Source organism: Rhodococcus sp. H36-A4 (genome assembly GCF_027158005.1).
Taxonomy (GTDB): Bacteria; Actinomycetota; Actinomycetes; order Mycobacteriales; family Mycobacteriaceae; genus Rhodococcoides.
The window spans coordinates 171430-1079343 of record NZ_JAPVLQ010000001.1 but is presented as its reverse complement, the minus strand read 5'-3'; the positions used below and the strand labels follow the sequence as shown (position 1 = coordinate 1079343).

The following is a 907914-nucleotide window of genomic DNA, read 5'->3' as shown; positions in this document are numbered from 1 at the left end:
ACGCGGCCTGCTTCGTTGGGGATGGTGCCGGCTTGGTCGTCGAAGGGGAGTTGGGCGATGTTTTTGGAGAGGTATCCGACGGCGCGGTAGACCGCTTGGACGTCCCAGTCGTTGTATTTGCCGGTGCCTTTGACGTTGCCGGTGCCGTCGAGTTCGGTGCGTTCGGTGCGTAGGCCGGTGACTTTGCCGTCTTCGCCGAGGATTTCGGTGGGGGATTCGAAGAAGTGGAGGAACAGTTTGTGGGGGCGGTTGCCGACGTCGCGGATGGCCCAGTCTTGGAGGGTGTTGGCGACCATGTCGACCTGTTTGGAGCCGCGGCGTGCTGCTTCGGAGCCTTCGTCGTAGTCGATGTCCTCGGGGGCGACGATGACTTCGATGTTGGCGGAGTGGTCGAGTTCGCGGAGTTCGAGGGGGGTGAATTTGGCTTGTGCGGGTCCGCGGCGTCCGAAGACGTGGACTTCGGTGGCTTTGTTGGTTTTGAGGCCTTCGTAGACGTTGGCGGGGATTTCGGTGGGGAGGAGTTCGTCTCCGGTTTTGGCGAGGACGCGGGCGACGTCGAGGGCGACGTTGCCGACGCCGAGGACGGCGACTTTTTCGGCGTTCAGGGGCCAGGTGCGGGGGACGTCGGGGTGGCCGTCGTACCAGGAGACGAAGTCGGCGGCGCCGTAGCTGCCGTCGAGGTCGATGCCGGGGATGTTGAGGTCGCGGTCGGCGTTGGCGCCGGTGGAGAAGATGACGGCGTCGTAGAAGCGGCGCATGTCGCCCAAGGTGATGTCGGTGCCGTAGTCGATGTTGCCGAGGAGGCGGACCTGTGGTTTGTCGAGGACTTTGTGTAGGGCGGTGATGATGCCTTTGATGCGGGGGTGATCTGGTGCGACGCCGTAGCGGATGAGTCCGAAGGGGGCGGGCATGCGTTCGAACAGATCGACGCTGACGCCGCGGCCGGCGAGGTTGTAGTCGGACTTCATGAGTGCGTCGGCGGCGTAGATGCCTGCCGGTCCGGCGCCGACGATAGCGACGCGAAGTGGACGCAGGTCATGCTTCTCGGACGGTTCAGCTGTTGTTGCATTTACGTTTTCACTGTTCATGACGATGCTTGGTACTTTCTATCGGTGGCTCCGATCGTGCGGACTCTCAGCTGTGACGCGCCCGCTCCTCGTAGGCCTGCCGAGCAGTGATGTCGACGTCGTCGAGAAATACCTTGTCCGTGTGGAGCGCGCGGTTGAGGGCTTCGCCGATCCGACGTGGAAAGAACTTTTGACTTGCAGCGAGGGCACCGACGAGCTTGGTCACCCGCACCTTCGGTTTGGGGTTTTCGATCAGTGAGACGATGGCGCGTGCAATGTCCTCCGGCTCGGCGTTCTTGAGTCCGGGAATCCCCTTGGTGCCGGCAGTGAGCTCGGTGTTGACGAAAGACGGTAGCACTGCGGAAAACTCGATTCCGGTGCCGCGGTGCTCCACCCGAGCCGCGTCAGTGAAGCCGACGACGGCATATTTGCTGGCGCAGTAGGTGGCCAGACCCGGTGTGTAAATCTCGCCTGCAAGTGAGGCGATGTTGATTACGTGGCCACGGCCGCGCGGCAACATTCGCCGAGCCGCCAGTTTGGAACCGGTGATGACTCCGAGGACATTGATATCGAGGATCCGGCGAGTGACCGCATCGGGCTCGTCCACGATTCGGCCCGCAGGCATGATGCCGGCGTTGTTGACGAGCACGTCGATAGGTCCGAGCTTTGCTTCCACGTCGTCGAGGAAGGCCTCGAACGATTCGGTGTCCGTTACGTCGAGCTTGCTGTAGCTGAGCAGGTCGAGTTCGGTCGCGGACTCTTTCAGTTTGACGTCGTCGATGTCCCCGATCGCTACTTTTGCGCCGAGTTGGGTCAGGGCCGTGGCAGTAGCGAATCCGATTCCTCGGGCACCGCCGGTGATCGCGATGACGCGACCACGCAGAGAATTGGTCATGTTCCGTCCTTCTATGGTCGTTACAGGGTCTTCGAGCGGCTTGTCACGGACAAGCGACGGCGTGGGTCACGCGCGACGAGGGCTCTCAGGACGCGGCCGACGAGTCGACCGCGGATCGGCGAGTACGGGTACCACAGCAACTCGCGCTTCAATTTGGGTCCGCGCGGTACTGTGATCGCTTGCTGCCGAGTGTATTTCCGAATTCCGTACTCGCCACCGAATCGTGCGCCGAGGCCGGATTGCTTCCAGCCTCCATGTGGTAGTCCCAGCGCGAACAGGTTGGAGAAGGCGTCGTTGATGTTCACCGCGCCGGCTTCGAGTCGGCGGGCGATCTCCTCGCCGCGGGCTCGGTCCCCGCACCACACGGTTGCGGACAGTCCGTACTCGGAATCGTTGGCCAAGCGCACGGCTTCATCGGCATCGGCAACCTTCACGACCGGGATTGTCGGCCCGAAGGTCTCCTCTCGGATGCAGGCCATCGATTGATCGACGTCGACGAGGACTGTCGGCTCGAAGAACGTGCCGGTGCTGCCGGCTTTGCCGCCGGTCAGCGCAGTGGCGCCGCCCTCCACAGCGTCGGCTACGTGCCGCGCGACAAGGTCGCGCTGGGCCGGGGTCGCCAGGGCGCCGATGTCGATTCCGTATCCATCGTCGTCGGCTCCTTGACGCAGCGAGCCTACGAGCTTCGCGAGTCGCGCGACGAAGTCGTCGTACACCGGCGCTTCGACGTAGACGCGTTCGATCGACACACACACCTGTCCGGCGTTGAACAATCCACCCCAGGCGATTCCGGCGACTGCACGGTCCAGATCCGCATCCGCCAGCACGATGGCAGGATCTTTGCCACCGAGTTCGAGGCTGCAAGGCACCAGTCGCTCGGCAGCCCGTATCGCTATCGCTCGACCGGTTGCAGTGGAACCGGTGAACTGCACGAAGTCCACTGAATCCACGACCGATGCACCGGTGTCACCGCGGCCGGTGAGTACCGAAAAGACAGGGGGAGCGCCGATTTCCGACCATCCCCGCGCCAGTTCTACGGCTGCCAGTGGCGTGACCTCGGATGGCTTGAGCAGCACAGCTGCACCAGCAAGCAAAGCTGGAATGATGTCCATCGCCGGCATCGCGAGCGGGAAATTCCATGGTGTGACCACACCCACCACTTGATACGGGCGGAAGGTTTTGATCAGTCGTTTGCTCATCGACAGAGGGCCGTGCGGCTTTACCCGCTCATCGGCGAGAAACTTACCGGCGTTGTCTGCGAAATAGTTGATCAAATCGCACGCGAGTGCAGGTTCGATGGCTGCTTCAGCGCGTGGCTTGCCGGTCTCGGACTGGAGCACGTCGATGATGCGGTGCTCATTGTCGAGGAGCCAGTCCCGCAGCTTCCGGAGCCACATGGCTCGTCCTTCTGGCCCCAGCGCCTCCCACTCGGATTGGTGGGTGCGCAAGCCTCTGACCGTCTCGGTTACCGTCGCGGCACCCTCGTCCGGGACGGATGCGACGAACCGGCCGTCAGCGGGGCAGTGCACGTCGATGTTCTTGTGGTTCGTGTGCACCGTGCTCTCCGATGTCATGCGAGACCCGCCTTCTGTGATGTAAGACATTGACTATTACGATTGCACAATTGTCACACCGATTCTTGGCCAATTTGGCTAAAAGATCCGTTGAAATCTGTGTTCGAAGTCCAAGATGAAAGGGGCGTCGGCGTGTCCTCCGATGACATGGTCTTTGTTTGGCTCCGGGACTTCGCAGCGGAGGCGCTGGTGCCGGAAACGCTGGACGGCCTCGTCGTGCGCTTCGCCGCCGCGATCGCGGCCGAGGTCCCCGAGGTTGCCGCGGACCGAGAGCTTCGAAGAGATTTAGGCGTCAGCACTCGCGAGCAGGGACGCGCATTGCTTGTTTGGCTCACCGGTGATTCCTCGGAGGTGGAACCCCCGCCGGCGGCGCATGATCTTGCACGAACAATCGCTCGCCGGGGTATGCATCTGAGGGTGCTGATGCAGATCTACCGCGTCGGACAGAAGGCGCTGCTCAAATTCGCGGCGGAGACTGCGAGTGAGCGCATCACGGACCCGGTGCTGGAACCGAAAGTTCTGATTCGATTGCTGGAGCGGGCAAGTCATTGGCTCAACGTCTCACTGGAGGTGCTCGCCGACACCTACGGGCAAGAGAGGGAACGGGGATTGAGCGGCGCGTTCGCCCGGCGGGCGGAAACCGTGGAGGCGATTATACGAGGTGAGATCTCGGATGTCGGGACGGCGTCGAATCGGTTGGACTACCCGTTGCTCCGGTATAACACTGCCCTTGTGCTGTGGTTCGAAGACTCGCAGCCGGAGCCTTCCGAGGACGGTATCGGCCTCTTGGATTCCGTCGCCCGTTCGCTCGCCGCAACAATCGGGGCTCGGCAACTGCTGACGGTGCCTTCAGGATCGCGGGGTCTATGGGCATGGATGACCGCGGATTGCGAACCAGATCTCACGGCGCTGGCTATCGGCGAGGACGTTCCGATCGGCATTCGGGTGGCAATCGGTAGTCCAGGCGTGGGAATGCATGGATTTCGTCAGAGTCATACGGAAGCTATTGCTGCTCAGCATGTTTCGGAGTCTCATCCTGGTCGATCCCATCTGATCCACTATGCGGACATCGAGATTCTTCACTTGCTCGAAGGTAATACTGGCGCGGCCAGGGCAATGGTGTCCCGTGAACTCCGCGGCCTCGACGGTAGCGATGCATCCTCGGAGATGCTCCGTCGTACGTTGCGCAGCTATTTGGCGGCGAATCGCAGTCCGGACGCGGCCGCGCGGTCCCTCGGCGTCCACAAGAACACCGTGCGCTACCGCATTCAGCGCGCCGAGGAGTTGCTCGGCCGTCCAATCGGACCGAACAGGCTGAAGCTGGAACTCGCGCTCGAGTATGCCGACACCTACGGGCCGGTAGTCCTGAACGAGTGACGAAGCACCTCCGCCCGCGAGCGCACCCCCTCATCGCCGGCCCGGCGCTTTCGTAGATGCCGACGTTGAGTTCGTACAACGCGCCGACCGAGCGCACACGGTGAAGACTGTGCGCATCGAACCCGGTCTATTCAGGAGGTCATCAGGATGAGCAAGTCCACTGTGGTAATCGTTGGGGCAGGCTCCGGCGTAAGTGCAAGCATTGCCCGGAAGTTCGGCAATAAAGGATTCACGGTTATCCTCCTTGCCAGAAATGCAGAATCACTGCAGTTGCAGGTGTCAAAACTCCAGAAGGAAAATATCGAAGCCCATGGGATCGCTGCCGACGCCTCGGTATCGGATACCTTGATCTCCGCGTTCGGCCGCATCACATCAGAATTCGGGACACCGGACGTCTTGGTCTACAACGCGGGATCCAACACGATCAGCGAACCGTCGACCTTGGAGCAAAAGGCGCTACTGAGCGACTTCACAGTCAATGTCATGGGCGGTCTGACGTCCGCGCAACAGGTCATCCCCGGGATGATCGAACGAAAGTCCGGAACCATCCTGTTCACCGGCGGCATGCTTGCGTTGAACCCCGTCCCTTCGCGAGCGTCTGCCTCGATAGGTAAAGCCGGATTGCGAAATCTGTCGTTCACCCTGGCCGAGGAACTGGCACCGCATGGCATCACTGTGGGTATCGTGACCATCGGCGGTGTAGTCCAGCCAGGCACCTTCTTCGATCCGGATTTGATTGCCGAGTCGTACTGGGAACTGTTCACCAACGGCCATCCGAAGGAAATTCTCTACACGCAAACGTAGTCGAGGCTACTGCGCTGCTCGAGCGTCCCGCAGTTTGTCCGAAACTCGGCCAGTCCGGCCACCAGCAATCTCGTGCACCGCAGTTCTGCGCGCTGTTCGCCGCTCACTCCGGGTACGAGGGGTCATGGAACGGCATATTGACAGATGCGATCACTGTGACGCAGACTACGATCATCTGACAGGACGCGCTGTCAGATAGGAACGAAGTCGAGGTTTCGTGATGTCCAAAGTCCTGGCCGCCCCACCCGCTGGCTCGAACCTGCGCCCGATCTCGGGGCGATCCGGGATCCCCGGCGTCGGGCACTCGTTCGAATACATCCGTGATCCGCTGGCGTTGATGCAAAAACAATGGGACAGCTACGGCGAGGTGTCGTGGTTCTCGATGGTCGGGAGGCGTTGGGTTGCAGTTCTGGGGCCGGATGCGTGCCAGGAAGTGCTGCAGAACAAGGATCGGGCATTCGCCAATGGCGACGGTTGGTCGGTGTTGATCGGCCCCTTCTTTCACGGTGGCCTGATGCTGCTCGATTCCAAGGAACATCTGCGGCATCGACGCATCATGCAGCAGGCGTTCACCCGATCACGGCTCGAGAAAACTGTCGACGTGCTCAACCCGGCGCTGGACTCGGCGCTCGACGGGTGGGCTCCGACATCCGGATTCCGCGCCTACAGTGCCCTCAAAACCCTCACCCTCGATCTCGCCACCGAAATCTTCATGGGCGGCGCGGAAGACTCCACCGCCAGCGAAATCGCCTTGGTGAAAGAAGCTTTCGTCGATTGTGTGCAGGCGGCTACCTCGGTGGTCCGCTACCCGGTTCCGGGTACGAGGTGGAAGCGGGGGCTCGATGGCCGTCAGGTGCTCGAGGACTTCTTCCGGCACTACCTACCGGCACGTCGAGCCAGCGAAACGGACGATCTGTTCTCCGTGCTCTGTCACATCGAATCGGAGGACGGTCAACGCTTCAGCGACGACGAGGTCATCGATCACATGATCTTCCTTCTGATGGCCGCCCACGACACCTCCACGATCACCATTTCCACGATGATGCAGTACCTGGGTCAGCACCCACAGTGGCAGGAAAGATGCCGGACGGAGTCGTTGGCGTTGGGAACGTCGGCGCCCAGCTATGGCGATCTCGATGAACTGAGCAGCCTCGATCTGGTCATGAAGGAATGCCTCAGGCTTGTCTCGCCGGTACCGGTGATGGCGCGCCGAGCAGTGCACGACACCGAAATACAGGGGCATTTCGTCCCCGCGGGAAGCTACGCAGCGGTGGTCCCACACTTCACCCATCACATGTCGCAGTACTGGCCCGAACCCGAACGGTTCGATCCCGAGCGCTTCGCGGACGATAGACGTGAAGACAAGGTGCACCGATACGCCTGGGAGCCGTTCGGCGGCGGTGTACACAAGTGCCTCGGCATGTCGTTCGCCGGTGCCGAGATCAAAACGATCATGCATCACCTGCTGCTCCGATACGACTGGCACGTCGACGCGGATTACGTTGCACCACTGGACTTCACCTCGTTACCGTTCCCCTCGGACGGCCAACCGATCGATCTCCGTCGACGCGAGGTATGACCTCCTGTCTTGCGAAGCAGGATAGTTCGAAAGGGTATTGCGATGGCCGACGCTGACGGATGCGGTCATCGATCCTGATCGTCCGGGTCATCGACCCCGGCTCTGAAGAATTCTATCGTTGGTACGACAATTCAATGGGTGCAACGGAGTTCAGCTGACACGCGGTGCATCCACCTAGTGGGAGATGGCATGGAACGTACTATTTTCGAACCCGAGCACGAACTCTTTCGGGAATCCTTCAAGAAGTTCTTGGCGCAGCACGTCGCGCCCTTTCATGAAAAGTGGGAAGAGCAGAACATCGTCGACCGCGATGTCTGGGTGGAAGCCGGCAAGCAAGGATTCCTCGGGATGGATGTTCCCGAAGAATTCGGTGGCGGAGGAGTCAAGGACTTCCGATACAACGTCGTCATCACGGAGGAAGCCACCAAGGGCGGTTACAGTGGTATCGGTTTCATGCTGCACAACGATGTCGTTGCGCCCTATCTGATCGACCTGTGCGACGACGAACAGAAGCAGAGATGGCTCCCGGGATTCACCTCGGGAGAACTGATCTCTGCGATCGCCATGACGGAACCCGGAACTGGTAGCGATCTGCAGGGGATCAAGACCAAAGCAGTTCGCGACGGTGATGATTGGATTCTCAACGGCTCCAAGACTTTCATTACCAACGGCATCAACGCAGACATCGTGATCGTCGTGGCATGCACTGATCCTGACAAGGGAGCACAGGGTTTCAGCCTCTTCGTCGTGGAACGAGGAATGCCAGGTTTCGAACGTGGCCGCAACCTCGACAAGATCGGGTTGAAGGCACAGGACACCGCAGAACTGAGCTTCACCGACGTCCGAATTCCCGCAGCCAATATGCTGGGCGACGAAGGACAGGGCTTCCTCTACCTGATGAAAAACCTTCCGCAGGAGCGGTTGTCCATCGCCGTCGTAGCTGCTGCGGTCATGGAATCCGTCCTGGAGAGCACCATCCAGTACTGCCGCGACCGTAAGGCTTTCGGTAAGTCGATCGGCAAGTTTCAGAACACACGATTCGTGTTGGCGGAGGAGGCCACGATGGCCACAGCCGTCCGCATCCTCGTGGACAAGTTCATCGAACAACTCAACAACGAGAAGCTGACCGTACAAGAGGCAGCCATGGCCAAATGGTGGACAACCGAGGCGCAGGTCAAGCTGATCGACCGCTGTCTGCAACTTCACGGTGGCTACGGTTACATGAAAGAATACCCAGTAGCCAAGGCATTCATGGATTCTCGCGTTCAGACCATCTACGGCGGCACAACCGAGATAATGAAAGAAATCATCGGACGGTCCTTGAACCTTTGATCGCATTTACGAAAAGGATGACGACTCGGCATGGAGTTCGACGAACTTGAAGTTGTCATGGACGTTGGTGCCGACTTCCGCGCGGGTTACACGGCCGAAGAATCTCTACGGAACCCGCCGGGGCCGTACGAGGTTGTCACGGTCGGCACCACTGACGGCGCGAAGATCCACGTCCGCGCATACGGACCGAAGAACGCACCTGCCGTGGTGTTCGTTCACGGATTCGCATGCAGGCTCGAGTATTGGAACCCACAGATCAACAGCCTGAGCAGGCGCTACCGAGTCATTGCCTACGACCAGCGCGGGCTCGGGCGTAGCACGATGGGAAGTGCTGGTGTACGGCCGGACGTGCTCGGTGACGATCTCGCGGCCGTGCTCGATGCGATGGTCTCGCCAGGTAGACCGGCGGTGATCACCGGCCACAGTTTCGGTGGCATCACCGTCATGGCGTGGGCACAAAGCCATCCGGAGCAGGTGCGCAGCCACGCTTCAGCTGTGCTGCTTGCAAATACGATCGCAGATCGATTCAGAGCAAACACGGCCATCATGCCGTTTGCTGGTCGCTACGGCTTCGTTCGGGGTCCACTGCTGAGTGCGATCATGCGCAGCCGGGCGTGGTTGCCCGAACGTGCACCGATCACTCGCGCAGTTCGCAGCATCGCAATGTCACCGCAAGCCACATTGAAACAAGCGGACTTTTTGCGCGTCATGGTGGCGGGAGTGGCGGTCAGAACTCGGGTCCTGTGGGGTTCGGGATTGTTCGATCTCGATGTTCGCGGTGGCCTCGAGCATCTCACGGTTCCCTGCACTGTGCTTGTGGGCTCTGTGGATCGCCTCACCCCGCCGATGGCCGCCCGACAGATCGTCGCGATCCTGCGCTCGCACGGCGGAATACCCAAATTCGTCGAAATGGTCGGGATCGGCCATTGCTCGAACATCCAGGCTTCTGCGGAATTCGACGCAGAAGTTATCGAATTGCTCGAAATGACCCGACCCCGCACCACTGCGAACGACTGATCAGTGACTCAGAGTCCGAGCATCTTGCAGATGATCTCGTTCATGATTTCGGTAGTTCCACCACCGATGCCCAGGACCCGGGCATCGCGGTAGTGCCGTTCGACCTCTGACTCGCGCATGCAACCGAGTCCGCCGAATAATTGGACGGCTTCGTAGACAGCGTGGTCGCAGACTTTGACCGCGTTGTTCTTGGCCATGGCTGTTTCGGCGAGCATGCCTCCGTTGTCGACCCAACGCACTGCTACCGATCGGCAGAACTCCTCGGCGGCAGTAATTTCGGTCGCCAACTCGGCGATGCGATGTCGCACGACCTGGCGGGTGGACAGTGGTCGTCCGAAGGTTTCGCGTGAGCGCACCCATTCCGTGGCCAGGTTCAGGCATCGACGGGCGGTTGCGACGGCCTGAAATGCCAATGACAGTCGCTCACCCTGGAACTGTTGGGCGATCTGTCCGAAACCCGATCCCTCTTCGCCGATGAGGTTCTGGGCCGGGACGCGCACGTTGTCGTAGAACAGTTCGGCGGTGTCCGAACACAGCCACCCCATCTTCTCCAGGCGCCGGGACACGGTGAATCCCGTTGTGGTGGTGGGGACTACAATGAGGGAGATGCCGGCGTGTCCACGATCTCCGGTCCGCACAGCGGTGGTGACGAAGTCTGCACGCGTACCGGAGGTGATGTAGAGCTTGGAGCCGTTGATGACGTAGGAGTCGCCATCGCGGGTGGCAGTGGTGGAGATGTTCGCGACGTCGGATCCGCCGCCCGGTTCGGTGATCGCGAGCGCCCCGATCATCCGTCCTTCCAGGGCGGGCCGCGCGAATCGGTCGATGAGATCGTCGTTGCCCGAGGACACGATATGCGGGGTCGCGATTCCGTGACTGAACAGCGCCGATATCAGGCCCGAGGAGCCCCCGGACAGTATGATCTCCTCGAGGATTGCCAGCATGTCGAGGGCATTACCGCCCGACCCGCCGACACTTTCGGGTGTCGATGCCCCGAGAAGGCCCAGCGTGGCCGCAGTGTGATGCAGCTCGCGGGGAACCTCGCCATTGCGCTCCCAAGTGGCGAGGTCGGGAAGGACGTGCTTGGTGGTGAACTGTCGGGTGAGATCGCGCAATGCCCTACGGTCGTCGGTGTCCCACGAATTCCCGAGTGCAGCAGTCATTTTCCACTCCAGATCGGGTCACGCTTCTCCAGGAATGCCATGATGCCTTCCATCGTGTCGGCCGAAGAACTCAACTGTGCCAAGGCCTGCTCGGTGAGGGCCCAGCCTTCTGCCTCACTGGGGACTGCCCCATCGACGATTCCGCGGGCAACGGTCTTGCTGGCTTGCACCGCCAATGGCGCACCGCCGGCAATGGTCTCGGCGAGTGCAAGAGCGGTGGCAAGCACCTCGGCCTGCGGGACCACCCGATTGACCAAGCCCCAACGCAGCGCATCTTCGGCGCTCAGTGCGTTACCGGTGAGCAACAGTTCCAGCGCGACCGCGCGTGGGATCGCGGTGACGAGTCGAAACACTCCGCCGGCACCGGCGATCAAACCGCGCTTGACTTCCGGAAGCCCGAAGGTCGACGTGTCCGCTGCCACAACGAGATCGCTTGCGAGCGCGAGTTCTGTTCCGCCGCCGAGTGCATTGCCGTTGACTGCCGCGATGATCGGTTTCGTGATGTGGTGTTTGACAACTCCAGCGAAACCCCAGTGTGCTGTGTCGGGCGGCGTCACCCCATCCGGTCCGGAGGTGCCGAGGGCCTTGAGATCTGCGCCGGCGCAGAACGTTGCCTCGCCGGCCCCGGTCAGCACCACCACTCGGATCTCATCGGTGGCTTGTGCCAGTTCCCACGCTTCACCGAGACCACGGTGCACATCGGCATTGATACTGTTGGCGGCTGCCGGTCGGTTGATGGTCACGAGCAGTGTGTGCCCACGTGTTTCGGTGAGTACGACTTCGGTCATAGCTGTACCTCTTCTTTCAATGAGACCGCAACCCGGCCGTCGTGGTCGGTGATGGATATTCGCGCGCCGACGAGCGAGCGAGCGCCGCCTTGCGTGTAGCGAAGCAGTGCTGCCGCGTCGTTCGAGTCGGTGTGGCCTGCGACCCGTGATCCATCGTCGGTCACCGTGATGATCAATGCAGATTTGGGGCTTTCGTCCCGCTCGAAATCTATTGTTGCGGTGACGATATCGGCATCACCAACGTAGCCGTGCAGCATGGGTGGACCGGTTGCAGGTATCTCGTGAGGATTCGGATCGCCGACGTACCCGTTGCGATGAGGATTGCGTGACAACAGCACGGTGTGCTGATGGGTGAGATAGCCACCGTTCGCATGGACGAGCGCCGGTACGTCGACGTCGGTGCTGCGCAACAGTCGGGTGACCTCGGCGATCGCGTGGAGTGTGTAGCTGTTGAGCGGTCCACCGAAAAAGGAGTGACCGCCCAGGACGCTGGGCACGGTCGAGTGCGGAAGACCCAGAGCCTGGATCAGCAGCTTCGGCACCACGGGGAAGCAACTGTAGGCGTCGACGATTCCTAGGTCGCCACCTGTCACCTCGGCCTGCTTCAAGGTGCGGTCGACGGCGGATTTCAGTGCTGCCGATCGACCGAAGTCTTTGCGCGCAAGCACGTCCGCAAATTCGGTTGCACCAGCGCCGCCCCACAGATAGACGATGCGGTCCTTCGCGACACCGAATTCGATGGCAGCGGCGAGTGAACATACGACGATTGCGGCAGCTTGATCGACGAACGGCATCGCATTCATCGTCAGTGGGTACGCGTCGCTGACCAACCGGTTCTTGGGTCCGCTGGTGGCGATGTCCTCCGGTGTTCGCGCGGTGGGCATCCACGCGCACGGGTGTGCGGCAGCAAGTTCGGAGAACTGTGCATACATCCGAGCCGAATACTCACGAGACTGCTGGGGGCTGTCACCGATGTCGTAGCTGAACCGGTTCTCGAACAGTGGGTATACGCGGGTCGGCGCGAGTATCCCGGCGCGCTGCATCTCGGGGCTGCCGAGGTCGTCCGAGGTAAAGGTGGGTGGCCCCCCTGGTGCAGCAAGCCAGCCCCGAGTGGTCGGATCGACGCCGAGCTTCGTCAACGCGTTCAGTGATGCTTGGGCTTCACCGCCCACCAGGAGCGTCACCGAGGAGGATCGGTCGGCGATCTCGGAGCCGATGCGGTCGAGTAGAGCTGTCGGCCAGTGCCCGCCGATCGAACTGGTCCAGGTGCGTGGGCTGTCGGCGCCGATACGTTTCGCGAGCAGATCCGGTAGGTCGTCGTAGGACCAGCTCGCGGTTTTCACCGCGTAGATCGTGTCCACGCGGGAGCCGATGGTCTCGATTCCGGTGTCGGCAAGGGCCGCGATCGTTGCTTCGGAGATGAGATCGAGGGGATCCCGCGGCGAAGCGGGTGCTCCGGCCTGTCCCGAGCGAATATCGGCAACGCCGATGATCACCGGCACTGTCGTGGGGTCTGTCATAGACGCCACCGTAATGCAGACAGTAATTGTCCGTAATGCGGGGGTGGGTTGAGCGGGGGGCTTCGGTCAGGTCAGCGAGCGCAGCACGGTATCGACGATCAGTGTCGAATGTCGAAGCGAATCCGGCATTCCCGCATCCGCACGTGCCTGTGCGAACAGTGCGCGTGTAAGCACTGCGCCGGTCACGAGTTCGAGCAGTAGCGTCGTCGAAGTCGTGTTGGGCAACTCCCCTCGCATCACTGCGCGCTGAACGATCTGCCTCGTCGTGACGAAGCGGCTCTGGTTGAGCGTGTCGGTGAGATGCGACAGGAGGTCGGGGTTGACCATCGCATCGAGAGTCACCCGTAGCGATACCAGTCCGGACAGTTCGGCGTAACCGTGCGTGAGTTGCTCGGACAGTTCGATGAGGTCATCGCGAACAGTGCCGATATCGATCGGCGTCGACAATGGAGATCGGGCCTCGAGTGCCTGTACCAACAGGTCTTCCTTGCTGTCCCAGCGCCGATACAACGCGGCCCGACCAACCTTCGCCTTGCGTGCAACCGCGTCGAAAGTGAATCCGCGCCAACTGGTTTCCCAATACACTTCGAGCACCGCGTCGTAGACACGAACTTCCATGTCCGCGTCCCGAGGTCTACCGGGCCCGCGCTGACGCTCCTGATGCATTCGCCAATTGTCGCACCTGCGGACGATCGTTTCGCTCGCATCGAACGTTCAGTACTTGCCTGCCGGCAGTTGCCGGTAGACCGCGCTCCAGATCATTTCGTGCTCGGCAGCGGTGATGTGCTGTGTTGCCAACCGGTTGTCGGCGTCGGTGAGGAGTTTCGCGTGTCCGCCGATGTTCTCGCGGCGGGCCTGGGCGTCGAGGTCGGTCGGACCGTTCATCGTGATTGCTACCTCTATCCGAATCTGTGTTCGCGGGGTGCCTGCCACCACGAATGCGCAGTACCCGCTGAGCAGGTAGACAGTCGTCGACGCGGCGACGGCCGGGATCGCAGCGAATTGATTGCTCAGCACCACCTCGCTGACGATCCACAACATCGCGCCCCACAGTGGCCACCCTCGCCATAGGCGCAGACGTCTACGCTCGGCAAGGTTGGTGCCCGGAGGAAAAACGACGAGCCGGTGGCGAGTCATGCCGTGGCGGGCGTGCCAGGTGTCGACCGAACCCCAGGCTCTTTCGCCGTCGATAAGATGGCGCCAGAGGCGACCGGTGGCGCTGGGTGTTGCCGACTGTGCCGCATCGGGGTGGCGGTGAGGGTTACCCGCTGCCGAACCTCGCGTGACGGGTTCTTCATCCATTGGGTCAGGTCTACGACACCGCCGGGGCCGTCGGGCGGAAAGATACGAGACTTGTATGCCGATGCTGAAGATCTTGATGATCCTTTGACACGCAGTGCAGGTGGCAGGTCCGCATGTGATCGGCATCAAGCCAGAGATGACTGCTCTATCAGCCCCGGGAGGTAACCGGACGGTCGTATGCTGCAGAGACAGTTGGCCTTCGGAAATCAGTCGAAAGCAGGCAGCGTTATGGGAAGACTCCAGGGCAAGGCAGCCATAATTACCGGCGGGGCAAGTGGCATCGGTATGGCGGCCGCGCAAATGTTCGCAGCCGAGGGCGCGTCCGTCGCAATCGCTGATCTGGACCAGCAGCAGGCCAGCGATGCTGCTGCTCGGATACAGGAAGCCGGCGGGCGCGCGATCGGCATCGCCGTCGACGTGATGGACGCGGATTCCCTCGCTGCCCTGGTAGATGCCTCGGTACAAGAGTTCGGTCGCCTGGACGTCATGTGCAATCACGTGGGCGGCAGCAATCCGCGCAAGGATCTGGATGTGCTCCGTCTGGACTTGGAGGAGTTCGACCGCACTATGCAGTTGAACGTGCGTAGTGCGCTCCTCGGCTGCCGACTGGCTCTGCCTCACCTGATCGATGCCGGCGGCGGTTCGATCATCAACACCGCCTCCGTCGGGGGCTTGGCTGGGGACTACGTGCAAGTGGCCTATGGCACTGCCAAAGCTGCGGTCATTCGCATGACCCAGTACGTCGCCACCCAGTACGGAGCACAAAAAGTGCGCTGCAATGCGGTCGCCCCCGGGGCGGTGATGACCCCAGCGCTGCAGAACAATCTTTCCGCTGAGGCCATCGACAAGATCCGCTCACACAACGCGCTGCCGTTCATCGGCGAACCCGAGGACATTGCTGCCGCCATGTTGTTCCTGGCCTCGGACGAGTCCCGTTACATCACCGGACAGACTCTTGTAGTCGACGGCGGCATGACCAGCCACCACGCAATCGCCGAGGACCGCCGCATCCAACCTGACTGATTTCGAACTGCGGATACTGTTCAGTCACAGTGGGACTCGTGTGTTCTCAGGTCGATCGGGTGCCAGAGAGTCTTATGCCTCTGTCTTCTGCTGAAGGTATGACCGTTGGCGTGGCCGTCGAGAGCAACCAGAATCGGACCGGGGCCTACCCCCAAATCTCGAAGCCCGGGGTGGCGAAATGGTCCACACGCATGAGATGAGTGGCCTGGAGTCGATCGAGTAATCTGGATTCGATGACGAGGGGCCTGGAAAGCAAACGCGCCGTGCCTCGGGTTTTCACGATCGGCCACTCCACTCGCACTGCTGACGAAGTGTTCGAGATGTTGCGTGTGAACGAGGTGACCGAGCTGGTCGATGTGCGTTCGTTTCCAGGGTCGCGAAAGTATCCGCAGTGGAACCAGGACGCGATCAAGGATGCGCTGCCGGCCGATATCGGGTACCGGTGGATCCGGGATATCGGCGGTCGTAGATATACACCGGTTGACGTGTCGAGCCCGAACGGAGGGTGGCGGGTCAAGGCATTCCGCGACTACGCGGACTACATGGAGACCACGGAATTCCGTTCCGGGCTCGCTGAGCTGCTACGGGTCGCACACGAGTCGGTCCCGGCGATCATGTGCAGCGAGGCCGTGCCATGGCGTTGTCATCGACGGCTGATAACGGACGCGCTCATCGTCGCAGGGGCGGAGGTTTTCGACATTATGTCGATTTCATCGACCCGCCTCGCGACAATTACAGAGTTCGCGCACGTACAAGGCGAAACAATCACTTATCCAGTGTCAGCAGAGGCATGACCATCGACGTGGTGTCGGAAGTTCGAGCCATGGTGGTGAGGATTCCGGCGGGTCACGTCGCCGCCTACGGTGAGATCGGTCGCGCACTGGGCATAGGTCCCCGGCAGGTGGGCCGGGCCGTCGGAATGCTCGACGGCGGTGTGCCGTGGTGGCGGGTGGTTCACGCCGACGGTGCACCTGCGACGTGCCATGGCGGAGCAGCGCGCGCATTGCTCGAAGCGGAAGGTGTTCCCTTCCGTGGCAACCGCGTCGACATGGCCAAGGTCGGAGCGAAGTAAGCAGATCTTCTACCCCTTTTCGGGGGTGGGTACTTATGACGCGGGTCACATAACCTCTTCCTTCAGATTCACATCACACTTCCTGACGATGCCTCTGGAGAATGAATGCCCTCAATTACACCGGATGATGCGGTCGACCGCAGGCCGACGACCCGCTCCGCCGCACCCACCACAAGTGTTCGGAAGGTGGCGATCGCCAGTGGCATAGGAACCACAATCGAGTTCTATGACTTCTTCATTTATGGAACTGCTGCCGCACTCGTATTTCCGACAGTGTTCTTCCCGGCACTGGGTGCCACTGCGGGGACCGTCGCATCCTTCGCCACCTTTGCAGTCGCCTTCATTGCGAGGCCTGTCGGAGCTGTGGTCTTCGGGCACTTCGGCGACCGAATCGGCCGAAAGAAGACGCTGATCTCGACGCTGCTTCTGATGGGCATATCAACTTTTGTAATCGGGTTGCTGCCCAGCGCTGACACCATCGGAATAGCGGCTCCGATTATTCTCGTTCTGTTGCGATTCGGGCAGGGATTCGCTGTCGGTGGAGAATGGGCGGGCGCAACTCTTCTCACTGCCGAATATGCACCACCGAAAAAGCGCGGCTTCTACGCCATGTTCCCGCAGTTGGGCCCGTCAGCGGCATTCATTCTTTCGAGCGCGACCTTCCTCGTAACGGGTGCTGTATTCGGTGACACCAACGCAGTCTTCCTCGACTTCGGTTGGCGTATACCGTTCCTTCTGAGTGCAGTTCTCGTGCTGATCGGGTTGTACATGCGACTGGCCATCGAAGAAACACCGGTTTTCCGTGCGAACCAAGAAGCAGAAGTTCGAACTCCTGATCGTGCTACCACCCTTCCGATCCTCGAAGCCTGGCACGTACAGAAGAAGGAGATTCTGCTTGCCGCCGGAGCGCTGGCTTCACTGTTCTCGCTCTTCTACATGGGCACTGCATATCTGACCAGTTACGGCACAAAGACCCTCGGCTTCGATCGCCCCTTCGTATTGTGGACAGGTCTTGTAGGTGCTGTGGTCTTCGGAATCGCGATCGCGCTATCTGCGACGTATTCCGACCGAGTCGGACGCCGCAGAGTGATCATGACCTCTTGTGCAGCGGCAATTCCTTGGTCGCTCGTTCTATTTCCCTTGCTCGACACGGGAAGCCCGGTTGCGTATGTCGTGGCCATGTGTGTGACGCTGACGATCTTCGGTATCGCCTATGGACCAACCGGTGCCCTTCTCCCAGAACTGTTCCAGACTCGATTCCGCTACACAGGTGCCGGACTGGGATACAACCTCGCCGGTGTTCTCGGCGGCGCAATCCCGCCGTTGCTCGCCGCCCCTCTCGCGGCACAATTCGGAAGTATTGCTATCGGAGTCATGCTGGCGCTCCTGTCGGTACTCAGCCTCGCCTGCACCAAAGCGCTCTCCGAGACCAAGGAAGTGAGCATGACCTGACCTGCGATAGGGCTAGGCAACGCTGACCGTTGACGCACCGGCCATCGGCCGTCCAGTCTTCGGCTTCGAAGAAACCAGAACAGCCCCTGAACTGCGAATGCGCAGTTCAGGGGCTGCTTTCTTGGATTTGCTCACTGCAGCACTGGCGAATCGAGAAGATCACCGCTGTCATTTGAACCGATCGGCGTTGCCCGCGCTAGTGGTGATCCTTCGAATGAACGACGAGCACCGGGCATCGAGCATGTTCGGCGCACTGTGCACTGACCGATCCCAACAGCAGACCGACGAATCCACCACGGCCGCGGCTTCCTACTACGAGCATGTCGGCCACTCGACTGGCGTCGAGCAGCACCTGCGCTGGAACACCCTGTACCGCAATCTGTTCGATGTCGGCCGGTGCATCGTCACCGAATGCGGCAACGATCGACTCGGCCATTATCTGCCTAGCGTCGTCATCGGGGTGAATGTCCTCTGCGAAGCCCGCACCCATGTACGTCGGATACTGCCACGCAGCCATGACATCTATGCCGATGCCCAATGCCTCCGATAGCCGTCGCGCTTGCTGCAGTGCCAGGATCGAGGAGGGTGAACCGTCGACGCCCACCGCGATGCGGCCGGTGGATTCATCAAGGTCCGTTTGGGTCTCGCTGGTCGGTGTTGTACTCATCCTTCGATCCTGCGCGCTTGGCCTTGAATCTGTCAGGGTCTTCAGTCCCGACATCGGCTCCGATTGCCTCGCCGACCGAGCTGAACATGTGTTCCTGGCCAATTTGCGCGAGCAGTCCACTGCGCGCCAGGCCCCTGCGCGCCGTCTTGCTGGTTCTTGCCATCGCGAAGGTGACTCCCCTCGAGCGGAGTTGATCGATCAACTGCCGCAAGGAGTGTGCTCCCGTGTAGTCGATATCGGTCATCCCCATCGTGTCGAGCACGACGAGGTGCAGGGGATGATCCGCGGCGTCGATCGTGGCCGTTATCTCGGTTCGAAATTCGGTTGCGTTGGCGTACCACAGAGGCGTCGCGAACTGTACGACGAGTACACCGGGAACCGTCCTCGCTTGTTCGGCGTAGCTCAGGGGCACCCAACTGGTAGTCGATGGGATGTGTCCCAGTACGTGCAGATGGGGACGGGCGCTGAGGCGGGTGCGGTCCAGAATTGCCAACGCGACCGCCACACCGATGCCGTACTCGACACCGACGAGAGCAACCGTCAGAAGAGTGACCACGGCGAGAGCGAACTCGAAACGGTCGTAGCGGGCGATGTCTATCAGCTCGCGGACATGCACGATGCGGGTGGCGATGAAGATCAGAATCGCAGCCAGGGTTGCCACCGGCAGGTTTTCGAGGAGCGCCAGAGCGGGGATCAGCAACAAGAGCGCGGCGACGGCGGCGATGCCCGCCACCTGGGTCCGTCCCGACGCCGACACCACTGCGGCGGTTCGTGGCGGGCTCGCGTTCACCGGAAACGCACCTACCAGGCCAGCGACGACATTGCCTGCTCCGATGCCGAAGAAGTCACGATCTACATCCACCCCGTAACCACCGTCGGCGGCGAAAGCGCGCGTCGTCGCCGCACTCTGGCTGACGATCACCAGTGCGACGACACCGGCGGTGGGTGCAAGTGCGCTCAGCGCCGACCACGACACCCCGTGCAGTCCGAGATGGGGAGCCCCGTGTGCCAGCGAACCCAGCACTGCTACCCCGTGGGAAGTCAGATCGAACACACTGACGAGGATCGTTGATCCGACCAGTGCGATCAACGCCCCGGGTAGTCGCCGATCCCACTTGTCGGTGAGAAACACGACGACGAAAACCCCGACCCCGATGCCCAACGTCCAACCGTTGGCCTCGGTCGACTCGCTGACGATCGTGCCGATTCGGTTCAACGTCCCACCGCTGCCGGCCGGCAGGCCGAGGAGATCGGGTAGTTGATGCACAACGATGATGACCGCGACCCCACCGAGGAACCCAGCGATGATCGGCGTCGACAGGAACTCCGCGATCCATCCGAGCCGCAGGAGGCCCACGAGGGCCACGATCACGCCCACCATCACCGCGAGGATCCCTACCAACGCAACGTAGTCACCAGGGACGGTCGATACCGCAGTCGCGACGCCGACAGCGAACAGTGGTGCGATCGTCGAATCGGCCCCGATCGACATCTGCCGGTTCGAGCCGAGCAACGCGAACAGGAGTGTGCCTGCAAAGAACGCGTAGAAGCCTGTGATCGGCGGCATACCTGCCAGCCGTGCAGTGGCCAGTTGCTCGGGCACCGCGATCGACAACAGCGTGAGTCCCGCAGCGAGATCGCCCGCCAACCAAGCCGATCGGTAGCCCTGCAGCGAAGAGAACAGCATCGATCTTGCACCGCGCAGTCGAACTCCGAGTGCCGACTTGGGATGCATCGGGACCTCCTTGCATCGTGAGAAGTCGGCAGGGTGGATCTATTCGATGACGGCGGCGCCGGCGAACCGGCCGTGGCGGAGATCTCGCAGTGCCGACAGTGCGCGAACGAAAGGGTAGACCGTAGTTTCGATCCTCAGGTGCGTTCTCTGACAGCGTTCGAGGAATTGTCGAGCATCGGCCCGCGTATTCGCTTCGACGCTCAGCAGTCGCTTCTCGTGGAACAGATGCCGGTCGTAGTTCAGTTGCGGAATGTCGGTCATGTGAATGCCGGCCAGCACGACGGTTCCCCCGGAGTCGACGGCTTCCAATGCCGTCGGAACGGTCTCGCCGATAGGCGCGAAAATAATAGCGGCGTCGAGCTTTTCCGGTGGTGAATCGAAAGTATCCTGCGCCGACGCCAACCCCATCCTCAGTGCGAGCTGTCGGGCACCGGAGTCTCGAGTCATGACGTGCACGGTAGCGCCGTCGGCCTGTGCCAGCTGAGCGACTATGTGCGCGCTTGCGCCGAAACCGTAGAGGCCGAGTTTCCCCGACGGCGGAAGTTCGGCTCGGCGCAGGGCGCTGTATCCGATGATCCCTGCGCACAGCAACGGTGCCAGTTCTTCGGTGCTGTACCCGGTCGGTAGTGCCAAGGCGTAGTCGGCCGGAACCACCGCGTACTCCGCGAACCCGCCGTTGTGATCCCATCCGGTGTACAACGATGCCTTGCAAAGGTTTTCGCGACCACTCACGCAAAATCGGCAGTTGCCGCAGGTGTGACGCAGCCATGGAATTCCGACAATGTCACCCACGTTGAAGTCGGTCTCGGTGTTGTCTCCGACTTCTGTTATCGCGCCGACGATTTCGTGGCCGGGCACTACGTGCGGCCGATGAACTGGAAGATCGCCTTCGACGACGTGGAGGTCGGTTCGGCACACGCCGCAAGCTTGGACAGCGATCAGCAATTCGCCGGACGTCGGTCGAGGCATGTGCTCATCGACCAACTGCAGGGGACTGCCGTCGACACTGCCCTGTTCGGCGACTCTCCAGGCTTTCACTCAGCGCACCACCAGAATCGGACAGTGCGAGCTGTGTACGAGCGATTGTCCGACCGAGCCGCGGATCGGGCCCACCAATGGACCGAGCCCTCGGCTCCCGACGACGACCAGGCGCGCTGTTTCGGACGCCCTGCGTAGCTCGTGGTCTGCCGATGCCTCGAGACAATGCAGGTGAACCTCGACCGAGGGATGACGCTCGGAGGTCGCGGTCACACGAGTCCCCAGCCACGCGACAGATCCCACTTCTGCTGCGTCCACATCGGCGTCCACCGCAGGCGTGTGTCGACGAGTGGGCGACACCACATGCAGGGCCATGATCGGGGCCCGAAGTGTATCCGCGAACCAGAATGCGCCGACTATCGCGCTGTGCGAAGAATCGGAATCGTCGACACCGACGACGACCGGCTGAGAAGTCACAGCGGGGGCGATGGCATGCGGCCGCCACACGAGAACGGGGCATCGAGCGTCGGCAACGATGCGAGTTGCGTGACGGCCGAGGACGACATCTCGAACAGGACTGGACGCATTGCCTCCGATCACGACCAGATCCGCGGTGTGCGACATCGCGCCGAGGAACGAAGCGATGGGATCGTCGGTCAGGACCGTATCGACTGCGATATCGGGATCGATACGGTCGACTTCGTTGCGGGACAGTCGGAGAAGGCGTCTGCCGAGAAGTCGTGGTTTGGATGCACGCAGCTCTCGCGTTACTCTGTTCGCCGATTCCCGCTGCGGCAGTGCGTGAACGATCCGAATTCTTGCTTTGGCGATCTGTGCCACCCGCGCAGCCCAGAGCAATGCGCCGCGAGAAGCGTCGGTGCCGTCGACGCCGACGACGATGTCGGTCAGCTCGCTGTTGGTCCACACTGTGATCGGCAGAGGCTCTTGCGATACGTTCACCGGGTTCTCGTCTCCTCGGACCTGACTTCTCGGACCTGGCTTCGATGCTGCATCCAGCCTGGTCGTTTGTCTCCTGGCCAACACTGTGGACTCGAGTCCGATGTTGCAGGTAGGGACTTCGGTCACCGAACGGTGGGCAATTCGTCGCGGGACTGCCCTGGCTCGGGAAGTTCTGCGCATCGGTGACCACGTGCCCGGCGGAGGAGGGACCTTGTCCTCTGACCCGAGCGAGTAGAACCGTCCATACTCTTGGACAAGACTGTATTCGACGTATGGAGAGCCTTGAACACCGAAGAAGTACCGTCTGCCCACGATGGCAGCATCGTTGTATGCGTGGATGGGTCGGACGACGATCGTAGTGCCGTCGAATGGGCAGTGAGACTTGCTCAGCACGTACATACTTCGATCCGACTCGTTCATGCACTTCCCGACGTGGCCAAGTGGTTCGACGCGGCGGTGCTCATCGCAGGTGATCGGCTCGAATCGGAACTGCGTCGGGTAGGAAAGAAAATTCTCGACGATGCGGCACTGATCGTCCGCGACCTCGACGCGGAAATCGAGGTCGAGTGTTCCATCACCGGTGGTGCTGCGACCGACCTGATCGAGACCGTGTCGGCCAACTCCCGATTGCTGATCCTCGGCGGCAGTCGCACAGGCCCACTCCGTGACCTGATTTTCGGACATTCCATCATCGAACTGGTCAACGCGGCAGTGTGCCCAGTGTTGGTGTGGCGTAAAAGTCGCGACGAGAGCGCGGACCCGACTCGACCGATCGTGGTAGGTATCGATGGGTCGCAGCCGTCCCGACGTGCATTGGCAGCAGCTTTCGATCTGGCACGCACTTTCGGCACCGACCTCGTCGCAGTGCACGTGGGGGCTGTCGAGGATGCAGACGAGCTCGACTACGGGACTTCGGTGGATCGGCCGCACCAACGAGACGCCGAACGGAAGTGGTTGCACGACATCGTAGATCCGTACACGAGCGAGTATCCGAGTGTGCCGGTGGAGGTTCGAGCAGTAGGCGCTTCGGTGGCACGCGAACTCGGCACGATGTCCGCAGCTGCCCAGGTCATCGCGGTCGGTAGTCGCGGACGAGGGCGCTTGTCATCGGCAATTCTCGGTTCCGTCAGCCAGAGTCTGATCCACCGAGCGCAGTGTCCGGTACTCGTAGTTCCGTAGTTCGATCGTTGACAGAGGAGTAAATATGGATAAGAATGGCCCCATCATTGTCGGTGTCGATGGTTCGACTGCTTCGTTCGATGCAGTCCGCTGGGCAACGCGCGCAGCGGAACTGCGTGGCGCGCCGTTGACCCTGGTCTCGGTCTACCAGATCACCGACGTCTATACGACTTTCGCCGCGATGCCACCTCAGCTCGGTTCACCGCTGAGGCTGGAAGTGAACAAAAGCCTGGAAGCAGCGTCGGCGATCGCCAAGGCTGCCGCCAAGGACGCGGACTCATTGTCGATTGTCACCGAAGCGATTGTGGGCGCAGCAATTCCGACCCTGGTCGAGCGATCGGCTTCTGCGCGAATGATCGTGGTGGGTACACGCGGAAACGGTGAGTATTTCGCCGAACTGCTCGGTTCGGTCAGCGCTGCGGTATCCGAGCGCGCGGAATGCCCGGTAGCGATCATCAGCGGAATTCCGCAGACCGGAGAGCGCGAGGGGCCCGTTGTCCTCGGTGTCGATGGATCGAGCGCCAGTAGTCGGGCTGTGGGCGTTGCCTTCGAAGAGGCATCACTGCGTGGCAGCGAACTGGTCGCTGTGCACACCTGGGCCCACGACGCTGAACTGTGGAAGAACCACTCCGAGAGCGACAAAGAGGCACTGGCGTCGGCTCAGAATGCAGCGGCATCGGTTGTCTTGACGGAAAGTCTCGCGGGATGGCAGGAGCAGTACCCGGACGTGCACGTAAATCGAGTGGTCGAGCACGGCGGTGCGGTAAGCAAAATTCGCGAACTCTCCACAAGTGCGCGCACCGTCGTCGTCGGATCGAGAGGAAGGGGTGGCTTCAGTGGTCTGCTGTTGGGGTCGACCAGTCGTTCACTCTCTCATCTCCTCGAATGCCCGTTGATCATTGCGCGGGGACCGAAGAACGAATGATCACGGCGGGTCGATATAGCTTTGCGGCACGGTCACCAGGGAGCAGAAGCCCGGTGGCCGCGCCGGGGCGTAGTTCGCGGGTACGCCGTTGTCGGCGATGATCCGACGGTAGGTTTCCGCCGCGTCGGTGGGCCGCCGTGTCAGTGACGGGTCGCTCTTCACGTCCACCGTGTAAAGACCGAAACGTGGACGGTAGGTGCCCCATTCGTAATTGTCGGTAATGGACCAGTAGTTGTAGCCGATCACCTCGGCGCCTTCGCTGCGGGCACGCTCGAGCCAGTAGATGTGGTCACTCAGATGATCGGAACGGGTGTATCCGTCCGGCCGGGCCTGACCGTTGTCGGAAGGCATACCGTTTTCGACGATGTAGATCGGCAGCCCGGGGAACTTGTCCTTGTAGTAGATCAGTGCGTGGTAGAGGCCGTCCGGCTGCGGAACGACGTTGTAGAACTCGTCGAAGATGGCGTAGGCGGCGGTGAGGTTGTCGAGAGAAAGCCCGTAGTAGTAGTCGAACCCGAGATAGTCCATTTTGTCGCGCACGCGGTCGACGAATGTGGCATCGAAGAGTCCGGCGACAGTGGGGATGAAAGACAGGTTGCTGCTGACCGGCGCTCCCGGGTCCCTGGCATGGATCATGTCGAACGCCGCTCGATGAACCTGGACGAGGCGGTCCATCATCTGTGGAGCTTGTGCGAGAGTGATGCCGCCGAAGGTGAGCTCTTTGATGATGTAGGCGGTCGGTTCGTTGATCGTGATCCACAGTGCATCGTGTGCGGAATACCGGTCGATCACCCGTGCTGCGTTGTTCAACCAGTCCTCTACTGTTTTCTGGTTGGTCCAACCGCCCTGGTCTGCGACCCAACCTGGGTACACCCAGTGATCGAGGGTGATCATCGGACGCATTCCGTGCGCGCGGATCTGGGCGACGACGTCGTCGTAGTACTGAAACTCTTTCTCATCCCAGACGCCGGGAGCCGGCTGCACGCGCGCCCATTCGATACTGAAACGAAAAACCGAGACACCGAGTTTCGCTGCATTGTCGATATCTTCGGCATAGCGGTGTCGGAAATCGACGGCACTGCCGACCGCGTCTTCGGTTCGGTCCGAAGCGGAGTATCGAGACCAATTGCTGTCCGGAGAGGAGCCCTCGGACTGAAAACCGGCGGTGGACACGCCCCACAGAAAGCTGTCCCCGACCGACAGTGGGGCGGCGACGGCGGACGATGACAGTGACGCGGGCAAACAGAATGCGAACGTCAGCACCCACGCTGCGGTCAATGCCGCTGCGGGGCGAAGCCGTATCGAAACGCGCATGGGCGCAGAGTAATACGCAGTCAGCAGCTTGGGGACGCTTTGGCCAGTATTCGAACTCGCTCGGTCGACGGGCCGATACCGCAGCACTCGGATTACATCCGGTGATCGGATTCAGCTCAGCTCGACAGCTGCTGGTCGGCAAAACTCCGGGTTTGCTTGCCATTCTGAGGAAACTTTACGTCCCCGTGACATTACTGGCCGGTACCGCACGTGTGGTCTGCTCTCGGACTGTATATCTCTGCGAGGGGGTTACCTGAAAGGTAGGAATCACTTGAACATTCGCGCCGCATCCAAAGATCGCTCTACGGGGGCCACTTCGGGGTTCTCGCGCAGAAACTTTCTTGCCGCAACGGGGCTGGCTATGAGCGCCGCGGCTCTCTCGTCTTCGTGGACAACCGCCGCGGCGGCACCGCACAGGGCCTTGGGTGACGGTGATCGAATTGCCGCGCTCGTCATCGGGAGTGGTTACGGTGGTGCCGTAGCCGCACTCCGATTGACGCAAGCCGGGATCGACACACACATAGTCGAGATGGGTAGGGCTTGGACTACGCCAGGATCGGACGGGAAGATATTCTGTCCGATGCTGTCGCCGGATGGCCGGTCGACCTGGCTGCGAACTCGTACGGTGCAACCGGTTTCGCACTTTTCCGGTGGTTCGGTGGACAAGAACATCAGCAAATATGTCGGCGTTCTCGATACCGAAGACTTCGGTGGAATTAAGGTCTACCAAGGCCGCGGAGTCGGTGGCGGGTCACTAGTCAACGGCGGAATGGCTGTGACGCCCAAGCGCAACTACTTCGAGGAAATCCTGCCGAACGTCGACTCCAATGCGATGTACTCGACCTACTTCCCCAAGGCAAACGCTGCGTTGGGGGTGAACAATGTCGATCCGGCGTGGTTCGAATCGACCGAGTACTACAAATTTGCGAGAACAGGCCGGAAGACCGCACAGCGATCCGGATATACAACAACATTCGTGCCCAACGTTTACGACTTCGAATACATGAAACAGGAAGCCGCCGGGCAGGTGAGCAAATCGGCATTGGCGTCGGAAGTCATCTACGGAAACAACGCAGGCAAGAAGTCCCTCGACAAGACTTACCTCGCCCAGGCATCAGCGACCGGCAAACTCACCATCACCACACTGCACGTCGTGACGGAGGTGAAACCGGCAACCACCGGTGGCGGATATCAAGTGGTGATGAATCAGATCGACGAGCAGGGCAATATCATCGGCACCAAAACCGTGACAGCAGACAAGGTCTTCTTCGCAGCCGGCAGTGTCGGAACGAGCAAACTGCTGGTAGCGATGAAAGCGCAAGGGCAACTGGCGAACTTAGCTGGCGCGGTCGGTCAAGAATGGGGCCACAACGGCAACGTGATGGTGGGCCGTGCCAACCATGCATGGGACGGGACAGGGGCCAAACAATCGTCGATACCGGTTCTCGGTATCGACAACTGGGCGGATCCCGCCGCGCCGGTGTTCGCCGAAATCGCGCCATTCCCAGCAGGCACCGAACTGTGGGTGAGTCTGTACCTGGCGATTGCAAAGAACCCCGAACGTGCACAGTTTCGGTACAACTCGTCAACCGGCAAGGTCGGACTCGATTGGCAACGCTCCCAAAATCAGCCGTCGATCGATATGACGAAGAAGTTGTTCGACAAGATCAACCGAAAGGAAGGCACCATCTACCGGACCGACCTCTTCGGACCCGTGCAGACGTGGGGTGATCAGCTGACTTACCACCCGCTCGGCGGTTGTGTTCTGGGTAAGGCAACGGACAACTACGGCAGGCTCCCCGAGTATCCGGGGCTCTATGTCATGGACGGGTCCCTGGTCCCCGGCAATGTCGGTGTCAATCCATTCGTCACCATTACTGCACTGGCGGAACGGAATATCGAGAATATTATCGCCAACGACATGACCTAGCCGGTGGACGCGACGAACGCATCGGGGTGCCCGGTGCGTTCGTTCGCAAGAGGCTGCACGCGTCGTCGTTTTCTTCATCGGTGCGAGTGATCGGAGGCAACGTACGAGTCCACTGGTGCGGAGAACCGGCCCGCCGACGGCACGATCACCACGGGACAGCTGGCGCGTCCCAGTACAGATCGACTGGCCGAACCGAGCATCATCCCGCTGAATCCGCCGCGTCCATGGCTTCCGACCACCAACAGTTGCGCACCTTGTGCGTGGTCGAGGAGAGCATGCACCGGGCGGTCCTTGACCACTGCGCGTCGAACGGTCACCGACGGGTGGCGCTGCGAGTACTCGTCCAGAATCCGCGTCAGCACATCTTCGGTGGAGGGTTTGTTCATAGGCCATTCGAGTCCTCGGACCGGAATGCCTATCGACAGGTCGGCATCGGACCACGCATGGACTGCGGTGAGCGGTGCCTTCCGCTCGGCGGCCTCTTCGAATGCCAGGGCGACGGCGGCCTCACTCGCCTTCGTTCCGTCCACACCGACGACGATGGTGTTCGCGGCCTGCAGCCGATGGTCGGTCGGCCAGGCGCGGACAACGGTGACGGGGGAGTGCGCGTGGGTGCTGAGCGCGAAGCTGATCGAGCCGAGCGAGCGACGATCGGTGCCGCCGAGCCCGTTGCTGCCGATGACGACCATTCTGGAGGTCGTCGAGTACTCGAGTAGCGTGCTCACGGCAGGTCGATCGGACAGGTGGGTTTCGATGCTGATCGGTCGGGCCGCTCGCCCGGCCACCGTGAGCGCCTCGTCCAGAATCCGTTTCGTATCGCGCCTGAATTGCTCCGTCGCGGGTTCGGGGAGCGTACGGAAGCCTGTCAGTGCCCTGGGCACGGGGACCGAGGAGACGATGACGAGTCCGGAATTGTGCAGCTCGGCATCGAGTGCTGCCCACCGAACTGCATCCAGTGACGCGGATGACCCGTCGACGCCGACGACTGTCGGGAGTGAAACCATCGCGAGATCTCCTTAGTGGTGGTGCGGTATCTCTATGAGACCCGACCTTTCCGCGCGGCACGGCAGGACAACTGCACCCATTCGAGGGACTTTGGTCGCCGATTTCGGGGACAGATGACGGATTTCGGCAACACTGTGGGTAGGTAGGGTTGGCCATGAGGCGCCCATTGGGGACGCATGTAAGGGAGCGTTGGCGTGGTCACAGTGTTTCTGGTCGATGATCACGAGATTGTGCGACGCGGGTTGATCGACCTCATCGATTCCGATCCCGATCTCGAAGTCGTCGGTGAGGCCGGCAGTTGCGCCCAGGCTCTTGCTCGCATCCCGGCATTGAAGCCGGACGTCGCGGTCCTCGATGTGCGACTTCCCGACGGCAACGGCATCGAGTTGTGTCGCGAACTTCTCGATCGATTGCCGGACCTGAAAACCATGATGCTGACCTCGTTCACCGAGGATCAGGCGATGCTCGACGCCATCCTCGCCGGCGCGAGCGGATACGTCGTCAAGGACATCACCGGAATGGAGTTGACCCGAGCGATCAAGGAAGTGGGCTCGGGGAAATCGTTGCTCGACAATCGAGCGGCGGCCGTGCTGATGGACAAGCTGCGAGCGGGTACGGCAGCGCCGGGACCGATCGACCACCTCACCGGCCAGGAGCGCACTTTGCTCGATCTCCTCGGTGAAGGTCTGACCAACAGGCAGATTGCCGCCCGAATGTTTCTGGCGGAGAAGACCGTGAAGAATTACGTTTCGAGACTGCTGGCGAAGTTGGGGATGGAGCGACGCACCCAAGCAGCCGTGTATGCCTCGAAACTCGCTGATACGCATGCAGAGTCGAGGGGAAACCCGGGAGCCCGCGATGGATGATCGCCACGGTGACAGCGGATCGTGGTTGCCGCAACTGCGTCTCGGTGAGCTTCTCCTCGAAGTTCAGAACCGCATCGGTCGCATCGCCGACGCCAGAGCCCAAGCCGACGGACTGCTCGACGCCATGCTGGTCATCACGTCCGATCTCGACTTGGAGGTGACCCTGCGGACCATAGTGAAGTCGGCCGTCGACCTCGTCGACGCTCGATATGGTGCTCTCGGTGTGCGTGGTGACGGTCACGAGCTGAGTGCCTTCATCAATTTCGGAATGGACGAGGACACGCGCGCGCGGATCGGCCCGCTTCCCACCGGCCGTGGGGTATTGGGACTGTTGATCGATCAGCCGGAAGTGCTGCGACTACGGGACTTGACGTCACATCCGGATTCGGTGGGATTCCCGCCGCATCATCCACCGATGAAAACCTTTCTCGGAGTGCCGATTCGGATCCGTAACGAGATCTACGGGAACCTGTATCTGACCGAGAAGAAGGACGGCAAGTCTTTCACCGACGACGACGAGGTCGTTATCCAGGCGTTGGCGTCGGCGGCAGGTATCGCTATCGAGAATTCGCGCTTGTACGAGGAATCGCGCACCCGTCAAGCGTGGATGGAAGCTACCCGGGACATCGGCACCGAATTGCTCGCCGGCGCCGAAATCGGCGAGGTACTGCAGATGGTGTCGCGCAAGGCATTGCATCTTCTCACCGCCGACCTCGCTTTCATCGCGGTCCCCGAGGACGTCGATGGTGACTCCGAACTCTCGACCCAGCTCGTCGTCTCGGTCAGTGAGGGACAGTGTGCCGAAGGTCTATTGGGCTCCACCATTCCCATCGAGGGGTCGAGCTCGGGTGCCGCGTTCCGGCGTCGAGCAGCATTCCGGAAGGAAAAGTTCGACGACGAGTCCATCGCACTGGAGAAGGGATTCGGTCCTGCCCTGATCTCTCCATTGCGTGTCACCGGCGGCGTCAGCGGCGTACTCGTGGTCTTGCGAAAGCAAGATGGTCTGTCGTTCAGCGATGCAGAACTCGAACTGGTGGCAAGTTTTGCAGATCAGGCTGCGCTGGCGATGCAGATGGCGGACAACGCTCGTCGGGTCCACGAACTCGATGTTCTGTCCGATCGGGATCGTATCGCGCGGGATCTGCACGACCACGTGATCCAGCGAATATTCGCCGTCGGTTTGTCGTTGCAGAGCACACTGCAACGAACCGAGTCCGAGGACGTTCGCCAACGCTTGACGAGAACCATCGATGATCTGCAAGACACCGTGCAGGACATACGATCTACTATTTTCGATCTGCAGAGTTCGTCCCATTCCGTCACACGCCTGCGCCAACGCATCGACGACGCGGTCCTCGAACTCACCGAACACGTACCCATCCGTGCGGTCGTTCGAATGTCCGGGCCGTTGTCGGTTATCGAGAACTCGCTCGCCGACCATGCTGTGGCCGTCATCAGGGAGGCGGTCAGCAACGTGGTTCAGCATGCGCATGCCGACACGGTCAGCGTCACCCTCTCGGTCGGCGACGATCTCCGAATCGAGGTGTCGGACAATGGGATCGGTCTGCCCGCTGATGCTACGACGAGTGGGTTGGCGAACTTGAGTGCGCGCGCAACCGAATGCGGGGGTGCGATGACCGCGACTGCACCATTGGCCGGAACCGGCACGAACGTGGTCTGGTCCGCGGCGTTGTCGTGATACTCGTAGCGTTCTCGGACGAAGCGCTGCGCATCTGCGATCGGCTCGACACGCCGATGGTGAACCGAGAGGAATCTGGTGAACAGTTCGTATCCGGTGGGACCGATCGTTGTCGGAGTCGACGGATCCAAGGCGGCACTCGATGCCGTCCGGTTCGCCGTGCAGGAGGCGCAGGGACGTCGCGCTCCGCTTCGGTTGGTGCACGTGATCAGCCCTCACTCTCAACCCGAGTCCGTTTACGGTGCAACCGATGTGGACGGTGACTATGGTCTGGGAGTACTCGCCGAGGCGGTGAAGGCTGTAGCCGAGATCGACAGTAGCGTGGTGGTGAAAACGGCTGTGCTGCATGGTCAGCCGGAGGCGGCGATCCTCGGGGAGGCGAAGTCGGCGTGTCTGCTCGTGCTGGGCGTGAGTCAAGGGCACGCTTTGGGTACGCGAGTCATGCGGTCGACGGTTTTCTCCTTGGTCGAGTCGGTGGCGTGTCCGGTCGCGATCGTGCGAGAGTCCAGTACCGGCTCCGATGGTGCGGTGATTATCGCGCTGGGGGAGGGAAAAACCCGCGAATCCGATGTCGTTGTGGCCGAGGCATTTCGCGAGGCAGCGAGTAGAGACACCGATATCCTGGCCCTCCATGCGCGTTCGATCTCCGAGGGTGTCGCGCATATTGTCGGGGGAGTCGACGGTGAGACATCCGAATCGCCGATGGACATCAGACTGGAGTCGTTCTCGGACGACTATCCCACGACGGTCTTCTCGTCCGTCTACGCCGAGTCCGGCGCGGGATCGGAACTGCTCACCGCGTCCGGTACCGCGCGGTTGTTGGTCCTCGGTCACCAGCGCGGACGTATGTGCGGGAGCACGTTGACCAGAGCCATTCGCCAGGCGAAATGTCCGGTGCTCGTAGTGCCTCACCCTTGACGACGAACCACGGGATTCTCGATCTGTGTATCGTCCCCTTCGGTGTGGCCGGTTTTCGTGAGCACCAGTGTGCGGGCGTGCTCGATTGCGTGAGGAGTGTCTTCGAAGAAGTGCCTACGTTCGCTGTCCGAGGTGGTGAAGACCCCCAGCGCTTGGAGCGGTCGTGAGTGTTCCGGTTTCAAGCCCGAGATCAATACGGTGATGTGACGGCGTTCGAGCTTGTCGATGGCGTCTTTGAGCACGATGGCACCGGTGGCGTCGATAGCGGTGACGCGGGACATCCGCAAGATGACCACGTGGACGTCGGAGACTTCGGCGAGCTCGAGCAGGAACCGGTGTGCTGCAGCGAAAAACAATGCACCGTCGATGCGGTAGGCGACGATGTGCTGACGCAGTAGTTCGTGTTCTTCGCTTTGGTGTCCCTCGTCGTCGAGGGGGACTTGTTCGATCTTGGCCGACTTGGCGATTGTGCGCAGTGCCAGGATTGCGGCGAATGCGACACCGACTGCCACTGCGGTAACCAGGTCTAGTGCAACCGTCACCAGAAACGTTGCCCCCATGACTGCGGTGTCAGCGCGGGTAGCGCGGGCGATCGCAATGATCGAGGCCGTCTCGACCATGCGTACCGTCGTGGCGAGAAGGACTCCGGCGAGTGCAGCCAGGGGTATTTCGGCGACCAGCGTCGACGCGAGGTAGACGATTGCGGCGAGAATGACCGCGTGGGTCAACGCGGCGAGTCGGCTGCGAGCACCGGACCGAACGTTGACTGCGGTGCGGGCGATCGCGCCGGTGGCCGGCACCCCTCCGAACAGCGGTGCGACGATGTTCGCCAGGCCCTGTCCGAACAACTCCCTGTCGGGATTGTGTCGGGTGCCCACTCCCATCGAGTCTGCCGCAGTTGCCGACAGTAGCGATTCGAGCGCGGCCAACGCAGCGACGGCCAGTGCAGGCGCCAACAAGGAGGTGAGGTCTTCGAGGTGCAGGAAATTCAGCGTCGGAGCTGCGATTCCAGATGGAATCTCACCGATGCGTGCCATATCGAGATGAAGCAGTTTTGCGGCAAGAGTCACGATGGCGACCGCGACGAGTGAGATGGGAACCTTGGGCAAGGAGCGTCCGCCGACGAGTATCGCGAAGGCCACTACCAGTGCCGTGACCGGCGTGAGAATCGACGGGTGTTCCACGAACTTGACCACGGCGTCGGCGGCACTACGCCACACCTTGTCGCCCTGCGCGTCGGCGATGCCGAGAGCTGCGGGGACCTGTTGGAGTGCGATCACCACAGCGATTCCGGCGGTGAATCCTTCGATGACGGGAGCGGGCATGAATCGCACAGCCCGTCCGACTCCGGCGAATGCGAGGATCAACAGCACGATTCCGGCGATCAGGCCGACCGCAAGTACTCCGGATCCACCGAACTCGTGGACGATCGGGACCAGGACGACGGTCATGGCGCCGGTTGGGCCCGACACCTGAAAGCGTGAACCGCCGAATACCGCGGCAACCGCACCTGCGATGACTGCTGTGGTCAGGCCCGCAGCGGCTCCGAGCCCGGTCGAGATTCCGAATCCCAAAGCCAGCGGAAGCGCCACCAGGGCCACGATCAGGCCGGCCAGCAGGTCCGCGCCGGGTGCACGCAGCGAAGTGCTCCATTCGCTCCAACGGGGCAGTAGTTCTCGGATCGACTGTCCGGCTCCATGGAGGGTGGTTGGGGGAGCGGGAGCGTGCTTCGGTGTGGGCGACTCGGTCATAGGGTCCTCGGTACCGCGAGAGGGAGATGAACTCTTACTTCATTACTTGCTAAGATTAGCAAGTAATGAAGGCGGTGGACCCGTGAAGTTCGACACTGCCCTCGACGTCGTGCGAGTTCTACTGCTCGGCCACCTTGGCTGTCGCGGCGATCGATTCCGCGGCAGCTGCGTCGTCGACCAGCATCTCGGCCTGCCCGGCGACCATGCCCGTCAAGATGGTCCGCGCAGTGGTCAGCAAGTCGGCGATGCGCGGTGACGTCAGGGCGTAGGAGACGGACAGTCCTTCTCGACGCGCGGCAACCAAGCCTGCTCTCCGCAGAATGGAGAGTTGCTGAGATAGATTCGCCGGCTCGATACCGACCTCGGGGAGCATTTCGGAGACGGCATGCTCGCGCTCGCTCAGAAGCTCCAAGATGCGAATGCGTGCAGGGTGCCCGAGGGTTTTGAAGAAGTCGGCCTTCATTCGATACAAGGGCTCGCGTGAATGTGCCACTACGCCTCCAGTTTTTCGAGCAGGACTGTCGGGAGCCCACGGTCGTGGTACTTGCGAATCTTAGCAACTAGCCTGGGTGGCGACGGGATTGCACCCCGTCGACCAGTCTGTCTTTTCATCTCGACCGACCGCTGACGATAGGCACGGCTGACTTTCGAGCGAGTTCACCGATGAACGAGCGCGCCGCCGAATTGGTGGGTTCCTCGGTGCGGCATGCCAATGTCAATTCTCTTGTGGGAGCAGGATGTACATCGATGGCAACCGTGGACAGGCCGGCATGTCGCCGCGCAAGAGGCTCTGGAATTATCGCGACACCGAGGCTGTGACGCACCAACCCCAACAATCGATCCATGTCGCTGATACGGAATGTGATGTCACGGTCGACGTCTGCATTGTCGAACAGCGCGTCGACGACGGTCTGTAAGCCGCGGCCGGCCTCGAAGTCGATGAACGGGTAGTCGGCGAGCTCGGCGAGCGAAACTGACTTTCGTTGTGCCAGAGGATGTCCGTCGGCTACGACGAGAGTCAACGACTCGGTGTAGGTCGCCAGCGCGAAAATCCCGACCTCCAGGGGTTGTGCATCCAGTGCGACGAAGGCCAGATCCAGCTTTCCCCCGACGAGTGCATCGAGCAACTCGGCGGTGGTTCCTTCGCGCAGGGTCACTGCTACACCCGGGTGGGCGGAGTGAAATCGGCCCAGAGTAGCGGGCAAGTCGATGGCAGTGAACGTTTGGACGGTTCCGATTGCGACAGTGCCGGTTTCACCGTCGGAGATCTGACGCAGGGCATCGCGTGCATCGGCGACGTCACCGGTGATTCTGCGCGCGTATGGAAGCAGTACCGACCCGGAGGCGGTGAGAAGCACTCTGCGCGTAGTGCGTTCGAAGAGTGCGGTGCCGATCTCCTTCTCGAGTGCCCGGATCGACGAACTGAGCGCGGATTGCGAAATATGTAGCTGGGACGCCGCCCGGGTGAAATGGCCTTCGGCTGCTACGGCGGTGAAATGTTCGAGCTGTCGCAACTCCATTGAGTGATTCTATCAATGAATGATTACGGAATAACATGTTGGACAGAAGGTCGGGAGTTGTCGACCATGGGCACATGCACTCTGAATTGCCCTCGACGACACGGATGAACGGGCGACTCGTCGGGATCATGGCAGTGATCTCCGGACTGGTGGTTGCCAATAGCTACTATGCCCAGCCGCTGGTGGGGGCTATCGCCGACAGCCTCGATGCTTCGATGATGCGAGTGGGCCTGGTGGTGACCGCCAGTCAAGTGGGGTACGCCATCGGGCTGGCATTTCTCGTACCGCTCGGCGACATGATCCAGCGCAGGAAGCTGATGACCTGGATGCTCGCGGTGACCTGCGCGTCCCTCGTGGTGATGGCTGTAGCACCCTCGTGGCAGGTGTTGGCATGTGCCGCGATGGTCGCGGGGGTCGGATCTGTGGTCGGTCAGGTTCTGGTGCCGTTCGCTGCCTCGCTGGCGGCCGAAGAAGAACGAGGCCGAGTCATCGGCAACGTGATGACCGGTCTATTGCTAGGGATTCTGCTCTCACGCGTGGTCGCTGGATTGATTGCGTACGTCGCGGGCTGGAGAGCGGTCTTCGTCGTCGCGGCGATGTTGATGGTTGTCGCCGCGCTGCTGGTTCGAACGCTGCCCGTCGTGCCGCCGAGTGCGGTCTCGTCCTATCGAGCGCTGTTGGCTTCTGTCGTCGAGCTCATCCGCGAAGAACCGGTGCTCCGGTGGCGTATCGGATACGGAACCCTCACGTACGCATCGTTCGGGGTGTTCTGGACGTCCATTGGATTTCTACTGTCCGGACCGGGGTACGGATGGTCCGATGCTCAGATCGGACTTTTCACCCTCGTCGGGGTGGCCGGTGCACTAGCTGCACGACTCGCAGGAACGCTGGCCGATCGCGGATATGCGCAACGCCAGACGGGTTGGTTCGTGGCGCTCACGGCGCTCAGCTTCGTGCTGTTGGCAATCGGAGAACACAACGTGTTCCTGCTGGCAGCGGGCGTGGCCTTGCTCGATCTCGGCATTCAGGGCACGCACATCAGTAACCAGAGTCTCTTCTATCCTCTTCGGCCCGATGCACGCAGCAGACTCAACACCGCATATATGACCACCTACTTCATGGCGGGCTCTATCGGAAGCGCGCTGTCGGTTCTTGCCTATACGCAGTTCGGCTGGCCGGGCGTGTGCGTGCTCGGCGCGAGCTTCCCGGCCATCGGCTTCACGCTGTGGCTCGTCGAGCAGCGTAAGCATCGAAACACATGCTCGTGATGGTCTACATATGCGTCGTGCCCGGATCATCGAAGGTGATCCGGGCACGACGGCCGATATATGAAGTTGGTTCGCGGTCAGTCGGTCGACTGCGACTTCTGTGCATGGCCTTCGGCGGAGTCCGCGAACTCCTGAGTATCAAATGTTTCTCCACCGAGCGGATCCTGCCGGGCCTCGCCGGGTGAGTACTCGACGGCACCGGTGTCCGGGTGGATTCCGATTTGGTCGGACGAAAGCTGGTGGACAGCCACGACCACGTGATCCGAGTTGGGTGTCGCGACGTTATCCCGAGACGGCGCGAGACCGGAGAAGGTCGAGGAGATTCCGGCACCACGCTTGCGGCGTCCTGGACCGGCGGACTCGCTGCCCGCTGCCACCAACGCGCCATTGGACGCCTCGCCCGTCGCGGTGATTCGGACGTAGCTGGGGGTTGTGGCGACGTCGTAGTGGAAGGCCTTGAGCATCGAGATGCACGCAAGAACCAGGACTATCGAGAACGGCACCGCAGTCGCGATCGACGCTGTTTGCAGCGCGGTCAGTGAACCGGAGCCGCCGACCAGGAGCAGGACTGCCGCGGCGACGCCCTCGAGAACTGCCCAGTACACCCGGGTGATCTTCGGGGTGTCGAGATCACCACCCGTGGACAGGATGTCGATCACCAACGACCCGGAGTCGGAGGAGGTGACGAAGAAGAACACCACCACCAAGATCGCGAGAACACTCGTGACGGTGGCGAGTGGAAAACCGTCGAGCAAGGCGAACAAGGTGGTGTTGGTGTCGACCTCCCCGGCTGCGGTGAGCATGTCGCCGTCGTTGCGTTGCCGCAGGATACCTGCATCACCGAAGATGGTGAACCACAACGAACCGATGATGGTCGGTGCGAGCAGCACTCCGAAGACGAACTGACGGATGGTGCGTCCACGCGAGATGCGGGCGATGAACATACCCACGAACGGGGCCCAGCTCATCCACCAGCCCCAGTAGAAGATCGTCCACGCCCCAGCCCAACCATCGTCGGCGAATGGCGAGGTGCGCAGCATCAGCTCGGGCAGGGCTTGGACGTAGCCACCGAGGTTCTGCACCCAGGACTGCATCAAGAACAAAGTAGGTCCGAGGATCAGTACGAATACTGCCAAGCTGGCGGCGAGCACCATGTTGATGTTGGAGAGCCATTTGAGACCCTTCGACACGCCGGAGACTACCGAGAATGTTGCCAGTCCGGTGACACCTGCGATGAGGATGATCGTCAACCAGTTACTGCTCTCGATCCAGCCCAGGTACTCGAGTCCCGCTGAAATTTGCTGGACGCCGAAGCCGAGCGAGGTCGCGACACCGAACATGGTCCCGACGATTGCAATGATGTCGATGACGTGACCGATGGTGCCTTCGATGCGCTTACGACCGAGCAAGGGCTCCAGGAGCCATCGAACGGAGAGTGGGCGACCCTTGCGGTAGGTCATATAGGCGAGGCCCAGTCCGACGACCACGTAGATCGCCCACGCATGCAAACCCCAGTGGTACAGCGTGAGTTCCATGGCCTGGTTCGCGGCACCGTCGGTGGAACCTTCGATTCGTCCGGCTTCCGGCGGATTGACGTAGTGCGAGAGAGGCTCCGCGACGCCGTAGAACACCAGGCCGATGCCCATCCCGGCGCTGAAGAGCATCGCGAACCAGGAGAGGACACCGAACTCGGGCTTCTCGTCGTCGCGTCCGAGGCGGATGTTGCCGATTCGGCTGATGCCGCAATACAGAGCGAACAAGACGAATCCGGTGGCACTGAGGATGTACCACCAGCCGACACCGTCGGTAATTGCAGTGTTGAGGGATTCGAACGCATCGGACGCGGTACTGGCGAAGACCACCGAGAAGATGATCATTGCGAAAATTATCAGTGAGGCCGGTATGAACACCGGTTTGCGTAGGCCACGCCACGCTGAGATCACAGAATTCATATCGAGGAAGATCCCTTGCATTGCTTGATGGAAATGTAGAAAAAGTGATATTGATTCCAACTTACGGTAATGCGACCGGTGAACCCCCACCAAATCGACGGGTCTCGTTTGCGGTCGAGCAATAAATCTGCAGCAGTCGCGATGAACCGACGGGACGGTATCCGACGCCGCGCCAACCTGCCGTGAGTGGCGATTGCATCTGTTCGATTGTCGTTCGGTCGATGTAACCGATAAACTGACCACCGGTGCGCCGGGAAGTCTGGTCGGCATGGTTCGACCATGCTCAAATGCTTGCCGATTCAGCCGGACGTCCCGTCAGTAGAGCGTCGTTACGGTGGCTGGGGACGCTCAACGAAAGGCTCGCCACATATGTCGTCCAACTCGCAACGGCTGCCACTGTTCTCTCGTGGATCCTGGTCCGAAGCGGACCGGGTCGCCGCGATTCTCCGCAAGGAAACCGTCGGCGGCATCTTGCTGCTCATTGCCGCAGTCGCGGCGTTGACGTGGGCGAATTCGCCGTGGACCGACGGTTACGAGTCCTTGATGAACGTCAAGTTCGGGCCGTCGGCGTTACATCTGGATCTCACGCTGTCGACGTGGGCGGCCGACGGTCTCTTGGCGATCTTCTTTTTCGTCGTCGGTCTGGAACTCAAGCGCGAATTCGTTGCCGGTGATCTGCGCGACCCTCGGCGTGCGGCACTGCCCATTGCAGCCGCGGTGGGCGGCATGGTCGTTCCGGCGCTGATATTCGTCGCGCTCAACAGGACTACCGGTGATGGCGCCCTACAGGGTTGGGCAATTCCCACGGCGACCGATATCGCGTTTGCGGTCGCGATCCTTGCCGTAATCGGTACGCATTTGCCCACTGCGCTACGGACATTTCTGCTCACGCTCGCTGTGGTCGATGATCTTCTCGCGATCACCGTGATCGCGATTTTCTATACCGACGAGGTGAACTTCGTTGCTCTCGGATTGGCGTTGATTCCGCTGGCATTGTTCACTCTCGCGGTGCAGAAACGGGTCCGTTCCTGGTGGATACTCATCCCGCTCGCGGTGATCACTTGGGTGTTGATCCACGACTCTGGCATTCACGCCACTGTCGCCGGTGTCTTGCTCGGATTCGCCGTCCCGGTGGTGCGTAGTCGCGCAGGTGGTGGGCCGGATGCCGGCCCAGGTCTGGCGGAACATTTCGAGCATCGAATCCGTCCGTTGTCGGCTGGAGTGGCTATCCCGGTCTTCGCGTTCTGCGCCGCGGGAGTCACCGTTGGCGGGTTCAGTGGTTTGACCAGTGCACTCAGTGATCCGATTGCTCTCGGCATCATCGCCGGCCTTGTGCTGGGCAAAACAATCGGCATTTTCGGAACGACGTTCGTGTTGTCGAAATTTACGCGCGCATCACTCGACAAGTCTGTGCAGTGGATCGATGTTGTCGGAATTTCGATGCTCGCAGGCATCGGCTTTACGGTCTCGTTGTTGATCGGTGACCTTGCCTTCGGGCCCGGCACCGAACGCGATGATCACGTCAAGATCGGCGTCCTGGCGGGATCGATCCTGGCCGCACTGCTCGCTTCTGCCTTATTGCGCATTCGCAACAAGGTGTACAAGCGGATTTACGAAGAAGAGACCTGCGACGACGACAACGACGGTATCCCCGACATCTATCAATCGGACACAGTTGGTCGAGACAACTAGTCGGGACAATGACTGCCTGTCGATCCAGATAAACCTGGTGTGGCCAAGGTAGACATCGTTGCAGCGTGAACGGTATTATTCCACTGATCCGACCCGGGGCGTGGGACGCTCGTGTCGTTTCAGGTAAATGGACCAGGCTTGGCGCCTTGAACGGTGTTGCTCGTGTGTCGGTCTCCAGGTGCCGGCCAGTTGCGGGCTCATCCGGAAGGTGTTGTGAACCAAAGTAATAGCGATGTGAACGAAACGTCGGCAAGTGACAAGTTCGACGATCAGCATTACCCGGCGTACAACATCGGCACTGCCGCACAGATGTTGAATGCGACTCCCGGATTTCTACGTAGCCTCGACGAGGCGAACCTGTTGATTCCTCATAGATCCGAGGGCGGGCACCGGCGGTATTCTCGCTTCCAACTCAGAATTGCGTCGAGGGTCCGTGATCTGCTGGACCAGGGGACTGCGCTCGACGCCGCGTGCCGCATCGTCGTTCTCGAGGATCAGCTTTCTGCCGCTCGCCGCGCCAATGCGCATCTTCAAGAAGTCATCGACGGTGCAGGCGGGGCACCCGAAGCCTGAGCCATCGATCCGCTGCACACGCGGTGGGATGACTGTTGTGGTGTAAGCGAAGACGAAGGGCCCCGGTGCATGATCGCACCGGGGCCCTGGTGGGGAATTACTACCATCTATTTCCACTTGCCTGATGACACTGCGGTGTTCGCCCTAAAAAGACAACATGGGCGAACTGACGATGCAACTCCTCCCTTCTTCCAATTACCAACTAGACCTGCTCGTACTGCACCTGCACCGGCGGTGACGCGAGAACTGAAACCGACGTTCTCGGTATGTATCGCCTTCCTGCCGTTCTTCCCGCGGGTAGTTCGTCCTCTCCCGCGCCTTTCGATCTCTTCTTTCGTGTACGAGAACTACTGTAAACGACGGAAACCACAATGTCTACCCCAGTCACCATAGATTTTCTGGAGTGTTCGGCCGACCCTTGGGCTCCGGTCTATCTGTATGCCGCACGCGCACTACGTCGCAGCGAACGTGGATGTCACGGTGCTGGAGCGCGGAACGAGTCATGTCTTTCAACCGCTGCTCTACCAATGTGCGACGGGATCGGCGTCCGAAGGATCCATGTCCCGTCCACTCCGGCATCCGCTGCGCAAGGGCTGCAGCTCTGGCGACCGGTTCTCGCCGCGAGCGAGCGATCACCTTTGGACCCTGAAACGGCACGCAGACCCTACCGCTAGCGGGGCGAGAGTGAGGAGTAGTACTCCGCCTGGGCCGGGTAGTAGTCGTCGAAAGTCGGCAGTGGCTCCTCGTTTCGAGAGTTGACGAGCATGTCGAGGTAGTACTCCCATCCGGGGCCAATTTCGCCGATCCCTTCGGTGTCGCTCAGATGTTGGATCAGCGTCACGATTGTGGCGCCCTGGGACTCGGACAGGAGCACTTCCATGTTCCAGCTTCCGGCATCGTCGATCATCGAAACCGCCAGCCGGGTCGGCGCCTCGCAGGCGTCGATGCGCATCTCGGACCAGGGTGCGCCTTCCTCGAACGCCATCTGAACGCGAATCATGTTCCCCGGCAGTTGTTCCCACGGACCGAACCAGAGCGCGGTGCGTTCGGATTCGGTGAGCGACGCCCACACGTCCTCCCTGTTGGCTGCAATCGTTCTGGTCAGCTCGAGATCGACACCGTCGGCCGTCCGGCGGAGGAGTCCAGTGGGATTCATCGGCCAATTATGCACCGTTGCCCGTTGATCGAGTGACTTCATCGCTTGACCCTGACACTGTGACAAGGAGTGGAGTAGTCGAGTGAAGGAGGTGGTTGTCGTGAATACGACCGACCAGGGCGAGCCGCATACTCGCCTGCTCGACGCTCTTGCCGCTACTGATTCTTCGACGCGCCTTCGGGCGGCACTCTCCGCCGGAACGCTGTGTGATCCGGACCTGGCTCAGGCTTTACTGGCGCGGTGTGCCGTCGAACCAGACTTCTTCGTTCGGGACATGCTGACGTGGGCATTGTGCCGACTTCCGTCGGAGATCACGGTTCCGAGGTTGCTCGAGGAGCTGTCCTCGGCCACGGCGCAGGCTCGTAGCCAGGCACTGCACACTCTGTCCAAGATCGGTGATCGGACGGCATGGCCTGCAGTATCGGCACTGCTGCACGACATGCACGACGAGGTTGCGCTCAGCGCATGGCGAGCCGCCGTGGTCCTCGTCCCGTCGGGCGCCGAGGGTGAGCTCGCGGCCGACTTGGTCAAGGCGCTCGGACGGGGCGACCATGACATGCAGCTCAGCGCGAGCCGGGCGTTGGCAGCGCTGGGGTCGGACGCGGCGCCGGTTCTGCATGCCGCTGGAGCGAGCCGTGATCCACGCGTCCGCGCTCATGCGGCGGCGACGGAAAGGCTGGTGAATGACCCCGAGAGTAGTTTCACCCTATCCATCGAGGTGGCAAAGCGCGTGGCGGCGACCGGTACGTAGATGTAGGAGAGAGGCGGAAAATTGTTGATCGGTGAAGTCTCGCGGCGCTCGGGAGTCAGCACCCGCATGCTGCGTCACTACGACGCCATCGGGCTGGTGCAACCGACGGCTCGCACTTCCGGTGGATATCGTGAATACGCCACCGCCGACATTCGTCGCCTCTTCCAGGTCGAGTGCCTCAGAACGCTGGGGCTGTCTCTCGGCGATGCCAAGCGTGCACTGGATGAGCCGGACTTCGCGCCCGCCGAATTGGTGGGGGCGCTCATCGAGCACACGAAGACGCGGATCGCTGCAGAAGAGGAACTACTCAGAAAGCTCGAACGGGTCGACACGGCTTCGCAGTGGGGTGACGTCATGGGGACCATCGCGTTGCTACGTGAGCTCGAATCGGAATCGGGCGCCCGCCGTCAGCAAGCGGTGTTGGCCCAGCACGAGCGCACGCCACTCCCCGTCGATGCGCTCGTCGAGGCTGCACTGTCGGAAGATGACCCGAATGTAGCTGGAGCACTGCGGTGGTCGCTTGCGAGGGGAGCTGGTGAGGGGTTGGCGGCTTTGGCCGGCGGTCTGGCTTCGGAGTCGGTCGAGGTTCGGCGCCGTGCAGCCGCCGCAATCGCGGAGATACCCACCACCGAAGCCACGACGCTGCTGAAGACTGCACTCACCGATTGTGATGTCGCGGTGCGAGACCGGGCCGCGTTGACTATCGGCATGCGGCGCGTCGCCGAGGCTGTTCCTGCCCTTCTCCGGATAGTGATCGAGGGACGCTCCGACGTCGAGGCTGCCGAGGTGCTGGGACTGTTGGCCGACGACCCGACCGTCTCCGAAGGCATCATGCGGGCGATGCAGGACAAGCTCGACGCTACGGTCGATGCTTCGATGCGTTTGCGAATTACTCAGGCGCTCGCCGAGATTCCTGGCGCCCGGGCGCGGGACTTGCTCGCCGAGTTGGCCCGCGACGGTGACCGGACTGTTGCCGGGACCGCGGCGGCGATCTTGAGGCTGTGAGACTTGCACCTACGCAGCGCTTACCGACATGCGCAGCCGAGCGGGTAGCGAAGCGGATGCGGGAGAACAGAATCAACATCTGTCCGGTGATCGAACTGCGGTGCGCCCTCCCCTGCGAGGTTTTCCGGTGTCGGGTTCGCGTCGGCCCAGTGGTGTGCGAGATCTGTGAACGCGCAGGCAGCGGCGCTTTGATAGGCGCTTTCGCGGCGCAGCAGGGTGACGGTGCGCGAGGGAAGCGGCGGGTCGAGGTGGATGACCTGAAGGTCGCGATGATCGACGGTGACGGCGGCCGGCAGCACGGTAGCGAGGAAAGTCCGTTCGACTATCTCGGTCAGTGCGGTGATCGAGTTGGCCTCCACCGATATCAACGGCCGCACAGCGTGTTCGGTGAGATAGGTGTCGATGTGGCCACGGGTGGCGAAGTCGCCGCGCAACAACGCGAGTGGGCATTCGGCGAGGTCGCTCACCGGGAGCGACTGAGCGCGGTCCGCCAGCGGATGGCCCGTGCTGACAACAAGGCTGAGGTCCTCGGCGAACAGTGACGTAGCGCCGATTCCGGGCAGATGAGGTCCACTGAAAGCGATTCCGAGGTCGAGATCGCCAGCCAGCAACTCCGCTTCGATGCGGTCCTGCGTCATCTCCCGCACGTCCAGCACGATTGCGGGATGGTGGGTGTGGAATCGAGCGACGAGGGGCCCGATGAGGTAGGCGGTGAAAGTCGGCGTCATCGCCAGACGCAGGCCACCTCGGGTCAGGTCCTGCACGTCGAGGACCGCCCGTTCGGCGGCGGCGAGGTCCTGCAGGGCACGGCGAGCGTAGTGGACGTAGGCCTCGCCGGCGTCGGTGAGGCGCACTGTGCGGCCCGTGCGGTCGAGCAGCTGGACACGCATGGTGCGCTCGAGCTGTTTGATCTGCTGCGACAGGGTCGGCTGTGAGACGTGCAGGTCTTCGGCGGCGCGCGTGAAGTTGCCGTGCTCGGCGACCGCGAGTAGATACCGAACGTGACGAAGTTCCAGGGCCATCAATCAACTATAGATGTCATCAATCACGATGATAAATACTGCGTCTTGGACACTATAGATGCTGTTCATGCATGCTGGATCTCGTCCGCCCGACAGGGCCGAAGTCCAGAAGGGAGTGAACCCCATGCACAACCTCACCGAAGGCGTCGGGCGCTTTCAGCACGATGTGTTTCCCGCCAAGGCGGCGCTGTTCGCGCACTTGGCTACCACCCACCAGCCCACTGCGCTGTTCATCAGCTGCTCCGACGCCCGCGTCGTGCCCGAACTGATCACTCAGCGCGAGCCGGGCGAGCTGTTCGTCATCCGCACCGCCGGCAACCTCGTCCCCGCTTACACACCAGGCTCCGACGGGGTGGCGGCGAGCATCGAGTACGCCGTCGCGGTCCTGGGCGTATCCGACATCATCATCTGTGGACATTCCGGTTGCGGCGCGATGACCGCCTTGGCCGACGGGCACGACCTCACCGGCCTGCCCGAGGTCGCCGACTGGTTGCGTCACGCCGACGCTGCCCAGGCCCGAACAGTCTCCGCCGGGACCGACGTGGACAAGGTCAGCGCCCTGGTCCACAACAACGTCCTCGCCCAGCTTGCCAACCTGGCCACCCACCCATCGGTGGCCCGGTCCCTTGCCGATAACACCCTCACTTTGCAGGGCTGGGTCTACGACATCGGCACCGGAACGGTCGAGGAGACCGATCCCGCCACCGGCCGATTCGCCGCCACCGCAGCCTGACCTCCCGCAGTCCGGATCTCCACGCAACCGCGCGGGATCCGCAAATCCGCTGCTTCACACCGCTTCATGGAGTAGCCCGTATGAAAGGAACACCCCTGATGATTCACGCACACTTCGATCCGACCGTCCGCCAGAACCTGGCAGTCGCCGCCGTCGACGCCAAGATCCGAAAGGACCTGAGCTGGCAGCAGATCGCTGATGTCACCGGACTCTCGGTCGCCTTCGTGACCGCCGCCGTGCTCGGTCAGCACCCGCTGCCCGCCGATGCCGCCGATGCCGTCGCCGAACTCCTCGGCCTCGGCGCCGACGACGCGATGGCACTGCAGGCTATCCCGTCCCGAGGGTCCATTCCTGGCGGCATCCCCACCGATCCCACCATCTATCGCTTCTATGAGATGCTCCAGGTCTACGGCACTACCCTCAAGGCCTTGATCCACGAGCAGTTCGGCGACGGCATCATCAGCGCAATCAACTTCAAGCTGGACGTCAAGAAGGTCGCCGACCCCGACGGCGGCGAGCGGGCAGTCATCACCCTCGACGGAAAGTACCTGCCCACCAAGCCTTTCTGATTCCACCGGGCAGCGGAGGCGCGCCGGAACACTCCCACCCCGAATACCGCGAGCCTTGCCGCTCGGGGTATTCGGGGTGGTCTGCGCTGTGCACCGACGCCCGTTCGAGTGCCGCGCCGAACGAGTCGGCCATGGCAATGCTACTGGGCCGACGCGGGCGTACGAGGCCGATGACACCGAACCGCGCGAGCTCGTCACTTTCGCGTCATGACTGTCGGTGGAGGCATAAAGGAACCGTAAGGATCTTCGGCGGGGTGGTTTCGTCGGCGTAGACATATCCATGAACGTCGGGCGATGTGCCCGTCGACCAGCGCGTATAAGCGTTGACCCCACTATGTCGAAGAGGCATGAACATCCATGGCTGATCTGGGCTATCTCGCCGTCACCGCCGTGGGATTCGGTGTATGTGCACTGATCCTGCGGTTGTTGGCGAACACTGCAACCTCGAAGGTGAAGTCGAAGTGACCACCGACGGAATCATCAGCGTCGTCCTGGTGGTCATCGCTGCTCTGACGGCGATCTACCTATTCGTCGCACTGCTCGATCCAGAGAGGTTCTGATCATATGAATGCCGCTCTGGCTGCAGGACTTCAGATTGCCTTCGTCGTGGCTGTTCTGGCGATTGCCTATGTTCCACTCGGCGACTACATGGCGAAGGTTTTCGCCACCGAACACGATACCGACGAGGAGGATGCCGGCTCCGGTCATGCCGCGGGAGGTCGCACAGCGACACTTCAGCGGACCCGGGGTGGCACGACCACGGCCTGGGCCGACCTGCGGGTCGAATCGTGGATCTACCGGATCTGCCGAATCGATCCCCGCTCACAGCAGACCTGGGTGGGCTACTCGCTGTCGTTGCTCGGCTTCTCTGCTGCGAGTGTCATCTTTCTCTATGCGCTGCAACGTATTCAGGGCGTGCTGCCGCTGAACGGCGGTTTGTCGGGAGTGAGCCCGTCGGTCGCATTCAACACCGCTGTCTCGTTCACCACGAACACCAACTGGCAGTCGTATACCCCCGAAACGACGCTGTCGAACCTGACCCAGCCGATGGGCTTGGCTGTACAGAACTTCGTTTCTGCCGCGGTCGGTATTTCCGTCGCCATCGCCGTCATTCGCGGGTTCGTGCGAGTCCGCACCGGTGGGGAGATCGGCAACTTCTGGGTCGATCTCGTTCGCGCTTCGCTTCGCATCCTGTTGCCACTGTCGTTTATTATCGCTCTGATTCTGTTGACGCAAGGCGCTATTCAGTCCTTCAGCTCGGGATTCGCCTCGACCGGTCTCGACGGTGTGACAGTGAGCAATGCGTTGGCACCGGTTGCTTCACAGGAAGCGATCAAGGAACTCGGAACCAACGGTGGCGGAATCATGGCGGCCAACGCCGCGCACCCGTTCGAGAACCCGACTCCCTTCTCCAACGTTGTCGAAATCCTTGCGATCCTTCTCATTCCTGTCGCATTGACACGCACCTTCGGAACGATGGTCGGCGATCGCAAGCAGGGGCTGACGCTGCTCGCGGTCATGGCTGCACTGTTCGCAACAATGCTCACTGTCATTGCTCTCGCTGAATCCGGTGCTCGCGGTGTTGCCGCTCAGGCGGCCGGTTCGATGATGGAGGGCAAGGAAGTTCGCTTCGGAATTCCCGGATCGACCCTGTTCGCGGTAGCGACTACCGGAACATCCACGGGTGCAGTCAACTCCGCGCACGACAGTATGTCTCCGCTCGGTGGTGGCGCCGCCATCCTGAACATGTTGTTCGGTGAGATCGCGCCCGGTGGCGTGGGTACCGGCCTGTACGGCCTGCTCGTGTTGGCGATCATCGCTGTATTCGTCGGTGGTCTCCTCGTCGGCCGCACTCCCGAGTTCCTCGGCAAGAAGATCGGTCAGCGCCAGATCACACTCGCTGCCTTGTCCGTTCTGGTCATGCCGGCCCTGGTGTTGGTGGGAACCTCCATCTCGGTGATTCTCTCGTCCACCATTGGCTACCAAGGTAATTCAGGCGACCCAGGAACCCCGAGTTCGATCCACGGGTTCAGCGAAGTGCTCTACGCCTACACCTCTGCCTCCAACAACAACGGCAGCGCATTCGGTGGCCTGACGGTGACCAGTGACTGGTTCCAGACCTCACTCGGCCTTGCCATGTTGCTCGGGCGATTCCTGCCGATCATCTTCGTTCTGGCGCTCGCCGGATCACTGGCTACATCGAAGCGAACCGCACCCAATACCGGCACGCTGCCGACCAACGGCCCGCTCTTCGGTGGACTGTTGCTCGGAACTGCCGTACTCGTTGCGGCACTTACCTTCTTCCCGGCCCTCGCTCTGGGCCCGATCGCAGAGGCATTGCAATGACCGTCACATCATCTCGATTGATAGAGAACGAAACCGACGTCGTCGACTCGTCGACACCTGTGAAGGCCGGTTACTTCAGCCCACGGCAGATGTGGACCTCGCTCCCCGCAGCCTTCGGCAAGCTCGACCCACGACACCTTGCCCGCAACCCGGTCATGTTCGTGGTGCTCATCGGGTCGGTCATCACTACCGTTCTCGCAGTGAGTAACCCGTCGGTGTTCTCCTGGCTCGTCACAGCCTGGCTCTGGTTCACTCTGCTGTTCGCGAACCTGGCCGAATCCGTTGCGGAGGGTAGAGGTAAAGCACAGGCCGCGAGCCTGCGTGCCGTCAAACGCGACACCATCGCGCGGCGACGGACGTCCTGGGGAGCTATCGAAGAAGTACCGGGCACCGAATTGCGGATCGGCGACGAGGTAGTCGTCTCCGCCGGCGAGATAATCCCCGGCGACGGTGACGTCATCGAAGGCATTGCCACCGTCGACGAATCAGCGATCACCGGCGAATCCGCGCCGGTTGTGCGCGAATCGGGCGGCGACCGGTGCGCAGTGACCGGCGGAACCGGTGTGCTGTCCGACGAGATCGTCGTAAAAATCACCTCTGCTCAAGGCGAGTCGTTCGTCGACCGCATGATCGCACTCGTCGAGGGCGCATCACGCCAGAAGACGCCGAACGAGATTGCGCTCAACATTCTGCTCGCCTCGCTCACGATCATTTTTCTTCTTGCTGTAGTCGCAATCGGTCCGATGGGCGCCTACGGCGGCGAAGCACAGGATCCGATCAAGCTGATCGCCCTGCTGGTGTGCCTCATCCCCACGACCATCGGCGCATTGCTGTCCGCTATCGGCATCGCCGGTATGGACCGCCTCGTGCAGCGCAACGTGCTGGCGATGTCCGGGCGCGCTGTCGAAGCCGCAGGCGATATCGACACACTGCTGATGGACAAGACCGGAACGATCACCTACGGCAACCGTCGCGCCACCGGGTTGCACCCAGCTCCCGGCGTCACAGCCGGAGAACTTGCAGCTGCTGCTCGGCTGTCGTCACTGGCCGACGGCACACCGGAAGGACGCAGCATCGTCGATCTCTGCACCCGCGACTACTCGTTGCCTGCGCAGGCCACCGACAGCGAGAAGACCGGCGAGTTCGTGGCGTTCACTGCACAGACGCGGATGAGCGGTATCGATCTCGACTGCGTCCAGGTCCGGAAAGGCGCAACCGACTCGGTACTCGAGTGGGTTCGCGCCAACGGCGGACCGCTGATCAACCCGGAGGTCGACGAGACCACACACACCATCGCCCAGATGGGTGCAACTCCGCTCGTCGTCGCATCCGGCCCGATCGGCGGGCCGGTACGTGCTCTGGGCGTCATCGAACTCTCCGACGTCGTGAAGCCGCATATCGCCGAACGGTTTGCACAGCTGCGTGCGATGGGCATCAGGACGGTCATGGTCACCGGTGACAATCCGTTGACAGCCAAAGCAATTGCCGACGAAGCAGGTGTGGACGATTTCCTCGCCGAAGCGACACCCGAGGACAAACTCGCCCTCATCCGCAAGGAGCAAGAAGGCGGACGGCTCGTCGCCATGACCGGTGACGGCACCAATGACGCACCCGCACTTGCCCAGGCGGACGTCGGCGTAGCGATGAACACCGGTACGTCGGCGGCCAAAGAGGCCGGCAACATGGTCGATCTCGATTCCGACCCGACCAAGTTGATCGAGGTCGTCGAGATCGGCAAGCAGTTGCTGATCACCCGCGGTGCCTTGACCACGTTCTCCCTGGCCAATGATCTGGCGAAGTACTTCGCCATTCTGCCGGCCATGTTCAGCGTCGTGTATCCGCAGCTGGGTGCACTCAACATCATGGGTCTTGCGACTCCGGAGTCCGCGATCCTGTCGGCGGTCATCTTCAATGCACTGGTGATCATCGGGCTGATACCTCTGGCACTCAAGGGTGTTCGCTACGTTCCATCGAGTGCGTCGACGTTGCTCAGGCGCAACCTCCTGCTCTATGGAGTGGGTGGTGTCATTACGCCGTTCGTCGGTATTTGGCTCATCGACCTCGTTGTTCGATTCATCCCAGGGATAGGCTGACATGCGGTTCGTACAGAGGTTTTTCGGGCAGATCGCGGCAGGATTGTCGGTTCTGTTGGTATTGACGGTCATCTTGGGTATCGGTTACCCGGCGGCAGTCTGGGCAGTGAGCCGTATCGGCTCGAACTCTGCCGAGGGTTCGCCGTTGACCGACGCCAACGGCTGCGTCGTAGGTAGCAGCCTGATCGGTGTCGACTCACAGGTCGACCCCGGGCAACCGGATCCCTTCTTCCATGCTCGCGTCACCGGGTCGGTATCGGATGAGGATGCTTTCGCGACGGGTGACCCGGCAGCGGGATTGCCGACCAATCAGGGGCCGAGCAGTGAGGTTCTGGCGGCATTCGTGGAGGAGCGTCGCGAGGTGATCGCCGAACGCGAGAACGTCGACCCCGCTGCTGTTCCGGTCGACGCGTTGACCGGCTCGGGATCGGGCATCGACCCCGACATCAGTCCGGCGTACGCGCAGATTCAGATCGAACGAGTCGCGACGGTCAACGGAATGAGTAAGGACACTGTCGCCTCGTTGGTAGCCGAACACACCGACAGACGTCAGTTCGGGTTCCTCGGCAGTGAGACAGTGAACGTGGCCGAACTCAACCTTGCGCTCGGTTTGACCGCGCCGGGCTGCGGCACACGCTAAGCACCGAGCGGACAAATGCGGTAGGACGAGGAGTATGAGCAACACAGCAGGTAGGCGCGGTTCTGTTGGACCGGACCGCGGTGATCTGCGGATCTACCTCGGTGCGGCACCGGGCGTCGGGAAGACCTTCGCGATGCTCGGTGAAGCGCACCGCAGGCAGGAACGCGGTTGCGATGTGGTCGCGGGCGTGGTGGAAACCCACGGCCGCGCCCGCACTGCCGGATTGCTCGAGGGGATCGAGCAGATCCCTCTCCGTTCGATCCAGTATCGGGGATCGACGGCCCACGAACTCGACGTGGCCGCGATCATCGAACGAAACCCGAGCCTGGTACTCGTCGACGAGCTCGCCCACACGAACACGCCGGGGAGCACGCACGAGAAGCGTTGGCAGGACGTCGAGGAGCTCCTCGACGCCGGCATCGACGTCGTGTCGACGCTGAACGTACAGCACTTGGAAAGCCTCAACGATGTGGTCGAGCAGATCACCGGGGTACCGCAGCGCGAAACCGTCCCGGACTCGGTGGTCCGCGGTGCGGAGCAGATAGAACTGGTCGACGTCGCACCGGAGGCGTTGCGGCGTCGACTGTCTCACGGAAATATCTATGCTGCAGAGAAAGTCGATGCAGCGTTGAGTAATTACTTCCGTCAAGGGAATTTGACCGCGCTGCGTGAGCTGTCCCTGTTGTGGATAGCCGATCAGGTCGATGCGGCGTTGGCGAAATACCGAAGTTCACACGATATAACCGACACATGGGAGACGCGGGAACGTGTCGTCGTCTCGGTCACCGGCGGGCCGGAATCGGAAACCCTGCTCCGTAGGGCCAGCCGTATCGCCTCGAAGTCGAGCGCGGAACTGATGGTGCTGCACGTCATCCGTGGTGACGGTATGGCAGGTGTTTCCGCGCCACAGATGGGTAAGGTGCGCAAGCTCGCGGCCAGCCTCGGCGCCAGCATGCACAGCGTCGTCGGCGACGATGTGCCCTCCACGCTGCTCGAGTTCGCGCGCGGCGCGAACGCCACCCAGTTGGTCATCGGAACCTCGAGGCGGTCCCGCTGGGCCCGCATCATGGATGCGGGCATCGGCGCGACAGTAATTCAGCACTCGGGAAAGATCGACGTGCACATGGTCACGCACGCCGAAATCAGCCGTGGTTGGCGAATCAAGCGACTGGTACCGACGCAGCGTCGCATCCTGTCCTGGGCTGCTGCGGTCATCGTCCCCTTCCTCTCCGCGCTGGCGATGCTGCTCGTGGATCCGTACCTCGACCTCGGCGGCGAGAGCGCTCTGTTCTTCATGGTCGTACTCGGAGTGGCGCTCCTCGGTGGTGTTGCGCCCGCAGCATTGTCGGCACTGATTGCCGGCTTGCTGCTCAACTACTTCTTCGCGGACCCGCGACACAGCTTCACCATCGCCGAACCCGACAACTTCGTCACCACGATAGTGCTGCTCATCATGGCAGTCGCCGTGGCATTTCTCGTCGACTCCGCAGCCCGTCGAACAGTCCAGGCGCGCAGAGCATCTCAGGAGGCAGAACTGCTGACCCTGTTCGCCGGAACCGTGCTGCGCGGCGGCGACATCAGGACGCTGCTCGAACGGGTCCGTGAAACGTACTCACAACGAGCGGTCTCGATCATCAGAGCAGAGGGCAGCGTCGTGGAATCCGTCGGAGAGGACCCGCCGGCCGAGCCCGACGACGCCGACACGGCAATCGAGACCGCAGACGGTACCTTCACTCTCCTTCTGTCCGGATCGAAGACCGGCGCACATGACCGCCGTGTGCTCAGTGCCGTCGCCAATCAAGCGATGGGGTTGATCAGGCAATCCGAACTGGCTCTCGAAGCGAGCAAATCCGCCGGTCTAGCCGAAGCGGATCGCCTTCGGCGCGCCCTGCTTTCGGCCGTCAGTCATGACCTTCGCACGCCCCTTGCCGCAGTCAAGGCGTCGGTGTCCAGCCTGCGCAGTACCGACGTCGAATTCTCACCGGAAGACACCGCCGAACTGCTCACTACCATCGAAGAATCGACCGACCAGCTGACCGGACTGGTCGGGAACCTACTCGATTCGTCGAGACTGGCTGCCGGGGTGATCACACCGAGCTCGACGGTGGTCTATGTCGAGGACTCGGTGTCCGCTGCCCTCGCCAGTTCGTCCGCCGCCGCCGGTAGCCGCGAGCGGGTGATCGTGGACGTCGGTGACGTGGCGGTTGCTGCAGATGCGGGGTTGCTCGAGCGGGTATTGGCCAATCTGATCGACAATGCATTGCGTCACGCCCCCGGAACGCCGGTGCGGGTCGGCTCAACCTATGCGGGGGGTCGAGCTCTGATCACTGTGTCCGACAGTGGACCTGGAATCGCGAGAGGTACCGAAGAGGCAGTCTTCGAAGCGTTTCAGCGGCTGGGGGACAGTGACAACACCACAGGCGTAGGGCTGGGCCTGTCGGTTGTACGTGGATTCGTCGAGGCAATGAAAGGCGCGGTCACCATCTCCGAGACCGCCGGTGGGGGAGTAACGATGACCGTAGAGTTGGCGTCAGCGGCATCGCTGACCAATAAAGCTGTGGCCCATGATGTTACCGATGCAGCGTCCCGTGGATGAGGTTGTCGGTAGGACAAGGGTTCTCGTCGTCGACGACGAACCGCAGATCGTGCGGGCGCTGCGTATCAATCTCTCGGCGCGGGGGTACGACGTCGTGACCGCTGACACCGGGACGGGAGCTTTGCGCGCGATTGCCTCCGAGCGCCCGGACGTGGTGGTGCTCGACCTCGGGCTACCAGGACTTGGCGGACTCGAAGTCCTCGCCGGATTGAGAGGGTGGAGTGATGTCCCGGTGATCGTGTTGTCCGCACGGACCGACAGCAGCGACAAGATCGAGGCGCTCGACGCAGGGGCGGACGACTACGTCACCAAACCGTTCGGGATGGACGAGTTCCTGGCCCGGTTACGGGTTGCGGTGCGTAGGCGGGTTGCCGCCGGTGGACGAGTGGACCCGATCGTCACGACCTCGACGTTCACCGTGAACCTGGCGTCGAAAACCGTCACCCGGGAAGGGCTGCGAGTACACCTCACCCGGACCGAGTGGGGTGTACTCGAAATGCTCGCCCGCAACAACGGCAAGCTCGTCGGGCAAAAAGAGCTACTCAGAACGGTATGGGGCCCTGGTCACGATCACGGATCCAACTATCTTCGGATCTACATGTCTCAACTGCGGCGCAAGCTGGAGGTCGATCCCGCGCGGCCGCGCCATCTGATCACCGAAACGGGAATGGGGTACCGGCTCGTCGAATGAGGTCCGTTGCGAACCGCCGAGATCGACTATCCTTCCCCCGATTGGTGTTACTGAAAGACTCGGATAACAAGGGGTGGGCGATGAGCGTCGACAGGGACAGTGGCGGAACGCCGTTCTCGGCGGAAGAATCGCCACGGCCTCGACGGGCACTTCGGCCCGCTGAAGACGCGTTCTACATCCCGCGAGTGGGTTTCGAGGTGACGGAACCGGGGACGATCCTTCGGACACGTGAAGTGGACTTGGCCCTCTTCGGCCGCATTACCCAGCAGGTCGACGCCTGGCAATTGCTCTATCGCACCAACGACCTCGACGGTAGAGCGCAAGCGAGCGTGACCACTGTATTGCTGCCGCGTGGAAGGAGCGTCGGCGATTCGCCGTTGCTGTCCTATCAGTGCGCGATCGATGCAGTGTCGGATTCGTGTTTTCCGTCGTACGCGCTGCAGAAGGGTGCGAAAGCGTGGGGCGCGGTGCCGCAGTTCGAGTTCGTACTGATCCTGCATGCGCTTCGTCGAGGGTGGGTCGTCTCGATTCCGGATCATGAAGGCCCGCATGGACATTGGGGATCACCCCGCGAGCCGGGGTTCTGTACGCTCGATGCGGTGCGTGCGGCACTGAGCTTCTTTCCACTTGCACTGACAAGCAACAGTCCGGTCGGGTTGTGGGGTTACTCCGGTGGCGGCCTGGCGTCGTCGTGGGCGGCGGAGATGGCGCCCGGATATGCGCCGGAGATCAATCTGGTTGGAGCAGCTCTCGGATCACCGGTCGGCGACCCAGCCTCCGCCTTCATCCGGCTCAATGCGACAGTGCACGCCGGCCTACCCACGCTGGTGGTCGCGGGTCTGCGCCGTACCTACCCGGACCTCGACCGCTTCATAAGGCGACATGTCAGTTCGGCCGGTCTCGAGCTGCTCGACTCGGTGAACGAGCTCACCACCGTCTCAGCCGTGAGGAGGCTTGCGCGGCACGACTTGGACGAGCACATCGACATGCCCCTTGCCGACCTACTTGCCAGCCCCGAACTGCTCGACATCTTTCAAGCCATCCAACCTGGGCAAACAGCACCGACCGTGCCGATGCTCGTCGTCCAGGCGGTGCACGATCAGATCATCGCGGTCGACGACGTCGACGGCCAAGTCGATCGCTACCTCGACCACGGAGCGCACGTCACCTACCTTCGCGACCAGCTCAGCGAGCACTTGTCGTTGCATCCGCTCTCGGCTCCGCTGACGCTCGACTGGTTGGAAGATCGATTCGCCGGACGGCCGGTGCCGCCGTCTGGAGTCACCACCGTTTGGTCGACGGCGTTCTCGCTTCGCGCAGCGTTCGGTCTCCTCGCGCTGGCGTGGTCGGCGGTGTTGGTTCTGTTCGGCCGCCGACTGTGAGCCTGAAGCCCGGGTGCCGAGCCGAGGTCTTCCGGTTCAGTCAGATTTTTGCAGGCCGAGCTCTACTGCGCTGTCGTAGTCGTCGTCGATGAGGACGACGCTGCGGTCTGCTCGGTCGAGCAGCGAGGCTGCGATCGACGCACGGTAACCGGATGCACAGTGCACCCAAATCTCGCCGGCCGGAACCTCTTCGAGGCGATGCGCCAGTTCATGGAGGGGGATGTTGACCGCACCGGGGATGTGGCCGTCCGCGTACTCGGAGTGTTGACGCGTGTCGAGCACGAGCACCTCACGCTTACCGGCAGCGCCACCGAGTCCGGCGAAGTCGGATACTTCGTACGACCGCAATTCTCCATCACCGACGAGCGAATGAATCTCTCCGACTGCAGAACCGGAGGGGCGATCGATTCCGATGCGCGCAAGCTCTCGGGTAGCTTCTGCAATCTGATCGGATGTTTCTCCGATCAGCGTCAGCGGCGCACCCCATTGGTAGAGCCATCCGAGGTAGGTGACGAAGCTCGTGGACAGCTCGAACCCGAGGGATCCGTCGAGGTGTCCAGCAGCGAACGCGGTGCGAGCGCGTAGGTCGACGACCCACTGGCCCGCGTCGATCCGGCGGCGTAGTTCGTGGGGATCGACAGGCTCTGGCACGGACAGGTCGATCGGGGCCGGCCCTTGGGTATTGATGACGCCCATGTGCGCGTAGTACGCGGGATACGCGGACAAACCAGCAATCAACTCGTCGACATAGCTCTGTTCGTCCTGAGTCAAGGCAGGATTGGACTGCTGCTGTTGGGCGATGGTGGAGGAATCGCCGGTAGTGGGGGTCGCGGAACAGAAGCTACCGAAACCGTGGGTGGGGTAGACCTCGACATCAGCGGGGAGTTCGGCAGCGATACGACGAACCGAGTGGAACTGCGCGTGGGTGAGTTCCTCGGTGTGCGCGGAGCCGAGTAGGTCGGTGCGGCCGGTGGATCCATAGAGCATCGAGCCACCGGTGAAGATCGCAATCGGCTCACCGTCATGGCGCAGAACATAACTGACGTGGTGATGAGTGTGGCCCGGGGTGTGCATGACCTGCACTGTCATCGCGCCCGCATCGATGATGTCGCCGTCGAGCACGGCGCGACGCTCGTACTCGACGGGATCGCCGTCCGGGACGACGTACTGGGCACCGGCAGCGCGGGCGAGTTCGAGTCCGCCGGTCACGTAGTCGTTGTGTATGTGGGTTTCGAGCACATGCGTGATCCTGGCGTTCTTGTCTGCGGCCAATGCCTGGACGCGGTCGATGTCACGTTGGGGATCGATGACGACAGCAGTGCCGTCGTAGCTGATGAAGTAGCTGCGGTCGCCGAGGCTCGTGGTTTCGATGATGGCGATGTCCGGTTCGGTCACGTTCATGTGTGAGTGCTCCTTCGGGGTCGTTTTCGGAGTGCGGAGAGGGACTCGATGCCACCGACCGTCATGAGAGGAAGAGGGTGTCGACGAGCACGTAGCCTGCGACGGCGAACACTAGGTAGGCGAACCATTGCCGGAGCTTGTCGGCATCGACACGGTTGCTGAAGCGTCCGGCTACAAGGGAGCCGACAATCGCGGCGGCGGCGAATATGACGGTAAGGGTCCAGTTCCCACCGAGGCCTCCGGCTTGGGCGAGAAGACCCGCGGCGGAGTTGGCCACGATGACCACCAGTGAGGTCCCGACGGCAACACTCATCTCGATTCCCAACAGCAGCACCAAGGCCGGAATGATGAGAAATCCGCCGCCGACGCCGAACAGTCCGGTGAGAACACCGACACCGAATCCTGTCGGTATGGACCGCGGTGCGCATCGCCTCCAATCGATCCCGGAATTGTCGGTCCTGCAGGCAGTTCCGAGGTCGTCGTTGGTGCGCAGCATGCGTGTCCCCGCGACGATCATGACGATTGCGAAACCGATCATCACGGCGGTATCGGGCAGATGCCTGCCTACGGCCGTACCTACCAGGGTGCCGATCATGCCGGTGGCCGCAAAGATTGCAGCCAGTCGCCATTCGATGAGCCGTGCCCGCACCTTGGGGATGGCGCCGGTTGCGGAGGCGACGCCGATCACCAACAGCGAGGTCGGTATCGCCTCCGACAGCGGTAGTCCGAGGGCGTAGACGAGTACCGGAACAGCCAGGATCGACCCACCGCCTCCGAGGAGACCGAGCAGGATGCCGACTGCGACGCCGAGAATCAGAGCCAGGACCAGTGTCATCAGCGCTGCATTGCTGCCTGGTCGCCGAGTGTGTCGATGGTTGCGTGGAGAGTGATGCTCATGGTGGGAATCCTTCCGGCCGTCGAACTGCGGCAATGAAGTCCGGCGCTGGTAGAGCTAACGGCGAAACAGTGAGCGGAAGATTTTGTTTCCCATCGGCACCGCCGGTTCGGCTGCACACGTGCACTGGCGAGATGCTGGAACGTCTCTCATGACGTCGTCGACGTGGCGACCGCAGCCGGCCCATGTGGTCTTGCCACACTTCGGGCATTTGACGGGGTGACACATGTTCAGTCCTGTCTGTCGGGTTTCCTCAAGGCTGCCACATACCAAGGGGGGTATGCAAGTACCCCCTGGGGTATGCGGCGGATTCATGAAGCGGTTGTATCTGCCATGCTGCCCAGGTGCCCAAAAAGAGTGCAGGTCTACTGCCGTTTCGACGACGGGGCGATGTCCTCGAGGTGTTGATCGCGCATTCCGGGGGACCGTTCTGGAGCCGAAAGGACCTCGGCGCATGGTCGGTCGTCAAGGGTGAGTACACCGACGAGGATCCCCGCGACGCCGCACGACGCGAGTTCACCGAAGAGACCGGCTACGAGCCACCGGTAGAGCTGTCGATCGAGTTACCCGTCATCACTCAGCGCGGCGGCAAGATCGTGACTGTCTTCGCCGTCGAAGCAGACTTCGACCCGGCCGGCGCCGTCAGCAACACCTTCGAGATGGAGTGGCCGCCCAAGTCCGGCACGATGACTTCCTTTCCAGAGATCGATCGGGTCGAGTGGTTTTCGGTCGCCGAGGCCCGTTCGAAGCTCAACGCGGCACAAGTGGTCTTACTCGACCATCTCCAGGAAAACGTGGTCGATTGACACTTGCGCCCCCGCCAGGCAATGGCGTCGGGCAAGTTGGTCACGAACATCGTTTGTGTCTACGCTGCGCACGCACCAAGAGGTGCTCTGTGAAAAAGGGGGAGCGACGATGCACAATCCTGGTTCACCCACATGTTCTCGATACGCCGCCGCTGCCGCAGTGATGGCACTGTTGCTGACTGCCGGCTGTACTGCCGGGGCCACCGAACCGGCTCCGAGGACGTCGGACGCCTCCGCAGACAGTCCCGATACACCCGCGGCCGCGGTGCCTGAACCAGCAGCGGCGCCTGAACCAGCGGAACTACCTGGTGGTGGAAGGCAGCTGTTTCCGGGTCGTCGTCTGGTTGCGCTCTACGGTCATCCTGGTTCCCCCGGGCTCGGTGCCCTCGGTGAGCAGGGCCCGGATGCAGCGATCGACCGGGTTCGGCACTTGGCAGCCCAATACCAAGCATTCAGCGATGTACCGGTCGTGCCGACGTTCGAGCTCATCGCCACCGTCGCTCACCAAGAGCCTGGACCGGATGGGGACTATTCCGGTGAGGCCAGTGTGGAGATGCTGCGGCCATGGGTCGAGAAAGCGCAGCAGGCGGGCGTTTATGTGCTGTTGGATCTGCAGCCCGGACGGGCCCGTTTCGTCGATCAGGCACGAATCTATGCAGAGTTGCTCGAGTTTCCCAATGTGGGACTCGCGCTCGACCCGGAATGGAAGCTCGAGCCCGGTCAGTACCCACTGGAGCGGGTGGGTAGCGTCGACGCGGTCGAAATAGAAGAGGTGAAAGCCCTGCTCGACGGCATCGTGACTGCAGGTGATCTACCACAGAAGCTGTTGCTACTGCACCAATTTCAACTTCAGATGGTGCGGGGCCTCGAGCGCGTCGAGCTTTCCCAACCCGGAGTTCAGGTTCTGGTGCATATGGACGGGCAAGGTGGCCCGGCAGCGAAAGAGGAAACCTGGGCCGCCGTCCGAGACGCTCTGCCCCTGGGAACACCATTGGGCTGGAAAAATTTCTACGACGAGGACACACCGATGTTCACGCCCGCCGAAACGATGCTGCGACAGCCGCAACCACTGATGATCTCGTACCAGTGATGAAGTAGAGACTGGAATGGATATGCCCTGGCAACGGGTTCCTGTGGGCATACACCAACGATAGGAGTCCGTATGAGTTCATCGACGTTCGTCGACGGAATCGAGGTCATGTGGAGACCCGGGTGCCCGTTCTGCATGAGACTCCGCAGCTCGTTGCGCAGGCGCGGTATCGCCACCACGGACATCGATATCTGGTCGGTGCCAGGTAGTGCCGCCAGGGTGCGTGCGGCGACAGGCGGTGACGAGACGGTGCCGACGGTATTCGTCGGAAATCGCGCTCTCGTCAATCCCACTGTCGGACAGATTGTCTCGGCAGTCGAGAGTGAGCTTCCCGATCGGTCGGGAGAACTGATACCCCAGTCGACCACTGGATTGTGGACCAAAATTTCGTCACTGTGGAAGCGGGGACGGTCGTGAATGCAGTCCCCGATGATCCCGGCTCCATCGATCAGGTGCCCGTTCCCAACTCTCGTCGCCCGCGAGTGATCGTGTTCGACGTCAACGAAACTCTGTCCGATATGTCCACGATGCCGAAGCGGTTCGTCGATGTAGGAGCGCCTTCGCCCTTGACAGGGTTGTGGTTCGGTGGCCTATTGCGCGACGGGTTCGCTTTGAGCACTGCAGGGAATGCGGGGAAGTTCGCGGACGTGGGGTCGGGGCTGTTGAAAGCGATGCTTCATGGTGTGGAGCTCAATCGGCCGCTCGACGCAGCAGTCGAACACATCATGGACGGCTTTGCCATGCTCGACGTCCACCCGGACGTGGCGGACGGGGTCGTCGCCTTGGCCGAACTCGGAATTCGGATGGTCACCCTCAGTAACGGTTCGGTCGGCGTCGCCGAGAAACTGCTCGATTCAGCTGGACTGCTGAGTAGTTTCGACATGCTGCTCTCCGTCGATGAAGTCGGAGAATGGAAGCCTGCCGTCCACGCCTACGAGTACGCACTCGCGCAATGCGACGTCGACGATCCACGCGAGGCCTTGCTCGTGGCCGTCCATCCCTGGGACATCGACGGGGCAAGCCGGGCCGGGTTGGCAACAGCATGGCTGAACCGTAACGGCGACGGGTACCCCGACTACTTTCACGCCCCGAATGTAGAAGTGACCTCCCTCGTGCGGCTGGCCCAGCATTTCGGAAGCCACGTCGCATCTTGACGGACCTGGCCGACCCATGGGAGCGTGCTACTTACCGAGCGATCGCTCGGTAAGTAGATTTCGAGGAGCATATCTGTGGCTGTCGATCTGACCTACTCACCCCACGTCCAGGCGCTGATCGGCAAAACGCGGACCTTCATACGGGAAGAGGTCCTCCCGATCGAAGACGAATTCCTCGGAAATTTTACCGACGCAGGTGGCGATGAGCTGCGGATTTCGCTGCAACAGGCGGCGAAGAAAGCGGGCGTGTTCGCACCCCACGCACCCGTCGAGTACGGCGGCGCAGGCCTGAACATGAGCGACCGCGCACCCCTGTTCGAAGAGGGTGGATACTCGCTCTTCGGGCCCGCCGCGCTCAACATCGGTGCGCCCGACGAGGGCAACGTGCACATGCTGGCGCACATTGCCTCCGGACCACAAAAAGAACAGTTCCTGGCGCCGCTCGCAGCAGGTGATGTCCGATCGGCGTTCGCGATGACCGAACCGGCACCGGGTGCAGGCTCGGATCCCTCGGCGTTGAGGTCCACCGGAATCAAGGTCGACGGCGGCTGGCGCGTCGACGGGCACAAATGGTTCATCACCGGCGCCGACGGCGCAGGGTTCTTCATCATCATGGCCCGCACCGCAGGCAAGCCCGGTGACCGAGCAGGAGCGACGATGTTCCTCGCGCCCGCCGACACCGAAGGTATCAAGGTCGGCCGCCACATCGGCACACTCGACCAAGCGACGATCGGTGGCCACTGCGAGGTCTTCTTCGACAATGTCTTCGTCCCCGACGAGAACGTGCTCGGTGCCGTCGACGAAGGATTCAACTATGCGCAGGTGCGTCTCGGACCCGCCCGCATGACACACGTCATGCGCTGGCTCGGTGCAGCCAGACGTGGACACGAGATCGCTGTCGCACAGGTCGCGCAGCGTGAAGGGTTCGGCTCGGTCCTCGGCGATTTGGGCATGATTCAGAAGATGGTCGCCGACAACGAAATCGACATCGCCGCAACGCGAGCCTTGCTTGTCCAGGCGTGCTTTGCACTCGACCAGGGCTCGACTGCCAGCAACGAGACATCGATCGCGAAGACTTTCGCCGCCGAAGCCGTCTTCCGGATCGTGGACCGCAGTATCCAAATGTGCGGCGGCCTCGGGGTTTCCGACGACCTTCCCCTCGCGCGGCTATCGCGGGAAATCCGTCCTTTCCGGGTGTACGACGGCCCGTCCGAGGTCCATCGCTGGGCCATCGCGAAGCGGGTTGTCGGCGCCGCGAAAAGAGCAGCACGAGAGGCGAACACATGAGCGAACTGCCAGGCATGGATCCGCCCGCGCTGAAAAAGTTCCTGTCAGAGTGCGGCGTCGAAGTTTCCGGTGAGCTCAGGGTCGAACTGATCAGTGGTGGCCGCTCCAACCTGACCTTCAAAGCCTACGACGACACCTCGGCGTGGGTGGTTCGACGCCCACCCACCAGCGGGTTGACGCCATCGGCGCACGATATGGCCCGCGAGTGGGCTGTCACGAACGCGCTGCAGAGCACCGAGGTTCCAGTTGCGAAGACCGTTGCCTTCGACGCCGAAGGCGTAGTTCTCGGCGCGCCCACGACCATCGTCGAATTCGATCCAGGCCGGGTAATTCGAACGCGCGCCGATCTCGACGATCTGTCCGACGCCGACATCGCCGCCAACACAGCGGAATTGATCCGGGTGCTCGCACTGCTTCATTCGGTGGACTTCGAGGCCGTGGGGCTCGGGTCGTTCGGAAAACCGGATGGTTTCGTCGGCAGGCAGGTCAAGACGTGGGCACGGCAGTGGGAGTCGGTCAAGACGCGCGATCTCGCTGACGTCGATCGGTTGCGAGACAAGCTGCAGGCCGCGATTCCATCCAGGTCGGCGTCGAGCATCGTGCACGGCGACTACCGGGTGGACAACGTCATTCTCACCGAAGGTGACACCAGTTCCATTGCCGCAGTAGTCGACTGGGAAATGTCCACTCTCGGTGATCCGCTCACCGACGTCGCCTTGATGTGCGTCTACCGTCAGCCGATTTTCGACGACGTACTCGGCGTCAACGCGGCATGGACCAGTGACCGCTACCCGTCTGCGGACGAACTGGCACAACTGTATTCGCAAGCGAGCGGAGTCGAGCTGACCGACTGGAACTTCTATGTCGCGCTGGCGAACTTCAAGCTCGGGGTCATCGGCGAGGGTATTACCCATCGCGCGCTGGCGGGCTCCGATACCGGTTCGGGGGCGGCAGTTGCAGCGGAAGCGACACACGAGTTCATGGCAGCAGGCTTGCGAGCGATCGAAGGGAAGAACTGATGGCCGGAAAATCTGCTCTCGTCACCGGCGGATCGAGGGGAATCGGTCTCGGAATAGCTACCCGCTTAGCCGAATTGGGGTACTGCCTTACTATCACTGCGCGAACCAAGGAGGCACTCGACGCCGTCGAACCGATGTTGCGCGCGGCAGGTGCACCACACGTCGTGACAGTCTCCGCCGACCTTGCCGATCGGGAGTCCGCAGACAAGATCGTCGCTGTACACCGTGAGCACTTCGAGTCCATGGATGCCCTGATCCTCAATGCCGGTGTGGGAACTGCTGGTTCGATTGCCGATTACCCGATGCGTCGATTCGACAAGACGCTCGACGTCAATCTGCGTGCCCCGTTCGCACTGCTGCAGAGTTCGATGTCGTTGCTGCGTGCCGCGGCCGGTAAGAACCCGGACAAAGGCGCAAAAGTGATCGCACTCGCGTCGCTGGCCGGCGTCTACTCCGAAGCCGGACTGGGCATCTACGGTGCCACCAAGGCCGCGATGCTCTCCCTGATCGACACACTCAACTCGGAAGAAAGCGGTAACGGCATCACCGGTACCTCGATCGCACCCGGATACGTGAACACGGACATGAGCGACTGGACCAAGGACAAGATTCCGGCCGACAAGATGATCCAGGTCGCCGACATCGTCGAACTTGCCACGAGCATTCTGAAGCTCTCCTCCCGCGCTGTGGTTCCCCGCATCGTCGTCACGCGAGCCGGAGCGGGCCTCGGCGCCTGAGGCATCAGGCATACCCACCTCCGCTTGCGCCCAATTCCTTTGCTTCAATGGCCCTTTCATACGAAACAATCGTATGAAAGGGCCATTGAAGCGATCAAGGGGCGCGGAAAAGCACAGATCAGGTCCCGCAGTACGTCCGGAAGCTCTCCGCGAACAGTTGCGGTGCAGGTTGCGCGTAGTCCGACCAGCCTTCGCGGAGGTCGAACGGATGGGTCACGACGTCGAGTAGCTTCTCGAACGGCTCGAGGTCGCCGCCCGTTGCCGCGCGCAAAGCAGCGTCGACGAGATGGTTGCGTGGGATGTACAGCGGATTGATGCGGTCCATCGCCTCGGCTGTGTGGTCATGGTCGGTCAGGACGGACCGCCAACGGTCGAGCCACGGCCGGCTGTGTTCGCGCGGGATCAGAGCGTCGAGGGGCTCGGGGTTGCCGCGCAGTTCGTCCGCGAGTGCACGGAAGGTGCCGGTCCAGTCGGCGCCGTGGGTTTCCATGAGTTGGAGCAGGTCGTCGACCGATACTCCGTCGAGTTGCTCCTCGGTCAGGCCGAGCTTGGCCGCCATGCCCGTCGCGAAGTGGCGTTCGTACCGATCGAAGAAGGTATCGAGAATGTCTGTCACAACCGGGATCGCTTGTTCGGGAGTAAGTCCGATCAGTGAGAGTAGCGTTTCGCCGAATCTCGCCAAGTTCCACTGCAGCACGGCGGGTTGGTTCCCGAAGGCGTAACGACCACCGTGGTCGATCGAACTGAACACCGCAGACCGATCGTAGGCATCGAGGAATGCGCAGGGGCCGTAGTCGATGGTCTGGCCGGAGATCGTGGTGTTGTCGGTGTTCATCACGCCGTGGACGAATCCGGTGAGCATCCATCGCGCGACCAGCGACGCTTGTGCTTCGACGACGGCCTCGAAGAATGCAGAGTAGTCCCCGGCAAGATCCGGATAGTGACGGGCAATGGTGTAGTCGGCGAGTAGTTGCACCTGGCCTTCCTGTCGTACCGCGAACTCGAAAGTTCCGACGCGAATGTGGCTGGCGGCGACTCGGGCCAGCACCGCGCCGGGCTCGGGGCCCTCGCGCATCACCTCGCGGCCGGTGGCGGTGACCGATAGCGCTCGCGTGGTGGGGACGCCGAGGGAATTCATCGCCTCGCTGATCATGTATTCGCGCAGCATCGGTCCCATCGCGGCCAGGCCGTCGCCGCCGCGTGAGAAAGGTGTACGACCAGATCCTTTGAGGTGCAGATCGACCTGGCCCTGGGCGCTGCTGAGTTCACCGAGCAGCAGTGCGCGCCCGTCGCCGAGCATGGGTACGTATCCACCGAATTGGTGCCCGGCGTAGGCCATCGCCACTGGGGTCGACCCTTCGGGAGCTGCTGATCCGGACAGGATTGCCACTCCGTCCTCACTGCGCAGCACATCGACGTCGAGCGTCAAGGACGTCGCCAACTCCTCGTTGAGGACGAGCAGTCGCGGCTCGGGCGCGGATGCGCCTTCCCAGGAGACCGCAAGGCCCTCCAACTGATCGGCAAAGGTGCTGGTGAGGCCTGGAATTGCGCGGAGCTTCGGATGTACGGCCATAATCGAGGGTAGCTGGGTGCCGACTTCTTTTCAGGCCGGGTATGTCACAGCCTGGCCGACGACACGGACGCACACGCGGTCTCCAGGGATGAGGGTGGTGGCACCGAAGCGCCGGACCGTCACCCGTTCGGTGTCCGTTCCAGTTGCGGTATCCAGGCGGATGCCGAGCAGCATCTCCGATCCGAGGTACTCGACGTCGATCACTCTTCCGGATACGCCAGTGCCGTCCGAAGTGAGTTCGATCTGCTCCGGACGCACCATGATGCGCGCGTCACCATGTACGTCGTTAGTTGCCACCGCGATGTCGCCGAGGGCGCAGCGGGCCGTGCCTTCGTTGACGAAGGCTGCCAACACGACGGCGTCGCCGATGAATCGCGCGGTGGGGACGTCGATGGGCGTGGAGTAGATTTCGCTGGGGGTTCCGATCTGCGCGAGGCGGCCTGCGCTCATCACTGCCACGCGGTCGGCGAACGAAAGAGCCTCGGGCTGATCGTGAGTGACGAGAATCGTAGTTATTCCGGCCTTCTCCAGGACGCCGGCGACGATCCGACGCGTATGCGCCCGCAACCCGGCGTCGAGCGCAGAGAACGGTTCGTCGAGCAGCATCAGTTCCGGTTCGCGCGCCAGTGCCCGCGCAAGTGCTACGCGTTGCTGTTGCCCGCCCGAGAGTTGGTCGGGTCGACGGGTAGCGAAAGATGCGTCCAGCGAGACCATTTCGAGCAGTTCGGTGATTCTGGCTGCGGTCCGGCCTCGTCGGGGCAACCCGAATCCGACGTTGGCACCGACAGTGGTGTGCGGGAACAATGCCCCGTCCTGGGCGACGTAGCCTATCGACCGTCGGTGCGCGGGCGTCCAACTTCCGCCGGCAACGACACGGCCTGCAAGTGCGATGGTTCCAGCGTCCGGTCTTTCGAATCCAGCAATCAGACGGAGCAACGTGGTTTTGCCACACCCGGATGGACCGACGATCGCGGTGGTGGACCCACCTTCGACGGTGAGCCCGATCTGGTGAAGGACGGTCGTAGCTCCGAACCTCTTGTCGAGGCCGTGCACTTCGAGTGCGTAGGTCATAATCCGGCTACCTTCTTCGACTGAGTGAAGAGTACGTAGGTCATGGGCAGTGACAGCACGATCATCATGAACGCGTACGGCGCCGCCCCGGCGTAGTCGATCTCGCTGCTCAGCGACCAGAACTGCGTGGCAAGCGTACGAGTACCAGTCGGCGCCAGCAGCAGAGTCGCGGTCAATTCGTTGACGATTCCGAGGAACACCAACGCTCCACCGGCCGCCGTCGCTGGGGCGGCGAGCGGCAACGTCACTCGGATGAAGGCTGACAGCGGTGAGATACCGAGCGACTGTGCGGACTCCTCCAGACCGATGGGCGCCTGCGCGAGTCCGGCTCTCAGGTTCACCAGCGCGCGAGGCAGAAAGAGCAGCGCATAAGCCGCGATCACGACGGTGACGGTTTGATAGAGAGGCTGCAGGTAACGGATGGACACGGTGATGAATGCCAGTGCCACCACGATCCCTGGTAGCGAGCTCGAGATGTACGTGCAGGCTTCGAGGACGCGACTGAATCGCCCGCGGCGGCGGATCGAAATCCAGGCGATCGGGAAGGCGAGCACACACGTCACAACCGCGCCGGCAACACCGAAGCCGACGGTCTGGACCACCGCGGACCCAAGAAAATCGAGCTCCCAGACCGCGGTCCCGCCGATGACGAGCCAGCGCAGGACGCTGACCACGGGAACACCGACGGACAGGACGATCAGCGCCGCGAGGAACAACAACGCGGCCATCGAGTTCTTCCAACCCAGTTCGGCGGGGACTGCCCGACGCGCGGCGCCGGCGCCGATGCGGGCATACCGCGCGTTTCCCCTGACGACCGATTCGATCACCAGCAGCGTGAGACAGAGCAACACCAGAACACTGGCGAGCATCGTTGCTGCCGACCCGTTGAACGTCGACTGGTACTGATCGAAGATCGCGGTGGTGAACGTGTCGAATCGGATGAAAACGAACGCGCCGTACTCGGCGAGCAGGTGCAGGGAGACCAACAGTGCCCCGCCGGCGATGGCCAGCCGTAGCTGAGGCACCACGACCTGGAAGAACACTGCCCACGGTCCGGCGCCGAGCGCGCGCGCCGATTCCTCTACCGCCGGGTCGAGTCGACGTAGCGTCGCGGATACGGGAATGTAGACCAGCGGAAAATACGACAGCGTCGCAATGAGAACGCCGCCGTGCAATCCACCGAGGGAGGGGACCGTGCTCACCCACGAATAACTGTTCACGAACGCCGGTACGGCAAGTGGTGCCGCCAGCAGCACGGCCCAGACCTTGGCTCCGAACACTCGGGTGCGTTCGACGAGCCAGGCAGCCATGACGCCGACGACGATGCAGATCGGCACTGTGATGACGACCAGCAATACCGTGTTGGTGAGTAGTTCCCCAACCCTGGGTCGGAACAATAAAGACGACGCAGTATCGAAGCCCGTGTCGATACTTTCTACGATCACGTACCCGAGCGGGATGATCGATGCGGCCGCCACGACGAGCGCGGCGACGGCCAAGGGCAACGAGATACGACGTCGGGATCTCCCGCGACGCAACGTATTCGACTCCCTCGGCCGTCGCCGGCCGATCAGTTCGAGATTCAGAGCAGGCCGGCTTCGGTCATCAGTTCGGAAACCTGCGGGCTGTTGAGCTTCGCCGGGTCGACCTGCGGCGCCTGGAGATCAGCCAGCGGAACGAGCTCCGGGTTCGCTGCGACGTCGCTGCCCACCGTGTACTCGAACGACGTTCCGGTCTGCAGGACGTCCTGACCCTGCTTGCCGGTGATGAACTTCAGGAATTGTTGTGCCGCATCCTGTTTCGAACTGGACTCCAGGACGCCCCCACCGGAGACGCTGACAAATGCGCCTGGATCCTCGTTCTTGAAGTAGTGGAGTGCGACATTCTTGCTGTTTTCGCCGGTCTTGGCCTGATCCCCGAACCAGTAGTAGTGGTAGATGACCCCGCCCGGGATTTCCCCGGCATTGACGGCCTTCATCACCGTGCTGTTGCCCTTGTAGGTGCGGACGTTGTCCTTCATCCCCGCCAGCCATTGCTGAGTGGCGTCTTCGCCCTTCAGTTCCAGCAGAGCGCTGACGATAGCCTGGAAATCGGCGCCCGAGGGTGAGGCGGCCCAGCGGTCTTTCCATGCGGGGTCCTGCAGGTCGAGCAGTGACTTCGGCAGCTGATCCTGCTTCAGCATGTCCTTGTTGTACGCGAAGACGGTGGAACGGGCTGCGATGCCGGTCCACTTGTTGCTCGACGGACGGTATTCGCTCGGCACCTGATCGAGGGCGTCCTGGTTCACGTCGGCGAACAGCCCGGCGTTCTCGACCAGCGTCATCGCGGGGGAGTTCTCGGTGAGAAACACATCTGCGGGTGACCGATCGCCCTCGGCTACGAGTTGGTTGCCGAGTTCGGAATCGCTGCCGTTACGCAGTTCCACCTCGATGCCCGACTCCGCAGTGAAGGCATCGGCCCATTCCTGCGTCAGCGACTCGTGCTGCGCGTTGTACACGGTGATCTTCTCGGCCGCGCCAGAGTCCGCCTCGTCGTCCGATCCGGAATTCGAGCACCCCGCCATGGTCAGCACAGCGGCAGCGGCGAGCGCAACCGCAGACGTCAGTCCGTTTCGTCTTTTCATCGAATGTCCTTTGTCGGCGCAGCGGGACTCTCCAGCCGTCTACAGGAAAATGATGCCATACACAGGATTGGCAATCCTAACGACCAGGGGCGATGGACGCTGGATTCGCGATGTGGTGGTGGTCATCCGAGCGAGGTGACGCGGAGGGGCCCACGCGCCCTGGTCAGAGCCGGCTGATGAGACATCGAGCGCAACATCAGCACTCATGGGGAGGCCATAATCGTGCATCCTGCTCAATCGAGAAACCAACTATTGCGCTAGCTGATGATTGCGAGTTGTGTCGTAGGTAACAGTGTAGATGGATTGGCGGCGAGGTCATGAACGCGAGCAGCAGTGAAGACACGCTCATCCAGATCGTCACACCGGAGGGCAAGCGGACACCCCAGTCGGAGTACAGCGAGGCAATTGCTGACGTCACGATCGCCACCGTGCGTGGTCTGTACGAGGATCTCGTCGTAGTTCGGCGCATCGACGCCGAGGCGACAGCGTTGCAGCGTCAGGGCGAGCTCGGACTGTGGGCGCCGCTGCTCGGTCAGGAAGCCGCGCAGGTGGGTTCGGCTCGCGCTCTGCACTCCGAGGACTTCGTGTTCGCCAGCTACCGTGAGCACGGCGTCGCATATTGCCGGGGCGTCGACCCGACGGAGATGCTCCGATTCTGGCGCGGTTCGACACAGTCGGGCTGGAATCCCTACGACTACAACATGACGACGCCGGCCATCATCGTCGGATCGCAGGGTCTGCACGCCACTGGCTACGGGCTGGGGATGAAGTTCGACGGCGCGGAGGGCGCTGTCATCACCTATTTCGGTGATGGCGCGACCAGTCAGGGCGATATCTCCGAGGCGCTCGGATTCGCTGCCAGTTTCAGTGCACCGGTGGTGTTCTTCTGCCAGAACAACCAGTGGGCGATCTCGGCGCCGGTATCAGTCCAAACCCACATCACCATTGCCGAACGAGGTCGCGGATTCGGGGTTCCGGCCCTGCGTGTGGATGGTAACGACGTCCTGGCAGTGCTGGCGGCGACGCGTATTGCGTTGGCCAGGGCACGTGAAGGAAGTGGCCCGACGCTGATCGAGGCTCTCACGTATCGCATGGGTCCGCACACCACATCCGATGACCCGACGCGGTATCGGTCCGCTGCACTCGACGACGAGTGGAAGCGTAAAGATCCGATCGAACGGATCCGGTTGCTGCTCGAGCGCGCAGGCGGACTGGACGAGGAATTTCAGTCCCGAGTACGGGACCGCGCAGATACGACGGCGGATCAGCTGCGAGCGGGATGTCTCGGCACGATCGAGCCGTCGCCGATGTCGCTGTTCGACCACGTCTATTCCGAGCCGCACTCGCTGATAACCGAAGAGCGGGAACACTATTCCGCTTACCTTGCCGGATTCGAAGGAGCACGGTCATGACCGCAACACTCGCCGCGCCCAGGACGTTCCCGATCGCGCCGAAGACGCTTCCGCTCGGAAAGGCGCTGAACGCCGGATTGCGCCGAGCCATGGACGAAGATCCGAAGGTGATACTTCTCGGTGAGGACATCGGCAAACTAGGTGGTGTCTTCAGGATCACCGAGGGGCTGCAGAAGGATTTCGGGCCGAACCGGGTAATCGACACTCCGCTCGCCGAGTCCGGAATCATCGGCATGGCAGTAGGTTTGGCCATTCGCGGTTACCGCCCGGTCTGCGAGATTCAGTTCGATGGCTTCATCTACCCTGCTTTCGACCAGATCGTCTCGCAGGTGGCCAAGCTGCACTATCGAACCAGCGGCAACGTCAAGATGCCTATCACCATCCGCGTCCCCTACGGAGGTGGTATCGGCGCCGTCGAGCATCACTCGGAGTCCCCCGAGGGCTACTTCGCCCAAACCGCAGGCCTTCGCGTGGTCAGCTGCAGCAACGCGGCCGACGCCAACACGATGATTCGGCAGGCCATCGCGTCGGACGATCCGGTGTTGTTCTTCGAACCAAAGCGTCGCTATTGGCAGAAGGGCGAGGTCGACGTCACGGCTTCACTCGACGATGCCTATCCGCTGCACAAGGCTCGCGTCGTGCGCGCAGGCACCGACGCGACGATCGTCGCGTACGGACCTCTGGTGACCACCGCGCTTCAGGCAGCGAATATTGGTGCAGAGGAGGGACATTCGATCGAAATCATCGACTTGCGCTCCCTCTCCCCACTCGACATGGACACGATCAGCGCCTCGGTACGCAAAACCGGCCGACTCGTCGTGACGCACGAGGCCGCTACCTTCCTCGGTATCGGTGCGGAAGTTGCTGCGCGCGTGCAGGAGCAGTGTTTCTACAGCCTCGAAGCGCCGGTACTGCGAGTCTGTGGATTCAGCACTCCGTACCCGCCGGCGAAGCTGGAGGCGCACTTCCTTCCGGATGCCGACCGGATTCTCGACGCCGTCGACCGCGCACTCGCTTTCGGACAGACCTGACATGGCGACCGTCAAGAGCTTTCTGCTTCCAGACCTCGGGGAGGGCCTCACCGAAGCCGAACTGATCACCTGGTTGGTGAAGGTCGGTGACACCATCGAACTCAATCAGGTCATCGCCGAGGTGGAGACCGTCAAGGCGTGTGTCGAACTGCCTTCCCCCTACGCGGGCATCGTCACCGCTCTTCGTGCAGAAGTGGGAACCACCGTCGAGGTCGGCACCGCACTGATCGATATTTCCCAAGCAACCGAGGTCGATCCTGCACCGGAAGAACCGCCCCAACAGGATGACCATGTTCCCGTCCTGGTCGGATACGGGGTTGCCGGGGTGGCGCCGAGCAAACGAGCGAACCGCAGACAGCCCGCGCCTCCGGTAGCCCTTTCGGCCATCGCCAAGCCGTTGGCGTCACCGCCGGTTCGGCACGTCGCGCAGCAGGAAGGCGTCGATCTGGCCGAGGTGCCCGCCACCGGAGTGCATGGCGACGTCACTCGTGCAGATATTGCGGCCTACCTCGACCGGGCTCCCGAGAAGGCGCCCGCGAAGGTCGATGCTGGCAGGGATGAGACTCGTACTCCGATCGCAGGCGTCCGAAAGCACACGGCCGCAGCGATGGTCGCCAGTGCCTTCACGGCTCCACATGTCACCGAGTTCATCACCGTCGATGTCACGGCGACCATCGAACTACTGGACTCGCTGCGAACCACCGATCATTTCCGCGAGGTGCGGCTGACGCCATTGGCGATGGTTGCCAAAGCCATGTTGGTTGCGCTGCGGGGCAATCCGAGCTTGAACTCCGAGTGGGACCAGGACCGGCAGGAAGTTGTCACCAAGCACTACGTCAATCTGGGCATCGCCGCTGCCACGCCGCGGGGCCTGATGGTGCCCAACATCAAGAACGCGCACATGCTCGGCCTGAAGGATCTTGCGTATGCCCTGGCCGCGTTGACCGGGACGGCAAAAGAAGGCAAGACCGGGCCCGGCGATCTCGCCGAAGGAACGATCACTATCACCAATGTCGGTGTCTTCGGGGTGGATTCGGGGACACCGATTCTGAATCCAGGTGAGGCAGCGATCTTGTGCTTCGGCGCAATCCGGCGTCAACCGTGGGAGTTCGAGGGTGAGATCGCGTTACGATCGGTGACCACGTTGAGCTTGTCGTTCGATCACCGTCTCGTCGACGGCGAACAGGGATCGAGATTTCTCGCCGACATCGCATCGATGCTGTCCGACCCCAGAAATCTGATCGCGTTGAGTTGAGAGCACGCGCTAGGTTCTGGGCCAATGCGGTGGACGCTCGAGCGCGTCGGGAATCCTGGTTCCGGCATCGCCTATGGCGGCGTTGATCTGAAACTGCGTGAGGTACAAGCTTTTTCGAAGATCCGCGCCGGAGAGGTCGGTGTCGCGTAGGTCCGCACCGATCATATCGGCGAATCGCAGATCGGACCCTCGCATGTCTGCTGCAACAAGGTAGGCGCCGCGGAAGCTGGCACCGGCCAGGTCGATGCCCGTCAGTCTCTTCCCGACGAGGTCCGCCCCTCGATAGTTCCTTTTCTTGCCCTTTGCCTGTGCCCGAACCAGATCGCTGGCCGCCAGCAGTACCTCGTTCACTTGTCCTCGATGTCGATCGACGTCGAGCTGTGCGAGCTCCTCGGCGGACCCGTCGGCCAGTTCCTCGGTGGCGCGGAGCATGTTCTGCAGTCGGGCACGAACGGGTTCTGCCGCTGGAAGACCGACTGCCTCGGTCAAATACCAGAGCAGTTCGTGCAGAGCACGCACTACAGGGAAGACCTCGAACATCCGACCTGCCAGAGCGGTGTCCTCGCGCCAACTTCGGCCGCCGAACGTGTGCTGTGAGACTTGTTGCCCGGCGCCGAAGCAGTCGTACACCGTGCACCCACGGAATCCTGAGCTGCGGAGCTTCGTGTGTATTCCGCAGCGAAAGTCCTCCTGCAGATTGCGGCAGGGCTCGCCTGCATCCTTGTCCACGGCGAAGTCGGAGGATCGGGCGAACGGCAGCGCGACGCAGCAGAGACCGAAGCAGCTCGAACAGTCGGCGAGTAGATTGGGTCGTGGGGCGGGCAGAGTCACCCGTCAACTGTCGTCCGACTCTGATGTGCCGGTCAAGTCACCTCGGCTGACCTGGCGTAACAATCGGAAATTGTGGCCGCACAAGTGCAAGACCTCTACCGGCCGCGCACTCGAGCAGTCAACGTGGAGGCATGACGCCACCAGCCATCCTGACATCATCGCGGACACGGCTGTTCGAGAACCTCGACCGCCCTGGGCAGATGCTCGAACACCTCGGCCCCAACTGGTTCGCATCGATCATGGGCACCGGCATCGTCGCCAACGCAGCGGCGACGCTTCCGCTACATGTCACCGGCCTCCACACCTTCGCGCTGATCGTGTGGGCAATCGCGTCGACCGCGTTGATCGCCTTGGTCGTCGCGTTCGCTGCGCACTGGATCCTGCACGGCGGCAATGCCCGTCGATATGCACGGCACCCGGTTGCGTCACTGTTCTACGGTGCCCCGCCGATGGCGTTTCTGACGGTCGGCGCCGGAACACTGCTCGTCGGCAAGGACGTACTGGGGCAGAGCGCGGCATTGTCGATCGACGTGGTCCTGTGGACGGCAGGCACGCTGATGGGCCTGGCGACAACCGTGTGGATTCCATGGCGGATGATCGCTGCGCGCGCCCACTCTGCGCCGCTGCCTGCTTGGCTGATGCCCGTCGTCCCACCCATGGTTTCTGCCTCGACAGGAGTATTTCTGTTGCAGCACATGGACGGCCGACCGCGATTGGTCCTTCTTGTCGCCTGTTATGCGATGTTCGCGCTGAGCTTGACCGTTGGCATGTTCACCATGGCGCTGATCGGGCGACACCTGCTTCGCGGTGGCACTCCGCCGCTTGCAGCCATGCCCACAGTGTGGATCTGCCTCGGGTTGATCGGCCAGTCCATCACCGCAGCGAACCTGCTCGGCGGCGTCTCGGCAAAAGTGTTCTCCGGCGAGGATACAGCCATCGCGTCGGGTCTGCATCTCTTCGGGATCGTCTACGGAATTGTGATGGCGATATTCGGCGCGATCGTGTTCGCGACGGCCACTGTATTGACCGTCAGGGCTGCGTCGCAGGGACTGAGATTCTCGCTGACCTGGTGGAGCTTCACCTTTCCCGTCGGCACCTGTGTCACGGGTGCCGCAGCTCTCGGAACAGCAACTAACAGTGCCGGGCTACATCTGCTTGCCGTCGCATTGTTCGTGCTCCTCGTCACCGCATGGGCGGTCGTCGCGACCAACACGGTGCGTGGATCGTTGTCAGGACGAATTTTTCTCCCTGCGTGAGAGCGAGAGCTGCGTTAAAGTCGGATCGGAAGTCACACAGTCGGTAGGGCGCTGGCCACGGCCGTCCCGGAAGGCTCCTCGATGATTCGACAGGATTCGATCCATCCGTTGTTACTACTCGACGTCGTCCACATTCTCCGTTCCGCCGGATGTGTCTACGCCGAGGACGAAGCACAGTTGATGACCGCCGCATTCGAAGGCGCCGAACTCGAAGACATGGTGTCCCGACGCGCGTCGGGGATCCCGCTGGAGCAGTTGCTCGGGTGGGCCGAGTTCTGTGGCATACGCGTCACCGTCGGCCCCGGTGTTTTCGTGCCTCGCCGACGCACCGAGTTGTTGGTGGAGCAGGCCGCATCCCTACAGATCGAGACCGTGGTCGACATCTGTTGCGGTTCGGGCGCAGTCGGAGCTGCTCTTGCATCCGCGCATCCCGGCATCGAATTGCATTGCACCGACGTGGATCCGGTTGCTCTGGAGTTCGCCCGAGTCAATGTCGAGCCTCTCGGTGGGCAGGTGCACGAGGGTGACTTGTATGCGGCACTACCGCTGAACCTGCGCGGCAACGTCGATGTCGTGGTGGCGAATGCGCCCTACGTTCCGACGGACGAGATCGGCTCGATGCCGTCGGAAGCCCGCAATCACGAACCGAGGGTGGCCCTCGACGGCGGTGTCGACGGTCTTGCGGTGCAGCGGCGGGTGGCGGCGGACGCATCGCGCTGGCTTGTCCCCGGCGGTCATCTGCTGATCGAAACCAGCGCGCTGCAGGCACCCGAGACCGCGAGCCTCGTTCGAGACGCAGGCTTCGACACACGCGTGGTGCGCTCGAATGAGATCGATGCAACGGTCGTGCTCGGGACGTGTGGCGTTGGTCGCTGAGCCTTGACAGCGCACTGCATCCTTTGCGGAGGAGTGACAGTTCGATCGCAGTGTTCCTCGATCGTTTCGTGGCGTCAGGTCGCCGCATAGTGTGGCTCGAGGACGATAAGCAGACCACGGAGTGACCGGATGAGCATTGATGAGTACCGCCAGATATTGGCCGAGTCGACCAGATACGGGTGGGGTTTTCTGGCGGCGTACGGTTTCACCTGGCTCATCTGTGCCGTTGTCTGGCGACTGTGGTCAGCCAGGGTCGGCGCATACTGCACATTGTTTCAGGGCATGGTCGCTTTGCCACTGGCGTTCTTGCTCACGGCTCTCACACCTGGGCCGACTACTCCCACGATGCCAGGGATGGACAACGTGTCGGTGGTACTGGCGCTCGGCCAGCTCTTGGGCTTGCCCATCGTCATTGCCCTCGTTACGCGACACCAATTCACGCAAGTCCCTTCAGCAATGGCCCTCATGGTCGTGGTGCACTTCGCGCCCTACTCCTGGCTCTACGCGACGCCGTTGTATTTCATAGTCGGTGCTGCGATTTCCATAGCTGCAGCAACAATTCATACGACAGCACCTCGTGCCCCAGCGGCCACACCAGATCGCGCGGCAGCAGGTGCAGGCCGGGTGTGTCTGTCGACTGGCGTCATCATGCTCATCAGCGCCAGCATCGCCTGGTCGATCTAGACCTATCGGTGATCGCGCTAACGGTCGACACGGACCCCACCCACCACCCTTCAAAGTGATTGTCGGCGCTACAACTCGTTTCGGTCGCTGATGCTCATCTGACATGTCGAGGTACGCCGACAAGCGGCAACAGATCACCCCCGATCGTCGCTGAAAATCACACGCTCAACGACGCGCACCGAGGCATTCGAGTTCCTTCCTTCCCGACGGCTCAAGGGACAGCGATTGGCTATCGACGAACTCTCCGGTGCCCCGGCCAGCATCTTCGTCATCGGCGACTGACGCTGCATAGCGGTCGAAGAACGCCGAGAGGAGGACCGTGCGAGGATCATGCCTCGCTTATCCTAGTGCTAGAATACACCTGTGGAATTGACCCCGACCGAACTGGCCATCCTCGGTCTCATCGCGGAGCAGCCAAGGCATGGCTACGACCTCGACCAGGTGATCGAACAACGTGGGATCCGCCGCTGGGCCGAGATCGGCTTCTCGTCTATTTATTACGTGCTCACGAAGCTCGAAGGTCGCGGACTCATCGAGTCCGATGACGCTCAGACCGGTGCCAAGTCCAGACGGGTGTTCCATGCGACCACAGCGGGGCGGCACGCCGCGAAAGAAAGCACCGTCACGTTCATCGCTGACCAGCGAACCGTCGTGCACCCCGTGCTCGTCGGGCTCGCCAACCTGTCGTTGATCTCCGAGGAGGACTACGTCGACTCACTCCAGCGACGCCTGATCTGGATCGACAAACGAATCAGCGCCGTCACCGCTGCTGAGCGCTCTCAGTCCCCCCTCCCTCGTCCCGCCCGCGAAGTCTTCTCGTATTCACTGAGCCTCCTCGAGGCAGAGAGGTCGTGGCTCGCGACTCGAGTCCCGGTGTCCAATGAGTGAATCGATGCCTCGAGGAGGCAGCGACGGGCCGGTCAACGCAACGATCATCGACGCAGTCCCCACCGCCGGCGGACTACATTGCGAGACGACGGCGCTCGGCGTTCTCCTGACGCACGCCGGGCTTTCGCTGTCCGAGCCGATGCTGTTCGGTTTGGGCGCGGCGTTGTCGTTCGTTTACTGGGATTCCAAACAGCAGGACCTGCCGTTCCTCGGCGGCCGGGTCAAGCCGTTCGCGCTCACACAGGCCCTGACCTCACGACTGGGAGTGGCTCTGCGTGTGGAGGAGACGACCTCGGCGCGGAAGGCGTGGGATCGACTGCGCACAACCATCGACCGCGGCACACCTGTCGGCCTGCAGCTCGACAGCTACGAGCTGGAGTACTTCGGATCCAGGGTGCATTTCGCCGGTCACGTCGTTGCCATGTATGGCTACGACCAGGACACGGCATACCTGATCGATACGGCTCAGCAGGGCGGGAAGGTCTCGACCACCCTGGAAAGTTTGACGCGGGCACGAGCAGCACGAGGACCGATGTCTGCACACCACCGAGCCTTCACTGTGAACGTGCCCACCGCAGCGGCGAGGCCCGAGCGGATCCACGAGGCGATCGTTCCTGCGATCACTGCCTGCGCAACGGAATTCCTTGCGCCCCCGATCGCCAACCTCGGCAATCGCGGCATCCTCACTGCGGCCAAGCGGATCCCATCATGGTTCGACCGAGTGGCCGACCCTGCTCGCGATCTCGCGGTCATCGCGATGCTGATGGAGCGGGCGGGCACTGGAGGGGCGCTGTTCCGAAATCTGTATCGGGACTTCCTGACCGAAAGCGAGGAGCTCGTCGCACGCAGATCACACGCGGACATCATCGTTGAGAACGCGGCCCGGTTCGCGGAATCCGCACTGCTCTGGACCCGAGCCTCAGAATTGATCGCCCACGCCGGTAGCACGGGACAGGCGGACTTCCTGACCGAGGCGGCCGAGGTGCTCAGAAAGATCGAATGGATCGAAACAGCAGCGATGACATCGCTCGCTTCGCTGGAGAAGGCCGAACAACGGGGAGGACGTCAATGAAGGTGAACAACCCGCATGCCGCAGTGAGCCCGTCCGCGCCACTAGAACTGCTGGACAGCCGACCGTCGCTACGGTGACCGCTCGAACTCGAAATTCGTCGAGGTTCTACGGTCAAGTCATGAGCATGGAAGTCACGGCGCGGAACCAGATGTATCGGACGATGAATGCCTCCTCGCAACAGACGAAATTCTCGGCTGAGACCGCACGCAGGATATTGACGTTCGCGCAGCCACACCGGCGCAAGCTGATCGGATTCGTCCTGCTCAGCGTTGTGCTCGCGGCGCTGGCGGTCGCGACGCCCGTCCTCGCCGGTCGAGTCGTCAATGCAATCGTCGACGGTGAGGCGTTCGAGGTGGTCCTGCGCCTGGCATTGCTGATCGGGCTCATCGCCATCTTCGACGCGGCAATCGGTCTATTCAGTCGGTGGTTGTCCTCGAACATCGGCGAGGCGCTCATCCTCGACCTACGTACCGCAGTGTTCGATCACGTGCAGCGGATGCCGATCGCGTTCTTCACTCGCACCAGAACCGGTGCCCTCGTAAGTCGGCTCAACAACGACGTCATCGGTGCGCAGAGGGCATTCAGCGACACCCTGTCCGGGGTGGTGAGCAACCTGGTCACACTGGTGCTGACGTTGGTCGTCATGATCGGCATTTCTTGGCAGATCACCCTGATGGCGTTGATTCTATTGCCGGTCTTCGTCATACCCGCGCGGCGGATGGGTCGCAGGCTGGCGCGGCTGCAACGTGAGGCGGCAGAACACAACTCGGCGATGAGTACGCAGATGACCGAGCGGTTTTCTGCCCCGGGAGCGACGTTGGTGAAGTTGTTCGGCCAACCCGACGTCGAATCCACCGAGTTCGCGGTGCGTGCTTCCCGTGTCCGGGACATCGGCGTGCGCAGCGCGATGGTGCAGACGGTCTTCATCACGGCGTTGACGCTCGTGTCGGCACTTGCGCTTGCCGTCGTCTATGGTCTCGGCGGTTTCTACGCGCTACGTGGACAGCTCGACCCTGGGTCTGTTGTGGCGCTGTCGCTGCTACTCGCTCGGCTGTATTCGCCGCTGACACAGCTGGCCAGCGCCCGCGTCGAGATCATGAGTGCGCTCGTCAGCTTCGAGCGAGTCTTCGAAGTACTCGATCTGGTTCCGTTGATCCAGGACAAGCCTGACGCGACACACGTTCCCGACGGGCCGGTGTCGGTAGAACTCGACGACGTCCGATTCGCCTACCCGTCGGCTGACAAGGTGTCTCTGGCCTCGCTCGAAGAAGTGTCCACGCTCGATTCGCGTGGCGGCGAACAAGTTCTGCACGGCGTGTCGTTCCGCGCGGAGCCCGGCCAGATGGTGGCACTGGTCGGCACCTCGGGCGCAGGTAAGTCTACGATCGCCCAGCTGATTGCACGGCTGTACGACGTCGACAGTGGCGCAGTACGTCTCGCCGGCGTAGACGTGCGCGACCTGACCGCCGAGTCGATCCGAGGTGTAGTCGGAATGGTGACCCAGGACGGGCATCTGTTCCACGAGACCATCCGAGCGAACATCGTGTTGCCGCGGCCGGACGCTTCGGACGAGGAAGTCTGGGATGCACTGAACCGGGCCAGGCTCAGCGATCTCGTTGCTTCGCTGCCTGACGGGCTGGACACTGTCGTCGGCGAGCGTGGGTACCGGTTGTCCGGCGGTGAGAGGCAGCGGCTGACTATCGCACGTCTGCTGGTCGCGCGGCCGCGTGTGGTGATTCTGGACGAGGCAACTGCGTCGTTGGACTCGACGTCGGAGGTCGCCGTCCAGGCTGCGCTGAGTGAAGCGTTGGAGGGCAAGACATCGGTGGTGATCGCTCACCGACTGTCGACTATCCGTGCCGCCGACGTCATTTTGGTCGTCGAAGCAGGTCGGATCGTCCAGCGCGGTACCCATAGCGAGCTTCTCGCAGCGGGGGGACGCTACGAGGAGCTACATCGGACCCAGTTTTCGGTGGGAGCGCAGCCTGCGGAGTGACCGGGGTTCAGCAGTTGCTGGGTGCTGGGGCTCCGTCGAAGCGGGCGTTGATCCAGTCCAGTGCCTGCGGCAATCCGAGGACCGCTGCGGTGAGGTGGTCGTTGCTTTGCACCTGTACCTCTTGGACCTTGACGCCGGCTGCGCAGTAGCGGCCGAGCGTGTTGGTGATCGAGGAGACTGGGATCAGGGCGTCGGTCGGGCTGTGCCACTCGAAGTACGGTGCTTTCGGCACTCCTGGGTACATTTCGACGCTGTTCTCGTTGACGGCGGCGACCATTTCCGGGCTGTTGATCAGGTCGGTGGTGTTGGCGACCTGGGTGGCACTCTTACCGGCGCCCACGCGAAGGATGTCGTTGGTGCATCCGTTCTGCATTTCACGAGCCATTTGCTGCCCGAGCGGGTTGAGCTGCGCTGTGATCGGAATCCGGTTGGGGTATTCGCGTTCGAGACCGAGGGCTGCTGCGAAAGCGAGGCCGAAGACGGGATGGGGATTGAATCCGAGTTCGCGGGCCATCCGTTCGAGGTTCATCGGAGCTCCGCCTGCTGCGCTTCCGACGATGTTCAGTTCCGGCGCGTAGGCCGCCTGCAAAGCCGCAGCCCACGCCGTCGCCATGCCGCCCCCGGAGTATCCCGCGAGTGCTACTGGGCTCTGTGCTACCTGGAGTGGATCGAAGTGCTGGGCGGCCCGAATGCTGTCGAGGACGATCTGTCCGCCCATCTTCGCGGCGCCGTACGCACTGTTCGGTCCGAGATGATCGGCGATGTTGACGGTCCAGCCGCGCTGCAGCGCAGCGTTCAGCGCCGGGGCTTCGCGAATGACGAGGTTGGGATCGTTCGACCACAGCGCCTGTGATGGAGCGCATTCCAAGCCGAGTGCATTGATGATGTGTTGGTAGGAAAGCAAGGGGCCGTTGGACGGCTTGTTCTTCGGAGCGATGACGGTGGTGACCGCCGCGATCGGCGCTCCGGTTGAATTCGTCGAACGGAATCGAAGCTGCCAGACGTCTACGTCCAAAAATCCGGCCGGCGGAGCCATCGGTCGACTCGAGATGATGTCGCCCGGGTTCTTCGCCTCCAGATCCGGCGTCGGACCGTAGAACGCGTCCGAGATCGGCGTCGGTTGCAGTGGACCGGCAGCAGCCGGCACAGCTGCCACCAGGGCGGAACACGCGACCAGGGCCGCGGTCACTCCGGCAGCCCCCATCAATGCAATAGCGCGCATAGCGTCATACCCTTTCGAAAAATATTGGACTCGAACTGAGACTGGCTCATTTCGCAGCCACACGAGGGGTATATGTAAAAAAATCAACCCCTCGTTACTCTCCGCCCCCCTGGGCGCAGTGAAGAAAGTAAGCAATCCGAAATATTAGAGCAACGAAAATAAGTGTTCTGTACGGGGCTATGAGTTGTTCTCGATGACGACCTCCGATGGCCGTTTGTCTTCACGAATTCCACGCCAGCTCGGATGACGGAGATGCATGGATTCGGTCCATTCATAGAACCGCACCTCGGCGACGAGAGTCGGCGTGGTCCAGACGGCATCTTTCCGGTCTGCGGTGGGAAGTTGCTCGGAGAATGGCGACTCGTCGGTCTCGATTGGAGCCAACAGCTCACTCAGCTGCTCGAGTGCGCGGTCGCTGAAACCGGTTCCGACGCGACCCAGATACTGGAGTCCGCCAGGCCCGGGAGCACCGACCAACAGCGACCCGAGACCGCCTGCGCGACGGCCGCGGCCGCGTCGCCAACCTCCGATGACCACCTCCTGGGTCCGCCAGTTCTTGGTTTTGATCCAGGTCTTGGCGCGCTTGCCCGGCTGATAGATCGAGTCGGTTCGTTTGGCGACGACCCCCTCCCAGCCGCGTCGGACGCTCTCGGCGAGTGCTTCTTCGGCCGTGCCGGTCAGTTGCTCCGGCACGAGCACCGACTCGAGTCCGGTCGTCAGCAATTCGAGTAGGCGTCGCCTATCGGAGTACTTCTTTTTCACCAGCGACGTGCCGTCGAGATTCAGCAGATCGAAGGCGATAAAGCGCACTTCTCGGCCCGAACTGTTCTGTAACAATTCGAAGCTGGTTATGCCGTCGGTATCGAATACCACCGCTTCACCGTCGAGAATGACATCGTGGTCTGCCAGTTCGTCGGCCACAGTGGAAAGCGAGGGAAAGCGTGCGGTGAGGTCGTTGCCGGCGCGCGATACGAGCTTCATTTCTCCGTGGGCACACCGTGCGATCACACGGAATCCGTCCCACTTTCCCTCGAACGCCCACTCTCCGTCGGCGAGGTCGGTGATATCACCCGCCGTAGCGAGCATCGGCGCGATGTCTGCCGTGATCGGAGCCGCGTCCTTCATCAGATGCATGAGCCATTGATCGCCCTTGGTGCGGATCAGCGCATAGCGCCCCTTCGCCTTGTTTCCATGCAGGACAACGATCACCTCGTTCTCGCGCCACTTCTCCAGTTCGTAGGTACCGCTGTCCCAAATCGACACCTCCCCGCCCCCGTACTCACCTTTGGGGATGCTGCCCTCGAACGATGCGTATTCGAGCGGGTGGTCTTCGGTGCGTACGGCGAGGCGGTTCTTCCCCGGGTCCTCGGGAATGTTCTTCGGCACTGCCCACGAGACCAGGACGCCGTCGTGTTCGAGCCGGAAGTCGTAGTGCAGCCGTCGAGCATGATGTTCTTGGATGACGAACGTATCGCCGTTCCCGGTCTGCTCGGTGCTCTCCGGTATCGGTTCCGGGGTCTTGGCGGCACTGCGCTTGTTCCGATACGTGGTCAGCTTGTCCGGCTCGGAGTACTCGATCGGTGGATCCAGGTCGGCGAGCAGGTCACCGTCGCGGCGGTAACGAGCGAGGACTTCCTCGAAACCCAACTGCCTCAGTCCTGGAGACTCGAGTTCGTCCCACGATCGTGGGGCCGCGACGGTCGGTTCAGCCCGTCCTCGGAGCGAGTACGGCGCAACGGTCGTCTTCTTCCCGTTGTTCTGCGACCAATCCACGAACACCCGGCCGGTGCGTTTGGCCTTCGCCATCGTCGCCGTCACTCGATCGGGCGATCGATCCTCCAACAACGTCGCGACGCGCTTGGCCACCGTCGAGGCACCAGAGGACGTCAGGGGCTTCTCCAGCGGCACATAGAGATGAATCCCCTTGCTCCCGCTGGTTACCGGAAACGCCCGGAATCCGATCTCGGAGATCATGTCTCGAATCTCGCATGCGACCTCGGCGCAGCGGTCCAGGTCGACGTCGTCGCCGGGGTCGAGATCGAACACCATCCTCGTGGCGGGGCCCGGTGCGTTCCCGTCGAATCGCCATTGCGGAACATGCGCCTCGATCGCGCCTTGCTGGCCGAGCCACGCGAGATCGGCAGCGCTGGAGAAGAGAGGGTATGTCACGACGCGATCGGAGTGCGTGATGTCGCGCCTGTCGACCCAGTCCGGGGCGGAAGACGCAAGATTTTTCTCGAAGAACGAAGGCTGCTCGACGCCGTTCGGCCAGCGCTTCCTGGTGACCGCTCGGCCGATGATGTGCGGGAGCATTGCCGGGGCAATGCTCGTGTAGTACTCGATGACCTCGCTTTTTGTAGTGCCAGTACTCGGAAACAGCACCTTGTCGAGATTGGTCACCGAGACTTTCCGACCTGCGATGTCGAGCGTCGCCATGTGCTCAGGCTAACGGTCGCCAGCGGGGCCGCGAGACACTTGTGCAAAGCTCGAAGCATGGCAACGATCAGCGTCTCGGTAGAGATGCCCGAGGATCCGCAGGGCGCATGGGACAAAGCGTCGGCGCTCGACAGGTTCGACGAGTGGATGACAATCCATGGTGGCTGGTGCTCCCCGCCCCCCAAGGTGCTGAGCAAAGGCACCGAAGTGGAGTCCCTCGTCAAGGTCAAAGGCTTCAAGAACACGATCCAATGGACGTTCACCGAGTTCGATGAACCCAAGCTGATCGAAATGTCGGGAACAGGTAAAGGTGGCATCAAGATCTCGTTGACCATTCACGTCAGCGAGCATCGGAGCGGATCGAAACTGACGCTCGACGCCTACTTCGGTGGGGGAGTCCTCTTCGGCCCGGTCGGCAGCGTCGTCGCGCGGGCTCTTGGTTCCGATGTCACCAAGTCGGTGGCGAACCTCGCCGCTCTACCCGCCTAGACCCCAGCGTTGCGGGTGCGACGCAGCCACCACAGCCCGGCTATCGGGAGAATCACCGGGATGAACACATATCCCTGTCCGAAGTGTGACCACACGGTCGCGTCGGGGAAATCGTCTGGCTGAAGGTAGCTGAGAGCGCCCACGGCCAGCACTCCGACCAGTTCGATGATGCAGGAGACCATCACCACGCGCCGCGAGGCCTCGGTTGCTCGTGCGAGGCCGACGGTGGCGATGATGTAGACCACCGCTGCCACCGCCGACAAGATGTACGCGAACGGAGCTTCGTCGAAGCGCGTCGTCAGCTGGACCAGAGATCTCGATGTCGCCGCGACCGCGAAGACTGCGTAGACCGCGATCAGGAAGCGGCCGAAACCGGTACGGGTCGCTTTCTTCAGGCTGTCGTCTTGGGAGCTATCAGGCATATCCGGCCCATATCTGGCTCAGGCGCAGCACCATGGCTGCGAGGGTGAGGACGGCGACCAGCAGAACCGCTGTGCCGCCGCGAGAGCGATCACCGAGCGACCACCACGTGCCGACCGGAAGCAACAACAGCAAGCCGATCAGGTAGGCGCCGAAGGTGAGCCGATGAATCTCGCGATCACTGGTGAACATCGCGACAAATCCGATGATGGCCTGCGCGAGAACCACTACCTCGGTTGCTGAGATGGTCCAGAAGAGGGCACGATCCGCGCGGTTCTTCAACAGCACCGGGCTGTTCGAGAAAAGTTTGACGAGAACCCATACGCCGACGACCAGTGACATCGCATACAACAGGCCGCTGACGGCGCCGATCATCTTTGTTCCTCTTGCTTACTGGCGAGTGGTGCGGACAGACCCCAGGGTATCGGTCCGCGGACGGCTACCGTTCCTTCGGTCGATCGTCCGCGCTTCTGCGCAGTGCATGCGGCTTGAGTTTGTGGAAACCACGCACCCGCAGGGATCTGATGGCTTTGAGGCGGAACTCCGAGTCGCCGTCGAGCATCTCGGTCATCGCGGTGTCCACCAGAATGGTTCCCGGATGTGCCGAACTGGTAAGTCTGGCAGCTATGTTGACGACCGAGCCGTACAGGTCGCCGTACCGGGCGAGCACGGATCCCCATGCCAAACCGATACGGAGTTCGGGTATGTCCCCGTGTGCCTCGAACGCATACTGGAGATCGAGAGCGATGTGAGCCGCATCTTCGGCGGTCTGCGCACTGAACATGACCTCGTCGCCGACATTCTTGATGACGGACCCGCGGCCACGGGCAATGATGTTCGTGGCGATCGACTCGAACTCCTCGAGCAGAGTCGTCAGTTCCTCGATACCGAGGCGTCGGGTCAGGCTGGTGTAGCCGACCATGTCCGCGAATCCGACGGCGAGGGTGCGGCTGGTGGTTTCTTCGGTCGGGCCGGCGATGGACCGGCCTGCGGTGGCAGCCAGATGTCGACGCCAGGTGTAGGACTGCAGGGCTTCGAGAGTGGGAACTGTTTGCGCTGCAATGGATCTCGCGTCACGTCGAATCGCGTCGAGATCGGCCGGGTCCTCACTGGCGGTATGAGAGGTGATTCGATCCAGAATGTGGGAATTGACCACGGCCACCTGCCATTCGGCGAGCCGGGACATCGACTGCCCGAGAGTACGCGCGATGGCGACCTCCATCTCCGGCTTGATCACTTTCTGTTCGGTGAGGCTCGTGATCAGTCGCAGCGCATCGAGATCGGCATCGGTGTACACGACCGCGGAGGGGTCGGTGTGGACCGGAAAACCCATCGCGATCCACAGCTGCACCACCCGTTCGAGCGGAAGGCCGGACTTTTCGGCGATATCGGCCCGCGTGTACCTGCGTTCGCCACCGAGAAGTGTGTTCTCGATCTCGGTCTGCACAACCGAACTGATCTGATTGTCAGTCATATCCCAGCGTTCTGTCGAAATACGATCGGACGTCCTCGATGTAGGAGTCGAGCTTGTCCGGTTCCCAATCTGTGGTCGGAATCGGTTCGCCGACGGTCACCTTGACGGTACCGGAATGCGCCGTGAAGTCCTTCTTCCACATCACGTCGCCGGCATTGTGGATGACGATGGGAACGATGGGGACCTTGGCCTGCATCGCCAGATGAAAGCCGCCCTTCTTGAAGCGTCCCAATCTGGAGGTGGGCATTCGAGTGCCTTCGGGTGCGATCGCGACCGAGATACCCGAATGCAATTTCTCGATGGCGGGGAGCAGCGCTTCACGCGCCTTGGCCGGATCGCCTCGATCGATGTAGGCGACGTCGAAAATCATTCCGAGCAGGGCAAACCTAGGATCGCGCTCGAGTTCACGCTTGGCGACAGCGGTGATGTCCCGGCGAAGAATCGAGGTGACGATCAGTGAATCGGCCGCGCTTTGATGATTGAACATGAACACTGCTGGCCGCGCGGACCAGGCATTCTCGGTGCCGGTGACGTCGAGCTTGATGCCGGCGAGCGTCAAGGCGATGTCCGGTGCGACGGTGGAGGTGATGTTGGCGCCGGTCCGCCGACTGCGCGTGAGGATGCCGAGCCCGATGCCGATGCCGGCGCTGGCGATCACTGCCCCCATCGCAGCGGTGCTGCGAACTGCCGAAGTGAGATCGGTTCCACGTCTAGGGCTTTCGAGGCGCAATATCGGCCACCCTGCCTTCTTTGCATAACGGTCGAGCTCGGCGTCAGGATTCAACGCGACCGGCCGTCCGGCTTCGAGCAGCATCGGGACGTCCTCGCCGCCGTTCGAGTAGACGAAGCATTCTGCGAGATCGAGTTTCTCGCGCTCGGCGTAGTCGGTGACAGCCTGGGCTTTTCTCGGTCCCCACAACGAATTTCCGACCAGTTCACCAGTCAGAAACCCGTCGGTCACGCACAACAACTCGTCGAACATCATGTCTTCGCGTACCGGAATCGCCTGGTACGGAGTTGCCGACGTGGCAATGATCAAGCGATGGCCCGCATGCCGGTGCGCTTCGACGAGAATGCGAGCCTGCGGGTAGATCATCGGTGCAATCTCGTTGCGGAACAACGTGTATGCCTGCGTCATCAGGTCTTCTTCGCGGCGACCTTCCAGGCCCTTGACAGCCTTGCCCATCAAATTGTCGACGGGGGAGTTCCGCATTCGCATCTCGACGACTGCACTCGAGATTTCCCACAGTTCGCGCACCGTCACATCGAGCGTCTTCAGTCGTTCCAGGAACACTGCTTTCGCAGAGAAGCCGTTGATCAAGGTGCCGTCGAGATCGAAGAATGCTGCAGTGCCCGGTCCCGCGGGCGCCTCGGCGATAGCAGTCAACTGATCGGCCAGCTGAGTCATCAGCCCTCCTCTCCCGGCTCGTCGCTGTTCGTTGTGTCACTGCAAGGCGAGCCGTCCGGTGAGTTGATCGGATCGACCTCGTTCAGCTGACGACGAGCCATGTCGCGAATCAATCTGGCTTTACGTGCCCATTCGTTGATCTCCCGGGCGAAGTCGCGTCGGCACTGGGCAACATTTTCGCCGGCGGGATCGATGAGGTTGCGGTTCTCGGCCAATTGCAGAGCGGTGTCGAACAATTCGCCTGAAATGGACTCGCTGTGGTCGAGCTGCTGTCGCAGGCGACGGGTCTGAGCGGCACCCAAGCATTGGGCGATGAAGACAGGCTTGTCGAACTCCGCATCCACCGGCAGCAGCATCAACTGATCGGCAACGACCTGATATGCCTCCATGATCGGCTGCAGAACGCGGTGTGCGAGGTGCAAGTCCTGTGATTGAAGTTGTTGCACTGCGTAATCGGGGTCGGACAGGTTGGCTCGCCAGTTCGGATCGATGAGTTCGACTTCGGTCTCGAGTCGTTCACCGAACTCCTTTTTGTCACCGAAGAAGAATTCGAATTTCAGCAGGTCACGCAGTGCGAGTGCGGACGCCCACATCGACTCCGGCGTCGATGCCGTTGTCTGACCCTGATCCGGCAAGGTGACCAGTTCGCCGATCGCACGCATGACGAAGTAGTGAATTGCGTTGTTGCGGAAGAATGCTGCGACCAGATGTTTGTCCTGAGCAAGGTAGAACACCGGCTCGGGGCCGTCGTCGAATCTCTTGACAACACCCGCCGCCACCTGCGCGACGACGGCCGCGCGCACCACGTCGACCTCGCTGATATCGACACCACCTGCCGTGGGCAACCCGCGCCGGCGGATGTACGAAGCGAGTGGGGCGATGATGGCCCACATCTCGTGGACGTTCAATGCCCGGTCTTCGATGCCGAGCAATGCCATCGTCACCAGTGCCGCCGGGGTGACCGGTGTCGAATTGTTGATGGCGTGCGCGACGTTGATGGCGATCCGCTGGACCGCAACGCGCTTGTCCTCGCTTGCATCGACGATGGATCGGACAGAGATCGGCTCGCCGAACGTCAGGTATACGTTTCCGCGTAGTTTGCCCTGCGCGCGAACGTATCCGAGCGCCATTCGAATGCCTTCTGCCTGCTTCTTCGCGCCATGCGACTCCGCGGCCATGGCACCGACCTCGTGCAAGCGGTCGTAGGTGATAGAGGTCGGGACCAGATATACATCCTCGGCGTCGCTGTTCTCGAGTGCATCGACGAGGTAGGTGAGCAAGCCGAACCGCGGTGGCCGTAGTTTGCCCGTTCGGCTGCGTCCACCCTCGATGTACCACTCGAGGTTGAAGCGTTTGCTCAGCAGAAAACTCATGTACTGACGCAGCGTCCACTTGTAGATCTCGTCGGAGAACTTGCGTTGGATGAGTACAACGCCACTGCGTTTGGCTATCGGGCCCAGCGGCCAGAATCCGACGTTGATTCCGCCCATCACATGGTTGAGTGGGAGCCCTTCCGCGAGCAGCGCTGGTCGAAGGACCAGGGGGTCGAGATAGGAACGGTGGTTCGGGAGGAAGACCAGCGGATAGCTTTTGTTGAGTTCGCGAACCTTCTGCAACCCAGTCCGGTCGACGTCGACGCGGTATGCACGCGAGAAATACGCGCCGAGCGTTCCCCACATTTCCACCGCCCGTCGAGTCTCGGTGGCGACCATCTCGTCCAAAATCTTGTGCACGCGACGTTCGACGTCGGCGATGTTCTCACCGACCTTGGTGGCGAGTTCTTGCATCCCGTCATGGAACTTCTTCTGCTCCGTCATGTCCTCGACGACGAAACGCGGGATCTTGTACTCGGAACCGATGACGCCACGCTCGGCGCGATCGAGCGCGAGGCTGGCCTGTCTATGAATGAAGGATGAGAGCGAAGTTCCACCCACCCGATCGAACCTCGACTGCAGATCGCTGAGCGTCGCCGGCTCGCCGACCAGGACTGCCGAATGATCCGGGTCTTCGCCCGCAACCCAGCGATCCCATGCCTTGGTGGGCATCGAATTGCCGCGCGGTTTAAATATCCGGTAGAGGATGCTGCCGCGCTTCTTCTCTGTCAGCGTCACTCTCAGTGGCACGAGAAGCGGGTCTTCGGCGATGCCGCGAACCGTGTCGGCGACTTGGTGCGATGCTTCACCGGACAGAACGACCGACGGGGGACGTTGGGTGCCTTCTGCAGTCGTCGCGTCGATCCACTGGTTCAAAGCCTGAACCTCGAGTGTCGAGGCAGCGTCCAGAAGATAAACCTGCTGGCCATCGTTGGTCTTCTGTAAACGCGAATCGACGTGGTACACCGACATGCTCCTGTTCCGTGCCTAACGCAGGCACGCATGTCAGGCTACGCGGAAGCTCTGGTAGATCAGTGGGTTTCCGATACCGATCCCGTACCGCGTGTGCTGCCCGGACGTCACGTATGGTCGATCGAGTAGTGGTGGTTCTTCGGCCATCCGTTTAAGTGTTAACCAAAGTAACTTGTACTTTAAGTTACACTAAAATCCTTTCGGCTTTTCTGCTCGGTGCCCACGCTGCCGTCAAGACTGCGGCGAAGATCAGTACGACGCCGAGCGCTATCGACGCCTCGTGCATTCCGGATACGAACGCTTCCCGAGCAAGTGTCTCCAGCCTTGTACCTTGGGGTCCGGCCATCTCTGCTACGGCCAGGGACGAGGCCAACGAGTCTCCGATAGCTTGCTGCGCCTCGGGTGGAGCCATGGCCGCTGTCGGTTCGATCGATCTCGAATAACCAACGGCCAGAACACTTCCGGCTAGAGCGACGCCGATTGCTGCTCCGATCTCTCGGGCCGCGTCGTTGACCGCGGATGCGACTCCCTGTTTGTCCTCGGGAGTATTGGACACGATTGCCGAGGTAGCAGGTGCCGTGCAGAGGCCGATCCCGATCGCGGAGATGACCAACGGCACCGCGACGTCGATGTAGTCGGAGTCGATACCGAGGCGCGTGAGCAAGAACAGAGACGCCGAAAGTACGGTCAGGCCGGCTGCGGTGAGGACGCGCAAGCCGACGAGGCGCAGCAACCACGGCGACAGCACCGACAGTACGAGCACGGGTGCTGCGATGGGCGCCAATGCGACCGCGGACTGTAAAGGCGAATAGTCGAGGACCAGCTGCAGGTATTGAACGATGAGGAAGAACAGCCCGAAGGTCGCGAGGAACTGTAGTAGCAACGACACCGATCCCACGGCGAAGGCTCGGCCCCGGAACAGTCGGACATCGAGAAGTGGGTGGAACCGGCGCGACTCGACGACAGCGAACGCCCCGGCTGCGGCAAGGCCGGCAACCAGTCCGATGAGAACGAGCGGGTGCAACCACCCCCGAGCAGGCCCCTCGATGACACCGAACACGAAGAGTGCCACCGCAGCCGCGATCAGAACGGCGCCTGGGACATCGAACGGATCGGCCATGGGAGCGCTCGAGGGGCGCAGCGTGCATGCCAGTACGGTGACCACCACGGATACGAGGGCGAGAGCAAAAAAGATCGAGTGCCAAGACCATAGTTCGAGGAGGAGGCCCGAGGTGAGGAGGCCGGCTACGGCGCCCGAGCCTGCGACGCCTGCCCAGATCCCGACAGCGCGGGAGCGCGTGTGTGGGTCGAACTCGGCGGTGATCAACGCTAGCGTCGCCGGCATGACCAAGGCCGCGCCGACTCCGGCAGCCCCGCGGGTAGCGATCAGCCATTCGGGGCTGTCGACGAGGATCGGCATTGTGGATGCCGCTCCGAAGAGTAGAAGCCCGAGGACCAGCATGCGACGTCGGCCGTAGCGATCGCCGAGGGCTCCGGCCGGGAGGAGTAGGCACGCCAACGTGAGGGTGTACCCGTCGACGATCCAGGTGAGCTGGGCCTGAGTCGCGCCGGTGTCGCGCGCGATGTCCCCCAGCGCGGTGTTGAGAGCCGCCATGGCCGAGACCACCAGCGCCACGGCCATGCACGAGACGGTGAGCATCCATATTTGAGTACGAGTCACGAAGTTCCTCCCCGGCTGAACGAGACTGGCGGTATCGTAGCGAAACCAACGGTTTGCTCGGGCCGGTTCCCGCAGTGCCGACGGAGGGCTCGTTGCGCGTGCATCGGGACGTCGTCGATCATCGTCGCCTGCGCGACGAGCAATGCCACCAGACGCTCCCGGCGTGCGCGCTCGTATCGTGGAGCAGTATCGGATGCCCTTCGATCAGGTGCTTCATACCGAGGAAGCCAGAGAGCGGCTCGGTCAGGTCGACTCCGACCTCGTGGTCGCGCAGCTTCTCGGTCCGATCCTGTTCACCGAACTGGCGACACCGACTCCGCTGGGGCCCGTGCAGTGCGCAAGAATCGTCGACGACTTCCTAGCTGGGTACAGTCCCGCCTGAGTCTGTGGGACAGTGTTCGCAAACACTTTCGAGAGAGGCCGCTTGGATGCCACCGCGTAGACGATCGCCGAAGACCGACGCACTCACGCCCGAAAACCTGGAAAGCCTCGCCGCCGCGGTCGCCGGAGGGCGGCGCGCCACCGTTTACCTGATCGAGGCAACGCCGAGCCTCGGACTCCCCGAAGGCACTTCTGCGAAGGTCGTGTCCGTGGACGGCAACACCGTCACCATCTCGCCCAAGGGCGTCAACGACGAGCTTCCGTTCGAGGCCGAGGAACTGCGAATGACGCGCAACCCGGCGTCGGAGGTCACCAAGGCCACACCCCAGGCCACCAAGCCGGCACCGGCAAAGGTCGAGATAGCCGAGTGGACCGAACCTGTGGCGCCCCCAAAGCCGGTCAAAGCTGCTGCTGTCAAGCCGGTACCTGCGCCGTCGCGACCGGCTGTGGCTCCGAAGCCGCTTGCAGCGCGCAAGGGTAAGAAAGGCCCCGACAGCGTCAGCGTCACCATCCATGCCGGCCCGGACAACGATTGGTCGGTGACAGTCACGCACGGTGCGCGTCGCCCGGGCAAGGCGCAGCCGGTTTCGCCGGAGTCGGTCTCGCGTGCCGTACGAGAACTCGGCGACGACTCGGCACGGGACGCCGTCGAGGCTGTCATCTCACACGCACGCGAGGAAGCAGCACAACGCGTAGCAGAACTGAGCCGGCAACTCGAGGTAGCACGATCCACGCTCGCTGCACTGGAGCAGAAGGAAACGGAGTGAAAACAAATTTCCCCGCGCACTCGTCCATCGGTGCTACTTATTGCTAGTGTCTGCGGACACCGCTGGAGAGGGAATACATTGTTGAAGAAGTTCATGCTGGTTGTCGTCGCGGCCGCCGCCGTTGCAGCCAGTGTCGGGGTAGGGACCGCATCTGCTGCAGCGCCGGCGGTTCTGGGAGGGGGCTCCGGAATCATCGTGGGCAACAGTGCCGAGTGCACGCTCACCACGATCGGTAACGACGCAGCAGGTCGCCTGGTCGGAATCACCGCTGGTCACTGCGGTGGCGCGGGTGCAACAATCGCGGCCGAGGCCAACACCGACGCCGGAGTCGTAGGACGCATCGCATTCTCCAACCCTGAATACGACTACGCGGTCATCGAGTTCGATCGCGCGAAGGTCGTCCCGGTCAACCGGATCGGCAACGTCACCATCACCAACGTCGGCCCGCCGACGTCATTCCCCAACATCGTGTGCAAAGAGGGCCGCACCACCGGCAACACGTGCGGTATTGCGTACGGCGACATTCTGCAGTCCCAAGAGACCTGGTCTCAGCTGTGCGTCGTCGAAGGTGATTCGGGAAGCCCTGTCGTCGTGGGTACAACGCTGGTCGGCATGGTCAACGCCTACCTCGGCATCGCCTGCTTCGGACCCGAGGTCGGAACCAACATCGATGCGATTCTTCGTCACATCAACGCAGGGAACGCAGTAGGAACCGGGTTCAGCCCGATTCCTTAACGCATACTTCTTGCCCGAGTGGGCCGTCACGACAGTTTCGACTGTTGCGACGGCCCACTCGTGTTTCTCGGCTCTCACGCTCGCAGTGGGGCATTGTTCGAGCGACCGCCGACCGCCGACCGCTGGCCGCCGGCCGACCGCAGCCGGCCCCATCGCTTCAATGTCACATTCATACGATTGGTTAGCTTGAGGTGGCCATTCAAGCGACCGCCGGCCGACGTAACCGCCATTCAAGCAACCGCCGGCCGACGCAACCGCCGGCCGGCGCGAGGAACTAGATGAGCACGGCACCCTGGGATGCCGAGCCGACAAGTTTGGCGTACTTCGCCAGCACACCACGCGTGTACCGGGGAGGTAGTGGCTCCCAACCCTGCTTACGCTGTTCGAGTTCTTCTTCGTCGACGAGTAGGTCCAGTGTGCCTTTGCCGACGTCGAGGCGGATCTGGTCGCCGTCGCGTACGAGGGCCACTGGGCCACCGTCGACGGCTTCGGGTGCGACGTGACCGACGCAGAGGCCTGTGGTGCCTCCGGAGAAGCGGCCGTCGGTGAGTAGCAGGACGTCTTTACCGAGGCCTGCGCCCTTGATGGCGCCGGTGATGGCGAGCATTTCGCGCATGCCTGGGCCGCCCTTGGGTCCTTCGTAGCGGATGACGACGACGTCACCTGCGGCGATGGTGCCGTCTTCGAGTGCGTCCATTGCGGCGCGTTCACGTTCGAAAACCCTTGCAGTGCCGGTGAATACGTCGGAATCGAATCCGGCGGATTTGACGACGGCACCCCCGGGAGCGAGGGAGCCCTTGAGGATGGTGATGCCGCCGGTCGGATGGATGGGCTTGTCGAGTGCGCGCAACACCTTGCCGTCGGGGTCCGGGGGTGCGATGTGAGCGAGGTTCTCGGCCACGGTCTTTCCGGTGACGGTGAGGCAGTCGCCGTGCATGAGCCCCGCGTCGAGCAGTGCTTTCATGACCACTGGGACGCCACCGATGGCGTCGACGTCGGTCATGACGTGCTTGCCGAACGGCTTGACGTCGGCGAGGTGTGGAACTTTGGCACCGACTCGGACGAAGTCGTCGAGGGTGAGTTCGACTTCTGCTTCGTGGGCGATGGCCAGTAGGTGCAGCACGGCATTGGTCGATCCGCCGAAGGCCATGACGACAGCGATCGCGTTCTCGAATGCTTCTTTTGTCATGATGTCGCGTGAGGTGATTCCGCGGCGAAGGAGTTCGACGACGGCTTCACCGCTTGCGTGGGCGAATCCGTCGCGTCGACGGTCCGGCGCGGGCGGGGATGCGCTGCCCGGCAGTGACATGCCCATGGCTTCTGCGGCACTGGCCATCGTGTTGGCGGTGTACATGCCGCCGCAGGCACCTTCACCGGGGCAGATTGCGCGCTCGATGGTGTCGACGTCGGCGCGCGACATCAGTCCGCGTGAGCAGGCACCGACGGCTTCGAACGCGTCGATGATGGTGACTTGGTGCTCGCTGCCGTCGGACAGCGTTGCGAAACCAGGCAGCGTAGAACCGGCGTAGAGGAAGACGCTGGCAAGGTCGAGTCTTGCGGCAGCCATCAGCATGCCGGGCAGCGATTTGTCGCAACCGGCGAGTAGTACCGATCCGTCGAGCCGCTCGGCGCTGACGACGGTCTCGACGCTGTCGGCGATCACCTCGCGAGATACCAGCGAGAAGTGCATGCCTTCATGACCCATGGAGATGCCGTCGGACACCGAGATGGTGCCGAATTCGAGCGGATAACCGCCGGCGGCGTGCACGCCGACCTTCACGGCTTTGGCGAGGCGCTCGAGCGAGAGGTTGCACGGGGTGATCTCGTTCCACGACGACGCGACGCCGATCTGAGATTTACCCCAGTCCTTGTCACCCATCCCGACGGCTCGAAGCATGCCGCGCGCAGCGGTCTTCTCCAAACCGTCCGTGACGTCTCGGCTACGTGGCTTGACGTCCGGTGACTGTTTGTCCGAATAATCCTGCGGGGTCGACATGACACTCCTGACCTGTTTGCGTGGATAGGGGGCTGTTATCCAAGGGCAAGCCTAAACCTGCTGTCGCGGAGTCACCGCCGGGGACGACACGTCGCAATGTGGGAGGCAGTCGACGGATTCGGGATCGGCGCGACGCTCGCCCCTGATCATCGCCGCCGCGACGATCGCCCCGAGGACGAGTAGTCCAGCGCAGATGCCCATTGCCGTGTGAAAACCTGCGGAGAATACGGCGGGGTTGTCGTAGTCCACGCCCGAGATACCGGCGAGCCCGGGCAGTGCGGCGACGGCCAACAGTTGGCTGGTTCGCGCGAGGGCATTGTTGACGCCGGAGGCGGTACCGGCCCGATCGGAGGAGACGGCGCCGAGTACAGCGCCGGTCAGTGGTGCGACGAGCAACGACAGTCCGAGGCCGAACACCAGGACGGCGGGGAAGACGTGGAGGAGATAGGTCGAGCCCGGTTCGATGCGCAGCATCAGCAGCAGGCCGACCGCTGCGACGAGCGGCCCGATCGTCATCGGCATCCGCGGCCCGATGCGCTGGGCCAGGCGGCCGGTGCGAGAAGAGAGGGTCAGCATGAGAATGGTGATCGGCAGTGTGGCGACACCGGCTGCGATAGGCGAGTAGTTCAACGCCAGTTGTAATTGCAGTATCAGCAGGAAGAACACTCCACCCAGCGCCGCGTAGACAGCCAACGTGACGAGGTTGGCCGCGAGAAAGAGTCTGGAAGCGAAGAGCGACGGCGGAACCAGTGGGTTTTTCGTTCGCAGCTCGATGACGACGAAGATTGCGAGTGCCACGACGCCGAGGCCGACGAAGACCCACAACGATTCGATGAACCCGAAGGTGAGTAGGCCGAGCGCCAGCGCGACGACTGCGGCGCCGGGGAGGTCGAGCCGACCGTGTGCATTCGGGTCGCTGCTCTCCGGCACGTGCTTGCGCGCGACCCATACGACGACGATGGCCAGCGGAATGTTGAGCATGAACACCGAGCGCCACCCGGCAATTTCGACGAGCCATCCGCCGAGCAGCGGGCCGACGGCCGATGCGACGCCGCCGAGCCCGGACCACAGGCCGATTGCGGCGCCGCGGTCGTCGGGGTGAATCGAGGCCGAGATGAGAGCAAGACTGCCCGGAGTCAGTAGCGCGGCGCCGACTCCCTGGACCAGCCGGGCAGCGATCAGCACCTCGATGTTCGGGGCGAGTCCGCACAGAATCGACGCGAGCGCGAACCAGACGGTGCCCCAGATGAACACCTTGCGACGTCCGAGCCGATCGCCCAGTGCGCCGCCCAACAGAATGAGCGACGCGAGAGTCAGCGTGTATCCACTGATCGTCCATTGCAGCCCGGAGACACCGGAATCGAGATCCCGAGCGATGTCCGGCAGGGCGACGTTGACGACGGTGCCGTCGAGCATCGCCAGTGAGGAACCGAGGACGGTGGCGGCGACGATCCAACGTCCCCGCGAGGACGCCAGTGGGACCGACGCTTCAGCGTTCACGTGCGCAGTCTGGCACCGATCGCTGCTCGAGACACGTCGAATTCGAGCTACAGATCCTCGACGCAGACGATGAAGTTGCGCTCGTCGTAGGCGTAGCCACTGGTGGCAGGATCCGAGCAGTCGTTCACCTCGGTAGTGCCGGGCAAGATTTCTACGACTCGAACCGTCTCTGTGCCGGGCGTAGTGCAGTCGGCTCGCACCGGGTCGTCACCGGAGACCTCCATGCATCCACCGACCACCCAGTCGACGTCCAGGCACAGTGCTCCCTGCTCGACGCCTCGTAAGGTTTCGTAGTAGTACTGGTCGGCGTCGCTGATGCACTCGTCACCGGAAGGGGCTTTCGCGATCACCTTGTAGTTGGAGGCGGGGCTGCCGCACGTCGCGTTGTCGATGTCGGCATCGTCGAATGTGCCACCGAGCTCGACGCACTCGCCGATCTCTACGTCGATGTCGATGTCGATGTCTTCCTGAGCGGGAGGAGGCCTCGATGTCGTTGCTGTAGTGGGATTCGGACCGGCGTCGGCGGCCGGAATCGCCCGAGGAGTGATGTCGGAGCTACAGCTCGCAACGATCGACGTTGCACACGCCAAGGCGGCCGACACCGCGAAGAAACGGCGGACGGCGCCACGAAGTGGACGGCATGAGGTGGTCATCTTCCAAGATCCTGAATTCTTTCGAGTGAACATCGAACGCGGTCCGGTAAAAGTATCTGACGACCCGGCAAAGTGACACTCTGCCGATCTTTTTCCACGTGGTTGTCGGTGGTATGAGGCAAGATCGACCAGGTGGACCTACCTCTCGCGTGGCCTCTCCAGCCGATGCTCGCCAAGGCGGCCAAGGCAGTACCCAAGCAGCCTGCCGATGGGGACGCCGAATGGTCGTACGAGCCCAAGTGGGACGGCTTCCGCTCCATCGTCTTCCGCGACGGAGACGAGGTCGTACTCGGCTCTCGCGGGGGCAAGAATCTAGCGAGATATTTCCCCGAGTTGATCGACGCAGTTCGTCGTGAACTGCCCGATCGGATCGTCGTCGACGGCGAGATCGTGGTGCCACGTGAGATCGACGGTCGGACGCGACTCGACTGGGATGCGCTGTCGGAGAGGATTCACCCGGCCGACAGTCGAGTGAAGATGCTGGCAGAGAAGACGCCGTCGATGTTCGTGGGCTTCGACCTTTTGGCGCTCGGCTCGACGGATATGACGGGCGAGCCGTTTCGCAGCCGTCGAGCCCAGCTTCTCGAGTCCGTCGTGGGTGGCACGCAATGCCAGGTCACCAGTGCCACCGACGATGCGGCCACTGCCGAGGATTGGTTCGAAAGATTCGAGGGTGCAGGCCTCGATGGCGTTGTCGCCAAGAAGCTCGACGGCCTGTATCTGCCGAACAAGCGAGAGATGATCAAGGTCAAGCACGCGCGGACGGCAGACTGCGCTCTCATCGGATATCGAGTTCACAAGTCGGGTAAGGGAATTGGGTCTCTGCTGCTGGGCCTGTACGACGGCGACCAGCTCCGGATGATCGGCGGTGCGTCGGCGTTCACCGACAAGCGACGGGTGGAATTGCTCGACGAGCTTGCGCCTCTGCGCGTAGGGGAGGATGTGGTCTCCGACGCCCAGGCGAACAGATGGACTTCGAACAAGGATCGCAGCTGGGTGCCGCTTCGAATAGAACGCGTCGTCGAAGTTGCCTATGACCAGATGGAGGGTGAGCGGCTTCGGCATGCGGCGAGATTCCTTCGGTGGCGACCGGACCGAGACCCCATGTCGTGCACGTACGAGCAGTTGGAGGTCCCGGTGCGTTACGACGTGGCCGATGTCATCGCGGGCGGTAACTGAGATGGCTGCGAAGACGCCGCCGGCGTTCGTCGATGCTGGTGGGCGTGAAGTGCGCGTGTCGAGCCCTGACCGCGTCATCTACGAGGCAACCGACCGGACTCCGGCGATCACCAAATTGGCTGTCTGCGAGTACTTCGCAGCGGTCGGTGAGCCACTTCTACGGGCTGTAGGCGCACGACCGATTGCCATGGAACGGTGGCCCGACGGCTTTCGTGATGGCATGAGGCTTGCGCTCGGGCCGCAGGACAAGGAGGGTGACGGTTTCTATCAGAAGCGGCTGCCCAAAGGCGCGCCCGAATGGATCGAGACAGTGAAGGTCACGTTCCCGAGTGGCCGTATGGCAGACGAATTGTGTCCGAGTGAATCTGCTGCGCTGGTGTGGGCCGCGCAGATGGGCACGCTGACATTCCATCCTTGGCCGGTGCGAAAGTCGGACCTGGACCACCCCGACGAGCTTCGGCTCGACTTGGATCTGCAGCCTGGTACGACCTTCGCCGATGCGCAGCGGGTGGCGGAGGTGACCCGCGAGTTGTTGGCCGAGCTCGGCCTTCGTGGGTACCCCAAGACGAGTGGTAGCCGGGGGATCCATATCTACGTCCGCATTCGACCGGAGTACACGTTCGAGCAGGTACGGCATGCAGCTATCGGTCTCGGCCGCGAACTGGAACGGCGTGACGAGGGTGTGACGACCAAGTGGTGGAAAGAGGAACGCGGCGAACGAATCTTTCTCGACTACAACCAGAACAATCGAGACCGAACCATCGCGAGCGCGTGGAGTCCTCGGGCTCGGCCGGGAGCGCCGGTGAGTACGCCTTTGACGTGGTCGCAGCTGGCTGCCGTCACCGATCCTCGTGATTACAACATCACGACCGTCCTCGGACACCTGGAGGACGGTGACCCGTGGGAGGACATGGATTCCGAGGCGTACTCGCTCGAGCCTCTTCTGGAGCTGTGGGAGACCCTGCCGGGTGGTGAGCTCAATTTTCCGCCCGACTACCCCAAGATGCCCGGTGAACCACCACGGGTGCAGCCGTCGAAGAAAGTTGCCGAACATTGGGACGAGCAAGGCAACCGCATCGAATGAGTGCGGGTTATGGGACCGCTCGGGCTGCCTTTACGGTTCGCCGATCAGTTCATCGCTGGTAACACGTGCTGTGCTGGGCGCTAAGCTTCCATTTTTGGCCGGTCGAAAGTCGATCGGTGTTCGCGGAGGTGATTCCCATCAGTGATCAGGTTCTCGGTACAGAGTTGCCGACGCGGATGCCATTCGACTTGGATCTGAGTCGACGACTGGCCGCAGTCGCGCGGGATTTGCGTCTTCAGCACCATGATCCGGACAAGGTTCTCGCTGCGATCACCGAGTCCGCGGTCGTGAACGTGCCCGCTGCCGAATATGCCAGCATCACCACGGTGCTGCAGGGCAAGTTCGTTTACAGCGCTGCGTTGTCCGGCGAAGTCGCGGCCGCGTGTGATTCCCTTCAGGAACAGTTGGGCGAAGGTCCCTGCCTGGAGTCGGCCATCGAACAGCGCACGATTCGGATCGACGATATGGATGCCGACGGCCGATGGCCGCGTTTCGCCGACGCGGCTTCCGCGCTCGGTGTCAAATCCATGATCTGTTTTCAGCTTTATGTGGAGGGGTACAACTTCGGCGCACTGAACCTCCACTCCTCGCGGGTGCATGCGTTCGGTGTGGACGCGGAGTCGATCGGCTCTCTGTTCGCCGCGCACGCCGCAATAGCATTTTCCAGTGCACGTGAGGAACAGCAGATTCGGGCGGCCTTGACCAGCCGTGACATCATCGGGCAGGCCAAAGGCATGCTCATGGAGCGGTACAAGCTCAGCGCGCAAGAGGCGTTCGCGTTGTTGTCGAAACTGTCGCAGGAGACGAACACGAAGCTCGCCGATATCGCCGACCGTGTGGTGGCCGATGCCGAGACGAACGCCAAGGCCTAGTTGCTAGAGCCCGGTTCGTTCCACGGGTAGGCGTGAAAGCAGGCTGCGCGCACAGTCGACGGTCAGTTGCGGGTCGTGACTGAGTACGTAGGAAAACCTGCGTTCCATGTCCGCGCCGGTGTCGCCGAAATCTTTTGCGGCTAGAACCGCCGAGAAATGCGGTGACAGAACCACTACGACCCACTCGTCGCACACCGGATCGCCTAGCTCCAGATCGGCTCCGCGTACCTTCGGTGCCGGTTCAGGGCCGATGCCGAGGGCGAGTGCGCCGACCAGTGCTGCCTGAGTTGCCATGACCTCCCACCGACGTGCGGTGAGCGCGGTGAAGTGTTCACGCTTCTCGAACGAACCGAGGATTACCGCGGTCTGCAGGGATTGGCTAGCAATGGATTCGAGCCCCTTGCTCATCTCGACGAGCAGTCGTTTGGTCGATGGCTTGCTGTCTCGACCCGCTGCGGCAAGTTGGTACGGCGAGGATCGTGGCATCGATCCACGTTCCGGTGAGGTGCGAAAGTTCAACGGAGACAGCTTTTCCGACGGCTCTACCGGCGACCGGTTCTGTTCGGTGAAGTAACGGCCCTGCCCGACGCGTGCACCCAGTGCGAGCGCGATGTGCACAGCTTCCTCGGTGTCGATGCCCTCGGCCATGACGATGGCACCGGTTCGTTCGGTGTATGCGGCGACGGCATTGACGACGCGGGCGGTGAACAGACTTGGTTTCCGGGTGATCAGGGAGCGGTCCAACTTGACTACGTCGGGTTCGAGCAGGGGCAGCAGGGCCAGGGACTCCGGCCGGACGCCGACGTGATCGACGGCGATTGCCCAGCCGAGGCGTCGAACGTCAGCGACGGCGCGTAGGAGCTGTGCAGGCCGGCGGATGAGTGAGGTTTCGTCCAATTGCAGGACTGCGGTGCCTGAACCTGTCTGGGCACGGTCGGGGAGATGTGGAAGCGAGTCGGGGTCGATGGCGATGAACAACGGAACGGCTTTCAACGCATCGGAGTCTGCGATACGACCGACGGCGCCTTCCCATCGAACCAGGTCGAGATCGACCGTCATGTTCATCGCGCGGGCGGCCGAGGCGAGTGCGGCCGGATCACCGAATGCCGAGCCTTCGGGGCCACCGACGATGGCTTCGTGTCCGATGACCTCGGAAGTCAGCAGGTCGACGAGTGGGACGAAATCGATGTGAAGGCTGCCCGGTCCGAGAATTGATTCGAGGCCCCCGCCGTCGAAACTCCTGGTCGAGGTGTCTCCGTTCATACCAAGCCCTCACGTCGCGCGACTGACTGCTGAGCGTCGCCGCGTGAGTGGGTGAAGACGTCCAACACGAAGTCCTCGTCCATGTATCCCCCTAGCCGTTCGAGTTCGGCGTTCTCGCCGATCACCGCGTGAACGCGATCTCCAGTCAGAGGGTAGTCCGTCACGTGATGACGCCAGTGCACTGCGAGAAGTGTGCCGCCCGGTTCGAGATGCGTCGTGGCAGCATCGACGGCCAGACGAAGGTCGGGCTCGTCGAGGTAGTACCCCACCTCGCTGAGCACGATCAAGTCGAACGGCTCCTCACCGGCCACAGCACTCCAGTCGTCGGTCAATGACCACTTCACGAAGTTCACTGTCTCATCATCGACGGCGGCGCGGGCGGTATCCAGCACGGAATCGACGATGTCGGTCGAGATCAGCGCCTCGCACCGCGCGCTCAACTTCTCGGTCAGAACTCCGACCGAGCAACCAGGTTCGAGGGCGCGACGGTAGCGCTGCCGGGGAAGGGAGGCGACAGTGATCGAGTACTTTCGCTCCTCGTACCAGTTGGCGCGCAACCTGAATGGGTCCGTGCCCTCGGCGTAGACGGCATCGAAGTAGTCCCCGTTCAGTGTCATCCGAAGATCACCTCACAGGGTCGAAGCAGGCGTTCCAGTGCAAAGGGAGGTAGCACCGCCCGGTCGGCCGGGTGCTCCGACAGTGGTGCAATTTGCGTCTGAAACTCCTGTACCGCAGCCTCTTTGGCTTTTCGCGCGTTGGCATCGAGATCGACCTCGAAGGCCCGACTCCACGGAATGTCGGGATGATCAGGGTAGGCCCAGTGCCACATCCAGATCGGGTACTCGAGGATCGCGATACCGGTGCGCGACGCGGCAGTGATGCAGGCGCGGGCGGTGGCCTCGTGGTCGGGATGTCCGTCTCCGCGCCATGCCGTCAGGCACCACGTTCCTGGGCCGCCGTGCATCGAATCGGTCAATACGTGCGCGAGTTCGTCCTCGTGCTCGGCAACAGCGCCGTCCTCGAACCCCAGACGCGTCGGAGCGGTGCGCACCCCCAGTCGTGCCACGGCTCGCTCCGACTCGCGGGGACGCTCGCACACGAGGTCGGCGGGCGAGAGCGTCGGCGAACCGGGATGTGAGGCGCCACCATCGGTGACCGCAACTACGGACACTTCGATTCCGGCGGCGGCAGCGATGAACATCAGCCCGCCGACACCGAGCACCTCGTCATCGGGGTGCGGTGCGACGACGATCAACTTTTTGCACCGAGTGAGATCGAGTGAGGGAAAGCTGCGATCCCATGCCCGCCACTCCGACTCCGGAGTTCCCGAATCCGAGTCTGTGTCGAACGAGTGGGTGATGTCGTCTCGGCCGCTCACCACGGATAGTCCTCCTTAGCAATGTCTTCACCCAATGCTGCCAGATCGCGCTCGGCGTGGCTCTGCCGCAGATACACGCTCAGATCCGCGACCCGCTGGGCGTGTGCCGCGTCGGCGCACAGGGGGCCTGCGCCCAGTGCTCGGCCGACGCGATCGATGGCTTCGGTGGCAGCGCTCTCGACGATGGCCCGTACTACCCGGGCACGAATTCGGCCCTGCCCATCGGAATCCATTGGATCGGAATCTATTTCGGCAGCAGCGGTCGTCAACGCGCTCGAAGCGGCACCCAGTGCGGCCGCGACCGCGCCCAGATGCGCGTTCTTGTGAGCATCACCGCCGGAGCGAGCCGCCGCATGCAGGGTGTCGGCCACCGCACATGCACTACCGAACCAGCACGACGCGACGCCGATGGCACCGTGCCAGAAACCTGGACGTTCGATGTAGGCGCCGGGTTCACCCACAGGTTTCGCCGAAGCACCATCGAACCGCACGGAACCCGAGTCGCTTCCTGCCATTCCGACTGCATGCCACGTATGTGGGATCGGTGAGCACCAACTCTGCGTCAGATCGACTGCGAACATCTGTGACCGGTCACCGACCTTCGCCGTCACGAGGGCATCGGTACAGATGTGGGCACCCGAGCACCACGGTTTCACCCCGGTGAGCTTCCAACCACCCTGGCCATGAACGGCCTGGAGTACCGGGGTGGGCGGCTCGGCTGCCCAGACGCCCCAGATCTGCCCGCGCCGGGGCTTCGGGCCGTCGAGTTCGGCGAGGATGGCGACGGCATCTGCGTGCCCCTCGGCGAGGCGTCCGAGCACGGTGTTCTCCCTGCTCAGCATTGCCAGGGCTTGCCACCGTGCATCAGTGTTACCTGCGCCGGGCAGCGGCAGGTCAGTGGACTCCTCGACTACCCATTTCCGCAGGCGTGAAGCCATGTCGGTTGTCACTGCGTCATCGCCGCTTCGAGGTTGCGCAGGTGCCCGGCAAACCCGTCGGGTGCGCGGCCGTCACGCCGATTCGACGTCGACACCGGGGAATCGCATGCGTACAACACCGGGATCGAGTTGCTCTCCACGCGGTGAATCAGATCCACGTCCTCTCCGGTCGGCAACGAACGGAACCCGCCGACGGCTCGATAGACGTCCGCACGGAGAGCAAGGTTGGCGCCATGCACGTGGCGGTGCCCGAGTTGGTTGCGGTAACCCGCTCGGTAGGCACGGTCGAGGCCGGCCGGCGCGGAGTCGAGATCGACGCGCACGGTGCCGGCGACGGCCTGGGCACCGCGCTGCGCATGCCGTAGGTGCGAGGCCAACCAGTCTGGACGGACCGTGCTGTCGGCATCGGTCGTCGCGTACCAGGTTTCGTGCAGATTCGTAGGTTGCAGCCCGGACGAGAGGCCCAGGGCAGCTCGAAACCCCGCCGCGCGACTGGATCCGACATTGCGGAAGTCGACCGATATCACCGAGCTCTCGTCCGTGTGCGCTGCCCACTCCGCGGCGATCGTCGCGGAATTGTCGGAGCAGGTGTCGAGTACCACGATGGTGCGTACGTCCACCTCTTCGACGGACGCGCGGGAGCGAGTCAATGACGTCAATGCTTTCTGCAGCAGGTCCTCCTCGTTGTGAACCGGCACAACGACGACGATCTGTCGAATACGAACCGAACAGTTTTTCACGTGTCCATCCTTCGCGGTAGCCGATCGCAAGGCTGGCACGGCGAAGCGTCCGGACCTGGACCGTCCGGCGAATTCGACGTCCGCGCATCCGACTCGACATCTTCTGCCGCCGGTGGCTCGACGGAATGCTGATAGGTCCGATAGACCCGCAAGGTAGTGCCCGTTAGTGGCACAATCCAAACACGGGTCGGCGGCTCACGAGGAAGGGTGTGGCGGTGTTCTTTCAACGTGGAATAGCGCGGAAGGTGGCGCTGGTGGCGGGCCCCGTGCTGATCGGTATTCCGTTGGCGTTGCTGACTACCGGAACGGCGCACGGAGCCGAGCTGTCCTGCGGTGGACAGCCGCCGGTGGAAAATGTGCTCGTCGACGGGACGAGTGCATGCGGAGTTCGCACCGACGCAACGAGTAACGCATTCGCCCATGCGCTCGATGCAGTCGCGTTCGCGCGCGCCCAGGTCGGTGGCAACGCCGTCGGTCTGGCAGAGGGCGGTGCCGTCGCCGCTGCCGAAACAGCGTCAGGCCAGGTCGGCGCACTTGCGTTCGGCCACAATGCGGTGTCGATCGTCTCGCCCGATCCCGGAGCCGTCGCGGTGGCTATCTCGCTGGCCCCTGGCCAGACGTTTGTCGGGACTGCTTCGGAAGGCGTGCGGTGTGACGCGGGAGCAGGTCTCGCACTGAATTTCACTACCGGACAGAGTTGCCTGTCCGACGGCACCACCGCCTGGAGATCTGGCGTCGTCTTACCTCAGTGAGTGGCTTTTGCAATCACAAATCTTCGCTTCGACAACATATGAGGGGGATGGCAATGTCGACACAGTTCAGCACCAACGAAGAGGCATTTCTGCGGATCGGCAAGGACCTCTGGTGGGCGGTTCTCATACGCGGAATAGTGGCGATCGTCTTCGGCATCGTTGCCCTGGCCTGGCCGGATGTCACAGTGTGGGCTCTGGTCGTCGTTTTCGGTGCCTACGCGATCGTCGACGGGGTGTCGGCCATCGTTCGGGCCGCTCGGTCGAGGAAGGTCGAATCGGGCTGGGTGTGGTGGATGCTCGGCGGATTCGTCTCGCTCGCCGCCGGAATCGTCGCGTTGGTGTGGCCGAACATAACTGCAATCGCTGTTGTCTTCGTCATAGGAATCTGGGCGATTTTGGGGGGAATTCTGGAGATCGCAGGATCTCTGCGACTACGGCGGCTCGACGGTGCAACGCATTGGGTAGGGCTCATGATCGCGGGTGTTCTCGAACTCCTCTTCGGCCTGATTCTGGTGTTCTTTCCTGGTAGCGGCATCCTGGGCATCGTCTGGCTGGTCGGTGTGTTCGCGTTGCTCTTCGGTATCGCATTCGTCGTTTCGGCATTTCAGTTGCGATCGATGGCAAAGAAGGCCGGAATGATCTGAATCGTCCGATTTCGATTCGCACAATGTCGGCCGGGTGTGTGTTAATGGATTTTGATCCACACGCTCGGGGAAGACTAAGGATGGACCGAACAGTTATGGCATTCGCATCTAGGACATCGCGCCGATTCGCCGTCCGCCTGTCTCTGGCGACCGTGACGGCTGCAGTGGGTATGAGTGCGCTGATCGCGCCGGCTCAGGCCGCTCCACTCTGGCCAGGCGGTCCCGAGGCGCCCACTCTACCCGCATTCCCGGGCTCGTCGGACCCAGCCGCGCCGGTGCCTCAGCCGCAGATCCCGCGCCTGGCACCTGCGAACTTCTCCGATCCGTCCATCAGCCCGTCCGGCGGTGACGTAGTCGGCGTCGCACAGCCGATTGCAATCCGTTTCAACGAGGTGATCGGCGATCGAGGTGCGGCTGAACGTGCAATTCGCATCACGACCTCGCCTGCTGTCGACGGCCACTTCTACTGGATCAACGACAGCCAGGTCAGGTGGCTGCCCAACGAGTTCTATCCGGCACATACTCAGGTCACCGTCGAAGCAGCGGGTTCGCGCACCGACTTCTCTACCGGCGATTCCGTCATCACCACCGCGGACGACGCGACCCACACCATGACGATCACGCGCAACGGTGAGGTCGTCAGGACGATGCCGACATCGATGGGCAAGGCCGGGCACGAGACGCCCAACGGCACCTACCTCGTCGGCGAGAAGTTCCGCGACATGTACATGGATTCGTCCACCTACGGCGTACCGGTCGATTCGCCCGAGGGATACCGCACCTACGTCGAGTACGCGACGCGCATCTCCTACAGTGGCATCTTCGTCCACGCCGCTCCGTGGTCGGTCGACTCGCAGGGCTACGAGGATGTCAGCCACGGCTGCCTGAACGTCAGCACCGAGGATGGGAAATGGTTCTTCGAGAACTCGCAGAAGGGTGATCCCGTCGTCGTCGTCAACAGTGGCGGTGGCACTTTGAGCGGCTCCGACGGCTTGGGTGACTGGAACCGCTAGTTCTTTCGCTTCGACGTTCTCGGTAGTTCGGGAGTAGTTCACCTTTCGTTCGCTGCGGGTGAGCACAGTCCCCCCGGTGAGTACAACGACCGAACGAGTGCTGCCCGCGGCAGGCCGGAGATCATTCTTCGGTCGGCCGTGGAGCGACTACGCACTGTTCCTTATCCTGCTGGGGCCCAATCTCGTTCTGCTGGTCGTGTTCACCTATCGACCGTTGATCGAGAACTTCCAATTCTCTTTCTACGACTGGAACCTTTCTTCGCCGACGTCGAAGTTCATCGGCTTGGAGAATTATCGCGAATGGTTTTCCCGTGACGACACCTGGACCATCGTCGGTAACACCGTGGTGTTCACGATTGCAGCAGTGGTCGGCAGCCTGGTGCTCGGTCTGGCACTGGCGATGCTGCTCGATCGAGCGCTCCGCGGTCGCAACTTCGTTAGGTCCGCGATCTTCGCACCGTTCGTCATTTCGGGTGCTGCGATCGGAATTGCCTTCCAGTTCGTGTTCGATCCGAACTTCGGTCTCGTGCAGGATCTTTTGCACCGAGTGGGCCTGACCTCCCCGGACTTCTATCAGGACCCGCACTGGGCGTTGTTCATGGTGACGGTGACATATCTGTGGAAGAACCTCGGTTACGCCTTCGTCATCTACCTCGCTGCGCTGCAGGGCGTCCGCAAGGAACTCATGGAAGCGGCAGAGATCGACCGCGCCGGTAGGTGGACCACTTTCCGTAAAGTTCTTCTCCCACAACTGCGTCCGACGACCTTCTTTCTTTCGATAACAGTCTTGCTCAATTCGTTGCAGGTCTTCGACATCATCAACGTGATGACGCGCGGCGGGCCGCTCGGAAACGGTACGACGACGATGGTGTTCCAGGTCTACGAAGAGACGTTCCGCAACTTCCGTGCCGGATACGGCGCAACGGTGGCAACGATCATGTTCGTCGTCCTGTTGATCATGACCCTCCTGCAGGTCCGAATCATGGATCGAGACGATCAGCGATGACACTTACCGCGCCGCGCATCGGCACCGAGAAGAGGTCGCCCGTCCGGGCCCCCGACGCGCAACGGAACCGACACCTGTCCACTGTCTTCGGATACCTCGCAATGGTGTTGGTGCTCATCATGATCGGGTTACCCCTGTTCTGGATTCTCATCACCTCGTTCAAGGAGCGGGGCGAGATCTATGTCCAACCGGTGACGTGGTGGCCGGGCGTATTTCGTCCGCAGAACTACGCCGAGGCGGTGACCGAAGTGCCGTTCTTCACCTATCTGAAGAACTCACTGATCATCACGGTCGCGACGTCGTCGATCAAGTTCGTTCTCGGTGTCCTGAGCGCGTACGGACTGGTGTTCCTCAGATTTCCGGGCAAGAACTTCGTGTTTCTGGTCATCATCGCTGCACTGATGGTGCCGAATCAGATCACGGTCATCTCGAACTATTCGCTGATCTCCGATCTGGGATGGCGCAACTCTTTTCAAGGCATCATTCTGCCGCTGGCAGGCGTGGCTTTCGGAACGTTCCTGATGCGCAATCACTTTCTGTCGCTTCCAGTCGAGATCATCGAAGCGGCACGAATGGACGGAGCAGGACCGATCAGGCTGCTGCTGCGTGTGGTTCTGCCATTGTCCGGGCCGACGATGGTCGCCTTCGCCATCATCACGATCGTCACCGAGTGGAACGAATACCTCTGGCCCTTCCTGATGTCCGACGACTCCTCCGTTGCGCCGCTGCCGGTCGGATTGACCCTGCTGCAGAACAGTGAGGGTTACACCAACTGGGGCGCGGTCATGGCTGCCACGATCCTCACCATTGCACCCATTCTCATCGTCTTCCTAGCCCTCCAGCGCCACATGATCAAAGGCCTCACCTCCGGTGCGGTCAAAGGCTGATTCATCCTCATCGACAGGAGCACAACAACATGGCGAACCTCGATCGACGCGGTTTCCTCACTCTCGCTGGAACACTGGCAGCAGGTGCGGCGCTCGCAGCATGCAGCAGCCCGGGTACGAGCTCGTCGGGTGACGCAGCAACCGGGGACGCGAACACGATCGACTTCTGGTCGAATCATCCTGGAAAGTCGCAGGACTTCGAGAAGGAACTCATCTCGCGTTTCCAGGCCGAGAACCCGGGCCTGACCGTCAACCTGATCGACGGCGGCAAGAACTACGAGGAGGTGTCGCAGAAGTTCAACGCGGCACTGTCCGGCAACGATGTACCCGACGTCGTCGTACTGTCCGATGTCTGGTGGTTCAACTACGCGCTCACCGGTGCGATCGAACCGCTCGACCAACATTTCTCTGCAGCAGGGGTCGACTCCACTGATTACGTGGATTCGCTTCTCGGCGATTACAACTGGAACGGCAACCACTGGGCGCTACCGTACGCGCGGTCGACCCCACTGTTCTACTACAACAAGGCAGTCTGGTCACAGGCAGGATTGCCGGATCGCGGACCCACGACGTGGGCCGAATTCGACGAATGGGGCCCACGTATCGCGGCCGTCGTCGGCAACGGCAAGCTGGCACACGGCTGGGGCAACGCGGTGGACTACCTCGGTTGGACGTACGAGGGGCCGATCTGGACGTTCGGCGGCAGCTACTCCGAGGGCTTCGATCTGAGGTTCGGTGACGAGAAGACCATTGCCGCAGGACAATTCCTCAAGGATTCGATTCACACCAAGAAGTACGCCGGGGTGTCCAACGACATCGCCAACGACTTCGGTGCAGGCATCATCGCCTCTACCATCGCCTCGACCGGTGACCTGTCGAGTATCGACCAGAACGCAACCTTCGAGTTCGGCACGGCCTTCCTGCCGTCGTCGGACGGGAAACCGGGATGCCCGACGGGTGGAGCCGGACTGGCCATCCCGTCGAAAATCTCCGAAGAACGTAAGGTCAATGCTCTCAAGTTCATCGACTTCGTGACCAACGGCGCCAACACGGCGTACTTCTCACAGAACACCGGTTACATGCCGGTTCGAAAGTCTGCCCAGCAGGATCCGAGTGAGATCGCGTTCCTCGAAGCCAATCCGAATGCTAAGACAGCCGTCGACCAGCTCGCGTTCACTCGCAGCCAGGACTATGCCCGCGTCTTCGTCCCCGGTGGTGACAAGATCATCGGTACGGGTCTCGAGCAGATCGCGCTGCAGAACGCTGATGTGGCAACCACATTCGCGAGTGTCGCCGATCAGCTTCAACAGATCATCGACCGCCAGATCACCCCGAATCTTCCCGCGTAATGGCAGCGGTCCAGTACGCCGGCGTCTCGCATCGGTACCCGGGTGCTGAGTCGCTAGCAGTCGACAGTCTCGATCTCGATATCGCCGACGGCGAATTCATCGTGCTGGTCGGGCCGTCGGGATGCGGTAAGTCGACGTCGCTGCGGATGCTCGCCGGGCTCGAATCGGTGGAGAGCGGCCGAATCGACATCGGTGGGATCGACGTCACCGGGCTCGCACCACGGGCCAGGGACGTCGCCATGGTGTTTCAGAACTATGCGCTGTACCCCAACATGACCGTCGCCGACAATATGGGTTTTGCGCTACGGAACGCGGGAATGAGCAAGGCGGATACCGCAGTGCGCGTCCAGGAGGCTGCGAAGATGCTCGAGCTCGAAGCGTTGCTCGACCGTAAGCCGGGCAAGTTGTCCGGTGGTCAACGCCAGCGAGTTGCCATGGGGCGGGCAATCGTGCGTAAGCCCACGGTGTTCTGTATGGATGAACCGCTGTCCAACCTCGACGCGAAGCTTCGCGTCAGTACCAGGGCGCAAATCGCTGGGCTGCAGAAGCGGTTGGGTACGACGACGGTCTACGTCACTCACGATCAGGTCGAGGCCATGACGATGGGTGATCGAGTTGCGGTCCTGCTCGACGGAAAGCTCCAACAGATCGCTCCACCGAGGGAGTTGTACGACAATCCGGTGAATACCTTCGTCGCAGGGTTCATCGGTTCTCCTGGAATGAATCTTGTCGATGCTCCTGTTCTCGAGGGTGCTGCGATGATCGGCGATCTGCGCATTCCGGCTCCCCGTGGTGCCGGGGATCGAGTGGTGCTGGGAGTTCGGCCGGAATCGTGGCGGCTCGTCGGGGAGCACGTAGATGCAGTGACGTCGACCGTAGAACTGATCGAGGAACTGGGCGCCGAATCGTACCTTTACGCGGCGCCCGAACCCGGCGCGACCTGGAGCACCCAGTCCGGCCGGTTCGCTGTTCGGGTCGATCGGAAGCTGGACGTACGTCTCGGCCAGACGGTGCGGCTCGTCCCGAGCCTCGACGAGGTGTTCTTCTTCTCCGCTACTACCGGCTCGCGCTTGTAGCCGCAGGTTGCCCGAGGTCTACGGGCAGGGATGCCCAGCCGTGCAGGACTCGGGTTTCTCGCCGGACTCCCTCACCTGCCGAACGCAGGTGGGGGAATCTGTCGAAGAGCGTCTTCAGGCCGACTTCGGACTCGGCCTTCGCCAACGATGCACCCAGACAATAGTGACGCCCACCCGAGAACGAAAGATGCTTGTTCGCGTTGGCGCGGGTGACGTCGAACCGATACGGGTCGTCGAAGACGTCCGGATCGCGATTGGCCCCTGCCAGTACGAGGACCACCAGCCCGCCCTTGGGTACTTCGATGCCCTCGACGACGACGTCGTGACGGGCCAGACGACCCGTGAGCTGGACCGGTGATTCCAGGCGCAACATCTCGTCGACGGCGTTGGGCCAGTGCGAGGGGTCGCGGGTCAGTACCTCGAGCTGGTCGGGGTGGTCGAGCAGAAGTCGGATTCCGCTGCCGAGCAGATTGACCGTCGTCTCGAATCCTGCTGCCAGTACCAGCCCGGCGGTCGAGCGGAGCTCTTCGTCGTTCAGACCGACGCCGTCCTCGGTGGCCGCAATGAGCTGGCTCATCAAATCGGTGCCTGGATTTTCCCGAAGTTCGGCGAGATGATCGCCCAGCCAGGCATCGAAACCTTCGAGCCCTTTCTCGACCTGGTTGAACTGTTTCCACGACAAGCCGATGTCCAGACTCGGTGCAGCCATCTCACCGAACTCGAGGACACGCGCCCGCTCGCTGTCCGGCACGCCGAGAATGTTGCTGATCACGGCGACCGGAAGCTGAGCGCAGTACTTGTCGACGATGTCTACTTCGACGCCGCCTGCCGTGAGGTCGTCGAGTAGACGGTCCGCGGTCTCCTGCACCATCTCTCGCATCTTGGCCACCGCGCGCGGAGTGAAGACCGAAGAGACCAGCTTGCGATAGCGCGTGTGCTCCGGAGGCTCGACGGAGAGAAGTGAAGGCGGCTTGAGCGGGTGCAGTGCACTCGAGCGCGTGTGCTTCTCGATGAAACGCAGCGTTTTGGGGAGGTTGGCCCCGAGTTCGCTGACGCGGAAGTCGTCGGAGCGTAGGAGGTCGAACACGACGCGATGGCTGACCGAGATAGTCGAAATCCGGGTCTTCACAAGCGGCCCCGACGCGCGAATGCGCTCGAACACCTCTCGTGGATTCTCCCGTGTCGCGGGATCCGCCACGAGCATGGCCTGAGGGTCGCCGGCCTGCGCTGCTTTCTTGGCGCCGTAGCGCACGACCCCATGTGCGGCGAGCCACCTGATTCGAGCTTTCATTTTACTTGCTCCCCTCCTACGCGACGCGTCCTACCAGATCTTGACGCGCTCTTCCGGGTCCAAGTACAGCGCATCTCCAGGCTGTACATCGAAGGCTTCGTGAAAACTGTCGAGATTGCGCACGACGCCGTTGCAGCGAAATTCCGGCGGTGAGTGCGGGTCCACCGCGAGTCGGCGAAGGGCTTCCTCGTCGCGTGCCTTGGTCCGCCACACCTGCGACCAGCCGAAGAAGACACGCTGTAGGCCGGTCAGGCCGTCTAGTTCGGGCGCTTGGTCGCCACCGAGCGCGATCTTGTAGGCGGCTATGGCGATGGACAACCCGCCGAGATCGCCGATGTTCTCACCGATGGTGAACTCACCGTTGACGTGATGACCGGGCAGCGCCTTGGGCTCGAACTGGTTGTACTGCTCGATCAATGCGGCAGTGCGCTTGCCGAATTCGGTGCGATCGTTGTCGGTCCACCAGTCGACCATGTTGCCGTCGCCGTCGTACTTCGCGCCTTGGTCGTCGAACCCGTGGCCGATTTCATGGCCGATTACGGCACCGATACCGCCGTAGTTGGCCGCGTCGTCTGCCGCTGCATCGAAGAACGGTGGCTGCAGAATCGCTGCAGGAAAGACGATTTCGTTCATTCCGGGGTTGTAGTAAGCGTTGACCGTCTGCGGGGTCATGAACCATTCGTCGCGGTCCACCTGCCCACCGAGTTTGTCGAGCTCGCGCTGATACTCCGCGACATGTCCGCGGCGGTAATTTCCGACGAGGTCAGCTGCATCGATGGAAACGGCCGAGTAGTCCCGCCAGCGATCGGGGTACCCGATTTTCGGGGTGAACTTCTCGAGCTTCTCGAGTGCTTTCGCCCGAGTCTGCGGACTCATCCATTCGAGATCTGAGATGTTGCGTCGGTACGCTTCCTGCAGATTCTTCACGAGAACCTGCATGCGTTCTTTGGCGTCGGCCGGAAAATGCCGGTCGACGTACAGCTTCCCGACGGATTCACCGAGCAGATCCTGCACGAGTGACACTCCACGCTTCCACCGCTCGCGGTTCTCCTCGGTACCGCTGAGAGTCTTTCCGTAGAAGGCGAAGTTCTCCTCGACCAGAGCTGCGGAAAGGAGGTTCGCTCGACCGTGGATGATGCGCCACGTCAGCCATGCCTTCCAGTCTTCGATGTCTGCGGTGACCCACAACGCGGCGAAGGTGGACACGAACGGCGGTTGGCGAACGACGATCTCAGCGAACTGCTCGGTGGTGCCGCCGAGTCCGGAAATCCATGCGGTCCAATCAAATCCGGGATGCTTCTGAACGAGGGTATCGAAGTCGACGAGGTTGTAGCTCTTCTCGGCATCACGACGCGCGACGACGTCCCAGTGTCCTGCAGCGAGTTTCTTCTCGAGGTCGAAGACGCGCTGGGCGTCGTAGTCGACCCCGGCGAGAGCGAACATCTTCGAGATGTGCGCCACGTAGGCGCTGCGGATCTCGGCGTAGTTGTCCTCGCGGTAGTACGACTCGTCCGGCAGGCCGATTCCCGACTGCGAGAAGTGCACGAGGTAGCGCGAGGAATCTTTGGCGTCGGTGTCGACGTAGTGGCCGACGGCCCCGCTGATGCCGGTGCGTTGCAGACCGCCGAGCACGCCGGCCAGCGTCACGAGGTCGGTCGCGTCGGCGACGGCGGCGAGTTCGTCGGAGATCGGGGTGAGTCCGGCTTCTTCGACGGCATCGGCATCGAGGAAGCTCGAGTAGAGGTCACCGATCTTCTGTGCGTCGGTGCCCACGGGTGAATTCGAGGCCGCGGACTCCTGGATGATCGACCGCACGTCTTCTTCGGCCTTGTCGTAAAGAGTCCTGAATGCGCCGTCGACCGCACGATCGGCCGGGATTACGTAGTTTTCGAGCCACTTGCCGTTGACGTGCACGAACAGGTCGTCTTGCGCGCGCGTGTCAGGGTCTGCGTAGCTGAGGTCGATTCCGGAATTAACAACAGCAGTCATGTAAACCATCTTTACACTCTTGCGAGGAATCGGCCGATACCCGCGAGCCGAAGCCGAACCGGGATCAGTAAAGCCTGTCGAGACCAGCGGAAATGGGTACGATATCGAAACTACCGCGAAGTCTTGTCGCGGACGAACCTGGTTCCATCAAGGTCTCGGGGGAAACGGGGTGGGTAGCGGCGTGGAAGGTACTGCACCGTGACATTTCTGCGCAGATGGTGGGCTCAGCCCTGCAACTACACGCGGATGAGGAAGTATTTCGAGGCGCGAGGTGTCTTGAGTGCATACCGCATCGGAATCGGTTTCAATTGCATCTTCTTCGGGATCGCTGGACTCACCGCGTTTCTGACGGCAGTGCCGCCGAGTTCGATGATCAGCAAGGCTGTCCTGGTGTCCGCTGTCATCTCGTCGTTCGTGGTCGGTGCCCTGTGGGTACGCGGTCCGTGGCCCAGTGAGCGGATCAGCACACTCTTCGTCGTCTACGCCGATATCGGCACCACCATGGCACTGTTGTCCTTCGGGTCGCTACAGATGTCGTTTCCGATATGTGTGCTTCTCGCCGCAACCGGGTTGTACGTCCAGGTCTTTCACAGTCCGAAGCTGCTCATGGCGCACCTGCTCTGGTCTGCGGTAACCGTGGCAGGAATGTTCTTACTGATTCTGGCGTCACCGAATCTCGATCACGGTCTCGCATGGTCGCACCTGATCATGCTGCTGCCCGTCATGTTCACCACGCCCGTATTTCTCCAGTCGATCCTGCTCAACCTGCGGGTCGACGCAGATGATGCAATGCTCGACCCGCTGACCGGCTTGCACAACAGGCGAGGGCTGGACGAGGCGATACCGCGCTTCCTCCGAGGTGGAAGGGAGGTGTCGGTCTTGGTCATCGACGTCGACCGATTCAAGTCGATCAACGATCGCTTCGGACATGAAGGCGGAGACCTGGCGCTCACCTTGATCGCGCGCAGGCTCCGCGTCGACGAAGTGCTCGTCGCGAGGACCGGTGGTGAGGAGTTCGCGGTAGTGACAACGGTGTCCGCCGAACAAGCGATCTCGGTCGCCGAATGGATGCGCACTCGCTTGCACTCGCTGCAGGACATCTGCCCACTGACAGTCAGCGTCGGCGTCGCACATTCTGCTTCCGTCGACGGCGACGGAGTGTGCACCGTGACGGATCTGCTTCGACAAGCAGATGGGGCAATGTACGAGGCCAAGCGCCGCGGCGGCAACCAGGTCGTCGTCGCTGATCCGGTCGCTGCGTATCCACCGCTGCGCGTCGGCCGCACGGGTGACTGAACGCCCAGGTTGACCGCGCCGATGTATCCATCGCTGCTCTTCGCCGTGGTGAGAACGGTGGATTTTGTCGACGTGCACCTTGACGTGGATGTGTGTCGTGCGACCTACGTACCATCCTGGGAAGATCGTGGTGAATTTGGCGATTCCGTCGGCGTCGGTGGTCTGAGCGCCGCGTAGATAGGTGCCGTCGTCGGTGGTAGCGGACTCGGAGTCGCCGACGCTGTACGAGCCATCCGACGTCGCACCCGCACCTCCCATCCAGCCTCCTGGTGGAGTTCCGCCCACGCCGCCACCCTCCGGGGGTCGCTCCGTACCGCCTCCCGGGGGTGCGCCGCTGCCACCGATGTCAGCTGCCGTCGACCCGGATTCGAAGCCGGAATAGACACCACCGGCATCGCAGTGCCAGATTTCCACGACGGCGTTCGCGACGACGTTCGCAGTGCCGGCTGCCGAGCAATTGTCGAGGTCCTGCACCCGGAGCGCCAGTTCGACAGTTGTGCCTGGACGGTCCTCACGAATGTCGCTGCGGATGGAATCGACGTCGAACCAGTACGGTCCTTGGGTTACCTCGGTGGTCATGGGGCATGACGGTGACTGATTCAGCAACGCAAGAATTGCATCGGTGGTGCTGGTGGATTGCGCTCCGGCGCTCGCCGTGGCTGCGTTCGATGTCCTTGTTCATGGACACGATCCTGGGGTGTGGATCTCCAGGAACCCTGAGTTCTCGCTGGGAATCGGCTGCCAGTGATCAGTTGGGTTCGTTGGGGATGGTGACGTCGAACCTGTCCTCGATGTTCTGTTGCCACTTGTCTGCGCATTGCTGCTGCTCACGCTGGTTGTTGCCGGCATCACTGATGCAGTCGGCGAAGTCTGTGCCTCCGCTGCTGTTGAACAGTCCGATACCGATGACGAGCAGGACGATCGACAGCGCAACCGCGACCAGACCCAGAATTATCGCTACGAGGGAGATGGCCCCGTTGGTTGCGGTGCCCTTTTTGGATTTCGAACGACCGATGAAACCGAGAACCACAGCCAGCAATCCGAAGATGATGCCGCCCAAGATCGTCCAGCAGAGCACGATGCCGAGGATCGCGAGCACTACCGCCACGATGCCGGCGGTATTCTGCGGCGGCGACGGCTGTGGGTAGCCGCCTTGCTGTGGGTAGCCACCCTGTGGTGGGTAATTGCCTGGTGGGTAGCCACCCTGTGGTGGGTAATTGCCGGGCGGGTAGCCACCCTGCGGTGGGTAGTTGCCCTGCGGTGGGTAATTACCTGGTGGGGGGTAGCCACCCGGGGGCGGATCGTGGGGTGGGGGTGGGTTCTCGGGTGGCGGCTGGTCTGACACGGCGGAGACCTCCGATGCGTACGGGCGTGAGTGCTGGAGAGTCTAAGCGTCTTGCCTGGCCAGGAATTCGACTATTCGGATGCCGTGACCAACCTGTCATCGACGGTGCTGCTCACCCACCCAGGCGTTTGTGCATCTCCCACACCAGTATCTCGGCAGGTGCACTTGCCTCGATCCGTTGTCCACCAGAGGAACTCAGACGTACGGTGTCACCCTCGTACAACTCGCCGACGCCTTCCATCTGGACTGTCCCGGCGACGACGAAAACATGAAGAAACGGCGCCTCGGGAATAGTGATCGGCCGTCCGGGCTGCAACCGTGCTGCGTGCATGGCAGCCGACTTCTGGGATATGCCGATCGCGGACTGTCCGTGATGCTTCTTCATGCCGGATGCCACGGGAATCAGTCCGCCGCGCAGTAATTCGTCGTCGATCTCGAGTTGCTCGTATCCGGGTGTGATGCCAGGGGTGTCCGGCATCACCCACATCTGAACGAATCGCACGGGCTCGTGGTGCTGTTCGCCGGTCAGGCGCCAGGAATCGTTCTTTTCCGAATGCATGATCCCTTTGCCTGCGCTCATGCGTTGCGCGAGGCCGGGATAGATGACTCCGGAGTGCCCGATCGAATCCTGATGCACGAGCGACCCCTTCACCACCCACGTCACGATTTCCATGTCACGATGTGGGTGGGTTTCGAATCCTTGTCCGGCAGAGACGGTGTCGTCGTTGTTGACGAGCAGCAATCCGTGATGAGTGTTGTCCGGGTCGTAATGCTGTCCGAAAGAGAAGGAATGCTTCGAATTAAGCCATGCCACACGGGTTTTCGCACGATCGCCAGCGCGATGGACGTCGATGTGGGGAATAGGAGCGAAGCTTGCAGGATGTGGAGCGGACATGGGCCCACTCTACGAGTCGAACGATCGATAGTCGCCAGGCTCGGATAACTTTCGCGCGACGAAAGAAAAACGATCCAGTGCAACAGGTGTGTGAGATCAAGGGGATCGGGTAGCCGTATTCGGAGATTCGACCGCTCTGCACTCGGCTCAGCTCGCGCATATCGGCGGATCCATCGTTAGAGTGAGAAAGTAGACCGAGCGAATGCGGAGGCCAGTGAACTCATCTATGACCGATTCGACGCACATCAGCACGGAAGAGTTGGAAACCGCACTTCGGGCGTGGCTTCCGCAGCAACGCTGGTTCGCAGCGAAGGGCTCTCCGATCGTCTCCCTCATCGTCAGCTCGCGGGTCCCGCTGGGTTCGCGGCCAGGGGTAGAGGCAGAACACGTCCTGGTCGACGTCGGATTGGATGCACCCGTGGCCGAAGGGGGTCGCGTCCAGCGCTACCAGGTACCGCTGGGCTTTCGACACACTGTGGTCGAGGATTTGGCCCCATGGCAGTTGCCGGTACGCGAGGGCGACTTCGTGTACGACGGTCTGCGTGATCCGGAGATCATTGCGCTGTATTCCGACGCCTTGTCGGCCGCCCAGCCGATCGGCTCCCTCCAGTTCCGAAACGTGCCGGGTGAATCGGTCGAGACCGGGATGCTCGGTCGGGTGTTGGGCGCGGAACAGTCGAATACTTCGGTAGTGCTAGGTGAAGTGCTGCTGCTCAAGCTGTTTCGGCAGGTCTCCCCGGGTGTCAACCCGGACATCGAACTTCATCGCGCGTTGGCGGCCACCGGATGCCGATTCGTCGCTCCGCTGCGAGCCTGGGTCGAGACCGAGGCGGATGGTGAACTCTCGATGCTCGGAATGGCGCAGGACTTCGTGGCCGACGCTGCAGAGGGGTGGACCACCGCCTTGGCAAGTGTCCGCGACCTGCTGGCGAGCGATCGACAGGCAGCAGAGTTGGATTCCGATTTCTCCGAAGAGGCATACGACCTGGGTGCGGCAGTTGCCCACGTGCATGCGGATCTGGCGAGGGAATTGGGTACGGCCGAGCGTGTGGGATCCTCGACGGCCGTCGAGGAGATCCTCGCTCGAGTCGAAGCTGCGGCGGACGTGATACCGGAGCTGGCCGATCATCTTCCAGCTGCTCGCGAGCTCATCGCAGGCGCCGAGGCGGCGGGCACGGTGACCGTGCAGCGTATCCACGGCGACCTGCATCTCGGCCAAGTTCTGCGCACCTCGACCGGTTGGTTGCTCATCGACTTCGAGGGTGAGCCGGCAAAGCCACTGGAGGAACGTAGACAGCGAGACAGTGCGCTTCGCGATGTCGCCGGAATGTTGAGGTCGTTCGACTATGCGGCTCATCATCTGCTGCTGGACGATCCGAACGTGACCGAGGCGACCTATGCCAGGGCCTCGGAGTGGGCGAGAAGAAACTCGGCATCGTTCTGCGACGGGTATGCGTCGGTCACCGGGTCCGACCCGCGCGAAGAATCAGCGTTGCTCAGCGCATACGAGCTGGACAAGGCTGTCTACGAGGCAGTGTACGAGGCACGTAATCGGCCCGCCTGGCTGGAACTGCCGATGCGTGCGATCAGGCGCTACGCCCCGGCCCGGGCTGGTTCCTAGCCTCTTTCTTCGCGATAGCTATCGAATCGAGGCCGACAAGTCGGCCTCGATCGTGTGTTCTGCAACTCGGGCGACCTCGACTTCGACCACTCGGTCCGTCGTCTCGATTCGCTTGTCGTGTGAGTCTTCGCCCGCTCCGCACACTATGCACCGGGCGTCCCTTGGGCGCTCCCGTTCGTACTGGTGGCTGTATCTGCCGAAGCTCTGCGCCATCGTCTCGACCCGATTCTGTCCTTGTTCGCGTCGACCACACGACGACTGTGGTCGACAGTGCCGGATTCGGGCATTCGGGTCAAACAGGAGCACGGTTCCTTTCTCCCCCCGCACTAACGCGGGGGGAGAAAGGTCCCTTCCATCACATACCTGGGAATGGATTTCGAGGTCGGTCAGCCCGACTCAGCGCGTGAGCACTCCGAGATCCAACGGCAACTGAATGCCGGTGACGTGTCGCGCTTCGTCCGAGGCGAGCCACGCGACGGCGGCCGCGATGTCCTCCGGTTCGCTGATCGGGTCGGGCAACGAACCCATGAAAATCGGTCCGAGTGAGGGGTACTTCTCGATGAGGGCCATCATGTCGCCGGGTTGCATGCCGGTCGCGACGCCGTGCGGATGAATCGTGTTGACACGGATACCGAACTGTCCGAGCTCGTTGGCCATCGTCCGACACAGCCCGACGATGCCGTGCTTGCTCGCTGTGTAGTGCGCGAGAAACGGCAGGCCCTTCAGCCCTGCGACCGAACTGGTCATGACGATCGATCCGCCCGTCCCCTGATCGAGCAAAATCGGAATCGCAGCCTTCGCCGCGAAGAAGGTGCCGGTGAGGTTGACGTCGATCGTTTCTTTCCATTGTTCCGGGGTGATTTCCCACGACATTCCTGCCGCACAGATGCCGGCATTGGCGATGACGACGTCGAGCCTGCCGAGCTGGGCGACCCCGTCGTTCAATGCGGCCGACAAGGCGGCGAAGTCTCGGGTGTCGGCCTGGGTGGCAACGATCCGGCGATCGAGCGCTTCGACCGCAGCGACCGTCTCCTGCAGGTTCTCGGCGGTGGACCCGTCGTAGAACGTCGACTCGAACTCGCCGCAGATGTCGACCGCAATGATGTCGGCGCCCTCCGATGCCAGCCTTATCGCTTCTGCCCTTCCCTGACCGCGGGCAGCGCCGGTAATGAACGCAACCTTTCCCTCGAAGCGTCGTGGTTGATGTTCGGTCGATGTGATCATGGCTTCGGACAGTACAACTTCCGGTACTCGGTGCGGGGTGGATTCGACCGACGCCGAGTGAGCCCAGTACGGTAAGGGGCAACACGGGAGGTAGGGCAGTTATGGAAAGTATCGGTGCGTTCATAGGAATCGTCGTTGTCGTTCTGACGATCGTTCTCGTGGTCTTCGGTTGTGTCATGTTGTTCGTGGCATCGATCAAGCCGGACCTGATGAATTTCGATCTCGAACGTCGCTCGCGCAACAAGAAGAAGAGCGATACCGCGTCCTAGCCGGACAGTGCGAGTGACTTGGCTCATAGTTGGGCCTTGAATCTCGCGCGCCCGCTGTTGGACCGGGAAGGACTGTATTCGGTCCAGGACGCCGAAAACTGGAGACGATGACGTGAGCAGCACGCTGGACACGCAGCCGAGAACTTGTGCCACAGAGATGAAGGCACGTTTCATGGGTGAGTCGGCGCCTGCGCAATTCGTCAGATTCGTCTTCGTGGGTGCGTCGAGCAACGTCGTTTACATCGGACTGTTCCTCGCGTTGACCTCTCTCGGCGCTTTTGTCGCAAATATCGCCGGAATCGCGGCGAGCACAGTTCTGGCAAATGAACTCCATCGGCGGCATACCTTTCATGCGACGCAGCGAGTCGGTTGGTTGCAGACTCAGTGGGAGGCGGGCGGACTCGCCCTTGCCGGTCTAGCTCTCGGCACCGCAGCCCTCGCCGTAGTGCATATCGTTTTCCCCGGCTCATCGTGGATCGTGCAGGTCGTCGCCGTCATCGCGGTGAGCGCCGCTACCGGGGCGCTCCGGTTCATCGCACTTCGCGGATGGGTTTTCTGACCGCCTGGTGAGTCCGCCCAGCGTCGATACAACATACAGAGTGCCCATGCAGGGATAGGCTGGCCTCGCTCGATCGAGCGAGGAGGTCGCGATGGGAACATGGTTCACCGAGACGGTCGTGGACAACGGACGTCTTCCCTTGTTCTTTCTCCTGGTGTCGTTCCTGCTGGCATTCCTCTTCATTCGATTCAGCGTCCGGATGATCAGGGCCGAGGTGTCTTGGTGGCCCGGCAATGTCACACCAGGTGGCATGCATATTCACCATGTGATGTTCGGCCTGGTCATGGTCCTTGTCTCAGGGTTCGCACTGGTGGCCATCGCGAACTACCAGACCCCAGTTGCCAACTGCATTCTCGCGAGCGTCTTCGGCATCGGAAGTGCGTTGATGCTCGACGAGTTCGCACTGATCCTGCATCTTCGTGACGTTTACTGGGCGGAAGAAGGTCGGTCCTCGATCGACGCGGTCTTCGTGGCCGTCGCGATCTCCGGCCTCTATCTTCTCGGCGTTCACCCCATCGGATTCACCGGAGACTTCGACGTCTATCAGCAGGATCGATCGCTGATCACGCTTGCCCTGATCCTCTTCGGGTTGGCACTTCAGCTTGGGCTCGCGGCAATCACCCTGCTCAAGGGCAAGCTGTGGACGGGATTGGTCGGCCTGTTTTTCACCCCGCTCCTCATCGTCGGTGCCATCCGGCTCGGTCGACCGTTGTCACCGTGGGATCGATGGCGATACGCCGACAAGCCAGGAAAACGAGCGAAGGCGTTCAGTCGCGAGAAGCGGTTCCGTGAACCGGTCATTCGGGCGAAGATCGTTGTTCAGGAGGCGCTGTCGGGACGCTTCGGTATACCGCTCGAGACGGCCACGCCGACTACTGCGGCGACGGTGACGGATCAGCCAGTGCGGGTGACCAAGGTTCCCAATCGACTCCTGACAGCAATACGGTGGAATCACACTCGGCGCCGCTTGCGGAGGACACCGACTTGGCGGCTACCGATGACGTTGGTGTCGTTGTCGATCGTGTTGGCGGCCCTTCTCGTGGACCTGGACGGCGAAGTCGGTGACACCGATTCTGCGGCCGGCATCGAATCGACATTCGATATCGGAGCCACAGCCACGTTGCTCGCCGTCATCGCCGGCGGCATGATCACGCTTACCGGCCTGGTGTTCACTGCAATCACCCTGGCCATGCAGTTCGGTGCCTCGCAGATTTCGGTACGTGTGGTGCCGATGCTGCAACAGGAAGCCATCATGCGATGGTCGATCGGGATGTTCCTGTCCACGTTCGTCGTCGCAGTCGTCATCGCCTCGGATCTGGCGTTGTCCGGGGAGTCGACGGCACCCGTTCTGTCGACGTCCATTGCCATACTGTTGGCATTCGTGAGTGCGTTTCTTTTCATCGCGCTGGTGGCGCGCGTGGGGATGGTGCTCAATTCCTCGCGGTTGCTGCGCTGGATCGCGGCTCAGAGCCGCTCGTCCATTGTGCGAACCTATCCGGGATTCACGGAAGAGATGGAGCAAGGGCGGAGGGAAGTCGTCTCCGCTGCTCCGGTTTTGACGATACCGCCCCTCACAGCGTGGAGAGATCCGCACAAGTTCGAGTCGCTGGGTAGCTCGACCACGGTTCGACTCCGGCAACTCTCTCCTGACGGCCGAATTCTGTTGGCAGTCAATCTCGCCGGTATCGAGCGACTTGCTGCGGTATGGGGAGTCACTATCGAGGTGCTGCCCTATGTCGGCGAGTTCGTCGCACAGGACGCTGCGCTGTTCGAGGTGAACGGTCCGCAGTTGCGGGTTCGCCCACACCAGTTGATGGCGTGCCTGATATTCGGTGACACGCATAGTCCAACGGTCAGTCCGGCTGCCGGGCTGCAGGCAATCGTCGACATCGCACTCAAAGCGCTCTCACCCGCGATCAACGACCCAGGCAGGGCCGTGCAGGCAATCGACCATCTCGAAGACCTGCTCTTGACGTTGGCGCCGAGAGTTCGCCTGGAAGCGTCGGACTCGGTGTCGACACGGATACGTGGAACAACCCGAACCTGGGCCGATTACGTGGCTATCTCGACCGACGAGATCCGGCACTTCAGCACCAACTCCACTCAAGTGCAGCGTCGACTCCGCTCGTTGTTGAACACCCTGCTCGGTTACTGCCCGGTCGAGCAACATGCCCCCCTGGTGGCACGTGTGCACGCCCTGGATACGCAGATCGCGCGCGAATGGACCGGTGAACTCGATATCGCGCTGGCATCCGTCGCCGATCCTCAGGGGCTCGGTTCCGAAAATGGATCGGCAGGACGAACACATCCGCTGGTTCTGGGTGTGCCGACCGCTGAAACGGACAAATCCTCAGCGGGAGAAAAGCCCGGAAACTAGGTTATGCAAAACTTGCATCGTGATGACGGCGCTGTTTCGTGCAAGACCGAGGGTCTCGACCGAGGAAATCGCGCCGAATCGGCAGTCCGAAAGTGCATCCAGCAAAAGGAGAGTCCCTCGAATGAGTAGCCGCTTCCGTCAACGCCCCCCGGAACCGTCGACGTTCCCACTGGAAGCCGGACTTGCGCGATGACGAATATCGATGCACCACAGTGGTTCTCGGATGCGGTGGCGGTCAAACCGGTCGAAAGTGACATCGAGGTGCTCGGCGCCTCGATCCATGTCCGCTCGTGGGGTGAGGAAGATCTTCCCGGCGTCGTTCTCGTCCACGGCGGTGCTGCGCACTCGGGATGGTGGGATCACGTCGCACCATTCCTTTCGCGCGGCCATCGCGTCGTTGCGCTCGATCTTTCCGGCCACGGCGACTCGGCATGGCGTGAAGATTACAAAGTCGAGTACTGGTCTGCCGAAGTTCTCGCGGTGGCGGAAGCGTCGAACTTCATCCACCCCCCGGTGTTGATCGGGCACAGTATGGGCGGTTGGGTCTGCATGGACGCCGCGAAGGGCGACGCCAGAATTGCGGGCGTCGCAGTCATCGACACCCCGCTCAGATCTCCCTCGCCCGAGCAGACCGCAGCGCGCGACAAACGAGCGTTCGGACCACTGAAGGTCTATGCCGCTTTGGACGAAGCCTTGGCGCGCTTCCGCACCGTTCCCGACCAAGCCGACTCGTTACCGTACGTGATGGACCACGTTGCCCGCGGGTCGGTGCGAGAGGTCGACGGAGGATGGTCGTGGAAGTTCGACCCGAGCATGTTCGGCAGCGCCCGCCCGTCACCGGAGCTGCTTCGATCGGTTCGTTGCCGGGCTGCGTTGTTCCGCGCCGAACGCGGCATGGTCACCCAGGACATAGCGTCGGACATGTACGAAATGTTCGGCAGATCGGCGCCGGTGATCGAGATTCCGCTGGCCGGACATCACGTCATGCTGGATCAGCCGTTGCCGTTGGTGTCGGGCCTGCTCACCTTGCTTGCAGATTGGGACCACTCCAGGGCTCAGGTGGCCGGCGCCCAACACATGTGAGGGCGCCCAAGTGTGATGAGCGGGGGTTGCCACATCTAACAGAGTCTCGCGTGAACGTCCTCGCCGGTGGGAAACCGACCTACCCTCACATAGGTAGTTTTCACTAGAGGAGGCAATGTAATGGCGAGGGATCTGACACAGCTGGAGCTGCTACACGAGCTGGTTCCTGTTGCGGAAGACAACGTGAACCGCCACATGTCGATGGCGAAGGAGTGGCACCCGCACGATTACGTGCCGTGGGACGAAGGCCGCAACTTCGCCGCACTCGGTGGGGTGGATTACGACCCGGAGCAAAGCAACCTCTCCGAGGTAGCGCGAGCAGCGATGATCACCAACCTGCTCACCGAGGACAATCTGCCCTCGTACCACCGCGAGATCGCCGAAAACTTTTCGCAGGACGGCGCCTGGGGCACCTGGGTGGGACGGTGGACCGCCGAAGAGAACCGGCACGGCATCGTCATGCGCGACTACCTGGTGGTCACCCGCGGTGTCGATCCGGTCGCGCTCGAGCAGGCCCGGATGATTCACATGACCAACGGTTTCGCCTCACCGGCGGGCGCACAGACCGGGCTGTTGCATTCGGTCTCGTACGTCACCTTCCAGGAACTCGCCACGCGCGTCTCGCATCGCAACACCGGCAAGGTGTGCGACGACCCGATCGCCGACCGGATGCTCCAGCGCATCGCGGCGGATGAGAACCTGCACATGATGTTCTACCGCAACGTCACCGCTGCAGCCCTCGACATCGCGCCGGATCAGACGTTGGAAGCGATCTCGCATATCGTGATGAACTTCCGGATGCCCGGTGCCGGGATGCCGAACTTCCGCCGCAACGGTGTGTTGATGGCCAAGCACGGTATCTACGATCTGCGTCAGCACCTCGAGGACGTGGTGTGGCCGGTCCTGCGGAAGTGGCAGATCTTCGAACGTGAGGACTTCACCGGCGTCGGGGAGGCCAAGCGTGAAGAATTGGCCGTGTTCCTCGAAGACCTCGAGCGTCAGGCCACCAAGTTCGAAGAAATGCGTGATCGTTCCCTCGCACGCGAAGCCGCCAAAGCGGAGCGGAAGGCGTCCTAGATCTCCCCGTCGAGACCTAGGGGCGGATGGCGCCGACGGCAGCCGCCATAATGAACAGTGACCGAATTCTGGGACCGCATCAGCGCGGTCAGTCCAACTCCGCCGGCCTGGATCGTGCAGATCGCAGCGCTCGTAGCCGTGCTCATCGTCCTTGTTCCGCAGACATGGCGCATTGCCCGCAACGTGGTGACGATCTTCCACGAATTCGCTCATCTACTCGTGGCTTTTCTGACCGGCCGCAGGTTGATGGGTGTTCGATTGCATTCCGATACCTCGGGCGTAGCCATTTCTTCAGGCAAACCGACCGGCCTCGGGGTGATCGCGATGACGTTCGCTGGTTATGTCGGGCCGTCGCTGATCGGGCTCGGTGCTGCCTGGATTCTCGGCACGCAGCACGCGATTGCCGTGTTGTGGATCGGTGTCATCGCAATTGCACTGATGCTCATCCTGGTTCGCAACGTGTTCGGGTTCATCTCGCTCGTAGTGTTCGGGGCACTGCTGTTCACGGTGTCGTGGTGGGGGACCGGTGAACAGCAAGTAGCCGCGGCGTACTTCATCACACTGTTCCTGCTCGTCGCAGGCCCTCGGCCGGTACTCGAACTTCAACGCTCACGTAGCCGAGGACGAGCGCGGGACTCCGACGCCGATCAACTGGCCCGACTGACTTTTCTGCCCGGAATAGTCTGGGTCGGACTGTTTTTCGTCGTGACGGTCGGATGCCTCGTACTCGGTGGGTGGTGGATCCTCCGCCCTGTGTAGGTCGCAGACGTGTCGCTCAATCGTGATGCGGTGAGCGATTCCCTGTTTCGCGGTCGATGTCCAGGACGACATCCGGGGAGTCGGGGTGATACAGGATGGGACCAGTTTCTCCCTTTCGCAGAGCGCCCGCACGCAGGGAAAGAAAGCCTCCACCGATCAGCACGATCGTCGCCGCCCCGGCGATCCAGGCCCACCCGCTGAAGCCGCCGCCCAACGCGGTGAGGAGCAAACCTGCAGCCACGACACCGGCCATCATCATGATGACTCCGATTCGGTTCTCAGCAGTCTTGATCCAGCGCGGTCCGTGGTCCTTCTTGTCTTCGGCCATGACTTCCGTCCTTTCAGCAGTCCGTGACGGCTCCTGAAAGCGTCGGACTTGTGTTGCGGTATACCCGCTCGGTAGAGGTTCACACGCGGGACGTATCCCGAGTTTCGCGGCGGGATTTTCAGAGCTTCCGCTATTTGGCTAGGTAAGCTGAATCAATGGATCGACCCGCAGTAATTCTCGCTAACGACGACGCTGTCTACGACTTCTACCTCGAGCATCAGCAGAACCGGCAGGTGGCCAGGATCGCGTACGCCACGCTGGCCCGACGGTTCAAGCCGCGGGTCAGCTACCCTGCTGGCGCGCGTGAAGAAATTCGTAGGCTCGTCTACGACGACACGCGGTTCATCATTGCCGTCAACCATCTGACCGAGAGCGACCCGTACACCCTCGCCGCCGCCGCGTGGGCCAGTCCGCTGCGACCCGGGATCGGGCGCACTCGTGTTCTCGCGAAGGACGAGCTCTTTCAGGAATCGAAGCAGCGCAAGCGAATCGACATGATGGGGGGCATCCCGGTGTTCCGTGGAAAGAACCACGGGCTTCGCGCAGTCAGCGCAGCAGGCAGTCGGATGATGGACGTCAGTGCCGAGCGAATGCGACGCGGCGACGACCTTGCCGTGTTCCCTGAAGGCACCTGCAACCTCGAAGACGCCACCCAGGTTCAACACGTCGGCAGCGGAATCGGCCACATCGCGGCACGGGCCCGCAAGCTCGGCGTCGCGCCGGTCCTGATCTGCATCGGCCTCAGCTACGGACCCGGCTCGTCGAAGCTCAAATCTGCGAGCATCTACATCGACGAGCCGATTACCGAACTGCCGGACAAGCCGATCGAGATCGCGCGCGTCGTCGCTGCCGGATTGCAGAAAGCCGTCGACGGAGCGGTCGCAGCGTACTGAGCAGTAGCTCGATGGCAGCAGAACAGTACAAAGATCCCCGACCATAGGAGATGCACGTGAGCGATCAGATCAAGACAGCCGTCGTAACGGGAAGTGCCCGCGGAATCGGCGCCGCAGTAGCCAAGCGCCTGGCCAAGGACGGATTCGGAGTCGCAGTCGTCGACCTCGACGAGGCCGCCTGTGCCGACACCGTCGGTGCCATCCAAGCCGCCGGCGGCCAGGCCGTCGCAATCGGCGCCAACGTGGCAGACGAAGAGTCTGTGAAGACGGCCGTCGACCGGATCGCCAACGAATTCGGTGCGCCGACCGTGCTCATCAACAATGCCGGTATCACCCGGGACAATCTTCTGTTCAAGATGACCGTCGAAGATTGGGACTCCGTACTCGGGGTGCACCTACGCGGATCCTTCCTGATGACCCGCGCGATCCAGAAGCACATGATCGACGCCAAGTGGGGTCGCATCGTCAACCTGTCGAGCACCTCCGCACTCGGCAACCGTGGCCAGGCCAACTACTCGGCGGCCAAGGCAGGCATGCAGGGCTTCACCAAGACACTGGCCATCGAGCTCGGCAAATTCGGCGTCACCGCCAACGCCATCGCCCCCGGGTTCATCGAAACCGAAATGACCGCCGCGACAGCCGCACGCGTCGGCGTCCCATTCGAGGACTTCAAAGCCGCTGCAGCATCACAGATTCCGGTCAATCGCGTCGGAAATCCGGACGATATCGCGCACCTCGCGTCCTTCTTCGTCAGTGAAGGGGCGGGCTTCATCTCCGGCCAGATCGTCTATGCCGCAGGTGGTCCGAAAGACTGAAAGTCGTTCGGGGATCTGCCCCCGGACATGCGAATGGGCCACCGCAGCCTGCTGCGATGGCCCATTTCTGTCGATATGGCTTAGTAAGAGTAGAAGCCCTTACCGCTTTTGCGTCCGAGCATTCCGGCGTCCACCATGCGCTGCAACAGTGGCGGCGGCGCATAGTGCGGCTCACGGAACTCCGCGTACAGAGACTCCGCGACGGCGAGTGTCACATCGAGGCCGACAGTGTCTGCCAGACGCAACGGACCCATGGGGTGCGCGCATCCGTTGACCATGCCTTCGTCGATATCCTCGGCGGTGGCGAAACCGGACTCGAGCATCCGAATCGCGGACACCAGGTACGGGATCAAGAGCGCGTTGACGATGAACCCGGCGCGGTCACCGGCGCGAATCGTCTTCTTACCCAGCGTGTTCGAGGCGAAGTCGGTGACGGTTGCGACCGTCTCCTCACTGGTGACGAGGCTGACGACGATCTCTACCAGTGGCAGTACCGGCACCGGGTTGAAGAAGTGAACTCCGACGACTTTGTCCGGTCGCCGAGTCGCATTGGCCATCTTGATGACGGGAATCGACGAAGTGTTCGTCGCCAAGATCCCGCTCGGCTTCACGATGGAATCCAGTTTTCCGAACAGGTCGAGCTTCAGCGACTCGATCTCCGGCGCTGCCTCGACCACGAGATCGCGATCGGCGAAGTCGTTGATGTCGAGCGTCAATATGATTGCAGCGCGGGCTTTCTCCGCTGCATCGGCTTCGATACGTCCGGACTTCACGGCACGGGCGAACGACTTGTCGAGACGAGCTTCCGCTGCGTCGGCCGCGGCCTGGCTCGTTTCCAGCACGACGACGGAGCTGCCTGCGCGAGCGCATACTTCGGCGATGCCTGCGCCCATCGTGCCGCCGCCGATGACGCCTACCAATTCGATGTTGCTCATTTGAGCAGCGCCCGGGACATCACGACGCGCTGAATCTGGTTGGTGCCCTCGTAGATCTGCGTGATCTTGGCGTCACGCATCATCCGCTCGACCGGGAAGTCGGTGGTGTATCCGGCGCCGCCGAAAAGCTGCACAGCGTCGGTGGTCACCTCCATGGCAACATCGGATGCGAAGCACTTCGCTGCAGCGGAGATGAAGCCGAGATTCTTTTCACCGCGCTCGGCGCGAGCCGCGGACGAGTAGACCATCAGACGAGCCGCTTCGACCTTCATCGCCATGTCGGCGAGCATGAACTGCACGGCCTGGAAGCTGCTGATCGACTGACCGAACTGCTTGCGATCCTTGGTGTATGCGATGGCGGCGTCGAGTGCGCCCTGCGCCAGACCGACAGCCTGCGCGCCGATGGTGGGACGGGTGTGGTCGAGGGTTTCGAGCGCTGTCTTGAAGCCGGTACCCGGATCACCGATGATGCGATCGCCGGGGATCTTGCAGTTCTCGAAGTAGAGTTCGGCCGTCGGCGAGCCCTTGATTCCGAGCTTCTTTTCCTTCGGTCCGACGACGAATCCCTCGTCGTCCTTGTGCACGATGAACGAGGAGATACCGTTGGCGCCCTTGTCGGGGTCCGTGACGGCCATGACGGTGTACCAATCGGACCTGCCACCGTTGGTGATCCAACACTTGGAGCCGTTGAGGACCCAGCCGTCACCGTCGGCCTTTGCTCGGGTCTTCATGCCGGCTGCATCCGAACCGGCCTCACGCTCGGACAGTGCATACGACGCCATTGCGCCACCTGCGAGCGAGGGGAGGACCTGCTTCTTGAGCTCCTCGGAGCCCTTGAGAATCAGGCCCATGGTGCCGAGCTTGTTGACCGCGGGGATCAGCGAGGAAGAACCGCAGACGCGGGCAACCTCTTCGATGACGATGCAGGTCGCGATGGAGTCCGCACCCTGGCCGTCGTACGCCTCGGGTACGTGGATTGCATTGAAGCCGGAGTTGTTGAGCGCGGTCAGCGCCTCGTCCGGGAAGCGTGCGTCCTCGTCCACCGCTTTGGCGTACGGAGCGATCTCCTTCTCCGAAAGGGCGCGAATTGCCGCGCGCAGTTCGTCGTGCTCGGCGGGAAGTTGAAACAGATCGAAATCAGGATTACCGGCCATGGGTGCCACACTCCTAGGGCTTGACTTCAGGGCACTCAGTGCCACGGATTTGTCCAGTCTACGCCACCTGTGGGCGACCATCAACCCCTTGATGGCACTCGGTGCCAAACGCGCGCGCCCGTGACCGCTTCAATGGTCCATTCATACGATCAGATGTCTTGAACAGCACATTCAAGCGCGAGGGGGAGTCACTTCGTATGCTCCGCCAGCGCCTCGATGACAGCCGCACGCGAGGTGCCCCGGGGAAAGACTGCAACGACGATCTGTTCCGCGCTCGTATCGAATCCGGCTCTGACCTTATGGAGTGCTTCCTGCAGGTCTCTGCTGGTGGTCGGAATACCGTCGCGGATCATCCGTCTCAAGATGTAGTTGTGAGTGGCAGTGATCGATGCCGAAAACTGGAGAATCTCCAGGTGTGAATGCTCGGGTAACGCCGCGCGCAGGTAGTCGACGAACAGCCTGTCGTAGCGAAAGACAGTCACGATCTCGCGATCCCGTAGCGCAGGGTTCTCGTGGACCACCTGGTAGCGAAGTCGTGACTGCTCTTTCCACCCGGAGAACCGTTCGAATACCAGCTGGGCCGCATCGCACACGGCATTCCAGGGGTCCGGGTGCAGCCGGCCAAGAAACGCTGCGGTCTGTTCGAGCAGTATTTCGTGGTCGGCGAAGATGACGTCGTCCTTGCCGCGAAACTGACGAAAGAACGTCCGACGCGAAATGCCCGATGCCTCGGCGATGTCGTCGACGGAGGTGGCCTCGTATCCCTGCACTGCGAACAGATCGAGTGCAGCCTTCGCCACCGAAAGGCGGAAGGCATCGGAATCCTCGGAGTCTCGCATAGTCCAAGAACGTAGTCGAGATTCTTCCGCTGCTGCTACCGATCGCGTTGCACCCGGGGTGACGATCGGCGCCACGGTAGTGTCGTTCGTACGCTCTCGGTGTACAGGAAAGGCGGCCATCTTGGCTCTCGTCGCAGGAATAGACTCCTCCACCCAGTCGTGCAAAGTGTTTGTCCGCGATGCTGATTCGGGCGATCTCGTCCGCAGCGGGCGGGCAAGTCACCCCGACGGCACCGAGATCGACCCGGCGCTGTGGAAATCTGCACTCGACACTGCCATTGCCGACGCCGGAGGTCTCGACGACGTGGATGCGGTCGCCGTCGGCGCGCAGCAACACGGCATGATCTGTCTCGACGACGCCGGGAGTGTCGTCCGCCCGGCGTTGTTGTGGAACGACACCCGCTCGGCATCCTCCGGTCAGGATCTGGTGAACGAACGCGGTGGTGGCAAGGCATGGGTCGACGCGGTCGGCGTCGTGCCGCTGGCGGCGATCACCGTCGCCAAGTTGCGGTGGCTTGCTGACAACGAACCCGGCAATGCCGATCGAACCGCAGCGGTGTGTCTTCCACACGATTGGTTGAGTTGGCATCTCGGTGGTGCGGCCGGATTCGATTCACTGGCGACCGATCGCGGTGATGCGAGCGGCACCGGCTACTACTCCGCCGCCACCGACGACTATCGCGAGGATTTACTGGAACAGGCCATGCGCGGACGGAAGCCTCGGCTTCCTCGCGTTGCGGGACCCTCGGAGCGAATCGGTGTCACGTCGTCGGGAGCCGTGATCGCGCCGGGGACCGGCGACAATGCCGCTGCCGCACTGGGTCTCGGCGTCGGTGTCGGTGATGTCGTCGTCTCGGTCGGTACCTCGGGTGTCGTGTCGGCCGTCACGGACGTTGCTGCTGCAGATGCCTCGGGCATCATCGCCGGATTCGCGGACGCTACCGGCCGGCAATTACCGCTCGTCTGCACCCTCAACGCAGCCCGTGTACTCGACGCTACAGCGTCGTTGTTGGGCGTCGACCACGCCGAACTGTCCAGGTTGGCTTTGTCGACTCGGAGCGAGGGTCTGGTGTTGATTCCCTATTTCGAAGGTGAGCGGACACCGAATCGGCCGGATGCATCGGGCGCCATTCATGGTTTGAGACTGAGTAATTCGACGCCGGGGCACCTTGCCCGCGCAGCAGTAGAGGGACTGCTCTGCGGACTGGCGGACGGGATCGACGCGCTGCGTGCAGCAGGAATCGAGACCCGTCGCGTTCTGCTGATCGGCGGCGGGGCCAAATCTGCGGCGTTACGCGAGTTGGCCCCGGTGATCTTCGGCGTACCCGTCGTCGTCCCCGAGCCCGGAGAATACGTTGCCGACGGCGCGGCACGCCAAGCTGCGTGGGCGCTGGCGGGCACGTCCGAGCCACCGCGCTGGGCATCGGCGCCCGTGCGTACCTACGAGGCCGACCCGGATCTGGCAGTCCGTGAGCGGTACGCCGAAATGCGAGGCTAGCGACGGCCTCTTAGTTGCGTTCTCTCAGTTACGGAGTCCCTCCAACGTCGCTCGGGCGCCGTGCTCGTGGAGCGAGGCGAGCGCCTTGGTGTACTCCGCCACGAATCGCTCGTTGTCGATGAGGTCGCCGAACACCGCTCGGTTTGCGATGAAGGCGGTCGGGTCGTCCTTCTGCTGGAGCGCGAGTGGTACGAGCGAATCCTTCAGTTGGTCGATGATGTAGATCGGCTGACCCTGTTCGTCGATGCCCTCGGCGTACCGCGCCCAGCTCGCGACCACTGCGGTAGCCAACGTGATCGGTCCGCCGGTGTCGAGGTTCGTGCGGATGACGGGCAACAGCCACTTGGGGATGCGGTCCGAGGATTCGGCGCACAGGCGTGCGACGGTGTCGCGGATCTCCGGGTTGGAGAAGCGTTCGATCAAGGTCTTCTTGTACTCGTCGAGGTCGATACCGGGAACCGCCTGGAGTGTGGGGGTGGCCTCGTCGTCCATGTACGCCAATAAGAACTCGGCGAACAACGAGTCCTGTGCAACCTCGTGCACCAGTCGGTATCCGCTGAGGTACCCGAAATAGCACAGTGCCTGATGGCTCGCGTTGAGTAGGCGGAGCTTCATCAACTCGTACGGAGTGACGTCGTCCACGACCTGAACTCCGACGTGTTCGAACGCCGGCCGCCCGAGCGTGAACTTGTCTTCGAGCACCCACTGGGTGAACGGCTCACCTGCGACGGGCCACTGGTCGTCGAGTGCGTACCGGTCCGAAAGCTCCTGTATCACTTCGGGAGTGGTGACCGGGGTGATTCGATCGACCATCGAGTTGGGGAAGGCCCCCTCGGTGGTGATCCACTTCGCCAGAGCGGGGTCCTTCAGGCGAGCAAACGTGGTGAACGTCGACTCCGCGATGTGGCCGTTGCCCTCGATGTTGTCACAGGACATGATGGTGAACGGCTTCATTCCCCGGTCTTTGCGGCGCGCAAGGGCTTCCACGACGAGACCGAACGTGGTCGACGGCGTCGCATCCGGCTCGAGATCCGCCGTGATCGCTGGATTCTCGGTATCGAATTCACCCGTCGTGGCTGAGAAGTTGTATCCCCCTTCGGTGATGGTGAGCGAGACGATTTTGGTGCTCTCGGCTGCCATCTTCTCGATGACGGCATCTGCGTCTTCGGGTGCGAAGAGGTATTCGACTATCGAGCCGATCACCCGGGTGTCCCACGCTCCGTCGGAATGCTTGAGCGCAAGCGTGTAGAGGCAATTCTGCGCCTCCATGACCTCTCTCATCTTTCGGTCCCCGGGCAGCACTCCGACGCCGCAGATTCCCCACTTGGACGCTTCCCCCCGCTGGAGGAGCCGGTCCACATACATTGCTTGGTGTGCACGGTGAAAACCACCGACACCGAAGTGCACTATCCCAGCTGTGACTTCGGATCTGTCGTAAGTGGGTACCTCGACGTCTTCGATGAAGTCGGCGAGGGTGTGCGAATTGAGCTTCATACGTCGATCTCCTTGTGCGAGGACGGTATTACCACTGCCTTGATGCTTCCCGGCAGTGCGTCGGCGTTGAGCGCATCCTCGACGTGTGCGAGGTCGAAGCGGCCGGTGACCATCGAGTCGAGATCGACGCGGCCGGAGAGTACGAGCTCGCGAGCGATCGGCCAGGTGTTCGCGTAGCGGAAGACTCCGGTGAGGACCAGTTCACGATTCTGAATCAGTGAGATCGGCAACGCGTAGTCGGACGCACCCATCCCCACCAAAACGACCGTACCGGCGGGACGGACGGCGTGGATGCCGTCGACGACTGCCCGTGGCGCACCCGACGCATCGATGAACGCGTCGACGTCGAGAGTCCGGACGTCTTCGGTCATCGGGTCGATCAACCGAGTTGCGCCGAATTTCTTCGCATTCTCGCGGCGGTCGGGTGCAATGTCGCTGACGATGATCGTGGTGGCGCCGAACGCGCGAGCCACCTGGGCAGTGACGAGACCTACCGGACCGGCGCCTGCGATCAGCACGCTCGATCCGGCTGTGATACGGGCCTTCTGCGCCGACGCAATCCCCACCGACAACGGTTCGAACAACGCCGCAGCCTCGTCGGAAATCTCGTCGGGAACCGAGTGCGCGAACGCCGATTGGATGAGAACGTACTCTGCCAGCGCGCCGTCGATGGGCGGTGTGGCGAAGAACTCCATCGACGGACACAAGTTGTACCGGCCCGCCCTGGACTGTGAGCTGGTCGGGTCCGGGCGCTGCGGTTCGATCGACACCCGCTGCCCGATGCGCGTATCGGCGACGGAGCAACCGACGCCGACGATGACCCCGGCAGCTTCGTGACCGAGCACCAAAGGCCCGTTGACGACGTGATCGCCGATGCGGCCTTCACGGTAATAGTGAGCATCGGAACCGCAGACGCCGACCGCGGTGACCTGCACGAGAACCTCGTCCGCCGCGGGGGAGGGCACCGGACGGCTTTCCAGACGGATCTCCTGCGGACCGCTGAGAACGCTGACCTGCATGGACTGAGTCACAAGGATCTCCCTGCTTCCGCTCCTCTGATCACGCCGACTCCGCTCTTGGTAGGTGTTGTGTAGATCACACCTTAATGTTAGCTTAATGAGCAGAAGAACACATCGTGAGCATCTGCTCGCTGGTTTGAGGGAGTGATCGTGATCGCATCGGTCCCCGAGGTGTCGGGAGTGGAGCGCTCGTCGAAGTCGAGCGACGACCTCCGACTCGCTCTCCGCGCCGCGTCGATGTACCACCTGGAGGGCGCGACTCAGGCCGAGATCGCGAAGAAGCTCGGTATCTCGCGTCCCACCGCCGGCCGACTCGTCGCCAAGGCCCGAGCGCTGGGTTTGGTGACCATCGAGATCAATGTGCCCGAGGAACTCCAGGGCACCGTGCACGCTGACATCGAAGCCGACTTGGAGCGCGAGTTCGGCCTCACCGAAGCACTTGTCGTTCCCGATGTCATCGACGGCACCGACACCGGGTACGGATCGTTGGGGCGATCCGCCGCGGCGATGCTCTCTCGACGCCTGGAGAGCGCCGACGTCCTCGGGTTCACCTGGGGGCCGGAAACCGTCGCCGTCGCCCGGTCACTCAAGACGCGTGGAGCGCGATGCGACCGTGTGGTCCAACTCGACGGTTCGATGAGTTCGGCCGACTATCAAACAGGCGTCGAATACACCCTGGGGCGATGTGCGCAGTACCTGCAGGCGAAGCCAGTGCGCCTGAACGCGCCGTTGTACGCCGATCCGGCCACAGTGACCGCCCTGCAGCAGGATTCGGTGATATCTCGCGCCCTCCAAGCCGGGACCGAGGCTGATGTGATGATGTACGGCCTCGGTCCAGTTTCCACGTCCACGACCCTGTTCGAGGGCAGCTTCATCGACCTGAACATTCTCGACGAACTGCGCCACCTCGGCGCGGTCGGCGAGATCGGCGGCAGGTTCTTCGACCTCGATGGCACTCCCACCGGGGGATCTTTGCCGGGGCGAACCGTGTCGGTCGGACTCGACGCCATCCGTGACTGTGATCGGGCGATCCTGATCTCCGGTGGCATCAAGAAGCATCAGGCCATTCTCGGTGCACTTCGCGGAGGATTCGCAACTGTGCTGGTGACCGATATCGAAAGTGCACGTTGGTTGATGGCGCACACGAAGGCTGACAGTGGAGCCTGCATGAACGACCAAGAGGGAAAGGTATCCAAGTGAGAGTTCTACCGAAAGTGGCCGTCGCGGCATCGCTCGCGATGACCCTGGTGCTGTCCGGCTGTGCCGGTGCGGGATCGTTCGGCGGTGACGGTGACGGCACGACGATCACCGTGGCCATCGTCTCGAACTCGCAAATGTCCGACGCTATTTCGCTGGCGCCGGAGTTCGAGGAGGAGAACCCAGGAATCAACCTGAAGTTCGTCTCACTGTCGGAGAACGAAGCGCGCGCGAAGATCACTGCCTCCGTGGCGACCGGTGGCGGTGAGTTCGACGTCGTGATGATCAGTAATTTCGAGACGCCGCAGTGGGCCGAGAACGGTTGGCTCACCAACCTTTCGGAGTACGCGAACGACACTCCCGGTTACGACGAGGACGACTTCATTCCGACACTGAAGGAATCCCTCTCCTACGAGGGCAGCATGTACTCGGTGCCGTTCTACGGTGAGTCCTCGTTCCTGATGTACCGCAAGGACCTCATGCAGGAGGCAGGCATCACGATGCCCGCGGAGCCCACCTGGCAAGAGGTCGCCGATGCCGCCGCGAAGCTCGACAATGACGATGTTTCCGGAATCTGTCTACGCGGAAAACCGGGCTGGGGTGAAGTTCTCGCGCCTTTGAACACCGTCATCAATGCGTTCGGTGGACGTTGGTACGACGAGAACTGGAACGCACAGCTCGACAGTCCGCAGGTGGAAGAGGCCGTCCAGTTCTACGTCGACCTCGTTCGCACACACGGTCAAGCAGGTGCAGCGACCAGTGGGTTCAGTGAGTGCGGTACTCAGCTCTCGCAGGGAAACACTGCGATGTGGTACGACGCAACCTCGGCAGTGTCTGTGCTCGAGGATCCCACGTCGAGCAATGTCGTCGGCAAGATCGGGTATGCGAAGGCGCCGAGCGCGGTCAAGGGCGACAACGGCTGGCTGTACTCGTGGGCTCTCGGCATCCCGAAGACGTCGAAGAATCCGGACGAAGCGTGGAAGTTCGTGTCGTGGATGACCAGTAAGGAATACCTGAACAAGGTAGGCAACGAATTAGGTTGGGAGCGTGTGCCTCCGGGGAGCCGCTTGTCGACCTACGAAATTCCCGAGTACAAACAAGCATCGGCTGCGTACGGCCAGGTGACCCTCGACTCCATCAATGGTGCGGACCCGAACAAGCCGACCGTGGATCCGGTTCCCTACACCGGAGTGCAGTTCCTGACCATCCCGGAATTCCAGGATCTCGGAACCCGCGTCAGTCAACAGATCAGCGCTGCAGTGGCAGGACAGATCAGCGTCCAGGACGCGCTCGCGCAAGCGCAGCAATACGCCGAAGTGGTCGGTAAGACGTATCAGGAGGGCCAGGGATGACCACAACCGAAGTGCAATCGCCACAGGCGGATTCGGAAAAGTTCGTACCTAGACCGTGGGTGATCTCGAAAGCGGAGGGTTGGCGTCGTCGCGGGCCGTTGCTACCGGCCATGATCTTTGCGATCATCGTCACCCAGGTGCCGTTCCTGTTCACGCTGTACTACTCGACGCAATCATGGAACCTCGTGCGGCCAGGGTCACAGGAGTTCAACGGGCTCAACAACTACGTCGACGTGTTCCGTGACAGTCAGTTCCGTCAGGTCGCCCTCAACACCGTGATCATGATCGTCGGAACTGTCCTCATCTCCGTCATTCTGGGGCTCTTCCTCGCGTTGCTGCTCGATCGGAAGTTCATCGGCCGCAGCTTGATTCGCACACTGCTGATCACACCGTTCCTGATCACCCCGGTTGCGGGCGCGCTGATCTGGAAGACCACGATGTTCGACCCGGTCTTCGGTTTGATCAACTTCGCTCTCAGTCCGTTCGGGGTCGGCCAGATCGACTGGGTCTCACGCTTTCCGTTGGCCGCGGTGATGACGAACCTGGTGTGGCAGTGGACGCCCTTCATGATGCTGTTGATCCTCGCCGGTCTGCAGTCGATGCCGAAGGACATCGCCGAGGCTGCCCGCGTCGACGGTGCAGGGCCGTTCAAGCTCTTCCGCGAACTCACGTTCCCGCATCTACGACGCTTCATCGAACTCGGCGCCGTTCTCGGCGCGATCTACCTGGTCAACACCTTCGACGCCGTCTACATGATGACCTCCGGCGGACCCGGCGTCGCCAGTGCCAACTTGCCCTTCTACATCTACCAGCGTGCGTTCCTCGGATTCGACATCGGCCAGGCAGCGGCCATGGGCGTGGTCACCGTGGTCGCAACCATCATCGTCAGCACCCTGGCGCTGAGACTGATCTTCAAGAGCTTCAGTGGAAACGAGGAGGCTGCGTGATGAGTACGGCAACCACGAACAAGAAGCGTAAGAAAGCAGTGCCGCAGACCTCGGACGGCGTGGCGATCAAGCGTAAGAGCAACTGGGGGCCGGGCACCGTCTGGTCTGTCGTTGCGTGGGTCGCCGGGATCGTCTTCTTCTTCCCGGTGCTCTGGATGGTCCTCACCGGCTTCAAGCAGGAGGCCGACGCGTATTCGGATCCACCGAAACTGTTCTTCACCCCGACGCTCGATCAGTACCGCGGGGTACTCGACAGTGGTATCGGCACTGCGCTGCTCAACTCTGCTTTCGCGACGATCGTATCGACGCTTCTCGTTCTGCTGCTCGGTGTTCCGGCTGCCTTTGCATTGTCGCTTCGGCCGGTCAAGAAGACGAAGGACGTGCTGTTCTTCTTCATCTCCACCAAGATGCTCCCGGTCGTCGCGGCCATCGTGCCGCTGTACGTCATCGTGGGTGACATCGGCATGTTGGACAACATCTGGACGCTGGTGATCCTCTACACCGCGATGAACCTTCCGATCGCGGTGTGGATGATGCGTTCGTTCTTCCTCGAGGTGCCGAGCGAACTGCTCGAGGCCGCGAGCATGGACGGTGCGTCGCTGTGGACCTCGGTCCGTGAGGTGATTCTGCCTCTCGTCTCTCCAGGAATCGCCGCGACGTCGCTGATCTGTGTGATCTTCTCGTGGAACGAGTTCTTCTTCGCAGTCAACCTCACAGCTGTTCAGGCACAGACCATTCCGGTCTATCTCGTCGGATTCATCACCGGTCAAGGACTGTACTGGGCCCAGCTGTCCGCCGCTGCGACGTTCGCAGCACTCCCCGTCGTCCTCGCTGGGTGGTTTGCGCAGAACAAGCTCGTGCGCGGTCTGTCCTTCGGCGCCATCAAGTAACTCGGCCCTTTCACGAACCAGGAGAACAAGTCATGGCTGCAATCAAGTACAAAAAGGCATCCTGCGTCTACGAAGGTGCCGACTCGCTCGCTGTCGATTCACTCGATCTGGACATCCAGGACGGCGAATTCGTGGTCCTCGTCGGACCTTCCGGTTCCGGTAAGTCCACGGCACTCCGGATGCTCGCGGGCCTCGAGGAGATCGACGGTGGAGCCATCGAAATCGGTGGGCAGAACATGGTCGGGGTCCCCTCGAAGGATCGCGATATCGCGATGGTGTTCCAGAACTACGCCCTCTACCCCAACAAGACCGTCGGGGAGAACATGGGGTTCGCGCTCAAGATGCGCGGCGTTCCGCTCGAGGAGCGTAAGAAGAAGGTGGCCGACGCGGCCAAGATTCTCGACCTGACGGACTTCCTGGATCGCAAGCCGGGGAAGCTCTCCGGCGGTCAGCGTCAGCGAGTTGCCATGGGACGCGCCATAGTTCGTGAACCGCAGGTGTTCTGCATGGATGAGCCGTTGAGTAACCTCGACGCGAAACTGCGCGTTCAGACTCGTACCCAGATCGCTGCGTTGCAGCGCAGGCTCGGCACGACGACTGTCTACGTCACCCATGACCAGGTGGAGGCGATGACGATGGGCGATCGCGTTGCAGTGCTGCGCGGGGGCAAGCTGCAGCAGTTCGCAAGTCCGACGGATCTCTACGACCACCCTGTCAACGCTTTCGTGGCCGGTTTCATCGGCTCTCCTGCCATGAACTTGATGACGGTTCCCATCGGATCGGGGGGTGTCCAGATCGGAAACTTCCTCTTGCCGCTCGAGCGCGAGGAGCTCACCAAGCTCGCGAGCCTCGATCTCGACAACGTGACGATCGGCCTGCGGCCCGAGCAGCTCGGGATCGTGCACGGCACCGGGGAGGGCTTCGAGGGCAAGGTCGATCTGATCGAAGAGCTCGGCAGCGAGTCCTACGTGTACGCGCATCTGGATGATCCGAAGGTCAAGGGCCTCGACGGCGGACCGGTATCGCTCGTCGCGCGCTCGGCGGTGCGTGCGCCGGCGAAGATCGGTGAGAGCATCGGTTTGAGCAGGCTCGACGGCGCTGTTCACCTGTTCCATCCGGAAACCGGCGAGCGGATCTAGGCGCTTTCTCCTACGTGTGCGGTAGCTCGGTGCCCTCCGAGCTACCGCACACGCGCAGGGCCGGCGTTATCGATCCGTGATTCAACGTCGACTGTTCTGTTATCTTTGCCGCTGCTCGCTCGACATCGGCGCCGTGCAAAATTGGTCCCTCAACGAACCTTGAGGTGGCCCCTATGTCAGGTCTTTCGGACGCGCATTCGATGCTCTCACGTGGTGCGCCACGCCTGCTCATCCAGGATCCATCCCCACCTCTTGTCGTTCACAACCTCCATGTTTCCGAAAGCAAGCACGGAGAGTGTCTTCGCGTCGTCGTCAGCGGTGAAGTCGACCTCGGGACGGTCTCGCAGTTCCGGGCTGCACTCTTCAGTGCATCGAACAGGACGATCGGTGCGCTCATCGTCGACATTCGCGAAGTGACATTCCTTGGTGTGCCGGGGCTGTCCTGCCTCGTCGACCTGGTACGGGGCAACATGCTGACTGCGCTGGCGATCGTCGCCACCACCCATGCGGCGCGTAGGTCCATCGAGATCATCGGCCAGGATCCCGACCTCGTGGTGTTCTCTCGACTCGCTGATGCGCTGCATTACGTGGACGCTGGACCCTGCCCGGGTTACCCCTGTTCGGGGGTAGCGCATCGGTAGCTGTGAGTCATAGCGTGAGTCGAGCTAGCGAGAGACGTGCGCCACAGCAGGGAGAAACATGACGAACGTGACGGAATACGACGCCTTCAAGTCGGCCAGAGATCTGCTTCTCGATGCTTACGGCGACTACGACGCTGCCGTATCGAACTTTCGCTGGCCCGATCTGGGTGAGCGGTTCAACTGGGCAATCGACTGGTTCGACGGTATCGCTCGCGGCAACGAGAAGACTGCGCTCTGGATCGTCGAAGAAGACGGGTCCGAAGCGAAGTACAGCTTCGATGCGATGTCGCACCGCTCGGATCAGGTTGCTCGGTGGCTCTCCGGGCTCGGTATCGGCCGCGGGGATTCCGTGATTCTCATGCTCGGAAACCAGGTCGAGCTGTGGGATTCGATGCTCGCGGTGATGAAGCTCGGCGCCGTACTGATGCCGACGACCACGGCGATCGGCTCGGCCGATCTCACCGACAGAGTCGAACGCGGCCAGGCTCGAGCCGTCATCGCGAACCCAACGGATACCTCCAAGTTCGAGGAAGTGCCCGGGGACTACCTGAAAATCGTGGTCGGAGATGCGGACGGGTGGACCAACCTTCACGCAGCCTACGACGTCGAGAGTCCTGAGCCGTTCGAGACCGTGACTGCCCCGTCCGACCGTTTGCTCCTGTATTTCACCTCGGGAACGACGAGTAAGCCCAAGCTCGTCGAGCACACGCAGGTGTCCTATCCGGTAGGGCATTTGAGCACGATGTACTTCCTCGGCCTGAAGCCGGGAGATGTGCACCTGAACATCAGCTCACCCGGCTGGGCGAAGCATGCGTGGAGTTGCTTCTTCGCGCCGTGGATCGCCGAAGCCACCATCTTCATCTACAACTACACGCGCTTCGACGCGAGTGCTCTCCTCGATCAGATTCGTCGCGCCGAGGTGACGACGTTCTGTGCTCCACCGACCGTGTGGCGCATGCTCATTCAGGCCGACATCTCCGGCGGAGGTGGCGCTCTACGTGAAGCGATCGGCGCAGGGGAGCCGCTGAACCCCGAGGTCATCTCGAGGGTGCAGAACGAGTGGGGCCTCAACATTCGCGACGGGTTCGGTCAGACGGAAACCACTGCCCTGGTAGCGAACACGCCAGGAGCGAAACTGAAGTTCGGTGCCATGGGCCGTCCGTTGCCTGGTATCCCGGTCGTCATCATCGATCCGGTGACGGGCGAGGAAGCCGACGAAGGTGAAATCTGTCTCGATCTGGCAAAGAAGCCGTTCAACCTGATGACGGGATACCTCGGCAACCCGGCTCGCAACGAGGAAGTCATGTCCGGTGGCTACTACCACACAGGCGATGTGGCCTCCCGCGACGAAGACGGTTACATCACCTACGTCGGTCGCACCGATGACGTCTTCAAGGCCTCGGACTACAAGGTGTCACCGTTCGAACTCGAAAGCGTGCTGATCGAGCACCCCGCCGTCGCCGAAGCTGCCGTCGTACCGGCACCCGACGAAACACGACTTGCAGTCCCGAAGGCGTACGTGGCCCTGGCGGCAGGCTGGGAGCCGAACGAGGAGACCGCCTTTCAGATCCTGAAATACGCACGCGAGCATCTGGCCCCGTACCTGCGAATCCGAAGGATCGAGTTCTTCGAACTGCCGAAGACGATCTCGGGCAAGATCCGACGCGTCGAACTTCGGGCTCGCGAAGACTCCGGCGAGGTGCTCTCGGCAGAGTGGCGGGACGATCAGTTCACCGGGCTGAAGTAGTCCGGGCGCGGGGCGTGCTCACAGTGACTGCAATGCGCGGTTTGCGACGCTGATCGAGGCGGTGGTGCACCGACGCAGGTGCGCCACCTCAGTGATGTCGAGCCGGTCGCACACCCAATCCCAATGCAGCGACACCACATCGCCCACCTTGGGCTCAGCAAGCAGTGAGCGGCCCGCGGAACTCCACCGGGCTTTCTCGGATATCGGTTCGGCGAGGGAAAGTGTGCCGCCCCGAAACCGTAGTGGCTCCGAGAGTAGATGCACGTGTTCGCCTTCTACCGAGATGACGGTGCCCCAACGGATGCGGCATTGTTGAAGCACTGTGAGCGGTACGTCGGCCACGCGCGGCAGTAGCCGAAGCCACGGGTAGACGGCGAAGACGTGAAAGCTGTGATGAGCCATGCAGTCGGCGCCGGCGTCGAGCTCGTGCACCACACCGCCGTTTTGCCCGGCGAAGTCGATACGCAGCCGCGCCATCAGAGCATTCGGGTCGACCGCAGAGGTGAGAGCACTACCCACCCAATACGCGTGCACCACCTCGACATCAAGGGGATCGCCGTCGCCCAGCGCGGAGGCCAACGTTTCCAGATACGGCCAGGCGCCGTCGAAACTGCGGGCACGCTCGCGCAGATTCATGTCACCGACGCCGGAACTGAGATGCCCGAGAAGGTCCTCCGAACCATCCGGCCCGCAGTATCCGAGTTCGTTCGGTGGATAGGCGTACCGATTGAACAGGACAGGACCGCTCTGCCTGCTGTCGAGATTCCTTGTCTTCACGTGGGTCTTGCCTTCAGCAGATTCGCGGAAGCTGTTCGCCTAGAGGTAGATCCACCACCCGGCTCGCTCCCAGCGTCGTACGAGCCACCACCATGCCCGGGTGATCGGATACGCATTCGCCGATAGCGGTCGCATTGGCCCCGAGTGGGTGCGTGCGCATTGCTTCGAGCACCCGATCGGCGTCCGCGCGCGAGACGAAGGCGAGAAGTTTGCCTTCGTTCGCCACGAAGAGAGGATCGAGACCGAGCACCCCACACGCGTCGCGTACAGCGCCGGGAATCGGCAACTCGCGCTCGACTACTGCAATCCCTACCGCGGCAGCCTTAGCGATTTCGTTGAGAGTTGCTGCAACGCCGCCTCTCGTGGGATCGCGCAAAGTGTGTATGTCGGCACCGGTTGCCAACATCGTGGCTACCAGCCCGTTGAGTGGCGCCGAGTCCGAGAGCACTTCGGTGCCGAATTCGAGACCCTCCCGGCAACTCATGACGGCGATGCCATGGACGCCGATGTCGCCACTGACAATGACGACATCTCCCACTGCGGCGCGTCCGGGGTTGATGTCGACTCCGTCGTCGATGACGCCGATTCCGGCCGTGTTGATGAACACGCCGTCGCCGTGGCCGGAGTCGACAACCTTGGTGTCTCCGGTCACGAGGCTCACGCCGGCCGCAAGAGCTGCCGTACCCATCGCAGTGGCGATACGAGCGATGTCGGATAGTGCTGTTCCCTCCTCGAGGATGAATGCGGTGGACAACACCATTGGGCGCGCTCCGGACATGGCAAGGTCGTTGACCGTCCCGTTGACGGCGAGATCACCGATCGTTCCGCCCGGGAATACCATCGGCTTCACGACGTACGAGTCCGTCGAAAACGCCAATCTCGCGCCGCCGAGGGTCAGCACGGCCGAATCTCCGAGGCCCGCATCGGCTGCGGAGCCGAACGCAGGAAGAAAGAGATGCTCGATCAGCTCTGCGGAGAGTGCTCCGCCGCCGCCGTGACCCATGACGATGTTCGGTGAATCGCGAAGGGGCGCTGGACACACCCACGATTCCATGTCGATCGTTGCCGCGACATCGGACCCGTTCTCACGCATGACTTACCGCCGCAGGCTGTTCGAGCCGCCGGTACAGGTAGTAGGCAGCGCACGCTCCCTCGGAAGACACCATTGTCGCGCCGAGTGGATTTCGGGGCGTGCATTCCTTTCCGAAGGCTGCACACTCGTTCGGCTTGATGAGGCCTTGTAGTACTTCGCCCGACCTGCAGATCGAAGACTCCGCGGTATGGATACCGGACACCGAGAAGCGTGGTTCGGCATCGAAATCGCGATAGGCCTGCGACAACTTCCAGCCGCTCTGCGGAATCATCCCGATCCCGCGCCACGTTCGATCCGTCACTTCGAAGACCTCGGCCAGCATGGCTTGTGCCGGCGAATTGCCAGCCGCCGTCACCGCACGAGGATACGCATTCTCCAGCTCGTGACGCCCTGATTCCAATTGCAGCACAGTGCGTCTGATGCCCTCCAGGATATCCAGGGGCTCGAAACCGGTCACCACCATGGGTACCATGTACTTTTCGGCGAGGGCGGGGTAGTCACCGGTACCCATCACGCTGCACACGTGGCCCGCTGCGAGGAATGCTTGCACCCGGCATGACGGTGACTCCATGATCGCAGCGATCGCAGGCGGCACGAGAACGTGTGAGACGAGCAGTGAAAAATTTCGAATCCCTTGCTTCTTGGCCTGGTAGACAGTCATTGCATTGGCCGGTGCCGTCGTCTCGAATCCGATGCCGAAGAACACGACTTCGTGATCAGGATTGTCTTTTGCGATGGTCAACGCGTCGAGAGGCGAGTACACGACGCGGATGTCGCCCCCCGCGCTCTTGATGTGAAAGAGATCCTGTGAGCTTCCGGGGACGCGGAGCATGTCGCCGAAGGAACAGAAGATCACACCGGGCTCGGCAGCAATCGCCAGAGCCTTGTCGATGATTTCGAGCGGTGTGACACATACCGGGCATCCGGGACCATGAATCATCTCTATGCTGTCGGGCAGAAGCTGGTCGATCCCATGCCGAATAATCGAATGTGTCTGCCCGCCGCAGACTTCCATGATCGCCCAGGGTTGGGTGGTAGCAGCGTGGATCTGTTCGAGCAGGCGCCCCGCCAGCTCAGGATTACTGAACTCGTCCAGATACTTCATGATCGAACTCCCTTGCTGGTATCGGTGCTATCGGCTATCGGCTCGTTGCCTGCCTGCCGGGCCGCGCGTGCGAATCCGTCGCCGAACTCCTCGTCGAGGATGTTCATCCGTTCGAACTCCGCGAGCGTCTGCAATGCGGACACCTCGTCGAGCCGTTGAATCGCGAAACCGACGTGTACCACTACGTACTCACCGGCGATCGCGTCCGGAATGTACTGCAAGCACACCTCCTTGCGAAGTCCACCGAAGTCGACTTCCGCCATCAGCGTGCCGTCGCGATCCTCCAAGCTCATGATCTTTCCGGGTACAGCCAGGCACATGGTCTTGCTCCTTTCACGAGGCACACCCGATCAGAATCTGACCCAGCGCGAGCCCTCCGTCGTTCGGAGGCAGTCGGTGTGGATGCAGCGCAACGAATCTCGCAACGCGCAGTGCCTGCATGGTGGAAGAGAGGAGAAGCGTGTTCTGAAAGACACCGCCTGTCAGAACGACGGTATCGAGCCCGGTCGACGATCGGCCGTACTCGGCTACGTGTACGACGGCACTGGTCACCGCGTCGTGGAAACGAGCAGCGACGACGGCCGGCGGAACCCCTGCCCGGATATCCCTCACCACCGCACTGATCACGGGAGCGCAATCCACCGTGCCTCCGTGTATGGAGAAGTCGTACCGCATTCCGTCGCAGTCGACGCCGCGGGCGAGACTCTCCATTTCGATGGCTGCCTGAGCTTCGTAGTCGACGACATGTCGGATGCCGGCCAGAGATGCGACGGCATCGAACAGTCGGCCCATACTCGAAGTGGGCACGCATCCGAAGCCGGTCTCGAGCTGGTGGGAGAGTGCTTTGCGTTCGCCGGGAGGGCATGCCTTCACACTGGAAAGATCGTCCGACCAGTCGATGCCCGCTGCACGCAAGTGCGACAGTGCCATTCGATAGGGGCGTTCAACGCTTGCGTCGCCACCGGCAAGGGGGACGTAGTTCAGATGCGCCAGACGCTGGTATTCCTTGTAGTCGGCGATGAGGACCTCGCCGCCCCATACGGCGCCGTCGGGGCCGTATCCGGTTCCATCGAAAGCGAACCCGAGGACTTTCGACGTTCCGGCGAGTCGGTGTTCGGCCATGACGGCGGCAATGTGGGCGTGATGATGTTGCACCGAACGAATCGGACGATCACCCGCATGTCGCCGCGCCCACATCGACGAGCGGTAGCCGGGATGCGCATCTGCGATCAGCTGAACAGGTGCCACACCGGTCAGTGCCTGCAGATGAGTGGCCGTGGTCGCAAAATTGTGCAGCGTCGCCAGGTCGTCCATGTCGCCGACATGTTGGCTGACCCACGCGTAACGTCCCTCGGCAACACAGAGGGTGTTCTTCAGATCGGCTCCCACCGCCAGGGTCGCGGGAACGTCGAAGGGAAGCGATAACGGTAGTGGTGAATACCCACGTGATCGGCGTACTGGTAGTTCCGCGCCATCGACCACGCGAACGACCGAATCGTCGCACGCGAGGACGATGCCACGATCGTGATCGAGCCAGGCGTCCGCGAGTGACGCCAGTCGATGCAGCGCATCGTCATTGTCGTGGACGATCGGTTCGCCGCCGAGGTTCCCGGAGGTCATGACCAACGCGGTGGGCCCATCCTCGTCACCGGTGAGGCCGAGGAGGAGATGATGAAGTGGCGAGTACGCGAGCATGAGTCCGATGTCGCGATTGCGGGGCGCGACCGAGCGAGCTACTTTCTCGTCGATATCGTCCCGCTTGGTCACCAGCACGATGGGCTTTCGTACGCCGTCGAGTAGTGCCTCCTCCTCGGCGCTCAGCATGGCCAACGTGCGCGCGGACGCGATGTCGCGAACCATGACCGCGAACGGTTTGGCGCCACGCTGCTTTCGACGACGAAGAGTCCGTACTGCGTGCTCGTTCGCCGCGTCGCATGCCAAGTGGTAGCCGCCGATCCCTTTGACAGCGAGTATCCCGCCACTTTGCAGCAGCGCGCGGGCCTGGCTCAGAGCTTCCTCGCGGGTTCGGCTGATACCTGAACCGTCGATGAATCTCACTGTGGGACCGCAGTGGTGACATGCGATGGTCTGGGCGTGGAAGCGGCGATCAACGGGGTCCCCATATTCGGCGGCACAGTGCCCGCACATCGGGAATGCCTTCATGGTCGTGGTCGCCCGGTCGTAAGGCAGGGCCGTGATAATCGTGAAACGTGGGCCGCAGTTCGTGCAGGTGATGAACGGGTGCCGGTACCGAGCATTCACCGGGTCTGCCAGCTCGACCAGACAATCACTACAGATCGCAACGTCAGGCGACGCCAAAGTGCGGCCACCGTCTGCCCTTCGCGTCTCGGCAATGTGAAAACCGTTCCCTCCCTGTTTCGGTATCGACTCCACGACAACCGATTCCACCAGCGCCAAGGGCGGCGGTCTATCATGCAAACGGAGCTCGAATTTGTCGAGATCGGCGGTCTCGCCTTCCACTTCGATCACGACGCCGGCACTGTTGTTGCCTACGCTGCCCGAGAGTGCAAGCTCGGACGCGGTCGTGTAAACGAAGGGCCGAAATCCAACGCCTTGTACGACGCCACTGACTGCGAACCGTCTGCGAGCTCTCATAGCGATGGATCCTCCCGCGCTCGGCCCATCAATTCGAGTCCAGTCATTGCTTTCTCGGCGCCTGCTGCGTCGGTGCGTTCCACCGCGAAGCCCATATGGATGATTACCCAGTCGCCCGCAGTGAAAGTGTCCTCGGGCATCATCCCGATGTTGACCTTGCGGAGTTCGCCTACGACATCGACGAGCGCAAGCTGGTTGCCGTAACCCTCCAGCATTCGCACCACCCGACCGGGGATCCCCAAGCACACCGCGATCAACCCCTCGCTTCGGCCGAAGATTCGGCAGTTGTGACGAGCAAGTCGACGGTGTCGAGTACCAGCTCTACTGCGTCGTCGACGACAGCAAGGAGCGGGGGAGACAATCCGATCCCATCTTCGACCGAGAAGACTTGGCAGCCGACTACGATTGTCCGAGGTAGTTCGCCGCCGAGCGCTCCGAGTGAGATCAGAACCGAACCTGGATCCATGCTGTGCGGGTCCACCGCGCCGCCGTCGAGATCCTCGGCGGTGACTTCGAAGGCGCGAAGTGTGCCCGGACTGCCTCGATCGGGCACTGCGTCGACGATGATCAACTCCTGCGGGGCTGCAATATCGGCACTACCGAGCAGGTCGTAGGACAAGTGCATACCTCGGATGCCGTAGTCGACCGCGCGCACCCCGGGAGGTAGCGTGCGACCGCCCATCCTCCGCAGCACTTCGGGACCGAAGCCGTCGTCGCCGAGAAAGATGTTGCCGATGCCTGCGACGAGGATCTGTGGGGCGCTCACATCTGACGCATCCGTAGATACCGTTTGATGTCCGGGATCGACCGAACACCGACTAGTGCTGCGGCCAGCACCAGGACACCCACCAGAGCGGTCGCTATCGTTCCCACCACGTTCATGACTGACTCTCCCTTCGATTGCCCTGCGCTTCGAGCGGCTCGATTTCGTCCGGCGCGAAATAGAGGTACCGGCCGTACCAGTCGTGCAGATCTGCCGCCGGATCATCGAGCAACGTGACGCCCACATGAATGTCGCCGTCGACATCCGCGTGCACCGTTGCGACCCGAGCGGTGCGACCTGCCGAGAAGAGATCCTGCGCGTCGGCTCTGCGTGAGGGCCGCAACCGGACGAGGCAGCCCTTCGACACCCGGACGCCGTTCACGAGTACCGCGTCGACATCCGGTCGTACAGCGGTATCGGCTTCGGGATCCCACCACGGAACACCCTCTGGCAGTTCGGGAACCAGCCCATCCTGATCACGGAGCACGCCGTGTAATTGCTGCAATGACTCCGGTGACATCGACTCGCACCGGTCGATGATCTGTGCGGCAAGCGGATCGGTGGCACGGGCCTGAGCCTTTTCCTCGTCGGTCAGCGTCAGAATTCGCAATGTCAGAATCTCGTCGATCTCGGTGGAATCGAACAATGCCCCGTCGCTTTGCGTTGCGATCTCGGGATAGTCGTACAGGATGATCGGGGACGCGAGTATCACGTCGGTGGCGCCCAGGGCACCGGACAGCACCGGAAAACATCGACTCTGCGTGCACGACGCGGCGATGTCTACCGCGTTGTCGGGCGGCTCGAGGAGCGAGACGAACTCCGCATTCTCGCACGTGAGAAGCAGGTGCGCGCCGATGAAGGAGCACCGAACGGCACCGGCGCTGTCCAGCTCCTCCTCCCGATGGTCGTTCTCGACAGTAATCTGCACCTTCGCGAACTCCGAAGCGGAACCTGCATCGCTACGGTTGCACTGCAATGAGATTCGGCCTTTCAGTGGGTATCGGGTGCGCGCGATCCGCCCCACCACCGAACCCTCATCGTCCTCGATGAATTCGATGTCACGCCCACCGGGCACGTCGATCGGAACATACCGCGGCTCTACCAGATCGCTGAGAGAGTATCGATCGAGTGTTATCTCTTGTGAGATGGCTTCGTCCCAACTGAGCCACCTAATCGATCCGACCGTCATCTCGGGCACCTCGACGAACGTCGCGTCCGAGGAACGCATCTCGATGCTGCGTACCTGCAAGTGCAAAAATCGTAGAGTGACCACGAGTGATCCGTCGCCTCGTACGACGCACTGGGTGGACATCGTCGATTCCTCACCCATTCCCGCTGCCGCCGCACCGATCGGGCCGAGTACACCGAACTGCCAACGGGACTGGTTCTTCTGCGAGCTCGCCCGGTAGGGATAGAGCAGGTACCCCTCGTAGAGAACAGCATCCGCGACGGCTCGAGCGATCTCGAGATCGCTTCGCGCGGTCATTCGGTGACCTCATCGATCCCGATGTGCGCAGACCTCACCAGTTCGACGACAGCGTCGTCGAGGCCAGTCATTCCGCGCTCCGATCGATAGGCCGACAGGGCGTAGAGCGTATCTCTGTCCAGCCGAATCCAACCGGTGTTGGGAAAATGCATGTCTACCAACCGTCGCCATGCCCGCACCGGAAGGTCGAACCTACATTCCCTGTCCCATGGGATCTGTTGCACACCGAACCCGTTCGAGCCTTTCGTGAAAACAGTTCCGCTGAAGAGCATTTCGAGCGGAATGCTCGCATCGTGACCATCCCGCTCCTCCTCGAGTGCATGCAGATACTTCGACGACGCCACATCGAAGTCGTAGGTGCACAGCATCGGGAGGTCCACGTCACACGAACCGGAAAAGCCCTGTACCACCGTGCTGCACTGCATCCACAAGAACGAACGCAACGTGGACGCCCAGCGCTCGCGCCCACCGAACAGGTCGACCATTCCGGCAGCCTCGGCATCGGTATACCGTCGCCGATGCGGCTCGATACGTACTTGGCATCGCAGTGCCAGTGCGTGAATCTCGACGCCCGTGCTTTCCTCGATCCTCAGCTGCACAGTCAGATTGGGCGCCACCGCATATTCTTCGGGGACGATGTCGATCACGGAGAACGACAGCTGCGTCATGATGGTGCGTCCGAGACGACCGCCTGAGCCGGGCGACTGCGAGCGTTCACGGCCGCGAAAAAGTTCTCGATCTCGCGGTGCGCGTCCTGGCCGCCGTCGAATCCGCGCCACAGTCTGCGCAACGTACCGACCAACTGATAACAGGCGTCGATCGGAACGATATGGCAGGTGATACCACCATTCGTGCGAATCAGAAGCGCCTCGACATCGTCAGTGAGCAACGCCAACTGCGGGTTCGCTGCGAGCACGTTGTCCCAGGCCTCGAGTGGCAATTCCGATTCGGTGGCACCAGCGGGACCAGGGTAGAACGCGACTGTTCGGTCGAGCGTCGAATTGCGAAAGAAGAAGGCAAGGCCGACCGGTATCTCGAGCTCCTCCCATTGGCCAGGACCCAGTTCGAACTCCGGAAAGGACACGTATCGATCCGGAACAGCGCGATATCGCAACTCGGCACTAGCGTCGGTGAACAGTAGATAGCATCCCCGGCACACGCACATCAGTTGACGCGCTTGTGTGTTGACCACGTGCTGGTGTTCGTCGCCGATCGGTTCGGCGCACATCTCGCAGCGTTCGCCGACCGGGGCCGTCGGCTTCGTGCGCGTAATGCGATTGAGTGCGCCCAGCGGTCCGGTCATGGTCGTGCCCCCACGCGCGCGCTGGGCATCGCCACCGACAACACGCCATCTTTGACGAGCACGGGCAACGGATCGAGGTGTAGTCCGGGAACGTCGAGCCCGGCTCCGGCCCCTCGCACATCGTAATGCGCACGGCACGTGGGGCATCGCAGTACAGCATCCCCGACGGGCCTACCGGCTCGGCGCGCCATCGCAGCGCCCGCGAAGCTGCCCTCGCAACGAGGGCACCTGTCGAGATAGGCGTACCAGGTGTCGCCGATTCGCGCGGCGACGAGCGCGCTGCCTGCGACGGTGAATCCACCGAGCTCACCGTCTACGAGGTCGGCCAGTTCGGGTACCGCCGACCAGGCGCCTTCCACCGCGGTATGTGCATGAACCTTCGACATCAGCGACTCGCTCGAGAACAACGACCCGGACGACGATGGCCCGGACGAACCGCTGCCCAAGGAAGCTGGGTCCGTGGTGCGGACCTCGATGGACGTCGTTTCCGGAGCAGCCGCCTGCACGGCATCGGTGACCGCCAGTTCCAGTGTCACCGAAGATGAAGGGCACGTCTTGCAGCTACCGAGCAGTCGCAGGGTCACGACGCCGTCCTGCACGCCGATCAACTCGACGTCGCCGCCGTGGGAACCGAGGTAGGGGCGCACGCCGACAAGTGCAGTCCGAACACGAGTCTCGACGTCGTCCGGATGCAACCCGTGCACCAGCAGGAGGCTGGCGATCAGGTCGTCCTCCACCATGCGCGTGCTCTGCTGCGGCCCCGCCGCGGCCAGGATGCGGGCGAGTGCCTCGCCGTAGAGGTCGGCTACTTCTCGGACGAGTTGTTCGGCGCGTTCGCGCGCGAGAACTCCACCGGTGGACAGGCCGTCGACGAGAGCGTCGATACGCTCGCCAGCGCTACGCCATGCGTCCGGTGCACCACCCCTCACCGCATCGGTGTCCATGCGCGCCTCCGTCATTCACCGGTGACGGATTGGGTAGGTGAGTGCAGCTTCTCCAGGGTCTTGCCGTCGCCGAGGTACATGTGCACGCCACATGGCAGGCAAGGATCGAAACTGCGCACGGTGCGCATGATGTCGATGCCCTTGAAGTTGTCGCGATCGTTCTCCTCGAAGATCGGCTGACCCTGTACGGCGTCTTCGTATGGACCCGGGGTGCCGTACGTATCGCGGGGATTGGCGTTCCACGGAGTGGGTGGGTAGGGGTGGTAGTTCGCGATCTTGCCGTCGCGAATAACCATGTGGTGCGAGAGAACTCCGCGCACCGCTTCGGTGAATCCGCATCCGATACCCTCTTCGGGAACCTCGAACTTCTCCCACGTCTTGGTGCGGCCCGCGCGGATTTCCACGAGAGCCTTCTCTGCGAAGTGCAGCGCCGCTGCCGCAGCGTAGGCCTGGAAGTAGGTACGCGCACGATTGCGCTCGATGGTGTTGCTACCGTGCTCCGGGATTCTCCATTCGAAGCTGACCGGGCCCTTCAGCGCTGTCTTGGGGAGATTGATCTGCACGCTCTGGCCGGTCGACTTGACGTATCCGATGTCCACCAACCCGGCAAGTGCGGTGTTCCACAACCGCGCAAGCGGCCCGCCGCCGGTGTCGAGTGCCAGATGCTCTTTGCCGTCGAACCAACGAGGTGACATCACCCAGCTGTATTTGTCGTCCATGTCGCGCTTCTGGGGCTTGGGATTGGTGTGCTGATTCCACGGGTGCCTTCGGTCGACAGGATTGCCCAACGGATCGTTCGTTACGAACATCTCCTGGTCGGTCCAGTCTTCGTAATAGGACGACCCGAGCAGAATGCGGATACCGAGATTGATGTCGACCAGGTCGGTGGTGATCTGCTTGCCGTCCACGACGATGCCAGGGGTAACGAACATAGCGCGTCCCCAACTGGTCATGTCCTTGTAATCGAAGTTGCATACTTCGGGATCCTGGAACGAACCCCAGCAACCGAGCAACGTGCGTCGAAGTCCGACCTTCTCGTACCCCGGGAGCGCTTCATAGAAGAAGTCGAAAAGGTCGTCGTGCATGGGTACGACCTTCTTCATGAATTCGATGTAGCGCATCAGTCTGGTGATGTAGTCGGTCATCAGCTGAATTGTCGCTACTGTTCCGACGCCCCCGGGATAGAGCGTCGAGGGATGAACATGTCGACCCTCCATGAGACAGAACATTTCCCGGGTGGAGCGGCTGACAACGAGCGCCTCGCGATAGAACTCACCGGTGAACGGATTGAGCGAGCGCATGATGTCCGCGATGGTGCGATAACCGTGTTCGCCCTCGTGCGGAGCCCGGGTGTTCTCGGCCTTGGCCAGCACACTCGGATTGGTCTCCGACACCATCCTTTCGCAGTAGTCGACGCCTACCAAGTTTTCTTGAAAGATGTTGTGGTCGAACATGTATTCTGCAGCTTCGCCGAGGTTGACGATCCATTCACCCAGGTGCGGGGGTTTCACTCCGTACGCCATGTTCTGCGCGTAGCACGAGCACGTCGCGTGATTGTCTCCGCAAATTCCACAGATGCGGCTGGTGATGAAGTGGGCGTCGCGCGGATCTTTCCCCTTCATGAAGATGGAGTAACCCCGGAAGATGGACGACGTACTGTGGCACTCGACCACCTGTTTGTTCTTGAAGTCGATCTTCGTGTAGATACCGAGGCTTCCGACTATTCGAGTGATGGGGTCCCATGCCATCTCCACCAAACCGTCTTTGTCGGTTGCCTTGTGGGACGGGTTGGGGATGGTGGCAGTCATCGAGGGCCTCTTCTTCGGACTCGCTTCGGTGTGTGATCGGGTCGGTTACGCGTCACCACGTACGGGTGGCACCGGTCTGGAGTGTGCGGCCGGGCTGCCGCCATTTCGGCTCCTCGTCGACCGTCTTGCCGGTGATGTGTCGCAGACTGCGAATCACCGACCCATACATTCCCGACGCAGTGGTGGAGAGCTTGCCGCCCGGGGGTTCGTCCATGAACGGCATGAATTTGTCGGGGAAACCGGGCATCGTGCATCCGATGCAGATTCCGCCGACATTGGGACATCCGCCGATGCCGTTCATCCACCCGCGCTTGGGTACATTGCATTTCACGACCGGGCCCCAGCAGCCGAGTTTGACGATGCATTTCGGGGAGCCGTATTCGGTGGCGAAGTCGCCTTGCTCGTAGTAGCCGGCGCGGTCGCACCCCTCGTGCACCGTTTGGCCGAACAACCATTGCGGACGAAGTGCGTCGTCGAGCGGGATCATCGGTGCTTGACCGGTCGCCATGTAGAGCAGGTATGTCAGAGTCTCCGACAGGTTATCCGGTTGAACGGGGCAGCCGGGGACACACACGATGGGTATGTCCGCCTTCGACTTCCACTCCCAGCCGAGGTAGTCGGGGACACCCATGGCGCCCGTCGGATTGCCCGCCATGGCATGGATCCCGCCGTACGTAGCGCAGGTTCCGGCGGCCACGATCGCAGTAGCTTTCGGCGCCAGTCGATCCAGCCATTCGCTTGTGGTGATCGGTTGGCCGGTATCCGGGTCGTTGCCGAAGCCGCACCAATAGCCCTCGTCGTGCAGCGCTTCGTTCGGAATCGAGCCCTCGACGACGAGAACGAATGGCTCCAGCTCGCCGCGATCCGCCTTCCTGAACCATTCGAGGAAATCGTCGGCTCCACCTTCCGGCCCGCACTCGAAGTCGATGAGTGGCCAGTGCACGGCAACCTGGGGGAGTCCGGGGAGGGCGCCGAGCGCAATTTCCTCGATGCTCGGCTGGGTGGCTGCCGTCAAGGCCACCGAATCTCCATCACAGCTGAGTCCGGCATTGATCCACAGCACGTGGATGAGCGCCTTTTCGGCATCGACTGCTGCCTGGGTGGGCATGGCGTCCACTCTCCGGGGCCACGGGGATACCCCTACATCACCGGAGTCGACCGTCGGCTTGCTTGTGTGATGTATATCACTTTGTACTCTTGCTCACCGAATGTGTCAATGAGAAGGGTGACCCGATCAATGCTCGGCGATCCATTGGTACCAATCGTCCATTCCGTCACCGTTGGTCGCTGAAGTGGTGATGATCTCGAGCTTGCGATTGATCGACTGTGCATGCTGCGCACAGGTTTTCAGATCGAAGTCGACATACGGAAGCAGGTCGGTCTTGTTGATGATCAATAAATCGGCAGCCGCGAAAATATGCGGATATTTGAGTGGTTTGTCGTCACCCTCGGTGACGGAAATGAGGACCACCTTTCCGTTCTCCCCGAGGTCGAACATTGCCGGGCACACCAGGTTTCCCACATTCTCGATGAACAGCAGTGAACCTGAAGCGGGAGCGAGTGTATCGAGTGCGCCACGCACCATATCGGCGTCCAAATGGCACCCGGAACCCGTGTTCACCTGCACCACAGCGCATCCAGCTGCCTTGATGCGATCGGCGTCGAGCAATGTCTCCTGATCGCCTTCGATCACCGCAATCTGTCGGGACTCGCCGAGGTGTCGAATCGTGTGCTCGAGAAGCGTCGTCTTACCGGCTCCGGGTGAGCTCATCATGTTGAATGCGGTGATTCCGCGACTCGCCAACCAGCCCCGATTACGCTCGGCCAACTGATCGTTCTTCGCCAGTACTTTCTGCTCGAGAGTGATGGTTTCGGTGGGCGGGTGTCGATGGGGATGTTCATGGCCGTGTTCGTGTGGATGTTCGTGGGGCAGGGTGATGACGGGCCCACCGTCACCGTCGCATCCGCAGGTTGCGCACATCAGTTCAGCTCACTTCCATCGATAGAATTCTCAGTTCTCGACCCGAGGTCACCTCGACGTCCGCGCTACCGCATGGGCACAGCAGGATCGAGTCGGCCAGCGCGAAATTGGTGTTGCACCCATGGCAATGGGCGCTGGCGGCCGTCTCGTCGATGTCCAGTCGAGCGCCCTGCATCACAGTTCCCTCGGTGATCAGTTCGAAGCAGAACTGCATCGAATCGGGGACGACGGCGCAGAGCCGACCGACCTGCACCCGCACGCTCGCAACGGTCCGCCCCGCGGCGCGCTCGCACGCCGCATCGACGATGCACTGTGTGATCGACAGTTCGTGCATCACTCCATAGTGCGCTCAGCACAGGTCGAGCGGTACTCGTTTGGCATCGTAGTTTTCACCTCGACGCAAGTTCTGCCTCGCTATCAGTGATTGCGATCCGGGCGGGGAGTCGACGGCGAAACCGCTGTCCAGGAGCGCTCGCCATGGTCAGGGGGAATGCTGAATCCCCACGGTAGTTCGAGCCGATGCCGAGCCAGCATTGCGTGGTCCGAGAATATGTCGGCAGCACGACCGTCGGCGACGATTATCCCGCGGTCCAGAACGACCACGCGTTCGCACAGCTGCGCGGCGTAGGGAATGTCGTGCGTGACCAGCAGCATCGTGGTGTCGAGCGTCATCAGTGTCTCGGCGAGCTCACGCCGCGCGACGGGGTCGAGGTTGGCCGATGGCTCGTCCAAGATCAGTACGTCGGGTTCACACGCCAGTACCGATGCCAAGGCAACTCGCCGACGCTGGCCACCGGAGAGGTGAGCCGCACTGCGGTCGGCGTTGTCGAGCATTCCGACGGATTCGAGTGCGGCCTTCACTCGCTGCGACAGTGCCTCGCCGGTGACGCCGAAGTTGGCAGGCCCGAATGCGACGTCCTGAGCGACGGTCGGCATGAACAGTTGATCGTCCGGATCTTGAAACACGATACCGACACGTCTTCGAATATCCTGCAGTGCAGCACGTTTCAACTCCACTCCACTGATTTTCACGCTGCCCGACGTGGCAGTGAGAACGCCGTTGAGCTGAAGCATCAGTGTGGTCTTGCCGGCTCCGTTCGGGCCGAGAATTGCCACCCGCTCGCCGACGCGGATGTCGAGGTCGATCCCGGCGATCGCTACTCGTCCGTCGGGATAGGAGAAGGTGAGTCCGCGTACCTCGATGGCGGGCTTCACGCGAAGACCCAGGCGCAGAGTGAGATGGAGACAGCGAGATATGCGGGCACCAATCCCACCGACCAGGATCTGATATCGGCGGGGGCAGCGACCCCAGCGATCCCCGGCATGTCCGGGATTCGGCCGGTGAAGCCACGTGATGCCATCGACAGGTGTACCCGCTCGCCGCGTTCGTACGAGCGGAGGAACAGGCCGCCGACGCCACGTGCGGTGGCGCCGACCTGGTGAATCGCTCGCGGAGAATCGCCACGTGAGAGCCGAGCGTTCCGCATCCGGGTAGCTTCTCCGGCAAGGAGATCGATGTAGCGCAACATCAGCACGAGGATGGTGGTGACGAGTGCCGGCACGCGCAGCCGAGTGAGCCCGAGCGGAAGATCGCGTGCATGCGTGGTGGCGGCAAACGTGAGTGAGGTGGCGACGCCGAGCGTTCCTTTGACCACGATGCCCCATGCCGCCCACAGTCCCGGTTCCGACATCGAGACACCGAGGACGGACACCCGTGCGCCACCCTCGGCGAACGGAAGTAGTACCGCGAGCACGACGAACGGCAACTCGATGATCATGCGAGGCAGTATCCACCGCAGCGGGATACTCGCCCAACGCCAGACACACATCAGTAGAAGTGCGTACATGGCAAAGGGCCAGAACATCTCTCGCGGCGTGGCCACTATCGCCAGGACGGTGATGAGAGCGCACACTATCTTGACCTCGACGGGCGCGCGGTGCACAGCGGAGGAGCCCTCGCGGTAGAGGGGGTGCGCATGACCGGCACCCACGGTCAGTCTTCTCGACTGGCAGCAGGCTTACGTGCGCGGGCAATCAGCCAGAAGGCTCCGCCTGCGAGAGCAAAAGTGGCGGAAACCCCGATAACGCCCGCGACGCCCGTCAGCCCGTCTCGGCCGCCGACCGTGTAGTCGGCCAGGGGTGAGCCGGTCATCGTGTGATCGGTCTCGCTCTGCGCGATGCACGATCCGGTGAGTATTTCCGCACCATCGTCGGTCTGGACGACCTCGCACCCACGCAACGTAGCGGAGTCCAGGCCGTCGGGATGTGAACTGGCGAAGTACGACACGAAGCCGGCCACTATCAGTGCTGCGAGCGCAAACCAGAGATAGAAGCGCTTCGCCGAGGACGTCGTCATCGCACGCGCTCCTGAGGTGACGGTGCGGTACGTAGTAGGTAGACGAGGTCCGGCCGAGCGCGCGCCACAGCGACCACAGTCAGCGCCGTGAGCAGTCCCTCTCCGATTCCGATGAGGACATGGGTTCCCAGTATGTAAGCGGCGACGGTATCGAGTGAGATTGCTGCGCTCCCGCCGATCCCGTATTCGACAACGAACCCCAAGGATGCGGCGACAGTTCCGCACAGTGCGGCGAGAAAGGCGACGGTCCCGAGGCCGCCCAGTGATTGTCCGGTCGGTGTACGTCTGCGCAGAAGTATCGGACGTAACAGCAGTGCAACTCCGTAGCCGACGCACACTCCGATCAAGGCCATGTTGGTGATGTTGGTGCCGAGTGCGCTCAAACCGCCGTCGGCGAACAGGAGCGCCTGCACTACCAGGACGATGGCCACGCAGAGCGCGCCGGTGAAGGGCCCGACCAGGATTGCGGCGAGCGCGCCTCCCAGGAGGTGCCCGCTGACGCCGGCAAGGATCGGAAAGTTGATCATCTGGACTGCGAAGATGAATGCAGCCACGAGACCGGCCATCGGCACGGTCCGCTCGTCGAGTTCGGCGCGGGCCTTCCACGCGCAGAAGCCAATGCCCACAATGGCGATCACGCCGAACAGGGCCGACGTCGGAAGATTCACGATCCCGTCGCTCATGTGCATCGCGACAACGTTTTCATCGACCATCGGAGGAGCATACCGCCAACTATCGACACTTGTTCAGTTGTTCAGATGACTTTCCGAAGCACTGCCCGAGACCGCGTCTTCGTTCGCGCCGATCACGGCTGGCCCGCATGCCGGTGGAAGTCCTCCACGGCTGCTTCGACGGTGGGGTAGAAACGCGTTCTGTCGAATCTGCCGCCGACTCCGAAACGGATGAGTCGATCCTTGATCGGACCCTTCATCTCGGCAAATATCAGCCGAATCCCGCGACTCTCCAAATTTCGATCGAGGTCGACGAGTTCGTCGACGGCGGTGGTGTCGAGTCCGGTGATGGGCTCGGCGGCGATGACTACCCATTCGACCGGGGACGGCGCGTCCGCCACCACCGAGCGCACGTATTGATCGAAGATCTCACCGTTCGCGAAAAAGAGAGGCGCGTCGAATCGAACCATGGCCAGCCCTGGGATGCGCTGCCCGTCCGGATGCCGCTCGATGTCGTGGAAGCCAGGACGGTCGGTCGTGCGGACCAGTTCGGTGCGGTACGGCTGCCATGCCCGTACGACCACTGCGAGGAAGGAAAGACCTATCGCGACAAGGATGCCCTGCAGCACGCCTACGAGGGCGACCCCGAGGAAAGTGGCTGCGGCGAGAGCGAATTCGACTCGGCTCATATCCCACATGCGAACCATGCCGCGCACGTCGATCAGCGCCCCGGCCGCGACGATCACCACTGCTCCGAGCGTCGCATCGGGCAGATACGCGGTGACGCCGGGTGCAACGAGGACGAAGAGCAGGACGGCAAGCGCTCCCACCACGCCCGCCAATTGGGTACGGGCACCGCTCTGTTCGGCCACCGGGGTCCGCGACCCGCTGGCCGAGATGGGGAAGCCACCGAACAACCCGCCGGCAATGTTGGCGACACCGATCGCTTTCATTTCGGTACTACCGTTCACGTCCTCACCATGCCTCGCCGCGAACGTGCGAGAGAGCACACCGGTGTCGGCGAACGCAATCAGTGCGATAGCTGCCGCCGGTCCGATCAGATGTCCTACATCTTGCCAGTCGACGCCGCCGAACGACGGCAGCGGAAGCCCGGACGGTAATGCGCCGACCATCTCGATGTCCTCGGTGAGTCCGAGTATCGCGGACAGGACGATCGACCCGATCACGGCGACCAGAACCCCGGGGATGCGGTGGACCCATCGCTTGAAGATCGGGATGACGGCCAGCGAGGTGATGCCCACGGCGGCTGCAATGGGGTCGATCTCGCCCGCCGCGATCAATTGTGCGGTCTCCTTGGCCTGGCCGAGGACGCCGGACGCATCGACGGAAAATCCGAGCAGCTTGGGTACCTGCCCGATGACAACGATGAGCGCGATCGCGTTGAGGTAGCCGAGCCTGATGGGTTTGGAGAGCAGTTCGGTCACGAAGCCGAGCCGAAGGAATCCGCCGAGTACGAGGATGAGTCCGACGAGAACTCCTAGAATCCCGGCCAGCGCGAGTGCGCTCTCCGGGTCGTCGGTCACTGCCAGCGGGATTACCGCCACTGCGATGAGCGGCGCAAGCGAAGAGTCGGGGCCGAGGACGAGAATTTTCGACGGCCCCACGACGGCATAGGCGAGCAGCGGAACGATCGTGGCGTACAACCCGGCGTAGGCGGGCAACCCGGCCGCCTGCGCGTAGCCCATTCCGGCTGGGATCAACAGGGCGGTGAGGACCAGCCCAGCTGTGATATCGCTGCGGAGCCATGCGCGCTGGTAGGTCCTGGCGGTGGCGATTCCGGGCAGCCGGCCGAGACTTGCCGTCCACGCCTTGGTCCCTACCGTCCGCGACATGGCATGAGTATCGACCCTGGAGCGGATCACCGTGGTGATTGGGTCTAGAGCTCGATCCATCGCGTCGGTGCAAGGCTGCGCAGAAACGGAAGATCGTGGCTGGCCACGACGAGTGCGCCCTCGTAGGTCGCCAGCGCCTCGGTGAGGTGCGCTCGGCCGGCGATATCGAGGTTGTTGGTCGGCTCGTCGAGCATGAGCAATTTCGGTGGTGGCTCGGCCAGCAGGATGCGTGCCAGCGCTGCACGTAGTCGCTCGCCGCCGGATAGCGTGGAGGTCACGGCGTCTGCGTCGTGACCACGAAAGAGGAACCGGGCCAGTTGGGCGCGAATCTGTTCGTTCGACGCGTGCAGAGCCACGTCGGCAACGTTCTCGACCACCGTTCTCGATTCGTCGAAAACGTCGAGCCGTTGCGGCAGGTAGCGCCACGGTACCGAGGGGCCTGCGGATTCGAGCTTTCGCAGCAGTGTCGTCTTGCCGCTGCCGTTGGGTCCGATCAGGGCGATCCGTTCGGGACCGACGATCTCGATCTCTTCGGTGACGACTACCTTCTGCCCCGTGTGCACGTTCGTGAATGGAAGATGGATTCTTATCTCGCGGTCATCACGCAGGCGGTCCTCGGCCGCGCTGAGCACAGCCTGCGCGTCGGAGACCTTGCCCTCGTGGGCTCCGCGTAGTTTTCCGGCGGAGACCTGTGCCGCGCGCTTTCGGGCGCCCATGACGATCTTCGGTTCGCGTTTCTGCTCGAACATCCTCTTGCCGTAGCGAACCCGCTTGTCGATCTTCGTCCTGGTCTCGATCAATTCGCGTTTCTGTTTGCGCACGTCATTCTTGGCATCGCTGAATGCGGCTGCCGCTGATCGCTGTTCGGCGTCGATCACCGACCGATAGTGCGAGTAGTTGCCGCCGAACGTCCGGATGGTGCCCACACCGTCGCGCTCGGCGCGCACTTCAGCGGTGCTGTCCATGATGTCGAGAAGTTCCAGATCGTGGCTCGAGACCACGAGAACCCCCGGAAACTCCAGTACGACAGAGTGCAACCGCGCACGGGCGTCGACGTCGAGGTTGTTGGTCGGCTCGTCCAACAGGAGCACCTCGGGTTCGGCGAGGAGTTCGGCGGTCAATGCCAGCAGCATCGACTCCCCGCCGGACAACGTTCCCAGCGTGCGGTCGAGATCGTCTCGCGTGGAGACGATGTGGTCGAGTCCGACCTTGTCGAGCAATGCGACGGCACGATCCTCGGCATCCCACCGGGACCCCACTGTCGAAAAGTCGGATGCGGTACCGTCACCGGACTCGATGTGCTGCAGTGCTTCTCGAATCCCACGAAGACGGAGGACCTCGTCGACTCGCCGGCCGGGCGTCGAAGTGACGTCCTGCGGCAGGTAGCCGAGTTCCCCTTCGGTGCTGATCGACCCGCGATGCGCCTTCAGTTCACCGGAGATGAGTCGGAGGAGTGTGGATTTTCCCGATCCGTTCGATCCAATGAGACCTGTTCTGCCGGAGAGGAATACGGCGTCGAGGCCGTCGTAGACCTTCTCGCCGTCCGGCCAGGTGAACTCGAGATCGGAAACGCGAAGGGGGGATGAAGTAGGCATAGGTGCTCCAGAGGTGTGCGTGCGAGAGTGCAGGCGTAAGAAACCTCTAGAAAAGCAAGTGCCTCTCCGAATCTGTTGGCGACGAAGGCGAAATTCAGGCTAGACCGAGACTGCGGGCCTCGCAACCCTATTTACGACGGACCCTTCTTGCGTAGGTCGTCCACAGTGCTCATGGCTTCGCGTAGTTCGCCGAGCCACTCCTGCGTATGCTCGCCGACGAGCTTGACCGCCCACGCCACAGCGTCCGCGCGTGAGCGCGCCACACCGGCGTCGACGAGAGTGTCGAGAACCTTGCGCTCGGGCTGGCGGAGCCTGGTCATCACCGGAACCGCGAGGTGAGTGAAGAGCACGGCCTCACCATCGACGGCGACGCCCCACGCGATCTTGCGGCCGTACCGTGCCTCCGCCTCGTCGGCGATCTTCATCCGGTCCGCTCGCGTCGTCTCGCGGAACCGAGCGATACGGCCCTCGGTGGTCGCTGCCGAAGCGTCGTCGGGCGTGGGTAGTTCACCGATGACGACAATCTCCTCGCGGTCCACCTCGACGGTGGCCGCACCGGCGAACCACTCGTCGGGCAGTCGGCCGGCGAACCACTGCGCCGCATCCCCGGCATCGGGTGCGTCGGCTTGTTGCCACCCACCGGGGCGGCCGAACTTGTGTCCTTGGTGTCTCATGTCGAATCCTTCGTTGGTTGTGTACTTTCTAATTACATGATTACACCGTAAATCCAATATCCGCCACAACTGAGGCATGATCGTCCCCGTGCTCACTTCGAAGAGAACGGTGTCCGCCCTCGTTGCCGTCACCGCGCTGCTACTTGCCGGTTGCTCGGACGGCGGTCCGCCGGAACCGCACACCACAGCCCAGCAGTTCGTCGATGCCGTCAACGGTGGAAATGCCGAGGCAGCCGCCGCGCTGACGACGGACCCGGCCGCCGCTGCAGCAGCACTGGCGGGCCTGTACAACGGTCTGAGTGCGGGGGGACGGTGACAGCGACACCCGATTTCACTGTGGAGGACACTTCCGCGGAAGGCGGGACGATCACGCTGGACGCCACGTGGCGCTTCTCGACAACGCAGGACGGCACCGAGGAGCCGGACGGTGAACCGAAGCAGTGGCAATACGACACCACGGCAACGGCCACCGAGACCGACCAAGGCTGGCGGATCGACTGGGACCCCGCAGTGTTGGCCCCGACGCTCGCGGCAGACAGCACCATCCGGTTCACGCCTACCGATGCGCTCGTGAGCGCCAAGGTGTTCGATCGTGCCGGGGGCGAATTGATGTCACAGCAGGTCGTGAACCTCGTGAACGTCGACGCGACCGCCGATCCTGCGGCCGTCGCAGCGCTCCTGACGCCGATCGTTCCGACGATCACTGCACAGTCGATCGCAGCCGACGTCGCGGGTGCGCAGGGTAAGACGGTGACTCTCGTGTCGTTGCGAGCGTCCGACGTCGACCCCATTGCTGCGCAGCTCGCCGCAATGCCGGGCGTGACGCTTGCGCCGCAGGCCCGGCTCCTCACTACCGATCGCGCGCTCGCGTCACCAGCGCTGAACGGGATATCAGAGCTGTGGCAACAACAACTCGACGCCAACAAGGGCTGGTCCGTTCAGTCGGTCAAGGCCGACGGATCCGTCGAACCGCTGGCGGGAATCGACGCCCAGCCCGCACCGGATATCGCGACGACGCTGGACTCCGCCCTTCAGATCAAAGCCGAGAACGTTCTCGCGTCGTTGCCGCAGCAGGCTGCGATCGTCGCGTTGCAGCCCTCGACCGGCAACGTGCTCGCCGTCGCGCAGAACGCTGCGGCGGATGCCGAAGGCCCGATCGCGCTGACAGGTCTGTATCCGCCCGGTTCGACGTTCAAGACAGTGACGACGTCGGCTGCTCTGGAGGCCGGGACGGCGACCCCCGACACGATCCTGCCGTGCCCAGGAACCGAGAACATCGAGGGCCGCCAGATTCCGAACGAGAACAACTTCGATCTAGGTGAGGTTCCGCTGCACACGGCATTCGCCCGATCCTGCAATACGACGATGGGCCGCCTCGGCGTCGGACTTCCCGCCGACGGATTGCAGCAGACGGCACTGCAGTACGGCCTCGGCGTCGACTATGTGACGCCAGGGTTGACCTCGGTCACCGGCAACGTCCCTCTCGCCGCTACGCCGGCGCAACGCGTCGAATCCGCCATCGGCCAGGGGCAGGTGACGGCGTCACCGTTCGGGATGGCTTTGGTCGCGTCGTCGATCGCGAGTGGCGCGTTGAAGGCTCCGACGCTTCTCGACGGACAGCCCGGTGTAGCGAATACGACGCCGAAACCTGTGGATCCGCAGGTAGCCGAACAGGTGAAGGCGATGATGCGCGAGACCATCACCAATGGCACGGCCACGCAGTTGCAGGACATCCCCGGCCTACTGGGTAAAACCGGAACCGCCGAGTTCGGGCCGAACAACGAGATCGCGCACGGTTGGTTCGTCGGGATCGCCGGTGATCTTGCCTTCGCGGTCTTCGTAGCGGGTGGTCAAAGTTCGGGTCCCGCGCTCGAAGCAGCGGGTAAGCTCCTGCGGTAGTGGGCCGGCAGGCAGATACCTGGTGTGGCCCAATCGTGACCGGAGTGTATGTCTGTCGTGCTTGTTACCCTTGTGGCTACAGTGAATATTGTGACCCATGAGTTCTGGAAGGTCACTGATGCCTCGTCGTATTCGTGTCCGATATGTGGTGGCGCTCGGCGCAACGTTGGTTTTGGCCGCTTCACTTGCGACGTGGACCCTCGACCGCCCCACGAGCGGGGCCGAATCCACGGTGTCCGACTTCGTTGCGGCGCTGAACGATCGTGACGTCGAAGCGGCCGCTGACCTGACTTCGTACCCCAACGCTGCGGCGACGTCGATCTCACAGATGTTCGACGGCCTGTCCGCAGGCGGAAAATCATCCTCGCAGTTCGAACTCTCGCAGTTCATCGACCTCGACCAGGACTCGGGGTTCTTCACCCTCGGTTCTGCGTGGAACTTCGGTGAGGGCAAGGACTGGGAGTACTCGACGCGCGGCAGCACGAAGAAATTGAGCGTCGGCTGGCGGATCACCTGGGAGCCGGAAATCCTCGCACCGGGCCTGGCCAGCGCAGTGCACTACACCCGAACGGACGCGCCGCCACCCCTGGTCTTCGACGCTGCTCAGAACGTCCTGATGAGCGAACGCACCATCAACGCCGTCTCCCTCGACCCAGCGCAGATGCCCGACCCGACAGCGTCCGCGTCGCGACTCGCCGACGTCATCGACGTCGTAGCGCCGTTGATCACCACCGAGTCGCTGACTTCTGAGCTGAATGCAGTACCCGGTGCCCCCGTACTTGCGGTGAACCTGCGCGACGACGACTTCGCGGTTCTCGAGGACGATCTGCGTGCCATTCCTGGAGTCGTGATCTCGCAGACACCCAAACTGATCGCGGGCGATCGACGCATCACCTCCCCGTTACTCGACTCGATTCGCGACGCCTGGCAACTCGGCCGCGACGCTACGTCCGGTTGGGCAGTGGATGTCGTCGGTGCCAACGGAGTTCCGGTGCGTCAGGTGGGTTTCCAGGGCCCCGCGGGTCCTGACCTGCATGCCACGCTCGATCCTCGGATTCAGTTGGCCGCCGAGGATGCCGTGGTCAGCGTCGGGACCTCCGCGTCGATCGTGGCAATCGTGCCGTCGACCGGCGCCATTGTCGCGGCTGCTCAGAACAGTTACGCCAACGAGCAAGGGCAGATCGCGTTCTCGGGGATGTATCCGGCGGGATCGGCAACGGCATTGCTCGACGCCCTGCAGTCCGGTGAGAACCCAGGCACGCCGTCTCAGCTCGGCCTCGGGGTCAACTACTCGATGCCCGGACTCGACGCCTTCGCCGGTCAGCGTTCCGGACCTGGTGGGTCGATCGATCGGATCCGGTCCGTCGGAAACGAGAGCTCTGCGGAGGCGATGACGCCGTTCGGCCTGGCTCAGATGGGTGCGGCGATCTCCCGCGGAGCAGCGCCCCTCCCGTCGATCGTCGTCGGTCAGACCGCCGTCGCCGACCAGCCGACCGATTCGATTCCCCCTGAAGCCCTGGCCAGGCTTCGAGGGATGCTGGTGGACTCCGCTCGTGCCGAAGGACTCGACGCGTATGCGGGTTTGACAGGTTTCGCTGGTAACAGTGGCGACGACCGGTGGTTCATTGCCAACAGAGGTGATCTTGCGTTTGCCGTCTACATCGAGGATGCGGACGGAACGGACCAGGCCGTGAAGATGAGTACTCGACTGATCCGAGGCATGGACTCCGGCATTGCCGAGTAGACCTTCGATTAGTTAGCCAGGGTAGCTTTAGCCCTTGTGTCTGTACTGCATTTCGGTCTGCTCATCGTCGCCGGTTACTTCGCCGGCCTCGTGGGCTTCGTGACCGGAATGGCGTCGCTGGTGTCGTATCCCGCCTTGCTGGCTGTCGGGTTGCCTCCGGTGAGCGCAAACGTCACCAACACGGTGGCGATGGTCGCCGTCGGCGTCGGCGCAACGACGAATGCTTCGGCCGAACTTGCCAAGGACAGCAAGCAGCTGGTTCGTTACGCCGTTTATTCGGCAGCGGGTGGGCTTGTCGGTGCCGTTGTTCTGCTCGTTGCGCCCGCCGGATCCTTCGAGTTGGTGGTGCCGTTCCTCGTTGCGTTCGCTGCCCTCGCGCTGCTACTGCAACCGAGGATTCGAAAGCTGTCCGGAAATCGACAGTTTCCGACGCTGTATCCGTTCGCACTGTTCTTGGTTGCTATCTATGGCGGGTATTTCGGGGCAGGTGCCGGGGTGATCTTCCTGGCGCTCGCCCTGATCGCCACATCCGAAACGATCTGGCGCGCCAGCATTCTGAAGAGTTTCTTTCTGGGCGTCGCAAACCTCGTTGCGGCCGTCATCTTTGCTTTCTCCGGCCAAGTCGACTGGCTCGCTGCGCTGGCGCTGGCGATAGGGGCCTTCTGCGGTGGCTACTGCGGCCCGCCCGTGGTCAAGCTCATCCCCCCGACGTTCCTGCGCATCGCCGTCGGAATCCTTGGGCTAGGGCTCGCAGCCTGGTTGATGTGGAAATAGCCAGGGGCGTTGCTATTTCACACCGCTCATCATTTTCTTGATCCACGGTGTCAGTCCAACCAGCGCCACGGCGACCGCGATGGATGCGGCTCCCACGCTGTAGAAGAACGGGTTCGGATTGTCCTGGTCGTAGTAGCCGGCGAGAGTGCCTGCCATGGCCGAACCGAGGGCAACCGAGAGGAAGAACAACGCGACCATCTGCGTGTGGAAGTTCTCCGGTGCGAGTTTGGTGGACAGTGACAGGCCGACAGGGGAGAGGAACAGTTCCGCGAAGGTGAACATCAACAAGATGCCGATCAGAGCGAGCAGTGGCATGTTTTCGCCGGCGAGGGCGGGTACGAATGCGAGGAAAGCGACGCCCATGATGCCCACGCCTGCAGCGAACTTCAGGGGCGTCGAGGGCTGACGGTTACCGAGCTTGGTCCACATTGCGGCGAAAATGCCCGCAAAGATGATGATGAACACCGGGTTGATGGACTGCACCCACGACGGCGGGAACTCCCAGCCGAAAAGATTTCGGTCCAATTCGGTGTCGGCGATGAGCGGCACTGTGGTGAATTGCTGCTGGAAAAGCGACCAGAACGCAGCACTGGCGATGAACATCGGAATGAACGAGATGACCCGACGACGCTCGATCGAGGTGATCTTCTTGCTGGACAGGATGATCGCGAAGTATCCGATCGCCGCGACGATCGTGACTCCGACAACGACGCTGGACAGGTTCGAGGCTTTGATCGCCCCGAATGTTGAGAGCAGGGCGATGCCCGCGATTGCTGCCACCGCGATCGCGACCCACTTGGCTCGATCGGTCGAGGGGAGCGGATTTGGAGCGACAGCACCGATGCCGTGCAAATGCTTCCGGCCGAGCGTGTACTGGATGAGGCCGAGCCCCATACCGACTGCGGCCAGCGCGAAGCCCGCATGGAATCCGATCTTGTCCCAGGCCAAGCCGGTGAGCAGCGGGCCGATGAACGCGCCGATGTTGATGCCCATGTAGAAGAGTGAGAAGCCGGCGTCCCGTCGAGGGTCCTTTTCCTCGTACAGGTCTCCCACCAAAGACGTCGCATTGGCTTTGAGGCCACCGCTACCGAACGCGACGAGGATCAATCCGACACCTACCCCCAAGAACCCCGGGAGCAGTGCCAGTGCGATGTGGCCGAGCATGATGAGGATGGCGCTGTAGAACAGGGTGCGTTCGGAACCGAGAAGTCGGTCGGCGATCCATGCGCCGAGAATCGTCGACAGGTACACGGTGCCGCCGTATGCGCCGACGATCGATGTCGCCGAGCTCTCCGGGATTCCGAGTCCGCCGTCGGACACCGAGTAGTAGAGATAGAAGATGAGGATGCCTTGCATCCCGTAGAACGAGAAGCGCTCCCACATCTCGACACCGAACAGATTCGCCAACGCGAATGGCTGCCCGAAGAATCCGGTGTCCTGCTTGTCCGTCACATCGGCCATGACAGAACTGTCCCACGTGCGACGGCCCCGAGGGGGCCGTTGGGGTCAGTTTTTCCGGGCGGATACGGCTCGCGCGAGGGCGCGCCAGCCTAGAAGGAACAGCGCCAGCACGGTCGTGGCGACGACGACGAAGCTGAAGGCAGTGCCCTGCCCGCTGATCGCCCGCAGCACCATGCCGATCGCGACGGTGGACACCCAGACGATGATGCCGGTTGGGAGAAGGAGAAACGCGTCGAACTTGTTGCGGTAGAGCGCCCAGGTGGCGGCCCAGCCGACGACCGCGCCGATCAGGAACGGCCAGGCGGTCGTCGCCAATCCGGCAAGTGCACCCGACTCGTCGTGGCTGCGTCGACCGACGGCGCAGAAGATCAGCACCAGAACGAGATCTATGACTGCAGGAATGTAGATCGGGGCGAAACGACCCGGTACGGCGGCGATGATCGGGTTGCGCTTGCTCACCGGTCCCATAATAGAGAACGGGCCCGCCGACAGTATGTCCGCGGGCCCGTTCTGGTGAAAATGGCGATCTAGGAAGCCAGGCCTGCTTCGATTTCGAGGGTCAGTGTGATCTTGTCGCCGACGACTGCGCCGCCGCCTTCGAGAGGCATGTCGATGGTGAGACCGAAGTCGCGACGGTTGATGGTGGTGGTGGCTTCGAACCCGGCGACCGGACCGTTGCCCATGCCGGCGTTGACGCCGTTGAACTCGAGTACCAGGTCGATCGACTTGGTCACGCCGTGCAGGGTGAAGTCACCGGTCACAACGAAATCGGAACCCTTGGGCTGTACCGACGTCGAGACGAAGGTGGCGGTCGGGTACTTCTCGACCTCGAAGAAGTCGGCAGTCTTGAGGTGGCCGTCGCGCTGCGCGTTGTCGGTGGTGATCGAGGTGACGTCGATTTCGGCGGCGACGGAAGGAGTGCCGTCGGCGGCAACGGTGATCGTGCCGGTGAAGGCCTGGAAACGGCCGCGGACCTTGCTGACGACGAGGTGGCGCACGGAGAAGCCGACGGTGGAGTGCGAAGGGTCGATGTTCCAGGTGCCTGCGGACAATTCTGGCAATGCGATCGCGGCGTTCATGTGAGCTCCTCTAGCTGTGGGGTTGAAGGTTCAACTTGTATAGTACATAAGCGGACCGGGGTCCGCATCTATTCCCGGATGTCGAATAAAAAAGGCCGATCACAGTTCGAAGTGGGAGGGAAAGCCCGTTATCCAGACTCGGGATCGGCGTTGTCCGCCCGCGGCGGAGCTTCCCGAGGCAGCCGTGACCCTTCGTGCAGGTCCCTGGTTTCCCGTTGTTCGACGGCTTCCCGCTGTTCGACGGCTTCCCGTTGTTCGACGGCGATGTCGTATTCGAGGTTCTCGTGCTGGTGGTTGCGGAACACGACGAGGAAAACAACCCAGCCGACGATCGCGACGAGGATGAAACTGACACCGCGATAGACGAACGCGGCTGCGACGGCCTGTGACGCGCTGATGCTGGCCGCGCTGGTGAGAAAGGCGATCAGGGTGGCGTCGACGATGACGAGCCCACCCGGCGCGAGCGGCACGGATCCGACGGCCTTGCCTGCGGCGAAGGCGATGAGCAGACCGGAGAGTCGGGGGTCTGCACCGACGGCGAAGCAAGCGAAGCCGAGGCAGGCGACGTCGGCGAGTCGGTGAACCGCCGACCACGACACGGTGAGCACGCCGTCGCGTGTGCCGAGTCGAACCGATTGGACTTGTTCGATGATCTCGTCGATACGCTTCGCGCCGGTATCGGTGGGCCGGTTACGGAAATCGTTGATCTTGCGCAACGTCCACTGGGCCGTGCTGCGTATCGCCTGCGGGTGTGCGGAGATGTACCGCACTCCCAGGACGATCAGGATGACACCCGCAATTGGCAGTACCAGGGTGAACGTGTTGACCGATCCACCCACGAGGAGGGCGCCACCGACGCCGAGGAGTGCGAGCCCCGCCGCCGCGATGACTCCGGAGATCGCGAGCTGCCAAGAGGCGACTACCGGACTCGCGCCCCACCGTCGGGTCTCACGGTAGGTGAACGCGGTGGAGAAGACCTGTCCGGCGGGCAGCGTCAGCGACATGGCAGTGCTGCCGTAGATGACCGAGACCGACTTGGACTGACGGACGCGAACTCCGCCGGCTTCGAGCAGTTGCTTCTGGACTCGGCCGAACGCGCTCAGTGAGAGTGCTTGCGCAAATACACATGCGGCGAGCCAGCCCCAATGAATCTCGGTGAGGGCCTTCCACGACTCGTGCAACCGCGGCCAGAGGTAGATTCCCTCGCCGATGAGCAGTGCGAGCAGGGCAATCCCGACGACCCATTTGAACCAGCGGAGACGATTCCGTTTCCGTGGCCCGTCGGCAACGGACTCCGGTCTTGGTTCGGCCACCTTCACAGGGTAACCACACTGCGCCCGCTGTCAGGGATGCTCGACCGGCCACGCAAGATGTGTGCGTCTACGCCGGCCGCGTAATTGAACCTGATCACCGAGTTCCCAATGCGCCTGTTCCTCGTCGCTGGCGAAGTAGAGCGCGGAGGTCGACGCGAGAACGCGGCCCGGTCTCAGCTTGGCCAGTTCGGTCAATCGAGACGCTTCGTTGACGGGATCTCCGATCACGGTGTACTCGAACCGTTCGGCTGCGCCGATGTTCCCGGCGACGGCCAGTCCCGCCGACACACCGATACCGATGTCGAGTCCGGTGATGTCGTTGAGGGCAAACCGCAGGTCACGAGCTGCAGCGAGCGCAGCGGTCGGCGCATCGGGTCGGTCGAGGGGTGCGCCGAAAATGGCGAGTGCCGCATCACCCATGAACTTGTTGACGAATCCGTTGTGCTGATCGATGACGTCGACGACGACGCGGAAGAATTCGTTGAGGAGGACGACGACCTCACTTGGAGGACGCTCCGAAGCCGTTGCCGTCGACCCGACCATGTCCACGAAGAGCACCGCGACGAAGCGAGTCTCGCCTCCCAATTCGGTACCGAACTGTAATGCACGGCGAGCCACGTCCTCGCCGACGTGTGCGCCGAACAGTTCACGCAGGACGCGTCGTTCCGCGGACTCCTCCATCATCCGGTTGAAGCCGACCTGAAGTCGGCCGATCTCGCTGCCGTCGAACACGTCGACCTCGACGTCGTTCTCACCGCGTTGGACCCGCTCGATCGCCCGACGCAGTTGCCGGATCGGGTCGGAAATCTGGCTGGCCGTCAACATCGACAGGATGAACGCCTGCCCGATTGCGAGGACGCTGAGCAGGATGATCGCTATCGCGAGCGAATTGGGGGAGAACACCAGATCGGTGGTCAGCTGGGTCACGCAGAGCAAGATGATGCCGATGACGGGCATCAGGGTGCCCAGCCCCCAGGTCATCGCCATCCGGGTGCCGATGCCGGGTGTCATGGTCCGGTCGAATCGACCCTCGCTCAGTGCCATCGCAGCGAGGGGGCGCAGGATGCGTTCGCCGAGCATGTAGGTGAATCCGAAAGTGACGGTGGCAGCCATGACCACGGTGACGATGACGGCGACAGCGAGCGACGGCATTTCGGCGACCGTCAGGACGACGAACAGAACACCCCCGAAGACCCACAGAACGGCATGCACGATCGCTTGACGCAACGGCGCGTGCAGCGCAGTCATCTGCTCCTTACGGGTGGGTGGGCCACCCCGCAGCTGCCACCGAACGACCGTCCGCAACAGGCGGGACGCGTAATAGAGGCTGACCCCGCCTCCGAACAGCAGGTAGATGCTGAAGATCCAGACATTGCGTGATCGGTCCGCGATGATCGACTCCGACTCGGCTATGGGCAGCCCATAGCGAACGAAGCCGAATACGAGCACCGCGCCGAAGAGGTTGGACAGGCCCATCGAGACCATATAGAGCGGCCAGCGACTCTTCAGGGTGAGCGAGACCGCTCGGAAAGATGCCAGCACAGGTTAAATTTACCGGGTGGGCACAGGCGAGCTGCGGGCAGAAGCACCAAAGGACCCTTCCGGTGCCCGATCGCCCGCGGATTCGGTTCATCCGTTGGTGCGTGTCGGAGCGGAATGGACGTGGCGTCTGCTGGTTCTGTTCGCCGGATTCCTGACCCTTTGCTATGTCGTCATCAGGCTCGAAACAGTGTTCATTCCCATCGGACTGGCGCTGCTGGCTTCGGCGATGCTGGTGCCGATCGTCGATTGGATGCAGAGACGCGGAGTCCCGAGGTCCGCAGCAGTCGTCGTCGTCATCATCGCCAGCATCGGTGTCGTCGTCGGAATCATGACGTTCGTCGTCGAGCAATTCATCGAGGGCCTACCGCAACTCGGCGATCAATTCACCGCGAGCATCAACGACATCCAGTCCTGGTTGTCCACTGGTCCACTCCACATCAGTGAGGATCAGATCCGGCAGACGAGCGACGACGCCGTCAAAGCCATCCAGGACAATCAGGCAGCGGTGACGTCCGGCGCATTGACCACCGCGACGCTCATCGGTGAGATCTTTACCGGCGCGTTGCTGACGCTGTTCACGCTCATCTTCTTCCTGTACGGAGGAGATCAGATCTGGAACTTCGTCACCAGGCTTGCCCCGACGTCGGCACGGCGTCGTATTCGCCTTGCCGGAAGTCAGGGTTTCGGCTCCCTCATCGGATACGTTCGCGCCACGGTTGCCGTCGCAGCTGCCGACGCCATCGGTATCGGGGCCGGGCTGGCCATTCTCGGTGTGCCCTTGGCCTTGCCGCTGGCATCGTTGGTGTTCATCGGCGCGTTCATCCCCATTGTCGGGGCCTTCCTGACCGGATTCGTCGCAGTGTTCATCGCACTGGTGACCAAAGGTCTGATCACCGCATTGATCACGCTCGGCATCGTCGTCGCAGTAATGCAACTGGAGGGGCACGTACTGCAACCTCTGCTGCTGGGACGCGCGGTGCGACTGCATCCTTTGGCCGTCGTCTTCGCCATCACCTTGGGAATCCTGCTGGCAGGCATCGTCGGTGGCCTGCTGGCCGTTCCGATCGTGGCAGTGCTGAACACGGCAATCCGCTCGTTGCTGGCAGACGACCCGGACGAGGTCTACGAGGAGCTGGAGGAACACGATCCGTCGGAGCCGCTGTTCCCGGCAACAGGGGACAGCCCACATCCACGTAGTCGACAACTCGACCCAGGAACTCTCGAAAAGCCAGATGACTGACGCACTGACTCCGCTCTGGCGCGCGTCGCAGGTGTTTCGATTCGTCACCCTGCTCTATGCGGTCAGCTACCAGGTCGCCTCGATGTCGTCCTACAACGATCCGCGCCTGAGCTGGTTTTTCGTGGCGCTGATGGCGGTGTGGACCGGGGTCTCGGCAGCGCTTCTCTCGAACCCGAGAATGCCGCGATGGAAGGTGGTGTTCGCCGACCAATTCGTCGTCATCGGGTTGATGGCGTCGACGCGGTTGGTCGCCGATCCCCAGTGGTACAGCACTCACCAAACTCTCCCGACGACATTGTGGGCCACCAATGCGGTGATCTCGGCGGCAATTCTCTTCGGGCCCAGGGGTGGAATCGCGTCGGCAATCGTGCTCGCGGCTGTGAGCGCACTGGTGCGCGATCAGGTGAACTTCGATCTGTGGACGGATGCGACAGCGCCGGTTCTGGTGTCGGTCGGGCTTGCACTCGGGTTGGCGAGCAACACGGCCAAGCGCGCACACTCGGAATTGGAGCGGGCCATCAGACTCGCGGCGATCACCGAAGAACGTGAACGGCTCGCCCGCCAGGTGCACGACGGCGTCCTGCAAGTGTTGGCGCTGGTTCGTCGACGCGGAACCGAAATCGGCGGTGCCGCAGGTGAACTCGCCGATCTTGCCGGTGAGCAAGAAGTTGCGCTGCGGATGCTGATCTCCGAGCAGGGGAACCCGAGCCGCGTCGCTGCCGGCGATGCAGAGGTGGATTTGGGGAGTCTGCTCCGACAACAGGGCAGTACCACGGTGTCGATCTCTGCCCCGACGGATCCCGTACTCGTACACAAACCCGTCGCCGAGGAGCTCGCTGCCGTTCTTGCGACAGCGTTGTCGAACGTGACATCGCACGCGGGATCGGGTGCGCGCGCGTACGTTCTGCTCGAAGATGTAGTCGGCGACATCATCCTGAGTATCCGCGACGACGGCGTCGGGATAGCCGCCGGACGCCTCGCCGAAGCTGAGGCAGAAGGCAGAATGGGCGTCTCCAAGTCGATACTGGGGAGAGTTGAGATGCTAGGCGGCACAGCAGTTCTCGATAGCGATGTCGGGATGGGGACCGAGTGGGAGATTCGAGTACCGAAGGAGCACAAGTGATGGAGAAGCAGATTTCTGTCATGGTCGTCGACGACCACCCCATGTGGCGAGACGGTGTGGCACGCGACCTCGACGCGGCCGGATTCGACGTCGTTGCCACCGCTGACGGAGTCGGGTCCGCAGGGCGTCGCGCTCAGGCCACGCAACCAGCCGTCGTGCTGATGGACATGCACCTGACCGACGGCAACGGTGCCGACGCGACGGTCCAGGTACTTCTCGGTTCGCCGAACAGTCGGATTCTGGTGCTGTCGGCCTCCGCCGAGCGCGGTGACGTGCTCGACGCAATCAAGTCCGGTGCCAGCGGATACCTGGTCAAGAGTGCATCGGCCGAGGAATTGTTCGACGCTGTCCGGGCGACCGCCGCCGGACAAGCCGTGTTCACTCCTGGTCTGGCCGGGTTGGTGCTCGGGGAGTATCGACGTATCGCTACCGCCCCCGCGGACACGAACGACACCGAAGTACTACGACCGACACTGACCGACCGCGAAACCGAAGTGCTACGCCTCGTGGCAAAAGGGTTGAGTGCGAAGCAGATTGCGACCAAACTGACGCTGAGTCATCGCACGGTGGAGAATCACGTGCAGGCCACACTCCGCAAGCTGCAGCTGGCCAATCGGGTCGAGCTGACGCGTTACGCGATCGAACAGGGTTTGTGAGCCGCCCTGTCGGGGCAACCCCACCCCATGAGTGAGACGGACAAGCCAGTGGATACGACTGTGGACCCGACCGAGAAGTCGGCCGGCCTCGATGCGGACGGTGGGCAGAGTGTGGCGGAGCGTGGGGAGGCCGTCCGCGAGTTCGACGACCACCTCGACGGGTCGGGCGACAAGCCGACGTTCCCGACCCCTGATGCCGCGGAGGTCACCGACACCGAGACGGACCCGAAGACCACGACGCGGACCGAGTAGCTCAGCTCTTGACCAACTGGGTGAGGGCGAGCTTGGCGATCGGGGCATATGGAAGCACCAGCCCTGGGAAGCCGTCGACCGTCAACCACGTCCGTGAACCGGCCGGATGCGACTCAACGCCGTGGGTCAGCGTCAACCCCAGCGCGCGGTTCTGCCACCAGGCCTGCCACGTCCAGGTGCGGGCCGCCTCGTCGACGGCGAGCACGCGGAAGTCGATCCGAATCCACAGTGGTCCCTCGACTCGGCCGGAAGTGTCGGCCACCAGCCGTTCGCCGTCGTAGTCGACGCCGCTGATCTGTGGCGCCCACGTCGACCACAGATCGGGGTTCATGTAGCGCTCCCATACAATCCCTGCGGGAGCTGAGCCGGTCGCATCGATCGTGATCTCCATACTGTGGGCTGTACCCGCGAGCTGGCCCAGTGAACCTTGCAGTTCAAGGCAGTCGCTCCGCCTGGGCATTATCCTGGTTTCATGGAGGCCAGGAATCTGCGAGTATCGGACGTCGAAAAAGAACATGTCGGTGAGTTGCTGCAGCGTGCGGTGGGTCTGGGGATGTTGTCTCTCGGGGAGTTCACCGAACGTATGGACACTGCGCTTACCGCGAAGACGCGTGGTGAGCTGAACTCTGTCGTGGCGGATCTGCCCGGGATGCAGATTGCCGAGGAGTATCGACCGACGGTCCCCGCAGCCTCGGCGCCGTATCAGCAGAGCGCCCCCACCTACGACCGGGCGCATGCGGTGTCGTGGGATCGAAGTCAGGCATCGGTCGTCCGCGGCACGATGTCGACGGTGTCACGCAAAGGTCCTTGGAACGTGCCACCCCGGATGACGATCGAGAGCAAACTTTCGAACGTCACGCTGGACTTCACGCAGGCGATCATGTCGACCCAGGTCGTCGAGATCATGGTGAGCGACTATTGCAGCACTATCTCGCTGATCCTGCCCCCGGCTGCTACCGCTGACCTCAACGGCCTCTAAACAGTCGGGGGGAGTGCGAACAACAAGGTACGCACCGGCCCGCCGATCGGGCCGCTGCACGTCATCGTGCGCGGAAAGGTCCGGTTCGGGACACTCACCGCCAAGCATCCACTGGGCACGTCCCTGCGACGGATGTTCGGCAACTGAGTTCTTTCGTAAGGGCGGTTCGGCAAACCCCTAGGTGATCAGGAGTAGAAATACTCAGCCGTTGCCGGGCACTGTCCGACATGATCTGTCCATGACGAATCCGCGTAGTGCCGGTGTCGATCCGCAATTGGTGGCGAGACTGTCAGGCCAGTTCGCAGCACTGGGGGAGCATCTCCGGCAGGTTTCCGGCGAACTCGGACAGCTGCATACGCAACTGGCAGCGCAGCAGGCGCCGATGTTCCCTGCCCAGCCCCAGCAGTTTGCTCAGCCCCGTCCCTTCACTCCGCCCCAGCCTCAGCAGTTTGCCCAGCCCCAGCAGTTTGCCCAGCCTCAGCCCCAGGAGTTCCCTCGACCGCCCCAACCTGCCCCGCCTCGACCTGCCCCGCCTCGGCCTGCCGCGCCGAGGAAGGAGCCATGGTGGCAGCGGGACGGTGTGATCTCTCGGCTGCTCGCGATCGCCGGTGCCGGAGTGACATTGATCGGCATCGTGATGCTGCTGGTTCTGGCAGCGCAAGCGGGGTGGTTCGGGCCGGAACTACGTGTCGGTGCGGGAGCGGCATTCTCGTTGGCGTTGGTCTACATCGGGTCTCGCATATTCGGTCGATCCGGCGGGAGGGTCGGTGGTATCGCTGTCGCGGCGACCGGAGTTGCCGGATTGTATCTCGACGTCGTGGCCGTCACCGTGATCTACGACTGGCTCGAGCCGGCTCTCGGTTTGGCCGCTGCCTTCGGTATCGCAGCGGCTGGTATCGCGCTGGCGGTGTCGTGGCGTTCGCAGCCGATGGCGGCGTTGATTCTTACCGGAGTTGCCCTGTCTGCACCAGTGGTCGGCGGCGGAATCACGTTGTCGGTCATCGGTTTTTTCGCTGCAACGTTCATCGCGACCTTCCCCGCCCAGCTCGGACGTGACTGGCCGCTGTTGAATGTGGTGCGCACACTGCCGATCGTTGCCGCCACGTTGCTGGGAATAGCGGAGGCCTCGTCCTATGGAGTCGAGACCGGTGATGCCATCACACTGCTGGTCGTTGCATCCGTCGTCGCCGCATTCGGGTTGGGAAGCTCGCTCGAACTCCTTCGCCGTAACGCAGCCGACACGATGGCATCGATGATGATGGCGCTCGGTGCACTGCCGATCCTTGTGGTGGGCACCCTGTTCGAGCGGTGGACACTCGCGCTGGTCGAACTCCTGGTCGCCGTTACCTGCGCGGCAACTATCGCCTTGGCGCGCTGGTTGCCGGTGCATGCCAGGATCGTGCTTTCGCTTGTCGGTGCGGCGGCGTTGTTGCAGGCCGTCGTCGTTCCGACCGCAGTGGAGCTGCGTCCGCTGACGCTGTTGGCGGTCGCTGCTGCGGCACTCGTTCTCGCGCAGAAGCTCTCGTCCAAGATCGCCTACTTCATCGGCGGCGCATTTGCCGCACTCGGAACTATCGGTTTCGTCGTCGTCGCTCCCGTCGACGGTCTCATGGATGCGGACTACGCCACCGGACATTTCGGCGTCGTGGTTGCAGGCCTGCTGTTGGTAGCGGTTGCGGCGGGCCTGGTTCTGGTTGCCGTCCAACTCGGAATCGTCGAGCAGAACGTGCAGTCTTGCTGGGTGTTCGCAGGCGTTGTCTCGCTCTACGGTCTGACGTCCGCGACGGTCGCGCTCGGAGTGGGAGCAATCGGCGGCACAACAGGTTTCATCGCGGGTCACTGTGCGGCCACCATCGGATGGATGGCGGTGGCCATGGCATTGCTGATTATGGGGCTCCGGAGTGAGAAGTATGCGCACACTGCACTGTTGGCGGGACTGTCGCTGACGGCTGCTGCTGTGGCCAAGCTGTTCCTGTTCGATCTGGTTGCTCTCGACGGTCTCTTCCGTGTCGGCGCCTTCATCGTCGTCGGACTTCTGTTGCTCTTCGCGGGCACCAGGTACGCAAAGGTGTTCGCAGACCGCGAGGCTGAACAGGTATAACCCGAGACGGGACGAACCCCCCGGCTCAGTAGGGTGCTGGCCGGCGGCGTTCGCGGGCATTTTCGGCAGCGCGGTGTTGCCGGAAGCGGCGGCGAAGCTCGCGGATTCTGGACCGAGCTTCGTCGGTGCCCGCCCGGGCAAGTTCGGAACGCGAGGGCGGGTGAGTGTGGGGAGGCATATGTTTCTCCCACCAGGTCGGGCCGTCCGGGCAATTCTCCGGGGGCGCCGGCCGCCTTTTACGAACACGAAGTGGCGGGGAATTCGGAACCGAGAAGTCGGGCAGCGTTGTCCGTCTGGAACCGGCGTTGCCCGTCCACAGGATCGCGCCACCGGACAGCATCGCGCACGCCCACATTCGGGCAGTCTTCGCTTGATGATGACAAGTACATAGCGGGTGCAGATTGGACCCGACCGTCCATCCACCTGCCCGAGGATTATCGTGGTCGAACGGGACGATGTGGTCGAGTTGGCAACGCGACGACGGCGTGTCACAGTCCGGAAATGTGCACGTACGGTACGCCATTCGGATCATCGAGGCCACAGCTTTCGTAGGCCGATACGTCAACGCTCCGGGCGGTGGCCTCTCGAGTCCGCCGTGTCCATCGGGGAACACTCCCGCAGTCTTCGATGGATCACGCTCGATCTCGCGCAGGAGTGAATCGATGTAGCGGCGTAGGGCAGAATCCTCCCCTGAGGTGTGTTGATCGATCTGGTGTAGACCCGGTCGGGGAACCTCCGCTGCCCCGCGAACTCTGCCGCGCCCGAGGATCCGCCGAAGCACCTGCTCGACCCGCGGTAAGGGTGACTCCGGCCGATCATCGCGAGTGCCGTTCGATCCCGCGACGGGATCGGCCGTGAATCCTGGAGCCGATTGTCCGGCAACAGGATTGTCTACCTCCCCCGTGCGTTCAGCGGCGTTCTTCCTAGTGGGCCTCATGACACTCGTCTCGTCGGTCTCGACAGTGTCAGATTCGGTACCCGAGCCGGTGCTTCCACCTCGGCTTACCTCGAGCACCTCGACCAACTCGGTCAAGATTGCCTGCCACCGTGCGTCTTGGGCCAACATCCGCACCAGATCCGGATCCAATGCCGTCCCGTCCGGCAACGTCGCCGGCGTCGAGGACAATCCCAACAAGGTTTCGACGTCGACGAGGATGCTGAGTAGATGACCGCGGCGCGGAGCGATTTCTTCCGCGATACCCGCAGCCGGACACTCCTCGGTGAGCTCGCAGCGGCACACCAAGGCATGCTCGCCGTACAGCAAAGCCAACAGTCCATCCACGCGGCGCTGCTGCCCGGTACGCGGATCCTTCTTGCATACGGTCGCGGCGATCTCCGAAATCAAGGCCTCTGCCTCGGCGCCTTGCAGATCCGACATCTGCGCGCGCAGTACAGACATCCCGGTCCCATCCTCGTGAATATCGACTCCGGTCGCCTTTGCCTTCGCTTCCGTCTGTGCCGCAGTCGCTTCCGCTCTGTCGAACTGCATCCATAAGCTCCACACGCGGTTGCGCAAGCGGCGTGGTGCCATACTTTCGGCTGCCGCGAGAGCTTGGAATTCGATTGCCTTTACGGTGCGTGCACTGGCTTTGCCGAGCACCGATGCCAACACCACTGCTCGCGTCCAGTCGATGCCCCCGAATATCAACCGCAGCGCCGTCAACGGCAGATGGTTCAACGCCTCGGAGGTATCGAGGAGAGTGCGACCTGTCGACAGTGACACCGTCAGTTGCGTCGAGATCTCACAGAGCACTTCACGATGACACTCCGACGGATCTCCGCCGCGCTCTTCGGCATCGGCGAGGCGGCGATCGAGGATCTCGCATACTGCCTCGACCAGGCGGCCGCGACGAACATTCTCCGCCGACGCACATTCGGTGAGGATGTCGAGCATGCCGCCAACCGCCTGGTCAGCGGTGTCGACGAACCTTGATTCGAACATACTGTCGAGTGTAACTTCTCCCACCGACACAAACTCGAAACCCAGAGATCAACGTGCGCTTGTTGATTGGTGTCCAGCCGAAGTCTCGACGCTCTGATCCTCCAGGACCGGCTCGCCGAGGCCGGTTGGACGCTGGATGCGCTTCATCCATTCCGGTGTGCACCAACAGTTGTCGCCGAGAAGCTTCATGGTTGCCGGGGCTAGGAACATGCGGATCACCGTCGTATCGATGATGAGCGCGACAATCATGCCGAAGGCAATGTACTTCGTCATCACCAGGTCCGAGAATGCGAACGAGCCTGTCACCACGATGAATATCAGTGCTGCCGCGGTGATGATGCGTCCGGAATGTGAAGTGCCGATTCGGATTGCGTCGATGGCGCTTTCGCCCTTGTCTCGCGCCTCGACTATCCGCTCGCGCCTCGACCATCCGCTCGCGCCTCGACCACCGCTCGCGCGGATGAGCAGCAGGATCATCGCCATGGTCGGACCCGGCGTGAAGTTCAACAACTTTGAACCATGCCCGTCGATGAAGATCCACGACAGAATGCCCATCGTCGCGCCCAATCCGAACGTCAGGAACATCAACAGTGTCACGATGAGGACTACCAGGATCGCGGTGGCAGTCGATCCACCAGTGCAGTGATCGAGTCCTGTTCTGTCGCAGGGGTTCCTGTGATCTGGACGCTTGCGCCGTCCGGAACTTCGATTCCGCGCAGGTGATCGATCGCAGGCTGGAAATCGTTGCGGTCTTCGAAGCCTGCTTTGATGACGATGACACCGTCTTTGCTTGCACCGACAGGTACGAACTTCTCGTCGAGTCCGGGAGCCTCGTTGGCTTGCTTGGTGATCGGCCCGAGGGACGCACCCTGCGCGTTCGAGATCACCAGCCCGAATTCGATCCTTCCTACTGGGTAAGCGCCAGTAGTGCGAGCACGATCGTGACAGCAAACTCGAGGGGACGACGCATGACCCAGCGGGTCAGCTTGCCCCACATGCCGTTCTCGATTTCCTCGGACGGCTTGGTTTTACGCATAGACGGCACCGAGATCGATCCGGGGGGTGTAATTCGACTGCGCTAGGACTACTTCCTACGCTCCCGTGCGAGGAGTTCGCTGACGCTCAAGGCCTGCTGCCCGCCGCGGTGGCGTCCGCTGTCGATATCGGCTTCCGACGGATCAGGATTGACGGGTTCGTTCATTCGACGTCGACCTTGCGACGGCGTGTCCGTGTCCGCCGTCGAGTCCGAGCGCTCAGGGCTGGTAGGCGTCGGCGGATCACTAGGGGTCTCGTTGCGTCGGCCAGGAGCATTTCGGGTCGTGATGTCGTAGCGCGTACGCGGTTCGCTTGGACGGGCACCGGCGCCGCTGCCGGCGGAACCGTTGGTGTGCGAGCCATTGGTCTGGGAGCCGTTGGTGTGGGAGCCGTTGGCGTGGGAGCCGTTACGCGGAGATCCGTTGGTCGTGCGATCTGCGCCGGAACCGCTGCCTTGGGGGTAGTCGCGGTTCCCACCCGTTCCGGTGCGCGAGCTGTCGGACTCGCGGCCGGTCGAACTACTGCTGTAGGAGCCGTTACGGGCGCCATTGGACACCGAGCGCTCGGCAGGCGTCGCGGTGGCCTCCTTCGGAGCTTCGGGAGAGTCGGTGGGCGCACGTAGATCCGCAAGCCAGCTCTCGATCGAGCGGGAGTCCGGTGCGGCGGCCCGTACAGGCTCCGGGGTGCGGGGTGGCTGCTGCCGAACCATCGGCTGCTCAGGAACTGCAGGCTGTTCCGGGACCACCGGCTGCTGCCGCACCACTGGCCGCTCTGGGACTACCGGTTGCTGCCGAACTGGTGGCTGCTGGGGCTCCGGCTGCACGACGGGGGGAGCAGCCCGAACGATCTCGGCTGCCTGAGTGTCCTCGGATGGTGCATTGGCAGGCTTGCCCGTCGCCGAACGCCGTTCTGCTTCTTTTGCCGCATAGGTCGATCGAACGGGACCCGCGCTCGATGGCGCGATCATCGGGATCGGTTCGGTCAGAGGTTCCGCGGCTTGTGGCGTCGGCCTCATCGGCGGCTTCACGGTGGTGACCGGGCGTCCGCCGACGAGCGCGAGTTCGGGGACGTCGTCCGGCATCAGCTCGTCCTCGAGGATCGTCTCGCCGAGGCCGAGCCGCTGCTGAATTCGCTTCATCCATTGCGGTGCCCACCAGCAGTCGTCGCCGAGCAGTTTCATGGTGGCAGGGACGAGGAACATGCGGATGAGCGTCGCGTCGATGATGAGCGCGGCGATCATGCCGTAGGCGATGTACTTCATCATCACCAGGTCGGAGAACGCGAATGCGCCTGTCACGACGATGAGGATCAGGGCGGCCGCGGTGATGATTCGGCCGGTATGCGAGGTACCGATGCGGATTGCCTCGCTGGTGCTGGCTCCCTTTTCGCGGGCTTCGACCATGCGAGAGAGGAGAAAGACTTCGTAGTCGGTGGACAGTCCGAAGACGATGGAAATGATCAACACCAACACTGGTGCCATGATCGGCCCAGGCGTGAAGTTCATGAAGCTCGCGCCGTTGCCGTCGATGAAGATCCACGTCAAAATGCCCATCGTCGCGCCCAACCCGAGCGTCGTCATGAGGACAGCCTTGATCGGCAACACCAGCGATCCGAAGGTCAAGAACATCAACAGCGTCACCACGAAGATGACCAGAAGTGCCATCAGCGGCAGGTTGTCGATGAGGGCGGCGATACTGTCCTGCTCGATCGCAGGAGTTCCTGTCACCATCACCGTGGCCCCGGCGGGCACGTCGATACTTCGCAGGTAGTCGATGGCAGGTTTGGAGTCGTTGCGGTCGATGAGGCCGGCCTTGAAGACGATGACGCCGTCTTTGCTCGCGCCGTCGGGAGCGAACTTCTCGATCAACCCGGGGGCCTCGTTGGCCTGCTTGGTGATCTGCGCGAGGGATGAGCCTTGAGCATTGGAGATGATTAGCTTGAGCGGTTCGGTACGCAACCCTGGGAACAGTTCGTCGAACTCGCCCTGCGCTTCACGGGTGATGTTGTCGGGCGGCAGGTAGGTCTCGTTGATTCCACCGAATTTGATGTTGCCGACGGGGAGCGTCAGCAGCACCAGGCCGAGCACGATCGGGATCGTCACCTTGAGCGGGTTCTGCATGACCCAGCGGGTCAGCTTGCCCCACATGCCGTTCTCGATTTCTTCGGACGACTTGGTCTTGCGCATGAACTTCAAACCCAGCGCGTCGACGCGTGGGCCGAGGATCGCGAGCATCGCGGGCAGAATCGTGATCGCTGTCAGTGCGGCGAGTGCGACGGTGGCGATCGAGCCGTAGGCGACAGATTTGAGGAAGCCCTGCGGAAAGAGCAGTAGGCCGCCCAACGAGGCGACGATCATCGTCGCCGAGAAGACCACGGTGCGGCCTGCAGTCATGACCGTGCGTCGGACAGCTTGGGTGGTCGAGTAGCCATCGCCGAGTTCTTCGCGGAATCTGGACACGATGAAGAGCCCGTAGTCGATGGCCAAGCCCAAACCGACGAGAGAGACCACCGGTGCGACGAAGCTGTTGACTTCGGTGAAGTTGGTGAAGACCTTGACGATTCCGTTGGCTCCGACGACCGTGAGGCCACCGACGATCAAGGGCAGCGCTGCGGCCACTACGCCGCCGAAGATGAAGAAGAGCAGTACTGCGACGGCGGGAATGGCGAGCAATTCCATCCGGTGGATGTCGCCGGCCATGGTCGACTGCAAGGCTCCGGCGACCGCCTGCAGGCCGGTGACCTGCACGTCGACGCCGTCGACGTAGAAGACGTCCTTGATCTCCTGAAAATTGTTGGTCAGCTCGGTGTCGTTGTCACCGACTATCGCGATACTGGCGATGGCGTGGGTTCTATCCGGGGTAGCCAGCGCCACGGCGCTGACGGCGTTGTCGACCTTGAAGTAGGTTCCGTTGATCTTGGAGATCTGATCGGGATGCTCGCCGACAAGAGAGTTGAGGCTGTCGGTGACCTTCGCGTTGAAGTCCGGGTCGTCGACGGTTTTACCTTCGGGCGCGGTGTAGAGAACGATCACGTCGCTGGACTGATCACGCCCGAAGGTCTCGTCGGCGAGGCGAGCGGCCTGGGCCGACTCCGATCCCGGGTCGTCCCAGCCGCTCTGGCTCAGATGGTCGTTGAGATCCAATCCGTACGCTGCGAAGCCCAGAAGCCCGGCCACCATGACTCCGATGACCGTGAACCGCAAGCGGTAGACGAGATCTCCCCATCTGGCGAACACTTTAAGAAACTCCTTGACGCCCGACGAGAAGGGCGGACAGTGGTCGGAACGGCTGCAGCCATGCGCCTTCATCCGGCAGCGAGTCGAGACTCACGCGGGGCAGAGACTCACGGAAGACTCCGGGAATGTCCTCGAGGTCGAGGAACTCCAGAGTCTCCGATGTGACCGCCCAGCTTGCGTGCTCACGGAACCCGAGCACCTGAACGGGCACACCAGTTGCGGCGATGCTCTCCAGTGGCTCACGAAAAGCCTGGCCATCAGCCGAAGCGACCATGACTCCGGCAAGCCCGCCACCGCGATTACGAAACTCGATGTGGTCGAGCATGTCGTCGTCGACATCACTGTCTTCGTCCACCTTGGGCTTGGCGAACACCGCGAAACCCACGTTACGCAACGCTTCGACCCAGGGTCGAACGACGTCGGCGCTGCCTGGAGCGATATTGGTGAATACCGTTGCCTCGGCTTCGAGGATCCCCGAACCGTTCGTCGACAGTTCGGCGGTGCGCTGCAACAGCCATCGGCCCAGCGCATCGAACCGTGGGCGGTAAGCCGCAGTCGGCCTGCCGCCGAGAATTGCGCCGAGCCCCATGTCGAGGTTAGGGGCATCCCACACCAGAAGTACTCGCTTGTTGTGATGAGAATCACTTGCGTCGAGGGCGGGTATGGGAGCGAAAGCTGTATTCGGTACCTCTTCGCTGACGCTCATGGTGTGATCTTCCCCCATATCAACTCCGTCACCGAGCTGCCCACAAGTTGGGCTTTGCCCTCGAACTTGGTGACGGGTCGCTCGTGTGTCATCGGAGACTCCCAATCGAGAACGGTCAGCAACGGTTCTGCGTTCCCGGCCTCGGCGATCCATTCTGCGTACTCGGCGTGATCGGTTGCTACATGCAGAACTCCGCCCGGCTTCAGTCGGTCGGCGATCATCGCGAACGTGGGGGCCTGCAGCAGCCGTCGTTTGTGGTGGCGGACCTTGGGCCAGGGGTCCGGAAAGAACACCCGGACGCCCGTCAGCGATTCCGAGGTCAGCATGTTCTCCAACACGTCCATCGCGTCGCCGCGAAGTAGACGAATGTTGTCGATCTCCTCGCGCTCGATTTGCTGCAGCGTCTGTGCGAGGCCTGGGCGGTAGACCTCGACCGCCATCAAGTTCACATGCGGTTCGGCCTGAGCCATCGCGGTCGTGGCGGTGCCGGTTCCGGATCCGATCTCGAGGATCGCCGGACCCTGACGGCCGAACCATCCATCGATGTCGATCGGGTCGTCAGCGACATCGCGGCCGATCTTCGGCCACAGCGTGCCCCAGGTGGTCTGCTGCGCGGCGGTCAAAGCTCCGCGCCGGGAGCGAAAGCTCGTCACCCTCGGGTACAGCCGGGACCCTCGATTCTGGCCCTGGTCGTCCCCTGGTTCGAGGTTCGGCGTGGTGCTTCGTGCGTCGTTCACTGGACCATTGTCGCCCATCGGGCGAGCGTGTGACAGATGGGTCTGGAGTTGAAGTTGAGACTTTGCGTGTAAATGCAGGCCAGCGGGTGTCTTCTGTTGAAAGTTTCTGGCGGGTCTGTGTCAGAATCGGTCCGCACGACGGGTGGGGACCCTGTCGTGAGCGCAAAGCCCGGTTACGTGCAGCAATCTCGGTGGGGGGACGACATGAGCGGAGTGAACCAGGGCCGAATGCGCTCTCTAGCGTCGAGTGTGTCCGAATGCAATCCAGGTTCGGGCCGTGAGATCGGTCTCGCGCTCGACCGCTGCTTCGCCCGGATTCGCATTCAAGTGTCCGGTCGGGTCGGGGTGGGCAAGTCCTCGGTGCGTGCGGTGCTGACTGCATCCACTGTTTCCCGGTTCCCAGACGTCGGTTGGGAAGACGTCGAGATCACCGAGACCGCTGCAATGGACGTGCCGAGCGCACCCGATCCCGATCTCGACGGGGACGTAGTGGTCTACGTGCTCACGAGTGGCGCCCAGAAGGCAGATGTCGACGCCATGGCGTCGGCGTCGCACGTAGTGCCGGTACTGGCCAAAGCCGACACCGTCGACGATCTTGTGGGGGCGCTGGACCGGTTGACGTCCGCGGTCGGTATCGAAGTGTTTGCGCTGATGGGGACGATCGCCCGGGCGGTGTCGGAGGGAGAGCCGAAGTCCTTCGAGATGCTCCGCCGAGCGGCTCCACACCTTTCCCCGGACATGATGCTGACGAGGGAGAGGTTTCTGCGTGCCGACATTCACCACACCTCGGAGTCGCGGGACGTGCCGACTGCGGCCGAGCGGGACGAACTCGTCGAACGCATCGAAATTCTCGGTGTGCGCACTGTAGTAGAGGCGCTTGGTTCCGATCCCACGATGGATGACGTGCGGATCCGGCTTCTGCTTCTCGATGTCAGTGGAGCGGCGCGGTTCATCGACACCGTTCGGCAGAGCGTCGAGCGGGTGCGCATCGAAAGGCAGGCGCGCCTACTGCACCGGTTGACCGAACTTGCTGCCGAGCATCCGACGAGCGCCGAGGAACTCGAGACCTTCCTTGCCTCCGACCAGGCAGTCCTGGCGATCATGCGGTCCGCGTTGGATGCGCTCGGCGAGACGGCGGGGCCGGGGAACAAGGTCGAATCGGCCGCACTGTGGCTCGCACGCGCACAATCCACCGAAGATCCGAACTACAGCCGGGCAGCACGCGCGATCTCGCGGGGTTATCTGCGAATGCGAGCCCGCCCGTGATCGACGTACCCGCCGACATGGACAGCGTCGTTCGCCGGTGGTTTCCGACCGGGACGGACGACATCGCGAACGCACGACGCGCGGTTCCCCGCGGCGTCTACCTCTCCGGCGTCGGTGGATCGGGCGTCTCCGCCGTCGAGAAGGAGTTGGCCGTCGCAGCGGACGGGGTGCTCGAGTGGGCTCACGACGTCACCACGGCAGCGGTGGTGGTGTACGTACTCGACGCGTCCGCACCGCTCGGCCGTGACGCCCTGGCCGAGCTGGCGCCCGCGTTGGAGTCGACGACCGTCGCTGTGGTGATCAACAAGATCGATGCTCACCGAGATTGGCGTGAGGTTCGGCGATCGGTGTCGGCAGTGATCAGCGACCGAGTTCCTCGTGCAGTCGACGTGTCCCTGTGGCCCACTTCCGCCAAGCTCGCCGAGTGCAGCCGTACCTCGGCAGATCGCGACGCGCGCGCCTCACTCGTGGACGAGTCGGGCATCGATGCGCTCGGGGAGTTCGTCTGCTCAGCGATGGTGCAGGCGGACCACGCGGTGCGAGAGCGGAAATACAACGCAGCAGTACGTGCGGCCGCCTCGGGTGCGCGTCGCGAGATCGTGAACAAGGCACGGGCGGTGACGAGCGCGTCGACGACAGCCGGGCTGCGCGCAGAGCGGGCTCGTCTCGCCGACTCTCGTGATCGCGGGCGGACCGACCGCGCTGCGACGTTGCGTAGCAGGCTTCAGTTGACTCGCGCAGAGACGATGCACGAGATCAATGAAGCGACACGCCAATTCATCTCTCAAGCAAGGGAATCTGTCGAGAACGCGAGCAGAGCGGAGCTCTCTCAACTGCCCGCTCATCTGACTCGGTTGCTCGAACGCGCCAGTGACGGAGTGGAATCCTCGTTGGTGACGAGACTGCGCTCGATCGATGCCGATCTAGGTTTGGACGCGGAAGTGCCCGCTGAGGTAGAGGCTCGGACCGAGATCGAGGAACCGACCTCGCGTCGCCGAAGCATGGAAGACCGCATCATGATTTTCGTCGGTGCCTCCGCGGGTGTCGGGTTGGGTCGAATTGCGGTGTCGCCGTTGTCGATGGTGCCCGCGCTGGCGATTGCCGTCATTCCCTTCTCGCTGATACTCGGCGCCCTCGCTGCCTGGTGGCTGGTGCGCGCCCGCTCACTGGTTGCCGATCGGGCACATGTGCGTACGTGGGCGTACGAGAGGGCAGGATCGGCCAAGTCGTTGTGGGAGCAGGGTGCACTCGCCCGTATCCTCGCCGCCGAAACCACCTTCGCGCAGGCGGAAGGTGAGACTTCGCGTGCGATGGCGATCTCGGTCGAGACCGAACTCGGACGAGTCGAGGCCGCACTGAGAGGTGCCGCGCAACATCGGGCGGCGGTTCTCGCAGCGTGCGATAGAGACCTCGCATCGCTGGATCGCGGAATCGAGAAGTTCGACGTGTCCGACCCGGCGAATTCTCACCCAGAATCTCTCGAACGAAGGGTGGAACCGACGCGGTCCGCGGCGCGTCTGAACAGATAGGGCGCGAGAGTACTTCTCGTACGAGACTTCGAGGTGGGGACCATGGACTTTACCGATGCGTTCTTCGTAGACGCGAGCACCGCGGTCGACCGCGACGAACCGTCGGAGGCGCTCTCGACACAGATGTTCGACGTCGACGGCGACGGATTCGTCGAGACTCGGGTGACCCACACCGATGCAGGGGTGACCATTGCACGCGACGCGGACGCCGACGGCGTGATCGAAACCTTCACAAGTTTCGGACGTGACGGCGGTTACCGATCCTGGGAGATTTTTCGTACCGCCGACGGATCTTCGCGATGGGAGAGTACAGATTCGGGCGAGATTTTCGATTAGTTGTAGTTGATCGTTCTTCCATGTCAGTACCGATAAGCGCGTCGGCGCGAACCGTCTTTCCATCAGCTGAATCGTTCTTGTGACCAATCGGACAACACCCCGGTTCCGGAACGGCGTCACTCGGCGTTAACCTGAGACCAGGACACCCGGCGCCCGTGTTCTCGATTGACGTGACCGGTAGGATGCGGTATACGCAAGTCGGCAATCGGGCAGCGCCCCACAGAAAGGGATGATCAGGTTTGCTTTGTACCGCTGCTCAGCCCGGCAGCGACGAAGTTGTATCTGGTTCCGGCTCACCCCAGGAGAGTTAGATGACCTCAGCGACCATTCCCGGTTTGAACGGCACTGATGCCGCACTTCCCACCCAACACAAGGAACTTCTTGCATGGGTGCGGGAAGTAGCAGAACTCACCGAGCCGGAGCGGGTGGTTTTTGCTGACGGATCCGACGAAGAGTGGGAGCGACTCACCACACACTTGGTGGACGCAGGCACTTTCACGCGGCTCAACGACGAAAAGAAGCCGAACTCGTTCCTCGGCAATTCCGATCCGACCGACGTTGCACGCGTCGAGTCGCGGACCTACATCTGTTCCAAGGAAGAAATCGACGCAGGTCCCACCAACAATTGGATGGACCCGTCGGAGATGCGTGAGCTGATGACCGGGCTCTACCGCGGCAGCATGCGCGGACGCACCATGTACGTAGTCCCGTTCTGCATGGGCCCGCTCGCCGCCGAGGACCCCAAGTTGGGCGTGGAGATCACCGACTCGGAGTATGTCGTCGTCTCGATGCGCGTCATGACTCGTATGGGCTCGGTAGTGCTGGACAAGCTCGGTAACGACGGATTCTTCGTCAAGGCATTGCATTCGCTCGGCGCCCCGCTCGCCGACGGCCAGGACGACGTCCCGTGGCCGTGCAACAGCACCAAATACATCACGCATTTCCCCGAGGACCGCGAGATCTGGAGCTTCGGTTCCGGCTACGGTGGCAACGCTCTGCTGGGCAAGAAGTGCTACTCGCTGCGCATTGCGTCGGCAATGGCTCACGACGAGGGCTGGCTCGCCGAGCACATGCTGATCCTCAAGCTGATTTCGCCGGAGGACAAGGCCTACTACATCGCCGCGGCATTCCCGTCCGCATGTGGCAAGACCAACCTCGCGATGATTCAGCCGACCATTCCGGGCTGGCGCGCCGAGACCATCGGTGACGACATCGCGTGGATGCGCTTCGGCAAGGATGGCCGTCTCTACGCCGTCAACCCCGAATTCGGCTTCTTCGGAGTCGCACCCGGCACCAACTGGGATTCCAATCCCAACGCGATGAAGACCATCGATCAGGGCAACTCGTTGTTCACCAACGTGGCACTGACCGACGACGGCGACGTGTGGTGGGAGGGTCTCGAAGGAGACCCGCAGCATCTGATCGATTGGAAGGGCAACGACTGGACGCCCGAGTCCGATCAGAACGCCGCACACCCGAACTCGCGCTACTGCGTGCCCATGGCTCAGTGCCCGTCGATGGCGGCCGAGTGGGACGACCCGGAGGGTGTGCCGATCTCGGCGATCCTGTTCGGTGGACGTCGGAAGACGACGGTTCCGCTGGTCACCGAGGCTCGCGACTGGCAGCACGGCGTGTTCATGGGCGCCACCGTCGGATCCGAGCAGACAGCAGCAGCCGAGGGCACGGTCGGAGCCATCCGCCGCGACCCGATGGCCATGCTGCCGTTCCTCGGCTACAACGTCGGTGACTACTTCCAGCACTGGATCGACCTCGGCAAGAACGCCGACGAGTCGAAGCTCCCGAAGGTGTTCTACGTCAACTGGTTCCGCCGCGGTGACGACAAGCGCTTCCTCTGGCCAGGATTCGGCGAGAACTCCCGCGTCCTGAAGTGGATCGTGGAGCGCATCGAGCACAAGGCCGAAGGCGTCGAGACGCCCATCGGTGTCGTCCCGACGGCAACAGCACTCGACATCAAGGGCCTCGACACCACCGTCGAAGACGTCGCCGAGGCACTCGCGGTGAACGTCGAGGAGTGGAAGGCCGAGATCCCACTGATCGAAGAGTGGTTCGAGTTCGTCGGTGAGAAGCTTCCCACCGGAATCAAGGACGAGTTCGAAGCGCTGAAGCAGCGTCTGGGCGCATAGTCCGATAGTACGAAGCGGGGCTCACCCTTTATGGGTGAGCCCCGCTTCGTTTGTGTGGGTGGGTTCAGCGGCGGCCTTCGGCGGCGAAATTTACTCCTGCTGTTGGAATTCGAACCCCCTGCAGGCGGTTCGAATTCCAACTAGGTGAGCGGATTATCAGACGTCGAAACCCTGCCGGCGGAAATCAAGCCGTTGGCGCTACGTACCCCGGCGGCATGAGGACCGACTTGAGTTCGCAGTACGCCTCGAGGCCTTCGGGGCCGCTTTCGCGTCCGATGCCGGAGTTCTTGTAGCCACCGAACGGGGCGCTCGGGTCGAATGCGTACCAATTGATCGCCGACGTACCTGTGCGGATCTGTGCGGCGATCTCGAGGCCGTGCTCGATGTCGGTGGTCCAGATCGAACCGGCGAGACCGTAGTCGGAGTCGTTGGCGATCTTGATGGCTTCGTCTTCGGAGTCGTACGGAATGACCGCGAGAACCGGTCCGAAGATCTCTTCCTGGGCGATCGTCATCGAGTTGTCGACATCGGCGAAAATGGTCGGTTCGACGTACCAGCCTTTGTCTAATCCGTCTGGACGCCCGCCGCCGAGGACGACACGCGCGCCTTCTTCTTTGCCCTTCGCGATGTACGCCTCGACGCGGTCGCGCTGCTTTTCCGAGATGAGGGGGCCGAGCTGTGTTGCGGGGTCCGTCGGATCGCCCACCTTCATCCATCCGGCTCCCGCGACCATGGCGTCGACGATCTCGTCGTATCGCGAGCGCGGGGCGAGGATTCGAGTTTGTGCAACGCAGGCCTGCCCGCTGTTCAGGAGCCCGGACAGCAGCAGCATCGGTATTGCCGACGCGATGTCGACGTCTTCGAGCAGGATTGCCGCGGATTTGCCGCCGAGTTCGAGTGAGCATCGTTTGAGCTGTTGGGCGGCGGTAGCACCGATACTGCGGCCGACGTCGGTGCTACCGGTGAAAGTGACCTTGTCGACGAGCGGGTGCGCGGTGAGGTACTTGCCGGTCTCGGCGCCACCGGGAAGTACCGAGAGCACGCCTTCCGGTAGTCCGGCCTCGGTCAGGAGATCGGCCAGGAGATTGGCAGACAGGGGCGTTTCCGGAGCGGGCTTGAGGAGCACCGAGCAGCCGGCCAGCAATGCAGGAGCCAACTTGTTGATAGCGAGGAACAGTGGGACGTTCCATGCAATGACGGCAGCGACGACGCCGACGGGTTCGCGGGTGATGTTGGATTGGCCGAATGCGCCGTGCCGGGTTTCTTGCCAGGGGAAGGTCTCGGCGAGCGAAACGTAGTAGTTGAGCGCAGCCAATGCCGGGGTCTGTTGGATCATCCCGACCATCGTGTGCGGGGCGCCCATTTCGCTGGAGATCACCTCGGCGAGCTCGGCGCTTTTTTCCTCGATCAGCTTCGAGAATTTCGCGAGAACCTGTGCTCGTTCCACGGGGGAGGACCGGGCCCAGGGCCCGGACTCGAAGGCGGTGCGCGCGGCCTGTGCCGCCGCGTCGATGTCCGCGGGGGCGGCTACGGGTGTCCTCCCGACGCGCTCCTCGGTAGCGGGTGAGTAGACGTCGAGCGTCTCCTCGGTTGACGGTGCGGTCCAGTGCCCGCCGATGAACAGCTTGGCGAAGTCGGTCATGGAACGAGACTAGAACACGTTGCAGTAAAGCGGAAGGATTCGACCGATGCGTATCTGCGAGAGCAGCTGGATCAGGTGACTGAGGCCGCAAGCGCCGCAGCCCCGGTCAACGTCCCTACCGCGCCCAGTTTCGCCGGCACGATCGTGAGCCCGTCGAGGAACCTCAACCGCGCATGCAGCGCGGCGGCCTCTTGAATCGGATCCCACAGCGGTGGGCCTGCCTGCGCGAACCCTCCGCCGATGACCACGAGCTCGACATCGACCAGGGCAGCGGCCGACGCGATTGCCTGACCCAGCGCCACGCCCGCGCGCTGCAATGTCGTCACCGCTACGACGTTTCCGTTCGCGGCATCCTCGGCCAACTCGGCGCCGGTGGTGCCGGTCCAGCCTTGTTCTTGCGCCCATCCGACCGCGGACGGCCCGCTCGAGACGGTTTCCACACATCCGAGACCGCCGCACGTGCATGGGGCCGTCGAGCCGGGGACGACGATGTGGCCGATGTGGCCGGCATTTCCGCTGCGTCCGTGCACGATCTCGCCGCCGAGCACCAGACCGCCTCCGACGCCGGTGGAGACGACGACGCTGATGAGGTTGTCCACGCCCTGTCCGGCTCCGAACCGATGTTCGCCGAGTGCCGCGCACCCACCGTCACCGGCCAGACGCGTCGTGGCCTCGGGGAACTTCTTGGCGATTTCCCCGGTGAGGGCGAAACCGCCCTTCCATTCGCCGATGTTGATCGGTGCGACCGTCCCGGCGACCAAGTCGACCGGGCCTGCGCACGCAATACCGATGGCGGCGATGTCCGTTCCCGCTACGACCGCGTCGAGCAATTCGGAACAGGCCTGCCACACATCGACTTTCGGGGTGGGAACGACGAGAGCCTCGCCGGGTCTACCGTCGGCGTCGACGATCGCCGCAGTGATCTTGGTGCCCCCGATGTCCAATGCCAACGCTGTCATATGTCCCAAACTACTGTCAGCGTGCGTCGGCGCGCAGGACCACGACGAGGTTGCTGGCAAGAAATTCGCGAAGTACCGGAACACGGATCATCCACCATGCCCATTTCGGGTGGTAGCGCGGAAATGCGGCCAGCACAGTGCCCTGCGTAGTCTCGCGGGCCCACCGCAGTCCCTCCGATGCCCCTACATCGAACAGGGATTCACCGAAACGATTCTTGGGTTCGCGGCCATGCTTTCGGAGGTATCTGCGGGCTGCGAACTCGCCGCCGAAGTAGTGCCAGGGGCCGGTTTCGTGGCCGCCGAACGGTCCCCGCCACAGCGTGTACGACAGGACCATCAGCCCACCGGGTTTGGTGACACGTAACATTTCCTCGGCCATGACCCATGGATGCCGCACGTGTTCGGCGACGTTCGAGGAAAAACACACGTCCACGCTGTCATCGCGGAACGGCAGGGCCATTCCCGATCCGCGGACGCTGCCGTGCACGGTCAGACCGGCGGCGTGCATCTCCGTCGGATCCGGCTCGACGGGGATATACCGGGCTCCGCTGGAGCGGAAGACATCCGCGAAATAACCGGGTCCCCCGCCGACGTCCATGACCATGCGATCCTCGAGACTGTCGCCGGTCAGACCCTGGTACAGATCACCGATGAGTTCGACGGAATCGCGGGCCAGGGCGCTGTAGAAGATGTCGGGCGCGCTCTGCTCGTGTCCGAAATCCCGAAGCAGGCTCACCGATCGGCGAAGAGTTGCGCGCTGGGCGAAGAAGCGGGTTACGGGTCGCTCGACACGGCGAGAGCTCGCGAATCGACCCTGAGGACGTGGCACGTTGCAAAAGAGTAGGGGAATGAACCCTGTCGCGACGCCGCGGGGCGGGTGAACCGTTAAGGTGTCGGAAGTTCGTATTCGATTATGCCGTGATGGGGGAGCCAGCTGTGCGCGAGGTGCTCTTGCTCTGTTGGCGCGATACGGGCCATCCCCAGGGCGGCGGCAGCGAGCGCTACCTCGAGCAGGTCGGTGCCGGACTGGCGCGACGCGGAGTGCGGGTGACGCTGCGGACGGCGTCGTATCCGGGTGCTCCGGCGCAGGAGACGGTCGACGGTATCCAGATCAGCCGCGGTGGTGGCCGATTGAGCGTGTATCCGAGGGCTCTCGTTGCGATCGCTGCAGGCAGGCTCGGGTTCGGGCCTTTGCGCGGGATCAACCCGGATGCTGTAGTCGATACTCAGAACGGCATTCCTTTCTTCTCGCGTCTCGTCGCGGGCGCGCCGGTGACGTTGCTGGTTCACCATTGCCATCGGGAGCAGTGGCCGGTGGCAGGCCCGTTGATGGCCAAGTTCGGTTGGTGGCTCGAGAGCACGGTCTCACCGCGCGTTCATCGGCGTAATCAGTATTTGACGGTGTCGTTGCCTTCGGCGGATGAGCTCGTTGCACTCGGAGTCGACCGCGACCGGGTTGCCGTGGTTCGAAACGGCGCGTCCCCGGCAGCGTCGGTCGGTGGGGCGCACACCAGAACCTCACACCCGTCGCTGTCGGTGTTGTCGCGGCTGGTGCCGCACAAGCAGATCGAGGATGCCCTCGCTGCCGTGGCCACCCTGCGACGGCAGCTCCCGGACCTGCATCTCGACGTCGTCGGTGGCGGCTGGTGGGAAGAGAACCTGCGTGAGCGTGTGCGTGAGCTCGGCATCGAAGACGCTGTCACGTTCCACGGACACGTCGAAGAAGACCGTAAACACGAACTGCTCGGCCGCTCCTGGGTGCACGTGATGCCCTCGCGTAAGGAGGGCTGGGGCCTCGCCGTCGTCGAAGCTGCTCAGCACGGCGTCCCGACCGTCGGCTACCGCAGTTCGAAGGGCCTGACCGATTCGATCATCGACGGCGTGACCGGAGTGCTGGTCGGTTCCGAAGGGCATGACCGTGACGTGCCCGCCCTCACCGATGCCATCGGGGAACTGCTGCTCGACGCCGATGTCCGCGCCGACCTGGGCGAGAAAGCTCGGGTGCGCGCGCTCGAGTTCTCGTGGGAGCAGTGCGCGCAGGGTGTGGAGAGTGTGCTGGCGGCGTCGGTATCGGGCGCTCATGTCTCCGGGCTCGTGTCATCTTCGCAGCAGGCCCCAGCAGAGTCCGCCCACCAGTAACAGGGCCCACATCAGGTGCGCGGCAACGACGATCCAGTACGACGCTGGACTGACGTCGGTGATTCCGATTGCCCCCGGAACTTTGTACAACGCCAGTTCGTCGTCGGCGTAGACGCGTTCGAGTTGGTCCAGGGTGTCCGCCGACTCGCCGAGTGGTCCGGGTGTCGTGCGCTCGACGAGGACCCAGCCGACGCCCAGCTCTGTTAGTTCGGCTGCCGATCCGCCGTCGAGCAACGTCTTTTCGACGGCGGAAGCGCGGCTGCCCTCGCCGCGAACCGACCCTCCTGCGACGATCAGTTCACCGGTCTGCAGGACGTCGAGCGGGAGCATTCGCGGTGCGGGATCGAGGACCGGCGCGTCGCCGCTGTAGGGGAAGATTCGGAAGATTCCTGCCGGCAGCACCGCCACATCCCCGTCGCGACCCTGGAGTTCTTCGGCGACGGCGTTCCACGACTTCGGATATTCGACGGGTTCGAGCTGGCCCGATACTCCCCACGCCAGATCCGGTAGCGCCAGCAGCAGTGCTGCGATGGCTGCTACGGCAGGGACCCGCGGCATACGCATTCTTGCTCCGAGCCACGTGACTCCGGCGGCGGCGGCGAGCACGTAGAAGGGCATCGCAAGTGCGAGAAATTTCTGACTGTCACGCAGCAGGCCCGCACCCGGGATATCCTGCGCTGCCCACTCGCCGACGCGGAGGCCGATTCCGGTCGCACCGAGCGCGGGCGTGACTACGGCGAGGACGGCCATGGCGGCGAGGGCGGTGAAGATCGGGTTTCTGCGTCGACGCCACAGCGGTCGCAACCCGAGTGCGACGACGGCAAGCAGCAGAAGTGTTCCGAGGACAGCGAAGTGCGTCGTGCGGGTGGCGGGAACTGCGTCGGAGTTCCAGATGCCGCCGAGGCCTGCCAGGCTGGCAAATGTGCCGAGGCCGGGTTCGGCCCGGGCGGCGAAGGCGCCGACGCCTGCCGGGTCGGTTCCGAGGGTTCCGCCACCCGATACTGCGGTGGCCACCAGCCAGGGCGAGGAGGCGGCCAACGCAAGCAGGGCAGTCAGCAGTACCCGCCGGGAGCACTGCACTCCGGAGGGCAGCGCAACGACGACGAGGGCGGTGACGGCCGCAAGGATCGCTCCCGTGGGCGTGAGCCCTGCAGCGGCGAGGCAGACTGCCAGTCCTTGCCACCGTCCCGTCCGACGCAGCGTCATCGCTGCGGTCACCGTCCACGGAAGCGCGGCATAGCCGACGAGCAGACTCCAGTGCCCCTGCAGCAATCGCTCGGCTACGTAGGGATTCCAGATGGCCAGGGTCGCGGCGGTGAGCAACGCAGGCGTCGTCACGGTCGGCAGTAACCGGCGGACCATCACCGCGGCACCCCAACCGGCCAACCACAGAGCCAGTGTGAGAATCGTCTTGACCACGAGTCCGCCGTCGAAAGCGATGGACAACGCTGCGACGACACCATCCTGGGGGACCGCACGGGCGGCAGCGTCGGTGGTGCCGAGCGCGGAATCGGTGAAGTAGGACCGAGGGGTGCTGACCGCGTCGCGAAGGAGTAGATAGCCGTTCCCCCAGAGCGGGCCCAGGACGATCATCGCCAGAACGAAGCTCCACACGGCCGGTGCCGCGGTTCGACTGCGCTGCGTCCACGACACTCTCGGCACCCTATACCGTGTTCCCATGCCGAACCGCACTGCAAGTACGTCGGCGCTCACCGGGATGACGCTGGTGACGGTTGGTTCGATGACGGCCAATGCTGCGTCGTACCTTCTGCATCTGCCCGCCAGTCGATTTCTCGGCGTCGAGGGGTACGGCGAGTTCGCGAGTCTGCTTGCTGCTCAACTCGTTCTCGCTGTCCCGGCGCTGGCATTGCAGTCCGTCGTCGCTCGTGAAGTAGCGCACGGACGTGGCACCGCCGAACTCCGAAAGCTCGGCTACCGGTGTGCCGGGGTGGTCGCAATACTCGCGTTGGTGTTGGCACCGGTGGTGGCCGTCGTGCTCGGTACCGGAATGCTGGCAACGGTGTCAGCGCTCGTCGTGGCGCCGGTGCTCGTGCTGCTCGCGACGGAACAGGGTCTGCTGCAAGGGTCCGGACAGTTCGGCCGACTCGGTGCTGTCCTTGCCGCCGCCGGGTTCGGCAAGGTGATCCCCGCCGTCGTTGTGCTGGCAGTGGGTGGTGGGCCCGGAATTGTGTTGGCCGCCAGCGCCGTCGGGACAGCAGTGGTCGCTGTCGGGGCGAGGATCGCGAGTGCGACACGAGCGGGCGATGCAGTACGTCTCCCGCTGACGGTCGGCACGGTACTGCGGGCATCGCAGGTGCAGTTGGCGCTCATCGGTCTCTCTGCGCTCGATCTGGTGATAGCGGCCGCGGTGTTGAGTGCAGAGCAGGCGGGTTTGTATGCGCTCGGCGCAGTGGCTACCAAGGCTGCGTTCTGGCTGCCGCAGGCCGTGGGGGTGGTTCTCTATCCGCGGATGGCGAATCCAGCAGAATCTGCGAAAGCCGTTCGCTCGGCATTGGCCGTCGTGGCTGCGATAGGGGCAGTGTTGGTTCTCGGCTCTGCGCTGGCGGCGCCGCTGCTGCCGTCGATCGTCGGTGAAGGTTATGCGCCTGTGCAGGGCTACCTTTGGATCTTTGCGCTGCAGGGTGCATGTCTGGCGCTGCTGCAGAGCGGACTGTTGTGGGCGATCGCCGGTGAGAGGACACAGCTCGCCATCGTTGCGTGGATCGGTTTGGCCGTCGAAGTGTTGCTGTTGTTCTTCGTCGCAGCGACGCCGCTGCAGTTCGTCATCGTCGCGGCGTCGGTTGCTGCCGTCTGTGCTGCGGTGGTCAGCGGATTCGCCCTGAGCACTTCACGTGCTTGAGCACTTCACGTGCACGAGCACACAAAAAAGTTGAGCGGAAGTACGGCCGGGGAGGCCGTACTTCCGCTCAACTGCGGTGAAAGCTTTTACTCTTTCGAGAGGTTGGTGCGCGGGATGACCTCGGTCTGATCCGTCGTCCAGTCACGATTGCGGGGCTCGGTGGGAGCGGCGCCGCCACCGTCGGTGTGCTGCGGCCCACCGGTGCGTGCAGGCTGACGCGGTCCGCCGTTACGGAGTCCGAGGAGGATGCCGGCGATCAGTGCGATGACACCGAGGATGCCGAGAACGATCGGGACTGTGCGTCCGACCAACGAGAGCTGGTCCATGCCGTCCTTGGCCTGCTGGATCTGGTATTCGACGGTGTTCTCGTCGAACTCGATCGGTGCCTTCAGAACCTCGACCTCGGCGGTGCCTGCAGTGCGCGAGTAGTACTGGTGAATATCCTCGCCGCCCTTGACGACAACGCCGGTTTCGGGCTCGACGTACAGGGTTCGGGTGTTCTCGTACCAGCGAGTCATCGTGACCGGTGCGTCTCCACCTTCGACGCCCCAGGTGGCGGCAGGCAGGGTGAGCTTGTTGGTGGGGAGGTTCACTACCGACGACAAGTCGACGGGGCCGACCTGCTGCTCGAACTTGTAGACCGTGGTGCCGTTGATCTCGGTCTCTTCGACGAAGTCGATGTCCTTCGATTCACGGGCATTGACGTCGAAGTACGGGTAGCTCTTCTGTTCGGTGTTGAACGGGAACTTGTACTGCAGGCCGGTGTGCGGCACTTCCTCGGCAGGCTTGTCGGACTGCAGCTGGATGGTGCCGACCGGGTTCTCGACGGGCATCGAACTGACGCGGTCGAGTGTCACGCGGTCGACGCTCGCGGTGAGCAGGCCGCTCTCGCCCTGCTTGTCGCTGCGGATCAGAGTCTGTCCGGCCTGCACCGTGATCTCGTCTGCGCCCGAAGGATCCTCGACGGTGACGAAGCGCTGCGATACCAACGGAACGTTCTGGTCGACGACGGCGCGACCCGCTGTCAGTGACGCAGAATTGAGTACGCTGCCAGTTCCGGTCGAGATCGTGGTGACCTCTAGGTCCAGTGGCGTCTTTTCCAGATGTGACACCGTGTACGTCGGAATCAGTATGGCCGCTACCAACAGGAAAGCGCCCAAACCGATGAGTACAAGGGCAACGATCCGGCTCGGCCCTGAGCGCTCCGCCATGTGAGAATCTCCTTAGTCGTTTTCTCGGCGTGCCATTTTCCACCCCCGACAGATCGAGGTGCGTAATTCCCCCCGACCTGGAGTGTCCGATTGGACCGCCACGTCGGTGGTGAGAGTAACAGTGATGCGACATTGCGGGCGCGGGCACGCCCGATGACGGTCGACTTTCGCGCTCTTGTCACCTGGAATGATTCACTGGTCCGATCATGAGCACATCGACCGAGACCCTCTCGCGAGCCGTCGTGCCGCTGCGCGGGTTCATCCCTTCGCTCGAGGGGATGCGCGCGTTTGCGGCCATCGGCATCATCGTCACGCACGTGGCGTTCCAGACCGGTGCTGCGAGTTCGCCCGTCATGGGGCGTATCTGGGGCCGGTTCGATCTCACGGTCGCCATATTCTTCGCCCTGTCAGGATTCCTGCTGTGGCGTCCACATGCCGCGCAGGCACGTGGGATCGGTCGTGCACAGTCTGCGGGCCGGTATTTCCACTCTCGTGTCCTTCGTATCGTGCCCGCGTACTGGGTAGTGGTGGTGCTCGTGCTGCTCTTTCTCCCCGGTGCAGGCGGTGACTACCGCGTCTGGTTGGCCAACTTGTCGCTGACGCAGGTATTCGTGCCTCTTACGTTGACCGAGGGCATGACGCAGATGTGGAGTCTGTCGGTAGAAGTGGCGTTCTATCTGCTGCTGCCGCTTGCTGCCTTCGCGATGGTGAAACTGAGGGGTTCGGCGGCGCATCTTCGGATTCCGGTGCTTGCCGTGGTCTCGGCGATCAGTCTGAGTTGGGCATTTCTGCCGATCGTGGCAGCCCCGAACACCCATCACGACAACTGGCTTCCCGGTTACATCCCGTGGTTCGCGGCGGGCATGGTGCTCGCCGAGATTTCCGTCGGACCCATCACCTGGGTGCACCGACTGTGCTCGCACCGGCGCATCGTCGGTGCTATTGCTGTGCTCGCCTTCGCATTGTCCGCGACGCCGCTCGCCGGACCCCAGGGCCTCGTTCGGCCCGAGCCGTGGCAGTACGAAGTCAAGATCGTGCTCGGCTCGGTACTCGCATTCGCACTGTTGGCCCCACTCGTGCTCGCCGACGACCACCGGCACCACCGCGTGCTGGAGCATCCGGTGATGTTGGCGTTGGGCCGATGGTCCTACGGCATCTTCATCTGGCATCTGGCGGTGCTCGCCATGGTGTTCCCGGTCTTCGGCGTCGCGCCGTTCCAGGGCCATTTCTGGCTCGTCCTGTGCGTGACGGTGGCCTTGTCGATTCCCGTCGCGGCCGCGAGCTATGCGCTGGTGGAGGATCCGATGCGCAGGCGGTTCAGTCGTTCTCGGCAGTGACGGCCACGGCGAGCGCGAGTACGGCGACAAGGGCGGCGAACTGCACCAGATAGGCGTGCCCGATATAACCCTCCGGGGATCGCCACGGCCCGCGTGAAAGCAGTGCCATGGCGATCGACGTACCGATGCCCGCGGTGGACACCAGCACCCGAGCTGCGACGGTGGTGCCGTACCGCCGTTGGAGTACCACGGTGCCGACCCAGAGGGCCACGGCCACGACGGCTCCGGTGATGCCGGCGATGACGATCGCGGCGGCGAGGAGCGCGATCACGCCTACGATCGACCGGTTCCAGGGCCGCGGCGGCGGACCAGTCCGGCGTGGGCCTGAGCGGAAGGCGAGCAATGCCAACGGGATCAGCAGGAGTAGTCCGCCGAAGATGCCGAGTCGGTACCAAGTGTTGCTCGGATAGTCGAGTACGACGGTCCCGACGACACCTGCCGGGATCACCCATCCCTGCTGCCAACCGTTCACGGTGATCGGTGCCAACGCACTACCGTCGGGAGATGTTGCGTGCCAACCGGAATTGTTGCTCTCCGGTACGACTAGAAGTTGATCGGTGTCGCGGCCCGATACCTCGATTTCACGATGGTCCGACGTCCAGGCGGTCGTGTCTGCGCTGACGGGTGAAGAACTCGTCGCGCTCGTGGCGGGAACGGGCATGGTGCGCAATCGCATTCCGTCGACGAAGAATGCGGCGCCCGGATCCACGACGACATCCTGCTCGCCCGCCGGGAGGGCAATCGGGTTGAGGGCATCGGTCTCCACCGGGAATATCCCCTCGCACAGCGCCGCCTTCAGCGGTTCACCCGATCGGAAGGTATCGACGGATGCGGTCACCGATGCGCGCACGGTCTGTCCGGCGATCGAGATGATCGGGCCACGGTCACACCCGACGGTCACTATCCGATTCTCATCGAGTGCGCCGCCCAGTACCCTGCCACCGGACAGTACTTTCACCTCGGCCAGACCGGGCGGCGCCGGCAGTACGAAGCCGAGAGAGTTCTTGTCCAGCACGTCATCCCAGTCGACGATCGAGATGACGATCCGGTCTGTCACACGCGGGCTCAGCTCGACCGTGGTGGGGCCGTCGATGTCACGGACCATCGGTCCATCACCCAGGTTCACCGCGACCCTCGTCGGATGTGCGGGTAGATCACCCAGGCTGGGGGCCAGGGTGAGGCCGTCGACGAGTGTGGGTTCGGGAAGGTTCACCGTCAGGGTGGGCTGCGTACCCGCTTGCTTCTCGATGCTCTTGGTGGGCGCGGTCCACGAGGTCCTGTCGTCACCGTCGGTGACGGCGAATGCCGAGCCGTGCAGATCGCCGACGTCCGAGGCCGCGCTTGCCACCGGACGACCGGGCTGCGAGAGGAGAGATTCGAGTTCGGGGCTCTGCCTGGTTCGCAGCGTCAGCTCGGGCAATACCGCAGTGCCCATGGGAACCGACAGGGTGCGGGAGAAGCGCCCGAGTTCTTCGGGAGGCAGGGACAATCCGCTGCTACAGCGGATTCGATCCGTGGTGTCGATGCACCCGGTACGGCCGGGGAACTCCTGGCTCAATTCCCAACCCTGCACGTCGGCGTCAGCAGTGACGGGTGGAAGTACCGCACGGTGCACGATCGATATCTGCTGCGGGGCATCACGATTGGAGTAGTCATCGACGGAGAGTTCGCTGATCCCGAACTGGCTTCCGCTGGTGCCGTCCACCGTCGACTTGGCGGTGATGCGCACCCACGGCGCCGAACCACCGGGCAGTGACACCGTCAGCGGCTCTCCGGGCTTGTCGATTCGCGCCGCGGTACTGCCGTTGGGAGTGGTGATCTCGAGCCACTTGACCGGATCCCCGATCGTCCCCGGACTGGTGCGCAGATGCAGCAATCCTTGGTTGACCGGAGCGTCGAAGTCGAGTTGAAGCCATTGTCCCAGTGCGTTTTCGATGCCGTTGGATACCCAGCTCGTCGCCAGATCGCCGTCGACGACTGCCGCGACGCCGCTGCCTGGGGCCGTTCCGCCGATTTGCGTCGAATCCGATGCCGAACTCGATGCGGTGATGCGAGCGCCCTCCCACTCGCCGTCGACCGTAGCGGCGCCGTACACCGGATAGTCGGGCACGGCATTGAGTGATCTTCGTGGTTCCTCGCTCGAACGCAGCGCGGAGCTGTGGTAATCGACCTGACCGTAGTCGGTCTCCCGATTCATCGGAGTGTCGGTCACCGTGACCTTGTCCACCGGTATCCCAGCCGCCACCGCGTCCGAGGCCAGGATGAGAGGTCCCGCGGGCACAGGGTCCGACACACCGTTTCGGCGCTGCTCGTTCAGACGCGCTATCGACTCCGGCCCGCCCTGCACGAAGGGAACGCGATCCAAGTCGACCGTGTACGGCCCGGATGCCGGTATGGCGGTTGGGTTTTCGACCTCGTAAATTTCGACGGCAGGGTACGGCGGCCGCAGATCACCGTCGATGGTGATGCCGTCCACGGTGCCCGGGGCGATGTCCTCACCGAACTGGGCGACACGAGTCAGGCCCGGTGAGCCGTCGAGAGCGCTGTGGACCTGCACCGGCCGCGTGGAGCGCGACGTCTCCGGATCGAGATCGTTTCGCACCACCACGTAGCTGATCCCCTGGCCCAGAAGGGTATCGGCAAGCCCGGCGGATGGACGGCCGTCCGCGATGAGTCGCTGCACGGAATCGAGTGCGCGGATAGCTCCGGGCGGAGTCAGCGGGACTGCGTCGCGCACAGCCCATGGCGTCGTGGCAAGGGCTTGGAGTGGTTCGTCGCGAGTCAGGCCCCACGTCTGGAGGGCGAACGGTGCACCGGGGACGACGAGGGCGCGCTGAGCGTCCGCTCCGTCGGGGGAGGAGCCCGACGCGTGGTCGGTGAGCCAGTCGGCCGCGTCGTGCCAGTATTCGGGGATGGCTTCGTAGGCGCCGCGGGGCGCGAGTTTGCCGGTCCAGGCGAGTGAGGTGGAGAAGGTCAAACCGACCAGCACCAGCCCGGCGACGGCCACCATCTTGTCGCGTTCGGGATGGGCTATTGCCTGTCGCCATCGGGCGGCAGGTACCGATCCGGGGAGGGGCACCCTGGAGAGGAGATGAGCGAGCCCGAGCACCAACGGTATTCGGATGAGGGGCTCGAGCTTGTGCACGTTGCGCAGTGGGGCGCCTGCGGTGTCGAGGAACAGGCGCACGTTATCGGCGAAGGGGGAACTCAGATCGCCGACGTAGCCGGCCGTGAGCCCTACTATGCCGACCAGCAGTACCACTGTCAGGCGCCCACGGGCCGGCATCGTGCGCATCGCGAGGCCGGCCATTCCGGCAGCCGCGATGACGCCGGTCGCGATGACCGCGGCCGGTTGGGTGACCAGGATGGCGCCCGCCACGCGCTCCGGGGAGACGAACGGTGTCCAACTGCTGGTACCGCGGAGGATCTCGGCGAGCGAGGCCCACTGCGTCGTGGTTCCGGAGGATTCGATGTAGTCGAGGAATGGTGGGCTCACGCGCCCGAGAAGGAGTAGCGGAACGATCCACCAGAGGGTGGCGAGGACACCGAAGCCCACCCACCAGGCGGCGAATACGGCCCACGCCCGGTTCGGTCGGTGGCACAGTAACCAGATCACCGCGACGAGGCAGGCGGCGGCCGTCGCGACGGCGTTGACGGCACCCATCGATGCGACGGCACATGCGGATTGCGCCGCAAGGCTTCGAGGTCCGCCCCACGGGCCGTTCGATCGTGTTGCGTCGGAGCCGCTTCGGCTGAAAGCGCGCACCACGGGAATCAATACCCACGGCGCCAGCATCATCGGCATCGTCTCGGACGAGATCGAGGCGAGAGTGGTGATGACGCGTGGGGACAGAGCGAATGCGAATGCGGCGATGAGCCGTGAGCTACGAGAGCCGATTCCCAGTGCTTCGGCCAATCGAATGATTCCCCAGAATCCGGCGATCAACAGCAGCGCCCACCAGATGCGCTGGGTTATCCACGGCGGAATCGCGAGAATGTCACCGAGCGCAAAGAAGGCGCCATGTGGGAAGAAGTATCCGTAGGCCTGGTTCTGCACCTGACCGAGGGACGCTTGGCTCGTCCACTGGTGTGAGGCGCGCGCAAGAAATCCCAGCGGATTCTGGGAGAGATCGTACTTAGTATCCGCGACCGTGTAGCCGGGGATCTGCAGGAACGAAACGAGAAACGCTAGAGCGGAGACCCCGAGCAGCCACTTACGTCCGAATCGCTCGGACGAGATCGTTCCAGCAGTGTCAGCGGCTGCCGTACTCAACCTGATTGAGCAACGACGAGTCGGCGTTGCCGGTGCGGTCGATCTCGGGACGAGTGTTGTCCGATGCTGCCGCAGTCACCCCGAACACGACACCGGCGCCCAATACAGCGCCGACTACTGCAGCAACAATTCCCGGGACAGCAAACTTCATCTCGGTCTCCACTTTCGTCGGCAGGCATCAATGACGGCGACTTTCCCCCGTGCGCCGCTAAAGGTATCACCCGATGGCCACGGTGCTGGGACGCACACGTGGTTACTTGCCGGGTGGAACTATCAGGACAGGCCGATGACTGTGGCGCAGCACATGATCTGCCACCGAACTCTGGAGCAACGAACGAAGGCCCGTGGTGCCGCGGGTTCCGGTGACGATGATGTCCACGTCGAGATCGTCGGCTTTCTCCACGATGGCGCTCCAGATGGCCGTCGTGCATTCGGCGCAGTGCCCCTCTACTTCGAGTCCGGCTTCACCGGCAAGGCGAATGCCCTCGTCGTTGATCGCTTTTGCGTCGGTCAGTGCCACGTCCTCGGTTTCGTCGTCGGCGACCCACTCGGGTTGCATGACGCCGGAAAGTCCGGACATGCGCGCCGCTTGCCGAACCATCGGCTCCCACGCGGTGACGACGATGGCACGCTTCGTCGTCAGAAATCGGCCGGCGTACTCGATGGCTCGTTTGGCGTTGTCCGAGCCGTCGTAGGCGATGAGTATCAGATCTGCAGGCATCGGTCTCCTCCTGGTGAGCTTGTGGTCGAAGGCTATCGCGTCGAGGTCGCCGATCGCGGCGCTACGGCCACCTCGGCTACCGTTGAGAACCATGATGAAGTTCCGCTCGCCCGTGCCCATCGCTGTGTTGGTGCTGGGTGTCGGTTTCACCGCCGGTTGCGGAACCGCAGCGGAACCGGAGCCCATAGCAGCACCGTCCGTCACGTCGGCCGCGACGTCGGCGGAGGCCACGACGGAAGCTACGGCGCCCCCGCCGCCGCTTGATCCTTGCGCGGCGTTCGTCGGCTCCTTGACCGAGCGGCAGCGTCTCGCGCAACTACTGACGGTCGGCGTCACCGGTACCGACGACGCGGTGAACATCGTGGCGACGGAACAGGTCGGCGGCATCTTCATCGGTAGCTGGACGGATTCGCAGACGCTGGCGAACCGCGAGGTGCCCCGGATCGCTGCGGCCGCTGCCGTGCCGCCGATGGTGACCATCGACGAAGAAGGAGGTCGAGTCTCACGGGTCGAGGATCTGTTGGGAAGCGATCCGTCCGCACGCGAGACTGCCCGCGCGATGTCGGTGGACGAGACCTATCGCATGGCGCTCGAACGGGGGCGTGGTCTGAAGGACCTCGGCGTCACCGTCGATTACGCACCGGTGGTCGATGTCAGTAGTCAGCCGGACGACTCGGTGATCGGAGATCGGTCGTATTCTTCCGATCCGAACGAGGTGATCGCGTATGCGGGCGCTTACGCTCAGGGCCTCCGTGATGCCGGAGTTTCGCCTGTCCTCAAGCACTTTCCCGGGCATGGGTCCGGTTCCGGCGATTCGCACACCGGCGAAGTGACGACGCCTCCGCTCGATCAGCTGCGGCAGTCCGATCTCCTTCCGTACACGGCACTCTCGCAGACCGGCGTCGGCATCATGGTCGGCCATCTGGATGTGCCGGGGCTGACCGATCCTGGTGTGCCTGCAAGTATCAGCCCCGCAGCGATGGCACTGCTACGCGACGGTGTCGGTTACGGTGCGAGCCCGTTCACCGGGCCGATTTTCACCGACGATCTTTCCGGCATGGCTGCGATCACCGACCGGCTCGGTATCGTGGCGGCCGTCGAGGCGGCACTGGTCGCGGGCGCAGATATCGCGCTGTGGCTGACCACTGACGACGTGCCTCAGGTTCTGGACAATCTGGAGAATGCGGTTGCCACGGGAAGATTGCCTGCACCGCAGGTCGACGCGTCTGCAGCCACAGTCGCACGGTTCAAGGGCGCCTGCTAGCTTGACGACAGAAGCGACGCAGCCATTCTTACCGAGGAGTAAGATCAGTGGTTCTACCTTTGTTTGTTCGACCCTGCTTCGACCTTGGTTTGGAGGACACATGGCTGGCGGCACCAAGCGATTGCCCCGCGCCGTCCGTGAGCAGCAGATGCTCGATGCGGCAGTGGATGTGTTCTCCGAAAACGGCTTCCATGAAACATCGATGGATGCGATTGCAAAGAGGGCATCGATTTCGAAGCCCATGCTCTACCTCTACTACGGGTCGAAAGACGAACTGTTCGCCGCGTGTATCCATCGCGAAGGCGTCAAATTCGTCGAGGCGATGACTCCGGCCGCAGATCCGACGCTGACACCGCGCGAGCAACTGCGTCGCGCATTGCTCGGGTTTCTCGGTTTCGTCGGTGATCACCGGAAGTCCTGGATGGTGCTCTACCGGCAGGCGATCGGTCAGACTGCTTTCGCCTCGCAGGTGCAGACCAGTCGCGATCGACTCATCGAGCTGACGGCGGGTCTGCTGGAGATGAGCACGAAGGATCCGGACGAGGGTCAGAACTACACGCTGATGGCCGTGGCTTTGGTGGGCGCGGGTGAGGCAGTGGCCGATCGTGTCGCCGGCGGTGAGATCGAGGTCGACGCGGCTGCCGATCTGCTCGAGAACCTGGCGTGGCGAGGTCTGGCAGGTAAGAAGTCCGCAACCAACGCATAAGACTTGTGCTCGTGCACGAAACAGCCCCTACGTTCGGCTCACGTAGGGGCTGACTCGGCTACCGCAGCGTCGCGGTGAGGTGCGGGTACCCCTTCTTGGGGTTCAGTAACGACAGATCCCAGCCTGTACCGACGGACTCGGCATACAGGTTCACGGTTGCAGGCAGCACGATCGGCTTGCCGAATCGCACGCTGTAGGTGACGTTCTCGGGAATTCGGCCCTCGATGATCTGCAATGCTGCAGCCGCGCTCCACATTCCATGCGCGATGGTCTTCGGAAAGCCGAATGCCTTTGCGCCGAGCGTGGATACGTGGATCGGATTGCGATCACCCGATATCGACGCATACTTGCTGATCGTCTTCTGATCGACTCGAAGGGTCCGCGTCGGGGGCGGTGGTACCTCGTCGGCAGGCGGGGCTTCGCGGAGTTCGCCGGACAGTGAGGTCTTCTGCAAGCTCAGGAAGCTCGAGGTCTGCCTCCAGACGAGTTCGCGACCGACGCTTACTTCGCTGATCAGATCGACCAGCAGACCCTTGCGGTGCTCGCGCAGGTTCTCCGCGTGCACTCGAACGTCCAGTGGCTCCGAGACGGAGATCGGCCGGAACGACTCGATCACGTTCTCCGCATGCACAGAACCGATCGCCGCGAACGGAAAGCCCTTGGACACCATCAATTTCATGACCGTCGGGAAGACGAGCGTGAACGGATACGTGATGGGCAGGATGTCACCGAAGCGTAAACCGGTGGCCTTGCAGTAACCGGCGAGATTGTCGGGATCGACCCTCAGTCCACGGAGCTCGAACTGGGTGGACGGCACCGAAGACGACTTCGACCCGAGGAACGGCAGCGCACCACGTGCGGCCGCGGTGTAGATTTCCGAAATCTTGGGCTGCTCCGAGAGCTCGACGACGCTCATGCGCCGAGGAGGCTCTGACCGCAGACGCGGACGATCTGCCCAGTGACGGCGTTCGACGCGGGAGAAGCGAAGTACGACACCAGTTCTGCGACGTCGACGGTCTGCCCGCCCTGCATGAGCGAGCTCATGCGTCGCCCGGCCTCGCGGGTGGCGAAGGGAATGGCGGCGGTCATCGCGGTCTCGATGAATCCGGGTGCGACGGCATTGATGGTGATCGACTTGGCGGCGAGAACGGGGGCCGAAGCCTGGACGAGGCCGATGACGCCTGCCTTGGACGTGCCGTAGTTGGTCTGGCCGCGGTTACCAGCGATGCCTGCGATGGAGGACACGTCGATAACGCGTCCGCCTTCCTTGAGTGCGCCGACCTTCACCAGGTGATCGGTGATGCGCTGTGGCGCAGCCAGGTTCACGCCGATGACAGAGTTCCAGCGACTCTCGTCCATGTTGGCGAGCGTCTTGTCGCGGGTGATGCCGGCGTTGTGAACGATGATGTCGGCGCCGCCGTGACGCTCGAGGAGGTGCTTGGCGAGCACCTCGGCGGCGTCGGGTGCGGTGACGTCGAGTGCCAGCGAGGTGCCGCCGACCTTGTTGGCGGTCTCGGACAATGCCTCACCGGCGGCGGGGATGTCTGCTGCGATGACGTGTGCGCCGTCGCGCGCCAGCACCTCGGCGATGGTGGCACCGATGCCGCGTGCCGCGCCGGTGACTACTGCGACCTTGCCGGCCAGCGGCTTGTCCCAGGATGCGGGTGCGGTGGAATCGGCGTCGCCGACGACGATGACCTGGCCGTCGACGAAGGCCGACTTGGCGGACAGCAGGAAGCGCAGGGTGGATTCGAGTCCGGAAAGCCCGGTCGATGCGTCGGGGGAGATGTAGACCAGCTGAGCCGTCGCGCCGCGTTTGACCTCTTTGCCGACGCTGCGGGTGAAGCCTTCGAGGGCGCGCTGGGCGATGTGCTCGTCGACGTTTGCCGTCTTGTCCGGTGTCGTACCGATGACTACGACGCGTGCGGAGGGCGCGAGGTTGCGGATGACGGGCTGGAAGAACTGGAAGAGCTGCTCGAGCTCGGCGACGTTGCCGATGCCGGTGGCGTCGAAGACCAGTGCGCCGTACTTGGCGTCGTTCACCTGTGACTGCGGGTAGTCGGAGAGGAGTTCGCGCAGTGGCTCGACGAGTCGGCCGTTGCCGCCGATGAGGACGGGTCCTGCCAGGGGCGGTTCGCCTGCCTTGTACCGACGCAGCTTTTCGGGCTGCGGCAGACCTGCCTGCTTGGCGATGAATGCTCCAGGCGCGGACGCCAAGAACGTTGAGTAGAGGTCTGGGGCTCCCTTGGTGGCTGCCACTTGTCCTACCTTTCACTTGGCGTCTTCGTAGTCCCGCGTGCACGCTCGATGGTGGGCGCACGCACGGGCGCGAAGCGCACGACCGGGTGTCGACAACCAACTTACTCGTCAGTAAGATGAAACTCCACCAAGGCCTTTTTCTTACCGGATGTTGGGAGACCCCAAGTGACAAGCAAGCAACTACGACCGGTCGCAATCGTGGGTGGTAACCGCATTCCGTTCGCTCGCTCGGACAAGAAGTATGCGCGCGCGTCCAACCAGGACATGCTCACCGCAACTATCGACGGCCTGGTCAGCAGGTTCAATCTGCAAGGGGAGTGTCTCGGTCTCGTCGCTGCGGGCGCGGTACTCAAGCACAGCCGGGATTTCAATCTCACCCGCGAAACCGTTCTCGGTAGCGCGTTGAGTCCGTATACCCCCGCCTACGACCTGCAGCAGGCATGCGGGACGGGTCTGCAGACCGTCGTGGCCGTCGGTGATGCCATCGCGGCCGGGCGCATCGATTCCGGTATCGGCGGCGGTGTCGACACCACTTCTGATGCACCCATCGCAGTCGGCGACGACCTGCGCGAGTTCTTGCTTTCGCTCAACCGCGCGAAGTCGGCCACCGATCGACTCAAACTGCTCGGCAATGTTCGACCGTCCATGCTGGGGATCGAGATTCCACGCAACGGAGAGCCGCGTACCGGCATGTCCATGGGCGACCATGCGGCAATCACGGCGAAAGAGTTCGGCATCCGCCGCGAGGACCAGGACGAACTGGCTGCCGCGAGCCACCAGAACATGGCTGCCGCCTACGACCGTGGCTTCTTCGACGACCTGGTGACGCCGTTCCTCGGCCTCACCCGCGATGACAACCTGCGGCCGGGATCGACCGTGGAGAAGCTCTCGACGCTGAAGCCGGTCTTCGGGACCAAGCTGGGCGACGCGACCATGACGGCCGGCAACTCGACGCCTCTCACCGATGGGGCTTCCGCGGCTTTGCTGTCGACAGACGAGTGGGCCGCCGAGCGTAACTTGCCGGTTCTCGCGCACCTGGTGGATTCGGAAACTGCCGCTGTGGACTACATCCACGGCAACGGTTCGTACACCGATGGCTTGTTGATGGCACCGACGTACGCAATTCCGCGCCTACTGGCCCGTAATGGGCTTACACTTCAGGACTTCGATTACTACGAGATTCACGAGGCGTTCGCATCCGTCGTGCTCGCGACGCTGCAGGCGTTCGAGAGCGAGGAGTATTGCAAGGAGCGTCTCGGCTTGGACGGTGCGCTCGGTTCGATCGACCGTAGCAAGCTCAACGTCAACGGTTCCTCGCTCGCGGCGGGTCACCCATTCGCTGCTACCGGTGGTCGTATCGTCGCCTCGCTGGCCAAGATGCTCGCGGAGAAGGGTTCGGGCCGTGGCTTGATCTCCATCTGTGCGGCCGGTGGCCAAGGCGTCACCGCAATCATCGAGCGCTGAACAAGCACTCGATCATCGGGGGAACGATCGGCAGATCCGTCACACGAGGGGTTGACGGATCTGCCGATTGTTATAGCAAGGCGTGAGAAAGTACTACTCCGGAATTCCACTTTCCGGTGGTGTCGACTCTTCGCCCTCGTACTCGACGACGGGTGAGTCACCGATGTCCGTCTGCATGACCGGTGTCAGGTAGTCGGGAACACCGTTCTTTATCTGATAAATGCTTGCGCCCGAGATTCCGAGATGACTGTCCTCTGAGTAGCGGAACGGTGCGAGTTGTGGTCCTTCGAAATCCATTCCGCCGGATTGGATTGCGTCGACGATGCCTTCGCGTGTCGGGTTTTCTCCGGCTGCCTGCAGTGCGGTGACGAAGGCGTAGGCCTGGCTCAGGCCGTAGACCCGATAGTTGGTCAGTGGTTCGCCGGTTCCGTTCTCGGCCCACACTTTGTTCCACAGCTTCGTCCACTCGTTGTCCTTCGAGTCGATGCCGGGGATGTATTCGAGTGAGAGTATGCCTTCGAGGGACTGGCTGCCGTCGGTGACGGCGCCTTGCGAGAAACGTCCGAGCAGTGATCCGACGAGATCGACGTCGGAGCCGATGGAGCTGTAGAACCACTCGGGGGTGTAGTTGAGCCGCATCGAGGTGAGCTGGCTCAACGCGGTGTACGACGGCACGTTGAAGCCGAGAATCAGATCGGCGCCTGCGCCTTGCAATGCCGCGATCTGTGGGGCGACGTCGGTGTTGCCGGAGGTGTAGCGAACGACCTCGACTATCTGATCGTCCAGGTACTGCCGGACGGCTTCCTCGCTGTCTCGGCCGAGGTCGTCGTCCTGCAGGAACAGTCCGATCTTGGCATCGGGGCGGTTTTTCGCGACCCAGTCGCCGATGATCTTGCCCTCGACCTGATAGTCGGGCTGCCAACCGAAGGTGTTCGGGTATTTCTCGGGATCGTTGCCCCACATGATGGCGCCCGAGGATACGAAGAGGTCGGGTACGCCCTCCTCGTTGAGGAAGTCGATGACCGCGCTGTGCGTTGCGGTGCCCAGTCCACCGACGACGGCGAACACTTCGTCCTGGAGTACCAGTTCGTTGACTACTTGTGTGGTGGTGGTCGGATCGTACGAGTCGTCGCGCACCACGTACTCGATCTGGCGTCCGTTCACGCCGCCGGCGGCGTTGACATAGTCGAAGTAAGCCTTTGCACCGGTAGGGATTTCGCTGTATCCCGGGGCTGCGACACCGGTCAACGGAAAGTGGGCACCGATCTTCACCGAAGTGTCGGAGATTCCGACCGTCGATCCCTCGGTGGTCTCGGTGGTCTCGTCACGTCCGCCTGCACCACACGATGCAGCCAAGGACACGACGGCCGCGACGGCGGTGACGCGCACCGCCAGCGTTGTGGATCTTTTCATTTCTCCCCTTTTCTTTTCAGACGCCGGTTGCGGATGATGCCCATCAGCCCGGATGGCGCGAACAGGATGACCAGGACGGTGAAGACCCCGGTCACGAGCGGTGCGAGTTCTGCAGACTGCAGGCTGCTGAGGCCGGCATCGAGACCGAGGTTGGTGACCACCGGTGGTATGTAGGTCAGGAGTAGGGCGCCGATGAGGGCGCCGGACAGCGATCCGAGCCCACCGATCACGACGGCGGAGAGCAGTGTCAAGGACAGCGTCAGCGTGAACCCGCTCGGTGCTGCGATTCTCGACGCCATTGCCAGCACGGCTCCGGCGGCGCCTGCGCAGGCTGCGCTGACGACGAAGGCGAGGATTCGGGCGCGGCCCAGGTTTATGCCTGCGAGTTCGGCGGCGACTTCGTCGTCCCGTACCGCCCGCCAGCGTCGCCCGGTGCGGCTCGAAGCGACATTGGCCAACAGTACGAAGACGACCACGAGCAGTACCCAGCTGACGTAGGACACGAATTTCGTTCCGCTGAGCTCGTTTCCGGTGAGGAAGAACATCGCGTTGTCGAGCAGCGCGGGTACCTTCGGCACCGGCACCACCAGACCTTGTTCGCCGCCGAGGTATTCGGAGAAGTACAGGGCGAGGCCGGGAACTGCGACGGCGAGCGCAAGTGTCGCTCCAGCCAGATAGGGGCCGTGCAGGCGTGCGGCCGCGATGCCGACGATGACTCCGACGATGGAGGTCACTACCGTTGCGACGAGCAAGACCAGCGGGACGCTCCATCCGGAGTCCTGGGCCCGCAACATCAGCGCGGCCGTGTACGCGCCGACGGCCATGAATGCGCCGTGGCCCAGGGAGAGTTGGCCGTTGATGCCGGTCAGGATGGTGAGGCCGCCTGCAGCAATGGCGAGGTATGCCACCGAGGTCAGTTGGCTCTGCCGGAAGGTGCTGATGCTTTCCAACACGAGCACGATCACCACGAGAGCGAGTACGGCACAGAGTATGTGACGACGAACCGGGGTCGATATCACTCGGGTCCACAATGGCGGTTTCGGCGTCGGCGCAGGGGTGGGTCGATCTTTCACGGGTGCGCTCATGTCAAACCCTTCTTGCCGTGGCGTGAGCGAACAGTCCGCTCGGCTTCAACAGCAGGACGACGATCAATATCACCAGCGCTGCAGCGGATACGAGGTCTTGGCCGAGATAACCGCTGACGAGGCTGAGGCCGATTCCCATCATGAGGCCGCCGACAACGGCTCCACCGGGGGAGTCCAGTCCGCCGAGAACGGCTGCAACGAAGCCGAATACGACGATGGAATCCATGTACCCGGGGTGGACCAGTGATCCACCGGCGATGAGCAGGCCGGCCAGCGAGCCTACGACGGCGGCGAGCGCCCAGCCGAGGGTGAGCATTCTGCTGACGCGGACGCCGAGTAGTTTGGCCACTTCCTGCTCGAAGGCGCTCGCACGCATCTTGAGGCCGAGATCGGTGAAGCGGAACAGCAGTACGAGTAGTCCGAGTACGACCAGCACGGCGACGATCTTGAAGATGTCGTATCCGGTGAGCGCGATGTTCAGGTCACCGATCGTTCGCCCCGAGAGCCCGAAAGGTGCTGGAAAAGAACGGAATTGGTTGCCGAAAACGATGGCTGCCGTTGCGTGGATGATGATGAACAGTCCGAGCGTGAGAATGATCGGATTGATGTGCGAAGTCGTGTCGACGAACCGAATGACCAGGCGTTCGATCAATGCGCCCAGTATCAGCCCGCTGAGGAGCGCGACGCCGAATCCGATCCAGTACGAGTAGCCGGCGTCGATGACGACGAGAGCGACGTAGGTGGTGATCATGGCCATGGGCGCCTGCGCGAAGTTCACGATGCGCGTCGAGCGCCAGATGAGAACCAGGGCAAGAGCGAACGCGGCATAGATCATGCCGGTCGTCACCCCGTTCAGGAGGATGGTGAGCAGTTGCTGCACGTCGGTGGGGTTCCTTTCGGCTCGTCAGAATCCGAGGTAGGCGTGGCGGAGAGCGTCGTCGTCGGCCAGGGTGTCGGCGGGCCCTTCGACGGCGACCGTGCCGAGGTCGAGTACGACGGCATGCTCGGCGATCGAGAGGGCGCTGCGTGCGTTCTGCTCTACGAGAACCACTGTCATGGACTCGGTTTCGACGAGCATTCGCAGGGTCTCGAAAATTTGGGCGATCACTTTCGGTGCGAGACCCAGCGAGGGTTCGTCGAGTAGTAGAACCGTCGGGGTCGCCATGAGTGCTCGGCCGATGACGAGCATCTGACGTTCACCGCCGGACAACGTGTGTGCGGACAAAGATCGCCTCGTGTCGAGCGGCGGGAACATCGTGTAGATCCGATCCAGAGTGACCGCGTCGTGGCTTTTGTTGCGGCCCATTGCGCCGAGACGGAGGTTCTCCTCCACGGTCAGCTCGGCGATGACCCCGCGACCCTCGGGAACGTGGGCGAGTCCCTTGCGTGACATGCGATCCGGTGCAACCCCGACGAGTTCTGCGCCCGCCATCGTGATACTTCCCGAGGTGGGATGCAGCAGACCTGAGATGGCTCTGAGCAGAGTCGTCTTGCCTGCACCGTTCGCGCCGAGGACGGCGGTGACGGCGCCTGCGCGGATGGACATCGATACCGAATCGAGGGCCTTGACCGGACCGTAGTGCACGGTGAGATCGGTGATTTCCAACTGGAGTGTGTCAGTTGCCATGTGTCACTTCGTTTCCCAGATACGCGGCGAGGACGGCCGGGTCTTCGCGTACGTCTTCGGGGGTGCCCTGCGCGATGACCTTGCCGAAGTCGAGTACGACGATTCGGTCACAGACGCTCATGACGAGATCCATGTGATGTTCGACGAGCATGATCGAAGTGCTCGAGAATTCTCCGCCTGCAAGTGAGCGGATGAGTGTTGCGAGTTCGTCCATTTCGTCCGAGGACAGGCCCGATGCGGGCTCGTCGAGGAGGAGAAGGGACGGTGTGCTGACCAGAGCGCGGGCCAGAGCAACCCGTTTCCGCACCGCGTAGGGCAGGCTCGGGGGAAATCGGTGAGCGTAGGAGTCGATACGCAGTTCTTCCAGCGTGGACATGGCGGTGGCGCGCACAGCGGCATCGTCGCGCGAGCTTCGGGGTAGGCCGAGGATGCCGGAGAGAAATCCAGCGCGGGCGGTGCGGTCGGCGCCGATCATGACGTTGTCGAGAACCGTCATCCGGTCGAAGAGTCCGAGCCCTTGGAGGGTCCGGCTCATCCCCAATCCGGGCAGTTGGTGGGGGGTGAGGCGCGTGAGCGGCTTCCCGTTGCGGGTGATGGTGCCGGCCTGTGGTCGGACAAGTCCGCACGCGACGTTGAACAGGGTCGTCTTTCCTGCTCCGTTCGGGCCGATCACCCCGAGGACCTCTCCTGGCCTGACGTCGAGGCTGACGTCGGACAGGGCCACGATGCCACCGAATGTGACATCGATGGATTTCATATCGAACACTGGTTGGGGTGCTGAACTTGCAGTCAAGTGATGTACCTCACAATCGGTTGTGGGTTCACTATGGACGCTCTGCACAACGCGCGATATGGACGCAGTGCACAAAATGTTTGGGTCCGAGGACACGATCACCGGTCAATTCGCCCACATGTCTAGGCGAAGTGCGCAAAGCTGTGCCTGTGAGCGGACCGGCGGCGAGGAGCAGTTCGGGCCAGTCCGCGCGCCGCAAACTCAGTGCCTCGGATCAGGCGACGATCCAGCAAGCATGGTCGACGTTGCTGCGTCGGGCGGATTCGATCGCGGATTCGATCACGCTGGCATTGATAGAGCAGGAGCCTGCCTACCTGGCGTCCAGTGCACCGGACATTGCCGCCGAGATTCGACGCAGCACCCGCGAACACGTCCGGCAGGGTCTGCTCACGATGTCGAGACCCCGCGAGGTCTCGGACACGACCCGTGAAGTGTGGCGTCGGACCGGCCGAGAACGGGCGCGTCAGGGGATACCGATGGAACTGGTCCTCAAGGCGTACACGCTCGGCAGTAGGACATTGTGGGAAGAGTTGATGATCGAGCGGGATCAGTATCGGTTGGTGATCGACGAAAGGCTGCTTCTCCTTGCCGGGCAACAGCTCTGGCGGGCCCTCGATGGGCAGTACGAAACACTCGTCCAGGCGTATCGACGCGAAAGCGCGCGGATGCAGCAGCGCGACATCGCCAATGTGCTCGCAATTCTCGACGGCCTCCGCAGTGGTCGTGGAGGCGATCCGGCATTCGTCCTCGAAGCCAGGGCAACTCTCGGATTGTCCGCTTCGCAAACAATCGCATGCGTCGTCGGAGTGCTCGACGATCAAGGCGAGTCGCCGTTGCCGGCGCCCGAGGACGCGCTCGACCAAATCGGTGCGGTGTCGCACTGGAACATCCGCGACGGTCATCAGTTCGCGTTGGTCGCGTTGACACGGGGGGCGCTGTCCGGCGTCGTCGAGGCGTTGGTGCCGCGGGTGGCAGGGAAGGTGGGGGTCGCGCACTCGCCCGACGGGTTGTCGTCGTTCGCAGCTGCGTATCGGCTTGCAACACTGACAGCCGAGACCGTCGAGGACGGGGAGGTGGGGGTCGCCCTGGCTACCGATCGGCTCCCACGCGTGATCATGGCGGCCGACGACCAATGCTCGGAACTGCTCGTGCGTCACGCGCTCGGGTCGTTGTCGACACACCCGGAGCCGCAGCGTGACACGCTGCTCGGCACTCTCGCGCACGTTCTCGCCAGCGATGGGTCACCGACGAACGCCGCGAAGGTGCTCTTCTGTCATCGGAACACCGTGATCTATCGAATACGGCAGATCGAGGAGCTGACCGGTCGTGTTCTCTCCGATCCTCAGAACCGGCTGCTGTTGACGTTGGCATTGGTGAAGACCGGGCACTGGGCGCGGGCAGTGGACCCCGGGCACAGGTGAGAACCCCCCGTTCATTCAACTGAATGAACACAAAGCTTTTCCAAGCTCCGTTGTAACGCTTCACAAAGATCGCCGATAGTCGTAGTGGCTCCGTACTGCTGCCCGACCCCCGACCCGGCAGCGGTGCGGAGCCACCTACATCTCGATCGAGGTGGCTCGACATCTCCGCGTCGATAGCGGATGCGTAAGCTCGGGCACGACATTCGATCGAAATCGGTGGGGGTTGTGGGAGGGCTTGAACGTGAGCATCGGTGGAGACGGCACAGAACCGCGCAAGGGACAGGAGCCTCCGGCCCCTGAAGGTCCGGTCCCTGAAGATTCGGTAGAGGACACGCAGCCCGAAGAGGTACTGCCGTACGACGCGGTCACCGAGGCCATCACCGTTGTACCTCCCGAGAACGTTGTACCTCCCGAGAACGTTGTACCTCCCGAGAACGTTGTACCTCCCGAGCGGACTTCTTCGAGCCGGCCTTCGCAGGATGAAGAGCCGGCCACTGAAGCTTATTCGGCGGTCCCTCCGAGGCCTGCAGAGCCTGCTGCCGCCCCGGGACCACCTGATCCGCCTATCGCTTCTCCCGACGAAAGTTCGGCAGCGCCCGACCCTGCCGGTGGTGGACCGGTCGGCTCGGATGAGAAGCCTCCGTGGGTGAAGGCTGCAGTCTTGGCGGGCGCTGCGGTGGCGATCTTGGCTGTGTTCTACACCGCGGACTGGTTGTCCTCCAGCGGCGCAGTTCCGCGCGGGGTCACCGTTGCCGGAGTCGACGTCGGAAGTCTCTCGCACGAGGACGCCGAGGCGAAGCTACGTTCGGAGCTCGGCGCACGCGTCGAACAGCCCGTTGTTGTCGAGGCCGGAGATCTGGACCTCGAGTTCGTGCCGGCCGCCGCAGGGCTCGGTGTCGATTGGAATGCGACGCTCGATCGCGCGGGGTCGCAGCCGATCAATCCTTTCACTCGGGTGAGTTCGTTCTTCGGTCATCGCGAGATCGGCGTGCAGTCGACGGTCGATGTTGCCGCGCTCGATGCGACCGTCGAGTCGATTCGTGCGCAGACCGACCGCGCTCCGGTGGAAGGCGACATCGTCTTCGAGGGTGCGACCGCAGTGGGTGTGGCACCCGCTCCCGGCCTGGCGCTCGACGTCGCCGGCGCGCGCGAGGCAATGCAGAAGCGATGGGCTTTCGGGGATGTCGCGGTACCCGTCGAGACCGCTGACGTGACGGTGCACCAGGACGAGGTCGATCGTGTGCTCACCGAGATCGCCGAGCCTGCGGTGTCCGCGCCGGTGGTGTTCACCGGCAAGAACGCTGCAGCCGCGGTGCTGACCCCGGAGGTCGTCGGCCAGGTCGTGTCCTTCGAACCGGGAGAGGACGGGTCACTCGCGGCGCGGTACGACAACGACGCAGCGATTCGTATTCTCGCGCCACAGTTGGCCGCTACCGAGACAGTCGCAAAGGACGCGTCGTTCGTTCTGGGCTCAGGCGCGCCGACCATCGTGCCTGGTGTCGTCGGCGACATGGTGCAGTGGCCGGTGACGCTCGAGCAGTTGCCGACTTTGCTGGCCTCCTCGGACGCCCGAACCACCGCGGCCGTGTACGCACCCGCGCCACCGGCACTGACAACCGAAGGCGCGCAAGCACTCGGCATCAAGGAAGTTGTCGCCGAATACACCACAGGCGGATTCGAGTACGCGTCCGGAGTCAATATCGGACTCACCGCCGATATCGTCAACGGCGCATTGGTGAAGCCAGGAGATACGTTCTCGCTCAACGGGTACACCGGACCACGCGGAACGGCGCAGGGTTTCGTCGAGTCGGGGATCATCGACAACGGGAGACCGGACCGGGCAGTCGGCGGCGGCATCAGTCAGTTCGCGACGACGCTGTACAACGCGTCGTACTTCGGCGGAATGGAAGATGCTGGGCACACCGAGCACAGTTACTACATCAGCAGGTATCCCGAGGCCCGCGAGGCGACGGTGTTCGAGGGCGCCATCGACCTGAAGTTCACCAACCCGAGCAAGACTGGCATCGTCATCGAGTCGTTCGGTACGGGTTCGGATGTGACGGTTCGACTTTGGGGAACGAAGACAGTGGAGGTCGAGTCCAGTACCGGGCCGCGGACCAACCCGACATCTCCCAACACGGTCACGCTCCCTGCCGGTGATCAGTGCGTTCCCTCTGGCGGTGGACCGGGATTCACTGCGAGCAATACCAGGGTGATCACCGATATTGCGTCGGGCAAAGAGATCTCGCGAGAGACTCGAACGGTCAAGTACGATCCGATTCCGATTGTGAAATGCCAGTCACGCGAACCTGATCCGAAGACTGCGGACGCTCCGCAGCCGGCACCCGCACCTCCGGCAGCAGAGTCGGCTGCGCCCCCAGCGGCTGGACCTGCCGCCGAACCTGCTGTGGTCCCTCCAGCCGATCCTCCGGCAGCAGAGCCGGCGGAGCAGCCGGCCGCTCTGCCGGAGAGCAGTGAGAACTAGTCGCTTTCGCCGCTAATTCTGTTGCAGCTGGGAACGAAGAAGCATGGTGTGTTTCGGCGCAACGTCGTCGCCGGAGGATGCGCCGCGGAGGCGTCGTGACACCCACGGCGCCGCGAAGGACTTCACCCATTCGGCATTCTCACGCCGCTTCGCGGCGGCCGCGATGGGTGCGAGTGGCTCCAATGGCTCGAGTTCGATCGAATGCGGTACACCGAGGTGATTCAGAACCTCGGATGCCATCCTGATGTGTCCGCGCGTGGACATGTGGAGACGATCCGTGTCCCACATCCGAATGTCGTCGTAGCCGTCGAGGCGCCAGAAGTCGACGAGTTCGACTCCCCGCCGGTCGGCTACTTCCCGCAGGAGTTCGTTGTAGATCGCAGTGCGTCCACGCAGTGTGCGGAACAGCGGTGCCCAGCCCGCGTCGTATCCGGTGAAGGCGACGACCCGCGCGCCGGTGGCGACGAGGTCTGCCAGTGCCGAGTCGTATCTGGCGACGACGCCGTCGATGTCGACCTTGGGCCGCATCAGATCGTTGCCGCCTGCGTAGATGGTGACGAGGTCGGGTGCGGCGTCGACGGCGATGCCGACTTGGTTTTCGATCACCTGGTCGACCAATTTGCCGCGCACCGCGAGGTTGGCATAGCGGAATTCCGGGTTCGTGGCGGCGAGTTGTTCCGCGACGCGGTCGGCCCAGCCCTTGACCCCGTTTGCGCTGGCGAGATCGGCATCGCCGACGCCCTCGGTGAACGAGTCCCCGAGCGCTACGTAGCTGTCGATTCTCGGCACAACATCAACCTCCGTGAGTACTGCTGGCTAGTTACTCGACAGTACGACACCGTCGCGGCGAATTTCATTCCCGACGATCAGGGCGCAGGACTCTCGTCTATCGAAACTCGTATCGTGGACTACGAGGTGTGCTGGCAGGATGACCGAACGTAAGGTCAGATGTCACCACCTGATCACGCTGCTCAGACCAGAACGGATATCTCATGCCTCTCGCCACCACCGAACTCGACAACGGTGTCCTTCGCGCCGCTTTCGGTCAGTTCCCCAGCGGTGTCGTCGCGTTGTGCGCCGAAATCGACGGCTCTCCCGTCGGCATGGCTGCGAGCAGTTTCGTCGCTGTGTCGATGGACCCTCCGCTCGTGGCGTTCTGCGTGCAGAACACGTCGACGACGTGGCCTAGGTTCACTGTCTCGAAGCGCATCGGCATCAGTGTGTTGGGAGAAGCGCACGACGGCGCTGCGCGGACATTGGCCGCCAAGACGGGTAACCGGTTCGAGGGTCTGGAAGTGACGACGACCGAGGACGGCGCCGTCTTCATCGGCGGAGCGAGTATGTGGCTCGACGCCACCGTCACCGAACAAGTACCCGCAGGCGATCATGCGATCGTGCTGATGCGGATCAATGAACTCGAGATCAGAGATGTAGCGCCCATCGTGTTCCACAGCAGTAAGTTCCGCCGCCTCGCAGCCGAAGAGGGATAGCGAGCGGGCAGGAAACAGAGCAGGCAGAGCACAACGGCCGCACCCCCAGGAAGGGATGCGGCCGTTGGTGTACGGGGTCGAATCAGAATGCAGCTTCGTCGAGCTCCATGACGTCGAGGTCCGTGTTGGCGAGGATGCCACGGGTAGCGGTCAGCTGGGGCAGGATGTTCTTGGCGAAGAAGGACGCGACTGCGACCTTGCCCTCGTAGAACGATTTTTCCTTGCCCTCTGCACCGTTGTCGAGTGCCGTGATGGCAATTTCGGACTGACGCAGCAGCAGCCATCCGATGAGCAGGTCGCCGAAGCCCATGAGGAAGCGGACGGATGCGAGGCCGACCTTGTACAGCTCGGTCGGCTGCTCCTGAGCTCCCATGAGCTGCTGGGTCATCGTGGTGACGATTGCTTGCACGTCTTCGAGTGCGGTGGCGAGAAGCGCGCGCTCGGCCTTGAGTCGACCGTTGCCGGCTTCGCTGTCGATGAACGACTTGATCTGGCCGGCGATGTGAGCCAGCGCGACGCCACGGTCACGGGCGATCTTGCGGAAGAAGAAGTCCTGCGCCTGGATGGCCGTCGTGCCCTCGTACAGCGAGTCGATCTTCGAGTCGCGGATGTACTGCTCGATCGGGTAGTCCTGCAAGAACCCGGATCCACCCAGCGTCTGGAGACTCTCCGCCAGCTGGCTGTAGGCGATTTCGGATCCGACGCCCTTGACGATCGGGAGCAGCAGATCGTTGACGCGGTAGGCGATGTCCTCGTCCGCGTCGGATACCTGCTTCGCGGTGACCGGGTCCTGGTGTGCCGCGGTGAAGAGGTACACCGCGCGCAGGCCTTCGGCGTATGCCTTCTGGGTGATCAGGCTGCGACGAACGTCGGGGTGGTGCGTGATGGTGACGCGGGGTGCTGCCTTGTCCGTCATCTTCGTCAGATCGGCGCCCTGGACACGCTCTTTGGCGTAGGCCAGTGCGTTGAGGTATCCGGTGGAGAGGGTGGCGATCGCCTTGGTGCCGACCATCATTCGAGCGTGCTCGATGACGTCGAACATCTGCGCGATGCCCTTGTGGACCTCGCCGACCAGCCAGCCCTTGGCCGGGACGTCGTGGCCACCGAAGGTGAGCTCGCAGGTGGTGGAGACCTTGAGGCCCATCTTGTGCTCGACGCCGGTGACGAAGACTCCGTTGCGCTCGCCGAGTTCGCCGGTCTCGAAGTCGAAGTGCGTGTTCGGCACGTAGAAAAGGCTCAAGCCCTTGGTGCCGGGTCCGGCACCTTCCGGGCGAGCGAGAACCAGGTGCATGGTGTTCTCGAAGAGATCGTCGGAAACGGCCGAGGTGATGAACCGCTTGACGCCTTCGATGTGCCAGGAGCCGTCTTCCTGCTTGATGGCCTTGGTGCGGCCTGCGCCGACGTCGGATCCGGCGTCGGGCTCGGTGAGCACCATAGTGGCGCCCCACTTGCGCTCGACGATGACCTTCGCCCATTCCTTCTGCTCTTCGGTGCCGTTGTTGTAGAGCACGTTGGCGAATCCTGGTCCTGCGGAGTACATGAACGCAGCCGGGTTGGCGCCGAGCAGCAGCTCGTTGAGTGCCCAGCCGAGAGTGCGAGGCGCGGGGATGCCACCGACTTCTTCGTCGAGGCCGACACGCCACCACTCGCCGTCGTACAGCGCCTTGAACGACTTCTTGAAAGCCTCTGGCAGCTTGACGGTGTGAGTGTCGGGGTCGAACACGGGCGGGTTTCGGTCGGATTCGGCGAAGGACTCGGCTACCGGTCCTTCTGCCAGGCGTACGACCTCGCGAAGCATGTCGCGGGCTGCCTCGCCGTCGAGGTCGCCGAAGTTGTTTCCTGCGAGGGATTCGTCGAGCCCGAACAGCTCGAAGAGGTTGAACTCGAGATCCCGGAGGTTGCTCTTGTAATGTCCCATGCTCGTTCTCTCCAAATTTGATGGTGCGGTCTCGGGTAAGTACCGCCCAAGTTAGCTACTCGTCGGTAACATAACTGGATATTACCCCCGTTCATTCCCGCTGCCAAGAGGGGACCTACTCGCGAGTAGTAACGCGTCGATCGCCATGCCGTGATCGGTGTGCCGCAGGCGCTTCTCGCCCCTGGTTGCCACGTCCAAGCCGTCGACATCGGAAGCCAAATCCTCTGGCGTATAAAGTATTTCGGGATCCTGCGGCCCGCCGACGCCGTCGGTGATGTTGAGCGAGTGGTGACCGAGAATCATGAGGATTCCGTCAGGTTTCAGAGCGCCGATTGCGCTGCGAATCACCCGTTTACGTTGTTCCGGGGGTAGATGAAGGTAGAGAACGAGGACCAGGTCATAGTTCGGCTCCGGCGAGAGCTTGGTCACATCGGCATGGACCCAGGTGAGTCGATCTCGCACCGATTTAGGTGATTTCGCGGCGATCCGACGCCCCTTCTCGAGCCCGACGGCCGAGAAGTCGACGGCGGTGACCTCCCATCCGCGGGTGGCCAGCCACAGGGCATTTCTGCCCTCACCGGCGGCAAGGTCCAACGCCCGCCCACGCGGAAGCGTCGTAGCGTATTCGACCAGTGCCTCGTTAGGAGGCGATCCGTAGACCAGGTCGGCGGCCGCATACTTGGTGTCCCACGCTGTTGCATCCATTCCGACGACCATATGTCGCCGAAGCGTCACAACGTGGTGCGCAGCAGCAGAACGTTGTAGTTCTGGTGCACCGTGGCAAGGAAGTAGAGGTCAGGACCCGAGGACCACGGGTGAATATAGGGCGCATATGCACTGCGAAGTTGATTGGTGTCGACGAGCACCTCGGGCGGACTCCACGGGCCGACGGGCGAGGGGGAGCGGCGCATGACGATCGAATCGGAGGAGTCCGTGGTGAGCATCAAGTATTGACCGAGGTACTGGTTGTATGCGACGGACAGCTCGCCGACGTTGTCGACGATGGGAGCCGCGAGCGCGGGGTCACCCTTCTTCCACTCGGCGCCGGTCCAGTATTCGTACGCGGGGAGGTTCAGGATGTCTTTTTCGAGTACGCGCGAGACGTGGCCGAGGTTGCCGCGTCCGGGAGGCGTGCCGTATTCGTAGACGAACCCGCCGTCCTTCAGGAAGGCGTTCTGCTGGAAATTGCGGCTTCCACCGTCGCTCGGACGCTGAGTCTCCGGGTGGACGGTCCAGTTCTCGCCGTTGTCACCCGATACTGCAATCGAGGAGTAGTTGGTTTCCCAATGCCCGGGCTGACCCCAGTCCTTGACCGACATCAGGCTCATGAACTGATTCTGACCGAGTGCGACACCGGCAGTGGGGATGCGGCTGATCTCGACGAAGGGAATCTTGGGGCTCGGTACGAGTTCCTTGGCCTGTCCGAGCGGGTCCTTGACGATGCTGTCGAAGCTCATGCCATCGGCCAGGTTGCCGTCGTGACTTCGCACGAGTGAGTTGCTGCGCCAAGACCACAGGCTCCCCTGCAGTAGGTTCGGCAGCCCGAGGCCTGCTGTATCGCCGAAGGCGGTCAAAATCTCGCCATTGCCGTTGTCCCACATGATTCCGAGGTCGGTGCCCAGCATGTTGACGTGCTGTGTCTCGTTCGTGCTGGACATTCCGGTTGCCTGTGCGACGGCCACGGTGCGTCCGGTGAGCTGTGGGAGGCCGAAGACGCCGTTCAGTCCGGGAATCGGATTGACGATGTTCGGATTGGCCGCTGCAGGACCGGCAATCACAAGAGATGTGACCACAACAGCAACAGCGACCGACGTAAAACGTTTCACTAGCCCCCCGGCTTTCCTTCGAGTTCTAACCAGACCGCGGGAAGCATAGCTCGAGGATTAACCTGCCGAGAGGCTTTTTTGTTCTTTCGACAAAGTAAACGGATTGGTATTCGCAGGGAAAACGGGTGTGGAGTCCGTTACTGTCGAGGTGAGGATCAGTCGTGCGGGACGGACTCGTCGACGTCTGCGGTATCCCAGTCCAAAGTCGATCCGAGTTCCTCGGAATCGGCACGACGCGCGACGCGTCCCAGCACGATGGCGACCATGAGGGCCACCACCAACCAGACGGCTATACCGATGAGTATTCCAAGCACATGGTCTTTCTAGCACCGTTATCTGAGAAAGTGCGGAGAAACTAAGCTTTTCGATTGTTGCAATGCGATCGACAGCGGTCACGGATTGGTTACGGAGGGGTAGCGGTTACCTCTGCACATGTCGAACGACCTGCTCGACCGCCTTTCCGAAGCGACTGCCCCCCAGGCACAGAGCCGCGACGGTAGCCAGGTCCGAGGCGTGGTCGACGTCACGCAGAATCGGTAGTGACGCGATGTCCGCGCCCAGTGCTTCGAGAGCCCTGTAAGTATCGATGCCCGTCGTGGGACTCGACATGGTCACCTCGAGGAGCCCGCGAGCGAGCGCGGGATCTGCGATGCCCAATCCCCACCAACCGCCGTCCTCCGCCATGCCGAGCACCGATCGCCCCGGCTCGGTGAGCTGCGTTGCGGCGTCGTTCAGCAGGGTCACCGTCACTTGAGGGGTGTCCATCCCGATCTGAAAGACCGGATTGCCCGACGCCGCAGCGTCCTCGTGCGCGTAGCGAAGCCGCTCGGCGAAACCGTCGCCCCGCTGCCCGATCACGATGTACGACGCCAGTGCGGCAGTTATTTCATCTCCTCGGCTCGCCTGGGCGAGGTCGCCGGTCATGGCGACGATGCGCTCGTCGAAGTCGGCGGCGGATACGGCGTCGAGGGTGTCGAGCAGGGCGGCTGCGGCGATGTCGGCGGCTGAATCGTTGCCGAGGGTTTTCGCGAGTCGGGTTTTCGCGAGTCCGGGTACGGGAGCTTTGGCGACGACGAGGGCGGTTACTTTCACGAGAGCACCTTCCAGAAGTCCCGCACTGCGACGACGGTTCCCGTGACCGAGCCGGACACCTTCGAGGTGCCTGCTGTCCGTGGACTGTAGGAGACCTCGTGTTCGACGACCGTCCAGCCGGCTTTCGAGGCAAGGACGAGCAGTTGTAGCGGGTAGCCGGACCGTCGGTCGGTCACGTCGAGATCGAGAAGTGCTTGGCGTCGTACCGCGCGAATGGCGCCGAGGTCATGGACGGGCAGGTTGTATTTGGTCCGAAGCCGAAGGGCCAGGACGGCATTGCCGATTCGTGCGTGGATCGGTGAGTTTCCGCGGACGGTCTTGCGTCGACCTACGGCGAGGTCCGCGTCTTCGAGGGCGGTGACCAGCAGGGGGAGCTCACGCGGATCCATCGAGCCGTCGCCGTCGAGAACGCACACGACTTCGGTTGTCGCGGCGAGAACTCCGGCATGTACGGCCGACCCGTAACCGGGCACGGACTCTTGCACGACGGCGGCGCCGTGCGTTCGAGCAACCGCCGCAGTGTCGTCCACGGAATTGTTGTCGACGACGATGACGCGGTAGCCCGCGGGCATGTCGGCGAGAACGCCGGGGAGCGAGCCTTCCTCGTTCATACAGGGAATCACCACGGTGACATCGGTCGGCTCAAACACGGGGGGCACCGGTGCCTTCGGCGTCACGAAGAGGGGCGGTTGCGAACTCGCGCAGACCGTCGAACGGCGAGATCGCGGCGTCGAATCCGATTGCGGTGCGGGCCGATTCGGGGCTGGCCACCACATGCCGGACGTCACCGGAGCGGTACTGTCCGGTCACTTCGGGTGCCGGCCCTGCGCAGGCCTGGGATAGCGCGGTTGCGACTTCGCCGATGGTGATCGGATGACCCGAGGACACATTGAGTGCAGTGAATCCGGGCAGGGCGGCCGCGATGGACAGTACGTTCGCCGCTGCGACGTCGGAGACGTGCACGAAGTCGCGCGCCTGCAATCCGTCCTCGTACACCTGCGGTGGGCGTCCGGCTTCGAGCGAGGAGCGGAACATCGCTGCGACGCCGGAATACGGAGTGTTGCGTGGCATGTTCGGTCCATAAACGTTGTGGTAGCGAAGCGCGGTCACCGAGCCGCCGGTGGCGAGGGACCAGGCGAGAGCGTAGTTTTCCTGAGCAAGCTTGCTCGCGGCGTAGGTGCTTCGGGGCTGCAACGCCGAATCCTCGCTCACCAGAGCCCAATCCAAGGTATCGCCGGTGTTCGGGTCGGTGTTGTCGAAGCGACCTTCGTCGAGGTCGGCACGCGTGCGTGGACCGGGCACCACCGTCTTGCCCGCAGCATCGGTGTATCGCCCCTCGCCGTAGACGACCATCGAGGATGCCAGCACCAAGCGTGTGCAACGTGCTTCGGCCATTGCCGAGAGCAGCACGGCGGTGCCGAAATCGTTGTGGCTTGCGTAGGCGGGTGCGTCTGCGGCGTCGACGCCTGCGCCGACGACGGCAGCCTGGTGGCACACGGCGTCGACGCCGGCCAGCACGTCCACGAGCGAGTCGTGGTCACGGACGTCGACCCTCTCGATACCCGGTGTCGGTCGATCGCTTCCGTGCGCGGAGGGAAGAAATGCGTCGATCGCGACGACGTCGTAACTGGGGCTGAGTGCGCCGAGGATGTGTCCGCCGATGAATCCGGCTGCCCCGGTGAGCAAGACGCGAGTCATGGCAACTCGATCGGAAGGTCGACGCCCTCGTGCACGCGGCACGATTCGCAAGGGCCCATCAGTGCAGAGCTGATAGCCGATCGAACCAAGGCCTTCAGTGGTTCGATGTTCTTCTGGAATTCGGCGAACACGTCGACTGCTCGAACACCCTGCCCTGCCTCGATCCCCGCATCGAGGTCGGTCACGAGAGCGATCGGGGCATAACATAATTCGAGTTCACGGGCCAATACCGCCTCGGGATGTCCGGTCATGTTGACCAGTGTCCACCCCTGACGGGCATACCACTGGCTCTCGGCGCGGGTGGAGAATCGAGGGCCCTCGACGACAACCATCGTGCCGCCGTCGACGGTCCCGGGTTGCAGTGCCGCGGTGCGTAGGTCGGCGCAGTACGGATCGGCGAATTCGACGTGAATTCCGCCGTTGTCGAAGTAGCTCTGCGTACGCCCGCTCGTTCGATCGACGAGCTGGTCGGGAATCACCACTGTTCCAGGCCCATATTCGGGGAGAAGGCTGCCGACGGCACACGGGGCGAAGATGCGCTGCACTCCGAGCATGCGCAGGGCCCACATGTTGGCGCGATACGGCACCGTGTGTGGGGAGTACTCGTGCCGAGCCCCGTGTCGAGGAAGGAATGCGACGGTGCGGCCGTTTATGTCGCCGATGGTGATGGGCCCGCTCGTCGAACCGTACGGCGTGTCGAGTGTGACCGAGTGCGCATCTTCCCCGAAAAACGAGTAGAAGCCGCTACCACCGATGACCGCGATGTCGGCTCGGTGCGAAGTTGTTGTCGGCGTTGATGTCATTGATTCATTTCCGTCCTCGGTATGCTGGGCCCATCGATGTTCGAGATTTCCACGTGGATCGCAACGTTAGGTGAACGCTATCCGGTATTGGAGAGAATCTATCGCGGCTGTCCTTGCCGTAGCGCTCGTGGCAGTGGCCTTCGTGGTCCCGTATCTGGGCAACGAGCTGATCACGCCGATCATCAACCGCACCCCGCAGCAGGTTCGTGATTTCGCCGATGCCGCACCGCTTTTCGGGTTCCGTGAGCTGCACTTCGGGTGGGGCACGCCGTTCGCGATTCTCATCGCGATCGGGGGCGTCCTGTGGGGGCCCGAGCTCGCGCGCAGACTGTCGTGGCGGATGTTGCTGCCGCTCACTTGGGGTGTGTCGCTGGCGTGGACGATGGCGCTGGCCATGGTCGACGGTTGGCGACGCGGATTCTCGACGCGGTTGTCCTCCACCGACGAGTATCTCCACGAAGTTCCCGACATCACCGATATACCGGCGACGCTGCAGGGCTTTTCCGAGCGCATCCTCGATTACCAGGCCGACTCGTGGACGACGCATGTGTCCGGCCATCCGCCGGGTGCGCTGCTGACGTTCGTGTGGCTGGACCGGCTCGGGCTCAGTGGCGGTGCGTGGGCGGCATGGTTGTGCGTTCTCGTCGGCACCAGCGCCGCTATGGCGCTCATCGTGACCGTCCGTGCCCTCGGTGACGAGACGATGGCGCGTCGTGCAGCCCCGTTCGTGGCGCTTGCTCCCGCGGCTGTCTGGATCGCGGTGTCTGCCGACGCGTTCTACGCCGGTGTGGTGGCGTGGGGTATTGCATTGCTTGCACTTTCGACGCAGAAGAACCGATGGCCTGTATCGCTTGCCGCGGGTGTACTTCTGGGCTTCGGTGTCTATCTCAACTACGGCCTCGGGTTGATGGCACTGCCGGCCGTGGCGGTGCTGGTCGCAAGGCGCGCGTTGTGGCCGGCTGTGTGGTCGCTTCTCGGTGCGCTCGCGGGCGCCCTCGTCGTTGCGGCGATCTTCACCGCCTACGGTTTCTGGTGGTTCGACGGTTACGAGCTCGTCCAGGAGCGTTACTACCAAGGCATCGCGACGGACCGGCCGTTCGAGTATTGGGGTTGGGCCAACTTCGCGGCGCTGTTCTGTGCGCTCGGGATTGCCGTTCCTGCTGCGTTTCCGCGCATCTTCACTCGGGTGCAGCCGATCAATCTTCTGGTCATCGCCGGGCTTGCGGCCGTGGTGATGGCGGACCTGAGTCAGCTGAGCAAGGCCGAAACCGAGCGCATCTGGCTGCCGTTCGCCATGTGGATGCTCCTGGCGCCCGCAGTGCTTCCGCAACGCACGCACCGGTTCTGGTTGGGATTGCAGGTGCTCGTGGCACTTGCAATCAACCACTTGCTCTTCACCAACTGGTGATGCGCTGCGCGGGCGGTTAAGCACGCTCCAACCGTGCGAAGAACCGTCCGTGGATCGGTGCGATATCGACGACGGCGAGACCGGCGGCGTGGGCGATGGCATAAGTTGCGTTGGCGCTGACGCTCGCCCACGCGAACCACTCACCCACCATCGTGTCGGTCTCCCAGCGAACTGTCTGTGGTTGTACTTCGGCGGCACCGGGCGCGTGGACCTCGGCGATGACGGCGCCGTCGGGTCGAATGAGCTCTGCGGCTCGGCGTAGCAACCTGACCGGGTCGCCGCCGATGCCGATGTTGCCGTCGGCCAGCAGGACGCAAGCCCAGTCACCGGCATTGGGTAGAGGCTCGAACAGGTCGCGAAGTACCGCCCGTCCGCCGCGACCGACCGTCAGGTCGACGGCCTTCTTCGAGGTGTCGACCCCCAGCGCGGAGATGCCGCGACGTGCCAGGCCCTCGGTGAGTCGACCGGGCCCACAGCCGAGGTCGAGGGTGGGGCCGTTGCAGTGGCCGATCATCCGGCCGTCGGCGATTCGGTCTTCGCTGCTCGATGCAGGACCACCCATCCAACGCGCAGTGGGCAGCGGCTCGCGAGTTCCGTCCGAGTGCCCCATCCAACAGGGCAAGCCGCAGGAGGCTCTGCTGAACAGTTCGTCCGCCGTTACTCTCACGTCGCTCTCCTGGTCGAGGTCTGTGCGATACGGATCGCGTACACCAGTGCACTGACTCCGAACAGCACCGCTGTCAGTGCCAACCATCGACCGAGATAGGGTTCCTGCGTCAATCCGGTTGCTGTAGTAAATGTTTCGGATCCTTGCTGAATGATTCCGGGGAAGAACAGGACGAACGTCAGCGCAGTGCCCATGAGCGGGATGCGGATGTAGTTGAGCGGGGATACGCGCCAGGCGAGCGCGGGCGCCCGTCCGCGCATCGCGTCCAGTCCGGCAGTGAGCGAGCGGTCGGCGAGCGAATACAGGGGAAAAAGAAGAAGGTCGTGGACGACGATGGCACCGGCGAACCACACTGCAATCGATTGCCACCAGACGTTCCGATTCCAGAACGTCGCTATGCCTGCCACGTAAACCACGTACCCCACCAGCGCCAACGCGAAACACACTGCAAGTAGGTGCAGGGGACGCGCGCCGTAGACGCGGGTGAAGGCCGCCATCACGCGCCCCTGAATTCGATTGCCTTCACCCATTTGGTGTTGTGCACTCCTGGCATCGCCGGGACGATGATCCGCGCGGGGTACCCGTGGTCGGGGGAGAGGTCGACGCCGTTGACCTGCAGTGCGAGTAGCGAATCGGCGTCGAGGACCTGGTTGGATTGCAGTGTGGCCTGACGAAAGGGCCCATTCTCTTCGATCGAGGTAACCTGCGCCGACCGAAGGTTGTCGACGCCTGCTGCCGAAGCGAGGTCACGTAACCGGACGCCGGTCCAGCGCTGAACCGTCGACCATCCTTCGACGCAGGCGATGGGCAGATCGGCGGTGTGTTGCTCCATCCGTAGGAGGGCATCTCTTGTGAATGTCATCGCGCTCGCACCTCCCGTCAGTTCGAGGGTCCAGCTCGCGCCCGTGGTGTCTTCGGTGATCCGGGCTGCGGAGGCTGTGCGGTTGATCTGGAAATCGTTGGGTCCGTCTCCATACGACCGGCCGCGGGGGAGCAGTATGGCGGTGTTGCGGAGTAACCCGCCGGTGGTCTGCCCCACGGTGAGGGCTGCGACGAACAGCGCACCGCCGCCGACGACCGCGAGGGCGCCGCGCCTGCTGATCGTGGGATCGCTGGGGTTCTCGGCGATGAGGTCGGATCCGTCGGGATCGACTTCCTGCTCGGTCTGCTTGTCCTTGAGTACCTGGATGAGCGAGCGGGAGCGGAGAGTGCGAAACATCAACGGCGTCTTGATGATCGCATGTGAGACGAATCCGGCGATGAAGATCCATGCGCCCCAGTAGTGGGCGGTGTAGAAGCTGAAGCCGAAGATGTAGTCGTACTGGATGTTGAGAACTCCGGTGACGATCTCGAACAGGATCCCGCCGACGAGCGCGAGCAGGGAAAGCCGTTCGAGTGCTTCGGAGACCGAGCGGATCGGAGGCGTCACGAACAGCTTGGGTACGACCGACCACAGTTTGGCCAACACGATCGGAACCAGAATCAATCCGAGGCCGACGTGCAGACCTTGGGTGAGCCGGTACAACCACGATGGGTTGGTGGGCCAGTCGAAGTAGGGGAGCCGCAGCCAGCCGACATCTGTCGGAAGGGCTTGGCCGAATTGTGGGCCATACGCTATGTAGGAGGCAAGCCCGGTGAGGATGACGATGGGCAGGCCGGCGAGCAGTACGGCGCCGAAGATGGAGGTGAGCCAGGGGCCTCGGAGCGGACTACGAAACCGTCCGCGCGGGGCCGCCATGTGCGGTGACCTCGCGCGGACGGTTTCGTCGTTCATTTACGCAGTTGCGATGGTGATGGTTGCAACGCCCACGAGCAGGCCGGGGGTGACAGCGTCGGTCTTGAACGTGTCGTTCAGCAGGCCGGCGGCGGTCTCGGAGATCTTGACCTCGGTGCCGGTCAGGATCGCGGTGTCGTTCGGGCCGGTTGCCAACGGCTGCAGTGTGCGGCCGTCGAGGTCGAAGAGAACTGCATCTTCGGCAGCAACGTCACCGTTGACCGTGACGGTTCCGGTGAGAACCGAGGTGCCCGGATCGATGTCGAAGTCGGTGAGCTCGACAACGGTTTCACCTGCGGTCAGCGACAAGCCGCTTCCGTCGTGCATGATCTCACCCTGAACGTAGGGATCGACTGTGCCCGGCTCCCAGTACTTGACGTCTCCACCGGTGATCGGGAAGACGATGGATCCGTCTGCCAGAGTGGCGGTTCCGACAACTCCGGGGGTGAGGCCCAGGGTCGTCAGGGCGCCGGTGAAGCCTGCGTCGAGTGCGACAGCGGTGCTGACGCCGTTGCTGAGGTCATCGACCTCGGCTGCTGGTGCCGGCATTGCCTCAGTGGTCTCGGCGGCAGCGGCCGAAGTGGTGCTGGACTCGGTGCTCGATGAGTCGTCACTCGAGCATGCGGCGAGTGGTACGAGGGTCATTGCGCCGATTGCGGTGGCGGCCATAACTTTACGGATCGAGATCATGTGAGGATCTACCTTTCGTTGGCTCAAGTGTTGAGCGTTGTAGGTAATTCGCCGCAGGGTCCGTTCCGGATGGGTCCGATCTTAGTCCGGTACGTAGTTCCGGCATGCCGAACCGTTGAAATCTCGTATGCGGGCTTCCCGACCCGGACCGAACTGCGCGGCAAATCACCTTGGTAGACAAATGTTCTCATGGAGAAAGGTAGAAATATGTGAAGAATGTCCGATCCGAACATTCGTAGTAGGCCCGAGTCGAGTTCGATACGTGACCGTTGCCGCACCGTTACCTAACCCCCCTTAACCGGAGGTCCGGTTTGTTACTACCGTGAATTTTGCTCCACTTTTGCTCCGACTGGGCGGGATTCCGTCGATTCGGAGCAAAAGTGGAGCAAAATTCACGCATGCCACAAGAGAGCCAAGCGCGTGACGTCACCGATCTGAAGTCCGCACTGCGTAGTCCCGTTCCGCCCGTGGTAGTCGATGTTCGCTGGGCACTGGGAGATTCGGCCGGTCGACGGCACTATCGCGACGCACATATCCCGGGCGCAGTGTTCGTCGACCTCGAAAACGAACTCGCCGAACCCGGTGAACCCGACCAGGGCAGGCATCCGCTGCCCTCCATCGACAGACTCCAAGCGGCCGCACGACGCTGGGGCGTCACCAACGGTGTGCCCGTCGTCGTCTACGACAACACCGGCAACCTCGCCGCGGCGCGAGCGTGGTGGCTACTGAAATGGGCCGGCTTCGACGACGTAACCCTGCTCGACGGCGGTTTGGCAGCCTGGATCGCCGCAGGCAACGACACCTCCGCGGGCGAGGAGGTCGCGTCGGCGCCCGGAGATGTCCAGCTCAGCGCCGGACACCTGCCGACGCTCACGACCGAGGAGGCCGCTGCACTCGCCGCGTCCGGAACGCTGCTCGACGCGCGGGCAGCCGAACGGTACTCGGGCGAGTCCGAGCCGGTGGATCCGCGCGCCGGGCATATACCCGGCGCCATCAGCGCTCCGACCAGCGCCAACCTCGACACGGACGGGCGATTCTTGACTGCGGACGCGCTCCGCGAACGGTTCGGCGGGGTGAAGCCGCAGGTCGGGGTGTACTGCGGTTCCGGCATCACAGCCGCTCATCAGGTGGCGGCGCTGGCCATCGCCGGGATAGATGCAGCCCTCTACCCGGGTTCGTGGTCACAATGGTCCAGTGACCCGGCTAGGCCGGTGGCGACGGGTATGTGACCCGTCGCCTCAGCGCAGTACCAGGTCCGCGGCCCTTTCGCCGATCAGCACGCTCGGCGCGTGCGTGTGACCGCGGATGATCGTCGGCATGATCGACGCGTCCGCGACCCGTAGGTTGTCGACGCCACGGACCCGCAGATCCGGGGTGACGACGCTCGAGCTGTCGTTGCCCATCCGGCAGGTGCTCACCGGGTGGTAGAGGGTGTGTGCGTTCTGCTCGAGGGCTTCGGTCAGCAGGTCCTCGGTAGAGATGTCTGCTTTCACGCGTGGTCGGACGAGGGCGCCGAGCAATTTCTCGAGGGAGGGTTGCGAGGCGATGTTCATGCATGCCCGCAAGCCCTCGATCATCGCGCGCCGATCGGCGCCGTCGGGATCGCTGAGGTAGCGGGGTTCGATGATGGCTTTGGCCAGTGGGTCGGCGGAACGAAGACCGATCTCGCCGCGGCTCACCGGTTTGAGCAGCACTGCCCCGATGACGGCGGCGTGGGCATCCGGCGCGATGAGTCCCTCGTCGAAGAACGGGGCGGGGGCGTAGATGAGCTCGACGTCCGGGAACGGTACTTCGTCTCGACTCTTGATGAATCCGTAGGCTTCGGCGACGTTCGAGGTGAGCATGCCGCGTCGGCGAGTCAGATAGTTGACGAGCTGCGGGATTTTTTCCGCGTGGAACAGTGAATCGGATTCGGTCTTCCAGCCGATGAGCGCACACAGGTGATCGGTCAGGTTCTTACCGACCTCCGGGGCGTGGTGCTGCACGGCAATCCCATGTGCGGCCAGTTGTGCTCTGTCGCCGATGCCCGAGAGCATCAGCAATTGTGGCGTATTGATCGCGCCCCCGGCGAGAATCACTTCCTTGGCGGCCCGGACGGTGTGGGTGAGCCCGTCCTTGGTGTATTCGACGCCGACGGCGGTGGCCCCTGCGAAGACGACGCGCGTTGCGTGAGCATCGGTGAGGATGGTCAGGTTGGCCCGCTTGCGAATCGGTGTGAGGTACGCGTCGGCAGTGCTCCAGCGGGCGCCGCGTTTCTGGTTGAACATGGTTTGTGAGAAGCCTTTGGGCTCGGCACGATTGGCGGCCTCGACAGAGTATCCGGCTTCCTGGACGGCATCGAGGAAGGAGGCCGTCGAAGCGCGGGGACTGCGCTGGTTCGACACGATCAACGGTCCGCCGGTGCCCGCGTCGAGTTCCTTTGTCGCTTCGATGCTTTCGATCTTGCGAAAGTAGGGTACGACGTTCTCGAACGACCACGAGGAGTCCGACAGTGAGGCCCACTCGTCGTAGTCGGCGGCGAACCCGCGGACCCACATCATCGCGTTCATCGACGAAGACCCGCCGAGCATCTTGCCGCGGGGCCAGTAGATGCTGCGGTCCCGCAGTTCGCTCTGAGGTTCGGTGTCGTAGTTCCAATCCACGTCACTGCGGAACAGTTTGGAGAAGGCCGCCGGGATGTGGGCGAACTTGTTCTTGTCTTCCGGGCCCGCTTCGAGCACCACGACGGTGTGGCGCGGGTCGGCGCTGAGCCGATTGGCGAGTACTGCCCCAGAGGATCCGGCGCCGACTACTACGTAATCGGCGATGGCTGGTTGTGACATGAAAGAAGGTACCTTTGTCTCTAGCCGCGCAGAGCGGAGGCGAAGATGGCAGGAAGCTTTGCCCAGGAAGGCTTTCCGGCGAATCCAGTCAACAGTCGGCCGGTGGTCGCGGCCGTTCGGTTGTCGACGAACCACGGTGGCTTGGGGGAAATCGACCATTCGCCGTTGATCAGCGAGCGAGGAGACGGACGGAAAGGTCCGCGCACTACCGTGCGTTCGGCACCGTCGATCAGCAGTGCGTTGTGGACGATGCCGATTCCGCTCTGGACGTCGTCGATCGTGTGGCCCGGGAATGCACCCCACGACGCCGCTGCGGTGAGGAATCCGACTCCTGTCCATGCGTTCACTGCGATCGTGCCGTAGTTCAGTTCGGCCAGCATCGAGTCGAACTTCTCGCCCAGCCGATCGATCGTCTTGGGGTGGGCGATGATGTTTACTCCCAGGGTGCCGATGAACTTCTCGTTGACGGTGGTCACTGCTTTTTCAGCGAATTGATCTCCGTCGTAGGGGAGTTCGATGACGCCGAGCACTGGTGCGAAGTACTCGGTCTCCAGCAGTGATGCTTCTTTGCCGGGGTCGATGTCGTCGATGAGGACGCGTCCGCCGGAGAGTCGCGAGGCCTTGGGATAGTTCTCCAGGGCGCCGGCTACGCGAGTGTCGCTGCCGGGATAGTACGCGCGACGGGAAGGTGCAGAGTCGAGTGCCTTGCGGAGTGCGGCGAGGAACTGGTCGCGCTGCTTCCAGTTGGATGACAGTACGACCGCCTGTGATGCGACGCAGTTGTAGCCGCCGTTGTGCAGGCGTTGCGTGGCAACGTGTTTCGCCTGAAATTCGATGTCGGCTGTGCTCCACTCGCCGGGGAGGACAATGGTCGGTGAGACACCACCGAGCTCACTCGTCATCGGTTTGGTCAGCACCGGGTCGTTGGCGGCTTTGCGTTCGGCTCCGGTCTGCCCGGTCCCGAAGACGATGGCGTCGTGGGTGATCGAGCTACCCGTCATGTGTACGTGATCGACCAGGTCGTGGTTGACCAGGTAGGTGCCCGCCTCGGCTCCACCGGTGAGCAAGCGGACGGCACCGACGTCGATCAGCGGCCGGAGGACTTTTCTCAGCACCGGCAGCAACGGGTCGGTGATCGGGTTGAGCTTGAGCGCGACGACGCGATTGTGGGCGAAGAGTTCGTACAGTGTGTCCAGCGGCGCGATGGACATGATGTTGCCGGCGCCGAGTACGACGCCGATGCCGTTGGTGTGCGCGGGTTCGCGTTGGGCCAGGCCTGCGGTGCGCTTGGCGGTATCGGCGTCGATTCCCGGTTTCAGCCACACATCGGCGCTGAATCCGTTGAGCAGTAGCGAGTCGAAGATGCTCAGCGGCAGTACCTGGACCGTGGTGCGCCCGCCGGGTGCGGATCCGAAGTGTGCCTGGGCGAGCGGGCTGGTGCCGGATTCGAGGGCTGCCAGAGTGTGCGCGAGGGTGGCTGCGCCGCTGACGAATGCGTAGGGGCCGGAGATCCATTCCTCACCGACGAGTGACGACGACGGGTCGAGGCCCTTGATCGAGCACGCTGCGGTGACCCACTCGGCGCCGTGCGCGACGGTCAGGTCTCGTACGTGTTCGAGGAGCGCCCGACGTGCTGCCAAGGTCAGGGTCGCCCACTTCTTCTCACCTGCGCTCAACTCCTCGAGTGCGGCGTCGACCAGGCGGTGCGTCTCGTCTTCGGGGCTGAGCGCAATGTGCAGGTCGGGTTCGTTTCGATCGGTCAAGGGGGTGGCTCTTCTCTTTACTCGGGGTGCGCGTAGGTCCACTTCTGCTGTGATTGTCGTCTCATTCGGCCGTGAGCGCTATAGGCCCCCGCTCTCCAAGTAGGCCACATAGTTGTGCGGCGGCACAGGCAAGCCCTGGCGTCGTGGGGACGGGCGAAGCTACGCTTCGATCATGGCAACCAGTACTCCGACCACCGTGCTCGCATCGACCGACCTAGCTGCGCCACTCCTCGACTCGACGGAGATGCTGGCCGAGACGTTGGTCCACCGCATACTCGATGCCGAGCACGGATATCTGGAGGCCTCGCTGTTGACCGAGGACGAGTTGCGCAGTGCCTGCCGCGAGAATCTGCGCGCGATGATCGGTTGCCTGGCCGGTCACGGTGCACCAGATCTGTCTTCGGCACACGCGACGGGGCGATTGAAGGCCGAGCAGGGTGTCCCGCTCGCCGCGCTGCTGCACGCGTTTCGGCTGGGCGGTCGACTCATCTGGGAAGAGTTGATGAATCGGTCCGACGGAGAACCCTCGCGAGCCCTGCTCGAGATGGCGGCGCAGGTGTGGGCGCTCGTCGACGTCTGTTCCGACGCTGCCGCGGAGGCGTACCGCTCGACGGTGGACACACTGTCCGAGCAGGACGCAGAATCTCGACGGCGGTTGGTGCGGGCACTTTTCGGCGATCATGTCTCGAACCCGGCCGCGGTAGCGGATGCGGTGCGGACCTTCCGAATTCCGGATCGCGGATCGTTCGTCGTCGTCTCCGCGGAGTCACGTGATGTCGAATTGTCGACGCGGGGCATCGGTGCGGTGTGGGACTCCGAAGTCGATGGCACCCTCGGCCTGCTGTTCGCGACGTCGGATGCTCTGCTCGAGGAGGTTCTGGCCAGTATCGACAACGGCGTCAGCGATGCGGGCAGTGCGGCGATCGGGGTCAGTGTCGGATTCTCGTCGCCGGCGGGAATGCCGATGGCCGTCGAGCAGGCCAGGTTGGCGCGGACCTGCGCGCGCGTGGACGGCAGCGTGTTGACACGGTTCGATGCGGTTCCGCTGCCATTGTTGCTGGCTCGGCATCCGGACAGTGCTCGGGCGGCGACCCGGCAGATCTTCGGACGTTTGCTCGAACTTCCCGACGAGGAGCGGGAGAGCCTGCTGACGACCCTGGATGCGTGGTTCGGCTCGAAAGGGTCGACCAGCGAGGCTGCGTCGCGGTTGCATTACCACCGCAACACCGTGCTGTATCGCTTGCGGAGGATCGGCGAGCTGACCGGTCGGGACTTTCTCGACCCGATTCATTGCTCGGAACTGTACGTAGGTCTGCGTGCCTATCAGTTGTCGGCCGCGAATCTCAGCGGTGTTCCGTGAGTTGCTGGTTGCTCGCGATGACGACGTCGAGAATTCCGGCACCGAGTGGGACCGGACCGCAGGGTGGGACGATCCCGGCGGATGGGTCGAGGGCGGCGAGGACGAGTCCGATGGCGGTCGGATCGTAGGTGAAGGTGAAGTGCGCGACGTTGTTCTGCGGGCAGACGTCCTGGATCACGATATTGGTGGCATCGGGGTCACGAAGCAGCGCATTGGTATAGGGCTGGATCGTTTCGTCGACACGGGTGGCGATGCTGGTGTACTCGACGCCGGGGACGGTGTCGCCGCCGGTATTGAGTTGGTTCAGAAAGTCCGAACCCTGTAGTAGTTCGACGAGTGCCGGCCCGAACTCGCCGGCGACGAGTGTCGTTCCACCCGGAACTGCCTGCAGCGCAGGGGAGGTGCCGTATGCAGTGCCGCCGTAGGTAGGTGAAGCGATGCCGATCCATTTGTTCACCACGGCGTTTCCGCCTAGACGGTTGGTGAAGTAGCGGGTGACCGCGGCGCCCTGGGAGTAGCCGACGAGGTTCACCGAAGTTGCGCCCGTCGAGGCGAGCACGGACTCGGTGAACTCTTTCAATTGTTCTGCACTCCCGGCGATGTCGCTGAACCCGTAGCTCGCGCCGTCCGGTGACGCGCCGTAGTTCAACGCGTACGCGCAGTACCCCGCCGCTTTCAGTACTGGGCCGAGGCCGGCCCAGTCCGAGTATGCCGTGGCGTCGGTTCCGTGGACCAGGATCACCGGTTCCGAATGCTCGGGTGCTGGAACGCATTCGGGATCGTTGACGCCCGGGGGGACAGCTCCGGGATTTCCCCCGGAGTACCTGATCGCATCAGCGTGGTTGGACTGCCCTGGTCCCGGTGTCGTCGGGATCACCGGCGCGGCCGACCCGACTCCCATTCCCACGACGAAGCAGCCGACACATACGGCGCTGAAGGTCAGCGCGAGACGGAAATTCATGCCACACCTCGACTTTGGTTACTCCCCTTCTAGATGCTATGCCCAATTGTGTGTCATGTCCCAGTGAGCGGGGCTATGTGGTGGGATGGTTCACAAACGTAACCTCGGTCAGGAAATTCGGCTCGCTTTGATCCAGTCCACACTCATCGTCTGTGGGAACGGTGTCGAGGCCGGGACCTTGCCGACCCAGTTGTTGCCGACTGCCACGTTGAGAAGCACGTAGTGCGGGAATGCCCCCGAGAACGGAGTCCAGTTGCCGCCCTTCGCTTCGTATTGCGCCTTGGTCAGCGAGTACTTGGCCACCCCGTCGATGAACCAGGTGATCCTGTCGGTCAGCCAGTCGACGCGGTAGGTGTGAAACGCGTCGGACAGCGGGGCGGTGTCGCCGCCGGCTTTGACATCCGTCGAAGAATTGCTGCGCGAGGGACCGTGAAGATTGAAAGACGGGCCATTGGTACCCGGAATTTCCACTATGTCGATTTCACCCTGACGCGGCCAATCGTATTCATGTCCCGGTTCCAGCCCCAGTAACCAAAATGCCGGAAGTAATCCAGCGGCCCTTGGCATCTTTATGGATGCTTCTATGCGAACCGGCGGGGCTACGGATTGTTTCCCGAAGCTCACGACGCGTGCGCTCGTGATGTTGTCGGGTGCGCGCACCCCGTCCGGTGGATTTTCGCGCCGAGCGGTGATCTGCAGGGCTCCGTTGCTCATCGACGCGTTGGACGTCGAGTTGGTGTAGTACTGCTGCTCGCCGGAACTTGCACCCCACCTGCCGGTTTGGAACGTCCACTTGCTGCTGTCCACGGCTCCGGTTCCGTTGAATGCGTCTTCCCACAGCACGCCGCCTTGTGCGGGTGGTGCGGGAGGGGGAGTGGTCGTGGTCGGAACCGGTGCAGTCGGGGTGGGAGTCGGGGTGGGAGTGGGGGCAGGGGGCGCCCCGGGTGTCCACATCAGGGCGGACAACAACAATGCAATCCAGTTCATGCTCTATTCCTGTCATGGCAATTGTCGGGGGAAACAACAAGCACGTCAGAAGGTTTAGCACGAAGGACTCGATATCAACGAGGTGAATGGGAAAAAAGAATAAATACGTGATTCAGGGGATATTGTCCGTAGATCTTTCGGACGGAAATCATGTTTATCGCACCGAAATCAGGTTTTATCCTGTTTGGGTGTTGTCGCATATGAGCCGGTGACGGGAATCGAACCCGCCTCTCAACCTTGGGAAGGTCGCATTCTACCAATGAACTACACCGGCTTGGCAGCCCTGAGGCCACGCGGACACACTCTATCAGCCGCCGTAGGCAGTCAGAACTCGATGGTCCCGGCGCGGAGGAGTTCGAGCGTCTCGGCCGCGGGAACGGGCCGGGAGATGAGGTATCCCTGCGCCCGTGTGCATCCGAGCGCGAGGAGGACATCGACCGCCGCGGTGGTCTCGACACCTTCTGCGATGACATCGAGTCCGAAGGCGTCCGCGAGCCCGACGACGGACTCGACGATGGCGAGGTCGTTGGCGTCGCCTGCTCCGAGGTCGGTGACGAAAGAGCGGTCGATCTTCAGCGCATCGACTTCGAGCTCCTTCAGCTGTGACAGTGCGCTGTAACCGGTACCGAAGTCGTCGATGGCGATGCGAACGCCGAGTTGGTGCAGGCCGTGGAGCGTCTTTCGAGTGCGGTCCACGTCCTTGACGACGGCGACCTCGGTAATCTCCAGGCACAATTGTGGGCCATCGACCCCATAGCGCCGAAGGACTGCCTCGACGGTTTCGGCGAAGTCATGTTCGACGAGCTGGGCCGGGGAGACGTTGACGCGCATGGAGATCTCGAGGGACGGCAATGTCGACTGCCATTCGGACAAGGTGCGGCATGCTGTGTCCAGTACCCACCTCCCCAACTCCGGTGCGAGGTTGGTTGCTTCTGCGACGGGGATGAAAGCACCCGGTGGTAGGAGTCCGCGCACCGGGTGCTGCCATCGGACGAGAGCTTCTACCGCGGTGATCTTTCCGCTGCCGAGATCGACCTCGGGTTGGTAGTACAGGACGAGGTCGTCGCCTTCGATCGCGTCACGCAAATGCACTTCGACGTCGCTTCGCAACTCGCTCTGTGCTCGCACCGATTCGGTGAAGTGCTCGATGTTGTCGGTACTGCCGATCTTCGCGATGAGGGCAGCCTGGTCCGCGCACCGTAGGGCACGTTCGGCCGTGATGCGACCGGGTTGGGCCATCATGATGCCGATCCGGGCGCGCTGACGTAGATCAGCGAGGGGCATGTCGATGCCGTCGATTGCCTTCAGAATCGTCTCGGCGGCCGCGCTGGCGGCGCATTCGTCTGTCGGGCCTGCGAGTACGACGACGAATTCGTCGCCCCCCAACCGGGCGATCACGTCCTCGGATCCGAGTTCTTCACGCACGATATCGGCGACGTCGCGGATGTATTCGTCGCCGGTCAGATGGCCGAGGAAGTCGTTCAACGACTTGAGCTGATCGAGGTCGAGAAACAGCACTGCCACCGGGCCGCACCCGGGTTCCTCCAGGCGCGCGTTCAGGTGGTCCAACAGTGCTCTGCGATTCGACATCCCGGTGAGATCGTCGTGCGTGGCTGCGAAGCGGGAACGGTTCTCCGCGTCCACACGTGCTTGCAGTTGCGTCATCAACGCAGCAACCGATCGCAGAGAGCTCAATTCGTCGTCGGTCCAGGTGTGCCCGGCAGGCTTGGCGAATCCGAGGACCCCCACGTCGACGCCTCCTGCGATCAGTGGGATCACCACAAGCGGAACCCCCTCTGGTGTACTCCCATCGAGATGTTCGGCAATGTCCCCCGTCGAGGACACTACGGTGACGTTTTTCATCGTTGCGGCGAGAGCGAGGATCGGGTCGGGGTCGTCCCGGTGCGCGAGCGTCGACGGGTCCGGGTACGTGATTCCGACTCGCGGCGGCCATTCTGCGACGAGAATGCTTGTCCGGGTATCGATATCGGTCAGGCGTAGAAACGCGAAGTCGAGGTCCAGTTCGCAGGCCAAGTCGCGGAGGATCGAGGGGTATGTCTTGTGGGCCGATTCGGCATCCACGCGCATGAGGGTCGTCGCGACATCGGTTACGACGACATCGAGATCTCGACGTCGATTCAGTGCCCTCTCCTGCCTCCGGCCCCCCGGTTAACGAGACCTTAACCCACTGTGGTCGATCGAGTCTGGAATGGTCAGTGGATGGCTCCGCGTGCCAGCATCTCGAGCATTTTCGCTTCGGGTACCGGCCGCGAGAACAGATAGCCCTGCGCCCGATCGCACCCTACGGCCATCAACGCTGATTTCGCTGCCTCGGTCTCGACACCCTCGGCGAGCAGTTCGAGCCCGAAGGCTGAGGCAAGGGTGGCTATGGCTCCGACGATCGCCTGGTCGTTGGTGTCGGAATCGAGATTTTTGACGAACTCGCCGTCTATTTTGAGGGCATCCAGCGGCAGTACCTTCAGGTGTGCCAGGGAGCTGAATCCGGTACCGAAGTCGTCGATCGCGATACCGACACCCAGCTCGCGGAGCATGGTCAGAATCTTGGCAGTCTGGCCAGTATCTTGCACGACAGCGTTTTCGGTGACCTCCAGGCACAGTACGGTCGGCGGAACGGAATCGTTGTCGAGTGCCTGCTCGACGATGTCGACGAATTCGGTGGCGAGGAGCTGCGCGGGTGAGACGTTCACGCGCATCACGATGTCGAGCCCGGGGATGCGAGATGCCCAGTCGGAGTAGGCGCGCATGGCATCCACGAGCACCCATCGGCCCAGTTCGGTTGCGAGTTCCGAGGATTCCGCGATATCGATGAAGTCGCTCGGGGGAAGGAGACCTCTGGTGGGGTGTTGCCAACGCACGAGCGCCTCGACGGCGGTGATGTCCCCGGTTCTGAGATCGACCTCGGGTTGGAAGTGCAGCACGAGATCGCCGTTCGAAATGGCATCGCGGAGATGCAGTTCGACGTCGTTCCGCAGTTCGGTATGCGCGCGGATAGCCGAATCGAACAGTACGACACTGTTTCCGCCACGGTGCTTCGCTACCAGCGCAGCCTGATCGGCGTTGGCGATGATGTCGTCGACGCGTTCCACTCCAGGCATTGCTATGGTGACGCCGATACTGGCGGTGCGGGTGATGTCGTCACCGGCGATCGTTACCCGCGTAGTGGCCACTGCCTCGAGGACTCGTCGCGCGACGTTGTACGGCGACGTCGGTTCGTCGTCGAGCACCGAGGGTTGCATGACGACGACGAACTCGTCTCCACCCCAGCGGGCGATGGTGGCTTCCGGCGGGAGGACCGCTCGGAGTGTGCCGGCCAGCGCGCGGAGATACTCGTCGCCTGCCGAGTGTCCGTAGAAATCGTTGAGTGCTTTGAGTCGATCCAGATCGAGGAACAGTACGGCGACAGGTCCAGCGTCGGAGGAAAGGCGACGGAGTAGATCATCGGTGAACCCTCTGCGATTCGCCAGTCCGGTCAGCGCGTCGCTTTCGGCGGCGAGACGCAGCGATTCCTCGGCCAGGATGCGGGCGTGAACCTGCGTGAACATCGACGCGATCGCGACGAGGGCGTTGGTTTCGCCCTCGGACCACGCTCGGTCGCCGCTTTTGATGAGGCCGACCCATCCGATCGACTTCTCCTGGACGAGGGGAACTACCGCCATGGAGGTGACGGGATATCCGGAAGCCGCCTCGATCCGTTGGCGGTAGTCCTCGTTGCCGACCGTAGGGCGGAACACCTTGGGGTGCACCAGATGCTCGCATGCGGCGAAGACCTGGTCGGCGTCGGCGAAATAGACGATGCCGAGTGGATCGGGCTCGGGCGCATCGGGTCTCGGAGGCCATTCGGCGATCATCACCGTCGATCGATCCCCGTAGTCGGTGTGGCGAAGGTAACCGGCGTGGAGATCGAAGAACTCGACGAGTGTGCGTAGCACCCGGGTGTATGCGGTCGATACCGAAGACGCATCGACACCGATGAGGTCCGAGGCGACGTCGGTGACGAGCGCATCGAGACTTCGTATGTCGCGCATTCCCATTCCCTCCCTGACCTCGAAATCAAGCCCCGAAATCCATCCTGGACAGGCCAGAGTGGACTGTACCGCCTACTGCACCACCGGGGTCGACGTTCGCCTTCTACTCGGAACGGCGTGCCCGTCGGTGTGGGACAGGCGCAGCACCAACGCAATCGATTCACCGTCTTCGATGCCGACCACCTTGTGGAATCGCGTTCGCAACCGCGACAGTGCGTCGGCGTGGCGCGGGGACAGAGTGTCGAACTCCGCATCGGTGTGCGCGTAGATGAAGACCGGTGACGCCGGATGTACCGCCAGTCCGTGAGCCTGCGCCGTGATCCACACGCTCTGGGTGCCGGAGCCGCCACGGACGAAGTCGGCGGGGGCGTGGCCGGACACCACGGTGACCGCGAGTGCGGAACTGGATTCGATGCGGTCGTGGCTGTCCTCGCCGAGCGCGACGCCGCCGTCCCAATCACCCAGCAGCGCCATGACATCGGATCTTCGAGATACATCGAGCTTCACCAGGTCGGTTGCATCGAGAGCCAGTGCGGCGACGTCGATTCCGGTGTCCGGATCATCCTGGCCCGGCCACCGCAGTTCGGAGATCATCTCGGTGTGGAGTTCGGCGGTGAGATATCGGATTCGATCGGATTCGGCGATGATCCCGGCGATCTCGGTGATGGCGGCACGGTCGGTGATCACCTCCAAGCGAACTCCTTCCGCTTCGGCGGCGGCATCGAGAGCTCCGACGGTGGCCGCGTCGACGTCGGCGGGGATTCCCAGATGCCGGTTGGTGGTTCGGGCCAACATGGCGTCGTAGTGCGCGGCCAGCTCGTTTTCGGTTGCGCTCGAGGTTAATTCGAGAGCGACCTCGACGGTGTCTCCGGTCGGTAGAACCGTGCTCTCGCCCAGTACGCCGAAGTGCGCGGCCGCGACGCGTGCGTTGTACAACGCTGCACCGATGGCGACATGGCTGCCCCGGTAGGCAACATCGAGCCCACTCGTGCGGGACCGATCGAGTGTCAGCCGAACGGAGTCCGACGTGGTGGTGATGGTCCAGGGCTGGACATTTCCGCCGGACGGGGCGCGGGTGGCCGAGTGCACGATCGCCTCGCTGGGCGTGTGCAACTCGGCCGCATGCAGATCGGGAAGTTCCTTGGACGAGGTGGTGACACCGAAATGCGCGGCACCGGTGGGGGTGACGAGCGCATCGAGATGGTCGTCGATGTGGATTCGCACCCGTCCGGATTCGAGTCGTTGACCCAATCCGAACCGACGGACCGCCCCGGCGACGGTGGCTCCGCCGAGAGCAACCTCGCTCCCCAACTGCGGCCAGGTAGTCGTCGTGCGGTCGACCTCGATCATCGACGCCGCCATCCGCGCCGACAGGTCCTCGGCGCCGAGAATAGCGAGGACGTACGGCACCTTGTCGTGTGTGGAGAGGTTCTCGAGGGATTTCGAATCGATGTCGCCGAGAAGACCGTGGAAAAGTGGCCGGTCGGGCTCGAGATCGAATCTTTCGACATCGAGCAGTCCGCGGTCGCTCGTTTCCATGATGACGGGGACTCGATGCTCACGCGCCTTCTCCCGAACGAGGACCTTCACGTCGAGTGAATCGCACTCCTCGATAAGTAGGTCCAGCCCGTCGAGGAAGCTGTCGGCCGACTCTGCCGTCACACCGCGATCGTCGATGCTCACCGGGAGATACGGGTCGAGCTCGGCGATGCGTCTGGCTGCGACGACCGGCTTGCCGAGGCCCAGGTCGAGCAGTGTGGCCGGGATTCGGTTGAGGTTGGAGAGTTCGAGCTCGTCGAAATCTGCCAGCCGCAGTGCCCCGCAGACCCCGTCGAGCGCGAGCGAGTACGCGATGGCGTGCCCGACGCTCAGGCCTACGATCCCGATCGTCAGCGTCGCCAATCGTTCCTGTTCTTCAGCGGTGATCTTGTTGCGGTTGCGGTCCAGTCGAAGTCGGCGGAAGCCGGCCGGCCCCAGCGTGGCGACGACGGTTCGGCGCCACGGGTAGTAGATCCATCGCATCGGTTCCTCGACGAGCTCGGCCGTCGGCCTCGGCGTCAACCGTGCCAGCCCGGCGCGTTGTTCGGTGAGTCGATCGAGGACCTCGATGCTCGGGTCCGACCGCAGTCGGTCCAACAGTGCGCGGTCCTCGTGTCGAGTCTCGTCGAGAATGACGGCTTGCCAGGATGTGGTCATGATGTTGCTGCTTCCGTCGAAATATGGGGGCTGGGGAGTAGTTGCGCTACTGCACGTGCGATGTGCTGATAGAGGTTCGAGGTCGTGTGCCGCGGAATCATGTGCTGGTCCCACCAGAGGACTCGTGTCCGGTAGCGGGCATCCGGGTAGGGAACGGCGTCGATGTGGGCCGCCATCACCGCACCGGAGTCCAGGTAGGGGCCCATTGCATGTTCCGCACTCGTGGCCAAGGTGAAGCGGCTCCTGAGAGCGACTGCGGCCAGTGTTGCGCCGATCGCCCCGAGGTATCCCGAGGTGCCCTGACGGGGAGCGTCTTGGGCGGTCCACACGCTTTTCATCTCGACGACTCCGTGCGGTAGGCGGTCGGCGACCATGCTGCGGAGCGCGGCGCGGCCGGTCGAGCAGTCGGCCCACTCTCGTTCGGCGTGTGTGTGAGTGGGCTGGGTGTACGGCCCTTGCACACGGAGTCCGCCGTGAAGACGACCCGAATCGTCGACGGCGGCAAGAAACATGGTGGTCGAGGCGCCGTCGACGATCTCGTCGTATTCGAGGGCCTTCTCGACGCCGAAGTGCGAGTAGCTCGCCAGCGCTCCCTCGGTGAAGGCGCGCCACAGCTCTGGCCGTGCTCGCGGCGTCGTTGCCAGCACCGTGCAGTTCAGCTGGGTGTCGAAATAGCTCCAATCTGTGGTCAGGGGTGTGCAGTGTTGCTTCTGCTCGCTGATCTCAGGATCGAGAACGAAAGTCGATTCCATCCGCATCCTTGTGTCGAAGTCTTGTTTGAACCCATCTGAAGTTGATCTTGCTCATTATCGGGGGTAACTACCGTTGTTCGGCAAGATAAAGAGCGCAAAGCGGGGTGCTCGACGTACGGCCACCGCCGAACCCCGGCGGTGGCCGCGATAGCCTGCGGGGTGTGCTGCTCTCCGACCGCGATATCCGTACCGAAGTGTCCACCGGCAACTTGGGGATCGAGCCGTTCGACGACTCGATGGTCCAGCCGTCGAGTGTCGATGTACGTCTCGACAAGCTCTTCCGCGTGTTCAACAACACTCGATACACCCATATCGATCCGTCGAAACAGCAGGACGAGCTGACCACGTTGGTCGAACCCGCCGAGGGTGAGCCGTTCGTATTGCATCCCGGAGAATTCGTGCTCGGCTCGACGCTCGAGCTGACGACCTTTCCCGACTACCTGGCGGGGCGACTCGAAGGCAAGAGCTCGCTCGGTCGCCTCGGCTTGCTGACGCACTCGACGGCCGGATTCATCGACCCGGGTTTCAGCGGCCACATCACCCTCGAGCTGTCCAACGTGGCGAACCTCCCGATCACGCTTTGGCCCGGCATGAAAATCGGCCAGCTGTGTTTGTTCCGGTTGTCCAGCCCGGCCGAGCATCCGTACGGCAGCGCAACGACCGGTTCGAAGTACCAGGGGCAACGAGGCCCGACACCGTCGAAGGCGTATCTGAACTTCGTCCAGTCACCGGTCGACTGATCCGACGTGTCCGGCACACTGGCGGACATGGCTTCGATACAGACCGAGCGCGAGGACAAATACGACGCGACCTCGGACTTCGTACTTCCCTCGCTCACCGAACTGATTCCGAAGGGCGGAGCGATCGACGTATCGGAGGTGGAGCTGATCAGTAGCTACTTCGACACGCCCGATCTCGATCTGCTCCGGCGCGGGATCACGTTGCGACGGCGGCGCGGAGACACCGACACGGGCTGGCACGTGAAAGTCCCCGCTGACAAGGCACGCACCGAGATCCGGCTGCCGCTCGGTACCGGTGAAGACGCGCAGGTCCCGGAAGAGCTCGCGAGCGTGCTCGCAGGCGTCGCCTTGGGGAAACCGTTGGTCCCCGTTGCCACCCTGACCTCGAAGCGTCGACGGCATGTGTTCACTGCCTCGGACGGATCCGTGCTAGCCGAACTCGCCGACGATTCGGTCGACGTCCAAGCAGAAGGTGTCCCCGACCACCGATGGCGCGAGCTGGAAGTCGAGTTGGGTGCGGCGGGGTCGGAAGAGACGCTGAAGCGTTTCGGTAAGGCGCTGCTCGCCGCCGGAGCTCAGCGCGGTGCGCACCCGTCGAAGCTGCATCGTGCGTTGGCTGTGAACTTGGAGAAGACTCAGATGCCGGAGCTCGGGGTCCTGGCGGCATACCTCGACGAGCAGGCGCAGGCCATCTTCGCAGGCGATGTGTACCTGCGTCGGGGACTCGACCCGATCCATTCCACGCGCGTTGCGATCCGACGCTACCGGAGCACACTGCGTGTGTTCGGTGCCCTGTTCGACGAGGATGTGGCTTCGGTTATGGATTCCGAGTTGGCCTGGTATGCAGGACTTCTCGGTGAGGTCAGGGATAGGCAGGTACTGCGTGCCCGCTTGTCCGACGCGGTGCACAACCTGCCGCCGAAGCTGGTGCTCGGCCCGGTTGCCGCGCGCATCGAGAGCGATCTGTTGGCCGAACAGATTCGACACCGAGGCATCATTGCGACGGAGCTGGACGGAGGTCGTTACCGGGCCCTGCTGACGAGTCTCGGTAACCTCTCGCGCGCATTCCCGGCAGCAGCCGGGGCCGAGGACGTCGACGCCGATGAACTCGATCGACTTGCGCGCAAGGCCGGCCGTAAGGTCCGTAGGCGCGTCGCGGCAGCAGTAACCGGGGGCGACGACGCGGAACTGCACCGGGCCCGCAAGGCAGGGAAACGTGCCAGGTATGCCGCCGAGTCGATCGTTTCGATCGTCGGGAAGAAGGAAGCGACGGCTCGGATCGAGCGATACAAAGCGGTCCAGGAAGTGCTCGGCGAGCATCAGGACGCCGTCGTCGCTGCACAGAAGCTGGTCGACCTCGGACGGAAGGCGGGGGTGACACCGGGGGAGAACGGCTTCACCTTCGGTGTGCTCTATGCCCAGGAGATCGCGGCGGCCGAGGCTGCTCGGGCCGAAGTGTCGAAATTGAACGTGTGAATGACTAACGAAAAACCGGAAGGCGACTGTATTCTTAGCGACAAAACCTTTCGAGTAATAGAAATTTTCGGCGTAAACGGGAAGGGGGGGAAGTCCGTCATGCGTATCGCTCTCGGCGTGCATGTCAGTACCTTCGAAGTGACGGCTTCCCTGGTCGACGCAGATCTACCTGAGCTCGGCCCGGTAGCTACCCGCGTCGTGTCGGTGGAAGCGGTGCCCGACGGTATTGGTCAGGCCGTTGCCACAGCACTGGGGTCGACCAGGATTCAAGCCCTGCAGAGCGGTCTCACGGTCTCCGGTGCTGCCATCGTCTGCGAGAACGCGATGCAGTGCCAGATCGTCATCGACGCGGTCGCTGCGTCCGAGGCGCAACCGTTGATCGTCGTCGACATCTTCGATTCCCACCTCGCCGACGGGCTACCACTCGATGTCGCTGCAGCACTGCTGGTCGGCGTAGTGGATCCGGTGAGTCCGGCCGGGCGCACCGTGTCGTCGTTCGGTCCTCGTCGCGGGATCTGGCAGGTCGCTGCGGTCGGAGCCTTCGTGTTGGCGGCGCTCGGGGGAGTCAGCGCGTTGGCGATGACGGTGGATCCTGCGGTGGACACCAGAACGGTCGTCCCCGCAGACTCGGTCGATACGCCGTACGCGACGTCGATTCCGGCGGCAGATGATTCGGTTCCTCCGGCGGCGGTGCCGTTGGAAGACCCGGATCCCGTGGTGAATTCCGATGTCAGGCCCGAATTCGTCCCGCCCGTCGGTGTGTCACGACCCTCGGCCGCAGGGGCCGAGCGCCCGCAACCGAAGCTTCCGCCTGCCGCAACGATCGCCCCTACTCTCGCGCCTACGACGACGTCGACGATCACGCCGACGTCGCCCGGGGGTGGCATCGAACCCACGGACGTTGAACAGCCGCCGGTGGAGACGTCGGTCGAGCCCACCCCGGAGCCCACGACCACCACGGACGCGCCCACATCGACGACGACGGAAGAGCCCGAGACGACTCCGGAGTAGCAGCGAGGTCGCCCGAAACATACTTCAAGAATCTTCGAAGGTATCGAAGCCTACCCACGGACTGATTTCACAGCTATGGTCTCTACATCTGTTCGGTCATAGTGGAGTCGAGGAAGCCATGAAAACGGTGCTTGGGGTGTCAGTGGGTTCGTCGGCAGCCCGGGCTACAGCTCTCGATACAGCGGACGATTCGGTGCGCTCGGTCAACGTTGCGAGGTTGTTCGAGGCGTCCGAGCACGTCGCCGCTGCTCTCGGCCTGTTGGACTCCATGGCGAAGGTGCAGGATGTGGACGCCGCGGATACCGTACTCGCGGTCCCGGACGATCCAGCGAGCAGGCCCCTGACCTCGGCGTACTCGATGCACAAGGCAGATCGGTTCATGGTCGTCTCCGAACTCGGCGCTCAGCTGAGGTTCCTGCGCGGCAGCGGACAACTCGAGGGCCTGCGCACGGTCGCACTCTGCGACGTCGGTGCTTCGGGGACCACCGTGTCGATCGCCGATCCTGCCACCGGTCAAGTTTTCAGCTCGGAGCGCACAACTCGATTCGGTGGATCGGTGTGCGACGAGGCAGTGCGCAACTATCTACTCGCCACCTACGGTGCCGACGAACTGGTGTCCGCCTCGGCACTGGACCGTCTCGGCGTCGCCATTCGGTTCGCTCGCGAGCAGTTGTCGAGCCTGCGCGTGGCGGAGGTGACCGGACCGTTCGTCGGCGGTCCGGTTCGATTGTGGCGCAGCTCTTTCGATGACATCGTCGACCGCTCGGTCAGATCGATCGAGGACTGGACCGCCAGTGCCATCGTCGACGCACCGAAATCGGTCAACGCACTGGTCATGGTCGGTGGTTGCGCGCATATCCCCTCGCTTCGCCGCGTCTTCAGGCGTGACCTGCGCTTGCCGGTACTCGTGCCCGATAAGCCCGAATCGCTGACCGCACACGGGGCGGCGTTGCTGGCCGCCGACGCATCGCGGGCACGCTCTCGACGTCCACTGACGGCAGTGACGCGGATCCCCCCGGTCACGCCGTTCGAACCGGACAGATACGACGTCGTCCCCCGGCATCGCACTGCCTGAAGCCGGCTGTGAACTGCCACAAGGACACGGTCCTACGTGTACTAGCGGCGCTCGGCCCGGTATGTTGCGAGAAATGACTGGAAAAACTTCTGAGAATTTCGATCCAGCGGAGCACGTCCGTGCAATGGTGGGCCTGCACTACCGGACGAACGACTTCTACGAGGTCGGACGCGAGAAGGTTCGTGAGTACGCTCGCGCAGTTCAGGATTTCAACCAGGTGCACTGGGACTCCGACGCAGCCAAAGCTCTCGGCTACAGCGGGTTGGCGGCGCCACTGACCTTCATCTCCCTGGTCGGCACCCTTGCGCAGCGTCGGTTGCTCGAGAAGATCGCGGTCGGATTCGACCTGGGGCAGATGCTGCAAACCGATCAGGTCCTCGAATTCCACCAGCCGATCGTCGCGGGCGATCAGCTGTACTGCGACGTCTCCCTCGACTCCTACAAGGAGGTCATGGGCAAAGACATGATGGTCACCAAGAACATCGTGTCCAATCAGCGCAACGAGCTGGTACAGACCACGTACACGACGCTACTGATCGGCCGCGACGGAGATATCGACTCAGGAATCGTCGAGGCAGCGGAAAATCTGGTGATGCACGGCGCTACGCCGTCGACTGCTCGCGAAAACGCCACCACGCATGAGGAAGAGGAGCAGGTGGAGCATCCACCGCTCGCGCTGGTCGACCATCGCTCTGCACCTTCGGTGAAGTTCGAGGACGTCACCGTCGGAGATGCGTTGCCGGAAAAGGTCTTTCGCCTCACTCGTGGCGATCTCGTGAACTACGCGGGTGTCGCGGGAGATGCCAACCCGATCCACTGGAGCGATGGGTTCGCCAAGCTCGTCGACCTGAAAAATGTTCTGGCACATGGGATGTTGACGATGGGGCTCGGTGGCGGCTACATCACGTCATGGTTGGGCGATCCGGGCGCAGTCAAGGATTACACGGTCCGCTTCACCGCGCCGATTCCCGTCGATCCACATCGCGCCGCCGAAATCCTGTTCACGGGCAAGATCAAATCGCTCGACGCGGACAGTCGAACAGCAGTGATCTCGCTGGGCGCAACCTTCGAGGGCAAGCGCATCTTCGGGCACCGGGCGACGGCCACCGTTCAACTGGCGTGATGTGAAAACTTGCGCGGCCGGGCGGTACCTCCCCGACCGCGCAAGCGTCATCACCAGCAGAAATGTCGCTCCGGGCCACCCTCTCGTTTGTGAACGGTCGATCCGGGCATCTACCCGTTATGAAGGTCGGGGTAATAGTCAGCGCCATTGCGGCGGTCATCGGCTCGTTCATCGGCTCCGGTGCGTGGGTCGGCACTCCCATCGCGGAGGCCGCCGGCGGTGCACTGAGCGCCACGTCGACGCTCGTCGCGCCCGCCGGGAGTGCATTTTCGATCTGGACGGTCATCTACTTCGGATTCTTCGCATACGCGGTGTGGCAGGCACTGCCCGGACGAAGTGAGCGCCACCTTCCCCTCCGACTGCCGATTGCGGTGTCCATGCTGCTCAACGCCGCATGGATCCTGACCATTCAGGTGGGATTGCTGTGGCTGAGCGTGTTCGTCATCGCAGCGCTGCTCGCGGTCCTCGCCCGCGTGTTCGTCCTCCTCCAACAGCAGCGCCCCGAGAACCGGCTGGACGCGGTGATCACGGACGGAACGATGGGCCTCTACCTCGGCTGGGTGTGCGTGGCGACCATCGCGAATATCACGGCCTGGCTCGTCGACCTCGGCGTCACCGGCGGAGCGACATTGTGGGCCTGCGCCGTCCTGGTCGTTGCAGCCCTGGTGGCAGTCGGGTTGGCCACGTACTCTTCGGGCGCGGTCGCACCGGCAATCGGGATCGTCTGGGGATTGATGTGGATTGCACAGGGCCGGCTCGCTGGCGACCTCATCGATGCCAGCGTCGGATGGACTGCAGCGATCGCAGCATTGGCGGTGGGAATCTATACCGCCGTCATCCGCACTGCATGACTGTGTGCACGGCCGCGACGTCCCACACCTCAGTGCGAGAGGCAATGTCGTGTCAGGCGCGAAACCAGTGGTCCTTGCCTGCGACTGCGTCGATCGTGGTGAGGACCTCACCGACATCGGCGGCGCCGTACGCGGCTGCTCCCAGCATGCCGCGAAGCTCGTAATCGAAGTCCGCGCACGGATAGAACCCTGAGCTGAATGCGCGGTGCGGGCGAGCCGTGAAGACAGGTAGCTCGCGCTTGATCATCGAATTGCGCTGGGCAGCAATAGGGTAACGGCGTCACTTTCATATGATCGAAATGTGTTCTTGCTCATGGGCTTCTTTACTTCGTGAGGCGGACGATCAACGTGACGAAGGATTTCATTCGACCCTTGCTTCACCTGCAGCGGAACCGAAATAGTGCACACGGGTGGCGAAATATTCGGACCGGGGAATGCGCTCGGTCCGTGTGTGTCACCGGTCATGCCCTCACATCGGAATGAACCGAATCTCGCTATCGTTGTTAGTACGTTGATGGACAAAGAGTTTCGCCGACACTCGCATCCGTCCCAGATCTTTCGAACTTCCGATGCTCGGCCTCGAATCGACAATCTGGCGTAGGTTGAGAGGTGGCCGAACTTCGCAGGAGAGCTAGCGCGTATGCCAACCCTCTCCGGCGAAGAATCTTTGACCTCGCTTCGGTGAACGATGACGAATGAACTGCAGAGGAGACCATCAGATGACTGACATCACCAACGTGACGGTATTGGGGACAGGTGTTCTCGGATCTCAGATCGCGTACCAGACTGCGTACCATGGATTTTCGGTCGTCGCATACGACATCGACGATGCGGCGCTGGACAAGGCGAAGGTTCAGTTCGGCAAGCTGGTGAAGGTTTACACGCAGCAAGTCGAAGGTGCGGCCGACGGAAAGGCTGAGGCCGCGCTCGAGCGGATCACTCTGTCGTCGAACCTGAAGGAAGCTGTACAGGCTGCGGACCTGGTCATCGAGGCTGTTCCCGAGAATCTCGACATCAAGCGCGATACTTACACCAAGATCGGCGGTTTCGCCCCCGCGCACACGATTTTCGCGACGAACTCTTCGACGCTGCTTCCCAGCGACTTCATGGACTCCACCGGCCGTCCGGAGAAGTTCCTCGCCCTGCACTTCGCCAACCAGATCTGGGTCCGTAACACCGCCGAGGTGATGGGCACGTCCAAGACCGACCCCGCTGTGTATCGGACAGTCGTCGACTTCGCATCCGCAATCGGTATGATCCCGATCGAGTTGAAGAAGGAACAGCCCGGCTACGTACTCAACTCACTCCTCGTACCGTTCCTCGACGCAGCTGGACTCCTCCTCGTCGACGGAATCGCCGACCCGGAGATGATCGACAAGACGTGGCGCATCGCCACCGGCGCTCCACTCGGGCCATGCCAGATCTACGACATCATCGGACTCACTACGCCGTACAACATCGCCTCTCAGGGCAACGAAGACCAGCAGCGGTTGGCTGCTTTCCTGAAGGAGAACTACATCGACAAGGGAAAGCTGGGCATCTCTACCGGAGAGGGCCTGTACAAGTACCCGAAGAGCTGACCTGCTTCGCGCGGACGGCTGAGGGCAACTGCGGTCGCCCCGTCATCGCTTGAATGGCGCCCTGAAGCTATCTGATCGTATGAGTGGACCATTGAAGCGATGGGGGGCGGGGCAGCACCCTGAACCCCGGCCGATCTATTCCCGCGAACTACGACTACCGGAATGGATATTTTGGTGGTTCTCATGCTGATTCGAGGCGCCTGGCTGACCAGTAGGCAGGCCAGGCGCGTCGGAATCTAGCTAGCGTTTGCTGTTTCGTATGCTTCGACGATGTCGGCGGGAATGCGTCCGCGGTCGTTGATCTCATAGCCGCTGTCCGATGCCCACTGGCGAATAGCACGGGTTTGAGCGGGGTCACGCTTGGTTGTCGGCGCTGAGGAAGATGCGGCCTTCGGGGCGACGCCGGCTGACGCTACTTTGCGCTTGCGGCCGCCGACGCGGGTTGCGTGTCCGACGTACAGTTCGAGCCGCTTGCGGAATTCGTTGGCGTTCTTGGTTTTAAGGTCGATGACGTAGTCGACGCCGTCGAGGGAGAACTCGATCGATTCGCCTTCGCCTTCGTCGATTGCTGTGCCGTCGATGTCGTCGACCAATTCATAGATTACTTGCTTCGCCACGTGCGAGATCCCTTCGAGGTGTGTATTCCTCTCGAGAGTAGCGAATAAATGCGGGTTGTGCGAAAACTGAGAATGGACCGATATGCCTGTTTCAAGGCTCGTAAAAGAGTGGATGGTGTTCGATCGCTAAGTAGCGAGCCATTCCCCAGTGCATTCACTGGTTAGAATTACCAGAGTTGCCGATAAGTAGTTGTTGCCGCACACAGAAACATGCTCTTGCGGGCTCAGAATCGCTGGACGAACCGATACCAATCGCCATCGTATTCTTCGTATCCGATGTCTCCGTCGTGACGCGGTTCGCCGAGGTAGGGGGCGCCGTCGGGTAGGTAGGCCAAGCCGATCGAGTCGATGAGGCCGCCCACGATGAAGAACAGGCATCCGCTGTCGGTGGGGCGGACCGAACGGACCGAGTATGCACCGATTCGGCGGGTGTCCGTGGATTTCGTGCAGTCCTGGGCGACGGTTTCCAGTGCGCCTTTCGATACCGCGAATGCGCCTTTCGACGGTACGGACAGTAAGACGAGTGCGGCTGTGATGATGACGATGGCCGGTGCAAATGCGGTCCATCGCAGCGAGTGGTATTTGAACCACCCGATCAGGGCGAGTACGAGCCATAGTGCGCCCAGGAACAGTAAGACCGCAGAGGCCAGTGCGTAGACCGGGAAGAAGACGACTGGTGGTGTGAAGGTGAAGATGATCACCCCGCACACCACTGTTACCAGCACTGTGAGGACCCCCGTCAGCCACTTCCAGGCGGTCAGGCCAGCGCGAGGAATAGCTTCTCGAGTTCGGCCTCGGTCATCGGTTCGGTGTTGCCGGCGGTCTCGCCGGTGATGCATTCGCGCAGACCGGTGGCGACGATTTTGAATCCGGCTTTGTCGAGTGCGCGGGATACGGCGGCAAGTTGGGTGACGACGTCTTTGCAGTCGCGTCCGTTTTCGATCATGCCGATCACTCCGGCGAGTTGGCCGTGCGCGCGTCGCAGTCGGTTGAGTACCAATGCGATGCTGTCTTCGTCGCCGATCATGTCGGTCTCCTTCGGATTGTGCTGAGTGTTCCCCAATGGTACCCCTGGGGGCATAAAAGATGGCGGTGACGTCATCCCGAGGGCGGGAGTCGAACGAGGGGCGGCCAGGATGAACCCAGCCGCCCCTCGAATGCTGGTTCGGTCAGGAGTTCTGGCCACCGAGAGCGGAGATCGCGGCCTGCAGCTTGGTGGTCGCTTCTTGTGCGACGGAGGACAGTTCGGCTTCGCCGGTGACCTCGACCATGATGGCGGGGTTCATTGCCTCGACAAGGAACGATCCCGCGGTGGTGGTGTCGGCGCGGACGAGGACGTTGCAGGGGAGCAGCAGCCCGATCTGGGGCATGACGCCGACCGCGCGGTGTGCGAGGTTCGGGTTACAGGCGCCGAGGATCAGGTACTGCTCCATGTCTTCGCCGAGCTTGGCTTTCAGGGTGGCCTGCATGTCGATTTCGGTCAGGACGCCGAAGCCTTGTGCGGAGAGTGCTTCTTTGGTTTCGGCGACGGCAGTGTCGAAGTCGGTATCGGTCAAAGTGGTCGATAGTGCGATGTTCATAAGTGATCCCTTTCGTTTGTGAGCGGTCCTGTGAAAGGACTACCCGTTTCGAACGTTACGAAGACTGGGCACGCCGGCTTTTGCGAGTAGCAGGCTCGCCGGGCACCATCCGACTGCAGCGTAGAGGCCCAGGTTTGCTGCGGCGAAGGCGCTCAGGAAGCGCCAACGCGGCGAGCTGGTTTCGCCGAGGACCAGTCCGGTGGTGACGACGGCCGCTGCGAGGGCGGGCACTGTGCGTTCGATGGGCCAGCCCGAGAACTTGTCGATCATTTTTTGTCTCCGATCTTCGGTATCGAAATGTCAGTGGGAAAAGCTGATGGACGGTAGGACCTTGCGGAGCCATGCCGGTGACCACCAGGCCGCGTGGCCGGTCAGGCGTAGTAGGACGGGGAGCAGGATGAGCCTGATCAGTACCGCGTCGAGTAGCACTGCGACACCGAGAATGATCCCCATCTCTTTTGGAGGTAGCGGGTCGGAGAGCGCGAAGGTGAAGAACACCGCGACCATCACCGCTGCTGCCGCGAGGATGACGCGACCGGAGTGGGCGAGCCCGTCGACCTGGGCGATCTTGGCGTCACCGGACTTCTCGTAGTGTTCTTTCGCGGTGGCGAGGAGGAAGACGGTGTAGTCCATCGCGATGGCGAAGATCATCGCGAAGAAGAACACCGGTCCCCAGCCGTCGAGGAAGCCCTGTGGGGTGAAGCCGAGCAGTGACGCGCCGTGACCGTCCTGGAAGATCAGCTTCGCGACACCGAATGCTGCGGCGGTGGACAGCAGGCTGACAACGGTACCGAGCACCGCGATCAGCGGGGCTTGCAGAGCGACGAGCAACAGAATGAAACCGAGGACGAGGATGATGCCGATCACCAGCGGCAGGTAGTCGTTCAGGGCTTGCTGCAGGTCCAGGTTCTCCGCCGGTGCGCCGCCGACCAGTGCGGTCTCCGGTAGTTCGGCGCGGAGGTCGGCGAGGATGGTGCCCATCGCTTCGTCCGAAGGGTCGACCGTCGGAAGTGCTTGTAGGAGTGAGTATCCTGATCCGTCCATGGCGGTTTGGGGTGGGGTGACCATGGCGATGCCGTCGACGCCTGCTGCCGCTGACGCGGTCTGTTGGGCGTCGGCGTCGGCGACGACTATCTGCAGTGCCCCGGGTGCGCCGTCGCCGAACTGTGCTTGGACCAGTTCGTAGCCTTGGCGAACGGGTGCGTCCTCGGGGACGACGGCGATGGACGGCATCGCAACCTTGAGCCCCAGGACGGGCAACGCGAGGGCGATCAAGATGCCGACGGAGACGACTGCGAACGGCCAGGGGTGCTTGTGGAGCAGTTCGCCCCAGGCCGCGAACTTCGGTGAGCGATGTGTTTGGCGTTTGGCGTAGGGCAGTGAAGCTGCGTTGACCTTGTGGCCGAGGGCGCCGAGTGTCGCCGGTAGCAAGGTCAGGGTTGCGACGAGGACGAAGAACACTGCGAGCATGATGCCGACGGCCATCGTTCGCACCGCGGGGGCAGGGACGAGCAGGACAGCGGTCAGGCTGACCAGCACGGTCAGGCCGGAGAGGACCACTGCTTTACCGGCGGTGTCCATGGTTTCGGCGACCGCAGCCCGCGGATCGGACTTGCGTAGGGCGTCACGGAACCGGGAGACGATGAAGAGGGCGTAGTCGATTCCGAGGGCGAGAGCGAACATCATCGCGAAGTTCATCGCCCACACCGAGATCGGCGTGACCTGGTTCAGGAGTACGAGGCCACCTGCGGAGGCGACGAGTCCGGCGACGGTCAGCAGCAACGGGAGTCCTGCGGCGACGAGGGAGCCGAACGCGAGAACCATGATCGCCAAAGTGACTGGCCAGGATATCAATTCGGCCTGAATCATGGCGTCGTGGTTGGCTTTGTTGAAGTCGGACCACAGTGCGGACGATCCGGTGGGGTAGACCTCGATGCCGTCACCGGACAGCGCGGTCAGGTCCTCTTTGACGTCGTCGACGGCTTTGACCATGTCGTCGGTGCTCGCATTGGCGCCGGCGATGACGATGCCGGTGTGCTGATCGGGGCTGATCGTCATACCGGGTTGTGGGGCGATGATTTCGCCGAACCGGGCGTCGCCGTCGAAAACTCCGGTCACTGCGGCGAGTGTCTGCTGCACTGCGGGGTCGTCGATTGTCGCGGTGTCGGAATGCACCACGACCTGCACCGCGGCGGAGGAGTTTCCGCCGAAGTGTTCTTGCGCTAGCTCGCGGACCTGGACGGATTCGGAGCCGTTGGCCTGCCATCCTGCGCCGGCGAGCGAGGTGAAGACCGATGGTGCCGCGGACCCGAGGGCGACGAGAGCGATGAGCCAGACCCCGAACACCCACTTGCGACGGGTGACCATGGTGCTACCCAGTCGGCCGAGTATGCCGGGCTTGCGGCGCTGTTGTTTCTCCGATTCACGACGTGAATCCAGAACGGTGTCCGACTCGGACATCAGCTACTCCTATACGGGTGGGGGTATATGACCGACAGCGGTCAGCGGTGGCTCTGTCGTTCCACTGTCGCACATACCTAGGGGGGTATGCAAGTACCCCCGGGGGTACCTCACCTGAAGCTAGCCGACGGCGCCCCGCACAGCAGACCGCCCAGAGGCGAAGGCAGCATCGATCTCCTCCAGCGGATGACGCTCGCCGACGGCAGCAGCCAGTAGATGCGCCGCCGGTGTGCGCTGCAAGAACTCCACTGCCTCGACGAGGTCGGCCGGCGCGTAATTGTGACTTCCGGAGACGGTGACGAGGTTGCGGACCAAAAATTCTGGATCGAACGCCACAGCTGAACTGGGAAACACCGATCCCACCAACGCGATTCGCCCACCCAGCTCCACCACGTCGAGTGCAGCGGCGACGGAAGACGAACTCCCGGACAGTTCGAAGATGGCATCGGCTCCACGGGCCACCTCGGCCAACTCTTCCGGCGCGCACACCGCGCTCGCCCCGATCTCCGACGCCGATGCTCGACGGGCAGGGTCCGGATCGCAGGCCACCACCGATACAGCACCGCGGTCGAGGGCGTAGGCCACTGCGGTCAGCCCGAGCATGCCGCAGCCGAGGACCACCACGGCGTCACCTGCGGCGAGCCCGATGCGCCGTGCCGCGCAGACGACGGTGGCGGTGGCGCACCCTGCGGGAGCGAGGAGCGTCGCGGGCAGGTCTTCCGGTACGACGATGGTGCGCGTTCCGGCGAGGAGGTGTATGTGAGTTGCAAAGCCGCCGTTGAGAGTCCACCGGTCGCTGATCGCGGTGTGCCCGTACTTGCGGAGGTCGACGCATTTCTGCGGTAACCCGCGCAGGCATCTCCTGCAGGTGCCGCAGGCTGTGCCGACGGTCCACACCACCCGATCGCCGACGGCAACGGTGGCGTCGGCGCCGATGTCGATCACGCGTCCGACGCTTTCGTGCCCGAGGACGGTGGGGACCGGAGTGTTGCGATGCCCGGCGACGGTGTGCAGGTCACTTCCGCACACCGTGGACAGTTCGATCTCGACGAGGACTTCACCATCGGCCAGCTCCGGGAACGGCACCTGCTGGAGGGAGAACGAGGTCCCTGACCACACCGCCGCGAGAGCGGTCATGCCCCGAGGCGCTTGCGCACTGCACCGCTGAGCAGGTCGACGGCGACGACGAGAACCAGAACCATCAGGATGTAGGTCATCATTTCGTCGAAACGGAACAGTGAGATCGACTGGTTGATGAGGAATCCGATACCACCTGCGCCGACAAGCCCGAGGACGAGCGAGGACCGGACGTTGACGTCGAGCCGGTAGAGCAACAGTCCGACGAACTGCGGAACGACCGTCGGCAGAACTACATGTATCGCTACCTGCGTGCTCGACGCGCCGGCGACGCGTAGTGCGTCGATGGGTCCCTGGTCGATCTCTTCCATCGCCTCCGACCACAGCTTGGCCATCACTCCGGTGTTGTGCAGGATGATCGCCAGCACGCCTGCGAACGGTCCGAGCCCGACGGCGGTGACGAAGATGAGCGCGAACACGATGTCCGGAACCGCGCGCAGGAACGACATGACGGCGCGTACGGCCTGATATACGAACGGGTTTCGGTTCGTCGACCGTGATCCGAGTACGGCGAACAGGATCGAGAACGGGATGGAGAACGTCGTGCCGACGAGTCCGATCGCCAGCGTGACCAGGCATGCCTCGATGCCGGGCTGCACGACGGTCGTCCACGAAAAGTCCGGTGGAAAAGCGGAACTCAGGAACGAGGTGATGCCCTGCCACCCGCTGATGAGAGCGGTTGCGGACACATCGGTTTCCTCCACCGCCCAGATGTGCACGGCGATCAAACCGAGGACGAGGGCGGCGCCCCCGATCGGGCCCATCCGGCGGCGCGGGTGAGGTGGTACCTCGAGGCGTCGAACATCGAGTGTGGTCATTGTTCAACTCTTTCGGAGGGGCTGTAGAGCGCGGTGACGGTGTCGTCGTCCAGGTCGTAGGCCGCGCAGGAGAAGGAGATCCGGCCCTGATCGAGCCCGACCATGCGATGGCAATGCCGTCGCGCAAGATCTGGTTGATGCAGTACCGCGGCGACGGCGATGCCGTCGGAAGCCAAGGACTGCAGCAACGTCATGACCTGTTCGGCCGAGGCCGGATCGAGGGCCGAGACGGGTTCGTCGGCGAGGAGGACGGGAGCTCGTTGGCACAGTGCTCGGGCGATGGCGACGCGTTGTTGCTGGCCGCCGGAGAGTCGGTCGGCGCGGTCGTGTGCTCGGTCGGCGAGCCCGACGCGGTCGAGGCATCCCATCGCCTCCTCCCGCAGGGCGCGGGGGAATGCGAGGGTGGACCACGACCTGCGGAGCGACAATCTGCCGAGGGCGCCTGCGCAGACGTTGTCGAGGACCGATCTTCGACCGACGAGATGAATCTGCTGAAACACCATGGCTGCCTTACGGACACGGCCTTGGGTCAGTGCGGATTCGCCGCCGATCTCGATGCTGCCGCCGTCCACCGAGGTCAGGCCTACGACGCATCGCAGCATCGTCGACTTGCCGGACCCGTTGGCGCCGAGGATGCCCACCAGTTCCCCGGCGCGCACGTCGAGGTCGACGCCGTGCAGGACGGTGCGGTCACCGAAGGAAGTTCGTAACGCGCGGATCGACAATGCGGGAGCGTCGCGCTCGAAAGTAACTACATCCCTTGTTGTTTTGGACAACACGTCGGCGGTCATTCCGCGTCCTTGGAGGTGAGTCCGAGGGCGTCGGCCAGGTCGAACAGTGGCTGATACGTGCTCTTGTCCACGGGCAGGAGTTGTCCGGCCGGGTCGACGTCGAGCAGAGCGCCCGCCTCGGCGACGGCGTCGGGCGGCAGATCAACCAGGGCGTCGGCGACGGCTTTCTGGAATTCTGGGCTTGTTCCGCCTGCGACGGTGATCGGGTCGTTGGGGATCGGGTCGGAGGTCCACACCTGACGGAACTTCGAGGTGTCGAACTGGCCTTCCCCGGTGGAGGTCGCCAGCTGCTGGGAGTTGATCTCGGCGGCGTCGACCTTGCCGTTGGCCAATGCCAGCAGCGCCTCGGGATGGCCGCCGGCGTAGGTGATCTTGACGTCGTCGTCCTTCATTCCGCTCTCGCGCAGCGCCATTCGGGGGAGACCGTCACCTGAGGTCGATCCGGGCTCGGAGAGGGCGAGCGTGCGTCCGCGGAGGTCGTCGATCGAGTCGATGTCGGAGTCCTTGGGCACCCAGATCCCGGCGGTGTAGGTCGAGAGCCGGCCGTCGGCCGTCCCGAAGGAGGCGAGCGCGCGGGCATCGGCTTCCTGGCTCGCGAAAACGTAACCGAGGGGGCCGAAGACGCCGAGCTCGAGCTGCCCGTTGCGCATGGCGAGGACCTCGGCAGAGTAGCTGTCCACCACAGTTACCTCTACCGGGCAGTTCAGCTTCTCCGACAGAGCTTTGCCGACGACCTGGAAGGCCGGAGTCAGCTTGGCGGGGTCCTCGAAAGGCTCCACACCGAAGCGGATCTTTCCGCCCGGGCAGGTGGGAGTGCTCGCGGCGGAGTCGGAACTGTCGCCACAGGCGGTGAGGGTGAATGCGAGCGCGGCGATCACGAGAGCCGCGTGGCGGGGCTTGAACATGGGTTCTCCTGGTGAAGTGAAGGTCAGAACGAGTCGAGGACGGTGGGTGCGAGGCCGAACGCGGTGGTCATGCCGATTCCGGAGGTCACCGACACCACCCGGACGTTCGAGGAGGGGGAGGCGATGAGGAAGTCGGTGCGGTCACTGCTGGCATAGACCCCACGCCAGCGGCGCCGAACAGTCAGTGGCGCGCCGAACAGTGATTCACCCTCCCGCAGAAGCAGTTCGGCGTTGCGTTCATCGTCGAACGGGGTGTGGGTGCGTGCGTAATGGTGGGTGTCACCGAGGACGATGGCACCGTCGGGGCGTTGAGTGAGCATGAGATTCATGACGGCGTCGAGCAGTTCGGGTGAGTCCGCCTTCATCCGCTCGCGTACTTCGGTGGCAGAGGGCATCGCCGCGAGCCCGTCGTAACGCAGCATCGACAGTCCGGTGAGTACGGCCGCGTCGACGACGACGTCGCCGGGCGGGGCGACTTCGAGCATCTGCAGGCGACAGCGTTCGACGTTCCATTCGGCGGCAATGTCGGGGAAGAGCCGGTCGACGTCGTGGCCGACGGCATGAATCATGTTCCGGCCGTGTATCTCACCGCGCGAGGTGTGCACCGCGTTCGTGTCGATGCCGGTGACGTGTGTGTTCCAGAAGAATTCGACGCCTTCCGCTGCCAGCCACGCGGCGATCGCCGGTACTGCGTCGCGAGGATCGACGCGGAGGTCGAGTGGCAGGTGTGCGGCGCCGATGCCGCTGAACGAACCGGTTGCGGCGCCGAGCGTCACCTGTTCTGATCCGCGTTCGGCGGCGAACTCTTCGAGTACAGCCAGCTCGTCCGGTGCACGGGCGAGAACGAGGGTGCCGCATTCGCGTACCTCGAAGCCGGCCTTGCTTCCGAGCATCAGCCAGCGTTCGCGTGCGGACAGTGCCAGCGTCAGTGCGTGTCCGGATTGTGCTGTGGCGCAGACATGCCCGAAGTTGCGAATGGAGGCGCCGACGGCACGGTCGTCCTGTTCGACGACGGCCACGGACATACCGCGCAGGGCCGCGTCGACGGCATGGGCAAGGCCGACGATGCCGGCGCCGACGACGACGAGGTCGAATCGGTGGTGGGGGGTTCGGTCGATCATCACCTGGACAACAGTTCCCGCTCGGTGACCGGGCGTCAACGGTCCGCAGCGAGTTGTTCGAACAAGTTCACCATGCGTTCATGTCCGTTGTGCAGCATTGTTTCTGCAAGGTTCGAGTGGTTAGACTGCGCAGCATCAAAGTTGTTCAATCATGTTGGAGGCCAGTCTCAGTGTCACTTCCGCTGCATTCCCGCGTCGCCGATGCTCTCCGTGCACAGATCGTCGACGGCACCCTGCCCGTCGGTGCTCCCATGCCTTCGGAGGCAAAGTTGTGCACGAGATTCGAGGCCTCCCGCGGAACCGTGCGGGCTGCGTTGGCCGCGCTACGTAACGAAGGATTGATCGCCGGTGGCCGTGGACGTCCACCGGTGGTGTGCGACACCGCCGTCGGGCAACCGTTCGAGACGTTCATGTCGTTTACCGCGTGGGCGGAGGCGATCGGCCGCACCCCAGGTCAGCGCACCCTCGAGATAGCTCGCCGTGCAGCGACTCCGCTGGCCGCAGCCTCGCTCAGCCTGGAAGCAGGCACCGCCGTCGTCGACGTGCTCAGGCTCCGGACGCTCGACGGAATGCCCGCGATGCTCGAGCGCTCCAGCTTCATCGAATCGGTCGGACGCACGCTGTTCGACTTCGACCCCGACTCCGGTTCCATCTACGCATACCTGATCGGGCAGGGCGTCGACCTGCACGAAGGTAGGCACACCATCGATGCCGTCGCCGCCACCGACGTCGACGCGGCGCACCTCGACATCGACCCAGGGGCGCCCCTGCTGCGCGAAAGGCGCAGGGCGGTCGATCTTTCTGGTACTCCACTCGAATACGCCGACGACCGGTACCGACCCGACCGGGTCGCATTCACCATCGACAACACCCGATCCGCGCACGACCTGCGCATCGTCAAGGAGATTTCGTGACCACCACTCGCTCGTTCGAACTCGCCAGCCTCGACATGGCCGGTACCACCGTGGACGAGGGAGGCCTCGTGTACGAGGTGCTCTCGCGGACCGTCGCCGACGCAGCAAACTGCCCGCTACCGGCCGAACTGCTGGCCAAGTGGAAGGGGACCAGTAAACTCGAAGCTATCACCGGACTACTCGACGGGCTGGGCGCGTCCACCGATCCGAAGTTCGTGGACGAAGTGTTCGAGGATTTTCGTGCGCGCCTCATCACCGCCTACCGGCAGACACCGCCGAAGCCAGTGGCGGGCGTACCCGAGGCCCTGCGCGCCTTGCGTTCGGAGGGCGTGAAAGTTGCCCTGCAGACCGGGTATTCCGCGGACATTGCCGACGCCATCCTCGCCGGGATGGGCTGGACAGTCGGGGCGGGGGAGCAAGACACGGTCGACGCGCTCGTCACCTCCGACCTCGTTGCCGCGAGCCGGCCCGCGCCGTACCTGATCTTCCGCAGCATGGAGGCAACCGGAGTCACCGATGTTCGACGCGTCCTGGTGGCTGGGGACACGCCCAATGATGTTCTCGCCGGGCACAATGCGGGCGCCGGCATCGTCGTCGGCGTGCTCAGTGGCTCGTTCGGCGAGGACGTGCTCAGGAAGTCACCGCTCACGCACGTGTTGCCGAGCCTCGCCACTGTCGGTGAATTGCTCCAGTAGACGAAAAAACGGAGCGCCGTGTGGCGCTCCGTTCTTTGTCGTACTGGTTACTTCTGGAGTTGCGCGACGATCTTCTCGGCAACCTCGGTGCTCGACTGCGGGTTCTGGCCGGTGACGACGGTGCCGTCGACGACGGAGAACGGTCCCCACGCAGGCCCGACCTTCAGATCGGCGCCGGCGGCACGCAGTCGGTCCTCGAGCAGCCACGGTGCCTTGTCGGCCAACCCTGCCTGGCGCTCTTCGTCGTTGGTGAACCCGGACATCACACGCCCGGCGAATGCCCATTCGCCGTCGGGCTTCGTCGCGGAGAGCAGAGCGGCGGGGCCGTGGCAGACCGAGCCGATGACCTTTCCGGCGTCGAGCATGGTGATAAGCAGCTTGCCGAGAACCGGGGAGACCGCGAGGTCTTCCATCGGGCCGTGCCCGCCCGGGATGTACACGGCTGCATAGTCATCGGCAGAGACGTCCTCGAGCTTCAGCGGCGCTGCAAGCTGGTCGTCGAGCGCGTCCAGTGCTGCACGCTGGCGAGCGGATTCGTCTGCGCCACCGGTCGATTCGGGGGCGAGGCTGGTTTCGTCGACAGTCGGGCGGACTCCGCCCGGAGTGGCAATGGTGAAGGGGATGCCGGCGTCACGGAAAACGGACAGCGGGCTCAGCAGTTCCTCGGCCCAGAATCCCGTCGGATGGAGGGTGCCATCGTTGAGGGTCCAATGGTCCGAGCCGGTGACGACGACAAGTACTGAGGTCATAGTTGTTCCTTCTTCTCTGTTTGGCTTGATGATGTCTTCAACGTCCGGTGACCGTCGACCATTCCGCGGCGAGGGAAGTCGCCCGTTCCTGTTCGATCTCCAGGGCGGTCCGGGTGTCTACGCGTGAACCCGGGCGAGGCAGGCCGACGGCAACGATGACGGCGCTGAGGGTGAGTCCGACGGCGCCGATGACGAAGGCGATGACGTACGAAGACTCCTTCGGCAGTCCGATGGGGAGTAGCTGACTGCTGAGGAGGGTAATGACTACCGCGCTGGCCAGCGAGCTGCCGACCGAGCGGGCGATGGAGTTGACGCTGTTGGCGACACCGGTCTGATCGGGGCGCACCTCGTCGACGATGAGCGCAGGCATCGCCGCGTAGCCGAGGCTGACTGCACTGTTGATGAACAGCACTCCGAGGATGATCTGCCAGCTGGCGGTGTGGAGAACGGCGATGAATGCGAAGCCGACAGCGCCGACCAGGGAGGCGAGGATCAAGGTGAAGCGGCCACCGAAGCGGTGCACGAGGCGTCCACCGATCGGTGCGACGACGACTCCGGCCAGCGCGCCGGGCAGAAGATAGACGCTGCTGGCGGCGAGGACGCTGGCGGAGAACCCGTAACCGACCTCAGAGGGGGCCTGCACGAACCCGGAGACACCGAGGAACGAGACGAACATCGCGACGCCGATGAGGAGGCCTGCGGCGTTCGTGACCATGAACGGGCGGTTGGCCAGAAGCGACGGCAGCACGAGCGGCTCGTCGACCCGGCGTTCGAGGATGATCCAGAGCGCGAAGACGATCACCGATGCGACGAGGCAGCCGATGGTGGCGGGCGAGGCCCAACCCCATTCGTGACCCTGTGAGAGCGGTAGGAGCAGTAGTACCAATCCGGCGCCGAGCACGCCGCCGCCGAGCCAGTCGATCTTGCCGCCGCCCGCTGGGCCGTGCTTGGGGACAGTGACCGCTGCCAGCACCAAAGACACCAACGTGACGCCGAGGGAGAGCCAGAAGATGCGGTGGTAGTCGCCGCCGTCGCGGGTCAGTAACCCGGTGAGCACCAACCCGATGCCGCCGCCGATGCCGAGAGTGCCGCTGACCACGGCCATCGCGCCGGTGAGCCGCTGCGCGGGTAGTTCGTCACGCAGCACCCCGATAGCGAGAGGGAAGAGGCCGAACGACGCGCCCTGCAGAATCCGCGCGAGGATCAGCAGCGGTAGCGAGGTGGTCAGTGCCGCCAGCAGCGAACCCGCCGCGACGACGAGGAGGATCCCCAGGAGTACTGGGCGTCGGCCACGGACGTCACCGAGCCGTCCGAGTATCGGGGTCAGGACTGCAGCGGCCAGCAGGTTCGCGGTCACCGTCCAGCCGACCGCGGAGGAGGATGCGTCCAGAGCTTTGCCGATGTCTGCCAGCACCGGGATGACCACTGTTTGGAGCAGCGCGACGACCATCACGGTGACTGCGAGCGCCGGGATCAGCACTCTGCTGGCCTGCTTTTCGGTGGTGCTCATAGGTCTCCTCGTGTTTGCGCAGACGGCGCGGTGTCGCTGCACCCGGAGAACAGTAGTTCACAACTATGTTGTGTACAACTGAGAAGGCTGTGAGCTGCGCCATAAGTCGGACGGTAGCGTTTGGTCATCGACTTCGACACATATGGGGGACGAATGGATGCGTTTCGTGACGGCCGGCGAGTTCACCGCGGAGCAGGCTTGGGGCGCGCAACTGCTCGCGTCCGTAGACAACGCCACTGTCCGCCTGCATTGGACCGATAGTGCTTACGTCTGGCACGTCAACGATGGCACCGAAGTGTTCGTCGTCGTCGACGGCATCGTGGACATGCACTACCGGGACTCCAATGGCGAGCACGTCGAAAGACTCGTGCCCGGAATGATGTGCGTGGCCGAGGTCGGTGACGAGCACAAAGCGGTTCCGGTCGGGGAAGCACGGATCTTGGTCATCGAGCAGGCCGGGTCGATCTGACGGCTACCGCTCTTGTTTTTCGCGCTCGGACTCTGAATGGGTGGGGCGCAGCAGCTCCGGGTGTCGATGTGGTGTGGCCGGGCGGCGGGTCTGGCCCAGCGCTGACGTCAATGTTGTTCTACATGGCGGGTTTTCGTCTTCGGTGGTAGCTGGGTCGTGGTTTTCGGTGCGGGTCGACGGTGACTGGCGGGATGACGACGGGGTGGCCGTCGTCGCCGAATGCGATGTCCCATCCGTCGTTGTGGATGGCGCGGTGGCATTCACTGCAGACGAGGGCGAGGTTGTTGACGTCGGTGGGGCCGCCGTTCCGCCAGAAAACGACGTGGTGGAGCAGGCACCAGTCGGCGGGGCGCCCGCACATGACGCAGCAGCGGTCCCGGAGGATGACGGCGGTGCGTTGGGAGGTTGTGCCGAGGCGGACCGTCCTGCCCATCGCTAGGGGAATCCCGTTGTGGTCGATGATGATCGGCGTCAGGTCGGCGTCGCAGCTCGAGAGTTCGGCGAGGTTTTTGCTGATGGGCCCGGTCCACCCGAGGCGGAAGGGCCAGTCGGGACTGCCTGTCCCTGTCTCAGCGGAAACGGCTGCCGCGTTCCCGCCCATTTTCGCCTGTGCTTCGGGGGTGAGTAGGTCCCGCAGGTTGACGGTGACGTTCACCTGCGGCCTCGACCCATCGTGCCCGGGGGCGTACCCGGTGAGGTGTGCGTCGAGTAGCTCGGAGAGCGCGTCGGCCTGGCGTTTCGATGGACTCCGGGTGTCGAGGGTGGCGTCGGGCTCGGGTCGAGGTTTCGACAGCGGTGACAGGACCGCCCGCAGCTTTTCGGCGAGGATCTTGTCGACGTCCCCTCTCAAGGTGGTGCGTCCGTCGGATTGGAGGTAGAGGTCGAACCTGTTGAGTGCGGGGTTCTCCGATGCCGGTAGCGGAGGCGGCCCCTCGGGGACACCGTCGGCGCCGACCTTCGCTTCGACCTTCTCTTCGTGTTGGTCTTCGGGTTCGACTGTGTCACCGAGCTTTTCCTGCTCCCGGCGTTCGTCTTCGCGTCGTTGGCGTTCGCGCTGAGCGTCGTCGTAGCGTGCGCGTGCGTCGTGGGCGACCGCGTGGGCGAGTTCGTGTGCCCGCTTCTGTACCTTCGCTGCGGTCGCGTCGAATGCGACGCCGAGTAGGTCGTTGACGATGTCGATGATTCGGGTGCTGCCGAGCGTTGGATCGGCGGTGCGGATGTGGGTGTAGCCGTCGTAGATTTCTCTGACGTGCGCGACGTGGATGTCACCGTCGGTGAGGGCTTTCAACACTGCGGGCCAGTGGGTGAGCCAGTTGGCGGTGTCGAATTGTCGGGCGGCGTTCCCGTCGGCGACGCGGGTTCCGGAGGCGAGCCACCGCGTCGGCGTCGAGTGTTTGAGGTTGACGTTGAGGCCGCGTCGCGAGAACTCGGCGAGGAGTGCGTATTTCTTTGCAGCGAAGTTGTTTTCGGCGTGGGTGATGTCGCTGATGCCGGACACGATCTCCTGATCGGAGAGCGCGTCGGCGCTGCGAAAGTCCCCCAACTTGTGCATAGGAAAAAGATACAACGCCCTACCGACAAGAACTCGAAAGTTGCCGGGCGTAGCCTCGACGGCATGCGTCGCTCAGCTGTGTGGTTGCCGCTCGCGGTGGTGGTGTGTAGCTCGTGCAGTTTTGGATTGCAGATGGTCGGTATCGACACGGTGTCGTTTCGGCCACCGACTGCATCAGTGGTGGAGTCCGCGGATTGCTTGTCGCGAGACATCTATACAGCCTTGACCGGTGTGGGGCCCTGGGATCCGGCAATTGCGTCCACGGCACCGGAAGTGGGTTATCCACCTGCGGGTTTCGAGCCGGTCGCGGTGGTGCGGTGCGAGCGAGGGGTCGGCAGCTCGGGTGAGATGTCGGTGGATTCGGTGCGTCTGCAGGGTGATGTGAGTGCTGTCGCGGATGCGTTCTCGGCGCGTTCGTCGCGGTATGCGGACAATATTTCGGCCAGCTGTGCCTTAGCAGTGGATGTTCCGGCGGGCTTGTGGCTCGTCGATGATGCTGGACAGGCTTTTCGCCCAGCGTGGCCGAGTGCGCCGTGCGGGTTTCAGGATGATCCGTTGGAGCCTCTCAGGATGCTGGACGAGGTGTCGCGATCCGTCCACCCAACGGGTGTCGCCGTCGACGCCCTGGGGTGTGGTGGCGCGTCGGGTAGCGAGTTCGAGAACACCACTACCGAGGACGTCGACGCGGCGGTGGAACGTGAGCGCGAGGGTGGCCGGATTCGTCCGCCTGCGCTGGCGATGCCGACGAGCGATGTAGGCGGCCTGCAGGTGTGCAGGTATCCCGTCGAGCCCGCGGGGCTGGATGGTAGTTATGTCGTACCGGGATCGACACTTGCGTTGAATCGTTCCGACAGTGCAGCACTGGCGATTCCGCTCGCGGATGCGCCTGTTGCGCAGCCCTGTTCGCTGGATGCGACGCAGATGGCTTCGACCGTATTGTTGCGGCCTGATGGCTCGGGTGGAACTCGGGTGTCGTTCGAACTCGACGGGTGTCGACGTGCCGTCGGATTCGATGGGTTCCGGGAGTTGTCCGACGCGGCCCTTGCCGTTCTGTCTCGTCCCTGACCTGCGGTTTCAGATGGTGATGGCGATCTTCCCGCAGACACTTCCGGATTGCAGTTCGTCCAGGGCTTCGGGCACGGAATCGAGCGGGTAGGTGCGGTGTATGTGGGGGACGATGTGGTGGCGTTCGATGATGTCGGCGAGGCGCTCCAGCTCCTCGCGCCGGGTGCGCGCTGTCACCACTGCGTAGCGCTGCCGCTTCGGGATCATGCGCACAGCGTTGAACAGGGACTTCTCGAAGCCTCCGGTCCAGGGTCCGCCGGTTTCGTTTCCAACGAATGCCACTGTTCCGTCGTCGGCGAGGATTCGGCGGAGCTGCGGTAGCGGTGTGCCGCCGGCGATGTCGAGGATGGCGTCGTACTTGTGTTGGGTGGTGGTGTAGTCCTCGCGTTGGTAGTCGATGACGTGCTGTGCGCCCCAACCGGTTACGACTTCGGCTTTTGCGCTACTGCAGACTGCGGTCACTTCGGCGCCCCTGGCGGCGGCGAGCGCGACGGCGTAGCTGCCGACCCCGCCGGAGGCTCCGATGATCAGCAGGCGCGTGCCTGATTCGACGCGGGCGGCGTCGAGGGCTTGGAGTGCGGTGAGCCCGGATTCGGCGAGGACGGCAACGTGGGCGTCGTCGAGGCCGGTAGGTGCGGGTGCGAGGGCCTTTGCGTCGGCGATGGCGTATTGGGCGAGTGAGCCTTTCGCGATGCCGAATACTCGTTGTCCCACATGGAAGTCGGCGACGCCTTTGCCCATGGCGACGATGTCTCCGGTGACGTCGAGGCCGGGGATACGTCGGCGTGGTGTTCGGAGTCCGGTGAAGGGGCGCATCACTCGGGGGAGGCCGGTGAGGAGGTGGACGGTGCCGCGGGAGATGCCTGCCCCACGTACTTGTACGAGTATTCGGCCGGGTCCGGCTGTGGGGATCGCGTTCAGGCCGAAGACGAGTGTTTCGCTGGTTCCGTAGCGCGGCTGCAGTATCGCGCGCATCGTGTGTGCTTGATCCATCAGCTGACCTCCGGAAGGTTGATAACGTACAAAGTACGTTACTCTGGAATGATGGTAAAGGCACGCGCTCCACGAAACTCGCTGACGCGAGAACGCGTCGTGGCCTGCGCGGTGGCGCTGGCGGATCGTGACGGCGTACCGGCGCTGACGATGAGGGCTCTCGCCGACGAGCTCGGGGTGCGCCCCATGGCGATCTACAACCATGTCGCCAACAAGGAGGACATTCTCGACGCGATCGTCGATCATGTTTTCGGCGAGGTCTACCTGCCCGCGGCGGACGGGGTATGGAGTGAAGAGCTGGCGAGTAGGTCGCGGTCTCTTCGCCTGGCGCTGGGTCGGCATCCGTGGGCGACTGCGTTGATGGAGACGCGGGTGAGTCCAGGGGAGGCGACGTTGACGAGCCATGAAGCTGTGCTCGATGTGCTTCTGTCGAACGACTTTTCGTTGTCCGGCGCTGCGCACACTTACGCGGTGGTCGACGCGTTCGTCTATGGATTCGCGCTGCAGGAGAGCATGCTCGCGAGTATCGACATACCAAGTTCGGCGCAGGCGATTCGGGACGCGATGGATCTGACGACGTTCCCGCGGATGGCGCAGTTCGCCGGCGAGCACGTTATGCAACCGGGGTATTCGTTCGCGGATTCCTTCGAAGTGGGGCTGGCGATGGTCATCGACGGCGCGGGCGCGCTTCGGTGACGACTGTGGCCCGCCTGGGAAGATCGATAAGCCGACAATGGACATAGTGTGTTGTGGCGTGCAGGATCTGGGCATGACAAAACTGCTCGACGAAGCAACGATGGATCGTTTGACTACAGCAGTAGTTGCGCTGGATCCGAAGCCGCGTGAGCGACGCTGGGTCAGTCTAAGTTTCGCAATTACCGACGCCGTATGGAGCATCGGAGCGGGTTACGCCTCGACGGTTGTGCCTCTGGTCTACCGTGTAGCGCTGCAGTTCGATGTCACCGAACCATCGGTGGCCGCCTCCACGCCTTCGTCCGAAGACCCAGTGCCGCTCCGCATGTTCGCGGATCGGTTCGATGTCGCCAGCCTGCTGGAATCAGCGAACAAGCAGAGAACCTCGACGGGCGCTGGAGGGATTCTCAAGGCGAAAGCAGTGCTGGAGCACGTCGAGATCTTTCGCGCTGAAGGTATTGAGACGCTAGATGATGCACGGCAGCTGTTGGAGGATAAGTCCAGGTTCGAGCGCGTTGACAGCGCGCTGCGTTCGGTGGCCGGCGAAGGAAGTCACGGTGTCCGGCGCGGATACCTGTGGATGCTGATCGGCGACGACCACAGAATTAAGCCTGACCGGATGGTGCTCAGATGGTTTCGGCGCCAGGGCGTCGATATCGCAGTGTGCGACGCCGCTGCTTTGGTGCATGAATTGGTCGCACGAATAAACCGAATCCCGGGTCGGGCGGCTCCAACGACGGCATGGGAATTGGATCACGCCATGTGGAACGCTGGCCGTCAGAGGCTTTAGAAGACTCCATGATTTGAATCCGCTGCGGCCGGGGTGAGGCCGCCCGACTTCTGTGGTGTGGTCATAGAAATCGAAGCGTGGGCTCCCACTCGGGGTGGCAAACTTGTTCGCACTGCTCGACCGCGGCACGTCCGGCCGCCGGCGACAGCGAGGGGACTCAGACTCTTCAGCGATCACCGGGGGTACCACAACGGAAATGATTCTGAAGAAAATTTACCTTTGATGTCTTTCACCATCGGCTGTGACGGTGGGGCCAATGTGGGTTCGCCTGCGCCTGGTGTTTCGTTGTGACGTACGGAGAGGTTGCCAGCTCCCAGCCGACCGATCATGACTGCGTCACTTCCGTAAATATGGGCGGGTTCCGATGTAGCCTGTTCTGCCCACACCTGAAGCAGATACCGCTCTACAGGCTCAGTGGTGTCACCGTGGGCGCGTCCCAAGTCGCGGCCCACTGCGTGTAACCGGATCCGCACGTGTCCGACGACGTCCGTCACGAGTACCTCGGGCTCGGAATCGTTGATATTGCCCATCCACACCGAAGACGACGGGAAGTGTGGATCTTCTGATGCGAGATTGTTCAGACTGCGCTCACAGATGACGTCCCAGCACTCACCGTCAACCGGTGCAGGGCCCGTCCACTCCTCGACGGTGACTCTCACTGGTCCGTAGGTTGCACCGGTAGCTACGTGGATTGCTCCGTCCCGAACGTCCGTCAGTGCGTCGGAGGTCAACCTCCATGGATCCTCATCCGCGGTGTCTGGGCGGATCCGAAACTGTCCTTCAGCGGTCTGGACGATTGCCGACCTGTCGCGAATCAAGGTAGCCATGGCGCCAGTATGCTGCCTACCGTCGCGAATCGATGTCTTCTATTGACGCCGTTGTTTCCGACTTGGCTTACACCGGCTGAACACGCCTTGTATTAGCTACCTGACATTGCGGCCTCGCCAGAGAACTGTCTGACATACGTAGGGCAACGCGGCTACAACCCAAGCTTCGTCCTCATCCCTCTCATCTAGCGAGCCCCGGTCGGGGTCTCACCAGTCATCGTGCGACGTCCGTGTGATTTCTTCCGAACAACACCAGCTAGCAGTTTTGGTAACGGGTGTATCCTCGCGTTAGTAACCGTTAGCTCGATCGGAAGGGTGTGTTGTGGCAACTGTGGACGAGCTCGATCAACTACTCCGAGACCGATTCGATTTCGATCGGTCCGACCTCATATCTGCGTTGCGCGCCTTGCATCCGCAGCGGCCTGGCTCGGCTCGACTGACCGCCACCGAGGCACACTTACTCGATTCCTTCGGCCTGACCGAGGATTCTGAGTCCTACGACGAGAATGCCGCCGACGTAGTCGCTCATATGGCTCGGCTCTACAGCATGGCGTACTCACCCGCAGAGGTGGCGAAAGGGTTGAACGTCAGTGATTCTCGATTGAGACAGCGCCGTCTGCATCACACGCTGTGGGCAATCGACGACGGTGGCACGTGGGTCTACCCCGCACTTCAGTTCGAACTCGTCGAGAGCCGCAGTGAATCCAAGGAACTCGTCCTCAAGCACGTCCGCGCGCTCGATCAGGTGCTGCCACATTTGCTGCGCCGAAAGCTGCACCCCGCCGCTGTGGCTGGCTTCCTCACAACACCCCAGCCGGAGCTACTGGTCGATGGGAAGCCAAGATCGGTCAGGGAATGGTTGTTGGCCGGAGAGCTGGTCGACTCGGTGCTGCAGCTTGTCGAGGTTCGCGACTGGGCAGGTTCGTGACGTCGAATCCGAGTCCGATGCTGCCGGATCCACCTTCCCCACAAGTGCTGCGCAAGTTGGGGATCCAGGACGGTGAACTACGGGTGATTACGACCGAAGAGGTGTGGTGGCGGGTTCATAGGACCGACGGCGACCACGTGCTGGCCTGGAGCGAAATGCGCACCTACGGACCGCTGTTGCGCTTCGACCCGCACGCCCTACCTCTCGGCAATGACCCGACCGGTCGCGGTGTCTGGTACGGCGCATCAACTCCGGGAGTAGCGTTAGCCGAGGCATTTCAGGTAGATCGCACGATCGATCGAGAGTGTGATCGCCCCTATCTGACGGGTCTTTCGTTCACCCGACCGATCACCGTCCTCGACGTTGCGACCGACAGCGATGGCGCCTGGGCGACGCGCACCGGCGGCAATTTCGCACTATCGACCGGACAGCACGCAGTCACTCAGCAGTGGGCACGCCACGTCGTGGAGGCATTCCCGGACCTCGACGGACTGCGATACAACAGCCGGTTCGCCGGCGCGCCTTGCCTAGCGCTGTTCACACCTGCTGGCGCTGCAATGCCCGTTCGACCAGCGCTTTCTTTGCCGTTGAGTCATCCTGACCTTTCGAGCCGCATTACCGGCGCAGCAAAAAGGTTGGGCTATCTGGTGGTCTGAAGTCGCTGAGGGACGCAGGTATCACCCTCAGCGACGACTGCAGCACCGTTTCGTGGCCTCCGCGGAACGTCAGTCCAAGCACCGAACTTGTCGACTCTTGCGGCTCAGAAGGCCGAACCGGACAGCGGTGCCGCTCGATCGCAGGGGACCGGCCGCGGGTTCTCGGGATCGAGGGCATTGAGCACGAAGTAGGCCGCTCGCCGGGATCCGGCGATGCCGGCGTGCTCGGTGTAGTCGACGTCGCATCCGTCCTGGACGAGGATGTTGTGAACGTTGTCGCCACCGGGCTGCAGGGCCGCGGAGTATGGGACGACGAGTTCGTCGTACTTCGTCGCGATGTTCGTGTACTCGATCTCGGGGTAGTAGTAGCCACCCTCCCGAATCGCCCGCATGAACGAGGAGCCGGGATCGAGCTGTCCACACGCATGGCAGATCGGTAAGTCCTCGGTTTTGATTCCGAGTCGCCGGGCCTGTTCGAAAATAACGTCCATTCCCGCCACGGTGGTGCCGTTCCATGCGGGTGCGATCGAGACGTATTTGTCGATCTTGTCTCGGCCGCCCAGGTACTTCGCGTAGTAGGCAGGCAGGATGGTGCCTTGTGAGTGGCCGACGACATCCACCTTGGATGCGCCGGTAGCGGCGAGAACTCCGTCCACGAAGTTGGCGAACTCGCTCGCGCTGTCCTCCATGTTCTCCATGCCCCCGACGGCGGTAGCCGGCCAGGGTAATCCGTTCGGCGTACCGTAGGTGAGCGCAAAAACGCAGTATCCCTCGTTCTTCAACAGCGGGACGTACGTCCCCCAGTTAGTCTGTTGCGACCCGCCCGTTCCGTGAACGAGCACCACCGGGTCGGGATGTTCTTCGGACGGCACACACCCGTAATCATTGGAACCGGGTAGCGAACCTTCGGGGTTGGTCAGCTCCGGCACGATACCGCCGAAGAAGTTGTACGACACTGGGAGTTCCGCCGCCGAGGCCTGGCCGGTCGCGGTGAACAGCAACGCAACTACCGAGCCGAGTGCCGCAATCAGTTTCCTCTGCATGCCGAGAACCTAGCCAATGCTTGATCGCCTGGGGCCTGTTTGGTCGAAGGAGGCAGCGTTCATGGAGGCTGTGATGAGCGTTGCTGCTATTCCTCTTGCCTTCCCCGAAGTCCGGTGTCGATGGTCACGGAGGCGCATGGCGAGGTCGCCGGTCAGGATCAGCAGAATGGATTCGGCGAGCCCGTCGGGATCGGTGCACGGCAGATTCGACGCCAGCGATCGTAGGGTGCGACGTAGGTGAGTGGTATCCGCCTCGACCGCAGCCGCGATTTCGGCAGGTGGGTCAGCGTATTCGGCTGCGGTTCCCAGGAAGGCGCACCACCGCGCACCGTCCGGTCGATCAGCGAAGTCGTCGATCGCGTCGAACACTGCGAGAAGACGCTGCTCATCATTGTCTGCGGTCTCGATGGCGCGGCACCAGGTGTCCTGCCAGCGTTGTTGACGACGTTCCAGCGCTGCGGCGACCAGGGCTTCTTTGCTGCGGAAGCCGCGATACATGGTCGCAGCCGACAAGCCGGCTCGAGCCAATACGGCATCGACGGGTGTGGCCTCGATGCCCCGGGTGAACATCAGTTCGTCCACTGCGTCGAGAAGTTTGGTCTCGGAGCTCTTGCGCACCGGCATGGTCTCTACCTTAGACTGCTCAATATGAAACGATCGTTTTCGTTTGTCGATGAACGTGGTGGTCTGACGGTCGCGTTCGGGACATGCTTCATCGCGGCCACGTACGGACTGGTGCGGTTGGCATACGGACTGTTCCTCCCGGACATGCAGACCGATCTCGGTGTCGAGGCCGAACAGGCGGGATACATTTCGGCTGGATCGTCGTTGGTCTACTGCGGGGCCGCAGCAATCGGGTTCGCCCGCGCCGCCACCCGACCTCGACTGCTCGTACTGTGCGCTACGTGCACAGCATGTGCTGGGGTGTGGGGGATGGCCGGTGCCGCGGACGCTTCGGCGTTCTCGGTCTTCGCTGTGATCAGCTCTGCCGGTGCAGGATTCGCTTCCCCTGCGCTCGTGACCATTGTGAGCCGCAATGTTGGTTCTGAAACCGTCGGTCGTGCCCAATCCACGGTCAACGCAGGGACAGGTCCGGGGCTCGTCGGTGCGGGGGTCCTAGCGCTGGTGCTCCTGCCCGAGTGGCGTCTGGCCTGGATTGCGATCGGTGCACTCACGGCCGCGTTCGCGGCGGCAGTTCTGATGACGGATCGAAAGCGGGCATCGACCCAAGCGGCCGCAGGGGCAAGCGGCCTGTCGAAACCCTGGTTTGCGGCGCACCTCGAGATCCTTGTCGCGGCAACTCTGATGGGTGCGGGATCCAGCGCAGTCTGGACCTACGGCCGAAGCTTCCTCGTCGAGACAGGCATCGGATCCGAACACGACACCATCGCTGCTTGGATTGCCCTCGGATTGGGTGCGACGGCGGTAATCGCCACCGCACGAACTGTCGCAATACTCGAGGCTGTAGATGCGTGGGCTCTCAGTTGCACGGCAATGGCGGTGGCTATCACGGCCTTGATACTGCAACCACCACACCTATCGATCGCGCTGGTGGCCTGCGTGGTTTTCGGGTGGGGGTTCACCGCAGCAACCTCAGCGCTCATTGCATGGACTACCGACATCGATCCGGCCAACTCAGCTGCAGGTACCGCAATGCTGTTCGTGGCCTTGGTGTTCGGGCAGGCTATCGGCGCAGCAGTTCTCGGTGCAGTCATCACCACCGCCGGGTTCCGGCCCGCGTTCACCGCAGCAGCAACAGTGACAATCTTGGCTGTCGCAGTGCGTGTGGCGCGTCAACGGAGACAGCAATCGCGTGGACGGCGGCCGTCGAACTGATCTACCGCGAAGATTTCGGACGTTCGAGATGCCATTTTCAGGACGCTTTCGCGGCCGGCGACGGTAGTGGACGTCGTTCGGGGGGGCGGTACCCAGACGCTGAATGCTGGCTGCGCGGATTGTGTAAACCGCCACTCGATCTCGTTTTACGCTATGTCGCGCTGCGCTAGACAAATTCGATCCGGTGGAAGGATTCCTGCGCGATAGTGATGGCCCTCCGGCGAGATGGTCAGCTCGTCGTCCTCCACACCGTTGACCTCCCACACATCGACAGGGCCACCAGTGTTGTTCATCCGAACAAACCAGTCTCGCTCCGAGGGGCTGCAGGCCAGAAAGCAACCCTCCTGCTCGGCCTCGTAACTACCGGCTATACCGCGGGCGGCGCCCATCTTTCGGTAGTCGAGGCCGTGCTCACGAATAGACGCACGGTTCAGCACGGATGTGACGTGGAATCGAATGGCCATTGCACACAAGCTAGTCGAAGTCAGAAACGAAACACCACCGATTAGTCCACACCATGCTCGGCGAGCGTGTGAACGGTACCGAGCCGCCCAGGTCGGATCCACCGTTAACCTGACACTCCCGGAGACCGATGTGCACATCGGTCTGGTCGGCAGTACGACGACAATGTGGGCAATAGACCCGCGGGTCCACAAGAGTCCAGCCTATTCGGAGAGTTCGAGGCCTTGTTCGGAGTCGACTGCCTGACAGCAAGTTGCCGCTGCAGCGAATGCGTAGATCGGGTCAGTGAGCAGTCAGCCGGGTCGTCTTCGCGGAAATCTGTTCGAACGTCGTCGCATGGATAGATGAGCGCAGCATAGGAGCTCATCCAAGAAACGGCCACAGGTCTGTGAAGCCTGCTGATTACACGCGATGCGAACAGGTTCATCAGGGCAATCGACGTAGATTAGGACGATGACCGACGTGCGTTACACCGATTACGCATGGATCCGAGATGATCCATTTCTGTTCGACGAGGGATTCTGTTTGACGATCTGCACTTCAGCGACCATCGACGACGTAGCGGCAGTGCTACCGGCGGTGACAGCATCGAGTAAGGGTGATTACGAAGCCCTCACCGAATTCGCGTATGACCACGGGTTCGATCTGATCGGTGGTCTCCTTCAAGTCGATGATGCCGTCGTTTTCTACGAGCCCTACGGCTACCTTGGTGATGATGCCAAGCAGTCACTATCGGTTGGTCGGACGGTGGTCAGCATCGATGCAAACCCTGCCGTCAGCTACTTCAAGTTCTTCCGAGACGGGTCGACGGTCACAACGTTCGAGAAGATGTTCGCAGACTCACGTAGCGGCGAGGACCCTGATGCACTTCTTCCGCTCATGGAACGGATCGGTGGCTTTCACCTCGGTCGAGAACCTGATGAGATGCTGCCGGAGATCGTCACCTATCACCAGGCGGCGTTCGCGCTGGCCGAGGCGATAACCGTTGTACGACTGACTCATTCGTTGCTGAGTCAGTCGCAGTACCGCATCTGTCAGTTCACCTGATCAGCAGTAGACCTTCGAGCTCATGCATTTCACCGAGGGTGTCGACCGGGCCTAGCTCCAGGGTGTACACGTCGTAGTTCGCGGTGTCGGACATGGAGCCGACTGTAGGTCCTGTACTGCGACAAATTTGTCCGGAGCCTGCTGCGTGTTGGGCTGGTGCCTCTTCGAGTGGAAAGCTGTCCTGATGACGTCGACAGAAATTTCCCAGGACGATTTTGCGTGGGTAGAGGAGGACGACCGCTTCGATATGGGTTTGTGTTTCACGCTGGTGCATTCCGCTGACCCGGAGGCTGTGCTCGAGGTGTTCAATTCCGTGAACCCGAGGAAGGCGCGCCGGGCGGCGGGGATGAGTGACGACGAGTGGATGGATTCGCTCGGCGATGATGATCTGGCGCAGCGGTGTGCGGGTGTTGCCGGTGGCTGGGTGTGGGTGCTCGAGGAGTTCGCGCTCAATGCGGTGTTGTCGCCTCTGCCGGAGCGGTTGTCGGACGCGTTCGGCACCAGTATCACTGTGCAGTGGGATGTGAATTTGCTGTCGACGTTCATGTACGCCGTCGATGGCGCCATCGAGCGGCATTTCGAGTTGGGCCGTGTGGCGGACCCGTCGGATCGTTCGGCTCCCGAAGGCTATCTCGATGAGGAAGACGAGATCGATTGGGAAGAGTGGATGTCGGGCGGTTTGTGTATGCAGGCGCGGCTCGCGGGAGTGATTGCTCTGACGGCTGATCCGATCGAACCTTTGATCACCGAGACGTGTGGCGGGGCCTGAATCGTCTGATCAACAGATAGGTTCGACGAATGTTCTTCATCGCGCTTGCGGTTGTGCTGAGTGTGGCATCGATCGTGAGTATTCGCGTCGAGCCGCGTCGGTTGTCCAACGGTCTACTTGTTGTGGCTGCTCTGCTCGCCTGGGTTTTGGGGGCGCTGAGTCTGCTCGATCGTCTCGAGGTCCGGGTCGAGGCGGTTCTGATCGTCGTCGTAGTGACGTTGATTTTCTTGACGGTGATCGGACTGATCGCTGTTTCGGCGGTCAATGGGGTCCTGGTGATTCGACGCGAAGGGCTTCGGCTGGCGACGGCGCTACCTCTTGCATTGGCTGTTGTGGCGGTGCTGGGGATTGGCCTTCTGGTCACCGTGGTTGTCGTCCTCGAATCGCATTCCCTTCCGTTGTGGTTTCTTGCGTGCTTGTGGACGGCGGTGCTGTTCGCGGTGGCTTTGGCTGCCCAGCTCGCGGCATTCGCCGCCCACGCTTTGATTTACGGACGTATCGAGCCGCCGGAGGGGAGTGCGTCCGTCGTGGCGTTGGGCTGTGGGTTGGGTCCGGGCGGCAGCGTCACTCCATTGTTGGCGAGCCGGTTGGATCGTGCGCTCGAGGTGTACAACGGCCAGGTCGACACCGGGAGTTGGCCTGCTCTGATCGTGTCGGGTGGGCAGGGGACCGACGAGTCGGTGGCCGAGGCCACTGCGATGAAGCAGTACCTTGCTGCGCGGGGCGTCGCGGAGGCGAAGGTCTTTGCGGAGTCGGAGTCGCGGAATACTCGCGAGAATCTTGTGTTCAGCAAGGAGCTACTGGACTCGGCGGGCCTGACGTCCGAGCCGATGATCGTCGTCACCAGCGACTTTCATGTGCTTCGGACGGCGGCATTCACCCGCGATCTGGGTTTGAATGCTCATGTGACGGGGGCCAGAACTGCCCGGTACTACTCGCCGACGGCCTTTCTGCGCGAATTCGTGGCCGTGCTGCGTCGCTATTGGAAGGCCAACGCGGTCTTGCTGGTTGGCATACTCGCCTTCGTGGTCTTCTTACAGAACGTCAATTGATGAACACGAAACTCGCCCTCTCGCATGTAACGCTGTTGGCGGGGGCGTTCGTGGCAGCGTTGACGCTGACGACGACGGTCCCGCACGACTTCGCATTCTTCTCCGGCGGTTACCGTCTCGATGTCTTCGTCAACAGTGCGGCATCCGCGGCGACGCTCGGTGCGATCGTTGCGGTGGTGATCGCAACCGTCGTCTCACGCACCCGGAGTGCCGGTGCGGCAGCGGGATTCGGCATCGTGCTGCTTGCGGTCGTGTCGCTGGTGCAACCGGCCGGGCAGTTGCAACTGCGGGCGCTTGCGGCGGGGCTCATTCTCGGCGGCGTCGTGGCACTGACCGGCATGCGAGAGCGTCGTACATTGCAGTGCGCTCTGGTGGTCGGCGTGGTGTCCGCGACGGCCATGGCGGGCCCGCTGGAAAGTGAAGGCATCTCGGCTCGCTACGCCGATTACCTCGAACCTGATGCACCGCAGACGTATCTGCTGGTCGCGCTGGGTGTGTTCGCTGTCTTGTTGGCGGTGTCGGCGTGGGCGCGAGCTTTCGAAGGCCAACCCGCACCCGTGGACGAAAAGCGTCGAGTCCTGTTGGTAGGGGTCGTGATTCCTGTTGCCGGGTTGATGCTGTACTGGCTGTTCCAGCGATCGGTGGCAAGCCTCGGGACCGGTGATGCCATGCAGAATCGATGGTTGCTCGGGCTTGCGGTGATCCCGCTACTGGTCGGCGCGGCGTTCGCGCTTCCCACGGCGACGGGAGCCGTCGTTTTGGCCGCGCTGGCATATCTGGGTGCAGGCTCCTCCACCGGCTCGTTCGAGATGTCGACGGCGCTCGTGTTCGTTGCGTTGTTGTTGGTGGGCACGGTGGCCGGGTGGCGCTGGCGTTCACCGATGATCGGGTTCGCGCTCCTGGCTGTCGTCGCTGCTACCGGATTGTTCACCGATCCGCCGCTCGACTGGATCAACTTGGGAGCCAACGCTTTCGTGCTTCCCTTCGCTGTCGGCCTGCTCTACACATCGCTGCTACCGACGATTGCACCCGCTGCAACGATGTCGGTGACGACGCCGATCGCGGTGTCGATCCCGATCGTCGCCGAGTTCGGTTGGACGGCCTACACCCCGCTCACCACGATCGAGCCGACGTTCTCCCCGACCGCCTGGACGTGGACGTCCACCGCTGTGTCCGTCGGCTCGGTCCTGGCGGCGGGTGCAGCATTCGCGGTTCTGCAGAGACGGTCTGGGAACAGTCCCACGAACCTGAAAGGGTGAGGGGACTCGAACCCCTTAGCCCCTTACCTCTCGTGTTTCTGCCGGGAGTGGGAGGAGCCGATTGATGACAACGTCCAATGCGGCCAAAGCCTGCGATGCTCTGCCGTCGTCGTACAGCATGGTGAGCGCAAGACCGTCACTGGTTGCGATCAATGCATCAGCCACAGCCGACGTTTCGATGTCTGCAGAAACGGCTCCTTCTCGTCGACCCTGTTCGAGATAGTCGGTGAGTGCTGCGCGAATGTCGTTGTCGACTGCAATGGCGGCTTCGGAGTAGGGGCGGTGTCCGATCGCTCGGACTGAAAATTCCGCCCAAATTCGGGCTTCGGCTCTTCGTTCGGCGTCGAGGGGGAGCGTGGCGAGTAACCAACTCCGCACGACGTCGGTGAGGGCGCCGGTGCGATCGACTGCTTGGATCCGCTCTTCCACGCGTTCGCCCACGAGTTGGAGCGCAAATTCGAGCATGTCGTCCTTGGTGCGGAAGTACTTCTGGATTGCGCCGACGGAGCAGCCGGCACGTTCAGCGACTGCTCTGATGTTCGTTCCGGCGAGGCCTTCGTCGGCGATCAATTCGAGCAGCATGTTGCCGACATGTCGCCGTCGCTCGCTGGGGTCGTATGTCGGGGGCACAGAATCCAGCATAGAATACAAACGTATTCTATGCTGGACGCTGTCAGCTTCGATCGAATGGAGTACGAAACATGTCCGACTACATGCCAACTCGTCGAGCGACCGACGCAGAGCGCCTCGACGCAACTTTTCACCTGACGGACGCTCTGGCCAGGGGAGCCTTGAGCGGCGAGGAGTACAACGATCGGATCGAACAAGTGAACGGCGCCCGGTCGATCGATCAGGTGACAGTCACGCTGGTCGACTTACCTCCCTTGCTACCGGCCACCACCACAACCGAGAAGCGTAAGAAAGATGATCTTCGAGAGTGGCTCAGGGAGTGGCAGTACTGGCTCGGCGGTTCGGTGTTGATGGTCGGCATCTGGGGAGTGCAAAGCCTGATGGACGGATCTGCGATCAAGTTCTGGCCGGGACTTCCGATTGGCATATGGGCCGTCGTGCTCATCGCGTGCGTGTTCTGGCCGAGTGAAGAGCGCGAAAGTAACTGAGCAGCAACAGATATAGACAATGTTCGATTGTTCCCCTCGGCTTGGAACTAGCATCCACCCATGAGTCGAGGTGCGTCGCTCGGTCGAGTCGCGGTTGCCTATGTCATTGCCATCGCCGCCGGATTGGTGTGGCTGCTGTGGGGCCCGGATACCGGCCACTTGTGGCTCGACGGGCTGATCGCCGATCTGATCGCGACGCTGGTGATTTTCGCGGCGAGTCGGATTCACCGCAATTCGAGCTTCTACGACGCGTATTGGTCGGTGCTGCCTCCGCTGCTGGCGTTCTATTGGTGGGTCGACGCCGGGGCAGGGGTCGACGATGCCCGTTGGTGGCTGATGATGGCGGTGATGCTGGCGTGGTCGGTGCGGCTGACGGTCAATTGGATTTACAGCTTCCCTGGTCTGCATCATGAGGATTGGCGGTACCCGCTGCTGCGTGAACGCGCGGGATGGTTCGGGTTCGGCGCGGATCTCTTTGCGATTCATGTCTTTCCGACGTTGCAGGTGTTCGCCGGGCTGATTCCGGTGTATGTCGTCGCGACGAGGGCGGGGGAGCCGTTCGGCCCGCTCGACGTCGTCGCGTTCGTCGTGGGTGTCGGTGCGGTGAGCATCGAGACGATCGCCGATCTGCAGATGCACCGCTTCGTCGCCACCAAGTCGCGGGGGCAGATCATGGAGTCCGGCCTGTGGTCGTGGTCGAGGCATCCGAATTACTTCGGCGAGTTCGGAGTATGGCTCTCGTTCGGACTGTTCGGGTTCGCTGCCTATCCGGGCGCGTGGTGGGTGTTCGCCGGTGCCGCCGTCATGTTGGCGTTGCTGCTCGGCGCGAGTATTCCGATGATGGAACAGCGAAGCCTGCAGCGACGGCCCGAGTATCGCGACGTGATGGATCGGGTGTCTCGTTTCGTTCCGCGTCCGCCCAAGAAGATTCACGCGTGAGCCGTCCCCGGCTCGTGGTCGCCGGGCTCGGTGACACGGGCGTCCTGACGGCCATTGCGCTTCGACGGCATGGCGACGTCGTGGGCATCACCGCGAAGCCTGGGTTCGTCAGTGGTCAAGAGCTCGGCCTGAGGTTGGCCCGCCCGGAGGCGTGGGTGCGTGACTACCGCATCGGGTACGACAGGTTCCGGGGTCTGGACCATGTGCGCGTCGTGCACGGCAGTGTTTCTGCCCTGGATACCGACGCTCGGACTGTCCGCATCACCCGCGCCGACGGCTCTACCGCCGAGGAACCGTACGACGTCCTGGTGATCGCAACCGGAGTGGCCAACGGTTTCTGGCGCCGACCCACGTTGCAGGACGCGGCGGGTGTCGACGCCGACATCGACTCGGCGCACCAACGCATCGCAGCGGCGAATTCGGTGGCGGTCGTCGGCGGCGGTGCGGCAGCGTCGAGTTCCGCCGCGCAGATTGCCGAACGGTGGCCGGCCAAGAAGGTGGACCTCTACTTCCCCGGTGAGCGCGCGCTGCCGCATCATCATCGACGCGTCTGGCAGCGGGTCGAATCTCGGCTGACCCGCCTCGGCGTCGGCGTCCATCCAGGTTTCCGCGCGCAGCTACCGTCCGGCGATGGCATCCGTCAACTGACCGATGCACCGGTGACCTGGTCGACGGGGCAGCCGCCGGTGGTCGCCGACGTCGTGATCTGGGCGATCGGCCGCGTGGAGCCGAACACTTCGTGGCTGCCGGGGGAGATGCTCGACGCCCGAGGCTTCGTGGCGGTGCGGCCGACGTTGCGTGTGGTCGGGCACGAGAATGTGTTCGCGGTCGGTGATGTCGCTGCCACCGATCCGCTGCGGACGTCCGCCCGCAACCGAGGCCATGTGCTCGTTGCTCGCAATGTCCGTGCGCACCTCGAGGGCGCTTCGCTGCGTGACTACCGATCACCGGCACGTCGTTGGGGTTCGGTGCTCGGCCCGCAGCGCGACGGGCTCGTCGTATTCGCGCCGACCGGTCATGGTGTTCGTGTGTCCGCCTGGGCTTCCGACGTCGTACTCCAGCGGCTCATCACCCGACAGGGGATTTACGGGGGAGTGCGGAGAACCAGCGGGAAAGTCCCTGCCTCTTTCAATTTATAGCTGGGGGCTGGGGTTGTGGCAAGGCCCCCATAGCGCTGCACAATCGTCAGTCCACGTACTGCGACAGAAGGAGATCGACGTGACGAACACGCTGAAACCATTCGAATTGCACGCTTCAGGTGCGCTGCTTCACGGGACCAAGGCCAACGTGTCGATAGGCGATCTGCTTGTGCCTGGCCGCCCGTCGAATTTCGAGACCGGTCGGATTTCGAATCACATCTATATGACTTCGACCCTCGATGCCGCTGTGTGGGGGGCCGAGTTGGCGACGGGTGACGGTCCGGCTCGGATTTTCATCGTGGAACCGGAAGGTGCAATCGAGGACGACCCCAATGTGACGGACAAGAAGCATCCTGGCAATCCGACCCGTTCCTATCGCACGCGCGAACCCGTCAGGATCGTTGGCGAAATAGCGGACTGGGTTGGACATTCACCCGAACAGCAGCGCACTATGCGTGATCGTTTGGATGATCTCAGGAGACGAGGGCTGGCCGTCATCGATGACTGAACTTGCGCCCCGAACACTCAGTCATGTCGGCAGTTCTGGTAGCAAGTGGGGCGATTCAGGCTGTGTCGATTTCGGGTACCGGGTGTGGTGCGCGTTCGAGTAGCCACTCGAATATCGGCGGCCCTCCTGCTCGTGACAGGAGAATCAGAGAAGGCCCACCGGGTGGCAGGGTTTAGAGGGGTCAGCTTTCTTCGTGTTATGCACCGGCGGCGAGGAGTACAACGATCGGATCGAACAAGTGAACAGCGCCCGGTCGATCGATCAGGTGACTGCCACGCTGGTCGACTTACCTCCTTTGCTGCCGGGCACCACCGCATCCGAGAAGCGTAAGAAAGATGATCGACGAGGGTGGCTCTCGTCCGAGCGACGCACCTCGACTCATGGTCCGGATACCGGCCATTTGTGGCTCGACGGCCTGCCCTAGAGTCACGCCCTAGCCGTCGTTCGGAGCGGAAGCTCGGTTGCGTACCTGTTCGGGTGTACCGAACCCGGCCGAAGCTCCGTCGGTGACCTCGACCTGGTCCTCCCACGGCACACGGTATTTTCCGGCCACGAGATCCTGCATGAACGTGTAGGGACAGTCGGTCGCACCGCCCTCCACCGCGACGTAACCGCGGTGGCCCAGCTGATAGATGTTGTTCTCGACTCCCCATGTGCGTCGCGCATCATCCGCACGGGACGGCACCACTTCTGCGGTGACCACCCGGTCGGGCGTGCCGTCGCCTTGGACGATCACCATGCCGTCGACGTCGCACACCATGGCCTCACCCTGGGAGCGCTGCCCGGTGGCATCAGCACCGGCCAGGCATACCGACGCAGTGAAGGCAAGGTTGTGGAATGCGTTCGTCTGGTTGGTAATTCGCCAGGAGTGCTGGATCGGATAGGTGTAACCGGCGGTGCGCAAGATGACGTTTGCCCCGCGGTAGGCCGCCTCCCGAGCCACTTCCGGCAGCATCCCGTCGTGGCAGATGATGAGCGAGAGCCGCGACCCCTTGGGGCCTTCGCATACCGGCACCCCGAGGTCGCCCGGTTGCCACGGCTCGAGCGGTACCCACGGGTGGAGTTTGCGGAAGTAGAGGACAATGTCGCCCGAATCGTCGACGATGATCCCGCTGTTGAAGGGTGCGCCGCCAGGGTTGCGCTCCATCAGTGAGAAGCAGCCCCACACATTCGCGTCTGCGCAGGTCTGGCGCAGCAGAGTGATCTCCGGGCCGTCTAGGTCGCAGAGCAGCTCGTCGTTCAGCCAGGTGGCGGGGTCGAGTCCGTTCAGGCTGTATTCGGGGAATACCACCAAGTCGAGCGTGGGCATCCCCGCCTTGGCTCCCCGCAGGACCTCGGCCAGGCGCTCGGCATTGCGAAGCGTGTCGCCCGGCTCGGTGTTGATCGGTACCTGAGACTGAACCAGCCCCAGGACCAGTCCACCGGGCGACGGGTTCAGACCGCCCAGCCCACTCATGCTGTCACCGCACTCTTCGGCTCGGACGGCCACGCATGCGCCCATGGAGCAGCAGTCTCGAACGCAGCCGAGGCGCGCAGCACCGTGGCGTCCGCGAGATGGCGGCCTACCAACTGCACGCCCACGGGGAGACCCGCGGCGGTGAAGCCGGCGGGCAGGCTCGCCGCCGGTTGACCCGTCATGTTGATGGGGGAAGTGAATCCCAACCACGCAGTGTCGGGAACCGTGCGTCCATCGACCTCTGTGGGGCCCTGAATGCCGGTGGGGAAAGGTGGCACGGTGAGAGTCGGGCTGAGTAGCAAGTCGTAGCTGGCCATGAGCCTCCACATCCGGTTGGCCAGCTTCTGGCGCGCGATTTTCGCGTCGGTGAGCTGCTCGGCCGTCCACGGCTGCTCGAGCATGGCGACGAGGTGCGGGGACATCTCCGTGCCATGTTCGGCCACCATGGCGCGCATTCCGGTGAGGTCGGTGTCGCCGACGACGAGGCCCCAGAATGCGTCGAACGGATCGTCCCAGCCGACGTCGACGTGCTCGACGACGGCGCCGAGGTCGGCGAACACTTCTGCCGCTCGGTGTGCGATCTCCCTGACTTCGGGGTCCACCGCGAGGTATCCGAAATCGCTACTGAATGCGACGCGTAACCCGTCGACCCCACCGTGAGTTGCGTTGAGCCAGTCGACGTCTCCTGCGGGGATCGAGTGACGATCGCGGGGGTCCGGGCCGGCGAGGACGGACATGAGCAGCGCCGCGTCGTCGACGGTGCGAGTCATCGGTCCGATGTGCTCGAGACTCTCCCAGCTCGAGACGCCCGGGTACCGTTCGTCGCGGCAACCCGGATAGGCGGGCACGCGTCCCATCGAGGCCTTGAAGCCGTAGATTCCGCAGTGCGCGGCGGGGATCCGGACGGACCCACCGCCGTCACTCCCCAGCGCGAGCGGGGCCATGCCGGTAGCTACGGCCACGCCGGAGCCCGCACTGGACCCGCCAGGAGTCAGATCGGGGTTCCACGGGTTGCGGGCGGTGGGGCCGATGGGGTTGTGCCCCACTCCGGAGTAGCCGAACTCCGGCACGGTCGTCTTGCCCAACGAGATGGCCCCGGCGCCGCGTACCCGCTCGACGACGATGTCGTCCTCGTCGGGCACGAAATCCCGGTATGCGGGTGCCCCACATCGGGTCGGCACACCTGCGGTCGCGATGAGGTCCTTGATGGCGATGGGGACTCCGGTGAGCGGGCCCAGCTTCTCGCCGCGGACGATCGCGTCGGACTGCTCCTGGGCTTGTGCGCGGGCACTGTCGGCGGTCTGCTCGCAGAACGCATGCAGGGTCCCGTCGAGCTCCGCCACACGGGCGAGCGCGGCTTCGACGACCTCGACTGGGGAGACCGTGCGCTCTCTGACGAGGCGGGCGAGCTCGGTGGCTGGAAGCATGGTGAGATCCTCTAGCTGCCCGGTCATGCGGGCACCGCGACGGTGGGCTCGGAGTCTGCGCGCTTGGTGCCGGCTCGGTCGAGCGCAAGATAGACCAGCCCACCGACGAGCAGACCGGCGATGGCCTCGCTGAGCTGCGGCGCCCACAGGTGGACGATGTAGGCGACGAGCGAGCCCGCAGCCCAGGCAATGAAAGGCGATGTGCGCCAAGCAGTTACTGGCCGGGCGACGCGCACTCGAAGCTGGTCGACTATGAGCACCGCACCGATCGGCGGCACGAAGATGCCCAGCAGGTTCAGCCAAACAGGGAAGTGGCTCCACACCCCGGCCAACGCAGCGACGAGGCCGAGCCCGCCGAGGACGAGCGTGAGTACGCGCATCCGGCTACCCGTGATCTGGCTCCAACCGACCGCACCGTTGTAGAGGCAGTGGGTGCACACCGAGCCGAGGTTCACGAAGACGAACACCACGGCGACCGAGGTGAGCAGAGCACCGTGCGAGGTGAGAATCGGCAGGAAATCTCCGCCACTCTCGTTCGGGGACACTGCAGCTCCGGCGGCGACGACAATGCCGCCGACGAGCAGCGAGATGAAGTTGGCGATCGGAAACGCGGTGAACGCGGCGATCACGGCTTCGCGTCCGGCGCGTGACCAGCGCGTGAAGTCCGCCGTCATGGTGCCGGAGTCGGCGAATCCCGCGATGACGATCGTCACTGCGGCGCCTACGCTGAGAACCCCTGCGCCCGCGCCGCCGCCGGCGTAGGACGTGACACCCCCGAGACCGCCGTCGCGGGCGGCGAAGGTCAGAGCTACCAGGGCGAGGATGACGAACAGTGGGGCCGCGATGATACCGATGACGGTGAGCGCACGGATACCGATAAAGGTGACCCCGATGTAGAGCACTCCGGCGATGAAGATGGTGAGGGTCTCGTTCCACCCCAGTGCGGTGTGCAGTGTTGCGCCGGTGAGACCGGTCTGGAACGCGAACCACCCGATCACCACAGTCGACAAGAATCCTGCGGCGACGGCCGCGCCGCGGCGGCCGAACGTGCGAGCGGCGGTGAGCCCGAAGTTCTCTCCGCTCCGCCCGGCCATGTAGCTCAGCGCGCCGACGTAGGTGAGCAGTACGAGATTGCCGATGAGGATGGCGGCCAGACCTTTCCAGAATCCGAGGCCGTAGACGATGGTTCCGCCGAAGATGGCGTTGGTCAGGATCATCGGGAACCCGAACCACACGGCGGAGACCGAGCGCAACGAGCGACGGTGTTCCGTGGGGATAGGTTCGTGCTCGTATTCGTGAGCGAGACCGTATTCGGTGTCGGCACTGGTGGTCATGGAAGGCCTTTCGGAGGGGTTTTCAGATGGTCGGGTCAGCTGAGCGCGGCAAGCACAGCGTCCGAGGTGGCAACGGCGCCGAAGACACCGCCTTGCATTGTCACCATTCGTAGTGCAGCAGTGTGGTTTTCGGGATCGGTTGCTCCAGTGCAGTCCGACAACACGAGGCACTCGTAACCGCGGTCGTTGGCCTCGCGCATCGTGGTGCTCACGCAGACGTCGGTGGTGATGCCCGTGAGAATCAGGTGTGTGATGCCTCTGCTGCGAAGCACCAGGTCTAGGTCGGTGGCGTAGAACGCGCCTTTTCCTGGCTTGTCGATGACGACCTCGCCTTCGATGGGCGCGACCTCGTCGACGATCTCCCAACCCGGCTCACCGCGAGTGAGAATGCGACCGCATGGTCCGAGGCTGCCGATCTCGGCGCCGGCTCTCGCGGAGCGCCACCGCTTGTTCGCGGGCAGATCGGACAGGTCGGGCCGGTGTCCTTCGCGGGTGTGGATGACCGTCATTCCCAACCGGCGGGCGGTGGCGATGACGCGCTGGGTGGGAGCAAGACCTGCTCGGGTGAGTCCCAGGTCGTACCCCATTGCGTCTACGTAACCCCCCACGCCGCAGAAGTCGACCTGCCAGTCGATGTTGATCAGCGCGGTGTGCGCCGGGTTCATCTCACCGTCGAAGGGCCACGGATAGGGGTCGGCCCGCACTGGGCTCACGGACGAGCTCGGTGCGAAGTAATTGAATTTGCAGGCATATTCTTATGATCGGGTAGCGAGTGTTAAGACGAGGGTCCTCTGTGTTAATGCTTTGTTGCGCAATAAGTGTGTGACATCCGTATCGGATCGGTCCGGCTCCGAGACGACCCGACGCCTGCAGCGCCCGCATATAGACAATTGGCTCGCGGGAACCGAATGGCTCTCGAGATAATCATTCACTTCACTCGCCGTGGGTAGGCAGAGACGACCAACTGCGGTCGAGTCGCTCAGGTTGGGAGACGGGTCGACATGCCGTGATTTCCCAGGAACCTCAACGAGGAGTGCCGATGCCGATACCTACACCTGACGCCGCTCGTCTGTCCGGGCTCGGCGATCACCTGTTCTGGCCGAGCGAGGACCCCGAAACTAGCTGACCCGCGAAGGTGTCGACGACGCTCGGTGGTTGCTGATGCTGGCGTCGATGCGGACGTCAGCATTCCGAAGATGAAACGGTGGAGCGGAGTATCGCCGCGCCGTGAACGGGGTTTCTCGCTTCTTCCCGCGCCCGCCCAATCACATCCCCGCTTCAACGGTTCATTCATACGAATGAATGTTTTCAGTGCGCCATTCAAGCGATCGGTAGAAAAGAATGCGCTGCGTAAAGCCCTCTCGCAATAAATGATCATAAGTATTGATATTGCGCATCATTCGGCCTGAATGACCGTTTTGTACCGTTAGTGAGCTGCCTCACTAACGTGGATACCGTGCTGTATATTTTCGATTTACTTGCTTTACTGCCTATGCAGTAATTCTCCGGTGCGCCACCCTGGCGGTGGCCGGGTGTGATGGCGAATGCCAAGGGGAGGCGCGATGTCGGTCGCGGCCAGTGGGATCCGTCGATGACGTTGGAGCGTACATCTCGCGTCCAGGCAGTCGACAAAGAGGCTCTTCGTACGCGGATCTCCCGAAGTGTCCGTGCTCCTAGGCAATTCACCCTTACCGGTCGTTTTCTGCTCACTGCAGGTACGACCGCTGTCGCATTCGCGCCGGTGATTTCCGCCAACTTTTTTGCAGTGGTCGACGGTGCGCCCACGCTCTATCTGGTTCTGTTGCCGATGTGGGTGGTCATGATCGGGTACGGAGTCGGTCAGGTCACCCAGGGGCGTGTCATCGATGACAAAGAATTGGACTGGATCGCAGCGCTGGTGATATGCGTGGTGGCGATTGGATGCGCGTATATGGCGATTCCACGATTATTGGCGAGTGCGACGCTGTGGCATATCGAGCTCGTGCCAATTTTCGCGGTGGTTTTCTGCGGGTGCATTCTCAATTTCGGTATCAGACGGGCGTTTCGCGGCTGGCGCGTTCTTCTGTTCACGGCGTTCTGCTTCCCGGGGACGGTAGTGCTCACCGCTGCGTACTTCGGCGGCACCCCCATGGTGTTCAGCCTCGTCGTCGCTGGTCTCAATACTCTTGCCGTGTGGTTTGCGCTGGCACAGCGGCCGTTGCGCTGGAGGTTGTCGTTCGCTGTGGCGGTGTGCACCGTTCTCGGCGCGGTGGCGTTGACACCGCTGTCGAGTACCGCGGGTCTGGTGGTTCCTTCCATCGTGACGTCATGCTGTGCGGCCGGGTACGCGTTCTTTCGTCCTGGAGTTCGTTCATCCGCGGCGTATTTGGAGATGCCCCAACGGTCGTACATTTCGGTGATCGTGCTGGCTCTGGTGGCTTTGCTCGCGCTGGCGGTTCTTCCCGTTCCTGCTTCACGCGTGCGCGAATCGGGTATGGCGACCGCCCCGACCGATTGGCTCGACAGCCTTGCGGATTCGAACAGCTTCAACGTGAGTGAGCAGGAACGGTTCGATTGGGGACCGGCAATTCTGGGTCCCGGCGGCTCGGTAGTCCGGTACGAGTTGGACGTCTCCGGAGATCCTGAGCGAGTGATGTTTCTCGACGTGTTCACCGCCCGATCAGCGGGTGTTCTCTCCAGCTTCCGGGGTTCGATCTGGTACGCATCGAATCCGCCGGCCCGGGTGTCGAACGGGTACGCCGAGTTGGATCATGGTGTCGTAGTCACGGGTTCGCAGAACGGTTCCGACCAGGTCAGTACTCCGGATGAGCCACTGTGGGCAGCGTTGGGGTGGACGTGGAAGACACGGTCCGCCGACGACGGCGAGGTGTTCCAGCGCGTGTATCTGATGATGTCGAAGCGTGCGGATGAACCTCGCAACGTTCCTCGGCCGGTGATGCCCACGTTCGCAGGAACCGTGCTGGGCCCGATCGACTGGTTGGCTCGTCAACAGGGCAGCGCCGACTGGGATTCGGGCCAGGAGAAGTACATGGACACCCTCCTGGAGACACTCGAGTCGATCCTGTCGAGCGGATCCTTTCGATGACTGATTACACCCAAGCGTTGCCCGCACAATGGTCGGCGGCAGTGACATTCACCCGTGGCCAGGTGATCGGGCTGCTCGCGTGTGCGTTGGTGCTGTCGACGTCACTGGTGTTGGCGACCGACAAGACACTCACCGTAGTCGTCGTGGTCGTCAACCTCTATTACCTGGCATCGACAATCGACAAGACGTACCTGCTGCATCTCGGAATGACCAAGAGCGTTGCCGTGCGCGTGTCCGACGAGAGGGCGCTGGCTGTTCCCGATGACGAGTTACCCCATTACACAGTTTTGCTTCCGGTATTCGACGAACCCGAGATCGTTCGGACGCTGATGGACGGCGTCGGCCGGTTGAATTACCCGCGCGACAAGTTGGACATTTTGTTGCTGCTCGAAGCAGACGACTCCGCCACCATCGAGGCGTTCGAGGAAGGTCGGGTAGGCGGCGTTACTCCGGTACTGGTGCCACCGAGCGAGCCGCGGACGAAGCCGAAGGCCTGCAACTACGGGATGTCGCTCGAGTTCGAACGCAGTGAGTACGCCACCATCTACGACGCCGAGGACATTCCTGACCCTCTTCAATTGCGCAGAGCTGCAGTCATGTTCGCCGAGTCACCGCCCGAAGTAGCCTGCATTCAGGCTCGTCTCGGCTACTTCAACGAGAAGCAAAACATCTTGACCAAGTGGTTCGCCATGGAGTACGACCAGTGGTTCACCTACATGCTTCCCGCTCTTGCTCGACGCAAATGCGTCATTCCGCTCGGTGGAACGTCGAATCACTTCCGGAGCAGTGTGTGGCGAGAGCTGGGCGGATGGGACTCGTTCAATGTGACCGAGGATGCCGACTTGGGAGTTCGCTTGGCGCGCCACGGTTACCGGACGGCACTGATGGACTCGGTGACTCTCGAGGAAGCAAACAGTGATCCGGTCAATTGGATCCGCCAGCGTTCCCGGTGGTACAAGGGCTACTTGCAGACCTTTCTGGTGCACTTTCGCTCCCCGCGGAAACTGGTGCGTGAGATAGGTCCTGTTGCGACACTGCGGTTTGCGAACACCACGCTGGGGATGCCGTTGAGCAACGTGATCAACTTGATCTTCTGGTGCAGCGTCTTGTTCTGGTACGTCGGCCATCCGGCGATCATGGAGACGCTCCTACCCGGCGCGATCTACTACGTCAGTCTGCTGCTCTTCACGCTGGGGAACGTCGTGACACTGATGTTGGGGCTGATCTCCACGCGGGCAACCGACAAACCTTATCTGCTCCTCGCCGCGCTGACCGTGCCCGCGTACTGGGTCATGCAGGGGCTCGCGGCGGTCAAGGGACTTTTTCAACTCTTCTTCCGTGCTTCGTACTGGGAAAAAACTGTTCATGGCCTGTCGAACGATGGTGAGGGAAACAAGTGAGTGCGATCTGTGGTCGAGTAAGAGTGGCGTGCTCAGGGCTCGTTGTAGGACTGGTGCTGTCGCTGTCGACGGTGGGATTCGCGTCGACCGTCGATGCCCAGCCCTCCGAGTCGATCGAGGATCAGGACGCCGAATCGTTGGTCTTGAACTGGCCGTCGTTGGGTCTCGGGTCCGAGATCGTCTTCGATGCGGCCGATGTGGAACAGGCTGTGCAGGTGCCCGTTCCGGCAGGGAGTGCGATGCTCGCCTTGACCGGTCAGTTGCGCGCCCCTGTCGAACTCGGACTGGGATATCTCGAGGTCACCTCGGCCGACGGTCGTTTTCTCGGCTCCGCGGACATCCCGGATGTCGAATCAGGCCAGCGTGTGACTCCGTTCTCGATCGATCTTGCGGGTGCGGCCGTCGATGCAGCTGCCGGTATGGCGACACTGCGGATGACCGTCAGGCCGCTCGACCGTTCGAGTGCGGTGTGCGGCGCGCCGCAACGGCTGACAGCGGCCGACCTTGCGGTCAGTTTCACAGCTGCAGAACAAGTCCCGGAAACCGTCGATCAGTTCCTTCCCTCGGTGCTCGATGCGGTGGAGGTGTTCGTGGACCCGGAACCGACGACTGCCGAGAAAGAGAGTGTGTTGACTCTGGCTGCAGCCCTGGTGCATCGGTACGGCTCCATTCCCGCACAGATTTCGGTACTGCCGTTGAGCCGGACAGCGCCCGTCCCTGCCGGTGGTAGTGGGCTGACCCGCTCGGTCGTGGTGCGTGAGGCCGCCGAGGCCGGGGCCAGTATCGCCGCTGCCGGCGCCGGGTCCGTTCTCGTTCTCAGCGGAACCGGTCATGCGTTGGCCGATCAGGTCGGGGTGTTCACTGCCGGCCTCGACCGAATTGTTCAGGTCCGGTCCGCGGCAGTCACCACTCTGGCAGCCGATGAAATCCTGGGCACCGACACGTTGACCTTCGAGCAGCTCGGCGCCGTCGCATCCACGTCGGTTCTCGGTTCGGCGCAGCTGTTTTCGGGCTTCGACTCCAGTTCCTTCGGGTTGACTCAGCCCGGCAGTATGGAGGTGCATCTGATGGCCGATTACACCCCGGTGTCCGACGCCACCGCCACTGCCACCATTTCTGCCGGTGGGCAGGTGATGCATTCGCAAGAGTTGGATTCGTCCGGCCGAGTGGACACGACGTTCTCCGTCGCCGGCGGGGCAATAGCCCGCGCCGTGGGTCTGAATGTGGCCCTGACCTACAGTCCGAATGCCGGGTGCTCGCAGTTCACTGCTCCGATCCAGTTTGCGATCGACCCGAAGTCGACGGTCACCGTGTCGGGCAGTAGCGGCGGCACGGGCGGCTTCAAATCACTTCCCACCAGCCTCATGCCCACCTTTCAGGTCGCGTTCGACGAGCAGGACCCCGAGGCGAACGGTGTGCTCGGATTGTCCTACGCGACGCGCGTCGTGGCGTCGATGCAGACCACAGCGAATGCGGCGATGAGGCCGATGGTGGCACCGATGGATGAGGTCGTCGGTAGCGGCATGGGAGCTCTGCTCGTTGCCGATGCGGATTCGCTCGGAGCGGCGGGTATCTCGGCGCCGTTGGCCGTCGTCGATGGGGCGGTGAAGATCTCGAACGATCAAGGCCTGACCATGGATGTCGACGGCGGAATCGGGTCCTTGCAGGTCTTTGCGGAAGGCGATCGGACCGTCGTCGCAATCACGACGACGGGGGAGTGGTCCCTGGTCGGGCCAGTTCTCGACCGAGCAACTCCCGGTGGTAGCTGGGCAGATCTGTCCGGCGACGTCGTCGCTGCTGGTCTCGGTGGTGAGGCTGCACCGATGACAGTGATGAGCGACGGACCGGCAGGCGCGGTGTCAGGGCCGGAGCGCGGGTGGGTGACGTGGCTCTGGATCGGAGCGTCGGCCTTGGTCGTCGCTGCGGCTGTGATGGTGGCCGGGTTGTGGATGGATCGACGTCGTAAACGAGCGGCGTCCCAGTAGTGACGGTGACGGACCTTCGGGAACCCGAAACCCCGATCATTGCGAAACCTGCACGGTATGAGCGTGTCTGGACCTGCGCGCTGTTCCTCCCGTGTGCGGTGCTCTACGGCATCGTCGGATACCTGCTGGCTTCGACATACAACCTGATCGACGGCGACGGACCGTCTCGAGTGGCCAATGCGGGCTACACAATTTTCAGCCGGGACCCGCATCTGGGTGCAATCGGGTTCGTGTGGAATCCACTACCAAGCGTCGTCGAGATCCCGTTGCTGTTGCTGACTCCGGTGTGGCCGGAGATGAAGACGCTGGGTTTGGCCGGCGTGGTGCAGAGTGCGGTGTTCATGGCGCTCGCGGTGGTGGCGGTTCGTCGTATTGCGTTGGACCGGAACGTGCCTCGGGTATGGCGGTGGCTCGCCGTCGCCACCTTCGCGCTCAATCCCATGATCATCGAGTACGGCGCGACGGGGTTGAGCGAGGCTGCGTTCATCTTCTTCGTCGTCGTTGCTGTTCGACGCCTGCTGCTGTGGATGACTACTCGCGACGTGCTCGATCTGGCGTGGGCGGGTTTCGCGATCGGACTGAGCTATCTGGTGCGGTACGACGCGCTCAGCGTGGCGGCGGCAGCAGTGGTGGGCGTGTTTCTGGTGACCTGGTTGCGTTATCGGGGTACCGCCGGAAACAAGGGGGCAATGGGGACAGCGCTGCACGACGGGGTGATCGTGGGATTGCCCGCGGCGGCAGCGTTCGTGGTCTGGGCAGTCGCCGGGTGGGTCTTGACTGGGGAGGCGATTTCGCAGATCACCTCCCCCTACGGAAACTCCTCGCAGGTATCGGTGGCTGCGGTGAACCAAGGCGGAAGCGGTGTAGACCTGGCCGCTGCCGGTGGCGAGATTCTCGCTCGAATCTTCGGCATGCAGCCATTGCTGCTCGTGGTGTTGGCTGTTGCAGCTGTGGTCGCACAACGACAACGACGCCTCGACTCGTTTGTCCCTACCGCCTTGTTCGGTGCGGTGATCATATTTCAGGCCGCGGCTCAGATCACGGGTACCACCTTCGGGTGGTTCAGGTTCTACATCTTCGTCATTCCGCTTGTGGTCATCACGATTTTGACATGGTGGTCACCGGTAACAGTGAGTGCGCGCGGTACGTCGGGATGGGCTCGGCATCTGCCCGGTGTGGCCATGCTCGTCGTCGCGGTGACGTCCATTCCGGTTACCTGGATATCGATGTTGAACCCTGCGGTGGGAAACCAGGGTGTGCAGTTCGGCTTGCGGTCGATCGTGTCGCCTTCGACGAATCCGATGGACCAGGAGTATTACTTTCAACTGTTCCAGGACGACCGGGCGATCGCTGAGTGGCTGGATCGGCAGAATCTGCCAGAGGGATCGGTGCTTTCGGACAGCTTCCAGAGTTGGGGAATCTGGCTATCGTCGAACCGGCCGGACCAATTCGTGATCACCAGCGACTTCGATTTTTACGCGGTTCTCAACGACCCCGCAGCGAGCGGCATCCGGTACATCTTGGTCTCCGATCCCGTGGCCGACGGAGGCATGGATGCCATCAACATGCGGTACCCCAGTTTGTGGGACGACGGCGCGGGAATCAGTAGTCGCGAGATGAGCGTGGTGGGCCCGGGCGGCATGATCCGCTGGCGAATCTATTCGGTGGACGCAGCCGGCGGTTGACGGTTGGCGAAGTGGTCCACGCATGCGCCTTGGATCTGGCGAACGAGAAATACGGTCAACGGTGCCACTGCGATCAACGCCACCCATGCGACCGGCGACAAGGCCGATAGAGGGTGCGTTGCCGAAACCAGTACGGCCAGTGCGAGCGCACCAGCGAGCAGGGGTACGACACGTCGAGAGCGGAGCAGGAAGTCGGCTACCGAGCGCTGAGCACCGGATTGACGCTGTACCGCAGGGGCGTCGCTGTGCAGAGCTGTCATGACAATCTCCTGGACCACGAGGTGTCCCAGGAATGTACCTTTGGTTTGTTTAAACTTCAAATACAGACCAAATGTAGCTGTATGTCCATTTTGATATCGGAGAGTCCCCGTGACCGGGGCCCGTAGTGCGATGGGCCTGCGCTAAATTGAGCCGCCGAATGGCTGCTGTGCAGGTCGGGTGGAATCTACCCGACCTGCACAGTGATTCGGTGTAGCCAGCCGGCGGGCTACTAGGTGAGCGCGGCGTAGACGACGATGTTGTCGTCGTAACTGGCGGCACCATCGTCGAACGCACCGCCGCAGGTGATCAACCTGAGTCCGGGATAGTCGAGATCGCCGTAGACCGATGCCGTCGGGAACTCGGCCTTGGGATACTGCTCGACATCGGAGATTGTGAAGGTCTGCACGGTGTCATCCTCACGGCTGACGATGACACTGTCCCCGCTGCTGAGTTCGCGTAACCGGTAGAAGATCCCTGGACTCCCTGCCCAGTCGACATGCCCAGTGATGATCGACGGGCCCAGCTCTCCCGGCGTGGGCGAGCCGTCGTACCAACCGCCGGGGGAACCCAGCCGCTGGCACCTCCATGGTTCCGTCGGATTCCAAGCCGAGTCCGATGAGGTCGGAATCGACTCCTATGGCGGGGATTTCGATCCGTATCGGTGTCGACGCCGATACAGCCGGGGCGCCGACAACAGTGTCGACGACGTCCGCATCCCCCGCAGGCGGGAGTGCAGGTGCGTCCGGTGACGTCTCGGCCGACGAGGCAGAACCAGAGGAGTCGACCAACGACGACGGCTGTCCGACGACTGACCCGTCGGGTTCTGCCGGGGCGCTGCAGCCGGTGACCAAAGCCAGTGCAAGCGCTACGGCTACGGCTAACCCTCCTACTGCGCCCCGACGTCGGGACGCAGTAGGACGATCACTCAAATCTGAGCGTTGCGAGAACATCAGCTGCCGTTGGTATTTTGGTGCTGTCGCCGAACGACTATCAGTGCGGCTCCGCCGACGAGGGCCGCAGCAGAAATCCAGATCGGAACCCAGTGGCGCGTATCGCCTTGGCTAACTGTGCTGCCGTCACCGGTCTCGACTCCGCCGTTGGGTATCTGGGTGATCTGTCCACCCGGTGCATTGGTGCTCGGGCCGCCGTTAGGAGCAGGGGACTGTGGAGCCTTTGGTGTTTCCGGAGCGTTGGGTGTTCCTGGTGTGCGCGGAACCTCGGGAACAGTAGGTACGCCCGGGACTGTAGGTACGCCCGGCACTGTGGGTACACCCGGGATTGTGGGTACGCCCGGCACGGTCGGAACCCCGGGGATCGGCGGGATCGTGATGACCGGTGGGACCCCAGGAATCGTAGGTACGCCCGGGATTGTCGGGATGGTGATGACCGGTGGTGCGGTCGTTGTCGTGACCGGCGGTGCGGTCGTGGTGGTGGTGACCGGGGGTGCGGTCGTGGTGGTGGTGACCGGGGGTGCGGTCGTGGTGGTGGTGGTTGGCGGTGCGTTCGTGGTGGGCGTGACCGGTGGCTCCGTTGTCGTGATCGGCGGCACCGTCGTCGTCGTGGACGGCGTGGTGGTTGTAGTCGGCGGCGTGGAACACATCGGCCGCGTGATCGTGTTCGTGTCCAGTGCGACTTGACCGTTACGCGCCAGGATTCGGCCCTCGACTTTGGCGCCTGTTTGCAGGGTGATCGAGGTGAGTGCCATGACTGTACCGACGAACGTGGTGGTCGTGCCCAGTGTGGCGGAGCTGCCGACCTGCCAGAAGACGTTGCACGGGTTCGCACCGCCGATGAGGTTCACGGTGCTGTTCGGTGCGGTGATCAGTGTCGAACCTGCTTGGAAGATGAAGACGGCCGCCGGATCGGATTGGGCATCCAATGTGACTGTCCCGGTCAGTGCGAGTGCAGAGTCCGCTTTGTACACCCCAGGAGCCAGTGTTTGCCCACCGAGATCGGAAGATACCAATGTCGGCGGCGTTCGTCCTGCCGCGTCGTTGTATGCAGTGGTCAGATCAGCCTGTGCCTGCAGCGCGGGGGCATCTGCGGAGTGAATAACGCCATCGTTGACCAGGCCCGGGGGGAATCCGGTCACCTCTGTGCCAGGGCTTACCCCGAGATCGCCCGAGACCATGGATGGGCCGGTGTTGGTGACCGTGGTACCGGCCAGAACTGCATAGCTCTCTGCAGTTCCCAGACCCATCGGTGGGGTGGCTGCACCTGCCGTCGCATTGGGCAGTATCAATAGCGCAGCGGTTCCCAACGCAAGAATGGCCTTTACGGCGGCGACGCTTTGCTGCCTCTGGTGTGAAGGCGCTGGTCATCGAGGTTCCGTATGGTTTGACGTGCAGCGGCGAATGGGCCGAATCTGGTGTAGTCCGATGAACGCCAGATAGAAAAAATGGCGTCGGACTACGCGCTGGGCGCGTCAGGGACTTCCTCGTAAATCCGTGTGTAGACGTTTTACACACTAGGCATACATTTTCTGAATAATCGCGGAATTCGACCGGTTCACAGGTTTGTTTCAATGAAGCTAAACGGGCTTTTATGAGGAAGTATTGTTAGGGGACTCGTATTCGGGGGAATTCCCTTTTTCTACAGTCATTGAAGAAACCAAGCTATTTACTTGCTTTCGGCACGGTGGGCCCTCGCGGTTGAAGCTCGAACTACTGTGTTATTGGGCGAGCGTTCGAGGTGAGTCCTCGGTGGGTCGATCGCGGGCCGCGCTGTAAATGCCGAGAAACCGATCCGGGAATATGTGACATGCATTACATAAAATTAATGAAGTTGAAATTAAGAAACGAATTCATCCAACTGAACGACAGTGGAAACCTGAGATCCGCCCGGTTCCGTCATCGATTCTGTCCCGTTGCCCAGTTCGGGATCTCGCGAGTCTGCGTACTTCCGGCCGCTGTCGGAGCTAGGCGTTCGTTGCTCACCGGGTTCATTCGCACCTGCAGCCCGCCGTAACCCGGTGTCAATTCTACGCAAATGCTGCCTCGTTCAATAGATGAGCGAGCGGTACGGCACAATGCATCACATGGCATCGCCCTCCAATCAAATCCGCTACATCATCCGATCGTTCATCATCAACGGTGTACTGTCGTCGATGCTTATACCTACCGGAATGCGGTGGAGGCTGTACCGCGTCATGGGAATTAAAGTTTGTCGGTCGCGTATTTATCCTGGCGCGTTCCTCGCTAGCGGGCGCAATGTCGAAATCGGCCAAGGCGTGTTTTTGAATTACGATGCGTTCATCGACTCATCTGCTCCAGTCGTGATCGGAGACGGCGTATCATTCGGAATGAAGGTGTCTATTGTCACAAGTTCGCACCAGATCGGTCCTTCCAGTAAGCGAGCGGGCGCAGGAACGTGCGAGCCTGTGACTATCGGTATCGGAGCTTGGCTCGGAGCGAATGTGACCGTCCAGCCCGGTGTGACGGTCGGTGAGGGGTGCGTCGTTGGTGCTGGCTCACTGGTCACCAAGAACTGTGAGCCGAACGGGCTCTATGTCGGTATCCCCGCCCGACGGGTCCGCGACCTCGACTGAACGGCAGATGCTCGCGTAGTTGTGGTGATTCCAGCGCCCCGGTGTGTTTTTAGAGAAGATTGCATGGCGAACCGCCCAGGCTTGCATTCCTGTCGTCCCTGCCTCGAGAAGGGTCTAAGTCTCTGGTAGAGACTGTTGTGGGGGTGGGCCAGGTGTTCTGCGCCGTGCCTATCGTGGCTTGCTACTTCCCGACTTATGGTGCGGACCTTGCGTCGAAGGGTGATATCAATCGGGTTTGGGATTCTTCGGATCGCCCTTGGCCCGGTTCTGCTGAGAATTGGTAGTAGCCTTCTGAAGTGCTGAGCGATCGCGGTTATGCCAGTGACTTGCATTACATAAAAATGCTGAAGCGGGATTTAGTGAACGAATTAATTGAACTGAATGACAGTGGAAACCTTTGAGATGCCCGGTTGGGTCATCTATTCTGATCCGTTGACCCGCTGGGGATCTCGCGGCGACACGCAGGGTCGGTTGCGTCGTGCCCGCCTAATTGGCGGTGGCCATTCCGGCGCGCACTTTGTCACACTGGCCCCTTAAGATGTGCGAGAGCAATGACTGGCCATCGACGTCATGCGCTCGACTTCGCGTTCACACTGTTCGCGATTCACATTCGGCCTCTGAAATAGGAAGACTGCCCCATGCGAATTACCGTGTTCGGAACCGGCTACCTCGGCGCGACCCACGCGGCGTGTATGGCGGAGTTGGGGCATGAGGTCCTCGGAGTCGACGTCGATCCAGCCAAGCTCGCCAAGCTCGAAGCCGGCGAGGTGCCGTTCTATGAGCCTGGGCTCGAAGAGGTCCTCCAGCGCAACATCGCAGCGGGCCGTCTGAAGTTCACTTCTTCCTATGAAGAGGCTGCAGAGTTCGCCGAAGTCCACTTCCTCGGCGTTGGCACTCCGCAGAAGAAGGGTGAATTCGCGGCCGACATGATCTATGTCGACGCGGTCATCGAGCAGCTCGCACCGCTGCTCACCAAGCCTGCAGTCATCTTCGGCAAGTCGACGGTCCCAGTCGGCACCGCTGCCCGGCTCGCGACACGAGCCCGGGAGCTCGCGCCGGCTGGCGATGAGGTCGAGGTGGCGTGGAATCCGGAGTTCCTCCGTGAGGGCTACGCCGTCAAGGACACCCTGCATCCGGACCGCCTGGTGCTGGGCGTAGACAAGGCGCGCCCCGGCCGTGCTGAGGAATTGGCTCGCGAGGTGTACGCGCAGCTGCTCGAAGAGCAGATTCCCTTCCTGGTCACCGACCTGGCGACGGCCGAGCTGGTCAAGGCCTCGGCCAATGCCTTCCTTGCTACCAAGATCTCGTTTATCAATGCGATCGCCGAGGTCTGCGAAGCCGCAGGCGCCGATGTGACAGTGCTGGCAGATGCCATCGGTCATGACGACCGCATCGGTCGTAAGTTCCTCAACGCTGGCATCGGTTTCGGTGGCGGATGTCTGCCCAAGGACATCCGCGCATTCATGGCCAGGGCCGGCGAACTGGGCGCTGACCAGGCATTGACGTTCCTTCGCGAGGTCGACAACATCAACATGCGCCGACGCACCCGCATGGTGGAGTTGGCCAGAGAAGCCTGCGGATCACTGCTTGGAGCGCGGGTCGCAGTGCTCGGGGCCGCGTTCAAGCCTGACTCCGACGACGTCCGTGATTCCCCGGCCCTCAATGTGGCTGGTCAGATCCAGCTACAGGGCGCTGCGGTCAATGTGTACGACCCGAAGGCGATGGACAACTCACGCGCTTTGTTCCCCACACTCGGCTACAGCACCTCAGCGCTCGAAGCGTGCGAAGGCGCGGATGTAGTGCTGGTGTTGACGGAATGGAAAGAGTTCAAGGCACTGAAGCCGAAGGACCTCGACAGCGTGGTTCGGGCGAAAACCTTGATCGACGGTCGAAACTGCCTCGACCCGGTGCAGTGGCGCGATGCTGGATGGACCTACCGCGGGCTTGGGCGCCCGTAAAGCACAACCGGCATTATTTATAGCGATTTAACAGTCGCAACAAAATCTGTCGGGTGGTTAAAGAACTTATGTCATTCAATCGTACGAATTGGTGTCTGCGCTAGTCCAGTCGGTTTGAAAACCGTCATAGCGACCGCTAGCTGGCAATCAAGCGTCAAAGCAAATGTTTTACATAATGAAAAATCTATGCATCTGGGGATGCCGCACTTGTAGCGTCCGCCAGATGTGGATTGGTGTCTCACACCGTACTTACGTAGGAAAACCATTGTCACACTGCAGGATTGGCGGTCAGAGTGGATCGCGCGTGTGGATGTAACAGTGCCTCCAGCTCGTTCGATGAGTAGTGCGGGCCGATTTATGCGCGCGATATGCTCGCGTTCTATACAGTCGGTGTGATAATCCGATTGGGATACGTAATTACACTGTGATGTGACTCACTTGCTGAGTCGAATTTCAGTCAACGTGCGAAAATCGGAATGCTCGAGTAGTCGGGCTGAAGTAAGTGCCTTCATGCCAATGTGGAAATGAATCGTCGGGGTTCGCAGGCAATCGTTGACAGTCGTCCCCATGGCTGTCGAAGTACCGTTAGGAGGGGGAGTCGGTGGCAACGCTGGGATCAGTACGGCAGGCTTCGCAAGCAGCATCGCCGGGCAAGCAGGCGTGGCGGGAACGCCGGTTGACTTCTCGTCGGGTGTGGGAGCACCAGTACATGGACAGGCTCCGAGTTACCGACATCATTGTGGTCGTAGCCGCCGTTGCACTAGCGCAACTGATCCGGTTCGGTGAACTACAGACCACAGCGATGCTGAGTTACACAGGCATCTCTGCCGCACTCGCAGGGCTGTGGATAGCGTTCCTCGCCATCTTCCGCACACGTTCGACCCGGGTAATCGGGAACGGCGCCGAGGAGTACCGACGCATCGTCTCGGCCACCTTCCGGCTCTTCGGTGTCATTGCGATTCTGTCTCTCCTCTTCAAGATCGACATTGCGCGTCTCTATCTCGCCATAGCGTTCCCAGTTGGCCTGTTGGCCCTTCTAGTCAGTCGCTGGATGTGGCGCAAGGGTGTCGCCGCCAAGCGCAGCAAAGGTAAGTATCAGACCGCGGTGCTGATCGTAGGTAGCCGGGCGGCAGCAGTCTCGATGGCCAAGCAGTTCGAGCGATCACCTGCAGCCGGATACAGCGTGGTTGGCATGTGCCTGCCAGGGTTCGAACCAAAGCGTGATTCGGCTGTGGTGGACGGCTACGAAATTCCAGTGCTCGGCGACGAGCACAACGTCCTCGAGGCTATCCAGGCTTCAGGCGCGGATACTGTCGCCGTCACCGCCACCGAGCATCTTGGAACCAAGGGCATCCGCAAAATGGTCTGGGATCTTGAGAAGAAAAACATTGACCTTGTGGTCGCGCCTGGTGTCGTCGACGTAGCGGGCCCCCGGTTGGTCATGCGTCCGGTCGCCGGCTTCCCGTTGATTCATGTGGAGAAACCTCAGTACAACGGCGCAACTCGCTTCAGTAAGACGGCCTTCGACTTCATCTTTGCAGTCCTGGTTCTTGTGTTGATATCCCCCATCTTGTTGGCGACAGCTGCTGCGGTGAAGGCTACGAGTCGCGGTCCGGTGTTCTATAAATCGGAGCGCATGGGCATAGACGGTAAACCTTTCCCGATGATCAAGTTTCGCAGCATGATCCAGAATGCTGACAAGCAGGTAGATGCCCTGCTTGCTCAGAACGAGAGTTCGGGCGGCGTGTTATTCAAGATACGTGAGGATCCTCGTGTGACGAAGGTCGGTAAGTTCATGCGTAAGTACAGTATCGACGAGCTACCCCAGTTTTTGAATGTGCTCCGACGCGAAATGAGCGTGGTTGGACCTAGGCCACCGTTGCGACGCGAAGTCGAAACCTACGATGGCGATGTACGACGACGGTTACTTGTGAAGCCTGGGATTACTGGACTATGGCAGGTAAGTGGCCGTTCCGACCTGTCGTGGGAAGAAACTGTCCGACTGGATCTCTCTTACGTGGAGAATTGGTCGATGGTGGGGGATCTCCTAATTATCGCAAAGACGGTCAAAGCAGTTGCTGGTAGCAGCGGGGCGTATTAAAGCTCAAACGTTAACCGCTGGACAGCTCTTCAACATTCATCGACTGTGCCTGGAGTAGACATGAATAAAGGATTGACCACCGGGACTGAGCCATCTAAGCTCGTCGAGATTATCCCGGCCGGGGCAAGGGTTTTGTGGGTGGCCTCGACGGGAGGACACCTTGAGCAGCTAGTCCGCATGGCAAGCAACGTTGAGTCCGATCCAGCCTCGAGCTGGATAACGTTCGATTCTCATCAATCTAAAAGCTTACTTCGCGGCCGTAATGTGGTGAATGTGCCCTACGTAAAACCCCGTGACTTTAAGGCCGCATTTCATGCGGCACGGATAGTGGCACCGATTATCACCAAGGATTCGTACGACGTATGCGTAAGTACCGGAGCAGCACTCGCATCGTCTATTCTCCCGCTGGCAAGAATTCGGGGCCTTCGCACAATTTATGTCGAGAGCGTGAGTCGCACCGAGGGGCCTTCTTTGACAGGTAGGCTTATGAGGGCATTCCCTGGCATTTCGACGTACACCCAACATCGGACATGGGCGAAGGGCGGCTGGCGCCAACTGCAATCCCTGCTGGAGGAATGGAAGCCTGTTTCTGTATTGCCGAAGACTGGATCCCTGAAATTATTCGTTACTCTCGGTACGATCAAGCCATATAGATTTGACCGTGCAGTCGATTCGATATTGTCGTTGTTACGCCCCGGCGATGAGGTGGTCTGGCAACTCGGCGCGACGACCCGCAGCGACCTACCAGGAGAAACCCATTCCGAAATACCAGCATCCCAGGTGCTTACTACAGCACTTTGGGCCGATGTAGTCATTACACATGCGGGTGTCGGGTCTATTCTCTCTCTTTTAGATGTTGGTATATGCCCGATCCTGGCAGTCAGGGATCGAGACCATAACGAGCATGTCGATGGACACCAGAGTCAAATAGCTACTGCTATGGTCTCTCGCAAGTTGGCCTACCGATTGGACCTCAGTGAGCCTAGGCGCGATCCGCTGTACTCCGCTGCCGCAACAAAAATTGAACCGCAGGCACAATGAACAACGAAGAAGGTCTATTTATTAGCTGGGTCAAACATCACGGCAGGAGTCAGGACCTCGCGTTAGCGCTAGGTATGCTCCCCGTGTTCATAGAGGGTGGTGCCGGCCCGCTACCAATCCGCTATGCGATTCAATCGATCAAAACAATCCGTATGGTTCTAGAAAAACGCCCACCGGTGATGGCAATAATGCTGCCGCCACTCCCGTTGCTTATAGTTGTCAAACTCTTTTTCCGTGGCCGACTTATTGTTGACCTGCACAGTGGTGTCTTCTTAGATCCCAAGTGGAAATGGGCATTAATTCCGACGCTGCGTCTTATCGGCCGTAAGGCAATTGCAATTGTTACAAATTCCGCACTACAGAGTGTTTGTCAGACACACGATGTGAAAGCTATCGTTCTCCACGATCTAATTTCCAGCCCGACGGGGAGCTCCATCAAGACGCGCGACCGAACTTTCCCATCATTTATTCTTACTCCACTGAGCTACGCAAACGACGAACCAGTTGATGAGATACTCGGCGCTGCGGCCCTGGACCCAAGCCTCAATTGGGTGTTAACTGGCAAAGCGCCAGAGGTAGTAAAAATGAAAGCAACGGACAATGTGACCTTCTCCGGGTATGTGACTGACTCGGGCTACGCAGACTTATTGCAGGACTGCGCGATCGTGGTAGCACTTACTGATCGACCACATACTATGCAACGTGGCGGGTACGAAGCGATGATCTATGGCAAACCGCTAGTGACAAGCGAATTTCCTGAGTTGCAGCGCTTCTTCGGTGACGCGGCGATGTACGTGCCGACCACTGCTACAGGGATACTCGGCGGAGTGCGGGCTGCCACAACTAGCGCGGAAGAGACATCGAAATTGATGCGTCAGCTGCAAGTGAAACACGTCGCGGACCAGAAGGAATCAGTAGCGAGTCTGATTCGTTGGGTCAAAGAATTGAGCGAGGTGCACAGACCGTGATGCGAGTAGCGTCTCCCTCAGTCGAGGATTTGATCGACAGTTCAGTAAATCATCGATTCGTGCTGAACTATCGAGATATCGTGGTCTGGATTGCGCTGATCTCAACTGCACTTCCTACCCTCTATGGTGTTGAGTGGAAGGCCACCTTGGGTCCGGGATCGGTATATTTTTCCGATCTACTTCTGATTGCAAGTACAGTTGCGGCCGTCAAGATTGTTAGATCGACGCCATATTTAGGCATGCTTTCTTTAGGTGTGGTCATTTTTGGCTGTGTCGGGGTATGGCACGGTGCCACGGTGTCTTGGGTAATTCGTGATATGAGACCGACACTCTATATCGTCGCAGGTATAGTCATAGGCGCGTACCTCATGGCTCGGCCCGAGTCTTTACGATTTGGCGGACGTGCAATAACCTGGCTAATTTCTGGCACCGCGGTACTAGCAATTTTGAGTCAATTGACCTCCACCACTATCGTCGGGAATGAGGCTGGCGCTGTCAATGCCATATACTACAGCGGTCAGGCTCAATCTCTGGATAGTCGAAGAATTCAGACGGAAACCGTTTCAATTGCACTATTTGTCACATGTTTCCTTATCTCGGCTTCAGTATTCAAGTTGAAAATTGGTAGACTAATCGGAAAAAAGCACCTGATGGTCTTAATTTTCGCAGCAACATCATTGACCATAATGTCTTATTCTCGAAACTCGCTAGCGGGTATCGCCGCGGCCTCGTTTCTATCTGTCGTGATTCCTTTCGCATCTTCTCGTTGGGATAGATTCGGCCGACTTACGCTGCTAGCTTTGACTGGGATCGTCCTAGCCGGAATTCCCGTGTGGATCGGCTACCAATACGGATATTTTGCGAATGTGATCGACACGTTCTCAAGCCGAGTGTTGACTGGAATCGCACCCGACGTGATCGCCACCGACCCCTCTGTGGGATGGCGTTTTGTTGAGATGAACAGCGCGTGGACCTTTCTCTCCAACAATCCGCTGACTGGAACCGGTTTCGGAGCATATTATCGAGAAAAGATATTTGGAGAACCATTCGTGGGTGACCAGGGGCGCCTCTATCTCCATAATTACATGATATTGCCATTCGTCAAATTCGGTGTCATCGGCGGCACGCTCATGATTTCGCTCATTGGTCTCGGTATATATAAGCTGTTTCGAGCTGCCAATAACCAGAATGTTACTAACCGGCGCTTTTGGGCATCGTTAGGATGTGCCTTTACCGCGATGATGGTCGTAAGTCTCGTAAGTCCGATCATGCATGCAAGAAGTTTTGCCGCATTCGGCGGTTGCGTAATAGCATGCGGTTTGATTGTCTGCGTTGACAAACGCGCACAGATGGCTGACACACGATGAGTAACCTTGAGTCCGAGAGTTTGCAATCCCGACCGCATGGACGAAATTCTTTCGTCAGTCGCTTCCGGACGGTGCAAAGACTGGGTAAAAGTTTCTCGCTTCTAATTATTACAAACACTGTAGTAATAATATTGATTGCCGTTTTCTGCGTCGTAATGCATGAAGGTGTCCGATACAGCGACGAGCAAGGCTATTTAGAACTTGGGAAGGGCGTTGGTCAATTCGGCGTCTACCAGCTGAACGGACTAGCCACTGCTTATAGGCCGCCAGCTTGGCCGTTGTGGATTTCGACTACATTCATAATTGACTCTCCAGGCTGGGTCGTGTTTGTGATTCCAGCGATACTCCTGATGGCATCGGCCGTCTTAGCTTCTTCGATCGGCTATCGGATAGGCGGCCAGATCGCCGGCATCACAGCCCCAATTCTCGTTGGCCTCTATCCCGTCAACCTGTACACAGCGACCACGCTGTACCCTCAGACATTGGCGCTGGCGTGCATCCTTGCCCTTTGGGCGATGTGGATATTTGCGCCGACTGTCACCAGCAGTAAGTGCAGGGCAGTTGTTGCTGTAGGCGCTGGATTAACAGCATCGTGCCTGGCCTTGGCGGTGCCGACTCTGGCACTCACTGCCGCAGTGCTCTTGTTAGCGGTTGTGGTTACATTTTGGCGCATTGGTGCACGATTGGCTGCCGCGCTAAGTGTGGTATTCGCAGCAGGAACCTGGCTAATATGGGTCGTTCGAAACTACATAACGATCGGTGAGGCAGTTTTCCTCTCGACGTCGTCAGGGTTCAACCTCCTTCTCGGTAATAGTCCCAACGCGACGGCGGATAGTGGCGTATCCGCTGATATCAGCCCGAGCGTCGAGTATGCGACGGCGCACGGAATGGGTGAGCTATCTCGTAACGACTTCTACTCAACAGAGGCGCGGAGCTGGATAACGTCCAACCCGGAAGAGTCGTCAATCTTATACGTTAAAAAATTAGTAAACTATTTTTCGCCATATAACGAGCCGCATAGTGCTGCACAAAATAATGCTACGGTCCAGGCACTGATTGCGACCGTGGCCTTCGGTTCAATATTAGTACTGTGCATTGTACGTATACTCGGTCGAGAATCGATAAAAATGCACGCGAATGAATGGGTAGTAATCGCACTATTTTTTGCTAACGGTCCCATAATGGCGTTGTATTTTACGCGAACTAGATTTAGACAGCCGTTGGATGGGTTGATGGCAGTCGAAGCGGCGATAGGCCTTGCTGTACTCTTCGCGATCTGCTCACGTTTCCTGCAACACCGGAGGCAGCGAAAAGATAGGGTTGGTTTACCGTTATGATGACGCATCGACTACCAAACTCACCATCATTACTGATCGTCTCCAAGGTTCTTGGGTCTATCCTGACATTAGCGACCGCTCCGCTTATTGCAAGGGCGTTGGGTCCCGACGGTCGAGGAATTACGGCGGGAATCACCGCTGTGGTGTTTCTAGTCCCACTGCTCTGTGGATTTGGGTTGCCTTGGGTCGTTCGGCGACGTGTAGCTACTGCTGCGGATCCGCATGCAGTAATTAGGTCCGCTCAACGGCTCAGTGTCCTGTCCCTAATTCCGGCACTATTAATTTCGGCACTCGCTGTGAGCACGATATTCTCGGACCTATCTTCTCTGGAAAAAATTGTGTTTTACCTGTGCTTGTCTACCACACCATTAGTTGTTTCGCGGAACGTACTGATAAGCTATTTTGTAGTAACAAAGTCGTACACAAAGATTGCTGTTCTTACCCTCGCTCAGCCGTTATTCTACGTCGGCGGTATTTTTGTTTGTTTTGCGATCGGACAATTAGCAGTAGTTGGTGTCATCGCTGTATACGGTCTGTCGATCGTGGCTACATACGTTGCGACAATCAGATTCAACGTCGTGCGGTGGCGCGGGTCCCGTGTCCCATTCGGTGCGCTGTTGCGTGAGTCGGCCCGGGCAGGTGGTGCGCAGATCGCCGAGATGTCCTCGTACAGATTGGGCCTTATCCTGCTTCTGCCCCTTGCGGGTGCATCCGCGCTAGGCCAGTATTCTGTAGCAACGAATATCGCCATGGCTCCCAGCCCAGTGGGTAACGCACTTGGGGCGAGTTCGTTTGTTCATATCGCCAAGTCGTCTGATCGCGAACAATCAGACATCGCAGCGGAGTCAATACGTCATTCGACGATAGTAGGTTTGCTGGCGGGTGCTTTGGTCGCTGCGATTGCTCCCCTCGCTGTGCCCATCATCTTCGGAAGCGAATTCAGACCCGCTATTGAAACGACCTTACTTCTAAGCGTTGGTACTGTTTTGGTAATTGTGAACCAAGTCCTCACCTCGTCGTTATTCGCAATCAATAAAGGGATGGCTGTTACCTTTTCTCAACTTTCAGGACTCGTCGTGAGCGTTCCATTGCTTATTATTTTTGGGCAAAAATATGGTGCAAATGGAGCCGCGTTGTCGGCTGTGTGTGGCTATTTCGTAACTACACTTTTCGGCGTTTCTGCGATGCCAGTGACCATCCGCGGCCTCGTTCCCAGAAGAGGTGATTTCCAGTCTACTTTTCGTGCTCTCTTTCGCCGTGCCCCCGATCCTGTCTCAGGTAAGACTGCATAGAGTAGATCGTCGCAGGCCGGTGCTGGCGGGCTAGATTAATCTCGCGATAGTTTGGAAAGGGTAAGTTGTGATAGTTCGGGGTACAGATGGTCGGCAGTCATCAAAGAGGCCGAAGGTGACTGTAGTTACGGTGGCTTACAACTCGGGGGATGTTTTAGAGAAATGCATCTGCTCGATTGTTGACGATGATGACATTGGTACCATTATTGTTATCGACAATTCGACGGACCAAAATCAGCGCGCGCGGACTAAATCTATAGCAAATAAATATGATGTCCAATACAAATCGAACCCGACTAATCTCGGGTTTGGAGTCGCAGTCAATACCGCGATACGAGATGCCAATCTAGACAACGATGATCTAATCTGGATACTCAATCCCGACACAGAGGTCGACGCCGGTGCGGTTGCGGGCTTAGTGGATGCCGTTGTAAATCGGACCTGCGAGATCGTGTCGCCCCTCATCACAACTGGGGTTGATCGTGACAGATTGTGGTTTGCGGGGGGCGAGATCGATGTGAATCGACGATCTGTTCGTCATCCAGGCATTGGCTTGCCCCTGACTGAGATTCCAACCCTCACCAGGATCAACTTCATTACCGGTGCCGCCATGATGATGAGCGCCTCGACGTGGCGGCGGCTTGGTGGGTTCGACCCGAAGATCTTTCTCTACTGGGAAGATGTCGACCTGTGTATCCGAGCGCAAAAACTCGGCATCCGCATGGCGGTGGTTCCGAACTCTGTAGTCTGGCATGCAGTCGGTGCATCATCAGCGGCAGAAGGTAAAAGTGAGATTTACTACTATTCTATGCAACGAAATAGAGTCATCGTAATGGGTCGTTATTATGGTCGATTCAGTACCATTTTTGGACCGGGAGCTATCGAGACGGCTCGTATATTTGCGCGGGCTGCGAAGGAATCGAAGGGGCGCGCAAGTAAATTGCGTGCTGCGGTCAGGGGGTATGGCGCCGGATGCAGAGAATCTCTTACGAGCCGGCATTCGAGAAATAAGAAGCCAGCGGTCAGTCGGTTCGACGCTCCGACCAGAGTTTTGGCCTTATGGGCTGACTCCCATTCCGCGAACCTGGGAGTTAGGGTTTTGGCGGAAGGGGCTGAGTCGTTGGCTAAAGTTACATGGGGAGGCGACGTAGAGGTCGTATGCCAGGATTTCGGCTCGGGATCGACCGGTGTCTCGCTAGGCGCGCGGTCCATTATGAAGGACATTGGTCGGAGCCGAGGGCCCATCAAAGAATATTTTAGAAGTTTCGATGCAGCTTTCGATACAGGCGCCGGGGACAGTTTTACTGATATATACGGGTATAAGCGTCTGTTAACGATAATCTATTCGCAACGTCTACTCAAGCGGTTGGGTATCCCAAGCGTGATGCTGCCGCAAACGATAGGTCCCTTCAAATCGCGCACTGGTAGATTGCTTGCACGTGGTGCGCTTGCGAACTTTGACTGTGTTCTATCTAGGGATGCAGTCAGCGCCCAGTGCGCCGAGTCGCTAGGGCGAGAAGTTGATGGTATCAGTACGGATTTAGTTTTTATGTTAGTAAATCCCAGTGAATCGGTACAAAGCGATGTTCTCGTGAATGTGTCTGGATTGCTGTGGCATGAGAACTCGCACGTCAACTATGTAGACTATCGTGGTTTCGTCCGTGAACTCATTGATGGCTTGATTCTTGCTGAAAGACAGATAACGCTAATCGCACATGTGCTCGACTCGCCGCGTGAAGACAATGATGTTCCAGTACTGCGGTTGCTCGCCGAAGAGTATCAATCCGTTGGTGTAACCGCAGTTATACCGACATCTTTGGATTCTGCGAGGTCGATTATCTCTGGAGCTAATATTTTGATCGGGTCAAGAATGCACGCTTGTTTGAATGCTTTGTCTGTGGGCACTCCGGCTATCGCGTGGGCGTATTCGCGAAAGTTTGAACCTTTGATGGCGGCACTCGAGTGGCGCGCGGTTTTAGATTTGAAGCTGTCCGACGATATCGCGAACGACACCCTACAGCTTGTGTCTCAGCTTCAAGACTTACCGTATCCGGTTGCCGCTGTGCAAGCGAGGGCACGTGATTTCTCGAAAGTCGCGATGGGCGAGATTGCGAAAAGGTGGCATACGGTATGAAGAAGTCGGTGGCCCAAGAGATATCGAAGGTAGTTCGTAACGGAAATTGTAGTGGCTGCGGTGGATGTGCACAGGTATTTCAAGATGTCTCTATGGAAATTGTGAAAAATCGCTTTCTGAGGCCTTCACTGGGTGTGGAGAAGGACTACACAACAGTGGGCGACGTCATGAAGTTCAGGAGTGTCTGTCCGGGGATTGGCGTCCATGCACCGGTGCCCGTTGAGGATGGGATGAAGCAAGATTCGGTTTTCGGGCCATATATATCGGCATGGGTGGGGTGGGCTTCAGACGAAGAATTTCGCAGTGCTGGCAGCAGTGGTGGTGTGCTGACCGCCCTTTCAGCCTGGATGGTTGAGAAGGAGCAGACTGCGAAGGTAGTCGGGACTATTGCGCTTGAGGGGTCTACACGCAGCACTTCGACGAACATAACTAGTCGGATGGACGCGCTGTCCGCGGCTGGATCACGTTACGCGCCAGTAGCAAATTTGCCACTATTTGTAGTCAATGGTTCGAGTAATGCCTTGGTTGGAAAGCCCTGTGAAATCTCATCAGCACGAGCCATAATGGGCTTAGAAGGCGGTGCTGTAGAGGATACCCCCTTTATGATGTCCTTTTTTTGCGCGGGTGTTCCGAGCCAGAGTGCAACAGATGTTCTCGTCGAAAATTTGGGTGTGAATGTTAAGAGCGTTACATCGCTTCGTTACCGTGGGGCGGGTTGGCCCGGAGAGTTTGCAGTGCAGGACGCGGATGGGAATTCCGCCGTTCTTTCCTATAGTGAATCGTGGGGTGCGCATCTCGGCAAGGATTTGCAATGGCGATGTAAGTTGTGCCCCGATGGTACGGGTCGATTCGCAGATGTGTCAGTTGGGGACTATTGGGAGTCGGATGCAAATGGTTTTCCTGTGTTCGATACGGGAGACGGTAGGTCGTTCATATTTGCGCGAACGGCACGAGGTCACCAGTCCTTGATGGATGCCGCGGCGGATGGTGTGCTCCTATTGGAATCAATTTCGCACGATGTCCTATATAGCGTGCAACCACTTCAGGTCACAAGGGTCCGGACGCTGTTCGGAAGACTGCTCGGACGTTTGTTGTCAGGGCATAGAATCCCGACGTATCGTGGCTTCGCGTTGTCGGCGCTGGCACGGCAGCACTTTGCCGCGAGTTCAAGGGCGGCGCTAGGTACGTTCAGGAGAAGTTGGGGACGTAGCGGCAACCTTTTAGACCCCGAAGTTGAGAGAGGGAAAGGAATAAAATGAGAAAGTTTGTCGCAAGGACGAAAAGCGCGGACCTGTCCAGTTCAGGTCTATCGATGAATCGTTCGATCTTTAGTAAGATTGCTGTAGGACTATACAAATCCGTCCCTGCGCGTTCGCGATTGTTGAAGGCAATTGTTGCAATCGAGGGTGGGCCCATGATCTCGGAAACTCTGCGCACGATATTGCACAGGTACCATGGAGTATCGGTTGGCGGATTTTCGTATGGTGCGCTACTTGATCCGGGGTTTTGTGACCCGAATACCTCGATCGGACGGTATGTATCTATTGGGCCTAATGTTCGCAGATTTGGAGCTGCCCACCCCACTGGTTCTGCAACGATGCACCCGTTCTGGTACCAGCCCCGTTATGGCCTTGGCGCTAGCGATGTAGTCCGCGCCCAGTGTGAGATCGGTCATGATTCTTGGATAGGTGCTAACACCGTGATTTTGCCGGGGTGTAGCCGCATTGGTATCGGTTCCGTTGTCGGTGCAGGTTCAGTAGTGACGAAGGATGTTCCTGACTTTGCTGTCGTATTTGGCAACCCCGCAGTGGTCCGTCGGTTTCGATTCCCCGAGGGCGTTCGGGAAATGTTAATCGAGGAGAGACTATGGGAGCTAGACCCTAGCGAGCTCACGAAAAGACTGACAGTTGTAAATAGTGAATTGTTGAGGCGTGCACGACTGTGCGAGACGTGAGAATAATGATCGACCAGACAGTGCTGTTAGGTCTCAGCCTGCTGCGGCTGAGCGGTCTTAATTTCGGTCGTATCCGCGCTTTTGTGCGCCTCGCGGAAGTATTTTGAGTTTATCGTGTGGATTCTATAGGGGTAATAGTGTTTGATCGAGTTGCGGCGCAAACTAAAGTGTCATTCATTCTAATTACACTTAGCTTGGTTTTAGTTGGTGTCTGGTGGAGATGGTCGTCTGACGAGAGTCCAGAAGCATCGGAGGCGATCTCAGTAGGTGAGATTCGTTTTCAACCTGATTCTTACTACGATGAACCATGGGTCTACTTTTTGGGCGATTCATATTCGACAGGAACGCCGATGGATTCAGGTGTGCAGTGGCCGGATATTATTTCCGCCGAGCGGGGTTGGTATATGAGGGATTACGCATCCCGTGATTCTGGATACCTAATGCCGGGCGCGAAGAATTTGACGATCCTCGATCGAATAAACGGATCTCGTTTGGATAGTGCTGACATGGTAATCATATCTGGCGGTCTTGAAGATCTAAAGCGCGGTGATGGTTCTAAGATTGGTCCGGCGATTTTGGATACACTACTGAGAGCCAAGGAACTGGCGCCTCATGCGCGGATTGTGGTTCTGTCGGTTTTCGCGCCGGGTCCTTCTGCGAAGCTGAATAATATGAATACGCTGCTTCGTCGGGTATCTGAACGGATTGATGCTGAATATATTGATGTAAGTTCGGTGCTTATAGATAGTCCGGGCATGCTTGGCTCTGATGGGACGTTCCCTACTGACGCTGGACAGAAAGCGCTTGCGACTGAGATCGGTTCACGATTGCGGAACTAGAGTTCTGTGGTCCGTGATTGCTCGTCTTATTTGCGTAATAGGCATGCTTGCCGTTCGGAGTGAGGGGCCATTATTGATGCTCGTAAAAATGGGATTACATGTATCGGGTGCATCAAAAAGTGGTCTTGATCGTGGTCGAAACCGACGCGTCAATCAATGGGTTGCATGTTGCGCGCGACCGCGGTCCTTGCTTAGTCAGCTCGCAAAAGTTCGAGAACCTTGAAATGCCGGACGCTGTCACAAGAGCCGCCTATCACGGCGATTCCCCGTAGGCATCTGCCGCGTCGACCCGTGCACCATGAACGAGTAGTCGTCGCGCCGACTCCACTGAGCCTCCCTGTGCCGCAAAGTGCAGCGGGGTGAACCCTCGACCGTTTGCCGCGTTCGTGTCCGCTCCCGCAGCGATCTCAGCGTCGACGTTCCTTCAGTCGTTGTCTTGGCGGCGTAGTGCAGCCGAATTCTGCCGTCACAATCTGCCATTGACCTTGTTTCCGTCGCCTCAGCGACTGTCTTCGATGTCAAAGGTTCTCAGGTTGTCGTAAAGTCGTTGAGGCTCGTCTCGCCCGTCCTTCCCTGGCGAGCCACCCGAAAGGACAGCTTCGACAACCATGGCGCCCTCGTCTGAGCGACTGAAAGCTCACGAAATGTTGTCGGCCGACATTACCCGGATCAGCAAGCAGGCGAAGCTGCCGTTCCGCACCCTGCCTGACCTGGTCAACACCAAGGTGCGATACCCAGAGCTGATACCGCTCCTGATCGACTGGCTGAAGAACCTCGACGGGCGGACGCCGATGACCGACCCACAGGACTTGGCCAAGTTCCGTGAGAATCTCGCTCGCGCCCTCACCACCGTCGATGCTGTCGGGACCGAAGCTGTGCCGGTGTTGTTCGAGCAGTTTTACCTCGACCCGCCGCTGCCACCGATCAACAGTCATGCGGTGGGCAATGCCTTGCTGCATCTCGCTGTGCCCTCGGACTACGACCGGGTGGCGGCTCTCGCAGTGGATCGGTCGTTGAGTTCGGGGCGGGCGGCGATCTTGGAATGGTTGATCAAGCAGGGGAGACCCGACGGCCTCGAGATCGTCGTCGGGGAAATCGAAGACCCGAGCGTGCGTGCCCTCGGCATCAAGTACTTGCGTCAGTACAAGCCTCTGCCTGCCGGCTTGAAGCCGAAGGTCGAGCGATACCTCGACGATCCGGACAGCGAAGTGCGTAAGCAGGCGAAGCTGACGCTGCAGAAACTCTCCGAATAGTGTCGCAATAGGTTCGCGATCGGGTGCGAAATCGAAACCCAGAGAACGGCTTCGAACAACCATGGCGCCTTCACCGGAGCACCGACGTGCACACGACCTCCTCACCGCCGACATCACCCGCGTCAGCAAGAAGGCTAAACTTCCGTTCCGCACGCTCACCGATCTGGTGAACACCAACCAGCGGTATCCCGACCTGATCCCGTTGCTCATTGACTGGCTGCGCCACGTCGAACTGCGCAGCAAAGCAACCGAGCCAAGGGTTCTCGCCAACCTGCGCGAGGGATTGCCTCGCTCCCTCACCACCGTCGATGCCGTCGGGACCGAAGCTGTGCCGGTGTTGTTCGACCAGTTCTATCTCGATCCGCCGCTCCCTCCGATCAACAGCCATGCGATGGCTAATGCGTTGCTGCATCTGGCCGTGCCTTCGGACTATGACCGGATGGCAGCTCTCGCTACGGATCGGTCGTTGAGTTCGGGGCGGGCAGCGATCTTGGAATGGTTGATCAAGCAGGGGAGACCCGATGGCCTCGAGATCGTCGTCGGTGAGATCGAAGACCCGAGTGTACGAGCCCTCGGCATCAAATACCTGCGTCAGTACAAGCCCCTGCCCGCCGGCTTGAAGCCGAAGGTCGAGCGGTACCTCGACGATCCGGACAGTGAAGTGAGTAAGCGAGCGAAGCTGACGCTGCAGAAACTGCCTGCATAAAGCCGGCCCGAGCTGCCGGGTGGAGACCTATTGACATATGCAGCCATTGGGTTGCATATTGGGTGGGTGCTCCCGCAGCCTGATATCAACGCAGTCTTCAAGGCACTCGCCGATCCCACTCGGCGTGCACTTCTGGACGCCCTGCGACGTGAGAATGCGCAAAAACTCGGAGAACTCTGCGAGGGCATGTCGATGGCTCGTCAGTCCGTAACGAAGCACCTCGATCTACTTGTCGCGGCCAACCTGGTCGTTGTCGTCCGCAAGGGGCGCGAACGTCGACACTTCTTGAATCCGGAGCCGATTCACGACATCGAACGTCGCTGGATCCGTGATTTCGATCGTCCACACCTCGACGTCCTGGGCGTCGTCAAACAACGAGCGGAGGACAACGCCATGAAGGAAGCCGAACAGTTCCCCGACTACGTGTACGTCACCTACATTCGAGCGTCGGCCGAGCAGGTGTGGGAGGCACTCACCGACGCCGACATCACCGCGATCTACTGGGGCGGGATGGCCAACGTCTCCGGCTGGGAAGTCGGAGCTTCGTGGACACACCGATTCGACGGGCGGACAGGACATTACGACATCTGGGGCAAAGTCCTCGAATCCGATCGACCGAACCGCCTGGTGTTCACCTTCCAACCCTCAGCGCAGGCACTCGACGAGCCGGGCTCGGTCGTGACGTATCAGATCGAACCGGTCGTCGACGCCGTGAAGTTGACCGTCAGCCACACGAACGTTGCAAGCAGGGAGATGCTTAACGGCATCTCGCATGGCTGGCCGACCGTGCTGGCAAACCTCAAGTCCTACTTGGAAACCGGGACGACGCTGCCGAGCGAGGTCTGGCAGATGCAGAACGCAACCGAACTCACCGCCACCGAAAACTAGGGAGAGGGAAGATCCCATGAGCTCCGATTTCACGACCACCTTCACCGTCCCCGCTCGCCCGATCCAGGCATTCGAGGCTGCCGCATCACCGAAAAGTTGGTGGAACGAAATGATCGTCGGGTCCGCCGCCAAGGTCGGCGACACCTTCGTCTTCGACGTCCCGAAGCTGCACCACTCCAAGTTCGATGTCATCGAGGCAAACCCGGGCCACACCCTCACCTGGATGGTTGTTCCCTCGGGCGGTACCTCCGACCAGGAGGAGTGGATCGGAACCGTCGTCGCATTCGAGTTCGAACCGGACCCCGCCGGAACCCGCATCACCTTCACCCACCGCGGCCTGCGACCCGAACTGGAATGCCACACAGTCTGCACCACAGCCTGGGGCTATCACCTCCGCGCCGGCCTTGAAGCCCTACTGACCGGCGAAACCCCAGCACCCATCACGCCGGACACGTACCGCGACGTCGCGGATACCGTGGGCGGGCAACGTAACCGGGAAGGTTGATTCGAACGCTCCTTCAGCGGGGTGGCTCGGATTTGGGCACTGTCCACCAGGTCGAAGGACTGGCTGACCCCACCAGCAATGCGCACCGTGATGTGTCGGCGCGTCAGGTATTGGTGAGCTGATCGACTGGCTGTCGTGATCGGTATGCCGTGGCGCGCCGGGGCGGGTTGAACTGCCCGGCGGCAATGGCGGCCAAAGCGAGAGCGAAGCCGACGAGTTGAACACCGCTGAGAAGCTGCCCCAGCAATGCAACGCCGAGGCCGGCGGCCACGATCGGCGAAAGTAACCCGAGCAGCGCCGCGGAGGTAACCGGGAGCCGGCCGATGCCGGAGAACCACAGCGTGTAGGTCAGCAACCCACCGAACAAGCCGAGCCAGACGTATCCGCCGATCCCAGACCAGGTGATGGTGTCGGGGACACCCTCGACGAGCAGAGTGATCGGCAACAGGAACAGCCCGCCGGCGGTCAGCTGCCACCCCGCGAAGGCCATCGCTCCCACGCCGTCGGGCCGGCCCCAGCGCTTGGTCAACGTCACGCCGGTTGCCATGGAGGCAGCGGCGCCTATGCCTGCCAGGAGGCTGACCCCGTCCAGGGTGGCGCTGCCGGTCAGCACGATCAGCGCCACGCCGAGAACTCCGATCAGTCCCCAACCCAACCGCCACCACGACAAGGCTTCACTCAGTAGCGCCACGGCCAGAATGGCGACCACGATCGGTTGAGTTGCGTTCAAGGTTGCGGCGACCCCGCCAGGTAAGCGGTAAGCGGTCAGGAACAACAGGGGAAAGAATGCGCCGATATTGAGCACCCCCAGGAGTGCCGCCCTCGGCCACCAAGCTCCGGTGGGCAGGGTGCGAGTCAATACGATCGCGAGCAGTCCAGCAGGTAGAGCTCGGACCAAGCCTGAGAAGAGTGGATGACCCGCGGGCAGATATTCGGAAGTCACGAGATACGTCGTTCCCCACACCGCGGGCGCGATCGCGGTGAGGACGGTCGTCTTGATCACGCTCATCGGTGCGCTCGAGTGGAGTAATGCGGGATGGGGGTAGATGCCATGCCCTTATCGTTGCGATAGCGCAAGCATGAGTCCAACACATGTTTGTCACGTCATCGATCGTGATTGATGATGGATAGATGGATCTCCGCCAACTCTCGTACGTCGTCGCCGTCGCCGAGCTCTCCAGTTTCACCCGGGCCGCCGAGCGGTGCTTCGTGGTGCAGTCCGCCCTGAGTCATCAGGTGGCGCGCTTGGAATCCGAACTCGGCGCGCGACTCTTTCATCGGACCAGTCGACAAGTGCGCCTGACCGCCGCCGGAGCGGCGTTTCTGCCGGCGGCCCGGCAATGCTTGGCCGCGGCCGAGCGTGCGCGCAGCGAAGTCTCCGCCGCGACCGGAGAAGTCCGTGGCCGACTATCGGTCGGAGTGATCCCCACCGTGTGTGCGGTCGACGTGCCTGCTGCACTGCGCTTGTTCCACGATCGTCACCCACAGGTGCGCATCACCCTGGTGATGGGAGGAAGCGACGACCTCGTCGACAAGGTCGCCACTGGAGTGCTCGACGTCGCGTTCCTCGGGTTGCCGATCGAGCGGGTGATAACCGAAGTCGCGCAACACCTTCTGGCCCACGACAACCATGTCGTCGTCATGTCGGCGACACACCCGCTCGCGGATAGCGAGGAACTCAGTCTGCATGACCTGGCTGGTCAAGTCTTCGTCGACTTTCCCCCCGGGACCCCGGGGAGGGCGCAAGTGGATCAGGCCTTCGCGGCCGCTGGTCTGAGCCGCGACGTAGCCTTCGACGTCACCGATGCCCACCTGATGACCGGACTCATCGCTCAGGAACTCGGAATCGGCATGCTCCCATCGGCCTACGCCCAGCAGCTCACCGGCGTCGTCACCATTCCCGTCCACGACGCTGCACGTCGAGCAGAACACCTGATCTGGAGTAGCGACGGCCCCTCTCCTGCCGCCGCCGCATTTCTTCACCAAGTCCGGACTGCCGCCGCCTGATCAGCTGACGTGAGCACTCATCGGCACCGTCGGGCTGTAAGTTATCGTATTTATCTGTAGTGCAACAGAATTGACTCAACACGCCGACGCCGTCGGCGCATCAGCAGTTCTCGCGGAGCTGTTCGGTGACGGTGACGGCTACCTCCCGGCCCGCAGCGCCGTCGGAGTCCCGTCGTTGCCCTCCGGATCTCCCGTCGAGATCGAACTGACCGCAGCAGTGAGCAGAAAGTCCTAAAGTAATGGACTTCCTGTGGGCCGCCCTGGCGAACGATGACACCGAGCAACGAAAGCAGATGGATATGGAATTGCCGAAGATACCCTCACGTGTGTCCGGCCTGCGGGTGCCGGTCGGGGGAGATTCGGTCGGGCTGTGGCTGATGCTGACCCTCACCTTCGTCACCGGCGTCGTCGATGCCGTCGGCTTCCTCGGACTCGACCGTGTGTTCACCGGGAACATGACGGGCAACATCGTCATCCTCGGTATGGGTATCGCCGGAGCCGACGAGTTGCCGGTACTCGGACCGGGAGTTGCCTTGGTGGCCTTCGCTGCCGGCGCCTTCGTATCGGGCCTACTGCTCCGAAACACTGCACCCGGCTGGCAACCGCGCACCACCACGCTGCTCGGTATCGGCGGAGCCGTCCTCGCCGTGTTGGTCGGCGTCTTCCTCGTACTGGGCGAGGACCCGGCCCCGAACGTGAAAGTCGTCATCGCAGCGTGCATCGCCACCGTCATGGGCGAACAAGCCGCGGTCGCGCGCCGGTTGGCGATCAAGGACATGACCACAGTCGTCGTCACCTCCACCCTCACCTCGCTGGCCGGTGAAACATTCGTCGTGGGCGGCTGGCGAGCAGTGTGGAATCGACGGTTCGGCGCCATCGTGATCATCTTCCTCGGAGCCGTCGTCGGCGCCCTGCTCCTACGCGTCCACATCGCGGTGCCGCTGTCGATCGCGGCAGTGCTGACCCTGACCGTCGCGACCCTCGGGCATCGACATCGGCACCGGCATCTGAAAGCCGCGCCTGGATCTGCACAGCAGTAGTTCGGTGGGGTCAGGGTCAGCGCCCTGCACCAAACATAGGAATTCTATGTAGCATATCTATATAGCCATCGGAGGAGGTGTGGAGCATGAGATCGATTGATCGGGTATTGCCACCAGGAAGTGTCGCGGATCTCGCGGAGCAAGTCGAGCACTTGAGCGACAGCGAGTACACGCGGTGGATCATGCAGTCCATGCGTTCGCGGCCGGGTTTCATGCTTGTTCGCGACCGGATCTCGCACCTGCTCATCGCTGGTCGCGAGGATGAAAAACTCGCGAGCGCCCTTTCCCAGCATCCCGCGCTTCAAGACAGTGATGTCATCGAGGAGAGAAGGCTGCTCGGTGACGCAGTCTCCTTCATCCTGGAGCAGGAGATGTTGACGTCCACTCAGGTCGGTGAGCTGCTGCACGGGCGGTGGAAGAACCCCTCGGATGCATTGCGCAAGCTTGCGGATGCTTCCAAGATCGTACGGTTGATTCACCCTGAAACGGGCAAAGTTGTGTATCCCGCGTTTCAGTTCACCCCAGGGGTGCAGGAGACCGTTTACGAGGTCAATCGGCTCCTGGGCGCGTCCGATGAAGAGTGGGCTGCGGCGTCATGGTGGTTCGGCGAGGACGAAAATCTCGACGATGCGACGCCGGCAGAGATGGTGACGCAGGCCCCGGAAGTAGTGCTACATGCTGCGCAGATCGAGGCCGAAAGCTCGTCGAGTGAGTACCTCTGACTGGGACGAGCTTGAACCGCCCGAAGGAACTCCTCGGGCGCACACAGAGAACATCGCAGTCGGGACGTTGCTGTGGCGCGTGCACTCCGCAGATCCTCGACGAGGTGCGGACACACTCAACCCCACCATCCCGAAACCGCCCTACGGAGGCAGATTCGACTGCCCCTCCGCCGAACACCACTACTCGTATTCCTACTTCGGTGACACCTCCGCCGTTGCGCTGCTCGAGGTCATCGGCCGCAGTCTCCGGCCGTCCACCCGCCCCCGCATCGTGAGAAGGGTAGTGCTGGAGGGCAAGGTTCTCTCGCAAGTTCGGGTCGTTCAGCCCATTCCTGTTGCGTTACTTCATGGTTCGCATCTGCATCACATCGGTCAAACAGCTCGCCTCACGAAGACGCCATCCCGGATGTATCCGATCACGCGCCTATGGTCGAGTGCCGTTCTGAGAGGAACTGCCGATGCACAAGGACTGAAATACCGTAGCCGTCACGATGAAGACCAGTTCTGCTATCTGCTCACCGGCCCGAAGGACACCACGCTCGACTCCATCGAGGCAGTCGAGCGCATCGACCTGGAATCGCCAGCGGGGATCGTGAGCGTCAAACATGAGCTGCTGCGCTACAACGCGGTGCTGATCTAAACAGGGTTAAGGGCACAGATCCTGCCGAGTCTGGTTCCAGAACGGGAACAGCTGCGCACGTGTGGCGTCCGGGTGATCACGCTGGGCCAGTTCGTCGAATTCCAGAACAGTTTTTCCTGCGGTCCGGGCAACTCCGCACGCCTGCAGACTCAGTTTCGCGGAATCCACGAAACCGATATCGGCGGCGTAGGGCCCCAATACGCCAGAGTCGACGAAGGATTCGAGTCCATTACCCCACATGTTGTACTCGGTTTGAAGGTCGAAGTCGCATGGCTCTCCGAACAACGAGCTGCACGTCGTCGGTTGGCCCTGGATCACGAACGATTCATCGGCGAGCGCGGGCGACGTGGTGTCCCGGGACGACTTGATCACAGCGAGCAAGACGATGAAGATCACCGCGAAGAAGCCGAGGAAGATCAGCACGTTCAGGATGCGTTTCATGTGCATTCACCCCTCTTGCCGTGGACATTGCGAGACCGAGTCTCAATCTTGCCGGATCGAGGGTCTGGAGCGGGTGACAACCGTCAATCGAGCGTCTCGGCGTGCACCCGCGGCCAGTTCTCTGGCCAGTGTCCCGGTTCTGGCACTACGGCGAAATATGCGGCGGTGGCCATATCGAGCAGGTTCACGATGAAGGAGTCCAGGTCGAGCCTTCCTGGGGCGTCCGCCGGCATTCTGGTGCGCGCAGCGAATGCGGCAATGACAAATTTGGTGATCAGCCGAACACGTTCGTCGAGTACATCTGGGGGGATGTCGGGAAGGCTGCGACGGATCTGGTTCATGGCGCTGGCGCTCGACGGGATGTAGCGCGATTCCGGCATGCTGCCAGGCTCTTCGTACACGCGGGCCATGATTTGGATGAAGCGCCGGCCACGTTCCGAGCTGAGCTTCTCCGCGTACGGGATGGAGAGGGCTGCGATGGCATCCCGCACGGCGGCGGGCGAGGACTGATCGCCGCTGCATAGCTGCTGGGTGCACTCGTCTACGCGCTGCCGCACGTCTGCCATGTGTGCAGCCACTATCTGCTCGAGCAGCCCTTCGCGGGAGCCGAAGTAGTAGTGCACTGCGGAGTCGTTCCGCACGCCCGCGAGCGTGTTCAGCTCGCGCAGACGCACACCATTCGGACGATTGTCCGCAAACAGAGTCTCGCCCGCCCGCATCAGTCGCTCACGCGCCGAATCAGGCTCGGCACTCAGTGGATGAATGCTCATGGTTGACAGCCTAACGAACTCCGTTAGTATGATCCACATCACTCTAGTTAACGAAACTCGTTAACGTTTTCGGACTAGTTCAGGTCGGTGCCTGGTGCGCACTGGCCGGTCTACCAATCTGCCCGTGAGGATTCGATATGAACCTGCCGAAGGGGATCGACGTCACCGATCCCACGCTGTACAACAACGGGATTCCCCACGAGCTTTTCGCTGAGTTGAGGAAGAGTCATCCGGTGTGGTGGAACGAGCAGCCCAGTGGGATCGGCGGCTTCGAGGACGAGGGCTACTGGGTTGTTTCCACTCACGCCCTGGTTCAAGAGGTATCCCGGGACAGTGACCTGTACTCCTCGTGGGAGAACACCGCCATCGCTCGCTACTCCGACCATGTCCCACGCGCAGCCATCGATGCCAATCGCGGAATCATGCTGAACATGGATGCGCCGGAGCACACTGCGCTACGGAAGATCATCTCCCGAGGCTTCACCCCCCGAGCTATCGCCAAGCTGCGCGATGCGCTGTCTGCGCGCGCCGACAAGATCGTTGCCGACGCACTAGCTGATGGCACTGGAGAGTTCGTCGCAGATATCGCGGCCGAGCTTCCGCTGCAAGCGATCACAGAACTCATCGGAATTCCTCAGGAGCAGCGCCACAAGGTCTTCGAATGGTCCAACATCATGACCGGCCGCGATGATCCGGACATCATCGGCGATCCCGTCGCCGCGATCGGCCAGGTCATGCAGTACTCGATGGGCCTGGCGGCGGACCGGCGGGAATGCCCGGCAGAGGACATCGCGACCGCCCTGGTCCGCGCGCAGGACGAGGACGGTGCGCTCACCGACTTGGAGTTCGGCTACTTCGTGGTGCTGCTGATGGTCGCCGGCAGCGAGACCACCCGAAACGCCATCACCCACGGCATGATGGCTTTTCAAGACAACCCCGAGCAGTGGGAGACGTTCCGCCGCGAACGGCCCAAGACTGCCATCGACGAGATCATTCGGTGGTCCAGCCCCGTGTTTTCCTTCCAGCGCACCGCCACCCGGGATACCGAGTTGGGCGGGCAGTCCATCGGCAAGGGTGATCGCCTACTGATGCTCTACGCCTCGGCCAACTACGACGAGACCGTGTTCGACAATCCCCACACCTTCGATATCGGCCGCGACCCGAATCCGCACCTGGGTTTCGGTGGCACCGGCGCGCACTACTGCATCGGTGCAAATCTCGCTCGGATGGAGATCGAGTTGATCTACGACGCTATTGCCGAACAGATGCCGGATATCAGCGTGATCGGGCCCCCGAGCAGGCTCAACTCCTCGTTCATCAACAGTGTGAAATCACTGCCGGTGAGCTACGGGACATGCCCGGTGCAGCCGCGATGACCGATACACATGAGCGCACGGCGGTAGTCACCGGTTGCGCAACAGGCATCGGCGCCGCAACCTCAGCAAAGTTGGCCGCGTCGGGGGTGCGAGTGATCGGAGTCGATATTTCTGACGCGGATGCGTCCTCGATGCCCGGGGTCGCCACTCTGATCCAGGCAGACCTGTCGACGCAGGACGGTGTGCGCGAGGTCGCCGATGCCATCAACGAGCCAATCGACGTCCTGGTCAACAACGCGGGGGTGGCTGCAACCCGCCCGTGGCGGCAGGTGCTTGCGGTCAACGCACTGGCACCGCGGGATCTGACGCGGTTGCTGCTCCCTAAGTTCCGTGATTCGGCCGCCGTGGTCACCACGGCATCCCAGGCCGGCTTCGCCTGGCGGTCCAATTATGTGCGCGCCAAAGAATTTCTGGCGCAGGAGGATTGGGAGCAGGCTTATGCACTGTTCGACTCCCACCCCGATATTCAGGGCGAGTGCTACCAAATATCGAAGGAAGCCGCGGTGGTGAACATGCTCGCTACCGCCACCGCGAACCGTGCCATCGGGCTGCGGGCCAACTCGGTCTCGCCGGGCACCGTGCAAACCCCACTGCTGGAGGATTTCACCGAGGCAATGGGTGCCGACGCGATTGCCGGTGCCCGAGACTGGTCCGGCCGCCATGCAGATCCAGGCGAGATCGCAGACGCCATCGTGTTCATGTCCTCACCGTCCGCCAGCTGGATCAACGGCGTGGACCTACCCGTCGACGGCGGCTACGGAGCGCAGATCTTCACCCTGATGAACCCCTTGGGAGGCAACACATGACACAGGAAATCGGATCCGTCTTGACCTCGGTCAACCCGGCCACCCTCGAGGTCGTGGCTGAGACCACCATCTCGACCCCGGCCGAGATCGAGAAAACAATCGCCGCGGCAACCGCCGCCCTACCCACGTGGCGACGCGGCCTTCCCGCCCGGCAGGACCTGGCTCGACTCATCACCGGGCAAATCCACGCACACGCCGACGCGTTGGCCGAGTTGCTTACCCGCGAGCAGGGGAAACCGCTGGCCGAGGCAAAGCAGGAGATCTGGATCGCCGCCGAGGCTTTCCGCGCGGCCGCGGATGTGGAGTGGGAGACCAGCCGGACCCAGCAGGTGCTCGGTGGGCACCACGCCACCGTGGTGCACGCTCCGTACGGCGTTATCGCCGCGATCGTGCCCTGGAACTTTCCTATCTACTTGGCAACAGCCAAGATTGCACCGGCGTTGATTGCCGGAAACACCGTCATCGTCAAGCCGGCGGAGACAGTATCGAGGGTGGTCACCGAGTTCGTCGAGATTCTGTCCTCCGTCCTTCCCGAGGGTGTGATCGGGTTGGTGGCCGGCGGGCCCAGCGTCGGGCAGGCATTGGTGACGGACCGCAGGGTGCGCAAGGTGTCGTTCACCGGATCGACGCAGATCGGCCGGGAAATCATCCGTCAGTCCGCGGAAGCCGTTACGCCACTGACGCTCGAACTCGGTGGCAACGACCCCGCGATCCTGCTCGCGGACGCCGACATTGCGCAGGCCGCGGAGCGGCTCGCTGCTGGGGCGTTCATGAATGCGGGCCAGATGTGCATCGCACCCAAGCGCGTCTACGTTCCGCGCGCACAGCACAGTGATTTCACCGAAGCACTCGAAGTACACGTGCGGCAGCGTGTCGTCGGCGACGGCCTGGAATCCGGCACCACAATGGGTCCGCTCCACACCCGGGCGCAGCGCGACTTCGTCGAGAAGCTGATCGCGGACGCGATCGCGGGAGGGGCGCGCGTGGTCACGGGTGGCCCGTCTGCTGCGAAAGGTGAACTGCCCGGCCACTTCCTGGCGCCGACCGTGTTAACGGACCTCGGTGACGATGCCGACGTCGTCAGGCTCGAGCAATTCGGTCCAGTGCTGCCGATCATCGCCTACGACAACCTGGACGAGGTCCTCACGCGTATCGACGGCCAGGAGTTCGGTCTCGGTGCGTCGGTGTGGTCCGCCGACACCGACCGGGCCCGGCAGGTGGCCGAGGGAATCGAGGCCGGCACCGTGTGGATCAACAAGCACAACGCCCTCGACGTGAACGTCCCGTTCGGCGGGGTCAAGGCCAGCGGCTTCGGCCGCGAGGGCGGCCGTGCCGGCATCGACGATTTCCTCATCACCCGTGTCATCAATTGATCGAACGACCGCTATCGAACGTCTAGTCGTTCTTACCTCGAAATGGAGCACTCTTCATGGCTGTTGAAAATATGTCCAGCGACGCTGCCCAGGATCTCGAAGATGCGTATGTGTACGCCTACCCCTTGGTGTTGATGGACACCATCCGCGCGATGGTGACCAACACCGAGACCCCCACCGCAGATCGCGCGCCGCTCAACCAGTTGTTCCACTCCAGAGATTTGGCGACCCCCGCCCTCCACAGCCTCACCCGGCCCAACGTGGACACGTTGTACTCCCAGGCCTATCTTGACCTGGGAGAAGAGCCGTACCTGCTGTTCAAGCCGGAAACCGACCGGTACTGCTCGATTCAACCGTTCGATGGCTACTCGAACACCCCGGCGGTGCTCGGCACCGGGGGCGTCGGCGGGAACGACGCAGTCACCTACGCATTGATCGGTCCACGATTCGACGGTGCGTTGCCGGAAGATGTCATCCCTGTCCCGGTGTCGACCGACTTCGTCTGGCTGCTCCTGCGCGTCCGGTGCTACGGGCCCGAGGACCTGGAAGAGCCGCGCAAAATCCAAGACTCGATGGACCTGTATCCGCTGTCGCAGCACGGCAAAGAGCACACCTACCCACGCGGGAGTTACACGCCCGATCTCGATTACTTACCCGTCCTCCATCTTCAGAAGATGGAGGCGAGCGAGTACTTCGATCGCTTCAACAGCCTGGCAGCCAGCAACCCGGGTGCCCCCGAAGACCAGCCGGCCTTGGATCGATTCGCCGCATTGGGCATCGGCGCAGGATTGACATTCGATTTAGCATCTCTTCCGGAATCCGTCCAGGAACGAGCCGGTCGGCTGCCTGGTTTCATGGGCGGTAGCAAGGTCAACGAGAGCCGCCGAGTCACGGCGATCGATGGTTGGATCTACCTGGACGAGTCCATCGGAAATTTCGGCACCAAGTACCTCTACCGCGCAAGAATTGCGCACGGCGGATTCGCCAATCCCGTTGATGTCACGGCCTATCCGTCGACGCAGGTGGACTCTGATGGAGAACAGCTCACCGGGACAAAAACCTACAATCTTCATTTCGAACCCGGCCAGTTGCCGCCATACGGTGACTGGGGCTGGTGGTCCCTCACCGCCTACTCCGCATCCGGACAGTTGTTCGACAATGAACTCGATCGCTATGCACTCGATGACAGCCAGGATCTGACACTGAACGACGATGGCTCACTGGACCTTTGGATCGGTGCGACAAATCCGGGACATGGTCGTGAGTGCAACTGGTTGCCCGTCCGCCCCGAGAATTTCGGAATCACCCTGCGCATCTACTTCCCGCACGTCAGCGTCAACACTCATGACTGGTTGCCGCCCAAGGTGACGGTAGTTCCCAGCACCGAGCCGCAAGCGGTATCGCAGTGAACCGAATCATTCCGTGGCGCGGATACCGGCTGCCACACTTGAATACTGGAGGACCGGTGACTGAACGCGCACTATCCAGTACGCCTCGACTGAGCGGTGCCATCGTGCTCGCGGCAGCGACCGCGCTCTTGTTGAGTTCATGTGCGTCGAGTGAAGAAGCAGCTACAGGCGACGCGATGGCCGGCGTGAGCGGGCCGGTCGGTAGCTCGGCCGATGCCGGCGAACCGGTAAGCGGTGGCACCTTGTCGTTCGGCTCGCTGGCGCTGCCCGCAACCCTGGACCCCGCACGCACCATGGCGTCCGGTTCGACAGGTGGCACCGAGATGGCAGCAATCTACGACGTGCTCGTGCGCTTCGACGGTCAGGCCGGCGAGTTCGAACCCCAACTCGCCGAGGACCTCACCGTCAGCGACGACGGTAAGACGTGGACGTTGACCCTGCGGGACGGGGTGACCTTCAGCAACGGCGAAAGCCTCGACGCCGAAGCGGTTCGGTGGAGCATCGATCGGTACGTCGCCAATCGTGGTCCCGACTCGCAGCTGTGGAAGAACGCTGTCTCGTCGATATCGGCACCCGACGACTCGACAGTGATCTTCGAACTGTCCAGTCCCTGGGCCACATTCCCGACTATGTTGGCCACGGGCCCGGGCATGATAGTTGCCGCGCAGTCCGATCAAGCGGAGAATTTCACCCCGATCGGGGCCGGACCCTTCGTGCTGGAAGCGAACAAGCCGAACGAGCAGATTCAGCTCGAACGACGCGAGGGCTATTGGGGTGGTGACGCGAAACTCGACGGCGTACGTTTCCTCCCCTCGGCAGGCGGCCAACAACAGTTGGACATGTTCAACACCGGACAGCTGGAGATGTTTTTCACCGTCGAGGCACAGATCGTCGCTGACGTCGTCGGAGCTGGCAACCCCGGCTATCTGAATGTGATGAATGCCGGCAACGACGTGTTGATCAACAACGCTGAAGGCCGCCCTGGGTCGGACCTGAGGGTGCGGCAGGCACTGATCAAAGCCGTCGACCCGGTCGCATTCGATGAGCGGACTCAGGACGGGATCGGCCGTCCGAGCGTCGCGCTGTTCTCGGAGGCGTCACGCTGGAATACAGGCGCCCCGGCCTCGAAGTACGACCCCGAAGGTGCTCGTTCGCTACTGGAAGAAGCCAAAGCAGACGGCTACGACGGCAAGATCACGTTCACAACGCGCCAGGCACCGGAGGCGCAGGCCCGGGCACTCGCGATCCAGGCGATGCTCAATGCCGTCGGATTCGACGCAGAGGTCGAGTTCTTGAACTCCACCAGCGACATCATCCGAGTGATCAACGTCGAAAAGAACTACGACCTGGGCCAGTCCGCCCTCAGCATCCGCGATTCGGCCCCATTCCTCAAGCTCTACTCGGTCTTCCACAGCGACTCGACGGGGAACGCCTCCGGGTACTCGAACCCTGAGATGGACGAGTTGCTTGCCACACTGCAAATGGCAGGTACACAGGAGGAAATCCAATCAGCCATCGACGATATCGAGTCGCTGGCCACCGAAACGGTACCTACTCTGCCGCTGGCAGCGCAGGACAATCTGGTGGTCTGGCAGCCTGAAGTTCAGGGCGCATCCCACAGTTTCGCCGACATCATGCTTCTCGACGAGGTCTGGCTCTCCTGAGTATCAGCGACTGGGTGGGCACTCAGAGCTTTCCCGCGGCGATCAGTTCGACCGGATCGGAAAGATCGACCGTGCCGAGGTAGCCGCCGCGCTGCGCGACCGCATCATGCACGCCGAATCCCAAAAGATTCTGCGACTCGCGCGGCAAGGCGCGCACCTGCTCCATCGGTATCGACAGGACCTGGTTCTCCTCGGTCCGCAGCCAACCCACGCAGTAGCTGATGTGCAACCCGCGACGCCACTGATCAGCGGTGGTGTTCGCGCCGGCAGCGTGGATGGTCGAACCAAGGTAGATGATCCCCGAGCCGGCTTTCATCACCGCAGGAATCGCCTCGGCGTCGGTCGGTTGGCGCTGCGGATCCCACAAGTGACTGCCCGGGATAACCCGGGTGGCACCGTTCTCCGCAGTGAAGTCCCGCAGCGCCACCACGGACGCCAACTGAAGGGTCGGCCGCGGCTTGGGTACATGGACCCAGACGGCTTCGTCGCGGTGGAGATATTGGGCAGTCCCTCCGGGGCCGCGATTGAGCACCTGGCCGAGATTGAGCTGATAGGCCGCGCAGTTCGGTAGCAACACCGCGTCGCACACTCCACGATAAATCGGGTGGGTGAGCACCTCGGTGGCAAAAACCGTCGACTTCGCCGCCAGCCCAGCCAGGTGCTCAGTGTGTTCGCCGAAAAAGTCCGCCACCACAGCATTGACGAACCCACGCTCCGCACCCTGCGCTCGCTCGCTCAGGTGAGAGTCGAGTTCGGCATTGAAACGGGTGAGGAGGTCCTGGTCAAGCAGGTCTTCGACAATCACGACGCCATGCTCTTGCAGAGCATCGGTGATTGACTGCATCGACTCCGAGGCGTGAAGGCGGGGCGGCTGCGTCATGATCGGCACTCCCTAGATATACGAGACGTTGAAGTAGCGTGCACCAGAATTGTTGGGCCGGTGCAGTAATCGGCTCAGGGATTTCCAGCAGTGGATCCGATTGGGCTCTGTTTCGGCATCAGTGCGTTCAGGTAGAACTCGACGCATTCGACCGAGAGGTCGGCCAGTGAGTACTCGGCGGTGGGGCGGAACCATCGCCCGGTAAGCCACAGGCCATCTTTGATCAATTCGTATGCAACGTTCGGGGCGATCGATCGTCGGTAGACGCCTTCACTGATTCCGCGTTCGAGCGAAGCGATCCATAGTTTGTGGTTGCTCACCGCGAGTGCGCGGATCTCGTCGTGACCGCCGAGTTGTCGTATGGTGCTTTCCTCGTTGCGGCAAATCTGTGGCGAGTGTGGATCCTCGTCGATCAGCGTCAGAGACCTACGAATCAGCTCACCGAGTTCGAGCTCCGGAGGCAGTGACCGGTCGACAACCCGATGAAATTCGGTATTCATCGCACGTAAGTGGCCGATGACGATCTCCTCCAGGAGCGACTCCTTCGAGGGCACGTATTGGTAGAGGCTGCTCGGAAGGATGCCGATGCTGCTTGCGATCATGCGCATCGACGTACCTGCCAAGCCATTCTCTGCGAACAGCTTCGTTGCCGTGTGCAGCACCTGCTGTTTCCGCTGCTCGGCGTTGGCAGTGGCATTCGTCGGCATGATTCCCCGTTGCCTTCTGAGTACCCCGCAAGACGGAGCATGATCTCGGTCGCGTTGCCAGTTGGTAGGTACGTGCTGCGCAGGCCCTGGTGGCCTGATCCGCGGAGTAGTGGGGTCATCCACTTTGCCGCAGTCGCAGCTTATCGACCTTGCCGGAGGTGTCGCGGGGGAGTGCAACGACGATCTCGACATAGTAGGCCGTGAATACGGTGATGAGACGTAGGAAGATCGAAGTAACAAACGCTTGGTCAGAGACAGGCGGAGGTGACAGGTCCCAACGATCGGACTCCAGAATGAAAATCCACTAGTCCTTTTACCTGGTTTTATACTTCTATCCAGCCCATTTGCAGCTTCGTTTGTTGCGGCCTCGTAGTCCTTGACGTGACTGCCACCACATCGCTATCGTTCAACCTAGCGAATGCTTGGTTTATTCTTTCTCATCAAATATGCGCTGTGTTTCCGTGGCGAGTCTTGGCCCTATGGGCCTGCAAAAGGAGTGGATCCAGATGGATAGCAATGAGGTCGACGGGCGCGTTCACGATCTTCCAAGCGCCACCTCAGCGACGCAACTACGCAAAGTTGCGCTGTCGTCTCTGTTGGGCACAGCCCTCGAGTACTACGATTTCCTGCTGTACAGCACGATGGCAGCCCTCGTGTTCGGTGACGTGTTCTTCCCGGGGGAATCGCAGGCGGTCTCCACCATCGCCGCTTTCGGCACCCTGGCCGTGGGCTACGTCGCGCGCCCATTGGGCGGAATCCTGTTCGGCCACTTCGGCGATCGGTTCGGCCGCAAGCACATCCTCATCGTCACGATGGCACTGATGGGCGTGGCGAGCGTCCTCATCGGACTGTTGCCCAGTTACGCCGCGATCGGCGTCACGGCCCCGATTCTGCTCATCGTCCTGCGAATCTTGCAGGGTGTAGCAGTCGGCGGCGAATGGGGCGGTGCCGCACTGATGGTCGTCGAACATGCCGATGCCGAGAATCGCGGAAAATGGGCCGGCATCATGAATTTGGGGTCACCGCTGGGGTTCTTGATGTCGACGGTCGCCGTCGCCTTGGTGACTCTACTGCCGGACGAGAGCCTGCAATCGTGGGGCTGGCGTATCCCGTTCCTGTTCAGTGCACTGCTCGTCGTCGTAGGCCTCTACGTCCGGTCGCGGGTCACGGAAAGCCCAGTGTTCCAACAAGCAGCCGAACGCGCCGAAACCGAAAAGCCCGAACGCACCCCACTGAGCCGACTGATCCGCAGTCCTCGCCCCGTACTGCTGGCATGTGCTGCGGGTATTGCTCCCTTCGCGCTCACCGCGCTCATGACCTCACACATCATCGCGTATGCGACGGGCATCGGCTACGACAAGTCGGAAGTGATCCGGGTACTGATACTCCTGTCCGTGGTCGCGCTTGTCGCCATCCCACTGGCATCCACGCTGTCCGACCGAATCGGCCGTCGTACGGTCGTGTTCATCGGCGCTACAGGCGCAATCATCTTTGCGTTCCCGCTCTACATGCTGATCAACACCGGCTCCATCGCACTGATGGCGGGTGGCCTGGTCATCGCGCAAATCTTCCAGAACATGATGTTCGCACCCCTGGTCCCGCTGCTGTCGGAGATGTTCGGTACCACCGTCCGCTACACGGGCGCATCCCTCGGATACCAAGGCGCCAGCCTCATCGGCGCAGGCTTCACCCCTTTGATCGCCAGCGTCCTGCTCGCCGGATTCGGCGGCTCCAGCGTCCCGCTGAGCCTGATCATCGTCATCACCGCAGGCATATCGATCGGGGCACTGACCATGATCAAAGAGACCCGAGGGCGCGACCTCAACACGATCGACGTCGAACCTAGCCCCGCCCACCCCAGCGCGGACATCAGCGCACAGTGACCTCACACGGTATTGAGACCGACGGATTGCGTCGATCGACAGCGGTAGAAACGCGGGCTTGACGAATCCCTTTCGAGAAGAACAGAGGTGCTACGAGATGCAAGGAATCGGTACTGCATATTTGGTCGACGCCGTCCGAACACCGGTGGGACGGCGTCGCGGTGGGCTTCAGGGCTGCCATTCGGCAGATCTGGGAGCACATGTCCTCACGGAGTTGATGTCGAGAACGGGGATCGACCCGGGCTACGTGGACAACGTGATATTCGGTTGTTCCGATGCAGTGGGGCCACAAGCGGGCAATGTTGCGAGGACCTCTTGGCTCGCGGCCGGGCTCCCGGAACATGTTCTGGGCGTCACCGTGGACCGTCAGTGCGGCTCCTCCCAGCAGGCCCTTCATTTCGCGGCGTCCGCGGTTCTCTCCGGGACCGCAGAACTCGTTGTCGCAGGCGGAGTTCAGAACATGAGTGCTATTCCGATCGGTGCAGCGATGCTGGCCGGAAAGCCATACGGCTTCGACGATCCCTTCCTTGGATCGACAGGCTGGGTCCAGCGGTACGGCACCGATCCGATTGGACAAATCCGCGCCGCTGAGATGATTGCAGAAAAATGGAACATCACGCGACCTCAGATGGAGGCCTACGCCGTCGAAAGCCACACCCGCGCCATCCGTGCACGAGAGGAGGGGCGATTCGCGCGAGAAATTGTGCCGGTCGGAGATGTGACAGCAGACGAGGGGCCGCGCACACCGGACTGGGAGAAGATTCGCTCGCTCCCACCTGTTGTTGAGGGAGGTCTGATAACTGCGGCGGTATCGAGTCAGCTCTCAGACGCTTCTGCAGCGCTACTCGTTGCGAGCGAGTCGGCGGTCAACCGATACGGACTTACGCCACGTGCTCGCATCCATCACATGTCCGGTCGCGGTGCGGACCCGGTCATGATGTTGACAGCGCCGATTCCTGCCACTGAACACGCATTGCGACTTACTGGTCTGACACTCGATGACATCGACCTCATCGAAATGAACGAAGCTTTCGTCTCGGTCGTTCTCGCATGGCAGAAAGAAACTGGGGCCGATCTGTCGAAAGTCAATGTCAATGGTGGTGCGATCGCGCTGGGGCATCCACTCGGCGCGACCGGCGCACGCTTGATGACCACACTTCTCCACGAATTGGAACGCACCGGCGGACGCTTCGGCCTCCAGACCATGTGTGAGGGCGGCGGCCAAGCCAACGTGACAATCATAGAAAGACTGTGAAACAAGCGATTCGACGAATGGACGATTGGTTCGCGTACTCGATCTAGCGTTATAGAACGATTCGACGAGGACCTGCATCCTCATTTTCCCGGATCCGGGGACAGATGGCGCTTCAAGAAAGCACTGGATCGACTCGCTTACTTCAAAGGGGTGACAGCGGTCACTCCGACGGCTAAGTTGACACACGTCAACAAGTTTCGACACATGTCAGGAGTACGCATGTCCCCCTCATCCGAGACGGCCAAGACCGCTGTCGCCAAGACCACGGTGGTGATCGGTGCCGCCTCCGGTCTCGGCGCCGCGATCGCCGAGCACCTGCGTTTACATGGCCACCACGTCATCGGCGCCGATCTGGTGAGCAGTGAGTCGATACTCCCGGTGGACGTCGCCGACGAGGCAACGGTGCAGGCCCTGTTCGAGAAAATCATCGATGAACGCGGCTCGTTCACCGGCGTGGTGAACTGTGCCGGCACGAGCACTCTCTCGCCCGTGGTCAACCACGATTCGGCCGAGTTTCGGCGCATTCTGGACATCTCCTTGGTCGGCGCATTCCATGTGCTCAAGCACGCCGGAAGTCGCGTTGCCGAGGGCGGATCGTTGGTCACCCTGGCCTCGCTCAACGGGACCCAACCCGGATCGGGGCTGGCGGCCTACTGCACGGCCAAGGCCGGGCTCCTGATGCTCTCGAAGGTGACGGCTCTGGAGTTGGCTCCGCGGCAGATCCGGGTCAACACGGTCTCTCCCGGTCTCGTTGTCACGCCGTTGACCTCGCCGGCCATGGAGATCCCCGGTGTGGGTGAGGACTACGTCGAGAACACGCCGCTGGGACGCTCAGGGACGGGGCTGGAGATCGCGACCGCGTGTGAGTACCTGCTGTCCGACGGTGCGGCATGGACAACCGGCGAGGACATGCAGGTCAATGGCGGTGCACACTTGAAGCGCTACCCGGACCTGCTGGGTCTTATCGAGAAGGCCTTCGGATGAGCCGCACCGGGTCTGCGGGCGCGGACGGCGCCGATCCCTACCGAGGCCGTTTCGTCGGTCGCGCCGCGCTGGTGACCGGGGCAGGGTCCGGCATCGGGGCCGCGTTGGCCGCAGCGCTGGTCAAGGCGGGCGCGTATGTCGTCTGTACCGACCTCGACCAGACGGCTGCGCAACGCACGGCAGCGGCACTGAGGCCGCGAGCTCGTGCCGAGGCGCTCGACGTCACCGACCCCGAGCAGGTGCTGGCAGCCGTGGACCGGGTGGTCGCCGAGCACGGTCGGATCGACCTGATCTTCAACAACGCCGGCATCAGCTTCGGCGGCGAGGCCGAGCACCTGACCCTGGCCCAGTGGAATCAGATCATCGACGTGAACCTCCGTGGCGTGGTGCATGGCATCCATGCGGCCTACCCGAAGATGATCGCCCAGGGCAATGGTCACATCGTCAACACGGCCTCGGCTGGTGGCCTGATGGCAGCCGGTCTGATCACCAGCTACGTCGCCACGAAGCACGCAGTGGTCGGACTCTCGCTCGCGCTGCGTACCGAGGCAGCGGCCAAGGGCGTGGGTGTCACCGTTATCTGTCCGGGGGCGGTCGACACCCCGATCTTGGACAAGGGTTCGATCGACGCCTTCGTGGGCCGTGACTACTACCTCAAGGGTCAGCGCATCAAGACCCCGTACTCGCCGGCGAAGCTGGCCGATGAGGTGCTGGCGGCCGTCGCCGGGAATAGAGCGATCCTGGTCGCGCCGCGCTCGGCTCGCCTGGCATGGCGGTTCAACCGGCTCGCGCCGGGACTGATGCAGCGCTCGTCGATCTTATTCGTGGCTCGACAGCGCAAGTGGCAGGCTCAGCGAGCCCACAAGGCGGAGAAGACGGCCGCTCGCTGACCACCCGCAACATCCCGCCGCACTGCCTCAGTTCGCTCTAGGGGTCAGGTGGCGCTTCAAGAAAAGCACCGCATGTTCGACAGCAGGTCCGTGGAACGGCTTGCCCGGGAAAAGATCGAAGTGGTCGCCCGGGTAATGCCGGACCTCGGCGCGGCCCGCGAAGGCTGCAAGTGCCGCCGCGCGGGGCGGCGCTGATTGGTCGAAGTCGGCGATCTGGACCAGCAGCGGGACCTTGATCTTCGCGGCAGCCTGGGCCGGTGCCCTGGTGCCGAGTTCCAGCCCGACGTCCGCGCGTACTTCGTTGCGCCACGACGGACCTGCGATCGAGTGGTAATCCTCGTAGGCACCGGACAGAGTGAGCGCGCCGGGCTGCCCCGGCTTGCCGACGACAGGCAGCATCGTGGGTTTGCCCATGGTGACCCGGACCCGCGCAGCGATTCCCGTCGCAGTCGCCTTGAGCAGAGTGATCGGTCCGTGTGCAGCTAGAGCGTGCCGCATGGCGGCCAGGCCGTCGACCATCGGCACCACAGAGATGACAGCCGCAATGTCGCCACGGTCGGCGGCCACCTGGAGTACATGGCCGCCAGCCAGTGAGACTCCCCATAGGACGATCCGCTGCGGATCGACGCCGGGGAGTTGTGCGGCAGCGTCGACCGCCGCCATCCAATCCTCGACCTGACCGGCCAAGGACACGGTCTGGCGCGCGTCGCCGCCGCTGGTGCCGAAACCGCGGTAGTCGAACGTGAAGGCATCCAATCCGGCTGCGGCGAACGCCTCGGCAAAGCCGTCCAGGCCCGAGTCGCGGGTGCCACCCAATCCATGGGCCAACACGACGACCGGCCGGCCGGCCGCCGATGCCAACACGTCACTGTGAGCCGAGAAGTGGGTGCCCTCGCAGCGTGTACCAGCCACTGTGAAGCCGACGGTGCTCGATACCGTGCTGCTCGATGTTGTGGCCGACAGGGTCATGGTGTTGTCGTTCTCATTCATACCTGGCTCCAAAGGTGTTGAACGGGAGTCGAATTGCAGGGATCACGACTCAGGAAAGGGGATGGGTGCCGTAGATGGAGCGCACCCAGATGCTGGTGACCACCTCGACATGGAGGTTATGGTCGGGGCACGAGCCCATCACTCGACGCTCCATGTTGCGGTCGTTGACGTCCAGCAGAACCGCAGCCAATGTTCGTGCGTCGACTCCGTCCGGTGCCCGGCCGGCAACGCGTTCGGCTTCGATCATGGCGGCTACGGACTCTTCGAACGAGACCCGGTCGGCCTCCCACATCTTGCGGATGGACGGGTTGGTGGCTCGGGCCTCCAGCACGGCGCGGTAGAGATGCTCGTGCCGCTCGGTCACGGTGAACAGGTGCGAGATGCTTTTGCTGATGCGCTCGTTCGGGTCGCGATCGACGTCGGTCAACCAGGCTCCGGCCTCGGCCGCTTCCTCGTAGATGACTTCCATCAGGGCGCCGACCGCAGCCGCCTTGTTCTCGAAGTAGAAGTAGAACGCAGAGCGTGTGACCCCGGCGCGACGGGACAGGTCGGCGACGTTGATCGACTCGACACTGTCCACCTCCCGCAGGGAATCATCGAGCGCCGTCAGCAGCGCACTTCGGCGCGCGTCTCCTTTCGACAGGCTCCGTTGAGCAGCGATCCGAGCGTTCACCGAGGAACCCGGGCGCGGCCGATCGGCAGTTCCTTCGTCCGCAATTGGTGCTCATAGACGAAGTAGTCCAATTGCTGAGTGTGACGCGCGGTTGGAACCATGTGCCCAAGGTACAGAGCCTCGTCCTGCGCAATGACCCGCTTCATGTCTGGGACCGAAGGGAGCGAGTACTGGCCGACCAGGTAGGCGCCGAGAATCCGGGTCTGGGCCTCCACGAACGGGAACAGCGTCGGGGTGGACTGCGCGAATCCGATGAACGCAAGGTCGTCGATGCCGGGGGAGAACATCCGCTTGTACAAGCTGATGTGGTTGGCCTTGGCCGAGAAGAACTCCGGGTCGAAGAACGGGAACGTGATGTTGTAGCCGGTGGCGTAGATGATCACGTCGAAGTCAGCGCTGGTGCCGTCCTCGAAATGCACGGTCTTGCCGTCCAGACGCTTCAGATTGCCCTTGGCGGTCAGATCGCCCGACCCCAGACGCAGCGGCAATTCCACCGACTGGGTGGGGTGTGCCTCCATGAATTTGTGATTCGGCTCCGGCAACCCCATGTCCGAGGGATACCCGTTCTGCATGGGCGCCACCTTGGCGATGACCTTGCGTTGCCACTTCAGCGGGATGTGCGGCGAGGTCTTGAAGCCCATGTCCGCGGGCTTTCCCCTGATGTACTTGGGCACGATCCACGCACTCGAGCGAGTCGAGATCACGACCTCGTTGTCAAGGGTGCGGCTGGATAGTTCGACCGCGATGTCAGCAGCCGAATTACCGATACCGACCACCAGAATTCGCTTGCCGCGCAGGTGCAATGGCTGTTCTGGATCGATGTAAAGGTGCGAGTGGATGCTCTCCCCGGTGAACTCACCTTCGAACTCCGGCAACCGAGCGTCCCAGTGGTGACCATTGCCGACCACCAGAAAGTCGAACTCACGAGTCGAACCATCCTGCAGGTCCAGCTCCCATCCGCCGCCAGGCTTGCGACGCGCACTGCGGACGCCGTTGGAGAACTCGATGTTCTTCTTCAGGTCGAAGGCCTCGGCATAGTCCTCCAGATACTCCTTGACCAGCGTGTGGTGTGGGAAGTCCGGGTAGCTCTCGGGCATCGGAAAGTCCCGGAACGACAGTTGGTATTTGGAGGTGTCGATATGCAAAGACTTGTAGGCGCTCGACATGCCGTTCGGGTTACCGAAGGCCCAGTTGCCACCGATGCGATCGGACATTTCGAAGCAGGTGTGCGGAACGCCGTAGTCGTCGAGCATCTTGCTTGCGGTGAGTCCGGAGATCCCTGCGCCGATGATCGCAGTGGTGGGCTTATCGAACTTTGTGGTCATGATCGACTCGCTTACTTCAAGGGGGTGACAGCGGTCACTTTAGGTGCTAATTTGACGGACGTCAAGAATTTGAGTCGCCCTGGGGCATCAATTGTCGACGCTTTTCTCTGCTACCAACTTCAGAGTGTCGAGATCTCGGATTGCCTGGCAACCGCGCTCGATCATGGACACGAACATATCGTCACCACGAGAGGAGTCGACTGCGAAGGCGCATCCGAGCGAGGGCATCAGCAATGCTTGAATCATTCCGAATCTGTAATCTTGCCAGCAACTTTCGAGGTCGAATCCGGGAATCTCGTAACCGCTCAGCGCGGCGTGATAAGTATCGACGACGTTGCGCTCGATGGACCTGCGCAGCTCGGTTCGAACGCTGGTGCCCATGAAATAGGCGAGATCCCGAGCGGGTAGCCCGACACTCAGGGTCTGCCAATCCACAACTGAAATCTCATCGTTGTCGGGGTGAAAAAGTATGTTGTCGAGACGGTAGTCACCATGAAGCAAACTGAAGCGTCCGAAGTCTGCCAGCAACCATGGGGTCACCAGGCTCATTGCCGCGGTGAGGGTTTCGACGTCCGCACTGCTGAGTCGTGCCGCCAGCTTCTCGGCGGTGAGGCCCGCACTCATGACACAGACGTCGCCCAGTCCTTTCGCGCCGGCAGCGTCGAGCGATGTCATGGCAAGCCCATCGAATGTAAGCCATTCCGGAGTATTCCACGTCGGGCCGTGCAGGCCGGCGATTGCAGCACCGGCAAGGTTCGCTTCCCGTTCGCTACAGCCCGCGATCTGATCTCCCTGCTCCTTGGGCGCTTGATCTGCCAGCAGGAGTGCATAGTTCAACGAGTCGTCGGTAATTTCGCAGTGAAAGGATCGAGGCACGGGGATCTGCACCTTGTCGGCCACCGACGCGTAGAAGGCGCATTCGCTTCGGTAGCCGAGAGCTACCCGTGCGCGGCTTTCGTCGTCCACTACGGGCAACTTGATGACGAACGTGGTCGGCAATCCGGCGGGGTTGGCCGAATAGGTTGCCGAGATTCGGTACGTAGCACCGGTCTGACCTGTGCCGATGGGATCGACGATGACATCGCTTACCCGGATTTCCTCACCCCTTGGGGCGAGCACGCCAGTGAGCCAGGTGCTGGTTACCTCGTCTGGAAAGCGGGGGATCGATACGGGTGTGCTCACTGTGGGTCCCTTCCACGGAACTGGCTCTTGGTGTCTACTGGGCGCACTGGAGTGAATCGCAACCGGCGCATGGGGTTCGATATGACATTTGACGCTCGTCAATTAAGTTAGATGAGCATCGGCCAATAGGCAAGGGTGTCTTTGTTGCCTGACGGTGCACGTCCGGAAGAGTCGGGCAAGAAGTTCGGGGCCGGAAGGGTATTGCATACGAGACCTGGGGCAACTAGCTTAATTGACGACCGTCAAATCCATTGGTCGAGCGGCAAGAATCCTGTGGATGGTCCGCGTCGCCTGATGCAAGAATCGGAGAATCGAGTATGGCGTCGAGCGCACGAGTCCTGGATGAACTGGGCTACTACTTACTGGCGGGTGCCGGGAGCGACGGGCCCGCAACGTTGATGGACGAGGCCCGACTCGGTGAGGAAATGGGCTTCGGGACCGCCTGGATCTCCGAACGCTGGAATGTGAAGGAAGCGTCGTCACTGTCCGGCGCTGCGTGCGCGGTCACCAACCGAATGCGCATCGGCACCGCAGCGACCAATCACAACACACGGCACCCACTCGTCACGGCGTCGTGGGCGACGACTCTGCACCGACTCTCGGGTGGGAGGTTCACGCTCGGGATCGGACGCGGCATAGCAGCGATGGGCGGCGCGTTCGGGGTGCCGTCAGTGACCACGGCGATGATGGAGGATTGGGCCCAGATCACCCGAAGGCTGTGGCACGGTGAAGTCATCGTCAATCATGATGGGCCGCTGGGTAAATGGCCGGTATTGTTCCTGGATTCCGATTTCGACGAAGACATCCGCTTGGCGATAGTCGCTTTCGGCCCCAACACCCTGAAGTTGGGCGGCCGAGAATTCGACGACGTCGTTCTGCATACCTACTTCACTCCCGAGACACTTCAACGCGCGGTGAAGACGGTGAAGACGGCGGCGGAGCAGGCCGGCCGAGATCCAGACAGTGTCAGGGTGTGGTCGTGCTTGGCGACGGTAGGTGATCACCTACCCGAGGAATTACGTGTGAAGAAGACCGTTGCTCGGTTGGCGACGTACCTGCAGGGCTACGGAGATCTCCTGGTGAAAACCAACAACTGGGATCCGGCTGTGCTGCAACGTTTCCGTGCAGACTCGGTGGTGACCTCGATCGCTGGGGGTATCGACAGCAAAGCCACGAAGGATCAGCTGGAACACATCGCGACGTTGTTGCCCGAGGAGTGGCTGGAACCATCTGCGACCGGTACAGCAGAGCAGTGCGTCGACCGTATACGCGAGGAGTTCGACTACGGCGCAGATGCGGTGATCCTGCATGGCGCAACTCCGCAGGAGCTCGCGCCGATCGTGGAGGTCTATCGCGAAACCAGCTGATGAACGAGCTATGCCGGCTCGATGGGGTGAACCATCGGCCGGCATAGCCCGCGCAATCTACAGATCCGGGGCCGTCAGTGCTCCACTATCAGCATTGGGGAAGATCGATGCTGATAGTCGGAGTGTCCACTAGCGGCTGGACCGGAACCGTAGCTTCACCGGAAACGGAAGGCTCCTCCAGTTCCCAAGTGACAGTCGAGGATTCACCGGGCGGGATCGTGACGTACGCAGCCTGGACGGGTCGACCCAGCTCGGTACCCTTCTGGACCGAGAAGGCGTTGACGCCGTCGACCTTCATGCCGGTGATCTTGGCGCCCTGCGTTCCGTACAGGTAGGCAATCGACTCGTTGGTACCGTACGGGACACCGGGCTGGAAAGTACTGGCCACGTACTGAGTCAGTCCGTCCGAGTTCACGGTGTTGGTCAGTGTCGCCGTCACCGTCGACTTACGGGTCGGTCCGGTGCACGATTCCGCGGTGTACGAGATATCGCGAGTCAGGTAGTAGTCCAGCTTGTTTCCGCCTGCGTTGTTGACGATCACGTTGGCGTACGGCGCAGGATCGTTCGGGAGCGTGTGGCCGACCTTCGTACCCGCCAGGACTTCCTGTTCGGCGGGATCTGCGCTCCACACCGAGATGCGTCCCTCGCTGCCTGCCCGGCCGACCGCGTCGAGCAACTTGCGGGTCGGAGCGACGCCCGTCGTCATCTTCGACACGACAGCTGCTGAGATTTCCTGCAGGTAGTTCTTGCGAGCGAGCTGATCCTCGCCGAACCGAGCGTATGCACTGGACAGCGTCACCTCGACGACGTTGTCACCCGAAATGACCTCACCGTCGGCGAGTGTGACCGGGCCGGTCGCGTCGAGGATGTAGCCGAGGGCGACAGGATCGGTAGCGACGGCGCCGTCGAGCTTCTCACCGGTCTGCTCGGCCCACATCGAAGTCCAGACCTGGCCTGCATACGGAAAGTGCGGGCTCGCATTGGAATTGCGGAAGTCGGTCGTGGTGTTACGTGGTCCCCACAGCGCGGTGTACTCGGGGCCGAGGTCGATCGGCTGCTCCGCGAACTCCAGCTCGCGGTTGCTGCCGAGGGTATCCACCCGGGCAGTTCCGTTGTCGGCGCGCACAATTCCGAAGCCACCGAGTAGGCCGCCCGTGCCGCGTGCCTCGGCATTGGTCTGGAAGGCAAGGAAGTAGGAGCGGGGACCGTTGGCGCCCATCATCGAAGGCACGATCCGGCTCGCCGTGTAGGTGTTGCTCAGCAACCCCGACAGATCGTGGGTCTGATTCTCGAGCTGCACACGGGCGTCGTCGACCACACCGAGATAGGCGGGCGCCTCGATTGCCTTAGCCTGCGCGTAAAGGTCCTGTGCCGCGGCGGATGTCTCCGCGAGGATCGGCTCGGCGTCGGTGAGCGACTGCAAGTTCACTCGGCCGCCTCCCTCGATGACGTTGTCGGGGGAGATACTGGCACTCGCCTGCGCCGCAGGTTCGAGAACGTCGACAGCGAGGCCTCGGACGACATCGGTGATCTCGACGATCGTCTCGAGCGGACTGCCGAGCACTGGGATTGCGGCAACGATCGTGAACGGCAGCGACGACGCCGCGCTCTGGGCTTTGTCCGCGGACTCGCTCGCCTCGGCGGCAGCGGCCTGCGCTCCCGGCACATCGCCGTCGAGCAGCGCGTTCTTGGCGGAGTTCGCGGCGTCCCGCGTTGTCTCCAAATTGGACTTCGCCGTCACGGCCTCGTATGCCAGCCACGAGAGGAAGGCGAGAACGATGACCAGAACGATGCCGACACCCAACAGGACGGGGCGCTTGTTCTTGCGCGACGGCGGGCGGGTCTCGGTGCCAGAGGTCATGTCGACGGGGCTCCTGATGCTAGGGATGGTTCGAGTGAAGGGCGCGGTATTGCGAAAAGAAGATATGCGCGCCCGTGGGAAGACTAGTGCGTCGACGTCGGTAGTGGGTATTGAGGTAGTGGGGTAATTCGTTTGAATGTATCGGGAATTAATACAATCAGGTAAAAGATGGATTCGAGGCGCTGAAATCGTAACGTGATGATGGTTACCGTCGATAATAATATGGCGGTCCAGGGGGATCGTCTCATTTGGAGAGGGGAGTCGGGAGAGTGATCCGCGGTAGTTCGGGAGGGTGCGGTTCGGATTCCCCGATACCACAGCAGGGCGGATCGGCGGGTCCCGCGCGGCTCGATCCGGTGCAATCTGCGACCAAGGTCATATTCGACAGGGTCGTGGCCGCAACAATCCTGATGGTCCTGGCGCCGGTATTCCTCGGATGCGTGATTCTGACCAGTGGGGCCGAGGGTGAGCCGACGTTCGCGTCCTCGACGCGCATCGGTCGCCGGGGCGTCAATTTTCGGCTCCTGAGCTTCAGGACATCTCCTGAGCAGCGGCTCGGCGTACTCCTGACGAGGCTCGGGATGGATCATCTGCCCGAGCTGGTCAATGTTCTTCGTGGCGACATGAGCTTGGTCGGACCGCGACCCACCGCGGATCGACCCGACATTCACGAGGGGGAAGTACCCGCCGACTGCCGTCCGGGGATTACCGGGCTGTGGGTGTTGGCGCCCCGCGCAGACCTCTCAGGACCGGACGCAGCGATGCTCGATCGCCGCTATGTGGACTCGTGGTCGCTCGCGCGCGACATCCGCATCCTGTACCGGACAGTTGCCGCAGTACGGTACGGCCCCTGAACGGCTGAAAATATTCAGGGAAATAACCAGAAACAAGCGGAATGGCGCTTTTCAATACGAGTCACCTAGTTTTTGCCGAAATGCACTGCGTCCACAACGGTTAATATCACGGAAGTCGCATTGGATAAGTAGAGCAAATACCTCCGGTCCACTAGTTTGTAATTGGGCGCTACTGATCGACGTTGCTTCAGCAACGTTCTTCCGGAGTGAAGATTGTGCCGCCGGCGCAGAGGACCGTGAGGAGGGGTAGCAGAAGTGTCGTCAGTGGAAGGTGCCCCCAGCGGGATCGACTGGTTCCCGCTGTCGCCCGCTCAGCTCAACATCTACTTCGCGCAGAAGCTGGCGCCGGGAGTTCCGTTCACCATCGCGCAGTTCGTCGAGATCCGTGGCGAGATCGACCCCGCCACGTTGATCCGGGCAACCGACATCGCGTGCCGCGAGCTCGAATCGCCTGGCGTGCGTTTGGGTGAGGACGACGGCCAGCCATACCAGTGGTTCGACCTCAACGTTCCCTACGCGATGATCTACCGCGACCTTCGTGACGAGAGCGACCCCGTCGGCTACGCCCACCGCTACATGGACGAGCAATACAGAAAGCCCGTCGACTTGGTCCGCGATCAACTGATCGCCTCGGAGATCATGCAGGTCGGCGAAGCACACTACTTCTGGTACAGCCGAGCTCACCACGTCGTCATGGACGGCCTGGGTGCAATTTCGGTTCAGGAGCGCACCGCCGCGGCATACACGGCCCTGCTGACCGGCGCCGACGTACCCAAGACGCGCGCCGTCGGTGTCCGGGCGATCTACGACTACGAAACCGCCTACGTCGGTTCCACGCGCTATGAAGCCGACCGCGAATACTGGGTCGGCCGACTCGACGGTCACGCCGATGCGCCACGTCTTGCAGGCACCTCGCATTCCGGTGCGGCGGTGCCCAGTGCCGTATCGATCAGCGTCGGCGCAGTGCTCGACGACGAGCTCACCGACGCAATGGCCGCGCTGGCCCAGCGCTACAACTCCTCCGACGTCCCCGTCGTGCTCGCGACGTTCGCGCTGTACCTCGCGCGGATGACCGGCACCGACGACGTCATGCTCAGCCTCCCCGTCTCGGGCCGTGCGACCACCAAACTGCGTGACTCCTCCGGAATGATGTCCAATATCGTGCCGCTGCGCATCGGTGTCGACCCGGACGTCACCATCGAGGAACTACTGCGTCGCATCCAGGTCGAGCTCACCGGTGCGCTGCGGCATCAGAGGTTCCGCGTCGAGGACATGCAGCGTGAAACCGACGGCGGGTTCGAGGGCAGTACCTCCGCCGGCCGCGGAGCTTTCGGCCCGACCGTGAACATCATGATGTACGACAGCACAATTCGGCTCGGCGACGTCATCGGCGAATACCGTGTGCTCTCCAGCGGCCCGATCGACGACATGATGGTCAATGTCTACCCGGGGGTCGCCGGCGCCAGCACCCGCGTCGACTTCCTCGGTAACCCCGCGATCTACAGCACCGAGGAACTGAGCACGCACCATCAGCGGTTCCTCGGGCTGCTGCGTACCGTTCTCGCGGCACCGGACGGCTTGCCGCTCGCGGACCTGAAAGTGCTCTCGCCCGCCGAAGAGGACGCCCTGCTCGCCGTGGACTCGCAGGGTCCACCACCTGCTCTGCTGCCCGAGTTGCTGCGGGACTCTACCGTTGTCCGCTGCGCCGGGCAGGAACTCGCGGGCGTCGAATTCATCTCTCGTGCACGCCATATCGCGGGTCAGCTTGCGCCTTTCCTTGCCTCACCAGAGACTCGGATCGCGATCGCGCTGGACCGCTCGATGCACTCCGTGCTGGCTCTGTGGTCCGTGTCGGTAGCGGGCGCATCGTTCGTGCCCGTCGATCCGCACGATCCGACCGACCGGTTGACCTCCATGCTCAGTAGCACCGGAGTGCGGGTCGGCATCACCGAACGCGCACTGCTCGGCACGCTCCCCGGCGCAGTCGAGTGGCTGGCCATCGAAGACCTTCTCGACGCCGAACCCCTACCCTTTCAAGTTCGCCGGGTTCACCTCGACAACGAGGTGTACGCCATCCACACCTCCGGTTCGACCGGAAAGCCCAAGGCCGTCAGCGTCGGTCACCGCGGACTCGCGCAGCTTGCATCAGCGGTCGTGGATCGGTACTCGGTCTCATCGGACTCGCGGGTACTGCACCTGGCCTCACCGGTGTTCGACGCGTCCATTCAGGAAATCCTGGCGGCGTTCGCTGCCGGTGCCACACTCGTCATCGCGCCCGCCGACGTGTACGCGGGCCCCGCGCTCGCCGACCTCCTGGCCGAAGAACGCATCACGCACCTCATTACCTCCCCGACCGTCCTCGCGACGCTCGAACCGCTGGACGTCAAAGGCCTCGAGGTATTCGACGTGGGCGGTGAAGCATGCCCGCCCGCACTCCGCGACCGGTTCGCCGACGCCGGCCCCGACATGCTCGACGCCTACGGCCCGACCGAGGCAACCGTCCTCGCCACGCTTTCCGCACCCATGGGCGTTGGGAAACGGATCACCATCGGTGGTCCGCTTCCCGGCGTCCGCGCGCTCGTACTCGACAACCGGTTGCGGCCCGTCCCGTACGGCGGAATCGGCGAGCTCTATCTGGGCGGTGACTCTCTCGCGCGCGGATACGACGGGCAACCCAGCGTCACCGCGAGCCGTTTCGTAGCGGATCCGGCTGCGCCCGGTCGAAGGCTTTATCGCACAGGCGATCTGGTGCGATGGTCGATCTTCGGCACGTCACTCGAATACCTGGGCCGCGCCGACCAGCAGCTCCAACTACACGGCCGTCGCCTCGAACTCGGAGAAATCGAATCGGTTGCACTGCAGCTGGCGGGTGTCGATGCCGTTGCCGTCGACGTTCGTGAAGACCACCTCGTCGCGTACGTCGTCGGCGAGACCACAGGAGTGAGTGCGCACCTGCGCGCCTTCCTTCCGGGGTGGATGGTTCCGGACCGCGTCGTCGAACTGGATGCATTACCACTCTCCGCGAGCGGCAAGCTCGACCGCCGGGCACTGCCCGACCCGGCGCCGACCACGGTCACCGAATACGTTGCCCCGCAGACCGATACCGAGCGCGCTGTCGCCGCGGTGTTCGCCGAAGTGTTGGACGTACCGATCGTCGGCCGCACGCACTCGTTCTTCGAGCTCGGTGGCGATTCGCTGAGCGCGACGCGAGTGGTGGCCAGGCTCGGCTCCGCGGTCACGCTGCCCGTCCTGTTCGACGCGCCGACGGTCGCTGCGATTGCGGTTGCCATCGATTCGGCTGTCGATCAGCGGGATTCGCTCGATCTGCTCGACACCGTGATCCCCGAGCGGGTGCCGCTGTCGTACTCGCAGCAGCGCATGTGGTTCCTCAACCAGTTCGATTCGGCTTCGCCCGCATACAACATGCCGGTGGCCGTGCAGTTGCCTTCGGGTGGAGACTCGAGCCTCGTCGTCGCTGCACTGCGGGACGTGCTCGAACGGCACGAGTCGCTGCGCACCTACTTCCCCGACGACGGCAGCGGCCCACGCCAGGTAGTGCTGCCCACAGCCGGAGTTCTGCCCGAGATTCTCACCAGCGAAGTAGGACCCGGTGAACTCGACGGCGCGATCGCCGAGCTGGCATCGAAGGGTTTCGACGTCGCTGCCGAGGTCCCCATCCGCGCGTCGCTGCTCGCCGTCTCCTCGCATGAGGGTTCGTCCGAGGCGACGGTTGTCGTCATCGTCATGCATCACATCTCGGTCGACGGGTGGTCGATCGATCCTCTCGTGCGCGACTTCACCGTCGCCTACGCCGCACGCTCCGCCGGGCATGCTCCCACGTGGCCGCGCCTGCAAGCCCAGTACAGCCAGTACGCGGTGTGGAACAGAGCTGTGGTCGACTCCGCCGCCGAGGATCAATTGCGTTATTGGACACTCGCACTCGATGCTCTGGACCGGCCAAGCGCTGAGCTGCCGACCGATCGCCCGCGCCCGGCCGTGCAGTCGATGCAGACAGCAGGCGTCCCCCTCTCCATCGGCACCGAAGTGCACGCACAGATTCGTTCTCTCGCGCTCGGTGAGAATGCAACGACGTTCATGGTCGTCCATGCCGCACTTGCCTTGACTCTGAGTCGCTTCAGCGATTGCGACCGCACCGTCCTGGGTTCACCCTCGGCCGGTCGCGGAGACCAAGCACTCGACGACATGGTCGGAATGTTCGTCGGCACCGTGCCCTTGGCGGTCGAGGTGGACCGTGACGGCACCTTCATCGAACTCCTCGACACCGTTCGGCACGCAGATCTCGACGCGTTCGCGCACTCCGACCTGCCGTTCGAGCGGATCGTCGACGCCCTGAGCGCCGATCGATCCTTGGACCGCCACCCACTGTTCCAAGTGATGCTGGCATTCGACAATGCCCACCATCAGTCGATCGAGGACCTCCCGGTCACCGTGCTGCCCATCTCCACACACACCTCCGAATTCGACCTCAATGTCGTCGCCCGCGAAACCGCCGACGGTATCGCGGGCGACATCGAATACGCGAAAGACCTGTACGACCGGGAGACCGTCGAACGCTTCGCTGCAGCCTTCGTGAGTGTTCTCGAAGCAGTCGTCGAGAACCCGTTCGTCGTGGTGGGAGATATCGAACTCGTCTCTCTGCCTGCACAACCCGAGCGCAGCACGGAGGGAGCGCTCCTGGACGTGCTGACATGCGAGATGCCCGACCGAATTGCACTCGACGGCGAATCGACGCTGACCTACCGCGAACTGGACAGCCGATCCAACCGGTTGGCGCGCCTGCTGATCGACCGCGGCGCCGCACCCGAGACCACCGTGGCACTCTCGCTCGCACGATCCGCGGAGTACATCGTGGCCCTGTGGGCAGTGGTGAAGTCCGGCGCTGCGTTCCTACCGGTCGATCCGAGCTACCCGGCTTTGCGACGCCAGCAGATCCTCACCGGCACCCACCTGGGCTTCGGCGGTGTCGAAGAGGGCGTGCTGTGGCTTGACGAGGCTGCTGCAGATGCTTTCGACGACAGCCCCCTGGTCGACGCCGACCGCGCTGCGGCGGTGCTCCCTGCCCATCCGGCCTATGTCATTCACACCTCGGGATCCACCGGCGTACCGAAGCCCGTGACGGTGACGCATGAGGCTGTGTATGCACTTGCGCAGCAGGTAGTTTCGCGCTACGACGTCACCGCTTCCTCGCGGGTGCTGCACGGGTACTCGACGAACTTCGACGCAGCTGTGCTGGAACTGGTGCTGGCCTTCGGAGCCGGTGCCACCATGGTTCTTGCGCCCAGCGAGATACTCGACGGGGACGAGATGGCGCGGTTCCTCACTGCCCACTCCGTCACCCACTATCTCTCCACACCGGCCTTGCTCGCCACCGTGCCCCCGGTTGCCGGTGTCACCACCGTGGCCGTCGGCGGCGACGTCCTGGGAAGCGCAGTGGTCGACGACTGGGCACCGGGACGGCGAATGCTCAACGCGTACGGCCCTTCCGAGGCCACCATCGTCGCCACGCTGACCGACCCACTCGACGCCGGAGACCGCATCACCATCGGCACACCGCTGCCGCACGTGTATGCACTCGTGCTCGACACTCGCCTACGGCCGGTCCCGGTCGGTGGCGTCGGCGAGCTGTACCTCGGTGGCAGTGGCGTTGCGCGCGGCTACCGCGCTCGCCCCGCACTGACCGCGGAGCGCTTCGTCGCAGGCCCCAGTGGACAGCGGCTATACCGGACCGGCGATCTCGTCCGCTGCGAGGCATCCGGTGTGCTCGACTACCGTGGCCGCGGCGACTCGCAAGTCCAACTGCGCGGTGTGCGCGTCGAACTCGGCGACGTCGAATCTGCCCTCACCGCCCATCCCGCAGTCCAGGCTGCGGTCGCCGACGTCCGCGACGGCCGAATCGTGGCCTGGGCCGTCGGGGCCGACGAGCGCGAACTCGCACCGTGGTTGCTCGAACGGCTACCACTGTCGATGGTGCCCGCCGTGATCGTCGCGGTCGATCGCATCCCCGTCACCGCCAATGGCAAGGTCGACCTCTCCGCGCTGGTTGCACCGACCCCGGTAGCCGGAGACCACTCGGCAGCCCGAACGCTTGCCGAGGAAGTCATCCTCGGGATCTTCGCCGACGCCCTCGACGTCGTCGATCCCGCCGCAGACGCTAATTTCTTTGTCCTCGGCGGTGATTCACTGAGTGCCACGCGCGCAACCGCACGCATCGGCGCCGCGCTGGGCACCCACGTTCCGGTTCGGACCTTGTTCGAAGCGCCGAGCGCGCGCGCCCTCGCTGCGGCAATCGACCTGCTGTCCGAGGCGTACGTCAGCCCGCCCGCGCTGGTGCATCGGGCGCAGGCACGCGAGGACGGCACCCTGTCTCCCGCCGAGCGGCGGGTGTGGCTCCAGAATCGGTTCGACCCCACCTCTGCCGCTTACAACATCGCGTTCGCACTGCCGCTCCCCGCGGACTCCGACCTTGCGGTTCTCCGAGCCGCGATCGTCGACGTGCTCGAGCGTCACCTCCCGCTGCGCACCGTCTACCCGTCCACCCCGGACGGCCCGATCGCGATGCTGCTCGACGCCGAGATCGTCGTCTCCTCGATCGACGGTCGCCACGCCGACGCGAAGCTGCTGGCCGAAACTGGATTCGACCTGACCGTCGAGCCCCCCGTGCGGCTCAACGTTGTACGCAGCGGCGGTGAGATGTCGTTGGTGGTCGTCGCCCATCACATCGCCGTCGACGGACTCTCGCTCACCCCGCTCGCGCGCGACGTCTCCACCGCGCTGACCGCCAGGGCGGCAGGGCTGCAGCCAGAGTTCACCCCGCTGACAGTCGATTACTCCGACTACCGCCTGTGGCAGCACGACGTGCTGGACTCGGTCGCAGTCGAGCAACTCGCCTACTGGCGGCGCACCCTGGCCGGACTACCGGACTACCTCGAGCTACCGACCGGCACCCCGAACCCCTTGGAGAACGCGACACCCATCGCGTTCGAACTCGACGCTGCCACCTTCGCCGACCTCCGCGGCCTCGCGAACCGGCTGGGCGCAACACTGTTCGTGGTGATCCACGCCGCACTGGCCGCCGTGCTCGCCGAAGCCAGCGGCACCGCGGACATCGCCATCGGCACCCCGGTATCGGGACGCTCCGAACCCGCGCTCGACGACCTGGTCGGCATGTTCGTCGGCACCATCGTGCTCCGGACCGACGTGGCACCGAACAAGACATTCGAGCAGTTCGTCACCGACGTCCGCGACCGCGACCTCGACGCATTCGCCCACTCGGCCGTACCGTTCGACTGGGTCGTCGAAGCCGTGGAACCGACCAGAGCCATCGACTCCCACCCACTGTTCCAGGTGCTCCTCGCCGTCGGTGCGCTGGAGATCCCAACCTTCGAACTCGGCACCGGTGAAGTATCGCCACAGCGAATCGACATCTCCGAGAACCAGTTCGACCTCGAAATCGTCATCGAGCACACCGTCGACAGGCTGAGCGGACAACTCGGTTACTCCGGCGACCGCTTCGAACGGTCCGTGTGCGTCGCTCTCGCCGAACGGCTGGAGTCGGTGCTCCGACTCGTCGCCGCACGCCCGGACATCGAACTCGGCAGCCTCGACTTTCTTGCAGCCCGCTCGGACGTCGTTTCGCACACCGACGATGCCGAAGACCGCTACACCCTCGGCACCCTCGTGCGCCGGGCCGCCCAGACCTGGCCGGACGCAACAGCCGTCGTCGACGGCGGCGAATCACTGACGTACGCCGAACTGGACCGTCGCTCGAATGTGTTGATGGACAGCATTATCGCTGAAGGTGCGCGGCCGGGAACTCTGGTTGCCGTCGCGCTGCCGCGGTCCGCCGATCTCGTAGCGGCACTGTGGGCCGTCGCCAAGAGCGGGGCCGGTTACCTGCCGATCGACCCGAACCATCCGGCCACACGCATCGAGGAAATCCTCGAACACGCCCAGCCCGTCACCGGCATCACCAGGGCGGCCCTCGCTCCTGTCGGAGGACGATGGGTGACGGTCGACGGCTTGGCTAGTTCCCCCGAGCCGGCCCTGCTTCGCTCGTATTTCGAAGACACTACGTATCTCGACGACACCGCGTACGTCATCTACACCTCGGGTTCGACGGGCGCCCCCAAGGGCGTGCGCGTGACACATCGGGGTATCGCGAATCTGGTGCAGAGCCAACGCGATACGTTCGGAGTCGATACCGAATCTCGGGTCCTGCAGTTCGCATCCCCAGGTTTCGACGCCTCGATCTTCGAAATGCTCCTCGCCTGCGGCGTCGGCGCCGCCGTGGTAGTCGTGCCCGCCGAGGTCTATGCGGGACGCGAACTCGAAACGTTCATCACTAGCCAAGCCGTCACCCACGTGTGCCTGACCCCGACCGTCCTGCAGATCACCGACCCGGCGGCCACACCGACCGTCGACGTAGTCATCATGGCCGGCGAAGCAGCCAATACCGAACTGGTGCAACGCTGGTCGCGCAGCAGCACCGTGTTCAACGCATACGGGCCGACCGAGGTCACGGTCATGGGAACCTGTACGCCCGCACTGAAACACCTCGCCGCGGTGACCATCGGCGGACCGGTGCGCGGATTCGACGCCGTCGTCCTCGATGCACGGCTGCGGCCCGTACCGGACAACGTGGTGGGGGAGCTGTACCTCGGCGGCCCAGGGCTGGCCGAAGGGTACCTGTCCCAGCCCGGACTCACCGCCAGCCGCTTCGTGCCGAACATGCTGGGCGACAAGAGCAAGCGCCTCTACCGAACCGGCGACCTAGTCCGATGGGTGGAGCACCGGAACACACGCGAACTCGAGTACCTCGGACGCGTCGACTCGCAGGTCAAGATCCGCGGACATCGCGTCGAACTCGCGGAGGTGGAAGCGGCACTGCTGCGGCATCCCGACGTCGAACAGGCCTGCGTCCTCGGGCACGATCACTCGCTGGCCGCCTACATCGCCGGCGACACCGATGCCGGCGTAGTCCGCGAATTCCTCACGCGCACAATTCCTGCCTACATGGTTCCCGCCTCGGTCACCGTCGTGGATACGCTCCCGATGTCGATCTCCGGAAAGGTCGACGCGCGAGCACTACCCGAACCCACGCTGGCGACCGTCGTGCATCTTGCGCCGTCGACGCCCCTGGAGTGGAGCGTGCGTGCGTCGTTCGCGGAAGTTCTCGAGATCGACGCCGACCGTATCGGCGTCGACGACAACTTCTTCGACCTCGGCGGACACTCGCTGTCGGTGGTGCGCGTGATCGACAACCTCGGCGACGAACTCGGACGTCCGGTCCCCGTCAGCTGGCTGTTGACGCACCCGACCGCGGCGTCGTTGGCGGCCAAGCTGGACGGACTCGTCGACGCCGGCGGCGACGTCTTCGATGTCGTACTGCCACTGCGGGTCGAAGGCGAACGAGAGCCACTGTTCTGCATCCACCCAGCGATCGGCATCGCGTGGAGCTACCTGTCGTTGCTTTCGGTCACCGACCGGCCGCTCTACGGGCTCCAGGTTCCCGGCATCGCCAGCGGTGAAGCCTCGCCTGCCTCGATCGACGCGTTCGCGGCCCGATACGTGCGGGAGATCCGCGCAGTTCAGCCCACCGGGCCCTATCACCTGCTCGGGTGGTCGCTCGGTGGAGTGATCGCGCATGCCGTCGCGACCGTCCTGCAGAGCACGGGGGAGGAAGTCGCGCTACTCGCATTGCTCGACCCGCAGCTGAGCGTGCCAACTGACATGCCTGCCGACGCCGTCGACTTCGGTGTAGAGGATCTGGCGCGGCAACTGGGAGTCAACGGGTCCTCGTTCGAGGATGTCGTGGCGCAATTGCGTTACACACGAAGCGAACTCGGATTCCTCACCAGTGACCATCTTCGCAGAATGTATGCCCCGGTAGTGGCTGCTCCGCGGTGGGTGGCAGCACACCGACCCCGAATATACGACGGTGACGTCGTGTACTTTGCGGCCCGTGGATCACACGGCGCGCAGCAATGGGAACAGTACGTCGGCGGCCACCTCTCGGTCGTCCGCATCGATGCTGAACACGAAGATCTGCTGGGTGAAGCAAGCGCCCACACCATAGGCCGAGCAATCGGCATCACCTCTTCTCGCGGAAGGCGTGGCGTGATGAACCGATCCAGCGCTGTCAAGAAACTCGAGCCGTATGTCGACAATGTGCAGGCGCATTACGACCTGTCCGACGAGTTCTTCGAGCTGTTCCTCGATCCGAGCATGACCTACAGCTGCGCGTATTTCGAGCGCGAAGATATGACGCTCGAGCAAGCGCAGCTGGCGAAAATCGATCTCGCGCTGGGCAAGCTGGACTTGCAGCCCGGGATGACACTGCTCGACGTCGGATGCGGTTGGGGTTCGTTGGCCAAGCGTGCTGCCGAGAAGTACGACGTCGACGTCATCGGTTTGACGTTGAGTCGGAACCAATACGATCACGCGCGTAAAACTGTGGCGGACCTGTCGAGTGTGCGCACGGTGGATATCCGTCTGCAGGGCTGGGAGGAGTTCGACGAGCCCGTCGACCGCATCGTCAGCATCGGCGCATTCGAACACTTTCGGCGTCAGCGGTATTCGGCGTTCTTCGACAAGTGTCGCTCGGTTCTCCCCGCAGACGGTCGAATGTTGCTGCACACCATCGTGATGCGTCCGCTCGCGGAAGTCATCGCCAGCGGTGTGGAGTTCACCCGCGACGACGCGCACTTCGTACGGTTCATCATGCGCGAGATATTTCCCGGTGGACAGTTGGCGTTGTCGGACATGGTGACCAAGAAGTCCACCGAGGCCGGATTCAGCGTGGAGCGCGAGCATGCGCTCGGACCGCACTACGCACGCACACTCGACGAATGGACCGAGCGGCTCGTCGCCGCACGGCCGCACGCAATCGCCCTGTCGTCGGAAGAGAACTACGACAGGTACATCCACTACCTCACCGGATGCTCATCGCGCTTCAAAGACGGGCGCATCGACGTCGTGCAATTCACTCTTGCGCCGGAAGTGGTGCCCGTACGAACCGAGTGAGCCTGCCTACCAAGACATTAATCCATGAGTTTTAAGCTCGACCGAAAATATTAGGGAGCCAAGTGGAAATCCAGGACTACCTCCAGATCCTGCGAACGCGTTGGATGATCATCGTCGTCACCGTTGCCGTCGCCACCCTGGGCGCACTAGCGGCCTCACTTCTGACCACGCCGACTTACCAGTCGTGCAGTCGAGTCTTCGTCTCCACCTCCGGTGGGTCGACAGTGAGCGAAAGCTACCAGGGCAACCTCTTCGCGCAGCAGCGCGTCGCGTCGTACTCGGAGCTCGTCAAGGGTGAAACGTTGGCCGCCCGCACGATCGACGAACTCGGCTTGACCGGCATCACACCTGCCGAGTTGGCGGCCAAGGTCACCGCCACGTCCACCCCCGACACCGTTCTGCTCGACACGTGCGTCGTGGACACCAACCCCGGAACCGCACGCGATATCGCGAACTCACTCGGCAACCAGCTGACAGTCCTCGTCCGTGAGCTCGAAACCCCCGAAGACGGCGGCGCGCCTGCCTCGAGCGTCCGAGTGGTCGAGCAAGCTCAAGAATCTGCGTCACCGATCAGCCCGAAGACGACCCGCAACCTTGCCCTCGGAGCCGCAGTGGGTCTGCTCCTCGGTATCGCGCTCGCAGTCCTTCGCGACCGGCTCGACAACACCATCAAGACTCGCAAGAAGCTCGAAGCTGCCGCCAACACAGCGCTTGTCGGCACCATCCCCTACGACAAGGCATTCAAAGAATCCTCGATCGTCTCCTTCGGGGCAACACACTCGGTGAGCGCCGAAGGCTTCCGCGAACTGCGTACCAACCTGCAGTTCCTCGAGGTCGATCATCCGCCGCGCGTCATCGTCGTCACCAGTGCAGTGCCCGCCGAGGGCAAGACGACCGTCGCGGTGAACCTCGCGCTCGCTCTCGCCGAAGCAGGCCACCGCGTCGTCCTCGTCGAAGGCGATCTACGACGCCCCCGCGTGTCGAAGTACCTCGGGCTCATCGGCTCGGTCGGCCTGTCGACCGTCCTCGCCGGGCAAGCAGACATCTCCGATGTCCTCCAGCCCAGCAGCTACGAGGGACTCGACGTCCTCGCATCGGGACCATTGCCGCCGAACCCGTCGGAACTGCTCGGATCGGAAGCTTCACGCCGCGTCATCGAAGAACTGCGTAAGAGCTTCGACTACGTGATCATCGACGGTGCACCACTACTGCCGGTCACCGACTCGGCACTGCTCACCACGCATAGTGACGGCGCGCTGATCGTCGCACGCTTCGGTCACACCAGCGAAAGCGAAGTGTCCCGGGCCGTCGGCAATCTCGAGACCATCGGCGCCCACGTTCTCGGCGCTGTCTTCACGATGATGCCCCTGACCCGCAAGGGTGGCGACGGCTACTCGTACTACTACGAGACCGACAAGACCATCGCACGCCAGACACCGAGCCCGGTCACTCCGGGAACAGTCTCTGCGCAGTGGTCGGAACCCGAAGGGCCAAGTGTGCCGGTCTCGACGCAGAAGGCCGACACATCGGCTCCCGTCACCGTCACTTCGGGCCGGCGGCACCGAGAATGAGACGTGCGATGGCCGCAGGAGCGGTGGTTGCTGCGGCCATCGCGTTCGCTGCCGGCACAGGAGTACTCGCCGGGCCGAGCGCGGTCGCAGCCCCAGGGGCGATCGTCGGACCGGGGACGGGATACGTCACCACCGGCGGCCTCGACGATCTGACCGCATGCTCCTTCGCCGCAGTCGGATACGACGCGTCGGGAACCCTCGTCGGCCTGACGGCGGGACACTGCATCCTCTCGCCCGGCTTGCCGGTGACGCTCATCGGTAACCTCGGCGCCGGGCCGGTCGGAACGACGGTCGCCTCGCACTGGGGTCCCGACTACGGAGTCATCGCACTCGACCCCGCAAAAGTGATCCCGGTGTCCTCGGTAGGCGGCGTCACCGTCACCGGCATCGGACAAGCCGTTCCGGGACAACCCGTCTGCAAATCCGGAGTAGCCAGCGGCGTCACCTGCGGCACCATCCGGGAAGTGCGCGGATCGGACCTCGTGACCGATACCCCGACACTGTGGGCGGACTCGGGAAGCGCACTGGTCAGCGGGACAACCCTCGTCGGCATCGCCAGCCACGCCGACGGAGTACCCCTGCTGAGCCCCACGGTCTACGCATCGGCTCTCGACTCGGTGAACATGCTCGGTGCGCGCGGCGGAACAGGCGCGGGTTTCCGGCCGATCGGCTCCTGAGTACACGTAGTGATGGGCAGGGTGTTCCAGTTGCGTCCGATCTGCGCGGGATTCCGCCTGTAGAAGGCGCAATTGGAACACGATGCTCACGTGCGGGGTGCCTCGGCCTTGAAAAGGGCCACGAAAGTTTGGCGCTCTACATGATCCGGTGCTGCGAGCGATCGGACGGCGGGCGGGTTCGGTCGGCGTCGACGAACATCTGGAGGAACGACGTCGGCCGGGACTCATCGTGTTCCGATGAGGCATTACCGGAGTCGAGGGTGCGGGGGAGTTCGTGATCTGTCATGGGGCCTCCTGATTCGGCTGAACGAGACGGTCTTATCGGGGGAGTAGTGGAGACGGAAGATGGTCGACGAGAAGTGCAGCAGCACCGAGGGATTCGATGACCATTCGCGCCGGGCGGGTGGGGGCGAACACACGCACACTGCCAGCGGACTCCAATGCGGAAGTGATGACAGCATTGACCGCGCCGGAGTACATGAACGACACCGCGGACAGGTCGATAAGCACATCCGCGCCCGATGCGGTGAGTCGGGCGAGGTTGTGGGTCAATGCAGTCCGCGATGACATGTCGAGATCGCCGGACACTCGCAGTACGGCGTAAGAGGGCGAGTAGGACTCCACTTCGATCGCGTACCGCGCATCCTGAACTGTCGTATCGGAGTCGCGTTCTTTGAATATCAGGCGGGCGATGTCGGTAACAGTCATCTTTCGGCACCTTCCCTCGACGTTGTGCGTGTTCTACACAGCAACCCTGTCAGGGCAAGATCTCTCCGCTGGAACCTCGCGGTCACGATACGGACACCGAGATGTAACGAAGCGGTAACGACCTCCTGGTTGTGGTGCCTGAAGTGCGCCGACGCCCGGGATCAAGGGATGCCCGGCCTTCGGGTCAGCCGATCGACTGTCCGTACACACGCTCGATGTCGACGACCAGAAGAACTCGACGGTCGGAGACCATCGTCGCGCGGTACTCCTCCCAGTCCGGATGCTCACCGGAGGCAGCTCGGTAGTAGTCGACCAAGGCGTCCACCTCTTCGCCGTGCGGATCGGTTCCCGGACCAACCAACGTTGCGGTGCCCTCGGCCGTCGCCCACGACCGCCCGTCCGAACTCGTCACCTCCAGCGTCGCCCGCGGATCGCGACGCAGATTATTGGTCTTGGCGCGACCGTCCGTCACCGAGATGCGCATTACGCCGGACGCCCGGTCGTAGAACGGCGTGACCGGCGACAGCTGTGGTCGACCGTCGGACTTGATCGTCGCGAGAACCCCGAGCCTGCTCGACGCGAGGAGATCGTGCGGATCGAACTGCGCTTCGGTCATGCAAACCCCCATATGGTGTGGACTCATCTGGTGGTTCGAGCGTAGACCGCCGAGCCGGAGCGCGCCTCAGCTTTCCCGAGCGGTCGACCCACGGGAGAGTACTCGACTCAGGGAGAGCGCGGCAGTACGCACGGCCGGGGCGAGCAACTCGGGCCTGAACTGCGCCTTGGGGACGGACACCGACAGTGCCGCAACCGGTTTGCCTGCCATCGTGACAGGAGCTGCCACGCAGCACCCACCGATCGCGGATTCCTCACGCTCGGATGCGACACCGGTGCGTCGTACCGAATCTATCTCGAGTGCAAGCCTTTTGGGGTCGGTGATCGAATTCGGAGTACACCGTCGCAGCGGCTGGGCAAGGACCTCTGCCACCACGTCCGGATCCTCGGAGGCGAGCAGCGCCTTACCCACCGCCGTACACGTCAACGGCAGCCGTCCGCCGGTGTGAGAGGGAAACGGCATCGCCGAGCGGCCGTGAATCTTCTCCACGTAGACCGCGTCGAACCGATCCCTGACGGCGAGGTGAACAGTCTGCTCGGTCACCGCGAAGAGGTCCTGCATGAACGGGAGCGCCGCCGATCGAAGACTGTGCTTGATGGCGACACGCTCACCGAGTTCGAATAGGACCATACCGAGCTCGAACTTGTTCCCAGTCCGGGTGAGCCAGCCGAGGTTCACCAGGCTCACCAGTACGCGGTGGGTGGTGGACCTGGGCAGACCCGTCCGAGCGCAGACCTCGGCGAGGGTAAGTGCCGTCCCGCCGGGAAACGAGTCCAGCACCAGAGCCGACCTCTCCAACAATGACGAACTGTCCCGTTCCATGGGACAGATCCTATGCACCGGCCACGAGCGTGGATAACGTCGACACCAACATCGGACACGCGAAGGCGGGCAGTATATGAGCACGAAAGTTGCGGTCATCGGATCGGGCAACATCGGTACCGACCTGGTGATCAAGCTGAAGAGGATCGCCAAGAACGTCGAAATTGCCGTATTGGTCGGCATCGACCCTAATTCCGACGGACTGGCTCGCGCCAGGCGGTTGGGAGTCTCCACCGTCGACTCGGGCGTGCAGGGATTGATCGATCACCCCGAGTTCGCCGAGATCGAAATCATCTTCGACTCCACGTCCGCCCAGGCACACGTGGCCAACGAGGCAGCACTGCGGCCCTACGGCAAGCGTCTGATCGACCTGACGCCCGCCGCCATCGGCCCGTTCGTGGTGCCCGCAGTCAACCTCGACGAGCACCTCGACGCACCAATCGTGAACATGGTGACGTGTGGCGGACAGGCGACCATCCCGATCGTCGCCGCGATTTCCTCGGTCACGGACGTGCACTACGCAGAGATCGTGGCGTCGATCGCCTCGAAGTCCGCCGGACCCGGCACGCGAGCGAACATCGACGAGTTCACCGAAACCACCTCGGAAGCAATCGAGAAGGTCGGCGGAGCTGCACACGGCAAGGCGATCATCGTCCTCAACCCCGCCGAGCCGCCGCTGATCATGCGCGACACGGTGCTGGCACTGGTATCGAACCCCGATCAGGACAAGATCCGTCAGTCGATTCTGGACATGGTCGCGAAGGTTTCGGCCTATGTTCCCGGCTACCGGCTCAAGCAGGAAGTCCAGTTCACGCAGCTCGACGACGCGGAGTCCGTCGCAACCCTCACCGGTGGCGTCGAAAAGGGCCCGGGCCTGTGGAAGGTGTCGGTGTTCCTCGAGGTCGAAGGCGCCGCTCATTACCTCCCCGCGTACGCGGGAAATCTGGACATCATGACCTCCGCTGCTCTTCAGGTCGCGGAGAAGCTGGCTGAGAACAAGACTCTGGAGGCTGCACGATGACTCGCCCCAACGCAATCGACGGCGCCGCGCTCTACATCCAAGATGTGACGCTGCGCGACGGGATGCACGCGATGCGTCACCGGATCACCCCGGAGAACGTCGCCCGGATCGCAAGCGCCCTGGACAGTGCAGGCGTCGACGCCATCGAGGTCACCCACGGAGACGGTCTCGCCGGCCACAGCCTCACCTACGGGCCGGGCAGCAACACCGACTGGGAATGGATCGAAGCCGCCGCCGAGGTCGTTCATCGCGCAAAGCTGACGACGCTGCTGCTGCCAGGCGTGGGCACCGTGAAGGAACTCGAGCATGCATTCAAGCTCGGAGTCACCTCCGTCCGCGTTGCGACACACTGCACCGAGGCCGACGTGTCGGCACAGCACATCGGCAAGGCACGCGAACTGGGCATGGACGTATCCGGCTTCCTGATGATGTCGCATCTGGCCGAGCCTGCGAAGCTCGCCGAGCAGGCCAAGCTGATGGAATCCTATGGCGCGCATTGCGTCTACGTCACCGACTCCGGCGGCCGTCTGACGATGGACGGTGTACGCCAGCGAGTGCGCGCATACCGCGACGTCCTCGACCCGGAAACCCAGATCGGCATCCACGCCCACCAGAACCTGTCGCTGTCGGTAGCGAACTCGGTTGTGGCGGTGGAGGAAGGCGTCATGCGTGTCGACGCTTCCCTCGCCGGTCACGGAGCCGGTGCAGGTAACTGCCCGATCGAGCCGTTCGTCGCCGTCGCAGACCTCAACGGCTGGAAGCACGGCTGCGATCTGTTCGGCTTGCAGGATGCCGCAGACGACATCGTGCGTCCATTGCAGGACCGGCCGGTCCAGGTCGACCGCGAGACGTTGACCCTCGGTTACGCGGGCGTCTACTCGAGCTTCCTGCGTCACGCCGAGTCCGCTGCCAAGCAGTACGGACTCGACACCCGCGCGATCCTGCTCGCCGTCGGCGAACGTGGACTCGTCGGCGGTCAGGAAGACCTGATCACCGATATCGCACTGGATTTGGCTGCCGCTCGCAAGTAGTCACGCAACAAGTACCCCGGGTGTGGTCCGCTGCGACAGGGACCGCACCCGGGGTTTCTGCTTTTCGGTCAGGTGGCGATCACGTGTCTGACGATCGTGTGTACGAGGTCTTCGATGGAGATATCGGGATCGAAGGCTCGTTGAACCCCGATCCCCAGGCAGAGGCCCACGACGATGTCGGCAGACTTCTCGGGAGTATCGGTCAACTCGACGTCGAGTCTGCGAGCGAAGTCGGCCAACATATAGGCCGCCGCGGCGCGAAGTTGGCGGTTGGACTCCCTGATCTCTTCCTCGATCACGGGATTTACGCGGCCGCGCGCGCCGAACTCCATTTCCAATAGCGCCCACCGGCGGTCGCCGATCGCGTGCTCGCACCACTGGCGAACGGCTGACTCGAACGTATCGACGCTGGTGATGCTCACGGTGAGTTGGGCAGCCTCGGTCAGCTTGTGTGCGCGGATCCCCCGAATGACGTCGCGGCAGAGTTCGTCTTTCCCGCCGAAGTTCGAGTAGACCGCGCCCTTCGAGTAGCCGGCTTCCTCCGCGATCCGGTCGACGGAGGTATCCGCATAACCACGGTCGAGGAAGTGCTCGGTTGCGACGTCCAGCAGGGCCGCCCGCGTTCTTTCCCGAGACTCCTCGCGGGTCAGTCGCGCCATGCCTTCGCCTCCTTCGATTGACTTTCGGATACCAATGGTATTTCAATGCTCATGGTACTTGAACCGTCTCGAACCGAGGAGCACATGCGAATGACCCACACTCTCGACGGTGAGTACGACGCCGTCATCGTCGGCGCAGGTATGTCCGGCATCGCCGCCTATCGAGCGCTGCGCGAGGAGGGTGTGCAGAGCATTCTGATCATCGAACGCGCCGCCGAGTTCGGTGGCACCTGGCGCGAGAACACCTATCCCGGATGCGAATGCGACGTGCCCTCGCCGATCTACTCGTACGCCGATGCGCACAACGCCGACTGGTCGAAACTCTATGCAAACCAACAAGAAATTCAGCGCTACCTCGTCGCCACCGCCGACCGCTGGGGCGTGCGCGACGCCGTACGGTTCGGCGTCACCTTCCTCGGCGCGCACTGGGACGACGCGAACGGAAAGTGGAAGATCCGAACCGACACCGGAGATATCACGGCAACTCTCGCGATCGGCGCAGCCGGCCCGTGGAGCACACCGTCCACTCCCGATCTCCCCGGCGCGGCCGACTTCGGCGGCGTCACCTTCCACTCCGCACGCTGGCGGCACGACGTCGACCTGACCGGTAAACGCGTCGTGGTCATCGGAACCGGCGCATCCGCAGTGCAATTCGTGCCCGAGATCGTCGACGCCGCCGAACACGTGACGATCTATCAGCGCACGCCGCAGTGGGTACTCCCGAAGCCGAACTACCATCAGCCCACAGCATTCCGCTGGCTACTGCGCCACAGTCCCAATGTCTCTCGCATTCAGCGCGCCGTCATCTACCGCATCCTCGAACTCGTCGCGTTCGGAACCCGGCACAGCAGAGCCATGAAAATAGCCCACGTCATCGGCCGGTGGCAGATCAAACGTCAGATCGGTGATGCCGAGCTACGTGAGACTGTCACGCCTGCTTATGTTTTCGGGTGCAAACGTCCACTGTTCGCCAACACCTGGTATCCGACACTGGGCCGTCCCGACGTCACAGTGCGCCCGAGCGGCGTCGCCCGCCTCACCGAAACCGGAGTAATCGGTACCGACGGCGTCGAGGTGCCCGCCGACATCATCATTTTCGGTACCGGATTCCACATCACGGACATGCCTCTGGCAGAACAAGTATTCGACGCCGACGGACTGAGCTTGAGCGACCACTGGCGCGGCAGCCCCAAGGCCTACCTCGGAACCACCACCCACGGCTTCCCCAACTTTGCGATCCTGCTGGGCCCGGGACTAGGGACCCTGGCGTCCGCCTTCACCGTCACCGAAACACAGCTGGGTCTGATCCGGTCCCTCGTGCGCACCACCCGCGAGCTCGGCGCGGAAGTATTCGACACCCGCGCCGACGCCGAACAGACCTACAACGACGACCGAACGCACGCCCTGGCCACCACCGTCTACAACATCGGCGGCTGCACCAGCTACTTCATCGACAAAACCGGCACCAACAGCTTCAGCTGGCCCTGGTCGACAGACGCCATGCGACGACGCCTGCACACCGCAGACCCCGCCGCATACGAATTCACCAGGTAGATCCGGTGTGGGACCAGGACGCAGCCGGAGTCATGCCACTGCCGTCGGGACGCCTGATTCGGGGGAGAGGCCTGCGCACAGCGCTGCCGGCCGGACCACAACCCGAGTTCGGTATCTACCTGACGGGTCGTGATCCGGGACAGCGCTCGCGTGTGCCGTCGTGCTCGAAGGAATCCCGAACGTCGACGCCGTCCGATACGTGCGTGATCACTACTCACACCGGGCCGTTCGTCGCACGTTGGCGGTGACGCTGGGTTTCAGTCGCGAACCAGGCGCCGAAGATCGGACCGAACTGCGCGATAAACAGTGACGAGATCGGCGGACTCGTCACCGCCGTCGACCACTTCCGCCCAGCGGTCCACCGCGATTCGGAGGGTCAATGCAGCCGTCTCGATGAGTAGGCGAGCGGTGGAAGGTACGTCCAGTTTCGTCGCCACCTTCTCGGTCAGACAGGCCAGCATCACCGCGTCGGCGGCGTAGGCAGCGGATCGCACCTGAGCGTCCGACAGGACGAGTCGTCGAACCCGCAGCAATCGTTCGGTGCTGTCTTCGGACGCCGTGACGAATCGAACGACAGAGCGTTCGTAGATGTTCTCGATCGCGTCGAGTGTGATGCGCTCCGATGGCGAAGACTCGAGCCATTCGGTGAACTCGGCCTCGAACTCGATATCGGCGATCAATACTGATTCTTCTTTGTTTGCAAATGAACGGAAGAAAGTACTTGGCGACACTCCGGCTCGACGGGCGATGTCGTCGACTGTCGTGGCGGCAGCTCCCTGAAGCTCGAACAAGTCCAGGGCAGCCTCCGATATCTCACGTCGGGTTTCCCTACGCCGTCGTTCGCGCAGGTCGGGGACTGCGCTGATGGCAGCGTCCGTCTTGTGTGCGCCCACTGGCCACCTCCTTGTCGCTCCGGTGTCAACTTACCAGCGAGAATCGAATTGACAGTCACTGTCATGCTGCGTGAAACTATCGCAACAGTCGAGACCAACCGGAGAGTTCCTTCATGCAGACACAAGACACCGTCCCCGAGGAAGAGCTGTCCTCGGCGAGCAAGATGTTGATCGCCGTCTTGGTAGTCGCTTCCTTCGTGATGATTCTCAACGAAACGATCATGAGCGTCGCGCTGCCCAGGCTCATGGTCGACCTAGCCATCACTGCCACTACAGCGCAGTGGTTGACCACCGGGTTCATGCTCACCATGGCGGTCGTCATCCCGACGACGGGGTACCTCTTTCAGCGTTTCACCCTGCGGCAGATGTTCATCACGGCGATGACCTTGTTCAGCGCCGGAACGTTGCTGGCAGCCGTGGCACCGGGATTCGAACTCCTGTTGGCGGGCAGAGTGATTCAGGCCGGTGGCACCGCCATCATGCTCCCGTTGCTGATCACCACCGTGCTCGGGCTCGTCCCAGTGCACCAGCGCGGCAAGATGATGGGGGTCATCTCGATCGTCATTGCCGTCGCGCCTGCCGTCGGCCCCACAATCTCCGGCATCGTGCTCGACTCGTTCGCCTGGCGCGCGATGTTCTGGTTCGTGCTGCCGATCGCCCTCGTTGCGTTCGGGGTGGGAGCGGCACTGGTGAAGAACGTCGGCGCGACGGGCAAGCCCCCCTTCGACGCCATATCGGTTGTGCTGTCCGCGTTCGCATTCGGCGGAATCGTCTACGGCCTCGCCGGTATCGGACATTCCTCCGAGGGCTCGTCCGTACCGGTATGGATACCGCTCGTCGTCGGCTTCGTCGCACTAGTCGTCTTTGTGCTCCGACAGATAGCGCGCCAGAAGGAAGGGCGGGCACTTCTCGACCTGCGGCCGTTCTCCACGCCCGCGTTCAGTATCGGCCTCGGGCTGCTGGCGATCAGCCTGATGACCCTGTTCGGCGCACTGATTCTGCTGCCGATATATCTACAGAATGTACGCGGACTAGACACTCTCACAACAGGTCTCATGCTGCTGCCGGGCGGCCTGATGATGGGCGTTCTGGCACCGTTCGTCGGCCGAGCATTCGACCGCATCGGGGCTCGACCACTCGTCGTGCCCGGCACCATCGTCGTCAGCGCAGCGTTGTGGCTCATGACCCTGCTCGACGCGGAGTCCCCGCTTGCGATGGCCATCGGCATCCATGTCCTGCTGTCGGTCGGTCTCGCGCTGATCATGACGCCACTGATGACGTCATCGCTGGGATCGCTGCCCAGGGATCTGTATTCGCACGGCAGTGCGATCCTCAATACCGTCCAGCAACTGGCCGGCGCAGCAGGCACCGCACTTTTCGTGACGATCATGTCCAATACCGCTGCATCTAGACTCGCCGGCGGTGCAGAAGGAATCAGCGCGAGCGAATCCGGCGTCCAGGCAGCCTTCGTCTGTGGAGGCGTGATATCGCTCGTCGCGGTTGCAGCGTCCTTCTTCATTCGGCAGACGTCAAAGGAGTCGTCCGATGCCGAACTGACCGCCGCCCACTGAAACCGGTTCTCGAGCCCGCTTCTCGAGCCCACGGTTCGGCGGCTTTGGGTTCGGCGGCTTCGGTTCGGCGGCTTTGGTTCGACGGCGAGATGTGTACTTTCTCGCCGTCGACGCGAGTGTCGGCTCGCTACCGATATCGGCCTAAGCAGGTGGCTGACTGAGCGAGAATCCGCACTTCTCGGTCGCGTACTTGTTGACCCGATCGCTGGCCGCCATTGCGTCCTGCGCAGTGTCTGCGTCCATCGACGTCGTCGACTTTTCGGTGAAAGCCTCGTACGTCGGCGCGTCGGCGGCAGTGCTCGTGGCGACGACGCTGGCATCCTTGAGCTTTGCGAGATCGGGTGAGACGTCGGGATCGTCGGCGTTGATCGCCGGGTCGTAATGCTCGCTCAGGCCGTCCGCATACGTCTTCAACGAGGCCTGCATCGCAGGCCAATCGCTCGGGTCTCCGGACAGGGTGCTCATCGAGGAAGTTTCGAAGTCCGCGATGTCCTGCAGCTGTGCGCAGATATCTACATCGGGGGCAGCGTCTGCGCTGTCGTCCGATCCGCAACCGGCCAGCCCCACGGAGACAGCGGCAGCAATGCACAGGACGGGTAAGGACGAAAGCTTCATGCGGGTATGTCTCCAAACGGATCGGGGCGTAGGTGCACACAACCGTCACAGGAGAGGGCACCTCTTGTCGAGTCGGGCATCCACTTGTTGGGAAATGTCACCACGCCGGATTGAGTACGAGGCGATTCGAACGTATGGTCGAACAATGGTTGCGCGTAGATCGAGAGGAGGTCCACATTCGCGTCGACCGTTCGAGGTGCTCACCCCGTCGGTCAAGGTTTTGATCGACCTGGCGATTCTCTATCCGCAGCCACCGCACCATCACGGCAACTACAACGCGGAAGGGTTCGAGGTCAGAAAAGTGGTGCCCGGAGACTTGACGGAATGGTCGATGACCGTCGACGGCGACTGGATCGGCAGAGTCACCTACGAGCTGATGTCGAAGGATCGTAGCGAGACGGTCACGCATTGGGTGCCGAGTCGGGTGCTCAAACCGTTGCATTGAACCGGACGGACGCTGTGCTCGTCCGGCGCGGATCCCAGTACAGTGCTCGCGGACGAGTACCCGGCCCGTCGCATCTGCCAGGGAGTGCATCGATGACATTCGTTCGAGTCGGCGTCGTAATGCGTAACAGCGTGATGATCGCGCTCGTGTTTGCCGCAGGTACGTATATATCGGCATGTGGTCAGGGCAACGACTCGTCGGCGACAGGGTTGGGGAGTGCTTCGGCAACTACTTCGGAAAGTGCTGGAGCGCAACCGGATACCGACGCGGTGACGTTCGAGGCGACCGAGGTGAGCGGATATGCGCTCGTGCCAGGCACCTCGATGAAGATCTCGATCGCGACCACCGGCGATGCCGTCGCATTCAATGCTGGATGCAACACATTCTTCGGAGCCCTGAACAACGAGGCCGGGGTGATCGACGGACCCGGTGCCGAGGCGTCGAACGGTCCGATGGGATCGACGATGATGGCATGCGACGATGCGCTCATGGAGCAGGACCGCTGGCTGCAGGAATTCCTCGACTCCACACCGGTATGGACACTCGGCGAAGACACCGTGACGTTGAGTTCGCCGGCCGGGTCGATCGCGGCCAATCGTGTCGCGGGCTGATCTGCGCCAGATAGTTTTACCCGGCAGCGCAGAGGGTTTGGGGCCCGAGGGCTGGGGTATACGCTCCATGCGCGGTAGCCGAAGGTCGGCTACGGGAGGGGTTTCATCATGCGGTTCGTCACTCTGATCGTCCTTGTATGGCTTGTGGTCGGAGGTATCGCAGTATTCCAACGCGGATATGTCTCCAGTGCGCCCGAGAACTGCGCAGGTGTCGGCACGATCGCTCTCACCGTCGTCGCAGGCCCGCTCAACTACGCAGGCGTCAACCCGAAGGTCACGGACTGCAACCTGCCGCAGCCGAGCCAGTAAGCCATTCGCACCGATCGGCCGCCGTTATCGGCGGCCGATCGGTGCGTGAATGGTCCATTCAAGCGGTGAGTTCGGGATTTTCGGTAGCCCACCCATCGCTTCAATGTGACATTCATACGATCTGATGTCTTCGGTGGTCCATTCAAGCGGGGAGATGTGCGCCCAACCACTTGAATGGTCCATTCAAGCGGGGAGGTTGGCCTATTGACGTGGCCGACCCACAGGGTGACGTTGGTCGCTGAAAATGCACCGGTCGGGCTCGCTGATTAGGCTCGACGTGTGATTCGTCGGAGCCCCTTGGCCATTGTTGCCATCATGCTTCCGGTTCTACTTGTGTCACTGATCGGATTCGGCGGCTACCTGACGTTCACGAGGGCTGCGATCGACCCAGTGACCTCTGCCGACGCGATCATCGTCCTGGGCGGTGAGCACGACGGCCGAGAGGCGTACGGCGTGTCCCTGGCCGAGCAAGGTGTTGCCGACACCGTTGTGCTGTCGGATCCTTACGGTGCCAAGGATCCGGTCATGAAGAAGTACTGCGACAAGAAGTCGGCCGAGTACACCGTGCTGTGTGTCGATCCTGTCCCCAGCACGACTCGTGGGGAAGCGATCTTCACCCAACAGCTTGCGCAGGAACGAGGCTGGAAGCACGTCATAGTCGTGAGCTGGCGTTACCATCTGCCGCGCGCTCGATTCATCTTCGGGCAGTGCTTCGACGGCGAGGTCACTATGCGTCCGGTCCCACGCACCTATGACTTTTCGCTCGTGCGGTGGGAATACACCTACCTGTATCAGCTCGCAGGCTTTGTGAAAGCCGGCGTGCAGGGTGGATGCGAGAACGTCTGAGCGAGTCAGAGTTTGCTGTAGAGCGTGACACCGGACTGCCACAGTAGGTACCCGAGCATCGCGCAGGCGATCCCACCTACGACAGTGGCGGTGAGAAAAAGTGCCGCCACTCGAAACCGTCGTCGACGCGCATACCCGACCGCCAACAGGGCAACCGAGGACATCGGCGCCAACGAGGCGAGGAAACCGAAGGCAGCGAGGCCGAGGGCCCACTGCGGGGGCGACGCGGCCACGACGAACCCGAGCACTCCGCAGGAGACCATCGTCAGCAGGAGGACCCGTCGACTATCGGTGACCGAGTCGGTGAGCACGTAGTGCGTGAGTGCGCCGCACGCGCCACCGATGGCGACGAGGAGGACGGTCACCTGACGGACTCGTGTGGTCGAGTGATGAGCGCGCCGATACCGAGCGCTGCAACGGCCGCGATGGGCGTCACCACGATGTAGACGACCGAATTCCAGGCATTGTCATGTGTGACTCCCTGCAGCGCATAGAAGCTGAAGGTGGTGAAACCGCAGGACGTCCCGATGACGAGGGGCCGCAGGATCGGCGCTGCGTGGCCCGACAGGTATCCCAACGCGGCGCCGAGGAGTAGGCACCCGACCACGTTGATCGAAAACGTGCTCAGTAGAAGCCATCGCGCGGACTCGCGCCGATCCCAGATTTCGTAGCGGACCACCGCCCCGAGCGCACCGCCGACGGCAACTGCGACGGTGGTGGGAATTCTGTCGTAGCTCATCGCAATTCAGCCTAGTGCGAATCGGCAGCGAAGCCAGGTGAGAGGGTATCCGGCGTCGAGAATCACATCAGGTGAGGGAACTTGTATCCCTCGGGTATGTTTGTCGACTGTGACGCTTGACGAGTCAGGGCTCGGCCCTCAACATTTCGACGTGGCTGTTCAGTGGCGCGGTACCGCTGCCATCGTGACGGTCTCCGGTGAGCTCGATTTGGTGACCGCGCCGCAGCTGACCGAATCGGTCGAGTTGGTGTGCGGGAAGCAACCGACGGCCCTCGTCATCGATCTCTCCAACGTCGGATTCCTTGCTTCTGCAGGAATGTCGCTGCTGGCCTCCACACATCAGAAACTCGGTGACACGGCGGGGTTTGCCGTGGTTGCGGACGGCCCAGCCACTGGCCGGCCACTGACGCTGGTCGGGCTCGATCAGCTATTCGGAATATTTGCGACGGTGGAGGAGGCGTTGGATGCGCTTCAGGTGGGTAAATCCTGACGCTTTGGGTATGACGGAGCAATGATGGCAATTGTGTTCGGTGGGAGCGACCCGACGGTCCCTCCTGCCACCGAACCGAACTCCAGTCCGCCACTCGATGACGCCATGCATCTGGACTTCGACGGGGAAGCTGCCGAGGCAGATCGAGCGTCTGCACTCCGGATCGCACTGAGCCAATGGCTGACCGGCCTCGAAGTGGATCCCAACCGTGTCTACGACGTGGTGTTGGCTACCTACGAGGCGCTGGCCAATAGCGTCGAGCATGCGTATGCCGGAGCTGCTGGACCGGGGACACTGGACATGCATGCGCAGTTCGTCCCGGCGACAGGCTCCATCGAAGTGGTCATCTGCGACCACGGTGAGTGGGCAGTCCATGCGCCCGATGCGACCCGCGGACGGGGCGTCCCCCTGATGCATGCGCTCGCCGACACCACGGCCGTGACGTCCGATCACGACGGCACCACAGTCCGCCTTGTCTGGGACGCACCCGTATCTGTTTGACCGGAGTCGCACTACCCGACTTCGGCCAATACCGTGACATGCACATAGTGAAGTAGCACAATCGCCCCATCGGGACATAGTCCGAGGGTGGAGGCGCAAGTGAATGCTTCGCAGGTGCCCGGTGCCGTGGTTGCGGACCGGTATCGATTGCTGCAGCGTCGCCCGTCCATCGGCTGGGGCGCCCGCTGGCGTGCCAAGGACCTGACATCCGGTCGTGACTTTTCCCTATCACTGTTCCGGATCGCAACAATCCAGTCCCATGACCCGAGGCCCGACGCGCTCGGAAGATTCATCGAGAACGCGCGCGCGCACGGTCGAGGAAAACAAGGACAGTTCGACGTCCTGGAGACGACGCCGTACGTTGCCGTGATCGAGGAACTCGGGTCTCGCAGCCCCTTCGCACCACCGACCGAGGCGCCACCCGACGCGGATGCGGTAGGGCCGCGCCGAAAATTGACGTGGGTGCTCGCCGCAGGCGCAGCGGTCGGAGCATTCGGCCTGCTGGGGTGGTTACTGTCCACCACGATCTTGGGGAACAACCTCGGCGACGTATCCAACGTCGCGGCGGCACCGGACCTGCCGTCGGCGATGCCGATCAAGCCGCCGCCGGCACCGATTCTGCCGGCCGGCGCCGAGGTGTGGTCCGCGGTGCGCAGCCCCGACAACCCGGGTGATGCGCAACTGGCCATCGACGCGAATCCGGCGACTGCATGGTCCACGGACAACTACCGAAGCCCCTTCGGCACGACCAACAATGGAATCGGTCTTCTGGTCAACTTCGCTTATCAGGTGGACTTCGACGCGGTCTGGATTTCGACCCCGGTGGCCGGAACGACCGTCGAGATCCGGACGCCACCGGAACCGAACGCCACGCTGAGCTCGACGCGCGTCCTCGGGTCCGCTGTATCGGGCCGCGGCGTGACGACCATCCCCACCGAGGTGGTTCCGGGCTCACGCGCCGTGTTGGTGTGGGTGGCCGAGCTTGCGCCCGACACATCCGGATTCGCGTCCGAGATATCGGAAATCGGATTCACGCCCGCCTGAGGCCAAGGCGGATCTCCTCAGCGCGTCGGCGTGGTCTCGGCTTTCGTGCGAGTCGCCCTCGTCGACGGCGATTCGGTGGTGCTCACCCCGGGTGTCTTCCTGTCTCCAGTCGTCTTGTCCTTGGCCGCGGCTGACGTCGTCGTCTCTGCAGTCGTGGTTGCCGGGGGAGTCGTGGTGGGCTTCAGGGTCGTGGTGGGCTCGGGCGTCGTGGTGGGCTTGGGCGTCGTGGGAACCGCCACCTCCCACGTCGGCGACGGCGGGACGGTGATGCCGGTGGGCGGGGCGGCGCGCGCAGCAGAGCTCAGATCCGATCGCAGGGCCGGGGGTTGCACCGTGGTGGTCGTATCGGTGAACGCTCCACCCACCGCTCCGATGGTCAGTCCGACGGCTATTGCGACACCCGCGATTGCCACCGCCGATACCGCGATGACTTTGTCGCGCATGTAGATCAACCCTCACTCCGATTCCCGCCGGCCACGTTACCGCGGAAATGACCTGCGAACGCTACCGCAGAAGGAGTGAGCGGCGCTCAGCCGGCAGTGGCATCGCCGCGTGCTGCGGTCCTGCGGCCTCCACCGAACCGGTGCTCCCAGACGCTGCCGACGAGACGGTGACCTTGCCATCGCCGCCCGCGGAGGGTTTTGCGGTGCACGGTCGTCATGCGGACCGCCCACGTCATCGCTTTGCTGTCGGTCGGAAGCTCGGCTTCGGCGAGTACTTCGTCCTCGGTTCTGACCTGATACATCGGCATGTGTCACATCTTGCATCATGCGATGGAGAATTTCCTACTGGAAAAATACCGGACCGTACGTTTGACCGGTAATGCGTATCCAGTGGTCAAGTAGGCCCTTCGAGTGGGATTCAAACGGACCGCGAGTCATACCAACCGAAGTATTTCGGGCAGAGTATCGGCTATCTGTTGTCCGATTTCTTCGTACATTTCGTGCGCCCGCTTGTACGGATCCTCGATGTCCAAGGTCGGTACCGAGTGTTTCGCACGGGCGTCGGCGATCTGGTCGAGCGAGGTGGCTTCGGAAGATCGCGCCAGTTCTGCAGCCTCGAGCAACGTGAAAGTCCGGCGCAACCTACGAGGCGCGATGGCCAGCACGGCGTCGCGGTGGCGGCTTGTCATGGTGAGGATGAGGTCCGCTTCCTCCGCTATTCGAGGCGAGATGCGTCGCGCAACGAAGCCCTCCTCGTCCCCGCCCAGTTGACGCAGCACGGTGGCCGCGGACTGGTCCATCGGGTGACCGGTCAGCCCATGGGTGCCGGCACTGGAGGCGGTCAACGTCAACCCCCTTTCGGTGGCATACGCCACGGCCAGACGTTCGGCGGTGGGGGAGCGGCAGATGTTGCCTGTACAAACGAAGAGGATATGCACGCGGTCTACGTTACGGCGATCGCCATCGAGCAACGGCCGCGCTACAGTATTGCCGAGTGGGGGCACCGGGAGTGGATCGTTATATCTCTTTCTGCGGCGAGTCCCAGTGGCGTGCGCTCGATACGTGCGCATCCAAGTGAGGCAGGTCATGACTGAGGTTCTCGGTGTTTCGGTGGGGTCGAGTGCCGTCCGGATGGCTCGTCCCGACCTGCGGCCGTACTCGGCCGGCAGGCAGACTGGCAGACAGACTGGCAGACAGACTGGCAGACAAGGACTCGATTTCTACAGTGACACGGTCGATGCTTACTGGCAGGACCGTGCGGAAGATGTAGCCGCCGAGTCGATCGGTGTGGTCCTCTCGCAGCGCAACGGATGCCCTGAAGTCGAGGCGACCGGCGTCGCCTACCGCGACCAGCAGCAGTTCGGTGAGATTCAGCAGGCGATGGCGAATCAGCGTCTCTACAACTACCGACTGGTCCCCGAGGCCAGGGCAGCTCTGGCCTATCTGGAAGCGTCAGGGGAGCTGGCCAACTTCGGCACGATCGGGCTGTACGACCTGGGAAGCTCGGGTCTGACCATCAGCGTTATCGATCGCGCGAGCGGTGAAGTTCTGCTGGCCGAACGAACTACCGACATCAGCGGTGACGACTTCGATCGGCTCATCTGCGACAACCAACTCTCCAGGCGCGGGGCGGAGCCACCTCCCGCACTCGGTATCGCGGAGTTCACCAGCCGGTGCCGTATCGCGAAAGAACAACTGTCTGCCAACGGCGCAGTCTGCCTCCCCGGGGACAGCGGCGTCATCCTCATCTCCCGAGAAGCGTTCGAGGCGCTCGTCACGGTTCCCATCGAGTACTCGGCACGGTTGCTTCGGGACGTGCTCACTCGGTCACCGCAGTACGTCGATGCCGTGTTCCTGATCGGCGGTGGCGCTCGCATTCCGTTGGTCGAGACCATCATCAGATCGTGGACCGGACTGCCGGTAGTGACGCCTCGTGATCCCGAGTCGGTCGCAGCCAAGGGCGCCGCCCTGCTCGCGACGCCGGTGGAGGACCTGGCCACCGAGGCCGCGTCGTCTTTGGCGCTCACCGGTGCCCCCGAATGGCTGAGCCCGGAGCCCGTCGACAGACCTGCGACGTCCACCCGAAAGGTTCGTGGCGCAGCGCTCGTTGCGGGAGGGTTGGCAGTCATTGCCGCACTGGGTCTCACTCTCGGGTACGGCAATTCCGACAACTCGACGAGTGCGCCCGCGGACAACGTCGAACCTACGACGACCCTGCCGTCGACGACACGCCCCGCGCCGTCCACAACCACGGTGCCCCGGCCGACACCCCAGCCGGTGATTCCGGCGCCGGAAACGGTCGAGACCTACGAGGCACCGCAGTACGAAGACCCCACGCCCGCTCCGGCTCCGGCTCCGGAGCCGGCACCCGAACCTCCGCCTCTGATCCCGGGTCTGCCGGACTTGAAGCTTCCACAGTTTCAACTACCCCCGCCGCCGGTGTTCGAGCTGCCGCGGTTCTAGTTCACGCGCCCTGGCAGTCGAAGTCGCGCGGACACCGCGAGGTGGTCGGAATCGGGGATCGGTACGGGGTGCACCTCGAGCGCATCGACCGTATCGCTCGTCACCACGTGGTCGAGCTGTGCCAGCGGACGGTCCGACGGGAAGGTCCGGAACAATCCGGAACCCGCCCGTTCGGCGGCGTCGGCGAAGCCTGCGCTCGCCAGATCGCGGAACTGTCGGTGGTCGCCCGTGGCGTTGAAGTCCCCGGCCACCAGCACCGTCCCCGGGTAGGACTCCATCAAGGCGCGCATGCGGTCGAGGTCCTCGGCCCACTGCACGGTGTCGCGAGGTGTGGCAGGCGACATGGCGTGAAACGCCACCACGGTCAGCGCGACGCCCTCGATGACGGTGTTCGCCTGGACCGGTACGAACCCGAAGTCGGACAGTCTTGTGCCGTCGGTGAGAGGAGTCCTGCTCCACATGCCGGTGCCGTCCGAGACGGGGAGAGCGGCGGTGAAGCTGTACGGCAGCAGATCGTCGATCCCGGCGCGGGTGAGGTCGTCGACCTCGGCGGGGGTGAGTTCTTGCACTGAGAGAAGGTCGGCATTGCTCGTACGGACCTCGTCGACGATGGCTGCAGCATCAGCGTCACCGTGCGCGACATTGACCGTCAGGACAGTGATGTCCTGCCCGGTGGCGGTCGCGGTGTCTGCGATGAACCGGGGGACCTGGACGCCGACGAGGATTATCACCAGCGTCACTGCGGTGACCAGGCCGATGCGCGAGTGCGTCACGGCGAACAGGATCGCTGCCACGGCGGCGAAGACCGCGAGGTAGGGGGCTCCGACCACGAGCGCCACCAGCGTGATCTGCGTCACTCCCAGCTGGCGAACGGTCAGCAACGCGACGCTGCACGCCAGGATTGCCCATGCAATGACAAGTGCCGACCCACGTAGAACGCGTCGCACTGTGGCGCCTCCGGTCGTATGAGCCGCACGCGGCAATAGTTGACTGAAATGTTGACTACACTCACGCTTATGGCCAGCTCAGACGCGGTATGCAAGTGTAGTCATCAGCGGACTGCGCATCAGCATTACCGCAAGGGAAGCGACTGCTCGATGTGTGATTGCAACCGTTTCCGACGGCCCGTCGTGTCACGTCTCATCGGTCAGGCCGAACGCCAGATTCAGCGCCTCAAATAATTATACAGTCTTTAATTGGACGCTAAACAGACCGACCGTTTACTATTGAGCCCTCAATCCAGGCAATCCGGGCATTCGGCAGGGGGCAACAGTGACATCAGACAGTTCGGTCATCTCCAGGTACGCCGACGCGGTCGCGTCGGAGGGCGCCGGCACTTCCGAAACAGGTCACCGGTCATCCACCGAACTACGCCTGCTGAGCCTGAACCCCTCGACGTACGAGACGCATTCCATCCACTCCCACGACCGGGTATGGACCGAAACCAACTGCTATGTCGATCTGTGGATCGAACTCCTGCATTCGCTGGGCGCCGATCCGATCCCCGCGTTGGCATTCGTGTTGAGCGCCGGCTGCGACGGTCGGCAGTGGGACTTCGTCAAGATGCAGTCCGAGGACCTCCGCATGCTCTACGGCGTCGACGTGCACGAGATGAACGTGTGGCGTCCGGTCCTCGATCACATCCGCGAAGGGCTCGAGGACGGTGTACTCGTCACCGTGGAGGTCGACGGCTTCTGGTTGCCCGACACCTCGGGCACCAGCTACCGCAACAACCACACCAAGACCACCATCGTTCCGAACTCGCTGGACGAAACCGAGAAGGTGCTCGGCTACTTCCACAACCGCGGTTACTTCGAGCTTTCGGGCGCAGATTTCGACGGCGTCTTCAATCTCGCCCCCACTCCGCATCCCGAGGTCCTGCTTCCGTACGTCGAGCAGATCGGACTCGGCCGCAACACCATTGCGAGCGGTGTAGGTGACCGCGATCTCGACCTCGCGCGTGCGCACTTCGCGCGGAGGCCGTCGAGCAACCCCGTCGACGCGCTTGCTCGACGCGTCATCGCTGATATCCCACTGGTGCAGCGATCCGGCCCCGACGCCTTCCATCTGTGGTCGTTCGGTTTGCTTCGCCAGTGCGGGGCGAGCGCTGAACTCGCCGCAGATCTCTGCGGGTACCTCCAGGCTCGTGGTGTGGACGGTATCGGCGCGGCCGTACCTCATTTTCTGCAGGTGGCTCAGGGAGCAAAAGCTGTTCAGTTCCGGATGGCCCGCGCCGCGCGCGGGCGTGCGGTGTCACTCGAAGAGCCACTCGCGGAGATGACCGCGAGTTGGAGTGCGGCGATGGATGTTCTCTCGCTCGCTCTGTGAGTGGAAGATAACTGGGTGAGCAGAGATCTCGAGGACTTTCTGGACGGCGCCGAGTGGCACCTGACTGCGACCGAACCAGGATCGTGTCTGCATCCTGGTGAGCTCGCAGAGGACGCCGAACGTACTGTTGCCCTCGTGCCTGGCACCGTTGCCTCGGTTGTGGACCAGCCGGATCTCGACGCGTTCGACTGGTGGTTCACCACCTCGGTGTCCGTGCCCAGCGGTATCGCCACGACGCTGACGTTCGAGGGCATCGCGACGAGGGCAAAGATCTGGGTCGACGGCGCGGAGGCTGCTCAGGTTCGATCCATGTTCGTACCGACTACCCTCGACATCCCGGCCGGTTCCCCGGTCCTCGATATCGCGGTACGTGTCGAGTCGATGGACGTCGTCCTCGGCAGTAGAAAGCCACGAGGACGCTGGCGATCCTCGCTGGTGGACAAGCAGGGCCTGCGGCACGAACGCACCACCCTGCTCGGCCGCGCCCCCGTGTACGGACCGGTTCCTTCCCCGATCGGCTTGTGGCGCCCGGTGACGCTACGGCCACGATCCCGTGCGCGACACTGTCGGTTCCACACCACGGTCGAGGGGAAGAACGGGGTGCTGCGAGTACGCGCAGATCTCGACGAGACGGTGTCGACCGTAACCCTCGACATCGGCGACCAGCGGTTCTCCTACGCCGTCGATTCCGCGGATTTCGATGTGTCCTTGACCATTCCGGATATCAGCCTCTGGTGGCCGCACACGCACGGTGAGCCCGTCCAGTATCCCGTGTCGGTGACTGTAGACGAGGATCGTGTGCACCGTGCAATGGTCGGCTTTCGTCGAACCGAGTTGCTTCGGCACGGACGGTCGGTGGAGCTGAGCGTCAACGGTGTTCAGGTCTTCGCTCGCGGCGGTTGTTGGACTCCTCTCGATCCGACACGCCTGTGGGTCGAGGAAGACGTCATGCGCGCGGAGTTGCTGCGTATGCGCGACGCGGGGCTGAACATGATCCGCATTGTCGGCACGATGGTGTACGAGCAACCTCAATTCTGGTCCCTCTGTGGAGAATTGGGCATTTTGGTGTGGCAGGATGTCATGTTCGCCACCACTGATCCGCCGCAGGACCCTGAATTCGTCGAGGTCGTCGAACGCGAACTCGAAGCACTGTTCGCGATGATCGGAGGTAACCCGGCTCTGGCGGTCGTCAGTGGTGGCAGTGAGACGCAGCAACAGCCCACGATGCTGGGGATCGCCGCTGCCGATCAGCAGATGCCGTTGCTGGACAATGTGATTCCCGAGATTCTCGAGAGCTGCCTCGCCGGCACCGCCTATGTCACTTCCAGTCCGTCGTCGACGTCCGGTGAACTGCACACCCATGTCGGTGACGGTATCGCGCACTACTTCGGTGTCGGAGGTTATCTGCGACCGATCGCCGACGTACGCACGGCGCGTGTACGTTTCGCGGCGGAATGCTTGGCGTTCTCGATACCGCCGGAGCGGCGAGCGGTGGATCGAATGTTCGGCTCCGCCAATGTTGCCGGTCATCATCCCGAGTGGAAGTCTGCGGTGCCACGCGACCGCGGATCGTCCTGGGACTTCGAGGATGTCCGAGATCACTACGTTCGAAACATTTTCGCGGTCGATCCTCACCTCGTCCGTCGAACCGACGCCGAACTCTATCTCGACTACGGACGAGCAGCAGTGTGTGAAGCCGTCACCGAATCCTATTCGCATTGGCGCAGAACCGAGTCCGAGTGCGGCGGTGCATTGGTGCTGACGCTTCGCGACCTGGTTCCGGGTGCTGGTTGGGGACTACTCGACTCCGCGGGAGACCCGAAGGCGCCGTGGTACAGCCTGGCGCGTATCAGTAGCCCGATCGGGGTGTTCCTCGTCGACGACGGTCTCGACGGTCTGAGCATCGAGATGGTCGACGACACGGCGGAACCACTGCTGGGAATTCTTCGCGTGTCACTGCACGGCGCGACGGGCCGAATCGGCGAGCCCTATGAGCAGTCGATCGAACTCGCGGGACACAGTTCGACGACGCTTGCACTGGACCGGGTCATCGGGACGTTCGCCGACGTCAATTATGCGTATCGATTCGGCACCCAGACGTTCTCCTCGGTCGTGGTGGAGCTGGACGACCTCGCCGGCGTTCGAGTCGCCGAGGCAACTCACCTCATCGGTGATACGCAAGTCCGCCAGAACGATGTGGGTCTGTCCGCGCGGGTCGAATCTGTGGAGCCAGGTCGGTGGTCGCTGACCGTGTCGACGGACTCGGCTGCACAGTACGTATGCATCGACGTCGGCGGATTCGACACCAGTGATTCGTGGTTTCACCTCGCTGCAGGGGCGAGCCGAACAGTGACCCTGACCGGCAGGGGACCGAAGCCGGCAGGGCACGTGCGCGCGCTCAATTCGGTGAAGCGAGCGCAGATCCGCTAACCGGAGATACGGCTCAATCGTCCACGTGCATAACCGAATCCGGCTGCACCGAGGCTGGTGACGACAGCGAGGGCGCCCCACAAGCGGGCGGGGTTTCCCTGTGCCGCCGCAGCGGTTTCGCGTCCGACTGCACGCGGCAAAATTTTGGCCGTGTACGACCGCTCGGAAGACAAGGCGTCCCCGGGGCCGATGAGCCGAGCGATGGCAGCTTTGGAGACCCCCTCGGCATAGCTTCGCGAGAGAAGATACCGAGGCCGCGTCCGGTCGGCGCTGACGTTGTGGTCGACGGCGATCGACGGGTCGAAAAGGATCTGCGCTTCGGGGTGAGTCTGACGGAGCCTGATGCACAGCTCGGTTTCTTCGCAGCCCAACGGAATACGCCCGATGCGGCCGATCCCGGAGACGAAGCCGCCCAGCTCCACGATCGGCGCGCGGCGGAAAGACATATTGGCGCCCATGAGGTTACGAACCGTCGAGGTAGTCGTGGGCTGGCCCCGATAGGTACAGCCCACGATCCAATCCAGTTCACCCGGTTCTCCCGCGACCGCGGTCGGCAGGAAAGCCGGGCGTGAACTGGGCCAGACCGGGTGCGCCGACCCGCCCACCGCGTAGACGGTGGGGTCCGCGTAATGCGCGGAAATCGACTCGATCCACTCGGTCGAGCGTGGTGCTGCGTCGTCGTCGAGGAACACCACGATGTCACCTGAGGCGAGGTCCAACGAGGTATTGCGGGCCCCGGACAAGCCACGTGGATGCGAGTTCTCGACAACGTTCACGGCCGAACTACGTGGCAGAAACTCCGCTCGCGCACGCTCGAACAATTGCTCGTTGTGGTCGATGACGACAAGTAGTTCCGTCGCAGCCGTGGACTGACCCAACACGGCATCGACTGCCGCACTGAGATCGTCCCAGCGATCGAGCGTGTAGGCGCAGACGACGACCGACGAGGTTAGCTCGCTCACGCCGATTTCTTGTGTAGCGGAATCGAATTCAATTCTCCGAAGACCTCGAACGCCTCGAACTCCAGATCCATGTCGGTACGCGCATCGTTGGTGCTGCGGCCCGGACGCGGGATGGACTGCTTGGCAAGCCGGCGTGCACGTAGGCGTTCGGTGAACAGCGTGCGGAGTACGCGGAACCCATCGGAGAACGTGCGGAGGTTGGACTGGCCGTAGATCCGAGCCAGCTCGATGCTCGGCACTTCCTGGATACGAACGTCGGCCTCGGCGAAACGGCAATTGATGATGGTCTCGATCTCGAAGCCATCACCCCAGAGCATCTCGCCCTCGGCGTGCTCCTGCTCGAGTGCCGGAAGGTCCAGCACCGGCACCAGATCACGCCAGAAGGCGTTGTAGCCGTAGCACAAATCGGAGAACTTGGTGCCGAAGAGCGTGTTCGCGACCAGGTGGAGGCCACCGTTACCGGCGCGACGCAGGGGAGTGATGTCGTGGCTTCCGCCGCCCGCGGTGAAGCGGCTGCCCTTCGCGAAATCGGCCCCGGCGAGGAGTGCGTCGACGAAGCGTGGGATCTCGTCTGCATTGGCAGAGCCGTCGGCATCGAACATCACGATGATGTCCCCGGTTGCGGCTTCGAATCCGCACGCTAGGGCATTGCCCTTGCCCTTGCGGGTCTGCTTGATGATGCGGATGTCTCCGCGAATCTCACGAGCGGCATCGATGGTCCCGTCGACGGAACCGCCGTCGACCAACACGAGTTCGTAGTCATGCGAAAGTAGCGGCAGGACATGCCGCAGATTGGCAGCCTCGTTGAGAGTGGGGATGACGATGCTGATGCGCGGGTTCATGGAGTTCATTTCCATTCCAAACAGGTATTAGTGCGATGACCGACTTAGGCTTGGAACATCTGCGGCGCGACCCCCGGCGGATCCCACAGACTGGACGAGCGCGTGTTCGATATTTCGAACGCGACATCCTGTTTTCAGCCTGTATATACCTTAAAAGATGCTTTGTGATTGTCAAGCTGCACGTAAACAATCCGCGGTGCTGTTTGTGAGACGTTGCTCATACCAATTGAATGTTTAAACTACTGGCCGCTCGAATACGAGAGTGTCAGCGTCCTGCGACCGCAACGACCAGGCAGGATTCGACCTCAACCAACGCTCGAACGTCTCCGCAGCACCCTCCTGCATGAACCCGTAGTACTTCATCGACTTGAGCGATTGACGGGTCAAAATCACGTACGACGGCGTGTCGCGCTGTGACGCATCCCAGTCGAAGGCTTGGAGTTGCTCGGCCGTCGGGAACTCGAGCATGTACTCGGGGCCGTAATAGTTCAGGGGCGCGTCGAACAACTCGTTCGCCTCGGCCTGTTCGACGTACTTTGCCGTCGACCTGATCGGGTAGCCGGCGGGATAGAGCAGGGTGAACGTCGAGCCCGCGGGCGCTTGCGCGACCAGATCCCGCGTTTGGTCGACCTGGGCACGATTCTCGATGATCAACGGCCACAAGCCGAAGTAACCCTGCAACCCGAAGGTCGCTGCGCCGACGGTTCCCAGAAACGCAGCTGCCAGTGCGGCGCGGGTGGCTACTCTGCCCAGGGTGGAACGGGCCTCCGACGGTTCCATGTCGAGGGCGGCGAGCAGCATCGGGGCGATGAGCAACGCACAGCCGGGAATGGCGTACAGGTAGACGCGGAAAATAGCTTCGCCGCCGTAGCTCTGCCCGGCGAGCAGTGCGATCGAGCCGAAAGCCATGACCATCGGCGCCCAGAACGTCTTCTTGGTTCGCCAGGCGTACACGATCGATGCCATCGCCAGCGCGAATACACCCGCCGACAAGGCCCGGCAGACCAGGGAGGTCACCTGCTTGCCCAGGATTCCCGGCGCCTGAACGTTGCTCGCTGCGTTCTCCACCGGATCGAAACCGGACAGCAGCCCGTACGGGGCGACGATGGACAACCGGGGATAGAGATACCCCAGAAGGATGATGGCCAGCGGAAACATGAGCCACCACGGCTTGGCCCGCCGTGTGACGAGCAGGACACCGGTGACTGCGAACAGCCAGTACGGGGTCAGTTGATGCGTGGGTACCAACGCCGCGAACGGGATGATGGCAAGGAAGCCTGCAACACGCAGTTGCGTCGAAGCGAGCAGTAGTACCAGAAAGCCCACGGCCAGAACGAAACCGAGTGCCTGTGGGGCGTAGTAGTCCTGGCCGACCCAGTTCACCAATTCCGCGATCATCGCCGCGGTGATCGCGACGCGTCGCCGGAGCTTCAGAACCCGGGCGAGCGAATAGACGAACACCGCAGTGAGGACGTGAATCATCGGTGCGAAGACGTGTGCGAGGGAGAGGATTTCGAGGTTGCTGACCTGAGCGAACCACGCCGTGACCACGAAGAAACTCGGCCACTGCGAGTAGATGTCGATTCCATTGGGCGGCAACGCCCCGAACGCCAGAATGTATTCGGTGACTGCGACGTGCTTGTACGTCCACTCGTACACCGGGGTATCGGTCACGAGCGTCACCGTCACGCGCTGCACGAGAATGGCCACACCGATCGCAGCGACAGCGATACGCAGCTGATGACGGCGAACCGCCGTCAGAAAGGCGACGACCACCAGGGCCATACAGATGACCAGGATGGGGCCGGTGCCGGCAGACAGAAGCCCGAACTGTGAATAGCCGGCGCTTTCGAGCCCCGGCAGAGCGGGCAGCCACAGCACGACGGCCAGCGCAAGTAACAGGCCGGCGATGTTGCGGCGGAGGAATTCTCGATCCCACACGATCTCGGCAGCACTCTGTGCGCGCCCGCGGATCGCCTGACGCGAGAAACTCTGCCGAGCCCACTCTCGCCACCCCTGCATATCCGGCCATTCACTGTGTCTGCGATACCACAGCACCGAGGATCCGAGTTGTGCCAAGGCCACGATCGTGGTGATCCAACGAGGTGACCACTGGTAACCCCACATAGCGGCCGACGTGACGAGAACGAAGGACGCGAGACTCAGGATGGGAACGGCAGCAAGTCGAGCCCGCGGTGGAATGTAGATCCAGCTCAGGATCGCCGATCCGGGCCCGGTGAACACGGTCACCGCGAGAAGTGCAGCACGAATCGGGGAGGGTAGCGGCACCATCGCCAGCAACGCCGCGGCGGCGGCAAGAACTGCTAGGTCGGCGAACCGGATACCGGGCCGCGGAGACGTCGACACTCGATGGGCGACGTCGCGGACATCAGTCGAGAACAGGGACACGGCTCACCTCCGACAACGGTGTACGGACCCGGCCTTCGCGTCGACTCCGACGCAATGCACCTGGGCCTTTCGCGATGGACAGAAGCTCCATCCGGCCTATTCCGTCGGGCAGATCCGCGGCGAGATCGTCCGGGGGAGAAGCGACTTTGCTCATCTTCACCGACAAGCGAACGGCGCTGCCCAGCCTTCGCGCAGCGACGCGTGCCGCGAGAGTTGCGGACCGTCGATCCGTCGCCACCGTCATCAACCATGCGCCCAAACCGAGTCCGTACCCGCGAGCTTGGACCGCCAGCGCGTCCGAATCCGCGCGATGACGATGCCACACGATCGACGCAGGCTCGTAGACCAATTGGTCCCCTGCCATGAGCACGCGGAAGAACATGTCGAGGTCCTCACCGCCGTTGGTCGGGGATCCGACGCCCAATGCTTCGTCGAATCCACCGAGATCGAACATGCGGTCGCGGGAGACGGCGAAATTCGCGCCCGTGCCGTACATACCTACCTGGAACGGGAACAGCGGAACGTCCGCAGGCGGATGCGCGAGGTCGTAGATCCGAGGGGTCACCGAACTGGCCCAGCCGACACGGCGATCGAAATAGGCCTGCGCGTGAGTTCGAATCTCCCCGCTCGGGACGATCCCCGATACGCACGTCACCCGATCGCCGCGTCGGAATCCGCGGGCAATGCTCCGAAGCCACAACGAGTCGACGGCCACGTCGTCGTCGGTGAACGCCACGATGGAGTGGCGAGCGGCACGCAGACCGGTATTTCGTGCACGGGACAACCCTGCGATGGGCTCGGACACGACACGAACCCGTGGATCTGCCAGCGATCGAACGTAGTCGACGGTGGCATTCGTCGGCGACGCATTGTCGACGACGACGACCTCGAAGTCCGGGTATTCCACCGCCAGCACCGAGGCCAACGCCCCACGCAGATGATCGATCCGATCGCGCGTGCAGATCACGATGGAGACAGCAGGCGCGAGCGGGTGCAGAGGCGATTCGGCGGTGGGAGGTTCTCCGGGATCGACGACGTCGAGTTTGCGGACGCGGTCGATGAGAGTGTCGACGCAGACGCAGCCGTCCACGATCGGAAGTTCGACGAAGCCCATCGGGTCCATGCCGTGCCGAACGAGAAGCCGTGCACGTGAATACCCCTCCGCATCGGACAGGGACAGCGACTCGGGCAGTTCGTGCTCGATGTCGACGTCGCCGATCCAGAGTGCGCCGTCCCATTCCGGTGACTGCAATCTTTCGAGTGCGGGGTTCAACACGGGGTAGATCCTTTCGATACAGCCATGGTGGTGCCGGTGAGCTTCAGTCGATTCGGTAACGAACCCAGTCGATGGACATCGTGGCGGGGAACTTCGTCTGTGCAGTGGTCGGTCCCGGCCAGTCTCCTGCGACCGCAACGTTGAACAGGAGATAGAACGGCTTGTCGAATACCCAGTATTCGTCACCGCCGGTCAGATCGGCGGGTGTGATCGTGGAGAGAATGGTCTCGTCCATGCCCGTGACGACTTTGCCCGGCGACCGTTCGACCCAGTAAGTGTGAAAATCCTCGGACAGCGGTTCGATCGGAATTCCCGACGTGCCCGACTTCTGGCTGTTCAGGCTGTCGGCCTGCGGGGCATGGATGCCGGAGTGGTAGTTGTCGGCGGCATTGAGTGTCTCGATGACGTCGATTTCGCCCGCGATCGGCCATCCGACGGAATCGATGTCGGTGCCCAGCAGCCAGAACGCCGGATGCAGTCCCTGGCCCGCAGGCATTTTGATGCGAGCTTCGACGCGACCGTAGGTGAACTCGAATGTGTCCTTCGTCGTAACCCGCGCCGAGGTGTAGCCGCCGGCGGTGTCCAACGCGGAGATGTCGAGGTTTCCCGATCCGTCCTGAGCCGAGTTGTCCGTCGAGTCGGTGTAGTCCTGTTTCTCGTTGTTTCCCCATCCGGTTCGGCCGGTGTCGTAACTCCATTTGCTCGGGTCGAGAGCGCTACCGCGAGCGGCGTCGAACTGGTCGTAGACGGTGAACTCGCTGCCGTTTCCGCTCGCCGTGGAACCTTCCTTGTCCTCGCTCGGCTGCGCCCACAGTTCGCGATAGGCGATCGTGCCCGACACTGCCACCGTTGCCGCAACTACCGCAGCGCTCAGCAGACGAGACCAGAGCTTGCTCTTCGGCGGCGGAATCGAGCCCGGTGACGGGAGCCGGGAAACCTCGATGGTCTCCGGGTCCACACGTTGCGTCATCGTTCTCCGAGGGGATTCGAGGTGGTAGCGGAGGCCACGATCTTCATGCGGCGAGCGGTCGATCGATGAGCTACCGCCAAAATCACTGTCCCGGCAAGGATGGAATAGACGACGATTCGCTCGACGGCCCCGATCCCGATCCCGACACTGTGACCGCCGATGTACATCAACGTCGCGGTGAGTGCGATCCCGCCGAGAGTCGTCACAGTGATACCGATCGTGCGGCGGAGAGAGCGGTGACCACCGGCGACGATCAGCCCGAGGCTTCCCACGACGAAGAACACGGTCGCGCCGAACGAGTGCACGCCGTAGTTCAGGCCCTGGTTCACTACCCCGGCAAGGACGCCGCCGAACCCGGCCACGCACAGGAGAATTCCGCCGCGAACGTCCACGACACCGGTGACCATCCATGCCGTCGCGGCGACGACGAGGGAGAGACCGAACAGTGCGATGGACACGTTCATCAACGGATACAGCGAGCTACACGGCCAATTGCCGGTCGGCCCGCAGAACGCGACACCGAGTTCACTGACGAAGCTGGTGCGGTAGCTGTAGAGCCCGCGCCAGGATGCGGCAACGACGAATTCGACGAGAAGAATCTGCAGCACCGCCAGGCCTGCCCAATAGCCGATCCTGGCCCACAACGATGCGTCGGGACCCGTCGTCGGCTTGCCCTGCAGCGCGGCGCGGGCTTGTCGAAGCTGAGTACTCATGGTGGTCACTCCTGGCCGCTGAGCATAGCGATGGGATCGGACAATGCGACGTCCAAGGCAGACTGGACGGTCTCGACGTCGAAGACATTGCCGTGGAACGACGCCGACACCTGGAAAGTATCGCGGACGTGCATGGAAGTGATAACGACGGAGTCGGGGAGCGCAGGTTCGCTGAGCGGATAGAACTGGCTCCCGTCAGGTTCCGCGGTCCACGCGATCCCGTCCAACTGCCGTATCCGTCCGAGGTCGGAGAACGTCAGCCGTGCGTCGGCGTTCGCCGGAACGGTATCGACCGCAGTGGCAGGTAACACCGATCTGGTTCGCAGATACGACAGTGCGCTCAATGCCCCTCCCGCGAGCGGACGTCCGTTGTCGATCGCGTGGGCGACGGCACTGTGGACCGCACGTGGAGATGCAGGATCGAGGCCGTGAAAGTCGATTCCGACGGCGAAGTTCCCCAGCACCAGATCGCTCGTCGGAAGATAGCGCCTGCAATCGAACAGGAAGGTCAGTGACTGTGCAACAGAAATGCCATGTGCAGCAATTGCATTCGCGACAGCACCGCACAGCATCGACGCCACCGACAAGTCTGGTGCGTTGCGATCACGCCAGCTGCGAAGTGCCGTCGGAGCGCCTGCCCGCGACGTCGCCGTTGCCACTGCGGGTGATCGTGTCCACGGGATGCGTCTCGGTACCGCAGTGGTCGCCGCGAGTGTCGTCGCAGTGGTCGCAGTGGTCGCAGTGGTCGACGTCGAATCAGGGCGTACGGAACGTAACCGTCCGTACAGAACAGCACCGACCTTGCATGGATTGCGAACAGCCCAGCTGCTGAACGCCCGTGGCAGAGGGCTTTTCACAACGGGTGCCGTCGCCCAGGTGGGGAGCGGGGGATCCTCGGAAGGATCGGCCAGGTAGGCGTAGAGCTCCACCGGAAGCAACGCATCGCTCAATCCATGCGAGAGATCCAGCAGGAGGTACTCACCGGCAAGGCGGCCTCGCAAAGGGACGTCGGCGGACGCTGTCGACGAGAGTTCGACGAGGGCATCGGCGATACCCGCCGCCGTGATCGGCGGTGCGGATTCCACCTCGGCGCAAACTGCGTCGGGTTCGTAGGCCCACTGCTGCGTCGACGGCGTGACCCGCAGGCCCAGTCGGGCAGCAGGGCCCGCCGAGGCCAGCTTGCGTAACCGCGCTCGGACACGTTCGATGCCACCGAAATCTGCGGGCCCGAGCCCGCCGATCAGTCGGGAATCCGACCGCAACATGTCCAGGGCAGTTGCCTTGTACGTGATCGCATTTCGGCTCACGGCGCGCCCCTCTCCGGTGCAGGCCGACGATAGGGGGCATGGATACGGCCAGGGTCGAAGATGCGAGGCCTGGAATCGATGTGATGCGCACCGCTGGTGCTGTACTCGCGGGCGTAATCACCGTTCGCGAACTGCGGCGGCAGTTCGGCCATGCCCGTCGGATACGGGCGTGGCCCGGGCGGGGCTGGAGGAAGAGGATCTTCCGGGGGAGGCGGACCGTCACGATGCGCCAACAGCCTGATCCATCGAATCAGCGGCACGATCAACACGAGTGCGCCGAACCCCTCGGCCGCCAGGTATGCCCAGCCGACAGCAGCGATGCCGAGTGAGGACGACAAGCTCAGCGAACCGATGATGATGATCGACGTCGCGATCACCTGCACCACGACAGCCAGCCGCATCTTTCGTTGGACACGCGCAAGGCCGTCGTAGAGCGATCCCACGACCGAGAGCGGAATGGTGAACGCAGCAAGTTGGACGATGATCGTGCCGTTCTCGCGGTACTCCGCCCCCACGATCCCCAACCCGAACGGTGCAATGAACGCGAGAAAGAACGAACCACCCAGCGCCACGACGGCCACCATCGTCATGAACCGTTTGGTCAATCGCGAGAACTGATCCGGGTGTGCTGCGACCTCGGCGACGAACGGACCGACGAGGACACTGATCAGGATGTACAAGGCACTGACTATCGACCAGGTCAACGAGAAATACGCGTTGCTCTCGGTGCCCAACGTGGCCACGACGATCATCGGGATCAGCAGCGGAGCCAGTGAACCGAGTGCGGTGATGCCGTAGGCGGATCCGAAGTACGACCACAGCTCTCGGCGCGGCGGAAGATTGGGTTCCAACTGATAACGCGGCTCGGTTCGCAGGGCCCGCAGGATGTGGCGAAGAACGACGACGGACGCGATGACCGCGGGGATGGCCCACGCCGCGATGATCGACGTGCTCCGAGCCGTCGCGAACAACGCAAGAAGCAGACCGAATTTCACGACGGCATGAAAGACGTTCTTGGCCGCTGCCCAGCGTGCGACTCCGAGCCCGGACGACGTCTGATCTTGCAGCGCGAACACCGCGAGTACCGCAACGAACAGTGGGAAAGTGACGATTTCGGCGGTGCTGGTGAACATCTTGTCGACCGGCGCGACGAGCAGGAACACGCACCCGAGGATGAACGCGAACGCAGTGATCGTCAGGTAACCGCGCACGACGAAAGATCTTGCCAGTCGACCGGAATCGGGCAGAAACCGCTCGTACATCGACCCGAGGCTCAGGTTGGACAAGGTCGAGAGCATCACCGCGGAGGTGATCACCGCGGAGGCGCTGCCGACTTCGGCCACCGGGTACAAGCGGCCCGCTGCAGCCCAGAACAGCAACCCGAGGCCACCGGTGATGACGGTGGACAGCATCAACGCCAAAGAATTCAGTGCCAGGTTGCGGTCGGAACTTTTGCCGTTCGAAGTCTCGTCGGGTACCTGCGGGACGGCCGAGCCCGGTGTCTCGCCACGATAGGGGATCTGGGCCGGGCTTACCTTCTGGATGGGCATCGTGTGAGACATGAGGCCCATGTCCCAACGAACCGGTTCGAGTGGATACCACTCGAGCTGCTCGAGATTGTGGTGTCGCGGTGGTGCGATCTTCGGTGCGCGGTGCTTCACAGCGGCCGCCACCGCACAGGTACAGGGGGCGCAGGCAAGCCGATCTCCATGTCGAAGGCCTCGTTCACCGCGTCGACGAGTTCTCGGCGAACCGTCTCCCGCAAATCGCGGCTGTACAGCGAATGATCGCCGGCCTCGAAGGACTTGACCGTCGTCGAGCCGGATCGGGGGTCGGATTGCTTACGCAGCCGGCGCATTCCCTCCGGGCCGCGATTGTCCACGAACCATGCACTGTCCTTCGGAGAGAGAAGGACAGTGGTTCGTACGTTCTCCGACTCCAACCTGCGTAGAGAAATCTCCGGCACCTGGATGAGACCGCGTGAACCGAGCCACAGCCACACGCGATACGGCATCGTAGGCTGCAGGCCGTTCTTCACCCGCACGCCCACATGGTGCAGGCGATCCAATGCGGACGCGACAAAGCCCTTGTCCTCATGCACCATCGAGGAACGTTTGACGAACTCGAGTCGTTTGATGGTCCAGTCGAGGGTGTTCAACAGGACTGCGGAATTCACGCCGAGTTCGCTTGCCGCATAGCTGGAGTACCAAGAACCCGAGCACATCCCGGACACCATGACGTCGCGCGGTCCGGCGCCTGCTTGCTGCACTGCCGTCAGTGCATCCTCGTTGCCCTCTTCGCTGTAGAGCTCGGTGATTTCGTTGTCCGACACCGGCCCGCTTTCGCCGGTGCCGCGGCGATCGAATCGAAGAACCGAAACACCCTCGGCCGCAAGGTATCGGGCTAACTCGACCCACAGGCGAACAGGTCCGACTCGGTGTTCGTTCGCGGTCGGGTAGAGAACGAGGGTCGGTCCGCCCATCGCGCACGACGGTGAGGTGGTCCTGATGGCGAACAGGGCGTTCGGTCCGAGGGATTGTGTCGACTCGACCACGGTACGTTCACCGTTGCCGAACTCGGCGTGATCACGCAGTGGCATGGATACCGGTGCATCACTGCCGTCGAAACGGTCCGAGAGCCACCGAGCCAGATAGGTGATGTCCGAGGTGGGCATGACCACCTCGAAATCCGAAGGTTCGAGAAACAGTTCGTGATCGGACAGCGTGTGCTCTTCGGCGTTCTGCTTCTGGACCAGGGTCCGGATGGGCTTGACGTCAGCGCGTTCCGGGCGGGTGGCGACAAGGACAGGGCAGTCGATCGGTTCGAGCGTGGAGATATCGAGAGCCGCGAGGTCCGAGACCACATTCGGGTGCAACACGGCACCGATGATCGACACCCGAGCGTCCTCCCCGGAGTCCTGCGTGACACCGACCGAATACAGGGCACGCTGCTCGCGTAAGTAGGACCGACCACGAACGACCGGGTCCCACAGGGCAGCTGCGGTCAGGGGGCCGAGCTGCGAGACCGCCGCAGCACCCAGTAGTGCGCCCGCGCGCAATCCGACGAGCGCCACCGCGTCGACCCCGCTCGAGCGCACGAACCCGGCGGCAGTGACGATGCTGCGGATCCACTGCGAGACGATGTGTTCCGAATCCTGATCGCCGGCGGAATCGCCGGTGCCGAAGTAGTCGAATCGAAGTACGAGCAGCCCCGAATCGCACAGCTTCTGAGCAAGCAACGTCAAGCCGCGGTAGGAGTCGACTTGCTCCTTACCCAATGGCGGACAAAGGATTACACCGCCCCGTGCACGCCCACCCTCGGGTACATGCACCGTTCCGAACAAGCTTTCCGATTCGGGGCCGAACCAGGTCGAGTACTTTCCGCTGGCGGTTTGCGGATTCACGTCGACATGAGAGGTGTCCGTGTTCCGCTCTGCCGTACTTCGGGTGCTCACAGGACGATCCCCTCGTTGTAAGTTGTCGTTCGCTCAGCGGGAAATGGAAGCGGGCCACTTTCGGCTGTCGAGGCCGTGGGTGCGCAACATCGCCAGTGCGATGCGCTCCATACCGAAGCCGACGCACGCGCTGTGTGCGGGTTCGCCGTCGACCGTGGAAATTCTGAACGTGTGACCGAAGTGATCACGATGGCAATTGCACGAGACCACAGCAGTGCCGTCGTCGAGGTCTCCGTAGAGTTTGACGACCAGTTCGGTCTTGAGATTCTCGTTGCGCTGGTTCGCGGCCAGCATGCGGCCTGCGCGTCCGAAGAACGGGTCGTTGGCGATGACGGCTTCGGCTTCGAGGCCGAGATCGGCAAGCACCTCCATGCCTCGCACCACCCAGCGTTCGCGGTGTGCGATGGCCTCGTCCGGGGTGCCGACACGAACGTACTCGTGCATCCGAAATGCTTGCATCCGTGCGGGATCCACCGCAGGCTCGTGCCGGAAGCAGTAGCCGTAGATATCGAGCAACCGGCCGTCTTCCGGAAGTACGCCCGTCATCATCGAGTACGACGGGTGGCATGCGGCCGAAACGAGCATGGTGCCTGCTGACTCGAGGTGATGATCCCAGTCCTTGCCTTCGGCGCGGTCCGCGAGCAGCGAGGCATGGGCCTTGTTGTCACCGTCGAAGGTGTTGATGGCGCCGGTCAGGTTGGGAAACGAGGCAATGTAGTCGGTGCGCTCGAATGCTTCCCGCGGAAAAACCGGTGGGAAGCGGAATCGTGGAGCCGAAAATCCGTGCTCGGACCGTCCCGCAGCATTGACGACCTCGTCGATTCTGTCGATGATGTCCTCGAACTCGCCCGAGCGGCCGTAAAGACCCTCCACCGAGCTGGGTACGAGGAGTTCGGCGGCAACGAGTTCCTCGCGGAATCGTGCTCGCGCCGAATCGAGTTCGGAAATCTCGGTGGGGTTCGCGTCTGCAGTCATTCAGTTACCTTTGTAGACGAGCGCAAGTTGGGAGTTGTGCCCGAGAATGCGTTCGTTGCTGACCATGATGGCGGAGCCGTGCGCGTCCCGCAGGTGACGACCGATGCTCATGTCGGAGTCCTGTCGGTAGCCGGAAATGCCGCAGATCTGCAACGCTTTTCCGACGATGTCGATGACGAGTGACGAGGCCGTCACCTTGAGGTTGTTGATCCGCACCGCGAATCCGATGGCGCTGAGATCTCCGGGTGAGTCCGCGATGGCTTCGTACTTTGCTGCCGCGCCGAACACCGCGTCCACGAGTTGCTCGTGCACGACATACAGCTCGGCGAGCCGAAGTGCGCTCGGCGGGGTGACCCCCGGCGTGCGACTGGCGGCTTTGCGAACGGACTTGCGCGCCTTCGCGACTGCCGCATCAGCGATGCCCAGCCACGCGGCACTCCAGAGCACATGCGCGGCAGGCAGCATCGTCTGCGCGGAGATATCGCCGTAGCTGTCACCCAGAATGCTCGACGTCGTGGCAGTTGCCTCGAGTTGGAATCCGGGGCTGCACGTTCCACGGAACCCGAGGGTGTCCCAGTCGCCGGTGCGTTCGAGCACGACGTCCGGCTTCTCGCAGACGACCAACACCTGATCGCTCGGAGGGCTGTTCACCGAGCGGCGAGCCGTCGCGAGGACGAACTGTGCGTATTCGCCATAGGAGATCACCGGCGCGGTTTTCGACAACCTGATCCGATCGCCGTCGTACTCGACCGCGCACCCGCTGGTTCGGACGTCGCCGCCGATGTTGATCTCGGTCGTCGCCGAGGCCACCAGGGGACGTTCGACAACGAGCCGACGCAGCAGCGATTCCATCGCGTCGGACTTCCCGTGCCGGACGATGCTCAGGACCTGTGACTGATGCATCACGAAGATCATTGCCGAAGAGGCGCATTCTGCACCCAGTGCTCGTGCGATATGCGCGAGCTGGGTAAGGGAAAGACCGCCGCCACCGAAGTGCACGGGAATGCCTGCCTCGAGGAGACCGGCTCGGCGAATCGCCTCCATGGACTCGGTCGGGAATCGGGCATCTCGATCGACTTCGTCGGCGAAAGAACGCACCGTGGCCAGTACCTCGGACATGGCCGAGATGTCGACGGCGTCCCGGTGAACGGTGGTCATTGCCCTCAGTCCGTGAGCTGTGCGACGGCTGTGGCGATGGATTCGATGCTGGCGAACGTGGCCTTCTGCAGCATGGCATCCGGGAATTCGATATCGAACTCGTCTTCGAGAGCGATCATGACGTTGACGCTGGCATGCGAGGTGAGGCCACTGTCGTAGAGATCGGCCGAGCCCTCGATGTTCGAAGCCTGAAGTGGAAGCTTTCCGAATTTGTCCAGAACTTCTCGAATCCTGGCCACATCTGCAGCACTGAGTGTCTCCATACGAACCTCCACTGAATCTCGTGACTTGCCGAGACCGGATGGCCTCGTACTGACTGCGGGTTTGCAACACGCGTACGGTTGCAACCCAGCTGTCTCCCCAGACCTTCCCAAACAATATAGTAGATTGTTTTGGAGCGTTGGCTTGAATCGATCGGCTGCTCTCGGATCGGTTTCCTACCAGCGGGTTCCCGGGGATTCGGATTTCAATCGAGATGAGCATCACGGCTGCGTGGGGCCTTGCCCCGCCCGTATGCGCTCGAGGTGGGCGGGGTGAAGAAGTACAGTGAGGGCTTCGTCGGGCCAATCAATGAAGGAACTCAGTGCCGGTGAGTGGAGCCTGCGGCGTAGCCGTGGAGCCGAGTGTCGTCCGCATCTCTTACCTCAGAGACGGGCGCCGCATCGAGGATTCGATAGACGCCGAGGGGGCCCATTGGCTCCTGAACGGCAAGCTTGCCGACTGCGGACCGTTCGACGACGTCGTACTCACCGGGCGCGATTCGGACGTAGTGGCCTCGCTCCTTGACTCGCTCGACAGTAGTGAAACCTCCACCATTCGCATGGTCGACGAGGGTTCGGCGGTGCTGGCCTACGCGCGCTCGATCGGAAAGCTCGCGGCTGCCCGTGCATTGCTGGTGCTCGATCTCGGAACGAGCGGTACGACCGCGCTCACGTTGGACGTAGCGGCAGGCGACGTCACCCGAACTCGACGCACTCCGATCCTTTCGGGTGACGCACTCGACCGGGTAGTCGAGAAAATCGTCATGTCCAAGAAGATCCTTCCCCCCGCAGACGGCCCGGAAGGTGAACGCGAATACCGCGTGTTCTTCCGCGACCTCAAAGAGATGCTCAGCACGGCTGCGGGTGTCCGCGCTCCGAACAACGGGCCGGTGCTGATCACTCGCAACGAATTCGACGACGTCGCAGCCCCGCTGATCCTTCAGACGCTCGCGTGGGCGGCCCCGTCGCCTCCGGATGCGGTGTTGCTCATCGGTGGCGGTTCGCACATGCCGATCGTGCAGTCACTCGTCGAACACGAATGGGTCGTCGACCTCATCGTTCCGGATTCTCCGATGTCGGTCATAGCGGAAGGTGCAGCGCTCGAAGGCGCACCGAGCGCTCCCACGATGACTCTCGCGACGCTGCTGGAGGAGCACGACGCGAGCACACCTCCAGCCGTGGTTCCCGAGCCCACCGTGGTTCCTGAGCCCACCGCTGATTCTGAGCCCGCCGTGGCGGAACCCTCGACGCAGTTGCCGACTCCAGATGCGGAAACGGCACTGGCGGCCATGGAGACAGCGCCGATACGGACAGTTCCGGTGGCGCTCGCCCCGGTAGTGGCGGCACCTGTGGACAAGCCCCCCGAATGGATGGCACCTGGGGAGACGGCCCCTGTTGCGACCCCCCGCTGGGATGGGTCGAACGAGACCCCACCGGCATCGGTTTCCGCGCCACGGACTCCCCGTCGCATTCAGTGGTCGATAAGGGACGCCTCCTGGTTGGGGGCAGTAGCCGCGGTTGTTCTGCTGGTCTGGGCAATCGTCGCGGTACGAGGCAATACACCGCCTCCTCCCGGGATCGGAATCGATCCCGGTTCGATTCCCGCCGGAAATTCCTCTCTCGCGGAGAGTATGCCCGCGCTGCCGGAACCGATCCCGACGCCCGAGCCGGAGCCTTCGCCAGAGGCGCTGGACACCTTCGATCCTGTCGAACCAGGCGTCGATCCGGATACCGGCAGTATCGAATACACCGAGGACGGTTTCTACTACGACGATGGTTACGTGGTCGAAGACGGCTCGGATGTGAACTGACCTCAGCGCTGACGGGGTAGCGCCGCACTTCGGACACACACCCGGTAGCGTGGCTCCTCGGGCGAGTATCGGAGTCCGACCGTCTATCGCGAAGCGAGGCAAGAGAGATGACTGTGTTGTTGGGGGTGTCCATGGGCGCCCACGCCGTGCGTATGGCTCAGCCACGCAACGAGACGGCCAATGCTCGCGTCTCGTCGACCCGCTTGCTCGAAGCCCCTCAACAGTTGTTCTTCCACAATCAAGTCATCGACACGATCGACGATCACGTCGAGTACCTGGCCGCCGAGTCCATCAGCGCGCTGGCCGCCGAGTCCGAACCGTCGATGACGACCGGCGTCGCATACCGGGACGCCCACCAAGCGGACACGCTGCACCGCGCTCTGGAGAATCAGCACCTGCAGAACTACCGCCTCGTGCCCGAGGTCGAGGCGGTTCTCGAATACCTCGTCGTCAGTGGTGAAGCCGCGGGCTTCTCGACCGTCGCACTGTTCGACCTGGGAAGTTCGGGTCTGAACGTCAGCGTCGTGAACCTGGCCGCCCGTCGAGTCGTCGTCACGCAACGCTCCAGTGCGTTCAGTGGAGATCTCATCGACGAATTCCTTCGTGACAATCAGCTCGCACGCCTCGGTAAGCCGAGCGATGCCGCCGACATGGACCTGTTCGAGCGCCGGTGCCGTGTGGCCAAGGAACGGCTGTCGAGCAATGACGCGGTCTGCCTGCCCGACGAAAGCGGCATGATCCTGCTCTCGCGGGAAAACTTCGAGGCATTGATCGCTGATCACATCGATCAGGCCATCGAGTTCGCACGCAGTGTTCTCATCGACGCAAACGTCCCGATCGACGCCATAGTTCTCATCGGCGGCGGGTCGCGCATTCCGCTCGTTCGTGAACGCGTCGGCCCATCTCTGCATTTGCCGGCAATCACTCCGAACGAGCCGGAAACTGTCTCGGCCCGTGGCGCAGCACTCTCGGCGCGGCCGACGGAGTACCCGCAGAATGTGCAGCCCCGGACGATGCCGGCGCGCCCCGCTCCCGCAGCGCCGGTCCGAACGGAATCCGACCCTGCGCCCGCCGCAGGCTTCGTCACGCCTCGACCTGTCGAAACGACTCCGACCGCAGCGAACGCGCGGAAGAATCTACCCGCTGCAGACACGGGTGCGCGGCCGTTCCATCCGCCGACAGCCCCGGCTGTAGCTCCTACCGTTGCCGCGCCTGCCGTTACTGCTGTGCCGGATGCGAGGGAAGTCGAATCGGCTTCGCCCGCCCCTAAACACTTCGCGCTCGAGAAGGTCTACTGGCTGGACGCGGACTACGAAGAAGACGACGGTGAAGACGAAGACGTGCGTCGACGACGTCGAATTCGGGCGTGGTCCGTATTCGGGGTTGCTGCTGCAGCGGTGCTCGCCGTATCGGGATTTTTCGTGACGCGTACGGACGCGCCCGCTGTCGTCGAGACCGCGGTGACGCAGCCGCCGGCCACCAGCGTGGCAGGGACGTCACCTCCGGTAGCCCCTCCGGTGATTCCGGCTCCGCTTCCGCCGCCACCACCCGTGGAGACCGTCCCGGAAGCTCCGGTCGTCGAACCCGAACCCGAGGTTGTCGAACCGACGCGTCAGCAAGTTACCGAGGATCAAACGACGGAACAATCGTCCGAGCCTGAGGTCGCACCGCCACCTCCGCCTCCACCGCCCCTGATCCCTGGCTTGCCGGACTTCACGCTGCCTACCTTGCCGCCGCTCTTCCCGCCCGCTCCCTGATCGAAGTTTCAGGCAACCGGATTCCGCGGGCGTATGTGCTCGAAGATCAGAATGGTCTCGGTGGCGGCGACGGCTGGATGGGCGCTGAGGTTGTCCACGACGAAGTTGCGTAGTGCCGCGGTGTCAACCGTCGACACGTGGATCAGAAAGTCGTCCGCGCCCGCGATGAAGTAGATGTTCAGCGTCTCCGCGAGCGCGGCGATCTGCTCACCGAATTCGTTGATTCTTCGTCGGGCATCCGCCTGTAGTCGGACCGAGATCATGGCCTGGATGCCCTGCCCGAGCGCTTCGGGATCGATTTCTGCATGGAACCCGCGAATGACTCCGTGCTCGACGAGGGAACGCACCCGTCCCAGGGCGGTCGATGGTGCAATGCCCGCTGCCGCCGCAAGTGCATTGTTGGGCGTGCGGGCGTTGTGCCGAAGTACGTCGATGAGGATGTGGTCGATGTCGTCGAGTGTTGCCTTTCGAGCATCTGCCGTGTGCCGAACATCGTTCGCCACACGCCCCACATGCCCGCCATGCGCTGAATTATCCGATCCCATCTGCCCAATCTACAGAATTATGTTCACATCCGTTGGTCCTCTTTCTGTTTATAATTCACAATTGTGGCAATCCGTCGAATAATTATTCAGGAGGCCACCATGAAGATCGGAATTCCTCGCGAGATCAAGAACAACGAGTACCGGGTGGCCATCACCCCGGCGGGCGTACACGAATTGGTCTCGCACGGACACGAAGTCATCGTCGAATCCGAAGCAGGCGTCGGTTCGTCCTTCTGCGACACCGACTTCAAAGCAGCAGGCGCACAGATATTCGCCGAGGCTGCCAAGGTATGGGGCGCTGCCGACCTGCTGCTGAAAGTCAAGGAGCCGATCGCCGAGGAGTACGCACTGCTCCGGCGTGATCAGGTCCTGTTCACCTTTCTGCATCTGGCTGCCTCGAAGCCCTGCACTGACGCATTGCTCGCATCGGGCACCACCGCAATCGCCTACGAGACCGTCACTGCCCCGAACGGATCACTCCCACTGCTGGCGCCGATGAGCGAGGTTGCCGGAAGGCTTGCACCGCAGGCAGGTGCCTACCATTTGATGGCCAGCGGTGGAGGCCGCGGCGTTCTCATGGGGGGAGTGCCCGGAGTGCGTCCGGCGAACGTCGTCGTCATCGGTGCAGGCGTGTCGGGAAGGAACGCCGTCGCCATCGCCCACGGTATGCACGCCGACGTCACGGTGCTCGATCTCGACGTCAAGGCGCTACGTGCCATCGACGATCTGTACCACGGCAGCGTCAAGACGGTCGCGTCCAGCGCCCTCGAGCTCGAACAGGCCGTTCTTGCAGCAGACATGGTGATCGGGGCGGTACTGGTACCGGGGGCGAGAGCGCCGATGTTGGTCTCCGACAGTCTCGTTCAGCGTATGAAGCATGGTTCGGTGCTCGTCGACATCGCCATCGACCAGGGCGGCTGCTTCGAGAATTCGGTTCCCACTACGCACGCCGACCCGACCTACCGGGTACACGAGTCGGTGTTCTACTGCGTCGCGAACATGCCGGGCGCCGTACCGCGGACGTCGACGTACGCGTTGACCAACGCGACGCTGCCCTACGTCTGCGCGCTCGCGGACAAGGATTGGGAAAAGGCATGCGAGGCGGACGCAGGCTTGCGCAACGGGCTCAGCACGCACCACGGTGATCTGTTGTCGGAGAGCGTCGCGGCAGCCTTCGCATGACTTGCCGACTGTCCTAGCGAGAGTGCCTGCCTGCCTTCTTCGCAGGCGTCTCCGACGGCTCCGGCGGTCCGCCCGGCCGGGCGAGCATGGCGGCGATGGCAGTGGTCAGCGGAACGGACAGCGCCAGCGCGATACCGCCGACCGAAGATCGAACGATCTCGATGGCCACGGCGTCACCGGTCAGAACATCCTGGATGGAGCGGCCGGTGACGCTGAACAGCAGCAGAAGTGGAAGCGCCCCACCGGCATACGCCAGCACCAGGGTGTAGACGGTGCTGGCGATATGGTCACGCCCCACGCGCATCGCGGAAGAGAAGATCTGCCGTCGCGTCGTCGTTGCATCCGCCGAGGCGATCTCGAACGCAGTCGACGCCTGGGTGATCGTCACGTCGTTGAGGACACCGAGCGATCCGATGATGAACCCCGCGAGTAGTAACCCGGTGATGCTGACTTGTTGGATGTAGGCCTGAACGTCGGTGTTCTGTTCTTCCGACAGCCCTGTCAGGTGGGTCATCCGAATCGCGACATAGGACAACACTGCAGCCAACGCCATCGACATGAGAGTGCCGAGGAGAGCGGAACTCGTCCGCAGGTTGACGCCGTGCGCAAGGTAGAGAACGCCGTACAAAATGACAGCACCGGAGACCAAGGCGACGGGAATCGCAGGTGCGCCGTCGAGAAGTGCGGGAAGCATGAATCCGACCAGCACGCCGAACGCCACGACCAATCCCAGCAGCGCACGAAATCCGCGCCATCTCGCAACGACGCAGATGACGACGGCGAACACACCGACGATGACTGCGAGTGGAAGTCCGCGGGCGTAGTCGTTGAACGAGTACTGGGTGGTTCCGGTGGGATCGGTCTGCCGGACCAGCCGAATGCTCTCACCGGTACGTAGGTCCGGTTGGCCGGGGCCCGGGACGATTTCGATCAGGGTGCGCGTGCCCGCATTCGGTCCTGAGTCGATCGTGACGATGCTGCGTTGGCAGTCGTATCCTGCGCTCGCAGGTGGCGTCGGGTTACCGGTGAATACGCGTCCGGAAGAAGGGCTGCCGCAGGGCCCGATGTCTTGCGACACAATCGTGCCCGCTTCGCTTTGGACCGCGCGACCACCGGAGGTATTGAACGGGAGCGGAATGTCGACGTTCTGCTGGCTCGGCCACAGTGCAACTGCACCGCCGATCACGCATATTCCGATCGCGACGAGAAGCCCCACGACTATTCGTGCGGCGACGGGTCCGAGCGGTGCCGGTGCGTTGCTGTGTCCGTGCCCATGGCCGTGACCGTGTGAATCCACGGTGTCACAGTATCGGGGCGTGGCGAGTGGCTTGCAGCCTCATCGGATAGGGAACGTTATGGAGCTCGGTGGCGGGGAGCAGGGGGGGCGTCCCCCGCCACCTTCCTGATCGCCCCGGGGGGGGTGGGGTACGACCAGTGCTCGGGCACGCGAGGTGCCGTACGCCAATGTACAGATCTACAGCCGACTTGGCACGAGCATGGAACTGTTTTATATGTCACCTTTCAATTAATTTCCCTACTTCACGGTCAGCTACGGGACCGGTGCCCATGAACGGCGAGCCAAAGAACCTATTGCTTGTACGAAGCAAGAAAATTGCCGAACCGTTCGATCGCCTCCGACAGGTCACGCGCCCAAGGAAGCGTGACGATGCGCACATGGTCGTGCCCAGGCCAGTTGAATCCGGTTCCCTGCACCACCAGGATCTTCTCCTGCAACAGCAGATCCTGGACAAGCTTCTCGTCGTCGTAAATCTCGTGCACTTCCGGGTCGAGGCGCGGAAATGCGTACAGCGCACCGCGCGGCTTCACACACGAGACGCCATGTATTTCATTCAACTTCTTCCACGCGACATCACGCTGTTCGAGCAGTCGGCCGCCAGGAAGGATGAGGTCGTTGATGCTCTGATGGCCACCCAGCGCTACCTGGATCGCATGTTGTGCGGGCACATTCGGGCACAGCCTGGTCGACGCCAACAGGTCGATACCTTCGAGGAATCCGGCCGCATGGGCTTTGGGCCCGGTGATCGCGAGCCACCCTGCCCGGTATCCAGCCACCCGGTACGCCTTGGACAGCCCGTTGTACGTCAAGCACAGAAGATCGGGCGCAAGGCTTGCCAACGACGTGTGTTCGGCGTCGTCGTAGAGGATTCGGTCGTAGATTTCATCGGCCAACAGCAAAAGCTGATGCTTACGAGCCAGCTCGACGATGCCCCGCAGGATCTCCTTCGAATACACGGCACCGGTCGGGTTGTTCGGGTTGATCACCAGCAGCGCCACCGTCTTCGGGGTGATCTTCGATTCGATGTCCGCTAGATCCGGATTCCAATCGTTTTCCTCGTCGCATACGTAATGCACGGCCTTACCGCCCGCGAGCGTCGTCATCGCCGTCCACAGTGGGTAATCGGGCGCGGGGATCAGGACCTCGTCACCGTCGTCGAGCAAGGCCTGCATCGTCATCGTGATGAGCTCGGACACGCCGTTACCCAGGTAGATGTCGTCGACGTCGAGTTCGGGGAAGCCAGGTTCGAGCTCGTAGCGCGTGACGATCGCACGTCGGGCGGACAGAATGCCCTTCGACTCCGAGTAACCCTGCGCATACGGCAACGCGGCGATCATGTCACGGACGATGACATCGGGCGCCTCGAACCCGAACGGCGCAGGGTTGCCGATGTTGAGCTTGAGAATCCGATGGCCTTCGGCTTCCAGTCGCGCCGCATGGGCGTGTACCGGGCCGCGGATCTCGTACAGCACGTTCTGCAGCTTCGTCGACTGCTGCAACGTGCGATGTTGACGCGTTTGATGGTTCGCCTGCGGTTGGTTCACCCCCCTATCGTGCCAGGTCGGTGCCCAGCGCATCCAGGCATAGTGGACCAGGCATTTCTTGTCGGTGCGAGATGCGACAATTTTCTTTATGTGCGGACGGTATGCCAGTACCCAGAGCGACAGTGACCTACGGGCAGTCTTCGACATTGCCGAGACCATCGGCGAAGAGCTGCCCCCGGCGTACAACGTGGCGCCCACGCAGACAGTGCGGACCATTCTCGAGCGCGCACCCAAAGATGAACCCGAGGCCGACGCCGTCCGGCAGTTGCGTTCGGTCCGCTGGGGTCTGATCCCGTCGTGGTCCAAGGACATCAAGATCGGTAGCAGGCTCATCAACGCGAGATCCGAGACGATCACCGAGAAACCGGCATTCAAGAAGGCCGCAGCCCGTAGACGGTGCATCGTCCCAGCCGACGGTTACTACGAGTGGGAGAAGCGCGAAGGTAAAAAAGTGCCCTACTTTCTGCACTCCGAACAACTCCTGGAGATGGCCGGCCTATACGAGCTGTGGCGTGACCCATCGAAGTCCGAGGAGGACCCGGATCGATGGGTCTGGTCGGTCACGGTGTTGACGGCTCCCGCAGCGGACGCACTCGGTCACATTCACGACCGGTCGCCGGTGATCGTGCCGGAGTCCCTTCGGGCCGAGTGGCTGGACCCGGCGATGACCGATCTCGGTTCGGTGCAGGAGATGCTGGCCGCTATCCCCGAGCCCAGCTTGGTGCCCTACGAGGTCAGCTCCGCGGTCAACAGCGTCAAGAACGACAACCCCGATCTGCTTCAACCGGTCGGCTAGTTCCGTCGCGCCGACGCGAAGGCGAGCACGGCGTCGGGCCAGCGACTCACCTACCCTGGTCGGTGTGACCCCTGCAGCGCTGCCCTTCGGATCCTGGCCATCCCCGATTTCCGCCGTCGATCTCTCCGCCAGCGGACACCCCGTCGAAGGGGGCCGGTTCGTCGGCGATGAGGTGTGGTGGTCGGAGATGCGCCCGACCGAGGGTGGGCGCACCACAATTTGCCGCTTCGAAAACGGCGTTGTGACTTCACTACTGCCCGAGCCGTTCAACGCGCGCACCCGTGTTCACGAATACGGGGGTGGGGCGTGGACGGCGACCGAAGACGGTCGGATCGTGTTCTCGGAGTTCACCGATCAACGCGTCCATATCGGTGCGCCAGGTGAGAAACCGGTGCCACTGACCCCGGCGCCTGCAGTGGCGGCGGCGGTTCGATACGGCGAACTGTCCATCGTCGGCAACGAAGTGCTTGCGGTTCGGGAAACCCATGACGGGGCGAAGGTTTCCCGCGACATCTGCGCGATCGCACTCGACGGTTCCGGCGTTCGATCGCTGGCCTCGGGATCGGACTTCCTGGCATACCCGACGCTCTCGCCGAATGGGAACATGCTGGCGTTCGTCGCCTGGAACCACCCGCAGATGCCCTGGGATGGAACCGAACTCAGAATCGTCGATCTGGCTACCGGGGTGTCCCGAACAATCCTCGGCGGTACCGAGGAATCGGTGCTGCAACCGGAGTGGATCGACGACGAGTCGCTGTACGTCATCAGCGACCGATCCGGATGGTGGAACATCTACCGGACATCCGTCGATGCAGACGTAGCGGCTTTGCATGCAGCGGATGCGGACTTCGGCGCTCCGCTGTGGCAGCTCGGCGCACAGTGGTACTCGGTGCTCGACGACGGAAAGCTCCTGACGGTCAGGACCTTCGGTACCGACACGCTCGGCATCCTCGATCCCGTCACCGGATCGCTCGACGACATCGACCTCGACGGGCTCACCTCCATTTCCCTCGGTGGCCGCCGAAGGTCGTCCGTGCTGTTGCGCGCGGGCGGTGCACACAGTGCCAGCGGGCTGAGGCTGTTGGATCTCGACACCCGCTCGCTGGTGGAAATTCGCTCGGGACGAGAGACGATTCCCGACGCCGACTACCTCCCGCAGGGTGCGCCGATGACTTTCCAAGGCCGACAGCGCGAAGTCCATGCGATCGCCTATGCGCCCCGCAACCCCGAATACCGCGGACTCGAAGGAGAGCTGCCGCCCTACGTGGCATTCGTGCACGGAGGTCCGACGGCCCACGTCGCGCCCGCGCTCAACCCGGTGTTCGCCTACTTCACGAGCCGCGGAATCGGAGTGATCGACGTCAACTATGGCGGATCGAGCGGATACGGGCGGGAATACCGCAATCGCCTCCGCGGTCAGTGGGGAGTCGTCGACGTCGAGGACACGATCGCGGCAGTGCAAGGGCTCGCCGACGCCGGTCTCGCGGATCCAGCCCGACTCGCGATCGAAGGCGGATCGGCAGGCGGCTGGACCGTCCTGGCGGCGCTCACGTCCTCGGATGTATTCGCTTGCGGTGCTTCGTACTACGGCGTTGCCGAACTGGAAATGTTCGTCGCCGAGACTCATGACTTCGAATCACGGTATATCGACAGCCTGATCGGACCGCTCCCCGACGCGATCGACCTCTACCGAAGCCGCGCACCGATCAACAACGTCGACGGATTGTCCTGCCCAGTACTGTTGCTGCAAGGGCTCTCCGACCCGATCGTGCCGCCGTCGCAGGCCGAACGATTCCGGGATGCACTCGTAACCAAGGGTATTCCGCACGCGTATCTCGCGTACGAGGGTGAATCGCACGGCTTCCGTAAATTGGAGACTCAGGTTCATGCGCGGGAATCCGAACTGTCCTTCTACGGTCAAGTGCTCGGCTTCACCCCGCCCGGGATCCCTCAGCTCGAATTGTGGAGGCCCTGAGCGTCGTTCGGGTTGGAGCGCGCACTCTTTTTGGTAACCGGGGCCGGTTGTTCGCGTCCGAGCGTGGGGGTGCGCTTTGGAAAAAGGGTGCGCGGTTGAGGTGTGCGGTTGAGGTGTGCGGTTGGAGGGTGCGGTTGAGGTGTGCGGTTGGAGGGTGCGGTTGAGGTGTGCACGGTCGAGGTGCGCACGCTCGAGGTGTGTGCGGCTAAGCGCGCACTCTTTTTGGTAACCGGGGCCGGTTGTTCGCGTCCGAGCGTGGGGGTGCGCTTTGGAAAAAGGGTGTGCGCTCAGCGGGCTATCGCTGTCGGTGGTGGCGACTTGGCCGCTCGGAGCGCCGCGGCTTCGATTCGTCGACGAATCTCGACCGGTGCAGACAGATCCGCCCACGTCAGGCGGACTACTTGAATGCCGGTGTCGCGGATCGCGTCCTCTCGAAGCTTCTCGCGCCACACCACTTCGTGTGCAGTCGAGCCTTCGGGGACTAGTCGTCCGTATTTGATCTTGCCGTCGAACTCGCACGCCGTCGTGATGGCTCGAAGGTAGAAGTCGACGCGTGCGATCGATTTACCCTGCACCACAATCGAAGTCTGTAGCTCGGGAAGGTAGCCGAGTTCGGCCAGCGTCACGCGAGTTCGAGATTCCCCGACGCTTTCCGCGCGACCGTTCATGAAGTTGGCCACCCGCAACCCTGCTGCGTTTCCGGAATGCGTCGGGCGGAGATCCAATGCGTTCAACACCTGGGCCGAGGTCAGATTGTGTAGCCGAGCAGCTTCGTCGGCTGCGCACACCGCAGGCTCGAACTTTTCGGAGCGCGCGATATCGGCGATGGTCCGGCCGATACTCGTCACTCGAATACCGTCGACATCCACTATCTCGTGCGGGTGGTATGGCGAACAGTGGAGTACGCGAACCGAACTCGTGCGCGCTCCAGTTCTTCGATTGCGTGTGACGTGCACTTTCCTCAAAGGCAGGCCCCACACCGACAGGCCATGGACGACGGCCGCCGAAACGTGGCTGAGCACGGCGTCGGGGGTGCGAGCCGCGCCCAATACTGCCTCGGCGATTACGCGGTGCTTGTCGACGGCACCGAGCGCGTCGAACTCGTCTCGGCTCACGAACGCCCCTGGGCGCAGACGTTTCCACGACTCGGTTCGGCAATACCGCTGTAGTTCGGAGTCGGTAATTCCGCGGGTGAGGGCGTCTTGCCGGCGAACGATTCGGGTCACGTGCTCATAGTCGTCAGCGATGCAGCTATGGGCAATGGCCTGTGTATAGACCTGTGGATAACGAGAGCGCGCACGCCTTTTCACAAGTAAACCCCCTTTCTCTGAGGCGAGAAAGGGGGTGCACTTGCGAAAAAGGGTGTTCGGTTACTTCTTTCGGCCCGGAGCCTTCGCGCCCGCTCGGAATCCGAGACCGCCCGGCTTGGCGGCTGGGGGAGCAGCAGGTGCGTCATCGTTCGACGGCTGTGCACTCTCGTCCGCCGACGCTGCAGGCTCAGCCGCGGTGGTCGACTCGGCTTCGGTCGACGCTGCAGGCTCGGACTCGGCCGGTGCCTCGACTGCCGGTGCCTCGACTGCCGGTGCCTCCGACGCTGGGGCCTGGGTTGCGGTCGGAGCCTCAGCCTCTACCGCCGGAGCCTCAGCCTCTACCGCCGGAGCAGCCTTTGCCGCTGGCTTGCCGGGTGCCTTGGCGCCTGGCTTTTTGTAACCGGACTTGACTGCCAGGCCCTTGGCTTTGACGGTCGGCTTCGATTCGACGGCTGCCGAAGACTCAGTCGCCGCCGGTGCTTCTACTGCCGCCGGTGCCTCAGCCTCTGCCGGTGCTTCTACTGCCGCCGGTGCCTCAGCCTCTACCGCCGAAGCCTCTGCCGGAGCAGCCTGTGCCGCTGGCTTGCCCGGTGCCTTGGCGCCTGGCTTCTTGTAGCCGGACTTGACTGCCAGGCCCTTGGCCTTGACGGTCGGCTTCGATTCGGCAGCGGCCGGAGCCTCTGCCGCAGCCTCGGTAGCTGGAGCCTCTGCCGCAGCCGGTGCCTCGGTTGCCTCAGCCGGCTTACCCGGTGCCTTGGCGCCCGGCTTCTTGAAGCCGGACTTCATGGCAAGACCCTTCGGCTTGACGGTCGGCTTGGTCTCCGTCGCTTCTGCCGAGGATTCTGCTGCCGACTCACTTGCCACGGGTGCTTCAGCTTCCGTTGCCGGAGCTTCGGCAGCCGGCGCAGCAGCCTTGGCGCCAGGCGCCTTGCCCTTCACCTGAAGACCCTTGCCGCCTGGAGCTTTCGCGCCACCGGCCATGCCGAGGCCCTTGGGCTTGGCTGCTGGCGGCGCGGCTTCTGCCTCGGGTGCGGCAGGTGTCGCTGCAGCTCCCGGTGCCTTCGCTCCCGGTGCTTTCGCGAGGCCCTTCATCTTCAGGCCACCGGCCTTGGGTGCCGGAGCTGCCGGTGCGGACGCCGACTCTGCGGGCTCTTCGACGGGCTGGACGCGTTCGGCTTCTTCGACCTCAGCGGCCTCCTCGGTGACGATGTCCGCCTGTGCAGGCTTCTCGCGTGGGATCACCTTGATGTTCTCGCCCAGAACCGAAGATTCGACGCGGGTGATGGACTCGAGCATCAGCTGCGCGACGTCGACGACCTCGACGCCTTCATGTTCGCCACCCTCTTGGCGTGCGGTGACGCCGTCGGTGAGCATGACGCGGCAGAACGGGCAACCGGTCGCGATCTTCTTCGGGTTCATGCTCAGCGCTTCGTCGACCCGGTCGATGTTGATGCGCTTGCCGATATTCTCTTCCATCCACATGCGAGCGCCACCGGCACCGCAGCACATGGACCGTTCACCGTGTCGCGGCATTTCCTTCAGGTTGGAGCCCGAGGCTGCCATGAGTTCACGGGGAGCGTCGTAGACCTTGTTGTGACGTCCGAGGAAGCACGGGTCGTGATAGGTGATGTCCTGGCCGACGGTAGCCACCGGGATCAGTTTCTTCTGCCGCACCAGACGGTTGAGGAGCTGAGTGTGGTGCACGACCTCGTAGTCGCCACCGACCTGCGGATACTCGTTACCGAGTGCGTTGAAGCAGTGCGCACAGGTGACGACGATCTTTCGCTGCTTCTGCTCGACGCCGTCGAACAGGTTGTTCAGCGTCTCGATGTTCTGCATCGCGAGCTGCTGGAAGAGGAATTCGTTACCTGCGCGGCGTGCGGAGTCACCGGTGCAGGTCTCGTCGGCGCCGAGGACCAGAAACTTGACTCCGGCGGTGGCGAGAAGCTCGGCGACGGCCTTGGTGGTCTTCTTGGCGCGGTCCTCGTAGGCACCGGCGCAACCGACCCAGAATAGGTACTCGTAGTCCTGGAAGGAGTCGGCATCCTGCCCGAAGACGGGGATGTCGAAGTCCATCTCTTTGATCCAGTTGAGGCGATCTTTGGAGTTCTGGCCCCAGGGGTTGCCCTTGTTCTCCAAGTTCTTGAACAGGCCTGCGAGCTCGGAGGGGAACTCCGATTCGATGAGCACCTGGTAGCGACGCATGTCGAGGATGTGGTCGACGTGCTCGATGTCCACGGGGCACTGTTCGACGCACGCGCCGCACTGAGTGCAGCTCCACAGTGTCTCGGGGTCGATGATGCCGCCGTCGATGGCTTCGGCGACGAGCTTGCGATCGGCTTCGTCACGGGCTGCCTGCGGGATTGCATCGAGCTTGGCCTGATCGGGTTTGCCGTCGGCGTCGACGAGACCGATTTCGTCGCCTGCCATGTCCTTCTTGCCACCGGCGAGAAGGTATGGGGCTTTGACCTGGCTGTGATCGCGCAGCGACATGATCAGCAACTTGGGCGAGAGTGGCTTGCCGGTGTTCCAAGCGGGGCACTGCGACTGGCAGCGACCGCACTCGGTGCAGGTGGTGAAGTCGAGCCAGCCCTTCCAGCTGAAGTCCTCGATCTTGCCGGCACCGAATGCGTCGACGTCGGGGTCGGCCTCTTCCATCACGAGGACCTTGCCGCCGGACATCATCGGCTTGGCTGCGCCGAGCGCAGCGGTGCCGTCGTCCTCACGCTTGAAGTAGATGTTGGGGAACGCGGTGAAGCGGTGCCATGCGACGCCCCAGTCGATGTTCTGGCCGACGTAGTAGAGCCAGATCATGCCGGACATCAGCTTGATGAATGCGAAGACCGAGACCATGACGACGCTGGCGGGGAGGATCTTGGCGACGTTCATCGTGAAGAAGTCGGTCCACGGGTTCGCGTGGCCGTAGGTGGCGATCTTGCCGGCCTTGACGAAGATCATGCCGAGGCCTTCGACGAGAACGACGGCCTCGACGAAGTAGGCAGCGCGGAACCGGGAGCCGGCGAAGCGCGACTGACGCTCGGCCTTGCGGGGATGATTGAGTTGGCGAATGGTGATGAGAACGAGGATGCCGATGACGGTGCCGATGCCGAGGATCTCGTCCATCAGGTGGTAGATGGCCCAGTTGCCGAAGATGGGCCAGTGGAACTCCGGGTTGAACGTCTGGCCGTATGCCTCGAACCAGAAGACGGCTCCGAGCATGAAACCGACCATGACGAGCCAGTGCGCCCAGCCGACGGTGCGGAACTTGACCATTTTGGTGTGTGCGGCGAACTCGACGATCATCTGCTTGAAGCGAGGAATGATCGGGCGCCAGCGGTCCGGAGCGGGTTGCCCGAGGCGCACGATGTTGAACATCTTCAATCCACCGCGGATGAAGGAGTACCAACACACGAGACTGAGCAGCGCACCGAACGTGCCCAACGAAATCGTCACGGCGTTCATGTAAGCGGCCTTTCGTTATGTAGGCAGCGGGGGAGCTGCCTCGGGTCCAGCCCGACAAGCGTACGACTTTCAAGGTTACTCGCCAGTAATAGTATTGTTCTACTGGCGGGTAACTTAGCAACGCGGAGATCGCTCTGCGCTGGTGAATCTCCGGATCGTTCAACTTTCCGGTGGGCTGAACCGGTCGGTAGAGTCCGTCCTGACGGTCACGTTATGCGTAGGGCGAACATCGTTGTTCGAGAAGGCAGTCCTAAGTTGCTGGCATCGCATCTTCTCCGAGCGTTAGGACCGGGTGTCATCGGCACTCGGTCACGGTCACGGTTCGGTACGAAATCGTGTCCTTGCCTGCGTCTGATGGTTCGGATGTGACAAATGGGAACTTTTGGGACTCGAAAAGAACGCGAGAGGATAACGATCGGTCGAGTTGTAGGTTATGCTGCTGCCGCACCGACTAACTCGCGGATTCGGTCTTGGGGTGTTTCTGCGTCTGCGGGGCAGCTTTGTTCGACAACAGCCGGGCTCGATTTGCATAGAAACGGAAACAATCTCCAGATGAAACTCAGCAAAATGGTCGTCACATCGGTGTTCGTTGCCGCGGCGATGGGCCTCGCCAGCGGAACAGCCTATGCAGATCCGACTCCGGCGGCGCCCGAGGCACCAGCACAGGACATCGGCTACGAGTCGAACCTCGAAGATCGCACCATCGTCACCACGATCGATGCGGGCGTCTTCAAGGTCGCCGACGACGGCAAGACGGTCGATGTGCTCGATCAGGCCGACAACGCAGTCGTCACCTTGCCGCTCAGCTTCAATCTCGGCGGCTTGAACTTCCCGTACGAGCAGAACGTCGACAACGACGGCAAGACGCTCCGTCTCGTTCCTCAGCTCGATCTGACCAAGGCCTCGGCCAACTCGCGCACGCTCGGCGCAACGCAGGTTGCTTCGACCGAGGAAAACCTCATCGCGCAGCAGACCTTCGTGACGCAGCTCGGTATCGCGAGCGCGATCGGTGGATTCACCGGTACTGCAATCGGTGCGATTGCTGGTGCGATCATCGGCGCTCCGACTATTGCCGGAGTTATTGCAACAATTCCGATTGGTGCAGGTGTTGGTGGAGTTATCGGCACGATCGTCGCCGGTGGACCGACGCTCGTCATCGCAGGCATCGACCTGATCAACACGCTGAACGCCGCTCCGGGAACTTCGAAGTACGCAGACAGCGTCAACTGAACGCTCTCGACATAACATCAGCCCGTCACCTCAATGGAGGTGGCGGGCTGATGTGTGTTCGAGGTCAGCCGAATCGAATACCGGGGTCCGCCAGTGCGATTCCGTTGATCACGATCGTCACCAGGTAGCCGATCAGGTCGAGTCCGACTCCGATAAGTCCGAGCATGCGGGATGCCTTCCGTTCGAGTGATGCGGCACGGGTGTACCTAATGGTCTCGCGATGATCATACGACGTATTTGAATCTCAGTACGACGCGCCGCGCATCGAATTAAACTCTGCCGCAGCAGGAGTCGGCCCTTCGGTGCGTGTGGACACGCTCGGCTCACGTGTCGGCTGTTCGGATGAACGTTTTGGTTTTCTTTACAAGCCCTTGGTACTTTGTTGGAGTGGAAACAGGCGTCACTGCAGTTACGATGCATGTCCACTCCGAGCCCTCGTCCATCGAATCCGAGTGGTCTGCGCTCGCTGACCGTGTCGGGACGGTGTTCTCGTCGAGGCCGAGCTTCGTGGCCAATGTTGTGCGTGCGTCGAGTCTCGACTTCGAATTGGTGGCGATTCGTCGAGACGGACAGTTGGTTGCGTCGGCTGCATTGTCTCTGGTGCGCCGCGGGCCGTTCACTCTCGCGAAGGTGATCGGCACCGGTTTGGGAGTGCCGATCGAATTTCTCAGCGAGGACACCGAAGCCTCCGACGCGTTGCTCGATGCCATTGCGTCCCTGGGTTACATGGTGGATGCCGATTCCATGATCACGAACGATCCCACTGTGCGCAGGCTCGCGCAGCATCCGTCATGGACAGTGAACATGATGGTGCGTGAACGTGTCCCGGTCATCGATCTCGCTGGCGGACAGACAGCCTCGGATCTTCGAAGTGCGAAATCACTGAAGAGGCTTCGCCAATACCGCAGCGAGGTGCAGCGTCGGTCGTCGTTTCGGGTCGAGGAGATCACCGAGGTCTCGCATCTGGACGCTCGGTGGAACGACATCCTGGAGGTAGCGGTCCGCGGGATCGCCGGCACCACGAAGATCAACTATCTGACTGCGCCGCATGGCGAGTTCGCTCGAAATTTCCTTCGGAGCGAGGCTCGAGCAGGCAGGCTCTGCATTGCAGGTCTGGTGATCGACGGGCAGTGGTCCGCCCACGAGATCGGGCTGCGAACAGGCTCGCGGATGGAAGGGTGGCTCACGCACTACGACCCGACAGTCGGGCGGTGCCAACCCGGCCATCAGCTGATCGAGTGGTTCGCGAACAATCACGACCAACTGGGTGTCGACGCACTCGATCAGGGAGTGGGCGTCAACGAGATCAAATCGGTCTGGGCCACATCGGATTACGAGCTCGTGCGAGTGTCGGCGGTACCGAAGACCTGGGCCATGCCCGGGGTGCTGGTCCGACTTCTTCGCCAGCTTCCCCCGGCCCTCTCGCGCATTCGAGGATTCGTCCAGCGCTGTCCCTGACCCAAGCCCTTGTCGGGGCCGACTATCTTCAGCCGATCGAGGCAGTCCTGACGGTCGTGCCTGTTTCTGCCGCAACCTGATCGATTGGGATTCCCAAGCTTGCCGTGCCACCGAACTGCGCGAGTGCGAGGCTGGCTTCGGTGCAATCTGGTGCGCCGCCACTGTTGGAGCCGCTGGTGATTCCCAGAGCGAGTGTTCCGGTCACGATGGCGCCGCCACTGTCGCCCGCGAGAGTACATGCGGTACTTGCGAACCCGCGCACGGTGCGGCTGGTGCCGTCTTCCATGAACAGTTGAGTCTCGACGCGGTCTGCGGCAACTACTCCGCAGGTGAACGATGACGACTGACCGGACTTGCAGACGGGCGCTCCGACGACGGGGGAAGCAGTGCCGGTGATGGTCACCGTGCTGCCGTTGGCTCCGCGGACGGTCGGCTTGTCGAGACCGGAGGAGGTGCCCCTGTCGTTCAGCGAGATGACGGACCAGTCGAGTGCGCTGGGGGATCCGAGGCTGGATTCGGCGAAAGTGCCGATCTGGGTGCTGTCGTGCACGTTTGCCGGGTTCGGTAGGTAGACGGGTGCACCGCCTGCACCGGTGGCGGCATTCGGATTGCAATGCCCTGCACTGAGATTGACGGACTGTCCCGAGCCCGATGTGGCATTGAACCCGAAGGAGCAGACGCTGATGTCGGTAGGCGCGGTGTCCTTGATGGGGCCCGCGGTGGTGACGTAGGTGTCTCCACCCATCGGCGTCGGGTCGGTGGGCTTGGGTCCACCCGGCGACAGGATGACCTTCAGGTTGGCCAGCAGTGTCGGAAGGTTGAGCGCGCTGCCGATGGGACTGTTCGCGAGGTCGATGACGATCTGATTGTCCAAAACGTCTATCGAAGTACCGTTTACCTGACTGGCGACCTCGCGGGGCAAGGTGGAGATCCAGTTGTTCAGGTCCGTGAGCGACCTTTCCAACCCGTCTGCTGAGACGGGGGCCTGCGCGGAGTCGTAACCGTCCTGCGCCACGGCCTGTGCTGCGTCCTGAGATGTCACCGCGACGACTGCCTTGCCATCTGGACCTATCCAGGCACCGGCAAAGTCGGCTGGTCGGTTGGCGCGGAAATCCGTTGCGTAAGTGGACAACTCCTGCGCCAGGGCCGCACGATCGAGGTACTCCTGGGGAGAGATTTTCAGATCGCGTACCACAGCCTCTGCGAGTTCACGCGGCAACTGATCTGCGGCGGACTGGTCGACTCCACTGTCGGGCTCGGCCGAGGCCGGTGCAGAGAAGGTACCGAAGAGTAAGAACGCCGTCGAACAAACCACCGCTGCGCGCAGTGCCCCCGTGTTACGCATGAAATCCCTTCATCAGGTGCTGACCGTCAGCGCCCCACCTTAGGCCATAGATCACAGAAAATTATGAACGGTATGGTCAGCGGCCTGGCAGGGAAAGATCGGGAAACGTGAAGTCGGGAAAAGTAAGCCGTGGTGGCTGCGTTTTCGTCGGCGGGAGTGGTAAAGAGGGCTCAGGCGCGACCGTCTCGGGAGCGGGCGGGGGGAGCGGCTGCGCCGGAATTGTCTCGACGATCGGCGGCTCTGTGTTCGACGGCTCTGGGGTCGGCACCGATTCAGGGCTCGGCAATTCGCTGGGCGGGGCGGCGAAGGTCGGGATCGGCACTGCAGCGGCGGGAACAGGCGTCGGCGACGGTTCGGTTGCCGGTATGGAGCCTGCATCGGTGATCGCCGGGGGGACGACCTCGGCGCCGTCGCTGAAGGCGCCCACAGCCGCGGCGATAGCGATCGAGACGAGAACGAGCGCGATCGCAGCCGCTGCCACGATTGCGATGGGGCGCTTGGAGTTCGGTGTATCTGTGGACTGTGGACCACTGGGCGAGAGTGGAACCTGCACCGGGATCGCCTCGGAGAATGCCAAGGCGGGCGCAGGAGTGACGACGGGCAGTGCGTCGGTATCGGCCGAATCCGATGGGACCGGGTACATGGCTTCGACTATTCCCAAAGCGCCGCGGGTGACGGTGACCTGATCGAGGTCACCGGAGTTCGATCGAACAAATTCCCGTGCAGCAGCCTCGTCCGAGATCAGAGTGACCTGCTCGAGGTCGACGCGGTCGAGGGCGTCCCGCACCGAGTCGATGGCGTGAGAACTCCAGGTGTTCGGGTGTGTCAGGACCGCGTGCGGCACGATGCCACCGTGCTCGGCGGTCACCGAGTTCACGAGGCAGAATGCGGCGGTCGCGACGAGATCTTCGGCGCGGAATTCTTGATCGCTGTGCTCGGGCTCGTCGACACGGCCGAGGAATCCGACGAAGGGCGTCGAGTCCGCTGACGGGTCGGCTCCGAGTCGCGCGGTGCCGTCGCCGGAGTAGAACAGGGCGGTGTCGGTGACGAAGACCGACGGGTGCTCGCTTCGGGTACGTCGATGGACTGCCACCGATACCCCGTCGGCGATCGTCATCGCCAGATATCCGGTCACGGTGTCGGCTTCAGCATGGTGTTGTCCTGCTCACTGTCCGGGGTGGCGCCGCTGGGCTCTGTCGGCGGCTCCGGATCGACCGGATCGGTCGGCTCCTCCGGACTCGGATCGATCACTTCCGGCTGGTCGACGTCCGGCTCGACGGGTTTCGGCGTGGTTGTTTCCGGCTCGGTTTCGACGGAGGTCGCCGGGGCGGGCTGAGTTCTCGGAGGCGTGATGACGACGTCCGAGGTACGAGGCGGTTCCGCGGGCGTAGTGGTGGGCGCAGGGGCCGGGGCGACGATCGGTTCGGTCGAAGGTTCGACGAACGGTACGACCGTGGGGAACGGAATCTGCGAACTCGGACGGACGATCGGGACGGTGGCCTCGGCGACCTGTGCGCTGTCGATCTCTGGGATCGACGGCCCGGACGTGTCCTGAATCAACAGTGCCGTCAGGCCTGCGCCGAGCGTCAGCAGGGCTGCGAACGCGGCCGCCGCGAGGATGGGGGTGCGTGTCCACAGGGGGCGCACCGGAGTCCGCAGCGGTATTTCCTCGGTCACGGCCTCGATCGGGAACTCGGCGGCGAGCACCGCAGCGCCGCGTGCGGCTGCGATACCGGAATCCGATCCGGCCCACCTGACATCGAGTCCGCCCGCCCATGCTGCGCGTGCTTCGGACTCGGAGACGAGTGCGACGTGGTCGAGGCCGACGCGGCTCATGGCCATACGCACTGCCGAGACCTGCTCCGCCGTCCACCGTGCCGGGAATGTCGCTGCAGCTGCGAGCGTGTCCACCGGGGTACCGATGGACTGGGCGACGTCGGTGAGAAGGCATCGAAGTGCCATCGCGACGAGATCTCCGGGGGCATGATCGCTGGACGCTTCTTCGCCGATCGCGTCGACGAATCCGGTGAACTCGACTGCATCGGGGTCGTCGGTTCGACCGAGCGAAGCGGAACCGTCGGAATGGACGTAGAGAACAGTGTCGTGCAGCGAGGCGACATGCAGGGAAGGACTCGAACGCGCGGCCCGCGATACCGCTGCGATTGCGCGCTGATCGTCGATGTACATGCCGACGTCGGGTAATTCCTGCGCGGGCGGATGGGCCTGCGCAGGCTCGGCGGACCGATTGATCATCGCTACTGCTACCTCGTCGTCTACATATGCCTTGTGGGCGGAGTACTGAGATAGATGTCGTATGCAGGCCCGCAGAAGTTACACAGCCCGCGCACGACTACACAGTAGTTCCGTAGCCCATCCCACGCAGCATCGACAGAAGCTCCGATCGCGAGCGCGCACCGAGGCGCCGCTTGATGCGCGCGACGTGGTGTTCGACGGTCTTGGCAGAGATGTAGAGCCGATTGCCTGCTTCGCGGTAGGTGATGCCGAGGACGAGCATTTCCGCGACTTCGGCCTCGCGTGCGCTGAGCGCACCTTTCGGTTCTGCGGTTACTGCGGTCGGTGCCGCGACGGGCTGGCGAAGTGATCGAGCCACCTGGAGCAATGTTGTCGCAGCACGGGTGTCGGCGACGCGCAGTGCGGCTTCGCCGGCTAGGCGGGCGCCGTCCCACGACAATCCGAACTGGGTGAGGGAGTGGGCCGCGGCTTCGACGTCGGAGACGTTCGGATGGCCTTGCAGTACGCCCAACCAGGCGCGACCGGCGGAGGCAAGGGTGGCGCTGTACCGGTTCGATTCGGCTGCCGAGGCGAGTGCCCGCGCATGCGGAACCAGTTCGGCGGGATTCTCGGCAGCAATGGCGGCCTGAACTCCGTACCAATGAAATGCCGACGCCCAGGCACTCGGCTCGTCCAGGCCCGCGAGTACGGAATCGACCTGTGCAAGCAGATGCGTCATGCGGTCGGGTTGACCCACCCGCACGGCCCCGAGCCAGAGTTCACCGATCGGTAGCAGTGAGAACAAGTCGGCCGAGTATTCGGCGATGACGTCCTGCGCATCGTCCCACGCATTGATCAGTGCCCCTCGGTCACCGGACCGGCGGGCCAGCCCGACTCCGATCGCGTGGAAGAAGAGTCGATTTCGACTGTGCGAAGACGGGATCCGCATCGTCTCGATACGGGATGCTGCTGCCGCCAGATCACCGGACAACATGCTCGCCCAGGCTTGGAGCAATGCAATTCTGGTGCCGCTCGGATGCTGCATGGGTGCGGTGGACCGCGACACCAGCGATTCGACGCGCCCGAGATCGCCGCAGTGCAGCGCGAACAGAATGGCGGTTGCCGACGCAGTCTCGGGTGCAGCTCGCCTGGCGTCGGCGCCGGACAGTGACACCGCGCGCATCAGCGTGTTCGTTGCCGCAGTGGTCTCGGCCGTCGACTCCGCGGCGATGGACTGCTGCAACCCACTGGCCAGCAGAGTCAGCGCAGCGGTCGCCGACGTGGGCGGTGCTGTAGACACGGCCGTGACCGGTGGCACGACGCCTGCCACCGAGGCGACGACGGCGGCCAGTGGGGCGTCCGTGCCGGCGCGGTCGGGGCCGAGCCACTCGTAGAGTTGACGTCCACGCTCGGTCATGCCCCGCTCGGCAGCGACGGTCGCCGATGTCCTTATCGCTGTTCGCAATTCGCCCGCAGTCACCGAGTCGCTGTGCTCGAGAACGTGATCACCGAACCGCTCGGCTGCATCGAGATCGCCGAGCACCGCTGCTACATCGGCCCTTCGTGCAGCCAAGGAAAGTGGTTCGGCGCCCGCGTCGACGGCACACGAATACAGCGTCGCGGCCGATTCGGGCTCTGCGCGATCAGCTTCGAAGGTGAGGAAGTGCGCCAACTGTGGATGTCGAACTCCTGCACCGGCGATGGACACTGCCATGTCGGTGTCGAGAGTGTCTGTCTTGCAACGATATTCGAGCAGAGCGGTAAGTATCTCGGAGAGTCGAGGCGCGCCGAGTGTAGCGAGTAATGCCTCGGTGACACCGGACAGTGAGGGAGGTTCCTGCGCCAATACGCCTGCTGCTACTGCACTCTCGCGCACTGCTGCCGGATCGGCTGCTCCTTCGGTTGGTTCGCTCAGCACCTCGGTGTCGGATTCGGCGCCGAAATGAGCCAGCGCGACCACACTCTGCTCGGCGCGGGTCAACGCAGCGAGGTACGCCACTCGATGAGCGTGGACAGCGTCGACGACGACCTTGGTGACCGACATGTCCGCGTCGACGCGTCTACTGGCCTCCAGTGCGACATCGACGGTATTTTCACATCCACCGGTGGCGGTCAGGATGGTCCCGGCCAGCGCGCGCGAGATCGGTCGTCCAGCATCGGTTGCCCGGGCGGCGATGTCGGACTTGGTCAGCACGAAAGCAGCTACTTGTTGCCGAGCAACGGGGGAACCAGTCCGACGATGCCGCCGACCGCATCGCCCGTGCCCTGAACAACACCCCCGACGCCCTGGCCGACGCCTTGAAGCACGTTTCCTGCGGCATCTCCGGCGTCGGACAGACCCGGACCGGTATAAGCCGGTGGTGTGTAGGCCGGTGGCGAGTACGCGGGCGGGGTGTATTCCGGGAGCTGCGGATTCGGTGCGGGCGCACCCGGCGCTGTGACGCCCGGCGCTGGAGCAGGGGCGCCGGGCGCTCCGACCTCGACGGCCGGGACGACGGCGGATCCTGGAGCGGAGACGATCGAGCCGTCAGCGGCGATAGCGGTTCCCGGTGCCGGGATCAACGTGCCGTCGGCAGCGATGGTCGGAGCAGGTAGACCGTTTGCGGGCGTGCCCATTTCGGCAACGGTGGCGGCAGTTACCGCCGACGTACTGGCGCCGGTGCTGCTCTCCGACACCGAATCGACCGGCGCATCGTCGGTGGTCAGTGCGGTTCCTACGGACAATCCGCCACCGGCGATGACCACGAGCGCGGCAACGGAAGCGAAGACGATGCCGACCTTTCTGCGGCCGGATGTTCCGGGCGATTCGGTCGCGGACGCGGCAGCAGAGGATGCGAACGCCGGGCGCGGCGCGGGTCGGGTGACGGCGGCGGCAGCGGCCACCGGAGCGTCTAGGACGGCTGCGCAGGCGATCTCGTTGGCGAGCAAGGCTGCGCCGATTGCGGGGATGCGGTCCGGATGCGGACTGGTGACCACCGGAACACGCATGTGTGAGGAAACAAGTTCGGCGACAAGGGGAATGCTGGAGCTGCCACCGATGAGGAGGACCTGCGTCACATCGGAGACGTCGAGGCCCGAGGTGTGCAGCACGTCGCGAATCAGCTCGATGGAATCGAGAACCGGGCGGCGGATCAAGTCTTCCAGTTCGCCACGAACGAGCCGTGTCTCGGTGTGCACCGAGGGAAGGTCGACGGTCAGCGTCGTCGCCGTCTCGGAAGAGAGTTCTTCCTTCGCCTCACCGCAGCGTGCACGAAGTTCGACGAGGGCGCCGACGGTATCGGGATCGAACGGGTCGAATTCGAAGGAGGCGCTACTGGCCGCGGTGTCGAGCACGTGCTCGGTGATCAGGTGGTCGAACTGTGCTCCGCCGAAGTCGGTGGAGTTGGCTCCGGCTCCGATGGTTCCGGCTTCGGCACCGGTGCGCATCAGGGTGATGTCGAGGGTGGAGGCGCCGAGGTCGTAGATGACGACGAGGCCGTCGTTCGCTGCGCCGCGTGAACCCTCGAGCCAGCGCATGGCCGCCGCGGAGTCGGGGACGAGTGTCGCATCGGGCACGCCTGCACGTTCCAAAGCGCCTTGGAGCACGTCGGTCGTATAGGTCGACCACCGGTCGGGATAGGTGACCACGACGGTGGGATCACAGGCGGCGCCCGCACACGCTTCGGCAACGAGGGCCCGCGTGGCAGTGGCGAAGAGGTCCTCGGCCTGATGCGATCGTCCGTCCTCGTCGATGACAGGAACGGGATCTCCGACGCGGTCGGCGAATCCGCTGATCAGATAGCGGTTCTGGCGATCGTGGCGCCCGGCGAGGCTGGGAGCGGCACCGGGGCGAAGGTCCAGGGCGGACCTGCGAGTGACGGTGAGCATTGCTTCATCGGTGGCGAAGTCGCGGGGCGCGTGGGGATCTTCGGATGTATCGAGGGCAGCCACCGAGGCAGCTGTTCCAATCCGTATGCCGAGCCCTGCGCTCATCTTCATCTCCGGCTTCTTGTTCGATCCGCACGTCCTATCGATCTTGTGTCGGAAGCACCGCACCTTTCGTTACGTCTCACAGCAGGTGAAGCGGTATCGGCGGGGAAATCCCCTAACGGCTCCGAATCCCCTAACGGCTCACCCCTGGGCCGGTCGGTCCGACTAGGGGGATCGACCCCGTTCTGCCGGGCGCCGCAGGCACATAGCTTTGTGATCAACCACGAAAGACCGAGCAAAAGAATGGAGCCACTTCACATGGCCACCAACGCAGTACTCGACTTCATCCTCAGCCTCCTTCGCGACGACAAGGCAGCTGCCACGTACTGCGCCAACCCGGATATCGCGCTGGCCGCGGCAGGGCTGGGCGATGTGTGCCACGCCGACATCGTCGCTGTTGCCCCTCTGGTAGCCGAGTCCGGGCTGTTCGCAGGAGCAAGCTCGCAGCTCTCGGCCATCCTCGGTGCGGGTGCATCGGGAAGCATCGAAGGCGGCCTGGCCGGTGGCGGCACAATCGGCGGTGGGCTCGGCGGTGGACTGTCGACGGGCATCGGACTGACAGCCGGTGCTGTCGCAGGCGGAGGACTGGCAGGTGGCGGACTCATCGGAGGCGGAATCGGCGGTGGAGCAGATGGCGGAGTCGGCGGCGAGGTGGATCTGGCCGGTGACATCGCGGTCCAGATCGGTGCCTCGCTCAGTGCAGCTCTCGCCGCAGGCGGACATGTCGGAGCCGACCTCGGCGCAGCATTCGGTGCCGCACTCGAAGCTGCCATCGGCGCGGGCGGATCGATCGATCTCGGTGGCGCGGCAGATCTCGGTGGCGCCCTGACCGGACTCATCGGCGGCGGAATCGAGCTCGGCGGCGAGGTCACCGGAGCATTCGAGGCAGCGCTCGATGCCGCACTCGGTGCAGTCGGCAGCATCGATCTCGATGTCCTTGCCGGTGTGGACGGTGCCCTGAGCACTGCCCTCGGCACTGTTTTCGGCGTCGGCGGAACCATCGGAGCCGATCTCGGCGCCGCGCTCGGTGACGTCTTCGGTGCCGTGATCGGTGAAGGCGCACTCGATCTCACCGGCGATCTCGGTGTGGCATTGAGCGCCGGCCTCGGACTCGGAAGCGACATCGCGGTCGGCCTGGGCTCGGCACTCGACGCCGCGTTCAGTGCAGGCGGGGGAATCGGCGTCGAACTCGGCGGAGCCCTGGAGAGCGTCCTCGCCGTCGACGGTGACCTCGGCGGCACCCTGGGCGCAGCGCTCGGCGCCGTACTGGACGCCGGCGCATTGGCAGACCTCGACCTCACCGGAATCGCGGACGCCGACATCGGTGCCCTCGTCGGCGGCGCACTCGGCACTGCCCTCGATCTGGACATCAGTATCGTCGGCAGCCTGACCGCTGCGCTGAACACTGCGATCGACGCGTCGGGCGAGGCAAGTGTTGCGACCACGCTCGAAGGTGTTCTCGGCGGTGCATTCAGCGTGGGCGGCGAAGCCGGGTCAGGTCTCGGAGCCGCCTTCGACGGTGTTCTCGACGCGAGCGGAGCACTCGATCTGAGCGCAGTCCTCGGCGGCGGTCCCGAACTCGGAGCAACTCTCGACGGCGCTCTCGGATCAGCTCTCGACGCGGCAGGAGGCGTCGCAGGGTCCGGCGATCTCGACCTCAGCGGTCTTACCGGGGCAGGCGTCACCGGTGGAATCGACAGCGGCATCGACGCCGTCGGCGAAGCAGGCGCGGGGGTCTCCGGCGGATTGTCCGGGCTTGCGGGGCTGGGTGGCGGACTTGCCGGAGGGCTCGGTCACGCGGGCGGTGAGCTGGGTGGCTCGCTGACCGGCGCGCTCGACGGCGCAGCAGCGGGTGCAGTGGACATCGGCGGCGGCGTAGCCGGAACCATCGACGCAGGCGCATCCGCTGGTGCCGACGCGGCTGTCTCCACGGGCGCAGAGGTAGCAGGCGCACTCGGTGGTGGGCTCGGGTCGGTTACCGATCTGTCCGCCGATCTATCCGGTGCCGCTGCCGGTGGCGCCGACATGGTCGGTGCCGTCACCGGGGGCATCACGAGCGGCGCATCCGGATCGTTCGATTCGACCTCGTCCTTCGATTCGAGCGCCTGGTCCGGCGTGGATTCGAGCATCTTCGGACAAGCACAGTCCGACGCCGGCCTGCACTCGGACACCAGTCTTCACGGAGACCTCGACAGCTCGGCACAGTCTGTTGCCGACCTGTCGACCGGTGATCACCACACCGATCTGCTCGACCCGTAACCACGCAGTTGTAGGCGGCCCCGGGCGGTTCGGTTCGCCCGGGGCCGCTCTGTCGTTAGAGTTCACCCGAACGCTGGAGAAGGAACGTGTATCGGAAAGAAGGCTATGGACGGGCAATCGAAGCAGCTGGCCGATTTGCTCGATCGCACTGCGGAAGTGGCGCAGAGCGTCGGTCGGTCCGATCTCGTGTCGAGGGTGGAGCTCGCGAAGGAGCGAGTGCTCGATCCCAGAAGGCGCATCGTCGTCGTCGGGCCCCTGAAACAGGGAAAAAGCCAATTCGTCAACTCGTTGCTGAACCTCGACGTGTGTTCGGTCGGTGACGACGAAACGACTGCCATCCCCACCGTCGTGCAGAACTCCGCACGTCCGTATGCAGAACTGGTGCTTGCCGATCCAGGCAACGACGCCGTTCGGGTCGAAGTACCGCTCGAAGATCTAAAGACCATCACCCCTGCGGATCCTCGGGCGCAATCCCGCGAGGTCCTTCGGCTCGAGGTCAATGTACCGAGTCCGCTACTGGCCGACGGGCTCGTGCTCGTCGATACGCCCGGCGTGGGTGGTCATGGAAACCCGCATGCCGCAGGCACACTCGGTTTGATACCGTCCGCAGACGCGGTACTGGTCGTCTCCGATGCCAGTCGCGAGCTCACCGAGCCCGAAGTGTCTTTTCTGCGACAGGTTCTCGGCCTCTGCCCTTCGGTGGCATTGCTGGTCACCAAAACCGATCTTTATCCACACTGGCGGCAGATCGTCGACGCCAACCTCGCTCACCTGGCGCGTGAAGGCCTCGATGTGCCGATCATTGCGCTGTCTTCTTTGCTGCGATCACACGCACTTCGGCTCAGTGACGAGGAGTTGAACAGTGAGTCGGGATTTCCCGAGCTCTACACGTTCCTTCGTGAGAACGTCCTGTTGCGCGCCGATGCGACGACGCGGGCCGCAGTCTCGCTCGACATCAGGTCGGTCACCGAGCACCTCGCGCTGGCAATGGGGAGTGAGCTTGCGGCACTGCGTGATCCGCAGCGAGCCGAGGCAGCCGTTGCCGGACTGCAACGGGCGAAAGCGGCGGCCGAGGAGCTGCACAAGAAGACCTCGCAGTGGCAGCACACCCTCTCCGACGGTATTGCCGACCTCGCCGCGGATATCGACCACGACCTGCGTGATCGACTGCGTCGAGTGACACGCGAGGCGGAGGAGACCGTGGACGCGGGGGACCCGAGTTCGGACTGGCTCGAGCTCGGCAACTGGCTCGAAGAGCAGATCGCGGCATCGGTCGGCGACAACTTCGTGTGGGCACATGACCGTGCGTTGTGGTTGTCCGGGCTCGTCGCGGAGCACTTCGCGGCCGCCGGCGCCGTCGCGCTGCCCGATCTGGATCTGGGTGATCTCGACGACATCCTCGAACCCGTTGCCTCGCTTGCCGATCTGGAGTCGGGGAAGACCGGGATCACCCAGAAAGTCCTCGTCGGAATGCGTGGATCGTATGGAGGGGTGCTGATGTTCGGGCTCATCACCACCTTCGTCGGGCTCAGTTTGCTCAATCCGATTTCCATCGGTGCCGGCGTACTGCTGGGCACCAAGGCGTACAAGGAAGACAAGGAAAATCAGGTCAGGGCTCGTCGTTCGGAAGCCAAGATCGCGATTCGTCGCTTCACCGATGACGTCAGCTTTCAGGTCGGCAAGGAATCGAAGGATCGTTTGCGTCTGATTCAGCGGGTGCTGCGCGATCACTTCACTTCCATTGCCGAGCAGACGCTGCGATCGCTCAACGATTCACTGCGCGCAGCGCAGGAGGCGGCAAATGTCGAAACAGCCGAAAGGTCGACGCGTACAGTACATTTGGACCAGCAAATGAAGGCCGTCGCGGAGCTCAACGAGCGTGCCTCCGCTCTCGTGCGAAGCGGCCGGGCGCAGTGACACCGCTCGCCGATGCCCGTGAGCTGATCGCCGCCGCACGCGCCGCATATTCGATCGACACCTACGCTGCTGCCGCACTGACCGAGGTACTGGACCGGCTGGATCAGCCGCTACGCGTCGCGCTCGCCGGGTCGCTCAAGGCCGGTAAGTCGACACTGCTCAATTCTCTTGTCGGGCAGGATATAGCGCCGACCGACGCTACCGAATGCACCAAAGTCGTCACCTGGTATCGCAACGGAGCCAGTCCGAACGTCACAGCCTGGTACGACGGAGGCAAGTCCACACACGTGCCGGTGCAGCGCCGCGACGGACGCTTGGCGTTCGACCTCGGCGACCTGACGGCGCCGGATGTCGACCGTCTCGAAGTCGAGTGGCCAGCGCGCGCCCTGACGCACAGCACCATCATCGATACGCCCGGCACCTCCTCGCTCTCTCGAGACGTGTCGGCTCGCACGCTGTCGATGTTGACGCCGGAGAACTCGTCTTCCGGGGCCGACGCCGTCGTATATCTGATGCGGACGCTCAACGCTACCGACGTGAGCTTTCTCAGTCAGATCGGTGCTCATGTCGGCGGTGAGTCGGGACCGCTCGGTGTGATCGGAGTCGTCTCACGTGCGGACGAGGTCGGGGCAGGCCGGATGGACGCAATGATGTCCGCGCACGAGGTCGCGGCACGGTTCGCTGCGGAGTTGGAATCGACAGGACTGTGCCAGGCCGTCGTGCCCGTTGCGGGGTTGCTTGCGCTGGCCGCTGGAACCTTGCGGCAGTCGGAGTTCGCGGCCTTCGAAACCCTGGCAGGTGTGCCCGAGAAAGATCTGGCGTTGGCGATGCTGTCGGCCGACCGGTTCTCCCGACCCGGACTGCTTCCGGTCGATGCGGATCTGCGGGCGTCGATCGTCGATCGCTTCGGCATGTTCGGAATCAGGATGGCGATCACTCTGATCAAACTCGGCGTCCGTGATTCGCCGACACTGGCAGCGGAACTGACCGAACGGAGCGGGTTGAGCGAACTGCGCTCGGTGATCGACGTGCAGTTCGGTCAACGCGCGGACCAGCTGAAACTACATTCGGCACTCGTCGCGCTGCAGCGCATTCTCGAATCACGGCCTATTGCACAGTCCACAGTCTTTCGAGCCGAAGCAGGCCGGATGCTGGCCGACGTGCATGGCTTTCAAGAACTACGGCTGCTCGGACGGCTACGATCGACCGTCCCGAAGCTGCCCGACGGCGATCTCGCGGAATTGCAACGGATCATCGGCGGATATGGCATCGACAGCGCCGTCCGGCTCGGCTTGGATCCGGACTCCGGACCGGCCGAGCGCCGCGATCGGGCGCTCGACGCGATCTCGAAGTGGCGCAGACTCTCCGAGCATCCACTGCTCGATCAGTTCACCTCGCGGGCCTGCGCCGTCGCAGCGCGCAGCGCCGAAGGTGTTGTCGCCGTTACGCGTTGATCCGTGCGTCAGCGCAGGATGACCGGCACCCCCTGGTACGGGGCGAGGGTCATCGGGAAGCTGTTGAGCTCATCGACCACGCCGAGCTCCGAGTCGTCGAACATGTCGAAGACACCCGCGCCCGGTGTCAGGAACTTGGATTGAATCGTGGCTGCTACCTCGTCGGAGGAGAAGTTGATGACCGTTGCCTGAATCGTGCCCTGACCCAGTTCGTGCACCATCACCAACAAACCCTTGTGTGAGACGGTCGGTACATCGAGTTGCTGCGCGGTCGCAATGCCGAACCTGTTGCGAATCTCGATGATTCGACCGAGCCGGCTGGCGAACGAGTTCGGATCCTTCAGCTGTGCAGGCAATGCACCGTAGAGGCTGCGGCCACGGGGTATGCCCGATTCCGAGCGGACCGCGTCGGGGAAACTGTCCATCAGATCGTGCGCGCCACGGTTGATCCAGCGGGTGTCGCCTTCGCGAATCAATTCGGCGACGTCCTCGGCGTCGATGGGGAGCACACCGAGCAGGTCCCAGCCGGACAACGCGAATACGCCCGGTTGCAGGGCGTTGAACATCGCGAGCATCAGATGAACGGTTCTGACAGTGTCGATATCGGACTCGTCCATCCGATCGAGATCGCGGATGCCGAGTGAAGCGGTGATGACACTGGCTGTGGTGCAGGCGATTCCGTTGGTGGTGAAGGTTCGGTTGTACGGCGCCCAACGTCCGGTGAGTCGATCGGTGAGATCGGACCGAATCAGATCGCCCAGATCCGAACCTTTCACGACGTCGCCGCAGTAGTTGAACTCGTCCTCTGCATGCAGCGTTGCGAAGTGGATGAGCTCGAAGGTCAGCTCATCGTGGTTCTGCAGCGCGTGCACCAGCGAGGCAGGGTCGACGCCGTGGTCACGGCAGAGCGTCATGGTGAGCCTGAGGAATTCGGTATTCCCCATGACGAGCGCGTGATGGTAGGCGGGCCGGTTGATGAAGTCGTACGACAGGTCGGCGCCGTTCTCGCTCATCGCCTTGATGTCGTCGATCGTCAGATTCAACTCTTGGAAGGTGAATCCGCCCATCTTGCGCACCACACTGGCGATCAGATGATTGGCGGCCTCCGACAGAGGGTGGCCCTCGGACCAGCCGGGGCCTTCCGCGCGGCGCTCGACACCGAGGAAGCCATTGGCGTCCAATCGCAATGCACCGGCGCCGAGGTCGGCAATGGAATGGCATGCGTCGCCGATCACCAGGCGCATACCGGCGAACGACGGGTCGAGCCAGTTGATCGACGGCTGCCCGGCCTTGAAGTAGTGCAGGTACACCCAACGGCGCTCGACGCCATCGATGCCGACGACGGGGGCTGTTGCGCTCCAGTTGGTTTCCTTCACACCGAGCTCGTAGAAGATGACCCGTTGGAGCTGACCGATGATGTAGCCGGCGCGCGCGAGATTGGCCTCGGCCTCGGCGTCGATGTTCTGCGAGTCGGCACCGGCACGGACACGAGGTAGTAGATGCCAGTCCTCCGGCTCGATCTCCACCATGTGGTAGATCCCCGGGTAGTCGGAGACTGCCATTTCGGCTAGGCGAAAATCCGCCCCCTTGCCGGTGTGCCCGGGGACGATGTCGTCGATGACTATGCCGTCGTATGCGGAGGCGACGACGCACAGCCGTCGGAACTCTTCTTCCGAGCCGAACGCGGGATCGATCTTCATCCCGATCCGATCGAAATGGCCGTCTACCGAGGGCGTCGGCTTCCAACCGTGGATACCGCCGGCGACCTTGACCGGTCCGGTGTGGACGGCGGTGATGCCGATATCGGAGAAGGCCTGCCAGAGCTCTTCGTCCCCGAGGGTGTGCAGAAAGCTGGTCTGCGGAGCGTTGATCACGGAGATCGGGTAGGCGGTGAACCAGACGGGCGCGCGCTCGACGGCTCCTCGTGGGTTGGGGTCGGCGTAGGGGTTCTGCCACATGCTGCCCTTGCCGGAGAGCTGTTCGGCGATGAGTTTGGCGTCCCTCAGCATCGACTGCTCGGTGAGCCATTCGACGTATTCGGGATTGGCGGCGGACGGATCGCTGTCCTGGGAGGTGTTGCCGGTCCGGTTTGCCCGACGGACGGAGGGGCGAAGCGGTCGAGGTCTGGCTGGATAGAACTTCTCGTCGTAGGTGATCTCGCTTGGTTCGTGCTGCACTTCGGGATCCATGTGCCTCCGTAGCCTCGCTTTTCCTCAAACCCTACGTAGGGAACGGGCGGTCCGCAGCTTTGTGCATCCCCGGTCGAGGTGTATGCGAAACCCGCCGTGCTGTGCTCGGTTCGGGAATTACATCGATGTTCTTCTCGCAGAACGTGATCGACCGGTAAGCAAAGCGTCATTCAATCGAGACCGCCTGGTATGGAAAGTCTGGTTCGCATAAGTAATAGTCAATCTGGCAACAACAACATCATCTGCACCAACAACCTCACCTGTCACAGGAGACCCTCATGCGTCACATCGCCCGCGCCACCGTCCTGGCCTCGACAGCCGCTCTTGCCGCCGCCATGGGTGCGGTCGTCCTGGCGCCCATCGCCTCCGCGGAACCCGAAGCACCCGCAAGCCCGTTCGGTTCCTCGGTCGCCGAATCACCCGACCTCGTCGTCACGATCGGAACGGCATGTGTGGCGAAAGACGAAAAGAAGCCCGAGGGGGAGAAGGTCGGCGCGCTGGAGATCTCGGTCGAGAACGTCGGTAAGGGTGCCGCGTCCGCAGTGTCCATCAACTATGCGGTGCTCCCCGATGTCAACGGTGCCGCCACCGTGGAAAAAATCGATCCGGGTAAGACGGAAAAGGTAATCGTGCCGAGTGGGGCAGCCGAGTGGGTCTCGCGCCCGGGCGGCGTAGCGGTGTTCTCGCCGCAGCTCGATGCAAACTACTCGAACAACGTCGCGGTCGGCCTACTCAGTGTCGATTGCGCACCGGAACCCGCCGACACCGAGGAGTAACAGCGGAAGGTTTCACCTCGATCCTGCGCCGTGACGGCACTGCCGTCACGGCGCAGTCGTGTGTGTAGGAAGGCGCCGGGAACAAATTCTGCGCATCCTCCGTTAACCCTTTCGACAGCCTTGAGTGGATGAGGCTCAAGTCCAGCTTGACGAATTAAAAGTTGTCTTGCAGACTTGAGTGCAGTTCACTCAGCTAGGCATTTTCCACAGCAATAACAGGAGGAAACATTATGGCTCGTGCGGTCGGTATCGACCTCGGGACCACCAACTCGGTTGTGTCCGTCCTAGAGGGCGGCGAGCCGGTTGTGGTCGCCAACGCCGAGGGATCACGCACCACACCGTCGGTCGTCGCCTTCGCCAAAAATGGTGAAGTGCTCGTCGGCCAGCCCGCGAAGAACCAGGCGGTCACCAACGTCGACCGCACGATTCGTTCCGTGAAGCGTCACATCGGCACGGACTGGAACGTGGAGATCGACGGCAAGAAGTACACGCCACAGGAGATCAGCGCGCGCACGCTGCAGAAGCTGAAGCGCGACGCCGAGGCCTACCTGGGCGAGGAAATCACCGACGCGGTCATCACCGTGCCCGCTTACTTCGAGGACGCGCAGCGTCAGGCAACCAAAGAAGCCGGCCAGATCGCCGGCCTCAACGTCCTGCGAATCGTCAACGAGCCCACCGCGGCTGCACTCGCATACGGCCTGGACAAGGGCGACAGCGAGCAGACCATTCTGGTGTTCGACCTCGGTGGCGGCACGTTCGACGTCTCCCTGCTCGATATCGGCGACGGTGTCGTCGAGGTCCGTGCAACCTCGGGCGACAACCACCTCGGTGGCGACGACTGGGATGAGCGGATCGTCACCTGGCTCGTCGACAAGTTCAAGGCTCAGAACGGCATCGATCTGACCAAGGACAAGATGGCCCTTCAGCGTCTGCGTGAAGCTGCCGAGAAGGCGAAGATCGAACTGTCCTCCGGACAGAGCACGTCGATCAACCTTCCGTACATCACGGTCGACGCCGACAAGAACCCGTTGTTCCTCGACGAGCAGCTCAGCCGCTCGGAGTTCCAGAAGATCACCTCCGACCTGCTCGATCGCACTCGTGCGCCGTTCCAGGCAGTGGTCAAGGACTCCGGCATCGCCGTCAAGGACATCGACCATGTCGTACTCGTCGGTGGTTCGACGCGTATGCCTGCGGTCTCCGAGCTGATCAAGGAACTGTCCGGCGGACGCGAGCCCAACAAGGGCGTCAACCCGGACGAGGTCGTGGCCGTCGGTGCTGCACTGCAGGCAGGCGTGCTCAAGGGTGAGGTCAAGGACGTTCTGCTCCTCGACGTCACACCGCTGTCCCTCGGTATCGAAACCAAGGGTGGCGTGATGACCAAGCTCATCGAGCGCAACACGACCATCCCGACCAAGAGGTCCGAGACCTTCACCACTGCTGACGACAGTCAGCCTTCGGTACAGATCCAGGTCTTCCAGGGTGAGCGCGAGATTGCTTCGCACAACAAGCTCCTCGGCTCCTTCGAGCTGACGGATCTGCCACCGGCCCCTCGCGGTGTGCCCCAGATCGAGGTCACCTTCGACATCGACGCCAACGGCATCGTGCACGTCACGGCCAAGGACAAGGGCACCGGCAAGGAAAACACGATCAAGATCCAGGACGGCTCCGGCTTGTCCAAGGAAGAGATCGACCGCATGGTTGCCGACGCGGAAGCTCACGCCGACGAGGACAAGGCTCGTCGCGAAGAGGCCGAGGTACGCAACCAGGCCGAGTCCCTCGTTCACCAGACGGAGAAGTTCGTCAAGGACAACGAGGACAAGGTCGACGCAGATCTCAAGGGACGCGTCGAATCGGCAATCGAAGAGGCGAAGTCGGCTCTGAACGGTAGCGACATCTCGGCAGTCAAGTCTGCTGTGGAGAAGCTGTCCACGGAGTCGCAGGCTCTCGGTACCGCCATCTACGAGGCTCAGGCCAACGAGCAAGGCGGAGCTGAGGGCGGAGCTCAGGCTGCTGACGACGGTGTCGTCGACGCCGAGGTCGTGGACGAGCCCGCCGACGACACGGACAAGAAGTGACGCCCCGCGACAGCGATCACGATCTGCCTAACTCCGAGCGGGAACCGGTCACTTTCGTGGACAAGCGAAAGATCGATCCCGAGACCGGTGAAGTTCGGGAAGGTGACGCAGTGCCGGAGCCTCTAGTGGGCACCGGGGCTGCGCCCCAGCCAGGCTCGGTGGACGAAGGGGATGTCGAGGTAGAGGTGGTTGAGGACGTGCGCGAAACACAGATCGCGGAACTCACCGCCGATCTGCAGCGGGTGTCGGCAGAGTATGCCAACTACCGTCGTCGGACCGACCGTGAGAAGCAGGTAGGAGCGGAGAACGCGAAAGCGTCCGTTGTCTCCCAGTTGATTCCCGTGCTCGACGATCTCGAGCGGGCACGCCAACACGGAGATCTCGAGACAGGGCCTCTCAAAGCACTGTCGGACAAGCTCGCCAGCGTCTTCGCAAACATCGGTCTCGCTGCTTTCGGCGCCGTCGGTGACAAGTTCGACCCTTCGGTTCACGAAGCTGTGTCCCATGAGGGTGAAGATCACGATCCGGTAATCGGAACGCTCATGCGTCCGGGTTACAAGCTCGGCGATCGCGTCCTTCGGACTGCGATGGTCGGTGTGGTCGATGACGCGTCACAAGATTCGGGAGCCGATGCTCCCGAGGGGCAGTAAACAAAAATAGCGCGAGAGGAGGAAACGCCCGGTGAGCCAGCGGGAGTGGATCGAGAAGGACTTCTACAAGGAACTGGGCGTTTCTTCCAACGCGTCCACAGACGAGATAAACAAGGCATACCGGAAGCTGGCCAAGGACAACCATCCTGACGCCAATCCAGGAAACACCGAGGCCGAGCGTCGCTTCAAGGCGGTCAGTGAGGCCAAGTCGGTTCTCATCGATCCGGCGAAACGTAAGGAGTACGACGAAGCACGTCGACTCTTCGCTTCCGGTGGATTCGGCCAGGGCGGTGGCGGATTCAGCCCCGGTGCGGGCGGATTCGGCGGGGGTGGCAGCGGCCAGACCTTCGACGTCGGCGACATCTTCGGTCAGGCCGGCGGCGGCGGCGGCGACGGCGGAATCGGCGACATCTTCGGTGGACTGTTCAACCGCGGTGGGACGCAGCAGCGCCCCGCGGGCAACCGTCCACGGCGAGGCAGCGACGTCGAGACCGAGACCACTCTCGGTTTCCGTGAAGCCACGCAAGGTGTCACTGTTCCCCTGCGACTGACCAGTCCGTCCTCGTGCACCACCTGTCACGGCAGCGGTGCGAAACCAGGAACAAGCCCGCGCGTGTGCCCCAGGTGCAACGGCGCAGGCGTGGTCAACCGCAACCAGGGCGCGTTCGGGTTCAGTGAGCCGTGCGACGACTGCCGCGGAAGTGGTTCGATCATCGACGATCCGTGCCAGGATTGCCGCGGTACCGGAGTACAAAATCGCACTCGCACCATCACCGTGCGTGTCCCGCCCGGAGTGTCCGACGGCCAGAAGATCAGGTTGGCGGGCCAGGGTGAAGCCGGTCTGCGTGGGGCACCCTCGGGCGATCTGTATGTCACCGTCCGGGTTCGACCCGACAAGGTCTTCGGCCGCAGCGGCGACGATCTCACCGTCACGGTGCCGGTCAGCTACGGCGAACTGGTCCTCGGGGCCACGCTGTCGATCCCGACCCTCGACGGCCGAGTCGGCGTCAAGGTGCCACCGGGCACGGTCGACGGACGTGTGCTGCGTGTTCGTGGGCGAGGAGTTCCCAAGAAGACCGGAACCGCAGGTGACCTGATGGTCACCGTCAAGGTCGCGGTACCGCAGAAACTCGACGATCCCGCCATCGAGGCACTGCACGCTTATCTGGAAGCCGAGAAGGCCAGCGGATTCGACCCGCGGGCCGGGTGGGCAGGCGCGTAGTGACACTGGAGCCGAACACTCCTGGATCGGGTCATTCCGCAGGCTCCACTCCGGGCCCTGGATCGGGTCATCCCGCAGGCTCCACTCCGGGCCCGGGCCCCGGCCACGCTGACCCCGATGCCCAGGTGTTCGTCATCTCGGTCGCGGCCCAACTCGCGGGCATGCACGCGCAGACCCTGCGTACGTACGACCGTTTGGGGTTGGTGACGCCGCACCGCACTACCGGTGGGGGACGGCGTTACTCGCCGCGGGATGTGGCGCTGCTTCGTGAGGTGCAGAGGTTGTCGCAGAACGAGGGTGTGAACCTGGCAGGCATCAAGCGGATCATCGAGCTGACCAATCAGGTGGAGGCGCTGCAGACCCGCGTCACCGAACTTGCCCATGAGTTGGCGAACGTGCACGCGAGCTACCGACGCGATCTCGTTCCCGTACAACGCAGCGCCTTGGTCGTCTGGAAACCGCGACACCAACGCTGAGCCCCCTGTCGAAGTACGGAAGCTATCGGCTGATCGCGCACAGGCGGTGAGACCGCTTATCCTTGACGGCATGCAGACGTGGAACGCAAAAGTGGTCCAGTACAACCGACTACGCAACGACTTGGCCGTCGTTCGTCTCGTCGGGGACGCCGTTCCATTTCGAGCCGGACAGTCGGTAGAGGTCGTGGTGCCGCAGAACGCAACCCTGCCTCGACGGTATTCCTCAGCGCTTCCGCCGTCGCTGGACGGCAAGCTCGAATTTCATGTTCGAGCAGTGCCGGCGGGCTGGGTCAGTGGGTCGATCGTCAACGAGACCCGACCGGGTGACGTATGGCAACTCCGCAATCCGGGCGGCAATTTTCACATCGACGACTCCGGTCGAGATGTCGTCATGATCGCCGGAGGAACCGGGCTGGCACCGCTGCGTTCGCTCATTCTGGACCTAGCGCGTCGGCCGTCGCCACCTCGAGTGACGTTGTACTTCGGTGGTCGATCGCCCAGTGATCTGTATGCCGCGGATCTGTTGTGGATCCTTGCGTCCGAACTGCCCTGGCTGAAAGTCGTGCCAGTGGTGGATCAATTGGCGGACCCATGGGCGCCGGACAGGTGGCACGAGGCCATCAACGCCCACGTCGCAGACCCTGACGCGAGGTTCGGGGCGAAGCACTGCTGGGAAGGCAGCCTCGCCGACGTCATCGCCGTCCAGGAGCCCTTCGACCGTCACCAGGTTCTGGTGTGCGGTTCGCCTGGCATGGAAGCTGCGACGCTGTCGGCACTGGTCGACAACGGAACACCGATGGAGGCGGTCCAGCGCTGAAGCGCTACCGCCCTTCGAACACCGGGGCCCGCTTCTCGGCGAAAGCCCGGGGCCCTTCCTTGGCGTCGTGGCTCTTGAATACCGCTACTCCGAGTTCGGCGTCGATCTTGAACGCCTCTTCCTCGTGGAGTCCCTCGGTGTCTCGGATGGTCTTGAGTATCGCCTGCACGGCGAGCGGGCCGTTCGCGGCGATGAGTTCGGCGAGTTCGAGTGCCTTCTCCAGTGCCTGGCCGTCTGGGACCACGTGGCCGATCAGCCCGATCTCCTTGGCTTCGGCAGCGCGAATGTGTCTGCCGGTCAACAGGATGTCCGCCGCGATCGTGTACGGGATCTGCCGGACGAGCCGCACTGCAGATCCGCCGAGTGGGAAGAGCCCCCATTTTGCTTCTGAGACACCGAACTTGGCGCTTTCACCTGCAACGCGAATATCGGTGCCCTGAAGAATCTCGGTACCGCCTGCAATGGCGGGGCCTTCGACGGCTGCGATGAGCGGCTTGGTGAGCCTGCGGCCTTTCAACAGTGCCTCGATCTTCGACAGATCCCACCCGCCGCCGCTGAAACTGTCACCTGGGTGTGAGCTGGTCATTGCCTTGAGGTCGGCGCCCGCGCAGAATGCGCCGCCGGCGCCGGTCAGGATGGCGACCCGAATATCGGGGTCGGCATCGACGCGATCCCAGGCGTCACGCATTATCGCCATCATCTCGCCGCTCAGAGCATTGCGTGCTTCGGGTCGGTTCATCGTCACGATGAGGACTTGGCCGCGCTTCTCCACGAGTGCGTGCGGTGATTCCGTTCCGATTTCCGGCGCGCTCGACGTCACTGCGGCTCCCTCGCTCTTGTGATCTCAGTCTCAGATTGGCTATTGCCAGAAACGATAACACGTTCTACTTTTAACGCGTGGCCCTAAATATCGCAGACCTCGTAGAGCATGCAATCGACCTTGTTCCCGACCGCATTGCCCTGGTGTCGGGAGACCGAGAGATCACCTACGCGCAGATGGAAGACAGAACCAACCGGCTAGCCCACTACCTGCAGAAACAAGGCGTCAAGCCGGGCGACAAGGTCGGCGTGTACAGCCGCAACGGTATCGAGACGATCGAGTCGATGGTCGCCATCTTCAAGATTCGTGCGGTCGTGGTCAACGTGAACTACCGCTACATCGAGAACGAGTTGCAGTACATCTTCCAGAATTCGGACATGGTCGCACTCGTTCACGAAGCTCGCTACTCCGACAAGGTCGCTGCTGTCCTACCGACGTGTCCCCTGCTGAAGACGATCGTCGTGATCGACGGCGCGAAGGGCCAGGTCTCCTACGAAGACGCGCTGGAGAGTTCTTCCCCCGAACGCGACTTCGAGGAACGCACCAACGACGACATCTACATGCTCTACACCGGTGGAACCACGGGCAGTCCCAAGGGCGTCATGTGGAGGCACGAGGACATCTGGCGTGTGCTCGGCGGTGGCATCAACTTCATGACGGGCGAATACGTCGAAGACGAGTGGGACATGGCCAAATTAGGTGCCGAGAATCCGCCGATGACGAGAATGCCGATTCCACCGATGATCCACGGCGGGGCGCAGTGGGCCACGTTCCAGAGCCTCTTCGGTGGCGGAAAGACCGTGCTGCACCCCGATTTCGAGGGCCACGCCATGTGGCAGCAGGTCGACAAGTACGGCGTCAACCTCATTTTCATCACCGGCGATGCGATGGCACGACCGATGCTCGACGCGCTCATCGAGGGACGCCCGGATGGCAAGCCCTACGACTTGTCTTCGCTCTTCCTGATAGCCAGTAGCGCAGCATTGTTCTCACCCAGCATCAAGGAAAAGCTTCTCGAACTGCTTCCCAACCGGATGATCACCGACTCGATCGGATCTTCCGAGACCGGCTTCGGCGGACTGTCCATCGTCGCCAAGGGCGCCGAACACACCGGTGGACCGCGGGTGAAGATCGACGCCTCGACGATCGTGCTCGGTGAAGACGGCCATCCCGTCGAGGCAGGCTCGGGAGTCAAGGGCCTGCTGGCTCGGAGCGGGCACATTCCGGTCGGGTATTACAAGGACGAGGTCAAGACGGCCGCGACGTTCAAGGAAATCCACGGCGTCCGATACTCGATTCCCGGCGACTACGCCAGGGTCGAAGCCGACGGCACCGTCACGATGCTCGGTCGTGGCTCGGTCTCGATCAATACCGGTGGCGAAAAAGTGTTCCCGGAAGAGGTCGAAGGTGCGCTCAAATCGCACCCCGACGTCTTCGACGCCATCGTCGTCGGTGTACCGGACGAGCGGCTCGGCCACAAGGTCGCTGCCGTCGTGCAGACCCGAGGCGCAGATCGTCCTACGCTCGCAGACCTCGCTACCGCTGCTCGCAAAGAGATTGCGGGATACAAGATTCCGCGTGCGGTGTGGTTCGTCGACGAGATCAAGCGTTCGCCGGCCGGCAAGCCCGACTACCGGTGGGCATTGAGTCAGACCGAACAGCGACCGGCCGACGAGACCTCCGCGTCGCGTCTCGCCGGCGCAGAGAGCTAGGCAACCGTGCACACCGATCTTTCGGAAAAGTTCGGAATAGAATTTCCGATCTTCGGCTTCACTCCGTCCGAACATGTCGCTGCGGCGATCAGCCGAGCCGGCGGACTCGGTGTGCTCGGCTGTGTGCGGTTCAACGACGCCGAAGAACTCGACGCGGTGCTGACCTGGATGGATGAGAACACCGACGGTAAGCCGTACGGTGTCGACATCGTCATGCCGGCGAAAATTCCTACCGAGGGCGCCTCGGTGGACTTGAACGAATTGATTCCGGCCGAGCATCGAGCGTTCATCGATCGGACGCTCGACCAGCTCGGTGTGCCGCCGCTCGACGACGATGCGGCACGCAACGAAGGGGTGCTCGGCTGGCTGCACTCGGTGGCCCGCTCGCACGTCGACGTCGCGTTGAAGCACCCGATCAAGTTGATCGCCAACGCACTGGGCTCGCCGCCGAACGACGTGATCGTGCAGGCACATGAGCACGGCGTACCGGTCGCAGCGCTGGCAGGTACGGCGGAACACGCGCGCAGACACATCGAGAACGGTGTCGATATCGTCATCGCTCAGGGGTATGAAGCTGGGGGTCATACCGGTGAGATCGCTTCGATGGTGCTGCTACCCGAGGTCGTCGATGCGTTGGGCGACTCGGGTGCAGTCCTTGCGGCAGGCGGAATCGGCAGTGGACGACAAGTAGCGGCCGCGCTGGCGCTCGGCGCCCAAGGTGTCTGGATGGGCTCGATGTGGCTGACTGCGTCCGAGTATCGCCTCGGTGCACGCGCGGAGGGTAAGCCGTCGGCGATGCAGGAAGCGTTGTTGACGGCGACGTCGAGCGATACGGTTCGAACGCGCATCTACTCGGGTAAACCTGCGCGTTTGCTCAAGACGAAGTGGACCGAGGCGTGGAACAGCGCCGAGGCCCCGGACCCACTACCGATGCCGTTGCAGAACATCTTGGTCAGTGAAGCCCATCAACGAATCAACAACGCCGATAATCCCGATGTGGTCGCCATGCCGGTGGGACAGATCGTGGGCAGGATGAACGAGATTCGGGCGGTCGCGGACATAATCGCCGATTTGGTGGGCGGATTCGAGGAAGCAGTCAGCAGGCTCGACAAGATTCGCTAGACAACTCGGCGGGCTCGGGTAACCATGGGTGGGCCCGCCGAGTTGTGTTGCGGGGGAGTGTGTGTCGAGGCCGATAAGTTCCGTTGTCGCCGGGTGGGGGCGCTCGAGGCGAGCAACGGGTTCCGAGCCGACTAGTGTTGGGTCACACACGAATGAACGAACCGAATGGAGACTCGTAGTGGCTTCCGCGATCGCAGCAGGCGACCTGGTCCAGGCGAACGGGCACGCCGGCCCGTGGAAAGTGCTCGAGATCCGACAGGGTCTCGCACTTTTGGAACATCACGGTGGCCATCGACTCTCGGTGCGTACCACCACACTGTCGGTGGTCCGCAAAGGTTCTCCTGGGGGAGAGTCGGAGTCCACGGGTTCCTCGGCAGCAGTGGCCGACGAGCAGCCGTCACCTACTCTTTTCGACTGACCGGTCCTTGGAGGGGCCGTTCGAGCTCGGGCCGAAAGTCGCTGAGGGGCACACTTTCTCGGAGTCCGATCGCCCTCGAACCAGGGCCGTTTCGGTGTCGCCCGACCTGGCATGTAGTAGGCCGGGCGACAGTCCGAATCAGGCAGGCATGTCGGCGAGAGCGGAACCGAGACGGCGCAGCTGAGCGGTGGCATGTCCGTAGGCGAACTCCGCCCGCTTGGCGACGAGGAAGTATCGGTGCACCGGATGATCGCGATCGAGCCCGACACCACCGTGGATGTGCACCAGCGTGTGCGCGACGCGGTGTCCCGCGTCGGCTGCCCAGAACTTTGCGACCGCAACATCTTCGTCACCGTTGTTGCCTGCGGAGAGGCTCCACGCGGCCTTCCAGAGCGTCAACCGGGCGCCCTTGACATCGATGTATCCGTCGGCCAACCGCTGTGCGACAGCCTGGAAGCTGCCGATGGGCTTACCGAACTGAACACGTTCGCGGGCGTACTCGGCGGTAAGCCGAAGCGATTCCTCCAGGACTCCGACCTGGTATGCGCAGGTTCCGAGCGTGACGCGTGCCAGAACCCAGCGCGCGACGTCCGGATCTGCGAGCAAGCGTGTCGAGTCGACCTGCACCGAGTTCAATTCGAGAACTCCGATGCTGCGGTTGTCGACGCCTTGCTGGGGTAGGACCGTGACGCCGGGGTCGTCCGCGCGAACGAGGAACGCACCTGCGGCGGTCGTGACGAGGAAGCCGTCGGCGACGGGTGCACTGTCGACGCCGATCTTGGAGCCGGTCAAAGTCCAGCCGGTGTCGGTTCGGTCTGCTCGGGTCAACGGGTCGAGCGGTTCGCCGTGCTCTTCATCGATTGCCAGCGTGAGGATCGAAATCCCGGCAACGGCTGGGGCTGCCCACTCGGTCCGCTGCTCGTCCGAGCCGAACCGGGCGATCGCCGCGGCGACCGAAGTACTTGCCACGAACGGGACGGCGGCAATGCCTCTTCCGAGTTCGATGGCGATCGACGATGCTTCCAGCTCGCCGTAACCGTCGCCGCCGATGGACTCGGGTGCGGCGGCCGACAGAAGGCCGCCGGAGATCAGCGCATCCCACAGGGCTCGGTCGATGCTGTCCGGGTTCGAATCCAGCTGTCGCTGAACGTCGTTCGTACTGTATTTGGTGACGATGTCTTGGGCGAGCCCGGCGAGATCGCGCTGAGCCTCGGTGGTGGTGAAGTCCATTTCATTCTCTCCCGAAAAGTCAGCGTGCAGATGCGGGCAGGCCGAGCGCGGTCATGCCGATGATGTCGCGTTGCACCTCGTTGGTGCCGCCGCCGAAGGTGAGGATCAACGAAGAGCGATGCAGCCTTTCGAGTCGACCCTGCAGTTGGGCACCAGGCGAGCCGCGCCGGAACGTGGCGGACGGTCCGAGGATTTCCATCATCGTGCGGTATGCCTCGGTTGCCAGTTCGGTGCCGTACACCTTGTTCGCCGAGGCGTCGGCCGGCCCGGGGGTGGAGCTGGCGGCGGTGATTTCCCAGTTCAGCAGTTCGAGGTAGGACGCCTTCGCGTGTACCCGAGCGAGTGCGATCTGCACCCATTCCTGATCGATGATTCGGGTGCCGTCCGGCTTCTTGGTGTTCTGCGCCCACTCACGGACCTCACGGAGAGAGGCGACCAGAGGACCGGCCGAGGTGAGAGCGACACGCTCGTGGTTGAGCTGGTTGGTGATCAGCGACCAGCCGCGGTTCTCTTCGCCCACGAGTGCGGTCTTGGGCACCCGCACATCCTGGTAATAGGTCGCGCTGGTGTCAGGGCCTGCCATCGTGTGCACCGGAGTGGTGGAGAAACCTTCGGCGTCGGTGGGAACTATCAGCATGCTGATTCCGCGGTGCTTGCGAGCCTCGGGATCGGTACGGCACGCGAGCCACACGTAGTCGGCGTACTTGATGAGCGAGGTCCACATCTTCTGGCCGTTGATGACGTAGTCGTCGCCGTCGTGCACTGCAGTGGTGCGCAGCGCTGCCAGGTCGGTGCCTGCTTCCGGCTCGGAGTAGCCGATCGAGAAGTGCAGATCGCCTGCCGAGATGCGCGGAAGGAAGTACGCCTTCTGCTCGGGCGTGCCGAACGCCATGAGAGTCGGCGCGACACTGTTGATGGTCAAAAACGGAACCGGCGCCCCCGCAGTGGCGGCTTCGTCCGTAAAGATGAGTTGGTCCATGGCCGAACGTGCCTGGCCACCGAACTCGGTAGGCCAGCCGAGCGCGAGCCAACCGTCGGTACCCATCTGTTTGACTACATCGCGGTAAACGGTGCCCTCACCGTATTCACCGGACGTCGAGCTCAGGGCCTCGCGGCGCTCAGGAGTGATCAGGGTGGCGAAGTAGGCGCGTAATTCGGCGCGCAACTCGGCCTGTTCCTCCGTATACATGATCCGCATATCAGTGGTCCTCTCGTGCCCGGAATCTGCAACAAGTTCATGGCGAGTCGACGTCGGAATCCGTGCGTCACCCTCAGGTAAGTCGAATCATTGCACACGGGGTGGAACAGGTTCTAGTCTTGAGGGATAAGCGGCCCGTCGGCCGGGTGTGCGGCCTCGAACCGAGGACAAACCGCGATGCACGAGCGCCGACGCGGCCACATCACTAGTGAAAGTGGGTATCGACGGTGCTCGAGGTGGATTTCGATCGGTGTGAAGCGAACGGCGTTTGTGTAGGTGTAGCACCCCAGGTGTTCGACCTCGACGACGACGACCAACTGGTGGTGTCCGATACCGCGGACCTGCCCGAGAACAAGGCGGACGTGGACGAGGCAATAGCGGGTTGTCCGCGAGCCGCGCTGCGGTGGAAGGGATAGCTTGCTTGCCACAAACATAGAACACGTTCTACAGTCCGGAACGTGAACGACGAAGAGGTACGAATCGACGGCAGAGTAGCGCTCGTGACAGGTGCTGCGTCCGGACTCGGCCGCGCGGAGGCCATCGGCCTCGCGCAGGCGGGTGCCGACATAGTGCTCGGCGACATCGCTTCGGGACCGGCCGCGGACGAGACGATCGCGGCGATCGAGGCGACGGGCCGTCGGGTGGTCTTCGTGCCGGGCGACGTGAGCGAACGTTCCACTGCCGACGCCATGTTCGCGGCCGCGCAGGACAAGTTCGGCCGCGTCGACATCGTCGTCAACAACGCTGGAATCGTCCGAGACCGCATGCTGTTCAACATGTCCGACGACGACTGGGACGCAGTCGTTCGGGTACATCTGCGCGGACACTTCCTGCTCACGCGCAACGCGGGCGCTTACTGGCGGGCCGAGTCGAAGAAGTCGGGTGCACCGGTCTACGGCCGGATCGTCAACACCTCTTCCGAAGCAGGTCTGCTGGGGCCGGAAGGGCAGGCCAACTACGGCGCAGCCAAGGCAGGAATCACGGCGTTGACGCTGTCGGCATCGCGGGCGTTGTCACGATACGGGGTTCGCGCCAATGCGATCTGCCCACGGGCCCGTACGACGATGACCGAGGCTGTCTTCGGGGACGCCCCCACCGCCGGGGTCGATCCGTTGGCGCCGGAGCACGTTTCGACGTTGGTGACCTACCTGTCCTCGCCCGCCTCGGACGCCGTCAACGGCCAGGTCTTCATCGTCTACGGGCCGATGGTGGCTCTGATGGCTGCCCCCGTCGTCGAGCAGCGGTTCGACGCAACTTCGGATGCGTGGACGCCGCTGTCTCTCGGGACCGAGCTGAGTGCGTACTTCGACGGCCGTGATCCTTCCAAGACCTTCTCGGCCGGCGCGGCTCTCGATCTCGACGCTTCCGAGGTCACGGTCGGTTCGTAGCTTTTCGATTTCGGCCACATCACCGACCATGTCGGGCGAAGATGATGCGGGCACGTAGGTTTCGATGTGGCGGGTGTAAAACTAGAACTTGATCTAGTTTTACACCCGCTTCGTCGCGGTGAAGCTTCCGCTTCTAGTGGCTGAGAGGGCCCCTTGGATGTACCGAATTCTGGACACCTGGAAGCGAAAACGACTTTCTTGCAATGTAAGTGAACAGAAGGGCCGTACGCGATGTGTGCGACACTCACGCGTGATTCGAACCGCCCACTATCGAGATCGGTCGATTCTTTGACTACTGAACGTGTTCTAGTTAACATGAGCTGGACGGCCATGACCTGGATCACAGTGCCGCATGCATCGAGGGAGGTTCCATGAACGACGTTCTACTCGTACCCCTTCGTGCGGTAGGCGCTTTCTTCGACATGTCGTGGTACACCCTACGTTCGGTGTTCCGCCGGCCGTTCCAGCGTCAGGAGTTCATCGACCAGGCGTGGTTCATCGCCCGCGTGTCGATGGTCCCCACCGTCCTGGTGGCAGTGCCGTTCACCGTTTTGGTCAGTTTCACCATCAATATTCTTCTCCGCGAGATCGGTGCAGCCGACCTCAGTGGCGCGGGCGCTGCTCTTGGCGCTGTCACGCAGGTCGGTCCCATCGTCACGGTGCTCATCGTCGCTGGAGCAGGCGCGACGGCCATCTGCGCCGACCTCGCTGCACGCACCATCCGCGAAGAAATCGACGCGATGCGGGTCCTCGGCATCAATCCGATCCACCGCCTCGTCGTCCCGCGAGTACTTGCCTCGACGGTCATCGCTCTGCTGCTCAACGGCTTGGTGAGCACCATCGGCATTCTCGGTGGCTTCGTGTTCTCCGTCTTCCTGCAAGGTGTCAACCCGGGTGCCTTCGTCAACGGCATCACGCTGCTGACCGGCTTCGGTGAACTCATCGTCTCGCAGGTAAAAGCCGGTCTGTTCGGTATGATCGCCGGCCTCGTAGCGTGCTATCTCGGGTTGAACGTACGCGGTGGAGCCAAGAGCGTGGGCGATGCAGTGAATCAGACCGTCGTCTTCGCGTTCATGGCGCTGTTCGTCGTCAATGTCGTAGTCACCGCCGTCGGTATCAAATTGACAGCCGGATGAGGGGGATCTAGAGATGGCTCTCGTTGCAACCGGCCGTTTTCCGATGGTGCGTAGGCGCATCGGTCGCACATCAGGGGCGGTGGACCGCCTGGGAGAACAGGCGATCTTCTATCTCCGTGCGCTCGGGTATGTTCCGCGCGCCGCCGTTCGCTACAAAAAAGAGACACTCCGACTCGTCGCCGAGATCAGCATGGGGTCCGGGGCGCTGGCCGTCATCGGTGGAACAGTGGTCATCGTCGGTTTTTTGACGCTGTTCGCTGGTGGAACCATTGCCGTGCAGGGCTTTTCATCGCTGGGTAACATTGGGGTCGAGGCGCTCACCGGCTTCTTCGCCGCCTTCATCAACGTGCGCATCGCCGCGCCGGTCATCGCGGGAATCGGGCTTGCAGCCACCATCGGAGCCGGCTCTACGGCGCAGTTGGGCGCCATGCGGGTCGCCGAGGAAATCGACGCACTGGAATCGATGGCAATTCCTTCGATCCCTTACCTGGTCAGTACGCGAGTGCTCGCCGGCATGGTTGCCATCGTTCCTCTCTACTCGCTTGCGGTCATTGCCTCGTTCATCGCGAGTCGCTTCGCCACGGTGGTGCTCTTCGGCCAGTCTGCGGGCGTCTACGACCACTACTTCGACACGTTTTTGATACCGACGGACATTTTGTGGTCCTTTGCCCAGGCCATAGTCATGGCTCTCGCGGTGATGCTGATACACACCTACTACGGCTTCACTGCCAGCGGCGGTCCGGTCGGCGTCGGGGTGGCCGTCGGAAATGCGGTCCGCGCCTCGCTCATCGCGGTCGTGACGGTGACCTTGTTGATCTCGCTGGCCATTTACGGCAGCTCCGGCAACTTCAACCTGTCGGGATAACGGGAACATGGAAAATTCGATTACCAAGAAACTTGCGGCTGCCGGACTTGTGCTCGGTTTGGTCGCCATCACGGCGTTCGCGCTGATCACGTTCGCCGGCGGATTCACCAGCACGGTTCCGGTCACCGTCACCTCGGCGCGCGCTGGACTGGTGATGGATCCGCAGGCCAAGGTCAAGCTTCGCGGCGTCGAGGTCGGCCGAGTCGGGTCGATCTCGCAAGAAGACGGTATGGCTCGCCTCGACCTGGATCTCGATCCGTCGATGCTGTCGCTGATCCCGTCGAACGCTGCGGTCGAGATCAAGTCCACGACGGTGTTCGGCGCCAAGTACGTCAATTTCGTCGTCCCGGCCGACCCGTCGAGCCAGAGCATCGAGGCCGGCGCCGTCATACCCGCGGACAGCGTCACCGTCGAGTTCAACACGCTGTTCCAGCACCTGTCAGAGGTCCTTCAGAAGCTCGAACCCGAGAAGCTCAACGCCACCCTCGGCGCGGTGTCCTCGGCGCTGCGCGGCCGCGGTGAACAACTCGGGTCGCTACTCGAGGACACCGATTCCTATCTGAAGACAGTGAATCCGAGCCTTCCGGCATTGCAACGAGATCTGTCCGCGGCAGCGATCGTCACCAACGTCTACGCGGATGCGACGCCGGACCTCATGCGGGTACTCGACAACGCAAGTGACACGGGCAAAACCATCGTCGAGGAACAAGCGAACCTCGATCTACTCCTGATGAACGTGACCGGCCTTGCCGATACGGCAACTCAGGTACTGAGCGAGAACCAGCAGCCACTCGAGACCGCGCTGTCGACACTGACCGACACCACGACGCTTCTCGATGAATACTCACCCGCAATCTCTTGCTTCCTGGTCGGGCTCAACAAGGGACGGAAGCAATTCGGGCCTCTGGCCGGTGCAGGAGACAGCGCCTCGCTCATGCTCAGCGCGAGCTTCGTGCTAGGTGATCCGGCGTACACGGTCGAGAAGGATCTACCCAAGATCGCGGCCAGTGGTGGCCCCAACTGTTACGGGTTGCCCGACTTCGACCCGAAGAAGGCCAATGCACCGTTCGTCGTCGCGGACACCGCCGACGTGCCCTATGTGCCCGAGACTCAGCCTTCCGTCAACGTGCCCACCATCTTCCAATTCCTGTTTGCGGGGGCGTGGCCATGAGAAGTAATACGATAAAGCTTTCGATCTTCGCGCTGGTCATGGTGGTGATCTTCGGTGCTTTGGCTTTGGTGTTCAGCCAATACCGGTTCGGTAGCGCCGACTCCTACCATGTCGTGTTCAGCGATGCCTCAGGACTCCAGTCGGGTGACAAGGTTCGTATCGCAGGAGTTCCCGTCGGAGCGGTCAAGGGTGTGGACGTCGGCGATGGGAACCTCGCCGAGGTCGAGTTCGACGTCGACTCGAAGCACCGTCTACTGACGAGCACCGCAGCAACTGTCCGATACGAGAACCTCGTCGGCGACCGGTACCTGGAGCTCCTCGAAGGTCCCGGCGGGATCGAGGAACTCGACAGTGGCGGCACGATTCCGGTGAATCAGTCTTCACCCGCGCTCGATCTCGACCTGCTGCTCGGTGGCTTCAAGCCGTTGCTGCGAGGCTTGGATCCTCAACAGACCAACGATTTGTCCGCGGCGTTGCTCGCGGTCCTGCAAGGTCAGGGTGGAACTCTCGTCTCGCTTCTCGGCAACACGAGCTCGTTCACCAACACTCTCGCGGACCGCGACCAGTTGATAGGCGATGTCATCACCAACCTCAACGCGACTCTCGGCACTATCGACCGTCAGGGGACTCAGTTCGAGACCACCATCGACTCATTGCAGCAACTCGTCAGTGGCCTTGCTCAGGATCGAGACCCGATCGGTGACGCCATCCCGCGCATCGCCGGGGCGACAGGTGATCTGGCCGGGCTTCTCGAGGCGACGCGTCCCGATCTGCAGTCGATGATCGCTGCCGCGAACCGGACCGCAACCCAGCTGGACCTTGGAAAAGACAACATCGATCAGGTGCTCACTCGGCTGCCGAGCGACTACAAGAAGCTGATCAGAACCGGATCGTACGGTAGCTTCTTCCAGTTCTACCTCTGCTCCAACACGTTCAAGATCTCAGGCCCCGAGGGGTCTCCGACGCTGCTCGTCCCGACGGCGGTTCAGGATACGGGGAGGTGCGCAAACATCAATGACGTCAACTAAAGCGGATAAATCACCCAACTTCATTCACGTCGGGGTCATCGGCGTCGTATTGTCCGTCTGCATCGTGGTTGCTTCGTTGCAGTACGACCGCCTGCCGTTCCTGAACGGCGGCATCAACTATTCGGCCAACTTCACCGATGCGGGCGGCCTGATGGTCGGCGACGACGTCACGGTCTCCGGAGTCAACGTCGGCAGAGTGGAGCAGATCGCCCTCTCCGACCAGGAAGTTCGCGTCGAGTTCACGGTGCGCGAGAACATCGAACTCGGCGAGGCCACTGCTGCGGCCATCAAGACCAACACCATCCTGGGCCGCAAGTCCTTGAAGGTCTCACCCGATGGGCCCGGTTCCATCGATGTCCACGACACCATTCCGTCCTCTCGCACCAACTCCCCGTACTCGTTGACCGATGCATTGGGAGACCTGAGCACGACCGTCTCCGACCTAGACACCCAGCAACTCGGCGATGCCATGAACGTCTTCTCGGATACGTTTTCGAATACGCCGCCGGAATTGCGGACCGCGCTCGACGGCGTCACCAGGCTTTCGGAGAGCATCAACTCCCGTGACGAGAGCTTGCAGCAGTTGCTCGAGCGTGCCGAGAGCGTGACCGGAATCCTCGCTACCCGCAGCGATCAGATCAACCAGTTGATTCTCGACGGCAACGACCTGTTCGGCGAACTCGATCGCAGGCGCACCGCGATCAGCCAGTTGATCACCAATATTTCCTCGGTGTCTCGCCAGCTCACTGGTTTGGTCCAGGAGAATTCGGCTCAGATGGGTCCGACACTCGAGAAGCTCAATTCGGTGGTGGCAGTACTACAGAAGAACAACGACAACATTGCCGGCGCGCTCGATGGCCTCGGGCCGTATATCAGCGCCCTCGGTGAAGCGGTGGCGAGCGGGCCGTTCTTCAACGCCTACATCCAGAACATCCTCCCGAGCTCGTGGTGGAAGACGGTCGTGGACAGCGTCGTCGCTCCGGAACAGTTGCCTGGCACTTTGCAGGATCTGCTCCCAAAGAATTCGCCACCCATCCTGAAACCTCCGGGGCAATGACATGAAGAAGAAACTGCTGTATCTCGGTGCCGCCGTGCTGGCGATCGTGTTGGTCGTGGTCGGTTACAAGGTGATCATCGGCCTCACCCAAAAATCCGTGGTCGCTCAGTTCTCCTCTACGACAGGGCTGTACGAAGGCGACGATGTGCGGGTACTCGGCGTGACCGTGGGCAAGGTCAAGAAGATCGAACCCCAAGGTGACGACGCCCGCGTAAGCATGCAGGTTTCATCGAACGTCGCTATCCCTGCTGATGCCAAGGCCGTCATCATCGCGCAGAGCCTGGTGTCCGCGCGGTTCGTGCAACTCACTCCCGTGTTCGCCGGCGGACCCGAATTGGCCGACGGGGAAACAATTCCCCTCGACCGCACCGCGGTACCCGTCGAGTGGGACCAGATCAAGACCGAACTGACCAAACTGTCGACGTCTTTGGGCCCGGAGGGAGTCGACGAGCAAGGACCGGTAGGCCGGTTCATCGACACCGCCGCCGACAATCTCGACGGGAACGGTGACGCGTTGCGCTCGACCCTGCGCGAACTGTCCGACACAATGCGAGTTCTATCCGATGGTCGAACTGATCTTTTTTCGACCATCCGCAATCTGCAGGTGTTCGTCGGCGCACTGTCCAACAGCAACGATCAAATCGTGCAGTTCGGCGGCCGACTGGCGTCGGTGTCGGAGATGCTCGCACAGAGTTCAGACGAATTCGGTACTGCCATGACCGATCTCAATGTCGCCCTCGGTGAAGTCCAGCGGTTCATCGCCGATAATCAGGCCGGATTGGTCGAGGGAGTCGGCCGGTTGGCTGATGCGACCCGCGTCCTGACCGACAAGCGCCCGGAAATCGAGCGCATCCTGCATTCCGGACCGAATGCACTCGCCAACTTCAACAACATCTACCAACCGGCGCAGGGTTCGCTGACCGGTGCCATCGCGCTGAACAACTTCGGCAACCCGATCAACTTCATCTGCGGTGCGGTGGCGGGTGTGGGGAACTCCACGTCCGAACGCAGCGCCGATCTGTGCAAGCAATACCTCGGTCCCGTTCTCAGTTCGCTGGTCTTCAATTACCCTGCATTTCTTACCAATCCGATCAAGGGGGCGGCGGCGAATCCGGATCAGATCATCTATACCGAGCCTGGCCTCGAACAGGCACCGACGCCTGCCCCTGTATCCGAGCCGCTTGCCGGCATGCCGACCGTCCAGATTCCGAGCCTCGGTGACCTGCTGGGAGGCGGACGATGAAAACTCGCACACGTTCCGTTGTAAAGGTGGGCATTCTCGCCTGCGCCATGTCGGTGACGCTGGCAGGCTGTGAATGGGGCGGTTTGAACTCCCTGCCATTGCCCGGCACTCAGGGGCGAGGCGACGGGGCCTATCAGGTGCAGATCGAAATGCCCAACGTGACTACGCTGTCGCAGAACTCACCGGTGACCGTCGACGACGTCACTATCGGCGCCGTCGAGGGTATCGAGGTTCAGAACTGGCACGCCCTGGTCACCGTGTCCCTGAACGAGGGCGTCGAGCTGCCGGAGAACGTGACGGCCAAGATCGGTCAGACTTCGCTCCTCGGGTCACAGCACCTCGCGCTGGTGCCACCGCCCGACCCCGAGGGAAGGCTGCAGAACGGCGACCTTATCCCTATGGATCGAGCCGGGGCATACCCGACGACCGAGCAGACTCTGTCTTCGCTGTCCGTCGTGCTCAACGGTGGTGGCCTGGCTCAAATTCAGGACATCACCACCGAACTGAACAATGCCATCGGTGGCCGCGAAGATTCGGTCCGAGACCTGTTGCCGCGGCTGGACGAATTGGTCGGCAGTCTCGACAATCAGCGGGGTGACATCATTGCGGCATTGGATGGGGTCGATCGTCTCGCCGTCAACGTCGAGAATCAGAGCGCCACGCTGACAAAGGCATTGAACCAACTGCCACCGGCGCTCGACGTATTGATCCAGCAACGGCCGAACATCACCGGAGCCTTCGTGTCGCTGGGCAAGCTCAGCAACGTCGTATCGCAGTTGGTCGAAACCAGTGGCGCAGACCTGCAGACCAATATCGAAAGCATCACGCCAGTTCTCAACGCATTGGCTGATTCCGGAAGCGCGTTGACCGAAGTGTTGTCGGTCCTGCTGACCTACCCGTTCCCACAGGAGGGCATCGACAACGTGATCCGCGGAGACTACGCAAACCTGGGGATGACGATCGACCTGTCACTTCCACGGCTCGACGCCAACTTCCTCACCGGCACTCCTCTCGCAGGCCGCATCGCAGGCCTCGAAGGCGCTCTCGGGCAACAGGCCGCACCGACGGCAGCATCGGCGGGCGACCCGCTGCGTGGACCCATCAGCGCACCGACCCTGCAAATTCCAGGGCTGCCTGCAATTCCACTGCCCACCATTCCTGGACTCGGGGTGCCTGCGCCATGATGCTCACCAGATTTGTTCGCGTGCAGCTGATCATCTTCTCGATCCTCACCGTCATCGGACTCGTCGCCATGGCGACTCAATACGTCGGGGCGCCAGCGCTTGTCGGGATCGGTCGCTATACCGTCACGGTTCAACTGCCGACAACCGGAGGTCTGTACCCCTACGCGAACGTGACGTATCGGGGCACCACGGTCGGTGAGGTACAGACTGTCGAACTCACACCGGATGGCGTGGACGCCAAGATGTCGATCGACAGCGACTATTCGATTCCCGAGGACGTCGATGCCGAGGTGAAAAGTGTCTCTGCCGTCGGAGAGCAGTACGTCGATCTGATCCCGCGCAGCTCGGACGGCCCCGCCCTGTCGAACGGCGATGTCGTTCCGGTGGACCGCTCGTCGGTGCCGCAGGATGTCGGACCGATGTTGGACCAGGCGGACACGCTCCTGAAGAGCATTTCCGATACTCGGCTGCGGACCGTGGTCGACGAGTCCTTCAAGGCGTTCAACGGAGCCGGACCGGACTTGCAGAAGCTCATCGACTCGACTCGACTGTTCGTACAGGAAGCGAATGACAACTCCGGGGAAACCATCCAATTGTTGGATCAGCTCGGGCCACTGCTGGATGGGCAGGTCGTCAGTAGCGATGCGATTCGTTCCTGGACAAGCAATTTGGCGACCTTTACCGACCAGCTTCGTACCAGCGATCCGGATCTTCGTGCCATCCTCGAGAAGGGCCCGAACGCGGCAGCAACAGCCAACAAGCTGTTCCAGGATCTGCAACCGACGCTGCCGATTCTGCTCGCCAATCTGGTCAGCATCGGTGAAGTCGGTGTCATCTACAACGCAGGCATCGAGCAGATCCTGGTGCTGTATCCGCCGATCACTGCAGCGCTGATGACTGCGGCAGGCTCCGGGCCGGCCGACGAAGGTGCCATCGTCGACTTTCAACTCGAAGTCAACGACCCGCCCGCGTGTACTACGGGATTCCTTCCTGCCGATCAGCGACGTGACCCCAGCGAAATGTCCGTTCCGGACACACCGGCCGACCTGTTCTGCAAGACCGATCAGTCCGACAGCGCGGCAGTCCGTGGCTCGCGGAACCTGCCGTGCATGGAGTTTCCTGGTCGGCGCGGACCCACTCCGGAAGTCTGTCGCAGCGAGGCTGGCTATGTGCCGCTCGGAAACAACCCGCCGTGGGGCCCCGTCGAGCAGGGCGAGCCGTCGTACACCGAGATTCCCAGTGGCGAAAGCAGTCTCACTCCGGCAGTAGCAGCGCGTCCGTACGATCCGCAGACCGGAATGTATGTCGCACCCGGCGGCGTCGCCTACGCCCAACCCGGACTCAATGGCGGTGTCAATGATCTGCAGGGCCTCATGTCGGTCCAGCAGGGTACTGGTTAGCAGATTTCCCTTCGAGTCCACTCCAGCGCAGATGCGGCGGAGTGGACTCGGTAGGGAGTCGGCTTCAGAGGTTGCGGGCAGCGAACGCCACAGCGAGGTCCAGGACCGCCTTGCCTTCCGGCAGTGCGGTGGCCATCACGGGGAACGCGTGCACCTGCCCCCTCCACACATGCGTTTCGACGGTTCGGCCTGCGACGCCGAGCTTCCGGGTCATCGATTCGACGTCGGGTCGCATGATTTCGTTCTCCGCAGTCGAGAGGAATACCGGTGGAAAGATCGACGGGTCGGCATTGACGGGCGAAGAAGCACCGGGAATGGTGTCGGGTCCGGCGAGCCAGCGATCTTCGAGTGCAAGAACCTGCTTCATCGGAAGGTACGCATCCTTCTTCATGAACTTCCGCGGATGACTCTTCAAATCCAGATTGAGCAAAGGGGAGAACCCCAACACCGCGGCGGGCGGAGTGAGTCCCTCCAGCACAGCAAGTTCGGCTACCTTCATCGCGAGATATCCACCGGCAGAATCACCTGCAACGACGATCTTGGACGGATCTGCGACGGTGTCCAGCGCGGCGCGGTAGGAGCGCATCGCGTCGGCGATGGACGTACCGATTCCGCCGTCGGGGATCTGTCGGTACTCGACGGAGTACACCGGCACACCTGCGCGAGCAGACATTGTGGCGCAGGCACTCCGGTGGGTGGCCAAACCGCAGAAGACGAAACCTCCGCCGTGGAAGTAGAGGATGGTTGCATCGGCAAGAGATCCCGTCGCGACCCGCGGGTGTGTCGTCTTCTCGCATGGCACCCCGCCGAGGGAAACCTGCTCGATCGTCACGCGCTTGGGTTTCGGAAGTCGGTCGACGGCACGGTCGAGGTGACCGATCGCTCGGATACCGTTGTCGGTGAGTGGCCAGAGACTGAACGCCGGTTTCAGCGTCATCCGCATGGCATAAGACAGTACTCGTGCCTGGTGGCTGATGTCGTCGTGCCATGTGAGCGTGTGAGCCATAGGGAGTGGTCCTCTCGAGTCGACCCGACGAGTGAGAGTATCAGCCTGGTGAACCAGTTCTAGTTATAGACCTATCTGTTACCCACAGCGTGCACAATGTGAATGAGATGTAGGTCGACACCGGTTCTAGTCGGCACGACCACTGGACGCAACGAGGAAGGTTTTTATGGCAGACGACGAGGGCACGGCGCCGAGGCGCCCACGCCGTCGGGCAGTACGACCGGCAGGGCCTATCGCGGGCGAGACGACGTCGAAAGACACCGTCGAAGCACCGGCAACCGCACAGGACTCACCCGTCGACACGCCGGACCTGAAGAAAGAGGAACCGAAATCCTCCCTCGCCGAGGCTGACGCCGAGAAGAAGCCGACAACGCCGACGACGGAAGACTCTCGGCCGGAAGAAGAAAAGCCCGAGCAGGACGAGAATTCCCCGCAGTCGACAACGAACCGCCGCGGCGTAGTGCTGACGTCGTTGTTCGTCGTCGTGGTTCTCGCGTTGCTCGCTGGAGGCGTCTACCTGTTTCTGGCCAATCGAGCGACGAACGCCGAAGACGCGCAAGCCGAGCGATTCGTACAGACCGCCCGACAGACCGTGTTGAATCTGACGACGATTCATCCCGATTCGGCGCAAGAGGACGTGGATCGGTTGCTGGCCGGCGCCAGTGGTGATTTCAAGGCCGAGTTCGAGGGCCGTGAAGGGCCGTTCGTCGACGTCGTCAAGCAGGCTCGTGTCGACTCGAACGGTGAGATCATCGAAGCTGGAATCGAGAACATCAGCGACGATGCAGCGGATGTCCTGGTGGCTGCACGGGCAATGGTGAAGAACTCCGATGCCGAAGAACCCCAGCCGCGCGACTTCCGGTTGCGCGTAACAGTCGCTGACGACGGTGACGTGATGACCGCGTCGAGAGTGGAGTTCGTGCCGTGATGAAATCTGGAATTCTTGTGCGCAGCTTGGCTGTCGTCATCGTGTTGGTGCTCGCCGGAGCTGTCGGGGTGCTGTTCTATCAGTATCGGCAGAACGAGCAGACCGAGCAGGCACGTACCGACGCCGTAGCAGCAGCGTCGACGCAGGCTACCTCGATGCTGGCCTACGACTTCGACAATGTGGATCAGCAATTGGGCTCTGCTGCAGACGGTTTGACCGGAGACTTCAAAGACGAATACACCAAGTTGGTGACCGAAGTGATCGCTCCCAGTGCCAAGGAAAAGTCGCTCACCGTTCAGGTCACCGTGCAGGGCACCGCCGTCGTTTCGGCCGATCCGGACGAGGCAACGATATTGCTGTTCCTCAATCAGATCACCACCAGCACCGAGGCTCCTGACGCTGCCAGTAGCGGAAGTCGGGTACGGATGCAGATGGAAAAAGTCGACGGGCGTTGGCTCGCAAGCGAGTTGGCTCCGATCTGAGCACAGTCCACTGGAGGCCAGGTGCCTCCAGTGGGCCATCGGATTCGAATCAGCGCTGAGTTATCGCTGGGCCGTCCTGCGGCGGATTCGACAGCGCGTCGAGGAATGACCTTGCCCATCGGTCGACGTCGTGTGCGAGCACCTGCCTACGCATGGCGCGCATATGCCGTCGGCCGTCCTCGGGCGACTGCTCGAGCGCATGGATGATGGCGTCCTTGACGCTGTCGAGATCGTGCGGGTTGCACAGGTATGCCTGACGGAGTTCGGCAGCGGCACCGGTGAACTCGCTCAACACGAGCGAACCACCGAGATCGCTGCGGCACGCGACGTACTCCTTGGCGACGAGATTCATCCCGTCGCGCAGGGGAGTGACCAGCATGACGTCTGCTGCGACGAAGTAAGCGATGAGATCGTCGCGCGGGATCGGCCGATGCAGATAGTGCACGACGGGGTGGCCGACCTGGCCGTACTCGCCGTTGATGCGGCCGACCTGCTGTTCGATCTCACCGCGCATCGCCTTGTAACTTTCGACGCGTTCGCGGCTCGGTGTTGCAAGCTGGACGATGATGTTCTCGGCCGGATCGACCCGGTCCTCCTCGAGAAGCTCGCGGAATGCGTTGAGCCGGACGTCTATTCCTTTGGTGTAGTCCAGACGGTCGACCCCGAGCATGATGCGCTTCGGGTTACCCAAATCCTTACGGATCTGCTTGGCGCGATCGCGGACCGCCTTGCGGCGTGACTTCTCGTCGAGATCCCCCGAATCGATGGAGATCGGGAACGCGCCGACGCGTACCGTCCGGAAGCCGACCTGGACGGATCCGAGCTTGGACCGCACCCCGACGGATCCGCGGGAGGTGACCTGACCGGCGAGTCTGCGGGCGAGGTACAGGAAGTTCTGGGCGCCGCCCGCGAGATGGAATCCGATGAGGTCGGCGCCGAGTAGGCCTTCGACGATTTCGGTCCGCCACGGCATCTGCATGAACAACTCGACCGGCGGGAAAGGTATGTGCAGAAAGAACCCGATTGTCAGATCCGGGCGCAGCATCCGCAGCATCTTCGGGACCAGCTGGAGCTGGTAGTCCTGAATCCACACCGTCGCGCCCTGGGCTGCCGCAGCAGAGGTCGTCTCGGCGAACCGACGGTTGACCTCTACGTAGGCATTCCACCAGGAACGGTCGTAGATCGGTTTGACGATGACGTCGTGATAGAGCGGCCACAGGGTGCCGTTGGAGAAGCCCTCGTAGTAGTCCGCTACCTCACGCTCGCTCAACGTGACGGGACACAGTTCGAGCTCGTCCTCGACGAACGGCTCGACCTCTACATCGGGGACCCCTGGCCAGCCCACCCAGGCGCCGTTGTTGGCTCGAAGGATCGGCTCGAGTGCCGTCACCAGCCCGCCGGGGCTTCGCTTCCATCGCGTACTCCCGTCGGGAAGCGTCTCCAAGTCCACGGGCAACCTGTTGGCCACGACGACGAAATTGGAACCCTGCGAGGCGTCAGCCACTACTGTCCTATCGGCTCATCGTTCAGAAAGTGCAATTGCTGGTGCGTGGGGTCACTCTGGTCGTGCCGCCGGTTCGATGCCCAGCATCGCAAACAGCATGCGGCACTCTTCTGCGTCGATCGCGTATGCAGCGACGACGCGCTGCGCCTGGCTGGCGGTCTCGTCGGCCAATGCGACGATCTCGTCGTCGGCGATGTCTTTGTCCGTGGTCGTATTGGCGGCCATGATCGTCTCCGTTTGGTTGCTGGCGTACTCGATAGGTGGTGCTCGCGAGAGTTTCTTTCGCGTCGGCACCAACTCTATGAGAACTGGTCGCCCTCTCGCCACTTCCCCTGAACGAGCGCAATGCTCGCCGAAGTGACCTGGGCCCTATCGGGGCATGGATTAGGGTCGATCAATGCACTTTTGTTTCTCGGTGACGTGATGGCTGCGTCGACGACCACGACCCCCCCTTTGACCGGTACAGCGATTCTTCGCCGGAGTGTGCGACGCCAGCGCACCCGGATGATCATCTCCACCGTGTTCCTCTGCTTGCATCAGTTTTGCGAGACGATGGTTCCGGTCGCGATCGGTCTGATCGTCGGCCGAGCCATCGACACCGGTGACGGAACCGCGATGGTCATCTCGCTGCTGGCTCTCGCTGGGCTGTTCGTGGTTCTGTCGTATGCGTTTCGTTTCGGCGCGCGCATCATCGTGGTGGCGATCGAACGTGAGGCGCACATGATGCGCGTCGAGATCGCAGGCCGGGTGCTCCATCCCCGAGGCGTGCGCACCGACCTCGTGTCTGGCGAACTGCTGTCCGTTTCCACCTCCGACGCCGAGAAGACCTCGTGGATTCTCGATGTCATCGCGCGTACGGCCGCGGCGATCACAGCCACCCTCGTCAGCGCAGTTGCGTTGCTGATCATCGACATTCCGTTGGGGTTGGCGGTCGTCATCGCCACCCCGGTCATCATGTTCGGGCTGCAGCGTGCGGCTCCGTTGCTGACCAAGGCCGCGACGGCGCAACAAGCAGAGATTGCGCGAGTGTCCGGCATGGCGACCGACCTGGTCGGCGGGGTGCGTCCACTACGCGGTATCGGTGCCGAGGACGCAGCGTCGGCCCGATTCTTCGCCTCGAGCCGCACCGCATTGAGCGCGACGATGAAGATGGCCAAAGCCAACAGTATCTACCTCGGATTCTCGACGACGGTCAGTGCGCTGCTGTCGGTCGGAATTGCCGGTGCAGCAGGACTGTTCGCCCTACAGGGGCGAATCTCGGTAGGTGAGCTCATTACGGTGGTCGGACTGTCGCAGTTCATCATCGAACCGCTGACCACGATGTCGCGCCTACCGGGTGTCGCTGCAGTCGTGCGAGGTTCGGCCGATCGCCTGGCCTTGGTGCTCGGCGCGGATCACGTTCTGGCAGAAGGTGGTTCGGTGGCACCGCCGGCTACTGATATCGCCGCCACGGGCATCGCATACCGGTCTCTCGACGGCTTCGACCTTACGGCCGCTCCTGGGGAACTCCTCGGTGTGGTGGCATTGCGGCCTCAGGACGGCGAGGCATTGGCCGCGGTGATGTCCGGGCAGATCTGCGAGGACGACTATCTCGGCACAGTGACCATCGGTGGCCTCGGATTCGGTGAACTCGGGCTGGCCGACGCGCGTCGAACAGTTCTGGTGGAACCGCACAACACCGACCTGTTCGCGGGCACTGTGCGAACGAACGTCTCCGCCGGGCGCGCCCGCGAGGATCACGAACTCGACCGAATACTCGCCGCGTCCGCCGCTACCGACGTCGTCGCAATGCACGAGCGTGGCCTCGACCACGCAGTCACCGACCGCGGGGCCAGCCTGTCGGGTGGTCAGCGTCAACGTGTCGCCTTGGCCCGGGCATTGTCGGTGTCGGCTCCGGTGCTCGTCCTGCACGACCCGACAACGGCGGTGGACGCTGTCACCGAACACTCCATTGCCGCCGGGATCAAGGAACTGCGCCATAGCGGCGATCGTGCCCAGACCACCATCCTCATCACCACCAGTCCCGCCCTCCTCGCAGTGACCGATCGAGTCGTACTCGTCGACGACGGACGTGTCGTCGCCGAGGGAACGCATCACCACCTCGCAGTCACCGATGAACGCTACAAGGGGGCGGTCCTGCGATGACCACACCGGAACTTCTCCCCATCGCGACGGGTAAGCGGTCGTGGGCCTACCTGTCGGGCGAAATACGCGCCCAACGGGGACTTGCTCTCCTCACCCTCGCGATCAGTGCCGTCTCGGCGGCCATGTCACTCATCCCCGTCTACGTCTTCGGCGTCCTCGTCGACCGCGTCACCGAAGGTGCCCCGACGTCGACGATCGTGAGCGTGGTGGTCGTCATCACCACCGCCGCCGTCATCGGAGGCATCTTCACGGCGCTGAGCACCTACATGATCAGCACGCTCGGCGAGCGGACTCTCGCGACGCTGCGCGAACGGGTACTTCGGCGCGCACTGCATCTGCCGATCGGCACACTCGAACGAGTCGGCAAGGGAGACTTACTTTCCCGCGTCGGCGACGACGTCGCAGTCATGGCGAAGTCGATCGGTGAGGTCATCCCCAACATCGTCTCCGCGATTCTCCTCGTATCGTTGAGCGTGGTCGCGATGCTGAGCCTGGACTGGCGTCTCGGGCTCGCAGGCATGGTCGCCATCCCGATGTACGTGCTGGCCCTGCGCTGGTACCTACCGAAATCGGCACCTCTCTACGCCGCCGAGCGCGTCGCCATGGGCGAGCGATCCCAGGCACTCATCAGCAGCATGCAGGGCGCACGCACCGTTCGCGCCTACGGACTCGAAGACACACACCTGGCCGAAATCGACAAGGCGTCGGGCAAGGCTCGAGACATCGGCATCGACGTGTTCCGACTCTTCACACGCTTCGGTGCGCGCAGCAACCGTGCCGAATGCGTCGGACTGTCAGTAATTCTGGCCGCCGGATTCCTGCTGGTTCAGGATGATCACGTGACCGTCGGCCAGGTAACCGCAGCTGCGCTGCTGTTTCACCGGCTGTTCAACCCGATCGGCATGCTCATGTTCTCCTTCGACGACGTGCAATCGGCGGGCGCCAGCCTCGCGCGACTGGTCGGCGTCATCGACGTACCCGATGAGCGATCCCCTGGGACAGGTGCGGTCCCGGTCGACGGAACGCTGCAGATCACCGATCTCCGACACTCGTACGACACCGGCCACGAAGTTCTGCACGGAATCGACCTGACCGTCGGTGCGGGGGAGACCGTCGCACTCGTCGGATCCACCGGTGCGGGCAAGTCGACAATCGCAGCAATCGCAGCGGGCTCCATCGATTCGACCTCCGGCACCGTACGGATCGGCGGTGCGACGCTCGCCGAACTGGGCGAGAAAGGGCTGCGCAGACATATCGCGATCGTCAGCCAGGAAGTACACGTCTTCGCGGGCCCGCTGATCGAGGATCTACTACTTGCGGCACCGGATGCGAGCCGAGCGGACGTCCGCGCAGCACTCGACACCGTCGGCGCCGGCCGGTGGGTCGACACCCTGGGCAGCGGCGTGGATACCGTTGTCGGAGAAGGCGGACACGAGTTGACCTCCGCCCAATCACAACAGCTGGCACTTGCGCGACTCGTCCTCGCCGACCCCGCCGTCGCCGTACTCGACGAAGCGACCGCCGAAGCCGGGAGCGCCGGCGCCCGAGACCTGGAGGCGGCAGCGGCAGCGGCAACCCGCGGACGCAGCACACTCGTTGTGGCACACCGGCTTACCCAAGCCGCCGCCGCCGACCGCGTCGTCGTCCTCGAACACGGCAAAATCCTCGAACAAGGGCCACACGTCGAACTCGTCGCGGAGGGTGGGCGTTACGCGGAACTGTGGTCGGCCTGGCAGGGGCGATAGTTGTGGGTCAGCCCACGTGGACCCGGACACCGAACTCGTCCGGCGCCAGATCGGAACGCAGCACGAAGTTTTCGTCGTAGTTGCCGCCGCTCTGGCTGCGGTAAGCAATGGGCGAATCGGTGAACAGGGTCGACAAGCGATCCGCGAGCCCGTCCACTGCCGCTCGGTAATCCTTCGGCGTCATCCGATCCGCACTGGCGACGAGGACGGGCGGCAGTACGGACATGCCTGTATACCAAAAGATTCCATGATGAATGGGGAACAATAGTTCCTCCAGAGACCCGTTGATTCCGCGCGTGGACACCGTATATTCGCTGCCGCCCATGCTCGTCACGACGAGTGCACGCTTGCCGGACATCAGGCCGTCGCCGTAGCGCCGAGTCGAACCACCTTCGGATCTGATTCCATACCCGAACCCTTCGACGAAAACGCGGTCCACCCAGCCTTTCAGAATCGCAGGCATCGAGAACCACCACAACGGAAACTGCAATACGACGGCGTCCGCCCGGCGCAGTTTCGCTTGCTCGGTGACGATGTCCTCCGCCAGAGATCCGCGTCGAAGGGCAGTGCTCGACGCCGTCGCGACATGCAGGCGGCCAGTTGGATCGTGGCCGTAGTCGTCCGCCCTGACCACAGGATTCCAGTTCATTCGATACAGATCGGACTGCTCGACGCGGTGGCCTGCCTTCCCTAGTTCGGCAAGCGCCGCATCTCGGAGCGCCCCGTTGAGCGATCGAGTGTCGGGATGAGCGAAGACCCACAAAATGTTCATGCGCTGAGTCTTTCGCTCATGCTCAGATTCGGACACTGGCTGAGAAGACAACATGTGAAAGAATCAGGCCATGACTCACAGTGTCGTCGTTTTTGTCCGCGACGGACTGCTTGCGATGGACCCAGACAAGCTCCACGTCGTGGAGGCCGGTGTGCTGACGGCGTCGGGGGAGCGGTGGGCGGTGGCTCGATCTCGTGGTGGACCGGATCCCGCTCGCCCACGTCAGTCCGCCGGCGATATTCCACCTCTGGTGTCGGGGATTCTCGATCAGGTTCAGATCGATCACACCGTTGTCGACGTGATGATCGTCGACGAGAACGAGCGTCAACCGATCGGTCGCCCGTATCTGACCCCCTCTCACCTCGCGGGCAGTAGCCGACATCGCTCGAATGCACCTGAACGGGCAAGCGCCCGTCCACCTGCTGGTGCGTGTTCGGGAAGAACTCCCAGAACGCGAACTCGCACGCGAGCCCGTGTCTACGGTGGAACTCGACTCCGGTTACTACGAACACGGAACACGAGCACGCAGAGACGCCCACGACCTTCTCGGTGGCGTCGATTCCGCTCTCGCTGACGTCGAAGCCCGTGCAGACAAATTGCTGCAGGACCTTTTCGAGGTCCTCGAATCAGAAACGGACGAAGGATCAATCGACGGAGTCGAGTGACATGCAGCCCACGTGCCGGACCTACATCTCAGCATCAGGGGGCCGGTCACCGCTCCCGATAGTGACCGGCGTTGATTCATCCTCACGCGACGGTGCAGCACTTCTCTTCCTCACAAAGACTATGGTGTGCTGCGGATTCGTCCGGACTCCAGGATTGAAGTCAGCGCTCGAACTGGGCGCGCTTGTGGTCGCCGTATGGCTCGTCGCGCTCACGGACTGCCTCCCGGAAACCGACTGTGGCGGCGCGTAGCTGAAAGGCGTAGCCCTCCCTGGTGTGACGTGATATGCCGTCGAAAACGGTGCTGATCATGCCGGAGTTGGCCACACCCTGGGACAGCAGCGCTGAGTTCAGCGCCAATTTGGCCATCATCAACTGATTGACCGGCATCCGGGCGATCCGCTCGACCAGTGCCTCGGTGCGATCGTCGAGTTCGGTGGCTGGGCACGACTCTACCGCCAGTCCCCACTCGGCTGCCTGCTTGCCGCTGATGCTGTCGCCGGTGAACAGGAGACGTTTGGCGCGTGCGTCGCCGAGGCGGTGCGCCCACATCCCGGCCGCGGGGATACCCCAGGTGCGGGTGGGAGGGTAGCCGATCTTGGTGTCATCGGCGCAGATGATCTGGTCGCTGAACAACGCGATGTCGGTGCCGCCAGCAATGGCGAAACCGTGCAGTTTCGCCACGGTCGGCTTGTTTGCATGCAACAGACTGGAAAAGCCCTTGTTGCATCGGCTCATCATCGCGTAGTCGATCATCGGGTCCCACGTACCCGACGGATCGTGATTGACCGCGTTCACCACAGGATCCAACACGGTTCCGGTCACCTTATCGACACTGTCCCCGGTCTCGAAGCGCTTCTCCGCGAACATGTCCAAGTCATAGCCGCCGCAAAAACCTTTGCCGCGGCCCGAGACCAGAATCACGTGTACACGCGGGTCCAGATCGGCTCGCTCGACCGCGTGCGTGAGGTCACGCGGGGTATCGGGAGTGATGGAGTTGCCATTCTCCGGACGGTTGAACGTGATTCGGGCGATCCGTCCGTCTCGCTCGTAGGTCAGGGTCGGGTAGTGATAGTCGTAGTCGGGTTCGGGACGGTTCTGCCAGGGTGAGTCCGGAGCTTCGGTCCAGTTCTCGTACCACCTTGCGGTGTGGCTACCGGAATGGTTCGCATCGTCGGTCATCTCGCGGCCGTCTCTGCCATACCGAGTTTCGGTGTCGCACGTTCGATGATGGCTGCGGTGTCCGTGCCGTGGGGGAGTGTGCCGAACACATCACCGTGATCGTTGCCGAGCCTGCTCACCGTAAACGCATCGGCGACGGCGGGGTGCCCGTGCCGAACCAGCAGCGAACCCTGCAGAACCTGCGCCATCTTTCCCACGACGCGTCGTGCGCGATACTGAATCGTGGCGAAGTCGGCGAATTGCGTTTCGAGCTCTGAGATTGCCGAATCCAGATGTGAATCAGCGCCTTTGGCCAGCTTCACCTCGTCGAAGAAGGCGGTGAGGGTGTGCGGTTGTTTGGCCATCGCGCGGAGCGCGTCGAGTGCGGCGACGTTGCCCGATCCTTCCCAGATCGACATCAGCGGTGCCTCGCGGTAGAGCCGCGGCATCCGGGACTCTTCGACGTAACCGTTTCCGCCCAGGCACTCCAGTGCTTCGGCGGCATGCATCGGTGCCCGTTTGCACACATAGTATTTGCTCACAGCCAACGAGATTCGGCGCAGAGCATCGGCCTGCGTGTCTCCTGATACTGCTTTGTCGGTGATGTCGGCCAGCCACAGTGCAACCGTCGTCGCAGCCTCGGCTTCGACCGCGAGGTCGGCGAGAACATTGCGCATCAGCGGTTGGTCGGCCAGCGTGGCACCGAAAGCGCGGCGGTGTGCGGCGTGATGCGCCGCCTGAGTCACGCCGACGCGCATGCCCGTCGCCGAACCGATCGTGCAATCCAGACGAGTCATGTTGACCATCTCGACGATGGTCGGAACACCACGGCCCTCCTCGCCGACCAGCCAGCCGACGGTGTTGTCATACTCGACTTCACTACTGGCGTTCGAGTGATTGCCCAGCTTGTCCTTTAATCGCTGTAGCGCAAACGTGTTTCGGGTGCCGTCCGGCAACACCCGTGGAACGAAGAAGCACGAGAGGCCGCCCGGCGCTTGAGCGAGTACCAGGAATACGTCGGACATGGGCGCGGAGGTGAACCACTTGTGCCCGGTGATGCGGTACGTGCCGTCGGACATCGGTTTCGCCGCAGAGGTGTTCGCGCGAACATCCGATCCACCTTGCTTCTCCGTCATGGACATTCCTGCAATGAGTCCGTTCTTCGACAACGGGTCTCGTAGGCCGGGGTCGTATTCGGTGGAGGTCAGTAGTGGCTCGTACTGCGCAGAGAGCTCGGCGTTGGCGCGCAACGCCGGGACGACGCCGTAGGTCATCGAGATCGGGCAACCGTGACCGGCGTCGACCTGCCCCCACACACTGAACTTCGCGGCGCGCACCAGATGTGGGTTCGGGGTGGGGTTCGTCCAGGCAGTTCCGGCCAGCCCGAGTTCGACTGACCGACCCATCAGTCGGTGATAACTCGGGTCGTAGACAACCTCGTCGACGCGGTTGCCGTAGCGATCGTGGGTCCTCAACACCGGTCGGTTGGCCTCGGCCGCGTCACCCCATCCGATCGCCTCGGCGCTGCCGGCCAGGCGTCCGACGCGGTGCAGCTCGTCGAGTGCGTGATCGGCACCGGCACGATGCATCGCTTCGAGAACCGAGGGTTGATCTGATGCGTCGTAGTCGACGAGCTCGGGGACCTGGTTGGTGACTTCGTGGCGTGCCATGTGTTCGATTCCTTCGGTTTTCGGTCAGGGATGTGCGGTATTGCTCAGTTCGCTGTAGCGCACGATCTTGCTGCGTGGACGCGATGCCGCCTGGCCTCTACGTCGTTCTTCGGTATCGATCCGGTGCCACCCTCGAAGGTCTGTGGTCTCAATCCCCCGTGCGGCGAGCATCGAGTCCAGCGTGGCGACTGCGGAGGTCGGCTGTGTGAGCCGACCGTCGGCCAGGTCTGCAAGGAGAGCTCCGACGGTTTCCTGGGAACAATTGCGATTGGTTCCGATCACGCCGGTTGCGCCGCGTTTGTGCCAGCCGACGGTGTAGAGGCCGGTGATCGGGGTGCCGTCGACATCGTCGGTGATGCGTCCCTTCGCGTTCGGTGTCCTCGCGATCGAAGGGTGTGTGGGGATTCCTGGTATCGGCTGAGAATCGTGTCCGATCGCATGGATCACCAGTGCGGCAGGGACCATCTCGGTGGTGGTGCCCGTGGATATCTGTACCGACAGCGCAGGAGCCGCGTCGTGGATTGCCGTCACGCGGGTGTCGAACCGAAATACGATTCGCTTGTCGCCCCGACTTCCATCAACTGAGCGTGTCCGCAGGAAGCGCAGTTTGCGACGCAGCGCACCTTCGCTGGGATGGAGCTCGCGCATGTCCTCCAGTTCGGGGTGTGGTTCAACGTCGATGCCGAGGCCGGGAATCGTTGCGAGCGCGGTCAGTTCCGACTCACTGAATGCCGCGTCTCGGGGCCCCCGACGCCCGAGGATCTGGACTTCCTCGACGCGGCTTCGTCGCAGTGCTTCCAGCGCGTGCGGAGCGATGTCTGTGTCAGCGAGATCGGCCGGATCGGCGAGCAGGATGCGTACGATATCGAGGGCGACGTTGCCGTTCCCGACTACGATCGCTCGAGCGCTCGAGAGATCGAATTGCTTGTCCGCTGCATCGGGATGGCCGTTGTACCACCCGGCGAACTCGTGCGCGGACAGGCTCCCCGGAAGGGTCGTTCCCGGGATGTCCAGTGCGCGGCCGATCGGTGCGCCAGTGGCGACGATGACGGCGTGGTAGTGCTTGCGTAGGTTGTCGATCGAGACGTCGGTACCGATCTCGACACCGAGTCGTAGGCGCAGATTTTTCTCGCGCGCAATCGTTTCGAACGTGGCCGCAACTGCTTTCGTCTCAGGATGATCCGGTGCCACGCCGGAGCGTACGAGCCCCCACGGGGTGAGGAGTCGCTCGAACACATCGACGTCGATGTCGTTGTGCCGCAACAGTTCTTCGGCCGCATACATCCCTGCTGGGCCGGATCCGACGATTGCTACCCGCACACCTCCGAGTTCGGGTGGTAGCACGGGGATGGCGCGAGTAGGCCCGATCGAGAACGGTGCGACAGGGCGGTCGACGAAGTAGTCGGCGTTCACCTCCACGAAGTGCTGCTGTGACGGGAGAAGCTTGTCGATCGGAACGATCGCATCGACGGGACACGCATCGGCGCACGCGCCGCAATCTATACAGGTCTTCGGATCGATGTGCAGCATTTCCGCGGTCGCGAACTCGGGTTCGTCGGGGCGGGGATGGATGACATCGAGAGGGCAAGCAGTGACGCATCGCGCGTCGCTGCAACAGGCACCCGTGATGACGTGGACCACCGCGGGCTCAGAGGACGCCGCCGACGCGGCACAGCGCGTCGCCGAAACGGTTTCGAATGCCGAGTTCGGCGAAAGTGCGCATCGCGTGCTCGGAGGCCCACTTCTGCGTCTGCCGCCAATGCTTGTTCTTCCGCGCTGCACGTGTGGCTGCACGCTTGTCCAAACCGCAGTTCTCGTACACCTGCGGCGAGACCATGAAGCGCGTCACCAATAGTGCGATGGGCCCGTACAAGGCCGACACCAACGCCTTCTGCACGGGCGAGTTCGGCAGTCGCTCGATCAGTTCTGCGCGCGCGAACTTGAGGTGACGTGATTCTTCGATCACATGGATGTGGCTGATCCGTCGAACCAGCGGCTGTAGGGCTTCGTCTCCGGCGGACTCACGCTGCAGTGCGTCTCCGTATTCCTCGAAGAACATCGCCAGCGCCATCGCGACAGCTGGAGGAGCGGTCGCAGCGAAGACTTTCCCTCCCTGGCGGGCCCACCAAGGCGCACGATAGGTGGGTGCTTCGGTGGCCGCCACCATCCGGCCGAACATCGTCGAGTGTCGGCATTCGTCGGCGATCTCGGTGTACAAGTGCCATGCATAGGCGCTTGCACTGTCCGCGCTGTACACCTGACGGATCAACATCTGCATCAGCAGGGTTTCGACCCACGCTTCGATCGCGTGCATCGAGGCCAGCTGATGTTTCGTGAATTCGACCCTCTGGTCGCGCGACCAGGCGTCCCACGTCGGTGTTCCGTACAGAGAACAGCGGTGCTCCGAGAAGTAAGCCAGGTCCGGATCGAACCCTGCGGACCAGTCGATATCTTTGTCGACGTCGAACGACATCAACCCTGCGCTACGTACGAGCCGTTCTGCGGTCTCTTCCATGTCGCCTGCGTGTAACGCCATGCCAAGCTCCTGCCGTTGGATCCAAGATGATGTGACTTGCGGTAACAGTATTACATCTTGGACGACAAGCGCTAGAGATTTGTAAATTTAAGGGCATGGTTGTCGAAAAATCGACCGCTGACCACTACTTGGTAGCTGTCAGAATTCCTCCGGCCAGTGCCGTCAACTCGGACCGAAACGCCTCGTAGGTCTCTCGGATGTCATGCCCTGGCCAGTCGGCCGGAAGGACTTCGGCAGGTAGGAGTGGATCATCGAGGATGTGCCGGACGATGGCCGCCGCGATCTCGAAACGTTCGACCAGGGCGGGCGCGTCACGCAGCATTCGGATCAACTCCTCGGCGACCGCGGCCCAACCCTGCGGTGCGAACGCGTGCTCCACCAGTTCGGCGGGGTCGCCGTCGGGAACGGCAGTGAACAGACTCAATCGTTCGCTCGCGTCGGCCCGCACGGTGGTCGGAATGTTGTTCGGACGCCCCCATACGCCCTCGCGCACCTCGCCGAATTTGGCTGCGCGCAAAGCTGTTCGCAATGCAGCGCGGTCCGTGGAATCTTCTGCACCGGTGGTAACGATCGCAAGACGCCAACTGCCGTCCCAAGTGCTCGCTTCGTGCTGCAACGCAAAATCCTGTCGGCGTTGTCGGCGGATCAGGCGTGGCGAAAGCCTGTACATTCCTTCGCTTCGGTCGAGGTCGCCGGCGGCCACCAATCGGGTGAGCGCCACTCGAACCGCTGAATGCTGGAAACCTAGTTTGGTCGCCATGGCCAGAATTCCGGCCGCCGACGCTTCTGCTGGATGTGCGCCCAGCAGCGCGCTGAGGACTGCAGATCGCGCCGTCAGCTTGCGCACGCGTGTCCCGCCCGAGGTCATCGGCAGATGATAGCGACGGGCGGAGGGTCAGGGTCCACCGCTCCCCGCAAGCCGTAACAGTCCGTCCAAACGGACTGTTACGGTGTGACGATGAATATGGCAGTTACCGCGCCTTCTTGGGCATCGGACGACGAAGCATTGGCATTGCGGGCCACCGCCCGGCAATTCTTCGAGACCGTCGCCGTTCCTAACCAAAAGCGCTGGGCCGAGCAACGATGCATTGATCGGGACTTCTGGCTCGAGGCGGGAAAGCTCGGTCTTCTGTGTCTGGCGGTACCAGAGGAGTACGGCGGTGGTGGAGGCTCCTTCGCACATGACATGGTGGTACTGGAGGAGCAAAGTCGCATCGAAGAGCCAGGGTTCGGCAACCATGTCCATAGCGGCATCGTGGCACCATATTTGCTTGCGTACGGTACCGAGGAGCAGCGTCATCGCTGGCTTCCTGGCATGGCGTTGGGTGAGGTCGTGGCCGCGATCGCGATGACCGAGCCGGGGGCGGGATCGGACCTGGCGAGCATGTCGACTCGGGCACTCCGACGGGGCGACGAGTATCTGATCGACGGTGCGAAGACGTTCATCACCAACGGCGGTTCCGCCGACTTGATCCTGCTCGCCGCCAAGACCGACCCCGCTGGTGGAGCGCACGGTATATCCCTGTTCCTGGTCGATGCGAACGACTGTCCCGGATTTCAACGTGGCCGGGTGCTGGACAAGCTCGGCCAACACAGCGGAGACACCGCGGAACTGTTCTTCGACGGGGCCTCGGTGCCCGCTGATTGCCTTCTCGGTGAAGTCGAGGGCCAGGGATTCGTTCAGCTGATGACGCAGCTGCCGCAGGAGCGTCTGCTCCTCGCGGTCGCAGCAGCGGTGAGCGCACAGCGTGCGGTCGATCTCGCGGTGGATTACACCAAGAATCGCCACGCTTTCGGGAAGCCGCTGTTCGCGAAGCAGCACGTGAAATTCGAGCTCGCGGAGTGCGCAACACTCGCCCGCGTGGCGAAAGTCTTCGTCGACGATTGCGTCACCAAACACCTGGACGGCACCCTCGACGCAGCGACCGCGTCGATGGCCAAGTATTGGACAACCGACGTTCAGTGTCAGGTCGTCGACCGTTGTCTGCAGCTCTTCGGCGGCAACGGCTACATGCGCGAGTATCCCATCGCTGAGATGTACGCCAACGCGCGCGCCCAACGTATCTACGGAGGGGCGAACGAAATTATGAAAGAACTCATCGCTCGCTCGTTGTAACCGGAAAAGGTGAAACATGACCGAAGCCACTGTGCTCATCGAACGTGACGGACCCGTCACGCTCATTGCCATCAACCGCACACACGTTCGCAATGCTGTCGACCGAGTCACGGCGGAAGCGTTGGCGGATGCGTTTCGCGCATTCGATGCTGATCCTGCTGCGTCTGTAGCCGTACTGCACGGTCGCGGTGACTCGTTCTGCGCGGGAGCCGATCTGAAGGCAGTGGCGGCAGGCGATGCGAATCGGTTTGCGCCAGATGGTGACGCTCCGATGGGTATGACCCGCATGCGTCTGTCGAAACCGGTGATCGCGGCGATCGAAGGACACGCTGTCGCCGGTGGCCTCGAAGTTGCGGCTTGGGCGGATCTACGTGTTGCAGCACAGGACTCGATTTTCGGGGTCTTCTGCCGCCGATGGGGTGTACCCCTCATCGACGGCGGTACCTACCGTCTTTCGCGGTTGATCGGTACGAGTCGTGCAATGGATCTGATTCTCACCGGTCGTCCGGTCGATGCGGACGAGGCACTGCGGATCGGTCTGGTTCATCGAGTGGTGCCTGCTGGTGAGGCGGTTCGTGCGGCTGTCGAACTGGCCCACCAGCTCAGTGCATTCCCGCAGACCTGCATGCGCCGCGACCGCATGTCTTTGCTGGAACAGCATGGCTTGTCCGAAACAGACGCTGCTGCAAACGAATACCGTCATGGGCTCGTCTCGATCGGCAGCGATGCCATCGCAGGTGCCGGCCGCTTCGCCGACGGTGCCGGACGTCACGGATCGTTCGATTCACCAGAAGGGATTATTGGGCAATGAACACTCTCACTGGCAAAACCGCGCTGGTCAGTGGTAGCGGGCGCGGCATCGGGGCTGCCATCGCACACAAACTGGCTGCTCATGGTGCCAACGTGGTCGTCAACGATCTGGACCCTACCGCCGCAGCAGCTGTGGTTGCCGACATCGAAAGCGCTGGCGGCACCGCCGTCGCCTGCTCAGGAAACGTGACGACAGAAGGATTCGCTGAACGATTCGTCGAGACCGCGGTGGGCTCGTTCGGCGGACTCGACATCATCGTCAACAACGCCGGATACACCTGGGACGGCGTCATACAGAAGACGAGCGACGAACAGTGGGACGCAATTATCGCCGTCCACCTCACAGCGCCGTATCGGATCCTGCGGGCAGCCCAACCTGTCATCAGCGCCGCCGCGAAGCGTGAAGCAGCTACAGGACAACGTAGTACCCGCAAGGTGGTCAATATCTCCTCGCTCGCCGGTCTCTACGGAAATGCCGGCCAAATCAACTACTCCTCAGCCAAAGCAGGCATCCTTGGAATGACCAAGGCCATGGCCAAGGAATGGGGCCGCTATCAGGTCACCGTCAATGCAGTGGCGTTCGGTTTGATCAAGACCAGGCTCACCGAAGCCAGCGCCGACGGTGACGCCACTGTCGAGATCGAGGGGCGCGAGATCAAAGTAGGAGTCAATCCGATGATCCTGCAAGCAGCGCAACACATCGCACCGCTGGGTCGTCTCGGCACTCCGGAGGAAGCAGCAGGTGCCGTGTACCTGTTGTGCCTACCCGAGTCCGACTACATCACCGGTGAGGTTCTCGCGTGTAGTGGTGGGCTGATCGGCTGATGCGTACCTTCGATTCGATCGATTCACTCGGCGGCGCAGTCGGTCAGAGCCTGGGTGTGACCGACTGGATTCTGTTGCACCAAAACACGATCGAACAGTTCGCAGACGCCACCGGTGATCATCAGTGGATTCACACCGACCCGGAACGAGCGCGCAGCGGACCGTTCGGGACCACCGTCGCACACGGATATCTCACTGTGTCGATATTGGCTCGATTGCTACCGGAACTGTTCGAAGTCCGCGGAATTTCGATGGCGGTGAACTACGGATCGAACAAAGTCCGCTTCCCCGCGCCGGTCCCGAGCGGAGCGCGCATCCGTGCGAGTGCGGTCGTGAGTGCCGTGGAACCAGTGGCAACCAACTGCGTGCAGCTGACACTGACGGCGACGATCGAGGTTGCCGACACCATCAAGCCGGCGTGCGTGGCAGAGGCTGTCATTCGTCTCTACCGATGACGGGCGTCGAACACCGCGTCGTCAACGGCCAGCGGGCTACGGCTGCGTCAAGCTGCACATTGCGGGGAAAACCGAGCGCCATGCGGCCATCAACTCGTTCTCCCGATCAAGGTTCTCGCGGAGTACTCCGGTCAGTGCCAGACCGCGAAAGACTTGAACCAGCGCGTCGAATGCAGTCGGAAACCCCGGCTGCGTGGAGAATTCGGGCCCGAAAATCAAGACGCCCAGCTCTCGCAGGTTCTGACCGACCTTCCGCTCGTACGGAGTGAGGACCGAACGTAGATCGTCGTCCGTGCGCGCCGCCATCCACAATTCGTAGCCGGCCAGATACAAGGGTCCCGACATCGCATCGTGCAACACATCGAATGCGAACTCCAATCGGTCGGATCCGCTGACGCGACGTTCGGCCGCCGCTCGGATAGCTACATCCTGTTGTTCCCCCACGTGCTGCACCGCAGCCAGAAACATCACCGGCTTGCTCGGGAAATGGTGTAGCAGTGCGCCACGGGACACACCGGCCTGAACCTGCACCCGCTGCGTCGTCGTCCCCGCATACCCGTGCTCGACCAAGCACCCGACAGTAGCTTCGACAACCCGCCGACGCACCGCCTCCGGATCTATCTTCCGCGTCGACATCGCAACAGCTCCTACTCTCAAGCGAGACAAACATCTATTGTCTCACCAGGAACCCAACGGGCCTCACTCACCAAGTCGACGAACGAATGCACACCACTTCTGACATCGTGCAGTCGTCTTCTGAAACTGACAGAAGACCCACAGAATGTTCATGCACTGAGCCTCTCGCCTCTGTCCGCAATCGGAAACTGGCCGAGAAGACAATATGTGAAAGAATCAGGCCATGACTCACAGAGTCGTCGTTTTCGTCCGCGACGGACTGCTCGCGATGGAATTCGGCACCGTGCATCGATTGTTCGGACAGGCGCGATCAGAAGACGGAACGGCGTTGTACGACGTCGTGACATGCACGTCGGTGCCGGGTCCGGTGCGAACCGACACCGACGCCGAGATATACGTTCGGCACGGCGTCGAAGCGCTCGAACACGCCGACACCGTGATCGTTCCAGCCTCCGATCTGGACTACGGCGAACGCTCATCGGCGAACATGATCATGTTTGACAGAGTTCCTGCAGATGCCCGGATTGCGTCGATCTGCACCGGCTCGTTCGTTCTTGCCGCACTGGGATTGCTCGATGGGCGCCGCGCGACCACCCACTGGAAGTCTGCAGAGCAGTTCCGCGCGCGCTATCCGCAGGTGAAGCTCGAGCCTGACGTTCTTTACACTCACGACGGCAACATCTTGACTTCCGCAGGGGAAGCGTCGGGAATCGATCTGTGTCTCTACATGATTCGTGAGGACTTCGGCTCATCCGTGGCCAACCGCGTTGCGCGGGGGACCGTGGTGCCACCGCACCGCAGCGGCGGCCAGGCACAATACATCGAAATGCCGATACCGCGCTCGACCACAACGTCCACGGCGGCGGCGCAAGCTTGGGCGGTCGCGAACCTCGACGCACCTTTGAGTCTCGAGGTTCTCGCGGCGAAACTGTCCATGAGTGTGCGGACCTTCACCCGCCGTTTCACGGCTGAAGTCGGAATATCACCGGCCAAATGGATTGCTCAGCAACGCATTCACCGCGCACGTGAGCTACTGGAAAACACCGACCACAGCATTGACAGGGTCGCGGCCGAGTCTGGATTCGGGACGGCGACCTCGATGCGTCAACAGTTGATGGCGGAGATAGGTGTTTCGCCCAGCGTCTATCGATCGACGTTCCGAGGGCGCTGAAACACCGAAAGCGCCCCCGGAGGGACGCTTTCGGCTTTTCGATTGCTTGTTCAGCTGTTCTTTTCTGCCAGGAACAGCTTTTCGATACGCGCTGCTTCGGCTTTCTTGTCCTCGGCCTCTTCTTTGCTTTCAGCGGCGTCCGCCAGCTCGGATTCTGCGGGCGCGGCCGCGGCTTTCTCGGACTTGGCGATCTGCTCGTGCTGCTTCTTCTCCGCGGCGCGGGCTTGCGCTGCCCGTGATTCGGCCACCTCGTCGGCCTGCTTCTTCTCCGCGGCAGCCTTCGCTTCGGCTTCCTGAGCGGCCTGCTGCTTGCGCTGTTCGGCCTGCTCACGTGCCTTACGTGCAGCGTCGTCTGCGGCTAAGGCGGCAGCCTTACGTTCCTTCTCGGCTGCTTCGCGAGAGGCCCTCAGCTTCTGGTCTGCGACCGCCTGGGTCGCGTCGGCGTCGGCTTCGAGCTTGCGGGCCTTGGCCAACTCTTCGCTGAGGTGGACCTGAGCTTCGCCACGTTGCTCGACATCTTTGTCGCCGAGCACGCTGCCGACGGCCTTGTCGAGCGATCCGACAGTGCGCTCGTACGCAATGCGAGCGGGTGCGTCGGTGCTCCACGTCTGCACGACGGATGTTTCGAACAGGTGCAATGGGATTCGGATTATCTTGTACTGAAATCGGAGAATGGACAGCGGAATACTGAGTACGTTCATGGAAGGACTGCTCCTGTTCACGGGTTGATGTCTTCGCGCAATGATTCGGCGTTGCGTCGAGCACGATCTGCTGCGGCCCGGGCTGCATCGGCCTCGGCCACTTCTTCGCCATGCTCCTGCACGGCCTTCAGCTCGTCCTGCGTCGCGGCTGCGGCGTCGGCCTGGCCCTCTGCGAGCGCCTCGATCTGTTCGGCGCGTGCGTCGACCTCGGCGTCGGCAACCTCGTCCCGGACGGTCTGATGCTTTTTCTTCTCGGCCGCGACGTGCTGTGCTTGCTGGACTCTACGAGCGCTCTCTGCCGAGGACTCGGCGCTCGCGCTGACCGCATCGCGCTGTTGCTCGGCGGTATTTCGCACGGCAGCGAGATCCTCGGCAGCCTCCTCTGATTGCGCTTGGGCTGCCATCTCGGTGGCGTTCGCCTCTGCGCGTTCACGGGCCTGTGCGCTTTGAAGTTGCCCCTCGGTGGTGAGGGAATCGTTGCCGGTTACTGCCCCGACAACCTCCTTGGCTTTGCCCTTGACCGCGTCGAACAGGCCTTTGCGGGCTTCTTCGGATGCGTTCTCATTGCTCACTGCAGTGACCCTCGCTTCTACTCCCCGGTGGAATTCGCTCGACAGCGTCCTACATGCCGAGCTCGCAACCATGGTGGACTACCCGACCGAGTCAAGCCGGAAACCCGCCGGTCGACCACCCTGTGCGCTCGGTCGTAAGCTTTCCTCCAGCCGCAGACGAGCAAAGGAGTTACATGCCGATCGCAACCGTGAACGGGATTTCGCTGAATTACCAGGTCAAAGGTTCTGGCGATTTGGTCGTTCTCATCATGGGCACAGGAAGCCCGGGACGAGTATGGGACCTGCATCAGGTCCCCGAACTCGTCGAAGCCGGCTACCGCGTCTGCTATTTCGACAATCGTGGGATAGCGCCCTCGTCGGAGAGCGCACAGGGCATGAAAATCGACGATCTCGTAGCCGATACCGCCGGACTCATCGAACTGATTCGTGAGGGCGATGAGAAGGCATACGTCGTCGGTACCTCGATGGGCTCACGCGTCGCGCAGGAACTGGCGCTGACTCGACCCGAACTGGTCCGCAAAGCTGTATTCCTCGCCGGACATGCCCGTCTCGACGAGTTTCAGAAGACACTCGGCGAAGGTGAACGCGAACTCGCCGACGCCAAGACCGTCTTACCACCGAAGTACGCCGCAGCGATCACGGCCGTGATGAACCTGTCCCCGACCACACTCGCCGACTCCCGATCGGCGCGTGACTGGCTCGACCTGTTCGAATTCTCGACGGCTCCCACATCACCCGGCGTGCGGGCTCAGCTGGGGATGGACGAGAACTTCGACAGAGGTGCAGCGTACGGAAAGATCTCGGTGCCCTGCTTGTCGGTCGGATTCGAGCACGACCGGATGATCCCCCCGTACCTGAGCGCCGAGCTGGCGAAGGTGATCCCCGACGCCCAATACGTCGAGATTCCCGACGTCGGGCACTTCGGGTATCTGGAGCGGCCCGAGGCGATCAACAGCGCCGTACTGGAGTTTCTCCGAAGCTGACCTCCAGCGTCGGCACTCGAGTGCGATACTGTGCGTTGCTAGGGTCGGGGGCACTTCACACAGAAGACTGCCGATAACAATACGTTTGCGACGAGTGAGGCGAGATGAGTACCAATCCATTCGATGACGAAGACGGACGCTTCTTCGTGCTGGTCAACGACGAAGACCAGCACTCGTTGTGGCCCACATTCTCCGATGTCCCCCAGGGCTGGAAGGTCGTCTTCGGTGAAGACACCCGCGCAGCATGCTTGGAGTACGTGGAGAAGAACTGGACGGACATGCGCCCCCGCAGCCTCCGTGAAGCAATGGAGGCCGACGCAGCTGCACGTCAGTCCGCAGAGGGAACCCCCGAGGCCTGAATTTTCTTCTTCTTCTTGAGCTCGACTGGACCGCGTCGCCGGCGAACAACCGGACGGCGCGGTTCTTCTCTGCGTCGAAGAGTAGGACGTAGCAACTCTTCGGTGCGAGCCAAGATGCGTGGACGACGCAACGTACGCGCTCCCCACTCGCCGAGCGTGACCCCAGCTGCGAGGCCGCAACCGATACCGAACGCTGCGAGCAACGCACTGATGCCGAGCAGCAGTTGGTCGTTGAGCAACGCGTAGAGGCCTCGGTACAGCGACAGACCCGGCAACAGCGGCGTGATGCCGGCGACCGCGACGATCAGCGGCGGAATCAGCGCGCGACGAGCCATGAGACCACCGGCGAACCCGACGACGGTCGCCGCGAACGCAGACGCGATGATTGGCCCGGTGGACAATGTCTGAATGAGCAGGTACACCAGAGCGCCCGCGAAGCCGCCGAGGAACGCCGCCGTCAACGCACGCCGCTCCGCGTAGCAGGCCAGTGCATAGAACAACGAGGCTGCAGCACCCGCCAGCACCTTCGTCGGCAACTCGTCGATGCCGGGGGGCGGGTTGTTGGTGATCAGCGGCAGATCGCTTCCGACGATCGCGGCGATCTTCAACGACGTCGCAACACCAGCGATGATCCCGCCCGTCATCATCAGAACCTCGAAGAAACGCGCCGACGCAGTGATCGGTGCCCCGGTAATGGCGTCCTGCACCGAGCCCACCAACGACAGTCCCGACAGCAAAACCGTCACTCCCGCCGCAATGACCAACGACGGCGAAATCGTGATATTCAGCTGCTCCTGAAAGTTGTACAACGTGATGGCAGGGGTCGCCGCGACGAATCCGCCGACCACCTGCTGGAAAAAGAACGGCAGACCCACCCGGTTCAGGACTCGCCCGATCCGGTCGATGACCATCGTCGTCAAGAAGCTCACCACCGCCACGAGCGCGTCACCACCGACCAACACGCTGATCGCCGCAGCCATGCCAGACCAGGCAAGTGTCGCGATCCAACGGTTGTACGGGTGCGGCGCCTTGGTGATGGCGTCCAACGTCTCGCGCGCAACCGCAGGCGACACCATCTTCACGCGGACATCCCGGATCAAGTTGTCCACGGCAGCCAGACGCGTGAAGTCCATCGACCGGTATTCCACGATCCGCATCGTCGACGCCGGCGGCCGCGTCGGACCGCGGTGAGCGCTGATGGTGATGGAGTTGTAGGTGACATCGACATCGCAGCGAGCGAGGCCGTAGGTGGCCGCGATGTACTGCACCTGGGATGCCGTATCCATCGCGGAAGTCCCCGACGCAAGAAGCACCTCACCGACGCGTACCGCCAGATCCAGCACTTCTGCCACCACAGCATCGTCGGTGAGGTCGATCGGCCGCAGTGGTGAAGGTGCGGCCGTAGGGGTGTCGATGGTGGCGCGACGCTCGCCGGTGAGACGGCTGAGCGAGGCCGTCACGTCTTGCAGGAAAGTCATGACCGTCTTTACATAGCTGGGGTGATCCACGCACAAGGTACCTGCTGTTACTGAGCGAGGAGTGAGTGGATATGCTGGCTCAGCACCAACGCCTCCTTAGCTCAGCGGTAGAGCACTCGCCTTGTAAGCGAGCGGTCAACGGTTCAATCCCGTTAGGAGGCTCCAGCGACAAGGCTCCGACCAGATGGTGTGGTCGGAGCCTTTTTCGTGTGATCGCCCGGTGCCTCAGTGCACACTATTGACGGTTATCGACGGGATCCCGCCGATAACGGCCGATAGTGTGCAGTCAGGTGCGGGGCAACGACGACGGTAATTCAGAGCCGTGTGAATGTGGTCGAATTCACGAAGTTCGGTAAGCGACATCCGATACTCACTATTTGGGTAAAGCTAAGAGAGATGTTCGACGCCGTCAAAGCGTCCTACCGCCAGAGTTTGCTCGCCTGCCTATGCGGATGGTGCGGGCCGCGACGGCTGCCGATCTCGTGCGCCTGACGGAGTTGGGTCTACTGCATCGGGTGGCAACGGGTTTCTGGTGGCGGTGCCTGACGATCGTGTCGGGATGCGTTGGATGCCGGGCTTGGAGGCTGCTGGAAGGCGACTGGCGAGCAGCCCGCATTTGTCTCCACTTTGCGACGCTCCGACGTAAGCCCTGCGTGTCGCATGTCGGTAGTGACGGCCGTGGATGCGGGTGGTTGCGTATGGGCTACCGGCGCAGATCAAACCCAGATCGTGTGGTCGCCCGACGCTCAGTGCACACTATCGATGGCTATTGACGGGATCCCGCCGATAACCGCCGATAGTGTGCAGTCAGCCACCGGTTTCGAAGACGTCCCTCGTTCCAGGGTGAGGTGAGTCCGCTGGTCACTATTCCCACATCGATGCCGAATTCGGCCCGTGCTTGAATCGAAAGGTAATGTGGTACAACGTAGTTCGGGTAGGGCCCGTTCGACTCAGGCTGTGGCAGTCAATTCCATTTCAGGAAGTTCGTGCATGTGTATCCACAGCGGGTCGCAGGGATGCATGGACGGGGCGAGTGCATTGGAGCCGTTCTCGGCTTTGCTGCTCGAGGGCGAACCTATGTATGGAGCTGGATCATGAGGGTAGTCGGGTGCTGGTTCCGGAGAGCACTGCCGTAAGGCATCATGAGTTGATGAGCGACCTTGAGTACCTCGCCACTTTGCTTGCTGGACTGGATGCGGAGATTGCGCGAGTCTCTGCTGCCGAATCGGGTTCCGACGAGCAGTTGTCGGCCATCGATGACGCGGCCGATGCCGTCTTGCGGTTGCGCGCGAAGGTCAAGGCCGGTTACCCCGGGAAGAAGGCTTACTACATCGCAGCGTCGACCGATCCGAAGGGAATCAGAGTCGAGGGAATTTCTGCCCTGCAGGGCAAACGCGCCCACAAACTGGTGCGAGACGGCGGTTGGATGCACGCGGATTCCACCACGGCGCTCGATCTTCTCGATGACGATCAGATCAGTCGGTACCGAGCCGTCGCGGGACGCGGCGTGGCGCAGACGTTTCGAGACTCGCGTGAATATCTCGCAGCGGCAATGGGTCTCGCTGAAAAATAGATCACACCAGCTCATTTCGGTCTTGCGTTGTTGTGCTGCAACTGAATCCGAAGCGCCATCCGGGTACAAAGGCATGGGCTTTTTCGCACCTACCCGAACGGGCAGCTTTCGTCCATGACGTCTCGCCGTGCAACAGTCTCGATTAGGTTCACGGTAGTGCGAGCGCCCATCCGAAAGGTCGACCGAAAATGTCCAGTTTTCCAGGCTTGGCCCATGTTGCAATAACGGTGACAGACCTCGAGAAGAGCGTCGAATGGTATTCGAAGTTGTTCGATTCCCGCCCGGTTCTGGACGAGGACGAAGAGTCGGGAACCTTCCATCATTCGGTCTTTGCGCTCGCGAACGGGATGCTGTTCGGGCTACATTCACACCACGGTTCGACGGCTGAGGGGCCGTTCGACGAACGTCGCGCGGGCCTGGATCACATCGCGTTCGGTTGCTCCCAGGAAGAACTGGTCCAGTGGCGAGACAGGCTGGACGAGTTGAAGATCGAACACTCCGGTATCAAACACGCAGGATACGGTTCGGGCATCTCGTTCCGAGACGTGGACAATATCGCACTCGAATTCTTCGCCCCGCCTGCGTGAGTGTCCGCGCCGCGCAGATCCTTCGAGTGACGGTCAGCGGCGGGCCGCGGCGAACACGTCGACCGGGTGCGGTACCCGGGGCCTGCCGTCGGCGCCGGGTACCGAGACGGCGTCGAGATAGGCCCGCACTGGTCCGCGCAGTTCGGGGGTCAGCCGGGCCTGCACCGCGAAGTCGAGCACCCGCTCGCTCGCGGAGGCGAGATCGACCAGCGCGTCCAGGGTGACCACCTCGTCGAGGGCGATGCCGGCGTCGACGAAGGCCTTCTCGACGTCGGCGCTGAACCACTGCCGGTGTCCCTCGAGCGGTGGGGCGAGCACGTCGACCAGGGCGTTGAGCGCGCCTCGGGGCGCGTTGAGCACCCACAGCTCGCCACCGGGTCGCAGCAGGTCGAGGGCGCCACTCAGGGTCTCTCCCACGTCGGCGACGTAGTACATCGAGTGCACGAACAACACGACGTCGAAGGTCTCGTCCACCGGGGCGTCGCTGAACGACGCGACGTGCACGTCGACGCTGAGCTCGTCGGACCCCAGCGCAGCCATGTTGGCGGTGAAAAGCCGCGCGCTCCCGGACCAGGGTTCGATGCCGACGTAGCGCACCGGTCGGCCCGGCACCGCATTCACCAGGCCCTTGGCGAGCTGGACGTCGAGCGAGCCGTCACCGCAGCCCACCGAAAGCACCGAGACCGGTCCGTCGCCCATCGTGGCCAGCCGGCCTGCGAGGTGCTCGGCGATGAGGCCGCGCTGGTCGGAGAGCTGCTCGAACGCGGCGTGGTCGCGAGCGTAGGACTCGGGCTCGAGGCCGGCCAGGGCCGCAGCACCACGCCGTAGGGCGCGTAAGTCGTCGAGTAGCACGGCTGCGGTGCCGATCGACGGGTTCGGAGCTACGTTGGACATCACAACGAGTCAACCACGACGCCCCGCCCGGTGCATCGAGGTCGGCTTTCTGAGAGAGACGAGGACTCGTGTGAGTAGCGGAGATACAGCCGACCGGAGTCTCGAGCACTGGAGCGAGGCAGGTCGTACGGGCATGGAGGCGTTCTACGCCCTTGCCACCGAGGATTACCGCCAGCTGGCGCTGGCCGCCGACTGGCCCGGCCTGCTCGCCGAACGCGCGCACGAGGGCTGGTCGCTGCTCGACGTGGCCTGCGGCAGCGGCAAGTTTCCCACCGCGCTGCGGCATTACACCGACCTCTCTGCGCTGCCCGAGCTGGCCTACGACCTGCTCGACCCGTCGGCGTTCTCGGTGGCCGAGGCGCGCGCCGCGCTGGGCCCGCCGTTTTCGGCCAGAGAAGACCTGGTGATGACATTGCAGGATCTTCCCGCCGACCAGACCGGTTACGACGTCGTGTGGGCCACCCATGCGCTCTACGCCCTGCCGCCGACCGAGCTGGACGCTGCGGCCGAGCGATTCGTGGCTGCATTGGCCCCCGGTGGCCTCGGCCTGGTCGCACAGGCCACGGCGGCCTCCCACTACCTCGCCTTCTACGACGCCTTCCGTGCCGGCGTACGCGAGGCAACGCCGTACACGAGCGCCGAACAGGTGCGTGACTCGCTGGTGCGAGCCGGTGCGGACGTGCGCGACCAGCGCGTCACCTACACCACCGGCACGTCCGATCGCGCCGTCGTCGAGGGCTTCCTGCAGCGCTGCGCCTTCGACGACTCTGTGTCGCTGGAGGAGATGGAGGCGGCGCCCGTGCTGGGCGACTACCTAGCCTCCTGCCGCGGCGCCTCCGGCGCCTATACCTTCTCCCACGAGGCGGCCCTGCTGTGGCTTTGAACAAGACCAACGACCGGCTCCCCGAGCAGAACCGGGACGGCGGCATCGAACAGGACTGGGCGGGCGACGACCAGGATTGGTGGGACTGGTACGTCACGCTGGCCGCCAATGACCAGGTGCCCACCGAACTGGTCGACGGCCCAGGCCTGCCCGGCGTCCCGGCGGCCACCGACGAGCAGGTCGAGCGCGAGCTGGCCGAGCCCTATGACCTCGACCCAGCATCGGTCGAGGCTTTCGCGCGGGAGGCTTTCGTTCGGCTGCCCGGCGTGCTGTCGCCGCCGGTCGTGCGCCGCCTCGCCGAGCACCTCGAGGGGCTGCTGCGCGCCGAGCACGGCGACGACGTCGCCGGCCGATTCACCGCGCTGGAGCAGATGTGGCTCCACGATGATCTGATGCGCGCAGTGGCGCTGTCGCCCCGAATCGGCGGCCTGGCTGCGACCCTGCTCGACGAACCCGGCGTTCGGCTCTACCACGACAACGCGCTGTCCAAGGAGCCCGGCTGCGGCCGCACGCCCTGGCACCACGACGCCGAGCACTTCCCGCTGCAGACCACCCAGGCAGTTACCGCATGGATGCCGATGTCGGCGATCCCCGGCCGGATGGGTCCGCTGTCGTTCGCCCGCGGCCGCGAGGTGCTGGGCGAGGTGGCCGACTTGGAGTTCGACAAGGTCGGCACGTCGTACGACGAGGCTGTCACTCAGCGCTTCACCGAGCGCGACGTCGCGGTGGAGTCCGGGCCGTTCGCGGTGGGCGAGGTGTCTTTCCACTCGGCTCTGTGCTTCCACACCGCGGGCCCCAACCTGACCACGCAGCCGCGTCGGGCGCTGGCCACCACCTACTTCGCCGACGGCGCACGAGTGACGTCTTCACCGACTCTGATCAGCGGTACCTGGCGCGAGTTCCTCCCAGGCGTCGAGCCCGGCGGCCTTGCGGCCTCGGAGCTCAACCCGGTGGTCGGCCGCCGCAGCTGAGCCGACCGGGCCGGTCAGTCGGGCCGGAGGCCCCTAGGACGCCGCCCGGTGCGCTGATCTGATCAGCGATCCTGCCAGTGTGGTGTGCGTTTGCCGAGAAACGCGGAAATGCCTTCCTGGGCATCGCAGGTCGTAGCATTGTTCGCCATGACCTCCTGCATCGCAGCGTAGGCGTCGCTCTCGGATAGATCGATCTGTTGGTAGAACGCCTCTTTGCCGATACCGATGGTCATGGCACTCGAGCTTGCGATGGTCTCGGCCATCGACCGGGTGACGGTGTCGAGGGATTCGGGGGCAACTACCTCGTTGACAAGCCCCCACTGCAGGGCGGTCGCCGCATCGATCATTTCTCCGGTCAGCAGCATTCGCATCGCCTGTTTGCGCCCGATTGCTCGAGTCAAGGCCACCATCGGCGTCGAGCAGAACAACCCGATCTTCACACCAGGGGTGCTGAAACGAGCGGTGGAGGAGGCAATCGCGAGGTCGCAGGAGGCGACGAGTTGGCAACCGGCAGCCAGGGCCATGCCCTGCACCGCAGCGATCACGGGCTGGCGAACGCGGTGAATGGTCAGCATCATCTCCGTGCAGACGGCGAAGATCTCGCGTTCCTCTTCCAGGGACCGTCCGACAACTTCGGTCAGGTCGTGGCCGGCCGAGAATGCGGGTCCTTCGGCGCGAACGACGATCACGCGTACGGCGGGAGTCGTTGATAGATAGAGCAGTGCCTGTTGGAACGAGCGCATAGTTGCCACCGAGAGCGGATTTCGACGCTCCGGCTCGGTCAATGTCACGTAACCGATGGCGTTTTCGACGGAGGTCGTGACGGCTGCAGCGGACGAATCCTGTGACATGAGAATCGCTCCTTGTGGTGAGACGGCGGACGTCGCGCAGAGTGAGGTCGTGCAAGCGTACGTGCCGCGGAGGGGTCGGATCGGTCGAAAGATATTTTCGTCGAGATCGACGTGGGTGCTTGGACCACGGCACGGCGGTGGAGCCCGTTCGTCTGACGGCCCCGAGAGCTCTCGTGTCACCGAAGTTAATGTCGTACCGATCTACCTATTGCATTCCAACAGCGCTTCTGCTTCAGTAAGTAAATCAGAATTAGTCAACTTCAGGAGTTTGGGATGACGCGAAGAGCAGTGGTTGCAGGCGTAGGAATGATCCCCTTCGCGACGCCGAGCCGGTCCGAGACGTACGACGTGATGGGAACGACGGCAGCGCGTGCCGCCCTCACCGACGCGGGTGTGGAGTACAGCGCAATTCAGCAGGCCTACGCGGGCTATGTCTACGGCGATTCCACATGCGGACAGGCCGTCGTATACGGCCTCGGTCTGACTGGAATCCCAGTCATCAACGTCAACAACAACTGCTCGACCGGTTCATCGGCCCTGTTCCTCGCCCGGCAGGCTGTCGAGTCGGGTGCGGTCGACGTCGCTCTCGCGGTCGGCTTCGAGCAGATGCAGCGGGGTGCGCTGGCTATGGGATTCACCGATCGGCCGTCGCCGTTCGTGCGGTTCGACGAGGTGATGGATCAGGTCCAGGAACGGGACGAGTCACCTTTCGCTGCTCAGATGTTCGGTGGTGCAGGTCGTCAATACGCCGAGAAGTACGGCACCGCACCCGAAACGTTTGCGAAGATTTCCGTCAAGTCCCGCCTGCACGCCGCGAACAATCCGTATGCGGTGTTCAAGACGCCGACCAGCGTCGAAGAAGTACTCGCCTCGCCGCACATCTACGGCACGCTCACTCGACTGCAATGCTGCCCGCCCACCTGCGGCGCGGCGGCGGCAGTCATCGTCAGCGAGGAATACGCCAAGAAGAACGGTCTCGACGCGTCCATTGTGATCAAAGCCCAAGCGATGACGACCGACTTTTCCTCGACATTCGATGAAAACGACATGACCAAGGTCGTCGGCTACGACATGTCGAAGGCTGCGGCGCAACAGGTTTACGAAATGTCCGGCGTCGGGCCCGAAGATATCCGCGTCGTCGAATTGCACGACTGTTTCACAGCCAATGAGCTGCTCACCTACGAGGCAATCGGCCTCACACCCGAGGGAACAGCCGAAAAGTTCATCAACGACGGCAATAACACCTACGGCGGCCAGGTTGTCACCAACCCCTCCGGTGGCCTGCTGTCCAAGGGACACCCGCTCGGTGCGACGGGTCTCGCGCAGTGTGCGGAGCTGGTGTGGCAGTTGCGCGGCCAGGCACAGGCCCGTCAGGTCGAGGGAGATCTCAAAGTGGCCTTGCAGCACAACATCGGTCTCGGCGGCGCCGCCGTGGTCACCCTCTACGAGAAGGTGAGCTGAGCATGGCCGTCGATACCGCAGTGATCGGAACCGAGTTCGAGCCCGTCGACATCACTGTCGATGCAGCGAGGTTGCGATTCTTCGCCAAGGCCATCGGTGAGACTAACCCCGTCTACACCGACGTCGAGGCAGCCAAGGCAGCCGGGCACAAGGACCTGCCTGTCCCGCCGACTTTCCTGTTCTCCATCGAGCTCGACAGTCCCGACCCATTCGCTTGGTTGTCGGACCTCGGCGTCGATCTGCGCTTCGTCCTACACGGGGAACAAGCATTCACCTACCACTCGATCGCCTACCCGGGTGACACGTTGACTGCGAAGTCGACGATCGCCGATGTGTACTCGAAAAAGGGCGGTGCACTGGAATTTTTCGTGAAAGACACCGCCGTCACCCGCGCTGATGGATCCGCAGTGGCGGACCTGAAATCTGTACTCGTCGTTCGAAACCCAGGAGTGGGCAAATGATATCTACCGAACACATCGAGCTCGGCACCGAGCTCCCCACGTTGGAGATCGACAAGATCACGAGAACGACGTTGGCACTGTTCGGCGGCGCCTCGGGCGATCACAACCCCATGCACATCGACATCGACGTTGCCAAGTCGGCAGGACTCGAGGACGTCTTCGCGCACGGCATGCTTTCGATGGCATACCTGGGTCGTTTGTTGACCAATTGGATTCCGCAGCAGGATATTCGCTCGTACCAGGTGAGGTTTGCTTCCATCACGCCCGTGTTGGCCAAGCCCACTGCCACCGGCAAAGTTGTCTCGATCGATCAGGTCGACGGTGAGCGTCGTGCCACCGTCGAACTCGCTGTCATCCTCGCCGACGGCACCGTCGCACTGACCGGCGACGCAGTCGTCGCCATCAACTGAAAGAGACTGCACACCATGGGAACTCTAGAGAACAAGGTCGCGATCGTCTCTGGCTCCGGCCGTGGGATCGGTCGGGAGATCGCACTCAAACTTGCCCGAGAGGGTGCGAAGGTGGTCGTCAACGACCTCGATGCGGAACCGGCCGACGAGACCGTTGCTGCGATCGAGGACGCCGGCGGCCTCGCCGTTGCGTGCGCCGGAAGCGTCACCGAAGACGGTTTTGCCGAGCGTTTCGTACAGACCGCCGTCGATTCTTTCGGCGGACTCGACATCATGGTCAACAATGCGGGTTACACCTGGGATTCGGTGATCCAGAAGATGACCGACGAGCAGTGGGATGCGATTCTCGACGTACACCTCAAGGCTCCTTTTCGTATTCTGCGCGCCGCGCAGCCCGTCATCGCGGCCGCAGTCAAGAAGGCCAAAGCTGCGGGTGAACCTATCCCATGCCGCAAGGTCGTCAATATCTCGTCTCTTGCCGGAACCGGCGGCAACCCAGGCCAGGCAAACTACTCCTCGGCGAAGGCCGGTGTCACTGGGCTGACCAAGACGTTGGCGAAGGAATGGGGCCGGTACAACGTCACCGTCAACACTGTTGCATTCGGCTTCATCAAGACCCGCCTCACCGAAGCGTCGGCAGATGGCCAAGCCACGATCGATGTTCAAGGCAAAGAGATCAAGGTCGGGGTCAACCCCGACCTGATGACCGCGATGGAACAGATGATCCCACTCGGTCGCGCCGGCGCACCGAGCGAAGCTGCAGGGGCGGTCTATTTGTTCTGCACCCCCGAATCCGATTACGTCAGCGCGCAGACCCTGGTCTGTGGCGGCGGCTTCAACTTCTAGGAGTCGAGAACATGGGCACAGCAGAATACCGATCATCGTGGATCGACGACGACATAGTCGCCTTGAAGGACATGGCCACAAAGTTTTTCGAAGCCGAACTCCTACCGAACCAGGAGCGGTTCGCAGATCAGAAATCTGTCGACCGCGACGTGTGGAACAAAGCCGGCAATCTCGGTCTGCTGTGTGCATCGATTCCGGAGGAATACGGCGGAGGGGGCGGCACCTACGCACACGATTTCGCTATTTTCGACGCGCAGTACCGTCTGGGCGACACCAGCTTCGGCAACATGGTCCACAGTGGCATCGTCGCGCATTACATCCTCGCTTACGGAAGCGAGGAACAGAAGCAACGATGGTTGCCCAAGATGGCATCAGGCGAGCTCGTCGGTGCCATCGCGATGAGCGAGCCGGGCGCAGGATCCGATCTGAAAATGTTGCGTACCAATGCTGTTCGCGACGGCGACGAGTACGTGATCAACGGAGCCAAAACGTTCATCTCCAACGGAAAACACGCTGATCTGGTCATCGTCGCAGCCAAGACAGATCAGTCTGCCGGCGCCAAGGGGGTCTCGCTGATAGTGGTGGAGACAGCTGACGTCGACGGTTACCGAGTGGGCCGCGTACTCGACAAGATCGGTATGAAGGGACAGGACACGGCCGAGCTTTTCTTCGAGGACGTCAGGGTCCCGGCCGAGAATCTGCTCGGCGACGAGGGCGCAGGTTTCGGCTATCTGATGAAGCAACTCCCACACGAGCGACTGGTCATCGGAGTGTGTGCCGCAGCTGCCACCGAGGCTGCCGTCGCGATCACGGTGCAGTACACCAAGGATCGTTCGGCGTTCGGTGGACCACTGTTCGATATGCAGAACACGCGCTTCCAGCTGGCGGAGTGCGCAACCCTGGCCAGAGTGTCGCGAGTGTTCGTCGACAACTGCATCGAACGCCATCTGCGTGGTGAACTCGACAGCACCACAGCGTCGATGGCAAAGGCGTACACGACCGATGTTCAAGGCCGAGTCGTCGACACATGTCTTCAATTATTCGGTGGATACGGGTACATGGCCGAGTACCAGATCGCTCGCATGTACGCGGATGCTCGGGTTCAACGTATTTATGGCGGCTCGAACGAAGTAATGAAAGATCTGATCGCCCGTTCACTGTGACCGCGCAACGCGAAACTGGAAGTGAGAGTCCCGTGGGCCCTTTGAATGGCGTACGCGTGGTCGAGATCGCAAGCCTGGCACCGGCACCCTTCGGATGCATGATCCTCGCGGACATGGGGGCCGAGGTGATCAGAATCGAGCGTGCAGGCGGCGCAAGGGGAGTGGGGCTCACGCCCCCCGCCGGACCTCTGGACCGCGGACGACGCAGCATCGCAGTGGATCTGAAGGATCCCGCCGGAGTCGCAGTTGTTCAGAAGCTGATCGACAGCGCCGATGTCTTCGTCGAAGGCTTCCGGCCCGGAGTAGCTGAACGTCTCGGGATCGGCCCGGACGCGCTGTTGCGGATCAACCCGAAGTTGGTCTACGGACGAATGACCGGTTGGGGTCAGGATGGCCCGCTCGCAGCACGCGCGGGTCACGACATCAACTACATCGCCATCGCGGGTGCGCTGGAGCCGATCGGCCGTGCCGGGGAGCGCCCGCACGCGCCGATGAATCTGCTCGGTGACTTCGGCGGTGGCGGCTTGATGTTGGCCCTCGGAATTGTCTCCGCACTGTTCGAGCGGCAGCAATCCGGGCAGGGGCAAGTGGTCGATGCTGCAATGGTCGACGGGGCAGCGTTGTTGACCACGTTCATGCACGGTATGCACGCAAGCGGGATGTGGGACGGCGAGCGGGGTACCAACGCGCTCGACGGCGCCGCCCCGTTTTATGACACGTACGAAACATCCGACGGCAAGTTCATGGCAGTCGGTTCCGTCGAACCACAGTTCTACGCTCTTTTGCTCGACAAGCTGGGTTTGACCGACGCCGAACTCCCAGTTCAATTGGACGTGGCCACGTGGCCCGAGGTGAAGAATGCAATCTCAGGGGTGTTCAGGGAGAAGACCCGCGCAGAATGGACCGAGATTTTCGCGGACTCCGATGCGTGTGTCACACCGGTGCTCTCGCCCTGGGAAGCTCACGAGCATCCTCACCATGAAGCCAGGGGAGCTTTCATCGAGGTCGACGGCCTGATCCAGCCCGCGCCCGCCCCGCGGTTCAGTCGAACCGCGAGTGCGCATCCGGTCCCGATGGATGCCGGAGGCCGTGATGTGGCCGGGACGCTCGCGGGTTGGGGTCTCGACGAGGAGACGGTAGCGGCGTTGACATCTTCGAAAGCCGTGTCCTGAACTGAGTCAGGCACTCATGGGTGGACTGATGTCCATGATCCGGTCACCGATGATGGATAGCTCTTCCACGAGGTGGGGCCTCTCGGATACTTCAGGGCTGTTCACCAGAATATTGACCGTAGTGATCGCAGCGAGAGCAATCGCCCGTAGTTCTTCGCCGTCCACGCCGGGGTTCATGGTCCCGAGGAGGTGAACCCATTCATCGACGTACTCGCGTTGACGGGAACGCAGTCGGTGGCGGAGGGGGTCGGCGAGACTCGAGGTCTCGTTGACCACGATGGTGATCAGAGCAGGGTGGTTGGTCATGACGTCGATGTACGAGAGTAGGGCGAGATGCAGGGCGTCGGGCGCCGAATGTGCCTGCGTGAGAGCACTGTTGAGGCCAGCGTCGAGTAGGTCTGCGCCGCGATTGAGTGCCGCGAGCAATATCTCGTCCTTTTTGGCGAAATGGTTGTAGATACTCGGGCCGGTCATCCCGGCCGCTTGCCCTATGTCGTCCATCGTGACGGCGTGGAACCCGTGCTCGGCGAACAGTCCGGCCGCTTCGACGAGTAGGAGTTCCCGCCGTGACCGTCGCGTGTGCTGCGGCGACAGTCCGTCCCGGGGGGGCGACCCGGCGGATTCATCGGACTCCAGGCGAGTGTCGGCAATCCTGCTGACCATGCCTTCCAGCGCATCGGTAAACCGATCGTCGGGGACCTGTGCACGGTGATAGGAGGGACTGAGAAGAACCGTCAGTACCGCGCGCGCGAGAAGATTGCAGCTCTCGGGATCGAGGGTTTCCCGGTGGGCAGCGATCACAGTGCTGACCTTCTGGTGGCAGTAGCGCAGTCGCCGTCTCAACTCCGCGCGTTCGACTCGGGGAAGATTGCGGGCTTCGCGCTCCCATAGAATACCGATTCCGCGACGAGACACGGCCAACGCGACAAGCCGTGTCATCGTGGCTGCGAAGTCGAGGCTGTCGTCGCTGAGTGCCTCGACGAACCGGTCGGATCCTTCGAAGGTCAGCTCGATGAGCATGGCCTCCTTGTTTCGGAAGTGGCGGTACAGCGCTCCCGGGGTGATGCCGACTGCATCGGCGATTGCGGCGATGCTTGCGTTGTTGTAGCCGACGTTGCCGAATTGGTCCGCAGCGACGCCGAGTATCTGCGCCTTGCGGTCACGAGGGCGACGGGTACCCACGCTTGCGGCACCGGCCCGGGCTGTGCTCATTTCCCACCTATCCGTTCGTGACGCGTTGATTCTAAGTTCGGTTGCCATGGTCACTGAAGCGGATCACCGAAGGGTAGGTGATCCTTTTGGGTCCCGATCCGAAGATGTGCTCGATCTGCTATCGGGGGTGTCATGCGGAGCAGATCATTGAAACTAATTATAATTTACTTATCTTACAGATAGCCATTGCATGACCGGTTTTTCAACGCTATGGTCGTGATTACAAATTCACGTGTGATCTACGTTACTGGGAGATGGACATGCCGACAATAGGGAGTGCCCTCACGACAAGTGCACAGCGGTGCCCGGACCGGACCGCTCTGGTCTACGGCGACACCAGGCGCACCTACGGTGAGCTCGACGCCGAGGTGAATCGGGCTGCGCACGCACTCGCGAAAGTTGGGTTGACCAAGGGTGACCGATTCGCCTTGATGGCAGGAAATTCTGATCGGTTCGTGATCGCGTTCTACGCTGCAGTGAAGCTCGGTGCTGTCGTGGTGCCGATCAATCCCAGGTCGGCTCCTCCCGAGCTGCGGTATTTGCTCGAGGACTCCGGTGCCACGATTCTTGCCTTCGACTCGACGGTTGCCGCTGTGGTGCACGAGGCGACGGAAGCAGCGTCCAACGACGACGCACCGGTCTTGCTCCTGGCGCTCGGTGCGGTCGAGGGCTATCCGAGCCTCGCCGAGCTGGCCGAGAAGGAAACCGCTGAGCACCCTGAGGTGCAGGTTCTGGAGACCGACGATTCGCTTATCCTCTACACCTCGGGCACGACAGGTAAGCCGAAGGGTGCACTCTTCGATCATCATCGGACCGTGTGGGTCGGTGTGAGCATCACGAGCTTGTTCGGGATCACGGACGGGGATAGGTTGCTGCACGTCGCACCGCTCTACCACGCCGCGGAGCTGACGATGATGTTGATTCCAGGGACGATGGTGGGGGCTACTCACGTCATCCTTCCTGCATTCGACCCCGCCGCGGTACTGGAGGTGTTCGAATCCGAACGGATCACCGGCTTCTTCGGCGTCCCGACGATGTACCAGCTTCTGCTTCGACATCCTGATCTTGGCAAACGCGACTTGTCATCTTGGCGCACAGGCATCTTCGGTGCGGCACCGATGCCCGCAGCGGCGGTCGAAGGCCTGCTGGAAGCATTACCCCAGGTCGAGCTGTATCAAGCATGTGGGCAGACCGAGGCTGGTCCGAGCGGAATCTACAGCCGGCCGGCAGAAGTAAGGGCCAAGCCTTCGGCGAGTGGGCGGTCGAGTTTACTGGTTACCGTTGTGCGCGTAGTGGATCCAGAAGGAAACGACGTTCCTGCAGGCTCCACCGGCGAGCTGATCATGCAGGGCGAAACGATCATGAAGGGTTACTGGAACAAGCCTGCGGAGACCGCAGACGCAATTCGTGACGGATGGCTGCACACCGGAGACCTCGCCAACGTCGACAGCGACGGCTACATCACGCTGGTCGACCGCATGAAAGACATGATCATCACGGGCGGTCGCAATGTTTACTCCGTCGAGGTCGAGAGCGCACTCGCAGGACTCGCCGGCGTAGCGGACTGCGCGGTTGTGGGCCGGAAGAACGAAGAGTACGGCGAGACTATTGTCGCAATCGTCACCCCCTTGCCTGGCTGCGAAATTACCCTGGATGACCTTCGGGAGGGGGCAAGCAAGCTGATCTCGAATTACAAACTTCCACGCGAACTGGTGATCGCCGAGATCCCACGTAACCCATCGGGGAAGATCCTCAAGCACAAACTGCGCGACCGATTGACCGAGACCTTCACGAGCGATCCGGTATCGGCACCGTCGACGTGATCGAGCACCGCACCGCGCCCCGACGCGTCGGGCTTGCCGCCGCACTGTGCGCCATGGTGTTGCTTCCTGTTGCACCTGCGCACGCGGTCCCACTGCCCGAACAATTCGCGGGCCGTACGGAGGTTGCGTTCCCCGCCGACAATTCCGACGACGGGGGAGTGCAAGCAAGTTACGTCAGCTTCGAAGATCCCCTGCCTGCGGCTGCGGGGCCGCGGCCACCGCAGTGTGATCGATTGGGCTACACACGCTTCCGTGCGGCAAATGGACCAGGCAATTCGGAAGAGTCGGCGTCGGTGTTCGTCACGATGCCTGGATATCTAGAGGGTGCAGGCTCAGCCGAGCCTTTGGCACGCAATACCGTACGCGCAGCAGGAGAGCGTGGACAGTACGTCGAGGTGTGGGTCTTGGATCGGAGAGCTAATTGTCTGGAAGATCATCGCGGACTCTTCGCTGCCGCAGACCGACAAGATCCGAATCTTGCATTCGGCTACTACGGTCGTGGCCAGGAAATCGACGGAGTCCGGCACTCCCCAGCGGCTTCGGTCGACACTGCATTCCTCGGCAATGTCGGATTGAAGCAGACTCTCGAAGATCAATTCACGGTCATGCAGCAGTTGTCTCCGAACTACCGTAAAACCCGGACGATGTGTGGTGGGCATTCACTCGGCGGCTTGACGACAGGCGCGTTCGCCAACTGGGATTTCGACGGCACACCCGGATACGACCAATGCGCCGGATACTTCGTTCTCGATTCCCGCATGGATGTTGCCGATTCGACCTTCGCCGCTCTGTCCGGATTGGTCGGCGGTGCGCTACCCGGGAACTTGGCTGCAACAGTTCAACCGTTGAACAACGCCTTGCCCTACATTCCGTTGTCCGAAGCCACCTTCACGATGCTGTCGTCGATGTTGTCGGCAGCGAGTATCGACCCTGGAGCCGCAAGCACCATCCTGCCCAATATTCAACAGGATCTTGTCGCTCGGCTCGGAGCTCGTGCGGTGTCGGCTCCGAACTATCTCGACTTCCTTCTCGGACAGCCTGATTTGCGGACTCGGTCCTATTCGAACTCTGCAGCTGTGGGTCTAGTTCTGGACGACAATTCGATGCCGATCGGGTTTGGGCGGGTGAGCATCGGCAGCTTCGATTCTCCGACTGCACCCAAGCAGTTTCCCCTTCCCTACGGGAGTGGTGCTGCATTCGCAGGCATTCTCGGCGGTAACAAGTCGGTGGCGCCTGCAGCCGGCAACAGTGCAGTCGGCTGGACGACCTACGACCAGGTCCCACGTGCAGGCAGTGAAACCGTCGACGGTGATGTGTTCACCACGAAGGAGAGTGAGGTCACCGATATCTCTCAATTTTCCAGAACGTGGTCCAATGCTGTCGTAGACGGATTGGAATGGTATTTTCCGACCCGCTTGCTGACGGAAACTCTCGCCTCCAATACTGGTGATCGCACTGGCGATTTGGTAAATCTGCGATACGACGTGACGCCCCAGTCGAAGGTGATCTATGTCGATGCAGGCGAAACTGGCTTCGCTGCCGGCCTGGATTCCCTCGGCACTACGTCGGTGGGAGCCGGCACCAGAGTGGACGCGCCCGGTTACAACCACTTGGACCTGGTGACAGCAGCGTGGAATCAAAACAACGGCCGACCTGAGGTAGTGAGCCACTCGTTGATCGACTTCCTGAACGAGCAGGTGATCTCAGCAGACTGAAACCGACGGCAGCGGTAGCCGTGGCTGCATCTCACCGCGCAGCATCTTCGGCTCCTCATGCGGTGACGAGCGATCTTGACAGATCAGATGGCAACGAAAGCGGGGCAGGCCCAACACCGCCGAATTTGAATTACGCAGCTGCCGGGGGCAATCTGGTCAGTCATGACAGACCTTGCATTCCATTCGGCCAGGGGCGTGTTGGTGACAGGCGCTTCGCGGGGCATCGGACGTGCCGTCGCGCATGCGTTCGCCGAGCGTGGCGATCGCGTCGCCGTGCATTATCGGACCGGCCGCGACGAGGCAGAGGAGACACTCCGGCAGCTTCCGGGGGAGGGGCATGCGCTCGTGCAGGGCGACCTGGCGGACCCTCAGGCTGCGCTGGTACTCGTCTCGGAGGCGATTGCGAATGTGGGTGGGGCGGTGGATGTTCTGGTGTGCAACGCGGCTGTGGCGCCGTCGGAGCGCAACCGTCACTCGGTGGCGGAGACGTCGTACGACGAGTGGGTGTCGAGTTGGCGAACCATGGTCGACGTCAACCTGCTGGGCGCGGCCAACGTGACCTGGGCTGTGGCGAATCACCTGATAGAGCGACAAGCGCCTGGAGCGATCGTGAATGTGGGCTCGCGGGGTGCGTTCGTGGGTGAGCCCGAGCATCCGGCGTACGGCGCGAGCAAAGCGGCCTTGCATGCGTTCGGGCAGTCGATGGCGTTGGCGTTGGCTCCGCATCGGATCAGCGTGACCTCGGTAGCGCCTGGCTTCATCGCCACCGAGCGACAGCACACCAAGCTGGCAGGCCCGACGGGAGATGCGATCCGTGACCAGAGCCCGTTCGGCCGCGTCGGAACCCCCGAGGACGTCGCAGCCGGTGTCCTCTACCTTGCCTCACCCGAGGCCATGTGGTCCTCGGGCACGGTCCTCGACATCAACGGTGCGTCGTACCTGCGGTCATGAGAGCCGCTTGTTCCGGAAGGTCGCACACCGGCGGGCGCACCATGCACCCGCCGGTGTACGAGGCAATTCAGTCGAAGGTGCGGTGTGGAACGCCTGCCATCAGGCCGCCGTCGACGATGAACTCGGATCCGGTGGAGTAGGAGGACTCTTCGCTGGCCAGGAAGACGACCATCGAGGACACTTCGGAGGCATTGCCGCCACGACCGAGTGGGATCTGTAGGAAGTCTTCGGGGATGCCTTCGGTCATCGGGCTGTGAACGAAGCCGGGGTGAATGGAGTTGACCCGTACCTTCTTCGGCGCCAGCTCGAGCGCAACGGATTTCGTCAGGCCGCGCACTGCGAACTTCGTGGCGGTGTAACCGTGCAGTCCAGGACTACCGCGGAACCCTTCGACGGAGGAGATGTTGATGATCGAACCGCCACCTGCGTCGATCATCGATTGGGCGCAGGCACGGATACCGAGAAACGTTCCGGTGAGGTTGATGTCGAGAATCCGCTGCCACTCGGTGGTTTCGTAGGCGGTGATCAGGTTGCCGCCTACTATGCCGGCGTTGTTGACCAGAACTGTGACCGGTCCGAACTTCTCGGTGGTCGCTGCGACGGCCTCGGCCCAGCTGTCTTCCGAGGTGACGTCGAGATGCATGTAGTGTGCGGCGTCGCCCAATTCGCTTGCTGCCGAAGCGCCTTCCTCGTCGAGGATGTCGCCCAGGACGACTTGTGCACCCTCGGCGATCATCGCCTTGCAGTGAGCCAGGCCCATTCCGCGTGCAGCGCCGCTTACCAATGCGACGCGTCCGGCCAAGCGATTCATCGAGTTCCTTCGTTTACGAGAACGCAGCGCGTGCCGCTGTAGATGGTGGGCATACAGCGATTGCAATGTATGCAGAGAGAGGAAGTGACTTCCTCTTTCTGAATCCTGTTGATCAAATCCGGTTCACGCAGAAGTGCGCGCGCCATCGCCACGAACTCGAATCCTTCGGTCATGGCAAGGTCCATCGTTTCCCGCGTGGATATACCGCCGAGAAGGATGAGCGGGAGGTCCACTGCACTGCGGAACTGGCGTGCCTGTTCGAGCAGGTAAGCCTCTTTGTAGGGGTAGGCACGCAAGAACTTGCTGCCCACCATGCGGATACCCGCTCGCTGCGGCTGTGGGAACGACGCCGCGAAGTCGCGCAACGGTACATCTCCGCGAAAGAGGTACATCGGGTTCTTCAGCGAACTACCTGCGGTCAACTCGAGCGCATCGAGCGAGCCGTCGCTTTCCAGCCACTGGGCAACCTGAAGGCTCTCGTCGAGCCAAAAGCCGCCCGGTACTCCGTCATCCATGTTCAACTTCGCCGTGACGGCGATCTCGGTGCCTACCTCGGTGCGCACGGCCGACGCTACGGCCCGTGCCACGCGCGCCCGGTTCTCGAGGCTTCCGCCGAACTGGTCGGATCTGCGGTTGAGCGCTGGGCTGAGGAATGAGCTGACGAGATAGTTGTGCCCGAAATGCAGTTCGACAGCATCGAATCCGGATTGCACGGCGATTCTGGCTGCGCGGGCATGATCGGCGACGATGCGATCGAGGTCGGATGCGCTCGCCGTCCTCGTCAGCCGCATGCTCAGTGGACTGATCTGCCACGAAGAGGCCAATGCCGTCGCACGGTTGGATTGCGAGTTCGCAACCGGTCCCGCGTGCCCGATCTGAGCGGAGATGGCGGCGCCCTCGGCGTGGACAGCTTCGGTCAGACGGTTGAGTCCTGCAACAGCTTCCGGGCGCATCCAAATCTGATGGCGGTCGGTTCTGCCCTCGGGCGAGGATGCGCAGTAGGCGACGGTGGTCATGGCGGCACCGCCGGCAGCGACGGCTCGGTGGAAATCGATGAGCTCATCGGTCACCAGAGCTTCCGGGGTGCGTCCTTCGAAGGTCGCGGCTTTGATGACACGGTTACGTAGCGTGAGGGGGCCGAGGTCGGCAGTTTCGAATATTTTCATGGCATTACCTTGTCGAGGAAGGGGTTTCGGAAGATTCTTCGTGGGTCGAACTCGTCGAATGCTGCGGAGGCGGACTCCCACTCGGGGTACCGGGAGGGGAGTGTTCGGGTCAGGAACTCGGTGTCAGCGTGGGACCGGTCGTCGGTGAACGCCCAGCCCTTCGAATATTCGGGCCGCATGGTTCCGAGTGAACCTGAATAGTGTCCATGCATCCACAGTTCCATCTCGCGGAAGAATGCATGCATGCCTGGCGTGCCGGGGAAAGAGACCACGTTCAGCCAGATTGCCGTGTCCCATTCCGGATGGCCGGGAACTGGGGACAACGCTGAAAGAGACGGCGGGCCCGAGCTTTCCACGGACACGTCCGTGTCGTGGTCGAGTCCGCACAAACGCACCTCGAACGGGCCGTTCACCGGATACTGACCCAGCGAGCTGTAATGCGTGAGCCGCTCGTTGATCCAGTTGGCCATGTCGTGGATGATCGTGGCGACATCGGACCTGCGTGCAAGCACGACGCCTCCTCCCGCAGTCACTCGCAGTGTGGTCGCGCGAAGGTACAAGCGGACGTTCTTCGACGTGCCCCAGATGTCGGCGGTGCCGGTGAGTGCCATGCCGGCCTTTACCGCATTGAGCTGCGACGCACCGAATGCGGGTGTCCCAGCCGCGAGCTGTGTCGCCACCACACCCAACCCGTCGGTGAGTGGCTCGGGGAGCGTATCGGAGAACGCATAGTTGTACGGTCCGGTCACTTCCCGCGATTGTGCCGGGCGATTCGGTTCGTCGCTCCACACTTTGAGCCACGGCTCCTGGGTGAACGGGAACCAGATGGCTTCGACGCTTCCCGACTCGGCGAGGTACTTCTCGAAAGTCCGGCCCGGTGAGCCTGCCGGCGCGAACAGCTCCTGCCAGCCGACATCGAAGGTGCTGTGACATCTGAGGCGTTTGTCGGCGCCTGCTTGGAGCGTCACCGAGGAGATGAAGGTGCGGCCCAGGTGAGTGAGCAGTGGACGAATGGCTGGGTCGGAACGGGTGAAGGCCCGCGCGACGTATTCTCCTACGGAATCGTCCCAGACCACAGCCGTCAGGGCGGTGACAAGATTGCTGACGGTACCGAAGCTGGTTCCGGGGACTGCACTTTCTCCGTCGGCTGGAGGGGTGGCGCCGTGCGCGTCGATAGCGAGAGCGCCGCCGATGGTGATGTCGCCGATGGCCGGGATACTCGACCAACCCAGTCCGTGGCCTTCGAGTGCGGTCAATATGGACAGCAGGCTCGCGCCACCCTGAGCGGTCACCGTGGCAGGGGACCCCGTCGGATCTACGTTCACGCCGATCAGGTGCGCGGTCGTGTCGAGAAGAACTACCTTGTCGACGGGGTATCCGGGGACCACTGTCAACGGACTCCAGCCGTGCATGGATCCTCGCGCTCGCAACGTGTAGCCGTGCTTCGCGGCCCAGTTGGCCAGTGTCACTACCTCGCCTTCACCCCGCGGTGCGCATGTCCAGACGTGGTCGAAGACGATCTCTTTGGACCAGTTCACGTAGCTCTGCTGATAGAGGTCGATCCCCCCAGGGAACTCGGGCGGCACCGTAAGCGAGGCCTCGCCGACCGGCGCTGCAGCAGCGGGCGTCCATTGGGACCCCGCGACTGCGGCTGCTACCCCGGTGGCGGCCGCAGCGCCGAAGAAGCGGCGCCGTGACAGCGACCCGTGTACGTTTTGTTCAACCATGCAGTAACCCCTATTGCAGTATTACGATGCCAGCGGCACCACAATAGACGATAGACGATTGACGATGAGTGTGACGAAATTTCATGAATCCGGACAGCAGTAGCGGCAAGGGGCGGGCAGGTCGCCCCCGCGACAGCAGCGTCGACGACCGAGTGTTGTCGGCTACCCGCGAGCTACTGATGGAGCTCGGATGGGAAGACCTGAGCATGCGTGGCGTCGCGGCCCGTGCAGGCGTCGGACGCGGCACGATCGATCGAAGATGGTCGTCCAAAGCAGAGTTGGTGTTGCACTCGATCCTCGGAGCAACCCCCGACCTCGAACCGTTCGACGGGACGGACCCGAATGGTTGGGTGCGATGGGTGGCGACAGGTAGCCGCGAGCTGTTCGCCAAACCTGAAGTGCGCGCAGCAGTTCCGGGTCTGATCAGCACCTTCACGCGGAACGAGGATCTTCGTCGTCAGCTGTGGCAAAGTTTCAGCGGACCTCCTGCAGAATTGTTCTCCGCAGGTGCCTCACTGGACGCGGCAGATGCTGTACTCGACGCTCGCGCACTGATCGCGATGGCGGCGGGAGCCTCCCTATTTCTCAGTATCATTGCAACAGAGGATGATACGGACTCTGTTCACCGTCGAATCGAAGAACTTCTACTGCGCGCGATCGATCAGAAACCCCGGTAACGCGCTGAATAGCGGGCTACGTCGTCGTCGATAGTGCGCTGCTTGTGTGCGGTCAACAGTGCGGGATCGAGCCCGTGGGTGACCAGGCGATGACGCTGATAGATCGGCTCGAGAACGATCATGAAGTAGACGAACGGGAGTAACAGGATCAGTACCATTCCTGCACGGATGACCAACGGACCCGGTACGAGCATGCATGCGGCCAAGATCGGGACCAGTGGGACGATGCACCGGGTTGCGTAGTGCCGGGTGGAACCCGGTCCGGTGATGTCATGGATGACCCACGCGTTGAACTTCTCGGGTAGTGGTCGGCCTGCGATATAGGCGGCGATCTGCCGGACGCTCGGTCGAGGTGCGGTGGTCATCGAATCGGGTTCCCATCGGAGTCGGTCAGTTCGCTCGGGTAGCCGCTCAGACGCGCTTTGAGCCAGTTCAGCTCTTGGCGTAGAGCATCGGGGAGTTTATTGCCGCCTATCGTCGCGTACCACTGGTCGATGAGAGTGAGTTCCGCGAGTAGTTCGTCGGTGTCGGGTGTGATCGCAGTGTCGACATCGACGTGATCGATGTCGAGTCCGGTGAGATCGAGTGAGCCGGAGGTGGGAACGTAACCCAGGGGAGAAGGGACCGCGTCGACCAGCCCGTCGATTCGGCGCAACGCCCAGTCGATCACCCGGAGGTTCTCACCGAAGCCCGGCCACAAGAAGGTTCCGTCATCACCGCGACGAAACCAGTTCACGTAGAAGATTTTCGGCAGCGCCCCGGGCGAGATAGCGCGGGCCCCGATATCGAGCCAATGCTGGAAGTAGTCACCGACGTGGTAGCCGATGAAGGGGAGCATCGCCATGGGGTCGCGACGGACAACCCCGACGCTTCCCGTCGAGGCTGCAGTCGTTTCCGAAGACAGTATCGAGGCCAGAAACACTCCGTGCTGCCAGTCGAATGCCTCGGTGACCAACGGGATCGTCGATGCACGGCGGCCGCCGAAGAAGATGGCAGAGATAGGGACTCCACGCGGGTCGTTCCACTCCGCTGCAGCAGTAGGACACTGATCGATGGGCGTGCAGTAACGCGAATTCGGGTGCGCGGCGACGGTATCGGCGTTCGGGGTCCAGTCGTTGCCGCGCCAATCGATCAGATGGTCCGGCGCCTGCTCGGTCATTCCTTCCCACCACACACCACCGTCGTCCGTCAGCGCAACGTTGGTGAAGATCGAGTTGCCACCAGCCATGGTGCGCATGGCATTCGGGTTCGTCGCCATCCCGGTCCCGGGCGCCACACCGAAAAACCCGGCTTCGGGGTTGGTGGCGTAGAGCTGCCCATCCTCGCCGAATCGCATCCAGGCGATGTCGTCGCCGATGGTTTCTGCAGTCCATCCGTCGAGGGTCGGTTCGAGCATGGCGAGGTTGGTCTTGCCGCACGAGGAGGGGAATGCCGCTGCGATGTAGCGCACGTCGTCGGCCGGGGAAGTGAGTTTCAAGATGAGCATGTGTTCAGCCAGCCATCCTTCGTCACGGGCCATGGCCGAAGCGATGCGCAGGGCAAAGGACTTTTTCCCAAGTAGTGCATTCCCTCCGTATCCGGATCCGTAGCTCCAGATCGTTCGGGTCTGAGGGAAGTGGCTGATGTATTTCGTGTTGTCACAGGGCCACGGGACATCTTGTCGACCCGGCATCAGCGGAGCACCCATCGAATGGAGGCCTTTGACAAATGGCGCCTCGGTGCCCATGCGTTCCCAGACAGGTGTTCCGGTGCGGGTCATCACGCGCATCGATACTGTGACGTATTCGGAATCGGTGATCTCGACACCGAATTTCGGCTCAGCGGAGTCGAGGGAACCCATGCAATACCCGATGACGTACATCGTTCGACCGGCCATTGCGCCACGGAACTCCTCGGTCAACACCGTTGTCATGTCGACGGGATCCATCCAATTATTCGTCGGGCCGGCGTCCGATTCGTTTTCCGTACAGATGAAAGTGCGATCTTCGACGCGTGCAACGTCTCGGGGATCAGAGATGGCGCGGAAGGAGTTCGCAGGCTCGCTCAGTGCGAAAAACGTGCCTCGATCTACGAGGATTGCGGTGAGTCGGTCCCATTCGTCCGCGGTGCCGTCGCACCATACGACCTGGTCGGGTGTGGTGAGTTCGACGACCTCGCTCACCCATATCAGTAGCTCTGGATGGGAGGTCGGTGCGAAGCCGAGATCGAGATCAACAGTGCTCGATGTGGTCATGGGGTGTCCCTCCGACGTGGCATGAAGTTCCAGCGATTCGTTGTGGTCACCGGCTGTACTGAAGACGTTCGACGAGATCGAGTGCCCGGTCGGCGTAGCGGGCGACCGTCGTGGTCAAGAGTGGTTGGTCGAGGTCGGGCAGGAGTTTGCCGCGGGGCGCAAGCAATGCGAGTGCCCGAGCGCAGGCCGCCAGGACCGATGCGTCGACGCGGGTAGGTGCTCGCCGAGAGAGGGCGTCGAACAAGCCAGGCAACGCAAGTGAGGCGGCCGGCACAGGATCCGAGTCGATGGTGATCGTGCAGTCCATCTCGTCGCCGATACGGTTTTCCGCGTCGGACAGGTCGACCAGAACATCGTTGTGTGAGATCAAGCGCCTCAGCGAAAAGTCCTGTGCATCATGGAGGTTCCAGCTGGTGATGCTGCCGACTCCGCATTCGACGAGCACGGGACCGAGCAACGGTGCGCGTTCTGAGCACGCAATAATTACCCGTCCGTGGCCAGTTGATATGCCGCGGTGGCCGAGAATGGAGACGACGGATGCTGCAAGCGCAGCGGTCGTCAGGTCGATCTCGGTGACGACGGTCGGGCCGCCTCGCTCGTCGATTCGATGTGCAATCGCTTCGGAATCCGCCGAACTCAACCCGCCCACCAGTGTGGCAATAATGTCCGAGTGCACAGCGCACAGTCGATCGACGATGTCCGACTCGGTGCAATCGGCCAGTGGAAGCCGTACCGCACGCAGCGAGGTGAGTCTTTGTACGACGGCGGTGTACTCCTCCATCGCAACCCAGGTGTGAACGGAACCGCGTGAAGACAGCGGACGCGGGGACGATTGGTGTATTCCGACCACCGCCACGGCCGCAGTAACACCCGAACCCGAGTGTTCTGCGTGCCGGTATCGAGACCTCATCGCGGACCTCCACTGATTGTTAAATGTCGCATTAATGCACTATGTAGATTTACGGTATTCTTACTTGCGCAATAATGCAAGTAAGAAGGGCTTGTGGGCGATCGAGAGGACTGCCCGAATGCGCCGACCGCGGGTGAACCGAGAGGGAGTCGATGTCGGGGCCTGTCCGGGCTGTGCGCAGAATATGGGCATGCTGCACCTGCGTATCCTCTCGCCCTCGGTACTGACTCAGGACGTGCTCGCATGTCTTGTCGACAGTCCCGCTGTCAGCGGTATCGCGGTGACACGCGAGGCTTCCGTCGAACCTGTCGGTGACCTCGTCGTCGCCGATATCGCACGGGAGGGAGCGAACGAGATCATCGACTTTCTACGCGATCTCGGGGTGCATCAGGATGGCAGCATTCATATCGAGCCGGTTCGTAGTTGGCTCTCGCGCTCGGGATTCGAAGCAGAGAAGCGAACTCCGGGCAGCAGCGCAGACTCGGTGGTGTGGGCGGATGTGGCGCAGCGGTCGTACGACGACACAGAACTGAATTGGACTTACCTGAGTTTCATGGGCATGGCCACGCTGCTCGCATCGATCGCGATCGTCATCGATTCGCAGATCCTGATAATCGGTGCAATGGTTCTCGGTCCGGAGTTCGGGGCTATCGCAGCTCTCGGTGTCGCGCTGGTGCGGAAACGACCTACGCTGCTGGTCCGCGCGAGCAGGACCCTGGTGGTCGGATTCGTTCTCTCGATCGCTACGACCACTCTCTTCGTACTTGTGGCGCGCGCGGTGGGCTGGGTGGTCATCGATGACGTCACAGGACCTCGACCGAGCACCGCTTTCATCTACTCACCGGACAAATGGTCGTTCATCGTGGCAGTGATCGCGGCAGCAGCAGGGGTTCTGTCGATCACCTCGGCGAAGACGGGTGGGTTGTCCGGGGTGTTCATCTCGGTGACTACGGTGCCTGCCGCCGGAAACGTCGCGCTCGGAATAGCGTTCGGTGTTGGTACGGAAATTTGGGGCAGCACTCTTCAATTGCTGCTCAACATCACCGGTATGGCGGTAGCAGGCTGGGCCACTCTGGCAATTCAGCAGAGCCTCTGGGCACGACTTTCTGCTCGTCGCGCCGCCGCCATCGACCGCTTCCGGAGTCGCTGAGCTCGCCACGAATTACTTCAGGGCTCGAAGCTTCGCGCACATGTCGCGGAACTCGTCGTCATCGGCGCGATCCGATGGGACTGTCAAAGCAATACCGTCACAAAGATTTTCGTACCTCGATGCAAACGCTGCAGGCAGCTCCGCGTACGTGCATTGGGTGACCAGCACGTCCAGGACGTCATCGGTAACTACACCGGCGAGATCAGCCCAGTCACCCGCGCGGGACATAGCGGTCAGCTTCTCGCCGACCTCGGACAGTCCGAGAGCATCCAGAGCAACGCGATATGCCGGGGTGGAGTACAGAAACGCAAGTTCTTTTCGCGCAGGCTCCCGGGCCGACACGACGGTGGCCGCATCGCGGCCGGTGATCGTCTTCGGGACCGCGATGATGCGAGGCCTTCGACCGGCCTGTTCGAGATGGGGAATGGTGATCTGTTCTAGTACCTTCGGATGCGAACTCGTGGGATGAGCGACAAAGCCATCGGCAATCTCGCCTGCGAGCTTGCACATCCGAGCATTGACTCCGCCCGTCCATATTTCTGGAGATGGGACGTCGATCGGACCCGGATTGAAATATGGCTGCAAGCGGTCGAACGTGTAGTGCGTGCCCTCGTAATCCAACGAGTTTCCGTCGCGAAATGCTACGAAGATCGCCCGAACAGCGCCGATGTAATCACGTAGTTGCGCAACAGGGTCCGTCCACGGCATCGAATACCGGCCGACGATGTTCCCCCGCACCTGAGTCGCCAACCCCAACTGGAACCTGCCACCGGAGAAGCTCGCCAAATCCCAGGCCGCCAACGCCGTCACCATCGGGCTACGCGCAAACGCCACCACCATCGACGTCCGGACGACGAGCGTGGAGGTGTGCTCGACGGCCAAAGCAGCTACCGCGAACGGATCCCTGACGGTTTCGGAAATGTGCACGGTGTCGAAACCGAGATCCTCTATGCGCCTGACGCGATCGGCAACCTGGTGGAGCGGGGTATCGGCGGGTAGTGAAGAAACTAGTTCCATGTCTATCCAGGTGCTCCAGACGCTCGTGCCACGCGATGCTTTCCACAGCGACCTTACGGTTGGCTGATCACGCTTCCGGTCGCGGGACGTGTTTCTCCCACCGGGCGCGCCGCTCGGATTCCGACTGCTGCCACCACGGTGTGCCTCGTTCTCCCAGCGCGATTTTCGCAGCCTGCACCCCCGCACGGGAGGCGGCGGCGCCCCCGGTGGAGCGAACATCGCGTCGCCAGGCCATGAGAATCGACCGTAGTTCGGCGTTGCGGTCCTCGGGAATGGATGGGTCGGTCGCTCTCCAGCGCCGACCCTCGATCACGATGAAGTGTCCATCCTCGGTGTACTCGCGGTCCTCACTCACCCTGCCTCCCAGCTCCAGCCCTAGTCACAGCTCTCATGTCTTCGATGGTGCCAGAGCAGTCCGACGGTACTGGTCGGTGGCGGTGTTGGATGGATGAGCAGTGGGTATGCGTGATCCGGTCGCGAGTGGCGCGGCGAAGGAGTGTGAGAAGCATGGCTGGATTCGACCGATGATGCTGGCAAGAATGGACGAGTTTCAACGAAGGCATCCATCGGCGGGATTCCCGCTGGCAGTGGTGTACAAATTCCTCGACGACCGCGGCGGATATCTCGGCGCCCTGATCGCGTACTACGCGTTCTTGTCACTGTTTCCGCTGCTGCTCTTGTTCACCACGCTGCTGGGAATCGTGCTTGCCGGTAATCCGGACCTGCAGGCCAGCATTCTCGACTCCGCCATGAGTCAGATACCTGTCATCGGAGATCAACTAGGCGAACCGGACCGCCTCAGCGGCGGTGTGACGGCGATTGTGATCGGCATAGTCGGCTCGCTCTACGGCGGCCTCGGCATCTCGCTTGCGGCGCAATACGCAATGAACACCGCATGGTCCGTTCCGCGCAACGAACAGCCGGACCCGCTGCGAGCACGACTGCGCGGTCTGCTGTTGCTGAGCACTGTCGGTACCGCCATCATCGGGTTGACCGTCCTCAATGCCGTCGCGTCGTCCGGCATCTTCGGGTTTGCAGGTGGCACGCTTGCCCTGATCGGCGCCGTTGTGGTCAACGCCGCAGTATTCTCCGTAGCGTTCAGAATCGGAACGCCCCGCGCGTTGACCATCCAGGACGTACTGCCCGGGGCGATCGTCGCCGCGGTGATCTGGCAGGCATTGCAAGCATTCGGCGGAATCTACATCCGATACGTGGTGGGTAATGTCAGCACCAGCAACGGAGTCTTCGCGATCGTTCTCGGCTTGCTCGGATTCCTTTATGTCGCATCGGTACTCATCGTTCTCTGTATCGAGATCAATGCCGTCCGAGTCGACCGACTGCATCCTCGTGCGCTGCTGACGCCGTTCACCGACAACGTCGAACTCACCGAGGGTGACAAGAAGTCCTACACCGGCCAGGCAGAAGCGCAGCGGAACAAGGGGTTTCAGGACATCGTCGTCACCTACGAAAACTAGCGGACGCAGGCAGGCCTACGCAGAGGTGGCCGAGTCTCCGAGTAGCGAAGACACAATGCGCGCCAGGGTCGCGAGGTCCGACCCGTCCAGAGCGGTCAAGGCCGCAGGCGGTGTTCCAAGGACATCGTTCGCCACGCGCGCGAGTTCACGCCCGGAGTCGGTGAGGGCCACGACGCGTCGACGTCGGTCGACAGGGTCCTCCGTGCGTCTGAGGTGGCCTCTGGCTTCGAGGTCACGAAGAGTGATCGACAGGTACGGCGGATCGGAGCCGAGTTGTTCGGCGAGTTCGCCCGCCGAGATCGGTCCGTGCAGGAGCCGTCGGAGAACTTTCGTTCTGAAGAAGCTCTCTCCGGTCGCGGCGACGACCGCGCGGTGTGGATCGGACACCTCGAGGACGAGGCTGCGCAGGTCGGCCCAGACGTCAGGGGCGCTCATGAGACCAACTCCTTCGAACGGGTGGCGACGGCGTGCGCGGTGCTGCGTGCCCACCCTCCGGTGGTGACGACGGCCAGAATCAGAACCACGACACCGGCGCACAACATGACAGTCCAGGCGGGTCTCGCAGCGTCGATGAAACCGTCCTCGAAGCTGCCGACCAGACCTGCGGTCACAATCGATCCGACAACCGCGACTCCGAGTGATTGGCCGACCTGCCGGCTCGTCGATGCGATTGCGGATGCGACGCCGGCCTGACTGCGCGGCATGCCCGATATCGCGGTGTTGGTGATGGGGGCATTCACCACACCGAAGCCGATACCGAAAATGATGTACGACACCGCAAGCCAGCCGAAGGACGTGTCCGCAGTCAGACGGGTGAGCATCGTGGCAGAGACGATGAAGCCGAGCCCGGCGACCACCAGTGAGATCCGCGGCCCGCGGGATCCGGTGATGCGACCGGAGATCGGGGCGAAGACGAGGGTCATCAAGGCCATCGGCAACGTGTACAGCCCGGCGTGCAGTGGGGAGTAACCGCGGACGTCCTGCAGATACAGAGTGTTGAGGAACAGGAAGCCGCCCAGCGACGCGAACGAGCACACGGCGATGATCGTGGCGCCGCTGAACGGGACGCTGCGAAAGAACGACAGTTCGATGAGCGGTTCTGTGCGTCTGGATTCCGTCAGGATCAGCCCGACGAGCGATGCGAGGGTCACCGCGCCCGTCGTGAGGATGAGTGGGGAGGTCCAGCCCATTGCCGAGCCTTCGATGATCGTGAACACCAGACCGGCGAGCAACGCGATCATGAGTATCTGACCCGCGGGATCGAACCTGCGCGCATGGAGTGCTTTGGATTCCGGGACGTACTTCCACGTCAATGCCAACGCGAGAAGTCCTATCGGGACGTTCACCCAGAAGATCGATTGCCACCCTGCAGACGTCACCAGCACCCCGCCCAGCAGCGGTCCCGCAGCCATCGACACGCCGACGACGCCGCCCCAGATGCCGATCGCCCCTGCGCGTTCCTTGGGGTTGTCGAACGTGTTGGTGATGATCGACATCGCGACCGGATTCATCATCGATCCGCCGACGGCCTGAACCATGCGGAATGCCACCAGCCAGCCCAGCGACGGCGCGACACTGCACAGTAGCGATCCGAGAATGAAGGATCCGGTGCCGATCATGAAGATCTTCTTGCGCCCGAAACGATCTGCGGTAGAGCCGCCGAGCATCAACAGCGACGCCAGGACGAGGGTGTAGGCGTCGATGATCCACTGGAGACCCGACACCGAAGAGTTCAGCTCGGCCCGAATCGACGGGAGTGCGACGTTGACGATGGTGTTGTCGATGCTGACCAGGAAGAGGCTGAGGCAGCAGATGCCGAGCACGAGGTATCGGCGCTGTGACGAAGACTCAGTCATATGGACCGCCCGATAGTTGTACACCTATAAATGTTAGTTCGAGTATGAATACTCGAGTGATGCTTGTGCAAGCGGCTAGTTCGAGGTTCCCTGATCGAGGACCTGCCAGAGCGGATCGCTTGGCCCGATGTCGAACGTGCACTCGGTCGGTCTCGGGTCCGGAACGAACGCCCACAGCAGTGCACCAGCGGTACCTGCCGCCCGCTGACCGTCGATTTTCGCCTCGATGTGCGCGGCGCGATTTTCCACAGTCGAACAGGATCCCGCGAGCTCGCCGATCTCGGCCACCAGAAGTGGCTTACCGACCTGTGCCGTCTGCGTGATCCGACGCTGGAGTCCGTTCCACTGATCACCGGGCAGTGCGACCCCGTCGGCGCCGTAGTCGTGGTACTGAAGAACATCGACGACGGGTGACTGTGCCAGATAGCGGTATTGGTCGCCCTGGCTTCCGCATTGGCCGCCGCCGGTAAGCCCGGCAGTGATCAAGGTGCGTGGGTCGAGGGTGCGCACTCGTGCGCCGGCGGTATCGAAGAAGCTGCGCAGAACGTCATCGGCGTCGGAGGCACAGGTTCGAGTCTCCCAAGAACAGCTCGCGTCGACGCAGGTGCTCGTTTCCGGTTCGCCGACGAGCTCCCACGCGGCAAGTGCGGGTGAGTCCTTCCAGCGCGCGACGGCGGTGTCGGCCCACTGCTCGAAGCTCAGAAGCGCTGTTGCGGTGGGGGAAGGCGGTGGCGTAGTCCAGCCGTCGATGTACCACTGTCTGTCCTTGAAGGCGTTGTCTTCGCACGCGCCGTCCTGAGGTGACAAGACGGGGATGAGAAGTTGGTCGTGCGCTTCGGCCGCGGCGAAGACTGCGTCCATGGGGCCGAAGTCGAGGTTGCCGGTGAAGCGGTTGATCGCGAGAGCTTGAAACGCGTCGAAGCGCGTCAGCGAGTGTGCAGGCAGCGCCGCGAAGTAGCTGTCGAGATCGACCATGGCTCCGCATCCGGCATTGACGGACCAATCCGTAGCCAGTTGGTAGGCATTGAAACCTGTCGGCCACCAGGGTGCGCCGTCCAGTGCCAGACCGTCGGCGCTCGCGCTCACGCGGGCACCCGGCGCAGGAGCGGCGTCTGTCGGTGCTGCACCGGTGACGGCGACGAGCAGGCCAGCGCACGCCAGGACGGCAGCGACTCGACAGAAACGAACCAGGCTGTGCATAGAGCAGATGATAGGCCTGTGTATTTGCAGTCGGTAATTCTGCTCCCGGTGAATGGCATATCAACGCTATTAACCCATTCGAGCCCGGTAATCCCATAAAAGGATCCTCCGATACCGCAATTCATGGATGTACTGGTCGGTAATATTGTTTATTCGCACGACCTTCCGGGGTCTCATGTCCTGGTCACCCGGGGTGAAGATAAAATCGGACACACGTCGAGACTGTTCACTCCTTATCGGTCATAATGATCTCGAAAGATGTCACTTCCACTTAAAGGGCCGGACTATTTGATGTCGTCGACTATTGGTGTGCCTTCTCGCTGTACTGCTCGAATGGCCGCGATCAGCGGGATTGTTGCAATGATGGTCCTTTCTTCCGTGCCGGGAATCGCGCAAGCGCAGGATGAAGACCCAGAAGAGACGAACCCGATCTCGTTGTCCCTCAGCGAGACCGGCCTGGGCGCTTCGATTGCGCTGAATGGGCTGGACGGCCGTACTCGCGTCACCGTGCCGGTGCCACCGGGGACCGGGCCGTCGTCGTTGAACGCGGTGCTCACCGTCCCGGCCTGGCTCGATCGAGGTTGGATCGACGTCGAATCCGGTAACCGGCCGATCTCGCGTATCGCGCTCGCGGGCGACGCGCCGACGATCCCCGTCTCCATCCCGCTGGCAGCGGTTCCCGTTGTCGACGGAGCGGTGACCCTCGACCTCGCGTCGACGCTGATTCCCGACGCCGGCTTCTGCCCGGATGCCGCCGACGCACAGCTGCGACTCCTCGACGCCCGAGTCGATTACACCGGGGCGCCGTCGATCCCTCGAACGATTTCCGAGTTCCTGCCACCGGTACTCCGACAGCTCACCGTATTCATGCCTGCCCAGCCGAACCGCGACATGATCTCGGCAGTGTTGACGTTGACGACGTCGGTGATCGACTACTACGGCGCGCAACCCGTTCGGGTCGTCGTCCGTCCGGACACCCAATTGCAGGGTTCGCAACCGGACCAGATCTTCGAACGGTCCGTCGTCGTGTCCGAGAACAAGGACGCCGCAGCAGAACTGATCTTTCCGGTCGATCAATCACCTCCACGGTTGTTCGTCACCGGTAGCGGTACGGCACTGACCGACCAGGCTCGATTGATCACCAGCAACATTGCCGACTTGGCGGTGACCACCAAAGCGCTCGCGGGGGCGTCGGCTCCTCGAGCTGTTCTCGCACCCGATTCGACGACCCTCGACGATCTCGGAATCGGAACTGTCACAGGGAAAGGCGACGCCACCGCGACTGCGTCGCTCACGCTCGATCAAGCACGCCTCGGCCGCTCTGTCTCGGATGTGTCGGTGCATCTGACCGGAAATTACACCCCGGGCGTCGGATCGATCACTGCCGGAGTGGGCGGTAAGACGATCGCATCGTGGTCCGCCGACGATTCGGGTCGGTTGGATGAGTGGGTCGAGATCCCGAACGCCGAGCTGCGGAAAGCTACCACCGTCGATGTGAGCTTGGCCCGCCCAACGGATTCGGCCGCTGGATGTAACACGCAGGCAGCGTCGACGATCACCGTCGACGGTTCCACTGTCGTCCGATCCGGACCTTCCTCGACGCCGGCTCCGCTGGGATTCGGATCGCTGCCGCAAGCCTTGATGCCGCAATTCGACGTAGCGATGACCCAGGAAACCTTCGCCGATACCGCCCGTGCCGTCTCGGTCGTGACCGGACTGCAGCGCCTGTCCTCCAGGCCGATCATGCCGCAGGTCGTTTCTCTCGACGACGCGCTCGCCAGCTCCGACCCGGCCGTCGTGATTGCCGCAGACGGTGCTCTACCGGACTCGCTTTCATTGCCGCTGTCCTCGTCCGGAGCTACGACGTTCTCGATCGCAACGCCGGAATCCACCGACACCGACGCCTCGCTCACCGTCGATCCGGGGGTGCCTTACGCCAGCCTGCAGGTGACTACGACCGCGAACAACGCGGCATTGTTGGTGGCATCGTCGACAGGCAAAGGGGGCCGGCTCGACGCACTTCTGGGTTGGCTCGACGCCGATCCGTCGCGTTGGTTCGGCCGCAGCGGCGACATTCTCTTCGCTGTACCGGGAATCGAGCCGGTGTCGTTGTCGAGCGGAGACCTGGCAGGGGACTCATCGGAGGTGTCGGAGTCGACGGAGGCCAGCCGGTCGGGCGTCGATCGCATGAGTGTGACGCTTCTCGGAATTGCCGGCGCGGTATTCCTCGTCGCCCTCGTAGGTGCGGTCGTACTGGTTGTGCGCTCCCGTCGCTCCACGCACCGTCGCCACCGCCGCGGCGATTCACCGGTGTCATGACCGCCGATGCCGAGGCCGGCCCCGACCACACCGGGAAAGGGGACTCGAGCAGCGACGATGTCGCAGTGGTCGATTCAGTACCGGAGAAGACGGGATGGACTGCGCACCCGGCCACGGTGATCGTTCTTCGGTGGCTCCTGCTTTTGGCGTGCGTCGTTGTCGCATACTTTCCTACCTGGAAGCGGGTGTTGGAGGAAGCGTCGAACGGTGCCATCACCGCGTACATTTTCGTGCTTCCGTTTCTGGCGGCCGTAGCGGCGCAGGGAGTGGCTCGCCGTCGCGCCGGGGAGTTGCCGATTCATGATCGACAGACCGACGTCATCGTCGGCGGTCTCGCGTTGCTGGCAGCCATCGCCGTCAAAGCCCTGTGGTTGCCGCGTTACGCCGAGCAGTACGCACTCGCGCACCTCGACGTTCTGTCGGCGCTGGTCTTCTTCTTCGGCGGCGCGATCCTGCTGTTCGGTCTTCGCCCGGTCGGCCGGTTCTGGTCGGTGTGGTTGTTGCTGCTGGCTTTGAGCCCATTGATGTATCGGCTGGTCGCCGTCAATGCCGGTGGAAGTCGATTCGCCTACGGAGCAGTACTGGTGGTGTTGGGCGGCGTCGCGGGCGCGATAGCCGTCGGGCGTACTCGTCGTAGAGCGTGGCTCGGATTCGCATGCACGGTGGCAACGGGGTTCGCAGTGCTGGCGTTCATCTTGGCCCTCTGGCCTCGAATCGACATCGTTCTGTTGCAGCTCATCCCGACGGTCGGTTCGTCGATGATGATCGGGCTGGGGTTCTACCTGCTCTCCAGGCGCGGTGAGAGCAAGAAACCGTTGCCGAAGGGCATGTCCTCGTCTTCGGCGAAACGGTCGCCGAGTTCGGCGATTCTGGTGATCGTTGCTGCGGTGATCCTGCTCTTCCTCCCGCTGCCCGAGACAGCGGTGATCCCGGATACCGCCGGCCCTCCGGGATCGACGTCCGTACCGTTGGCTCCGCCGACCGGGTGGAACCGGACAGCGATCCAATCGTACGACTGGGTGCGCTCGTACTTCGGGCAAGCAGCGACGCTGACCCGGCAGACGATGAAGGCAGAAGACGGAAATCCTGAGTGGGACATCGAATCACGACCACGGACTGTGGTGGTGGACGTGCTTTCCACCACGAACCGAGCCAGTTTGGCGATCTATCCGGAAAGCACCCTGTATCGGCTGAGCAACACCCGCACCAGCGCTGCACTGCAGGTGCCACTCGGGCACGGAGTCACCGGAACCCTGTACACCTCGGTCAGCGACGCTCTGTTGTTGACCTGGACGAAATTGGTCTTCACCTGGGTGCGCGGCGACGTCACCCAGCGCGTAACGATCATCAGTGTGGACAACCACGAGGACGGCGCTACGTTCCCCAGGCCGATACCGTCGATGGCGTCGAACATCGGTACCAGTCTCGCGACCTTCCTACGCGGCAATTCCATCATCGCCGACACCGACCCGGAGTACAAAGACCGCACGCTGCTGACCGCGTTCGGTACCGGTCTCGTTCGGGCGCAATGGAATATCGATACCAGAGGTGGACAGTGAGCAGCACGCCGCGGACGCCGCCGCGCGTCGGGGAGGAGACAGCGGAGTTTCGCGCAGAGGCGCTCGACGACGCCATCAACGGACTCGCCCGCCGAAACCCACTGGCGTCGGCCGCGATCGCCTTCGTGCCGTGGCAGAAGTACACCGCCATCTCCATCGCCGTCCTCACCTTGGTGAGCGCCCTAATGAATCCTGTTCCGACGCTGCTGGTGTTGACGGTGGTGTGCACGCTGGGCTATCTGGCGATGATGTTCGACCGCCTGCTGATCTTCTCCCGAGGGTTGGATGCGACGGCGATCGTGACGGTCACCGACGAACAGGCACTCGCGATTCCTGATGAACTTCTTCCCGCGTACACGATCCTGGTTCCGGCATACAACGAGCCCGAGGTGGTCGGCGACCTCATCGCGGCCATGACCAACCTGAACTATCCGCCGGACAAATTACAAGTTCTTCTGCTGTTGGAAGAAGACGACGACGTCACCATCGACGCAGCGGCGCGCAGCGGTGTCAGCCAGATCGTGGAGGTAATACTCGTCCCGGCCGGAGACCCGCGTACCAAGCCGAAGGCATGCAACTACGGACTGCATTTCGCGACCGGAACCATTGTCACGATCTTCGACGCCGAGGATCTCCCCGAACCTCTGCAGCTGCGCAGGGTCATCGCCGCCTTCGACCGCCTGCCCGATACCGTGGCCTGCGTACAAGCAAAGTTGGCATTCCACAACGGTTCTCAGAATCTGTTGACCGGATGGTTCACTGCGGACTACGCGTTGTGGTTCGGCTACCTGCTTCCCGGTTTGATGCGCAGCACCTCACCGATCCCGTTGGGCGGCACATCCAATCATCTACGACGCGACGTCATCGAGCAGGTCGGCGCGTGGGACGGCTTCAACGTCACCGAGGATGCCGATCTCGGAGTTCGTATCGCCGCGTCCGGTTATTCCACCGCGGTACTGGATTCGATCACACTCGAGGAAGCGAACAGTGACCCGATCAACTGGGTCAGACAGCGTTCACGTTGGTACAAGGGCTACCTTCAGACGTGGCTGGTGCATATGCGCCGACCCGTCGCTACCGTGCGTGCACTGGGTCCGGTCGGCACCTACCGGCTGACGTTGTTGTTGGCGGGCACTCCGATCAGCGCCTGCATCAATATGATCTTCTGGTTCACCACGGCCGCTTGGATTCTCGGGCAACCAGCACTCATTGCCGCACTGTTTCCGCCGTACATCTACTACTTCTCGTTGGTGTCACTGATCATCGGCAACGTCGCCACCATCTACATGTACCTGATCGCCAGTAGAGAAAGCGACAACGCCTACCTTCTCGTCCCGAGCCTGACGATGCCGCTGTACTGGGTGATGATGAGCGTTGCCGCGATCAAGGGATGCTGGCAGCTCATTCGGAACCCGTCTTACTGGGAGAAGACATTTCACGGACTGAACACGCCGACCGCGGCAGCCGTCGAGACCGAAGAGACTCTCACGTGAGTTCTCGCGCACCGTGGATCGTCTTCACGTCATCACTGGCGGGCTACGTTGCGATCGGGTTGACACTGAGCCTGAAGTTCGGCTACCTGCTTGGCGACGCATTGTCGCGGACCTCGGCTGCGCAGTCGGTTCTCCTGAGCCGCGACCCACATGTGTCCGCCATCGGATTCATCTTCACCCCGTTGACTGCGTTGGCGCAGTTGCCGATCGTTGCTTTGTCTTCGTGGTGGCCGGCGATCACCCGGTGGAACATCTCCGGGATCCTGGTCTCGGCAGCGTTCATGGCGGGCGCAGTGGTGATGGTGTACGGAATCTGTCGAGATCGGGGCCTCTCGACCCGGTATTGCACGTTCCTCACGGTGGTGTTCGCGATCAACCCGATGATCGTCTTCTACGGTGCGAACGGCATGAGCGAAGCCGTGTTTCTGTTCTTCGTCTGCTGGGCGGTGCGGCGCTTGATCCGCTGGGTACACACCGACGACGTCCACGATCTGGTCGTCGCGGGTATCGCGCTGGCACTGGCCTACCTCACCCGCTACGACGGCGTCGTCGCTATTGCCGGTGCCGCTGTGCTGGTCGCGGTGATCACGGTGATGCGACGGGGTCGAGCGCAGTGGCGGACGATGATTCGCCGCGCTGTACTCGACGGGGTGCTCGTGGCAGGACCGGGTTTTGCCGCGTTCGTGGTGTGGACCGGGACGAGTTGGTTGATCACCGGGGAAGCGTTGGCCCAATTGTCCTCTGGCTACGGTAATGCCGCGATTCTGGCACAGTCCGGAGGTTCGACCGGAACAGCGCTGGGTAACACAGTGTTCGCGGTAACAGCCATTGTCGTGCTGGGGCCTGCGCTGCTGGTGGCCCTGCCGGTTTCGGCGGTCCTCGCACGACGGCGACGCGATCTCGAATTCTTGGTCGGGCCGGTCGTGTTCGGCGCGGTACTCGCATTCCAGGCCGTGAGCTTCATCGGAGGCTCCACGTTCGGCTTTCTGCGGTTCTACATCTGCGCGATACCGCTTGCCGTGGTCGCATTGGTGCAATTGGTTCCGCCGCGAGGCAATCCGCACACGCGGCGAGAAGGTGCATTCCACCGTCCCCGGCCGGTACGTGCGATGGTGCCTGCCAGGGTCGGCGTCGGGCTGGTGGTGTTGTCGGTGCTGGCTGTGCCGATCACCGGTTGGGCGATGATGCAGCCGAAGCTGGCTCCCCAGGAGTATGCGCTGGGATATATCCTCGACCCGACCCCCTCCGCCGAAGATGCCGAGGCAGTCGAAGCTCGCTCGATCATCGACTCGTTCGCCACCGAACGCGAACTCGCCGCATATCTGGATTCACAGAATCTGCCCGAAGGATCAGTTCTTCTGGACACCGTCTACGGGTTCGCGGTGGTCGCGGCGTCGTCGAATCCTACGCAGTTCGTCGTGCCCTCCGACCAGGATTTCACCACGACTCTCAACAATCCGGGTGCAGCGGGAGTGAAGTACCTGCTGACGGTTCCCAACACCGGACGTGGCGAATCCGACGCAGTCAACCGCAGGTATCCGACGATCTACGACAACGGTGCCACCATTTCCACATTCGCCTTCGAGGTTCCCACTACGGGTGCAGATCAACCGAACTGGCGGATCTATGAGGTCGTCGAATAGCGCCACCCGGCGATGCGGGGATGGATTGGTGGGTGCTCCGGTGGGTATGCGCCGTCCACAGCGTCTTACGTTTCTTACACAGGAGGACCGATGAAGGCCGGAGACGAGTTTCACAAGGGCGACAAGGTCGAATGGAACAGCCATGGCAGTACTGCCGAGGGCACGGTGGAAGAGAAGATCACCTCCGACACCGAAGCTGCAGGCAGGACCGTCAAGGCATCGAAAGACCAACCTCAATATCGCGTAGTGAGTGACAAGTCAGGCAAGGACGCGGTGCACAAACCTTCCGCCCTGGACCCGAAGTCCTGACTCGGTTACCGACCGGCGGCGGCGTACGCCGCTCCCTGAGCTTCGACGAGGTCCACCAGGTCTCGCTGGGCAACATTCATATCGACCTGGTGAATTCCCCAGTTCGGGGCAGGCACAGCCGGGATGAGCGAGGCCCCGGGTCCGTCGACCATGAGAACGCGCGGGCCCTCGCCGGTTGTGCACCGAGCATGGAAGCCGTCGACTTCCAGACCCGCAAAAATTCCGCGGATGGGAGCGTCGGCATTGTCGCGCAACGACCCCGGATTGGTGCATAACACCTCGACGTCGGGACCGGCCGTGGTCGGCGGCAGACCGAACCTCGCGTCGTCAGGAGCGGGATTCGAGAATGCCGAATAGGCGACGACACAGCCTGTCTGCGTGGACTCGGTGCAAGCGGGCACGGAATCGAAGTCGCCCCCCACACCCTCGCCCTTGCGGACGAGTACGTTCCCGCCGATCAGAAGCGCCGAGACCAGTTTCGATTGGATCGGCTGACCGTCGATGTGATCGGCGATCAGTTTCCGCAGGACGAAAGTGCCCTGGGAGTGTCCGATGAGAACCACGCCACGGCCGTTGTTGTGGTGCGCAAGGTAGTCGTCCCAAGCATTCTCGATATCGGCGTATGCGAGATTCCCGGCGGCGGTGCGCTCTTCCGCCGTCCCAGCGAACAATGCGCGCAGGGTGGTCTGCCGGTACACCGGCGCCCATACGTTGCAGTTCTCCCCGAAGGGCGCGGCCTGCAAGGCCGCCACCGCGCGTAATTCGGGTGAGGTGTCGAAGTTCGCGTTGGTGCTCTGCTGCAGTGATGCAGTGGGGTAGACGTAGAAGCAGTCGATCGGAGCGCCTGACCTACCGCCGCATGGGTCGCCTTGCTGGCCGGGCTGACACAGCCAGGTTGTCGTCGATGCGGGAGCAGGCTCGGCGGATACCGGCGAAGCCACTATGGCGAAGAACATCATGGCCAGCACACCGGCGCGAAGCACCAGGCCGGCGGGGCGTGGGATCGGCACGAGGGTGACGATAGCAGGGCAGGCGCCCGGCCACGGGGAGTCCAGAAAACGGCCCGGAAACGCCTCCGAGACTACCGATCTTCCTCGCTCACGCCCCGAGGCAGCCTGTCTGCGCCCCAACTGCGTTCGATGAATCCGATGATGTTCTCGACATCTGTCGCCGGAATCTTGTCCGGCTCACCTTCCTCGAGCGGGTCGGCGTGGAAGATGTAGAGACGAGAGGCGAACTGGTCGAACGGCAGTGACCCTTCACCGGCTCGTTCACCGTTTCCTGCGGTACCGACGACGACTCCGTCGCCCCAATCCTGACCGCTGTCGTTGTTCGGGTTGAAGAAATAGACCCGCATGATGCCGTCGGGATCTGCGGTGACACGCAGGATGGCGATCGCATGCCAGCCGATGTAGCGGGCCGCACTGTCGGTGACGGCGACGCCGGCCGGCTGCGGGTGAATCAGCGGCTGACCACCGTTGTACGTCGGGTGATAGGAGGCGTGAAACTGCCGAATGAAGCCGTCGAGATCGATCAGATTTCCGGTGGCGACGTCGACGTTGATGTGGAATTCCCGAGCAGACCACCAGCCGTGAAACTCCGGATTGACCCAGCGATGCGGGTCGCCTTCACGGTCGACGCATCGTCGGACCATCTCTGCGTAAATTCGGTCGAGGTGCGGTACCAACAGCAACGAAACCGGGTCGAGGTCGATCGGATCGGTGGTCGCGACCCCGCCGATGCTGTCGGTCGAGGAGATCGGTTGCCCTTCGAAGTGCATGACGATCTCGTCGTCACGTGCAGCCCAGACGACCATCTGCAGTAGGTAGTCCGGGTCGTTGTACGCCCACATCGACAGTGCTCGCGCAGACTGGCACGTGGGATTGTCTCCTTGGCCGACGCCGAGTGGTTGGCCGAGCATCGACAACAGGCCACCGAGCAACCGCGACTCCGGATCGGGACCTGGACCGAACGCGACAAGCATTTTCTCGCGCACCTTCGGTGACAGCTTCAACGAAATCTGCCGCCACAGTGACGGGACTACCGGTGGCTCGTAGAGCGTCCCCCGGTCGAGAAGCAGCGCCAGGCCGTACAGGCATTGCGCTGTCTCCGGGTACACGGTCTCGGTAACGAGGCGCTGAACCAATTCCGGATATCGCTGCAGACACGTCCGGCCGGTGTCGGACAGTCCGAGCGCCTCGGCGAGTACGTAACTGTTGTTCTCCACGAGATAACGCACAAGGGTCGCGTGATAGGGCGAGACCAGCCCTGTGTCGTGCATTGCGCGGGCGAAACCGCGTGCCTCGAACTGCAGAGCTTCCGAATCCATCACCGCAAGCCGTGACCGGTAGACATCGACTCCGGGGTCTTCCCGGCATGCTTCGGTAGTGCCGAACAAAGCCGTGGTCAACCGGTCGAGACCCTGCCCGGACGTACCGAGATCCACGGTGGGGTCGTCGCGGTAGATCGCGATGCGGGTGACCATCGTCTTGACGCTGTCCACCTGAATCGGGCGTTGACGCAACACCCGCCAGATCTCTTCGAGGAGTTCGTCGAGAACGCTGTCGTAGCCGATCTGTTCGGCGACGTAACCGAACAGATCGCGAATGAGATGAGCGGTGCGTCCGAGCCGAACTCGCTCTGCCTCCGACGGCGCTGTGAACAACACTTCGAGGTTCAAAGCGAGCACCTGGGACAGGAACCGGCGAGCATCTTCCGGCGTAACGGCCGGGTGTTCGTACTCGCCGGCGACTATTGCCACCATGCGAAGTTCGCTCGTCGCTTCGAGCACAACGGTGTCGTTGTTTCCGCTACGCAGGCTCGGGCCGACGAACGCCGGAACGAGGATGTCCGGGTGCGCCCAGTCCGATCCCGCGAACAGTCCCGCGTTCTCGAGGAGCTCGGCACGCTTCCGAATCGCTGCACAACCGCCAGGTTGCGACAACACACGATGCAGTGAGTCGAGGACGCGTCGGAGCTTGGAGCTCTTGGTGAATTCCGGCGCGGTGGCGAACGCCTCGGCTGCGTGATCGAGTTGTGCGAGACGCGAAGCCAATGCTCGATCGGCCGTTGTGGTCGCGCTGGTAACCGCCTGTTCTTCCGTCGACTCTGCCGGTGGCGTGTGGTCGTCCCCGAGTTCCTGCCTCACACGTAGAAGTCCAGTTCTTCCTGTTGTTTGAGCAGATCGCGCATCCGATACGGATCTTCGCCGAAGAAGTACAGCAAGCCCCAGTGCGTACCGAAAGCCGTACGCTTGGTGACGGTCTCCTCGACGGGTGCCGAAAGGTCGTTCGTCTCGTAGTAGTCGTCGTCCAACGTGACGTCGGGAATGACGAGATTGCTGACCACGCGTCGACGCGGGTACACACCGAAGCAGCCGGCGACACCGGTGGCGTCGACGACCTCCTTGGGGAAGAAGGCGTCGATCTCTTCCTCGGTGGTCTTCGGGTCGAACGAAAGTACCAGGCCCTGGTACGCATTGAATCCGTAGGCGCGCTCGAGCAGCTCGAAAACCTTGAAACCTGGTGGCCGGTAAGCAACTTCACCGAAGTACATCTCGCCGTCGCTGGTGACGAAGTACTCGGGGTGAATGAACCCGAATTCGATGTCGAAGGTCTTGATCAGCTTCTCGATCTGCACGGTGATCTGATCACGGTACTTCTCGAGCTCGGGAGTCGCGGGTACGAATACCGAGTATCCGAGGGTTACGTACTCGGAGATGTTGAGGAACTTGATCTTTCCGTTGTGGATCCACGCCTCGACGGCAAACTCCCAGCCGTCGAGATGGGATTCCATCAGTGCCGGGAATTCCTCGTCGGGGATGGAATCGACTTCATCCGGTGTCCGGATCACCCGGTGGCCGAGGCACCCTGCTTTGTCGAACGCTTTGACGTGAATCGGGTCGTTCGGGTCGCCGTCGAGCTTGAGGAGAGTTTGGTTGACGCGCTTGAGGAAGCGGATCACATCTTCACGGTCGTGGGCCTCCTCGAAGATGCCGACGCGAATCCCACCGAGCTGTGCACGACGCTTCATCAGGGACTTGTCTCGCAACAACATCGCCTGCCCGAACAGGCGTGGGTTGCCCAGCAGTACCGAGTTGATGGCTCCGGCCCACTCGACAGTTTCCTCGTACAGCGGGATCGCGACGTCGACACCCATATCGCGCAGTGTCTCGGCGATCTCGAGCGAACGGTCGTTGAGACGTTCGAAGTTCCACGGGAGATAGGGAATATCGTGCTCAGTGCAGTATTGCTCGGCCCAATCCGGTGCCACGACGACATACCTGCGGTCGAACTTGTCGAGGGCTTCCACAGCCGGCAAGCTCCAGCCGAGTAGTGCTACGTAGCCCTTGTCCGGATTCTTCTCGAGCCGTGCAGGCTGAGACATAAAGATCCTTCCCAATCGGTGTTCCGTGGTCGAAGTCCTCCGCTCCACGGTACAGAGTGTGCACTTCGCGACCGACGGGCTACCTCTCGACGCACTGTCCGACGGCGGCGCTCACACTCCCTGTGCCAATGCACGTCCGGCTTGCCGACCACTGAATATGCAGCCGCCGAGGAAGGTGCCCTCCAACGATCGATACCCGTGTACACCGCCGCCGCCGAACCCGGCGATCTCACCGGCTGCCCATAGACCAGGCACCGTGGCCCCGTCCGAATTCTGCACGCGTCCGTCGAGATCGGTCTGGATGCCGCCGAGGGTCTTACGGGTGATGATGTTCAGTCGCACTGCGATCAACGGACCGGATTTGGGATCGAGGATCTTGTGCACCGACGCAGTACGAGCTATCCGCTCGCCACGGGAGCGTCGCGAATTGTGAATTGCGGACACTTGCAGGTCCTTGGTGAACGGGTTGTCCGTTTCACGGTCTCGCGCGGTGATCTGCCGCTCGAGATCGCGAGCATCGATGAGATTGTCACCGGTGATCTTGTTCATGCCTGCGACCAACTCGGACAACGTTTTTGCGACGACGAAGTCCTCGCCGTGCTCTTTGAATGCCTCGACCGGTCCGCTGGCTCCGGGTAGTACCCGCCCGAGAACGAGTTTGAGGTTCTTGTCGGTGATGTCGGGATTCTGCTCGGATCCCGAGAGTGCGAATTCCTTCTCGATGATTTTCTGCGTGAGAACGAACCACGAGTAGTCGTATCCGCTGTCCTGAATTGTTTTCAGCGTGCCGAGAGTGTCGAAGCCGGGGAAGTTAGGGGCCGGGAAGCGTTGTCCGCGTGCGTCGAACCACATCGATGACGGGCCGGGGATGATGCGAATCCCATGGTTCTTCCAAATAGGATCCCAGTTCTTGATCCCCTCGGTGTAGTGCCACATCCGGTCCTTGTTGACCAACCGACCACCCGCGCGCTCGGTGATGCCGAGCATGCGTCCGTCGACGTGCTCGGGTACCCCGGAGATCATCGACGTCGGGGGTGTGCCCAATCGAGCGGGCCAATTTTCCCGCACCAGATCGTGATTGGCGCCGATTCCACCGGCGGTGACCAATACGGCGCCGGCATGAAGTTCGAACTCCTCTACCTCGACCCGCGTGCTTCCCGAACCCCGGACCGAGGCGCTGGGCTCGAGAACCGACCCTCGGACGCCGTCGACGACGCCGTCGGTCATGGTGAGCTCGTCCACGCGATGACGGAATCCGAAGCGCACCACGCCTTTTGCTACTGCCTCGCGAACACGCCGTTCGAACGGGGCAAGAACGCCGGGGCCCGTTCCCCAGGTGAGGTGGAAGCGTGGCACCGAGTTGCCGTGGCCCTCGGCGAGGTAGCCGCCGCGTTCGGCCCAACCGACGATGGGAACCCATCGCATTCCCTGCGCGTGCAGCCACGAGCGCTTCTCGCCTGCCGCAAACTCCAGGTAAGCCTGTGCCCACTGGTGACCCCAGTAGTCCTCACCCTTGGGGTCGTCGATGCCGCGGTCGAACGTCGCGGTGCCGAGCCAGTCCTGCAACGCCAGCTCGGGGGAATCCTTGATACCCATCCTGCGCTGCTCGGGGGTATCGATCATGAACAGGCCACCGAGCGACCAGAAAGCCTGGCCACCGAGATTCTGTTCCGGTTCCTGATCGAGCAGAAGTACCCGCTTGCCCGCGTCGGCCAGTTCGGCGGTGGCCACCAGGCCTGCTAGACCAGCGCCGACCACGATTACGTCCGCATCCATCATCGAACCTCTTCCCCTTGTTCGCCTACACGGTTCCCCGCACGCCAGTGGACCATGTCGTGTCGGTCTCGACAATAGAGTTCCGCGGCAAGGTGTGTTGCGATACTCAGCGACGAGAACCTGTGTCAGATGTGGCGGTGCCGAGCGACTGAATCTCCGTCGAGTCCATACTTCGGCGAACGTGAAACGGGCCGATTTGGGAGTGGTCCGCGGCCACGCTCAGCGAGTGCTTGCGTCGGTGCGAGAGTCTCGAGCATTTTTCGCAGACGAGCGACCATCCGCGAGAAGGACAGGTCAATTATGTCGTAGACCATAACTGCGACGAGATTCTAGGCGTAACTGTCCGTAACAGCAAGCTGGTACGTGGAAAACGGGCCTATGATCGCCCGCATAGCGATGGGAGCACCGATGGTAGATAAGAGCACGGCTCGGGACGACATGCTGCGGAGTGCGGCACTGTTGTTCCGTGAGCGAGGAGTCGAGGCCACCTCGCTCGCTGATGTCATCGAGCATGCGGGCGCCCCCCGCGGTTCGATCTATCACCACTTTCCGCAGGGTAAGCCGCAGATCGTCGAGGAAGCAACGCGCGCAGCGGGCGCGATGATGGGGGCTGCAATCTCATCGGGACTCGCGGCAGACGGCCCTGCGCGAACCATCGCTGCAATCATCGGCGGATTTCGAGAGCAACTTGTCGCGACCGATTACACGGCGGGCTGTCCGGTGGCTCCAGCAGCTTTGGAAGGTGTGAACTCACCGGCTGCACTTGCGGCCGCGGGGGAGTCGTTCACCTCCTGGGAGGACACGATTGCGGCTTCGCTCTGGCAGCGGGGATTGTCCCAGCAGCGATCGTCTTCCCTCGCGACCACCGCGATCTCGGCCATCGAGGGGGCGCTGATAGTTGCAAAGGGCCAACGCAGCATTCGCGCGCTCGATCGGGTCGAGGCTGAACTCGTGCCCTGGGTGGAGACCGTCCTCGACCAGGCAGTGGCCGCGCGACGGGGGCCTCACAGCCGCCCGTAAAAGCCGGTAGTGAGACGCTACCTGCCGAGCTGAATCTTGCTATAACGCGCAGTAACGGATACTTTCACCTTCATTGTTATGTCGCACGACATAGCAGAAGGGGTCGTTGTGATTCATTCTTCGAACAGCATCGCTGTGAAACGAGTGCAGATGTCCAGCAGAAAACGCTGGTTGGCGCTCTCGGTGATTTGCGCGGCAGAGCTGCTGGTTGTACTCGACAACACCGTCGTCAATGTGGCGTTGCCGTCGCTGGGCGTGCAGTTGCATGCGAACATCAGCGGCCTGCAATGGGTGGTCGACGCCTACACTCTCACCTTCGCGGGTCTGCTGCTGGCCTTCGGGCACCTGGGTGATCGGTACGGACGCCGCACAGTGATGGCGGTCGGCCTGGCCGGTATTGCTGTGATGTCGATCGGCGGTGCTCTCGCGGCCGACCTCGGTCAGGTGATCGCTGCGCGCGCGGCGATGGGAGTATGCGCCGCGGCTGTGTTCCCAGCGACACTCGCATTGATCATCAATATCTTCGACGACGCCAAGGAACGTGCGCTTGCCATCGCGGCGTGGACAGCTATGGCGGGGTTCGCTATTGCGATCGGGCCGACTGCGGGTGGATTTCTGCTCGAACACTTCTCCTGGCACTCGGTTTTCTGGATCAATGTACCGGTGGCACTGATCGTTCTGGTGGCGGCGCTGATGCTTGTGCCGGAATCCAAAGCCTCACATGTCGGGAAGTATGATCCGCTGGGAATTGCGCTCTCTCTTGCGGCCATTACCGTGATGGTCTGGGCGATAATCGAAGCCCCGCATCAGGGTTGGCTGTCTCCGATCAGTTTGGCGGCCTATGGGGTCGCGATTGCGAGCCTCGTTCTGTTCGTCTTCTGGGAACTACGCCACCCCTCGCCGGTTCTCGACATGCAGTTGTTCCGAATTCGGCGATTCTCGTTGCCCGCGTTGTCCATAGCCATCGCTTACTTCAGTATGTTCGGGTTCCTCTTCATGATCACCCAGTATTTCCAGGGAGTGATGGAACTCAGCCCACTACAGTTCGGTATCCACTCGCTTCCCTTCGCCGTCGCAATTGCCGTCGGCGCGCCACTCTCTACCGTCATCGCGCAGCGGGTGGGAACCACCTCGGTGATCGTGTTCGGTTTGGTCGTGATGAGTATCGGGATGTTCGTTGCCGGGCAAGTGAAAGTCGAAACACCCTATGTCGGTCCGGTATTGATTTCGATGGTCCTCATGGGACTTGGGCTGGCGATAGTTCAGGGGCCGGCCACCGAATCGATCATGTCCTCGGTATCGCTGGACGAGGCTGGTGCTGGATCGGCCGTCAACGACACCACCAGGGAAGTGGGTGGCACGTTGGGGGTTGCTGTGCTGGGTTCGATCGTCGCATCCATCTACACGACCAAGGTCGGGCCGCGGATCGACGCACTTCCCGACGCAGTCATGAACCCTTATCAGAAGAGTTTTGCTCGGGAGACCGTCATCAGTGTCATCGAGATTGCGAAGGCTCCGACCAACTCGATCTTCGCGAGTCAGAAAGCGGAGCTGATCTACGCCATGAAAGCTGCTTCGCTGGAAGGCTTTCAGCTCGCCTCGTACATCACAGTAGGTGCCTCGTTGGCGTGTGCACTTGCCGTCGGCTTCTTCTTGCCTTGGTCGCGGCCCGAGGGCGACGGTGTGCTGCTGGCATGGCGATCCAAGGAGCGAACCGCATCCTCGACTCTTTGGTAACGCACAGGGCTAGGTGTGCGAGCAGCCCGGTCGGCTGATGGAACGTACCTGTGCTTCAGCCGGGCTACATCCCGGCCCAGGATGGGTCCTTGTCGCCGCCTTCTGCGGATCGACGTCGGCTTACGCTCCGAGGTGAGTCGGTGATGGAGCGTTCGAGCGATTCGATCGATCCGACGAGCGGCCGATTCGGGTCCGCGAACCCAGCCATCACCGCATTGCCGCGCCGACCGGTCATCTCATGGGTGAGACTTTCGTCGAGATCGAGCAGGGCGCTGATCTACGAAGTATCACCGAGCAGCGTTATCGTTCTGTTACTTTCCGTTATTCATTCGTGATGCGCGCGCCGGACTGGATGACACTCGCCGTCACCACACTGGCAACAAGTCCCCAAGCACGTCACCACATTTCGCGGAAGGAACCCGATGGCTGCCATCCTGTTCGGATCGATCAGCACACTTGCCGACACGTCCGAAATTCAACGACAAGCATTCAACGACGCCTTCGCCGCCCACGATCTCGGCTGGACCTGGGAGCGTCAGGACTACATCGAGATGCTGGCGAGCAACGGCGGCGCGGCTCGCATCGCCGAATATGCACACTCACGCGGTGAAGAAGTCGACTCCGCAGCAGTGCATTCCACGAAGTCGGAGATCTTTCAGAAGCTGCTTGCCAACTCCGACGTCGACCCGCGCCCCGGCGTCGTCGAGACGATCGCCGATGCGAAGAAGCACGACATCAAGGTCGGTCTCGTGACCACCACTTCCCCAGAAAACGTCAACGCGTTGCTCGGCGCTCTGACCGCTGTCGACGTCGACTTGTTCGACGTCGTGGTCGATTCCGCGAGCGTGTCGCAAGGCAAGCCGGATCGCGCGGCGTACATGTTCGCCCTTGGCCGCCTGGGCGAGAACGCGAAGAACTGCGTTGCTATCGAGGACAACGTCGGTGGCGTCGCTGCTGCTGTTGCCGCACACGTTCGCTGTATCGCGTTTCCCAACGCGAACACAGTAGGAGGCGACTTCTCCGCGGCGGTGGATACCGTCGATCATCTCGACGCGGATCGGCTCCGCGCGCTGACCGAAGGCAACCGATGAGCTCTATGCAAGCGCAGGTCACTGCCACCGAGCGCGCCTTCCACGTCGAGGGATACGAGAAGATCGAGTACGACCTTCTCTACGTGGACGGTGTCTTCTCGGTGAGCAATACGGAACTGGCGGAAAGCTACCGGCAGTACGGGCGGACGCTCATGGTCGTCGACGAGGTCGTCTACGCAATCTACGGTGAGCAGATCCGTACGTATTTCGAGCACCACGACATTGCGCTGACCGTACTTCCGGTGAAGATCGCCGAGACCGCCAAGTCGCTCGAGACGTTCGAGCAGATCGTGGGCGAATTCGACAGGTTCGGGCTCGTCCGGACCGAACCGGTCCTGGTCGTCGGTGGCGGGCTCACTACCGACGTCGCCGGGTACGCGTGCGCAAGCTACCGACGCAACACCCCATACATCAGAATCCCGACGACGCTGATCGGGCTGATCGATGCAAGTGTGTCCATCAAGGTCGCGGTGAATTTCGGAAAGCACAAGAATCGTCTGGGCGCCTACCACGCTTCGCAGAAGGTCCTGCTGGACTTTTCGTTCCTTCGTTCGCTACCGGAAGATCAAGTCCGGAACGGCATGGCGGAGTTGATCAAGATCTCCGTAGTGGGTAACAGTGCAATTTTCGACATGCTCGACGAACACGGCCCGGAATTGCTCCGCACCAGATTTGGGCACCTCGATGGGACAGCCGAATTACGCGCTGTTGCAGACAGTCTGACGTACCAGGCCATCGACACCATGCTCGAACTGGAGGCGCCGAACCTACACGAGATCGAACTGGATCGGGTCATCGCTTTCGGGCATACCTGGAGTCCGACGCTGGAATTGACGCCACCGGCGCCGTTCTTTCACGGACATGCGATCAACATCGACATGGCGTTGTCGACCACCCTTGCCGAGCAGCGCGGGCACATAACCTCCGAAGAGCGCGATCGAGTACTCGGGACCATGTCCCGTCTCGGGCTCGCGCTCGACAGTGACTATCTGACGCCGGAATTGCTCTCCGAGGCAACCGGTTCGATCCTGAAAACTAGGGATGGAATTCTGCGTGCGGCGGTTCCCGACCCGATCGGAGCATGTCGATTCCTGAACGACGTGACTACGGGAGAGCTCGCCGACGTGTTGACGCTGCACAAGAAGATCTGCTTGGACTTCGACCGCCGCGGAGACGGAATAGACATGTTCACCTCCGACCGGAGTCGGTGAGTGACATCGACTCTCGAACAGAACCGCGCCCGGTCACACCGTCGAGCATCCTTGCCGCAGAATTGCGAGAGGTGACCGAGCTGCTGGCAGAAGTTGCTTCGATTCCGGACGAGCTGATGAGCCGGATCACCCGCCTGCGAGATCTGGCCGCGGGGCTCGATCCGTACCTGGAGCTCTGCACCACGGAAGAGTCCCCGGCGCTGGCAGCGTTGTCGCATCGGACTCGTACTGCCGACTGGGCTTCGCGACCGGTAGAGCAGGAAATGTTGTCCGGGCAGGTCGAGGGCCAGTTGCTGAAGTTTCTGGTGCACATGACCCGAGCGAGAAGAGTGCTCGAGATCGGCATGTTCACCGGCTACTCCGCGCTGGCCATGGCAGAAGCCCTCCCACCGAACGGGGAAGTAGTGGCGTGTGAGGTCGACGAGTACGTGGCCGACTTCGCGCGAAAAAGTTTTGCAGAATCGGCAGCGGGCGCTCGGATCGTCGTAGAGGTCGGGCCGGCCTCGGAGACTCTGCGTCGGCTCAACGGAACCTCGCATCCCTTCGACCTCGTATTCGTCGACGCAGACAAAACCGGATATCTCGACTACTACCGAATGCTGCTCGACTCCGATCTGCTGACCGCGGACACAGTCATCGTCGTGGACAACACGTTGATGCAGGGTCATCCGTACGCGCCTGCGGACCGTCGGACCGGCAACGGAGACGCGATCGCGGACTTCAACCGCTATGTTGCCGGCGACCCCCGCGTCGAGCAGGTCCTTCTGCCGTTGCGAGACGGTGTGACTCTCGTTCGACGGATATCGGCGTAGTGGTCACGGCGTCGTCGGCGGTGCGCACGGTCGGGGCCCTGTCAGGTTTGCTCGCCACGCTGCCACTCGACCTTGCCGTGGTGGGCTATTCCCTTGCCCGGCGATTCGATCCGCCCTTCGATTCGCGCGCCTATCCGGTGGATTCGCCGAGCCGGACGGTTCTGATCAGTGGCGGAAAGATGACCAAAGCGCTTCAACTGGCACGGTCGTTCCACCTCGCCGGTCACCGGGTCGTCCTCGTCGAATCACCCAAATACCGGTTCACCGGACATCGGTTCTCTCGGGCAGTCGATCGCTTCTACTGTGTGCCGGAGCCCACCGACGATGGATACGCGAAAGCCTTGCGCGACGTGGTGATCCGAGAAGGTGTCGACGTCTTCGTTCCGGTGGCGAGTCCAGCGGCGAGTATTCACGATGCCGATGCGCGGAAGGTACTCGACGGATACTGCGAGGTCGTGCACGCAGACTCCGAGACCGTGCGCATGCTCGACGACAAATCACGATTCTCGGAGATGGCGGAGTCGATGGGACTCCGGGTTCCGCACTGGAAGCGGATCACCGACCCGCAGCAGATCGAAACGTTCGATTTTCCTCCCGGACGTGAGTACATCCTCAAACGCATCGCCTACAACCCTGTCGGGCGGATGGATCTGACGCGCTTGTCCGGCAGCACCCCGAAGCAGAATGCCGAGTTCGCCCGCAGCCTCGCCATGAACGAGGACGACCCGTGGATACTGCAGGAGTTCATCTCCGGCCAGGAGTACTGCACGCACGGAACCGCGCGCGACGGCGCGTTGCAGGTCTATGCATGCTGTGAGTCCTCGGCATTTCAGGTCAACTACGAGATGATCGACAAACCCGAGATTCGATCTTGGGTAGAGACATTCGTCAAGACACTCGGTGTCACCGGCCAGTTGTCCTTCGATTTCATCGAGGCTTCGGACGGGCATGTCTACGCGATCGAATGCAATCCGCGCACGCACTCGGCCATCACCATGTTCTACGACCACCCGGATCTCGCTGCTGCGTACCTGGAGGACGGACATTCGGTCGTCGAACCCACCCAGTCCTCGCGTCCGACGTACTGGATCTACCACGAACTATGGCGGTTGCTCACCGAGCCGCGGCGCCGGCATCGACTCCGAGTGATTCTCGGCGGAACCGACGCGGTGTACGAACGTTGGGACCCGTTGCCCTACCTGTTGGTTCATCACCTGCAGATTCCTTCACTGTTGCTGAAGAACCTGAAGTCCGGGCGAGGCTGGACGCGAATAGATTTCAACATCGGCAAACTCGTCGAGAATGGAGGGGACTGATGTCACCGACATCGGTACTGGTCCTGGCAGGTTCGGCAGTCGACGACTTCAACGCCGATCTCTCGCGCGTCTACGCCGGGGGATTCCTCGATGCGTTCGCCGAGAACCCGTCCTACAGTCTTCGGATCGCATTCGTCACACCGGACGGGTGCTGGCGCTTTCCGAAAAACCTCGAGTCGTCGAGTATTGCGGCAGCGCAACCTAACTCACTGAGCCGCGCAATCTCGGAGATATCCACCTGGCAAATCGACGTTGTCGTTCCTCAGATGTTCTGCCGGCCCGGGATGACAACGTACCGCTCGCTGTTCGAACTGCTCGGCATTCCGTACGTGGGGAACCGGCCGGAAGTGATGGCGATGACGGCGGAAAAGAACATTGCCCGGGCTGTCGTCGCGGCAGCCGGCGTCGCCGTTCCGGACGGGGTTCTCGTCTCCCGCGGCGAGATGACGAAAACAGAATTGTCCACAGCGATGGTGCCGGTCGTGGTCAAGCCCGTCGATTCCGATAATTCGATGGGTGTGACATTGGTTCGCGATCCGGCCGAACTCGGCGCCGCCGTGAACGAAGCGTTGCAATACTCGCAATCGGCACTCATCGAGTCGTATATCGAATTGGGCCGCGAGGTGCGCTGCGGGATCATCGTCCGCGACGGTGACCTCGTATGCCTACCGTTGGAGGAATACGCCGTCGACGAGGTATCGAATCCGATCCGTGGCCGCACCGACAAACTCGACCGGACCGACGACGGTGAGCTGTACCTGGTCGCCAAGGAGGCCACCCGCGCCTGGATAGTCGAGAGCGACGATCCCATCACCGAGAAAGTCTTCGATGCCGCGAGAAAATGCCATGTCGCGCTGGGGTGCCGTCAGTACAGCCTGTTCGATTTCCGAATCGATCGACACGGAAACCCGTGGTTCCTCGAAGCAGGTCTCTACTGCTCGTACTCCCCGAGCAGCGTCATCACCGTCATGGCGGCTGCGGCAGGCATTCCTCTCGACGAACTGTTCGCGTTGGCAATAGGCGAGGGGGACTGATGAAACACGAGATTCTGCGCCCCATCGGAGTTCGCATCACCGAGGTCGACCCCGCTCGTTTGAGTGCCGAGGACCTCGATGAGTTCGTGACCCTTCTCGCTCGGCACGGCGTCGCAGTCATGCCCGATCGCGAAATCGACGACGACCAGTTCCTGGCGTTTCTTCGTTCCTTCGGCGACCTGATGTTCACCGAAGGGGAGAGCCCTGTCGCTGGTTATCCCGATCTCAACGTGATCAGCAATGTCGGAAGATCGACCCCACCGAAGTCGACGTTTCACGTCGACACCACCTACATCGAACACCCGCCTGCCTACACCTCGCTACGAGCCGTCCAAGTCCCGACCACGGGCGGCCAGACGCTGTTCAGTAACCAGTACGACGCCTATGACACCTTGCCTGCCGAGATCCGCGCCGACATCGACGGGCGAACTGTCACGCACGTGGTGACCGGCTTGGATGGATTCGAGGATGTGTCGGCTCGGCATCCGCTGGTCCGAGTGCATCCGATTTCCGGACGGAAGGCTCTGTATCTTTCCGCGCCCGCCCGCTGTGTGGCGGTGAGTGGCACAACGGACGCCGAGGCAGCAACGTTGATCCGGTACCTGGTGGAGCACTCGACACGACCGGAGAACGTGTTCGAACACTCGTGGTCACCCGGTGACGTGGTCATCTGGGACAACCGCTGCGTCATGCACCGCGCGGACCACAGCGGGGTCGTCGGCGACCGCGTCATGCACCGCGGAATGGTGGCCGAGTTCGCGACAAGCGTGGACCATCGCATCGATAGCTAGAATCAGCCATGGCCGAACCGATCGACGAATACTTTCTGGATCGAGTCGGTTCCCTGTGCTCAGGCAGCAGCTCGGTGAGCCGGTCAGCCTCGACCGACCGCATCCTCGAGCTGTTCGATGCCCAGCTCGGCAGCAGGCATCTCGATCTCGCGGCGCGCTGGCTCCGCTCGATCGGCCGAGGTTTCTACACGATCGGTAGCGCCGGACACGAAAGCAACGCAGCGGTTGCCGGTGCACTACGACCGACGGACCCGGCGTTGTTGCACTACCGTTCGGGAGCCTTCTATCTCGAACGTGCACGCCAGGGAGGCGGCAGTGATCCGATACGCGACGTCCTCGAAGGCCTCGTCGCGGCGGTGAGCGAGCCGATGTCCGGTGGACGTCACAAAGTGTTCGGCCGGGCCGACCTTGCCGTCATTCCACAGACTTCGACCATTGCCTCGCATCTTCCCCGCGCAGTCGGCGTCGCATTCTCGATTCCACGAGCGAAAAAGCTCGGTGTGCCCTCACCGTGGCCTGCGGATGCCGTCGTGATCTGCAGTTTCGGCGACGCGTCGGCCAACCATTCGACGGCCCTGGGGGCCATCAACACCGCTGTTCACTCGGCTTATCAGGGCGTGCCGTTGCCGCTGCTGTTCGTCTGTGAGGACAACGGCATCGGAATCAGCGTGCGGACACCGGCGGGTTGGATCGCGTCCAACTTCGCTGAACGACATGGGCTCGAATACTTCTACGCCGACGGCAGTGACCTGCACGAAGTTCTCGAGACGGCGACGGCGGCATCGACCTGGGTGCGTACGCACCGCAAGCCGGCTTTTCTGCATTTGCGCACAGTCCGATTGATGGGCCACGCCGGATCCGACGTCGAATCTGCGTACCGTGGAGCTTCGGAAATTTCCGCTGATCATGCGCGAGATCCTGTTCTCTGCACGGCACGGTGGCTGATCGAGAACGGAGCCCTCTCCGCCGAGGATGTACTGGAACGCTACGAAGCCAAGCGTGCTCTGGTGATCGGGGCTGCACGCGAGATCGCGGAACTACCGCACCTCCGTTCTGCGGCCGAGGTGATGAAGCCGCTTTCGGAGATGATGCGCGACGTCGCCTCGAAGCCGCAGGCAGGCCCCACATCGTCTGCGGCAGCGATTGTGGCGGGGCCAGGGGCTCCGTTGACGTTAGCGCAGGCGGTGAACCGGGCGTTGCTCGAGGTTCTCGAACGCTATCGACAGGCAGTCCTGTTCGGGGAGGATGTCGCCAGGAAGGGCGGTGTCTACGGCGTCACGCGTGGGTTGCTGGACAGTGTGGGGCCTACGCGTGTGTTCGACACCGTTCTCGACGAGCAGGCGATACTAGGACTCGCTGCGGGAGCGGGTATTTCGGGATTGCTGCCGATTGCGGAGATTCAGTATCTGGCCTACCTGCACAACGCGGCCGATCAGATTCGGGGGGAAGCGGCGACACTACAGTTCTTTTCGAATCGGCAGTACCGAAACCCGATGGTGGTCCGTATCGCCGCGTACGGCTATCAGAAGGGCTTCGGTGGACACTTTCACAACGACAATGCTGTTGCAGCGCTGAGGGATATCCCCGGGATCGTCATTGCCTCGCCGTCGCGCCCTGACGACGCTGCCTCGATGTTGTCGACCTGCGCGGACGTAGCGGTTCGCCACGGTGCGGTGTGCATCTTCCTAGAGCCGATTGCGTTGTACCACAACAAAGACCTGTACGAGGACGGTGACGGGGAGTGGATGAACAGCTATCCGACCGAGACCGTGGAGGTCGGCCGCGCGCGGGTGTACGGCGAGGGAAACGATCTGACGATCGTCACATTCGGTAACGGTGTCCGGATGAGCCTGCGCTCTGCTCGCGCGCTCGAAAAAGTCGACATCGGTGTACGCGTGGTGGACATACGCTGGATCGCTCCGCTGCCCATCGCCGACATCGAACACCATGCTCGTGCGACCGGTCGAGTCCTGGTGGTCGACGAGACTCGTAGAACGGGCGGAGTCGGTGAAGGAGTGATCGCGGCGCTGGCCGACGCAGGCTTCGACGGCATCGTCCGCAGGGTGGCGAGCGCGGACAGCTTCATCCCGCTGGGCGACGCGGCGCTCGAGGTTCTGCTGTCCGAGGACGACATCATCGATGCGTCAGGCCGAATCCTTCACGGTGTCGACGAAGGGCGCGAGCAGTGATGCCATGTCGGCGGCGACGTCGGCGGAATTCGACGGGGGCATCGATATATAGCTCAATGCCAGCCGCACGACGGCGCGGCCGAGGACGTCGGCGTTGTGCGGTGAGGCCCGAATCCAGCTGTGCTCGAAGGTCTCGGCAAGTCGAGATGCCGCATGTTCGAGCAGAATTCCACTTTCGGTGGTGACGAGACGAAGTAGATCCGGAGGTGGGTCGTCGGTCAGTATCGACAACACGAGTGGGTCGGAGGCGCTCCGCCCGAAGAACTGGGTGAAGGCCAGATACAACGCGCGAAGGCTGTCGTTCTCGTTGGCGTAGATTGCGCTGTCGACGGCCGAGACGAAGGTGTCGGTGAGCCGCAACGCGTAGCCCTGCGCCAAACCCTTTCTGGTGCCGAACTCCTTGTAGAGGGTTTGGCGACTGACCCCCGCCGTCTTGGCGACGTCCGTCATGTTGACGTTCGACCAGGTGTGTTCGAGGAGCAGAGAGTGGAGCGCGTCGAGAATGGTGGTGCGCATCAGGCTGGTCACAGCGCTTTTGTAAGGGCTGGTCGTCTCCGGTCGCACAGTCACTTCGTCGACATTACCGCCCGCCGTCACGGCCTGCTGATCTCGACCATGAAGAAGTCGGCCTTGGCGGCACCACAATCGGGGCAGCTCCAGTCCTCCGGGATGTTCTCCCATTTGGTCCCTGGCTCGATGCCGTCATCGGGCCAACCGATTTCCTCGTCGTACTCGAATCCGCATTGGATGCATTGGTAGAGCTTGAAATCGGTGGACATGTCAGTCTGCTTTCTGTTCGAAGTCGATCTTTTCTCGGACGCCGCAGTCCGGGCACGGCCAGTCGTCGGCGATGTCGGCCCACGGGGTGCCGGCTGGAAATCCTTCACGCGGTGCGCCGACGGTCTCGTCGTAGACGAAGTTGCACACGGGGCATCGGTAGCCGGCCATCACTGTGCCTCGGGAGTCGCACCGTAGCGAGCAAGGATCTTCGCGCGCTTGCTGGGCTCGATGTTGACGTTTGTGATGTCACCGAGGTAGTGCTCCAACACCCTGTGGTCCATCACCTTTCGCCAGATCGGTGGGAAGTAGGCGAGGGCAATCATGCTTGCGTAGCCGCTCGGGAGGTTCGGTGCACCTTCCATGCTGCGCAGGGTCTGGTACCTGCGCGTCGGGTTGGCGTGGTGATCGCTGTGCCGCTGAAGGTGATAGAGAAAGATGTTGGTGACGATGTGATCGGAGTTCCAGCTGTGCTCCGGCGCGCAGCGCTCGTATCTGCCGGAGGCCGTCTTACCGCGAAGCAGCCCGTAATGCTCCAGGTAGTTGACGGTTTCGAGGAGCGCGAATCCGTAGACGGCCTGCAGAATCAGGTACGGTGCGATTCCGATGCCGAATACGGCGATGAGACCACCGAACAACACGATCGACATCAGCCAGGCGTTGAGGACATCGTTGTGGATGTTCCACGTGGACTTGCCGAGTCGATCCATACGGGACTTCTCCAGCTCCCACGACGAGCGCAGGCTTCCCCACACACTGCGGGGGAGGAAGCGCCAGAAGCTCTCTCCGAACTTCGAGCTCGCGGGGTCTTCCGGTGTTGCAACGCGAACATGATGGCCGCGGTTGTGCTCGATGAAGAAGTGTCCGTAGAACGTCTGCGCCAGTGTGACTTTCGACAGCCAGCGTTCGAGGCTCGGCTTCTTGTGTCCCATTTCGTGCGCCGTGTTGATTCCCACGCCGCCTACGACGCCGATGCTGATGGCGAGTCCGATCTTCGAGGCTAGCCCGAGGCCGCCGTCGATCCCGAGCCAGCTGAGGTTCTCTGCTGTCCACAGGTAGCAGGCGAAGACGAGGCTCGCGAGCTGGAAGGGGATGTAGATGTACGTGCAGTAGCGGTAGTACTTGTCGTTCTCCAGACGCTCCATGACCTCGTCGGGCGGATTCTGACCGTCCGGACCGAAGAACAGATCGAGTGCGGGCAACAGCCCGTAGACGAGGATCGGCCCGATCCACCACAGCACGGGGGAGACCGCAGACCAGCCGAGTTGATTGAAGACCCAGATCATTGCGGTCGCGAAGAAGACGGCGGTGGGCGGGACGAGCCCCATCAGCCATAGGTAACGCTTCTTGTCGTTCCACTCCTCAACAGGGGCGCTCGACTGGGGACTCATCTGGGTTGCCACGACGCAAACTCCTCATCTGACGCGGATTACAAGTGGTGCATGTCACGTAGTAGATGACAATACCTTATATATGTAAACCTGGTGGACAAATGAGGAGATTTGTCGACGCAGCGAAGTTCTCGTCTCAGTCCTCGATCGGCACTCCGAGATGCCGGGCGAGCTTGCGCATCGTGTCGACGATCTGCTCTTCCTTCACTCGCGGAAACCTCGCAGCCCTGCGGAACTCCATATCGGTGACGCGTGACCAGTCGTAGACCTGGGTGAGCGCGGTCCGGTCGTCGGTAACAGCGTCGAGCTCCCACGACCAGCGGGTTCCACGCGGCTCCATGCCCTTCCTGTTGGGGATCCACCCGATCCGGCGATCCTGCTCGAAAACGAACACGGTGTTCTCCATGACGTACTCACCGATCGCAGGCTGATACATCTCCATTGCGAACATTTCGCCCACAGTTGTCAGCGGCATCGGGTCGATTGCGCCCTGCAGCATGTCCGATCCGTCCAGCTCGGCCTGTAGTTCCGGATTTGCCAGGGCCGCGAAGATCGATGCTGCGGGGGCGTCGATCACGCGTCGGACCGTCAGTTGTTCGGTCAAGGGAGCTCGCTTCCAGTCTTGTGGCGTTACCTCTCGCGCACATATGTGCCCGAAGCGATCGAGCATATTCCTCTCAGCCCAGTTTCAGCCCCGCAACAGCGTTGGAGTTTTCCGGCCTGGCGAGTCCGTAATGCCCCCGCAGCGTGTCCGCGGTGTATTCGGTACGGAACAAACCCCGAGCCTGCAGGATCGGCACGACGTGGTCGACGAAGAGATCCAAGCCCGACGGCAGGACGGGCGGCATGATGTCGAAGCCGTCTGCAGCGCCGCCTGCGACCGATCTGGCATTCGAATGGGCGAGGTACAATCGGACAAATCACCACCCCGCCCACAAGCAGAGGATTCATGGACAGCGATAGACCCGGGCCGGACGCGGCTCCACGCACGATGTCGACAATGTGCGAGGCGGTGTCCGGCGAATGAGCGAAGTGCTCACCCTCCTGCTCGGCGTCCTCGTCGTCTTCCTGATCACGGTCGTCACCGGCTATTTCGTGGCGCAGGAATTCGCTTACATGACTGTGGACCGATCTCGACTCAAAGCTCGCGCCGAGGCCGGCGACCCGGGCGCGCGGCGCACTCTCGAGGTCACCAAGCGCACCTCGTTCATGCTGTCCGGCGCGCAACTCGGGATCACGGTGACCGGGCTTCTCGTCGGTTACGTCGCGGAGCCGCTCATCGGACAATCCCTGGGCACAATGCTCGGCGGGGTCGGTATTCCGACCGCGGTCGGAATAGGTATCGGTGCCGTAGTAGCGCTGCTGTTCTCGACGTTCGTCCAAATGTTGTTCGGCGAGCTGTTTCCCAAGAACTTCGCGATCGCCCGGCCCGAGCCGGTCGCACGCTGGCTGTCCTTGTCGACAACGATGTATCTCAAGCTGTTCGGATGGTTGATCACCATCTTCGACCAGGCATCGAATCTGCTGCTGAAAGTGCTGAAGATCGAGCCGGTGCACGACGTCGAACACTCCGCGACGCTCCGTGACCTCGAACATATCGTTGCCGAGTCGCGAGGTTCCGGCGATCTGCCCGACGAATTGTCCGATCTCCTCGATCGCATCCTCGACTTCCCGACGCGAACCGTCGAGCATGCGATGATTCCGCGATCTCGTGCAGCGACCGTGCGTGCCCACGATTCGCTGGCATCTGTCACGGCATCGATGGGTCACGAGCATTCTCGCTATCCAGTGCTGGACGAGGACGACGGCATCGTGGGTGTGGTGCATCTGCAGGACATTCTGATCGCCGTCGATCGGCCCGACGCCGAAGTCCGCGAGTTCGTTCGCCCGGCCTTGATTCTGCCGGAGACACAATCACTTCCCGACGCTGTTCTCGAATTACAGTCTTCGAACAATCAGCTCGCCTGTGTGATCGATGAATACGGCGGTTTGACCGGTGTCCTCACCATCGAGGACTTGGCCGAGGAGCTCGTCGGTGAGATCACCGACGAACACGACAGCGATGAGGTCGATCCCACTCCGATTGCAGCCGAGGACGGTACTTGGACGATGAGCGGTGAGGTTCATATCGACGAGGTCGAACGCTCCATCGATCACGATCTGCCCGGTGGTGACTACGAGACGATCGCCGGTTTGATCATCTCCCATCATGGAGCTTTGCCCAGCGTCGGAACCATAGTGGAAGTCGAATTGCCCGCCGATTCGGCCGACCTGGTGAACGACGACGACGAAGTACCCGAGCGATACGTGGTGCTCGAGGTGCGCAAGATCGACAACTACGTACCGTCGCTGGTCAGCCTCCAGCTGAGACAACGTGATTCGCGAAGCGGCGATACCGACCGCTCCGATGACAGAGAAAAGGATTCCCACCGATGAGTGATCCCTGGATCGTGCTGGCGGTCACTATCGGTCTGATCGCTGCAAGTGCCTTCTTCGTCGCCGTCGAGTTCGCGCTGCTCGCGGCAAAACGCCACCGGCTCGAGGATGCAGCGAGCACCAGCAGGTCGGCACGTGCTGCCCTGCGTAGTTCGAGTGAACTGACGGTGCTGCTGGCAGGTTCACAACTCGGCATCACCCTGTGCACGTTGGCCCTCGGCGCCACCACCAAACCTGCCGTACACCATTGGCTCACAACCGCTTTCGAGTCCTGGGGTATCGCGTATTGGGTGTCGGACGTGGCCGGTTTCGTGCTTGCGCTCATCATCGTCACCTTCCTTCATCTCGTGGTCGGGGAAATGGCTCCGAAGTCGTGGGCCATCGCCCATCCGGAACGGTCCGCGACGTTGCTGGCCATTCCGATGCGCGGTTTCATGTGGCTCACTCGCCCGATGCTTCTCGCTCTCAACGGTATGGCGAACTGGTGCCTACGCAAGGTCGGCGTCGAACCATCCGGACAGCTCGCCTCGGGACAGAACGCTGAGGACCTGCGCCAGCTGGTGGAACACTCCGTCAACGTCGGAGCGCTGGACAGCAGTTACTCGGCGCAGATTTCCGGCGCGCTGGACCTGCAGAAGCTGGTGGTTCGTGACCTTCTGATGTCGCCGGGTCTGCCTGTGTCAGTGTCCTCGGCGGCGACGATCGCGGACGTCCGAGCAGCGTCGATCGAGTCGGGACACCTCCGAATTCTCGTGCGAGACAGTGAAATCGTCAGCGGTGTGGTCCATGTTCGCGACACTCTCAACGGTGATGTCACCCTCTCCGAGATCACTCGCCCGGTACTCACCTTGCAGGTCGACACTCCGGTGTACGTAGCACTGGCCTCGATGCGCGAAACGAGCAATCATCTTGCGCTCGTCGTCGAAGGAGGGCAGACACTCGGCGTGGTGACGCTGTCCGATGTCCTCTCACGGCTGTTGCCGACGGCTACTTCGCCCGTCTGAAGACGACTCCCGAAGGCGTGAGAACACAAAAAAACTCGGCCCTCGCTGGACTATCTCCTGCGGGGCCGAGTGGCTTTTTCTCGAGCGTGTCAGATTGGATTGATGACCAGCAGCGTTGCCCAATACGTTGCAACGTCGTGGCCGACCTGGGGGAGTAACAGGTCATACAGAAGGTAGGACATCATCTCGCTCGAGCTCCTCGTTGTTCGCGGCACAGGCGCCACTTCATGGGTTAACGCTCTACATGGTTCACGAGCCTCGCCGGAAGGTCAATCACCCCGGCGGAATCCGCCCGTCGAGCGAGTTTCCAAAGGATGGGAGCCGATAGATGAAGGACATCACGTTCGAGCTGAGTGAGCTCCCCGTCCATCGCGTCGGCGAGCCACTTGTCGCGCTGTGCACGGTCAGCTGCGACGAGGGTCGTTCCTTCTGCGGTCATCACGATCAACAATCTTCGCCGATCGGCGGTGTCCGGGGTACGGGTCACCAAACCCTCGGCTTCGAGGGCGTTGAGATTACTTGTCAGCGACTGAATCCGTACGCCCTGCATCGCAGCGAGGTCGACGGGGGCGCTCGATCCGCCGCTTCGCTCGACGTCGCCCAGAATCTGCATCTGACTCGGTGTCAGGTAGTGCACCGGCCGCTGCTTGCGCAGCCTTCTCGTCAAAGCGAGCATCGCCTCGCTGAACTCCGAGGTAGTCATCTATCCGCCTGCTGCACGCCATCGGTACGCATGTCGGTAGCTTAAGCGCCGCTGGACCTGCGTGAATGCAACTACGTTCTCGCGCTCGGGTGCGGAGCGCGAGAACGTAGTTTTCTTCGTAGAACCTGTGCTGAGATCAGGTCAGCCGATGCAGCCCTGCAGGGTGGTGAAGCTCCCCGCGATGCCGGGTCCCTGGCATACGGCCCCGGTGGGGGTCAGCGTGATGGTGGCACCTGGGCCGGCAATCGCGATGGACAGCCCTGGCCCTACGGCCGAGTTGTCCGCGAAGCTGCCCGGTCCGAAAGCGATCGCCGCCGGTCCTCCGCCTGCCGTGCCGTCCGCTACGGCGGTGCCGCCGTTGAATCCGAGAGCGAGTGCTGCTGCGTTCGCCATGGCGTTGGCAGATCCCCAGCCTTCGAACCCGTATCCGGCTGCCGCGCTGGTGGCGTCGGCCTGACTGTCGCACTGTGAGCTTCCGACCAGCGACGCTTCAGCGTTGCCGCCCGGTGCGGTCGTACATCCGACCGGGGCGGCGGACGCCGTCGCAGGAACGAGTGCGGCGAACGCCAGTGCTGTGCCGATGGCCGCTACGCCGCCCAGACTTCTCTTCACTGCTGTCATCCTGGCTGTGGACATGTCGAGCCTCCCGATAGGTCGTTGGTAAAGGTGGGCTGCGTGGAACTGGTTCCGCCGCAGCACCGTCCTCTACGTTCCCCTCTCGGGGACACAGCCAACCCAAGCGACCATTACGTATCGGTCACAGAATAATCACAACAAGGTCACGACGACAGGATCTCGAATTCGGCAGAGGTTCCCGTGAACGGTGTGAGCCGGCCATCGATCGACCGGGCATCACCGAAATACACGATGCGGTAGCGCCCGGACTGCTGCGAAGCGGGGACATCCCACGCGATCGTGGTGTCGGTGATCGGCCCAGAGTTGTCGAAGACGATGGTGGTGTACCAGTCACTGTCGTCGTACTCTCGAACCCAATTCGCACCGTCGGCTCGCTCCACGGCCAAGTAGGTGTCGTCGCGTCGCAGATTCGAGTTGGGGTTCGCACCGGAAAACCGTACGGCGACATGTGCGCCGACGTCGTACTGCGGGGCCGGCTGACTCAGGACGTCGCCGAATGCCCTGCCAGGAGCCGGAAGGTCGACGAACGCGATTCCGCTGGGAGAGTTCGGTATCGCGCCGGTCAGGTCGGGCTGCGAAGTGCCGTTGTCGACGGCCCTGCCATCTCGCATGGCGGCTGCGAGGTCGACGGCGATTTGGACGGTTGCCGGCAGTTGCCAACGGCCGAACGGTGTCGCGCCGCCTTCGTAGTCCTGCTGGTCGTATTCCTCGGGGGTGGTCAGATAATGGCCGTAGCCGTTGGTGTATCCCTGCACGACGATCTGATCGGCGTCGACGCCGAGTGTGTCGGCCAGTGCTGTCCGCAAGCGTGAGCCCGCGACAATGGTCGGCTCGAACGGGCAGGAGAACAGGAAGAAACCGCCCAGCCGCGCGAGGTGAAAAGGAAGCTGCTGCTGCACGATTCCTGGTATCAATCCGACGGGGAGAAGGATGTCCTTCGGGGCATGAGCATCTCGTAGCCACTGCGGCATCACCACCGCGCTGAGAGCTGCCAGTGCGGGATTGCCGCCGCGTTCGCCCTCTTGAAGGCCGAGCTCCGGCAGTCCACCGCCGTCCTCCTGGCTCGACGCCGCGAAGGCGGCACCGAGAGCTGCGGGGCTGGTGGTGTGGGTGCGGCCATCGCCGGTGAACTCCGGTCGGACAGTGAAGCCGGAGAAGTCTGCATATGCCCACCGGACATCGATGCCGGTGCCGACGGCGCTCGCAGCGGACTCGGTTTGCGCACGCGCAGTATCGAATTGCCGCATGCCGATGATGCGGGTGTTCTCGAATTCATCGGTCGTCGGACCGGTCCCGGGCTGCCTGTCAAGGTTGGGTGTGATGTCGCCGGGGGTGCTTTGGCAGAATGCGGCGACGAAGCTGGGGTTGCGGTAGTCGACTTTCTCGACCTCACGCTCCCAGTGCCATGCTGCATATCCCTTGTTGTCGGTGCTGACCAAGGTGTTCGTGGCCTTCATCGACGTGCCGTGGGTGGCGAACCAGTTGATGATGCCCGCCAGTTCGCCGTCCCGCATCACCTGTAGGTTGACCGATCGCGGATCGATCTTGCCCGGGAATCGAGAGGTGTCCGAGATCGGATCTCGATCGAACGCCTTGGGAGAGCGATTTACTCCAGCATCGGTCAAGGATCCGGTGGTGATCGAGACCTGACCGGGTTGCACGTCGTCGTGAGCCCGCACGATCGCGTCCACGATGCCCGCAACGTTGGACTCGAAGGTGATCGGCCGGAAGCCGAGCGTGGTGATGTCCACCAAGAGGTGGCCGTCGGTTCCGCCGGGGGCGGCATGGGTGTGCGTAGCCGAGAGCAGGACGTTCCCTCGGTGGTAGAGGTCGCCGAAGCGAGCGGAAAGACGCCGAAGCACTTCTTCGAGAATGCTTTCGAACATGAGGCCGACCTCGCACGTCACATGCACGAGTCGCTGCGCCGAGGCGGCGTCGACGAACACGAACGCCCGCGCACGCTGCCGCAGGTGCAGGCCTGCCGATGACTGCTCCAGCACTGCGTACCCGTTCATTCCGGCACCGAGCGGTTCACCTGTCATGTCACCGATGCCTCGGCCGACTTCGAGACCTCCCGGTGCCGCCCACGCTCGCCCCGCGCTCCCGAGGGTCGCACTCCCAAGGGTCGCAGCCCCGAGGGCCGCGACCCCGGTGGCGGCGAGAAATGATCGTCTACCGAGTCCTGAATTCACTACGATTGCCCCCATGCTCGTCGATTCGAACTGCACGGTAACACCGTCTCACCGGACGTAGGGACGCTCTAGGCCAGTGCGTTCTCGTGCTGGCGATCTCCGATTCCGATGGTGAGGGCAGCGACGACGATCCCGATCAGGACACCGATGAGGGTGTCGCCGACCCTACTGAGCGCGACGGTGGGGGAGAGCTGGCCGGCTATCCCGGTCAGAAGCAACGCCATCGGGGTGACGGCGATCGTGGTGAGGGCGTAGTTCTTCATGACGAGGAGTTCGGCAACGATCTGCAGAGCGATGATGGCGACCGTCGTCTGCCAGTATCCGAGCGCAACTGCAATCAGTGCGGCGGCGATCACCGCGCCGCCGACATTGCCGAGTAGCCGCTGAATGCCGCGTTCGACCGTCGTGTGAAAAGTGATGCCCTGCATGGCCGCCATCGCGCCCATGGTCGCCCACAACGGGTGCTCGAAGCCGAAAGCAGTTGCGCACCATGCGGCCAGCAACGAGGCGAGAACGATGCGTGCCGCGTTGTCCACCAGGGAACGTGATGTCAACGAGCGCACGCCGACGGCAAAGAAGTTTTCAGGCTTGGCGGCGAGCTCGGCAGCCCGCATCGGTAACGCGTCGTACCTGCGCATCTTTCGCAGTGCGCGCTCGTGAGCGAGGATTTCTGCTGCATGAGTGGGATCTTCGTCGCGTGCCCAGGCGTCGAGCAGGTGCTCGGCGTCGTCGAGGAGAGCAGTCAGTCCGAGGCTGTGTGCGCGCGAGGTCGGCCGGGCATTGAGTGCGACGATTACGCGAGCGCGTTCGATCGATGCTCGGGCGATGCCGTCTTGTCTGGAGTCGGTGGCCGCGAGAGCGCGGGCGACCGCGAGTTGACCGGGCCCGACCGGATGCAGCAATGCCGGGAGCATTGCTGCCACCCATCCGATGGCAGCACCGATGGACACCGAAACGAACACTTCGGCCACGTCCCCGGTGGCGCTCGCGAACCCGACAGCAGCGGTCGAAGCGAACACGAGGATGACAGGGCCGGGTCCGGTTATCGAGAAGGCCGACAGGACGAGTGCCGCGACTCCGGCTGTCAGGGAGATTGCGACTATCTCGAGGGTGGAGGAGTCCGTCATCGTGCCCAGCGCGGCGCCCAGTGTCGCCCAGAGAACTATCGAGCCGCCGACGAGCGCCAACTTTCCTGCGCGCCGTGGGTACGGCTCGTGTCGCGCGAAGGCACTGCTCAGGGCGCCCAGCGCAGCGAACCCGGCGAGTTCGGGCCTGCCGAGAATGCCTCCGCCGACGAGGACGACGGCGACGGCGGCGCCGACGCGCAGGGCTGGCGCGATAGTCGCATCAGCCTGCCCGAGCGTCATCGCCTGGCGCCAGGCCGCTCGGGAAGTGGCGTGGGCGAGCGCAGAACGGGTGTGGGCGAGTCGGGTATCGGAAACAGGCACCCGGATACTTTATAAGTATTTTACTAGTGAAGTAAATGCTGCCGTCTGTGACCTGGGCCGTAAGGTGGATGACATGACCTCGGTGCAGCAATCTGGCGGAGACTTCGTGGACCAGGTTCGGCGCGAGTGGGTCGCCCTTTTTCCGGACACCGACACCTCGCCGATCGAGGTACTCGCGCGAATCGGAAGGATTGCCGCCCAGGCCAACCACCTACTCGATTCCACACTCGCGCCGAGTGGAGTGTCGAGGGCCGAGTTCGACGTCTTGAGCGCGCTGCGCCGAGCCCGACGACCACTACGAGCGAGCGAAGTGACCTCGGTGACGATGCTCAGTGGGGCATCCACCACCAAGATCTCGGAACGTCTGGTGAGGGAAGGTTTGGTCGAGCGACTCGGCCTGGACCGCGATGCGCGAGTTGTGCTGTTGCAACTCACTGCTGCCGGTATCGAATTGGTCGACACCGTCTTTCCGTTACGACTCGCGCGTGATCGTGAACTGCTCGACGGGTTGAACCGGGAGGAAACAGAGACGTTGGCGCACCTGCTGCGGAAGGTCGCGCTCAACGTCGAATAATGCGGTCGAATAATGCGGTCGAGTAATGCGGTCGAGTGATGCGACTGATCGCATGTGAGTGGAACGCCCTCGCCGAGAGCTGATTCCACCCACATGCGAAGCCCTAGACGGTGCAGAGAGGCTGTATGCCCGCCGCTCCGCCCGGTGTCGGCGAGGTGAGGATCAGGCACGAGTTGTAGCCGAGCGATTCTGCGACGGCACGGATTTCACGGAACTTCTCCGGGCTCGCTTCTGATGAGCGGGACAGGACGAAACCCGAAGTCCGGAACGGATCTCCGACGAACGCCCAGGAGTAGTCGTCCGCGATGTAGGCGACGATGTAGTTGGTCGGCCCTTCGGGGTTCTCCTGGGTGGGAACACCCGGAAAGCTCACGTGCAGCTGGGCATTCGTCACCGTGTCATTGACGCGGGCGTTTCCGAGAATGTAGTTCTGGTCCCCGTTCCAAGTGGTGCACGTGTTCTCCACGCGCACGTTGGCCGGATCGAGCAGGGTGTACTTGGCTTGCGTGTCGCGCGCGCATTCGAGGTTGAACGGCTGCGGTACCGCGGCAATTTGATTCCAGGTTCCCTGGTATCGATCGACATCGAGGGACGGAATGGGGGCGAGGGGTTCGAATCCGGCCGAACCCGACGGGGCAGGTGCTGCCTGAGCGATTCCGCCGGCGAGCAGCATCCCCGTGGCGCACGCGCCGGCAACGAGCGCGCGTGTGAGCATCGAATGTACCTTCATGGATTTCACTCCTTTTGTCCCACCAGTTCGGTACTGCTGGAATCGAATGTGTTCGGCCACCATATCCCCGGGCCGATAAGGGTGAACAGGGCTGGAATGACCAACGTGCGCACCACGAAGGTGTCCAGCAGAATGCCGAGGCCGACGATGATGCCCAACTGAGTCAGCGTGATGAGCGGAAGGACGCCGAGCACGCAGAACACTGCGGCCAGCACGATGCCCGCACTCGTGATGACACCACCGGTGGCGCCCACCGCGCGCACGATGGCCGAACGCGTGCCGTGGCCGGGCGTCTCTTCCCTGGTACGCGTGACGAGAAAGATCGTGTAGTCGACGCCGAGGGCGACCAGGAACAGGAAGGCGAACAGCGGAACGTTGTCGTCGAGAGCCGGGAATCCGAAGATGTGCAGGCTCACCCAGCTCCCGATGCCCAAGGCCGCGAGTGCGCTGAGAACCGTCGTGCCGACGAGTACCAGCGGGGCGACGACTGCGCGTAGCAACACGAGCAGCACGGCGAGAACGACGATCAGGATGGCGGGCACTACGACGAGACGGTCCCTGGCGGCGGCGTCACTGGTGTCGAGGGCTTGGGCGTCACTGCCGCCGACGAGCGCCTCGGCATCGGGAATGTCCTTCAGTGCACCTCGTAGGTCCTCGATGACGGCGAACGCTTCCTCGGATGCGGGCGGCGAGTCGGATACGACGGACCATCGAGTCAGGCCGGTGCCGGAGTCGGTGCCACGGGTGAACGAGGTGATGGCGTCGTCGGCTGCCAGGACGGACTCGATCTCGGCAGCCGAATCGGTCTTTCCGACCACTGTCGTCGGATCGGCCAGACCTGCGGGGAAGTGCTCGGAGAGTGTTTCGAAGCCTTCGACGGATTCGGCGGTCACGCGGAACTGTTCGGTCTGCGACAAGCCGATTCCAGTTCCGAAAAGCGCACCGGCACAGGCGAGAAGGGCGACGATCGTGATCGATGCGGTGCGGGCCGGATGTCGTGACACTGCGGCCGCGATCGAGAACCAGGCCCCCGAGGTGGCGGTGTCGCGATCGTCAGGGCCCGGGATGAAGGGCCAGAACAATTTGCGGCCGAACAGCGCCAGCAGTGGAGGGAGGACGAGGAGGACGAACACGGCCGCGACGACGAGGCCTGCCGCCGCGAGTGCACCCAAGCTGCGGGTGCTGGGCAGGATTGCCAGGAGCAGCGTCAGCAGTGCCAGCACGACGGTGGCGTTGCTGGCGAGAATTGCAGGCCCGGCGTGGCGGACGGCTCGGGCAAGTGCACGTCGATGATCGGACTCGGTACGCAACTCTTCCCGATATCTCGAAATCAACAGCAACGCGTAGTTCGTACCCGCTCCGAACACCAGAACGCTGGTTATGCCGGAGGTGGAGCCGTCGAACGACAGGCCTGTCACCTCGGCGAGTGCCGTTCCGACAGAGGTGGCGACGCGATCGCCGAAGCCGATGACGAGGAGCGGAACCAGCCACAGAACAGGCGATCTGTACGTCACGATGAGAAGGATCGCGACCACGAGTGCGGTGACCGCGAGAAGGGTGAAGTTGGCGCCGGAGAAGGAGTTCGCGATGTCGGCACCGAATGCCGGTCCGCCGGTCACCTGCGCGTCGAGGCCGTCGGGAAGGCCGTCGACGGCAGCGGTGCGCAGTGAGGTGACGAGGTCGTCGAGTGTGAACCCGGACAGCGAACTGTCTATCGGAACCAGGCCGAGCGTTGCTTTGCCGTCGGGTGCCGGCACGAGCGGAGGCGAACCGGCGTCGGTGCCCGCGGCGACCGCGGTCCGATCGAGGGCTTGTTGCGCGGCGGCCAGGTCGGCCTCCGACAGCACCTCGCCATCGGATCGACTGACGACGAGTATCGCGGGTGCGGTGTCCGCGCCGGGGAATTGGGTCAGCAGCTCGGTGACCTGGGCGGACTCTGCTTCCGGTGGTACCGAGGATGGTGCGCTTCCGGCCGAGTCGTTCTCACCGACGAGGGCCATGAACCCTAGTGAGAGCACCAGGACGGCGAGCGCGACTGCCCACGACCGGCGTGAGGTGACAATCCGGGCGAATCCAATCCAGAAGCCGTCGTCGCGGCGTGAGCTGTCCACCGGAAAACAATCTCACTAACTGAGACATTAATCAACCGGCAAGATCACCCACTCGGCGTGCGGATAGTCTGAGCGCATCTTCGAAGAGAGAGGACCGCAGTGGCCGATCGACGCGAGCTGGAATCGAAAATCTCGTCCGACGTACGTGCGCTGTCTGCCGTCTCCGAGGAGATCGGGCGCGCATTCAGCGCGCAACACGAACTGCGACACAACGATTTTCGTGCACTGCTCCTGATCATGGTCGCCGACGTCGAAGGCACGCCGCTGACGACGGGCGAACTCGGCGCTCGGCTCGGATTGTCGTCGGCAGCTATGACGTACTTGGTCGAGCGGATGATCGAGTCGGGTCACATTCGACGGGAAAAAGACGAACGTGACCGTCGAAAAGTGATTCTTCGTTATGCCGACCACGGCATGGCCGTCGCACGTGAATTCTTCGGTCCACTCGGTATGCGGACCAATTCTGCGCTTGCCCAAGTGCCCGACTCGGATCTTGCTGCGGCTCATCGAGTTTTCGTCGCTTTGATCGACTCGATGCGTGCGCATCACGAGGAACTGCGTCCAGGCATCACCTGAGATCTCGGTGTTCGATTCGTCTTCACTATGCGGGACGGCCCGAGTAACGTAGGGTTGACCGAGGTTGAGCTAACAGCCGTTGTCGGGGGAGACGCCCTGGCTGTTGCAGCCGTTAGCGGAACTCATGTTCACATTCGACTGTCACCGCGCTCGTACCGTTTCCCTCCCGATCGAAAAGACGATGGGATGGCTATGACTGTTACTCCACGCGGTGTCGAAGACGACGCAACCGCACACAACCACGCTGCAGTGAACACACACGCCACAGCAGATACCTCGGTGTCCGTCGCTGCTACCGGCGCTATATTTCGAGCCGTACCGTTCGGCTCGGCCGCGCTCGTTGTCAGCGTGCACGGTGACATCGATATCCGAAGTGCACCGATGCTGGCCGAGTTCGCATCCACCCACATCGATGCGAACCGGCATCTCGTACTCGACTTGTCCGATGTCGGCTTCTTCGGCATTGCCGGTCTGACCGTGTTCAGCGCCCTCGACAGTGGGACCCAAGAAGCAGGGTCGAGCTGGTCGCTCGTAGAAGGACACCCAGTACATCGGTTGTTGGAGGCTGCGTCTCTCCAACCTGCCGTGCAGGTCTTCGATCGAGTTGCCGACGCGGTCGAAGCGGCAACGAAGCCTTAACGTTCTTCTCGATCTCGGGTGACCAGCTCCAGCAAGGAGCTGGTCACCTTTTTTCGTATCCGGCCGAGCGGGCCCTGCTGGCCCAATGCCGCTCGCGCAGCGTTCATCCCGGATGCTCCGTGAACTCCGCCCCCGGGGTGCGCCGAAGAGCTACCGAGGAACAACCCCTCGACGACGGTTTCCGAACGTCCGAGTCCGGGTGTCGGGCGAAAGATCAACTGCTGCTGCAACTGTGCGGTTCCGCCGTTGACTGCGCCGCCGTAGAGATTGCCGTTCTCCGCCATCAGATCGGACGGCCGCTGAACCACCTCGGCGATGATCGACCCGCTGAACCCTGGTGCGTGTTCCTCGAGCACATCGCGTACCCGGTCGGCGACCGTATCGGCTGACGCGTCGTCGGTCACTCCGCGCGGCAAATGCGTGTACGCCCACGCGCTCTCGGTACCCACCGGTGATCTGGAGGCGTCTGCCGTGGTCATCTGCCCGAACAGCATGAACGGACGTTCCGGGAGCACCCCGGTGGTCAGGTCGGCCAACCACCGGACCAGGCCGTCGTCGTCGGCGCCCAGATGTACGGTCCCCGCACCCGAGAGGCTTGTCGAGCGCCACGGGATGGGGCGGTCGAGGGCGTAGTTGACCTTCACCACCGGGGTATCCCATTCGAAGTTGCGGAGATCCTCGTGCACCCGTCGGGGTACCGCGTCGGCCGGAAGCAAGGATCCGTAGAGCATCGGTGCGGAGACGTCGGCGATCACGGCCCGACGGACGAACACCGTGTCCCCACCTTTGGTATGAACCGCTGACGCACGTCCATCGGTGACGTCGATGCGATCGACCGGGCTATCGCAGCGCAGTTCCGCCTTGCCTGCACGGCTGACGAGCGCGTCGGCGAGCTTGCTCGCGCCACCCGTCGGCACTGGATATCCGACGTCCTGCGCCAACATCGTCAGCAGATAGCCCATCGCACCACTGACGGGTGCGTCGGAGGGGGCGTCACCGTGCATGGCATTACCCAGCACAAGGCACCTGGCAGCCTCGCTCCGGAAGAGCTCGTGCGCCATGACGCGTGCCGGCAGAGCCATGAACCGTCCGAACCGCAGTGTGTCCGCGGCACCCAAGGTTCTCGCCAACGACGCAGCGGCGCGCACCGGCGGGAACGGTCCGAAGAAAGCGTCGAGCATCGGCTTCCGGATCTTCGTCCACTGATCGAACAGGTCGAACCAGGCATCACCGTCGCGACGGTCGTATTCGGCCAGAGCCGCAGCGGTATCGGCGACATCGTTGTGGACGACGGGTGCGGACTCGTCCATCGAGGAGCGTGCGTGGCCGTAGACGGTAGGCGAACGCGACCACCGCAGGCCGTGATGCTCGAGGTCGAGTGAGGTCATCACGGGCGACGCAGCCCCCAACGGATAGAACGCACTGAAGAGATCACTGCTGAATCCTGGTATCAGCTCGGCACTGCGGACAGCGCCACCGGCTTCGGGGCCTGCCTCCAGAATTACTACGTCCCAGCCTGCGTCTGCCAGCGCAGCAGCCGCTACGAGTCCGTTGTGTCCGGCGCCGATCACCACGGCGTCCGCGGAGCGAGGTGTCATGAGTCCTACGGTACGTCTCGGCGAAAGATACAACGGTCGTGATGTTTGGTGCTCGGAGACCTGGGCACCCCATCCAGATGTCGACGAGCAGTGAGCGCGAGCATATGCAGTCATATTCGGTGGACGATGCGGTGTCCTCAGGGGCGCCTGTCGAGGCCGCGCGGGACGCGTCCGACTTGGAGCCGGGGGCCGAGCCGACCGAGGCCCGGTTCGTCGGTGTGCCGAGAGTGGACACCGAATCCGATCCGCTCGAGGACGCCGGACCTTATGTCGTCGTATCGGTGGACCGACGCGGCGCCGATATCGACACCTTCGATGCCCGGGGCGTCGCGACGAGTTCGGTTACGGTCGAGTCCGGAACTCCGCCACGACACCGCGCAGGTGAGAAGACCGTCGCCGAGATCGTCGCCGAGATGTACGACACGAAGACCGTCGAGCAGATTTTCGTGGTGGGCGTACTCCCCGTGCGTCCGCAGCTCGTGCAGAGCTTGCCCGCACGAGTGTTGCGCGACGTCATCGAGCTCGAAATCGGTTCGAGGGCGGACGGTTCCGATTCCGATCTCATCCGGTCCGCCGTGCAGGAAATACGCGAACGAGCGGCCCTACTTGCGCGCGAGCAGTGAGCGAAAGAAGAACATGACGTTCGCAGGCCGCTCGGCCAAGCGGCGCATGAAGTAGCCGTACCACTGATTGCCGTAGGGAACATAGACCCGAAGGTTCTTCCCTTCGCCTGTCAGGCGGAGCTGTTCTGCCTCGCGGATTCCGAACAGCATCTGGTACTCGTAGTTTTCCTTTGTTCGGCCGGAAGACTGGGCGAATCGTGCTGCAGCGTCGATCATCTCGGGGTCGTGGGACGCCACCATCGGGTAGCCGTCGCCATTCATGAGGATTCGGAGACATCGCACATACGACTCGGCGACGTCGCCGGGGCGGCGGTAGGCGACCGTCGAGGGTTCGTCGTATGCGCCCTTGCACAATCGAATCCGAGAGTGAGGGCCGGCGAACTCGCGGCAATCGTTCTCGGTGCGCATGAGATAGGCCTGCAGTACGGTGCCGACGTCGGGAAACTCCTGACGCAGTTCCCTGACGATGGACAGCGTCGCATCCGTCGTCGTGTGGTTCTCCGCATCCACTGTCACCCAGGCCCCTGACCGAGCGGCGGCGGAACAGATGGTGCGTGCGCCTTCGAGTGCGAGCGAACGATCGATACCTTGCCCTAACGCCGACAGTTTCACCGATACTTCGATGGCGTGGTGTTGTTCGGGTCGTAGGGTCGAACAAGACTGCAGCAAAGAAAGATAAGCATCGACTGTTGCCTTCGCCGTTGCTGCGTCGGTGGTGTCCTCCCCGAGGTGATCGACACTGACCTTCCGGCCGGAATTCAACAACGAACGCACTGCCGCCATCGCGTCGGACTCCGATTCCCCTGCTACGAAGCGGTCCACCAGTTTTCTGGTCAACGGAAACCGGTTCACCGTCGCCTCGAGCCTCGCGGATCGTGCCGCGGCAAGAAGAGCAGGTCGGAGGGGATTGGCCACTACCGCACTCACGCGAGACCCTCCCCGGCCTGGTGGGGATAGTGGTGATCGGTCGGCGGAACAAATGTCTCCTTGACCGTGCGCGCGGAGGCCCAGCGCAGCAGGTTCTGCGCAGACCCGGCCTTGTCGTTCGTCCCGGACGCTCGCGCTCCACCGAACGGCTGCTGACCGACGACGGCGCCGGACGGCTTGTCGTTCACATAGAAATTGCCTGCTGCGAATCTCAACGCCGAGTGTGCCTGCTCGATGGCCGTCCGATCATTCGCAACGACTGCACCAGTGAGTGCGTACTTCGATCCGGAGTCGACCTGGCTCAGGATGTCCTGGTACGAATTCGGCGCAGAATCCTCGTACACGTGCACTGTCAGGATCGGACCGAAGTACTCGGTGGCGAACGCCTCGTCCGTTGGGTCTTCGCCGAGAAGAACTGTGGGAGAGACGAAGTAACCTTCGGAGTCGTCACACGTTCCACCTGTCGCGATGGTGAGGCCCGGCGTGGACTTGGCGCGATCGAGCGCGGCGGCGTTGCGGTCGAAGGCCTGCTGGTCGATGACTGCGCCACCGAAATTGGACAGGTCGCTCACATCGCCGAATTTCAATTGCGACACCTGTTCGACGAACGGATCTCCCATCCGGTTCCAGAGGGACCTCGGTACGAAAGCCCGTGATGCGGCGGAGCACTTTTGTCCCTGGTAGTCGAACGCTCCACGGATCAGCGCAGTGGTGAGGACGTCGGGATCGGCTGAACTGTGTGCGAGAACGAAGTCCTTGCCCCCCGTTTCACCGACCAGCCTCGGATAAGAGTTGTACCGGGTGATGTTGTTTCCCACCTCACGCCAGAGATGCTGAAACGTCGCCGTCGAACCGGTGAAGTGGATCCCTGCCAGCCGGGGGTCGCTCAATGCGTGCTCGGATACGAGTGGACCGTCCCCGAGCACCAGGTTGATCACTCCGGGCGGAAGTCCTGCCGCTTCGAGTAGTTGCAGAGTCAGATATGCGGCGACGGACTGAGTCGGCGACGGCTTCCACAGCACGGTGTTGCCCATCAGTGCGGGCGCCGTGGGCAGATTGCCGGCGATCGCCGTGAAGTTGAACGGGGTGATGGCGTACACGAACCCTTCGAGCGGGCGATAGTCCACCCGATTCCACACTCCCGGGGAACTCACCGGCTGGTCCGCCAGAACGTGCCGCGCGAGGGAGACGTTGAATCTCCAGAAGTCGATCAGCTCGCACGGCGCGTCGATCTCGGCCTGGTAGACGGACTTCGACTGGCCCAACATCGTTGCGGCCGCGACCGTTTCACGCCAGGGGCCGGCAAGGAGGTCCGCGGCCCGCAGGAACACTGCAGCCCGATCGTCGAACGAGCGATCACGCCATGCCGGTGCGGCCGCGAGGGCTGCGTCGATGGCGTCGCGGACGTCCTGGTGTGTGGCGCTGGTGAACCTGCCGATGACGGACGAGTGCCGGTGGGGTTGCACGACGTGCTGTTCGGGTCCGGTGCCGGAGCGATGTACGCCTCCGATGACCTGGTGAAGGTGGGTCGGATTCGAGGAAAGTTCGTCCAATCGAGCGCGCAGGCGAGCGCGCTCAGGGTTGCCGGGGGCATAGGTATTGACCGGTTCGTTGATCGGAACGGGTACCGAAGTGACGGCGTCCATGGGACCAATCCAAGCCCGAAGACAGCCGAATGTATTCGGCTGATCGGACGAGAGCTGTGTGCTCTACTTGTCCAGATGGACGAAGATTCCAGAATCGAGCTGGCAACGCTGCTCTGCGCCTTGCCCGGTTCGTTCGTCGAACTCGTCGTGAACCCGGCCGGGGGACACACCGACATCCGCTCGGTAGCGTTGCTCGACGGCAGCGACCTGTCCGACAACGCGGTCGCCGACCTGGCCCTGGTGGTCGGTGCCTCCGAATCCGGACTTCTGGCATGGTTCGACGATCTGGAGTTGGCGCGGCCGCACACGCGGCCACGGGCAGTGATGGCCAAGGGCGTCGGCGATTCGGTGCCGATCCAACACGCGGCGCGGCAGTGCGGGATCGCGCTGATCGCCGTCCACCCGCAGACGAACTGGGAACGGTTGCTGTCGATCGTTCGTGGAGTGCTCGATCATTCGCTTCGGCGCCTCGACACCGATGATGTCGACGAAGGACGTTTCGGTGCCGACACCGACCTTTACGGTCTCGCGCGCACTGTCGCATCCCTGACCAAGGGAATGGTGAGTATCGAGGACGAGCGATCGCACGTGCTGGCGTACTCGGCGTCGGAGAGCGCGGCCGACGAACTCCGAACACTGTCCATTCTCGGTCGCGAAGGCCCGGCCGACTACCTGCGCACCCTCACCGACTGGGGCGTATTCGAACGCATCAGAACCAGCGACGACGTTCTCGAAGTGCCCGCCGCCCCCGACCTCGGCATTCGGCGTCGACTCGTCGTGGGGATCAGATCGATTCCCGACGCGTCCGGCACCATCGCCAACCTGGGCTCGATCTGGATTCAAGAAGGCAATCGACCCATATCCGAGGACGCGGATGGCGTCCTGACCGGTGCCGCTGCCGTCGCGGCGCGGTTGATCACACGCATTCTGGATGCGCCGAGCAACGAGGCCGTGCAGATTCAGCGATTGCTCGGCGCGCGAGGGGGAGGCGTCGACATCCCGTCGCTTGCTGCGGCACTGTCGATTCCGACGTCGGGGCCGGCCGCGACGATCGGATTCGCCGCGGTCGACAGCCGCCCGATCGGCGAGGTTGCGCCCGCGGTTCGGTTGCATGCCAGTGCCTTTCATCGCCTCTCCTTGGCGACGAAAATCGGTGACCGTATCTACGTACTGTTCCCGGCGATCACCTCGGTGAAGGCCGTGGAATCCTGGACGCGGGAAGTGATCGTTCGGATCGAAGAGCGGACCGGCGTCGCGCTGCGTGCGGCACTGACCGTTCCCGTCGCGTCACTCGCCGACGTACCGGCAGGTCGATTCGAAGTCGATAGGGTGCTCGACCGCACCATGGGCGAACATCGAGTGACCTCACTTGCCGAGTCTCGTACGTCCGTTCTGCTCGGCGAAATCATCGAACTCGTCTCCCATCACCCGCAACTGCTCGATTCGCGCATGGAGACGCTCAGAAGGTACGACGCGAAGCACTCTTCGGCGATGGTGTCGAGTTTGGCAGCCTATCTTTCCCACTTCGGCGAGATTCGGAGTGCTGCAGCGGAACTGGGTGTGCACCCGAACACGCTGCGGTACCGGATCGCTCGCGTCGAGCAGATTCTCGGAGCCGACCTTTCCGATCCGGACGAGCGGATGCTGATGGAGATTCAGCTCCGGCTTCTGCCGCGGCGCGATTGATCAGGTGATGCCCGTCGTGAGCAGCGCGGCCAGTTCGGCGTAGGCCTGCGAGTCTTCGAGCCCGGTACGCCCGGCCACCTCGCGGCTCTGGATTCGAGCCATCGTCGTCGCAGCCACATCGGCGACGAACGCGGCGTGGACTCCGCGGACGTCCCCGGCCGAAGTTCCTTCGTCGATCAGTTGCTGCACGCGTTCGGCGGCAATAGCGGTGTTCTGCTCGTAGACCTCGCGGGCAGGGGGGAACGCTGCGAGATCGTCCATGAACTGCGCCGACGCGGGTTGCAGTGCGATGCCGACCGCCGACAGATACTCGGTCAGTCGCGCGCCGGTCCCGTCGACGGTAGCGATGGATGCCTCGACACGGTCGGTCGCGCCACGGAAGAAGTGAACGGTCGCGGTCCGCACGAGCTCACCCTTGCTCCCAGCCAACGTGTACAACGTCGATTTACTGCATCGCAGGCGTGCCGCGATGTCCTCGAGCGTCAGGTGCGCGAATCCTTCGTCGAGGAACAACGCGACCAGTTGGTCGAAGAGCTGGGCGCGCCGTGCAGTCGCGTGAGCTGCGGTCATATCGCAAAATAGTACTGCAGTCGACGTCACAGTACGGTATGCAGTACCGTGAGCTTCATTGCAGTACTGTCCGTGGTTTCGTGAGGAGTGCCCAGTGCCCGTCGATCGCCTGCTGCCCACCGAGGAAGCCAAAGATCTCATCCAGCTCACCCGTGACGTCGCGGACAAAGTGCTCGACCCGATAGTCGACGCACACGAAAAAGCGGAGACGTATCCGGACGGCGTGTTCGCTCAGCTCGGTGAGGCAGGCTTGCTCAGCCTGCCGTTCCCTGAGGAGTGGGGTGGCGGAGCGCAGCCGTACGAGGTCTACCTCCAGGTCCTCGAAGAGTTGGCTTCGCGATGGGCAGCGGTCGCCGTAGCCGTCAGCGTGCACAGCCTCGCCTGCTCGCCGCTACTGGCATTCGGAACCGAAGAGCAGAAGCAACGCTGGTTGCCGGAGATGCTCGGCGGCTCGCAGATCGGCGCCTACTCCCTGTCCGAGCCGCAGGCCGGCTCCGACGCCGCAGCCTTGACCTGCAAGGCGGTGCCATCAGGTGACGGATACTCCGTCACGGGCGCGAAAGCGTGGATCACCCACGGCGGCATCGCCGACTTCTACAACCTCTTCGCGCGCACCGGAGAGGGATCGAAGGGCATCTCCTGCTTTCTGGTGCCCAAGAACCTCGACGGGCTCACCTTCGGCAAACCCGAGGAGAAGATGGGACTGCACTCGGTACCGACGACCTCGGCGCACTACGACAGCGCCTACATTCCAGGCGAGCGACGTATCGGTACCGAGGGGCAGGGCCTGCAGATCGCCTTCAGTGCCCTCGATTCCGGCCGCCTCGGGATTGCCGCGGTCGCCGTCGGAATCGCCCAAGCGGCCCTCGACGACGCGGTGGCCTACGCGAACGAACGCACGACGTTCGGCAAGAAGATCGTCGACCATCAAGGGCTCGGATTCCTGCTGGCCGACATGGCAGCCGCCGTCGACTCTGCCCGCGCTACGTATATCGACGCCGCCCGACGCCGCGACAGCGGGCTCGACTATTCGCGAAGCGCATCCGTCGCCAAGCTCATCGCCACCGATGCCGCGATGAAGGTGACCACCGACGCCGTCCAGGTGTTCGGTGGATACGGATATACCCGCGACTTCCGGGTCGAGCGGTACATGCGGGATGCAAAGATCACGCAGATATTCGAGGGCACCAACCAGATTCAGCGTCTCGTGATCGCGCGGGGCCTGCGGTCGGTGGGTTAATCTTCGGTGATGGCTGACATCCAGGTCGACACCCCCGCAGGCCCGATTGCCGCTGTACTGGAAATGCCCGCTGGGAAAGGGCCGTGGCCCGGTGTCGTGATCGTGCACGACGCATTCGGACTGAACGAGGACACCAGGGTAATCGCGCGCCGGTTCGCCGATAAGGGCTACCTTGCGATGGCTCCCGACTTGTACAGCCGGGGCGGAATGCGCAAGTGCGTCGTCGGGGTTTTCCGTGCGCTTCTCGGGCAGAGCGGCGTCGCCGTGGACGATCTGCTGGGGGCTCGGGAGTATCTGCTCGCGCGTGAGGATGCGACCGACAGCGTCGGGATAGTCGGGTTCTGCATGGGCGGTGGATTCGCTCTACTGTTGTCGCCGAAAGGGTTCGGGGCGAGCGCGCCGTTCTACGGCGTCTCGCCGAAAGACATGGAGAAAGCGCTCGGCGGCGCATGCCCGATCGTCGCTTCGTACGGAAAGAACGATCCGAGCTTGATCGGTGCCGGCAAGAAACTCGAAAAAGCACTGTCCGACAAAGGGATTCCGCACGACGTCAAGACGTACCCGGGTGCAGGCCACAGTTTCGCGAACGCACTCCCCGGCAACACGACGGCTGCGGTTCTACGCCGCATCAGCGGCCTAGGATTCAAAGATGAGCAGGCCGAAGACGCCTTTGCTCGGGTGTTCGACTTTTTCGATCGACACCTTCACTGAAGCTCGGACACAGGCTGTTTGCCTTTGAGCCAGCGATTGGGGAGCCGTCCGACCAGTTCACCCAGCGGATTTACTGCGGCGGAAAGTATCTCGACCGAATCCTGCAGGATGTCGACACTGACACCCATCCGTTCCAGGTTCGGGGCCAGCGAAGACAATGTCTCGGACAGGGTGACGAGTTGATCGAGGGGACCGCCCTTGGCGGTCAGTCGTTCGATGGCACCGCCCTCGGAGAGTAGTTGTTCGAGCAGGCCGCCTTCCTCGAGTGCCCGCTCGATGATTCCGCCCTCCCTCGTCAGCAATTCGAGGGGACCATCGGTCGCGGTGAGCCGCTCGAGCGGACCTTCGACGGCGGTGATCCGATCCAGCAGACCCCCCTCGGCCAGTAGTCGTTCGAGCGGACCGTCTTCGGCAAGTAGTCGATCGAGAGGCCCCCCGGTTGCCGTCACTCGATCGACCGGGCCGCCGTCGGCCAACAGCCGTTCCAGCGTGCCTTCCTCCGATGTCAACCGATCGACTACGCCACCGGGCGCGAGGAGCCTGTCCAGCGGCCCACCTTCGCGGAGGGCGTTACCGAAGGCACGGTCGTCCGAAGTCAGCTGACCGAGTTGTGTGAGCAACTGCATGGTGCCGCCGCGAGGATTGGCTACCGCCGCGAGGTTCATCGGGTTGACGGCGCCGGATTCCAAGACGAATCGCGTGGTGGAGAGGACCGTGCTGGTCACTTGCAGCGCAGTTTCCGTCATCGCGATCCCGGCACGCGCAGGGAATGTGATCGCCGACACCCAGTTCATGGTTTTACTGTAACCGCTGGAGACATCATGGAAGGACCTTCAAGCCGACCACGCAGCCGACGATGCCCATCAACAGTGCAACCTTGATCCACGACGCGGCCTCGTCGCCGGTGATCATTGCATAGGTCACGGTGAGCGCGGCGCCGATCGCGACCCAGACCGCGTAGGCGGTGCCCGTCGGCAACGTGCGCATCGCGAGTGCGAGACCGCCCATGCTGATCACGAGAGCGACGGCGAACACGATCGTCGGAATCGGTTTGGAAAATCCGTCGGACTTGCCGAGGGCCGTTGCCCAAACCGCTTCGAAGGCGCCGGAAACGACCAAAATCAACCAAGCCATGCGTACAACACTCCCATGCACCGTCTTGTCGCAGGCCGGGTACGGTGCGCTCGTCCGCTAGTCATGAAGAGACTGGCACGACGGTACCGCAACGTGCGTGTTCACAGGAACATCACAGCGAACGTCCAGCACGCGCGCAGGCTTCCGGTTCATGATGGTGGATGTGAGCCATCCACCGCAAGCACGCGTACTGGTTGTCGACGACGAACCGACGATTCGGGAACTGTTGTCGGTCAGTCTTCGATTCCAGGGCTTCGACGTCCAGACTGCCGCTTCGGGTCCGGAAGGTCTGGACAAGGCGAAAACCTTTCGCCCCGAAGCGGTGATCCTGGACGTCATGATGCCGGGAATGGACGGCTTCGGACTCCTTCGCCGACTACGGGCAGACGGCGTCGACGCGCCAGCGCTGTTTCTCACGGCCCGGGATTCCGTCGAGGACAAGGTGACTGGACTGACGCTCGGTGCCGACGACTACGTCACCAAGCCGTTCAGCCTCGAAGAGGTCGTTGCTCGCCTACGCGTCATACTTCGGCGGTCGGGAAAGACGGAAGAGACAGCACCGTCGCGAATCTCTTTCGCGGACATCGAACTCGACGACGACACGCACGAAGTGTGGAAGGCGGGCGAACCGGTTTCGCTCTCACCCACCGAGTTCACACTCCTGCGTTACTTCATGATCAATGCGGGCACGGTGCTCAGCAAGCCGCGGATCCTCGATCACGTGTGGCACTACGACTTCGGCGGCGAGGTCGGTGTCGTCGAATCGTACGTGTCCTATTTACGTCGCAAAGTCGACACCGGAGACCAGCCCCTCATTCACACCCTCCGGGGCGTCGGGTACGTCATGCGGCAGCCTCGGTGAGACTTCGCAACATTCCACTGCGATTCACCCTGGTGGCGGCGCTGCTGTTACTCGTCGCCGCAGGCCTTCTGGCGTCGGGAATCGCGGTGACGTCGACACTCGAGACTTCGCTGGTCCGACGTGTCGATCAATCTCTCATCGAGGCGTCCCGCACCTGGGCCGAACCACGGGGGCTCGACGGCCCGCCGCCGTCGTCGTCGAAAGGTCGACCGCCGAGCGACTTCTACGTCGATGTGACCGACTCTGCGGGGCAGTCGCGATTCGTGTTGACGCCGGATGCAGACATCGGCGTTCCCGACACCGACGGTGTCCCGATCGGAACGCCGGTTACCGTGCGGTCGAAAGGCGGCGGCGGCACCGAATGGCGTGTGCTGACGATCAGCAATCAGAACGGTTCGACTCTGGTCGCGCAGCCGCTCATCGCGGTCGAAACGACCGTCGACAGATTGATAGTGCTCCAAACGATCATCGGCGCAGTCGTTCTCGCAGTACTTGCCGTCGTCGCATACTTCGTCGTTCGCCGCAGTCTGCGGCCGCTCGTCGAGGTCGAGGAGACTGCCGCCGCGATCGCGGCCGGTGACCTGCACCAGCGTGTTCCCGAACGCAGTGAGCGCACCGAGATCGGCAAACTGTCGGCGGCCCTGAACGGAATGCTGACACAAATCCAGCGTGCTTTCGCGGCCAGTGCAGCATCGGAGGAGGCGGCACGCGCGTCGGAGGACAAGATGCGACGCTTCGTCGCCGACGCGAGCCATGAGTTGCGAACGCCGTTGACGACGATCAGAGGATTCGCCGAGCTCTACCGCCAAGGCGCGATGAGCGATATCACGCTGCTGATGAAACGGATCGAAGGTGAAGCGGCCAGGATGGGCCTGCTCGTCGAGGATCTGCTGATGTTGGCGCGGTTGGATGCTCAGCGGCCCCTCGAGATGAACACCGTCGATCTGCTGTCCGTGGCGACCGACGCAGTCCTCGATGCCAAAGCAGTATCTCCCGACCGCGCAATTTCCCTGAAAATGCTTCCTGGCACGGGTATCCCAGAGGTAAGCGGAGACGACGCACGGTTGCGTCAAGTGGTGGGAAACCTGATGGGCAATGCGATCCGGCACACCCCCACGCAAGCCGAGATCACGGTCTGTGTCGGAACCACCGACACGACAGCGCTACTGGAAGTACGCGACACCGGCCCTGGCCTGTCGGCTGAAGAATCCGCGCACGTCTTCGAGCGGTTCTACCGCGCCGATTCCTCGCGCACTCGCGAAAGCGGTGGCAGCGGACTCGGGTTGTCGATCGTTGCCGCATTGGTCAGGGCACACGGCGGGACCGTGACCGTCGACAGCGCGCCGGGCCAGGGCGCGACCTTCCGCGTCGAACTACCGCGCATCGACGGGTAGGGCCGCGCTACTTCTTCTTTCCCCTGCAGAGCAGCACGACCAGTGCGCCGGCTACCGATACCGCGGAGGTGAACAGGACTGCGGAGTTCCAGCCTTCGACCAGCGCGGCAGGAGAACTCGTTCCTCGCGGCACCGCCAACACGGCAACCACGGTCACACCTACCGCAGATCCGACATAGCGGGCAGTGTTGTTCGCGCCGCTGCCCATCCCAGCACGTCCGGCCGGGACGCTCGCGACGGCTTCACGTCCGAGTGCTGCGTTCAGTACTCCGCTCGCGACACCTGCGAACAGCAGGCCCGGGAGAAGCCGAAGCCAGGTCGAGTCGACCGAGAGACCGAGCAGTGCGAGTTGTCCGATCGCAACTCCGATCAAACCTGCTGCCAGTTGCACACTGCCGGTGACGCGGGCTGGGATATGGCGTGCGAGAAGAGCTGTCGCGACGGAAGTAGCAGACCAGGCGAAGAGCAACAGTGCCGCGCCCAAGGCATCGATGTTGTAGGCGTTACCGAGAAATCCGGACATGAACGACATCAGCGCGATGATCCCCGCACCGGTGACGACTGCCGCGACAGTAGCTGCGACGAACACCGGTTGGGTGAACAGGTTCAGATCGAGCATTGCCGCGCGACTTCGGTATTCGACGACGACGAACACGATCAGCAGCACCGCCGATACCGCGAAAAGACTCAACGGCAGTGGACGCGCCCATCCTTGGCGCCCTTCGACAAGGGCAGCGAGAAGAGCGCTCAACCCGAACGCCAGCAGAAGCGCGCCGGCGGGATCGAGTCCACGAGGGGTATCCGACGTCGACTCCCGCACGAATCGATGCGCGGCGACGGCGAGCAGTGCGCCGGCGACCGCGACGAGCCAATACGCATCACGCCACGTTGCCAGCCGATCGAGCGTCGCGACCAGGAGTGGGCCGAGGGCGATTCCTGCGCCGAGGCTGGCGCCCCAGACGCCACTGGCATGCGCACGGCGTGGGCCTGCCGGGTGAGTATGCGCAATGATTCCGAGGCTCGACGCGATCAAGGCGGCGCCGCCCAGTCCTTGCAGCACGCGCGCAAGAACGAAGATCAACGTAGTCGGCGACACAGCGCAGACCACCGAGGCGACGGCCAGCACGAGCGCGCCGAGAACGAACGTGCGACGCCTCCCGAAATCGTCGGCCAACGTTCCGGTGGTGAGCAGTGCCGCACTGAGCCCGATGCTCATTGAACTGAGAATCCAGGTCTTACCGGCGGTGTCGCTGCCGAGGGTGGCAGCGGTGGAGTTGATCGTCGCCAGCGGTGACGTGAACGCGACAAGGGTGAGCAGGGTGCCGAGGGCAGCGATCGCGAGGGACCGTCGTTGGTCGACGGTAGAGTCGGTCTGGGTCACGGCTTGTGCTCGGCCGATCAGGTAGGAACGTTGGCGCCGTGGCCGGACTCGCGGAGCGCGGCACGCAGCTTCTCGGCGGCCTCGTCCTGGGACTGCGGTGACGGGTTCGGGTCTGCCCCGGAGATGTCGAAGTTACCCATGTCGTAGGCAGGAAACACGTGCAGGTGTAAGTGCGGAACCTCTAGCCCGGCAATCAACAGTCCTGCCCTCGGTGCATCGAACGCCGACCGCACCGCTGTGCCGATGATCTGGGCGACTGCCGTGATCTTGGCGAAGGTGGCGCCGTCGACGTCCTGCCACTGGTCGATTTCCTCTCGAGGAACGACGAGCGTATGACCTGGAGTAACCGGGGCGATAGTCAGAAACGCCACGACGTCCTCGTCTTGCCACACGAATCGTCCCGGAATCTCGCCACTGATTATCTTGCTGAAGACCGATGCCATAGTTGCAAGGATAGGCGGATCACAGCTGATTGCCAGCTCGGTGGCAGGGACGTCGCAGGTCGAGGCCCGAACCTGGTGTCATGACAGCGAACCCACTACTTCGAGCCGGACGGAACGAAGAACACCGCCGAGAGTCGGAACCGACGGCCACCGCCACCCTCGAGGTGGTCATTCCCGTGTACAACGAGGAAGACGATCTCGAACAGTGCGTTCGGCGGTTACACGAGCACCTCGATGCGAACGTTCCCTTTCGCGCCCAGATCACGATCGCCGACAACGCCAGCACGGACGGCACCCTCGCCGTCGCACATTTTCTGGCCGGTGACATCGACGGAGTCCGCGTCCACCACCTGAACGACCGTGGACGCGGGCGTGCGCTGAAGGCAGTGTGGTCGGCGTCCGAAGCCGACGTCGTGGCCTACATGGACGTCGACCTCTCCACCGATCTCAATGCGCTGATGCCGCTCATCGCCCCGCTCGTGTCCGGACACTCCGACCTCGCGATCGGATCTCGACTCAACCGATCTTCGCGGGTGGTGCGTGGCGCGAAACGCGAAATGATCTCACGCAGTTACAACCTGATTCTGCGTACCTCGCTGCGCGCACGCTTCTCGGATGCGCAGTGCGGCTTCAAAGCCATCCGGACGGACGTCGCCCGGGAGCTATTGCCGCTCGTTCAGGACACCGGTTGGTTTTTCGACACCGAACTGCTCGTCATCGCCGAGAGGGTCGGACTTCGTATCCATGAAGTTCCGGTGGACTGGGTCGACGACCCCGACAGCAGCGTCGACATCGTCGATACTGCGATCAAGGATCTCCAGGGGTGCTGGCGGGTCGGGAGAGCTCTAGCCTCCGGCGCCCTGCCGATCGCCGAGCTGCGCACAAGCCTCGGACGGGAGCCTTTGGTGCCAGGTGTGCCGCGCGGCATGGTCGGACAGCTGGTTCGGTTCGCCATCATCGGGGTGTCGAGCACCGCAGCGTACACACTGCTGTACTTGGTCCTGCACCCATCGATCGGAGCGCAGGCCGCGAACTTCTGCGGTCTACTGATCACCGCAGTGTTCAATACCGCGGCGAATCGAGCCTTCACGTTCGGAATTCGGGGCTCGAAGAGCGCAGGCAAGCATCAGATTCAGGGATTGATCGTCTTCGCCTTCGCCCTGCTCATGACCAGTGGTGCACTGGCGTTACTGCACGCATGGGCGCCAGGAGCATCCCGACACCTCGAACTTGCCGTCCTCGTGGTGGCGAATCTCGTCGCAACGGTATGTCGATTCGTTGCCCTTCGTTGGGTTTTCCGAACCAGAGAAGGTGCAGTTCAATGACGACACTGATCGAACGACAACCGGAATCAGCCGAGCCAATGCCCGAGTCAGGTCCCCGCTGGGAGTGGATCGGTCTCGGCGCGCTCCTCGTCGGTACTGCCGTCGCCTACATCTGGGGGCTCGGTGCGTCCGGCTGGGCCAATTCTTTCTACTCCGCTGCGATACAGGCAGGGTCGGTGTCGTGGAAGGCATTCTTCTTCGGCTCTTCCGACGCGGCAAACTCGATCACCGTCGACAAACCACCGATGTCACTGTGGCTGATGTCGCTGTCGGTTCGAATGTTCGGACTGAGTTCGTGGGCGATGCTGATTCCGCAGGCGTTGCTCGGTGTCGGTTCCGTGGCGTTGCTCTGGGCGACGATTCGAAGGCAATTCGGATCTGCAGCAGGACTTCTCGCTGGTCTGACGCTGGCGGTCACTCCTGTTGCAGCCCTGATGTTTCGTTTCAACAACCCCGACGCACTGCTCGTACTACTGATGATCTCGGCGGTGTGGGCGTCGATGCGTGCAGTCGAAGACGGACGCACTCGATGGCTCGTGCTCACCGGCATATTCGTCGGCTTCGGATTCTTGACCAAACAGTTGCAAGTGATGCTTGTGATCCCGCCGATTGCGCTGCTCTACCTGTTTGCAGGCCCACCGAAGCTCGGTCGACGGTTCCTACAGTTGTTCGCCGCCCTCGGTGCCGCGATCGTGTCCGCAGGCTGGTGGCTCCTGATCGTCGAGCTGTGGCCTGCGTCGTCGAGGCCGTGGATCGGTGGCTCGCAGAACAATTCGATCCTCGAACTCACCTTGGGTTACAACGGACTCGGTCGCCTGAGCGGTAACGAGACCGGCAGTGTGACTCCGGGTGGCGCAAACGCTGGTCCCGGAATCGGCGGGGCAGGCGGCAGCAGGTGGGGTGAAACCGGCATCACCCGCATGTTCGACGCGTCCCAGGGAGGCCAGATTGCGTGGCTGATCCCGTCGGCTCTTATCATTCTTGTCGTCGGAATTGTGCTGCGCGGCAAAGTTGATCGAACCGATCCGAAGCGTGCGGCGCTTGCGGTATGGGGATTGTGGCTGCTGGTAACCGGGTTGACATTCAGTTTCATGGCCGGCATTTTCCACTCTTATTACACGGTGGCTCTTGCACCGCCGATCGCTGCGCTGATCGGCGCAGGAAGCGTACTGGCATGGCGTCATCGCGAGCGGTATTGGGTTCGGATCGCAATGGCGGTGGCCACACTGGCCGCGGTGGCGATGGCATGGGTCCTGCTAAACCGCAGCGCAGAATTCCAGCCGTGGCTTCGCTGGACGATCCTCGGCGTCGGCATCCTGGGCGCAGTGCTGGTGCTGATTCCGGCAATGACACGTGGAAAGCTCGCGGTCGCCTCGATTCTCGCAGTAATGTTCGCAGGACTGGCAGGTCCTACTTCCTACACCGCCGACACGCTTGCAACCCCGCACACCGGTTCCATCGTCTCCGCGGGGCCCAGTACAGGTGGCATGGGAGGCTTCGGCGGAGCTCGCGGCACGGGTGGCATGCGCGATGGCGGTGGCCCGGGACAAGCGCCGGAAGCAGCAGCAACACCGGGTGCGGCGGCAGTTCCCGGCGGCGCCTCGGATGGACGCGGCACGACGGATGGACGTGGCGGCGGCAGCACCGGCGGTGGCGCCGGAGGGTTGCTCCAGGGCAGCTCGCCGACAGAGGCCATAACCTCGCTCCTCGGGGAAGATGCCGACTCTTACACCTGGGTCGCGGCAGCAGTCGGCTCCAACACTGCCGCCGGCTACCAACTGGCCACCGAAGACCCGGTCATGGCGATCGGTGGATTCAACGGCAGCGATCCGTCGCCGACACTCGCTGAATTCCAGCAGTACGTTGCCGACGGCGAAATCCACTACTTCATCGCAGGTGGTAGCGGCATGGGTGGCAGTAACACCGGCACTGCGTCCGAGATAGCGGAATGGGTAGCCGCCAACTACACCCCGACCACGGTGGACAGCGTGACGGTGTACGACCTGAGCAACTGAGTTTTCGCTCGGAGCGGGTCGAGCCGATACTCTTGTCTACTGTGCGCGTACTCGTCATAGGTTCCGGTGCTCGTGAGCACGCCCTCCTCCTTGCTCTGAGCAAGGACCCCAAGGTCAGCAAGCTGCTGGTCGCTCCAGGTAATGCGGGAACGGCGAAGCTCGCCGAGCAACACCCCGTCGATGTCGCCTCGGGTGCGGCGGTAACCGAACTGGCTCGAAAGGTCGAAGCGGACCTGGTCGTCATCGGCCCGGAAGTTCCGCTCGTGCTCGGCGTCGCCGACGCATTGCGCGAGGCCGGGATCGCGACCTTCGGACCGTCTGCAGCAGCTGCTCGTATCGAGGGCTCGAAGGCGTTCGCCAAAGACGTCATGGCTGCGGCCGGCGTCCGAACAGCGCACAGTGAGATCGTCGATTCACCCGCGAAGCTCGATGCGGCACTCGGCCGATTCGGACCCAACTGGGTCGTCAAAGACGATGGGCTCGCGGCAGGCAAGGGCGTCGTGGTCACCACCGATCGGCTCGTCGCTCGCGATCATGCTGCCGAACTTCTCGAAACCGGACATCCGGTGTTGCTCGAATCCTTCCTCGACGGACCCGAGGTGTCGCTGTTCTGCCTCGTCGACGGCGAGACGGTGGTCCCCTTGTTGCCGGCGCAAGACCACAAGCGCGTCGGCGACGGTGACACCGGACCTAACACCGGTGGTATGGGGGCGTACACCCCGCTTCCATGGCTTCCGCAGGCCGTCGTGGACCAGATCGTCACCGAGGTCGTCCAACCCGTCGCCGCCGAGATGGTCAAGCGTGGCTGCCCGTTCTCCGGCTTGCTGTACGCGGGCCTCGCGATCGGCGTCGACGGCCCCGCAGTGGTCGAGTTCAACTGTCGCTTCGGCGATCCCGAGACGCAGGCAGTTCTCGAATTGCTCGATTCTCCTCTCGGTGAGGCGTTGAACGCGACAGCTAACGGGACGCTGGCTTCCTTGGCGCCTTTGCAATGGAAAGACGGCGCTGCGGTAACCGTGGTCCTGGCGGCGGAGAACTACCCCGGCCGTCCGCGCACCGGAGATGCGATCACCGGTGCCGGGGGTCTTGGCGTTTTCCACGCAGGTACCGCCTCGCACGAGGGCAAGGTCGTCTCCGCAGGTGGCCGGGTACTCAGCGTTGTGGGTTCCGGTGCTGATCTCGCCGCGGCCCGAGCTGATGCGTATTCGAAGATCGAGTCGATCCGGTTGCCGGGTAGCCACTTTCGCACCGATATCGGCCTCGCAGCCCTCGAGGGGCGCATCTCTTTGTGAGTTCCGTGAATTTTGCTCCACTATTGCGCGAAACTTCCCGAGTTCGGTAGATTTCGCACAATAGTGGAGCTTCATGCACCCCTACTCTTTCTACGGCGCCGCACCACCGCGGCTATCTGATCGGCAACTCGATCCAGATCGCGGTTCACCGTCGCCGCAGAGAATCTCAGCACCAACCAGCCGTCCAGCACCAGCGTGTTCTGCCGTACGCGGTCGTTGTCGAATGCCCGCGGATCTATGTGGAACTGGCGCCCGTCGATTTCGACGATCACCCGCGCCGGCCGACAGGCCAAGTCGACGATGTATCGGCCCAACGCCGTGTTGATCTCCATCCGAATACCTCGTGCCAACACAGCCCGCGCCACCAGGCGCTCTGGCTCCGACCAGGTTCCTGGACAACATTTCTCGAGCTGCCGACGAACCTCTCGCATGCCCGCCATCCCTTTGGCGGACTCACAGTGCTCGGCGACCTCTCGCCACGACACCCGTGAGGAGATGCACCGGTCGAAAAACCGTTCCAAAGGTAGACCCTGCATAGCGGCGGCCACATCCACGAAGCACTGCACCGCCGATACGACCTGCATGCCCCGGTGCTCTTCCGGCGACACCGAACGCCGGTGCACCTTCAGCCAACCCGGCCCACTGATCCGCGAGTCCCTGGACAGGGTCACATGAACGACTGTGGGCTCGGTGTCGAGTAGATCCCACAACCACGCGGCGCTGAGGTGGCTCAACACTGCATCTTCGCGCCATAGCGTCGCCGCCACACACAGGTCGTAATACGACGGTTCCGGGTCCGAATAGACGCAAGGCAACAGTCGGATCATGCTGCCGCTGCGCATCCGGCGGGTGATACCGGATCGACCGATACCCGATTCTTCGAGCTGCATGCGTGTGTACACCCCCATGCCAAATAACGGTGCACCGTTTTCGACACTGTCGGGGGTTCGAAACGAGATCTGTGGATAAGTGCCGTGCCTGTGGATAGGGCTAGAGCGCCAACGGTTCGATGAGCGCCGAACGCATGTCGTCTGGGGTCACCGAAGCCAGCGCATCGAGATAGGCGACGGCGAAAGTTCCTGGGCCGCATGATTGTTCGGCTGCACGTTCCGATGCGACCGCCACATGTGCGTGTGCCGACGTCATTCCGATCAACGGTGTCGGTGACACGCTGAGGTACGCGGCTACGAGCGCCGCGAGCGAACATCCAGTAGCGGTGACCTTGGTCAGAAGTGGGCTACCTCCACCGACTTTCACACCCACGGGCCCGGCGTCGTTTCGTCCGACGATGTAATCGACCGGACCGGACGCCGACACCACGTGCGCGAACTCGAGCAGCGCCACTGCTGCTGGAACCGCGGCCTCGGAATCGGAGGCACTGTCGACTCCGCGCGCGAAGTTACCGAGCCCCGCAAGCGCGATGATCTCCGAGGCGTTCCCGCGAATTGCCGTGGGTTCGAGCGTCAAGAGCCCGGCGGCGAGTTCGGTCCGCCACGGCAGTCCGCCGACGCCGACCGGATCCAGAACCCACGGAGTGCCTGCGGCACGGGCAGCCTCCGCTGCCAGCGTGAAGGCGGCAGCGGTTCCATCGTCGGGGGTGCCCAGGTTGACGAGAACTCCGGAAGCGATCGAGGCGAATCCCGCGGCCTCGTGGACATTGTCGATGTGCGCGTTGCTGGCCCCGGCGGCGAGCAGAACATTGGTGACGAAGTTGGCGGACACCACGTTGGTCAGTGATTGCACCAGCGGAGTCGACGAGCGGAGTGCATCGAGGGCATTCGCTACGTCGGTCACGGTGGGGCAGGTCGTCGATTCCGGCATTCGTACAGTCTTTCACCGCGGGCTAGCCTCGAAGTGTGCGCACAGAGTCGAACAGATCCAAGATCGAGCCGTTCCACGTGATGGACGTATTCAAAGCCGCTGCCGTGCGAGCGCGCACGCACGGCGACGTACTCTCCCTGGCCGCCGGACAACCGTCCACCTCGGCGCCTGCTCCGGTACTTCGCGCGGCCAGGGACGCCCTCGACGCACATGTGCTCGGATACACCGAGACACTCGGCATCCTGCCGCTGCGCGAAGCCATCGCTCGACATCACGCGCACGAGGCGGGGGTCCCGGTACATGCCGACGACGTCGTGGTGACCACCGGCTCTTCGGGGGCGTTCACGTTGCTGTTTCTGGCGGCGTTCGACGTCGGCGACACCGTTGTCATGGCTCGGCCCGGGTACCCGGCCTACCGGAATACTCTCGCCGCGCTCGGATGTCGTGTCGTGGAATTGGACTGCGGGATCGAGTCCAGATTTCAGCCGACGGTCGCGATGCTCGACGCTCTGCCGGAACCGCCCGCAGGGTTGATCATCGCCAGTCCCGCGAACCCGACCGGCACGATCATCGACGCCGACGAACTCGCCGCGATCGCACGCTGGTGTGAGCAGCACGGAACTTTGCTGATCTCCGACGAGATCTATCACGGCATCTCCTACGGTGACGCCCGGACGTCGAGTGCCTGGGAGACCTCGAGGGAATCGGTAGTGATCGGTTCGGTGTCGAAGTACTTCTCGATGACGGGTTGGCGGCTGGGTTGGATGCTGTTGCCACAGACCTTGCACCGGGCGGTGGAGCGCCTGGCATCGAACATGACCGTCTGCCCACCCGCGATCGCACAGGTGGCGGCCATTGCCGCGTTCACCGAGGAATCACGCACCGAACTCGACGCTCACGTGCGCCGCTACACCGTCAACCGCACAATCCTGCTCGACGGTTTGGCTGCCGGCGGGATCACCGATCTTGCCCCCGCGGACGGGGCGTTCTACGCGTACGCCGACATCGGGCACCTCACCCAGGACTCACGGGCGTGGTGCGAGAACGTGCTCGCGACGACGGGTGTGGCACTTGCCCCCGGCGTCGACTTCGATACCGAGGCAGGGCACCACACCGTTCGATTCTCGTTCGCAGGTACGACCGAGCACATGAGGGAGGCATTGGCGCGCTTGGCTCCGGCCCTACGCGCGCACAGCAGACAGGCGTGAGAGGACATCGCGGATGTCGGCCTCGGACACGTCGCGATGCGTCACGAATCGGACTTTGCCCGCAACGGTGACGGCGCCGATGCCATTCTCGGCAAGCTCGGAGACGGTTCCGACGGGGTCGGCCGACGTCGCGAGCACGATGTTCGTGTCCGGTTCCATCACGTCCCATCCCCGTTCGCGTAGCCCCTCTGCCAGCAGTCGAGCGTTGTCGTGGTCGGCGGCGAGTGAGGCGAGGTTGTCCAGCGCCACCAGCCCTGCCGCTGCAAGTATTCCGCCTTGACGAACACCGCCGCCGAGCATCTTGCGGACGCGTCGAGCCTCGGTGATGCGGGCCGAATCGGATACGAGCATCGACCCGACAGGCGCGCCGAGGCCCTTGCTCAGGCACACCTGGACGGTGTCGGCGCCGACTGTCAGTTCGCGGGGGTGCACACCCTGCGCAACGGCCGCATTCCAGACACGGGCCCCGTCGAGGTGCACGAGCAAGCCCGCTCTACGAGCCGCATCCAGCAGTGCATTCCATTCCTCGGGTCCGAACACTGCACCGCCGGCGAAATTATGGGAGTTCTCCAGACACAGCAGCGTGGTGTTCATGGTGAAATACGGTCCAGGTCCGCCTGCCGACGCCATCACGGTCGCAGGCGTCGGACGCCCGGGCCCACCGTCGTGTGGCAGCGCCGACGGCATTCCTTGCGCCAACCACGCTGCCGTCCCCAGCTCGGACCCGAGAACATGAGAATGCTCCGGCGCCAGAAACGCATCACCGCGTCGCAAGTGCAGCATCAGCGCGATGATGTTGCCCATCGAACCGCTCGGGACCCACAGTGCGGCCTCGTATCCGAGCATCGACGCGACGCGTTCTTCCAATCGCGCCATCGTCGGGTCGTGGTCGAGGACATCGTCACCGACCTCGGCATCGGCCATCGCAGCCCGCATGGCCGCATCCGGGCGAGTCACCGTATCGGAGCGGAGGTCGATAGTTCTGTATTGCATGAAGTTCACGATTGCACACGATCGAATGGCCCGTTTGCCCCAGCGGAGAAGGGCGGGCCTGGCACGATGGCTTTCAAATGCCAGAAGCACCTGCAGGGCCAACGATCAAGGTGTCGGGCGCAACCCCGAAAGGGGAGCGTCGACGACACGCATTGGCGTCTGCCGCCGCCGAGCTCCTGGTAGAGGGCGGATTCGACGCGGTTCGCCACCGCTCGGTCGCAACCCGCGCCGATCTTCCGCTCGCATCGACGACGTACTACTTCCACTCGCTCGCCGACCTCATCGCGTGCGCGGTGGAGATACTCGGAAACCGGGAACTCGAGGTCATGAGGGGACGGATCGACGAACTCGGAAATCTCGATCAAGACGTCGAGTCGACAGTCGAACTGATCGTGGACCTGCTCATCGGGCCGAAAGACGACTCGATCGAAGGACGCGAACGGCTCATCGCCCGCTACGAACGATTCATCGCCTCGGCGCGACACCCCGAGTTGCGGGAAGTGCAGTTGCGGTTGCGCGCGCAGATCGACGACCTGCTCACCGACGTCCTGCGACGCTCAGGACGCATCGTCGACGAACTGCAACTACGACGGCTCGTGGCCGTCGTCGACGGCGTCGTGGTCGGTGCTCTCGGCGAGGTCGACCCCGAACCCCGAGCGATGGCCCGGAGCATGTTGATCAGAGTCATCGACGTCGTGGCCCCCGCACAATGAACGCAGTACCACCTGGTCGTTCCGCAGGCTCCACTCCTGCCTGAACCACCTGGTCGTTCCGCAGGCTCCACTCCTGCCTACCTGGTCGTTCCGCAGGCTCCACTCCTGCCTGAACCACCTGGTCGTTCCGCAGGCTCCACTCCTGCCCCACCTGGTCGTTCCGCAGGCTCCACTCCTGCCTACCTGGTCGTTCCGCAGGCTCCACTCCTGCCTGAACCACCTGGTCGTTCCGCAGGCTCCACTCCTGCGTAAACTTGTCTCTCGTGACTATTCCGAATGTCCTGGCCACCCGTTATGCGAGCAAAGAACTGGTGAACCTGTGGTCTCCGGAGCACAAGATCGTCCTCGAACGCCAGCTGTGGCTGGCCGTTCTCAAAGCGCAGGCCACCCTCGGTGTCGATGTGCCCACTGCCGCGATCAACGACTACGAGAACGTGATCGGCACCGTCGACCTCGCATCGATCGCTGCGCGTGAGCGTGTCACCCGCCACGACGTCAAGGCCCGTATCGAGGAGTTCAACGCACTCGCGGGCCACGAGCACATCCACAAGGGTTTGACTTCTCGTGACCTGACCGAGAACGTCGAGCAGCTGCAGATTCTTCGCTCGATGGAACACGTCCACAGTCACGGTGTGGCCGTTGCTGCGCGGCTCGCCGAACGCGCCGCGGAATACTCCTCCCTCGTGATGGCAGGGCGCAGTCACAATGTCGCCGCGCAGGCAACGACCCTCGGCAAGCGCTTTGCATCGGCGGCGGACGAGCTGTTGATCGGCCTCGCTCGGATGCAGGAGCTGATCGCGCGTTACCCCCTTCGCGGTATCAAGGGCCCGATGGGTACCTCGCAGGACATGCTCGACCTGTTCGGGGGAGACGCCTCGAAGTTGACCGCTCTGGAGCGCATCGTCGCCGACCACCTCGGGTTCCGGCACGTGCTCACCAGCGTCGGTCAGGTCTACCCTCGCTCGCTCGACCACGACGTCGTATCCGCCCTCGTTCAGATCGGGGCCGCACCTTCCTCGTTCGCTCATACGGTTCGGTTGATGGCAGGCCACGAGCTGGTGACCGAGGGCTTCCAGCCCGGTCAGGTCGGCTCTTCGGCGATGCCACACAAGATGAACACGCGTTCGTGTGAGCGCGTCAACGGTCTGCAGGTGGTGTTGCGCGGTTACGGATCGATGGCGGCCGAACTGGCAGGCGCGCAGTGGAACGAGGGCGACGTCTTCTGCTCGGTCGTCCGCCGCGTCGCGCTACCGGATGCGTTCTTCGCAATCGACGGCATGATCGAGACTTTCCTGACGGTGCTCGACGAGTTCGGTGCGTACCCGGCCGTCATCGCCAAGGAACTCACGCGCTACCTGCCGTTCCTCGCGACGACGAAGGTGCTCATGGCTTCCGTTCGCGCCGGGGTCGGTCGTGAAACGGCACATGAGGCCATCAAGGAACACGCTGTCGCTGTCGCACTCGCGATGCGGGAGCAGGGGCAGGATCCGGATTTGCTGGATCGCCTCGCCGCCGATGACCGCATCCCGCTCGATCGCGCAGGTCTCGATGCCGCTCTTGCCGACAAGTCGGCGTTCATCGGCTCGTCGGAATCGCAGGTCGCGGCCGTCGTCTCCGACGTCGAGACGCTGATCGCGCAGTTCCCAGAAGCTGCGAAGTACTCTCCGTCACCGATTCTCTAGTAGCTCCGGCAGATCGGCCACCGAACCGATGACGTGATTCGGCTGCAGACCGAATTCGTTCTTGGCTCGGCGGTCGAGGGCGTCCTGGCGGAACTTTCCGGTGCGAACCAGGACACCGGTCATGCCGACGACCTGGGCTGCGAGTACGTCGTTGTCGATGTCGTCACCGACCATGACGACGTCGACCGGGTCGGCGCCCATTCTTTCGGCGGCGGTCTGAAAGCCAAGTGGCGCAGGCTTTCCGATGGCTTGCGCAGTGTGTCCGGATGCCTTCTCCATGCCGACGAGATACATTCCGGTGTCGATGCGGAGTCCGGATCCGCTGGTCCACATGAGACTTCGATGCATTGCGACGACGGGGATGCCGCGGCACAGCCAGTCGTAGACTCGGCTCAGGCGCTCGTGGGTGAACTCGGGACCTGCCCCGCCGACGACGACGACGTCGGGATCGTGCGTGGACGACTCGTCCACGAACTCGATTCCCGGCATGTCGCCAGCGATGTCGCCGTTGTTGACGAGTACGACGGAAGCGCCCGGGTAGGTTTCGCGCAGGTGGTCTGCGGTGAGGCTCGCGGCCGTGACGATGTCGTCGGCAAGGACCGGAAGACCGACTCCTGTCAACGACTCCGCGATCTGTGTACGAGTTTTCGAGGTGGTGTTCGTCAGGAACGCGCGGGCGATGTCCTTGCGGTCGAGATAGTCGAGAGTCTCGCGGGCACCCGGGAGAGGCTTCCACGACGTGACGAGCACCCCGTCGATGTCGAACAGAACGCCGCCCAAGATACTCATGGTCAGACTTTAATCGCAGCACCGTTTCGGTGCAGTTCTAGACTGTCTCTTTGTGAACCCCTATACGATCTTTGCCGAAATCATTGCAGGGAACGCGGAATCGTCTCGCGTCTACGAGGACGACGTGGTCATCGCGTTCATGGACATCCGGCCGGTCACGCGTGGGCACGTTCTGGTGGTCCCGAAGAAGCAGGCTCGCTCGTTGGCGGAGTTGGAGCCGGACACCGGCGGTCATCTGTTCGTCGTCGGGCAGAAGATCGCGGCCGCGCTGCGGGCGAGCGACCCCCGATGCGCGGGGGTGAATCTGTTTCTTGCGGACGGCGAAATCGCAGGCCAGGAAATCTTCCATGTCCATCTTCATGTCATTCCGCGTACCTCGGGTGACGGATTCGGTCTTCGTGCCCGACCGACTTCCCCCGAACGCGCCGAGCTCGACACCCAGGCTGCACATATCGCGGACGCTTTGGGGTAATCGATCCATGCCTGTGGCAACGAAGAAGACCGATGAGGCCGACAGGCTCGAACAGTCCGGTGGGCTCGCCGAGACGAACTCGCGCCGCGCTCTCGGCCTTCTCGTTCTGCTCGGCGTTCTGGCCGCGATCTGCCTGTTCAGTGTCGCGGTCGGCACCAAGTACATTCCGCCGAGTGAGGTCTGGAATGCGCTGCTGCACTTCGACGAGTCGAGCAACCACGTCATCATCCGCGAGATCCGTGTACCGCGGACGGTGCTGGGGTTGATCGTAGGTGTCGCTCTCGGTGTCAGCGGCGCGCTTATTCAGGCTATGACGCGTAACCCGTTGGCGGACCCGGGCATCCTCGGAGTCAACGCCGGTGCGGCCTTCTTCGTCGCACTCGCTGTCGGCATGCTGGGATTCACCGGGATCTGGTCCTATATCTGGTTCGCGTTCCTCGGCGCCATCCTCGCGACGGTGGCGGTGTATGCACTCGGATCCATGTCACGAGCCGGTGCGACTCCGATCAGGCTCACGCTGTCCGGAATTGCGCTGTCCGCGGTGCTCGGGGGCATCACTTCCGGCATGCTGCTGCTCGATCCCGATGCGTTCGACAAGATGCGATTGTGGGGTGCTGGTTCTTTGGCTGGTCGAGGACTGGACATTTCATTGGCGATCTCGCCGTTCGTCATCGTCGGTTCGGTGCTCGCACTCGTCATCGCGCGACCCCTCAATGCACTTGCGCTCGGAGACGATCTCGCTCGGTCGCTGGGTGCGAAGGTGAACAGCACCCGGGTGATCGGCGTCATTGCAGTCACTCTTCTTGCCGGTGCTGCGACGGCGGCCGCAGGTCCGATCGGCTTCGTCGGCTTGATGATTCCGCACATGGTGCGGTGGTTCGTCGGACCAGATCAGCGATGGATCCTCCTGTACACCGTGGTGGCGGCGCCGTGCCTGCTGCTGCTCTCCGACATCGTCGGGCGACTGGTCATCAGGCCTGGCGAACTGCAGGTCGGGATCGTCACCGCGTTCGTCGGAGCGCCAGTGCTCATCTTTCTCGTGCGCCGCAAGAAAGTCAGTGGGCTGTGACGACCGAGACCGAGGTCGATTTCGGTCGCAGAGTTCGCATCATTCGCCTTGCCGGTGACAAGCTCAGCGGGCGGGTAGACATCCGCACCGTGGTGGTCTGCTGCCTTCTGGCGCTCGTATCGCTCGCCGTCGCTGTCCTAGCGCTCGGCACCGGTGACTACTACATCGCGCCGGGCGAAGTACTGGCCGCGGTGTTTTCCGATGCCGGAAGGTTCACCGAACTGATCGTCATGGAGTGGCGATTCCCGAGGGTAGCCCTGGCTTTGCTTCTCGGTGGTGCTCTGGGTGTGTCGGGTGCGATCTTCCAATCGCTGACGCGGAATCCGTTGGGAAGCCCTGACATTATCGGCTTCGACACCGGCTCGTACACCGGTGCGCTGATCGTCATCCTCGCGCTGGGAGGTGGCTACTATCCCACCGGCGTGGGCGCCTTCGTCGGTGGGATCTCTACTGCTGCAGTGGTGTACGTCCTCGCTTTCAAACGTGGTGTACAAGGTTTTCGGCTGATCATCGTCGGTATTGCGATCAGCGCGATCCTGGCGTCGGTCAACACCTGGTTGATCGTCAAAGCCGACCTCTCGGATGCCCTGGCCGCAGCGGTGTGGGGCGCGGGGACTCTCAACGGTCTCAGCTGGGGGCAGGTACGTCCGGTGGTGATCGTGTTGGTCGTTCTCACGCCGCTGCTGGCCATCTTCGCGGGGCGCCTACGGATGCTCGAGATGGGCGACGACGCAGCAAAAGCGCTCGGTATCCGGGCGGAGCCGACGCGGCTGATACTGATCGTTCTCGGCGTGGCGCTGACCGCGCTCGTCACGGCAGTGGCCGGTCCGATCTCGTTCATCTCGCTCGCTGCGCCGCAGCTGGTTCGACGCTTGACCAAGACTGCGGGTGTCGCGCTGATTCCCTCGGCGGTGATGGGTGCACTGCTACTGCTCGTCAGTGACTATGCCGCGCAGCGCATATTCGCGCCGACGCAGTTGCCGGTCGGTGTCGTGACGGTGTCCATCGGTGGGGCATATTTCGTGTGGTTGTTGGCTCGGGAAGGTAGAAAACAGTGACTGGAAAGAAGCCGCGCTTACATGCGGACGACGTCACGATCGGATACGACAAGCGAATCGTCAGTGAGGGGCTGACCGTCGAGATTCCAGACGGTCAGTTCACCGTCATCGTCGGTCCCAACGCGAGCGGCAAATCGACGTTACTGCGAGCACTGTCGCGGTTGTTGAAACCGACGGTAGGGACGGTACTTCTGGACGGCAAGGCAATCTCGACTTATCCGGCCAAGGAAGTTGCCCGACGCCTCGGGCTGCTGCCGCAGACGTCTATCGCGCCGGACGGTATTTCGGTGGCGGATCTCGTTGCACGCGGCCGTTATCCGCATCAGAAGCTGATAAGGCAATGGTCGCGGGACGACGAGGCTGCTGTCGTGTTCGCGATGAACGCGACCGGCGTGAGCGACCTCTCCGGACGGTTGGTCGACGAGTTGTCCGGAGGGCAGCGTCAGCGAGTGTGGGTGGCAATGGTTCTCGCCCAGCAAACCCCGTTGATGTTGCTCGACGAACCGACGACGTTCCTCGACATCGCGCACCAGATCGACCTTCTCGATCTGTGCGCGCAACTCAATCGAGATCAGGGCACCACGATGGTCGCTGTGCTGCACGATCTCAATCACGCGTGTCGCTATGCCGATCACATCATCGCGATGAAGGACGGCGCGGTGGTCACTCGCGGTAATCCTGCGGAGGTCATCACCGCGGAACTGGTGGAGGCGGTATTCGGATTGCCGTGTCGCATCATCGAGGACCCGGAGTCGCTCACGCCGTTGGTCATTCCGCTCGCACGCCCACGACCCTCGTGATGGATGCCGGTCATGCTCGCAGCGTGGCGCCGCCGTCGACGTAGAGCGACTGCATGGTGATGTGACGGGCTCGATCCGACAGTAGAAACTCGACAGCATCGGCGATGTCCTCAGGAGAAGCTATGCGGCCCAAAGGGATTCCATTCTTGAAGGTCGCGAGATCGCCGTCGATGACCGGCCGTGCGTAGGACATGTCTTTCGGGTCCGCCCACATCGAGCGTTGCATGTCGGTGTCGGTCGACCCCGGAGCGACGATGTTCGCGCGAACTCCGTACGGTGCCAATTCCAAGCCGAGTACCCGGGTCAGCATGGTGGATGCAGCTTTCGAGGATCCGTAGGCGCCCATCGACATGCGCGGTACACCCGCAGCATTGGATCCGACTACAACGATGGACCCGGCCCGTCGCTCACGCATCGATCGACCGACGGCTCGGACGACGTTGAGCAGCCCGAACACGTTGACCTCGAACATGGCTCGCCAGTCTTCGACGTGGGAGTCCAGGATGGATCCGGTGTCGAGAATGCCTGCGACATGGGCGAGTGAGGTGATCGGCCCGGCGGACTCCTCGATCGCAGTGACCGCGGCGAGGACGGCGTCGGCATCGCGCACGTCTACTACGTGAGCGGTGGCCACGCCGGTGATCTGCGACGCCGTATGCGTCATACCGGCTGCGTCGATATCGAGCAGTGAGAGGTCGTGGCCTGCTCGAGCGAGCGATATGGCGACAGCGCGTCCGATTCCGTTACCCGCTCCGACCACGACTGCGAGCGTCACAATGCCACCCCGAGGGCGCCGAGGAGAGTGCCGAACTTGGTTACCGTCTCTCGTAATTCGGTGTCCGGGTCCGATTCGGCGACGATTCCCCCGCCTGCGTAGGCAGTCATGCGCTTTCGGTCGCTGCTGATCTCCGCGCAACGGATGGCCACCATCCATTCGCCGTCCCCGTCTGCGGTGCACCATCCGACGGCGCCTGCGTAGAAGCCACGCTCACCCTCGAGTTCCTCGATCGTGCGGTACGCGAGGTCGGTGGGTGTCCCACACACAGCGGGTGTGGGATGTAGTGCGCGTGCGAGATCGAGTGCAGTAGTGGATGGATCACGTAGTTCGCCGCGTATCGGAGTGCCCAGGTGCCAGAGTTGCGGAGTGTGAGCCAGGGTCGGCTCCGGCGGTATGTCCAGCTCGCTGCAGAACGGGGCGAGCGAGTCCCGGATTGCATCGACGACGAAGGCGTGTTCGCGTCGGTCCTTGTCCGACTCGGTCAGACTGCGTCCGTTCTGCCGATCGCGCGCCGCGTCGGGGTGGCGAGGGGCAGATCCGGCCAGTGGGTGACATGTGACCACCGTTCCACGCCGGCGAACAAGTACCTCCGGGCTCGATCCGACGAGGGTTCTGCCTATGTAGGGGCCGCCTGCGGCGCTCAGGTCGACGCAATAACCGTTGCGTTCGGGTGTTCCTGCTATCAGGGCCGCTAGAACGGCGGTCGGGTCGACCGTGCCGTCTGCGATCAGGGTCAGCGTGCGTGCCAGGACCACCTTCTGCAGGGGCGTCGAGGGCTCGCGGAGTACGTCGAGTGCAGTGCGGACTCGGTCGGTGTGTTCGCCGTCATCGAGTGGGTCGGCGAGGACGAACGTTGGTAGAGAGGGGCATTCGGACTTCGGACTCCATGCCTGTTGCGTCACGGTGAACACTTCCGGTGCGGACAGTGCGCAGTGTGCCTGAGTGGAGAAGGGGAGGGCGCCGACGATCGCGGGGACTTCTCCCGAGCGCAGCGCAGCTTCGGCCGCGGCAACGCTGTCGTACTGGGCGCGCAGTCCCTGCGCTGATACCGAGCCGTGGGGGCGTGAGAGAACGAACCGTCCGGTGGTGGTGTGGACGGCAGTGTGAGAGCCCATTCGCGTACCTCTTTTCTTCTCGCTTGGATCCGTCGACTCGCGGACGGTCGGGTATGCGTAGCCTAAGCTCATGTGGCGACAATAGGTTAGGCTACGTTCACTCCGACCCGACAAAGGATGACTGGAACCACATGGCGAACACCCTTCCCGACGTAGTAGACATCCTCGGAGTCGGCTATGGACCGTCCAACCTGGGACTTGCGATAGCGCTGGAGGAACGTAACGCGCAGGTGCCCGCAGGTGACCGCCTCACCTCGATGTTCGTGGAGAGACAACCCGGCTTCACCTGGCATCCCGGCATGCTGCTGCCCGGCGCGACCATGCAGATTTCGTTTCTCAAGGATCTGGCGACGCAGCGCAACACCGGCAGTGAGTACACGTTTCTCGAATACCTCTCGCAGCGTGGTCGTTTGACGCACTTCATCAACCTGCAGACGTTCTTTCCCTCCCGACTGGAGTTCCACGACTACCTGACCTGGGCGGCGGACAAAGTAGCCGCCGACGTGCTCTACGGCTCGTCGGCCACCGGAGTTGCGTGGACGGGTGAGCATTTCGAGGTCACCGTCGAGACATCGGATGGGGAGGGTCGCACTCTGCGCTCGCGCGAGGTCGTGCTTGCAGGCGGGCTCACCCCGAAACTCCCCGCGGGCGTCGTAACGGGGGAGCGCGTTTTCCACAATCACCGGGTACTCGATCATCTCGAGGGATTGCCGGAGATACGCCATCAGCGATTCGTCGTGGTCGGTGCAGGCCAGAGCGCCGCCGAAGTGCTCGCCCACCTCCACGATCGGTACCCCGGCGCGGAGGTGCACGCCGTGTTCGGCAAGTACGGGTACAGCCCTGCCGACGACAGTCCCTACGCCAACCGAGTTTTCGATCCGGAAGCCGTCGACGACTTCTATACTTCGTCCCCGCAGCTTCGCGAACAATTGATTGCCTACCACCGCAGCACCAATTACTCCGCCGTCGATTTGCCGTTGATCGAGGAACTCTACGAGCGTGAGTACGGGGAACGAGTGTCCGGCGACCGCAGGCTGTTCGTCCACGGTGCGTCCGAAGTGTCGACGCCGCGCGTGACCGGGGCAGGGGTAGAGGTATCGGTGCATCATCGACCGACGGGCCGCGAGGACAGATTGCTCTGTGACGCAGTGATTTTCGCGACCGGTTTCCAACCGCTGGATCTGCGTGCCATCCTGGGTCCACTTGCCGATGATTGCAATTTCGCTGCGGACGGAACTCCTGAGGTCCAACGCGACTACCGACTGCGCACCGCAGAGAACGTCACCGGTGGGATCTACCTCCAGGGCGGAACAGAGCACTCGCACGGACTGACCTCCTCGTTGCTGTCGAACATCGCGGTGCGATCCGGAGAACTCGTGGACTCACTCGCTTCCAGGGCGATGCTCGACGCCGTGCTGACGTGATGAAACTGCCGATTTTCTTCGACGCGCCTGTGACTCCACTCCCGACCACCGATATTTCGATCACGTCGTCGACGACGCCACGTCAGCTGACGTTACGAACCATGTTCGCGGCGAAGAAGTACACGATCCCGGCGGGGGTGCTGATGATCGTCCATCAGCTCTGCGCTGCACTGGTTCCCGTTATCATGGGCCTGGCGATCGACCGAGCGATCAGCGCACGTGACCCTCGGCAGATGGTCCTGTGGATCGCGGTACTGGCGCTCGACTACGCCTTCGTGTCGTTCACCTTTCGCTTCGGTGGGCGCATCGGATTCCTCGGCATGAATTCCATCGCGCATCAGGTGCGTACGAAGATCACCGATCGCATCCTCGATGCACGCGGCATGGCCGGACCTGCTCGTCAACCCGGAATGTTGTTGAGTATTGCCACTTCCGACGCGCGTGCCCTGGCGACTTCGGTCGCAATCGTCATCTACCCCCTCGGTGAGTTCGCCGCAGTGATCTTCGCAGCAGTGATCCTGCTGACCATTTCCTGGCCGCTCGGGCTGGCCATCCTCGTTGCGACGCCGCTGATGCTGTGGCTGATGGACCGGGCCGGGTCTCCACTGCGCCGCAGAAGTGTTCAGCAGCAGCAGGTCGCCGGGGAGGCTGCCGGTACCGCCTCCGACCTGGTCGGAGGGTTCCGGATAGTGAAGGGGATCGGTGCAGAGCACGCGGCAGGTCGGCGTTACCAGGCTGCCAGCGAGCGCGCCCTGCAGGGAACGTTGAAGGCGAATGTGGCTCGGGCCGGTTACCTCGGTTCGATGGAGACAGTGTCCGGGTTGTTCATCGCAGGCGTTGCGGTCGCGGCAGGTCTGATGGCGGTCGGTGGTGCGATGACCGTTGGTCAGCTGATCACCGTGGTTGCGGTGACACAGTTCGTCCTGGGCCCGCTCCAGGCATTCGCATCCAATTTCGGCACCATCTGGGCTGGGGCTCTGGCCTCGGCGGAACGAGTAGCGAGCGTTCTCGATGCCGAGTACGCGAGCGAGCGGCCCGCCAATCTCGGAGTTGCCACCGGTTTCGAGATGAACTTCGTCGGTACCGAATGCGGCGGCGTCAGCGCAGTGAATTGGCAAGTGCCGGAGGGCGAGTTCGTTGCCGTGCAGGCGGACCCGGTGGTCACGGCCGCGCTTGCCGCGGTACTCGGCGGACTCGCCCGACCCGAAGCAGGTTCCGTCACCGTCGGCGGCATCGACATCGACGCACTGCAGCGATCCGACCGCAGGAAGACCCTGCTGGTTGCTCCACACCACAGTGACTTGTTCGAGGGGACGGTTCTCGACAACATCGAGGCTGCAGGCCCCGTCACCGACGATGCAGTGACACGGGCAGTGTTCGCTGCCGCCTGCGACGACGTCGCCCTGGCTCTACCTGACGGGCTCGACACCGACGTCGGTGAGGCAGGTCGGCTGTTGTCGGGTGGACAGCGTCAACGAGTCTGCCTTGCGAGGGCGTTGGCTGCCGATCCGGCAGTGCTGGTTCTTCTCGATCCGACGACCGCGGTCGATTCGGTCACCGAAGCGGTGGTGGCAGAGCGCATCGTTCGGGAGCGAAGCGGTCGCACGACCATCGTGTTCACCTCGGCGCCTGCTCTGTTGGCTGCGGCCTCGCGGGTGTTGACGGTCGAGACCGTGTCCGCGGGCCACTCGAAAGTGTTGGAGTACAAGTGAAGCTACCGATAGCGGACGCGCGCGCCGTCCGAGCCGAGGTGCGGCGTTCGCTGGCCGGTCAGGGTGGACCTCTGGCCGCCGTCGTGACGACCATGGTCATCGGTGCCGCTCTGGGTCTCGTTGCGCCGTGGGCTCTCGGGCGAATGGTCGACGTCGTCATCGAGGAGGGCGCCTCCGATCGAATCTGGGTGCTCGGCATCGTGATGGTGTGTGCAGCACTGGGATTTGCCGGATTCACCGCCCTCGGGGTCGTGCTGTCTTCGCGGTTGTTCGAAACGGCACTCGCTCGACTGCGTGAGCGGATGTTCGCCACCAGTCTGTCGCTACCGCTCGAACGGGTCGAACGAGCTGGAAGCGGAGATCTTCTCTCCCGCGCTACCGACGACGTCGACGAGGTTTCTTCGGCAATCGAGAACGTCGTGCCCGCCCTGTCGACTTCGCTGTTCACAGTGATCCTGACCGCGGTCGGCTTGACGGCGTTGGATTGGCGGTTCCTCGGTGCGCTGGTGCTGGTGGTTCCGATCTACGTGCTGGCAGTGCGGTGGTATCTGCGACATGCGCCGGGTATCTACGCCGCCGAGCGGGCAGCGATGGGCTTGCGCGCACAACAGGTACTCGGGTCCATCCGCGGCCTCAGGACGGTGCACGAATTCGATCTGGCACCGAAATTGTCGAGCCGCATCGGGTTTCACTCGTGGGAGGTCGTCCGCTGGACGATGCGAGCGCGGATCGTCCAGAACCGGTTCTACGGTCGGCTCAACACGGCTCAGTTCGTCGCGATGGCAGCCCTGCTGGTCATCGGTTACTTTCTCGTCGGCGCCGATGCGTTGACGGTCGGCGCGACGACGACGGCAATGCTGTTCTTCCTTCGGTTGTTCGATCCGATCGATGCTCTCCTGCTCGTGATCGACGAGTTGCAATCGGCACTTGCATCGCTGGCTCGCATCGTCGGGGTCATCGAGATCGGTGATGGAGTGCTCTCGACGCGAGAGGAGTCGATCGCGTTGCCGGCCGCCGGGGTGCTCGAGGCGAGGCAAGTGAGTTTCGGATACTCGGCGTCGTCTCCGGTGTTGGACGAAGTCGACATCAGCATCGCGATCGGTGAGACCGTCGCGCTCGTGGGTTCCTCCGGAGCAGGTAAGAGCACTCTTGCGGCTTTGCTCGCCGGGGTGTTCTCACCCGATCGCGGGCGGGTGAACTTCGGTTCGGTTTCCTTGCTCGATGCACCCGAAGTGCAACGAGCGCAACGGATCGTGCTCGTCTCGCAAGAGGTACACGTCTTCACCGGGACGCTGCGCGAGGATCTGGCGCTGGCGGACCCGGACGCGGACGACGCGGCGATGGAGTCGGCGCTCGGGAAGGTTCTCGCAGGTGACTGGTTCGACCTGCTGCCCGATGGCCTCGATACCCGCGTAGGCGATGGCGGGCATCGGTTGACACCGATGCAGGCTCAACAGCTAGCCCTCGCACGAGTGGTGCTTCTCGATCCGCCGGTGGTCATTCTCGACGAGGCGACCGCGGATGCAGGTAGTGCCGGCGCGTCGCTGTTGGAGCGATCCGCGGAGGCAGCGATCGAGGGCCGCAGTGCGCTGATCGTTGCGCATCGATTGAGCCAGGCCCGTCGCGCAGACCGAATCATGTTGATGGACAAGGGACAGATCATCGAGACGGGTTCGCACGACTATCTGCTCCAACGGGCGGGCCGGTATGCGGAGCTGTGGGCGGCCTGGAGCCGTCACCGCTGACCGCCGAGAAACCACACCAAGCGAGAGGAACGAAAATATGGCGATACCGCGAATTGCGAGCTACACGATGCCCACCCGCGAGGAGATCCCAGCAAACGCGGTCGACTGGGAACTCGACCCGAGCAGGGCAGCACTCCTCGTCCACGACATGCAGAACTACTTCATCGATGCGTACCGCGACGCCCCCGAATTGATCACCTCGGTGACCGAGAACATCGCCGCGATCCGGACGCTGGCCACGGAGCTCGATATCCCCGTGGTGTTCACCATGCAACCAGGTGACCAACACCCCTCTCGTCGGGGAATTCTGGCGGACTTCTGGGGCCCGGGTCTCGGGTCGGGTCGCGACACCGAGGTCATCGAGGCACTGCGACCCCAGCGCGGTGACATCGAGGTCACCAAGTGGCGGTACTCGGCGTTTCAGCGAACCGATCTGCGTGAACTGCTCGGTCATCATGGGCGAGATCAACTCATCATCACCGGCGTCTATGCACACATGGGGTGCATGCTCAGCGCGGCCGAGGCCTTCATGTCCGATGTGTGCCCGTTCCTTGTCCTCGACGCGACCGCGGACTTCTCCCGCGACGAGCACCTCATGGCAGCGACCTACGCGGCCAAACGATGCGGCGTGGTCGTCACCACCGACACGGTCACCGAATCACTACGCCGCGCGCCCGCTGCGTCGGCGGCCGGGGCTGGGGCGAGAAGTTGACCGTCGAGCCGCTGCTGCTCGACGGCGTCGTCGGCTATCCGGACGATCTCGCTGCCGAGTACCGCAGCAAGGGTTACTGGATCGATCGGACTCACTCGGATCTGTTGGCGCTCAGTGCCGCCGCTCATCCCACTCGCGTTGCGGTGGTCGACGATTCGCGCAGCCTGACCTACACGGAATTAGCGAACCGCGTGGCCGTGGTCGCGGCCGAATTCGATGCACGTGGGATCCGTCGCGGCGACCGGGTGATCGTGCACATGCCGAATACGACGGAGTACGTCGAGGTGGTCTTCGCGCTCTTCGAACTCGGCGCGCTACCGGTGTTCGCGCTGGCCGCCCACCGTGCTGGTGACATCGCTCAGTTCTGTGCTGCGACGACCGCGGCAGGGTACGTCTGCGTCGATCGTTTCGGCATGACCGACTTCGGTGCCATCGCGGCGGAGATCGGTGCGGCCTTCCCCGATCTGATCACCGTGGTGGTTTCCCACGGTGACGCCGAGTGGGCAGGCGGCACACCGCTTCCACGGCAGAATCGTTCCCTCGCCTCCGATGTCGCGTTTCTCCAGCTGTCCGGTGGTACGACCGGAACCCCCAAACTCATTTCCCGCACACACGAGGACTACCTGTACTCCGTTCGCGAGAGTGCCCGAATCTGTCATCTCGGGCAATCCTCGGTGATGCTGGCGGCGCTGCCTATCTCACACAATTTCACGATGAGCTCGCCCGGTCTTCTGGGAGTCCTGGCGGTCGGCGGATGTGTGGTCATGGCACCCGACCCCAGCCCGGACACCTGCTTCGCTCTCGTAGAACGTCATTCGGTGACACACGTGGCCCTCGTGCCACCGCTGCTCGTCGCCTGGCTGAACTCGTCTTTGCTCGGTGGTAGCGATATTTCATCCTTGATCGGCCTCTGGGTCGGCGGCGCCACACTGTCGGCCGAGGTCGCACGCAGAGTCACCCCCGAACTCGGCTGCGCGTTGACGCAGGTTTTCGGTATGGCCGAAGGACTGGTCAACTACACCCGACCGGGCGACGACGAGGAGACAGTGTGCACCACGGTCGGTCGACCTATTTCGCCCGATGACGAAGTTCTCGTCGTCGACGACGAGGGTCGCGCTGTAAGCGACGGTGAACCGGGCAACCTGTACACGCGTGGGCCCTACACGATTCGGGGCTACTACAGGGCGCCCGAACACAACAGCACCTCGTTCACCGCTGACGGCTTCTACCGCACCGGCGACATCGTGACCCGTGACAGTCGGGGATACCTGCGAGTGGTCGGGCGAACCAAGGATCAGATCAACCGTGGCGGCGAGAAAGTCGCTCCGGCGATGGTGGAGAACCACCTGCTGGCCCATGAAGAAATTCACGACGTCTCGGTGATGGGGTTCCCCGATGATGTTCTGGGAGAGAAGATCTGTGCCTACGTCATCCGCCGGAATCCCGAATCGGACTCGCCGACCGCAAGTCTCCTCCGGAAGTTTCTCCGCACCGAGCGCAAGGTGGCGGCGTACACCGTGCCGGATCGCTTCGAGTTCGTGACCGAACTTCCGAAGACCTCTGTCGGCAAAATCGACAAGAAAAGACAGTGAAGATGACCGCAGCTACGTTGCTACCGTTGACCGGCGCTCAAGTGGGAATCTGGAATGCCCAACGCCTCGAACCGGAGTCGCCGTACTACCTCGTCGGTGAGGTCCTCGAGATAGACGGAACAGCGAACGAGATTGCGATCGATGTTGTCGCTCTCGTCGAGGCCATCGAGGCGACAGTCCACGACGCGGAAACGATGCGACTACGTTTCGTCGAGACCGAGGACGGACCTCGGCAGTGGATTGTCGATGCAGGTGCGGTGTCGGTGCCGATCATCGACCTGACCGAGGAAGCGGACCCGCGAGCGAGTGCCGCAGAGCGCGTCCTGCAATGCAGGGCGCAAGCAGCCGCGGAGTGTCGCAGCATGGTCGATCGTGGACTCTTCGCCTACACCCTGCTGCGCCTGTCGGTTACCGAGGTGTGGTGTGTTCAGCTCTACCACCACCTGATCGTCGACGGCTACTCAGCGGCCATGATTTCGCGTCGATTGGCTGCGCGTTACACCGCTTCGGTTGCGGGTACGGCATTGCGCCCCAATGCGTTCGGATCTTTCGGTGAAGTGGTGGACGAGGACGGGCGCTATCGTCGATCCTCGGATTTCGAGACCGATCGGCTGTACTGGTCACGCCGACTCGAGCCACTTCCAGAAGATCTCCGACGCACCGGCTCCGATGACGGCCCGAGCGGGCGGACCCATTCGGCCACGACCATCGTCGGCAGCGACGCTATGGACCGAATCAAGGCGATCGCCGACGACTGTGGCTGCACGTGGGCGGACGTGCTGATCGGCGCCTACACCGGTTTCGTGGCCCGTCTGCTCGGCACGTCGGATGTCGTGGTCGCATTTCCGATGATGGTGCGTACCACTCGGGCCTCGCTGACCACGCCCTCGATGGCCGTAAACGTTCTTCCACTGCGGGTGTCGGTCGATCTCGTCAGCGACATCTCCGCGTTGGCGACGTCGGTGGCGACCGCCCTACGGGAACTACGCGAGCACCAGCGATACCGCGGGGAGGATCTCGTTCGAGACCTCGCCGCTCCCGACGCGGGCGCGATTCTGCACGGCGTCGGAATCAATCTCAAGGCTTTCGACTTCGAGCTGAACTTCGGCGGTGCCGTCGGGACCCTGCGCAATGTCGCGGGTGGGCCGCCCGAGGAGTTCGGTCTCACCGCTACCCCGATCGAGGGTGGGCGAATGTTGCTGGGATTCGAAGTTGACGCCGGTGAGGTCCCCGAGGCGTGCGTGCGAGCTCGAGTCGACGGGTTGTCCGCCCTGCTGTCGGCGCTGTGCTCGCCCGCGAGCCCCCAGCTCGGCCAGGTGGACTTACGCTGCGGGGGAGTCGATCCGGCATGGACCTCTGCCCCGCTAGCCACACAGTCCGGCTCGGTGTCCACACAGTCCGATCAGGGGTTCATACCCGATATGTTCGCGGCAATGGTTGCCACCCGGCCGGACACCGTGGTGCTGGCGGAATCCGATAAAGTCACCACCGCCGCCGAACTCGCGGATCGCGTCTACCGGATCGCGCGTCTGATCCGGGACCGCGGCGTAGGCACCGGCGACGTTGTCGCGCTCGCGCTTGCTCGATCCTCGGATCTGGTGGCGGCGATGTTCGCCGTCTGGGAGGCGGGCGCGGGATACGTCGTTCTCGACCCCGCATATCCCGCCGAGCGATTGAACGACCTCGCCGCGCGCTCGAAGCCGTCCCTGTCGATCTGCGAAGTGGACGCACCGATATTCGAGATCGATTGCGAAACAGTGTACTTGGGCCTCGATCGAACAGAGCGTGAGCTGGCGTCCCTGCGTGGTGACCGCTTGGCGTCGCACGAGCTCGCGAGTGCACGACACCCCGAAGACTTGGCCTACGTGTTGTTCACCTCGGGTTCGACCGGAACGCCGAAGGGCGTCATGGTCCGCACGGGCGGACTGAGAAACCTGGTGCAGCGCCACCGTTACACGCTGTACGCCGATGCGACTCTTCGCGCCGGAGGTCGACGCCTTCGCGTCGCGCACACCACCTCGTTCGCCTTCGATGCCTCGTTGGATCCGCTGCTGTGGATTCTGGACGGGCACCGAATCCACTTGTACGACAGTGACGTACAGCGCGATGCGGAGCAACAGGTCGAACGGTTCTCGGCAGACCGTATCGATGTGATCGACACGACGCCGTCGATGGCAGCGTTCCTCGTCGACGCAGGACTCGCACCCCTCGGCACGATAGTTGTCGGCGGTGAGGCCCTGCCGTCGAGTCTTGCCGGGCGGCTCGTGACGAGCGCGGCGCGGGTCTACAACATGTACGGACCGACAGAAGCCACCGTCGATGCGATCGGTGCCCAGGTCGACGGGCCGACAGTGCGTATCGGTCGGCCTCTGGAAGGGACCGCGGCATACCTGCTGGACACTGCGCTCCGGCCCGTTCTGGAGGGTGAGACGGGTGAGCTCTATCTCGCAGGACCACAACTCGCGCGCGGGTATCTCGATCAACCCGAGGCCACCGCGGACCGCTTCGTGGCAAACCCGTTCGGTAGCACCGGTGACCGCATGTACCGCACCGGTGACCTCGCTCGATGGCACGCCGAGAGCGGATACGAATACTTCGGTAGAGCCGACGATCAGGTCAAGATTCGTGGACATCGCGTCGAACTCGGTGAGGTCGAAGCGGCATTGGCACACACCGTGGGCGTCGGCTCCGCGGTCGCCGTCGTCACCGGAACCGGTTCGGCAGCAAAATTGCTCGGCTACGTCGTTGCCGACAGCGAAGCTACCGATTTGGGCGGCGACCAGGTTCGACGCGATCTACTCACCCGAATTCCGGAACACATGGTGCCGTCGGTGGTGACAATCCTCGACCGACTGCCGGTGACGGTCAACGGCAAGGTCGATCGGGCGAAGCTTCCCGATCCACAGCGGATCGGTACACCGACCTCGCGAACTCCGAGCACCGCCGCCGAGTATGCGTTGTGCTCGGTGATCGCCGAGGTCCTCGATCTGGACGAGGTCGCTCTCGATGCCGACCTGTTCACACTCGGGGGCGACAGCATCGCTGCGATCAGCATCAGCTCTCGCCTGCGTAGTCACGGAGTGCTGCTCACGCCCAAGGAGATGCTGTCCGGCCGTGATCTGGTGACTCTCGCCGAGACGAGCAGGACCCTGGCCACCGATATCGAAGCCTCGGTCGACGACATCGAGTTCGGACCGGCCCCGACGTCGCCGATCATGCGCAACGTTCTCGACCACAACCCGATCGACACAGTTGCGGCGTACGCCCAATGGACCGCCGTCGAGGTGGACGACGCTCTCGATCTCGCTACCCTGCGCGAGGCAGTGCTGGCTGTGCTCGATCACCATCCTGCCCTGAGAATGATCGTTCGGGATCCGGCGGGCGTGGAAATTGTCGAGACCGTATCGGGCGCAGAGGTCGAGGTGGCCGAGTACGGTCCCCTCACTGTTCGCGAGGTCGAGGGCGCACTCGCGAACTACGCCCGTATCGCGGCGGATTCGCTATCGCTCGATCGTGGAAACCTGATGCAGTCGGCCGTGATTCGAGTCTCCGATGGACCGGATGTGGTACTGACCGTCGTGCACCACTTCGCCGTGGACGCGGTCTCGTGGCCTGTCCTACTGACCGACTTCGTCTCGGCGTGCCGCGGACATGGCCTGGCTCCCCGCACTGGCACTTCGTGGCGGCACCGCGCACTGGATCTGGCCGCTCGCGGCACCGTGCACCGGTACCTCGACGAGCTCGATCATTGGCACACCGTGCTGGGTAGCGGCAACGAGCCGTTTGCCGGTGGGGCGCTTCGCGGCGGCATCGACACTCACGCGAGTGCGTCGATCACGCGGACTTCGGCAACTTCGGCCATCACCGGCGCCGTCCTCGACGACCTGTGCAGCAAGTACCGGATGCGCCCCGACGAGATGCTGCTCGTTGCATTGACGATCGCGGTGCGCGCCCACTGCGGCCGCGCACTGATGGACTTCCCCGTCATGATGGAGGGCCACGGCCGCGATGCGGACGAACGCACCTCGGTCGGCCCGGGTTCGACCGTGGGATGGTTCACCACCGAATACCCGGTATCGGTGCCGGTATCGCTCCTCGCGGACGAGAAGATGCTGCGCGGGGCGCTGGCAGGAAGCGGCGTCGTGGCCGACCTCCTCCACGAGATCAAAGCGCGACGACAGGTCGGCCGGGACAACGGCCTCGGTTACGGGGTCTTACGATTCCTCGACGACGCGGGTAAGGCGCTCTCGGCCCTACCGTCGCCGCAGATCGTGCTGAATTACCTCGGCAAGTCGACGTCGATGGTGGGCCAGGGGTGGCGGAGCGTGTCCTCGGATTCATTCGGGGTCGTCGAACCACCGCTCCGGGTGCTCTCGGAGGCATTGGCGCTCAACGCTTTCCTTTGCGAAAGCCCAGCGGGGATGCTTCTCGAGTTCGAGTGGACCGCTGCGAGCGAAGTGCTCGACACCGCAAGTGTGACCTCGCTACAAGAATGCTTCGACGGTGCACTCGCCGCTCTTGCCGCGCATGCAGCATTGTCGCCGGGCGGACTCAGCGCAGTCGACTGCCCCGACGTCGTGATCACCCAGGGACAGATTCGACAGCTCGAACTGCTGACCGGTCCGCTGGAGCGGGTGATGGCGCTCTCCCCGTTGCAAGAGGGGTTGCTCGCTCATTCCGCACGCTATGCCGATCACGACGTCTACACACTCACTGCGGTGGTCGATCTCGCAGGCGACCTCGACGTCGAGAGACTGCGCAGGGCGTTCGCGAGCGTCGTGGCCCGTCACTCGAATCTTGCAGCGGGCTTCCATTTCGACACCCTGGACACTCCGGTGCAGGCCGTGCCGCGCACGATCGACATCGCCTGGCGAAGTAGCGATCTGCGGTTGCTGCCGTCGGAGACCGCGGCGGCGGCCGCATCGTCGGCACAGCAACAGGCTGCCGGTCGCGTCTTCGACGTGCGCACCGGACCGCTACTGGCTGCGCACGTACTGGCATTGCCGGGGGAGCGGACACAACTGATCCTCAATGCACACCACCTGGTCACGGATGGGTGGTCTACTCCGATCGTCCTGCGCGAGTTGGTGCATCACTACAACCATGGAAATCGGTCGCTTCCTCCGGCTGCGGATTACGCCGAGTTCATCAGGTGGCTCTCTCGGCGCGACCGCAGTGCAATGCGTGCCGCTTGGGAGCTCAGACTGTCCGGGCTGTCGGAACCGACGTTGGTGGCGAGAGGAGAGAGCACCGGCGAACACGCCGTAACCACCGAAGTGACACTGTCTCGATCGCTGGGGGACCGCCTTGCAGTCGCGGCCCGCGAGAACGGGTTGACGGTCAACACGTTCGTTCAGGGTGCCTGGAGCGCAGTGCTGTGCTCGCTCGTCGGCCGCGCGGACGTCGTTTTCGGCACCACGGTGTCCGGACGGCCCGCCGACCTGGCGCGGGTGGAAGAGATGGTCGGACTGTTCAGTACGACGGTTCCGGTCCGTATGCGTCTGGACGATCGCCCGCTTGCGCAGGTGCTCCGGGAAAGTCAGAGCGAGCAATACGACCTCGGTGATGCCGAGCACTTGCCATCGCCGGACATCGCCGCCTGCAGTGACGTCCATAGTGGCACTGCTCTTTTCGACACACTTGTAGTGTTCGAGAACTACCCTGCGCTCTTCGGGGGCGAGACGGTCGACACCGATCCCGACGCCACGCGGATCACCGCAGTGGGCAATCTGAGTCTGACCCAATTCCCGTTGTCGCTGCTCGCACCTCCGGGCGAGAGCTTCCGGCTCGTGGTCGATCACGATCCGACCGCCGTCGACTCGGCTACTGCTTCGGCCGTCGCGGCGGCGCTACCGAACGTCATCGAGGCCATGCTGGTCGGTCTCGATTCTCCCGCCGCCGATCTCGTGCCCTCGTCCGTGAACAGGCTGACCTCCTTGCCTGCCGATACCCCTGCAACCGTGCGTGTTCCGGCTATCGGTGTTCCAGCCTTCAGCGTGCCAGCGGTGGGGACCGTCACCGAGGTGTTGGCCGAGGTACTCGATGCCCCGTTGCAGCCCGAGGACGACTTCTTCGAGCACGGCGGCCATTCGCTGGCTGCGATGCGTGCAGTCAGTGGCCTGCGTAAGCGCGGAATCGTGGTGACCGTCGCCGACATCTTCGGTGCGCGCACCCCGCGCGCGCTGGCGTCGCTCTCGCGCACGGTCTCCGTCGACCTCGTTCCGACTGCTGGGCAACGCAACGACGAGATAGCGAGCAGCGTGCCGGTGCTCTCGTCCGCTCAGGAGCGACTGTGGATTCTGCAGCACCTCGAGCCCTCCTCGCACACGCACGATGTGCCGGTGGTGCTGGAACTGTCGGGTCCGGTGGATCTCGACGCCCTCGGTGCCGCGTGGCGCGAGGTGATCATCCGTTACCCGATACTGCGGACCTGCTATCCAGCTGCCGAGAACGGCGAGCCCTCGGTAGTGGTCCTTGCCGAGGACGCGATACCCGCAGTGCTGACTCGTGAGAGTGCGCTCTCGCTCACTGATGCCGTCCGAGGTGAACTATCGAGTACCACAGCAGCATTCGATATCGAGAACGCCGCACCGGTACGAACGGTTCATCTCACCGGGCCGGACTGGGCAGCACTGGTGATCGTGATTCACCACATCGCCGTCGACGGCGCGTCGGTGTCGCTGATACTGGGCGCCCTGGCCACGGCCTATCGCGGTCACCTGGACGGCACGGCTGTGCCGCCGACCGAGCAGGCTCTCGAGTTTGCGGAGTTCGCAACAGCCGATCGCGCCCGGATCAATTCGAGCGAAGCGCAGGAGGCGTTGCAGTACTGGAGATCGCACCTCGCCTCGCTGCCGGTCGAGTTGGAACTGCCGATGGACCGGCCTCGCCCACGACATCCCACACACACCTCGGTGTTTTCGACACGAGAACTGACCGACGCCATGGCTACCGCCGTCCGCGCTGCCGCCGTCCGCTATGGAGTCAGTCCACTGATGCTGATGGAAACTGCAGTGGCGTTGGCGTGGCAGCGGTTCGGCGCAGGAGAGGACATCGCGCTCGGCACGACGGTGTCGGAGCGAGAACTGTTCGACGACGGCAGGTATCGGGACACGGTCGGGTACCTGGTCAACACCGTCGTTCATCGGATCGATCTGGCGGGCAACCCCACGCTCGCGCAGGTCCTCGACCGAGTGCGCACAGTAGGGGTGAATGCGCTTTCCTACCAGCAGGTTCCGTTCGATCGCGTAGTCGATGCGGTAGCGCCCGCACGAGCGAACGGACGCCATCCGCTGTTCCAGACCTTCGTCGGACACGAGATCGGTGGCGAACCGGTTCGGTTGGGCGAGGTCGAAGCGAGACCGGTCGACCCGATCGATCCACCCGCCCGGATGGACGTCGTGGTGTGGTTGCGCGAACGCGGACCGTACACCGACATCCGACTCGGTGCCGACGCCGATCTGTTCGATGCGGCCACCGCGGCGTATCTACTCGACGAGATTTTCGCTGTACTCGACGTCGTGGTGCATCGCCCGGATACGTCGATCATCCAGATCGGTACAGACCTTCCACCTGCGGACGAGCCGAGCCGGAGTGCTGCTCCCCGTTCGGTCATTCAGCGGTTCGTGGAGCAAGTTCACACGAGACCCGAAGACGTGGCGATCATGGCAGGCGGGCGTGTGTTCGATTACCGCCACGTGGGCGCACAGGTCGATTCGCTTGCGCGAGAATTGATCGCGACTGGGGTGGGTCCTGGTTGCGTCGTCGGTGTCGCCGTCGAACGAGACTGGAATCTGCCCATCGCACTGCTCGCAGTGCTGCGATGCGGTGCGGCATACCTCCCGCTGGACATCGACTATCCGCGGGAGCGGTTGCAGTACATGATCGATGATGCAGCTCCGGTCTGTGTCATCACCACTGCCGCCGTGGCCGACTCGATCCGGTGGATGGCGCTACCGCAGGTCGACGCGGGCAAGGTTGATACATCAGCAGATGTCGTACTGCCTACGCCCCCGGGGGCAAGCGATCAGTTGGCCTACATCATCCACACCTCGGGAACGACGGGAAAGCCCAAGGGCGTCATGGTCACCACCGCCAACATGGCGGTGTTCGCCGACGCGGTGACCGACATGGGATGGGTACGTCCCACCGACCGACTCGCGGCCGTGACCACTGTCTCGTTCGATATCGCAGTGCTGGAATTGCTGTGTCCGTTGACGGTCGGCGCGGCCGTGGTTCTCGTTCCACGGGCGTCGGTGGTGGATCCGGCGAAGCTCGAGACGATCATCGAGGACTACGGCGTGACCGTGGTGCAGGCGACACCGTCGCTGTGGCGGTTGCTTCTCGATTCCGGTGCACGTCTTGCTCGGTTGCGTGCACTCATCGGTGGTGAGGCCGTTCCGGCCGCGCTGGCCGATGCGCTGACGGGCGCCTGCGCCGAGGTGTGGAACGTGTACGGGCCCACCGAAGTCACCGTATGGGCCACTGCGGACAAGATGACACGTGGCAATCCCGTCAGCATCGGGTCCCCGTGGGACGGGGTGCGAGCGCACATTCTCGACGACATGTTGCGGCCGGTTCCCGAGGGCGCAAGCGGCGAGTTGTATCTGGGGGGAGCCCAGGTGGCCAGGGGATACCTCGGACGGCCCGGTCACACGGCAACTCGATTCGTCGCCGATCCGGAGCGAGCCACCGAACGTCTCTACCGGACAGGCGATCTCGTGCGTCGCAGAGGAGGACGCACCGAGTACCTGCGAAGAACCGATGACCAGGTCAAGGTACGCGGATTCCGAGTCGAGCTCGGTGAGGTCGAGACGGCGCTGCGGACACTGCCCGGCGTTCATGACGCGGCAGCCAAGGTCGTCGAGATCGCCGACGGCACTGCCCGCCTCTTCGGTTATGTCGTGTTGGGGACGACACCCGAAGACACAGCCGGCGACATCTCTCGGATGCGCGGGGAACTCGCGGACATGCTGCCCGATCAGTTCGTGCCGCAGACGATCACGGTGATCGACCGCCTTCCCCGAACGTTGAACGGAAAGCTCGACCGATCCGCGCTTCCCGAACCCGAGATCGCAGCTCCCCCGTCAGTATCGGGAAAGACAGTGTCCGGAAAGGCAGTGTCCGGAAAGGCAGTGTCGGAGAACACCGTATCGGCCGACCTGCTCGCAACGGCCGGGGAGATTCTGGGTATCGAGGTCGATCCGGCATCGAGCTTCTTCGAACTCGGCGGTGACAGCATCGCCGCCGTGCGGTTCGTTGCAGCCGCTGCCAAGCGAGGGGTCGACATCGCCGTCGCCGACGTCTTCGACGCGAGCAGTCTCACCGAACTTGCGGCCGGGGCGTCCCGCACGGAATCAGGGGCAGTCCCCGAGGCAGAAGGGTTCCCGGGTGAGCTCGTAGAGGTGGACGAGCAGGCCAGGGAAATGCTGAATGCGTCGTATCCCGGGTGGCAGCAGGTTCTCCCGCTGACGCCGCTGCAGCGAGGCATGTACTTCCAGTCGGTGACCGGCGGCAAAACCTCGACCGACAATTATCATGTGCAGCACCGGTTCACCTTCGCTGCGTCGATCGATCGACGTGCGCTCGGTGCAGCAGCGAATGCAGTGCTTCGCCGGTATCCGAACCTCGGCGGCGCCTTCACACACACCGCTTTTGCCGAGCCCGTTGCGATCGTCGGCCCCAGCACGATATCGATCACGGACATGCAGAGTGGCAACACCACACTCGACACAATCGCCGCGGCTGAATTCGGGCGAGCCTTCGACCTCGATCGTGCGCCGTTGATCCGGATGCTGATTGCCGTGACGCCGAGCGGTTCCGAGGAACTCATCGTCACTCAGCACCATCTGTTGACCGATGCGTGGTCGCAGGGTGTGATGTTCACCGAGCTGTTCGTGCTGTACGGGGTGGCGCGCATGACGGCCGGCCTTTACTCGGAGGAGTCGGACATGGTGTCGGCGTTGGCGCGGGTGCTCGATCCGCCGGCGGACTTCACCGATCACCTCCGGCGACTGGCTGAGCGGGACGTCGTCGGTGCTACCGACGCGTGGGCTCGATACCTGGGCGACCTCGCCGAGCCGACGTCGGTGGCACCAGCGCCAGATCGCGCGAGCATGGCGCTTCCGCATCGACGCACGCGTGCGATCGATGCCGACGTGAGTGCCGGAATCGTCTCCGCTGCCGCAACACACGGAGTCACCGTCTCGACCGTGGTGACATTGGCGTGGGCTCTCACGTTGCGACGCTTCACCGGACGCGACGATGTGGTCTTCGGCTCCACCGTGTCCGGGCGGGACCCGGTAGTGCCGTCGATCGATCGCATGGTGGGTCCGACGCTCAACACCGTCCCCGTCCGGGTGCGAATGCGCCCTGCGGCGCTGCTGCCGGAACTGTTGAAGGAGATGCTCGCAGAGCAGGGCGGGCTGATCGAACATCAGCATCTCGGGTTGGGCGAGATCAGCCGTGCGGCAGGGTTCGCCACCTTGTTCGACACGCTGCTCGTGTTTCGTAACATCGGCGGCGACGCTGCCCGCGTCGAGGTGTTCGAACGTGCGGGTATCACTGCTGCCGAGGCCGACGATGCCACGCACTACGCGATGACGGTCGACGTCGATCCGCGAAGTCGCAGTGGCGCGATGGAGGTGACGATGGAAAGCCGCCCGGATCTCATCGACGATCGCACTGCCGAATCGTTGCTGGAAATCATGACCGAGATGCTGGCGGCGCTGATCGGTTCGCGGACCGTCGCCGACACCGGCCGACGGTTCGATGAACTGGAGCGGACGCCGTTGATCGCCGATCGCGTTGCGGTTCCAGGTCCGGGGGAGCGCGAGGGCAGCATCGATGCGTTGCTGTCCGAGCGGGCTGCGGCGACACCCGATGCACCCGCATTGACGTGCGGAAACGTGACACTGAGCGCCCGCGAGTTCGACGACGCTGTGACCGCGATGGCGCGATACCTCGTCGCGACGGGTGTCGGCGTCGGTGACGTGGTCGCCTTGTTGCTCCCACGTACCACCGAACATGTGGTGGCAATCTTCGCCGTGATGCGCGCGGGCGCAGCGTACCTCCCACTCGATTGCCAGAATCCGGCTTCGCGGTCGCGGGAGATCCTCTCCGACAGCGGGGCCACGACCATCGTCACCTCGTCCGCAACTGCGGCCGCCGTCGTCGTAGCGGGGCTGGACATCGCGGTCGTGGATCTGGCCGATCCAGCAGTGAGCGACATCCTGTCCGGACATGTTCCGGCGCAACCGGTGTCACCGGATCAGGTCGATGGACCACGTCATCGAGATCAGTCCGCCTACATCATCTACACCTCGGGTTCGACGGGTAAACCCAAGGGCGTCGAGATCGGTCACCGCGGGCTGACCTCGATGTATCACAATCATCGCGACGAGATCTTCGCGCGCACCGAACACATCGTGGGGGGCAGGCAGCTACGCATTGCACACACGGTGTCGTTTTCCTTCGACATGTCGTGGGAAGAACTGTTCTGGATGCTCGCCGGTCACCATGTCCACGTCATCGACGAGGATGCGCGAGCCAACCCCGTCACGTTGGTCGAGCACTACCGCAGCGTGGGAATCGACGTGGTGAACGTGACACCTTCCTATGCAAGGGAATTGATCGCCGCCGGTCTGCTCGACGGCGAGCGGGCACCGACGCTGGTCATGCTCGGCGGCGAAGCAGTCCCGCAGGAATTGTGGACGCGCCTGCGCGATCAGCGTGATGTCGACGGTTACGACCTGTACGGCCCGACGGAGTTCACGATCAACGCCATGGGTTCGGCGGTCGCCGACAGCGAGACGCCGTGCCTCGGAACCCCGGTACGCAATGCGGTTGCGCGGGTGTTGGATTCGGGTCTTCGTCCAGTTGCACCGGGTGCCGTCGGGGAGCTCTACATGTCGGGGGACGGTATCGCGCGCGGATACCGAGGCCGAGCAGGGCAGAGCAGTGCGGTGTTCGTGGCCGATCCGGACGGGTCGGGTGAGCGGATGTATCGCACCGGAGATTTGGTCCGCTACAGCGAAGGCGGCAGGCTGGAGTATCTCGGACGTGCCGACCGGCAGGTCAAAATCCGCGGAATCCGAATCGAACTGGGAGAGGTCGAGTCTGCCCTCGAAGCCCTACCCGGCGTGGCGAGAGCCGCTGCGACCGTGCGGCAGCACGGTTCGAGCGGCCGGTTGATCGGATACGTGGTGACCGACGGCGCACCGTCGGAGCGGGATCTGCGGGAGATGCTTCGGGACCGGGTTCCCGCACATCTGGTACCCGCGCAGATCGTGAACATCGAGTCGATACCGCTGACCGTCAACGGAAAGCTCGATCGCGGCGCGCTCCCGGATCCTCCAGCTCGACATGCCGGCGAGAGCTTGCATACCGACAGCCAGCGCACGGTGGCCGAGGTATTCTGCGCAGTGCTCGGGCTGGAGGAGATCGGTGCGGATGACGGCTTCGCCGACAGTGGCGGCGACTCCTTGGCCGCCATGGCTCTGGTGTCGATGCTCACCCGAAGAACCGGCATCGCAGTGGATGTCAACGAACTTCTCACCCGTCAATCGGTTGCCGCGCTGGCGCAACTCGTAGACATAGGGCGAGGCGAATGAAAATGTCCGGCCCGGCCGCGAACACCGCGTGCCGGTTTCGATCGATGATCTCGAAAGGATCCATCTCAGTGTCTGATTCACAGTTTCGACGACGTGGTCTTCGCATAGTTGCCACCGCATCGGTGGCCTTCGTTGCGCTCGGGTTGGCTGCGTGTAGCTCCGACAGTTCGAGCGAGGACACCTCGGGTACCGAGACGCGCGTCGTTTCCACCGACAAGGGCGATATCACGGTGCCCGCCGAGCCACAGAAGATCGCCGTGCTGTCGGCAGGCCTCGCGGGCTACCTGTTCACCCTCGACGCCCCCATCGCGATCACCGACACCAGGCTGCTCGGGGTGACCAATCTCGACGGTGGCTTCCCACCGCAGTGGGCGGAGAAGGCAGACAAGCAGGGCACGCAAGAACTGCCTGCGGGTGAAACGTTGAACATCGAGGCGCTCGCGGCGGCCGAACCGGACCTCATCATCGGTGGCGGCCAGGGAATCTCCGCCGTCCAGGCGAACGAATCCTACGATCAGCTCAGCAATATCGCACCGACGGTATTGATTTCGTCTTCGCTCGCAACGTGGCAGGAGCAGCTGACCGCGGTCGCCGAGGCCGCCGGTGAGAGCGAGAAGGTCGACGGTCTGCTGCAGGCCTACGAAGACAAGGTCGCCGAGGTGAAGGACTCGATCACCATTCCGGCGACGCCCGTGTCGTACTTCCTGTCGCTGAGCACCAACGAGCCCGCGTTCATCCCACAGAGCGCCACCTTGCCCACACTGCTCTCGGCCGTCGGTTTCGAGCCGGACGACGTGATCACCAAGGCGAACAACCCCGAACTGTACGGTTCGGGTGACTCGTTCATCATCAGCAACGAGCTGTTGGCGCCGGTAGGCAGTGCCCCGGCCATGTTCGTCGTCCCGGTCGCCGGGCGCACTCTCGCAGAGCTCCAACAGGATCCGCTGTACGTCGGCCTGCCTGCATTCGCCGGCAACAAGGTCTACGAACTGCCTGCCACCAGCTACCGTCCGGACTACGACGGCGTGATGGCAACTCTGGACCAGGTCCAGGAGATGTTCACCAAGTAGGACGATTCGGTCCGAAACCTGTTCACCGACAACGAAGGAAGAACACTGTGCTCACCCGCGAGACCGTCATCGGTGATATCGCCACCGCCCTGGATCGGCCGCTCGGCTCGATCAGCGAGGACACCAACCTGCTCGACGAAGGGTTGGACTCGATCCGCATCATGGGGCTTGTGGAACGATGGCGGTCCGCGGGTGCGCCCGATATCGACTTTCCGACGCTTGCCGCCGACCCGACCGTCGCGCATTGGATCGCCGTCGCGCTCGGCGAGTACTGAAAACATTCGACAGAGAGGTATTTTCGATGGTGGCGACTGTCCGCGAGGTCGAGGTTTTTCCGATTTGCATACGAGAACTGGACGTTCTGCGGGTAGAGGACATCACCCCGGGAATGCGTCGAGTGATCGTCGGGGGTCCCTCGATGGATCGCCACGTTCGCGACGGCGTCGAGCTTCCGCCGGTACGTACCCGAGGATTCGACGACGACGTCAAGATTCTGCCCGTCGATCCAGCGACCGGCGCCCTGCCGTTCACCGTTCCGGTCAACTCCGACAACGGGACGGTCGATTGGCCGGCGGGCTCGTTCCAGTACAGCCGGACGTACACCGTGCGCCGCTTCGACGAGGACACCCGCGAGATGGCACTGGACTTCGCGATGCACGAAGGTGGGCTGGCAGCAGGCTGGGCACACGGAGTGCAGGCGGGAGAGAAGATCCTCGTTGCCGGGCCCAAACATTCTTCGTCGCTGCCGCGTGGCGTGGATTGGATGATGATCGCCGGCGACGAGACCGCGCTGCCCGCCATCGCACATTGCCTCGAAAAGCTGCCGGCAGATCTTCCGGCCACCGTGGTGATCGAGGTGGCCGAGCCTTCGCACCGCCAGGAACTCTTCTCCGCGGCTTCGGTGGACATCACCTGGCTGTACCGGTCGGAGAACGGCGGCCAGTCTCGGATGGTCGACGCGGTGCAGGCCGCGCAGTGGCGTCCGGGCCAGCCCTATCTCTGGGTCGCAGGTGAGGCGTCGACCATCAAGCCGTTGCGCCGATGGGCCAAGCAGGACAAGCAGATCCCGAAGCAGTTCGTCGAGATCGCCGGATACTGGCGTTTTCGTGAGACGGCCGCGTTGGCTGCGGGCCAACCGGTTCTCGATCCCGCAGGTGAGCCCAGCCCCGACGAACGACTACACGAAATGTCGGAACTACTGCCACCTTTCGCCATTCGTACCGCGGTGACCGTGGGAATCTTTGCCGCGGTCGACGGCGGTGTGGATACCGCGGATGCCATTGCAGCGGAATGCGCGACGCATCCGGGTGCGACGGCGAAGCTGCTGCGACACCTCGTGCTGATGGATCTCCTGAGCCATGACGACGGCCGCTTCACCCTGACCGAGATGGGATCGCTTCTTGCCGATCAGGACACCTTTGTCAGCCAGGCATTGCACTTCGACAAGATCCACACTCGTCTGGATCTGGCGTTCCTCGGATTGCTCGAATCGGTTCGGACGGGGTTGCCCGCCGCCGCGCACAGCTTCCTCGACAAGAAAACCGATCCGAGTTTCATCGAAGACTTCCACGAAGAGTCCGCGTTCGGAGCGGTGTACCGGGCCCCGGCCTTACCGGTTGCGGTGGACCTTCGAGACGTGACGTCCGTCGCGATCTACGGTGAAGGCGCCGGGGTATACGCCGATACGCTGGCACGCGTATGTCCAGAACTGTCGATCACTCTCGTCGGGCTTCCGGCCTTGAATGCCAGGAACCTCGGTGACGTCGCGGAGACGCGTCGGGACGCGATCACCCGCGTCGACGCCAGCGAATTCGCGGCTTTGGCAGCGCCCGTCGACGTGGTGATCGCTGTCGACGTGCTCGACACACATCCGGACTCCGACGCTCTGCTGCTGTTGCGCACCCTCGGGGCATCCGCCAGGCGAGTCGTGCTGATCACCGACCTACTCGATCCGTCGACGACCGACGATCACGACACCGAGGAGGATCTGCTGCGGCTGTGTCTCTACGGCGCCGGGCGTCGTACCGAAGCGGAGGTGTGCGCGTTGGTAGCCGAATCCGGCGGTGGAGCCGCACGGGTGGGGTCATTGGGATGGGGGTCGACGGTGTTGGAGTTCGCGGCACCCTTGTACGAAAGCCACAGGGTAGGCTAGCCTACGCAAATGGTCATCGTAGCGAGGGCGAAGAAATGAGCGAAGGCGAGCTCGGCTTCTACTACGCCGACGTAATGGGCGTGGAACAACTCACCACGCACATGGTGAGGGTGACGTTCGGCGGAGAACACCTGGCCCGGTACGAGGGCATCGGTGCCCCGGACGAATGCGTCGCCGTCTACTTCCCGCGCAACGGAGAAACTTCCCCACCGCCGATGACCGAGGTCGACGGAGTCTGGTGGTATCACGGAATCGAAGACGTCCCCGAAGGTCGTAACTACACGGTCCGGCGGTTGAACAGCGCCGCAGGCGAGCTGGTCATCGACTTCGTCGCACACGACGGGGGAGTGGCAGCCACCTGGGCGCGGCAGGCAACCGTCGGCCAACGGGTGCTGCTGGCGCGGCCGCGGTCCTGGTACCGCGTCCCGGCCGACGTTCAGTGGCAACTCCTCGTTGCCGACATGACCGGACTCCCAGCGCTCGGACGCATCATCGAGGAACTACCGGCCGGCATGAGAGCTCATGCCGTCGTGGAGGTGCTCGAGCGGGGCGACATCCAAAGTTTCGACACGGCAGCATCCGTCACTTACGACTGGCGCATCGGTTCCGGAAACGGTGACTGCGCAAGCGTTCTCGACGACGCTGTACGCAACTACGAATTACCCGAAGGCGTCGGATACGTGTGGTTCGCCGGTGAGGCCGCATCTTCGCGCGTGGTACGCAAGTACTTCCGCAAGGAGCGAGGTTTCGACATCGCACATTTCCACATCATCGGATACTGGCGCGCGCGGTCCGAGCAGTGGCTCGAGAAATACAAGAAATACCAGGGCGAGGCACTGGCGCTCTACAACAGCGTCATCGAGGCCGGGCGCACCGAACAAGAGGCGAGCGAGGAATTCGACGCCATGCTCGAGCGCGTGGGGCTGTAGCGGGGCGTCATCGCGCCGAGTTCTTCGGCATGAACAATGCGGCGACAGCCATCAGCATCGCCGCCACCGCCACCCCGAGAAAGACCACGTGGATGGCGTCGGACAGCTGTTGCGGATCGGGTTCGCCCGGGCCGGAGATCCGGGAGTTGACGATGGCTCCGAAGATGGCAACGCCGACGGCACTTCCGATCGATCGAGCAAACATGTTGGTGGAGGTGACGACGCCACGTTCGGACCACTCGACGCTCGATTGCGCGGCGATGAGGGTGGGACTGGCGATCAGCCCCATGCCGAGACCGATGACGAAACACACGGCGGCTATCTGCCAGATGGCGCTACCGGAACCGATGAACGTCGACGCCACTGCACCGACGAGGGCGATGGACGCTCCGGTCAACGCGGTGGTGCGAAAGCCGAACCGGAGATAGAGCCTGCCCGATTGCGAGGCAGCGATCGGCCATCCAAGGGTGAGCGTCGCGAGTGCGAACCCCGCCACGATCGCGCCGGTCCCGAGCACCCCTTGGACGAAGGTCGGTACATACGACGTCAGGCCCAGAACCAGCGCTCCGACGAGCAACGAGATGACGCTACTGACGACGAGGACTCGCCGGGTGAAGACCCATAGCGGCAGAATCGGCTCGGGCACTCGCGTCTGCACCCACGCGAACAGCGTGAGTGAGAGGACGCCTGCGGAAAAGATCGAGATACTGATCGGCGACGCCCATGACCACGACTGCCCGCCTTCGAGCAGACCCAACAGCATCAGTGCTGCGCCCGTGGTGAGCAAGCCTGCTCCGAGGTAGTCGATCTTCGGCCTCTTCCGTTCCACGGCACCCTCGTGGAACTTGGTGATCAGCATCCACGCCGCGAGCAGACACAACGGGATGTTGACGAAGAAGATCCAGCGCCACGACAGGTATTCGGAAAAGATTCCGCCGAGCGCCGGACCCAGCACCGCCGACATGGCCCACACGCTCGCGAGATATCCCTGTGCTTTCGCGCGTTCGGCCAACGTGTAGATGTCACCGGCGATGGTGATCGACATCGGCTGCACGGCTCCCGCGCCCAGACCCTGGACCGCTCGAAAAGCGATCAATGCCGGCATGCTCCACGCCAGTCCGCACAGAATCGAACCGAGCAGGAAGACACCGATTCCGAACAGCATGATCTTCTTGCGTCCGAAAAGGTCGGACAACTTGCCGTACAGCGGCACCGAGACGGCCTGGGCGAGCAGGTAGATCGAGAACAACCACGGGAACTGACCGAAGCCGCAGAGGTCGCCGACGATGGTCAGGACTGCGGTGGCGATGATCGTGGAGTCCAACGCAACCAGCGAGGTGCTGAGCATCAACGCGATGAGTACGGGCCCGCGTTCGGACCGGAAGCCGACGTCGGCGACTTCGTTGTTCGTTGCCATTGCGGTTCATTGTTCTCCCGTCGCCGGGAGAGCGCGCCATCAGGCCCAGATAGGGTGATTACGTGCGCCCAACTCTTCATAGCTATCAGCATCTGGCCGGCGGCAAGGTTCGCGATCTCTATATCGTCGACGAAGATCACCTGCTTCTTGTCGCGAGCGACCGCATCTCCGCCTACGACCACGTCCTCGATACCCCGATCCCAGACAAGGGCAGGGTCCTGACGGCGATGAGCGTCTTCTTCTTCGACCAGCTCGGCGGAGTGAATCACCTCGCCGGTGACCCGCTCGACGAGAGGATCCCGCAGGAACTCCTCGGACGGGCTCTGGTGGTGAAGAAGCTGCAGATGGTCCCGATCGAGTGCGTCGTCCGTGGCTATCTGACGGGTTCCGGATTGTCGGACTACCGCAGCACTGGCGCGGTATGCGGAGTCGAACTGCCACAGGGCCTCGTCGAATCCTCCAAGCTGGACGAGCCCATTTTCACTCCGGCCGCCAAGGCAGCGATGGGGGAGCACGACGAAAACGTGGACTTCCAGACCGTCGTCGATCAGGTCGGTGAGGCGCTTGCCTTCAAGCTTCGCTCGGAAACCCTCGAGATCTACATCAGTGCCGCGAATTTCGCGCTCGATCGTGGAATCATATTGGCCGACACCAAGTTCGAGTTCGGTCTCGACCGTGATGGCAATCTCGTTCTCGCAGACGAGGTTCTCACCCCCGACTCCTCGCGCTACTGGCCCGCCGACGGATACGTCGAAGGCCGGGTGCAGCCGAGTTTCGACAAGCAGTACGTCCGCGACTGGCTCACCGGTGAATCCGGCTGGGACCGCCATGGTCAGAGCGCGCCGCCACCGCTTCCCGAGGAAGTCGTCGCAGCGACACGCGCACGTTACATCGAGGCCTACGAACGTATTTCGGGTCTGAACTTCGAAGATTGGGTCAAGCCATGACACTCACACCACCGATCGCCAAAAAGGTTCCGCTGAAGCGAACCCATCATGGCGATACCTTCGTCGACAATTACGAGTGGTTGCGAGAGAAGGACGACGCCGAGGTCATCGCCTACCTCGAAGCCGAGAACGCGTACACCGAGCAGGAGACCGCCGGGCTGGCCGAACTGCGGGGGCAGATATTCGACGAGATCAAATCGCGGACCCAGGAAACCGATCTGTCCGTCCCGACGCGGATGGGCAACTGGTGGTACTACTCGCGCACCCTCGAAGGGAAGTCGTACGGGCTCCAATGCCGTTGCCCGGTAGACTCACTCGATAATTGGACTCCGCCGACACTGTCGGCGGATACCGAGATCGCCGGCGAGCAGATACTCCTCGACTCCAATCTCGAAGCAGAAGGACACGACTTCTTCTCGCTCGGCGCCTTCTCGATCAGCCAGGACGGGAACCTCCTGGCCTACTCGACCGACACCGAGGGCGACGAGCGATACACGCTGCGCTTCAAGGACCTCTCGACCGGTGAACTGCTCGCCGACACGATCGAGAACGTCTCCACGGGTGCAACGTGGGCTATCGATCACCGCCACGTCTTCTATCAGACCGTCGATGAATCCTGGCGGCCGGACACCGTGTGGCGTCACACCCTCGGCACCCCTACCGAGCAGGACCAGAAGGTCTTCCACGAGCCCGACGAAAGCTACTGGGTCGGCTTCGGATCCACTCGCAGCGAAAAATACCTGATGATCTGGGTGGGGTCGAAGATCACCACCGAATGCCTCGTCCTCGAATCCGCCGATCCCGAAGGCGAATTCCGCGTCGTTCTCCCGCGCGTCGACGGTGTGGAATACAGCGTCGAACACGCCGTCGTGAAGGGCGAGGACCGGTTCCTCATCCAGCACAACGGATCGGTGAACGGCTGGGGCACCGAAGGGGAGAAAGCCGAGAACTTCCTGCTCGCCGAGGCCCCCGTCGACAACCCCGAGGACCAGCGGATCCTCGTTCCACATCGCACCGACGTTCGACTCGAGGACGTCGAAGCGTTTGCCGACCACCTCGTACTGAACTATCGACGCGAGGCTCTGACGCGGCTGGCGATCTGGCCACTCGACGAGAACGGTTACGGCGAGTACGCGGAGATGACGTTCGACGAGGAGCTCTACTCCGTCGGAGCGGGTTCCAACCCGGAGTGGAGTCAGCCTCTGCTGCGTCTGGTGTACACCTCGTTCATCACCCCCGCCAAGGTCTACGACTACGACCTCGCAACGGGTGAGATGATGCTGCGTAGGTCGCAACCGGTATTGGGCGACTTCGACGCGAACGACTATGTCCAGCATCGTGAGTGGGCCACCGCCGCGGACGGTACTCGAATTCCGTTGTCGGTCGTCCTGCGCAAGGATGTGCCGGATGGGCCGGCTCCGACACTGCTGTACGGCTACGGTTCGTACGAGGCGAGCATGGACCCGTCCTTCTCGGTCGCACGGCTGTCGCTGCTGGATCGGGGCATCGTGTTCGTCGTCGCGCACGTTCGCGGCGGCGGCGAAATGGGCAGATCGTGGTACGACAACGGCAAGACCCTGACCAAGAAGAACACGTTCACCGACTTCGTCGCTGCCGCACAGTATCTGATCGACAGTGGCCGCACCTCGCCGCAGCATCTCGTCGCCGACGGCGGAAGTGCCGGTGGGCTGCTGATGGGCGCGGTCGCGAACCTCGCACCCGAACTGTTCAACGGGATTCTTGCCAATGTGCCGTTCGTCGATCCATTGACCTCGATCCTCGACCCATCGCTGCCGCTGACCGTCATCGAATGGGATGAATGGGGTAATCCGTTGGCAGACATGGAGGTGTACGAGTACATGAAGTCGTACAGTCCCTACGAGAACGTCGAGGCAAAGAACTACCCGAGCATCCTGGCGATCACCTCGATCAACGACACCCGCGTGTTGTACGTCGAGCCGGCGAAATGGGTTGCTGCGCTGCGCGCTACGAAGACCGGTGACTCCGACCTGCTGCTCAAGACGGAGATGAGTGCGGGTCACGGTGGCGTCAGCGGGCGATACGAGAAGTGGAAGGAAGCGGCTTTCGAGTACGCCTGGATCGTGGACAAGACGGGCGGTTCACTCGACTACCGCCAGAGGTAACGGACCTGCGGTCGCCCCGCCTTGCCGTATTCGGTGATGCGGGTGACCAGGCCGTCGTCGGCGAGGCGTTCGAGGTACCGCCAGGCCGTCACTCGCGACACCCCGACCGCCTTGGCGACCTCGGAGGCGTTGAGACCGGCAGACGACTGACGGACGATAGCGGTGATGCCGTCCATCGTCTGCGGCGCAATGCCTTTGGGTGTGGAGGCGCGATCGTCGGCGATCCGCAGATGGGACATTGCACGGTCGATGTCGCGTTGGCTGGCTGCATTCTCCCCGGCAGCCAACGCGTCGTGGAACTCGCGGTAGCGCTCGAGCTTGTCTCTGAAAGCCGCGAAGGTGAACGGTTTCAACAAGTACAGCACCACACCGTGGGCGACCGCGGACCGCACGACCGAGAGATCACGTTCGGACGTGATGGCGATGACGTCCGGGCTGGGACGAAGACCACCCAGGGCAGCTGCGACGTCGATTCCGTTGGCGTCGGGTAGGCCGATGTCGAGAAGAACGAGGTCGATAGGTTCCTCGGCTTCGCTGGCCGCGCGCATCGCCCCGTGGCCACTGTGTGCGACGGCGGCGACAGTGAAGCCGGGTACCCGGTCGACGTAGCTTCGATGGGCTTCGGCGATCAGTGGTTCGTCGTCGACGATCAACACCCTGATAGTGCGGGGCAACACCCTGATCACGAGCGGTCCCCGGCCGGGATGCGGGCGAGAAGCACCGAACCGTAGGTGACCTCGGACGTCATCTCTCCGCGGTGGCGATTGACGATCTGGGTGACCAACGCGAGTCCGAGTCCACGCGAATCGGCCTTCGTCGAATAGCCGCGGGTCATTGCGGCACGCAATTTTTCCGGTGACATTCCGGGGCCGCTGTCGGCCACACGAACGATGAGGACTTCATCGGAGTCACGGACCGTCACTTCGACCCACGGTTGTTCGGATTCTTTCGAGGCATCGATCGCATTGTCTATCAGATTTCCCACCACGGTCACCAATTCACGCGGCGTCAGCACGCCCACGGGTCCGAGCGCAGTGTCCTCGGTGACGGTCAGCTCCACGCCCTGTTCGGCGGCCTGACTCATCTTGCCGAGCAGCAGTGCTGCCAGTGCAGGTTCCTGCACGGATGCCATCAATCGGTCGATCAGATGCTGAGACAACTCCAGGTCGGCGGTTGCGAACTCGACAGCTTCTTCGGAGCGGCCGAGCTCGACCATGGTGATGACCGTGTGCAGACGGTTCGCCGATTCATGGGCCTGTGAGCGGAGCGATTCGGCGAAGCTGCGGACCGAGTCGAGTTCGCCCATGATGTTCTGCAGTTCGGTGCGGTCACGGATGCTGAGTACCTGGCCCAGCCGAGTGCCCTCCCACATCACCGGATCCTGGTTGACGAACAGGACCCTGGAATCGGTGAGATGAAGTTCGCCGCGGACGATTCCGGTGTCCATCGACTGCATCGACTCCGGCAGCGAGGCCCGCGTCACCGGCCCGTCCTCGAGGTCGAGAAGTCGACGCGCTTCGTCGTTGACGAGTTCGGCGCTCTCACCGTCGCCGAAGACGACGAGACCTTCGCCGATCGAATGGAGAACGGCGTCGTGATGGCCGTACATAGTGCGCAACTCGGCCGGCGCCATCCCCAGCGTCTGACGCCGCAGACGGCGACTCAGGAGTATCGATCCAACTGCTGCGACAGCGAATCCCGAAAGTACGACGGCGAAAATCATGGGTAGACCGCGAACGAACTGTTCGCTGATCTTCGCGCGGGTGACGCCCGCCGAGACGAGGCCGACGATATTTCCCGAGGTATCGGTGACCGGGGTGACCGAACGGATCGACGGACCGAGCGACCCGACGTACGTCTCGGTGATGGTCTCACCGCGCAGCGCGTCATCGATGTTGCCGCTGAACGGTTTACCGATCAGGTCGACGGTCGTGTGCGTGAATCTGGTGCGGTCCGGTGCCATGACAACGATGAAGTCGACTCCGGTGATCTTCCGGATACGTTCCGTCTCGGGCTGCAAAATTGCCGTCGGGTCATCCGATGCGATTGCCATCGGCGTCGACGGTTCGTTGGCAATGCTGACAGCCACCGCGACGACTTCTCGGGAAGTCGCCTCGTCACTGTTGGAGCGTTCGTTCAGAACGGTGAGTACGCCGCCGGCGAAAACGACGACCGCAATGACCGCCAGCTGCAAGAGCAACACCTGCCCTGCGACGCTCGTCGAACGCTTGGTCATGTCAGGTCACCTCGAATGAATAGTAGAACCGTGAACAGAATGAACGTATTCGTGACTGTGGCCTGGATCTACACCAGCATCGATCCCTAGCACGGCGTGATTCAACTCACTTCATCTGTCACAGAGGATGTATCAATGACTACCAGCATCGACGCTGACACAAGCCAGACCCCGCCACCCAAGCCCAAGACGAAGCGGGACAAAACGCATTGGCTGTACATCGCCGTGATCATCGCGGTGGTCGCCGGCGTCATCGTAGGTCTGCTGTGGAAGGAAGTCGGCGTCGACCTGGCGGTGCTCGGCACATTGTTCGTCAGCTTGATCAAGATGATGATCAGTCCGGTAATCTTCTGCACCATCGTCCTCGGCATCGGATCGGTGCGAGCCGCGGCCAGTGTCGGCAAGGTCGGCGGACTGGCTCTCGCCTACTTCCTCACTATGTCGACCATCGCCCTCGGGATCGGCATGGTCGTCGGCAACCTCATCCAGCCAGGCAGCGGGCTCAACATCCCAGCCAGTGGCGCAGGTGACAAGTACGCGGCCACCGCGGAGGGCGCGGGCGGCACGATGGACTTCATCGCCGGCATCATTCCGGAGACGCTCCTGTCCTCGCTGACCGAAGGCTCGGTGCTGCAGACCCTGTTCGTAGCAATCCTCGTCGGCTTCGCCCTCCAAGCGATGGGCAAGCAGGGCGAAGGCATCCTCAAGGGCATCGGCGCAGTGCAGAAACTCGTCTTCCGTATTTTGACGATGATCCTCTGGCTCGCCCCGATCGGCGCCTTCGGTGCCATCGCAGGCGTCGTCGGCGCGACCGGATTCGACGCCGTCATCCAACTCGGCACCCTGATGTTGGCGTTCTACATCACCTGCGCCATCTTCGTCTTCGGCTTCCTCGGCCTGATTCTCCGCTTCGTCGCAGGCTTCTCGATCTTCAAGCTGGTCAAATACCTGGCCCGTGAATACCTGCTCATCGTCGCCACCAGCTCCTCTGAGTCGGCGCTGCCGCGGCTGATCGCCAAGATGGAGCATGTCGGTGTCGAGCGCACCACCGTCGGAATCGTTGTTCCGACCGGATACTCGTTCAACCTGGACGGAACCGCCATCTACCTGACGATGGCATCGATCTTCATCGCCGACGCCATGAACCTGCCGCTGTCGATCCCGGAGCAGTTCTCGTTGCTGCTCTTCATGATCATCGCCAGCAAGGGTGCCGCAGGCGTCTCCGGTGCCGGTCTCGCCACGCTCGCCGGCGGCTTGCAGAGTCACCGCCCCGAGTTGCTCGACGGCATCGGCCTCATCGTCGGAATCGACCGCTTCATGTCCGAAGCTCGTGCAGTGACCAACTTCTCCGGCAACGCCGTCGCCACCCTGCTGGTGGGCACGTGGACCAAGACGATCGACGCATCCCGCGTCAAAACAGTTCTCGACGGCAACTTGCCGTTCGACGAGACCACCATGGTCGACGATCACCTCCCGGAGGACGACAAGCAGCTCGAGCAGGTCGAGCGCGTCGGACTCGAGAAGGAGGCGGCCAGGGTCTGATACCTGCCGGGCGCCGCGCACCCCACGTCGCCCGGTTCGGAAACGAAGTCGCCCGGTTCGGAAATGAAGAGAACGACCCTCACCGAGGGTCGTTCTCTTTTCATATGGTCGGTTCCCCTTCCCGCGATAACCACAGGTAAGTTCGTCGGCATGACTGAAGTTCAGAACATCGGCATCAACACGCTGGGCGGAGCGCCCACCACGCTCGATGAGTACGCAGGCCGAGCAGTGTTGGTGGTGAACGTCGCATCCAAGTGCGGCCTGACCCCTCAATACTCCACCCTCGAAAAGATGGCCACCGAATACGCGGCACAGGGCTTGTCGGTAATCGGCATCCCCTGCAACCAGTTCGGTGGACAGGAACCCGGCACAGCCGAAGAGATCGAATCGTTCTGCTCCACCACCTATGGCGTCACCTTCCCGATGTTCGAGAAGGTCGATGTCAACGGCGAGAACCGGCACCCGCTCTACGCCGAGCTCACCAAAGTCGAAGACGCGGACGGCACGGCAGGCGACATCCAGTGGAACTTCGAGAAGTTCCTGATCTCGCCCGACGGCGTTGTCACCAACCGGTTCCGTCCCCGCACCGAACCCGATGCACCCGAAGTTCTCGCAGCGATCGACAAGATCCTGCCGAAAGAGACCATCGCCGTTTAGACACGGTCAATGCTGATGTCGAGCCTCGTTCACCCTGGTGCGCGAGGCTCGAGTCATGTCTGGAGCACTGATCGTTTCGGTAAGTGGAATCAGAGACGACACCCGCGACTACGCTGCGGAATTCGCCCATGAACTCGACTCGCGATCGGTGCCACTCTCGTTGCTCGTCGCGCCCCGGCTGAAGGACAAATACCGGCTCGTGAAGGATTCCGCTACCCAGCAATGGCTTCGGGGCCGTCGCGACGGTGGGGACGCCATCGTCCTGCACGGTTACGATCAGGCGGCAACCAAGCGTCGCCGCGCCGAGTTCGCTGCCCTGCCGCGCCACGAGGCCCGGCTGCGGCTCATGGCTGCTGATCGTGTCATGGAGGAGACCGGCTTGCGGACAAGGGTTTTCGCGCCGCCCCGGTGGCTTGCTTCGCCTGGCTCAGTGTCGGCATTGCCGGGTGCCGGGTTTCGAATGATCGCCGGTATCAATGCAATTCGAGACCTGGAAACGGGTACCGCCGAGCGGGGACGAGTTCTCGGTATCGGGGAGGGCATGAAGGCCGAACCGTGGTGGTGCAGGGCGCTCGTGATCGGTGCGGGCCGCGCAGCTCGACGTGACGGCCTGGTGCGATTGGCCGTCAGCGCACAGCAACTCGGGTGTAGCGGGCCGCGCCGGGCGATGCTCGACGCGATCGACCTCGCGCTCTACAGCGGGGCGGTGCCTGGCGTCTACGAGCACGTGCGGACGGTTCGCCGAGCCGCATAGCCGTCAGCGGTGTATCCCTTGCTGTAACGGACCATTCGGTTCGCGGGATGTAATCCTCGACTGAGCAACCGATATCGCAGGTGGCGACATGAAACGACTTCTTCTCGTAGCGATCAGCGTCATGGCCTTGGTGGCGTGCGGGAATTCCGAGGACGGGAAGGCGACTCCAGCCCCGGAATCCTCGGCGGCGCCTGGACAACAGAATGTGCCGCAGACCGTCGTGCCCTCGCCTGGGGCACTCCCGCCGATCATCGAGGATCGCCCGCCCGGCGAGAGAACGGAAGGGGCGCCGAGCGTCGAGGCTGCGCCTGCCACGCGTACGCCCGGTTCGCAATATCCCGTCTGCTTGGATCTTGCCTCGACGACAGTGACCGATGCTCTCGCCTCACTGCTGCAGTACTTCGACGGCGTTCCGTGGGTGGCAACGGAGATCGGTGACCCGTGTGGGTCGTTCACCTGGGTTCGCGCCGATACGTCAGGCGGTACCGCCAGCTCGCCGGTGCAGGTGTTGTTCTTCGCCGACGGCGACTACCTCGGCACCGGAACGTCCGAGCCGTACGCATTCACGTTCGTCGACTCGCAGTCCGTCGACACCATCACCGTCGGGTACCGCTGGCTCGTCGGTGACGATGCCAACGCCAACCCGAGCGGCGGTCCCGCATTGATCCGCTACCAATGGGATGGGTCGTCGGTGACGATGCTGGACGCGCTTCCCGTCGAGGTGACGGGGTCCTAGAGCTCGATCGAACCTTCTTCCGGGAAGGTCCGGAATTCGGTGTTCTCGTCGGCCAACTCCTTGTAGCGCCCGTAGTAGATCCCGCGGGCCTGCTCGGCAATGATGGCCTGGTGGATCGGGAAGGCCGTGCGGGGCGCGACTGCGCGTAGGAAGTCGACGGTTTCGGAGAGCTTCATCCACGGCGCCGCGGCGGGGAGCGCGAGAATGTCCACCTTCTGCTCGGGGACGAACAGTGAATCGCCAGGATGCAACAACTGGGACGGATTCTCGGGAGTTCCGAGGAGATAACCGGTGTTGTCGATCACCGGTAGGTCCGGGTGAATCACCGCATGAGTGCCGCCGACTCCGGTCACCTGGATGCCGCCGACCCCGAACACATCCCCCGGGTGCGTCGCCGTCCAGCGTTCGCCGAGCTGCGACGCCGTCATCGGGTCGGCGTAGAGCGCCGCCCTCGGATTGCCTTGCACCAATGACGGCAGGCGCTCGAGATCCACGTGATCGGGGTGCTGGTGAGTGATCAGGATGGCGTCGAGATCGGTGATGCCGTCGAATCCGTGGGAGAAGTTGCCGGGATCGAAGAGGACGGTCGTCCCGTTGAGTTCGACGAGGAGGCAGGAATGTCCGAAGTGAGTCAGCCGCATCACCCCACAGTAAACGCAGTGTCATCCGCACGGCAGTGCCTGCGTAGACTCTCACCTGCCGGTACCTATATCTCGAGGAGCTCTCACGTGGCCCGTGTTGTTGTCGACGTCATGCCCAAGACCGAAATTCTCGACCCCCAGGGTCAGGCCATCACAGGCGCGCTGGGGCGTCTCGGGATCGCAGGTGTGTCCGATGTGCGTCAGGGCAAGCGTTTCGAGCTCGAGGTCGATGACAGTGTCGACGACGCCGAGCTGGAAAAAATTGCTGAATCGCTGCTCGCGAACACGGTCATCGAGGACTGGAAAGTGACCCGTCTCGCATGAGCACTCGTATCGGTGTCATCACCTTTCCCGGAACTCTCGACGACGTCGACGCCTCCCGTGCGGTCACGTTGGCAGGCGGCGAGGCCGTCAGCTTGTGGCACGCGGACGCCGACCTGAAGAACGTCGACGCGGTAGTCGTTCCGGGCGGCTTCTCCTACGGTGACTATCTGCGCGCCGGCGCCATCGCCCGGTTCGCACCCGTCATGGAATCCGTCGTCAAGGCAGCAGAAGGCGGCATGCCCGTCCTCGGTATCTGCAACGGCTTTCAGATTCTCTGCGAAGCAGGTCTGCTGCCAGGTGCTCTGACGCGTAACGAGGATCTGCACTTCGTGTGCCGCGACCAGTGGCTGAAGGTGGAGAACAGCAACACCGCGTGGTCCTCGCGCTACGAGAGCGGCGCCGAGATACTCATCCCCGTCAAGAACGCCGAAGGTCGATTCCAGGCCTCCGAAGAGGTTCTCGACGAGCTGGAGGGCGAAGGCCGAGTCGTGTTCCGCTACAGCGGTTCCAACCCTAACGGTTCGCAACGCGCAATCGCCGGTATCTCCTCGGCCAACGGTCGGATCGTCGGACTCATGCCGCATCCCGAGCACGCGACCGAGCCCCTCACCGGCCCGAGCGACGACGGTCTCGGCATCTTCTACTCGGCGCTCGACGCGATCGTCTCCGCGTAGTTGTCGGTGGCCTCGGTTAATCTCCGGGCATGACTCTGACTCCGGCGATGATCACGTTCGATTCTTCGAACCCCGGCCCGCTCGCGCGGTGGTGGGCCGAGCAGACCGACGGCCGCATCGACGAGGAGAACGACGGCTGGTTCTACACCGTCGTTCTGCCGTCGGTGCCGTACCGCCTCGCATTCCAGAAGGTCGATGAGCCGACGCCCGGCAAAAATCGGATCCACCTGGATCTGACGACGTCCGACCTCGCGGCTGAGCGGTCTCGGCTCGTGGCTTCGGGTGCATCCGAGGTGGCCGAGCACACGATGGGCGACTTCACGTGGGTGACCTTCGCCGATCCCGACGGCAACGTTTTCTGCATTTCAGGAGCGCACTAGCCGTCACGGTCCGGGAGCCGGCGCGCGCCGAGTGCGCGGCATTTTCGACGGTGCAGAAGCCATTCCGTGGGTGTTGGGAATGGTGAAGCCAGGTTGGGGCCGCCACGCGATCCGGTCGTATGTGACTTGATCTGTTCGACGCCGCAGCTGACACAATGGTCCCCATGCCGTTCAGTGATTCCAATGCGACTGCCGCCGGTCTGTGCAACTTCGTCGACGTCTCGCCGTCGCCCTTCCACGTGTGCCGCACGGTGTCGGTGCAACTCGAAGAAGTCGGGTTCGTCCGCGTCGAGGAGACCGCAGCCTGGCCGACGGAGGTAGGGCGGTACTACCTGATTCGTGGCGGCTCGCTGGTGGCATGGTCCACTGAGAGCGACTCTCATGAGCCCGGTCTCTCCGGCTCCACTCCCGGCGATTCGGGTCATTCCGCAGGCTCCACTCCCGGCGGATTCCGTATCGTCGGCGGACACACCGACAGCCCGAACCTGCGCGTCAAGCAAAACCCCGACCTCGAGTCGGCGGGGTGGCAAATTGTCGGTCTCGAGCCGTACGGCGGTGCCTGGCTCAACTCGTGGCTCGACCGCGACCTAGGAATCTCCGGACGGCTGAGTGTTCGAGACGGCAACGGACTGAGGGAAGTGCTCGTCAAGATCGACGAACCCATCCTCCGCGTACCGCAGTTGGCGATCCACCTGTCCGAGGATCGCAAGGGCGTCACCCTCGATCCGCAGCGTCACGTCAACGCTGTTTGGGGACTGGGCAATTCACCCCGATCGTTCCTGGGATACGTCGCCGAGCGCGAAGGAGTGGATCCGTCTGCGGTGCTCGGCTGGGAACTCATGACGCACGACCTGGCGCCGAGCGCAGTCGTCGGTGTCGAGAACGAGTTGGTCAGCGCTCCGCGTCTGGACAACCAGGCGACGTGCTACGCCGGAACGCAGGCTTTGATTGCGGCAGTGGAGAACCCGACCACCGCGACTCCGGTGCTGGCCCTCTTCGATCACGAGGAGGTCGGCAGCATGTCCGATCGCGGCGCCTTCTCCGATCTGCTCAACACAGTGTTGGAGCGAATCGTGCTCGGGCGCGGCGGGGGACGCGAGGAGTTCCTGCGAACGATGGCCGCTTCCATCTGTGCCTCAGGCGATATGGCGCACGCTACGCACCCAAACTACCCGGATCGACACGAGCCCGCGCACCGCATCGAACTCGGCGGCGGACCGGTGTTGAAGGTCAACCAGAACCTTCGGTACGCAACCGATTCCGTGGGCGCCGGGGCCTTCGCGTTGGCCTGCGATCAGGCTGGGGTGCCGCTACAGCGCTACGTCCATCGCGCCGACCTGCCGTGCGGGTCCACGATCGGGCCGATCACCGCCTCGCGCACAGGCGTGTCCACCGTCGACGTCGGGGCGCCGCAGTTGGCGATGCACTCGGCGCGCGAGTTGATGGGCGCGTCCGACGTTGCTGCCTACGCCGCCGCGCTCGCTGCGTTTCTCGCCCCGGCTCGGTAAGCGCGCACCCTTATTCCCAGGTAGACCCCTGACTTGTTCGGCTAGCGCGGGGGTGCGCTCAGGAAAAAGGGTGCGCGCTTACAGGCGCCCGGCCCTGACCGGCTATGGATTCGATCACTTCCGCGAAGAACCACATGACGGCCTTGCGGGGGATATCCACACCCCTGACCACCATCTGGGGCGTCATGACGCCCGATTATTCGGATAGTTCTCGGTGAGCGGTATGTCCTCCGGGTCATGTTCGGACGCTGATTTCGGCCTGGCTCGCTACCGGGTGAGGGACGAGGATTCGGGCATGTCGGCCGCGCCCGATAGACTTCAGCTGGCATTTCGCTCCAAGAAGGGACCCCACTCCTCGTGTCCGTCGATACAGTGACAACCGCAGCCGCCACACCCGATGTAGAGCAGCCGTACAAAGAGCTCGGACTCAAGGAAGACGAGTACGTCCGAATCAAGGAAATACTCGGCCGTCGCCCCACCGATGCCGAGTTGGCGATGTACTCGGTCATGTGGAGCGAGCACTGCTCGTACAAGTCCTCCAAGGTGCACCTGAAGTACTTCGGGGAGACCACCACGGACGAGATGCGCACCTCGATGCTCGCGGGCATCGGCGAGAATGCAGGCGTCGTCGACGTCGGTGACGGCTGGGCCGTCACGTTCAAGGTCGAGAGCCACAACCACCCGTCGTACGTCGAGCCCTATCAGGGCGCCGCGACAGGCGTGGGCGGCATCGTCCGCGACATCATGGCTATGGGTGCACGTCCCATCGCAGTGATGGATCAGCTGCGCTTCGGTGCCGCTGATGCACCGGATACTCGTCGCGTGCTGAGCGGTATCGTTTCCGGGGTCGGCGGATACGGAAACTCCCTCGGCCTCCCCAATATCGGTGGAGAGACGGTGTTCGACGCCTCCTACGCCGGTAACCCGCTGCTCAATGCTCTGTGTGCCGGTGTCATGCGGGTAGAGGACATGCATCTCGCGTTCGCATCGGGGCTGGGCAACAAGATCATTCTGTTCGGGGCTCGTACCGGTCTCGACGGCATCGGCGGCGTTTCCGTTCTCGCCTCGGAGACCTTCGACGGCGACGAGACCGACGGCAAGCGCAAGAAGCTTCCGGCGGTTCAGGTGGGAGACCCGTTCGCCGAGAAGGTCCTCATCGAGGCGTGCCTCGAGCTGTATGCCGGCAAGCTCGTCGTCGGCATCCAGGACCTCGGTGGTGCTGGATTATCTTGTGCCACTTCAGAGCTGGCGTCCGCTGGCAGTGGGGGAATGTCCATCGAGCTCGAGAAGGTGCCGATGCGCGCCACCGGCATGACCCCTGCCGAGGTGCTCTCGAGCGAGTCGCAGGAGCGCATGTGCGCCGTCGTGACTCCGGACAACGTCGATGCGTTCATGGCGGTCTGCAAGAAGTGGGATGTCTTGGCCACTGTCATCGGCGAGGTCACCGACGGCGACCACCTCGAGATCACCTGGCATGGAGAGACCGTCGTCGACGTTCCGCCGAAGACCGTCGCCCACGACGGCCCGGTCTACAACCGTCCGGTGCAGCGTCCCGCGCATCAGGACGCACTGATCGCGAACACGACTGCGTCGCTGAAGCGTCCGGAAACGCCGGATGAACTGAAGGCAACGCTCCTGAAGATGATCGCCTCCCCTCAGCTCTGCAGCCGGAAGTTCATCACCGAGCAATACGACCGCTACGTCCGCGGCAACACCGTGCTGGCCGAGAACGCCGATTCCGGAATGATTCGCATCGACGAGAAGACCGGTCGCGGTATCGCGCTCGCTACCGATGCGTCGGGCCGATACACCGCGCTCGATCCGTATCAGGGTGCTCAACTGGCCCTTGCCGAGGCGTTTCGCAACGTCGCCGTCACCGGTGCGACTCCGAAGGCCGTCACCAACTGCCTCAACTTCGGTTCCCCCGAGGACCCGGGCGTCATGTGGCAGTTCCAGCAAGCTGTTCGCGGTCTCGCCGACGGCTGCGTCACTCTCGGTATTCCCGTCACCGGCGGAAATGTCAGTTTCTACAACCAGACCGGCTCCGAGCCGATCCTGCCGACACCCGTGGTGGGCGTCCTCGGTGTGATCGACGACGTGCACCGACGCATCCCGACGGGCCTGGGTCTCGAGCCCGGCGAAACGTTGATCCTGCTCGGTGAGACGCACGACGAGCTCGACGGTTCCATCTGGTCGCAGGTCGAGCACGATCATCTCGGTGGCGTCCCGCCGAAGGTCGATCTCGCGCGGGAGCAGTTGCTGGCGGACATCCTTCTCGCCGGTTCGCGTGACGGCATGGTCACCGCCGCCCACGACCTGTCCGAGGGGGGACTGGCTCAGGCCGTCGTCGAGGCAGCGTTGGCCGGTGAAACCGGATGCCGCATTCTGCTCCCCGAGGGTGCAGATCCTTTCGTGGCGCTGTTCTCGGAGTCTTCGGGTCGTGTTCTCGTCGCGGTCCCGCGCACCGAGGAGACTCGCTTTTCCAACATGTGTACCGCTCGTCAGCTGCCGTGGACGCGTATCGGCGTCGTCGACGAAGGCTCCGACGAGATCGAGGTTCAGGGTCAGTTCTCGGTCCCGATGACCGAGTTGCGGGAAGTGTTCGAGGGTACTCTTCCCCGACTCTTCGGATAGGGACGTGTCGCGGGGCGAGGTATCGGAGGACGCGGCGGAGGTCGTGAGCACAGTCGAGCGCGAACATGCTCATTACCTCCGCATTCCCGTCGAGTTCTCGATGCCTTCCCCGCTCGCGCACCCCTTGCTCATGTGGCTGTGGGGTCTGCCGAAGCTCGACTTCACCGGCCTTGCCTTCAGTGCGCTGTTCTTCTGCTGGTCGCTGACGCCGTCGCTCCTGCCCCGAGATTGGTTGTTCCAGGGCCTCATCGGTGGAATCAATTCCGCGATCGGTTACGGGTTCGGTGTCGCCGTCGGATGGCTGGTACTCCGAGTGTTTCTGCGGCCACGTTCGTGGTGGCCGCTGCCACCACGAGCCGAGCTGGGCCTGAAGATCTTCGTCCCGATCGTGGCAGTCCTCGCGTCGCTTGTGATGCTCGCCTACTCCGCAGGCTGGCAACGCGAACTGGCTGCGCTGATGGACGCCGAAGGAACCACCACGACCGGGTACTTACGGACCGGTGCTCTGAGTATCGCCACGGCCGCATTGTTGATCTCGGCCATTCGGGTGCTCCGAGACTTCGTACGCCTCGTGGTCCGGCAGATCAACAAAGTGATCAAGATGCCGCGTGAGGTCGCCAACGTCATTGGTGTGGTCTTGGTGGTCGTTCTCGTGGTCGCGCTCGTTCAAGGCGTGTTGCTTCGTGCGGTGTCGGACGTGACGAACTCGATCTTCAGCCTCCAGAACGACGAAACTCGTGACGGCGCAATCCAGCCCACCGAGCCGGAACGATCTGGAAGTCCACAGTCCGCCGCGTCGTGGGAATCACTCGGATTCGAAGGCCGAAACTTTGTCTCCAGCGGCATGAACGCCGACGAGATGACGCGGGCGCTCGGACGGGAGGCCATGGAGCCGATCCGTGCATACGCGGGACTGGAATCCGCTGACAACCAGGACGAGCGGCTCGACCTCGTCGTCGACGAACTCGAAAGAACCGGTGCCTTCCAACGTAGCGCCCTGGTCGTCGTACCTACGACGGGGACGGGCTGGGTCAATCCGACCGCCATCGAAGCCGCCGAGTTGATGTTCGACGGCAACGTGGCCACGGTGGCCGCGCAGTACTCGTATCTGCCGAGTTGGATTTCCTTTCTCGCCGAACGAGAGATCGCATCGGAGGCAGGCAAGGCACTCATCGACAAGGTTCACGATCGCTGGCTGCAAGAGCCGGAGGCGACCCGCCCCAAGTTCTACGTCTACGGCGAAAGCCTCGGCACCAATGCCGGCGAGGGCGCGTTCGACGGTGTGGCCGACATCCGTGACACGACCGACGGTGTGCTGTGGGTGGGACCGCCGAACGCCAATCGCCTCTGGAGCCAATTCGTGGATCGACGCGACCCCGGCAGTCCGGAAGTACTCCCGGTCTACTCGGACGGTCTCGTGCTGCGCTTCGCGGACAACTCGGGGGCGATCCCGCCGGCCGATCAACCCTGGTACGGCCCGCGGGTGCTCTACGTCCAGCACGCGTCGGATCCCGTCGTCTGGTGGTCGCCGGACCTGCTGTTCGAGCGGCCGGACTGGCTGTCCGAGGCGCCCGGGCCCGACCGACTGCCCGATATGCGCTGGTTCCCGATCGTCACGTTCTGGCAGGTAGCTGCGGATCTGACCAACGCCGCGGGCGTCCCGGACGGGCACGGACACAATTACGGAACGCTGGTCCTCGACGGGTGGGTCTCGATCGCCGCCCCCGATGGGTGGACCGCTGCCGACACCGAACGTGTGCGCGCCGTCATGGACGCCTACAAGGGCAAGGACGGCCCGGAAAAGTGATCCGCGGGATTGCGCTCGGCGCGGTGACCACGGGCTGGAGTACTTGGGTGTTGCCGCGGTTGGCGTTGTCCGACCGGCACAATGCCGTCGCGAATCTCTCGTTCGGAATCGGCACGGCCGTTCTCGCCCGCACGCTCGGCATCCGCCCCGCAGGCCTGCGGCGTTCGTCCTGGCGTTCGGGGCTCGCTTGGGGAGCCGCGGCAGGCGCTGTTCCGGTGGTAAGCGCAGTCGTCATCGCGGCGCGACCGTCGTGGCTGGAGCGCGTGCGTCCATCCGACGACGACCTTGCCGAATGGATCCTGTTTCGCATTCCGTTCGGAACCGTGGCGTGCGAGGAACTCGTCTTCCGAAGCGTGTTCGACGCAGCATCACCCGCACTGTCGCCAATATTCTTCGGACTGTGGCACATTCACCCTGCACGGACAGCAGGCGATTCGGTGGTCGGCACCGTGATCGGGACCGCGGCCGCGGGGGTCATGTTCTCGTGGTTACGCAGATGCAGTGGAAGCGTCCTCGCCCCTGCGCTGATGCATCTGTCGGTCAACGTGAGTGGGGCGGTTCTGGCTGGAACTAGGCTGCGGAACTAGGTTAGGGCGATGGCGCCGAGCAAACTCGTAACCCCCGCACAGGTACGCGAAGCGGTGCTGGCCGTCGCCGATTGGACCAGAGGCCAGGACGTCGAGAAGCCCTCGCGCTCTGCGCTCGCCGATGCAGTTCGGACCACCGTACGCACGCTCGCGCAGGTCGCACCGGGTTCGAGCGTGGAGGTGCGGGTTCCGCCCTTCGTGGCAGTGCAGTGCATCACCGGCCCGCGACACACCCGCGGCACGCCGCCGAACGTCGTCGAGACGGATCCGCACACCTGGTTACAGATAGCGACAGGGGTTCGCACCTTCGACGATGCGTTGAAAGATGGGTCCATCACAGCCTCGGGGAGTCGCGCCGGTGACGTCGCACACTGGTTGCCGATCATGGGGCTGCCGATCCTGCGGGAATGAGCCCCGAGGGAATGCCGTGCACACACGATGCGTTTTCTCTTGCCGTGGGCCCGTAGACTGGTCCCAGCCCCCCCGCCCTCGTCCCCCTTAGGGAGCAGTGCCAGTGACCAACGCCGAGTTGTCGGTCGACAGTCCGAATCTTTTGGTAGGCAAACCACTGGACGTACCCGAAAGTGAGCCGCGAGAAGAATGCGGAGTCTTCGGTGTATGGGCTCCAGGCGAGGATGTGGCAAAGCTTACTTACTACGGGCTGTATGCGTTGCAACACAGAGGCCAGGAGGCCGCGGGAATCGCCGTCTCCGACGGCGCACAGGTGCTGGTCTTCAAAGACCTCGGACTCGTCAGTCAGGTGTTCGACGAGCAGACCCTCGGCGCTATGCCGGGGCATGTCGCCATCGGACACTGCCGCTACTCCACGAGTGGCTCGGTCATCTGGGAGAATGCACAGCCCATTTTCCGCACGACCACTGCCGGGACGGGCATCGCGCTCGGCCATAACGGAAACCTGGTCAACTTCGCCGAACTTGCCACCCGAGCACGCGACGCAGGTCTCATCAGCGACCGACTTCAGGGCAACGGGACGTCGGACTCCGACGTCGTGACAGCCTTGCTGGCCCACAAGGCCGCAGATCGCACCATCGAGCAGGCCGCGATGGAGCTGTTGCCGACGCTCGAGGGCGCATTTTGCCTCACCTTCATGGACGAGCACACGCTGTATGCAGCGCGTGATCCGCACGGCGTGCGACCGCTGTCGTTGGGGCGGCTCGATCGTGGTTGGGTCGTAGCCAGCGAAACGGCTGCACTCGATATCGTCGGTGCTGCCTTCGTTCGCGACATCGAGCCCGGTGAACTGCTCGCAATCGACGCCGACGGCGTTCGATCCTCTCGTTTCGCCTCCCCAGAGCCCAAGGGCTGCGTGTTCGAATACGTGTACCTGGCCCGTCCCGACAGCGTCATCGGCGGCCGCTCCGTGCACTCCACTCGGGTCGAGATCGGTCGACGGCTCGCGAAGGAACACCCTGCCGAAGGTGATCTGGTCATTCCAGTTCCCGAGAGTGGCACTCCGGCCGCGGTCGGATTCGCACAAGGTTCCGGCATTCCGTACGGCCAAGGACTGATGAAGAACGCCTACGTCGGGCGAACGTTCATCCAGCCGTCACAGACAATCCGTCAGCTCGGTATTCGTCTCAAGCTCAATCCGCTCAAGGAAGTCATTCGCGGTAAGCGTCTGATCGTCGTCGACGACTCGATCGTGCGAGGCAACACGCAACGCGCCCTCATTCGAATGTTGCGCGAGGCCGGTGCACTCGAGATCCACGTGCGGATCGCGTCGCCGCCCGTTCGCTGGCCATGCTTCTACGGCATCGACTTCGCCTCACCAGCAGAGCTGATCGCCAATGGTGTCGATTCCGGGGACGGAATCCTCGAAGGGGTGCGTCAGGCCATCGGTGCCGACTCCCTTGGATACATCTCGATCGAGGGAATGGTCGCGGCGTCCGAGCAGCCTGAATCCAGGCTCTGTACTGCATGTTTCACGGGCCAGTACCCGATCGCCCTCCCACCGGACAACGCTCTTGGCAAGCATGTGCTCGAAGGCATGCTTGCATCGGCCGCCGGCCAACAGACCGAGACCGACAACGCCAACGCGAGCGCGTTGAGCAGGCCCTAGCTTCGTGTGATGGTCGGCCTCGTGTGATCGTCGTTACGTCCCATTCAGCGTTGTCGATGTCACAAGCTTCGGACTAGGTCTGTCGTGTTCCCGGACGATTGTCCGCTCCGGTACCGTGAGAGCGCACTATGCGCACGATGCGCGAATACAAACAGTACGAGCACACAGGCTGGAGCCGCATGACCGAGGAAACCCGACCACCGAGCGCAACCTCCTCTGGTGGTGCTTCCTACGCCTCGGCAGGCGTCGACATCGCCGCAGGGGACCGAGCGGTCGAACTGTTCGCCCCCCTCGCCAAGAAGGCGTCTCGACCCGAGGTCATGGGCGGTCTGGGCGGATTCGCCGGACTGTTCGCGCTCAAGACCGACTACCGGGAGCCGATTCTCGCGGCCTCGACAGACGGGGTAGGCACCAAGGTCGCCGTCGCACAGGCGATGGGCAAGCACGACACCCTCGGATTGGACCTCGTGGCCATGGTCGTCGACGACTTGGTCGTCTGCGGCGCTGAGCCGCTTTTCCTGCAGGATTACATCGCCGTAGGCCGCGTCGTACCGGAGATGGTCGCCGAGCTCGTCAAGGGCATTGCAGACGGCTGTGTCATTGCAGGCTGTGCGCTTCTGGGAGGCGAGACTGCCGAGCATCCAGGTCTGATGGCAGACGGAGACTACGACCTGTCGGCAACCGGGGTAGGCGTGGTCGAAGCCGATTCGGTTCTCGGTCCCGATCGAGTGCGCCCCGGCGACGTCGTCATCGGCATGGGATCCTCGGGCCTGCACTCCAACGGCTACTCCCTTGCGCGCAAGGTTCTGCTCGAGATCAACCACATGGATCTCGGCGGCCACGTCGAAGAGTTCGGCCGTACTCTCGGTGAGGAGCTGCTCGAGCCCACCAAGATCTATGCAAAGGATTGCCTGGCGTTGGCTGCCGAGACCGAGGTGCGGACGTTCTGTCACGTCACCGGAGGCGGATTGGCGAACAATCTGGGACGCGTCATGCCCGCAGGGCTCGTCGCGGAACTGGACCGTGGAACATGGAGTCCGGCACCCGTGTTCTCACTGATCGCTCAGCGTGGACGCGTCGAACGCAGTGAGATGGAGCAGACGTTCAATATGGGTGTCGGCATGGTTGCCATCGTCGCGCCCGAGGATGTGGACCGCGCACTCGCTGTCCTGACTGCACGGCACATCGACTGCTGGACTCTGGGAACGGTCAAGAAGTCGACGGACAAGACGCTTGCAACCGAGCGCGCCGTACTGCTGGGCAATCACCCGCGCTTCTGAGCGCACAGCGTTCCATGACAACTACTCCATGACAACTATCGGGAATCTATACAACTGAGGGGGAGCCGCAGTGCGGCTCCCCCTCAGTTGTATAGATCGCAGATCAGCGTCGCCAATCCTCGTATTCATCCTCTTCGACGCGGGTATAGCTTTCCGCGTCCGACGAGGAGGATATGCCGCCCGAGGTAATGCCGCCACGGTGGGATTTGGACGAACCGCCGGAGAGTTCTCTTTGTAAACTCTCCAAGTCCGTTGTTGGAGAGCTGTACTTGAGCTCACGAGCGACCTTTGTCTGCTTTGCCTTAGCCCTGCCTCGGCCCATGGCGTTGCCCCCTCGCGGACTTGCGGGGCGGCCTGGGGAAATTTGGGCGCCCCGTTGGTTTTGGTATTTCTTCCTGGACCACACTCTAGCGCGAGAACGGCTCAGATGCTCATACGCCTCTGGGTGGCATTATTCCTTCTTATATGTATCACGTGTCCAGAAGTGCCGGTCAGGGCCGCTGGCCTGCGGCAATGCCCGTAGCGTCGGTAAGGATCACGAAGACGCATCGCGACGCAAAAGTGACCTGTCTTCCGGTTATCTCCCGCGGAGCCGATCGATTGCTGCGCGGCCCGCCTGAACGTCGTCGTAGTTCGGAATCGAATCCGGGTCGATCGACGCCGCACACGGACCGACGACCAACTCGGTGCCGGCTGGAATGGTTCGCTTGATCAGAGCCAACGCGATGGGGCCGAGTTCGAAGTGATCGACGACGGTGCCGAGCCGGCCGACGGTACGCCCTCCGGCCGTCACCGGATCCCCGGTTTCGGGCCTGCCGTCGGCAGAACCGTCGAGATGAAGAAGAACCAGATGGCGTGGTGGCCGACCCAGGTTGTGCACGCGAGCGACGGTCTCCTGCCCGCGGTAGCAACCCTTGCTCAGATGCACGGCGCCGAGTTCGGCCACTCCGCCGATCCAACGGACCTCGTGGGGGATCGTCTTCTCGTCGGTGTCGATACCGACCCGCGGGCGAATCGACTCCACCCGTAGCGCCTCGTATGCCCACGTACCGGCGGGGGTCGCGCCCTGCTCGCGCAGCTTCTTGAACCACTCGGTCAGCGACGCACGTGGGACGAGTAGGTCGTACGCGTTCTGGCCGGGCCACGGCATCCGTCGGATGAACCCGCCACCTTCGAGGGGGAGTGCGGCATAGACGTCCTCGGGGGTCGGCAAGCCGGCAGCATCGAGGACTCGATGCGCGTCCGAGCCCAGCACGCTCGAGACTACGAGCTCGTCTCCTTCCCGAGGCCCGGCCTTGGACCAAAACACCATCTTCTTCAGGAACGCGAGGAGATCGGGCCCGTTCGCGGCCTCGGTGTCGATCCACGTGATGCCGTCGAGATCGGTCTGTACGAAGTGATGTTCGACGCGTCCGTTGATGTCCAGACTCAGGTTCTCTGCCGACGTGCCGTCGGGCAGGCCCAGCACCTGTTGACTGGAGATCGTATCGAGCCAGGTCAGGCGCTCTTCCCCGCTGATCGCTATGACGAAGCGGTTGGAGCGGTCGATGACTGCCGCAGCAGATGTCGCGTCTCGTTGCTCACCGAAGGGATTGCCGTAGTGCCAGGCCACGGCGCGGTCTGCAGAGTCTTCGGGCGAAGGCACAGCGCCGGGGAGAGTGAGAAGTGGGCTCGGGTCGATCGGGGCGGTATCGGGCACGTCTCCCATAGTAGGAGCATCTGGCAGGAGCGCAGCCTGCGGAGCGACTCATCTGGCAGGAGCGCAGCCTGCGGAGCGACTCATCTGGCAGGAGCGCAGCCTGCGGAGCGACCCCACTAGGGTAGACGCCATGTCAGACCGTGTAGTAGTGACCCTCGATGGGCAAGTTCACGACGCAGATCAACCGCTTCTGTGTGCCGACGACCTTGCCGCAGTTCGGGGTGACGGAATTTTCGAGACGCTTCTGATTCGGGATGGAGCGGCGTGTGGGGTGGAGAGGCACCTCACGCGTCTGGCTGCCTCGGCGAGGGCACTCGATCTGCCTGAGCCCGACCTGGACGACTGGAGGCTGGTTATCGGCCTTGCGGTGGACGAGTGGGAGCGCAAGACGCGGAACGAGGGTGCACTGAGGGTGGTGTTGAGCCGTGGCCGGGAGAGTGGCGGTGGCCCGACGGGTTACGCGACGGTAGGTCCACTGCACGAACGGGTCGCCAAGGCCCGCACAGAAGGGGTGTCGGCTATCACCCTCGGTCGCGGGTATTCGGTGGATTTCGCCGCGGCGGCGCCGTGGCAGTTGATGGGTGCCAAGACGCTGTCGTATGCGACCAACATGGCTGCGTTGCGATATGCCGCCCAGCAGGGCGCCGACGAGGTGATTTACACCAGCAATGAGGGGCAGGTCCTCGAGGGTCCGCGGTCCACAGTGGTCATCTCCCGCGGTAAGACACTGATCACACCGCCGGTCGAACACGGGATCTTGGCAGGAACCACTGTCGACGCTCTGTTCGACGTCGCGACCGCAAAGGGATACACCTGCGAGAAGTCGAACATTTTTCCCGCGGATCTGATTGCTGCAGAGGGTGTTTGGTTGATCTCGAGTATCACGCTCGCGGCGCGTGTCGTCACCCTGAACGGGGTCACGCTGGGCACCCCTGGGAACGCCGACGACATCCGATCGATGGTCGATTTCGCGATCGAACGTGGGGAGGGCGACACTGTCGACGCTTGAGCTACTACTCCGCGTAGTAGTAATCTAGGATTCGCTGCAACAAGCCCGCGTCAGCGGTAACTTCAGTTACCTGCCCGGGGGCGGGAGAGTCGGAGTCGTCATGGATACCTTGGACATTTCGAGGTGGCAATTCGGTATCACCACCGTTTACCACTTCATTCTCGTTCCGCTGACGATCGGTCTTGCCCCGATCATCGCCGCGATGCAGACGATGTGGGTGATCACCAAGAAGGACTCCTGGTATCGACTGACCAAATTCTTCGGAAAACTCTTCCTCATCAACTTCGCGCTCGGTGTCGCAACCGGCATCGTCCAGGAGTTCCAGTTCGGCATGAACTGGAGCGAGTACTCCCGCTTCGTCGGTGACGTCTTCGGTGCACCGCTCGCGCTGGAAGGGCTCGTCGCGTTCTTCCTCGAGTCGACCTTCCTCGGACTGTGGATCTTCGGATGGGGCCGGCTGCCCAAACTTGTTCACCTGGCCACGATCTGGCTCGTCGCGATCGGTGTCAACGCCTCCGCATTCTTCATCATCGCCGCCAACTCGTTCATGCAGCACCCAGTCGGTGCGATCTACAACGAAGAGACCGGTCGCGCGGAACTGACGAGCATTTGGGAACTACTCACCAACAACACCGCACTCGCCGCATTTCCGCACGCCGTCGCCGGCGCATTCCTGACGGCTGCAACGTTCGTCGCAGGGATCTCGGGCTGGTGGATGGTGCGAGAGGCTCGCAAGGGCCGCGACACCAACTCGCGGAGCATGTTCCGACCGGCCGCTCGAATGTCCTTCGTGGTCATGATCCTGTCCGGCATCGCGCTGATCTACACCGGCGACGTTCAGGGCAAGCTCATGTTCGAGCAGCAACCCATGAAGATGGCCTCGGCGGAATCGCTCTGTCACACCGAAACCGATCCGGACTTCTCGATCCTGACTGTCGGTACCCACAACAACTGCGATGGCGTCACCCACGTTCTCGAAGTGCCGTTCGTGCTGCCCTACCTTGCCGAGGGGCAGTTCTCCGGCGTCACGCTGCAGGGCGTCGAAGATCTACAACTTCAGTACGAACAGCAGTTCGGGCCGGGCAACTACCGACCCAACCTGTTCGTCACCTACTGGGCTTTCCGCGCGATGATCGGCCTGGCCGCAGGCTCGGCACTGCTCGCGATCGCCGGACTCTGGGTTACCCGCGGTGGACGCGTCCCGAACCAGCGCTGGTTCTCCTGGCTGAGCCTCGCCGCGATCCCGACGCCGTTCCTGGCCAACAGTGCCGGTTGGATCTTCACCGAGATGGGACGTCAGCCGTGGGTTGTCGCTCCCAACCCGACCGGCGTCGATCGAATAAGACTCACTGTCGATCAGGGAGTGTCCGATCATCCGGCCTCCCTCGTCGTTGCCTCGCTGGTGACGTTCACGGTGGTCTACGCAGCTCTTGGCGTCGTGTGGTTCTACCTCCTCCGCAAATATGTCGTAGAAGGCCCGCTCGAACACGATCAGCACCCGCCGGGTAGCGATCAGGACGATCCGACGGATGACGATGCTCCGCAACAACTCTCGTTCGCGTACTGAGGGGAACGATCATGGGACTTCAAGAATTCTGGTTCGTAGCGATCGCAGTGTTGTTCACCGGCTACTTCGTCCTCGAAGGTTTCGACTTCGGCGTCGGCATGCTGATCCCGGTCTTCGGACGGGCATCGGATCCGAAAGTCGGAGAACGCAGGCGTCGAGCAGTTCTCAACACCATCGGCCCGGTGTGGGACGGAAACGAGGTGTGGCTCATCACCGCCGGAGGTGCACTGTTCGCGGCATTCCCGGAGTGGTACGCAACCCTGTTCTCAGGGTTCTACATACCCTTACTGCTGATCCTCGTCGCGCTCATCCTGCGTATCTGCGCCATCGAGTACCGCGGCAAAATCGACGACCCGGTGTGGCGTCGACGCTGTGATCTCGGCATCGGAATCGGTTCGTGGATTCCGGCCGTGCTGTGGGGCGTCGCGTTCGCCAACATCGTGCGCGGAGTGGCGATCGACGAGAACAAGAAGGTGACCGCAGGGTTCTTCGACCTGCTCTCCCCGTATGCCCTGCTCGGCGGCGCCACGATGGCGCTGGTGTTCGCGCTGCACGGTGCCGTGTTCATTGCGCTCAAGACTGCAGGCGACGTACACGAGGACGCGGTCAAAATGGCGGTACGGCTATCTGTCCCAGCTGTCGTGGTCGGCGGAGCCTTCGCCCTGTGGACCCAACTCGCCTACGGGACGGGGTGGACGTGGATCATGGTCGGGACCGCCGCTATCGCGCTGATCGCCGTTGTCGCTCTCACCGCCAAGGTGCGCGAGGGCTGGGCATTCGTGTTCACCACGATCGCCGTCATCGCCGTCGTCGTACTGCTGTTCGGATCACTGTTCCCCGACGTGATGCCGTCCACGACGGATCCCGCGTTCAGCTTGACCATCGAGAACGCGTCGTCGAGTCCGTACACGCTCAAGGTGATGACCTGGGCAGCGGCCTTCACCGCACCGGTCGTCATCGGATATCAGGCGTGGACGTACTGGGTGTTCCGCCAGCGCATCTCCACCGCGCACATCCCCGACTCGATCGGATTGCCGCTCGGTCGCAAGTCATGACAGTCACCGCCGCGCCGCGCCGGGGACCGATCGACCCCCGGTTGTGGCGGTACTCGCGATCGGCGCGGCGGTATCTGCTGTCGACAGTGCTTCTTTCGCTCGTCGATACCGCGGCGATCATCGTCTCCGCGGTCATGACAGGCACAGTGCTCGCGGGCGTCATCACCGATCCCGCAGCACGATCGATCTCGCACTGGTCCGGGCAGTTGGCAGTTCTCGCCGGAGCCATCGTGGTCAGAACTACCTCGACCTGGCTGCAATCGCGCTATGCGCATCGTGCGGCCTCGCGCGTGGTCGAAGAACTCGAGAACGACGTCCTCGCCGCCGCGTCGAACGGTGATCCACGTCGACTCGATTCCGAGCGCGAAGGCGTCGCGACGGTCGTGACCAGGGCTTTGGGTGGTCTCGCGCCCTATCTCACCGGCTACGTGCCCGCGCTGATCCTGGCGGGAACGCTGACGCCCCTGACGCTCATGGTCATCCTGACCGAGGATCTGACATCGGCAGCGATCATCTTTGTCACGCTTCCGCTGATTCCGATCTTCATGATCCTGATCGGCCTGCTGACCAAGGGGAAGGCAGAGGCGACGCTCGAATCGATGACACGATTGTCTGCCCAACTACTAGACCTCCTTGCCGGACTTCCCACGCTCCGTGCACTTGGCCGTGAACACGGGCCTGCAGCGCGGGTCCGGGCACTCGGCGAAGCACATCGCCGCGCGACCATGCGTGCACTGAAGATCGCGTTTCTGTCCTCGATGGTTCTCGAACTGCTTGCCACTCTGTGTGTAGCTCTCGTCGCCGTCAGCATCGGACTCAGACTGGTCTTCGGGGACATGGCTCTCGAGGCCGGCATCATCGCGCTGGTACTCGCACCCGAGGTGTACGTTCCGCTACGCCGGGTAGGGGCCCAATTCCACGCCGCCGAGGACGGCGTCGCCGCGTCGGAGAAGGCGTTCGGCGTGCTGGACGATCGCCCGGCGGAGAGAACGGGGGTGCGATCGATTCAAGCCCGTGGCGCACGGCTGGAGCTGGCTTCGATTTCTGTCGATGCGCGTGGCGGCAGCGCCCCGCACCGACTCGACGCCGTATTCGAACCCGGCACCGTGACAGTGCTGGCCGGTGCGAACGGCGCAGGAAAGTCGACGGCGCTGAGCGTGATTCTAGCGCTGACTGCGCCCGACGAAGGCGCGGTCACCGTTGGCGGAACAGACTTGGCCGACGTCGATGTGCATTCCTGGTGGCGTCAGATCGCATGGCTCCCACAGCGACCCGTCCTTCTTCCCGGCACCCTGGAGAGCAACCTCCTGCTCACCGGGACACGGCCCGATCCCCATGAACTCGACAGTATTTGCGCAGCAACAGGTTTCGATCAGGTTCTGGCAGAGCTACCGCTCGGATGGCAGACCGTCGTCGGTGCCGGAGGTGTCGGGCTCTCCCTCGGACAGCGCCAACGCCTCGCGCTGACACGAGTCCTGACCTCCTCGGCCCCGGTGCTTCTGCTGGACGAACCCACGGCTCACCTCGACGCGACTCACGAAGCGACAGTACTGAAAACCATTCGTCGTCTCGCCGACGAGGGCAGAACCGTCGTAGTGGTCGGTCACCGTCGTTCGGTTCTCATCAGTGCCGATTCGATCATCGAAGTGCAGGCCCGCCATGCTCGTTGACCTTCGGCGCGCCCTCGAACTTCTCGAACTTCGTCCGTCCCGAGTGGCCATGTCCGTGGCGGCAGGGGTCGCAACCTTGGGTAGCGCACTGACTCTTGCGGCGGTATCCGCTTGGCTCATCACCCGCGCCTGGCAGATGCCACCGGTGTTGGATCTGACGGTCGCTGTCGTCGCTGTTCGGGCACTGGGCATTTCGCGCGGCGTATTTCGGTACCTGGAACGCCTGGCTACTCACGACACCGCCCTGCGCGGAACGACGTCGGCGAGAACTCGTCTCTACGAACGGCTCGCCGCTGGCAATCCGGCCGCAGCTGCGGGATTGCGTCGCGGCGATCTGATGTCGCGCACCGGCAACGACGTCGACGTGCTCGGTGACGTCGTCGTGCGTGCGATCGTGCCGATCTGCGTATCGATAGTTCTGGCGATTGCAGCTGTCGTCGTGTTGGCGTTCGTCTCGCCGGCTGCAGCACTGATTCTGCTGCTGGCTCTCGTGGTCGCCGGGGTACTCGCGCCCTACTGGGCGGCGAGATCTGCCGTCATCGCCGAGTCCGAGGGCATTTCGGCCCGGGCGGAGTTCAGCGAAACCGCCGTCCGCGCCCTCGACCACGCCGGGGAGTTGCGGGTTGCGGGACGATTGGACGAGACCCTGGGGGAGGCTGCCGAAGCCAACCGAGCATCGGTCGAAGCCCGCGACCGGGCGGCTCTACCTGCAGCCTTTGCTGACGCGGCTTTACCTCTTTCCATCGGTGCGGCGGTGCTGGGCTCCCTGCTCGTCGGTATCTCGCTGTACGGCAGCACGGGCGGAACAGCAGGTGGCATGACGCCGATGGCGTTGGCGATCATCGTGCTCGTGCCGCTTTCCGCCTTCGAGGCGACCTCTGCCCTGCCTGGTGCCGCCATCGCACTCACCAGGGCTCGCATTTCGGCGTCACGCATCGTGGAGCTGCTGGACGCTGCGGATGAGGCCGCTCCGCAGACAGTGAATGATCTGGACTCGCTCACCGACCGTGTTACTGCGAGAAACTTGCGGTGCGGCTGGCCGGGGTCTTCCTCGACTACGGTGCGGGTCGATCTCGATGTAGGTCCCGGAGCGAGGGTAGCGATCGTCGGTCCCAGCGGTATCGGTAAGAGCACTCTCCTGATGACGCTCGCGGGACTGCTGCCACCGATCAGCGGCACCGTCGAGGGCTCCGGCGCCCGTTTCTTCGCCGAAGATGCGCACCTGTTCGACACGTCGATTCTCGAAAACCTGAGGGTGGCACGCGGCGACGTGCAGTCGGACGAGGCGGTCGAGACGCTCGACCGAGTCGGCCTCGGCGCCTGGATCTCCTCGCTCCCGGACGGCATCGACACGCCCCTTGTCAGCGGTGCGCAGGCCGTGTCCGGAGGACAGCGTCGACGCATTCTGCTGGCTCGGGCGCTGTTGTCCGATGCGCCGGTCCTGCTGCTGGACGAACCGACCGAACACCTCGACGACGACGGGGGAGCGCAGCTCCTGCGACGGCTCCTCGACCGCTCCGACAGTATCGTCGACGGGAATCGTGCGGTCGTGGTGGTGACGCATCAGCTTCCGGCGGACAACCACGCTGACCTGGTCTTGGACTTCGGCGTTGCCGACGGAAATATTCCTTTGCCGACTTCGGAATCACGGCGTACTTTGTTGAGTACACGGGAGAGGAGGTGGTCTGACGTTGAAGAACTCTAGGACACGTGAGGTGGCTGTCAGCTAGCCGCAACCGCTGACGGATTCACTTTTCGAAGACCGCGCGAGCGGCAAGCGAATCCAAGGCAGCTGCCCGGCCCCCGAGCCCTCGGCCTTATCCGGCCGAGACCTGAAAGCAGGTATGGCTCGGGGGCCGTTCGCGTGCGTGGGGACCAGATTGTCGAGACCGAAGAAGATCTCAGCCGATATAGCGGACGAGGCGAGCAGACAGCCGTGGTGCTAGCTCTCCGTCGGCGTCGATGCGTTCCTCGACGTACGCGAGGTCGGCGCCATCGACGATGCCGTAGAGCCGCTTGGCGCCACCGACGAGAGCACCCGAAGTGGACCGGATGACGACATCGGTCGCCAGTTCCCACGAAGTCTGATTCAGCGCGTGCCCGTAATAGAGTTCGACGACGCCGGTGCTGTGCGTCAGCAGAAACTCGATGACCTCCGGTGTTTCGCTGCCCTTGACGTCATCGCCGGTGATCCGCCAGAAGCCGGTTTCGCGAAGGTCGGGGTGCGCGTAGTTTCCGTCGGAGTCGAGACGCCACGAGCGAGATTCCCAGCTGAGGTAGGCACCTCCATCGTGTGAGACCACGATTTGCTGCCCGAACGGGTACTCCTCTCCCGACTCGGGATCGCGTCCCTCACCTTCGCCGCGCCAGACGCCGACCAGCGGAAGCAGCGCAAGCATCGCTGGATTCAGTTCGGGTCCGAGGCGAAGGTTGGCGGTGTCCTCGGGGTGCGGAAGATCCGGCAACGTCGGAATGTTGCGTGCCGACGCTGCCTCGAACTTCTCGGCAGCTTCGGCGATCGCATCATTAGCGGACCGTGTGGTCTCGCCCGACCCGTCGGCTGCGCGCTCGGTCACGATTCTTCGGTAACCAAGCGGTAGACGACGTAGAGCGAGAACGCGATGATGGCTACTGCAGCCAGTGCCAGCAGAAGCTCGAAGAAGATGACCACGACGCCGAGTTTAGACCCACGCTATCGACTCTGCAGAATCGCGGTCGCGACAACGCCGAAGTCGATAGTGCAATCTCCCAGTATCGGGCCCCTGACATCGGGGATTCACACTCTGTAGCAAACGATGGGGGCTCTGCACGGTACCTTCTCCAGTGTGTGTGTCGGGCGTTGTACGCCCGACACCCTTTTGTCTGGTCGAAAGCTGTCTCGAAGTGTGCTGGAGAGGATCTCGAATGCGTCGCCGAACACGTGCGGGCTCGATATTGACGAAGTCCGCGACGCTGGGGGTGGCGTTGCTCCTTGCAGTTCCCGCGGCCGCGGCCGCATCCCCGGAATCGGGTTCGTCCACGACGGGGTCTGCAGGCATGCCCTCGCCCGAAGAAGACCGCCCGAATATCGACCCGAACAACTTTGCCCAGGAATGCCCGGACATTCTGATGCTCGCCGTGTCCGGCGCCACCGACTCGGACGCCGATCGCGATCCGCTGAACGAAGAACCCCGTTCGCCGATGGCCAACTGGGTGGGCAACGTGACGCTTCCTGTCGGCCAGGCCGGCGCGAACAACCCGGGATCGGTCGGCTGGCTCTACGTCCCGTATCCATCGACGTACGGAGTTGGATTTCTGTCCGACGTGCCCACGTACCAAGAATCGGTTGCCGCAGGCGTTGCCTCGACCAACCGTCTGCTCGACGAGTACAAGAACAAATGCGGCGAGAACACCAAGTTCGTCCTCCTCGGTTACAGCGTCGGTGGCGAGGTGGTCGAGCGGGTCGCGATGGAACTGGGCCACCGCGCTCCCGATTCGCTCGTCACGGGCGAAGACATCGCCGGTGTTGCACTCTTGGGGGATCCTTACCGACCTGCAGGCGTACCTAATATCGACGAGCCGGGCCCGACACGCGGTGGGTTCCAGTCGCCGGAGGCCAAGGACTACGGCACGCTGAACGACAAGATGACTTGGGCTTGTCGACCCTACGATCTTGCCTGCGACGCTCCCGAGAACATTCTCGCGCTGCAACTGGCACTCGGAGTACTCGGACAGATGCGGCTGACGGTGATCGACCCCGTCCAGTCCGTCGCCGACTTCGCCCGCACGGTGGCCTCCATAGCGACCCGCGCGATCGTCGATATCGTCACCCAGAAGGACTGGGTCGGGTCCGAAGAGACGCTGCTCGAAGTGCTTCTCAAGGTTTCCGATCAGACCTACCAGGTCGACGAGGGGAAAGCCCGTGCAGATCTGACCCCCGAGCGCCTACGCGAAGACCTCGATTGGGCGATGGGGCCAGGAGCCGAGACGGTGCGTGCCAAAGTGCGTGCCGAAGGCGAAGGTCTGGTGGAGAACAACAAGGGAATAGTCGATGTCCTCATCGAGCCGTACATATTTCTCGGATTTCTCCAGCACCTGTTGTACTGGAACAACAATCCGAATGACGGCCGCGCGTGGGAGAGCGAAAAGATTGTCGCCTGGGTGACGGATCTGGCGGAAACAGAACGCGATAAAAAGGGCGTCGACGATGCACCTCTGGCCACCTCCGAGGTCGATCCCAACCCGGCTCCGGATGCTGCACCGGTACCCGAGGCATCGCAGGAACCGAATCCGCAGACACTCCCGACGCCCGGAACCCTCACTCGTGACACCGATCTGGGAGCGCTGCTCGATTCCTTCGGCGTAGCGCTACCGCCAGGTGTCTTCCCACCGCAGTACTCGACGGTTCCCGAGCCGACCACTGCGCCGTCGACCGAGATCGTGCCGCAGAACTAGGACACACACGAAAGAGCCCCGCATCGAAGAAGAATCGACGCGGGGCTCTTTGTTGTTCTTGGAGAAATCAGGCTCCGACGGTCACATTCGCCGAGTGCACGCCTGCACCTTCCGGGGTGATCACCGCGTCACCGTTGCCGGACGAGGACAGTGCACGCAATGTCCACCGGCCGGGCGCTGCGAAGAACCGGAAGTCTCCGGTTCCCGACGCCACTACCTCTGCTGTGAACTCGCCGGTGCCGTCGAGCAAACGCACGAATGCGCCGCCCACAGGCTCACCGTCGGTGGCAAGAACACGACCGGTGATGACGGTCTCCTTCTCGACATCGACGCCTGCCGGAATCGTTTGGCCTTGAACGGGTGCTCCGCACATGATCAGTGAACCTCCAACTCGATGGGTGCTCCGACGAGGGAGCCGTACTCGACCCAGCTGCCGTCGTAGTTCTTGACGTCGGACTTGCCGAGAAGTTCCTTCAAAACGAACCAGGTGTGGCTCGAGCGCTCGCCGATGCGGCAGTAAGCGATGGTCGCCTTGCCCTCGTCGTAGCCCTTTTCCTTGTACAGCGCCTCGAGGGCGTCGTCGTTCTTGAACGTGCCGTCCTCGTTGGCAGTGGTGCTCCACGGGATGTTGATCGCAGAGGGCACGTGTCCGCGCTGCTGCGCCTGCTCCTGCGGGAGGTGCGCCGGCGCGAGGATCTTGCCGGAGAACTCGTCGGGGGAGCGAACATCGATGAGGTTCTTGTTGCCGATGGCGTCGATGACCTCGTCACGGAATGCGCGGATCGACAGGTCAGGCGTTTGTGCCCGGTACTGCGTCGTGTCCCGAGTGACGATATCGCTCGACAGTGGACGGCCGTCGAGTTCCCACTTCTTACGGCCGCCGTCGATGAGCTTGACGTCGTTGTGGCCGTACAGCTTGAAGTACCAGTACGCGTAGGCGGCGAACCAGTTGTTGTTACCGCCGTACAGCACGACGGTGTCGTCGTTGGCGATTCCCTTCGCCGACAGGAGATCGGAGAACTGGTCCTGGCCGAGGAAGTCGCGGCGAACCGGGTCCTGCAGGTCCTTGCGCCAGTCGAGTTTCACTGCGCCTTCGATGTGACCGCCGTCGTAGGCGCTTGCATCTTCGTCGACCTCGACGAAAACGGTCTTCGTGGCGTTCAGGTTCTGCTCGGCCCAGTCGGCAGAGACCAGGACGTCGGAGCGGGCCATGGGTTTCCTTTCGGTGATGGATATCTGAGGGTAGAAATTGTGTCGGTCGGTGATGGGTGGGTAGGTAGGTATGTCAGGCGCGAGCGGCGTGCGATCGCGCTCGCGCCACGAGGGGATAGATCTGGCAGCCGAGACACAAGGCGAAGGCCGCATTGAGGAAAGCCGCGAACAGTGCGAAGCCAGTGGCCACAGCGCCGAGAGTTGGTAGCCCAGCGGCGAAACCGAAGACACCGGCGGCCGCGAACAGGAAGCCGACGAGCTGCGCGAACCTCAGTGGCGGCGTCGGCTCGCGTTCGCTGGTCGGTGACAACCTGGGTGCGAGGAACAGTCCGAACAGTCGGCCGTAGGGGCTGCGCCGCGGACCGAAGGCGGCGCCGATCGCGAAGACCACGGCCTGAGCAGCCAGAAGGACTGCCGCGGCAACAATGGAGAAGGACGACAACAGAAGAACTACTACGAGCACGGCGGTGGTGATCCACGCCGCGAATCGTGGGCCACGGGCATCGACTTGTTCGACCGCGGAATGTAGGTCGGTAGACATCGTGAAGGTGCTCCTGCACTGGATTTGTTGACGGAGTCGGGTGTCGAGGCGGGTCCGATCTACGGAACCGGCATATCTGCAGAGGGGTAATGAGGGATCTACCCGTGATCGGCTGAAAGCTTTCCGGAGTGCGCACCAACAGCACCGGCGGAACGAGGGATCAGCAGCAGCGACAGCAACAACCGCCCAGTCGGCACAGGTCTACCGTGCGACGACTGGTGAGCAACAGCTCATGGCGGGACAACACATCGAACACCCTACCCCGAGAACTCGGACCAGCAGAACTACAGGTCGAGCAACGCAGCCTTCAGGGCGGCCGCTTTCGGGACTCCGGCAATCCGAACGCGCTGGTTCAGCTGCCAGTCGAGAACGAATGTCGTGGGAAGCGACAGAACCCCCAGCTCCCGGGCGAGCGCCTGGTGTTCGTCGATGTCGAGTTCGAGCTCGGTTGCACCGTCCAGTTCGGTGAGTACCTGACCCACCACGCGTCGCACAGCACTACAGGGGCCACACCAGTCAGCGGAGAAGTGCAGAACCGTCGCGTGCCCCGAGACAGCACCGGCGTCCGTCAGCATGGCGGTCAACTGTGGGGAGGTTCCCTCCGTGGCGGCATGCCGTACCTTTCCAGTGCGTGAGGTGAGGACTACGCCGACCACCGATGCAGCAACCAGTACGACAACGAGAATTGTGATTCCGGTCATGACTTTTCGATCTCGTCCAAGTCGATCGTCACATTCTCCGCCGAGCCTTCGATCACGATTTGCGAACCCTCCGCATAGACATCGGTCGGGAGCACTCCGAACGGAAGCGTCTGGCGATCGATCGTCTTGGTGAACAAACCGAGCACAGAAGACTTCGCGAAGTCGGGGATCGTGAAATCGGCACTGCCCTCGGGGCCGAAGTAGAAATCGGTCGCGACGATGCTCACCCGATCGCCATCGAGAATCAGATCCGCCTGGACGCTGACTTCGGTCTCGACCGGGCCGACCGGAACGGTGCCGGTGAGCACGACTCCGCCGTTCGTCGTCTTGCCGGACCCACCCGAACCGCCCGTTCCGTCCGACTTGTCGGCGGGTGGAGCAGAAACCTGCAGGTCGACGATGTCGAGGAAGCGTCCGAGGTCCGTCGCTTCGATGCGCACCCGCCCGTCCAGTTTATCGACGGGAACGGTCTGAACCGACCCGTCGGCCAAGTCCGACAGGGGGATCGACACGCCACGCAGATTGGCTTCGATCGTCGTCGACCCGACGTAATCGTTGGGGACGTCCTGTGCTCGGACCTCCACGTTCTGGTACTTGCCTTCGGCGGCCTGGGTCAGAAACGGGAAACCGTGGATCGTGACCTGAGGGTCGGAGGTAAGGTCCCCGCCCTCACGAATTGCGCGCGAGACGCGGTACTCGGAGTAGGCCGCAACCCCGAAGTCGACGACGAGGGCGAGTGCCAGCAGACTCACGAGACCGATGATCAGTTTGCGCATGGGGACCATTGTGACCGACGGATCCGGGGCTGCGTTGAACGGTGGTCCCCGTGGGCAAGTTAGTCTTACCCCCTGAGAAAGCCGTCGGCTTCGCTCCCGAAGACGGCGTCCCGCCGAGAATTCGACTCAGTTCGATATCGGCACGACAGCGGTAAGAATAGAGGCTGTGTGGAGCTCCTGCTTCTGACCTCCGATCCGAATCCAGAGGCCGTCCTACCGTCGCTTGCGCTTCTGTCGCACCATGTGCGGCCTGTTCCCACCGAAGTTTCCTCGCTGCTGGAGGCAGGTTCCGCTGACATTGCCCTGGTGGACGCGCGCACCGATTTGGCCGCCGCGCGCGGATTGTGCCGGTTGCTGGGTAGTACCGGCTCGGCGATCCCGGTGGTCGCCGTACTCACCGAGGGCGGTCTGGTGGCCGTCAACTCCGAATGGGGCCTGGACGACATTCTGCTCCCCGGCACCGGACCCGCCGAGCTCGATGCCCGTCTACGTCTGCTCGTCGGACGTTCCGGGGGAGTGGCAAGTCCGGAGGCATCGGGAAAGATCACACTCGGCGAGCTCGTCATCGACGAGGGCACTTACACCGCGCGACTGCGCGGACGCCCCCTCGATCTGACGTACAAGGAGTTCGAACTCCTCAAGTATCTGGCTTTGCACGCCGGACGAGTGTTCACGCGTGCACAGCTGCTCCAGGAGGTGTGGGGATACGACTTCTTCGGTGGCACTCGAACCGTGGACGTGCATGTTCGACGCCTCCGCGCGAAACTCGGCACCGAGTACGAGTCGCTGATCGGCACCGTTCGCAACGTCGGATACAAGGCGGTGCGTCCTTCTCGCGCCACAAAGGGTGGGCCGGTATCAGCAGGTCATGAAGACGATGGCGAAGACAGCCCCGAGCTGACCTCGGTCCACGGCACGACACATGGAAGCACGGCTCAGTAGATGACCCCCTCGTTCGAAATCTCCCGACTCGACTCCGCCGCGATGACCTCGGAGGTGTCCGAGGCCGTCAAGAACGTGGTGTCACGTGCCGCTGTCACCGACGGCACCGCACCCCTGTCGGAACAGGCAGTCAAAGCACTCTCGGCGGACAGTTCGGTGCAGCATCTGATTGTTTCCGAGAGCACTCGTATCGTCGGCTACGCGGGCATCGCAGCTGGTTCGGCCGAGGCTCCGTCGATGGCCGAAGTCGTCGTGGATCCGGAGTTCCGCGGTCGAGGCGCGGGTCGAAGCCTCGTCGACCGTGCACTGTCCGAGGGGGGCGACGGAGCCAGAGTGTGGGCCCACGGGAACCTCGAACCCGCACAGGCGGTCGCCGCCCGACTCGGCTTGACGGTGGCGCGCGAACTGTTGCAGATGCGTCGCCCGACGGCGACGCCGGAACTGCCCGAAGTGGTTGTTCCGGAAAGCATCACGCTGCGCACCTATGAAGGACCTCGCGACGATGCGGAACTTCTTCGCGTCAACAGTGCAGCGTTTGCCTGGCATCCCGAACAAGGTGACTGGACCGCGAAGGACATTGCCGATCGCCGCGACGAAGAATGGTTCGACCCAGCCGGGGTGTTCCTCGCTTTCGAAAAAGACACCGATCATCTTCTCGGGTTTCACTGGACGAAGGTGCACGCCGCCGAGGCAGGCGAAGACGAGATCGGTGAGGTCTACGTCGTCGGTATCGACCCGGCGTCGCAGGGGCGTGGTCTCGGTCGGGTTCTGACCCTGGCAGGCCTGCACTACCTGCGCGAGCGACAACTTGCCGAAGTGCTGCTCTACGTCGAGGCGGACAATACCGCTGCAGTGCACACCTACGAGCGTCTCGGTTTTTCGCGATTCCACGTCGACGCCGCCTACTCGCGTCCGTAAACGGACAAATGCCCACTCTGTTCATTCGCCGTTCACTGTTTCGGGGGTAGCTGTCAACCGGCCCCCTCTACGTTTTGCTGTGGGTAGCGCCGACGCTGCCCTATCAGCGACAACGGCAACAAGAATCCTCGGAGGAAACGGTGAACCTCAAGCGCAATGCTGCTTTGATCAGCGCAGCGGCGATCAGTGCCATGCTGCTGACTGCGTGCGGCAGCGACTCGAACATCGAAGCGGCATCGGGGACCACGGCCGCAACATGTGAGGGCAAGTCACCGCTGACCGGTGAAGGATCCTCTGCTCAGCAGAACGCGATGTACAACTTCACATCCGTCTACGCGGGCATGTGCTCCGGCAAAGCCGTGGAATACACGACCAGTGGTTCGGGCAACGGCCGTACCCAGTTCGTTGCCGGCCTCGTCGACTTCGCAGGCTCGGACTCGGCCATCAAGGAAGAGCAGGCTGCCGCAGCCGCCGAACGATGCCAGGGCAACCCCGCTTGGAATCTCCCACTCGTCTTCGGCCCGGTTGCTATCGCGTACAACCTCGACGGTGTCGACAACTTGGTGGTGACCCCCGAGCTCGCGGCCCGGATCTTCACCGGCCAGATCACCACCTGGAACGACCCGGCGATCGCCGCTGTCAACGAAGGTGTCTCACTACCGTCCACGCCGATCATTCCGGTTTATCGGTCGGACTCTTCGGGCACCAGCGACAACTTCCAGCGGTTCCTCTCCGCCTCTGCTCCGCAGGCGTGGACACTCGACCACAGCTCCGACTGGGCAGGAGGCGTCGGTGAAGGCGCGAACGGTTCGTCCGGCGTCGCCCAGGCAGTTGCTGCGACCCCAGGCTCGATCACGTACGTCGAGAAGGGCTTCGCCGAACAGGAGAACCTCGGCACCGCCGACGTCGACTTCGGGAACGGACCTGTCGAACTGAGCAGCGAGACCGCGGGTAAGGCCATCGATACAGCTGAGTTCTCCGGCGAGGGCAACGACCTCGTCATCGATATCGACGCCCTCTATGCGAGCGACGTCGAAAATTCCTACCCGCTGGTTCTCGCTACCTACGAAGTTGTCTGCTCGAAGGGTTACGACGCCGACACCAGTGCAGCGGTCAAGTCCTTCCTGCTCAGCGCAGCGAACGAAGGCCAGCAGGGTCTCGAACAAGCAGGTTACGTCCCGCTGCCGGAGTCCTTCAAAGAGCGTTTGGTCACTGCGATCGATGCGATCGCCTGATTCAATGAGACGAGTGCCTGTGCCGATGTCGTGGATCGATCTCCTCGACATCGTGCAGGCTCCGTCCTCGACCACCACACGAGAGACGTGAGCGGTATGAGAGACACCAACTCGATCACCGGCGTTACGTCCGCGGATGACACCACCGCGACCGGGGCGCCCCGGAACACGGAAGAGTCCATTCAATTGCCGGACAAGAAGGCCAAGGGCGGTACCGTCACTCGCCCTGGTGACCGCATCTTCGCCACCCTTGCCAAGGGCTCGGGTGTCTTCATCATCGTGCTCATCGCCGCCATCGGACTGTTCCTGCTGTGGCGGGCGATCCCGGCGCTGCAGAACAACACGGTCAACTTCCTGACGTACAACGGTAGTTGGAGTACCTCGGACACCTCGGCCATGGTGTTCGGAATCCGGGACCTGTTCCTGGTGACCGCGACCGTATCGATCTTCGCGCTGATTCTGGCGATGCCGGTCGCGCTCGGAATCGCGGTCTATCTCACCAACTACGCGCCGAAGAAAGTGGCGGGCCCGCTGGGCTACGTCATCGATCTGCTTGCTGCAGTTCCGTCGATAGTCTTCGGACTCTGGGGCCTGTACGTGTTGGCGCCGGCCATCAGCCCGTTCGCCGAATGGCTCAACACAAACCTCGCCTGGTTTCCGCTCTTCGCCACCGGTTCGGTATCGATCGCCGGTGGAGGCACCATCTTCACCGCCGGCATCGTCCTCGCCGTCATGATCCTGCCGATCATCGCGGCAGTGACACGTGAAGTATTCGTCCAGACGCCGAAAGGGCAGATCGAAGCGGCCCTCGCGCTCGGCGCAACACGGTGGGAAGTCGTCCGAACCACCGTCATTCCATTCGGAAAATCTGGATTCGTCAGCGGCTCGATGCTCGGGCTCGGACGCGCACTCGGCGAGACCATCGCGCTATACATCATCATTCGCAGCACACAAGCGACCTTCGGATGGACACTCTTCGACGGCGGAAACACCTTCGCGACAAAGATTGCACTCGCGGCAGGTGAGTTCAACAACCAGCTCCAGGCGGGCGCCTATATCGCGGCGGGCCTCGTTCTCTTCGTACTCACCTTCGTCGTCAACGCGGGCGCTCGCGCCGCCATCGCCGGAAAGAAGGCCTAGGCCATGACCGCAACGCTGGATCGTCCGGTCAAGGAAAAGACCTTCAAAGGCGTCAGTGCTCGACGTAAGTTCGCCAACGGATTCGCGACCGTGCTGGTCAGTCTGGCAGTACTGGTCGCGCTGGTTCCGCTCATCTGGGTGCTCTACACGGTGATCTCGCGCGGCATCAGTGCAGTGGTCGCACCAGAATGGTGGATGAACTCGCAAGCAGGCCTCACCCCGTTCATCGCTGGTGGCGGTGCCTATCACGCCATCGTCGGCACGCTGATGCAGGGATTGTTCTGCGCGTTGATCTCGATTCCGATCGGTGTCTTCGTCGCCATCTACCTCGTGGAATACGGTGTCGGAACACGCCTCGCCAAGGTGACGACCTTCATGGTCGACATCCTGACCGGAGTCCCGTCCATCGTTGCCGCGCTGTTCATCTACACACTGTGGATCGCCACATTCGGCTTCGACCGGTCCGGCATCGCCGTCGCGCTTGCCCTGGTTCTGCTGATGATTCCGGTCATCGTGCGGTCGTCGGAGGAAATGCTGCGGATCGTCCCGCAGGACCTGCGCGAGGCGTCGTACGCACTCGGTGTACCGAAATGGAAGACCATCGCGAAGATCGTCGTGCCGACGGCACTGTCCGGCATCGTCACCGGCATCATGCTCGCATTGGCCCGGGTCATGGGTGAGACTGCGCCGGTGCTGATTCTGGTCGGCTCCGCTACCGCGATCAACTTCAATTTGTTCGAGGGGCCGCAGACCTCCCTGCCGCTCATGATGGTCGACCTGCAGAAAGCAGGAACCGGCGCACTCACCAGCGAGCGCATGTGGGGAGCAGCACTGACGCTGATCCTGATCATTGCTTTGCTCAACATCGGCGCGAAATTGGTCTCCAAGTTCTTCGCACCCAAGAACTTCTGACCACTGCGCCACCCACGAATCTCCCCGCTCGAGAAACACAGGAGCCGATCATGGCAAAACGTCTCGACCTCAAAGACGTCAACATCTTCTACGGCAAGTTCCAAGCCGTCGCAGGTGTCACCCTCGCGGTTCCTCCGCGTGGCGTGACTGCCTTCATCGGGCCCTCCGGCTGCGGCAAATCCACAGTGCTGCGTTCGCTCAACCGTATGCACGAGGTCACCCCGGGTGCGCGCGTAGAAGGATCAGTGCTGCTCGACGGCGAGGACATCTACGGCTCCGGCGTGGACCCGGTCGGTGTCCGTCGCACCATCGGCATGGTCTTCCAGCGTCCCAATCCTTTCCCGACGATGTCGATCCGGGACAACGTCGTCGCAGGCCTGAAGCTGCAGGGCGGACGAAAGAAGAAGGAACTCGACGAGATCGCCGAGCGCTCTCTCAAAGGCGCGAACCTCTGGAACGAGGTCAAAGACCGCCTGGACAAGCCCGGTGGTGGTCTCTCAGGGGGCCAGCAACAGCGACTATGTATCGCCCGTGCCATTGCAGTGAAGCCCGATGTCCTCCTCATGGACGAGCCGTGCTCGGCACTGGACCCGATCTCGACGCTCGCCATCGAAGACCTCATCGGTGAGCTGAAGAAGGACTTCACTATCGTCATCGTCACGCACAACATGCAGCAGGCCGCACGCGTGAGCGATCAGACCGGCTTCTTCAACCTCGAGGCCACCGGTAAGCCAGGCAAGCTCATCGAGATCGACGACACCGAGAAGATCTTCTCCAATCCGACCCAGAAAGCCACCGAGGACTACATCTCCGGTCGCTTCGGGTAGGGAAGTACATGAAAAGAACCCCCGAACGCCGAGCGTTCGGGGGTTCTCCTTGTGCGCGTTCGATACGAGCGAAGGGTCAGCTGCTGGGCAAGTGTGTGCTGCTCAATTCGGTCGGCATCTCACCGGTCGCGAGGAAGATGACTCGGCGCCCGACCTCGACTGCGTGGTCGGCGAAGCGCTCGTAGAACCGCCCGAGAAGGGTGACGTCTACAGCCGCGGCGACGCCGTGACTCCATTCACGATCCATCAGCACGGTGAACAGGTGGCGATGGAGGTCGTCCATCGCCTCGTCCTCCTCGTGAAGCTTGGCGGCGCGTTCGGGATCGCGGGTCTCGAGAACCTCGCGCGCCGATGCTCCGAGTTGGACGGCGATTCGACCCATTTCGGCGAAGTAGCCGTTGACCTCTTCGGGGAGAGCGTTGTTGGGGTGACGACGCCGGGTGATCTTGGCGACGTGCAGGGCGAGCGCCCCCATCCGCTCGATGTCGGCGACGATCTGGATTCCCGATACGACCGAGCGGAGATCCCCAGCAACCGGAGCTTGGAGCGCGAGGAGGGTGAATGCCCTCTCCTCGGCAATGGTGCTCAGTTCGGAGATCTTGTCGTGATCGGAGATGACCTGCTCGGCGAGGAGCAAGTCTGCTTGAAGTAGTGACTGAGTTGCCTTCTCCATCGCAGAGCCGGCCAGTGTGGCCATCTGTCCGAGGGCATCGGCAAGGTCGTTCATCTGTTCTTTGTAGGCGACGCGCATACCTATGAGTTTAGTAGGTCACACCCATCTGGTCACCGTCGAGAGGGTGAACGGAGCGTGAATGCCTTGCTCAGGCGCAGGTATCGTCGGCGGCGTTCGTGAACGAGAGATCCTCGGGCAACGGCGCGCCCTCGGTCGAACCCTGAACTTGCGTAGCTTCGATCGGCTCACCGAACGCCGTCGGTGCAGTGGTGTACCCGGGATAGTCCGAGCCGAGCACGACCTCGACGATGCTGTCGAGCCCCTGCGCTTGCTCGATGACTGCACCGGGTATCGCCGACGCCACCGTTGCAGCCTCGGATTCCTGGCCCTCCGAGTAGCGGACGACAGTCTGCTTGGCTGTTCCGACGAAGTTGCCGACATCGAGAATCTGGAAACCGTAGGTGGACAGTTCGCTGGACGCAGTGGCTGCCATCCCCACCATCTCGGAAGCATTGGAGACCTGGATCGAGACGGTTGTCGGATCGACTGCCAGCAGCGGCACTGTCGGTTGAATCGACGGCTCCGCGCTGGGCGGCGGATCTTCACGTTCTTCACCGGGCAACGGCTCATCGTTGATGATGGCATCGAAGATCACGGCGATGGCGTCGTCGATCGGGATCTCGTTGCCCCAGTCGTTGGTACCCGAAGTGGGGATCGTCAGAAAGGTGACGGCTCCTGCATCGACGTTCTGCAGGGAACGGCCGAGAGTGACGAGGTCTTTGGTCTTCACGTTCTCGACGAAGGTGTCGCTGGTGAATGCACTGACGAACCCATTGAGCTTGCCTGGGTCCAGCAGGACCTTGTTCGAGAGCGCAGAGCGTAGGAGGGAGGACAGGAACCGCTGTTGACGCTTGATACGCCCGTAGTCACCGTTGCCCTCGCTTTCTATATTGCGTGCCCGTACGTAGTTCAACGCCGTGCGGCCGTCGATACGTTGCTCCCCAGCTGTTTCCAGCACGGTGCCCAGTTCATAGTCGATCAGGGGCTGCGGCGTGCATACTTCGACACCACCGACTTCGTCCACCATCGATTCGAATCCGGCGAAGTCCATACCGACGAAGTGGCTGATCTTCAAGCCGGAGATTTTCTGGATCGTCTTGACGAGGCACTTGGGTCCGCCGAGCGCATAGGTCGCGTTGAGCTTGTCGCCGTCCGCGGACGGGTACATCTCACCGGTGTACGTGTTGGTGGCGTTGTCGAAGCCCTCGCATTCAGGACGAACAACGTCCAGGTCGCGTGGGAAAGAGACCGCGACGACACGACTTCGATCAGCAGGAATGTTGACCAGCATGACGGTATCCGAGCGAGCGCCTTCGGCATCGGCCACTGTGCCGGCGCCGACCTCGCCGCTGGCACCGGTCCGAGTGTCCGTTCCGACTATCAGGTAAGTCTCGTCACCATATTGACCGGCAGCGTCCACGACGTCCGTCGAATCCAGGTCCAGAGCGGCGACCTGCGCAAAGCCTTTGTCGGTGCTACGAAGATATCCCCAGACCATTCCGGTGAGAGCAAGGGCGAGAACGGCGACGAGGGAGACGAATCCGCGGCCGATATTGCGGAGTCGCTTTTGCCGACGCACCTTGCTCATGGCCAAGCGGGTGAGAACCGGGCGATCATCGGCAGGGACGCCGACGGCCTCGGGCAGCGCGACAACCGGGGGTGGGCTCACCGGTGGCGGCGTCGAGTCCTTGATCGGGTCGATCTTTTCCGTGGGGTCTTCGACCTCGGGCCGGCTGGGCCACACGCGCACTGGCGGCGTCTCGGCGGGTGGATCGTCGTCGGCCATCTTGTCCACGAGGTCGGCGACCGATACCGAGTCGGACTTTCGAGAGGAACGATTACCCGGCCGGTTGAATTTGCCGCTGGGGGTTTCGCTGTCCGAGGACGTGGCGTTCGGCTCGGGCACTTTGCGGTCGGAGGCGGGCGGGGAGGATGCAGACGGGGAGGATGCAGGCGGATTCGGCGGCACCGGCGCACCACTGGGTGACCGAGGCTCGTGTGAGATTCGGGAGATCGGACGCTCCCAGGGAGCTCGTCCTTCGGGCGCAGGTGGGCCCGAGTCTCGATCGTCACCCACGAATGTGAACCTGGCCTTCCGCGTATCTCTCTTGCCGCCGAGTCAGGCGATTCCCGCAATGATACTGAGGAAACCTGTGGGGTCCACTCTCGATCATCGCGGTCATTACTTCGGTCAGCCGCCGGAGTTCATCAAATCTGCTCCGACCGGCACTCGATCGTCCTCGGGGTCGTCGAGCCATCCCTCGGGCAGCGACACAACGCCGGGCGAACCTTGTCTGCCACGTGGGCCTTCGGCATCTTTCGGGAATGCCACCAATGGGTCGAGTTGGCCGAGAAGATCGTCCAATTCGGTCAAGGTCTTCACCAATGCCATCGCCACGCGCAGGTCGGATCCGGCTGGGAAACCGCGCAGGTACCACGACACATGCTTGCGTAGCTCACGAAGGCCCTTGTCCTCACCATGGTGTGCAGCCAGAAGTTCGGCATGGCGACGAATGATGACTGCGACCTCGCCGAGCGTCGGGGGCGTAGGCTCCGGGTGCCCCGCGAAGCGTGCACTGAGTTCGGCGAACAACCAAGGACGTCCCAGACAACCTCGACCGACGACGACTCCGTCGCAACCGGTTTCGGCCATCATTCGAACCGCGTCCGACGCCGAGAAGATATCGCCGTTGCCGAGAATGGGGACGTCGGTGACGTGCTCCTTCAACCGAGCGATCTCACTCCAGTCGGCTGTTCCCGAGTAACGCTGCGACGCCGTACGTGCGTGCAGCGCAACGGCTGCCGCACCTTCGCCTGCCGCGATCCGGCCGGCGTCGAGATGCGTGTGATGTTGCTCGTCGATACCGACGCGGAACTTGACCGTCACCGGAATCGATGTTCCCTCTGTTGCTTTCACCGCCGCCGCTACGATGCGTCCGAACAGTTTGCGCTTGTAGGGGAGCGCGGCGCCACCGCCTTTTCGCGTCACCTTCGGGACCGGACAACCGAAGTTCAGGTCGATGTGGTCTGCGAGGTTGTCTTCGACGATCATCTTCGCCGCGGCGTAGGTCGTGTCCGGATCCACGGTGTAGAGCTGCAGTGACCGCGGGGTTTCGGTCGGACCGAAGGTAGTCATGTGCATCGTGGCGGGCTGGCGCTCGACGAGCGCACGAGCAGTGACCATCTCGCAGACATACAGACCGGAAGTACTGCCGGCGCGCGCAATCTCCTGCTCTCGGCACAATGTGCGGAACGCCACATTGGTCACACCTGCCATCGGAGCGAGAACAACGGGACTGTTCAGCTCGAGTGAGCCGATCTGCAATGTCATGGGAGAAGCCTCTTGAATCTGTGGACGGGAGAAATGCCGTGTGCCCGGCACCGATACCGGTACCGGGCACACGGAATCTCAGTTCAGGAGGCGCGAGCCTCCGCTTTGGCGGCTTCGCGTGCGAGGGAACGATCACGCATTTCTTCGAACTTGGTGGCCTGACGCTCGAGGTCTTCGAGGAACACGGCCAATTCTTCACGCTTGGCCTCCCCGACGCCGGTGAAGTCCTCACGTTCGAAGATCTGCCACTTCCGCAGGACCGGCCACACCACGTCCTCGAGGTGCTGACGCAGATCGTAGATACCGTGCTTGGCCATCAACACACCGTTGCGGCGGAAGTTCGGCATCCCGGCACCGGGCATCTGGAAGTTCATCACGATATGCGAGATCGCTTCCAACGTCTGATCCGGCGCGATGTCGAGGGCTGCAGCGGTGACGTTGCGGTAGAACATCATGTGCAGGTTCTCATCCGCCGCGATGCGCTGGAGCATCCGGTCGGCGATCGGGTCGTCGCACACCTTGCCGGTGTTGCGATGCGAGACGCGCGTGGCGAGTTCCTGGAAGGTGACGTACGAGACCGAATGCAACAGCCCGGTCTGTGCGCCCGCCGGTGAGGCGAAACCGTTGGTCATGTGAATCATCCGGGCCTGCTCGAGCGCGACCGGATCGACACCGCGGGTGACCACCAGGTAGTCGCGCATGACGATGCCGTGCCGGTTCTCCTCGGCGGTCCACCGTCCCACCCAGGTGCCCCAGGCGCCGTCCTGCGAAAAGTTTTCGGCGATCTCGCGGTGGTACGAGGGCAGATTGTCCTCGGTGAGCAGGTTGGTGATCATCGCTGCTCGCGCTACCTCGGAGAGGTTGCTTTGCTCCGGGTCGTAATCCACCCCACCGAGTGCGGCGAAGTTGCGGCCTTCGTCCCACGGCACGTAATCGTGCGGGTGCCACTCCTTCGCCATCGACATGTGGCGGTTCACGTTGTCTTCCGCAACAGGAACCAGCTCGTGTAGCAGCTCCAGCTGTGTCAGATCCCTCGCCATTACATTGCCTCCATACATTGCCGATATCCGGACCTAGCCTACGGCACCGTAACTTCGCTGTGAACGCTCCCGAGTTGCGTGGCGCACAGTAGTCGGCCGGGAACCAAGGCGTAGTTGCCCCCGTAGCAGTTCAATTCCCCATTGACAGTTCGTTCCCCGTAGCCGAACTGTTACCAAGTGTACGACGATGTATTTCGGATGTTGCCCGGGCCGTCGGTGGAGATTGAGGGCGTCCGAGCCGAACACGCGGTGGACGGCATCCGCCACCGCGTGGACCTCCTCGGTGCCCCCAGTAGGACTCGAACCTACGACCTGCGGATTAAAAGTCCGTAGCTCTACCAACTGAGCTATAGGGGCGCGGATCGAAAGTGTAATGGGTGTTCCCAGTCGGCAGGCAGGTACCCCCAAAGAGTGTCGAGCAGCTATTTGCCGAAGCTGCTGCAACCTTCGGGCGCGGGGATTCCGGCGAGCCGCTCGTCGATCCACGCGTGGGAACCAGGCAAGCCCGACACTGCGACTGTCATGTGCTCACCGAGGTATTCCTCCAACCGGACGTCGGATCCGTGGGCGCACCATTCGTCGTACAAGGTCTCGGCGCCTTCTCGGGGGATCCAAAATTCCTGCTGTCCTTGGTAGATGAAGACTGGGGCCGACGGTGCGAGGTCGCCGCCCATCCGCGTCTGAGCAATGATCTCCTCCGCGATCGGAGTGCGATCCACGTTCGGTATGTCCGAGAGTGCTTGGACGGGTATCGGTGCCACCAGCCCGCCAGGGGCGAGTAGATAGACACACATGTCCTTCGCGATCTGCGCGAGCCGAAGTCCGTTCGCGTTCATGAGTTGGAACATTTCCGGGTACTCGCGGGCGACGCCGAGTGCTGCGGAGAGAAACAATGTCGATGCTGCATTGGTTCCGTTCATGGATCCAAGCAGAATGCGGTAGTCGATCGGCGCACCGCCGAACGCGGTACCGACGATGTTCACCTCCGGGGCGTAGGACGGTGCGAGTTGCGCGGCCCAACCGGATGCGATTGCGCCTCCGGAATAACCGGTCACGGCGATCGGAGATTTCTTGTCGAGCCCCAACTGCGGTAGAGCGACCATTGCTCGCAGTGCATCCAGTACTGCGTGTCCGGCCATCCGTCCGGCGGCATACGCCTGCCGGGGGCCTTGGTGGTCGGTGACCACCACTGCATAGCTTTTGGCCAGAAAGAGCTGCACTGCAACAATTTCCGGTGCAATACCGCGCGGGAGTGTCCACGACGGTGCGCACGTGTTGCCCAGTGAATCTATTGCCATGTTGTAGGCGACGACAGGTCGACTGCCTTTTCCGGTCCATGGTGCGGTGGGCACGATCACGGTGGTGGCAGCTGCGACGGGGCGGTCCTTGGAATCGGTGGATCGAAACAGGATCTGGGTGGAGGTCACCGGTGTGATCAGTGGGCCGACGTTTACCTGCCGGGTGCCGAGGATGGCTCCAGGGCTCGAATTCTCGTATCCGGCAGGCGCGTCGAACCATGGGTCCGAGAGCGATGTGGCCGTGGCAGACGCGGGATCCTGCTTCGGCGTGATGAAGTCCGTCACGGGATCGGCGCTGACCGACCACGGATGGGTAGCGATCAGTGCGGTAATGAAAACTATTCCTGCCCAGCGATATAAGAGCTCTTTGACAACCATGCTGTCACCCGAATTCGTCATCCACGACCGGCCTTGTGTGTCCTTGATCACACTATGTCCAAATTTGACGTCGCGAGTTGTCAGCGACCGGTCGAGTTCGAATCGTTATCCGATTCTTCCGAGACCTGGACTGGGGCAATCGGATAACCATCGAAATGGGTGCGCCGCCCAGGAGGCGTCGAGGAAAACCGGGGTTGGGAAGTTGTCACCGAAACACATTGAATCAAGGCGTTTCTCGTGGTTCGACCTCTTGGCACCGTTGTGGATTGACTGGAGGAGTATGTGTAGTCGATCGAGGATGTCTTTGATCGACGCGAGGATGCCGGCTCGCGATATTCAGTTGCGCAACTTCGTAGTTCGGCTTTGGGTCGCCGCAGTATCCAAGGTGGTTCTGCCGGTGGCCGAGGTATGAAAAGGCTTGCTCATGCCGAACCGGCATCGAGTCGATGACGAAGTCGCAGTACTTGTAGGACCAATCGCTTCGGCTGACGGAGGGGGCGGGGGCCTTCGTGATGCGATCGAGGTCATTTTGTCGACAGGTCCTGCAATGCAGGGTAATTCGTTGAACAAGGCTATGGAGAAGCTCACGGCGTTGGCGGCGATCAAGGCCATGCATGCCAGGGTGAGGGGATACTTCGGTCGGAACACACCGTTCCCTGGTTACGACCGCGCTCTCGGCGTCTGGCTGAGTACTGTGCTGCTGAGCGAACTGGCGACAGGATTGCGGTGGAGTTTCAAACGTCGCGATTGGCTCTGATGGCCGTCGGCAAGTCGGCCGACCGGTTCGGGGCCTTACAGTGGGGTATTATTTGTAAAGTATGCGCTTCTCGGGGAGAGTCCACCCTGCCCTGCGTGAGCTAGTGGCTCGAGTGCGCACCCCCTGCAGCGCACTCGAGCCGGGTGAAGCGTACCACTCGGATTGTTTGTTTCTCGTCGTCGATTTGTCTGTTTTCTGGGTTTCTCAGGTATTTCTGGGGCTATGAACAGCTTTGTCGAGGACATGGTGACGTACGCTCGGTCAGCGGTATGGACTGCTGATATGCAGAGCGCTTTTTTCGGAGGCACGAAAAGTAATGGCACAACAAGAGCGCGCACGCAGGACCAGAGCGGCGATCGTCGAGGCTGCGGCGACGGAGTTCGCCCGACGTGGATACGCGGCTGCGTCCGTCAATGCGATTTTGGAGGGCTCCAACGCCACCAAGGGTGCGATGTACTTCCACTTCCAATCAAAGGAAGATCTGGCCCGGGCAGTGCTCGTAGCTGCGCTGGAGAGGTACACCGCTATCACCGAGAAGTGGCAGGGCTCGACGCTGCATCCCTTCGAAATCATTCGCGGCATCATCGACGACATCGCGCTCGGATTTCAGACCGACGTCATAGTTCGAGCCGAGTTTCGGCTGATCGTCGAACCGGAGTTCTACAGCGAGGTCAAATCCGGGAGTGGCCGAGCATGGGGCCTGGCCGGACACGAATTGGCACGTAAGGCCCAGGAGATGGGCGACATGAAGCGGGAGTTCGGCCCGGACATATTCACCAGGGTGCTGAGCGCGTCACTGGCGGGTCAGCGGTTCATGGCCGACCTCGTGTCGGACAGCACCGAACTGCGTGCGCTGTTCCAGGAATCCCTCGAAGTGCTCCTCTATGCGATGGCAACACCTCAGTGGTTGGACGCCTGGCAACGTGTCGGATGGCCACCGCTGGAGCCGGCGGCCTCAAAAAGCGCCTCTGACCTGCCGGTTTGAGTTTTTCGGAAGAAGTGCCCTAAGCTATCCAAGCTCCCAACGGAATGCCGTTGAGGGTAACGTCAGAGCAGTTCGAGATTGTGGAAGCTCGTAGTTCGAGTAGCTACAAGTTCGAGCAGTTCGGCGGGCCCCCTTCGTCTAGCGGCCTAGGACGCCGCCCTTTCAAGGCGGTAGCGCGGGTTCGAATCCCGTAGGGGGTACGTTCGATCGCCGGAATTGACAATCCGGTGTGCAGTACAGCAGTCTCTTGCAGGCTGGTGCGGTTCGAAGCGGGTTGATCACCTGCTAAAGTTTGCGCCAGTTGAGTTCGACGCAAGGCCCTGTAGCGCAGTTGGTTAGCGCGCCGCCCTGTCACGGCGGAGGTCGCGGGTTCGAGTCCCGTCAGGGTCGCAAGTTCGGTGTAGACACCGAATTAATAAATCAGTACGAAGTTCAGCTCAGTACATGGCATTGTCACCGGTGCCGCCCGGCCAGGTAGCTCAGTTGGTACGAGCGTCCGCCTGAAAAGCGGAAGGTCGCCGGTTCGATCCCGGCCCTGGCCACCACAGTCTCAGTATCAAGCCTCATTCGGTTCATCCGAGTGGGGCTTTTTTTGTTCTCTCGAGCGGCGAGCGAGATCGGAAACCCGGCGCCGAAACCTCCGGACTTTCACCCAGTGAGAATTCATCCCCATTGTGCTGTCGGCCACTGCTACTTTTTGGCTCTACCGAGCGGGAATGTGCCGCCTCCTGAGGAGTCAAGGACCAAAAATGCTGCACGACAAGTCAACTCGATTCGAGTTCGAGGATCGAAGCCGCCCGTGCGCGATGACCACCCCTGTCTCGCGACCAGCACTTGGGGGACGTCGATGACGACGAGTCCAGGTTCAGTGGCTCCAGAGACGATGGCGCCGCAGGCTGCCCGCTACACGAGAAAGCGTTCGGCTGCGGTGATCATCCTCGTTCTCAGTTTGGTCGAGGTCATCAGCGCGTTCGAAACCTCGATGGTGTTCGCTGCAATCCCGACCATCATCAGCGACTTCAACAGTGACGCTGCGACGGTCGGTTGGGCAGTGACCGCATTCCTCCTGGTTGCCGCTGCCTCTGCCGCGGTGTGCGGACGTCTCGGTGACATGTACGGGCGTGAGCGGGTTTTGATCATCGTCCTGGCTATCGCCACGTTCGGCTCGTTGTTCAGCGCCATCGGCGACAGCGTGGGCGCGATCATCGGCGGCCGCGCCATCCAAGGCGTTGCAGGTGCGATTCTTCCGCTGTGCATCGGACTGGCACGTGCGCATCTGCCCAACGTGAAGGTTCCGGTTGCGATCGCGGTCATCTCGGGTACCGCCGTGGCTGCCGGCGCTGGATCGGCCTTCATCGCCGGCATGATGATCGACTACGCGAGCTGGCACATGATTTTCATCGTCGCGGCTGTATATGCGACGTGCATGTTGCTGCTCGTGGCGTTCGTGCTTCCGTGGCTTCCCCCCGTCGGGACCACCCAAAAGCTCGACTGGATCGGCACCATCGCATTCGCACCCGCCATCGCGGGAATCCTGCTGGCCATCACCAAGGGCAGTTCATGGGGTTGGACCGATGGAAAGACCCTCGGCCTGCTTGTCGGCGGTGTGGTCGTTCTCGCGCTGTGGGTTCTGTGGGAGCTTCGCGTGACCGACCCGATTGCGAACGTGCGTCTGCTTACCGATCGCAAACTCGCGTTGACGATGCTCGCGACGCTGACCCTCGCGGTGGGTCCCTTCGGAATCAGCAACTTGATCGTCCCCATCGTCCTGCAGTCGCCGTCCAGTGGCTCTTTCGGTCTCGGCATGTCACCCAGCGCGGCTGGGGCTCTGACACTTGCGGGCGCGTTGCTGGGCTTCTCTTTCACTCCGTTGAGCGGGCGTCTCTCACGAACGGTGGGTTCTCGCGTTTCGCTGCTCATCGGCGGACTCATGTATGCGGTGTCGGCGGTGCTGCTCTACGCGTTCAACGACGCCAAGCTCGGGATGTTCGCAATGGTCGTCACCGTGTCCATCGCGACATCGTTCGCCTACACTGCGCTCCCGAACCTCGTCGTCGAGTCTGTTCCGGTCGAAAACACCAGCGAAGCAACCGGTTTGAATGCAGTTGTTCGAACTGCCGGGCAGGGGATCGGCGCATCTATCGCGACGGTAATCCTGGCATCGTCCGCCATAGCGGGGAGTATCGCACCCACTGTCAGTGGATTGAACCTGGTCGTTGTGGTGATCCTCATCGGCACCGCGGCTACCATCGCACTCGCACTGATGCTGCGGCCAGGCACGGTCTACGCCGAGGCCTGAGTGTCAGCGAAGCCTCGACAGCGATAAGACCACGGCACCCCAGCGGACGAATGTTGGGGTGCCGTGGTCGTCGAGCACGTCTGTAATGTGCCCGCCGGCTCGAACTCGCTAGGCTTGGCCCGTGGATGTGATCGAGGAAGCCCAGCGCGATCTTGCGCGTGGGGACAATGCACACGCTCGGGACCGACTGTATGCGGCACTTCGTACGACGCCAGCGTCCCAGCCGATTCTGGAACTACTCGCCTACACCCATCTGCTGATGGGCGAACGTGCAGCAGCGGGCGCCGCCTGGTTCCTGACCTCGAAAGCAGACGGCGATCCCACCGCATCAGCTGCGTTCGCAGCATTGGAAGCGCGCTATCGGTCGCCGATCTCGTTGGCACGAGGCCTACCGATAAACGCACCTTCCGAGTACTACCCGGCCCCGGCACAGGCTCGACTCGAACGATTGTCCTCGGCTATCCGTGCGAACGGCCAACAGTGGGTTCCACCTCGCGACACGGTCTACTTCGACGAGGTGGGCGTCGATTCCGACGACTTTCTCGACGACGACCTTCCCGGTTCGAACGGTGCCTACGGCGACCGAAGTCGTCCGATTCGGCAGCGCGTGGTGGCATCGTTGATCATCTTGGCAATTGCTGCGACGTCGGCTTCGGTGATTCTGGCCATCGTGTTCGGCTGACCGCTTCTTCACGCGTTCGCAGCAGTTGCTAGCTTCCGATCAGTTGTTCCTGGGTGGCGAGTGCAGTTCCCCATCGGGCCAGGGCGACCCGACGTGTTTCCGGTTCACCGCCGTCCCTGCCTTCGGCGATGGTGATCACTGTGCGGGACAGTTCGAACAGGCTGACGCGATTGTCTCGGGCGGTCGCGAAAAGATCCTCTACTGCCCGCGCGACACTCCCACCGCGAACGCCGACGAGGACACCCGTCGCGATGTCTACATCGGTGCGTGAAGCTGGTCCCCGAGACGTCATTGTGTCGGGACTTCTATCGATCATGAGCGGTTCCTTATTGGTTTGGTTCGGTTCTGCTGCCCATTGCGCAGACGCGCCCACTCTCCCACACCCAGTCGACGGGTACACAAGGACAAGCTCCAAGTCTCACGAAGGTGATGCTCGAACGTGGATGCGTTCGCCCTGGGGGCCGAAGAGACTCAGTATCTCCACTGGTCGATCGTCGACCGCACCGAACCAATGTGGCACGCGTGTATCGAATTCCGCGGCCTCGCCCGGCTTCATGACGATGTCGTGTTCACCGAGTACCAATCTCAATCTGCCGTTGAGAACGTAGAGCCATTCGTAACCTTCGTGAACGCGAGGATCAGGGTCGGTGCAAGCGGGATCGACGACGAGCTTGTATGCCTGCATCCCACCCGGTCGTCGGGTAAGGGGGTGGATCGTCACGTGCTCGCGTCGAATCGGAGCCGAGCGGACCCGCGGATCCTCGACGGGTGGCGCGCTGACGAGTTCGTCCAAGGGGATCTGGTGCGCCCGGGCGATCGGGAGGAGTAGCTCCAGGCTCGGTTTTCGGTCGCCGGATTCGAGTCGGGAGAGTGTGCTGAGCGAGATTCCGGTCGTCTCGGCGAGTGCGGCGAGCGTGGTGCCACGCTCGCCGCGTAGTCGCTTCAGACGTGGACCCACAGCTGCGATGATGTCGTCGAAGTCCGCTTCAAGGCTGGCCATGCACCTATTGCAGTTTCAGCAAACGGATTTGTCAAACGGTGATGCGCAGGGTGAGTCGATCGCCGAAGTAGTGATCGAGCGTCCTCTCGACCTACATACTGTGAATGTGACCACCGACGTTACGTCGCAGCAAGCACCTCTACGCCGCTCGCGTGTCGTGCGAGATGCATACGGTTCGACGGCGGCCGAGGCTTTCATGATCATCGCCATCGCGACGATTCTGCTCACTCGCCTGTATCTGGAATTGACCGACTACCCACAGGTCGGCGGTAAAACCCTTCACATCGCACACGCGCTGTACGGCGGCGCCCTGATGATGTTCGCCCTGTTGATCGGGTGGATGTTCATCGGGTTCGCGGTCCGCGCACTTGCCGTCCTGCTCGGCGGTATCGGATTCGGCCTGTTCCTCGACGAGGTCGGCAAATTCGTCACGAAGGACAACGACTACTTTTACGGCCCGTCTTCGGAAATCATGTATGTGCTCGTAGTCGTCGTCCTCGTGGGTAATCGAATCGTGCGCGACATTCGACGTCCGTCGCATCAGGAGACGTTGGCCAACGCGGCACTGATAGCCGCGCATGGCATCGCACACGGATTGCCGGACCACCGGCGCGCGTGGGCTCTGCGGATGGTCGACCGGGCCGAGGCGGAGGGCGAGGATGCCGCGACCATTGCCGGGCTCCGACTCCTTCTCGAGAACTGCAGGACCGGATCGGCACGCCTGTACGACGCCCAGCAGTTCGCGCCTCGCTTGATCCCGAAGTTCTTCAAGAGCCCTCGATGGGTGTCCGTTTTTGCGTGGGGCATGACCCTCGTGTCGTTCCTGGGCGTGGTCTTCGGGATCGTCGAGTTGGTTCTCGGGAATCTCCATCTCGATACTCGCGACATGAATATCGAGGTCGAGGGTATGGGGGTAGCGAGCGGAATTCTGTTCGTGTCCTCCGTGCTGACCTTTGCGCTCGCACTGCCGTCGGCGATTCGGCTTCGTCGAGGAAAATTGTGGCCACTGCACATGCTTCGCATCGCGGCCTTGATCTTCACGCTGTTGAACGCGTTGGTCGATTTTGCTCAGGAGGGATTCAGTGCGCTGGCCAGCGTCGCGATCGGATTGATGGCGCTGGCTGTGTTTTCACATCGAATCAACGTTCGGACGGCGGAGATTGCCGAGGAGAATGCCGCACACGGCGATGTTCTGTCTATGCCCCGCTAGGGAGTTCGAGTGTGCGAGTACTGACGAAAGTTCGAATCGTCTGGGTGAACGGATCTCGGAACTCGATCGATCGAGCCAGCAGCTGCAGTGGATGCGAATAGTCGTCACCGGCGACGTCGTAGAAGTCGGGGTAGAAGTTGTCACCCAGAATCGGCACCCCCAACGAGTTCATGTGAAGGCGCAGTTGATGTGTGCGTCCGGTGGTGGGTCGTAGAGTGTAGAGACCGTGACTCAGGTTGTGGTCGGTGAGCTCGACATGCGTTTCGGCATTCGGTTCGCCAGGTACTTCTTCGGCGCGAAGTACGCCGCGTACCTTGATCATTCGGCTACGCAGCGTGAGTGGAAGCTCGAGCTCCGGATCCAATCGTGCCACGGCGTGATAGACCTTCGTCACGGCCCGCTGTGCGAACAATTCCTGATAGGCACGGCGAACTTCGGGGCGGACGGTGAAGATCAGCACTCCCGCGGTCAGGCGGTCGAGGCGATGGGCGGGGCTCAGGTCGGGCAGACCCAGCTCTCGGCGCATCAGCACGAGCGCGGACCTGGCGATGTACGCCCCACGGGGCATCGTCGCCAGAAAGTGCGGCTTGTCGATGACCAACAGGTCTCGGTCGTGGTGGAGGATGTCGATCGGGAACGGCACGACGGGTTCGAGCGGTGGATCGCGATAGAGATAGATATCGCTGCGCGGAACGAGCGGTGAGCTCGGGTCGAGGGGCATCCCTGCCGCATCCACCACTTCCCGTGCCGCGACTTTTTCTCGCAGACGTCTCTCATCGTGTGGGAAACGATCGACGAGATAGTCCACGACGGTGGGGAAGGTCTCGGTATCCGGCATTCGAATCCGGGTAGGACCGAGGCCGTCACGCAGGGGAAGCGGTGCGCGTGCCATGGAACAACTCTAACGTCGGATCTGTCGGTGCAACACGAGCGCTGTAACGAAGACGCGACGGCAGAGCTGTCCTCTGGCGTTCTAGATGGAGACGATCATCTTTCCGGTGTTCTCACCGCGGAGCAGACCGATGAATGCCTGCGGCGCGTTGTCGATACCCTCGACAACGGTCTCGTCCCACTCGATGACGTTGTCGGCAAGCCATGTCGCCATCTTCCCGCTGAACTCACCGGCGAGATGCTGGTAGGAGCCGGCGATGAAGCCCTTCAACATGAGTTCCTTGCCGATGGCCAGAGCCAAGTTTCGAGGCGCAGGAGTGGCTTCGGTCGAATTGTACTGAGAGATTGCTCCGCACAGTGCAATTCGGCCGTTCTTGTTCATCGACGCGATGGCAGCTTCGAGGTGGTCGCCGCCGACGTTGTCGAAGTACACATCGATTCCGTCCGGAGCGGCCTCGGCGAGCTGCTTCGTCACCGAACCGTCGTGATAATCGAACGCAGCATCGAAGCCCAGCTCGAGTAGCCGAGCAACCTTGGCCTTGGAACCTGCGCTACCGATTACGCGAGACGCTCCGAGTGCCTTGGCGATCTGGCCGACCAGTGAACCGACGGCGCCCGCTGCACCCGAGACGAACACCACGTCGCCGGGCTTGAACTGTGCCACCGCGGTGAGACCGACATAGGCGGTGAGCCCGGTCAGGCCGAGAGCCCCGAGGTAGGCAGAAGGGGACCCCTTGTCGAGGTCGACTTTCATGGCCGATCTGCCGTCGAGGACAGCGGTGTCCCGCCATCCCTTCCCGTGCAGCACGGCGTCGCCGACTGCGAAAGCGTCACTGCGGGTATCGACTACCTCGCCCACGGCGCCGCCGTCGAGCGGTGCATCGACCTGGAACGGCGGAACGTACGACTTGACGTCGTTCATCCGGCCGCGCATGTAGGGATCGACGGACATGACGATATTGCGGACGAGTACCTGACCATCCTGAAGTTCGGGAAGGTCGATCTCGACGGTGCGGAAGTTCTCCGGCGTCGGCTCACCGTGTGGACGTGAAGCGAGATGAATTTCCTTGGCGCGCAAGGGATACTCCTAGTCTTCGGTGACCGTGACGGTCACATCGATGTTGCCGCGGGTCGCGTTGGAATACGGGCAGACCTGGTGGGCTTTGTCAGCAAGTGCCTGGGCCTCGTCGTGGGGGAGATTCGGTAGCGTCACCTCGAGCGTGACCTCGAGCTGGAATCCGCCGGCGTCGTTGGGGCCGATGCCGACCTGGGCACCGACAGCTGAGTCCGTCACATCTGCCTTGTTCGCACGGGCGACCATTTGCAGGGCGGAGTGGAAGCAGGCTGCGTAACCTGCAGCGAACAGTTGCTCCGGATTGGTGCCCTGGCCGTTGCCACCCATGGCCTCGGGGATCGCGAGTTCGAGGTCGAGACGACCGTCCGAGCTGCGGGCGCGGCCGTTGCGGCCTTCTCCGGTTGCCAATGCTTCGGCGGTGTAAATGGTAGCCACAGTCATCCCTTTTCTTGGTGGAGTGCGTCGGCCAGTGCGGCCAAGACGTTCTTGAGGTTGGTGAGTTCGTCGACGCTCATGCCGGTCTGCGAGGCGAGTTGCATCGGTATGCCGGCTGCCTCGCTGCGTAGCGCGCTGCCCGCTTCGGTCAGGTGAATCTCGACTCTTCGCTCATCGGACGTGAGGCGCCTACGTTCGATGAAGCCGAGGCCTTCGAGCCGTTTGAGCAGCGGGGACAACGTCCCGGTGTCGAGATCGAGGGCGGTGCAAATGTCACGGACGCCGCGCCCGTCCTTTTCCCACAGCACCAGGAGTACCAGGTACTGCGGGTAGGTGATCCCGAGTTTGTCGAGGATCGGACGGTAGGCGGCAGTGGTGGCTCGCGATGCCGAGTACAACGCAAAGCACACCTGGCGATCGAGTGCGAGTTCGTTGGTCACGTGCACAAAGGTAGCGCACGTTTAAGTTGTTCGCAACCTATATGGACCGACTGCACACTATCTCGCCGTTTCGACGGGATTCCGCCGGTCGGGCCAGACAGTGTGCAGTCAGGGGTCGAAACTAGCGAGCCAGAGCAGCGGCCTCTACGAGGTTGCGCAGTGAGGCTTCGACCTCGGCGTTACCTCTGGTCTTCAGCCCACAATCCGGATTGACCCACAAACGACCAGCAGGAACGGCCTTCAATGCCGCCTGCAAGGAAGCGGTGATCTCCTCGACGCTCGGAACCCGCGGTGAATGGATGTCGTACACACCTGGACCTACACCGAGATCGAATCCGACGTCATTGAGATCGTCGAGGACTTCCATGTGGGAGCGAGCGGCCTCGATCGACGTCACATCGGCATCGAGTGCGACGATCGCATCGATCACCTCGCCGAACTCCGAGTAGCACAGGTGAGTATGGATCTGCGTGGAATCCGCTACCCCTGACGTCGACAGCTTGAATGCACGCACAGCCCACTCCAGGTACGCCTTCTTGTCCTCTGTGCGCAAGGGGAGCAGTTCGCGTAGTGCAGGTTCGTCTACCTGGACGATCGCGATTCCTGCCGTCTGCAGGTCGACGGTCTCGTCGCGGATGGCCAGTGCGACCTGATCCGCGGTGTCGGCCAGCGGTTGATCATCGCGAACGAACGACCACGCGAGGATCGTCACAGGTCCGGTCAGCATGCCCTTGACCGGCTTGTCCGTCAGTGATTGAGCAAAGGCGATCCAGTCGACGGTCATCGCACCCGCCCGGCTCACATCACCGAACAGGATGGGCGGACGCACGCAACGTGAACCGTAGGACTGAACCCAGCCATTGGCCGTGGCCGCGAAGCCGTGTAGCTGCTCCGCGAAGTACTGCACCATGTCGTTGCGCTCCGGCTCGCCGTGCACGAGAACGTCGAGGCCCAACTTCTCCTGCAGTGCAATGACATCGGCGATCTCGGCTTGCATGCGACGCACGTACTCGGCGTCGTCGATCTCGCCCTTGCGCAATTCGGCCCTGGCGAGACGGATCTGGGTTGTCTGCGGGTACGAACCGATCGTCGTCGTCGGGAGCGATGGGAGGTCGAGTCGAGCCGCTTGGGCCACCCGACGCTCTGCGGCGGGACTGCGATCGACTGCCACACCACCCTGGAGTCGGGTGCGAACTGCGCTGTTGTGCACTCGGGGGTCGGTGCGACGTGATTCCGCCGCGACCCGTGCAGAGGCGAGTTCGGTTGCAACGCCATCGGTTCCCTCGCGAAGTGCACGTGCGAGCACGGTCACCTCCTCGACTTTTTCTGCGCCGAACGCCAGCCACGACCGCAGTGGATCCACGATCCTCGTCTCGGCTTCGAGCGTGTACGGAACATGAAGTAGCGAGCAGGAACTCGACACGGCGAGCGCGCCAGCGCTGCCCAACAGGCTCGCCAGCGTGGCAAGGGCCTGGTCCAGATCGGTCCGCCAGACATTGCGACCGTCGACGATGCCTGCCACCAGAAGCTTGCTCGCCAGAGCGGGCACCGCAGCGACCTGCTCGACGGTTCCCGGGCCCGTGAGATCGACCGACAACCCCTCGATGCCGGTCGAGGCCAGTATTGGCAATGCGTCACCGAGGTACCCGAAGTACGACGCCACCATTATTGCCGGCCTTCTCTCGACGGCGCTGAGGTAGTCGTAGGCGCGTCCGGCGGCGGCGAGTTCGGCTTCGGTTCGATCCGCGACCAGAGCAGGCTCGTCGATCTGGACCCATTCGGCACCCGCGTCGGACAGCTGTGTCAACAGATCCGCGTACAGCGGGAGGATTTCGTCGAGGCGGTCCAGCAGCCGAGCGTCACCGCCGACCGATTTCGAGAGCAGCAGAAATGTGACTGGACCGACGATCACCGGGCGGGCCGGAATGTTCAGTGCGCGAGACTCGTTCAGCTCGCCGAGAATCTTCTCCGGGTGGAGAGCGAACGTTGTGCTCGGTGCAATCTCGGGTACGAGGTAGTGATAATTGGTGTCGAACCACTTGGTCATTTCCAAGGGCTGCACGGTGTCGTTGCCACGCGCGGCGGCGAAATACCGATCGAGATCGTCCTCGATGGCGCTTACCCGTTCGGGCAGCGCTCCGAGGAGGACTGCGGTGTCGAGCACCTGGTCGTAATAAGAGAAGGTGTTGATCGGCACGGAGTCGAGCCCAGCGGACTTCAGCGAAAGCCAGTCGTCCTCGCGTAACTGCTTGGCGACAGCGCCGAGTGCGGCGGCATCGATCTTTCCGGCCCAGTAGGACTCGACAGCCTTCTTCAGTTCGCGCTTCGGGCCGATTCGGGGTGAACCGAGAACTGTCGCAGTGAATTCGAATGTCACTTCGTGTGTCTCCAGATACATGGCGTGATGGGTGGAACACCACCGTGCGCGCGAGTACGCCTGAGCCCAAGACGAGACTTCAGGTCTACTCGCCCACTCCACGGGGCGGTGAACCGCTACGCACGGCGTGCGCAGCACAGAAGGCAGGTATTCGGACTCGCAGGCGCGCGATCTTGCTAAGAAAGCTCGAGATCGCTCCTAGTGGCCGTCGCTTCCCAGAGAGGCTTCTCCAGTGCTTGATAGACGGCGGTCGTTCCTGCATACCGCTGCGGGACAATCCCGGATTCTCACCGGGTTCCCTCTTGCGTCGCCCTTGCGGACTTCGGGGCTCCTCTTGGCCGCGGGCGAACCGACTGCATGCATGAGCATAGGCGCTCGGCTGCCTCCGGAGAAAGAGCTGCTACTCTCGAACCCATGACGCGCACGTATTTTTGGTTTAGCAGGCCGGCCCCGGGTGGGTCAGCCAGCGACACCATGCGCTGACACCCCACCCCACGAGCCGGAATCAGACCGGCTCGAAGTGCGCGTGGATTCACCGTGAACGAGTCGGTCTGGGAACAGGATCTTCCTTCATGACAATCGACATCAATACCAGCGATCCCGCTCTCGACGACTCGGCTTTGGACGACCGACGGACGATCAGTATCAGTCCGCTTCTATCGCCGCGGACCGTTCGGCGTGAGCATGCCGCGGACGACGCTGTGGCGGCCGTGGTACGACGCGGGCGCGACGGCGTCATCGACATTCTCGACGGACGTGACGACCGGCTGATCGTCGTCGTCGGACCGTGCTCGGTGCACGACACCACCGCGGCGATGGACTACGCCCGGAGATTGGCCGCGAAGGCGGCCGAACTCGATGATCGCCTGCACATCGTCATGCGCGTGTACTTCGAAAAGCCGCGGACCACTCTCGGCTGGAAGGGCCTGATCAACGACCCGCATCTCGACGGCAGTTTCGACATCAACGAAGGCCTCCGTGTGGGCCGTCAGTTGCTCGTCGACATCTCGAGTCTCGGTCTTCCGGTCGGATGCGAATTCCTCGACCCCATCACCCCTCAGTACATTGCGGACCTGGTCAGCTACGGTGCCATCGGCGCACGAACCGCAGCCAGTCAGGTGCACCGTCAACTGTGCAGCGCGTTGTCGATGCCCGTCGGAATCAAGAATTCGACCGAAGGCGATGTTCAGGTCGCGGTCGACGGAACTCGGGCAGCGGCGTCGAGTCATGTCTTCCCCGGAACGGACCTCGACGGTCATTCCGCGTTGATCAGAACCGTCGGGAATCCTGACTGCCATGTGATCCTGCGCGGCGGCACCGACGGTCCGAACTACGACGCGGAGACTGTCGCCGACACCATCGCGCGGCTCCGGAAATCGAATCTTCCCGAGCGAGTGGTGATCGACGCGAGCCACGGCAACAGCCGAAAAGACCACAACAAGCAGGTCGATGTCGTGACGGACGTGTCGGCACGGCTCTCAGCAGGCGAGCACGGGATCGTCGGTCTCATGTTGGAGAGCTTCATCGAAGCTGGGCGGCAGGACCTGACGCTCGGTCATGCGAACGAATTGACCTACGGTCAGTCGATCACCGATGCCTGCCTGGACTGGGACACCACAGCGGCGCAACTCGATGCACTCGCAGCCGCTGTCACCGAACGCCGCGCGGGCGGAACTGCACGCTGACGCGAGGGCCGGTGGCACGAGCGCTCTTGGGCACGGCGTGCTCCCACGTCCGTTGGCACGAACCGCCCATGACGATCAGATCGCCGTGGCCGAGAGTGAACTTCAACGATGCGCCGCCGCCACGCGGACGCAGCATCAATTGGCGGGTGGCACCGAGTGACACGATGGCAACCATCGTGTCCTCGGTGGCGCTGCGGCCGATGTTGTCTCCATGCCAGGCGACGCTGTCGGATCCATCCCGGTAGTAACACAATCCGGCGGTGGCGAAGGGCTCGCCCAATTCGGCCCGATAGTGCGCATCGAGCGCAGACTTGGCCTCGAGCAACCGTGCCTCGGGCCAGCTCTCGTGCTCGGAGTAGAAGCGCACCAAACGAGGCACGTCGACCACGCGGTCGTACATCTGGCGTCGCTCGGCTCGCCAATCGACGTCGGTGACGAGTCGATCGAACAAGTCCATGGTGCTCGCCCATCCGGGGCGGACATCGATCCATGCGCCGTTCGTGAGAGTGCGTCGCGTAACCGTGGATCCGAGTGGACCGAAGGCCTCGTCGGTGTCGGTGAACAGCGACCCCTGCAGTTCCACGCTCATGACCGATATCCTAGCGACATTCGAACGTACGTTCCAACGATTGATTGCCGAATTTTGTCGCCCTCGTGTCCTATCGTGTGCGCATGGGATACGAAATTCAAGTCACGATAGACAGCGACAGCCCTCATGAGCAGGCCGCATGGTGGGCTGCGACCCTCGGGTGGCAGGTGGAGGAACAGGACGAGAAGTTCATCAGGAAAATGGTGGACGCCGGTCACGCGAGCGAGGACGACACACTCCTCTTTCACGGTCGGCTCGTCTGGAAGATCGGCGCCGCAATCGTCGATCCCGACCGACCCTCGGCGCCGCGCGTGCTCTTTCAGTGGGTTCCGGAGTCGAAAACAGTGAAGAACCGGTTACATTTCGACCTGAGGATCGGAGACAATCGCGAAGCGGTGGCAGAAAGCCTCGTCGAGACAGGAGCATCGATCCTCTATCGCGGTCAGCTCGGCCCGAGTACATGGATCACGATGGCCGACCCGGAGGGCAACGAGTTCTGCCTGTGTTAGAGGTACTTCACCGATACGCGCCCGGTGTCTGCCCGGTCCACCGCTTGAATGCCCGTCGGAAGGCGGACGGCTCCGAGAATCCGAGCTGGTGAGAAAGGTCGTCGACCGAATCGCCGCGACTCAGCCCGGAGATGGCGGCGTCGCGTAGTACTTCTTCGCGGATCTGGTTCACCGACGTGCCCTCCTGCCGCAACAGTCGGCGAAGGTGCGCGGTACTGACCGTCAGCTTGGCGGCGATCTCGTCGGTAGCTGGACTGCGGCCCTGAAGTCCCAGTTCGAGTGCTCGTCGCACTTGTGACGATGCGGTGCTGTCGTAATCGCGCGCAGTGAACAGCAAGTTCGGTGACTCACGCAAATAGTCCGTCAGGCTCGCCTCGGTTTGCACGATCGGCGCTCGCATCGCGGCATTGTCGAACTCGAGGACTGCGACCGATGCACCGAATGCCACTCGGGTGCCGAACATTCGATCGTAGAGCTTGGCGGTTTCCGCATCGGCCATGTCATAGGGCAGTTCGACCGAGTGCAGCTTCACTCGACCACCGATGAGCCACGCGGCGAAGCGATGTACCAGTAACATTCGAAAGTCGGTCAGCAATTGGCCGGCCCGCTCCCTGGCCTGCTCCGGCAGATGTGTGTTGTCCACCGGCGGCATCGTCAATCGCGTTGTGCTCTCACCGCGAGTGATCGTCATTGTCGGAAGTCCCGAGAGCACGCGCGTGGTTTCCGTCATCCGGTTCAACGCCGACGCGAGGTCGGGACTGTGTATGAGGGTCTGGCAGATGACGCGAAAACTGCCGCGCCGCATGGGCGTCGACGCCAATCCGAACAGCTCGTCGCCGGTGATCTGCCATGCGGACTGGGTGAACAACGTGACCTGTTCGGCGGTGAGTCGTGCGCGCGGATCCTTCAACGTTTCCGGTCCGATTCCCGCCATCGACAGTGGATACGACAGATCGACGCCGCTGCTCGCCGCGAGAGCAGTGGCATTGACGACGAAAGCGACGGGGATGGTTCTGGCGGTCATGGTGGTTGTCAGAGTCTCAGCAGTCTGTCGGACGCTTCGGCCAGCACGTCGTCTTTTTTGCAGAAGGCGAAGCGCACCAAAGTTTTCCACGGCTCGGCATGATCGACGAACGCGGTGACAGGGACGGCCGCCACGCCGATTCTCGCGGGAAGTGTGCGACAGAATTTCAGGGCGTCGGTCTCACCGAGCGGTGCCACGTCGGCACAGACGAAATACGTTCCGCTACTGGACTTCACCTCCAGACCAGCTTTGGTCAGCGCGGCGGAGAGTACGTTCCGTTTGGCGTGCAGTGAGTCTCGGAGTTCGTCCACCCAGGCGCCTTCATGGGTGAGCGCGTGCGCTACCGCAGGCTGGAATGGGGTTCCCCCGACGAACGTCAAGAATTGCTTGGCCGAGCGCACGGCATCGATGAGTTCGGCTGGGCCCAGCGCCCACCCGGTCTTCCAACCCGTTGCGTTGAAGGTCTTCGCGGCACTGGAGACGGTGACGGTCCGCTCGAACATGCCGGGCATGGATGCAATCGGTACATGCTCGGAATCTTCGAAGACCAGGCGCTCGTAGACCTCGTCGGTCAGGACGAGCAAGTCGTTCTCGCACGCGATCTCGGCGATCCGGACGAGCTCATCACGCGTCAACACCATTCCCGTCGGATTGTGCGGGGAATTGATTACGAGAAGTTTGGTGTTCACCCCGATCGCACGTTCGAGCGCATCGAGGTCCACGGCGAAACCGGTTCCATCGGCGACGAGAGGGACCGTGGACCGACGGGCGCCGGCCAACGCGATCGCGGCAGCATACGAGTCGTAGAACGGCTCGATCAGCAAAACCTCTTCGCCGGGTTCGACGAGCCCGAGGATCGTCGCGGCAATGCCTTCGGTGGCACCGACGGTGACGAGAATCTCGCAGGACGGGTCGTAGTCGATGCCGTAGCGGCGAGAGCGATCAGCGGCAATGGCCTCGCGAAGGACCGGCATACCCGACCCTGGCGCGTATTGATTGAGGCCGCCGGCAATGGCGTCTCGAGCGGCCGCAAGCATGGACGCAGGCCCGTCGGTGTCGGGAAATCCCTGACCCAGATTGACCGCGTCGCTCGCCACAGCGAGTGCTGTCATCTCCGCGAAGATCGTCGACGCGAAGGGGCGTAGACGCTCGACAGTTCGGCTTCGGTGCTCCGCGGACATTCATGCAGCGTAGCTGGTGTCACATTCGGTATGCGCGCCTCGTCCAGGAGGTAAGAACCCCATCATCGGAGAAGGAGAACGACATGTCGAGAATTCCGCCGGTAGCCCCGGCCGACGCTCCCGTACTGGTCCGAATGGCGTACAAGGCCGCATCCAAGATGGTCGGTGAGGTTCCTGAGCCCTTAGCCGTGTTCGCGAACCATCCGAAGCTGTTCTTCGCGTCGCTGACGCAGGAACTCGCAGCAGACAAAGCTTCGACTCGGCTACCGGTGAGTGTCCGTGAACTCGCTGTCTTCCGAGTGGCGTGGACGCTCGGCTGCACGTGGTGCATCGATTTCGGCAAGATGACCCAACGCCTCGACGGTCTCGATATCGAGCGGCTGCAAGAAATTGGCGACTATACGACGTCAACGAAATACACCGACGACGAGCGAGCCGCGATCACATACGCCGACGTGATGACGGCCGACCCCAGTGCGGTGACGGACGCCCAGGTCGCCGATCTGGAAGACCGGTTCGGCCGGGCCGGCGTCGTCGAGCTGACGTATCAGATCGGCCTGGAGAACATGCGTGCCCGGATCAATTCGGCTCTCGGGATCACCGAGCAGGGCTTCAGTTCCGATGCGTGCCGGGTTCCCTGGGAAAGTCCAGCGGCACCGTAACGCCTCGAAGCTTGGCCGGGTTGGCGAAATCGTAGGACGCCCAGACCGAACCATCACGCACCGTGAACCCACCGGCCCGCGCCGGAAAGCTTCGTGCACCGACGAGGCCGGACGAGACGTATCCAAGCTGGCCGTTCACCGAGGCCGGTTCCAGCGAGCCGAGCGTGTTCTCGCCGTACATCGCCACCAGCCCGAGGAAGAAGTGGGCGCACTTGTCGGGGCCGCGTACGATCTGTGCAGCCGTGCGGGCGGTGCCGCCACTGTCTCCGATCATTCGGCACTCCGGGTGCAAAGCCTGCGCGACCCGGCCGACGTCACCGGTCGCCAACGCGGCCATCAACGCCGTCACGGCAGCGTCGTGCTCGGCATCCGGTACCGGCGCCGGTGTGGAGTCGACCTGCTTGCGTGCACGCGAGGCCAGTTGCCGAGCCGAAGCAGTGCTCACATCGAGAATCGAAGCGACGTCGTCGAAAGGGACGGAAAAGCCGTCGTGCAATACGAAAGCGACGCGCTGCGGGGGAGTGAGCGAGTCCAGGACCACCAGGGCGGCGAGCCTGGTGTCCTCGGTGCGAACGACGATCTGGAGCGGATCGACCGACAACGTAGTCCCGGCCGGGACGTCGCGTGCGGTGACAATGGGCTCTGGAAGCCATTGTCCGACATACGTTTCTCGCCTCGAAGCCGCCGATTTCAGCCGGTCGCGACAGATCCTCGCCACAACTGTGGTGAGCCAGGCTCGAAGATCCTCGATGGACTCGGCGTCGGCCGACGCGAGCCGGATCCAACTTTCCTGTACCGCATCCTCGGCGTCGGCGACACTGCCCGTCACCCGGTAGCCGACTGACAGCAGATGGCTGCGATGTGACTGAAAGTGCTCCGCAAGCGAAACAGTGCTCATGATCAGAAAAGTGTAGGCCGAGCAGGGGAGCGTGAGCCGATTTTGCCTTCACAGCCGACGATAGTGTCGATTGCGGCATCTTCTACTTCCCCGAAGCTGCCTACGATCGATCCGGGATCGAACTGTTCGAGCGCGAAATCATCCCAGCACTCGCCTGAGCCCCGACTTACCGAAGGTCCTTGGGCAGGTCGTGTGGATCGACCGACAACTGCTGGTTATCGGCCGCACGCACCTTCTCGGACAAGCCGATGTTGGCAAGCAGCAAGGCCCACTCGGGTTCGGTGATCTCCGACGTGGCTCGCTCGATGACGGACGCGTCGGTGGTTCCCCAGGCAATGGGCATGGGGGAGACCATCTGCCAGGTGTCACCGGTGGTGTTCGTGGTCCGGTCGGCAAGCACCGCGATCGACGGAACCAGTTCCCCTTCGACCAGTTCGTGGCCGGGCAGGGCGCGAATACTCCTGGTCACGAGCACATAGTGCCGTGCCTGGGCGTCGGGCTTCGCGATGTCCAGCAGAGCGAGAATGGTGACCCCGCGCGGACGGGTCTCGGCGATGACGGCCGGAATCAGCTGACCCTTCGCGTAGAGGTCCTCGACGGCGCCCACCTTCCGCGGTGCCCACACCGTGACCCACAGCGAGGTCGCTGCGGCGATGAGAAACACCGCACCCAGAATGTACGACCACGGATGAGCCATCCAGAAGAACCATGCTGCGAGGGCAACCAACACGACGGCCGTGACGATCGCAGACACTCTGAGCCTGCGAACCTCTGCCATCGTCTCGTTCACCGACGCGGCATGGGCTACATCGACAGGGAACTGGAAACGGCGCACATGCTCATTAGTAGCACGAATATCAGATGGCAGGACCGAGCAAGTCGTCTGCGTCGGTGATTCGGTATGCATAACCCTGCTCGGCCAGGAACCGCTGCCGGTGTGCTGCGTATTCGGCGTCGAGTGTGTCCCGTGAGACGACGGAGTAGAAGTGCGCCTGACCGCCGTCGTGCTTCGGACGCAACAGGCGTCCGAGTCGCTGCGCTTCCTCCTGGCGTGAACCGAAAGTTCCCGAAACCTGAACTGCCACAGATGCTTCCGGTAGATCGATGGAGAAGTTCGCGACCTTGCTCACCACAAGGGTCGGGATCTCGCCCTTTCGGAAGGCGTCGAACAACACCTCGCGTTCCTTGTTCTTCGTCGAACCTTGAATCACCGGAGCGTTCAGTGCCTCACCGAGTTCGTTCAACTGATCCAGGTAGGCGCCGATCACCAGGGTCGGCGCACCTTCGTGCTTGGCGAGGATCGACTTCACGACCGCCACCTTGGTGTGGGCCGTCGAGCAGAGTTTGTACCGTTCCTCGGGCTCGGCAACCGCGTACGCCATGCGCTCGGCGTCGGTCAACGTCACCCGGACCTCGATGCACTCGGCGGGTGCAATCCACCCTTGTGCTTCGATGTCCTTCCACGGGGCGTCGTACCTCTTCGGCCCGATGAGCGAGAAGACGTCGCCCTCGCGGCCGTCCTCGCGCACCAGCGTTGCAGTCAACCCGAGACGGCGACGTGATTGCAGATCCGCCGTCATCCGGAACACCGGCGCGGGTAGCAGGTGGACCTCGTCGTAGATCACCAATCCCCAGTCACGGGAATCGAACAGTTCGAGGTGTTTGTACTCACCCTTGGTGCGACGCGTGATCACCTGGTACGTGGCGATCGTCACAGGGCGAATTTCCTTGCGCTCGCCGGAGTACTCGCCGATCTCTTCCTCGGTGAGCGAAGTGCGAGCGATCAGCTCACGCTTCCACTGACGGCCGGCGACGGTATTGGTGACGAGAATGAGCGTCGTCGCCTTGGCTTTGGCCATCGCGGCGGCGCCCACCATCGTCTTACCCGCACCACACGGAAGTACTACGACGCCGGAGCCGCCGGCCCAGAACGAATCAGCAGCCATCGCCTGATAATCGCGCAGAGTCCACTTACCGCCCTCGGTGTCGAGTTCGATGGGATGCGCCTCGCCGTCGACATAACCGGCCAAGTCCTCCGCGGGCCAGCCGATTTTCAGCAGCAGCTGTTTGAGGTGCCCACGCTCGCTCGGATGGACGAGAACGGTGTCCTCGTCCACCATCGCACCGAGCATCGGAGCGATCTTCTTGTGACGCATGACCTCGGTCAACACGGCGCGATCCAAGCTGATCAGTGAAAGCCCGTGGACCGGACTCTTCACCAACTGCAACCGACCGTAACGCGCCATCGTGTCGACGATGTCGACGAGCAAAGGCTGCGGAACGGCGTAACGCGAGAAGTTGACGAGCGCGTCGACGACCTGCTCCGCATCATGGCCCGCGGCCCGCGCGTTCCACAGAGCAAGCGGAGTGATCCGATACGTGTGAATATGTTCTGGGGCGCGTTCGAGTTCGGCGAACGGAGCAATGGCGGCGCGAGCGGCACCTGCGAGCTCGTGATCGACCTCGAGCAACAGGGTTTTGTCGGACTGGACGATCAGGGGGCCGTCGGTCACAGTTCCTCCTAGAGAACTTCGCGTTGCATGGAAGAAAGTGCGCAACTTCTCCATTGTCCTGATATAGCGCCCTCGGCGCCATGTGATGCTCCGCGCTCGGATAACGGAGGCCTGGACGCTAGTCGATCAGTGCGACCGAGGTGATGCGGTGCAAGGTGAACCGGCGGACCTCACCGGTGGCCGACACATATGCGTCGAGCTGGCCGCCACCGACATTGACAGGATCGACGATGCGTTGTGACGCAACCCCCTGAGCGTCGACGTACCCGATCGACACACTTCGCCGCGCTTTCAGCGCAGTGTGGAGCAACGCCATCGTGGCCGATCCAGTGGCGCGCGTCCCGTCGGCGAGGACCGGGCGCCCACCCGCGCGAGATGCACGATCGCCGGCGCGCAGTTCCGAGACGAGGCGGGTGAGCTGCTCGTCGGTGGCGATGGCAGGCTGCCTGAAAGCAGAGCGAACTCGGTGCAGCGGAATCCGGGCGCCGCGTGAGCGCAAATCGAGGATGATGCCGTTGGCATCCTCCCCCGCAGGTGCAAACCCTGCCGCGTCGAGTGCCCGCATGACTTCGTTGAGCGGGGCCTGGGATATCGCGACCGTCGGTGCGAGCGCGCGTAGCGCGAGCTGTTCGGCCGCAGCAGAGGTAAGGACCTCGGCAAGCAGGGCCGGATCTTCACATCGCACGAACGACGCCGCGACCCCCGCGCGTAGTCGGCCGTGACGGCGGGCGACATCGTCGATCAGGTAGGTCAATCCCTGGGGGACGGGCGTACGGGAGTGCGCGGCGAACAAGGCGTGCAGCTCGGCTGCACTCATTCCGACGTCGAGCGCTCGGCGAAGAGAGTTCTCGGTGATCCGATAGACCGTCGCAGCACCTGCGGACTCGACATCGGCGACGAGTTCGATCCGGTGCTCGAGATCGGGCTCGAGGGGGCCAGGCGCGACGAGTGTGAGATCGGCCTGAATCAGGACGTAATCGATCGGTTCGGGTAGCGCAGCACGCATCGCGGCCTCGGCGTCGCCGCCGTGCAGTAGCGCCTTACCTGGCGTCGACAGCGCTCCTCGGGCGACGATGCCCATTGCCGTCGCCTCGCCGATCATCTTCGATACCGGTCGAAGCGCGTATCGCGACATGGCACGTGGTCGACGCCAGGCGAGGCCGCGCGAGACCTCGCCTTCGGCGATGGCATTGCCCGGGCCCAGTTCGGCGAGGAACTCGAGAATCGTTCGACGGTCGCGTGGAGCTGCAGGCGAGCGCACCTCTTCGGACAACGCGGCCACCGGTTTGTCGTTGGGGTCGCGCATCCCGATCAGCCAGGGCGCACGCTGTACGTCCAGCCATGCCGCCGCGAGGGTCTGCCATCTGGATGCCGGTGTTGCGGTGGTCCACGGTTCGACGGCTGGGGTCGGACCCCAGTAGTCCTCGCCCGAATCGTTGGGTGGCAGCGGGTCGGGGGTTCCGCTGGTGATCAGCGATGCAGCTGCCAGCACTTCCAACAGCAGGCTGACGCGGTGTTCGTCGAGCCCGGTTGCCTTGGTGATGCGCTTGAGTTCACGTACGCCCAGGCCACCGGCTTTGAGTGCGGGTGCAGGCGTGATCGACAGCGCTTCGATGATCAGTGCACAATGCCGAATCAGTTCCAGGGCCTCACCCGCTGCGGCAGCATTGACGTCGGTGAGAGGGTATTTGGTGCTGGCGCGCTTCGGTGGCGTCAACGACGTCGGATCGAAAATCGGCTCGCCGCGTAGGGCCTGCCCGACCTGCTGGGGGAGTTCGACCGTCTGTTCGTCGAGCCAGATCAACAGCCCGGCCCGCAGTAGCTTCTGAACGGGACGATCCTCGGATGTGCCCGGTGCAGCATCTCTGGTGCGACCAGTCGGTGATGACCGGGCCAGGGTCATCAGCAGGGTGCGTTCACCTTCGCCGATTCGAGCGAGCGCGTCGGTGATTCGCTCTGGGGTGAGGTCTTCGGTCGGGTCGAGTATTCGCCCGATTCGCCACGGGACCGCATCCCGCGCCGCCGGCGGCATCCGAATCGAACCCGTTCCCCAGACGAGTGCTCGTTCTCGCAGAAATCCGAGGGCTTTGTCGACGGCCTTGGTCGTGGCTCGCTTGCCGACAGCAGCATCGAGTCGTTCGCGTTCGACCGGCATTTCGTGGGAGCCCTCGAGCGCAAGGATCTCCAGAATAGTCAGCGCCAACGTGTCGAGTGCGTCAGCGCAGCGCAGGATCGAGGCACGCTGTTCGGCCCGTCCGCCGAGTACGCCGATGGTCGTCGGCGGTGGCACGGTGAGGTCGGGTCGCAGCGTGAGGATGCTGACGAGCTCGTTATCGGTCCGTGAAGAAAGCCACGCTGCGAGGTCTGGAGGCACTGCAGTATCGGTCATCGACTACCAGATTAGAGACCTGGACTGGCTTTGGGTGCAGCGCAGGTGTCAAAATGGTCCCATGGTGAACAAGTCGAAGAAGCCCTACGTAGATCCAGGCTGGCCGGAAACCGCTCGCGGCGACCATGCGGTCAGTGAATTGGCGTCCTCGCGCTCGGGAAGCTTGTCGCCGTTCGGCGAGGAAACCGAGTTTCCGTTGCCCGTGGACCAACTGCTGTACGCCCATCCAGTGACCGTCATCAACCGTTAAGTCCGAACCAAAAAAAGGGCCCCCGAGTGATCGGGGGCCCTTTTTCTGTTGTATGAGATTTCTACTGAGGCAGGAATGCTTTGTTTGCCTGGTAGAAATTGACGACCTGCGGGTCGAGCTGGATGCCCTGGGTCGCGTTCTGAATGAACGAAGAGATCGCCGGATCGTTCGTGACGGTCTGAACGGCGCTCGTGATCCCGTCGATTACCTCGGCGCTGCCGTCGATGGTGGGGATGCTCGTGAGGTCGGGGAGCTTCGGTGCCTCGGGAGCGGACTGTGGCGATGCAGGCACGCTGCGCTCGCTGGGCGAACTGCTCAGGCCCAGGCTCGACGAGCAGGAGGGCCATGCGCCCCATCCCTGCGAAGCGAGAACCTTCTCGGCCACGGCGATCTGCTCTTCGCGGCTGGCCTGGTTCGCAGTGGCGGCGTACTGCCCGCCGCCATGTGAACTCCAGGTGCTCGGTGAGAACTGCAGGCCACCCTGGAAACCGTTGCCGGTGTTGATGCCCCAGTTACCGCCTGCTTCGCACTGTGCGAGACGGTCCCAATCGGAATCGGGGGCTGCGCTGGCGGTGCCGGTGAAGGCCATGCCTGCGGTACCCATGATGGCGCCGGTGACGGCGACCTTGGCTACGGTCCGGCCGGTGGTGGTCGGCTTACGGTGACGTCCGCTCATACGAGTTGAAATCCTCTCCACTGGCGCCTGCGAGGTCAGCTGTCGGGTTCGGGCTGAGAGGTAGCCCGGCCCAGCGCTTCCAAGTGAAAGTGCGTGGGCTTCACCCCAAGGAAATTCTCTGCCGAGGTAGCGAATTTCCGGTTATCCGAGAGGACGTGTGGGTCCCCCGTCCTCGTCCCCTGGGTGTTCTTGTGGGGGTCCGTTCCCGCGGGACGAGGTTTGGCGCTGCGGGTCCGGATTCAGCCGAAGTTTCTCAGCCGTGGACGACGGTACTGAAATTCCCGCGGAGTGTCACTATTTGGTAACTCTTGCTTTTTCGGGTCGTCCGGGTGTGCAGCCGGACACGGTTTTTGGTTACGGCCGAATGCGCTGCTAGCGGCGCTGCCGTCGGGTGAACCCTCGGTCGTTGCGCATCCGTTACCACGCTGTTATGTGATGGAAGTCACACCCATCCAAGGGTGATGCTGGTGTGTCTGGAGTGTCAGGAGTCGACGATGTCTTTGCCGAGCGGCATGAGCGAGATGGGGACCATTTTGAGGTTCGCGACGGCGAGCGGAATGCCGATGATCGTGATCGCCATGGCAATCGCCGACACGATATGCGCGATGGCCAGCCAGATCCCCGCAACGATGAGCCAAATGACGTTGCCGATGATCGCCGCCGCCCCTGATGTCGGCTTGTCGACGATCGTTTTGCCGAACGGCCACAGGGCGTAGACGCCGATGCGGAACGACGCTATGCCGAAGGGGATCGTGATGATGAGGATGCAGCAGATGATGCCCGCCGCGAAGTAGCCGATAGCCAGCCACAGTCCACCGAAGATCAACCAGATGATGTTGAGAATCACTCGCATGTGGTGCCCCCTGTTTTATCTCGCCCGTCGGCCGGACAGCAATGCAAACACTATCGCCAGCACGAAGCCCAGGGGCGCGAAGATCATTGCGGTCAGATAAAGCCACAGCGGCGGGTCGTCCCCGGATAGCGCAGGCACCGCGAAGATGGCGACGATCGCGATCAACCCGATCGCAAAGATCGCCAACGAGATACGAAGAAGGGTCGTGCCGTTACGGGGTGTTTGATCAGCCACGTCGCTAACGGTAGCCCGATAAACCGGCGTGCTGCCGAGCACTCCTTCGCGCTATGCTGGGGCATTCGCGTCCAACACGGCTGTTGGGCGCGAAATTTGTGCAGAACAGGCTATTTACCGAGACAAATGGACGGGTGAGCGCAGTGCCTACCGGCAAGGTGAAGTGGTACGACGTCGACAAGGGATTCGGTTTCCTCTCGCAAGAAGAAGGAGAGGACGTCTACGTCCGCTCGTCAGCGCTGCCTGCGGGTGTCGAAGGCCTCAAAGCAGGTCAGCGCGTCGAGTTCGGTATGGCAGCAGGACGGCGTGGGCCTCAGGCGCTGAGCTTGAAAGTTCTCGAGCCGGCTCCCACCCTGCGTCAGAACACCGCCAATCGTCGCGAGCCCGTCGAGCGTAAGCACACGCCCGACGAGCTGCACGGGATGGTAGAGGACATGATCACGCTCCTCGAGGCAACGATCCAACCTGAACTGCGTAAGGGTAAGTACCCCGATCGCAAGACCGCGCAGAAGATCTCCGAGGTGGTCAGGGCCGTCGCGCGCGAGCTCGACAGCTAACCGGTCGGTGTCGTCGCGATCGACCAGATCGCGTGGCTGATGATCTCTTCCTGCTGGGTGTCGGTGTCGATGATGCCGGAGGGCAACCTGATTTCGACGCCCAGCAGTGCTCGTCCGTCTGCGTCGACTGGTGGCACTGTCAGACCCAATTTCTGATCGGGAAGATACAGCGAGTCGGTCTCGACGACGTCGGCCCCGGCATCGTCGGAGTACACAGCTGCGAGAATCCACGGCGCCGAGGTGATCTCGGAGGGCAAAGACAGCTGCAGCGGGTAGCCCTCCCGAACCGGCACGCTCGCGCTCGATCCATCGTTCTCACACAGCGGCGCCTCGACCGGGCAGTACAGGTACGGCTCGACGGTGACGGCTTTTCCGTCCGCGAATGCCGTGATGGTCGGTCGGTGCGCTGGAGCGTCGGACACGAGCTGTGCGAGGACAGCGACGAACGCCACGCCGACGACGATCAGTCCGGCAGTGCCGATCGCCAATAGCTTTTTGGTCTTCGGTGCAAGATTCACTTAACTCACGTTCTCTTGGGGTGAATAGTCGGAACTGCTCTGCTCGGCGTGCTCGGGTCGGTTTCCGCCGAGTCCTGGGAGCAGTGTCTTGCCTCGGTAGGTGAGTATGGTCTGCACCAGGCCGGCCGTAAGCAAGATCGAGACGACGGTGAATCCGAGCCAGTACTCGGTGGGCAACAGCACGCCCAGTGTTCCCCCGAGCACCCAGCACAGCTGTAGGACGGTCTCCGAACGCCCGAATCCGGACGCAATGGATTCGGGTGGGAGATCGGATTGCAGAGATGCATCGAGCGACACCTTGGCGAGTGCACTCGCACAGGAGGCGACCAACGCGGCCAGTGCGGCGGTCAGCAGGCTGTCGGTCACGGCCGCGACGATGGCAACGACGGTGACGGCGAACGTACATCGGATGATCATGATGGCCGGCCGGCCGAGCTTGATCCGAGCGCCTGCGGCGTTACCGGAGAAGTTGCCGATTGCTGCGCATGCACCGACCAGTCCGAGCATTGCGGCTTGCTTGATCGGCTCGTGTTCGGTCTGAGCTTTGGCAACGAAAGCTATGTAGAGCGTCAGAAATCCGGTGAGAATACGTATGGTTCCGTTGCCCCACAGGCCGACGATGACGGCTTTGCCCAGCGGTTGGCGGCGGTTCTTCGGTGGTGTGGTTCCCGGCTTCACACGGTGCATCACCTCGGTCTCGGCGTCGTCACCGTGGTATCTCAAGGTGGCTGGAACTTCGCCTTCGGTCACTTCTACCCACGACGGGATCCGCATGCTGAGGTAGGCGCCCAGCACGGTGATGGCGGCTACGAACCACAGTGCGCCCGGCGATCCGGAGAGCCAGGCGATAGCGCCCGCGATTCCGCCGGCGACAATGGTTCCGCCGATCAGGCCGAACACCGTCAGGCGAGAATTGACTCGAACGAGGTCGATCTCGGGTGGCAGCACTCGCGGTGTCACGGCGCTCTTGAGTACTGCAAAAGATTTACTGAACACCAGCATGCCGAGCGCAGCCGGATACAGAATCCAGCTGTCGAAGTTGAACACCAGCACGACGGCCAGAACCGTCCGCAGCAGGAACGAACCGGCGAGAGCGAGCCGTCGACCATGCTGTAGCCGATCGAGCATCGGTCCGATCAGCGGCGCTATCAACGCGAACGGAGCGATGGTGATGACGAGATACAGCGCAACCTTCGTCTTGTCCTCACCGGTCGCGGCGGAGAAGAAGAGTGTGTTGGCCAGCGCGACAGCAGTGGCGGCGTCGGAGGCGAAATTGGCCATCGTCGCGTACGTCAGCGCGGTGAGTCCCGATTTGTCGGCACCGTCTGCTTTCGCGGCTCGATGAAAAGTCGCGATGCCCTTGTTGGTGAGCTCGCGGCTGCGCATCGCCGCGACTCGAGTCACCGTCAACTTGCGGGGCATGGGCGGCGGCTTCGGTCCAGGCGGACGATCACCCGGCGGGGAAGTCGACGGGTGAAGGGGAGGCAGCGGGGTTCTGCGGCTGGCGGCGCGCGGAGCCGGTGGATAGTTCTCGAACCCCGGGTGGTCCTCTCCCGGCGGGGTGTCGGAGTCTCGAGGGTCGCTCACGTCGTCAATTCTGTCCTAAAAGTGGAGGGTGTGAGTACACCGACTCACTCCACGGGTGTGAACTCCACCTCGAACATGCTCGGCCACAGCTTTCCCGTCACCAGAAAGCGGTCGGTGCCGGGTATCTGGGCGATCCCGTTGAGTACGTCGGCACCGTCGCGCTCACGCTCGGTCATCGAGTTCCAGAGCGGCTCGGCATCGATGATCTCCGACACCGCCCCGGTGGCAGGGTCGATCTTCGCGATATCGAACGTGCGCCAGAGGTTGGCGTAGACAGATCCGTCTTCGGCGCATTCGAGTTCGTTCAACGATTCGAGCGGCGTTCCGTCGAGCGTTACCTCCACGGTGCCGGTTGCCTCGAACGTGTCCGCGTCACGGAAGGTCAGCATCGAGGACCCGTCGCTCATCACCAGGCCGTCCGCTGCAGCACACAGACCCCAGCCTTCACCGTCGTAGCCGACCTCGCGCTTACCGGCCAGAGTGGTCTTGTCTCGGGCGAACGCGATTCCGTTCTGCCAGGTGATCTGCCACAGAGTTTCGCCCGCGACGGTCAGCCCCTCGCCGAAGTATTCGGCAGATAGATCCACACGTCGCAGTTCTTTGCCGGTGTCCAAAGACGACACGCGCACGTACGACGAACCCTTGCGGCCGGTGCCCTCGTAGAGCTCGCCCTCGTCGATCTCCAGGCCCTGGGTGAACGCGGAACGGTCGTGCTCGAGGGTCCTGACCACGGTGACCGTCGACCTCGTTGCCGAAGAATCTGCGCTGACCTCGGGTTCCGCCGAGCACCCGACAAGCAGAATCGGCACCGCGAGGACACCGAGCACGCGGCGGAGCGAGGCGATCATCTGCCCCATCATGGCAGCCCGAACTGGGCACTCAGGAAGTGATGCGGCAAAATGAACATGTGAGTTTCGCATCTTTCCCAGAGCTCGACCAGATTCGTCCTGTCCTAACGGAAGCCGCCGAGTTGGCGCGCCGTGCTCTGATCGACCTGGGTGAAGGCGGCGTCGGCGATTATCTCGGTGTCACCGCCGAGGACGACAGTGCGGCGACACATCGCTTCGTCGCCGACCTACCCGGCTATCGCGGATGGCAATGGGCCGTGGTCGTCGCAGCCCCCGCCGACGCAGACAGCGCCACCATCAGCGAACTCGTCCTGCTTCCGGGCCCCGATGCCCTGGTGCCGCCGACCTGGTTGCCGTGGGACGAGCGCATCCGACCCGGCGATCTGGGGCCGGGTGATCGGCTCCCACCGCGAGCGCACGATCCGCGTCTCGTCCCCGGGTACGTCGCTACCGGCGATCCCCAGGTCGACGATGTCGCGTACGAGCTCGGCCTGGGCCGTCCACAGGTTCCCAGCCGTGAAGGGCGTCTAGACGCGGCCGAGCGCTGGCACGACGGTGAGTTCGGTCCGGACAGCGAGATGGCGAAAGCTGCACCGTCGACGTGCGGACTGTGCGGGTTCTATCTCCCGCTCGCTGGATCGTTGTCGGCGGCGTTCGGCGTCTGCGGCAACGAGTATGCGGCCGACGGCCATGTAGTTCACGTCCAGTACGGCTGCGGTGCGCATTCCGATACCGAGCTTCCCACCGGTGCAGGATCGCCCGCCTATGATCCGTTCGACGACGCGGCCCTCGATGTCACCGCGCAAGCTCCTGCTTCTCCGGCTCCCGGGCCCGAGAACACCCCTGCGTCGGACCTTGTGTCGGACCCAGTGTCCGAGCCACTACAGGACGCGCAATCGGACAGTTGAGAGATCCGTACGACACCGAGTCGTTGCGCGCCTCGACTCTGTCTGCTTGGACTGATTCGCCTACCCGATTGCGGGAAGACGCTGCCACCGAAGCGGACTTGGTTCGCGGGGGTTATCGCGACCGTCTGCTGACCGAACTCGCGCAGAATGCTGCCGATGCGGCAGCCCGAGCGGGAGTCGCGGGACAGATGAAGGTCTGGGTGTCCGGTCGCGATCTGCACGTTGCCAATACCGGTGCCCCACTGGATCTCGGCGGCGTCCACGCGCTGACGGCCTTGCGGGTATCGGCCAAGACATCCGGTGTCGGTCGCTTCGGGGTGGGTTTCACTGCGGTCCGCTCGGTCAGCGACGAGATCGAATTTCGTTCCACTACAGGTGGAGTGAGCTTCAGCGGTGCCAGGACCAGCAGTGTCCTTACCGATGCGGGCCTGGACGTACCCGATGCAGGCGTTCCCGTGTTGCGACTGGTCTGGCCTGCCGAAGAGCTTCCAGCAGTGGGGTTTTCGTCGGAGATCATCCTGCGGGACGTCGAGGTGGCAGGGCTGCTCGACGCCATGCGCGCCGAGGCGATCGACTTGTTGCTCGAATTGGAATCCTTGGTCTCGATCGAGATCGGCGCGGATCGGTTCGACCGCACGATCGAGGGGGAGGGTCTCGAGTCGGTGAAGGTCGGCGATCGCGAGTGGTGGCAGTTCCGTACCGCTCACGCCAGATGGCTCGCCCCTGTCTCCGACGGGGTGCCGACAGTGGTGGCGTCGGATGTGCTTCGCGCGCCTACTCGTTCGGACGAGGAGTTGTCACTGCCTGTGCTCGTCGTCGCGGACGTGCAGATGCAGCCTGACCGCCGACGCGTTCTTCCCGGTGCGCACCTGCAGCGCGTCGCCGAGGGGTACGGCGAGATGATCGCTGCTTTTCCTGCCCGGTTCAGAACTCGATTGGTTCCGGTCCCGGGCTTTCCGCGCAGCGAGGTCGACGGGATTTTGCGTGAGCAGGTTCTTCGGGAATCCATCTCTGCTCGTTGGCTTCCCTCGGTGGCCGGTGAGAATCTGATCCCCTCGCGGGCTATGGCGCTGCCGGGACTTACCGACGAGCTCGGTGAGCTTCTTGCTGATGTGTTCCCCGATCTGGTCGGGGCCGCGCTTTCGGGTCCGCGGCACGCAGCCGCGCTTGCTGCGGTCGATGTACACCGAATCGGCCTCGCCAGACTCGCCGAGATGCTGACGGGTATCGACCGTGAACCTCGTTGGTGGGGGCGGCTGTACGACGCGTTAACCCCGCTGGTCACCGACGGCGTGGCCGCGGAAGAGCTTGCAGCGCTGCCGGTTCCGCTGTCGGACGGCCGGACGATAACCGGTCCCCGTACTGCCGTTCTCGGAGCGGGCGTCAGTGGGGTCGGGTCGGTGCATTGGGCTCGGCTGGTGCACCCGGATGCGGTGAGCCCACTGTTGTCGAGGTTGGGCGCGGTGGAGGCAACCGCAACCGATCTGCTGTCCGATACGGCGCTCGAAGCGCTACTCGAGGACCTCGACTGGGACGATTCCGACGCCGTCGGCGATACCGTGACTTCGGTGCTGGCGCTCGCCTCGTACGCGGGGGAGCTGCCTTCCTGGATAGGTTCGCTGCCGCTCGAGGATTCCGATGGGGAGCTGCGCGCCGCCGATGAATTGCTGCTGCCCGACGCCCCACTTGCAGGACTGTTGGTCGAGGACTCACCTTTCGGGCTCGTCGCAGATTCCGTCGTCGCGCACTACGGGCCTGCAGCGCTTCGCGCGGTCGGAGTGGGCTGGGGATTCGGCACCGTGACCGACGACCTCCCTACCGGTCCGGATCACGATCTCGACGACGAGGATTCGTGGTGGGCTTCGCTGGCGGAGGACCCGGCGGTGCTCACTGCCGTGCGCGACCTCGATCTGGTCGATGAGCAGCGGTGGCCGAATGCGTTGACGCAATTGATGTCCGATCCGGCGACCCGAGCCGCGGTGCAGGCGCGTGACGGGTACACGGCGTGGTGGCTGCGCACGCACGCCCGGATCGACGGTGAGCGGCTGGGAAGCTATCGAGCGCCCTCGGACTTCACGTTCGCCGGTCTGCTCGACCCACTCGATCACCCGGATGCCGACGATGTGGCGGCGGCTCTTGCCCCCAGTTCGTGCGACAGCGCATGGTTCACCGGCCTGATTCTCTCGAGATTGGCCGATCCTTCGCGATCACCGACTCCTGCGGTCGTTTCGCGAGCTCATCGACTCGTCGCCGACGCTGTCACTTCGGGACGAGTGGAGCTCGACGAGTTGGATGCGCCGACGAGAGTGCGTGCTGTTTCCGGCTGTCTCGTCGATCCTGCCGACGCGATCGTGCTCGACCGCCCATGGTGTGTGGCAACGGTTCCCGCCGACATCGCCATCCTGTCGTCCATGGATACCGCGTCGTCGTTGGCGTCGATCCTGGACGTGCGCACCGCGTCGGAGTCGATCCACGCAGAAGTGCTGGGAATCGGCAGGGTGAGTTCTTGGGACCGCGAGCCCGGAGCGGTACTCGCATGCGCAGAAATGGGCGTGGAGCTGCCGGTCGGACAGGTTGTCGTGCACCGCGAACTTCTCGTGAGACTCACCGGGGCGGTGGAGGGTGAGCGTCACCTCGCCTGGTGGGTGACCGAGGACGGAACGACGCATTGCGCGCAGAGTTGGGAGCGACCCCGTGGACGGTGACGTGCTGGCATGGATGGTCGAGCACCGGGTTGTGTGGCTGACCACAGTCTTCTGGATCATCACCACGCTCGGAAACACCGTGGCGATGTTTCTCTTGTCGGTCACTGGATGCGCAGTCCTACTGCGGGCCGGTCGTCGACGGGAAGCTGTCATGGTGGGAGGCGCCATGCTCACTGGCTGGGGGCTGATGAGCCTGCTCAAGTTTATTTTCGGGCGCGATCGGCCGCCGATACCGGAAAGGCTCGTCGAGATCTCGACGCACTCGTTTCCTTCGGGGCACGCGATGATGTCGGCGATCCTTGCCACGACGGTGACCGCAGTGTTGCTGCGGTCGACCGCGTTATGGCTCAGAAATCCGGTGGTTCTCGCGATACCAGCGGTTGCATCCCTGGCGATCGGCTTCTCGCGGATCTATCTCGGCGCGCATTGGACGACGGACGTCCTGGCGGGATGGTGCTTCGGTATCGCGTGGGGGTTGCTGTGGGTCTACGCGCTCAGCGCGCGAAGTCGCTCCGCTGTGCGATGACGAGGAGTTCATCGCGCATCGAGGGGCTACTGACTGCATGTGCGCGTGCATAGAGGGCGCGGAGCGAACGAGCGTGGGTGCGACGATTGCGGTACTGAGAGACGAGCTTCATGACCTGGCCTTCGGGTAATTCATGGGATGAATCAACTGACATAACCCATACTCCCCGCAATCCCAGAGTTACTCAACCCTAATAAAGGTGAGTTTCCGCACGTCGGGCCACTATGCGTGACTGCGGTTACGTGAGGCCGCGTTGAGCGGTCCTGCTCCCGCGACGAGCGGCAGCGCGCTGCATGAGGAACAGTGTGAAGCCGATCACGCCGACGGCGACGCCGGTCCAGCAGGTCGGCAGCGCATCCGCCCACCGATCACCGCTGACGAGCACCACCACGGTAGCAACGACCCACGCGAGTATGCCGACCGCGATGACAGGCGCAGGATCTGTGAGCCGTACGCTCAGCGCGGGGGTTTCCGGCTTACTATCCACGAAATGTAGGTTACTCCCATGGTGTCGCCCAAAATCCTGGACAACTACTTCAAAATCACCGAACGTGGATCTACGGTCGGTTCGGAAGTGCGCGGCGGCGTCGTCACCTTCGTGGCGATGGCGTACATCGTCGTCCTCAATCCGCTGATCCTCGGCAGCTTCTCCGCGGACGACGCCGCGGCCAAGACTGATGTGCTCGGCAATATCCTGCCCGTCGCACAGGTCGCCGCGGTGACAGCGCTCGTCGCCGGGTTCATGAGCATCTTGTTCGGCATCGTTGCCAACTATCCCTTCGGTATCGCCGCCGGACTCGGGATCAACACGCTTCTCGCCGTCACCATCGCTCCACAGGTGACGTGGCCGGAGGCCATGGGGCTCGTCGTCATCGACGGCATCATCATCGTGTTGCTCGCGCTGACGGGCTTTCGTACCGCGGTGTTCAACGCCATTCCGTCCGAATTGAAAGCGGCGATCGCGGCAGGCATCGGTACGTTCATCGCCTTCATCGGACTCGTCGACGCCGGTTTCGTACGACGCATCCCCGACTCCGCCGGCACCTCGGTCCCGGTCGGTCTCGGTATCGACGGCTCCATCGCCTCGTGGCCGACGGCGATTTTCGTGTTCGGACTGCTGTTGATGGGCGTTCTCGTGGTGCGGAAGGTGCGCGGCGGGCTGCTGATCGGCATCGTCGTCACCACGGTGCTCGCCGCCGTCGTCGAAGCATTCACCGATATCGGGCCGTCGAACGGAGTGGATCCGAAAGGCTGGAATCTCAGCGTTCCGATCTTGCCCGATCAGCTCTTCCAGACCCCGAACCTTTCCCTGGTCGGCGAAGTGGATCTTTTCGGCGCGTTCACCCGCATCGGCGTCCTCGCAGCGAGCCTGCTGGTGTTCACTCTCGTTCTGGCGAACTTCTTCGACGCAATGGGAACGATGACCGGGCTCGGCAAGGAAGGCGAGCTGATGGATTCCAAGGGGCAGCTACCCGGAATCGGCAAAGCGCTCGTCGTCGAAGGAGCCGGCGCGATCGTAGGCGGTGGCGCGTCGGCGTCGTCGAACACGGTCTTCGTCGAATCTGCATCCGGTATCGCCGAGGGTGCGCGAACCGGTTTGGCCAATGTCGTGACCGGCGTGCTCTTCCTGGCCGCCATGTTCTTGACGCCACTCACTGCCATCGTGCCCATCGAGGCTGCCTCGCCGGCGCTGGTCATCGTCGGTGCCTTGATGATCGGACAGGTTCGCGAAATCGACTTCTCCAAGTTCGAATTCGCGCTGCCTGCGTTCCTTACGATCGTCGTCATGCCGTTCACGTACTCGATCGCGAACGGCATCGGAGTCGGGTTCATCACCTGGGTGGTCCTCGCGGTGGGACGCGGCAAGGCGAAGACGGTTCATCCCCTGCTTTGGGTCGTAGCCTTGATGTTCGTCCTATATTTCGTCGTCGGACCGATCACTGACGCGGTTACGTAGGCCATAACGCGCGCCAGGGCGTAGTCTCTGCGCTGTGACGTCGGGAAACAGCGTGAAAGACAACCGTGAGTTGGCAAGCGATCTATCACTGGCCGTGGTGCGATTGACTCGCCACCTGAGGGGGAGACGTGTCGACTCGCAAGTGTCGCTGACTCAGCTGTCGGCTCTTGCGACCCTGAGCCGCGAGGGCGACATGACGCCGGGTGCATTGGCGTCCCGTGAACGAGTGCAACCACCATCGATGACACGCGTGATCGCGTCGCTTGCGGAGCTCGGACTGGTAGTTCGCACTCCGCATCCCACCGACGGTCGACAGGTAATCGTGTCGCTGTCCCCGTCCGGTCACACGCTGATCGCCGACGAGGCCAGTGCGCGTGAGGCGTGGATGACCTCTCAGTTGGCGGGCCTGAACGAGATTCAACTCGTCGTTCTCCGCGATGCAGTCGACATCATCGGCGCGCTGGTCAACGACTCCGAGTAGGTAATTCGTTACCTGAGGTTAGTATTTGTGGAGTGCCCTCTGCCTCCCCGATGTTCGCTGCCTTGCGAACCCGCAACTACAGGTTGTGGGCGTCCGGGCAGATAGTTTCTCTGGTCGGAACGTGGATGCAGAGGGTGGCGCAGGACTGGCTCGTTCTGACACTGTCGGGCGGTAACGGCGTCGCTGTCGGCATCGTGATGGCTCTGCAGTTCGGACCGACGCTGCTGCTGTCGGTGTGGGGTGGGGTCCTCGCAGACCGGTACGACAAAAGAACACTGCTGATGATCACCCAGGCCTTCGCAGCAGTCTGCGGGCTCGTGCTCGGTCTCCTCGATGTCGGCAATCTCGTCGAATTGTGGCACGTGTACGTCATCGCGTTCGTTCTCGGCTGTTCCTCCGCCATCGACGCGCCGGTGCGCCAGTCCTTCACCATCGAGATGGTTGGCAAAGAGACGCTGGCAAACGCAATCGCGTTGAACTCCATGACTTTCAACATGGCGCGCATCATCGGGCCGGCTTTGTCTGGTGTTCTCATCACGTTCATCGGCACCGGGTGGGTGTTCCTGATCAACGCCGCGTCCTTCGCTGCGGTCTTCGGCGCTCTCGTCGCGATGCGATCTGCCGACCTATTCCACGTCGAACGAGCCGCGCGCGCGAAAGGCCAGGTGCGGGAAGGATTCCGGTACGTATGGGGGCGAGACGATCTGCGCGTTCTCCTGGCAACGGTGTTCATGGTGTCGACGTTCGGATTGAACTTTCCGCTCAGCCTGGCAGTGTTGGCTCGCAACACCTTCGGCAGCGGCGCCGACGCTTACGGGTTACTGTCGACGGCATTGGCCGTCGGCACACTTGCAGGCGCGACCCTTGCGGCCCGCCGATCCGGCACGCCCCGCCTGCGGTTGTTCATCGGTGCCGTCATCGCTTTCGGGGTGTTCGAAATACTCGTCGGACTGATGCCGAACTACACACTCGTTGCAGTTCTGCTCGTCCCGACCGGAGCGCTGATTCTGACCTTCACCACCTCGGCGATGAACATTCTGCAGATGTCGGTGCCGTCGGAGATGCGGGGACGGGTCATGGGCATCTACATGCTCTGCTTCCTCGGCGGCACACCGATCGGTAGCCCCGTGCTGGGCTGGCTCGCCGATGTCCTCGACCCGAGAGCTCCGTTGCTGTTCGGTGGCGGCGTGTCGCTGGTCTCGGGCGTCGGCGCGGCCGTCTACCTGATCAAGCACAACAATCTGCCCCCTCGTATCCTCACGTGGCGACGAACGACAGTCGCCGCCACGTGAGATCTAGAACTCCCAGCCCATGACTGATGCACGGTCGGTCGAGAACGCGAGATCCACCGTGTGCAACGCGTCCGAATCCCGGCTCCACAGGCGATTCGAGGCCGCGAACCTACTGGCACGGTGAGTGCCGAAATACAGACTGCCGAGCACATCGAGCTTCATCGACGCGTCGGCGGGAGCATCGGTCCGCGTGACGGTGGCTTTTCCAGCACTGATCGTGACGTCGAAGGTTCCGCCGGCCTCGAGGAACGGATCGAAGACGTCGAGCACGAACTGCGCGTCGACGGCGTAGGTACGGGCTGCGAGGGCAGCTTCGATATTCATGACACGGCTCCACAGTGCGTCGTGGTGACCGGTGATCTTCGGTAGGCGATTGTTCGTCAGCAGGAACGGCAACGCCTCGTCCGGGGCCTGACTGACCTCGATGGTGTCGACGAGATCGATCCCGACGAGCACTTGCCACATCTGGGCATACGCGTCGTCGGTGACCGCTATGAATTCCTCGACGACAACCTTGGTGTCGCCGGACATGTTTCGGCGGTAGGCGACGTAACCGTCCGGGTGAACCATGAAGAAGAGCGCGGTCAATCCTTCTCGACCGTTTTCGCGGTCGGCGAAGAAGCGCTCCCAGCGGATCGGCGGCTTCGGTTGTGCGCCTGCCGTCTTGCGCTGCCAGCGATGGTAGATCTCGGGAAGCAGAGTCGACGCCTCGGTGGACTCCACCAATCGGACGTCGGTCACTGCGGGGACGTCCGGATGGAACTGTGCGAAGCGGCGATCGAGAACCACTCGGTGTTCCTCGGTGGCAGGCCCGTAGCCGAAGCGTCGGTAGATCGTTGCCTCGCTGGCTGTCAGCAACGACAGGGGGGCGCCTGCCGCTTCGAGATTGCGATGCTGTTCGGTGAACATGCGCCGGAGGATTCCGCGTCGACGATGTGTCGGTGCGACCGAAACCCAGGACACGCCCGACGCCTCCACCTGAGCGCCGCCCGGGACCGTCACCGACATCGGGAAGTGCATCGCCACTCCGACGGGCGTGCTTCCATCCCACGCCATTACGACGTGACGCGAACTGGTGAGAATCTGCGTCTCGGCAAGATCCTCGGCATTCTGGTGTTCACCGAATGCATGCGCATCCAGAAGCGCCACGGCATCCCAGTCGTCGTCGGTTGCCGTCCTGACAGTGATCGTGCCCTCGGTATTCATCGCACTCGACCTTTCCATACAGATGCCAAGATGGACACGTGGTAAACGTAATCGACATCGACGACTCTGCCGATCCGCGACTGGACGACTTTCGCAACCTCAATTCCTCCGACCGCAGACCGGACCTCCCCGACGGGAAGGGGCTGGTGATTGCCGAGGGCGTTTTGGTGACCGAGCGGTTGTTGACCTCGCGGTTCCCGACGATCAGCCTGCTCGGTGTCGACCGCAGGCTCGTAGAACTGGGTTCACGCCTCGACGGAGTGGATGTTCCGTTCTATCGGACCAGTGCCGAGGTGATGGCCGACGTCATCGGATTTCATCTGAACCGTGGCGTGCTGTCCGTGGCGAGTCGGTCCCCGGAACTCGACGTCGCCGACGTCGTCCGCGATGCCAGGACTGTCGTCGTGCTCGAGGGTGTCAACGACCACGAGAATCTCGGCGCAATGTTCCGTAACGCCGCAGGCCTCGGGGTGGACGCTGTACTTTTCGGGGCGGCATGCGCCGACCCTCTCTTTCGTCGTGCCGTACGAGTGTCCATGGGACACGTACTTCGGGTTCCGTTCGCACGGGTTCCGGACTGGCCGAGGGGCTTGAAGATTCTCCACGACAGCGGCTTTCAGACCATATCGTTGACGCCGAATCCGTCGGCGATTCCTCTTGCCGAGGCGATGACGGGGGAGAAGGTCGCATTGCTGCTCGGCGCCGAGGGGCCGGGGCTGACCGAACATGCCATGCGCGCTACCGATGTTCGCGCACGAATTCCGATGGCACCCGATACCGACTCGCTCAATGTGGCCACCGCGGCTGCGATGGCGTTCTACGAACGGGTGCGCGTGCAGTGACCGAGCACGTCGCCTATACCGGCGTTCCGGTCGCGCTCTTCGCGGCTGTCCTCGTCGGAGCCGCGCTGACAACGTTCGGCCTCGAACTTGCAGCCGTCAACGTATTCCTGGCAGTGGGGATCAACTTGATCGTCGTCGGGGGTGCAGCACCGACTGTGCTGCGCTTTCGACACACGCCGCTGTGGCGGTGGCTCGTGTACGGAACGTGTGTCGGTGCCGTCCTCAGCTTCGTAGTTCTGGGGATTTCCGTCTCAACCAGCGCATGAACGAGCGATCCGGCATCGGCTCGGGTGGGGCCTGGTCGGGTGGGGTCTGTTCGACCCGTCGGGGTTCCTGTCCGGGCGCATACATAGTGAATCCACACACCTGCAACGAGATCGGATCGAACTCGTCGCCGCGTGGCTCGCCGGTATAGCGGTAGCCGAGCCATTCGGAGTTGGCTGCTTCGGCAAATTCCTGTGGGTGGAACGGAAGCGAGAGTGGGTCGGGCATGACGCCGGGCGGATAGACCAACGGGTGCTCTCCGGCCCAGAACCCTCGCTCCCACACCAACGGAAGACCGGAGTCCTCGTAGATGTAGATCGGAGTCGCGCTGAACGAACGTCGCAGAGTGCCGCGTTCCCAATATGCGAAGGCACCCCACGCCGTCTCCGGGTCAGTCATCACTAGGTACGTGCGCTCGGACGACACCGGGCGAATCCAGGGCTCTGGCAGAGTCGACGGAGTTGCGACGGCCAAGTCGGACGCACAGACCACCGTGACGCCCGGATACGCCCCGATGTAGATCTCGTCGGGGCCTACTCCGGCCACGGCCGACACTGGTGAGAGCCTGCTCGGTACGGCCACGCGATCGGGGAACAGGCGCCCGGCCAGCGCTGACGCAGTATCCCAGTCCGAAGTTGTAGAGGATCTCAGGACCGCGATCGGGTCAGGAGTGTCGACGTACCAGACAGTTGATGCTTTGGCCCCCACTCCTGGCACCCTTCTCGATCTGACGTCAGCCCATCATGGTCAATTGTGTCCGCTGCTGCGGACACCCAGTAGAACGTCCTCCCACGAAGGCATTGCAGGCTTGCCCTTCTTGTCCTTCTTCGGCGCAGGAGGCTCGTGCCGCTTCGTCTCGGCGACCGCGGGCACCGGGGGCTCGGCGACCTCTGGTGCGGCGTTCTCTGGCGCGAGGTCCACTGGCGCGGCGTTCTGTGGTGCCGGGGCCTGGGGTGCGACGGTTTCGATCTCACTGTCCGCGGTGGTGCCGTAGTACTCGTCGAAGGATTCCTCGGATGTCTCTTCTTCGATTGCCAGCGAGTGCACCGGAGCGAGTCCGCGCAGCTGCCGTCCGAAGTCCGGGTCGATCAGCTCCGCTGCGGCATCGTCCAGTGCGGTGATGGTGCCACCGTGGCCGTCGGGAAGATATTGCCAATGCGCCTTGTTGGTCGTCCGACCTGCCTGCCACTTCAGCTGAGCTACCCACTTGTTGTCCTCGTCGCGCCACGCGTCCCACGTTGCTTCGCCGAGATGGTGGCCGCGAGCGCGGAACGCAAGCGCGACGATCTCGGCCAGAGTCTGGACGGCAGGGCCGTCGTGACGAAGAGGGTGGCCGGCTTGCGCCATGCTGGATGCCTGGGACCGTTCGAGAAGTACCGGATGGGCGAAGACCTCTACCCGGCTCAACGCCATTCCCGATTCGTTTGCAACCTGTTCGACGGTGGCCCCACCGCGGATACGAGCCTGGATCTCCCTGGGCCTGAGCACACTGTCCATTTGGATCTCAATCTGTCCTAGTCGAGCGATGTCGCCGCGAGAGGCCGCGCGGAGCTTGTCGTCGGCTGGAAGCCGGAATTTGTCGCCGGTGGTTGGATCTGCGCAAATGACGTGCTGACCGTCGGGTTCGAGACCGACCACACGTAGATCTCGCACCTTGACCTCCTCATCGCGCCGACTCGCGATATCGTCCTGTTCGACAGTAATCCAATCGTGATCGACGGTGTGTCTCCGACACGCGTCCGGCGTCATCGATGCTCGTGAGTCATGAGCGTAGTCATTGCAGTGTCCTGCTGTGGTGGTTCGGTGATGGCAGCATCAAAAGTGTTGGCGCCCTTGGCTATCGAGTCTCGGTAAAACGCACATCGGGCGCTCCCTCCGAGGTCGTTGCGCTCGCGAACGTATCCGCAAGTGTAAGCCTCTTCGGCAGCGCCCGAGCTGTGAGCGTTCTGCTAACTCAGTGTGGAAACGACCCAATCGATGCTCTTGGTCAGTGCCGTGACGTCGTCCGGTTCGATGGCCGGGAACATCCCGACGCGCAACTGGTTACGTCCAAGCTTGCGGTAAGGCTCGGTGTCGACGACGCCGTTGGCGCGAAGAACCTTGGCAACCTGAGCGGCGTCGACCTTCTCGTCGAAGTCGATGGTGCCCACGACCTGGCTTCGGTGTGCCGGGTTCGACACGAACGGAGTGGCGAAGTCGCTCTTCTCGGCCCAGTCGTACAGGCGCGAAGACGAGTCCGCTGTGCGCTTGGTCGCCCAGTCCAGACCACCCTGGCTGTTGAGCCACTCGATCTGATTGGCGAACATCAGGAGCGTCGCCACTGCGGGGGTGTTGTAGGTCTGGTCCTTGCTGCTGTTGTCGACCGCGATCGGCAACGACAGGAAGTCCGGAACCCAACGGCCCGAAGTCTGGATTTCACTGACGCGCTCGAGTGCAGCCGGGCTCATCAACGCAACCCACAGGCCACCGTCGGCGGCGAAGCACTTCTGCGGAGCGAAGTAGTAGACATCGGAGTCGGCGACATCTACCGGCAGACCGCCCGCACCCGACGTCGCATCGATCGCGATGAGTGCGTTCTCGGAACCGGCAGGCCGGCTCACCGGGATCGCAACGCCGGTCGACGTCTCATTGTGTGCCCAGCCGATCAGGTCGACCGACGGATCCGACGTGGGCTCGGGAGCACTGCCTGGTTCTGCCTTGACCACGATCGGATCGCCGATGAACGGGTTGTTCTTGGCGACCGAGGCGAACTTGGAGCTGAATTCGCCGTTGGTGAGGTGCAAAGACTTCTCACGGATGAGTCCGAAGGCCGCGGCATCCCAGAATGCGGTGGTGCCACCGTTGCCGAGAACGACCTCGTAGCCGTCGGGCAGCGTGAACAGGTCCCGTAGGCCACTGCGCACCCGCGCGACGACGTCCTTGACGGGTTTCTGGCGATGGCTGGTGCCGAAGACGGATGCGCCGACGTCGACCAAGGACTGCAGCTGCTCAGGGCGAACCTTGGAGGGTCCGCAACCGAACCGTCCGTCGGCGGGCAGGAGTTCGGTGGGAATGATCGGCAATTCGGCCATTGAGTAGCGCATCCTAGCGTCGTGGGGATATGGCACCTACAGGGTAGTCGGACCCGCACTCAGGCGATCTGGCCCCACCCGTCGACGGATTCGGGGGTGCGGGGCTCGGGACCGGTGTAGATGGCTGCCGGGCGTACGAGCTTACCGAGTCGCTTCTGTTCCATGATGTGCGCGCACCAGCCGGCGGTGCGGCCACAGGTGAACATCGCGGGCATCATGTGCGGGGGAACCTCGGCGAAATCGAGGATCACAGCGGCCCAGAACTCGACGTTGGTTTCGATTGCGCGGTCGGGGCGACGCTCACGCAGTTCGGTCAGCGCGGCCTGCTCGAGTGCGGCAGCGGCCTCGTAGCGGGGTGCACCGAGTCGCTTCGCGGTCGCGCGCAACACCCGGGCGCGGGGATCCTCGGCGCGGTAGACACGGTGCCCGAAGCCCATGAGCTTTTCTTTGCGGTCGAGGATTCCCTTGACGAGTCCGCGGGGATCGTCGGACTTCTCGACCTCTTCGATCATCGGCAGTACTCGGGCCGGAGCGCCACCGTGCAAAGGGCCGGACATGGCGCCGATCGCTCCGGACAGTGCCGCGGCGACGTCGGCTCCGGTGGAGGCGGTGACTCTCGCGGTGAACGTCGAAGCATTCATACCGTGCTCGGCCGCGGAGACCCAGTAGGCGTCGATGGCCTCGGTGTGTGCCGGGTCCGGGTCGCCCTTCCAGCGGGTCATGAAGCGGGCGGTGACGGTGTCGCACCGATCGATCTGCTTCTGCGGCACAGCAGGCTGGTGGATTCCGCGAGCGGACTGTGCGACGTAGGACAGTGCCATTACGGACGCGCGTGCGAGCTGGTCGCGGGCGGTGGCGTCGTCTATGTCCAGTAGCGGCTCGTAGCCCCAGATCGGCGCGAGCATCGCAAGCCCTGCCTGGACGTCGACGCGGACGTCACCGGTGTGGACCGGGAGTGGAAACGGTTCGGCGGGCGGCAGCCCGGAGCCGAATTTCCCGTCGACGAGCAGTGCCCATACGTTGCCGAACGTCACCCGCTTGGATACGAGGTCTTCGATGTCGACGCCGCGATAACGCAAGGCACCGCCGTCTTTGTCCGGTTCAGCGATATCGGTGGTGAAGGCGACGACGCCCTCGAGGCCACTGACGAAATCTTCGGGGACCTGTTGAACAGCCATTGCCTGGACTCTCCTCGTAACCGTAAATGCCCGGCTCCAGCCGTAGTGCCCGGTCCGGGCCGCGTCCGGGCTTTCTCTTCAGGAAGAACTTTAGCCGGTCGTACTCGGGAGTAGCGTCTGGGTTCGTGCCGAACCGAAAACCACACCTTGCCGATTTGCGTGTCGACTACGGCACGGACACCGACCTCGACGTCGGTCGATTGCGGAGCGGTTGGCTGCCGGTGGCACAGGAGTGGTTGACCGAGGCCATCGAGGCGGACATTCCCGAACCGAATGCACTGGTGCTCGCCACCGTCGATGCCGCGGGACATCCGTCCACGCGCACGGTGCTGTGCAAGGGCCTCGACGTGGACGGCGTCGTTTTCTACACAAATTACGACTCCGACAAAGGCAGGCAACTCACCCACACGCCCTATGCGTCCGTGACGTTCCCGTGGATCGGTATCGGACGTCAGCTGACCATTCGCGGCGCGGTCGAGCGGGTGTCCGCCGAGAACACAGCCGAGTACTTCGCATCACGGCCACGGGGATCGCAGCTGGGTGCGTGGGCATCGCAACAATCGCGCCCGGTGAGTTCGAGGGCAGAGCTCGAGCACGCGCTCGAGGATGTGGACCGAAAGTTCGACGGCCAGGTGGTGCCCGTTCCTCCGCACTGGGGTGGGTTTCGGGTCCTTCCCGACACCGTCGAGTTCTGGCAAGGGCGAACAAACCGCCTGCACAACCGAATTCGGTTCACGGTCGCGACGTCGGAAGTCGAGCGACTACAGCCGTGACCCGACTTCATTCGCTATAGAGTCACCGGAGAGGACTCCCAGCATGGACAATGACACCCATGCCTGACGAACGAAGCGCCAGCGAGACCTACCGGTTGGTCAGTGGGAAGTATCGAGCCGAGATCGTCTCCACGGGTGCAGGCCTGCGCATGCTGGAGTTCGACGGCTTGCCGCTGACCGAGACGTTTGCAGCGGGGAAGAAGCCGCCGCTGTCGGCCGGGCTGGTCCTTGCGCCCTGGCCCAACCGAGTCGCCGACGGGAGATTCACCTTCGGCGGCATCGAGCATCAGCTCGAGATCACCGAACCTTCGCGTCACAACGCCAGTCACGGATTCGTGCGACGTGTCGAGTGGACTGTCGTCGATCGGGCGGACGCCCGCGTCGTACAAACGGTGGACATCGGCGAGCAGCAGGGGTGGCCGTATCCGTTGACGCTGACTGTGGCGCACGAGCTGACACCCGACGGTTTGGTCGTGACAGCAACCGCAGAGAACGTCGGAAGCGCTGCTGCTCCGTTCGGTATGGGGTTTCACACCTTCGTTCGCGTCGGGGATGTTCCGTTGGACGAATGCACCCTCGAGTTTTCGGCGGGCACCAGATTGCAACTCGATCCGAAGCGCATGCTGCCCAACGGACCTTCCGTCGAGACTGCGGGTACGGAATACGATTTTCGAACGCCGAAGTCGTTGAAGGGTGTCTGGCTGGATACTCCCTTCAGCGCCGAACTGCCCGACGTCGACGGCCATGCCCAGCACATTCTTCGGGCACCGGACGGGACCGCGACGGTGCTGTGGACCGACCGTGAATTCGACTGGGTGCAGGTCTTCACGGCCGATCCTGCGCACGATCAGGCGTATCCGGATCGGGGTCGGGCGTTGGCAATCGAGCCGATGACATGCCCGCCCAACGCGTTGAACTCCGAGATCGATCTACTGGTTCTGCAACAGGGACAGTCGTGGTCGGGGACGTGGGGAATGGAGTACCGATCAGCATGACGATCCTCGTCTGTGGCGAAGCCCTCGTCGACCTCGTACCCGTGCACGAGGGACCGTTGTTGTCGCCGAAGCTCGGCGGGGGACCGTTCAACGTCGCGGTCACTCTCGGTCGGCTCGGTTCCCCGGTCGCCTTTCTGTCACGGGTGTCGACGGATCCGTTCGGTGAGCAGATTCTCGGCAGCCTTCGCGACGCCGGTGTCGACACGACCTGGGTGCAGCGAGGCGCGGAACCGACGACGTTGGCGATGACGACACTCGCCGACGACGGGAGCGCGCAGTACTCGTTCTATGCCGACGGGACGGCCGACCGTCTCGTGGCGGATCCTGGCCAGCTCCCCGACGAGATCACCGCGCTGTCTTTCGGCACGTTGTCGCTGCTGTACGAACCGGGGGCTTCGGTGTACGCCGCATTGCTTCACCGTGCGCACGCCGCCGGGAAATTGACGATGCTCGACCCGAACATCAGGCCTGCGGCCATCGACAGTCCGAGCGGGGATATCACCGCCGACGGTTTCCGGGCGAGATTCAAGACGTGGTTGCCCGCCGTCGACATAGTGAAGGTCTCGGAAGATGATTCCCACTGGCTGGGATCGGGCCCGGAGGGTACTTCGGTCGACGACTGGCTCGCGAGCGGCGTCACAGCAGTGGTGATGACTCGCGGCAGCGACGGCGTATCGGTGTTCACCGCGAGTGGCGAAATCAGCGTGCCCGGTGTATCAGTTGATGTCGTCGACACCATCGGCGCAGGTGACACCGTTCACGGCGCGTTACTCCACTTCTTGGAAGAGGAGAACATTCTCACATCTGGCGCACTGAGTGAGATGATCAAGGAAGAGTGGGAGCGAGCACTGAGATTCGCCGCACGGGCCGCCGCCATCACGGTATCGCGTCCGGGAGCAGACCCTCCGTGGGCGTCCGAGGCGCCGAGAGACTAGTTTCTCTATCGACTGAAGATTGTTTCCGATCTAAGTACATGTCCGTTACCAGAGTTCGAGAGGGACCATTCGTGCCCGCTGAGAATGAAGCAAAAGCCACCCTCACCTATCCCGGTGGCGAACACGTCATGTCCATTGCCAAGGCAAGTGAAGGCAACGACGGTATCGAACTGGGAAAGTTGCTGGCTACCACCGGCTACACGACGCTCGACGGTGGTTTCGTCAACACTGCGTCGACGAAGTCGGCCATCACCTACATCGATGGTGACAAGGGCATCCTGCGTTATCGCGGGTACCCGATCGAACAGCTTGCCGGTAAGTCTTCGTTCATCGAGGTCAGCTACCTGTTGATCTACGGCGAGTTGCCCACGGATGATCAGCTCGAGACCTTCACCGACAAGATCCGTCGACACACGCTCCTGCACGAGGACCTCAAGCGGTTCTTCGACGGTTTCCCGCGCAATGCGCACCCGATGCCGGTGTTGTCGAGTGCCGTCAATGCGCTGTCGGCGTACTACCAGGATTCACTGGATCCCGACGACCCCGAGCAGGTGGAGTTGTCGACCATCCGCTTGCTGGCCAAGTTGCCGACCATCGCGGCGTACGCCTACAAGAAGTCCGTCGGTCAGCCGTTCCTGTACCCGGACAACTCGAAGAGCCTGGTGGAGAACTTCCTGCGTATGACGTTCGGCTTCCCGGCCGAGCCGTACGAGGTCGATCCCGAAATCGTCAAGGCACTCGACATGCTTCTCATCCTGCATGCCGATCACGAGCAGAACTGTTCGACGTCGACGGTTCGTCTCGTCGGTTCCTCGGACGCAAACCTGTTCACGTCCATCTCCGGTGGCATCAACGCACTGTGGGGCCCGCTGCACGGCGGCGCCAACCAGGCAGTCCTCGAGATGCTCGACAAGATCAAGGCCGAGGGCGGCGACGCAACCGACTTCGTCAATCGCGTCAAGAACAAGGAAGACGGCGTGAAGCTCATGGGCTTCGGGCATCGCGTCTACAAGAGCTTCGATCCGCGCGCGACGCTGGTGAAGGAAACCGCGCACACGATCCTCTCGAAGCTGGGCAACGGTGACGAACTCCTCGACATCGCGCTCAAGTTGGAAGAGACCGCGTTGACCGACGACTATTTCGTCGAGCGCAAGCTCTACCCGAACGTGGACTTCTACACCGGACTGATCTACCGCGCGATGGGCTTCCCGCCGCGCATGTTCACGGTGTTGTTCGCCATGGGCCGGCTTCCCGGCTGGATTGCGCACTGGCGCGAAATGCACGAGGACCCGACCACCAAGATCGGTCGCCCACGTCAGATCTACACCGGTTACACCGAGCGGGACTACAAGGATCTCGGTTCCCGCTAGTACAACCTCCGCGAAAGCCGCCGTCTCCGAAAGGAGTCGGCGGCTTTTGTCGTATCCGGCCAGGGCAAGAGTCGAAGGGCTAGAACTGCCGACGGTTCGCCAGCACCGGAAGCTTCGCGCGGATCGGTGCTACGAGTGCGGCGTCGATATCGACGGTGAGCAGGCCAGGGGTCGCGTCGAGTTCGCCGAGAACCTCGCCGGTCGGGGAGCTGACGACGCTGTGGCCGACGCCGAGTGGGGCTGTGCCCCCGGCGTTGTCGGGTTCGGCTTGATCGCAGGCGGCGACGAAGGCGGTCGAGTCGAGCGCCCGCGCTCGCGCCAGCAGTGACCACTGTTCGACCTTGCCGGGACCGGAACCCCAGGATGCAGGCACGACGATCAGTTCCGCACCCAGATCCCCGAGCCGCTGGAACAGCGCCGGGAACCGCAAGTCGTAACAAGTGGCGAACCCGACGGTGACGTCGTCGATCGTGAGAATCAGTGGATCCGAACCAGGTGCGACGGTGTCGGATTCGGCGAAACCGAAAGCGTCGAACAGGTGGATCTTGTCGTAGTGCGCTTCGGTGGTGGGGCCGGTGATCAGCAGGGTGTTGCCGACTCTGCCGTTGTCGGCCGGGGTGAACATGCCTGCCACGACGGTGATCCCGATCCGCTGCGCGATCTCGCGGACCGCGTCGGCCCACGGGCCGTCGAGGGGTTCGGCGACGCCTCGAATCGGACCAGAGAAGCATCGCATCATCGCCTCGGGGAACACGACGAGTGATGATCCGGCTGCGGCAGCAGCACGGGTGTGTGCCTCGATGATCTTCAGGTTGTCGGCCGGTTCGGTACCGCTGGTGACTTGCGCGAGGCTGATCCGGATTGTTCTGCTCATCTTCGATCTCCTGATTGACGTATCTCGAGTGCTCTCCGCAATCGTATGCAATCGCGTTGTGGGCTCAGCGTTATCCGATGCCAATCCGCTGACCTGCGAAAACGGGCCAATTCTCATACCTGCTCCGCTCCGCTGACCTGCACAACGTAAAGTTCAGCGAATGACGAAACCAGTGATCGAGTTTCAGGCTGGACCTCCCCCCACCGATCTGGTCGTGGTGGACCTGGTCGAAGGTGACGGTGCCGAGGCTGTTGCAGGCGGCGATGTGGAAGTTCATTACATCGGTGTCGAGTTCGACTCCGGTGAAGAGTTCGACTCCTCCTGGAGTCGCGGAGAGTCGATTCAGTTCCCGCTGCGCGGACTGATTCAGGGCTGGCAGGACGGAATTCCCGGAATGAAGGTCGGCGGCCGACGTCAGCTGACCATCCCACCCGAGCTCGCATACGGTCCCGCAGGCGCAGGCCACCGCCTCTCCGGCAAGACCCTCGTGTTCGTGATCGACCTGCTCGACGTCAAATAAGCTTTTCAGGCCCACCGAGGGTTCACGCCAGGGTCTGGTCTTCGAGTTCGAGAACCAACCTGGCACCGCCCAGAGGGCTGTCGGTGAAATAAGCACGGCCACCGTGCAACTCGGCCTGTTGCTCGACGAGCGCCAGGCCGAGTCCGGAACCACCCTTGGCTGCGGAGGCGCCGCGGTAGAAGCGTTCGAAGACAGAACTCCGCTCCTCTTCCGGCAGGCCCGTTCCGTTGTCGTCGACGATGACTGTGACGAGGGTGCCGTCCTGTTCGATCGTGATGGTCACCGCGTCGGCGCCGCCGTGGCGCACTGCGTTGGTCAGCGCATTGCCCATCGCCAGCCGAAGTCCGGTGGGGAGAGCGCGCATGGACACCGACGGTTCGGAGTCGATGTGTACTGCTAATCCTCGATGTTGCCGCATGGCGTCCTGTGCGGCGATGTCGCAGATCTCGACCACATCGGTCGGGACGCGGTCGCTGTCGCTCGACAACTCGCCAGAGGCCAGCCGTTCGAGCGCAGCGAGAGTAGTTTCCACTCGCCCCTGGGTGCGCTCGAGGTCTCCCAGAATCTCCTGTCGCTGAGCAGGTCCGAGATCGAGCGTGCTGAGGACCTCGATATCGGTGCGCATTGCTGTCAGCGGAGTGCGTAGCTCGTGCGCAGATACTGCGGCGAAATCGCGGGCAGTGGACAGTGCGGCGTTCGTGCGGTCCTGGGCGTCGTTGACGCGTTGGAGCATTCCGCCGATGGCGATGGCGAGTTCGTCGGCCTCGCGTACCCCGGTTTTCGTGTCGGGTGGCATCGGCGGTTGGGCGCTGACCTGGCGAGTCAGCTCGACCAGCGGTCGGACCGCGCGTCCGCCGAACAGCCAGCCGAGACCGGTCGAGACGGCGATCGCGCACAGTCCGACGAAGATGACCTGCTTCTGCTGCTCGTCGGTGACCTGCTGTGCTTCGATGGCCGGCACCCCGATAGCGATCGAAATATCCACCAGGGAGACAGTTTTGGTCGTGTAGACCCGAAATCGCTGACCGTTCACATCGACGGTGGCCGAACCTTCTCCCAGATCGGGAAGCTGGATGGGTGTCGATGCACGGACGGTATCGCCGGTTCGGATCGTCACGGCGAATGCCGCGGAAAGTTGATCGAGGAATGTCTCGAGCACAGCAGCATTGGGAACGAGCGCCTGTGATGCCGTCGTCAACCTCTCGTCGAGCTGATTGACGTTGTTGCGTGAAATAGCAACCGAGGTCACCACTGCGAGAGCTGCGACGACGAGGGTGGCGCCCAGTGCCGTTGCTGCGGCGACGCGCGCTCGCAACGAGAACCTCACGAGGGCACCCGAAGAACGAATCCGACGCCGCGAACCGTGTGCAGCACCCGAGGCGCGCCTCCGACTTCCAGCTTTCGGCGCAGGTATCCGACGAAGACGTCGACCACATTGGTGTCGGCTACGAAGTCGTAGCCCCAGACGAGTTCGAGCAACCGCTCGCGCGTGAGCACGACGCCCTTGTTGCGAGCAAGAATGGCCAGCAACTCGAATTCCCGTTTGGTGAGGTCGAGTTCGCGGCCGCCACTGTGCGCGCGGTAGCCGGGCAGATCTACGGACAGTCCACCGATCGAGATCTCCGAAGTCGATGCAGGGGCGGGCGGGGGCGCACTGGCTCGCCTTCGCAGCATGGCGTTGATACGGGCGACGAGCTCGGCAAGTACGAAAGGTTTGGTCAGATAGTCATCGGCGCCGGATTCGAGACCGGAGATTCGATCGTCTACCGACGCGCGCGCACTCAGCACGCAGATCGGGACATCGTTACCCATCGCGCGCAAGGCCTTCACGACACTCGCGCCGTCGAGAATCGGCATGTTGATGTCCAGGACGACGACGTCCGGCGACCGACTCGAGACCGCCGTCAGGGCGGCCGCGCCGTCGGCGGCGGTGATCACCGTGAATCCGGAGAGCTGAAGTCCTCGTTGGAGCGAGGACAGGACGTCGTCGTCGTCGTCGACTACTAACACTGTCGCAGATTCGGGCACTGCCCCATTGTGCCTATGCTGCCCAGCTGTCGACGGTCGACTGGCGTTCTTCGGGCGTTTTCGCGAAGAACTCCTCGAGTGCGCTTCGGCGGCTGAGGTCGGTGTCGAGCGACCACGCGACGGCGGGCGCCTGCGCGTACAGGGCCTGGTAGTACTTCTCGAAGGTGCAGGTGCTGTTGACCAAGGACTGTGCGCCTGGGAATGTCGGTGTAGATCTCATAGAAGAGTTCCTCTCTTGGGGTATTTCCCAAGGTAGGAGGAATTCTTGCAGTCACTGTGAATGTCGAGTGGGAGTTCTATGAGAATCGTTCGCCGACGTCTGTGACGTCGACGACATCGCCTATGTGGGTTCGGTCGCCTCCCGCTTTCTTGGCGGTGTACATCGCCTCGTCAGCACTGGCAATGAGCCGATTCAACAACAGTGTCGGGTCGGTTACGAGTCTGCTCGGCACCGGCACCGACAGTGATATCCCGACGCTCGCGGTCACCGCTGGTTGCGAGCTGGTCCGCACGACCGTCCGAAGGAGTTCGGCACGGTGGGCCAAGTTCACCGATTCGCCCGCGACTCGACGTTCCATCACCACGAACTCCTCGCCGCCCACGCGGGCGAGCGAGGCGTCGGGAATGGCCTCGCCCAATGCCTTCGACACGGCCACCAGTACGGCATCACCGGTTTGATGGCCGTGGGCGTCGTTGACCGATTTGAATCCGTCCAGATCGAGAAGATAGACGACGAAGATTGTGCCGCCCTTCGATCCCGGCCGTCGGATCTCGCGATGGAGGCCGCGTCGGTTGAGCGTGCCGGTCAACGAATCGAATTCGGAGGCCTCGGCGTCGACGGTCAGGATGCCCATCAACAACAGAGTCATGATCGGCACCGTGCTGATCACGGCCAGGACGGCAGTGGCGATCGCGATCACTTGGATGGGCGGAGTGCCGTCGGTGATCTCTCGGACCGAGATGATCATCACGACAGTGGCGGCCGAGGTCATGGCAAGTGCGAAGACACGGGAACCGTGAAAGAACACGACATAGCCGAGGATGGCTGCGTACGAAGAGCAGGCCATCAATCCGAGGAGTGGGCCAGGCATCGTGAGCGCTGCCTCGCCCAGGAAGATGCAGCTGGTGGTGACGAAGCACAGAGACAGCTGAACATCGAGCCAGGGCTCCGCCCGCCAGAGCAGAACGGCCCATCCGGTGTCGACGACGATGACGACAATTGCCATCACCATCAGATGCGGTTCGCTGGACGCATTTTCTCCCAACCGGAACAGCAGGGGTTGCATGCCGAGGACGAGCAACGTGACGACCACCGCGACCCGGGTACTTCGCATGAGGCCGCGGTCGACGAGGTAGTCGGTGAACATGTCGTATCGGTGCGCCGTCTTCCAGATCCGAACCGATTCTGCGCGTGCCCGTGCGATCGGGGTGGCAGGGGTGCGTCTCACTGGCATGAAGATCGACAGTCCATTCTCACCCAACGAACCGGGTGGTCGGTTGCTCGAAGATACTTCCACTATCCAGGATTGTGCGGAGTGGGGATGGGTAAGACTGAACTTATGACACTCGTGTGGTTCCGCCGTGATCTTCGACTGGGCGACCTGCCGACCATCACGGCCGCAGCGGACTCGGGCGATCCGGTTCTCGGGCTCTTCGTCCTGGACGATCGATTGCTGAAAGCCTCCGGCGGGCCGCGTCGCGACTTTCTGTTCCGCAGCCTGGCAGCTCTCGACGAGCAGATGGGCGGTCGACTGCTCGTCGTCAACGGCGATCCCGAGACCGTGGTGCCTAAGGTCGCCCGGGCGATCGACGCCGAGTGCGTCCATGTCAGTGCCGACTACGGTCCCTACGGACGTGAGCGGGACGAACGCGTCGGTAAGCAAGTGTTATTGGTGACGACGGGATCGCCGTATGCCGTGGCACCAGGGCGGGTCGTCAAGAGCGACGGTGAGCCGTACAAGGTCTTCACTCCCTATTTTCGGCAATGGCTGGATCACGGCTGGCGGGGACCTGCCGATACCTCGGCATCGACGCTCGACTGGATCGACCCCGCCGACGTGTCCGGTCCGCGGCGGGTGCAGATTCCCACCGAGGAGGACGGCTCGGACTTCGCTGCCGGTGAGAAGGCCGCGTCGACCCAGTGGAGTGAGTTCCTCGAGCGAGTGAAGGGATACGACGACGAGCGCAATCGTCCCGACCTCGATGCAACGAGCCGAATGTCGGTCTACCTGAAGTACGGCAACATCCACCCGCGGACCATGCTGAAAGATCTGGGTGCGCTACGCAGTGAGGGCTCGGCCGCGTATCGACGGCAGATCGCCTGGCGAGATTTTTACGCGGACATACTGTTCCAGCGACCTGACAGTGCGCGTGAGAACTATGTGAAGAAGTTCGACAAGATCGAGCTCGACTCCGGAAAACATGCGGACGAGTTGTTCGCAGCGTGGTGTGAGGGGCGTACCGGATTTCCAATCGTCGATGCCGGTATGAGGCAGTTGAATTCGGAGAAGTGGATGCACAATCGGGTACGGATGATCGTCGCGTCGTTCCTCGTCAAGGACCTTCATCTTCCGTGGTGGCGAGGCGCACGCTACTTCATGAACACCCTGGTCGACGGCGATCTTGCCAGCAACCAGCACGGGTGGCAGTGGACCGCAGGATCGGGCACCGATGCCTCGCCGTACTTTCGGGTGTTCAATCCGATCACTCAAGGCGAGAAGTTCGATCCGACCGGTGATTACGTGCGGCGTTGGGTGCCCGAACTGCGCGGGGAGGAAGGAAAAGCAGTGCACACCTTGAAGTTCGGTCGCCCACAGGGTTACCCGGACCCGATCGTCGATCACAAGCATGAACGTGAGGTAGCTATCGCGCGGTTCAAGGCGCTCTAGCATTCGAGGTGCTCTAGCGTCGACGCGAGACGCCGACCCCGACGAGGCAGATTGCCCCACCTACCACTGCGAGGTAGTGCGGAATCTCCCCGAGTAGAAGCCACGCCAACGTGATGGTGATCGGTGGTACCGCGTAGGTGGTGACGCCGAGGCGGCCGGCATCCATGCGTGTCAGCGCGTACGCCCAGGTGCTGAAGGCCAATGCGGTCGGTATCAACCCGAGATAGAGCAGACCACCGACAGCGGCTCCCGACGCATCGGCGAGGTCGCCGATCAGAGCCGGCGCGAAGGGGAGTGTGCACAGAGTTCCGATCGCGCACGCCATCCACGTCACCTGCAGGCCAGGTACGGAACGCAGTACCGGCTTCTGGCTCAGTACACCGATCGCATACGTCACTGCTGACACCAGACACAATGCGATGCCGAAGAACCCGGCGTCGGTCTTCGTCGTATCACTAGTGGTGAGAGCGGTAGTGACCCCGACCATGACGGCACCCGCGAACGCAATGGCCGCACCGATGACGAGCCATCGAGGAAAGCCCTCGCCGAGGAGCAGGCCCGCGAACAGTGCAACCAGAATCGGGCCGATCTGAATGAGCATCGACGTGGTCCCGGCATCGACGCGCTGCTCGGCCGCGTTGAGTGCGACGTTGTAGATCGCGAACCAGAACACCCCGATGCTGAGAATCTGTAGCCACTGAGTTCGGTTCGGCCGGACCCACTTGCCCTGAAGCAGCAGAATCGACCCCAACACCGTGCTCCCGATCAACAACCGGCCCAGTGCGAGTGGCCCGGCGCCGAACGAGGTCCCGACACCGCGGATCGCCACGAACGCCGACGCCCATGCCACCACCGTGGTGACCACGGCAGCGACGGCGAGCCAGTCTGCTTTCGGTGAGGTACCGAGCTTGCTCATGACGAGGACGCTACTGTGGCCGAGCGGATCTGGGCGCGCGAACCTCGCCGTCAGTGTCGGAGGAGCTTCTCCAGCGCATCCAATACCGCCGGATCCTCGATGGTCGAGGGAACGCCGTACTCGTCCCCGGCGACGATCTGACGCATCGTCTTGCGCAGTATCTTTCCTGACCGTGTCTTCGGAAGCGCGCCGACGATGGTGACGTCGCGAAAGGTCGCGAGCGCCCCGATCTGTTCTCGCACCATGGCCACCAGTTCGGTGCGGAGCTGGTCCTCGGTGATCTGCTCACCCGACTTGAGGACTACGTAACCACTCGGGCGTTGGCCTTTGAGGTCGTCGTGGATGCCGATCACCGCGCACTCGGCGACAGCCGGATGGCCCGCGAGTACCGCCTCCATCGCGCCGGTCGACAATCGATGTCCGGCAACGTTGATGACGTCATCACTGCGGCCGAGCACGTAGACGTAGCCGTCGGAATCGATGTACCCGGAGTCTCCGGTGAGGTAGTACCCTGGAAACGTTTCGAGATATGAACTGCGGAAACGTGATTCGTCGTTCCACAACCCGACCAGGGTGCCCGGTGGCAATGGCAGTTCGATGACGATATTGCCTTCCTCGCCCGCCGAGACGGGGTTGCCGACGGCATCGAGAATGCCGACGCGAAAGCCAGGCACCGGCACTGTCGGCGAACCGGACTTGATCGGAAGTGGTTCCAAGCCGAGCAGATTGGCGCAGATCGGCCACCCGGTCTCGGTCTGCCACCAATGGTCCACGACCGGAATGTTCAGGATGCGGCACGACCATTCGTAGGTGTCCGGGTCGAGCCGCTCACCCGCGACGAACAACATCTTCAGCGAGGAAACGTCGTACTTGCTCAGCTCCGCTGCCTGCGGGTCCACCTTGCGAATCGCGCGCAGGGCAGTGGGCGCAGTGAAGAGCGCCCGAACACCATGATCGGCAACGACACGCCAGAACGCCCCAGCATCCGGCGTCCCGACGGGTTTGCCCTCGTACAGAACTGTCGTCGCTCCGGCGAAGAGGGGACCGTAGACGATGTAGGAATGGCCGACGACCCAGCCGACATCAGAGGCCGTCCACATGACCTGGCCTGCCCCGACGTCGTAGATGTTGCTCATCGACCACGTCAAAGCGACGGCGTGCCCACCGTTGTCGCGGACGACGCCCTTCGGTTTACCGGTGGTGCCGGAGGTGTAGAGGATGTACAGCGGATCGGTCGCCTGCACCGGGATCGGATCGGCGTCGGTGGCGCCGGCGACCTCGGTGTCCCAATCGAGCCAGTCGTGTTCGGTCGGTATCCCGTCGCGAGCTTTGACAATGACCTTCGGTGGTGCGGCCGTGGACATGTCGAGAGCCTTGGCGATGAGTGGGAGGTACTCGATGACGCGGGCCGGTTCGAAGCCACCGCTCGCCGTCACCAGCAGGGTGGGCTCCGCGTCGTCGATGCGTGCGGCAAGCTCCTTGGCGGCGAACCCACCGAAGACAACCGAATGCACGGCGCCGATGCGTGCGCACGCCAGCATCGCGACCACGGCCTCGGGGATCATCGGCATGTAGACCACGACACGATCGCCGACCCGTACGCCATGCGCGAGCAGGACTCCGGCGAACCGTGACACTTCGCCCAGAAGTTCGGCGTAACTGTAGGTGCGCTGCACACCGATCATCGCGGAGTCGTAGATCAGCGCGGCCCGGTCGCCGTGGCCTGCGCGAACGTGGCGGTCGAGCGCGTTGTAGCAGGTGTTGAGGGTGCCGTCGGCGAACCATCGCTCACCGTCGAACGCCGTCGTCGGGGCGCTGTTCCAGTCGACGGCCTGCGCAGCGTCGAGCCAGAATTCCTCGCGTCGGTCGATGCTGTTGTCGAATGCTGTCCGGTATTCGCCGCTCATGGGGCAACCATAGTTGGGCGTCGGTTGCATGTGGGTACTTCTCCGGTGGTCGCCGAGAATTGCACACTATCGGCGCGGATCGCCGGAATACCGTCGGATTGGGCCGATAGTGTGCGCTGAGGCACCCGGAAATATGCGCTGAGGCACCCGAAACTGTGGATGGACAGGAGTTGTCCACAGATTCGAGATCGCCTCTACCGCGAAGCGGTCCCGTCGGCAACGGTGTACGCCATGGGGGTTCGTACATCAGCACAACTGATCGCGGCGGGGGTGAGCCGCGGGAATATCGCCTCTCGCGTGCGCTCGGGGAAGTTGATCAGAGTTCTACCGCAGGTCTACGGCGACGAGAAGCCTGACTATCCGGGCCTGTGCACAGCCGTGACGCTGTGGAAACCAGGTGCGGTGATCAGCCATTTGTCCGCGGCGTGGCTGTGGGGGCTCATCGAGTACGAGCCTGCGCATGTCGAGGCGACCGTGGACCCGTCGGGCCAGGTTCGCTGCCCCGACTGGATTCGGCTCTATCGACGCACACTCCCGACGGTCACGGCATATCGGGGGTTGCCGGTCGTCACGATCGAGCAGACCTTCCTGGACGTGTCGGTGACGCTGCCGAAGCCCCAGTTGGAACAGTTCTTCGACGCTGCGATCGACATGCACATTCCCTGGCACAGAGTCGCCGAATTCTGCGCGACCACAGGTGGTATGAACGGTACGACTGCGCTGCGAGAACAGCTTCGGCGGTGCTGCCCGGGTACCCGTTCGGAACCTGAGCGACGCGTGGCCAGGGCATTGACCGCGCGCAACTTTCGTATGGAGATCAATGCGAGAGTCGGCCGGTTCTACGGTGACCTAGTGGACTTCCGCGCTCGAGTCATCGTCGAGATCGACGGGCGCGCGTTTCACATCGATCCGGCGACATTCACCAGCGATCGTCGACGGCAGAACACATTGGTACTGGACGGGTGGCTGGTGCTGCGATATTCGGCGGCGACGGTGATGTCGGATCTCGACGGTGTGGTCGAGGAGATCATGACGGTTGTGCGGAGGAGACGAAAGTCGGTCAACTCTCCACCGCCGGCCTGAGTGCACACTCTCGGCGCGGATCGTCCGAATCCCGTCGAATCGGGCCGATAGTGTGCACACAGCAGTGCTACTTCGACCCCGACCGTCAGGGCGGCGTCATAGTCGGTGCCGCCGACGTTAGATTTCCGTCAAGTATCTCGAGCGGGCGGTCGGGTGCGGAAAGACTGAAGGACGTGACCCTCTTCGAACTTCTTCCTTCGCTTTCCGGTGCAGCACGTCCCCGATTCGACCCGACCACGTGGCCGGTGACGACGCGTTACCACCGCGGTCGCTTGACGTTCGACGGGATGGCCGCCGAGGATGTCGCCGACTGCATGGGTACGCCTGCGGTGTTCCACGGTGTCCTGGTGACGAGGTCCGCTCGGTCATCGCAGGCATCGTACGGATCGACGGCACGATCGACGACGTGGCCGACGCCGAGATCGCCGGCAGGCATTCGGTGGCAGGGCGTGAGTTCTTCGCCGTCGGCGACACCAAGATCGAACTACCGTCCGACGTTCGGGCAGGTGACGTTCTAGCGCTGGTCCCGAAGTCCCAAAGTCCGATAGCGGCTCAGGCGGGTGGTCAACCGCGTGCCCGGAATCTGCTGACTCAGGTCTTGTAGTTCGCGCGCGATGGCCCCGGCGACGCGAAGCGAGAAGTCGATCGGTTCCGTGGCCGCATCGGGGCTTTCAGGGATGATGGCGTCCACGATTCCCTCACGAAGGAGATCGACGGATCGGATGCCCTGCGACTCGGCCATGTCGGCGGCATGGCTGGTGTCGCGGTGCACGATGGCACTTGCACCTTCCGGCGGCAGTGGTGCGAGCCAGGCGTTCTCCGCGCACAATGTGCGGTCCGCCGGTAGCAACGCCAGGGCGCCACCACCGGTGCCTTGCCCCAGAAGCACCGACACCGTGGGCGTGTCGAGGGTGACGAGATCGGATATGCAGCGGGCGATCTCGGGCGCAAGGCCACCTTCTTCCGCCTCCTTCGACAGCGCTGCGCCGAACGTGTCGATCACCAGAACCAGCGGAATCGACAGTTCTTCGGCGAGCCGCATGCCGCGTCTAGCTTCGCGGAGCGCACCCGGGCCCATCGTAGCGGTGACACTGTGGCTGCTGCGATCGTTGCCGAAGAGGACACACGCGATTCCTCGAAATCGGCAGAGCGACAAAAGAATTGTGGTGTCGGATTCGCCTTGGCCGGTACCGCTCAGTGGAACCTGTTCGGTGGCTGCATGTTCCAGTAGTTCGCGAACCCCGGGGCGGTCGGGTCGACGGGAGGAGATCACCGACTGCCACGCCGTGCGCTCTTCTATGTCTGCGACCAGCGGCGCAGGTTCGAGTGTGACGGCCCGTGCGGCATCACCTGCGACGACGCGCAGGATCCGCACGAGCAGATGGCGCAGATTCGCCACCGGCACCACGCCGTCGATGACGCCGCGTCGATACAGGTTCTCGGCCGTCTGGACGCCCTCGGGGAAGGGCTTGTCGTAGAGCGCCTGGTACACGCGTGGTCCGAGAAATCCGATGAGCGCACCGGGTTCGGCGACCGTCACGTGCGCCAACGAACCCCACGAAGCGAATACTCCGCCGGTCGTCGGGTTTCGCAGATAGACCAGATATGGCAATCCAGCCTGCTTGTGCAGCGTGACGGCGGCTGCGATCTTGACCATCTGCACGAAGGCGAGAGTGCCCTCCTGCATCCGAGTTCCACCGGACGTCGGTGACGCGATCAGCGGCAGCTTTTCGGCCGTGGCACGTTCGATTGCAACGACGATCCGTTCGGCAGCGGCCACACCGATCGACCCCGCCAAAAAGCCGAACTCGCACGCGATCACGGCTACCCGACGGCCGTCGACCGTGCCGGAGCCGGTCAGGACCGATTCGTCGACGCCAGTCTTGTCCCGGGCTGCCTCGAGATCTGCTGCGTAGGCGGGGCCGGGGGAGACGTCGAGGGGAGTGGTGTCCCAGGAGACGAACGATCCGCCGTCGAGAACTGCATCGAGTATCTCGGCGGCGGACGTTCGTGTGCTCATGGTGGGAAGCTTAGCGAGCGAACGCTTCTTTCCACGTGACGGTCTTGCCGATGCGCAGGATGGACCGTTGGTAGATCTTCGCGGCGACGACGGCGAGGGCCGCGGTGGTCGCGAGCATGATCAGCGCGGTTCCGACAATTTGGTAGACCGGCGCGACTCCGGCGGCGATGCGTAGCGGCATCATGACTGCGGAGAACGGTGGGATCCAACTCAGCACACTGCTCAGGGTGCTCTCCGGATCGCCGACGGAATAGAAGGCGGAGAAGAACATTGCCATGATCAGCAGTAGTAGTGGCATGGTCGTGGAGTTGACGTCCTCCTGCCGCGAGACCATGGACCCGCCCGCCGCATAGAGCACTGCGAAGAAGGCGAAGCCGAGGATGAACCAGCCGAGGGTACCGGCGAACACGCTGATCGCGGCACCGGTGACGGTCAGAACTCCGGTGGCGAGGCCGGTGCCGACTCCCGCGATTCCGTACAGGGCGAGTTGAAGGATTCCGACGGCGCCGATGCCGATTATCTTGCCCCACAGCAGCTGTAGTGGCCGCACGGTCGATAGCAGCAATTCGACGACACGCGAGGACTTCTCCTCGACGACGCCCATCGCGACGTACATACCGAAGCCGATGATCTGCGCGTAGAGGATGAACACTGCGGACAGTGCCAGCGCAGTGCGCTGTCCCGCTTCGGGATCGGGCGGATCGATGGCGTCGACGGTGACGGTCGCTGACGTGGTGGCGGCGTTCAATGCGGCGCGATCGGCACCCTGCGCTTCGAGCGCGATGTCGGTCGCCTGGCTCTGGACGCTGCTTTCGATGATGGCCCGTAGTGTTCCAGTCAGTTCGGAATCGGTGATCGCGGTGTAGGCCCCTGCATTCTCGGGCACGAGTGCCACGGCAACGTCACCCGATTCGACACCGCTCCGCGCGGCAGCGGCATCGGAGAGTTCGCGGACCTCGACTGGATTGCCGACGGCATCCCCGGTGGCCTGCAGTACCGCCGCTATCGACTGATCGCCGACGACGCCGATGACGTCCCGGTCGTCGTCACCGCCGGAGAAGATGGAGAATGCGATGATGCCGCCGACGATGGCGGCGAGGATGATGATGTTGCTGATGACGAAGCTCTTCTTCATCACCTGTACCGCGAACTCGCGCTTGGCGATCAAACGTACAGCTCGGGTCGATGTCAGTTTTTCGCTCATGCCACTACCGCCTCTCGGAACAGATCACTGAGCGATGGTTTGTGGACGGAGAATTCGTGTACCGGGCCGGTGGCCAGTGCGGCATGTAGAACGTCCTGATCGGAGGCGCCTTGTTTCAGGCTGAGCACGAAGTGTCCGTCGCGATGACTCAGGGTGGTGACTCCGGCAATGCTGTCGGCCCATCCTTCGGTGGCGCCAGGCGCATGCACCTGCAACTGAGCGTCGCCGGATCCGCGGAGCTCGTCGACGGTTCCGACTGCCCGCATCGACCCGGCGGCGATGATGCCGACCCGATCGCACAATCGCTGTACCAAGTCGAGTTGATGGCTCGAGAAGATGACGGGGACTCCTGCGGCGGCTTTCTCGCGTAGTACCTCGCTCATGACATCGACAGCTACTGGATCCAATCCGGAGAATGGTTCGTCGAGAACGAGAACAGCGGGATCGTGTACGAGGGCCGCGGCGAGCTGCACGCGTTGTTGATTGCCCAGACTCAGTGCGTCGACGGTATCGCCGAGTCGTGAGGATATTCCGAGTCGCTCGGTCCAGCGTTGTACTGCGTCCTTGGCAACGGAAGACGAGAGACCATGCAGCTCGGCCAGATACGCCAGCTGCGGGCCGACCTTCATCTTGGGATAGAGCCCGCGTTCCTCGGGCATGTAGCCGATGGTGCGGCGCACTTCGAGGTCCACGGGCTTTCCGCCGAGCAGGACCTGTCCGGAGTCGGCGGACAGCACGCCGAGCGCAATGCGCATGGTGGTGGTTTTACCTGCACCGTTGCTGCCCACGAAGCCGAACAGTTCGCCAGGGCGGACGTCGAAGCTCAGTGCGTCGAGGGCGACCGTGTCGCCGTATCGTTTGGAGATGGAGTCGATCGTGAGGGTGCTCATGATCCCTTTCGGTCAGAGGTCTTCTGGATCGGGGTCGGGGGTTATCCAGGCGAGAATCAAAGCGGGAGAGCAGATTCCGGCCAGCAATGCGGTCAGCGTCCAGAGCGCTCCCGCGTAGGCGAGACGATCGTTCTCGATCCAGGTCGAGAGGAAGATCGACGCCATGACCGCCACCAGCACCAGGCCCTGGGTCACTGTCAGCCCGATCGAGCGAGCTTCGTTGCGCTGCTGGACTTCCCACTCGTCGAGTGCGCCCGCCGGCGCGTCACTGTGCCGACCGGACACTGTCTGCAGCATCGTCCACAGGACGAGGAACGCCGCCGTGGCCGGCAGCCAGGCGATGGGAGCGTACTGCCAGAACAGGGACAGAATCGAGATCACCAGGAGCGTGAAGAGAACGGCAACGACGGAAACCCCGAGGATGCGTCGACGCCGCTGGGTGCGCCACGTCGGAAGCCAGTGTCGCGTTTTGGCGTCGTTCTCGAGGAAGCGTCTGGTTCGAAAGGCCTGGTAGCGGGTCAAAATGTCCGCGGCTTCGGGTGTGGTCATGGGTTTTTCTCCCTTCGATACAACTCTGCGGAGAGCGGTCCGAACTCTTCTCGCGAGAACACTGCTTCCACGGGTAGGTGGAAGACGTCGCACATTCGCAATGCGAGATCGAGACTCGGGTAGTGGTCACCACGTTCGAGGGCGCCCACAGTCTGGGGGTTCACTTCGACGAGTTCGGCAAGTTGCGCGCGGCTCATCTTTCGTTCTGCCCGCAGGACTCCCACCCGGTTGTAAATCGGGAGCGTGTTCCCACGCTTTATGGGGCTCATGTATCAAAGTGTTGTATAAACCCAACGATTCGTCAACCCTACATTTCTGACAACTTCCCGTCGGACATCACCCAGCGTCGCGTACTGCGCACCGTGGAGAGCATCCGTCGATCATGCGTGACCAGCAGCAATGTTCCTTCGAAGTTCTCCATCGCCCGCTCGAGTTGCTCGATCGCCGGGAGGTCCAGATGGTTCGTCGGCTCGTCGAGTACCAAGAGATTGACCCCTCGCGCCTGCAACAAGGCCAGGGCGGCACGGGTTCGTTCACCCGGAGACAATGATCCTGCGGGCCTCAGTGCGTCGTCTCCACGGAGACCGAATTTCGCCAACAGAGTCCGGACTTCAGCGTCGGGCCACTCAGGAACTGCGGCGCTCAACGAGTCTGACACCGTCGCAACGCCAGTGAAAAGCTCACGTGCCTGGTCGATTTCGCCGATCGCGACACCAGAACCCAGTGACGCGGTGCCCTCGTCCGGCACCAGCTTGTCCAGTAGTACCGACAGCAACGTCGTCTTACCCGACCCGTTCTCGCCGGTGATCAGAATGCGATCACCCCACTCGATCTGCGTCGTCACCGGTCCGAAAGTGAACGCCGGCCGAGAAACCACGGCACCGCTCAGCACCGAAACGACGGTGCCGCTGCGCGGCGCGCTCGCGATCTCCATCCGCAGTTCCCACTCCTTGCGTGGTTCCTCCACGACTTCGAGGCGCTCGATTCTGCGTTGTGTCTGCCGAGCCTTCGCCGCCTGCTTCTCGGTCGATTCGGCACGAGTCTTACGCGCGATCTTGTCGTTGTCGGGCGCTTTGCGACGAGCGTTGCGAACCCCGGACTCCATCCAGTTGCGCTGCATCTGGGCGCGAGACTCCAGCGAGGACTTGGTGTCGGCGAACTCGTCGTACTTCTCGCGCGCATGCTGCCGAGCGATCTCACGCTCGTCCAGATACGACTGATAGCTGCCGTCGTAGACGTCGATTCGGTGCTGCGCCCGATCCAGTTCGACTATGCCGGTGACCGTGCGCTCGAGAAACTCACGATCGTGACTGACCACGACGATCGCCGCGCGGGTGTCGACGACGAATCGTTCCAACTGTTCCAACCCAGCGAGGTCGAGATCGTTGGTCGGCTCGTCGAGAAGCAGGATGTCGTAACGGGCCAGCAGGATCGCTGCCAACCCGGCTCGGGCCGCCTGCCCACCGGAGAGCGAGGTCATCAAGACCTCTCCACCGGTGTCGAGACCCAATTCTGCCAAGACCTTCTCGGTGCGCTCGGCCAGATCGGCACCGCCGAGCGCGAGCCACCGCTCCAGCGCCGGGGTGTACAGATCCTCGCCATCGCCGGATCCGAGTGCTTCCGCCGCAGCGTTCATCGACTCCTCGGCCAGCATGACGCCCGTCCGACGGCCGAGGAACTCGACAACCTTCTCACCAGGAACGCGCTCGGGTTCCTGCGCGAGATAACCGACAGTGGCATCGGGCGGAGAGGTATAGATATCGCCCTCGAAATCTGCGGTTCCGACGCCTGCCAACAGCGTCAACAAGGTGGACTTACCGGCCCCGTTGGCACCGACCAAACCGATGACATCGCCTTCGGTGACGGTGAGGAAAAGGCCGGAGAAAAGCGTTCGGTCTCCGTGGAAAGCCGCAAGATCATCCACGCGCAAGGTTGCAGTCACGCCGCAAGTATCCAACGGGTCGCTCCGCAGGCTCCACTCCCGGTATCTCGTGGGTCGTTCCGCAGGCTCCACCCCCGGTATCTCGTGGGTCGCTCCGCAGGCTCCACTCCCGGTATCCCAGGCCCTCGGAAACAGACTCGTCACCCCTCGGGAACAGACTCGCCCGGTCACCCGTTGGCACTCGTATGACCTTTTCTTCCGAGACCAGTACCGTCCCGACAATTGTCCTCAACGACGGGCATGCAATTCCGCAGCTCGGATTCGGTGTGTGGCAGGTTCCGGACGACGGTGCCCAAGCCGCCGTGGCCGAAGCGCTGAAGGTCGGCTACCGCAGCATCGATACCGCGAAGGTGTACGAAAACGAGACCGGCACCGGTAAGGCCGTCGCGGAGTCCGGAATCGCCCGCGACGAGCTGTTCATCACCACGAAGCTGTGGAACGACGACCAGGGATACGACTCGACGCTGAAGGCGTTCGACGCCAGTATGGCCAGGCTCGGGCTCGACTACCTGGACCTGTACCTCATTCATTGGCAGCAGCTCGACCGCAACAAGTACATCGAGACGTTCAAGGCTTTCCAGAAGCTGAAGGCTGACGGCCGTATCGGCTCCATCGGCGTCTCGAACTTCACCATCCCGACGCTCGAGAGGCTGATCGAGGAGGTCGGGGAAACCCCGGCGGTGAACCAGGTCGAGGTTCATCCGCACTTCGTGCAGACCGAGCTGCGCGCGTTCCATACCGAGAAGGGGATCGCTACCGAGGCGTGGAGTCCGCTGGGTTCGGGGACCGTCCTGGATGACCCGGCGCTGGCCCCGATCGCAGAAGCACACGGGGTTACCCCAGCTCAGGTCGTACTGCGTTGGCACATTCAGCACGGAAACGTGGTGATCCCCAAATCGGTGACCCCGAAGCGGATCGCGAGCAATTTCGACGTGTTCGGGTTCGCGCTGAGCAACGACGAGCTACAGCAGATCAACGCGCTCGATTCGGTAGACGGACGCACGGGCCCCGATCCGGACAAGTTCAGCAGCTAGTTCGCCACTATGGTGGCCCCATGGCCGAACCGCTTGCAGGCAAGACGATCGCCCTCACGGCCGAGCGCCGAGCAGAAGAGTTCGCGGTGATGCTCGAGCGGCGGGGTGCGGCCACGGTGCACGTGCCCGCGATTCACGTGTTGCCGCTGCTCGACGATTCCGAGCTGCGTGAGGTGACCTCGGGCATCATCGCGCAGCCACCGGAGATGGTGGTGATCAGCACGGCCGTCGGTTTTCGTGGGTGGCTCGACGCGGCGAAGGGGTGGAACACCGAAGACGAGCTCCTCGAAGCGCTTCGGGCCTCGCGCATCGTTGCGCGAGGCCCGAAGGCGCGGGGCGCGATCCGCGGCGTCGGCCTACGTGAGGAATGGTCGCCGACCACCGAAGCATCACAGGAAGTGGCCGACCACCTCGAAGCCGAAGGTATTGCAGGAGTTGATGTTGCAGTCCAACTGCACGGCACCATCACCGAATGGGAACCGACGATTCATTTGAGCGAATCGCTCGCCGGACTCGGCGCGAAGGTCCGGCCCATTCCCGTCTACCGCTGGATCCGGCCGGTGGATCAGCGCCCACTGGTGGACTTGTTGGTCAAGATTGCCGATCACGACGTCGACGCCGTCACCTTCACCAGTGCCCCGGCCGTCGCGTCGCTGCTGTCGACGGCGAAGGACAACGGGATGCTCGAGCAGTTCCTGACGGCGCTGAAGGGCCCGGTCGCCGCGATCTGTGTCGGTCCGGTCACCTCTGCGCCCCTCGATGTACTCGGTGTCCCGACGCGGATGCCGGACCGCGCGCGGCTGGGCAGTCTCGCCAAGTTCGTCGTCGAGGAGTTGAGTGACTAGCCGCTCCGTCCCGCCTGATGGGACAGATGCTGGGCCCTGTCGAGTTCTGCGCATAACGTCACAAGCATGACTACGATCGAACCTCTTGCGATCAGCGAAGCTGCTGAGCGCCTTGCGACTGCGACTGCAACTTCCACCCCCTGTTCACCCGTTCGGGACCTCATCGGCAGTGAGGACGTGGACGCCGCCTACCTGGTCCAGACGCGCAACATCGAGGCGCTTGTCGCTTCCGGCCGCACTGTCGTAGGACGAAAGATCGGTTTGACTTCGCCCGCTGTGCAGAAGCAGATGAGTGTCGATCAACCTGATTTCGGTGTTCTTCTCGACGACATGGACTGCACGCAGGACGACGCGGTCGACTTCACCCGGCTACTGCAGCCGCGGATCGAAGCCGAGATCGCCTTCACGGTTTCCCGTGACATCGAAGTCCCCATCGATGCCGGTACTGCACCGGACTACGTGAGCAAGGTATTCGCGGCATTCGAAATCGTCGACAGCCGCGTGGTCGACTGGGACATCAGCTTGGCCGATACCGTGGCAGACAACGCTTCTTCCGGTCTGTACGTTCTCGGAGATTCTCTGGACCGCAGTGACGCCCCGAACCTCGAAGAAGTCGAGATGACGCTGTACGCCGATGGGGAGCAGGTCTCGACGGGTAAAGGATCCGACTGCCTCGGCAGCCCCTGGGCCGCATTTGCATGGTTGGCGAACACCAGCTTGTCCTACGGTTCACCGCTGCGTGCGGGAGAAGTCGTTCTATCCGGTGCCCTCGGCCCGATGGTCTCGGTGACCGCAGGCTCGACCTACTCTGCATCCATTACCGGAATCGGCGACGTCACAGCGGTTTTCACTGCGTGACGTCACCGATTCGGGTGTGCGTCAGCCGGTGACGCGCGCGGCGTTTCCGGCGTCGACCGGAAGCACCGTGCCGCTGATATGTGCACTAGCTTCTGCGGCGAAGAACAGAACGACGCGGGTGATCTCCTCCGCGTCGAGCCACGGCACCGGCTGCGCATGCAGGGTTTGCAAGATGGGCGCGACGTCGTCTGCGGTCGGCTTGTCCAGGTCCGGTCGCATCATCGCGTACAGGGAATCATTGTGAATCATGGGAGTCGAAATGTTCCCGGGTGCAATCGTATTCACTGTGATTCCGTGTGGTGCCAGATCCAGTGCGGCACTCTTGCTGAGTCCGATGACCCCCCACTTCGACGCCGCGTAGGCGGCCATATTGGTGTTTCCGGCACGGCCCAACATCGACGAGATGGTGATGATGCGGCCGTATCCACGACTGATCATTCCGGGTGCGACAGCACCGACGGTGTTGAAGACTCCGGTCAGGTTGGAGCCGATCGTTTCTGCCCACTGAGCCTCGGACATCGACTGCACCGGCGCGGCGACCGATACGCCGGCATTCGCGACAGCGATGTCGATGCGGCCCAGTTCGGACTCGGCGCGCTCCACGAGGGAGTTCATTGCCTGTCGGTCGCTGGTGTCGAAGGTGGCACTGATCGCCTTGCGTCCAGTTGCCTGCACGAGCCGGACCGTCTCGTCGAGATCCTCCTGTGTGGCAAGCGGGTACCGCACTACGTCGCGGTCCTCGCAACGATCGCACAGCACCACGTCGGCGCCTTGTTCAGCGAAAGCGATTGCGTGAGAGCGTCCTTGGCCTCGTGCTGCACCGGTGATCAGGGCGACTTTGCCGTCGAAACGTTCCATGTGTCGTTTTCCTCCTGGTTTGTTTACCTCGGTGGTCGATCGACGTCAGCGCAGTTTGTTGCTTCCACCGTCGGCCATCAGCGTCTGTCCGGTCATGTACTTGGAATCTTCGGAGGCGAGGAACACTGCCACCGGAGCGATATCGGTTTCGGGATCTCCGATTCGCTGTAGCGGGACCTTAGCGGCACTCGCTGCAGCGCGCTCCGGGTGGGCAGCCTGCCAGGCACGCACACCCTCGGTTGCTGCGAAGGGGCAGAGCACGTTGACTCTGATGCCGTCCACAGCCCACTCGTTGGCGGCAACGCGGCTGAGCCCTCGAATTGCTTCTTTCGCTGCGGCATAGGAGGCCTGAGTGGGCATTCCGTCCAACCCGGAACCGGAGGCGAAGTTGATCACCGATCCGGAGGAGGCTTTGAGGTGGGGGTAGCAGGCCTGCATGAGGTGCACCGTGGGGTAGAAGCCGGTGTTGAACGACAGATCGAACATCTCACTCGTCGTATCGACAAGCAGTGCTTGCCGTGACGCGTGAGCGTTGTTGACCAGTACGTCGACGGATCCGAAGGCGGCGACAGCAGCGTCGCAGATCGTCTGTGCCGACTCGGCGAGCGATATGTCGATGCAGAGAAACTCTGCATTCGGGCCCAGTTCGGCACTGAGTGCAGCTCCTCGTTCCTCGTCGATGTCGACGAAGAACACCTTGGCACCTTCACGTACGAAGACGGTGGTGATCGCGCAGCCGATACCGCCCGCACCGCCGGTGACTATTGCAGTCTTGCCTTCGAGCCTCATTCGCCGCCAACCGAATCGTCGGTCGCAAGTGCAAACTTTTCGAGTTCTGCCACGCTGAATGCGGAGTAGGTCTCGTAGGGGCCGCGGCCGGAGAAGTAGGGAGTCAGATTCTCTGCCAGCTCGTCGATCGTGAATTTCGAACCTGCGGCATCGAATCTGTTCTCGACCTTCGGCGCTGCCATCAACGCCACCATCTTGCCGTAGACGACGAAGACCTGTCCGTTGATCTCGTCCGAAGCTTCGCTGGCGAGGTAGTGGACGAGGGTTGCGACCCGGTCGGGGGAGAGCGGATCTTCGGCGGCTTCAGCAGCGGTGTTCTCCCCGAATGCCTGAGCCGTCATCGCCGTCCGCGCACGAGGACAGATCGCGTTTGCCCGAACGCCGTAGCGGGAGAGCCCTTGAGCGGTCGACAGGGTGAGGGCGGTGATCCCCGCCTTGGCTGCCGAGTAGTTCGGTTGGCCGGCGGAGCCGAAGAGGAAGGCTTCGGAAGAGGTGTTGATGACGCGACCGTAGATTGGACCGCCGACCTTCTTCGAGAGTGCTCGCCAATGAACAGCGGCGGCGTGAGAGGTGGCCGCGTGTCCTTTGAGGTGCACTCGAATGACATCGTCCCAATCCGATTCGGTCAGGTTGAAGATCATCTTGTCGCGAATGATCCCGGCGTTGTTGACCAGAATGTCCATCGAACCGAACTTCTCGTTTGCCGACTGCACGAGTCGTTCGCCCAGAGACCAGTCGGAGACGTCCCCGAGGACCGCGATCGCCTGGCCGCCTGCAGCGACGATTTCGTCGGCGACGGACTGCGCATTGTCGCCGATGTCGTTGACGACGACTGCGGCACCTGCAGCCCCGAGGGCCATTGCTTCTGCACGGCCGAGTCCGGCACCTGCGCCGGTCACGATCGCTGTTCTTCCGGTCAATTCGAGTGCTGTGCTCACGAAATGCCTCCATTTCAAAATTAGAGTTGATTCTATTTCTAGCGCACATACCTGGAATGCGCACGCTTTCGGTACGTGAATCGCTCTTCGTGGTCGGCCTGAAACCGTCCTGGTCAGTCCTGAACGCCCCTCGCCAACAGTTCCCGAGCTTCCGCGCGGCCGTCGAGCAGGCGGTTCGTCCGGCGCGTCACCTTCCACTGCCCTTCGATCTTGGACAATTCCCACCGGTTCGCGGTGATGCGAGCGACTCGGTAAGCGTCACCGTCATGGAGGATCAATTGCGATTTGCATGTCACGACGGCCTGAAGTCCGTCCAGTTGTACATGTCCGGGTTCGAGCAGGTGGGCGCAGCCGCCATGGATGTAGCCCTGATGCGCGCGGGAGCGAACCATGGCCGAAATTTCGGCCTGGCCGGTCAGTACGCCGGTGTCGACGTCGTACACCCCGTCCTCGGTCCATAGGCGTGCGACGGCCTCAGCCGAGCCGCTGTCGACGGCGGGGCCATAGGTGGCCAGCAACTTCGTGATCGCGAGCGTGTCCTCGAGGGCCTCGACTCGATCGAGGAGGTTCTGCAGCAGCTGGTCGGTGTCTGTCATGGTGTTGCTCCGGTCTGATTCGAATGGAACTCCACGCCCAGCTCGTCGCCGATGTCGCGGAGGGCGGACAGTTGATCGCAGTAGTGATCGACGCCTGTTGCGTGGATTGCGGCGCTCACGATGGTGGCACCGGCCAGGCGTCGGCGCGCGAGCGAGTCGGCGACTGCGGCTCTGTTGCCGAGCGGGTCGAGCGGCGCGCCTGCACTCAAGACCACTTCGAAATCGGCTCGCTGCTCACCCTTGGCCAGCATGCGTTCGAGGTCGCTCAGCGGCAAGCCGAACGGAACCCAGCCGTCTCCTTGGGTTCGCGCTCGCCGAAGGGAACGGGGGGTCCGGCCGCCGATCCACAGTGGTACTCGTGATTGGACGGCGTGGGGCTTGACCACGAGGTTGTCGAAATCGTAGTGCGTTCCGTGATACTCGGGATTCGATTTCGACAGCGATTCCCGCAATGCTGCCAGTGCGTCGTCTGCGCGAGCTCCACGGCCCTCGAACTCGGCGCCGAGCAGGTCGAACTCCTCTTGGAGACTGCCGACCCCGAGACCGAGTATCAGCCGGCCGCCGCTGACGACGTCGAGTGTTCCGTAGCGCTTGGCGATGGCGAGTGGGTGGTGATATCCGAGAACCAGAACCTGGGTGGCCAGCTTGATTCGGCTGGTGTGCGCGGCGAGGAACCCGAGTGTGGCCAGCGGGTCCCAGTAGGTCGCCCCGCGCTCGGCGGCGATATCTACCGGTACGGCAACGTGCTCACTGCAGGTCAGGTGATGAAATCCGAGATTGTCGGCTTGGCGCGCAATGCGCACCAGCTCCTCGATGCCTGCGCTCGCCTCCCACTCCGCGGCGTTGCTCGGGTGTTGGACGACGATCGGGGACGTTATGCCAATGTGCATCGGTGACGCTCCGAGGTTGGCCGAGAAGGTTGCATGCCTTCATCTGTAGTACCTCTGGCCGTTCGATGCGGTGCTAGTTCCCGTTCACCGGACTCGGTGACGGCATCAAGAGGGCGGACCCTCTTCTATATGGGGCGGACAGCTGTTACCATTTCAAGAATTCATTTCAATTTTACCGGCAGGCTTACTGCCGATTGCGGAGGCACCGGATGAACTCGGTCGGTCCAAACACCTCAACACCCGGTGCTGCAGAAAAAAAGGATCTACCGCCTTCGATGGTGGAACGCATGACGCTGATCCTCGATGCGTTCGATGGTCGCGCTTCCCGCCTGACGTTGGAGGAGGTGGCTTGCCGTACGGAGCTGCCCAGGTCCACCGTGTACCGAATCCTCGACCAGCTGGTACGTCTGAACTGGGTCGAGCACGCCAGCTTCGGCTATTGCCTCGGTCGTCGTTCGATCGGTCTCGGTGGAGGCGACAACAACCACAGTCAGGTCCGAGCTGCGGCCGCACCCCTGCTGCACAATTTGCACGTGCGCACCGGAATGGTCGTGCATCTCACTGTCCTCGACGGTGGCATGAGCGTGTACCTCGACAAGCTCGGCGGCCGCGGCGCGACCGCCATCCCGACCCGGGTCGGTGGTCGTGTACCCGCCCACACAACCGCGAGCGGTAAAGCGATGCTTGCGTGGTTGGACCCGGAGGAAGTGGATCGGCTGCTCGGGGAACGTCTCGATCGTAGTACCGACACCACCATTTCCGACATCACCACGTTGCACCGAGAACTCAACCGCATTCGGCAGCGGCGCGGTTTGGCGTTCGAGCGAGGTGAATCGGTCCGCGGAATCGGGTGCGTCGGTGCTGCTGTCCGAACGGTGGAGGGGCCGGTGGCCGGCATCTCGCTCTCCGGCGATGCGGGAACCGTCCAACTGGAACGGGTTGCTCCACTCGTCGTCGACGCGGTGCGCGAGGTCACCAAGGCCATGTTCCCCGCACTCGAAAAATCTCGGCGACGTTCTCTCGTTCCGCACGCGCACGAGAGCTCCTGGTCGACCGAAACGTTGGACCAGCTGTTGTCGGTGCAGTCCGGGCACTGGCTCTGATGTGCAAGCGTCGAACCTTGCTCGACGCTTGCACATCGGAAGTGTCCGCTGAGTCGGCATAGCTTTCGGGCCTCAGGTGCCCGAGATGCCGGACGTGTCGGCGAGTCCGAAGGCTCCGCGGTAGAAGACCATCGGGCGCTGCTCGCCGAGGGCTTCGAGGCCCAGAACGCGTCCGATGGCAACGTCGTGATCACCGGCGCGATGGACTGTTTCCACCTCGCAATGCACGCGTGCCAACACGTCCGGCAGGGCCGGAGTTCCCCAGCTCGATCGTGTCCAGTCCAGGCCTTCGAACTTCGTTCCTCGACTGGAACCGAAGCGAGAGCACATGTCCGCCTGGTCCTCGCGCAGCACGTTGACGGTGAAGCGGCCGATCTCTCGAATGCTCGGCCAGGCACGACCACGGTGATCGGCGCAGAAGAGAATCAGTGGAGGTTCGAGTGAGACGGACGCGAACGACTGGCAGCAGAACCCGATCGGACCGTCGTCGGACAGACCTGTGATCACAGTGACGCCACTGGCGAAGTGGCTCATGGCGTGGCGCATCTCGAGCGGCGTCGGTGCAGTGCTGACGGTGGTGAGGTCGGATTCCATCGACTCGATCGACATCGCGCACCTTTCGGTTTCGTTGTGTCGCCGAGGGATTCGGCGATCGGGTTCCAGGTTAGGCAGCACCGTGCATACGCCGGAATTGTCGTCTCGTTCAGTGGAATCAGTCGGTTACGCCGCTCGCGCAGATCGGGTGGTCTCGCTGACCGGGATGAGGAACGATCCAGCGGTCTGCTGGTGGCAACGTGTGCTCACATGACCAATGTCTCGAGTGTCCAGGAAGGCTCGAAAAAGGAGCTTCGCACCGATCTCGGCGTACTTCGGTACTACGAAGCCGGCGACGGCCCACCCCTGGTGCTGCTGCACGGATCGGGCCCCGGCGTCACGGGGTGGCGGAACTTTCGCGGCAACATCGATGTGTTCGCCGAGCATTTCCACACCTACGTACTCGAATTTCCGGGCTTCGGCGTCAGCGACGACTTCGGTGGACACCCGATGGTCACCGCCATGGATGCAGTCGTGCGATTCCTCGACGGCCTCGGCCTCGACAAAGTTGCCTTGCTGGGCAACTCGATGGGCGGGATAGTCGCCACTCGATTCGCCATCGAACACCCCGAGCGAGTCTCGAAGCTGGTCACCATCGGTGGGATCGGAAGAAATATTTTCAGCCCCGGACCGGGTGAAGGTATCAAACTGCTGATGGAGTTCACCGACGATCCGACCAGGGAACGCCTCATCTCTTGGTTGCACTCCATGGTGTACGACCCCGCCATGGTCACCGAAGATCTGATCGAGGAACGGTGGGTTCAGGCAACCGATCCCGAGACCCTCGCGAGTGCCCGAAAGATGTACAGCAGCGCGGCTTTTGCCGCAAATGCGGCAGCCGCTGCGAAGTCGACGGAGGCACCGTACTGGGCTCAGCTGCACCGCGTACAAGCTCCAACCCTGCTGACCTGGGGTCGAGATGATCGAGTCAGTCCGATGGACATGGCGCTGCTGCCGATGCGCCTGATACCCAATGCCGAACTACATGTATTCCCGAAGTGTGGTCACTGGGCGATGATCGAACAGAAAGCCGCCTTCGAGAGTGCAGTTATTGCTTTTCTTCTGAGAGAGGACGCCGTCCAAAAATGAGTATCGATTCGGAACAGTTCGACGAAACAGTCGATTTCCTCATCGTGGGAAGCGGCGGCGGAGGTATGGCCGCTGCGGTCACAGCAGCCGATCGCGGGCTCGACACACTCGTCATCGAGAAGGGTGTGACGTTCGGTGGTTCCACCGCGATATCCGGCGGCGGCATTTGGATTCCGAATGCTCCCACACTGGTAGACAAGGGTGTCGTCGACACTCGTGAGTCGGTTCGTACGTACCTGGACAGCATCACTGTCGGTACCGTTCCGGCAGAGCGTCTGGATGCGTTCGTCGACAACGGTCCGGCGTTGATGCAGCTGCTGGACAAGAGTCCGCACATGAAGCTCTTCTGGGTGAAGGGCTACTCCGACTATCACCCCGAAAACGAAGGCGGCAGCGCACTGGGCCGCACCATCGAATGCCAACCGTTCGATACCCGTGCACTGGGCGACGACGAGAAGTTCCAGCGTCCCAACAGCATGAAAGGCCCGCTCGGACTCTGGGTCACCTCGAAGGACTACCACGACCTCGCGATGGTCAAGCGTACGTGGAAGGGTCGTCGAGCGTCCCTGGTCGCGGCGTGGCGAGTAGCGTCGAACGTCGTTCGTCGACGCCACATGGCGACCGGTGGACGCGCTCTTGTGGCGCGACTGCGGATGGTTCTCAAAGACTCCGGTGTTCCGGTGTGGCTGCAGACCTCGATGACCGAGCTCATCGTCGACGAAGGCGGAGTGGTACGTGGAGTCGTGGCCCTGCGCGGCGACAAGACGATACGCATCGCGGCTCGAAAAGGAGTCCTCCTCGCTACCGGCGGATTCGAGCACAACTTGGAGATGCGTTCGCGCTACCTGCCCGAGCATGGAGTGGCCGACATCAGTTCCGGTGCTCGCGAGAACACCGGTGACGGAATCGTTGCAGGCCTTTCCATCGGCGCCGACGTCGCATTGATGGACGACGCATGGTGGATGCCGTCAGTTCTGCATCCGATGGGCGCGGTCATTCCGTTGGTGTCCGAGCGCTGCATTCCGCCGTCGGTGATCGTCGACAGCAAGGGCCAGCGTTTCACCAACGAATCCTCTCCTTATGTGAACTTCGTTCACGACCAGCTCGAAGGTGGTCACGTTCCGGCTTGGTTCGTCATGGATACCAAAGCCCGCTCGCGTTACCCGTTTGCACAGGTCTTGCCGGGCGTGCCACTTCCCCAGGGATTTTACGATTCCGGGGTCGCCCACAAGGCGGACACTCTCGCGGAGCTTGCAGCGATGATCGATGTTCCTGCCGACGCGTTGGTCGCCACCATCACTCGATTCAACGGGTACGCGCGGTCGGGTAAGGACGAAGAGTTCGGTCGAGGTGACAGCGCCTACGACCGCTACTACGGCGATCCCACCATGAAGAACCCATGCCTCGACGAGATCGATCGTGGTCCTTTCTATGCAATTCGTTGCGAGCCCGGCGATCTGGGAACGAAGGGCGGGCTCAGCACCGACGCTCATGCCAGGGTTCTTCGCCCCGACGGTTCCACAATCGATGGCCTCTACGCGACCGGTAACACGTCCGCGTCGGTGATGGGGAACGAGTACGCGGGAGCGGGGGCGACGATCGGACCGGCGATGGTCTTCGGATACATCGCGGCCGAGCACGCGGCCGATTCACAGGGCACGGTTTCGTCGACCGATCGAGAAGACTCGAACGGGCAGGCCAAGCGAGTCTGATCCGCTTCGAAGGACCCGTTCTACCGAAGTGGAAAAAATGCAGTACAACGGAGAAGACGACAGCCTGTGCACATCCGGCCGGGCACCGAAGTAGAAAGCCGAGATCATCATGGGTCAGGTTCTTGACAACATCTCACAGTTCGCCGACGAGATTCGCGCAGAAGGTGTCGAGGGGGACAAGCTGATGCGCTTGTCCGATGCCTCGGCGAAACGCCTACGCGACGCCGGAGTCATGCGCATGCTGGCGCCGAAAGAATACGGCGGCTACGAGTCTCACCCTCGCGAATTCGCCGAGACGGCGATGGGTATCGGCGCCATGGACGGTGCCGCAGGTTGGGTCAGCGGAATCGTCGGTGTCCATCCGTGGGAGCTTGCGTTCTTCGATCGCAAAGCCCAGGACGAGGTGTGGGGCGAAGACAACGACATGTGGATGGCCTCCCCGTACGCACCGATGGGTGTCGCGACGCCTACCGACGGCGGCTTCATCCTCAACGGACGGTGGTCGTTCTCCTCGGGCACCGATCACTGCGGGTGGATCATGATCGGTGCCGCACTCGGTGACGCCGAAGGCAAACGCGCGATGCCCCCGACGATGCTGCACGTGTTGCTTCCTCGCTCGGATTACGAGATCGACCCGGACAGTTGGGACGTGGTCGGGCTGCGCGGAACCGGATCAAAGGATCTCATCGTCAAGAACGCGTTCATTCCGGATTACCGGACTCTGCGGGCGGACAAAGTGATGAACGGGACGGCGGCAAAGGAGTTCGGTCGGGAGCAGACTCTCTACAACTTCCCGTTTTCGTGCATTTTCCCACTCGGAATTACTTCCTCACTGATCGGTATCGCCGAAGGTGCCCTCGCATGTCATCTGGATGCTCAGCGAGATCGGGTAACAGTGACAGGAACAGCCATCAAGGAGGATCCGTATGTGTTGTTCGCTATCGGCGAGGCAGCCGCGGAGATCGCGGCCTCCCGTGCCGCGGTACTCGAGACCGTGGATCGCTTCTGGGATCTGACCGAGAAGAAGCAAGAGGTCACCTTCGAGATGCGAGCTATCGGTCGTCGGACTCAGACTGCTGCAGCATGGCGAGCAGTAAGGGCAGTGGATGAAATTTTCGCCCGTTCAGGCGGCGGCGCTCTCCACGTGAAATTCCCGATGCAGCGGTTCTGGCGTGACGCGCATGCGGGACTTTCTCATGCTGTTCACGTTCCCGGTTCCATTTTCCATTCCTCGGCATTGACACAGCTCGGCGGTGAGCCGCAAGGCATCCATCGCTCGATGATCTGACAAGCCTCCTCGACGAAAGGTACTTACGATGACGGAAATACGCGGTCTGGGCTATCTCAGAATTCAGACGCAGGATGTACCCCGCTGGCGCGAACTCGTTGTCGACGGTCTGGGCATGGCCGTCGGATCGGGGCCGGAGGCCGATGGCCTCTACTTGCGTGTCGACGAGCGTCGATCCAGGCTCATCGTGTTGCCCGGTGACACCGACAAGGCGTTGGCCGTGGGCTGGGAGGTCCGTGATCAGTTCGCTCTTCAGCGCGTACGCGAAGCTGTGGAGAAGTCCGGGCGAGCTGTCGAGGTCTTGTCGGACGAAGAATCGCTCTACCGCGATGCCGAGCAAGTGATCGCATTCGACGACCCTTCGGGCACCCGTGTCGAAGTGTTCTTCGGGGCGGTACTCGATCACAGTCCGGTGGTCACCCCGCACGGTGGACGGTTCGTCACCGGGGCGCAAGGACTCGGCCATGTCGTTCTGCCCACACCGGCAATCGACGAGACTTACACGTTCTACACCGAGGTGTTGGGCTTCCTGCCGCGTGGGGCCATCCGAGTCGGCCCTCCGGGGGCCGGACCTGCACGCCGGGTGCGGTTCATGGGTGTCAACGAGCGGCATCACAGCCTGGCATTGTGCCCGGCCCCGCACAGCCAGGATCCGGGCATGGTGCACCTGATGACCGAGGTCGACACTCTCGACGCGGTGGGTCAGGCTCTCGATCGGGTAGCGAAGCTGGGATTCTCCATCTCCTCGACGCTCGGTCGCCACACCAACGACAAGATGGTCTCGTTCTACGTCCGCGCACCAGGTGGATGGGATCTCGAATTCGGCACCGAAGGCAAGTTGGTCGACGAGAGGTACTACTCCTCGGAGGAAATTACCGCTGACAGCTATTGGGGACACGACTGGTCCGGGTCGGAGATGCTCGCTGCATTTGCGCCGACTCCGTCCGCTGAGGCAGTCCAAGTAAACTGACGCCAGCCCAACGAAAAGCGCTGCGCATTCATCTGAATGCGCAGCGCTTTTGCGTTTCGGTAGATACTCGCCGAAGAGAATCAGTCCCGGTTGAGTAGCTTCCTCATACCGGCCGCAGCTTTTTCCACCATCTCTCCGCGGGGGAACCCGCTGCGGCTCTTGGCGGTCTCGTAGTGTCCACCGGCGACCCAGACAGGTCCGTCGGTGATGTGTTCGAGCCCTTCACGGGCAACGTCTGCAGGCTCGGAAACACGCATGCCGGGTATGTCGAAGTTCAACCCGGCGCGCGCCATAGCTGGTGTCCGTGTGACCCCGAGGACCAGGTCGACGACGTGCACGCCGAATGGTGCCAGTTCCAGCCACAGACCCTCGGCGAAGATACGCCCGAAAGCCTTCGAGGCCGCGTACACGCTCTGGTGTTCGGAGCCCATGTATCCGGCCATCGAACCGACCAAGATGATGCCGCCGCGCCCGCGCTCGCGCATCGCAGCACCGAAGTAGTGCGACAAATGCAGTTGCGAGGTGATATTGAGGTCGATCACTTGCTGGAAGCCGGACAGGTCGCCGGTGACGAACTCATGCCCGTAGCTGTTCGCGCCTGCGTTGAAGATCAGCAAGCCGACTTCGAGGTCCTCGGTCGCTGCGCGAATGCTCTCGATTGCATCGGCGGAGAGAAGATCGAGAGCCAGCGTCCGAACCTCGACGCCGTTCGCACGCACGCGAGTTGCGGTCTCCTCGAGCGGGCCGGGCTTGCGAGCGATGAGAACGAGGTTGAAACCGGCCTTGCTCAACTGGTCGGCAAATTCCGATCCGACGCCTTCGGACCCGCCGGCGATCACCGCCCACGGGCCGTACTGCTCGATATCGATCATGGAAGAACCTTTCTGAAGAATGTCAGTCGACGACGATCGGCGTCGGAACCGGATCGCTGTCGGTGACGACGACGTCGCCGCGGTTGGCAGCATCGACGATGCTTGCGCTCAGTGCGTGACAGCCACGGCTGGGTGCACCGAGCCGGCCGTCATTGGGAGCATCGTTGTCGATTTCATGGCAGAGAGCGCGAGCTGCCGCGTCCCACTGGATCGAAGTGTGTTCCCAACTGTTCTTCGCAACGAGCACCTGCGCACTGCACTCACTGCACCGAAGCGGTTGCATTCTGCTCCTCCAGTTTCCGAGCGACGTTGGCTTCGACTTCCTTCTTCCACGACTCGACAGGACGTGTGGTGTCAAGCTCGAACTCGAATCGTTCCGTCATCTCAGGAGTGACGTCGGCTACGTCGACGTAGAACTGCTCGTACCACCGGCGAAGCTGGTAGACCGGACCGTCTTCCTCGCAGAGCAGGGGGTTCTCGATGCGTGACTTGTTCTTCCAGATCTCGATGTCCTGTTCGAAACCCTTGGCGATGAAGGTTCCGAAGTTCCTCGCCGTTTCCTCGGCGGCATCACCTTGGAGTTCGGCGGACTTCTTGACGATCATGCCGTACTGCAGAACGAACTTGTTTGCGCTGACCGGGTAGTGGCAATTGATCAGGACCGAATTCACGTCGTGGGTATCGAACTTGTATGTCAGGTCGTCGACCATGAAGGAAGGTCCGAAATAGGTTGCATCCGAACTGTTGCCGAGCGACTTGGGCTGGCCGGCTGTGTTCGGACGCATGTCCTCGCGTGACTGTCCGTTCATGTACTGGCTGGCGACGTGCCCTTCGAAGACGTTCTTGAAGTAGGTGGGGAAGGAGTAGTGCACGTAGAAGAAGTGCGCCATGTCGACGATGTTGTCGACGACCTCACGGCAGTTCGTGTCCACCTCGGTGCGGTACCAGACCCAGTCGGACCAACCATCGTCGAGTGCGCCTTCGATGCGGGGAATGGTCACCTCTGCCGGCGGGGCATTGCCCTCGGGATCGTTCCACACGAAGAACATGCCGTCCTGGTCGAGGACATGCCACGAACGGGTACGTGCCAGCGGGGGCACGCGACGCGCGTAAGGAATGTTCTTGCATTTTCCGTTGCTTCCCCAACGCCAATCGTGGAACGGGCAGGCGACCTCGTCACCCTTGATCGTTCCCTGAGTGAGGTCGCCACCCATGTGGCGGCAGTATCCGTCGAGGACGGCGAGCGTGCCCGAGCTGTCGGCGAAGACGACGAGCTTGGTCCCGAAGGCCTCGATGGAGTGGGGCTTGCCGTCCTTGAAGTCGGCCGACAAACCGATGCAGTGCCAACCGCGGGCGAAGCGCGTGGGTGCGGCGCCGGCTTCGATCTCTCGTACTTCTTCGCTCGTGTTCTGCTGGATGGTCACAGTGGTCACGTCCTGTCTTGTGGAGAAGTCCAACGGCGATCTGGTCGTTGCCGTGTTTGTAGCGACGCTAGGTGACCTCCGACACCGAAGTCGGAGAGTTCTCACTGGACGGGACTCGGACTTTTCAGAAGGAATTCGCGCTCTCGATCAGCGACCCATTCGCTCGACGGCTGCGGAACCGGATTATCGTTCGAGTATGACTACCGACGTCCTGGGAGCTGTCCGCGATCTACTGCCGACGATCGCCGAGGCAGCAGTCAAGGTCGATGAAACCGGACGTGTGTCGGACCAGATGATTCACGAGCTGGGTAAGACTGGGGTCTTCAGGCTGCTTCAACCGAAACGGTACGGCGGTACCGAGTCCGATCCGGCGAAATTCTTCGAAGCGGTTCGGATGATCTCGGGGGCCTGTGGATCCACCGGGTGGTTGACTTCCGTCCTGGGAGTTCACCCGTGGCATCTCGCTCTCTTCGACGATCGAGCGCAGAGCGATGTGTGGGAACCCGACGACGGCGCGCTCGTTTCTTCCGCGTACGCACCGGTCGGGAGGCTGCACCCTGTCGAAGGTGGGTATCGACTCAGTGGGGAATGGCATTTCTCCTCCGGATGCGACCACGCGTCGTGGGCGCTGCTCGGTGCAATCGTGGTGGGCGAGGAGGGGCGCCCGCTGGACTTTCTCACCGTCCTGGTTCCCCGCTCGGACTACCGCATCCGGGATGTGTGGGACGTGATGGGAATGCGAGGAACCGCCAGCAACGAGATCGGTGTCGTCGATTGCTTCGTCCCCGAGCATCGGACCAAGAGCAACTACGAAACTGCGCAACTTCGCGGTGCGGGCCAGAAAGTGAACCGAGGACCGCTGTACCGGCTTCCGTTCGCCACTATCTTCACCACTGCGGTCGCCTCGCCCGGAGTCGGAATCGTGGCGGGGTGCTACGAACGCTATCTCGCCAACATGCGCGAGCGGGTGCGTCTGAGCCTCGGCGGCGGGAGGTTCGTGCACGATCAGTTCGCGCAGGTCGCCATTGCCCGCGCATCGTCGGAGATCGATGCGGCGATCCTGCAGTTGGAGCGCAATGTTCGCGAATTGTGGGAATTGGCGCTCGAAGGCGAAGAACTACCGATGTCGATGCGTCTGCGTGCGCGACGTGATCAAGTGCGAGCGACCGAGCGTGCGGTGGAGGCGATGGACCTGTTGTTCAAGTCGGCAGGGGGCCACTCGTTGTACCGCGGGAATATGATCGAACGGGCGTGGCGCGATGTCCACGCCGGAAGTGTCCACGTGGCCAACGAGGCCGAACGTGCTTTGGCGTTGTTCGGCCAAGGCGCGTTCGGCCTCCCGGTAGAGGACAATCTCGTCTGATCAGGACAGCATGGCGCGAACTGCTCGGTAGGCGAAAACCATGGCGGTGCCGAGCGGCACGCCCGGGCCTGGATACTTCGCGCCACTGAGCGAGGCGCTGGTGTTTCCAGCCGCGTAGAGGCCCGCGATCGGGGTGTCGTTCTCACGCAGTACCCGAGCGTCGACGTCGGTGCGCACTCCGCTCTTGGTTCCCAAGTCGCTCAACACAATGCGTGCGGCGACGTACGGCCCCTTCTTCAGTGGCGTCAAGGCCGCATTCGGCAGTTCGGGAACGGGCCGGCAGAAGAACTTGTCGTAGGGGTCCTCGCCGCGATGGAACTGCTCGTCGATACCGGTTGTCGCGTATTCGTTGAACTGGTCGACGGTGCTGCGAAGGACCTCGGGGGAAACCTCGATCAGTGCGGCCAATTCTTCGATCGTGTCGGCAGTGACCCACGTACCGGCCTCGAAATGAGCGTCCGCGGATACCGACGGAATCGAAATGGTCGGAATGACAGCGCCGCTGTCGGTGGCCTCGAATACGAGATACGACCGCTCGCTGCCGTGCTCGATCATTGCACGACCGAACTGGTCGTACGGAAGCGACTCGTTGAGATAACGCTTGCCGGCGTCGTCGACGAGCAGTCCGCCGCGGACACCGACCATGAATGCTGCCGACCCATCCGGCAATGCGACACCGGGGCAGTACCACGCTTGACCGGCCAATGTGGTCTCTGCACCGACACGGACCGCTGCCTGGATCGCATCGCCGGTATTCGAGCCCTCCGGCGCCATGCTCCATCGCGCGAGACCCGGCATCGACTCTGCATCTCGCAGTGGCTGATCCTTTTCGATGCCGCCTGCGGCAATCAGGACGCCGCGACGCGCGAGAATGCGCAGTGTCTTTCCATCAGGTCCGGTCGCCAGTGCGCCGACTACTGCGTCGTCCTCGACGATCAGCTCTGTCAACGCAGTCTCGGTCAGTACACGAGAGTTACCTGTGCTCTCCAGAGCCAGTAACAGGCGAGAGATCAGGGCACGTCCACCGCCGAGCTTGCCCTCGGGGTGCGGTGCTCCGTCACGATCTGCATCGAGTTCGGGGCGCACGCGCTCGAGCAGATCGCCGACGGCGGAGGGTTCGATGTCGAGTGCGTTGATCGCTCGTCCGGAATCCATTCGGCCGGGCGCGCGGAAGTAGTCCGGGAACGGACGCCACTCGAATTCGATATGCGGGTTCTTCTCGAGTAGATCGACGACGTCGGGTGCCGTCGAGACGAATGCCTCTTGCCGATCGACTTCGTAGTCGCCCACGACAGCACGAAGGTACTCGCGTGCCTTCGCCGTCGAATCACCGATGTTCGCGCGGTCCTGCACTGCGGTGCCAGGAAGCCATACGGCTCCACCGGAGTAGGCGGACGTACCACCGAGTAGTGGTGTCTTCTCGAGGACCAGCGTGTCCTGCCCGGCTTCTGCGGCGCAATATGCGCCGGTCAGGGCGCCGCCGCCCGAACCGATGACCAGGACATCGCACTCGATCGACTCGTGCATGGTGATGTTCTCCGTTCGAATTGCCCGCGATGATGATGCGTGTACTTCGACATGCGGGCGGGTCGAAATACACGAAGGCGCGGTGGACCACGCAACAGTACTTTCCCCGGTCGGGTGTGGTCGGGTCTCACTGAGTGGGCAATATTCGAAGAATCCGAGGCGAGATGTCAAGATCTAAGGTGACCTACCGGGTGCGTCGGACCAGCGTGGGAAGTCTGGGGAGGGATGATCGAGAGTGCCGAGAATCGCCGAAGTTCGAGACGCCGCGGAGCCGAGTTCGGTCGAGCAGCACGCCCGGCATGTCCGCATCATTCAGGCAGCGGCAGCACTCGGTGCCGAGAAAGAACTCGCGCGCGTTCAGATGCACGACGTCGCCAAGGCGGCGGGCGTTGCCATCGGGACGCTGTACCGATACTTCCCGTCGAAGACTCATCTATTCGTCGCGGTGATGGTCGATCAGATCGACCATATGGGTTCGGGCTTCGCCAAAGGATCATCGGCTGCAGCGCTGCCCAGCGACGCGGTGTACGACGTACTGGTTCGCGCGACGCGTGGGTTGTTGCGCCGGCCACTGCTGTCAGCGGCCATGATCCAGTCCACGACGACGGCCAACGTCGCTGCCGTGCCGGATGCAGGAAAGGCGGATGGGGCGTTCCAGCGTCTGCTGCTCGAGTCTGCTGGTATCGAAATGCCCACTGAATCGGACGTGACTGCGCTTCGCTTGGTCGTGCAACTGTGGTTCGGTGTCATTCAGTCCTGTCTCAACGGACGCGTGTCGATTCTCGACGCCGAGAAGGACATCCGTAAAGGATGCGATCTGCTTCTCGTAGACCTGTCGCCTCGCTGAACGGTGCACCCCGAACTGATCGAGTGCAGTGCAGTATCGTAAAAAATAGAATACATTTCAGAAATCGACGTCGCCTCGCGCGGCGGTAATGTCTCGAGGAGTCGACATGCTTGCTCAGAACACCCCGGTGATCGTAGAGGCGGCCAGAACACCTATCGGACGTCGCCGAGGGGCCCTGTCCGGTGTGCATCCCGCCACACTCCTCGGCGTGGCGCAGCGCGCAGTTCTCGACCGATCTTCCGTCCCGGCTGCGAGCGTGGGTCAGGTCGTCGGCGGTTGCGTCACCCAAGCGGGCGAACAGTCGAACAATGTGACTCGGCAGGCATGGCTCCACGCCGGATTGCCCTATGGCACCGCGTCGACGACCATCGACTGCGCCTGTGGATCGTCCCAACAAGCAATACACATCGTCGCCGGACTTATCGCATCAGGCCAGATCGACGCAGGCATCGGATGCGGCGTCGAGGTCATGAGCCGGGTCTTTCTCGGACAAGCCGCCACTCCGGACACCGGAAACCCGTACCCCCCCGACTGGACCATCGACATGGGGGACCAGTTCACCTCGGCGCAACGCATCGCCGAGCTTCGCGGGATCACGCGGGAGGACGCCGACGCGTTGGGTCTTCGCTCGCAGCAGCGGGCCGGCCGCGCGTGGGCAGACGGGGTGTTCGAGCGCGAAATCGTCCCGGTCGATGTTCCTGTACTGGGCGAGGACGGTGCCCCTACCGGCGAGAGCGTCCGTGTGGAACGTGATGGCGGGCTGCGTGAGACGAGCGCGGCCGCCCTCGCCGGACTCTCGTCCGTGATGCCCAACCAGATTCATACCGCCGGTAACTCTTCGCAGATCAGTGACGGCGCCGCCGCAGTGCTGTTGATGAGCGAGGCACGGGCGCATGAGCTCGGAGTTCGTCCGCGTGCTCGAATTCTGGCGTCCGCCATGATCGGCTCGGACCCTTACTACCATCTCGATGGTCCAATCGAGTCCACCGCACTCGTGCTCGAGCGTGCCAAGATGTCGCTTGCCGACATCGATCTCGTCGAAATCAACGAGGCCTTCGCGTCGGTGGTGTTGTCCTGGGCTCAGGTTCATAACGCAGACATGTCGAAGGTGAATGTGAACGGTGGCGCCATAGCGCTCGGGCACGCGGTCGGATCGACCGGAGCTCGTTTGATCACCTCGGCGTTGCACGAGCTCGAACGCTCCGACAAGTCCACCGCGCTGGTGACGATGTGTGCCGGTGGTGCTCAGTCCACAGCGACGATAATCGAACGCATCAGATAAGCGCGCATCCCACCGACGAGAGAGCCGAGACCTTTCATGACCATGGCACTGACCGAAGACGCACGGGACCTCACCGATGCGGTTCGCGCATGGGCATCCCGTACCGTCACCCCCGATGTCCTGCGTAGTGCAGTCGATGCCGATACCGAGAAGCCGCCCGCCTTCTGGGGCTCACTGGCCGCGCTCGGCGTACTCGGCCTTCATCTGAAGGAAGAAGTCGGCGGCGCTGGTTGCGGATTGAGTGAAACTGCCGTGGTAGCAGAGGAACTCGGTAGAGCTTTGGTTCCGGGGCCGTTCCTCTCGACCGTCCTTCTCAGTGCCGTCCTCGACGAGACAGGTCGCAGCGAGGAGCTCGTTGGGTTGGCAGACGGCTCGACGATAGGCGCGATCTCGCTGCACCCCGGCTCGTTGCGCCTGAGTTCGCAGGCGAATCGGCATGTGCTCGACGGGGCGTCGGACTTCGTCATGAGTGGTCAGGTCGGCGATCTCTTCTTGTTGGCGGCACTGGATGACGACAATAGGACGGTATTCGTCGTGGTGCCTCGAGGCAGCCTCGAGGTCGCAGCCGTGGAGAGCTACGACCTGGTGCGACGCAACGCAACTGTGACAGCACACAGTGTGTCGCTCGAACCCGGCGACGTCGTATCGATCGATGCCCAGCGGGTATTGGATCTTGCGGCAACTCTGTTCTCCGCCGAGGCATCGGGTGTCGCGGACTGGGCGGTACGCACGGCCGGTGACTACGCGCGAACGCGTCGCCAGTTCGGCCGGGTCATCGGTCAATTCCAAGGCGTCAAGCATCGCATCGCACGCATGCTCATTCGTAGCGAGCAAGCACGCGTATGTGCGTGGGACGCCGCTCGTGCGGCAGACGGTGGTGCGTCTGCCGCGGAGGTATCGCTGGCTGCTGCCGTTGCAGGAGCTACCGCGCCGGGTACTGCATTCTCCTTGACGAAGGACTGCATTCAAATCCTCGGCGGCATCGGTTATACCTGGGAACACGACGCACACCTCTACCTGCGGCGGGCGCAGACTCTGCAGATCATGCTCGGCTCGACCGCTTCCTGGCGTTCGCGGGTCACGGCTGCGACGCTCGCCGGGGCCCGGCGTTCACTCGAAGTCGAGCTTCCGCCCGAAGCTGAGCAGGTCCGCGCGACGGTACGATCCGAGCTTGCCGCGATTGCCGATTCCGAAGACACCGACCGCATTCGGCTGCTGGCTGAAAAGGGCTACACAGCACCGCATTTGCCGTCGCCATGGGGTCGAGGGGCAGATGCAGTCGAGCAACTCGTAATCGCCGAGGAACTGGCGTCGTTCTCTCTCGTTCCCTACGACATGATCATCGGCAACTGGGTCGTTCCCACGCTCATTGCGCACGGCAACCCCGAGCAGGTCGAACGCTTCGTACCGGCCAGCCTCCGCGGTGACATCCGTTGGTGTCAGCTGTTCTCCGAACCCGGCGCAGGCTCCGACCTTGCCGGATTGAGCACGAAGGCCACGAAGGTCGAGGGCGGCTGGCGGTTGCAGGGCCAAAAGGTCTGGACGTCCATGGCGCGCGAGGCGCACTGGGGGATCTGTCTTGCACGCACCGACGCATCGGTGGCGAAGCACAAGGGATTGTCCTACTTCCTGGTGGACATGCGCAACAGTCCGGGCCTCGATATCCGGCCTCTGCGCGAGATCACCGGCGAATCGTTGTTCAACGAGGTCTTTTTCGACGACGTGTTCGTGCCGGACGAGATGTTGGTGGGGGAGAGTGGCGACGGTTGGAAGTTGGCTCGAACAACGCTTGCCAACGAACGTGTCTCGCTGTCGAACGATTCATCTCTCGGTTCGGGCGGTGAGGCTTTGTTGAGTCTCGCCGCAGAACTGCCCGGCGGCCTCGATGCCGGGCAGTCCGCAGTCCTCGGCGAAGTTCTGTGCGACGCCCAGTCAGGTGGTTTGCTTGCATTGCGCACGACGCTGCGCACACTTGCAGGCGATCAGCCGGGGGCGGAATCCTCGGTGGCAAAAGTCATCGGCGTGGAGCACATTCAACAGGTGTGGGAAGTGGCGATGGAGTGGGCCGGACCGTCGTCTCTGGTCGGCGAACAGCCCAGAAGTTCGGCACAGCACATGTTCTTGAACGCTCAGTGCATGTCGATAGCGGGCGGTACCACCAATGTTCAGCTCAATATCATCGGCGAACGGTTGCTAGGACTGCCACGGGATCCAGAGCCGGGTAAGTGACCATCGGACAACCGCACTCGAAAGATCGAAGGAACCCTCAATGGCTATAGACCTCGAAACAGCGCTGGCGGCGGAGCCGACAGTGCGCGAGATCTCGTGGACCGACCGTGATGTGATTCTTTATCACCTCGGCGTCGGCGCGGGTGAGAACCCACTGGACCCTGCTGAGCTGGGCTGGGTGTACGAGAAAAACCTACGTGTGCTGCCGACCTTCGCGCTGGTTGCTGGAGGTGGTATTTCAGCGGGTGTCTCCAAGAGCACCGGTCTGGCGATGCCAGGCGTCGAAGTGGATCTGCGCAAGCTCCTGCACAGCGGCCAATCGCTGATTGCACATGCACCGATACCGCCGACCGGCAGCGCCCGCATCACGACGCGTGTGGCGAACATCTGGGACAAGGGCAAGGCAGCAGTGATCGAACTCGAACATGCTGCAACCGATGATGACGGCCGTGCACTGTTCACGACGGTGATGCAAATTTGGGCTCGTGGCGAGGGCGGCTTCGGTGGCGAGGCCGGACCGGACACCACTGACGCCGTGCCGGATCGGAAACCGGATCACCTTCTGCAATCTTCGACCCGTCCCGATCAAGCGGCGCTCTATCGCCTCAGCGGTGACCTCAATCCACTGCACATAGACCCGAGCATCGCCGCCGCGGTGGGATTCGATCGGCCTATCTTGCATGGACTCGCGTCCTACGGGATCGTCTGCAGGACAGTGACCGAGCGTCTGTTGGACTCCGACCCGAGCCGAGTCAGCGATTTCTCGGTCCGTTTCGCCGGGCCCACCTATCCGGGTGAACCACTCGAGACCTCGGTCTGGGAAGAAGACGGACTCTTGATTCTCCGCACGAGTTCTCCCGAGCGCGACGGACAAGCCGTCCTGACCCACGCATCCATGAAAGTAGTCTCATGAACGGAAGCGATCTGTGAACGCCGGAACACACCCCACTCACGACACCAGCCCTTCAGGGACGGTGCTCACCTCGGGTCGCAGTGATTCCGCCGTCGATCGAGCCACCGAGGCCGCCAGGCGAGTGATCGACGCGCTGCTGCGTACCGATCGCGGCAATGCCAACCTCGAACGGGTAGCCGAGGAGTTGAACGGTGTCGCCCAGCACTTGGAAAGTCACTCTCCCGCTGTGGAAGAGCGGCTGATCGACATGTGGAACGGCGAGGGTGTGACGAGGCACGATCCGGTTACCGGTCTCGAAAATGCAATTGCCCCTCCGCTGGTGCTGGAAGGTAAGTCCGACGGCTCGGTCGAAGGCACCGTCGAATTGACGCTTGCGTACCAGGGCCCCCCGGGGCACGTGCACGGAGGCGTGTCGGCACTGCTGCTCGATCACACGCTGGGAGTTGCCAATGCGTGGTCCGGAAAGTCCGGCATGACAGCACAATTGAACATTCGCTACCATAGCCCGACGCCTTTGTTCGAGCCGCTCACCGTCACTGCAAAGCTCGACACCGTCGACGGGCGCAAGATCAACACTGTCGGCAACATCAGGACAGCGGACGGTCGAATATGCGTTTCCGTCGAGGGATTGTTCATCGATAAAACGGTGCCACGTCCACGCTGAGCCGAGTGGTCGAGCTGGAAAGGACAACGGCGTCGCATCGGATTTTCACCCGGTGCGACGCCGTTGTCGTGACTTCTCCTACACGCTGATGTCGCGCCTCGAAAGCTTCCCGGTTGCGTTGCGGGGCAAGCTGTCTCCGGTGATTCGCCAGCGGGTTGGCACTTTGTAATACGACAACCGCTCCGCCGTCCACTCGCGCAGTTCGCTTTCCTCGAGCACAGCGCCTGGTCGAAGAACCACCACCGCAGACACCTCTTGGCCGAGATCGGTGTGCGGTGTTCCGATGACCGCGCATTCGAGCACGTCAGGGTGTTCGTCGAGGCACTGCTCGATCTCGACGGGATAGACGTTCTCTCCACCACGAAGGATCAGATCCGACCGCCTGCCGGTCAGTCGAAGTCTGCCGTCCTCGATCAACCCGAAGTCTCCGGTTCGCAACCATCGTCCCGGTGAGATCGCGGCTTTGGTTGCCGCTTCGTCTTCCCAGTATCCGAGCATCACGAAGGGACTACGTACACATATCTCACCTTCGGTGCCGTCGGGAAGCCATTCGCCGAACGGATCACGGATTTCCAGGCTGACAGTGATGATGGGTCGGCCCAGGGTTCCGGGATGGCGTTCGAGGTCCGGACCGGCAGCGACGGCGATGGCCGTGCTGCACTCGGTCAAACCGTAGCTGTCCACCAGGGAGTTCTTGGCGAACGGAACCTCTTGGCGCAGGCGTTCTTTGAACGCGATCGACGAAGGCGCGGAGGCAAGTGCGAACGAGGTCAGTGAGCTCAGATCGAAGCGATCGAGATTGCCGTGTTCGACGAGACGGGCAGCCATGGTGGGGACCGCGCCCCAGTCGGTCACTCGCTCACGTTCGACGAGACCGAGGATGGTGTCGACGTCGAAGGCGCCTTCGTTCATGACGACCGCGCCACCGGTTGCGAGGCGGGGGATCACGAGATTGTGAAGGCTGGCGATGTGGAACAGGGGCGAGGTGAGTAGGTACTTCTTCTCGCTCGGGACCGACGGATCGAACTCGACACCGCTGAAGGCTGCGACGAGGGCGTCGCTGAACCGATGGTAATCGACCACTGCGAGAATATTCCGCTGCGAGTGCAGAGCGCCCTTGGGCTTTCCGCTCGTCCCGCTCGTGTAGAGGATGGCTGCGGGATCGTCTTCGTCGACAACGGTGGTGGGGAGCTCGGCACCGCGGTATTGCTCGAAGATCCTCGGTAGGTCTTCCTGCATCGTCAGTACCGGTACCTCGACGTTGACGGCTGCCAATGCGTCAGCACGTTTGGTGTCGGCGATGATCACACTTGGCCGGCTGTGCTTGACGCCGTATTCGATCTCGCGGGGAACCCACCAACTGTTCAGGGCAACGGTAATGGCACCGAGCGACTGGGTCGCCCAGAACGCGACAACCCATTCCATGGAATTCGCGGCAAGAATCGCTACACGATCGCCTTTGCCGACCCCGTAGTCCTCGCGCAGAGCAGTCGCCAATGCTGCAGCGGCGGCGATATGGTCCGCGTACGACATCCTGCGGTCGGCGGTGACGAGGTAGTCTCGCTCACCCCATTTCGCTGACGCTGCCAGCAATTCTCCTACTCCCCGTGTCCGGTGCTTCATCACGGGCATACGGGTACCCAGGACAGGCTCCTCGGTCAGTTCGAACCTCCCGCCGGGGCCAGTGAGCCGGGTGATCACTTGATCCAGGAAGAACTGCGGATCAGTAGAAGCGGTCATCGAAAGGGCCTTTCGTCCTCGGGCAGGTGTACCGCCACAAGATGGCACGTAGCGCTCAGTGGCAGACGGTCGTTGCCACTGAGCGAGACTCCCCCCCGGGCAGTCACCATCCGCCGATACGTTACGGGAGTATTCGGACCTGGAGGACAGTTATGACCATAGATCTCGACTCGCCCACCGTGCAGGTCGATCATTCGGCACCGGCCACATTCGGGCCGATCACGCTGCGCAGCCGCAACATCGAAACAACGACGACAGAGATGTGCGCATGACTCAGGACTTGGCTTCCGAGGAGAAGACCCTTGCGCTGGATGACGAGGGGCATCGCGGGACCATCGCGGAGATGCTTCTCGATCGACTGGGCGATCACCACGACGGACTAAGAACCCGCGAACAGGACTGGACGTGGCACGAGGTAGTCCACGAGAGTGCAGCGCGGGGTGCGCTGGCCGAGTCGATGCGGGTCGACGGACCGTTCCACATCGGTGTCCTGCTCGAGAACACCCCTGAATTCGTGTTCTGGCTCGGTGGCGCGGCGCTGGTCGGTGGAACGATCGTCGGGATCAACCCGACCAAGCGGGGCGCGGAACTCGAAGCCGAGATTCGCTACGTCGACTGCCAGTTGATCGTCACGGACACTGCCGGTATGTCCATGCTTTCCAGCCTGGATCTGGGCCTGACACCGGATCGTTTCGTCCTCGTGGACGAGCCCGAGTACCTGGACAGATGCGCCGGTTCGATGCAGGAGGCACCGGTAGTATCACCGTCGGTCGACAGTTCGAGCCTGATGTTGTTGTTGTTCACCTCTGGGACGACGGGTGCGTCCAAAGCGGTCCGCTGCAGTCAAGGTCGGCTTGCCAGGCTTGCCTACACCAACTCGGCCAAGTACGGACATTCGCGCGACGACGTCGACTACTGCTGCATGCCGTTGTTCCACGGCAACGCACTGATGGCGCTGTGGGCTCCGGCTCTCGCCAACGGCGCCGTCGTGTGCTTGACCCCCAAGTTCACCGCGTCGGGATTCCTGCCTGATGTGCGATTCTTCGGCGCGACCTTCTTTACGTATGTCGGGAAGGCTCTTGCCTACCTGATGGCGACGCCGGAATCCGAGGACGACCACGTCAACACACTCGTGCGAGGATTCGGTACCGAAGCGTCCCCGGAGGACAAGGTGGAGTTCGTTCGGCGATTCGGAGCCGAACTGTTCGAGGGATACGGATCGAGCGAAGGCGCCGGTTCGGTAACTCTGGATCCGAATGCACCGGCGGGCGCGCTCGGTCGTCCCGCTCACAAGAACATCGCAATCGTGGACCCCGAGACGCGTGAGAAGAAAGGTCTCGCCCGGTGCGACGAGTACGGCCGGGTTCTCAACCCAGACGAGTCCATCGGTGAGATGGTCGATATGGCCGGCGCGTCGGCTTTCGAGGGCTACTACAAGAACGAGAGCGCGATCGCGGACCGGTTGCGGCACGGCTGGTACTGGACGGGCGACCTCGGCTACATAGACGAGGACGGCTTCATCTACTTCGCCGGACGCAAGGGCGACTGGATTCGGGTCGACGGTGAGAACACCTCGGCCCTGTTGGTCGAACGCATCTGTCGGCGGTATCCATCCGTCATCGCTACCGGTGTCTACTCGGTGCCGGACCCGCGTTCGGGTGATCAGGTCATGGCTGCGCTGGAGGTGCCCGACGTCGAGGCTTTCGACGCCGCGGGCTTCGCAACGTTCCTCACCGCGCAGGACGACCTGGGAACCAAGTCGGCGCCGCGCTTTCTTCGAGTCTCGGCGAACCTTCCCGTGACCGGTTCCAACAAAATCGTCAAAAACCAGCTGCAGCAGCAGAATTGGCGCTGCGAGGACCTGATCTTCCGGTGGGAGGGTCGAGGGGCTCCTCAGTACCGGTTGATGACCGAAGAAGACAAAGATCTGTTGGAAAAGGAATTCGACACCTATGGGCGTCGACGGTTCCTGTCCGCCTGAGTCGATCCACCCATTGGTAGTGACAGCCGGAGTCAGGCACGAGGAGTATTGAGATGGATCTCAAGGAAACACCAGAACAGAGCGCTCTCCGGCAGGAGTTACGCACATATTTTGCAGAGCTGCTGCCGCCGGAGAAGCGACGCGTCGCCGGAGAGCAAGGGGTCGGCGGCGAGTACTTCCGGGAAATAGTGCGGTTGCTCGGCAAAGACGGATGGCTCGGAATCGGCTGGCCCGTGGAGTTCGGCGGCCAGGGACGCTCTGCCGAGGATCAGTTCGTGTTCTTCGACGAGGTTCAGCGGGCCGGATTGCCGTTCCCGTTCGTCACCGTCAACACGGTCGGTCCGACGCTGATGAAATTCGGTACCGAAGAGCAGAAAGAACGCTTTCTGCCCGGCATCCTGGCGGGCGAGATCGTCTTCGCCATCGGCTACACCGAGCCCGAGGCAGGCACCGATCTCGCGTCGCTGCGGACGAAAGCAGTCCGGGACGGTGAGGACTGGGTTGTCAATGGCAACAAGATCTTCACCAGTGGCGCCAACACGGCCGACTATGTGTGGCTCGCAGCCCGCACGGACCCGGATGCGCCGAAGCATCGCGGAATCTCGATTCTCATCGTGCCCACCGACGACGAGGGCTTCAGCTGGTCGCCCATCAACACTGTCGGTGGATTGATGGTCACCTCGACGTACTACAGCGATATTCGCATCACGGACGCCGAAGTGGTGGGCGAGATCAACGGTGGCTGGCAACTCATCACGGCGCAGCTCAATCACGAACGGATCGGCCTCGCCGCGCTCGGCGGCCGAACCCTCGGTCTCTGGCGTCAGGTATTCGACTGGGCGCAAGACAACGGTGCCCTCGAAATTCCCTGGGTGCGTATCGAATTCGCCCGCACCCACGCAAAGCTCGAGGCGATGCGGCTGATGAACTGGAAGATGGCCGCTGCCGTCGCACAGGACACCTTGTCCGGAGCGGACGCGGGCGCCATCAAGACCTACGGTACGGAAACGCACATCGAGGTCTACCGCGCGCTGCAGGGCATCCTCGGTGCGGTGGGGCGTCTTCGGCCCGGTTCTCCCGGTGCAGTTCTCGGCGGTCAGATCGAACAAATCTCCAGGCAATCCGTCGTGAACACCTTCGGCGGTGGGGTCAACGAAGTCCTGCGCGACATGGTCGGCACGATGGGCCTCGGCCTGGTTCGCGCCAAGAGGAACGCATGATCGAGGTGAGCGCGCGCCTGCGCGAATTCGAGGGCGCGGTATTGGTCCCACCGACACTCGGACCGGACCCGGTGAATGCGCCGATGATCAGACATTGGACGGAGGTCATGGGGGGCGGAGACTCGACGGTTGGGGATCCAAAGCATGCCGACGGTTCGGTTGCACCCGCCGCGATGCTCCAGGTGTGGACGATGAAGTCCTACACGGACAAGATGTCCGGAGTCGACCCTTCGCCGACCTGGACCGAACTGATCGCGATCCTCGACGAGGCCGGATTCACCTCGGTGGTCGCGACCGATTCCGATATGGAGTTCTTCCGGGAGCTACGTCCGGGTGACCATCTTCAGGTGTCGGAAGTCGTAGAAGCAATTTCCGAGGAAAAGAAGACCGGGCTGGGCGTCGGGCATTTCATCACCACGCTCAAGACGTATCGCGATACCGACGGCATGGTCGTCGGAACGCAGCGGTGGCGTACGTTGCGGTACCGGCCGGCTCAGAAAGCCGTTGCTCGCGCCCTGCGACCTCGTCCGGCGCTGAACGACGACAATGCGTTCTGGTTCGCAGCCGCTCTCGAACACCGGTTGGTGATACAGCGATGCGCGTCCTGCGGTGTGCTTCGACATCCGACCGGTCCGATGTGTGGACAGTGCCAATCCACCGACTGGGACACCGTGGACGCGTCAGGGCGCGGTCATGTGTACAGCTTCGTCGTCAACCACCATCCACAGATCGATGCCTTCGACTATCCGTTGATCGTCGCTGTCATCGAACTCGAGGAGGGCACTCGCTTGGTCGCCAATATGACCGGCATCGAGCCCGCGGACGTCACCATCGACATGGCCGTCGAGTTGACCTGGATCGATGCCGACTCGGATCTGACTTTGCCTGCCTTCCGGCCTATTTCATCTCAGGAGCACTGATGGATTTCAGTTTCAGCGAAGAGCAGCGAACGATCGGTGAACTTGCCGCCGATGTCTTCGGAGCGCGCGCAAGCACTGATCGAATCGTGGCCGTGGAGGCCTCTACGGATCGGATCGATCGGGACCTGTGGGACGAGCTCGGCCGCACCGGTGTGCTCGGTATCGCGGTGAGTGAAGAATTCGGTGGAAGCGCCCTCGATTTCTCCGCACTCTGCGTCGTGCTCGTCGAACAAGGGCGCCGGGTTGCGCCGGTCCCGCTGTGGCCACACCTTGTGAGCGCGTTGGCCATCGACGAGTTCGGAACCGAGAATCAGAAGAACGAGTGGCTTCCCGCCGCAACCGATGGTTCGAAAATGCTGACGGTCGGACTCGAAGGTTTCGGTCCCTTCGGTAGCGGTGCACCGTCCATGACCGCCGCAGAGGTCGACGGCGTCTGGCGCGTGACGGGATCGAAAGTTGCAGTCCCGTCGGTACATGTCGCCGCACGAGTTGTGGTCTCTGCCGAAACATCCTCGGGCCCTGCGCTCTTCCTGTTGGATCCGTCTGCCGACGGTGTGAGCCAGCAGGTCAACGAATCCACTACACACGAACTATGTGCAGATATCACCGCAGAGGGTGCGCGCGTCGATATTCTCGGTGCAGCCGATGGCAGTGCCGTCGGTAAGATCGAGTCTTATGTCGAAATCGCCTTGGCTGCAGTTCAGTTGGGTGTCGCCGAGAGTGCAGTGACGCAGGCGGTGGCGTATCTGAACGAGCGAGTCCAGTTCGGGCGACCGCTCGCCACGTTTCAAGCGGTGGCGCACCAGCTCGCCGACTGTTACATCGACCTCGAGGCTATGCGTGTCACCCTCTGGCAGGCAGCCTGGCTGCTGTCGGCGGGGGAGGACCCGGGTACGTCGGTGTTGGTCGCCAAATGGTGGGCCAGCGACGCCGGACAGCGAGTCGTGCACCGAACACAGCACGTCCACGGTGGTATCGGGGTGGATACCGAGTACCCGATTCATCGCTACCTGCTGTGGGGCAAGCAGATCGGAGCCACCCTGGGAGGCGCGGCGTCCGATCTGAACCGGCTCGGCGACCTCTTGGCAACCGGGGTCGAGGTCATCGCATGAGCAACCCCGCGGTGAGAGATCGAGTATCGAGTGATTGCGTAGTGGGAGAGGAACTACCGGAGTCGGTCGTGCCGATCACGCGGGCACTGATCGTCGCAGGTGCGCTCGCGACGCGCGATTTCCAAGACGTTCACCACGACGCCGTGCAGGCAGTCGCGCGGGGGTCGAAGGACATCTTCATGAACATTTTGACCACCAATGGTCTGGTGGGACAGTTCGTCAGCGCGTGGGCGGGCCCTGCTGCGACCGTGCGAAGAATCAAGGTCCGGCTCGGGGCGCCCAACTATCCTGGAGACGATATGCATTTGAGTGGAACGGTGTCCAGCAAGGACGGCGACACGATTGTGGTGACAGTGCGCGGCCGCAACAGTCTCGGTGAACACGTCAACGGGACTGTGACCGTGGCGTACGAATCCCCGGGTGCTCGATGAGCAACCAACTGTCCGGTGCTGCAGCCATTGTCGGAATCGGTGCCACCGAGTTCTCCAAGAATTCCGGGCGCAGCGAACTTCAGCTCGCCTGCGAGGCCATCGTTGCAGCCTTGGCAGATGCCGGTATCGATCCGTCCGAGGTCGACGGATTGTCCACCTTCACTGCCGAGACGAACGGTGAGGCGATCGTTGCTCGCAACACCGGTCTCGGTGAACTGAAGTTTTTCTCGCGCATCGGATACGGCGGCGGGGCCGCATGTGCCACCGTGCAACAGGCGGCGATGGCAGTCGCCACGGGCGTCGCCGATGTCGTCGTCTGCTATCGCGCATTCAACGAGCGATCCGGTACGCGTTACGGCTTGGGCCAGCACGACCGGCCGATGGACAGCACGGCCGATCGGGCCGCGTACGCGTGGCTTACGCCGCAGGGCCTGTCGACTCCCGCTCAGTGGGTTGCGATGTTCGCCCGTCGTTACATGCACGAATACGGCGCGACGAGTGAAGACTTCGGCCGCGTCGCCGTGGTGGCCCGGGCACATGCTGCGGTCAATCCCGCCGCGTGGTTCTACAACCGGCCCATCACACTGGAAGATCACCAGAATTCTCGATGGATCGCCGAGCCGCTGCACTTGCTGGACTGCTGCCAGGAAACCGACGGCGGTCAGGCATTGGTCATTGTTTCTGCCGAGCGTGCGCGGGATTTGAAGCATGCCCCGGCGATCGTCCGAGGTGCTGCGCAAGGGTCGGGTCGAGATCAGCACATGATGGCGAGCTACTACCGCTCCGAGATCACCGGCATTCCGGAAATGGGAGTGGTAGCGAAGCAGTTGTACAGCCAGAGCGGGTTGAAGCCGGCGGATATTTCCGCCGCTGTCCTCTACGACCATTTCACTCCATTGGTGCTTCCGCAGCTCGAGGAACTGGGCTTCTGTGGGCGAGGCGAGGCGAAGGATTTCATTCGCGAAGGAAATCTCGACATCGGCGGATCTTTGCCCACGAATACGCACGGTGGTCAGCTCGGGGAGGCCTACCTACACGGTGTGAACGGTATCGCCGAAGCTGTGCGTCTACTGCGTGGGACGTCGACCACCCAACCGAACGAAGTGAACAATGTACTGGTCACTGCCGGTACAGCCGTGCCCACCAGTGGGCTGATCCTAGGACGCGAGCAATGAGCCCGACCGAACAGATCCCCATGACCCCGGACCAGTGGAAAGGCGTGGATCTCGGCACCCGGACGGTGTCCTACGAAGAGAAGGACGCCATCCTCTATGCGCTGGCGGTGGGAGCAGAGGCCGGCGAGTTGGACCTGGTCTTCGAGAAGAACCTTCGTGTTCTGCCCACCTTCGCGTTGACCCTTGCACAATGGGCGCCCGACGAGTTGGGCTCACGTGGCGGCTTCGATACCACCACCGCACTTCACGGATCGCAAAGCATGGAGGTCATCGCCCCGCTACCCACGAGCGGTTCGATCACCATGCAGGCATCGGTGGGCGAGGTGTGGGACAAGGGTGCGGCGGCCGTCTTCGAGGTAAAGGTCGAATCGCCGTTCTTCGTGGCAACCTGGGCAATCTTCGCGCCGGGGTCGGGTGGCTTCGGCGGCGAGCGAGGACCGGCGAAAACGACCCGACCCGAGCAGAGTCCCTCCTCGACCGATGTGCTCCGCACCAGCACAAATCAAGCTGCGCTGTACCGACTCACCGGCGATCGCCACCATATCCACATCGATCCGAAGGCGGCCGAGACCATCGGTCAGCCGCGACCGATCATGCACGGGCTCTGCACTCTGGCGGCGAGCACACTCGCGCTGGCCCGCAGGCTCGGTGTCCACCCGGCCGATCTCTCCAGCGTGAGCGGGCGTTTCGCAGCGCCTCTCTTCCCGGGAGACTCACCGGACCTGCTTTCGTGGGACGAGCCCGACAGCACCGCCTTCGAGTTGGTCCGCGACGGGCAGCCGGTCATCGCCGGGGCCCGTGCGCGGTTCCACTCGCACTCGCGAGAATGAGCGACCGAGGTCAGGGATGGGTTGCCAGGTAACGGGCGGGGTACTCCCCGCCTCCATGTACCGCGAGGTCTGCTCCGTTGACGTAGGACGCCCACTCGCTGGAGAGGAACAAGCACGCTCCGGCGATGTCCTGGGGAACGGCCATCCGGCCGATTGGAAGGGTACGGACTACAGCCGCACCGCCATCGTCGCCGTACACCGCGGCGGCGCTGTCGGTGCGGATGAGGCCCGTCGTGATGTGGTTGATCCGTACTTTCGGGGCCCACTCCAGTGCAAGGGCCTTGGTGAGCACCAGAAGGCCGGCTTTGGCTGCACTGTAGGCGGCGGTTCCGGGTTGCGGATCATGTGCGGAAACGCTGCCGATGTTGACGATCGAGCCACCTTCGGGTTGCGTCTGCATCACCGCGTTGGCGGCCTGCGACACATTGAAGGGCGCGAGAAGGTTCAATGCCACGATCTTCTCGACGAATCGTGGTGAGACGGTTGCAGCATCGGCGTCCGGTGAGCCACCGGCATTGTTCACCAGCACATCGAGTCGGCCGTGCGCTGCGAGAGCGTCATCGATCAATCCTGCGGCGTCCGCTGGATCACGGACGTCCGTCGCACGGAATGTCGCGCTGCGTCCGTCGAAGCTCGGCAACGACTCGGGAACTGTGCGGCCACAGACCATTACGTCCGCGCCGGCAGCCAAGAACGCCGTGGCGATTTCGAAGCCGATACCTTTGGTGCCGCCGGTGACGACGATGCTGCGGTTGGAGAAGTCGAAAGCTGGAGGGGTAGTCACAGTAAATCCTTTTTCGATGATGGTGGAATCGGTGAAATGCCGATTGTTGAACAGAACGCATTCGGTTACGGTCGGCGGACGAGCAGTCCGAAGAATTCAATTCTAGATATCAGGAGTGAAAATGGGAAAGCTCGACGGCAAGGTTGCACTCATCACGGGTGCGGGTCAAGGTATCGGCCAAGGTATCGCACTTGCGTTGGCAAAGGAAGGTGCGTCGATTGCCGTTGCCGGCCGCACCGAAAGCAAACTGCACGACACCTGCGCAATGCTGACCGACATCGGAGTCCGTAGCGAAGCAGTCGTGTGCAATGTGAAAGATCGAGGGGACATCGTTGCCGCTGTGGAACAGACGGTGAGTGCCCTTGGTTCGGTGGACATCCTGGTGAACAATGCCAACGACTGCAAGCCCGGACCGATCTTGTCGATAGTCGACGAAGAGTACGAAAGATCTTTCGCATCGGGGCCCCTGGCGGCTCTGCGCTTGATGCAACTGTGTCATCCACATATGAAGGCGCGTGGGGGCGGCGTGATCATCAATATGGTGACTGCGGCTTCGGTGCGCTGGGACGCGAGTAACTACGGTGCCTACGCTTCGATCAAGGAGGGTATGCGCGCACTCACCAGGTCGGCTGCCTGCGAATGGGGCGAGGACCGAATTCGCGTTCTGGCCGTGGCCCCGCACGCGAAGACCCCGGCCCTGGAACGGTGGATGGGGAAGAATCCAGAGGAGGCAGCCGAGTTCGTCGAGAGTATTCCGCTGGGCCGGGTCGGCGACCCGGAAGCTGATATCGGCCGTGCTGTGGTGTTCCTCGTCAGCGACGATGCCGGCTACCTCACCGGAGCCACGATTCCTCTCGACGGAGGACAGTCGCGCTGGGGATGATTTCTCTTCCTGCCGAGTCTCGCACAGCGGGAATGCGCTGAACCTGTTCCGAGGCGAAACTATAGTCAGTCTGGATATTTTTCGCATCGGAAAGGGCACGAACGCGATGACATTAGTCGAGGCGCCGCACAGTTCACGGTCGGTGGTGGTGACAGTTGCTGCCGTAGTAGAGGAAACCACGGACGCGCGCTCGTTGGTCTTCGACGTACCGACAGACAGTCGGGAGCGCTTGAAGTACAAGCCGGGCCAGTTTCTGACGCTGCGGATTCCGAGTGATCGCGAAGGCTCGGTGGCGCGCTGCTATTCGTTGGCGAGCTCGCCGTTCACCGACGAACTCCTCAAGGTGACGGTCAAACGCACCGACGGTGGCTTCGGTTCGCACTGGCTGTGCGACAACGTCGCTGTCGGTGATCGCATCGAAGTGCTTCCCCCGGCGGGGGTGTTCACCGTGGTGGACCTCGACGAAGATGTCGCGCTCTTCGCAGCAGGCAGCGGCATCACCCCGGTGATGTCGATCCTGAAATCGCTTCTCGACCAGGGCAATGGCAAGGTTGTGCTGTTCTACGCCAATCGTGACGAGAACTCGGTCATCTTCGCTGCGGAGCTACGAGAGTTGGCTGCCGAATTCGACGATCGACTGACAATCGTCCACTGGTTGGAATCGGTGCAGGGGCGACCCACCGTCGGCCAACTGGCAACGCTGTCGCAGCATTGGATCGACAGACGTGCATATATCTGTGGGCCCAAGCCGTTCATGGATGCCATCCAGGGGTCGCTGACGACCGCCGGTGCGTCGCGAAGCAGGATTCATACGGAAATTTTTGTCTCACTGACCGGAGACCCTTTTGCGCCGGTGGTCGACGAGCTGAGTGCACTCGACGCTACCGACGGGCCAGCACCCGCTTCGGTGGAGGTCGAGATGGACGGTGAGTCTCACGAGATGATCTGGCCACGTAGCTCGACGCTCGTCGACGTGATGTTGTCCAAGAATCTCGACGTTCCGTATTCGTGCCGAGAGGGCGAATGCGGTTCGTGTGCATGCCGTGTGCTCGACGGTGAAGTAGAGATGGCGAATTCGTCCATACTCGATCCTGCCGACATCGAAGAGGGATACATTCTCGCCTGCCAAGCACGCCCGGTAAGTGACAGGCTGAAAATCGAATTCTGAGAGTGAATCGAAAAGACCGGGAGGATGGCAATTGCCACCCTCCCGGTCTTTTTCGTTCACGCTTCTGCTATTCGGTCACGATTTCTTTTCGCGCAATTCGTTTTTCAGCACTTTGCCCGACGCATTCCGAGGCAAAACTTCGGTGAACTGCACCGACCGGGGTGCTTTGAAGCCGGCTAGCTTGTCCTTGCAGAACGAGACGATCGCCGCCTCGGACAGATCGGTGCCGGGCGCCAGGACGACGTAGGCGCGGCCGACCTCGCCCATCCGCTCGTCGGGTACACCGATCACGGCGGCCTCGTACACCCCGGGAAGTCGCAGCAACATTGCTTCGATCTCGGCCGGGTAGACGTTGAATCCGCCGCTGATGTACATGTCCTTGAGGCGGTCGGTGATGTCCAGATAGCCGCGGTCGTCGAGGACTCCGACGTCGCCGGTATGCAGCCATCCATCCGGGTCGATGGTCTTGGCCGTCGCCTCGGGATCGTCCAGATAACCGAGCATCACGTTGGGACCGCGCAAGAGGATCTCGTCGTGTTCCCCGATCCGGATTTCGAAACCTGCGGTGGCGCGTCCGGACGAGGTGGAGACGGTGACCGGGTCGTCTTCGATGCGACACATCGTTGCCACTACCGCTTCGGTCTGGCCGTAGGCGGTGAGGACGGCATCGAACGACAGTTCGGTCTGCATCCGTTCGACCAGAGCCACCGGGACCGGGGCCGCGCCGGTGACGGCAATTCGAAGGTTGGACATGTCGTAGTCGGCGCGCCGGGGGTGATCGAGAATGCTCTGGTAGATCGTCGGCGCGCCCGGCAGGACGCTGATGCGCTGCTCGGACACGATGGCCATCACTGCCTCCACGTCGAACACCGCCATCGGGACCACTGTGGCCCCGGCGAGTAGCGCGGTGACGAAACCTGCCTTGTATCCGAAGCTGTGAAAGAACGGATTGATGATCAGGTAGTTGTCTTCTGCGGTGAGTGCGGCGTTCTCGGTCCACGACTGCGCCACCGACATGAGCTGACGATGCGCGCTCAGCACGCCTTTGCTGCGACCGGTGGTGCCCGAAGTGAACAAAATGTCGGAGACGGACTCGGCATCGACCGCTGCGCTCCGGATGTCGGCCTCTGCGTGGGACGTAGCGGTCCCGACGTCGAAGAATTCGTCCCAGTCGGTGACACCGGGCTTCGGTTGATCGGTGCCGCTCAGTGGGATTCGCACGACGAGCGGCACCTGCAACTCCGGTGCGGCCTCCTGCAGTCGATCGAGTCGATCGGTACCGAGAAAGTCACCGACCACGACGAGGGCCGCGGCGTGTACGCGGTCGATGATGTCGGCGGCCTCGGTGCCGGTGTAGCGGGTGTTGATGGGAACGACGACGCCGCCTGCCCAATGGGTACCGAGTGCTGCCACGATCCAGTGGTAGGTGTTCGGCGACCAGATCGCTACGCGCGCACCTGCTTCGACCCCGGAGGCAATGAGCGAGGAAGCGAATGCTTCTACCTGCTCGTGCAGCTGGGCGAAGGTCAGGCTGCAATCGCCGTCGATGATCGCGAGACGGTCGGGATGGTTCTCGGCGGCGCGAGTGAGCGCTGCCGGTGTGGTGCTCGGTCCTTCGATCATTCGGCTCCTAACCTAACGCTTGCTTGGCAGATTATCCTATCGAGGAGGCTCAGCGTATTTCGTTGCCGAATGGCAGATTGAACAACCAAGCACTTGCTTGGTACGCTAACACGGCAATCATGAGAGCTGTCTGCAGCTCGACCGATCGACTTCCACGTCAGCAACGTCAAGGAGACATACACGTGAATGACATGCTCGAGGGACGCGTTGTAATCGTGACCGGAGCCGGCCGCGGTTTGGGGCGTGCACACGCTTTGGCTTTTGCGGCCGCAGGCGCCAAAGTTGTCGTCAACGATTTCGACCCAGGCAAAGATGGACGTCCGACGGGGGAGAGCCCGGCCGAGCAGGTCGTCGATGCCATTCGGGCAGCGGGCGGCGAAGCAGTGGTCAACGGAGACGACATCGCCGACTGGGACGGTGCCGAGCGGCTCGTGAACACGGCACTCGATGGTTTCGGACGTCTCGACGTTCTTGTCAACAACGGTGGATTTCTGCGTGACCGCATGCTCGCAACGATGAGCGAGGAAGAGTGGGATGCAGTCATCCGAGTGCATCTCAAAGGCCACTTCGCACCGATGCGCCATGCCAGCACCTATTGGCGCGCACAGGCGAAGGCAGGCAATACCGTCGATGCCCGCGTCATCAACACCAGTTCGGGTGCAGGCCTGCTGGGCAGCATCGGACAGGGAAACTACGCGGCGGCCAAAGCTGGCATCGCGGCGCTCACCATCCAGGCCGCAGCCGAGTTCGCTCGGTACGGAATCACCGTCAACGCGATCGCACCCGCTGCGCGTACGCGCATGACCGTCGGTGCGGGAGGCGCAATGGCAGAGACCATGGCGGCGCCCGAGGAAGGCTTCGACGCGATGGCGCCGGAAAACGTCTCTCCCTTGGTCGTGTGGCTGGGTAGCGCAGCTTCCGCTCATGTCACCGGAAGGGTCTTCGAGGTCGAGGGCGGCAAGGTGTCTCTCGCCGACGGTTGGCGCCACGGGACCGTCATCGACAAGGGCGCCCGTTGGGATCCGCAGGAACTCGGACCCGTCGTCGACGAGCTGATCGGTGGCGCCGTACCGCCGACACCCGTGTACGGAGCCTGAACGCTCGCACTGCCTTCGCTCATCCATCGATTTCGACTCAACCCACTTTCAGGAGCCCCACGTGCCCGAAGCTGTAATCGTCTCTGCCGCCCGTTCGCCGATCGGGCGCGCACGCAAGGGATCACTGAAGGATCTTCGCGCCGATGATCTCGCCGCCACCATCATTCATGCGGCGCTGGACAAAATCCCGGCGTTCGATCCGCGAGAACTGACCGACATCATGATCGGATGTGCGCAGCCCGCAGGCGAGCAGGGTTACGGCCTCGCTCGCGTGATTTCCGTTCTTCTCGGTTACGACACCGTGCCCGGTACCACGGTGCAGCGATACTGCGCCTCCAGCCTTCAGACCACTCGGATGGCCTTCCATGCCATTCGCGCCGGCGAGGGCGACGCCTTCATTTCCGGTGGCGTGGAGATGGTCTCGCGTTTCGGACTGGGTAAGTCCGACGGGATGCCGGACACCAAGAACAGCAAGTTTGCTGCACCCGCAGAGCGCGCTGCAGCGCAGGCAGGCAGCACGTGGACGGATCCACGCGAGGAGGGGCTACTTCCTGACGTCTACCTCGCAATGGGCGAGACCGCGGAAAACGTAGCAGGCCTTCGTTCCATCAGCCGTCGCGAACAGGACGAATACGCCGCGCTCAGTCAGGCACGCGCTCAGGAGTCCATCGCTTCCGGATTCTTCGATCGCGAAATCACACCCGTCCAGACTCCGGACGGACAGACGGTCTCTCGCGACGACGGCCCCCGCGCAGGCGTCGACGTCGATTCGCTGTCGACGCTCAAGCCGGTCTTCCGACCTGATGGAACAGTCACAGCAGGCAACTGCTGCCCGGTCAACGACGGCGCAGCGGCCTTGGTCATCATGTCCGAGCAACGCGCCAAGGATCTCGGGATCGAGCCCCTCGCGCGCATTCTGTCGACCTCGGTTTCCGGAATATCTCCCGAAATCATGGGCTTGAGCCCGGTCGAAGCTACCCGTCGGGCCGTCGCTTCGGCAGGCTTGAACGTCAGCGATGTCGACCTGTTCGAGATCAACGAAGCCTTTGCCGCACAGGTCATTCCCAGCTACCGCGACTTGGGAGTCGACGTCGATCGGGTGAACGTGCACGGCGGTGCTATTGCACTCGGGCACCCGTTCGGTATGACCGGGGCCCGGATGACGGCGACGCTGCTCAACGCTCTCTCCTGGGGCGACAAGGAGATCGGCGTCGAGACCATGTGCGCCGCCGGTGGACAGGGCATGGCGATGGTGGTTCAGCGTCTGAAGTGATTCACGGCCGTATGGTGTCCGCCAGTTCCATTGGCCCAGAGGGGTCATGGTGGCGGGCACCATACGGTCAACGCTCGAACAGTGCGCTGAGCGCGGGGCCGACGTCACGATAAGTGCGGATGACCCTGATGCGGCCGTGTCCGAGGCGAGCGAGATCGCGCCCGAGGTCGACATCGTTCTCGCCCGAGGTGTCGAGCAGGATGTCCAGACGCGGAATCCTCGCCGCGGTAGGGCGTGGATCGGGCCCGGCGTTGTGCACGCAGTCGGAAAGCAGAAGCACTCGCGAGTCCGGCGAGGAAACTGTCCTTAGCAGCCCGTACGCGGTGTCGAGCGCGAACTGGACGTTCGTCAGACCGCGGGCCGGAATCCGCAGGACGGTATCGAGGATTCCGAGGGGCGTCATCGAGTCGCCGAAACGCGTGAGAACGGCTGCATCGGACCAGAATGCGACCACGGCAAGGTTGTCGCGATTCAATTCACCTGCGAGTGCGCCGACGGTCGCCGCGGCTGTCCGCACTCGTTCACCCTTCATCGATCCAGAAATGTCGACGACGAGAACGACGGACCGCTTGGTGTGCAGGCGTTCTCGTACCACGATGTCGTCGTCCTCCGGCATCGGAATGGCAGCGAGCACATCGAGCGTGCGGTCGAGGTCGATCTCATCGCTGCTGCCCCGGTATCGGAGCGAGGTCAGTTCGCCTACCCCGCGTCGGGCATGGGTGTCGCGACGGGGACGTCGAACAGCCAAGCGAACAGCAATCTTTCGAGCGCGTGCTCGGGTCGCGGCGTCGGACGCCGGGTCTTGTGTGGTGGCGTCTGCGAGTGCGATCACCTCGGCAGTCTCCTCCGTGAGCCCTGGCACCGACGAGTTGTTCTCCCCGGCAGCCTTTCCCGGCACGGGACGCCCGTCGGCGATCAGTACCGCGCCCGCCCCACCAACGGGACGGAACAGTGACGGCGATTCGGTGAGTTGTTTGGGCTTGCGCCGCAACGGCTTCAACGCGCCGCCGGTGCCTCGGTTTCCGGGCCTACGGACCGGTGAGTCGGCAGTGACGGCTCTTCAACCGGGTGCCGCTGCGGCGGGGCGGAGCACGAAGTGGTCCTCCCAGATGGAGCGCAGAACCATTTCCGGTGTCGCATCCGATGTCTCGTCGACGTGGATGCGTCCGGACAGTGCGAGAAGGACCGCGTCGAGCATCACCTGCTGGTAGCTCTCCGGTAGTTCACGCGGGGGCTCGACGTGGGTACTCGCGGGGAGTTCGACGGAGCGGAGCAGAGCCAACTGCTGCGCGATCAGGGTCAGATCGATCGCGCCGCGCACACTGCTGCCCTGCGTGATGTCCTCGTGTGCGCGCGTGGCTCGGGTGATCGCCACCGAATCTGCAATCAAGCGGGGGGAGTCGGATTCGGTTCGTAGCCCTACGATTCCACGTTCTGCCCCGGAATCCTGGTACCCGATGGCAAGTCTGCACATCCGGTCGTGCACGCTCGTCGACAATCGTGTGGTGCCGACGTTGTCGTAGGGGTTCATCGATGCGATCAAACGGAACGTCGGGAGAGCATGGACGGTGCCGACACGCGGGATGGCGATGCGTCGCTCTGCCATTGCGGTGAGCAGCGTGTTCAAGGTGTCTTCCGGTGCACGGTTGAACTCCTCGATGTACAGAAATCCACCGGTGCGCATGGCCTCGACAAGCGGCCCCGGCACAAAGTTGTCCTCGCTGTAATCCTCGCGAAGAACTCGGGCAGGGTTGTGGTGGCCCACTATTCGGGCGGGTGTCAGGTCCGCGTTGCCCTCGACGAACAGTAAAGGAATGTTCCACTCGGCAGTGATGGCGCCGAGCAGAGTGCTCTTGCTGGTGCCGGGCGGACCCTCGATGAGGAGGTCCCGCCCGGCTGCAACTGCCGCCAACAGCAAGTCGAGTTCGTGCTCTCGCCCGACGAGGCGCGCCGCGATCCGGCGGCGGATCTCGACGATCGACAACGGAGCGAGCTGCATCTTGCCGTCGAGCTGTGCCATGGGTTCTCGCTACTTCGCCAGGAATCCGGCATCGACGGGCAGTGTGACGCCCGTGACATAGCGGGCCTCGTCCGAGACGAGCCAGGCGATGGCGTTGCTGATATCGATGGCCTCGATCATCGGGACGGGCAGGAGATTGCCCCCCAGGGCAATGGCTTCGGGGTTGGCGACGAGATAGTTCTGCATCGCCTCGTTGAGCACCATCGGGGTGCTCACGCCCGTCGGATGCACGCTGTTGACTCGAATGGAGTACTGCGCCAACCAACTGGTGAACGTACGCATCAGCCCGACGAGGGCGTGCTTGCTTGCCGCGTAGCCGTCGGCCGCTCCCGATCCGGTGCCGCCTGCACCGGACAGGCCCTGGGTGGAACTCGTCAGGACTATGGATCCGCCCTGGCCCTTCTCGATCATGCTGGGTACACCCGCGTGGACGGTGTTCCACGCGCCGAACAGGTTGACCTCGATGACATCTCGGAAGGTCTTGACGTGATCCGGGTTCACGGCACCCAGGGGTGCGATACCGGCATTGGCGAGAATGATGTCGATCGGACCCAATTCGGCGACCGCCTTGTCGACCACGTTCTTCAGCGCGTCGTAGTCGCGGACGTCGGCTTCCGTGGCGATGATCCGCCTGTCGAGTGCCTCGACCTCCTTGACGGTCTGCGCGAGATCTTCCGGTGTTGCCATGGGGTAGGGGACCGTATCGATCTGTGCGCAGATGTCGACGGCGATGATGTCGGCACCTTCTTGCGCGAGCTTGATGGCGTGGCTACGGCCTTGGCCGCGTGCCGCACCGGTGATGAGGGCTACTTTCCCGTCGAGCTTTCCCATGATCGAGCTTCCTTTTTGTCTATCGGTGAAATCAGTTCGAGCGCAGAACGCTTCGTCGAAGTGGACAAGGGCGTTGTGCGGCGCGATGTCCGTGTCGGACACACGCTCGAAGGTATATGACACCGAGTGCAGGAGTAGGTGGATTGCTTGAAATTTTTAGTTGCTGCTCAGTGTGTCGAGTAACTCGGTGACCGCGGCCCGCCCGGCCCGATTGGCGCCGATGGTGCTCGCCGACGGCCCGTACCCGAGCAGGTGCACGCGCGGGTTCGCCGCGACACGGGTCGCAAGACGGCCGTCCATGACGATTCCGCCGCCAGGCCCGCGTAGTCGTAGCGGCGCCAAGTGGTCGAGTGCGCTGCGAAATCCGGTCGCCCACAGGATCACATCGGCATCCACGCTCGTGCCGTCCTCAAACCGAACCCCGTTCGAGGTGATCTGCGAGAACATCGGTAGGCGGGTCAATGCGCCCCGATCCCGCGCTGCTTTCAGACGGTCGGTGAGCAGCAATCCGGTGACGGATACGACCGAGCCGGGCGGCAGCCCGCGTCGAACTCGATCCTCGACCATCGCGACGGCATCTCGCCCGGCCTCGGGTCCGAAGTTCGCCTCGCGGAATTCCGGTTCGCGGCGCGTGACCCACGTCGTGCTGGTGACCTGAGAAATCTCGTCGAGCAGCTGGACGGCCGAAATGCCACCACCGACGACGATCACGTGTTCGCCATCGAATTCTTCTGCCGTTCGATAGTCCTTCGTGTGCAGTTGCCGGCCGGTGAACAACTCGGCGCCCCGATAGTGCGGAATAAACGGTTTCTCCCACGTACCGGTGGCATTGATCAATCCTCGTGCCGACAGAACAGTCGCACCGGCTTCGATGCTGAAGCGTGGTTCGCGGTCGCAGACGACGTTCACCGTGACAGGCCGTCGCACCCGGAGGTCGAACTTGTCCTCGTAGGCACGGTAGTAGCGGGGTACTGCCTCGGCAGCCACGACGGACTCGGGGGCCTCACCCGTCAACGTGTCTGCAAACTCCATTCCTGGCAGATCGTGGACCCTGTTGACCGTACTCAGCGTCAGTGACTGCCAGCGGTACTGCCATGCTCCACCCGGTGCCGGAGACCGGTCGAGCATCACGAAGTCTTCTTCGGCCTGCAGCCCTGCCCGATGCAGGTGGTAGCCGGCCGACAGCCCGGCCTGTCCCGCGCCGATCACCGCAATATCCGTTTCGATCACATCGACCAGTAGATCAGCCCGCGCAGCACCACGGTCTCTACCGCTGGGTAACGTCTAGGTCATGATCGGACAGACTCGTGACGGCGACGTCGTCACACTCGAACTTCAGCGACCGGAACGCCGTAATGCGCTCAACTCTGCACTGTGTGTGGCCCTGCGCGAGGGAATCGAAGACGCCGTCGCCGGCGACGCCAGGGTAATCGTCATCACGGGTCAGGGCTCGAGCTTCTGTGCAGGCGCAGATCTCAGTGGTGATGCGTTCGCGAGCGACTTCCCCGAGACCCTGAACACGCTTCTGCAGACAATCCAGAATGTCCCGATCCCGGTCATCGCTGCCGTGAACGGTCCAGCGGTCGGTGCCGGGACCCAGCTCGCCATCGCAAGCGATCTTCGGGTCGTCGCAGACGGAGGCTACTTCGAGATCCCGTCGACCCGTCTGGGTATCGCGGTGAACAACTGGACCATCAAGCGGCTCTCCTCGCTCGCAGGCGGTTCGGTCGCGCGCACGATCCTTCTCGGTGGTGAACGTCTGCACGCAGAACAGGCACATCACAGCGGTCTCGCCAACAAGCGCGGTGGAGCGGACGTCGCGCAGCAGTGGGCACAGTCGATCACCGAGCTCGCGCCGCTGGCATTGAGGCATCTCAAGCTCGTCTTCAACGACGACGGTGCGCACGACGAGCCGAAGCCCGAACAGTGGGAAGCGTTCGGGGCCGCGTGGAAGAGCGAGGATGTGCTCGAAGCCCGGCGTGCACGCAACGAGAAGCGCCCGCCGAAGTTCCTCGGCAAGTGAACTTGAATCCGGTCCTCGGCGGGTAGCTGCCAACCTCGCCTCGCGTGCGTATGCTTTTCACGTGAACCGGGAGGTGTGGTGAGCACCGAAGAGAATCCGCGCCTGCAGTACGAGGGATCCGACGGCGTGCGACACGAGGTGATCCTCTTGCCCGAACGCGCCCGACTCACCGTCGGACGCTCCCCACAGGCCGACATCGCGTTCGAAACCGATCACGAGGTCTCACGGCTTCACGCGGCGATCGAGTGGATGGGAACGCACTGGACTCTCGTCGACGACGGATTGTCCAGGAACGGTACCTACCTGAACGGGGACCGGCTCACCGGTAGGCGGAGTCTGCGGCAGGGGGACACGATCCGCGTCGGTGGATCGACTCTGACCTTTCACGATTACTCCGGACTACGCGACGAGGCCACTCGCATCGCCGCGGACCTCCCCAAGGCCAGGACACTGACCGACACTCAACGCGCCGTTCTCGTCGCGTTGTGCAGGCCCTACAAACACAACGCGACGTTTGCAAACCCGTCGTCGAATCAGCAGATTGCAGCGGAAATCTTCCTGAGCATCGATGCCGTCAAGACTCACCTGCGCGTCTTGTTCGCCAAGTTCGGGGTCGAGGATTTACCGCAGAATCAGAAGCGAGTCAGGCTCGCCGAACGCGCCCTGCACAGCGGTGCCATCTCACAACGCGACCTGTAGCGCAGAACCGGTAGTGGTCGCGGCGGTCTCGGCTGCCACGACGAGAGTACGGATCGCGTCGGCTACTTCGGTTGCACGTTCGAGGATCACCATGTGCCCGGCATTCTCGATGCTCACCATTCGGGCGGCGGGCAGTAGGGCCGCAATGGCACGTGAGTGGCGGATGGGCGTCATCGAGTCCTCGGATCCACACAGCACGAAGGTCGGTACGACGGCCAGGGCTGCAAGACCCTCGCTCTCGTCGAACTCGTGCAGAGAACCGAGGAATCCTGCCATCGTGACGACGGAGGTGTCGTTGAGCATCGCTGTCGCCAGCGCGACGACCCGTGGTCTGACGCGACGGGATCCGCAACCGGCAGCCCGGACGATGGGAGCGCACACTCCCCGGCTCATGCGCTTGGTGATCCCCATGATCGACGGGGCGCGTCGAACCGCTGATTGAAACAACGTGACCAGCGGATGTGCGAGGCAGACGCCGAGGCCTTCCTCTGCCAATCCCGAGGATGCGGTAGCGATCAATCCGACGCCTACCAGGCGTTCGCCTACTTCACCCAGGTGCTGACGGGCATAGGACATCGTGGTCATACCGCCCATCGAGTGACCGACGATCACGTACCTGCCGGTCGGAATCACTGCTCGTACCACTGCGCCGAGGTCGTGGGCGAGAGTGTCGATCGTGTACGACTCGGTGTCGGCGGATCCGGAAGCACCGTGTCCGCGGTGGTCGTAGAAAACCATCCGAACGTCCGCTCCCCATGACTGCTCCAGTTCGTCTCGGACGTCGAACCAGGATTCCATCCGTAGGCAGTGACCGTGCACGAACACCACGGTGAGGCCGGCATCGAGGCGTCCGCTCTCGTGAACGGCCAGCGTGGTGCCGTCGTCTGTCACGACTGTGCTGTGCCTGCGCTGCTCGTTCATGAGGGACTCCGATGTCTTCGATGGTCTCTAGTGGTGATTCGCGGGAACCGCCACTTGTGTTACCTGCATCACTGTGCCGCGGAACTCCTGGCTCGGGAACGCACCTGAGAGGGGGTAGAGCCGCACCCCAGGGGTCACGATTTTCACCCTCGGGTGGGTATCGACCAAACCATCGACCGCACAGGATCGAACTACATACAGGCGCAGGGTGAGCAGGGAGGACGAGGCGATGACCGATGTCGACGTCGTGGAGGTGCTCGAGTCGCAGGTGGCGCTGGCGGTAGCCGGAGACCGCGTGGCGCTCGGCAAGGTGCTCGAACTGGTACAACCACGCCTGAAGAGGTACTGCGCTGCACGCTTGGGCAATCTGGACGTATCGGCCGACGACGTCGTGCAGGACGTATGCCTCGCTCTGGTGACTGCCGTTCCGAAGTACCGCGACATGGGGCGGCCCTTCATGGCGTTCGTGTTCGGCATCGCGTCACACAAACTGGCCGATGCGGGTCGAAGAGCGACGGTTCGGCGGGCCTACTCGCTCGAAACGGTAACCGATGAACTGGTGTCGGAAGAAACGCCCGAGGACCGCGTTCTGGAAACCGAATTGCAGAGCCACGCGCAGGCGCTGATGGACACACTGTCGCCGCAGCACCGAAAAATCATTTTGATGCGTGTCGTGTGGGGAATGACGGCCCCGGAAACAGGCCGCGCCCTGAATATGACCGCCGGGGCGGTTCGGGTCGCGCAGCACCGAGCGCTGAACAATCTGCGCTCGGAGTTGACCAATTTTTCTCTATTGTGTGCGTGAACGTGCATCGCCGGGGTAAGTGAACACCATTTTTGTCGAGTGAACCCCCAAGCTCTTCCGAGATCAAGGGGGTTCACTCGAGAAAAATAGTGCGCGGTCAGCGCGACAGCGGCACACTCACCGAGCCGACTAGACCGTCCGCGTCAACCGATCGGCAAGCAAGCGCGAGAACTTGGCAGGATCCTTGAGTTCGGTGCCCTCAGCGAGTAGTGCTGTCGCATACAGCAACTCGGCTGTCTCTGCGAGGTTCGGGTCCTCGCTGCGATCCTCACGCGCCTTCTTCAGGCCCGTCACCAGATCGTGAACCGGGTTGAGCTCGAGGATGCGCTTGGACGGCGGCACGAACTGCCCCGACGCCTTGTACATCTTCTCGAGTTGCGGCGAGAAGCTGAACTCGTCACCGACGACACAGGCAGGTGAAGTGGTCAGACGTGAGGAGAGGCGAACCTCTTTGACGTCGTCACCGAGAATCTCGGTCATCCACGTCAGCAGGTCGGCGAAGTCCTTGTCCTGCTCTTCGCGCTGGGCCTCGGCCTCCTTCTTCTCCTCCTCGGTGTCCAGGTCGACCTCGCCCTTGGAGATCGACTGGAATTCCTTGCCGTCGAAGTCGGGGACGTTTCCGACCCACACTTCGTCGACCGAGTCGGTCAGCAACAGCACTTCGAGGCCGCGAGCTTTGAAGGCCTCCATGTGCGGGGAGCTTTCGATCTGCGAACGGGACTCGCCCGTCATGTAGTAGATCTGCTCCTGCCCGTCCTTCATGCGGTCGACGTACTCGGCCAGCGTCGTGACGCCGTCCTCGGAGTTCGTGGAAGCGAAAGACGAAATGCCCAAGAGGGTTTCGCGGTTGTCGGAGTCCGAGATCAGGCCTTCTTTGATCGCGCGACCGAACTGCGACCAGAAGGTCTTGTACTTCTCGGGCTGCTCGGCCTGCATTTCCTTGATCGTCGCGAGTACCTTACGGGTGAGGCGACGACGGATCGCGCGAATCTGCCTGTCCTGCTGCAGGATTTCGCGTGAGACGTTGAGCGAGAGATCGGCTGCGTCGACGACACCGCGAACGAAACGCAGGTACTCGGGCATCAGTTCTTCACAGTCGTCCATGATGAAGACGCGCTTGACGTACAGGTGTACGCCGGTCTTGCCTTCGCGCATGAACAAGTCGAACGGTGCCTGCGACGGAATGAACAGCAGCGCTTGGTATTCGAAGGTGCCCTCGGCCTTGAACGGGATGACCTCGAGTGGCTCGTCCCAGGCGTGGCTTACATGCTTGTAGAACTCCTTGTACTCCTCTTCGGACACTTCGTCCTTGGAGCGGGTCCACAGTGCCTTCTGCGAGTTGACGGTTTCCGTCTCGATCGTGACGGTCTCTTCGCCGCCCTCGCCGTTCTCGTCCTTCGGGCTGGTGACTCGCTTCTCCACATCGATGCGGATGGGCCAGGCGATGAAGTCGGAGTACTTCTTGACGAGTTCCTTGACCTTGCGCTCGTCTGCGTAGTCGTGGAGGTGGTCCTCTTCGTCTGCAGGCTTGAGGTGCAGAGTCACCGAGCTGCCCTGAGGTGCGTCCTCGACGTCACTGATCTCGTAGGTGCCCTCGCCGGTGGACTCCCACTTGGTTGCCGTGGTCTCGCCTGCCCGACGCGTCAGCAGTGTCACTTTCTCGGCGACCATGAACGTGGAGTAGAAGCCGATACCGAACTGTCCGATCAGCTCCTCGGACGCTGCTGCATCCTTGGCTTCCTTGAGCTTCTTGCGTACTTCCGCAGTGCCGGACTTGGCGAGCGTGCCGATGAGGTCGATGACCTCTGCACGCGACATGCCGATGCCGTTGTCGCGGATGGTGAGTGTGCGTGCCTGTTTGTCGATGTCGAGTTCGATGTGCAGATCGGAGACATCGACGTCGAGGTCCTTGTTCTGATACGACTCGAGGCGCAGCTTGTCGAGTGCATCGGAGGAGTTGGAAATCAGCTCGCGTAGAAAACTGTCCTTGTTGGAGTAGATGGAGTGAACCATCAAGTCGAGGAGCTGTCGCGTCTCCGCCTGAAATTCCCGCTGTTCCGTGGTCATGGGTAGGTGAGATCTCCTTCTAGGGCAAACGGTCGCCGAATATTCTAGTGCAAGGCTACGTCTGCGCGCATATGGCGAGCTGGTCGCACCTCGCGCGGAGCGCGGCTGACCTACTGTGGTGCGGTGACGAAGAAAACGATACTGCCGATCGCGCTCGCAGCTGCCGGCGCGGCGTGGCTGACCAGGGCTGCCTGGGGTTTGCCGGCACAACTGGGAGCCGGCACCGCCAAGATCGCCCCGTATGCCGCGGGCTCCTCTCGATATCGTGACCGACGTTTCCACAACTCCGAACCGAGTTCGAGCTTCACCGGCGGTGGCGAGGAGTCGATCCTGCGGTCGCTGCTGCGCGGTCGTTCGCAGGGGCGGCCGAGCCGTCCGGTTCCGCTCGCCCCACTGATCGCTCCCGTCGATGCCGGCGATATCGCAGTGACCTGGTACGGGCATTCGAGCGTACTCATCGAGGTCGACGGGGTCCGTGTGTTGGCCGATCCAGTGTGGAGCAACCGGGTATCTCCATCCACGGTCGTCGGACCCGCGCGATTGCATCCGACCCCCGCGCCGCTCGACGCGTTGCCACGTGTAGACGTGATCGTCATTTCCCACGATCATTACGACCATCTCGACAAGGCGACCGTGCAGCAGTTGGCGGGCCTGCACGATGCACCGTTCGTCGTACCGCTCGGGATCGGTGCTCACCTTCTTCGGTGGCGAATTCCTCAGGACCGAATCATCGAGCTGGATTGGGACGAGCAGACCGAGGTCGCCGGACTGACGATCACGTGCACCGAGGCGCGACACTTCTCCGGACGAGGGCTCAGGCGGGATCTGACGCAGTGGGCGTCGTGGGCCTTCGCAGGCGCCTCGCACCGCGTCTTCTTCGGCGGCGACACCGGCTATACCACCAAATTCGCCGAGATCGGCGCCAAGTACGGACCCTTCGATCTCACGTTGTTGCCCGTCGGAGCCTACGACCCACGCTGGGCGGACATTCACATGAATCCCGAGGAAGCGGTGCGCGCTCACGGCGACCTCGGTGGCGACGTCCTGGTTCCCGTGCATTGGGCGACATTCAATTTGGCGTTCCACCCTTGGTCGGAGCCGATCGTCCGATTGACCGCGGCAGCCGAGCAGGCGGACGCGAAAGTTTCGGTACCGATGCCTGGCCAACGGGTAGACCTCGCGCGTACGTCGGCCGGCGACCGTTGGTGGGCTCGGCTGGGCTGATCGACGGCCCAGTCTTACTTCTCGACGGCCCAGTCTTACTTCTCGACGGCCCAGTCTTACTTCTCGACGGCCCAGTCTTACTTCTCGACGGCCCAGTCTTACTTCTCGACGGCCTAGTCTTACTGCCATGTCGATCGAAACGGACGCTCAGCGCGAGAACGGACTCACCGAAGCAGAGGTGGCGACACTTCGATCCGAGGGCAAGTCCAACGACGTCCCAGCCCGCGCGAGCCGCTCTGTCAAGGAAATCGTTCGTGGCAACGTCTTCACCCGCATCAACGCGATTCTGGGTGTCCTGCTGGCCATCGTGCTGTCGACGGGTTCGATCATCGACGGGATGTTCGGGCTGCTGATCGTCGCGAACAGCGGTATCGGCATCATTCAGGAGATTCGAGCCAAGAGAACTCTCGACGCGCTTGCGATCGTCGGGCAGAGCAAACCGGTCGTCAGGCGTGATGGTGAGGCCATGGAAGTCGCGCCGGACGAGGTGGTGCTCGGTGACATCATCGAGCTGGGTTCGGGTGATCAGATCGTCGTGGACGGGGTGGCGATCGAATCGGACAGCCTCGAGATCGACGAATCGCTGCTGACCGGTGAGGCCGACACCATTCACAAGCAGGTCGACGGTGAGGTGTTGTCGGGGAGTTTCGTCGTCGCGGGGAGTGGGGCGTACCGGGCGACGAAGGTCGGTCACGATGCCTATGCAGCCAAGCTTGCCGACGAGGCCAGCAAGTTCACGCTCGTACATTCCGAACTGCGTAGCGGCATCGACAAGATTTTGAAGTTCATCACCTATCTGATGATTCCGGCGGGCGCCCTGATCATCTACAACCAGTTGTTCTCGAGTGGACAGTCTCTCGGACCCGCGCTGAACGGCATGGTCGCGGCGTTGGTTCCGATGGTTCCCGAGGGCCTGGTGCTGATGACCTCGATCGCCTTCGCAGTCGGAGTGGTCCGACTCGGCCGGCGGCAATGTCTCGTGCAGGAACTGCCCGCGATCGAGGGCCTCGCGCGCGTGGACGTGGTGTGCGCCGACAAAACCGGAACGCTCACCGAGAACGGTATGCGGTTGGCCGAGCTGCGGGTTGTGGATTCAGGTGATGCCGAGGTCCTGCCGCCGGTTCTCGCTGCGCTGGCGAACGACGATCCGCGGCCGAACGCGAGCGTGCTCGCCATTGCCGAGGCGTATCCCGACGCTCCCGGTTGGACGCAGACCGCGGTAGCTCCGTTTTCCTCGGCAAAGAAGTGGAGCGGACTGTCCTACGGCGACAACGGGAATTGGCTGCTCGGTGCGCCCGATGTCCTGCTCGACCCGCAATCGGACACCGCGCGGGCGGCCGAGGAAGCCGGATCGGCCGGTCTGCGGGTCCTGTTGTTGGCGAGCAGCAACCTCCCCGTCGACGACCTCTCTGCCCCGGGCGAGGTGACGCCCCGCGCCTTGATCGTTCTCGAGCAGAAAGTGCGCACGGATGCCCGTGAAACGCTTGAATTCTTCGCAAGCCAGTCTGTTGCCGTCAAGGTCATCTCCGGTGACAACGCGGTCTCGGTCGGGGCTGTCGCCAGTTCGCTCGGTCTGACAAGTTCGCCGATCGACGGACGCGATCTGCCGGAGAACTCGGAAGAGTTGGCCGACACCGTCGAGAATTCGACGACTTTCGGACGGGTCCGGCCGGATCAGAAACGAGCGATGGTCGGCGCGCTGCAGTCGCGCGGGCACACCGTCGCGATGACCGGTGACGGAGTCAACGACGTGCTCGCCCTCAAGGATGCCGACATCGGTGTGGCAATGGGATCGGGTAGCGCCGCAACTCGGGCCGTCGCGCAGATCGTGTTGTTGGACAACAAGTTCGCGACACTGCCGTATGTGGTCGGCGAAGGCCGTCGCGTGATCGGCAACATCGAGCGCGTATCGAACCTGTTTCTGACCAAGACCGTCTACTCGGTGTTGCTGGCGTTCCTCATCGGGCTGACCGGGGTGTTGTCGCAGATTTTCCATTTCGAGCCGATTCCGTATCCGTTCCTGCCGAGGCACGTGACCATTGCTGCCTGGTTCACGATCGGTATTCCGGCATTCATTCTCTCGCTCGCACCCAACAACGAGCGTGCCCGAACCGGCTTCGTATCCCGCGTGATGCGTTTGGCGATCCCCTCGGGTGTGATCGTCGGTGTCGCGACGTTCGTGTCGTATCTGCTCGCCTACCAGGGCGCCGACGCTACCGAAGCACAAACCATCCAGGCCAGTACGACAGCATTGATCACGTTGATCATGATCGCTTTATGGGTGCTCGCAGTCGTCGCAAGACCGTACGTGTGGTGGAAGATCGCGCTGCTCACTGGATCGGTCGTCGGCTATCTACTGCTGTTCACCATTCCGTTCTGTCGCACGTTCTTCAAACTCGACCCGTCGAATGTCGCGATGACCACGTCGGCGATCATCATCGGGGCCGTGGGTATCGTGGCGGTCGAGGCCGCCTGGTGGATCAGTGCCGCTCTGCACGGTGACAAGCGTCGACTGTTCGGTGCCATGCCGGTGGGCGGAGCGACGTAGTCTTGTTGCCTATCCACGAACGAAAAGGAGCGGTCATGAGTTTTGCAGATACGTTGAAGGGCCTCATCGGTAAGGGGCAGAAAGCCGCCGCCGAGAATTCGGACAAGATCGAGCAGGCCGTGGACAAAGCCGGAGACTTCGTCGACAAGAAGACCGGCGGAAAGTACGCCGAGCAGGTCAACAAGGTCCAGGACGCCGCAAAGAACGCCATTCCGGACAAGTAATGGGTTCGCGCTCGGTGGACGGCACAATCTAACTGTGGACGGACCCATCCTGCTTCTCGTCGTCATCGCCGCTGTCGCGGTCGCCGGGTTCGCCAAGCGTCTCGACCTCCAGGTTCCGCTGGTTCTGGTCGCAGTGGGGTCCGTTGCGTCGTTCATCCCGGGCGTGCCGCACGTGACGCTCGCACCGGACCTGATCCTCGGCGTCGTACTGCCGCCGTTGCTGTATTCGGCGGCACTGAACTTCTCGTTCGTCAGTTTCCGTAAGAACCTTGCGCACATTCTGCGGCTCGGGATAGTGATGGTTCTCGTCACGACCTTTGCAGTCGGTTACTTCGCAAACTGGCTGGTGCCGGAATTCACGCTCGGAGCGGCGCTCGTACTCGGCGCAGTCGTCGCCCCACCCGATGCCGTGGCTGCCATCGCAGTGGGCCGTAAGCTCGGGCTGCCGTCCCGGATGATGGCGATTCTCACCGGAGAAAGCCTCGTCAACGATGCCGCAGCGTTGACGCTGTTCACCTTGGCGGTCGCCTCGGTGACAGGGCAACGCATCGCCATCGATTCACCGATCCTGTTCTTTGCCTACGAGATCGTCGGCGGTGTCCTCGTCGGCCTAGTTCTTGCCGGAATAGTGCGATTCGTCCGGTCTCGGATTCAGGACTCGGCGCTCGAGACCGTCCTCGGGCTCGTGCTTCCCTTTGCGGCGTATCTGGCCGCCGAGGAGATACACGCCTCGGGTGTATTGGCCGTCGTCACAGCTGGTTTCGTGTTGGGCCGCGTCACGGCCGATGTCGCGGTGACAACCAGAATTCAGGAACGTCAGGTGTGGCCGACGGTCGATCTTCTGCTCGAGGCGTTCGTGTTCGCCTACATGGGTTTGCAGCTGAAGTTCGTCATCGAGGACGTTCGAGCCGACGGCTTGCCGGTGCTGCACATCTTCGCGTATGCGCTCTTGATTCTCGCCTTCGTCATCGCGGTGCGCCCAGGGTGGATATTTCTCAACACCGGTCGCCGGTTGATGGTGCGAAAATTGTTGCGTAAGAACAAATCCGGGAGCTCCGATGCGCTCGGCCTGACATGGCGCCAAAACCTTGTCCTGTCGTGGGCGGGGATGCGCGGCGTGGTGATGCTTGCTGCGGCGTCGGGTGTTCCGCTCGTCACTGTCGCAGGCGATCCGTTTCCCGGGCGTGGAGTCATCCAAGCCATCGCCTTCGTCGTCGCGGTCGGCACGTTGTTGATCCAAGGGCTGACGCTTCCATATCTGATCCGTCGCTTGGACGTTGCCGACCCACTCGAGAAGCAGCAGAACGACGAGCAGTGGGCTCGCGCGCGGAGCATCTTCCGCGCATCGGCCGAAAGGTACATGACATCCGCTGCGCGCGAGGGGCTTCCGGGCGTGAGTGGAGAATCCGTCGATGCCGTTCTCGAACGAGTACGGAGATCTGTTCGCGCTCGCATGGACGCCGACGAAACCGAGGACCATGAGGAACGGGCAGCCGCTGCAGGGGCACTGTTCGATGCGCTTCGTCGAAACGTTCTGGTGGCGCAGCGTGCAGCCCTTGTCGAGGCACGAGACTCCGGCGAGCTCGATGACGAGGTTCTTCGAGACGTCCTCGACGGTCTCGACGTCGAAGAGGCCGCTGCCGAGGCTCGCATCGATCGTAGGAGCAGGTAGATGCGCAAGACGATAGTGGCCACCTTCTCGGTGCTGACCTTCTCGGTGCTCACCCTGACCGCCTGCGCCCAGCCCCATGCGGTGACACTCCCACCCGCTCACGCTCCCGTTCCTGCTGCGCCGGTCTGGGACGAGCGTGGTTCGATCGTCTCCGCACTGGAGATGGGACATACCGATCTGGCGGTCCGCGTCCTCGGTGCCACCGCTACCCGCGTCGTGTATCGGTCGACATCGGGAACAGGTGATATCGGTACCGAGGTATCGGGAGTGGTGTTCGTACCGAAGGGTGCTCCACCTCCCGGCGGTTGGCCGATCGTGTCCGTCGGACACGGCACGACGGGTGTCACGGACGAATGCGCCCCCTCGCTGTACCCGAACCTGTTGGGCACTATCGGCACGGTAGCGCCGTTCCTCGAACGCGGCATGGTGGTCGCAGTGACCGATTACGAAGGACTCGGGACGCCGGGGGAGCATCCCTACCTCGACCCCGATGCAGCGGCCCACAACATGATCGATGCCGTCCGAGCAGCCCGCAATGTCGTTCCCGATGCCGGAACCAGGTGGGGTGCCGTCGGCAATTCGCAAGGTGGACAAGCGGTCTGGGCCGCTGCCGAGCGAACGGACTACGGCGACGGTCTCGATCTCGTCGGCAGTGCTGCGCTATCGCCCGCACTCGATCTCGCCCCCATGTTCGATCTCGGCGCGTCGAACACTCTTGCACAAATGCTGTTGGTCCCGTTTCTGGTGGACGGGCTCCGCTCACAGCGGCCCGAAGTTTCCGACTCGGACTACATCAGCGGCGCCCTGGTGACAGATCGGCGGGCACTGACGGCGTGCACGGACCTGCTCGGTTTCCAGAAGGCGGAAGCAGCAACGCGATTGATGCCGGACGACGCGAAGCCCACTACCGAGGCCGCACGCATCGCAATGGTCGACTGGCTGCGTTCGGTAGCACTGCCACGAACCCCGACTGCTGTCCCGCTGTTGGTCGTCGTCGGCGAGCAGGATCAACTGTTCGACCCGAAATGGACACAGGACGCAGTAAGACAGGCATGCTCGATGGGTGACGTCGTCGAGCTTCGTCGATCGCCGGACCAGGGTCATTCCGATCAAGGCGCGACGAACGACGCAGTCGAGTGGCTCAGCGGTCGTCTCGCGCGGCAACCTGCACGCGATACCTGCCAGGGAGGCTGAAGGATGTTCGATCGACCGACACCAGAGGCCGCCGAGCCACTGCTGATGTTGCGCGCGCTGTGCATGGCACTGCCGGAGGCAACCGAACGAGTCAGTCACGGCGAGCCTGCATGGTTCGTCCGTAAGTCACCGCAATTCGTCATGTTCGCCGACCATCATCACGACGACCGGATCGGGTTCGTGGCCGCAGCACCTGCAGGGGCGCAACAGGATTGGATCTCTCGTGATGGGAGCCGATTCTACGATCCACCGTACGTCGGCGGTCGCGGCTGGATCGGGGTGTACCTCGACGTCGAGCAGGACTGGGAACAGATCGCCGATATCGTCGAGGACGCGTACCGCACCGTCGCGCCGAGAACGCTCGTCACCCAACTCGATGCGGAGCGGCAACCGGAGTGAGTTCTGCGCTCATGTGGTTCGCCGTCATTGTGGCGTTCGCGGTCGTGGCCATCGCGGTGATCAGCCTGCGCGGACGCCGCGCACTGACGACGCCGGAGGAGCGGGCAGTCCATTCGACGTTGCACACTGCCTCACTCGCGGCACGGCCACTTCGGCAGGGACTGGGCGCGGAATCCGCAGCCGAGGCCGCCCCTCATCTGCGTGCACTGACCGGGACCGACGCACTCGGGGTGAGCGATTCGGACGGCGAACTGTTGACCTGGAACGGCCCCTACGAAGAGCTGTCGGAGCTCTTTCACCAGGCTGCTCGACGCGCGATCGACGGAGAGCGGCGGGTGCTGTTGGCGTATCCGCTCGGCGGGGACCACGCGGTACGCGCGTTGATCGCCCAGCCCTTGCTGATCGAGGACGTCGGGGTGGTCGGTGTTCTCGGTGCTGTGACGACGAACGTGCCGGGGCCCGGCATGCTCGGCGCTATCGCCGAGGTCGCGCGCTATGCGTGTGGCCAGATCGAACTCGCCGAACTCGACGCATCCCGCGCCAGGCTGGATCGAGCAGAGGTACGGGCACTGCGAGCGCAGATCAGCCCACATTTCATCTACAACGCCCTCGGCACCATCGCCTCGTTCGTGCGAACGGATCCGGATCGGGCGCGTGAACTGGTACTCGAGTTCGCCGATTTCACGCGATACTCGTTCCGCACAGCAGGAGAGTTCACCGTCCTCGCCGACGAGTTACGCAACATCGACCGGTATCTGACGCTCGAACGCGCGCGTTTCGGCGACACGCTCCAGGTGACTCTGCAGGTAGCTCCCGAGGTACTGGGCGTTGCGCTGCCGTTCCTGGCACTGCAGCCACTGGTGGAGAACGCCGTACGGCACGGGCTCGCCGGCAACCCTGGCGGCGGCAGCATCACGATCGTGGCGGCCGACGAGGGTACCGACTGTTTGATCAGCGTCGAGGACGACGGTGTCGGGATGGATCCGGAACTGTTGCGAGCAGGCTTCCCGAGCACCGACTCCGACGGGTCGACCCACGCTCACGTCGGGCTGTCGAACGTCGACGACCGGTTGCGTGCTGCTTTCGGCAACGACTACGGCCTTGTCGTGGACACCGCGCCGGGATCGGGTACGAAGGTGAGCATGCGGGTGCCGAAGTTCAAAGCAGGTATTCGAGCGTGACCTTCATCTGGCAACATGAGCTGCGCCCATGACTCCCACCCCCGACGCCCCGCCCCACCCTGGTCTCACCGTGCTCGCAGTCGACGATGAAAAACCTGCGCTCGACGAGCTCGCATACCTGTTGAGCAGGCAGGATGTCGTCGGCCAGGTCTACACGGCTTCGGACGCAACCACAGCGCTGCGACGGCTACAGCAGCAACCGGGCCCGTCCTCGCCCGTCGTCGATGCTGTATTTCTCGACATCAACATGCCGGGTCTCGACGGCTTGGAACTCGCTGGAATTCTCGCTAACTTCGCCCGGCCACCTGCCGTGGTGTTCGTGACCGCACACGAGAACCGTGCCGTTGCTGCGTTCGATCTCGGTGCCGTGGACTATCTGCTCAAACCCTTGCGCGAGGAGCGGCTCGCGGAGTCGTTGCGCAGGATCGTCGCTGCGAGTCGCCGCACCGACGGTCAGGAGTCTGCGGGGAGCGAGGAGATCATTCCCGTGGAACTCGGCGGCACCACCACGCTGGTGCAGCGCTCGTCCGTCGGGTGGGTCGAGGCGGAGGGTGACTATGCCAGGCTGCACACCACCGGGGGGTCGCACCTCGTCCGAATTCCGATCTCGACGCTCGAAAGCCGCTGGGCCGACATCGGATTTCTGCGGGTGCACCGTTCCTACCTCGTGTCCTTGGCATTGGTGACCGGTATCAGAAGCGTCGGATCGGGGCTGGTGGTCTGCCTACGATCCCAAGGCGAGCTTGCCGCCGTCGAGCTGCCGGTGAGCCGCAGACATGCCCGCGAGCTGAAGGATCGTCTCGTTCGCGGGCCGCTGCAGGCATGGTCCAAACCATGACGGATGCGAAGCCTGCGCGGCAGCGTGTGATCCTCGCGCAACGGCGTGGCGCAAGAATTGTTCGTACGCGCGTCGAAGTGCAGGAACAGACCGAAGTGGGCGACGCGATGGTGCGAAGCCTCGTGCGGGCGCAATTGTGGTTGTCGATCCGATCGGCCGCACTGACGTTGGGTGTACTGTTCGCGATTCCGCTTGTCGGACTGTTGGTTCCAGCCTTCGCCGATGCCGTGGTGTTCGGGATTCGACTGCCGTGGCTGGTGCTCGGCGTGCTGATCTACCCGTTGCTTCTCGGTGTGGGATGGGTCTACGTACGCCAGGCGGAGCGCAACGAACACGAGTTCACAGACCTCGTGGACGACTAGCCATGGCAGTGCCGTGGGTAACGGTGGCGGCGTTGTTGGCTGCCGCCGTCGCGACCGTTGCGATCGGAATCTACGGCGTCCGATTGGCCCGCACCACCTCCGATTTTCTTGTCGCGTCGCGTACCGTCGGGCCGCGTTGGAACGCTGCGGCGATCTCGGGGGAGTACCTCTCCGCGGCCTCGTTCCTCGGAGTCGCCGGGCTCATCGCCAAATACGGCGCCGACGCGCTGTGGTATCCGATCGGCTTCACCGCCGGCTACCTCGGCCTACTGTTGTTCGTCGCCGCACCGCTACGACGAAGTGGCGCGTACACCGTTCCCGACTTCGCCGAGTTCAGGCTGGGATCACTGTGGCTCCGCAAGCTCGCTATGGTGGTGGTCGTCGTCATCTGTGCGCTCTATCTGGTTCCGCAGTTCCAAGGCGCGGGGTTGACGCTGAACATTCTCCTCGGCGTGCCGGGGTGGGTCGGTGCAGCGTTGGTCGGTGTCATCGTCATCGCGAACGTGGTGGGCGGCGGTATGCGCTCGATCACCTTCGTGCAGGCGTTTCAGTACTGGCTCAAGTTGACTGCTGTTGCCGTCCCCGCCGTCGTCCTTGCGCTGCACTTCTACGGCGATGATCGCGTGGTGGGGAGTTCGGCTCCACCGACCGTGGACCGCGAGACCACCGTCGAGATCAGCACGGATGTTCTGGTGCAGGTGGATTCGCGCATCGAGGTGACCGTGTACGGCACAGTCGACGACGAACCGGTGGGCGGCAGGATTGCCCTCGACGCCGGCACGCATGAACTGGGTGAGGGGACATCGCTGATTCTCGACGCCGATTCACCGGTGCCGGTGGTCGCAGGTGCGCCGACGATCGATCGCGAATGGGCGTCGCCCGGTGGGGGTCTCGGCGGAACGCATCCGATGTATCAGGTCTATTCGCTGATTCTCGCGACGTTCCTCGGCACCCTGGGTCTTCCGCACGTGTTGGTGCGGTTCTATACCAACCCCGACGGGCGTGCAGCCCGGCTGACCTCGCTCACCGTGCTCGGCCTCCTGAGTGTCTTCTACCTGTTTCCCACGCTGCTCGGAGTGTTCGCGCGCTTGTACGTGCCACAGCTGCTGATCACCGGAGCTTCCGATGCGGCCGTTCTGCTGTTGCCGGGTTCGGTGCTGTCCGGGATAGGTGGACAACTGCTTGCTGCCCTCGTCGCGGCCGGTGCGATCGCTGCATTCCTGTCCACGTCCTCGGGCCTGTTGGTGAGCATCGCCGGGGTGCTGAGCACCGACGTATTGCGGGGCAGAGTCCGAGACTTCCGCATCGCTGCGATTCTTGCGGGGGTGGGCCCGCTGATTCTGTCCCTTGGACTGGTCTCGCTCGACTTGTCCAGGACGGTGGGTCTGGTTTTCGCCGTCGCCGCGTCGACGCTGTGTCCGCTGCTCGTGCTCGGTATCTGGTGGCGCGGCCTGACTCCGGCCGGGGCGGCATCCGGACTGATCGGTGGCGGAGTCCTCTCGCTCGGCGCCGCGTCGTTGTCGATCTTCGGCATTCCGGACCGACTGTGGGGCGGTTGGGCTACAGCGATTCTGGGCTACCCGGCTGCCGTCAGCGTGCCGATCGCGTTCGCTCTGATGATAGTGGTGAGCAAAGCGACGTCGTCGTCGATTCCGGCCGACGTCGGCCGAATCTTCACCAGGCTTCATGCACCCGAACGTCTCGGCGTGGGGCGCGACCGTGAGCAGGAGTTGTGAGCCCGTTCGCCGTTGTCATACGACCGTTCGGCGCACAACCCGACAGCTGAGCGTGTGATCGCCACTACGGCATCGTTTTGTGAGCTGGCTCTCATACTGTTTCCCCTCAGATGTGAGTCACAGCCCGTGACGAGCTAGATGAGGAGCTGACAAGGTGACACGACCGGATACTTCACCGCCGCCACCGGATGCGCAGGCATTCATCGACATGCAGGCGAGTCCGGAGTTTCAGGAGCTACGACGTAGATTGCGCAGCTTCGTCTTTCCGATGACGGCATTCTTTCTCCTCTGGTACCTCGTGTATGTCTTGCTCAGCACCTATGCGACGGGCTTCATGTCCACTCTCGTGTGGGGAAACATCAACATCGGCCTGTTGCTCGGTCTAGGACAGTTCGTCACCACCTTCGCGATCACCGGCATCTACGTGAGATTCGCGAACCGTGAACTCGATCCACGCGCGCTGGCCCTGCGTACCGAGATGGAAGCCTCCCAGGAGTTGAAGCGATGAATCTCGCGCAAGCAGCAGACACGACAGTCGGCGAGCCGATAGTCAACATCTCCATTTTCGTGGCCTTCGTGCTCATCACGATGGTCGTCGTCATCCGGGCCAGCAAGAAGAACACCACGGCGTCGGAGTTCTTCACCGCAGGCGGTGGATTCTCCGGACCGCAGAACGGTATCGCGATTGCCGGTGACTACCTTTCTGCCGCAAGCTTCCTCGGTATCGCAGGCGCGATCGCCGTCTACGGGTACGACGGCTTTCTGTATTCCATCGGCTTCCTCGTCGCGTGGCTCGTCGCCTTGCTGCTGGTCGCCGAATTGCTCAGGAACACAGGTAAATTCACGATGGCAGACGTCTTGAGCTTCCGGCTGCGGCAGGGGCCGGTTCGCACGGCTGCTGCACTGTCGACGCTGACGGTCTCGCTGTTCTATCTGCTGGCGCAGATGGCAGGCGCGGGCGGTCTCGTTGCCCTCCTTCTCGATATCTCCGACCGCACCGGTCAGTCGATCGTCATCGCGATCGTCGGTGTGCTGATGATTGCGTACGTCCTCATCGGCGGAATGAAGGGCACGACCTGGGTGCAGATCATCAAGGCGGTGCTCTTGATCGTCGGCGCCGCATTCATGACCGTTCTCGTGCTGGCGAAGTTCGGACTCAACTTCTCCGAGCTCATCGGTAGTGCACAGGCCATGGTGTCCGGATCCGCCGACGCCACAGTCGCCGCACGCGACATCATCGAGCCGGGTGCGCAGTACGGCGGCAGCGCGACGTCGAAGATCAACTTCCTCTCGCTCGGTATCGCACTGGTTCTCGGAACCGCGGGTCTGCCGCACGTCCTCATGCGCTTCTACACGGTGCCTACCGCGAAAGAAGCTCGACGCAGTGTCGTGTGGGCGATCGCCCTCATCGGTGCGTTCTACCTGTTCACCCTCGTCCTCGGTTACGGCGCCGCCGCGATCGTCGGACCGGACCGGATCCTCGCGTCGGCAGGTGGCCAGAACTCCGCTGCACCACTGCTCGCCTTCGAACTCGGTGGCGTAATCCTCCTCGGCGTCATCTCGGCAGTAGCGTTCGCGACGATCCTTGCCGTCGTCGCAGGATTGACGATCACCGCGTCGGCATCCTTCGCCCATGACATCTACGCCAGCGTCATCAAGAAGGGCAACGTCGACGAGAAGAAGCAGGTCAAGGTTTCGCGCATCACGGCCGTCGTCATCGGTGTCATCGCCATCGGCCTCGGAATCCTTGCCAACGGTCAGAACATCGCATTCCTCGTGGCACTGGCATTCGCCGTCGCTGCGGCAGCGAACCTTCCGACCATCCTGTACTCGTTGTTCTGGCGTCGGTTCAACACCACCGGCGCACTGTTCAGCATGTACGGCGGTTTGATCTCGACCATCGTCCTGATCATCTTCTCGCCTGCAGTGTCCGGCTCGAAGACCTCGATGATCCCCGGATCGGATTTCGCATGGTTCCCGCTGTCGAACCCGGGCATCGTATCGATCCCGCTCGCGTTCATCCTCGGCATCGTCGGCACGTTGATTTCGAAGGATTCGGAGAGTAGGGCGAAGCAGGCCGAGATGGAGGTCCGTTCGTTGACCGGCATCGGAGCAGAGAAGGCCTCAGCTCACTGACCTTGGGTTTTACCAATCGAGACGCCCGTGTATGTGCTCCTCACACGGGCGTCTCGACATGTCCGGCTACCATCCGTGCTGTGGCCAAGCTCAAAGTGACCGCCGACGTCCCCCTCGACCCGGCACAAACGTGGACGCATGCGTCCGATCTCTCCGACTACGACAAGTGGCTTTCCATCCACGAGGCGTGGCGCGGTGAGCTACCCGCCGAGCTCGCCGTCGGCACCACGCTGGACTCGGTCGCCAGTGTCAAAGGCATGCGCAATCGGGTGCGCTGGACCATCGAAAGCTACGACCCGCCGAACAAGCTGAAGCTGAAGGGCAACGGCAAAGGCGGCGTCAAGATCGCTCTCGTTCTATCGGTGAGCGCCGGCCGAAACGGCGGGTCGCAGTTGACTCTCGACATCGATCTCGGTGGCGCACCCCTGTTCGGTCCCATCGGCTCTGGCGTTGCCCGAGCTCTGAAAGGGGACATCGAGAACTCGTTGAAGACCTTCGAGTCGCTCTACGCATAACGCGTGCAGGTCAAAGCCGCGATACGCTTCGGCGAGCCGCGCAGTGGGGGTCTGATCGGAGGCTCTCGCTCATACGGAGAGGTTCTTCACAATGCCCGGTAGACACAGTCCAGCGAAACATAGTGCCGCGCGCTCGGCCGCCAACTCGACAGGATTGATGAAGTACGGCGTTCTCGCCGTCGTACTTCTGGTGATCGTCGGCGTCGGAGTCTTCGCCGCGCAGAAAGCGTTCGGGTCCGGGTGCAAGGATCCATCCACCTACACCCTTGCTGCCGATCCGGCGATCGCGAGCGTAGTGCAGGACGTGATCGACGACACGTCGGCCGAGGATCTCGGTTGCGCGAACATCGAGGTGACGGCCACCGACTCTGGAGAGGCATCCGCTGCCGTGTCCAAGGGCGTGGACGTCCCCTCGCTGTGGATACCGGATTCGGCACTCTGGGTGGGTAAGTCTGTGCGGGCCACCGGCTCGCTCGTCGATCTTGCCAGCCAGTCGGTCGCGAGCTCGCCTGCGGTGATCGCCGCTCGTCGAGACGAAGTGCCGTTCTTCGACACCTGGCTCACCGCGCTACAACTCAAAAGTCTCCGAATCGGAAATCCGTTGACCAACACCATTTCCGACGCCGCGATCCTCGCTGCCCTCGCCGAAGCAGGTGCAGACGCAGTCACAGTCGACTCCGTGTCCGCTGCCCTGGTCCCGATCGCGCAGGCGCAGGCTTCGACGAGAGGCGAAGCAGATCCGGTTGTTCGCCTCGACGACATGTCTACCGATGGTGGCGTTTCCGTCGTCTCCGAACAGACGCTGGTGAACTACGAGAAATCGACCGGCACCGAACTCGGTGCCACGACACCGCCGACGGGAAGCTTCTTCCTGAATTTCCCACTCGCCGTCACCGAACCCGCCGGTGATTCTCACGAGAGCGCCAAGACCGTCGGGCTCGCCGTCGCCGAGGCACTCGCCTCCTCTTCCGGCCTGGCAGCGCTGTCCGACGCGGGCTTCCGTCCACCGGGCAACACACCTCTCAGCGACGGCCGCGGTGTCGGAAAGATCCTGACATTGACCATCGCCGACCAGCAGACCGCCGAGGCGACGTTGCGGCAGTATCAAGTACTCGCGCTGCCGTCGCGGACTCTGGTGATGGAGGACGTTTCCGGTTCGATGGCCTACGGTGCCGGAGCGGATACGCGCATCGGATTGACGGTTCAAGCCAGCGAAACGGGAAGCAAGCTGTTCCCCAACAATGCGGCGATGGGGCTGTGGGCATTCTCGATCGGCCTCGGCGGCGGGAGTCAGGACTACAAAGAACTGGTTCCGATTCGCCGTCTCGACGAAGACGTGAACGGGACCTCGCAACGCAACCTCGTCGTCCAGCAGATCGACACCCTCCCGGGTCTCGTCGGCGGCGGTACCGGCTTGTACGACACGACTCTTGCAGCATTCCGCAAGGTCAAAGAGGGATACGATCCCGACTACATCAACAGCGTCATCATCCTGACCGACGGTTCCAACGAGGATCCCGGCAGCGTCGGACTCGAGGAGTTGCTGTCCACACTCCGCTCGGAGCAGGATCCGACGAAGCCGGTCATCATCGTCACCATCGGCATCACCGACGACGCCGACGCTGGAGTTCTTCAACAGATCTCTGCAGCCACCGGCGGTACAAGCTTTTTGGCTCGAAATCCAGCAGAAATTCCCAACGTGTTCGTGAATGCTCTCAAAAGTCGATCAGGTCGCTGATTTTTGGGCATTTTTGGGGTAAGCGTATCCACAGGTCGCATTTTGGTGCATGATGCAGGTCGCTGATAAATAGCTGACCAACGGGGGAGTGCGCGGAAATGTCTGGGCGTCACGGAACAGGAACTCGGAGCACTCCGGCTGCAAAATGGGCCGCGGTTGTGGTGGTGGCCGTCGTGGTCGTCGTGGGCGGGTACTTCGGAGTCCAGGCCGTACGCGCGACAGTTGCAGGTTGCGATTCCACGGGCCAGGTATCGCTGGCCGTGGACCCGACCATCGAGCCGGTCGTAACCGAGGTGTTGACCCGGTCCAGTGAGCTCGACCGCGGTTGTACCGATTTCGAGGTTCGCGCCGAGGCACCGACCGATACCGCAACGGAGCTTGCCGGTGCCGATGGCAGTCGGCCCGACCTGTGGATTCCCGATTCGACGCTCTGGTTGCTCAAGACACTCCGCTCGACGGGGGCACTACCGGAAGTTGCGAAGTCCTCGGTCGCCAAAACGCTGCCGGTCTTGGTCACACGCCAAGGCGAAGCTCCCACGGCACAGAACTGGTTACAGGTTCTGCAGACTCCGCAGCAGCGAATCGGAGATCCGCTCAACAGCAGCGCGTCGATTTCCTCCATCCTCGGAGCGTTGGCCGAATCCGAGGTTGCGATCTCCGATCCGAAGGCAGTCTCGGCAGCACTCGTTCCTATCGCCCAGGATTACGGGCGAATCGCAGACACCCCGCACGACACGACCGACCTGGTCGCGCAGGTCGCTGCAGAGGGAGGCAGCAGTGTCGCCACCGAACAGAGCGTGGTGGCCTACAACGAAGCCAACCCGCAGGCGTCTCTGCTCGCGTCGGTTCCGCCGACCGGCAGCTACTTCTTGGACTACCCGCTTGCCGTGACTGCGGCAATGGGGCCGGATTACGACGCCGCGAAGAAGGCCGGGGCTGCCCTGGCCTCGCTGTTGGCAAACTCGGCGACAGCCGATGCCCTGCTCGACGCAGGTTTTCGACAGGCCAGCGGAACTCCGTTGACCGACGGCACCGGTGTCGGGTCGGCCGCCGCCCTCGAACTGAAGAATCCACTTTCCATCGAATCGACGCTGCGCGACTGGTCGGTGCTGGCCCTGCCACTGCGGACAGTTGTGGTCGAAGACGTGTCCGGGTCGATGGCAGCCAAGTCGGGTGACTCGACCCGCATCGCACTGACCGTGGAAGCCAGTCTCGGCGGTAACGCACTGTTCAACTCGCAAGCAGAGATGGGCTTGTGGGCGTTCTCGATCGGCCTCGGCGGAGGTAGTCAGGACTATCGGGAACTGGTCCCTATAGGACCTCAAAGCAACGTCGTCAACGGACTTCCCCAGCGTGACGCAATCCTCGCAGGCATTCGGTCGCTGCCGTCGTTGGTCGGCGGGGGCACTGGTCTCTACGACACGACGCTCGCTGCCTTCCGCAATGTCAAAGCAGGCTACAACCCCAACTTCGTCAACAGCGTCATTCTCTTGACCGATGGTGCCAACGAGGATGCAGGTAGTCCGAGTCTCGACGACTTGATCGCCACGCTGCAGCGTGAGCAGGATCCGGTTCGGCCGGTGGTCATCGTGACCGTCGGCATCACGACGGACGCGGACCCTGTTGCCTTGCAGAAGATTTCCGCGGCTACTGGCGGAACGAGCTACATCGCCGAGGACCCGCGCGACATCCCCGACGTGTTCGTGAAAGCGCTCAACAGTCGAACCCAACGTATCGGCGGGGAATAGCTGCACCGCTCTGCTCAGAACGCGAACGTGACCACCAAGGCTGCGGCGCAGCTGAGCACGACGACGGTGAACGCAATGACGTCGGGCAGGTGTGGCCGGCTGGGGTAGGCGGTTATCTGTCCAGCGCCGCCGCGGGCCGTGATGGCCTCGCCCATTTCCGTGGCGCGTCGGATGGCAATGGACATCGTTGCGGTGATGAGGTCGACGATCGAATTGTCCGCGACGCTGTTGAGGACCGATTTGGGGCGCAGGCGTCGGGCAGCGATCATGACGCGCATTTCCTCGATCAACAACGGAAGCGAACGTAGGCACAATGCGACGGTCGCGGCCCATTCGTCGACCGGCAACCTCAGCTTCTTCAACGGCGTTCCGAGAATGGAGACGGCGGGTGCGATATCGCTCATCGACGTCGTCCAACCGATCATCAGTGACGCTCCGAGTAGCACGAATGCGAACACCATTGCCCGCAGAAACAGCAGCACCGCCGAGAACCCCAACGGGGCGTTGATGAGTGCGCCGATCAGAAAGAGAACCCAGATCAACTTCGGCGGGCGGGGTATCGCGGTAGGCGGCACGCGCGCGATGATCGCGGTGACTACCAGCAGGCCGACGACGATCCCGAGTGCCGGCCACGATGGCGCGATCAGCAGCATGATGCTGATGAGCACCACCGACATCAGCTTCGTGCCGGCCCACAGCCGGTGGATCGGCGAGTGTCGCGGAACTTGGCGCAGTACAACAGTTGTCACGACGACACTCCGCGGGTTGTCGTTTCGGACGTGATGCGCCCGCCGGCAAGGGTGATCGTTCGGTCGCACACGCTGTCGATACCGTCGATGTCGTGCGAAATGACTATTATCGCGATTCCCTGACGTCGTAGTTGACCGAGCACACCGATGATGTCGGTTCGTCCCGGCGGATCGAGTCCTGCGAGCGGTTCGTCGAGAACGAGCACCCGAGGCTTGTTCACTACGAGTCCGGCGATGACGACTCGACGCATCTGTCCGCCGCTGAGTGAATCGATCTCTCGACCTGCGAGCAGTCGATCCAAGCCGACCGCGTCCATTGCGCGAGAGACATGCATGGAACCCACTTCTGGGCCACCGGCAGCCGCGATGTCCTCTGCGACCGTGCGGCGCTGAAGTTGTAGCCGTGAGTGTTGAAACGCCAGACCTACGACACCGACCTTGTCCGACACCGGAGAACCTTCGAAATCTGCGGTCCCGGTCGACGGCTTGGTCAGTCCAGCGAGAATCCATGCGAGCGTGGACTTTCCGGATCCATTGCCGCCCAGGACAAGCAGCCCGTCGCCTGCATGCACAGTCAGGTCGATTCCGGTGAGCGCCACCTGCGACCACGGTGTACGTCTGTTGTAGGTGTGCCCGACGCCTCGGAGAGCCATGATCGGTGGTCCGGCACGAAAGTGGGTGGCCGCCGGGTCGAAGATCGCGGTACGCATCCATTCGGCGCTGTGCTGCACCTGTGCCCCGCCGTGAAGATGGACCACACGATCGGCCGCGGCCGTCTCCAGTTCCTGGTGCGTCACGAGTACGACGGACATCCGGTGTCGAGTGGGGAGATCGGCCAGCAGCGCCACCAGGCTCGCTCGGCCGGCGGCGTCCACCATCGTGGTTGCTTCGTCGGCGATCAGCAATGCGGGGCGTCGCGCCAGTGCAGCCGCGACTGCCAGCCGTTGCATTTCACCGCCGGACAGTGTCGAGGTGTCGCGTGCTCCCATTCCGCCCAGACCCACTTCGATCAGGAGTGCGTCGATATCGGTTTCGGCGTCTACGGGCAGACCCCATACGACGTCGTCACCGACGCGGCTGCCGAGGATCTGACTCTCCGGCCGCTGCAGAACTACCGCTGTTCCACCTGCCAGACCCAAACCGGCAACACCGGGGCGGTCCACAGTCCCGGTGGTGGGTGTACGCCCCGCGAGAATACGTGTCAGCGTCGACTTGCCGGACCCGTTGTGTCCCACCACGGCTACGAACTCTCCGAAATCGACAATGAGGTCGAGGCCTTGTAAGGCTGCGGTGCGGGAGCCGTCGTAGCTGAAGCCGACGTTGTTCAACCGGACCGGTAGCGGTGCGACCACCCCATCGACCGCGGCAGGCAAATGATCGGCGACGGGGATGGTCGAGAGGCGGTCGAGAATGGCTCCGAGGATCAGCCACGTGAAGAACACTCCGACGACGATGCTGAATATCGCGGTGCCGAGTATCCACCACCACCAGTTGTCCAGCACCGCACCCACACCCGCACGCAACGTGTCCGCGGCAGGGACCAGAAGTTCGGTCCTCGACATCAGTCGGGCAACGCCCTCGATGGTGTTCTCGATTGTCTTCAGAAACAACTCACGCAATGGTGCCAACACGAACAACACGGCCACCGTCACCAGACCGATTGCGGGCCCGACGACCGCTGAGGTGACAAGCACTCGGAACAGTCCATGACCGAGACGTTTGGCCCGGCCCACCATCCCGCCGAGAAGAGCGGCCGTGGCCACGGTGACAGCCGTCGACCACCCAGCAGCGACGAAGGCGACGAGAGTCCCGGCTACAGCTGCCGAGACGAGCACCCGAGTGCGATGGCGTTGCGCAACGACAGCCATCGGTACAGCAGCTACGATCTGTAACGCGGTGGCCAGCGGAACCACCATCGCAACCACCGAGAGAGCGACTGCAAAGCTGCTCATCACGGCGGCCGTCGCGAGTTCGACAGGCGTCAGCGCAGTCGACGTGCGGTGTTCGGTGCGGCTTTCGGTCACCGGTCCAGTGTGCCAGCATCGTCCTTACACTCACGCCAACAGGAACCAGAGAGGCGTACCCGAGTGATCACGGTGGAAGAAGAAGGCTGGGATACCCCGGCCGGGGCGCAATTACGAGCCGCTCAGCGGGCGGAGTTGGATGCTCGCTACGGAAACAGCAGCCACGAACCTGGGATGCCACCGTCCGGGGAGGACATGTTGGTATTCGTCGTCGCGCGCGACGATTCGTCGGTGGGCGTCGGGTGCGGGGGATTTCGGTTGCTCGGGGGCGAGGAAGCGGAGATCAAGCGGATGTACGTCATTCCCGCCGAGCGCGGACGCGGCGTATCGGTCGCCATCTTGCGCAAACTAGAAGAGAGCGCGCGAACTCACGGTATCCACACTCTCAAGTTGGAAACCGGATCGCGTCAACTGGACGCCATCAGATTCTTCGAGCGGGAGGGTTACACCAGAATCGAGCCATTCGGCCCGTACGTCGATGCCCTGACCTCGATCTGCTACGCCCGCACGCTGTAACCGAGTCCGAAAACGACTGTGCGCGCGCAACCATCGGTTGCGCGCGCACAGTCTTCGTTGGATCTAGCGAGTACGGCTCGCGGCAGGACCTGCGGGACGACGACTACGTCCTCCTCCGCCGCCGCCGGCTGCGTGCTGGCGTGCTGCACCGCCTTGACTGCCCTGGCCCTGGCCCTGACCGCCACCACCGCCACTGCGACGCGGAGCGCCGCCGCTGCGAGGGTTGCTGCTGCGTGAGCCCCCATTGCCGCGTGGGCTGCCCTGACGAGGCTGCTGAACGGCCTTGACTGGGACGGGCTCGACATATCGAGCTTGCTCGCCGACGAGTTCGGACACCTGAGGTGAGTCGGCCGTGACGCGGACCGGGGTCACCTTGATGTTGGCCTTGCGCAGGAGGATTGCGGTGTCCTTGCGCTGCTCCGGGAGAACGACGGTCACGACATCTCCGGCGCTTCCCGCGCGAGCGGTGCGGCCCGAGCGGTGCAGGTATGCCTTGTGCTCGGCAGGCGGATCCACGTGCACGACGAGCTGAACGTCATCGACGTGCACACCGCGAGCGGCGACGTCGGTGGCGACGAGTACGCGCGCCGAACCCGAGGAGAATGCGAGTAGGTTGCGGTCACGTGCACCCTGAGAGAGGTTGCCGTGCAAGTCGACCGACGGGATTCCAGCTTCGGTGAGCTGCTTGGCGAGCTTGCGAGCCTGATGCTTGGTCCGCATGAACAGGATGCGACGTCCGGTGCCCGAAGCCAGCTGCTGCACGAGCTTCTTCTTCGCTTCGACACCGTCGACCTCGAAGACGCTGTGCGTCATGGCTTCTACGTGTGAATCGACTTCGTCGACGGAGTGCGTCACCTGGTCGGTGAGGAACCGCTTGACGAGCTTGTCGACGCCGTTGTCGAGCGTCGCCGAGAACAGGAGACGCTGACCCTTCGGTGGGGTGGCGGCGAGAATTCGAGTCACCACCGGAAGGAACCCGAGGTCGGCCATGTGGTCGGCTTCGTCGAGAACGGTGATCTGCACGCCGTCGAGTGAGACGTGGCGCTGCTTCATCAGGTCTTCGAGCCGACCCGGGCAGGCGACGACGATGTCGACGCCACCCTTGAGGGCGGATACCTGACGGTTCTGCGAGACGCCACCGAAAATGGTGGTGACGCTGAGCCTGTACGCCGCGGCCAACGGTTCGATTGCGGCGGCGATCTGTGTTGCCAGCTCGCGGGTGGGGGCAAGGATCAGTCCGCGTGGGCGGCCTGGCTTGCGGTTACCTGGGAGCTGTCCGGCGAGGCGGGCAACCATGGGGATCGAGAAAGCGAGGGTCTTGCCACTGCCCGTCTTTCCGCGGCCGAGAACGTCGCGTCCTACAAGGGTGTCGGGGAGTGTGTCAGCCTGGATCGGGAAGGCGTCGACCTTGCCCTGGCTGGAGAGAACTTCGGCGAGCGCGTTCGGAACGCCGAGTGAAGCAAAGGTAGTCATAACGATGTGATGCGCCTTTCGGGCAAGGTGTTGCACCAGGGGCTGTACGCCCGACAAGTGCAAAGGGGTGGCGAGACTGCCGGTGGGCAGTTTCGATCGCCGTAAGAAAAGCCTGTGCGCGGTGCACATGGACTACGCGGCCGGAGCCGGGCGGAAGTAGAAGCATTCCACGACGTCTGACGTGCAGCTACGCGCGTCGATGACCAGTGTAACCGGTGGCGCTGTCGTTTCCTTCCCGGAGTGACCCATCAGGCATCTACGCCGCGGAGAGGTCGATCACCAACTCTTGCTCGATGAACGACGGGTAGCTGATGACCACGGGCATCGGCGGCGCTGTCGGGCTGTACTTGTGCCCGGTCGGTGTGGTCATGTCGTAGATGTGGATGACGCCGGGCTTCCGTGCTTTTCGAGGTTCGGCACTCCACCCATCTGCTTCCTTGGCGTGATTGCATGCGGCGCACAAGCCTGCACCGTTGTTCGCGCTGGTGTCGCCTCCGCGTGCGTAGGACCGAATGTGGTCGTGGTGACGAATCGGTGCGTCGCACCACGGTGTTCGGCACGTTCGATCACGCAGGTCGATCAATCGGGCCAGCGCTGCCGGGAAGATTCGAGCTTTCGATTCCATCGAGGTGAGCGCGCCGGTCGAGGGGGTGGCATACACCCTGCGGAGCTCTACCCGGGTGGTGTCCGCGCACGCTGTGCCTACCAACTTGCGGGCGATGACCGCAGGGATCTCTCCGTATCCCTGCAGGTGGGCAGGGACGGTGCTGTCGGCGAGAAGAGTCGTGTCGGCGATCACGAGGTTGACCGACACCGGTGCACCCGCGCCCGCTGATGTCGTTCCGGTGATGCGCTCGTACGCCAGATCGGCCATGATCTGGTCTCTGGTTCGGCTCTCTCCGCCGGCGTTGATGATCGAGTCGGCGTCACGTCGGAGGGTCGCCCACATGCAGACGGCACGATCCATCGATGTCACCGTGGTGAATTGGCACATGAAGTCCGGTTGCGGTCGAGTGCTGGTGCGGCGCGCCGAGAACGCCTTTTCGAAGCGCTTCACTACCGACGCGGGATCGAGTTCAGCGGCCATCGCGCGGGCCCTCGCGGCGATGGCGTCGTCACCGAGTCCATTCAGGATGTGCCCGTCCGCACACAGTCGTCTATCGATGACCTGCCGGTCCTCGAACGTCAAACATGCTGTCTCTCTGGCGATCAGGATGGCGCGATACTCGTTGAGCTCACCGCCGCGTAGTCGGTCGAGCGTGTGCGGCATCTCGTGCACGAGTGATCGTGCCAATCCGAGGAAGGTGGCACCCTTGTTCGGGGACACGCGCCGCGCGAGTCCGATCTGCGAGGCGAGGCCTGCCCGCCACTGCGCTTTGGGTTTTCCGAGCGCCTTCCGTTGCTCGCTGATCGAGACGGCGACGGCATCGGTGGCCACAGCCTGGGCTGCTGCGCACGCGCAGGTTGCGGTCTCCAGTGCGGTGATCAGGTCGATACCGGTGGCCGCGTCGGGCACGGGTTTCAGCTCGTTCAGTCGCGCCACGAACTCCATTACCTCGGATACCTGCATGAGATCCCCCAATCTCGAACGTATGTTCGACTATATCGAACCTCGGCCGAATCTGCAATCCCCACTGAAGTCGACGACCTACCCCTCCGCTGCTGTGAGCAGAGATGTTGGTGCGCAAAGGTTCTCGTGAGCAATAGTGGAGCCATGGCCGACTCGACACCGCAAATGTTCTCCTCCGACCTCCGTCGACAGCTGTTGCGTCATCGAGTGCTCGTCCTCGATGGTGCACTCGACTACGACAACGGGACCGTCTTTGACCGCCCATCTGCTGACCCTCGCCGCCGAGAGTGCCTCGGCCGACATTGCTTTGTGGATCCACTCGCCGGGCGCTTCGGTTCCAGCGATGCTCGTTCTCCGTGATGTGATGCGCCTGGTGCCGTGCAACGTATCGACACTTGCCCTCGGATTAGCCTGCAGCGCCGGGCAATTCCTTCTATCTTCGGGTACCCATGGAAAGCGTTACGCCTTACTGCACGCCCGGATTCTGATGCACCAAGGTTCTGGGGGCATCGGCGGTTCGGCGGTCGAAGTGGAGGTGCAGGCAAACGACCTACGGCAGACCCGTGACACGGTGCTCGGTCTCATCGCCGAGGACACCGGACAATCGCCTGAGCAGATTTTCGACGACTCGCTGCACGATCGCTGGTTCACCGCCGCAGCTGCACTCGAGTACGGATTCGTCGACGCAGTCGTCGACTCGTTCGATCAGGTGATGCCAGCTCGTCGCATGCCGGTCGGGATGGGGGTGCAGTGATGAGCTCGTACACCATTCCCAATGTCATCACACGAGATTCACGCGGCGAACGCGTCGTTGATGTCTACTCGCATCTACTTAGTGAACGCATCGTCTACCTCGGGACCGGCATCGATGCCGGTGTTGCGAATGCACTGATTGCGCAGTTGTTGCATCTCGAGGCGGACTCGCCCGACCGGGAGATATCGATGTACATCAACTGTGAGGGCGGCGACACCGCAGCCATGCTCGCGGTGTACGACACCATGCAGTTCATCGGATCTGCCGTTGCAACTACATGTGTCGGTCAGGCGGTCGCAGCGGGAGCGGTCCTGCTTGCCGCAGGTGCACCGGGACGTCGATCTGCGTTGACCCACAGTCGGGTGGTCTTGCATCAACCGGCAGCGCAAGGTCGCGGCACCATCCCGGACCTCATTTTGGCGGCTGACGAGGTGGTGCGCGTGCGCTCGGAGATGGAGGCGATACTCGCCGAGCACACCGGCCGAGATGTTGCGACGCTGCGACACGACACCGACCGAGACTTGGTGCTGACCGCGTCGGCAGCCCTCGACTACGGAATCGTCGACCAGGTTCTGAAGAACCGCTAAGCGGCGAGCATTCTCACGCCACCCCGGGCGAGATCCTGGTGCGCGAGGCCTGCGATCTCCGCAATGGACGTCCCCAGCGCACCGACGACGGCCGCGAGGATCTCGCTCGACGGATCCTTGCGGCCACGTTCAACTTCGGAAAGATACTGCGGTGAAATGCCGGCGCGAGTGGCGGTGTCGGACAAAGTGTCGCCGCGGGAGTGTCGGCGTTCACGTAGGCGACGGCCCACCACCTCGCGCCACAACGGTTCCATGGCCGTCACCCGGCCGAGTGGCTTCGCTGTGTCAGGAGTGCGCGGCGGCCGGCGCGATTCGATGCTGATGACCTCACCCATGGGCCGAACCCTAGCGGTGTTCGGAATGCGGTTTACCGGATTCTGCTCAGAGCAGAGAGACAGTTGGCGTCGTAAACGACCGTCGGCGACGTTTACGCCCCTACTTTCGGCGACCTTCAGGAGAGCGAAATGACCACTATACAAACGCCCGACCAGCGAGAACAAGAAGGACCAAAGCTCAACGGCCTCAGGGTTATTGGCTATGCGCGGGTCTCGACCAGCGCGCAATCCACACGCGGACATGGCCTGGGTTCTCAGCAGGACCAAATGCGAAGCTACTGTGCAGCAAACGATTTGAACCTGCTCACTGTCACGTACGACGTGGTGAGTGGCGGAAGTAGTGAGAAGATGTTCGGTCGAGCTACTGCGCTAGCTGCGATTGAGTCTGGTCTCGCGGATGCACTCCTGGTCCGCGCCTTGGATCGGGCGACGAGAGACCAGCTCGACGCAGCCTCACTGTTCAAGCGTGCGGCCAAGAACGGGTGGCGCCTGCTGGACTGTGACCGCGCGGACAGTGGCGACCCAAGCCAGCGCCTACTTGCTGACGTTCGTATTGCGATGGCTGCGGAGGAGAAGCGCCGCATCTCAGAGCGCACTGTCGAGGGATTGCGTCGAGCCAAGGCCCAAGGCCAGACGCTCGGCCGTCCATCGCGGATCGACCCCGGCATCGTCGCGGAGATCATTGCGATGCGGACCGAGGACGGCCTGAGCGCGCAGGCAATAGCGAAACGGCTGGATGAGATCGGGTTGAGCACCCCAGGTAACGGCCTTCAGTGGCATCACAGCACAATCCGTCGCCTGCTCCAGAGAGAGGGAGTGGCCTGATGGACGGCATCGCAGTGTTCCTTATGGTCGTCCTACCAATCACCTTCGCTGTGATCGGCGCAGTCTTCAACAGCGGAAAGAAGTAGCAATGGCCCACATCGAGAAGGCAGAGACCAAGCGGACCAAGGACGGCAAGCCGCAGTCGTCGTACCGGGTGAGGTGGACCGAGAAGGCCCGCGACGAGATGGGACGACCGATTCCATTCAGCCCCGGCAGGCCGGACGGTCGAGCCAAGGAGGTCAACAGGCAGCGCACCTTCCGATCTAAGGAGGCAGCGCAGGAGTACTGCGACGAGCTAAACGCTCAGCGGCACAAAGTAGTTGCCGCGTCGCCCTCAGAACTGCGCAAGCTCGGAGACCAGGCGCTCGGATATTTCGCTCAGCAGTACTTCGAGGGGTTGGCCGGGTCGGTGAAGCCGAGGTATGCGCGGGAGACCGAAGCCGTCTACAACCGCTACATCGCCGGTACTTTCGCCACGCGGGCCATAGCCTCGATCACTGCCGCTGACATTCGCCGATTCCGGGCCGACCTGCTGAGTCCGCGACCGAAACGCAGCTACCGATCCAACGAGTCGGTGGAGATGGTTACTTTGGCGAGGACCACGATCAAGCCTGCGTACGACGTGTTGCGGAGAATCTTGGATGTGGCGGTCGTGGACGGGGCTATCCCGGCGAACCCGGTCCACTCGGTGCCGCTCGGTCGGACCCCGGCCACCGTCGACGCGGACACCCCCGAGTTCGAGGCTCGACCACTCACCTCCGAGCAGGTAGGCGCTGTCACCGACCACATCACCCGCGTCCAGGGCTACCCGATTTACGCGCTGGCGGTGACAACGAGCGCCTACAGCGGGCTCCGCGCGGGAGAGCTTGCCGGCCTTAACGTCGGGGACGTGGGTTTGTCAGAGGGTGAGGGGCGCAACGGATCTTTGCGCGTGACGCGGACTAGGCGAGCGGTGCGGGGTGGCTTCGAGACAGGCACCCCGAAGAGCAAGCGCAGCCGTAGGACCGTGCCGATTGACGGATGGCTGGCGGACGACTTGCGTCGGTACCTCCTTGAGGTTCACCCGTTCGGCAACCCCGACCACGCGGACTACGACCCGAACGCACCGTTGTTCCCTGGTCGGTATGCGACGGGGGCGACGTTGCCGGACGGCCTAACGCAAGACGCGATCCGACCAGAGCGCGCGACGGTCGTTGACCCGGAGGTACGTCGGAAGAACGGAGCCGCCGACCGCCGCAACGCGACCTTCGACCCGACGGCGACCTGCATTCGGCCCGCCCCGTCCGAGGGGTACAAGTGGAGCGTTTCGATCAACCCCGGCAACGTCGCTGACCACTACTTCGAGCCAGCCCTGCGCGCGGTCGGCCTGTCGCACTCCCGCTGGCACGACCTCCGCCATACGTTCGCGGTGATGAGCCTGAGCGCGGGGGAGCACTACATGCAGGTCTCGAAGTGGCTCGGTCATGCGTCGTTCGTGACAACGCTCAACGTCTACGCCGACTACATCGCGGAGAACGAAGGCGGGAAGCGAGCCCCGCTCACGCGACCGCTTGCGGAACCGACCCCGGATCGATCGGCCCCGCAGGAGGCGTCGAACGTCGTGCCGTTGTTCGGAAGGAAGGCTGTGGGATAGATAGGGTTCGGAACAGGTGGTCTTGTTGCTAGCTGTCTTTCGAGAGTGCGTCCAGCACGCTTTGAATAGCGGTTCTTTGATGGTTGAGTCGGGTTCGTAGGTCGGGCCCTGCGGATGCATATCGCTCGTTGATTTCTGTAAGTTCCGCACGAAGCAATTCGCGATCTGACGTGCTTTTTCGAGTTCGTCCACCGCTGGTCGTCTTGGCTGCACTGAGTACGGCTGGCGGCAAAGTGGGCGGCGAGTTTAAAGGCGCGGGGATGTAAAGGGGCTGGGACGTCAACGTGCGGAACAGTCCATCGTACGAATCTAAGTCGTCCGGATCGACGTAGAATCGCTGCAGGCGACTCAAGTCGCTTGGCACTGTAGAATCGCTAATTCCAGGGAACATAACTAGTTTAACCTTGCGTTGCCATTCTGATTGATGTTTCGCGAATTCGCCGTGAAGAGCGTCTGCTTCACCCACCGCGCCCGCGCCTTCAGTGGGCTTATTCTTCCCTGACCACCTATCTGCCCATGGGGTCGAAACTACGACAAGAACATACTCAGAGGTTGCAATTTTGCCGGGACCGTAACGGCCCCAGTCGATCTCCTCATCAGAGAAATGGTACAAGTCAACGTCAGCATCGATTCCCCCTGACTGTCTAAGCGTCGTCGTGAACGTGGCAACCCGCCTTTCCCATTCTTGGACCTCGCTCTCTTTCCACGACGAAGCTGCGTGCGCCCAGGATACGAATGCGGTTGTGCTGCCTTGCTTCTCGTTCACCTGCGATACCTCTGTACTGGCCTTCGTTTCTTTCAGTGTTTGCGCTGGTTTGTGGAAACCGAGAGTTAAAGCATCACCTTGGATCTTGCGCGCTACCGAAATTGCTGCTCTAGCGGATTCGAATTCACTTTCCATACAAGTGCTTTGCCATGCTCGCGAAGATCGCGTCGATCTGTTGTGGATCTGCATCGGCCGCTATGTGGACTTGAATATCGAGATGGAGCGACGGAATCTGCTTCCCATTGTCTGGTGGAGTCGCGGTGTGCGTGGGCTTAGAGTCTGCATTTGAACTAGTGGTCTCGACACTACGATCGATGGTGTCGGGCTGCTCGATTTTTCTCGTCTCAGCAGTCGGGGATTTTTTTGTCGGTGCCGACTGCTTCTTTGGCTTGTCGCCCGCTTCGGGAGGTGACTGATCGTGCAGTAGAACAAAAAATTTCGCCTGTGCCTTAGCTGTAGTTTCGCCCGTGCCCTGCCTCATGAACCATCGCACCGCTGCGTCAACCTCCTCGGCGGGGTCGTTAATGGCATCGAGAAGGCTGGAAGGGTAGACGCGTTGGACGATCGCGGCGCAAGCTTGCGCATACTGCTCATCATCGCGGAAGTCGTTGACTAGTTCGGTCGGTTTAAGATCGTCATCAATCAAACCAACAGTCTTTAGTTGTGGGATCAGATTCGCGGCGGCTTTGTCCGAAATACCCAAAACTGTGTGCAAATAATCTTTGTCGATTGCCTTGGGGATGGAACCGCGAAGCCTGCGGTGGAGGTCGCCCCAAGCGGTCGCTCCAAGATAAGGGTATGAGCGTTTGGGTGCTGTTTCGGTCACCTGGGCCCCTAGTTTAGATGGTCGGAAGGAAGATCATCATCTCCCAGAACGAACCCACGGGTCGTTTTGACACGCAGATAGAGGGAAATTTTGCGACGTCAAGTGACGTTGCTCCGCGCTTCACGCGTAAATCACGCGCGTTTCGGGGTTGGAGCGGTCGATTCGGACCCTCAGATCGGGCCTGGCAGGCGCTCTACCTGCGGCGCTGTGTGGTGCCCTCGGCAGGATTCGAACCTGCGACCTACCCTTTAGGAGAGGGTTGCTCTATCCCCTGAGCTACGAAGGCGAGTTGTGCACGTGCGAGTGTACAACTCGCCTTGTCAGTCGGCGGCAATCGCGTCGACGATTGTCGAACGTGCAGCGTGGAGAGCTGGGGGAGCCGATCCGATGAGGGAGAGGGCGAGTGCGACGAGTCCGTAGATGACCACGGTCGGCCCGATGGAGTAGGGGATGAAGATTCCGGTGCTGGCGCCGAGGATGAGGGTGCTGAGGTATTGCAGGGCGGCGCCGATTCCGATGCCGAGGATGCCGCCGACGATCCCGACGGCTACTGCCTCAGCTATGACCATCCGTGCGAGTGTGCTGCGGCGCCCGCCCATGGCGCGCAGGACGCCGAGTTCGCGTCGGCGTTCGAGGACGGACAGTGTCAGGGTGTTCAGTAGTGCTACTGCGGCGACGAGTGCCACGATCCATTGGAGCGCGACGGCCAGTGCTCCGGCCTGCGCGATGGACCCGCTGGCTCCGGCCAGCGCTTCCTCGCCCGAGTACACGTACACCTCGGGCGGCAGGGTGGTGTCGAGTTCGCCGAGCACGGTGGCGGCGTCGCCGTCGACGGCTATTTCGAGGTAGGTCGCGCCGGGGCGGTCGAACCATTGCTGCATCGATTGCAGCGAGATGGCCATTGTTCCGCCTGCGGCGTTGAGGTAGTCGACCAGTGCGAGAACTTCGACTTTTCGGATGCCTGTCGGAGTGGGGAGCTCGATGATACTTCCAACCGAAATTCCCTGTGCTTCACCGAGTGTGCGCGAAATCGCGACACCGTCGCCGCGTAACACCGCAGCGCGAACGTCGTCGTCGAGGACGGACAGGGTGACGGCATTGCTGCCCTCGCCGACGGCTTGGATGGAGACGAATTCTTCGCCGAGCGTGGCGTAGGCCCATTGGCCTTCGACCACGTTCTGTACCCCTGGTGTGTCGCGGACACGTTGCACCACTGCGGGATCCAAGGTGGAGCCCGCGGGCACCACCGAGCTGGGGGTGAGCGAAACGTAGATGTCGGTGCGTCCGAGAGAGGACAGTGAATCCGTCGCTGCGGAGGTCAAATTGTCCAGGGCTCCCGACACTCCGACACTGACTCCGACGGCGACGACGATGGTCATCACCGTCGCCCAGATCCGTCGCGGTGCTCGTTCGACGGTGGCCGTCGCGAGTCGGCCGGCGCCGCCCCAGCGGCGGGGGAGTGCGGCGACGGCGTCGACGATGAGTTTGGTTCCGCTGACGCAAAGAGCGAGGACGCCGAACAGAAACAGTGCACCTGCGGCGAGGGTCAACTGGCCTTCGATGGTGGAAGCGAGGACGACTGCTCCGACGACACCGAGCACTCCGAGTGCCGCTGCGCCGACCGTGATGGACCTTCTTCTACCGGCGTCCGTCTCCGAGCCCCCGACGGCGAGTGCTTCCACCGGCGAGATTCGGTACACCTGAACCGCGGCGACCGCGGAGGCGCCGACACAGGCCAGGATGCAGGCGATGATCGCCACGGGGATGGCGTAGCCCGGCAGCACGTATTCGATGCGAGCGTCGAATTCTTGCAGTAGAAAAGGTGGCAGACTGCTGATGGCGATGCGGCCCATGATAATTCCGAGCGGAGTGCCGATTGCCCCGCCGATCAGTCCGACGAGGGCTGCTTCACCGAGGAGATCGCGGACGATGGTCGATCGCCTGCCTCCGAGTGAGCGCAACACCGAGATGGTCGGGCGGCGTTTGGCTATTGCCATGTTCATGACGTTGAACACGAGGAAGCCTGCGACGACGAAGGCGATGAGCGAGACCATCAATGTCGCATTGCGCGTCAGACTGATCGCGGAATCTGCTCTGTCGGCCCGAAAGTCTGGGTCCATCACCGCCACGCGGCCGGCGACGGCGTCGGTCATCGATTCCTTGACGCCTTGTTTCGCACCGTCGATCACGAAGATCGAGTCGATTCTTCCTGCGCGATCGGTGAGCGTCTGGGCCAAGTTCAGTGGCGCGACGAGAAACATTCCGCTACCGATTCGCTGTGATCCTGCACCGGAGACCACACCGGCGACGGTCAGCGGTGTTCCGCCGACGTCGAAACTGTCGCCTTCCTGCAACCCTGTCGAGGGTCCGACGAGCACTGCTCCCGGTGTGGCGAATTCGGTGACCGACCCGGAGACGGCGGTCTGCAGATCAGAGTCCAGTGCTGTGATCGAGGAGTCGATGCCGATGACGGTGATCTTCCCGAGCCCGGTCACGAGGTCGCTGCGGAGCATGGGAACGGCCGCGTCGACACCCGGTACTGCACGAACCACATCGAGTTCGGACTGGGAGAACCCGCTGTCGGTGACGCCGATGACCTCGAGGTCCGCGTTGCCGGCAATGGAAGCGGTGAGCCGTTCGACCGATCCCGTGAGCGAACCGTATGTCCCGAGGACTGCGATGAGCAGACCTGCAGCAACGGCGACGACGGCGGCCGAGACGAGCGATCGAACCCAGTGTGTACGGAGATCTCGAAGCCCGAAAACTCGGAATCGGCTGAGAGCGGTTTCGATCACAGTTCGGAACCGGACAGGACATCGGTGTCGATCCGGCCGTCGAGCATGCTGATGACCCGGTCCGTATTGCGAGCGGCCTCGAGGTCATGGGTCGCCATGACGACGGCTCGGGTGCCGTCACTGTCGTGGGCTATGTCGGCGAGGATGTTCAGCACGGTCTGCGAAGTCTTGGAGTCGAGGTTGCCGGTCGGTTCGTCGGCGATCAGCAGCGCCGGATTCATGATGAGAGCTCGGGCTATGGCGATGCGTTGAATCTGTCCACCGGATAGTTGCGCGGGCCGGTGCTCGGCTCGATCGGCCATGCCGACCATGTCGAGCAAGCGGAGGGCATCGACTTTTGCTTTACGGATGGGCATTCCGTCGAGAAGTTTGGGGACGGCGACGTTTTCCCACGCCGACATCGTCGGGAGCAGATTGAAGAACTGGAACACGAAGCCGACTTTGTGCCGCCGAAAGTCCGATTGCTCGTTGTCGCTCAACCGGGTGATGTCGACGCCGTCGAAGATGACAGATCCCGAGTCGGGTACGTCGAGGGCGCCGAGCATGTGCAACAAAGTGCTCTTTCCCGCGCCGGAGGGAGCGACGAGCGAGACGAACTGTCCACCCTCGATCGTGAGATCCACGCCGTCGAGGGCTCGTACCGGTTGATCTCCGGCCGAGTACTGCTTGACGACGCGGTCGAGGCGAAGCGACAGTGCTGCCATGTTGATGGCTCCCGTTCCGAAAAGGAGAACCGCCCACACATGTGCGGGCGGTTCTCTGTAGTGACAGCGTCCGCCAGTGCGCCTCTCGGCAAGAGGCCGCTCGAAGCGGCAATGTTGTTGGTACCCGGGGCATGGATCGAACGCTGTCGAAGTGTTCAACCACATCCCTGGAGCAACTATTCCTTCACTGTTACTACCCTGGGCGGGGATTTTCTAAGCAGCACCCTGAGATGCTTCGAGTCGGCGTGCGACCAGTGCAGCTTGCAGGTGGCGGATGCCCGAGGGCCGGGTCGGATCGAAACCGGTGAGCTGAGCGATGCGCTTGAGTCGATAGTCGACCGTATTCGTGTGCAGATGTAACTGCCGCGCCGATCGCTGTCGATTGAGGTCGTGCGAAATGTGGATCTCCAACGTCTCGAGCAACTCCGGCGAAGAATCGAGTGGTTCCAGGATCTGGCGAAGGTGACGCCGGCCCGGACCAGGCCGGGTGAGTTGGTATTCGAGCACCAGATCGTCCATTCGGTACAGACCTGATGGTCGGTGCAGTTGGTGCGCGAGCGCAAGAAGTTCGTGGACCTGGTCGGCCGCTGTGGGGATGTCGGACATGGAGGACTGCTCGGCGGTCACAGTGACAGGAACTTCGGCGGCGGTACTGATGCGATGCACCAGAGCTTCGACCCATTCTTCGTCGTGGACACCGGGGATGAGGACGGTGCCTCCTTCTGTGCTCAGCATCGACAGCGGCGTGCGGCCGCATATCGTTGCCAATTCGGCTTGCACGCGTCGTAGCTTGCGCCGGGCAGCGACTGTTTTCTGGATCGCCGGGTCGTTCTCGTCCGGGTGCGGGGGGACGGCGATCGCGAGTACGAGGTAGCTCTCGGCTAGTTCTATGCCGGACTGGCGCGCAATTGCAACGGCGTTGTGGCCGCTGAGTAGCGAGGACACCAATGTGTGTGCAGCTGTGTGATGTTCGCTGGCGACTGCTTGGAGTTCCTCTACATAGCTCTTGGACGCCGCGATCGATACTTTTTCGGACAGCAGTACGAACATCCTGGCCGCCTCGATCAGGTTGCTCGTGTCACCTGCACCTGCGCGTTTGGATACGAGATTCCAGCCGATCTGAATGCCCTCGTGATAGACGGTGAGCACTGATTCGAGTGGAACGCCCTCGCGTGCCCACTGGCTTGCCTTGGCTCGCAGTTGGGCAAGATCGCTCTCGTTGGGAGCTCGACGTTCGTCGAGCATCTGGACCGCGATGCTGATGCATTTGACAGTGAATTCGGTGACGTCGCCGTGCAACTGCTCGCCGGGCAATGAACCGCAGGGAGTGTTGGCAGCGAAGTGGCCGACGAGTTGGCGCGCCACGGCACGGTAATCGCGAAGCGGAGCGGACGCGAGCTCGCCTGCGACCATTATTGCGAGGCTCTTCGTGTTGTGAACGGTCACAGATCAGCCCTTCGGGTAGGAACTTCAGCTCTGGAGGGAACAAAGTTTCTCGCAAGTTTTATAGTGCAAACTTGCATTTTTTGACTCGAACTATGTCATATAACCACTTTTTGCATACTTTAGGTTTGTTTTTGGGCTACTAACGGACTTGATCATAGGATGTTACGAACGCCTTATCCAGGGTTTGAAAGAAAGAATTTGTGAAGGCTCTCAACTGCATGTCCCGAGGCTTGCGACATCGCCTAAAAAATCGGCATCTGGTTCACAACACGATGGTCGGCCGCTTAACGTTGACGGACGGCCATTCGATCGGCTGAGGGAACGTGCGAGGTGCGCTCGAGGGGGTGGGATGGTCAGCGGAGCGGTGAGTCAACTGGTACTGCTTCGAGAGCTGGAACCTGTGATCGGAGCAAATCTGGACAGGCACTTGGCCGCAGCGACCACGTGGGACCCGGCGGAGTATGTCGATCCCGAGAGGTATTGGCGTCAGCGCCGATCCACCCTGACCGAAACCGCCAAGGCAGCGTTGGTCACCTCGCTACTCACGCACAGTAGTACTGCGCTCGACCATCGCGAAGTGTATGGGACGAGTACTGCTCGCAACACCTGGTCCAGATGGATGCACGAGTGGAACGGTGAGAAGAAGTGTCACGCCGAGGCAATCCATCGATACTTGGTGGCGACGCGAAGCGTAGATCCGGTTGCGTTGGACCGCGCGCGTTTTCAGTGCATGACCGTGGGGATCGAGTCCGCGATGGAAGGTCAACATCTGCTGCGATCGATCGTTCACGCCACGGTCGATGTCATGGCCACCATGGTCAGTCATCGCAACACCGCGGCCGAGTGCAACGATCAGGTGGCTACCGAACTTCTGGGTCGCATCGTCGCGGACCAGCAGTTGCACTTGGATTTTCTTCGCGACGCAGCGTCTGCCGCGCTAGATATCGCACCTGCTCAGACGGCGAAGGCCATCACGGAGGTCATCCTCAATTTTCGGATGCCGGGCACCGGGATGCCAGGCTTCGAACGCAGTGCGATGCTTGTCTCACGCAACGGGATCTATGATCTGCGACGTCATCTCGACGAAGTGTTGTTGCCGGTCCTGAGGCACTGGCGAATTTTCGACCGTGTCGATCTCGGCCGGGGCGTGGGAAGCACGGCGATACTCTCGGACTTTCTCGACGACTTGGAGAACCAGGCGGAAGTGATCGAAGCCCAAAAGCTCCGTGCGTCGTAGGGGCGACGTACGAGGAAATAGCTCCCCGGGGGGTCTGTGGGAAAAGTAGCCTCTCTCCGGTTTCGATGATGAAACTGGAGGGAGGCACCTTTTGTTGCCCCCGACAGGACCGCATGTCGTCTATCCTGGTCCGACATCTGATCCTTACCGGAGGTTCGCACGTGACTAGACCCCGAACCATTGTCGTAGGCATCGACGGATCGGAATCGGCGGACCGTGCGGCGATCTGGGCCGCCCATTCGGCCGTGGCCAGGAACGCGGTGTTGCGCATCGTCATCGCCATTGCACCGCATCCTTCACCTATGCCGCGAGACCCTGGCGAAACAACAGACGCAGTAGCCCGGTCCCGACTAGAAGCTGCCCGAATCCTCGCCCGAGAGTCGGTCGAAGGTGCTCCACTCGACATCGTCGTCCAAGCGTGTGAGGGCAATACTGTAGACGTTCTGCTCGACCAGTCGTCCAGAAGCGACATCGTGGTCCTCGGTGCGCGTGGGCTCGGAGAGTCGGATTCAGGGGTACTCGGATCGGTGGCGGTCGCGCTGAGCGCACATTGCACCTGCCCGGTCGTCGTGGTCCGTGGGCGATCGATGGACGGTCTGCCGCCTGCGCAGGGGCCGGTAGTGGTAGGAGTCGACGGCTCCGCAATCAATCAGCTCGCGATCGTTGCCGCGTTCGACGAAGCAGCACAACGCGGTTCGGCGTTGATCGCGGTGCACGTCTGGTCCGATGTCAGTCTCGCGCACGGCGCAGGTGTACCGCAGGACTGGGATGTCATCTCCGCCTCCGAACAAGCCGTGCTCGCGGAAAGTCTTGCAGGCTGGCAGGAGAAGTACCCGGACGTCGAGGTGCGGCGCGTTGTCGCACAGGATCGTCCGGTGCGCGTGCTCAGTCAGTTGTCCGAGCAGGCTGCGCTGATCGTGGTCGGCAGTCGTGGACGAGGCGGATTCACCGGCATGTTGCTCGGATCCACCAGCTACGCATTGATCCAGACTGCCGACTGCCCAGTGATGGTGGTTCGCGGCTCCTAGATGGAGACCGTCAGGAGGAACGCGACGTCTTCGACGGCCTCGACGCTGTGCCTCGCGTCCGGAACGACCAGGAGATCGCCGGCGGAGCCCTTCCAGGACTTCTCGCCGCTCACAAGCTTGAGCTGACCGCTGAGGACGATCACCGTCGATTCGCCGGACAGGTCGTGCTCGCCGAGCTTGGTACCTGCGACGAGGGCTACCACTGTCTGACGAAGATGGCGCTGATGGCCGCCGTAGACGGTCTGTGAACTTCTGCCACTGGACGTGCCGACGGCGAGTTTCAACTGTTGTCGGGCAAGGGCGGTGAGTGACTTCTTGTCCATGCGCTCAGTATGACTCACGAGAAGCTTCGGTCAGAGCGGTCTGCTCGAATGACTGTGCAGATCAAGTACTTTGGTAAGCCTTGCCGTACTGAATGAAGCGATAGCGAATGGCGTCGTTGCTGCTGGATTGCCACTCGCCGGTGAGTGCGACCCAGTCACCGGACAGGGTCGGCGCCGAAGTGTCGCCAGCGACCGGAAGGTCGATCTCGGTGACCTGCAACTCCGTCGCGAACGGCATTGCCGCTCGGTATATCTCACCACCGCCGACGACCCAGGCGGGGTCGCCGTCGGTGAGACTCAGCGCAGCTTCGACGCTGGAGACGACCTGAGCGCCTCGCGCCTGCCATTCCGTGTTACGCGTGACAACGACGTTCCGACGTCCAGGCAGCGGACGGAACTTCGGCGGAAGTGAATCCCAGGTCTTTCGCCCCATGATCACCGCGTGATCAGCGGTGATCTGTTTGAAATGCGCAAGATCCTCCGGAACTCGCCAGGGGATGGACCCGCCGTCGCCGATTGTTCCGCCAGTGGTCTGCGCCCAGATCATTCCGATATGACGAGGGGGCATCAGACTGCCACCGGCGCTTTGATTGCCGGGTGGTGCACGTACCCGACGACCTCGACATCTTCGAAGGTGTAGTCGAAGATCGAATCACGTTGTGCGAGTCTCAGCTTCGGGTAGGCATACGGCTCACGGGTCAACTGCTCGGCGACCTGATCACGGTGATTGTCGTAGATGTGGCAGTCTCCGCCCGTCCAAACGAAGTCACCGACCTCGAGGCCGACCTGCGCCGCCACCATGTGCGTCAACAACGCATAGCTCGCAATGTTGAATGGGACGCCCAGAAAGAGATCGGCGCTGCGTTGATACAGCTGGCACGACAGCTTGCCGTCTGCAACGTAGAACTGGAAGAACGCATGGCACGGAGGCAACGCCATCTGCGGGATCTCACCGACGTTCCACGCCGAGACGATCATGCGTCGTGAATCCGGGTTCGTGCGGAGGGTGTCCATCACCTGGGAGATCTGGTCGATGTGTTCGCCCGACGGCGTCGGCCACGATCGCCACTGCACGCCGTAGACGGGCCCTAGTTCGCCGTCTGGGGCTGCCCACTCGTCCCAGATGCTGACACCGTGCTCGCGCAACCACTCGACATTGGACTCGCCGCGCAGAAACCAGAGCAGTTCGTAGACGATCGACTTCAGGTGCACGCGCTTGGTGGTGATCAGCGGAAAGCCCTCGCTGAGATCGAAACGCATCTGGTGCCCGAAGATGCTCGTGGTACCCGTCCCGGTACGGTCCGATTTGGCGGTGCCGGAATCGAGAACGTGGCGGAGCAGGTCCTCGTACGGCGTTGGAACCTTCACGGTGAACAGTGTAGGCGCATACTGGATCAATGCCTGAGCTGCCCGAGGTGGAAGCGCTCGCCGGGTTCCTGCGCGCACACGCGTTAGGGGCCGTCATCGGCCGGATCGACATTGCCGCACTGAGCGTCCTCAAGACATTCGATCCGCCCGTCACCGATCTGCAGGGGCGTGATGTCACCGATGTCCTCCGGTTCGGCAAACACCTTGGGTTGCAGGCAGGCGACCTGTGGTTGATCACGCATCTCTCGCGTGGTGGCTGGCTGCGCTGGGCAGACAAGCCGAGTGCCGCGCCGCCGAGGCCGGGCAAAGGCCCGCTCGCGCTACGAGTGCACTTCTTCACTCTCGAAGGGCTGACGCCTGCGATCGACTTGACCGAGGCAGGCACCAAGAAACGCATGGCAGTGTGGGTTGTCCACGATCCGCGCGAGGTCCCGGGCATCGCCCGCCTCGGTCCCGACGCGATGGACGTGACCGAACCGGAGTTCGCCGACATTCTCGGCCGCACTACCGCGCGTCTGAAGACGGCCCTGGTAGATCAGTCGCTCATCGCCGGGATCGGAAACGCATATTCCGACGAGATCCTGCATGTGGCGAAGCTGTCCCCGTTCGCCTCGGCCGGCAAACTCGACGCCGAAGCAGTGTCGGTGCTGTACCGGTCGATGCGAGAGGTTCTCGCCGACGCCGTGGCCCGCTCCGAAGGGCAGGACGCCGCACGACTGAAGGGCGAGAAGCGGTCCGGAATGGCTGTGCATGCCCGGACTGGTTTGCCGTGTCCGGCGTGCGGCGACCCGGTTCGCGAAGTGTCCTACGCCGAGCGATCGTTCCAGTACTGCGCGACATGTCAGACGGGCGGCAAGATTCTTGCCGACCGTCGGATGTCGCGACTTCTCAAGTAGCGGCGCTGAACGGTTCGGTCATCTGGCTGGCGTATCCGCGGTAGCCCTCCCATGCGAGCCGACGGTCGCGTCGGGGATCGCGCTGCACGCGTGTGCGGACGTCGAAGATCATCGTTTCGCGAGTGGCCTCGGAGTATTTGGGCCATGACTCCTTCGGTGCGCCGGTGGTTGCGAAGTGCAGCCACTGCGACTGCACTTGCTCGGTGACGGCAGCCCAGGCCGAGCGGCCTCCCGGAATCGTCATCAACTTTCCGACCATCGTGTCGTTGAGTCCGAACACCGCGGACATCTCGAATCCGTGCGTCGCGTCGAGCCCGAGCCAACGCATGACTCTCGGCGCGTAGTCGAAGCGGTAGCTGTAGGTCGATGCGTACTTCGAATGTGCTTCGGCAACCTCCAACGAAGGCTTCCAGAAGGTGAAGTCCCCGCCTAGGTCGATCGCGGCGTCGGCGTCGGGATAGCTGGGGTAGCCTTCGGTGACTGCAGCTTTCGCCGCCGGATCGGTAAGGGTGAACAGCTTGTCGATGCGTTCGGGGTTCGTCGGCAGTGCATCGAGGATCTTGGGAAACAGTGTCGCCTCGCGGCTGTTCGTGCCGATGATCAGCGGTACTCGGTGTGCAGTGCCCTCGGCATAGGCCTCGAGCGGATTGCACGGCAGAAAATCTCCGTCGACTACCGGACCGAACGGGTGGAGGCCGGGGGTTCGTTCGAAAACTGCCTTGGCGAGCCGGTTTCCGGCACGGCCGAACTGGGAGACGTCGGCCGTGTCCAGTGTGTGCGCAGCATGCGCGGCATCACCGCCGAGATGACCTAGGAACTCCTTCGCCCACGAGGTCGCACGCTCGTGCGTCGCGACGAGACCCGGCGCCGAACTCTCCGAAATAGCCTGCCTGAAAAGTCCTTTGGCGGCCGGTGTCGCGAGAAGGGTGGTGACGGCGTTAGCGCCCGCCGATTCACCGAAGACCGTCACATTGTCGGGATCACCGCCGAACCGACCGATGTTGCGCTGGACCCATTCGAGCGCAGCCACCTGATCGCGCAATCCGAGGTTCGAGTCGAACTGCCGCTCAGGCGTCGAGAACTGGGTCATATCCAAGTAGCCGAGGGCCCCGAGCCGGTAGTTGATCGACACATAGACGATGCCGTCGCTCTCCCGTAGCGACCGGCGTACCAACGAGCCGCCGACGTACAACGGCGTCGCTGAGCTACCAAGGGTATAAGCACCGCCGTGAATGAACACCATGACCGGCCGCGGCTTTGCGCTCGCTGCAGCGGGGGCCAGCACATTGAGGTTGAGGCAATCCTCGCTTACCGGCTGGTACTTGTTGATGGAGAGCCTGGTGTATGCCTTGTTCTGCACAGACGCGTCGCCCCACTCGGTCGCGTCTCGGACGCCCTCCCACGCGACGGTCGGCTGCGGCGCGCGCAGGCGCAGTAGTCCGACGGGCGGCGCCGCGTACGGGATGCCGCGCCACGTCAGCAGTTCTCCCAGCGACTTGCCTTGGATGACGCCGTCCACCGTGGTCACTCTGGTATTCGCTGACATGCACCGAGTGTACAAACGTAACGTTACCGAGGGGTAGGAGTGGAGAATAGGGGAATGGTTTTCCACTACCACGCCGAGATCGTGCAACTTCTGGTATCTCCTGCCCATGCGTACTTCGGTCGTTCGAAGGACGGCCCGGCGGCGGACGTGTCCACCGAGCTGGTCGACCGTGTCGAGATCGTTGCGAACAAGGGCATTCGAGGGGATCGCTTCTTCGGGGTGAAAGCGCACACCGAGGCCGCGGTGACGTTTCTTGCAGCGGAAGCGTGGGAGGCGGCCGGTGACGTGCTCGGCACGGACATGCCCGATCCCTCCGTGGCCAGGCGCAACGTGGTGATACGCGGCATCGAACTCGATCCGCTGCGTGGCATCGAATTCGAACTCGATTCGGGCGAAGGCAGGGTTGCATTCCGCGGAGGTAGGCCCGCACATCCGTGTTCATGGATGGATTCGATGGTGATCGACGGCGCCCGGAAAGCATTGATCGGCCGCGGTGGCCTGCGGACCGAACCGCTGAACGACGGGGTTCTGCGTGTGGGTCCGGTGACCCTGCACTCCCCGGTGGAATTGGATGCGGCAAAGGCGTCGGCGCAGGTGAAACGAGCCCAACCCCTGCGATAGATTCCTTGGGGAGTCATCTGCGGACCCGCACGTGAATTCGCGTTCGACGAAAGGGAGAACATGTTGCCGCTCAGTGGTGTTCGCGTCCTCGAGCTCGGAAACTACATTGCGGCACCCACCGCGGCCAGGATGTTGGCCGACTTCGGGGCCGAGGTCATCAAGGTCGAGCGCCCTGGGACGGGCGACGAGCTCCGCAACTGGCGGCTCTACTCGGGAACAACCTCGATGCTCTATCGGACGATCAACAGGAACAAGAAGTCGATTGTGCTCGACCTTCGCACCGAGCAGGGGCGTCGGGACGTCATCGACTTGGCGGAGAAATGCGACATCGTGTTGGAGAACTTTCGGCCGGGCACGCTCGAGAAGTGGGGGCTCTCGCCCGAAGTGCTCAGTGCGAAGAATCCCGACTTGATCATTACCCGCATTTCGGCGTTCGGGCAGACCGGTCCGATGTCCGATCGCCCAGGTTTTGCGGCAGTCGCCGAGGCATACGGCGGATTCCGGAATCTTGTGGGCGACGCCGATCGGCCGCCGGTCCGCGTCGGAGTCTCCATCGGTGACTCCATCGCCGGGCTGTACGCGGCGTTCGGGTGCGTCATGGCGCTGTTTCAGCGACAGAATGCGAAGTCGGCGTTGTCGTTGTCTGAGCGTTCCATCGACGTCGCTCTCAACGAATCGATCCTGTCAATGATGGAATCGCTCATTCCCGACTACCTCGCCTACGGCGTCGAGCGTGGGCGAGTCGGCGGCCGGATGGAAGGCATAGCGCCGTCGAATGCGTACCCCTGCAACGACGGTCATTCGATCATCATCGCGGGCAACGGAGATGCGATCTTTGCGCGCTACATGGCGACGATCGACCGCCCCGACCTCGGCGCTGATCCGGAGCTGTCCTCGAATGCCGGCCGTTGGAGCAGGCGCGATGAGTTGGATGCAGCTATCTCGGCCTGGACCGGCCTGCATTCGCGCGAGGACGCATTGAGGATTCTCGACGAAGCAGGCGTACCGTCCGGTCCGATCTACACGGCAGCGGACGTCGTCGCCGACGAGCAGTACAAGGCGCGTAACATGATTCAGCACTTCGAGGTGGACATCGGTGAAGCGGAACCGGCCGAGGTGGGATTCGTCGGAATCGTGCCCGTGATCGGTGAGAAATCGATTCCGATCCGCTCGGTCGGTCCGGACCTCGGCGAGCACACCAGAGAGGTGCTCTCGACACTTCTCGGTAGGACCGAAGAAGAGATGGGACTCTGATGTATCAGTTCGCTCCATCGGCGCAGCTGCGCGATGTCACGATGCGAGATGGGCTCCAGCTCACCGGCAAGATGCTCTCCACCGAACGGAAGCTGGAGGTGATCCGGCAGCTGCTCGCTCTCGGAGTGCCAGAGCTCGAGATCGGGTCGTTGGCGCGCAGCGACAAGGTGCCACCCATGGCCAACACACTCGAGGTGGTGGCCGAGCTCACCGCCGAGGAACTTGATACCTGCTGGGTATGGGTCGCTACTGCGCGCCACGTCGAGAAGGCCGCGGCAGCCGGAGCCCGCAACTTTCAATACTGCTTCTCGGCGTCGGACGCGCACAACGAAGCGAATATCGGACGCAGCACCGAGGTCTCACTGGCGGCGATGCCGGACGCGATCGAAATCGCGCGATCGGTCGGCGGGCAAATCGAGCTGTGCATCGCCACTTCCTTCACCTGTCCGTTCGACGGGCCGATATCGGAGGATCGAGTGCTCGATATCGCCCGCGACGAGCGAACCGACGGCGCAACGGACATCGTCATCTGCGACACCCTGGGTCAAGCAGTGCCCGCCCAGGTTGGTTCGCTGATTTCGCGCGTCGTTGCAGAGACCCCGCAGCGGCGCATCGTCTTTCACGGGCACGACACGTGGGGTCTCGGGGTCGCGAACACGCTCGCCGCTATCTCCGCGGGAGCCACGCTTGTCGACGGCTCTCTCGGAGGGCTGGGCGGTTGCCCGTTCGCTCCCGGTGCCAGCGGTAACACCTCGAGTGAGGACATACTGTTCGCGACCAGACCGGACTGGCTGACTCCCGCTACCCTGGCAGTCATGGTGGAGATATCTGAACAGCTGTTGATCGACCTCGGAGAACCCATGCGTTCCAAGACGGTTCAGGGTGCGCGGTCGCGTCAGCCCGGTCGTGCTCCCGCGTTCGAGTGGGTCGTATGAGAAAAATCTTGGTCACAGCGCCTATTCCCGCGCCTGGGATGGACATTCTCGCTGCGGCAGGCGAGGTGGAGCTGCTCGCCCTCGACCACGACGGGCTGGCCGAACGCTGTGCCTCGGGCGAATACAGCGTCGTGGTGTCACAGTTGCGTGATCGGTTCGACCGCGAGCTACTTGCCTCGGCGAACATCTCCGGCATCTCCAACTACGCGGTCGGGTACGACAACATCGACGTTGCAGCGGCAACGGAGCACGGTATCACCGTCGCCAATACCCCTGGGGTGCTGACGAATTCGACAGCGGACATTGCGCTACTTCTGATGCTGTCGACTGCCAGGCGTGTGATCGAGGCCGATAACTTCGTTCGATCCGGCGCATTCACCGGATGGGAGCCCGAGCTGATGCTCGGCACCGACGTGTCCGGGCGGGTGCTCGGTCTCGCAGGCTTCGGCCGCATCGCGCGCGCTACCGCCCGTCGGGCCCTCGGATTCGGCATGACGGTCCAGTTCTGTCCGCGCCCGCCGTCCGACCGTGAGGTGACCGACGGCGAACTGGGAGAGTTCGCCGGCCGCGTCCAGCACGTATCGTGGGACGAGCTGGTGACGACGAGTGACTTTCTGTCGCTGCATGTTCCGCTCACCGCCGACACCCATCACCTCGTCGATGCGTCGACGCTGCGGGCGATGAAGAGCTCGTCGATTCTGATCAACACTGCCCGCGGTCCGGTGGTCGACGAGGTTGCACTGGTTACTGCTCTGCGCGAAGGCGTCATCGGTGGCGCGGGACTCGACGTGTACGAGAACGAACCGAGGCTGGCACCCGGTCTTGCCGGATTGCCCAATGTAGTACTCCTACCGCATGTCGGAAGTGCCACGGTATCGGTGCGATCGGAGATGGCGCGGCTCTGTGCCGAGAATGCGGCGGCGATGGCCAACGGCGCCCCACCTCCGCACCCGGTGAATTCTCCAGTCCCGATGTGATCGAGGAAAAAGGGGCGTAGCTTCTTACCTTCACAGAAGTTCGGAGACGCATGAACGACCGACGCACACTCACCACCGGGCGCGTGGTGTTCCTCGTCGTCGCAGCAGCAGCACCGATGGCTGCCATGATCGGCAATGTCCCCTTGGCGCTCATCCGAGGCAACGGGGTGGGGCTGCCTGCCGCATTCGCAGTCAGCGGCATTGTGCTGCTGTGTTTCTCGGTCGGGTTCGCGGCGATGAGCCAGCAAGTGGTCAACACGGGCGCCTTCTATACCTACGTCGGGCTTGCGCTCGGTAAACCGCCGGGTGTCGCAGCTGCGTACGTCGCGGTGCTCGCGTACACCTCGCTCGCATGCGGACTGGCCGCGGCATTCGGATACTTCACCCACCTCGTGGTCCTCGACTCCGGTCTCGACGTTCCTTGGTGGGCCTTCACCGCCGTAGCCGTCGCCATCGTCGCCTGTCTCGGGTTTCGTAACGCCGATCTGTCTGCGAAGGTGCTTGGCACGTTGATGGTCGCGGAATTCGCGTTCCTGACGGTGTTCGACGTTCTCGTTCTCGGAGAGAAGGGTACGGCTGCCCTCCCTCTCGAATCGTTTGCTCCCGCACAGATATTCTCCGGATCGATCGGCATAGCGATGATGTTCGCATTCTCCAGCTTCATCGGATTCGAGTCCGCCGCACTGTACGGGGAAGAGACGAAAGATCCTCGACGCAGCATTCCTCGCGCGACGTATATCGCCGTCGCGACCATCGCGGTGTTCTATGTGCTGACCAGTTGGATCATCGTCGGTGCCGCCGGAGGTCTCGACGCGCCGGCGATGGCACAGACCGAACTCGGGAATCTGCTGTTCGCCTTGGCCCAGGAATACGGTGGAACGATCCTCTACGACGGCACCGCAGTGTTGCTGTGCACCAGCGTTCTCGCGTCGTATCTGGCAGTGCACAATGCCGCGAGCCGGTATCTGTTCGCACTCGGTCGTGAACGAGTGCTACCGGAGGTTCTCGGGCGGTTCCATGCAGTGCATTTCAGCCCGCACGTCGGCAGCGTGACCGTAACGGCCGTCAGTACATTCGTACTCCTCGCATTCGCAGTCGTGGGAGCCGATCCCTATCTGGTGGTGGCAGCGGGCGCAATCGGTCTCGGCACATTGGGAATCATCGCGTTACAGGCGGCGGCCGCATTATCGGTCGTGGTTTTCTTCTGGACGCGTCCGGACCGGTCGATGGTGCGCACGGTCGTCGCTCCGGGAATCGGGTTCGTCGGCTTGGCGACGGGATTGATTCTGGCTGGAACCCATTACAGCACTTTGACCGGATCCGATTCCATGGTCGTCAACGCCATCCCGATTGTCCTGATCCTTGCCGCGATCGCCGGGATCTTTGTCGCGCTGAGAATCCGGCGTCGAGACGCGGAGGCCTATGCAGGTATTGCGGCCGCATCCTTGCGCTGACGGCTACTCGCGGCGCGATTCGAGCAACCGGAGCCACACCTCACTGACGGTCGGGTATGACGGGACCGCATGCCACAGGTCGTCCAGCGTCACCTTGCCGACAACGGCAACCGTTGCCGCATGGACCAATTCGGCCACTCCTGCCCCGACGAAGGTTGCGCCGACGATCACGTCGGCAGCCTTGTCGACCACCAGCTGTGCATGACCGGAATAGTCGTCCTGCTGCAGCGAAGACCCGGCGACGGCGATGTCCACCCCCAGAATCTCGACGTCGATGCCAGCCTCTCGGGCTTGCTTCTCGGTCTGCCCGACCGAAGCGACCTCGAGCGCAGTGAAGACCACCTGAGGTATCTGCCCGTGGTCAGCGGTAGCAGCAAACCTCTTGCCGTGCAACGGTTTACCTTCGGCTCGCGCAGCGATGACATCACCGGCAATCCTGGCTTGATACTTGCCCATATGCGTCAGCGGGGCGCGCCCATTGAGATCCCCGGCGGCGTACAGCCACTCGGTGCCTGCCACGGACAAGTGGTCATCGGTGTCGACGTACTTGCCATCCGCCATCCCGACGACGGAGAGCCCGAGGTCTCCACTTGCCGGGCGACGCCCCGCCGCGACGAGAATCTCGTCCGCGGCGATTATCTCGCCGTCGACTGTCAATTCGACTACTCCGCCGTGGATCTTGCCGACACCGGTGGCCCGCGCATCGGGACGCGACACGCTCGTCAACTCCGCATCGAAGCGAATCTTCGCGCCTCGCGCACGAAGTGCGTCGGCCACGAGGTCACTGGCAAACGGCTCGCCGGACGCAAGCAGGGCCGACCCGCGGACGATCATGGTCACCTCGGCGCCGAAGGACAGTAACCACGTAGCGCTCTCGCATGCCACGACACCGCCACCGATGATGGCAACTCGGGAGGGAACCTCGTGCATGTTGGTTGCGTCGCGAGATATCCACGGCAACGCGTCGCGCAGCCCTGGGGTGTTCGGGACCGATGCCGTAGTTCCCGTCGCGAGAACCACAGCGTGTCGGGCCGTGAGCGTGCGACCACCGACGTCGACCGTCTTGGTGCCGGTAAGCCGGCCGCTTCCGCGGACGATGGAGATCCCGGAGGATTCGGCCCACTCCACCTGGGAGGAATCGTCGAGAGAATGAGTGAAAGATTCCCGACGCGCCAGCACGGCCTCCACGTCGAGTGATCGGTCACCGATCGATTCGCGGACGCCCGGCATGTTTCGGGCGGTGTCGAAGACCTCGCCTGAACGCAGCAACGCTTTGCTCGGCATGCAGGCCCAATACGAGCATTCACCCCCGACGAGTTCGTGCTCGACGATGACTGCGGTGCGATCGCTGCCGGCGATGGCATAACTTGCCGCGTTCTCGCCGACGGGCCCGCCGCCGATCACGATGACATCGAATTCGTCAGTGCTCTTTTCGGTCATCACACCAGCGTGGCATAGGGTCGGCGGTCATGACAGGGAAGACGAGGAAGAAGATCCTGATCACCGGTGCCAGTTCGGGGCTCGGGGAGGAGATGGCCCGGCGGTTCGCAGCCACCGGCAGAGATCTCGCACTGTGCGCGCGCCGAGTCGACAGACTGGACGCGTTGCGCGAGGAACTCATCACCGCCAACCCCGGAATCAACGTTGCCGTCCGTGCACTCGACGTCACCGATCACGAGGCCGTCGTCCGCGTATTCGGCGAGCTGAAGGACGAACTTTCAGGTCTCGACCGCGTCATCGTCAATGCCGGTCTCGGTAAAGGCGCGAAAATCGGATCCGGGCGCGCGGACGCCAACCTCGCAACCGCACGCACCAACTTCGTCGGTGCGCTATCGCAGGCCGAGGCCGCACTCGAAATATTTCGCGCACAGAAGCACGGTCATCTCGTACTCGTCTCGTCCATCAGCGCGGACCGCGGTCTTCCCGGCGCGAAAGCCGTGTACTCGGCAAGCAAAGCCGGAGTTGCCGCCCTCGGTGAAGCGTTGGCCACCGAACTCGCCAAGACGGACATCGTCGTCACGACGCTACTGCCCGGATTCATTGCCACGGACATGTCCTCGAAGGCCGGCGACAACTCCTCTCTGACAGCAACTCTCGACGAGGGTGTCAGTGCGATGGTCGACGCTATCGAGAAAGAAACACGTCGCGCTGCGTTGCCAGGACTCAAGTGGCAGGGCATCGATATCGCTCTGCGTTTCCTGCCGAACAAAATTTCCAACCGGTTGGTGTGACCTACTACAGGTAGTGCTCGACCTGCTCGGCAGTGTTCACTTCTATCGGTTCACTTCTATAGGTTCACTTCTATCGCCACGATCGGGCAGTGAGTTGCCGATGCGTCAACACCGCCCGCGCGTGGTCGGCCAAAGTCTCCGAGGACGGAATCAACGCTGGATCGGTGCCGACGAGCGACAACGTCGACGTCCCGTCCAGCGTCGAGAGATAAGCGGACAGGATCGTGGTGGTGCGCGCAGACCCGGAATGAGGGTGGAGCGCCCGCGTCGCCAGGGTGCTCGCGCGATGGCTGCCGATGGCACCGACCGAATCGGGTAGGTCACCGATGTTGGAACACAGGGCCGCCGCGTGCCCCGGCGCCGAGGTGAGCGCCGCTGCAGCCCGCTCGGGCAGGAGCTGAACCATTTCGGCTGGGAATCCGCTCGGAGCGCCCGCGGGGGTGGTGAACGCACGCTTACAGGCGTTCTTGATCTCCGCGAGTGAATCGGTGCGCGAGATACGAACCGTGGCCATTCCGATTCCATTGGCGCCCGGTGTGTTCGAGCGGAACGGGACATTGATCGACACCGGTTCGTGCTGCCCGAGCGACACCATGATCTCGGTGACGACGGAGATGAACTCCGAATTGTTCAGACGAGCCTCGATATCGAATACGGCAGTGGTGACGGACACTTCGTGCGGGCTCCCGTCGGACGAAGCTCGGATGTAGTCACGAAGTTCGCGACGGGCCAGCCGACTGAACAGCAGGCCGGCAAGGGCGACAGCCGCAGCTTTGAATACACGCCAGGCCAGTGCGGCGGCGTCGCAGACATCGGAGATCGGGCGCGCATGCGCTTCCGGCGGGACGATTCCGGTGAAAGCCATCCTCGCCGCCTCGATCAGACCCGCAGCATCGGCGACGACATGCGAGCACACCAATGACAGGACGGTGCCGCCTTCGTCGGTCGATCGTGCCGAGAGCCGCCAGCTTGGGCCGGCTTCCGGATCGAGGGCGCATTCACCCTGCACATCTGCCCAATCCAGCACCTCCGACGCGGCCAGGGGAGTGGTGTCGTACTCGAGCGGTAGTGCGTCGGAGCTCGGAGCCCAACGCCGTCGCGCACCGGGCACGGTCGGGGTGACGACCCGGCGCCCGAGTGGCCCCAACGAGAGGTTGGAGTGGATCGCCGCCAGCTCGACGTGATCGACGGCGTCCTCGCTGCACCACACTCCCTGGAGCACGATAGGAATGCCGAAGCCTCGATGGGTGCGCAGAAAGATGTCGTCTATGACGGAGAGCCGGGCTGATGTCACGGGTTCGGGACGCCGTGCCTTCCCGCACCCGACGCGAACTTTTCCGCACCAGCGAGGGCATCGGCGGCCATCGAGATGGCCCCGTGTCGGAATTCGTTGACGATGGCGTCTTCTTCGCTCTTACCGTCCTGCTCCAACAGTGACATCCGATCCTGACGAAGGCAGGTCTGCGGAAGTGTGCTGAGTTGCGCGGCGAGAGCTTCGGCTTCCACCCGTGCATGCCCCGTCGGGACCACTCTGTTTGCCAGGCCTATCGCGAGTGCTTCCTCCGCGTCGACGGCACGGCCGGTCAGGATGAGATCCATCGCGCGTGAGGCGCCGATCAGCCTCGGCAATCGCACGGTGCCGCCGTCGATGAGAGGTACGCCCCAACGTCGGCAAAAGACTCCGAATGTACTGTTCTGCTCGACAATTCGTAGGTCACACCACAGGGCCAGTTCCAGTCCGCCTGCGACGGCGAAGCCGGAGACCGCGGCGATGACCGGTTTCGACAACCGCATCCGCGTCGGGCCCATCGGGCCGTCGCCGTGCTCGGTGGCGTGATTCGATCTTTCGGTGCCCAGCGCTTTGAGGTCGGCCCCAGAGCAGAACGTGCCACCCTCGCCCCACAGCACCGCGACAGCCGCGTCTTCGTCGGCATCGAACTCCTCGAAGGCCGCGACGAGTTGGGCGGCGGTCGGTCCGTCCACCGCGTTGCGGGATTCCGGTCGTGACAGCACGATGGTGGTGACCGGTCCGGAGCGCACGATCGAAACTGACATATCTGAACCGTACTCGAGAGGGCTTGCGTGAAGCACTGAATCGGTGCTTCAATCCTTCACATGCCGTACCGCCGCACCACGGCCGTGCAAGCCAGACTCGATGCCGGACGCGCCACACTCTTCGCGTCCGCCATCGACGTGCTGTCCGCGCAGGGCTACAAGGGCCTGTCGATCGCCTCGGTCGCCGCCGCGGCCGGAGTATCCGCAGGCAGCGTATACACCCATTTCGATAGTAAATCCGACCTCGTCGTGGCGATATTTCGTGAAGTATGCAGTCGGGAGGTCGACGCCGTCGCGGAGGCAGGTTCCACCGGCACTGTCATCGAACGAGTCACTGCGATCGTCGAGACCTTCGCCGGCCGTGCCTTGAAAAACCGCACCATGGCCTACGCGCTGCTCGCAGAACCCGTCGATCGTGCAGTGGACGCCGAACGGCTCGTCTTCCGCAGGAGCTTCACCGACGCCATCGCCTGCGCAGTAGTGGCCGGTATCGCAGCGGGAGACATTCCGGAACAGAACGCCGACCTCGCGGCGGCGGGACTCGTCGGTGCCGTCGGCGAAGTCCTCGTCGGCCCACTCGGTCCGGATAGTTCGTCAGCAACAGAGCCCGACGTCGTACCAGATCTCGTTGCATTCGCCCTGCGCTCGTTAGGAGTTCGCCTTGACCGTTGAATTTCCCGTCACCCACACCGTGTTCAACCAGGTGCCCGATCTGGTGCCATACGACACCTCGGACGACGCGACCCTCCTCGAAGGACTCAGACGTGAGGGCGGAGAGTGGGCATCGCGCGAGCTTCGCGAACTCGGGGATCTCGCCGGCAGTGTCGAAGTGCAGGAATGGGGTCGGCTCGCAAACGAGAATCCTCCCATCCTGCGCACCCACGACCGCTACGGCAACCGCGTCGACGAGGTCGAGTTTCATCCGCACTGGCACGACCTGATGTCGGTCGCGGTGGCCAACGGACTGCACGCGACGCCATGGCGGTGCGATCGCTCGGGCGCCCACGTCGCCCGCGCCGCCAAGTTCTATGCCTGGGGTCAAGCCGAGGCAGGCCACATGTGTCCGATCTCCATGACCTACGCGGCGGTGCCTGCACTACGTCACAATCCAGCGCTGGCCGACATGTACGAACCTTTGCTCGCATCGACTCACTACGATTTCGGTCTTCGCGTTCCCACAACCAAGCGGGGGCTCATCGCCGGAATGTCGATGACCGAAAAACAAGGCGGGTCCGACGTCCGAGCCAACACCACCACGGCCGCTCCATCCTCCGACGGAACGTTCACAATCGTCGGACACAAATGGTTCACTTCCGCACCGATGTCCGATATGTTCCTCACATTGGCGCATGCACCGGGTGGACTGTCGTGTTTCTTGCTCCCTCGAGTACTGCCCGACGGAACCCGCAATCGAATAGTGCTCCAACGGTTGAAGGAAAAACTCGGCAACAAGTCCAATGCCTCGGGCGAACTCGAATACCAGGGCGCGACGGGGTGGCTCGTAGGCGAGGAAGGCCGCGGCGTCCAGACCATCATCGAGATGGTCAACATGACCCGACTCGACTGCGTCATCGGTTCGGCGTCCGGGATACGTAACGCAACCATCCGCGCGGTGCATCATGCCCGACACCGTTCCGCATTCGGAGTGCCGCTGATAGATCAGCCACTGATGCGCAATGTCCTGTCGGACTTGGTGATCGAATCGGAGGCGGCAACAGTGACCATGATGCGACTGGCTGGAGCCACCGATCGCAGCGCCAACGGTGATGCCGGTGAAGCCGAGTTGCGTCGAATCGCACTGGCCGTCAGCAAGTATTGGGTCTGCAAGCGTGCGCCCTCACATGCCGCCGAAGCTCTCGAATGCCTCGGCGGCAACGGTTACGTCGAAGAATCCGGGATGCCGCGGCTCTTTCGCGAATCGCCGCTGATGTCGATCTGGGAGGGCTCGGGCAACGTCGCAGCACTGGATTCGCTTCGTGCACTTGTCAAGCAGCCGGACAGCGTCGAAGCGTATTTCACCGAAGTGTCGTTGGCATCAGGATCGGACTCGCGCCTCGACGACGCCATCTCACGCGTCGGCAAAGAACTCTCGGACAGCTCCGACATCGAATACCGCGCTCGACGCGTCGTCGAACTCATGGCACTCGTCTTCCAAGGATCGTTGCTCGTCCGCCACGGTGATCCGGCCGTCGCCGACGCATTCTGTGCCAGCAGGCTCGGTGAGGATTGGGGCGGTGCATTCGGAACACTGCCCACCGGAGTGGATACTCGGGCGGTGTTGGCGCGGGTGTAGGGGCTGGTTGCTGGTTGCTGGGCCGGGTCGGCTGGTTGCTGGGCCGGGTCGGCTGGTTGCTGGGCCGGGTCGGCTGGTTGCTGGGCCGAATTTACTCCCCGAGTTGGGATTCGAACCCCCTGCAGGAGGTTCGGATCCCCACTAGGGGAGTCGATCCGACCGGTACGTACCAACAGGTGCGCCATTTGCTGCTGCCCGGCGAAAAGCGCCGCGCAGACGCGTGACCAGGACGTCGGGCTTCGACAGGTCCCGCCAGTCCCACCGAACGACGACCCACCCGAGGTCGTGCAGACGGTTTTGGCGGTTCTTTTCGTCGATGACGGCTCGCACAGAATCCGACTCGTATTTACCCTCACCGTCGAACTCGCCGATCACGCCATCGGGGAACAGAAAGTCCACCCTGCCCAGGAATCCCCCCGAGGTGTCGTAGACCCACTGGTTCAGCAAGGGCGTAGGCAAGCCGAGGTTGTGAAAGAGCAGTCGACTCCGTGATTCGCCGACGCTTTCGCTGCGGGAGGACATGAGACCGACCGCGTGGCGTGCACGGCCCACCCCCGTTCGTCCAGCGGCGTCGTCGATGGCTTCGGCCAACTCGAACGCGGTCGTCAGACCACTGTGCAGTGCCTGGTCACCGACACACACCGCTTGCTCGACGCCCTCGGTTCTCGTCAGGTCGATCACCGTCCGCGCAGGAACCGTCACCGGTACGCCGTCGATGATCATGCGATCGGAATCGGGCAGACGCGTCCCGTGCAGGGTTCGTCGTCTGCCGAGCTTGCTGGCGTAGCTTCGTCCGATCGTCAGAGCAGCTTTGTCGAGAGCGATGCCCCACACCGGCATACCGTGCAACACCGCTGCGGACACGTGACTGAGCACAGCGTCGTCTGCAGAGTCCAACAGCGCAGCTTTGGCGAGCAGGAGATGCTGCTCGGAGGAGTCAAAGGTTCGGTACACCGCTGATCGCACGAAGCAGCCACGACGAATCGACAACAGTGTCCGGTCGGCTCGACCGCGTCGTAGATCGTCGTCCGTGTAACCGGATGCAAGCGCGTCGGCACGGGTGAACATGCCCGGTTGATCGAAGTCCATACCCAGTTGGACGTGGATCGAGGCCGTTTGGATTCATCTCCGGACAATTTGCTCCCCGTATAGGGATTCGAACCCCCTGCAGGAGGTTCGAATCCCAAATAGGGGAGTAAATTGCACCCAGCCCCTGCACCCAGCCCCCCGGACCCAGCCCCCCGGACCCAGCGCCCCGGACCCAGCGCCCCCGGACCCAGCGCCCCCCGAGGACCCAGCGCCCCCCGAGGACCCAGCCCGACGCTACTGCGCCCGACCCCGCTGATCGCGGTACCACCGCACGAGGGCGTCGGTGGAGGAATCGCTCTGCGGCGCCGGGGCGTCGACGTCGGTGAGGACGGGGGTCAGTTCGAGCGCCTGGGTTTTGCCGAGTTCGACGCCCCACTGGTCGAAGGGGTCGACGCCCCATACGGCACCTTCGACGAACACCTGGTGCTCGTAGAGTGCGATGAGCTGACCCACTACGGACGGTGTCAGCTTCGGTGCGAGTATCGATGTCGTCGGCCGATTGCCGGGCATGACCTTGTGCGGTACGACGTCGGCCGCGGTGCCTTCGGCGGCGATCTCTTCGGCGGTCTTGCCGAAGGCGAGCACCTGGGTTTGCGCGAAGTAGTTACTCATCAGCAGGTCGTGCATGCTGCCGGTGCCGTCGCGGGTGGGGAGGTCGTCGGTGGGCTCGGCGAATCCGATGAAGTCGGCGGGCACCAGACGTGTTCCCTGGTGCAGCAATTGATAGAACGCGTGCTGCCCGTTGGTACCGGGCTCGCCCCAGAAGATCTCTCCGGTCGAGGTGGTGACGGGCGTGCCGTCGGCCTTGACGGATTTGCCGTTCGATTCCATCGTCAACTGTTGGAGGTAGGCGGGGAATCGTGAGAGGTCGTTCGAATACGGCAGTACTGCTCGGGTTTCCGAGCCGAAGAAGTTGGTGTACCAGAGCCCGATCAGTCCGAGGAGTACCGGCGCGTTCTGCGCGAGCGGGGTCGTACGAAAATGCTCGTCTATGCGGTGGAATCCGTCGAGGAATTCCCCGAACGCTTCCTTCCCGACGGCGGCCATCACGGCGAGGCCGATTGCCGAGTCGACCGAGTACCGACCGCCGACCCAGTCCCAGAACCCGAACATGTTGGCGGTGTCGATACCGAACTCGGCGACCCGTTCGGCATTGGTGGAGACGGCGACGAAGTGCTTGGCGACGGCGCCCTCGCCGAGGGTTGCCGTCAGCCAGCGGCGTGCGCCGGTGGCGTTGGTGAGGGTTTCGAGTGTCGAGAACGTCTTCGATGCGATCACGAACAAGGTGGTCGCCGGATCGAGGTCTGCGAGCGCGGCTACCAGGTCCGCAGGATCGACGTTGGAGACGAAACGCGCTTCGATGCCTGCGTCGGCGTAGTGGCGCAACGCGCGGTAGACCATGACGGGTCCGAGGTCGCTGCCGCCGATACCGATGTTGACGACGGTTCGGATTTTCTGGCCACTGGCCCCGGTCCACTCGCCCGAGCGAACGCGATCGGTGAATTCACCCATCCGTGTCAGTACTTCGTGCACGTCAGCGACGATGTTTTGGCCGTCGACCTCGAGGGTTGCGTCGGCGGGTAGCCGCAGCGCGGTGTGCAGGACGGCGCGGTCTTCCGAGGTGTTGATGTGCTTGCCCGCGAACATGGCGTCGCGATGGCCTTCGACGTCGGCTGCCCGTGCGAGCTCGACGAGCAGTGCGAGGGTCTCTCGATCGACGCGATGCTTGCTGTAGTCGATGTGTAGTTCACCGGCGTCGAGCGTGAACTCGCGGCCACGATCAGGATCGGCGGCGAACAGATCGCGCAGATGAGTGTCGCCGATGGAGTTGTGGTGTGCCGTCAGGTTCTTCCAGGCCTCGGTGCCCGTGATGTCGCCGCTCATATTTGCCAACCCTAATGTGCTCCGACGGGATGCGCGCGTCATCCCGTTTGCCGACGACTGCGCGAGGGCACACTCGGGGTATGGACCACAGCACCCTCATCGAATCCATTCCAGCGAAGTTGTGGATCGGCGGCCACGCGGTCGATGCCGAAAACGGCGCGACCTTCGACGTCAATGATCCAGCTACCGGCAGGCCGTTCACGAAAGTGGCCGACGCCAGTCCCGCCGATGCGCTCAGGGCTCTCGACGCGGCTGCGAATGCGCAGAGTTCCTGGGCAGCTACGGCGCCGAGGGAGCGTGGTGAGTTGCTGCGCGCTGCGTTCGAGAAACTCACCGAGCGCGCCGATGATGTCGCGACGCTGATGACTCTCGAAATGGGAAAGGCGTTTGCCGAGTCGCAGGCCGAGATCAAGTACGGAGCCGAGTTCTTTCGCTGGTTCAGCGAGGAAGCCGTCCGTATCGGCGGCCGGTATACGCAGGCCCCGGCAGGCAACGGCCGAATTATGGTCAGCAAGGCGCCCGTGGGGCCGGTCCTTGCGATCACGCCGTGGAACTTCCCACTCGCCATGGGCACGCGCAAGATCGGACCGGCTCTCGCTGCAGGATGCACGATCATCGTCAAGCCTGCCAGCGAGACACCGCTGACCATGCTCTTCCTTGCACAATTGTTCGCCGAGGTGGGACTGCCCGAGGGGGTTCTGTCGGTGGTGACGACGTCGAAGTCGAGCGCAGTCTCGGCCCCGCTGCTCGAAGATCCACGACTGCGCAAACTGACGTTCACCGGATCCACCGAGGTAGGTAAGAAGCTGATCGAGCAATCGGCTGGAGGCTTGCTCCGAACGTCGATGGAGCTGGGCGGAAACGCACCGTTCGTAGTCTTCGACGACGCGGATATCGACGCAGCCGTCGACGGCGCGATGCTCGCGAAACTACGCAATGGCGGCGAAGCCTGCACCGCAGCCAACCGTTTTCACGTGGCCAACAGTGTGCGAGAGGAATTCACCTCGAAACTGGTGGCACGGATGACGGATACGAAGCTCGGACCAGGCATCGACCCGTCGACGACTCTCGGCCCACTCATCAACGCGGACCAGCTGAGCAAGGTCGTGGAATTGGTCGATGATGCGGTCGCAGCAGGTGCGACGGTGGCGCTCGGTGGCGAGGCATCCGGCGGTGAGGGCTACTTCTACCCGGCGACCGTGCTGACGGACGTGCCGCCGACGGCTCGAATCCTGGCGGAAGAAGTGTTCGGACCGGTCGCGCCGATCGTGGGTTTCGACACCGAGCAGCAAGGCATCGACGCCGCGAATTCGACCGAGTTCGGCCTCGCCGCCTACATCTACACCGAGGATCTGGATCGGGCGCTTCGAGTTGCCGATGCGATCGAGAGCGGAATGGTCGGAGTCAACCGCGGAGTGATCTCGGACGCGGCTGCGCCGTTCGGTGGCGTCAAGGCCTCCGGGTTCGGGCGAGAAGGTGGAAGTGAGGGGATCGAGGAGTACTTGGAAACCAAGTACATAGCCCTTCCCTGAGAAGGCACTGCCCTGAGAAAGGACTCGTTGTGCACGGGAAGCCGTGCACAACGAGATTCTGGAGTCTTTACCGGCCGAGGCGTCCGCGACCGAGGCGGAGTAGCAGCATGGCGAGCGTGTGGCCTTCCTGGCCAAGGCTGCTGAAGCGGTCGAGCACCTTCATTTCGCGGCTGTGGACCATGCGCGGGCCACCCGAAGCCATCCGTGTTCGGCCGATCAACTGCGATACCTCGCTCCGGCGCTGAATAGCAGCCAGGATCTCGGCGTCCAGGCGATCGATTTCCTGCCTCAACTCATCGATCTCGGCTTCGGTGGTGGGCAACGCATTCTCGGAGTCGGTCTTCGTCGTGGATGCCATTTCTTCTCCTTGTGTCACATCATGGATCGTTACCGCGTCCGGCACCGTTACGTCTACGGAATCCGGGTGAATACCTGAATTGAACGAGCTGGGGTAGGTGCCTGACATGAAAGAACCCCGGGGCCCTCGTGGCGAGGGCCTCGGGGTGCAATCACTTACCGGCCGCCCTCGCATTCGGTCGTTCTCACGACACGAAAGATAGGACGCCGACGCACGGCTGTTTCGATCACCGATTCAGTTTGCCACTTGGATCGCTTCGTGGAAAGTCGGTTGATCGCGACAATGATGGCAGCGGTTCTGCTTGTCGGTGGGCGCCGGTAACCTGGGACAGCGATGAACATGAATCTTGTAGCTGTACCCGTTCCCGGTAGATCCAAGTCCGAAGCACTGCTGGAGGGTCTCAACACACAGCAGCGCGAGGCCGTCATGCACACCGGGTCGCCTCTCCTGATCGTTGCGGGCGCGGGTTCGGGCAAGACTGCAGTCCTGACGCGCCGCATCGCATATCTGCTGGCCGAGCGTGGTGTCACCCCGGGGCAGGTGCTTGCCATCACGTTCACCAACAAGGCCGCAGCCGAGATGCGCGAGCGAGTCGTCGGACTCGTCGGGCCGCGAGCGAACAACATGTGGGTATCGACGTTCCACTCGAGTTGCGTCCGGATACTACGTAGCCAGGCGTCCTTGTTGCCGGGGTTGAACTCCAACTTCTCGATCTACGACGCCGACGATTCTCGTCGCCTGCTGACGATGATCTCGAAGGATCTGCAGATCGACACGAAAAAGTTTTCGGCGCGTCTGCTCTCCACGTCGATCTCCAATCTCAAGAACGAGCTGATCAGCCCGGACGATGCAGCGTCGGATGCGGAGAAGGAGTCTGTCGAGCTGCCCAAGCTCATCGCTCGGGTGTACGGCCATTATCAGCAGCGTCTGCGCGCTGCAAATGCGATGGACTTCGACGATTTGATCGGCGAGACGGTCGGGATGCTGCAAGCGTTTCCTCAGGTCGCGGAGTACTACCGGAGGCGATTCAGGCACGTTCTCGTCGACGAGTACCAGGACACCAACCACGCCCAGTACATGCTGGTTCGAGAATTGGTCGGCACTCCGGACGCCGACGGCGCGCTGGAGGGCACCATCGAGCCGGGTGAGCTGTGTGTCGTGGGTGATGCGGATCAGTCGATCTATGCGTTCCGAGGGGCCACTATTCGCAACATCGTGGAGTTCGAGCGCGACTACCCCGACGCGCGCACGATCCTGCTCGAGCAGAACTACCGTTCGACACAGAACATTCTCTCGGCCGCCAACTCGGTCATCTCCCGCAATACCGGCCGACGCGACAAGAAGCTGTGGACGGACACAGGTGAGGGTGAACTGATAGTCGGTTATGTAGCCGACAACGAGCACGACGAGGCGTCGTTCGTCGCATCGGAGATCGATCGACTCGTGGACAACCACGATGTGCGCTACGACGAGGTGGCGGTCTTCTATCGCACCAACAATTCCTCGCGAGCACTCGAAGAAATCTTCATTCGGCTCGGATTGCCCTACAAGGTCGTCGGCGGTGTGCGCTTCTACGAGCGCAAAGAAGTCCGCGACATGGTGGCGTACTTACGCGTGCTGTCCAACGAGGACGACACCGTGAGCATGCGTCGTATCCTGAACACTCCGCGCAGAGGAATCGGTGACCGGGCCGAGGCATGTGTCGCAGTGCATGCCGAGCAACGGGACATGAGCTTCTCGCGGGCACTGCGAGATGCAGCCGACGGGCGCGTCGCATTACTGAACAGTCGGTCTCAGAAACTCATCGGCCAGTTTCTCGAACTGCTCGACGAACTTCGCGCGGTTCTCACGACGACGGACGGTGATGGTAACGACGTCGTCGACATCGGCGACGTCGTCGAGGCAGTTCTCGACAGGACCGGATATCGGGCGGAACTCGAGGGGAGTAGCGATCCTCAGGATGGTGCCCGCCTCGACAATCTCAACGAACTGGTCAGTGTGGCAAGGGAATTCACCTCCGAGGCGCGAAATCTTGCCGCGGTCGCGGCCGAACTCGACGCCGAGGGCGTCACCGAAACGGTGCCCGACGGCGAGGCGGATCCGGAGGAGGGACTACCGGAACCTGGTTCGCTCGGGGCATTCCTCGAACGAGTGTCGTTGGTAGCCGACACCGATCAGATTCCAGACTCCGGTACCGGTGTCGTCACGTTGATGACATTGCACACGGCCAAGGGGCTGGAGTTTCCTGTGGTCTTCGTGACCGGCTGGGAGGACGGGCAGTTCCCGCATATGCGCGCGCTCGGAGACCCGAACGAGCTGTCGGAGGAACGGCGTCTTGCCTACGTGGGAATCACCCGGGCTCGCCACCGGCTATACGTAACCCGCGCGGTCATGCGCTCGGCATGGGGGCAGCCGATCAACAACCCGGAATCACGCTTTCTGCAGGAGATTCCGCAGGAGCTGATCAAATGGAAGCGTGAGGACCCGGGTGTCGGCGGTGGACGCTCCATCGGCGGTGGGCGCACAAGACAGGGCAGTTACGGCGGCGGGGGATTCGGCGGTGGAAGTTTTGGGGGTGGAAGTTTTGGGGGCGGGGCTTCGAGTACACCGAGTTTCGGTTCCGCTCGTGCGCGCAACAACACGTTGGTGTTGGCCGTAGGCGACCGCGTCAACCACGATAAGTACGGCCTCGGAACCGTCCTCGAGTCGACTGGGAGCGGAACCTCCGCGATGGTTCTCGTCGACTTCGGCACATCCGGACGAGTGAAGATGATGCTTATCGGTGGGGTGCCGATGACCAAGCTCTGATTGGAGTCCACCGCCAGCTACACACGTTCACGAAAGGGCGTGTGAGCTGGGGGGAATGCCTGTGCGCGGGCAGAGAAGGTGGCGCTAGTCCCTTTCGGGGCCGAGGCCGATGCCGCGTGAGGCCAACCAGGGGAGCGGGTCGATCTTGTTCTCGCCGGGCAAGTGGACCTCGAAGTGAAGGTGCGGGCCGGTGGAGAAACCGCGGTTGCCCATGGTGGCAATTTGATCGCCGGCCATGACCTGCTGTCCGACCGACACGGTTGCCGTGTCGATATGGCCGTACACGGTGACGGTGCCATCTGCGTGCTGTACGCGAACCCACATTCCGAAGCCGGAAGCAGGACCTGCATCGATGACCTTGCCGTCGGCAACCGAGACGATCGGCGTTCCGATGGCGTTGGCGATATCGACACCGGCGTGAAGGGTGCCCCAGCGGGCCCCGAAGTTGGAGGTGTAGGTTCCGACGGCCGGTAGGACGAACAGCGGGCGTCGGGCAGCGGCTTCGCGTGCGGCGCGCTCTTCGCTGAAACGCTGGCCTTTTGCCAACAAATTGCTGAACTGGCTCAGGTCTACCGGGTTGGCGACGTTGAGTATCTGAGGCGCGTGAGAGGCTGCTGTGCTCTTGGTGTCGGCGGCGAACTGGGCTGCCTGCGGAACTGCCGTTGCGGCAATGCCGGGTGCGGCGGGCGCAGAACCTGCAGCCAGAGCGACTTCTTCGGAAGTGGCGGCGGCAGGCGCGTGATCGATAACGGCCTGTCCCGCGGCGACGATAGCCCCGGCAGCAACAGCGAGAACGGCTGCCCGACCCTTGAGTGCGGTGGGCGGCGTGGGGATGCGGTGCGATCCACCGCGGCGGGGTACTTCCAAGATCGGTGTAACGGATTCGGTGCCCGCGGCGCTATCGATGTCGACGGAGCTGTGCAGCTCGGCATCGTGGTAGCTCTCGGCGGGGCCGTAGTTGCTGGCGAAATAGTCGTAGGTCGGCGTTTCGAAGTCGGCGGCCTCGGTTCCCCAGCTGGTATCGGTCGAGTACACGGTAGGTGCACTTTCGGTCACAGCGGCCGGGGTGACGAACTTGCTGGTGGTGAAGGACGCGCGGTGCTGCGACAAAACCTTCGACCTCCGTTTCGTGATCTGCTCGTTACTTAAGACTCCGCAGACGGTAACGAAACGATCGCGAGGCGCGCAAGTTTTTGGCTCAGACTGGGCCGATATGTGACATGCCTCACATTGTGAACAGGGGAAATGTCCCCCCGGCGATCAACCCCGCTCGGTTACAACTACCCGAATGCGCGTTATCGAAACGCGGCCCGCGGAGTCGATGTAAATCTGCGCCGGCAGATAACGTCGCTGTCGTGGCACCTATCTCCGAGACCGACCAGTCCGCTCAGGTACTCCCTCGACGGATCGAGCCCGACCGCGACGACGACAAGAGCGCGTTCGCGCCAGCAGTTCTTGCAGCGTCCGCGACTGTGGTTGCCGCGCTGTGCGGCGTCGTAGCGCTGTCGTTCGAGTCAGTTGTCACGCAGGATTCGGTCACCGCAGCTAACGGAGAGGCGATCGGCGCGGGCGTCACTGTTGCGGAGCTCATTGCGCTTGCGCCGGTGGTCCTGGTGTCTTTGATGGCAGTGCTCGGTGTGATTGCGCGCCGCGCTGCGCTCACCGGCGCTGTGACGGCCGGTTACGGGGCGGTGTCGGCCGGTCTGGCCGTCCTCGATGTCGGACTCCTGATCGATCCGATCGATTCGAATCGTCTGGAACTGTTTCGTCCCATCACTGCCGCTGCGCTCCAACCAGGCGCCGGTGCCTATCTGATTCTTGCCGCACATGTCCTAGCGGCGCTGGGCGGGTTGTTCGGCTTGGTTGCGGTGAGCCGAGCCTCCATGTCCGACGGATACGGACACTCCACTCACGCGGACATGACCAACCGGGCCTCGGCAATCCGAATCGGCGGGTGGTTGTCCGTACTTGCCGTCGCCGCTGCCGCTGTTGCGGCGGGATCGATGTTCGCGTCGCCCTACTACTCTTCCGACGCCATCGTGCTGGTTTCCGTTGCGATCGACTCCCCGATGACGACGTCGGTGGGGTCGGGAATCGTTGCCCTGGCCGTACTGATCGTGGTGGCGGCTGTGCTTGCGTCGATTTCCCCTAACGTCGCGGCCGGCGCTTCCGTAGGCGCAGGACTCGGCATGCTCGGCGTCACGGGCTCGCGAGTGGTGGCTGGTGCGTCGAGTGGGCCGGGGGTCGACGCGGCGCCCGGATCGTGGGTCGGCGTCATTGCGTCGGCCGTGCTCGTGGTCGTAGGAATTGTGCTCGTCCCGGTGTCCAAGCTCCGGGAGCGACGTGGCGTCTCTGCCGAAGTTCGACGCGCCACGCCCGTGGACTCGACGTCGGCAACAAACCGTTGGCATGTCGTTGCCGGAGTTGTGGGTGTCGCGACAGGTGTCCTCATCGTCACCGGCGCCCTCTTGCCGACCCTCACCGTTCCGGATGGGCTTCCGGCTCCGACGATCCTGGCCACGAGGGTCGCCGCGGTAGCGGGGTTCATAGTGGTCCTGGCGTCCATCCCGATGTTCTTTTCGGTATTGGCGGCAACAGTCCGTCCCGCGCTCGGTGTCCTGACGGCTGCCGCCGTGATGGGTGCATCCGGCGTTTTGCAGTCGGTTGTCCTGGCCGCCGATATCGACGGCATTGCCCTCGGCGTCGGCGGCATCGCGACGGCACTGGGCACTGTCGGCGCAGTGTTGTGTGGCGGATGTGTGCTTCTCGCCGGCAGCGCTGAGCGCGAGGACGTCGACACCTCGGACATGCGCGTCGACGTCAGGCTCGGATCAGCGGCATGGCTCGGAGCGCTGCTGTCGGTGGCAGGCCTGGCGCTGCCGCTCTACCGTGGCACGGACGTCACTGCAGCGTGGTTCGGTACTTTTCCCTGGGGATGGGACGTCTGGGGACAGGCATTTCTCGCTGTGACCATCGTGGTCTCCGCCGTCGTTGCGTCACGGTCGAGGCCTGCGCGCGGCACTGCACTTCTTGTGGGCTGCGTGATCGCGATGATCATCTATTTGCTCGGGTGGCCGCTGACCAAGACACGCGCTCTCGAGCCCGTGATCGGTCCCGGAGTGATCGTCGGGGCGCTCGGAGCGCTCACTCTTGCTGTGGCCGCGCTACTTTCGGCTCGTAGCCGTCTACGGTGAGGCGTAGGACACATGGCACCTGCCGGTGAGATAGACCACATACCATCCATGCGCCCGATGCGCCCGTGGACTACCTGGATAAAGTCGATGCTCAGACCCGCTCACACCCTGGAGCGGGCGTCAACGTAGACGAGACGGTGAGCTGATGGATCTCTTCGAATACCAGGCGAAGGAATTGTTCGCCAAGCATGGCGTACCAACCTCCGCAGGTCGTGTCACGGACACGGTCGCCGGAGCAACAGAAATTGCCAAGGAAATCGGCAAGCCAGTAATGGTCAAGGCGCAGGTCAAGGTCGGCGGACGTGGCAAGGCCGGCGGCGTCAAGTACTCCAAGGACGTCGCAGCAGCCACTGAGAACGCAGAAGCGATTCTCGGTCTCGACATCAAGGGCCATGTCGTCAAGAAGCTTCTTGTTGCAGAAGCATCCGACATCGCCGAGGAGTACTACATCTCCTTCCTGCTCGACCGCACCAACCGCACCTACCTCGCGATGTGTTCGGTCGAGGGTGGCGTGGAGATCGAGGTGACGGCGGTAGAGAACCCCGACGCACTCGCCAAGATTGCAGTCGATGCCGTCAAGGGCGTCGACCTCGCTTTTGCTCGTGAAATCGCCGAAAAGGGAAAGCTTCCCGCCGAGGTGCTCGATTCCGCGGCGGTGACCATCCAGAAGCTGTGGGAGGTCTTCATCAACGAAGATGCTCTCCTGGTCGAGGTCAACCCGCTGGTTCGCACCCCGGACGATGAGATCCTCGCCCTCGACGGCAAGGTCACACTCGACGAGAACGCAAGCTTCCGTCAGCCCGGCCATGCGGACTTCGAGGACAAGGACGCTGCCGATCCCCTCGAGGCGAAGGCCAAGGAAAACGACCTCAACTACGTCAAGCTCGACGGACAGGTCGGCATCATCGGTAACGGTGCCGGACTGGTCATGTCGACCCTCGACGTCGTTGCATACGCAGGCGAAGCCCACGGTGGCGTCAAGCCCGCCAACTTCCTCGACATCGGTGGCGGCGCCTCGGCCGAGGTCATGGCTGCAGGCCTCGACGTCATCCTCGGTGACGAGCAGGTCAAGAGCGTGTTCGTCAACGTCTTCGGTGGGATCACCTCCTGCGACGCGGTTGCCAACGGCATCGTCGGCGCGCTGAAGAAGCTCGGTGACGAGGCCAACAAGCCGCTGGTGGTTCGTCTCGACGGCAACAAGGTCGAAGAAGGACGCAAGATTCTCGCCGACGCCGCGCACCCGCTGGTGACGCTCGCCGAGACCATGGACGAGGGCGCCGACAAGGCCGCCGAGCTGGCTGCGAAGTAGAGGAAACCATGTCAATCTTTCTGAACAAGGACAACAAGGTCATCGTCCAGGGCATCACCGGCGGCGAGGGCACCAAGCACACCGCTCTGATGCTCAAGGCCGGCACCCAGGTCGTCGGCGGCGTCAATGCACGTAAGGCCGGAACCACGGTCAAGCACGTCGACAAAGACGGCAACGACATCGAACTTCCCGTCTTCGGCACGGTCGCCGAGGCAATCGAGAAGACCGGCGCGGACGTCTCCATCGCTTTCGTGCCGCCGGCATTCGCCAAGGACGCCATCGTCGAAGCGATCGACGCGGAGATCCCGCTGCTCGTCGTCATCACCGAGGGAATCCCCGTGCAGGACTCCGCGTACGCGTGGGCCTACAACGTGGAGAAGGGCAAGAAGACCCGCATCATCGGACCGAACTGCCCCGGCATCATCACCCCCGGTGAAGCTCTCGTCGGCATCACGCCCGCCAACATCTCCGGCACCGGGCCCATCGGCCTCGTCTCGAAGTCCGGCACGCTGACTTACCAGATGATGTTCGAACTCCGTGACTTCGGCTTCTCGACGGCCATCGGCATCGGCGGAGACCCGGTCATCGGTACCACGCACATCGACGCCATCGAGGCGTTCGAGAATGATCCCGAGACCAAGATCATCGTCATGATCGGCGAAATCGGTGGCGACGCCGAAGAGCGCGCTGCCGATTACATCAAGGCCAACGTGACCAAGCCCGTCGTCGGCTACGTCGCAGGCTTCACCGCCCCCGAAGGCAAGACCATGGGCCACGCAGGCGCCATCGTCTCCGGCTCCTCGGGTACGGCTCAGGGCAAGAAGGACGCTCTCGAGGCTGCGGGCGTCAAGGTCGGCAAGACGCCGTCCGAGACCGCCGCACTTGCTCGCGAGATCCTGGAATCGCTCTCGGTCAAGTAGCTTTCACCTTCGAAAGGCCCGTCACCGGTGGTGGCGGGTCTTTTGGCTTCTGCCCGCCCGCGCTCGCTCGCCACCGCCCGCCTGCTTCAATGGCCCGCTCTAGTTATCTGATCGTATGAATGGCACATCGAAGCGATCGATTTGCTGGTGCCGCACGGTCTTTGGCCCACTCAGGTGCTGTGTCACCTGCGCCGGTCGATGCGGGCCGGGGTGTCGCGCCGGGTCCGTAGACTAGCGTGGTCCGTGGACCCGAATTCGACGTAGAAACATGAGGTGAGTGTCATGACCTATCCGCCCGAGGGCCCAAACTCAGGTTCGCCCGGTTACGGAACCGGCGGATACGGTAGCCACGGCCCGTCCTACGGCGCGACCCCGCAGGGTCCGTCTCCGCAGGGTCCGTCGCCGCAGGGGCCTTCTTCGCAGGGTCCGTCTCAGCAGGCGCCAGGGCAGCAGTCGTACTCGCAACCAGGTCAGTACTCGCCGTCGCCCACTTCGGATACGCCGTCGCCGCTTCCGCGGATTCTGACGCTGGTGGTCGCCGCGCTCGGCGGGATCGGTTTTCTGGTCGGACTGGCCGGCCAGTACTCGGCTTTCGACGTGTCCAGTAACTTCTTTCAGTTCGGTAACGGTGACCCCACTTCGATCGCGCTGCTGTTGGCCTCGGGGCTCGTGGCGGCGGTCGGATTGTTACCCAAGCAGTCGAGCACCATCGGAATCGCGGCAGCGTTGGCGATTTCAGGGTGGCTGACGCTGGTATTTCAGTCCTTCAATATCGACTCGGGCGGAGGAATGGGCAGCTCGATCGGTCTGGGAACCGGTGCCATCATCGTCTTGGTACTCGGGTTCTTTCAGTCACTTGCTGCGATCGCCGCGCTTCTGTTCGGTGCGGGTGTATTGAAAGTTCCTGCGCCAAAGGCTGTTTCGTACGGCCAGCAAAATCAGTTCCAGGGTTATTCGCCAACTCAGGGTTATCGCCAGCAGGGCCAGCAGCCACCGAACTACGGTTACGGTCAGCCACAGCAGAGCTATGGAGGCCAGGGCCAGGGTGGATACGTTCCACCGACCTACTCGGGACAGCCTGTACCCAATCAGCCTGCGCGCGGTCAAAATCCGTCCGGCAGCGTCGGTTACCCGGTCGACCCTCAGCAGCAAGGTGCAAGCGGACCGACGGGCTCTGCCGATCAGGCTTCGCCGTACAGCCAGTATCAGTACGGCCAGCCTCCGGTGGGTTCTGCTGGATCGGGGGCGCCTCAACATGCAGTCCCGCCCGAGACACAGGCAGTGCCGACGGATCAGCAGTCAGGAGGGCCGTCCACACACACGGAGGGTGGCTCGACCGGTGGGCCTTCCTACAGTGAACCCACCCAGGCGTTCGGCACCACTCCCGCCAACGACGACGAGAAGTAGGGCATCTCCGGCGCGCCTGATCCATCGCCTCGCCCGATAGTGAAACCCTCATCCCTGATGAGCGCTCTACTGAATCACGAGAGACGGCGTACGCGGCACCCGGCACAGCAGCGTCCACCGCTGCTGACCCCTGCCCAGTCCAGAATGTTGGTCCGGGTCGGCTTCCGGGTTCCCGGCCTCTTGATAGCAATCCTTGCTTCGCTCGTTCTGGTCACGCTCGTCTCCGCCAACAGTGAGCTCACCGGGACGCTCGGCGCGATTGCCGGTATGTGGTTCGCCGTTCATCAGGTGCCGTTGAGTATTTCCGGAACGGCTCTCGGAGTGTTGCCGTTGCTTCCGACGATTGTGCTCATCGTCGTGGTCGCACGCGGCGTTCACCGGGTTTCCATGGAGTTCTCGACGCGTCGAGAACTGGGATCGATCTTCGCTGCCGCCGTACTCGGGCCACTGCTCGTCACCGCGGTCGCGTTGGCTGTCGCCACCGATGCCTCGGCCGCGATCGGTCTGTCGAGCCCGAATGCGTTTCACGCGTTCGCTTGGGTCGCCGGAGTTCATGCCACCGCTGCCGCTATCGGTGTGGTGATGGGAAGCTGGGATTCGCTCGGGCTGGCCCCGAGGTTCCCCGCCTGGGTGGGGGAGGTCGTGCGACCGACGACGCGCGCCGCGATGGTTCTGATTGCGGGTGGTGCAGCTATATCTCTCGCGGCGATGGTCGCGTCGTGGTCGACGATGGAGATGCTGCTCGACGCCGGGAACGGATTCGTCGGCGTCCTCGGGCTCACCGTCCTCTCGATCCTCTATCTACCCAATGTGGTGCTCGGAACGTCTGCGGTGTCGGTCGGATCCGCAGCGCATGTCGGCGAAGCCTCGGTCAGTCTTTTCCACACTGGGGCCGGTCCACTTCCGCCGCTCCCGGTTCTTGCGGTTCTGCCGGAAGGCTCAGCGCAGACGACATGGTTCTTGATGCTCGTGGTCCCGATCACGGCTGCTGTCATGCTCGGTCGCGATTGCGCACGTCGAACCGTCGACGTGCATTACGCAATGTCCTCGGTCTGGCTCGGTGCCGCGGCACTTGGGTTTCTCGCGGCAGTGGGCGGCTTCGCGGCAGGCGGAAATCTGGGGACGTTCGGCACCGTGGAAATCACGGTGTGGTCGTTCGGTTTGTTGACATTCGCGTGGTTGGCGGTGGTCGGATCACTGGCTGCCGCACTCACCGCGTGGCGTGGGGGATCGAAGCACGATGAATCGGTTTCCGAAAAAACCGTGCGCGAAAGCGACCAGCCTGTCCTGACGACTCGTGCCCAGCCCGCAGAGACCCAGCCCGCAGAGACCCAGCCCGCAGAGACCCAGCAGTCTGTCGATGTCGAACCCGTCGTCCTCGAGGAACGTGCTTTGGACGCCGAGATTATCGAAGTGCCCGAGGCCATCGACGTGCCCACGATTGCGCCAGAACCCGATGCGGCTGCGTCGGCGGCCGATGACGTCGTCGAGGCAGAGGTTGTGGACTTGGCTGCACAACAGACGTCGGACGTCGAAGAACCGGTCGAGGTGAAGTCCACAGAGGACCTGCCCGTCAAGCCCGCAGAGCGCAGCGACTAGTCTTTGTGCTGGCCCGGATCGACGGGCAACCACGACGATTCTCAGGAGAACTGCGCTGACTGCCTCGCGTGAGCACCGAGCACGAGTCGTTGTCCTCGCTTCGGGCACCGGCTCGTTGTTGCAGTCGCTGATCGCAGCTGCTGCGGTGGACACTTATCCAGCGCGCATCGCGGCAGTCGGTGTCGATCGCGAGTGCGACGCCGTCGAGCATGCACGTGCGGCTGACATCGACCACTTCCGTATCGGACTTCGTGATTACGCGGACCGCGCGCAGTGGGATGTAGCACTCACCGAATCCGTCGCGAAGCATCAGCCGGATCTCGTCGTCACCGCCGGGTTCATGAAGATCCTGGGCCCGAGCTTCATCGATGCTTTCGCCGGGCGCATCATCAACACGCACCCGGCACTGCTGCCGTCGTTTCCCGGTGCACATGCTGTTCGGGACGCGATCGAATACGGCGTCAAGCTGACGGGGTCGACAGTGCACCTCGTCGACTCGGGTGTCGACACCGGACCGATCCTGGCTCAAGAGGCCGTGGCGGTGCACGAAGGCGACAGTGAATCGTCGCTGCACGAGCGAATCAAAACTGTGGAACGACGGCTGCTGGTCGATGTGGTCGCGGCCGTGGCCACCCGAGGTGTTGTCTCCGATGGACGAAAGGCTCAGATTAGGCGATGAGTGAACGTAAAGCAGTGCGGCGTGCGTTGGTCAGTGTTTACGACAAGACCGGACTGATCGAACTCGCGACCGGTTTGCACAACGCAGGTGTCGCCCTCGTGTCCACCGGTTCCACGGCGTCGAAGATCGCCGACGCGGGGATTCCGGTCACCAAGGTCGAGGATCTCACCGGCTTCCCCGAGACGCTCGACGGCCGGGTCAAGACCCTGCATCCACGCGTTCATGCAGGAGTGCTCGCGGACACTCGACGGCCCGAGCATCTCGCGCAGCTCGAAGAGCTCGGTATCGAAGCGTTCGAGCTCGTGGTCGTCAATCTTTACCCGTTCACTCAGACCGTTCGTAGTGGCGCGTCCGAAGACGAATGTGTCGAGCAGATCGATATCGGTGGACCGTCGATGGTTCGCGCTGCGGCGAAGAATCATCCGTCGGTGGCCGTGGTTGTGGATCCTGCTCGGTACGAAGGTGTTCTCGCTGCCGTGTCCGGTGGCGGATTCACGCTCGCCGAACGTACTGCCCTTGCGGCGCAGGCGTTTGCACACACTGCGTCGTACGACGTCGCAGTCGCATCGTGGATGAGCAGTGTCCTCGTGAGTGATCCCGAGTCGACATTTCCCGAGTGGATCGGGGGCACGTGGCACCGGTCTGCAGTGCTTCGATACGGCGAGAATCCGCATCAGGCTGCTGCGCTGTACATCGACCCAGCGGGTGACGGCATTGCGCAGGCGAAGCAGTTGCACGGTAAGGAGATGTCGTACAACAATTTCACCGACGCCGACGCCGCGTGGCGGGCTGCGTTCGACCACTCTGCGCCGACTGTCGCGATCGTCAAGCATGCCAATCCCTGCGGTATCGCGTTGGGCGAGAGCATCGCCGAGGCCCATCGCAAAGCGCACGCGTGTGATCCGGTCAGTGCATACGGCGGCGTCATCGCAGCCAACCGCGAGGTGACCGTCGAGATGGCGGAGCAGGTAGCGGAGATCTTCACCGAGGTCATCGTCGCGCCGTCGTACGCGGATGGTGCATTGGGAGTTCTGCAGCGCAAGAAGAACATTCGTGTGCTTCTTGCTACGCCGCCGGCACCGCAGGGTATCGAGCTGAAGCCTATTTCCGGCGGCACGCTCCTGCAGCAGCGCGACGCGATCGACGCCGATGGTGACAACCCGGCCAACTGGACTCTCGCAGCCGGTGAGCCGGCCGACGAACAGACGCTGAAGGACCTCGAATTCGCTTGGCGTGCATGTAGAGCGGTCAAGTCCAACGCGATACTTCTCGCCCACGATGGCGCCTCGGTGGGCGTCGGAATGGGTCAGGTCAATCGCGTCGATGCGGCTCATCTGGCGGTCCAGCGGGCAGGCGAACGCGTCGAAGGTTCGGTTGCATCCTCGGATGCTTTCTTCCCTTTCCCCGATGGGTTGCAGGTGTTGCTGAGCGCAGGGGTGCGGGCTGTTGTACAGCCCGGCGGATCGGTACGTGACAACGAGGTCATCGCTGCCGCTCAGGATGCCGGCGTCACGTTGTATCTGACGGGTGCACGGCACTTCGCGCATTAGAGTTCGCAGTTGTGCATCCCCGCTCGTCGGGACGCCCGAATCCGGGTAGGGGGTGCACAAATGTGCGAACGCTCGTAACGTGGTGAAGTGACCTCTACCAAACCTGGCATGACCACCGTCGGCGAACTGCGCTCATCCGGACACGTACAGCGTTCGGTCAAGGAAGAACTCCGGGACAATCTGCTCGACGCCCTTCGTGAAGGGACGTCCGCATGGCCGGGAATCGTCGGCTTCGACAGGACGGTTCTGCCACAACTCGAGCGCGCCATCATTGCCGGCCATGACGTCGTTCTTCTCGGGGAGCGAGGCCAAGGCAAGACGCGTCTGTTGCGTACTCTGCACTTGTTGCTCGACGAGTGGTCGCCAGTCATCGAGGGTTCCGAGCTGGGCGAGCATCCGTACGAGCCGATCACTCCGGCGAGTATCAGGAAAGCCGCCGAGTTCGGCGAGGCACTGGGCATCGGTTGGCGCCATCGCAGCGAGCGGTATGCAGAGAAGTTGGCGACACCCGATACTTCTGTTGCAGACCTCGTCGGCGACGTAGACCCGGTCAAGGTCGCCGAAGGCCGCAGCCTCGGTGATCCGGAGACCATTCACTTCGGGCTGGTTCCACGAAGTCACCGCGGAATTGTCGCGATTAACGAACTCCCCGATCTCGCCGAGCGCATCCAGGTCTCACTGCTCAACGTCATGGAAGAGCGCGACATCCAGGTCCGCGGGTACACCCTCCGGCTGCCCCTCGACGTCTTGCTCGTCGCGAGTGCGAACCCTGAGGACTACACCAATCGTGGACGCATCATCACGCCGCTGAAGGACCGTTTCGGCGCGGAGATCCGCACGCACTACCCAATCGTGCTGGGCGACGAGGTCTCGGTCATCGAGCAGGAGGCCGAGCTGACAGCGACGGTCCCGTCGTATCTGCTCGAGGTTCTGGCGCGCTTCACCCGACTTCTGCGTGAATCGCCGTCGATCGATCAGCGTTCGGGTGTGTCAGCGCGCTTCGCGATCGCGGCGGCCGAGACCATCTCGGCTGCGGCCGTTCATCGCGCTGCCGTGCTCGGCGAGGCCGATGCAGTAGCGCGTCCGGTGGATCTGGGCACGATCATCGAGGTTCTGCGCGGCAAGGTCGAGTTCGAATCGGGGGAAGAGGGCCGCGAGGTCGAGGTGCTCGAGCACCTGCTGCGTCGTGCAACGGCCGATACCGTCCGTGAGCGACTCGGCGGAATCAATCTGGCCCCGTTGGTGACAGCGATCGAGCAGGGCGAGCCAGTGGTGACAGGTGACCGGATCACCGCCAAAGCGCTGCTCGGAGAGCTTCCCGATCTCGAGGTGCTCGACGAAGTTTCGGATCGGCTCGATGCTTCTTCCGATGGCGAGCGGGCCGCGGCAACCGAACTTGCACTCGAAGGGCTGTATCTGGCCCGCCGGATCGCCAAGGATCCAGACGAAGACGGTCAGACGGTGTACAGCTGATGTCGGCCAGCAGATACGGTCGATATCACGGAGGACCCGATCCGCTGGCTCCTCCGGTCGATCTGAGGGAAGCACTCGAATCGATCGGTAACGATGTCCTGGAAGGGGCGTCTCCGCGCAGGGCTCTGCAAGAGATGCTGCGACGCGGTACGCAGAACATGCGTGGTCTCGACGATCTCGCGGCGCAGGCCAACCGTCGTCGTCGAGACATGTTGCGTAAGAACAACTTGGACGGCACCCTTCAGGAGGTTCGCGCGCTCCTCGACAAGGCCGTGCTCGAAGAACGCAAGACGCTCGCTCGCGCACTGGACGACGATGCGCGCTTCAAGGAGATGCAGATCGGCGATCTCTCACCGTCCACCGCGCAGGCAGTGCAGGAACTGGCGGACTACGACTGGCGCTCGCCGGAGTCGCGGGAGAACTACGAGAAGATCAAAGATCTGCTCGGTCGCGAGATGCTCGATCAACGCTTCGCCGGCATGAAGAAAGCGCTCGAAGGTGCGACCGATGAGGACCGGCAGGCGATCAGCGAGATGCTGAAAGACCTGAACGAGTTGCTCGACGCGCACAACAAGGGCGAGGACACGGACGCGCAGTTCGACGAGTTCATGAACAAGCATGGGCAGCACTTCCCGGAGAACCCGCAGAATGTGGAAGAGCTCCTCGACTCGCTTGCGCAGCGGGCAGCGGCAGCTCAGCGCCTCAGGAACTCCCTCAGTCCGGAACAGCGGGCGGAGCTGGATGCGCTGGCGCAACAGGCTTTCGGTGATTCGAATCTCCTGAGCCAGCTCGACCAACTCGATGAGAACTTGCAGCAGGCAAGGCCAGGTGAAGATTGGGACGGATCGCAGAACTTCCGCGGTGATAACGGTATGGGCCTCGGCGATGGCACGGGTGCGCTACAGGACATCGCGGAGCTCGAGAATCTGGGAAACCAACTCTCGCAACAGTACAACGGTGCTGCGCTGGACGATATCGATGCGGAATCGCTTTTGAAGCAGCTCGGCCCGGAAGCGGCAGCGGATGCGCGAATGCTGACGGAACTCGAAAAAGCTTTGCAGCAGCAAGGTTTCATGGACAAGGGGGCCGACGGTCAATGGCGGCTGTCTCCGAAGGCGATGCGTCAGCTCGGACAGTCGGCTCTCCGCGATGTCGCAGGCAAGATTTCCCGACGCGGTGGCGAGCGAGACACCCGCAAGGCAGGCGCGATGGGGGAGCCGACCGGGGCGTCGAGGGCATGGGAGTTCGGTGATACCGAGCCGTGGGACGTCACGCGTACGGTCAACAACGCGGTGTTGCGCACGGCGGCCCAAGGATCGAGTTTTCCGGTGTCCTTGCGGGTTACGGACGTCGAGATCAGTGAGACCGAAACTCGAACGCAGGCGGCCGTCGCGCTGCTCGTCGATACGTCTTTCTCGATGGTGATGGACGGCCGGTGGGTGCCGATGAAGCGCACGGCGTTGGCGCTCGAGCATCTGGTGAGCACACGGTTTCGGGGCGACGATCTGCAGTTGATCGGGTTCGGGCGTCACGCGCAGAAGTTGACGGCGTCGGAGTTGGCGGGCCTGGACGGTGCCTACGATCAGGGCACGAACCTGCACCACGCCTTGCTGTTGGCGGGTCGGCATCTGCGACGACACCCCAACGCTCAGCCGGTGGTGCTGATCGTGACGGATGGCGAGCCGACGGCGCATCTGGAGCCGGACGGGAATGCGTATTTCGACTATCCGCCGAGTCCGCGCACTCTGGGTCTCACGGTCCGTGAGCTGGACAATATTGCGAAACTCGGTGCGCAGGTGACCATTTTCCGTCTTGGTGACGATCCGGGGCTTGCACGTGTCGTCGATCGGATGGCCGAACGGGTCGGTGGGCGGGTCATTGCGCCCGATTTGGATGGTCTCGGAGCAGCGGTGGTCAGCGACTATCTGAAGCGGCGTCGGAAATCCTGAGTCTTTGGTGGGCTTTCTCGACTGTCATGCCGCGTTGACGACGGTGCGATCTCCGAGCGGGCTGTGCAATGTCATCTGCATCGTGCCGTATACGGCCACCATGATGCAGGCTTTGTCTGCCGCTTCCTGACGTGTGCCTGTCCGGAGTGCGATCACCACTTCGGTATCGGTTTCGGTGACCTTCGCGTCCGCGCCGTAGCACTCAGGCGTCCCGGTGACGAAGTGGATGGCGATGGTGTTGGGAGAAATCTGACTCCACGATTCGAACGGTGTCGGCGCTGCGCGAATCAGTTCGGGTGTCGATTCGAACATCGTCCCGACCTCTCCGACAGGGACCTCGACGGGAACAGGTGGGGAACTAGGGGAGCGCATCGGGTCGGTGGCGGCCGGACTGCTCGTGGTTTCGACGTCGACTCTGCCTGCCGTCGTCGCCTCGCTTGCGCAGCCGACGAGCAGGATGCACATCAGTACTCCCGCAGCCAGAAACCTCATGCTTCCAAGGTAGCGCCGTGAGCTGAGTAGAACCTTTGGGTTGCGCAAGAGTTGTCCTCAGGCCAACAATGCCGTGACGAGTGCGATGGCAGGGATCGAGAGAAGTGTTGTCACGAAGGCTGTGTCCCTGGCCATGACGACGCCGCGGTTGTATCGGCTGGCGAAGACGAACACGTTCTGCGCGGTGGGGAGAGCGGAGATGACGGTGATGGCGAAAAGCTCGTGTCCCTCCGCGCCGAGGAGCCGAGCCAACAGGTAGCCGAGGACGGGTTGCAGAATCATCTTCAAGCCGGTGGCGAGTGCTACGTCTCGCCGCGGACTGACGCCCTTCTGGAGTACCCGGGTCCCGTACAGCGACAGACCGAAGGCCAGCAATGCACCGGGGACGGCGGTTCCCGCGACGAGTTCGAAGGGTTGCATCAGGGCTTCGGGCAGTTCGAGTCCGGTGATGGACAGAGCGAGGCCGAGTCCGCCGGCAAGCACGATCGGATTTCTGAACGGCGCGATGAGGATGTTGCGCAGTGACGCCTTCTTGCCCATCGTCGAGATGTCGAGAATCGTGAGCGCAAGCGGCGAGTAGATCATGATCTGAAAGAGTAGGAGTGGGGCAACGAAAGTTGCGTCGCCGAGCACGTAGACGGCGATCGGGATTCCGAGGTTCGCGGCGTTGACATACGACGAGGCGAGGGCGCCGATCGTCGCTTCCGGGGTAGGTCGTTTCGACACCAGCTTGGCGATGAGAAGATAGATGGATCCGACCACCAGCGCGGAAACCCCGGCGACTGCGAGGGTCGGCGAGAGAATAACCGCGAGATCCGACGTCGCCATCGTGACGAACAGCAGAGCCGGGGTCGCGACGAAGAATACGAGTCGGCTCAGGACGAATTGGCCGTGGTCACCGAGAACCCCGAGTCGCGCCAGCATGTATCCCAGCGCGATGACGACGAAGATGACCGTGAAGCCTTCGAGAACTCCGGACATGAAGGTTTCAGGGTCTCGATTCGGATCGGTAGTAGGGCGCCTCCAACTTTAGTGGCTCACGAGAAAGGCCACGCACCCGAAGGATGCGTGGCCTTTCTGAAAAGACTGTGATCAGCGGCTGGTGAACGGCAGCAATGCCATCTCACGAGCGTTCTTCACTGCGACGGCGACCTGACGCTGCTGCTGCGGCGTGAGGCCGGTGACGCGACGGCTACGAATCTTGCCGCGGTCGGAAATGAACTGACGAAGAAGGTTGATGTCCTTGTAGTCCACCGTGGTGACCTTGGCGGCGTTCAACGGATTCTTCTTGGGTCGACGGCCAACCTCTGCGCGGACCTTCTTCGACGGTGCTCTCTTGACTGCCATCTCTACCTTTTCCCTTACCAGCTCGACTTATGGACGCCATGCAGCTCCTCGCGGCGCGCGGGCTCGCACATGTCGATGCGTGAGAGTCCACACTTCCGCAGGTAACCGCGCGGAGGTCCATCCGCAGCGTCGCGATTGCGCAATCGTACCGGACTCGAAACATGCGGCAAACGTGGCAGTGCCACTCGGGTCTCCGTGCTCCCGGAATCATGCTTGGGGGGCTTGGTGATGATGGCCATCAGATCTTGTGCCCTCGGGTGCGGATCCGGGTGATGACGGCGTCGATGCCGTCGCGGTCGATGGTCTTGATGCCCTTGGTGGACAGGGTCAGCGTGACGCGCCGGCCGAGGCTGGGGGCGTAGTACGTCTTCCGTTGGATATTGGGGTCCCACCTTCTGCTGGTTCGGGCGTGTGAGTGCGAAACCGACTTGCCGAATCCCGGCTTTCGCCCCGTCACTTGGCAATGCGCGGACATACGCGCCCCTCTCTATCGGTAATGAAAATCGTATTCGACAACGGGACACGACGAATGTAGCGTGCCTTAGGACGCAATGACAATCATTGTCGAAGAAAGGGCTTCAGTGAATCTCCCCACGGACCGCCGCATACCGGTGGTACTCGTGTCCGGCTGGACCGGAGCCATGGATGCGGTGGTGACCTCACTTCTCACCGAGGGAACCGTCACCGTGCGCCACGACCTCGACCGCGTACGCGAGGGTGTCGTGCGCAGAACCATCTATACGACGGGAGAGCAGCCGCGCGAGACGATCCTCGAACTCGCGCACGGATGCGTTTCCTGCACTCTGCGCCAAGACCTGCTGCCGTTGCTCCGCACGCTCTCGAACCGCAGTTCCACCCACCGCATCGTTCTCGCCATGGACCCGACTCTCGAACCTGCGATGTTGTGCTGGGCGATCCGTCACGTCGTCGTCGAAGGCATCATCGGTCGGGTCGACGGACCGGCCTCGCGTGACGTCCGCATCGAAGCCGTCATCAATTGTCTCGACGCGGCCACGTGGCTCGACGACGCGACCGGCGACGATTCCCTCGCCGACCGGGGTGCGCCAGCCAGTCACGACGATGAGCGGACGCTTGCCCAGTTGGTCGTCGGGCAGGTCGAGTACGCCGACGCGCTCGTCGTCACGGCAGGCTTCGACGTCGAAAGCTGGGATCGGGGACCGCTCGCCGCAGTCCTGGCGCGGCTCGCGCCAGGCACCCCCGTTGCGTGGATCGATGTCGATTCCATCGTCGACGGTGAAATGCTGCTCAGCGCAGTGCCTTTCGACGCGCGACGCGGTGCGGTGTCCGATGCGCACTCACCGCTGCTGCGAGGGCAGCCGCCACTCACCGAGGACTGTGGCGTTTCGCTCGTCGAGTTCACCGCATCACGTCCGTTCCACCCAGAGCGGCTCCACGAGGCCGTCGACGTACTGCTCGCCGGCGTCGTCAGTGTCCGTGGGCGAGCCTGGGTGGCGACGCAACCGAACGAGGCTCTGTGGGTCGAATCAGCAGGTGGGGGCTTGCACGTCGCAAGCGCGGGGAAGTGGCTGGCGGCGATGAACTCCAGTGAACTGAACCGTGCCGACTTCACAAGGCGGGCGATGGCAGCACTGCGGTGGGATGAGGAGTTCGGCGATCGTGACACCTCGCTCGTGGTGCTGGTCCACACTGCCGATCCGTCGGAGATCGATCGAACACTGCGGTGGGCGCTGGTGTCCGACGAGGAAATGCTGAACCGCGAAAAGTGGATCACGTGGGCGGACCCATTCGGAAACAGTCACGAAGATCCCTGCGACAGAATCCAATCCCCTTATTCGGACGTCAACAGAGAGGCAACAGAATGAAAAAGAGTATCCACCCTGACTACCACCCGGTGGTGTTTCGGGACGCGGGTACGGGAACGCAGTTCCTCACCCGCTCCACCATCACCTCCGCCCGCGATGTCGAGTGGGAGGACGGCGTCGTCTATCCGCTCGTGGTTGTCGACGTCACCAGCGAATCTCACCCGTTCTGGACCGGTGCCACGAGAATCATGGACACCCAGGGGCGCGTCGAGAAGTTCGAAAAGCGTTATGGACGTCGAACCAGGAAAGGTGCCTGAAACATGGCCGTGCCGAAACGAAAGATGTCGCGCTCCAACACTCGCAATCGGCGGGCGCAGTGGAAGGCAGTGGTACCGGACCTTGTGACCGTGCGGGTAGACGGCAATAGTTTTCGGGTGCCACGCAGGTTGGTCAAGGCAGTGTCAATGGGTGTCTACGATCCGAGGTAGACGCCGGTAGGTTGACTCCATGGTCCAACCTGCCCCGTCAGCCAAAGACGTCAAACGGTGGCGACGCTACCTCGCCGATGAGTTGGCAGAGGCCGCTGTCTACCGCGATCTCGCTGAGCGTCGCAGCGGTGAGGAGCGAGAAATCCTTCTCGCCCTGGCCGAAGCCGAGGGTCGGCACGAGCGACATTGGCGCACACTGCTGGGCGATCGCGTCGGGACGCCTCTGAGGGGCGATCTCCGGACGAGACTGCTGGGAGTGCTGGCGCGGCGGTTCGGTTCGGTGTTCGTGCTGGCGTTGGCGCAGCGGGCAGAGTCCAGGTCACCGTATGCACTCGATGGCGACGCGACCGAAGCGATGATCGCGGACGAGCAGATCCATGCCGAAGTGGTCAGGGCTCTGGCCGCACGTGGGCGCAACAGGTTGTCGGGGACGTTCCGTGCAGCAGTGTTCGGCGCGAACGACGGGTTGGTGAGCAACCTCGCTTTGGTGCTGGGCATCAGCGGCAGCGGGGTCTCCAACCACATTGTGCTGCTGACGGGACTCGCTGGCCTGCTGGCAGGGGCGTTGTCGATGGGGGCAGGGGAGTACGTCTCGGTGCGCTCGCAGCGGGAACTGCTCGAAGCCTCGTCACCCGACCTGGGAGCGCGCGATGCATTGCACAACCTCGACGTCGACGCCAACGAATTGGCACTGGTCTATCGGGCACGTGGAATGAGCTCGGACGAGGCCGAGTCGAAAGCATCGAAGGTACTGCAGAGGCTGACGGGAGACGACGACATGGGTCCAGCGGCCGACGCCCACGAATCCGTCGGCACGGGTTTTGGGGCTGCAATCGCGAGCTTCTGCTTCTTCGCATCGGGCGCGGTCATCCCAGTGTTGCCGTACCTCGTGGGCATGGAAGGCGTTGCAGCACTTGTGGTTGCGTCGGTACTGGTTGGAATTGCGTTGATCTGTACTGGGCTCATCGTGGGCCTTCTCAGTGGCGGGCCACCCGTCAAGCGAGCGCTGCGTCAATTGGCCATCGGTTACGGAGCTGCCGGCGCGACCTACCTGCTCGGAACTTTGTTCGGCGGGGGCGTCTGATTCGGTCGGAATCGATACTTCTGGCGCTAGAGTTCCTGCCATGCTCACCGCTGTACGCCACTTCGCCGCTGTCACAACAGTTGCCGTCCTGCTCGTAGCAGGGTCGGCCGCGTACGCCAGTGCAGACGAGGTGAACACCTCACCCGGCACCGTTGTCGCGGTAGAAGATCTTGCCTCGGAACTGTGGTTGCCGGGCGCAGGCGATGCCAAAAGAATCACCTATTGGACTCTCGGATCCGACGGTGCGGCCGCGCTGAGCACCGGAGCGTTCTTCGTCCCCGAGGGGAATGCCCCCGAAGGCGGCTGGCCCGTCATCGCCTGGGCCCACGGCACATCGGGTCTCGACGACAAGTGCACACCGTCCCTCGTCGGCCCGCCCGATCCAGCGCGCGATCGGCAGTACCTCGGGACCTGGCTCGAGCAGGGATACGCGGTCGCTGCGACGGACTACGTCGGGCTCGGAACCCCCGGCATAATGTCGTACCTCGACGGCAAACTGGAGGCGCACAACGTCGTCGATTCGGTGAAGGCATCGAGAACCGTCGAGAAGTCACTGTCCGACAAGTGGGTCGTCGTCGGGCAGTCACAGGGTGGTGGTGCCGCAATCACCACCGCGCGCTACGCTTCCGAATTCGGCGGCCCCGACCTCGACTACCGGGGAGGCGTCGGGACCGGGGTGCCTGCCAACATCGAACTTGCGCTACTTCCCGCAGGCCCCGGATTTCTTCCCATCGCCGTCGGTAAAGGCGTGACGACGTACCTGCTCTACATCCTTGCGGGGTTGCGTTCGGCTCACCCGGAGATCGACCTCGACTCCTACCTGACGCCTCTCGGACGCGAGACCGTCGATCGAGCTCAGACACTCTGCGTCCTCGAAGCTGAAGAAGAGTTCGACGGCATTGTCAGCGGCGACTTGTTCTCCCGCCCGCTCAACGAGATACCGAACTTCTACGGACTGATCAACGACTACATGGGTGTTCCCTTCACCGGCTACGACCGACCGGTGTTCATCGCTCAAGGTCTCTACGACACGGATGTGCCTGCGCCGTCAGCGCTTTCGTTGGTTGCCCAGATGATCGCCAACGGTCAGCCGGTAACGCTGCACACTTATCCCACCGACCACAGCGGCGCGATGCTCGCTTCGCAGGCAGACTCGATCCCGTTCGTCGCAGGGCTCTTTCGTTAGGTGCCCAATGGTGTGACACTGAGGGTATGGACCAGCGAATTCACTTCCTGACCCTCGCAACTCCTGACCTCGACGCTGCGCGCACATTCTACCGCGACGGACTCGGGTGGACGCCCCTGCTGGATGTGCCGGGCGACATCCTCTTCTTCCAGACCGCGCCAGGGTTGGTGCTGGGGCTGTTCGACGCCCAGAAGTTCGTAGAAGACATGGGACGAAGCGGTGGCCCGGCGTCGGTCAGCGGGCTGACGCTCTCCCACAATGTCGACAGCCCCGATGCGGTCGACGCAGTTGTTGCAGCAGCCGTGGAAGCCGGTGCAACGCTGATCAAGTCGCCTCGTCGCGCCGACTTCGGCGGATACCACGGGCACTTCGCAGACCCCAACGGATTGATCTGGGAAATCTGCCACAACCCCGGGTGGAGCATCGACGACAACGGGAACGTCCGACTGACCGAGGTGTCGTAGAGGAACTCGGTGAGCCTGTTGGCACGCAATGCTGAGGCGCCGATCACTACAGCATGACGGAAGTCCACAGATCGTGCGCAGTCGAGGACCGTCCGCGCGAGGGGCATCGTCGGAGTTTCGTCCAGCGGAATTGACTCGATACCTGTGCGCGCGTGTATGTGTCGAGTAGAGGCGCGGCCCCCACCGGTTGGGCCCAACACGTCAGGTGGACTACCTCAAACTTGTTGTTCCACAGGTCCAGCCCGTGCACGGCCGCAGCGGAGATATGGCTGACGACGTTCCCTCAACTCATGGCCTGCGACCTTCGATGACGATCAGTTCCTCGCGGCGACATCCGACCTCGATCAGTCCGGTCGATTCCATCCATTCTGCGCGCTCGCGGAGAACGGGGCCGAAGTCGATTGTTCGACGGCGCAGTACCTCGGCGTCGAGGCCCGTTTCCCTTAGTTTGTCGAGGGACTCTTCGATTCCACAGAATTCGGACTGTACTAAAAGTATCGCGCCACCTGGAGTGAGGAGGTCGAATGCGTTGGTGCACAGTAGGTCCAGTACGACGCGCCCGCGGTCTCCGGCATCCCAGGCTCGGTGTAGGCCCATCCCGGCAGGAGGTTGCGGCGACGGTACGTACGGGGGGTTGGAGACGATGACATCGAACGGCGCATGATGCGATGCGTCGGAAAGGGTTCCTACGCGGGCGTCGACATCGACATTGTTGGTGTCGGCGTTTGCCAGCGCGCAGGCGACGGCCCGTTCGGAAATGTCGTACGCCATCACTTCGCGGGCGCCGCACCGTGCGGCTTGGATGGCGGCGATGCCACTGCCCGTACACAGGTCGAGAACCCGAGCGCGGGCTATTGCGCTATGCGCAGCGATTTCCGCGCACAGAAGGTACGAGTCCTCTTGGGGCGCATAAACACCGTCGTGGACGCTGATGGATGGAAACGAGCGTTCTTGTGTAGCGGTCACCTGGCACCTCCTTGGCGATGGTTAAGTTTCTCCCGCGTTGCAGGCGGGCGAACCTGTCGAAGGAACGCCATAAAACTATCGTCTGTATCGACGAGTTGAGTCATCATCATAGGTATGTCGTCTGGAACTGAACGAATCACCGATGCGAGTGCCGATGCTGTGTGGTCGGTGCTTGCCGATGGATGGAAGTACGCAATGTGGGTGGTGGGTGCGTCCCGTATCCGCGCTGTCGACAGCGAATGGCCGGCACCTGGCTCGGCGATCCATCACTCGGTCGGCGTATGGCCCGTTGTGCTCGATGACACCACGACCGTGCTCGACTCCCAGCCGGGACGGGAACTGCAACTGCGGGCCCGTGCTCTGCCATTCGGGACCGGACACATCACTCTTCGGTTGCATCCGCAAGCGTATGGCTGCCGAATTCAGATGATCGAACACGCTGTGAGCAAGCCCTTCAGCATGCTTCCGGACTCACTGCAGCATGCCGCCGTTCACCCACGAAACTCCGAAGCCCTACACCGACTGGCATTACTGGCGGAACAAGCAACCGGTTGATTAATTGCTCGTGTGATGCGTACTAAATTACCTTTCGGGGTAAGACCGACGCACGCGGTTCAGCAGCCAGCCCGTGACGAGATCCTCGCCGTCCGCCTGCGGACGGCTCACCGCCGACAGGCACCCACGACTTCAACGGAAGAAGGCTCCGATGCCCCCGACACCCCGACCCGATCAGCGTGGACCCGCACCCGTCGGTCCAGCGGGCGCCCCTGACGGTGGCACCGCACAAAGTGGCGAATTCCTGACCACTGCGCAGGGGTTACGCCTCCCGGATACCGACCATTCACTCAAAGTCGGTGACCGCGGACCGACGCTCCTCGAGGACTTCCATCTCCGCGAGAAGATCATGCATTTCGATCACGAGCGCATCCCGGAGCGAGCAGTACATGCACGCGGCGCTGCCGCGCATGGGACCTTCGAGTCCTACGGCTCCGCGAAGACCGTCACCAAAGCAGGGTTCCTCGCGGAGAAGGGCGCCAAAACCGACGTATTCGTACGTTTCTCGAATGTCTTGGGTTCTCGTGGGTCCGCCGACACCGTCCGCGACACTCGCGGTTTTGCCGTCAAGTTCTACACCAACGAAGGCACCTTCGACCTCGTCGGAAACAACATGCCGGTCTTTTTCGTCCAAGACGGCATCAAATTCCCCGACATCGTTCACGCCGGCAAGCCCCAACCCGACATCGAACTTCCGCAGGCCCAGTCTGCGCACGATTCGTTCTGGGACTTCGTCTCCCTGCACACCGAGGCGACCCACCATGTCATGTGGAACATGAGCGATCGCGGCATCCCACGTTCCTACCGCACGATGGAAGGCTTCGGAGTCCACACGTTCCGGTTGACCAACGCCGATGACGAGACTCGATTGGTGAAGTTTCATTGGAAGCCCGTTGCCGGAGTGCATTCGCTCGTGTGGGAGGAAGCTCAGATCGCGGCAGGAGTCGATCCCGATTTTCACCGTAGGGACATGGCCGACGGCATCAAAGCCGGCGCACCTCTGGAATGGGAATTCGGCATCCAGGTCATGCCCGACGACGGCACCGACACTTTCGAGGGCATCGACCTGCTCGATCCCACCAAACTCGTTCCCGAGGAACTCGTCCCGGTGCAACCCATCGGCAAGCTCACCCTCGATGCGAACCCCACCAATTATTTCGCCGAAACGGAACAGGTCGCGTACCACCCAGGCCACCTCGTGCCGGGTATCGAGGTCACCAACGACCCGCTGCTACAGGCCCGTCTGTTCTCTTACCTCGATACACAGATCAGCAGGCTCGGCGGACCCAACTTTGCGCAATTGCCGATCAACCGGCCCCACGCGCCCGTGAACGACATGCTCCGCGACGGTCTACATCAAAGCGCGGTTCATACCGGTCTTGCGCCCTACAAGGACAACTCCATCGACGGCGGGGCACCGACATCGGCAGGCAAGGAAGATCACGGATACGTCCAGACCGAGCGTCTCATCGAGGGCCGAGCGGTACGCGCCAATCCAGTGTCCTTCGATGACCATTTCACCCAAGCGACCATGTTTTACCGCAGCCTCACCTCGGTGGAGCAGGATCACACCGTCGAGGCGTTCACGTTCGAACTGGGCAAGGTATTCGAGCAGTCGATCAAGGAACGCGAACTCGGGGTGTTGGCCAACGTCGATGCCGATCTTTGCGCTCGTGTCGCTGCGGGGCTGGGACTGCCCGCTCCGGACGGATCACCTGCGGAGAATGTCGTGGTTTCCCCCGCGCTGTCCCAGATCATCGATACCCCGGGTCCGATCGCGGGCCGGAAGATCGGCGTCATCGCCGACAGTGGTTCAGACCTGTCCGGTATCGACAAGCTGAGGACGGCAGCGCAGGGACGTGGGGCGACGGTGCACGTCATCGCCGCTGTCGGCGGAGTGCTCGGCAAGGCTGCTCACACGCAGATAATCGAGCGGACCTTCTTGACGGTTCGATCTATCGAATTCGATGCGTTCGTTGTCGCGGGCGGTACTACGCCGTCCACCGATATCAAGCTGGTCGTCCTGCTGCAGGAAGCTTTTCGTCACTGCAAGGCAATCGGTGCCTGGGGTGATGGCACAGCCGTGCTCGAACAGGCAGGGATTGGGACAGCCGACGCTGGAGTCGTGGTCGGAGAGACGGCGGTCAAAGCGTTCAACGACGCGTTACTCGACGCTGTCGGTCTGCATCGGGCGTGGGACAGAGCCCCGGCGGTGATGGCTTCAGCAGTTCCGCCTTCGTCTCCAGCACCGAAGCAGTAGGTCACAACCGAAAGGTAAACGTGAGGCTCACCGGTGCTCGGTCAGCAGCTCAGCCATGTCGTCGAGACCGAAGAACGTGGCGATCGTGGTGGCTGACCGAGTACCGGTGTCCGGGTTGGCATCTGCCGTCAGGAAAAGTTCGACCAGCTCGCGTGAACGTCGAAACACCGCAGCAGCCAACGCCGTCTGCCCGTTGTCGTTGACCCGCTCGACATCGGCGCCGGCAGCGAGAAGTATGGACACGGCCTCGACGCGAGCGTGATACGCCGCGAGGATCAACAGTGTGTCGCCTTTGTCGTTCGTCAGATCGGCAGACCCACCTGCCTCGATGAACGCTGCAAGCCACGTCCCGTCCCCGCTTCGGGCACAGTCGAACGCGTAGCGATATACCTCCAGCACATTCTCACTTGTTGTCATGACGGGCCTGGACGCGATGTTGGGACCGGTTGATTCACACCGATGTGCATCCCCTGTCGACGACGAACCAAACACTGAGCCGCTCAATGCCCGTGGCAGAGCCTCGCAGCGCGAGAACATGTACGTTGCCTCCAAATGGGCACTGCGCGGGCTCACCGTGTACTCCAGCAGAAGGTCCGAAACTACCCGGGCGTCGAGGTCAGTTCAGTGGCGCCAGGATCTGAAAAAACACCGATCTACGAGAAAGCAGCACCGTAATCGGCCGTGGAGGGCTCTCGGTGGCAGAGGATGACTCGTCGCAGTCAATAGTTTATTGATTGAACGATGGAGCTGCCGCACCCCACACGACAACGCAGTCGCCGCAGCAAAATTGAACTGTTCTGCGGCGCAAGCCATCATTCGGTTTACAGTAGCGAACTCGCGCCTTTACCCCAGGCTGACATGATCTTGTCGGCAAGCGCGTCCTCCACGAAAGCCATTGCACGCATCCCGAATACGATGTCTTTTTCCAGATGAGGCTCGGTGCGGATCAGCTCTCCGACCACGTCGTGCCGGAGAATCTGTTCGTGCACCGCATCGGCCTCGACATGTTCGGCGTAGAAGGCAATGCACGGCTTGGGTGCACCGAGACGTTCGAGTCCGGCGACGAATCGTGCCGAACCCGGCGAAGAGGTGATTTCGGTGGCGGCGAAGTGGCCGACGGTGGCACCGCGCAAGCCGCGGTGAAGTCCGAATAGTGACATCAAATTCACCCACGCCAGGGTTTCGGCGGGAACCTTGTCGATGAACCCCAGGTAGGTGCTGTTCATTTCTGCTGCATCCATCAGATTGGCCCACAGTTGCTGGTGGGCGCGATCGCTGCGGCCGCCGCCGTATTCATCGAACTCCACGGCCACGAACGACGCTTTGACCTGGCCTTGTAGTCGCGGGATTGCCCACGCATGTGGGTCGGCCTCTTTGAGATGGTAAATCGATCGGTGCGCGAAATACTCGCGCATCTGCACCCACGAACCCTCACTTTGCAGAAACCAGGACGGACCGTTTCCTGTCTTGGGCTCGATCGACAGGGCTTCCATTTCGGCTACCGCGTCGGTGCCAGGCTCGACATTGTCTCGAAGGTAAGCCAAGAACGTGCTCTCGAGCATGCCTCGAAAACGCAGAATGTCCGGATTCCACTCCCAGGCGTCGTCGACGCCCTGGAATCCTCGGTAGTGGAGCTCGTAGCAGACCGTCAAGGCCAGGTGCAGATCGCGGGAGGATGCCGCCGCCTCGGGAACCGACAGTGGCAAGTCCGTCGTACTCGTATCGATCTTGCCGCTCAGAACTCGCACTACGGCGTTGGACAACTCTCCACAAGGCGCAGGCAAAGCCGGCGCGGTGTGCCGCAAAGTAATCGTCATTACTCTGTTCTACCCTGCCGGCGTCCGTGACAATCCTGAGCGCGACAATAGTGACGCGGAACGCCCATGAATGTCGGCAGAGTTTGTGGCCCTCTCAGATGGGTATTAACCGATCTTGCCGCGCAGGTGCTGCGGCCAAAAATGACGAAGGGATGGACGTGGGCGGTCGGACATGGGTCAGTCGAGTTCAGCACAAGACTGTCGACGTTCATGAGTGCTGAGAGTTTGCGCATTGCACTTATCGCTTCGAACCGCTTTCCGATCAAACAGCCTTTTGCCGGCGGCTTGGAAGCGCACACCTGGCATCTTGCCCACGCGCTCGCCGATGCCGGTCATCAGGTCACACTATTTGCGGGTCCAGGTTCTGATCCGGGACTCAACAGCTCCTGCTTGAGCGTCGATTACCTCAGCCTGAGCGAGCGCGCCAAGGCGGATGTGTCGATGCCTGCCGACGCGTTCATGTCCGACCATCATGCGTACCAGCAGCTGATGCTGGATTTGGCGTCGGACCGGCGCTTCGACGTCATCCACAATCACAGCCTTCACTATCTCCCCATCGCAATGGCACCGAGCTTGTCCACGCCGTTCTTGACCACTCTGCACACTCCGCCCACCCCGTGGATCGAGTCGGCCATCGCCACGTTCAAAGGAATGGGCCCACGGTTCGCCGCCGTCAGTTATCACACCGCGTCGATGTGGAACGGCATTGTCGACGACGTCGATATCGTCCCCAATGGCGTCGACGTGGGCAGCTGGCATCAGGGCGCGGGGGGCCCGTATTTGGTGTGGTCGGGCAGATTCACCCCGGAAAAGGGCCCGCATCTAGCGATCCGAGCCGCAGAGATCGCTGGTTATCCACTCAAAATGGCCGGTCCCGTCTCCGACCCGGACTATTTCTCTCGTGAAATCGGTCCACGCCTGGGTCCGCAGTGTACGTACGTCGGCCATCTCGAACAGAAAGAATTGGCGGCGTTGGTGGGCGGGGCAGCAGCAGCCCTCGTCACCCCGACCTGGGATGAACCTTACGGATTGGTAGTGGCTGAGGCGCTGGCCTGCGGCACTCCGGTGGCGGCATTCGCCCGCGGCGGGATACCAGAGATCGTCACCAACGAGAGCGGAACGTTGGTTCCCATCGACGACGTCGACGCTTTGGCCGCAGCGATACCGCGGACCGTCTCGCTTTCCCGCACCGAAGTACGCGCGCACGCTGTGCGCCGCTGCTCGGCGGAGACCATGCTGGAGGCGTACCTGCAGCTGTACCGGCAGATGATTGCGCACCCGGTGATTCCTCTGCGCTCACGCTGGCCCCATCAGGTATCTACGTCGTCGTATCTGCACGCGTGAACCACCGTCGACTGCCGTCTCACTCGGCACGCACACTTCAGGAGCGTCGATGAGGTACGCCAGGTGGCGCGAACGCAGCACGTTGGTGCGGGGCTGGCGGTTGTTGCGCACCAGGCGTCCGGTCACCTTCACCGACAAAGTGAAATACAAGATGTTAAGAGATCACCGAGACTTGCTGGTGGAGTTCGCAGACAAAGCGGCGATGCGAGGCTACGTCACATCGGTGTTGGGAGAGGGGTACTTACCCGCTGCCTATGCGCTGCTCGATGACCCCGGTCAGTTGGCTGAGATCGACCTGCCCACCGAATACGTTTCCAAACCCACGCACGGCAGTGGTGCGGTTGTCGTCGTCTCGGACAAGGCCGACCCAGTAGCGTCGCTGCCTCCGGTGGAGGCGTGCTGGTCCTATACCCATGTACGTCCCGGCCGCGTCGACCGTGGCCAGCTGGTCGAGATCGCCAGTTACTGGCTCGACCAGCTGTATGGGCAAGGCCCCAACCGGGAATGGGCTTACGGCCGCATTCCCCGCAGAATCATTGTCGAGGAGTTGCTGACTGGGCCCGGCGGCGGAGTCGCCGATGACTACAAGCTGTTCGTCTTCCACGGCCGATGCGAGTTCATTCAAGTTGACACCGGCCGTTTCGGGCGACGCACCCAGGATTTTTATCGCAAACCATGGACGCATTTGCCCCTGAGTGGGGGCCCTCCCCACGCCGATCCGCCTTACCCGCAGCCCGAGCTTTTGGGCGAGATGATCGACGTCGCCGAACGTCTCGCGCGGTCAACGGACTTCGTGCGAGTCGACCTCTATGTCGTGGGCAGTCGCATCGTAGTCGGGGAACTCACCAGCTACCCAGCCGGGGGCCACAGTCCGTTCTCCCCAGAATCGTTCGACGAAGAATTTGGCCGTTTCTGGACCGTTCCCAGGCGGTACGACAATTCGACGCAGTGGCAGTCCCGACCGACAACGCCCGAGATCGGCGAGCCGAGAGGCGAACTGCGTGCGTAAAGGGGCCATTGCGCCCGCAATTTGCCTCTCACCGTCCTTAACGTTGTAATCAAATTTACTACTACACGATCGGCATACCGTGACAATTGCTTACCCGCAGCTCAGAGGGATGGTCGCGATGCGCCTTGCCCACCTCACACCGCTCGGGTTCGATCATTAAGGGCGCAATCCGGCGTGGACGTTTCTTCGCTATCGCCGGTGTTGGCATGCTGGGAGTGACGATCATCGGTGGTGGCATTGCCACCGGTCAACTGCCGATGAACCTGGCGCTGTCCGGTCAACCGTTCACTGCAACGATATCTGCCCTCGGCGCACAGGGAATTACTGTATACCCACGAGCAGTGAGCACTGCTGCAGGTGAACAGCCCAGCATTGCCGTTAAAATCGACCAGGTACAACTGACGGACGTCTGCCTGTCCACAGTGGCGCGAGGGCTGCCCTTCATCGGAGATGTAACACTCTTTGCGCGCGTTCCCGGTGACAACACCACAGCCGAGAGTCTTGTATTGGACGCCGCGTCTGTCGGTGGGGCATTGACCGTCGCTGATGTGCGACTAGGTCTCGATGCAAGTGCGCTTGGTGAGGTGACCGGTTCGCAGACATCCGCGATCACCGTCGGTGAGTCTTCGGCAGCGGTGACCACCGTCGATGTCATTGCGCTCGCCGCGACAGGGGCGTCCTTGCAAGGCCTCGCCGTGAGCGTCGAGGGACGCGAAGCGTCGTGCTGAACAACCCGTTGCCACAGTCCCGCAGTGCACGCTTTCGATCGTGGCGTGCGTCCCGTCCGTTCTGGGGTGGTGCCCTACTCGTGGTTTCGGGGCTCTGTTTGTTGCTGCCGGCCTTTGCGACAATTCGGGTCGGTGATCTGCTCATCTCGATCAGTACGATTTCCGGGGTGTCGACGCTTCTGCTCGGATCGTTGATGCTCGTGTGCGCGGGCACGGTACTGCTACAGCCGGGGGCGCGTGTTCCAGCAGGTGTGGTGGCGATGTTGTTGGCTCTTGTGGCTCTGCCTGCCGCCAACTTCGGTGGATTTTTCATCGGCACACTTTTGGGCGTAGTCGGTTCTGCCGCAGCACTGTCTTGGCGCCGCATCGAGGATGCACCGACAGCCATGCCGTCTACGAACACCGAAGGGGCGTAAGCGGTTCAGGCGAAAATTAGACTGCGGGACTGGCCCATGGTTGCCTTCAGTTATCTCGTGGCGAAAGGTTCGACGTGACCGGGCCTTCGAGGACGGTCCCATCGGCGGCGAAGCGGGAGCCGTGTAATGGGCAGTCCCAGGACATTTCGGCGTCGTTCCATGCAACGATGCCTCCCAGGTGTGGGCAGACCGCCGAGACCGTGTGGGTGACACCATTCACCGTGCAGACAGCCTTGGGTGTTACCCCGCGTTCGATCCTGCCCTGTCCCTCCGCCGGTGGCGGTGACTGCGGGCTTGTGGATAAGGGGGCGATCCATCCTTTGGTCAGGTTCACGGCGACATTGGTGTTCAGTCGAACGGCCTCGACCGCACCGGTGAGCTGACGCACATTCCAACTGTCGTATGCACCGGCCCAGGGAAGATCGCCGCCGAAAGCCCTCTGCGCCAACACCATTGCGGCGGCGGCAGCGTTGGTCATTCCCCACTTGTCGTAACCGGTCGCGACGCAGATGCGGTCGTCCCCGGGGAGCAGCGGACCTGCGTAGGGCAGGACATCGATGGATTCGTAGTCCTGCGCAGACCAGCGATACCGCCGGCTGGCACCGGGGAAGTTTTCGGCGGTCCACTTGTCCAGATCCTCCACTTGGCTTTGCGGAGATGATTCACGGCCGACGACGTGTCCGTTGCCCCCGACGAGTAGCAGATCACCTGTAGGAGTGGGGGCATATCGGAGGGAACGACTCGGTGAGTCCGCGGAGATGTACATGCCCCGCGGGACCGGCCCTTCGATCTCGTACGCGGCTGCATACGAACGCAGTGGTTCCAACCGCGCGAAGAATCCGCCGCGGTCGAGCGTCGGTGTCCCGGTTGCTAATACGACTCGGCCGGCGCGGACCGTACCGCGATCGGTCGTGACGTCGACGTGCCGTAGCCGGCGGTGCACCCCGCGTACCCGAATTCCTTCGGTGATGTGGGCACCTTCGGTGACGGCGTCCTCAGCGAGGGCTTCGATGGCATCCATGGGGTCGAATTGGGCTTGGTTCGGAACCGATACTGCACCGACGACGTCGAAGGGCAATTCGGTCGTGGTGGTGTAACTTGCGTCGATTCCCGCCGCGAGTGCAAGCCGCATTTCTTCTTGCACCGATTTCAGGCCCGCTGCACTGGTGGCGTAGGTGTACGCGGTCTCGCGTTGGACGGCAATATCTCGGGACGCGCAATAGTCGAGCAGCCAGGTCTGGCCGGCTATGTTGCCATCCACATAGCGGCGCACCTGCTGTTGGGTATGTTTCGACGCGATCGAAGACAGCTTGGCCCCCTGCAAAATGCTGATTTTGGCGGTGGTGTTGCCGGTGGTGACGGCTCCGAGTGTGCGGGCTTCGATCACTGCGACGCTGTCACCGCCACGCGCATATAGGAGCGCGGTGATCAGGCCTGTGAGGCCGGCGCCGACGATAACAGTGTCGTATCGCTGCCCGAAATCGACCGAATCGTAGGGTTGGCGTTTCGGCCGGTCGAACCACATCGAGGTCTGAGTCATACTTCGATGTGCCCGGAGGAAGCCGGGCGGAAACCTTGCGCTTCACTTCGCTGATCCAGCGCGCTCTGAGCATGCCTCTGAAGACGCTGTAGCCGACTTGCATGCAGTCGGCCAAAGACGGCTGAGTTCACCGGACGGCGAGCTGTGATCCTGGGGTGGGCGCAGTTCGTCCAAGTGACCAGGTGACGACTTTTCGCAGAAGCACTATCACCGCGACAGTAATGATCGCCCGCCACGGCGCTGCGGCAGTGAGCCGCAGCAGGCCAGCGGCAAGTAGAAAATCGAGTAATACGGGAAGCGCTACGGACAGTCTATGGGTTCTGACGAGTACGGCACTCGCGATGACGACGCCGATGCCTGCGATGAGCGGTGTCAGGTCGGTCAGCAATGTACTCATGGTCGGTCATCGGATGCGTCGGAGTCGTTGCTGGCTTCGCGATGGCGATCGATAATGCGTTGTTCAGCTGCTACCTCGCGGGCGAGGAAATAGTTCAACGCGGTACGTATCGCAGCGATCGCCGCCAGCTTGCCGATCTCGTCGAAACTTGGCGAGATCGCGGTACGTAAAATGTCACTTGCAAGTTGCAGTTCCAAACCCAGGGCGAGGAATCGCCCAAGCCGCAGCCTTACTGGCACGAAAGCGTCGGTATTGCGTTGTGGCAGTGCCCGAACAAATCCGAAGACTGCAATCATCGCCCCGGTGAAGATGACCACTGCGCCCGCGGCTTCGACTAGCCGCACCATCAAGTCCACTGCCGAGCGGAGCAATTCTTCGGGAAGGATTTCCAGGGCGAAAGTACTTGTGCTCATGCCGTCGGGGCTTCTGCAGGTCGACGGGTAATCCAGGACGTGCTCAGATAAGAATTGCTCATTCGGTGAAGCTACCCAGATAGCAGGGGTATCAATCGTGTACCCACCATCGGCTCTTGGCGGTCCGCCCCCATTCGAGTCGGCCTTCAGAGGTCAGGGCGCGAACTATGGCCAGGGCGGCCGTGGGTGCGTCGCCGCTCTTTCATCTCGGATTCGAAGATATGCCTCTTGCCATCTTGTAACGCATCCCGCACTCGGCGTTCCTCGGCGCGAAAGACCGACCAATAATTGTCGTCGAAGTCCTCGACCATCTGAAATGTGTTGGTGGCATTGGCGGCCGTGCCGATGGCCCTTGGATCGGCGACGGCGGAGGCAGCGCCCTGGCATGTGGGTCCGGTCTACAGAGCAGAGATGTCCGGTGAGGGTGGTCAATATTTCTGTTCGAAAGCGCAGGTGCTGGAGCAGGCGTCGCAGTCGATCGTCTTCGTCCCCTGCACGTTCGACGCCGATGCCGGTGTCTGGTTTCGGGTGGTTCTCAGTCCGTACAACTGGGGCTTCAGCTTCTGAAAGATAGCTATAGCCACTTCTGTCGCTTGAAGGTCACATACAGTGCGCTCGAGCAGAGGACCATCGCCAGCAGTGCAAGCGGGTATCCGATGTGCACACTCAGTTCCGGCATGACCTCGAAGTTCATTCCGTAGATCGCGGCGATAAGTGATGGCGCGAATAGAATGGCGCCCCATGACGAGATCTTCTTCACTTGCTCGTTTTGTTCCAGGCTGACTTGCGTCATGGCGCGGATTTCATCGTTCTGCTGTTGGGCGACCATCGTCGAATTGACCGAGAGTGCGTTCTGCAGGTTCGATCGGAATGTTTCGACGCGTTCTGCGATCCGAACGCAGTGGTCGAGCACGTCACGCAGGTTGCGTTGGAGTTCGATGTCGACGTGATACTTGTCCGAACCTTTTGCGAGGTGCTCGATCATCGTCACCAGCGGCCCGGTTGCGCGTTGGAACTCGGTGACCTCACGGGAGAGGGTATAGATGCGTCGGGACACCGATTCGTCTCTCGAGAACAGTTGGTCCTCGATTTGGTCGATGTCGATCTGGAGTCCTTCGACTACGGGTTCGTACTCGTCGACGACTTGGTCGAGGATGGCGTAGAGCACAGCCTCGGTACCTTGGCGGAGCAGTGAGGGTGTCTTCTCGAGTCGTTCGCGCACCACTTTGAGGTCCGGTGATTCAGCGTGCCTGATGGTGATGATGAAGTCTGGGCCCAGGAAGATGTGGAGTTCGCCGAATTCGACCTTCTCGGTCTCGTCGATGTACCGAGCAGGTCGAAGTACGACGAATAGTTGGTCGTCGTACCGTTCGAGTTTCGGACGCTGGTGTGCGGCGATGGCATCCTCGACTGCCAGGCGGTGGAGGCTGAATTCGTCTGCGACGGAGTCGATTTCGTCGACTCCCGGGCGGTACATGCCGATCCAGGCCATCCCTTTGCGTTCTCGCATCACATCGTAGGTGATGTCGAGACTGCCTGGGTTGGCTGTCCTTTTGCCGTCGACGTACACGGCGTTGTCGACGATCGGCAACGTGAACCCAACCTTTCCTGTGGCGCTCCTCGAATGAACTCAGCGTGCCACAGCGGTGGTGGATGCGCCCATGGCACGCTTACCGGGTGCTCGTGGATGTGTTGGGTTATGTGGGAATCGCGGCGTTCGCAGCGTCGGGCGCTCTGATCGGTGTTCGTAAACGCCTCGATCTCTTCGGTGTGTGCGTCGTCGGAATCACGACGGGAGTCGGTGGCGGCATCATCCGCGATCTCCTGCTCGGGATCCACCCGCCGACGTCGCTGGATCGGTGGCCCAACCTTACGGTCGCGCTCATCACATCGCTGTTGGTGTTCGTTGCGCATCCGGTCATCGATCGTGTCTGGAAAGGTGTGCTGCTCTTCGACGCGTTCGGAATGGGGTTGTTCGCGGCGACGGGTGCGACGATCGCGTTGGAGAGCGGGGGTAGTTCACTCGCGGCCTGTCTCATCGGTGTGACGACAGCTGTGGCGGGCGGCGTCATTCGAGACGTCCTGGTCAACGAGGTTCCGTTGCTGCTTAGGCGCGATCTGTATGCGGTCCCGGCATTGTTGGGTTCGGCGGCGGTTGCGGTGACCGAAGCAATCGGATGGTCCGAGAATCTCGGCCTGGTCATCGGCACCGTTGCCGCGACGGGGCTGCGTGTTCTGGCCCTGTGGCGACGGTGGAATCTACCGATTGCCCGACGCCTCCCTGCCGAGGAGTAGGACACATCGGGACCCTTCTCAGACATATCTCAGTCCTTAAGGACAAACTAGACGAATGCGCATTCTGGTTGTCGACGACGATCGAGCGGTCCGTGACTCGCTCAGGAGATCCCTCACCTTCAACGGTTACACCGTCGACATTGCTGTCGACGGTTTGGATGCACTGGAGAAAATTGCCGCGGAACGCCCGGATGCGCTCGTCCTCGACGTGATGATGCCCCGTCTCGACGGGCTCGAAGTGTGCCGACGCCTACGTAGTGTCGGTGACGACCTGCCGATTCTGGTACTCACTGCCCGTGACTCGGTGTCCGAGCGCGTGGCCGGTCTCGACGCCGGTGCCGACGACTATCTGCCCAAGCCGTTCGCGCTCGAGGAATTGTTGGCTCGATTGCGCGCGCTGCTTCGTCGGACCGCGATGGATGCCGACGGAGAATCGGAAGCAATGGAGTTCGCCGATCTCTCATTGGATCCGGTCACCCGCGAGGTGACCCGCGGTGAACGGTCGATCAGCCTGACGCGAACCGAGTTCTCGCTCATGGAAATGTTGATCATGAACCCGCGTCGAGTACTGACACGCAGTCGAATCCTCGAAGAGGTGTGGGGATACGACTTCCCGACGTCGGGGAACGCTCTCGAGGTGTATGTGGGCTATCTGCGACGTAAGACCGAAGCAGAGGGCGAATCTCGGTTGATTCATACGGTCCGGGGAGTCGGCTACGTGCTCCGCGAGACGCCTCCGTAATGGTTGCTCCCTTCGGGCGTCGGCCGCCCGCGCAGGCAGTGTCGGACCCGTCGGCGATGCGTCCTCCCATGCCGTTGACGCGGACGGTGTCGTTGCGTTGGCGAGTGACGTTGTTGGCCGCGTCGGTGGTGGCTATCGCCGTGGCGGTGATGGCGATTGCGGCCTACGCCGTCGTATCGCGGGCGTTGTACGGGGACGTCGACAACCAGCTTCGAAGCCGGGCAGACGCGTTGGTCAACAGCAATCTGGTCACATTCGACCCCCGGTACGTTGCTGGTGCGACGTTGTACAGCACCGACGTCTCGGTGGCGCTGATCTATCCCGATCTCACCAAGTATGTGCCGCCAGGTTCCAAGGTGCCGATCGGAGACGCGGAAGTCGCTGTCGCCGAAGGGAAGAGTGATCTTTCTTTGCGAACGGTCGACGGGCAGCGAGTGCTCAGTCAGCGCACACAGGACGGCAGCACAATTGTCATTGCACAACGGCTCTCTCCCACTGGCGAGGTGCTCGATCGGCTCGCGTGGGTTCTGCTGTTCGTGGGCGGTGGCGGTGTCGCGCTTGCTGCCGGTGCTGGAATGGCTGTGGGCCGCACCGGGTTACGTCCGATTGCGAGATTGACTGCGGCGGCCGAACGCGTCGCCCGCACCGATGATCTGACGCCGATTCCTGTCACCGGTGACGACGAATTGGCTCGTCTCACCGAGAGTTTCAACACGATGCTCCGAGCCTTGGCTGAATCCAGAGGGCGTCAGAGTCGACTCGTCGCCGATGCTGGTCACGAACTCCGCACCCCCTTGACGTCGTTGCGCACCAACATGGAATTGCTGATCGCCTCGGGCCGCCCCGGCGCCCCGTCGATTCCGGATGAGGACATGGCTGAGTTGCGCACCGACGTAGTCGCGCAGATCCAGGAATTGTCCACACTCGTCGGGGATCTCGTAGACCTAGCCCGTGAAGACACACCTGAGACGGTTTTCGAGCGTGTGGATCTTGCCGACGCCGTCGCCCGCAGTCTCGAGCGTGTACGACGGCGTCGCAACGAAATCGACTTCGTCGCGACCCTCGAGCCGTGGTTCGTCTATGGGGATCAGGCTGGGTTGTCGCGAGCGGTGCTCAATGTTCTCGACAACGCTGCCAAGTGGAGTCCCGCCGGCGGTGAGGTCCGCGTGGTGATGCGCAAGATCGCTGATGGACTCATGGAACTCACCGTCGACGATGGCGGACCGGGGATTCCCGAAGAGGATCGCGAACTCGTGTTCGATCGCTTCTACAGATCGACTGCGTCGAGGTCTATGCCCGGGTCCGGATTGGGGCTTGCGATAGTTCGGCAAGTTGTTGTCAAACACGGTGGCACCATCGGTGTGGAGGTGTCCGAACGTGGGGGTGCACTGATTCGAATCGTATTGCCGGGGGAGGTGGATCCGCAGATCGTGCCGACGGCTTCGGATATCTGACTTTCGCGTCCCGGATTGGATTTGGAGAGTCTCGGGAAATCAATAGGCGCATCTCAGCACGCTCTCAGAAGCAACCGGCATTGTTACCGATAACAAAGGCGGGCGACCTCGACCGAGGTTTCTAATGAAAGAAGTACCAACTGATGAGCGACGATCGCACAGACTCCGGGCATAACCCCGAGCATCCGAAAGCGGATCCCACTGCCCAGAATCCGTCGGATCAGCACTCCACCCAGCAATTTCCTCCGCAGCAGCATCCGCATAGCCAGCAGCAGGCCACCGGTCAGTACGGAAGCCCGTCATACGGTCAGAATCCGTACCCCCAGCAGAGCTACGGCTACAACCAGCATGCTGCACCACAGCATCACGAGGCGACTACCCAGGCGCCCGCTGCGCTCAAGGCCCGGCCCGGCCGAACCACTCTTGTCGCCGGAGCTATCGCGCTGGTTCTGGTCGGCGGCGGAATCGGTGGCGCGGTAGGGGCAATAGCTACCAACAACGCCAACGGCACTGGCGGAGTAACGAATTCGCTCAACTCCAACGTCACTGCGGCGCAACCTGCCGCCAACTTCCCCGACGGCTCGGTTCAGGCTGTAGCGAACAAGGTTCTGCCGAGTGTCGTGCAGATTCAGGTCAAGGGAAGCCAGGCCGAGGGAGAAGGCTCCGGCGTCATTCTGTCCTCGGACGGACTTGTTCTCACCAACAATCACGTCGCTACCGGCGCAGGCGCCAACGGTAAACTGACCGTCGCCTTCTCGGACGGATCGATTGCAGATGCAACTTTGGTGGGCGCGGATGCTGTTTCCGACATGGCGGTCATCAAGGTGCAAGGCAAGACAGGGTTGACCCCGATCGAACTCGGCACTTCGTCGAACCTCGAGGTGGGGCAACAGGTTGTGGCAATCGGTTCACCGCTCGGGCTTGCCGGGACCGTGACCACAGGTATCGTGTCCGCGCTGAACCGTCCGGTGTCGACCAGCGGTGAGTCGGGCAACCAGAACTCGGTGATCGATGCCATTCAGACCGATGCTGCTATCAACCCCGGCAACTCCGGTGGCGCACTGGTCGATACCGAGGGGCAGCTGATCGGCATCAACACTGCAATCGCCTCACTCGGCGGAAGCAAGTCCTCGGGCGCTCAGAGCGGCTCCATCGGACTTGGCTTCGCGATTCCGGTCGATCAGGCCAAGCGCATAGCCGATGAGCTGAGCAAGACCGGTAAGGCGACACAGGCCATGATCGGTGTTCAGGTCCCCTCACAGGACGATGCGAACGGTGCGACGGTGGTCGAGGTGACCGAGGGGAGTCCAGCGGCCGCAGCTGGTATTCCCAAGGGTGCTGTCATCACCAAGGTCGATGATCGGGTGATTTCAAGTGGTGACGCTCTTATTGCAGCCGTGCGTTCGCACGCCCCCGGCGATTCGGTGAAGATCACCTACAACGAAGGCGGTAAGGACAAGACTGTCGAGGTGACCCTCGGAACCGCCGAGCCGCAGACCGGTGCAGTACAGGCGCCGTCCGAATCGGAGTCGCAGTCACCACTGCAGATCCCCGGATTCCCTGGTGGTCGCTGATGTGGTCCGATACCGATTCGCTGACGACAGTTGCAACGATTTACGCACAGCGTGAGTCCGGGCAGCGCGCTACTACTACGGTAAGCACTATGGAAATAGAGGCACCTCTGGCTGGACGGGCGTTGGTCGTGATCGTGGACGATCGGACCGCACACAGCAGTGAACAGGACTCGACCGGCCCATTGGTCACAGAGTTGCTCACCGAAGCAGGATTCTTGGTCGACGGCGTTGTTGCCGTGACATCGGATGAGGTCGATGTGCGCAATGCGCTCAACACCGCTGTCATCGGTGGCGTCGATCTGGTCGTGTCGATCGGCGGAACCGGCGTCTCACCGCGGGATGTGACTCCAGACGTCACTGCCGAGGTTTTGGATCGAGAGATTCCGGGCATCAGTGAGGCCCTCCGATCGTCCGGGCTTGCGGCGGGCACTCTCGACGCTGGTCTGTCTCGTGGGCTCGTCGGGGTTTCCGGCAGCACACTGGTGGTGAATCTCGCGTCCTCGCGGGCCGCGATCCGTGACGGCATGGCGACGCTGACCCCATTGGCGAGTCAGGTCATCGCCGACCTTTCCGGCCTGGACGCCTGAGTAGGAGGCCTCCTTTCATGGCCGAGCACAGCAACGAGAAGCACGACGAGAGCCGAGCCCGAATCGAACGGGCTCGGCTCGCTCGTATCTTCGGTGACGTCCTCCCGGAAACGACAGGCGATGAACAGGCGGGCGCAGAGGACACGAGATCGGACCAGTGGTTCGATCGGGAGCGTCCGCCACACCACTATTGATGTGATCTAGGACACGTTTTCCGTGTGGCATCGAACGTGTGTTCATTTGTTGTTTACGTGTTTTTAGCACTGTTTGTCAGCCCGAAATGGGTGTCGCGCTTCCGATCACGGTGATTTCAATCCTCATATTCGGGGCGTTCGGCGACAGTGTGAGGCGTGTTACTTGAGTGTCTGCCCACTTCAAGCCGTGTGTGCTCCTCGGTGAGGTTTGTAACGGGTCGGCCACGGGCGCCGAAAATGTGTTCTGCGTTACTCGTCAGTATGTTGTCAACGTCGTTCACCTGCCCGAAACACATCACGAACGGGACACCTTCGTCGGGCAATCGTAGGGATTGTCACGATCCGGCAACTCCTCTAATGTTCCCCTCAGCTTCCGGTTTCAAGGACGTGGACTTACACGTTCGACGTCTTTGGGTCGGAACTGACAAAGAACGCGATCCGAGGATCGAAGTTCTGCTCGGGGATTCTCGGCAATGCTGCCGTCGTGAACCGAGGGTGAAAGCCACAAGCTTCCCGTGCGACTGTGCTGGGACTGAACATGATGAGGAAGTAAATGACGGAGATCCAGAAGTCGCGGCGTAGCCGTGGGTTCAAGTCCATGAGCGTTGCAGTTGCAGCAGGCGCTTCGGTTATCGGCCTGGTGCTCGGCACCGGTACCGCATCCGCCGCAGTCGACAGCACCAACACGGTCGTCGACGCCAACGGCAACACCATCACCGTGTCGCTGTCCGACACCTTCATCAACAGCGTCTCGCCGCTCGACGGCAACCCGCTCACCCGCGAGTGGTTCGCCAACGGCACCGCAGGCTGGACCGTTACCGGACCTGACGCCGCAGACTTCGACGGCACCGTGGCCATCGGCTACCAGGTCGGCTACCCGGCAAGCCTCGGCGGCAAGGTGACGTTCGAATACAAGACGCCTTCGCTGGGTGCAACCATCTCCGAGGCATCTCCGTCGCTGTCCCTCGGTAACGTTCTCCCGCAGGCTGGCTTCTCCGCGGATATCGCTCCCGGACCCGGCATCGTCGACGCCACCGCCGCTTCAGGCAGCATCCAGGGCACCGAGGGTGACGCCGAAGGCGCTTCGGGCACCATCCAGATCGCCAACGCTCACGGCACCGCGACCGGCATCCTCGGCAACGTTCGCGTTCGCCCGTATGTCTCGGTCACCAGCTCCACCGGTGACGTTGCTGTCACCTACGGTGTCCCGTGGACCTTCAACTGATCTCGATCGGTTGATCGAAAGCTTCACACCCCAGCGCTGATGCGCTGAACCTGATCGGGCCCGTCCGGAGTTATTCCGGACGGGCCCGATTTGTTCGTCCCCAACTTCCTCTGAATGCGTGCACCGGACCCGGCGGGCTCCGGTGCGCGAGAAACGGCTGATAATTAATGCGCTTCACTTTCATTCCCGTCGTTGCCTTTGCCGGCATGGTTGCTCTAGTCGGTTGCGGCAGTGGCGAATCGGCGGACAGCTCGGCCTCGGGCGCGAACGCCGATGTCTGCGCACAGTTCAAATCTGCGCACGACGAACTGACGACACTCGCCACAACCGGCCCCGGTGTCGGCGGGGACCCCGTCCAGTGGACCGCGGACAAAGACACGGCGCTCGCCAAGATCTCCCCGCTCGCCGATCAGGCCGAGGAGGAGGTGAAAGCGAACATCGAAGCGCTTGTCTCGGCGCTGCCGAAGGATTCGCTCGAACTCACCGAGGCCGACAGCGCCTCGGGTCAGGCGTTCGTCGACAACTCGGAGGCGGTGGCAGCATCGTGCGGCAACGACGGTACGACGGTCACTTTGGCTGAGTTTCCACTGCAAAAGTTCTGATCCTGGAGTGAACCGGGGAATTGTCCCTGTGAACTGCTTGGCGTAGGAGTTTCGAAATCTCACTGTCCGAGGGATGGCGGTACAACCTCTCGGATGGTTCAGGTAGGCCGAAGGCCCGTTTCCGCTGAGGGGATCAGGGGAAGCGGGCCATTGTCCTAAAAGTTTTTTCTTACTTGCTGTGCAATCCGCCGCCCGAATTTTCGGCATCGCCTACTGCCTCGCCGCTGCCGCCGGTGTCATCCGCGGGTGTCGAGAGCCTGCGGCCGACGTCGGTTCCACCGGCCAGCATGTCTCGAATCTGAACGAGGACGTCGACGTCGCTGAGTTCCTTGTCGGGTTCGCTGACGAACCGCTTCTTGGCGGTAGTCACCGGCAGGACGAGTACGAAATACACCACTGCAGCGAGGATGATGAAGTTGATGACCGCCGTGATCACGGCGCCTACATTGACGAATGTCTCAGGGCTCGAGGTGATTTGGAATCCCCACCCGTATTCGTTGGAACCGCCGAGGGCCGCGATGAGCGGGTTTACGATGTTGGTCGTGAACGCGGTGACGATGGCTGTGAACGCAGCGCCGACGACCACCGCGACGGCCAGATCGACGACATTTCCGCGGAGCAGGAAGTCCTTGAATCCCTTGAGCATGATTCTCCTCGAGTACTGTCGAGCCGATGGACGGCATAGCGCTATTGGAAAAGGTTAACGGAATGAGCGACGTTCAGGGCGAAAGCCGGCTGGTCCTTCGATTGTTGTCTCTATAACGTTCTTGTAAAAATTGATTCCGTTTGCTCATGACGGCAGGCCGAACGTCCAGTAGCCTTCCCCGGGAAACGCCTCGCTTCATGTGAGGGCCGTCGGATTGCAAAATCTTTTCAGTTGACGCTGCATGAGGGGAACCATGAACGAGTCTCGCTTTTTCGCGCTGCGCAGGTTCGGCCGGCTGGCCGCACTCGGGGCAGTGGCGTCCGTAGGTATCGGACTGCTGTCCGCCGGTGCCGCCAACGCAGAAACTTTTGTCCCATTGGCCAACGGCGAGAAAGTAGCCGGCCCCTACAAGATTGCGCACTTCGACGAGTCCGCAAAGGTTGCGCCTCAAATTGCTTTCAACGGACTGAACCGAAACGCGTGGGCCACCGGCACGGCACTGTCCGAGGTTCCCGAAGGTTCGACCGGAACATTGAAGACCGGTTACTTGGTGGGATGCCAACTCGATATGACCGATCTCGAATTCGGGTTGAATTTCGATGCCGGTATCGAGGGTGGCAACACCAACATCATCACTCTGTTCCCCATTCCCTTCTTGATCGGCGGAGAAGGTGAGACCGAGAACAAGATCGGTGGCGGTGCCGACTTCGACATTCCGTTGCAGGACCGCGAAGTCGCCGCGATCGAAATAGCATCCAAGGATGTGTCGGGACCGACTACGGCAATCCAGTACCAGGACGTCGCGATCTCGGTCCAGAACTGTGGAGGATTCGCGCAGGCTCGGTCCTACACAACACTCGAGCTCACCGGAAACTACCGATACAAAGGCACTCTGTACGGCCAGCCGTTCAGCCTCGGCTGAGACTTTCGAACTTCGTAGGACCTAGAGGGGAACAGACACAGTGAAGAACAACAGAACTGTTGCTGCGCGCATCGCAGCACTCGGGGCGGTCGGTGCCGTCGCAATCGGATTCTGGTCGGCAGGTGCAGCGAGCGCAGATACGTTCGTGCCGTTGCCGGACAACGAGATCAGCAAGACTCTCATCGACGGAACAGTGGTGACGGTCAAAGGCTTCGGCCAAAGCGGGCTCATCTCTCCGTCCATGGGTGCCACGCCGACACAGCGCAACGTGTGGGTGACGGGCAACTACACAGTCGAGACCTCCAACCCCGGTGGCGGAAAGATCGAACCAGGCTTTCTCGTCGGGTGCCAGGTCGATTTCGCAGCAGGCATCGGCGGCGGAGTGGGCGCCACCTTCGGTCAGGGAAATACCATTTCGGTCGAACCGGGTGACTTGAGTTCGTTGAAAATCGACCGTACCCAGCCCAACACCTATGAGATCGGCGCAGGCCTCGACCTGGAGCTCGCGCCGGGACAGCTCAACGACGTCAAGCTGGTCGCCGACGAGACAAATGCGAAAATCGATGGCGTCACCGTTGCGACCGAAACGGACAACGACTTCCCGTTCGAAGGCAACGGAGGCGGCTTCACCTTCGCCGACGAAACCTTGAGTGTGTCTGGCTGCGCAGGCTTCGCGGAGGCCCGTTCGTACGTAGACGTCACCATCGAAAACGATGCGGTGACGTCCACTGTGACGCTCTGGGGACAGCCCTTCAGTATTGGCTGAAATCCGAATGCATGTGCTCAGGTGACGACGCGTCCGATCGATGCGTCGTCACCAGGATCGAATGCCACTACTTCCTGTGATCTGTCTCAGTATTCGATGTGCAAACTTGTGGCGGGATAGGATGCCGCTATGAGTCGTCACAGAGCCGCTACTTTTGCGCCTTCGAGCGACTGGATCGAAGGCGTGCTGGGCAAGCGGCACCGGCTGTCCGAGTTCTACGATCCGGCCTCCACACGCGCAGACCAATCGGATCTGCTGTGGATGTTCCCCAAAGCCGCTGACGTGGAGGACACGGAGCACAGGGCCGACGCGGAGCGAAACCTGGCGACATCCGCAGCGTCGTACGTGCTCCGAGAAGTCTTCGCGGAATTCGATTCCTATGTCCTGAGCCTGACCGAACAGCGCACCATCGAGCATCGACCTCTGCGCTCGGACGACAGCCTGCACAGCGATGTCTTTCTCGAAAGCCACCGTCGCGACAACAACTCGGATTCTTTCGGCGTCAAAATCGTCTTCACCGATCGGATCGGTGCGCTGGTGTTCACGACCTTCGCGACCTACGCCGGTCACTTCGATGCCCGCTCGGTGGACGTCGACGACACCGAGGCGTCGGATATGAAAGATTCACCCTCGGATGGCAGGCACGGGCTCACTGTCAGTGGAACGTCACGGTCAGTGAGCTGACCAGGGATGCGGCGGCAACAACCGTCGCATCCTCAGGTGACATCGCCACGAGTACAACTCGGTCGCTGCTTCGCTGACGTGCGTCTTTCTCCGAAATCAGTACGACGACGGAATCGGTCGTCAAAATTCGCGCACTCTGTTCACCGCCGTCCCCGTCGGCCTGGACAGTCAGCACGTCGACGATGTCGCCCTCGCGTAAGAGATCTGTGACCGCGGCGTCGGTCAGGCGGACGGGCACGATTCGGCCATCGGCCGAACCGAGCGCTGCCCCCGCCAACCGCGGTGTGAGGAGACGGACATCGGTGAGAGGTTCACCGGCACGGATCGGGCCCGCCACTGTATGTGTCGTCGCTTCGTCGATATCGGTGATTACGCCGTTGGGAACAGTTCCCGGCTCGTAGCCGGCAATCCGGACGTCCTCGGGCTGGAGGGGCCTACCCGGAGCCAGATCGCGGGCCGCAACGACAATCGGTACGCGATCTGTCGCAGCGGCATCCCTGACGAACAACACAGCCGCCAGAAAGGCAAGGGCCCCAGCCGTCGAGCGGCGGACGAGCACGGTGCGAGTCCAGCCCGGCCGAACAAGTAGTCGATCCAACATTGTGGAATCGAGACGAGCATGTCGCTGTGGCATGAGATTCACCGTAACGACGGACTGTCTGCATCAGCAGTCGAAACAGGCCCCGGCTGTGGATAACGCCGAGGCCTGTGGACAAACGAGAAACTACGAGGTTGCCGCTGCTTTCGACGGTGTCGAAGAGGAGGTGCTCGGCGTCGAAGGCGCGCTGCTCGAGCTGGACTCCTTGGCTTTCGCATCGGTCTTCGCCGGTGCGGAATCGCTCTTGTCGCTCTTCGATTCGCCCGCGCTTTCGCTGGCTGTGCTGGCGCCGCTACGACTGTCGGTCCGGTAGAACCCGGTTCCCTTGAACACGATTCCGACCGAATTGAACAGTTTCCGCAACTTGCCGCTGCACTGCGGGCACACAGTCAGTGAGTCCTCGCTGAACGACTGCACAATGTCGAACCGGTTCTCGCACTCGGTGCAGGCGTATGAATAGGTGGGCATCGATGTTCCTCCGCGCTGGTCCACTGGTCAACTGCTCGACTGGTCACCATGGAGATTTCGCCATTGCTCGGTCGAGACCACTGGTGTGCCGAAAAAACTGCTGGAACTTCTCCGAGAAGGAGAGAGCATTAGCACTCTACAGTCATGACTGCCAACGCTGCCATTCAGGCGGCTATTCCCGACTCAAGACAATGAGGCCGCCGGACGGGGTGAGGGCGTGGGAGGCGCGACGATCATGCGGTTCCTCGGGGAGTTCGTCTACCAACTCCGAGTCGCGAACTACCGCTATGACCGGGGTTCCGGCAGGGACCAGATCGAGTGTTCGATCATAGAAGCCGGCACCCCGACCCAGCCTGACTCCGCGTCGATCTACGGCTAGCGCAGGCACGAACACCACATCGCACGTCGCGACTCGCGCGGAAGGCAACGGTGGTCCCGTCGGTTCGTACAGGCCGTATTGCGCGGCCTTCAGATTTTCGCGCCCTGTGTACTCTGCCCACTGCAAAGGCCCTGGTTCCCTGGCCACAGGGACCAGTACAACCGGGGATCGAAGGCGAAGCGCGTCGAGCATGTCCAGCGACCCCGGTTCGCTTCCCACCGGGACATAGGCCGCAACAGCGGACGCGCCACACACCGATTCGGCTGCGGCATGACAGAGTTTCAGCGACTCGTCTTCACGGGTCATCGCGGTCGAGTTACGGCGAGATGCGAGGACGCGTAGGCGCCACTCCTTCTTGGAGATCGGTTTCACAGCATTACCAGCAGCATCGTCTTCAGCAACATGGGTCGAGCCTAGGCACCTCGGGAACAGTCGGCAGGCGCGGAGCGAGATCCGCGGTGACCATGGATAAGGTGGGCAGCATGACAGAAGCCGCAGCAGACGCTCCGATAACGCATGTCGGGCATCAAGGGCACTTTCGGACAGCGATCGTTCCGGCCGCCGGCATGGGGACACGCTTTTTGCCTGCCACCAAAACCGTTCCCAAGGAACTGCTTCCGGTCGTAGACACACCAGGAATCGAACTCGTTGCAGGTGAAGCGGCCGACTCCGGCGCCGAGCGTCTCGTTATCGTCACCTCGCCCGGTAAGGACGGCGTCGTCGCGCACTTCGTCGAGGATCTCGTTCTCGAGACGAAGCTCGAGAAAAGCGGCAAGTTGAAGATGCTCGCGAAGGTCCGCGTCGCTCCCTCGCTCCTCGATGTCCAATCTGTCGTGCAATCCGAGCCTCTGGGGCTCGGGCACGCCGTCGCATGTGCCGAAGAAGTACTCGACGACGACGAAGACGCCGTGGCAGTCCTGCTGCCCGACGACCTCGTTCTTCCCCGAGGTGTACTCGACGTGATGTCCCGGGTGCGTGCCAAGCGCGGCGGCACCGTGCTGTGCGCCTTCGAAGTACCCGAAGAAGATGTCTCCTCCTACGGAGTCTTCTCCGTCGAAACCGTGCCCGACGCGGTGAACCCGAATGTCCTCAAGGTGACCGGCATGGTCGAGAAGCCCAAGCGTGAAGATGCGCCGTCACTGTTCGCTGCGGCAGGCCGCTATCTGCTCGATCGAGCGATTTTCGACGCCTTGCGACGCATCGAGCCGGGTGCTGGTGGCGAGATTCAGCTCACCGACGCCATCGCGCTGTTGATCGACGAGGGTCATCCGGTCCACGTCGTCGTACATCGCGGTTCCCGACACGACCTCGGAAATCCCGGGGGATACCTACGCGCTGCGGTTGACTTTGCACTCGAACGCGATGATTACGGTCCGTCTTTGCGTGAATGGCTGACCGAACGTCTGAGTGACGATTGGGCGCCGCAACTCACCACGTATGAATAGGCCCGGAGTACAGAGATAGAGAAGGGGCCAGATGCGCTCGGTTGAAGATCAGCAGACCAGAGTGACCGCTGCGGCGGTCGCTCCACGGCCTGTCCGAGTAGCGATCTCGGAAGCGCAGGGCTTGTTGTGCGCCGAGGAAGTGGTCACCGAGCGACCCCTGCCGGGTTTCGACCAAGCAGCGATCGACGGTTACGCAGTGCGCAGCGTCGATGTCGCCTCCGCTGGAACCGACTTGCGCAACGAGGACGACGAGCGCATCGAGTTGACGCTGCCTGTGGTCGGGGAGGTCACCGCCGGCTCGAGGCAACCAATTCGGCTGCAACCGCGGCAGGCTGTGCGGGTGGACACCGGTGCACCGCTCCCGACGCTCGCCGACGCAGTACTCCCGCTGGACCGCACCGATGCGGGACGGGCGCGAGTGAAGGTATATCGACCGGTGCGCTCGGGCGACTACGTCCGCAAGATCGGGGACGACGTACAGCCGGGTGACGTTGCTGTGCGGGCAGGAACCATCATCGGCGCAGCCCAGGTCGGTCTGCTCGCTGCCGTGGGGCGTGACAAGGTACTGGTCCATCCGCGACCACGCCTGTCGGTTATTTCTGTCGGCGGAGAACTCGTCGACACCGACCGCACCCCGGGACCCGGCCAGGTCTACGACGTCAACTCCTATGCGCTTGCGGCCGCGGCACGTGACGCCGGCGCAGACGTCAACCGCGTCGGAATTGTCAGCGGTGACCCCAAACGGTTACGTGAAGTTGTCGAAGGCCAACTCATTCGCTCCGAGATCGTCGTCATTGCCGGTGCAGTCGGTGGCGGCGCCTCCGACAGTGTCCGGGAGGCACTGTCGGACCTCGGTGATCTCGAAGTCGAACGTGTTGCGATGCATCCGGGTTCGGTGCAGGGTTTCGGGCAACTGGGCCGCGACGAGGTACCGACCTTCTTACTTCCCGCCAACCCGGTCAGTGCACTCGTGGTGTTCGAAATCATGGTGCGGCCGTTGATTCGCATCGCACTCGGTCGTCGCCAGCCGATGCGTCGCACAGTGACTGCGCGAACGGTCGCGCCGATCACCTCCATCGAGGACCGCAAGGGCTTTCTGCGCGGTCAGCTGATGCGTGACGAAGGCTCTGGTGAATACCTCGTACAGGCGCTCGGTGGCGCGCCCGGATCCTCCTCACACCTGCTCGCCACTCTCGCCGAGGCCAACTGTCTCGTGGTCATCGAGCCGAATGTCACCGAAATCAGAACGGGCGAAGAAGTCGACGTAGCTTTCCTCGCCCAACGGGGGTAACGACTCCGCGGCGATGGTGCAGCGGCCCCGCCCAAGGCGCTAATGTCGACAGATGCCGCGCACGTGGTCGAGCCACCCAGGTTGGCCGGCGAAACTGGGACCCCTCACTGTTGCCGGGGGCAACGTCACCCTCCGCCCAGTGAAGCTCCGGGATGCGGGTGCCTGGAGTCGGCTCCGACTCCGTGATCGCGACCATCTGGAGCCGTGGGAACCGACAGGCGAGGGCTCGTGGGCCGCACGACACCACATCTCGTCATGGCCCGCCTTGTGCTCCGGGCTCAAGTCCGAAGCTCGTAAGGGCCACATGCTGCCGATGGCCATCGAGGTCGACGGTGAATTCTGTGGACAAATGACTGTCGGCAACATCATTCGTGGTGCGCTTAAATCTGCATGGATCGGGTATTGGGTGGCCAAGGACGTCAATGGTCGCGGCGTTGCCACGGCAGCGTTGGCCATAGGTCTCGATCATTGTTTCGGTCCGCTCGGACTCCACCGCGTCGAAGCAACAGTGCGACCGGAGAACCTTCCGAGCCAAGCTGTACTACGCAACGTCGGGTTCCGTGAAGAAGGACTCCTGAGGGACTACCTCGACGTCGATGGGCGCTGGCGCGATCACCTCCTGGTGGCGCTGACTTCCAACGAGGTTCAGGGCACCGTCGCGGACCGGTTGGTGCGCACTGGACGGGCGGCCTGGGCCTAGAACTCGGACGTGTCCACTCGTGACAGATGTGACTGGAGTTACGTGTGTGTAATCTGGGTCGGCGCGTCGTCGAGGTTCGGCAGCAACTTCCGCATAGCCTGAAGACGTCATAGATGTCGGACCCAACAGGCATGAGAGGAGAACGCTGATATGCCCAACTCGATCATCTGGATCGGTCTTGTCGCAATCTGGTTGTTCGTCCTGCTGCCGATGATGATGAGCAAGCGCCCACGCATCATGCAGACATCCGACGTCGCCCTCGCGACCCGAGTTCTGTACCGCGGTGGAACCACGAGGCCCCAACGGGGACCTGCCGCCGGACACGCAAGCGACCCCGACTGGCGACCCGAGTACGACGAGCGCACATCGGCACCCGCCGGCGTCGTCTTCGGACGAAACGCACCGAGCACCGACGCGGAGGACCCGATGGACACTCTTGCAGAGACCGAAGAAACAGACACGGACGACGCCGAACGTGCTTACGTTCCGAGCCGTCGAGGACGCGGCGGCTTCGACGCCGAAGCTGATGCGATTGCAAGCGCCGCTCGGTACTCCTTCCGGCAGCGTGCAGTACTCGGGTTGATCTTCGCCGTCATCGCGACCGGTGCTCTCGCGGTAATCATGACGCCGATGTTGTGGTGGGCTTGCACCCTTTCGGTCGCAGCCCTCGCTGGATACCTCTACTACCTGCGTCGGCAGGTCCATATCGAGCAGGAGATCCGACGGCGGCGCATGACCCGAGCGGGTCGCTCACGTCTCGGTGTGGAATCACGCACCGACGAAGAGCTCCGGCTCGTTCCACAGCGACTGCGGCGGCCCGGTGCCGTAGTGCTCGAAATCGATGACGAAGACCCGGAGTTCGAGCATCTCGATCACTACGACGAGCCTTTTCAGCAGTCGGCGCGCGAGAGTCCTGGCGTCCGGCGGGCATCCGGGGCCTGACGTTCCACGGCTTCCGATCCTTTTGATAGGGTTGCGCAGCAGTGAGAAACGCTGCACCAGGGGCTGTGGCGCAGTTGGTAGCGCGTCTCGTTCGCATCGAGAAGGTCAGGGGTTCGATTCCCCTCAGCTCCACCCTTGAAACCGCAGTTCAGGCCCCATTCCGAGCTTCTCGGGTGGGGCCCTTTTTTGTTTTGGGCCACAATGTGGGCACCGGACTGCGGAGCGTTCGGTCTGCGCTCGCGGTGCCGCCTCGAGTGACAGGTGAGCGTCGTGTGAACAAAGAGGTCTCCGACCGGTAGTCTTGCTGACAAGTTGAGATCAGAGTCAGTGGGCGACGAACCGGGAAACGTCAGCCCGGCCCAGCAATCTCGAACGTGCGCACTGAGAGCTATCTGGAGAATGAATGACTTTCGAGATTGTCGACCTCGAGGAAACGTGGGTCGCCGGTCTTCCTGTTCGTAGCCCCAAGCGGGCGTTGGGCAGGTTGAACGATCCGGCGCTCAATCGTGCGTGGTCTTCGGTCCTGAAGCAGGAAATTTCCGGTCCGCTCGCGTCCATTTATACAGACTTCGCACCCGGTATAGGTTCTTACAATACGCAAATAGTCGGTTATCGCTGCACTTCTTTGAGTCAAGTTACCCGGGGGCATCTGGTGGCCAGGGTGCCGCGTACCAAGTACGCGAAGTTCTCGGCGGTGGGCCATTTCCCCGACGTCATGACGCGGTTGTGGAAACAGATCGATCACGCCGAAGAGCAGGGTGAGATCAAGCGACTGTTCACCGGCGACTACGAGTGTTACCCACACGCATACAAAATCGATTTGTACTTGCCGCTGGATTCCGCAGGGCGGTCGGCATGACGTTCAGCGTGACCGCGCGCAGTGCAGAGTTGTTCGGTGGGTTGGTAGCCCCACTTTCCGTTCCGAGCTCCGAATCCAGTAATAGTGAGCTGTTTCGCTTTCTGCGAGAACGCATTCGAGACAGATCGGCCGACCCTATTGCAGTCAGTACGGTCTTCGTTCCAGACGAGCTCGGGGACTACAACGTGGTGATCGGTTTACCGTATGAGTCACCGAGTGATGTGCCTGTCGGGGACGTGTTCTTGCAAGTCCCGAGCGGAATATTCGCAAGGTTCGTACCGAGCGGTAATCTTCGCGACCCTATCGACGATGTCTGGGCCCAGGTCGATGAGGCAACTGAATCCGGAACGTTATTTCGGGCATATAAAGAAGATGTCGAAGTCGTTACACATTCCGGCGAAGTGGAACTCTTTATCTCGGTTGTTATCTGATTCCGTGAGGTGTTCGCCCCATTGGGTCGCCTTCAATCACATTATGGACTTAGTTGTGGTTAGTATTACCCTGCGAGATACGGGTTCAGTGAGTTCGAGACTACGGATTCCTGTGACTCGGATGTCCACGCTGAACAGCGTAGGTGTCATGGTAGGCAAATGGGCAGGGGTGAACGATCATGGTTAGGCAACTGAGAGCGGAAGCAACACGCGCGGCCGCACTTCGTGCAGCAGCGGATCTTTTTCTCGATGTCGGGCACGCGAACGCGACACTGAGTCAGGTGTCCGCACAGTCAGGCGTCACGAAGGGCGCCTTGTACTTCCACTTCGCCTCGAAGGAAGAGCTTGCCCGCGCCATTGTCGACGAAGGTCACGAGCGTGTATCGACTGCGTGCGCCGGTTTGGTCGACAGTCGATCGCCTGCCCTGGAGTCGGTCATCGGCATTTCGTACTCCGTGCTGGAGTTGGCGGCTTCCGATCCTCTGGTCCGCGTGATGTATCGGCTGCAGATGGAGATCGACGGGTCCGAAACCGCAAGGGGCAGTGTTTTTTGCACCTGGGGAAACATTTTCGAGCATCTCTTCGATCGGGCGATCGAACACGGTGACGTCGCCGATCACCTCGACTCCGGAAACGCTTCGCTTCTCGTATGCGAGATGCTCGCGGGTGTATTGATGGTGTCCGAGGCTCAGTCCGCGCTGGAGAGCGCACCGTCCCGTATGGAGAAGGTGTGGAACACCGTGCTTCCTTCACTCGTTCCGCCGAACAAGCTCGGCTACTTCCGCGAGTTCGCCGCGCGCAGTCTCTCGAGCTTCGTGCCGTCCGAGGAATTCTCCAACGCGTAGAGCTCACGTCTGAGCAGGCTTGCTAAGGGTCGATGCCGAGCGGACACTGTGTGATATGAGCCACGCAACGAGTTACCGTGTAATGTCCGACACCGAGCTCCGAAAAGCAATCGGCACCTTGCAGAGTCGCGCCGACGACGCACGTCGGCGCGGAGCGGAAGCAGATGCCGAGCGAATCGAGCAGACGGTGAACGAGTATCGCGACGAGATGTCGCGACGCTTGTGAGCTACCGGTTCAGGTCGTACCGAATCGTTCCGTTCTGATCCGGTACGGCGCATGACCTAGTTCTACGAGCATGTCGGCAGCCGACTCCACGAAACCGGTAGGACCGCAGACAAAGCAGTCCGGCGAAGAGTCCGGCTGCCATTTGTCCGACGCCAGATCCTGCGCAGTCAGCCGGCCCACCCGGCCGTCGTATTCCGGCGGCGCCTCGCGGGTGAAGCGATAGTCGACGTCGACGCCCTCCGGCAGTGAGCGGAGCTCTCGGGCGTAGATCAAGTCCACCGGAGACCTGACCGAATAGATCAACCGGAACGGAGTCTTCCTCGCGCTGCGACTGCGGGCCCGCGTCATCGCCATGAGCGGCACGATGCCAGATCCTCCCGCAATCAGCAGGACCGGGGACTGGCGGGTTTCGTTCCAGACGAACCAACCACCGATCGGCCCGCGCAGCTCGATCTGCTCGCCGATCTCCAGCGTGGACGTCAGGTAGGGCGATACCTCGCCGTCGGCGACGGTCTGAACCGTCAACGCAATTCGGTCACCGTCGCTCGGTTGAGCGAGAGAGTAACTTCGTTGCGCGCTGTACCCGTCCTCGGCGGTGAGCCGAACGTCGACATGCTGACCTGGCTGGTGTCCGGCCCAACCTTCGACGTCGTAGATCAGTGTGCAGGCAGTGTTCGTTTCGAAAATCTTCTCGACAAGTGTCGCGACGAGCCACTCCATGGTGAGCTCAATCTCCCTGATATCGCTGTTCCTGCCACGGGTCGCCGTAGTCGTGATAACCGTTGCGCTCCCAGAAACCCGGTTCGTCCCGCATGAGTAGCGTCAACTTCTCGATCCATTTCGCGGACTTCCAGAAGTACAGGTGCGGCACCAGGAGTCGAGCTGGGCCTCCGTGTTCGGGAGACAACGGCTTACCGTCGAATGTGTATGCAAGCCAGGCTTTTCCGCCGCGTAGATCGGAAAGGGGGAGATTGGTGGTGTAACCGTCGTGGCTGTGCGCCATGACGTGCGTGGCCTGCGTTTCGATACCGTCGAGAAGCGTGTCGAGCGAGACTCCACGCCACCGAGTGTCGAGTTTCGACCACTTGGTGACACAGTGGATATCCACTGTCGGCTTCTCTTCCGGCAGCGCACGCATCTGCTGCCAACTCCACTGATGCTTCGAGCCCATCTCGGTGGAGATGGTGAACTGCCACCGGTCCGTGTCCACCCTGGGCGTCGGACCGACGGACAAGACGGGGAAATCATCGACCAGATACTGACCTGGTGGGGTGCGGCCGTCGTTGCCGCGACGCTTTCCGTGGAATCCTCGGGACACCAGTGCCATGGTCATCTCCTCGTCTTGTCTGCTCTGGCAGTGTCCTCCGCTTTTGTTTCCTGTGACAACTCGGTGTTCCCCGTGACCACTCGGTCGACGCGTAGGGTGCGGTCAGGAACGCACAGCAGGACGCCGCCGAGAGTGTGGGAGAAGAGACACCGACATGGGCATCACCGATTTACGCGGTAAGAAGACGTTCATCACCGGGGCAGGGAGCGGGATCGGCCGTGCGACAGCACTCGCGGCCGGTGCTGCAGGTGCCGAACTCGTACTCACAGACATCAACGGCGTAGGTCTGAAGGGCACCGTCGACGCCGTCCGGTCCGCAGGTGGAAAGGTTTCTCGCTCAGAAGCATTCGATATTTCGGTGTACGAAGATGTGACGACATTCGCAGACGAAGTCCACGCAGAAGGTGGCAGCCTCGACATCGTCATGAACGTCGCTGGAATTGCTGCGTGGGGAACGGTGGAGCATCTCGAGCATCGGCACTGGAAGTCCATGATCGATGTAAATCTGATGGGGCCGATCCATGTCATCGAGAACTTCCTGCCGCCGATGGTGAAAGCCGGCCGGGGTGGACACCTGGTGAACGTCTCTTCGGCCGCCGGGCTGATCCCCTTGCCGTGGCATGCCGCTTACAGTGCGAGCAAATACGGTCTGCGCGGCGCATCCGAAGTGCTGCGATACGACCTGAAGCGGCACGGCATCGGGGTGAGTCTCGTCGTGCCAGGTGGAGTCAAGACAGGCCTGGTCGACACCGTGGACATCGCGGGGGTCGACCGTGACGATCCGCGGGTGCAGAAGCTGCAACATCGGTTCGAGGCGCGTGCCGTCGAACCGGAGAAGGTCGCCGACGCGATCCTGACAGGCATTGTGAAGAATCGCTATCTGGTTTACTCGTCCAACGACATTCGGTTCGCCTACTGGTGGGCACGCAAGTTCGCACCACCGTACGAGTTCGTGCTGCAGAAGGCCAACGATCAGTTCAGCAAGCTGCTTCGGAAGTAGTTCGTCGGTTCGGTGAATGGCCCAAGGTTGCGCACAGCGCATTACGGTTGAGTGATGACTGCAGAACTCGGCGCTGATTCCGAGGTCGGACCATTACGTACGGTGATGCTTCACCGCCCGGGCGACGAACTGCGACGTCTCACACCCCGCAACAGCGATCAGCTGCTGTTCGACGGTATTCCGTGGGTCGATCGAGCGCAGGAGGAGCACGACGCGTTCGCGGAACTGCTGCGAGGACGCGACGTCGAAGTGCTGCTGTTGTCGACGTTGCTCACCGAGGCGATGACGGTGAGCGGAGCAGCGCGGATGCAGGGTATTTCGGCGGCGGTGAACGAGCGGCGTCTCGGCCGCGCGTTGGCGCATGATCTTTCCGCACATCTGCGAGGGGTCCCTGCCGCGGAGCTGGCGCAGATCCTCATGGCAGGCATGACGTTCGACGAGCTTCTGGAAGCGGAGAGTGGTGACCCCGAACTCAGTGGTGCGTCATTGGTTCGTCGGATGCACCACGGAGCGGATTTCATCATCGACCCGCTGCCGAATCTGCTGTTCACGCGTGACTCGTCGTTCTGGATCGGTAATCGCGTCGCGATCACGTCCCTGGCGTTGCCAGCTCGGCTGCGCGAGACGACCTTGACCGATCTGATCTATGCGTTCCATCCGAGGTTCCTCGGTATTCGGCGCGCCTACGAGTCGCGGACGGCTCCGGTCGAAGGAGGCGATGTGCTGTTGCTCGCCCCGGGTGTGGTGGCCGTCGGGGTAGGGGAGCGCACCACGCCTGCCGGTGCAGAAGCATTGGCTCGCAGCCTGATCGAGGATGACTTGGCGCACACGGTGTTGGTTGTTCCTATCGCGCAAGAGCGTGCGTCCATGCATCTGGACACTGTGTGCACGATGGTCGACGTCGATGCCGTCGTGATGTATCCGGCCATTCAGGACACGCTGTCGGCGTACACGATTCGTCGAGAAGACGCCGGCGTTTCCATCCGCGGTGCTGATCCGTTTCTGGAGGCTGCAGCTGCAGCGATGGGAATCGGCAAGCTCCGAGTCATCGATACCGGACTCGACCACGTCACCGCCGAACGCGAGCAGTGGGACGACGGGAACAACACCCTCGCCCTTGCCCCCGGTGTCGTCGTTGCTTATGAACGCAATGTCGAGACCAACGCCAGGCTGGAGGCGTCGGGCATCGAGGTACTGCGGATCAGCGGTTCGGAATTGGGCTCCGGACGTGGCGGGCCGCGGTGCATGTCGTGCCCGGTGGCACGCGATTCGCTCGAGCCCCCTGTATGAATGGCAGGCCCGGCATCGATGCCCACCGGAAACATCGCATTACAAAACTTCGCGGACCCTGTCCGCTGGTCGCGCCAGCACCGTTCCCTGGTCCGTCACCACGATCGGCCGTTCGATGAGAATGGGATGCTCGACCATCGCCTTGATGAGTTCGTCCTCGGAGGCGTGAGCCAAGTCGAGTTCTTTGTAGACCGGCTCCTGCTTGCGAATTGCTTGCGACGCAGAAAGGCCGGCGTCGTCGAGAAGCTTGCGGAGACCGTCCTTCGTCGGCGGTGTGTCCAGGTATCTGACGATCGTCGGTTCCAGCCCGGATTCTTCGATGATCTTCAACGCAGTCCGAGAGGTGTTGCAGCGCGGGTTGTGGTAGATAATCGCAGTAGAAGCCATGTTTGTTGATTCTGCCACCAGGGTAGGCGACTTGACATGACGGATTTAAGAGTGGTTATCGCTGGAGGTCACGGAAAGATCGCGCAACACCTGATTCAGGTGCTCACAGCGCATGGCGACCGCGCGGTCGCATTGATTCGCAATCCCGAGCACTCGAGTGCGGTGGAGTCACTGGGTGCCCTTCCCGTGGTGCTCGATCTGGAACTGCGACCGTCGACGAGGCAGCCGCAGTTCTCGCCGGCGCCGACGCGGTCGTGTTCGCTGCCGGGTCGGGTGGATCGGGCGGGGCCGCGAGAAAGGATTCGGTGGACCGAGCAGGTTCGGTGCTCCTGGCCGATGCCGCGGAGAAGGCCGGAGTCAAGCGATTCGTGCAGATCAGTTCCTTCGGTGCAGGTGAGCCGGTAGCCGATGACGCCGAGGACAGCTGGAAGGCGTATATGGCAGCCAAGACGGCGGCTGAAGAGGACTTGAAGGCCAGAACAAAACTCGACTGGACCATTCTTCGTCCGGGCGGATTGACCGACGAGGAGGCCACGGCGCATATCGCCTTGTCGGAGCCGCCGCTCGAGCGAGGGACTGTGCCGCGCGGCGATGTTGCAAAGGTAATTGCAGCATTGATCGAAACGCCGTCGACAGTCGGTAAGACCCTGATGTTGACTTCGGGTGGGGTACGCCTGGAAGATGCCCTCTGACTGTCCTGGTTCTGCAGGCGCACGAAAGCAAAGGGTCCATATGCGAGTGCACCTCGATCCAGCATCCAAAACCCCACTGTACGAGCAGCTCCGCGTTGGAGTTCTCGATCTGGTGCGAAGCGGAGAATTGATCGCAGAGACGAAGATTCCCACGGTTCGGGGATTGGCTGCGGAGCTTTCGATAGCGCCGCACACGGTGGCGAAGGCCTACCGGGAACTGGAGCATCAGGGAGTCATCGAGGCCCGTGGTCGGCTCGGTACGTTCATTGCTTCCGGAGGTGATCCCACCGAAGACAGTGCCGCCCGGGCAGCGATGACGTATGTGGCAGAGCTTCGGGCATTGGGGTTGTCCGACGCCCGAGTGCGAGATCTCGTCGATGTGGCTCTCGCATCGAGTTGACGCTTCAACCTCGCCGTGTCAAAGTTGCCGTGTCTCGCTGCCGCCCCGAAGGAACTGATATGAACTCGAACATCTTCCGTGACGTCGCAATGCTGATGGCCCGACTCGGTCTCGGCATCATCTTCATCGCCCACGGTTGGCAAAAACTCAACACCAACGGTCTCGACGCCACCAAAGCAGGCTTCGACGGAATGGGCGTCCCGCTACCCGGTTTGTCCGCCTACTTCGCAACCTTCGTCGAGCTCATCGGCGGAGTCGCACTCGTTCTCGGCATCTTCACTCCGATCGTCGGCATTCTGCTCTTCGTCGACATGCTGGGGGCATTCTTGTTCGTGCACTACGACATGGGGGTCTTCGTCGGCGAGGGTGGCTACGAACTGGTACTAGCGCTCGGGGTCGGATCTTTGTTGTTGGCGGCAGTCGGCGCCGGACGATTCAGCCTCGACGGGGTCTCCGGAGGCAAGACGAGCTTGGCGAAAATGCGCAAACGTCGCTAGCGCCAGCTCGGCAGCCAAAGTTGCTGCTGCCACAGTTCCGGTGAGATCGGCATCGCGGTCAGAATCGGCCACAACCAGATGAAGTTCGCGACCACCAGACCGACGTAGAGGCACACCAGTAGTAGCCCAGTGCCTCTACGTTCGGCTGATGCGCGAGCGCGGCCGATGATCTGCCCGAGTATCAAGGCGAAGCCCATAACCATGAACGGGGCCATCGCGACTGCGTAGAAGTAGTACATCTGCCGATCGAGCGTGATGAACCACGGCAGAAATCCTGCGGCGTACCCAACGACGACTGCGGCGAACCGCCAATCTCGCCGGACCAGGAACATCCACAATCCCCACGCGAGCATCGGCACCGCGAGCCACCACATGGCCGGTGTACCGATCAGCATGATGGCCTTGACGCACGACGACGCCGAGCAGCCCTGCACTTGCTCACCGTCGGCGAAGTAGTACAGCATCGGGCGCAAGCCCATCGGCCACGACCACGGCTTCGATTCCCACGGGTGACGGTTGCCCACAGAATTGGTGAGACCCTCGTGGAAGGTCAGAACATTGCCGCTGTAATACCACAATGAGCGCAGTGCATCCGGGACGAACGAGAACAGCCCGCCCGTACCGATCTGATTCCCGACGGCATGGCGATCGACTCCGGTTTCGCTGGCGAACCACCCTGAGTACGTGCATAAGTAGACGATCAACGGCACTACGACGAGGGCGTACAGCGACGGTCCGATGTCTCGAACTGCGGTACCGATCCAGGGCCGCGACACTCCGTTCGCGCGCCGCGCCGCGACGTCGAATCCGACGCACAACAGTCCGAAGAACGCGATGAAGTACATCCCGGACCACTTGGTTCCGCAGGCGAGACCGAGCATGATTCCGGCGCCGAAACGCCACCAGCGGACACCGAGCCTGGGCCCGAATTCGCTTGCCTTGATACGTCCTTCGCTTCGCACCTTCGCCATGCGTTCACGGACGTCGTCTCGATCGACCACCAGGCAACCCAGAGCCGCGGTGACGAAGAACGCCAAGAAGATGTCGAGCATGCCGACGCGTGAGGAGACGAATGTGACGCCGTCGGCGATCAGTAGGACGCCGGCGATCGCTCCCACCAGCGTCGACCGCGCCATCCGTCGTACTATCCGAATCACGATCAGTACCAACAGGGTTCCGAACAGGGCTGCCGAGAACCGCCAACCCCAACCGTTGTAGCCGAACAGTGCTTCCCCGGCTGCGATCAATTGCTTGCCTACGGGCGGATGCACCACGAGTCCGTAAGCGGGGTTGTCCTCGACCCCACCGCCGGTGAGCACCTGCCATCCTTGCGGGGCGTAATGCTTCTCGTCGAAGACCGGTGTGCCGGCATCGGTGGGGTAACGCAGAATCGCGAAACGGGTGATGGCGGCGATGGCAGTGAGAACGAGAGTGACGATCCACCCGCGTCGACGATCGGTATCGCGGTAATAGTCGGCCGCCGCAACGGTGGGCCCGGGAGTGACGACGGGGCGCGCATCGGTCGACAGGGTCACATGCCGATCGTAGGCGGCGCAGCGGAATGCGAGAAGGTCGGTGTGGGGGATGATGGGTGCATGCTGATCCTTGCCGCAACACCCATGGGCGACGTGGGTGATGCGTCCCAGCGACTGCGCGACGCACTGGCCACGGCCGACGTCGTCGCAGCAGAAGACACCAGGAGAACCAAACAGCTGGCGAGTTCGCTCGGGGTGACCATCACCGGCAAGGTGATCAGCTTCTACGACCAGGTCGAAACCGCGCGTCTTCCCGGGCTGCTCGACGCGATCCGTGCCGAGAAGTCGGTCTTGTTGGTCACCGACGCGGGTATGCCGTCCGTCAGCGACCCTGGTTACCGACTGGTGGCCGCCTGCGTCGAGGCCGACCTTCCGGTCACCTGTCTGCCGGGCCCTTCCGCGGTGACCACCGCACTCGCGCTGTCCGGACTACCCGTCGAACGGTTCTGCTTCGACGGGTTCCCACCGCGCAAGCAGGGCCAGCGGCGAACCTTTTTCGAGTCCTTGCGGACGGAATCGCGTGCCTGTGTGTTCTTCGAGGCGCCTCACCGTCTTGCTGCCAGTCTCGACGACGCCGTCGCAGTCCTAGGCCCGGATCGACGTGCTGCGGTCTGCAGGGAGCTGACGAAGACGTACGAGGAAGTCAAGCGTGGCACGCTCGGCGAGCTGGCAGAGTGGGCCGCTGACGGGGTTCGCGGCGAGATCACCGTCGTGCTCGCCGGAGCGCAGCCCGTTGCCGCAGAACCGGAAGATCTGATCGGTGAAGTAGAAGAACTGGTTGAGTCGGGGATGCGGCTCAAGGATGCATGCGCGGAGTTGGCCGTCGGCGGCGTCAGCAAACGCGAACTGTACGAGGCAGTTCTCGATTCTCGTAAATCGGCGCAGGACACACTGTCGTAAGTTTCGGGACGGGCCGTCAGCGGTGGGCTGTGGAGGTGAATTGGTAGGTGGCCGCGTCGACGATTTCCTCGGGCGTGATGGCGATTTCGTCGTTCAGCCATGCGGTGACCAGCTCGGCCAAGCCACCGACGAACAAGAGGCCGTTGATTTCTCCCTGGTGTGGTGGCCACGCTCGATCGCCGTACATTCGGGTGGCTTCGTCTGCGACCATCTGAGCGAAACCCCGCAGCGCGGCGCGACGGTGGGTGCGCAGCGGCTCGAACGCAGCCGATTCGATCATCGCAACCCGTCCCTTGCGCGGATCCTCGGTAAGGATGGTGACGAATGATGAGATTGCATTTCGTACGCGTTCCTCCAGTGTTCCGGTGTTCGCTCGAAGTGCGGTCAACCCTGCCTGCCGAACTTCGTCGGCGATACCGTCCAGAACTTTCTGCAGTAGATCGTCTCTGCCGGTGAAGCTTTCGTAGAAGTATCGTTCCGTCAGCTTGGCGCGGCTACAGATGGCTGTCATCGTGGCGCCACTTTTTCCGGTAGCGGCAAACACGTCCAATCCTGCTTCGAGCAAACTCTCGCGCCGTTGAACTGCCCGTTGGTCTGCGCTCATGCCGCCGTACCGGCGTGGCGTGGTTGGAGTCATGGAGTGATTTTGACAGATGCGAGCTTCGCGACGCTTCGATCGGCGATCAGCCGACGACCTGCTGACGCAGCCCCTCGGTCGCTGCTTCGAGGATGGTCTTGGTGCCCTTCCTAATGAGAAAACCTGGAATCGGAATCTTCGGGTCGATTGTCAGCTCGAATGCCACATGAGTGCCCTTGGCTGTCGGCGTCAACGTGTACTCGCCGTGCTGCGACTTCTGCTGCGACCCCTCCACCAGATCCCAGCTGACAGTCGTACCGGTCCAGGTGTACTCCACGACCTGTTCGTCGTTGATTCCTAGAATCGATACCGCCATCTTGACGTGATGGGGGCGGCCGTCGTCGAAACGGTCGATTATCTCGACCGTTTTGTGGACCGGCGACCACGACGGAAGCCCTTCCACATCTGCGAGAACCTCGAGTACCGCTCCGGGATCGGCCTCGATATCGACGTTTTTGTTCGCTGTGACTGCCATGGGGACAAGGTAACTCAGGCGGAGCGGTCCGCGACCGGAATCGAGCCATGCGAGCGCACGAAGTCACCGATCCGCTGGAGCGCGCGGTGTGCTTCCGGCAGGAAATCTGCCACCTGGAACACGTGCACCTGATCCGCCCACACTTGGAGTTCGCAATCGACGCCCGCAGCGCCCAGTCGCTCGGTCATCAACTCGGCGTCGGCAAGGATCATCTCGGTGGACCCAGCTTGGATCAGCACCGGCGGTAGCCCGCGCAGGTCTGCGTCGACGGGTGAAACCCTCGGCCCCTGTTCTCCTTCGACGACGATCCGGGCGTCGACCCTGTCTGCCAGCACCGTCAGTGGAGGCACTGCCTCGGGCGGGAAAATAGCGCATTTCGACGCGTTCTCGTGGTTGAGCTTGTTCGTCGGGTCCATGTCCGTCAACGGTGACATCGTGAAAATGCCGGCAGGCATCGGCAGATCCAACGTCTGCAACGCCAATGTGACCATGAAGGCCAGGTAGCCACCGGCGGAGTCGCCGGCGATGAAGATCTGATCCGGGCGGTATCCCGAATCGAGAAGGAAGCGGTAACCGTCGATGCCGTCCTCGACTGCATGAGCGATCGGATTACGGGGCATCATCCGGTAGTCGACCGAGAGCACGGGCGCGTCGGCGTACTGCGAGACCCGCGAAGTCAGCCTGCGGTGGGTATTGAGGCCGCAGCAGATGAAGGCTCCTCCGTGCAGATATAGCACCACATTGTCGTTCCGGACTCCTTCGGCACGGATCCATTCGGCGTAGCAATCGGCCAGCATGATCCGGTTGCACTGCGCGCCCTTCACTGCAGGCATCAGCATGCCTGCGTAGTCGACGAGTCCCATCGGCCACGGAAGAAGTGGCGCCTTGGCCCACAGGGACAAAAAGGGTCGAATCGAGAACTGCAAGCCCGTGGAAAGTGCTCGCGAGCGCAGACTGCCACCAGGCAGATCATGCCTGCGGGGTGCGCGGTTCGGCGTCGACTGTGGCTGCCGCAGTGCGGTAAGCGCTGTGTTCATCGTGCTCGCCTCGATTCGGCATTTGTTTGGAACTCCTACTAACGGACCTTAGCGTGTGACATATATCGCTCGAACGTAAGGTCGTGTTCGATGTCACACCGTGATCGAAACTAGGCTCAAAGGTGATCCACATGGCGCTCATGCCCGTTACTGAATCCATGTTCTTGATCGCTGAATCGCGGGAGCATCCGATGCACGTCGGAAGCCTTCAATTGTTCGTGCCACCTGGTGATCCGCACGAATTCGCGCAAGAGGTCCACGACAAGTTGACGACGGGTGAAGTCCACGAGTTGTTCCGAAAGCGCCCCGGTCGCCCCGTCAACGTCATGGGCAGCCTTGCGTGGTCACGTGAGCCCGACATCGACTTCGGATACCACGTCAGGAGGTCAGTTCTGCCCTCTCCCGGGCGAATCAGAGAGCTGTTCCAGTTCCTGTCGCTCAATCACAGCGCTCCGCTCGACCGATACCGGCCGATGTGGGAAGTACACATCATCGAAGGTCTCGCCGACGACCGCATCGCGCTGTATACCAAGGTGCATCACTCCCTCGTCGACGGTGTCTCTGCCCTGAAGTTGACGCTCAACGCTCTCAGTACCGATCCCGAGGACAGAAACGGTGTCGCAACATGGGATCCGTCGCTGTTCCGCGAGAAGAAGACGCGTGGAACACCGTCCGCACTCGAACGAATCACCGGCGGGTTGACCCTAGGGCGCACAATCGCCGCCGATCTCGTGGACTTTCTGCCCGCGGCAACCCGAATCGGCTTGCGCGCCATGCGAAACGAAGGCGCACAACTACCTCTGCGCGCGCCCCGCACGATGTTCAACGTGCCGATCGGCGGTGCTCGACGTTTCGCGGCCGAAAGCTGGTCCATCGAGCGAATGACGAAGGTGGCCAAAGCCAGAGGGGTAACGCTCAACGACATCGTGCTCGCAATGTGCTCCGGTGCGCTGCGGTCCTACCTCATCGACCAGGAAGCACTACCTGAATCACCCCTGATCGCAATGGTTCCGGTATCCCTACGTAAACCCGGGGAGGACAAAGGGCCCGGTAACTCGGTCTCGGTGATTCTGTGCAATCTCGGCACCCACGAATCCGACCCACTTGCCCGGCTCGACGCGATCACGGACTCCACCGCCAAGGGCAAGAAGATGATGCGCGAACTCAATACACTCGAATCACTCGCAATCGGCGCAGTGACCATGGCGCCGTTGTTGTTCGGGCCGGTACCCGGCTTCGTCAACTACACGCCCCCGCCGTTCAACGTCATCATCTCGAATGTGCCGGGCACCTCCGAGGAATTGTATTGGAACGGAGCCAAACTCGACGGTATCTACCCGGCTTCGATCGTCTGCGACGGCATGGCATTGAACATCACCGTCGCCAGCAACGGCGATTCCCTGAACTTCGGGCTCATCTGCTGCAGGCGCAGCGTCCCGCATCTGCAGCGGATGCTGACGCATCTGGAGAACTCCCTGGAGGAGTTGGAAAAGGCGCAGTAGGTGGGCGGGGGTCGGTGTGCCGGCTCGGGACTCCACTCAGTCCGCTCACCGTCGCCTGTTCACCGTCGCCCGCTTACCGTCGCCCGCTTACCGTCGCCCGTTTACCGTCGCTTGAATGGACCCGTCAAGTTATCTGATCGTATGAGTGGTCCATTCAAGCGATGCGGGGTGCGGCCGCACAACACCGACACCGACACCAATGCCGATCCTGCGCTACTTGACCTCGTACTTCGGGAAGACCGGTGATGGAGCGGGCAGAGGCGTACCTGCGACGATTCGGGTGCCGATGTCGGCGAACTCGTGCGCTGGACTGCCGAGTAGTTCGAGGATGCGGGCGGCCGAGTCGGGCATGATCGGCTGCACCAGAATGCCGACGATGCGCAGTACCTCCATCGTCACGTAGAGCACGGTTGCCATGCGCGCCGGGTCCGTCTTGCGCAGCACCCACGGCTCCTGCTGCGAGAAGTAGCGGTTGGTCTCGCCGAGAACCGACCAGATCGCCTCGACGGCCGAATGCAGTGCCTGCACGTCGAATTCGCGTCGGCAGATCTCGAGCAGTTCGTCTGCGCGTGCCAGCATCGCAGTGTCCTCGGCGGTGAATTCGCCCGGCGTGGGTACTACGGCATCACAGTTCTTGGCGACCATCGTCAGCGAACGTTGCGCCAGGTTGCCGAGTTCGTTCGACAGATCTGCGTTCATCCGCGTCACGATCGCCTCGGCGCTGTAACTCCCGTCCTGACCGAAGGAGACCTCGCGCAACAGGAAGAAACGGAGTGAATCGAGTCCGAACTCTTCGACCAATGCGAAGGGGTCGACGACGTTGCCGACCGACTTGGACATCTTCTCGCCCTTGTTGTTCAAGAAACCGTGGACGAAGACCCTCTTGGGCAGTTCGACACCGGCTGACATCAGGAACGCAGGCCAGAACACGGTATGGAAACGCGTGATGTCCTTGCCGATGATGTGAAGGTCTGCGGGCCAATACTTCTGGTACTTCGCCGACTCGGTGTCCGGGTAGCCGACGCCGGTGATGTAGTTGGTCAAGGCGTCGACCCACACGTACATCACGTGCTCGGGATCGTTCGGTACCTGGATGCCCCAGTCGAACGTCGTCCGAGAAATCGACAGATCTCGCAGTCCGCCCTTGACGAAGTTGACGATCTCGTTGCGTCGCGAGACCGGAGCGATGAAGTCCGGCTGCGCGTCGTAGAGGGCGAGAAGCTTGTCCTGATATGCCGACAGACGGAAGAAGTACGACGCTTCCTCGGTCCACTCGACCGGAGTGTTCGTTTCGGTGGCGACCCGGGTGCCGTCGTCGGCGACAGTGGTCTCGGCCGCGGTGTAGAAGGCTTCGTCGCGAACGGAGTACCAACCGGAGAATGCGTCGAGGTAGATGTCGCCGTTGGCCTCCATGCGCCTCCACAGCTCTTTGCTGGCGGCGTGGTGGTCTTCGTCGGTGGTGCGGATGAACCGGTCGTGGGAAATGCCGAGAGCCTTGTCGAGCTCCTCGAAGGCATCGGAGTTGCGTGCAGCGAGATCGACGACGTCGATGCCTTCTTTGACGGCCGTCTGCTGCATCTTCAAGCCGTGTTCGTCGGTTCCGGTCAGAAACATGACGTCGAAACCGTCGAGTCGCTTGAATCGGGCGATCACATCCGTCGCGATGTACTCGTAGGCGTGTCCGATGTGCGGAACGCCGTTCGGGTACGCAATGGCAGTTGTGACGTAGAAGGAGGGCCGTGAGGCATCAGCTGGCGCAGTCATGGTTCGCCTACTCTATCGGCGTGAGCAAAGACCGTCCTGCACCACCATTGCCCGAGCCGCTCGGCCACCTCGTCGACGCGCATACCCACCTGGACGCATGCGGTGCCGTCGATGCGGCCAGTGTCACTGTCATCCTCGACCGGGCCGAGTCGGTAGGTGTTTCTCGCGTGGTGACCGTTGCCGACGATCTCGCTGCGGCACGCTTCGCTGTCGACGCTGCGCACTGGGATCGGCGAGTGTGGGCGGCCACGGCGATTCATCCGACGCGAGCCAACGTGCTCGACGAAACGACCCGCACCGAAATCGAGCAGCTTTCCGCCGATCCTCGGGTAGTCGCGGTTGGGGAGACGGGCCTGGACTACTACTGGCCCGGCAAACTCGACGGGTGCGCGACGGTCGAGGAACAGCACGAAGGATTTCGCTGGCACGTCGATCTGGCAAAGCGGCTGCACAAGCCGCTGATGATTCACAATCGCGAGGCCGACGACGATCTGCTGGCCGTCCTGAAATCCGAAGGTGCCCCCGAGACCGTGATCTTCCATTGCTTCTCCTCGGGGCCGGAAATGGCGAGGTCCTGCATCGACGCGGGGTACGTGCTGAGCCTGTCCGGGACCGTCAGCTTCAAGAACGCTCACGCTCTGCGGGAAGCGGCCGCACTGATCCCGGATGCGCAGTTGCTGGTGGAAACCGACGCTCCCTTTCTGACACCTCATCCGTACCGCGGGGCTCCGAACGAGTCCTACTGCCTGCCGTACACCGCTCGGGCGCTCGCGGAGATCCGGGGCCAGGATCCAGGTGAGCTTGCCGCCCACGTCACTGCCAATGCGGAACGGGTGTACTCACTCCCGTCGGGCCGGTAAGGAAAGACACGACGCGGCTTCGCTTACAACCGGTTGCCTGCTTGGGTTGCAAGATATCCATCAGTTCGTTACCGTACCGTGACCGACCGCCGGGCGTTTCGAACAGAAGGTAACGCTCCAGAATCCAGGAATCGCTTGTGTCTAGTATTGCCCGCCTTAACTCCACCAGGTCTTTGACCTTCTATCTGGTGGTCGCCGCGCTGCTGGCGACATTGATCGTCGGGGGCGTCACCGCCGTCGCTCGTCACAAAACCGTGACAATCGACGTCGATGGCGAGATGATCACGCTCAGCACGATGACGTCCGACGTCAACGGTGCGTTGGGTGCGGCAGGATACGAACCGAGCGACAAGGATCTCGTAGTGCCCTCCGGCGATTCGTCGCTATCCGACGGCGAGACGGTCGTCCTCCGGCGCGCTCGAGAACTGAGCGTGACGGTGGATGGCCAACCCCGAGCCGTCTGGACCACGGCGTTGACGGTCGACGAAGCCCTTTCACAGATGGATCTGGCACAGGACGTGCACGTTTCCGCTTCGCGCGGTGAGCGACTGCCACTGGAAGGCACGTCGCTGGAAATCGCTCTACCGAAACAGGTCTCGCTCGTCGACGGAGCTGCTCCGGCCGCACCGGTGACGATGGCCGCACCTACCGTCCGGGAACTCCTCGAGCAGGCAGGCGCGCCACTCCAAGAAGCCGACACAGTGGTCCCCGCACCCGACGAGATTGTCACCGAGGGCGCGTCGATCACCGTGACCCGAGATCGAACCGAGACCAAGTCCGAAACCGCCGATGTAGCGCCACCCGAGCAGCGCATCGAGGACCCGACGATGAACATGAGCCGCACCGTCGTCGAGAATCCCGGCGCACCCGGCATCTCCGACATCACCTGGGCGGTCAACACCGTCAACGGCAAGGAAGTCGGCCGCGAAAAGGTAACCGAGACCGTCAAGGTTCCGGCGCAACCGAAAGTAGTTCGAATCGGTGCAAAGCCGGGCACCGAGGTCCCGCCCGTCGAAAACGGCAGCACCTGGGACGCGCTCGCACAATGCGAGGCAACCGGCAACTGGGCCATCAACACCGGCAACGGATTCTTCGGTGGAGTGCAGTTCGACCAGAACACCTGGGAGCGCCAAGGCGGCCTCAAGTACGCGCCCCGCGCGGACCTTGCGAGCCGCGAGGAGCAGATCGCCATCGCCTCGGTGACGCAAAAGTCTCAGGGATGGGGAGCGTGGCCGGCATGCACCTCCCGCCTCGGCTACCGATGACAGGTGCGTAGAGTTTTCACAGTGCAAGAACATGTGCGGGAACCCGCGGCGCTGCTAGGGCCCGCGGAGGTGCGATCTCTCGCCGCCGAGTTGGACGTGCGTCCGACCAAGCAGCTCGGCCAGAACTTCGTGCACGACGCCAACACGGTGCGACGCATCGCGGCCGCAGCCGACATCTGTGGCAGCGACACCGTCCTCGAAGTCGGACCCGGCCTCGGCTCGCTGACGCTGGCGCTTCTCGATGTCGCAGACGCCGTCATTGCCGTCGAGATCGATCCGAAGCTGGCTTCACGGTTGCCGCAGACAGTGGCCGAGCGAGCGCCGTCGCTGGCCGACCGTCTCACCGTCGTCGAGTACGACGCACTACGAATCAAGGCCGCCGACATCCCGGGGGAGCCGGTTGCCCTCGTCGCGAATCTTCCCTACAACGTTGCGGTTCCGGTTCTACTGCACCTGTTTTCGGAACTGCCGTCGCTCCGCACTGCTTTGGTGATGGTCCAGGCGGAAGTAGCGGATCGACTCGCCGCAGACCCAGGCAACAAGATCTACGGCATCCCCAGCGTCAAGGCGGGATTCTTCGGAACCGTCAAGCGCGCAGGATCCGTCGGGCGTTCGGTGTTCTGGCCGGTGCCGAAAGTGGAGTCCGGGCTGGTACGGCTCGATCGGTACGCAGAGCCACCGTGGTCGATGGATGACGCCCATCGACGTGCGGTGTTCGCCGTCATCGATGCCGCATTCGCGCAACGTCGCAAAACCCTGCGTGCAGCACTCAGCGGTTGGGCCGGCTCGCCCGTCATCGCGGAGCGCCGGTTACGAGAGGCCGGGATCGACCCATCTGCTCGCGGGGAAACCCTCGACGCCGCTGCCTACGTGCGGTTGGCAGCAACCGAAGCCTGACCTGTCGGGTTCGGTTCGGTCCGTATCGCTTCGATGGTCCACTCATACGATCAGATAACTTCTGTGGTTCATTCAAGCGCCCGAGAAGTGGGCTTCAGTGCGCCCCGGCAGGTCACACTCCGTCAGCACCCGCTCGGTACCGGCGGCTGAGCACTATGTGGCGCTCCGCGAGCACTCGGCATTCGTCGGCGAGTTGCGGCGGATCGAGGACCGTGAAGTCCGTGTCGAAGACGGACAGCCATCGAGCGATCGAGGGCAGTGAATCTCCGGCCAACGCGACGATGCAGGTCTTGTCGCTTTCGGACTCGAGAGTGCCCCATTCCGCGTCGACCATCGGTGCGATCGTCTCGATCGGCGCGTGCAGCCGTATCCGTGCCTGCACCTGAGCGAGTGCACGGTCGATTCCCCGCGCAACGAATGCCGCAGCCCCGCCGTCGGGCAATTCCCGCGGGATGAAGCGCGGACCCGTCGGGATCTTCGGTTGGAGCCGGTCGACGCGGAACGATCGCCAGTCCTGTCGAAACAGGTCCCATCCGAGCAGGTACCACCGGGAGCCCGCACGCACCAGGCTGTACGGCTCCACCTCGCGTCGGGTCTCGGTTCCGTCGTGGCTGCGGTAGTCGAATCGCAGTCGTTCGTGGCCATGGCACACGCCCGCAACCGCCGACAGCACAGCAGCGTCGACGGCGGATCGTGCGGCCGGACGGTCTACGACGTCGATGCGCAGTGCGTCGAGTCGGTGCCGAATGCGCGACGGCATCACTTGGCGCAACTTGGTCAGGGCGCGCAAGGACGCCTCCCCGATGCCCGCTACCGAGCCGCCTGCCGCGGATTGGAGTCCGAATGCCACTGCGAGTGCTTCGTCGTCGTCGAGCAGCAGGGGCGGCATTTCGGCGCCCGCACCCAGCTGATAGCCGCCGCCTACGCCTGCGGTGGCGTGGACCGGGTATCCGATCTCTCGGAGCTTGTCGACGTCGCGTCGCACCGTGCGCGGGGTGACGTTCAGTCGGTCCGCGAGATCGGCCCCCGCCCAGTCACGTCGGGTCTGGAGCAGGGACAGCAACTTCAGAAGTCGTGCCGAGGTTTCCCGCATACCCTGATGATGGCAGTAATTGCGGACCGATGCTGTCCGCAGTCGGGATGATCCGGGAGTTAGGACGGCCACACGAATGTGGGGTCCCTCGATTTCTCCACTACTGTTGACCCTCGTGCTCTCAGTCGTCCCCAGCCCCGTAGTCGTCAGGGCTCCGTCCAAGGTGAATTTGCACCTCTCGGTCGGTGACCTGCGCGAGGACGGCTATCACGAGCTCACCACGGTCTTTCAGGCGCTGTCGTTGGCCGACGAAGTCTCGGTGGTGCCGGCTCGGGCCTTGCGCGTGACCGTTCGCGGCGATGATGCGCGGTCGGTTCCGACCGACGAGCGCAATCTGGTGTGGAAGGCAGCTGTCCTGCTGGCCGACGCCGTCGGACGTGAGCCGGGCGTCGAAATCACCATCGACAAGGGCATCCCGGTGGCAGGCGGTATGGCAGGTGGGAGCACGGACGCGGCGGCGACGCTTGTC

The 907914-nt window shown here is 62.5% G+C and carries 826 protein-coding genes, 8 tRNA genes, 8 pseudogenes and 3 riboswitches (1 of these 845 only partly in view); of the genes and pseudogenes, 456 read left to right on the top strand and 386 right to left on the bottom strand.

What is annotated here, in order from left to right:
- From O1W68_RS04920 to O1W68_RS04910, 3 genes are all read right to left on the bottom strand, one after another.
- On the bottom strand, nucleotides 1-1088 hold a 1088-nt coding region (locus O1W68_RS04920), incomplete at its 3' end, for an FAD-dependent oxidoreductase (protein WP_269301735.1).
- A 46-nt stretch (nucleotides 1089-1134) separates the two neighbouring features.
- Nucleotides 1135-1962, bottom strand: a complete 828-nt coding sequence (locus tag O1W68_RS04915) for an SDR family oxidoreductase (RefSeq protein WP_136170395.1) — start codon at nucleotides 1960-1962, stop codon at nucleotides 1135-1137.
- Between the two features lie 20 nt (nucleotides 1963-1982).
- Entirely contained in the window at nucleotides 1983-3536 is a 1554-nt protein-coding gene (locus tag O1W68_RS04910; RefSeq protein WP_269301734.1) for an aldehyde dehydrogenase family protein, read from the bottom strand.
- Between the two features lie 132 nt (nucleotides 3537-3668).
- On the opposite strand from O1W68_RS04910, the gene O1W68_RS04905 reads away from it, so the two are divergent.
- The 5 genes from O1W68_RS04905 (at nucleotide 3669) to O1W68_RS04885 (ending at nucleotide 9645) form a co-directional block, all read left to right on the top strand.
- Nucleotides 3669-4913 (top strand): PucR family transcriptional regulator, encoded by a 1245-nt coding sequence (locus tag O1W68_RS04905; protein ID WP_269301733.1) that lies wholly within the window; start codon nucleotides 3669-3671, stop codon nucleotides 4911-4913.
- A 147-nt stretch (nucleotides 4914-5060) separates the two neighbouring features.
- Nucleotides 5061-5717 (top strand): SDR family NAD(P)-dependent oxidoreductase, encoded by a 657-nt coding sequence (locus O1W68_RS04900; protein WP_269301732.1) that lies wholly within the window; start codon nucleotides 5061-5063, stop codon nucleotides 5715-5717.
- 220 nt (nucleotides 5718-5937) lie between these two features.
- The gene (locus O1W68_RS04895) at nucleotides 5938-7296 is read left to right on the top strand and encodes a cytochrome P450 (protein WP_269301731.1); all 1359 of its coding nucleotides are present in this window, start codon (nucleotides 5938-5940) and stop codon (nucleotides 7294-7296) included.
- A 189-nt stretch (nucleotides 7297-7485) separates the two neighbouring features.
- On the top strand, nucleotides 7486-8628 hold the full coding sequence (locus O1W68_RS04890; RefSeq protein WP_269301730.1) for an acyl-CoA dehydrogenase family protein: 1143 nt from the start codon (nucleotides 7486-7488) through the stop codon (nucleotides 8626-8628).
- A gap of 30 nt (nucleotides 8629-8658) precedes the next feature.
- Complete coding sequence (locus tag O1W68_RS04885) at nucleotides 8659-9645, top strand: alpha/beta fold hydrolase (protein WP_269301729.1); 987 nt, start codon at nucleotides 8659-8661, stop codon at nucleotides 9643-9645.
- Nucleotides 9646-9653: 8 nt separating this feature from the next.
- Here O1W68_RS04885 and O1W68_RS04880 read toward each other — a convergent pair whose 3' ends face one another.
- The 5 genes from O1W68_RS04880 to O1W68_RS04860 form a co-directional block, all read right to left on the bottom strand.
- The gene (locus tag O1W68_RS04880; RefSeq protein ID WP_269301728.1) at nucleotides 9654-10808 is read right to left on the bottom strand and encodes an acyl-CoA dehydrogenase family protein; all 1155 of its coding nucleotides are present in this window, start codon (nucleotides 10806-10808) and stop codon (nucleotides 9654-9656) included.
- Nucleotides 10805-11596, bottom strand: a complete 792-nt coding sequence (locus O1W68_RS04875; RefSeq protein WP_269301727.1) for an enoyl-CoA hydratase-related protein — start codon at nucleotides 11594-11596, stop codon at nucleotides 10805-10807. The genes O1W68_RS04880 and O1W68_RS04875 overlap by 4 nt, the downstream gene beginning before the upstream one ends.
- Nucleotides 11593-13116 (bottom strand): acetyl-CoA acetyltransferase, encoded by a 1524-nt coding sequence (locus O1W68_RS04870; RefSeq protein WP_269301726.1) that lies wholly within the window; start codon nucleotides 13114-13116, stop codon nucleotides 11593-11595. The genes O1W68_RS04875 and O1W68_RS04870 overlap by 4 nt, the downstream gene beginning before the upstream one ends.
- A 66-nt stretch (nucleotides 13117-13182) precedes the next feature.
- Entirely contained in the window at nucleotides 13183-13734 is a 552-nt protein-coding gene (locus O1W68_RS04865; protein WP_269301725.1) for a TetR/AcrR family transcriptional regulator, read from the bottom strand.
- 96 nt (nucleotides 13735-13830) lie between these two features.
- On the bottom strand, nucleotides 13831-14418 hold the full coding sequence (locus tag O1W68_RS04860) for a DUF6611 family protein (protein ID WP_269301724.1): 588 nt from the start codon (nucleotides 14416-14418) through the stop codon (nucleotides 13831-13833).
- Between the two features lie 177 nt (nucleotides 14419-14595).
- Between O1W68_RS04860 and O1W68_RS04855 the strand changes: the two genes are divergently transcribed.
- From O1W68_RS04855 to O1W68_RS04840, 4 genes are all read left to right on the top strand, one after another.
- Nucleotides 14596-15441: an SDR family NAD(P)-dependent oxidoreductase gene (locus tag O1W68_RS04855; RefSeq protein WP_269301723.1), complete on the top strand. Its 846-nt coding sequence runs from the start codon at nucleotides 14596-14598 to the stop codon at nucleotides 15439-15441.
- A gap of 233 nt (nucleotides 15442-15674) precedes the next feature.
- Nucleotides 15675-16235: a DUF488 domain-containing protein gene (locus O1W68_RS04850; RefSeq protein WP_269301722.1), complete on the top strand. Its 561-nt coding sequence runs from the start codon at nucleotides 15675-15677 to the stop codon at nucleotides 16233-16235.
- Nucleotides 16232-16513 (top strand): MGMT family protein, encoded by a 282-nt coding sequence (locus tag O1W68_RS04845; protein ID WP_269301721.1) that lies wholly within the window; start codon nucleotides 16232-16234, stop codon nucleotides 16511-16513. The genes O1W68_RS04850 and O1W68_RS04845 overlap by 4 nt, the downstream gene beginning before the upstream one ends.
- Nucleotides 16514-16618: 105 nt before the next feature.
- Nucleotides 16619-17965 carry an MFS transporter gene (locus O1W68_RS04840; protein ID WP_269301720.1) on the top strand — a complete coding sequence of 449 codons (1347 nt, stop codon included), beginning with the start codon at nucleotides 16619-16621 and terminating at the stop codon, nucleotides 17963-17965.
- A 196-nt stretch (nucleotides 17966-18161) separates the two neighbouring features.
- On the opposite strand, the gene O1W68_RS04835 is transcribed toward O1W68_RS04840, so the two are convergent.
- The 4 genes from O1W68_RS04835 to O1W68_RS04820 are packed head-to-tail and all read right to left on the bottom strand — an operon-like array spanning nucleotide 18162 to nucleotide 22305.
- Nucleotides 18162-18632 carry a universal stress protein gene (locus O1W68_RS04835; RefSeq protein ID WP_269301719.1) on the bottom strand — a complete coding sequence of 157 codons (471 nt, stop codon included), beginning with the start codon at nucleotides 18630-18632 and terminating at the stop codon, nucleotides 18162-18164.
- On the bottom strand, nucleotides 18592-20367 hold the full coding sequence (locus O1W68_RS04830; RefSeq protein WP_269301718.1) for a SulP family inorganic anion transporter: 1776 nt from the start codon (nucleotides 20365-20367) through the stop codon (nucleotides 18592-18594). Before O1W68_RS04830 ends, O1W68_RS04835 begins: the two co-directional genes overlap by 41 nt.
- 39 nt (nucleotides 20368-20406) lie before the next feature.
- Nucleotides 20407-21405: a zinc-binding alcohol dehydrogenase family protein gene (locus O1W68_RS04825; protein ID WP_269301717.1), complete on the bottom strand. Its 999-nt coding sequence runs from the start codon at nucleotides 21403-21405 to the stop codon at nucleotides 20407-20409.
- On the bottom strand, nucleotides 21406-22305 hold the full coding sequence (locus O1W68_RS04820; protein WP_269301716.1) for a universal stress protein: 900 nt from the start codon (nucleotides 22303-22305) through the stop codon (nucleotides 21406-21408).
- A gap of 333 nt (nucleotides 22306-22638) precedes the next feature.
- Between O1W68_RS04820 and O1W68_RS04815 the strand changes: the two genes are divergently transcribed.
- Both O1W68_RS04815 and O1W68_RS04810 read left to right on the top strand, forming a co-directional pair.
- Entirely contained in the window at nucleotides 22639-23484 is an 846-nt protein-coding gene (locus O1W68_RS04815; protein WP_269301715.1) for a universal stress protein, read from the top strand.
- Between the two features lie 25 nt (nucleotides 23485-23509).
- Nucleotides 23510-24409, top strand: coding sequence for a universal stress protein (locus tag O1W68_RS04810; protein WP_269301714.1), 900 nt, complete (start codon nucleotides 23510-23512; stop codon nucleotides 24407-24409).
- Here the strand turns inward: O1W68_RS04810 and O1W68_RS04805 are convergent, their stop codons facing one another.
- Nucleotides 24410-25723 (bottom strand): glycoside hydrolase family 1 protein, encoded by a 1314-nt coding sequence (locus O1W68_RS04805; protein WP_269301713.1) that lies wholly within the window; start codon nucleotides 25721-25723, stop codon nucleotides 24410-24412. It lies immediately after the preceding gene.
- A 361-nt stretch (nucleotides 25724-26084) separates the two neighbouring features.
- Here O1W68_RS04805 and O1W68_RS04800 point away from each other — a divergent pair, with 361 nt between their 5' ends.
- Nucleotides 26085-27653, top strand: coding sequence for a GMC oxidoreductase (locus O1W68_RS04800; RefSeq protein WP_269301712.1), 1569 nt, complete (start codon nucleotides 26085-26087; stop codon nucleotides 27651-27653).
- Between the two features lie 74 nt (nucleotides 27654-27727).
- On the opposite strand, the gene O1W68_RS04795 is transcribed toward O1W68_RS04800, so the two are convergent.
- Nucleotides 27728-28657 carry a universal stress protein gene (locus tag O1W68_RS04795; protein ID WP_269301711.1) on the bottom strand — a complete coding sequence of 310 codons (930 nt, stop codon included), beginning with the start codon at nucleotides 28655-28657 and terminating at the stop codon, nucleotides 27728-27730.
- 195 nt (nucleotides 28658-28852) lie between these two features.
- Between O1W68_RS04795 and O1W68_RS04790 the strand changes: the two genes are divergently transcribed.
- From O1W68_RS04790 to O1W68_RS04780, 3 genes are all read left to right on the top strand, one after another.
- Nucleotides 28853-29524 carry a response regulator gene (locus O1W68_RS04790; RefSeq protein WP_269301710.1) on the top strand — a complete coding sequence of 224 codons (672 nt, stop codon included), beginning with the start codon at nucleotides 28853-28855 and terminating at the stop codon, nucleotides 29522-29524.
- Nucleotides 29517-31223: a sensor histidine kinase gene (locus O1W68_RS04785; RefSeq protein WP_269301709.1), complete on the top strand. Its 1707-nt coding sequence runs from the start codon at nucleotides 29517-29519 to the stop codon at nucleotides 31221-31223. The genes O1W68_RS04790 and O1W68_RS04785 overlap by 8 nt, the downstream gene beginning before the upstream one ends.
- 78 nt (nucleotides 31224-31301) lie before the next feature.
- Nucleotides 31302-32141: a universal stress protein gene (locus tag O1W68_RS04780; protein ID WP_269301708.1), complete on the top strand. Its 840-nt coding sequence runs from the start codon at nucleotides 31302-31304 to the stop codon at nucleotides 32139-32141.
- On the opposite strand, the gene O1W68_RS04775 is transcribed toward O1W68_RS04780, so the two are convergent.
- The 3 genes from O1W68_RS04775 to O1W68_RS04765 form a co-directional block, all read right to left on the bottom strand.
- A complete protein-coding gene (locus O1W68_RS04775; RefSeq protein WP_269301707.1) occupies nucleotides 32132-33892 on the bottom strand; it encodes a SulP family inorganic anion transporter in 1761 nt (586 codons plus the stop codon). The two genes, O1W68_RS04780 and O1W68_RS04775, sit on opposite strands and share 10 nt — an antisense overlap.
- Before the next feature lie 118 nt (nucleotides 33893-34010).
- Entirely contained in the window at nucleotides 34011-34355 is a 345-nt protein-coding gene (locus O1W68_RS04770) for an ArsR/SmtB family transcription factor (RefSeq protein WP_084345054.1), read from the bottom strand.
- Nucleotides 34356-34500: 145 nt separating this feature from the next.
- Nucleotides 34501-35412, bottom strand: coding sequence for a LysR family transcriptional regulator (locus O1W68_RS04765; RefSeq protein ID WP_269301706.1), 912 nt, complete (start codon nucleotides 35410-35412; stop codon nucleotides 34501-34503).
- A gap of 74 nt (nucleotides 35413-35486) precedes the next feature.
- Here O1W68_RS04765 and O1W68_RS04760 point away from each other — a divergent pair, with 74 nt between their 5' ends.
- Nucleotides 35487-36680, top strand: coding sequence for an MFS transporter (locus tag O1W68_RS04760; protein ID WP_269301705.1), 1194 nt, complete (start codon nucleotides 35487-35489; stop codon nucleotides 36678-36680).
- A gap of 77 nt (nucleotides 36681-36757) precedes the next feature.
- Here O1W68_RS04760 and O1W68_RS04755 read toward each other — a convergent pair whose 3' ends face one another.
- Entirely contained in the window at nucleotides 36758-38632 is a 1875-nt protein-coding gene (locus O1W68_RS04755; RefSeq protein ID WP_269301704.1) for a BCCT family transporter, read from the bottom strand.
- A gap of 369 nt (nucleotides 38633-39001) precedes the next feature.
- Between O1W68_RS04755 and nhaA the strand changes: the two genes are divergently transcribed.
- The 3 genes and pseudogenes from nhaA to O1W68_RS21575 all read left to right on the top strand — a co-directional run.
- The gene (gene nhaA, locus O1W68_RS04750; protein WP_269301703.1) at nucleotides 39002-40324 is read left to right on the top strand and encodes a Na+/H+ antiporter NhaA; all 1323 of its coding nucleotides are present in this window, start codon (nucleotides 39002-39004) and stop codon (nucleotides 40322-40324) included.
- A 213-nt stretch (nucleotides 40325-40537) separates the two neighbouring features.
- A complete protein-coding gene (locus O1W68_RS04745; protein ID WP_269301702.1) occupies nucleotides 40538-40897 on the top strand; it encodes a helix-turn-helix domain-containing protein in 360 nt (119 codons plus the stop codon).
- A 434-nt stretch (nucleotides 40898-41331) separates the two neighbouring features.
- A pseudogene (locus O1W68_RS21575) lies at nucleotides 41332-41485 on the top strand (NAD(P)/FAD-dependent oxidoreductase); the annotation flags it as partial.
- An 82-nt stretch (nucleotides 41486-41567) separates the two neighbouring features.
- Here the strand turns inward: O1W68_RS21575 and O1W68_RS04740 are convergent.
- Nucleotides 41568-42095, bottom strand: coding sequence for an SRPBCC family protein (locus tag O1W68_RS04740; RefSeq protein ID WP_269301701.1), 528 nt, complete (start codon nucleotides 42093-42095; stop codon nucleotides 41568-41570).
- A 49-nt stretch (nucleotides 42096-42144) separates the two neighbouring features.
- Here O1W68_RS04740 and O1W68_RS04735 point away from each other — a divergent pair, with 49 nt between their 5' ends.
- Both O1W68_RS04735 and O1W68_RS04730 read left to right on the top strand, forming a co-directional pair.
- Nucleotides 42145-42804 carry a HEAT repeat domain-containing protein gene (locus O1W68_RS04735; protein ID WP_269301801.1) on the top strand — a complete coding sequence of 220 codons (660 nt, stop codon included), beginning with the start codon at nucleotides 42145-42147 and terminating at the stop codon, nucleotides 42802-42804.
- A gap of 21 nt (nucleotides 42805-42825) precedes the next feature.
- Nucleotides 42826-43809, top strand: a complete 984-nt coding sequence (locus O1W68_RS04730) for a MerR family transcriptional regulator (RefSeq protein WP_269301700.1) — start codon at nucleotides 42826-42828, stop codon at nucleotides 43807-43809.
- Between the two features lie 20 nt (nucleotides 43810-43829).
- On the opposite strand, the gene cynR is transcribed toward O1W68_RS04730, so the two are convergent.
- Nucleotides 43830-44825 (bottom strand): transcriptional regulator CynR, encoded by a 996-nt coding sequence (gene cynR, locus O1W68_RS04725; RefSeq protein ID WP_269301800.1) that lies wholly within the window; start codon nucleotides 44823-44825, stop codon nucleotides 43830-43832.
- Between the two features lie 130 nt (nucleotides 44826-44955).
- On the opposite strand from cynR, the gene O1W68_RS04720 reads away from it, so the two are divergent.
- The 9 genes from O1W68_RS04720 to O1W68_RS04680 all read left to right on the top strand — a co-directional run bounded on the left by O1W68_RS04720 (nucleotide 44956) and on the right by O1W68_RS04680 (nucleotide 55881).
- Nucleotides 44956-45564, top strand: coding sequence for a carbonic anhydrase (locus O1W68_RS04720; protein ID WP_269301699.1), 609 nt, complete (start codon nucleotides 44956-44958; stop codon nucleotides 45562-45564).
- 98 nt (nucleotides 45565-45662) lie between these two features.
- Nucleotides 45663-46133: a cyanase gene (cynS, locus tag O1W68_RS04715; RefSeq protein WP_269301799.1), complete on the top strand. Its 471-nt coding sequence runs from the start codon at nucleotides 45663-45665 to the stop codon at nucleotides 46131-46133.
- A 461-nt stretch (nucleotides 46134-46594) separates the two neighbouring features.
- Complete coding sequence (kdpF, locus tag O1W68_RS04710; protein ID WP_269301698.1) at nucleotides 46595-46693, top strand: K(+)-transporting ATPase subunit F; 99 nt, start codon at nucleotides 46595-46597, stop codon at nucleotides 46691-46693.
- 4 nt (nucleotides 46694-46697) lie between these two features.
- Nucleotides 46698-48479 (top strand): potassium-transporting ATPase subunit KdpA, encoded by a 1782-nt coding sequence (kdpA, locus tag O1W68_RS04705; protein ID WP_269301697.1) that lies wholly within the window; start codon nucleotides 46698-46700, stop codon nucleotides 48477-48479.
- On the top strand, nucleotides 48476-50572 hold the full coding sequence (gene kdpB, locus O1W68_RS04700) for a potassium-transporting ATPase subunit KdpB (RefSeq protein ID WP_331283573.1): 2097 nt from the start codon (nucleotides 48476-48478) through the stop codon (nucleotides 50570-50572). The genes kdpA and kdpB overlap by 4 nt, the downstream gene beginning before the upstream one ends.
- Before the next feature lies 1 nt (nucleotide 50573).
- Nucleotides 50574-51212: a potassium-transporting ATPase subunit C gene (locus O1W68_RS04695; protein WP_269301696.1), complete on the top strand. Its 639-nt coding sequence runs from the start codon at nucleotides 50574-50576 to the stop codon at nucleotides 51210-51212.
- A 34-nt stretch (nucleotides 51213-51246) separates the two neighbouring features.
- A complete protein-coding gene (locus O1W68_RS04690) occupies nucleotides 51247-53808 on the top strand; it encodes a sensor histidine kinase (protein WP_269301695.1) in 2562 nt (853 codons plus the stop codon).
- A complete protein-coding gene (locus O1W68_RS04685; RefSeq protein WP_269301694.1) occupies nucleotides 53789-54499 on the top strand; it encodes a response regulator in 711 nt (236 codons plus the stop codon). Before O1W68_RS04690 ends, O1W68_RS04685 begins: the two co-directional genes overlap by 20 nt.
- Nucleotides 54500-54579: 80 nt before the next feature.
- The gene (locus O1W68_RS04680) at nucleotides 54580-55881 is read left to right on the top strand and encodes a lipase family protein (protein ID WP_269301693.1); all 1302 of its coding nucleotides are present in this window, start codon (nucleotides 54580-54582) and stop codon (nucleotides 55879-55881) included.
- 36 nt (nucleotides 55882-55917) lie between these two features.
- Here O1W68_RS04680 and O1W68_RS04675 read toward each other — a convergent pair whose 3' ends face one another.
- Nucleotides 55918-57282 carry an MBL fold metallo-hydrolase gene (locus tag O1W68_RS04675; RefSeq protein WP_269301692.1) on the bottom strand — a complete coding sequence of 455 codons (1365 nt, stop codon included), beginning with the start codon at nucleotides 57280-57282 and terminating at the stop codon, nucleotides 55918-55920.
- 61 nt (nucleotides 57283-57343) lie between these two features.
- Nucleotides 57344-58117, bottom strand: a complete 774-nt coding sequence (locus tag O1W68_RS04670; protein WP_269301691.1) for a sulfite exporter TauE/SafE family protein — start codon at nucleotides 58115-58117, stop codon at nucleotides 57344-57346.
- Nucleotides 58118-58521: 404 nt separating this feature from the next.
- Here O1W68_RS04670 and O1W68_RS04665 point away from each other — a divergent pair, with 404 nt between their 5' ends.
- The 7 genes from O1W68_RS04665 (at nucleotide 58522) to O1W68_RS04635 (ending at nucleotide 64270) form a co-directional block, all read left to right on the top strand.
- Nucleotides 58522-58983: an NUDIX domain-containing protein gene (locus tag O1W68_RS04665; RefSeq protein WP_269301690.1), complete on the top strand. Its 462-nt coding sequence runs from the start codon at nucleotides 58522-58524 to the stop codon at nucleotides 58981-58983.
- Nucleotides 58984-59092: 109 nt separating this feature from the next.
- Nucleotides 59093-60073, top strand: coding sequence for a hypothetical protein (locus tag O1W68_RS04660; RefSeq protein WP_269301689.1), 981 nt, complete (start codon nucleotides 59093-59095; stop codon nucleotides 60071-60073).
- 72 nt (nucleotides 60074-60145) lie between these two features.
- Nucleotides 60146-60490, top strand: a complete 345-nt coding sequence (locus O1W68_RS04655) for a glutaredoxin domain-containing protein (protein ID WP_269301688.1) — start codon at nucleotides 60146-60148, stop codon at nucleotides 60488-60490.
- A complete protein-coding gene (locus tag O1W68_RS04650) occupies nucleotides 60487-61227 on the top strand; it encodes a haloacid dehalogenase type II (RefSeq protein WP_269301687.1) in 741 nt (246 codons plus the stop codon). The genes O1W68_RS04655 and O1W68_RS04650 overlap by 4 nt, the downstream gene beginning before the upstream one ends.
- Nucleotides 61228-61302: 75 nt before the next feature.
- A complete protein-coding gene (locus tag O1W68_RS04645) occupies nucleotides 61303-62514 on the top strand; it encodes an acyl-CoA dehydrogenase family protein (protein WP_269301686.1) in 1212 nt (403 codons plus the stop codon).
- Nucleotides 62511-63533, top strand: coding sequence for a phosphotransferase family protein (locus O1W68_RS04640; protein ID WP_269301685.1), 1023 nt, complete (start codon nucleotides 62511-62513; stop codon nucleotides 63531-63533). Before O1W68_RS04645 ends, O1W68_RS04640 begins: the two co-directional genes overlap by 4 nt.
- Nucleotides 63533-64270, top strand: coding sequence for an SDR family NAD(P)-dependent oxidoreductase (locus O1W68_RS04635; RefSeq protein ID WP_269301684.1), 738 nt, complete (start codon nucleotides 63533-63535; stop codon nucleotides 64268-64270). The genes O1W68_RS04640 and O1W68_RS04635 overlap by 1 nt, the downstream gene beginning before the upstream one ends.
- A 118-nt stretch (nucleotides 64271-64388) precedes the next feature.
- On the opposite strand, the gene O1W68_RS04630 is transcribed toward O1W68_RS04635, so the two are convergent.
- The 4 genes from O1W68_RS04630 to O1W68_RS04615 form a co-directional block, all read right to left on the bottom strand.
- Nucleotides 64389-65843 (bottom strand): protein adenylyltransferase SelO, encoded by a 1455-nt coding sequence (locus O1W68_RS04630; RefSeq protein WP_269301683.1) that lies wholly within the window; start codon nucleotides 65841-65843, stop codon nucleotides 64389-64391.
- Nucleotides 65844-65873: 30 nt separating this feature from the next.
- Complete coding sequence (locus O1W68_RS04625) at nucleotides 65874-66914, bottom strand: ABC transporter ATP-binding protein (RefSeq protein WP_269301682.1); 1041 nt, start codon at nucleotides 66912-66914, stop codon at nucleotides 65874-65876.
- Nucleotides 66911-68425: an ABC transporter permease gene (locus tag O1W68_RS04620; protein ID WP_269301797.1), complete on the bottom strand. Its 1515-nt coding sequence runs from the start codon at nucleotides 68423-68425 to the stop codon at nucleotides 66911-66913. Before O1W68_RS04620 ends, O1W68_RS04625 begins: the two co-directional genes overlap by 4 nt.
- A gap of 71 nt (nucleotides 68426-68496) precedes the next feature.
- Nucleotides 68497-69537: an iron ABC transporter substrate-binding protein gene (locus tag O1W68_RS04615; RefSeq protein WP_269301681.1), complete on the bottom strand. Its 1041-nt coding sequence runs from the start codon at nucleotides 69535-69537 to the stop codon at nucleotides 68497-68499.
- A gap of 317 nt (nucleotides 69538-69854) precedes the next feature.
- On the opposite strand from O1W68_RS04615, the gene pdhA reads away from it, so the two are divergent.
- The 3 genes from pdhA to O1W68_RS04600 are packed head-to-tail and all read left to right on the top strand — an operon-like array spanning nucleotide 69855 to nucleotide 73235.
- A complete protein-coding gene (pdhA, locus tag O1W68_RS04610) occupies nucleotides 69855-70949 on the top strand; it encodes a pyruvate dehydrogenase (acetyl-transferring) E1 component subunit alpha (protein WP_269301680.1) in 1095 nt (364 codons plus the stop codon).
- Nucleotides 70946-71980 carry an alpha-ketoacid dehydrogenase subunit beta gene (locus O1W68_RS04605; protein ID WP_269301679.1) on the top strand — a complete coding sequence of 345 codons (1035 nt, stop codon included), beginning with the start codon at nucleotides 70946-70948 and terminating at the stop codon, nucleotides 71978-71980. Before pdhA ends, O1W68_RS04605 begins: the two co-directional genes overlap by 4 nt.
- Before the next feature lies 1 nt (nucleotide 71981).
- Nucleotides 71982-73235, top strand: a complete 1254-nt coding sequence (locus O1W68_RS04600; protein ID WP_269301678.1) for a dihydrolipoamide acetyltransferase family protein — start codon at nucleotides 71982-71984, stop codon at nucleotides 73233-73235.
- Between the two features lie 9 nt (nucleotides 73236-73244).
- On the opposite strand, the gene O1W68_RS04595 is transcribed toward O1W68_RS04600, so the two are convergent.
- Nucleotides 73245-74060, bottom strand: a complete 816-nt coding sequence (locus O1W68_RS04595) for a pentapeptide repeat-containing protein (RefSeq protein WP_269301796.1) — start codon at nucleotides 74058-74060, stop codon at nucleotides 73245-73247.
- A gap of 137 nt (nucleotides 74061-74197) precedes the next feature.
- Here O1W68_RS04595 and O1W68_RS04590 point away from each other — a divergent pair, with 137 nt between their 5' ends.
- From O1W68_RS04590 to O1W68_RS04565, 6 genes are all read left to right on the top strand, one after another.
- Nucleotides 74198-75322, top strand: a complete 1125-nt coding sequence (locus O1W68_RS04590) for a TDT family transporter (protein ID WP_269301677.1) — start codon at nucleotides 74198-74200, stop codon at nucleotides 75320-75322.
- Between the two features lie 81 nt (nucleotides 75323-75403).
- Nucleotides 75404-76198 carry a putative protein N(5)-glutamine methyltransferase gene (locus O1W68_RS04585; protein ID WP_269301676.1) on the top strand — a complete coding sequence of 265 codons (795 nt, stop codon included), beginning with the start codon at nucleotides 75404-75406 and terminating at the stop codon, nucleotides 76196-76198.
- 129 nt (nucleotides 76199-76327) lie between these two features.
- Nucleotides 76328-76882, top strand: coding sequence for a DUF7010 family protein (locus tag O1W68_RS04580; RefSeq protein ID WP_269301675.1), 555 nt, complete (start codon nucleotides 76328-76330; stop codon nucleotides 76880-76882).
- Between the two features lie 363 nt (nucleotides 76883-77245).
- Entirely contained in the window at nucleotides 77246-77770 is a 525-nt protein-coding gene (locus O1W68_RS04575; protein WP_269301674.1) for a PadR family transcriptional regulator, read from the top strand.
- Nucleotides 77771-77774: 4 nt separating this feature from the next.
- Nucleotides 77775-78842 carry a BtrH N-terminal domain-containing protein gene (locus O1W68_RS04570; RefSeq protein ID WP_269301673.1) on the top strand — a complete coding sequence of 356 codons (1068 nt, stop codon included), beginning with the start codon at nucleotides 77775-77777 and terminating at the stop codon, nucleotides 78840-78842.
- A 118-nt stretch (nucleotides 78843-78960) separates the two neighbouring features.
- Nucleotides 78961-80838 carry an ABC transporter ATP-binding protein gene (locus tag O1W68_RS04565; protein ID WP_269301672.1) on the top strand — a complete coding sequence of 626 codons (1878 nt, stop codon included), beginning with the start codon at nucleotides 78961-78963 and terminating at the stop codon, nucleotides 80836-80838.
- A 7-nt stretch (nucleotides 80839-80845) separates the two neighbouring features.
- On the opposite strand, the gene O1W68_RS04560 is transcribed toward O1W68_RS04565, so the two are convergent.
- Nucleotides 80846-82060: a lipase family protein gene (locus O1W68_RS04560; protein ID WP_269301671.1), complete on the bottom strand. Its 1215-nt coding sequence runs from the start codon at nucleotides 82058-82060 to the stop codon at nucleotides 80846-80848.
- A gap of 177 nt (nucleotides 82061-82237) precedes the next feature.
- Nucleotides 82238-84496, bottom strand: a complete 2259-nt coding sequence (locus O1W68_RS04555; RefSeq protein WP_269301670.1) for an ATP-dependent DNA ligase — start codon at nucleotides 84494-84496, stop codon at nucleotides 82238-82240.
- A gap of 57 nt (nucleotides 84497-84553) precedes the next feature.
- Between O1W68_RS04555 and O1W68_RS04550 the strand changes: the two genes are divergently transcribed.
- Nucleotides 84554-84985, top strand: coding sequence for a type II toxin-antitoxin system Rv0910 family toxin (locus O1W68_RS04550; RefSeq protein WP_269301669.1), 432 nt, complete (start codon nucleotides 84554-84556; stop codon nucleotides 84983-84985).
- Here O1W68_RS04550 and O1W68_RS04545 read toward each other — a convergent pair.
- The 6 genes from O1W68_RS04545 to O1W68_RS04520 all read right to left on the bottom strand — a co-directional run bounded on the left by O1W68_RS04545 (nucleotide 84982) and on the right by O1W68_RS04520 (nucleotide 92292).
- Complete coding sequence (locus O1W68_RS04545; RefSeq protein WP_269301668.1) at nucleotides 84982-85407, bottom strand: hypothetical protein; 426 nt, start codon at nucleotides 85405-85407, stop codon at nucleotides 84982-84984. The two genes, O1W68_RS04550 and O1W68_RS04545, sit on opposite strands and share 4 nt — an antisense overlap.
- Nucleotides 85400-85780 carry a hypothetical protein gene (locus tag O1W68_RS04540; RefSeq protein ID WP_269301667.1) on the bottom strand — a complete coding sequence of 127 codons (381 nt, stop codon included), beginning with the start codon at nucleotides 85778-85780 and terminating at the stop codon, nucleotides 85400-85402. Before O1W68_RS04540 ends, O1W68_RS04545 begins: the two co-directional genes overlap by 8 nt.
- Nucleotides 85781-85844: 64 nt before the next feature.
- Nucleotides 85845-86879, bottom strand: coding sequence for an adenylate/guanylate cyclase domain-containing protein (locus tag O1W68_RS04535; protein WP_269301666.1), 1035 nt, complete (start codon nucleotides 86877-86879; stop codon nucleotides 85845-85847).
- Nucleotides 86872-88287: an HAD-IB family hydrolase gene (locus O1W68_RS04530; RefSeq protein ID WP_269301665.1), complete on the bottom strand. Its 1416-nt coding sequence runs from the start codon at nucleotides 88285-88287 to the stop codon at nucleotides 86872-86874. The genes O1W68_RS04535 and O1W68_RS04530 overlap by 8 nt, the downstream gene beginning before the upstream one ends.
- The gene (locus O1W68_RS04525) at nucleotides 88287-90632 is read right to left on the bottom strand and encodes a glycerol-3-phosphate 1-O-acyltransferase (protein WP_269301664.1); all 2346 of its coding nucleotides are present in this window, start codon (nucleotides 90630-90632) and stop codon (nucleotides 88287-88289) included. Before O1W68_RS04525 ends, O1W68_RS04530 begins: the two co-directional genes overlap by 1 nt.
- Before the next feature lie 184 nt (nucleotides 90633-90816).
- Nucleotides 90817-92292: an MFS transporter gene (locus O1W68_RS04520; RefSeq protein WP_269301795.1), complete on the bottom strand. Its 1476-nt coding sequence runs from the start codon at nucleotides 92290-92292 to the stop codon at nucleotides 90817-90819.
- A 184-nt stretch (nucleotides 92293-92476) separates the two neighbouring features.
- Between O1W68_RS04520 and O1W68_RS04515 the strand changes: the two genes are divergently transcribed.
- The 3 genes from O1W68_RS04515 to O1W68_RS04505 all read left to right on the top strand — a co-directional run bounded on the left by O1W68_RS04515 (nucleotide 92477) and on the right by O1W68_RS04505 (nucleotide 94196).
- A complete protein-coding gene (locus O1W68_RS04515) occupies nucleotides 92477-92695 on the top strand; it encodes a hypothetical protein (protein WP_269301663.1) in 219 nt (72 codons plus the stop codon).
- Nucleotides 92696-92741: 46 nt separating this feature from the next.
- Entirely contained in the window at nucleotides 92742-93461 is a 720-nt protein-coding gene (locus tag O1W68_RS04510) for a DUF6319 family protein (RefSeq protein WP_269301662.1), read from the top strand.
- Between the two features lie 78 nt (nucleotides 93462-93539).
- Complete coding sequence (locus O1W68_RS04505) at nucleotides 93540-94196, top strand: serine protease (protein ID WP_269301661.1); 657 nt, start codon at nucleotides 93540-93542, stop codon at nucleotides 94194-94196.
- A gap of 274 nt (nucleotides 94197-94470) precedes the next feature.
- Here the strand turns inward: O1W68_RS04505 and ilvD are convergent, their stop codons facing one another.
- Genes ilvD through lppU form a run of 3 tightly spaced genes read right to left on the bottom strand, consistent with a single transcriptional unit; the run spans nucleotide 94471 to nucleotide 98345 of the window.
- Nucleotides 94471-96192, bottom strand: a complete 1722-nt coding sequence (ilvD, locus tag O1W68_RS04500; RefSeq protein ID WP_269301660.1) for a dihydroxy-acid dehydratase — start codon at nucleotides 96190-96192, stop codon at nucleotides 94471-94473.
- A gap of 51 nt (nucleotides 96193-96243) precedes the next feature.
- Nucleotides 96244-97692, bottom strand: a complete 1449-nt coding sequence (locus O1W68_RS04495) for an MFS transporter (RefSeq protein ID WP_269301659.1) — start codon at nucleotides 97690-97692, stop codon at nucleotides 96244-96246.
- Between the two features lie 47 nt (nucleotides 97693-97739).
- Nucleotides 97740-98345: an LppU family putative lipoprotein gene (gene lppU, locus O1W68_RS04490; protein ID WP_269301658.1), complete on the bottom strand. Its 606-nt coding sequence runs from the start codon at nucleotides 98343-98345 to the stop codon at nucleotides 97740-97742.
- A gap of 132 nt (nucleotides 98346-98477) precedes the next feature.
- Here lppU and O1W68_RS04485 point away from each other — a divergent pair, with 132 nt between their 5' ends.
- The 3 genes from O1W68_RS04485 (at nucleotide 98478) to O1W68_RS04475 (ending at nucleotide 101480) form a co-directional block, all read left to right on the top strand.
- Nucleotides 98478-99524, top strand: coding sequence for an ATP-dependent DNA ligase (locus tag O1W68_RS04485; protein WP_269301657.1), 1047 nt, complete (start codon nucleotides 98478-98480; stop codon nucleotides 99522-99524).
- A 1-nt stretch (nucleotide 99525) separates the two neighbouring features.
- Entirely contained in the window at nucleotides 99526-100608 is a 1083-nt protein-coding gene (locus O1W68_RS04480; RefSeq protein ID WP_269301656.1) for a DNA polymerase domain-containing protein, read from the top strand.
- A 176-nt stretch (nucleotides 100609-100784) separates the two neighbouring features.
- A complete protein-coding gene (locus O1W68_RS04475; protein ID WP_269301794.1) occupies nucleotides 100785-101480 on the top strand; it encodes a GAF and ANTAR domain-containing protein in 696 nt (231 codons plus the stop codon).
- Nucleotides 101481-101483: 3 nt separating this feature from the next.
- Here O1W68_RS04475 and O1W68_RS04470 read toward each other — a convergent pair whose 3' ends face one another.
- From O1W68_RS04470 to O1W68_RS04450, 5 genes are read right to left on the bottom strand one after another with little or no spacing between them, the layout of a single operon-like run.
- Nucleotides 101484-102743, bottom strand: coding sequence for an EAL domain-containing protein (locus O1W68_RS04470; RefSeq protein WP_269301655.1), 1260 nt, complete (start codon nucleotides 102741-102743; stop codon nucleotides 101484-101486).
- Nucleotides 102740-103360: an SAM-dependent methyltransferase gene (locus tag O1W68_RS04465; protein ID WP_269301654.1), complete on the bottom strand. Its 621-nt coding sequence runs from the start codon at nucleotides 103358-103360 to the stop codon at nucleotides 102740-102742. The genes O1W68_RS04470 and O1W68_RS04465 overlap by 4 nt, the downstream gene beginning before the upstream one ends.
- Nucleotides 103357-104121 (bottom strand): PIG-L deacetylase family protein, encoded by a 765-nt coding sequence (locus O1W68_RS04460; protein WP_269301653.1) that lies wholly within the window; start codon nucleotides 104119-104121, stop codon nucleotides 103357-103359. Before O1W68_RS04460 ends, O1W68_RS04465 begins: the two co-directional genes overlap by 4 nt.
- On the bottom strand, nucleotides 104118-105059 hold the full coding sequence (locus O1W68_RS04455) for an acyl-CoA dehydrogenase (protein ID WP_269301652.1): 942 nt from the start codon (nucleotides 105057-105059) through the stop codon (nucleotides 104118-104120). Before O1W68_RS04455 ends, O1W68_RS04460 begins: the two co-directional genes overlap by 4 nt.
- 8 nt (nucleotides 105060-105067) lie before the next feature.
- Nucleotides 105068-105799 (bottom strand): glycosyltransferase, encoded by a 732-nt coding sequence (locus O1W68_RS04450; RefSeq protein ID WP_269301651.1) that lies wholly within the window; start codon nucleotides 105797-105799, stop codon nucleotides 105068-105070.
- Between O1W68_RS04450 and O1W68_RS04445 the strand changes: the two genes are divergently transcribed.
- The 8 genes from O1W68_RS04445 (at nucleotide 105800) to O1W68_RS04410 (ending at nucleotide 112526) form a co-directional block, all read left to right on the top strand.
- Nucleotides 105800-105931, top strand: coding sequence for a hypothetical protein (locus O1W68_RS04445; protein ID WP_269301650.1), 132 nt, complete (start codon nucleotides 105800-105802; stop codon nucleotides 105929-105931).
- Between the two features lie 77 nt (nucleotides 105932-106008).
- Nucleotides 106009-106551 carry a DUF6764 family protein gene (locus O1W68_RS04440; RefSeq protein WP_269301649.1) on the top strand — a complete coding sequence of 181 codons (543 nt, stop codon included), beginning with the start codon at nucleotides 106009-106011 and terminating at the stop codon, nucleotides 106549-106551.
- Between the two features lie 53 nt (nucleotides 106552-106604).
- Nucleotides 106605-107195 carry an HdeD family acid-resistance protein gene (locus O1W68_RS04435; RefSeq protein ID WP_269301648.1) on the top strand — a complete coding sequence of 197 codons (591 nt, stop codon included), beginning with the start codon at nucleotides 106605-106607 and terminating at the stop codon, nucleotides 107193-107195.
- Nucleotides 107196-107290: 95 nt separating this feature from the next.
- On the top strand, nucleotides 107291-108208 hold the full coding sequence (locus O1W68_RS04430; protein WP_442972270.1) for a L,D-transpeptidase: 918 nt from the start codon (nucleotides 107291-107293) through the stop codon (nucleotides 108206-108208).
- A 76-nt stretch (nucleotides 108209-108284) separates the two neighbouring features.
- The gene (locus O1W68_RS04425; RefSeq protein ID WP_269301646.1) at nucleotides 108285-109214 is read left to right on the top strand and encodes a carbohydrate ABC transporter permease; all 930 of its coding nucleotides are present in this window, start codon (nucleotides 108285-108287) and stop codon (nucleotides 109212-109214) included.
- Nucleotides 109211-110101, top strand: a complete 891-nt coding sequence (locus O1W68_RS04420) for a carbohydrate ABC transporter permease (RefSeq protein ID WP_269301645.1) — start codon at nucleotides 109211-109213, stop codon at nucleotides 110099-110101. The genes O1W68_RS04425 and O1W68_RS04420 overlap by 4 nt, the downstream gene beginning before the upstream one ends.
- 29 nt (nucleotides 110102-110130) lie before the next feature.
- Complete coding sequence (locus tag O1W68_RS04415) at nucleotides 110131-111450, top strand: ABC transporter substrate-binding protein (protein ID WP_269301644.1); 1320 nt, start codon at nucleotides 110131-110133, stop codon at nucleotides 111448-111450.
- Nucleotides 111450-112526 (top strand): ABC transporter ATP-binding protein, encoded by a 1077-nt coding sequence (locus O1W68_RS04410; RefSeq protein WP_269301643.1) that lies wholly within the window; start codon nucleotides 111450-111452, stop codon nucleotides 112524-112526. Before O1W68_RS04415 ends, O1W68_RS04410 begins: the two co-directional genes overlap by 1 nt.
- Here O1W68_RS04410 and O1W68_RS04405 read toward each other — a convergent pair.
- Nucleotides 112507-113817: a cytochrome P450 gene (locus O1W68_RS04405; protein WP_269301642.1), complete on the bottom strand. Its 1311-nt coding sequence runs from the start codon at nucleotides 113815-113817 to the stop codon at nucleotides 112507-112509. The genes O1W68_RS04410 and O1W68_RS04405 overlap by 20 nt on opposite strands.
- A 30-nt stretch (nucleotides 113818-113847) precedes the next feature.
- Nucleotides 113848-115806: a M13 family metallopeptidase gene (locus tag O1W68_RS04400; protein ID WP_269301641.1), complete on the bottom strand. Its 1959-nt coding sequence runs from the start codon at nucleotides 115804-115806 to the stop codon at nucleotides 113848-113850.
- 276 nt (nucleotides 115807-116082) lie between these two features.
- Here O1W68_RS04400 and O1W68_RS04395 point away from each other — a divergent pair, with 276 nt between their 5' ends.
- Nucleotides 116083-117102: a GGDEF domain-containing protein gene (locus tag O1W68_RS04395; protein WP_269301640.1), complete on the top strand. Its 1020-nt coding sequence runs from the start codon at nucleotides 116083-116085 to the stop codon at nucleotides 117100-117102.
- 748 nt (nucleotides 117103-117850) lie between these two features.
- On the opposite strand, the gene O1W68_RS04385 is transcribed toward O1W68_RS04395, so the two are convergent.
- Together O1W68_RS04385 and O1W68_RS04380 are read right to left on the bottom strand one after the other, a co-directional pair.
- Nucleotides 117851-118447 carry a DUF4190 domain-containing protein gene (locus O1W68_RS04385; protein ID WP_269301639.1) on the bottom strand — a complete coding sequence of 199 codons (597 nt, stop codon included), beginning with the start codon at nucleotides 118445-118447 and terminating at the stop codon, nucleotides 117851-117853.
- 112 nt (nucleotides 118448-118559) lie between these two features.
- Nucleotides 118560-119342, bottom strand: a complete 783-nt coding sequence (locus O1W68_RS04380) for a pirin family protein (RefSeq protein WP_269301638.1) — start codon at nucleotides 119340-119342, stop codon at nucleotides 118560-118562.
- Between the two features lie 226 nt (nucleotides 119343-119568).
- Between O1W68_RS04380 and O1W68_RS04375 the strand changes: the two genes are divergently transcribed.
- Nucleotides 119569-120963 (top strand): maltokinase N-terminal cap-like domain-containing protein, encoded by a 1395-nt coding sequence (locus tag O1W68_RS04375; protein ID WP_269301637.1) that lies wholly within the window; start codon nucleotides 119569-119571, stop codon nucleotides 120961-120963.
- 396 nt (nucleotides 120964-121359) lie between these two features.
- On the opposite strand, the gene O1W68_RS04370 is transcribed toward O1W68_RS04375, so the two are convergent.
- Complete coding sequence (locus O1W68_RS04370) at nucleotides 121360-122187, bottom strand: mycofactocin-coupled SDR family oxidoreductase (RefSeq protein ID WP_269301636.1); 828 nt, start codon at nucleotides 122185-122187, stop codon at nucleotides 121360-121362.
- A gap of 101 nt (nucleotides 122188-122288) precedes the next feature.
- On the opposite strand from O1W68_RS04370, the gene O1W68_RS04365 reads away from it, so the two are divergent.
- The 6 genes from O1W68_RS04365 (at nucleotide 122289) to O1W68_RS04340 (ending at nucleotide 128311) form a co-directional block, all read left to right on the top strand.
- Nucleotides 122289-122456: a hypothetical protein gene (locus O1W68_RS04365; RefSeq protein ID WP_269301635.1), complete on the top strand. Its 168-nt coding sequence runs from the start codon at nucleotides 122289-122291 to the stop codon at nucleotides 122454-122456.
- A 112-nt stretch (nucleotides 122457-122568) separates the two neighbouring features.
- Nucleotides 122569-123015 (top strand): GtrA family protein, encoded by a 447-nt coding sequence (locus O1W68_RS04360; protein WP_269301634.1) that lies wholly within the window; start codon nucleotides 122569-122571, stop codon nucleotides 123013-123015.
- 91 nt (nucleotides 123016-123106) lie between these two features.
- Nucleotides 123107-125392 (top strand): DUF2254 family protein, encoded by a 2286-nt coding sequence (locus O1W68_RS04355; protein WP_269301633.1) that lies wholly within the window; start codon nucleotides 123107-123109, stop codon nucleotides 125390-125392.
- 189 nt (nucleotides 125393-125581) lie between these two features.
- Entirely contained in the window at nucleotides 125582-126475 is an 894-nt protein-coding gene (locus O1W68_RS04350; protein ID WP_269301632.1) for an alpha/beta fold hydrolase, read from the top strand.
- Nucleotides 126476-126595: 120 nt separating this feature from the next.
- Nucleotides 126596-127552, top strand: a complete 957-nt coding sequence (locus O1W68_RS04345; RefSeq protein ID WP_269301631.1) for an acyl-ACP desaturase — start codon at nucleotides 126596-126598, stop codon at nucleotides 127550-127552.
- Nucleotides 127553-127609: 57 nt separating this feature from the next.
- On the top strand, nucleotides 127610-128311 hold the full coding sequence (locus O1W68_RS04340) for a M50 family metallopeptidase (RefSeq protein WP_269301630.1): 702 nt from the start codon (nucleotides 127610-127612) through the stop codon (nucleotides 128309-128311).
- A gap of 16 nt (nucleotides 128312-128327) precedes the next feature.
- Here the strand turns inward: O1W68_RS04340 and O1W68_RS04335 are convergent, their stop codons facing one another.
- The gene (locus O1W68_RS04335) at nucleotides 128328-128639 is read right to left on the bottom strand and encodes a hypothetical protein (protein WP_269301629.1); all 312 of its coding nucleotides are present in this window, start codon (nucleotides 128637-128639) and stop codon (nucleotides 128328-128330) included.
- A gap of 155 nt (nucleotides 128640-128794) precedes the next feature.
- On the opposite strand from O1W68_RS04335, the gene O1W68_RS04330 reads away from it, so the two are divergent.
- Both O1W68_RS04330 and fabG read left to right on the top strand, forming a co-directional pair.
- A complete protein-coding gene (locus O1W68_RS04330) occupies nucleotides 128795-129532 on the top strand; it encodes a lysophospholipid acyltransferase family protein (RefSeq protein WP_269301628.1) in 738 nt (245 codons plus the stop codon).
- A 56-nt stretch (nucleotides 129533-129588) separates the two neighbouring features.
- Nucleotides 129589-130347, top strand: a complete 759-nt coding sequence (gene fabG, locus O1W68_RS04325; protein WP_269301627.1) for a 3-oxoacyl-ACP reductase FabG — start codon at nucleotides 129589-129591, stop codon at nucleotides 130345-130347.
- A gap of 80 nt (nucleotides 130348-130427) precedes the next feature.
- On the opposite strand, the gene O1W68_RS04320 is transcribed toward fabG, so the two are convergent.
- The 3 genes from O1W68_RS04320 to O1W68_RS04310 form a co-directional block, all read right to left on the bottom strand.
- Nucleotides 130428-131273 (bottom strand): 3-hydroxybutyryl-CoA dehydrogenase, encoded by an 846-nt coding sequence (locus O1W68_RS04320; RefSeq protein ID WP_269301793.1) that lies wholly within the window; start codon nucleotides 131271-131273, stop codon nucleotides 130428-130430.
- Nucleotides 131274-131278: 5 nt separating this feature from the next.
- On the bottom strand, nucleotides 131279-132445 hold the full coding sequence (locus tag O1W68_RS04315) for an acyl-CoA dehydrogenase (protein ID WP_269301626.1): 1167 nt from the start codon (nucleotides 132443-132445) through the stop codon (nucleotides 131279-131281).
- Between the two features lie 179 nt (nucleotides 132446-132624).
- Nucleotides 132625-133275 carry a TetR family transcriptional regulator gene (locus tag O1W68_RS04310; protein WP_269301625.1) on the bottom strand — a complete coding sequence of 217 codons (651 nt, stop codon included), beginning with the start codon at nucleotides 133273-133275 and terminating at the stop codon, nucleotides 132625-132627.
- A 121-nt stretch (nucleotides 133276-133396) separates the two neighbouring features.
- Between O1W68_RS04310 and O1W68_RS04305 the strand changes: the two genes are divergently transcribed.
- On the top strand, nucleotides 133397-134773 hold the full coding sequence (locus O1W68_RS04305) for an FGGY family carbohydrate kinase (RefSeq protein ID WP_269301624.1): 1377 nt from the start codon (nucleotides 133397-133399) through the stop codon (nucleotides 134771-134773).
- Between the two features lie 24 nt (nucleotides 134774-134797).
- Here the strand turns inward: O1W68_RS04305 and O1W68_RS04300 are convergent, their stop codons facing one another.
- Both O1W68_RS04300 and O1W68_RS04295 read right to left on the bottom strand, forming a co-directional pair.
- Nucleotides 134798-136267: a mannitol dehydrogenase family protein gene (locus tag O1W68_RS04300; protein ID WP_269301623.1), complete on the bottom strand. Its 1470-nt coding sequence runs from the start codon at nucleotides 136265-136267 to the stop codon at nucleotides 134798-134800.
- A complete protein-coding gene (locus tag O1W68_RS04295) occupies nucleotides 136264-137286 on the bottom strand; it encodes an NAD(P)-dependent alcohol dehydrogenase (protein ID WP_269301792.1) in 1023 nt (340 codons plus the stop codon). Before O1W68_RS04295 ends, O1W68_RS04300 begins: the two co-directional genes overlap by 4 nt.
- Before the next feature lie 150 nt (nucleotides 137287-137436).
- Between O1W68_RS04295 and O1W68_RS04290 the strand changes: the two genes are divergently transcribed.
- From O1W68_RS04290 to O1W68_RS04260, 7 genes are all read left to right on the top strand, one after another.
- Nucleotides 137437-138486, top strand: coding sequence for a sugar-binding transcriptional regulator (locus O1W68_RS04290; RefSeq protein ID WP_269301622.1), 1050 nt, complete (start codon nucleotides 137437-137439; stop codon nucleotides 138484-138486).
- A gap of 38 nt (nucleotides 138487-138524) precedes the next feature.
- Complete coding sequence (locus O1W68_RS04285) at nucleotides 138525-139835, top strand: ABC transporter substrate-binding protein (protein WP_442972284.1); 1311 nt, start codon at nucleotides 138525-138527, stop codon at nucleotides 139833-139835.
- Nucleotides 139832-140782 carry a carbohydrate ABC transporter permease gene (locus O1W68_RS04280; protein WP_269301621.1) on the top strand — a complete coding sequence of 317 codons (951 nt, stop codon included), beginning with the start codon at nucleotides 139832-139834 and terminating at the stop codon, nucleotides 140780-140782. Before O1W68_RS04285 ends, O1W68_RS04280 begins: the two co-directional genes overlap by 4 nt.
- The gene (locus tag O1W68_RS04275; RefSeq protein WP_269301620.1) at nucleotides 140782-141672 is read left to right on the top strand and encodes a carbohydrate ABC transporter permease; all 891 of its coding nucleotides are present in this window, start codon (nucleotides 140782-140784) and stop codon (nucleotides 141670-141672) included. The genes O1W68_RS04280 and O1W68_RS04275 overlap by 1 nt, the downstream gene beginning before the upstream one ends.
- A gap of 32 nt (nucleotides 141673-141704) precedes the next feature.
- A complete protein-coding gene (locus tag O1W68_RS04270) occupies nucleotides 141705-142811 on the top strand; it encodes an ABC transporter ATP-binding protein (protein WP_269301619.1) in 1107 nt (368 codons plus the stop codon).
- 173 nt (nucleotides 142812-142984) lie between these two features.
- Complete coding sequence (locus O1W68_RS04265; protein WP_269301618.1) at nucleotides 142985-143452, top strand: STAS domain-containing protein; 468 nt, start codon at nucleotides 142985-142987, stop codon at nucleotides 143450-143452.
- Nucleotides 143453-143510: 58 nt separating this feature from the next.
- On the top strand, nucleotides 143511-145199 hold the full coding sequence (locus tag O1W68_RS04260; protein ID WP_269301617.1) for an AMP-binding protein: 1689 nt from the start codon (nucleotides 143511-143513) through the stop codon (nucleotides 145197-145199).
- Nucleotides 145200-145217: 18 nt separating this feature from the next.
- On the opposite strand, the gene O1W68_RS04255 is transcribed toward O1W68_RS04260, so the two are convergent.
- The 23 genes from O1W68_RS04255 to O1W68_RS04150 form a co-directional block, all read right to left on the bottom strand.
- Nucleotides 145218-145976 (bottom strand): DUF6390 family protein, encoded by a 759-nt coding sequence (locus O1W68_RS04255; protein WP_269301616.1) that lies wholly within the window; start codon nucleotides 145974-145976, stop codon nucleotides 145218-145220.
- A gap of 13 nt (nucleotides 145977-145989) precedes the next feature.
- Entirely contained in the window at nucleotides 145990-147069 is a 1080-nt protein-coding gene (gene hypE, locus O1W68_RS04250; RefSeq protein ID WP_269301615.1) for a hydrogenase expression/formation protein HypE, read from the bottom strand.
- A complete protein-coding gene (gene hypD / locus O1W68_RS04245; RefSeq protein WP_269301614.1) occupies nucleotides 147062-148174 on the bottom strand; it encodes a hydrogenase formation protein HypD in 1113 nt (370 codons plus the stop codon). The genes hypE and hypD overlap by 8 nt, the downstream gene beginning before the upstream one ends.
- Nucleotides 148171-148494: a HypC/HybG/HupF family hydrogenase formation chaperone gene (locus tag O1W68_RS04240; RefSeq protein ID WP_269301613.1), complete on the bottom strand. Its 324-nt coding sequence runs from the start codon at nucleotides 148492-148494 to the stop codon at nucleotides 148171-148173. The genes hypD and O1W68_RS04240 overlap by 4 nt, the downstream gene beginning before the upstream one ends.
- Before the next feature lie 13 nt (nucleotides 148495-148507).
- Nucleotides 148508-150790: a carbamoyltransferase HypF gene (gene hypF, locus O1W68_RS04235; protein WP_269301612.1), complete on the bottom strand. Its 2283-nt coding sequence runs from the start codon at nucleotides 150788-150790 to the stop codon at nucleotides 148508-148510.
- A complete protein-coding gene (locus O1W68_RS04230) occupies nucleotides 150787-151038 on the bottom strand; it encodes a HypC/HybG/HupF family hydrogenase formation chaperone (RefSeq protein WP_269301611.1) in 252 nt (83 codons plus the stop codon). Before O1W68_RS04230 ends, hypF begins: the two co-directional genes overlap by 4 nt.
- Nucleotides 151039-151043: 5 nt before the next feature.
- Nucleotides 151044-151556, bottom strand: coding sequence for a hydrogenase maturation protease (locus O1W68_RS04225; RefSeq protein WP_269301610.1), 513 nt, complete (start codon nucleotides 151554-151556; stop codon nucleotides 151044-151046).
- Nucleotides 151553-151672, bottom strand: a complete 120-nt coding sequence (locus O1W68_RS21570) for a DUF6893 family small protein (RefSeq protein WP_442972269.1) — start codon at nucleotides 151670-151672, stop codon at nucleotides 151553-151555. The genes O1W68_RS04225 and O1W68_RS21570 overlap by 4 nt, the downstream gene beginning before the upstream one ends.
- The gene (locus O1W68_RS04220) at nucleotides 151669-153039 is read right to left on the bottom strand and encodes a hypothetical protein (protein ID WP_269301609.1); all 1371 of its coding nucleotides are present in this window, start codon (nucleotides 153037-153039) and stop codon (nucleotides 151669-151671) included. The genes O1W68_RS21570 and O1W68_RS04220 overlap by 4 nt, the downstream gene beginning before the upstream one ends.
- A complete protein-coding gene (locus tag O1W68_RS04215; RefSeq protein WP_269301608.1) occupies nucleotides 153036-153707 on the bottom strand; it encodes a DUF6084 family protein in 672 nt (223 codons plus the stop codon). Before O1W68_RS04215 ends, O1W68_RS04220 begins: the two co-directional genes overlap by 4 nt.
- Nucleotides 153704-154342 (bottom strand): DUF5947 family protein, encoded by a 639-nt coding sequence (locus tag O1W68_RS04210; protein ID WP_269301607.1) that lies wholly within the window; start codon nucleotides 154340-154342, stop codon nucleotides 153704-153706. Before O1W68_RS04210 ends, O1W68_RS04215 begins: the two co-directional genes overlap by 4 nt.
- A complete protein-coding gene (locus tag O1W68_RS04205) occupies nucleotides 154339-155286 on the bottom strand; it encodes a NifU family protein (protein ID WP_269301606.1) in 948 nt (315 codons plus the stop codon). The genes O1W68_RS04210 and O1W68_RS04205 overlap by 4 nt, the downstream gene beginning before the upstream one ends.
- A gap of 11 nt (nucleotides 155287-155297) precedes the next feature.
- Nucleotides 155298-157094 (bottom strand): nickel-dependent hydrogenase large subunit, encoded by a 1797-nt coding sequence (locus tag O1W68_RS04200; RefSeq protein WP_269301605.1) that lies wholly within the window; start codon nucleotides 157092-157094, stop codon nucleotides 155298-155300.
- Nucleotides 157095-157146: 52 nt separating this feature from the next.
- Complete coding sequence (locus O1W68_RS04195) at nucleotides 157147-158202, bottom strand: hydrogenase expression protein HypE (protein WP_269301604.1); 1056 nt, start codon at nucleotides 158200-158202, stop codon at nucleotides 157147-157149.
- Nucleotides 158203-158328: 126 nt separating this feature from the next.
- The gene (hypB, locus tag O1W68_RS04190) at nucleotides 158329-159075 is read right to left on the bottom strand and encodes a hydrogenase nickel incorporation protein HypB (RefSeq protein ID WP_269301603.1); all 747 of its coding nucleotides are present in this window, start codon (nucleotides 159073-159075) and stop codon (nucleotides 158329-158331) included.
- Between the two features lie 4 nt (nucleotides 159076-159079).
- Nucleotides 159080-159409 (bottom strand): hydrogenase maturation nickel metallochaperone HypA/HybF, encoded by a 330-nt coding sequence (locus O1W68_RS04185; protein ID WP_269301602.1) that lies wholly within the window; start codon nucleotides 159407-159409, stop codon nucleotides 159080-159082.
- An 83-nt stretch (nucleotides 159410-159492) separates the two neighbouring features.
- Nucleotides 159493-160290 (bottom strand): energy-coupling factor ABC transporter ATP-binding protein, encoded by a 798-nt coding sequence (locus O1W68_RS04180; protein WP_269301601.1) that lies wholly within the window; start codon nucleotides 160288-160290, stop codon nucleotides 159493-159495.
- Nucleotides 160287-161066 (bottom strand): cobalt ECF transporter T component CbiQ, encoded by a 780-nt coding sequence (cbiQ, locus tag O1W68_RS04175; RefSeq protein WP_269301600.1) that lies wholly within the window; start codon nucleotides 161064-161066, stop codon nucleotides 160287-160289. Before cbiQ ends, O1W68_RS04180 begins: the two co-directional genes overlap by 4 nt.
- Nucleotides 161067-161068: 2 nt before the next feature.
- Complete coding sequence (locus O1W68_RS04170) at nucleotides 161069-161431, bottom strand: PDGLE domain-containing protein (RefSeq protein WP_269301599.1); 363 nt, start codon at nucleotides 161429-161431, stop codon at nucleotides 161069-161071.
- Nucleotides 161428-162144: an energy-coupling factor ABC transporter permease gene (locus O1W68_RS04165; protein ID WP_269301598.1), complete on the bottom strand. Its 717-nt coding sequence runs from the start codon at nucleotides 162142-162144 to the stop codon at nucleotides 161428-161430. Before O1W68_RS04165 ends, O1W68_RS04170 begins: the two co-directional genes overlap by 4 nt.
- A 92-nt stretch (nucleotides 162145-162236) precedes the next feature.
- Nucleotides 162237-163955: a SulP family inorganic anion transporter gene (locus tag O1W68_RS04160; protein ID WP_269301597.1), complete on the bottom strand. Its 1719-nt coding sequence runs from the start codon at nucleotides 163953-163955 to the stop codon at nucleotides 162237-162239.
- A 44-nt stretch (nucleotides 163956-163999) separates the two neighbouring features.
- A complete protein-coding gene (locus O1W68_RS04155) occupies nucleotides 164000-165550 on the bottom strand; it encodes an ABC-F family ATP-binding cassette domain-containing protein (protein ID WP_269301596.1) in 1551 nt (516 codons plus the stop codon).
- A gap of 131 nt (nucleotides 165551-165681) precedes the next feature.
- Nucleotides 165682-166224: a hypothetical protein gene (locus tag O1W68_RS04150; protein WP_269301595.1), complete on the bottom strand. Its 543-nt coding sequence runs from the start codon at nucleotides 166222-166224 to the stop codon at nucleotides 165682-165684.
- 76 nt (nucleotides 166225-166300) lie between these two features.
- Between O1W68_RS04150 and O1W68_RS04145 the strand changes: the two are divergent.
- The 3 genes and pseudogenes from O1W68_RS04145 (at nucleotide 166301) to O1W68_RS04135 (ending at nucleotide 170641) form a co-directional block, all read left to right on the top strand.
- Nucleotides 166301-168123: pseudogene (locus O1W68_RS04145) on the top strand (penicillin-binding transpeptidase domain-containing protein).
- Nucleotides 168124-168220: 97 nt separating this feature from the next.
- On the top strand, nucleotides 168221-169867 hold the full coding sequence (locus O1W68_RS04140) for an NTF2-like N-terminal transpeptidase domain-containing protein (RefSeq protein ID WP_269301594.1): 1647 nt from the start codon (nucleotides 168221-168223) through the stop codon (nucleotides 169865-169867).
- Between the two features lie 36 nt (nucleotides 169868-169903).
- Nucleotides 169904-170641, top strand: coding sequence for a sulfite exporter TauE/SafE family protein (locus O1W68_RS04135; RefSeq protein WP_269301593.1), 738 nt, complete (start codon nucleotides 169904-169906; stop codon nucleotides 170639-170641).
- Nucleotides 170642-170653: 12 nt separating this feature from the next.
- Here O1W68_RS04135 and O1W68_RS04130 read toward each other — a convergent pair whose 3' ends face one another.
- The 5 genes from O1W68_RS04130 to O1W68_RS04110 all read right to left on the bottom strand — a co-directional run bounded on the left by O1W68_RS04130 (nucleotide 170654) and on the right by O1W68_RS04110 (nucleotide 175979).
- Complete coding sequence (locus O1W68_RS04130; protein ID WP_269301592.1) at nucleotides 170654-172102, bottom strand: peptide MFS transporter; 1449 nt, start codon at nucleotides 172100-172102, stop codon at nucleotides 170654-170656.
- A gap of 45 nt (nucleotides 172103-172147) precedes the next feature.
- On the bottom strand, nucleotides 172148-172570 hold the full coding sequence (locus O1W68_RS04125) for a DUF3054 domain-containing protein (RefSeq protein ID WP_269301591.1): 423 nt from the start codon (nucleotides 172568-172570) through the stop codon (nucleotides 172148-172150).
- Nucleotides 172571-172629: 59 nt separating this feature from the next.
- Nucleotides 172630-173181, bottom strand: a complete 552-nt coding sequence (locus tag O1W68_RS04120; protein WP_269301590.1) for a YceI family protein — start codon at nucleotides 173179-173181, stop codon at nucleotides 172630-172632.
- A 128-nt stretch (nucleotides 173182-173309) separates the two neighbouring features.
- A complete protein-coding gene (locus O1W68_RS04115) occupies nucleotides 173310-174494 on the bottom strand; it encodes a lysylphosphatidylglycerol synthase transmembrane domain-containing protein (protein WP_269301589.1) in 1185 nt (394 codons plus the stop codon).
- A 30-nt stretch (nucleotides 174495-174524) separates the two neighbouring features.
- On the bottom strand, nucleotides 174525-175979 hold the full coding sequence (locus O1W68_RS04110) for an adenylate/guanylate cyclase domain-containing protein (RefSeq protein ID WP_269301790.1): 1455 nt from the start codon (nucleotides 175977-175979) through the stop codon (nucleotides 174525-174527).
- 88 nt (nucleotides 175980-176067) lie between these two features.
- On the opposite strand from O1W68_RS04110, the gene O1W68_RS04105 reads away from it, so the two are divergent.
- The 4 genes from O1W68_RS04105 to O1W68_RS04090 are packed head-to-tail and all read left to right on the top strand — an operon-like array spanning nucleotide 176068 to nucleotide 179307.
- Entirely contained in the window at nucleotides 176068-177276 is a 1209-nt protein-coding gene (locus O1W68_RS04105) for an AI-2E family transporter (RefSeq protein ID WP_269301789.1), read from the top strand.
- Nucleotides 177269-178399 carry a MacS family sensor histidine kinase gene (gene macS / locus O1W68_RS04100; protein WP_269301588.1) on the top strand — a complete coding sequence of 377 codons (1131 nt, stop codon included), beginning with the start codon at nucleotides 177269-177271 and terminating at the stop codon, nucleotides 178397-178399. The genes O1W68_RS04105 and macS overlap by 8 nt, the downstream gene beginning before the upstream one ends.
- Nucleotides 178399-179055, top strand: coding sequence for a LuxR C-terminal-related transcriptional regulator (locus O1W68_RS04095; protein WP_269301587.1), 657 nt, complete (start codon nucleotides 178399-178401; stop codon nucleotides 179053-179055). Before macS ends, O1W68_RS04095 begins: the two co-directional genes overlap by 1 nt.
- 27 nt (nucleotides 179056-179082) lie before the next feature.
- Complete coding sequence (locus O1W68_RS04090) at nucleotides 179083-179307, top strand: autophagy-related protein 2 (RefSeq protein ID WP_269301586.1); 225 nt, start codon at nucleotides 179083-179085, stop codon at nucleotides 179305-179307.
- 1 nt (nucleotide 179308) lies between these two features.
- On the opposite strand, the gene O1W68_RS04085 is transcribed toward O1W68_RS04090, so the two are convergent.
- Nucleotides 179309-179638, bottom strand: a complete 330-nt coding sequence (locus O1W68_RS04085) for a MarR family transcriptional regulator (protein ID WP_269301585.1) — start codon at nucleotides 179636-179638, stop codon at nucleotides 179309-179311.
- A 141-nt stretch (nucleotides 179639-179779) separates the two neighbouring features.
- Here O1W68_RS04085 and O1W68_RS04080 point away from each other — a divergent pair.
- Together O1W68_RS04080 and O1W68_RS04075 are read left to right on the top strand one after the other, a co-directional pair.
- Nucleotides 179780-180433: pseudogene (locus O1W68_RS04080) on the top strand (DUF1707 SHOCT-like domain-containing protein).
- Nucleotides 180434-180524: 91 nt separating this feature from the next.
- Complete coding sequence (locus O1W68_RS04075; RefSeq protein WP_269301584.1) at nucleotides 180525-182387, top strand: DUF2339 domain-containing protein; 1863 nt, start codon at nucleotides 180525-180527, stop codon at nucleotides 182385-182387.
- A gap of 25 nt (nucleotides 182388-182412) precedes the next feature.
- Here O1W68_RS04075 and O1W68_RS04070 read toward each other — a convergent pair whose 3' ends face one another.
- The 5 genes and pseudogenes from O1W68_RS04070 to trmB form a co-directional block, all read right to left on the bottom strand.
- Nucleotides 182413-184329: an HNH endonuclease signature motif containing protein gene (locus O1W68_RS04070; protein ID WP_269301583.1), complete on the bottom strand. Its 1917-nt coding sequence runs from the start codon at nucleotides 184327-184329 to the stop codon at nucleotides 182413-182415.
- Nucleotides 184330-184377: 48 nt separating this feature from the next.
- Nucleotides 184378-185383: pseudogene (locus tag O1W68_RS04065) on the bottom strand (MMPL family transporter); the annotation flags it as partial.
- 30 nt (nucleotides 185384-185413) lie between these two features.
- On the bottom strand, nucleotides 185414-188599 hold the full coding sequence (locus tag O1W68_RS04060) for an MMPL family transporter (RefSeq protein WP_269301582.1): 3186 nt from the start codon (nucleotides 188597-188599) through the stop codon (nucleotides 185414-185416).
- Between the two features lies 1 nt (nucleotide 188600).
- The gene (locus tag O1W68_RS04055; RefSeq protein WP_269301581.1) at nucleotides 188601-189305 is read right to left on the bottom strand and encodes an NYN domain-containing protein; all 705 of its coding nucleotides are present in this window, start codon (nucleotides 189303-189305) and stop codon (nucleotides 188601-188603) included.
- Entirely contained in the window at nucleotides 189302-190060 is a 759-nt protein-coding gene (gene trmB, locus O1W68_RS04050; protein ID WP_269301580.1) for a tRNA (guanosine(46)-N7)-methyltransferase TrmB, read from the bottom strand. Before trmB ends, O1W68_RS04055 begins: the two co-directional genes overlap by 4 nt.
- Before the next feature lie 138 nt (nucleotides 190061-190198).
- Here trmB and O1W68_RS04045 point away from each other — a divergent pair, with 138 nt between their 5' ends.
- The 4 genes from O1W68_RS04045 to O1W68_RS04030 all read left to right on the top strand — a co-directional run bounded on the left by O1W68_RS04045 (nucleotide 190199) and on the right by O1W68_RS04030 (nucleotide 195317).
- Nucleotides 190199-191308 (top strand): hypothetical protein, encoded by a 1110-nt coding sequence (locus tag O1W68_RS04045; RefSeq protein ID WP_269301579.1) that lies wholly within the window; start codon nucleotides 190199-190201, stop codon nucleotides 191306-191308.
- On the top strand, nucleotides 191305-192837 hold the full coding sequence (locus O1W68_RS04040; protein WP_269301578.1) for a hypothetical protein: 1533 nt from the start codon (nucleotides 191305-191307) through the stop codon (nucleotides 192835-192837). The genes O1W68_RS04045 and O1W68_RS04040 overlap by 4 nt, the downstream gene beginning before the upstream one ends.
- A 42-nt stretch (nucleotides 192838-192879) precedes the next feature.
- A complete protein-coding gene (locus O1W68_RS04035) occupies nucleotides 192880-193173 on the top strand; it encodes a DUF6802 family protein (protein WP_269301577.1) in 294 nt (97 codons plus the stop codon).
- Between the two features lie 311 nt (nucleotides 193174-193484).
- A complete protein-coding gene (locus O1W68_RS04030) occupies nucleotides 193485-195317 on the top strand; it encodes a phosphoenolpyruvate carboxykinase (GTP) (protein ID WP_269301576.1) in 1833 nt (610 codons plus the stop codon).
- A gap of 184 nt (nucleotides 195318-195501) precedes the next feature.
- Here the strand turns inward: O1W68_RS04030 and O1W68_RS04025 are convergent, their stop codons facing one another.
- The 3 genes from O1W68_RS04025 to O1W68_RS04015 all read right to left on the bottom strand — a co-directional run bounded on the left by O1W68_RS04025 (nucleotide 195502) and on the right by O1W68_RS04015 (nucleotide 198747).
- Entirely contained in the window at nucleotides 195502-196959 is a 1458-nt protein-coding gene (locus O1W68_RS04025) for an aldehyde dehydrogenase (protein WP_269301575.1), read from the bottom strand.
- Nucleotides 196960-197030: 71 nt separating this feature from the next.
- On the bottom strand, nucleotides 197031-197918 hold the full coding sequence (locus O1W68_RS04020) for an ROK family protein (protein WP_269301574.1): 888 nt from the start codon (nucleotides 197916-197918) through the stop codon (nucleotides 197031-197033).
- A 16-nt stretch (nucleotides 197919-197934) separates the two neighbouring features.
- Entirely contained in the window at nucleotides 197935-198747 is an 813-nt protein-coding gene (locus O1W68_RS04015) for a class I SAM-dependent methyltransferase (RefSeq protein ID WP_269301573.1), read from the bottom strand.
- A gap of 107 nt (nucleotides 198748-198854) precedes the next feature.
- On the opposite strand from O1W68_RS04015, the gene O1W68_RS04010 reads away from it, so the two are divergent.
- Nucleotides 198855-200057: a glycosyltransferase family 4 protein gene (locus tag O1W68_RS04010; protein WP_269301788.1), complete on the top strand. Its 1203-nt coding sequence runs from the start codon at nucleotides 198855-198857 to the stop codon at nucleotides 200055-200057.
- On the opposite strand, the gene O1W68_RS04005 is transcribed toward O1W68_RS04010, so the two are convergent.
- Nucleotides 200016-201737, bottom strand: a complete 1722-nt coding sequence (locus tag O1W68_RS04005; protein ID WP_442972283.1) for a hypothetical protein — start codon at nucleotides 201735-201737, stop codon at nucleotides 200016-200018. The genes O1W68_RS04010 and O1W68_RS04005 overlap by 42 nt on opposite strands.
- Here O1W68_RS04005 and O1W68_RS04000 point away from each other — a divergent pair.
- Nucleotides 201736-202917, top strand: coding sequence for a polysaccharide biosynthesis protein (locus O1W68_RS04000; protein WP_269301571.1), 1182 nt, complete (start codon nucleotides 201736-201738; stop codon nucleotides 202915-202917). The two genes, O1W68_RS04005 and O1W68_RS04000, sit on opposite strands and share 2 nt — an antisense overlap.
- Before the next feature lie 86 nt (nucleotides 202918-203003).
- Here O1W68_RS04000 and O1W68_RS03995 read toward each other — a convergent pair whose 3' ends face one another.
- Nucleotides 203004-204128, bottom strand: a complete 1125-nt coding sequence (locus O1W68_RS03995) for a DUF3068 domain-containing protein (RefSeq protein WP_269301570.1) — start codon at nucleotides 204126-204128, stop codon at nucleotides 203004-203006.
- Between the two features lie 206 nt (nucleotides 204129-204334).
- Here O1W68_RS03995 and O1W68_RS03990 point away from each other — a divergent pair, with 206 nt between their 5' ends.
- Nucleotides 204335-205465 carry an acyltransferase family protein gene (locus O1W68_RS03990; protein WP_269301569.1) on the top strand — a complete coding sequence of 377 codons (1131 nt, stop codon included), beginning with the start codon at nucleotides 204335-204337 and terminating at the stop codon, nucleotides 205463-205465.
- Here O1W68_RS03990 and O1W68_RS03985 read toward each other — a convergent pair.
- From O1W68_RS03985 to O1W68_RS03975, 3 genes are all read right to left on the bottom strand, one after another.
- A complete protein-coding gene (locus O1W68_RS03985; protein ID WP_269301568.1) occupies nucleotides 205446-209738 on the bottom strand; it encodes a DUF3367 domain-containing protein in 4293 nt (1430 codons plus the stop codon). The genes O1W68_RS03990 and O1W68_RS03985 overlap by 20 nt on opposite strands.
- The gene (locus O1W68_RS03980; protein WP_084347479.1) at nucleotides 209719-209889 is read right to left on the bottom strand and encodes a DUF2613 domain-containing protein; all 171 of its coding nucleotides are present in this window, start codon (nucleotides 209887-209889) and stop codon (nucleotides 209719-209721) included. The genes O1W68_RS03985 and O1W68_RS03980 overlap by 20 nt, the downstream gene beginning before the upstream one ends.
- A gap of 102 nt (nucleotides 209890-209991) precedes the next feature.
- Entirely contained in the window at nucleotides 209992-210459 is a 468-nt protein-coding gene (locus tag O1W68_RS03975; RefSeq protein WP_269301787.1) for a universal stress protein, read from the bottom strand.
- Nucleotides 210460-210553: 94 nt separating this feature from the next.
- Between O1W68_RS03975 and O1W68_RS03970 the strand changes: the two genes are divergently transcribed.
- Together O1W68_RS03970 and O1W68_RS03965 are read left to right on the top strand one after the other, a co-directional pair.
- A complete protein-coding gene (locus O1W68_RS03970) occupies nucleotides 210554-211723 on the top strand; it encodes a glycoside hydrolase family 3 N-terminal domain-containing protein (RefSeq protein ID WP_442972282.1) in 1170 nt (389 codons plus the stop codon).
- Nucleotides 211724-211823: 100 nt separating this feature from the next.
- Nucleotides 211824-212429: a TetR/AcrR family transcriptional regulator gene (locus tag O1W68_RS03965; protein ID WP_269301566.1), complete on the top strand. Its 606-nt coding sequence runs from the start codon at nucleotides 211824-211826 to the stop codon at nucleotides 212427-212429.
- Between the two features lie 58 nt (nucleotides 212430-212487).
- Here the strand turns inward: O1W68_RS03965 and O1W68_RS03960 are convergent, their stop codons facing one another.
- Both O1W68_RS03960 and O1W68_RS03955 read right to left on the bottom strand, forming a co-directional pair.
- Complete coding sequence (locus O1W68_RS03960) at nucleotides 212488-213345, bottom strand: MaoC/PaaZ C-terminal domain-containing protein (protein WP_269301565.1); 858 nt, start codon at nucleotides 213343-213345, stop codon at nucleotides 212488-212490.
- On the bottom strand, nucleotides 213342-214688 hold the full coding sequence (locus O1W68_RS03955) for a 3-oxoacyl-ACP reductase (RefSeq protein ID WP_269301564.1): 1347 nt from the start codon (nucleotides 214686-214688) through the stop codon (nucleotides 213342-213344). Before O1W68_RS03955 ends, O1W68_RS03960 begins: the two co-directional genes overlap by 4 nt.
- A gap of 165 nt (nucleotides 214689-214853) precedes the next feature.
- Here O1W68_RS03955 and O1W68_RS03950 point away from each other — a divergent pair, with 165 nt between their 5' ends.
- Complete coding sequence (locus tag O1W68_RS03950; RefSeq protein ID WP_269301563.1) at nucleotides 214854-216152, top strand: acetyl-CoA C-acetyltransferase; 1299 nt, start codon at nucleotides 214854-214856, stop codon at nucleotides 216150-216152.
- 93 nt (nucleotides 216153-216245) lie between these two features.
- Here the strand turns inward: O1W68_RS03950 and O1W68_RS03945 are convergent, their stop codons facing one another.
- The 5 genes from O1W68_RS03945 to O1W68_RS03925 are packed head-to-tail and all read right to left on the bottom strand — an operon-like array spanning nucleotide 216246 to nucleotide 221034.
- Complete coding sequence (locus O1W68_RS03945; RefSeq protein WP_269301562.1) at nucleotides 216246-217565, bottom strand: ABC transporter substrate-binding protein; 1320 nt, start codon at nucleotides 217563-217565, stop codon at nucleotides 216246-216248.
- Complete coding sequence (locus tag O1W68_RS03940; RefSeq protein WP_269301561.1) at nucleotides 217562-218650, bottom strand: branched-chain amino acid ABC transporter permease; 1089 nt, start codon at nucleotides 218648-218650, stop codon at nucleotides 217562-217564. The genes O1W68_RS03945 and O1W68_RS03940 overlap by 4 nt, the downstream gene beginning before the upstream one ends.
- A 1-nt stretch (nucleotide 218651) precedes the next feature.
- Nucleotides 218652-219530, bottom strand: coding sequence for a branched-chain amino acid ABC transporter permease (locus tag O1W68_RS03935; protein WP_269301560.1), 879 nt, complete (start codon nucleotides 219528-219530; stop codon nucleotides 218652-218654).
- A gap of 24 nt (nucleotides 219531-219554) precedes the next feature.
- A complete protein-coding gene (locus O1W68_RS03930) occupies nucleotides 219555-220277 on the bottom strand; it encodes an ABC transporter ATP-binding protein (RefSeq protein ID WP_269301559.1) in 723 nt (240 codons plus the stop codon).
- Entirely contained in the window at nucleotides 220267-221034 is a 768-nt protein-coding gene (locus O1W68_RS03925) for an ABC transporter ATP-binding protein (RefSeq protein WP_269301558.1), read from the bottom strand. Before O1W68_RS03925 ends, O1W68_RS03930 begins: the two co-directional genes overlap by 11 nt.
- Before the next feature lie 185 nt (nucleotides 221035-221219).
- Between O1W68_RS03925 and O1W68_RS03920 the strand changes: the two genes are divergently transcribed.
- Both O1W68_RS03920 and O1W68_RS03915 read left to right on the top strand, forming a co-directional pair.
- Nucleotides 221220-222491: a PucR family transcriptional regulator gene (locus tag O1W68_RS03920; protein ID WP_269301557.1), complete on the top strand. Its 1272-nt coding sequence runs from the start codon at nucleotides 221220-221222 to the stop codon at nucleotides 222489-222491.
- 241 nt (nucleotides 222492-222732) lie between these two features.
- Nucleotides 222733-224976 (top strand): VanW family protein, encoded by a 2244-nt coding sequence (locus O1W68_RS03915; protein WP_269301556.1) that lies wholly within the window; start codon nucleotides 222733-222735, stop codon nucleotides 224974-224976.
- A gap of 12 nt (nucleotides 224977-224988) precedes the next feature.
- Here O1W68_RS03915 and O1W68_RS03910 read toward each other — a convergent pair whose 3' ends face one another.
- Entirely contained in the window at nucleotides 224989-225765 is a 777-nt protein-coding gene (locus O1W68_RS03910) for an SGNH/GDSL hydrolase family protein (protein WP_269301555.1), read from the bottom strand.
- 203 nt (nucleotides 225766-225968) lie between these two features.
- On the opposite strand from O1W68_RS03910, the gene O1W68_RS03905 reads away from it, so the two are divergent.
- Nucleotides 225969-226466, top strand: coding sequence for a flavin reductase family protein (locus tag O1W68_RS03905; protein ID WP_269301554.1), 498 nt, complete (start codon nucleotides 225969-225971; stop codon nucleotides 226464-226466).
- 82 nt (nucleotides 226467-226548) lie between these two features.
- On the opposite strand, the gene O1W68_RS03900 is transcribed toward O1W68_RS03905, so the two are convergent.
- The 8 genes from O1W68_RS03900 to O1W68_RS03865 form a co-directional block, all read right to left on the bottom strand.
- Nucleotides 226549-228384: an acyl-CoA dehydrogenase gene (locus tag O1W68_RS03900; protein ID WP_269301553.1), complete on the bottom strand. Its 1836-nt coding sequence runs from the start codon at nucleotides 228382-228384 to the stop codon at nucleotides 226549-226551.
- Nucleotides 228385-228465: 81 nt separating this feature from the next.
- A complete protein-coding gene (locus O1W68_RS03895) occupies nucleotides 228466-229089 on the bottom strand; it encodes a class I SAM-dependent methyltransferase (protein ID WP_269301552.1) in 624 nt (207 codons plus the stop codon).
- Between the two features lie 26 nt (nucleotides 229090-229115).
- Complete coding sequence (locus O1W68_RS03890; RefSeq protein ID WP_269301551.1) at nucleotides 229116-230210, bottom strand: DUF4185 domain-containing protein; 1095 nt, start codon at nucleotides 230208-230210, stop codon at nucleotides 229116-229118.
- 155 nt (nucleotides 230211-230365) lie between these two features.
- Nucleotides 230366-230524 (bottom strand): hypothetical protein, encoded by a 159-nt coding sequence (locus tag O1W68_RS03885; protein ID WP_269301550.1) that lies wholly within the window; start codon nucleotides 230522-230524, stop codon nucleotides 230366-230368.
- 106 nt (nucleotides 230525-230630) lie between these two features.
- Nucleotides 230631-231302, bottom strand: a complete 672-nt coding sequence (locus tag O1W68_RS03880; RefSeq protein WP_269301549.1) for a TIGR04282 family arsenosugar biosynthesis glycosyltransferase — start codon at nucleotides 231300-231302, stop codon at nucleotides 230631-230633.
- On the bottom strand, nucleotides 231299-231952 hold the full coding sequence (locus O1W68_RS03875; protein ID WP_269301548.1) for a glycosyltransferase family 2 protein: 654 nt from the start codon (nucleotides 231950-231952) through the stop codon (nucleotides 231299-231301). The genes O1W68_RS03880 and O1W68_RS03875 overlap by 4 nt, the downstream gene beginning before the upstream one ends.
- Nucleotides 231945-233000 (bottom strand): NAD-dependent epimerase/dehydratase family protein, encoded by a 1056-nt coding sequence (locus tag O1W68_RS03870; protein ID WP_269301547.1) that lies wholly within the window; start codon nucleotides 232998-233000, stop codon nucleotides 231945-231947. Before O1W68_RS03870 ends, O1W68_RS03875 begins: the two co-directional genes overlap by 8 nt.
- Entirely contained in the window at nucleotides 232997-233803 is an 807-nt protein-coding gene (locus O1W68_RS03865; RefSeq protein ID WP_269301546.1) for an S-methyl-5'-thioadenosine phosphorylase, read from the bottom strand. The genes O1W68_RS03870 and O1W68_RS03865 overlap by 4 nt, the downstream gene beginning before the upstream one ends.
- A 70-nt stretch (nucleotides 233804-233873) precedes the next feature.
- On the opposite strand from O1W68_RS03865, the gene O1W68_RS03860 reads away from it, so the two are divergent.
- Complete coding sequence (locus O1W68_RS03860; protein WP_269301545.1) at nucleotides 233874-235211, top strand: hypothetical protein; 1338 nt, start codon at nucleotides 233874-233876, stop codon at nucleotides 235209-235211.
- Between the two features lie 16 nt (nucleotides 235212-235227).
- Here O1W68_RS03860 and O1W68_RS03855 read toward each other — a convergent pair whose 3' ends face one another.
- Genes O1W68_RS03855 through O1W68_RS03840 form a run of 4 tightly spaced genes read right to left on the bottom strand, consistent with a single transcriptional unit; the run spans nucleotide 235228 to nucleotide 238342 of the window.
- The gene (locus tag O1W68_RS03855; protein ID WP_269301544.1) at nucleotides 235228-235878 is read right to left on the bottom strand and encodes a methyltransferase domain-containing protein; all 651 of its coding nucleotides are present in this window, start codon (nucleotides 235876-235878) and stop codon (nucleotides 235228-235230) included.
- The gene (locus tag O1W68_RS03850) at nucleotides 235875-236375 is read right to left on the bottom strand and encodes a hypothetical protein (protein ID WP_269301786.1); all 501 of its coding nucleotides are present in this window, start codon (nucleotides 236373-236375) and stop codon (nucleotides 235875-235877) included. Before O1W68_RS03850 ends, O1W68_RS03855 begins: the two co-directional genes overlap by 4 nt.
- Entirely contained in the window at nucleotides 236375-237652 is a 1278-nt protein-coding gene (locus tag O1W68_RS03845; protein WP_269301543.1) for a molybdopterin-dependent oxidoreductase, read from the bottom strand. The genes O1W68_RS03850 and O1W68_RS03845 overlap by 1 nt, the downstream gene beginning before the upstream one ends.
- Entirely contained in the window at nucleotides 237653-238342 is a 690-nt protein-coding gene (locus O1W68_RS03840; RefSeq protein ID WP_269301542.1) for a hypothetical protein, read from the bottom strand.
- A 398-nt stretch (nucleotides 238343-238740) separates the two neighbouring features.
- Here O1W68_RS03840 and O1W68_RS03835 point away from each other — a divergent pair, with 398 nt between their 5' ends.
- Nucleotides 238741-239571: a sulfurtransferase gene (locus tag O1W68_RS03835; protein WP_269301541.1), complete on the top strand. Its 831-nt coding sequence runs from the start codon at nucleotides 238741-238743 to the stop codon at nucleotides 239569-239571.
- 9 nt (nucleotides 239572-239580) lie between these two features.
- Here the strand turns inward: O1W68_RS03835 and O1W68_RS03830 are convergent, their stop codons facing one another.
- Together O1W68_RS03830 and O1W68_RS03825 are read right to left on the bottom strand one after the other, a co-directional pair.
- Entirely contained in the window at nucleotides 239581-241164 is a 1584-nt protein-coding gene (locus tag O1W68_RS03830) for a GMC family oxidoreductase (protein WP_269301540.1), read from the bottom strand.
- 20 nt (nucleotides 241165-241184) lie between these two features.
- Entirely contained in the window at nucleotides 241185-242897 is a 1713-nt protein-coding gene (locus O1W68_RS03825) for an aldehyde dehydrogenase family protein (RefSeq protein WP_269301785.1), read from the bottom strand.
- Between the two features lie 202 nt (nucleotides 242898-243099).
- Between O1W68_RS03825 and O1W68_RS03820 the strand changes: the two genes are divergently transcribed.
- Nucleotides 243100-244287 carry a PucR family transcriptional regulator gene (locus tag O1W68_RS03820; protein ID WP_269301539.1) on the top strand — a complete coding sequence of 396 codons (1188 nt, stop codon included), beginning with the start codon at nucleotides 243100-243102 and terminating at the stop codon, nucleotides 244285-244287.
- Here O1W68_RS03820 and O1W68_RS03815 read toward each other — a convergent pair.
- The 7 genes from O1W68_RS03815 to O1W68_RS03785 all read right to left on the bottom strand — a co-directional run bounded on the left by O1W68_RS03815 (nucleotide 244271) and on the right by O1W68_RS03785 (nucleotide 253229).
- The gene (locus O1W68_RS03815; protein ID WP_269301538.1) at nucleotides 244271-245248 is read right to left on the bottom strand and encodes an esterase/lipase family protein; all 978 of its coding nucleotides are present in this window, start codon (nucleotides 245246-245248) and stop codon (nucleotides 244271-244273) included. The two genes, O1W68_RS03820 and O1W68_RS03815, sit on opposite strands and share 17 nt — an antisense overlap.
- Nucleotides 245249-245356: 108 nt before the next feature.
- Nucleotides 245357-246235, bottom strand: coding sequence for a glycoside hydrolase family 16 protein (locus O1W68_RS03810; RefSeq protein WP_269301537.1), 879 nt, complete (start codon nucleotides 246233-246235; stop codon nucleotides 245357-245359).
- Nucleotides 246236-246438: 203 nt separating this feature from the next.
- A tRNA-Gly gene (locus O1W68_RS03805) sits at nucleotides 246439-246509 on the bottom strand.
- Nucleotides 246510-246559: 50 nt separating this feature from the next.
- On the bottom strand, nucleotides 246560-248323 hold the full coding sequence (locus tag O1W68_RS03800) for a bifunctional diguanylate cyclase/phosphodiesterase (RefSeq protein WP_269301536.1): 1764 nt from the start codon (nucleotides 248321-248323) through the stop codon (nucleotides 246560-246562).
- A gap of 125 nt (nucleotides 248324-248448) precedes the next feature.
- Nucleotides 248449-250281, bottom strand: coding sequence for a putative bifunctional diguanylate cyclase/phosphodiesterase (locus O1W68_RS03795; RefSeq protein WP_269301535.1), 1833 nt, complete (start codon nucleotides 250279-250281; stop codon nucleotides 248449-248451).
- Between the two features lie 72 nt (nucleotides 250282-250353).
- Nucleotides 250354-252477, bottom strand: a complete 2124-nt coding sequence (locus O1W68_RS03790; protein WP_269301534.1) for an Rv1355c family protein — start codon at nucleotides 252475-252477, stop codon at nucleotides 250354-250356.
- The gene (locus tag O1W68_RS03785) at nucleotides 252474-253229 is read right to left on the bottom strand and encodes a hypothetical protein (RefSeq protein WP_269301533.1); all 756 of its coding nucleotides are present in this window, start codon (nucleotides 253227-253229) and stop codon (nucleotides 252474-252476) included. Before O1W68_RS03785 ends, O1W68_RS03790 begins: the two co-directional genes overlap by 4 nt.
- A gap of 161 nt (nucleotides 253230-253390) precedes the next feature.
- Here O1W68_RS03785 and dcd point away from each other — a divergent pair, with 161 nt between their 5' ends.
- The 6 genes from dcd (at nucleotide 253391) to O1W68_RS03755 (ending at nucleotide 259505) form a co-directional block, all read left to right on the top strand.
- Nucleotides 253391-253969, top strand: coding sequence for a dCTP deaminase (dcd, locus tag O1W68_RS03780; RefSeq protein ID WP_088945046.1), 579 nt, complete (start codon nucleotides 253391-253393; stop codon nucleotides 253967-253969).
- 27 nt (nucleotides 253970-253996) lie between these two features.
- The gene (locus O1W68_RS03775; protein WP_269301532.1) at nucleotides 253997-255445 is read left to right on the top strand and encodes a CYTH and CHAD domain-containing protein; all 1449 of its coding nucleotides are present in this window, start codon (nucleotides 253997-253999) and stop codon (nucleotides 255443-255445) included.
- A gap of 99 nt (nucleotides 255446-255544) precedes the next feature.
- On the top strand, nucleotides 255545-256456 hold the full coding sequence (locus tag O1W68_RS03770; protein ID WP_269301531.1) for a hypothetical protein: 912 nt from the start codon (nucleotides 255545-255547) through the stop codon (nucleotides 256454-256456).
- 118 nt (nucleotides 256457-256574) lie between these two features.
- The gene (locus O1W68_RS03765; protein WP_269301530.1) at nucleotides 256575-257531 is read left to right on the top strand and encodes an Hsp70 family protein; all 957 of its coding nucleotides are present in this window, start codon (nucleotides 256575-256577) and stop codon (nucleotides 257529-257531) included.
- Nucleotides 257532-257604: 73 nt separating this feature from the next.
- On the top strand, nucleotides 257605-258654 hold the full coding sequence (locus O1W68_RS03760; RefSeq protein ID WP_269301529.1) for a fused (3R)-hydroxyacyl-ACP dehydratase subunits HadA/HadB: 1050 nt from the start codon (nucleotides 257605-257607) through the stop codon (nucleotides 258652-258654).
- A gap of 119 nt (nucleotides 258655-258773) precedes the next feature.
- The gene (locus tag O1W68_RS03755; RefSeq protein WP_269301784.1) at nucleotides 258774-259505 is read left to right on the top strand and encodes a TspO/MBR family protein; all 732 of its coding nucleotides are present in this window, start codon (nucleotides 258774-258776) and stop codon (nucleotides 259503-259505) included.
- 52 nt (nucleotides 259506-259557) lie between these two features.
- Here O1W68_RS03755 and O1W68_RS03750 read toward each other — a convergent pair whose 3' ends face one another.
- Entirely contained in the window at nucleotides 259558-259752 is a 195-nt protein-coding gene (locus tag O1W68_RS03750; protein WP_269301528.1) for a hypothetical protein, read from the bottom strand.
- Nucleotides 259753-260224: 472 nt separating this feature from the next.
- Here O1W68_RS03750 and O1W68_RS03745 point away from each other — a divergent pair, with 472 nt between their 5' ends.
- Nucleotides 260225-261085, top strand: a complete 861-nt coding sequence (locus tag O1W68_RS03745; RefSeq protein WP_269301527.1) for a 3-hydroxyacyl-CoA dehydrogenase — start codon at nucleotides 260225-260227, stop codon at nucleotides 261083-261085.
- 236 nt (nucleotides 261086-261321) lie between these two features.
- Here the strand turns inward: O1W68_RS03745 and O1W68_RS03740 are convergent, their stop codons facing one another.
- From O1W68_RS03740 to O1W68_RS03690, 11 genes are all read right to left on the bottom strand, one after another.
- Nucleotides 261322-261702, bottom strand: coding sequence for a histone-like nucleoid-structuring protein Lsr2 (locus O1W68_RS03740; protein ID WP_136170214.1), 381 nt, complete (start codon nucleotides 261700-261702; stop codon nucleotides 261322-261324).
- A 224-nt stretch (nucleotides 261703-261926) separates the two neighbouring features.
- Nucleotides 261927-262427, bottom strand: coding sequence for a hypothetical protein (locus tag O1W68_RS03735; protein WP_269301526.1), 501 nt, complete (start codon nucleotides 262425-262427; stop codon nucleotides 261927-261929).
- Between the two features lie 32 nt (nucleotides 262428-262459).
- Nucleotides 262460-262729, bottom strand: coding sequence for a metal-sensitive transcriptional regulator (locus O1W68_RS03730; protein ID WP_269301525.1), 270 nt, complete (start codon nucleotides 262727-262729; stop codon nucleotides 262460-262462).
- A 142-nt stretch (nucleotides 262730-262871) separates the two neighbouring features.
- Nucleotides 262872-263282 carry a DUF302 domain-containing protein gene (locus O1W68_RS03725; protein ID WP_269301524.1) on the bottom strand — a complete coding sequence of 137 codons (411 nt, stop codon included), beginning with the start codon at nucleotides 263280-263282 and terminating at the stop codon, nucleotides 262872-262874.
- Between the two features lie 39 nt (nucleotides 263283-263321).
- Nucleotides 263322-263552, bottom strand: a complete 231-nt coding sequence (locus O1W68_RS03720; protein WP_269301523.1) for a YgaP-like transmembrane domain — start codon at nucleotides 263550-263552, stop codon at nucleotides 263322-263324.
- Between the two features lie 30 nt (nucleotides 263553-263582).
- The gene (locus tag O1W68_RS03715; RefSeq protein WP_442972268.1) at nucleotides 263583-265742 is read right to left on the bottom strand and encodes an MMPL family transporter; all 2160 of its coding nucleotides are present in this window, start codon (nucleotides 265740-265742) and stop codon (nucleotides 263583-263585) included.
- A 120-nt stretch (nucleotides 265743-265862) separates the two neighbouring features.
- Nucleotides 265863-266879, bottom strand: coding sequence for a zinc-binding dehydrogenase (locus tag O1W68_RS03710; RefSeq protein ID WP_269301522.1), 1017 nt, complete (start codon nucleotides 266877-266879; stop codon nucleotides 265863-265865).
- Entirely contained in the window at nucleotides 266876-267697 is an 822-nt protein-coding gene (gene phnE, locus O1W68_RS03705; RefSeq protein ID WP_269301521.1) for a phosphonate ABC transporter, permease protein PhnE, read from the bottom strand. Before phnE ends, O1W68_RS03710 begins: the two co-directional genes overlap by 4 nt.
- The gene (locus tag O1W68_RS03700; RefSeq protein ID WP_269301520.1) at nucleotides 267694-268488 is read right to left on the bottom strand and encodes a phosphonate ABC transporter ATP-binding protein; all 795 of its coding nucleotides are present in this window, start codon (nucleotides 268486-268488) and stop codon (nucleotides 267694-267696) included. The genes phnE and O1W68_RS03700 overlap by 4 nt, the downstream gene beginning before the upstream one ends.
- A complete protein-coding gene (locus O1W68_RS03695; RefSeq protein ID WP_269301519.1) occupies nucleotides 268485-269393 on the bottom strand; it encodes a phosphate/phosphite/phosphonate ABC transporter substrate-binding protein in 909 nt (302 codons plus the stop codon). The genes O1W68_RS03700 and O1W68_RS03695 overlap by 4 nt, the downstream gene beginning before the upstream one ends.
- Nucleotides 269394-269416: 23 nt before the next feature.
- Nucleotides 269417-270514: a TIGR03364 family FAD-dependent oxidoreductase gene (locus O1W68_RS03690; protein ID WP_269301518.1), complete on the bottom strand. Its 1098-nt coding sequence runs from the start codon at nucleotides 270512-270514 to the stop codon at nucleotides 269417-269419.
- Between the two features lie 170 nt (nucleotides 270515-270684).
- Between O1W68_RS03690 and O1W68_RS03685 the strand changes: the two genes are divergently transcribed.
- Together O1W68_RS03685 and O1W68_RS03680 are read left to right on the top strand one after the other, a co-directional pair.
- Nucleotides 270685-271428 carry a GntR family transcriptional regulator gene (locus O1W68_RS03685; RefSeq protein ID WP_269301517.1) on the top strand — a complete coding sequence of 248 codons (744 nt, stop codon included), beginning with the start codon at nucleotides 270685-270687 and terminating at the stop codon, nucleotides 271426-271428.
- The gene (locus O1W68_RS03680; protein WP_269301516.1) at nucleotides 271425-272123 is read left to right on the top strand and encodes a phosphonatase-like hydrolase; all 699 of its coding nucleotides are present in this window, start codon (nucleotides 271425-271427) and stop codon (nucleotides 272121-272123) included. Before O1W68_RS03685 ends, O1W68_RS03680 begins: the two co-directional genes overlap by 4 nt.
- A 47-nt stretch (nucleotides 272124-272170) precedes the next feature.
- On the opposite strand, the gene O1W68_RS03675 is transcribed toward O1W68_RS03680, so the two are convergent.
- Both O1W68_RS03675 and O1W68_RS03670 read right to left on the bottom strand, forming a co-directional pair.
- Entirely contained in the window at nucleotides 272171-272872 is a 702-nt protein-coding gene (locus O1W68_RS03675) for a type 1 glutamine amidotransferase domain-containing protein (protein ID WP_269301515.1), read from the bottom strand.
- A 37-nt stretch (nucleotides 272873-272909) separates the two neighbouring features.
- Nucleotides 272910-274382 carry an MFS transporter gene (locus O1W68_RS03670; RefSeq protein ID WP_269301514.1) on the bottom strand — a complete coding sequence of 491 codons (1473 nt, stop codon included), beginning with the start codon at nucleotides 274380-274382 and terminating at the stop codon, nucleotides 272910-272912.
- Between the two features lie 157 nt (nucleotides 274383-274539).
- Here O1W68_RS03670 and O1W68_RS03665 point away from each other — a divergent pair, with 157 nt between their 5' ends.
- A complete protein-coding gene (locus O1W68_RS03665; protein ID WP_269301513.1) occupies nucleotides 274540-274851 on the top strand; it encodes a cupin in 312 nt (103 codons plus the stop codon).
- Nucleotides 274852-274969: 118 nt separating this feature from the next.
- Here O1W68_RS03665 and O1W68_RS03660 read toward each other — a convergent pair whose 3' ends face one another.
- Entirely contained in the window at nucleotides 274970-276403 is a 1434-nt protein-coding gene (locus O1W68_RS03660) for an HNH endonuclease signature motif containing protein (protein WP_269301512.1), read from the bottom strand.
- Nucleotides 276404-276466: 63 nt separating this feature from the next.
- Here O1W68_RS03660 and O1W68_RS03655 point away from each other — a divergent pair, with 63 nt between their 5' ends.
- The gene (locus O1W68_RS03655; RefSeq protein WP_269301511.1) at nucleotides 276467-277468 is read left to right on the top strand and encodes a hypothetical protein; all 1002 of its coding nucleotides are present in this window, start codon (nucleotides 276467-276469) and stop codon (nucleotides 277466-277468) included.
- A 9-nt stretch (nucleotides 277469-277477) separates the two neighbouring features.
- On the opposite strand, the gene O1W68_RS03650 is transcribed toward O1W68_RS03655, so the two are convergent.
- Nucleotides 277478-278461, bottom strand: coding sequence for an NAD(P)-dependent alcohol dehydrogenase (locus O1W68_RS03650; RefSeq protein WP_269301510.1), 984 nt, complete (start codon nucleotides 278459-278461; stop codon nucleotides 277478-277480).
- 48 nt (nucleotides 278462-278509) lie between these two features.
- On the opposite strand from O1W68_RS03650, the gene O1W68_RS03645 reads away from it, so the two are divergent.
- On the top strand, nucleotides 278510-279157 hold the full coding sequence (locus tag O1W68_RS03645; protein ID WP_269301509.1) for a TetR/AcrR family transcriptional regulator C-terminal domain-containing protein: 648 nt from the start codon (nucleotides 278510-278512) through the stop codon (nucleotides 279155-279157).
- A 58-nt stretch (nucleotides 279158-279215) separates the two neighbouring features.
- Nucleotides 279216-279944, top strand: coding sequence for a hypothetical protein (locus tag O1W68_RS03640; protein WP_269301508.1), 729 nt, complete (start codon nucleotides 279216-279218; stop codon nucleotides 279942-279944).
- Between the two features lie 173 nt (nucleotides 279945-280117).
- Here O1W68_RS03640 and O1W68_RS03635 read toward each other — a convergent pair whose 3' ends face one another.
- Nucleotides 280118-280771, bottom strand: coding sequence for a hypothetical protein (locus O1W68_RS03635; protein ID WP_269301507.1), 654 nt, complete (start codon nucleotides 280769-280771; stop codon nucleotides 280118-280120).
- A gap of 322 nt (nucleotides 280772-281093) precedes the next feature.
- On the opposite strand from O1W68_RS03635, the gene O1W68_RS03630 reads away from it, so the two are divergent.
- Both O1W68_RS03630 and O1W68_RS03625 read left to right on the top strand, forming a co-directional pair.
- Nucleotides 281094-281699 carry a DNA-binding protein gene (locus O1W68_RS03630; protein ID WP_269301506.1) on the top strand — a complete coding sequence of 202 codons (606 nt, stop codon included), beginning with the start codon at nucleotides 281094-281096 and terminating at the stop codon, nucleotides 281697-281699.
- 17 nt (nucleotides 281700-281716) lie between these two features.
- Nucleotides 281717-282355, top strand: coding sequence for an RES family NAD+ phosphorylase (locus O1W68_RS03625; RefSeq protein WP_442972281.1), 639 nt, complete (start codon nucleotides 281717-281719; stop codon nucleotides 282353-282355).
- 104 nt (nucleotides 282356-282459) lie between these two features.
- On the opposite strand, the gene O1W68_RS03620 is transcribed toward O1W68_RS03625, so the two are convergent.
- Together O1W68_RS03620 and O1W68_RS03615 are read right to left on the bottom strand one after the other, a co-directional pair.
- Nucleotides 282460-283398 (bottom strand): esterase/lipase family protein, encoded by a 939-nt coding sequence (locus O1W68_RS03620; protein WP_269301505.1) that lies wholly within the window; start codon nucleotides 283396-283398, stop codon nucleotides 282460-282462.
- A 9-nt stretch (nucleotides 283399-283407) separates the two neighbouring features.
- Nucleotides 283408-284022 (bottom strand): TetR/AcrR family transcriptional regulator, encoded by a 615-nt coding sequence (locus O1W68_RS03615; RefSeq protein ID WP_269301504.1) that lies wholly within the window; start codon nucleotides 284020-284022, stop codon nucleotides 283408-283410.
- Between the two features lie 24 nt (nucleotides 284023-284046).
- On the opposite strand from O1W68_RS03615, the gene O1W68_RS03610 reads away from it, so the two are divergent.
- Nucleotides 284047-285234 carry an MFS transporter gene (locus O1W68_RS03610; RefSeq protein WP_269301503.1) on the top strand — a complete coding sequence of 396 codons (1188 nt, stop codon included), beginning with the start codon at nucleotides 284047-284049 and terminating at the stop codon, nucleotides 285232-285234.
- A gap of 146 nt (nucleotides 285235-285380) precedes the next feature.
- Here O1W68_RS03610 and O1W68_RS03605 read toward each other — a convergent pair whose 3' ends face one another.
- On the bottom strand, nucleotides 285381-285698 hold the full coding sequence (locus tag O1W68_RS03605; RefSeq protein WP_269301502.1) for a hypothetical protein: 318 nt from the start codon (nucleotides 285696-285698) through the stop codon (nucleotides 285381-285383).
- Nucleotides 285699-286149: 451 nt separating this feature from the next.
- On the opposite strand from O1W68_RS03605, the gene O1W68_RS03600 reads away from it, so the two are divergent.
- The 4 genes from O1W68_RS03600 (at nucleotide 286150) to O1W68_RS03585 (ending at nucleotide 289823) form a co-directional block, all read left to right on the top strand.
- On the top strand, nucleotides 286150-286743 hold the full coding sequence (locus O1W68_RS03600; protein WP_269301501.1) for a DUF6461 domain-containing protein: 594 nt from the start codon (nucleotides 286150-286152) through the stop codon (nucleotides 286741-286743).
- Between the two features lie 184 nt (nucleotides 286744-286927).
- Nucleotides 286928-287512, top strand: a complete 585-nt coding sequence (locus O1W68_RS03595; RefSeq protein WP_269301500.1) for a DUF6461 domain-containing protein — start codon at nucleotides 286928-286930, stop codon at nucleotides 287510-287512.
- 29 nt (nucleotides 287513-287541) lie between these two features.
- Entirely contained in the window at nucleotides 287542-288564 is a 1023-nt protein-coding gene (locus tag O1W68_RS03590) for a YdcF family protein (RefSeq protein WP_269301499.1), read from the top strand.
- Entirely contained in the window at nucleotides 288564-289823 is a 1260-nt protein-coding gene (locus tag O1W68_RS03585) for a hypothetical protein (RefSeq protein ID WP_269301498.1), read from the top strand. Before O1W68_RS03590 ends, O1W68_RS03585 begins: the two co-directional genes overlap by 1 nt.
- Before the next feature lie 15 nt (nucleotides 289824-289838).
- Here O1W68_RS03585 and O1W68_RS03580 read toward each other — a convergent pair whose 3' ends face one another.
- Nucleotides 289839-290465, bottom strand: a complete 627-nt coding sequence (locus tag O1W68_RS03580; protein ID WP_269301497.1) for a TetR/AcrR family transcriptional regulator — start codon at nucleotides 290463-290465, stop codon at nucleotides 289839-289841.
- Between the two features lie 59 nt (nucleotides 290466-290524).
- Between O1W68_RS03580 and O1W68_RS03575 the strand changes: the two genes are divergently transcribed.
- The 5 genes from O1W68_RS03575 (at nucleotide 290525) to O1W68_RS03555 (ending at nucleotide 293951) form a co-directional block, all read left to right on the top strand.
- On the top strand, nucleotides 290525-290941 hold the full coding sequence (locus tag O1W68_RS03575) for a DUF1707 SHOCT-like domain-containing protein (protein ID WP_269301496.1): 417 nt from the start codon (nucleotides 290525-290527) through the stop codon (nucleotides 290939-290941).
- Nucleotides 290942-291001: 60 nt separating this feature from the next.
- Entirely contained in the window at nucleotides 291002-291880 is an 879-nt protein-coding gene (locus tag O1W68_RS03570; protein WP_269301495.1) for a DUF1295 domain-containing protein, read from the top strand.
- Nucleotides 291877-293019 (top strand): FAD-dependent oxidoreductase, encoded by a 1143-nt coding sequence (locus O1W68_RS03565; protein WP_269301494.1) that lies wholly within the window; start codon nucleotides 291877-291879, stop codon nucleotides 293017-293019. The genes O1W68_RS03570 and O1W68_RS03565 overlap by 4 nt, the downstream gene beginning before the upstream one ends.
- Nucleotides 293020-293092: 73 nt before the next feature.
- Nucleotides 293093-293527: an NAD(+)--rifampin ADP-ribosyltransferase gene (gene arr, locus O1W68_RS03560; RefSeq protein ID WP_442972280.1), complete on the top strand. Its 435-nt coding sequence runs from the start codon at nucleotides 293093-293095 to the stop codon at nucleotides 293525-293527.
- Nucleotides 293528-293720: 193 nt separating this feature from the next.
- A complete protein-coding gene (locus tag O1W68_RS03555) occupies nucleotides 293721-293951 on the top strand; it encodes a hypothetical protein (RefSeq protein WP_269301492.1) in 231 nt (76 codons plus the stop codon).
- A 9-nt stretch (nucleotides 293952-293960) separates the two neighbouring features.
- Here O1W68_RS03555 and O1W68_RS03550 read toward each other — a convergent pair whose 3' ends face one another.
- The 4 genes from O1W68_RS03550 to biuH are packed head-to-tail and all read right to left on the bottom strand — an operon-like array spanning nucleotide 293961 to nucleotide 298409.
- Nucleotides 293961-294983 carry a formamidase gene (locus O1W68_RS03550; RefSeq protein ID WP_269301491.1) on the bottom strand — a complete coding sequence of 341 codons (1023 nt, stop codon included), beginning with the start codon at nucleotides 294981-294983 and terminating at the stop codon, nucleotides 293961-293963.
- Complete coding sequence (locus O1W68_RS03545) at nucleotides 294980-296437, bottom strand: amidase (RefSeq protein ID WP_269301490.1); 1458 nt, start codon at nucleotides 296435-296437, stop codon at nucleotides 294980-294982. The genes O1W68_RS03550 and O1W68_RS03545 overlap by 4 nt, the downstream gene beginning before the upstream one ends.
- Nucleotides 296434-297744 (bottom strand): cytosine permease, encoded by a 1311-nt coding sequence (locus O1W68_RS03540; protein WP_269301489.1) that lies wholly within the window; start codon nucleotides 297742-297744, stop codon nucleotides 296434-296436. Before O1W68_RS03540 ends, O1W68_RS03545 begins: the two co-directional genes overlap by 4 nt.
- Before the next feature lie 35 nt (nucleotides 297745-297779).
- Nucleotides 297780-298409 carry a biuret amidohydrolase gene (gene biuH / locus O1W68_RS03535; RefSeq protein WP_269301781.1) on the bottom strand — a complete coding sequence of 210 codons (630 nt, stop codon included), beginning with the start codon at nucleotides 298407-298409 and terminating at the stop codon, nucleotides 297780-297782.
- A gap of 872 nt (nucleotides 298410-299281) precedes the next feature.
- Here biuH and O1W68_RS03530 point away from each other — a divergent pair.
- From O1W68_RS03530 to O1W68_RS03515, 4 genes are read left to right on the top strand one after another with little or no spacing between them, the layout of a single operon-like run.
- Nucleotides 299282-300829, top strand: coding sequence for a hypothetical protein (locus tag O1W68_RS03530; RefSeq protein WP_269301488.1), 1548 nt, complete (start codon nucleotides 299282-299284; stop codon nucleotides 300827-300829).
- A complete protein-coding gene (locus tag O1W68_RS03525) occupies nucleotides 300826-302229 on the top strand; it encodes a glycosyltransferase family 2 protein (protein ID WP_269301487.1) in 1404 nt (467 codons plus the stop codon). The genes O1W68_RS03530 and O1W68_RS03525 overlap by 4 nt, the downstream gene beginning before the upstream one ends.
- Nucleotides 302226-304214, top strand: coding sequence for a hypothetical protein (locus tag O1W68_RS03520; RefSeq protein ID WP_269301486.1), 1989 nt, complete (start codon nucleotides 302226-302228; stop codon nucleotides 304212-304214). The genes O1W68_RS03525 and O1W68_RS03520 overlap by 4 nt, the downstream gene beginning before the upstream one ends.
- Nucleotides 304214-305899, top strand: coding sequence for a hypothetical protein (locus tag O1W68_RS03515; protein WP_269301485.1), 1686 nt, complete (start codon nucleotides 304214-304216; stop codon nucleotides 305897-305899). The genes O1W68_RS03520 and O1W68_RS03515 overlap by 1 nt, the downstream gene beginning before the upstream one ends.
- On the opposite strand, the gene O1W68_RS03510 is transcribed toward O1W68_RS03515, so the two are convergent.
- From O1W68_RS03510 to O1W68_RS03495, 4 genes are all read right to left on the bottom strand, one after another.
- Nucleotides 305872-306159, bottom strand: coding sequence for a hypothetical protein (locus O1W68_RS03510; protein ID WP_269301484.1), 288 nt, complete (start codon nucleotides 306157-306159; stop codon nucleotides 305872-305874). The genes O1W68_RS03515 and O1W68_RS03510 overlap by 28 nt on opposite strands.
- A gap of 230 nt (nucleotides 306160-306389) precedes the next feature.
- Nucleotides 306390-306668: a sortase domain-containing protein gene (locus tag O1W68_RS03505; RefSeq protein WP_269301780.1), complete on the bottom strand. Its 279-nt coding sequence runs from the start codon at nucleotides 306666-306668 to the stop codon at nucleotides 306390-306392.
- A complete protein-coding gene (locus O1W68_RS03500) occupies nucleotides 306577-307089 on the bottom strand; it encodes a hypothetical protein (RefSeq protein WP_269301483.1) in 513 nt (170 codons plus the stop codon). Before O1W68_RS03500 ends, O1W68_RS03505 begins: the two co-directional genes overlap by 92 nt.
- A gap of 20 nt (nucleotides 307090-307109) precedes the next feature.
- Complete coding sequence (locus O1W68_RS03495) at nucleotides 307110-308360, bottom strand: ice-binding family protein (protein WP_269301482.1); 1251 nt, start codon at nucleotides 308358-308360, stop codon at nucleotides 307110-307112.
- An 837-nt stretch (nucleotides 308361-309197) separates the two neighbouring features.
- Here O1W68_RS03495 and O1W68_RS03490 point away from each other — a divergent pair.
- From O1W68_RS03490 to O1W68_RS03435, 11 genes are all read left to right on the top strand, one after another.
- Nucleotides 309198-309707, top strand: coding sequence for an acyltransferase (locus O1W68_RS03490; RefSeq protein WP_269301481.1), 510 nt, complete (start codon nucleotides 309198-309200; stop codon nucleotides 309705-309707).
- Between the two features lie 638 nt (nucleotides 309708-310345).
- Complete coding sequence (locus O1W68_RS03485) at nucleotides 310346-311665, top strand: UDP-glucose dehydrogenase family protein (RefSeq protein ID WP_269301480.1); 1320 nt, start codon at nucleotides 310346-310348, stop codon at nucleotides 311663-311665.
- A 610-nt stretch (nucleotides 311666-312275) separates the two neighbouring features.
- Nucleotides 312276-313766, top strand: a complete 1491-nt coding sequence (locus tag O1W68_RS03480; protein ID WP_269301779.1) for a sugar transferase — start codon at nucleotides 312276-312278, stop codon at nucleotides 313764-313766.
- Nucleotides 313767-313826: 60 nt separating this feature from the next.
- Nucleotides 313827-314807 carry a glycosyltransferase gene (locus tag O1W68_RS03475; RefSeq protein WP_269301479.1) on the top strand — a complete coding sequence of 327 codons (981 nt, stop codon included), beginning with the start codon at nucleotides 313827-313829 and terminating at the stop codon, nucleotides 314805-314807.
- A complete protein-coding gene (locus tag O1W68_RS03470; RefSeq protein WP_269301478.1) occupies nucleotides 314804-315775 on the top strand; it encodes a glycosyltransferase in 972 nt (323 codons plus the stop codon). Before O1W68_RS03475 ends, O1W68_RS03470 begins: the two co-directional genes overlap by 4 nt.
- Nucleotides 315775-317142, top strand: a complete 1368-nt coding sequence (locus O1W68_RS03465) for an O-antigen ligase family protein (protein WP_269301778.1) — start codon at nucleotides 315775-315777, stop codon at nucleotides 317140-317142. The genes O1W68_RS03470 and O1W68_RS03465 overlap by 1 nt, the downstream gene beginning before the upstream one ends.
- Before the next feature lie 71 nt (nucleotides 317143-317213).
- Complete coding sequence (locus O1W68_RS03460) at nucleotides 317214-318479, top strand: hypothetical protein (protein ID WP_269301477.1); 1266 nt, start codon at nucleotides 317214-317216, stop codon at nucleotides 318477-318479.
- Nucleotides 318476-319771, top strand: a complete 1296-nt coding sequence (locus O1W68_RS03455) for a lipopolysaccharide biosynthesis protein (protein ID WP_331283571.1) — start codon at nucleotides 318476-318478, stop codon at nucleotides 319769-319771. Before O1W68_RS03460 ends, O1W68_RS03455 begins: the two co-directional genes overlap by 4 nt.
- A 115-nt stretch (nucleotides 319772-319886) precedes the next feature.
- The gene (locus O1W68_RS03450; RefSeq protein WP_269301476.1) at nucleotides 319887-321905 is read left to right on the top strand and encodes a polysaccharide pyruvyl transferase family protein; all 2019 of its coding nucleotides are present in this window, start codon (nucleotides 319887-319889) and stop codon (nucleotides 321903-321905) included.
- Nucleotides 321902-323164: a Coenzyme F420 hydrogenase/dehydrogenase, beta subunit C-terminal domain gene (locus O1W68_RS03445; RefSeq protein ID WP_269301475.1), complete on the top strand. Its 1263-nt coding sequence runs from the start codon at nucleotides 321902-321904 to the stop codon at nucleotides 323162-323164. Before O1W68_RS03450 ends, O1W68_RS03445 begins: the two co-directional genes overlap by 4 nt.
- A gap of 832 nt (nucleotides 323165-323996) precedes the next feature.
- Nucleotides 323997-324698, top strand: a complete 702-nt coding sequence (locus O1W68_RS03435) for an SGNH/GDSL hydrolase family protein (protein WP_269301474.1) — start codon at nucleotides 323997-323999, stop codon at nucleotides 324696-324698.
- 253 nt (nucleotides 324699-324951) lie between these two features.
- Here O1W68_RS03435 and O1W68_RS21565 read toward each other — a convergent pair whose 3' ends face one another.
- A complete protein-coding gene (locus tag O1W68_RS21565; protein ID WP_442972279.1) occupies nucleotides 324952-325104 on the bottom strand; it encodes an ankyrin repeat domain-containing protein in 153 nt (50 codons plus the stop codon).
- A gap of 202 nt (nucleotides 325105-325306) precedes the next feature.
- On the opposite strand from O1W68_RS21565, the gene O1W68_RS03430 reads away from it, so the two are divergent.
- From O1W68_RS03430 to O1W68_RS03415, 4 genes are all read left to right on the top strand, one after another.
- Nucleotides 325307-325951: a hypothetical protein gene (locus O1W68_RS03430; RefSeq protein WP_269301473.1), complete on the top strand. Its 645-nt coding sequence runs from the start codon at nucleotides 325307-325309 to the stop codon at nucleotides 325949-325951.
- 61 nt (nucleotides 325952-326012) lie between these two features.
- Complete coding sequence (locus O1W68_RS03425) at nucleotides 326013-326657, top strand: hypothetical protein (RefSeq protein WP_269301472.1); 645 nt, start codon at nucleotides 326013-326015, stop codon at nucleotides 326655-326657.
- Nucleotides 326658-326723: 66 nt separating this feature from the next.
- Nucleotides 326724-327545 carry an ArsR/SmtB family transcription factor gene (locus O1W68_RS03420; protein ID WP_269301471.1) on the top strand — a complete coding sequence of 274 codons (822 nt, stop codon included), beginning with the start codon at nucleotides 326724-326726 and terminating at the stop codon, nucleotides 327543-327545.
- Nucleotides 327546-327561: 16 nt separating this feature from the next.
- Entirely contained in the window at nucleotides 327562-328050 is a 489-nt protein-coding gene (locus O1W68_RS03415) for an SRPBCC family protein (protein WP_269301470.1), read from the top strand.
- A 103-nt stretch (nucleotides 328051-328153) separates the two neighbouring features.
- On the opposite strand, the gene O1W68_RS03410 is transcribed toward O1W68_RS03415, so the two are convergent.
- Complete coding sequence (locus O1W68_RS03410) at nucleotides 328154-329059, bottom strand: EamA family transporter (protein ID WP_269301469.1); 906 nt, start codon at nucleotides 329057-329059, stop codon at nucleotides 328154-328156.
- 122 nt (nucleotides 329060-329181) lie between these two features.
- On the opposite strand from O1W68_RS03410, the gene O1W68_RS03405 reads away from it, so the two are divergent.
- From O1W68_RS03405 to O1W68_RS03385, 5 genes are all read left to right on the top strand, one after another.
- Nucleotides 329182-330057, top strand: coding sequence for a LysR family transcriptional regulator (locus O1W68_RS03405; RefSeq protein ID WP_269301468.1), 876 nt, complete (start codon nucleotides 329182-329184; stop codon nucleotides 330055-330057).
- Nucleotides 330058-330127: 70 nt separating this feature from the next.
- Entirely contained in the window at nucleotides 330128-330292 is a 165-nt protein-coding gene (locus O1W68_RS03400) for a RidA family protein (protein WP_269301467.1), read from the top strand.
- A gap of 4 nt (nucleotides 330293-330296) precedes the next feature.
- A complete protein-coding gene (locus O1W68_RS03395; RefSeq protein ID WP_269301466.1) occupies nucleotides 330297-331097 on the top strand; it encodes a YoaK family protein in 801 nt (266 codons plus the stop codon).
- Nucleotides 331098-331183: 86 nt separating this feature from the next.
- A complete protein-coding gene (locus tag O1W68_RS03390; protein ID WP_269301465.1) occupies nucleotides 331184-331819 on the top strand; it encodes a hypothetical protein in 636 nt (211 codons plus the stop codon).
- On the top strand, nucleotides 331806-332459 hold the full coding sequence (locus tag O1W68_RS03385) for an RES family NAD+ phosphorylase (protein WP_269301464.1): 654 nt from the start codon (nucleotides 331806-331808) through the stop codon (nucleotides 332457-332459). The genes O1W68_RS03390 and O1W68_RS03385 overlap by 14 nt, the downstream gene beginning before the upstream one ends.
- Nucleotides 332460-332465: 6 nt before the next feature.
- Here O1W68_RS03385 and O1W68_RS03380 read toward each other — a convergent pair whose 3' ends face one another.
- On the bottom strand, nucleotides 332466-332900 hold the full coding sequence (locus tag O1W68_RS03380; RefSeq protein WP_269301463.1) for a hypothetical protein: 435 nt from the start codon (nucleotides 332898-332900) through the stop codon (nucleotides 332466-332468).
- 83 nt (nucleotides 332901-332983) lie between these two features.
- Entirely contained in the window at nucleotides 332984-333670 is a 687-nt protein-coding gene (locus O1W68_RS03375; protein ID WP_269301462.1) for a TetR/AcrR family transcriptional regulator, read from the bottom strand.
- Between the two features lie 137 nt (nucleotides 333671-333807).
- Here O1W68_RS03375 and O1W68_RS03370 point away from each other — a divergent pair, with 137 nt between their 5' ends.
- Genes O1W68_RS03370 through O1W68_RS03350 form a run of 5 tightly spaced genes read left to right on the top strand, consistent with a single transcriptional unit; the run spans nucleotide 333808 to nucleotide 340298 of the window.
- Entirely contained in the window at nucleotides 333808-335046 is a 1239-nt protein-coding gene (locus O1W68_RS03370; protein ID WP_269301461.1) for a cytochrome P450, read from the top strand.
- Nucleotides 335043-335852 carry an SDR family oxidoreductase gene (locus O1W68_RS03365; RefSeq protein WP_269301460.1) on the top strand — a complete coding sequence of 270 codons (810 nt, stop codon included), beginning with the start codon at nucleotides 335043-335045 and terminating at the stop codon, nucleotides 335850-335852. Before O1W68_RS03370 ends, O1W68_RS03365 begins: the two co-directional genes overlap by 4 nt.
- Complete coding sequence (locus O1W68_RS03360) at nucleotides 335849-337225, top strand: aldehyde dehydrogenase family protein (protein WP_269301459.1); 1377 nt, start codon at nucleotides 335849-335851, stop codon at nucleotides 337223-337225. Before O1W68_RS03365 ends, O1W68_RS03360 begins: the two co-directional genes overlap by 4 nt.
- 56 nt (nucleotides 337226-337281) lie before the next feature.
- Nucleotides 337282-338634 carry a DUF1254 domain-containing protein gene (locus O1W68_RS03355; protein WP_269301458.1) on the top strand — a complete coding sequence of 451 codons (1353 nt, stop codon included), beginning with the start codon at nucleotides 337282-337284 and terminating at the stop codon, nucleotides 338632-338634.
- Nucleotides 338635-338690: 56 nt separating this feature from the next.
- Nucleotides 338691-340298, top strand: coding sequence for an ABC transporter substrate-binding protein (locus O1W68_RS03350; protein ID WP_269301457.1), 1608 nt, complete (start codon nucleotides 338691-338693; stop codon nucleotides 340296-340298).
- 22 nt (nucleotides 340299-340320) lie between these two features.
- Here the strand turns inward: O1W68_RS03350 and O1W68_RS03345 are convergent, their stop codons facing one another.
- Both O1W68_RS03345 and O1W68_RS03340 read right to left on the bottom strand, forming a co-directional pair.
- The gene (locus tag O1W68_RS03345; protein WP_269301456.1) at nucleotides 340321-341178 is read right to left on the bottom strand and encodes a phytanoyl-CoA dioxygenase family protein; all 858 of its coding nucleotides are present in this window, start codon (nucleotides 341176-341178) and stop codon (nucleotides 340321-340323) included.
- A gap of 74 nt (nucleotides 341179-341252) precedes the next feature.
- Nucleotides 341253-341885 (bottom strand): TetR/AcrR family transcriptional regulator, encoded by a 633-nt coding sequence (locus O1W68_RS03340; RefSeq protein WP_269301455.1) that lies wholly within the window; start codon nucleotides 341883-341885, stop codon nucleotides 341253-341255.
- Between the two features lie 506 nt (nucleotides 341886-342391).
- On the opposite strand from O1W68_RS03340, the gene O1W68_RS03335 reads away from it, so the two are divergent.
- The 4 genes from O1W68_RS03335 to O1W68_RS03320 all read left to right on the top strand — a co-directional run bounded on the left by O1W68_RS03335 (nucleotide 342392) and on the right by O1W68_RS03320 (nucleotide 346897).
- Nucleotides 342392-343768, top strand: a complete 1377-nt coding sequence (locus O1W68_RS03335; protein WP_269301454.1) for an MFS transporter — start codon at nucleotides 342392-342394, stop codon at nucleotides 343766-343768.
- A 106-nt stretch (nucleotides 343769-343874) separates the two neighbouring features.
- Nucleotides 343875-345023 (top strand): acetyl-CoA C-acetyltransferase, encoded by a 1149-nt coding sequence (locus O1W68_RS03330; protein WP_269301775.1) that lies wholly within the window; start codon nucleotides 343875-343877, stop codon nucleotides 345021-345023.
- Nucleotides 345024-345242: 219 nt separating this feature from the next.
- Nucleotides 345243-346007, top strand: a complete 765-nt coding sequence (locus tag O1W68_RS03325) for an SDR family NAD(P)-dependent oxidoreductase (RefSeq protein ID WP_269301453.1) — start codon at nucleotides 345243-345245, stop codon at nucleotides 346005-346007.
- Nucleotides 346004-346897 carry an SDR family NAD(P)-dependent oxidoreductase gene (locus O1W68_RS03320; protein ID WP_269301452.1) on the top strand — a complete coding sequence of 298 codons (894 nt, stop codon included), beginning with the start codon at nucleotides 346004-346006 and terminating at the stop codon, nucleotides 346895-346897. The genes O1W68_RS03325 and O1W68_RS03320 overlap by 4 nt, the downstream gene beginning before the upstream one ends.
- A gap of 27 nt (nucleotides 346898-346924) precedes the next feature.
- Here the strand turns inward: O1W68_RS03320 and O1W68_RS03315 are convergent, their stop codons facing one another.
- The 4 genes from O1W68_RS03315 to O1W68_RS03300 all read right to left on the bottom strand — a co-directional run bounded on the left by O1W68_RS03315 (nucleotide 346925) and on the right by O1W68_RS03300 (nucleotide 351067).
- Entirely contained in the window at nucleotides 346925-347887 is a 963-nt protein-coding gene (locus O1W68_RS03315; RefSeq protein ID WP_269301451.1) for an alpha/beta hydrolase, read from the bottom strand.
- Nucleotides 347888-347936: 49 nt separating this feature from the next.
- Nucleotides 347937-348560, bottom strand: coding sequence for a TetR/AcrR family transcriptional regulator (locus tag O1W68_RS03310; RefSeq protein ID WP_269301450.1), 624 nt, complete (start codon nucleotides 348558-348560; stop codon nucleotides 347937-347939).
- Nucleotides 348557-349885, bottom strand: coding sequence for a flavin-containing monooxygenase (locus O1W68_RS03305; protein ID WP_269301449.1), 1329 nt, complete (start codon nucleotides 349883-349885; stop codon nucleotides 348557-348559). The genes O1W68_RS03310 and O1W68_RS03305 overlap by 4 nt, the downstream gene beginning before the upstream one ends.
- A gap of 87 nt (nucleotides 349886-349972) precedes the next feature.
- Entirely contained in the window at nucleotides 349973-351067 is a 1095-nt protein-coding gene (locus O1W68_RS03300; RefSeq protein WP_269301448.1) for a phosphotransferase family protein, read from the bottom strand.
- 317 nt (nucleotides 351068-351384) lie between these two features.
- Here O1W68_RS03300 and O1W68_RS03295 point away from each other — a divergent pair, with 317 nt between their 5' ends.
- Complete coding sequence (locus tag O1W68_RS03295; protein ID WP_269301447.1) at nucleotides 351385-352434, top strand: TIGR03857 family LLM class F420-dependent oxidoreductase; 1050 nt, start codon at nucleotides 351385-351387, stop codon at nucleotides 352432-352434.
- An 88-nt stretch (nucleotides 352435-352522) separates the two neighbouring features.
- Here O1W68_RS03295 and O1W68_RS03290 read toward each other — a convergent pair whose 3' ends face one another.
- Nucleotides 352523-354295 (bottom strand): DUF4012 domain-containing protein, encoded by a 1773-nt coding sequence (locus O1W68_RS03290; RefSeq protein ID WP_269301446.1) that lies wholly within the window; start codon nucleotides 354293-354295, stop codon nucleotides 352523-352525.
- Nucleotides 354296-354564: 269 nt separating this feature from the next.
- Here O1W68_RS03290 and O1W68_RS03285 point away from each other — a divergent pair, with 269 nt between their 5' ends.
- The 4 genes from O1W68_RS03285 to O1W68_RS03270 all read left to right on the top strand — a co-directional run bounded on the left by O1W68_RS03285 (nucleotide 354565) and on the right by O1W68_RS03270 (nucleotide 368440).
- Nucleotides 354565-355149: a sugar transferase gene (locus tag O1W68_RS03285; RefSeq protein ID WP_269301445.1), complete on the top strand. Its 585-nt coding sequence runs from the start codon at nucleotides 354565-354567 to the stop codon at nucleotides 355147-355149.
- Nucleotides 355150-355404: 255 nt separating this feature from the next.
- Entirely contained in the window at nucleotides 355405-366192 is a 10788-nt protein-coding gene (locus tag O1W68_RS03280) for a cyclopropane mycolic acid synthase family methyltransferase (RefSeq protein ID WP_269301444.1), read from the top strand.
- A 62-nt stretch (nucleotides 366193-366254) separates the two neighbouring features.
- Nucleotides 366255-367763 carry a polysaccharide biosynthesis tyrosine autokinase gene (locus O1W68_RS03275; protein ID WP_269301443.1) on the top strand — a complete coding sequence of 503 codons (1509 nt, stop codon included), beginning with the start codon at nucleotides 366255-366257 and terminating at the stop codon, nucleotides 367761-367763.
- Between the two features lie 8 nt (nucleotides 367764-367771).
- On the top strand, nucleotides 367772-368440 hold the full coding sequence (locus tag O1W68_RS03270; RefSeq protein ID WP_269301442.1) for a hypothetical protein: 669 nt from the start codon (nucleotides 367772-367774) through the stop codon (nucleotides 368438-368440).
- Between the two features lie 136 nt (nucleotides 368441-368576).
- Here O1W68_RS03270 and O1W68_RS03265 read toward each other — a convergent pair whose 3' ends face one another.
- The 4 genes from O1W68_RS03265 to O1W68_RS03250 all read right to left on the bottom strand — a co-directional run bounded on the left by O1W68_RS03265 (nucleotide 368577) and on the right by O1W68_RS03250 (nucleotide 370586).
- Complete coding sequence (locus O1W68_RS03265) at nucleotides 368577-368726, bottom strand: hypothetical protein (protein WP_269301441.1); 150 nt, start codon at nucleotides 368724-368726, stop codon at nucleotides 368577-368579.
- Between the two features lie 32 nt (nucleotides 368727-368758).
- On the bottom strand, nucleotides 368759-369148 hold the full coding sequence (locus O1W68_RS03260) for an STAS domain-containing protein (RefSeq protein ID WP_269301440.1): 390 nt from the start codon (nucleotides 369146-369148) through the stop codon (nucleotides 368759-368761).
- 184 nt (nucleotides 369149-369332) lie between these two features.
- Nucleotides 369333-369764, bottom strand: coding sequence for a PPOX class F420-dependent oxidoreductase (locus O1W68_RS03255; RefSeq protein ID WP_269301439.1), 432 nt, complete (start codon nucleotides 369762-369764; stop codon nucleotides 369333-369335).
- A gap of 66 nt (nucleotides 369765-369830) precedes the next feature.
- The gene (locus O1W68_RS03250; protein ID WP_269301438.1) at nucleotides 369831-370586 is read right to left on the bottom strand and encodes an IclR family transcriptional regulator; all 756 of its coding nucleotides are present in this window, start codon (nucleotides 370584-370586) and stop codon (nucleotides 369831-369833) included.
- 76 nt (nucleotides 370587-370662) lie between these two features.
- Here O1W68_RS03250 and O1W68_RS03245 point away from each other — a divergent pair, with 76 nt between their 5' ends.
- Complete coding sequence (locus tag O1W68_RS03245; protein WP_136170126.1) at nucleotides 370663-371607, top strand: acetaldehyde dehydrogenase (acetylating); 945 nt, start codon at nucleotides 370663-370665, stop codon at nucleotides 371605-371607.
- Nucleotides 371604-372638: a 4-hydroxy-2-oxovalerate aldolase gene (gene dmpG, locus O1W68_RS03240; RefSeq protein WP_136170125.1), complete on the top strand. Its 1035-nt coding sequence runs from the start codon at nucleotides 371604-371606 to the stop codon at nucleotides 372636-372638. Before O1W68_RS03245 ends, dmpG begins: the two co-directional genes overlap by 4 nt.
- A gap of 68 nt (nucleotides 372639-372706) precedes the next feature.
- Here the strand turns inward: dmpG and O1W68_RS03235 are convergent, their stop codons facing one another.
- Nucleotides 372707-373297 (bottom strand): TetR/AcrR family transcriptional regulator, encoded by a 591-nt coding sequence (locus O1W68_RS03235; RefSeq protein ID WP_269301437.1) that lies wholly within the window; start codon nucleotides 373295-373297, stop codon nucleotides 372707-372709.
- A 90-nt stretch (nucleotides 373298-373387) separates the two neighbouring features.
- On the opposite strand from O1W68_RS03235, the gene O1W68_RS03230 reads away from it, so the two are divergent.
- Together O1W68_RS03230 and O1W68_RS03225 are read left to right on the top strand one after the other, a co-directional pair.
- Complete coding sequence (locus O1W68_RS03230) at nucleotides 373388-374851, top strand: flavin-containing monooxygenase (protein ID WP_269301436.1); 1464 nt, start codon at nucleotides 373388-373390, stop codon at nucleotides 374849-374851.
- Nucleotides 374852-374856: 5 nt separating this feature from the next.
- The gene (locus O1W68_RS03225; RefSeq protein ID WP_442972267.1) at nucleotides 374857-375099 is read left to right on the top strand and encodes a hypothetical protein; all 243 of its coding nucleotides are present in this window, start codon (nucleotides 374857-374859) and stop codon (nucleotides 375097-375099) included.
- Nucleotides 375100-375108: 9 nt separating this feature from the next.
- On the opposite strand, the gene O1W68_RS03220 is transcribed toward O1W68_RS03225, so the two are convergent.
- Nucleotides 375109-375744 carry a TetR/AcrR family transcriptional regulator gene (locus O1W68_RS03220; RefSeq protein ID WP_269301435.1) on the bottom strand — a complete coding sequence of 212 codons (636 nt, stop codon included), beginning with the start codon at nucleotides 375742-375744 and terminating at the stop codon, nucleotides 375109-375111.
- Between the two features lie 113 nt (nucleotides 375745-375857).
- Between O1W68_RS03220 and O1W68_RS03215 the strand changes: the two genes are divergently transcribed.
- Nucleotides 375858-377315 carry an MDR family MFS transporter gene (locus tag O1W68_RS03215; RefSeq protein ID WP_269301434.1) on the top strand — a complete coding sequence of 486 codons (1458 nt, stop codon included), beginning with the start codon at nucleotides 375858-375860 and terminating at the stop codon, nucleotides 377313-377315.
- Between the two features lie 141 nt (nucleotides 377316-377456).
- On the opposite strand, the gene O1W68_RS03210 is transcribed toward O1W68_RS03215, so the two are convergent.
- Complete coding sequence (locus tag O1W68_RS03210; RefSeq protein WP_269301433.1) at nucleotides 377457-377930, bottom strand: hypothetical protein; 474 nt, start codon at nucleotides 377928-377930, stop codon at nucleotides 377457-377459.
- 145 nt (nucleotides 377931-378075) lie between these two features.
- Here O1W68_RS03210 and O1W68_RS03205 point away from each other — a divergent pair, with 145 nt between their 5' ends.
- From O1W68_RS03205 to O1W68_RS03190, 4 genes are all read left to right on the top strand, one after another.
- Entirely contained in the window at nucleotides 378076-378375 is a 300-nt protein-coding gene (locus O1W68_RS03205) for a hypothetical protein (RefSeq protein ID WP_269301432.1), read from the top strand.
- A 92-nt stretch (nucleotides 378376-378467) separates the two neighbouring features.
- Entirely contained in the window at nucleotides 378468-378986 is a 519-nt protein-coding gene (locus tag O1W68_RS03200; RefSeq protein ID WP_269301431.1) for an META domain-containing protein, read from the top strand.
- 108 nt (nucleotides 378987-379094) lie between these two features.
- Complete coding sequence (locus O1W68_RS03195; protein ID WP_136170116.1) at nucleotides 379095-379295, top strand: hypothetical protein; 201 nt, start codon at nucleotides 379095-379097, stop codon at nucleotides 379293-379295.
- A 279-nt stretch (nucleotides 379296-379574) separates the two neighbouring features.
- Nucleotides 379575-380141, top strand: a complete 567-nt coding sequence (locus O1W68_RS03190; protein WP_442972266.1) for a YdcF family protein — start codon at nucleotides 379575-379577, stop codon at nucleotides 380139-380141.
- Between the two features lie 5 nt (nucleotides 380142-380146).
- Here the strand turns inward: O1W68_RS03190 and O1W68_RS03185 are convergent, their stop codons facing one another.
- Both O1W68_RS03185 and O1W68_RS03180 read right to left on the bottom strand, forming a co-directional pair.
- Nucleotides 380147-380506 carry a CrcB family protein gene (locus tag O1W68_RS03185; protein ID WP_269301430.1) on the bottom strand — a complete coding sequence of 120 codons (360 nt, stop codon included), beginning with the start codon at nucleotides 380504-380506 and terminating at the stop codon, nucleotides 380147-380149.
- Entirely contained in the window at nucleotides 380503-380880 is a 378-nt protein-coding gene (locus O1W68_RS03180; protein WP_269301429.1) for a fluoride efflux transporter FluC, read from the bottom strand. The genes O1W68_RS03185 and O1W68_RS03180 overlap by 4 nt, the downstream gene beginning before the upstream one ends.
- A gap of 151 nt (nucleotides 380881-381031) precedes the next feature.
- On the opposite strand from O1W68_RS03180, the gene O1W68_RS03175 reads away from it, so the two are divergent.
- The 3 genes from O1W68_RS03175 to O1W68_RS03165 all read left to right on the top strand — a co-directional run bounded on the left by O1W68_RS03175 (nucleotide 381032) and on the right by O1W68_RS03165 (nucleotide 382915).
- A complete protein-coding gene (locus tag O1W68_RS03175; protein WP_269301428.1) occupies nucleotides 381032-381370 on the top strand; it encodes an STAS domain-containing protein in 339 nt (112 codons plus the stop codon).
- Nucleotides 381371-381391: 21 nt separating this feature from the next.
- Nucleotides 381392-381871, top strand: coding sequence for an ATP-binding protein (locus O1W68_RS03170; RefSeq protein ID WP_269301427.1), 480 nt, complete (start codon nucleotides 381392-381394; stop codon nucleotides 381869-381871).
- Between the two features lie 99 nt (nucleotides 381872-381970).
- Nucleotides 381971-382915 (top strand): hypothetical protein, encoded by a 945-nt coding sequence (locus O1W68_RS03165; protein WP_269301426.1) that lies wholly within the window; start codon nucleotides 381971-381973, stop codon nucleotides 382913-382915.
- Between the two features lie 17 nt (nucleotides 382916-382932).
- On the opposite strand, the gene O1W68_RS03160 is transcribed toward O1W68_RS03165, so the two are convergent.
- From O1W68_RS03160 to O1W68_RS03150, 3 genes are all read right to left on the bottom strand, one after another.
- Entirely contained in the window at nucleotides 382933-383358 is a 426-nt protein-coding gene (locus O1W68_RS03160) for a hypothetical protein (protein WP_269301425.1), read from the bottom strand.
- 86 nt (nucleotides 383359-383444) lie between these two features.
- Complete coding sequence (locus O1W68_RS03155; protein ID WP_269301424.1) at nucleotides 383445-383666, bottom strand: hypothetical protein; 222 nt, start codon at nucleotides 383664-383666, stop codon at nucleotides 383445-383447.
- A gap of 126 nt (nucleotides 383667-383792) precedes the next feature.
- The gene (locus tag O1W68_RS03150; RefSeq protein ID WP_269301423.1) at nucleotides 383793-384296 is read right to left on the bottom strand and encodes an arsenate reductase/protein-tyrosine-phosphatase family protein; all 504 of its coding nucleotides are present in this window, start codon (nucleotides 384294-384296) and stop codon (nucleotides 383793-383795) included.
- A gap of 148 nt (nucleotides 384297-384444) precedes the next feature.
- On the opposite strand from O1W68_RS03150, the gene O1W68_RS03145 reads away from it, so the two are divergent.
- A complete protein-coding gene (locus tag O1W68_RS03145; RefSeq protein ID WP_269301422.1) occupies nucleotides 384445-385821 on the top strand; it encodes an Hsp70 family protein in 1377 nt (458 codons plus the stop codon).
- Here O1W68_RS03145 and O1W68_RS03140 read toward each other — a convergent pair.
- The gene (locus tag O1W68_RS03140; protein WP_269301421.1) at nucleotides 385818-386768 is read right to left on the bottom strand and encodes an endonuclease/exonuclease/phosphatase family protein; all 951 of its coding nucleotides are present in this window, start codon (nucleotides 386766-386768) and stop codon (nucleotides 385818-385820) included. The genes O1W68_RS03145 and O1W68_RS03140 overlap by 4 nt on opposite strands.
- A gap of 427 nt (nucleotides 386769-387195) precedes the next feature.
- Here O1W68_RS03140 and O1W68_RS03135 point away from each other — a divergent pair, with 427 nt between their 5' ends.
- Both O1W68_RS03135 and O1W68_RS03130 read left to right on the top strand, forming a co-directional pair.
- Nucleotides 387196-388149, top strand: coding sequence for a DUF1839 family protein (locus O1W68_RS03135; protein ID WP_442972278.1), 954 nt, complete (start codon nucleotides 387196-387198; stop codon nucleotides 388147-388149).
- 15 nt (nucleotides 388150-388164) lie between these two features.
- A complete protein-coding gene (locus O1W68_RS03130; RefSeq protein WP_269301419.1) occupies nucleotides 388165-390579 on the top strand; it encodes a glycosyl hydrolase 2 galactose-binding domain-containing protein in 2415 nt (804 codons plus the stop codon).
- Here the strand turns inward: O1W68_RS03130 and O1W68_RS03125 are convergent.
- The 12 genes from O1W68_RS03125 to O1W68_RS03070 form a co-directional block, all read right to left on the bottom strand.
- Nucleotides 390576-391541, bottom strand: coding sequence for a glycosyltransferase family 2 protein (locus O1W68_RS03125; protein WP_269301418.1), 966 nt, complete (start codon nucleotides 391539-391541; stop codon nucleotides 390576-390578). The genes O1W68_RS03130 and O1W68_RS03125 overlap by 4 nt on opposite strands.
- Entirely contained in the window at nucleotides 391538-392392 is an 855-nt protein-coding gene (locus O1W68_RS03120) for a glycosyltransferase family 2 protein (RefSeq protein ID WP_331283570.1), read from the bottom strand. The genes O1W68_RS03125 and O1W68_RS03120 overlap by 4 nt, the downstream gene beginning before the upstream one ends.
- Before the next feature lie 225 nt (nucleotides 392393-392617).
- Nucleotides 392618-394792 carry a hypothetical protein gene (locus O1W68_RS03115; RefSeq protein WP_269301416.1) on the bottom strand — a complete coding sequence of 725 codons (2175 nt, stop codon included), beginning with the start codon at nucleotides 394790-394792 and terminating at the stop codon, nucleotides 392618-392620.
- Nucleotides 394773-396068 carry a glycosyltransferase family 2 protein gene (locus tag O1W68_RS03110; protein WP_269301415.1) on the bottom strand — a complete coding sequence of 432 codons (1296 nt, stop codon included), beginning with the start codon at nucleotides 396066-396068 and terminating at the stop codon, nucleotides 394773-394775. Before O1W68_RS03110 ends, O1W68_RS03115 begins: the two co-directional genes overlap by 20 nt.
- 43 nt (nucleotides 396069-396111) lie before the next feature.
- A complete protein-coding gene (locus tag O1W68_RS03105; protein WP_269301414.1) occupies nucleotides 396112-397038 on the bottom strand; it encodes a glycoside hydrolase family 16 protein in 927 nt (308 codons plus the stop codon).
- Nucleotides 397035-397751: a hypothetical protein gene (locus O1W68_RS03100; RefSeq protein WP_269301413.1), complete on the bottom strand. Its 717-nt coding sequence runs from the start codon at nucleotides 397749-397751 to the stop codon at nucleotides 397035-397037. The genes O1W68_RS03105 and O1W68_RS03100 overlap by 4 nt, the downstream gene beginning before the upstream one ends.
- A 5-nt stretch (nucleotides 397752-397756) precedes the next feature.
- Entirely contained in the window at nucleotides 397757-399058 is a 1302-nt protein-coding gene (locus O1W68_RS03095; protein WP_269301412.1) for a hypothetical protein, read from the bottom strand.
- A complete protein-coding gene (locus O1W68_RS03090) occupies nucleotides 399055-400719 on the bottom strand; it encodes a lipopolysaccharide biosynthesis protein (RefSeq protein ID WP_269301411.1) in 1665 nt (554 codons plus the stop codon). Before O1W68_RS03090 ends, O1W68_RS03095 begins: the two co-directional genes overlap by 4 nt.
- Nucleotides 400716-402512, bottom strand: a complete 1797-nt coding sequence (locus O1W68_RS03085; protein WP_269301410.1) for an alpha/beta fold hydrolase — start codon at nucleotides 402510-402512, stop codon at nucleotides 400716-400718. Before O1W68_RS03085 ends, O1W68_RS03090 begins: the two co-directional genes overlap by 4 nt.
- A gap of 33 nt (nucleotides 402513-402545) precedes the next feature.
- Nucleotides 402546-403487, bottom strand: a complete 942-nt coding sequence (locus O1W68_RS03080; protein ID WP_269301409.1) for an amino acid--[acyl-carrier-protein] ligase — start codon at nucleotides 403485-403487, stop codon at nucleotides 402546-402548.
- A complete protein-coding gene (locus tag O1W68_RS03075) occupies nucleotides 403488-404645 on the bottom strand; it encodes an acyl-CoA dehydrogenase family protein (protein ID WP_269301408.1) in 1158 nt (385 codons plus the stop codon). It abuts the gene before it with no gap.
- A gap of 5 nt (nucleotides 404646-404650) precedes the next feature.
- The gene (locus O1W68_RS03070; RefSeq protein ID WP_269301407.1) at nucleotides 404651-404908 is read right to left on the bottom strand and encodes an acyl carrier protein; all 258 of its coding nucleotides are present in this window, start codon (nucleotides 404906-404908) and stop codon (nucleotides 404651-404653) included.
- Between the two features lie 326 nt (nucleotides 404909-405234).
- Between O1W68_RS03070 and O1W68_RS03065 the strand changes: the two genes are divergently transcribed.
- Nucleotides 405235-406716, top strand: a complete 1482-nt coding sequence (locus O1W68_RS03065; RefSeq protein ID WP_269301406.1) for a hypothetical protein — start codon at nucleotides 405235-405237, stop codon at nucleotides 406714-406716.
- Nucleotides 406717-406823: 107 nt separating this feature from the next.
- The gene (locus O1W68_RS03060) at nucleotides 406824-408473 is read left to right on the top strand and encodes an Hsp70 family protein (RefSeq protein ID WP_269301405.1); all 1650 of its coding nucleotides are present in this window, start codon (nucleotides 406824-406826) and stop codon (nucleotides 408471-408473) included.
- An 8-nt stretch (nucleotides 408474-408481) separates the two neighbouring features.
- Here the strand turns inward: O1W68_RS03060 and O1W68_RS03055 are convergent, their stop codons facing one another.
- Nucleotides 408482-409018, bottom strand: coding sequence for an Lrp/AsnC family transcriptional regulator (locus O1W68_RS03055; RefSeq protein WP_269301404.1), 537 nt, complete (start codon nucleotides 409016-409018; stop codon nucleotides 408482-408484).
- Between the two features lie 99 nt (nucleotides 409019-409117).
- Between O1W68_RS03055 and ald the strand changes: the two genes are divergently transcribed.
- Entirely contained in the window at nucleotides 409118-410200 is a 1083-nt protein-coding gene (ald, locus tag O1W68_RS03050) for an alanine dehydrogenase (protein WP_269301403.1), read from the top strand.
- A gap of 13 nt (nucleotides 410201-410213) precedes the next feature.
- Here ald and O1W68_RS03045 read toward each other — a convergent pair whose 3' ends face one another.
- Together O1W68_RS03045 and O1W68_RS03040 are read right to left on the bottom strand one after the other, a co-directional pair.
- Entirely contained in the window at nucleotides 410214-411497 is a 1284-nt protein-coding gene (locus O1W68_RS03045; protein ID WP_269301402.1) for a YibE/F family protein, read from the bottom strand.
- Between the two features lie 290 nt (nucleotides 411498-411787).
- A complete protein-coding gene (locus tag O1W68_RS03040) occupies nucleotides 411788-413074 on the bottom strand; it encodes a pyridoxal phosphate-dependent aminotransferase (protein ID WP_442972265.1) in 1287 nt (428 codons plus the stop codon).
- 55 nt (nucleotides 413075-413129) lie between these two features.
- Between O1W68_RS03040 and O1W68_RS03035 the strand changes: the two genes are divergently transcribed.
- Complete coding sequence (locus O1W68_RS03035; protein ID WP_269301400.1) at nucleotides 413130-413837, top strand: SOS response-associated peptidase; 708 nt, start codon at nucleotides 413130-413132, stop codon at nucleotides 413835-413837.
- 64 nt (nucleotides 413838-413901) lie between these two features.
- Nucleotides 413902-415812: a dipeptidyl-peptidase 5 gene (locus O1W68_RS03030; RefSeq protein ID WP_269301399.1), complete on the top strand. Its 1911-nt coding sequence runs from the start codon at nucleotides 413902-413904 to the stop codon at nucleotides 415810-415812.
- 287 nt (nucleotides 415813-416099) lie between these two features.
- Here O1W68_RS03030 and O1W68_RS03025 read toward each other — a convergent pair whose 3' ends face one another.
- Nucleotides 416100-417038 (bottom strand): hypothetical protein, encoded by a 939-nt coding sequence (locus O1W68_RS03025; RefSeq protein WP_269301398.1) that lies wholly within the window; start codon nucleotides 417036-417038, stop codon nucleotides 416100-416102.
- 144 nt (nucleotides 417039-417182) lie between these two features.
- Nucleotides 417183-420584, bottom strand: coding sequence for a heterodisulfide reductase-related iron-sulfur binding cluster (locus O1W68_RS03020; protein ID WP_269301397.1), 3402 nt, complete (start codon nucleotides 420582-420584; stop codon nucleotides 417183-417185).
- Nucleotides 420585-421136: 552 nt separating this feature from the next.
- On the opposite strand from O1W68_RS03020, the gene O1W68_RS03015 reads away from it, so the two are divergent.
- Together O1W68_RS03015 and O1W68_RS03010 are read left to right on the top strand one after the other, a co-directional pair.
- Nucleotides 421137-421814: an ammonium transporter gene (locus O1W68_RS03015; RefSeq protein WP_269301396.1), complete on the top strand. Its 678-nt coding sequence runs from the start codon at nucleotides 421137-421139 to the stop codon at nucleotides 421812-421814.
- Nucleotides 421815-422201: 387 nt separating this feature from the next.
- Entirely contained in the window at nucleotides 422202-423272 is a 1071-nt protein-coding gene (locus tag O1W68_RS03010) for a GNAT family N-acetyltransferase (protein ID WP_269301395.1), read from the top strand.
- A gap of 28 nt (nucleotides 423273-423300) precedes the next feature.
- On the opposite strand, the gene O1W68_RS03005 is transcribed toward O1W68_RS03010, so the two are convergent.
- From O1W68_RS03005 to O1W68_RS02985, 5 genes are all read right to left on the bottom strand, one after another.
- Nucleotides 423301-424617, bottom strand: a complete 1317-nt coding sequence (locus O1W68_RS03005) for a S1 family peptidase (RefSeq protein WP_269301394.1) — start codon at nucleotides 424615-424617, stop codon at nucleotides 423301-423303.
- Nucleotides 424618-424693: 76 nt separating this feature from the next.
- Complete coding sequence (locus O1W68_RS03000; protein WP_269301393.1) at nucleotides 424694-425752, bottom strand: hypothetical protein; 1059 nt, start codon at nucleotides 425750-425752, stop codon at nucleotides 424694-424696.
- Complete coding sequence (locus O1W68_RS02995) at nucleotides 425749-426870, bottom strand: hypothetical protein (RefSeq protein ID WP_269301392.1); 1122 nt, start codon at nucleotides 426868-426870, stop codon at nucleotides 425749-425751. Before O1W68_RS02995 ends, O1W68_RS03000 begins: the two co-directional genes overlap by 4 nt.
- 97 nt (nucleotides 426871-426967) lie before the next feature.
- Nucleotides 426968-429043: a helix-turn-helix transcriptional regulator gene (locus O1W68_RS02990; RefSeq protein ID WP_269301391.1), complete on the bottom strand. Its 2076-nt coding sequence runs from the start codon at nucleotides 429041-429043 to the stop codon at nucleotides 426968-426970.
- Nucleotides 429044-429051: 8 nt separating this feature from the next.
- Nucleotides 429052-430821, bottom strand: a complete 1770-nt coding sequence (locus O1W68_RS02985; protein ID WP_269301390.1) for an Hsp70 family protein — start codon at nucleotides 430819-430821, stop codon at nucleotides 429052-429054.
- A gap of 255 nt (nucleotides 430822-431076) precedes the next feature.
- Between O1W68_RS02985 and O1W68_RS02980 the strand changes: the two genes are divergently transcribed.
- From O1W68_RS02980 to O1W68_RS02970, 3 genes are all read left to right on the top strand, one after another.
- Nucleotides 431077-433077, top strand: coding sequence for an IniB N-terminal domain-containing protein (locus O1W68_RS02980; RefSeq protein ID WP_269301389.1), 2001 nt, complete (start codon nucleotides 431077-431079; stop codon nucleotides 433075-433077).
- A 105-nt stretch (nucleotides 433078-433182) separates the two neighbouring features.
- Nucleotides 433183-434994, top strand: coding sequence for a dynamin family protein (locus O1W68_RS02975; protein WP_269301388.1), 1812 nt, complete (start codon nucleotides 433183-433185; stop codon nucleotides 434992-434994).
- Nucleotides 434991-436448: a dynamin family protein gene (locus O1W68_RS02970; protein ID WP_269301387.1), complete on the top strand. Its 1458-nt coding sequence runs from the start codon at nucleotides 434991-434993 to the stop codon at nucleotides 436446-436448. The genes O1W68_RS02975 and O1W68_RS02970 overlap by 4 nt, the downstream gene beginning before the upstream one ends.
- Nucleotides 436449-436456: 8 nt before the next feature.
- Here the strand turns inward: O1W68_RS02970 and treS are convergent, their stop codons facing one another.
- Entirely contained in the window at nucleotides 436457-438637 is a 2181-nt protein-coding gene (gene treS / locus O1W68_RS02965; protein ID WP_269301386.1) for a maltose alpha-D-glucosyltransferase, read from the bottom strand.
- Nucleotides 438638-438915: 278 nt separating this feature from the next.
- Between treS and O1W68_RS02960 the strand changes: the two genes are divergently transcribed.
- The 6 genes from O1W68_RS02960 to O1W68_RS02935 all read left to right on the top strand — a co-directional run bounded on the left by O1W68_RS02960 (nucleotide 438916) and on the right by O1W68_RS02935 (nucleotide 444653).
- Nucleotides 438916-439413 carry a Pro-kumamolisin, activation domain family protein gene (locus O1W68_RS02960; protein ID WP_269301385.1) on the top strand — a complete coding sequence of 166 codons (498 nt, stop codon included), beginning with the start codon at nucleotides 438916-438918 and terminating at the stop codon, nucleotides 439411-439413.
- A 230-nt stretch (nucleotides 439414-439643) separates the two neighbouring features.
- Entirely contained in the window at nucleotides 439644-441488 is a 1845-nt protein-coding gene (gene dnaK, locus O1W68_RS02955) for a molecular chaperone DnaK (RefSeq protein ID WP_269301384.1), read from the top strand.
- On the top strand, nucleotides 441485-442138 hold the full coding sequence (gene grpE / locus O1W68_RS02950; RefSeq protein ID WP_269301383.1) for a nucleotide exchange factor GrpE: 654 nt from the start codon (nucleotides 441485-441487) through the stop codon (nucleotides 442136-442138). Before dnaK ends, grpE begins: the two co-directional genes overlap by 4 nt.
- Nucleotides 442139-442169: 31 nt before the next feature.
- Entirely contained in the window at nucleotides 442170-443360 is a 1191-nt protein-coding gene (dnaJ, locus tag O1W68_RS02945; protein WP_269301382.1) for a molecular chaperone DnaJ, read from the top strand.
- A gap of 125 nt (nucleotides 443361-443485) precedes the next feature.
- Complete coding sequence (locus O1W68_RS02940; protein WP_269301773.1) at nucleotides 443486-443836, top strand: heat shock protein transcriptional repressor HspR; 351 nt, start codon at nucleotides 443486-443488, stop codon at nucleotides 443834-443836.
- Nucleotides 443837-443906: 70 nt separating this feature from the next.
- Nucleotides 443907-444653 (top strand): FAD-binding oxidoreductase, encoded by a 747-nt coding sequence (locus tag O1W68_RS02935; protein WP_269301381.1) that lies wholly within the window; start codon nucleotides 443907-443909, stop codon nucleotides 444651-444653.
- Between the two features lie 4 nt (nucleotides 444654-444657).
- Here the strand turns inward: O1W68_RS02935 and O1W68_RS02930 are convergent, their stop codons facing one another.
- Nucleotides 444658-445473 (bottom strand): crotonase/enoyl-CoA hydratase family protein, encoded by an 816-nt coding sequence (locus tag O1W68_RS02930; protein WP_269301380.1) that lies wholly within the window; start codon nucleotides 445471-445473, stop codon nucleotides 444658-444660.
- Nucleotides 445474-445550: 77 nt separating this feature from the next.
- Between O1W68_RS02930 and O1W68_RS02925 the strand changes: the two genes are divergently transcribed.
- The 3 genes from O1W68_RS02925 (at nucleotide 445551) to O1W68_RS02915 (ending at nucleotide 448725) form a co-directional block, all read left to right on the top strand.
- Nucleotides 445551-447185 carry an acyl-CoA synthetase gene (locus tag O1W68_RS02925; protein ID WP_269301379.1) on the top strand — a complete coding sequence of 545 codons (1635 nt, stop codon included), beginning with the start codon at nucleotides 445551-445553 and terminating at the stop codon, nucleotides 447183-447185.
- 6 nt (nucleotides 447186-447191) lie between these two features.
- Nucleotides 447192-448307: an NAD(P)H-dependent flavin oxidoreductase gene (locus O1W68_RS02920; protein ID WP_269301378.1), complete on the top strand. Its 1116-nt coding sequence runs from the start codon at nucleotides 447192-447194 to the stop codon at nucleotides 448305-448307.
- A gap of 178 nt (nucleotides 448308-448485) precedes the next feature.
- Nucleotides 448486-448725, top strand: a complete 240-nt coding sequence (locus O1W68_RS02915) for a hypothetical protein (RefSeq protein ID WP_269301377.1) — start codon at nucleotides 448486-448488, stop codon at nucleotides 448723-448725.
- Between the two features lie 138 nt (nucleotides 448726-448863).
- On the opposite strand, the gene O1W68_RS02910 is transcribed toward O1W68_RS02915, so the two are convergent.
- Both O1W68_RS02910 and O1W68_RS02905 read right to left on the bottom strand, forming a co-directional pair.
- On the bottom strand, nucleotides 448864-449955 hold the full coding sequence (locus tag O1W68_RS02910) for an acyl-CoA dehydrogenase family protein (protein ID WP_269301376.1): 1092 nt from the start codon (nucleotides 449953-449955) through the stop codon (nucleotides 448864-448866).
- A gap of 19 nt (nucleotides 449956-449974) precedes the next feature.
- Nucleotides 449975-451153, bottom strand: a complete 1179-nt coding sequence (locus O1W68_RS02905; protein WP_269301375.1) for an acyl-CoA dehydrogenase family protein — start codon at nucleotides 451151-451153, stop codon at nucleotides 449975-449977.
- Between the two features lie 227 nt (nucleotides 451154-451380).
- Here O1W68_RS02905 and O1W68_RS02900 point away from each other — a divergent pair, with 227 nt between their 5' ends.
- From O1W68_RS02900 to O1W68_RS02855, 10 genes are all read left to right on the top strand, one after another.
- Nucleotides 451381-451569 carry a ferredoxin gene (locus O1W68_RS02900; RefSeq protein WP_136170066.1) on the top strand — a complete coding sequence of 63 codons (189 nt, stop codon included), beginning with the start codon at nucleotides 451381-451383 and terminating at the stop codon, nucleotides 451567-451569.
- A 42-nt stretch (nucleotides 451570-451611) separates the two neighbouring features.
- Nucleotides 451612-452541 carry a 3-oxoacyl-ACP reductase gene (locus tag O1W68_RS02895; protein WP_269301374.1) on the top strand — a complete coding sequence of 310 codons (930 nt, stop codon included), beginning with the start codon at nucleotides 451612-451614 and terminating at the stop codon, nucleotides 452539-452541.
- A 371-nt stretch (nucleotides 452542-452912) separates the two neighbouring features.
- A complete protein-coding gene (locus O1W68_RS02890) occupies nucleotides 452913-453677 on the top strand; it encodes an MlaE family ABC transporter permease (RefSeq protein ID WP_088945364.1) in 765 nt (254 codons plus the stop codon).
- Between the two features lie 13 nt (nucleotides 453678-453690).
- Nucleotides 453691-454542 (top strand): MlaE family ABC transporter permease, encoded by an 852-nt coding sequence (locus O1W68_RS02885; protein WP_269301373.1) that lies wholly within the window; start codon nucleotides 453691-453693, stop codon nucleotides 454540-454542.
- Between the two features lie 7 nt (nucleotides 454543-454549).
- On the top strand, nucleotides 454550-455713 hold the full coding sequence (locus O1W68_RS02880; protein ID WP_269301372.1) for an MCE family protein: 1164 nt from the start codon (nucleotides 454550-454552) through the stop codon (nucleotides 455711-455713).
- On the top strand, nucleotides 455710-456741 hold the full coding sequence (locus O1W68_RS02875) for an MCE family protein (protein ID WP_269301371.1): 1032 nt from the start codon (nucleotides 455710-455712) through the stop codon (nucleotides 456739-456741). The genes O1W68_RS02880 and O1W68_RS02875 overlap by 4 nt, the downstream gene beginning before the upstream one ends.
- Nucleotides 456728-457798 (top strand): MCE family protein, encoded by a 1071-nt coding sequence (locus tag O1W68_RS02870; RefSeq protein WP_269301370.1) that lies wholly within the window; start codon nucleotides 456728-456730, stop codon nucleotides 457796-457798. Before O1W68_RS02875 ends, O1W68_RS02870 begins: the two co-directional genes overlap by 14 nt.
- A gap of 1 nt (nucleotide 457799) precedes the next feature.
- On the top strand, nucleotides 457800-459041 hold the full coding sequence (locus O1W68_RS02865) for an MCE family protein (protein ID WP_269301369.1): 1242 nt from the start codon (nucleotides 457800-457802) through the stop codon (nucleotides 459039-459041).
- Nucleotides 459038-460225 carry an MCE family protein gene (locus tag O1W68_RS02860; protein ID WP_269301368.1) on the top strand — a complete coding sequence of 396 codons (1188 nt, stop codon included), beginning with the start codon at nucleotides 459038-459040 and terminating at the stop codon, nucleotides 460223-460225. Before O1W68_RS02865 ends, O1W68_RS02860 begins: the two co-directional genes overlap by 4 nt.
- Complete coding sequence (locus O1W68_RS02855) at nucleotides 460222-461625, top strand: MCE family protein (protein WP_269301367.1); 1404 nt, start codon at nucleotides 460222-460224, stop codon at nucleotides 461623-461625. Before O1W68_RS02860 ends, O1W68_RS02855 begins: the two co-directional genes overlap by 4 nt.
- Nucleotides 461626-461689: 64 nt before the next feature.
- Here the strand turns inward: O1W68_RS02855 and O1W68_RS02850 are convergent, their stop codons facing one another.
- Nucleotides 461690-462631 (bottom strand): alpha/beta hydrolase, encoded by a 942-nt coding sequence (locus O1W68_RS02850; RefSeq protein WP_269301366.1) that lies wholly within the window; start codon nucleotides 462629-462631, stop codon nucleotides 461690-461692.
- Nucleotides 462632-462797: 166 nt separating this feature from the next.
- Between O1W68_RS02850 and O1W68_RS02845 the strand changes: the two genes are divergently transcribed.
- Both O1W68_RS02845 and O1W68_RS02840 read left to right on the top strand, forming a co-directional pair.
- Nucleotides 462798-463559: a hypothetical protein gene (locus tag O1W68_RS02845; RefSeq protein ID WP_269301365.1), complete on the top strand. Its 762-nt coding sequence runs from the start codon at nucleotides 462798-462800 to the stop codon at nucleotides 463557-463559.
- Complete coding sequence (locus tag O1W68_RS02840; RefSeq protein ID WP_269301364.1) at nucleotides 463559-464041, top strand: h domain protein; 483 nt, start codon at nucleotides 463559-463561, stop codon at nucleotides 464039-464041. The genes O1W68_RS02845 and O1W68_RS02840 overlap by 1 nt, the downstream gene beginning before the upstream one ends.
- A 49-nt stretch (nucleotides 464042-464090) precedes the next feature.
- Here the strand turns inward: O1W68_RS02840 and O1W68_RS02835 are convergent, their stop codons facing one another.
- Entirely contained in the window at nucleotides 464091-465545 is a 1455-nt protein-coding gene (locus O1W68_RS02835) for an alpha,alpha-trehalose-phosphate synthase (UDP-forming) (protein ID WP_269301363.1), read from the bottom strand.
- Nucleotides 465546-465596: 51 nt separating this feature from the next.
- Entirely contained in the window at nucleotides 465597-465770 is a 174-nt protein-coding gene (locus O1W68_RS02830; RefSeq protein ID WP_269301362.1) for a hypothetical protein, read from the bottom strand.
- 279 nt (nucleotides 465771-466049) lie between these two features.
- Between O1W68_RS02830 and O1W68_RS02825 the strand changes: the two genes are divergently transcribed.
- Complete coding sequence (locus tag O1W68_RS02825; RefSeq protein ID WP_269301361.1) at nucleotides 466050-467690, top strand: ABC transporter transmembrane domain-containing protein; 1641 nt, start codon at nucleotides 466050-466052, stop codon at nucleotides 467688-467690.
- Complete coding sequence (locus O1W68_RS02820) at nucleotides 467687-469435, top strand: ABC transporter ATP-binding protein (RefSeq protein ID WP_269301360.1); 1749 nt, start codon at nucleotides 467687-467689, stop codon at nucleotides 469433-469435. The genes O1W68_RS02825 and O1W68_RS02820 overlap by 4 nt, the downstream gene beginning before the upstream one ends.
- Nucleotides 469436-469442: 7 nt before the next feature.
- Here O1W68_RS02820 and O1W68_RS02815 read toward each other — a convergent pair whose 3' ends face one another.
- Entirely contained in the window at nucleotides 469443-470207 is a 765-nt protein-coding gene (locus tag O1W68_RS02815) for an NAD(P)H-dependent oxidoreductase (RefSeq protein ID WP_269301359.1), read from the bottom strand.
- A gap of 22 nt (nucleotides 470208-470229) precedes the next feature.
- Nucleotides 470230-470589 (bottom strand): hypothetical protein, encoded by a 360-nt coding sequence (locus O1W68_RS02810; protein WP_269301358.1) that lies wholly within the window; start codon nucleotides 470587-470589, stop codon nucleotides 470230-470232.
- A gap of 7 nt (nucleotides 470590-470596) precedes the next feature.
- Here O1W68_RS02810 and O1W68_RS02805 point away from each other — a divergent pair, with 7 nt between their 5' ends.
- Nucleotides 470597-470872: a hypothetical protein gene (locus O1W68_RS02805; protein ID WP_269301357.1), complete on the top strand. Its 276-nt coding sequence runs from the start codon at nucleotides 470597-470599 to the stop codon at nucleotides 470870-470872.
- Between the two features lie 160 nt (nucleotides 470873-471032).
- On the opposite strand, the gene O1W68_RS02800 is transcribed toward O1W68_RS02805, so the two are convergent.
- The 5 genes from O1W68_RS02800 to O1W68_RS02780 form a co-directional block, all read right to left on the bottom strand.
- Entirely contained in the window at nucleotides 471033-472052 is a 1020-nt protein-coding gene (locus O1W68_RS02800; protein WP_269301356.1) for a crotonase/enoyl-CoA hydratase family protein, read from the bottom strand.
- Nucleotides 472049-473701, bottom strand: coding sequence for an acyl-CoA dehydrogenase family protein (locus O1W68_RS02795; protein WP_269301355.1), 1653 nt, complete (start codon nucleotides 473699-473701; stop codon nucleotides 472049-472051). The genes O1W68_RS02800 and O1W68_RS02795 overlap by 4 nt, the downstream gene beginning before the upstream one ends.
- A 24-nt stretch (nucleotides 473702-473725) precedes the next feature.
- Nucleotides 473726-475342: an FAD-dependent oxidoreductase gene (locus O1W68_RS02790; protein WP_269301354.1), complete on the bottom strand. Its 1617-nt coding sequence runs from the start codon at nucleotides 475340-475342 to the stop codon at nucleotides 473726-473728.
- 7 nt (nucleotides 475343-475349) lie between these two features.
- Nucleotides 475350-476237, bottom strand: coding sequence for an AurF N-oxygenase family protein (locus O1W68_RS02785; RefSeq protein ID WP_269301353.1), 888 nt, complete (start codon nucleotides 476235-476237; stop codon nucleotides 475350-475352).
- Between the two features lie 124 nt (nucleotides 476238-476361).
- Nucleotides 476362-477105 carry a PaaX family transcriptional regulator C-terminal domain-containing protein gene (locus tag O1W68_RS02780; protein WP_269301352.1) on the bottom strand — a complete coding sequence of 248 codons (744 nt, stop codon included), beginning with the start codon at nucleotides 477103-477105 and terminating at the stop codon, nucleotides 476362-476364.
- A 90-nt stretch (nucleotides 477106-477195) separates the two neighbouring features.
- Here O1W68_RS02780 and O1W68_RS02775 point away from each other — a divergent pair, with 90 nt between their 5' ends.
- Genes O1W68_RS02775 through O1W68_RS02760 form a run of 4 tightly spaced genes read left to right on the top strand, consistent with a single transcriptional unit; the run spans nucleotide 477196 to nucleotide 480443 of the window.
- A complete protein-coding gene (locus O1W68_RS02775) occupies nucleotides 477196-478353 on the top strand; it encodes an acyl-CoA dehydrogenase family protein (RefSeq protein WP_269301351.1) in 1158 nt (385 codons plus the stop codon).
- Between the two features lie 16 nt (nucleotides 478354-478369).
- A complete protein-coding gene (locus O1W68_RS02770) occupies nucleotides 478370-479164 on the top strand; it encodes a crotonase/enoyl-CoA hydratase family protein (RefSeq protein WP_269301350.1) in 795 nt (264 codons plus the stop codon).
- Nucleotides 479161-479988 (top strand): SDR family NAD(P)-dependent oxidoreductase, encoded by an 828-nt coding sequence (locus O1W68_RS02765; RefSeq protein ID WP_269301349.1) that lies wholly within the window; start codon nucleotides 479161-479163, stop codon nucleotides 479986-479988. The genes O1W68_RS02770 and O1W68_RS02765 overlap by 4 nt, the downstream gene beginning before the upstream one ends.
- Entirely contained in the window at nucleotides 479988-480443 is a 456-nt protein-coding gene (locus O1W68_RS02760; protein WP_269301348.1) for a MaoC family dehydratase, read from the top strand. The genes O1W68_RS02765 and O1W68_RS02760 overlap by 1 nt, the downstream gene beginning before the upstream one ends.
- 36 nt (nucleotides 480444-480479) lie before the next feature.
- Here O1W68_RS02760 and O1W68_RS02755 read toward each other — a convergent pair whose 3' ends face one another.
- A complete protein-coding gene (locus O1W68_RS02755; RefSeq protein ID WP_269301347.1) occupies nucleotides 480480-481079 on the bottom strand; it encodes a TetR/AcrR family transcriptional regulator in 600 nt (199 codons plus the stop codon).
- A 223-nt stretch (nucleotides 481080-481302) separates the two neighbouring features.
- Between O1W68_RS02755 and O1W68_RS02750 the strand changes: the two genes are divergently transcribed.
- On the top strand, nucleotides 481303-482250 hold the full coding sequence (locus O1W68_RS02750) for a GlxA family transcriptional regulator (protein WP_269301346.1): 948 nt from the start codon (nucleotides 481303-481305) through the stop codon (nucleotides 482248-482250).
- A 50-nt stretch (nucleotides 482251-482300) separates the two neighbouring features.
- Here the strand turns inward: O1W68_RS02750 and O1W68_RS02745 are convergent, their stop codons facing one another.
- Both O1W68_RS02745 and O1W68_RS02740 read right to left on the bottom strand, forming a co-directional pair.
- Complete coding sequence (locus tag O1W68_RS02745; protein WP_269301345.1) at nucleotides 482301-482951, bottom strand: hypothetical protein; 651 nt, start codon at nucleotides 482949-482951, stop codon at nucleotides 482301-482303.
- A 17-nt stretch (nucleotides 482952-482968) separates the two neighbouring features.
- Nucleotides 482969-483523, bottom strand: a complete 555-nt coding sequence (locus O1W68_RS02740; protein WP_269301344.1) for a general stress protein CsbD — start codon at nucleotides 483521-483523, stop codon at nucleotides 482969-482971.
- 173 nt (nucleotides 483524-483696) lie between these two features.
- Here O1W68_RS02740 and O1W68_RS02735 point away from each other — a divergent pair, with 173 nt between their 5' ends.
- Entirely contained in the window at nucleotides 483697-484506 is an 810-nt protein-coding gene (locus O1W68_RS02735; protein WP_269301343.1) for an alpha/beta fold hydrolase, read from the top strand.
- Between the two features lie 104 nt (nucleotides 484507-484610).
- Nucleotides 484611-484865, top strand: a complete 255-nt coding sequence (locus O1W68_RS02730) for an MbtH family protein (RefSeq protein WP_084347229.1) — start codon at nucleotides 484611-484613, stop codon at nucleotides 484863-484865.
- Here the strand turns inward: O1W68_RS02730 and O1W68_RS02725 are convergent.
- Nucleotides 484835-486343, bottom strand: coding sequence for a threonine/serine ThrE exporter family protein (locus O1W68_RS02725; protein WP_269301342.1), 1509 nt, complete (start codon nucleotides 486341-486343; stop codon nucleotides 484835-484837). The genes O1W68_RS02730 and O1W68_RS02725 overlap by 31 nt on opposite strands.
- Before the next feature lie 90 nt (nucleotides 486344-486433).
- Between O1W68_RS02725 and O1W68_RS02720 the strand changes: the two genes are divergently transcribed.
- The 3 genes from O1W68_RS02720 to O1W68_RS02710 all read left to right on the top strand — a co-directional run bounded on the left by O1W68_RS02720 (nucleotide 486434) and on the right by O1W68_RS02710 (nucleotide 488503).
- Nucleotides 486434-486508 (top strand) — tRNA-Thr (locus O1W68_RS02720).
- Between the two features lie 985 nt (nucleotides 486509-487493).
- On the top strand, nucleotides 487494-487916 hold the full coding sequence (locus tag O1W68_RS02715; protein WP_269301341.1) for a phosphate acetyltransferase: 423 nt from the start codon (nucleotides 487494-487496) through the stop codon (nucleotides 487914-487916).
- A gap of 188 nt (nucleotides 487917-488104) precedes the next feature.
- Nucleotides 488105-488503, top strand: a complete 399-nt coding sequence (locus O1W68_RS02710; protein WP_269301340.1) for a VOC family protein — start codon at nucleotides 488105-488107, stop codon at nucleotides 488501-488503.
- A gap of 33 nt (nucleotides 488504-488536) precedes the next feature.
- Here O1W68_RS02710 and O1W68_RS02705 read toward each other — a convergent pair whose 3' ends face one another.
- Nucleotides 488537-489397: a class I SAM-dependent methyltransferase gene (locus tag O1W68_RS02705; protein WP_269301339.1), complete on the bottom strand. Its 861-nt coding sequence runs from the start codon at nucleotides 489395-489397 to the stop codon at nucleotides 488537-488539.
- 133 nt (nucleotides 489398-489530) lie between these two features.
- Here O1W68_RS02705 and O1W68_RS02700 point away from each other — a divergent pair, with 133 nt between their 5' ends.
- Together O1W68_RS02700 and O1W68_RS02695 are read left to right on the top strand one after the other, a co-directional pair.
- Nucleotides 489531-490280 (top strand): class I SAM-dependent methyltransferase, encoded by a 750-nt coding sequence (locus tag O1W68_RS02700; RefSeq protein ID WP_269301338.1) that lies wholly within the window; start codon nucleotides 489531-489533, stop codon nucleotides 490278-490280.
- Nucleotides 490271-491251: a phytanoyl-CoA dioxygenase family protein gene (locus O1W68_RS02695; protein WP_269301337.1), complete on the top strand. Its 981-nt coding sequence runs from the start codon at nucleotides 490271-490273 to the stop codon at nucleotides 491249-491251. Before O1W68_RS02700 ends, O1W68_RS02695 begins: the two co-directional genes overlap by 10 nt.
- 62 nt (nucleotides 491252-491313) lie before the next feature.
- Here the strand turns inward: O1W68_RS02695 and O1W68_RS02690 are convergent, their stop codons facing one another.
- Entirely contained in the window at nucleotides 491314-492102 is a 789-nt protein-coding gene (locus O1W68_RS02690; RefSeq protein WP_269301336.1) for an enoyl-CoA hydratase, read from the bottom strand.
- A 273-nt stretch (nucleotides 492103-492375) separates the two neighbouring features.
- Here O1W68_RS02690 and O1W68_RS02685 point away from each other — a divergent pair, with 273 nt between their 5' ends.
- From O1W68_RS02685 to O1W68_RS02660, 6 genes are read left to right on the top strand one after another with little or no spacing between them, the layout of a single operon-like run.
- On the top strand, nucleotides 492376-493563 hold the full coding sequence (locus tag O1W68_RS02685) for a lipid-transfer protein (protein WP_269301335.1): 1188 nt from the start codon (nucleotides 492376-492378) through the stop codon (nucleotides 493561-493563).
- Nucleotides 493564-493565: 2 nt separating this feature from the next.
- Entirely contained in the window at nucleotides 493566-494024 is a 459-nt protein-coding gene (locus O1W68_RS02680; protein ID WP_269301334.1) for a MaoC family dehydratase N-terminal domain-containing protein, read from the top strand.
- The gene (locus tag O1W68_RS02675; RefSeq protein ID WP_269301333.1) at nucleotides 494021-494434 is read left to right on the top strand and encodes a MaoC/PaaZ C-terminal domain-containing protein; all 414 of its coding nucleotides are present in this window, start codon (nucleotides 494021-494023) and stop codon (nucleotides 494432-494434) included. Before O1W68_RS02680 ends, O1W68_RS02675 begins: the two co-directional genes overlap by 4 nt.
- A 15-nt stretch (nucleotides 494435-494449) precedes the next feature.
- Nucleotides 494450-495280 carry an SDR family NAD(P)-dependent oxidoreductase gene (locus O1W68_RS02670; protein ID WP_269301332.1) on the top strand — a complete coding sequence of 277 codons (831 nt, stop codon included), beginning with the start codon at nucleotides 494450-494452 and terminating at the stop codon, nucleotides 495278-495280.
- A gap of 11 nt (nucleotides 495281-495291) precedes the next feature.
- Nucleotides 495292-496443 carry an acyl-CoA dehydrogenase family protein gene (locus tag O1W68_RS02665; RefSeq protein ID WP_269301331.1) on the top strand — a complete coding sequence of 384 codons (1152 nt, stop codon included), beginning with the start codon at nucleotides 495292-495294 and terminating at the stop codon, nucleotides 496441-496443.
- Nucleotides 496444-496475: 32 nt separating this feature from the next.
- Nucleotides 496476-497615 carry a CaiB/BaiF CoA transferase family protein gene (locus tag O1W68_RS02660; protein WP_269301330.1) on the top strand — a complete coding sequence of 380 codons (1140 nt, stop codon included), beginning with the start codon at nucleotides 496476-496478 and terminating at the stop codon, nucleotides 497613-497615.
- A gap of 6 nt (nucleotides 497616-497621) precedes the next feature.
- Here the strand turns inward: O1W68_RS02660 and O1W68_RS02655 are convergent, their stop codons facing one another.
- Nucleotides 497622-498827 (bottom strand): TetR/AcrR family transcriptional regulator, encoded by a 1206-nt coding sequence (locus O1W68_RS02655; protein WP_269301329.1) that lies wholly within the window; start codon nucleotides 498825-498827, stop codon nucleotides 497622-497624.
- A 260-nt stretch (nucleotides 498828-499087) separates the two neighbouring features.
- Here O1W68_RS02655 and O1W68_RS02650 point away from each other — a divergent pair, with 260 nt between their 5' ends.
- The 3 genes from O1W68_RS02650 (at nucleotide 499088) to O1W68_RS02640 (ending at nucleotide 503316) form a co-directional block, all read left to right on the top strand.
- A complete protein-coding gene (locus tag O1W68_RS02650) occupies nucleotides 499088-500650 on the top strand; it encodes a class I adenylate-forming enzyme family protein (RefSeq protein WP_269301328.1) in 1563 nt (520 codons plus the stop codon).
- On the top strand, nucleotides 500647-502365 hold the full coding sequence (locus tag O1W68_RS02645) for a hypothetical protein (protein WP_269301327.1): 1719 nt from the start codon (nucleotides 500647-500649) through the stop codon (nucleotides 502363-502365). Before O1W68_RS02650 ends, O1W68_RS02645 begins: the two co-directional genes overlap by 4 nt.
- Nucleotides 502366-502527: 162 nt before the next feature.
- Entirely contained in the window at nucleotides 502528-503316 is a 789-nt protein-coding gene (locus O1W68_RS02640) for an SDR family NAD(P)-dependent oxidoreductase (protein ID WP_269301326.1), read from the top strand.
- Nucleotides 503317-503383: 67 nt separating this feature from the next.
- Here O1W68_RS02640 and O1W68_RS02635 read toward each other — a convergent pair whose 3' ends face one another.
- Genes O1W68_RS02635 through O1W68_RS02625 form a run of 3 tightly spaced genes read right to left on the bottom strand, consistent with a single transcriptional unit; the run spans nucleotide 503384 to nucleotide 507020 of the window.
- Nucleotides 503384-504127: a glucose 1-dehydrogenase gene (locus O1W68_RS02635; protein WP_269301325.1), complete on the bottom strand. Its 744-nt coding sequence runs from the start codon at nucleotides 504125-504127 to the stop codon at nucleotides 503384-503386.
- Nucleotides 504124-505293: an NADH:flavin oxidoreductase gene (locus O1W68_RS02630; RefSeq protein ID WP_269301324.1), complete on the bottom strand. Its 1170-nt coding sequence runs from the start codon at nucleotides 505291-505293 to the stop codon at nucleotides 504124-504126. Before O1W68_RS02630 ends, O1W68_RS02635 begins: the two co-directional genes overlap by 4 nt.
- Nucleotides 505290-507020 (bottom strand): cholesterol oxidase substrate-binding domain-containing protein, encoded by a 1731-nt coding sequence (locus O1W68_RS02625; RefSeq protein WP_269301323.1) that lies wholly within the window; start codon nucleotides 507018-507020, stop codon nucleotides 505290-505292. The genes O1W68_RS02630 and O1W68_RS02625 overlap by 4 nt, the downstream gene beginning before the upstream one ends.
- A gap of 83 nt (nucleotides 507021-507103) precedes the next feature.
- On the opposite strand from O1W68_RS02625, the gene O1W68_RS02620 reads away from it, so the two are divergent.
- A complete protein-coding gene (locus O1W68_RS02620; RefSeq protein WP_269301322.1) occupies nucleotides 507104-507697 on the top strand; it encodes a TetR/AcrR family transcriptional regulator in 594 nt (197 codons plus the stop codon).
- Here the strand turns inward: O1W68_RS02620 and O1W68_RS02615 are convergent.
- The 3 genes from O1W68_RS02615 to O1W68_RS02605 are packed head-to-tail and all read right to left on the bottom strand — an operon-like array spanning nucleotide 507682 to nucleotide 510840.
- On the bottom strand, nucleotides 507682-508062 hold the full coding sequence (locus tag O1W68_RS02615) for a DUF5313 family protein (protein WP_269301321.1): 381 nt from the start codon (nucleotides 508060-508062) through the stop codon (nucleotides 507682-507684). The two genes, O1W68_RS02620 and O1W68_RS02615, sit on opposite strands and share 16 nt — an antisense overlap.
- A complete protein-coding gene (locus O1W68_RS02610; protein WP_269301320.1) occupies nucleotides 508059-509930 on the bottom strand; it encodes a phosphoenolpyruvate carboxykinase (GTP) in 1872 nt (623 codons plus the stop codon). The genes O1W68_RS02615 and O1W68_RS02610 overlap by 4 nt, the downstream gene beginning before the upstream one ends.
- A 46-nt stretch (nucleotides 509931-509976) precedes the next feature.
- The gene (locus O1W68_RS02605; RefSeq protein ID WP_269301319.1) at nucleotides 509977-510840 is read right to left on the bottom strand and encodes a hypothetical protein; all 864 of its coding nucleotides are present in this window, start codon (nucleotides 510838-510840) and stop codon (nucleotides 509977-509979) included.
- A gap of 190 nt (nucleotides 510841-511030) precedes the next feature.
- Between O1W68_RS02605 and O1W68_RS02600 the strand changes: the two genes are divergently transcribed.
- On the top strand, nucleotides 511031-511990 hold the full coding sequence (locus O1W68_RS02600) for a DUF389 domain-containing protein (protein WP_269301318.1): 960 nt from the start codon (nucleotides 511031-511033) through the stop codon (nucleotides 511988-511990).
- 12 nt (nucleotides 511991-512002) lie between these two features.
- On the opposite strand, the gene O1W68_RS02595 is transcribed toward O1W68_RS02600, so the two are convergent.
- Together O1W68_RS02595 and O1W68_RS02590 are read right to left on the bottom strand one after the other, a co-directional pair.
- A complete protein-coding gene (locus tag O1W68_RS02595) occupies nucleotides 512003-513007 on the bottom strand; it encodes a TIGR03617 family F420-dependent LLM class oxidoreductase (RefSeq protein WP_269301317.1) in 1005 nt (334 codons plus the stop codon).
- A 67-nt stretch (nucleotides 513008-513074) separates the two neighbouring features.
- A complete protein-coding gene (locus O1W68_RS02590) occupies nucleotides 513075-513362 on the bottom strand; it encodes a hypothetical protein (protein WP_269301316.1) in 288 nt (95 codons plus the stop codon).
- Between the two features lie 172 nt (nucleotides 513363-513534).
- Between O1W68_RS02590 and O1W68_RS02585 the strand changes: the two genes are divergently transcribed.
- Nucleotides 513535-514482 (top strand): YihY/virulence factor BrkB family protein, encoded by a 948-nt coding sequence (locus O1W68_RS02585; RefSeq protein WP_269301772.1) that lies wholly within the window; start codon nucleotides 513535-513537, stop codon nucleotides 514480-514482.
- A gap of 15 nt (nucleotides 514483-514497) precedes the next feature.
- Here the strand turns inward: O1W68_RS02585 and O1W68_RS02580 are convergent, their stop codons facing one another.
- From O1W68_RS02580 to O1W68_RS02570, 3 genes are all read right to left on the bottom strand, one after another.
- Nucleotides 514498-514917 carry a MarR family winged helix-turn-helix transcriptional regulator gene (locus O1W68_RS02580; protein WP_269301315.1) on the bottom strand — a complete coding sequence of 140 codons (420 nt, stop codon included), beginning with the start codon at nucleotides 514915-514917 and terminating at the stop codon, nucleotides 514498-514500.
- Nucleotides 514914-516338 carry an MFS transporter gene (locus O1W68_RS02575; protein WP_269301314.1) on the bottom strand — a complete coding sequence of 475 codons (1425 nt, stop codon included), beginning with the start codon at nucleotides 516336-516338 and terminating at the stop codon, nucleotides 514914-514916. The genes O1W68_RS02580 and O1W68_RS02575 overlap by 4 nt, the downstream gene beginning before the upstream one ends.
- Before the next feature lie 75 nt (nucleotides 516339-516413).
- The gene (locus O1W68_RS02570) at nucleotides 516414-517538 is read right to left on the bottom strand and encodes a beta-mannosidase (RefSeq protein ID WP_269301313.1); all 1125 of its coding nucleotides are present in this window, start codon (nucleotides 517536-517538) and stop codon (nucleotides 516414-516416) included.
- A 333-nt stretch (nucleotides 517539-517871) separates the two neighbouring features.
- Here O1W68_RS02570 and O1W68_RS02565 point away from each other — a divergent pair, with 333 nt between their 5' ends.
- The 5 genes from O1W68_RS02565 (at nucleotide 517872) to O1W68_RS02545 (ending at nucleotide 524861) form a co-directional block, all read left to right on the top strand.
- A complete protein-coding gene (locus tag O1W68_RS02565; RefSeq protein WP_269301312.1) occupies nucleotides 517872-519857 on the top strand; it encodes a hypothetical protein in 1986 nt (661 codons plus the stop codon).
- Nucleotides 519854-521416 carry a hypothetical protein gene (locus O1W68_RS02560; RefSeq protein WP_269301311.1) on the top strand — a complete coding sequence of 521 codons (1563 nt, stop codon included), beginning with the start codon at nucleotides 519854-519856 and terminating at the stop codon, nucleotides 521414-521416. The genes O1W68_RS02565 and O1W68_RS02560 overlap by 4 nt, the downstream gene beginning before the upstream one ends.
- On the top strand, nucleotides 521386-522909 hold the full coding sequence (locus tag O1W68_RS02555) for a glycosyltransferase (protein ID WP_442972264.1): 1524 nt from the start codon (nucleotides 521386-521388) through the stop codon (nucleotides 522907-522909). The genes O1W68_RS02560 and O1W68_RS02555 overlap by 31 nt, the downstream gene beginning before the upstream one ends.
- Entirely contained in the window at nucleotides 522906-524552 is a 1647-nt protein-coding gene (locus O1W68_RS02550; protein WP_269301309.1) for an ArnT family glycosyltransferase, read from the top strand. The genes O1W68_RS02555 and O1W68_RS02550 overlap by 4 nt, the downstream gene beginning before the upstream one ends.
- 90 nt (nucleotides 524553-524642) lie before the next feature.
- Nucleotides 524643-524861: a DUF2945 domain-containing protein gene (locus O1W68_RS02545; RefSeq protein ID WP_269301308.1), complete on the top strand. Its 219-nt coding sequence runs from the start codon at nucleotides 524643-524645 to the stop codon at nucleotides 524859-524861.
- Between the two features lie 5 nt (nucleotides 524862-524866).
- Here the strand turns inward: O1W68_RS02545 and O1W68_RS02540 are convergent, their stop codons facing one another.
- From O1W68_RS02540 to O1W68_RS02525, 4 genes are all read right to left on the bottom strand, one after another.
- Nucleotides 524867-525871 carry a DUF3089 domain-containing protein gene (locus O1W68_RS02540; protein ID WP_269301307.1) on the bottom strand — a complete coding sequence of 335 codons (1005 nt, stop codon included), beginning with the start codon at nucleotides 525869-525871 and terminating at the stop codon, nucleotides 524867-524869.
- Nucleotides 525872-525942: 71 nt separating this feature from the next.
- Nucleotides 525943-528009 (bottom strand): hypothetical protein, encoded by a 2067-nt coding sequence (locus tag O1W68_RS02535; RefSeq protein WP_269301306.1) that lies wholly within the window; start codon nucleotides 528007-528009, stop codon nucleotides 525943-525945.
- Complete coding sequence (locus O1W68_RS02530; protein ID WP_269301305.1) at nucleotides 528006-529247, bottom strand: ATP-grasp domain-containing protein; 1242 nt, start codon at nucleotides 529245-529247, stop codon at nucleotides 528006-528008. The genes O1W68_RS02535 and O1W68_RS02530 overlap by 4 nt, the downstream gene beginning before the upstream one ends.
- A 111-nt stretch (nucleotides 529248-529358) precedes the next feature.
- Nucleotides 529359-531023, bottom strand: coding sequence for an FAD-binding dehydrogenase (locus tag O1W68_RS02525; RefSeq protein ID WP_269301771.1), 1665 nt, complete (start codon nucleotides 531021-531023; stop codon nucleotides 529359-529361).
- A 408-nt stretch (nucleotides 531024-531431) separates the two neighbouring features.
- On the opposite strand from O1W68_RS02525, the gene O1W68_RS02520 reads away from it, so the two are divergent.
- The 9 genes from O1W68_RS02520 to O1W68_RS02480 all read left to right on the top strand — a co-directional run bounded on the left by O1W68_RS02520 (nucleotide 531432) and on the right by O1W68_RS02480 (nucleotide 542224).
- Nucleotides 531432-532043, top strand: coding sequence for a TetR/AcrR family transcriptional regulator (locus O1W68_RS02520; RefSeq protein ID WP_269301304.1), 612 nt, complete (start codon nucleotides 531432-531434; stop codon nucleotides 532041-532043).
- Nucleotides 532044-532193: 150 nt separating this feature from the next.
- Complete coding sequence (locus O1W68_RS02515; RefSeq protein WP_269301303.1) at nucleotides 532194-533780, top strand: MFS transporter; 1587 nt, start codon at nucleotides 532194-532196, stop codon at nucleotides 533778-533780.
- 422 nt (nucleotides 533781-534202) lie between these two features.
- Complete coding sequence (locus O1W68_RS02510) at nucleotides 534203-534871, top strand: HAD-IA family hydrolase (protein ID WP_269301302.1); 669 nt, start codon at nucleotides 534203-534205, stop codon at nucleotides 534869-534871.
- Nucleotides 534868-536082 carry a sedoheptulose 7-phosphate cyclase gene (locus tag O1W68_RS02505; RefSeq protein ID WP_269301301.1) on the top strand — a complete coding sequence of 405 codons (1215 nt, stop codon included), beginning with the start codon at nucleotides 534868-534870 and terminating at the stop codon, nucleotides 536080-536082. Before O1W68_RS02510 ends, O1W68_RS02505 begins: the two co-directional genes overlap by 4 nt.
- Complete coding sequence (locus O1W68_RS02500; protein WP_269301300.1) at nucleotides 536079-536894, top strand: O-methyltransferase; 816 nt, start codon at nucleotides 536079-536081, stop codon at nucleotides 536892-536894. The genes O1W68_RS02505 and O1W68_RS02500 overlap by 4 nt, the downstream gene beginning before the upstream one ends.
- On the top strand, nucleotides 536894-538210 hold the full coding sequence (locus O1W68_RS02495; RefSeq protein ID WP_269301299.1) for an ATP-grasp enzyme: 1317 nt from the start codon (nucleotides 536894-536896) through the stop codon (nucleotides 538208-538210). The genes O1W68_RS02500 and O1W68_RS02495 overlap by 1 nt, the downstream gene beginning before the upstream one ends.
- A complete protein-coding gene (locus O1W68_RS02490) occupies nucleotides 538210-539244 on the top strand; it encodes a D-alanine--D-alanine ligase family protein (protein WP_269301298.1) in 1035 nt (344 codons plus the stop codon). The genes O1W68_RS02495 and O1W68_RS02490 overlap by 1 nt, the downstream gene beginning before the upstream one ends.
- On the top strand, nucleotides 539244-540035 hold the full coding sequence (locus tag O1W68_RS02485; RefSeq protein WP_269301297.1) for a TauD/TfdA dioxygenase family protein: 792 nt from the start codon (nucleotides 539244-539246) through the stop codon (nucleotides 540033-540035). The genes O1W68_RS02490 and O1W68_RS02485 overlap by 1 nt, the downstream gene beginning before the upstream one ends.
- An 8-nt stretch (nucleotides 540036-540043) precedes the next feature.
- A complete protein-coding gene (locus O1W68_RS02480) occupies nucleotides 540044-542224 on the top strand; it encodes a thiamine pyrophosphate-dependent enzyme (protein WP_269301296.1) in 2181 nt (726 codons plus the stop codon).
- Here O1W68_RS02480 and O1W68_RS02475 read toward each other — a convergent pair.
- The 6 genes and pseudogenes from O1W68_RS02475 to O1W68_RS02450 all read right to left on the bottom strand — a co-directional run.
- On the bottom strand, nucleotides 542180-542752 hold the full coding sequence (locus tag O1W68_RS02475) for a TetR/AcrR family transcriptional regulator (RefSeq protein ID WP_269301295.1): 573 nt from the start codon (nucleotides 542750-542752) through the stop codon (nucleotides 542180-542182). The two genes, O1W68_RS02480 and O1W68_RS02475, sit on opposite strands and share 45 nt — an antisense overlap.
- A 65-nt stretch (nucleotides 542753-542817) precedes the next feature.
- On the bottom strand, nucleotides 542818-543003 hold the full coding sequence (locus tag O1W68_RS02470) for a rubredoxin (RefSeq protein WP_269301294.1): 186 nt from the start codon (nucleotides 543001-543003) through the stop codon (nucleotides 542818-542820).
- Between the two features lies 1 nt (nucleotide 543004).
- Nucleotides 543005-543172, bottom strand: coding sequence for a rubredoxin (locus O1W68_RS02465; protein ID WP_269301293.1), 168 nt, complete (start codon nucleotides 543170-543172; stop codon nucleotides 543005-543007).
- Nucleotides 543172-544392 carry an alkane 1-monooxygenase gene (locus tag O1W68_RS02460; RefSeq protein WP_269301770.1) on the bottom strand — a complete coding sequence of 407 codons (1221 nt, stop codon included), beginning with the start codon at nucleotides 544390-544392 and terminating at the stop codon, nucleotides 543172-543174. Before O1W68_RS02460 ends, O1W68_RS02465 begins: the two co-directional genes overlap by 1 nt.
- Nucleotides 544393-544528: 136 nt before the next feature.
- Entirely contained in the window at nucleotides 544529-544996 is a 468-nt protein-coding gene (locus tag O1W68_RS02455; protein ID WP_269301292.1) for a polyketide cyclase, read from the bottom strand.
- Between the two features lie 73 nt (nucleotides 544997-545069).
- Nucleotides 545070-545264, bottom strand: a pseudogene (locus tag O1W68_RS02450) (LLM class flavin-dependent oxidoreductase); the annotation flags it as partial.
- Between the two features lie 151 nt (nucleotides 545265-545415).
- On the opposite strand from O1W68_RS02450, the gene O1W68_RS02445 reads away from it, so the two are divergent.
- Together O1W68_RS02445 and O1W68_RS02440 are read left to right on the top strand one after the other, a co-directional pair.
- On the top strand, nucleotides 545416-546828 hold the full coding sequence (locus tag O1W68_RS02445) for a hemolysin family protein (protein WP_269301291.1): 1413 nt from the start codon (nucleotides 545416-545418) through the stop codon (nucleotides 546826-546828).
- Complete coding sequence (locus tag O1W68_RS02440; protein ID WP_269301290.1) at nucleotides 546825-547832, top strand: hemolysin family protein; 1008 nt, start codon at nucleotides 546825-546827, stop codon at nucleotides 547830-547832. The genes O1W68_RS02445 and O1W68_RS02440 overlap by 4 nt, the downstream gene beginning before the upstream one ends.
- A gap of 232 nt (nucleotides 547833-548064) precedes the next feature.
- Here the strand turns inward: O1W68_RS02440 and O1W68_RS02435 are convergent, their stop codons facing one another.
- The 4 genes from O1W68_RS02435 to O1W68_RS02420 form a co-directional block, all read right to left on the bottom strand.
- Nucleotides 548065-548535, bottom strand: coding sequence for a MarR family winged helix-turn-helix transcriptional regulator (locus tag O1W68_RS02435; RefSeq protein WP_269301289.1), 471 nt, complete (start codon nucleotides 548533-548535; stop codon nucleotides 548065-548067).
- 141 nt (nucleotides 548536-548676) lie between these two features.
- Nucleotides 548677-549171 (bottom strand): DUF6764 family protein, encoded by a 495-nt coding sequence (locus tag O1W68_RS02430; protein WP_269301288.1) that lies wholly within the window; start codon nucleotides 549169-549171, stop codon nucleotides 548677-548679.
- 143 nt (nucleotides 549172-549314) lie between these two features.
- Nucleotides 549315-551378: a neutral/alkaline non-lysosomal ceramidase N-terminal domain-containing protein gene (locus O1W68_RS02425; RefSeq protein ID WP_269301287.1), complete on the bottom strand. Its 2064-nt coding sequence runs from the start codon at nucleotides 551376-551378 to the stop codon at nucleotides 549315-549317.
- Between the two features lie 53 nt (nucleotides 551379-551431).
- Nucleotides 551432-552811 (bottom strand): FUSC family protein, encoded by a 1380-nt coding sequence (locus tag O1W68_RS02420; RefSeq protein ID WP_442972263.1) that lies wholly within the window; start codon nucleotides 552809-552811, stop codon nucleotides 551432-551434.
- A gap of 73 nt (nucleotides 552812-552884) precedes the next feature.
- Between O1W68_RS02420 and O1W68_RS02415 the strand changes: the two genes are divergently transcribed.
- Complete coding sequence (locus tag O1W68_RS02415) at nucleotides 552885-553385, top strand: MarR family winged helix-turn-helix transcriptional regulator (protein ID WP_269301286.1); 501 nt, start codon at nucleotides 552885-552887, stop codon at nucleotides 553383-553385.
- 103 nt (nucleotides 553386-553488) lie between these two features.
- Here the strand turns inward: O1W68_RS02415 and O1W68_RS02410 are convergent, their stop codons facing one another.
- On the bottom strand, nucleotides 553489-554115 hold the full coding sequence (locus O1W68_RS02410) for a lipocalin family protein (protein ID WP_442972262.1): 627 nt from the start codon (nucleotides 554113-554115) through the stop codon (nucleotides 553489-553491).
- Between the two features lie 5 nt (nucleotides 554116-554120).
- Nucleotides 554121-556115 (bottom strand): MMPL family transporter, encoded by a 1995-nt coding sequence (locus O1W68_RS02405; protein WP_269301767.1) that lies wholly within the window; start codon nucleotides 556113-556115, stop codon nucleotides 554121-554123.
- 210 nt (nucleotides 556116-556325) lie between these two features.
- Between O1W68_RS02405 and O1W68_RS02400 the strand changes: the two genes are divergently transcribed.
- Both O1W68_RS02400 and O1W68_RS02395 read left to right on the top strand, forming a co-directional pair.
- A complete protein-coding gene (locus O1W68_RS02400; RefSeq protein ID WP_269301285.1) occupies nucleotides 556326-556802 on the top strand; it encodes a MarR family winged helix-turn-helix transcriptional regulator in 477 nt (158 codons plus the stop codon).
- Nucleotides 556803-556994: 192 nt separating this feature from the next.
- Entirely contained in the window at nucleotides 556995-557441 is a 447-nt protein-coding gene (locus tag O1W68_RS02395; protein ID WP_269301284.1) for an STAS domain-containing protein, read from the top strand.
- On the opposite strand, the gene O1W68_RS02390 is transcribed toward O1W68_RS02395, so the two are convergent.
- The gene (locus tag O1W68_RS02390; protein WP_269301283.1) at nucleotides 557438-559039 is read right to left on the bottom strand and encodes a phytoene desaturase family protein; all 1602 of its coding nucleotides are present in this window, start codon (nucleotides 559037-559039) and stop codon (nucleotides 557438-557440) included. The two genes, O1W68_RS02395 and O1W68_RS02390, sit on opposite strands and share 4 nt — an antisense overlap.
- Before the next feature lie 104 nt (nucleotides 559040-559143).
- Here O1W68_RS02390 and O1W68_RS02385 point away from each other — a divergent pair, with 104 nt between their 5' ends.
- Nucleotides 559144-559662: a baeRF2 domain-containing protein gene (locus tag O1W68_RS02385; RefSeq protein WP_269301282.1), complete on the top strand. Its 519-nt coding sequence runs from the start codon at nucleotides 559144-559146 to the stop codon at nucleotides 559660-559662.
- On the opposite strand, the gene O1W68_RS02380 is transcribed toward O1W68_RS02385, so the two are convergent.
- Complete coding sequence (locus O1W68_RS02380) at nucleotides 559642-560589, bottom strand: proline dehydrogenase family protein (RefSeq protein WP_269301281.1); 948 nt, start codon at nucleotides 560587-560589, stop codon at nucleotides 559642-559644. The genes O1W68_RS02385 and O1W68_RS02380 overlap by 21 nt on opposite strands.
- Entirely contained in the window at nucleotides 560586-562235 is a 1650-nt protein-coding gene (gene pruA / locus O1W68_RS02375; RefSeq protein WP_269301280.1) for an L-glutamate gamma-semialdehyde dehydrogenase, read from the bottom strand. Before pruA ends, O1W68_RS02380 begins: the two co-directional genes overlap by 4 nt.
- 75 nt (nucleotides 562236-562310) lie before the next feature.
- On the opposite strand from pruA, the gene O1W68_RS02370 reads away from it, so the two are divergent.
- A complete protein-coding gene (locus tag O1W68_RS02370) occupies nucleotides 562311-563921 on the top strand; it encodes a PucR family transcriptional regulator (RefSeq protein ID WP_269301279.1) in 1611 nt (536 codons plus the stop codon).
- Here the strand turns inward: O1W68_RS02370 and O1W68_RS02365 are convergent, their stop codons facing one another.
- Nucleotides 563922-564491, bottom strand: a complete 570-nt coding sequence (locus O1W68_RS02365) for a TetR/AcrR family transcriptional regulator (protein ID WP_269301278.1) — start codon at nucleotides 564489-564491, stop codon at nucleotides 563922-563924. It lies immediately after the preceding gene.
- Between the two features lie 94 nt (nucleotides 564492-564585).
- On the opposite strand from O1W68_RS02365, the gene O1W68_RS02360 reads away from it, so the two are divergent.
- Both O1W68_RS02360 and O1W68_RS02355 read left to right on the top strand, forming a co-directional pair.
- On the top strand, nucleotides 564586-565731 hold the full coding sequence (locus O1W68_RS02360; RefSeq protein ID WP_269301277.1) for an acyl-CoA dehydrogenase family protein: 1146 nt from the start codon (nucleotides 564586-564588) through the stop codon (nucleotides 565729-565731).
- A 9-nt stretch (nucleotides 565732-565740) separates the two neighbouring features.
- On the top strand, nucleotides 565741-566442 hold the full coding sequence (locus tag O1W68_RS02355; RefSeq protein ID WP_269301276.1) for a dienelactone hydrolase family protein: 702 nt from the start codon (nucleotides 565741-565743) through the stop codon (nucleotides 566440-566442).
- On the opposite strand, the gene O1W68_RS02350 is transcribed toward O1W68_RS02355, so the two are convergent.
- Both O1W68_RS02350 and O1W68_RS02345 read right to left on the bottom strand, forming a co-directional pair.
- Nucleotides 566436-567236 carry an ABC transporter gene (locus O1W68_RS02350; RefSeq protein WP_269301275.1) on the bottom strand — a complete coding sequence of 267 codons (801 nt, stop codon included), beginning with the start codon at nucleotides 567234-567236 and terminating at the stop codon, nucleotides 566436-566438. The genes O1W68_RS02355 and O1W68_RS02350 overlap by 7 nt on opposite strands.
- Nucleotides 567237-567261: 25 nt before the next feature.
- The gene (locus O1W68_RS02345; RefSeq protein ID WP_269301274.1) at nucleotides 567262-567576 is read right to left on the bottom strand and encodes a DMT family transporter; all 315 of its coding nucleotides are present in this window, start codon (nucleotides 567574-567576) and stop codon (nucleotides 567262-567264) included.
- 14 nt (nucleotides 567577-567590) lie between these two features.
- Nucleotides 567591-567654: riboswitch (guanidine-III (ykkC-III) riboswitch) on the bottom strand.
- Between the two features lie 76 nt (nucleotides 567655-567730).
- Between O1W68_RS02345 and O1W68_RS02340 the strand changes: the two genes are divergently transcribed.
- Nucleotides 567731-568438, top strand: a complete 708-nt coding sequence (locus O1W68_RS02340; protein ID WP_442972277.1) for a response regulator transcription factor — start codon at nucleotides 567731-567733, stop codon at nucleotides 568436-568438.
- 11 nt (nucleotides 568439-568449) lie between these two features.
- Nucleotides 568450-569832, top strand: coding sequence for a HAMP domain-containing sensor histidine kinase (locus tag O1W68_RS02335; RefSeq protein ID WP_269301765.1), 1383 nt, complete (start codon nucleotides 568450-568452; stop codon nucleotides 569830-569832).
- A gap of 7 nt (nucleotides 569833-569839) precedes the next feature.
- Here the strand turns inward: O1W68_RS02335 and O1W68_RS02330 are convergent, their stop codons facing one another.
- The gene (locus tag O1W68_RS02330) at nucleotides 569840-571213 is read right to left on the bottom strand and encodes an MFS transporter (RefSeq protein WP_269301273.1); all 1374 of its coding nucleotides are present in this window, start codon (nucleotides 571211-571213) and stop codon (nucleotides 569840-569842) included.
- A 17-nt stretch (nucleotides 571214-571230) separates the two neighbouring features.
- On the bottom strand, nucleotides 571231-571656 hold the full coding sequence (locus O1W68_RS02325; protein WP_269301272.1) for an HIT family protein: 426 nt from the start codon (nucleotides 571654-571656) through the stop codon (nucleotides 571231-571233).
- Between the two features lie 80 nt (nucleotides 571657-571736).
- Here O1W68_RS02325 and O1W68_RS02320 point away from each other — a divergent pair, with 80 nt between their 5' ends.
- The 3 genes from O1W68_RS02320 to purD are packed head-to-tail and all read left to right on the top strand — an operon-like array spanning nucleotide 571737 to nucleotide 576288.
- Nucleotides 571737-572981, top strand: a complete 1245-nt coding sequence (locus O1W68_RS02320) for a bifunctional glycosyltransferase family 2/GtrA family protein (RefSeq protein ID WP_269301271.1) — start codon at nucleotides 571737-571739, stop codon at nucleotides 572979-572981.
- On the top strand, nucleotides 572978-574996 hold the full coding sequence (locus tag O1W68_RS02315) for a glycosyltransferase family 39 protein (RefSeq protein WP_269301270.1): 2019 nt from the start codon (nucleotides 572978-572980) through the stop codon (nucleotides 574994-574996). Before O1W68_RS02320 ends, O1W68_RS02315 begins: the two co-directional genes overlap by 4 nt.
- A gap of 41 nt (nucleotides 574997-575037) precedes the next feature.
- A complete protein-coding gene (purD, locus tag O1W68_RS02310) occupies nucleotides 575038-576288 on the top strand; it encodes a phosphoribosylamine--glycine ligase (RefSeq protein WP_269301269.1) in 1251 nt (416 codons plus the stop codon).
- Between the two features lie 71 nt (nucleotides 576289-576359).
- On the opposite strand, the gene O1W68_RS02305 is transcribed toward purD, so the two are convergent.
- Both O1W68_RS02305 and thiM read right to left on the bottom strand, forming a co-directional pair.
- The gene (locus O1W68_RS02305) at nucleotides 576360-577196 is read right to left on the bottom strand and encodes a DUF559 domain-containing protein (protein WP_269301268.1); all 837 of its coding nucleotides are present in this window, start codon (nucleotides 577194-577196) and stop codon (nucleotides 576360-576362) included.
- 82 nt (nucleotides 577197-577278) lie between these two features.
- Nucleotides 577279-578109: a hydroxyethylthiazole kinase gene (gene thiM, locus O1W68_RS02300; RefSeq protein WP_269301267.1), complete on the bottom strand. Its 831-nt coding sequence runs from the start codon at nucleotides 578107-578109 to the stop codon at nucleotides 577279-577281.
- 80 nt (nucleotides 578110-578189) lie between these two features.
- On the opposite strand from thiM, the gene O1W68_RS02295 reads away from it, so the two are divergent.
- Nucleotides 578190-579317, top strand: coding sequence for an aminotransferase class I/II-fold pyridoxal phosphate-dependent enzyme (locus tag O1W68_RS02295; RefSeq protein WP_269301764.1), 1128 nt, complete (start codon nucleotides 578190-578192; stop codon nucleotides 579315-579317).
- Here O1W68_RS02295 and O1W68_RS02290 read toward each other — a convergent pair.
- On the bottom strand, nucleotides 579291-580310 hold the full coding sequence (locus O1W68_RS02290; protein ID WP_269301266.1) for a threonine aldolase family protein: 1020 nt from the start codon (nucleotides 580308-580310) through the stop codon (nucleotides 579291-579293). The two genes, O1W68_RS02295 and O1W68_RS02290, sit on opposite strands and share 27 nt — an antisense overlap.
- Nucleotides 580311-580387: 77 nt before the next feature.
- Here O1W68_RS02290 and O1W68_RS02285 point away from each other — a divergent pair, with 77 nt between their 5' ends.
- Both O1W68_RS02285 and purB read left to right on the top strand, forming a co-directional pair.
- Nucleotides 580388-581023, top strand: a complete 636-nt coding sequence (locus tag O1W68_RS02285; RefSeq protein ID WP_269301265.1) for a TetR/AcrR family transcriptional regulator — start codon at nucleotides 580388-580390, stop codon at nucleotides 581021-581023.
- 263 nt (nucleotides 581024-581286) lie between these two features.
- A complete protein-coding gene (gene purB / locus O1W68_RS02280) occupies nucleotides 581287-582705 on the top strand; it encodes an adenylosuccinate lyase (RefSeq protein ID WP_442972261.1) in 1419 nt (472 codons plus the stop codon).
- Here purB and O1W68_RS02275 read toward each other — a convergent pair.
- Nucleotides 582691-583494, bottom strand: coding sequence for an HAD-IIA family hydrolase (locus O1W68_RS02275; RefSeq protein ID WP_269301263.1), 804 nt, complete (start codon nucleotides 583492-583494; stop codon nucleotides 582691-582693). The genes purB and O1W68_RS02275 overlap by 15 nt on opposite strands.
- A gap of 52 nt (nucleotides 583495-583546) precedes the next feature.
- Between O1W68_RS02275 and O1W68_RS02270 the strand changes: the two genes are divergently transcribed.
- From O1W68_RS02270 to O1W68_RS02255, 4 genes are read left to right on the top strand one after another with little or no spacing between them, the layout of a single operon-like run.
- Nucleotides 583547-583966 carry an HIT family protein gene (locus tag O1W68_RS02270; protein WP_269301262.1) on the top strand — a complete coding sequence of 140 codons (420 nt, stop codon included), beginning with the start codon at nucleotides 583547-583549 and terminating at the stop codon, nucleotides 583964-583966.
- A 7-nt stretch (nucleotides 583967-583973) separates the two neighbouring features.
- Nucleotides 583974-585035, top strand: a complete 1062-nt coding sequence (locus tag O1W68_RS02265) for a FecCD family ABC transporter permease (RefSeq protein ID WP_269301261.1) — start codon at nucleotides 583974-583976, stop codon at nucleotides 585033-585035.
- Nucleotides 585032-586093: a FecCD family ABC transporter permease gene (locus O1W68_RS02260; RefSeq protein ID WP_269301260.1), complete on the top strand. Its 1062-nt coding sequence runs from the start codon at nucleotides 585032-585034 to the stop codon at nucleotides 586091-586093. Before O1W68_RS02265 ends, O1W68_RS02260 begins: the two co-directional genes overlap by 4 nt.
- Complete coding sequence (locus tag O1W68_RS02255) at nucleotides 586090-586893, top strand: ABC transporter ATP-binding protein (RefSeq protein ID WP_269301259.1); 804 nt, start codon at nucleotides 586090-586092, stop codon at nucleotides 586891-586893. Before O1W68_RS02260 ends, O1W68_RS02255 begins: the two co-directional genes overlap by 4 nt.
- A 10-nt stretch (nucleotides 586894-586903) precedes the next feature.
- Here O1W68_RS02255 and O1W68_RS02250 read toward each other — a convergent pair whose 3' ends face one another.
- Both O1W68_RS02250 and O1W68_RS02245 read right to left on the bottom strand, forming a co-directional pair.
- Nucleotides 586904-587671, bottom strand: coding sequence for a 2,3-dihydro-2,3-dihydroxybenzoate dehydrogenase (locus tag O1W68_RS02250; RefSeq protein WP_269301763.1), 768 nt, complete (start codon nucleotides 587669-587671; stop codon nucleotides 586904-586906).
- Nucleotides 587665-588786 (bottom strand): isochorismate synthase, encoded by a 1122-nt coding sequence (locus O1W68_RS02245; RefSeq protein ID WP_442972276.1) that lies wholly within the window; start codon nucleotides 588784-588786, stop codon nucleotides 587665-587667. The genes O1W68_RS02250 and O1W68_RS02245 overlap by 7 nt, the downstream gene beginning before the upstream one ends.
- Before the next feature lie 131 nt (nucleotides 588787-588917).
- On the opposite strand from O1W68_RS02245, the gene O1W68_RS02240 reads away from it, so the two are divergent.
- From O1W68_RS02240 to O1W68_RS02195, 10 genes are all read left to right on the top strand, one after another.
- The gene (locus O1W68_RS02240; protein WP_269301256.1) at nucleotides 588918-590210 is read left to right on the top strand and encodes a lysine N(6)-hydroxylase/L-ornithine N(5)-oxygenase family protein; all 1293 of its coding nucleotides are present in this window, start codon (nucleotides 588918-588920) and stop codon (nucleotides 590208-590210) included.
- Nucleotides 590210-591922: an ABC transporter ATP-binding protein gene (locus O1W68_RS02235; RefSeq protein WP_269301255.1), complete on the top strand. Its 1713-nt coding sequence runs from the start codon at nucleotides 590210-590212 to the stop codon at nucleotides 591920-591922. Before O1W68_RS02240 ends, O1W68_RS02235 begins: the two co-directional genes overlap by 1 nt.
- The gene (locus O1W68_RS02230; RefSeq protein ID WP_269301254.1) at nucleotides 591919-593667 is read left to right on the top strand and encodes an ABC transporter ATP-binding protein; all 1749 of its coding nucleotides are present in this window, start codon (nucleotides 591919-591921) and stop codon (nucleotides 593665-593667) included. The genes O1W68_RS02235 and O1W68_RS02230 overlap by 4 nt, the downstream gene beginning before the upstream one ends.
- Nucleotides 593668-593704: 37 nt before the next feature.
- A complete protein-coding gene (locus O1W68_RS02225; protein WP_269301253.1) occupies nucleotides 593705-594379 on the top strand; it encodes an isochorismatase family protein in 675 nt (224 codons plus the stop codon).
- The gene (locus O1W68_RS02220) at nucleotides 594376-595971 is read left to right on the top strand and encodes a (2,3-dihydroxybenzoyl)adenylate synthase (protein WP_269301252.1); all 1596 of its coding nucleotides are present in this window, start codon (nucleotides 594376-594378) and stop codon (nucleotides 595969-595971) included. The genes O1W68_RS02225 and O1W68_RS02220 overlap by 4 nt, the downstream gene beginning before the upstream one ends.
- Before the next feature lie 2 nt (nucleotides 595972-595973).
- Complete coding sequence (locus tag O1W68_RS02215) at nucleotides 595974-608582, top strand: non-ribosomal peptide synthetase (RefSeq protein ID WP_269301251.1); 12609 nt, start codon at nucleotides 595974-595976, stop codon at nucleotides 608580-608582.
- 68 nt (nucleotides 608583-608650) lie between these two features.
- The gene (locus tag O1W68_RS02210) at nucleotides 608651-609652 is read left to right on the top strand and encodes an ABC transporter substrate-binding protein (RefSeq protein WP_269301250.1); all 1002 of its coding nucleotides are present in this window, start codon (nucleotides 608651-608653) and stop codon (nucleotides 609650-609652) included.
- Nucleotides 609653-609699: 47 nt separating this feature from the next.
- Entirely contained in the window at nucleotides 609700-609927 is a 228-nt protein-coding gene (locus O1W68_RS02205; RefSeq protein WP_256895633.1) for a phosphopantetheine-binding protein, read from the top strand.
- A gap of 26 nt (nucleotides 609928-609953) precedes the next feature.
- The gene (locus tag O1W68_RS02200; RefSeq protein ID WP_269301249.1) at nucleotides 609954-611804 is read left to right on the top strand and encodes a siderophore-interacting protein; all 1851 of its coding nucleotides are present in this window, start codon (nucleotides 609954-609956) and stop codon (nucleotides 611802-611804) included.
- Between the two features lie 35 nt (nucleotides 611805-611839).
- Nucleotides 611840-612733, top strand: coding sequence for a siderophore-interacting protein (locus O1W68_RS02195; protein WP_269301248.1), 894 nt, complete (start codon nucleotides 611840-611842; stop codon nucleotides 612731-612733).
- A 7-nt stretch (nucleotides 612734-612740) separates the two neighbouring features.
- On the opposite strand, the gene O1W68_RS02190 is transcribed toward O1W68_RS02195, so the two are convergent.
- Nucleotides 612741-614150 carry an MDR family MFS transporter gene (locus tag O1W68_RS02190; RefSeq protein ID WP_269301247.1) on the bottom strand — a complete coding sequence of 470 codons (1410 nt, stop codon included), beginning with the start codon at nucleotides 614148-614150 and terminating at the stop codon, nucleotides 612741-612743.
- A 62-nt stretch (nucleotides 614151-614212) separates the two neighbouring features.
- Here O1W68_RS02190 and O1W68_RS02185 point away from each other — a divergent pair, with 62 nt between their 5' ends.
- Nucleotides 614213-615097 (top strand): phosphoribosylaminoimidazolesuccinocarboxamide synthase, encoded by an 885-nt coding sequence (locus O1W68_RS02185; protein WP_269301246.1) that lies wholly within the window; start codon nucleotides 614213-614215, stop codon nucleotides 615095-615097.
- Complete coding sequence (locus O1W68_RS02180) at nucleotides 615094-617241, top strand: S9 family peptidase (protein WP_269301245.1); 2148 nt, start codon at nucleotides 615094-615096, stop codon at nucleotides 617239-617241. Before O1W68_RS02185 ends, O1W68_RS02180 begins: the two co-directional genes overlap by 4 nt.
- Here the strand turns inward: O1W68_RS02180 and O1W68_RS02175 are convergent.
- Together O1W68_RS02175 and O1W68_RS02170 are read right to left on the bottom strand one after the other, a co-directional pair.
- Nucleotides 617226-617927, bottom strand: coding sequence for a response regulator (locus O1W68_RS02175; protein ID WP_442972260.1), 702 nt, complete (start codon nucleotides 617925-617927; stop codon nucleotides 617226-617228). The two genes, O1W68_RS02180 and O1W68_RS02175, sit on opposite strands and share 16 nt — an antisense overlap.
- The gene (locus O1W68_RS02170; RefSeq protein ID WP_269301244.1) at nucleotides 617924-619477 is read right to left on the bottom strand and encodes a sensor histidine kinase; all 1554 of its coding nucleotides are present in this window, start codon (nucleotides 619475-619477) and stop codon (nucleotides 617924-617926) included. Before O1W68_RS02170 ends, O1W68_RS02175 begins: the two co-directional genes overlap by 4 nt.
- Nucleotides 619478-619612: 135 nt before the next feature.
- On the opposite strand from O1W68_RS02170, the gene O1W68_RS02165 reads away from it, so the two are divergent.
- The 4 genes from O1W68_RS02165 to O1W68_RS02150 all read left to right on the top strand — a co-directional run bounded on the left by O1W68_RS02165 (nucleotide 619613) and on the right by O1W68_RS02150 (nucleotide 623166).
- Nucleotides 619613-621019, top strand: a complete 1407-nt coding sequence (locus O1W68_RS02165) for a cation:dicarboxylate symporter family transporter (protein WP_269301242.1) — start codon at nucleotides 619613-619615, stop codon at nucleotides 621017-621019.
- Between the two features lie 150 nt (nucleotides 621020-621169).
- Entirely contained in the window at nucleotides 621170-621676 is a 507-nt protein-coding gene (locus O1W68_RS02160; RefSeq protein WP_269301241.1) for a glutathione peroxidase, read from the top strand.
- A gap of 55 nt (nucleotides 621677-621731) precedes the next feature.
- The gene (locus O1W68_RS02155; protein WP_269301240.1) at nucleotides 621732-622430 is read left to right on the top strand and encodes a DUF2334 domain-containing protein; all 699 of its coding nucleotides are present in this window, start codon (nucleotides 621732-621734) and stop codon (nucleotides 622428-622430) included.
- A gap of 88 nt (nucleotides 622431-622518) precedes the next feature.
- Entirely contained in the window at nucleotides 622519-623166 is a 648-nt protein-coding gene (locus tag O1W68_RS02150) for an LppP/LprE family lipoprotein (RefSeq protein WP_269301239.1), read from the top strand.
- On the opposite strand, the gene O1W68_RS02145 is transcribed toward O1W68_RS02150, so the two are convergent.
- Nucleotides 623163-623807: an MBL fold metallo-hydrolase gene (locus tag O1W68_RS02145; RefSeq protein WP_269301238.1), complete on the bottom strand. Its 645-nt coding sequence runs from the start codon at nucleotides 623805-623807 to the stop codon at nucleotides 623163-623165. The genes O1W68_RS02150 and O1W68_RS02145 overlap by 4 nt on opposite strands.
- A gap of 87 nt (nucleotides 623808-623894) precedes the next feature.
- Here O1W68_RS02145 and purS point away from each other — a divergent pair, with 87 nt between their 5' ends.
- The 10 genes from purS (at nucleotide 623895) to purM (ending at nucleotide 635081) form a co-directional block, all read left to right on the top strand.
- The gene (purS, locus tag O1W68_RS02140; RefSeq protein WP_084347068.1) at nucleotides 623895-624131 is read left to right on the top strand and encodes a phosphoribosylformylglycinamidine synthase subunit PurS; all 237 of its coding nucleotides are present in this window, start codon (nucleotides 623895-623897) and stop codon (nucleotides 624129-624131) included.
- The gene (gene purQ, locus O1W68_RS02135) at nucleotides 624128-624805 is read left to right on the top strand and encodes a phosphoribosylformylglycinamidine synthase subunit PurQ (RefSeq protein WP_084347069.1); all 678 of its coding nucleotides are present in this window, start codon (nucleotides 624128-624130) and stop codon (nucleotides 624803-624805) included. The genes purS and purQ overlap by 4 nt, the downstream gene beginning before the upstream one ends.
- Nucleotides 624806-624834: 29 nt before the next feature.
- Nucleotides 624835-625185, top strand: a complete 351-nt coding sequence (locus O1W68_RS02130) for a VOC family protein (RefSeq protein ID WP_269301237.1) — start codon at nucleotides 624835-624837, stop codon at nucleotides 625183-625185.
- 164 nt (nucleotides 625186-625349) lie between these two features.
- The gene (locus O1W68_RS02125) at nucleotides 625350-626693 is read left to right on the top strand and encodes a M18 family aminopeptidase (protein ID WP_269301235.1); all 1344 of its coding nucleotides are present in this window, start codon (nucleotides 625350-625352) and stop codon (nucleotides 626691-626693) included.
- 357 nt (nucleotides 626694-627050) lie between these two features.
- The gene (gene purL, locus O1W68_RS02120) at nucleotides 627051-629327 is read left to right on the top strand and encodes a phosphoribosylformylglycinamidine synthase subunit PurL (protein ID WP_186628848.1); all 2277 of its coding nucleotides are present in this window, start codon (nucleotides 627051-627053) and stop codon (nucleotides 629325-629327) included.
- A 100-nt stretch (nucleotides 629328-629427) separates the two neighbouring features.
- Nucleotides 629428-631134, top strand: coding sequence for an alpha/beta hydrolase (locus O1W68_RS02115; RefSeq protein WP_269301761.1), 1707 nt, complete (start codon nucleotides 629428-629430; stop codon nucleotides 631132-631134).
- The gene (locus tag O1W68_RS02110) at nucleotides 631131-631721 is read left to right on the top strand and encodes a CPBP family intramembrane glutamic endopeptidase (RefSeq protein ID WP_269301234.1); all 591 of its coding nucleotides are present in this window, start codon (nucleotides 631131-631133) and stop codon (nucleotides 631719-631721) included. The genes O1W68_RS02115 and O1W68_RS02110 overlap by 4 nt, the downstream gene beginning before the upstream one ends.
- A 9-nt stretch (nucleotides 631722-631730) precedes the next feature.
- Nucleotides 631731-632132 (top strand): sterol carrier family protein, encoded by a 402-nt coding sequence (locus tag O1W68_RS02105; RefSeq protein ID WP_269301233.1) that lies wholly within the window; start codon nucleotides 631731-631733, stop codon nucleotides 632130-632132.
- 103 nt (nucleotides 632133-632235) lie between these two features.
- On the top strand, nucleotides 632236-633801 hold the full coding sequence (purF, locus tag O1W68_RS02100) for an amidophosphoribosyltransferase (RefSeq protein WP_269301232.1): 1566 nt from the start codon (nucleotides 632236-632238) through the stop codon (nucleotides 633799-633801).
- A 179-nt stretch (nucleotides 633802-633980) separates the two neighbouring features.
- Nucleotides 633981-635081, top strand: coding sequence for a phosphoribosylformylglycinamidine cyclo-ligase (gene purM, locus O1W68_RS02095; protein ID WP_269301231.1), 1101 nt, complete (start codon nucleotides 633981-633983; stop codon nucleotides 635079-635081).
- 103 nt (nucleotides 635082-635184) lie between these two features.
- Here purM and O1W68_RS02090 read toward each other — a convergent pair whose 3' ends face one another.
- Nucleotides 635185-635403 carry a DUF3073 domain-containing protein gene (locus tag O1W68_RS02090; protein WP_269301230.1) on the bottom strand — a complete coding sequence of 73 codons (219 nt, stop codon included), beginning with the start codon at nucleotides 635401-635403 and terminating at the stop codon, nucleotides 635185-635187.
- Between the two features lie 255 nt (nucleotides 635404-635658).
- Entirely contained in the window at nucleotides 635659-636789 is a 1131-nt protein-coding gene (ygfZ, locus tag O1W68_RS02085; RefSeq protein WP_269301229.1) for a CAF17-like 4Fe-4S cluster assembly/insertion protein YgfZ, read from the bottom strand.
- 121 nt (nucleotides 636790-636910) lie between these two features.
- Between ygfZ and O1W68_RS02080 the strand changes: the two genes are divergently transcribed.
- The 5 genes from O1W68_RS02080 (at nucleotide 636911) to cydC (ending at nucleotide 643786) form a co-directional block, all read left to right on the top strand.
- A complete protein-coding gene (locus tag O1W68_RS02080; RefSeq protein ID WP_269301228.1) occupies nucleotides 636911-637789 on the top strand; it encodes an aminodeoxychorismate lyase in 879 nt (292 codons plus the stop codon).
- A 100-nt stretch (nucleotides 637790-637889) separates the two neighbouring features.
- A complete protein-coding gene (locus O1W68_RS02075) occupies nucleotides 637890-639356 on the top strand; it encodes a cytochrome ubiquinol oxidase subunit I (protein WP_269301227.1) in 1467 nt (488 codons plus the stop codon).
- Nucleotides 639357-639367: 11 nt separating this feature from the next.
- Nucleotides 639368-640411, top strand: a complete 1044-nt coding sequence (gene cydB / locus O1W68_RS02070) for a cytochrome d ubiquinol oxidase subunit II (RefSeq protein ID WP_269301226.1) — start codon at nucleotides 639368-639370, stop codon at nucleotides 640409-640411.
- Nucleotides 640408-642081, top strand: coding sequence for a thiol reductant ABC exporter subunit CydD (cydD, locus tag O1W68_RS02065; RefSeq protein ID WP_269301225.1), 1674 nt, complete (start codon nucleotides 640408-640410; stop codon nucleotides 642079-642081). The genes cydB and cydD overlap by 4 nt, the downstream gene beginning before the upstream one ends.
- Complete coding sequence (cydC, locus tag O1W68_RS02060) at nucleotides 642071-643786, top strand: thiol reductant ABC exporter subunit CydC (RefSeq protein WP_269301224.1); 1716 nt, start codon at nucleotides 642071-642073, stop codon at nucleotides 643784-643786. Before cydD ends, cydC begins: the two co-directional genes overlap by 11 nt.
- Before the next feature lie 196 nt (nucleotides 643787-643982).
- Here cydC and O1W68_RS02055 read toward each other — a convergent pair whose 3' ends face one another.
- Nucleotides 643983-644657, bottom strand: coding sequence for an FABP family protein (locus tag O1W68_RS02055; protein WP_269301223.1), 675 nt, complete (start codon nucleotides 644655-644657; stop codon nucleotides 643983-643985).
- Between the two features lie 328 nt (nucleotides 644658-644985).
- Here O1W68_RS02055 and O1W68_RS02050 point away from each other — a divergent pair, with 328 nt between their 5' ends.
- Nucleotides 644986-646515 (top strand): cutinase family protein, encoded by a 1530-nt coding sequence (locus tag O1W68_RS02050; RefSeq protein ID WP_269301222.1) that lies wholly within the window; start codon nucleotides 644986-644988, stop codon nucleotides 646513-646515.
- 67 nt (nucleotides 646516-646582) lie between these two features.
- Here O1W68_RS02050 and O1W68_RS02045 read toward each other — a convergent pair whose 3' ends face one another.
- From O1W68_RS02045 to O1W68_RS02025, 5 genes are all read right to left on the bottom strand, one after another.
- On the bottom strand, nucleotides 646583-646888 hold the full coding sequence (locus O1W68_RS02045) for a DUF1416 domain-containing protein (RefSeq protein ID WP_269301221.1): 306 nt from the start codon (nucleotides 646886-646888) through the stop codon (nucleotides 646583-646585).
- A 2-nt stretch (nucleotides 646889-646890) separates the two neighbouring features.
- A complete protein-coding gene (locus tag O1W68_RS02040; protein WP_269301220.1) occupies nucleotides 646891-647727 on the bottom strand; it encodes a sulfurtransferase in 837 nt (278 codons plus the stop codon).
- A 73-nt stretch (nucleotides 647728-647800) separates the two neighbouring features.
- Nucleotides 647801-648268, bottom strand: coding sequence for a DUF4395 domain-containing protein (locus tag O1W68_RS02035; RefSeq protein WP_269301219.1), 468 nt, complete (start codon nucleotides 648266-648268; stop codon nucleotides 647801-647803).
- 284 nt (nucleotides 648269-648552) lie between these two features.
- Nucleotides 648553-648969, bottom strand: a complete 417-nt coding sequence (locus O1W68_RS02030; RefSeq protein WP_269301218.1) for a thioredoxin family protein — start codon at nucleotides 648967-648969, stop codon at nucleotides 648553-648555.
- Nucleotides 648966-649745 (bottom strand): LmeA family phospholipid-binding protein, encoded by a 780-nt coding sequence (locus tag O1W68_RS02025; RefSeq protein ID WP_269301217.1) that lies wholly within the window; start codon nucleotides 649743-649745, stop codon nucleotides 648966-648968. The genes O1W68_RS02030 and O1W68_RS02025 overlap by 4 nt, the downstream gene beginning before the upstream one ends.
- 168 nt (nucleotides 649746-649913) lie before the next feature.
- Here O1W68_RS02025 and O1W68_RS02020 point away from each other — a divergent pair, with 168 nt between their 5' ends.
- The 6 genes from O1W68_RS02020 to pstB all read left to right on the top strand — a co-directional run bounded on the left by O1W68_RS02020 (nucleotide 649914) and on the right by pstB (nucleotide 655719).
- Nucleotides 649914-650687, top strand: a complete 774-nt coding sequence (locus O1W68_RS02020) for a winged helix-turn-helix transcriptional regulator (RefSeq protein WP_269301216.1) — start codon at nucleotides 649914-649916, stop codon at nucleotides 650685-650687.
- Nucleotides 650688-651605 (top strand): mycothiol synthase, encoded by a 918-nt coding sequence (gene mshD / locus O1W68_RS02015; protein WP_269301215.1) that lies wholly within the window; start codon nucleotides 650688-650690, stop codon nucleotides 651603-651605.
- 140 nt (nucleotides 651606-651745) lie between these two features.
- On the top strand, nucleotides 651746-652840 hold the full coding sequence (gene pstS, locus O1W68_RS02010; protein ID WP_269301214.1) for a phosphate ABC transporter substrate-binding protein PstS: 1095 nt from the start codon (nucleotides 651746-651748) through the stop codon (nucleotides 652838-652840).
- A gap of 96 nt (nucleotides 652841-652936) precedes the next feature.
- Nucleotides 652937-653980 (top strand): phosphate ABC transporter permease subunit PstC, encoded by a 1044-nt coding sequence (pstC, locus tag O1W68_RS02005; RefSeq protein ID WP_269301213.1) that lies wholly within the window; start codon nucleotides 652937-652939, stop codon nucleotides 653978-653980.
- Nucleotides 653981-653983: 3 nt separating this feature from the next.
- A complete protein-coding gene (pstA, locus tag O1W68_RS02000) occupies nucleotides 653984-654892 on the top strand; it encodes a phosphate ABC transporter permease PstA (protein ID WP_269301212.1) in 909 nt (302 codons plus the stop codon).
- Nucleotides 654893-654942: 50 nt separating this feature from the next.
- Nucleotides 654943-655719, top strand: a complete 777-nt coding sequence (gene pstB, locus O1W68_RS01995) for a phosphate ABC transporter ATP-binding protein PstB (protein WP_269301211.1) — start codon at nucleotides 654943-654945, stop codon at nucleotides 655717-655719.
- Nucleotides 655720-655795: 76 nt separating this feature from the next.
- Here the strand turns inward: pstB and phoU are convergent, their stop codons facing one another.
- The 6 genes from phoU to O1W68_RS01965 form a co-directional block, all read right to left on the bottom strand.
- Nucleotides 655796-656470 (bottom strand): phosphate signaling complex protein PhoU, encoded by a 675-nt coding sequence (gene phoU / locus O1W68_RS01990; protein WP_269301210.1) that lies wholly within the window; start codon nucleotides 656468-656470, stop codon nucleotides 655796-655798.
- 70 nt (nucleotides 656471-656540) lie between these two features.
- On the bottom strand, nucleotides 656541-658529 hold the full coding sequence (locus tag O1W68_RS01985; RefSeq protein WP_269301209.1) for an LCP family protein: 1989 nt from the start codon (nucleotides 658527-658529) through the stop codon (nucleotides 656541-656543).
- Nucleotides 658530-658643: 114 nt separating this feature from the next.
- Entirely contained in the window at nucleotides 658644-659783 is a 1140-nt protein-coding gene (gene dusB / locus O1W68_RS01980; protein ID WP_269301208.1) for a tRNA dihydrouridine synthase DusB, read from the bottom strand.
- Nucleotides 659784-659866: 83 nt separating this feature from the next.
- Nucleotides 659867-660823, bottom strand: coding sequence for an acyl-ACP desaturase (locus O1W68_RS01975; RefSeq protein WP_269301207.1), 957 nt, complete (start codon nucleotides 660821-660823; stop codon nucleotides 659867-659869).
- Between the two features lie 284 nt (nucleotides 660824-661107).
- Nucleotides 661108-661180 (bottom strand) — tRNA-Lys (locus O1W68_RS01970).
- 65 nt (nucleotides 661181-661245) lie between these two features.
- The gene (locus O1W68_RS01965) at nucleotides 661246-662520 is read right to left on the bottom strand and encodes a lipase family protein (RefSeq protein WP_269301206.1); all 1275 of its coding nucleotides are present in this window, start codon (nucleotides 662518-662520) and stop codon (nucleotides 661246-661248) included.
- Between the two features lie 526 nt (nucleotides 662521-663046).
- On the opposite strand from O1W68_RS01965, the gene O1W68_RS01960 reads away from it, so the two are divergent.
- The 7 genes from O1W68_RS01960 to O1W68_RS01930 all read left to right on the top strand — a co-directional run bounded on the left by O1W68_RS01960 (nucleotide 663047) and on the right by O1W68_RS01930 (nucleotide 667222).
- Complete coding sequence (locus O1W68_RS01960) at nucleotides 663047-663256, top strand: hypothetical protein (protein ID WP_269301205.1); 210 nt, start codon at nucleotides 663047-663049, stop codon at nucleotides 663254-663256.
- 316 nt (nucleotides 663257-663572) lie between these two features.
- A complete protein-coding gene (locus O1W68_RS01955) occupies nucleotides 663573-664241 on the top strand; it encodes a TetR/AcrR family transcriptional regulator (RefSeq protein WP_269301204.1) in 669 nt (222 codons plus the stop codon).
- Between the two features lie 127 nt (nucleotides 664242-664368).
- Nucleotides 664369-664441: transfer RNA gene (locus O1W68_RS01950), tRNA-Glu, on the top strand.
- A 116-nt stretch (nucleotides 664442-664557) separates the two neighbouring features.
- A tRNA-Asp gene (locus O1W68_RS01945) sits at nucleotides 664558-664631 on the top strand.
- Nucleotides 664632-664709: 78 nt separating this feature from the next.
- Nucleotides 664710-664786: transfer RNA gene (locus O1W68_RS01940), tRNA-Phe, on the top strand.
- Between the two features lie 302 nt (nucleotides 664787-665088).
- Nucleotides 665089-666540, top strand: coding sequence for an MFS transporter (locus O1W68_RS01935; RefSeq protein WP_269301203.1), 1452 nt, complete (start codon nucleotides 665089-665091; stop codon nucleotides 666538-666540).
- A 121-nt stretch (nucleotides 666541-666661) separates the two neighbouring features.
- Complete coding sequence (locus O1W68_RS01930; RefSeq protein ID WP_269301202.1) at nucleotides 666662-667222, top strand: DUF6584 family protein; 561 nt, start codon at nucleotides 666662-666664, stop codon at nucleotides 667220-667222.
- A 28-nt stretch (nucleotides 667223-667250) separates the two neighbouring features.
- On the opposite strand, the gene O1W68_RS01925 is transcribed toward O1W68_RS01930, so the two are convergent.
- A complete protein-coding gene (locus O1W68_RS01925) occupies nucleotides 667251-667538 on the bottom strand; it encodes an ANTAR domain-containing protein (RefSeq protein WP_269301201.1) in 288 nt (95 codons plus the stop codon).
- 102 nt (nucleotides 667539-667640) lie between these two features.
- Nucleotides 667641-668222 carry a helix-turn-helix domain-containing protein gene (locus O1W68_RS01920; protein ID WP_269301200.1) on the bottom strand — a complete coding sequence of 194 codons (582 nt, stop codon included), beginning with the start codon at nucleotides 668220-668222 and terminating at the stop codon, nucleotides 667641-667643.
- 196 nt (nucleotides 668223-668418) lie between these two features.
- Between O1W68_RS01920 and O1W68_RS01915 the strand changes: the two genes are divergently transcribed.
- On the top strand, nucleotides 668419-669432 hold the full coding sequence (locus O1W68_RS01915) for a hypothetical protein (RefSeq protein ID WP_269301760.1): 1014 nt from the start codon (nucleotides 668419-668421) through the stop codon (nucleotides 669430-669432).
- Here O1W68_RS01915 and O1W68_RS01910 read toward each other — a convergent pair.
- The 5 genes from O1W68_RS01910 to metE form a co-directional block, all read right to left on the bottom strand.
- Entirely contained in the window at nucleotides 669419-670324 is a 906-nt protein-coding gene (locus tag O1W68_RS01910; protein WP_269301199.1) for a pseudouridine synthase, read from the bottom strand. The genes O1W68_RS01915 and O1W68_RS01910 overlap by 14 nt on opposite strands.
- A gap of 81 nt (nucleotides 670325-670405) precedes the next feature.
- The gene (locus tag O1W68_RS01905; RefSeq protein WP_269301198.1) at nucleotides 670406-671401 is read right to left on the bottom strand and encodes an NADP-dependent oxidoreductase; all 996 of its coding nucleotides are present in this window, start codon (nucleotides 671399-671401) and stop codon (nucleotides 670406-670408) included.
- A 9-nt stretch (nucleotides 671402-671410) separates the two neighbouring features.
- A complete protein-coding gene (locus O1W68_RS01900; protein WP_269301197.1) occupies nucleotides 671411-671833 on the bottom strand; it encodes an organic hydroperoxide resistance protein in 423 nt (140 codons plus the stop codon).
- A gap of 2 nt (nucleotides 671834-671835) precedes the next feature.
- Nucleotides 671836-672273, bottom strand: a complete 438-nt coding sequence (locus O1W68_RS01895; RefSeq protein WP_269301196.1) for a MarR family winged helix-turn-helix transcriptional regulator — start codon at nucleotides 672271-672273, stop codon at nucleotides 671836-671838.
- 121 nt (nucleotides 672274-672394) lie between these two features.
- The gene (metE, locus tag O1W68_RS01890) at nucleotides 672395-674650 is read right to left on the bottom strand and encodes a 5-methyltetrahydropteroyltriglutamate--homocysteine S-methyltransferase (RefSeq protein WP_269301195.1); all 2256 of its coding nucleotides are present in this window, start codon (nucleotides 674648-674650) and stop codon (nucleotides 672395-672397) included.
- Between the two features lie 125 nt (nucleotides 674651-674775).
- Nucleotides 674776-675019: riboswitch (cobalamin riboswitch) on the bottom strand.
- A 203-nt stretch (nucleotides 675020-675222) separates the two neighbouring features.
- Between metE and O1W68_RS01885 the strand changes: the two genes are divergently transcribed.
- Entirely contained in the window at nucleotides 675223-676335 is a 1113-nt protein-coding gene (locus tag O1W68_RS01885; RefSeq protein WP_269301194.1) for a 3-deoxy-7-phosphoheptulonate synthase, read from the top strand.
- Here O1W68_RS01885 and O1W68_RS01880 read toward each other — a convergent pair.
- Nucleotides 676301-676924 carry an alpha-ketoglutarate-dependent dioxygenase AlkB gene (locus O1W68_RS01880; RefSeq protein ID WP_269301193.1) on the bottom strand — a complete coding sequence of 208 codons (624 nt, stop codon included), beginning with the start codon at nucleotides 676922-676924 and terminating at the stop codon, nucleotides 676301-676303. The genes O1W68_RS01885 and O1W68_RS01880 overlap by 35 nt on opposite strands.
- A gap of 83 nt (nucleotides 676925-677007) precedes the next feature.
- Here O1W68_RS01880 and O1W68_RS01875 point away from each other — a divergent pair, with 83 nt between their 5' ends.
- On the top strand, nucleotides 677008-677433 hold the full coding sequence (locus tag O1W68_RS01875) for a VOC family protein (RefSeq protein WP_269301192.1): 426 nt from the start codon (nucleotides 677008-677010) through the stop codon (nucleotides 677431-677433).
- A 7-nt stretch (nucleotides 677434-677440) separates the two neighbouring features.
- Here the strand turns inward: O1W68_RS01875 and O1W68_RS01870 are convergent, their stop codons facing one another.
- Together O1W68_RS01870 and O1W68_RS01865 are read right to left on the bottom strand one after the other, a co-directional pair.
- Nucleotides 677441-678457 (bottom strand): AraC family transcriptional regulator, encoded by a 1017-nt coding sequence (locus O1W68_RS01870; RefSeq protein WP_269301191.1) that lies wholly within the window; start codon nucleotides 678455-678457, stop codon nucleotides 677441-677443.
- An 8-nt stretch (nucleotides 678458-678465) separates the two neighbouring features.
- Nucleotides 678466-679638: a pyridoxal phosphate-dependent aminotransferase gene (locus tag O1W68_RS01865; protein ID WP_269301190.1), complete on the bottom strand. Its 1173-nt coding sequence runs from the start codon at nucleotides 679636-679638 to the stop codon at nucleotides 678466-678468.
- A gap of 83 nt (nucleotides 679639-679721) precedes the next feature.
- Between O1W68_RS01865 and O1W68_RS01860 the strand changes: the two genes are divergently transcribed.
- Nucleotides 679722-680300, top strand: coding sequence for a carboxymuconolactone decarboxylase family protein (locus O1W68_RS01860; protein WP_269301189.1), 579 nt, complete (start codon nucleotides 679722-679724; stop codon nucleotides 680298-680300).
- Here O1W68_RS01860 and O1W68_RS01855 read toward each other — a convergent pair.
- From O1W68_RS01855 to O1W68_RS01840, 4 genes are all read right to left on the bottom strand, one after another.
- Nucleotides 680251-681198 carry a sigma-70 family RNA polymerase sigma factor gene (locus O1W68_RS01855; RefSeq protein ID WP_269301188.1) on the bottom strand — a complete coding sequence of 316 codons (948 nt, stop codon included), beginning with the start codon at nucleotides 681196-681198 and terminating at the stop codon, nucleotides 680251-680253. The two genes, O1W68_RS01860 and O1W68_RS01855, sit on opposite strands and share 50 nt — an antisense overlap.
- Nucleotides 681199-681364: 166 nt before the next feature.
- On the bottom strand, nucleotides 681365-682033 hold the full coding sequence (locus tag O1W68_RS01850) for a DUF3239 domain-containing protein (protein WP_269301187.1): 669 nt from the start codon (nucleotides 682031-682033) through the stop codon (nucleotides 681365-681367).
- 22 nt (nucleotides 682034-682055) lie between these two features.
- Nucleotides 682056-683711, bottom strand: coding sequence for a DNA repair helicase XPB (locus tag O1W68_RS01845; RefSeq protein WP_088942325.1), 1656 nt, complete (start codon nucleotides 683709-683711; stop codon nucleotides 682056-682058).
- A gap of 118 nt (nucleotides 683712-683829) precedes the next feature.
- Nucleotides 683830-686100 carry a helicase-associated domain-containing protein gene (locus tag O1W68_RS01840; protein WP_269301186.1) on the bottom strand — a complete coding sequence of 757 codons (2271 nt, stop codon included), beginning with the start codon at nucleotides 686098-686100 and terminating at the stop codon, nucleotides 683830-683832.
- A 61-nt stretch (nucleotides 686101-686161) separates the two neighbouring features.
- Here O1W68_RS01840 and O1W68_RS01835 point away from each other — a divergent pair, with 61 nt between their 5' ends.
- Nucleotides 686162-686350: a hypothetical protein gene (locus tag O1W68_RS01835; RefSeq protein WP_084347541.1), complete on the top strand. Its 189-nt coding sequence runs from the start codon at nucleotides 686162-686164 to the stop codon at nucleotides 686348-686350.
- 61 nt (nucleotides 686351-686411) lie between these two features.
- Here the strand turns inward: O1W68_RS01835 and O1W68_RS01830 are convergent, their stop codons facing one another.
- The 3 genes from O1W68_RS01830 to O1W68_RS01820 form a co-directional block, all read right to left on the bottom strand.
- On the bottom strand, nucleotides 686412-687026 hold the full coding sequence (locus O1W68_RS01830; protein ID WP_269301185.1) for a transglycosylase family protein: 615 nt from the start codon (nucleotides 687024-687026) through the stop codon (nucleotides 686412-686414).
- Nucleotides 687027-687034: 8 nt separating this feature from the next.
- A riboswitch (cyclic di-AMP (ydaO/yuaA leader) is annotated at nucleotides 687035-687222 on the bottom strand.
- A gap of 285 nt (nucleotides 687223-687507) precedes the next feature.
- Nucleotides 687508-687879, bottom strand: coding sequence for a YccF domain-containing protein (locus O1W68_RS01825; protein ID WP_269301184.1), 372 nt, complete (start codon nucleotides 687877-687879; stop codon nucleotides 687508-687510).
- Between the two features lie 15 nt (nucleotides 687880-687894).
- Nucleotides 687895-688113, bottom strand: coding sequence for a hypothetical protein (locus O1W68_RS01820; protein ID WP_269301183.1), 219 nt, complete (start codon nucleotides 688111-688113; stop codon nucleotides 687895-687897).
- Nucleotides 688114-688256: 143 nt separating this feature from the next.
- Between O1W68_RS01820 and O1W68_RS01815 the strand changes: the two genes are divergently transcribed.
- Nucleotides 688257-688670, top strand: coding sequence for a cold-shock protein (locus tag O1W68_RS01815; protein WP_210730024.1), 414 nt, complete (start codon nucleotides 688257-688259; stop codon nucleotides 688668-688670).
- Here the strand turns inward: O1W68_RS01815 and O1W68_RS01810 are convergent.
- The 3 genes from O1W68_RS01810 to O1W68_RS01800 are packed head-to-tail and all read right to left on the bottom strand — an operon-like array spanning nucleotide 688667 to nucleotide 691632.
- On the bottom strand, nucleotides 688667-689188 hold the full coding sequence (locus O1W68_RS01810; RefSeq protein ID WP_269301182.1) for a DUF2771 domain-containing protein: 522 nt from the start codon (nucleotides 689186-689188) through the stop codon (nucleotides 688667-688669). The two genes, O1W68_RS01815 and O1W68_RS01810, sit on opposite strands and share 4 nt — an antisense overlap.
- Nucleotides 689189-690775 (bottom strand): MFS transporter, encoded by a 1587-nt coding sequence (locus tag O1W68_RS01805; RefSeq protein WP_269301181.1) that lies wholly within the window; start codon nucleotides 690773-690775, stop codon nucleotides 689189-689191. It lies immediately after the preceding gene.
- Between the two features lie 44 nt (nucleotides 690776-690819).
- Nucleotides 690820-691632, bottom strand: a complete 813-nt coding sequence (locus tag O1W68_RS01800; RefSeq protein ID WP_442972275.1) for a glutaminyl-peptide cyclotransferase — start codon at nucleotides 691630-691632, stop codon at nucleotides 690820-690822.
- A 32-nt stretch (nucleotides 691633-691664) separates the two neighbouring features.
- On the opposite strand from O1W68_RS01800, the gene O1W68_RS01795 reads away from it, so the two are divergent.
- Genes O1W68_RS01795 through O1W68_RS01785 form a run of 3 tightly spaced genes read left to right on the top strand, consistent with a single transcriptional unit; the run spans nucleotide 691665 to nucleotide 695762 of the window.
- Nucleotides 691665-692531: a DUF3027 domain-containing protein gene (locus tag O1W68_RS01795; RefSeq protein ID WP_269301179.1), complete on the top strand. Its 867-nt coding sequence runs from the start codon at nucleotides 691665-691667 to the stop codon at nucleotides 692529-692531.
- A complete protein-coding gene (locus tag O1W68_RS01790; RefSeq protein WP_269301178.1) occupies nucleotides 692528-695236 on the top strand; it encodes a sacsin N-terminal ATP-binding-like domain-containing protein in 2709 nt (902 codons plus the stop codon). Before O1W68_RS01795 ends, O1W68_RS01790 begins: the two co-directional genes overlap by 4 nt.
- On the top strand, nucleotides 695226-695762 hold the full coding sequence (locus O1W68_RS01785; RefSeq protein ID WP_269301177.1) for a phosphatase PAP2 family protein: 537 nt from the start codon (nucleotides 695226-695228) through the stop codon (nucleotides 695760-695762). Before O1W68_RS01790 ends, O1W68_RS01785 begins: the two co-directional genes overlap by 11 nt.
- Here O1W68_RS01785 and O1W68_RS01780 read toward each other — a convergent pair.
- Both O1W68_RS01780 and O1W68_RS01775 read right to left on the bottom strand, forming a co-directional pair.
- Entirely contained in the window at nucleotides 695731-695916 is a 186-nt protein-coding gene (locus O1W68_RS01780) for a hypothetical protein (RefSeq protein ID WP_269301176.1), read from the bottom strand. The two genes, O1W68_RS01785 and O1W68_RS01780, sit on opposite strands and share 32 nt — an antisense overlap.
- 84 nt (nucleotides 695917-696000) lie before the next feature.
- Nucleotides 696001-696249, bottom strand: coding sequence for a DUF2530 domain-containing protein (locus O1W68_RS01775; RefSeq protein ID WP_269301175.1), 249 nt, complete (start codon nucleotides 696247-696249; stop codon nucleotides 696001-696003).
- Between the two features lie 18 nt (nucleotides 696250-696267).
- On the opposite strand from O1W68_RS01775, the gene O1W68_RS01770 reads away from it, so the two are divergent.
- From O1W68_RS01770 to O1W68_RS01760, 3 genes are read left to right on the top strand one after another with little or no spacing between them, the layout of a single operon-like run.
- Nucleotides 696268-697719: an NCS2 family permease gene (locus O1W68_RS01770; RefSeq protein WP_269301174.1), complete on the top strand. Its 1452-nt coding sequence runs from the start codon at nucleotides 696268-696270 to the stop codon at nucleotides 697717-697719.
- Between the two features lie 52 nt (nucleotides 697720-697771).
- Nucleotides 697772-698200 carry a MarR family winged helix-turn-helix transcriptional regulator gene (locus O1W68_RS01765; RefSeq protein WP_269301759.1) on the top strand — a complete coding sequence of 143 codons (429 nt, stop codon included), beginning with the start codon at nucleotides 697772-697774 and terminating at the stop codon, nucleotides 698198-698200.
- A gap of 50 nt (nucleotides 698201-698250) precedes the next feature.
- Nucleotides 698251-699492 (top strand): MFS transporter, encoded by a 1242-nt coding sequence (locus tag O1W68_RS01760; protein WP_269301758.1) that lies wholly within the window; start codon nucleotides 698251-698253, stop codon nucleotides 699490-699492.
- A 3-nt stretch (nucleotides 699493-699495) separates the two neighbouring features.
- On the opposite strand, the gene O1W68_RS01755 is transcribed toward O1W68_RS01760, so the two are convergent.
- Nucleotides 699496-700698, bottom strand: coding sequence for a GNAT family N-acetyltransferase (locus tag O1W68_RS01755; protein ID WP_269301173.1), 1203 nt, complete (start codon nucleotides 700696-700698; stop codon nucleotides 699496-699498).
- Nucleotides 700699-700736: 38 nt separating this feature from the next.
- Here O1W68_RS01755 and O1W68_RS01750 point away from each other — a divergent pair, with 38 nt between their 5' ends.
- Entirely contained in the window at nucleotides 700737-701540 is an 804-nt protein-coding gene (locus O1W68_RS01750; RefSeq protein WP_269301172.1) for a TrmH family RNA methyltransferase, read from the top strand.
- Nucleotides 701537-701806 (top strand): DUF2537 domain-containing protein, encoded by a 270-nt coding sequence (locus tag O1W68_RS01745; protein WP_269301171.1) that lies wholly within the window; start codon nucleotides 701537-701539, stop codon nucleotides 701804-701806. Before O1W68_RS01750 ends, O1W68_RS01745 begins: the two co-directional genes overlap by 4 nt.
- Here the strand turns inward: O1W68_RS01745 and O1W68_RS01740 are convergent.
- From O1W68_RS01740 to O1W68_RS01725, 4 genes are all read right to left on the bottom strand, one after another.
- Complete coding sequence (locus O1W68_RS01740; protein WP_269301170.1) at nucleotides 701763-702512, bottom strand: DUF6928 family protein; 750 nt, start codon at nucleotides 702510-702512, stop codon at nucleotides 701763-701765. The two genes, O1W68_RS01745 and O1W68_RS01740, sit on opposite strands and share 44 nt — an antisense overlap.
- Before the next feature lie 39 nt (nucleotides 702513-702551).
- Nucleotides 702552-703457 carry a septation protein SepH gene (gene sepH, locus O1W68_RS01735; protein WP_269301169.1) on the bottom strand — a complete coding sequence of 302 codons (906 nt, stop codon included), beginning with the start codon at nucleotides 703455-703457 and terminating at the stop codon, nucleotides 702552-702554.
- Between the two features lie 296 nt (nucleotides 703458-703753).
- A complete protein-coding gene (gene serC / locus O1W68_RS01730) occupies nucleotides 703754-704875 on the bottom strand; it encodes a phosphoserine transaminase (protein WP_269301168.1) in 1122 nt (373 codons plus the stop codon).
- Nucleotides 704876-704934: 59 nt separating this feature from the next.
- Nucleotides 704935-706053: a citrate synthase 2 gene (locus tag O1W68_RS01725; RefSeq protein WP_269301167.1), complete on the bottom strand. Its 1119-nt coding sequence runs from the start codon at nucleotides 706051-706053 to the stop codon at nucleotides 704935-704937.
- Nucleotides 706054-706208: 155 nt separating this feature from the next.
- Here O1W68_RS01725 and pdxH point away from each other — a divergent pair, with 155 nt between their 5' ends.
- The 4 genes from pdxH to O1W68_RS01705 all read left to right on the top strand — a co-directional run bounded on the left by pdxH (nucleotide 706209) and on the right by O1W68_RS01705 (nucleotide 710126).
- The gene (pdxH, locus tag O1W68_RS01720) at nucleotides 706209-706826 is read left to right on the top strand and encodes a pyridoxamine 5'-phosphate oxidase (RefSeq protein ID WP_269301757.1); all 618 of its coding nucleotides are present in this window, start codon (nucleotides 706209-706211) and stop codon (nucleotides 706824-706826) included.
- Nucleotides 706827-706885: 59 nt separating this feature from the next.
- Entirely contained in the window at nucleotides 706886-707821 is a 936-nt protein-coding gene (locus O1W68_RS01715) for an aldose 1-epimerase family protein (protein WP_269301166.1), read from the top strand.
- On the top strand, nucleotides 707818-708756 hold the full coding sequence (locus O1W68_RS01710) for a carbohydrate kinase family protein (protein ID WP_269301165.1): 939 nt from the start codon (nucleotides 707818-707820) through the stop codon (nucleotides 708754-708756). The genes O1W68_RS01715 and O1W68_RS01710 overlap by 4 nt, the downstream gene beginning before the upstream one ends.
- A gap of 71 nt (nucleotides 708757-708827) precedes the next feature.
- Nucleotides 708828-710126: a citrate synthase gene (locus tag O1W68_RS01705; protein ID WP_269301164.1), complete on the top strand. Its 1299-nt coding sequence runs from the start codon at nucleotides 708828-708830 to the stop codon at nucleotides 710124-710126.
- A gap of 79 nt (nucleotides 710127-710205) precedes the next feature.
- Here the strand turns inward: O1W68_RS01705 and O1W68_RS01700 are convergent, their stop codons facing one another.
- The gene (locus O1W68_RS01700) at nucleotides 710206-711000 is read right to left on the bottom strand and encodes a carbon-nitrogen hydrolase family protein (RefSeq protein WP_269301163.1); all 795 of its coding nucleotides are present in this window, start codon (nucleotides 710998-711000) and stop codon (nucleotides 710206-710208) included.
- Between the two features lie 160 nt (nucleotides 711001-711160).
- On the opposite strand from O1W68_RS01700, the gene O1W68_RS01695 reads away from it, so the two are divergent.
- Entirely contained in the window at nucleotides 711161-711520 is a 360-nt protein-coding gene (locus tag O1W68_RS01695; RefSeq protein WP_084347584.1) for an FKBP-type peptidyl-prolyl cis-trans isomerase, read from the top strand.
- A gap of 22 nt (nucleotides 711521-711542) precedes the next feature.
- Here O1W68_RS01695 and O1W68_RS01690 read toward each other — a convergent pair whose 3' ends face one another.
- The 4 genes from O1W68_RS01690 to O1W68_RS01675 form a co-directional block, all read right to left on the bottom strand.
- The gene (locus O1W68_RS01690) at nucleotides 711543-712847 is read right to left on the bottom strand and encodes a sensor histidine kinase (protein ID WP_269301162.1); all 1305 of its coding nucleotides are present in this window, start codon (nucleotides 712845-712847) and stop codon (nucleotides 711543-711545) included.
- On the bottom strand, nucleotides 712844-713548 hold the full coding sequence (locus O1W68_RS01685) for a response regulator transcription factor (protein ID WP_269301161.1): 705 nt from the start codon (nucleotides 713546-713548) through the stop codon (nucleotides 712844-712846). The genes O1W68_RS01690 and O1W68_RS01685 overlap by 4 nt, the downstream gene beginning before the upstream one ends.
- Before the next feature lie 13 nt (nucleotides 713549-713561).
- Nucleotides 713562-713768, bottom strand: a complete 207-nt coding sequence (locus tag O1W68_RS01680) for a hypothetical protein (protein WP_269301160.1) — start codon at nucleotides 713766-713768, stop codon at nucleotides 713562-713564.
- Nucleotides 713769-713844: 76 nt separating this feature from the next.
- Entirely contained in the window at nucleotides 713845-715002 is a 1158-nt protein-coding gene (locus tag O1W68_RS01675) for a GGDEF domain-containing protein (RefSeq protein WP_269301159.1), read from the bottom strand.
- A 105-nt stretch (nucleotides 715003-715107) separates the two neighbouring features.
- Between O1W68_RS01675 and O1W68_RS01670 the strand changes: the two genes are divergently transcribed.
- A complete protein-coding gene (locus O1W68_RS01670) occupies nucleotides 715108-716436 on the top strand; it encodes a cryptochrome/photolyase family protein (protein WP_269301158.1) in 1329 nt (442 codons plus the stop codon).
- Between the two features lie 13 nt (nucleotides 716437-716449).
- On the opposite strand, the gene O1W68_RS01665 is transcribed toward O1W68_RS01670, so the two are convergent.
- Both O1W68_RS01665 and O1W68_RS01660 read right to left on the bottom strand, forming a co-directional pair.
- A complete protein-coding gene (locus O1W68_RS01665) occupies nucleotides 716450-717352 on the bottom strand; it encodes a DMT family transporter (protein ID WP_269301157.1) in 903 nt (300 codons plus the stop codon).
- A gap of 50 nt (nucleotides 717353-717402) precedes the next feature.
- Complete coding sequence (locus O1W68_RS01660; protein WP_269301156.1) at nucleotides 717403-719259, bottom strand: AMP-binding protein; 1857 nt, start codon at nucleotides 719257-719259, stop codon at nucleotides 717403-717405.
- 231 nt (nucleotides 719260-719490) lie between these two features.
- On the opposite strand from O1W68_RS01660, the gene O1W68_RS01655 reads away from it, so the two are divergent.
- A complete protein-coding gene (locus O1W68_RS01655; RefSeq protein ID WP_269301155.1) occupies nucleotides 719491-720342 on the top strand; it encodes a type IV toxin-antitoxin system AbiEi family antitoxin domain-containing protein in 852 nt (283 codons plus the stop codon).
- Between the two features lie 173 nt (nucleotides 720343-720515).
- The gene (locus tag O1W68_RS01650; protein WP_269301154.1) at nucleotides 720516-720860 is read left to right on the top strand and encodes a hypothetical protein; all 345 of its coding nucleotides are present in this window, start codon (nucleotides 720516-720518) and stop codon (nucleotides 720858-720860) included.
- Here the strand turns inward: O1W68_RS01650 and O1W68_RS01645 are convergent.
- From O1W68_RS01645 to O1W68_RS01620, 6 genes are read right to left on the bottom strand one after another with little or no spacing between them, the layout of a single operon-like run.
- Nucleotides 720857-722362: a carboxyl transferase domain-containing protein gene (locus O1W68_RS01645; RefSeq protein ID WP_269301153.1), complete on the bottom strand. Its 1506-nt coding sequence runs from the start codon at nucleotides 722360-722362 to the stop codon at nucleotides 720857-720859. The two genes, O1W68_RS01650 and O1W68_RS01645, sit on opposite strands and share 4 nt — an antisense overlap.
- A 10-nt stretch (nucleotides 722363-722372) precedes the next feature.
- Nucleotides 722373-723566: an ABC transporter permease gene (locus O1W68_RS01640; RefSeq protein ID WP_269301152.1), complete on the bottom strand. Its 1194-nt coding sequence runs from the start codon at nucleotides 723564-723566 to the stop codon at nucleotides 722373-722375.
- Entirely contained in the window at nucleotides 723563-724456 is an 894-nt protein-coding gene (locus O1W68_RS01635) for an ABC transporter ATP-binding protein (RefSeq protein WP_269301151.1), read from the bottom strand. Before O1W68_RS01635 ends, O1W68_RS01640 begins: the two co-directional genes overlap by 4 nt.
- A 12-nt stretch (nucleotides 724457-724468) precedes the next feature.
- Nucleotides 724469-725005, bottom strand: a complete 537-nt coding sequence (locus O1W68_RS01630) for a hypothetical protein (RefSeq protein ID WP_269301150.1) — start codon at nucleotides 725003-725005, stop codon at nucleotides 724469-724471.
- Nucleotides 725002-725274 (bottom strand): helix-turn-helix transcriptional regulator, encoded by a 273-nt coding sequence (locus O1W68_RS01625; RefSeq protein ID WP_269301149.1) that lies wholly within the window; start codon nucleotides 725272-725274, stop codon nucleotides 725002-725004. Before O1W68_RS01625 ends, O1W68_RS01630 begins: the two co-directional genes overlap by 4 nt.
- Before the next feature lie 38 nt (nucleotides 725275-725312).
- Nucleotides 725313-726947, bottom strand: a complete 1635-nt coding sequence (locus tag O1W68_RS01620) for an ABC-F family ATP-binding cassette domain-containing protein (protein ID WP_269301148.1) — start codon at nucleotides 726945-726947, stop codon at nucleotides 725313-725315.
- 185 nt (nucleotides 726948-727132) lie between these two features.
- Here O1W68_RS01620 and O1W68_RS01615 point away from each other — a divergent pair, with 185 nt between their 5' ends.
- From O1W68_RS01615 to O1W68_RS01605, 3 genes are all read left to right on the top strand, one after another.
- Nucleotides 727133-727981, top strand: coding sequence for an aldo/keto reductase (locus tag O1W68_RS01615; protein ID WP_269301147.1), 849 nt, complete (start codon nucleotides 727133-727135; stop codon nucleotides 727979-727981).
- 20 nt (nucleotides 727982-728001) lie between these two features.
- On the top strand, nucleotides 728002-728826 hold the full coding sequence (locus O1W68_RS01610; protein WP_269301146.1) for a uroporphyrinogen-III synthase: 825 nt from the start codon (nucleotides 728002-728004) through the stop codon (nucleotides 728824-728826).
- Between the two features lie 66 nt (nucleotides 728827-728892).
- The gene (locus O1W68_RS01605; protein ID WP_269301145.1) at nucleotides 728893-729684 is read left to right on the top strand and encodes a 2-keto-4-pentenoate hydratase; all 792 of its coding nucleotides are present in this window, start codon (nucleotides 728893-728895) and stop codon (nucleotides 729682-729684) included.
- A 21-nt stretch (nucleotides 729685-729705) separates the two neighbouring features.
- Here the strand turns inward: O1W68_RS01605 and O1W68_RS01600 are convergent, their stop codons facing one another.
- The 5 genes from O1W68_RS01600 to O1W68_RS01580 form a co-directional block, all read right to left on the bottom strand.
- Nucleotides 729706-730542, bottom strand: a complete 837-nt coding sequence (locus tag O1W68_RS01600; RefSeq protein WP_269301144.1) for a mycofactocin-coupled SDR family oxidoreductase — start codon at nucleotides 730540-730542, stop codon at nucleotides 729706-729708.
- Between the two features lie 45 nt (nucleotides 730543-730587).
- Entirely contained in the window at nucleotides 730588-731331 is a 744-nt protein-coding gene (locus O1W68_RS01595; RefSeq protein ID WP_269301143.1) for an SDR family NAD(P)-dependent oxidoreductase, read from the bottom strand.
- Nucleotides 731328-732269 carry a 3-oxoacyl-ACP reductase gene (locus O1W68_RS01590; protein WP_269301142.1) on the bottom strand — a complete coding sequence of 314 codons (942 nt, stop codon included), beginning with the start codon at nucleotides 732267-732269 and terminating at the stop codon, nucleotides 731328-731330. The genes O1W68_RS01595 and O1W68_RS01590 overlap by 4 nt, the downstream gene beginning before the upstream one ends.
- Before the next feature lie 113 nt (nucleotides 732270-732382).
- Complete coding sequence (locus O1W68_RS01585) at nucleotides 732383-732865, bottom strand: nuclear transport factor 2 family protein (protein WP_269301141.1); 483 nt, start codon at nucleotides 732863-732865, stop codon at nucleotides 732383-732385.
- Complete coding sequence (locus tag O1W68_RS01580; protein ID WP_269301140.1) at nucleotides 732862-733755, bottom strand: TIGR03619 family F420-dependent LLM class oxidoreductase; 894 nt, start codon at nucleotides 733753-733755, stop codon at nucleotides 732862-732864. The genes O1W68_RS01585 and O1W68_RS01580 overlap by 4 nt, the downstream gene beginning before the upstream one ends.
- 209 nt (nucleotides 733756-733964) lie before the next feature.
- On the opposite strand from O1W68_RS01580, the gene O1W68_RS01575 reads away from it, so the two are divergent.
- Nucleotides 733965-734858 carry an IclR family transcriptional regulator gene (locus O1W68_RS01575; protein WP_269301139.1) on the top strand — a complete coding sequence of 298 codons (894 nt, stop codon included), beginning with the start codon at nucleotides 733965-733967 and terminating at the stop codon, nucleotides 734856-734858.
- A gap of 72 nt (nucleotides 734859-734930) precedes the next feature.
- Here the strand turns inward: O1W68_RS01575 and O1W68_RS01570 are convergent, their stop codons facing one another.
- Nucleotides 734931-735467: a flavin reductase family protein gene (locus O1W68_RS01570; protein ID WP_269301138.1), complete on the bottom strand. Its 537-nt coding sequence runs from the start codon at nucleotides 735465-735467 to the stop codon at nucleotides 734931-734933.
- A 195-nt stretch (nucleotides 735468-735662) separates the two neighbouring features.
- Between O1W68_RS01570 and O1W68_RS01565 the strand changes: the two genes are divergently transcribed.
- The 4 genes from O1W68_RS01565 (at nucleotide 735663) to bphC (ending at nucleotide 740511) form a co-directional block, all read left to right on the top strand.
- Complete coding sequence (locus O1W68_RS01565; protein WP_269301137.1) at nucleotides 735663-736541, top strand: alpha/beta fold hydrolase; 879 nt, start codon at nucleotides 735663-735665, stop codon at nucleotides 736539-736541.
- Nucleotides 736538-738253: an FAD-binding protein gene (locus O1W68_RS01560; RefSeq protein WP_269301136.1), complete on the top strand. Its 1716-nt coding sequence runs from the start codon at nucleotides 736538-736540 to the stop codon at nucleotides 738251-738253. The genes O1W68_RS01565 and O1W68_RS01560 overlap by 4 nt, the downstream gene beginning before the upstream one ends.
- A 109-nt stretch (nucleotides 738254-738362) precedes the next feature.
- On the top strand, nucleotides 738363-739541 hold the full coding sequence (locus O1W68_RS01555) for a hydroxylase (RefSeq protein WP_269301135.1): 1179 nt from the start codon (nucleotides 738363-738365) through the stop codon (nucleotides 739539-739541).
- A gap of 28 nt (nucleotides 739542-739569) precedes the next feature.
- Nucleotides 739570-740511 (top strand): biphenyl-2,3-diol 1,2-dioxygenase, encoded by a 942-nt coding sequence (bphC, locus tag O1W68_RS01550; RefSeq protein WP_269301134.1) that lies wholly within the window; start codon nucleotides 739570-739572, stop codon nucleotides 740509-740511.
- An 80-nt stretch (nucleotides 740512-740591) separates the two neighbouring features.
- Here the strand turns inward: bphC and O1W68_RS01545 are convergent, their stop codons facing one another.
- The 3 genes from O1W68_RS01545 to O1W68_RS01535 are packed head-to-tail and all read right to left on the bottom strand — an operon-like array spanning nucleotide 740592 to nucleotide 742807.
- Nucleotides 740592-741383: an SDR family NAD(P)-dependent oxidoreductase gene (locus O1W68_RS01545; protein ID WP_269301133.1), complete on the bottom strand. Its 792-nt coding sequence runs from the start codon at nucleotides 741381-741383 to the stop codon at nucleotides 740592-740594.
- A gap of 22 nt (nucleotides 741384-741405) precedes the next feature.
- A complete protein-coding gene (locus O1W68_RS01540; protein ID WP_269301132.1) occupies nucleotides 741406-741666 on the bottom strand; it encodes a hypothetical protein in 261 nt (86 codons plus the stop codon).
- Nucleotides 741644-742807, bottom strand: coding sequence for a Rieske 2Fe-2S domain-containing protein (locus O1W68_RS01535; RefSeq protein ID WP_269301756.1), 1164 nt, complete (start codon nucleotides 742805-742807; stop codon nucleotides 741644-741646). The genes O1W68_RS01540 and O1W68_RS01535 overlap by 23 nt, the downstream gene beginning before the upstream one ends.
- A gap of 196 nt (nucleotides 742808-743003) precedes the next feature.
- Between O1W68_RS01535 and hsaA the strand changes: the two genes are divergently transcribed.
- Nucleotides 743004-744170 (top strand): 3-hydroxy-9,10-secoandrosta-1,3,5(10)-triene-9,17-dione monooxygenase oxygenase subunit, encoded by a 1167-nt coding sequence (gene hsaA / locus O1W68_RS01530; protein ID WP_269301131.1) that lies wholly within the window; start codon nucleotides 743004-743006, stop codon nucleotides 744168-744170.
- Here the strand turns inward: hsaA and O1W68_RS01525 are convergent, their stop codons facing one another.
- Nucleotides 744171-745697: an FAD-dependent oxidoreductase gene (locus O1W68_RS01525; protein ID WP_269301130.1), complete on the bottom strand. Its 1527-nt coding sequence runs from the start codon at nucleotides 745695-745697 to the stop codon at nucleotides 744171-744173. It lies immediately after the preceding gene.
- A 235-nt stretch (nucleotides 745698-745932) separates the two neighbouring features.
- Between O1W68_RS01525 and O1W68_RS01520 the strand changes: the two genes are divergently transcribed.
- The 5 genes from O1W68_RS01520 to O1W68_RS01500 all read left to right on the top strand — a co-directional run bounded on the left by O1W68_RS01520 (nucleotide 745933) and on the right by O1W68_RS01500 (nucleotide 751632).
- Entirely contained in the window at nucleotides 745933-746544 is a 612-nt protein-coding gene (locus O1W68_RS01520; RefSeq protein ID WP_269301129.1) for a TetR family transcriptional regulator, read from the top strand.
- A gap of 106 nt (nucleotides 746545-746650) precedes the next feature.
- The gene (locus O1W68_RS01515; protein WP_269301128.1) at nucleotides 746651-747826 is read left to right on the top strand and encodes a steroid 3-ketoacyl-CoA thiolase; all 1176 of its coding nucleotides are present in this window, start codon (nucleotides 746651-746653) and stop codon (nucleotides 747824-747826) included.
- Nucleotides 747827-747862: 36 nt separating this feature from the next.
- Nucleotides 747863-750055, top strand: coding sequence for an acyl-CoA dehydrogenase (locus O1W68_RS01510; protein ID WP_269301127.1), 2193 nt, complete (start codon nucleotides 747863-747865; stop codon nucleotides 750053-750055).
- A gap of 40 nt (nucleotides 750056-750095) precedes the next feature.
- Nucleotides 750096-750968 (top strand): MaoC/PaaZ C-terminal domain-containing protein, encoded by an 873-nt coding sequence (locus O1W68_RS01505; protein ID WP_269301126.1) that lies wholly within the window; start codon nucleotides 750096-750098, stop codon nucleotides 750966-750968.
- A 13-nt stretch (nucleotides 750969-750981) separates the two neighbouring features.
- Nucleotides 750982-751632 carry a PaaI family thioesterase gene (locus tag O1W68_RS01500; RefSeq protein ID WP_269301125.1) on the top strand — a complete coding sequence of 217 codons (651 nt, stop codon included), beginning with the start codon at nucleotides 750982-750984 and terminating at the stop codon, nucleotides 751630-751632.
- 78 nt (nucleotides 751633-751710) lie between these two features.
- On the opposite strand, the gene O1W68_RS01495 is transcribed toward O1W68_RS01500, so the two are convergent.
- Nucleotides 751711-753372, bottom strand: a complete 1662-nt coding sequence (locus tag O1W68_RS01495) for a class I adenylate-forming enzyme family protein (protein ID WP_269301124.1) — start codon at nucleotides 753370-753372, stop codon at nucleotides 751711-751713.
- Between the two features lie 268 nt (nucleotides 753373-753640).
- Between O1W68_RS01495 and O1W68_RS01490 the strand changes: the two genes are divergently transcribed.
- From O1W68_RS01490 to O1W68_RS01460, 7 genes are read left to right on the top strand one after another with little or no spacing between them, the layout of a single operon-like run.
- Nucleotides 753641-755353 carry an AMP-binding protein gene (locus O1W68_RS01490; RefSeq protein ID WP_269301123.1) on the top strand — a complete coding sequence of 571 codons (1713 nt, stop codon included), beginning with the start codon at nucleotides 753641-753643 and terminating at the stop codon, nucleotides 755351-755353.
- A 53-nt stretch (nucleotides 755354-755406) separates the two neighbouring features.
- Nucleotides 755407-756573: an acyl-CoA dehydrogenase family protein gene (locus O1W68_RS01485; RefSeq protein WP_269301122.1), complete on the top strand. Its 1167-nt coding sequence runs from the start codon at nucleotides 755407-755409 to the stop codon at nucleotides 756571-756573.
- Complete coding sequence (locus tag O1W68_RS01480) at nucleotides 756570-757493, top strand: Zn-ribbon domain-containing OB-fold protein (RefSeq protein WP_269301121.1); 924 nt, start codon at nucleotides 756570-756572, stop codon at nucleotides 757491-757493. The genes O1W68_RS01485 and O1W68_RS01480 overlap by 4 nt, the downstream gene beginning before the upstream one ends.
- Nucleotides 757493-758605 (top strand): acyl-CoA dehydrogenase family protein, encoded by a 1113-nt coding sequence (locus O1W68_RS01475; protein WP_269301120.1) that lies wholly within the window; start codon nucleotides 757493-757495, stop codon nucleotides 758603-758605. Before O1W68_RS01480 ends, O1W68_RS01475 begins: the two co-directional genes overlap by 1 nt.
- Complete coding sequence (locus O1W68_RS01470; protein ID WP_269301119.1) at nucleotides 758602-759036, top strand: MaoC family dehydratase; 435 nt, start codon at nucleotides 758602-758604, stop codon at nucleotides 759034-759036. The genes O1W68_RS01475 and O1W68_RS01470 overlap by 4 nt, the downstream gene beginning before the upstream one ends.
- A complete protein-coding gene (locus O1W68_RS01465; RefSeq protein ID WP_269301118.1) occupies nucleotides 759033-760211 on the top strand; it encodes a lipid-transfer protein in 1179 nt (392 codons plus the stop codon). The genes O1W68_RS01470 and O1W68_RS01465 overlap by 4 nt, the downstream gene beginning before the upstream one ends.
- Nucleotides 760208-761041, top strand: a complete 834-nt coding sequence (locus O1W68_RS01460; RefSeq protein ID WP_269301117.1) for a MaoC/PaaZ C-terminal domain-containing protein — start codon at nucleotides 760208-760210, stop codon at nucleotides 761039-761041. Before O1W68_RS01465 ends, O1W68_RS01460 begins: the two co-directional genes overlap by 4 nt.
- A 10-nt stretch (nucleotides 761042-761051) precedes the next feature.
- Here O1W68_RS01460 and O1W68_RS01455 read toward each other — a convergent pair whose 3' ends face one another.
- Nucleotides 761052-761825, bottom strand: a complete 774-nt coding sequence (locus O1W68_RS01455) for an SDR family oxidoreductase (protein WP_269301116.1) — start codon at nucleotides 761823-761825, stop codon at nucleotides 761052-761054.
- A gap of 121 nt (nucleotides 761826-761946) precedes the next feature.
- On the opposite strand from O1W68_RS01455, the gene O1W68_RS01450 reads away from it, so the two are divergent.
- Both O1W68_RS01450 and O1W68_RS01445 read left to right on the top strand, forming a co-directional pair.
- Nucleotides 761947-762708 (top strand): SDR family NAD(P)-dependent oxidoreductase, encoded by a 762-nt coding sequence (locus O1W68_RS01450; RefSeq protein WP_269301115.1) that lies wholly within the window; start codon nucleotides 761947-761949, stop codon nucleotides 762706-762708.
- Nucleotides 762709-762814: 106 nt separating this feature from the next.
- Nucleotides 762815-763876 carry a ferredoxin--NADP reductase gene (locus tag O1W68_RS01445; RefSeq protein WP_269301114.1) on the top strand — a complete coding sequence of 354 codons (1062 nt, stop codon included), beginning with the start codon at nucleotides 762815-762817 and terminating at the stop codon, nucleotides 763874-763876.
- Between the two features lie 75 nt (nucleotides 763877-763951).
- On the opposite strand, the gene O1W68_RS01440 is transcribed toward O1W68_RS01445, so the two are convergent.
- Complete coding sequence (locus O1W68_RS01440) at nucleotides 763952-765499, bottom strand: FadD3 family acyl-CoA ligase (RefSeq protein ID WP_269301113.1); 1548 nt, start codon at nucleotides 765497-765499, stop codon at nucleotides 763952-763954.
- Between the two features lie 191 nt (nucleotides 765500-765690).
- On the opposite strand from O1W68_RS01440, the gene O1W68_RS01435 reads away from it, so the two are divergent.
- Together O1W68_RS01435 and O1W68_RS01430 are read left to right on the top strand one after the other, a co-directional pair.
- Nucleotides 765691-766596, top strand: coding sequence for an SDR family oxidoreductase (locus O1W68_RS01435; RefSeq protein ID WP_442972274.1), 906 nt, complete (start codon nucleotides 765691-765693; stop codon nucleotides 766594-766596).
- 61 nt (nucleotides 766597-766657) lie between these two features.
- On the top strand, nucleotides 766658-767869 hold the full coding sequence (locus O1W68_RS01430; RefSeq protein ID WP_269301111.1) for an acetyl-CoA C-acetyltransferase: 1212 nt from the start codon (nucleotides 766658-766660) through the stop codon (nucleotides 767867-767869).
- Nucleotides 767870-767936: 67 nt separating this feature from the next.
- Here the strand turns inward: O1W68_RS01430 and O1W68_RS01425 are convergent, their stop codons facing one another.
- From O1W68_RS01425 to O1W68_RS01410, 4 genes are all read right to left on the bottom strand, one after another.
- The gene (locus O1W68_RS01425) at nucleotides 767937-768860 is read right to left on the bottom strand and encodes a vWA domain-containing protein (RefSeq protein ID WP_269301755.1); all 924 of its coding nucleotides are present in this window, start codon (nucleotides 768858-768860) and stop codon (nucleotides 767937-767939) included.
- Between the two features lie 69 nt (nucleotides 768861-768929).
- Nucleotides 768930-769868, bottom strand: coding sequence for an AAA family ATPase (locus O1W68_RS01420; RefSeq protein ID WP_269301754.1), 939 nt, complete (start codon nucleotides 769866-769868; stop codon nucleotides 768930-768932).
- A 30-nt stretch (nucleotides 769869-769898) separates the two neighbouring features.
- Nucleotides 769899-770720 (bottom strand): mycofactocin-coupled SDR family oxidoreductase, encoded by an 822-nt coding sequence (locus O1W68_RS01415; RefSeq protein ID WP_269301753.1) that lies wholly within the window; start codon nucleotides 770718-770720, stop codon nucleotides 769899-769901.
- Nucleotides 770721-770876: 156 nt separating this feature from the next.
- On the bottom strand, nucleotides 770877-771959 hold the full coding sequence (locus O1W68_RS01410) for an NAD(P)-binding domain-containing protein (RefSeq protein ID WP_331283575.1): 1083 nt from the start codon (nucleotides 771957-771959) through the stop codon (nucleotides 770877-770879).
- Nucleotides 771960-772011: 52 nt separating this feature from the next.
- Between O1W68_RS01410 and O1W68_RS01405 the strand changes: the two genes are divergently transcribed.
- Together O1W68_RS01405 and O1W68_RS01400 are read left to right on the top strand one after the other, a co-directional pair.
- A complete protein-coding gene (locus O1W68_RS01405; RefSeq protein ID WP_269301109.1) occupies nucleotides 772012-772743 on the top strand; it encodes an enoyl-CoA hydratase in 732 nt (243 codons plus the stop codon).
- A 78-nt stretch (nucleotides 772744-772821) separates the two neighbouring features.
- Nucleotides 772822-773442: an FHA domain-containing protein gene (locus O1W68_RS01400; RefSeq protein WP_442972259.1), complete on the top strand. Its 621-nt coding sequence runs from the start codon at nucleotides 772822-772824 to the stop codon at nucleotides 773440-773442.
- Here O1W68_RS01400 and O1W68_RS01395 read toward each other — a convergent pair.
- Complete coding sequence (locus O1W68_RS01395; protein WP_269301108.1) at nucleotides 773425-774363, bottom strand: alpha/beta fold hydrolase; 939 nt, start codon at nucleotides 774361-774363, stop codon at nucleotides 773425-773427. The two genes, O1W68_RS01400 and O1W68_RS01395, sit on opposite strands and share 18 nt — an antisense overlap.
- Before the next feature lie 229 nt (nucleotides 774364-774592).
- Between O1W68_RS01395 and shbA the strand changes: the two genes are divergently transcribed.
- Nucleotides 774593-775168, top strand: coding sequence for an RNA polymerase sigma factor ShbA (shbA, locus tag O1W68_RS01390; protein WP_269301107.1), 576 nt, complete (start codon nucleotides 774593-774595; stop codon nucleotides 775166-775168).
- 129 nt (nucleotides 775169-775297) lie between these two features.
- Here the strand turns inward: shbA and htpG are convergent, their stop codons facing one another.
- Nucleotides 775298-777235 (bottom strand): molecular chaperone HtpG, encoded by a 1938-nt coding sequence (htpG, locus tag O1W68_RS01385; RefSeq protein ID WP_269301106.1) that lies wholly within the window; start codon nucleotides 777233-777235, stop codon nucleotides 775298-775300.
- A gap of 123 nt (nucleotides 777236-777358) precedes the next feature.
- Between htpG and O1W68_RS01380 the strand changes: the two genes are divergently transcribed.
- The 15 genes from O1W68_RS01380 (at nucleotide 777359) to O1W68_RS01310 (ending at nucleotide 794750) form a co-directional block, all read left to right on the top strand.
- Nucleotides 777359-778459, top strand: coding sequence for an MBL fold metallo-hydrolase (locus O1W68_RS01380; protein WP_269301105.1), 1101 nt, complete (start codon nucleotides 777359-777361; stop codon nucleotides 778457-778459).
- 127 nt (nucleotides 778460-778586) lie between these two features.
- Nucleotides 778587-781007, top strand: a complete 2421-nt coding sequence (locus O1W68_RS01375) for an HAD-IC family P-type ATPase (protein ID WP_269301104.1) — start codon at nucleotides 778587-778589, stop codon at nucleotides 781005-781007.
- Nucleotides 781008-781042: 35 nt separating this feature from the next.
- The gene (locus O1W68_RS01370) at nucleotides 781043-781231 is read left to right on the top strand and encodes an antitoxin (protein WP_269301103.1); all 189 of its coding nucleotides are present in this window, start codon (nucleotides 781043-781045) and stop codon (nucleotides 781229-781231) included.
- 34 nt (nucleotides 781232-781265) lie between these two features.
- Entirely contained in the window at nucleotides 781266-782903 is a 1638-nt protein-coding gene (locus O1W68_RS01365) for a Na+/H+ antiporter (RefSeq protein WP_269301102.1), read from the top strand.
- Nucleotides 782904-784097, top strand: a complete 1194-nt coding sequence (locus O1W68_RS01360; RefSeq protein ID WP_269301101.1) for a lipase family protein — start codon at nucleotides 782904-782906, stop codon at nucleotides 784095-784097. It abuts the gene before it with no gap.
- A 3-nt stretch (nucleotides 784098-784100) separates the two neighbouring features.
- Nucleotides 784101-784496 (top strand): MmcQ/YjbR family DNA-binding protein, encoded by a 396-nt coding sequence (locus tag O1W68_RS01355; protein ID WP_269301100.1) that lies wholly within the window; start codon nucleotides 784101-784103, stop codon nucleotides 784494-784496.
- A gap of 11 nt (nucleotides 784497-784507) precedes the next feature.
- A complete protein-coding gene (locus O1W68_RS01350) occupies nucleotides 784508-785677 on the top strand; it encodes a sensor histidine kinase (RefSeq protein ID WP_269301751.1) in 1170 nt (389 codons plus the stop codon).
- 28 nt (nucleotides 785678-785705) lie between these two features.
- On the top strand, nucleotides 785706-786515 hold the full coding sequence (locus O1W68_RS01345) for a LytR/AlgR family response regulator transcription factor (RefSeq protein WP_269301099.1): 810 nt from the start codon (nucleotides 785706-785708) through the stop codon (nucleotides 786513-786515).
- Nucleotides 786512-786877, top strand: a complete 366-nt coding sequence (locus O1W68_RS01340; protein ID WP_269301098.1) for a hypothetical protein — start codon at nucleotides 786512-786514, stop codon at nucleotides 786875-786877. Before O1W68_RS01345 ends, O1W68_RS01340 begins: the two co-directional genes overlap by 4 nt.
- A gap of 2 nt (nucleotides 786878-786879) precedes the next feature.
- Nucleotides 786880-788613 carry a sodium/solute symporter gene (locus O1W68_RS01335; RefSeq protein WP_269301097.1) on the top strand — a complete coding sequence of 578 codons (1734 nt, stop codon included), beginning with the start codon at nucleotides 786880-786882 and terminating at the stop codon, nucleotides 788611-788613.
- Between the two features lie 208 nt (nucleotides 788614-788821).
- Complete coding sequence (locus O1W68_RS01330) at nucleotides 788822-789121, top strand: DUF485 domain-containing protein (protein WP_136172466.1); 300 nt, start codon at nucleotides 788822-788824, stop codon at nucleotides 789119-789121.
- Complete coding sequence (locus tag O1W68_RS01325) at nucleotides 789118-790749, top strand: solute symporter family protein (protein ID WP_269301096.1); 1632 nt, start codon at nucleotides 789118-789120, stop codon at nucleotides 790747-790749. Before O1W68_RS01330 ends, O1W68_RS01325 begins: the two co-directional genes overlap by 4 nt.
- Nucleotides 790750-790829: 80 nt before the next feature.
- Complete coding sequence (locus tag O1W68_RS01320; RefSeq protein ID WP_269301095.1) at nucleotides 790830-791264, top strand: type II toxin-antitoxin system Rv0910 family toxin; 435 nt, start codon at nucleotides 790830-790832, stop codon at nucleotides 791262-791264.
- Nucleotides 791265-791421: 157 nt separating this feature from the next.
- Nucleotides 791422-793002: a VWA domain-containing protein gene (locus O1W68_RS01315; protein ID WP_269301094.1), complete on the top strand. Its 1581-nt coding sequence runs from the start codon at nucleotides 791422-791424 to the stop codon at nucleotides 793000-793002.
- Nucleotides 793003-793100: 98 nt separating this feature from the next.
- Entirely contained in the window at nucleotides 793101-794750 is a 1650-nt protein-coding gene (locus O1W68_RS01310; protein WP_269301093.1) for a VWA domain-containing protein, read from the top strand.
- Nucleotides 794751-794764: 14 nt separating this feature from the next.
- Here the strand turns inward: O1W68_RS01310 and O1W68_RS01305 are convergent, their stop codons facing one another.
- On the bottom strand, nucleotides 794765-795499 hold the full coding sequence (locus tag O1W68_RS01305) for an energy-coupling factor transporter transmembrane component T family protein (RefSeq protein WP_269301092.1): 735 nt from the start codon (nucleotides 795497-795499) through the stop codon (nucleotides 794765-794767).
- Nucleotides 795496-797523 (bottom strand): ABC transporter ATP-binding protein, encoded by a 2028-nt coding sequence (locus O1W68_RS01300; protein ID WP_269301091.1) that lies wholly within the window; start codon nucleotides 797521-797523, stop codon nucleotides 795496-795498. Before O1W68_RS01300 ends, O1W68_RS01305 begins: the two co-directional genes overlap by 4 nt.
- Nucleotides 797524-797586: 63 nt before the next feature.
- Between O1W68_RS01300 and O1W68_RS01295 the strand changes: the two genes are divergently transcribed.
- Nucleotides 797587-798039 (top strand): GNAT family N-acetyltransferase, encoded by a 453-nt coding sequence (locus tag O1W68_RS01295; protein WP_269301090.1) that lies wholly within the window; start codon nucleotides 797587-797589, stop codon nucleotides 798037-798039.
- A gap of 63 nt (nucleotides 798040-798102) precedes the next feature.
- Here O1W68_RS01295 and O1W68_RS01290 read toward each other — a convergent pair whose 3' ends face one another.
- Nucleotides 798103-799512 carry a DEAD/DEAH box helicase gene (locus O1W68_RS01290; protein WP_269301089.1) on the bottom strand — a complete coding sequence of 470 codons (1410 nt, stop codon included), beginning with the start codon at nucleotides 799510-799512 and terminating at the stop codon, nucleotides 798103-798105.
- A 256-nt stretch (nucleotides 799513-799768) separates the two neighbouring features.
- On the bottom strand, nucleotides 799769-801082 hold the full coding sequence (locus tag O1W68_RS01285; protein WP_269301088.1) for an HNH endonuclease: 1314 nt from the start codon (nucleotides 801080-801082) through the stop codon (nucleotides 799769-799771).
- A 144-nt stretch (nucleotides 801083-801226) separates the two neighbouring features.
- Between O1W68_RS01285 and O1W68_RS01280 the strand changes: the two are divergent.
- A pseudogene (locus O1W68_RS01280) lies at nucleotides 801227-801836 on the top strand (ClpP family protease).
- The gene (locus tag O1W68_RS01275) at nucleotides 801836-802423 is read left to right on the top strand and encodes a ClpP family protease (RefSeq protein WP_084347730.1); all 588 of its coding nucleotides are present in this window, start codon (nucleotides 801836-801838) and stop codon (nucleotides 802421-802423) included. Before O1W68_RS01280 ends, O1W68_RS01275 begins: the two are co-directional and overlap by 1 nt.
- On the opposite strand, the gene O1W68_RS01270 is transcribed toward O1W68_RS01275, so the two are convergent.
- Nucleotides 802420-802758 carry a helix-turn-helix domain-containing protein gene (locus O1W68_RS01270; RefSeq protein ID WP_442972258.1) on the bottom strand — a complete coding sequence of 113 codons (339 nt, stop codon included), beginning with the start codon at nucleotides 802756-802758 and terminating at the stop codon, nucleotides 802420-802422. The genes O1W68_RS01275 and O1W68_RS01270 overlap by 4 nt on opposite strands.
- A gap of 129 nt (nucleotides 802759-802887) precedes the next feature.
- On the opposite strand from O1W68_RS01270, the gene O1W68_RS01265 reads away from it, so the two are divergent.
- Complete coding sequence (locus tag O1W68_RS01265; RefSeq protein WP_269301087.1) at nucleotides 802888-803583, top strand: recombinase family protein; 696 nt, start codon at nucleotides 802888-802890, stop codon at nucleotides 803581-803583.
- Between the two features lie 88 nt (nucleotides 803584-803671).
- Entirely contained in the window at nucleotides 803672-805216 is a 1545-nt protein-coding gene (locus O1W68_RS01260; protein WP_269301086.1) for a tyrosine-type recombinase/integrase, read from the top strand.
- Between the two features lie 28 nt (nucleotides 805217-805244).
- Here the strand turns inward: O1W68_RS01260 and O1W68_RS01255 are convergent, their stop codons facing one another.
- The 6 genes from O1W68_RS01255 to O1W68_RS01230 form a co-directional block, all read right to left on the bottom strand.
- Complete coding sequence (locus O1W68_RS01255) at nucleotides 805245-806117, bottom strand: hypothetical protein (RefSeq protein ID WP_269301085.1); 873 nt, start codon at nucleotides 806115-806117, stop codon at nucleotides 805245-805247.
- Entirely contained in the window at nucleotides 806107-806808 is a 702-nt protein-coding gene (locus O1W68_RS01250) for a DUF5343 domain-containing protein (RefSeq protein ID WP_269301084.1), read from the bottom strand. Before O1W68_RS01250 ends, O1W68_RS01255 begins: the two co-directional genes overlap by 11 nt.
- A 210-nt stretch (nucleotides 806809-807018) precedes the next feature.
- Nucleotides 807019-807094: transfer RNA gene (locus tag O1W68_RS01245), tRNA-Arg, on the bottom strand.
- Nucleotides 807095-807128: 34 nt separating this feature from the next.
- Nucleotides 807129-809603 (bottom strand): ABC transporter permease, encoded by a 2475-nt coding sequence (locus O1W68_RS01240; RefSeq protein ID WP_269301083.1) that lies wholly within the window; start codon nucleotides 809601-809603, stop codon nucleotides 807129-807131.
- Complete coding sequence (locus O1W68_RS01235) at nucleotides 809600-810298, bottom strand: ABC transporter ATP-binding protein (RefSeq protein WP_269301749.1); 699 nt, start codon at nucleotides 810296-810298, stop codon at nucleotides 809600-809602. The genes O1W68_RS01240 and O1W68_RS01235 overlap by 4 nt, the downstream gene beginning before the upstream one ends.
- A 222-nt stretch (nucleotides 810299-810520) precedes the next feature.
- Nucleotides 810521-811753 carry a PucR family transcriptional regulator gene (locus O1W68_RS01230; protein WP_269301082.1) on the bottom strand — a complete coding sequence of 411 codons (1233 nt, stop codon included), beginning with the start codon at nucleotides 811751-811753 and terminating at the stop codon, nucleotides 810521-810523.
- Between the two features lie 364 nt (nucleotides 811754-812117).
- On the opposite strand from O1W68_RS01230, the gene O1W68_RS01225 reads away from it, so the two are divergent.
- Complete coding sequence (locus O1W68_RS01225) at nucleotides 812118-812990, top strand: acyl-ACP desaturase (RefSeq protein ID WP_269301081.1); 873 nt, start codon at nucleotides 812118-812120, stop codon at nucleotides 812988-812990.
- Nucleotides 812991-813151: 161 nt separating this feature from the next.
- Nucleotides 813152-814018 (top strand): universal stress protein, encoded by an 867-nt coding sequence (locus O1W68_RS01220; protein ID WP_269301080.1) that lies wholly within the window; start codon nucleotides 813152-813154, stop codon nucleotides 814016-814018.
- Here the strand turns inward: O1W68_RS01220 and O1W68_RS01215 are convergent.
- The 3 genes from O1W68_RS01215 to O1W68_RS01205 all read right to left on the bottom strand — a co-directional run bounded on the left by O1W68_RS01215 (nucleotide 814015) and on the right by O1W68_RS01205 (nucleotide 815709).
- A complete protein-coding gene (locus O1W68_RS01215) occupies nucleotides 814015-814341 on the bottom strand; it encodes a cupin domain-containing protein (protein WP_084347738.1) in 327 nt (108 codons plus the stop codon). The two genes, O1W68_RS01220 and O1W68_RS01215, sit on opposite strands and share 4 nt — an antisense overlap.
- A gap of 61 nt (nucleotides 814342-814402) precedes the next feature.
- The gene (locus tag O1W68_RS01210; RefSeq protein ID WP_269301079.1) at nucleotides 814403-814909 is read right to left on the bottom strand and encodes a dihydrofolate reductase; all 507 of its coding nucleotides are present in this window, start codon (nucleotides 814907-814909) and stop codon (nucleotides 814403-814405) included.
- Nucleotides 814909-815709, bottom strand: coding sequence for a thymidylate synthase (locus O1W68_RS01205; protein ID WP_269301078.1), 801 nt, complete (start codon nucleotides 815707-815709; stop codon nucleotides 814909-814911). Before O1W68_RS01205 ends, O1W68_RS01210 begins: the two co-directional genes overlap by 1 nt.
- 29 nt (nucleotides 815710-815738) lie before the next feature.
- On the opposite strand from O1W68_RS01205, the gene O1W68_RS01200 reads away from it, so the two are divergent.
- Nucleotides 815739-816605, top strand: coding sequence for an Fpg/Nei family DNA glycosylase (locus O1W68_RS01200; RefSeq protein WP_269301077.1), 867 nt, complete (start codon nucleotides 815739-815741; stop codon nucleotides 816603-816605).
- On the opposite strand, the gene O1W68_RS01195 is transcribed toward O1W68_RS01200, so the two are convergent.
- Nucleotides 816598-818151, bottom strand: a complete 1554-nt coding sequence (locus tag O1W68_RS01195; protein WP_269301076.1) for a carboxylesterase/lipase family protein — start codon at nucleotides 818149-818151, stop codon at nucleotides 816598-816600. The genes O1W68_RS01200 and O1W68_RS01195 overlap by 8 nt on opposite strands.
- Nucleotides 818152-818205: 54 nt before the next feature.
- On the opposite strand from O1W68_RS01195, the gene O1W68_RS01190 reads away from it, so the two are divergent.
- From O1W68_RS01190 to O1W68_RS01170, 5 genes are read left to right on the top strand one after another with little or no spacing between them, the layout of a single operon-like run.
- Complete coding sequence (locus tag O1W68_RS01190; protein ID WP_269301075.1) at nucleotides 818206-818772, top strand: molybdenum cofactor biosysynthesis protein; 567 nt, start codon at nucleotides 818206-818208, stop codon at nucleotides 818770-818772.
- Nucleotides 818773-818832: 60 nt separating this feature from the next.
- Nucleotides 818833-820026, top strand: a complete 1194-nt coding sequence (locus O1W68_RS01185) for a CaiB/BaiF CoA transferase family protein (RefSeq protein WP_269301074.1) — start codon at nucleotides 818833-818835, stop codon at nucleotides 820024-820026.
- On the top strand, nucleotides 820026-820961 hold the full coding sequence (locus O1W68_RS01180) for a hydroxymethylglutaryl-CoA lyase (RefSeq protein ID WP_269301073.1): 936 nt from the start codon (nucleotides 820026-820028) through the stop codon (nucleotides 820959-820961). Before O1W68_RS01185 ends, O1W68_RS01180 begins: the two co-directional genes overlap by 1 nt.
- Nucleotides 820958-821938: a 2-hydroxyacid dehydrogenase gene (locus tag O1W68_RS01175; protein ID WP_269301072.1), complete on the top strand. Its 981-nt coding sequence runs from the start codon at nucleotides 820958-820960 to the stop codon at nucleotides 821936-821938. Before O1W68_RS01180 ends, O1W68_RS01175 begins: the two co-directional genes overlap by 4 nt.
- A gap of 50 nt (nucleotides 821939-821988) precedes the next feature.
- On the top strand, nucleotides 821989-823392 hold the full coding sequence (locus tag O1W68_RS01170; RefSeq protein ID WP_269301071.1) for an APC family permease: 1404 nt from the start codon (nucleotides 821989-821991) through the stop codon (nucleotides 823390-823392).
- Nucleotides 823393-823395: 3 nt separating this feature from the next.
- On the opposite strand, the gene O1W68_RS01165 is transcribed toward O1W68_RS01170, so the two are convergent.
- The gene (locus O1W68_RS01165) at nucleotides 823396-824832 is read right to left on the bottom strand and encodes a dihydrolipoyl dehydrogenase family protein (RefSeq protein WP_269301070.1); all 1437 of its coding nucleotides are present in this window, start codon (nucleotides 824830-824832) and stop codon (nucleotides 823396-823398) included.
- 29 nt (nucleotides 824833-824861) lie between these two features.
- Here O1W68_RS01165 and O1W68_RS01160 point away from each other — a divergent pair, with 29 nt between their 5' ends.
- Entirely contained in the window at nucleotides 824862-825623 is a 762-nt protein-coding gene (locus O1W68_RS01160; RefSeq protein WP_269301069.1) for an SDR family oxidoreductase, read from the top strand.
- A 70-nt stretch (nucleotides 825624-825693) separates the two neighbouring features.
- Here O1W68_RS01160 and O1W68_RS01155 read toward each other — a convergent pair whose 3' ends face one another.
- Both O1W68_RS01155 and O1W68_RS01150 read right to left on the bottom strand, forming a co-directional pair.
- A complete protein-coding gene (locus O1W68_RS01155) occupies nucleotides 825694-826917 on the bottom strand; it encodes a hypothetical protein (RefSeq protein WP_269301068.1) in 1224 nt (407 codons plus the stop codon).
- Complete coding sequence (locus O1W68_RS01150; protein ID WP_269301067.1) at nucleotides 826914-827678, bottom strand: crotonase/enoyl-CoA hydratase family protein; 765 nt, start codon at nucleotides 827676-827678, stop codon at nucleotides 826914-826916. Before O1W68_RS01150 ends, O1W68_RS01155 begins: the two co-directional genes overlap by 4 nt.
- A 60-nt stretch (nucleotides 827679-827738) precedes the next feature.
- Between O1W68_RS01150 and O1W68_RS01145 the strand changes: the two genes are divergently transcribed.
- Together O1W68_RS01145 and O1W68_RS01140 are read left to right on the top strand one after the other, a co-directional pair.
- Nucleotides 827739-828350 carry a TetR/AcrR family transcriptional regulator gene (locus tag O1W68_RS01145; protein ID WP_269301066.1) on the top strand — a complete coding sequence of 204 codons (612 nt, stop codon included), beginning with the start codon at nucleotides 827739-827741 and terminating at the stop codon, nucleotides 828348-828350.
- Complete coding sequence (locus O1W68_RS01140) at nucleotides 828340-829971, top strand: acyl-CoA dehydrogenase family protein (protein WP_269301065.1); 1632 nt, start codon at nucleotides 828340-828342, stop codon at nucleotides 829969-829971. Before O1W68_RS01145 ends, O1W68_RS01140 begins: the two co-directional genes overlap by 11 nt.
- Nucleotides 829972-830112: 141 nt before the next feature.
- Here O1W68_RS01140 and O1W68_RS01135 read toward each other — a convergent pair whose 3' ends face one another.
- Nucleotides 830113-831060: a hypothetical protein gene (locus tag O1W68_RS01135; RefSeq protein ID WP_269301064.1), complete on the bottom strand. Its 948-nt coding sequence runs from the start codon at nucleotides 831058-831060 to the stop codon at nucleotides 830113-830115.
- Between the two features lie 234 nt (nucleotides 831061-831294).
- Nucleotides 831295-832944 (bottom strand): glucose-6-phosphate isomerase, encoded by a 1650-nt coding sequence (pgi, locus tag O1W68_RS01130; protein WP_269301063.1) that lies wholly within the window; start codon nucleotides 832942-832944, stop codon nucleotides 831295-831297.
- A gap of 80 nt (nucleotides 832945-833024) precedes the next feature.
- On the opposite strand from pgi, the gene O1W68_RS01125 reads away from it, so the two are divergent.
- Nucleotides 833025-834476 (top strand): NAD-dependent succinate-semialdehyde dehydrogenase, encoded by a 1452-nt coding sequence (locus tag O1W68_RS01125; RefSeq protein ID WP_269301062.1) that lies wholly within the window; start codon nucleotides 833025-833027, stop codon nucleotides 834474-834476.
- Between the two features lie 67 nt (nucleotides 834477-834543).
- Here O1W68_RS01125 and O1W68_RS01120 read toward each other — a convergent pair whose 3' ends face one another.
- Entirely contained in the window at nucleotides 834544-834942 is a 399-nt protein-coding gene (locus O1W68_RS01120; protein ID WP_269301061.1) for a chorismate mutase, read from the bottom strand.
- A 225-nt stretch (nucleotides 834943-835167) separates the two neighbouring features.
- Here O1W68_RS01120 and O1W68_RS01115 point away from each other — a divergent pair, with 225 nt between their 5' ends.
- Complete coding sequence (locus O1W68_RS01115) at nucleotides 835168-837642, top strand: UvrD-helicase domain-containing protein (protein ID WP_269301060.1); 2475 nt, start codon at nucleotides 835168-835170, stop codon at nucleotides 837640-837642.
- 84 nt (nucleotides 837643-837726) lie between these two features.
- Here the strand turns inward: O1W68_RS01115 and O1W68_RS01110 are convergent, their stop codons facing one another.
- Nucleotides 837727-838752: a M23 family metallopeptidase gene (locus O1W68_RS01110; protein WP_269301059.1), complete on the bottom strand. Its 1026-nt coding sequence runs from the start codon at nucleotides 838750-838752 to the stop codon at nucleotides 837727-837729.
- 245 nt (nucleotides 838753-838997) lie between these two features.
- On the opposite strand from O1W68_RS01110, the gene O1W68_RS01105 reads away from it, so the two are divergent.
- The 9 genes from O1W68_RS01105 (at nucleotide 838998) to O1W68_RS01065 (ending at nucleotide 851722) form a co-directional block, all read left to right on the top strand.
- Entirely contained in the window at nucleotides 838998-840836 is a 1839-nt protein-coding gene (locus tag O1W68_RS01105) for a hypothetical protein (RefSeq protein ID WP_269301058.1), read from the top strand.
- A gap of 145 nt (nucleotides 840837-840981) precedes the next feature.
- A complete protein-coding gene (sucC, locus tag O1W68_RS01100; RefSeq protein WP_088941817.1) occupies nucleotides 840982-842145 on the top strand; it encodes an ADP-forming succinate--CoA ligase subunit beta in 1164 nt (387 codons plus the stop codon).
- A gap of 8 nt (nucleotides 842146-842153) precedes the next feature.
- Complete coding sequence (gene sucD, locus O1W68_RS01095; protein WP_084347777.1) at nucleotides 842154-843065, top strand: succinate--CoA ligase subunit alpha; 912 nt, start codon at nucleotides 842154-842156, stop codon at nucleotides 843063-843065.
- A gap of 282 nt (nucleotides 843066-843347) precedes the next feature.
- On the top strand, nucleotides 843348-844472 hold the full coding sequence (locus tag O1W68_RS01090) for a DUF5336 domain-containing protein (protein ID WP_269301057.1): 1125 nt from the start codon (nucleotides 843348-843350) through the stop codon (nucleotides 844470-844472).
- Nucleotides 844473-844529: 57 nt separating this feature from the next.
- Nucleotides 844530-846071, top strand: coding sequence for a cell division protein PerM (locus tag O1W68_RS01085; RefSeq protein ID WP_269301056.1), 1542 nt, complete (start codon nucleotides 844530-844532; stop codon nucleotides 846069-846071).
- A gap of 37 nt (nucleotides 846072-846108) precedes the next feature.
- The gene (gene purN, locus O1W68_RS01080) at nucleotides 846109-846750 is read left to right on the top strand and encodes a phosphoribosylglycinamide formyltransferase (RefSeq protein WP_269301748.1); all 642 of its coding nucleotides are present in this window, start codon (nucleotides 846109-846111) and stop codon (nucleotides 846748-846750) included.
- A complete protein-coding gene (gene purH / locus O1W68_RS01075) occupies nucleotides 846747-848300 on the top strand; it encodes a bifunctional phosphoribosylaminoimidazolecarboxamide formyltransferase/IMP cyclohydrolase (RefSeq protein WP_269301055.1) in 1554 nt (517 codons plus the stop codon). The genes purN and purH overlap by 4 nt, the downstream gene beginning before the upstream one ends.
- A 108-nt stretch (nucleotides 848301-848408) precedes the next feature.
- Entirely contained in the window at nucleotides 848409-849773 is a 1365-nt protein-coding gene (locus O1W68_RS01070; protein ID WP_442972273.1) for a sigma 54-interacting transcriptional regulator, read from the top strand.
- The gene (locus tag O1W68_RS01065; protein ID WP_269301053.1) at nucleotides 849773-851722 is read left to right on the top strand and encodes a vWA domain-containing protein; all 1950 of its coding nucleotides are present in this window, start codon (nucleotides 849773-849775) and stop codon (nucleotides 851720-851722) included. Before O1W68_RS01070 ends, O1W68_RS01065 begins: the two co-directional genes overlap by 1 nt.
- Before the next feature lie 24 nt (nucleotides 851723-851746).
- Here O1W68_RS01065 and O1W68_RS01060 read toward each other — a convergent pair whose 3' ends face one another.
- From O1W68_RS01060 to rpmB, 5 genes and pseudogenes are all read right to left on the bottom strand, one after another.
- Nucleotides 851747-852214, bottom strand: a complete 468-nt coding sequence (locus O1W68_RS01060) for a hypothetical protein (RefSeq protein WP_269301052.1) — start codon at nucleotides 852212-852214, stop codon at nucleotides 851747-851749.
- A gap of 57 nt (nucleotides 852215-852271) precedes the next feature.
- Nucleotides 852272-853195, bottom strand: a complete 924-nt coding sequence (locus tag O1W68_RS01055) for an AEC family transporter (RefSeq protein WP_269301051.1) — start codon at nucleotides 853193-853195, stop codon at nucleotides 852272-852274.
- Nucleotides 853196-853306: 111 nt separating this feature from the next.
- Complete coding sequence (rpsR, locus tag O1W68_RS01050) at nucleotides 853307-853561, bottom strand: 30S ribosomal protein S18 (protein ID WP_084347795.1); 255 nt, start codon at nucleotides 853559-853561, stop codon at nucleotides 853307-853309.
- Between the two features lie 14 nt (nucleotides 853562-853575).
- Nucleotides 853576-853755: pseudogene (locus O1W68_RS01045) on the bottom strand (30S ribosomal protein S14); the annotation flags it as partial.
- Nucleotides 853756-853799: 44 nt separating this feature from the next.
- On the bottom strand, nucleotides 853800-854036 hold the full coding sequence (gene rpmB / locus O1W68_RS01040) for a 50S ribosomal protein L28 (RefSeq protein ID WP_269301050.1): 237 nt from the start codon (nucleotides 854034-854036) through the stop codon (nucleotides 853800-853802).
- Nucleotides 854037-854142: 106 nt separating this feature from the next.
- Between rpmB and mrf the strand changes: the two genes are divergently transcribed.
- Genes mrf through O1W68_RS01010 form a run of 6 tightly spaced genes read left to right on the top strand, consistent with a single transcriptional unit; the run spans nucleotide 854143 to nucleotide 858567 of the window.
- Complete coding sequence (gene mrf, locus O1W68_RS01035; protein WP_442972257.1) at nucleotides 854143-855405, top strand: ribosome hibernation factor-recruiting GTPase MRF; 1263 nt, start codon at nucleotides 854143-854145, stop codon at nucleotides 855403-855405.
- The gene (locus O1W68_RS01030) at nucleotides 855402-855662 is read left to right on the top strand and encodes a type B 50S ribosomal protein L31 (protein WP_136169768.1); all 261 of its coding nucleotides are present in this window, start codon (nucleotides 855402-855404) and stop codon (nucleotides 855660-855662) included. The genes mrf and O1W68_RS01030 overlap by 4 nt, the downstream gene beginning before the upstream one ends.
- Nucleotides 855663-855665: 3 nt before the next feature.
- Entirely contained in the window at nucleotides 855666-855833 is a 168-nt protein-coding gene (gene rpmF / locus O1W68_RS01025) for a 50S ribosomal protein L32 (protein ID WP_269301048.1), read from the top strand.
- A 19-nt stretch (nucleotides 855834-855852) separates the two neighbouring features.
- Nucleotides 855853-856917, top strand: coding sequence for a VIT1/CCC1 transporter family protein (locus O1W68_RS01020; RefSeq protein WP_269301047.1), 1065 nt, complete (start codon nucleotides 855853-855855; stop codon nucleotides 856915-856917).
- 40 nt (nucleotides 856918-856957) lie between these two features.
- Nucleotides 856958-858103, top strand: coding sequence for a lipase family protein (locus O1W68_RS01015; RefSeq protein ID WP_269301046.1), 1146 nt, complete (start codon nucleotides 856958-856960; stop codon nucleotides 858101-858103).
- Nucleotides 858104-858129: 26 nt separating this feature from the next.
- On the top strand, nucleotides 858130-858567 hold the full coding sequence (locus O1W68_RS01010) for a VOC family protein (RefSeq protein WP_269301045.1): 438 nt from the start codon (nucleotides 858130-858132) through the stop codon (nucleotides 858565-858567).
- Nucleotides 858568-858855: 288 nt separating this feature from the next.
- Here O1W68_RS01010 and O1W68_RS01005 read toward each other — a convergent pair whose 3' ends face one another.
- The gene (locus O1W68_RS01005; RefSeq protein ID WP_269301044.1) at nucleotides 858856-859533 is read right to left on the bottom strand and encodes a HemK2/MTQ2 family protein methyltransferase; all 678 of its coding nucleotides are present in this window, start codon (nucleotides 859531-859533) and stop codon (nucleotides 858856-858858) included.
- A 114-nt stretch (nucleotides 859534-859647) separates the two neighbouring features.
- Between O1W68_RS01005 and O1W68_RS01000 the strand changes: the two genes are divergently transcribed.
- Complete coding sequence (locus O1W68_RS01000; RefSeq protein ID WP_269301043.1) at nucleotides 859648-860088, top strand: SRPBCC family protein; 441 nt, start codon at nucleotides 859648-859650, stop codon at nucleotides 860086-860088.
- 151 nt (nucleotides 860089-860239) lie between these two features.
- On the top strand, nucleotides 860240-862348 hold the full coding sequence (locus tag O1W68_RS00995) for a catalase (RefSeq protein WP_269301042.1): 2109 nt from the start codon (nucleotides 860240-860242) through the stop codon (nucleotides 862346-862348).
- Between the two features lie 27 nt (nucleotides 862349-862375).
- Here O1W68_RS00995 and O1W68_RS00990 read toward each other — a convergent pair whose 3' ends face one another.
- Nucleotides 862376-862765 (bottom strand): ankyrin repeat domain-containing protein, encoded by a 390-nt coding sequence (locus O1W68_RS00990; RefSeq protein ID WP_269301041.1) that lies wholly within the window; start codon nucleotides 862763-862765, stop codon nucleotides 862376-862378.
- Nucleotides 862766-863169: 404 nt separating this feature from the next.
- Nucleotides 863170-864165, bottom strand: coding sequence for an iron-containing redox enzyme family protein (locus O1W68_RS00985; protein ID WP_269301040.1), 996 nt, complete (start codon nucleotides 864163-864165; stop codon nucleotides 863170-863172).
- A gap of 210 nt (nucleotides 864166-864375) precedes the next feature.
- Between O1W68_RS00985 and O1W68_RS00980 the strand changes: the two genes are divergently transcribed.
- The 4 genes from O1W68_RS00980 (at nucleotide 864376) to O1W68_RS00965 (ending at nucleotide 867662) form a co-directional block, all read left to right on the top strand.
- Entirely contained in the window at nucleotides 864376-865509 is a 1134-nt protein-coding gene (locus O1W68_RS00980; protein ID WP_269301039.1) for a glycosyltransferase family 4 protein, read from the top strand.
- Nucleotides 865510-865558: 49 nt separating this feature from the next.
- Nucleotides 865559-866518 (top strand): ATP-grasp fold amidoligase family protein, encoded by a 960-nt coding sequence (locus O1W68_RS00975; protein ID WP_269301038.1) that lies wholly within the window; start codon nucleotides 865559-865561, stop codon nucleotides 866516-866518.
- A 206-nt stretch (nucleotides 866519-866724) separates the two neighbouring features.
- Complete coding sequence (locus tag O1W68_RS00970; protein WP_269301037.1) at nucleotides 866725-867246, top strand: DUF6230 family protein; 522 nt, start codon at nucleotides 866725-866727, stop codon at nucleotides 867244-867246.
- Nucleotides 867240-867662 carry a DUF6114 domain-containing protein gene (locus O1W68_RS00965; RefSeq protein ID WP_269301036.1) on the top strand — a complete coding sequence of 141 codons (423 nt, stop codon included), beginning with the start codon at nucleotides 867240-867242 and terminating at the stop codon, nucleotides 867660-867662. Before O1W68_RS00970 ends, O1W68_RS00965 begins: the two co-directional genes overlap by 7 nt.
- A 46-nt stretch (nucleotides 867663-867708) precedes the next feature.
- Here the strand turns inward: O1W68_RS00965 and O1W68_RS00960 are convergent, their stop codons facing one another.
- From O1W68_RS00960 to O1W68_RS00950, 3 genes are all read right to left on the bottom strand, one after another.
- Nucleotides 867709-869202 carry an FAD-dependent oxidoreductase gene (locus tag O1W68_RS00960; protein WP_269301035.1) on the bottom strand — a complete coding sequence of 498 codons (1494 nt, stop codon included), beginning with the start codon at nucleotides 869200-869202 and terminating at the stop codon, nucleotides 867709-867711.
- Nucleotides 869203-869329: 127 nt separating this feature from the next.
- On the bottom strand, nucleotides 869330-869599 hold the full coding sequence (locus O1W68_RS00955; RefSeq protein WP_269301034.1) for a DUF1622 domain-containing protein: 270 nt from the start codon (nucleotides 869597-869599) through the stop codon (nucleotides 869330-869332).
- Nucleotides 869596-870012, bottom strand: a complete 417-nt coding sequence (locus O1W68_RS00950) for a DUF1622 domain-containing protein (protein ID WP_269301033.1) — start codon at nucleotides 870010-870012, stop codon at nucleotides 869596-869598. Before O1W68_RS00950 ends, O1W68_RS00955 begins: the two co-directional genes overlap by 4 nt.
- 318 nt (nucleotides 870013-870330) lie before the next feature.
- Between O1W68_RS00950 and O1W68_RS00945 the strand changes: the two genes are divergently transcribed.
- Entirely contained in the window at nucleotides 870331-870579 is a 249-nt protein-coding gene (locus O1W68_RS00945; RefSeq protein WP_269301032.1) for a hypothetical protein, read from the top strand.
- 7 nt (nucleotides 870580-870586) lie between these two features.
- On the opposite strand, the gene O1W68_RS00940 is transcribed toward O1W68_RS00945, so the two are convergent.
- Complete coding sequence (locus O1W68_RS00940) at nucleotides 870587-871603, bottom strand: magnesium and cobalt transport protein CorA (protein WP_269301031.1); 1017 nt, start codon at nucleotides 871601-871603, stop codon at nucleotides 870587-870589.
- A gap of 86 nt (nucleotides 871604-871689) precedes the next feature.
- On the opposite strand from O1W68_RS00940, the gene O1W68_RS00935 reads away from it, so the two are divergent.
- The 8 genes from O1W68_RS00935 (at nucleotide 871690) to O1W68_RS00900 (ending at nucleotide 878685) form a co-directional block, all read left to right on the top strand.
- Nucleotides 871690-872307 carry a trimeric intracellular cation channel family protein gene (locus tag O1W68_RS00935; RefSeq protein ID WP_186629273.1) on the top strand — a complete coding sequence of 206 codons (618 nt, stop codon included), beginning with the start codon at nucleotides 871690-871692 and terminating at the stop codon, nucleotides 872305-872307.
- A 55-nt stretch (nucleotides 872308-872362) separates the two neighbouring features.
- A complete protein-coding gene (locus tag O1W68_RS00930; RefSeq protein ID WP_269301030.1) occupies nucleotides 872363-873049 on the top strand; it encodes a response regulator transcription factor in 687 nt (228 codons plus the stop codon).
- On the top strand, nucleotides 873049-874503 hold the full coding sequence (locus O1W68_RS00925; RefSeq protein WP_269301029.1) for a HAMP domain-containing sensor histidine kinase: 1455 nt from the start codon (nucleotides 873049-873051) through the stop codon (nucleotides 874501-874503). The genes O1W68_RS00930 and O1W68_RS00925 overlap by 1 nt, the downstream gene beginning before the upstream one ends.
- A gap of 143 nt (nucleotides 874504-874646) precedes the next feature.
- On the top strand, nucleotides 874647-876077 hold the full coding sequence (locus O1W68_RS00920; RefSeq protein WP_269301028.1) for a S1C family serine protease: 1431 nt from the start codon (nucleotides 874647-874649) through the stop codon (nucleotides 876075-876077).
- An 89-nt stretch (nucleotides 876078-876166) separates the two neighbouring features.
- On the top strand, nucleotides 876167-876664 hold the full coding sequence (locus O1W68_RS00915; RefSeq protein ID WP_269301747.1) for a MogA/MoaB family molybdenum cofactor biosynthesis protein: 498 nt from the start codon (nucleotides 876167-876169) through the stop codon (nucleotides 876662-876664).
- 17 nt (nucleotides 876665-876681) lie between these two features.
- The gene (locus tag O1W68_RS00910; protein WP_269301027.1) at nucleotides 876682-876858 is read left to right on the top strand and encodes a hypothetical protein; all 177 of its coding nucleotides are present in this window, start codon (nucleotides 876682-876684) and stop codon (nucleotides 876856-876858) included.
- A gap of 598 nt (nucleotides 876859-877456) precedes the next feature.
- The gene (locus O1W68_RS00905; RefSeq protein ID WP_269301026.1) at nucleotides 877457-878083 is read left to right on the top strand and encodes an MspA family porin; all 627 of its coding nucleotides are present in this window, start codon (nucleotides 877457-877459) and stop codon (nucleotides 878081-878083) included.
- 206 nt (nucleotides 878084-878289) lie between these two features.
- Nucleotides 878290-878685, top strand: coding sequence for a hypothetical protein (locus O1W68_RS00900; protein WP_269301025.1), 396 nt, complete (start codon nucleotides 878290-878292; stop codon nucleotides 878683-878685).
- Between the two features lie 169 nt (nucleotides 878686-878854).
- On the opposite strand, the gene mscL is transcribed toward O1W68_RS00900, so the two are convergent.
- The gene (gene mscL, locus O1W68_RS00895) at nucleotides 878855-879331 is read right to left on the bottom strand and encodes a large conductance mechanosensitive channel protein MscL (RefSeq protein WP_269301024.1); all 477 of its coding nucleotides are present in this window, start codon (nucleotides 879329-879331) and stop codon (nucleotides 878855-878857) included.
- A 253-nt stretch (nucleotides 879332-879584) separates the two neighbouring features.
- On the opposite strand from mscL, the gene O1W68_RS00890 reads away from it, so the two are divergent.
- The 3 genes from O1W68_RS00890 (at nucleotide 879585) to O1W68_RS00880 (ending at nucleotide 881703) form a co-directional block, all read left to right on the top strand.
- On the top strand, nucleotides 879585-880253 hold the full coding sequence (locus tag O1W68_RS00890) for an MspA family porin (protein WP_269301023.1): 669 nt from the start codon (nucleotides 879585-879587) through the stop codon (nucleotides 880251-880253).
- 40 nt (nucleotides 880254-880293) lie between these two features.
- Nucleotides 880294-881019, top strand: a complete 726-nt coding sequence (locus O1W68_RS00885) for an MspA family porin (RefSeq protein ID WP_269301022.1) — start codon at nucleotides 880294-880296, stop codon at nucleotides 881017-881019.
- A 129-nt stretch (nucleotides 881020-881148) separates the two neighbouring features.
- Nucleotides 881149-881703: a hypothetical protein gene (locus O1W68_RS00880; protein WP_269301021.1), complete on the top strand. Its 555-nt coding sequence runs from the start codon at nucleotides 881149-881151 to the stop codon at nucleotides 881701-881703.
- Here the strand turns inward: O1W68_RS00880 and O1W68_RS00875 are convergent.
- From O1W68_RS00875 to O1W68_RS00865, 3 genes are all read right to left on the bottom strand, one after another.
- A complete protein-coding gene (locus tag O1W68_RS00875; RefSeq protein WP_269301020.1) occupies nucleotides 881675-882337 on the bottom strand; it encodes an SAF domain-containing protein in 663 nt (220 codons plus the stop codon). The genes O1W68_RS00880 and O1W68_RS00875 overlap by 29 nt on opposite strands.
- Before the next feature lie 90 nt (nucleotides 882338-882427).
- Nucleotides 882428-882769, bottom strand: a complete 342-nt coding sequence (locus O1W68_RS00870; RefSeq protein WP_269301019.1) for an FmdB family zinc ribbon protein — start codon at nucleotides 882767-882769, stop codon at nucleotides 882428-882430.
- A gap of 172 nt (nucleotides 882770-882941) precedes the next feature.
- Nucleotides 882942-883511, bottom strand: coding sequence for a 5-formyltetrahydrofolate cyclo-ligase (locus tag O1W68_RS00865; protein WP_442972272.1), 570 nt, complete (start codon nucleotides 883509-883511; stop codon nucleotides 882942-882944).
- Nucleotides 883512-883630: 119 nt separating this feature from the next.
- Here O1W68_RS00865 and O1W68_RS00860 point away from each other — a divergent pair, with 119 nt between their 5' ends.
- The 9 genes from O1W68_RS00860 (at nucleotide 883631) to O1W68_RS00820 (ending at nucleotide 889887) form a co-directional block, all read left to right on the top strand.
- Complete coding sequence (locus O1W68_RS00860) at nucleotides 883631-884593, top strand: UTP--glucose-1-phosphate uridylyltransferase (protein ID WP_269301017.1); 963 nt, start codon at nucleotides 883631-883633, stop codon at nucleotides 884591-884593.
- A gap of 31 nt (nucleotides 884594-884624) precedes the next feature.
- A complete protein-coding gene (glp, locus tag O1W68_RS00855) occupies nucleotides 884625-885884 on the top strand; it encodes a molybdotransferase-like divisome protein Glp (RefSeq protein WP_269301016.1) in 1260 nt (419 codons plus the stop codon).
- Nucleotides 885885-885936: 52 nt separating this feature from the next.
- Nucleotides 885937-886584, top strand: coding sequence for a GNAT family N-acetyltransferase (locus O1W68_RS00850; RefSeq protein ID WP_136169741.1), 648 nt, complete (start codon nucleotides 885937-885939; stop codon nucleotides 886582-886584).
- A 150-nt stretch (nucleotides 886585-886734) separates the two neighbouring features.
- Nucleotides 886735-887526: a divisome protein SepX/GlpR gene (gene sepX / locus O1W68_RS00845; RefSeq protein ID WP_269301015.1), complete on the top strand. Its 792-nt coding sequence runs from the start codon at nucleotides 886735-886737 to the stop codon at nucleotides 887524-887526.
- A gap of 59 nt (nucleotides 887527-887585) precedes the next feature.
- A tRNA-Ala gene (locus O1W68_RS00840) sits at nucleotides 887586-887658 on the top strand.
- A 271-nt stretch (nucleotides 887659-887929) separates the two neighbouring features.
- A complete protein-coding gene (locus tag O1W68_RS00835) occupies nucleotides 887930-888385 on the top strand; it encodes a GyrI-like domain-containing protein (protein WP_269301014.1) in 456 nt (151 codons plus the stop codon).
- Nucleotides 888382-888816 (top strand): effector binding domain-containing protein, encoded by a 435-nt coding sequence (locus O1W68_RS00830; protein WP_269301013.1) that lies wholly within the window; start codon nucleotides 888382-888384, stop codon nucleotides 888814-888816. Before O1W68_RS00835 ends, O1W68_RS00830 begins: the two co-directional genes overlap by 4 nt.
- 179 nt (nucleotides 888817-888995) lie before the next feature.
- Nucleotides 888996-889661, top strand: coding sequence for a ScbR family autoregulator-binding transcription factor (locus O1W68_RS00825; RefSeq protein ID WP_186629071.1), 666 nt, complete (start codon nucleotides 888996-888998; stop codon nucleotides 889659-889661).
- An 82-nt stretch (nucleotides 889662-889743) separates the two neighbouring features.
- Nucleotides 889744-889887, top strand: coding sequence for a hypothetical protein (locus O1W68_RS00820; RefSeq protein WP_269301012.1), 144 nt, complete (start codon nucleotides 889744-889746; stop codon nucleotides 889885-889887).
- Between the two features lie 9 nt (nucleotides 889888-889896).
- On the opposite strand, the gene O1W68_RS00815 is transcribed toward O1W68_RS00820, so the two are convergent.
- Together O1W68_RS00815 and O1W68_RS00810 are read right to left on the bottom strand one after the other, a co-directional pair.
- Nucleotides 889897-890607 carry a ferredoxin reductase gene (locus O1W68_RS00815; RefSeq protein ID WP_269301011.1) on the bottom strand — a complete coding sequence of 237 codons (711 nt, stop codon included), beginning with the start codon at nucleotides 890605-890607 and terminating at the stop codon, nucleotides 889897-889899.
- A gap of 7 nt (nucleotides 890608-890614) precedes the next feature.
- Entirely contained in the window at nucleotides 890615-891214 is a 600-nt protein-coding gene (locus O1W68_RS00810) for a sulfite oxidase-like oxidoreductase (protein ID WP_269301010.1), read from the bottom strand.
- Nucleotides 891215-891368: 154 nt separating this feature from the next.
- On the opposite strand from O1W68_RS00810, the gene O1W68_RS00805 reads away from it, so the two are divergent.
- Together O1W68_RS00805 and arcA are read left to right on the top strand one after the other, a co-directional pair.
- Complete coding sequence (locus tag O1W68_RS00805) at nucleotides 891369-892214, top strand: SDR family oxidoreductase (protein WP_269301009.1); 846 nt, start codon at nucleotides 891369-891371, stop codon at nucleotides 892212-892214.
- A gap of 54 nt (nucleotides 892215-892268) precedes the next feature.
- Entirely contained in the window at nucleotides 892269-893504 is a 1236-nt protein-coding gene (gene arcA, locus O1W68_RS00800) for an arginine deiminase (RefSeq protein ID WP_269301008.1), read from the top strand.
- Nucleotides 893505-893543: 39 nt separating this feature from the next.
- On the opposite strand, the gene arsC is transcribed toward arcA, so the two are convergent.
- A complete protein-coding gene (gene arsC, locus O1W68_RS00795) occupies nucleotides 893544-893891 on the bottom strand; it encodes an arsenate reductase (glutaredoxin) (RefSeq protein WP_269301007.1) in 348 nt (115 codons plus the stop codon).
- 36 nt (nucleotides 893892-893927) lie between these two features.
- On the opposite strand from arsC, the pseudogene O1W68_RS00790 reads away from it, so the two are divergent.
- From O1W68_RS00790 to O1W68_RS00780, 3 genes and pseudogenes are all read left to right on the top strand, one after another.
- A pseudogene (locus tag O1W68_RS00790) lies at nucleotides 893928-894583 on the top strand (NAD(P)H-binding protein).
- Nucleotides 894584-894623: 40 nt separating this feature from the next.
- Nucleotides 894624-894983 carry a GntR family transcriptional regulator gene (locus tag O1W68_RS00785; protein ID WP_269301006.1) on the top strand — a complete coding sequence of 120 codons (360 nt, stop codon included), beginning with the start codon at nucleotides 894624-894626 and terminating at the stop codon, nucleotides 894981-894983.
- A gap of 59 nt (nucleotides 894984-895042) precedes the next feature.
- Entirely contained in the window at nucleotides 895043-895480 is a 438-nt protein-coding gene (locus O1W68_RS00780) for a DoxX family protein (protein WP_269301005.1), read from the top strand.
- Here O1W68_RS00780 and O1W68_RS00775 read toward each other — a convergent pair.
- Entirely contained in the window at nucleotides 895477-897015 is a 1539-nt protein-coding gene (locus O1W68_RS00775; protein WP_269301004.1) for a dolichyl-phosphate-mannose--protein mannosyltransferase, read from the bottom strand. The genes O1W68_RS00780 and O1W68_RS00775 overlap by 4 nt on opposite strands.
- Nucleotides 897016-897075: 60 nt before the next feature.
- On the opposite strand from O1W68_RS00775, the gene rsmI reads away from it, so the two are divergent.
- Complete coding sequence (rsmI, locus tag O1W68_RS00770) at nucleotides 897076-897915, top strand: 16S rRNA (cytidine(1402)-2'-O)-methyltransferase (RefSeq protein ID WP_269301746.1); 840 nt, start codon at nucleotides 897076-897078, stop codon at nucleotides 897913-897915.
- Between the two features lie 16 nt (nucleotides 897916-897931).
- On the opposite strand, the gene O1W68_RS00765 is transcribed toward rsmI, so the two are convergent.
- From O1W68_RS00765 to O1W68_RS00755, 3 genes are read right to left on the bottom strand one after another with little or no spacing between them, the layout of a single operon-like run.
- Nucleotides 897932-898552 (bottom strand): TetR/AcrR family transcriptional regulator, encoded by a 621-nt coding sequence (locus O1W68_RS00765; protein ID WP_269301003.1) that lies wholly within the window; start codon nucleotides 898550-898552, stop codon nucleotides 897932-897934.
- Nucleotides 898553-898598: 46 nt separating this feature from the next.
- Nucleotides 898599-899027: an SRPBCC family protein gene (locus O1W68_RS00760; protein WP_269301002.1), complete on the bottom strand. Its 429-nt coding sequence runs from the start codon at nucleotides 899025-899027 to the stop codon at nucleotides 898599-898601.
- 14 nt (nucleotides 899028-899041) lie between these two features.
- The gene (locus O1W68_RS00755; RefSeq protein WP_269301001.1) at nucleotides 899042-900064 is read right to left on the bottom strand and encodes an alpha/beta hydrolase; all 1023 of its coding nucleotides are present in this window, start codon (nucleotides 900062-900064) and stop codon (nucleotides 899042-899044) included.
- A gap of 131 nt (nucleotides 900065-900195) precedes the next feature.
- Here O1W68_RS00755 and O1W68_RS00750 point away from each other — a divergent pair, with 131 nt between their 5' ends.
- On the top strand, nucleotides 900196-901566 hold the full coding sequence (locus O1W68_RS00750; RefSeq protein ID WP_269300999.1) for a WS/DGAT/MGAT family O-acyltransferase: 1371 nt from the start codon (nucleotides 900196-900198) through the stop codon (nucleotides 901564-901566).
- A 213-nt stretch (nucleotides 901567-901779) separates the two neighbouring features.
- Here O1W68_RS00750 and metG read toward each other — a convergent pair whose 3' ends face one another.
- The gene (metG, locus tag O1W68_RS00745) at nucleotides 901780-903330 is read right to left on the bottom strand and encodes a methionine--tRNA ligase (RefSeq protein WP_269300998.1); all 1551 of its coding nucleotides are present in this window, start codon (nucleotides 903328-903330) and stop codon (nucleotides 901780-901782) included.
- Between the two features lie 20 nt (nucleotides 903331-903350).
- Here metG and O1W68_RS00740 point away from each other — a divergent pair, with 20 nt between their 5' ends.
- The 3 genes from O1W68_RS00740 (at nucleotide 903351) to rsmA (ending at nucleotide 906352) form a co-directional block, all read left to right on the top strand.
- Complete coding sequence (locus O1W68_RS00740) at nucleotides 903351-904190, top strand: TatD family hydrolase (protein ID WP_269300997.1); 840 nt, start codon at nucleotides 903351-903353, stop codon at nucleotides 904188-904190.
- A 137-nt stretch (nucleotides 904191-904327) separates the two neighbouring features.
- Entirely contained in the window at nucleotides 904328-905455 is a 1128-nt protein-coding gene (locus O1W68_RS00735) for a resuscitation-promoting factor (RefSeq protein WP_269300996.1), read from the top strand.
- A 21-nt stretch (nucleotides 905456-905476) separates the two neighbouring features.
- The gene (rsmA, locus tag O1W68_RS00730) at nucleotides 905477-906352 is read left to right on the top strand and encodes a 16S rRNA (adenine(1518)-N(6)/adenine(1519)-N(6))-dimethyltransferase RsmA (protein WP_269300995.1); all 876 of its coding nucleotides are present in this window, start codon (nucleotides 905477-905479) and stop codon (nucleotides 906350-906352) included.
- A 112-nt stretch (nucleotides 906353-906464) separates the two neighbouring features.
- Here rsmA and O1W68_RS00725 read toward each other — a convergent pair whose 3' ends face one another.
- Nucleotides 906465-907445: a helix-turn-helix transcriptional regulator gene (locus O1W68_RS00725; RefSeq protein WP_269300994.1), complete on the bottom strand. Its 981-nt coding sequence runs from the start codon at nucleotides 907443-907445 to the stop codon at nucleotides 906465-906467.
- Nucleotides 907446-907560: 115 nt separating this feature from the next.
- Between O1W68_RS00725 and O1W68_RS00720 the strand changes: the two genes are divergently transcribed.
- Nucleotides 907561-907914 carry the 5' portion of a 4-(cytidine 5'-diphospho)-2-C-methyl-D-erythritol kinase gene (locus tag O1W68_RS00720; RefSeq protein ID WP_269300993.1) on the top strand. The gene runs 582 nt beyond the window's last position, so the window shows 354 of its 936 coding nt (coding positions 1-354); it begins with the start codon at nucleotides 907561-907563; its stop codon lies off the right edge, out of view.

Bases quoted from the DNA above. Each gene is read 5' to 3' on its own strand.
- O1W68_RS04455 (WP_269301652.1), bottom strand. From the start codon at position 105,059: ATGGCTTCACGCCTGCGGAAATGGGTAGTCGAGGAGTCCACTGACCTG.
- O1W68_RS02760 (WP_269301348.1), top strand. From the start codon at position 479,988: ATGCGTACCTTCGATTCGATCGATTCACTCGGCGGCGCAGTCGGTCAG.
- serC (WP_269301168.1), bottom strand. From the start codon at position 704,875: ATGGCCGAATTGCCGATCATTCCCACCGAACTCCTGCCCGCCGACGGA.
- O1W68_RS01090 (WP_269301057.1), top strand. From the start codon at position 843,348: ATGACCTATCCGCCCGAGGGCCCAAACTCAGGTTCGCCCGGTTACGGA.
- O1W68_RS04375 (WP_269301637.1), top strand. From the start codon at position 119,569: ATGACCGATTCGACGCACATCAGCACGGAAGAGTTGGAAACCGCACTT.
- O1W68_RS01625 (WP_269301149.1), bottom strand. From the start codon at position 725,274: ATGAGCCCCATAAAGCGTGGGAACACGCTCCCGATTTACAACCGGGTG.
- O1W68_RS03495 (WP_269301482.1), bottom strand. From the start codon at position 308,360: ATGGGTCTGGGAACTGCAGAGAGCTATGCAGTTCTGGCCGGTACCACG.
- O1W68_RS01700 (WP_269301163.1), bottom strand. From the start codon at position 711,000: ATGAGCAGAACAATCCGGATCAGCCTCGCGCAAGTCACCAGCGGTACC.
- O1W68_RS03365 (WP_269301460.1), top strand. From the start codon at position 335,043: ATGACCGATACACATGAGCGCACGGCGGTAGTCACCGGTTGCGCAACA.
- O1W68_RS01695 (WP_084347584.1), top strand. From the start codon at position 711,161: ATGACGAAACCAGTGATCGAGTTTCAGGCTGGACCTCCCCCCACCGAT.
- O1W68_RS04580 (WP_269301675.1), top strand. From the start codon at position 76,328: ATGAGCATTGATGAGTACCGCCAGATATTGGCCGAGTCGACCAGATAC.
- O1W68_RS03750 (WP_269301528.1), bottom strand. From the start codon at position 259,752: ATGATCAAGCGCGAGCTACCTGTCTTCACGGCTCGCCCGCACCGCGCA.
- O1W68_RS03255 (WP_269301439.1), bottom strand. From the start codon at position 369,764: ATGACCGAAGCGCAGTTCGATCCGCACGATCTCCTCGCGTCGAGCAGG.
- O1W68_RS01665 (WP_269301157.1), bottom strand. From the start codon at position 717,352: ATGAGCAAGCTCGGTACCTCACCGAAAGCAGACTGGCTCGCCGTCGCT.
- O1W68_RS03695 (WP_269301519.1), bottom strand. From the start codon at position 269,393: ATGTTCAAGCCCCGCCACGCGGCTCTCGTGATCGCCGCGCTCGCATTC.
- phnE (WP_269301521.1), bottom strand. From the start codon at position 267,697: ATGACCACACTCGATGTTCGACGCCTCGAGGTACCACCTCACCCGCGC.
- O1W68_RS02600 (WP_269301318.1), top strand. From the start codon at position 511,031: ATGCTGCACCTGCGTATCCTCTCGCCCTCGGTACTGACTCAGGACGTG.
- O1W68_RS04260 (WP_269301617.1), top strand. From the start codon at position 143,511: ATGACGAACGTGACGGAATACGACGCCTTCAAGTCGGCCAGAGATCTG.
- O1W68_RS03990 (WP_269301569.1), top strand. From the start codon at position 204,335: ATGAGCACATCGACCGAGACCCTCTCGCGAGCCGTCGTGCCGCTGCGC.
- O1W68_RS03595 (WP_269301500.1), top strand. From the start codon at position 286,928: ATGACGTCGACAGAAATTTCCCAGGACGATTTTGCGTGGGTAGAGGAG.
- O1W68_RS02410 (WP_442972262.1), bottom strand. From the start codon at position 554,115: ATGAAGGTACATTCGATGCTCACACGCGCGCTCGTTGCCGGCGCGTGC.
- O1W68_RS01635 (WP_269301151.1), bottom strand. From the start codon at position 724,456: ATGAGCACCCTCACGATCGACTCCATCTCCAAACGATACGGCGACACG.
- O1W68_RS00995 (WP_269301042.1), top strand. From the start codon at position 860,240: ATGCCCCCGACACCCCGACCCGATCAGCGTGGACCCGCACCCGTCGGT.
- O1W68_RS03080 (WP_269301409.1), bottom strand. From the start codon at position 403,487: ATGACTGCAGACGCGAACCCCACCGAGATTTCCGAACTCGATTCGGCG.
- O1W68_RS04095 (WP_269301587.1), top strand. From the start codon at position 178,399: ATGGAGAAGCAGATTTCTGTCATGGTCGTCGACGACCACCCCATGTGG.
- O1W68_RS04280 (WP_269301621.1), top strand. From the start codon at position 139,832: ATGACCACAACCGAAGTGCAATCGCCACAGGCGGATTCGGAAAAGTTC.
- O1W68_RS00915 (WP_269301747.1), top strand. From the start codon at position 876,167: ATGGAAATAGAGGCACCTCTGGCTGGACGGGCGTTGGTCGTGATCGTG.
- O1W68_RS04835 (WP_269301719.1), bottom strand. From the start codon at position 18,632: ATGAGTACAACACCGACCAGCGAGACCCAAACGGACCTTGATGAATCC.
- O1W68_RS01585 (WP_269301141.1), bottom strand. From the start codon at position 732,865: ATGACAGACACCGACCAGCTGCTGCAGAACCTCCTCGATCGAGTCGAG.
- O1W68_RS03355 (WP_269301458.1), top strand. From the start codon at position 337,282: ATGGCTGTTGAAAATATGTCCAGCGACGCTGCCCAGGATCTCGAAGAT.
- O1W68_RS02730 (WP_084347229.1), top strand. From the start codon at position 484,611: ATGAGTACCAATCCATTCGATGACGAAGACGGACGCTTCTTCGTGCTG.
- O1W68_RS04155 (WP_269301596.1), bottom strand. From the start codon at position 165,550: ATGCCTACTTCATCCCCCCTTCGCGTTTCCGATCTCGAGTTCACCTGG.
- O1W68_RS02855 (WP_269301367.1), top strand. From the start codon at position 460,222: ATGATGCTCACCAGATTTGTTCGCGTGCAGCTGATCATCTTCTCGATC.
- O1W68_RS01780 (WP_269301176.1), bottom strand. From the start codon at position 695,916: ATGTCAGTTGATTCATCCCATGAATTACCCGAAGGCCAGGTCATGAAG.
- O1W68_RS03730 (WP_269301525.1), bottom strand. From the start codon at position 262,729: ATGATCGGCGACGAAGACAGCATCGCATTGGTACTCAACCGACTGCGA.
- O1W68_RS01290 (WP_269301089.1), bottom strand. From the start codon at position 799,512: ATGACTACCTTTGCTTCACTCGGCGTTCCGAACGCGCTCGCCGAAGTT.
- O1W68_RS03835 (WP_269301541.1), top strand. From the start codon at position 238,741: ATGCCACAAGAGAGCCAAGCGCGTGACGTCACCGATCTGAAGTCCGCA.
- O1W68_RS03510 (WP_269301484.1), bottom strand. From the start codon at position 306,159: ATGACAGCTCTGCACAGCGACGCCCCTGCGGTACAGCGTCAATCCGGT.
- O1W68_RS03415 (WP_269301470.1), top strand. From the start codon at position 327,562: ATGAGCTCCGATTTCACGACCACCTTCACCGTCCCCGCTCGCCCGATC.
- arsC (WP_269301007.1), bottom strand. From the start codon at position 893,891: ATGGCTTCTACTGCGATTATCTACCACAACCCGCGCTGCAACACCTCT.
- O1W68_RS02735 (WP_269301343.1), top strand. From the start codon at position 483,697: ATGCCGATCGCAACCGTGAACGGGATTTCGCTGAATTACCAGGTCAAA.
- O1W68_RS02655 (WP_269301329.1), bottom strand. From the start codon at position 498,827: ATGAGCACAGCCCGGGCCGGTGCCGCAAGCGTGGGTACCCGTCGCCCT.
- O1W68_RS02180 (WP_269301245.1), top strand. From the start codon at position 615,094: ATGACACTCACACCACCGATCGCCAAAAAGGTTCCGCTGAAGCGAACC.
- O1W68_RS03610 (WP_269301503.1), top strand. From the start codon at position 284,047: ATGAAACGATCGTTTTCGTTTGTCGATGAACGTGGTGGTCTGACGGTC.
- O1W68_RS02770 (WP_269301350.1), top strand. From the start codon at position 478,370: ATGACCGAAGCCACTGTGCTCATCGAACGTGACGGACCCGTCACGCTC.
- O1W68_RS01420 (WP_269301754.1), bottom strand. From the start codon at position 769,868: ATGCAGCTCGCTCCGTTGTCGATCGTCGAGATCCGCCGCCGGATCGCG.
- rpsR (WP_084347795.1), bottom strand. From the start codon at position 853,561: ATGGCAGTCAAGAGAGCACCGTCGAAGAAGGTCCGCGCAGAGGTTGGC.
- O1W68_RS04330 (WP_269301628.1), top strand. From the start codon at position 128,795: ATGGATCGACCCGCAGTAATTCTCGCTAACGACGACGCTGTCTACGAC.
- O1W68_RS03360 (WP_269301459.1), top strand. From the start codon at position 335,849: ATGACACAGGAAATCGGATCCGTCTTGACCTCGGTCAACCCGGCCACC.
- O1W68_RS03230 (WP_269301436.1), top strand. From the start codon at position 373,388: ATGACCCACACTCTCGACGGTGAGTACGACGCCGTCATCGTCGGCGCA.
- purQ (WP_084347069.1), top strand. From the start codon at position 624,128: ATGAGCACTCGTATCGGTGTCATCACCTTTCCCGGAACTCTCGACGAC.
- O1W68_RS02975 (WP_269301388.1), top strand. From the start codon at position 433,183: ATGGACGGGCAATCGAAGCAGCTGGCCGATTTGCTCGATCGCACTGCG.
- O1W68_RS03485 (WP_269301480.1), top strand. From the start codon at position 310,346: ATGCGAATTACCGTGTTCGGAACCGGCTACCTCGGCGCGACCCACGCG.
- O1W68_RS00900 (WP_269301025.1), top strand. From the start codon at position 878,290: ATGGTTGCTCTAGTCGGTTGCGGCAGTGGCGAATCGGCGGACAGCTCG.
- O1W68_RS01315 (WP_269301094.1), top strand. From the start codon at position 791,422: ATGAAGTACGGCGTTCTCGCCGTCGTACTTCTGGTGATCGTCGGCGTC.
- O1W68_RS02290 (WP_269301266.1), bottom strand. From the start codon at position 580,310: ATGCAATACAGAACTATCGACCTCCGCTCCGATACGGTGACTCGCCCG.
- nhaA (WP_269301703.1), top strand. From the start codon at position 39,002: ATGTCGTCCAACTCGCAACGGCTGCCACTGTTCTCTCGTGGATCCTGG.
- O1W68_RS04420 (WP_269301645.1), top strand. From the start codon at position 109,211: ATGACACTTACCGCGCCGCGCATCGGCACCGAGAAGAGGTCGCCCGTC.
- O1W68_RS04090 (WP_269301586.1), top strand. From the start codon at position 179,083: ATGAGTGAGACGGACAAGCCAGTGGATACGACTGTGGACCCGACCGAG.
- O1W68_RS03325 (WP_269301453.1), top strand. From the start codon at position 345,243: ATGTCCCCCTCATCCGAGACGGCCAAGACCGCTGTCGCCAAGACCACG.
- O1W68_RS04365 (WP_269301635.1), top strand. From the start codon at position 122,289: ATGGAAAGTATCGGTGCGTTCATAGGAATCGTCGTTGTCGTTCTGACG.
- O1W68_RS04430 (WP_442972270.1), top strand. From the start codon at position 107,291: ATGGCATTCGCATCTAGGACATCGCGCCGATTCGCCGTCCGCCTGTCT.
- O1W68_RS03760 (WP_269301529.1), top strand. From the start codon at position 257,605: ATGACTGGAAAAACTTCTGAGAATTTCGATCCAGCGGAGCACGTCCGT.
- O1W68_RS02545 (WP_269301308.1), top strand. From the start codon at position 524,643: ATGAAGGCCGGAGACGAGTTTCACAAGGGCGACAAGGTCGAATGGAAC.
- O1W68_RS04900 (WP_269301732.1), top strand. From the start codon at position 5,061: ATGAGCAAGTCCACTGTGGTAATCGTTGGGGCAGGCTCCGGCGTAAGT.
- thiM (WP_269301267.1), bottom strand. From the start codon at position 578,109: ATGCCGGAATCGACGACCTGCCCCACCGTGACCGACGTAGCGAATGCC.
- O1W68_RS01255 (WP_269301085.1), bottom strand. From the start codon at position 806,117: ATGGAAAGTGAATTCGAATCCGCTAGAGCAGCAATTTCGGTAGCGCGC.
- O1W68_RS01825 (WP_269301184.1), bottom strand. From the start codon at position 687,879: ATGCGAGTGATTCTCAACATCATCTGGTTGATCTTCGGTGGACTGTGG.
- O1W68_RS04545 (WP_269301668.1), bottom strand. From the start codon at position 85,407: ATGCCTGATAGCTCCCAAGACGACAGCCTGAAGAAAGCGACCCGTACC.
- O1W68_RS04345 (WP_269301631.1), top strand. From the start codon at position 126,596: ATGGCGAGGGATCTGACACAGCTGGAGCTGCTACACGAGCTGGTTCCT.
- O1W68_RS04785 (WP_269301709.1), top strand. From the start codon at position 29,517: ATGGATGATCGCCACGGTGACAGCGGATCGTGGTTGCCGCAACTGCGT.
- O1W68_RS00825 (WP_186629071.1), top strand. From the start codon at position 888,996: ATGGTTAGGCAACTGAGAGCGGAAGCAACACGCGCGGCCGCACTTCGT.
- O1W68_RS03605 (WP_269301502.1), bottom strand. From the start codon at position 285,698: ATGGCCATTCGATTCCACGTCACATCCGTGCTGAACCGTGCGTCTATT.
- O1W68_RS01875 (WP_269301192.1), top strand. From the start codon at position 677,008: ATGGGATACGAAATTCAAGTCACGATAGACAGCGACAGCCCTCATGAG.
- O1W68_RS03315 (WP_269301451.1), bottom strand. From the start codon at position 347,887: ATGAATGAGAACGACAACACCATGACCCTGTCGGCCACAACATCGAGC.
- O1W68_RS04005 (WP_442972283.1), bottom strand. From the start codon at position 201,737: ATGGGAACACGGTATAGGGTGCCGAGAGTGTCGTGGACGCAGCGCAGT.
- O1W68_RS02385 (WP_269301282.1), top strand. From the start codon at position 559,144: ATGCAGTCATATTCGGTGGACGATGCGGTGTCCTCAGGGGCGCCTGTC.
- O1W68_RS00755 (WP_269301001.1), bottom strand. From the start codon at position 900,064: ATGAACACAGCGCTTACCGCACTGCGGCAGCCACAGTCGACGCCGAAC.
- O1W68_RS02625 (WP_269301323.1), bottom strand. From the start codon at position 507,020: ATGGTTGAACAAAACGTACACGGGTCGCTGTCACGGCGCCGCTTCTTC.
- O1W68_RS00905 (WP_269301026.1), top strand. From the start codon at position 877,457: ATGAGCGTTGCAGTTGCAGCAGGCGCTTCGGTTATCGGCCTGGTGCTC.
- O1W68_RS04465 (WP_269301654.1), bottom strand. From the start codon at position 103,360: ATGACACTGAACGGGGACTACTTCGATGCCGTCTACGCCGAGGGCACG.
- O1W68_RS01965 (WP_269301206.1), bottom strand. From the start codon at position 662,520: ATGACGAATTCGGGTGACAGCATGGTTGTCAAAGAGCTCTTATATCGC.
- pstB (WP_269301211.1), top strand. From the start codon at position 654,943: ATGGCAAAACGTCTCGACCTCAAAGACGTCAACATCTTCTACGGCAAG.
- O1W68_RS03405 (WP_269301468.1), top strand. From the start codon at position 329,182: ATGGATCTCCGCCAACTCTCGTACGTCGTCGCCGTCGCCGAGCTCTCC.
- O1W68_RS02165 (WP_269301242.1), top strand. From the start codon at position 619,613: ATGACTACCAGCATCGACGCTGACACAAGCCAGACCCCGCCACCCAAG.
- mshD (WP_269301215.1), top strand. From the start codon at position 650,688: ATGACCCCCTCGTTCGAAATCTCCCGACTCGACTCCGCCGCGATGACC.
- cydC (WP_269301224.1), top strand. From the start codon at position 642,071: ATGCTCGTTGACCTTCGGCGCGCCCTCGAACTTCTCGAACTTCGTCCG.
- O1W68_RS02365 (WP_269301278.1), bottom strand. From the start codon at position 564,491: ATGACCGCAGCTCACGCGACTGCACGGCGCGCCCAGCTCTTCGACCAA.
- O1W68_RS02200 (WP_269301249.1), top strand. From the start codon at position 609,954: ATGGTGGCGACTGTCCGCGAGGTCGAGGTTTTTCCGATTTGCATACGA.
- O1W68_RS04625 (WP_269301682.1), bottom strand. From the start codon at position 66,914: ATGACCTACGCACTCGAAGTGCACGGCCTCGACAAGAGGTTCGGAGCT.
- O1W68_RS01275 (WP_084347730.1), top strand. From the start codon at position 801,836: ATGAGCTCGTACACCATTCCCAATGTCATCACACGAGATTCACGCGGC.
- O1W68_RS04510 (WP_269301662.1), top strand. From the start codon at position 92,742: ATGCCACCGCGTAGACGATCGCCGAAGACCGACGCACTCACGCCCGAA.
- O1W68_RS01170 (WP_269301071.1), top strand. From the start codon at position 821,989: ATGAACGACCGACGCACACTCACCACCGGGCGCGTGGTGTTCCTCGTC.
- O1W68_RS02640 (WP_269301326.1), top strand. From the start codon at position 502,528: ATGACAGACCTTGCATTCCATTCGGCCAGGGGCGTGTTGGTGACAGGC.
- O1W68_RS01680 (WP_269301160.1), bottom strand. From the start codon at position 713,768: ATGAGATCTACACCGACATTCCCAGGCGCACAGTCCTTGGTCAACAGC.
- O1W68_RS04870 (WP_269301726.1), bottom strand. From the start codon at position 13,116: ATGACAGACCCCACGACAGTGCCGGTGATCATCGGCGTTGCCGATATT.
- O1W68_RS04350 (WP_269301632.1), top strand. From the start codon at position 125,582: ATGACGAATATCGATGCACCACAGTGGTTCTCGGATGCGGTGGCGGTC.
- O1W68_RS02155 (WP_269301240.1), top strand. From the start codon at position 621,732: ATGTCTGGAGCACTGATCGTTTCGGTAAGTGGAATCAGAGACGACACC.
- O1W68_RS03820 (WP_269301539.1), top strand. From the start codon at position 243,100: ATGGCAACCAGTACTCCGACCACCGTGCTCGCATCGACCGACCTAGCT.
- O1W68_RS01510 (WP_269301127.1), top strand. From the start codon at position 747,863: ATGACCATGGCACTGACCGAAGACGCACGGGACCTCACCGATGCGGTT.
- O1W68_RS04150 (WP_269301595.1), bottom strand. From the start codon at position 166,224: ATGAGACACCAAGGACACAAGTTCGGCCGCCCCGGTGGGTGGCAACAA.
- O1W68_RS02800 (WP_269301356.1), bottom strand. From the start codon at position 472,052: ATGACCGACGATGCGAACCATTCCGGTAGCCACACCGCAAGGTGGTAC.
- O1W68_RS02125 (WP_269301235.1), top strand. From the start codon at position 625,350: ATGCCGTTCAGTGATTCCAATGCGACTGCCGCCGGTCTGTGCAACTTC.
- O1W68_RS00890 (WP_269301023.1), top strand. From the start codon at position 879,585: ATGAACGAGTCTCGCTTTTTCGCGCTGCGCAGGTTCGGCCGGCTGGCC.
- O1W68_RS04240 (WP_269301613.1), bottom strand. From the start codon at position 148,494: ATGTGCCTGGCTGTACCCGGAAAGATCATGAGCTTGGAGGATCGCGAC.
- dmpG (WP_136170125.1), top strand. From the start codon at position 371,604: ATGACTCGCCCCAACGCAATCGACGGCGCCGCGCTCTACATCCAAGAT.
- O1W68_RS04530 (WP_269301665.1), bottom strand. From the start codon at position 88,287: ATGACTCAGCTGGCCGATCAGTTGACTGCTATCGCCGAGGCGCCCGCG.
- O1W68_RS01445 (WP_269301114.1), top strand. From the start codon at position 762,815: ATGACATTAGTCGAGGCGCCGCACAGTTCACGGTCGGTGGTGGTGACA.
- O1W68_RS04480 (WP_269301656.1), top strand. From the start codon at position 99,526: ATGGCTGCGAAGACGCCGCCGGCGTTCGTCGATGCTGGTGGGCGTGAA.
- O1W68_RS00820 (WP_269301012.1), top strand. From the start codon at position 889,744: ATGTCCGACACCGAGCTCCGAAAAGCAATCGGCACCTTGCAGAGTCGC.
- O1W68_RS01060 (WP_269301052.1), bottom strand. From the start codon at position 852,214: ATGAGGTTTCTGGCTGCGGGAGTACTGATGTGCATCCTGCTCGTCGGC.
- O1W68_RS02885 (WP_269301373.1), top strand. From the start codon at position 453,691: ATGGCTCTCGTTGCAACCGGCCGTTTTCCGATGGTGCGTAGGCGCATC.
- O1W68_RS03070 (WP_269301407.1), bottom strand. From the start codon at position 404,908: ATGGAGACACTCAGTGCTGCAGATGTGGCCAGGATTCGAGAAGTTCTG.
- O1W68_RS02745 (WP_269301345.1), bottom strand. From the start codon at position 482,951: ATGAACGTACTCAGTATTCCGCTGTCCATTCTCCGATTTCAGTACAAG.
- O1W68_RS03850 (WP_269301786.1), bottom strand. From the start codon at position 236,375: ATGGCGGCCTTCACCCGCGTCTACGGCGCGCGTCCCCTGCACCTACTT.
- O1W68_RS00925 (WP_269301029.1), top strand. From the start codon at position 873,049: ATGGTTGCTCCCTTCGGGCGTCGGCCGCCCGCGCAGGCAGTGTCGGAC.
- O1W68_RS03105 (WP_269301414.1), bottom strand. From the start codon at position 397,038: ATGACGCAACGTGTGGACCCGGAGACCATCGAGGTTTCCCGGCTCCCG.
- O1W68_RS03745 (WP_269301527.1), top strand. From the start codon at position 260,225: ATGACTGACATCACCAACGTGACGGTATTGGGGACAGGTGTTCTCGGA.
- O1W68_RS02315 (WP_269301270.1), top strand. From the start codon at position 572,978: ATGACGACACTGATCGAACGACAACCGGAATCAGCCGAGCCAATGCCC.
- O1W68_RS04765 (WP_269301706.1), bottom strand. From the start codon at position 35,412: ATGGAGTTGCGACAGCTCGAACATTTCACCGCCGTAGCAGCCGAAGGC.
- O1W68_RS02520 (WP_269301304.1), top strand. From the start codon at position 531,432: ATGGTAGATAAGAGCACGGCTCGGGACGACATGCTGCGGAGTGCGGCA.
- O1W68_RS04205 (WP_269301606.1), bottom strand. From the start codon at position 155,286: ATGGACACCGATGCGGTGAGGGGTGGTGCACCGGACGCATGGCGTAGC.
- O1W68_RS03425 (WP_269301472.1), top strand. From the start codon at position 326,013: ATGGCGCCTTCACCGGAGCACCGACGTGCACACGACCTCCTCACCGCC.
- O1W68_RS02565 (WP_269301312.1), top strand. From the start codon at position 517,872: ATGGCCGCGATCAGCGGGATTGTTGCAATGATGGTCCTTTCTTCCGTG.
- O1W68_RS03335 (WP_269301454.1), top strand. From the start codon at position 342,392: ATGGATAGCAATGAGGTCGACGGGCGCGTTCACGATCTTCCAAGCGCC.
- O1W68_RS02960 (WP_269301385.1), top strand. From the start codon at position 438,916: ATGCGTCACATCGCCCGCGCCACCGTCCTGGCCTCGACAGCCGCTCTT.
- O1W68_RS04670 (WP_269301691.1), bottom strand. From the start codon at position 58,117: ATGACACTGGTCCTGGCTCTGATTCTCGGCGTCGCAGTCGGCATCCTG.
- O1W68_RS02605 (WP_269301319.1), bottom strand. From the start codon at position 510,840: ATGAGGTCTCGATACCGGCACGCAGAACACTCGGGTTCGGGTGTTACT.
- O1W68_RS04195 (WP_269301604.1), bottom strand. From the start codon at position 158,202: ATGCCCACCCAGGCAGCAGTCGATGCCGAAAAGGCGCTCATCCACGTG.
- O1W68_RS01725 (WP_269301167.1), bottom strand. From the start codon at position 706,053: ATGGCTGTTCAACAGGTCCCCGAAGATTTCGTCAGTGGCCTCGAGGGC.
- O1W68_RS01660 (WP_269301156.1), bottom strand. From the start codon at position 719,259: ATGAGCGGCGAATACCGGACAGCATTCGACAACAGCATCGACCGACGC.
- O1W68_RS04200 (WP_269301605.1), bottom strand. From the start codon at position 157,094: ATGACTGCCACCATCCCCAACCCGTCCCACAAGGCAACCGACAAAGAC.
- pgi (WP_269301063.1), bottom strand. From the start codon at position 832,944: ATGAGCGGCGACATCACGGGCACCGAGGCCTGGAAGAACCTGACGGCA.
- O1W68_RS03295 (WP_269301447.1), top strand. From the start codon at position 351,385: ATGGCGTCGAGCGCACGAGTCCTGGATGAACTGGGCTACTACTTACTG.
- O1W68_RS01440 (WP_269301113.1), bottom strand. From the start codon at position 765,499: ATGATCGAAGGACCGAGCACCACACCGGCAGCGCTCACTCGCGCCGCC.
- O1W68_RS01150 (WP_269301067.1), bottom strand. From the start codon at position 827,678: ATGTCAGTTTCGATCGTGCGCTCCGGACCGGTCACCACCATCGTGCTG.
- O1W68_RS03925 (WP_269301558.1), bottom strand. From the start codon at position 221,034: ATGAAATCCATCGATGTCACATTCGGTGGCATCGTGGCCCTGTCCGAC.
- O1W68_RS01640 (WP_269301152.1), bottom strand. From the start codon at position 723,566: ATGAGCGAAAAACTGACATCGACCCGAGCTGTACGTTTGATCGCCAAG.
- O1W68_RS01125 (WP_269301062.1), top strand. From the start codon at position 833,025: ATGGACCACAGCACCCTCATCGAATCCATTCCAGCGAAGTTGTGGATC.
- O1W68_RS03720 (WP_269301523.1), bottom strand. From the start codon at position 263,552: ATGATCGACAAGTTCTCGGGCTGGCCCATCGAACGCACAGTGCCCGCC.
- O1W68_RS02750 (WP_269301346.1), top strand. From the start codon at position 481,303: ATGACTCACAGAGTCGTCGTTTTCGTCCGCGACGGACTGCTCGCGATG.
- O1W68_RS01770 (WP_269301174.1), top strand. From the start codon at position 696,268: ATGGTGTCGCCCAAAATCCTGGACAACTACTTCAAAATCACCGAACGT.
- O1W68_RS02440 (WP_269301290.1), top strand. From the start codon at position 546,825: ATGAGTGATCCCTGGATCGTGCTGGCGGTCACTATCGGTCTGATCGCT.
- O1W68_RS03465 (WP_269301778.1), top strand. From the start codon at position 315,775: ATGCGAGTAGCGTCTCCCTCAGTCGAGGATTTGATCGACAGTTCAGTA.
- O1W68_RS03120 (WP_331283570.1), bottom strand. From the start codon at position 392,392: ATGAACTCCATGAACCCGCGCATCAGCATCGTCATCCCCACTCTCAAC.
- O1W68_RS03590 (WP_269301499.1), top strand. From the start codon at position 287,542: ATGTTCTTCATCGCGCTTGCGGTTGTGCTGAGTGTGGCATCGATCGTG.
- O1W68_RS02905 (WP_269301375.1), bottom strand. From the start codon at position 451,153: ATGCGGATCATGTATACGGAGGAACAGGCCGAGTTGCGCGCCGAATTA.
- O1W68_RS02700 (WP_269301338.1), top strand. From the start codon at position 489,531: ATGGAGGCGTTCTACGCCCTTGCCACCGAGGATTACCGCCAGCTGGCG.
- O1W68_RS02985 (WP_269301390.1), bottom strand. From the start codon at position 430,821: ATGAGCGCAGGGCTCGGCATACGGATTGGAACAGCTGCCTCGGTGGCT.
- O1W68_RS02515 (WP_269301303.1), top strand. From the start codon at position 532,194: ATGTCCAGCAGAAAACGCTGGTTGGCGCTCTCGGTGATTTGCGCGGCA.
- O1W68_RS00975 (WP_269301038.1), top strand. From the start codon at position 865,559: ATGAGGTACGCCAGGTGGCGCGAACGCAGCACGTTGGTGCGGGGCTGG.
- O1W68_RS04435 (WP_269301648.1), top strand. From the start codon at position 106,605: ATGTCGACACAGTTCAGCACCAACGAAGAGGCATTTCTGCGGATCGGC.
- cydD (WP_269301225.1), top strand. From the start codon at position 640,408: ATGACAGTCACCGCCGCGCCGCGCCGGGGACCGATCGACCCCCGGTTG.
- O1W68_RS01215 (WP_084347738.1), bottom strand. From the start codon at position 814,341: ATGGACAAGAAGTCACTCACCGCCCTTGCCCGACAACAGTTGAAACTC.
- O1W68_RS01335 (WP_269301097.1), top strand. From the start codon at position 786,880: ATGGCAGTGCCGTGGGTAACGGTGGCGGCGTTGTTGGCTGCCGCCGTC.
- O1W68_RS02595 (WP_269301317.1), bottom strand. From the start codon at position 513,007: ATGGAACTAGTTTCTTCACTACCCGCCGATACCCCGCTCCACCAGGTT.
- O1W68_RS03180 (WP_269301429.1), bottom strand. From the start codon at position 380,880: ATGAGCTACGACAGAATTCCCACCACCGTCGCAGTTGCCGTCGGCGGT.
- O1W68_RS02320 (WP_269301271.1), top strand. From the start codon at position 571,737: ATGACAGCGAACCCACTACTTCGAGCCGGACGGAACGAAGAACACCGC.
- O1W68_RS02795 (WP_269301355.1), bottom strand. From the start codon at position 473,701: ATGGCACGCCACGAAGTCACCAACCAGGTCCCCGAGCTCGTCGACTAC.
- O1W68_RS03160 (WP_269301425.1), bottom strand. From the start codon at position 383,358: ATGCGCGACAAAGTCATCGCGGTATCGGCGGTGGCAATCGCGGGTGTC.
- O1W68_RS03475 (WP_269301479.1), top strand. From the start codon at position 313,827: ATGAATAAAGGATTGACCACCGGGACTGAGCCATCTAAGCTCGTCGAG.
- O1W68_RS01515 (WP_269301128.1), top strand. From the start codon at position 746,651: ATGCTTGCTCAGAACACCCCGGTGATCGTAGAGGCGGCCAGAACACCT.
- O1W68_RS02785 (WP_269301353.1), bottom strand. From the start codon at position 476,237: ATGGCGTTACACGCAGGCGACATGGAAGAGACCGCAGAACGGCTCGTA.
- O1W68_RS03770 (WP_269301531.1), top strand. From the start codon at position 255,545: ATGCGTATCGCTCTCGGCGTGCATGTCAGTACCTTCGAAGTGACGGCT.
- O1W68_RS03830 (WP_269301540.1), bottom strand. From the start codon at position 241,164: ATGTCACAACCAGCCATCGCCGATTACGTAGTAGTCGGCGCCGGATCC.
- O1W68_RS04085 (WP_269301585.1), bottom strand. From the start codon at position 179,638: ATGAACCCCGATCTGTGGTCGACGTGGGCGCCACAGATCAGCGGCGTC.
- O1W68_RS00815 (WP_269301011.1), bottom strand. From the start codon at position 890,607: ATGGAGTGGCTCGTCGCGACACTTGTCGAGAAGATTTTCGAAACGAAC.
- O1W68_RS02295 (WP_269301764.1), top strand. From the start codon at position 578,190: ATGGACGTATTCAAAGCCGCTGCCGTGCGAGCGCGCACGCACGGCGAC.
- O1W68_RS03625 (WP_442972281.1), top strand. From the start codon at position 281,717: ATGCTGCCGGATCCACCTTCCCCACAAGTGCTGCGCAAGTTGGGGATC.
- O1W68_RS04810 (WP_269301714.1), top strand. From the start codon at position 23,510: ATGGATAAGAATGGCCCCATCATTGTCGGTGTCGATGGTTCGACTGCT.
- O1W68_RS01600 (WP_269301144.1), bottom strand. From the start codon at position 730,542: ATGGAACGTTTCGACGGCAAAGTCGCCCTGATCACCGGTGCAGCACGA.
- O1W68_RS01560 (WP_269301136.1), top strand. From the start codon at position 736,538: ATGAGTATCGATTCGGAACAGTTCGACGAAACAGTCGATTTCCTCATC.
- O1W68_RS02170 (WP_269301244.1), bottom strand. From the start codon at position 619,477: ATGACCAAGCGTTCGACGAGCGTCGCAGGGCAGGTGTTGCTCTTGCAG.
- O1W68_RS02465 (WP_269301293.1), bottom strand. From the start codon at position 543,172: ATGGCCGGCTACCGATGCCCCGTGTGCAACTTCGTCTACGACGAGACC.
- O1W68_RS03865 (WP_269301546.1), bottom strand. From the start codon at position 233,803: ATGACATCAACGCCGACAACAACTTCGCACCGAGCCGACATCGCGGTC.
- O1W68_RS01675 (WP_269301159.1), bottom strand. From the start codon at position 715,002: ATGCCAGTGAGACGCACCCCTGCCACCCCGATCGCACGGGCACGCGCA.
- O1W68_RS01030 (WP_136169768.1), top strand. From the start codon at position 855,402: ATGAAAAAGAGTATCCACCCTGACTACCACCCGGTGGTGTTTCGGGAC.
- O1W68_RS04310 (WP_269301625.1), bottom strand. From the start codon at position 133,275: ATGCGAGACTCCGAGGATTCCGATGCCTTCCGCCTTTCGGTGGCGAAG.
- O1W68_RS02040 (WP_269301220.1), bottom strand. From the start codon at position 647,727: ATGGCCCGCTCCGACGTCCTGGTCTCTGCCGACTGGGCCGAGCAGAAC.
- O1W68_RS00830 (WP_269301013.1), top strand. From the start codon at position 888,382: ATGACGTTCAGCGTGACCGCGCGCAGTGCAGAGTTGTTCGGTGGGTTG.
- O1W68_RS01360 (WP_269301101.1), top strand. From the start codon at position 782,904: ATGCGCAAGACGATAGTGGCCACCTTCTCGGTGCTGACCTTCTCGGTG.
- kdpA (WP_269301697.1), top strand. From the start codon at position 46,698: ATGAATGCCGCTCTGGCTGCAGGACTTCAGATTGCCTTCGTCGTGGCT.
- O1W68_RS02355 (WP_269301276.1), top strand. From the start codon at position 565,741: ATGGCTGACATCCAGGTCGACACCCCCGCAGGCCCGATTGCCGCTGTA.
- O1W68_RS02665 (WP_269301331.1), top strand. From the start codon at position 495,292: ATGGGCACAGCAGAATACCGATCATCGTGGATCGACGACGACATAGTC.
- O1W68_RS02030 (WP_269301218.1), bottom strand. From the start codon at position 648,969: ATGACCGGAATCACAATTCTCGTTGTCGTACTGGTTGCTGCATCGGTG.
- O1W68_RS04630 (WP_269301683.1), bottom strand. From the start codon at position 65,843: ATGGCCGTACATCCGAAGCTCCGCGCAATTCCAGGCCTCACCAGCACC.
- O1W68_RS01480 (WP_269301121.1), top strand. From the start codon at position 756,570: ATGATCGAGGTGAGCGCGCGCCTGCGCGAATTCGAGGGCGCGGTATTG.
- O1W68_RS02505 (WP_269301301.1), top strand. From the start codon at position 534,868: ATGAGCTCTATGCAAGCGCAGGTCACTGCCACCGAGCGCGCCTTCCAC.
- purM (WP_269301231.1), top strand. From the start codon at position 633,981: ATGACCGAGGAAACCCGACCACCGAGCGCAACCTCCTCTGGTGGTGCT.
- O1W68_RS01460 (WP_269301117.1), top strand. From the start codon at position 760,208: ATGAGCCCGACCGAACAGATCCCCATGACCCCGGACCAGTGGAAAGGC.
- O1W68_RS03575 (WP_269301496.1), top strand. From the start codon at position 290,525: ATGTCCGACTACATGCCAACTCGTCGAGCGACCGACGCAGAGCGCCTC.
- O1W68_RS01840 (WP_269301186.1), bottom strand. From the start codon at position 686,100: ATGACCGATACTGCAGTGCCTCCAGACCTCGCAGCGTGGCTTTCTTCA.
- O1W68_RS02875 (WP_269301371.1), top strand. From the start codon at position 455,710: ATGAGAAGTAATACGATAAAGCTTTCGATCTTCGCGCTGGTCATGGTG.
- O1W68_RS03320 (WP_269301452.1), top strand. From the start codon at position 346,004: ATGAGCCGCACCGGGTCTGCGGGCGCGGACGGCGCCGATCCCTACCGA.
- O1W68_RS04300 (WP_269301623.1), bottom strand. From the start codon at position 136,267: ATGAAGCTCAATTCGCACACCCTCGCCGACTTCATCGAAGACGTCGAG.
- O1W68_RS02555 (WP_442972264.1), top strand. From the start codon at position 521,386: ATGGAATATCGATACCAGAGGTGGACAGTGAGCAGCACGCCGCGGACG.
- O1W68_RS04335 (WP_269301629.1), bottom strand. From the start codon at position 128,639: ATGGCCGAAGACAAGAAGGACCACGGACCGCGCTGGATCAAGACTGCT.
- O1W68_RS01880 (WP_269301193.1), bottom strand. From the start codon at position 676,924: ATGAGCGTGGAACTGCAGGGGTCGCTGTTCACCGACACCGACGAGGCC.
- O1W68_RS00870 (WP_269301019.1), bottom strand. From the start codon at position 882,769: ATGCCCACCTATTCATACGCCTGCACCGAGTGCGAGAACCGGTTCGAC.
- O1W68_RS03870 (WP_269301547.1), bottom strand. From the start codon at position 233,000: ATGACTCGCGTCTTGCTCACCGGGGCAGCCGGATTCATCGGCGGACAC.
- O1W68_RS02510 (WP_269301302.1), top strand. From the start codon at position 534,203: ATGGCTGCCATCCTGTTCGGATCGATCAGCACACTTGCCGACACGTCC.
- O1W68_RS03200 (WP_269301431.1), top strand. From the start codon at position 378,468: ATGACATTCGTTCGAGTCGGCGTCGTAATGCGTAACAGCGTGATGATC.
- O1W68_RS01145 (WP_269301066.1), top strand. From the start codon at position 827,739: ATGCCGTACCGCCGCACCACGGCCGTGCAAGCCAGACTCGATGCCGGA.
- trmB (WP_269301580.1), bottom strand. From the start codon at position 190,060: ATGGGCGACAATGGTCCAGTGAACGACGCACGAAGCACCACGCCGAAC.
- O1W68_RS01325 (WP_269301096.1), top strand. From the start codon at position 789,118: ATGAATCTCGCGCAAGCAGCAGACACGACAGTCGGCGAGCCGATAGTC.
- phoU (WP_269301210.1), bottom strand. From the start codon at position 656,470: ATGCGCGTCGCCTACAAAGAACAGATGAACGACCTTGCCGATGCCCTC.
- O1W68_RS02245 (WP_442972276.1), bottom strand. From the start codon at position 588,786: ATGGGCTCTCACACTGCCGTCCACACCACCACCGGACGGTTCGTTCTC.
- arcA (WP_269301008.1), top strand. From the start codon at position 892,269: ATGACTGCAGAACTCGGCGCTGATTCCGAGGTCGGACCATTACGTACG.
- O1W68_RS02935 (WP_269301381.1), top strand. From the start codon at position 443,907: ATGCAGACGTGGAACGCAAAAGTGGTCCAGTACAACCGACTACGCAAC.
- O1W68_RS01505 (WP_269301126.1), top strand. From the start codon at position 750,096: ATGGCTATAGACCTCGAAACAGCGCTGGCGGCGGAGCCGACAGTGCGC.
- O1W68_RS03900 (WP_269301553.1), bottom strand. From the start codon at position 228,384: ATGGGACATTACAAGAGCAACCTCCGGGATCTCGAGTTCAACCTCTTC.
- O1W68_RS01260 (WP_269301086.1), top strand. From the start codon at position 803,672: ATGGCCCACATCGAGAAGGCAGAGACCAAGCGGACCAAGGACGGCAAG.
- biuH (WP_269301781.1), bottom strand. From the start codon at position 298,409: ATGAACCCGGCGCACACCGCGCTGATCAACATCGACTGGCAGGTCGAC.
- O1W68_RS03235 (WP_269301437.1), bottom strand. From the start codon at position 373,297: ATGGCGCGACTGACCCGCGAGGAGTCTCGGGAAAGAACGCGGGCGGCC.
- O1W68_RS01015 (WP_269301046.1), top strand. From the start codon at position 856,958: ATGCTCACCGCTGTACGCCACTTCGCCGCTGTCACAACAGTTGCCGTC.
- O1W68_RS04295 (WP_269301792.1), bottom strand. From the start codon at position 137,286: ATGCAGGTCAGCGTTCTCAGCGGTCCGCAGGAGATCCGTCTGGAAAGC.
- O1W68_RS02840 (WP_269301364.1), top strand. From the start codon at position 463,559: ATGAAATCTGGAATTCTTGTGCGCAGCTTGGCTGTCGTCATCGTGTTG.
- O1W68_RS03690 (WP_269301518.1), bottom strand. From the start codon at position 270,514: ATGATCGACCGAACCCCCCACCACCGATTCGACCTCGTCGTCGTCGGC.
- O1W68_RS01885 (WP_269301194.1), top strand. From the start codon at position 675,223: ATGACAATCGACATCAATACCAGCGATCCCGCTCTCGACGACTCGGCT.
- pruA (WP_269301280.1), bottom strand. From the start codon at position 562,235: ATGGACGCCGTCACTTCGGTACCCGTTCCGATCAACGAACCGGTCAAT.
- O1W68_RS04400 (WP_269301641.1), bottom strand. From the start codon at position 115,806: ATGACTGCTGTTGTTAATTCCGGAATCGACCTCAGCTACGCAGACCCT.
- O1W68_RS02845 (WP_269301365.1), top strand. From the start codon at position 462,798: ATGGCAGACGACGAGGGCACGGCGCCGAGGCGCCCACGCCGTCGGGCA.
- O1W68_RS00805 (WP_269301009.1), top strand. From the start codon at position 891,369: ATGGGCATCACCGATTTACGCGGTAAGAAGACGTTCATCACCGGGGCA.
- O1W68_RS01545 (WP_269301133.1), bottom strand. From the start codon at position 741,383: ATGATCGATATCGAGCAGTACGGCCCGTGGGCGGTGATCGCCGGCGGG.
- O1W68_RS03970 (WP_442972282.1), top strand. From the start codon at position 210,554: ATGAAGTTCCGCTCGCCCGTGCCCATCGCTGTGTTGGTGCTGGGTGTC.
- O1W68_RS02860 (WP_269301368.1), top strand. From the start codon at position 459,038: ATGAAAACTCGCACACGTTCCGTTGTAAAGGTGGGCATTCTCGCCTGC.
- O1W68_RS02820 (WP_269301360.1), top strand. From the start codon at position 467,687: ATGACCACACCGGAACTTCTCCCCATCGCGACGGGTAAGCGGTCGTGG.
- O1W68_RS03545 (WP_269301490.1), bottom strand. From the start codon at position 296,437: ATGACCGGGCAGCTAGAGGATCTCACCATGCTTCCAGCCACCGAGCTC.
- O1W68_RS02585 (WP_269301772.1), top strand. From the start codon at position 513,535: ATGCTGGCAAGAATGGACGAGTTTCAACGAAGGCATCCATCGGCGGGA.
- O1W68_RS01165 (WP_269301070.1), bottom strand. From the start codon at position 824,832: ATGACCGAAAAGAGCACTGACGAATTCGATGTCATCGTGATCGGCGGC.
- O1W68_RS01955 (WP_269301204.1), top strand. From the start codon at position 663,573: ATGGCACAACAAGAGCGCGCACGCAGGACCAGAGCGGCGATCGTCGAG.
- O1W68_RS03660 (WP_269301512.1), bottom strand. From the start codon at position 276,403: ATGCACAAGTTGGGGGACTTTCGCAGCGCCGACGCGCTCTCCGATCAG.
- cynS (WP_269301799.1), top strand. From the start codon at position 45,663: ATGATTCACGCACACTTCGATCCGACCGTCCGCCAGAACCTGGCAGTC.
- rpmF (WP_269301048.1), top strand. From the start codon at position 855,666: ATGGCCGTGCCGAAACGAAAGATGTCGCGCTCCAACACTCGCAATCGG.
- O1W68_RS02275 (WP_269301263.1), bottom strand. From the start codon at position 583,494: ATGAGTATCTTGGGCGGCGTTCTGTTCGACATCGACGGGGTGCTCGTC.
- pstA (WP_269301212.1), top strand. From the start codon at position 653,984: ATGACCGCAACGCTGGATCGTCCGGTCAAGGAAAAGACCTTCAAAGGC.
- O1W68_RS02340 (WP_442972277.1), top strand. From the start codon at position 567,731: ATGGTGGATGTGAGCCATCCACCGCAAGCACGCGTACTGGTTGTCGAC.
- O1W68_RS04535 (WP_269301666.1), bottom strand. From the start codon at position 86,879: ATGACTGACAATCAGATCAGTTCGGTTGTGCAGACCGAGATCGAGAAC.
- O1W68_RS03715 (WP_442972268.1), bottom strand. From the start codon at position 265,742: ATGTCCGAGTCGGACACCGTTCTGGATTCACGTCGTGAATCGGAGAAA.
- O1W68_RS04355 (WP_269301633.1), top strand. From the start codon at position 123,107: ATGGGAACATGGTTCACCGAGACGGTCGTGGACAACGGACGTCTTCCC.
- O1W68_RS02980 (WP_269301389.1), top strand. From the start codon at position 431,077: ATGGCCACCAACGCAGTACTCGACTTCATCCTCAGCCTCCTTCGCGAC.
- O1W68_RS01540 (WP_269301132.1), bottom strand. From the start codon at position 741,666: ATGCAACCGCTTCGGTGCAGTGAGTGCAGTGCGCAGGTGCTCGTTGCG.
- O1W68_RS02390 (WP_269301283.1), bottom strand. From the start codon at position 559,039: ATGACACCTCGCTCCGCGGACGCCGTGGTGATCGGCGCCGGACACAAC.
- O1W68_RS04120 (WP_269301590.1), bottom strand. From the start codon at position 173,181: ATGAACGCCGCGATCGCATTGCCAGAATTGTCCGCAGGCACCTGGAAC.
- O1W68_RS02570 (WP_269301313.1), bottom strand. From the start codon at position 517,538: ATGCACAGCCTGGTTCGTTTCTGTCGAGTCGCTGCCGTCCTGGCGTGC.
- O1W68_RS01870 (WP_269301191.1), bottom strand. From the start codon at position 678,457: ATGACCGCCAGAACCATCCCCGTCGCTTTCGTCGTCAATGCCACTGCT.
- O1W68_RS03930 (WP_269301559.1), bottom strand. From the start codon at position 220,277: ATGGCAACTGACACACTCCAGTTGGAAATCACCGATCTCACCGTGCAC.
- O1W68_RS01835 (WP_084347541.1), top strand. From the start codon at position 686,162: ATGGTGAACAAGTCGAAGAAGCCCTACGTAGATCCAGGCTGGCCGGAA.
- O1W68_RS04410 (WP_269301643.1), top strand. From the start codon at position 111,450: ATGGCAGCGGTCCAGTACGCCGGCGTCTCGCATCGGTACCCGGGTGCT.
- O1W68_RS02045 (WP_269301221.1), bottom strand. From the start codon at position 646,888: ATGTGCGGAGCACCCGTTCAAGGCCAAACGATTCCGGCAGGCGTCGAT.
- O1W68_RS04680 (WP_269301693.1), top strand. From the start codon at position 54,580: ATGAGCGTCGACAGGGACAGTGGCGGAACGCCGTTCTCGGCGGAAGAA.
- cydB (WP_269301226.1), top strand. From the start codon at position 639,368: ATGGGACTTCAAGAATTCTGGTTCGTAGCGATCGCAGTGTTGTTCACC.
- O1W68_RS03195 (WP_136170116.1), top strand. From the start codon at position 379,095: ATGCGGTTCGTCACTCTGATCGTCCTTGTATGGCTTGTGGTCGGAGGT.
- O1W68_RS03580 (WP_269301497.1), bottom strand. From the start codon at position 290,465: ATGCTGGATTCTGTGCCCCCGACATACGACCCCAGCGAGCGACGGCGA.
- O1W68_RS01800 (WP_442972275.1), bottom strand. From the start codon at position 691,632: ATGGGGCAGATGATCGCCTCGCTCCGCCGCGTGCTCGGTGTCCTCGCG.
- O1W68_RS04865 (WP_269301725.1), bottom strand. From the start codon at position 13,734: ATGGAAGTTCGTGTCTACGACGCGGTGCTCGAAGTGTATTGGGAAACC.
- O1W68_RS02630 (WP_269301324.1), bottom strand. From the start codon at position 505,293: ATGAAAATATTCGAAACTGCCGACCTCGGCCCCCTCACGCTACGTAAC.
- O1W68_RS03655 (WP_269301511.1), top strand. From the start codon at position 276,467: ATGCGTCGCTCAGCTGTGTGGTTGCCGCTCGCGGTGGTGGTGTGTAGC.
- O1W68_RS02865 (WP_269301369.1), top strand. From the start codon at position 457,800: ATGAAGAAGAAACTGCTGTATCTCGGTGCCGCCGTGCTGGCGATCGTG.
- O1W68_RS02690 (WP_269301336.1), bottom strand. From the start codon at position 492,102: ATGTCACAGGATTCGTCCGCTGCAGCCGTCACGACCTCCGTCGAAAAC.
- O1W68_RS03470 (WP_269301478.1), top strand. From the start codon at position 314,804: ATGAACAACGAAGAAGGTCTATTTATTAGCTGGGTCAAACATCACGGC.
- O1W68_RS02425 (WP_269301287.1), bottom strand. From the start codon at position 551,378: ATGGGGGCAATCGTAGTGAATTCAGGACTCGGTAGACGATCATTTCTC.
- O1W68_RS01085 (WP_269301056.1), top strand. From the start codon at position 844,530: ATGAGCGCTCTACTGAATCACGAGAGACGGCGTACGCGGCACCCGGCA.
- O1W68_RS03525 (WP_269301487.1), top strand. From the start codon at position 300,826: ATGACTGATTACACCCAAGCGTTGCCCGCACAATGGTCGGCGGCAGTG.
- O1W68_RS03340 (WP_269301455.1), bottom strand. From the start codon at position 341,885: ATGCCGACGAATGCCACTGCCAACGCCGAGCAGCGGAAACAGCAGGTG.
- O1W68_RS03675 (WP_269301515.1), bottom strand. From the start codon at position 272,872: ATGACCTCAGTACTTGTCGTCGTCACCGGCTCGGACCATTGGACCCTC.
- O1W68_RS03040 (WP_442972265.1), bottom strand. From the start codon at position 413,074: ATGCGCTGGGCACCGACCTGGCACGATAGGGGGGTGAACCAACCGCAG.
- O1W68_RS02755 (WP_269301347.1), bottom strand. From the start codon at position 481,079: ATGTCGACGCGGAAGATAGATCCGGAGGCGGTGCGTCGGCGGGTTGTC.
- O1W68_RS04570 (WP_269301673.1), top strand. From the start codon at position 77,775: ATGCCTCGAGGAGGCAGCGACGGGCCGGTCAACGCAACGATCATCGAC.
- shbA (WP_269301107.1), top strand. From the start codon at position 774,593: ATGACCGATGTCGACGTCGTGGAGGTGCTCGAGTCGCAGGTGGCGCTG.
- O1W68_RS02580 (WP_269301315.1), bottom strand. From the start codon at position 514,917: ATGAGCGCCCCTGACGTCTGGGCCGACCTGCGCAGCCTCGTCCTCGAG.
- O1W68_RS03245 (WP_136170126.1), top strand. From the start codon at position 370,663: ATGAGCACGAAAGTTGCGGTCATCGGATCGGGCAACATCGGTACCGAC.
- O1W68_RS04170 (WP_269301599.1), bottom strand. From the start codon at position 161,431: ATGACGACGTCCTCGGCGAAGCGCTTCTATCTCTGGTTTGCGCTCGCA.
- O1W68_RS01910 (WP_269301199.1), bottom strand. From the start codon at position 670,324: ATGGCACGCGCACCGCTTCCCCTGCGTGACGGCCTCGGTCCTACCCGG.
- O1W68_RS00955 (WP_269301034.1), bottom strand. From the start codon at position 869,599: ATGAGTACATTGCTGACCGACCTGACACCGCTCATCGCAGGCATCGGC.
- O1W68_RS02235 (WP_269301255.1), top strand. From the start codon at position 590,210: ATGAAACTGCCGATTTTCTTCGACGCGCCTGTGACTCCACTCCCGACC.
- purH (WP_269301055.1), top strand. From the start codon at position 846,747: ATGAGTGAACGTAAAGCAGTGCGGCGTGCGTTGGTCAGTGTTTACGAC.
- O1W68_RS04600 (WP_269301678.1), top strand. From the start codon at position 71,982: ATGGCGACCGTCAAGAGCTTTCTGCTTCCAGACCTCGGGGAGGGCCTC.
- O1W68_RS03710 (WP_269301522.1), bottom strand. From the start codon at position 266,879: ATGACCGCTCTCGCGGCGGTGTGGTCAGGGACCTCGTTCTCCCTCCAG.
- O1W68_RS03995 (WP_269301570.1), bottom strand. From the start codon at position 204,128: ATGGCGGAGCGCTCAGGGCCGAGCCGGATCGTTGCCCTTGTACTCATC.
- O1W68_RS01470 (WP_269301119.1), top strand. From the start codon at position 758,602: ATGAGCAACCCCGCGGTGAGAGATCGAGTATCGAGTGATTGCGTAGTG.
- O1W68_RS04210 (WP_269301607.1), bottom strand. From the start codon at position 154,342: ATGACCGGACCGCTGGGCGCACTCAATCGCATTACGCGCACGAAGCCG.
- O1W68_RS01270 (WP_442972258.1), bottom strand. From the start codon at position 802,758: ATGGGTGAGGTCATCAGCATCGAATCGCGCCGGCCGCCGCGCACTCCT.
- O1W68_RS03765 (WP_269301530.1), top strand. From the start codon at position 256,575: ATGAAAACGGTGCTTGGGGTGTCAGTGGGTTCGTCGGCAGCCCGGGCT.
- pdhA (WP_269301680.1), top strand. From the start codon at position 69,855: ATGAACGCGAGCAGCAGTGAAGACACGCTCATCCAGATCGTCACACCG.
- O1W68_RS04405 (WP_269301642.1), bottom strand. From the start codon at position 113,817: ATGAAAGCTCGAATCAGGTGGCTCGCCGCACATGGGGTCGTGCGCTAC.
- O1W68_RS03670 (WP_269301514.1), bottom strand. From the start codon at position 274,382: ATGAGCACCACCGAAAAGCAGGCCAGCAGAGTGCTGATCCCGGCGCTC.
- O1W68_RS04615 (WP_269301681.1), bottom strand. From the start codon at position 69,537: ATGAAAAGACGAAACGGACTGACGTCTGCGGTTGCGCTCGCCGCTGCC.
- sucD (WP_084347777.1), top strand. From the start codon at position 842,154: ATGTCAATCTTTCTGAACAAGGACAACAAGGTCATCGTCCAGGGCATC.
- O1W68_RS04695 (WP_269301696.1), top strand. From the start codon at position 50,574: ATGCGGTTCGTACAGAGGTTTTTCGGGCAGATCGCGGCAGGATTGTCG.
- O1W68_RS03430 (WP_269301473.1), top strand. From the start codon at position 325,307: ATGGCGCCCTCGTCTGAGCGACTGAAAGCTCACGAAATGTTGTCGGCC.
- hsaA (WP_269301131.1), top strand. From the start codon at position 743,004: ATGACTACCGACGTCCTGGGAGCTGTCCGCGATCTACTGCCGACGATC.
- O1W68_RS01415 (WP_269301753.1), bottom strand. From the start codon at position 770,720: ATGGGAAAGCTCGACGGGAAAGTAGCCCTCATCACCGGTGCGGCACGC.
- O1W68_RS03265 (WP_269301441.1), bottom strand. From the start codon at position 368,726: ATGACAGATCACGAACTCCCCCGCACCCTCGACTCCGGTAATGCCTCA.
- O1W68_RS00810 (WP_269301010.1), bottom strand. From the start codon at position 891,214: ATGGCACTGGTGTCCCGAGGATTCCACGGAAAGCGTCGCGGCAACGAC.
- O1W68_RS03055 (WP_269301404.1), bottom strand. From the start codon at position 409,018: ATGGGATCGGATAATTCAGCGCATGGCGGGCATGTGGGGCGTGTGGCG.
- O1W68_RS02670 (WP_269301332.1), top strand. From the start codon at position 494,450: ATGGGAACTCTAGAGAACAAGGTCGCGATCGTCTCTGGCTCCGGCCGT.
- O1W68_RS04370 (WP_269301636.1), bottom strand. From the start codon at position 122,187: ATGATCACATCGACCGAACATCAACCACGACGCTTCGAGGGAAAGGTT.
- O1W68_RS01395 (WP_269301108.1), bottom strand. From the start codon at position 774,363: ATGAACGAGCAGCGCAGGCACAGCACAGTCGTGACAGACGACGGCACC.
- O1W68_RS01285 (WP_269301088.1), bottom strand. From the start codon at position 801,082: ATGCAGGTATCCGAGGTAATGGAGTTCGTGGCGCGACTGAACGAGCTG.
- O1W68_RS00860 (WP_269301017.1), top strand. From the start codon at position 883,631: ATGACAGAAGCCGCAGCAGACGCTCCGATAACGCATGTCGGGCATCAA.
- O1W68_RS01070 (WP_442972273.1), top strand. From the start codon at position 848,409: ATGACCACCGTCGGCGAACTGCGCTCATCCGGACACGTACAGCGTTCG.
- O1W68_RS03635 (WP_269301507.1), bottom strand. From the start codon at position 280,771: ATGGCTACCTTGATTCGCGACAGGTCGGCAATCGTCCAGACCGCTGAA.
- O1W68_RS02880 (WP_269301372.1), top strand. From the start codon at position 454,550: ATGGAAAATTCGATTACCAAGAAACTTGCGGCTGCCGGACTTGTGCTC.
- O1W68_RS01310 (WP_269301093.1), top strand. From the start codon at position 793,101: ATGTCTGGGCGTCACGGAACAGGAACTCGGAGCACTCCGGCTGCAAAA.
- metG (WP_269300998.1), bottom strand. From the start codon at position 903,330: ATGACTGCGCCAGCTGATGCCTCACGGCCCTCCTTCTACGTCACAACT.
- O1W68_RS02685 (WP_269301335.1), top strand. From the start codon at position 492,376: ATGACGCGAAGAGCAGTGGTTGCAGGCGTAGGAATGATCCCCTTCGCG.
- sepX (WP_269301015.1), top strand. From the start codon at position 886,735: ATGCCCAACTCGATCATCTGGATCGGTCTTGTCGCAATCTGGTTGTTC.
- O1W68_RS04265 (WP_269301618.1), top strand. From the start codon at position 142,985: ATGTCAGGTCTTTCGGACGCGCATTCGATGCTCTCACGTGGTGCGCCA.
- O1W68_RS04140 (WP_269301594.1), top strand. From the start codon at position 168,221: ATGAGTTCTGGAAGGTCACTGATGCCTCGTCGTATTCGTGTCCGATAT.
- O1W68_RS02890 (WP_088945364.1), top strand. From the start codon at position 452,913: ATGAACGACGTTCTACTCGTACCCCTTCGTGCGGTAGGCGCTTTCTTC.
- O1W68_RS03975 (WP_269301787.1), bottom strand. From the start codon at position 210,459: ATGCCTGCAGATCTGATACTCATCGCCTACGACGGCTCGGACAACGCC.
- O1W68_RS04850 (WP_269301722.1), top strand. From the start codon at position 15,675: ATGACGAGGGGCCTGGAAAGCAAACGCGCCGTGCCTCGGGTTTTCACG.
- O1W68_RS03260 (WP_269301440.1), bottom strand. From the start codon at position 369,148: ATGACTGTTACCGACATCGCCCGCCTGATATTCAAAGAACGCGACTCC.
- O1W68_RS03015 (WP_269301396.1), top strand. From the start codon at position 421,137: ATGAAACTCAGCAAAATGGTCGTCACATCGGTGTTCGTTGCCGCGGCG.
- O1W68_RS02090 (WP_269301230.1), bottom strand. From the start codon at position 635,403: ATGGGCCGAGGCAGGGCTAAGGCAAAGCAGACAAAGGTCGCTCGTGAG.
- O1W68_RS02080 (WP_269301228.1), top strand. From the start codon at position 636,911: ATGTCAGACCGTGTAGTAGTGACCCTCGATGGGCAAGTTCACGACGCA.
- O1W68_RS01350 (WP_269301751.1), top strand. From the start codon at position 784,508: ATGTGGTTCGCCGTCATTGTGGCGTTCGCGGTCGTGGCCATCGCGGTG.
- O1W68_RS02395 (WP_269301284.1), top strand. From the start codon at position 556,995: ATGACTGTTACTCCACGCGGTGTCGAAGACGACGCAACCGCACACAAC.
- O1W68_RS04860 (WP_269301724.1), bottom strand. From the start codon at position 14,418: ATGGATGAAGAACCCGTCACGCGAGGTTCGGCAGCGGGTAACCCTCAC.
- O1W68_RS02145 (WP_269301238.1), bottom strand. From the start codon at position 623,807: ATGCGGCTGACTCACTTCGGACATTCCTGCCTCCTCGTCGAACTCAAC.
- hypF (WP_269301612.1), bottom strand. From the start codon at position 150,790: ATGAGAGCTCGCAGACGGTTCGCAGTCAGTGGCGTCGTACAAGGCGTT.
- O1W68_RS04055 (WP_269301581.1), bottom strand. From the start codon at position 189,305: ATGAGCGTCAGCGAAGAGGTACCGAATACAGCTTTCGCTCCCATACCC.
- O1W68_RS01345 (WP_269301099.1), top strand. From the start codon at position 785,706: ATGACTCCCACCCCCGACGCCCCGCCCCACCCTGGTCTCACCGTGCTC.
- O1W68_RS04070 (WP_269301583.1), bottom strand. From the start codon at position 184,329: ATGTTCGAATCAAGGTTCGTCGACACCGCTGACCAGGCGGTTGGCGGC.
- O1W68_RS04560 (WP_269301671.1), bottom strand. From the start codon at position 82,060: ATGCGCGCTATTGCATTGATGGGGGCTGCCGGAGTGACCGCGGCCCTG.
- O1W68_RS01120 (WP_269301061.1), bottom strand. From the start codon at position 834,942: ATGTCAGGCACCTACCCCAGCTCGTTCAATTCAGGTATTCACCCGGAT.
- O1W68_RS02460 (WP_269301770.1), bottom strand. From the start codon at position 544,392: ATGAGTCCCCAGTCGAGCGCCCCTGTTGAGGAGTGGAACGACAAGAAG.
- O1W68_RS04000 (WP_269301571.1), top strand. From the start codon at position 201,736: ATGCCGAACCGCACTGCAAGTACGTCGGCGCTCACCGGGATGACGCTG.
- O1W68_RS01435 (WP_442972274.1), top strand. From the start codon at position 765,691: ATGCTCGAGGGACGCGTTGTAATCGTGACCGGAGCCGGCCGCGGTTTG.
- O1W68_RS02650 (WP_269301328.1), top strand. From the start codon at position 499,088: ATGCCGACAATAGGGAGTGCCCTCACGACAAGTGCACAGCGGTGCCCG.
- O1W68_RS04605 (WP_269301679.1), top strand. From the start codon at position 70,946: ATGACCGCAACACTCGCCGCGCCCAGGACGTTCCCGATCGCGCCGAAG.
- O1W68_RS02725 (WP_269301342.1), bottom strand. From the start codon at position 486,343: ATGACTTTCCTGCAAGACGTGACGGCCTCGCTCAGCCGTCTCACCGGC.
- O1W68_RS03170 (WP_269301427.1), top strand. From the start codon at position 381,392: ATGATGGCAATTGTGTTCGGTGGGAGCGACCCGACGGTCCCTCCTGCC.
- O1W68_RS04890 (WP_269301730.1), top strand. From the start codon at position 7,486: ATGGAACGTACTATTTTCGAACCCGAGCACGAACTCTTTCGGGAATCC.
- O1W68_RS01200 (WP_269301077.1), top strand. From the start codon at position 815,739: ATGCCTGAGCTGCCCGAGGTGGAAGCGCTCGCCGGGTTCCTGCGCGCA.
- hypB (WP_269301603.1), bottom strand. From the start codon at position 159,075: ATGTGCGCAACCTGCGGATGCGACGGTGACGGTGGGCCCGTCATCACC.
- O1W68_RS01370 (WP_269301103.1), top strand. From the start codon at position 781,043: ATGAGTTTTGCAGATACGTTGAAGGGCCTCATCGGTAAGGGGCAGAAA.
- O1W68_RS02105 (WP_269301233.1), top strand. From the start codon at position 631,731: ATGGCGCCGAGCAAACTCGTAACCCCCGCACAGGTACGCGAAGCGGTG.
- O1W68_RS01330 (WP_136172466.1), top strand. From the start codon at position 788,822: ATGCAGGCGAGTCCGGAGTTTCAGGAGCTACGACGTAGATTGCGCAGC.
- O1W68_RS04855 (WP_269301723.1), top strand. From the start codon at position 14,596: ATGCTGCAGAGACAGTTGGCCTTCGGAAATCAGTCGAAAGCAGGCAGC.
- dnaK (WP_269301384.1), top strand. From the start codon at position 439,644: ATGGCTCGTGCGGTCGGTATCGACCTCGGGACCACCAACTCGGTTGTG.
- O1W68_RS04755 (WP_269301704.1), bottom strand. From the start codon at position 38,632: ATGAATTCTGTGATCTCAGCGTGGCGTGGCCTACGCAAACCGGTGTTC.
- O1W68_RS02470 (WP_269301294.1), bottom strand. From the start codon at position 543,003: ATGTCCACCGATTTCAAGCTCTACCAATGCATCCAATGCGGATTCGAG.
- O1W68_RS04585 (WP_269301676.1), top strand. From the start codon at position 75,404: ATGATTCGACAGGATTCGATCCATCCGTTGTTACTACTCGACGTCGTC.
- O1W68_RS00990 (WP_269301041.1), bottom strand. From the start codon at position 862,765: ATGACAACAAGTGAGAATGTGCTGGAGGTATATCGCTACGCGTTCGAC.
- O1W68_RS03410 (WP_269301469.1), bottom strand. From the start codon at position 329,059: ATGAGCGTGATCAAGACGACCGTCCTCACCGCGATCGCGCCCGCGGTG.
- O1W68_RS03270 (WP_269301442.1), top strand. From the start codon at position 367,772: ATGGCCGCAGGAGCGGTGGTTGCTGCGGCCATCGCGTTCGCTGCCGGC.
- O1W68_RS01920 (WP_269301200.1), bottom strand. From the start codon at position 668,222: ATGGCCAGCCTTGAAGCGGACTTCGACGACATCATCGCAGCTGTGGGT.
- O1W68_RS04795 (WP_269301711.1), bottom strand. From the start codon at position 28,657: ATGGTTTCACTCCCGACAGTCGTCGGCGTCGACGGGTCATCCGCGTCA.
- O1W68_RS03060 (WP_269301405.1), top strand. From the start codon at position 406,824: ATGACTGTGTTGTTGGGGGTGTCCATGGGCGCCCACGCCGTGCGTATG.
- O1W68_RS04720 (WP_269301699.1), top strand. From the start codon at position 44,956: ATGCACAACCTCACCGAAGGCGTCGGGCGCTTTCAGCACGATGTGTTT.
- O1W68_RS00920 (WP_269301028.1), top strand. From the start codon at position 874,647: ATGAGCGACGATCGCACAGACTCCGGGCATAACCCCGAGCATCCGAAA.
- O1W68_RS03210 (WP_269301433.1), bottom strand. From the start codon at position 377,930: ATGAAGCTTTCGTCCTTACCCGTCCTGTGCATTGCTGCCGCTGTCTCC.
- O1W68_RS01570 (WP_269301138.1), bottom strand. From the start codon at position 735,467: ATGTCGATCGAGTCGATGGAATCCGACCTCACCACCGTCAGCACTGCA.
- O1W68_RS01055 (WP_269301051.1), bottom strand. From the start codon at position 853,195: ATGTCCGGAGTTCTCGAAGGCTTCACGGTCATCTTCGTCGTCATCGCG.
- O1W68_RS02775 (WP_269301351.1), top strand. From the start codon at position 477,196: ATGAATATGGCAGTTACCGCGCCTTCTTGGGCATCGGACGACGAAGCA.
- O1W68_RS01160 (WP_269301069.1), top strand. From the start codon at position 824,862: ATGACAGGGAAGACGAGGAAGAAGATCCTGATCACCGGTGCCAGTTCG.
- O1W68_RS02130 (WP_269301237.1), top strand. From the start codon at position 624,835: ATGACTCTGACTCCGGCGATGATCACGTTCGATTCTTCGAACCCCGGC.
- O1W68_RS01000 (WP_269301043.1), top strand. From the start codon at position 859,648: ATGTCGTCTGGAACTGAACGAATCACCGATGCGAGTGCCGATGCTGTG.
- O1W68_RS01565 (WP_269301137.1), top strand. From the start codon at position 735,663: ATGACCAATGTCTCGAGTGTCCAGGAAGGCTCGAAAAAGGAGCTTCGC.
- O1W68_RS03895 (WP_269301552.1), bottom strand. From the start codon at position 229,089: ATGGATGCAACAGCGTGGGACACCAAGTATGCGGCCGCCGACCTGGTC.
- O1W68_RS03775 (WP_269301532.1), top strand. From the start codon at position 253,997: ATGGCTTCGATACAGACCGAGCGCGAGGACAAATACGACGCGACCTCG.
- O1W68_RS03390 (WP_269301465.1), top strand. From the start codon at position 331,184: ATGAGATCGATTGATCGGGTATTGCCACCAGGAAGTGTCGCGGATCTC.
- O1W68_RS01485 (WP_269301122.1), top strand. From the start codon at position 755,407: ATGGATCTCAAGGAAACACCAGAACAGAGCGCTCTCCGGCAGGAGTTA.
- O1W68_RS04885 (WP_269301729.1), top strand. From the start codon at position 8,659: ATGGAGTTCGACGAACTTGAAGTTGTCATGGACGTTGGTGCCGACTTC.
- O1W68_RS01135 (WP_269301064.1), bottom strand. From the start codon at position 831,060: ATGGACTTCGATCAACCGGGCATGTTCACCCGTGCCGACGCGCTTGCA.
- O1W68_RS03020 (WP_269301397.1), bottom strand. From the start codon at position 420,584: ATGAACGCCGTGACGATTTCGTTGGGCACGTTCGGTGCGCTGCTCAGT.
- O1W68_RS03570 (WP_269301495.1), top strand. From the start codon at position 291,002: ATGAGTCGAGGTGCGTCGCTCGGTCGAGTCGCGGTTGCCTATGTCATT.
- O1W68_RS02490 (WP_269301298.1), top strand. From the start codon at position 538,210: ATGTCACCGACATCGGTACTGGTCCTGGCAGGTTCGGCAGTCGACGAC.
- O1W68_RS04830 (WP_269301718.1), bottom strand. From the start codon at position 20,367: ATGCATCCCAAGTCGGCACTCGGAGTTCGACTGCGCGGTGCAAGATCG.
- O1W68_RS03810 (WP_269301537.1), bottom strand. From the start codon at position 246,235: ATGAACTGGATTGCATTGTTGTTGTCCGCCCTGATGTGGACACCCGGG.
- O1W68_RS03940 (WP_269301561.1), bottom strand. From the start codon at position 218,650: ATGAGCGCACCCGTGAAAGATCGACCCACCCCTGCGCCGACGCCGAAA.
- O1W68_RS02610 (WP_269301320.1), bottom strand. From the start codon at position 509,930: ATGACCACATCGAGCACTGTTGATCTCGATCTCGGCTTCGCACCGACC.
- O1W68_RS01595 (WP_269301143.1), bottom strand. From the start codon at position 731,331: ATGAGGCTCGAAGGCAAGACTGCAATAGTCACCGGCGGTGCGGGCGGT.
- O1W68_RS02150 (WP_269301239.1), top strand. From the start codon at position 622,519: ATGAAACGACTTCTTCTCGTAGCGATCAGCGTCATGGCCTTGGTGGCG.
- O1W68_RS03100 (WP_269301413.1), bottom strand. From the start codon at position 397,751: ATGAGTACTCAGCTTCGACAAGCCCGCGCCGCGCTGCAGGGCAAGCCG.
- O1W68_RS04165 (WP_269301598.1), bottom strand. From the start codon at position 162,144: ATGGTCGATGAAAACGTTGTCGCGATGCACATGAGCGACGGGATCGTG.
- O1W68_RS01605 (WP_269301145.1), top strand. From the start codon at position 728,893: ATGACTACGATCGAACCTCTTGCGATCAGCGAAGCTGCTGAGCGCCTT.
- O1W68_RS03455 (WP_331283571.1), top strand. From the start codon at position 318,476: ATGATGACGCATCGACTACCAAACTCACCATCATTACTGATCGTCTCC.
- O1W68_RS01935 (WP_269301203.1), top strand. From the start codon at position 665,089: ATGACGACGAGTCCAGGTTCAGTGGCTCCAGAGACGATGGCGCCGCAG.
- O1W68_RS04540 (WP_269301667.1), bottom strand. From the start codon at position 85,780: ATGATCGGCGCCGTCAGCGGCCTGTTGTATGCGATGTCACTGGTCGTC.
- O1W68_RS02215 (WP_269301251.1), top strand. From the start codon at position 595,974: ATGACCGCAGCTACGTTGCTACCGTTGACCGGCGCTCAAGTGGGAATC.
- O1W68_RS01860 (WP_269301189.1), top strand. From the start codon at position 679,722: ATGTCGAGAATTCCGCCGGTAGCCCCGGCCGACGCTCCCGTACTGGTC.
- O1W68_RS02480 (WP_269301296.1), top strand. From the start codon at position 540,044: ATGGCCGAACCGATCGACGAATACTTTCTGGATCGAGTCGGTTCCCTG.
- O1W68_RS03650 (WP_269301510.1), bottom strand. From the start codon at position 278,461: ATGGATCAAGCACACACGATGCGCGCGATACTGCAGCCGCGCTACGGA.
- O1W68_RS03755 (WP_269301784.1), top strand. From the start codon at position 258,774: ATGAAGGTCGGGGTAATAGTCAGCGCCATTGCGGCGGTCATCGGCTCG.
- O1W68_RS04520 (WP_269301795.1), bottom strand. From the start codon at position 92,292: ATGCTCACCGTCTCGTGCATGGCCGTGGCGCTGGTGGTCTCGGCCATG.
- O1W68_RS04880 (WP_269301728.1), bottom strand. From the start codon at position 10,808: ATGACTGCTGCACTCGGGAATTCGTGGGACACCGACGACCGTAGGGCA.
- O1W68_RS01065 (WP_269301053.1), top strand. From the start codon at position 849,773: ATGTCGGCCAGCAGATACGGTCGATATCACGGAGGACCCGATCCGCTG.
- O1W68_RS02715 (WP_269301341.1), top strand. From the start codon at position 487,494: ATGAGCGACCTTGAGTACCTCGCCACTTTGCTTGCTGGACTGGATGCG.
- O1W68_RS01185 (WP_269301074.1), top strand. From the start codon at position 818,833: ATGTTGCCGCTCAGTGGTGTTCGCGTCCTCGAGCTCGGAAACTACATT.
- O1W68_RS03305 (WP_269301449.1), bottom strand. From the start codon at position 349,885: ATGACCACAAAGTTCGATAAGCCCACCACTGCGATCATCGGCGCAGGG.
- O1W68_RS01615 (WP_269301147.1), top strand. From the start codon at position 727,133: ATGACCTTTTCTTCCGAGACCAGTACCGTCCCGACAATTGTCCTCAAC.
- O1W68_RS04220 (WP_269301609.1), bottom strand. From the start codon at position 153,039: ATGACCGCGCGAAGCGATCTCGAGATCGCTCGAGCCGTCGCGGATGCT.
- O1W68_RS02435 (WP_269301289.1), bottom strand. From the start codon at position 548,535: ATGACTACCTCGGAGTTCAGCGAGGCGATGCTCGCTTTGACGAGAAGG.
- O1W68_RS01710 (WP_269301165.1), top strand. From the start codon at position 707,818: ATGACGATCCTCGTCTGTGGCGAAGCCCTCGTCGACCTCGTACCCGTG.
- O1W68_RS04655 (WP_269301688.1), top strand. From the start codon at position 60,146: ATGAGTTCATCGACGTTCGTCGACGGAATCGAGGTCATGTGGAGACCC.
- rsmI (WP_269301746.1), top strand. From the start codon at position 897,076: ATGCTGATCCTTGCCGCAACACCCATGGGCGACGTGGGTGATGCGTCC.
- O1W68_RS21570 (WP_442972269.1), bottom strand. From the start codon at position 151,672: ATGAACGTGGTGGGAACGATAGCGACCGCTCTGGTGGGTGTCCTGGTG.
- O1W68_RS01830 (WP_269301185.1), bottom strand. From the start codon at position 687,026: ATGAGCGGACGTCACCGTAAGCCGACCACCACCGGCCGGACCGTAGCC.
- O1W68_RS02025 (WP_269301217.1), bottom strand. From the start codon at position 649,745: ATGCGCAAACTGATCATCGGTCTCGTGAGTCTGCTGGCACTCGCCCTC.
- O1W68_RS02345 (WP_269301274.1), bottom strand. From the start codon at position 567,576: ATGGCTTGGTTGATTTTGGTCGTTTCCGGCGCCTTCGAAGCGGTTTGG.
- O1W68_RS04760 (WP_269301705.1), top strand. From the start codon at position 35,487: ATGCACTCTGAATTGCCCTCGACGACACGGATGAACGGGCGACTCGTC.
- O1W68_RS01575 (WP_269301139.1), top strand. From the start codon at position 733,965: ATGAACTCGGTCGGTCCAAACACCTCAACACCCGGTGCTGCAGAAAAA.
- O1W68_RS03645 (WP_269301509.1), top strand. From the start codon at position 278,510: ATGATGGTAAAGGCACGCGCTCCACGAAACTCGCTGACGCGAGAACGC.
- O1W68_RS00980 (WP_269301039.1), top strand. From the start codon at position 864,376: ATGAGTGCTGAGAGTTTGCGCATTGCACTTATCGCTTCGAACCGCTTT.
- O1W68_RS01645 (WP_269301153.1), bottom strand. From the start codon at position 722,362: ATGAGCACACGAACGTCCGCCGCCGAGATACTCGATGCAGTTCTCGAC.
- O1W68_RS03035 (WP_269301400.1), top strand. From the start codon at position 413,130: ATGTGCGGACGGTATGCCAGTACCCAGAGCGACAGTGACCTACGGGCA.
- O1W68_RS02430 (WP_269301288.1), bottom strand. From the start codon at position 549,171: ATGTCCACAGCCAGGATGACAGCAGTGAAGAGAAGTCTGGGCGGCGTA.
- O1W68_RS03815 (WP_269301538.1), bottom strand. From the start codon at position 245,248: ATGAATTTCCGTCTCGCGCTGACCTTCAGCGCCGTATGTGTCGGCTGC.
- O1W68_RS03800 (WP_269301536.1), bottom strand. From the start codon at position 248,323: ATGCGCGTGGATGCCGAATCGGCCCACAAGACATACCCCTCGATCCTC.
- O1W68_RS01655 (WP_269301155.1), top strand. From the start codon at position 719,491: ATGGGGGTTCGTACATCAGCACAACTGATCGCGGCGGGGGTGAGCCGC.
- O1W68_RS04035 (WP_269301577.1), top strand. From the start codon at position 192,880: ATGGACTTTACCGATGCGTTCTTCGTAGACGCGAGCACCGCGGTCGAC.
- O1W68_RS04840 (WP_269301720.1), top strand. From the start codon at position 16,619: ATGCCCTCAATTACACCGGATGATGCGGTCGACCGCAGGCCGACGACC.
- lppU (WP_269301658.1), bottom strand. From the start codon at position 98,345: ATGACCACCTCATGCCGTCCACTTCGTGGCGCCGTCCGCCGTTTCTTC.
- O1W68_RS03290 (WP_269301446.1), bottom strand. From the start codon at position 354,295: ATGACCTCTGGCACCGAGACCCGCCCGCCGTCGCGCAAGAACAAGCGC.
- O1W68_RS04875 (WP_269301727.1), bottom strand. From the start codon at position 11,596: ATGACCGAAGTCGTACTCACCGAAACACGTGGGCACACACTGCTCGTG.
- O1W68_RS03790 (WP_269301534.1), bottom strand. From the start codon at position 252,477: ATGACCACATCCTGGCAAGCCGTCATTCTCGACGAGACTCGACACGAG.
- O1W68_RS03075 (WP_269301408.1), bottom strand. From the start codon at position 404,645: ATGACCACCGTTCACCGGGACGCCGTCGACATCTCGGCCATGTCCGAG.
- O1W68_RS04215 (WP_269301608.1), bottom strand. From the start codon at position 153,707: ATGACGCAGCTGTCGTTCTCCGTGATCGACATCGTCCCCGAAGAATAT.
- O1W68_RS03380 (WP_269301463.1), bottom strand. From the start codon at position 332,900: ATGAAACGCATCCTGAACGTGCTGATCTTCCTCGGCTTCTTCGCGGTG.
- O1W68_RS01175 (WP_269301072.1), top strand. From the start codon at position 820,958: ATGAGAAAAATCTTGGTCACAGCGCCTATTCCCGCGCCTGGGATGGAC.
- O1W68_RS01265 (WP_269301087.1), top strand. From the start codon at position 802,888: ATGACCACTATACAAACGCCCGACCAGCGAGAACAAGAAGGACCAAAG.
- O1W68_RS02370 (WP_269301279.1), top strand. From the start codon at position 562,311: ATGGACGAAGATTCCAGAATCGAGCTGGCAACGCTGCTCTGCGCCTTG.
- O1W68_RS03840 (WP_269301542.1), bottom strand. From the start codon at position 238,342: ATGATCTCGATCCGTAAAGTTATGGCCGCCACCGCAATCGGCGCAATG.
- O1W68_RS02525 (WP_269301771.1), bottom strand. From the start codon at position 531,023: ATGGATGCGGACGTAATCGTGGTCGGCGCTGGTCTAGCAGGCCTGGTG.
- O1W68_RS04030 (WP_269301576.1), top strand. From the start codon at position 193,485: ATGACCTCAGCGACCATTCCCGGTTTGAACGGCACTGATGCCGCACTT.
- htpG (WP_269301106.1), bottom strand. From the start codon at position 777,235: ATGACCACGGAACAGCGGGAATTTCAGGCGGAGACGCGACAGCTCCTC.
- O1W68_RS02350 (WP_269301275.1), bottom strand. From the start codon at position 567,236: ATGAACTGGGTGTCGGCGATCACATTCCCTGCGCGTGCCGGGATCGCG.
- O1W68_RS02805 (WP_269301357.1), top strand. From the start codon at position 470,597: ATGCACCTGAACGGGCAAGCGCCCGTCCACCTGCTGGTGCGTGTTCGG.
- O1W68_RS04845 (WP_269301721.1), top strand. From the start codon at position 16,232: ATGACCATCGACGTGGTGTCGGAAGTTCGAGCCATGGTGGTGAGGATT.
- O1W68_RS01555 (WP_269301135.1), top strand. From the start codon at position 738,363: ATGGGTCAGGTTCTTGACAACATCTCACAGTTCGCCGACGAGATTCGC.
- O1W68_RS02850 (WP_269301366.1), bottom strand. From the start codon at position 462,631: ATGGCTCACACGCTCACATGGCACGACGACATCAGCCACCAGGCACGA.
- O1W68_RS00970 (WP_269301037.1), top strand. From the start codon at position 866,725: ATGCTGGGAGTGACGATCATCGGTGGTGGCATTGCCACCGGTCAACTG.
- O1W68_RS03665 (WP_269301513.1), top strand. From the start codon at position 274,540: ATGCGTTTCGTGACGGCCGGCGAGTTCACCGCGGAGCAGGCTTGGGGC.
- O1W68_RS01580 (WP_269301140.1), bottom strand. From the start codon at position 733,755: ATGCACATTGGCATAACGTCCCCGATCGTCGTCCAACACCCGAGCAAC.
- O1W68_RS02810 (WP_269301358.1), bottom strand. From the start codon at position 470,589: ATGTCGGCTACTGCCCGCGAGGTGAGAGGGGGTCAGATACGGGCGACC.
- ygfZ (WP_269301229.1), bottom strand. From the start codon at position 636,789: ATGGGAGACGTGCCCGATACCGCCCCGATCGACCCGAGCCCACTTCTC.
- treS (WP_269301386.1), bottom strand. From the start codon at position 438,637: ATGGATCCCGAAGTGCAGCACGAACCAAGCGAGATCACCTACGACGAG.
- mscL (WP_269301024.1), bottom strand. From the start codon at position 879,331: ATGCTCAAGGGATTCAAGGACTTCCTGCTCCGCGGAAATGTCGTCGAT.
- O1W68_RS01855 (WP_269301188.1), bottom strand. From the start codon at position 681,198: ATGAGCACTGTTTCGCTTGCGGAGCACTTTCAGTCACATCGCAGCCAT.
- O1W68_RS02815 (WP_269301359.1), bottom strand. From the start codon at position 470,207: ATGAACATTTTGTGGGTCTTCGCTCATCCCGACACTCGATCGCTCAAC.
- O1W68_RS04380 (WP_269301638.1), bottom strand. From the start codon at position 119,342: ATGTCCGCTCCACATCCTGCAAGCTTCGCTCCTATTCCCCACATCGAC.
- O1W68_RS04025 (WP_269301575.1), bottom strand. From the start codon at position 196,959: ATGACCGACTTCGCCAAGCTGTTCATCGGCGGGCACTGGACCGCACCG.
- O1W68_RS03490 (WP_269301481.1), top strand. From the start codon at position 309,198: ATGGCATCGCCCTCCAATCAAATCCGCTACATCATCCGATCGTTCATC.
- O1W68_RS00850 (WP_136169741.1), top strand. From the start codon at position 885,937: ATGCCGCGCACGTGGTCGAGCCACCCAGGTTGGCCGGCGAAACTGGGA.
- dusB (WP_269301208.1), bottom strand. From the start codon at position 659,783: ATGACATTGCAGATCGGCTCACTCGAGCTGAACAGTCCCGTTGTTCTC.
- O1W68_RS02705 (WP_269301339.1), bottom strand. From the start codon at position 489,397: ATGTCCAACGTAGCTCCGAACCCGTCGATCGGCACCGCAGCCGTGCTA.
- O1W68_RS01010 (WP_269301045.1), top strand. From the start codon at position 858,130: ATGGACCAGCGAATTCACTTCCTGACCCTCGCAACTCCTGACCTCGAC.
- O1W68_RS01865 (WP_269301190.1), bottom strand. From the start codon at position 679,638: ATGTCCGCGGAGCACCGAAGCCGAACTGTCGAGCGTCTACGCCCCTTC.
- O1W68_RS02225 (WP_269301253.1), top strand. From the start codon at position 593,705: ATGGCGATACCGCGAATTGCGAGCTACACGATGCCCACCCGCGAGGAG.
- O1W68_RS03005 (WP_269301394.1), bottom strand. From the start codon at position 424,617: ATGCGTAACACGGGGGCACTGCGCGCAGCGGTGGTTTGTTCGACGGCG.
- O1W68_RS00875 (WP_269301020.1), bottom strand. From the start codon at position 882,337: ATGCCACAGCGACATGCTCGTCTCGATTCCACAATGTTGGATCGACTA.
- O1W68_RS00950 (WP_269301033.1), bottom strand. From the start codon at position 870,012: ATGAGCACAAGTACTTTCGCCCTGGAAATCCTTCCCGAAGAATTGCTC.
- O1W68_RS04020 (WP_269301574.1), bottom strand. From the start codon at position 197,918: ATGACAGCGTTGGCATTGGACATCGGGGGCACCAAGATCACTGCGGCG.
- O1W68_RS02035 (WP_269301219.1), bottom strand. From the start codon at position 648,268: ATGTCTACCGACCTACATTCCGCGGTCGAACAAGTCGATGCCCGTGGC.
- O1W68_RS00910 (WP_269301027.1), top strand. From the start codon at position 876,682: ATGGCCGAGCACAGCAACGAGAAGCACGACGAGAGCCGAGCCCGAATC.
- O1W68_RS03215 (WP_269301434.1), top strand. From the start codon at position 375,858: ATGCAGACACAAGACACCGTCCCCGAGGAAGAGCTGTCCTCGGCGAGC.
- O1W68_RS01490 (WP_269301123.1), top strand. From the start codon at position 753,641: ATGACTCAGGACTTGGCTTCCGAGGAGAAGACCCTTGCGCTGGATGAC.
- O1W68_RS01210 (WP_269301079.1), bottom strand. From the start codon at position 814,909: ATGCCCCCTCGTCATATCGGAATGATCTGGGCGCAGACCACTGGCGGA.
- O1W68_RS02050 (WP_269301222.1), top strand. From the start codon at position 644,986: ATGCGTCGCCGAACACGTGCGGGCTCGATATTGACGAAGTCCGCGACG.
- O1W68_RS04590 (WP_269301677.1), top strand. From the start codon at position 74,198: ATGACGCCACCAGCCATCCTGACATCATCGCGGACACGGCTGTTCGAG.
- O1W68_RS00985 (WP_269301040.1), bottom strand. From the start codon at position 864,165: ATGACGATTACTTTGCGGCACACCGCGCCGGCTTTGCCTGCGCCTTGT.
- ald (WP_269301403.1), top strand. From the start codon at position 409,118: ATGAAGATCGGAATTCCTCGCGAGATCAAGAACAACGAGTACCGGGTG.
- O1W68_RS02995 (WP_269301392.1), bottom strand. From the start codon at position 426,870: ATGATCAATCGGTCCGCCGAGCCTGCGCAGGCCCATCCGCCCGCGCAG.
- O1W68_RS00930 (WP_269301030.1), top strand. From the start codon at position 872,363: ATGCGCATTCTGGTTGTCGACGACGATCGAGCGGTCCGTGACTCGCTC.
- O1W68_RS04805 (WP_269301713.1), bottom strand. From the start codon at position 25,723: ATGCGCGTTTCGATACGGCTTCGCCCCGCAGCGGCATTGACCGCAGCG.
- O1W68_RS04690 (WP_269301695.1), top strand. From the start codon at position 51,247: ATGAGCAACACAGCAGGTAGGCGCGGTTCTGTTGGACCGGACCGCGGT.
- kdpB (WP_331283573.1), top strand. From the start codon at position 48,476: ATGACCGTCACATCATCTCGATTGATAGAGAACGAAACCGACGTCGTC.
- O1W68_RS01115 (WP_269301060.1), top strand. From the start codon at position 835,168: ATGAACATGAATCTTGTAGCTGTACCCGTTCCCGGTAGATCCAAGTCC.
- O1W68_RS03700 (WP_269301520.1), bottom strand. From the start codon at position 268,488: ATGACCGCCGACGTGTTGTCCAAAACAACAAGGGATGTAGTTACTTTC.
- O1W68_RS01795 (WP_269301179.1), top strand. From the start codon at position 691,665: ATGCGGCAAAATGAACATGTGAGTTTCGCATCTTTCCCAGAGCTCGAC.
- O1W68_RS02870 (WP_269301370.1), top strand. From the start codon at position 456,728: ATGACGTCAACTAAAGCGGATAAATCACCCAACTTCATTCACGTCGGG.
- O1W68_RS03960 (WP_269301565.1), bottom strand. From the start codon at position 213,345: ATGAGCGTCGTCGAGCTCTCGGAGCAGCCCAAGATTTCGGAAATCTAC.
- O1W68_RS03395 (WP_269301466.1), top strand. From the start codon at position 330,297: ATGGACTTCCTGTGGGCCGCCCTGGCGAACGATGACACCGAGCAACGA.
- O1W68_RS03980 (WP_084347479.1), bottom strand. From the start codon at position 209,889: ATGAAGTTTGCTGTCCCGGGAATTGTTGCTGCAGTAGTCGGCGCTGTA.
- O1W68_RS00750 (WP_269300999.1), top strand. From the start codon at position 900,196: ATGGCGCTCATGCCCGTTACTGAATCCATGTTCTTGATCGCTGAATCG.
- O1W68_RS00725 (WP_269300994.1), bottom strand. From the start codon at position 907,445: ATGCGGGAAACCTCGGCACGACTTCTGAAGTTGCTGTCCCTGCTCCAG.
- O1W68_RS01760 (WP_269301758.1), top strand. From the start codon at position 698,251: ATGTTCGCTGCCTTGCGAACCCGCAACTACAGGTTGTGGGCGTCCGGG.
- O1W68_RS04675 (WP_269301692.1), bottom strand. From the start codon at position 57,282: ATGAACGTGACCGAACCGGACATCGCCATCATCGAAACCACGAGCCTC.
- O1W68_RS01755 (WP_269301173.1), bottom strand. From the start codon at position 700,698: ATGAATACCGAGGGCACGATCACTGTCAGGACGGCAACCGACGACGAC.
- O1W68_RS04740 (WP_269301701.1), bottom strand. From the start codon at position 42,095: ATGAAGTCACTCGATCAACGGGCAACGGTGCATAATTGGCCGATGAAT.
- O1W68_RS02780 (WP_269301352.1), bottom strand. From the start codon at position 477,105: ATGACCTCGGGCGGGACACGCGTGCGCAAGCTGACGGCGCGATCTGCA.
- O1W68_RS04555 (WP_269301670.1), bottom strand. From the start codon at position 84,496: ATGGCGACGCTCGACATCGCAGGTCGGAAAGTCTCGGTGACCAATCTC.
- O1W68_RS01630 (WP_269301150.1), bottom strand. From the start codon at position 725,005: ATGACCACACCCGAAGCCGCGGACATTTTGACCCGCTACCAGGCCTTT.
- O1W68_RS01465 (WP_269301118.1), top strand. From the start codon at position 759,033: ATGAGCAACCAACTGTCCGGTGCTGCAGCCATTGTCGGAATCGGTGCC.
- O1W68_RS01375 (WP_269301104.1), top strand. From the start codon at position 778,587: ATGTCGATCGAAACGGACGCTCAGCGCGAGAACGGACTCACCGAAGCA.
- O1W68_RS04275 (WP_269301620.1), top strand. From the start codon at position 140,782: ATGAGTACGGCAACCACGAACAAGAAGCGTAAGAAAGCAGTGCCGCAG.
- O1W68_RS04075 (WP_269301584.1), top strand. From the start codon at position 180,525: ATGACGAATCCGCGTAGTGCCGGTGTCGATCCGCAATTGGTGGCGAGA.
- O1W68_RS03345 (WP_269301456.1), bottom strand. From the start codon at position 341,178: ATGACGCAGCCGCCCCGCCTTCACGCCTCGGAGTCGATGCAGTCAATC.
- O1W68_RS04470 (WP_269301655.1), bottom strand. From the start codon at position 102,743: ATGAACGGAGACACCTCGACCAGGAGTTTCGACGGCGGGGGCCTCGAA.
- O1W68_RS02575 (WP_269301314.1), bottom strand. From the start codon at position 516,338: ATGACTGAGTCTTCGTCACAGCGCCGATACCTCGTGCTCGGCATCTGC.
- O1W68_RS01975 (WP_269301207.1), bottom strand. From the start codon at position 660,823: ATGGCGAGGGATCTGACACAGCTGGAGCTGCTACACGAGCTGGTTCCT.
- O1W68_RS04110 (WP_269301790.1), bottom strand. From the start codon at position 175,979: ATGGTCTCGATGGGCCTGTCCAACCTCTTCGGCGCGGTGCTCGTATTC.
- O1W68_RS02485 (WP_269301297.1), top strand. From the start codon at position 539,244: ATGAAACACGAGATTCTGCGCCCCATCGGAGTTCGCATCACCGAGGTC.
- O1W68_RS04910 (WP_269301734.1), bottom strand. From the start codon at position 3,536: ATGACATCGGAGAGCACGGTGCACACGAACCACAAGAACATCGACGTG.
- O1W68_RS04895 (WP_269301731.1), top strand. From the start codon at position 5,938: ATGTCCAAAGTCCTGGCCGCCCCACCCGCTGGCTCGAACCTGCGCCCG.
- O1W68_RS03370 (WP_269301461.1), top strand. From the start codon at position 333,808: ATGAACCTGCCGAAGGGGATCGACGTCACCGATCCCACGCTGTACAAC.
- O1W68_RS02195 (WP_269301248.1), top strand. From the start codon at position 611,840: ATGAGCGAAGGCGAGCTCGGCTTCTACTACGCCGACGTAATGGGCGTG.
- hypD (WP_269301614.1), bottom strand. From the start codon at position 148,174: ATGAAGTATCTGGACGAGTTCAGTAATCCTGAGCTGGCGGGGCGCCTG.
- O1W68_RS04635 (WP_269301684.1), top strand. From the start codon at position 63,533: ATGGCCGGAAAATCTGCTCTCGTCACCGGCGGATCGAGGGGAATCGGT.
- O1W68_RS03540 (WP_269301489.1), bottom strand. From the start codon at position 297,744: ATGACCACCAGTGCCGACACCGAATACGGTCTCGCTCACGAATACGAG.
- O1W68_RS00835 (WP_269301014.1), top strand. From the start codon at position 887,930: ATGACTTTCGAGATTGTCGACCTCGAGGAAACGTGGGTCGCCGGTCTT.
- O1W68_RS03145 (WP_269301422.1), top strand. From the start codon at position 384,445: ATGACTGAGGTTCTCGGTGTTTCGGTGGGGTCGAGTGCCGTCCGGATG.
- O1W68_RS03585 (WP_269301498.1), top strand. From the start codon at position 288,564: ATGAACACGAAACTCGCCCTCTCGCATGTAACGCTGTTGGCGGGGGCG.
- O1W68_RS03445 (WP_269301475.1), top strand. From the start codon at position 321,902: ATGAAGAAGTCGGTGGCCCAAGAGATATCGAAGGTAGTTCGTAACGGA.
- O1W68_RS04770 (WP_084345054.1), bottom strand. From the start codon at position 34,355: ATGAAGGCCGACTTCTTCAAAACCCTCGGGCACCCTGCACGCATTCGC.
- O1W68_RS00960 (WP_269301035.1), bottom strand. From the start codon at position 869,202: ATGACTCAGACCTCGATGTGGTTCGACCGGCCGAAACGCCAACCCTAC.
- O1W68_RS01190 (WP_269301075.1), top strand. From the start codon at position 818,206: ATGGTTTTCCACTACCACGCCGAGATCGTGCAACTTCTGGTATCTCCT.
- O1W68_RS03845 (WP_269301543.1), bottom strand. From the start codon at position 237,652: ATGAACGACGAAACCGTCCGCGCGAGGTCACCGCACATGGCGGCCCCG.
- O1W68_RS02445 (WP_269301291.1), top strand. From the start codon at position 545,416: ATGAGCGAAGTGCTCACCCTCCTGCTCGGCGTCCTCGTCGTCTTCCTG.
- O1W68_RS00780 (WP_269301005.1), top strand. From the start codon at position 895,043: ATGAACTCGAACATCTTCCGTGACGTCGCAATGCTGATGGCCCGACTC.
- O1W68_RS03205 (WP_269301432.1), top strand. From the start codon at position 378,076: ATGGTTGCGCGTAGATCGAGAGGAGGTCCACATTCGCGTCGACCGTTC.
- O1W68_RS01925 (WP_269301201.1), bottom strand. From the start codon at position 667,538: ATGATCGATAGAAGTCCCGACACAATGACGTCTCGGGGACCAGCTTCA.
- O1W68_RS01495 (WP_269301124.1), bottom strand. From the start codon at position 753,372: ATGACCGCTTCTACTGATCCGCAGTTCTTCCTGGATCAAGTGATCACC.
- O1W68_RS02265 (WP_269301261.1), top strand. From the start codon at position 583,974: ATGCCTGTGGCAACGAAGAAGACCGATGAGGCCGACAGGCTCGAACAG.
- O1W68_RS03945 (WP_269301562.1), bottom strand. From the start codon at position 217,565: ATGAAAAGATCCACAACGCTGGCGGTGCGCGTCACCGCCGTCGCGGCC.
- hypE (WP_269301615.1), bottom strand. From the start codon at position 147,069: ATGCGTGAGAACGGGTCCGATGTCGCGGCAACGATCGACATGGAATCG.
- O1W68_RS01020 (WP_269301047.1), top strand. From the start codon at position 855,853: ATGGTCCAACCTGCCCCGTCAGCCAAAGACGTCAAACGGTGGCGACGC.
- O1W68_RS03905 (WP_269301554.1), top strand. From the start codon at position 225,969: ATGCCTCTCGCCACCACCGAACTCGACAACGGTGTCCTTCGCGCCGCT.
- ilvD (WP_269301660.1), bottom strand. From the start codon at position 96,192: ATGTCGACCCCGCAGGATTATTCGGACAAACAGTCACCGGACGTCAAG.
- O1W68_RS03965 (WP_269301566.1), top strand. From the start codon at position 211,824: ATGGCTGGCGGCACCAAGCGATTGCCCCGCGCCGTCCGTGAGCAGCAG.
- O1W68_RS02560 (WP_269301311.1), top strand. From the start codon at position 519,854: ATGACCGCCGATGCCGAGGCCGGCCCCGACCACACCGGGAAAGGGGAC.
- bphC (WP_269301134.1), top strand. From the start codon at position 739,570: ATGACGGAAATACGCGGTCTGGGCTATCTCAGAATTCAGACGCAGGAT.
- O1W68_RS01450 (WP_269301115.1), top strand. From the start codon at position 761,947: ATGGGAAAGCTCGACGGCAAGGTTGCACTCATCACGGGTGCGGGTCAA.
- O1W68_RS04525 (WP_269301664.1), bottom strand. From the start codon at position 90,632: ATGTCGGTGTACCACGTCGATTCGCGTTTACAGAAGACCAACGATGGC.
- O1W68_RS02765 (WP_269301349.1), top strand. From the start codon at position 479,161: ATGAACACTCTCACTGGCAAAACCGCGCTGGTCAGTGGTAGCGGGCGC.
- O1W68_RS02680 (WP_269301334.1), top strand. From the start codon at position 493,566: ATGGCCGTCGATACCGCAGTGATCGGAACCGAGTTCGAGCCCGTCGAC.
- sucC (WP_088941817.1), top strand. From the start codon at position 840,982: ATGGATCTCTTCGAATACCAGGCGAAGGAATTGTTCGCCAAGCATGGC.
- O1W68_RS01195 (WP_269301076.1), bottom strand. From the start codon at position 818,151: ATGTCAGCGAATACCAGAGTGACCACGGTGGACGGCGTCATCCAAGGC.
- O1W68_RS01715 (WP_269301166.1), top strand. From the start codon at position 706,886: ATGCCTGACGAACGAAGCGCCAGCGAGACCTACCGGTTGGTCAGTGGG.
- O1W68_RS02075 (WP_269301227.1), top strand. From the start codon at position 637,890: ATGGATACCTTGGACATTTCGAGGTGGCAATTCGGTATCACCACCGTT.
- O1W68_RS03795 (WP_269301535.1), bottom strand. From the start codon at position 250,281: ATGCGCGACATACGAAGTCTCGATGCGCTCGTCACCGACGTCGCCTCG.
- O1W68_RS02635 (WP_269301325.1), bottom strand. From the start codon at position 504,127: ATGAATCGCTTGGCCGGACGCGTCGCATTGGTAAGCGGCGCTGCACGC.
- O1W68_RS04475 (WP_269301794.1), top strand. From the start codon at position 100,785: ATGCCATTCGACTTGGATCTGAGTCGACGACTGGCCGCAGTCGCGCGG.
- O1W68_RS02615 (WP_269301321.1), bottom strand. From the start codon at position 508,062: ATGACCACCGCACCTCGACCGAGCGTCCGGCAGATCGCCGCCTATATC.
- O1W68_RS01915 (WP_269301760.1), top strand. From the start codon at position 668,419: ATGATCATCGCCATCGCGACGATTCTGCTCACTCGCCTGTATCTGGAA.
- O1W68_RS04565 (WP_269301672.1), top strand. From the start codon at position 78,961: ATGAGCATGGAAGTCACGGCGCGGAACCAGATGTATCGGACGATGAAT.
- O1W68_RS04285 (WP_442972284.1), top strand. From the start codon at position 138,525: ATGACCCTGGTGCTGTCCGGCTGTGCCGGTGCGGGATCGTTCGGCGGT.
- O1W68_RS02240 (WP_269301256.1), top strand. From the start codon at position 588,918: ATGGCGAACACCCTTCCCGACGTAGTAGACATCCTCGGAGTCGGCTAT.
- rpmB (WP_269301050.1), bottom strand. From the start codon at position 854,036: ATGTCCGCGCATTGCCAAGTGACGGGGCGAAAGCCGGGATTCGGCAAG.
- O1W68_RS01405 (WP_269301109.1), top strand. From the start codon at position 772,012: ATGATCGGACAGACTCGTGACGGCGACGTCGTCACACTCGAACTTCAG.
- O1W68_RS02910 (WP_269301376.1), bottom strand. From the start codon at position 449,955: ATGGACTTCACCACCACCGAGGCTCAGCGCGATCTCGCCGGGCTCGCC.
- O1W68_RS03155 (WP_269301424.1), bottom strand. From the start codon at position 383,666: ATGCCGATGTATCAGGTCAGAACCGAGGACGAAGTACTCGCCGAAGCC.
- O1W68_RS02325 (WP_269301272.1), bottom strand. From the start codon at position 571,656: ATGGCATCGGTCTTCAGCAAGATAATCAGTGGCGAGATTCCGGGACGA.
- macS (WP_269301588.1), top strand. From the start codon at position 177,269: ATGACTGACGCACTGACTCCGCTCTGGCGCGCGTCGCAGGTGTTTCGA.
- glp (WP_269301016.1), top strand. From the start codon at position 884,625: ATGCGCTCGGTTGAAGATCAGCAGACCAGAGTGACCGCTGCGGCGGTC.
- O1W68_RS03375 (WP_269301462.1), bottom strand. From the start codon at position 333,670: ATGAGCATTCATCCACTGAGTGCCGAGCCTGATTCGGCGCGTGAGCGA.
- O1W68_RS01180 (WP_269301073.1), top strand. From the start codon at position 820,026: ATGTATCAGTTCGCTCCATCGGCGCAGCTGCGCGATGTCACGATGCGA.
- O1W68_RS04415 (WP_269301644.1), top strand. From the start codon at position 110,131: ATGGCGAACCTCGATCGACGCGGTTTCCTCACTCTCGCTGGAACACTG.
- O1W68_RS01525 (WP_269301130.1), bottom strand. From the start codon at position 745,697: ATGCACGAGTCGATCGAGTGCGATGTCCTGGTCATCGGTTCGGGCGGC.
- O1W68_RS02530 (WP_269301305.1), bottom strand. From the start codon at position 529,247: ATGTCTCAGCCTGCACGGCTCGAGAAGAATCCGGACAAGGGCTACGTA.
- O1W68_RS02405 (WP_269301767.1), bottom strand. From the start codon at position 556,115: ATGGCCCTCGTCGGTGAGAACGACTCGGCCGGAAGCGCACCATCCTCG.
- O1W68_RS04660 (WP_269301689.1), top strand. From the start codon at position 59,093: ATGCACAATCCTGGTTCACCCACATGTTCTCGATACGCCGCCGCTGCC.
- O1W68_RS03615 (WP_269301504.1), bottom strand. From the start codon at position 284,022: ATGCCGGTGCGCAAGAGCTCCGAGACCAAACTTCTCGACGCAGTGGAC.
- O1W68_RS04185 (WP_269301602.1), bottom strand. From the start codon at position 159,409: ATGCACGAACTGTCGATCACACAGTGCATCGTCGATGCGGCGTGCGAG.
- pstC (WP_269301213.1), top strand. From the start codon at position 652,937: ATGAGAGACACCAACTCGATCACCGGCGTTACGTCCGCGGATGACACC.
- O1W68_RS04160 (WP_269301597.1), bottom strand. From the start codon at position 163,955: ATGTCGCGGACGGTAGGGACCAAGGCGTGGACGGCAAGTCTCGGCCGG.
- O1W68_RS04775 (WP_269301707.1), bottom strand. From the start codon at position 33,892: ATGACCGAGTCGCCCACACCGAAGCACGCTCCCGCTCCCCCAACCACC.
- O1W68_RS00760 (WP_269301002.1), bottom strand. From the start codon at position 899,027: ATGGCAGTCACAGCGAACAAAAACGTCGATATCGAGGCCGATCCCGGA.
- O1W68_RS02675 (WP_269301333.1), top strand. From the start codon at position 494,021: ATGATATCTACCGAACACATCGAGCTCGGCACCGAGCTCCCCACGTTG.
- O1W68_RS01340 (WP_269301098.1), top strand. From the start codon at position 786,512: ATGACGGATGCGAAGCCTGCGCGGCAGCGTGTGATCCTCGCGCAACGG.
- O1W68_RS02285 (WP_269301265.1), top strand. From the start codon at position 580,388: ATGCCAGAAGCACCTGCAGGGCCAACGATCAAGGTGTCGGGCGCAACC.
- O1W68_RS02710 (WP_269301340.1), top strand. From the start codon at position 488,105: ATGTCCAGTTTTCCAGGCTTGGCCCATGTTGCAATAACGGTGACAGAC.
- O1W68_RS04800 (WP_269301712.1), top strand. From the start codon at position 26,085: ATGAGCGCCGCGGCTCTCTCGTCTTCGTGGACAACCGCCGCGGCGGCA.
- O1W68_RS04915 (WP_136170395.1), bottom strand. From the start codon at position 1,962: ATGACCAATTCTCTGCGTGGTCGCGTCATCGCGATCACCGGCGGTGCC.
- O1W68_RS02415 (WP_269301286.1), top strand. From the start codon at position 552,885: ATGACCTCGGTGCAGCAATCTGGCGGAGACTTCGTGGACCAGGTTCGG.
- O1W68_RS03725 (WP_269301524.1), bottom strand. From the start codon at position 263,282: ATGAACATCGCACTATCGACCACTTTGACCGATACCGACTTCGACACT.
- O1W68_RS00880 (WP_269301021.1), top strand. From the start codon at position 881,149: ATGAGTCGTCACAGAGCCGCTACTTTTGCGCCTTCGAGCGACTGGATC.
- O1W68_RS02620 (WP_269301322.1), top strand. From the start codon at position 507,104: ATGAATCCGGACAGCAGTAGCGGCAAGGGGCGGGCAGGTCGCCCCCGC.
- O1W68_RS02115 (WP_269301761.1), top strand. From the start codon at position 629,428: ATGCCTTCCCCGCTCGCGCACCCCTTGCTCATGTGGCTGTGGGGTCTG.
- O1W68_RS04550 (WP_269301669.1), top strand. From the start codon at position 84,554: ATGGCAACGATCAGCGTCTCGGTAGAGATGCCCGAGGATCCGCAGGGC.
- O1W68_RS00765 (WP_269301003.1), bottom strand. From the start codon at position 898,552: ATGACTCCAACCACGCCACGCCGGTACGGCGGCATGAGCGCAGACCAA.
- O1W68_RS02190 (WP_269301247.1), bottom strand. From the start codon at position 614,150: ATGGCAACGAACAACGAAGTCGCCGACGTCGGCTTCCGGTCCGAACGC.
- O1W68_RS02830 (WP_269301362.1), bottom strand. From the start codon at position 465,770: ATGGCCGCCAATACGACCACGGACAAAGACATCGCCGACGACGAGATC.
- O1W68_RS01475 (WP_269301120.1), top strand. From the start codon at position 757,493: ATGGATTTCAGTTTCAGCGAAGAGCAGCGAACGATCGGTGAACTTGCC.
- O1W68_RS03785 (WP_269301533.1), bottom strand. From the start codon at position 253,229: ATGGAATCGACTTTCGTTCTCGATCCTGAGATCAGCGAGCAGAAGCAA.
- O1W68_RS04640 (WP_269301685.1), top strand. From the start codon at position 62,511: ATGAGCGAACTGCCAGGCATGGATCCGCCCGCGCTGAAAAAGTTCCTG.
- O1W68_RS01960 (WP_269301205.1), top strand. From the start codon at position 663,047: ATGCAGGGTAATTCGTTGAACAAGGCTATGGAGAAGCTCACGGCGTTG.
- O1W68_RS03530 (WP_269301488.1), top strand. From the start codon at position 299,282: ATGGCGAATGCCAAGGGGAGGCGCGATGTCGGTCGCGGCCAGTGGGAT.
- O1W68_RS03250 (WP_269301438.1), bottom strand. From the start codon at position 370,586: ATGGAACGGGACAGTTCGTCATTGTTGGAGAGGTCGGCTCTGGTGCTG.
- O1W68_RS02160 (WP_269301241.1), top strand. From the start codon at position 621,170: ATGACTGAAGTTCAGAACATCGGCATCAACACGCTGGGCGGAGCGCCC.
- O1W68_RS03550 (WP_269301491.1), bottom strand. From the start codon at position 294,983: ATGAGTGGGCTGGGCGGTCTGAACCCGTCGCCCGGTGGACTGGTCCTG.
- O1W68_RS00785 (WP_269301006.1), top strand. From the start codon at position 894,624: ATGCGAGTGCACCTCGATCCAGCATCCAAAACCCCACTGTACGAGCAG.
- O1W68_RS01670 (WP_269301158.1), top strand. From the start codon at position 715,108: ATGACACTCGTGTGGTTCCGCCGTGATCTTCGACTGGGCGACCTGCCG.
- O1W68_RS04130 (WP_269301592.1), bottom strand. From the start codon at position 172,102: ATGGCCGATGTGACGGACAAGCAGGACACCGGATTCTTCGGGCAGCCA.
- O1W68_RS04125 (WP_269301591.1), bottom strand. From the start codon at position 172,570: ATGGGACCGGTGAGCAAGCGCAACCCGATCATCGCCGCCGTACCGGGT.
- O1W68_RS03620 (WP_269301505.1), bottom strand. From the start codon at position 283,398: ATGCAGAGGAAACTGATTGCGGCACTCGGCTCGGTAGTTGCGTTGCTG.
- O1W68_RS02825 (WP_269301361.1), top strand. From the start codon at position 466,050: ATGATCATCTCCACCGTGTTCCTCTGCTTGCATCAGTTTTGCGAGACG.
- O1W68_RS01355 (WP_269301100.1), top strand. From the start codon at position 784,101: ATGTTCGATCGACCGACACCAGAGGCCGCCGAGCCACTGCTGATGTTG.
- O1W68_RS01610 (WP_269301146.1), top strand. From the start codon at position 728,002: ATGGCCGAACCGCTTGCAGGCAAGACGATCGCCCTCACGGCCGAGCGC.
- O1W68_RS04270 (WP_269301619.1), top strand. From the start codon at position 141,705: ATGGCTGCAATCAAGTACAAAAAGGCATCCTGCGTCTACGAAGGTGCC.
- O1W68_RS03600 (WP_269301501.1), top strand. From the start codon at position 286,150: ATGACCGACGTGCGTTACACCGATTACGCATGGATCCGAGATGATCCA.
- O1W68_RS04685 (WP_269301694.1), top strand. From the start codon at position 53,789: ATGCAGCGTCCCGTGGATGAGGTTGTCGGTAGGACAAGGGTTCTCGTC.
- O1W68_RS02305 (WP_269301268.1), bottom strand. From the start codon at position 577,196: ATGGGGGTGTACACACGCATGCAGCTCGAAGAATCGGGTATCGGTCGA.